General features: G+C 42.3%; 815 protein-coding genes, 3 tRNA genes, 1 other RNA gene, 51 pseudogenes, 2 CRISPR repeat arrays and 1 riboswitch (1 of these 873 running past the window's edge). Of the genes and pseudogenes, 412 read left to right on the plus strand and 458 right to left on the minus strand.

Annotated features, from left to right (window positions below; genetic code table 11):
* On the minus strand, positions 1-441 hold the start of the coding sequence (gene accC / locus ACQY1X_RS07185; RefSeq protein WP_069474404.1) for an acetyl-CoA carboxylase biotin carboxylase subunit. The gene continues 906 nt to the left of window position 1, outside the view; only the first 441 of its 1347 coding nucleotides appear in the window; the start codon lies at positions 439-441; its stop codon lies off the left edge, out of view.
* A 298-nt stretch (positions 442-739) separates the two neighbouring features.
* Here accC and hisD point away from each other — a divergent pair, with 298 nt between their 5' ends.
* Positions 740-1996: a histidinol dehydrogenase gene (hisD, locus tag ACQY1X_RS07190; RefSeq protein WP_002734219.1), complete on the plus strand. Its 1257-nt coding sequence runs from the start codon at positions 740-742 to the stop codon at positions 1994-1996.
* 296 nt (positions 1997-2292) lie between these two features.
* Positions 2293-2484, plus strand: a pseudogene (locus ACQY1X_RS07195) (Uma2 family endonuclease); the annotation flags it as partial.
* 1 nt (position 2485) lies between these two features.
* On the opposite strand, the gene ACQY1X_RS07200 reads toward ACQY1X_RS07195, so the two are convergent.
* From ACQY1X_RS07200 to yhdJ, 9 genes are all read right to left on the minus strand, one after another.
* Positions 2486-3127 carry an OmpA family protein gene (locus tag ACQY1X_RS07200; protein ID WP_002777405.1) on the minus strand — a complete coding sequence of 214 codons (642 nt, stop codon included), beginning with the start codon at positions 3125-3127 and terminating at the stop codon, positions 2486-2488.
* 6 nt (positions 3128-3133) lie between these two features.
* The gene (locus ACQY1X_RS07205; protein WP_430014264.1) at positions 3134-5350 is read right to left on the minus strand and encodes a methyl-accepting chemotaxis protein; all 2217 of its coding nucleotides are present in this window, start codon (positions 5348-5350) and stop codon (positions 3134-3136) included.
* A 101-nt stretch (positions 5351-5451) separates the two neighbouring features.
* On the minus strand, positions 5452-8598 hold the full coding sequence (locus ACQY1X_RS07210) for a tubulin-like doman-containing protein (protein ID WP_430014265.1): 3147 nt from the start codon (positions 8596-8598) through the stop codon (positions 5452-5454).
* Positions 8599-8615: 17 nt separating this feature from the next.
* The gene (locus ACQY1X_RS07215; RefSeq protein WP_430014266.1) at positions 8616-9740 is read right to left on the minus strand and encodes a vWA domain-containing protein; all 1125 of its coding nucleotides are present in this window, start codon (positions 9738-9740) and stop codon (positions 8616-8618) included.
* Between the two features lie 265 nt (positions 9741-10005).
* Positions 10006-10986 (minus strand): GntR family transcriptional regulator, encoded by a 981-nt coding sequence (locus tag ACQY1X_RS07220; RefSeq protein WP_002733506.1) that lies wholly within the window; start codon positions 10984-10986, stop codon positions 10006-10008.
* 244 nt (positions 10987-11230) lie between these two features.
* Positions 11231-11941: a lysophospholipid acyltransferase family protein gene (locus tag ACQY1X_RS07225; protein ID WP_024971105.1), complete on the minus strand. Its 711-nt coding sequence runs from the start codon at positions 11939-11941 to the stop codon at positions 11231-11233.
* Between the two features lie 113 nt (positions 11942-12054).
* Positions 12055-13689, minus strand: a complete 1635-nt coding sequence (prfC, locus tag ACQY1X_RS07230; protein ID WP_002732604.1) for a peptide chain release factor 3 — start codon at positions 13687-13689, stop codon at positions 12055-12057.
* Between the two features lie 59 nt (positions 13690-13748).
* The gene (locus tag ACQY1X_RS07235) at positions 13749-14867 is read right to left on the minus strand and encodes a hypothetical protein (protein WP_045357169.1); all 1119 of its coding nucleotides are present in this window, start codon (positions 14865-14867) and stop codon (positions 13749-13751) included.
* Positions 14848-15735, minus strand: coding sequence for an adenine-specific DNA-methyltransferase (yhdJ, locus tag ACQY1X_RS07240; protein WP_002751178.1), 888 nt, complete (start codon positions 15733-15735; stop codon positions 14848-14850). Before yhdJ ends, ACQY1X_RS07235 begins: the two co-directional genes overlap by 20 nt.
* A 341-nt stretch (positions 15736-16076) precedes the next feature.
* Between yhdJ and ACQY1X_RS07245 the strand changes: the two genes are divergently transcribed.
* The 4 genes from ACQY1X_RS07245 (at position 16077) to ACQY1X_RS07260 (ending at position 17750) form a co-directional block, all read left to right on the plus strand.
* Complete coding sequence (locus ACQY1X_RS07245; protein WP_002732327.1) at positions 16077-16316, plus strand: type II toxin-antitoxin system HicB family antitoxin; 240 nt, start codon at positions 16077-16079, stop codon at positions 16314-16316.
* The gene (locus tag ACQY1X_RS07250; protein ID WP_002744591.1) at positions 16313-16543 is read left to right on the plus strand and encodes a type II toxin-antitoxin system HicA family toxin; all 231 of its coding nucleotides are present in this window, start codon (positions 16313-16315) and stop codon (positions 16541-16543) included. Before ACQY1X_RS07245 ends, ACQY1X_RS07250 begins: the two co-directional genes overlap by 4 nt.
* Positions 16544-16687: 144 nt before the next feature.
* Positions 16688-16915: a helix-turn-helix domain-containing protein gene (locus ACQY1X_RS07255; RefSeq protein WP_430014268.1), complete on the plus strand. Its 228-nt coding sequence runs from the start codon at positions 16688-16690 to the stop codon at positions 16913-16915.
* A 22-nt stretch (positions 16916-16937) separates the two neighbouring features.
* Complete coding sequence (locus ACQY1X_RS07260) at positions 16938-17750, plus strand: TdeIII family type II restriction endonuclease (RefSeq protein WP_430014269.1); 813 nt, start codon at positions 16938-16940, stop codon at positions 17748-17750.
* Here the strand turns inward: ACQY1X_RS07260 and ACQY1X_RS07265 are convergent.
* From ACQY1X_RS07265 to ACQY1X_RS07280, 4 genes and pseudogenes are all read right to left on the minus strand, one after another.
* On the minus strand, positions 17747-19114 hold the full coding sequence (locus tag ACQY1X_RS07265; RefSeq protein ID WP_430015520.1) for a DNA cytosine methyltransferase: 1368 nt from the start codon (positions 19112-19114) through the stop codon (positions 17747-17749). The genes ACQY1X_RS07260 and ACQY1X_RS07265 overlap by 4 nt on opposite strands.
* Before the next feature lie 241 nt (positions 19115-19355).
* Positions 19356-21371 (minus strand): ABC transporter ATP-binding protein, encoded by a 2016-nt coding sequence (locus ACQY1X_RS07270; protein WP_430015521.1) that lies wholly within the window; start codon positions 21369-21371, stop codon positions 19356-19358.
* Positions 21372-21422: 51 nt separating this feature from the next.
* A pseudogene (locus ACQY1X_RS07275) lies at positions 21423-22594 on the minus strand (glycosyltransferase family 4 protein).
* Between the two features lie 106 nt (positions 22595-22700).
* The gene (locus ACQY1X_RS07280; RefSeq protein WP_430014272.1) at positions 22701-24038 is read right to left on the minus strand and encodes an ArsB/NhaD family transporter; all 1338 of its coding nucleotides are present in this window, start codon (positions 24036-24038) and stop codon (positions 22701-22703) included.
* A 232-nt stretch (positions 24039-24270) separates the two neighbouring features.
* Positions 24271-24401, minus strand: a riboswitch (cyclic di-AMP (ydaO/yuaA leader).
* A gap of 188 nt (positions 24402-24589) precedes the next feature.
* Between ACQY1X_RS07280 and ACQY1X_RS07285 the strand changes: the two genes are divergently transcribed.
* The gene (locus ACQY1X_RS07285) at positions 24590-25168 is read left to right on the plus strand and encodes a DUF3172 domain-containing protein (protein WP_002733879.1); all 579 of its coding nucleotides are present in this window, start codon (positions 24590-24592) and stop codon (positions 25166-25168) included.
* Positions 25169-25315: 147 nt separating this feature from the next.
* Here ACQY1X_RS07285 and ACQY1X_RS07290 read toward each other — a convergent pair whose 3' ends face one another.
* Together ACQY1X_RS07290 and ACQY1X_RS07295 are read right to left on the minus strand one after the other, a co-directional pair.
* Positions 25316-25633: a P-II family nitrogen regulator gene (locus ACQY1X_RS07290; protein ID WP_002734429.1), complete on the minus strand. Its 318-nt coding sequence runs from the start codon at positions 25631-25633 to the stop codon at positions 25316-25318.
* Positions 25634-25706: 73 nt separating this feature from the next.
* Complete coding sequence (locus ACQY1X_RS07295) at positions 25707-26687, minus strand: sodium-dependent bicarbonate transport family permease (protein ID WP_002793324.1); 981 nt, start codon at positions 26685-26687, stop codon at positions 25707-25709.
* Positions 26688-27317: 630 nt separating this feature from the next.
* Between ACQY1X_RS07295 and rimI the strand changes: the two genes are divergently transcribed.
* The 4 genes from rimI (at position 27318) to ACQY1X_RS07315 (ending at position 30437) form a co-directional block, all read left to right on the plus strand.
* Positions 27318-27896, plus strand: a complete 579-nt coding sequence (gene rimI / locus ACQY1X_RS07300) for a ribosomal protein S18-alanine N-acetyltransferase (protein ID WP_430014274.1) — start codon at positions 27318-27320, stop codon at positions 27894-27896.
* Between the two features lie 38 nt (positions 27897-27934).
* Complete coding sequence (locus ACQY1X_RS07305; protein ID WP_430015522.1) at positions 27935-29125, plus strand: glycosyltransferase family 4 protein; 1191 nt, start codon at positions 27935-27937, stop codon at positions 29123-29125.
* Between the two features lie 90 nt (positions 29126-29215).
* Complete coding sequence (locus ACQY1X_RS07310; RefSeq protein WP_042790431.1) at positions 29216-29833, plus strand: CP12 domain-containing protein; 618 nt, start codon at positions 29216-29218, stop codon at positions 29831-29833.
* Between the two features lie 97 nt (positions 29834-29930).
* Positions 29931-30437, plus strand: a complete 507-nt coding sequence (locus tag ACQY1X_RS07315) for a DUF1269 domain-containing protein (protein ID WP_002731545.1) — start codon at positions 29931-29933, stop codon at positions 30435-30437.
* A 127-nt stretch (positions 30438-30564) separates the two neighbouring features.
* On the opposite strand, the gene ACQY1X_RS07320 is transcribed toward ACQY1X_RS07315, so the two are convergent.
* From ACQY1X_RS07320 to acs, 3 genes are all read right to left on the minus strand, one after another.
* Positions 30565-31023 carry a GNAT family N-acetyltransferase gene (locus tag ACQY1X_RS07320; protein ID WP_306766086.1) on the minus strand — a complete coding sequence of 153 codons (459 nt, stop codon included), beginning with the start codon at positions 31021-31023 and terminating at the stop codon, positions 30565-30567.
* 106 nt (positions 31024-31129) lie between these two features.
* Positions 31130-31726 (minus strand): chromosome segregation protein, encoded by a 597-nt coding sequence (locus ACQY1X_RS07325; RefSeq protein ID WP_016514844.1) that lies wholly within the window; start codon positions 31724-31726, stop codon positions 31130-31132.
* 259 nt (positions 31727-31985) lie between these two features.
* Positions 31986-33956 carry an acetate--CoA ligase gene (gene acs, locus ACQY1X_RS07330; protein ID WP_123230632.1) on the minus strand — a complete coding sequence of 657 codons (1971 nt, stop codon included), beginning with the start codon at positions 33954-33956 and terminating at the stop codon, positions 31986-31988.
* Between the two features lie 251 nt (positions 33957-34207).
* On the opposite strand from acs, the gene psaC reads away from it, so the two are divergent.
* The 3 genes and pseudogenes from psaC to ACQY1X_RS07345 all read left to right on the plus strand — a co-directional run bounded on the left by psaC (position 34208) and on the right by ACQY1X_RS07345 (position 35911).
* Entirely contained in the window at positions 34208-34453 is a 246-nt protein-coding gene (gene psaC, locus ACQY1X_RS07335) for a photosystem I iron-sulfur center protein PsaC (protein ID WP_002734319.1), read from the plus strand.
* Between the two features lie 383 nt (positions 34454-34836).
* A pseudogene (locus ACQY1X_RS07340) lies at positions 34837-35256 on the plus strand (IS1634 family transposase); the annotation flags it as partial.
* 259 nt (positions 35257-35515) lie between these two features.
* The gene (locus ACQY1X_RS07345; RefSeq protein ID WP_002733792.1) at positions 35516-35911 is read left to right on the plus strand and encodes a helix-turn-helix domain-containing protein; all 396 of its coding nucleotides are present in this window, start codon (positions 35516-35518) and stop codon (positions 35909-35911) included.
* 60 nt (positions 35912-35971) lie between these two features.
* On the opposite strand, the gene shc is transcribed toward ACQY1X_RS07345, so the two are convergent.
* The 6 genes from shc to ACQY1X_RS07375 form a co-directional block, all read right to left on the minus strand.
* Positions 35972-37879 carry a squalene--hopene cyclase gene (gene shc / locus ACQY1X_RS07350; RefSeq protein WP_430014652.1) on the minus strand — a complete coding sequence of 636 codons (1908 nt, stop codon included), beginning with the start codon at positions 37877-37879 and terminating at the stop codon, positions 35972-35974.
* 109 nt (positions 37880-37988) lie between these two features.
* Entirely contained in the window at positions 37989-38744 is a 756-nt protein-coding gene (tsf, locus tag ACQY1X_RS07355) for a translation elongation factor Ts (protein WP_002753383.1), read from the minus strand.
* Positions 38745-38860: 116 nt separating this feature from the next.
* Positions 38861-39658, minus strand: coding sequence for a 30S ribosomal protein S2 (gene rpsB / locus ACQY1X_RS07360; RefSeq protein WP_043997933.1), 798 nt, complete (start codon positions 39656-39658; stop codon positions 38861-38863).
* Between the two features lie 156 nt (positions 39659-39814).
* Entirely contained in the window at positions 39815-40282 is a 468-nt protein-coding gene (gene bcp, locus ACQY1X_RS07365) for a thioredoxin-dependent thiol peroxidase (protein WP_272076858.1), read from the minus strand.
* 2 nt (positions 40283-40284) lie between these two features.
* Positions 40285-41133 (minus strand): M56 family metallopeptidase, encoded by an 849-nt coding sequence (locus tag ACQY1X_RS07370; RefSeq protein WP_002777267.1) that lies wholly within the window; start codon positions 41131-41133, stop codon positions 40285-40287.
* Positions 41133-41621 (minus strand): BlaI/MecI/CopY family transcriptional regulator, encoded by a 489-nt coding sequence (locus ACQY1X_RS07375; protein WP_002753379.1) that lies wholly within the window; start codon positions 41619-41621, stop codon positions 41133-41135. The genes ACQY1X_RS07370 and ACQY1X_RS07375 overlap by 1 nt, the downstream gene beginning before the upstream one ends.
* 20 nt (positions 41622-41641) lie before the next feature.
* Here ACQY1X_RS07375 and ACQY1X_RS07380 point away from each other — a divergent pair, with 20 nt between their 5' ends.
* The 4 genes and pseudogenes from ACQY1X_RS07380 (at position 41642) to ACQY1X_RS07395 (ending at position 45769) form a co-directional block, all read left to right on the plus strand.
* Entirely contained in the window at positions 41642-41932 is a 291-nt protein-coding gene (locus ACQY1X_RS07380) for a small RNA NsiR4-regulated ssr1528 family protein (protein ID WP_002732452.1), read from the plus strand.
* Positions 41933-42083: 151 nt separating this feature from the next.
* A pseudogene (locus ACQY1X_RS07385) lies at positions 42084-42563 on the plus strand (RNA-guided endonuclease InsQ/TnpB family protein); the annotation flags it as partial.
* 659 nt (positions 42564-43222) lie between these two features.
* The gene (locus ACQY1X_RS07390; RefSeq protein ID WP_002734722.1) at positions 43223-44383 is read left to right on the plus strand and encodes a sugar phosphate nucleotidyltransferase; all 1161 of its coding nucleotides are present in this window, start codon (positions 43223-43225) and stop codon (positions 44381-44383) included.
* Positions 44384-44530: 147 nt separating this feature from the next.
* The gene (locus tag ACQY1X_RS07395; RefSeq protein WP_430014277.1) at positions 44531-45769 is read left to right on the plus strand and encodes a lipid-A-disaccharide synthase; all 1239 of its coding nucleotides are present in this window, start codon (positions 44531-44533) and stop codon (positions 45767-45769) included.
* A gap of 12 nt (positions 45770-45781) precedes the next feature.
* Here ACQY1X_RS07395 and dnaG read toward each other — a convergent pair whose 3' ends face one another.
* The 6 genes from dnaG to ACQY1X_RS07425 form a co-directional block, all read right to left on the minus strand.
* Complete coding sequence (gene dnaG, locus ACQY1X_RS07400; protein ID WP_430014278.1) at positions 45782-47662, minus strand: DNA primase; 1881 nt, start codon at positions 47660-47662, stop codon at positions 45782-45784.
* Between the two features lie 158 nt (positions 47663-47820).
* On the minus strand, positions 47821-48957 hold the full coding sequence (locus tag ACQY1X_RS07405; RefSeq protein ID WP_430014279.1) for a beta-ketoacyl-ACP synthase: 1137 nt from the start codon (positions 48955-48957) through the stop codon (positions 47821-47823).
* A gap of 91 nt (positions 48958-49048) precedes the next feature.
* Positions 49049-49786, minus strand: a complete 738-nt coding sequence (locus ACQY1X_RS07410; protein WP_002777275.1) for a peptidylprolyl isomerase — start codon at positions 49784-49786, stop codon at positions 49049-49051.
* Between the two features lie 28 nt (positions 49787-49814).
* Entirely contained in the window at positions 49815-50381 is a 567-nt protein-coding gene (locus ACQY1X_RS07415; RefSeq protein ID WP_002733435.1) for a photosystem I assembly protein Ycf4, read from the minus strand.
* A gap of 348 nt (positions 50382-50729) precedes the next feature.
* Positions 50730-51197 (minus strand): hypothetical protein, encoded by a 468-nt coding sequence (locus ACQY1X_RS07420; RefSeq protein ID WP_430015523.1) that lies wholly within the window; start codon positions 51195-51197, stop codon positions 50730-50732.
* Positions 51197-52513 (minus strand): AAA family ATPase, encoded by a 1317-nt coding sequence (locus ACQY1X_RS07425; RefSeq protein ID WP_002733337.1) that lies wholly within the window; start codon positions 52511-52513, stop codon positions 51197-51199. The genes ACQY1X_RS07420 and ACQY1X_RS07425 overlap by 1 nt, the downstream gene beginning before the upstream one ends.
* A gap of 730 nt (positions 52514-53243) precedes the next feature.
* Here ACQY1X_RS07425 and ACQY1X_RS07430 point away from each other — a divergent pair.
* From ACQY1X_RS07430 to ACQY1X_RS07445, 4 genes are all read left to right on the plus strand, one after another.
* A complete protein-coding gene (locus ACQY1X_RS07430) occupies positions 53244-53594 on the plus strand; it encodes a DUF6883 domain-containing protein (protein WP_430015729.1) in 351 nt (116 codons plus the stop codon).
* Positions 53591-53899, plus strand: coding sequence for a DUF4926 domain-containing protein (locus ACQY1X_RS07435; RefSeq protein ID WP_002759315.1), 309 nt, complete (start codon positions 53591-53593; stop codon positions 53897-53899). The genes ACQY1X_RS07430 and ACQY1X_RS07435 overlap by 4 nt, the downstream gene beginning before the upstream one ends.
* A gap of 511 nt (positions 53900-54410) precedes the next feature.
* Positions 54411-55841, plus strand: coding sequence for an AAA family ATPase (locus tag ACQY1X_RS07440; protein WP_002731617.1), 1431 nt, complete (start codon positions 54411-54413; stop codon positions 55839-55841).
* A 23-nt stretch (positions 55842-55864) separates the two neighbouring features.
* A complete protein-coding gene (locus tag ACQY1X_RS07445) occupies positions 55865-56875 on the plus strand; it encodes a DUF4435 domain-containing protein (protein WP_430014282.1) in 1011 nt (336 codons plus the stop codon).
* A gap of 67 nt (positions 56876-56942) precedes the next feature.
* Here ACQY1X_RS07445 and ACQY1X_RS07450 read toward each other — a convergent pair whose 3' ends face one another.
* The 9 genes from ACQY1X_RS07450 to ACQY1X_RS07490 all read right to left on the minus strand — a co-directional run bounded on the left by ACQY1X_RS07450 (position 56943) and on the right by ACQY1X_RS07490 (position 64565).
* Positions 56943-57278, minus strand: a complete 336-nt coding sequence (locus ACQY1X_RS07450; protein WP_002732395.1) for a ribulose bisphosphate carboxylase small subunit — start codon at positions 57276-57278, stop codon at positions 56943-56945.
* Between the two features lie 15 nt (positions 57279-57293).
* Positions 57294-57692, minus strand: a complete 399-nt coding sequence (gene rcbX, locus ACQY1X_RS07455; RefSeq protein WP_002732424.1) for a RuBisCO chaperone RbcX — start codon at positions 57690-57692, stop codon at positions 57294-57296.
* Positions 57693-57822: 130 nt separating this feature from the next.
* A complete protein-coding gene (locus ACQY1X_RS07460) occupies positions 57823-59238 on the minus strand; it encodes a form I ribulose bisphosphate carboxylase large subunit (RefSeq protein ID WP_002753365.1) in 1416 nt (471 codons plus the stop codon).
* Positions 59239-59787: 549 nt separating this feature from the next.
* Entirely contained in the window at positions 59788-60450 is a 663-nt protein-coding gene (locus ACQY1X_RS07465) for a hypothetical protein (protein WP_002734538.1), read from the minus strand.
* A gap of 131 nt (positions 60451-60581) precedes the next feature.
* Positions 60582-62540 carry a ribulose bisphosphate carboxylase small subunit gene (locus tag ACQY1X_RS07470; RefSeq protein ID WP_002777285.1) on the minus strand — a complete coding sequence of 653 codons (1959 nt, stop codon included), beginning with the start codon at positions 62538-62540 and terminating at the stop codon, positions 60582-60584.
* A gap of 70 nt (positions 62541-62610) precedes the next feature.
* On the minus strand, positions 62611-62922 hold the full coding sequence (locus ACQY1X_RS07475) for a EutN/CcmL family microcompartment protein (protein ID WP_002734360.1): 312 nt from the start codon (positions 62920-62922) through the stop codon (positions 62611-62613).
* A 32-nt stretch (positions 62923-62954) separates the two neighbouring features.
* Positions 62955-63296 carry a carbon dioxide-concentrating mechanism protein CcmK gene (locus ACQY1X_RS07480; protein ID WP_002733426.1) on the minus strand — a complete coding sequence of 114 codons (342 nt, stop codon included), beginning with the start codon at positions 63294-63296 and terminating at the stop codon, positions 62955-62957.
* 66 nt (positions 63297-63362) lie between these two features.
* Positions 63363-63674 (minus strand): carbon dioxide-concentrating mechanism protein CcmK, encoded by a 312-nt coding sequence (locus tag ACQY1X_RS07485; protein WP_002734613.1) that lies wholly within the window; start codon positions 63672-63674, stop codon positions 63363-63365.
* Between the two features lie 606 nt (positions 63675-64280).
* A complete protein-coding gene (locus tag ACQY1X_RS07490; RefSeq protein WP_002731728.1) occupies positions 64281-64565 on the minus strand; it encodes a Nif11-like leader peptide family natural product precursor in 285 nt (94 codons plus the stop codon).
* 303 nt (positions 64566-64868) lie between these two features.
* Between ACQY1X_RS07490 and miaB the strand changes: the two genes are divergently transcribed.
* Positions 64869-66209 carry a tRNA (N6-isopentenyl adenosine(37)-C2)-methylthiotransferase MiaB gene (gene miaB / locus ACQY1X_RS07495; RefSeq protein ID WP_430015524.1) on the plus strand — a complete coding sequence of 447 codons (1341 nt, stop codon included), beginning with the start codon at positions 64869-64871 and terminating at the stop codon, positions 66207-66209.
* A gap of 222 nt (positions 66210-66431) precedes the next feature.
* A complete protein-coding gene (locus ACQY1X_RS07500) occupies positions 66432-66818 on the plus strand; it encodes a DUF2358 domain-containing protein (RefSeq protein ID WP_194015396.1) in 387 nt (128 codons plus the stop codon).
* A 9-nt stretch (positions 66819-66827) separates the two neighbouring features.
* On the opposite strand, the gene ACQY1X_RS07505 is transcribed toward ACQY1X_RS07500, so the two are convergent.
* Positions 66828-68240 (minus strand): slr1306 family protein, encoded by a 1413-nt coding sequence (locus ACQY1X_RS07505; protein WP_316578297.1) that lies wholly within the window; start codon positions 68238-68240, stop codon positions 66828-66830.
* Positions 68241-68417: 177 nt separating this feature from the next.
* On the opposite strand from ACQY1X_RS07505, the gene rpmG reads away from it, so the two are divergent.
* The 8 genes from rpmG (at position 68418) to glgA (ending at position 76285) form a co-directional block, all read left to right on the plus strand.
* Complete coding sequence (rpmG, locus tag ACQY1X_RS07510; protein WP_002734724.1) at positions 68418-68612, plus strand: 50S ribosomal protein L33; 195 nt, start codon at positions 68418-68420, stop codon at positions 68610-68612.
* A 40-nt stretch (positions 68613-68652) separates the two neighbouring features.
* Positions 68653-68868, plus strand: coding sequence for a 30S ribosomal protein S18 (gene rpsR / locus ACQY1X_RS07515; protein WP_002732313.1), 216 nt, complete (start codon positions 68653-68655; stop codon positions 68866-68868).
* Between the two features lie 381 nt (positions 68869-69249).
* Positions 69250-71478 (plus strand): sensor histidine kinase, encoded by a 2229-nt coding sequence (locus ACQY1X_RS07520; protein WP_430015525.1) that lies wholly within the window; start codon positions 69250-69252, stop codon positions 71476-71478.
* 76 nt (positions 71479-71554) lie between these two features.
* A tRNA-Phe gene (locus ACQY1X_RS07525) sits at positions 71555-71627 on the plus strand.
* 440 nt (positions 71628-72067) lie between these two features.
* On the plus strand, positions 72068-72811 hold the full coding sequence (locus tag ACQY1X_RS07530; protein WP_430014286.1) for a HEAT repeat domain-containing protein: 744 nt from the start codon (positions 72068-72070) through the stop codon (positions 72809-72811).
* Positions 72795-73412, plus strand: coding sequence for a flavin prenyltransferase UbiX (locus tag ACQY1X_RS07535; protein ID WP_430014287.1), 618 nt, complete (start codon positions 72795-72797; stop codon positions 73410-73412). The genes ACQY1X_RS07530 and ACQY1X_RS07535 overlap by 17 nt, the downstream gene beginning before the upstream one ends.
* A 381-nt stretch (positions 73413-73793) precedes the next feature.
* A complete protein-coding gene (locus ACQY1X_RS07540) occupies positions 73794-74408 on the plus strand; it encodes a hypothetical protein (protein ID WP_430014288.1) in 615 nt (204 codons plus the stop codon).
* A 449-nt stretch (positions 74409-74857) separates the two neighbouring features.
* The gene (glgA, locus tag ACQY1X_RS07545; RefSeq protein WP_002741723.1) at positions 74858-76285 is read left to right on the plus strand and encodes a glycogen synthase GlgA; all 1428 of its coding nucleotides are present in this window, start codon (positions 74858-74860) and stop codon (positions 76283-76285) included.
* A gap of 49 nt (positions 76286-76334) precedes the next feature.
* On the opposite strand, the gene ACQY1X_RS07550 is transcribed toward glgA, so the two are convergent.
* Positions 76335-76940: a vWA domain-containing protein gene (locus tag ACQY1X_RS07550; protein WP_002800734.1), complete on the minus strand. Its 606-nt coding sequence runs from the start codon at positions 76938-76940 to the stop codon at positions 76335-76337.
* Positions 76941-77135: 195 nt separating this feature from the next.
* Here ACQY1X_RS07550 and ACQY1X_RS07555 point away from each other — a divergent pair, with 195 nt between their 5' ends.
* The 8 genes from ACQY1X_RS07555 (at position 77136) to ACQY1X_RS07590 (ending at position 85107) form a co-directional block, all read left to right on the plus strand.
* Positions 77136-77468 (plus strand): TMEM165/GDT1 family protein, encoded by a 333-nt coding sequence (locus ACQY1X_RS07555; protein WP_193977402.1) that lies wholly within the window; start codon positions 77136-77138, stop codon positions 77466-77468.
* 72 nt (positions 77469-77540) lie between these two features.
* Positions 77541-77816 carry a TMEM165/GDT1 family protein gene (locus tag ACQY1X_RS07560; protein WP_002732425.1) on the plus strand — a complete coding sequence of 92 codons (276 nt, stop codon included), beginning with the start codon at positions 77541-77543 and terminating at the stop codon, positions 77814-77816.
* A 530-nt stretch (positions 77817-78346) separates the two neighbouring features.
* Positions 78347-79660: an urea ABC transporter substrate-binding protein gene (gene urtA, locus ACQY1X_RS07565; protein ID WP_430014289.1), complete on the plus strand. Its 1314-nt coding sequence runs from the start codon at positions 78347-78349 to the stop codon at positions 79658-79660.
* A 94-nt stretch (positions 79661-79754) separates the two neighbouring features.
* The gene (locus ACQY1X_RS07570) at positions 79755-80951 is read left to right on the plus strand and encodes an ABC transporter permease subunit (protein WP_002731945.1); all 1197 of its coding nucleotides are present in this window, start codon (positions 79755-79757) and stop codon (positions 80949-80951) included.
* A 3-nt stretch (positions 80952-80954) separates the two neighbouring features.
* Entirely contained in the window at positions 80955-82109 is a 1155-nt protein-coding gene (gene urtC, locus ACQY1X_RS07575; protein ID WP_002733641.1) for an urea ABC transporter permease subunit UrtC, read from the plus strand.
* A gap of 170 nt (positions 82110-82279) precedes the next feature.
* On the plus strand, positions 82280-83026 hold the full coding sequence (gene urtD / locus ACQY1X_RS07580) for an urea ABC transporter ATP-binding protein UrtD (RefSeq protein ID WP_002732385.1): 747 nt from the start codon (positions 82280-82282) through the stop codon (positions 83024-83026).
* A gap of 38 nt (positions 83027-83064) precedes the next feature.
* A complete protein-coding gene (gene urtE / locus ACQY1X_RS07585; protein WP_002732163.1) occupies positions 83065-83763 on the plus strand; it encodes an urea ABC transporter ATP-binding subunit UrtE in 699 nt (232 codons plus the stop codon).
* A 126-nt stretch (positions 83764-83889) separates the two neighbouring features.
* Positions 83890-85107 carry an NAD(P)/FAD-dependent oxidoreductase gene (locus ACQY1X_RS07590; RefSeq protein WP_430015526.1) on the plus strand — a complete coding sequence of 406 codons (1218 nt, stop codon included), beginning with the start codon at positions 83890-83892 and terminating at the stop codon, positions 85105-85107.
* Between the two features lie 103 nt (positions 85108-85210).
* On the opposite strand, the gene pckA is transcribed toward ACQY1X_RS07590, so the two are convergent.
* Complete coding sequence (gene pckA, locus ACQY1X_RS07595) at positions 85211-86890, minus strand: phosphoenolpyruvate carboxykinase (ATP) (RefSeq protein WP_002791199.1); 1680 nt, start codon at positions 86888-86890, stop codon at positions 85211-85213.
* 796 nt (positions 86891-87686) lie between these two features.
* A pseudogene (locus ACQY1X_RS07600) lies at positions 87687-88875 on the minus strand (RNA-guided endonuclease InsQ/TnpB family protein).
* Positions 88876-88966: 91 nt separating this feature from the next.
* Here ACQY1X_RS07600 and ACQY1X_RS07605 point away from each other — a divergent pair.
* Positions 88967-90343: a cobyrinate a,c-diamide synthase gene (locus tag ACQY1X_RS07605; RefSeq protein ID WP_430015527.1), complete on the plus strand. Its 1377-nt coding sequence runs from the start codon at positions 88967-88969 to the stop codon at positions 90341-90343.
* Between the two features lie 272 nt (positions 90344-90615).
* Here ACQY1X_RS07605 and ACQY1X_RS07610 read toward each other — a convergent pair whose 3' ends face one another.
* Positions 90616-91002: a hypothetical protein gene (locus ACQY1X_RS07610; protein WP_016517153.1), complete on the minus strand. Its 387-nt coding sequence runs from the start codon at positions 91000-91002 to the stop codon at positions 90616-90618.
* 387 nt (positions 91003-91389) lie between these two features.
* On the opposite strand from ACQY1X_RS07610, the gene ACQY1X_RS07615 reads away from it, so the two are divergent.
* On the plus strand, positions 91390-93249 hold the full coding sequence (locus ACQY1X_RS07615; RefSeq protein WP_016517154.1) for an iron uptake porin: 1860 nt from the start codon (positions 91390-91392) through the stop codon (positions 93247-93249).
* A 266-nt stretch (positions 93250-93515) separates the two neighbouring features.
* On the opposite strand, the pseudogene ACQY1X_RS07620 reads toward ACQY1X_RS07615, so the two are convergent.
* The 5 genes and pseudogenes from ACQY1X_RS07620 to ACQY1X_RS07640 form a co-directional block, all read right to left on the minus strand.
* Positions 93516-93781, minus strand: a pseudogene (locus ACQY1X_RS07620) (ISAzo13-like element transposase-related protein); the annotation flags it as partial.
* A 244-nt stretch (positions 93782-94025) separates the two neighbouring features.
* Positions 94026-94934, minus strand: a complete 909-nt coding sequence (locus ACQY1X_RS07625) for a LysM peptidoglycan-binding domain-containing M23 family metallopeptidase (protein WP_430014291.1) — start codon at positions 94932-94934, stop codon at positions 94026-94028.
* Positions 94935-94953: 19 nt separating this feature from the next.
* Complete coding sequence (locus ACQY1X_RS07630) at positions 94954-96252, minus strand: homoserine dehydrogenase (protein WP_430015528.1); 1299 nt, start codon at positions 96250-96252, stop codon at positions 94954-94956.
* Between the two features lie 141 nt (positions 96253-96393).
* Positions 96394-97749 (minus strand): (Fe-S)-binding protein, encoded by a 1356-nt coding sequence (locus ACQY1X_RS07635; protein WP_430015529.1) that lies wholly within the window; start codon positions 97747-97749, stop codon positions 96394-96396.
* 9 nt (positions 97750-97758) lie between these two features.
* The gene (locus ACQY1X_RS07640) at positions 97759-99045 is read right to left on the minus strand and encodes an FAD-binding oxidoreductase (RefSeq protein WP_430015530.1); all 1287 of its coding nucleotides are present in this window, start codon (positions 99043-99045) and stop codon (positions 97759-97761) included.
* A gap of 391 nt (positions 99046-99436) precedes the next feature.
* Here ACQY1X_RS07640 and ACQY1X_RS07645 point away from each other — a divergent pair, with 391 nt between their 5' ends.
* Both ACQY1X_RS07645 and radC read left to right on the plus strand, forming a co-directional pair.
* Positions 99437-100624, plus strand: coding sequence for an aspartate aminotransferase (locus ACQY1X_RS07645; protein WP_430015531.1), 1188 nt, complete (start codon positions 99437-99439; stop codon positions 100622-100624).
* A 93-nt stretch (positions 100625-100717) separates the two neighbouring features.
* Complete coding sequence (gene radC / locus ACQY1X_RS07650; RefSeq protein ID WP_002732646.1) at positions 100718-101449, plus strand: RadC family protein; 732 nt, start codon at positions 100718-100720, stop codon at positions 101447-101449.
* A gap of 83 nt (positions 101450-101532) precedes the next feature.
* On the opposite strand, the gene ACQY1X_RS07655 is transcribed toward radC, so the two are convergent.
* On the minus strand, positions 101533-101886 hold the full coding sequence (locus ACQY1X_RS07655; RefSeq protein ID WP_306766085.1) for a hypothetical protein: 354 nt from the start codon (positions 101884-101886) through the stop codon (positions 101533-101535).
* Between the two features lie 407 nt (positions 101887-102293).
* Here ACQY1X_RS07655 and ACQY1X_RS07660 point away from each other — a divergent pair, with 407 nt between their 5' ends.
* Positions 102294-104030 carry an IS1634 family transposase gene (locus ACQY1X_RS07660; protein ID WP_430014653.1) on the plus strand — a complete coding sequence of 579 codons (1737 nt, stop codon included), beginning with the start codon at positions 102294-102296 and terminating at the stop codon, positions 104028-104030.
* 111 nt (positions 104031-104141) lie between these two features.
* Here the strand turns inward: ACQY1X_RS07660 and ACQY1X_RS07665 are convergent.
* A pseudogene (locus ACQY1X_RS07665) lies at positions 104142-104444 on the minus strand (IS4 family transposase); the annotation flags it as partial.
* Positions 104445-105208: 764 nt separating this feature from the next.
* Here ACQY1X_RS07665 and ltrA (ACQY1X_RS07670) point away from each other — a divergent pair.
* The gene (gene ltrA, locus ACQY1X_RS07670; protein ID WP_430014654.1) at positions 105209-106975 is read left to right on the plus strand and encodes a group II intron reverse transcriptase/maturase; all 1767 of its coding nucleotides are present in this window, start codon (positions 105209-105211) and stop codon (positions 106973-106975) included.
* 105 nt (positions 106976-107080) lie between these two features.
* Here the strand turns inward: ltrA (ACQY1X_RS07670) and ACQY1X_RS07675 are convergent, their stop codons facing one another.
* Positions 107081-114298, minus strand: a complete 7218-nt coding sequence (locus tag ACQY1X_RS07675) for a M10 family metallopeptidase C-terminal domain-containing protein (protein WP_430015532.1) — start codon at positions 114296-114298, stop codon at positions 107081-107083.
* 457 nt (positions 114299-114755) lie between these two features.
* On the opposite strand from ACQY1X_RS07675, the gene ACQY1X_RS07680 reads away from it, so the two are divergent.
* The 5 genes and pseudogenes from ACQY1X_RS07680 (at position 114756) to ACQY1X_RS07700 (ending at position 116722) form a co-directional block, all read left to right on the plus strand.
* Complete coding sequence (locus tag ACQY1X_RS07680; protein ID WP_256094050.1) at positions 114756-114926, plus strand: hypothetical protein; 171 nt, start codon at positions 114756-114758, stop codon at positions 114924-114926.
* A gap of 165 nt (positions 114927-115091) precedes the next feature.
* Positions 115092-115553, plus strand: a pseudogene (locus tag ACQY1X_RS07685) (class I SAM-dependent methyltransferase); the annotation flags it as partial.
* 44 nt (positions 115554-115597) lie between these two features.
* Entirely contained in the window at positions 115598-115888 is a 291-nt protein-coding gene (locus tag ACQY1X_RS07690; protein ID WP_141705448.1) for a hypothetical protein, read from the plus strand.
* Positions 115889-115895: 7 nt separating this feature from the next.
* Positions 115896-116309, plus strand: a complete 414-nt coding sequence (locus ACQY1X_RS07695) for a hypothetical protein (protein ID WP_430015533.1) — start codon at positions 115896-115898, stop codon at positions 116307-116309.
* Entirely contained in the window at positions 116258-116722 is a 465-nt protein-coding gene (locus ACQY1X_RS07700; protein WP_430015534.1) for a hypothetical protein, read from the plus strand. Before ACQY1X_RS07695 ends, ACQY1X_RS07700 begins: the two co-directional genes overlap by 52 nt.
* Before the next feature lie 6 nt (positions 116723-116728).
* On the opposite strand, the pseudogene ACQY1X_RS07705 reads toward ACQY1X_RS07700, so the two are convergent.
* A pseudogene (locus ACQY1X_RS07705) lies at positions 116729-117070 on the minus strand (hypothetical protein); the annotation flags it as partial.
* Between the two features lie 454 nt (positions 117071-117524).
* Between ACQY1X_RS07705 and ACQY1X_RS07710 the strand changes: the two are divergent.
* Entirely contained in the window at positions 117525-118448 is a 924-nt protein-coding gene (locus ACQY1X_RS07710) for an AAA family ATPase (RefSeq protein ID WP_430015535.1), read from the plus strand.
* Positions 118449-118598: 150 nt separating this feature from the next.
* Here the strand turns inward: ACQY1X_RS07710 and ACQY1X_RS07715 are convergent, their stop codons facing one another.
* The 9 genes and pseudogenes from ACQY1X_RS07715 to ACQY1X_RS07755 form a co-directional block, all read right to left on the minus strand.
* On the minus strand, positions 118599-120335 hold the full coding sequence (locus ACQY1X_RS07715) for an IS1634 family transposase (protein WP_430015730.1): 1737 nt from the start codon (positions 120333-120335) through the stop codon (positions 118599-118601).
* Between the two features lie 149 nt (positions 120336-120484).
* Positions 120485-120799, minus strand: a pseudogene (locus ACQY1X_RS07720) (HNH endonuclease); the annotation flags it as partial.
* Entirely contained in the window at positions 120796-121839 is a 1044-nt protein-coding gene (locus ACQY1X_RS07725) for an IS630 family transposase (protein ID WP_430014299.1), read from the minus strand. The pseudogene ACQY1X_RS07720 and the gene ACQY1X_RS07725, both read right to left, overlap by 4 nt.
* Before the next feature lie 48 nt (positions 121840-121887).
* A pseudogene (locus tag ACQY1X_RS07730) lies at positions 121888-122871 on the minus strand (IS30-like element ISMae39 family transposase); the annotation flags it as partial.
* Positions 122872-122904: 33 nt separating this feature from the next.
* Entirely contained in the window at positions 122905-123237 is a 333-nt protein-coding gene (locus ACQY1X_RS07735) for a hypothetical protein (protein WP_430014300.1), read from the minus strand.
* A 159-nt stretch (positions 123238-123396) separates the two neighbouring features.
* Complete coding sequence (locus ACQY1X_RS07740; RefSeq protein WP_069474853.1) at positions 123397-124311, minus strand: C1 family peptidase; 915 nt, start codon at positions 124309-124311, stop codon at positions 123397-123399.
* A gap of 54 nt (positions 124312-124365) precedes the next feature.
* The gene (locus tag ACQY1X_RS07745) at positions 124366-124686 is read right to left on the minus strand and encodes a protease inhibitor I42 family protein (protein WP_430015536.1); all 321 of its coding nucleotides are present in this window, start codon (positions 124684-124686) and stop codon (positions 124366-124368) included.
* 962 nt (positions 124687-125648) lie between these two features.
* Positions 125649-127040 (minus strand): IctB family putative bicarbonate transporter, encoded by a 1392-nt coding sequence (locus ACQY1X_RS07750; RefSeq protein ID WP_430015537.1) that lies wholly within the window; start codon positions 127038-127040, stop codon positions 125649-125651.
* 144 nt (positions 127041-127184) lie between these two features.
* Positions 127185-128828 carry an alpha-keto acid decarboxylase family protein gene (locus ACQY1X_RS07755; protein WP_430015538.1) on the minus strand — a complete coding sequence of 548 codons (1644 nt, stop codon included), beginning with the start codon at positions 128826-128828 and terminating at the stop codon, positions 127185-127187.
* Between the two features lie 253 nt (positions 128829-129081).
* Between ACQY1X_RS07755 and dndD the strand changes: the two genes are divergently transcribed.
* Together dndD and ACQY1X_RS07765 are read left to right on the plus strand one after the other, a co-directional pair.
* Complete coding sequence (gene dndD, locus ACQY1X_RS07760) at positions 129082-131067, plus strand: DNA sulfur modification protein DndD (RefSeq protein ID WP_430015539.1); 1986 nt, start codon at positions 129082-129084, stop codon at positions 131065-131067.
* Between the two features lie 236 nt (positions 131068-131303).
* On the plus strand, positions 131304-131714 hold the full coding sequence (locus ACQY1X_RS07765) for a salt stress protein, Slr1339 family (RefSeq protein WP_002739611.1): 411 nt from the start codon (positions 131304-131306) through the stop codon (positions 131712-131714).
* A 6-nt stretch (positions 131715-131720) separates the two neighbouring features.
* Here ACQY1X_RS07765 and ACQY1X_RS07770 read toward each other — a convergent pair whose 3' ends face one another.
* From ACQY1X_RS07770 to ACQY1X_RS07780, 3 genes are all read right to left on the minus strand, one after another.
* Positions 131721-132950 carry a hypothetical protein gene (locus ACQY1X_RS07770; RefSeq protein WP_430015540.1) on the minus strand — a complete coding sequence of 410 codons (1230 nt, stop codon included), beginning with the start codon at positions 132948-132950 and terminating at the stop codon, positions 131721-131723.
* A gap of 170 nt (positions 132951-133120) precedes the next feature.
* The gene (menD, locus tag ACQY1X_RS07775; RefSeq protein WP_430015541.1) at positions 133121-134830 is read right to left on the minus strand and encodes a 2-succinyl-5-enolpyruvyl-6-hydroxy-3-cyclohexene-1-carboxylic-acid synthase; all 1710 of its coding nucleotides are present in this window, start codon (positions 134828-134830) and stop codon (positions 133121-133123) included.
* 365 nt (positions 134831-135195) lie between these two features.
* The gene (locus ACQY1X_RS07780; RefSeq protein ID WP_069474862.1) at positions 135196-136536 is read right to left on the minus strand and encodes an ArnT family glycosyltransferase; all 1341 of its coding nucleotides are present in this window, start codon (positions 136534-136536) and stop codon (positions 135196-135198) included.
* A gap of 87 nt (positions 136537-136623) precedes the next feature.
* Between ACQY1X_RS07780 and ACQY1X_RS07785 the strand changes: the two genes are divergently transcribed.
* The 3 genes from ACQY1X_RS07785 (at position 136624) to ACQY1X_RS07795 (ending at position 139469) form a co-directional block, all read left to right on the plus strand.
* Positions 136624-137619 carry a formylglycine-generating enzyme family protein gene (locus ACQY1X_RS07785; RefSeq protein ID WP_002739566.1) on the plus strand — a complete coding sequence of 332 codons (996 nt, stop codon included), beginning with the start codon at positions 136624-136626 and terminating at the stop codon, positions 137617-137619.
* Positions 137620-137696: 77 nt separating this feature from the next.
* Positions 137697-138959, plus strand: coding sequence for a glycosyltransferase (locus ACQY1X_RS07790; RefSeq protein ID WP_130757706.1), 1263 nt, complete (start codon positions 137697-137699; stop codon positions 138957-138959).
* A gap of 87 nt (positions 138960-139046) precedes the next feature.
* Positions 139047-139469 carry a Mov34/MPN/PAD-1 family protein gene (locus tag ACQY1X_RS07795; RefSeq protein ID WP_430015542.1) on the plus strand — a complete coding sequence of 141 codons (423 nt, stop codon included), beginning with the start codon at positions 139047-139049 and terminating at the stop codon, positions 139467-139469.
* Here the strand turns inward: ACQY1X_RS07795 and ACQY1X_RS07800 are convergent.
* The 3 genes from ACQY1X_RS07800 to ACQY1X_RS07810 form a co-directional block, all read right to left on the minus strand.
* Positions 139448-140011: a DUF4334 domain-containing protein gene (locus ACQY1X_RS07800; RefSeq protein ID WP_430015543.1), complete on the minus strand. Its 564-nt coding sequence runs from the start codon at positions 140009-140011 to the stop codon at positions 139448-139450. The genes ACQY1X_RS07795 and ACQY1X_RS07800 overlap by 22 nt on opposite strands.
* A gap of 120 nt (positions 140012-140131) precedes the next feature.
* Positions 140132-140533, minus strand: coding sequence for a phage integrase SAM-like domain-containing protein (locus ACQY1X_RS07805; RefSeq protein ID WP_430015544.1), 402 nt, complete (start codon positions 140531-140533; stop codon positions 140132-140134).
* Positions 140534-140674: 141 nt separating this feature from the next.
* Positions 140675-141493, minus strand: coding sequence for a hypothetical protein (locus tag ACQY1X_RS07810; RefSeq protein ID WP_052275880.1), 819 nt, complete (start codon positions 141491-141493; stop codon positions 140675-140677).
* A 244-nt stretch (positions 141494-141737) separates the two neighbouring features.
* On the opposite strand from ACQY1X_RS07810, the gene ACQY1X_RS07815 reads away from it, so the two are divergent.
* Positions 141738-142901, plus strand: coding sequence for a cysteine desulfurase family protein (locus tag ACQY1X_RS07815; protein WP_430015545.1), 1164 nt, complete (start codon positions 141738-141740; stop codon positions 142899-142901).
* Positions 142902-142963: 62 nt separating this feature from the next.
* Here the strand turns inward: ACQY1X_RS07815 and ACQY1X_RS07820 are convergent, their stop codons facing one another.
* The 11 genes and pseudogenes from ACQY1X_RS07820 to ACQY1X_RS07870 form a co-directional block, all read right to left on the minus strand.
* A complete protein-coding gene (locus ACQY1X_RS07820; RefSeq protein ID WP_024970221.1) occupies positions 142964-144436 on the minus strand; it encodes an NADH-quinone oxidoreductase subunit M in 1473 nt (490 codons plus the stop codon).
* Positions 144437-144680: 244 nt separating this feature from the next.
* Positions 144681-146024, minus strand: a complete 1344-nt coding sequence (locus tag ACQY1X_RS07825) for a 2-succinylbenzoate--CoA ligase (RefSeq protein ID WP_430015546.1) — start codon at positions 146022-146024, stop codon at positions 144681-144683.
* Positions 146000-146965 carry an o-succinylbenzoate synthase gene (locus ACQY1X_RS07830; RefSeq protein ID WP_430015547.1) on the minus strand — a complete coding sequence of 322 codons (966 nt, stop codon included), beginning with the start codon at positions 146963-146965 and terminating at the stop codon, positions 146000-146002. The genes ACQY1X_RS07825 and ACQY1X_RS07830 overlap by 25 nt, the downstream gene beginning before the upstream one ends.
* A 190-nt stretch (positions 146966-147155) precedes the next feature.
* The gene (locus ACQY1X_RS07835; protein WP_430015548.1) at positions 147156-150920 is read right to left on the minus strand and encodes a beta strand repeat-containing protein; all 3765 of its coding nucleotides are present in this window, start codon (positions 150918-150920) and stop codon (positions 147156-147158) included.
* Between the two features lie 154 nt (positions 150921-151074).
* Positions 151075-151572, minus strand: coding sequence for a DUF3368 domain-containing protein (locus ACQY1X_RS07840; RefSeq protein WP_002748339.1), 498 nt, complete (start codon positions 151570-151572; stop codon positions 151075-151077).
* Positions 151569-151814 (minus strand): UPF0175 family protein, encoded by a 246-nt coding sequence (locus ACQY1X_RS07845; RefSeq protein ID WP_002739258.1) that lies wholly within the window; start codon positions 151812-151814, stop codon positions 151569-151571. The genes ACQY1X_RS07840 and ACQY1X_RS07845 overlap by 4 nt, the downstream gene beginning before the upstream one ends.
* A gap of 168 nt (positions 151815-151982) precedes the next feature.
* Positions 151983-152267 (minus strand): annotated as a pseudogene (locus tag ACQY1X_RS07850) (DUF4351 domain-containing protein); the annotation flags it as partial.
* Positions 152268-152280: 13 nt separating this feature from the next.
* Positions 152281-153231, minus strand: coding sequence for an Rpn family recombination-promoting nuclease/putative transposase (locus ACQY1X_RS07855; RefSeq protein WP_430014314.1), 951 nt, complete (start codon positions 153229-153231; stop codon positions 152281-152283).
* 603 nt (positions 153232-153834) lie between these two features.
* Entirely contained in the window at positions 153835-154092 is a 258-nt protein-coding gene (locus ACQY1X_RS07860) for a hypothetical protein (protein ID WP_024970739.1), read from the minus strand.
* Positions 154093-154241: 149 nt separating this feature from the next.
* Complete coding sequence (locus ACQY1X_RS07865; RefSeq protein ID WP_430015549.1) at positions 154242-155783, minus strand: HMA2 domain-containing protein; 1542 nt, start codon at positions 155781-155783, stop codon at positions 154242-154244.
* Between the two features lie 471 nt (positions 155784-156254).
* Positions 156255-158477 carry a molybdopterin oxidoreductase family protein gene (locus ACQY1X_RS07870; RefSeq protein WP_430015550.1) on the minus strand — a complete coding sequence of 741 codons (2223 nt, stop codon included), beginning with the start codon at positions 158475-158477 and terminating at the stop codon, positions 156255-156257.
* Between the two features lie 242 nt (positions 158478-158719).
* Between ACQY1X_RS07870 and dnaX the strand changes: the two genes are divergently transcribed.
* Together dnaX and grxD are read left to right on the plus strand one after the other, a co-directional pair.
* Positions 158720-161128: a DNA polymerase III subunit gamma/tau gene (gene dnaX / locus ACQY1X_RS07875; RefSeq protein WP_430015551.1), complete on the plus strand. Its 2409-nt coding sequence runs from the start codon at positions 158720-158722 to the stop codon at positions 161126-161128.
* Between the two features lie 87 nt (positions 161129-161215).
* Positions 161216-161539, plus strand: a complete 324-nt coding sequence (gene grxD, locus ACQY1X_RS07880) for a Grx4 family monothiol glutaredoxin (RefSeq protein ID WP_002739803.1) — start codon at positions 161216-161218, stop codon at positions 161537-161539.
* 463 nt (positions 161540-162002) lie between these two features.
* On the opposite strand, the gene ACQY1X_RS07885 is transcribed toward grxD, so the two are convergent.
* The gene (locus ACQY1X_RS07885) at positions 162003-163742 is read right to left on the minus strand and encodes a mechanosensitive ion channel family protein (RefSeq protein WP_430014655.1); all 1740 of its coding nucleotides are present in this window, start codon (positions 163740-163742) and stop codon (positions 162003-162005) included.
* 182 nt (positions 163743-163924) lie between these two features.
* Here ACQY1X_RS07885 and lipA point away from each other — a divergent pair, with 182 nt between their 5' ends.
* From lipA to ACQY1X_RS07900, 3 genes are all read left to right on the plus strand, one after another.
* Positions 163925-164848 (plus strand): lipoyl synthase, encoded by a 924-nt coding sequence (gene lipA, locus ACQY1X_RS07890; protein WP_430015552.1) that lies wholly within the window; start codon positions 163925-163927, stop codon positions 164846-164848.
* Positions 164849-164879: 31 nt separating this feature from the next.
* Positions 164880-165071, plus strand: a complete 192-nt coding sequence (locus ACQY1X_RS07895) for a hypothetical protein (RefSeq protein ID WP_159250034.1) — start codon at positions 164880-164882, stop codon at positions 165069-165071.
* Positions 165072-165193: 122 nt separating this feature from the next.
* Positions 165194-166321 (plus strand): class I SAM-dependent methyltransferase, encoded by a 1128-nt coding sequence (locus tag ACQY1X_RS07900; protein ID WP_430015553.1) that lies wholly within the window; start codon positions 165194-165196, stop codon positions 166319-166321.
* A 47-nt stretch (positions 166322-166368) separates the two neighbouring features.
* On the opposite strand, the gene bchB is transcribed toward ACQY1X_RS07900, so the two are convergent.
* Both bchB and ACQY1X_RS07910 read right to left on the minus strand, forming a co-directional pair.
* Complete coding sequence (gene bchB / locus ACQY1X_RS07905; protein WP_430014318.1) at positions 166369-167895, minus strand: ferredoxin:protochlorophyllide reductase (ATP-dependent) subunit B; 1527 nt, start codon at positions 167893-167895, stop codon at positions 166369-166371.
* A 155-nt stretch (positions 167896-168050) separates the two neighbouring features.
* Positions 168051-168647, minus strand: a complete 597-nt coding sequence (locus tag ACQY1X_RS07910) for a ParA family protein (RefSeq protein WP_002740297.1) — start codon at positions 168645-168647, stop codon at positions 168051-168053.
* A gap of 228 nt (positions 168648-168875) precedes the next feature.
* Here ACQY1X_RS07910 and ACQY1X_RS07915 point away from each other — a divergent pair, with 228 nt between their 5' ends.
* Positions 168876-169232, plus strand: a complete 357-nt coding sequence (locus ACQY1X_RS07915; RefSeq protein WP_004162302.1) for a 4a-hydroxytetrahydrobiopterin dehydratase — start codon at positions 168876-168878, stop codon at positions 169230-169232.
* A gap of 13 nt (positions 169233-169245) precedes the next feature.
* Here ACQY1X_RS07915 and ACQY1X_RS07920 read toward each other — a convergent pair whose 3' ends face one another.
* The 15 genes and pseudogenes from ACQY1X_RS07920 to ACQY1X_RS07990 form a co-directional block, all read right to left on the minus strand.
* Positions 169246-169833 (minus strand): prepilin-type cleavage/methylation domain-containing protein, encoded by a 588-nt coding sequence (locus tag ACQY1X_RS07920; protein WP_430014319.1) that lies wholly within the window; start codon positions 169831-169833, stop codon positions 169246-169248.
* A 225-nt stretch (positions 169834-170058) separates the two neighbouring features.
* Positions 170059-170532, minus strand: a complete 474-nt coding sequence (locus ACQY1X_RS07925; RefSeq protein WP_430014320.1) for a tRNA (cytidine(34)-2'-O)-methyltransferase — start codon at positions 170530-170532, stop codon at positions 170059-170061.
* A gap of 167 nt (positions 170533-170699) precedes the next feature.
* Positions 170700-171041 carry a hypothetical protein gene (locus ACQY1X_RS07930; protein ID WP_103111406.1) on the minus strand — a complete coding sequence of 114 codons (342 nt, stop codon included), beginning with the start codon at positions 171039-171041 and terminating at the stop codon, positions 170700-170702.
* A gap of 375 nt (positions 171042-171416) precedes the next feature.
* Positions 171417-172460, minus strand: coding sequence for a DNA cytosine methyltransferase (locus ACQY1X_RS07935; RefSeq protein ID WP_430015554.1), 1044 nt, complete (start codon positions 172458-172460; stop codon positions 171417-171419).
* 155 nt (positions 172461-172615) lie between these two features.
* A complete protein-coding gene (locus tag ACQY1X_RS07940; protein ID WP_430015555.1) occupies positions 172616-174277 on the minus strand; it encodes an NAD(P)H-quinone oxidoreductase subunit 4 in 1662 nt (553 codons plus the stop codon).
* A 124-nt stretch (positions 174278-174401) separates the two neighbouring features.
* Positions 174402-175103: an ABC transporter ATP-binding protein gene (locus tag ACQY1X_RS07945; protein ID WP_272103464.1), complete on the minus strand. Its 702-nt coding sequence runs from the start codon at positions 175101-175103 to the stop codon at positions 174402-174404.
* A 61-nt stretch (positions 175104-175164) separates the two neighbouring features.
* Entirely contained in the window at positions 175165-175902 is a 738-nt protein-coding gene (locus tag ACQY1X_RS07950; RefSeq protein WP_042791113.1) for a septal ring lytic transglycosylase RlpA family protein, read from the minus strand.
* A gap of 756 nt (positions 175903-176658) precedes the next feature.
* Complete coding sequence (locus ACQY1X_RS07955; RefSeq protein WP_036397425.1) at positions 176659-176868, minus strand: hypothetical protein; 210 nt, start codon at positions 176866-176868, stop codon at positions 176659-176661.
* Positions 176869-177039: 171 nt separating this feature from the next.
* Complete coding sequence (locus ACQY1X_RS07960; RefSeq protein WP_149978137.1) at positions 177040-177372, minus strand: DUF5615 family PIN-like protein; 333 nt, start codon at positions 177370-177372, stop codon at positions 177040-177042.
* The gene (locus ACQY1X_RS07965; RefSeq protein WP_002745983.1) at positions 177369-177593 is read right to left on the minus strand and encodes a DUF433 domain-containing protein; all 225 of its coding nucleotides are present in this window, start codon (positions 177591-177593) and stop codon (positions 177369-177371) included. The genes ACQY1X_RS07960 and ACQY1X_RS07965 overlap by 4 nt, the downstream gene beginning before the upstream one ends.
* Positions 177594-177839: 246 nt before the next feature.
* Entirely contained in the window at positions 177840-178142 is a 303-nt protein-coding gene (locus ACQY1X_RS07970) for a DUF1257 domain-containing protein (protein WP_272103472.1), read from the minus strand.
* 1581 nt (positions 178143-179723) lie between these two features.
* Positions 179724-181007, minus strand: a pseudogene (locus ACQY1X_RS07975) (NACHT domain-containing protein); the annotation flags it as partial.
* Between the two features lie 64 nt (positions 181008-181071).
* The gene (locus ACQY1X_RS07980; protein ID WP_430015556.1) at positions 181072-181500 is read right to left on the minus strand and encodes a DUF29 domain-containing protein; all 429 of its coding nucleotides are present in this window, start codon (positions 181498-181500) and stop codon (positions 181072-181074) included.
* A 30-nt stretch (positions 181501-181530) separates the two neighbouring features.
* A complete protein-coding gene (locus tag ACQY1X_RS07985; RefSeq protein WP_430015756.1) occupies positions 181531-181695 on the minus strand; it encodes a hypothetical protein in 165 nt (54 codons plus the stop codon).
* The gene (locus ACQY1X_RS07990) at positions 181667-182374 is read right to left on the minus strand and encodes a hypothetical protein (protein WP_002740014.1); all 708 of its coding nucleotides are present in this window, start codon (positions 182372-182374) and stop codon (positions 181667-181669) included. The genes ACQY1X_RS07985 and ACQY1X_RS07990 overlap by 29 nt, the downstream gene beginning before the upstream one ends.
* Before the next feature lie 341 nt (positions 182375-182715).
* On the opposite strand from ACQY1X_RS07990, the gene ACQY1X_RS07995 reads away from it, so the two are divergent.
* The 5 genes from ACQY1X_RS07995 to corA all read left to right on the plus strand — a co-directional run bounded on the left by ACQY1X_RS07995 (position 182716) and on the right by corA (position 189028).
* Entirely contained in the window at positions 182716-183444 is a 729-nt protein-coding gene (locus ACQY1X_RS07995; RefSeq protein ID WP_430015557.1) for a Uma2 family endonuclease, read from the plus strand.
* Positions 183441-184886: a precorrin-3B C(17)-methyltransferase gene (cobJ, locus tag ACQY1X_RS08000; RefSeq protein WP_430015558.1), complete on the plus strand. Its 1446-nt coding sequence runs from the start codon at positions 183441-183443 to the stop codon at positions 184884-184886. Before ACQY1X_RS07995 ends, cobJ begins: the two co-directional genes overlap by 4 nt.
* 81 nt (positions 184887-184967) lie before the next feature.
* Positions 184968-186083, plus strand: a complete 1116-nt coding sequence (locus tag ACQY1X_RS08005) for a universal stress protein (RefSeq protein ID WP_430014326.1) — start codon at positions 184968-184970, stop codon at positions 186081-186083.
* 415 nt (positions 186084-186498) lie between these two features.
* Entirely contained in the window at positions 186499-187776 is a 1278-nt protein-coding gene (locus ACQY1X_RS08010) for a recombinase family protein (RefSeq protein WP_004162342.1), read from the plus strand.
* Between the two features lie 91 nt (positions 187777-187867).
* A complete protein-coding gene (corA, locus tag ACQY1X_RS08015) occupies positions 187868-189028 on the plus strand; it encodes a magnesium/cobalt transporter CorA (protein WP_002755845.1) in 1161 nt (386 codons plus the stop codon).
* 59 nt (positions 189029-189087) lie between these two features.
* Here the strand turns inward: corA and ACQY1X_RS08020 are convergent, their stop codons facing one another.
* Positions 189088-189264 carry a hypothetical protein gene (locus ACQY1X_RS08020; protein WP_002739752.1) on the minus strand — a complete coding sequence of 59 codons (177 nt, stop codon included), beginning with the start codon at positions 189262-189264 and terminating at the stop codon, positions 189088-189090.
* Positions 189265-190258: 994 nt separating this feature from the next.
* Between ACQY1X_RS08020 and ffh the strand changes: the two genes are divergently transcribed.
* Positions 190259-191695, plus strand: a complete 1437-nt coding sequence (gene ffh, locus ACQY1X_RS08025) for a signal recognition particle protein (RefSeq protein WP_271936380.1) — start codon at positions 190259-190261, stop codon at positions 191693-191695.
* Between the two features lie 3 nt (positions 191696-191698).
* On the opposite strand, the gene thiL is transcribed toward ffh, so the two are convergent.
* Positions 191699-192667 carry a thiamine-phosphate kinase gene (gene thiL, locus ACQY1X_RS08030; protein WP_430014327.1) on the minus strand — a complete coding sequence of 323 codons (969 nt, stop codon included), beginning with the start codon at positions 192665-192667 and terminating at the stop codon, positions 191699-191701.
* Positions 192668-192919: 252 nt separating this feature from the next.
* The gene (locus ACQY1X_RS08035; RefSeq protein WP_287234449.1) at positions 192920-193591 is read right to left on the minus strand and encodes an MBL fold metallo-hydrolase; all 672 of its coding nucleotides are present in this window, start codon (positions 193589-193591) and stop codon (positions 192920-192922) included.
* A 104-nt stretch (positions 193592-193695) separates the two neighbouring features.
* Between ACQY1X_RS08035 and ACQY1X_RS08040 the strand changes: the two genes are divergently transcribed.
* The 3 genes from ACQY1X_RS08040 to cax all read left to right on the plus strand — a co-directional run bounded on the left by ACQY1X_RS08040 (position 193696) and on the right by cax (position 197086).
* Complete coding sequence (locus tag ACQY1X_RS08040; protein WP_430014328.1) at positions 193696-195180, plus strand: site-2 protease family protein; 1485 nt, start codon at positions 193696-193698, stop codon at positions 195178-195180.
* 157 nt (positions 195181-195337) lie between these two features.
* Positions 195338-195970: a YdcF family protein gene (locus tag ACQY1X_RS08045; protein WP_002740156.1), complete on the plus strand. Its 633-nt coding sequence runs from the start codon at positions 195338-195340 to the stop codon at positions 195968-195970.
* Between the two features lie 27 nt (positions 195971-195997).
* Entirely contained in the window at positions 195998-197086 is a 1089-nt protein-coding gene (cax, locus tag ACQY1X_RS08050) for a calcium/proton exchanger (RefSeq protein ID WP_430014329.1), read from the plus strand.
* A 2-nt stretch (positions 197087-197088) separates the two neighbouring features.
* Here the strand turns inward: cax and rsmG are convergent, their stop codons facing one another.
* From rsmG to ACQY1X_RS08090, 8 genes and pseudogenes are all read right to left on the minus strand, one after another.
* Positions 197089-197766, minus strand: a complete 678-nt coding sequence (rsmG, locus tag ACQY1X_RS08055) for a 16S rRNA (guanine(527)-N(7))-methyltransferase RsmG (protein WP_002740031.1) — start codon at positions 197764-197766, stop codon at positions 197089-197091.
* A 35-nt stretch (positions 197767-197801) separates the two neighbouring features.
* Complete coding sequence (locus tag ACQY1X_RS08060) at positions 197802-198770, minus strand: cysteine synthase A (protein WP_430015559.1); 969 nt, start codon at positions 198768-198770, stop codon at positions 197802-197804.
* Positions 198771-198776: 6 nt separating this feature from the next.
* Positions 198777-198995, minus strand: a pseudogene (locus ACQY1X_RS08065) (PhoH family protein); the annotation flags it as partial.
* 424 nt (positions 198996-199419) lie between these two features.
* On the minus strand, positions 199420-200220 hold the full coding sequence (locus ACQY1X_RS08070) for a formylglycine-generating enzyme family protein (RefSeq protein WP_430015560.1): 801 nt from the start codon (positions 200218-200220) through the stop codon (positions 199420-199422).
* Positions 200221-200716: 496 nt separating this feature from the next.
* Complete coding sequence (locus ACQY1X_RS08075) at positions 200717-200968, minus strand: UPF0175 family protein (protein ID WP_002739985.1); 252 nt, start codon at positions 200966-200968, stop codon at positions 200717-200719.
* A gap of 580 nt (positions 200969-201548) precedes the next feature.
* Positions 201549-204437, minus strand: coding sequence for an SAV_2336 N-terminal domain-related protein (locus ACQY1X_RS08080; RefSeq protein ID WP_430015561.1), 2889 nt, complete (start codon positions 204435-204437; stop codon positions 201549-201551).
* Positions 204434-205393, minus strand: coding sequence for an AAA family ATPase (locus tag ACQY1X_RS08085; protein ID WP_430015562.1), 960 nt, complete (start codon positions 205391-205393; stop codon positions 204434-204436). Before ACQY1X_RS08085 ends, ACQY1X_RS08080 begins: the two co-directional genes overlap by 4 nt.
* Positions 205394-205399: 6 nt before the next feature.
* Positions 205400-206908, minus strand: coding sequence for a hypothetical protein (locus tag ACQY1X_RS08090; RefSeq protein ID WP_430015563.1), 1509 nt, complete (start codon positions 206906-206908; stop codon positions 205400-205402).
* A gap of 158 nt (positions 206909-207066) precedes the next feature.
* On the opposite strand from ACQY1X_RS08090, the gene ACQY1X_RS08095 reads away from it, so the two are divergent.
* The gene (locus ACQY1X_RS08095) at positions 207067-207249 is read left to right on the plus strand and encodes a hypothetical protein (RefSeq protein WP_430015564.1); all 183 of its coding nucleotides are present in this window, start codon (positions 207067-207069) and stop codon (positions 207247-207249) included.
* A 63-nt stretch (positions 207250-207312) separates the two neighbouring features.
* Complete coding sequence (locus ACQY1X_RS08100) at positions 207313-208428, plus strand: fatty acid desaturase (protein WP_430015565.1); 1116 nt, start codon at positions 207313-207315, stop codon at positions 208426-208428.
* A 392-nt stretch (positions 208429-208820) separates the two neighbouring features.
* On the opposite strand, the gene ACQY1X_RS08105 is transcribed toward ACQY1X_RS08100, so the two are convergent.
* The 3 genes from ACQY1X_RS08105 to rpmI are packed head-to-tail and all read right to left on the minus strand — an operon-like array spanning position 208821 to position 210373.
* Positions 208821-209777: a PhoH family protein gene (locus ACQY1X_RS08105; RefSeq protein ID WP_430015566.1), complete on the minus strand. Its 957-nt coding sequence runs from the start codon at positions 209775-209777 to the stop codon at positions 208821-208823.
* Positions 209778-209790: 13 nt separating this feature from the next.
* Entirely contained in the window at positions 209791-210138 is a 348-nt protein-coding gene (gene rplT / locus ACQY1X_RS08110) for a 50S ribosomal protein L20 (RefSeq protein WP_002739593.1), read from the minus strand.
* A gap of 31 nt (positions 210139-210169) precedes the next feature.
* Complete coding sequence (gene rpmI / locus ACQY1X_RS08115) at positions 210170-210373, minus strand: 50S ribosomal protein L35 (RefSeq protein WP_002755041.1); 204 nt, start codon at positions 210371-210373, stop codon at positions 210170-210172.
* Between the two features lie 210 nt (positions 210374-210583).
* Between rpmI and ACQY1X_RS08120 the strand changes: the two genes are divergently transcribed.
* Entirely contained in the window at positions 210584-211759 is a 1176-nt protein-coding gene (locus ACQY1X_RS08120; RefSeq protein WP_430014337.1) for a transaldolase, read from the plus strand.
* Positions 211760-211881: 122 nt separating this feature from the next.
* Here the strand turns inward: ACQY1X_RS08120 and prfA are convergent, their stop codons facing one another.
* Both prfA and ACQY1X_RS08130 read right to left on the minus strand, forming a co-directional pair.
* Complete coding sequence (gene prfA, locus ACQY1X_RS08125) at positions 211882-212982, minus strand: peptide chain release factor 1 (protein WP_287636724.1); 1101 nt, start codon at positions 212980-212982, stop codon at positions 211882-211884.
* A complete protein-coding gene (locus ACQY1X_RS08130; RefSeq protein WP_071590362.1) occupies positions 212943-213140 on the minus strand; it encodes a hypothetical protein in 198 nt (65 codons plus the stop codon). The genes prfA and ACQY1X_RS08130 overlap by 40 nt, the downstream gene beginning before the upstream one ends.
* Before the next feature lie 371 nt (positions 213141-213511).
* Here ACQY1X_RS08130 and ACQY1X_RS08135 point away from each other — a divergent pair, with 371 nt between their 5' ends.
* Positions 213512-215665 carry a polyribonucleotide nucleotidyltransferase gene (locus ACQY1X_RS08135; RefSeq protein WP_002755036.1) on the plus strand — a complete coding sequence of 718 codons (2154 nt, stop codon included), beginning with the start codon at positions 213512-213514 and terminating at the stop codon, positions 215663-215665.
* Between the two features lie 342 nt (positions 215666-216007).
* Here ACQY1X_RS08135 and rpsN read toward each other — a convergent pair whose 3' ends face one another.
* Positions 216008-216310: a 30S ribosomal protein S14 gene (rpsN, locus tag ACQY1X_RS08140; protein WP_002740009.1), complete on the minus strand. Its 303-nt coding sequence runs from the start codon at positions 216308-216310 to the stop codon at positions 216008-216010.
* Between the two features lie 120 nt (positions 216311-216430).
* On the opposite strand from rpsN, the gene ACQY1X_RS08145 reads away from it, so the two are divergent.
* The gene (locus tag ACQY1X_RS08145; RefSeq protein WP_002743961.1) at positions 216431-216970 is read left to right on the plus strand and encodes an NUDIX hydrolase; all 540 of its coding nucleotides are present in this window, start codon (positions 216431-216433) and stop codon (positions 216968-216970) included.
* Here ACQY1X_RS08145 and ACQY1X_RS08150 read toward each other — a convergent pair.
* On the minus strand, positions 216963-217145 hold the full coding sequence (locus ACQY1X_RS08150) for a hypothetical protein (RefSeq protein WP_002739991.1): 183 nt from the start codon (positions 217143-217145) through the stop codon (positions 216963-216965). The two genes, ACQY1X_RS08145 and ACQY1X_RS08150, sit on opposite strands and share 8 nt — an antisense overlap.
* A 186-nt stretch (positions 217146-217331) precedes the next feature.
* Here ACQY1X_RS08150 and ACQY1X_RS08155 point away from each other — a divergent pair, with 186 nt between their 5' ends.
* Entirely contained in the window at positions 217332-219557 is a 2226-nt protein-coding gene (locus tag ACQY1X_RS08155) for a glycosyltransferase (RefSeq protein WP_430014338.1), read from the plus strand.
* A 288-nt stretch (positions 219558-219845) separates the two neighbouring features.
* Positions 219846-221363, plus strand: a complete 1518-nt coding sequence (locus ACQY1X_RS08160; protein ID WP_430015567.1) for a hypothetical protein — start codon at positions 219846-219848, stop codon at positions 221361-221363.
* Positions 221364-221369: 6 nt separating this feature from the next.
* On the opposite strand, the gene ACQY1X_RS08165 is transcribed toward ACQY1X_RS08160, so the two are convergent.
* Positions 221370-222116 carry a DUF4079 domain-containing protein gene (locus ACQY1X_RS08165; protein ID WP_430015568.1) on the minus strand — a complete coding sequence of 249 codons (747 nt, stop codon included), beginning with the start codon at positions 222114-222116 and terminating at the stop codon, positions 221370-221372.
* Between the two features lie 185 nt (positions 222117-222301).
* Here ACQY1X_RS08165 and ACQY1X_RS08170 point away from each other — a divergent pair, with 185 nt between their 5' ends.
* Together ACQY1X_RS08170 and ACQY1X_RS08175 are read left to right on the plus strand one after the other, a co-directional pair.
* Positions 222302-223792, plus strand: a complete 1491-nt coding sequence (locus ACQY1X_RS08170; RefSeq protein WP_430014340.1) for a UDP-N-acetylmuramoyl-L-alanyl-D-glutamate--2,6-diaminopimelate ligase — start codon at positions 222302-222304, stop codon at positions 223790-223792.
* Positions 223793-224094: 302 nt separating this feature from the next.
* Entirely contained in the window at positions 224095-225687 is a 1593-nt protein-coding gene (locus ACQY1X_RS08175; RefSeq protein ID WP_430014341.1) for a protein kinase domain-containing protein, read from the plus strand.
* Positions 225688-225816: 129 nt separating this feature from the next.
* On the opposite strand, the gene ACQY1X_RS08180 is transcribed toward ACQY1X_RS08175, so the two are convergent.
* Both ACQY1X_RS08180 and ACQY1X_RS08185 read right to left on the minus strand, forming a co-directional pair.
* Positions 225817-226857 (minus strand): fatty acid desaturase, encoded by a 1041-nt coding sequence (locus ACQY1X_RS08180; RefSeq protein ID WP_002739807.1) that lies wholly within the window; start codon positions 226855-226857, stop codon positions 225817-225819.
* Positions 226858-227426: 569 nt separating this feature from the next.
* Positions 227427-228341 carry a Sll0314/Alr1548 family TPR repeat-containing protein gene (locus ACQY1X_RS08185; RefSeq protein WP_002739989.1) on the minus strand — a complete coding sequence of 305 codons (915 nt, stop codon included), beginning with the start codon at positions 228339-228341 and terminating at the stop codon, positions 227427-227429.
* 85 nt (positions 228342-228426) lie between these two features.
* Here ACQY1X_RS08185 and ACQY1X_RS08190 point away from each other — a divergent pair, with 85 nt between their 5' ends.
* From ACQY1X_RS08190 to ACQY1X_RS08200, 3 genes are all read left to right on the plus strand, one after another.
* On the plus strand, positions 228427-229059 hold the full coding sequence (locus ACQY1X_RS08190) for an ABC transporter ATP-binding protein (protein WP_002755019.1): 633 nt from the start codon (positions 228427-228429) through the stop codon (positions 229057-229059).
* A 357-nt stretch (positions 229060-229416) separates the two neighbouring features.
* Positions 229417-229632 carry a hypothetical protein gene (locus ACQY1X_RS08195; RefSeq protein ID WP_002755017.1) on the plus strand — a complete coding sequence of 72 codons (216 nt, stop codon included), beginning with the start codon at positions 229417-229419 and terminating at the stop codon, positions 229630-229632.
* Positions 229629-229910 (plus strand): type II toxin-antitoxin system RelE/ParE family toxin, encoded by a 282-nt coding sequence (locus ACQY1X_RS08200; RefSeq protein WP_430015569.1) that lies wholly within the window; start codon positions 229629-229631, stop codon positions 229908-229910. The genes ACQY1X_RS08195 and ACQY1X_RS08200 overlap by 4 nt, the downstream gene beginning before the upstream one ends.
* Before the next feature lie 218 nt (positions 229911-230128).
* Here the strand turns inward: ACQY1X_RS08200 and ACQY1X_RS08205 are convergent, their stop codons facing one another.
* Positions 230129-230407 carry a hypothetical protein gene (locus ACQY1X_RS08205; protein ID WP_430014343.1) on the minus strand — a complete coding sequence of 93 codons (279 nt, stop codon included), beginning with the start codon at positions 230405-230407 and terminating at the stop codon, positions 230129-230131.
* Between the two features lie 169 nt (positions 230408-230576).
* Here ACQY1X_RS08205 and ACQY1X_RS08210 point away from each other — a divergent pair.
* The 10 genes and pseudogenes from ACQY1X_RS08210 to ACQY1X_RS08255 all read left to right on the plus strand — a co-directional run bounded on the left by ACQY1X_RS08210 (position 230577) and on the right by ACQY1X_RS08255 (position 239558).
* Positions 230577-230818: pseudogene (locus tag ACQY1X_RS08210) on the plus strand (hypothetical protein).
* A 315-nt stretch (positions 230819-231133) separates the two neighbouring features.
* On the plus strand, positions 231134-231358 hold the full coding sequence (locus ACQY1X_RS08215) for a Calvin cycle protein CP12 (RefSeq protein WP_430014344.1): 225 nt from the start codon (positions 231134-231136) through the stop codon (positions 231356-231358).
* Between the two features lie 175 nt (positions 231359-231533).
* On the plus strand, positions 231534-232127 hold the full coding sequence (locus ACQY1X_RS08220) for a DUF3177 family protein (RefSeq protein ID WP_002740183.1): 594 nt from the start codon (positions 231534-231536) through the stop codon (positions 232125-232127).
* Between the two features lie 32 nt (positions 232128-232159).
* Positions 232160-232444 (plus strand): hypothetical protein, encoded by a 285-nt coding sequence (locus ACQY1X_RS08225; RefSeq protein WP_002739558.1) that lies wholly within the window; start codon positions 232160-232162, stop codon positions 232442-232444.
* Positions 232445-232673: 229 nt separating this feature from the next.
* Positions 232674-233684: an L-histidine N(alpha)-methyltransferase gene (egtD, locus tag ACQY1X_RS08230; RefSeq protein WP_430015570.1), complete on the plus strand. Its 1011-nt coding sequence runs from the start codon at positions 232674-232676 to the stop codon at positions 233682-233684.
* Positions 233685-233724: 40 nt separating this feature from the next.
* Complete coding sequence (gene ovoA, locus ACQY1X_RS08235) at positions 233725-235080, plus strand: 5-histidylcysteine sulfoxide synthase (RefSeq protein WP_430015571.1); 1356 nt, start codon at positions 233725-233727, stop codon at positions 235078-235080.
* Positions 235081-235465: 385 nt separating this feature from the next.
* Positions 235466-235900, plus strand: coding sequence for a VOC family protein (locus ACQY1X_RS08240; RefSeq protein WP_002740177.1), 435 nt, complete (start codon positions 235466-235468; stop codon positions 235898-235900).
* 135 nt (positions 235901-236035) lie between these two features.
* Positions 236036-237814, plus strand: a complete 1779-nt coding sequence (locus ACQY1X_RS08245; RefSeq protein ID WP_430014349.1) for a S8 family peptidase — start codon at positions 236036-236038, stop codon at positions 237812-237814.
* Between the two features lie 250 nt (positions 237815-238064).
* A complete protein-coding gene (locus ACQY1X_RS08250; RefSeq protein ID WP_002793002.1) occupies positions 238065-238613 on the plus strand; it encodes a response regulator in 549 nt (182 codons plus the stop codon).
* Positions 238614-238778: 165 nt separating this feature from the next.
* A complete protein-coding gene (locus tag ACQY1X_RS08255) occupies positions 238779-239558 on the plus strand; it encodes a DUF1350 family protein (RefSeq protein WP_316577918.1) in 780 nt (259 codons plus the stop codon).
* Here ACQY1X_RS08255 and ACQY1X_RS08260 read toward each other — a convergent pair.
* From ACQY1X_RS08260 to ACQY1X_RS08275, 4 genes are all read right to left on the minus strand, one after another.
* Complete coding sequence (locus tag ACQY1X_RS08260; RefSeq protein WP_430015572.1) at positions 239555-240268, minus strand: Uma2 family endonuclease; 714 nt, start codon at positions 240266-240268, stop codon at positions 239555-239557. The two genes, ACQY1X_RS08255 and ACQY1X_RS08260, sit on opposite strands and share 4 nt — an antisense overlap.
* A 38-nt stretch (positions 240269-240306) precedes the next feature.
* Positions 240307-241560 (minus strand): FIST signal transduction protein, encoded by a 1254-nt coding sequence (locus ACQY1X_RS08265; protein ID WP_430014351.1) that lies wholly within the window; start codon positions 241558-241560, stop codon positions 240307-240309.
* Between the two features lie 153 nt (positions 241561-241713).
* Positions 241714-241968: a SemiSWEET transporter gene (locus tag ACQY1X_RS08270; protein ID WP_002739519.1), complete on the minus strand. Its 255-nt coding sequence runs from the start codon at positions 241966-241968 to the stop codon at positions 241714-241716.
* Between the two features lie 125 nt (positions 241969-242093).
* Positions 242094-242594, minus strand: a complete 501-nt coding sequence (locus ACQY1X_RS08275) for a L,D-transpeptidase (protein WP_016516089.1) — start codon at positions 242592-242594, stop codon at positions 242094-242096.
* 164 nt (positions 242595-242758) lie between these two features.
* Between ACQY1X_RS08275 and ACQY1X_RS08280 the strand changes: the two genes are divergently transcribed.
* The 4 genes from ACQY1X_RS08280 to ACQY1X_RS08295 all read left to right on the plus strand — a co-directional run bounded on the left by ACQY1X_RS08280 (position 242759) and on the right by ACQY1X_RS08295 (position 246589).
* On the plus strand, positions 242759-243634 hold the full coding sequence (locus ACQY1X_RS08280; protein WP_002740012.1) for an ABC transporter ATP-binding protein: 876 nt from the start codon (positions 242759-242761) through the stop codon (positions 243632-243634).
* 370 nt (positions 243635-244004) lie between these two features.
* Positions 244005-244808, plus strand: coding sequence for an ABC transporter permease (locus tag ACQY1X_RS08285; RefSeq protein WP_430015573.1), 804 nt, complete (start codon positions 244005-244007; stop codon positions 244806-244808).
* Positions 244809-245564: an ABC transporter ATP-binding protein gene (locus tag ACQY1X_RS08290; RefSeq protein ID WP_002739797.1), complete on the plus strand. Its 756-nt coding sequence runs from the start codon at positions 244809-244811 to the stop codon at positions 245562-245564.
* Between the two features lie 593 nt (positions 245565-246157).
* Complete coding sequence (locus ACQY1X_RS08295) at positions 246158-246589, plus strand: DUF4278 domain-containing protein (protein ID WP_016516091.1); 432 nt, start codon at positions 246158-246160, stop codon at positions 246587-246589.
* Positions 246590-246887: 298 nt separating this feature from the next.
* On the opposite strand, the gene ACQY1X_RS08300 is transcribed toward ACQY1X_RS08295, so the two are convergent.
* The 4 genes from ACQY1X_RS08300 to hisIE form a co-directional block, all read right to left on the minus strand.
* Positions 246888-248381 (minus strand): thymidylate synthase, encoded by a 1494-nt coding sequence (locus ACQY1X_RS08300; protein WP_430015574.1) that lies wholly within the window; start codon positions 248379-248381, stop codon positions 246888-246890.
* A 4-nt stretch (positions 248382-248385) separates the two neighbouring features.
* Positions 248386-249009, minus strand: a complete 624-nt coding sequence (gene tmk / locus ACQY1X_RS08305; RefSeq protein WP_430015575.1) for a dTMP kinase — start codon at positions 249007-249009, stop codon at positions 248386-248388.
* Positions 249010-249036: 27 nt separating this feature from the next.
* A complete protein-coding gene (locus ACQY1X_RS08310; RefSeq protein WP_430015576.1) occupies positions 249037-250422 on the minus strand; it encodes a dihydrolipoyl dehydrogenase family protein in 1386 nt (461 codons plus the stop codon).
* Positions 250423-250533: 111 nt separating this feature from the next.
* Complete coding sequence (gene hisIE, locus ACQY1X_RS08315) at positions 250534-251169, minus strand: bifunctional phosphoribosyl-AMP cyclohydrolase/phosphoribosyl-ATP diphosphatase HisIE (protein WP_002804335.1); 636 nt, start codon at positions 251167-251169, stop codon at positions 250534-250536.
* A gap of 791 nt (positions 251170-251960) precedes the next feature.
* Here hisIE and ACQY1X_RS08320 point away from each other — a divergent pair.
* The 5 genes from ACQY1X_RS08320 (at position 251961) to ACQY1X_RS08340 (ending at position 255966) form a co-directional block, all read left to right on the plus strand.
* The gene (locus ACQY1X_RS08320) at positions 251961-252572 is read left to right on the plus strand and encodes an IS607 family transposase (protein WP_002739943.1); all 612 of its coding nucleotides are present in this window, start codon (positions 251961-251963) and stop codon (positions 252570-252572) included.
* A gap of 137 nt (positions 252573-252709) precedes the next feature.
* On the plus strand, positions 252710-253726 hold the full coding sequence (locus ACQY1X_RS08325; protein ID WP_002776638.1) for a thiamine phosphate synthase: 1017 nt from the start codon (positions 252710-252712) through the stop codon (positions 253724-253726).
* A 93-nt stretch (positions 253727-253819) separates the two neighbouring features.
* The gene (thiS, locus tag ACQY1X_RS08330) at positions 253820-254029 is read left to right on the plus strand and encodes a sulfur carrier protein ThiS (RefSeq protein ID WP_002751314.1); all 210 of its coding nucleotides are present in this window, start codon (positions 253820-253822) and stop codon (positions 254027-254029) included.
* 33 nt (positions 254030-254062) lie between these two features.
* Complete coding sequence (locus tag ACQY1X_RS08335; RefSeq protein ID WP_430014356.1) at positions 254063-255199, plus strand: anhydro-N-acetylmuramic acid kinase; 1137 nt, start codon at positions 254063-254065, stop codon at positions 255197-255199.
* A complete protein-coding gene (locus ACQY1X_RS08340; protein WP_002751310.1) occupies positions 255196-255966 on the plus strand; it encodes a peroxiredoxin-like family protein in 771 nt (256 codons plus the stop codon). The genes ACQY1X_RS08335 and ACQY1X_RS08340 overlap by 4 nt, the downstream gene beginning before the upstream one ends.
* A 95-nt stretch (positions 255967-256061) precedes the next feature.
* Here the strand turns inward: ACQY1X_RS08340 and ACQY1X_RS08345 are convergent, their stop codons facing one another.
* Both ACQY1X_RS08345 and ACQY1X_RS08350 read right to left on the minus strand, forming a co-directional pair.
* A complete protein-coding gene (locus ACQY1X_RS08345; protein WP_002776634.1) occupies positions 256062-257006 on the minus strand; it encodes a PhzF family phenazine biosynthesis protein in 945 nt (314 codons plus the stop codon).
* Positions 257007-257270: 264 nt separating this feature from the next.
* Positions 257271-257744: a hypothetical protein gene (locus ACQY1X_RS08350; RefSeq protein WP_130757411.1), complete on the minus strand. Its 474-nt coding sequence runs from the start codon at positions 257742-257744 to the stop codon at positions 257271-257273.
* Between the two features lie 61 nt (positions 257745-257805).
* Here ACQY1X_RS08350 and ACQY1X_RS08355 point away from each other — a divergent pair, with 61 nt between their 5' ends.
* The 4 genes from ACQY1X_RS08355 to ligA all read left to right on the plus strand — a co-directional run bounded on the left by ACQY1X_RS08355 (position 257806) and on the right by ligA (position 262431).
* A complete protein-coding gene (locus ACQY1X_RS08355) occupies positions 257806-259125 on the plus strand; it encodes an aminopeptidase P N-terminal domain-containing protein (RefSeq protein WP_123231059.1) in 1320 nt (439 codons plus the stop codon).
* Between the two features lie 128 nt (positions 259126-259253).
* The gene (locus ACQY1X_RS08360; RefSeq protein WP_430014358.1) at positions 259254-259820 is read left to right on the plus strand and encodes a Uma2 family endonuclease; all 567 of its coding nucleotides are present in this window, start codon (positions 259254-259256) and stop codon (positions 259818-259820) included.
* Between the two features lie 20 nt (positions 259821-259840).
* The gene (locus ACQY1X_RS08365; protein ID WP_430014359.1) at positions 259841-260407 is read left to right on the plus strand and encodes a Uma2 family endonuclease; all 567 of its coding nucleotides are present in this window, start codon (positions 259841-259843) and stop codon (positions 260405-260407) included.
* 14 nt (positions 260408-260421) lie between these two features.
* On the plus strand, positions 260422-262431 hold the full coding sequence (gene ligA, locus ACQY1X_RS08370) for an NAD-dependent DNA ligase LigA (protein ID WP_430015577.1): 2010 nt from the start codon (positions 260422-260424) through the stop codon (positions 262429-262431).
* Between the two features lie 4 nt (positions 262432-262435).
* On the opposite strand, the gene ACQY1X_RS08375 is transcribed toward ligA, so the two are convergent.
* Entirely contained in the window at positions 262436-263281 is an 846-nt protein-coding gene (locus ACQY1X_RS08375) for a DUF2442 domain-containing protein (RefSeq protein ID WP_130757407.1), read from the minus strand.
* A 2-nt stretch (positions 263282-263283) separates the two neighbouring features.
* Positions 263284-263556, minus strand: coding sequence for a DUF4160 domain-containing protein (locus ACQY1X_RS08380; RefSeq protein WP_223211069.1), 273 nt, complete (start codon positions 263554-263556; stop codon positions 263284-263286).
* Between the two features lie 166 nt (positions 263557-263722).
* Between ACQY1X_RS08380 and sppA the strand changes: the two genes are divergently transcribed.
* A complete protein-coding gene (gene sppA / locus ACQY1X_RS08385; protein WP_002781484.1) occupies positions 263723-264544 on the plus strand; it encodes a signal peptide peptidase SppA in 822 nt (273 codons plus the stop codon).
* A 68-nt stretch (positions 264545-264612) separates the two neighbouring features.
* Entirely contained in the window at positions 264613-265014 is a 402-nt protein-coding gene (gene aroH / locus ACQY1X_RS08390; RefSeq protein WP_042791104.1) for a chorismate mutase, read from the plus strand.
* 16 nt (positions 265015-265030) lie between these two features.
* On the opposite strand, the gene ACQY1X_RS08395 is transcribed toward aroH, so the two are convergent.
* Entirely contained in the window at positions 265031-265924 is an 894-nt protein-coding gene (locus ACQY1X_RS08395) for an alpha/beta fold hydrolase (RefSeq protein ID WP_430014362.1), read from the minus strand.
* 58 nt (positions 265925-265982) lie between these two features.
* Here ACQY1X_RS08395 and ACQY1X_RS08400 point away from each other — a divergent pair, with 58 nt between their 5' ends.
* Positions 265983-266831, plus strand: a complete 849-nt coding sequence (locus ACQY1X_RS08400; RefSeq protein ID WP_069475407.1) for an alpha/beta fold hydrolase — start codon at positions 265983-265985, stop codon at positions 266829-266831.
* A gap of 289 nt (positions 266832-267120) precedes the next feature.
* Here the strand turns inward: ACQY1X_RS08400 and ACQY1X_RS08405 are convergent, their stop codons facing one another.
* The 3 genes from ACQY1X_RS08405 to ACQY1X_RS08415 form a co-directional block, all read right to left on the minus strand.
* Entirely contained in the window at positions 267121-268296 is a 1176-nt protein-coding gene (locus ACQY1X_RS08405) for a lipid-A-disaccharide synthase-related protein (protein WP_430015578.1), read from the minus strand.
* Positions 268289-268756 (minus strand): cobalamin biosynthesis protein, encoded by a 468-nt coding sequence (locus ACQY1X_RS08410; RefSeq protein WP_430014656.1) that lies wholly within the window; start codon positions 268754-268756, stop codon positions 268289-268291. Before ACQY1X_RS08410 ends, ACQY1X_RS08405 begins: the two co-directional genes overlap by 8 nt.
* A gap of 221 nt (positions 268757-268977) precedes the next feature.
* Entirely contained in the window at positions 268978-270462 is a 1485-nt protein-coding gene (locus tag ACQY1X_RS08415; RefSeq protein ID WP_430015579.1) for a glycosyl hydrolase family 57, read from the minus strand.
* Positions 270463-270730: 268 nt separating this feature from the next.
* Between ACQY1X_RS08415 and ACQY1X_RS08420 the strand changes: the two genes are divergently transcribed.
* The 5 genes from ACQY1X_RS08420 to ACQY1X_RS08440 all read left to right on the plus strand — a co-directional run bounded on the left by ACQY1X_RS08420 (position 270731) and on the right by ACQY1X_RS08440 (position 275975).
* Complete coding sequence (locus ACQY1X_RS08420) at positions 270731-272038, plus strand: hemolysin family protein (RefSeq protein ID WP_430014365.1); 1308 nt, start codon at positions 270731-270733, stop codon at positions 272036-272038.
* 324 nt (positions 272039-272362) lie between these two features.
* On the plus strand, positions 272363-273151 hold the full coding sequence (locus tag ACQY1X_RS08425; RefSeq protein WP_002751275.1) for an ABC transporter permease: 789 nt from the start codon (positions 272363-272365) through the stop codon (positions 273149-273151).
* Between the two features lie 180 nt (positions 273152-273331).
* Positions 273332-273916, plus strand: a complete 585-nt coding sequence (locus ACQY1X_RS08430) for a pseudouridine synthase (protein ID WP_002751273.1) — start codon at positions 273332-273334, stop codon at positions 273914-273916.
* A 104-nt stretch (positions 273917-274020) separates the two neighbouring features.
* Positions 274021-275409 carry an AAA family ATPase gene (locus tag ACQY1X_RS08435; RefSeq protein WP_430014366.1) on the plus strand — a complete coding sequence of 463 codons (1389 nt, stop codon included), beginning with the start codon at positions 274021-274023 and terminating at the stop codon, positions 275407-275409.
* On the plus strand, positions 275409-275975 hold the full coding sequence (locus ACQY1X_RS08440) for a hypothetical protein (RefSeq protein WP_430014367.1): 567 nt from the start codon (positions 275409-275411) through the stop codon (positions 275973-275975). Before ACQY1X_RS08435 ends, ACQY1X_RS08440 begins: the two co-directional genes overlap by 1 nt.
* A gap of 74 nt (positions 275976-276049) precedes the next feature.
* Here the strand turns inward: ACQY1X_RS08440 and ACQY1X_RS08445 are convergent, their stop codons facing one another.
* Entirely contained in the window at positions 276050-276478 is a 429-nt protein-coding gene (locus tag ACQY1X_RS08445) for a hypothetical protein (RefSeq protein WP_002743840.1), read from the minus strand.
* Positions 276479-276676: 198 nt separating this feature from the next.
* Between ACQY1X_RS08445 and ACQY1X_RS08450 the strand changes: the two genes are divergently transcribed.
* Positions 276677-277981: a hypothetical protein gene (locus ACQY1X_RS08450; protein WP_430014368.1), complete on the plus strand. Its 1305-nt coding sequence runs from the start codon at positions 276677-276679 to the stop codon at positions 277979-277981.
* 149 nt (positions 277982-278130) lie between these two features.
* On the opposite strand, the gene ACQY1X_RS08455 is transcribed toward ACQY1X_RS08450, so the two are convergent.
* Complete coding sequence (locus ACQY1X_RS08455) at positions 278131-279657, minus strand: YifB family Mg chelatase-like AAA ATPase (protein ID WP_430014369.1); 1527 nt, start codon at positions 279655-279657, stop codon at positions 278131-278133.
* A gap of 181 nt (positions 279658-279838) precedes the next feature.
* Between ACQY1X_RS08455 and ACQY1X_RS08460 the strand changes: the two genes are divergently transcribed.
* Together ACQY1X_RS08460 and ACQY1X_RS08465 are read left to right on the plus strand one after the other, a co-directional pair.
* Positions 279839-280180 carry a histidine triad nucleotide-binding protein gene (locus ACQY1X_RS08460; RefSeq protein ID WP_430014370.1) on the plus strand — a complete coding sequence of 114 codons (342 nt, stop codon included), beginning with the start codon at positions 279839-279841 and terminating at the stop codon, positions 280178-280180.
* 83 nt (positions 280181-280263) lie between these two features.
* A complete protein-coding gene (locus ACQY1X_RS08465) occupies positions 280264-280824 on the plus strand; it encodes a retropepsin-like aspartic protease family protein (protein ID WP_287233942.1) in 561 nt (186 codons plus the stop codon).
* Between the two features lie 228 nt (positions 280825-281052).
* Here the strand turns inward: ACQY1X_RS08465 and hppD are convergent, their stop codons facing one another.
* Both hppD and ACQY1X_RS08475 read right to left on the minus strand, forming a co-directional pair.
* Entirely contained in the window at positions 281053-282138 is a 1086-nt protein-coding gene (gene hppD / locus ACQY1X_RS08470; RefSeq protein ID WP_430014371.1) for a 4-hydroxyphenylpyruvate dioxygenase, read from the minus strand.
* 119 nt (positions 282139-282257) lie between these two features.
* Positions 282258-282962, minus strand: coding sequence for an SDR family oxidoreductase (locus tag ACQY1X_RS08475; protein WP_271992776.1), 705 nt, complete (start codon positions 282960-282962; stop codon positions 282258-282260).
* Positions 282963-283093: 131 nt separating this feature from the next.
* Here ACQY1X_RS08475 and sat point away from each other — a divergent pair, with 131 nt between their 5' ends.
* The 3 genes from sat (at position 283094) to ACQY1X_RS08490 (ending at position 288404) form a co-directional block, all read left to right on the plus strand.
* Complete coding sequence (gene sat / locus ACQY1X_RS08480) at positions 283094-284263, plus strand: sulfate adenylyltransferase (protein WP_430014372.1); 1170 nt, start codon at positions 283094-283096, stop codon at positions 284261-284263.
* 348 nt (positions 284264-284611) lie between these two features.
* Positions 284612-286687 (plus strand): caspase family protein, encoded by a 2076-nt coding sequence (locus ACQY1X_RS08485; RefSeq protein ID WP_430015580.1) that lies wholly within the window; start codon positions 284612-284614, stop codon positions 286685-286687.
* Positions 286688-286763: 76 nt separating this feature from the next.
* On the plus strand, positions 286764-288404 hold the full coding sequence (locus ACQY1X_RS08490) for a DUF6930 domain-containing protein (RefSeq protein ID WP_069475623.1): 1641 nt from the start codon (positions 286764-286766) through the stop codon (positions 288402-288404).
* A gap of 212 nt (positions 288405-288616) precedes the next feature.
* Here the strand turns inward: ACQY1X_RS08490 and ACQY1X_RS08495 are convergent, their stop codons facing one another.
* Positions 288617-291709 carry a Calx-beta domain-containing protein gene (locus tag ACQY1X_RS08495; RefSeq protein ID WP_430014375.1) on the minus strand — a complete coding sequence of 1031 codons (3093 nt, stop codon included), beginning with the start codon at positions 291707-291709 and terminating at the stop codon, positions 288617-288619.
* A gap of 1140 nt (positions 291710-292849) precedes the next feature.
* Here ACQY1X_RS08495 and msrA point away from each other — a divergent pair.
* The gene (msrA, locus tag ACQY1X_RS08500) at positions 292850-293512 is read left to right on the plus strand and encodes a peptide-methionine (S)-S-oxide reductase MsrA (protein ID WP_069475620.1); all 663 of its coding nucleotides are present in this window, start codon (positions 292850-292852) and stop codon (positions 293510-293512) included.
* Positions 293513-293689: 177 nt separating this feature from the next.
* Here the strand turns inward: msrA and ACQY1X_RS08505 are convergent, their stop codons facing one another.
* On the minus strand, positions 293690-296089 hold the full coding sequence (locus ACQY1X_RS08505) for an FHA domain-containing protein (protein WP_430015581.1): 2400 nt from the start codon (positions 296087-296089) through the stop codon (positions 293690-293692).
* 196 nt (positions 296090-296285) lie between these two features.
* Here ACQY1X_RS08505 and sir point away from each other — a divergent pair, with 196 nt between their 5' ends.
* The 3 genes from sir to ACQY1X_RS08520 all read left to right on the plus strand — a co-directional run bounded on the left by sir (position 296286) and on the right by ACQY1X_RS08520 (position 300694).
* Positions 296286-298223: a sulfite reductase, ferredoxin dependent gene (gene sir, locus ACQY1X_RS08510; protein ID WP_430015582.1), complete on the plus strand. Its 1938-nt coding sequence runs from the start codon at positions 296286-296288 to the stop codon at positions 298221-298223.
* Positions 298224-298352: 129 nt separating this feature from the next.
* The gene (locus ACQY1X_RS08515) at positions 298353-299612 is read left to right on the plus strand and encodes a DUF262 domain-containing protein (protein WP_430014379.1); all 1260 of its coding nucleotides are present in this window, start codon (positions 298353-298355) and stop codon (positions 299610-299612) included.
* Positions 299613-299614: 2 nt separating this feature from the next.
* Positions 299615-300694, plus strand: a complete 1080-nt coding sequence (locus ACQY1X_RS08520) for an MAE_28990/MAE_18760 family HEPN-like nuclease (protein WP_069475616.1) — start codon at positions 299615-299617, stop codon at positions 300692-300694.
* A gap of 118 nt (positions 300695-300812) precedes the next feature.
* On the opposite strand, the gene ACQY1X_RS08525 is transcribed toward ACQY1X_RS08520, so the two are convergent.
* Positions 300813-301742 carry an NAD(P)H-dependent glycerol-3-phosphate dehydrogenase gene (locus tag ACQY1X_RS08525; RefSeq protein ID WP_430014381.1) on the minus strand — a complete coding sequence of 310 codons (930 nt, stop codon included), beginning with the start codon at positions 301740-301742 and terminating at the stop codon, positions 300813-300815.
* Positions 301743-302018: 276 nt separating this feature from the next.
* Here ACQY1X_RS08525 and ACQY1X_RS08530 point away from each other — a divergent pair, with 276 nt between their 5' ends.
* Complete coding sequence (locus tag ACQY1X_RS08530) at positions 302019-302450, plus strand: NUDIX domain-containing protein (protein ID WP_430014382.1); 432 nt, start codon at positions 302019-302021, stop codon at positions 302448-302450.
* Positions 302451-302660: 210 nt separating this feature from the next.
* Here the strand turns inward: ACQY1X_RS08530 and ACQY1X_RS08535 are convergent, their stop codons facing one another.
* From ACQY1X_RS08535 to ACQY1X_RS08545, 3 genes are read right to left on the minus strand one after another with little or no spacing between them, the layout of a single operon-like run.
* Complete coding sequence (locus ACQY1X_RS08535) at positions 302661-303878, minus strand: ABC transporter permease (RefSeq protein WP_430015583.1); 1218 nt, start codon at positions 303876-303878, stop codon at positions 302661-302663.
* Positions 303879-303900: 22 nt separating this feature from the next.
* Positions 303901-304026: a hypothetical protein gene (locus ACQY1X_RS08540; protein WP_430014384.1), complete on the minus strand. Its 126-nt coding sequence runs from the start codon at positions 304024-304026 to the stop codon at positions 303901-303903.
* Between the two features lie 35 nt (positions 304027-304061).
* Positions 304062-305546, minus strand: coding sequence for an efflux RND transporter periplasmic adaptor subunit (locus ACQY1X_RS08545; RefSeq protein ID WP_430014385.1), 1485 nt, complete (start codon positions 305544-305546; stop codon positions 304062-304064).
* Here ACQY1X_RS08545 and ACQY1X_RS08550 point away from each other — a divergent pair.
* From ACQY1X_RS08550 to ACQY1X_RS08580, 7 genes are all read left to right on the plus strand, one after another.
* On the plus strand, positions 305488-305634 hold the full coding sequence (locus ACQY1X_RS08550) for a hypothetical protein (RefSeq protein ID WP_002740204.1): 147 nt from the start codon (positions 305488-305490) through the stop codon (positions 305632-305634). The two genes, ACQY1X_RS08545 and ACQY1X_RS08550, sit on opposite strands and share 59 nt — an antisense overlap.
* A gap of 34 nt (positions 305635-305668) precedes the next feature.
* Complete coding sequence (locus ACQY1X_RS08555; RefSeq protein ID WP_430015584.1) at positions 305669-306550, plus strand: tetratricopeptide repeat protein; 882 nt, start codon at positions 305669-305671, stop codon at positions 306548-306550.
* Between the two features lie 209 nt (positions 306551-306759).
* Positions 306760-307530 (plus strand): hypothetical protein, encoded by a 771-nt coding sequence (locus ACQY1X_RS08560; protein WP_430015585.1) that lies wholly within the window; start codon positions 306760-306762, stop codon positions 307528-307530.
* Complete coding sequence (locus tag ACQY1X_RS08565) at positions 307523-308344, plus strand: hypothetical protein (protein WP_430015586.1); 822 nt, start codon at positions 307523-307525, stop codon at positions 308342-308344. The genes ACQY1X_RS08560 and ACQY1X_RS08565 overlap by 8 nt, the downstream gene beginning before the upstream one ends.
* A 9-nt stretch (positions 308345-308353) precedes the next feature.
* A complete protein-coding gene (locus tag ACQY1X_RS08570) occupies positions 308354-308566 on the plus strand; it encodes a type II toxin-antitoxin system HicB family antitoxin (protein ID WP_002753241.1) in 213 nt (70 codons plus the stop codon).
* A 22-nt stretch (positions 308567-308588) separates the two neighbouring features.
* Positions 308589-308828 carry an antitoxin gene (locus ACQY1X_RS08575; protein ID WP_002793069.1) on the plus strand — a complete coding sequence of 80 codons (240 nt, stop codon included), beginning with the start codon at positions 308589-308591 and terminating at the stop codon, positions 308826-308828.
* A gap of 9 nt (positions 308829-308837) precedes the next feature.
* Positions 308838-309266, plus strand: coding sequence for a type II toxin-antitoxin system VapC family toxin (locus ACQY1X_RS08580; RefSeq protein ID WP_002788601.1), 429 nt, complete (start codon positions 308838-308840; stop codon positions 309264-309266).
* Positions 309267-309270: 4 nt separating this feature from the next.
* On the opposite strand, the gene ACQY1X_RS08585 is transcribed toward ACQY1X_RS08580, so the two are convergent.
* The 3 genes from ACQY1X_RS08585 to ACQY1X_RS08595 all read right to left on the minus strand — a co-directional run bounded on the left by ACQY1X_RS08585 (position 309271) and on the right by ACQY1X_RS08595 (position 312900).
* On the minus strand, positions 309271-309537 hold the full coding sequence (locus tag ACQY1X_RS08585) for a hypothetical protein (protein WP_002784632.1): 267 nt from the start codon (positions 309535-309537) through the stop codon (positions 309271-309273).
* Positions 309538-310259: 722 nt separating this feature from the next.
* The gene (locus ACQY1X_RS08590; RefSeq protein WP_002753232.1) at positions 310260-310490 is read right to left on the minus strand and encodes an addiction module protein; all 231 of its coding nucleotides are present in this window, start codon (positions 310488-310490) and stop codon (positions 310260-310262) included.
* A gap of 313 nt (positions 310491-310803) precedes the next feature.
* Complete coding sequence (locus ACQY1X_RS08595; protein ID WP_430015587.1) at positions 310804-312900, minus strand: caspase family protein; 2097 nt, start codon at positions 312898-312900, stop codon at positions 310804-310806.
* Between the two features lie 541 nt (positions 312901-313441).
* Between ACQY1X_RS08595 and ACQY1X_RS08600 the strand changes: the two genes are divergently transcribed.
* Positions 313442-317209: a CHAT domain-containing protein gene (locus tag ACQY1X_RS08600; protein WP_430015588.1), complete on the plus strand. Its 3768-nt coding sequence runs from the start codon at positions 313442-313444 to the stop codon at positions 317207-317209.
* Positions 317210-317363: 154 nt separating this feature from the next.
* Positions 317364-318125, plus strand: a pseudogene (locus tag ACQY1X_RS08605) (CHAT domain-containing protein); the annotation flags it as partial.
* Between the two features lie 259 nt (positions 318126-318384).
* Here the strand turns inward: ACQY1X_RS08605 and ACQY1X_RS08610 are convergent.
* Entirely contained in the window at positions 318385-319572 is a 1188-nt protein-coding gene (locus ACQY1X_RS08610; RefSeq protein WP_430014391.1) for a glycosyltransferase, read from the minus strand.
* 298 nt (positions 319573-319870) lie between these two features.
* On the opposite strand from ACQY1X_RS08610, the gene ACQY1X_RS08615 reads away from it, so the two are divergent.
* The 3 genes from ACQY1X_RS08615 (at position 319871) to ACQY1X_RS08625 (ending at position 324748) form a co-directional block, all read left to right on the plus strand.
* On the plus strand, positions 319871-321094 hold the full coding sequence (locus ACQY1X_RS08615) for an NAD(P)/FAD-dependent oxidoreductase (RefSeq protein ID WP_430014392.1): 1224 nt from the start codon (positions 319871-319873) through the stop codon (positions 321092-321094).
* A 30-nt stretch (positions 321095-321124) separates the two neighbouring features.
* A complete protein-coding gene (locus ACQY1X_RS08620; RefSeq protein ID WP_430015589.1) occupies positions 321125-322339 on the plus strand; it encodes an S-layer homology domain-containing protein in 1215 nt (404 codons plus the stop codon).
* 183 nt (positions 322340-322522) lie between these two features.
* Positions 322523-324748, plus strand: a complete 2226-nt coding sequence (locus ACQY1X_RS08625) for a heavy metal translocating P-type ATPase (protein WP_430014394.1) — start codon at positions 322523-322525, stop codon at positions 324746-324748.
* A gap of 10 nt (positions 324749-324758) precedes the next feature.
* Here the strand turns inward: ACQY1X_RS08625 and ACQY1X_RS08630 are convergent, their stop codons facing one another.
* On the minus strand, positions 324759-325130 hold the full coding sequence (locus ACQY1X_RS08630) for a four helix bundle protein (RefSeq protein ID WP_430014395.1): 372 nt from the start codon (positions 325128-325130) through the stop codon (positions 324759-324761).
* Positions 325131-325324: 194 nt separating this feature from the next.
* Here ACQY1X_RS08630 and hemE point away from each other — a divergent pair, with 194 nt between their 5' ends.
* Both hemE and ACQY1X_RS08640 read left to right on the plus strand, forming a co-directional pair.
* On the plus strand, positions 325325-326374 hold the full coding sequence (gene hemE / locus ACQY1X_RS08635) for a uroporphyrinogen decarboxylase (protein WP_002739516.1): 1050 nt from the start codon (positions 325325-325327) through the stop codon (positions 326372-326374).
* Positions 326375-326520: 146 nt separating this feature from the next.
* Entirely contained in the window at positions 326521-327468 is a 948-nt protein-coding gene (locus ACQY1X_RS08640; protein WP_430014396.1) for an NAD-dependent epimerase/dehydratase family protein, read from the plus strand.
* Positions 327469-327764: 296 nt separating this feature from the next.
* Here the strand turns inward: ACQY1X_RS08640 and ACQY1X_RS08645 are convergent, their stop codons facing one another.
* On the minus strand, positions 327765-329492 hold the full coding sequence (locus ACQY1X_RS08645) for an ABC transporter ATP-binding protein (protein ID WP_430015590.1): 1728 nt from the start codon (positions 329490-329492) through the stop codon (positions 327765-327767).
* Positions 329493-329889: 397 nt separating this feature from the next.
* Positions 329890-330435: an adenylyl-sulfate kinase gene (gene cysC, locus ACQY1X_RS08650; protein ID WP_043999288.1), complete on the minus strand. Its 546-nt coding sequence runs from the start codon at positions 330433-330435 to the stop codon at positions 329890-329892.
* 316 nt (positions 330436-330751) lie between these two features.
* On the opposite strand from cysC, the gene ACQY1X_RS08655 reads away from it, so the two are divergent.
* Together ACQY1X_RS08655 and ACQY1X_RS08660 are read left to right on the plus strand one after the other, a co-directional pair.
* Positions 330752-332920 carry a transglycosylase SLT domain-containing protein gene (locus tag ACQY1X_RS08655; protein WP_430015591.1) on the plus strand — a complete coding sequence of 723 codons (2169 nt, stop codon included), beginning with the start codon at positions 330752-330754 and terminating at the stop codon, positions 332918-332920.
* Positions 332921-333133: 213 nt separating this feature from the next.
* A complete protein-coding gene (locus tag ACQY1X_RS08660) occupies positions 333134-333964 on the plus strand; it encodes an energy-coupling factor transporter transmembrane component T family protein (protein WP_151694657.1) in 831 nt (276 codons plus the stop codon).
* A gap of 9 nt (positions 333965-333973) precedes the next feature.
* On the opposite strand, the gene coaE is transcribed toward ACQY1X_RS08660, so the two are convergent.
* Both coaE and purC read right to left on the minus strand, forming a co-directional pair.
* Positions 333974-334555 carry a dephospho-CoA kinase gene (gene coaE / locus ACQY1X_RS08665; protein WP_002739784.1) on the minus strand — a complete coding sequence of 194 codons (582 nt, stop codon included), beginning with the start codon at positions 334553-334555 and terminating at the stop codon, positions 333974-333976.
* 61 nt (positions 334556-334616) lie between these two features.
* Positions 334617-335342 carry a phosphoribosylaminoimidazolesuccinocarboxamide synthase gene (purC, locus tag ACQY1X_RS08670; RefSeq protein WP_016514785.1) on the minus strand — a complete coding sequence of 242 codons (726 nt, stop codon included), beginning with the start codon at positions 335340-335342 and terminating at the stop codon, positions 334617-334619.
* A gap of 337 nt (positions 335343-335679) precedes the next feature.
* On the opposite strand from purC, the gene ACQY1X_RS08675 reads away from it, so the two are divergent.
* Positions 335680-335976: a DUF7219 family protein gene (locus ACQY1X_RS08675; RefSeq protein ID WP_002743720.1), complete on the plus strand. Its 297-nt coding sequence runs from the start codon at positions 335680-335682 to the stop codon at positions 335974-335976.
* A gap of 261 nt (positions 335977-336237) precedes the next feature.
* Here the strand turns inward: ACQY1X_RS08675 and thrS are convergent, their stop codons facing one another.
* Positions 336238-338037, minus strand: a complete 1800-nt coding sequence (thrS, locus tag ACQY1X_RS08680; RefSeq protein ID WP_002740114.1) for a threonine--tRNA ligase — start codon at positions 338035-338037, stop codon at positions 336238-336240.
* A 134-nt stretch (positions 338038-338171) separates the two neighbouring features.
* On the opposite strand from thrS, the gene ACQY1X_RS08685 reads away from it, so the two are divergent.
* Positions 338172-339092: a metal ABC transporter solute-binding protein, Zn/Mn family gene (locus ACQY1X_RS08685; RefSeq protein WP_042791092.1), complete on the plus strand. Its 921-nt coding sequence runs from the start codon at positions 338172-338174 to the stop codon at positions 339090-339092.
* A 301-nt stretch (positions 339093-339393) separates the two neighbouring features.
* Here ACQY1X_RS08685 and ACQY1X_RS08690 read toward each other — a convergent pair whose 3' ends face one another.
* Together ACQY1X_RS08690 and ACQY1X_RS08695 are read right to left on the minus strand one after the other, a co-directional pair.
* The gene (locus tag ACQY1X_RS08690; RefSeq protein WP_069474780.1) at positions 339394-340497 is read right to left on the minus strand and encodes a CobW family GTP-binding protein; all 1104 of its coding nucleotides are present in this window, start codon (positions 340495-340497) and stop codon (positions 339394-339396) included.
* A gap of 102 nt (positions 340498-340599) precedes the next feature.
* Positions 340600-341037: a DUF4079 domain-containing protein gene (locus tag ACQY1X_RS08695; RefSeq protein ID WP_045362843.1), complete on the minus strand. Its 438-nt coding sequence runs from the start codon at positions 341035-341037 to the stop codon at positions 340600-340602.
* Between the two features lie 4 nt (positions 341038-341041).
* Here ACQY1X_RS08695 and ACQY1X_RS08700 point away from each other — a divergent pair, with 4 nt between their 5' ends.
* Positions 341042-343678 carry a M1 family aminopeptidase gene (locus ACQY1X_RS08700; protein WP_430015592.1) on the plus strand — a complete coding sequence of 879 codons (2637 nt, stop codon included), beginning with the start codon at positions 341042-341044 and terminating at the stop codon, positions 343676-343678.
* 38 nt (positions 343679-343716) lie between these two features.
* Here the strand turns inward: ACQY1X_RS08700 and ACQY1X_RS08705 are convergent, their stop codons facing one another.
* Positions 343717-344334, minus strand: coding sequence for a 7-carboxy-7-deazaguanine synthase QueE (locus ACQY1X_RS08705; RefSeq protein ID WP_430015593.1), 618 nt, complete (start codon positions 344332-344334; stop codon positions 343717-343719).
* On the opposite strand from ACQY1X_RS08705, the gene ACQY1X_RS08710 reads away from it, so the two are divergent.
* The 3 genes from ACQY1X_RS08710 (at position 344311) to ACQY1X_RS08720 (ending at position 347545) form a co-directional block, all read left to right on the plus strand.
* Positions 344311-344868, plus strand: a complete 558-nt coding sequence (locus tag ACQY1X_RS08710) for a Ycf51 family protein (protein WP_430015594.1) — start codon at positions 344311-344313, stop codon at positions 344866-344868. The two genes, ACQY1X_RS08705 and ACQY1X_RS08710, sit on opposite strands and share 24 nt — an antisense overlap.
* 19 nt (positions 344869-344887) lie before the next feature.
* On the plus strand, positions 344888-345997 hold the full coding sequence (locus ACQY1X_RS08715; protein WP_430015595.1) for an iron-containing alcohol dehydrogenase family protein: 1110 nt from the start codon (positions 344888-344890) through the stop codon (positions 345995-345997).
* Between the two features lie 549 nt (positions 345998-346546).
* Complete coding sequence (locus ACQY1X_RS08720; protein ID WP_430015596.1) at positions 346547-347545, plus strand: hypothetical protein; 999 nt, start codon at positions 346547-346549, stop codon at positions 347543-347545.
* Between the two features lie 67 nt (positions 347546-347612).
* Here the strand turns inward: ACQY1X_RS08720 and ACQY1X_RS08725 are convergent, their stop codons facing one another.
* From ACQY1X_RS08725 to ACQY1X_RS08740, 4 genes are all read right to left on the minus strand, one after another.
* Positions 347613-348479 (minus strand): hypothetical protein, encoded by an 867-nt coding sequence (locus ACQY1X_RS08725; protein ID WP_002739646.1) that lies wholly within the window; start codon positions 348477-348479, stop codon positions 347613-347615.
* An 18-nt stretch (positions 348480-348497) separates the two neighbouring features.
* Positions 348498-349142: a hypothetical protein gene (locus tag ACQY1X_RS08730; RefSeq protein WP_002739853.1), complete on the minus strand. Its 645-nt coding sequence runs from the start codon at positions 349140-349142 to the stop codon at positions 348498-348500.
* A gap of 3 nt (positions 349143-349145) precedes the next feature.
* On the minus strand, positions 349146-350174 hold the full coding sequence (locus ACQY1X_RS08735) for a GUN4 domain-containing protein (protein ID WP_002750179.1): 1029 nt from the start codon (positions 350172-350174) through the stop codon (positions 349146-349148).
* Positions 350175-350247: 73 nt separating this feature from the next.
* A complete protein-coding gene (locus tag ACQY1X_RS08740; protein ID WP_002739520.1) occupies positions 350248-351456 on the minus strand; it encodes a hypothetical protein in 1209 nt (402 codons plus the stop codon).
* Positions 351457-352229: 773 nt separating this feature from the next.
* Between ACQY1X_RS08740 and ACQY1X_RS08745 the strand changes: the two genes are divergently transcribed.
* The 5 genes from ACQY1X_RS08745 to ACQY1X_RS08765 all read left to right on the plus strand — a co-directional run bounded on the left by ACQY1X_RS08745 (position 352230) and on the right by ACQY1X_RS08765 (position 356055).
* Complete coding sequence (locus tag ACQY1X_RS08745; protein ID WP_430015597.1) at positions 352230-353363, plus strand: HetZ-related protein 2; 1134 nt, start codon at positions 352230-352232, stop codon at positions 353361-353363.
* A gap of 96 nt (positions 353364-353459) precedes the next feature.
* Entirely contained in the window at positions 353460-353618 is a 159-nt protein-coding gene (locus tag ACQY1X_RS08750; RefSeq protein WP_002776561.1) for a hypothetical protein, read from the plus strand.
* Positions 353619-353620: 2 nt separating this feature from the next.
* Entirely contained in the window at positions 353621-355135 is a 1515-nt protein-coding gene (locus tag ACQY1X_RS08755; protein ID WP_430015598.1) for a cryptochrome/photolyase family protein, read from the plus strand.
* 101 nt (positions 355136-355236) lie between these two features.
* A complete protein-coding gene (locus tag ACQY1X_RS08760; RefSeq protein ID WP_002740237.1) occupies positions 355237-355578 on the plus strand; it encodes a translation initiation factor in 342 nt (113 codons plus the stop codon).
* A gap of 9 nt (positions 355579-355587) precedes the next feature.
* On the plus strand, positions 355588-356055 hold the full coding sequence (locus ACQY1X_RS08765) for a TspO/MBR family protein (protein WP_002750165.1): 468 nt from the start codon (positions 355588-355590) through the stop codon (positions 356053-356055).
* Between the two features lie 517 nt (positions 356056-356572).
* Here the strand turns inward: ACQY1X_RS08765 and cobM are convergent.
* On the minus strand, positions 356573-357361 hold the full coding sequence (gene cobM / locus ACQY1X_RS08770) for a precorrin-4 C(11)-methyltransferase (RefSeq protein WP_430015599.1): 789 nt from the start codon (positions 357359-357361) through the stop codon (positions 356573-356575).
* A gap of 185 nt (positions 357362-357546) precedes the next feature.
* Between cobM and dnaB the strand changes: the two genes are divergently transcribed.
* The 3 genes from dnaB (at position 357547) to ACQY1X_RS08785 (ending at position 361866) form a co-directional block, all read left to right on the plus strand.
* Positions 357547-358878: a replicative DNA helicase gene (dnaB, locus tag ACQY1X_RS08775; RefSeq protein ID WP_430015731.1), complete on the plus strand. Its 1332-nt coding sequence runs from the start codon at positions 357547-357549 to the stop codon at positions 358876-358878.
* A 1-nt stretch (position 358879) separates the two neighbouring features.
* Positions 358880-360457, plus strand: coding sequence for a glycosyltransferase family 39 protein (locus tag ACQY1X_RS08780; RefSeq protein WP_430015600.1), 1578 nt, complete (start codon positions 358880-358882; stop codon positions 360455-360457).
* 92 nt (positions 360458-360549) lie between these two features.
* Positions 360550-361866 (plus strand): family 10 glycosylhydrolase, encoded by a 1317-nt coding sequence (locus ACQY1X_RS08785; RefSeq protein WP_430014407.1) that lies wholly within the window; start codon positions 360550-360552, stop codon positions 361864-361866.
* Between the two features lie 371 nt (positions 361867-362237).
* On the opposite strand, the gene ACQY1X_RS08790 is transcribed toward ACQY1X_RS08785, so the two are convergent.
* On the minus strand, positions 362238-364658 hold the full coding sequence (locus tag ACQY1X_RS08790) for a phosphoketolase family protein (protein ID WP_002739607.1): 2421 nt from the start codon (positions 364656-364658) through the stop codon (positions 362238-362240).
* A 554-nt stretch (positions 364659-365212) separates the two neighbouring features.
* Here ACQY1X_RS08790 and gap point away from each other — a divergent pair.
* Genes gap through ACQY1X_RS08805 form a run of 3 tightly spaced genes read left to right on the plus strand, consistent with a single transcriptional unit; the run spans position 365213 to position 367685 of the window.
* Positions 365213-366247 carry a type I glyceraldehyde-3-phosphate dehydrogenase gene (gene gap, locus ACQY1X_RS08795; RefSeq protein ID WP_002783019.1) on the plus strand — a complete coding sequence of 345 codons (1035 nt, stop codon included), beginning with the start codon at positions 365213-365215 and terminating at the stop codon, positions 366245-366247.
* A gap of 59 nt (positions 366248-366306) precedes the next feature.
* On the plus strand, positions 366307-366675 hold the full coding sequence (locus ACQY1X_RS08800; protein WP_002740015.1) for a hypothetical protein: 369 nt from the start codon (positions 366307-366309) through the stop codon (positions 366673-366675).
* Positions 366672-367685 (plus strand): YgfZ/GcvT domain-containing protein, encoded by a 1014-nt coding sequence (locus tag ACQY1X_RS08805; RefSeq protein WP_430015601.1) that lies wholly within the window; start codon positions 366672-366674, stop codon positions 367683-367685. The genes ACQY1X_RS08800 and ACQY1X_RS08805 overlap by 4 nt, the downstream gene beginning before the upstream one ends.
* Before the next feature lie 383 nt (positions 367686-368068).
* Here the strand turns inward: ACQY1X_RS08805 and ACQY1X_RS08810 are convergent, their stop codons facing one another.
* The 6 genes from ACQY1X_RS08810 to ACQY1X_RS08835 all read right to left on the minus strand — a co-directional run bounded on the left by ACQY1X_RS08810 (position 368069) and on the right by ACQY1X_RS08835 (position 374365).
* Positions 368069-369727 (minus strand): NAD+ synthase, encoded by a 1659-nt coding sequence (locus tag ACQY1X_RS08810; RefSeq protein WP_287727928.1) that lies wholly within the window; start codon positions 369725-369727, stop codon positions 368069-368071.
* 12 nt (positions 369728-369739) lie between these two features.
* Positions 369740-370468, minus strand: a complete 729-nt coding sequence (locus ACQY1X_RS08815) for an NUDIX hydrolase (RefSeq protein WP_193960686.1) — start codon at positions 370466-370468, stop codon at positions 369740-369742.
* Positions 370465-371031, minus strand: coding sequence for a nicotinate-nucleotide adenylyltransferase (locus ACQY1X_RS08820; protein ID WP_316577873.1), 567 nt, complete (start codon positions 371029-371031; stop codon positions 370465-370467). Before ACQY1X_RS08820 ends, ACQY1X_RS08815 begins: the two co-directional genes overlap by 4 nt.
* Positions 371032-371588: 557 nt before the next feature.
* A complete protein-coding gene (locus ACQY1X_RS08825; RefSeq protein WP_430015602.1) occupies positions 371589-372797 on the minus strand; it encodes an RNA-guided endonuclease InsQ/TnpB family protein in 1209 nt (402 codons plus the stop codon).
* Between the two features lie 307 nt (positions 372798-373104).
* Positions 373105-373545, minus strand: coding sequence for a hypothetical protein (locus ACQY1X_RS08830; RefSeq protein WP_430015603.1), 441 nt, complete (start codon positions 373543-373545; stop codon positions 373105-373107).
* A 142-nt stretch (positions 373546-373687) separates the two neighbouring features.
* On the minus strand, positions 373688-374365 hold the full coding sequence (locus tag ACQY1X_RS08835; RefSeq protein ID WP_430015604.1) for a TauD/TfdA family dioxygenase: 678 nt from the start codon (positions 374363-374365) through the stop codon (positions 373688-373690).
* A gap of 469 nt (positions 374366-374834) precedes the next feature.
* On the opposite strand from ACQY1X_RS08835, the gene ACQY1X_RS08840 reads away from it, so the two are divergent.
* A complete protein-coding gene (locus ACQY1X_RS08840) occupies positions 374835-378008 on the plus strand; it encodes a hypothetical protein (RefSeq protein ID WP_430015605.1) in 3174 nt (1057 codons plus the stop codon).
* 443 nt (positions 378009-378451) lie between these two features.
* Here ACQY1X_RS08840 and ACQY1X_RS08845 read toward each other — a convergent pair whose 3' ends face one another.
* Both ACQY1X_RS08845 and ACQY1X_RS08850 read right to left on the minus strand, forming a co-directional pair.
* Positions 378452-378658 (minus strand): antitoxin, encoded by a 207-nt coding sequence (locus ACQY1X_RS08845; protein ID WP_287628807.1) that lies wholly within the window; start codon positions 378656-378658, stop codon positions 378452-378454.
* Positions 378655-378948 carry a BrnT family toxin gene (locus ACQY1X_RS08850; protein ID WP_002776536.1) on the minus strand — a complete coding sequence of 98 codons (294 nt, stop codon included), beginning with the start codon at positions 378946-378948 and terminating at the stop codon, positions 378655-378657. The genes ACQY1X_RS08845 and ACQY1X_RS08850 overlap by 4 nt, the downstream gene beginning before the upstream one ends.
* A gap of 215 nt (positions 378949-379163) precedes the next feature.
* Between ACQY1X_RS08850 and ACQY1X_RS08855 the strand changes: the two genes are divergently transcribed.
* Positions 379164-379775 carry a Uma2 family endonuclease gene (locus ACQY1X_RS08855; protein WP_110578544.1) on the plus strand — a complete coding sequence of 204 codons (612 nt, stop codon included), beginning with the start codon at positions 379164-379166 and terminating at the stop codon, positions 379773-379775.
* A 117-nt stretch (positions 379776-379892) separates the two neighbouring features.
* On the opposite strand, the gene ACQY1X_RS08860 is transcribed toward ACQY1X_RS08855, so the two are convergent.
* On the minus strand, positions 379893-380147 hold the full coding sequence (locus tag ACQY1X_RS08860) for a hypothetical protein (protein WP_002776534.1): 255 nt from the start codon (positions 380145-380147) through the stop codon (positions 379893-379895).
* Positions 380144-381850 (minus strand): potassium channel family protein, encoded by a 1707-nt coding sequence (locus tag ACQY1X_RS08865; protein WP_430015606.1) that lies wholly within the window; start codon positions 381848-381850, stop codon positions 380144-380146. The genes ACQY1X_RS08860 and ACQY1X_RS08865 overlap by 4 nt, the downstream gene beginning before the upstream one ends.
* A 150-nt stretch (positions 381851-382000) precedes the next feature.
* On the opposite strand from ACQY1X_RS08865, the gene ACQY1X_RS08870 reads away from it, so the two are divergent.
* From ACQY1X_RS08870 to ACQY1X_RS08925, 12 genes and pseudogenes are all read left to right on the plus strand, one after another.
* A complete protein-coding gene (locus tag ACQY1X_RS08870; protein WP_103111508.1) occupies positions 382001-382939 on the plus strand; it encodes a DUF4351 domain-containing protein in 939 nt (312 codons plus the stop codon).
* 85 nt (positions 382940-383024) lie between these two features.
* Complete coding sequence (locus ACQY1X_RS08875; RefSeq protein WP_430014415.1) at positions 383025-383396, plus strand: hypothetical protein; 372 nt, start codon at positions 383025-383027, stop codon at positions 383394-383396.
* Positions 383397-383597: 201 nt separating this feature from the next.
* Positions 383598-383857, plus strand: a pseudogene (locus ACQY1X_RS08880) (element excision factor XisH family protein); the annotation flags it as partial.
* A 161-nt stretch (positions 383858-384018) separates the two neighbouring features.
* Positions 384019-384405 carry a hypothetical protein gene (locus ACQY1X_RS08885; protein ID WP_002776525.1) on the plus strand — a complete coding sequence of 129 codons (387 nt, stop codon included), beginning with the start codon at positions 384019-384021 and terminating at the stop codon, positions 384403-384405.
* A gap of 471 nt (positions 384406-384876) precedes the next feature.
* Positions 384877-385569 carry a PEP-CTERM sorting domain-containing protein gene (locus tag ACQY1X_RS08890; protein WP_430015607.1) on the plus strand — a complete coding sequence of 231 codons (693 nt, stop codon included), beginning with the start codon at positions 384877-384879 and terminating at the stop codon, positions 385567-385569.
* An 85-nt stretch (positions 385570-385654) separates the two neighbouring features.
* The gene (locus tag ACQY1X_RS08895) at positions 385655-385876 is read left to right on the plus strand and encodes a DUF433 domain-containing protein (protein ID WP_002750124.1); all 222 of its coding nucleotides are present in this window, start codon (positions 385655-385657) and stop codon (positions 385874-385876) included.
* A complete protein-coding gene (locus ACQY1X_RS08900) occupies positions 385876-386208 on the plus strand; it encodes a DUF5615 family PIN-like protein (protein ID WP_159249832.1) in 333 nt (110 codons plus the stop codon). Before ACQY1X_RS08895 ends, ACQY1X_RS08900 begins: the two co-directional genes overlap by 1 nt.
* 276 nt (positions 386209-386484) lie before the next feature.
* The gene (gene larE / locus ACQY1X_RS08905; RefSeq protein ID WP_002740227.1) at positions 386485-387294 is read left to right on the plus strand and encodes an ATP-dependent sacrificial sulfur transferase LarE; all 810 of its coding nucleotides are present in this window, start codon (positions 386485-386487) and stop codon (positions 387292-387294) included.
* 278 nt (positions 387295-387572) lie between these two features.
* On the plus strand, positions 387573-388583 hold the full coding sequence (locus tag ACQY1X_RS08910) for a permease (RefSeq protein WP_002739866.1): 1011 nt from the start codon (positions 387573-387575) through the stop codon (positions 388581-388583).
* A 24-nt stretch (positions 388584-388607) separates the two neighbouring features.
* Positions 388608-389399 carry a TIGR03943 family putative permease subunit gene (locus ACQY1X_RS08915; protein ID WP_002739829.1) on the plus strand — a complete coding sequence of 264 codons (792 nt, stop codon included), beginning with the start codon at positions 388608-388610 and terminating at the stop codon, positions 389397-389399.
* Between the two features lie 39 nt (positions 389400-389438).
* A complete protein-coding gene (locus ACQY1X_RS08920; protein ID WP_430014420.1) occupies positions 389439-390917 on the plus strand; it encodes a hypothetical protein in 1479 nt (492 codons plus the stop codon).
* Between the two features lie 31 nt (positions 390918-390948).
* Positions 390949-392325 carry an aldehyde dehydrogenase gene (locus ACQY1X_RS08925; RefSeq protein ID WP_430014421.1) on the plus strand — a complete coding sequence of 459 codons (1377 nt, stop codon included), beginning with the start codon at positions 390949-390951 and terminating at the stop codon, positions 392323-392325.
* 11 nt (positions 392326-392336) lie between these two features.
* Here the strand turns inward: ACQY1X_RS08925 and ACQY1X_RS08930 are convergent, their stop codons facing one another.
* The 3 genes from ACQY1X_RS08930 to ACQY1X_RS08940 all read right to left on the minus strand — a co-directional run bounded on the left by ACQY1X_RS08930 (position 392337) and on the right by ACQY1X_RS08940 (position 394686).
* On the minus strand, positions 392337-393746 hold the full coding sequence (locus tag ACQY1X_RS08930) for an isochorismate synthase (protein ID WP_430014422.1): 1410 nt from the start codon (positions 393744-393746) through the stop codon (positions 392337-392339).
* 236 nt (positions 393747-393982) lie between these two features.
* Positions 393983-394387 (minus strand): NIL domain-containing protein, encoded by a 405-nt coding sequence (locus tag ACQY1X_RS08935; protein ID WP_002739790.1) that lies wholly within the window; start codon positions 394385-394387, stop codon positions 393983-393985.
* Positions 394388-394419: 32 nt separating this feature from the next.
* Positions 394420-394686: a hypothetical protein gene (locus tag ACQY1X_RS08940; RefSeq protein WP_430014423.1), complete on the minus strand. Its 267-nt coding sequence runs from the start codon at positions 394684-394686 to the stop codon at positions 394420-394422.
* Between the two features lie 103 nt (positions 394687-394789).
* On the opposite strand from ACQY1X_RS08940, the gene ACQY1X_RS08945 reads away from it, so the two are divergent.
* The 3 genes from ACQY1X_RS08945 to ACQY1X_RS08955 all read left to right on the plus strand — a co-directional run bounded on the left by ACQY1X_RS08945 (position 394790) and on the right by ACQY1X_RS08955 (position 397691).
* Positions 394790-395341: a thioredoxin family protein gene (locus tag ACQY1X_RS08945; RefSeq protein WP_002750106.1), complete on the plus strand. Its 552-nt coding sequence runs from the start codon at positions 394790-394792 to the stop codon at positions 395339-395341.
* A 111-nt stretch (positions 395342-395452) separates the two neighbouring features.
* Entirely contained in the window at positions 395453-395806 is a 354-nt protein-coding gene (locus tag ACQY1X_RS08950) for a hypothetical protein (RefSeq protein WP_002739676.1), read from the plus strand.
* Complete coding sequence (locus ACQY1X_RS08955; protein WP_430014424.1) at positions 395775-397691, plus strand: hypothetical protein; 1917 nt, start codon at positions 395775-395777, stop codon at positions 397689-397691. The genes ACQY1X_RS08950 and ACQY1X_RS08955 overlap by 32 nt, the downstream gene beginning before the upstream one ends.
* A gap of 266 nt (positions 397692-397957) precedes the next feature.
* Here the strand turns inward: ACQY1X_RS08955 and ftsH are convergent, their stop codons facing one another.
* Positions 397958-399922 carry an ATP-dependent zinc metalloprotease FtsH gene (gene ftsH / locus ACQY1X_RS08960; protein ID WP_287232125.1) on the minus strand — a complete coding sequence of 655 codons (1965 nt, stop codon included), beginning with the start codon at positions 399920-399922 and terminating at the stop codon, positions 397958-397960.
* Between the two features lie 132 nt (positions 399923-400054).
* Between ftsH and ccsB the strand changes: the two genes are divergently transcribed.
* From ccsB to ACQY1X_RS08990, 6 genes are all read left to right on the plus strand, one after another.
* Positions 400055-401041 (plus strand): c-type cytochrome biogenesis protein CcsB, encoded by a 987-nt coding sequence (gene ccsB / locus ACQY1X_RS08965; protein ID WP_002750103.1) that lies wholly within the window; start codon positions 400055-400057, stop codon positions 401039-401041.
* 128 nt (positions 401042-401169) lie between these two features.
* On the plus strand, positions 401170-402063 hold the full coding sequence (locus ACQY1X_RS08970) for an aspartoacylase (protein ID WP_430014425.1): 894 nt from the start codon (positions 401170-401172) through the stop codon (positions 402061-402063).
* Positions 402064-402119: 56 nt separating this feature from the next.
* Positions 402120-403442, plus strand: a complete 1323-nt coding sequence (locus ACQY1X_RS08975; RefSeq protein WP_430015608.1) for a serine/threonine protein kinase — start codon at positions 402120-402122, stop codon at positions 403440-403442.
* Between the two features lie 286 nt (positions 403443-403728).
* Entirely contained in the window at positions 403729-404973 is a 1245-nt protein-coding gene (locus ACQY1X_RS08980) for an ATP-binding protein (RefSeq protein WP_430015609.1), read from the plus strand.
* 46 nt (positions 404974-405019) lie between these two features.
* Positions 405020-405595 carry a Uma2 family endonuclease gene (locus ACQY1X_RS08985; protein ID WP_002750100.1) on the plus strand — a complete coding sequence of 192 codons (576 nt, stop codon included), beginning with the start codon at positions 405020-405022 and terminating at the stop codon, positions 405593-405595.
* 79 nt (positions 405596-405674) lie between these two features.
* On the plus strand, positions 405675-406259 hold the full coding sequence (locus tag ACQY1X_RS08990) for a Uma2 family endonuclease (RefSeq protein ID WP_430015732.1): 585 nt from the start codon (positions 405675-405677) through the stop codon (positions 406257-406259).
* Positions 406260-406272: 13 nt separating this feature from the next.
* Here the strand turns inward: ACQY1X_RS08990 and ACQY1X_RS08995 are convergent, their stop codons facing one another.
* Positions 406273-407760 carry a DUF3084 domain-containing protein gene (locus tag ACQY1X_RS08995; protein WP_430014428.1) on the minus strand — a complete coding sequence of 496 codons (1488 nt, stop codon included), beginning with the start codon at positions 407758-407760 and terminating at the stop codon, positions 406273-406275.
* Between the two features lie 7 nt (positions 407761-407767).
* Positions 407768-408445 carry a global nitrogen regulator NtcA gene (gene ntcA / locus ACQY1X_RS09000; protein WP_002750097.1) on the minus strand — a complete coding sequence of 226 codons (678 nt, stop codon included), beginning with the start codon at positions 408443-408445 and terminating at the stop codon, positions 407768-407770.
* Positions 408446-408659: 214 nt separating this feature from the next.
* Between ntcA and fabI the strand changes: the two genes are divergently transcribed.
* The 3 genes from fabI to glyQ all read left to right on the plus strand — a co-directional run bounded on the left by fabI (position 408660) and on the right by glyQ (position 411676).
* Positions 408660-409436 (plus strand): enoyl-ACP reductase FabI, encoded by a 777-nt coding sequence (gene fabI, locus ACQY1X_RS09005; RefSeq protein ID WP_002740281.1) that lies wholly within the window; start codon positions 408660-408662, stop codon positions 409434-409436.
* A 279-nt stretch (positions 409437-409715) separates the two neighbouring features.
* Positions 409716-410639 (plus strand): serine/threonine protein kinase, encoded by a 924-nt coding sequence (locus tag ACQY1X_RS09010; RefSeq protein WP_430015610.1) that lies wholly within the window; start codon positions 409716-409718, stop codon positions 410637-410639.
* 161 nt (positions 410640-410800) lie between these two features.
* Positions 410801-411676, plus strand: coding sequence for a glycine--tRNA ligase subunit alpha (gene glyQ / locus ACQY1X_RS09015; RefSeq protein WP_002771993.1), 876 nt, complete (start codon positions 410801-410803; stop codon positions 411674-411676).
* Positions 411677-411821: 145 nt separating this feature from the next.
* On the opposite strand, the gene rpsJ is transcribed toward glyQ, so the two are convergent.
* The 5 genes from rpsJ to rpsL form a co-directional block, all read right to left on the minus strand.
* Positions 411822-412139 (minus strand): 30S ribosomal protein S10, encoded by a 318-nt coding sequence (gene rpsJ / locus ACQY1X_RS09020; RefSeq protein WP_002740287.1) that lies wholly within the window; start codon positions 412137-412139, stop codon positions 411822-411824.
* 90 nt (positions 412140-412229) lie between these two features.
* The gene (gene tuf / locus ACQY1X_RS09025; protein WP_430014430.1) at positions 412230-413459 is read right to left on the minus strand and encodes an elongation factor Tu; all 1230 of its coding nucleotides are present in this window, start codon (positions 413457-413459) and stop codon (positions 412230-412232) included.
* A 146-nt stretch (positions 413460-413605) separates the two neighbouring features.
* A complete protein-coding gene (fusA, locus tag ACQY1X_RS09030) occupies positions 413606-415681 on the minus strand; it encodes an elongation factor G (RefSeq protein WP_430015611.1) in 2076 nt (691 codons plus the stop codon).
* Between the two features lie 143 nt (positions 415682-415824).
* Complete coding sequence (gene rpsG, locus ACQY1X_RS09035) at positions 415825-416295, minus strand: 30S ribosomal protein S7 (RefSeq protein WP_002739653.1); 471 nt, start codon at positions 416293-416295, stop codon at positions 415825-415827.
* 155 nt (positions 416296-416450) lie between these two features.
* Positions 416451-416834, minus strand: coding sequence for a 30S ribosomal protein S12 (gene rpsL, locus ACQY1X_RS09040; protein WP_002740176.1), 384 nt, complete (start codon positions 416832-416834; stop codon positions 416451-416453).
* 422 nt (positions 416835-417256) lie between these two features.
* Here rpsL and ACQY1X_RS09045 point away from each other — a divergent pair, with 422 nt between their 5' ends.
* The 3 genes from ACQY1X_RS09045 to ACQY1X_RS09055 all read left to right on the plus strand — a co-directional run bounded on the left by ACQY1X_RS09045 (position 417257) and on the right by ACQY1X_RS09055 (position 420027).
* The gene (locus ACQY1X_RS09045; protein ID WP_002800095.1) at positions 417257-417592 is read left to right on the plus strand and encodes a type II toxin-antitoxin system RelE/ParE family toxin; all 336 of its coding nucleotides are present in this window, start codon (positions 417257-417259) and stop codon (positions 417590-417592) included.
* Positions 417585-418742, plus strand: coding sequence for a HigA family addiction module antitoxin (locus tag ACQY1X_RS09050; RefSeq protein WP_430015612.1), 1158 nt, complete (start codon positions 417585-417587; stop codon positions 418740-418742). The genes ACQY1X_RS09045 and ACQY1X_RS09050 overlap by 8 nt, the downstream gene beginning before the upstream one ends.
* 88 nt (positions 418743-418830) lie before the next feature.
* Entirely contained in the window at positions 418831-420027 is a 1197-nt protein-coding gene (locus ACQY1X_RS09055; protein WP_149108011.1) for a DNA double-strand break repair nuclease NurA, read from the plus strand.
* A gap of 187 nt (positions 420028-420214) precedes the next feature.
* Here the strand turns inward: ACQY1X_RS09055 and ACQY1X_RS09060 are convergent, their stop codons facing one another.
* Positions 420215-420820 carry an NYN domain-containing protein gene (locus ACQY1X_RS09060; protein WP_002743578.1) on the minus strand — a complete coding sequence of 202 codons (606 nt, stop codon included), beginning with the start codon at positions 420818-420820 and terminating at the stop codon, positions 420215-420217.
* A 104-nt stretch (positions 420821-420924) separates the two neighbouring features.
* Complete coding sequence (metG, locus tag ACQY1X_RS09065; protein ID WP_430014434.1) at positions 420925-422538, minus strand: methionine--tRNA ligase; 1614 nt, start codon at positions 422536-422538, stop codon at positions 420925-420927.
* Positions 422539-422693: 155 nt separating this feature from the next.
* On the opposite strand from metG, the gene ACQY1X_RS09070 reads away from it, so the two are divergent.
* Positions 422694-423410 (plus strand): lysophospholipid acyltransferase family protein, encoded by a 717-nt coding sequence (locus ACQY1X_RS09070; RefSeq protein ID WP_430015613.1) that lies wholly within the window; start codon positions 422694-422696, stop codon positions 423408-423410.
* A gap of 176 nt (positions 423411-423586) precedes the next feature.
* Here the strand turns inward: ACQY1X_RS09070 and ACQY1X_RS09075 are convergent, their stop codons facing one another.
* Positions 423587-424279: a Rho termination factor N-terminal domain-containing protein gene (locus ACQY1X_RS09075; protein ID WP_103111532.1), complete on the minus strand. Its 693-nt coding sequence runs from the start codon at positions 424277-424279 to the stop codon at positions 423587-423589.
* On the minus strand, positions 424276-425610 hold the full coding sequence (locus ACQY1X_RS09080) for an AAA family ATPase (RefSeq protein ID WP_430015614.1): 1335 nt from the start codon (positions 425608-425610) through the stop codon (positions 424276-424278). The genes ACQY1X_RS09075 and ACQY1X_RS09080 overlap by 4 nt, the downstream gene beginning before the upstream one ends.
* 85 nt (positions 425611-425695) lie before the next feature.
* On the opposite strand from ACQY1X_RS09080, the gene ACQY1X_RS09085 reads away from it, so the two are divergent.
* Complete coding sequence (locus ACQY1X_RS09085; RefSeq protein ID WP_002740043.1) at positions 425696-426115, plus strand: GAF domain-containing protein; 420 nt, start codon at positions 425696-425698, stop codon at positions 426113-426115.
* Here the strand turns inward: ACQY1X_RS09085 and ACQY1X_RS09090 are convergent.
* Complete coding sequence (locus ACQY1X_RS09090) at positions 426095-427288, minus strand: NAD(P)/FAD-dependent oxidoreductase (protein ID WP_430014437.1); 1194 nt, start codon at positions 427286-427288, stop codon at positions 426095-426097. The genes ACQY1X_RS09085 and ACQY1X_RS09090 overlap by 21 nt on opposite strands.
* A 516-nt stretch (positions 427289-427804) precedes the next feature.
* Here ACQY1X_RS09090 and ACQY1X_RS09095 point away from each other — a divergent pair.
* Positions 427805-428155, plus strand: a complete 351-nt coding sequence (locus ACQY1X_RS09095; protein WP_002793181.1) for a hypothetical protein — start codon at positions 427805-427807, stop codon at positions 428153-428155.
* Here the strand turns inward: ACQY1X_RS09095 and ACQY1X_RS09100 are convergent, their stop codons facing one another.
* The 14 genes from ACQY1X_RS09100 to ACQY1X_RS09165 all read right to left on the minus strand — a co-directional run bounded on the left by ACQY1X_RS09100 (position 428156) and on the right by ACQY1X_RS09165 (position 440106).
* Positions 428156-428725, minus strand: coding sequence for an ExbD/TolR family protein (locus tag ACQY1X_RS09100; RefSeq protein WP_002800076.1), 570 nt, complete (start codon positions 428723-428725; stop codon positions 428156-428158).
* 18 nt (positions 428726-428743) lie between these two features.
* On the minus strand, positions 428744-429382 hold the full coding sequence (locus tag ACQY1X_RS09105; RefSeq protein WP_430014658.1) for a MotA/TolQ/ExbB proton channel family protein: 639 nt from the start codon (positions 429380-429382) through the stop codon (positions 428744-428746).
* Positions 429383-429736: 354 nt separating this feature from the next.
* Positions 429737-430684 carry a F0F1 ATP synthase subunit gamma gene (locus tag ACQY1X_RS09110; RefSeq protein ID WP_002739849.1) on the minus strand — a complete coding sequence of 316 codons (948 nt, stop codon included), beginning with the start codon at positions 430682-430684 and terminating at the stop codon, positions 429737-429739.
* Positions 430685-430949: 265 nt separating this feature from the next.
* Positions 430950-432458, minus strand: a complete 1509-nt coding sequence (gene atpA, locus ACQY1X_RS09115) for a F0F1 ATP synthase subunit alpha (RefSeq protein ID WP_110578666.1) — start codon at positions 432456-432458, stop codon at positions 430950-430952.
* Between the two features lie 69 nt (positions 432459-432527).
* The gene (atpH, locus tag ACQY1X_RS09120) at positions 432528-433076 is read right to left on the minus strand and encodes an ATP synthase F1 subunit delta (RefSeq protein WP_002739761.1); all 549 of its coding nucleotides are present in this window, start codon (positions 433074-433076) and stop codon (positions 432528-432530) included.
* The gene (locus tag ACQY1X_RS09125; protein ID WP_002740013.1) at positions 433077-433619 is read right to left on the minus strand and encodes a F0F1 ATP synthase subunit B; all 543 of its coding nucleotides are present in this window, start codon (positions 433617-433619) and stop codon (positions 433077-433079) included. It abuts the gene before it with no gap.
* Positions 433620-433738: 119 nt separating this feature from the next.
* Positions 433739-434170, minus strand: a complete 432-nt coding sequence (locus ACQY1X_RS09130; RefSeq protein ID WP_002740070.1) for a F0F1 ATP synthase subunit B' — start codon at positions 434168-434170, stop codon at positions 433739-433741.
* Positions 434171-434400: 230 nt separating this feature from the next.
* The gene (gene atpE, locus ACQY1X_RS09135) at positions 434401-434646 is read right to left on the minus strand and encodes an ATP synthase F0 subunit C (protein WP_002740068.1); all 246 of its coding nucleotides are present in this window, start codon (positions 434644-434646) and stop codon (positions 434401-434403) included.
* Positions 434647-434876: 230 nt separating this feature from the next.
* Positions 434877-435626: a F0F1 ATP synthase subunit A gene (atpB, locus tag ACQY1X_RS09140; protein WP_002739857.1), complete on the minus strand. Its 750-nt coding sequence runs from the start codon at positions 435624-435626 to the stop codon at positions 434877-434879.
* A 58-nt stretch (positions 435627-435684) separates the two neighbouring features.
* Complete coding sequence (locus ACQY1X_RS09145) at positions 435685-436047, minus strand: ATP synthase subunit I (protein ID WP_043998263.1); 363 nt, start codon at positions 436045-436047, stop codon at positions 435685-435687.
* Between the two features lie 319 nt (positions 436048-436366).
* Entirely contained in the window at positions 436367-437155 is a 789-nt protein-coding gene (locus tag ACQY1X_RS09150) for an ion transporter (RefSeq protein WP_430015615.1), read from the minus strand.
* 79 nt (positions 437156-437234) lie between these two features.
* Positions 437235-438152 carry an NAD(+) kinase gene (locus ACQY1X_RS09155; RefSeq protein WP_002750056.1) on the minus strand — a complete coding sequence of 306 codons (918 nt, stop codon included), beginning with the start codon at positions 438150-438152 and terminating at the stop codon, positions 437235-437237.
* A gap of 23 nt (positions 438153-438175) precedes the next feature.
* Positions 438176-439153, minus strand: coding sequence for an SDR family oxidoreductase (locus tag ACQY1X_RS09160; protein ID WP_430015616.1), 978 nt, complete (start codon positions 439151-439153; stop codon positions 438176-438178).
* Between the two features lie 65 nt (positions 439154-439218).
* Entirely contained in the window at positions 439219-440106 is an 888-nt protein-coding gene (locus tag ACQY1X_RS09165) for a S66 peptidase family protein (RefSeq protein WP_430015617.1), read from the minus strand.
* A gap of 40 nt (positions 440107-440146) precedes the next feature.
* Here ACQY1X_RS09165 and ACQY1X_RS09170 point away from each other — a divergent pair, with 40 nt between their 5' ends.
* From ACQY1X_RS09170 to ACQY1X_RS09185, 4 genes are all read left to right on the plus strand, one after another.
* Complete coding sequence (locus ACQY1X_RS09170; protein WP_430014440.1) at positions 440147-440983, plus strand: Rpn family recombination-promoting nuclease/putative transposase; 837 nt, start codon at positions 440147-440149, stop codon at positions 440981-440983.
* Between the two features lie 53 nt (positions 440984-441036).
* Positions 441037-441273, plus strand: coding sequence for a hypothetical protein (locus ACQY1X_RS09175; protein ID WP_123231002.1), 237 nt, complete (start codon positions 441037-441039; stop codon positions 441271-441273).
* Positions 441274-441369: 96 nt separating this feature from the next.
* On the plus strand, positions 441370-442206 hold the full coding sequence (locus ACQY1X_RS09180; protein ID WP_430015618.1) for an Rpn family recombination-promoting nuclease/putative transposase: 837 nt from the start codon (positions 441370-441372) through the stop codon (positions 442204-442206).
* 296 nt (positions 442207-442502) lie between these two features.
* Complete coding sequence (locus ACQY1X_RS09185) at positions 442503-442703, plus strand: hypothetical protein (protein WP_002739871.1); 201 nt, start codon at positions 442503-442505, stop codon at positions 442701-442703.
* A gap of 17 nt (positions 442704-442720) precedes the next feature.
* On the opposite strand, the gene ACQY1X_RS09190 is transcribed toward ACQY1X_RS09185, so the two are convergent.
* The 7 genes from ACQY1X_RS09190 to trxA form a co-directional block, all read right to left on the minus strand.
* Positions 442721-443179, minus strand: a complete 459-nt coding sequence (locus ACQY1X_RS09190) for a cupin domain-containing protein (RefSeq protein WP_002787992.1) — start codon at positions 443177-443179, stop codon at positions 442721-442723.
* Between the two features lie 48 nt (positions 443180-443227).
* Positions 443228-444070, minus strand: a complete 843-nt coding sequence (gene folP, locus ACQY1X_RS09195) for a dihydropteroate synthase (RefSeq protein WP_002776467.1) — start codon at positions 444068-444070, stop codon at positions 443228-443230.
* Positions 444071-444190: 120 nt separating this feature from the next.
* The gene (locus tag ACQY1X_RS09200; RefSeq protein WP_002776466.1) at positions 444191-444988 is read right to left on the minus strand and encodes a hypothetical protein; all 798 of its coding nucleotides are present in this window, start codon (positions 444986-444988) and stop codon (positions 444191-444193) included.
* Between the two features lie 158 nt (positions 444989-445146).
* The gene (locus tag ACQY1X_RS09205) at positions 445147-445806 is read right to left on the minus strand and encodes a hypothetical protein (protein WP_002739760.1); all 660 of its coding nucleotides are present in this window, start codon (positions 445804-445806) and stop codon (positions 445147-445149) included.
* Between the two features lie 36 nt (positions 445807-445842).
* Complete coding sequence (coaD, locus tag ACQY1X_RS09210) at positions 445843-446316, minus strand: pantetheine-phosphate adenylyltransferase (protein WP_002739695.1); 474 nt, start codon at positions 446314-446316, stop codon at positions 445843-445845.
* Complete coding sequence (locus ACQY1X_RS09215) at positions 446313-446597, minus strand: DUF427 domain-containing protein (RefSeq protein WP_002739527.1); 285 nt, start codon at positions 446595-446597, stop codon at positions 446313-446315. Before ACQY1X_RS09215 ends, coaD begins: the two co-directional genes overlap by 4 nt.
* 33 nt (positions 446598-446630) lie before the next feature.
* Positions 446631-446948: a thioredoxin gene (trxA, locus tag ACQY1X_RS09220; RefSeq protein ID WP_002739627.1), complete on the minus strand. Its 318-nt coding sequence runs from the start codon at positions 446946-446948 to the stop codon at positions 446631-446633.
* Between the two features lie 350 nt (positions 446949-447298).
* On the opposite strand from trxA, the gene map reads away from it, so the two are divergent.
* The 5 genes from map (at position 447299) to ACQY1X_RS09245 (ending at position 452415) form a co-directional block, all read left to right on the plus strand.
* Positions 447299-448144, plus strand: a complete 846-nt coding sequence (gene map, locus ACQY1X_RS09225) for a type I methionyl aminopeptidase (RefSeq protein WP_130756809.1) — start codon at positions 447299-447301, stop codon at positions 448142-448144.
* 69 nt (positions 448145-448213) lie between these two features.
* Entirely contained in the window at positions 448214-448615 is a 402-nt protein-coding gene (locus tag ACQY1X_RS09230) for a universal stress protein (RefSeq protein WP_002776463.1), read from the plus strand.
* A gap of 437 nt (positions 448616-449052) precedes the next feature.
* A complete protein-coding gene (locus ACQY1X_RS09235; protein ID WP_002739844.1) occupies positions 449053-449277 on the plus strand; it encodes a DUF2811 domain-containing protein in 225 nt (74 codons plus the stop codon).
* Between the two features lie 49 nt (positions 449278-449326).
* Positions 449327-449953, plus strand: coding sequence for an aminoacyl-tRNA hydrolase (gene pth, locus ACQY1X_RS09240; RefSeq protein ID WP_103111542.1), 627 nt, complete (start codon positions 449327-449329; stop codon positions 449951-449953).
* A 134-nt stretch (positions 449954-450087) separates the two neighbouring features.
* Positions 450088-452415 carry a VPS10 domain-containing protein gene (locus ACQY1X_RS09245; RefSeq protein WP_430014443.1) on the plus strand — a complete coding sequence of 776 codons (2328 nt, stop codon included), beginning with the start codon at positions 450088-450090 and terminating at the stop codon, positions 452413-452415.
* A gap of 120 nt (positions 452416-452535) precedes the next feature.
* Here the strand turns inward: ACQY1X_RS09245 and fumC are convergent, their stop codons facing one another.
* A complete protein-coding gene (gene fumC, locus ACQY1X_RS09250) occupies positions 452536-453939 on the minus strand; it encodes a class II fumarate hydratase (RefSeq protein WP_069474820.1) in 1404 nt (467 codons plus the stop codon).
* Between the two features lie 241 nt (positions 453940-454180).
* On the opposite strand from fumC, the gene ACQY1X_RS09255 reads away from it, so the two are divergent.
* The 5 genes from ACQY1X_RS09255 to ACQY1X_RS09275 all read left to right on the plus strand — a co-directional run bounded on the left by ACQY1X_RS09255 (position 454181) and on the right by ACQY1X_RS09275 (position 459471).
* On the plus strand, positions 454181-454468 hold the full coding sequence (locus ACQY1X_RS09255; protein WP_016517202.1) for a YggT family protein: 288 nt from the start codon (positions 454181-454183) through the stop codon (positions 454466-454468).
* Positions 454469-454551: 83 nt separating this feature from the next.
* Complete coding sequence (locus ACQY1X_RS09260; protein WP_002739918.1) at positions 454552-456159, plus strand: MFS transporter; 1608 nt, start codon at positions 454552-454554, stop codon at positions 456157-456159.
* A gap of 193 nt (positions 456160-456352) precedes the next feature.
* A complete protein-coding gene (locus tag ACQY1X_RS09265) occupies positions 456353-456748 on the plus strand; it encodes a helix-turn-helix domain-containing protein (RefSeq protein WP_002743536.1) in 396 nt (131 codons plus the stop codon).
* Positions 456749-456906: 158 nt separating this feature from the next.
* Positions 456907-457968, plus strand: coding sequence for an S-methyl-5-thioribose-1-phosphate isomerase (gene mtnA / locus ACQY1X_RS09270; RefSeq protein ID WP_272103882.1), 1062 nt, complete (start codon positions 456907-456909; stop codon positions 457966-457968).
* 789 nt (positions 457969-458757) lie between these two features.
* Complete coding sequence (locus ACQY1X_RS09275) at positions 458758-459471, plus strand: response regulator (RefSeq protein ID WP_430014660.1); 714 nt, start codon at positions 458758-458760, stop codon at positions 459469-459471.
* A gap of 51 nt (positions 459472-459522) precedes the next feature.
* Here the strand turns inward: ACQY1X_RS09275 and ACQY1X_RS09280 are convergent, their stop codons facing one another.
* Entirely contained in the window at positions 459523-460524 is a 1002-nt protein-coding gene (locus ACQY1X_RS09280; RefSeq protein WP_002750016.1) for a phosphoribulokinase, read from the minus strand.
* 189 nt (positions 460525-460713) lie between these two features.
* On the minus strand, positions 460714-462534 hold the full coding sequence (locus ACQY1X_RS09285; protein ID WP_430015619.1) for an EAL domain-containing protein: 1821 nt from the start codon (positions 462532-462534) through the stop codon (positions 460714-460716).
* Positions 462535-463370: 836 nt separating this feature from the next.
* Between ACQY1X_RS09285 and ACQY1X_RS09290 the strand changes: the two genes are divergently transcribed.
* The 3 genes from ACQY1X_RS09290 (at position 463371) to ACQY1X_RS09300 (ending at position 467797) form a co-directional block, all read left to right on the plus strand.
* Positions 463371-464897 (plus strand): AAA family ATPase, encoded by a 1527-nt coding sequence (locus ACQY1X_RS09290; RefSeq protein ID WP_430014446.1) that lies wholly within the window; start codon positions 463371-463373, stop codon positions 464895-464897.
* A gap of 46 nt (positions 464898-464943) precedes the next feature.
* Entirely contained in the window at positions 464944-465507 is a 564-nt protein-coding gene (locus ACQY1X_RS09295) for a Uma2 family endonuclease (protein ID WP_002740192.1), read from the plus strand.
* A gap of 238 nt (positions 465508-465745) precedes the next feature.
* Complete coding sequence (locus ACQY1X_RS09300) at positions 465746-467797, plus strand: FAD-dependent oxidoreductase (protein WP_430014447.1); 2052 nt, start codon at positions 465746-465748, stop codon at positions 467795-467797.
* A 168-nt stretch (positions 467798-467965) separates the two neighbouring features.
* Here ACQY1X_RS09300 and ACQY1X_RS09305 read toward each other — a convergent pair whose 3' ends face one another.
* Complete coding sequence (locus ACQY1X_RS09305) at positions 467966-471199, minus strand: HypX (modular protein) (RefSeq protein ID WP_430015620.1); 3234 nt, start codon at positions 471197-471199, stop codon at positions 467966-467968.
* Between the two features lie 395 nt (positions 471200-471594).
* Here ACQY1X_RS09305 and ACQY1X_RS09310 point away from each other — a divergent pair, with 395 nt between their 5' ends.
* The gene (locus tag ACQY1X_RS09310; protein WP_104397229.1) at positions 471595-472299 is read left to right on the plus strand and encodes a hypothetical protein; all 705 of its coding nucleotides are present in this window, start codon (positions 471595-471597) and stop codon (positions 472297-472299) included.
* 422 nt (positions 472300-472721) lie between these two features.
* The gene (locus ACQY1X_RS09315; protein WP_104397230.1) at positions 472722-473702 is read left to right on the plus strand and encodes a M4 family metallopeptidase; all 981 of its coding nucleotides are present in this window, start codon (positions 472722-472724) and stop codon (positions 473700-473702) included.
* A gap of 3 nt (positions 473703-473705) precedes the next feature.
* Here ACQY1X_RS09315 and ACQY1X_RS09320 read toward each other — a convergent pair whose 3' ends face one another.
* Both ACQY1X_RS09320 and dnaN read right to left on the minus strand, forming a co-directional pair.
* The gene (locus ACQY1X_RS09320) at positions 473706-474476 is read right to left on the minus strand and encodes a hypothetical protein (protein WP_104397231.1); all 771 of its coding nucleotides are present in this window, start codon (positions 474474-474476) and stop codon (positions 473706-473708) included.
* Positions 474477-474631: 155 nt separating this feature from the next.
* Positions 474632-475780, minus strand: a complete 1149-nt coding sequence (gene dnaN / locus ACQY1X_RS09325) for a DNA polymerase III subunit beta (protein ID WP_008200247.1) — start codon at positions 475778-475780, stop codon at positions 474632-474634.
* 91 nt (positions 475781-475871) lie between these two features.
* Between dnaN and ACQY1X_RS09330 the strand changes: the two genes are divergently transcribed.
* Together ACQY1X_RS09330 and hemL are read left to right on the plus strand one after the other, a co-directional pair.
* Complete coding sequence (locus ACQY1X_RS09330; RefSeq protein ID WP_430015621.1) at positions 475872-477059, plus strand: RNA-guided endonuclease InsQ/TnpB family protein; 1188 nt, start codon at positions 475872-475874, stop codon at positions 477057-477059.
* 465 nt (positions 477060-477524) lie between these two features.
* On the plus strand, positions 477525-478826 hold the full coding sequence (hemL, locus tag ACQY1X_RS09335) for a glutamate-1-semialdehyde 2,1-aminomutase (RefSeq protein WP_002748251.1): 1302 nt from the start codon (positions 477525-477527) through the stop codon (positions 478824-478826).
* Between the two features lie 176 nt (positions 478827-479002).
* Here hemL and ACQY1X_RS09340 read toward each other — a convergent pair whose 3' ends face one another.
* The 4 genes from ACQY1X_RS09340 to hpsP form a co-directional block, all read right to left on the minus strand.
* Complete coding sequence (locus ACQY1X_RS09340; RefSeq protein ID WP_430014451.1) at positions 479003-480337, minus strand: flotillin family protein; 1335 nt, start codon at positions 480335-480337, stop codon at positions 479003-479005.
* A gap of 28 nt (positions 480338-480365) precedes the next feature.
* The gene (locus ACQY1X_RS09345) at positions 480366-480707 is read right to left on the minus strand and encodes a hypothetical protein (protein WP_016517332.1); all 342 of its coding nucleotides are present in this window, start codon (positions 480705-480707) and stop codon (positions 480366-480368) included.
* Positions 480708-480756: 49 nt separating this feature from the next.
* Entirely contained in the window at positions 480757-481323 is a 567-nt protein-coding gene (locus ACQY1X_RS09350) for a glyoxalase-like domain protein (protein ID WP_430014452.1), read from the minus strand.
* A gap of 554 nt (positions 481324-481877) precedes the next feature.
* On the minus strand, positions 481878-483038 hold the full coding sequence (gene hpsP, locus ACQY1X_RS09355; protein WP_430015622.1) for a hormogonium polysaccharide biosynthesis glycosyltransferase HpsP: 1161 nt from the start codon (positions 483036-483038) through the stop codon (positions 481878-481880).
* A 79-nt stretch (positions 483039-483117) separates the two neighbouring features.
* On the opposite strand from hpsP, the gene ACQY1X_RS09360 reads away from it, so the two are divergent.
* Complete coding sequence (locus tag ACQY1X_RS09360) at positions 483118-483504, plus strand: hypothetical protein (protein WP_002739650.1); 387 nt, start codon at positions 483118-483120, stop codon at positions 483502-483504.
* Positions 483505-483585: 81 nt separating this feature from the next.
* Here ACQY1X_RS09360 and ACQY1X_RS09365 read toward each other — a convergent pair whose 3' ends face one another.
* Positions 483586-484344 carry a GAF domain-containing protein gene (locus ACQY1X_RS09365; RefSeq protein ID WP_190537136.1) on the minus strand — a complete coding sequence of 253 codons (759 nt, stop codon included), beginning with the start codon at positions 484342-484344 and terminating at the stop codon, positions 483586-483588.
* Positions 484345-484582: 238 nt separating this feature from the next.
* Between ACQY1X_RS09365 and lnt the strand changes: the two genes are divergently transcribed.
* Positions 484583-486109: an apolipoprotein N-acyltransferase gene (gene lnt, locus ACQY1X_RS09370; RefSeq protein ID WP_430015623.1), complete on the plus strand. Its 1527-nt coding sequence runs from the start codon at positions 484583-484585 to the stop codon at positions 486107-486109.
* A 60-nt stretch (positions 486110-486169) separates the two neighbouring features.
* A complete protein-coding gene (locus tag ACQY1X_RS09375) occupies positions 486170-486412 on the plus strand; it encodes a hypothetical protein (protein WP_002740130.1) in 243 nt (80 codons plus the stop codon).
* Positions 486413-486506: 94 nt separating this feature from the next.
* On the opposite strand, the gene recQ is transcribed toward ACQY1X_RS09375, so the two are convergent.
* The 3 genes from recQ to ACQY1X_RS09390 form a co-directional block, all read right to left on the minus strand.
* A complete protein-coding gene (recQ, locus tag ACQY1X_RS09380) occupies positions 486507-488612 on the minus strand; it encodes a DNA helicase RecQ (protein WP_430015624.1) in 2106 nt (701 codons plus the stop codon).
* A gap of 108 nt (positions 488613-488720) precedes the next feature.
* Positions 488721-489332, minus strand: a complete 612-nt coding sequence (locus ACQY1X_RS09385) for a DUF3318 domain-containing protein (protein ID WP_002748267.1) — start codon at positions 489330-489332, stop codon at positions 488721-488723.
* 411 nt (positions 489333-489743) lie between these two features.
* The gene (locus ACQY1X_RS09390) at positions 489744-490514 is read right to left on the minus strand and encodes a segregation/condensation protein A (protein ID WP_002749984.1); all 771 of its coding nucleotides are present in this window, start codon (positions 490512-490514) and stop codon (positions 489744-489746) included.
* A gap of 51 nt (positions 490515-490565) precedes the next feature.
* Between ACQY1X_RS09390 and pdxH the strand changes: the two genes are divergently transcribed.
* The 18 genes from pdxH (at position 490566) to ACQY1X_RS09480 (ending at position 505581) form a co-directional block, all read left to right on the plus strand.
* A complete protein-coding gene (pdxH, locus tag ACQY1X_RS09395) occupies positions 490566-491210 on the plus strand; it encodes a pyridoxamine 5'-phosphate oxidase (RefSeq protein WP_002802042.1) in 645 nt (214 codons plus the stop codon).
* A gap of 231 nt (positions 491211-491441) precedes the next feature.
* Complete coding sequence (locus ACQY1X_RS09400) at positions 491442-491699, plus strand: trypco2 family protein (RefSeq protein ID WP_430015625.1); 258 nt, start codon at positions 491442-491444, stop codon at positions 491697-491699.
* Between the two features lie 69 nt (positions 491700-491768).
* On the plus strand, positions 491769-492470 hold the full coding sequence (locus ACQY1X_RS09405; RefSeq protein WP_430015626.1) for a COP23 domain-containing protein: 702 nt from the start codon (positions 491769-491771) through the stop codon (positions 492468-492470).
* A 44-nt stretch (positions 492471-492514) separates the two neighbouring features.
* Positions 492515-495064 carry a CHAT domain-containing protein gene (locus tag ACQY1X_RS09410; protein ID WP_430015627.1) on the plus strand — a complete coding sequence of 850 codons (2550 nt, stop codon included), beginning with the start codon at positions 492515-492517 and terminating at the stop codon, positions 495062-495064.
* Between the two features lie 163 nt (positions 495065-495227).
* Positions 495228-495476, plus strand: a complete 249-nt coding sequence (locus ACQY1X_RS09415; RefSeq protein WP_002739617.1) for a type II toxin-antitoxin system Phd/YefM family antitoxin — start codon at positions 495228-495230, stop codon at positions 495474-495476.
* A complete protein-coding gene (locus tag ACQY1X_RS09420) occupies positions 495469-495738 on the plus strand; it encodes a type II toxin-antitoxin system RelE family toxin (RefSeq protein WP_002739840.1) in 270 nt (89 codons plus the stop codon). The genes ACQY1X_RS09415 and ACQY1X_RS09420 overlap by 8 nt, the downstream gene beginning before the upstream one ends.
* 82 nt (positions 495739-495820) lie before the next feature.
* Positions 495821-496111: a UPF0175 family protein gene (locus ACQY1X_RS09425; protein ID WP_008203693.1), complete on the plus strand. Its 291-nt coding sequence runs from the start codon at positions 495821-495823 to the stop codon at positions 496109-496111.
* The gene (locus tag ACQY1X_RS09430) at positions 496095-496589 is read left to right on the plus strand and encodes a DUF3368 domain-containing protein (RefSeq protein ID WP_430014460.1); all 495 of its coding nucleotides are present in this window, start codon (positions 496095-496097) and stop codon (positions 496587-496589) included. The genes ACQY1X_RS09425 and ACQY1X_RS09430 overlap by 17 nt, the downstream gene beginning before the upstream one ends.
* A 39-nt stretch (positions 496590-496628) precedes the next feature.
* Positions 496629-496838, plus strand: coding sequence for a hypothetical protein (locus ACQY1X_RS09435; RefSeq protein ID WP_308417861.1), 210 nt, complete (start codon positions 496629-496631; stop codon positions 496836-496838).
* A gap of 83 nt (positions 496839-496921) precedes the next feature.
* The gene (locus tag ACQY1X_RS09440; RefSeq protein WP_002787839.1) at positions 496922-497110 is read left to right on the plus strand and encodes a hypothetical protein; all 189 of its coding nucleotides are present in this window, start codon (positions 496922-496924) and stop codon (positions 497108-497110) included.
* A 123-nt stretch (positions 497111-497233) separates the two neighbouring features.
* Complete coding sequence (locus tag ACQY1X_RS09445; protein ID WP_002748281.1) at positions 497234-497884, plus strand: DUF3782 domain-containing protein; 651 nt, start codon at positions 497234-497236, stop codon at positions 497882-497884.
* Between the two features lie 113 nt (positions 497885-497997).
* Positions 497998-498669, plus strand: coding sequence for a DUF3782 domain-containing protein (locus ACQY1X_RS09450; protein WP_430014461.1), 672 nt, complete (start codon positions 497998-498000; stop codon positions 498667-498669).
* A gap of 178 nt (positions 498670-498847) precedes the next feature.
* A complete protein-coding gene (locus tag ACQY1X_RS09455; RefSeq protein ID WP_002739647.1) occupies positions 498848-499399 on the plus strand; it encodes a DUF2854 domain-containing protein in 552 nt (183 codons plus the stop codon).
* Positions 499400-500161 (plus strand): sulfite exporter TauE/SafE family protein, encoded by a 762-nt coding sequence (locus tag ACQY1X_RS09460; protein WP_002793247.1) that lies wholly within the window; start codon positions 499400-499402, stop codon positions 500159-500161.
* Positions 500162-500731: 570 nt separating this feature from the next.
* Complete coding sequence (gene glpX / locus ACQY1X_RS09465; protein WP_002756310.1) at positions 500732-501769, plus strand: class II fructose-bisphosphatase; 1038 nt, start codon at positions 500732-500734, stop codon at positions 501767-501769.
* Between the two features lie 184 nt (positions 501770-501953).
* Positions 501954-503240, plus strand: a complete 1287-nt coding sequence (locus ACQY1X_RS09470) for a glutamyl-tRNA reductase (protein ID WP_002779253.1) — start codon at positions 501954-501956, stop codon at positions 503238-503240.
* Positions 503241-503721: 481 nt separating this feature from the next.
* Positions 503722-504885 carry a DUF262 domain-containing protein gene (locus ACQY1X_RS09475; RefSeq protein ID WP_430015628.1) on the plus strand — a complete coding sequence of 388 codons (1164 nt, stop codon included), beginning with the start codon at positions 503722-503724 and terminating at the stop codon, positions 504883-504885.
* An 18-nt stretch (positions 504886-504903) separates the two neighbouring features.
* Positions 504904-505581 carry an MAE_28990/MAE_18760 family HEPN-like nuclease gene (locus ACQY1X_RS09480; RefSeq protein WP_002740199.1) on the plus strand — a complete coding sequence of 226 codons (678 nt, stop codon included), beginning with the start codon at positions 504904-504906 and terminating at the stop codon, positions 505579-505581.
* A gap of 255 nt (positions 505582-505836) precedes the next feature.
* Here ACQY1X_RS09480 and ACQY1X_RS09485 read toward each other — a convergent pair.
* The 4 genes and pseudogenes from ACQY1X_RS09485 to pap form a co-directional block, all read right to left on the minus strand.
* A pseudogene (locus ACQY1X_RS09485) lies at positions 505837-506163 on the minus strand (transposase); the annotation flags it as partial.
* Positions 506164-506298: 135 nt separating this feature from the next.
* Positions 506299-506937 (minus strand): phosphoribosylglycinamide formyltransferase, encoded by a 639-nt coding sequence (purN, locus tag ACQY1X_RS09490; protein ID WP_430015629.1) that lies wholly within the window; start codon positions 506935-506937, stop codon positions 506299-506301.
* Positions 506934-507218, minus strand: coding sequence for a hypothetical protein (locus ACQY1X_RS09495; protein ID WP_002740123.1), 285 nt, complete (start codon positions 507216-507218; stop codon positions 506934-506936). The genes purN and ACQY1X_RS09495 overlap by 4 nt, the downstream gene beginning before the upstream one ends.
* Positions 507219-507329: 111 nt before the next feature.
* Entirely contained in the window at positions 507330-508823 is a 1494-nt protein-coding gene (gene pap, locus ACQY1X_RS09500; RefSeq protein WP_103113416.1) for a polyphosphate:AMP phosphotransferase, read from the minus strand.
* A 69-nt stretch (positions 508824-508892) separates the two neighbouring features.
* Here pap and galE point away from each other — a divergent pair, with 69 nt between their 5' ends.
* Together galE and ACQY1X_RS09510 are read left to right on the plus strand one after the other, a co-directional pair.
* Complete coding sequence (galE, locus tag ACQY1X_RS09505; protein WP_002754158.1) at positions 508893-509891, plus strand: UDP-glucose 4-epimerase GalE; 999 nt, start codon at positions 508893-508895, stop codon at positions 509889-509891.
* Between the two features lie 129 nt (positions 509892-510020).
* Entirely contained in the window at positions 510021-510446 is a 426-nt protein-coding gene (locus ACQY1X_RS09510) for a hypothetical protein (protein ID WP_042791069.1), read from the plus strand.
* Positions 510447-510542: 96 nt separating this feature from the next.
* On the opposite strand, the gene ACQY1X_RS09515 is transcribed toward ACQY1X_RS09510, so the two are convergent.
* Positions 510543-511514 (minus strand): FkbM family methyltransferase, encoded by a 972-nt coding sequence (locus ACQY1X_RS09515; RefSeq protein WP_430015630.1) that lies wholly within the window; start codon positions 511512-511514, stop codon positions 510543-510545.
* 162 nt (positions 511515-511676) lie between these two features.
* Here ACQY1X_RS09515 and ACQY1X_RS09520 point away from each other — a divergent pair, with 162 nt between their 5' ends.
* From ACQY1X_RS09520 to ACQY1X_RS09540, 5 genes are all read left to right on the plus strand, one after another.
* A complete protein-coding gene (locus ACQY1X_RS09520) occupies positions 511677-513137 on the plus strand; it encodes an MBOAT family O-acyltransferase (protein ID WP_002739905.1) in 1461 nt (486 codons plus the stop codon).
* On the plus strand, positions 513137-514102 hold the full coding sequence (locus ACQY1X_RS09525; protein ID WP_430014464.1) for a hypothetical protein: 966 nt from the start codon (positions 513137-513139) through the stop codon (positions 514100-514102). Before ACQY1X_RS09520 ends, ACQY1X_RS09525 begins: the two co-directional genes overlap by 1 nt.
* Complete coding sequence (locus tag ACQY1X_RS09530) at positions 514099-515361, plus strand: NAD(P)/FAD-dependent oxidoreductase (RefSeq protein WP_024970543.1); 1263 nt, start codon at positions 514099-514101, stop codon at positions 515359-515361. The genes ACQY1X_RS09525 and ACQY1X_RS09530 overlap by 4 nt, the downstream gene beginning before the upstream one ends.
* A 76-nt stretch (positions 515362-515437) precedes the next feature.
* Positions 515438-515683: a hypothetical protein gene (locus ACQY1X_RS09535; RefSeq protein ID WP_002739747.1), complete on the plus strand. Its 246-nt coding sequence runs from the start codon at positions 515438-515440 to the stop codon at positions 515681-515683.
* Positions 515683-516024 carry a type II toxin-antitoxin system PemK/MazF family toxin gene (locus ACQY1X_RS09540; protein WP_012268344.1) on the plus strand — a complete coding sequence of 114 codons (342 nt, stop codon included), beginning with the start codon at positions 515683-515685 and terminating at the stop codon, positions 516022-516024. The genes ACQY1X_RS09535 and ACQY1X_RS09540 overlap by 1 nt, the downstream gene beginning before the upstream one ends.
* Before the next feature lie 614 nt (positions 516025-516638).
* Here ACQY1X_RS09540 and ACQY1X_RS09545 read toward each other — a convergent pair.
* On the minus strand, positions 516639-518225 hold the full coding sequence (locus ACQY1X_RS09545; protein WP_430014465.1) for a hypothetical protein: 1587 nt from the start codon (positions 518223-518225) through the stop codon (positions 516639-516641).
* A 275-nt stretch (positions 518226-518500) separates the two neighbouring features.
* Between ACQY1X_RS09545 and ACQY1X_RS09550 the strand changes: the two genes are divergently transcribed.
* The 3 genes from ACQY1X_RS09550 (at position 518501) to ACQY1X_RS09560 (ending at position 519305) form a co-directional block, all read left to right on the plus strand.
* Positions 518501-518785 carry a BrnT family toxin gene (locus tag ACQY1X_RS09550; RefSeq protein WP_002779234.1) on the plus strand — a complete coding sequence of 95 codons (285 nt, stop codon included), beginning with the start codon at positions 518501-518503 and terminating at the stop codon, positions 518783-518785.
* A 7-nt stretch (positions 518786-518792) separates the two neighbouring features.
* A complete protein-coding gene (locus ACQY1X_RS09555; protein WP_223211048.1) occupies positions 518793-518945 on the plus strand; it encodes a hypothetical protein in 153 nt (50 codons plus the stop codon).
* Positions 518946-519128: 183 nt separating this feature from the next.
* Positions 519129-519305: a hypothetical protein gene (locus ACQY1X_RS09560; RefSeq protein ID WP_002739998.1), complete on the plus strand. Its 177-nt coding sequence runs from the start codon at positions 519129-519131 to the stop codon at positions 519303-519305.
* Here ACQY1X_RS09560 and ACQY1X_RS09565 read toward each other — a convergent pair.
* Both ACQY1X_RS09565 and ACQY1X_RS09570 read right to left on the minus strand, forming a co-directional pair.
* Complete coding sequence (locus tag ACQY1X_RS09565; RefSeq protein WP_002779230.1) at positions 519231-519500, minus strand: type II toxin-antitoxin system RelE family toxin; 270 nt, start codon at positions 519498-519500, stop codon at positions 519231-519233. The two genes, ACQY1X_RS09560 and ACQY1X_RS09565, sit on opposite strands and share 75 nt — an antisense overlap.
* A complete protein-coding gene (locus ACQY1X_RS09570; protein ID WP_002748617.1) occupies positions 519497-519715 on the minus strand; it encodes a hypothetical protein in 219 nt (72 codons plus the stop codon). The genes ACQY1X_RS09565 and ACQY1X_RS09570 overlap by 4 nt, the downstream gene beginning before the upstream one ends.
* Before the next feature lie 421 nt (positions 519716-520136).
* Between ACQY1X_RS09570 and ACQY1X_RS09575 the strand changes: the two genes are divergently transcribed.
* Positions 520137-521030 carry a hypothetical protein gene (locus ACQY1X_RS09575; RefSeq protein WP_430014466.1) on the plus strand — a complete coding sequence of 298 codons (894 nt, stop codon included), beginning with the start codon at positions 520137-520139 and terminating at the stop codon, positions 521028-521030.
* Positions 521031-521101: 71 nt separating this feature from the next.
* On the opposite strand, the gene purH is transcribed toward ACQY1X_RS09575, so the two are convergent.
* The 6 genes from purH to ACQY1X_RS09605 all read right to left on the minus strand — a co-directional run bounded on the left by purH (position 521102) and on the right by ACQY1X_RS09605 (position 533779).
* A complete protein-coding gene (purH, locus tag ACQY1X_RS09580) occupies positions 521102-522637 on the minus strand; it encodes a bifunctional phosphoribosylaminoimidazolecarboxamide formyltransferase/IMP cyclohydrolase (RefSeq protein ID WP_430014467.1) in 1536 nt (511 codons plus the stop codon).
* A 419-nt stretch (positions 522638-523056) separates the two neighbouring features.
* Positions 523057-523770: a polysaccharide deacetylase family protein gene (locus tag ACQY1X_RS09585; RefSeq protein ID WP_430015631.1), complete on the minus strand. Its 714-nt coding sequence runs from the start codon at positions 523768-523770 to the stop codon at positions 523057-523059.
* 168 nt (positions 523771-523938) lie between these two features.
* Positions 523939-524199: a hypothetical protein gene (locus ACQY1X_RS09590; RefSeq protein WP_002793277.1), complete on the minus strand. Its 261-nt coding sequence runs from the start codon at positions 524197-524199 to the stop codon at positions 523939-523941.
* A gap of 1 nt (position 524200) precedes the next feature.
* Positions 524201-526141 (minus strand): bluetail domain-containing putative surface protein, encoded by a 1941-nt coding sequence (locus tag ACQY1X_RS09595; protein ID WP_430015632.1) that lies wholly within the window; start codon positions 526139-526141, stop codon positions 524201-524203.
* Positions 526142-527926: 1785 nt separating this feature from the next.
* Positions 527927-531763 carry a S8 family serine peptidase gene (locus ACQY1X_RS09600; protein WP_430014469.1) on the minus strand — a complete coding sequence of 1279 codons (3837 nt, stop codon included), beginning with the start codon at positions 531761-531763 and terminating at the stop codon, positions 527927-527929.
* 939 nt (positions 531764-532702) lie between these two features.
* The gene (locus ACQY1X_RS09605) at positions 532703-533779 is read right to left on the minus strand and encodes an AI-2E family transporter (protein ID WP_002740146.1); all 1077 of its coding nucleotides are present in this window, start codon (positions 533777-533779) and stop codon (positions 532703-532705) included.
* A 377-nt stretch (positions 533780-534156) separates the two neighbouring features.
* Here ACQY1X_RS09605 and ACQY1X_RS09610 point away from each other — a divergent pair, with 377 nt between their 5' ends.
* A complete protein-coding gene (locus ACQY1X_RS09610) occupies positions 534157-534924 on the plus strand; it encodes an ABC transporter ATP-binding protein (RefSeq protein WP_042791122.1) in 768 nt (255 codons plus the stop codon).
* 5 nt (positions 534925-534929) lie between these two features.
* Here ACQY1X_RS09610 and ACQY1X_RS09615 read toward each other — a convergent pair whose 3' ends face one another.
* From ACQY1X_RS09615 to ACQY1X_RS09660, 10 genes are all read right to left on the minus strand, one after another.
* On the minus strand, positions 534930-535235 hold the full coding sequence (locus ACQY1X_RS09615) for a hypothetical protein (RefSeq protein WP_002739492.1): 306 nt from the start codon (positions 535233-535235) through the stop codon (positions 534930-534932).
* Positions 535232-535516 (minus strand): hypothetical protein, encoded by a 285-nt coding sequence (locus ACQY1X_RS09620; protein ID WP_002739848.1) that lies wholly within the window; start codon positions 535514-535516, stop codon positions 535232-535234. Before ACQY1X_RS09620 ends, ACQY1X_RS09615 begins: the two co-directional genes overlap by 4 nt.
* 135 nt (positions 535517-535651) lie before the next feature.
* Positions 535652-535930: a YgiT-type zinc finger protein gene (locus ACQY1X_RS09625; RefSeq protein ID WP_353847148.1), complete on the minus strand. Its 279-nt coding sequence runs from the start codon at positions 535928-535930 to the stop codon at positions 535652-535654.
* Complete coding sequence (locus ACQY1X_RS09630) at positions 535869-536186, minus strand: DUF4258 domain-containing protein (protein ID WP_430015633.1); 318 nt, start codon at positions 536184-536186, stop codon at positions 535869-535871. Before ACQY1X_RS09630 ends, ACQY1X_RS09625 begins: the two co-directional genes overlap by 62 nt.
* Positions 536187-536294: 108 nt before the next feature.
* Positions 536295-536543 carry a hypothetical protein gene (locus ACQY1X_RS09635; protein WP_002739691.1) on the minus strand — a complete coding sequence of 83 codons (249 nt, stop codon included), beginning with the start codon at positions 536541-536543 and terminating at the stop codon, positions 536295-536297.
* 330 nt (positions 536544-536873) lie between these two features.
* Positions 536874-537125: a hypothetical protein gene (locus tag ACQY1X_RS09640; RefSeq protein WP_002779207.1), complete on the minus strand. Its 252-nt coding sequence runs from the start codon at positions 537123-537125 to the stop codon at positions 536874-536876.
* A 35-nt stretch (positions 537126-537160) separates the two neighbouring features.
* On the minus strand, positions 537161-537358 hold the full coding sequence (locus tag ACQY1X_RS09645; protein ID WP_002739967.1) for a hypothetical protein: 198 nt from the start codon (positions 537356-537358) through the stop codon (positions 537161-537163).
* Between the two features lie 113 nt (positions 537359-537471).
* Positions 537472-538245 (minus strand): PEP-CTERM sorting domain-containing protein, encoded by a 774-nt coding sequence (locus ACQY1X_RS09650; protein ID WP_430014471.1) that lies wholly within the window; start codon positions 538243-538245, stop codon positions 537472-537474.
* Between the two features lie 473 nt (positions 538246-538718).
* Complete coding sequence (locus tag ACQY1X_RS09655) at positions 538719-540128, minus strand: IS4-like element ISMae7 family transposase (protein ID WP_430014713.1); 1410 nt, start codon at positions 540126-540128, stop codon at positions 538719-538721.
* Between the two features lie 177 nt (positions 540129-540305).
* Positions 540306-541523 (minus strand): CCA tRNA nucleotidyltransferase, encoded by a 1218-nt coding sequence (locus tag ACQY1X_RS09660; protein ID WP_002740293.1) that lies wholly within the window; start codon positions 541521-541523, stop codon positions 540306-540308.
* A gap of 94 nt (positions 541524-541617) precedes the next feature.
* On the opposite strand from ACQY1X_RS09660, the gene ACQY1X_RS09665 reads away from it, so the two are divergent.
* The 3 genes from ACQY1X_RS09665 to ACQY1X_RS09675 all read left to right on the plus strand — a co-directional run bounded on the left by ACQY1X_RS09665 (position 541618) and on the right by ACQY1X_RS09675 (position 542628).
* Positions 541618-541866: a Ycf34 family protein gene (locus tag ACQY1X_RS09665; protein ID WP_002739872.1), complete on the plus strand. Its 249-nt coding sequence runs from the start codon at positions 541618-541620 to the stop codon at positions 541864-541866.
* A gap of 110 nt (positions 541867-541976) precedes the next feature.
* Positions 541977-542234 carry a hypothetical protein gene (locus ACQY1X_RS09670; RefSeq protein ID WP_008207408.1) on the plus strand — a complete coding sequence of 86 codons (258 nt, stop codon included), beginning with the start codon at positions 541977-541979 and terminating at the stop codon, positions 542232-542234.
* Positions 542224-542628 (plus strand): type II toxin-antitoxin system VapC family toxin, encoded by a 405-nt coding sequence (locus tag ACQY1X_RS09675; RefSeq protein ID WP_008207411.1) that lies wholly within the window; start codon positions 542224-542226, stop codon positions 542626-542628. Before ACQY1X_RS09670 ends, ACQY1X_RS09675 begins: the two co-directional genes overlap by 11 nt.
* 19 nt (positions 542629-542647) lie before the next feature.
* On the opposite strand, the gene ACQY1X_RS09680 is transcribed toward ACQY1X_RS09675, so the two are convergent.
* The 3 genes from ACQY1X_RS09680 to ACQY1X_RS09690 form a co-directional block, all read right to left on the minus strand.
* Complete coding sequence (locus ACQY1X_RS09680) at positions 542648-545347, minus strand: DNA methyltransferase (RefSeq protein WP_430015634.1); 2700 nt, start codon at positions 545345-545347, stop codon at positions 542648-542650.
* Positions 545348-545553: 206 nt separating this feature from the next.
* Positions 545554-547011 (minus strand): DASH family cryptochrome, encoded by a 1458-nt coding sequence (locus ACQY1X_RS09685; protein ID WP_002779180.1) that lies wholly within the window; start codon positions 547009-547011, stop codon positions 545554-545556.
* A gap of 136 nt (positions 547012-547147) precedes the next feature.
* Positions 547148-549460: a GumC family protein gene (locus ACQY1X_RS09690; protein ID WP_287637236.1), complete on the minus strand. Its 2313-nt coding sequence runs from the start codon at positions 549458-549460 to the stop codon at positions 547148-547150.
* A 672-nt stretch (positions 549461-550132) separates the two neighbouring features.
* On the opposite strand from ACQY1X_RS09690, the pseudogene ACQY1X_RS09695 reads away from it, so the two are divergent.
* The 8 genes and pseudogenes from ACQY1X_RS09695 (at position 550133) to ACQY1X_RS09730 (ending at position 558447) form a co-directional block, all read left to right on the plus strand.
* Positions 550133-550903 (plus strand): annotated as a pseudogene (locus ACQY1X_RS09695) (Uma2 family endonuclease).
* Between the two features lie 144 nt (positions 550904-551047).
* Entirely contained in the window at positions 551048-551326 is a 279-nt protein-coding gene (locus ACQY1X_RS09700; RefSeq protein ID WP_430015635.1) for a hypothetical protein, read from the plus strand.
* Positions 551327-551463: 137 nt separating this feature from the next.
* Positions 551464-552183 (plus strand): FkbM family methyltransferase, encoded by a 720-nt coding sequence (locus ACQY1X_RS09705; RefSeq protein ID WP_259679000.1) that lies wholly within the window; start codon positions 551464-551466, stop codon positions 552181-552183.
* 32 nt (positions 552184-552215) lie between these two features.
* Entirely contained in the window at positions 552216-553751 is a 1536-nt protein-coding gene (locus ACQY1X_RS09710) for an oligosaccharide flippase family protein (RefSeq protein ID WP_430015636.1), read from the plus strand.
* Between the two features lie 442 nt (positions 553752-554193).
* A complete protein-coding gene (locus ACQY1X_RS09715; protein WP_430014476.1) occupies positions 554194-554943 on the plus strand; it encodes a class I SAM-dependent methyltransferase in 750 nt (249 codons plus the stop codon).
* Positions 554944-554949: 6 nt separating this feature from the next.
* Positions 554950-555849 (plus strand): FkbM family methyltransferase, encoded by a 900-nt coding sequence (locus tag ACQY1X_RS09720; protein ID WP_430014477.1) that lies wholly within the window; start codon positions 554950-554952, stop codon positions 555847-555849.
* A 5-nt stretch (positions 555850-555854) separates the two neighbouring features.
* Positions 555855-557054, plus strand: coding sequence for a glycosyltransferase (locus ACQY1X_RS09725; protein WP_002745573.1), 1200 nt, complete (start codon positions 555855-555857; stop codon positions 557052-557054).
* 19 nt (positions 557055-557073) lie between these two features.
* Positions 557074-558447, plus strand: a complete 1374-nt coding sequence (locus ACQY1X_RS09730; protein ID WP_430014478.1) for a hypothetical protein — start codon at positions 557074-557076, stop codon at positions 558445-558447.
* 537 nt (positions 558448-558984) lie between these two features.
* On the opposite strand, the gene ACQY1X_RS09735 is transcribed toward ACQY1X_RS09730, so the two are convergent.
* Positions 558985-559842 (minus strand): IS5-like element ISMae4 family transposase, encoded by an 858-nt coding sequence (locus tag ACQY1X_RS09735; RefSeq protein WP_420065461.1) that lies wholly within the window; start codon positions 559840-559842, stop codon positions 558985-558987.
* A 125-nt stretch (positions 559843-559967) separates the two neighbouring features.
* On the opposite strand from ACQY1X_RS09735, the pseudogene ACQY1X_RS09740 reads away from it, so the two are divergent.
* Positions 559968-560285 (plus strand): annotated as a pseudogene (locus ACQY1X_RS09740) (ISNCY family transposase); the annotation flags it as partial.
* A gap of 150 nt (positions 560286-560435) precedes the next feature.
* Here the strand turns inward: ACQY1X_RS09740 and ACQY1X_RS09745 are convergent.
* A pseudogene (locus tag ACQY1X_RS09745) lies at positions 560436-560837 on the minus strand (IS110 family transposase); the annotation flags it as partial.
* A 125-nt stretch (positions 560838-560962) separates the two neighbouring features.
* On the opposite strand from ACQY1X_RS09745, the gene ACQY1X_RS09750 reads away from it, so the two are divergent.
* Positions 560963-561820, plus strand: coding sequence for an IS5-like element ISMae4 family transposase (locus ACQY1X_RS09750; protein WP_430015733.1), 858 nt, complete (start codon positions 560963-560965; stop codon positions 561818-561820).
* Between the two features lie 238 nt (positions 561821-562058).
* On the opposite strand, the pseudogene ACQY1X_RS09755 reads toward ACQY1X_RS09750, so the two are convergent.
* Positions 562059-562592 (minus strand): annotated as a pseudogene (locus tag ACQY1X_RS09755) (IS110 family transposase); the annotation flags it as partial.
* A protein-coding gene (locus ACQY1X_RS09760) for an IS630 family transposase (protein WP_430014479.1) occupies positions 562573-563711 on the minus strand; the annotation gives its coding sequence in 2 pieces (ribosomal slippage) (positions 562573-563279 and positions 563279-563711; 1140 coding nt in all). The pseudogene ACQY1X_RS09755 and the gene ACQY1X_RS09760, both read right to left, overlap by 20 nt.
* Before the next feature lie 368 nt (positions 563712-564079).
* Here ACQY1X_RS09760 and ACQY1X_RS09765 point away from each other — a divergent pair.
* Positions 564080-564367, plus strand: coding sequence for a helix-turn-helix domain-containing protein (locus tag ACQY1X_RS09765; protein WP_069473899.1), 288 nt, complete (start codon positions 564080-564082; stop codon positions 564365-564367).
* 10 nt (positions 564368-564377) lie between these two features.
* Here the strand turns inward: ACQY1X_RS09765 and ACQY1X_RS09770 are convergent, their stop codons facing one another.
* Both ACQY1X_RS09770 and ACQY1X_RS09775 read right to left on the minus strand, forming a co-directional pair.
* On the minus strand, positions 564378-564839 hold the full coding sequence (locus tag ACQY1X_RS09770) for an IS630 family transposase (RefSeq protein ID WP_430014663.1): 462 nt from the start codon (positions 564837-564839) through the stop codon (positions 564378-564380).
* A 221-nt stretch (positions 564840-565060) separates the two neighbouring features.
* Positions 565061-566185 (minus strand): IS4 family transposase, encoded by a 1125-nt coding sequence (locus tag ACQY1X_RS09775; RefSeq protein WP_256094101.1) that lies wholly within the window; start codon positions 566183-566185, stop codon positions 565061-565063.
* 115 nt (positions 566186-566300) lie between these two features.
* Between ACQY1X_RS09775 and ACQY1X_RS09780 the strand changes: the two genes are divergently transcribed.
* Positions 566301-566987, plus strand: coding sequence for an IS630 family transposase (locus ACQY1X_RS09780; RefSeq protein WP_430014480.1), 687 nt, complete (start codon positions 566301-566303; stop codon positions 566985-566987).
* 223 nt (positions 566988-567210) lie between these two features.
* Here ACQY1X_RS09780 and ACQY1X_RS09785 read toward each other — a convergent pair.
* Positions 567211-567498: pseudogene (locus ACQY1X_RS09785) on the minus strand (IS4 family transposase); the annotation flags it as partial.
* Between the two features lie 58 nt (positions 567499-567556).
* Between ACQY1X_RS09785 and ACQY1X_RS09790 the strand changes: the two are divergent.
* Both ACQY1X_RS09790 and ACQY1X_RS09795 read left to right on the plus strand, forming a co-directional pair.
* Positions 567557-568421, plus strand: a pseudogene (locus ACQY1X_RS09790) (IS5 family transposase).
* A gap of 203 nt (positions 568422-568624) precedes the next feature.
* A complete protein-coding gene (locus ACQY1X_RS09795) occupies positions 568625-568870 on the plus strand; it encodes a hypothetical protein (protein ID WP_002767334.1) in 246 nt (81 codons plus the stop codon).
* Positions 568871-568941: 71 nt separating this feature from the next.
* On the opposite strand, the gene ACQY1X_RS09800 is transcribed toward ACQY1X_RS09795, so the two are convergent.
* Together ACQY1X_RS09800 and ACQY1X_RS09805 are read right to left on the minus strand one after the other, a co-directional pair.
* Positions 568942-569340 (minus strand): YidH family protein, encoded by a 399-nt coding sequence (locus ACQY1X_RS09800; protein WP_024970573.1) that lies wholly within the window; start codon positions 569338-569340, stop codon positions 568942-568944.
* Between the two features lie 71 nt (positions 569341-569411).
* Positions 569412-570218 (minus strand): prohibitin family protein, encoded by an 807-nt coding sequence (locus ACQY1X_RS09805; RefSeq protein ID WP_103113261.1) that lies wholly within the window; start codon positions 570216-570218, stop codon positions 569412-569414.
* 641 nt (positions 570219-570859) lie between these two features.
* On the opposite strand from ACQY1X_RS09805, the gene ACQY1X_RS09810 reads away from it, so the two are divergent.
* From ACQY1X_RS09810 to ACQY1X_RS09825, 4 genes are all read left to right on the plus strand, one after another.
* A complete protein-coding gene (locus ACQY1X_RS09810; protein WP_430015637.1) occupies positions 570860-571192 on the plus strand; it encodes a PLP-dependent transferase in 333 nt (110 codons plus the stop codon).
* A 32-nt stretch (positions 571193-571224) separates the two neighbouring features.
* Entirely contained in the window at positions 571225-572214 is a 990-nt protein-coding gene (locus ACQY1X_RS09815; RefSeq protein ID WP_430015734.1) for an O-acetylhomoserine aminocarboxypropyltransferase/cysteine synthase family protein, read from the plus strand.
* 15 nt (positions 572215-572229) lie between these two features.
* Positions 572230-573321 (plus strand): homoserine O-acetyltransferase MetX, encoded by a 1092-nt coding sequence (gene metX / locus ACQY1X_RS09820; RefSeq protein WP_430015638.1) that lies wholly within the window; start codon positions 572230-572232, stop codon positions 573319-573321.
* Between the two features lie 116 nt (positions 573322-573437).
* Positions 573438-574973, plus strand: coding sequence for a hypothetical protein (locus ACQY1X_RS09825; protein WP_430015639.1), 1536 nt, complete (start codon positions 573438-573440; stop codon positions 574971-574973).
* Between the two features lie 34 nt (positions 574974-575007).
* On the opposite strand, the gene ACQY1X_RS09830 is transcribed toward ACQY1X_RS09825, so the two are convergent.
* The 10 genes and pseudogenes from ACQY1X_RS09830 to cysK (ACQY1X_RS09875) all read right to left on the minus strand — a co-directional run bounded on the left by ACQY1X_RS09830 (position 575008) and on the right by cysK (ACQY1X_RS09875) (position 581817).
* The gene (locus ACQY1X_RS09830) at positions 575008-575220 is read right to left on the minus strand and encodes a DUF6887 family protein (RefSeq protein WP_002779089.1); all 213 of its coding nucleotides are present in this window, start codon (positions 575218-575220) and stop codon (positions 575008-575010) included.
* The gene (locus ACQY1X_RS09835) at positions 575217-575423 is read right to left on the minus strand and encodes a DUF6888 family protein (RefSeq protein WP_373276075.1); all 207 of its coding nucleotides are present in this window, start codon (positions 575421-575423) and stop codon (positions 575217-575219) included. The genes ACQY1X_RS09830 and ACQY1X_RS09835 overlap by 4 nt, the downstream gene beginning before the upstream one ends.
* A gap of 40 nt (positions 575424-575463) precedes the next feature.
* The gene (locus tag ACQY1X_RS09840; RefSeq protein WP_231859810.1) at positions 575464-576171 is read right to left on the minus strand and encodes an MBL fold metallo-hydrolase; all 708 of its coding nucleotides are present in this window, start codon (positions 576169-576171) and stop codon (positions 575464-575466) included.
* A gap of 963 nt (positions 576172-577134) precedes the next feature.
* Positions 577135-577614, minus strand: a pseudogene (locus ACQY1X_RS09845) (FAD/NAD(P)-binding protein); the annotation flags it as partial.
* Positions 577615-577811: 197 nt separating this feature from the next.
* Positions 577812-578450 (minus strand): cadmium resistance transporter, encoded by a 639-nt coding sequence (locus tag ACQY1X_RS09850; RefSeq protein WP_287233240.1) that lies wholly within the window; start codon positions 578448-578450, stop codon positions 577812-577814.
* Positions 578451-578480: 30 nt separating this feature from the next.
* Positions 578481-579056 carry a Crp/Fnr family transcriptional regulator gene (locus ACQY1X_RS09855; protein ID WP_002793798.1) on the minus strand — a complete coding sequence of 192 codons (576 nt, stop codon included), beginning with the start codon at positions 579054-579056 and terminating at the stop codon, positions 578481-578483.
* A 158-nt stretch (positions 579057-579214) separates the two neighbouring features.
* The gene (locus tag ACQY1X_RS09860; protein ID WP_271936796.1) at positions 579215-579889 is read right to left on the minus strand and encodes a hypothetical protein; all 675 of its coding nucleotides are present in this window, start codon (positions 579887-579889) and stop codon (positions 579215-579217) included.
* A 217-nt stretch (positions 579890-580106) separates the two neighbouring features.
* Entirely contained in the window at positions 580107-580643 is a 537-nt protein-coding gene (locus tag ACQY1X_RS09865; RefSeq protein WP_430015640.1) for an MgtC/SapB family protein, read from the minus strand.
* Between the two features lie 76 nt (positions 580644-580719).
* Positions 580720-580854, minus strand: a complete 135-nt coding sequence (locus ACQY1X_RS09870; protein ID WP_002779101.1) for a hypothetical protein — start codon at positions 580852-580854, stop codon at positions 580720-580722.
* Between the two features lie 15 nt (positions 580855-580869).
* Positions 580870-581817, minus strand: a complete 948-nt coding sequence (gene cysK / locus ACQY1X_RS09875) for a cysteine synthase A (protein ID WP_271936791.1) — start codon at positions 581815-581817, stop codon at positions 580870-580872.
* Between the two features lie 670 nt (positions 581818-582487).
* Here cysK (ACQY1X_RS09875) and ACQY1X_RS09880 point away from each other — a divergent pair.
* Positions 582488-582766: pseudogene (locus ACQY1X_RS09880) on the plus strand (phycocyanin subunit beta); the annotation flags it as partial.
* Between the two features lie 225 nt (positions 582767-582991).
* Here ACQY1X_RS09880 and ACQY1X_RS09885 read toward each other — a convergent pair.
* Positions 582992-584214 (minus strand): ISAzo13-like element ISMae28 family transposase gene (locus ACQY1X_RS09885; RefSeq protein WP_420065268.1). Its coding sequence is split into 2 segments (ribosomal slippage): positions 582992-583734 and positions 583734-584214, totalling 1224 coding nucleotides; the frame shifts between segments, so codons are not numbered across the junction.
* A gap of 149 nt (positions 584215-584363) precedes the next feature.
* On the opposite strand from ACQY1X_RS09885, the pseudogene ACQY1X_RS09890 reads away from it, so the two are divergent.
* Positions 584364-584606: pseudogene (locus tag ACQY1X_RS09890) on the plus strand (phycocyanin subunit beta); the annotation flags it as partial.
* Positions 584607-584661: 55 nt separating this feature from the next.
* Positions 584662-585153 (plus strand): phycocyanin subunit alpha, encoded by a 492-nt coding sequence (gene cpcA, locus ACQY1X_RS09895; RefSeq protein ID WP_002732914.1) that lies wholly within the window; start codon positions 584662-584664, stop codon positions 585151-585153.
* A gap of 174 nt (positions 585154-585327) precedes the next feature.
* Here cpcA and ACQY1X_RS09900 read toward each other — a convergent pair whose 3' ends face one another.
* From ACQY1X_RS09900 to ACQY1X_RS09910, 3 genes are all read right to left on the minus strand, one after another.
* Positions 585328-586326, minus strand: a complete 999-nt coding sequence (locus ACQY1X_RS09900) for a sulfurtransferase (RefSeq protein ID WP_430015641.1) — start codon at positions 586324-586326, stop codon at positions 585328-585330.
* A 400-nt stretch (positions 586327-586726) separates the two neighbouring features.
* A complete protein-coding gene (locus tag ACQY1X_RS09905) occupies positions 586727-587377 on the minus strand; it encodes a phosphatase PAP2 family protein (protein ID WP_430014487.1) in 651 nt (216 codons plus the stop codon).
* Entirely contained in the window at positions 587374-587754 is a 381-nt protein-coding gene (locus ACQY1X_RS09910) for a hypothetical protein (RefSeq protein WP_002779112.1), read from the minus strand. The genes ACQY1X_RS09905 and ACQY1X_RS09910 overlap by 4 nt, the downstream gene beginning before the upstream one ends.
* Before the next feature lie 209 nt (positions 587755-587963).
* On the opposite strand from ACQY1X_RS09910, the gene ACQY1X_RS09915 reads away from it, so the two are divergent.
* Positions 587964-589373, plus strand: coding sequence for an IS4-like element ISMae7 family transposase (locus tag ACQY1X_RS09915; protein WP_430014665.1), 1410 nt, complete (start codon positions 587964-587966; stop codon positions 589371-589373).
* A gap of 218 nt (positions 589374-589591) precedes the next feature.
* On the opposite strand, the gene ACQY1X_RS09920 is transcribed toward ACQY1X_RS09915, so the two are convergent.
* The 6 genes and pseudogenes from ACQY1X_RS09920 to ACQY1X_RS09945 form a co-directional block, all read right to left on the minus strand.
* Complete coding sequence (locus tag ACQY1X_RS09920; protein ID WP_002733122.1) at positions 589592-589798, minus strand: hypothetical protein; 207 nt, start codon at positions 589796-589798, stop codon at positions 589592-589594.
* An 18-nt stretch (positions 589799-589816) separates the two neighbouring features.
* A complete protein-coding gene (locus tag ACQY1X_RS09925; protein WP_002732132.1) occupies positions 589817-590278 on the minus strand; it encodes a hypothetical protein in 462 nt (153 codons plus the stop codon).
* A gap of 268 nt (positions 590279-590546) precedes the next feature.
* Positions 590547-590828 (minus strand): annotated as a pseudogene (locus tag ACQY1X_RS09930) (hypothetical protein); the annotation flags it as partial.
* A 224-nt stretch (positions 590829-591052) separates the two neighbouring features.
* Positions 591053-592275 (minus strand): ISAzo13-like element ISMae28 family transposase gene (locus ACQY1X_RS09935; protein WP_152416237.1). Its coding sequence is split into 2 segments (ribosomal slippage): positions 591053-591795 and positions 591795-592275, totalling 1224 coding nucleotides; the frame shifts between segments, so codons are not numbered across the junction.
* Positions 592276-592425: 150 nt separating this feature from the next.
* Positions 592426-592767, minus strand: a pseudogene (locus tag ACQY1X_RS09940) (hypothetical protein); the annotation flags it as partial.
* Positions 592768-593331: 564 nt separating this feature from the next.
* Complete coding sequence (locus ACQY1X_RS09945) at positions 593332-594150, minus strand: carbon-nitrogen hydrolase family protein (protein ID WP_430014488.1); 819 nt, start codon at positions 594148-594150, stop codon at positions 593332-593334.
* A gap of 86 nt (positions 594151-594236) precedes the next feature.
* On the opposite strand from ACQY1X_RS09945, the gene ACQY1X_RS09950 reads away from it, so the two are divergent.
* From ACQY1X_RS09950 to ACQY1X_RS09970, 5 genes and pseudogenes are all read left to right on the plus strand, one after another.
* Positions 594237-594869: an HAD-IB family phosphatase gene (locus ACQY1X_RS09950; RefSeq protein ID WP_430015642.1), complete on the plus strand. Its 633-nt coding sequence runs from the start codon at positions 594237-594239 to the stop codon at positions 594867-594869.
* 464 nt (positions 594870-595333) lie between these two features.
* The gene (locus ACQY1X_RS09955) at positions 595334-596026 is read left to right on the plus strand and encodes a PEP-CTERM sorting domain-containing protein (RefSeq protein ID WP_016517058.1); all 693 of its coding nucleotides are present in this window, start codon (positions 595334-595336) and stop codon (positions 596024-596026) included.
* 113 nt (positions 596027-596139) lie between these two features.
* Positions 596140-596379, plus strand: coding sequence for a hypothetical protein (locus tag ACQY1X_RS09960; protein WP_043995482.1), 240 nt, complete (start codon positions 596140-596142; stop codon positions 596377-596379).
* A gap of 6 nt (positions 596380-596385) precedes the next feature.
* On the plus strand, positions 596386-596619 hold the full coding sequence (locus tag ACQY1X_RS09965; RefSeq protein WP_002779205.1) for a hypothetical protein: 234 nt from the start codon (positions 596386-596388) through the stop codon (positions 596617-596619).
* A 322-nt stretch (positions 596620-596941) separates the two neighbouring features.
* Positions 596942-598051: pseudogene (locus tag ACQY1X_RS09970) on the plus strand (IS4-like element ISMae7 family transposase); the annotation flags it as partial.
* Positions 598052-598129: 78 nt separating this feature from the next.
* Here the strand turns inward: ACQY1X_RS09970 and ltrA (ACQY1X_RS09975) are convergent.
* Positions 598130-599974: a group II intron reverse transcriptase/maturase gene (gene ltrA, locus ACQY1X_RS09975; protein ID WP_430014490.1), complete on the minus strand. Its 1845-nt coding sequence runs from the start codon at positions 599972-599974 to the stop codon at positions 598130-598132.
* A gap of 694 nt (positions 599975-600668) precedes the next feature.
* Between ltrA (ACQY1X_RS09975) and ACQY1X_RS09980 the strand changes: the two are divergent.
* A pseudogene (locus tag ACQY1X_RS09980) lies at positions 600669-600968 on the plus strand (IS4 family transposase); the annotation flags it as partial.
* Positions 600969-601110: 142 nt separating this feature from the next.
* Here the strand turns inward: ACQY1X_RS09980 and ACQY1X_RS09985 are convergent.
* From ACQY1X_RS09985 to ACQY1X_RS10040, 12 genes are all read right to left on the minus strand, one after another.
* Positions 601111-602193, minus strand: a complete 1083-nt coding sequence (locus ACQY1X_RS09985) for a sulfate ABC transporter substrate-binding protein (protein ID WP_430014491.1) — start codon at positions 602191-602193, stop codon at positions 601111-601113.
* 744 nt (positions 602194-602937) lie between these two features.
* Positions 602938-603330 carry a DUF5615 family PIN-like protein gene (locus ACQY1X_RS09990; protein ID WP_002779116.1) on the minus strand — a complete coding sequence of 131 codons (393 nt, stop codon included), beginning with the start codon at positions 603328-603330 and terminating at the stop codon, positions 602938-602940.
* Entirely contained in the window at positions 603327-603704 is a 378-nt protein-coding gene (locus ACQY1X_RS09995) for a DUF433 domain-containing protein (protein ID WP_002734748.1), read from the minus strand. The genes ACQY1X_RS09990 and ACQY1X_RS09995 overlap by 4 nt, the downstream gene beginning before the upstream one ends.
* Positions 603705-603964: 260 nt before the next feature.
* On the minus strand, positions 603965-604336 hold the full coding sequence (locus ACQY1X_RS10000) for an aspartyl protease (RefSeq protein WP_042790242.1): 372 nt from the start codon (positions 604334-604336) through the stop codon (positions 603965-603967).
* A complete protein-coding gene (locus ACQY1X_RS10005; protein ID WP_002733756.1) occupies positions 604333-604608 on the minus strand; it encodes a hypothetical protein in 276 nt (91 codons plus the stop codon). The genes ACQY1X_RS10000 and ACQY1X_RS10005 overlap by 4 nt, the downstream gene beginning before the upstream one ends.
* 248 nt (positions 604609-604856) lie before the next feature.
* Positions 604857-605066, minus strand: coding sequence for a hypothetical protein (locus ACQY1X_RS10010; RefSeq protein ID WP_002732654.1), 210 nt, complete (start codon positions 605064-605066; stop codon positions 604857-604859).
* Entirely contained in the window at positions 605053-605544 is a 492-nt protein-coding gene (locus tag ACQY1X_RS10015; protein ID WP_287637345.1) for a type II toxin-antitoxin system VapC family toxin, read from the minus strand. Before ACQY1X_RS10015 ends, ACQY1X_RS10010 begins: the two co-directional genes overlap by 14 nt.
* Before the next feature lie 266 nt (positions 605545-605810).
* Entirely contained in the window at positions 605811-606566 is a 756-nt protein-coding gene (locus tag ACQY1X_RS10020; RefSeq protein ID WP_287637344.1) for a hypothetical protein, read from the minus strand.
* Between the two features lie 594 nt (positions 606567-607160).
* Positions 607161-607550, minus strand: coding sequence for a DUF1842 domain-containing protein (locus ACQY1X_RS10025; protein WP_287637343.1), 390 nt, complete (start codon positions 607548-607550; stop codon positions 607161-607163).
* A 730-nt stretch (positions 607551-608280) separates the two neighbouring features.
* Positions 608281-608580: a DUF5615 family PIN-like protein gene (locus ACQY1X_RS10030; protein WP_238560374.1), complete on the minus strand. Its 300-nt coding sequence runs from the start codon at positions 608578-608580 to the stop codon at positions 608281-608283.
* 34 nt (positions 608581-608614) lie between these two features.
* Positions 608615-608989 carry a DUF433 domain-containing protein gene (locus ACQY1X_RS10035; protein ID WP_430014492.1) on the minus strand — a complete coding sequence of 125 codons (375 nt, stop codon included), beginning with the start codon at positions 608987-608989 and terminating at the stop codon, positions 608615-608617.
* A 274-nt stretch (positions 608990-609263) separates the two neighbouring features.
* Positions 609264-609689 (minus strand): aegerolysin family protein, encoded by a 426-nt coding sequence (locus ACQY1X_RS10040; protein ID WP_042790244.1) that lies wholly within the window; start codon positions 609687-609689, stop codon positions 609264-609266.
* Between the two features lie 476 nt (positions 609690-610165).
* On the opposite strand from ACQY1X_RS10040, the gene ACQY1X_RS10045 reads away from it, so the two are divergent.
* Positions 610166-612496, plus strand: coding sequence for a heavy metal translocating P-type ATPase (locus tag ACQY1X_RS10045; protein WP_430014666.1), 2331 nt, complete (start codon positions 610166-610168; stop codon positions 612494-612496).
* 199 nt (positions 612497-612695) lie between these two features.
* Here ACQY1X_RS10045 and ACQY1X_RS10050 read toward each other — a convergent pair whose 3' ends face one another.
* The gene (locus ACQY1X_RS10050; RefSeq protein WP_002734498.1) at positions 612696-613037 is read right to left on the minus strand and encodes a hypothetical protein; all 342 of its coding nucleotides are present in this window, start codon (positions 613035-613037) and stop codon (positions 612696-612698) included.
* A gap of 12 nt (positions 613038-613049) precedes the next feature.
* Here ACQY1X_RS10050 and holB point away from each other — a divergent pair, with 12 nt between their 5' ends.
* Together holB and ACQY1X_RS10060 are read left to right on the plus strand one after the other, a co-directional pair.
* Positions 613050-614015, plus strand: a complete 966-nt coding sequence (gene holB, locus ACQY1X_RS10055; protein WP_103113279.1) for a DNA polymerase III subunit delta' — start codon at positions 613050-613052, stop codon at positions 614013-614015.
* A gap of 37 nt (positions 614016-614052) precedes the next feature.
* Entirely contained in the window at positions 614053-614268 is a 216-nt protein-coding gene (locus tag ACQY1X_RS10060; protein ID WP_430015643.1) for a neurohypophysial hormones like protein, read from the plus strand.
* Between the two features lie 644 nt (positions 614269-614912).
* On the opposite strand, the gene ftsH2 is transcribed toward ACQY1X_RS10060, so the two are convergent.
* A complete protein-coding gene (gene ftsH2 / locus ACQY1X_RS10065; protein ID WP_430015644.1) occupies positions 614913-616799 on the minus strand; it encodes an ATP-dependent zinc metalloprotease FtsH2 in 1887 nt (628 codons plus the stop codon).
* A gap of 284 nt (positions 616800-617083) precedes the next feature.
* Between ftsH2 and ACQY1X_RS10070 the strand changes: the two genes are divergently transcribed.
* Together ACQY1X_RS10070 and ACQY1X_RS10075 are read left to right on the plus strand one after the other, a co-directional pair.
* Positions 617084-617230 (plus strand): EcoRV family type II restriction endonuclease, encoded by a 147-nt coding sequence (locus ACQY1X_RS10070; protein ID WP_230401025.1) that lies wholly within the window; start codon positions 617084-617086, stop codon positions 617228-617230.
* Between the two features lie 15 nt (positions 617231-617245).
* Entirely contained in the window at positions 617246-618178 is a 933-nt protein-coding gene (locus tag ACQY1X_RS10075; RefSeq protein WP_430015645.1) for a DNA adenine methylase, read from the plus strand.
* A gap of 35 nt (positions 618179-618213) precedes the next feature.
* On the opposite strand, the gene ACQY1X_RS10080 is transcribed toward ACQY1X_RS10075, so the two are convergent.
* Complete coding sequence (locus ACQY1X_RS10080) at positions 618214-618513, minus strand: hypothetical protein (protein ID WP_002734830.1); 300 nt, start codon at positions 618511-618513, stop codon at positions 618214-618216.
* 218 nt (positions 618514-618731) lie between these two features.
* Between ACQY1X_RS10080 and psbX the strand changes: the two genes are divergently transcribed.
* Entirely contained in the window at positions 618732-618851 is a 120-nt protein-coding gene (gene psbX / locus ACQY1X_RS10085; RefSeq protein WP_002733679.1) for a photosystem II reaction center X protein, read from the plus strand.
* Between the two features lie 44 nt (positions 618852-618895).
* On the opposite strand, the gene ACQY1X_RS10090 is transcribed toward psbX, so the two are convergent.
* Positions 618896-619543 carry a ComF family protein gene (locus tag ACQY1X_RS10090; RefSeq protein ID WP_002779130.1) on the minus strand — a complete coding sequence of 216 codons (648 nt, stop codon included), beginning with the start codon at positions 619541-619543 and terminating at the stop codon, positions 618896-618898.
* Positions 619512-619811, minus strand: a complete 300-nt coding sequence (locus ACQY1X_RS10095; RefSeq protein WP_002733535.1) for a DUF1816 domain-containing protein — start codon at positions 619809-619811, stop codon at positions 619512-619514. Before ACQY1X_RS10095 ends, ACQY1X_RS10090 begins: the two co-directional genes overlap by 32 nt.
* 255 nt (positions 619812-620066) lie before the next feature.
* Between ACQY1X_RS10095 and ACQY1X_RS10100 the strand changes: the two genes are divergently transcribed.
* The 5 genes from ACQY1X_RS10100 (at position 620067) to ACQY1X_RS10120 (ending at position 623713) form a co-directional block, all read left to right on the plus strand.
* A complete protein-coding gene (locus ACQY1X_RS10100; RefSeq protein ID WP_002779133.1) occupies positions 620067-620426 on the plus strand; it encodes a ferredoxin thioredoxin reductase catalytic beta subunit in 360 nt (119 codons plus the stop codon).
* 9 nt (positions 620427-620435) lie between these two features.
* Positions 620436-620861 (plus strand): DUF309 domain-containing protein, encoded by a 426-nt coding sequence (locus ACQY1X_RS10105; protein WP_185239678.1) that lies wholly within the window; start codon positions 620436-620438, stop codon positions 620859-620861.
* A 262-nt stretch (positions 620862-621123) separates the two neighbouring features.
* A complete protein-coding gene (locus ACQY1X_RS10110; RefSeq protein ID WP_002732682.1) occupies positions 621124-621624 on the plus strand; it encodes an LptA/OstA family protein in 501 nt (166 codons plus the stop codon).
* 158 nt (positions 621625-621782) lie between these two features.
* Positions 621783-622511, plus strand: a complete 729-nt coding sequence (gene lptB / locus ACQY1X_RS10115) for an LPS export ABC transporter ATP-binding protein (protein ID WP_002734513.1) — start codon at positions 621783-621785, stop codon at positions 622509-622511.
* A 32-nt stretch (positions 622512-622543) separates the two neighbouring features.
* Positions 622544-623713: an LptF/LptG family permease gene (locus ACQY1X_RS10120; protein WP_016516317.1), complete on the plus strand. Its 1170-nt coding sequence runs from the start codon at positions 622544-622546 to the stop codon at positions 623711-623713.
* A gap of 36 nt (positions 623714-623749) precedes the next feature.
* On the opposite strand, the gene rsmI is transcribed toward ACQY1X_RS10120, so the two are convergent.
* Positions 623750-624589: a 16S rRNA (cytidine(1402)-2'-O)-methyltransferase gene (gene rsmI / locus ACQY1X_RS10125; RefSeq protein WP_430014494.1), complete on the minus strand. Its 840-nt coding sequence runs from the start codon at positions 624587-624589 to the stop codon at positions 623750-623752.
* Positions 624590-624778: 189 nt separating this feature from the next.
* On the opposite strand from rsmI, the gene ACQY1X_RS10130 reads away from it, so the two are divergent.
* Together ACQY1X_RS10130 and ACQY1X_RS10135 are read left to right on the plus strand one after the other, a co-directional pair.
* Positions 624779-624895, plus strand: a complete 117-nt coding sequence (locus ACQY1X_RS10130) for a photosystem II reaction center protein I (protein ID WP_002732356.1) — start codon at positions 624779-624781, stop codon at positions 624893-624895.
* Positions 624896-625035: 140 nt separating this feature from the next.
* The gene (locus tag ACQY1X_RS10135; RefSeq protein ID WP_430015646.1) at positions 625036-627429 is read left to right on the plus strand and encodes a DUF3769 domain-containing protein; all 2394 of its coding nucleotides are present in this window, start codon (positions 625036-625038) and stop codon (positions 627427-627429) included.
* A gap of 367 nt (positions 627430-627796) precedes the next feature.
* Here the strand turns inward: ACQY1X_RS10135 and ACQY1X_RS10140 are convergent, their stop codons facing one another.
* The 6 genes and pseudogenes from ACQY1X_RS10140 to ACQY1X_RS10165 form a co-directional block, all read right to left on the minus strand.
* Positions 627797-635026 carry a beta strand repeat-containing protein gene (locus ACQY1X_RS10140; protein WP_430015647.1) on the minus strand — a complete coding sequence of 2410 codons (7230 nt, stop codon included), beginning with the start codon at positions 635024-635026 and terminating at the stop codon, positions 627797-627799.
* 28 nt (positions 635027-635054) lie between these two features.
* Positions 635055-635384, minus strand: a complete 330-nt coding sequence (locus ACQY1X_RS10145) for a hypothetical protein (protein ID WP_430015648.1) — start codon at positions 635382-635384, stop codon at positions 635055-635057.
* Between the two features lie 235 nt (positions 635385-635619).
* Positions 635620-635988, minus strand: a complete 369-nt coding sequence (locus ACQY1X_RS10150; RefSeq protein WP_287744787.1) for a clan AA aspartic protease — start codon at positions 635986-635988, stop codon at positions 635620-635622.
* Entirely contained in the window at positions 635985-636260 is a 276-nt protein-coding gene (locus ACQY1X_RS10155) for a hypothetical protein (RefSeq protein WP_079209427.1), read from the minus strand. The genes ACQY1X_RS10150 and ACQY1X_RS10155 overlap by 4 nt, the downstream gene beginning before the upstream one ends.
* A gap of 60 nt (positions 636261-636320) precedes the next feature.
* Positions 636321-636419 (minus strand): annotated as a pseudogene (locus tag ACQY1X_RS10160) (addiction module protein); the annotation flags it as partial.
* A gap of 137 nt (positions 636420-636556) precedes the next feature.
* Entirely contained in the window at positions 636557-636805 is a 249-nt protein-coding gene (locus tag ACQY1X_RS10165; RefSeq protein WP_002760106.1) for a Ycf34 family protein, read from the minus strand.
* Positions 636806-636899: 94 nt separating this feature from the next.
* Between ACQY1X_RS10165 and ACQY1X_RS10170 the strand changes: the two genes are divergently transcribed.
* Positions 636900-638117 carry a CCA tRNA nucleotidyltransferase gene (locus ACQY1X_RS10170; protein WP_430015649.1) on the plus strand — a complete coding sequence of 406 codons (1218 nt, stop codon included), beginning with the start codon at positions 636900-636902 and terminating at the stop codon, positions 638115-638117.
* A 225-nt stretch (positions 638118-638342) separates the two neighbouring features.
* Here ACQY1X_RS10170 and ACQY1X_RS10175 read toward each other — a convergent pair.
* The 4 genes and pseudogenes from ACQY1X_RS10175 to ACQY1X_RS10190 all read right to left on the minus strand — a co-directional run.
* Positions 638343-638756: pseudogene (locus ACQY1X_RS10175) on the minus strand (nitrilase-related carbon-nitrogen hydrolase); the annotation flags it as partial.
* 21 nt (positions 638757-638777) lie between these two features.
* A pseudogene (locus ACQY1X_RS10180) lies at positions 638778-638885 on the minus strand (DUF4282 domain-containing protein); the annotation flags it as partial.
* A gap of 45 nt (positions 638886-638930) precedes the next feature.
* Complete coding sequence (locus tag ACQY1X_RS10185) at positions 638931-639473, minus strand: hypothetical protein (RefSeq protein ID WP_002803048.1); 543 nt, start codon at positions 639471-639473, stop codon at positions 638931-638933.
* Positions 639474-639795: 322 nt separating this feature from the next.
* A complete protein-coding gene (locus ACQY1X_RS10190; protein ID WP_430014499.1) occupies positions 639796-640881 on the minus strand; it encodes a hypothetical protein in 1086 nt (361 codons plus the stop codon).
* Positions 640882-641181: 300 nt separating this feature from the next.
* On the opposite strand from ACQY1X_RS10190, the gene ACQY1X_RS10195 reads away from it, so the two are divergent.
* Positions 641182-642681, plus strand: coding sequence for an NACHT domain-containing protein (locus ACQY1X_RS10195; protein ID WP_430014500.1), 1500 nt, complete (start codon positions 641182-641184; stop codon positions 642679-642681).
* Positions 642674-643996, plus strand: coding sequence for a tetratricopeptide repeat protein (locus ACQY1X_RS10200; protein WP_430014501.1), 1323 nt, complete (start codon positions 642674-642676; stop codon positions 643994-643996). Before ACQY1X_RS10195 ends, ACQY1X_RS10200 begins: the two co-directional genes overlap by 8 nt.
* A 109-nt stretch (positions 643997-644105) precedes the next feature.
* Here ACQY1X_RS10200 and ACQY1X_RS10205 read toward each other — a convergent pair.
* Positions 644106-644237, minus strand: a pseudogene (locus ACQY1X_RS10205) (ISL3 family transposase); the annotation flags it as partial.
* Positions 644238-644529: 292 nt separating this feature from the next.
* Between ACQY1X_RS10205 and ACQY1X_RS10210 the strand changes: the two are divergent.
* Positions 644530-645966, plus strand: a complete 1437-nt coding sequence (locus ACQY1X_RS10210; protein WP_004158424.1) for an NADP-dependent isocitrate dehydrogenase — start codon at positions 644530-644532, stop codon at positions 645964-645966.
* Positions 645967-646533: 567 nt separating this feature from the next.
* On the opposite strand, the gene ACQY1X_RS10215 is transcribed toward ACQY1X_RS10210, so the two are convergent.
* From ACQY1X_RS10215 to ACQY1X_RS10255, 9 genes are all read right to left on the minus strand, one after another.
* Entirely contained in the window at positions 646534-647025 is a 492-nt protein-coding gene (locus tag ACQY1X_RS10215) for a hypothetical protein (RefSeq protein WP_004158426.1), read from the minus strand.
* A gap of 813 nt (positions 647026-647838) precedes the next feature.
* Positions 647839-648108, minus strand: a complete 270-nt coding sequence (locus tag ACQY1X_RS10220; RefSeq protein WP_004158427.1) for a hypothetical protein — start codon at positions 648106-648108, stop codon at positions 647839-647841.
* Between the two features lie 65 nt (positions 648109-648173).
* Positions 648174-648557: a hypothetical protein gene (locus ACQY1X_RS10225; RefSeq protein WP_043998520.1), complete on the minus strand. Its 384-nt coding sequence runs from the start codon at positions 648555-648557 to the stop codon at positions 648174-648176.
* A 455-nt stretch (positions 648558-649012) separates the two neighbouring features.
* Positions 649013-649417, minus strand: coding sequence for a hypothetical protein (locus ACQY1X_RS10230; protein ID WP_043998521.1), 405 nt, complete (start codon positions 649415-649417; stop codon positions 649013-649015).
* Entirely contained in the window at positions 649396-649779 is a 384-nt protein-coding gene (locus ACQY1X_RS10235; RefSeq protein ID WP_004158430.1) for a DUF433 domain-containing protein, read from the minus strand. Before ACQY1X_RS10235 ends, ACQY1X_RS10230 begins: the two co-directional genes overlap by 22 nt.
* A 506-nt stretch (positions 649780-650285) precedes the next feature.
* Complete coding sequence (locus ACQY1X_RS10240; protein ID WP_430014502.1) at positions 650286-650750, minus strand: DUF29 domain-containing protein; 465 nt, start codon at positions 650748-650750, stop codon at positions 650286-650288.
* Positions 650751-650766: 16 nt separating this feature from the next.
* Complete coding sequence (locus ACQY1X_RS10245) at positions 650767-651225, minus strand: DUF29 domain-containing protein (protein WP_287730241.1); 459 nt, start codon at positions 651223-651225, stop codon at positions 650767-650769.
* A 43-nt stretch (positions 651226-651268) separates the two neighbouring features.
* A complete protein-coding gene (gene msrP, locus ACQY1X_RS10250) occupies positions 651269-652252 on the minus strand; it encodes a protein-methionine-sulfoxide reductase catalytic subunit MsrP (RefSeq protein WP_430014503.1) in 984 nt (327 codons plus the stop codon).
* Positions 652253-652337: 85 nt separating this feature from the next.
* Positions 652338-653723, minus strand: coding sequence for a cytochrome P450 (locus tag ACQY1X_RS10255; RefSeq protein ID WP_036396943.1), 1386 nt, complete (start codon positions 653721-653723; stop codon positions 652338-652340).
* Positions 653724-653986: 263 nt separating this feature from the next.
* Between ACQY1X_RS10255 and ACQY1X_RS10260 the strand changes: the two genes are divergently transcribed.
* On the plus strand, positions 653987-654742 hold the full coding sequence (locus tag ACQY1X_RS10260; protein ID WP_016516175.1) for a TVP38/TMEM64 family protein: 756 nt from the start codon (positions 653987-653989) through the stop codon (positions 654740-654742).
* 5 nt (positions 654743-654747) lie between these two features.
* On the opposite strand, the gene ACQY1X_RS10265 is transcribed toward ACQY1X_RS10260, so the two are convergent.
* The 3 genes from ACQY1X_RS10265 to ACQY1X_RS10275 form a co-directional block, all read right to left on the minus strand.
* The gene (locus ACQY1X_RS10265; protein WP_016516176.1) at positions 654748-655371 is read right to left on the minus strand and encodes a ribonuclease HII; all 624 of its coding nucleotides are present in this window, start codon (positions 655369-655371) and stop codon (positions 654748-654750) included.
* Positions 655368-657539 carry an Rne/Rng family ribonuclease gene (locus ACQY1X_RS10270; RefSeq protein WP_430014506.1) on the minus strand — a complete coding sequence of 724 codons (2172 nt, stop codon included), beginning with the start codon at positions 657537-657539 and terminating at the stop codon, positions 655368-655370. The genes ACQY1X_RS10265 and ACQY1X_RS10270 overlap by 4 nt, the downstream gene beginning before the upstream one ends.
* Positions 657540-658346: 807 nt before the next feature.
* Positions 658347-659102: a DUF2232 domain-containing protein gene (locus ACQY1X_RS10275; RefSeq protein ID WP_002732287.1), complete on the minus strand. Its 756-nt coding sequence runs from the start codon at positions 659100-659102 to the stop codon at positions 658347-658349.
* A gap of 524 nt (positions 659103-659626) precedes the next feature.
* Between ACQY1X_RS10275 and ylqF the strand changes: the two genes are divergently transcribed.
* The 8 genes and pseudogenes from ylqF (at position 659627) to ACQY1X_RS10315 (ending at position 665168) form a co-directional block, all read left to right on the plus strand.
* The gene (gene ylqF, locus ACQY1X_RS10280) at positions 659627-660466 is read left to right on the plus strand and encodes a ribosome biogenesis GTPase YlqF (RefSeq protein WP_130757887.1); all 840 of its coding nucleotides are present in this window, start codon (positions 659627-659629) and stop codon (positions 660464-660466) included.
* Positions 660467-660627: 161 nt separating this feature from the next.
* Positions 660628-662112, plus strand: coding sequence for a glutamate synthase subunit beta (locus ACQY1X_RS10285; protein ID WP_430015650.1), 1485 nt, complete (start codon positions 660628-660630; stop codon positions 662110-662112).
* A gap of 153 nt (positions 662113-662265) precedes the next feature.
* The gene (locus tag ACQY1X_RS10290) at positions 662266-662508 is read left to right on the plus strand and encodes a DUF433 domain-containing protein (RefSeq protein ID WP_002761871.1); all 243 of its coding nucleotides are present in this window, start codon (positions 662266-662268) and stop codon (positions 662506-662508) included.
* A 143-nt stretch (positions 662509-662651) separates the two neighbouring features.
* Positions 662652-663125, plus strand: a pseudogene (locus ACQY1X_RS10295) (type II toxin-antitoxin system VapC family toxin).
* Positions 663126-663127: 2 nt separating this feature from the next.
* Positions 663128-663355: a hypothetical protein gene (locus tag ACQY1X_RS10300; RefSeq protein ID WP_016516182.1), complete on the plus strand. Its 228-nt coding sequence runs from the start codon at positions 663128-663130 to the stop codon at positions 663353-663355.
* Between the two features lie 396 nt (positions 663356-663751).
* Complete coding sequence (locus ACQY1X_RS10305; RefSeq protein ID WP_430014508.1) at positions 663752-664168, plus strand: TIR domain-containing protein; 417 nt, start codon at positions 663752-663754, stop codon at positions 664166-664168.
* A gap of 17 nt (positions 664169-664185) precedes the next feature.
* Positions 664186-664674, plus strand: coding sequence for a RipA family octameric membrane protein (locus ACQY1X_RS10310; RefSeq protein ID WP_430014509.1), 489 nt, complete (start codon positions 664186-664188; stop codon positions 664672-664674).
* Between the two features lie 218 nt (positions 664675-664892).
* Positions 664893-665168: pseudogene (locus tag ACQY1X_RS10315) on the plus strand (hypothetical protein).
* Positions 665169-665709: 541 nt separating this feature from the next.
* On the opposite strand, the gene ACQY1X_RS10320 reads toward ACQY1X_RS10315, so the two are convergent.
* Both ACQY1X_RS10320 and isiD read right to left on the minus strand, forming a co-directional pair.
* Positions 665710-666708, minus strand: coding sequence for an adenosine kinase (locus ACQY1X_RS10320; RefSeq protein ID WP_149106478.1), 999 nt, complete (start codon positions 666706-666708; stop codon positions 665710-665712).
* 164 nt (positions 666709-666872) lie between these two features.
* A complete protein-coding gene (gene isiD / locus ACQY1X_RS10325) occupies positions 666873-667085 on the minus strand; it encodes a protein IsiD (RefSeq protein WP_002732311.1) in 213 nt (70 codons plus the stop codon).
* 148 nt (positions 667086-667233) lie between these two features.
* Between isiD and ACQY1X_RS10330 the strand changes: the two genes are divergently transcribed.
* Complete coding sequence (locus ACQY1X_RS10330) at positions 667234-668010, plus strand: SDR family NAD(P)-dependent oxidoreductase (protein ID WP_193977813.1); 777 nt, start codon at positions 667234-667236, stop codon at positions 668008-668010.
* 179 nt (positions 668011-668189) lie between these two features.
* Here the strand turns inward: ACQY1X_RS10330 and ACQY1X_RS10335 are convergent, their stop codons facing one another.
* From ACQY1X_RS10335 to ACQY1X_RS10375, 9 genes are all read right to left on the minus strand, one after another.
* A complete protein-coding gene (locus ACQY1X_RS10335; protein WP_002774821.1) occupies positions 668190-668471 on the minus strand; it encodes a DUF2470 domain-containing protein in 282 nt (93 codons plus the stop codon).
* Between the two features lie 504 nt (positions 668472-668975).
* Positions 668976-669455, minus strand: a complete 480-nt coding sequence (locus tag ACQY1X_RS10340) for a hypothetical protein (protein ID WP_002774825.1) — start codon at positions 669453-669455, stop codon at positions 668976-668978.
* A gap of 134 nt (positions 669456-669589) precedes the next feature.
* Complete coding sequence (locus ACQY1X_RS10345) at positions 669590-670483, minus strand: ABC transporter ATP-binding protein (protein ID WP_002732759.1); 894 nt, start codon at positions 670481-670483, stop codon at positions 669590-669592.
* Positions 670484-670614: 131 nt separating this feature from the next.
* A complete protein-coding gene (locus ACQY1X_RS10350; RefSeq protein ID WP_002734025.1) occupies positions 670615-671388 on the minus strand; it encodes an ABC transporter permease in 774 nt (257 codons plus the stop codon).
* A 63-nt stretch (positions 671389-671451) separates the two neighbouring features.
* Positions 671452-672075 (minus strand): HEAT repeat domain-containing protein, encoded by a 624-nt coding sequence (locus tag ACQY1X_RS10355; protein WP_430014510.1) that lies wholly within the window; start codon positions 672073-672075, stop codon positions 671452-671454.
* 185 nt (positions 672076-672260) lie between these two features.
* Positions 672261-672692: a DUF29 domain-containing protein gene (locus tag ACQY1X_RS10360; RefSeq protein ID WP_002732680.1), complete on the minus strand. Its 432-nt coding sequence runs from the start codon at positions 672690-672692 to the stop codon at positions 672261-672263.
* 55 nt (positions 672693-672747) lie between these two features.
* Positions 672748-673560, minus strand: a complete 813-nt coding sequence (locus ACQY1X_RS10365; RefSeq protein WP_430014511.1) for a HEAT repeat domain-containing protein — start codon at positions 673558-673560, stop codon at positions 672748-672750.
* A gap of 143 nt (positions 673561-673703) precedes the next feature.
* Positions 673704-675479, minus strand: a complete 1776-nt coding sequence (gene pyk, locus ACQY1X_RS10370) for a pyruvate kinase (RefSeq protein ID WP_002774839.1) — start codon at positions 675477-675479, stop codon at positions 673704-673706.
* 152 nt (positions 675480-675631) lie between these two features.
* The gene (locus ACQY1X_RS10375) at positions 675632-677323 is read right to left on the minus strand and encodes an iron uptake porin (RefSeq protein ID WP_430014512.1); all 1692 of its coding nucleotides are present in this window, start codon (positions 677321-677323) and stop codon (positions 675632-675634) included.
* 613 nt (positions 677324-677936) lie between these two features.
* Between ACQY1X_RS10375 and ACQY1X_RS10380 the strand changes: the two genes are divergently transcribed.
* The 3 genes from ACQY1X_RS10380 to ACQY1X_RS10390 are packed head-to-tail and all read left to right on the plus strand — an operon-like array spanning position 677937 to position 679816.
* Positions 677937-678752, plus strand: a complete 816-nt coding sequence (locus ACQY1X_RS10380) for a Ycf66 family protein (RefSeq protein WP_430015651.1) — start codon at positions 677937-677939, stop codon at positions 678750-678752.
* Positions 678753-678764: 12 nt separating this feature from the next.
* The gene (locus ACQY1X_RS10385; RefSeq protein WP_002732502.1) at positions 678765-679301 is read left to right on the plus strand and encodes a TolB family protein; all 537 of its coding nucleotides are present in this window, start codon (positions 678765-678767) and stop codon (positions 679299-679301) included.
* A complete protein-coding gene (locus tag ACQY1X_RS10390; protein WP_002731904.1) occupies positions 679298-679816 on the plus strand; it encodes a TolB family protein in 519 nt (172 codons plus the stop codon). Before ACQY1X_RS10385 ends, ACQY1X_RS10390 begins: the two co-directional genes overlap by 4 nt.
* Before the next feature lie 173 nt (positions 679817-679989).
* Here the strand turns inward: ACQY1X_RS10390 and ACQY1X_RS10395 are convergent, their stop codons facing one another.
* Positions 679990-681087 carry a patatin-like phospholipase family protein gene (locus ACQY1X_RS10395; RefSeq protein ID WP_430015652.1) on the minus strand — a complete coding sequence of 366 codons (1098 nt, stop codon included), beginning with the start codon at positions 681085-681087 and terminating at the stop codon, positions 679990-679992.
* 417 nt (positions 681088-681504) lie between these two features.
* Positions 681505-682794, minus strand: a complete 1290-nt coding sequence (locus tag ACQY1X_RS10400) for a glucose-1-phosphate adenylyltransferase (protein WP_288125502.1) — start codon at positions 682792-682794, stop codon at positions 681505-681507.
* A gap of 206 nt (positions 682795-683000) precedes the next feature.
* On the opposite strand from ACQY1X_RS10400, the gene ACQY1X_RS10405 reads away from it, so the two are divergent.
* Positions 683001-684365, plus strand: coding sequence for a hypothetical protein (locus tag ACQY1X_RS10405; RefSeq protein ID WP_043998533.1), 1365 nt, complete (start codon positions 683001-683003; stop codon positions 684363-684365).
* 196 nt (positions 684366-684561) lie between these two features.
* Here ACQY1X_RS10405 and ACQY1X_RS10410 read toward each other — a convergent pair whose 3' ends face one another.
* The gene (locus ACQY1X_RS10410; RefSeq protein WP_430015653.1) at positions 684562-686064 is read right to left on the minus strand and encodes an ABC transporter permease subunit; all 1503 of its coding nucleotides are present in this window, start codon (positions 686062-686064) and stop codon (positions 684562-684564) included.
* Between the two features lie 202 nt (positions 686065-686266).
* On the opposite strand from ACQY1X_RS10410, the gene ACQY1X_RS10415 reads away from it, so the two are divergent.
* The 5 genes from ACQY1X_RS10415 to ACQY1X_RS10435 all read left to right on the plus strand — a co-directional run bounded on the left by ACQY1X_RS10415 (position 686267) and on the right by ACQY1X_RS10435 (position 690543).
* Entirely contained in the window at positions 686267-687022 is a 756-nt protein-coding gene (locus ACQY1X_RS10415) for an amino acid ABC transporter ATP-binding protein (RefSeq protein WP_002741419.1), read from the plus strand.
* Positions 687023-687355: 333 nt separating this feature from the next.
* Complete coding sequence (locus ACQY1X_RS10420; protein ID WP_036395550.1) at positions 687356-687706, plus strand: hypothetical protein; 351 nt, start codon at positions 687356-687358, stop codon at positions 687704-687706.
* 79 nt (positions 687707-687785) lie between these two features.
* A complete protein-coding gene (locus ACQY1X_RS10425) occupies positions 687786-689297 on the plus strand; it encodes an AAA family ATPase (protein ID WP_016514970.1) in 1512 nt (503 codons plus the stop codon).
* A 135-nt stretch (positions 689298-689432) separates the two neighbouring features.
* A complete protein-coding gene (locus ACQY1X_RS10430) occupies positions 689433-689786 on the plus strand; it encodes a DUF1257 domain-containing protein (RefSeq protein ID WP_002731874.1) in 354 nt (117 codons plus the stop codon).
* 100 nt (positions 689787-689886) lie between these two features.
* Positions 689887-690543, plus strand: a complete 657-nt coding sequence (locus ACQY1X_RS10435; protein ID WP_002756909.1) for a class I SAM-dependent methyltransferase — start codon at positions 689887-689889, stop codon at positions 690541-690543.
* A 245-nt stretch (positions 690544-690788) separates the two neighbouring features.
* Here the strand turns inward: ACQY1X_RS10435 and lysS are convergent, their stop codons facing one another.
* The 5 genes from lysS to ACQY1X_RS10460 all read right to left on the minus strand — a co-directional run bounded on the left by lysS (position 690789) and on the right by ACQY1X_RS10460 (position 695894).
* Complete coding sequence (lysS, locus tag ACQY1X_RS10440) at positions 690789-692393, minus strand: lysine--tRNA ligase (RefSeq protein ID WP_430015654.1); 1605 nt, start codon at positions 692391-692393, stop codon at positions 690789-690791.
* Positions 692394-693355: 962 nt separating this feature from the next.
* Positions 693356-694135 carry an HNH endonuclease gene (locus tag ACQY1X_RS10445; RefSeq protein WP_002776793.1) on the minus strand — a complete coding sequence of 260 codons (780 nt, stop codon included), beginning with the start codon at positions 694133-694135 and terminating at the stop codon, positions 693356-693358.
* Positions 694136-694175: 40 nt separating this feature from the next.
* Positions 694176-695261, minus strand: a complete 1086-nt coding sequence (gene ald / locus ACQY1X_RS10450) for an alanine dehydrogenase (RefSeq protein ID WP_430015655.1) — start codon at positions 695259-695261, stop codon at positions 694176-694178.
* Positions 695262-695344: 83 nt separating this feature from the next.
* Positions 695345-695647: a DUF3181 family protein gene (locus tag ACQY1X_RS10455; protein ID WP_002734773.1), complete on the minus strand. Its 303-nt coding sequence runs from the start codon at positions 695645-695647 to the stop codon at positions 695345-695347.
* Positions 695640-695894, minus strand: a complete 255-nt coding sequence (locus ACQY1X_RS10460; protein ID WP_002732278.1) for a hypothetical protein — start codon at positions 695892-695894, stop codon at positions 695640-695642. The genes ACQY1X_RS10455 and ACQY1X_RS10460 overlap by 8 nt, the downstream gene beginning before the upstream one ends.
* Before the next feature lie 61 nt (positions 695895-695955).
* On the opposite strand from ACQY1X_RS10460, the pseudogene ACQY1X_RS10465 reads away from it, so the two are divergent.
* From ACQY1X_RS10465 to ACQY1X_RS10475, 3 genes and pseudogenes are all read left to right on the plus strand, one after another.
* Positions 695956-696179: pseudogene (locus ACQY1X_RS10465) on the plus strand (IS1 family transposase); the annotation flags it as partial.
* Positions 696180-696322: 143 nt separating this feature from the next.
* Positions 696323-697309 carry a tRNA dihydrouridine(20/20a) synthase DusA gene (gene dusA / locus ACQY1X_RS10470; RefSeq protein ID WP_185237777.1) on the plus strand — a complete coding sequence of 329 codons (987 nt, stop codon included), beginning with the start codon at positions 696323-696325 and terminating at the stop codon, positions 697307-697309.
* A 15-nt stretch (positions 697310-697324) separates the two neighbouring features.
* Positions 697325-698137 carry a DUF362 domain-containing protein gene (locus ACQY1X_RS10475; RefSeq protein WP_430015656.1) on the plus strand — a complete coding sequence of 271 codons (813 nt, stop codon included), beginning with the start codon at positions 697325-697327 and terminating at the stop codon, positions 698135-698137.
* Between the two features lie 283 nt (positions 698138-698420).
* Here ACQY1X_RS10475 and ACQY1X_RS10480 read toward each other — a convergent pair whose 3' ends face one another.
* Positions 698421-698771, minus strand: a complete 351-nt coding sequence (locus ACQY1X_RS10480; protein ID WP_002731942.1) for a Rieske (2Fe-2S) protein — start codon at positions 698769-698771, stop codon at positions 698421-698423.
* A gap of 8 nt (positions 698772-698779) precedes the next feature.
* Complete coding sequence (locus ACQY1X_RS10485; RefSeq protein WP_002793930.1) at positions 698780-699361, minus strand: DUF1997 domain-containing protein; 582 nt, start codon at positions 699359-699361, stop codon at positions 698780-698782.
* 243 nt (positions 699362-699604) lie between these two features.
* Here ACQY1X_RS10485 and ACQY1X_RS10490 point away from each other — a divergent pair, with 243 nt between their 5' ends.
* Positions 699605-700063: a response regulator gene (locus ACQY1X_RS10490; protein ID WP_430015657.1), complete on the plus strand. Its 459-nt coding sequence runs from the start codon at positions 699605-699607 to the stop codon at positions 700061-700063.
* Here the strand turns inward: ACQY1X_RS10490 and ACQY1X_RS10495 are convergent, their stop codons facing one another.
* Positions 700064-700246 carry a hypothetical protein gene (locus ACQY1X_RS10495; protein WP_430015658.1) on the minus strand — a complete coding sequence of 61 codons (183 nt, stop codon included), beginning with the start codon at positions 700244-700246 and terminating at the stop codon, positions 700064-700066.
* Positions 700247-700584: 338 nt separating this feature from the next.
* On the opposite strand from ACQY1X_RS10495, the pseudogene ACQY1X_RS10500 reads away from it, so the two are divergent.
* Positions 700585-700998, plus strand: a pseudogene (locus ACQY1X_RS10500) (hydantoinase B/oxoprolinase family protein); the annotation flags it as partial.
* A 224-nt stretch (positions 700999-701222) separates the two neighbouring features.
* On the opposite strand, the gene ACQY1X_RS10505 reads toward ACQY1X_RS10500, so the two are convergent.
* Positions 701223-702445, minus strand: a protein-coding gene (locus ACQY1X_RS10505) for an ISAzo13-like element ISMae28 family transposase (RefSeq protein ID WP_420065268.1) whose coding sequence is annotated in 2 segments (ribosomal slippage) — positions 701223-701965 and positions 701965-702445 — 1224 coding nt in all. Because the reading frame shifts where the segments join, the coding sequence is not laid out codon by codon here.
* Positions 702446-702595: 150 nt separating this feature from the next.
* Between ACQY1X_RS10505 and ACQY1X_RS10510 the strand changes: the two are divergent.
* From ACQY1X_RS10510 to truB, 3 genes and pseudogenes are all read left to right on the plus strand, one after another.
* Positions 702596-703756: pseudogene (locus ACQY1X_RS10510) on the plus strand (hydantoinase B/oxoprolinase family protein); the annotation flags it as partial.
* Between the two features lie 127 nt (positions 703757-703883).
* Entirely contained in the window at positions 703884-704930 is a 1047-nt protein-coding gene (gene tsaD / locus ACQY1X_RS10515; protein WP_430015659.1) for a tRNA (adenosine(37)-N6)-threonylcarbamoyltransferase complex transferase subunit TsaD, read from the plus strand.
* Between the two features lie 90 nt (positions 704931-705020).
* Entirely contained in the window at positions 705021-705902 is an 882-nt protein-coding gene (gene truB / locus ACQY1X_RS10520; protein WP_316577754.1) for a tRNA pseudouridine(55) synthase TruB, read from the plus strand.
* A gap of 236 nt (positions 705903-706138) precedes the next feature.
* Here truB and ACQY1X_RS10525 read toward each other — a convergent pair whose 3' ends face one another.
* The 4 genes from ACQY1X_RS10525 to ACQY1X_RS10540 form a co-directional block, all read right to left on the minus strand.
* A complete protein-coding gene (locus tag ACQY1X_RS10525) occupies positions 706139-706396 on the minus strand; it encodes a hypothetical protein (RefSeq protein ID WP_002768810.1) in 258 nt (85 codons plus the stop codon).
* Positions 706397-706497: 101 nt separating this feature from the next.
* The gene (gene hisC, locus ACQY1X_RS10530) at positions 706498-707544 is read right to left on the minus strand and encodes a histidinol-phosphate transaminase (protein ID WP_430015660.1); all 1047 of its coding nucleotides are present in this window, start codon (positions 707542-707544) and stop codon (positions 706498-706500) included.
* 101 nt (positions 707545-707645) lie between these two features.
* Positions 707646-708866, minus strand: coding sequence for a (E)-4-hydroxy-3-methylbut-2-enyl-diphosphate synthase (gene ispG / locus ACQY1X_RS10535; RefSeq protein ID WP_316577752.1), 1221 nt, complete (start codon positions 708864-708866; stop codon positions 707646-707648).
* Positions 708867-708900: 34 nt separating this feature from the next.
* The gene (locus ACQY1X_RS10540; RefSeq protein WP_430015661.1) at positions 708901-709815 is read right to left on the minus strand and encodes an alpha/beta fold hydrolase; all 915 of its coding nucleotides are present in this window, start codon (positions 709813-709815) and stop codon (positions 708901-708903) included.
* A gap of 344 nt (positions 709816-710159) precedes the next feature.
* Between ACQY1X_RS10540 and ACQY1X_RS10545 the strand changes: the two genes are divergently transcribed.
* Positions 710160-710729, plus strand: a complete 570-nt coding sequence (locus ACQY1X_RS10545; RefSeq protein WP_430015662.1) for a TIGR04376 family protein — start codon at positions 710160-710162, stop codon at positions 710727-710729.
* 163 nt (positions 710730-710892) lie between these two features.
* Here the strand turns inward: ACQY1X_RS10545 and ACQY1X_RS10550 are convergent, their stop codons facing one another.
* The 3 genes from ACQY1X_RS10550 to ACQY1X_RS10560 all read right to left on the minus strand — a co-directional run bounded on the left by ACQY1X_RS10550 (position 710893) and on the right by ACQY1X_RS10560 (position 714225).
* Positions 710893-712539, minus strand: coding sequence for a DUF3685 domain-containing protein (locus ACQY1X_RS10550; RefSeq protein WP_430015663.1), 1647 nt, complete (start codon positions 712537-712539; stop codon positions 710893-710895).
* A 58-nt stretch (positions 712540-712597) separates the two neighbouring features.
* Positions 712598-713038 (minus strand): Fur family transcriptional regulator, encoded by a 441-nt coding sequence (locus tag ACQY1X_RS10555; protein ID WP_004268517.1) that lies wholly within the window; start codon positions 713036-713038, stop codon positions 712598-712600.
* A gap of 716 nt (positions 713039-713754) precedes the next feature.
* On the minus strand, positions 713755-714225 hold the full coding sequence (locus ACQY1X_RS10560) for a DUF29 domain-containing protein (protein ID WP_002733042.1): 471 nt from the start codon (positions 714223-714225) through the stop codon (positions 713755-713757).
* 178 nt (positions 714226-714403) lie between these two features.
* Between ACQY1X_RS10560 and ACQY1X_RS10565 the strand changes: the two genes are divergently transcribed.
* The 3 genes from ACQY1X_RS10565 (at position 714404) to recN (ending at position 718235) form a co-directional block, all read left to right on the plus strand.
* Positions 714404-715462 (plus strand): DUF2157 domain-containing protein, encoded by a 1059-nt coding sequence (locus tag ACQY1X_RS10565; protein WP_430015664.1) that lies wholly within the window; start codon positions 714404-714406, stop codon positions 715460-715462.
* A 154-nt stretch (positions 715463-715616) separates the two neighbouring features.
* Positions 715617-716297 (plus strand): two-component system response regulator RppA, encoded by a 681-nt coding sequence (gene rppA, locus ACQY1X_RS10570; protein ID WP_430015665.1) that lies wholly within the window; start codon positions 715617-715619, stop codon positions 716295-716297.
* 183 nt (positions 716298-716480) lie between these two features.
* Complete coding sequence (gene recN / locus ACQY1X_RS10575; protein ID WP_430014527.1) at positions 716481-718235, plus strand: DNA repair protein RecN; 1755 nt, start codon at positions 716481-716483, stop codon at positions 718233-718235.
* On the opposite strand, the gene ACQY1X_RS10580 is transcribed toward recN, so the two are convergent.
* Together ACQY1X_RS10580 and ACQY1X_RS10585 are read right to left on the minus strand one after the other, a co-directional pair.
* Positions 718212-718853, minus strand: coding sequence for a Uma2 family endonuclease (locus ACQY1X_RS10580; RefSeq protein ID WP_271935286.1), 642 nt, complete (start codon positions 718851-718853; stop codon positions 718212-718214). The genes recN and ACQY1X_RS10580 overlap by 24 nt on opposite strands.
* Before the next feature lie 24 nt (positions 718854-718877).
* Positions 718878-719519: a Uma2 family endonuclease gene (locus ACQY1X_RS10585; protein WP_430014528.1), complete on the minus strand. Its 642-nt coding sequence runs from the start codon at positions 719517-719519 to the stop codon at positions 718878-718880.
* Between the two features lie 121 nt (positions 719520-719640).
* Between ACQY1X_RS10585 and ACQY1X_RS10590 the strand changes: the two genes are divergently transcribed.
* Positions 719641-720813: an NAD(P)/FAD-dependent oxidoreductase gene (locus ACQY1X_RS10590; RefSeq protein WP_430015666.1), complete on the plus strand. Its 1173-nt coding sequence runs from the start codon at positions 719641-719643 to the stop codon at positions 720811-720813.
* A 15-nt stretch (positions 720814-720828) separates the two neighbouring features.
* On the opposite strand, the gene ACQY1X_RS10595 is transcribed toward ACQY1X_RS10590, so the two are convergent.
* On the minus strand, positions 720829-721104 hold the full coding sequence (locus ACQY1X_RS10595; protein ID WP_002768833.1) for a hypothetical protein: 276 nt from the start codon (positions 721102-721104) through the stop codon (positions 720829-720831).
* A 662-nt stretch (positions 721105-721766) separates the two neighbouring features.
* Here ACQY1X_RS10595 and cysS point away from each other — a divergent pair.
* Complete coding sequence (gene cysS / locus ACQY1X_RS10600; protein WP_430015667.1) at positions 721767-723209, plus strand: cysteine--tRNA ligase; 1443 nt, start codon at positions 721767-721769, stop codon at positions 723207-723209.
* On the opposite strand, the gene ACQY1X_RS10605 is transcribed toward cysS, so the two are convergent.
* On the minus strand, positions 723192-724721 hold the full coding sequence (locus ACQY1X_RS10605) for a glycine betaine ABC transporter substrate-binding protein (RefSeq protein WP_430015668.1): 1530 nt from the start codon (positions 724719-724721) through the stop codon (positions 723192-723194). The genes cysS and ACQY1X_RS10605 overlap by 18 nt on opposite strands.
* A 118-nt stretch (positions 724722-724839) precedes the next feature.
* On the opposite strand from ACQY1X_RS10605, the gene ACQY1X_RS10610 reads away from it, so the two are divergent.
* Complete coding sequence (locus ACQY1X_RS10610) at positions 724840-725844, plus strand: CHAD domain-containing protein (protein WP_430015669.1); 1005 nt, start codon at positions 724840-724842, stop codon at positions 725842-725844.
* Between the two features lie 12 nt (positions 725845-725856).
* The gene (locus ACQY1X_RS10615) at positions 725857-727290 is read left to right on the plus strand and encodes a bifunctional orotidine-5'-phosphate decarboxylase/orotate phosphoribosyltransferase (RefSeq protein ID WP_430015670.1); all 1434 of its coding nucleotides are present in this window, start codon (positions 725857-725859) and stop codon (positions 727288-727290) included.
* A gap of 346 nt (positions 727291-727636) precedes the next feature.
* Here the strand turns inward: ACQY1X_RS10615 and ACQY1X_RS10620 are convergent, their stop codons facing one another.
* The 6 genes and pseudogenes from ACQY1X_RS10620 to carA all read right to left on the minus strand — a co-directional run bounded on the left by ACQY1X_RS10620 (position 727637) and on the right by carA (position 731104).
* Entirely contained in the window at positions 727637-727933 is a 297-nt protein-coding gene (locus ACQY1X_RS10620) for a DUF1816 domain-containing protein (RefSeq protein ID WP_002793968.1), read from the minus strand.
* Positions 727934-728045: 112 nt separating this feature from the next.
* Positions 728046-728912: a 23S rRNA (guanosine(2251)-2'-O)-methyltransferase RlmB gene (gene rlmB, locus ACQY1X_RS10625; RefSeq protein WP_002733719.1), complete on the minus strand. Its 867-nt coding sequence runs from the start codon at positions 728910-728912 to the stop codon at positions 728046-728048.
* Between the two features lie 99 nt (positions 728913-729011).
* Positions 729012-729101, minus strand: a pseudogene (locus ACQY1X_RS10630) (IS200/IS605 family accessory protein TnpB-related protein); the annotation flags it as partial.
* A 9-nt stretch (positions 729102-729110) separates the two neighbouring features.
* On the minus strand, positions 729111-729527 hold the full coding sequence (locus tag ACQY1X_RS10635; protein ID WP_002734315.1) for a Mini-ribonuclease 3: 417 nt from the start codon (positions 729525-729527) through the stop codon (positions 729111-729113).
* A gap of 3 nt (positions 729528-729530) precedes the next feature.
* Entirely contained in the window at positions 729531-729881 is a 351-nt protein-coding gene (locus ACQY1X_RS10640; protein ID WP_016515648.1) for an STAS domain-containing protein, read from the minus strand.
* A gap of 74 nt (positions 729882-729955) precedes the next feature.
* Positions 729956-731104, minus strand: coding sequence for a glutamine-hydrolyzing carbamoyl-phosphate synthase small subunit (gene carA / locus ACQY1X_RS10645; RefSeq protein ID WP_430014533.1), 1149 nt, complete (start codon positions 731102-731104; stop codon positions 729956-729958).
* A gap of 197 nt (positions 731105-731301) precedes the next feature.
* Here carA and ACQY1X_RS10650 point away from each other — a divergent pair, with 197 nt between their 5' ends.
* Both ACQY1X_RS10650 and ACQY1X_RS10655 read left to right on the plus strand, forming a co-directional pair.
* Entirely contained in the window at positions 731302-732183 is an 882-nt protein-coding gene (locus ACQY1X_RS10650) for a helix-turn-helix domain-containing protein (RefSeq protein ID WP_103112981.1), read from the plus strand.
* 419 nt (positions 732184-732602) lie between these two features.
* Positions 732603-733382 carry a pentapeptide repeat-containing protein gene (locus ACQY1X_RS10655; protein ID WP_002776869.1) on the plus strand — a complete coding sequence of 260 codons (780 nt, stop codon included), beginning with the start codon at positions 732603-732605 and terminating at the stop codon, positions 733380-733382.
* A 41-nt stretch (positions 733383-733423) separates the two neighbouring features.
* On the opposite strand, the gene ACQY1X_RS10660 is transcribed toward ACQY1X_RS10655, so the two are convergent.
* On the minus strand, positions 733424-733951 hold the full coding sequence (locus tag ACQY1X_RS10660; protein ID WP_002734671.1) for a hypothetical protein: 528 nt from the start codon (positions 733949-733951) through the stop codon (positions 733424-733426).
* 367 nt (positions 733952-734318) lie between these two features.
* Here ACQY1X_RS10660 and ACQY1X_RS10665 point away from each other — a divergent pair, with 367 nt between their 5' ends.
* From ACQY1X_RS10665 to ACQY1X_RS10680, 4 genes are read left to right on the plus strand one after another with little or no spacing between them, the layout of a single operon-like run.
* Complete coding sequence (locus ACQY1X_RS10665) at positions 734319-734840, plus strand: hypothetical protein (RefSeq protein ID WP_002733032.1); 522 nt, start codon at positions 734319-734321, stop codon at positions 734838-734840.
* Positions 734841-734884: 44 nt separating this feature from the next.
* Complete coding sequence (locus tag ACQY1X_RS10670) at positions 734885-735394, plus strand: lipolpp family protein (RefSeq protein ID WP_042790277.1); 510 nt, start codon at positions 734885-734887, stop codon at positions 735392-735394.
* Positions 735395-735438: 44 nt separating this feature from the next.
* Complete coding sequence (locus ACQY1X_RS10675) at positions 735439-735894, plus strand: coiled-coil domain-containing protein (protein ID WP_002793975.1); 456 nt, start codon at positions 735439-735441, stop codon at positions 735892-735894.
* A 57-nt stretch (positions 735895-735951) separates the two neighbouring features.
* Positions 735952-737499 carry a protein kinase domain-containing protein gene (locus ACQY1X_RS10680; protein ID WP_002776876.1) on the plus strand — a complete coding sequence of 516 codons (1548 nt, stop codon included), beginning with the start codon at positions 735952-735954 and terminating at the stop codon, positions 737497-737499.
* Positions 737500-737548: 49 nt separating this feature from the next.
* Here ACQY1X_RS10680 and ACQY1X_RS10685 read toward each other — a convergent pair whose 3' ends face one another.
* Positions 737549-738361: a rhodanese-related sulfurtransferase gene (locus ACQY1X_RS10685; RefSeq protein ID WP_002733376.1), complete on the minus strand. Its 813-nt coding sequence runs from the start codon at positions 738359-738361 to the stop codon at positions 737549-737551.
* A gap of 77 nt (positions 738362-738438) precedes the next feature.
* Here ACQY1X_RS10685 and ACQY1X_RS10690 point away from each other — a divergent pair.
* The 4 genes and pseudogenes from ACQY1X_RS10690 to ACQY1X_RS10705 form a co-directional block, all read left to right on the plus strand.
* Positions 738439-738511: transfer RNA gene (locus ACQY1X_RS10690), tRNA-Ala, on the plus strand.
* A gap of 77 nt (positions 738512-738588) precedes the next feature.
* Complete coding sequence (recO, locus tag ACQY1X_RS10695) at positions 738589-739371, plus strand: DNA repair protein RecO (protein WP_016515329.1); 783 nt, start codon at positions 738589-738591, stop codon at positions 739369-739371.
* Between the two features lie 22 nt (positions 739372-739393).
* Positions 739394-740884, plus strand: a complete 1491-nt coding sequence (locus ACQY1X_RS10700; RefSeq protein WP_002733864.1) for an MFS transporter — start codon at positions 739394-739396, stop codon at positions 740882-740884.
* Between the two features lie 507 nt (positions 740885-741391).
* Positions 741392-741805, plus strand: a pseudogene (locus ACQY1X_RS10705) (Rpn family recombination-promoting nuclease/putative transposase); the annotation flags it as partial.
* A gap of 95 nt (positions 741806-741900) precedes the next feature.
* On the opposite strand, the gene ACQY1X_RS10710 reads toward ACQY1X_RS10705, so the two are convergent.
* From ACQY1X_RS10710 to ACQY1X_RS10720, 3 genes are all read right to left on the minus strand, one after another.
* On the minus strand, positions 741901-742299 hold the full coding sequence (locus ACQY1X_RS10710; RefSeq protein WP_002734667.1) for a hypothetical protein: 399 nt from the start codon (positions 742297-742299) through the stop codon (positions 741901-741903).
* A 314-nt stretch (positions 742300-742613) separates the two neighbouring features.
* Positions 742614-743117, minus strand: a complete 504-nt coding sequence (locus tag ACQY1X_RS10715; protein ID WP_228051171.1) for a hypothetical protein — start codon at positions 743115-743117, stop codon at positions 742614-742616.
* Between the two features lie 80 nt (positions 743118-743197).
* Positions 743198-743686, minus strand: a complete 489-nt coding sequence (locus ACQY1X_RS10720) for a hypothetical protein (protein WP_002733480.1) — start codon at positions 743684-743686, stop codon at positions 743198-743200.
* Positions 743687-743878: 192 nt separating this feature from the next.
* Here ACQY1X_RS10720 and uvrB point away from each other — a divergent pair, with 192 nt between their 5' ends.
* Positions 743879-745882 (plus strand): excinuclease ABC subunit UvrB, encoded by a 2004-nt coding sequence (uvrB, locus tag ACQY1X_RS10725; protein ID WP_004158588.1) that lies wholly within the window; start codon positions 743879-743881, stop codon positions 745880-745882.
* A gap of 4 nt (positions 745883-745886) precedes the next feature.
* Positions 745887-746870 carry a flagellar assembly protein H gene (locus ACQY1X_RS10730; RefSeq protein WP_430015671.1) on the plus strand — a complete coding sequence of 328 codons (984 nt, stop codon included), beginning with the start codon at positions 745887-745889 and terminating at the stop codon, positions 746868-746870.
* A 47-nt stretch (positions 746871-746917) separates the two neighbouring features.
* On the opposite strand, the pseudogene ACQY1X_RS10735 reads toward ACQY1X_RS10730, so the two are convergent.
* A pseudogene (locus ACQY1X_RS10735) lies at positions 746918-747109 on the minus strand (hypothetical protein).
* A gap of 95 nt (positions 747110-747204) precedes the next feature.
* Here ACQY1X_RS10735 and ACQY1X_RS10740 point away from each other — a divergent pair.
* On the plus strand, positions 747205-748248 hold the full coding sequence (locus tag ACQY1X_RS10740) for a flagellar assembly protein H (RefSeq protein WP_069475122.1): 1044 nt from the start codon (positions 747205-747207) through the stop codon (positions 748246-748248).
* A 128-nt stretch (positions 748249-748376) separates the two neighbouring features.
* Here the strand turns inward: ACQY1X_RS10740 and ACQY1X_RS10745 are convergent, their stop codons facing one another.
* The 3 genes from ACQY1X_RS10745 to ACQY1X_RS10755 all read right to left on the minus strand — a co-directional run bounded on the left by ACQY1X_RS10745 (position 748377) and on the right by ACQY1X_RS10755 (position 753826).
* Positions 748377-751256, minus strand: a complete 2880-nt coding sequence (locus ACQY1X_RS10745; protein WP_430015672.1) for a UPF0182 family protein — start codon at positions 751254-751256, stop codon at positions 748377-748379.
* A gap of 135 nt (positions 751257-751391) precedes the next feature.
* Complete coding sequence (locus ACQY1X_RS10750; protein ID WP_430015673.1) at positions 751392-752618, minus strand: glycoside hydrolase family 10 protein; 1227 nt, start codon at positions 752616-752618, stop codon at positions 751392-751394.
* An 80-nt stretch (positions 752619-752698) separates the two neighbouring features.
* Entirely contained in the window at positions 752699-753826 is a 1128-nt protein-coding gene (locus tag ACQY1X_RS10755; RefSeq protein ID WP_430014537.1) for an ABC transporter permease, read from the minus strand.
* Between the two features lie 84 nt (positions 753827-753910).
* Here ACQY1X_RS10755 and ACQY1X_RS10760 point away from each other — a divergent pair, with 84 nt between their 5' ends.
* Entirely contained in the window at positions 753911-754846 is a 936-nt protein-coding gene (locus ACQY1X_RS10760; protein ID WP_430014538.1) for a 2OG-Fe(II) oxygenase, read from the plus strand.
* A gap of 66 nt (positions 754847-754912) precedes the next feature.
* Here the strand turns inward: ACQY1X_RS10760 and ACQY1X_RS10765 are convergent, their stop codons facing one another.
* Complete coding sequence (locus ACQY1X_RS10765) at positions 754913-757111, minus strand: phosphoketolase (protein WP_430015674.1); 2199 nt, start codon at positions 757109-757111, stop codon at positions 754913-754915.
* 130 nt (positions 757112-757241) lie between these two features.
* On the opposite strand from ACQY1X_RS10765, the gene ACQY1X_RS10770 reads away from it, so the two are divergent.
* From ACQY1X_RS10770 to ACQY1X_RS10780, 3 genes are all read left to right on the plus strand, one after another.
* Positions 757242-758741, plus strand: coding sequence for an SLBB domain-containing protein (locus tag ACQY1X_RS10770; RefSeq protein WP_430014540.1), 1500 nt, complete (start codon positions 757242-757244; stop codon positions 758739-758741).
* Positions 758742-759099: 358 nt separating this feature from the next.
* A complete protein-coding gene (locus ACQY1X_RS10775; RefSeq protein WP_430014541.1) occupies positions 759100-760059 on the plus strand; it encodes an aldo/keto reductase in 960 nt (319 codons plus the stop codon).
* Positions 760060-760552: 493 nt separating this feature from the next.
* Positions 760553-761128 (plus strand): hypothetical protein, encoded by a 576-nt coding sequence (locus ACQY1X_RS10780; RefSeq protein ID WP_002741242.1) that lies wholly within the window; start codon positions 760553-760555, stop codon positions 761126-761128.
* On the opposite strand, the gene ACQY1X_RS10785 is transcribed toward ACQY1X_RS10780, so the two are convergent.
* On the minus strand, positions 761111-762754 hold the full coding sequence (locus tag ACQY1X_RS10785; protein WP_430014542.1) for a CocE/NonD family hydrolase: 1644 nt from the start codon (positions 762752-762754) through the stop codon (positions 761111-761113). The genes ACQY1X_RS10780 and ACQY1X_RS10785 overlap by 18 nt on opposite strands.
* 135 nt (positions 762755-762889) lie before the next feature.
* On the opposite strand from ACQY1X_RS10785, the gene ACQY1X_RS10790 reads away from it, so the two are divergent.
* From ACQY1X_RS10790 to ACQY1X_RS10810, 5 genes are all read left to right on the plus strand, one after another.
* On the plus strand, positions 762890-764584 hold the full coding sequence (locus tag ACQY1X_RS10790; RefSeq protein WP_430014543.1) for an ABC-F family ATP-binding cassette domain-containing protein: 1695 nt from the start codon (positions 762890-762892) through the stop codon (positions 764582-764584).
* A 49-nt stretch (positions 764585-764633) separates the two neighbouring features.
* Positions 764634-765089: a peroxiredoxin gene (locus tag ACQY1X_RS10795; RefSeq protein WP_002732461.1), complete on the plus strand. Its 456-nt coding sequence runs from the start codon at positions 764634-764636 to the stop codon at positions 765087-765089.
* Positions 765090-765712: 623 nt separating this feature from the next.
* The gene (locus ACQY1X_RS10800; RefSeq protein ID WP_002734736.1) at positions 765713-766066 is read left to right on the plus strand and encodes a phenylpyruvate tautomerase MIF-related protein; all 354 of its coding nucleotides are present in this window, start codon (positions 765713-765715) and stop codon (positions 766064-766066) included.
* Positions 766067-766433: 367 nt separating this feature from the next.
* Positions 766434-767546: a DUF262 domain-containing protein gene (locus ACQY1X_RS10805; RefSeq protein WP_430014544.1), complete on the plus strand. Its 1113-nt coding sequence runs from the start codon at positions 766434-766436 to the stop codon at positions 767544-767546.
* Complete coding sequence (locus ACQY1X_RS10810) at positions 767546-768202, plus strand: MAE_28990/MAE_18760 family HEPN-like nuclease (RefSeq protein ID WP_430014545.1); 657 nt, start codon at positions 767546-767548, stop codon at positions 768200-768202. Before ACQY1X_RS10805 ends, ACQY1X_RS10810 begins: the two co-directional genes overlap by 1 nt.
* 79 nt (positions 768203-768281) lie before the next feature.
* Here ACQY1X_RS10810 and ACQY1X_RS10815 read toward each other — a convergent pair whose 3' ends face one another.
* The 4 genes from ACQY1X_RS10815 to rimO form a co-directional block, all read right to left on the minus strand.
* Entirely contained in the window at positions 768282-768983 is a 702-nt protein-coding gene (locus ACQY1X_RS10815; RefSeq protein WP_430014546.1) for a hypothetical protein, read from the minus strand.
* A 95-nt stretch (positions 768984-769078) separates the two neighbouring features.
* Positions 769079-769432 carry a hypothetical protein gene (locus tag ACQY1X_RS10820; RefSeq protein ID WP_002776900.1) on the minus strand — a complete coding sequence of 118 codons (354 nt, stop codon included), beginning with the start codon at positions 769430-769432 and terminating at the stop codon, positions 769079-769081.
* 223 nt (positions 769433-769655) lie between these two features.
* Positions 769656-771095 (minus strand): DEAD/DEAH box helicase, encoded by a 1440-nt coding sequence (locus ACQY1X_RS10825; RefSeq protein ID WP_002733094.1) that lies wholly within the window; start codon positions 771093-771095, stop codon positions 769656-769658.
* 41 nt (positions 771096-771136) lie between these two features.
* Positions 771137-772450: a 30S ribosomal protein S12 methylthiotransferase RimO gene (gene rimO, locus ACQY1X_RS10830; RefSeq protein ID WP_002776903.1), complete on the minus strand. Its 1314-nt coding sequence runs from the start codon at positions 772448-772450 to the stop codon at positions 771137-771139.
* Positions 772451-772922: 472 nt separating this feature from the next.
* Between rimO and btpA the strand changes: the two genes are divergently transcribed.
* The 5 genes from btpA (at position 772923) to ACQY1X_RS10855 (ending at position 777847) form a co-directional block, all read left to right on the plus strand.
* The gene (gene btpA / locus ACQY1X_RS10835) at positions 772923-773774 is read left to right on the plus strand and encodes a photosystem I biogenesis protein BtpA (RefSeq protein WP_004158629.1); all 852 of its coding nucleotides are present in this window, start codon (positions 772923-772925) and stop codon (positions 773772-773774) included.
* A gap of 177 nt (positions 773775-773951) precedes the next feature.
* Positions 773952-774938, plus strand: coding sequence for a vitamin K epoxide reductase family protein (locus ACQY1X_RS10840; protein ID WP_042790281.1), 987 nt, complete (start codon positions 773952-773954; stop codon positions 774936-774938).
* Between the two features lie 110 nt (positions 774939-775048).
* Positions 775049-776227, plus strand: coding sequence for a DNA methyltransferase (locus ACQY1X_RS10845; protein WP_430015675.1), 1179 nt, complete (start codon positions 775049-775051; stop codon positions 776225-776227).
* Positions 776228-776344: 117 nt separating this feature from the next.
* A complete protein-coding gene (locus tag ACQY1X_RS10850; RefSeq protein ID WP_002732823.1) occupies positions 776345-776560 on the plus strand; it encodes a hypothetical protein in 216 nt (71 codons plus the stop codon).
* Positions 776561-776608: 48 nt separating this feature from the next.
* Positions 776609-777847, plus strand: coding sequence for a DNA cytosine methyltransferase (locus ACQY1X_RS10855; RefSeq protein WP_123230857.1), 1239 nt, complete (start codon positions 776609-776611; stop codon positions 777845-777847).
* Positions 777848-777995: 148 nt separating this feature from the next.
* Here the strand turns inward: ACQY1X_RS10855 and ACQY1X_RS10860 are convergent, their stop codons facing one another.
* From ACQY1X_RS10860 to ACQY1X_RS10895, 8 genes are all read right to left on the minus strand, one after another.
* Positions 777996-778454: a hypothetical protein gene (locus ACQY1X_RS10860; RefSeq protein ID WP_430015676.1), complete on the minus strand. Its 459-nt coding sequence runs from the start codon at positions 778452-778454 to the stop codon at positions 777996-777998.
* Positions 778455-778497: 43 nt separating this feature from the next.
* Positions 778498-780111 (minus strand): ABC transporter substrate-binding protein, encoded by a 1614-nt coding sequence (locus tag ACQY1X_RS10865; protein WP_190537655.1) that lies wholly within the window; start codon positions 780109-780111, stop codon positions 778498-778500.
* A 180-nt stretch (positions 780112-780291) separates the two neighbouring features.
* Entirely contained in the window at positions 780292-781212 is a 921-nt protein-coding gene (locus tag ACQY1X_RS10870; protein WP_190537654.1) for an FTR1 family iron permease, read from the minus strand.
* Between the two features lie 34 nt (positions 781213-781246).
* Positions 781247-781681: a ferritin-like domain-containing protein gene (locus tag ACQY1X_RS10875; RefSeq protein ID WP_002775054.1), complete on the minus strand. Its 435-nt coding sequence runs from the start codon at positions 781679-781681 to the stop codon at positions 781247-781249.
* A gap of 246 nt (positions 781682-781927) precedes the next feature.
* Entirely contained in the window at positions 781928-782788 is an 861-nt protein-coding gene (locus ACQY1X_RS10880) for a tetratricopeptide repeat protein (protein WP_430015677.1), read from the minus strand.
* A 210-nt stretch (positions 782789-782998) separates the two neighbouring features.
* Entirely contained in the window at positions 782999-784684 is a 1686-nt protein-coding gene (gene ilvD / locus ACQY1X_RS10885; protein WP_002734426.1) for a dihydroxy-acid dehydratase, read from the minus strand.
* An 804-nt stretch (positions 784685-785488) separates the two neighbouring features.
* A complete protein-coding gene (gene nuoK / locus ACQY1X_RS10890) occupies positions 785489-785794 on the minus strand; it encodes an NADH-quinone oxidoreductase subunit NuoK (RefSeq protein ID WP_197533180.1) in 306 nt (101 codons plus the stop codon).
* Between the two features lie 70 nt (positions 785795-785864).
* Positions 785865-787223 carry an AAA family ATPase gene (locus ACQY1X_RS10895; RefSeq protein ID WP_002753759.1) on the minus strand — a complete coding sequence of 453 codons (1359 nt, stop codon included), beginning with the start codon at positions 787221-787223 and terminating at the stop codon, positions 785865-785867.
* A gap of 215 nt (positions 787224-787438) precedes the next feature.
* Between ACQY1X_RS10895 and ACQY1X_RS10900 the strand changes: the two genes are divergently transcribed.
* The 3 genes from ACQY1X_RS10900 (at position 787439) to ACQY1X_RS10910 (ending at position 790536) form a co-directional block, all read left to right on the plus strand.
* Positions 787439-787624 (plus strand): hypothetical protein, encoded by a 186-nt coding sequence (locus ACQY1X_RS10900; protein WP_002800275.1) that lies wholly within the window; start codon positions 787439-787441, stop codon positions 787622-787624.
* Positions 787625-787866: 242 nt separating this feature from the next.
* The gene (locus tag ACQY1X_RS10905) at positions 787867-789378 is read left to right on the plus strand and encodes a hypothetical protein (protein ID WP_430015678.1); all 1512 of its coding nucleotides are present in this window, start codon (positions 787867-787869) and stop codon (positions 789376-789378) included.
* Positions 789379-789438: 60 nt separating this feature from the next.
* Positions 789439-790536, plus strand: coding sequence for a hypothetical protein (locus ACQY1X_RS10910; RefSeq protein WP_287232012.1), 1098 nt, complete (start codon positions 789439-789441; stop codon positions 790534-790536).
* 7 nt (positions 790537-790543) lie between these two features.
* Here ACQY1X_RS10910 and ACQY1X_RS10915 read toward each other — a convergent pair whose 3' ends face one another.
* On the minus strand, positions 790544-790747 hold the full coding sequence (locus ACQY1X_RS10915) for a Txe/YoeB family addiction module toxin (RefSeq protein ID WP_430015679.1): 204 nt from the start codon (positions 790745-790747) through the stop codon (positions 790544-790546).
* 16 nt (positions 790748-790763) lie between these two features.
* Between ACQY1X_RS10915 and ACQY1X_RS10920 the strand changes: the two are divergent.
* Positions 790764-791081: pseudogene (locus ACQY1X_RS10920) on the plus strand (LPS export ABC transporter periplasmic protein LptC); the annotation flags it as partial.
* 65 nt (positions 791082-791146) lie between these two features.
* On the opposite strand, the gene nuoK (ACQY1X_RS10925) reads toward ACQY1X_RS10920, so the two are convergent.
* The 5 genes from nuoK (ACQY1X_RS10925) to pyrE all read right to left on the minus strand — a co-directional run bounded on the left by nuoK (ACQY1X_RS10925) (position 791147) and on the right by pyrE (position 794921).
* Complete coding sequence (gene nuoK, locus ACQY1X_RS10925) at positions 791147-791452, minus strand: NADH-quinone oxidoreductase subunit NuoK (protein WP_197533180.1); 306 nt, start codon at positions 791450-791452, stop codon at positions 791147-791149.
* 25 nt (positions 791453-791477) lie between these two features.
* Positions 791478-792074: an NADH-quinone oxidoreductase subunit J gene (locus ACQY1X_RS10930; protein ID WP_185239303.1), complete on the minus strand. Its 597-nt coding sequence runs from the start codon at positions 792072-792074 to the stop codon at positions 791478-791480.
* Between the two features lie 93 nt (positions 792075-792167).
* The gene (ndhI, locus tag ACQY1X_RS10935) at positions 792168-792740 is read right to left on the minus strand and encodes an NAD(P)H-quinone oxidoreductase subunit I (RefSeq protein WP_002733194.1); all 573 of its coding nucleotides are present in this window, start codon (positions 792738-792740) and stop codon (positions 792168-792170) included.
* 42 nt (positions 792741-792782) lie between these two features.
* The gene (gene nuoH, locus ACQY1X_RS10940) at positions 792783-793901 is read right to left on the minus strand and encodes an NADH-quinone oxidoreductase subunit NuoH (RefSeq protein ID WP_002775034.1); all 1119 of its coding nucleotides are present in this window, start codon (positions 793899-793901) and stop codon (positions 792783-792785) included.
* Between the two features lie 330 nt (positions 793902-794231).
* Positions 794232-794921: an orotate phosphoribosyltransferase gene (gene pyrE / locus ACQY1X_RS10945; protein ID WP_430014551.1), complete on the minus strand. Its 690-nt coding sequence runs from the start codon at positions 794919-794921 to the stop codon at positions 794232-794234.
* Positions 794922-794974: 53 nt separating this feature from the next.
* Here pyrE and ACQY1X_RS10950 point away from each other — a divergent pair, with 53 nt between their 5' ends.
* The gene (locus tag ACQY1X_RS10950) at positions 794975-795427 is read left to right on the plus strand and encodes a porin (protein WP_430014552.1); all 453 of its coding nucleotides are present in this window, start codon (positions 794975-794977) and stop codon (positions 795425-795427) included.
* Between the two features lie 13 nt (positions 795428-795440).
* Here ACQY1X_RS10950 and ACQY1X_RS10955 read toward each other — a convergent pair.
* The 15 genes and pseudogenes from ACQY1X_RS10955 to ACQY1X_RS11025 form a co-directional block, all read right to left on the minus strand.
* Positions 795441-797435 (minus strand): annotated as a pseudogene (locus tag ACQY1X_RS10955) (ABC transporter ATP-binding protein/permease).
* Positions 797436-797607: 172 nt separating this feature from the next.
* Positions 797608-798216, minus strand: a complete 609-nt coding sequence (locus ACQY1X_RS10960) for an acyltransferase (protein ID WP_002753730.1) — start codon at positions 798214-798216, stop codon at positions 797608-797610.
* Positions 798217-798295: 79 nt separating this feature from the next.
* Positions 798296-798799 (minus strand): condensation domain-containing protein, encoded by a 504-nt coding sequence (locus ACQY1X_RS10965; RefSeq protein ID WP_223210823.1) that lies wholly within the window; start codon positions 798797-798799, stop codon positions 798296-798298.
* A gap of 89 nt (positions 798800-798888) precedes the next feature.
* A complete protein-coding gene (locus ACQY1X_RS10970; protein ID WP_002753728.1) occupies positions 798889-799665 on the minus strand; it encodes an SDR family NAD(P)-dependent oxidoreductase in 777 nt (258 codons plus the stop codon).
* A gap of 55 nt (positions 799666-799720) precedes the next feature.
* A complete protein-coding gene (locus tag ACQY1X_RS10975) occupies positions 799721-800140 on the minus strand; it encodes a phosphopantetheine-binding protein (protein ID WP_043998503.1) in 420 nt (139 codons plus the stop codon).
* Positions 800059-800811, minus strand: coding sequence for a condensation domain-containing protein (locus tag ACQY1X_RS10980; protein ID WP_430015680.1), 753 nt, complete (start codon positions 800809-800811; stop codon positions 800059-800061). Before ACQY1X_RS10980 ends, ACQY1X_RS10975 begins: the two co-directional genes overlap by 82 nt.
* Before the next feature lie 104 nt (positions 800812-800915).
* Positions 800916-801281, minus strand: a complete 366-nt coding sequence (locus ACQY1X_RS10985) for a capsular polysaccharide biosynthesis protein (RefSeq protein ID WP_187602901.1) — start codon at positions 801279-801281, stop codon at positions 800916-800918.
* Between the two features lie 38 nt (positions 801282-801319).
* On the minus strand, positions 801320-802120 hold the full coding sequence (locus ACQY1X_RS10990; protein WP_002753721.1) for an SDR family oxidoreductase: 801 nt from the start codon (positions 802118-802120) through the stop codon (positions 801320-801322).
* Between the two features lie 48 nt (positions 802121-802168).
* Entirely contained in the window at positions 802169-802726 is a 558-nt protein-coding gene (locus ACQY1X_RS10995; RefSeq protein WP_002753720.1) for a cupin domain-containing protein, read from the minus strand.
* Between the two features lie 164 nt (positions 802727-802890).
* The gene (locus ACQY1X_RS11000; protein WP_430014555.1) at positions 802891-803523 is read right to left on the minus strand and encodes a LysR family transcriptional regulator; all 633 of its coding nucleotides are present in this window, start codon (positions 803521-803523) and stop codon (positions 802891-802893) included.
* Positions 803517-804560, minus strand: a complete 1044-nt coding sequence (gene fni / locus ACQY1X_RS11005; RefSeq protein WP_002753718.1) for a type 2 isopentenyl-diphosphate Delta-isomerase — start codon at positions 804558-804560, stop codon at positions 803517-803519. Before fni ends, ACQY1X_RS11000 begins: the two co-directional genes overlap by 7 nt.
* Before the next feature lie 39 nt (positions 804561-804599).
* Positions 804600-809384: an amino acid adenylation domain-containing protein gene (locus tag ACQY1X_RS11010; RefSeq protein WP_430015681.1), complete on the minus strand. Its 4785-nt coding sequence runs from the start codon at positions 809382-809384 to the stop codon at positions 804600-804602.
* A gap of 123 nt (positions 809385-809507) precedes the next feature.
* On the minus strand, positions 809508-811385 hold the full coding sequence (locus tag ACQY1X_RS11015) for an FAD-dependent monooxygenase (protein ID WP_430014557.1): 1878 nt from the start codon (positions 811383-811385) through the stop codon (positions 809508-809510).
* Between the two features lie 244 nt (positions 811386-811629).
* A complete protein-coding gene (locus ACQY1X_RS11020) occupies positions 811630-815889 on the minus strand; it encodes an SDR family NAD(P)-dependent oxidoreductase (protein WP_430015682.1) in 4260 nt (1419 codons plus the stop codon).
* Between the two features lie 257 nt (positions 815890-816146).
* A pseudogene (locus ACQY1X_RS11025) lies at positions 816147-816338 on the minus strand (IS30 family transposase); the annotation flags it as partial.
* A gap of 629 nt (positions 816339-816967) precedes the next feature.
* Between ACQY1X_RS11025 and ppk1 the strand changes: the two are divergent.
* A complete protein-coding gene (ppk1, locus tag ACQY1X_RS11030) occupies positions 816968-819136 on the plus strand; it encodes a polyphosphate kinase 1 (RefSeq protein ID WP_430015683.1) in 2169 nt (722 codons plus the stop codon).
* A gap of 237 nt (positions 819137-819373) precedes the next feature.
* Positions 819374-820738: direct repeats of the CRISPR family, unit length 35 nt; unit sequence CTTGCTTCCAATTCGTGAAGCGTATGAATGGAAAC.
* A gap of 61 nt (positions 820739-820799) precedes the next feature.
* Complete coding sequence (locus tag ACQY1X_RS11035) at positions 820800-820979, plus strand: hypothetical protein (protein WP_002741157.1); 180 nt, start codon at positions 820800-820802, stop codon at positions 820977-820979.
* Positions 820980-821911: 932 nt separating this feature from the next.
* Here ACQY1X_RS11035 and ACQY1X_RS11040 read toward each other — a convergent pair.
* Positions 821912-822073, minus strand: a complete 162-nt coding sequence (locus tag ACQY1X_RS11040; protein WP_112600503.1) for a type II toxin-antitoxin system HicB family antitoxin — start codon at positions 822071-822073, stop codon at positions 821912-821914.
* Between the two features lie 235 nt (positions 822074-822308).
* Here ACQY1X_RS11040 and ACQY1X_RS11045 point away from each other — a divergent pair, with 235 nt between their 5' ends.
* The 9 genes from ACQY1X_RS11045 (at position 822309) to ACQY1X_RS11085 (ending at position 832627) form a co-directional block, all read left to right on the plus strand.
* Positions 822309-822524, plus strand: coding sequence for a hypothetical protein (locus tag ACQY1X_RS11045; protein WP_002732549.1), 216 nt, complete (start codon positions 822309-822311; stop codon positions 822522-822524).
* Positions 822524-822685, plus strand: a complete 162-nt coding sequence (locus ACQY1X_RS11050) for a hypothetical protein (protein WP_002734912.1) — start codon at positions 822524-822526, stop codon at positions 822683-822685. Before ACQY1X_RS11045 ends, ACQY1X_RS11050 begins: the two co-directional genes overlap by 1 nt.
* 22 nt (positions 822686-822707) lie before the next feature.
* A complete protein-coding gene (locus ACQY1X_RS11055; RefSeq protein ID WP_238560405.1) occupies positions 822708-822782 on the plus strand; it encodes a hypothetical protein in 75 nt (24 codons plus the stop codon).
* A gap of 452 nt (positions 822783-823234) precedes the next feature.
* Positions 823235-824234: a CRISPR direct-repeat array (repeat unit 35 nt; unit sequence CTTGCTTCCAATTCGTGAAGCGTATGAATGGAAAC).
* Positions 824235-824639: 405 nt separating this feature from the next.
* Positions 824640-826331 carry a Cas10/Cmr2 second palm domain-containing protein gene (locus ACQY1X_RS11060; protein ID WP_430015684.1) on the plus strand — a complete coding sequence of 564 codons (1692 nt, stop codon included), beginning with the start codon at positions 824640-824642 and terminating at the stop codon, positions 826329-826331.
* A 298-nt stretch (positions 826332-826629) separates the two neighbouring features.
* Positions 826630-827634, plus strand: a complete 1005-nt coding sequence (locus ACQY1X_RS11065; protein ID WP_104397617.1) for a CRISPR-associated protein — start codon at positions 826630-826632, stop codon at positions 827632-827634.
* On the plus strand, positions 827635-828519 hold the full coding sequence (locus ACQY1X_RS11070; RefSeq protein ID WP_190537629.1) for an RAMP superfamily CRISPR-associated protein: 885 nt from the start codon (positions 827635-827637) through the stop codon (positions 828517-828519).
* Positions 828516-828986 carry a hypothetical protein gene (locus ACQY1X_RS11075; RefSeq protein WP_430015685.1) on the plus strand — a complete coding sequence of 157 codons (471 nt, stop codon included), beginning with the start codon at positions 828516-828518 and terminating at the stop codon, positions 828984-828986. The genes ACQY1X_RS11070 and ACQY1X_RS11075 overlap by 4 nt, the downstream gene beginning before the upstream one ends.
* A 1-nt stretch (position 828987) precedes the next feature.
* Positions 828988-830733: an RAMP superfamily protein gene (locus ACQY1X_RS11080; protein ID WP_430015686.1), complete on the plus strand. Its 1746-nt coding sequence runs from the start codon at positions 828988-828990 to the stop codon at positions 830731-830733.
* Between the two features lie 244 nt (positions 830734-830977).
* Positions 830978-832627, plus strand: coding sequence for a hypothetical protein (locus ACQY1X_RS11085; RefSeq protein WP_430015687.1), 1650 nt, complete (start codon positions 830978-830980; stop codon positions 832625-832627).
* A gap of 47 nt (positions 832628-832674) precedes the next feature.
* Here the strand turns inward: ACQY1X_RS11085 and ACQY1X_RS11090 are convergent, their stop codons facing one another.
* The 4 genes from ACQY1X_RS11090 to ACQY1X_RS11105 all read right to left on the minus strand — a co-directional run bounded on the left by ACQY1X_RS11090 (position 832675) and on the right by ACQY1X_RS11105 (position 835980).
* The gene (locus ACQY1X_RS11090) at positions 832675-832839 is read right to left on the minus strand and encodes a hypothetical protein (protein ID WP_170863675.1); all 165 of its coding nucleotides are present in this window, start codon (positions 832837-832839) and stop codon (positions 832675-832677) included.
* A gap of 115 nt (positions 832840-832954) precedes the next feature.
* On the minus strand, positions 832955-833332 hold the full coding sequence (locus tag ACQY1X_RS11095; protein WP_430014568.1) for a DUF5615 family PIN-like protein: 378 nt from the start codon (positions 833330-833332) through the stop codon (positions 832955-832957).
* A 5-nt stretch (positions 833333-833337) separates the two neighbouring features.
* A complete protein-coding gene (locus tag ACQY1X_RS11100) occupies positions 833338-833772 on the minus strand; it encodes a transcriptional regulator (protein WP_311131012.1) in 435 nt (144 codons plus the stop codon).
* Between the two features lie 483 nt (positions 833773-834255).
* Positions 834256-835980, minus strand: coding sequence for a diflavin flavoprotein (locus tag ACQY1X_RS11105; protein ID WP_430015688.1), 1725 nt, complete (start codon positions 835978-835980; stop codon positions 834256-834258).
* Between the two features lie 308 nt (positions 835981-836288).
* Here ACQY1X_RS11105 and ACQY1X_RS11110 point away from each other — a divergent pair.
* Positions 836289-836882 (plus strand): annotated as a pseudogene (locus ACQY1X_RS11110) (transposase family protein); the annotation flags it as partial.
* 326 nt (positions 836883-837208) lie between these two features.
* Here ACQY1X_RS11110 and ACQY1X_RS11115 read toward each other — a convergent pair.
* On the minus strand, positions 837209-838255 hold the full coding sequence (locus tag ACQY1X_RS11115; RefSeq protein WP_430015689.1) for a glucokinase: 1047 nt from the start codon (positions 838253-838255) through the stop codon (positions 837209-837211).
* Between the two features lie 288 nt (positions 838256-838543).
* Between ACQY1X_RS11115 and ACQY1X_RS11120 the strand changes: the two genes are divergently transcribed.
* Positions 838544-839185, plus strand: a complete 642-nt coding sequence (locus ACQY1X_RS11120; protein WP_002734433.1) for a bacterial microcompartment protein — start codon at positions 838544-838546, stop codon at positions 839183-839185.
* A gap of 386 nt (positions 839186-839571) precedes the next feature.
* On the opposite strand, the gene ACQY1X_RS11125 is transcribed toward ACQY1X_RS11120, so the two are convergent.
* The 3 genes from ACQY1X_RS11125 to ssrS form a co-directional block, all read right to left on the minus strand.
* The gene (locus ACQY1X_RS11125; protein WP_190537627.1) at positions 839572-839826 is read right to left on the minus strand and encodes a hypothetical protein; all 255 of its coding nucleotides are present in this window, start codon (positions 839824-839826) and stop codon (positions 839572-839574) included.
* Positions 839827-839878: 52 nt separating this feature from the next.
* Positions 839879-841258, minus strand: coding sequence for an NAD(P)/FAD-dependent oxidoreductase (locus tag ACQY1X_RS11130; protein ID WP_430015690.1), 1380 nt, complete (start codon positions 841256-841258; stop codon positions 839879-839881).
* A gap of 202 nt (positions 841259-841460) precedes the next feature.
* Positions 841461-841648: non-coding RNA, 6S RNA (gene ssrS, locus ACQY1X_RS11135), on the minus strand.
* A gap of 244 nt (positions 841649-841892) precedes the next feature.
* Here ssrS and ACQY1X_RS11140 point away from each other — a divergent pair.
* The 3 genes from ACQY1X_RS11140 (at position 841893) to ACQY1X_RS11150 (ending at position 844857) form a co-directional block, all read left to right on the plus strand.
* On the plus strand, positions 841893-843182 hold the full coding sequence (locus tag ACQY1X_RS11140) for a M16 family metallopeptidase (RefSeq protein WP_430015691.1): 1290 nt from the start codon (positions 841893-841895) through the stop codon (positions 843180-843182).
* A gap of 188 nt (positions 843183-843370) precedes the next feature.
* Complete coding sequence (locus tag ACQY1X_RS11145; RefSeq protein WP_430015692.1) at positions 843371-844231, plus strand: fructosamine kinase family protein; 861 nt, start codon at positions 843371-843373, stop codon at positions 844229-844231.
* 35 nt (positions 844232-844266) lie between these two features.
* A complete protein-coding gene (locus ACQY1X_RS11150) occupies positions 844267-844857 on the plus strand; it encodes a Uma2 family endonuclease (RefSeq protein ID WP_069474071.1) in 591 nt (196 codons plus the stop codon).
* Here the strand turns inward: ACQY1X_RS11150 and murG are convergent.
* Positions 844839-845912: an undecaprenyldiphospho-muramoylpentapeptide beta-N-acetylglucosaminyltransferase gene (gene murG / locus ACQY1X_RS11155; RefSeq protein ID WP_069474070.1), complete on the minus strand. Its 1074-nt coding sequence runs from the start codon at positions 845910-845912 to the stop codon at positions 844839-844841. The two genes, ACQY1X_RS11150 and murG, sit on opposite strands and share 19 nt — an antisense overlap.
* Before the next feature lie 77 nt (positions 845913-845989).
* On the opposite strand from murG, the gene ACQY1X_RS11160 reads away from it, so the two are divergent.
* Positions 845990-846796, plus strand: coding sequence for a hypothetical protein (locus ACQY1X_RS11160; protein ID WP_002734171.1), 807 nt, complete (start codon positions 845990-845992; stop codon positions 846794-846796).
* Between the two features lie 47 nt (positions 846797-846843).
* Here ACQY1X_RS11160 and ACQY1X_RS11165 read toward each other — a convergent pair whose 3' ends face one another.
* Positions 846844-847695 (minus strand): cytochrome c biogenesis CcdA family protein, encoded by an 852-nt coding sequence (locus ACQY1X_RS11165; protein WP_069474069.1) that lies wholly within the window; start codon positions 847693-847695, stop codon positions 846844-846846.
* Between the two features lie 87 nt (positions 847696-847782).
* Positions 847783-848364, minus strand: a complete 582-nt coding sequence (locus ACQY1X_RS11170) for a TlpA family protein disulfide reductase (RefSeq protein ID WP_002734087.1) — start codon at positions 848362-848364, stop codon at positions 847783-847785.
* 363 nt (positions 848365-848727) lie between these two features.
* Here ACQY1X_RS11170 and ACQY1X_RS11175 point away from each other — a divergent pair, with 363 nt between their 5' ends.
* From ACQY1X_RS11175 to ACQY1X_RS11185, 3 genes are read left to right on the plus strand one after another with little or no spacing between them, the layout of a single operon-like run.
* Positions 848728-849339: a cupin gene (locus ACQY1X_RS11175; protein ID WP_042790288.1), complete on the plus strand. Its 612-nt coding sequence runs from the start codon at positions 848728-848730 to the stop codon at positions 849337-849339.
* A gap of 33 nt (positions 849340-849372) precedes the next feature.
* A complete protein-coding gene (locus tag ACQY1X_RS11180; RefSeq protein ID WP_190537623.1) occupies positions 849373-850827 on the plus strand; it encodes a sensor histidine kinase in 1455 nt (484 codons plus the stop codon).
* Positions 850824-851504, plus strand: a complete 681-nt coding sequence (locus ACQY1X_RS11185) for a response regulator transcription factor (RefSeq protein WP_002731739.1) — start codon at positions 850824-850826, stop codon at positions 851502-851504. The genes ACQY1X_RS11180 and ACQY1X_RS11185 overlap by 4 nt, the downstream gene beginning before the upstream one ends.
* 83 nt (positions 851505-851587) lie before the next feature.
* Here ACQY1X_RS11185 and ACQY1X_RS11190 read toward each other — a convergent pair whose 3' ends face one another.
* From ACQY1X_RS11190 to psb32, 3 genes are all read right to left on the minus strand, one after another.
* Positions 851588-852400 carry a transglutaminase-like domain-containing protein gene (locus tag ACQY1X_RS11190; RefSeq protein ID WP_190537621.1) on the minus strand — a complete coding sequence of 271 codons (813 nt, stop codon included), beginning with the start codon at positions 852398-852400 and terminating at the stop codon, positions 851588-851590.
* Between the two features lie 367 nt (positions 852401-852767).
* Positions 852768-853367, minus strand: a complete 600-nt coding sequence (locus tag ACQY1X_RS11195) for a hypothetical protein (RefSeq protein WP_430015693.1) — start codon at positions 853365-853367, stop codon at positions 852768-852770.
* A 232-nt stretch (positions 853368-853599) separates the two neighbouring features.
* Positions 853600-854283, minus strand: a complete 684-nt coding sequence (psb32, locus tag ACQY1X_RS11200) for a photosystem II repair protein Psb32 (protein WP_430015694.1) — start codon at positions 854281-854283, stop codon at positions 853600-853602.
* Between the two features lie 187 nt (positions 854284-854470).
* Here psb32 and ACQY1X_RS11205 point away from each other — a divergent pair, with 187 nt between their 5' ends.
* From ACQY1X_RS11205 to ACQY1X_RS11235, 7 genes are all read left to right on the plus strand, one after another.
* Positions 854471-856480, plus strand: a complete 2010-nt coding sequence (locus ACQY1X_RS11205) for an ATP-binding protein (protein WP_430015695.1) — start codon at positions 854471-854473, stop codon at positions 856478-856480.
* 74 nt (positions 856481-856554) lie between these two features.
* Entirely contained in the window at positions 856555-857007 is a 453-nt protein-coding gene (locus tag ACQY1X_RS11210) for a hypothetical protein (protein WP_002732766.1), read from the plus strand.
* Between the two features lie 5 nt (positions 857008-857012).
* Positions 857013-857654 (plus strand): hypothetical protein, encoded by a 642-nt coding sequence (locus ACQY1X_RS11215; protein WP_036396050.1) that lies wholly within the window; start codon positions 857013-857015, stop codon positions 857652-857654.
* 273 nt (positions 857655-857927) lie between these two features.
* Positions 857928-859892, plus strand: a complete 1965-nt coding sequence (gene recJ / locus ACQY1X_RS11220; RefSeq protein WP_430014578.1) for a single-stranded-DNA-specific exonuclease RecJ — start codon at positions 857928-857930, stop codon at positions 859890-859892.
* A gap of 28 nt (positions 859893-859920) precedes the next feature.
* Entirely contained in the window at positions 859921-861060 is a 1140-nt protein-coding gene (gene proB, locus ACQY1X_RS11225; RefSeq protein ID WP_430015696.1) for a glutamate 5-kinase, read from the plus strand.
* A 98-nt stretch (positions 861061-861158) separates the two neighbouring features.
* The gene (gene apcB / locus ACQY1X_RS11230) at positions 861159-861752 is read left to right on the plus strand and encodes an allophycocyanin subunit beta (RefSeq protein WP_202950793.1); all 594 of its coding nucleotides are present in this window, start codon (positions 861159-861161) and stop codon (positions 861750-861752) included.
* A 129-nt stretch (positions 861753-861881) separates the two neighbouring features.
* Positions 861882-862172: a hypothetical protein gene (locus ACQY1X_RS11235; protein ID WP_002733243.1), complete on the plus strand. Its 291-nt coding sequence runs from the start codon at positions 861882-861884 to the stop codon at positions 862170-862172.
* A 9-nt stretch (positions 862173-862181) separates the two neighbouring features.
* On the opposite strand, the gene ruvX is transcribed toward ACQY1X_RS11235, so the two are convergent.
* Both ruvX and ACQY1X_RS11245 read right to left on the minus strand, forming a co-directional pair.
* Positions 862182-862616 carry a Holliday junction resolvase RuvX gene (gene ruvX / locus ACQY1X_RS11240; RefSeq protein WP_430015697.1) on the minus strand — a complete coding sequence of 145 codons (435 nt, stop codon included), beginning with the start codon at positions 862614-862616 and terminating at the stop codon, positions 862182-862184.
* Complete coding sequence (locus ACQY1X_RS11245) at positions 862616-863857, minus strand: GNAT family N-acetyltransferase (protein WP_130757236.1); 1242 nt, start codon at positions 863855-863857, stop codon at positions 862616-862618. Before ACQY1X_RS11245 ends, ruvX begins: the two co-directional genes overlap by 1 nt.
* A 211-nt stretch (positions 863858-864068) precedes the next feature.
* Between ACQY1X_RS11245 and ACQY1X_RS11250 the strand changes: the two genes are divergently transcribed.
* Together ACQY1X_RS11250 and ACQY1X_RS11255 are read left to right on the plus strand one after the other, a co-directional pair.
* Positions 864069-864575 (plus strand): hypothetical protein, encoded by a 507-nt coding sequence (locus ACQY1X_RS11250; RefSeq protein ID WP_002741066.1) that lies wholly within the window; start codon positions 864069-864071, stop codon positions 864573-864575.
* An 8-nt stretch (positions 864576-864583) separates the two neighbouring features.
* Positions 864584-864991 carry an MAPEG family protein gene (locus tag ACQY1X_RS11255; RefSeq protein ID WP_002774974.1) on the plus strand — a complete coding sequence of 136 codons (408 nt, stop codon included), beginning with the start codon at positions 864584-864586 and terminating at the stop codon, positions 864989-864991.
* Between the two features lie 90 nt (positions 864992-865081).
* Here the strand turns inward: ACQY1X_RS11255 and ACQY1X_RS11260 are convergent, their stop codons facing one another.
* Entirely contained in the window at positions 865082-866122 is a 1041-nt protein-coding gene (locus ACQY1X_RS11260) for an adenosine deaminase (protein WP_002753648.1), read from the minus strand.
* Positions 866123-866384: 262 nt separating this feature from the next.
* Between ACQY1X_RS11260 and ACQY1X_RS11265 the strand changes: the two genes are divergently transcribed.
* Positions 866385-867215 carry a hypothetical protein gene (locus ACQY1X_RS11265; RefSeq protein ID WP_149107823.1) on the plus strand — a complete coding sequence of 277 codons (831 nt, stop codon included), beginning with the start codon at positions 866385-866387 and terminating at the stop codon, positions 867213-867215.
* Between the two features lie 6 nt (positions 867216-867221).
* Here the strand turns inward: ACQY1X_RS11265 and ACQY1X_RS11270 are convergent, their stop codons facing one another.
* On the minus strand, positions 867222-868112 hold the full coding sequence (locus ACQY1X_RS11270; protein ID WP_149107824.1) for an alpha/beta fold hydrolase: 891 nt from the start codon (positions 868110-868112) through the stop codon (positions 867222-867224).
* Positions 868113-868851: 739 nt separating this feature from the next.
* Between ACQY1X_RS11270 and ACQY1X_RS11275 the strand changes: the two genes are divergently transcribed.
* Positions 868852-869037, plus strand: coding sequence for a hypothetical protein (locus ACQY1X_RS11275; RefSeq protein ID WP_002731861.1), 186 nt, complete (start codon positions 868852-868854; stop codon positions 869035-869037).
* Between the two features lie 200 nt (positions 869038-869237).
* Here the strand turns inward: ACQY1X_RS11275 and ACQY1X_RS11280 are convergent, their stop codons facing one another.
* The 4 genes from ACQY1X_RS11280 to ACQY1X_RS11295 all read right to left on the minus strand — a co-directional run bounded on the left by ACQY1X_RS11280 (position 869238) and on the right by ACQY1X_RS11295 (position 874085).
* Entirely contained in the window at positions 869238-869621 is a 384-nt protein-coding gene (locus tag ACQY1X_RS11280) for a hypothetical protein (RefSeq protein WP_002774964.1), read from the minus strand.
* Positions 869622-870284: 663 nt separating this feature from the next.
* Complete coding sequence (locus ACQY1X_RS11285) at positions 870285-872120, minus strand: SH3 domain-containing protein (RefSeq protein ID WP_430014581.1); 1836 nt, start codon at positions 872118-872120, stop codon at positions 870285-870287.
* 61 nt (positions 872121-872181) lie between these two features.
* On the minus strand, positions 872182-872763 hold the full coding sequence (locus ACQY1X_RS11290; protein ID WP_172963147.1) for a hypothetical protein: 582 nt from the start codon (positions 872761-872763) through the stop codon (positions 872182-872184).
* A gap of 212 nt (positions 872764-872975) precedes the next feature.
* The gene (locus tag ACQY1X_RS11295; RefSeq protein ID WP_430014582.1) at positions 872976-874085 is read right to left on the minus strand and encodes a DUF2235 domain-containing protein; all 1110 of its coding nucleotides are present in this window, start codon (positions 874083-874085) and stop codon (positions 872976-872978) included.
* Between the two features lie 520 nt (positions 874086-874605).
* On the opposite strand from ACQY1X_RS11295, the gene ACQY1X_RS11300 reads away from it, so the two are divergent.
* Positions 874606-875322, plus strand: coding sequence for a hypothetical protein (locus tag ACQY1X_RS11300; protein ID WP_430014583.1), 717 nt, complete (start codon positions 874606-874608; stop codon positions 875320-875322).
* A gap of 69 nt (positions 875323-875391) precedes the next feature.
* Here ACQY1X_RS11300 and cysK (ACQY1X_RS11305) read toward each other — a convergent pair whose 3' ends face one another.
* A complete protein-coding gene (gene cysK, locus ACQY1X_RS11305) occupies positions 875392-876351 on the minus strand; it encodes a cysteine synthase A (protein WP_002734500.1) in 960 nt (319 codons plus the stop codon).
* Between the two features lie 252 nt (positions 876352-876603).
* Between cysK (ACQY1X_RS11305) and ACQY1X_RS11310 the strand changes: the two genes are divergently transcribed.
* Positions 876604-876798 carry a hypothetical protein gene (locus tag ACQY1X_RS11310; protein ID WP_002753616.1) on the plus strand — a complete coding sequence of 65 codons (195 nt, stop codon included), beginning with the start codon at positions 876604-876606 and terminating at the stop codon, positions 876796-876798.
* Positions 876799-877448: 650 nt separating this feature from the next.
* Here ACQY1X_RS11310 and ACQY1X_RS11315 read toward each other — a convergent pair.
* The 3 genes from ACQY1X_RS11315 to ACQY1X_RS11325 all read right to left on the minus strand — a co-directional run bounded on the left by ACQY1X_RS11315 (position 877449) and on the right by ACQY1X_RS11325 (position 878612).
* Entirely contained in the window at positions 877449-877577 is a 129-nt protein-coding gene (locus tag ACQY1X_RS11315) for a hypothetical protein (protein WP_430014584.1), read from the minus strand.
* A gap of 398 nt (positions 877578-877975) precedes the next feature.
* On the minus strand, positions 877976-878335 hold the full coding sequence (locus ACQY1X_RS11320) for a DUF5615 family PIN-like protein (protein ID WP_430014585.1): 360 nt from the start codon (positions 878333-878335) through the stop codon (positions 877976-877978).
* On the minus strand, positions 878313-878612 hold the full coding sequence (locus ACQY1X_RS11325) for a hypothetical protein (protein WP_130757229.1): 300 nt from the start codon (positions 878610-878612) through the stop codon (positions 878313-878315). The genes ACQY1X_RS11320 and ACQY1X_RS11325 overlap by 23 nt, the downstream gene beginning before the upstream one ends.
* Before the next feature lie 389 nt (positions 878613-879001).
* On the opposite strand from ACQY1X_RS11325, the gene ACQY1X_RS11330 reads away from it, so the two are divergent.
* Positions 879002-880216, plus strand: a complete 1215-nt coding sequence (locus tag ACQY1X_RS11330) for an ISL3 family transposase (RefSeq protein WP_430014586.1) — start codon at positions 879002-879004, stop codon at positions 880214-880216.
* A 164-nt stretch (positions 880217-880380) separates the two neighbouring features.
* Here the strand turns inward: ACQY1X_RS11330 and ACQY1X_RS11335 are convergent, their stop codons facing one another.
* The 4 genes from ACQY1X_RS11335 to ACQY1X_RS11350 form a co-directional block, all read right to left on the minus strand.
* Positions 880381-881238, minus strand: coding sequence for an IS5-like element ISMae4 family transposase (locus ACQY1X_RS11335; RefSeq protein WP_002735720.1), 858 nt, complete (start codon positions 881236-881238; stop codon positions 880381-880383).
* Positions 881239-881708: 470 nt separating this feature from the next.
* Positions 881709-881864, minus strand: coding sequence for a hypothetical protein (locus ACQY1X_RS11340; protein WP_430014587.1), 156 nt, complete (start codon positions 881862-881864; stop codon positions 881709-881711).
* Positions 881861-882001: a phage integrase N-terminal SAM-like domain-containing protein gene (locus ACQY1X_RS11345; protein WP_353734368.1), complete on the minus strand. Its 141-nt coding sequence runs from the start codon at positions 881999-882001 to the stop codon at positions 881861-881863. Before ACQY1X_RS11345 ends, ACQY1X_RS11340 begins: the two co-directional genes overlap by 4 nt.
* Before the next feature lie 4 nt (positions 882002-882005).
* Entirely contained in the window at positions 882006-882122 is a 117-nt protein-coding gene (locus ACQY1X_RS11350; protein WP_375329625.1) for a phage integrase N-terminal SAM-like domain-containing protein, read from the minus strand.
* Positions 882123-882405: 283 nt separating this feature from the next.
* Between ACQY1X_RS11350 and ACQY1X_RS11355 the strand changes: the two genes are divergently transcribed.
* The gene (locus ACQY1X_RS11355) at positions 882406-883224 is read left to right on the plus strand and encodes a hypothetical protein (protein ID WP_430014588.1); all 819 of its coding nucleotides are present in this window, start codon (positions 882406-882408) and stop codon (positions 883222-883224) included.
* Positions 883225-883807: 583 nt separating this feature from the next.
* Positions 883808-884011, plus strand: a complete 204-nt coding sequence (locus ACQY1X_RS11360) for a hypothetical protein (RefSeq protein ID WP_430014721.1) — start codon at positions 883808-883810, stop codon at positions 884009-884011.
* A 2-nt stretch (positions 884012-884013) separates the two neighbouring features.
* Here the strand turns inward: ACQY1X_RS11360 and ACQY1X_RS11365 are convergent, their stop codons facing one another.
* The 5 genes from ACQY1X_RS11365 to ACQY1X_RS11385 all read right to left on the minus strand — a co-directional run bounded on the left by ACQY1X_RS11365 (position 884014) and on the right by ACQY1X_RS11385 (position 888870).
* Positions 884014-885561, minus strand: a complete 1548-nt coding sequence (locus ACQY1X_RS11365; RefSeq protein WP_430014589.1) for a mercuric reductase — start codon at positions 885559-885561, stop codon at positions 884014-884016.
* 200 nt (positions 885562-885761) lie between these two features.
* Positions 885762-886103, minus strand: coding sequence for a DUF565 domain-containing protein (locus ACQY1X_RS11370; RefSeq protein ID WP_002753579.1), 342 nt, complete (start codon positions 886101-886103; stop codon positions 885762-885764).
* 2 nt (positions 886104-886105) lie between these two features.
* Positions 886106-886717 carry a DUF3611 family protein gene (locus ACQY1X_RS11375; protein WP_002733490.1) on the minus strand — a complete coding sequence of 204 codons (612 nt, stop codon included), beginning with the start codon at positions 886715-886717 and terminating at the stop codon, positions 886106-886108.
* Between the two features lie 73 nt (positions 886718-886790).
* The gene (locus ACQY1X_RS11380) at positions 886791-887480 is read right to left on the minus strand and encodes a J domain-containing protein (protein WP_430014590.1); all 690 of its coding nucleotides are present in this window, start codon (positions 887478-887480) and stop codon (positions 886791-886793) included.
* Between the two features lie 625 nt (positions 887481-888105).
* Positions 888106-888870, minus strand: coding sequence for a PD-(D/E)XK nuclease family protein (locus ACQY1X_RS11385; protein ID WP_016515422.1), 765 nt, complete (start codon positions 888868-888870; stop codon positions 888106-888108).
* A 721-nt stretch (positions 888871-889591) separates the two neighbouring features.
* Between ACQY1X_RS11385 and cbiT the strand changes: the two genes are divergently transcribed.
* Genes cbiT through cobA form a run of 3 tightly spaced genes read left to right on the plus strand, consistent with a single transcriptional unit; the run spans position 889592 to position 892714 of the window.
* The gene (gene cbiT, locus ACQY1X_RS11390; protein ID WP_002732225.1) at positions 889592-890182 is read left to right on the plus strand and encodes a precorrin-6Y C5,15-methyltransferase subunit CbiT; all 591 of its coding nucleotides are present in this window, start codon (positions 889592-889594) and stop codon (positions 890180-890182) included.
* A gap of 42 nt (positions 890183-890224) precedes the next feature.
* The gene (locus ACQY1X_RS11395) at positions 890225-891142 is read left to right on the plus strand and encodes a phosphatidate cytidylyltransferase (RefSeq protein WP_043997242.1); all 918 of its coding nucleotides are present in this window, start codon (positions 890225-890227) and stop codon (positions 891140-891142) included.
* A 54-nt stretch (positions 891143-891196) separates the two neighbouring features.
* Positions 891197-892714 (plus strand): uroporphyrinogen-III C-methyltransferase, encoded by a 1518-nt coding sequence (gene cobA / locus ACQY1X_RS11400; RefSeq protein ID WP_430015698.1) that lies wholly within the window; start codon positions 891197-891199, stop codon positions 892712-892714.
* 229 nt (positions 892715-892943) lie between these two features.
* On the opposite strand, the gene ACQY1X_RS11405 is transcribed toward cobA, so the two are convergent.
* The 6 genes and pseudogenes from ACQY1X_RS11405 to ACQY1X_RS11430 form a co-directional block, all read right to left on the minus strand.
* Positions 892944-893345: an endonuclease domain-containing protein gene (locus ACQY1X_RS11405; RefSeq protein ID WP_430014592.1), complete on the minus strand. Its 402-nt coding sequence runs from the start codon at positions 893343-893345 to the stop codon at positions 892944-892946.
* A gap of 655 nt (positions 893346-894000) precedes the next feature.
* Positions 894001-896373, minus strand: coding sequence for a GUN4 domain-containing protein (locus ACQY1X_RS11410; protein WP_430015699.1), 2373 nt, complete (start codon positions 896371-896373; stop codon positions 894001-894003).
* 215 nt (positions 896374-896588) lie between these two features.
* Positions 896589-897997: pseudogene (locus ACQY1X_RS11415) on the minus strand (IS4-like element ISMae7 family transposase).
* A gap of 156 nt (positions 897998-898153) precedes the next feature.
* Positions 898154-899992, minus strand: a complete 1839-nt coding sequence (gene modB / locus ACQY1X_RS11420) for a molybdate ABC transporter permease subunit (RefSeq protein WP_430015700.1) — start codon at positions 899990-899992, stop codon at positions 898154-898156.
* 3 nt (positions 899993-899995) lie between these two features.
* Positions 899996-900793: a molybdate ABC transporter substrate-binding protein gene (gene modA / locus ACQY1X_RS11425; protein ID WP_430015735.1), complete on the minus strand. Its 798-nt coding sequence runs from the start codon at positions 900791-900793 to the stop codon at positions 899996-899998.
* A 743-nt stretch (positions 900794-901536) separates the two neighbouring features.
* Positions 901537-902481, minus strand: coding sequence for a hypothetical protein (locus ACQY1X_RS11430; RefSeq protein ID WP_002753562.1), 945 nt, complete (start codon positions 902479-902481; stop codon positions 901537-901539).
* 189 nt (positions 902482-902670) lie between these two features.
* On the opposite strand from ACQY1X_RS11430, the gene ACQY1X_RS11435 reads away from it, so the two are divergent.
* On the plus strand, positions 902671-903627 hold the full coding sequence (locus ACQY1X_RS11435; RefSeq protein ID WP_002732381.1) for a glycosyltransferase: 957 nt from the start codon (positions 902671-902673) through the stop codon (positions 903625-903627).
* Between the two features lie 70 nt (positions 903628-903697).
* Here ACQY1X_RS11435 and ACQY1X_RS11440 read toward each other — a convergent pair whose 3' ends face one another.
* Together ACQY1X_RS11440 and ACQY1X_RS11445 are read right to left on the minus strand one after the other, a co-directional pair.
* Positions 903698-904891, minus strand: coding sequence for a glycosyltransferase family 2 protein (locus ACQY1X_RS11440; RefSeq protein ID WP_430015701.1), 1194 nt, complete (start codon positions 904889-904891; stop codon positions 903698-903700).
* A 9-nt stretch (positions 904892-904900) separates the two neighbouring features.
* On the minus strand, positions 904901-905836 hold the full coding sequence (locus ACQY1X_RS11445; protein WP_002733992.1) for a glycosyltransferase: 936 nt from the start codon (positions 905834-905836) through the stop codon (positions 904901-904903).
* Positions 905837-906152: 316 nt separating this feature from the next.
* On the opposite strand from ACQY1X_RS11445, the gene ACQY1X_RS11450 reads away from it, so the two are divergent.
* The 4 genes and pseudogenes from ACQY1X_RS11450 to ACQY1X_RS11465 all read left to right on the plus strand — a co-directional run bounded on the left by ACQY1X_RS11450 (position 906153) and on the right by ACQY1X_RS11465 (position 910427).
* Positions 906153-907169, plus strand: coding sequence for an Npun_R2821/Npun_R2822 family protein (locus ACQY1X_RS11450; RefSeq protein WP_430015702.1), 1017 nt, complete (start codon positions 906153-906155; stop codon positions 907167-907169).
* Between the two features lie 17 nt (positions 907170-907186).
* The gene (locus ACQY1X_RS11455; protein ID WP_002774912.1) at positions 907187-908137 is read left to right on the plus strand and encodes a glycosyltransferase family 10 domain-containing protein; all 951 of its coding nucleotides are present in this window, start codon (positions 907187-907189) and stop codon (positions 908135-908137) included.
* Positions 908138-908327: 190 nt separating this feature from the next.
* The gene (locus ACQY1X_RS11460) at positions 908328-909473 is read left to right on the plus strand and encodes a glycosyltransferase (RefSeq protein WP_287636757.1); all 1146 of its coding nucleotides are present in this window, start codon (positions 908328-908330) and stop codon (positions 909471-909473) included.
* A 277-nt stretch (positions 909474-909750) separates the two neighbouring features.
* Positions 909751-910427, plus strand: a pseudogene (locus tag ACQY1X_RS11465) (Uma2 family endonuclease).
* A gap of 311 nt (positions 910428-910738) precedes the next feature.
* Here ACQY1X_RS11465 and ACQY1X_RS11470 read toward each other — a convergent pair.
* Positions 910739-910821: transfer RNA gene (locus ACQY1X_RS11470), tRNA-Leu, on the minus strand.
* 73 nt (positions 910822-910894) lie between these two features.
* On the opposite strand from ACQY1X_RS11470, the gene lgt reads away from it, so the two are divergent.
* Positions 910895-911746 (plus strand): prolipoprotein diacylglyceryl transferase, encoded by an 852-nt coding sequence (gene lgt, locus ACQY1X_RS11475; protein WP_430015703.1) that lies wholly within the window; start codon positions 910895-910897, stop codon positions 911744-911746.
* 12 nt (positions 911747-911758) lie between these two features.
* A complete protein-coding gene (locus ACQY1X_RS11480; protein WP_002732959.1) occupies positions 911759-912709 on the plus strand; it encodes a branched-chain amino acid ABC transporter permease in 951 nt (316 codons plus the stop codon).
* A 6-nt stretch (positions 912710-912715) separates the two neighbouring features.
* Here ACQY1X_RS11480 and ACQY1X_RS11485 read toward each other — a convergent pair whose 3' ends face one another.
* From ACQY1X_RS11485 to ACQY1X_RS11495, 3 genes are all read right to left on the minus strand, one after another.
* Positions 912716-913714, minus strand: coding sequence for a Gfo/Idh/MocA family protein (locus ACQY1X_RS11485; RefSeq protein WP_430014598.1), 999 nt, complete (start codon positions 913712-913714; stop codon positions 912716-912718).
* Between the two features lie 229 nt (positions 913715-913943).
* Entirely contained in the window at positions 913944-914219 is a 276-nt protein-coding gene (locus tag ACQY1X_RS11490; protein WP_002733655.1) for a hypothetical protein, read from the minus strand.
* 376 nt (positions 914220-914595) lie between these two features.
* The gene (locus ACQY1X_RS11495; RefSeq protein ID WP_430014599.1) at positions 914596-915156 is read right to left on the minus strand and encodes a DUF721 domain-containing protein; all 561 of its coding nucleotides are present in this window, start codon (positions 915154-915156) and stop codon (positions 914596-914598) included.
* Between the two features lie 217 nt (positions 915157-915373).
* On the opposite strand from ACQY1X_RS11495, the gene ACQY1X_RS11500 reads away from it, so the two are divergent.
* From ACQY1X_RS11500 to ACQY1X_RS11510, 3 genes are all read left to right on the plus strand, one after another.
* A complete protein-coding gene (locus ACQY1X_RS11500) occupies positions 915374-916264 on the plus strand; it encodes a hypothetical protein (RefSeq protein WP_430014600.1) in 891 nt (296 codons plus the stop codon).
* A 22-nt stretch (positions 916265-916286) separates the two neighbouring features.
* On the plus strand, positions 916287-916943 hold the full coding sequence (locus ACQY1X_RS11505) for a PspA/IM30 family protein (RefSeq protein ID WP_002734761.1): 657 nt from the start codon (positions 916287-916289) through the stop codon (positions 916941-916943).
* 186 nt (positions 916944-917129) lie between these two features.
* Complete coding sequence (locus ACQY1X_RS11510) at positions 917130-917903, plus strand: PspA/IM30 family protein (protein WP_430014601.1); 774 nt, start codon at positions 917130-917132, stop codon at positions 917901-917903.
* Positions 917904-918280: 377 nt separating this feature from the next.
* Here the strand turns inward: ACQY1X_RS11510 and ACQY1X_RS11515 are convergent.
* Positions 918281-918661 (minus strand): annotated as a pseudogene (locus ACQY1X_RS11515) (IS1634 family transposase); the annotation flags it as partial.
* A gap of 145 nt (positions 918662-918806) precedes the next feature.
* Between ACQY1X_RS11515 and ACQY1X_RS11520 the strand changes: the two are divergent.
* Positions 918807-920543: an IS1634 family transposase gene (locus tag ACQY1X_RS11520; RefSeq protein ID WP_430015736.1), complete on the plus strand. Its 1737-nt coding sequence runs from the start codon at positions 918807-918809 to the stop codon at positions 920541-920543.
* Positions 920544-920616: 73 nt separating this feature from the next.
* Here ACQY1X_RS11520 and ACQY1X_RS11525 read toward each other — a convergent pair.
* Positions 920617-921876: pseudogene (locus tag ACQY1X_RS11525) on the minus strand (IS1634 family transposase); the annotation flags it as partial.
* A gap of 146 nt (positions 921877-922022) precedes the next feature.
* Between ACQY1X_RS11525 and ACQY1X_RS11530 the strand changes: the two are divergent.
* On the plus strand, positions 922023-922529 hold the full coding sequence (locus ACQY1X_RS11530; RefSeq protein WP_430014670.1) for a PspA/IM30 family protein: 507 nt from the start codon (positions 922023-922025) through the stop codon (positions 922527-922529).
* Positions 922530-922746: the final 217 nt, after the last annotated feature.

Genomic DNA, 922746 nt, shown 5'->3' on the forward strand with positions numbered 1-922746 from the left:
ACGTTTTGCTTCCGCTTCTGAGGTAATTAAACCACCACTGCCGGGGATAGTGGGAACTCCCGCTTTTTGCATGGTTTTTTTAGCGGTAGATTTATCCCCCATAGCCAGAATAGCACTGGGAGACGGACCGATAAAAGTTAACTGATGATCGGCACAAATTTCGGCAAAGCGGGCGTTTTCTGCCAAAAAACCGTAACCGGGATGGATGGCCGTGGCGTTGCGTGTTAGGGCAGCCGAGATGATATTAGGGATATTTAGGTAACTTTTGCTGCTCGGAGGCGGACCAATACAAACACTCTCATCGGCCAATTGAACATGAAGGGCATGGCGATCGATGGTAGAGTGGACGGCAACGGTTCTAATGCCCAATTCTTCGCAACTATGAAGGATTCTTAAGGCGATTTCCCCGCGATTGGCGATTAATATCTTGGCAAACTGCATTGGACGACCACGAGATCAGGCTGGTGTGATAGGCGACTATTTAGTAGAATATCTGGTTTTGTTACCTTGGGGAAATCGGGAAGTGGGGAAGTGGGGTGCGGGGTGTGGGGTGTGGGGTGTGGGGTGTGGGGAGAAAAAATAAAAATAATCTCCTGACTCCTATCTCCTGACTCCTGACTCCTGACGGCTAAATTAACCGACTTCGTCTCCCTCCCCGGTCAAGATTGAAAGCGATAAGCTAGAGTGTGAGAAGTGAAAACCTTTTAATCTCGTTTCGCCCCTAGAGGATAATAGCTCGATGTTGCGAATTATCACAGAGCCATGGTCAGCCAGAACGGAACTGAGACGAATTCGGGAACGATTCGACGATCCGGAAATTCGGGAAAAAGAATCGCTTGTCCGAGAGATTATCGATCAGGTGCGACTTACTGGCGATCGCTCGTTGGTGGATTACACGGAAAAATTCTACCAACAGTCCCTTAATCTACAACAACTTAAGGTGAGTGGCTCGGAACTCGATGCTGCTTATCAACAGGTGTCCCAGGATTTATTAAATGCGATCGCTATTGCCTGTGCAAAAATGGAGGCTTTTCACCGTCAGCGTCTTCCCAAAGCTTGGGTGCAGTTTCCTGAGGATGGTACGGTTCGAGGGAAACGTTATCAACCGATTAACAGTGTGGGAATTGTCGTTCCCGATGGTAAACGAGCCTATCTCAGTTTATTGCTCCAACAGGCGATTCCTGCCAAAATAGCGGGGGTTAAACGGATTGTCATGGTGTCCCCCGCCGATGAGGATTTACGCATCCATCCGGCGATTTTAGTGGCAGCCCAATCGGTGGGTATTAGTGAGATTTATCGGGTGGCTGGACCACAGGCGATCGCCGCTTTAGCCTACGGGACAAAAACGATCGCTCCTGTGGAGATGATTGCCGGAATAGGTGATTTTTACACTAATTTGGCTAAAAAACTGGTTTCTGATCATGTAAAAATCGATTACCTCTCTATTACTTCTGATTTAGTTATTATTGCTGATAATCAAGCTAATCCTAGACAGTTGGCCCTAGATCTATTAGCGCAAGCGGAACAGTATTCCCTAGCGGCTGCGATTTTATTGACGACGGATAAGGCTTTGGCTTTAATAGTACAGGAAGAAGTACAAAAACAGTTACAGGTACATCCCCAGAGATTGTTAACGGAAAAAGCGATCGCTCATTATGGTTTAATCGTGGTGGTGGAATCATTGGAGAAAGCGATCGAATTATCGAATCTTTTTGCTCCCACCCATTTATCCTTAATGATCGATGAACCCTGGGAAAAGCTATCTTCTGTGAGACAATCGGGAACTATTCTCCTTGGTTCTACTACTCCAAAAGCGGTGGCTGATTATTTAGGTTGTCCCGTGGGAGTGGAAACTTTTCTCGATTCCGCCACTTTGATCGAATATCCCGCCGATTCCTTCGCCTCCATAGCCCACAATCTACAAATATTAGCGCAAGCAGAGGGCTTTACGGCAACGGATGAGGGCATAGAGTACCGAGGACAGGACAAAACCTAGAAAAAGTATGGTCTTGTGACATATTTTTTGATTCCCATATCCTTAATTTTTTTACCTTGCTGTTCTTCGAGATTACCACTTCCTTTTTTATCTAATATCTCCCCATAGATTGGGATGACTCTCTTGTCATAAATTAGACTCACCATTAAGATATTTATTGCTCCCCAACTCATCCGGTCTATGGCAATATCTACCAGAGTAAGCGCATCTTAACAATCCTTGACAAAATCAACTTTATATGAGTTGCTTACCCAGCAAAGCAAAGGATTAAGTCTCCATCACTACCACCGAATCACCACCTCTTAGTGAATAGTAAACACCAACGAGTGGAAACTTTTCGACGGAGTGAACAGGGTTTATGGATTCTGCAAACCTATCAGGAAGAAAGTTTTAGTTTGCAGAGTATTAATCTGACGGCATCTTTTCGGGATTTATACGAGGATGTCACCCTAGAAACGGTTAATTATTCCGTGGAAGAAATAGAATAAATCATTGTTTTTTACCGGGGGGAATAAAACGGATTTCAATTCTGCGTCTGCTTGCATCTGCGTCACGATTAACTGCGGCTAATTTACCCGATGGGAGGTATAACTGTCCTGCGGAAAAAGCTCGAAATTTGACGTTTTTGAGTTTACCTGTGCTTTCGATTTCTTGCACTACTGCTAAAGCTCGCATTAATCCTAAATCAGTGTTAGAACCGGGTACTAGCATTTTAACAGATTGTTTTCTGCTGGCAACCGATTCGATATTTTTATCGAGATTACTTGTCTTTTGTATTCCCTGTCCGTCCGTGTGTCCAATTACTTGAATAAAGTCGATTTCTCTGTCTTTGGTAATGGTTTCGATAGCGGGAATAATGCGCTGACGAATATAGGTTTTTAAAGCGGGGTTTAATTCAGCACTTCCCGACTGAAATTTGAATTTTCCTGATTTTTCATCGATAACTATCGGGGTTGCTGTTTGCAGTTTTCGGTTAGCTTCCTCCAGTTTGCTGATGAGATTATAGGACTGAAAAAGTGCCAAGAGGAGAAATAAACTCAGAATCATGAAAGCATTGGACATTAAATCGGTAAATGCGGGATAAACATCCACCGATTTATCTTCATCCCGGTAGTAGGTACGTCTAGACATAATTGCTTAGAATTTGTTAGTGAAGTTATCAAATATAGTCTTAATCCCCTTCTCAACATCTTTTTGAGGAGGATTAGGGATTGTCTTAAAAAGTTCTTCCATCTCATCCTTAAGTTTTTCTATCTTATCCTTTAAGTTAGAAAATTCAGAAAGTTCTTCCATCTTATTATTTAAGTTAGAAAAGTCAGAACGCATATCGTTAATTTTCTCCAGTTCTGCTAAACATTTGTGAATTTCTCCATAAATATGTTCAATCATTTTCTGATTCGATTTATTTTCCTTAGCGATAACTTTCTCTAACTTATCTCGCAAAGATTCTAAGTTAGCAGTTAATTGACTGGTGTTGGTGTTCACCGCGTTAATTACTTGAGAAAAATCTGATTTAAGGCTGCCAAATTGATTGGCTGTTTTCTCAATAGATTGGGAAACTGCTTTTAATTGTTCTGAGTTCTTAGTTAATTTATCATCAACTACCATCCCTAAGTTATTGCTTAAAAGGTTTAACTCAGACTGTAAGCTTTCCTTGACTTGAGTAAGTTGCTCTGTCACTGTATCAATTAACTGAGACAGGTTAGCATTAGTCACATCGAGATTATTACTAGAGCGCTCAATCCCATGGGAAGCTGTGAGGATTTTATCGGAGGTTTGGGAGAGTCTTTCATCGAGACTATTGATAAGTTGGTTTCCTAATTGTTTCGACCCGGAGTTAAAGCTGTCTTGATAGGTTTTCACGGTTTCGATTAATTTTACTAATTCTCCCTGAATGTTAGATAACTTTTCTTGTTCGGTGACTAAGCGTTGCTGATTTTGTTCTAGGATTGTCTCAGATTTTTGATTCAAGTCAGTAATTTTTATTCCTAACTCAACCATAGTTGTCATGGAACGCTGGAAGTCTTGAGTTAAAGAAGCTAGAGATTGAGTTGATTGGTTTAAATCTGTAGTAGAATCGGCAAACTGTTGATGAGCAGTCATTAAATCTGCGGTTGCTTGCACTAACTTATCAGCAAATTGACTACTTTCGATTTTTTCGGAAGCTTCCAGAAAACCTAGCGCACTATTTTGTAATTTTTGAGAAGATTCTTGGATATTTAAATACACTTGTTCTGCTAAATCGTTAGCTCTTTTATTACTGCTGATAATCTCCCCGATATTCTGCTCTAGTATTGCAGTGGATTGAGAAAATCTCCCTTGGGTTTCTGCTAAACTAGCGGTAAACCTTTCGATATTACCAGAGAAGTTACTTTTTTCAATTAACTCTGATGCTTGTTTAAAAAGCAGTACACTATTTTTTAGTTCCTGAGAGGATTGTGTAAACTCTCGGTTTGCTTGCGTGATAATTGGTACTTGCTCGTTAAGTTCAAAAGCTGAACGCTGAAAAGTCGTCGCACCAGTAGATAAAGTTCCCGCAGTTTCAGTTAATCTTTCACAAACCTGGGTGACTAACTTAGCGGTTTCCTGATTACCATCAGCAATTTCTTTAGCAACTTCTCTTAAAGAAGATTCTAATACTCTCGTCACCTCAGTATGAAAGTTATTTAGAAATGTTTCCTGTTTCTCCACCATGCTATCAACCGCTTTATTCAAGCGACTATTCCCTTCTACAGTCGGCTGCAAGATATTATCTAAATAGTCTTCTAGGGAACTAATTAGATTTACTTTAGCAAGGTTGGTGTTAAAGATTAAGTTAATCACAGTCAGTAAAGAACTACAAGCTAAACCAATTAAGCTAGTGATAAAAGCAATCCCCATACTTTCTAGGGGAGTTTTGAGCTTTTCTCCTAAACTTTGCACATCGACATTATTAATATCGATAAGTGTGCTGATTCCCGTCAGATTGAGAGTAATTCCGAAGAAAGTTCCCAACAAACCAAAAGCGAGGAGGAGATTGGGTAACACTCTCACAAAATAATCCCATTTCTCGCAACTAAGAGATTTAGACATGAAAGTAAATTTTTCTTCATGGTATAAACTATCCACCAAAGCTGCGGTATTAACATCATCTAGTTGACGACTGGCTTTCTCAAATTTAATCTCTAGATTAGAGATAATTTTAGGTGAACCCTTGGGACTGTTTCGCGGAATTAAACCCTTGACTTTTTCGGTTGAATCTTGGAGATATTTATAGAGAGTCATCCGGATTCTCACAGCTAAGACGGTGGGAAAAATAACCAAGACTAGAGTTAAAACAATCAGATAGGGGGGAAAAAGGTTAAGTAATGCCATGATAGTTATTGGATACCTCGAATTGTGGTTGATAGAGAGAGTTGGGGGGTGAATGTTTCCTCAGATAGCTGGGGAAACATCATTAAGATTGCTCAATTTTATCATTCATCAGTAGTGCTAACCTCTGGGGGTAAACTGGGTTGACTAATGTTATTGTTTGTTCCCAGTAAAGTTTGTTGCTTTTGCTGTTGTCTTTCGAGTTTTTTCTGTTCAGCAGCACGTTTTTCTAGTTCCATTTTCAGTTGATTAACAAAACGGGTGATAATTCCTTCTTTTGCCTCCTGTTGAGCATTTCCATCTTGTCCAGCTACCTTATCTTTGTAGCGATAATTGGGGTGATAGGAGGGTAAATTTTTGACATTGTTGACAAAATCAATACAGTTCTGGCAATAATCACCCTCGTTAGTAGATAATCGAGAAGGATTAGCCAAAATCTCATTTTTTGCCTGATTAAGCAGTACCTGCAAAGCATTAATCATGTCCTTACGAGAAGCAAATTGTTCTAAAGCAAGTCGCCAATTACCGCTAATGTCAATGATGGACTTATTGTTAAATAAATCGCCTTCGATGACTAATTGATAAGTATCATCTTCCTCATCGTATTCTAGTAAACCGAGAGCAATTGCGGGATAGAAAATAAACTCTAATTCCTCAATTAATTTGGCAGGTGGTGGGATAATATCAGCAAAATCTATCCTGTAATCATTGTGTAAAATGCTTATTCTCTTTTGGTCTTGATAGATTTTTTGTAACCCAGATAAATCAGTAATGATTCTTAGGGGAAACCCACCAAACTCGTAGGTAATTAGGATTTCTTCGTCGGTTTGAATTGATTCAAAAGAAGTCCCCAGATTAATATTTAAATCAGATTCGAGAGTCTTCATGAATCTTTGCATGGTGGGTGAATTATCATCCTTAGTCCCAATTAGTAATGCTTTATCTGTATGCAAACGATAGTAAGCATCATTAACATTTATGGGTAACATTAAATCAGCTTCTCGCAGAATTTGCGCCAAGCGTTCAGGAAAATCATGGGGTTTATATTGACCCATAAATCGCTTAATTACTGCATCAATTTTATTAGTGCTTACTGATTGAAACTGTTTCTCTATTGTTGCTGTTAGAGTCTCTTTGAGAGTTTCATTGTCAATAACAAAAGATTGGCTAAATAAACTGAATAGTGAAGCATTATAGCCTAAATTATTGGTGACTTTTTGGCTAACGGAAATGTATTGAGTTCGGGAGTTACTGTCAGGGATACAGTTATCAATATTCTCCTCTGGGAAAATACCTTCCCCAGTCATCTCGTCGAGATTTAACTGCATTAACTCCTGTTCGTATTTATCGTATTCTGTGATTAGCTGATATAGGGATTCTTTCAGTTGTTGTATCTGCAGCATTCGACTAGAAATATGCTTGAGAATCGCTTCAACAATCTTTCTGGATTCCCCATTGATGCTGAAATTAAAGTTATGCTGAATTAATTTTTGTCCGCTTTGAACGTAGTCTCTTAACTCGGACTTGATTCTCTCACTATTGGCATTTTTATTGAACATCTTGAAGACAGACTTTTTCCCGTTTATATCTTCGAGAGTTTGTTTAACATTTCGCCAAATGTTATCAATTTTTTCCGAGGAATGAAACCCTTTATTATCCTGAGATAATTCCTCTAGATTCCCCTTGTAGGTATTAATCTGTACTTGTAAAGCGACCAAAAAAGATAGGCTATTTTCCAAAGAAAATTCTAAGCTATCAGGATTAAGAAGAATCTCCAAAAATTGGTCAATATCTGACTTAAATTTTTCGATTAATTTAGGTTGAGTTTGTTGGGTCAGAGTTAACCAGATTCCGCGACTGCTATCTGTTTCTCCCCCTTGTACTTTGCGAAACTCTTTTTCTAGGGATTGCTTGACGGTTTGGGGTAAATTCTCCAAATCTTGACTATTGGATATTTCTTCCTCTAGGGAATTTTTCCAAGAGGTTAAAGTCTTAGAAAAAGTTTTATTATTCTCTAGGGTTGCTTCTTCCAATCTGGCAGTAAAATAATCCTTATTACTTTGGGTACTCCAATTAGCTAGGAACTTACTTAATAACTCTTGTCCACTGGGACTTTGACCGTATCCCTCTAACCAAAATTTAATTAATTTGAGACTAAAACGATTGAGACCAATCTGCACAATTCGGTCGCGAGTAAAATAAATCCTCGCTAGTCCAAAGGAGATATAACCTTGACACATCTGAAAAGGATGATTATCTTTACGAATCATCGGGTCTTTATAGTTATCCCGATTTCTTTTGATGGGGAGAGATAACTCATCGGCAAAATCCAAGAAAATCTTGTAAGCAATGACATTACATAATTTAGCTTTGTTATTAATCTGGTAATCTCCCGAAGTGCGATTAGAAACTAAGTAGGCAAAATCAAAAGGAGAACGTTTTTCATCAATGTTGACGAAATTTTGTTTATCATAACAGGCTTGAAAGGAATTACTTTCATTGGTATAATGGTCTAACTCTTTCAAAGCTGCATAGGTATTAGCTCTCATAATTGCCCCATCACCATAAAGTTTAGGACTAATTACCAAATAACCAAAGGATGTATATTCGGTGGTTTGTTGTAAAATATGACGCAAAGTGTAGGCCACATCGAGGAAAATACCGCTACCAGTTCCCCCACACAAAGAACCGACAACAAAGACATTTAAACCCTCTTGGACATTAAAACTTTGACCGTTAACTTTACCGCTAAACATAAAGGATTCATGACCAGAAGTTCGTCTTTCCGCTGCTTCAATTGCCTCTTGAATTTTTTGATAGTTATGGAAGAAAGCTAAACGACCGACGGGACGAATACCTCCCGCACCATTTTCAATGGCAGTTATTTGTTTTTTTAGTCTTGGGTCTAACCAGCTTGCAATATGGGAAAAGGGACTTTCAAAAAGAGTTTTGTGTTCAAGTTCATAGGTGAGATTGTTAACATCCTGAGCATTCATATTAATGAATACTCTTTCAGCAGCTGATAAAAGAATTTCTTCTCCGTGATAGCTATTTCCTGTGGGTAAACCCGAACCATTGAAAGCGTTTTTGTCTGTGTCAATATGAACAAAACTGACAACGGGTAGGTTAGATAACTTCCCATACTTATCAATAATAAAGCGACGAATTCTCATTAACACATCTCGACCAGTACCACCTAATCCGATGATAACTGTCCGTTTGATAGCGCGGGTTTGACTGGTGTTAGCCATAGTTTAAATCTCCTGAGTTATTTTTTACTAATCTGAATTTGTAGGTCGAAATCTTGATGGTTATGGTGATAGGTTAAAGTCAGGTAATTTTTATCTATCTTCACCTCCTGAGTTAGTTGATTACCTCGATAAAAAATCTCTGCTTGTTTACTGGGTTTCAGATATAACTGATTGCCGCGTCTTTCTAAATAGCAGCGAATTTCTTCCCCTGCATGAGAAAAGGTATTCTTCTTATGTTCTTCACCACCGATGTTAATTCTTTCGGATGTTTTTAAAATATATTTTTGGGTTTCATCTTCATCATCATTAGAGGAGACTTCAATAGTCCAAGCAGTATTTAACAGCAACCAATGACGAATTCCCAAAATACTCGCTACTATTCCCCCAATTCCCATTAATGTAATTACCAATGCTGACAACCATAACTGACTCAAGAGATAAGGATTAATCAAACAGGTTTCTTGTCCTCCCGGTGCGGGAGTGCAAAACTCTTGTGCTGTGGGAGCAATATCGACAACTGATAGTTTATATTTATTGCCGTTAGTGGCGGTAATTTCTTGGGTTCTTAGATTAATTGGTAGGGAATTAAGCCAGTTTTGTCTCTCCAAACTTTCGGGAGCATCAGCAAGACGAAAAGGGCTATTTTTTGGGGTTTCTATCCACTGTTGGGAAGTAATTCCCGCAGCGGTAGAAAGGGGTGCATCGGTAATCCAAACTACCGACTGGGGTTTGATAGCTTGATTGGCAGTTAAACGACACTGATTTAAGCGTGCCAGTCGAGTATAAACGTGCCATTCTGCTCGCTGAATATCGGTATTTTTAGCACTTTGGCTAGATTGCCAGGGAATCGCTTTTAAAACCGCGTCTATATCTTCCTGACTCCGAATTAAAATCGGTTCTGCAATCGGTTGAACATTATCAGCAAAGGGGACTAAATAAACGGAATCGTTATTTTTTAAACTATCGCGAATAATTTGACCGAGGCGCGTGCGTCCTTCATCATTAAAGTTAACACTACCGGTAAGATCGATCGCTAGGATAACATCTCGTCCCTGCCAACGAGCCACCAAATCTAATCCCAGTTTTTGCCAATCGGTAAGCGGTTCCCCGGGGGATACCGTTAAACAGTCAGCACTTTTCATTTAGCCTCGTTCGAGAGTGAAAAATTGAGCTTATCCCTATCCTTGCCCCATTGTACTAAAAAATTAATACTTCTTAAAAGTTTTTTTCGCTTTTATTCTCGACTTGCCCTAGGTTATTGTCAATAGTAACCATAGAGTAAAATAAATTTTAAAGTTAAGCTGCCCGCGCATTTAAATTGCTTGTTGAGATAAGGCACTCTTGCAAGAGGCAACAGTAAAGGGATTGGGGGAGATTCAGAGGTTAAAATGGTTCCTAGTTTATCATCTAACCACCTAATCCTAATTCTCGTCTGAGCAATTGAATTGATTTATCCCCAATATAATTATCACTACAGATAATTTCTGGCAGACGAATTAAATCCGATCGCACTTCATTAATTAGATTTTTAATTAAAGTATAACTCGCTTGATCACTGATAATTGTCTGGGAAGTTCTGGCTAAAACTCTTAACTCATCCGTTTCATGAATTTGAGCGGACATAACTAATACATCACCCCGTAAACTATGAATTAAAATTTCGGCCACCTTAATAATACCGGTGCTAATACTGACAATCCCTAAACGGCTATCGGTGGGTAATTTTTTGATTAATGCCAATTCTTTGCTGTAATCGTAGATATCGATGGGAATAACTCGCAGGTGAAAAGGAGCGGCAATTTCCTCCGCTACACTGATAAAATAGCGACTGGTGACAACAGTGGCAGATTTAGTATTGGCTAAAACTTGGGCTAAATCCTCCATTGCCACTAATTGGACGGGAATTTTGAGGGATTGCTCTAATTCTCTCAACATTAGTTCTCCTGCACCCAAATCGTGACGGGGAATGGTGACAAGAACTTGAGAACGACACTGCGATCGCCAATCGATTTCCGCCAGTAATAACTCGCGAATTTGCTCTAGAGTTAAACCTTGAGCGAGAAAACTAGCCAAACTCTGGCTAATTAGTCGGCCTATTTCTGGATTTTGTTCCAATAGGGGCGAACCCAATAAATTATCGTTTTCATGTCCGCGAGCCTTGACATAAATCCCCGAACCTGCTATGGATTCCACTAACCCATCGTTTTCCAGTTGTTGATAAATTTTACTTATCGTATTACGGTGTAATCCCGTGATCATAGCTAGTTGACGGGTACTAGGTAAACGATGGCCCGGTGGATACTGACGAGAGGCGATAGCGAAGCGAATTTGGTCAAATAATTGCTTAGAGGCGGGGATTTCACTGTCTGGCTGGATTTGGAACTGCATCGGATCACTTCACTCACAAACTACTTTCGCTGATACCCATTCTATCATTAGACCCCCTGCAACAATCGGACATCTTCACCGATCTGAGGGGTTTCCGAGGCAGTATTCAGGAGCTAGAAGCAGAAAAAAACAAGATATTATTTATTTAAACTATAAAAGCTACTTTTTTGCTTAAAAATAGTTAAAACAATCATTTTAATCCGTCCCTGAAACCCCACTCATGGGGTAGATAGTCAACAGCTGATTAAGGTGATTGATCCTCGTGGAGAAGTTTTAAGCGATCGCTCAAGGTTTTGGTTAAGCGGACAGTTTCCCGTTTTAGCGAATTTTGTTGATAATCAAGCACATTAATCCCTTGACCGATGTTTACTGTCGCTTCGCTTCCCCATCCGGGGTAAGGCTGATTATAACTAATGCTTACAGGCAAAATCTTGATATCTGCATCGGGTTTGATGGTCTTAACTTCCAACGCGATCCGCGCTACCCCCGGTTTAAGAGGATGAACCACTCGATCGCGACAGATACCCCCTTCCGGAAAAATCGCCACCATTTCCCCTGCGGCCAAAAGTTCGACACTGTGGATCAGACTACCCATACCGGGGTGATCAGTGTTGACGGGAAAACCCCCCAAACGTTGGATAAACCAACCTTGTACCCCTTTCATCTCGTTAGCGGAAACCATAAAGCGCAAATCCCGTCCACTAACTAAACGTCCCACCGCGTAGGGTAAAATCAGTGCATCCCAACGGGACCGATGGGTAGGTGCCAAGATGACACCCCCCGTTAGGGGGATATTTTCCTGGCCCGTAACCGTTATTTTGCTGAAAAAAGCTGGTAAAACTAGATAATTTCCCAGAAAATAACAAAAGCGAATTAAACAGGGATTAATTCGGGAATTGACAGCAGGACTTTTTCTAATGGTGAGGGACTCGTCAACGATAGTGCTTTGAGACATCCGAAGTGTTAGGGAAGATCGAGACTTTCTGACCACTTCTACTTTAGTCTAGTTGTCTGGGGGGTCGCTATCTTGTCCTGACCAGTTCGGCAATTGTCTTGGGGGATTAATGGTTAGGATTGCGGTTCTACTCCCGATCCTACCGGTGCGATCGAGTTTAATTGCAAAGAGGGATGATCTTCTTTAACTTGCTGTAAATTCCACTCATTTTTGAATAATAAGACGGGACGACCCCAATAATCTTTGACAGTTAAAGTATTAAAGAGTTTACCTGCTTTTTCTAAAGCGGCCCAACCCCCGGCTACCCAACGGGCTAAACTATAGGCTAGGGGTTCGAGGGTAGTTTCGACTCCGTACTCGCTTAAAAGACGGAATTGCACCACTTCAAACTGTAATTGACCGACGGCGGCTAAAATCGGGTCGCGTTTAAATTCATCGATCGAGGATAATATCTGTACGGCCCCTTCTTCCTGTAATTCCGAGACTCCTTTTTGAAACTGTTTGAACTTGGAAGGGTTAGGATTTCTGAGATAGGCGAATAATTCCGGAGAAAAACAGGGAATACCTTCGTATTCGAGCTTTTTACCCATATAAATCGTATCACCGATCGCAAAGACCCCGGGGTTATTCAATCCGATCACATCTCCGGGATAAGCTTCTTCAATAACTGCGCGATCTTGGGCAAAAAGTTTCTGAGGACGGGATAAACGGATAGTTTTACCGGTTCTAGCGTGGTTTACTACCATATCCTTCTCGAATTTCCCCGTACATACCCGCACAAAGGCCACCCGGTCGCGATGTTTGGGATCCATGTTTGCTTGCAGTTTAAAGACAAAACCGGTGAAATCGGGATAGGTGGGATCAAGGACACCGAGGGAGGAATTGCGTCCTCTGGGTGGTAATCCATAGTCGAGGAAGGATTCTAGGAATAATTTCACCCCAAAATTGGTCATGGCGCTACCAAAAAAGATCGGGGTCATTTCTCCTGCGTGGACTGCTGGCAAATCCAATTCTGCACCCAATTCCGAGAGTAGTTCTATATCCTCTTTTAACTGGTAATACAGGTCTTTTTCGAGATAATCCTCAATTTTGGGGTCGCCAAGCTCGATCACGGTTTCCTGCGCCTCCTGAGAGCCGTGGGAGCGACGTTCAAACAGGTGTATGGTCTGGGTGGCTCGATCAAAAACTCCCCGAAAGCGATCGCCAATCCCGATCGGCCAATTGACGGGATAGGTCTGTAATCCTAATTCTCGCTCGATTTCGTCCAATAAATCCAGAGGTTCGCGGCCGGGGCGATCCATTTTGTTAACAAAGGTAAAGATGGGTAACTGCCGCAGTTTGCACACTTCAAAGAGTTTTCTCGTTTGGGGTTCCAAACCTTTGGCCGCGTCGATTAACATCACTGCATTATCGGCAGCGGCTAGGGTACGATAGGTATCTTCGCTAAAATCTTGGTGGCCGGGAGTATCGAGGAGATTAATCTGAAAATCACGATAATCGAACTGTAAAACCGTGGAAGTAATCGAAATTCCCCTTTGTTTTTCCATTTCCATCCAGTCGGAGGTGGCCTTGCGTTGGTCGCGTCTTGCTTTGACTGCACCCGCTTGATGGATTGCACCCCCGTATAGTAACAGTTTTTCGGTCAGGGTGGTCTTTCCCGCGTCAGGGTGGGAGATAATGGCAAAATTTCGCCGTTTTTCCAAGACAGCTTCGCTGGTTTCTAGTTCTTTTTCAATTTCGGTCGTCATTCTAATTTCGATCGCTTTCCTATCTTTCTATTCTAGTTTAGCTGGGGAGTTAGATATCTTTATGGCTCTGATTCTAGGTTAAACTCAATCCGGCTCTGTAAAACCATTTCTGCAATTACCGCTCCTCCTTTACCTTGAGCTAAAACCCGCTCAAAACGGTTGATTAATTCGGGAATATTGATCACTTCCTCTACAGATTCTAGATATCTTTCGACAATTGCCCTGATCTTGTATCTTATCTTAGCTTGCTCCGCAACTTTTTCTAAAATTTCCTCGCAAGTCTGCTCGGTTTTAACCACAAAAGTAATGGGATATTTTTGCACTTTATCAATATCTAAAAAATATTTATCAGCAGCTATCGTTTCCGTAACTTGAAAAAATCGACCTAGGGGTTTCATGACAAAATCTATCCCCCCGTCATTGGCATTTGTTCGACCAGTTTTATATAAAAGTAAGTATTCAGAGTTTAAGCGATCAGGCGACCACCCCCAATATATTTTCTGTTCCCCATAATACTCTTTAAGAATTGCATAACTGACAATCTCAAAAACTCTAGCATCAATGTTTGGTCTGAGTAAACTCCGAATAAATTCAATGGCTTTCTGGGGATCTTGCTGTTGAATATCAATCATCTGTTGACAATAGCTGATAAATTGATTAAATGCTTTTTGTCTTGTTTGCACATAGGCATCAATTATATCTATAATCACTGGCGCAATATTAACTTGATTACCCTCTAGATAAAACTTAATTAGATTCTCATTAATCCAGTATCTATTGGTTTTAACATCTCTAATTATAGGCAGATAAGATAAAGTGGGAAAATACTTTTTAAATTCCTGATTTAATCGATGATTGAGAGCATGATTTTGTAATTTATCGCCAAAAGGAAGCTCCCTTTGCCTGCGAAAAAGTGTCATATACTGAGCGCCTTGATACTCGTCGTATCCATCCTTAAGATGAAACTCATTATTAATATAGTCTTCCACTAAAACATAAATGGCATAATGATTAGCCAATCCTGCTCGGGATTTAGAACCTCGATTAGCGGCTCTAGTTTTAATGTTCAAATATTGCAATAACTCACTAGCATTTAAAATGCTATTTCCCTGATTGGGAAAGTAATTATCGATAATTTTAATAATTATCTTGGTGAATTCATGCTTTACTATCGACATCGAAAAGACTCTCCTGTACAAAGTTAGATTCTTGTTTATTTTCGCTTTTTCTACTATAGCTTTTTTGAGGAGGGAGTAACTTTTCTCCCTTGTATTCTTGCCATCCGAGAATCCGTCGAAGACCAATTTTTAAATACTCCTCTTGTAATTCTATACTAATAGAAATTCTTCCCAAACGTTTAGCTACAGCTGCAGCTGTAAAAGTTCCTGCAAATGGATCAAGCACAATTCCACTCTTGTCAGTGCTGGCCAAAATAATTCTTTCTAGCAATGATTCAGGTTTTTGTGAGGGATGATTTTCGTATTCATCCATGCGATATCTTACCCTAGGGAAATACCAGACATTGCCCGGTACTTTCTCTGTATTGTATTGACTCGGAATCGCTTTTCTATAATCAATTAGTTTTCGTTTTGCTCCGGTTTTTGCTTCTATCTTAATATCCTTTGAATTAAAAGTGTAATTATTTTTATCTTTCACACAGTGAAGTATTGGTTCATACATCGAACCAAAGTATTTTGTTGCTTGTACTCCTGAACTATCATAATGCCAGATAATGCGACTAAGAATCGTCATTTTTTGTCTTAAGTAAAGATCAAAGTAAGGCATTGCTTGAGTGCTGGCCATAACATATAATGTTCCCTGGGGTTTCAAGATACGAAGACACTGATCAAGAATTTGATTTGCCCAATTTATATAATCATTTTCCGATTCCCATTTGTCGTAAAAATCGGCGAAATGCTTACCTATATTATAGGGAGGATCGAGAAAAATTAGATCTACAGAATTAGAGGCAATCTCACTGGATAAAATCGGCAAAGAATCACCATGAAATATAACTTGCTCATCAGCTTCGTATCGTTTAAACATGATCATTTTTTCAATTTAAAGTAGTTGGATTTTTACTAGCTATTAGCGTTCAGCACCTAGAGAATTTTTCAGATATCAGAACATCCACTTTTAGTTCTTTATTTTTCAATTAAGCTGAGGGCTTCAAGATCAATCCTATAAGATTTGTTGGGAAAATTTATATTTGTCAACAAAATTACAAAGTATTGTAAATATTGTTAAACAATGTATCGAATGTCAACTATTGGTCAAATAATTTTGACATAATTGGGGTGGAGGGGTTGACAGGTAAAATTTTTGTGTTTTATCCAGCATTTCTTAAGTGTAACTAGGATAGTTTAAAATCCACAACTGATAGTGTTATGAGTGATAATACCAAACAAATTTATAACTACACCGTTATTCTAGAAAAAGAGTCAGACGGTGGTTATCACGCTTTTTGTCCTGCGCTTAAAGGTTGTCATTCTCAAGGAGACACTTTTGAAGAAACGATTGTCAATATTACAGAAGCTATGGAATTGTACCTCGAAAGTTTGATAGCTGATCATCAACCCATTCCCAAAGAAGATTTGATTTTTAAGCCTTTAAATATTTTAATATGAGTCAGTATCCCGCAGTTAAAGTCAAGGAGTTTATTAAAGTTATTGAAAAATTGGGCTTTTATTTGGATCGTCAAAAAGGTAGCCATGCTATTTACAAAAATAGTGGTGGATGTAGGGTTGTGATCCCTATTCATTCAGGAAAAGATATTAAGCAAGGTACTCTCATGGGTATGATTCAAGATATTGGTCTTGATAAAGAAACATTTTTCGAGTTGTTACGAAAATAAGAGTTAAAAGATAGTCGAAGCGATAGCAGCAATTGTACTTTAAGAGGAACGAAGCAATGTTTTAGACAAAATGTAAATTATAATCTGCAAAATGTGAATTATAATCTGTAGAAATGTCTCATACACTTTCTTGATAATTGATCTGTGGCACAAAAAGAATCCTTAGATATCAAACATCGTTTTGGTAAAGCTATCAGAAGACGCAGAAGGGAACTTGACTTATCTCAAGAAATCTTAGCTGAAAAAGCGGAACTGCACCGAACTTATATTTCCAGTATCGAACTTGGTAAGTGTAATGTATCTTTAGAAAATATCGAAAAGTTAGCCAAAGCACTTGATATATCTATTGCTGCTCTTTTTGCTGATCTATAAATTTGATTAATTGCAATTCAGTATGGATAATAACCAGTTAGTGATAGAAATTCAAAAGCTAATTAAAAACTCAATAGAAAACTATTTTAAAAAACCCAAACCTAGGAATCATCATATTTTAGATTATTTATTTCCAGAAGAGAGACAGATTAGTTCTGTGATGACTGGACTAACGACAAGCATGGGAACTACTTTCTGGGAAAAATTAGCAACCTTTTTAGCCAAAGATAATGGATTTCGTATTTTATATAAGCAGGATAAAAAACTTTTACAACCTAGTCCATTTCCTCAAGACTTAAGAAGTGAACTCGATAATTTAAAAAGTCTCAGAAAATCGAAAGAACAAAAAATATCCATGACAGAGTGCATTGAAAGACTTAGAGTAGTAGCTAAGAAAATAAATAGGAATAACCTCAATTATATCGATCCTCCTTCTGGTCATGGAGTAGATATTTATTTAATCAAAGACAATATTGAGTATGTGTTTGATTTAAAAGCTACACATCTTAATAGGGGAGATGGTTCTAGATTTAGCGACCAGTTGTTAGATTGGTATTGTTATCGGCTGTCCCGTGAACCTTTAGCAAGTATTCACACAAGAATTGTTATTCCTTTTAATCCTTTCTTACCTCAAACATGGTGGCAATCACAGGGAAATAAAATGTATCCTCTAGAGGAACATCATGATATATGGGTTGAAAATGAATTTTGGGATTTTTGTTCTGGTAAAATCAATACTTGGTCATTAATTAAAGAAGCTTTTATCGATCTTCAAAAAGATCAAGCATTTATCAACAAGTATAGACAAAAGTTTCGTAATTATCTAGATAATTAATTTGGTAAAATTATTTCCAGTAAATTTCTTGCTACTGCCTCCACCACTGGTACAGGAACAGCGTTTCCGAATTGTTTTTTAGCGATAGCTGACTGTGGATGATAGATAAAATTATCGGGGAATCCTTGTAATTTACGCGCATCTTGGGGAGTAATTTCTCGAAACTTTTTGGGTTTATAGATTTTCTTTAAAAACAATTGTTTGTATTCTTGGGGATGAGTAGCGGTAATTGAAATAGTAGCAATATAATCTTTAGCACCCGTAGCGGTTAGGGTAGGAATAATATCGGCCGTCGGTAAAATAATCCGATAAATGCCGTTAATTCCCGTCATATTTTTCGAGTTAATAAATTCATACTTACCTGCGGTCGTTTGCCAACAAATACCGAGAGAAACTAACTGATTTAGTTCCTCGATTTTTAGGTCGGGTATAATTTCCAAAAAAGTAGAAAAAGCCACGGGATGACCATCTTTTTCGCCATACTTTTTACTGCGTCTTAATTTCAGCAAAGCTAAACAGATACTTTTTTGTCGTTCCGTAGTTTTGATAATATCCCAAGAATGAATAGTTGTGTGACCATTTCTTAAATCAGAAAAAATAAAGAAGTCATTTAATTCATCTTCTTTTTGAAAACGAGTTCTCGATGGAGGAACAAAACCATTAAATAAAGTATCCGCAGATAACTTAACTTTCTCGACGGGTTGAATATTCTTGATGTCTTCTAAAATATCCAAAACCTTCGGATGGATACCCAAAGGTAAAGGAAATTTAAACCGCTCATAGTTGTCTATATCTTTTCTAATTCCTACGATAAAAACTCTCTCGCGATTCTGGGGTAAACCAAAATCGTAGGCATTTAATAACTGCCAGTAAACTTGATAACTACAGCTAGTTAATTCATCGATAATTAACTCTAAATTCTCCCGATTGCGAGGACTAGCTAAACCACTGACATTCTCGAAAATAAAGCTTTTCGGTTGACTTTTCTGGACTAATTTAATCACATCAAACCAGAGTTTTCCCCGGGGGTCATCAAATCCCCGTAAACATCCCGCCACCGACCAAGGTTGACAGGGAACGCCGCCGACAATAAGATCAAGATTATCGGGTAAATTGCTGATTTTACTCACATCTCCGAAAGCAATTTCATCGCTGTTGAGATAGCTAATAAAATTTTGTTGATAAACTTGGATGGCCTGTTTATCGATTTCTGAATAGCCTAAACAACGTCCTCCCAATTTCTCCAAAGCGATTCTAAACCCACCGATTCCCGCGAATAAATCGACAAAACGATACTGGGGATGGGTAATAACTAGATGTAGGGGTAATTGGGTTTGTCTGCTGACTTTAACTGTAGTTTTCAAGGGTCAATAATTCCTTTTCACCGTCTGGGAAGATGCCTATCTGTACTAATTATTTTAGTATAACTTAAGTTTTTTTTCTAGAGACCTCCTGCAAATTTCCTGTCTCCTGACTTGAAAGAGGGTGTAGGGTGTGAGGTGTAGGGTGTAGGGAAGGACACCTCTTTCATCTCTGGTGGTGAAAATTTTTTCATCGAGACTGACTCCTCACTAACTACGACAATTTTTGATTTTTGCAGGAGATCTATCGAGTCGAGGAATACTCGTAGTCTTCGATAATGCGGAGAAGTCGCATAGCTGAACTACAGGATTCTTCTAAAATTTCCTGTTTCTCCTGAGAATCATCGATTAAATCTTCAGATACCAGACGCAAAGAACCTAAAAGACTATTAAGACTGCTTCTCGCTTCGTAGGATAAATAAGCTTTTCTTTTTTGCTCATCTTCCCTATTCTTAGAGTCAGCCTCTTTGCTATCACTAAATTGCAGAGCGTGTAAACGGGCATAATGACCACCTTGAGCTAATAATTCCTCATGATTGCCGATTTCTGCCACTTTTCCCTTGTCCAGCACCACAATTTGATAGGCTTTTTGAACAGTGGAAAGACGGTGAGCGATCACAAGAGTAGTCCGCTCGCGACAGAGTTCATCGATCGCTTCCTGTACTAAACGCTCAGAAATTGTATCCAAAGCACTGGTGGCTTCATCGAGAATGAGAATATCTGGCTCTCGCAGTAAGGCACGAGCGATCGCTAATCTTTGTTTTTGTCCTCCCGAAAGTCTCACTCCCCGATCGCCAATTTCCGTATCCAGTCCTTCCGGCAGTTTGGAGATAAACTCGTAGGCATTCGCCCTTTTTGCCACTTCTAAAATTTCTGTATCACTAACATCGCTTAATCCGTAGGCAATATTAAAACGGAGAGAATTATTAAAGAGAAAAGTGTCTTGACTGACTATTCCCATCGCTTTTCTCAAGGATTTGAGATCATAATGGCGTAAATCGTGACCGTCAAAAAGAATTCTCCCGGCTGTAGGATCATAAAAGCGTGGTAATAAATCAGCAATTGTCGATTTTCCCGCCCCCGAAGCACCAACAAGAGCGATCATTTTTCCTTTTGGAATCCACAGATCGATGCCCTTGAGAACTAATTCTTGATGACTGGGATAGGAAAATTGGACGTTATCAAAATGAATACCTGTCTCTAATCTTTGATAGGGAATAGAGCCATTAGTCATAAACGGTTTATTCTCTCGAATGAGAAAATCCGCTACCACCTCCACTGCGGAAACATCAACCAATAGACTACTCCTAACACCGTTAATTTGACTAACCATCGGCAAGGCCCGGAAAAGCACATAGAGATAGGTCAATAAAATTGTCGCTAAAGCTTGCAGTTGTTCATTAAAAAGATAACGACCAGCAATGATAATTAAAGCAATAATAATTACCCCACCGATCTCATTGAGCGGTCCGATTACAGCATTATTAGTCTGGGCATCTAAACCCGCTTTCTCCCTAGCTTCGATATCTTCCACAATAGATTTTAATTCGTATCTTTCATTTCCTACTGCTTTAATTAGGCGAATTCCCGTTAACAGTTCCAACAGTTTATTACTTTGCTGTTTAGCCGTTACGGTGATAATCTCTCCAAACTTTTTTGATCTCTTGACAAAATATTGATTAAGCAGAGCTAAAAAGCCACCCAAAACACTAGAAAGAATAGTTAATTGCCAAGAAATTGATAATAAAATAGCCAAGTACATGAAAGCTGTGGCGACAATCTTAACCAAGCCAATGTAATTTCTAATTGATCCCACGGCTCGATTAATCTCCGACATGAAACGATTAAAAATATCTCCTATTTTACTTTTTACATAATAATCTATATCCACTTCTAGCAGCAGAATAACTGAATCAATTCGCATATCTCTTGCCATAATCAAAGACAAGTAAGTACCTAGCAAATTACTGACAAAATTGGTAATGTGCTTGAGAATTAAAATCAATAATATCGACGCAAACATCCAGAAAAAACGAGTATCGACCGAGAAAACCTCGAAAACGGAGAGCAGCTTTTTGATAATGTGGGGGGCATTTTTTAAGATATCATTTTCGGGATTAATAAAATAAATTAGTAAGGGGATAACTAAAATAGCTCCTACCCCATTAAATATGGTACTGACAAACCCGATAATAATGCTGGAAACCACTAATATCCAGTGTTTCAGCGTATATTTAAGCAGAATTTGATTAGGATTCATCGCAAGTAATAAAGTAAACAGTGAACGGTCAATTATCCTACTCGCTAGACTCTAATATTTTGCTTCCAGAGAAGTAATTAGGCGAGAGAGAGTTGTCGCCATGGCGGTGGTACTATAGGAGGCGATACAGCGCTCTCTCGCTTTTATTCCTCGTGCATTAGCCGAGTCGAGATGATTAAAAACTTCGCTAATCATAGCAGCTAGTTGCTCTGGCGATCGAGGTTCGACTAAATAGCCAATATCAGCTAAAATTTCGGGAATATCTGCCACTTTAGTGGAAATAATCGGTTTAGCCATCGCCATACCATCGGTGAGTTTAATCGGAAATTGGGCGTTAGCCGTAGCTTCATCCCTCTGGGGAACGATAATAGCATGGGCAGCGGCAATAACTTCCGGCATTTGATCGATCGGTTGAGCAGGTAAATGAATTAACCAAGGTTGACCTTTTTCTAGCAAACTATCCAGATAACCATCCCCGATTTGGCGACCTCCCACCACCACCAATTTAAAATCAGGATCACCAATTTGATCTAAAGCGATTAAGACATCTTCTAAACCTTTGTGGGGTCTAGCTGTACCCTGGAACATTAAGACTTTATAGGCAGATAAACCGTATTTTTGACGACAAGCGACGGGATCGTAAAGATTGGGATCGAAAAGTTACGTATCCTTGCCATTCGGTAAATAAATCCCCCCATAACGCTTTTGCAAAAATTGATTATTAACCGTCACCGCATCGGCACGGTTAATTAAATTTTCCAGCCAGCACAGATAAAGAGGGTGATTCGGATCCCTAAGCGCAGCATTTTTTTGAGTATATCCCTAGCTAATTGTCGGGGATAAGGACGATAGGACCATCGATCGCCACCAAACCAACTCATTTCCCAATCGTCAATATCGAGAATTAGGGGACGTGGGGAAAAAAAACGTTTCAGTAAACCGATGCCGAAACTGGTGGGACGGGGTTTAACCCCATAGATAATCTCTCCGGAGAGGCGATCAAGTAAAGTTTTGATCTGGCCAAAAAACTGGGGATAATTATTGCCTTTGACCGATACCACGGGTAAATTCCCCGGTGGGGTTGGATAGATTTCCCAGCCAAAAATCGGACCATAAACCGTCACCTGACAGTTTAGCTGTTGCAAGACTTGAGCAATCAAATAGACTCTTGTGCCACCACCACCGGATAAATCTGGTGCTAAAACAGAGATTTTTTTGTTCATGATCGCCGCTCAATCCAGATTATCTAGCACGATAGAAGAATGTTAATCAATGTTAACGATTTTGTCAATCTTAAACGGACTTAACATTAATATCCCCAGAGATAGACTAGACAAAGAAAACTAACATATACATAGCCGAGACGACTAACTGAGTAAACATCACCGGTAAACCGTAGCGCAGGAAGGTATGAAAAGTAATTTTGCCCCCGTGTTGTTCGGCGATGCCGGCGGCGACAATATTAGAAGAAGCTCCCACTAAAGTACCATTACCCCCTAGGGTGGCTCCATACATCATCGCATAGAAAAGCGGTAAAACTTCTGGGGGAAAAGAACCGGCATAATCGGGGGAAAGAACCTCCGCTCCGACTAAATTAACATTAACAAGGTACTGTTTCAGTAGTGGAACCATGGCCACCACTAGGGGAATATTCGGAACGACACTGGAAACAAGTCCGACAAAAAACAGCAAGACTAGAGAACCTAAAAAGATATTTTTGCCTAAAATTATCGCCAGAAGTCCCGATACACTATTAACTACGCCAGTTTTTTCTAAACCGCCAATTAGCACAAAAATCGACATAAAAAATAATAGGGTACTCCAGTCCACATCCCGGAGAATATTATGCACCGTATCTATCTTCGATTGCTGGGCTAAAAGTAGGGCTAAAGCTGCCCCCATCAGAGCAACGGCAGCAGGAGCAAGGGGTACAGGAAAAGATTCGCCGACGACGAATAAAAATAAGACCAAAAAGACGATAATTCCCCCCAAAGCTAAGACGCGAGGATGATTAATTTTCGGATGGGGTAAGTCTTCTAAATGCTCGAATTTTGTCCGCCAGATCGTGGGGAATAACCAAGGTAACATAACCAGAATGGTAATCACTGCCAAGGCACCACCTAAACTTAAACGCTGTAGGTATTCCATGAAGGTGATATTAATAGAATCACCAACAATATAAGTAGCGGGATCACCAACAATAGTTAATAATCCAGAACTGTTGGCTACGAAAACCATCAGGATTAAGAGAGGCACAAAATCTACCCCTATATCTTGAGCTAAGGGCGGAATTAAAGGTGCTAATAACATCACCGTGGTGGCGTTGGGTAATACCGCACAGATCGGGGTAGTAATGGCAACAATTCCTATTAATAATAATTTGCCCTGTCCCTTGGCTAAAAGCACCATTTGTGCTGCTAAATAATCAAAAATTTTCGTTGGTTCAAAGGCTCTTACTAACACCATCACCCCAAAAAATAGGGTAAGAGTGGCATAACTACGACTGATATAACCCACCGCTTCCTGGAGAGTCATGATATGGGTAAAAACTAAGATTAAAGCTCCCAGTAAAGCCGCTACGGTAATATGAAGCCACTCGAACATAATAACCACAATGACTGCAATAAAAGTCATCGCAGCAATCCACATTGGTAAAGATTCCAGCATTTTTGATCCTGTTTTTACTCTTGGTTTCTCGATACAACTAAAAGTTTGCTCGAAAAATGTACAGCAAACTCATAGAAAATATGGTTATCTACGGAAAATCTTAAAATTGTTGTGATCGGTAAGCTGACATGAGAATCCCCATAAACAATGTCTCCTTTGAGTTATGACTATCAAGTAGTACCAGCGACATAACTGAACCGATCAAGACATTACTAGGAATGTAGTGATGCTTCAGTCTTCCCCCCCACGCCGACGAAGTTAGCTGACGGGCTAGGATAGAGAGATATCCTTTTCTAGGCTAAAAAATCTAGAAATACGCCCCCAAATGTGGTTCCTCCGCTCCGAATTTGTCTAGCTAATATCTAGCATAGAAACTTGGATTAGGCTGACTTACTCTGTTTAGTGATCCACCATAGCATACTAACCCAAAAAAAACGATATAGCCCTATACCAGACCTATCCTGTCGGTTATCCCCCGGGTTGCTAGGATAGAACAATGATAAGCTAATAGCTAACGACTGACCGCCATAGCAGCCACATCAGCAATTTCTATGAATAGAAGACCTCGTTATACTCCTCCTCGATCGCGTGATCGTGATTATGACCGCTCCTATGGCGATGACTCCCGCGCTTCGTCCCCCGGAGGCCTATTGGCAAAATTGAACTATGCCATGATCGCCCTGATTGGTGGTATTTTTGTACTAGGAGTGGGTCTCGGTCTGGTATTCAGTTCTACCGCTAATTTTAGCCCCGAAAACGTCGCTTCCCGAGAAGTAATCGATCGCAGCGCCCCCAATGCGGAATTATGCGTGCAATTTGGGGCCAGCGCCATTGTCACCGATTTGCGGGTTTATGTCACCCTTAACCCCTTTAATGTTTTTGTTACCCAACCAGTCATGCAACCCGGTTGCGTTTTGCGACGCAATAACTGGTCAATTTTAGAACAACAAAAATTAGTCGATGGACAGCAGGTACAAAGTTGTAAAAACCGGATGAATACCTTTGGTTATACCGGTCCCTTGGAAGGCAAACCGAAAATCGATTGTATCTTCCAAAATGAAGCCGGTGGGAATCTTTTTGTTAATCCTGCTGGCGCTGTTGGTCCCAGACCAGATACAGATAAATTCTAAACTGGAAAAGATCGTTCTCCTGACTGATGACTTGAAAGAGGGTGTGGGGTGTAGGGAAGGAAACCTCTTTCATCTGTGGGGGTGAAAATTTTTTCATCGGGACTGACTCCTAATTAACTACGACAATTTTTGATTTTTACAAGAGGTCTAATGAGTTAGCCATTGGGCCGTAGTCACTACAAAAATTCCGCCAGCTTTTTTTAAAAAAGGCTGAATTTTATCGATCAGACGATTAAGTTGTTCGTCACTATTACAAACCGTCATAATGTAGTTACCACTGTAATCACAATCCAAGTCATCACGGGATAAACCTCGATCGCCTTTTCCCGAAGCATTGCCAAGGACGGTATAACCGGAAACTCCGACAAGATCAAGAATGCTTAAGGTTTCTTCCAGAAGAGCATGACTAACAATTATGTCCACTTTTTTGACAGTTTGTAGGGAAGGATGAGGGGATTCAAGCATGGTAGTTAAGTAAAAAAGGTATAAGTGCAAGAGAAAAATTTTGACAGGAATTATTTAAAAACCGCCTGGCTTTTTAGACTCCACAGCCAATGATTTTGATCATCTCTAGGTACAGAGGAATACCGATGACGATATTGAAGGGAAAAGTTAAAGCCAAGGCCATAGAAACGTATAAACTAGGATTAGCTTCAGGAACAGTCATTCTCATGGCCGCAGGAACAGCAATATAAGAGGCACTGGCACACAAAACAGCGAATAATAAAGCATTGCCCTGTTCAAATCCGAGAACCTTAGCGATGAGAATCCCCACCATAGCATTGATGACGGGAATGAATACCGCAAAACCGATGAGAAAAGAACCAGTTTTGCCTAATTCCCGGATTCTTTTCGCCGCCACTAATCCCATATCAAGGAGAAAGAAAGTTAACGCACCATAAAAAATCCCTTGAGTGAAAGGTTGTAGTTTTTCCCAGCCTTTTTCCCCCGTGAGCATACCAACCACAACACTACCGACTAAGAGAAATACCGAACCATTTAAAAAGGCTTCATGTAGAACCTTTGACCAAGAAAACGCTTCTTCTTCGCCATTTTTCTCTTTAAAGACTCGCACCAGGATTAAACCCACTACAATCGCCGGCGATTCCATTAAAGCTAAGGCCGCTACCATGTGACCGCCATAGGAAATATGAAGTTTTTCTAAAAAAGAACTGGCAGTGATGAAAGTAACGGCACTAATGGAACCATAGGCTGCTGCGATCGCTGCTGCATTGGCACTATCGAGTTTAATTTTCAGGATAAAGAAAGTGTAAATGGGAACGATACAAGCCATAACCACGGAGGCAATCAAGGTTAAAGCGATTTGGTTATTGATGCCACTTTTCGCTAGTTCATAACCTCCCTTGAAACCAATCGCCATCAACAGATAGAGAGAAAAGAGTTTAGGCAGTGGTTGGGGAATCTCTAGGTCGGATTTAAAAAATACTGCCAGCATTCCTAAGAAAAAGAACAAAACCGGCGGATTGAGAATATTGAACAGGATTAAGCTGCCATCCATAGGTTTGCGTACATTGAGTTATTTCAATCTATACTATTCGATTTTGAGAATACTGGGACAATGATAATTACTCGCAGCCAGAAATACGTTAGTCTCTATCATACTTTGTGCTTTTTGTCAAAAAAACTTTTTTTTTGCAATAAAACTACACAAAAAAAAGATCATCGTTGTGGGTGAAATTGACTGATTTACCCGTCTTAATTAGGATCACCTTCTAGGTGTGGCAAGGGTTTCAGCCATTGCTGCCCAAAAAAGCACAAAATAACCCATTATGAAATTCAGTAAAATCGCTGTAACCATGATAACATCGTTGTTAAATAAAAATCTTTCTCAATTAATTCTTAAGAATTTATAAATATTGCGAAATGTTAATTTAAATATTATCAAGTTTTTGCAGTCAATAAATAACTTTTGCTTATATTTGTCAGAAAATAGAACTCCTGCAAAAATCCCACATCTACTATTGGGTTAGGAGTCAGTATTTAGGAGACTCCGAGACTATTTTTATTTATTCTCCCTTCTCCCCACACCCCACCACCCCACACCCCACTCCCCACTCCCCCACACCCCACACCCCACACTCTACACCCCACACCCCACACTCTACACCCCACTCCCGTTCCCCGATCAATGCCAAAAATCCAGCTTAAAACCCCAAAATCAGAGCATCTTGCCGCCATGGTAGCACTTGATCGCAGCAGTCTCGGCGGTATTTGGACCCTATCTGGTTATGAACGGGAATTAAACAGCCCCAACAGTGAATTATTAATTCTTACCCTAGACGGGGAGGACGAAACCCTAATCGGATTGGCTTGTTCTTGGGCAATTCTCGAAGAAGCGCATATTACCCTCCTGGCAATTTATCCCGACTATCAAAGACAAGGATTAGGAAAACTGCTTCTCTACAAACTGCTTGAAAAGGCTGTACAAAGACAACTGGAAAGGGCTACGCTAGAGGTGAGGGTATCGAACCAGTCAGCGATCGCACTCTACGAGCATTTTGGCTTCCGCGTCGCTGGAGAGCGGAAAAATTATTATTCGCAAACTGGCGAATCGGCCTTAATTTTCTGGCGCAACGATCTACAAACGGCCGCTTTTCAGGAACAATTAAACAAGTGGCGACAAGAAATCCTCTCCAGACTGGGGCAGGGAGAGTGGCAATTAGAGGAAGAAACCAGAGCCAAAATAGATACCATGGGGATGCAATGATTACCTACAAGCTTAAATCAGGTCGAGGTTAGGGAAAAATGAGGATTTTAGTCTTGGCGTGGGAATTTCCACCGCGATTAGTGGGCGGTATCGCCCGTCATGTTGCCGAACTCTATCCCGAAATCGTCAAACTCGGTCATGAAGTCCATTTAATCACGATCGAATTCGGTCAGGCCCCCAGTTATGAACTGGTGGAAGGTATTCACATCCACCGCGTCCCCGTACCCCCCGGCAATGACTTTTTCCATTGGGTGGTCAACATGAATAACAGCATGGGGCAACAAGGCGGCAAACTAATCGCCGAATACGGAAAATTTGACCTTGTTCATGCCCACGATTGGTTAGTAGGGGATGCAGCCATCGCCTTGAAACATCTCTTTAAAATACCCCTGATTGCCACGATTCACGCCACGGAATACGGACGTTATAACGGACTGCACACCGACACCCAACGCTATATCGCCGGCAAAGAGGGAACCCTCGTCTATAATGCTTGGCGCGTCATCGTCTGTACCGGCTATATGCGTCATGAAGTCCATCGAGCTTTGGGCGCACCCTGGGATAAAATCGATGTGGTTTATAACGGTATTCGGGCCGAGAAAAAGCAAAGAGACCCTAACTTTGATTACCGAGCTTTTCGTCGTCAATATGCCGAAGATTACGAAAAAATCGTCTATTACGTCGGGCGCATGACCTTTGAAAAGGGGGTTTCGGTGTTACTCAACGCTGCCCCAAAAGTCCTCGCTCAGACTGGGGCTAAAACTAAATTTGTTATTATCGGTGGCGGCAATACCGACAAACTTAAACAACAGGCCTGGCATCTCGGTATCTGGCATCATTGTTATTTTACGGGCTTTATGTCCGATGAAAACCTCGATCGCTTCCAAACCGTGGCCGATTGTGCCGTTTTTCCCAGTCTTTACGAACCTTTTGGCATTGTCGCCCTGGAAAGTTTCGCCGCTAGGGTTCCCGTGGTAGTTTCCGATACCTGCGGTTTTCCCGAAGTTGTCCGTCATGGTCAAACGGGAATTGTCACCCGGGTCAATAATCCCGATTCCCTCGCTTGGGGCATTTTGGAGGTTTTAAATCATCCCGAATACGCCCACGAATTAGCTAATAACGCCTACGAAGATCTAGAAAAACGCTTTCATTGGGCGAATTTAGCCCGTCAAACCGAGACAGTATATGGTTTGGTTGTCCAAGAACGACAACTGGTGGAATGGCGTTAATCAGGGAGCGGTTTTTTAGCCGTCAGCCGTCAGTATTAGGGGTCAGTTTATGTCTTAAAATAACAAAGGCACAACTTAACTTCTCCAAATATGACTATGAAAGCAGCTGAAATTATGACCACGGAGGTGGCCAAGATTAAAGGTTCTGAAACCGTTGCCAAAGCGGTGCAATTGATGAGAGAAAAGAACATTAGAACTCTCATTGTTGATCGCCGTCACGATGAAGATGCTTACGGAATTATCACCGAAACCGATATTGTCTATAAAGTCGTCGCTTTCGGTCAAGATCCGCAAAAAGTGCGCGTCTATGAAGTGATGAGCAAACCCTGCATCGTGATTAATCCCGACCTCGGGGTTGAATATGTAGCCCGCTTATTTGCTAATACCGGTATTCGTTTCGCACCGGTAATTAAAGGCGGTTTGCTCGGTGTTATCTCTGTTAGTGACATCCTCCATAAAGGTAACGCCGTCGAGAAGCCCCGCAGTCTTGATTTAGAAGCGGAGATTATCAAAGCGAGAGATATTGCCCGGGCAGTCTGTGCTGAAAAAGGGGCAAATTCTCCCGATTGTGCCGCAGCTTGGGATATTGTTGAGGAATTACAGGCAGAATTGGCACACCAACGCGCTAAAAAACCGGAAAAAACCTATTTTGAGGAATACTGTCAAGAAAATCCCGATGCTTTTGAAGCGCGTATCTATGACACCTAATCGCCATGGGTTTTCGGTATTCTCCGATACCTCAAACTTTTTAATCCGGCAAAAGTAGTGTATAAAGGTTTTATTTGCTAATAATCGAGGAAAAATTATGGCTGATCTATTTGTCATCGCCTATGAGGACGAATTTAAAGCAGAAGAAGTTCGTTTAACTTTGGCTAAACTGCAACAGGAACATCTGATCGAGTTAGAAGATGCTGCCGTAGTGGTTAAAAACAAAGATGGCCAGATTAAACTCAAGCAAGCGGTCAATTTAACGGCAGCAGGAGCCGCTAGTGGCAGTTTCTGGGGATTATTAATCGGAATGCTCTTTTTATCCCCCTTATTAGGGGCCGTCCTCGGTGCTGCCGGTGGTGCTTTGGGAGGTGCTTTAAGTGATATCGGTGTGGATGACAATTTTATGCGCGAATTGGGAGAAACCCTGCAGCCCAGTACCTCTGCTCTCTTTGTTCTCGTCCAAAAAGTTACCCCCGATAAAGTCCTCGATGAAGTGGCCCCCTACGGAGGTAAAGTGTTACGCACTTCTTTGACCAAAACCGACGAAGCAGAATTACAGAAAGTTCTCGACCAAAGAGGTGTTAAACCCGAAACCGTTTAGGATATGGGTCCATAAAAGCTAGAAAAAGGGAATATATTTCCCTTTTTGCTTTTTGAACAAGAATGGGTTTAGCATGACAACCACAGCAGCTATAAAATAAGAAACAATCAATAATTATTAATGAACTTTAAGCTTCGATCGAGAATAAAAGTGCTTCAGTGTCGTAGTATTTATTCGTTAATCCCATTGATTGCATTCCTAATCTTTCCGTGACACGAATTGAGCGATAATTATCGGGATTAACCACTGCGTAGATAATCGGCAATTGTAAGGTGATTAAGCCGTATTCTAGAATAACTTTAGCCGCTTCGGTTATATATCCTTGTCCCCAATAATCGCGCCGTAAATGCCAACCAATTTCGCTATCTGGGGTAGGATAACCGTAGTTATCGGGTAAATTCTGTAAAATTATCGAACCGATAATCTGATTATTTTTTTGATCGATCATTGCCCACCAATCGCTGCCATTACCCTGATTACGAATAGTTGCTAATCTTTCGGAAAAATGGGCATTTAAACTCTCAATATCCGTGGCTAACTGACGAATTCTCGGTAAAAAATCAGTGACTTCGGAATTTTGATAGATTCTGAAAAAAAGACTCTTTGTCTGCGGGTAGTTGCCAAGGACGGAGAATTAGGCGATCGCTTTTCATTGTTTTAGTGAGCAAATTATAGCAATTCTCTTGCTGAGATTAGGGATTATTGTTGATAAAAAAACTTCTAAATCCCACGGCTAGTAGGGAACCACTTAAGACAGTTATCAATGTCCAAATTTGATTCTTTTGGGTTCCTTCGACTTTCTCTAAGCGTTTATTCATGTCATCAAATTTACTATCAAGAGTTTTAATATCACCTTTAACTTCCGTCAGTTCAATCTTTAAATCAGTAGTATCTTTTTGAAGATTTTTGACATCAGCTTTTATTTCCGCTTGTCCATTCTCGATCACCTTCAATCGATTGTCCACCTCAATCAGTCGAGTTTCCGTGGTAGTGAGTCGAGTTTCCACGGTAGTGAGTCGATTGTCCACGGTAGTGAGTCGATTGTCCACCTCAATGAGTCGAGTTTCTATGGTAGTGAGTCGAGTTTCCATGGTAGTGAGTCGATTGTCCACGGTAGTGAGTCGATTGTCCACGGTAGTGAGTCGATTGTCCATGGTAGTGAGTCGATTGTCCATGGTAGTGAGTCGATTATCGATTTCGTTGAATCGATGTTCGATTATCTTCTGTCCATTGAGGATTAAATCTTCTAGTCTTTTTAAATCATTATCGGTAGTAGTGGTGGTGGTCATTGATTAAACTCCTATAATTTCAATTTGCTCTTATCTTTATCATTATACCAAATCCGTTTTTAATCCTGTGATTAACTCCCAAGTTATGGATTGTTTCTCCCCACTTCCCCACTTCCCCTATACCTTTTAAACAGGATTTAGTATTATTTATAGCTTTGGTGCTTGAGCAAATATGTTCAGCGAGGATCACTCCCGTTAGAGTGAGATAAGATTAACTCTTATTCCTCACCCTAACTACTAGGAAAAACCGGCAATTAAATTACGCACCTTGCCGTAATTTATCCAAAACCGATCGATCTTCTAGAGTAGAAGTATCACCAGAAATCTCTTGACCTGATGCTAAAGTTCGCAAGAGACGACGCATAATTTTACCCGATCGCGTTTTTGGCAGTACATCGGTAAAACGGATTTCTCCCGGTCGGGCAATAATGCCAATTTCCTTGACAACGTGATCCTTTAATGCTTGCGCTAACTCCGGACTCGCTTCATAATGCCCCTCCAGAGTGACAAAAGCATAGACTTCTTCCCCTTTAATTTCATCCGGTCGTCCCACCACAGCCGCCTCTGCTACTGCGGGATGAGATACTAAAGCTGATTCGATCTCCATTGTCCCTAAACGGTGGCCAGAAACGCTAATCACGTCATCAACGCGCCCCATTACCCAGAAATAACCGTCCTCGTCCTGACGACTACCATCTCCGGCAAAATAGAGATATTGGCCATCTTTGGGGGCGATCTGTTCCCAGTAGGTATTGCGGAAGCGATCGGGATTTTTATAGACTGTTCGTAGCATACCGGGCCAGGGATATTTGACCACCAGATAACCCCCCTCATTCGCGTGGGTGGGATTGCCCTCTAAGTCCACCACTGCGGCGATAATACCGGGAAAAGGTAGGGTTGCTGACCCCGGTTTGGTGGCAATTGCCCCGGGTAAGGGAGTAATCATAATCCCCCCGGTTTCCGTTTGCCACCAAGTATCGACAATCGGACATTTTTCTTTACCGATAACCCGGTGATACCACATCCACGCTTCTGGGTTAATCGGTTCTCCCACAGTTCCCAGTAAGCGCAAAGAGGATAAATCCCGGCTATTGGGGATATCTTCACCCATTTTGATAAAAGCGCGGATAGCAGTGGGGGCAGTATAAAAGATATTAACGCGATATTTCTCGATTACATCCCAAAAACAGCCTAAATTAGAGGGACGGGGAACCCCTTCATACATTACCGTGGTGGCACCATTGGAAAGCGGTCCGTAAACGATATAACTATGGCCGGTAATCCAACCCACATCGGCAGTACACCAGTAAACATCGGTGTCTTTCAGGTCAAAAATCCATTTGCTGGTGACATGGGTGTAGAGATTATAACCGCCGGTGGTGTGGACGACTCCTTTCGGTTTGCCGGTGGAACCACTGGTGTAGAGGATAAATAACATATCTTCGCTATCCATCGGTTCGGCCGGACAATTAGCAGATACCTGTTTTTGTAGATCATGCCACCAGTAATCGCGATCGGCAACCATATTGATGGGTTCCTTGCTGCGCTGGACAACGAGAACTTTTTCCACACTGGGGGCGCTATTATCGGCTAGGGCCAGATCCACCTGTTCCTTGAGAGCAACGACTTTATCCTTGCGGAAACCACCATCGGCAGTGATTACCACCTTAGCGGCCGCATCATTAAGACGATCGCGCAAAGCATCGGCACTAAATCCCCCAAAAACGACACTGTGGGGCGCACCAATTCTGGCACAGGCTAACATGGCGATGGCCGCTTCGGGAATCATCGGCAGATAAATTCCGACCACATCGCCTTTTTTTACGCCTAATTCCTTTAAAGCGTTGGCAAATTGACATACTTCTCGGTGTAGCTGTTCGTAGGTAATGGTGCGGCTGTCTCCCGGTTCTCCTTCCCAGATGATGGCGGCTTTATTACGTCTCCAGGTGGTGAGATGTCTGTCAATACAGTTGTAACAAATATTAATCTTGCCGTTGACGAACCATTTAGCAAAGGGGGGCTGCCAGTCAAGAACCTCTGACCATTTTTCAAACCAATGTAGTTCTTTTTCGGCTAATTGGGCCCAAAAAGCTGGGGGATCGGCCTTGGCTTTGGCGTAGAGTTGCTGGTATTCTTCAAGGCTTTTAATGGTGGCATTCTGAGCAAATTCGGCACTGGGAGGAAACAGCCGATTTTCCTGTAGGATCGATTCGATCGCTATTTCTGTCATACTGGCAAACGAAATAAATTATCTTGCGATCCAGATTACCTTTTTCGGTTCCCCCCGTAACCTTGGCAAGCAATTCTTTAAGGCTATTTTAGGATTAGCCGAGATGCGACTAGCGATCGCAATTTAGCCCCAAGTGTTACAGAGTTTAAAGTTATGTCACCGATCGAGCGATGAACAGATCGCTGTAAGGTAAACTAACCGATAAACCCGAAATTTAACATGGAGAACACTCGGTAAGGAGTCATAATTCAATGTCTCATAGCGTTAAAATTTACGATACCTGTATCGGTTGCACCCAATGCGTTCGGGCTTGTCCCCTCGACGTGCTGGAAATGGTCCCCTGGGATGGCTGTAAAGCTGCCCAGATTGCCTCCTCTCCCCGCACGGAAGACTGTATTGGTTGTAAGCGTTGCGAAACCGCTTGTCCGACGGATTTCTTAAGCATTCGGGTTTATCTCGGAGCAGAAACCACCCGCAGCATGGGTCTAGCCTACTAGGCCCGGCAATCATTCTGTGTTTAACATTTAGCGAAAACTAATCTTGTTAAGAGGACTAACCAGTCCTCTTTTTTCGTTATACTCCCGTCGCTAGTGAAGATTTTAGTTAGGGCTGGCTGAATTACTGAACTTCCCCCATACATATATACTACAATAGCCGAAAACCCTTATCCATCAATGGATACGCCCCTTAACTTTTCTTGATGTACCCATGTAATTTGTAACATTTCTTAATGGACAAGAATTCTCTCTATTTGCTAGAATGATAGCCATGTATATAGAAAAAGTTCCTAATACCATTTCTCTAAATGAAAACTACACATCGAATTTAAGTCACCCTTTTTAAGGGGGATTTAGGGGGATTAAACTTCTGTAGTCAGACTTTGGAGAATTGGTATAACCGTAATTCCCCCCCCGCCGTTCTTCTTCGGGAGTCCTACCGAGAAGGAGATCAAGTCAAAAAAAGAACCCTGGCCAATCTCTCAAAATTACCCGATGATATTATCGACAATCTGAAACTGGCTCTTAAAGGGGCAACACTGTCCATGAATGAAGGCATTCCCAATCATTTTGAAGTGATTAGAAGTCTTCCTCATGGTCATGTAATGGCTATTTTAGAGACGATTAAAAAATTAGGTTTAGATAAAATAATCAGTAAAAAATCCTCACGAATCAGAAACTTAGTAGTGGCGATGATTGTGGCAAGAATCATCAATCCTAAATCAAAACTAGCCACAGCGAGAGGGTTTAATAGCGAGACTGGCAGTCAGAGTTTAGGACAATTGTTAGACTTAGAGAAAGCCGGCTCTTTGGTTTGTGTTATGCAATGGACGGGGGATATAAGGGATGTAACCCTTATGTAGAAAAGCATTTGGCGATTTTTGTCAATTGTTTTTGATCTAGAGCGAACTAATCAATTAAATCTCTTACCAGATAATGATTTAGTCGATTTATGCCCCCATATCGAATCATACCAAGTAACGAAGAACCTAAATTATTAACTAAAAATTTTGTATCTCCTTCAGTCACCCCTATTTAAACCATAAAATTAGAGTTATCTTTATGTTTGCCACTGATAAATACTTAGAATTATTAAAGCAATACCCTCCTTGTCCTATTCACAATGAGGAAGACTTAGAAATGATGCAGGAGGTTATTAATCGCCTTTTAGACAAACCCCAATTAACGACAGAAGAAAGGGAATATCTAAATGTTTTAGGGTCTTTAATTTATGAGTATGAGGAAAATCAAGAGCCAATACCTGATATTTATGGACTTGAATTGTTGAAATTTATATTAGAGGAAAGAAACCTACAAAAGCAAGATTTGCTATCTATTTTTGAAAGTAAGTCAACCCTGGATGACATTCTTGATGGCCAACAAGATCTAACTCCTATCTATATTCAAAAATTAGCCAATTTTTTAAATATATCTCCTGATTTATTTTTTCCTAGTTAGTCACAAAAAATGCGTTAGACAGTTAAGCTTATTTCCTGTCTTAACGCATAGGTTAACAGACTAAATTAAAGCCTGATAACGCCCCAAAGCCAGTAGAGGAAAATACTGCTGATAGAAATGATATTTCAGGTAAAAATGACAGGGAAAACCTGTACCGGTGAAGTAATCTTCATCCCATGTACCATTTTCTTTTTGGGTAACAAGAAGATAATTAACGCCCTTTTCAATCACTTCTCGCTGATAATTGCCGGTGACTTTCCCGACGGCTAATAAACCGATTAATGCCCAAGCAGTTTGGGAAGCGGTACTATTTCCCTGTCCTTTAAATTTAGGGTTATTGTAACTAAAACAGGTTTCACCCCAACCACCATCAACATTTTGACAACTGCTTAACCAATTGGCTCCTTTTTGCAATTGCTGGCGATATTTATTCGGTTCCAGAAAAGCCAAAGCAGATAACGCCCCACTGGTTCCATAAATATAATTTACACCCCAACGACCAAACCAACTACCATCAGCTTCCTGTTCTTTTTCCAGATAATCCAAAGCTTTTTTAACTCGATTTTCCTCCATTTTAACATCACAAGTGCCTAACATTTCTAGAACTCTGGCAGTAACATCAGCCGTATTAGGATCGATCATTGCTTTTAGATCGGCATAGGGCAAAGAATTAAGCCAGTTTTGATCGTTATCGATGTCAAAAGCTCCCCAACCACCAGCTTTACACTGCATAGTAGCCATCCAATTAACTGCCCGTTTCATCACGCTTTTTTTAATATTTTCATCGGGCATTTTAATTAACTCTAAAGCCATCACCACCACTGCCGAATCGTCTAAATCGGGATACCAGCGATTATCAAATTCAAAAGCCCAACCCCCGGGGGTTCCGATTTTATTTTTAATCGCCCAATCGCCATAATCAAGAATTTGTTGATCGATTAACCATTGTCCCGCTTTAATTATAGATGGATGAGCGGGATTTAGACCGGATTCAATTAGCGATCGAATTACCCAAGCCGTATCCCAAACTGGCGACACACAGGGCTGTACACAATAGGTATTATCTGTCTGAATGGCAAAATTATCCACGGCTTTTAAACCGCGGGCAACAATCGGATCGTAAACATCATAACCTAGGGCTTTTAAAGCTAATAGGGAATTTAACATCGCCGGGATAATTCCCCCCCAATCGCCTGTGTCTTCCTGTCGTTCAATTACCCATTTTTCCGCCGCTTTCAGACTTTCTTGACGGAAGGGAACTAAATCAGTTTTTTCTGCCCATTTAAACAGTCCATCTAACCAGAGGAAAACATCCGCCCAATCGTTATTTTTTGGTAACTCATACTTGACATTATTCACCCCTTCTGTATAGAGTTCATCGAGATTAAAACCCATTTTATACACGGGTTTTTTGTCGAAAACAATTAATAAAGGAACCGTACTTCCCCGCGCCCAACTGGACATTTCATAGATAGTAAAAGGGAAATTTTCCGGCAGTAGCATGATCCAAGCGGGGATAGAGGGAACCCCCTGCCAATCGTAACAACCAATTAAAGCGAGGTGCATTTTGGTGAAAATGCGGGTTTTGCTGATGCCACCTTTAGCTAAGATAAATTCTCTAGCTTTTTCTAAAGCAGGATCATTAACAGGAATTCCCAATAGTCGCAGCCCCATGTAGGCTTCCACAGTGGTGCTAAGATCGCCACCATCACCATAAAATAACTCCCAAGCGCCGTTAGGACACTGTTGCTGACGCAGATAGGTGGCTGCTTTGTCTAGGGGGCGTTTTTTGTCAGTTTTCCAGATTTTGTGCAGTAAAATTGCTTCTGAGGTGATGGTGACATTAGATTCTAATTCTGCCCACCAGTAACCGTCAGGGTATTGGGTAGAAAGTAAATAATTTTGAGAAAGTTCGATCGCTTTCGCTGTTTTAGCGGCTATTTCGGTGATTTTGTCCTGAATCTGCATTTTTTTCCGTTCGACAACCTCTAGGGACCACGAGTGCAAATAATTCATAATTCCCTGAAGACAAAAAGGGTACGAAACTCGCACCCCACCAGATTTATCTTCATTGAACTTACTTTTTCTTTTTGCCTTTAGCGGGCGGATTATCCTTCGCTGCCGGTTCCGGGGCTTTTTCCTCCACTTGCGGGGCGGCTGCTACCGGTTCCGGGGCTTTTTGTCCCATTTGGGCGGCTACTTCGGCGGCGAAATCCGTTTCTTCTTTCTCGATCCCTTCACCTAGTACAAAGCGTTGGAAACGACGCACCTGAATATTTTCTCCCAAAGCGGCGATCGCTTGTTTGAGCAATTCGTCAATACTGATGTTCTGATCGCGGATAAAGGGTTGATCGAGCAGAGAAAGTTCTTTCAAACGTTTTTCAATGCGGCCGGCCACGATTTTTTCTTTGATATTATCGGGTTTATTGGCTAAATCGTCCCGTCCCATCTCAATTTCTTTTTCTTTGGCGGCGATTTCGGCGGGAATATCGGCCACTTTTACATATTCGACGTTAGGACAAGCGGCAATCTGCATGGCCACGTCATTAACCAATTTTTTGAACTCCTCGCGACGGGCAACAAAATCGGTTTCACAGTTCACTTCTACTAAAACACCGATGCGGCTGCCGGTGTGGATGTAACTGCCGATCATCCCTTCTGCCGCTACCCGACTAGCTTTTTTCTCGGCGGAAGTAATCCCTTTTTGACGCAACCATTCGATCGCTTTGGTTATATCCCCCGCGTTTTCCGTCAGCGCCCTCTTGCAATCCATCATGCCGGCGCCGGTCTTTTCCCTAAGTTCTTTAACCTGTTGTGCTGTAATTTCCGCCATAAAATTCCTAACCTACTGCTTATAATTGATCATGCCACGAGAGGGGCAGGTTTGACCGCTCGATAGGCTCGGAAAGTTTCCCCCCGAACCTAGCTGCGATCAATAGCTAATTTTCCCTAGTTATCGTCGTCTCCACTGGCAAATTCGGCGGCGTATTGGGAATAATCACCTTCTTCCTCGTACTCGGTTTCATTATCGTAGTCTTCCTCGTATTCTTCCACCGCTGCTTGACCACCGCGACGACCTTCGATGATCGCATCGCTAATTTTGCCTAAAATCAGTTTGACTGAGCGAATTGCGTCATCGTTGGCGGGAATCGGCACATCTACCAAGTCAGGATCGCAGTTAGTATCCAAGAGGGAGATGATGGGAATGCCCAATTTTTGACATTCTTGGATAGCGTTGTATTCCCGACGCTGATCGACTACGACGACTAAATCCGGCAGCCGGCGCATGGTTTTAATGCCACCGAGGTATTTTTCCAGTTTGCCTAATTCCCGACGCAGTACCGATGCTTCTTTTTTCGGTCGTTTATCGAGGGCGCCGCTATTTTCTAATTCTTCTAATTCTTTGAGTCTTTCTACCCGGCCGCGAATGGTTTCCCAGTTGGTTAACATTCCCCCTAACCAGCGTTGGTTAACGAAGTGGCTACCGCTGCGTAAAGCTTCCTGTTTAATGATTGCTGCCGCTTGCCGTTTCGTACCGATGAATAAAAAGCGTTTACCGCTATCGGCTTCTCCTCGGACAAATTCGTAAGCTTCTTCGATTAATTGGGCGGTTTGCACCAAATCAATGATATGAACCCCATTTCGGGCAGTGTAGATGTACTGAGACATTTTCGGGTTCCAACGGCGCGTTTGATGGCCGAAGTGAACCCCAGACTCTAGCAATTCTGCGAGAGAGACAACGGGCATATTTTTCTCCTTTTCGGGTTTATCCTCCATCTAGGGCTGGATTTCTAGATTCCTAGAAACACCCGATCGCCTAGATGTGCGATTTTTGACAACTTTTCTAGTCTAACACGAAAGGGCGCAATTGCATACCCGTAAATATTGGGTACTGAGGGCTTGCTACTGCAATTCCTCAAGTTTTTTCAAAACCGCTTCTGCATGGGCTTTTACCTTGACATTTGACCAAATATAGGCAATATTTCCCTGGGGGTCGATCAGGAAAGTGGATCGTTTAATCCCCATATATTCCTTACCCATAAATTTTTTTAATCCCCAGACTTGATAAATTTCCGCCAGTTGATGTTCGGTATCGCTCAATAATTGAATAGTTAAATTGTGTTTTTCAATAAAACGACAGTGGGACTTGGCTGAATCGGGACTAACTCCCAGAATTACCGCGTTTAATTGCTGAAATTGCGGTGACAAAGCGGTAAAATCGATCGCTTCTGTGCTGCAGCCCGGAGTGTTATCTTTGGGATAAAAATATAAGACCAACCACTGACCGGCAAAATCTGCTAATTTACTGATTTCGCCTCTTTGGTTGGGGGTGGCAAATTCGGGGGCTTTTTGTCCAACTTCTAGGGTCATTTTTAGGAGTGTAAAGGCAAGAGTAAGAAAGGAGCAAGGGAGAGGGAAAGCAATAGCCAGACTTGATAGTTAAATCTGGGAAGTTCGGGGTTTTCTGACTCGACTAAAGCATCGATTCTCTCTAATAAACGATTATTTAAAGAATGATCATTGAGAGCGACACAGCAACTATCAGAGAAATTTATTTCCGCTACTTGATTAACTTTTTCTGCTACTAAAAGCAGCGATTCAGCTAATAGTAAATAATCCACTTGTCCAGAAGCGTACTTATCGGCGCGTAATTCCCGCAAGAAGACCAATTCTGACCATAAATTCTCGCTATTGGGCAGCCAAGAAGACATCGATCGCAACCAACCTAACCAGAAAAACCAGAAAGTGTCATGATATTCTTGGTGAGCTTGTTCGTGGGCTAAAACTGCTTGTAAATGTTCTTGATCCAAGAGATTTAATAATCCTTGGGTTACAATTAATTCCGACTTCCAAAAGCCAACTCTGGCACTGTAGGGAAAATCCACCGCTAAAACTCTCGCCTTCTGAGCGGTGATTTTTTTGAGGGGATAACTGCTAAAATCCCGATGGGTTTGCCAAGTTTGATAGGAGAGTTTTATCAGACAGAATATAGCAAAAACTAGCCAAATTATGGCACTAAAGTAACTTATTAAACTAGAGTTATAGCCCAACATTTGCCCGCGATAGCCCATACAAACCACCGATATAACTGTCATTAACAACAGCAAAGGAGGAAAGAGGAAGAAAAATAGCGTTATCTGCCAACGACGCTGATAGCTGGGCAGAAACCAACGTAAACCAATGGCGATAGTTAATGCTAGTAATAACATTGAACCGTGCATTAGCTTTCTCTCCGTTGTTGACGCAGGGTATCTAAACGAGATGCGATCGCTTTTAATTGTTCGACACTAGCAGTATCGAGACTATCGGCAAAAGAAGCCACCACATCCGCATTACCAATAGCCAAAAAACGATGTAATTGTTCGTAGGCTTTAATTGCCTGTGCTTGTTCCTTAGAAACCATCGGTTTCCAGTAGAAAATCCGACCCTGTTTATAACAACTTAACCAGCCTTTATTAGTTAAACGACGCAGTACCGTAGTCACAGAAGTATAGGCCAGATCCCGTTCTGGATCCGCTAAAATGCGATCGTGGACATCCTTAACGCTAACGGGTTCCAATTCCCAGACAATATTGAGAATTTCCGCTTCTAGGGGGCCAAGGGATAACTGTTTTGGTTGATAGGTCGGCAATTGAGCCATAGTCACACAGAAATGAAGATTACTTTCCTGATCATAGCGGCGGATATCGATCGCCTGATAAAATAGCAACGATCCTTTATATTGTCTTTATGTCCACCGAAACTAATTTAACCACAACTACGGGCGCTGATGCCATTGATGTGGCGATCGCTAATGGCATTGATTTTGATGGTTCCCCAATTCCACCGGCAAAATTGGAACTTTATCACCGGGTAATGGGTTTGGAAGCAGGACGACAAAGAAGCGGGGTTTCTAACACGATGAGATCGCGAATTGTCCGCATCGGGGCCAAACATATCCCCCAAGAGGAATTAAATCAGCTGTTGTTAGCCGCCGATTTTGCCCCTCTCAAGGAGAAAGAAATCGCTTTTTACCTATAATGTCGGCTTTTCATCTCTCGGTTTCACCTCGGAGATGAAAAGTTCCGCCAGCATAGAACAGCGAAGCACGACTAAGAATAACTCTAATCTATAGTTGCCAATTTAACTTTAGTATGCTAGAGTAGTTTGCGTGGTAGGTCGATAACGCAAAATGTTTGTTTTAGAGTACAAGCTTAGAGGAAAACCATCTCAATATCAAGCCATTGATGAGGCTATTCGGACAGTACAGTTTGTTCGGAATAAATGTCTTAGATATTGGGAAGACAATAAAGGTGTAGGACAAAAGGATGTATATAAATATGTCACTCAATTAAGAGATGAATACCCTTTTGTTCAAGACCTTAACTCTACAGCTTGTCAACAGGCTTGCGAACGGACTTGGACTGCTATTCTTAGGTTCTATAATAACTGTAAGAACAAAATTGCTGGTAAGAAAGGATATCCTAAATACTCTAAACGTACTCATTCTGTTGAGTTTAAAAAGTCAGGTTGGAAACTTAATCGAAATTCCAAGAGAATAACTTTCACTGATGGAAAAAACATTGGGGAGTTAAAACTAATTGGTAGTCGAGACTTGTTTTATTTTCAAGAATGGCAAATTCAACGGATAAGAATAGTTAAAAGGGCCGAATTTGACTTCTTTTCTGAACAAAACCCCCTACTATCTGTTGTCAAGGTTCAGTTTTTAGCTTGGTTATCGCTTTTTCCGTTGTAGCTTAAAGCCGTCCTAAAAGGACGGGGTTTTAACCCAAATTTTCGATAAAAGATTTTGTTAACAAAGTGTTGGTCGAGGAAATCTCCTTGATCTACATTGATGAAGAGGGAATTATTTTCAAGAACTAACAAGGCGCTCCGTCCCTCAAAATTCGATTTTTCGAGGTAGCCTAGACATAACGCCTTGGTTATTGGCTAAAATTAAACTTTTTTTGCCCATCAATTTAAAAACTTGCGTTTTTTTGATCATCTTAGCCTAGAGGACTGAGTAGTATGAGTTACAGCAAAGTTGATTTGTTAATTTTGTCCATCAGTGTAATCTGGGTTAAATCTCTCACTTTTTCCCGTTATCAATTACTCAAGGGGTAGCTCGATCAATTGGACTTATTGAGAAAATCTTCGCACTAATTGAGAGTAAACCAAGGTTTGATCAGGGTTTCAGGCGGTGCAATGCTGAAGTAAATCTATTTTTCGAGGTACCCCCAAGAGGATCGATAACCACTGATTCCGAGCCAGTAATGATACACTAGGCATGATTTAATTACAAACCTCGATCGCAAAAGGAAATAAATATCGATGAAAGCCATGATTTTGGCGGCAGGCAAAGGAACTCGTGTCCGTCCGATTACCCATACGATTCCCAAACCCCTGATCCCGATTTTACAAAAGCCGGTGATGGAGTTTTTATTGGAACTGTTGCGACAGCATGGCTTTGATCAGATCATGGTGAATGTCAGTCATTTAGCCGAAGAAATTGAGAGTTATTTCCGCGATGGTCAGCGTTTTGGGGTGCATATCGGCTATTCTTTTGAGGGTAGAATCGAAGAGGGCGAGTTAATCGGTGATGCCCTAGGATCGGCGGGCGGTTTACGACGAATTCAAGATTTTAATCCCTTTTTTGACGATACTTTTGTGGTTCTCTGTGGTGATGCGCTGATTGATCTCGATCTAACCGCAGCCGTTAAATGGCATCGAGAAAAAGGAGCGATCGCCACTATCGTCACCAAAACTGTCCCCAGAGAGGAAGTATCCAGTTATGGGGTGGTAGTTAGCGACGAGGAGGGACGGATTCTCAGTTTCCAAGAAAAACCGGCCATCGATGAAGCTTTGAGTACCTGCATTAACACGGGGATCTATATTTTTGAACCAGAAATCATTGATTTTATTCCCCCTAATAGTAAATACGACATTGGTGGCGATTTGTTCCCCCAATTAGTCGCTAAAGCTGCGCCTTTCTACGCTTTAAACATGGATTTTGAATGGGTGGATATTGGTAAAGTCCCCGACTACTGGCAGGCAATTCGCGGGGTGTTATCCAGGAAAATTAAAAATGTTGCTATCCCCGGCATCGAAGTCAAACCGGGCATCTACACGGGCTTAAATGTGGGGGTAAACTGGGATCGAGTCGATATTACCGGACCTGTGTATATCGGGGCAATGACGCGCATTGAAGACGGGGCGAAAATTGTCGGTCCGAGTATGATTGGCCCAAATTGTTGGATTTGTGGCGGCGCAACAGTGGATAATAGCGTTATTTTTGAATATTCTCGCCTCGGTTCAGGGGCGCGTTTGGTGGATAAGTTGGTCTTTGGGCGCTACTGTGTTGATAAAACCGGCGCGGCGATCGATGTGGAAGCGGCAGCCTTGGATTGGTTGATTACCGATACCCGCAAGGTTCCCCCAGAATTTGATCACCCTAAACATCAGGCAATTCGTTCTTTATTCAATGGCAAGTAGGCAACACCGCAACAGGGAAACCACTTCGCGCGCGTTGTGAGGGAGAAGGGAGAGGGGAAAACAAATAAAAATAGTCTCCTGAATACTGTCTCCTGACTCCTGAATACTGTCTCCCCAAAACGAAAACTTCCTACCTCACCACATATCATGTTTGATTCTCCAGTTGATCTTCTCATTCTCTCCAATGGTCCTGGAGAAATATCTACATGGGTGCGTCCAGTTGTCAAGAGATTGCGACAAAACTTAACAGAAGCTCGATCGCGGTTGCGGATTTCGGTGATTCTTTCCCCTTGTACTCATTCTATGGGGGCGGAAACGGAAGTAGTTAGGAAATATCCGGAGGTCGATCGAGTCCAGTCGCCAGAAAACTTCTTTAATTTTCTTTTCTGGGGAAAAACCGCCGATAATTGGGATTGGCACCCCAAGGGCATCGTTTTATTTTTAGGGGGCGATCAATTTTTTGCCCTCACCATCGGTAAACGTTTGGGTTATCGCACGATTATCTATGCGGAATGGGAAGCGCGTTGGTATCGGGGGATCGATCGCTTTGCCGTGATGAATACAAGTGTATTAAATAATATTCCCCAACAATATCAGCATAAATTTACTGTTATCGGCGATTTAATGGTGGATTTGCCCACTGCTATCACCCCTGATGATGCTACCTTAATTGCACTCCTCCCGGGTTCCAAACCCTCGAAATTAGCCCAGGGTGTACCCCTAACCCTAGCCATTGCTGAAAAGATACACGCGCAGGCTCCCCAGACTAAATTCTTAATTCCCGTCGCTCCTACCCTAAATTTAGCTTATTTGGCGAAATTTGCCGATCCTAGCTATAATCCGATGATCACTAAAACCGGTTGGAGTGCTGCCCAATTAAAAAACGGCGAAAAACCCTATCTAGAAACAGATAAGGGGGTAAAAGTTGACCTAATTACCGATTTTCCCGCCCATAACCAGCTTTCTCGCTGTCATTTAGCTTTAACGACGGTGGGTGCTAATACTGCTGAATTAGGGGCGCTGGCAATCCCGATGATTATTTTACTACCGACTCAGCAACTAGACGCGATGAGAACTTGGGACGGTTTACCCGGTTTATTAGCTCAACTGCCGGGGGTGGGTTCTTTATTTGCTAAGATAATTAATCTCTATATGTTGCGGAAAAAGCGTTTATATGCTTGGCCAAATATTTGGGCTGGTGCCGAAATTGTTCCGGAATTATTAGGGGAATTACAACCAGAGGAAGTGGCAAATATCGCTAGATCTTGGTTAGAAAATCCCGAACAATTAGAGGCTATCCGGCAAAAATTGCGGGCAGTGCGCGGGCAAGCAGGAGCAGTGGATAAGTTAGTATCTATTATTGCCGAACAATTGTCTAGCTTCTAAGCAATTAGATAATTAAGCTTGTTGGTAGTGAGGATCAATTGCGATTAATTTATTAACAGTTTGATAGAATTCCTGCTGATAAAATTCCCGTTGATTGCCGTCGAGAGCATTAATTAATTGTTCTTGACAGTAGCGACGATATTCCATTAAACTAATTTTTTCCATAGCTATAATAGCATCTTTAATTTGTTCCTCTGGTTGCAAAATTTCCTGACTGGTATGTTCATTTAAGTGAAATAAAGAATTAAAATCACGATTTTTGTCTGTAGTTATCATCAATAAATGATTCTGTAAAGCTGACATCAAATCTCTTGGTTTAGTAATTTGGTTTTCTAAATCTAGAATTACTTGCCATAACCAACGATAATCAGGGACATTAAAAATTAAATCTTTTTCATCCAAAAGTTCACAAATGAGCCTCCGATATTCGGGAGAATGGAGATAGATTAATAATAATAACCATTCGGCTTTTTCTGTGCCATTTTTTTCGGATTTATCTAAGATGTTTTTACTCTTAATTGCTGGGGATTTTCCTTGAGGTTTATTAACCTGTTTGGAGAGATTTTTTAAAATATAAGGCAAACGAGTCGCATCTTTTTGAGCCAAAATTTCAGCACAATAATCGAGGTAAAAAGTGCGTTGATTGCTATCGATTAACTTTTGCAGTAAACTCACCATACTATTAGCTATTTGTTGAAAATGTAGTCCCTGTTTTAAATCTTTATTAACCAACATTTGCGAGATTTGCCAATCAATCCAAAAAGGAGATTTTTCGATTAGTTCTCGATAACTATTCACCCCGTCAGCACGAGATTTAAGAAATTCATCGGCATCTTTACCATCGGGAAGATTGAGGATTTTTAGGTTAACTTGTCCCGAATAAACTAGGGAGTTAATTTCCTTGATCGCTCTTTGTGTCGCCTTAATTCCCGCTTGATCGGCATCAAAATTAAAGATTATTTGTTTACTTTCACTGTAGCGCAAAAGTAGCTTAATTTGCTCTTGACTTAAAGCTGTTCCTAAACAGGCAACCACATTAGTGATACCAGCAGCATGGAGAGCGATTGCGTCAAAATAACCCTCCACAACTATCGCTAAATCTTGCTGAATAATTGCCTGTTTAGCTCGATCAAGAGCAAAGAGAGTTTTTCCCTTTTCAAATAGAGGAGTATCGGGAGAATTTAGATACTTTGGTTGTTCATTACCTAAACTACGACTACCAAAAGCGATCGCTCGTCCTTGACTATCAAAAATAGGAATCATTAAACGATCTCGAAATTGATCGTAATAACCGCTACCATTTTGACGCGCTTTAATTAATCCCGCTTGTTCTACTAAAGCCACAGGATAGCGCTTTTGTTCCACTAAATAACGATAGAGAGTTTCCCAACCTTCCGGAGAATATCCCAGTTGAAAAGTTGCGATAGTTTCTGGGGTTAGTTGTCGTTGTACCTTGAGATAATCTAACGCTTTTTCCCCTTGGGGTTGACTAAGAGCGTGTTGATAAAAACTCACCGCCACGGCCATTATCTCGTATAATTGTTCCTTGAGGGATAATTGCTGTTCTAATTCCTGACGCTGTTCTACTGCTAGAGTTTTAATCGGGATTTGATACCTTCTAGCAAGATCGAAAACCACTTCACTAAAAGATTGTTTCCCCACTTCCATGAAAAATTTAATCCCGTTTCCCCCCGCACCACAGCCAAAACAGTAATACATTTGTTTGGCAGGACTAACGGTAAAACTAGGGGATTTTTCCTCGTGAAAAGGACATAAACCGACGTATTCCCTTCCCCTTTTTTTGAGGACGACTCTCTCGGAAATTAAATCCACAATATCAATTCTTTGTTTAACTTCTTCGATCGTATCTGGATGTAGTCGCGGTGTATCCATAATCAGTTATCAGTTATCAGTTATCAGTTATCAGTTATCAGTTATCAGTTATCAGTTATCAGTTATCAGTTATCAGTTATCAGTTATCAGTTATCAGTTATCAGTTATCAGGAGATTTGCTTTTATTTATTCTCCCCGTCTCCCCAATTCATCATTCATCATTCCCACTCCCCTCTCCTTCTCCCCCATCTCCCCACTGCGATGGCGGCATTTTGTCCTCCGAAACCGAAACTAAGACAGAGACAATTGTGCAGGGAAAAATTAACAGCCGATCTAATTAAATTTAATTGAAAAGGCGACTCGCGCACACCGACACAGGGGGGAATTAGCTGATTTTTCAGAGTCATTAAACAAAAAGCCACACCTAATGCCCCCGAAGCCCCTAAAGTGTGTCCTGTTGCGCCTTTTGTCGAGCTTACAGCCACTTGCGAACCAAAAATGCTGGCGATCAGGTTTGCCTCCCGTTCATCGTTTAAACGGGTGCTAGTGCCGTGGGCGTGAATGTAATTAATTTCATCTTTTCTTAATTGACTTCTGTGCAAACATAGTTCTATGGCTTTGGTAGCGCTACGATTATCCACCGCCGGGGCGCTAACATGATCGGCATCGCAGGTAAAACCATAGCCCAAAATTTGCCCGTAGATGGCGGCATTTCTGCTTAAAGCCAGTTCTTCCGATTCAAGGACTAAAATCGCGCCACCTTCCCCCAAAACTAAGCCTTCCCTAGCTCTATCAAAAGGATAACAGCCCGTTTTCGCCAAAGCTCCCATCTGTTCAAATCCCACCAGAGTTAAGGGAGTGATCGGAGTTTCGATCGCCCCGACTAAAACTCGATCGCATTCTCCCATAGTAATTAATTCTACAGCCTGTGCGAGCGACCAGATGCCCGTGGCACAGGCCGCCATGGGTGCTAACACTGGGGCGCCGGTTTCTATCAATCTAGCGGTCAATACCGAGGCGCGATCGGGTAAACTATCTAACCAGTTTTCTACTATTCCCGTCGCTGCCATCCGTTCCCATAAACCCTGACAACCACGACTAGAACCGATAGTGACACCACAATCCTTTAAGGGAGGGGTTAACTTCGCGTCTTCAAGGGCAGCAATCAGGGCAATTTTGGTTAAATCCTCTAAAAATGCCGGTTTGTGACCGATTAAACCCAAGGGTAAAGCGGGTAAATCAGAAAATGGTTGTTGTCTAGTTATACCAGTTTTGCCCTCTAGTAATCTTTGCCAACTCTGACTTAAATTTCCCAGAGAACTGATCAACCCAATTCCCGTCACCACAACATTCATTTATCAGTTATCAGCTATCGGAATATTAAATGATTGGGTGGGTTAGGGGGAAAATTAAATTATCGTCCCGCGAACCCACCCTAACCGATCGCTATTTTTTCAGATTTTCTGCACCAGAAATAACTTTGGCCGAGTCAATTTTATCCCCTTGTTTAATCGTATCGATCACTTCCATTCCCTCAGTTACATAACCAAAAACGGCATAATCACCATCGAGGAAATTGATATCCGACAGGGCAAAATAAAACTGAGAAGAAGCGGAATTAGGTTGTTGAGAACGGGCCATCGCGATCGCACCGCGTTTATGGGGTAAAGCGACGATGGGAGTGCGCGACGTGGCCTGTTGACCGATTGATTTCCCATAAATCGGCTCTTTTTCGTCTTTAAGGAGAATTTCTAGGGGAACATAACGGGATTGCTTGGTTTCTGGATCAACAAAACCACCGGTTCCGCGACCTTGGGGATCACCACCTTGGGCGACAAAAGGCTGCGGTTCTGTAACCACGCGATGGAAAGTTAAACCATTATAAAAACCTCTCTCCACCAGATCCACAAAATTACCGGCAGTAACTGGGGCCGCATTGCCATCAATTTCGATCGTTACCGGTTTACCTTTGATGATCATCTCGACGACAGCAGTTCCATCTAAGCGGGGTTTGTAATTATCCATGTTGACACTGCCCGAACTGGCAGGTTGAGAGGTTTGGGTGATACTAGAATTATCGGGGGTGGAGTTAGCTTCTGGGGAAGAACAGCCGAAAAGTGTGGTCGTTGTGATTAAAAAAACACAAACCACAGACAGCCAGCCAGATTTTCTTATCTTCATCATTTTATAGCCAAAAAGAGCGAAAAAAGGCCTACAATCCCTCTAGAGGAATTTCCAGAAAACGAGCGAGTTCCGCTCCTTGATTTTCCAATTCCGAGAGGGACATCGGATCACCGACGCGAGTTAAAGGAATATCGCGACGCTGTTTAATCCGCAGGAATAGTTCCCGTTTCGGGTTGAGTCCTTCTCGCACTTCGGCCCGCACAGCTTGCACATCTTCGAGAGGCCAATCGAGATCAACGCGACGATTTTTGCCAGGGTAGCCCCAACGAAAGATTTTAAGTTTGCCAGTTTCCTTATTAAACTCGTTGTAACCACCTCCGACATTCCAGAGGAGAGATAACCAGAGATAGATGGCTAAGAGGGTCCCCGCAGTGCCATAAAAGAGGAGGGCGACCCCTTGGGGAATAAATTGTAAGGCACTGGTATCGCTAACGAGAAGTAGATTGACCTTCAAATAACTGGAAAGACCGGCAAGGAGAAACCCTAGACCGCCAATAGAGACGATTACAGCCCAAAAATAGTTACTAGGGCGACGCGCTCCCACTACTTCTTGCCGTAGGATCAGGCTATCTTTACTTGTTGTTTGCGCTTTCATGAATTCTTTTTAAGGTTGCCTAGAGTTATTTTACCAGCTTTTTTCTCGCCACTTCCCCAACCCCGCCCCAGGGATGCAGCCGTTGATTTTTCTGGATGTACCCATGTTTATCATAATATTTACTTATAGGTGAGTGGGGGAAGTTTAGGGGAAAATTCCCTAATCGTAATTCTCCTCGGCAACAATCATGCGTTAGATTTATTCGGGGTTTCCTTAATTTGTACCCAGTAAAGGCACACTCAGATACAGCACGGGTTATGGCCTTTTGTTGACGGGGAAGTCCAATAATTAAATCTCCACCTTTTAAAATACAAATCGACTATTAAAACTAAATCCGTAGTCAATTACTCATAACTTCGGTGGCCGCTCGTAACCTTTAAGGTGTTTGTCCAAAGACCATATATAGACGCGGCGGCTTGGATTTTGATCACAAATTTTCTGCCAATCATGAATGATAGAAAGGTCTCCCAGTCCCCTACCTCCCATCGCTTGATCAGGAAACTCTTTTAACCATCCTTGCAGGTCTTCTTTCTTTAGAAAATTAATAGGAGTGAAGGGAGATTTTCCTTCAAGAGCTTGTGTTACCCGATTGACAAATTTTTCTGCACAAGTGCGTCGCTGATTGCCATCTACCTTTTTGGCCTTGGCAATATGATTGCCATTTTCCAGAATGGTTGCCATTGGCAAAAAAAGAGATTCCCTAGCTTTAATTTTCTCTTCTAATTTTTGAAGTATTAACTCAGATTGACTCGCTTTGTGGGGGACATTAAGTATCTCTAAAAAGATCGAAGTATCGATCAGACAAATAGCTCCCATCAGGCTACTTCTCCCTGTTTTAATTGCTCTAACCAACTTAGCGCGTTTTGTTGACGTTGTTCTGCTGTGGACTTATCCTTTAAGAACTTATCTAATACTTGTTTAGTCATCAACTGACCAAGAGTTCCCTGCACAATTAATTCGGGGAAACGCTCTAAATCAGCTAATCGGACAATACGACTATCTCCTGCTTGCGGATCTCGGTAACAACAAAGTACATTTCCAATATCACTATCGGGTACTGCATCTAATAACGCCGGGTTATGGGAGGTGATCAGTACCCTCAGTTTTCTTTCTAAGGCGATCTCCCGAATTTGCTTAACTAAATTATCTGCACGACTGGGATGAACACCATTATCGATCTCTTCAATAATTACGAAAGTTCCAGGATTTACACTTAGTAGAGTTGCAGCAATCGCTAAAACTCTCAGAGTACCATCAGACAACAAAGGAGCATCTATCTGATGTTCTTTGTTCCCAAAAGACTCTATTAGTTTCACCATAACATCCTTGCGGTCTGTAATGATAAAGCGAATATCGGTAATATCCTGTTCTGGTAATGAACGAATGAAGTCAAGCAACTTGTTTTTTTGAGTCTCTCCCTGCTGACAAACTGCATAAAGAACACTAGAAAGGTTAGAGCCATCTTCTTTAATATCATCATCTTTAGCGTAAGCATAATCCCGCATTACTGCTGGACGAGGATCAAGAAAGACGATATTCCTCAAGGTTTCTCGAATTACTTTAGTAACTGCTGGAATAATTTTTTGTGATTTAGTATGACTTTGCTGGAACCGACTGGGAGTTTCCAATTGATAAAAAATGGCTTGTCGGTTAGAGCAAGGTATGTGGGGCTTATTTTTACCTTTGTTAAAATTGTTATACATCACCCTAATTTCATCGGTGTGTGAGTTGGGATCGCCATCAATTTTGTAAAGTGTTAATTCCTGATCTTTACTAGCTTTACTGACACTTTCTCCGATTATAATAAGTTGGTCTGATAATAGCCCAATTTCAATCTCGAAATCAGTCCAACCGTCAGGAGCGTTATCAATGTGTGTTCCCAAGGTAAAATACTGTTTTTCTGCACCGAAAAGATCGATCGCTTGTCCACGAGCAATTGCATTCCCGCTTTGAATGTTGCGTTCAATGTCATCTAACCTGCTGCCTTTCGCTAACCACGAAAGTAAGCGAATTGCTTCTAGTGCATTACTTTTACCTGACGCATTAGCACCGATTAAAAAGGTAATGGGTGCTAGAGACAAGGTTGCCTCCTGATAGCTTTTGAAATTCCGAAGAGTCAGCGATGTTAACATACTTTTCACCCATTAAATCTTGACTGGTGCAGTTTGAGCATTTGTACTAAAAGTTCCAATACCAGCGCAGCTTATAGACTCTAACAAGTACCGAAAACTAGCACCCATAACCTTGAAAACTCAAACTGTAGGGCAGGGCATATCCGAACAGTATAATCTAGGCTTGGGGAGATAAGATCGCTGTTTATTGGCATTAGGGCGAAACCCTTACCCTTACTGCAGGTCGCTTCTCAGAAAAAATTGAAAAGACGCTACTGGGTACATTTTCCCCTTGAAAATGGCTGTACCGTTGACTGTATCTAGAGTAGAGCGATTCCGTAGAGTTGGCTTTATAGTGATCGCTAACCTTATGATCACAGATGATGTCATTAATCTCTAGAGTAAGCGATTCCCTCTGTAGCCATGTTTTTGCTGGTTTTCTGCCCCGAAACAAGCTATAATGGTCTAAAGGTCAAATTGGAAGATTTTTGCCGCAAACCCTATCTGCGTAAAGACTTCAGGATTTTGTGTTCAGTAGCACATTGGTATTATATGGCTTTAACTCAGGCTCTGTAAGACTTTTAGCCATAGCTAGTACCTTTGTACGGATAAAGTCCAGAGCTAAATGGTTGCCTTTTTTAACTTTTTTATTGATCTCATTAAGCATTTCTACTTATTGCAAGGGTGAGATGCTCCCTTATGAAATATGAAACTAGAGGCAAAGTCAAAATTAATAATCGTCTTAATTCCAATGAAATTAAAAGATATTGTCAACAAAGTCAAAATAGATTCTAGAAAATTAACTCAATATGCTCTCAATTTAGACAATCCAAAAGGATTAAATAAAGCCATCATGTTTCAACGTCACTTAGGATATACTCAAGATAATTATGAGCCACTTCTACAACAAATCGCTAACAAAGCCCTTGAAGCAAAAGCTGTGTATCAAAGTACAGATAAACATGGCAAACGCTATCAAGTTGACCTAGAAATTACAGGAATTGAACCAGGGCAACAAGAAATAGTGAGGACTGGATGGATTGTTGAGCCTGATAGTGATACAGCTAAATTAGTAACTTTATATGTGAGAAAAAAACCATGATTAAACCAGAATTATTTGACCTTGTGGAATTATTAGTTGACTTGCCTGAACATAACTTAATAATGGGAGAAAAAGGGACAATTGTTGAAGACTACAATGATGGTTGTTACGAAATTGAATTTAGTAATGATCTAGGGGAAACTATAGCCCTTTGTTCTCTCCCAATGCAGCAATTTATTGTCATCTGGAAAGCTCAGAACAAAACTTGGTTATCTTTAACAGAAAAGCTAACAGCTTTAATCGATAAATTACCCAAAGAAAAGCAACAAAAAGTTTTAGATTTCACCCGCTCTTTGTATCAATAAAATCGGAAAAAATAGGCTATTCCATAATTGTTATGCAAATAATTAACTTAAAATAAAAGCTAAAATTCATATAGGGAAGGACTTAAGGCACAAACAAGTTAAGGCCACAAAGATAGACAATAGAGTTAAGATTTGATATAATCGCCAAAAACGAGAGTATTTTACCTATGATAGTTGACAAATTTTTGAACCTAAAAGGAACCTCTATTCAAGGCTATCGACACCTAGAAAATATCGGTATATTTTGACGAATTGAATCAAAAAATAAAAAAGCAACGGCTCGAAGGCGTTAGATTTATTTGGGGTTTCCTTGGGTTGAATCGGCAGCAGTATCGACTAATTCAAAGGATTAGACAAGAATTTACCAAGGTCAAGGTCGATGATCGCACTAAAATAAGCTCTCTCAGTGTTAGTTATTATTACCCGTTCGGATCAGCTTAGGAAAAAACTTGACAAAAGTTTCATATTAGATTATAATTTTCGTTTGAGACTGTTATATGAGATTAAAGGTATGTCTCGATTTATTAAGCGTTTAGAAGCGATTGGAATACATGGAAGATTTGATATTAATCTTGATTTTCAAGATGGAGTTAATATTATTCATGGAAGTAATGGCACAGGCAAAACCACTGTATTGCATATTCTTGCTAATGCCGTCAACGAAGATTTTAGACGTTTTGGCTATTTAAAATTTCAAAAATTAACCATTACATTAGATGATGATACGAAAATATTGATAGAACAGCATAATTCTCCTCAAGAAGATATAAAAGAAACAGTAACAACAGTCTTTGTTAATCATGAAAAAGTCGATTCTTACCCTTTTACAAAATTATTAGAAGAAGAAAAGCAAAAAGAAAATAGCGAAATTTTCTTATCTGCACTTTATTATCGATCATCTTCTAGGAAAAAGCAAGATATTGACTTAAAAGCAACTTATTTCCCTGCTTTTAGAACAATGATTGAGGCATGGGCTACCTTAGATGAAAATGAAATTAGACATTTTGCCCGAAGATCACCTAATTTTAGCAAAGTTCTCAGAAGTTCCGCCAGATCAACCGAATTAGCTCGGATTCTATTTGGGAAATTTGTCCCTAGACTTGAGTATCCTTCACCGATAGAAATAGAAGAACATATTAATTCAGAATTAACAGAAGCTCAATTAAAAATTGCTAGTCTTGATAGAAATTTGCTTTCACAAGCTTTTATTCAATTTTCTCAAGCTATTTCTCAATCATCTGAGACAGACGATAATACAAAAGAGCCGGAAGAAGTTATTACAGAAATAATAGAACTTTCGGAAAAATTGCAAAATTCATCTTTTCAAGTTAATCGTAATCAATCAGATGATGTCTATAAACAATTAATAGAACAGTTGAAATCGTTTGAATCAGATCCAAAATACAAAACTATTGCTAGTAGAGTTTTATCAGTGTATAAAAGTTCTCTTCAACAAAGACTAGATGAACAAATAACAGCTTATTCTAGTATTGAAAGATATCTTGAATCAGTCAATGGATTTTTAGAGAGAAAGCAATTAAAAATAGGTTCTACAAGCTTACCTCAAGGCAGAGGGAAATTAGGTGTTAAAATTGGTGATGAAGAAGCTATTCATAGTCTGCAAATTTTGTCTTCTGGAGAAAGACAAGTCGTAGGTTTAATTTATGCCGCCAGTCACATGACAAGTGGTAGGGTTGTCTTAATTGATGAACCTGAAATTTCACTTCACATCGATTGGCAACGTAAATTATTACCAGAAATGGTTAAACAACTTGATGAGAAACAACTCATTATTTGTACTCATTCTGCTGTAATTGCATCCAAATATCGAGAGAGAATGATAAAACTTGAACTACAACCAACGGCAAAGGCTAATATAAATACTGACACTCTTGAAAGTGATACACTAGATAATGATTTGTTGGACGACATTCCCTTTTAAAAATTTAGATAATTATCGACTTTATGAACGGATTACAGTTAACTCCTGAAGAATACGTTACTGAAATAATTATGTCACAGGATCGGTTTTTATTGCTAGAAGGAGCCGATGATGAGGATTTTTTTACTATTATTTGTAATCTTTTAAAAAAAAATGAAGCTCAGATTTCAGCAGAAAAATTATATTTATTGAAAAAAATTATTATTGATACTGCGGAGCGAATACAAGGAGAATTAGGAAATAGAGCTAAGATAGAAAAAATCTGTGATTTAGTTGCCCAAGAGCCGCCAGATGTTAACAATAGAGTTTTGGGCTTTGTTGATCGAGAATTTAGAGAATTTGAATGTAGCAATGATTTAAAAGATCATATTAAAACTCATAAAATTAACAAGAGATTAATTTGGAGTAGAGGTCATTCAATTGAAAACTATTTTTTTGAAATATCAACGTTGAGAAAGGCATTCAACGATTATTTAGTCAGTAGTTTTTATCAAGAAGCATTTGAAATTTTTGAATCTAAATTTGAGCATACTCTCAGAATAGCTTGTGCTTTGAGTTTAGCAGGTTCATCAGAAGAGTTAGTTAAGCCTATTGCTAAATCAGTAAATTGGCAGTGTATAGATATCACCTCCACATCTCTGAAAATTGATTTAGAAGAATGGCGTAAGATACTGAATAAAAAACACAAACTAGATCAACTTCGGATTCAAAAGCTATTTAATAAATTTGAAGTCTATTTGAATATGACCAATCAATGTGACATTGAAACCTCAAGATGGTTATCTCATGGACATATAGGATTTAATTTTATGTTTGTTGTTTATAGTAAATGTCTTTATATAACAGCCTCAGACTTATCGGATCCTCGGAAAAATCCTAGTCAAGAAGCCGAGAAAGTTAATCAATATAAAGACACACGCTTCCGCACAGTAGCAAATGCTTGGGTTAGAAATCAATCTGTAGAATTTCAAGGTAATAACCTTAATGATTTTCCAATCAAGTGTTTTTGGATGTTAATCAACGATTTTCAATAACAAATGATAGAAAAAAAGGGAGGTCTAAGACCCCCCCTCAACAGTTAATAATTAGATGACAGCTAAATTAGTAGCGGCCGACATTGGGTTTATGAACAATAAAGCTCATGGTTTGACATTGTTTGATGTTGTCAAAAGCGATAACGCGGATATAGCAATCAGAATACTCGGTGCGGCACTCGCGAACTTCATTAAGAACTTCTTGGGGACCAGAAACAGAGAATAAAGGCAGTTTCCACATCGTCCAATGATAATCCGCGGGTTTGGGATCTTTTTCAAATTCCACAGCAGGAATATAACCCTGATCGATCATGTATTGAATTTGTTTAGCAATTTGTTGATCGGTGAGGGGGGGCAAGTAGGAAAGAGTTTCGTAACGCTTCTCTTTAGGTAAAGTTTTCATGGGTTTCTTGATTCCTTATGGGTTGGGTAGATCATCAACATCGAGATTTAATTCCGATGTCTCTGGTTGACTTATAGCAGTACGGGTGAGACGTTCCAAAAGTTGCCGACGATGTTCGGTATTGTCATTAATAATTCCCGTTTTTACCATCTCTGGCAAGAACTCTAAAACCTGTTCGGCTAAATGTTCTCTTACCGTCATGATCCGCAAAACTAACTCTTTATTCTCAGTCATCAACCCCGCAATATAGGCCTCGCCATCCTGAATGGAATGGCTAGAAGTATAGTGACTCAGCCAAATAGCTAAAGTCGGATTAGTTTCTGACAATTGATCGATAATCGTGCGAACCGCTTGGTAAGTTAGGTAACTTTGTAAGACTTTCGCGGTATCTTGAACAACTTTTTTCGGATACATTTTATACAGTTTTCAGTTATTGGCTAGACAGTTATCAGTGTTGAAATTCTAGCGACTGCTTCCCGATTTTGGGCAAGTCCCCAGCATTATTTTGCACCGATAACTGCTAACAACCTTCTGAAGGGCTGTATTAGAGGGTATCCATAGCCTCGAACTCGAATTTGATTTCTTTCCAGAGTTCGCAAGCGGCAGCCAGTTCAGGACTCCAACGGCAAGCTTCCCGGATAACGTCGTTACCTTCGCGGGCCAAGGAGCGACCTTCGTTACGAGCTTGGATACAAGCTTCCAGAGCCACACGGTTAGCGGTGGCACCCGGTGCGTTACCCCAGGGGTGGCCGAGGGTTCCACCACCGAACTGTAAGCAGGAATCGTCACCGAAGATTTCCACCAGCGCCGGCATATGCCAAACGTGGATACCACCAGAAGCAACCGGCATTACCCCGGGTAAGGAGGCGTAGTCTTGGGTGAAGAAAATACCACGAGCGCGATCTTCTTCTACATAGTCTTCACGCATCAGGTCAACAAAACCCATCGTGATTCCGCGTTCACCTTCAAGTTTACCGACAACGGTTCCCGAGTGCAGGTGATCACCACCAGAGAGACGTAAGCACTTAGCTAAAACGCGGAAGTGAATACCATGATTTTTCTGACGGTCGATAACCGCGTGCATTGCCCGGTGAATGTGGAGCAGTAACCCTTTGTCGCGGCAGAATTTCGCCAGGGTGGTGTTAGCGGTGAAACCACCGGTGAGGTAGTCGTGCATGATGATGGGGGTTTTGATTTCGGCGGCGAATTCAGCCCGTTGCATCATCTGCTCGCAGGTAGGAGCGGTTACGTTGAGGTAATGTCCTTTAACTTCGTTGGTTTCTGCTTGGGATTTAACGATCGCCTCTTGGACAAAGAGGAAACGATCGCGCCAACGCATGAAGGGTTGAGAGTTAATATTTTCGTCGTCTTTGGTGAAGTCTAAACCACCGCGAAGACATTCATAAACGGCACGACCGTAGTTTTTAGCGGAAAGGCCGAGTTTGGGTTTGATGGTGCAACCGAGTAGGGGGCGACCGTATTTGTTTAATTTGTCCCGTTCAACGGTGATACCGTGGGGAGGACCTTGGAAGGTTTTGATTAAAGCGACGGGGAAACGGATATCTTCTAAACGGAGACCGCGTAGAGCTTTGAAACCGAAAACGTTACCAACGATCGAGGTGAGGATGTTGGTGACGGAACCTTCTTCAAATAGATCTAAAGGATAGGCAACGAAACAGAAGAACTGGTTATCTTCGTTGGGTACGGGTTCGATATCATAACAACGGCCTTTATAGCGATCGAGGTCGGTTAAGTTATCGGTCCAAACGGTGGTCCAGGTACCTGTGGAAGATTCCGCCGCTACCGCCGCACCTGCTTCTTCAGGAGGAACTCCTGGTTGGGGTGTTACCCGGAAGCAAGCTAGTAGATCGGTATCTTTGGGGGTGTAGTCGGGGGTGTAGTAAGTCAGGCGGTAGTCTTTTACGCCGGCCTGGAAACCTTTGGATTTGGCTTGCACCATTGGGATTATTCCTCCATAAACTGCATGATTAGTCGCACCTGTAAAATCTCGCCGTCAACCGACATAGATTTTTCTTAAGCTCCTTTCCCCTGCTGCTAGGAGCGAAGTTAGGGAGCAATTTTCACTAATGTTTTTTTCAACTGATCATCTTAACACGAACTTTACCCTATTCTGATCATTTTTTTCTCTATCCCCAAAATTTTGATTGTTTTTTTTTCTCGGGGGGATTAGTTTCTTTAATCTGTCGTCATCTAACTTTGACAATCTCTACAAAAACACAAAAAAATCAACAAAAATTTACCTGATTGACACGCAGAAACTTCTGCTCATCAGGCTTTGAGCGATTAAAGCTAATCCTTAATTGAGGAAGATTATCAATAATTACAACCTCAAAAAATGTCGGCAATCGCTAAAGATGAATTAGATTTCTAAGCAATTATACCCAGTACCTAGAGGACAGTTAGACAGCCGTGAACTCTAGATAAATTAGGTCTAATTACTCAGTAATTATTGTTGAGATTTTTGGCTTGTGAACGATTATTTTCCCCTTCAAGAATTATGGTTATTGTTGCCATTAAAACGATGACGTTCTGGAAATAGCGTGACCAATAACTGATTGATATAGACCTTTCCGACTACCGATGCTTGATTCGGTCGGTTAGTAGTAGATGCTGGTTCTCTGGTTTCCGTAGAACCTGCCTCGGCCACCATTTCCTCGCCATCCCAAGGACTGGCCACGGTTTCGGAGACCACTTCCTCCACTGACGGCACTGGGGACACTTGACTGACTACGGGTTGCGGTTCCGGTAAAGGGGGTCTTTCCGGTTCCGATCGGGTCGCTGACACTTCGATGGTAATTTGACGGGAAGTATCTCCGATCAGGGAACCGGACGGCACGAGCGACATCGCTGCCACAGAAGCATTAAAAATCGTTGTGGTTGACCCAATACAGGCATTTTCACCGATTTCACCCCGACCGACGACGAGAACACCTGTACCTAAAATTGCTCCCGCACCGATAGCAATAACACCCTGATAGGCGGTTAAAATTGTTCCCATACCCAGGCAAGCACCCGCACCGATAATTATTTGGCTATTGGGGGCTGCTCGGAGAATCACCCCCGGAGCCACGATCGCACTCTCATCAATGGTTACATCACCATTGACATAGAATTCCGAGCGGCTAATAGGTTGAACGGGGGGTAAGGACATAATTGACAGTTATTCAGTGATCAGTGATCAGTGATCGGGGGTTAGGGGGTAGGGGTTAGAGTTTCCGGTATTTTTCCCGGTCTGCCAACACCTAACACCTATCTCCCTTCACCGATCGCCGAGTCCTGAAATTAAGGGCGTTGAATAATCGATTCGAGAACACGACGTTTCGCTTGGGAGTCAATCCCGATCAGACGAACGTATTCCCCTTGATGGTCGCGCAGACAGGTTTCTAAAGCGGCCACCACATCGGATTCGCGACTGCTCTCGATCGGGGTGCAGCTTTGCCAAGAACTGGTTTTAAAACGACGTTTATCCGCGTGTTCAGCCCCGATTTTGTGACCTTGGTTCAATAAAGAGCGAATTTGAGTGATCGTTTCTGCGGTTAAGGTACTGGTTAAAGTGGCAGTACCGCCGCCAGAAGAACCAGAAGCATAGCTTTTGAAACTCGGTTCAGCAACGGTGGCGGTTTTACTGCTGCCATTACTACTCACCGAACCATCGGGACGCTGGATCACCGTTTCTAAAACCCGTTTTTTGGCCTTAGCATCGATACCGAGTAAGCGGACGTATTCGCCGCTATGTTCCCGTAAACAATCTTCCAAAGCAGTAATTACCTCAGATTCGCGATTGCTTTCGATCGGGGCGCAACTCTGCCAAGAACTGGTTTTAAACCGGCGTTTATCCGCGTGTTCGGTGCCGATTTTGTAGCCTTGGGCGAGCAGGGAACGAATTTGAGCGATCGTTTCCCCACTTAAGCTACCACTGCTGCTATAACTGGCTCCGTTACTAGCGGGGGCGCTGTAGCTGCTGGCTTTGCCGCTGCCGTTACTAGCGGGGGTGCCGCCGGGGCGGTGAATAATCATTTCGACGACCCGTTTTTTCGCTTGCGGGTCGATCCCGATCAGACGGACGTACTCATCGCTATTTTCAGTCACGATCGCTTCAATATCGCGAATGATGCCCGCTTCGCTCTTGGTTTCGATCGCAGGTCCAGTTAACCAAGAACTGGTTTTAAAACGGCGTTTATCCGCGTGTTCGGTGGCGATTTTCAGTCCTTGGGCCAGCAGGGAACGCACTTGTACGGACAGATCCGAATGGCCGTTACCGTTGCCATGACCGCCGTGGACGGCGGTGGTGGTGCGGGCCGTTTCTCCCGGGGTGTCTTCGGGGCGTTGGATAATCATTTCCAGTATGCGCCGTTTAGCGGCGGGATCGACTCCGATCAGGCGGACGTATTCGCCTTGCAGGTCTCTCAGGGAGGCTTCTAGGGATTGGGATACCTGTTCTTCGCGGCCGCCGTCGATAAAGCCGGCACTTAACCAAGAACTGGTTTTAAAGCGGCGTTTGTCAGCGTATTCGATGCCGATCTTGTAGCCTTGGGAGAGGAGGGAGCGAACCTGCGCTCGAATGTTTGTATTTAAACTCATAGGTGTCACCGAATTTCTATATAGCGTCTCATTAGCGATGTTTATAGCGGCTGCTGGTGCAGGAGTCGCTGGGCTGTGGGCTTTGACCGGGACGCTGGGGGCGAGGTCGATATCGACAATGTGACGAGTGAAGGCTCGATCGATTTCTGTGACATCGGGTAAGCGATCAGCCTGTTGTTGGCTGGTGATCACGGAACCGGATGGCACGAATTTACCGGCGGGGATTTCCACGTCTTGAACGAGGGCGTGCATCATGACGATGCAATCGGCCCCGATGCGGGCATTAAAGACGGTGGAGCGAAAACCGATAAAACAGCGATCGCCCACATAGGCGGGCCCGTGAATGAGTGCCATGTGGGTGATACAGCTGCCCCGGCCGATCCACACCGAATATTCTCGGCCGTCATCTCCCACCACACGGCTTTTTTCTAAACCGTGGATGATTGCTCCGTCCTGAATTTTGCTGTCGTCGCCAATGTGAAAGGGGGTTCCTTCATCGGCGCGGATGGAAGTCCCCGGAGCAATCACCACTCGCGCCCCGATCTCGATAGCGCCACTGAGGTTAGAGAAGGTGTGGACTTTGGCACTCTCGTCTATGCGCGTTTCCTCTGGGGATTTGGTCCGCTTTTTCGGACTAGCCGCCGTTGTGCGGACGACCATAGTTAGTCTTCCTCCATACTGAATTTGGCTGGCTGGTTGTTAATTAACTGTGTTTGGGTTCTATCGATGTTTAACCGGATTGACGAAATTCGTCTCTCTTGCTGTAGAGGGTGCGATTTTCTACGGTTATAGTGTCAATAATCCCCACCACCATCGCGTCAAGGGGGCGATTGTTCTGCCCGTCTTCGATCCGAGCCGCTCCTCCCCGGGACACTAGCACCCATTCATTAAGCCCCGCTCCGACAATATCACCCGCTACTTCGTATTTAGGCAAAAGTTGCCCCTGTGCGTCGATGAATTGCAAAAGCAGAAGTTTCACTCCCGTCATACTGCGCGGTTTCAGGGTGCTAACGACGGTTCCGCAAACTTTGGCAATTTGCATGGAATTTGTTTACACTAAAAGTTAGTTGCGCTCTAGATTCGTCTTAAAGGTTGTGGGTTAACACTTTCACGAAACTGTTCCACGGCTTCTGTATAACGAATGGGAAGAACGTATTCGAGGTTTTCGTGGGGACGGGCGATGATGTGGGTCGAGAGGACTTGACCACCTTTAACACGATTAGATGCCGCTTCTGTCCCCGCCGATACGGAGGCCTGTACTTCCGAAACGTCCCCCCGGACGATGACGGTGACGCGACCACTACCAATTTTTTCGTAACCTACTAGGGTTACGCGGGCGGCTTTTACCATGGCATCAGCCGCCTCGACGACGGCTGGGAAACCCAAGGTTTCCACCATGCCCACTGCAATTGACATAATATTTTTGTCTCCTAATGGTTGGCTTTCTTCGACTCTATAGATGCTGACCCCGATCAACGGCGTTTAATAGCTGCGGAATTGCTCTACTTCTTCGGTGTAGCGAATGGGCAGCACGTATTCGAGGTTTTCGTGGGGACGAGCGATGATATGGGTAGATAGCACTTGTCCTCCGTTAACCCGGTTGGCGTTTTCCACTCCGGCAGCCACAGAAGCTTGCACTTCTGAAACGTCTCCCCGGACAATGACAGTGACGCGACCACTACCGATCTTTTCGTAACCCACTAGAGTCACCCTGGCGGCCTTGACCATGGCATCGGCCGCTTCCACAACGGCGGGAAATCCTAGGGTTTCAATCATTCCTACTGCAATTGGCATTTTTTTGTTCCTCGCTTGTCAAGCCAAACTAAACTATTAATTTCGTTAGCGTTATCAACTTTGTTTCAGTCAAATTCTTTCCTTGTTACTTTTCCTGCTCTAGCTTTGGTGGCAGTCGGGATCGTGGCAAGGTGGGGGTAAGACCATCCTAGATTTTATCTCGATCGTGACTGTTTTCATCCACTAATTTTATTTTCTAGGGCTGGTTGGTAAAAATTTGACGAGTCAGGCAAAATTATCAACCTAAAAAAAGCATAGGAAACTATGACACCTTTGACAATATAAAACATTATGATTATTTCTCATCTTCCGGTTAACGAAAGTTAATCATTCCTTCCCTTCGTCCATCAGCCTCAGCAATTCTCAGGACATTGACAGCTAAAACCTTTGCTATGACTGCATTTGCCCTTTAACTTCTCTCTTGGCAGCTCAATTGTCTCTGCTGGATTTACTGGCAGATAAAAGCCTATTTTTCCCTGATTTCGGCTTTTTTATAATTTTTTTATACTATATACGGCTGGGGTTGGGGAGAGAGGAGTGGGGAGAATAAATAAAAATAATCTCCTGACTCCTGACTCCTGACGGCTAAAAAACTGATCACTGATTCTAGCGATCGATCTCACCTTCGTAGGGTTGGACACCGATCGAGGGATAATTATCGTGGTTAGGGCTGAAAACTTCTAACACTGCATGAGCTAACTTTTGGAAAAAGTCGGGACTCTCGTGCAAGGATTTAAGTGCCGCTTCTAATTCCGGACGGGAGAAATCGAAGCCTTGAGAGCGAGCTATCTCTAGTAATTGCTGAGGATCTTGGGTTGAACGCATTTTTTTACCCAATTCTTCGTTTTTAGCGGCTAAGGCGAAAAAGTCGAACACTTGATTTTTAGACATATAAATACTTTTCCTTTGATGATTAAAGGTGTGGCCTCGGCGGCGTGGAGGTTAAACTGCCTAGTATGGTTTATTTTTATCCTACCAGTCAGGAGATATCCTCAAAGCAAAAGTTTCGTTTTTATTTGCTTGTATGGCTGAGTATGCTTTAGGTCTAATTCTGAGGAGTGGGAAGTGGGAAGATGAAAGAGGTTTCTTTCCCCACACCCTACACCCCACACCCCACACCCTACACTCTCTTTCAAGTCAGAGAATAAATAGCCTAAAATAGAAACCTGCACTCTTGTTTCTGTAGCCAGCATCATGAATAAGTCCCCACGTCGTTACCATATCACCACCTTTGGTTGTCAGATGAATAAAGCTGACTCCGAACGCATGGCGGGTATTTTAGAAGATTTGGGGTTTCAATGGTCCGAGGATGCCAACGAAGCCGATTTAATCCTCTACAATACCTGTACAATTCGCGATAATGCCGAACAGAAGGTTTATTCCTATCTCGGCAGACAGGCTAAACGCAAACAAACTCAACCCGATCTTACTCTAGTGGTCGCTGGCTGCGTGGCCCAACAGGAAGGGGAACAATTGTTAAGACGGGTTCCCGAGGTGGATTTAATTATCGGTCCCCAACACGCAAACCGCTTGGGAGACTTATTACAACAAGTTTTTGACGGTTCCCAGGTGGTGGCCACCGAACCCATCCACATCATGGAAGATATCACCAAACCGCGCCGGGATAGTAATATTACCGCTTGGGTGAACGTCATCTATGGTTGTAATGAACGCTGTACCTATTGTGTGGTTCCGGGGGTGCGTGGGGTGGAACAATCGCGCACTCCTGCGGCAATTCGAGCAGAAATGGCACAATTAGGACAACAGGGTTATCAAGAAATCACCCTTTTAGGTCAAAATATCGATGCCTACGGACGGGATTTACCCGGAGTGACGGCAAGCGGCCGACATCTGCACAATTTTACCGATTTACTGTACTACATTCACGATGTGGCCGGCATTGAACGTCTCCGTTTTGCCACCAGTCACCCCCGCTATTTTACCGAACGTTTGATTAAAGCTTGTCAGGAATTACCTAAAGTTTGTGAACATTTTCATATCCCTTTTCAATCGGGGGATAATGATATCCTCAAGGCCATGAAACGGGGCTATACTCAGGAAAAATACCGACAAATTATTGCTAATATTCGCAATTTAATGCCGGATGCTGCCATCAGTGCCGATGCGATTGTCGGATTCCCCGGAGAAACAGAGGCACAGTTCGAGAATACTTTAAAATTAGTCGATGAGATTGGTTTTGATCAATTAAATACGGCGGCCTATTCTCCCCGTCCCGGCACTCCGGCCGCTATTTGGGATGATCAATTAAGTGAGCAGGTAAAAAGCGATCGCCTACAAAGATTAAATCATTTAGTGGCCACAAAAGCTGCTGAACGTTCCCAAAGATATTTAGGCAGAATTGAGGAAATTTTAGTGGAAGACGTTAACCCTAAAGATGCTAGTCAAGTTATGGGAAGAACTAGAGGCAATCGCTTAACTTTCTTTACGGGAAATATTGAGGAATTGCGAGGCACATTTGTTAAGGTTAAAATTACCGAAGTCCGTCCCTTTAGTTTGACGGGAGTGAGCTTTTAAGTAGTGGTGCAAAACTAATTTCTTGGTTAGGAGAGGCAAAAGGCAATAGGCAAGAGGTTGTTAAATATGTGTAACTAATTTTGCTTAGGTACTTAATAGTTCACAGTGACCCCTCTTATTCAGGGGGATCCCCCCGCCTATCGGCATCCCCCTTATCAAGGGGGCAGGGGGGATCAAAGGCAAAATCTATCTTCAATTTAATTATAACTAATTACTTATTTTATGGATATTATCGCTATTTTGCAGCAAGATTATCAAAGATTTCCCCTCGATCAAACCTATGATATTTATGCTGATAACGTTTATTTTCAAGACCCTCTCAATCAATTTCGGGGGATTAAACGCTATCGGGAAATGATTGGTTTTATGAGTCAATGGTTCCAAGCTATCAAGATGGATGTCCACGCAATTGAACAGCAGGGAAATATTATTAATACCCGTTGGACATTGCACTGGACAACTCCTTTACCTTGGCGGCCTCGCATCGCTATTTCTGGACGCAGCCAATTAACTCTCGATGACAATAATCTGATTATTTCTCATATCGATTATTGGGATTGTTCGCGCTGGGATGTGCTGCGTCAGCATTTACCTTTTCCCGGTTCTTAACTAGATTTTTTAACCAGAAAATGCCGACCAACGAGTGCTCGTTTGCTTGACAAAATCCTGTAAAAATGCTAGTCGTTGATTTTGTTCCCAGACCTGTTTAACTTTATCCTGCAAACTCGTCCAATTCCAATCATTATTCAGTTGCTCGTTAATTTCCTGTTCTTGAAAATATTCAATTAAACTTAAACCTGCTAAACGAGTTAGATAGGCTGCCCCGATTCCCTGCACTGTACCACCGGCGATATAAGTAATCGCATTTCCCTTGAGAATCGTTCCTAATGCTTGGGTTGTCACCTCTACCATGCCCAATTGTACCATCATTTTCCCCAGGGTAGTCATGGCTGTTTTTGCTTGTTCAAGGGACATTTTTTGTTGATAAATTGCCCCTAAATCCACTAACATTTGAGCGTTAGTAGCTGCTGCTAAAACTAAATCTAGGGCCGCCAGAGGATTAGCAAAAGTGGCAGTAGCGGCTATCCATTGGTATTGTTCGATAACAGGTAAAGCCTTTTTGCGTCGGGATTGATTAAGTAATTGTTTGGTTTCCTTGGCTAATTCGAGCGCTTGTCTCCAGATAGTTCCGAGAACTAATTCGGACTTTTCTTGTTCGATAATTTTTCGGAGATGATTATCTAAAGGATCGATAACTACCGTTTGGGGTTCCGTCCATTCCTTGATTTCTCCATTGCTTTGATGTTGACGAACTTTTAGGGGTTCAGGGGCAGCGGCTATGGCTAAAATATGATGAGAGGGAATAGTTTCTTTCAGTCTTTGTTTCAGGGAAAGGAGTATTTCTTCTCTGGTTTCGGCGGGTAAACGATCCTGTTTATTCAGTAACAGGATAACACGCTGGTGCATTCGATCGAATTGCTGGAGGATTTGCCATTCGGAATCGCTTAAATCCCCATTGATGAGATACAAAACTAGGTCGGCTGCCAGAGCCTTTTTCTGGTTAGCGGTGCAGTTGAGAGTTAGAAGCGGTTCCGTTTCCAGAAAAGCGATAGATTCCCCAAAGTTGCCGCTTTCTAGTAGTTTTTTTAAGGCAGTTTTACCAGTTTTTCTAGCACCAGTAATGGCAATTTTCAGGTCTTGGCGACTAAATTCTTGATTTAATTGGCTTAAACTGGTTTTGAGTGGAGTTAAGTCTTGATTAGGGTCTTCTTTGGCCAGATAATTAATTATCTTCTCGGCCTTGCTAATCGCTTGTTTAACCTTTTCTAGACTCAGGGGAGTGGGATGGGAAAAATCGATTTTCGTGTTGGGTTTTTGCCAAAACCAGATACCAGCACCAAGAGCAATCGCACCGAAAATACCCCAGGAACTGATTTCGCTCAGTGTACTATTGAGAGTTTCCCCCAGGGTGAAAGCGATGGTAATGCCTATCCCCGTCACTAAAATCGGTTTACCCAATCTTACCGTCATTTTTCCTCATCCTCGCCAACTGCTGTGATTATTCTAGCTTTTTTGTGCTGGATTTCATCTCAAAATCAACTTTTTAGCTGACAATTCCTCGCTGGTGTCCCAGCCGCTCTTGCCTAAAAAGCCCTAGATATGTCATAATGATCGATTGCGTGTAAATTTACCCGATCCCCTGTTGTTATGGCTAGTAAAAAAGGCGTTCGCCTGATCATCACTGTAGAATGCACGGAATGCCGCAGTAATCCCGATAAGCGTACCCCCGGCGTTTCTCGCTACACCACCAGCAAAAACCGTCGCAATACCACCGGCAGACTGGAAATCAAAAAATACTGTCCCCACTGCAATAAGCACACCGTCCACAAGGAAATTAAGTAACCACACTTTAGTTAAAAAGTCAAGCAATCTTTACAAATCTATGAGCTACTATCGTAAACGTCTCTCCCCCATCTCCCCCAGTCAACCGATTGACTACAAAGACACCGAACTCCTCCGCAAATTCATCACCGAACGCGGCAAACTCCTACCTAGACGCATCACCGGTTTAACTTCTAAACAACAGCGAGATTTAACTGAAGCGGTGAAACGGGCCCGTTTAATGGCTTTATTGCCTTTTGTCAACCAAGAAGCCTAAATTCAGTGATCAGTAATCAGTAATCAGTGAACAGTGATCGCTGAAAATAACACATATAAGTAATAGGACAAAATTAACTTCTTGGTGAGGATAGGCACTCATGGAAGAAGTAATTGGATATGTGTAATTAATTGTATATAGCTACTTAACTTAAAACTTAAACCTGATCACTGATAACTGGTCACTGATAACTGATAACTGATAAGCGATCTCAGTATATTGGGGTTGCTTTCTCGTTTTTGCAAAGAAATATATCGAAATCGGCAGCGGATAGGAAAATTTGTGCGAGAATCTAAAGAAATTGTTAAATCGCCCTAGGAGTAGCCAACGATTTTGTGATTATCGATCCAAATCCACCAATTAGCACAATGGGAGGCTCTTATGGAAAAGCAGCCATCAGAAACCGAGATCGAGCTAGATAAACAGCTAAAAGAGGAGTATTCCGAGCAGTTTCTGCGTAGTATATTTAATTCCGTGCAAGCGTCGATTTTTGTGGTGGACGTGCTGGAAAATAGAGATTTTCGCTATGTGGGAGCAAACCCCGTTCATGAACGCTGGACAGGATTGCGTTCATCAGAGATTAAAGGCAAAACTCCCGAACAAATCCTTCCCCCCGATGATGCGCGTAGTGTGCGGCAACACTATAGTGATTGTGTGCGTTACGGAACGACTATTTCCTACGAACAGTATTTACCTTTTCAAAATATACCCTACTGGTGGCTAACGACTTTAACACCCCTACGGGATAACAATGCGCGCATCTATCGTTTAGTGGGAACCAGTACCAATATCACCGAACGTAAACAGGCCGAAGAAGCTTTAAGATTACAAGCAGAACGGGAACAACTATTGGGGGTAATGCAGGAAAGAATCCGGCAATCGTTGGATCTTGATCGCATTTTGCAAAGAACCGTTAAAGAGGTGCGACAATTCCTCAACTGCGATCGAGTGTTAATTTATCGTTTATTCCCCGATCATAGTGGCATGATTGTGGTGGAATCCCATACTGCGAGGATTAATTCCGTCTTAGGAAACAGCATCGAGGATCCCTGTTTTAATTTATCCCCAGAACGTCTGGAAAATTATCGTCGTGGGAGAATTCAAGTTATTGAAAATGTTCATAATTCGGGACTTGATCCCTGTTATCGCAAGTTACTCACCTCTTTGCAAGTACAGGCTAACTTGGTGGTGCCAATTATCTGCGATAACCAACTCTGGGGGTTACTAATTGCCCAAAATTGCCAAAAAACTCGCTCTTGGCAATCCCAAGAAATCGATCTCCTTAAACAATTAGCCATTCAAGTGGGAATTGCCATTCAACAAGCGGAACTGCACCAACGGGTAAAATGCTTGAATACTGCCTTAGAATCGGAGGTTCAGCAAAGAACCGCCGAATTGCAGATGACTTTGAAGTATGAAGCATTAATCGGACGGATTACCGAAAAAATTCGCGATAGTCTCGATGAAAATCATATTCTGCAAACCACCACTAGGGAATTAGTGCAGGTTTTACCCGCAGAACGGGCCCAAATTGAGCTTTACAATCCCAGTCGCAGCCAAGCTACTATTGTCCACGAATATACCACTCAAGAGCTTATCTGTCAGGGAATTAGCTGTCAAATTAGCGATTTTCCTGAAATCTATCAACCGCTGCTGCACAAACAAATTTTACAATTTGTTGATCGTCTTCCCCTTGGCAATCCGCAAATCTGTCGTGTTAACCGTTGCGCTTGTCCTATCTTTGACGATCAGGGTTTTTTGGGCAATATTTGGCTAATTCGGCCAGCTAATCAGATTTTTAACTCCTTAGAAACTAATTTGATTCAACATATTGCCACCGAATGTGCGATCGCTATTCGCCAGGCGCGACTTTACGAATCTTCCCAAGCACAAGTGAGGGAATTAGAAAAACTGGAAAGATTAAAAAGCGAATTCCTGAAAACCCTTTCCCATGAACTGCGAACCCCGATCACCAGCATCCGTCTAGCGGTGGAAACCCTAGAAAGTCTCCTAGAATATCAAGGGATCAAGATCGATCCAGAGGATTCGATCGGTCAACTGTTGCAAATTCTTAACATTGAATGTCAGCGTCAGAGTAAGTTAGTTAATGATCTGTTAACTTTAACCTATCTGGATGCGGAAAGCGAACCTCCGGCGATCGAAACAATCGACTTACTTTCTTGGCTACCCTTATTAGTGGAACCTTTTCGCACTCTCACCCGCGAGCGACAACAGCAGTTAATTTTAGATATAGATGGGGATATACCGGAGATTAACAGCAATCTTTGTGATATCGAACGCATCATAGCGGAATTACTGACCAATGCTTCTAAATATACCCCAGAACAAGGGATAATTAGGGTAAATGTCTGGCGTGCAGACGAGCAAATATTAATTAATGTGAGCAATTCAGGAGTAGAAATCCCTCCAGAGGAATTATCAAGAATATTTGCTCCTTTTTATCGCATTCCTCACCACGATCCCTGGCGCTACAGTGGCACCGGTTTAGGTTTAGCTTTAGTCCACAAACTGATTAAACCCCTGAATGCCACCATCGATGTCACCAGTGCCAATGCTGTCACCACTTTTACCCTCACCTTGCCAATCTAGTCAAGCAGAAAACTTTTTAGAAAAAAACCTTGCAATTATTTCGAGGGCGTGCTATATTGATAAAGGACTAAAAAAAGCCGAGATAGCTCAGTTGGTAGAGCAGAGGACTGAAAATCCTCGTGTCCGCGGTTCAAATCCGCGTCTTGGCATCGAAAAAACACCAAAATTTGCCCTGTATTTACTTTCTAATCTGCTAGGTTTTGTAAATGCAGCTGACTCTCTTAGGTTTGGTGGGTAAAATGTATTCTAAGATACAGTATTGCGGGCGAACGACTGGAACGAACCACTCCAGACACAAAGGACACAAAGATTGATCGCTACTATATCAGTTAAACTTATCACACAAAGAATAAGAGAGCCTGCAGCCTTTCTCGTCAAGATGAAGTGTAACCTAATTTGGTAAGCTAAAAGCTTTGATGTACTTAGTTTCTGACCTTGTTTTTAGGTGGGAGAATTGCCAGATTCTTTCTTTTGCCTGTTGCCTGTTGCCTCTTGCCTATCTTCACTAGGAAATTAATTTTGCACGACTACTTACTTTTTGATTTTGGGCTTGACGTGAGCGGTCACGGATTAAGATAATCTAACAAGTATGTACGACAATGAAATCCTAGACTCTAGCAACTCCTTAAATAATCCTCTCGATGGGAGCGATCCGGATCAAGCAGCGGAAATCCTCCCCGATCCCGAGGAAATGCTTTCATTGCTTACTTCTGCTCATGTTAGCGAGAGAATGATCGCCGCTCGCGCCTTTTGTGAATTGCGTGACGAAAGAGCGATCGCCCCCTTACTAGAGATGTTAAACGATGTCTGTCCCCTGGTGCGTGTCAGTGTCGCCTACGCTTTGGGACGAAATCCCAGTCTTAGCTCTGTGGCTCCCTTAATCGATTTACTGGCCAGGGATTGGAATGGTTACGTCAGAAAAGGGGTAGTTTGGGCCCTGGGTAACTGTGGTGATCGCAGAGCGATCGATCCTTTGGTTCATGCTCTCAAAACTGATATTTCGGCGGTGCGATTATGGGCCGCCAGTAGTTTGGCCCAGATTGCCAAGGTCAATTATGAAGATATCATCACCGTCTTGCCGCCTTTAATTGAAGGATTGCGCCGGGATTTAATCGCAGCGGTGCGGAGTAATTGCGCTTGGTCGATCGGTCAATTATGCCGAGAATTGCCCTTCAATGTGATTTATGCCACGGCGATCGATGCTTTGATCGAGGCCTTGGTGGAAGACGAGGATTTAGGTGTCAAGGAAGATGCTAGGGGTGCTTTATTAAAAGTGGGCGACCCAAGAGGATTACAATTGATCGAGGAATTAGAGCTTGAAGGAATTATCTAAACCGCTAATTTTGGGCGTTACGGGAGCATCAGGGCTGATTTATGCTGTCCGTACTCTCAAATATCTACTTTTAGCCGACTACACGATCGATCTAGTGGCCTCCAGATCAGCTTACACCGTCTGGCAAGCAGAAGATAATATTCGGATGCCGCCAGAACCGGAGCTGCAAGAACAATTTTGGCGCAGTCAAGGCGGGGTGATGGAGGGGGGAAAATTACGCTGTCATCGTTGGGGTGATGTGGGGGCAACGATCGCCAGTGGTTCCTATCGCACCCTTGGTATGGTAATTATTCCCTGTAGCATGAGTACAGTGGCCAAATTAGCGGGGGGATTAAGTTCCGATTTGCTAGAAAGAGCGGCCGATGTGCAGATTAAGGAGGGCAGAAAATTGGTTTTAGTGCCGCGAGAAACTCCTTTTAGTTTAATTCATCTGCGTAATTTAACTACTTTGGCCGAGGCGGGCGTTAGAATCGTGCCAGCAATACCGGCATGGTATCATCATCCCCAATCGATCGAGGATTTGGTCGATTTTGTCATCGCTCGTACTCTCGATCAGTTAGATATCGATTGTGTGACAATTAATCGCTGGCAAGGACATTGACAGTTATCAGTTATCAGTTATCAGATGTAAGTTATCAGATGTAAGTTATCAGATGTAAGTTTTAAGTTAATTAGTTAGGGTTTGCTGAATAAATTTGAAATGTAGGCAAAGTAAGGGTTTTGGGGCTTTTCTCGCTCCCACAGGTGCAAGATTTTGAGAGAATCGTCGTTCAAAACCTTGCGTCTTCATCGGCCCGCGTCCTGTAGGGGCGAAGCATTCGGGCAATAACCTATCGGTGAAGACGTAGATTTTCTATCCGAATGCTTCGCCCGTACTTATTCAGCAAACCCTAGTTAGTTAGTTATCTTTATCTTTATACCTGTTTACTGTTTACTGATCACTGTTTACTGATCACTGATCACTGAATTAAGGGAGGTAAAAATGGGCTGGATTATGGTCTTATTTGCGATCGCTGTAGGCGGATTACTGATCTGGCAGAATCTGGGGGTGATCACTTTGGTCTTTTTTGGCGGTATTATGACGGTAAAACTGCCCCTAGCAGTCTGGGTGTTACTTTTCACCCTAGCGGGAATTATCAGTGGTTTAACCCTGCAATTTCTCTATAGTTTTGGTCGTCCTTTGGCTGCCCCAAAAGCCTCCCCTCGTATAGCGAATAATCCTACAGTACCACCGCCATCTCCCCGACCTACCTATATTCAATATACTGCTCCGTCTGCACGGGGTAACGATTGGGAAAGAGATAGCGGTGATGATTGGAATTTTGATACACCCCCCGAAAAACCGACGACCATTCAGGATCGGGAAGAATTTTCGTCTAGGCTTGCAGATGAGGAAAAAGCAAATTTTGTCAAGCCTCCTAGTGACAGTTCTCAAACCGGCTCAATTTATTCCTATAGTTACCGCACAGCCAAACAGACTCGCGGGGAAAAAGCCGATCAAGTGTACGATGTCAATTATCGGATTATTACGCCCCCCGCCCAAGATCAAAACGAAGATCGGGAGGTAAACAAAGGGGATGAAGAGGAGTGGATTTAACTTTGACAGAGACAGAACCGGTGCTGATCAGCTAAAATTTGCTAAAAAGACGGTAAAAAAAGCCTAAAAAACTTAATAATGCCCAAAACAGCTAATTGGGGCTTGCTCAATAAATCTAAAAACCTTGTTGGGTAAGACTTTTAGACTTTTTGGAAACCAAAAAGTACCAGCTCTGGGAGTGATCGGGTGGAAAATTCAGGTACTTTTTCCCTGAAAATTAGGTAATTGACCAGATGAAAATCGCTAAAACCCTACACCCTACACCCCACACCCCACACCCTGCCCCCACCGAAAAACTTTTTGCCGCAAACCCTGATTATGTCCCTCGTTGGCTCTCTGGTTAGTTAAAGAAAAATCTCGGCTAATCCGATAATACCTGCTGGTAAATCCTGCTAGGGGGGGTTTATCTGTTAAAATTTCTTGTCGTCGTCAAGTGAAGCGGGAAGAGTATGCGAATTCTATTTGTGGGTGCCGAGGCCGCTCCAATTGCCAAAGTTGGGGGAATGGGGGACGTAATTGGGGCATTACCGAAAGTCTTGCGTCAGCTAGGTCATGATGTGCGGATTTTTCTACCTTACTACGGTTTTCTTCAGGAAAAAATGGACATCCCTTCCGAACCCATTTGGTCAGGATTCGCCATGTTTCAGGATTTTTCAGTCTATGAAACGGTTTTACCCGATACAGATATTCCTCTCTACCTCTTTGGTCATCTAGCTTTCTCTGGACGCAGTATCTACGGAGGCGAAGATGAGGCCTGGCGATTTACCCTTTTTGCCAATGGTGCGGCGGAATTCGCCTGGAATTACTGGAAACCACAAGTTATTCACTGTCATGATTGGCATACGGGCATGATTCCCGTCTGGATGCACCAAGACCCCGATATTAGTACCGTTTTTACGATCCATAATCTCGCCTACCAGGGTCCTTGGCGCGAAGCATTAGAAAAAATGACTTGGTGTCCTTGGTATATGCAGGGCGATAATACCATGGCCGCGGCGGTTCAATTTGCCAATCGCGTCACGACTGTCTCTCCCACCTATGCCCGTCAAATACAGACCCCCATTTATGGCGAAAATTTAGAGGGATTATTGTCCTATATTTCCGGCAATCTGGTGGGCATTGTCAACGGCATCGATACGGAGGTGTATAACCCGGCTAAAGATGTTTATCTTAAGCAGAATTTTACCCCAGAAACCATCGAAAAACGTCTGGCTAATAAAATTGCCCTGCAAGAAGAAGTGGGGCTACAGGTCAGCAGAAATGCCTTTGTCATGGGGATGGTGACGCGTTTGGTAGAACAAAAAGGTATTGATCTAGTGATGCAAATTTTAGATCGCTTTCTCACCTATACTGATGCTCAATTGATTATTTTAGGTACAGGCGATCGCTATTATGAAACCCAACTATGGGAGATGACTTCCCGTTTCCGGGGGCGAATGTCCCTGCATCTTCTCTATAGTGATGCCCTTTCCCGTCGCATCTATGGGGGGGCCGATGCTTTGTTAATGCCTTCCCGTTTTGAACCCTGTGGCATTTCCCAATTAATGGCCATGCGTTACGGTTGTATTCCCATGGTACGCCGCACCGGTGGTTTAGTCGATACGGTATCTTTCCACGACCCAATTCAGGAAAGAGGAACAGGATTTAGTTTCGATCGCTATGAACCTTTAGACCTGTTTACCTGTATGATCCGGACTTGGGAAAGTTTCCGTTATAAACAGGATTGGCAAAAACTACAGCAACGGGCAATGACTCAAGATTTTAGTTGGTATAAATCCGCTTTGGAATATCTCAAAATCTACAAACAAATCACCGGACAATCCGATCAATTATCCGATGAAGAAAAAGATAAATTTGTCGCCCTGACTAGCAGTTAAATCCTCCTTGATTAGGGGTGAAGATATATCACCCCTACTCCGGTAGAAATTAATCGGTAATGGCGTTGAGAAGAACTTCCGCTAGGGTCATATCTTCCATATCATCGATAGTAATTGTGTCAACGATATCGAATTTGGCCCCCGCCGATTCTAGTTGATCGTCTAAAGCTTTGAGAAATTCTGTCGCTTGTCGATCATGGCCTACTTGAATCAGAGAAATGGCTAATTCTTCATCCCTATCGAGTTTTCGAGAAGCTTCGATAATTTGACGCATCACCGCTTTGCGATCATCTGGTTCTCCGTCGGTAATCACCAGAATAGTTTCTCCGTTGGGTTTAGTTTTGCCGGCAGTTTTGCGCTGAAAATAATTATTGAGGGCATCTTGGAGAACAGCGGCTAGGTCTGTCCTCCCCATGGGTTCATTTTCTTGATAAATTTGTGTCACCTTATCGGAAGTAACATTATCATAGCGTCGGAAACGTCCGGAAAAAAGATAGATAGTGATGCCGTCGGGATCGAATTCCTCGCACTTTCTAGCCAAGGCGAGGGTGGATTCTTGGGCAATTTGCCAACGGGTTTTCTCGCTGGGTTTATCAGCAGTGGACATACTGCCACTTTTGTCAATAATCAGAGTATAATCTCTGTTTTCTACCATAGGGGCTATACCTCCAAGCAATTTGCGCTCGTCCTAGTCTAATAATTATTAAACTCTAGGATGGAAACTCTACCTCGATCGACTAGGGTTTTTTAACTATTGGGGGAAGGAGACAGCGTAATCAACAGCAGAAACTATCGCCAGAAAACCAGTCGGGCTAAAATGAAAAAAGTATGAAAATTATTTCCTTAGCCGATGAGTGATAGCAAATCGATCGCCTCAACCGAGAAAAAGCCAGATCAGCCACCTTCTTGGAGTTTTTGGACGGTGTTTAGTTCCACCTTCCTAACCATATTTTTTGCTGAAATCGGCGATAAAACCCAATTAGCCACCCTTCTCATCAGCGCCGAATCTCAATCCCCCTGGGTGGTTTTTGCCGGGGCAGCCAGCGCTTTAATCGCTACCAGTCTCCTCGGTGTCCTGATTGGTTATTGGATTGCGCGTCGTCTTTCCCCCAAAACCTTAGATATCGGTGTCGCTATTCTTCTCCTTTTGATCACTGGTTTACTCATCGGCGATATTCTCTAAGCAATCAGTGATCAGTGTGACTGTTTACTGTTTACTGTTCACTGAAAAAAGCTTCCCATCTCCCTAGAATTTATGAATTGGCAATTATTCGGACTGACATTTATCACTGTTTTTTTGGCAGAAATAGGCGATAAAAGTCAATTAGTAGCGATCGCTCTCGGTGGCAGTTCCAAATCACCCAAAGCTGTCTTTTTTGGCTCAATTACCGCCTTAATCTGCACCAGTTTCTTAGGAGTCCTGGCGGGGGGCAGTATGGCGCAGTTATTCCCCGCTAAGATATTAAAAGCGATAGCGGCCATTGGTTTTGCTCTGCTTGCTGTCCGGCTGCTTTGGCCAGATTCGGATTGATAATTGGGTTGGGCTGAATATTACTGGAAGCCTTACTAGAAAACGGTTTTGGCACTTTTTCCAGGCACGCGAGGCCATTCTGTTATTATAAACCTCTGGCCTAATTAATTTTTGAGGGTTCAAAAACGTCAAAAATAAGGATTAAATCGCATAAAATCTGTAAATAGATCATTTAATTGATTATTATTCATTCTTAATTCTCCTGACTACTGACTACTGGCTACTGGCTCCTAACCCTAACAACAATTTTTGATTTTTACAAGAGGTCTTATGACTTCCCCAACCGACGACCGGCGACCGACTCCTGATAGCTAAAAAACTGAGGCAAATTCCAGAAAAATAATTAATTTTTTGGAAAAAAGTAGCTAAACTTACAAAAAATATCCAAAAAGTAGCGAAAATCACAAAAAATCTGCTAACCTAGCCGTAATATCACACAGATATTTGTAGAAAGATTCCCGAAAATCTCCTCAGCAAAAACGTCCGTGTGAAGTAGCTAATATTGTCAGCGAGGTTAGTTCAAGATCATCATGTCAAATTTAGGACGACGTAAATTTCTCCTGTACGGTTCTGCCACTTTGGGAACCAGTATTCTGTTAAAAGCTTGTGGTGGACAAAACCAAACCCCCACGGCTAGTCCTAGCCCAGCTGCTAGTCCCGCCCCGGCTTCTGGAGAGACGATTAAGGTGGGTATTCTGCACTCCCTCAGTGGCACCATGGCCATCAGTGAAACCAGCGTAGTTGATGCGGAAAAACTGGCGATCGAGGAAATCAATGCCGCCGGTGGTGTTCTTGGTAAAAAGATCGAGGCAGTGGTGGAAGATGGCGCTTCCGATTGGCCAACTTTTGCCGAAAAAGCCACCAAACTGATCGATCAGGACAAAGTTGCGACTGTTTTCGGTTGTTGGACTTCCGCCAGTCGTAAGGCGGTTTTGCCCGTGTTTGAAGCCAAAAACCATATGCTCTGGTATCCTGTCCAGTACGAGGGTCAAGAGTGTTCTAGAAATATCTTTTACACCGGTGCTGCCCCCAACCAGCAGATCGAGCCGGCAGTGACTTGGTTGCTGGAAAATAAAGGGAAAAAATTCTTCCTCGTCGGTTCCGACTACGTTTTTCCCCGCACCGCCAACACGATCATTAAAGAGCAGTTAAAGGCGAAAGGCGGCGAAACCGTGGGCGAAGACTACCTACCCCTAGGTAATACGGAAGTTACCCCGATTATTACCAAAATTAAGCAAGCTTTACCCGATGGCGGCGTTATTTTCAACACCCTTAACGGTGACAGTAACGTGGCTTTCTTCAAACAACTGCAAGCGGCCGGTTTAACTCCCGATAAATATCCGGTCATGTCGGTGAGTGTTGCCGAGGAAGAAGTTAAACAAATCGGTAAGGAATATCTCCTCGGTCAATACGCTTGTTGGAACTATTTCCAAACCGTAGATACCCCCGCTAACAAAAAATTTGTTGCGGCTTTTCGAGCTAAATATGGTGAGGATCGCGTGACCAATGACCCCATGGAAGCGGCCTACATCATGGTCTATCTCTGGAAGCAAGCGGTAGAACAAGCGGCAACCGCCGATGATCTCGACAAAGTTCGCGCCGCGGCCGTAGGACAAAAATTCGATGCTCCCGAAGGACCGGTGGAAATGTTCCCCAATCATCATATCTCCAAAACCGTCCGCATTGGTCAGGTGAGAGATGATGGTCTATTTGACATCGTTTGGTCAACTCCGGGGGTAGTGGATCCGCAACCTTGGAACCAATTTGTCCCCGAAACTAAGGGCTTTGCCTGTGACTGGACGGATCCGGCTAAGGGCGGTAAGTTCAAAATGGAAAAATCCTAGTTTTAGGAATTTTTCCAGACAGTAACGAGAGTGAGGTGGGCATTACTGCTCACCCCACTTTTTAAAGCTTAAAGATGCAGGGGAATAACGAAAAGTGTCAGCATTATTGGAAGGATTGTTTAATGGTATTAGCATCGGTTCTGTGCTATTGCTGGCCGCTTTAGGACTAGCGATTGTCTTTGGACTGATGGGGGTGATTAATCTCGCTCACGGTGAGTTAATGATGTTAGGGGCTTATACTACTTTTGTGGTGCAGAATATCTTTAAAGGTTTTGAAGATATTTATATTTTAAATGTCTTTCAAGCTTTCCGTATTTCTCTCTTTGATACTTATGTTTTATTCGCCCTACCGATCGCTTTTTTAGTGTCGGGATTGGCGGGATTATTATTAGAAAGGGGGGTGATTAGGTTCCTCTATGGCAGACCCCTAGAAACGCTGCTGGCCACTTGGGGAGTCAGCTTAATTCTGCAGCAATTTGTCAGAAGTGTCAACGGGTTATTAGTAATTAGTTTAATAGTTTTCTGTCTGTTATTTTTTGGGGCGATGACGGTGTTAAGTCGTCGCCTAGATTGGGAGAGAATTCGCAATTTAGCTATTGGTATCACCCTGCCTTTATCCCTAGCTATCGCTGGATTATTAGGCTATCTTTTATCTTTTAATCCGGTTCTCGCTCGACCCTGGTTTAGTGCCAGAAACGTCGATGTCACGGCTCCTGCTTGGTTACGGGGAGGTTTACCTTTACCCGGTTTTCAAATGCCCTACACCCGTCTATTTATTATCATTTTAACTGCCCTTTGTTTGTTAGGGACTTATTGGTTTTTAAATAAATCTTCTTGGGGTTTACGCATTCGTGCCGTCACCCAAAATCGCCAGATGAGTGCCTGTTTAGGCATTCCGACAAATCAAGTGGATGCTTTGACTTTTGCCCTCGGTTCGGGATTAGCTGGAGTTGCCGGTTGTGCGATTAGTTTTTTGGGTTCCGTCGGTCCAAACGTGGGACAAAATTATATCGTTGATACCTTCATGGTAGTGGTGGTGGGGGGAGTGGGTAATCTCCTGGGAACTATTATCGCGGCTATGGCGATCGGTGTGGCTAATTATTTAATTGGTTCGGGAACTTTTGCTCTGATTTTTGGTTCTGTAGAAGCCCTAAAACCCCTAACGGATTTCTTCACCTTTTTCTCCACCACTAGCATGGCAAAAGTGATGATTTTTGCTTTAATTATTGCTTTCTTGCAATTCAAACCTGCGGGAATTTTTCCTCCTAAAGGACGTACTGCCGAGTTATAGATTATGATTACAGAAACCATCACTAGAAACGAATCCCGACAACGGGAAAAGAAAAAGTTAATCACGGAAATCGCTGTTATTGTTGGATTGGTGGTCATCTTTGCGGTGTTACTGCCCTTAGCTTTGTCGGCTTTCCGTTTGCGTTTATTGGGGCGATTTCTTTCCCTCGCTATTGTCGCTTTGGGGATAGATTTAATCTGGGGTTATACGGGTTTATTAAGTCTTGGTCATGGCATCTTTTTTGCCCTCGGTGGTTACGCTCTTGCCATGTACCTAAATCTTCAGTTACCCCCCGGACAAATGCCCGAATTTTTTACTCTCTACGGGGTGACAGAATTACCTTTTATTTGGCAACCTTTTTATTCCCTACCTTTGACAATTCTAGCCCTAATTATCGTACCAGCGATCGTGGCAGGATTATTGGGTTATTTAATCTTCCGCAACCGCATTAAAGGGGTTTATTTCTCGATTTTGACCCAAGCGGCTTTACTGGTATTTTTTAACTTTTTTAACGGTCAACAGAAGTTAATTAACGGCACTAATGGCTTAAAAACCGATACCCAAACAATTTTCGGTTTGCTGGTGGGTTCCGATGCCGTTCAAGTGGCCTTTTATTTACTCACAATTGTCTGTTTACTGGCTATTTATCTGCTCTGTCGTTGGTTAACTACCGGCAGATTTGGGCGCTTGTTAGTCGCCATTCGCGATGATGAGGTGCGTGTCCGTTTTTCCGGTTATGATCCTACTTGGTTTAAGGTGTTAGTTTTTGCCATTTCTGGGGCGATTGCTGGTGTTGCCGGCGCTCTTTATACCGTGCAAACGGGAATTATCACCCCTAACTCTATGGATGTGGCTTTTTCCATTGAAATGGTGATTTGGGTGGCTGTGGGGGGACGTGCTACCCTTGTGGGGGCAGTTGTCGGTACTTTATTGGTACGCCTAGCCCAAACTTTTTTAAGCGAACAATTTCCGGAAGTCTGGGTATTTTTCCAAGGGGCCCTATTCCTAATTGTGGTGACAGTGCTTCCCGATGGTCTTCTCGGTGGGATTAAACGTTTGCTGACTCATTTTGGTTTCCGCAAAACTTTAATTACCTATCCTAGTATTGAGGAAGCTCCGGAAGTGCAACTGGAAAAAGAAGAATTAGAGCATAAGTGACCTTATTCTGTTAGTATTCTCCGAGTCAGGAGTGGGTCGTCAGGAGTGGGTCATCAGGAGTCAGGAGATTATTTTTATTTATTCTTCCCACACCCCACACCCTACACCCTGCTCCCCACTCCCCAATTCATAATTCATAATTCATAATTACCAATTCCCTCTTAGAAATTATGACTGGAAAAATCTTAGAAATCGAGAATCTTACCGTTAGTTTTGGGGGTTTTAAAGCTCTCAATAATCTTAATTTCAGTATGGATACGGGAGAATTGCGGGTGATTATCGGTCCCAATGGTGCGGGAAAAACCACTTTTTTAGATGTAATTACGGGGAAAGTGCAACCCACCATCGGACGGGTATTATTTAAAGGTCGAGATCTCCGCAAAATTCCTGAATATGCGATCGCTCGTTTAGGTATTGGTCGCAAATTCCAAACTCCTAGGGTATATTTAAATCTAACTGTCCGAGAAAATCTCGATTTAGTTAGTAATCGCAATAAAAATGTTTTCTCAACTCTTTTCGGTCGTCCTCCGCTAGAAGATAGCAGAAAAGTTATTGGTTTATTGGAAACTATCGGGTTAACTGCTAAAGCTGATTTATCCGCTTCTTTACTTTCCCACGGCGAAAAACAACGCTTAGAAATTGGCCAATTAGTGGCCCAGTCACCAGATTTACTGCTAGTAGATGAACCCGTAGCAGGATTAACCGATGAGGAAACGGAAAACGTGGGTAATTTGTTATTAAATCTAGCGGAAAGTCATTCGATTATTGTCATTGAACACGATATGGAATTCGTCCGTCAAATTGCCCGCAAAGTCACGGTTTTACACCAAGGAACTGTTCTCTGTGAGGGGAATATGGAGCAAATTCAAAATGATCCGAAAGTTATTGAAGTTTATCTAGGTTCCTCGGAAGAATAAAAAGTCAAAGGATTAAAATTAGTTAAAAAGGGTTGACAATGTTACACATATCTGATCTCAATGTTTACTACGGAGAAAGTCATATTTTAAGAGATGTTGACCTTAACATTAATGCGGGAGAAATGGTCTGTTTAATTGGACGTAATGGCGTGGGTAAAACTACCCTATTAAAAACCTTGATGGGTATCTTAAAACCGCGAGCGGGAACAATTAATTATGAGCAAGAAAACCTGATTAATAAAACCTCAGATCAAAGAGCCAGATTAGGACTGGGTTATGTGCCGCAGGGTAGGGATATTATTCCCCGTTTAACGGTAAAAGAGAATTTAATTCTCGGTTTGGAAGCTTTACCCACAAAAAGAAAAAATGCCACAATTCCCGAAGAAATCTTCGATTTGTTTCCCGTTTTAAAAACCATGTTATCGCGGATGGGAGGAGATTTAAGCGGTGGACAACAACAGCAATTAGCCATCGCTCGCGCTTTAGTGGGGGAACCAAAATTATTAATTTTAGATGAACCCACGGAAGGAATTCAACCGTCAATTATTCTCGAAATTGAAGCAGCGGTGCGGCGTATTGTTGCCAGTAAAGGAATCGCCGTTTTATTAGTAGAACAACACCTGCATTTTGTCCGCCAAGCTGATCGATATTACGCCATGCAGAAAGGGGGAATTGTTGCTTCCGGTTTCACGAGCGAATTAAGTCAAGAAGTCATTCAGCGATTTTTGGCGGTTTAAACTTAACTTTTTCCTTGATAAGTAGGTGGGCGTTAAAAATTATCAGACACCCCCCTTATCAAGGGGGGATTAAGGGGGGATCAAAGACAAAATCTATCTTCAATTTAATTATAACCACTTACTTATATGACTCAAATAGTCGTAATTGGTGGCGGGGCAGCGGGATTTTTTGGCGCAATTAAAGCGGCAGAATCTAACCCCAAAGCTGGCGTTACTATCCTAGAAGCGGCAAAAGAACCTCTGGCGAAAGTGCGGATTTCGGGAGGGGGACGCTGTAATGTCACCCATCATTGTTTTGATATTTCCCAATTGGTTAATTATTATCCTCGCGGTGGCAAAGCACTACGGGGAGCTTTTAGTCGCTTTCAACCCCAAGATACTATTAAATGGTTTGAATTGCGGGGGGTAAAACTCAAAACAGAAGCCGATGGGCGAATGTTTCCCAGCACCGATAATTCTGAAACTATTGTTAATTGTCTGCGGGAAAGTGCGACTTTTGCTGGGGTTAATTTAAGGCTAAATTCTGCGGTTAAATCGGTTAAAAAACAGGAAGAAAGTTTTTTAATTGAATTAAAGAGAGATGAGCAAATTAGGGCAGATAAGCTTTTAATTGCTACGGGAAGTAGTCCTTTTGGTTATCGCACCGCTCAAGATTTAGGTCATTCTCTAGTCTCTCCTGTGCCTTCTTTATTTACCTTTCAAATTGCCGATCCTCGTCTGCAAGATTTGTTAGGGGTTGCTGTGGATAAAGTGCGAGTTCGTCTTGGGGGAAGCAAATTAGAACAAATCGGACCTTTGTTAATTACCCATTGGGGAGTCAGTGGACCGGCTATTTTAAAACTTTCTGCTTGGGGGGCGCGGTTACTTCACGAGCATCATTACCGAATGCCTTTAATCATTAATTGGTTGGGGGATTATCATCCTGAAAAATTGCGAGAAATTATCTTACAAACTAAAAGTGAATATCCCAAAAGAAAACTTTTTAATTATTGTCCCTTTGAACAGTTACCTAAGCGTCTTTGGCAGAGTTTATTAAGTTACTTGACTGTTAACTCGGAAACTCCCTGGGCAGAATTATCTAAAAATACTCTCAATCGATTAATGATTGAATTACAGCAAGGGGAATATCAAATCAAAGGAAAAGGGGTGTTTAAGGAGGAATTTGTCACCTCTGGGGGAGTGAATCTTCAGGAAGTGGATTTTAAAACTATGGAAAGCAAAATCTGTCCGGGGTTATATTTTGCCGGGGAGGTACTAGATATCGATGCAGTCACGGGGGGATTTAATTTTCAAAGCGCTTGGACCACTGGTTATCTCGCCGGACAAGCTATGGGCAATAGATAGCAGTATTGCCGGTGTATTAGGCTGCCCCAATACACCCGACGGCAATTAAACTGCGAGAAAATCTCACTTTAACTGATAGTTGATAACCGATTCCTTGATGTTGCTATTCCCAAATTGGACCGGCTGCAATGATTTCTTGGGAGGCAGTGGTAAATTGACGGAAATTTTCCACGAAACGATGGGCCAATTCTCGCGCTTGTAGGTCGTAGGATTCGCCATCTTGCCATGCTTGTCGCGGGTCGAGGATTTTTTTGGGAACTCCAGGGACAATTTCGGGAACGAGAACTTGAAAGATGGGATGAGGATGGAAAACGACTTCCTCTAAATCGCCATTTAAAGCGGCGGAAACCATAGCCCGGGTGTGTTTGATCGAAATGCGATCGCCGACTCCGTAGGGACCGCCGGACCAACCAGTATTAATCAGATAAACGGAGGTTTCGGGATGTTGTTCTAAACGTTCCCCTAACATTTGGGCATAGACAAGGGGTGACAGAGGGAAGAAACATTGACCGAAACAACTGGAAAAAGTCACCTGTGGGGCGGTGATTCCCCGTTCCGTTCCCGCTAATTTGCTAGTATAGCCGGAGAGGAAATGATACATCGCCTGGTTCGTGGTTAATTTGGCGATTGGTGGCAGTACCCCAAAAGCATCGGCAGTTAAGAAGATAATCGTTTTCGGGTGGGTTCCCATGCCAGATACGGCACAATTAGGGATATAACGCAGGGGATAGGCGGCGCGGGTGTTTTCGGTCAAACGTCCATCATCATAGTCGGGAAGGCGATTATCGGGGGAAAGGATCACGTTTTCGAGAATAGTGCCAAATTGAATCGCCGCCCAGATTTGGGGTTCGTATTCGGCACTTAAACGGATGGTTTTAGCATAACAACCGCCTTCAAAGTTAAAAATGCCGTCTTCTGACCAACCGTGTTCATCATCACCGATGAGGCTGCGTTTAGGATCGGCGGAAAGGGTGGTTTTACCCGTACCGGAGAGACCGAAAAAGAGGGCCGTATGACCGTGTTTATCCATGTTAGCGGCACCGTGCATCGGTAAAACCCCTTGTTTAGTCATCAGGTAGTTCATCATCGAGAAGACGGATTTTTTGATTTCGCCAGCGTAGCGAGTGCCACCGATGAGAACGATTTTTTTTGCCAGGTTGAGGACGATAAAGGCTTCGCTGTTCAGGTCGTCATCCTCGGGATCTCCCTGTAACCCCGGCAGGGCAATCACGGTAAAATCAGTTTCATGGGCGGCTAGTTCGATCGCACTGGGCCGGAGGAATAACTGATGGGCAAAGAGGTTATGATAGGCGATTTCGGTGACAACGCGCACGCCAAAGCGACAATTAGGATCGGACCCGACGTAACCATCGAAGATATATAGGTCTTTTCCCTGTACATAGGCGAGGACTTTTCGGTATAACTGCTGGAATTTTTCCTCGCTAATCGGGGCGTTATGCTGATTCCAGTCGATTTCCTTTTCGCTGGTGGTTTCTTTGACAATGAATTTATCTTTGGGGGAACGACCGGTATATTTACCTGTTTCCACCACTAAAGCCCCATTATCGGCTAAAACGCCCTCATGATGTTCGATCGCCTGTTCGACTAATTGCGGTACGGAAAGATTGCGATAAACGCGACCGAGATTTTTCATGCCTAGGTTTTCGAGGCCGTAGGTGGGATGAATTTGATTTTCTAATTCGCAGTGGAAATTGACATTCTCCATGCGATCGGACAAGGAACAAGAGATACTATCATTGGTCAGCGTGTGTAGAGTCGGCATAACCCAAATTCTCCTGATAATTTAGTTGTCGGTTTAGAGGTAAATTCTAGGTCTCTGATTAGTGCAGTTATAGGAACTAGAAAACCCTCGTTCTCTGTCTTTTTCACTCCCAGACACCTAAGAAGCTATATTGATTAGTTTATCTGACGATATTTCCCTGATTAATCTGGTCTCTCGCTGTCGGTAAAGCCAACTTTAGAGCGGAATTGAGGCTTATTTGCGTATTTACCCTTCATCTCCCAGTCAGGGTTTGTACCTTTTCTCTCTTGCCGATCTAACTGCTTTTTCTAGATATTTTTAGTCTAGCTGTACAATAGGATGCAGACGATGTTTTTTTTACAAAAGTTAACAGCTACACAAAATTGGTCAGCTAATCTAGAAGTTATCTTAATTGTCAGGTAGGAAGTCTCTGGTTTTGGGGAACGTCAGAACAATAGCTGGTTGTCTAGAGATGATGACAATGATCCTAAACGTGGTCAAATCGATTTCGCCGCTAATAAAAAAAGTCGATTGACACAGGAACCAGTTAGCGGCCAAAATTGACCCTATTAGCCGTTGGCAAGCTCTAGAATTGATTGTGTAAGTAGTCGGACATAAATTCTGTTGTCTATCTTAAGAAATGTAAATTGCCGCAATTCTTACTGACGACCGACTCCTGACGACCGACTCCTTACCCCACAGTTAACTTTACTTTTGTCCAACTACTTAACAGGTTAATTAAGTCTAGCTCGATCTCGAAAAAAAACAACTAATATTGACATCCTCACCGCCGTAAACGGACGGTGATTCCCAAACCTCACGATTTAGGTTTCTGCTTCTTTCCCGAAGGATTTTTCGCACCTGCCTTAACAGATTTACTCTGTTCTGGTCATCAGGTCGCTCTACAGACTGACACCGCAAGCCCTGCGGCCAAAATATTTTTACTGGCGTTAATATCTCGGTCATGGTGAGTCCCACAGTCTGGACAGTCCCATTCTCGAACATTTAACGGCATTTTCAAGGGCAATATACCCGCAATTACTACACCTTTTAGAACTAGGAAACCATCTATCTATTTCGATGTAATTTCTCCCATACCAACGGCATTTATAGGCTAATTGTCGGGTGATTTCTCCCCAACTAACGTCAGATATTGCCTGAGATAATTTAGGGTTTTTGACCATATTCTTGACGGCTAAATTCTCAACCACAATCGTTTGGTTTTCACGAACTAATTGAGTGGTTAGCTTATGTAGATGGTCTTTTCTACTATCGGTGATTTGAGCGTGAATCTTGGCTACTTTTATTCTTGCTTTTTCCCGATTTTTTGAGCCTTTCTGTTTTCGAGAAAGATTTTTTTGCGCTTTTCGCAGTCTCCGATAATGCTTTTTAAAATGCTTGGGATTAGACACTTTATCGCCATCGCTGGTAATCACGAGGCTACTAATTCCTAAGTCAATTCCGATGGCTTTATCTGTTACTGGTAAAGGCTTAATTGTTGGGTCATCAAATCTAATTGAAATATGCCAACGTCCTGATGGATGTAATCTGACTGTTACTGTGCTTGGTTCACAGCTTTCTGGGATTTGTCTTGACCATCGAATAGGTAAAGGTCCTGTGCATTTGGCTAAATAGATTTGTTTGTCTTTAAATTTAAAAGCAGACTTAGTAAATTCGGCACTTCCTCCTTGATGTTTTTTCTTAAAGTTAGGATACTTAGTACGACCAGCAAAGAAGTTAGTGAAAGCTGTTTGTAAATGTCTTAACCCTTGTTGTAAAGGTACACAGCTTACTTCATTGAGAAAGTCTAATTCTTCTTGCTTTTTCCAATCGGTTAGCATTGAAGAAGTTTGAGCGTAGCCTACTCTTTCTTGCTTTTCGTACCAAGCTTGTGTTCGTTCGTGGAGAGCTTTGTTGTAAACTAATCTTACACAGCCCAATGTGCGCCGCAATAGCGACTCTTGTTTTGGTGTGGGGTAAAATCGGTAAGAATAGGCTTTTTCCATGTCTCACATTTTAGCATATATCGTGTAAATGTGCTAATATTTGACGGTAAAGCCGTCGTAGAACGACGGGGTTTCAGACCCAAAATTTTCGATGATCATCGCAGGAGAAAGAAGCGGAGTCGGTAAAACGACGATTACTCTGGCAATCTTGGCCTATTTAATCAGTCGTGGCGATCGAGTGCAATCTTTTAAAGTCGGGCCCGATTATATCGATCCCATGTTCCATACTCATTTTACCGGTCGCCCCTGTCGCAATCTCGATCCGGTTTTAACTTCTGAAGACTATGTAAAAACCTGTTTTGCCCAACATTGTCAAAATGTCGATTATGCTCTGATTGAAGGGGTAATGGGGCTATTTGATGGTATTCAATTAAGCGATACTCAATTTCCCGATTATGCCAGTACCGCCCATATTGCCCGTATTTTAGGGCTTCCTCTGCTGTTAGTTATCGATTGTAGTCGTTTATCTACCTCTGTCGCCGCTATTGTCCGCGGTTATCAATCTTTAGACAAAAATCTTCATCTAGCCGGAGTTATCCTCAATCGGGTTGGCAGCGATCGCCACCTGCTATTACTGCAAACCGCCCTAGAATCTATCAATATGCCGATTGTCGGGGTTTTGCGTCGTCAAGATTCCCTGACAATTCCCGATCGCCATCTAGGATTAGTTCCCAGGGATGAACTAGGAGAAATCAGGGAACTGCAAGATCAACTGGCCTCTATTGCCCAAAACTGCTTTAATTGGGACATTCTCTTGCCTTTACTGACTATTTCTCCCCAAGAGAACCCGAAAAATCCCCCAGGAGTAAATAAGCTTTTTCCCCCTATCCGTATCGGTATTGCCAGAGATAAGGCTTTTAACTTTTATTACCCCGATAATCTCGATATTTTAGCCAATTTAGGCGCGGAATTAATCTTTTGGAGTCCCCTGCAAGGAGCAAATTTGCCCGAAAACCTGCAAGGATTGTACTTTGGTGGCGGTTTTCCCGAAATCTTTGCCCCGGAATTAGCCGCTAACACCCCCGTCTTAACTCAGGTGAGAAAAGCGATCGCATCTGGAATGCCCACCTACGCCGAATGTGGCGGATTAATGTATTTATGTGACAAAATAGTTGATTTTGAGCAAAAAAATCATTTTATGTTGCAAATAATCCCACAATCTGCTATAATGTCTCCGAAGTTAACCCTAGGTTATCGACAAGCCATCGCCCAACAGGAGACGATCCTGCTCAAAGCAGGTCAACCAGTGCGCGGGCATGAATTCCATCGCTCCCAATTAAGCGGGGTGAGCGACGCACCGATTTATCAACTGCAAGCATTCCCCAAAAGTGACATCAATGGCGAAGGGTGGCAAGGTAAGAATCTGCACGCTTCCTATCTCCACCTACATTTTGGGGCTAATCTGGGCCTGCCGAAAAAATTTTTAGCTGCCGGCCTTGATTTTTTCCGAACAGCTGCGTTAAGCTGATTACAGATAAATTTGATAATCAATCCGTTCAGGGATACAGGAGGTGATGTCGATGGTAGAAAGTAGTAAAAGCATGGGTCTCCTAATCGACAATAGCCGGCTGTGCGCCGGGGCTGTTCTCTAGACCCCCACGTCTAAACAAGATTTAGACTAGCTGGAGTTCCTTCCGGCAGTCTGGTGTCGATTCCGATGACCCGCTACACCGCCCTTACCGAGCAATTGGTGAGGGCGGATAGTTTTTCAGGGTTTCTCGTCATCTCTTCACTTTAACTCTACGGGCGCAAACTAACCCAGCGCCGCTTCTGGTTGGGGGACACCGTTTTAACGCCTGTCACCGAGATAATATCATTGGCCAAATTGTCCGCCATCATGGGAATTAATCGATTTATATTATTTCTATAAGCTTTTGTCCAGAATTCGGAGAGTTTCTCTCGCGCCTCCTCATTGACGTAGATAGTTTTATCTGGCGTAATCAATACCATTGCCACGTGACCGGAGTTTTCCGTGATGGCAAAGACAAACTGATCCCGGTCGGACTTGAGGCCTTTGTACCAGTAGTCTAGGTGTTCTTCTAATTCGTATTCATAAAGAGCGCGTTCCATCTTGCCATCTTCTAGCAAGGCTTTACGCAGTGTATTGGCTATCTTTCTTTTTTTCATGGTTTTGTCTCTGTTTTTATCGGCGTTAAGTTTTGCCCATTAGACATCACTCCATATTAAGAGTGCCACTACAGAAATCATCAATTAACCTGACGACAACTCAGTTCAGTCGTCGTTATCAAAATTACAGAACCTTGCCCGACTCGTCTAAATGAGGCTGTTATTTGAGCTTAAGTCTTCTCTCTGTAAGGATTTTAACCTACTTTAGTTTTTGTTTAAGTACCGTTAGGATCAACAGGGTGGCCACTTTGTCAACCGGTCAAGGGAAAAAATGAGATCGCATCTTTCCCTAAGCAATCAAATCGTGTATAATGGCAGAAGAATAGTAAGGCTATATGCGTGATCAAACTGTGTAGTCAACCTATAAGGTGTGAGGAAAAAACCATCATGTTAAGAATGTTCTGGAAATCATTGCTGGTTAGCCCAGCGATTTTAGGGGCTACCCTAGTAGCTTCCGCTAATGCTAGTAGCTTCGATCCCGTCAAATCTACCAGTGTTTCTACCGAATTTAACAATCTAGAAATCGCTCAAGTTCAGAACACCGGTGCAGGAACTGGCGAACTACTCAATCAGATCGAACAGTACGGTAACGAAGGACAGTCCGTACCCGTGGAAGGCAATACCATCGATCAAGTCACCAGCGTTAACCAACTGCGGGATGTTTCCCCCACCGCCTGGGCCTATGAAGCCCTAAGAAGCCTTGTGGAGCGCTATGGTTGTATTGTTGGTTATCCCGATCGCACCTTCCGGGGTGACCGAGCTTTAACCCGTTGGGAGTTTGCGGCTGGTTTAAACGCTTGCTTAAACGTGATGGAACGTTTAATTCAAGATGGTGTCAACGTCCTCAAGGAAGACTTAGACGCTCTCAAGCGCTTGATGGACGAGTTCCAAGCTGAATTAGCAGCCTTGGGAGCTAGAGTTGATAACTTAGAAAGCCGGGTGTCTTTCCTAGAAAATAATCAATTCTCCACCACCACCAAATTAGCTGGGGAAGTCATCTTCGCTGTCACCGATACGGTTGGTGCTGGTAGCCCCGCATCCCAGGCCGCCATGCAATACCGCGCTCGTTTAGTTTTAAACACGAGCTTCACCGGTCAGGACGTACTGAAAACTCGTTTAGCGGCGGGTAGTGCCACTCCCTTCGGATTTGATTACAAATCGACCACCACACTACAAAATGGTGATCCCGCTTCCGTCAGATTCGATAATCTGCAAAGCCCTTCCCTATTCCAAACTTGGACCGCTGCGGGTAACGGTAGCGATGTGGTTCTCGACTGGTTGGCCTACTACACCCCGATTGACTTAGGTTATTTTGGTCGCTTCAATACCTATGTTGCCGCTTGGGGCGGTATTTGGAATGACTTCGTTCCCACCACTAATCCCTTCTTTGAAGACTTCGACGGTGGTAATGGTGCGCTATCTACCTTCGCTTCTGAAAACCCCATCTATCGTATCGGTGGTGGTTCTGGGGCTGGTGTTAGCCTACAGTTAGGCTTCCTCCAAAGCATTGTCGGTCCGACCTCCCTATCCTTGGGTTACTTAGCCGGTGGTGGTGGCTCTAGTTCTGCGGCCAATCCTAACCCGGGTAATGGTCTCTTTAACGGAGATTACGCCGCTTTAGCACAGATTAACGCTAACCTCTTTAACTTCCTCAACGTCGGCTTCACCTACGTTAATGCCTACCAAGGTGCCGATACCGCCATCTTCGGTAACGGTGGTTCCTTCGGTGTGACGGGAAGTTCCGCCGCTAACCTTTCCCAAACTCAGTTAAATACCCTGCTCAACGTCAACGGCAACCCTCCTGGAGACGTAACCCTACAGGATGAAGTCGGTTTCTTCAACTTCGGAGCCAAAGTATCCAATAGCTACGGTTTAACCGGTGCGGTAGATATTGGTTTCGCCAGCTTGAGTGCCTTCGGTTCCTACTCCACCGTGCGCTTACTCGGTCTCGGTGATGCGGAAGTGTGGACCTACGGTGCTGGTATTGCCTTCCCCGACTTAGGTAAAGAAGGAAATATCTTAGGTCTGTTTGCTGGTGCGCAGCCCTACATTGGTCACTTAAGCTTCCGGGAAATGGGTCTGAAAGTATCTAACATTGTTCCCTACCACGTTGAATTGTTCTACAAGTACCAAGTCACCGACAATATTTCTATCACCCCTGGTGTCATCTGGATTTCTGCACCTGAACAGTTCAAAGGCACTGGTAACGAGTGGATTGGCACCCTTCGCGGAACCTTTACCTTCTAGGATTTCCTAAATTAAACCCGAAACCCCACCCATGGTGGGGTTTTGTTTTAGGCAAATAAGGGACTTCCAGAGAATAAAATACCCAACAAAAAAATAGAAAAGTGTTTTTTTGAAAAAGTAATTATTTTTGTCTAGGAAAACAAAGAGTCTTCCATTACAACCTATTTTTCCGAAAAAATAGGCAGCATAAACTTTTATACTTCCGAGCTTTTTCGAGTATAAAAAGGACAAGTTAAAGAATCAAAGACAGTTTTTAGCCAACCATCTTAGTTAAATACAAACCAGGTCTTATCATAATAGATATCAATAAACCATTGGCCCAAATTGGGAAAGTCTTGATTCGTTAATTCTGGGAGACGTTCGATTTTTTCTTCAATTTTTTCCCTGGCTTTTTTAGCAAGCTTTACTCCTTTTTGTAAATTTCAGTAATCAACTTAACAATCGGGTGTTTTCCTTTTCAAGTCATAGTTTGGGCGAATTTCAAGGCTGTTTCGATTTCATCTAAAATACTCCCATTCCAAGGGTTTTCTAGCCCAATTCTAAGACTGTTTGTGCCATGAATCTTCTTTTAGTTGCATCTTTTAATTGAAGTGCAGTTTCACTGAGCAATTTCTTGAGGGAATCAGTTAATTCCATATACACTTAAAAGGAAAAACTTGATTAATAATGTACAGGATTAATTCTACTACAAAATCGGGAAGGAGGGGGCAATCATCGACCCCTCCCTCTCACACTCCGAGAATGAATAGTTTATTTTTTGGAAGTCCCTTAACTGGTTACTTTTGACTTGATTGCGGGCCGATTTGGGGCAAATGCAAAGCCGGATCCTGCGCTGTCCAACCGACGGGAGTATCTAAGCGCACCTCAAAATGAAGATGGGGGGGAATAATATCTGGTTGTCCGGTGGTGCCAACCGCACCGATAACGTCTCCTGCTCGTACCCTTTGGTCAATTTTAACTGTAACCCTGCTTAAATGGGCATAACGGGTCTGCCGGCGACCTAAATGATTAATTACTACCAAATTACCATAGGCCCCTTCCTGACCCACATAAATCACTAGACCATCCTCGGATGCTAGAACAGGAGTACCAATTGGGGCGAGAAGATCAACACCACTATGAAAGAGATTTTTCTGTTCCGTGGGGCTTTTTTGCCAACCGTAGGCTAATCCGACAGTGCTGGCCAAGGGTAAGGGATAAGAACTTAATCCAGTATAATCCGATCGCTTGCTGGCGGCGGACCAATTGGTGCCGGGGATAAAAACTATTGTCGGCCGGCGACCACAACCGTTAAGCTCAAAGAGTATATCTGCACGAATACCATAGGCTGCTTCTAAATCGCGCCAAGTGGAACCCTTGGGTGCTTCGATGCGAATGCCATTCATCGGGGGAATAAAGATTTCTTTCCCGACGGGGGCCAGACCATTTTTGAGAATAGTCGGATTGAGTTTAATTATCGTTGCGGGGATGAGAGCGTATTTTTCGGCGATGGAGGCGATCGTTTCTCCCGCTTGGATTTTATGGCGTTGTAACCTTGATAAAATCGGTAGGGGACAAACATTATCGGATCCTTGGGCAAAAATTAATTTTTGATTTAAGCCCAAAAAACCTAGACAAAAAAACAAAATTGTGCTGGTCAAACTTAGCCAACTTTTCTCACTTCTGATTCTCCGACCCATGACCATAAAAAAAGCAATTTCTTAATTACAAAACCCGGAGAATACTGGGAATACTGTCAATAGCTTCTAAAGACTCTATGGCTGCTAAAGCGTTGCGGAAATTGCCCTCGCGTACATCGTGGGTGACAACGACAATTTCGGCTAAATCACCCCTAATCCCAATTTGTACCACGGATTCTAGACTAACCCCATGGTCGCCGAAAGCCATACCTAAATGACCGATTACCCCCGGCACATCGCGACAGAGAAAACGAGCATAAAAACGGGTCGATAAATCCTCCATCGGGGCGATTTGACAATAATGCTGGTGAACACAGCTTAAAAGCGGGTCAAGTTCCTTGGTTTTGCCACTACTTTTTAAAATTCCGACGATATTCATCACATCCGATACTACTGCACTGGCCGTCGGTCCGCCACCCGCACCCGGTCCATAAAACATCACTTGTCCCAAGGGTTCCCCCTCGACCAGAATAGCGTTATAGACTCCGTTAGCATTAGCGAGGGGATGGATTTTCGGTACTAGGGTCGGATGAACCCGCAACTCTAGAGTATCGGAATCTTCCTTAACCGTATCTTTTGCGATCGCTAATAATTTAATCACAAATCCCAGTCTATCAGCGTAGGCGATATCGACGGCGCTAACTTGCCGGATACCTTCACAGTAAACATCTTCCCGTTTTACCCGACCTCCAAAACCCAGAGAGGCTAAAATAGCGATTTTATCGGCTGCGTCGAATCCATCCACGTCCGCAGTGGGATCCGCTTCTGCATAACCTAATTCCTGAGCTTTGGCCAGCACTTCGCTAAAATCTGCCCCTTTTTGGCTCATTTCCGTGAGAATATAGTTAGTTGTGCCGTTGACAATTCCCATAATGCTGCTGATACGATTAGCGCCGAGGGATTGTTTCAAGGGTTTAATGACGGGAATGCCACCACCCACGGCCGCTTCTAGGAGGACATAAACCCCCTTTTCGTTAGCTTTGGCGTAGATTTCATCACCAAAACGGGCAATAACCGCCTTATTTGCCGTAACAACGTGCTTTCCCGATGCGATTGCCTTGAGAATTAAAGAGCGTGCTGGTTCCAAACCCCCCAATAATTCGACAATAATATCAATTTCGGGGTCAGTAACGATCGATTCTAGGTCAGTGGTCAAAAGATGGGGAGAAAGCTCGATTTCTCTCGGTTTATCTAGGGTTCTAACTCCCACTCGTCCAATGGTAATCTCTTTGAGTACGGGATGACGACCAAAAGGATCGAGGAGGATTTTCGCTGTTCCCGTCCCCACAACCCCGAAACCGAGTAAACCAATCTTAAAGGTCACGCTTTTATCTCCTGCTAGTCCGACGCAAAAAATACTAATGGCCAAGCTGTCGCCATTGTCGATTCTATCATTACAAGGTCTTTGTCTGTGGGGTTTTCTTTTGCTGTCCTGACACCACTAACACAACTCAAATGGTGGGAGTTAGCCAATTTTCAGCCCGCGAATCGCATAATCTAATAATTCGATAGGATGAATAACGGGTGTATCTTTTCCCTGTAATTGTAGATGTTTTTTAATTTGTAGGGAACAACCCGGATTAGGAGAAGCAATCACCGCAGCCCCAGTATTTAATAAATTGCGTACTTTCTGCTGACCTAATTCATCGGCAGTATCTGGCTGTAGCATATTATAAACTCCGGCACTACCACAACACAAGGCCGCATCGATAGGTTCTTTTAAGTTAATATTGGGGATTTTTTGCAATAATTGTCGTGGTTGCACGGAGATTTTTTGTCCGTGTAAAAGATGACAGGCATCTTGATAAACTAGGGTTAATTCTGTCTCGGTAATCGGGGATAAATCAGCAGTTAATCCCACTGCTGCCAAAAATTCTTGGGCATCGCGTACTTTAGCCACAAACTCCTTAGCCTTATCTTTATATTCAGGATCATCGGCTAAAATATGATGATATTCCTTGAGAGTATGACCACAACCCGCCGCATTGATAATAATATAATCAACCCCAGTTTCTGCGAAACTATCGATCATTTGTCTGGCTAAACTTTGTGCTCGTTTTTCCTGTCCTTGATGTGCGGGTAAAGCGGCACAACAACCCTGGGTTTTTGGGATAACCACTTCACAACCATTGGCAGTTAAAACCCGCACTGTCGCTTCATTTACGGGCGAGAAAAAGAGGCGCTGCACACAACCTAAAACTACTCCCACCCGATAGCGTTTTTCAGTTTGGGAGGGAATAACATCGGCATAGTTTTTAAACAGAGAATTTAGAGTAATTTTGGGTAAAATTGATTCCATGGCCGCTAGACGAGGAAAGAGCATTTTTAAGATACCCGATTTCCTGACTAGGGTTTGTAATCCTAGGGTTTGATATAACCAGAGGAAAGGTAAAAATAATTTGAGACGGACGGGATAGGGAAAGAGATTAAAAATCAGAAAACGAATAATTTTATCTTTAAAACTGCGGGGTTGATTGCGTTCCACTTGCGGACGAACTGCGGCGATTAATTGATCGTATTGTACTCCCGATGGACAAGTACTAACACAGGCTAAACAACCTAAACAAGTATCAAAATGTTGGCTAGTGGTTTCGTCTAAAACTGCTTCTCCTTTGTTGATGGCATTCATCAGATAAATTCTACCCCGGGGGGAGTCCATTTCTTTGCCAATAACTCGATAACTGGGACAGGTAGAAAGACAAAAACCACAGTGAACACAACTATCGATTAATTCTTGAGCGGGGGGATTTTTGGGGTCAAATCCTTGATTTTTTTGGTCGATTAATTCTTGAAAGTTAACGGAATGTTCGGAGGTTTGCATAATTTTTAATTAGATTTTGTTAAGAAAGCGTTCAGGACTAAAAATACCGTGAGGATCGAATTTAGTTTTTAGGGTTTTCATCATGGTAATTGCGTTACCTGTATAACCCCAAGGTTCAATTTTTTCTTTTAGGGATGGGGGTGCGGTTAACACCGTTAAATAACCGTGATTGGCACTGCATAAAGAGCGAATTTTGTCAAGATTTTCCTCCGATTTTAAGATAACTTTACCCACGCCGCTACTAATATTAATCGAGGCTAGTCCGTTAATTTGGTCGATAACTAGAGCTAAACTGCTGGGTAATAATCCTATTTTGCCGAAAAAATTGCCCTCTTGGTCATAATTATCGATTGTTTTTCGGTATCTTTGCCATAAAGAAACTTCTGCCTCATCCCGATAATAATTGGTCTGACAATCTAACTGTTGTCCTAAATAACTCACCTGTTGCGATTGTTCGCTAATACTTTCGGGAATGCTTTGAAAACGCAGCAGTAAAGCGACTTTTTCCTCTAATCCTAGTGCTTGCGTCATCCCTGGGTTTAAACATTCAGCCACGGTGGGAGTTAGGGACGATTGCCGAATAACTTGACTCAATTTGCTAATATTTTCGCTATTTCCAGTGATTATCAGGGTTTCTGAGTTAGGGGTTTCGGGATACAGTCGCAGGGTAATTTGATCGATAATCCCCAAAGTGCCGTAGGAACCCGTAAATAGCTTCATCATGTCGTATCCCGCCACATTCTTGACCACACGCCCTCCAGCTTTAGCAATCTCGCCATCGTGACGGATAAAGGAGAATCCTAGGATCAGATCCCGGACTCCACCGTATCTTTGCCGCCATGTTCCGGCATCGGCCGTGGCCATAATACCGCCAATCGTGGCATTATGGGCGTAACTGGGATCAAGAGGAATAAATTGACCGCTAGGAGCCAAAAAAGCCTGTAAATCCGCTAGTTTAAGCCCAGATTCCACGGTTATAGTTAAATCTCCCCTAGCATGGTCAATAATCCGGTTGAGATTTTGGGTACTGACTAAAATATCGGGTGACTGGACTAATCCACCCCAATCTAATTTACTGCCTTGACCGTAGGCCAATAAAGACAGACGATTTTCGTTGGCAAAACGCACCAGAGAGGCTAAAGCGGCCGTATTAGCGGGATAGACTATAATTTCAGGACTTTTGCCCCTAATTGCCCTTGATAATCTTTCTTGTTCCTCTTTTGGCACTTGTGGCCAGGCAATAACTGTCGTGTCGGGGGGTAAAATAGAAGTTATCTGAACAGCGATCGCAGTCATATTTTACAAAAGAATTGAGGAGTGAGGAGTCAGGACTTACCGGCCGATAATGGCGAAGAATGGGGGTAATGCTGGGGCTAATCAGTAATTTTGGGCCTCTATTAATTAGATTACCTTAGTTTGACTCTCCATCTCCGGTGTCGGGCAATTCTAGCAATACTGAGGCACAAAGAAGTCAGCTAATAACTAAGGGACTTGCGTGGGAATAATATCCCAATCGATCGGAGGGCGCAAGCTTTGCGCCCCTACAGTAACGGATTTTGTCCACAATGTAGGGGCGAACTGCGTTCGCCCAAAAGGTACATTATCAAAGCGCAAGTCCCTAACTGTTAAATTAGCCATACACTCGTGCCATAATGGTAGATTACCTCGATCAGTAAGCCAAGAAGTAATGAGTGTAAATTGGACGAATAGCCGCGCCAAGCGATTAAGTGCCTTACCCCCCTACGTTTTCGCCCGCTTGGATGAATTAAAAGCCTTAGCCCGCAAAGAAGGACTAGATTTAATCGATTTAGGCATGGGCAACCCGGACGGTTTTGCTCCGCTTCCAGTTATCGAAGCGGCCATTCAAGCTTTTGAAACCCCCCAATTTCACGGTTATCCCCCCTTTGAAGGAACCGCCAGTTTCCGAGAAGCGATCGCTAAATGGTATGATCGCTCTTATGGTGTGGAACTCAATCCCGATAACGAAGCTTTACCCCTGCTAGGTTCCAAAGAGGGCCTATCTCACCTAGCCCTAGCTTATGTTAACCCCGGCGATGTGGTCTTAGTTCCCAGTCCCGCCTATCCCGCCCATTTTCGCGGTCCTTTGATTGCTGGGGCGACGCTATACCCGATCATTTTAAAAGCAGAACAGGATTGGCTGATAGATATCGATTCTATCCCCGAAGATGTGGCTAAACAGGCGAAAATCCTCTATTTTAACTATCCCAGTAACCCCACCGCCGCCGTTGCCCCTCGGGAATTTTTTGAAAAAATCGTTGCTTGGGCCCGGCAATATGAGATTATGCTCGTCCACGATCTCTGTTATGCTGAATTAAGTTTTGATGGTTATCAGCCCACCAGTTTATTAGAAATTCCGGGGGCAAAAGAGATTAGTGTGGAATTTCATACCCTCTCGAAAACCTATAATATGGCCGGGTGGCGCGTCGGTTTTGTCGTGGGCAATTCCGATATTATTCAAGGGTTACGCACCCTGAAAACTAATCTCGATTATGGCATCTTTTCCGTCATCCAAAAAGCGGCCGAAACCGCCCTACAACTGCCCGATGAATACGTCAAACAAGTACAGGAAAGATACCGACAGCGACGAGATTTTTTAATCAAAGGTTTGGGACAATTAGGTTGGGATATTCCCCCCTCTAAGGCGACAATGTATCTCTGGGTCCCCTGTAGCGTCGGTATGACTTCCACGGATTTTGCCCTCAGTGTTTTGCAAAAAACCGGTGTCGTTGTCACTCCGGGCAATGCTTTTGGGGAGGGAGGGGAAGGTTATGTGCGCGTCAGTTTAATCGCCGATATCCCGCGATTAGGGGAAGCCTTACAGCGCCTCGAAGATGCGGGAATTCGCTATCAGTAAGGAGAGTTTTTCCCCTTGATTTACCCGCCAAATCCCTCTAGGCACTGGCTAAAATTGTATGATGGAATTTTATCGCGGTAGCTTGCCACTTCCATGACCTACAGCTTAAGAATTGCCGATATTCCCGTCAGTGAAAGACCGAGGGAACGTTTAATCAGTGTCGGGGCGAAAAACCTCAGCAACGCCGAATTATTAGCGATTTTACTGGCTACAGGTCAAGGTAAGGGGAAACTCTCGGCGGTGGGTTTAGGACAGCATATTCTCAATGAATTGAGTAAATATCGCCGGGATCCTTTGGACGTTTTGAGGGATATTCAGCCCCAAGAATTAACCGCTATTCATGGCATTGGACCGGCTAAGGCTACTACTATTCTAGCGGCGATCGAATTGGGAAAACGAGCTTTTCAACGACGACCGACGGAAAAAATGGTTATCGATAGTCCCGATACCGCTGCCGCTATCCTTGGACACGAACTAATGTATCAGTCTCAGGAACGTTTCGCCGTTATTTTACTCGATGTCAAAAATCAGTTAATCGCACTCAAGGTGATTACTATCGGCACAGCCACGGAAACACTGGTACATCCACGAGAAATCTTTCGAGAAGTAGTGAAACAATCAGCTACTAAGTTAATTATCGCCCATAATCACCCCACCGGGTCACTTGTGCCTAGTCAAGACGATATTTTACTCACAGAACAATTATTACAGGGAGCTACCTATCTAGCCATTCCTCTCCTAGATCATTTGATCCTCGGTAATGGCAACTTCCAAAGTCTTCGCCAAATCACAGATCTTTGGGAAAAATATCCTCAAGAAGATTGACAGAAAAGACACTCGATCGGGTAGTTTAATTTTTTAGCCGTTTCAATTGGGCGTTAATTTCCTCAAACATTATGCGATCGCTGTCAAGGATTGGGGAGAAAACCAAAAATTTTGGCCGCTCCTCCTAAAATAGCAACAACCAAAGCTATCAGAATCCCCCGACTGGTAAATTCCCGATCAGCGACTCTTGCAGTTAACCCTTTAATTTCTGCGGTTAGTCGCTCATCTAAACCAGGACTTGATCTTTCTCCTTTGCAAGGATCGGGATCGTCTCTCGTGTATCTGTTTGAAACTATCATTCCCTTTGCTGAGGTGACAGCCGTACCAGAAAGCAGCAGTCCGCTCGCTTTGGGATTGCTATCCTTGGGATTTGTCACTGTCAGCGCCGTCTCTTTTCCATTACCCAAGGGCAGCACTAACCATCGAGCCGACAGCAATCTTGCTCGAGGAGCGTACCTACTGTCCGCACTTCTTAACATTCAATTGATAATTTTTACTAATATATCTGGACTTCCCCGTTGACAAAAGGCCATAACCTGTGCTGTAGAAGGGATTAAGAGAATTTCCGCCGCCCCGTTACTGGATACAAATCAGGGAAACTCCCAATAAATCTAACGCTTTTTGTTGCAGTTGGGTCGGTCGAGTTATCTTAGAAAAACGATAACTTCCCTCCCTAATCGTACATTCCACTGTATTCCTGAACTTCCCCCATACATATATACTATAATAGCCGAAAACCCTTATCCATCAATGGATACGCCCCTTAACTTTTCTTAATGTACCCATGTAATTTGTAACATTTCTTAATGGACAAGAATTCTCTCTATTTGCTAGAATGATAGCCATGTATATAGAAAAAGTTCCTAACCGTAATTCCCCCCCCGCCGTTCTTCTTCGGGAGTCCTACCGAGAAGGAGATCAAGTCAAAAAAAGAACCCTGGCCAATCTCTCAAAATTACCCGATGATATTATCGACAATCTGAAACTGGCTCTTAAAGGCGCAACACTGTCCATGACTGAAGGCATTCCCAATCATTTTGAAGTGATTAGAAGTCTTCCTCATGGTCATGTAATGGCTATTTTAGAGACGATTAAAAAATTAGGTTTAGATAAAATAATCAGTGAAAAATCCTCACGAATCAGAAACTTAGTGGTGGCGATGATTGTGGCAAGAATCATCAATCCTAAATCGAAACTAGCCACAGCGAGAGGGTTTAATAGCGAGACTTGTAGTCAGAGTTTAGGACAATTGTTAGACTTAGAGAAAGCCGATGAAGACGAATTATATAACGCCTTAGATTGGTTATTAGAAAAACAAGAGAAAATTGAGAAGCACCTAGCAATTAAACACTTAGAATCAGGAACATTAGTCTTGTATGATGTCACTTCTACCTACCTAGAAGGAAATGGTTGTGAACTGGGAAAATATGGTTATAACCGAGATAAAAAGAAAGGGAAAACTCAGATAGTTTTTGGTCTGCTCTGTTCAGCCAAGGGTTGTCCGATAGCGGTAGAAGTATTTGAAAGAAACACCTCAGACGGTGCTACTTTAAGCGGACAAATTGAGAAAGTCAGAAAGGGTTGGGTGATTGAGAATGTGGTCTGGGTAAGCGATAGAGGAATTTTAACTAACTCGAAAATCAACGAATTAGTAAAACCGATAGAAGGATTAGACTATATTACTGGTTTAACTAAGCCTCAAATTCGGAAACTGGCTGAGGTAGAAGTGATTCAATTAGGATTATTTGATCAGGTAAACTTGGTGGAATTTGAGAGTGAAGATTATCCCGATGAAAGATTAATTGCTTGTCGGAATCCCTTCATTGCCCAGAAAAATCAACTACAAAGAGAGGCATTATTAGAAGCGGTAGAGAAGGAACTAGATTTGATTGTTCAGGCGACTCAAAGGGAGAAAAGAGCTTTAAAGGGTCAAGATAAGATAGCTTTGAGAGTGGGCAAGATTCTTAATCAGTTTAAGGTCAATAAATACTATAACTTAGAGATAACAGAAGAAGGCTTTTCTTATCAGCGTAAGCTGGAATTAATCGCTCAAGAAACGGCCTTGGATGGTGTGTATGTGTTAAGAACTTCTCTGGAGTCAACCTTGATGGATGCAGCGACAACGGTTAAAGCTTATAAAAGTTTGTCTCAAGTGGAGGAGGCATTTCGCTGTTATAAGTCAATTGATTTAAAGGTACGTCCTATCTATCATTATAAGGGTGATAGAGTCAAAGCTCATATCTTTTTATGTATGTTGGCTTATTATGTGGAATGGCATTTAAAACAGTGCTTGGCTCCTTTGTTATTTGAGGATGAAGAAATTGATGATGGTTCTCTGAATGTGATTAAAGCGAGTCGCAGTGAATCCGCTCAGTCTAAAGAGAGAAAAAAACGGAATCAAGAGGACTTTCCTGTGCATAGCTTTCGGACTTTGTTGGAAGACCTGGGGACAATTTGCTTGAATACAGTGGAATGTACGATTAGGGAGGGAAGTTATCGTTTTTCTAAGATAACTCGACCGACCCAACTGCAACAAAAAGCGTTAGATTTATTGGGAGTTTCCCTGATTTGTACCCAGTAACGGGGCGGCGGAAATTCTCTTAATTCCTCCTACAGCATAGGTTATGGCCTTTTGTCAACGGGGAAGTCCAGACATAAAATTTGACAAAAAGAGAAAAGTGTGCAAGATGGCTCAAGGGGGTTCTATGGGGGGACTAATTTGATGAGATAGTTTCCAAGTCTGGCTGATATCATGTAACCTTCGCAGTCCCAACCAAATAGTTTTAACACTTGGTTCACCGTCACCTTTTCTACCTAAAAACCCCCCAAGAGAAGCAATCATTCTGACCGCTTCTCGAAAGGAGGGCGGCTTTTCAGGTGGCGGACTCTTTTTATGAATAGTGGCACACAAAGATTGCCATTCATGTTCTTCCAAAAAACTTTCACAACTCTCCTCTCCGTGTAAGCGTGCTTGATAGGTTAACCAAAGTAGTGCGAAACGTTTAGGCATGAAATAGAGCTGAAATGCCCGAAATAACCGCCTAGTAAGGTCTTCAGTCCCCTGACTGAATCTAACAGGTCAACCCAGACCAGCCTTATAACTGTTTATATGTCCCGACGTTTAGTATCAACGTGATACCAAACTAGGCAAAGGGACTCAAGGTCAATACACTTTGTAACAATTATTCACAAATTGTTACAAAGGTGAGAGTAACGGCGATAGCCACCCCCAGATTCAGAAATCACAATTCTGGGACTGAAGCGGGGAACGGAAGGCTCCGAGGTGTAACCTAACACCAGAATCGAGACCACTGCCAACCATCCATGATTAGGTGTGAACCGAATGTCCGACCTGAACCATCGTAATTAGCTAGTAGTGAAATAGGTTGATACACTGCGTTCAAAAGAACAAGGGGAAAAGTAAGGAATTTACTAACTCACTTACACAGACCTTTAAAAGTACCCCGATGGATAGGACAAATCTAAAGATGGAATGCCCATATAAACGGAACGTGATAAGCCCTTTCAGGCTCTGAGTATCGGTCGAAATACTCAGTAGTGACAAGTGTAAGCGCAAGCCTTCAAGGGTGTGAGATGTAACCAAAAGCCAACGCCTGACGGTAATAGTCGGGATATGCTCACAGGTTACGGTTTGATTGTAAGGATAGAGTCTAGTAGGAGTCTATATGACGAAACCCTTGAGAAGGTAAAGGGTTCGGGAAACCGAAAACCACTAAGACTACGAATGTATGGAAAGCTATCAATTGGGGTAAAATCCAAAGATATGTTTTCAAGCTCCAAAAGAGGATATACCAAGCGGCTAAATCGGGACAGGATGCAAAGGTTAGAAGGTTGCAACGTCTATTGGTGAAATCATACTACGCTCGTCTATTAGCAGTCCGCAAAGTAACCCAAGATAATCAAGGAAAGAAAACAGCAGGAGTCGATGGAGTGATAGCAATATCCCCAGAACAAAGGCTAAATCTAACCGAAGAAATCAAGGGAAAACTTAAAGCAAAACCGTTAAGAAGGGTATGGATTCCTAAACCCGGCAGGGATGAAAAACGTCCACTAGGAATACCAACCATCAAAGACAGAGCTAGACAAGCGTTGATTAAATCGGCACTCGAACCAGAATGGGAGTCAAAAATGGAAGAAACCAGCTACGGTTTTCGACCCGGAAGGTCTGCCCATGATGCAATATCGAGGATATACCTTAGCATCAATAAAAGTAGCTACTTCGTATTAGATGCTGATATTGCCAAGTGTTTTGACCGAATTAATCACAACTTCCTACTGTCAAAAATTCATTGTCCCACTGCCTTGAAAAGAGACATTAAACAATGGCTCAAAGCAGGAGTATTGGATAATGGCGTATTTGAAGAAACAGAAACAGGGACACCACAAGGAGGGGTAATAAGTCCACTACTAGCCAACATCGCACTGGATGGAATGGCAAGATTAATTGAAACACTATTCCCCAAAAAGGGTAGTAAAACTCAAGCTGTTCTAATAAGATACGCCGATGACTTTGTGGTGATTTCACCATCACTCGAAATCATTGAACAGTGCCAAACTGCCATTTCTGAATGGTTAAAACCAATTGGATTAGAACTCAAACCAGAAAAAACCAGAGTGTCTCATACACTCAACCCCATTGAGTACAATGGGAAAACTGAAGAACCCGGTTTTGATTTTCTAGGATTCAATATCAGGCAATACCCAGCAGGAAAATACAAAGCAGGGAAAATATATAAAGGAATACCCAAAACATTTCTAACACATATTAAACCTAGCCAAAAAGCAGTTAAAGCCCACACAGAAGCGATTAAAGGTGTAATCAAAAAACACAAAACAGCACCTCAATCAGCCCTGATTAGTCACTTAAACCCAATCATTAGAGGTTGGGCTAACTACTACTCAGGAGTAGTATCCACAGATACCTTCAATAAACTAGACAATACAATCTGGTTAATGTTAAGGGCATGGACAGTATCAAGATGCGGTAAATCAAACCACGAAAAGCTGAGAAACTACTTTAGACCGGGTACAGTTAAACTCAGCAATGGGAAAGAAAGGCAAGAATCTTGGTTATTTAAGACCAAAGATGGTCTTCATTTATGGCAACATAATTGGACACCAATTGTCAGACATACCCTAGTACGCCCCGAAACTTCACCTTACGACGGAAATTGGACTTACTGGGCGACCAGACGAGGACAAGCAATCGACACACCGACAAGAGTAGCCAAACTACTTAAGAAGCAACAAGGCAAGTGTAGCCGATGTGGGCAGTATTTCACACCATCGGATTTAATTGAAGTTGACCACATTCACCCTCTCAGCTTAGGCGGAAAGGATGAATATAAAAACCTTCAATTACTACACCGCCACTGTCACGATGATAAATCGGCATCTGATGGAAGCCTAAAATCATCTGGTTTGACATCAACAGTCAACCTAGATAATACAAGGTTAACCAAAGGAAGTCAAGCTGTATCCTTAACAAGGGAACAGTCAAACTAGGAGCCGTGTGAGGTGAAAGTCTCACGCACGGTTCTGAATGGGAGGGGAGGTCGGTGACGACCTTCTCGACCCCTAATAGAGCTTATTGCCTTAAACCAGAGGATGTCACAGCACTATATTGGTAACAGGTAAACTATACACTCCAGCGATCGCCAATTGAAAGTCGCTGACTGCATCGCCGTTGGTATCCCCGCAAAGGAGACCGCCGTAAAAGCGCAGTTGTCCCGCTTGACTTGAAAAATCCGAGGCACCAATAAACGTGAAACTCTGATTACCAGCGTTGAGGGAGTTGGCATCAATGCCAGAGATATCAATAGTATCAAGACCAGTATTGAAATCGAGGATATTGTCTTGGTTTGCACCTTGACCGATTTCATCAACGGTGTTGAAGATAAAACGGTCCGGACCTTCGCCTCCCGTTAGTTGATCTGACCCTAATCCTCCGATAAGAATGTCCTCACCACTACCGCCGTTAAGTTTGTCCTGACCACCGCCACCAATAATGACATTATTGGCAGCATTACCGGTGATATCATCATTCCCCCAATAGCCGTTTATTTCGATATTGTTACCGACAAAAGCCGTATTAGAGAAGTCGAGAGTATTATCACTCCCATCACCGACGATGGTGACTTTTCCTGTTACTCCTGTCCCGTCGATGGTTTCAATGCCACTATTGACCCCAAAACTCTTGAGACCAATATCAACATTACCCGTACCTTTGGCGACAATGGTATCTGTACCAGTGGTTCCTGTATCCGTAATGGTGTCATAACCTTCAAAGGTATTCCACTCATTACTTTGATAACCAGTATAGAGGTAATTATCGGAACCGTTACCGCCGTTAAGTTTGTCCTGACCACCGCCACCAATAATGACATTATTGGCAGCATTACCGGTGATATCATCATTCCCCCAATAGCCATTGATTTGGATATTGTTACCGACAAAAGCCGTATTAGAGAAGTCGAGAGTATTATCACTCCCATCACCGACGATGGTGACTTTTCCTGTTACTCCTGTCCCGTCGATGGTTTCAATGCCACTATTGACCCCAAAACTCTTGAGACCAATATCAACATTACCCGTACCTTTGGCGACAATGGTATCTGTACCAGTGGTTCCTGTATCCGTAATGGTGTCATAACCTTCAAAGGTATTCCACTCATTACTTTGATAACCAGTATAGAGGTAATTATCGGAACCGTTACCGCCGTTAAGTTTGTCCTGACCACCGCCACCAATAATGACATTATTGGCAGCATTACCGGTGATATCATCATTCCCCCAATAGCCATTGATTTGGATATTGTTACCGACAAAAGCCGTATTAGAGAAGTCGAGAGTATTATCACTCCCATCACCGACGATGGTGACTTTTCCTGTTACTCCTGTCCCGTCGATGGTTTCAATGCCACTATTGACCCCAAAACTCTTGAGACCAATATCAACATTACCCGTACCTTTGGCGACAATGGTATCTGTACCAGTGGTTCCTGTATCCGTAATGGTGTCATAACCTTCAAAGGTATTCCACTCATTACTTTGATAACCAGTATAGAGGTAATTATCGGAACCGTTACCGCCGTTAAGTTTGTCCTGACCACCGCCACCAATAATGACATTATTGGCAGCATTACCGGTGATATCATCATTCCCCCAATAGCCATTGATTTGGATATTGTTACCGACAAAAGCCGTATTAGAGAAGTCGAGAGTATTATCACTCCCATCACCGACGATGGTGACTTTTCCTGTTACTCCTGTCCCGTCGATGGTTTCAATGCCACTATTGACCCCAAAACTCTTGAGACCAATATCAACATTACCCGTACCTTTGGCGACAATGGTATCTGTACCAGTGGTTCCTGTATCCGTAATGGTGTCATAACCTTCAAAGGTATTCCACTCATTACTTTGATAACCAGTATAGAGGTAATTATCGGAACCGTTACCGCCGTTAAGTTTGTCCTGACCACCGCCACCAATAATGACATTATTGGCAGCATTACCGGTGATATCATCATTCCCCCAATAGCCATTGATTTGGATATTGTTACCGACAAAAGCCGTATTAGAGAAGTCGAGAGTATTATCACTCCCATCACCGACGATGGTGACTTTTCCTGTTACTCCTGTCCCGTCGATGGTTTCAATGCCACTATTGACCCCAAAACTCTTGAGACCAATATCAACATTACCCGTACCTTTGGCGACAATGGTATCTGTACCAGTGGTTCCTGTATCCGTAATGGTGTCATAACCTTCAAAGGTATTCCACTCATTACTTTGATAACCAGTATAGAGGTAATTATCGGAACCGTTACCGCCGTTAAGTTTGTCCTGACCACCGCCACCAATAATGACATTATTGGCAGCATTACCGGTGATATCATCATTCCCCCAATAGCCATTGATTTGGATATTGTTACCGACAAAAGCCGTATTAGAGAAGTCGAGAGTATTATCACTCCCATCACCGACGATGGTGACTTTTCCTGTTACTCCTGTCCCGTCGATGGTTTCAATGCCACTATTGACCCCAAAACTCTTGAGACCGATATCAACATTACCCGTACCTTTGGCGACAATGGTATCTGTACCAGTGGTTCCTGTATCCGTAATGGTGTCATAACCTTCAAAGGTATTCCACTCATTACTTTGATAACCAGTATAGAGGTAATTATCGGAACCGTTACCACCGTTAAGTTTGTCATCACCACCGCCACCAATAATGACATCATTACCAGTGGTTCCGGTGATATTATCATTCCCCCAATAGCCATTGATTTGGATATTGTTACCGACAAAAGCCGTATTAGAGAAGTCGAGAGTATTATCACTCCAATCACCGACGATGGTGACTTTTCCTGTTACTCCTGTCCCGTCGATGGTTTCAATGCCACTATTGGGGCTAAAACTCTTGAGCCCGATATCAACATTACCCGTACCTTTGGCGACAATGGTATCTGTACCAGTGGTTCCTGTATCCGTAATGGTGTCATAGCCTTCAAAGGTACTCCACTCATTACTTTGATACCCTGTATAGAGGTAATTATCGGAACCGTTACCACCGTTAAGTTTGTCCTCACCACCGCCACCAATAATGACATTATTGGCAGCATTACCGGTGATATTATCATTCCCCCAATAGCCATTGATTTGGATATTGTTACCGACAAAAGCCGTATTAGAGAAGTCGAGAGTATTATCACTCCCATCACCGACGATGGTGACTTTTCCTGTTACTCCTGTCCCGTCGATGGTTTCAATGCCACTATTGACCCCAAAACTCTTGAGACCGATATCAACATTACCCGTACCTTTGGCGACAATGGTATCTGTACCAGTGGTTCCTGTATCCGTAATGGTGTCATAACCTTCAAAGGTACTCCACTCATTACTTTGATAACCAGTATAAACATATTGGTCGGAACCGTTACCGCCGTTAAGTTTGTCCTGACTACCGCCACCAATAATGACGTTATTGGCAGCATTACCGGTGATATCATCATTCCCCCAATAGCCGTTTATTTCGATATTGTTACCGACAAAAGCCGTATTAGAGAAGTCGAGAGTATTATCACTCCCATCACCGACGATGGTGACTTTTCCTGTTACTCCTGTCCCGTCGATGGTTTCAATGCCACTATTGACCCCAAAACTCTTGAGACCAATATCAACATTACCCGTACCTTTGGCGACAATGGTATCTGTACCAGTGGTTCCTGTATCCGTAATGGTGTCATAACCTTCAAAGGTATTCCACTCATTACTTTGATAACCAGTATAGAGGTAATTATCGGAACCGTTACCGCCGTTAAGTTTGTCCTCACCACCGCCACCAATAATGACATCATTACCAGTGGTTCCGGTGATATTATCATTCCCCCAATAGCCATTGATTTGGATATTGTTACCGACAAAAGCCGTATTAGAGAAGTCGAGAGTATTATCACTCCAATCACCGACGATGGTGACTTTTCCTGTTACTCCTGTCCCGTCGATGGTTTCAATGCCACTATTGGGGCTAAAACTCTTGAGCCCGATATCAACATTACCCGTACCTTTGGCGACAATGGTATCTGTACCAGTGGTTCCTGTATCCGTAATGGTGTCATAGCCTTCAAAGGTACTCCACTCATTACTTTGATACCCTGTATAGAGGTAATTATCGGAACCGTTACCACCGTTAAGTTTGTCCTCACCACCGCCACCAATAATGACATTATTGGCAGCATTACCGGTGATATTATCATTCCCCCAATAGCCATTGATTTGGATATTGTTACCGACAAAAGCCGTATTAGAGAAGTCGAGAGTATTATCACTCCAATCACCGACGATGGTGACTTTTCCTGTTACTCCTGTCCCGTCGATGGTTTCAATGCCACTATTGGGGCTAAAACTCTTGAGCCCGATATCAACATTACCCGTACCTTTGGCGACAATGGTATCTGTACCAGTGGTTCCTGTATCCGTAATGGTGTCATAACCTTCAAAGGTACTCCACTCATTACTTTGATACCCTGTATAGAGGTAATTATCGGAACCGTTACCACCGTTAAGTTTGTCCTCACCACCGCCACCAATAATGACATTATTGGCAGCATTACCGGTGATATTATCATTCCCCCAATAGCCATTGATTTGGATATTGTTACCGACAAAAGCCGTATTAGAGAAGTCGAGAGTATTATCACTCCAATCACCGACGATGGTGACTTTTCCTGTTACTCCTGTCCCGTCGATGGTTTCAATGCCACTATTGGGGCTAAAACTCTTGAGCCCGATATCAACATTACCCGTACCTTTGGCGACAATGGTATCTGTACCAGTGGTTCCTGTATCCGTAATGGTGTCATAACCTTCAAAGGTACTCCACTCATTACTTTGATAACCGGTATAAACGTATTGGTCGGAACCGTTACCACCGTTAAGTTTGTCATCACCACCGCCACCAATAATGACATCATTACCAGTGGTTCCGGTGATATTATCATTCCCCCAATAGCCATTGATTTGGATATTGTTACCGACAAAAGCCGTATTAGAGAAGTCGAGAGTATTATCACTCCAATCACCGACGATGGTGACTTTTCCTGTTACTCCTGTCCCGTCGATGGTTTCAATGCCACTATTGGGGCTAAAACTCTTGAGCCCGATATCAACATTACCCGTACCTTTGGCGACAATGGTATCTGTACCAGTGGTTCCTGTATCCGTAATGGTGTCATAACCTTCAAAGGTACTCCACTCATTACTTTGATAACCGGTATAAACGTATTGGTCGGAACCGTTACCGCCGTTAAGTTTGTCCTCACCACCGCCACCAATAATGACATCATTACCAGTGGTTCCGGTGATATTATCATTCCCCCAATAGCCATTGATTTGGATATTGTTACCGACAAAAGCCGTATTAGAGAAGTCGAAGGTATTATCACTCCAATCACCGACGATGGTGACTTTTCCTGTTACTCCTGTACCATCAATGGTTTCAATGCCACTATTGGCGCTAAAGGAAAGAATCCCCAGGTCCACGTCTCCTGTACCCAAGGCCACAATTTTATCCACCCCAGAGGTGCCGGTATCGGTGTAGATGTCGTAGCCTTGGAAACTCGACCAGCCTCCTGCTAGATTACCGGAGACATAATAAGTGTCTGAGTCTTCACCTCCATCTAATTGGTCATTGTCTGCACCACCATAGAGGAAGTCATTACCAACCCCACCCGATAAAGTGTCAGACCCCCAATCTCCATCGATTAGGTCATCGCCGCCGCCACCATTGAGAATATCGTTTCCCCCGTAACCCATCAGGTTTTCGGCAAGATTCGTACCTGTAATCGTGTCGCTAGAGTTATCACCGTAAATAATGGTTTTCTGAAGATAGAAATAGTTGAGCCAACTGGAAACATCGTTAAGGCGAGCATTGGCATCACCATCTTCGTTGAGGAGACGATTGTCTTGGATGGTAAAGCCAATGTGATAGAGTCCATCGGCTACGGTATTGACTAAATTTTTACCGAAGTATTGGGTTGTCGCTCCGTCATTTTGCACCAGATGGAAGCCAGTTTCCTCATTTCCCTCATCGTCACCGTGGAGGAGGATAAATTCGTCATAGTGATTAGTGCGAACCCATTGATTGAGGGTGCGAATATCATCGCTGGTAATCCAGCCATCAGCAGCGATACCTGTAGCAGTAATGCCATCGACTAATAGATGGTTAAGTCCGTCGGCGGCGGCGGCTCCGGCGTTAATATCTCCCGCATTTGTCCACTTGGCTAAGCCAGTATCAATTTTGATGGTATCGACAATTTTATCTAATCCTGTGCCAGTGGTGGACTGATCAACGTAAAAATATGTTACCCAATCCGCTACGTCTTTGACTGTGGCATTAGCTGCACCATCTTCGTTGAGAAATCGCCCATTTTGGATTTGAAAGCCAATATGATAGATTCCGTCAGCAACGGTATTAACTAGGTTTTTCGCAAAATATGTGGTCTGAGCGCCGTCATTTTGAACTAAATGGAAGCCAGTTTCTGTTGTGCCGTCATCATCCCCATGCAGAACAACAAAAGCGTTATAACGGGTGGCATCAGAGCGAATCCAATTGTTAATTTGTGCAATATCGCTTTCGGAAATTGAACCATCGGCGGCGAGATTGTAGGTGGTAATCGCTGTTTTTAATAAATCATTCAGTCCATTGGCAGCATCAGCACCGCCAGCAATTTCTTGCCAAGGTATATTTTGCGCTAAACCCTGATCTGCAATAATTAATTCCGTAATCCGATCAAATCCGGTATTAGTTGTTGCCCGATCCGTATAAAATTGGGTTAGCCAATCCGCCACCTGAGCAACCGTGGCATTTGCGTTCCCATCTTCATTGAGAAAAGTACCATTTTGAATGAGGAAACCAATGTGATAAATGCCATCAAAAACCGTATCAACTAAATTTTGGTTGCGATACTGTTGAGTCGCTCCGTCATTTTGGACTGAATGAAACCCTGTTTCTGTTGTACCGTCGTCATCACCGTGGAGAGCAGTAAATTCTGCTAAACGGTTAGCACGAATCCAGGCATTAATCGCGATTACGTCACTGACAGTAAAAATGCCGTTAATAGCAACTCCAGTCGCTTGTTTGGCTTCTAAGATTAACTGATTTAATCCATTAGCTGCCGTCATTCCACCCGTAATATTTGTGCCGAGATTAGCACCAGCAAGTCCTGGATCTCTGCCAATTCTTTCAACCGTTTGATCTAGTCCCGTTCCGGTTGTTCCGGTTGGGTAATTCTGCACCATCGAATAAGATTTGCTTGCCATAATTTTTAACTATAAAAAATAAGGTAGTTAGTGAAATAGCAACAATTTTTAGACAAGTAACGACAAAACCGCACTAAGACAGGTTTATCCTAAATCCAGTTAGCAAAACCCAGTTATCATCAGAGACCACTGAAGTGGTCACCAGGAACAAGAAGGCTTGTCCACTGCACTGGATCAGGGGGATTTGGTGTTAACCTGACAATTGCGGATCGATATCCTCACCTATACCAGAAGTCGATCCCAACGGTTGGACAGTCTCAGATAGTCAATAAGTTCTAACCGATTGTCTTGCCTCTGCTCAGACCATCGAACGAGGCTTTCCGATCTTGATAGTCCTGAGTCGGCGTTTGATAATCTAACCTTTGATGGAATCTTAGATTATCGTAGCACTTTATACAGATATTTGATCCCCGCTGCTTTTTCTCTCTTAGCGTTGCTTAAGTAAAAATACCTGATCTTGCGCGTAACTCAATTTAAACCTAGGCGATCGCTGCAAGCCTCCGATCAGATGGCTGACAACCGACTCGGTGCTATCTACTTTCACCAACTGGAGGTTGGGACGGTGGGTCAGGTGGGGAACAATTTGGGAAGTCGTCAGGACAATTTCCAGACTATCAAAGACAACTAATATAAAATAACTTTACATTTTTTTTATCACTTTTGGAAAATGCTATGCTCGTAGATGGGAAAAAAGAGCTAAAAATCTGCATTGATGCCAAGTTGATAATTTAAGCGCATCTTATGATAGTCTAAATATTTTCTTAAAGATGGTAGTAGGAAAGAGCGATCAAGAATGATTAAGGATAAAAATCAGCAAACCTATAAAGACCCTAGTATTGTCGGTTATTATGCCCAATTAACCGCGCTACAGCCAGCAGAAAAGACAATTTTAACCCTGCTGCAAGAGCATTTATCAACCATGAAAATGCTTGATTTAGGGGTAGGTGCGGGACGGACTACGAAGTATTTTGCCCCTCTTGTGGGAGAATATATCGGGGTTGATTATTCTGCGGAAATGATCGCCGCTTGTCGTTAAAAATTCCCCCATTTAGTCTGGCAAGTGGCCGATGCTAGAAATCTAGAACAATTTGCCGATAATTATTTTGATTTTATTCTCTTTAGTTTTAATGACATTGATTATATTTCCCATGCTGACCGTTTTCTAGTTTTAGACGAAATTAGCCGCATCGGTAAAGCTGGTGGTTATTTTTGCTTTTCTAGTCATAATCTTCAGGGAATTATCCCAGAATTCGATATATGACCTAAATAACGAAAATGATAAGTGAACTATACCAGAAAGTGTTAGAAAATGAACTGGGACGAGCCAGATATCTACTGTTGTTAATGATAGTTGGAACCTGGCAAATACTAAAGCAAGCCAAGTTAGAGATATTAGCAGAAGCACTGCCAATACCAATCCTGTTTGAGAGTCGGAGAAAAAAACTAAAAAGATTTTTAAAGCTGGAAATTCTGAATATTGAAAAAAATCTGGTTTCTCTGCTTAAAAGAGATCTTAAAACAGCAGGAGAGATTCACAATAAAAGGATTAGTATATATTGCCATAGACCGAACGAGTTGGGGAGCAATTAATATCTTGATGGTGAGTCTAATTTATGACAAGAGAGCCATCCCAATCTATTGGGAGATATTGGATAAAAAAGGAAGTAGTAATCTCGAAGAACAGCAGCGAGTATTGGGGAAAATATTGACGGTGCTATCAGGTCATAAAATCGTGGTGCTAGGAGATAGAGAATTTTGCTCGGTCAGTCTTGGAAAGTGGCTTCAGAAGCAGAGTTTATACTTTTGCTTAAGACAAAAACAAAGTACAAATGTCAAGACAAAAGAAGGAATTTATCAAGAAATGAGAGAGTTAGGTTTAAGTCCAGGAACTCAACTATTTTTGAATGATGTCAATATTACAAAAGAACAGGGATTTGTCCAGTTTAACTTAGCTGGTAAGTGGAAAAAAACTATGGGGGTTTTCAAACAAAAGAACCCTGGTATATTCTGACAAATTTTGGAGATTTAGAGACGGCAATAATTGCCTATCAAAAAAGATTTGATATTGAGGAGATGTTCCGAGATTTTAAGTCGGGAGGCTATAGCTTAGAAGGTTCTCAATTAGCACCGCAATACTTATCAAAGCTGATAATTGTTATAGCTATCGCCTATACAAGTGCCACACTACAAGGTAAAAAAATTAAGGATATGGGAATCCAAAAATATGTCACAAGACCTGAAAAAAGATATAAAGGTCAACGCAGACACAGCAGTTTTTATGTGGGTCAACATCTCTATCATTGGCTCCAGCTACATCAAATGTTCCCAAAAAATATAGAAGAGCTAATGCAAATTAGCCGCTATCGGTTGAAGGATTACATCAAAGGACAAAGAGCGATATCGCTTGCCCTATCTACCTTCTAGCTCGCTTGTCCCCATCTCAGGAGGATTCCACTTTTGATCGAGGGCTAAATTTCTGATCACCTCCACATTGGTGGTATATTGATCCGTGGTCAGAAAACGACCTTTTTTGTAATTTTCGTCACTATAATAACGGAAAAAAGTCTGGGGTTTTTCTAGGGTAACTGCCTGACATTAACTATTGCGAAAAGTGACGGCAATATCTGGAGGGAGGGGACAGGAAGGTGCCTGATCTTGAGCCAGTATTTTCCGAGAATTGAAAGTCAAATTTTCGGGCAAACTATTGGTTAATGTACTGGCTGCGATGCCTAAAACAAGACTAAAAACGAGCGAACTGGCTTTTATCTTCATCGATTAGGAGAAATTCTTCTCGATTTTATCAGACTGAACCGACTTAAAATCTTGATTTCGCCCACTGGCAACAATTCTTAACTAGGGTTTGCGGCAAAAAGTTTTTCGTGGGGTGTGGGGTGTGGGGTGTGGGGTTTTACCGATTTTGAGGGGGTCAATTACCTAATTTTCAGGGAAAAAGTCCCGGGATTTTCCCCCGATCACTCCCATATCCGGTACTTTTTGATTGACAAAAGGTCTAAAAGTGTTACCCAACAAGGTTTTCAGATTTATTCAGCCAACCTTAACTAATTTTCTCCCTGCTTGCCACCCTAACCCTGATTAGCTCCCTAGGAGAAAATTTCCCGCCATTGTCTGTCAACTTTCCTCCCTAGTATGGGCAAATTGGGAAAAGAATCGTTAAGATCAAAAAAACTTAACATTAATCTTCTTGACAAAATACCCCATTTGTGCTATGAGAGACGCTATTGATATTTTGATGGAAAATTTGAGCCAGAGCATCGTCGGCAAAACCGAATCGATTCGCATGGTGCTGGTGGCTTTGCTCAGTGGTGGCCACGCTCTCCTCGAAGATGTCCCCGGAGTCGGCAAAACCCTGTTAGCTAAATCCTTAGCGCGTTCAATTAACGGTCGTTTCCAACGGGTACAATGCACCCCTGACCTCCTTCCTAGTGATATCACGGGAACGACGATTTGGAACCCCAACAGTCGCGAATTTGAATTTATCCCCGGCCCCGCTTTTGCTAACGTCCTGTTGGCCGATGAAATCAACCGGGCCACCCCGCGCACTCAATCGGCACTTCTAGAAGTCATGGAAGAAAAACAAGTTACCATCGATGGAGAAGCGCGGCCGGTCCCCCAACCCTTCTTTGTGATCGCCACCCAAAATCCGATCGAATATCAAGGCACTTTTCCGCTTCCAGAAGCACAAATAGACCGTTTTGCCGTTTGCCTGAGTTTGGGTTATCCCAGCGCCACAGAAGAATTAAAAATGTTACAAAGACAGCATTCTCAAGAGACGGTTAAATCCCTAGAAGCTTGTATTTCCCTAGAACAGGTGGGAGAATTGCGAAGATTAGTCAGTCTGGTCAAGGTAGCTCCCACTTTACAGCAATATATCGTCGATTTAGTCCGCGCTACCCGTGATCACGAAGATATTAGTTTAGGAGTCAGTCCCCGGGGTTGTGTGGTTTTGCAAAAAGCAGTTCAAGCTTACGCTTTCCTCGAAGGTCGCGATTATGCCATTCCCGATGATGTTAAGTTTATTACTCCCTACGTCTTCTGCCATCGTCTGATTCCTAGTCACGGTCGTCAAGCTAAAGCGATCGTGGAAAGACTTCTACAATCGGTGGCGATCGAGGATCGCATCTGTGCTTAAATTTCAGTTATCGATGAATGGTAAGTTACAGGGTATTTCTAAATTCTGCCAAATTGGTAGAGCCGATCTATCAATATTACTGGACTTCCCCGTTGACAAAAGGCCATAACCTATGCTGTAGGAGGAATTAAGAGAATTTCCGCCGCCACGTTACTGGGTACAAATCAGGGAAACTCCCAATAAATCTAACGCTTTTTGTTGCAGTTGGGTCGGTCGAGTTATCTTAGAAAAACGATAACTTCCCTCCCTAATCGTACATTCCACTGTATTCAAGCAAATTGTCCCCAGGTCTTCCAACAAAGTCCGAAAGCTATGCACAGGGAGGTTCTCTTGATTCCGTTTTTTTCTCTCTTTAGACTGAGCGGATTCACTGCGACTCGCTTTAATCACATTCAGAGAACCATCATCAATTTCTTCATCCTCAAATAACAAAGGAGCCAAGCACTGTTTTAAATGCCATTCCACATAATAAGCCAACATACATAAAAAGATATGAGCTTTGACTCTATCACCCTTATAATGATAGATAGGACGTACCTTTAAATCAATTGACTTATAACAGCGAAATGCCTCCTCCACTTGAGACAAACTTTTATAAGCTTTAACCGTCGTCGCTGCATCCATCAAAGTTGACTCCAGAGAAGTTCTTAACACATACACACCATCCAAAGCCGTTTCTTGAGCGATTAATTCCCGCTGACGCTGATAAGAAAAGCCTTCCTCTGTTATCTCTAGGTTATAGTATTTATTGACCTTAAACTGATTAAGAACCTTGCCCACTCTCAAAGCTATCTTATCTTGACCCTTTAAAGCTCTTTTCTCCCTTTGAGTCGCCTGAACAATCAAATCTAGTTCCTTCTCTACCGCTTCTAATAATGCCTCTCTTTGTAGTTGATTTTTCTGGGCGATTAAGGGATTCCGACAAGCAATTAATCTTTCATCGGGATAATCTTCACTCTCAAATTCCACCAAGTTTACCTGATCAAATAATCCTAATTGAATCACTTCTACCTCAGCCAGTTTCGGAATTTGAGGCTTAGTTAAACCAGTAATATAGTCTAATCCTTCTATGGGTTTTACTAATTCCTTGATTTTCGAGTTAGTTAAAATTCCTCTATCGCTTACCCAGACCACATTCTCAATCACCCAACCCTTTCTGACTTTCTCAATTTGTCCGCTTAAAGTAGCACCGTCTGAAGTGTTTCCTTCAAATACTTCTACCGCTATCGGACAACCCTTGGCTGAACAGAGCAGACCAAAAACTATCTGAGTTTTCCCTTTCTTTTTATCTCGGTTATAACCATATTTTCCCAGTTCACAACCATTTCCTTCTAGGTAGGTAGAAGTGACATCATACAAGACTAATGTTCCTGATTCTAAGTGTTTAATTGCTAGGTGCTTCTCAATTTTCTCTTGTTTTTCTAATAACCAATCTAAGGCGTTATATAATTCGTCTTCATCGGCTTTCTCTAAGTCTAACAATTGTCCTAAACTCTGACTACAAGTCTCGCTATTAAACCCTCTCGCTGTGGCTAGTTTCGATTTAGGATTGATGATTCTTGCCACAATCATCGCCACCACTAAGTTTCTGATTCGTGAGGATTTTTCACTGATTATTTTATCTAAACCTAATTTTTTAATCGTCTCTAAAATAGCCATTACATGACCATGAGGAAGACTTCTAATCACTTCAAAATGATTGGGAATGCCTTCAGTCATGGACAGTGTTGCGCCTTTAAGAGCCAGTTTCAAATTGTCGATAATATCATCGGGTAATTTTGAGAGATTGGCCAGGGTTCTTTTTTTGACTTGATCTCCTTCTCGGTAGGACTCCCGAAGAAGAACGGCGGGGGGGGAATTACGGTTAGGAACTTTTTCTATATACATGGCTATCATTCTAGCAAATAGAGAGAATTCTTGTCCATTAAGAAATGTTACAAATTACATGGGTACATCAAGAAAAGTTAAGGGGCGTATCCATTGATGGATAAGGGTTTTCGGCTATTATAGTATATATGTATGGGGGAAGTTCAGTTATATTCATCCTTTCCGCCTAAGCTTAGAGGGTGAATGTGGTCAACTTCAATTAAATCCGATGGTGTGAAATACTGCTCACATCGGCTACACTTGCCTTGTTGCTTCTTAAGTAGTTTGGCTACTCTTGTCGGTGTGTCGATTGCTTGTCCTCTTCTGGTCGCCCAGTAAGTCCAATTTCCGTCGAATGGTGATGCGTCGGAGCGTACTAGGGTATGTCTGACAATTGGTGTCCAATTATGTTTCCATAGATAGAGACTGTCTTTGGTTTGAAATAGCCAAGTTTCATGTCTTTCTTTCCCATTGCTATACTTTAGACGTTCATAATCTGAGATTTATTAAACTTCTGAAATCGTAGAGTCAGCAAGGAATCCAGTTCTTTTTTATGTTTCAGATGGGCATCATTCAGACATTCATAAATGGCTGAAGAAAAGTCAGAAAAGTTTTCATAATATTTACCATGTAAACATTTCTTTTTGACAAATTTCCACAGCCTTTCAATTAAATTTAGATTAGGCGAATAAGACGGCAGATAGAGTAGCTCTATTGACAAAGAAAGAGCCAATTCTTCAACAATTTTACATTTCTGATAGCGGGCATTATCTAAGACTAGAGTGATGGGAATCATTAGTCCTAAAGCAGCTATTTTTTCAAGAAGTTCACAGACTTGAGTTGCCGTAATATAAGTGTCATTAGTAACTAGAATAACTTCATGAGTTATTGCATTTAATGCTCCTAAAACATTGAAGCGTTTACGCCCGCTCGGTGACTTAACAAAAAGTCTCTCAAAACACCAAACAAAACCGAGAAATGCTCCCATGACGAAGTGAGCGGCATCAACAAAAAAAACAGCCCTTTTTCCTTCTTTAGCCTCATTTAGTCTGGGTTCTAGCTTTTTTTCTTTGTAGTCTTCTTGTTCATCTGGGTCAGCTTTAGAAGGAAGAGAACCTATTTTTAAACATTTCATTCCCAAGGATTTTAAGAATTTCCTCACTTGGGTAGGACTTCGTTTTATCCCTGTCAATTCTTCTATTCTATATACAGCTTCATTTATTGTGGCTGGTGGATTTTTCTCGAAATATTTTTTGAGTGTTTCTCTTTGAGACTCTAATTCACTTTTAGGGCGATAGAAGTTGATTTCTTTTGATTTTTCTATTCCGCCCTCTTGATAATCTCGAAGATAGGTTAATAAGGTATTTGGCGAGATTCCTGCTAACTGACAAATTTTTTTGTGCGGTATCTTTTGGCTTTTTAACCAGAGAACTTCCATCTTCAGTTGAACCCGGGGATGAGGATGATGAAATCTTTCATAATACAGTGAGTTCTTTTCTTCTTCCGTGAATTCTAGGTTAATCATGTTTTTAATGAGTGCTTTGCTTCTAATTATGACTCTTGAACGGCCAATTCAAGTCTGAATTGCATCACTGTCTGATCTACCTTTATAGAATACCTCATTCGGGGTACGATAGTCAAGACATTTTCGAGGACGATTGTTAATCAAGTTTACGGCTCTTTCCACCTCCTCTGGCTTAACGATTTTAAAATTCGTTCCCTTAGGGAAAAATTGTCTTAACAGTCCATTGGTATGCTCGTTTAATCCCCTCTCCCACGAATGATAAGGAGTAGCAAAATAAAAATCTGCTCCTAGTTTCTGACTCAACTCTTGATGTCCACAAAATTCTTTAACCTTGTCACAAGTAAAGGTTTTTCTTTTGTCAGGGTGAATCTCTTGAAAAAGTTTTTCTGTGACTCTATTGATTTCCGATGCGGTTTTGTTTTTGGCTAATCCTGCTACTAAAAATTTCGAGGCTTTATCTACATGAGTAACGAGAACTCCTAGATGATTGCCTCCAATCATTGTGTCACTTTCCCAATGACCGATTTCAGTTTTCTGGTCAGCAATTACTGGTCGCTCGCTGATATCTACACGCCCTGGAATCCCTCCACGCTTACTTTTTGCTCCGCCTCGACTCTTTCTTTGACAAAGCCCCCGGCGTAAATATTTCTGGTACTCTCCACATCCGTGATAGTTCTGATAGATCATTTGATAGATGGTTTCGTGACTGAGAGATTCTTGACTGGCTCTTTTCAGACGACCTGCTATTTGTTCGGGACTATGATAATCTTTCAATCCTTCTTTGACCAACTCTAAGGCTGACTCGCTGACATTTTTAAAGGGTTGTTTGGCATTTTTTCGCCTTGTCTCGCTTTCAGCTTGTGCTGTGTCAGGTAGATAGCAGCCAAGAGAACTTTGATTCCTTTTTAATTCCCGTGATATTGTGCTTTGATGACATCCGAGCCAGACGGCCATTTGCCGTTGAGATAAATTTCCCTCCTGACTAAGTTGGTAGAGCAAGTTTCTTTGTTCTATGTTAAGATGTTGAGGGCTTCGTTTTTGGGTCTGATTTGTTTTTGTTAATGATCAGACAGTACCTGATGAGCCTTTCTTTGTCAACTCTTGAGGTTGATGCGTTTCATTTTTGAATTGGCGTATAATGGTATTTTCTTTGGCTACCTGAGCATTAGGAATGGTTCGTCCATTGATTTCACCTACTAAATAAGGCATAAATTTTTCTACCGTTTCAACTCTCTTTATATCGAGTTCTTGTTGACGGAAATAATAATTGGTTAGACCTGTAAACGTTCCTCCTATAGCTCCTCCTATAGTTGTAAATAATAAAGTTACCACGATTTTACTAATATCCCAGAAATCCTTTTTATCTTTCTTATCGTTTTTATCTTTATTATTATTCATAATTCATACCCTCTAAGCTCTGGATAGCATCGATTTATGATCTAGTCTGCATACCCTAAAAAATTCAACAAACGGTGAGTTTTCCCAGCGTCCCCCCTATTCTGAAAAAACTCACCAGAAGCCTTTATTTTGCCCCTCACACCTTATCGAATCGGTCTCCTATCCGAACTGTCCCGTATCGATCCATTCACTCTTGATTAGCGACCACCAATCAGTTGCCAGACCATCGAGGACGTACTTGTAGGGCAGCCAGCCGTAGCCAGCGCTTCCCCAGCCAGTACCCCAGGAGTTGCGAATCAGCAAGGCACCGGTGGTTTCAATGCCACCGGGGTTAGTATTCTTAATCTTGAGGTTGTCGTCGTAACCGACTGCGTCAATGGCGTGACCGCCGAGAACTCTCTCGCCCGGAGTCGGATAAGGTATCTTACCGCCATTGGTGTTGGCCTGACTGATAGAACTGTAAACAGTAAAGCCAAACATTGAGGGCAGCCCATTTGCCAAGTAGGTTTTAATCTGAGTTAATAGGTTGCTCCGTGTCGTTCCTGGGGGGTCGAGGCGGTAGTAGGAAATCGCCTGATAGCTTTGGCCAAAAGCGTAGCAGAATGCCGACGGCTCTTTGTCAAAATCAGCGATATTGTAGGGATAGTACTCTTCTGGTGGTACGCCAAACAAGGTGAGGGCGTACATTGTTGAGCGCAAGAAGGCTCCCGTATCTCCCGTCCATTTGAGCAAGTTGCGCGTCACTTTGTAGAGGAAGAGTCTGGAAGCATCGAGGTGTTTGCCAAAAGCTCGCCGCTCAAAATACTCCACCAGTCCGACACCGGCGTGGGCCGTACAAGAACCGATAGTTTTTTGATCCTCGATGGGGGAACACCACGGCCTCAAGTCCACGCTGGTTGGCAGCGCTGCTGGGGCAGATGTCGTTGCTCCCACTTTGGCCAGCATTTGCTTGACAGATGGCTGTCCCAAAGCTTGCAGTTTGGACGGTACGCGTTCAGATTGAAAAGTGACATCACGAATATCGGGATAGTCGGGCAACCATCCCATTGCGGGAATTACAAATGTTTCACTCATTTTTCCTTTCCTCCTAAGTCGTTACTCACTAGCCCTTGGCTATCTGAGAAGCCTTTACTCTCGGACTTGGAGCGTGACGGTAAATCGTTCGACAATTGACGGCTCTCCCTGCCACTCTCGCCAGAGCTTAAGCTTTAGTTGGCCTATGCCAGCCCGTTGCGCTTTAAAGGTCAGGACTCTCTGACCGCCCCCGCCGACTCTCGACTCTATGGCAGGTACATACTCAGAGGCCTGCAGCTTCACTAAATCGCTCCCGACACCATCGACCGCCCACTGAAAGCCGGTAGTGGGATTCTCGTCGAGGGACAGTAGCAGCAGGTCATTGACCTGCATGGTGATGGATTTGCCGTTGTCAGCGCGAGTAAGGGTTAGCATTGTATCTTGACCGTTCCCTCCTTTCGGGTTCCACTCTGTCGCCCCACAGCCTTGGAAAAAGACCGGGGAAAGCACGAGGATTAGAGTTTTGACATCCTCGCCGCCCTAAAAGTGCGGCGATTCCTAAACCTCACGATTTAAGTTTCTGCTTCCACCACCGTCGCATACCACAGTTAAAAAACCATGTACTGTCTTACACAGAGTCCACAGACTTTCGCCCCATTTCAGAAGCCCGATTCCGTGTGTCCCACGGTACGTTGACCGCCTATAGCTTCTTGTACTTGTTGCGCGCGACTTTTTACCCGGCCAAGCTTTTCTGGTCGGAACCCCCTAAGCCGAGTTTTCAAGGTGCTGCGCCGTCCACTTGGTTTTCGAGACTGGCCTTTTAATTCTAACGTAAAGCCAACCTAGAACGGCGGGGTTTCAGACCCAAAATTTCCGATGACAATCGCAACGGCCCACTTAAGAGAACGATCCATTATTTTCCTCCCTCGTCTCTATAACGGCCACAGGGATTTACTCTCGTTATTGCAGTTGGGAAATCGCGCCAAGCGCGGAACAAACTGGGAAACGATCTAATTTAGGGTTTGCTGAAAAGTTTTTCCTGGTGGCAGGGTGTGGGGTGTGGGGTGTGGGGTGTGGGGTTTTACCCATTTTCAGGGAGTCAATTACCTAATTTTTAGGGAAAAAGTCCCTGAATTTTCCCCCCAATCACTCCAATCGCTGGCACTTTTTGATTTCAAAAAAGCCTAAAGATATTATCCAACAAGGTTTTTAGATTTATTCAGCCAACCCTAATTTAATTATCTCTTGCTTTGCCCACCGAGAGATGGTAGGATGAAAGGTTTGTGATTTTTCTTAATAATCCCCCTCGCCTGCGCCTACACGAGCTTCAAATACCCTTCAGAGCAGTCCTATCCGTAATTTGAAATAACTCCTCAATGCTCCCCCATTTCGCCCCCCTAGAGGAGGGAATTGCCACGCTCAAAATCCCTAGCGGGGGAATAACAACGACTAGCAATTAAACCCAAAACTAACCACCAGAGGGTACTAACTTGGGGACGATACCAAACCGTATCAAAAAAACCGTGGGCAAGAATTCCAGCCATAGCGGCAATTGCCCCGATTAACCAAAAGCCTTGACTATCCATTTTATCGCGTAAAAGTTTAATTTGATGGATGCCTTGGCCGATAGTCGTGACTAATAACCAGAGGAAACAGGTAAAACCAATAATTCCCGTTTCTACCATAATTTCTAATAGCACAGAATAGGCACTTAAAGCCGTGTATTTTGGCTTCATGAATAGGGGGTAAATTTTCTTAAAAGCATCATTACCCGGTCCGATGCCCAAAAGCGGATAAGTTTGACTCATGCGGATAACTGCATCCCAAACATTAATCCGAAAGTTATTACTACTATCTTCCCGGCCAGCGAAAATACTCATCACCCGAATTCGCAGCGGATCCACCAATAAAATCGCCCCTAAAATCACCACGGCTAAACCCCCTAAAATTAAGGGTAAAAGCCATATTTGCCAAAATAACGGTAGATAATTTTTGAACCAATAAAATAATAGCAATAAGAAGACAATTCCTAAGACCATCAAACCAATCCAACCGCCACGACTCTCGGTAAAAAATAAACAAGCGGCATTGGCTAAAGTTAATAAAGCCGCTAAAATTTTCGGTAGCCATCCCTGCCACACAAATAATGCCGCACCGCTAAAGGCAATACCAGGGAATAAATAACTAGCTAATAAATTAGGATTACCGAGATAACTATAAACCCTAGTATCTCCCGCTAATTCTGAAGTAGGATCGTTCCAAGTTGCTAACTGTTCCGCACCAAAAATTTGCTGACGAATGCCGTAAACGCTGACTGCTAAAGCGGTTAAAACTAAAGTAGTCAGAATCCAATTTGTTAGGCGTGGTGAGCGCATAATTCGGGCAGTAAAGGCAAAAAAGATGAGATTGAGAGTTAATTTAATTAATCCTTCCAAAGCTGCGGTTTTAACGGGAGAAAAAGCCGTGGAAACCGTGGCAATTCCCCAATATAAAAGTACCAAAAGATGTATGGGTGTCACCCCAATTTTGCCTTCATCCACAAGGGTTAACAATAGCCAATAACCCGCTATTGCTAACAATAAAAAACCGATTTGACTGGTGGAGAAAAACGGCGCAGTGGCGATAAGAAGAGAGATTAACAGCGCACCCATCAGTTCTGTCCACTCCACAAACCGGCTACCCTGTCGCCATTGACTAAAAAGGCCGACGAAACGATGCAGATAGCTATATTTTGACCAAGAAGCGGGGGAAAAGTTCAGTAGGGTGATTTGTTTCCAAAAAGCATTCATAGGGTTTTTAGTTGCGGTTGTCACCATCACACTTTGATTAAGATACCGATTGTATCTTAATTGTTGACTCTTGGGAGCGAAAAGAGTTTCAGTCTGGTGTCTTAGGGCAGCTTCACACAGTCAAAACCTAATAGCATAACCAGTTTAAGCATGGGGTGAACGTAAAGCTTGACCTAAACGAGTTAAGCCTTGGGAACAGTCAAAACGATCGAGATGTACTTCAATAAATGATAGGCGATCGATGTTACCCTGGGCAATCGATAAAGCCTTTTCTAATTCCCCTTCTGTCCTGACTTGACAACTCCAACTTTCCCCGTTAAATACTGCCGGTAATTGATGATATTTCCACGGTTGTAGATCATTATAAATATTATCCTGAATTACCCGCTCGATCGTGTAACCGTCGTTATTAATTAAAAAGATAATTGGATTGAGATGGTGACGGATAATTGTCGAAAGTTCTTGGGCAGTCATTTGAAAAGCACCATCCCCCACAAAGACGATAGGACGAGTATTGGGTGCGGCAAAAGCTACTCCTAAACAGGCGGGAATTGAATAACCAATAGAGAGATAAAATGCTTGACCAATAAAGTCAGTTTTTTGAGGCATCAATAAATCAATTGTGGCAATAATTGCGTCCCCTGTATCGGAAATAACAAAAGATTCTTGAGCGATAAAATGATTCATTCGCTCATAAAAACGAGCATTAGTTAATTTTTGCTCTGGCACGGCAATGAATTCTAAATCCTTCAATTCGGCTGCGGGTTTAATCTCTAGTGTAGCCGCTTCTTTGTGACTTAGTTTATCAATTAAACCATCGATAAAATCCCCTAAGAATACTGGTTGGTAAAAGTGATGTTTAATTTTTACTTTCTCGGAATTGGCATTAATCAAATTATTGGGATTTAAATTAGCCGTAAATCCCCCTAAATTCATATCGGACATAATCGCCCCTAAACAGAGGACACAATCGGCATTTTCCACCCGTTGACTAACGTATTCGCGACTTAATGCTCCCACATAAGTGCCGATAAATTGCGGATGCATTTCCGAAATTGACGACTTACCTAAGATAGTGGTAGCTAAGGGATAACCCGTTACTTCTAAAAGTTTCAGCAACTTATCTTGGAGTTTAAACCGATGAAATTCTACCCCCGCTAAAATAATTGGTTTTTCCGCTTTTTCTAATAAAAAAACCGCCTCTTCAATGGCTTCTTCTAAAGCGGCGGTATCCGTGAGATTATCGGTTAAATAAATTGGATTTTCTGAGGGGATACAGGGACGATAGACTAGATCCCGGGGAATTTCGATATACACGGGACGTTTGTGATGCAAACAAGCGGCTAAAGTTTGATCGATTTGACTAGCTGCTTGGGCAGAATTAGTGAGAATAACCGAGGCAACCGTGGCTTTTTCCATGATGGAAAATTGCAGATTATAATCGCCCGTGGTGTGGTGTAATAATAAATTATCCCGGCGAATCGAGCGATCGGAAGCTCCACTAATCACCACCAGGGGAACTCTTTCAGCGTAAGCACCGACCACAGCATTAACGAGGCTAAACCCCCCGACTCCGTAGGTGACACAGACAGCACCCATACCTTTAACTCGCGCGTAGGCATCGGCAGCATAACCTGCGTTAAGCTCATTACAGGTGCAAACTAATTCGATCGGACTTTCCACCAAAACATCCATCAAATCGAGGACATAATCCCCCGGCACCCCAAAAATATGATTAACCCCTAAATTATGGAGACGCTGGCATAAATATTCGCCGATGGTGATCATAGCAATTTTCTCCCCTATGTTGGCACTTTCACGCCGATCATAGCGATTTTTAAAAAAATAAGCTAATGTCCAGTAATGAACTAGAAAGTAAAAATCAGCAGACTCTAATTATATCTAGACCCTGGTGATCAATGCTATAGTATAGAGTCTGGGGTTTTTCTCTTGGGTATAAAAAATATCTGCGGTACTTTTTCAGGTATAATTTTCACAGGAGATTCCCTAAAACTTTCGACTTAACTAAGGCTGAATATTAATGATTTTTACTGAATTAGTTTTGCAAAATTTCGGCCCCTACGCCGGTCGTCAAGTGATTAATTTACGTCCCGAAAAAGATAATAATCCCTGTCCGATTATCCTTTTGGGAGGTATGAATGGGGGCGGTAAAACTACTTTAATGGATGCGATTCGTTTGGCTTTGTATGGTGCGCGGGCGAAGTGTTCTACTCGCAATAATTTAAGTTATGCCGAGTTTCTCAGTCAAGCAGTTAATAATCAAGCTTCCCTCATCGATCAAGCTAGAATTGAACTGGCTTTTGAACATCTAGTTAACGAACAATGGCGACAATATCGTATCGTTAGATACTGGACAAAACAGCCTAAAGATGGTAAGGATACCCTCGGTATTTTAGATGAAGATTGGCCCGATCCTGCCTTAGCTAATACTTGGGATGAATATATTGAAACTTTATTACCTTTGGGTATTTCTAACCTGTTTTTATTTGATGGGGAACAGGTAAAAGAATTGGCAGAACAGGATGTACCTCCTGACAGCGTTAAGGATTCGATGCAGACTTTATTAGGGTTAGAATTAGCGGAAAGATTAGCCGTTGATCTCGATATTTTAGCTAGTCGCAAGCGCCGGTTATTAGCAGCAGAAAATGAACTGGCAACTATTGAAGCTATTGAGAAAAAATTAGCCCAGTACCAAGAAGATTTAGAATTGGCTAGGCAAGAGATGGAAACTCAACAAAAAAATTTAGATTTGGTTAGAAATGATTTTGATGCAGTCTCGGATAAATTTCGCATTGATGGCGGAAAAATTGCCGCCGAAAGAAGTCAATTAGAGAGCAGAAAAAAGGAGGTAGATAAAAAGTTAGATAAACAAAGAGAATATTTAGGTCAATTGGCGGGGGAATTATTACCATTAAAGTTAATTTTTCCTCTCCTAGAAGCTGCTAAAATTCAGGGAGAAAAAGAGCTAAAATTTCAATCTGCTCAAGTCGCTCAATCGGTTTTAGAATCTAGAGATAAAAAGTTACTTGCTTATTTAAAACAACTAAGTTTAACTTTAGAACAATTAGAGAATATTAGGGGGTTTTTAGAGCAAGAAAATAAGTTTTTAGCTGAGGATAACGATTCTTTGGTTACTTCTTACTTAGATTTAGACGAGGAGGCGATCGAGTTATTAAATCGAGTCTTAACCCATCAATTACCGGCACAAATTAACCTCGCTTATCAAGCAATAGAACAATTAAAAAATCTGGAAGCTGACTTAGATAATTTAGAGCGAGAATTAGCAGTAGCAGCCTCTCCCGAAGAATACGAAACCCTGAGTAATAACTTAAAAACCGCTCAGAAAAAGTATCTAAATGCTCAAGCAGAATACGAGCAAAGCCACAAAAATTATGAGGAAATCAAAAAGAAAATTGAGAAAACTAAAAAAGAATTATTTGCCTATAGTGAGAAAGCTTTAGAATCGCAAAGTAACGAACATATCGTTAATGCTATTGTCAAAGCACAGCAAACTTTAAAAGTATTTAAAGAACGCTTAACTTTAAAAAAATTAAATAGATTAGAGGGAGAAGTGGCGGAATGTTTTCGTTATTTATTGCATAAGTCCGATCTAGTTCAGAAAATAGCGATCGATGCTGATACTTTTGGTCTATCTCTCTTTGGTCCCGATGGACAAAATGTGCCTAAACACCGTCTTTCTGCCGGAGAAAAACAACTATTAGCGATCGCTTTTTTGTGGGGATTAGCGCGAGTTTCCGGACGAGATTTACCCATCGCTATCGATACACCCCTGGGACGTTTAGATTCTTCCCATCGCCATAATTTAGTTGAACGTTACTTTCCCGCTGCTTCCTCTCAAGTCATCCTCCTTTCTACCGATACAGAAATTGGACAAAATGAGCTACTCTTATTAGAAGAACAGGAAGTAATCGCCAGAAAATACCTGCTAGAATACAATTCCCAACAACGTCAAACCACTATTCACCCCGACCGCTACTTTTGGTAAAATTATGACTGAGATAAATTCCCCAAAAATCCTCCCCCGATTAACTTGAGACATCGGGTATTACTTTCGATTTTATCAGTCAATCCAAGCTTTTGGGGGGATCAGCACCCCCCTTATCAAGGGGAGATTAAGGGGGGTGCCATATTCAATTTAATTATAACTAGCTACTTAGTTATTAAGGCAGAGGCAATCAGAGCAATTATCTTTTTAACTTTTTACTTTCTAACTTGACCATTATGGGAGAAATAGAAGATTTACTGGCACAAATGAAGGCAGAATACCAGAAACGGGATCGGGAAAAACCGATGCCGTCCTCTTCTTCTCGCCAAGAAAAAGAGCGTTTCCCAGCCGAATTTAAGGTTAATTATGCCGGCGATTCTTCTACCGATGCGCTTTTAAAAGCTTTAGCCTTAGAAAACCAAGAAAGGGAACAACAGGAGGCAGCGGAAAAAGAAAAAGCGTCGGCATTAAAACAGCAGCGCAAGCGAGAAGCTTTAACTAGAAAGGCAAAGCAATGGTTAGATAAATTGGATGCCAAATCGGAGGAAGGACGCTGGTTTGAGGAGTTTTCCTATAGCTACGATTCTCCTTTAGAAGCGGCGATTACCTATCTAGAAGCTTTGGGAGAAGTGGATATTTCTAAATGATCAGGTCTAATTTAAAGTTGTGGGTAAATTGGCCGCATCAAAAACTCGATTATGCCACCAAATATTATCACCAGCTATAATATTTGTGCCGTAACGAGGGACGATACCATAAACAGTGCCGGGGTCATAATCCAAAGCTTCACTGATGAGATTGTAAAGACGTTGTAGATCAAAACCCCGGGGGTCACAATGGGGATATTTTCCTTGATTAATCAGAAAACTATCGACGGCAAAATGGCTGACAATTTGCGGTAGTTGTCCCGTTTGTAAGGCTGCGAGGAGATAATATTTCGCCGTTTGCTGGTATTGAAAATCGCTGTAACTGGGGAGGGTTTGCAAGCGTCCTTTGGTCAAACAGTGGGATCCTGGCGCTTGTACCAGTTCAATGTTAACGCTGGAGATAACCCGACGATTTCTTTCGGCAAAAACCAGCTGCAAGCGATCGCAATTAGGGTGAGATAGCTGCTGACAAATCGCTTCTGTTGCCCATAATGCGGTAGTTTTTGCCCCATCAAAGTAATTTGTGGGATATTCTTTGACTAAACGCCTAAAGACGGCTTCTGAAGGCGTATTTAACCAAATTCTCGCCCTTTTTTCTAACTCAGGGGCCGATCGCGTACTCAAGGGAACACCCTCTAAAGCAATTGCAAAACCCTTGACGCGGATAGTTTCTGGGGTAAGTTGCCACAGTTGACGCACTAATTGATCTCTGGTGTCTGCGGGCAGCATTTCGGCTGCTTGTTCATAAAAAGTGGCTGTGGGACGGTGACGTTCAAAAAAAGGCCGGGCGATCGAGTCTAAAATATCTCTATCCCTGGAATTCGGTTTGCGGGGGATGTAAACATTGGGACCCAATTTCATCGGACCGCGAGCATATTTTTTCTGTTCTTCGATGTTACCCGCAGTCATACTCCAAGCTGTGTCGTGGAGAATAAACAAAGGGGTGCGATCGATGGTTAAGAGGGTTTCTGGCGGGGTAATTTGCAAAAATTCGGCGATTTTCTGCTTTTCTAACTCATCTAGGCTCTTACCGGCCAAATTCTCCCCCACCGTGGAGGGATTTAAAGTATCTATGGTGGCAGTGGAGAGACTAGAGGTATTCAGTTTTAAAATCAGTAGGGACAAGACTAAACTAATCACCAAAGAAGTCACTCCCCATCGCCATTGCTCCGGGGGAAAGATAGAATATCTGGGGGGAGAAAATTGTCTTGATTTTTGCCGTCTTTGTCGATTCATCGGACCTTTTTAACGCGCTTTCCACCCATTGTATTCACTTTCTCGAAAAAGGGAATTAATACTAAATCCGTTGAGTATATGCTACCTATCAGGATAGGCAATAGGCACTCTTGCAATAGGCAGCTTTATTCTCCCCACTTCCCCACACCCCACACCCCACACCCTACACCCTACACATAATTACTGAGGAACCATTGGGTATTAAAAGCTCGATCGCAGGATATTTCTAGTAATCTTATGCCTGATTCCGGTAAAACTGCGATTTTTTGCTGAAAATCAGTCCAATCACTGATTAAATGGTAATCAATACCGTAGGTGTGACAGAGTTGGCAAAAGTCAATATTTTGGGGAGTGGCAAAAAATTCTTCAAAGGGAGGGTCAAATTTGGCGATCGGCAACATCTGGAAAATGCCTCCCCCCTTGTTATTGATTAAAATTATGGTCAAGGAGCCAACAAAATATTTTTTGATTAAAAAACCATTTGTGTCGTGTAATAGGGCTAAATCTCCCGTTAATAGCAGACTAGGGACATTTTTATAAGCTATTCCCATCGCAGTGGATAGGTTGCCGTCGATGCCATTGGCCCCGCGATTAAAATAGGGACGAATTTTGCGATCGCTAGGCGGGTTAAAAAATTCGGCATAGCGAACAGGCATACTATTGGAGATAAAGATCGGGGTGCGGGGGGGGAGGTATTGGGAGAGCAGCCAGGGGATTTTTCCTTCAATCAGTTTAGTTTCTGCTGCCAAAAGGCGATCAATTTTAAATCTAGCTTGCTGGTCGAATTTTTGCCATAATTCTCGATATTCTCGGTTATTATCGGGTTTTTCTGGGAATAGATGCCCTAATTGCTCGATATTTCCCCTGAGATGTCCGGTTTTTCCCTGTAGAGGATCGTAATTATCGGGATGGGGATCGATAATCCAGCGCGGACAGTCGATTTCTTCTAACCAGATCCGTAATTCTTTGCTGGTGGGTAATTCCCCAATTTGCAGGACAACATCGGGGGTTAATTGGGTTTTAATGGCAGCATTCCGCAATAATAAATCATAGGTAGTGATCAGATGGGGATTTAACCCTGCATAGTTTCGCAGAGGAGATAAAGCTTCTGCTAAGACGGGATATTGTTGCGATCGGGCTAAATTAGCGATCGCCTGACAGTAACTTTCAGGGTTTTGCGGGGAAGCTAATCCCGCGATGATAATTCCTTTGGAGGGTAAAGAAGGAATTTCGAGAATTGAGTGGTTAATGGGGATATTTTGCCGAGATATATGGCTAAAAAAAGCCTCTTGGTCAAAATTAGCCTCTAAATTGTTAATTTCTAGATCGGGAGTTGGTGCGAGGGGATCCCGAAATGGTAAGTTCAGATGCACCACTCCGGGGACAGGATCGAGACAGCGCAACCACCCATGGATGATAGTTTGACGGAGATAGCGTAAACGCTCGATATTGGCACTAGGACAGCTAATTTCCGCTTGCCAGTTGGGATAATTACCGTAGAGTTTGACTTGATCGATAGTCTGACCGGCATGAGCATGACGCAATTCTGGGGGGCGATCGGCGGTTAGAATTAATAAAGGGACATGACTTTCTTTTGCTTCAATGACTGCGGGATAAAAATTAGCCGTGGCAGTGCCGGAAGTGCAGACTAAAACCACCGGTTGATATAATTGTTTGGCTAATCCCAGGGCAAAAAAAGCGGCCGAGCGCTCGTCTAAGATGGGAATAGCTTCAATCTGAGGATGTCTTGCCAAGGCTACCGTTAAAGGAGTCGATCGCGATCCGGGAGAAACCACCCCTATCTTCAATCCCAAACGGGCCAATGTTTCGACTAAAATAGAACCCCAAAGTGTATTAAGATTGCGAAAATCGATCGACATTTATCAGTTCAGTGCAAAGGTTAGGGGACAATCGGTTAAAGAGTCTATACTGTTAACTATCTAAATTACTCGTTAAGACTGTCTATGAGCGGGGAAAAGGAGTTTGAGCATTTGTACTAAAATTCTCAATACGCAGTTTAAATGCAGTACAGTCTATTAATAAATTTAACATTGGCTGGAACTGGCCAAGAATAAGTTATTCCTGAGTCAGTCCCGATGAAAAAATTTTCACCCCCACAGATGAAAGAGGTTTCCTTTCCTACACCCCACACCCCACACCCTCTTTCAAGTCAGCGATCCGGGTTAAGTTTACTCTCGATTCCCGGGCCAATTTATCCCTTTTCGGGTTCCTTTCTTGCTAAGTTTTAACCAGAAAACTTATAGGTTAACACCACATTGATATTAGCTGCCAGCAGGGCCAAGAAGAGCAGAAAAGTAAAGCGATCGATCCAGAATTTTTTAAAGAGACCAAAGATATCCTTGAGATAGAATACTCCCAGAATTGCCGCCGTACCGATCATAAAATAATAGCGACCGTAGGGAGAGGCTAAAATCCAGGCTGTCAGATTGAGATGAATCGACCAAACTCCCAGAAAGATAAAAATAATTGAGGCAGTTAATCCGTCCGTTTCTTGGCGAAAATCATCAAGAAAGATGCCTAGAATAATAAACATAAACGGATAAAAAGGAATCATATACCAAGTAAAGAAGTGACTTTGCGCTCCCGTGGCAACTAAAATTAAGGTGTAGAGGATTACTGGTAAAGCGAGTAATCTAACTTGAGGACTAGCGGGATTCTTTCGGAGAAAGGGTAAGAGGGTTAACCAGCTAAAAATTAGCCAACCATCCTCGAAAAATACCGTGGGAGTGGTTAGATATTTGACAAAGTTAAAGTCCTCGAAGCGCAGGGATTGTTCTTGAAATATCTTCCGAAAGAAATCGTAGTCATAGATAGCACCGTAGAGAAAATAGAGAGAGAAAAAGAAAGCACCGATCGCAGTCACATAAATGGCCTCTCGTCCTTGTTTTTCGTAAATCAAGAGGACAATTAATAATACTACTAAATAAATAGCAGTTACTTTGACTAAACAGGCTAAACCAGCTAAACAAGCGGCGATGTAGAGATATTTTTTCTGCTTAGTTTGATAGTATTGCCAATACAGTAAGACAACCAATAAGCACAAAACAATGATTAAATTTTCACTAATAGCTAACCGAGAGAGGAAAACTGTATTGGGATTGGTAGCATAAATTAAACTAGCGATTATAGCGATCGATAGATTACTCAACTTGAGAGCCAGTAAATAGACCAAAACTATCGCAGCAATACCTAAGAATAAAGAAGGAACTCTAATAATAGTTAAACTGCAATCAAAAAAAGTCTTTGCTCCTCCTAAAAGAGCAAATAAACCCACCAATAAACCAAATAAAGGAGGATGATCAAACCAGGGAGTCACCAAACGATAACGGATATTTTTCGCTTCCCAAACCACCGTAGGAAAATTATCCGTGGGACTCAACCATGACCAACTGGTGGGGATACCCGTTTGTAATAAACTCATGCCACTCCAAGCAAAAGCATATTCGTCAGCAGTCCAATTATCTGGAGGCAAAGAATCATAATTATAGATTCGCAAAAAAGCACCTAAGCAGGTGATAATTGCTGCAATCAACCAATGTTTATGGACAGTCAAAAAGCTGGGCATCGATTATTAAGGATAGGTGGCAGTGACTAAATAAGAGTCAGAATTTCATGGTATAATGGATGGGGTGATAATGACAGAAAAATCGGGATGATTAAAGTAAACAGACGTAAATTTGGCCAGTGGATCAGTCTGATCGGTGCAGGAGTCGGACTGGCAGCGATTCTAGATAGAAAAAATATTTTTTCCCCCTCCACCGCTACAGCAATCATACCCCCGCAACCCCCCCAAAATTCCTCTTTTCCCCCCCGACAAAGCTTTTCCTTTGAAACCGTCACTCTCGATCCTAGCGGTTTCGTGATCGAGCGCAATTCCCGCAGTGCCGAATACTACAGCGAAACCCTTGCGGGATTAGAGATGATTGCTATCCCTGCTGGCACTTTTATCATGGGGACACCGGACGGAGAAAAAGGAGACTTTACCGGTAGTGATAAACCCCAGCGCTTAGTCAAGGTGAACAGTTTCTACCTGAGTAAATACCCGATAACCCAAAAACAATGGCAAATTGTCGCTAATCTGCCCAAAATTAACCGCGATTTAAACCCCAATCCCTCCCACTTCCAAGGGGATAACTTACCCGTCGATAGCATCTCTTGGTATGATGCGATCGAGTTTTGCGATCGACTTTCCAGGGCCACCGGCAGAAACTATCGACTCCCAAGCGAGGCACAATGGGAATATGCTTGTCGTGCCGGCACTACCACACCCTTCTACTTTGGTGCCACCCTTACCAGTGAATTCGCTAACTACTATGCCATTAAATTTCCCTATGCAGTGGAAAGAGAGAGCGAATTTCGAGCTAAAACCACCCCTGTAGGCAGTTTTCCCCCAAATGCCTTCGGATTATACGATTTACATGGCAGTTTATACGAATGGTGTGCCGATCCTTGGCATCGCAACTATAAAAATGCTCCCAGCGATGACCAAGTATGGCCGGCCGATCCTAATAGCACCGGCAATCGTTATCGCATCCTGCGTGGAGGTGGTTGGGGGACAGAATTGAGGGAATGTCGCTCCGCTAGTCGAGGCCAATTTGGTCCGGATAATCGCTATAGTGTATTAGGATTCCGCATCGCCAGTAGTTAGCTCAAAATTCTGGTTTCAACAACTTTGCCGGTAAATTGTGCGTCTCTAAACCTGTTTTAGTCTGTGAGTGTAAGCGAGTGACCAACTCTCCACCCTATCCCTTTTTAACCACCCCCGTCGGCTCTTTGCAAATTCCTTTTTTAGAGCAAATTGAAGAAATTACCAGCAATAATAGTTATATTCTCAGAGATTCGCCGCAATTACTCAAATTATCTCTAGTTATTCCCACTTATAACGAGCGAGATAACGTTATTCCCCTAGTCGAGAATCTCAGTCAATTACTCGATCGAAAAATTCCCGATCAGTATGAACTAATTATCGTCGATGATGACAGTCCCGATCGCACTTGGGAATTAGCCAGCAAATTAACCCAGGATTACCCGCAACTGCGGGTGATGCGTCGTCAGGGAGAAAAAGGATTAGCGTCGGCAGTGGTGCGGGGTTGGCAAGGGTCAAGGGGTGAGATACTAGGAGTAATCGATGGAGATCTGCAACATCCCCCCGAAATTCTCTATAATCTCCTCGAAACTATCGAAAAAGGAGCCGATTTAGCTCTTGCTAGTCGTCACGTCGAAGGAGGAGGAGTGAGCGAGTGGAGTCTGCTGCGACGATTTCTCTCTCGCGGCGCTCAAATCCTTGGTTTAATTCTACTGCCAGAGGTGGTCGGTCGCGTCTCCGATCCCATGAGCGGTTACTTTATGGTCCGCCGTCAAGCGATCGCCGGTCCGATTCTCAATCCCACCGGTTACAAAATTTTACTAGAAGTCATCGGCAAAGGTCGCATCAAAACCATCGGAGAAGTGGGTTATGTCTTCCAAGAGCGGCTAGAGGGGGAAAGTAAGGTAACTTGGAAACAATGGCTAGAATATATCTTCCATCTGCTGCGTTTGCGCTCTCAAAGGCCATTAAGGTTTTTAGATGCAATTGTCAATCTACCTTTAGATAGATTTATTCGCTTCGGTTTAGTGGGATTAACCGGGGTTTTTGTCGATATGGCCTTTCTCTATCTTCTCAGTGATCCCGCCGCTTTGGGTTGGGGATTAACCCGCAGTAAAATCATCGCCGCTGAATTAGCAATTATTAATAATTTTATCTGGAATGATCGCTGGACTTTTGGCGATTTATCCGCTCGTCAACGGGGTTGGAATAAACGCTGGAAAAGATTTTTCAAGTTCAATTTGATCTGTTTAGCCGGTTTAATTTTAAACGTCTTGCTGCTCAACCTTCTCTTTAATGGTTTAGGAATCAATCGCTATCTAGCTAACTTCATCGCCATCGCTATCGTCACGGTTTGGAACTTTTGGGTTAATCTTAAACTCAGTTGGCGGGTGACAAAATAGCCAGCTAGAAGCAAAAAAATGGTAGGCCAAAATTGAGATGCGCTTACCCTGTTGTCCATAGCATTTGCGACTTGTTTACTCCATCCTATGATCCTGATTACAGAAAAAATTTACCAGTCTATTTTCACCCACGCAGAATCCACCTATCCCGAAGAATGTTGTGGGTTACTCCTAGGAAAAATTACCGAGACAGCAGCCGAAGTTATCAGCATACAAGCAACAGAAAATAACTGGTCAGGCAATAGAAAAAACCGCTTTAGTATTGCCCCAGAAGTGCTTTTACAAGCTCAAAAATCGGCCCGGGAAAACCAGCTAGAAATTATCGGTGTCTATCATTCCCATCCCGATCATGCCGCCATTCCCTCGGAAATTGATCGCCAATTAGCCTGGTCAGGATATACTTATTTAATTGTCTCCGTAGTTTCAGGGCGAGCGATCGATTTACAAGCTTGGCAACTGGACGAGCGCGAACAATTTCAAATCGAACCTCAAGAATTAAAATGTTTTTGACATCGCTTGAGAACAAAAAAGAAAGGCTGGGGAAAGTTTTTAAAATCCATAATTCCCAGCACCGTATTATCATCTACTTTCCGAAAAGAGTCATTAATCGGCAAATAATCATAAATCATCGTGGCGCTGACTTTGCCCCGATATTCCATCATTCGCAGTCTAGCCTGACTTGTCTCTGTTTTTAGCAAGGAGTTGGTCAGCATCAGCAAAGGTTTCAGAGAATTATTTTTCAGTATCGGCAGCTTCAAAATCCAGTTCATGGCCGTGGGATTAGGTGCCACCTTAAAAATTTTTCCCTGACCATCTAAAAATAACAGGGGGTGGACATTCTCAGTATCGACAAATTCTTTACCATACCAATTAGATGCTTCTAATAAACCATCCATGGGGTGATTTGTCTGAAGTCCAGAACCTTGCCAAAGACCGAGCATAAAGTCTAAACTCACGGGTTCGAGAGCGTCAAACAATTCTAACGCTCTTTCGGTGGTCGTTTGACCAGCTTTAAGAATCGACTGGCAGCTTTCTAATTCTAATGTTTCCATTGTCTCGCTCTTATTGTGTCCTGACAATGATATTATAGCTGCCCAGCCAGAGGGTGGGGGATTGCCACTTGGTTAAGATTACCAAACATCCGACATATCTTCAGTCAATGGGTCATCGTATCACTCTAGGGTTTCCAGCCATTCACTCAGTTCTTCCTTGATGGTTTCTTTAAGTTCTCGCAAATCATTTTTATCTATTAGGCCTTTTTCCAGTAAGAAAGTGTAGAACTTTTTCAGACTACCTGCGTTAGCCTTGAGACTTGATTGACTGGCCCACAGGGCCTTTTTGATAAACCAATAACCCAAAAAGTCACCGACCATATCTACCCCGTCTTTAGCTTCTACTGCATCCTCATAGAGTAAATATTCGTTGATATAAAAATCTATATTTGAAACATGATTATTAATGGTTTTTTCCGACAAACCTGATGATTCTAGCCAACTCTCAAAATCCTTTAGTAATTCATGATTGACTTTTCTTATCCTTTGACAGTCAGCCTCATATTTTTGGGAATCATCCATCTCAAATTTCTCTCCTCTAAATCGCTGCTCGATGTTCAATAGGGTAATGAATCAAGTGTTTTTTTTCCAAGCGTCTAAAGCCGCCATTTTCTCCTCAGGGTCAAGGTCGGCCAACCGCCGGAATCGCCTTTCTCTTTTCTGCTAAATAGCTTCAACGATGTTAGACTGAATTTGCTCAATGATGGCGGCCACATCTTCTTCTGTATCTCGAGGTTGGGTTAATTCCACATCCGTTGAGGAGAGGTACATTTGGGCCCAGTCTAGGTTTTCCAGTTCACACTGGTCAATCACCGAACTGGGGATGTTTTTCAGGGTGATGCTATCCCATTCAATGCCGATGAGATTGCTCTGCCGCTCAATTATCACAATTCTTCCTTGCCAACCACCGATGTCAGTCCCCAAATCTGGGTCAAGTACACCCTGTTTGACGATGACCGAGTCGCCGACTTTGAAGGCAAACTCTGACTCGGAAAATTCGGGCGACAAGCTGGAGGCAACCGAGAGATGATACTCGCTTCCTAGCTCTTTTAACTCAAAATCCACAATCATCCGCTTGTTTTCCGAGAAATAACGGGTTTTCCTAGCGATTAGCTCCTCGATTAGCCCTTGAATATCCGCCTTGAGCCTTTTATCTCCTTTAAGAAGGTCTTTATTAAAAACTCGGTCTATCATCTCTTGCCGCTTTGATTCGGGGGACAACGCCAGATTCCAAGCGATTATCCCTATGGTCAGCAGTGTTCGCATAGATCCCTTCGTTTCATTGGATTCGCGGTAAGGCTCGATAAAATCCTCCAGAACTTCCGACATTGTGACTTCCCCAGAAGGAGAGACGACAATTTCCTTGAAAGGCAAGGACTTTTCTCTTAATTTCTTCTCAAAGCTTTTCAAGGGTTTTTCGGATCCTTGGGACATTTTCTGCAGCCTGAGCAGTTCACTAAATGCCTTCGATTTTTTAGCCATGATTGAGCCAGAAAATATGTGTTATTAATCCTGTTGGGTTGCTGAACAACATTGGAATAGGGGAATTGTAACTGCTCTCAGGGAGCGATTGCGCTCTCATTATTAAATCTTAAAGTTCTGGTCTGAGTCGTCAGCTGTTGACTGCTATCCGATACTTTTTTGTTAACATAGATTAGCAATGCACTTTCAGAGATTCTCTTAAAACAGAGGATATCTCCTTCCCAAATCCCCCCAAGGGAAAAATATGTCTCAAAAGCCGATTTATCTAGATTGCCACGCCACGACACCGATGGATCCGCAGGTTCTGGCGGCGATGTTACCCTATTTTACCGAACACTTTGGTAATGCCAGTAGTATTAATCATGTCTATGGTTGGACAGCCGAGGCTGCGGTTAAACAGGCAAGAGAAACAATCGCCGCTGCTATTAATAGTAGTCCCGAAGAAATTATTTTTACCAGTGGAGCAACAGAGGCCAATAACCTCGCTATCAAAGGGGTTGCCGAAGCTTATTTCGCCAAGGGAAGGCATATAGTTACGGTGATGACAGAACATCGGGCCGTTTTAGATCCCTGTCATTATCTGGAAAAATTAGGTTTTGAGGTGACAATTTTACCCGTCGGTGCTGATGGCCTAATTGACTTGGAACTACTAGAAAAATCCTTGCGTCCTGACACGATTTTGCTGTCAATTATGGCTGCTAACAACGAGATTGGGGTGATTCAACCTTTAGCGGCAATTGGGGCGATTTGTCGCCGGTATCAGGTGCTTTTTCATACGGATGCAGCCCAAGCAATCGGCAAAATTCCCCTAGATGTGGAGGAAATGAATATAGATTTGATGTCCTTAACTGCCCACAAAGTCCACGGACCAAAGGGAATCGGTGCGCTGTACGTCCGGCGCCGAAACCCCAGAGTTCGTCTGGCCGCTCAAATTCAAGGGGGAGGCCAGGAAAAAGGACTGCGATCGGGTACAATATTTACACCGCAAATTGTCGGTTTTGCCAAGGCAGTAGAATTGGGCATCAAAGCGATTGAAGAAGATACCAGCTACTTAAATCAGTTAAAAGCCCGTTTATGGGAGATTATCAGTCAATTAGACAGAATTTATCTCAATGGTCATCCTAGCCAAAGATTAGCGGGAAATTTAAATATTAGTATTGAAGGGGTGGACGGTGCGGCGTTATTGTTAGGATTACAGCCAATAGTGGCGCTTTCCTCCGGTTCTGCCTGTTCTTCTAGCCATACCGCCCCCTCTCACGTTTTAACTGCCTTGGGTCGCCCCGAATCTCTCGCCTATGCTTCCCTGCGCTTCGGGTTGAGTCGTTTTAACACTTTAGAAGAAATTGAACTGGTGGGGGAACAGGTGGTTTTAACGGTTAATTCCCTCCGCAAAGCCAAAAATTTTTGACGTTTCGGCTCCTATCCACAAGTTAGTTTCGGTCTAGGTTTTAACAATTCCGAAAAAGCTTTCTATGATTGCCTTTGACTGATTGCCGTGCCAGTTAATAACATTGATGCTTGGTTTTCAGTCCAGTGAATCATCCAACTCGGTTGTAATCCCAAAACAATAATAAATAAAGCCAAAGCAATTTCGGGAAATCTTTCGGGCCAGGTACTGCGAGGAATGCGCGATAATTCAGGGGTTAAACGACCAAAGAAAACCCGATTAATCATCAGGAGAAAATATACTGCGGTTAAACCACTAGCGACCAAACATAAGAGCGTTTGTATCGGAAAAATCGGGAAACTGCCACGAAAGACCAAAAATTCGGCGATAAATCCCACCATTCCGGGGATGCCGGCGCTGGCCATAGCCGCTAAAATCATTAACATTCCCGTGATTGGTAAACCTCTTTCTGGATTTAATAAACCGCGTAGATAATCCACATCCCGACTGCCGGTTTTTTTATACACTACTCCCACCAACAAAAATAACAAAGCGGAAATTAAACCGTGACTAATCATCTGCAAAATCGCCGCGGTGATGCTTAATCTGGTGGTGGCCGCCGCCGCTAGTAAAATATAGGCCATGTGGGAAATGGAAGAATAGGCGACTACTTTTTTCATATCCTTTTGGGCAATAGCGCAACTGGCCCCGTAGAGGGCGCTGATAGCTGCTATTGTTGCTAACCAAGGGGCGAGAGTCACCCAAGCATCGAGGAATAAACCGACTCCAAAGCGCAGCAGTCCATAGGTTCCTAATTTGAGTAATATTCCCGCTAAAAGCACAGAAACGGGGGTAGATGCTTCGACGTGGGCATCCGGTAGCCAAGTATGAAAGGGAAAAATCGGGATTTTGATGGCTAATCCAATCAGAAGGGGGATGAGGAGCAGTAATTGGGTTTTAACGTCTAAATTATTCGATAAAAGGGGATTATAGGCGAAATTATCAGCACCGGTTAGCCAAACTAAGCCAAGGAAAGAGATTAGCACTAAAAAGCCGGAAATTGCCGTGTACAATAAAAATTTCATGCCCGCATAACCGCGTCTTTGACCCCCCCAAATGGCAATGAGAAAGTAAAGCGGGACGATTTCTAATTCGTAAAATAGGAAAAATAACAGTAAATCCTGCGCTAGAAAGGCCCCCGCTACTCCGGCATTGAGTAACAAGAGCAGAGAATAGTAAAATTTCGGTCGGTTAACCTCTGTGCCACTGGCATAAAGAGCAATTATTGTCAAGATGCTGTTAAGAAAAAGTAATGAGAATGACAATCCATCAACACCGAGGGCATAATTGAAACCGAGGAAATTAATCCAAGGCAGGTTAACCGTGAACTGCATTTGCGGGTTACTAGGGTCAAATTGCCAGCCAAGGAGAATATTAAGCAGTAAGAGAACGACAGCAAGAGTTAGAGCTAATCCTCGCACTTTTTTCGCCTCTAGAGGCGTGTAGGCAATCAGTATCGCCCCTATAATCGGTAGCCAAATAAAAGCGTTGAGCATTCTTTACTTTAATGGGGATGATAAACCTTCCCATTATTGCCTGAGCGGTCAATCTTTAGCAAGATAGCTATCAACTTTTAACATTCATTAATAAAATGAGCCAGAGATTGCCATTACCAGCAATTCCTCGGCAAAAAATGGCGATTTTGTCGCCATATACCTAGTAAATCCCTTGGCTTTTGGCTGGTAAAATGACGCTAATTTAGGAAACCCTCATAACTCACCATTAAGATAACTGCTATAATTATCGTCCGGGGTTTGACTCGGTGTCAAAACAAGTTTCAGCTAATTTAATTAAATTGGTTCGATTAATCTTACCCTGGGGACTTTTTGGTATCTCTGGTAATTTTATCCAATGTTTCGGCAGTTTATAATTGACTAATTTATCCTTAATCTGGGATTGAATAATTGTCTGGCATATCTGAGAGTTAACGGGGACATAAAAAGCGACAATTACCTGTCCCCATTTGACATCTGGCAATCCCAAAACCACCACATCTTTAACTAAATCAGTTTGTCTAATGGCAGTTTCTACCTCAAAAGGATAAACATTTTCTCCTCCGGTAATTATTTTTTGACTATCCCGACCAATAATATATAAATAACTACTTTCATCCAAGTAACCTAAGTCATCGGTCTCGAAGTAGCTTGCTTGATTAAGATGGGGATAATAACCTAAAAATAAAGATTTTGCTTCAATAATAATTTTCTGGTTATCGGGATTAATTTTTATCTGAGCATGGGGTAATAGCTGTCCACTACTATTATTTCCTTGTCGAAAATCTTCTGGTTTAAGGGTGACAATTTGTGAGGCAGTTTCCGTCATTCCATAGGTGGGAGACAGAGAAATATTATATTCTCTAGCTTTTTCTAGTAAAGATGGCCATGCAGGAGAACCTCCTAGTAAAACTGTTTTAAAATTGGCTAACCAACGAGGATCATTTTCTAGAAAGAATTGTAATTGAGTGGGGACTAAAGAGATAAAATAATCTTGAAGATTGAGATTATTTACACGCTTTTGTTTGATTTTATGGTAAGGAATAACAGCAAAATCTCCCCCCGTTAAAAAACTTCTCAGAAACTGCATTAAACCACTAACATGATATAAAGGCAGTAGGCAAAAACAGTTAACCTGCTTGACTTGAAAATATTCAGAGAAACCTTTAACAGAAGCAGTTAAAGTTAACCAGTTATGGATAGCAAAGCGAATTTTTCCCGAGGTTCCTCCCGTGGGTATCATCAGAGAATTAGTCAAAGGATTGACAGGAGAAGAATTATAGTTAAAAACCTTGATATTTTCGCCAAAAATATAATCGGGTTGCACCAGAGAGAAAACCTGTTCCCATTCGTTAGTTTTCCAGTCAGGATTAGCTAAAAATAGGCAACTTTTTGACCTGACGGCAGCCAAGAATATCGCTAGAAATTTAAGGGGATTGCCTTCAGCAAGCAGTATAGTTAATCGAGGATTATCTGCGGCGATAAATTTCTGAGAATAGGACTGATATAATTGATAAAATTTCTGACTATTGTATCCATATAACCAATCTTTTTGACTGAGATATGCTAATTGTTTGCTGATGTCGTCCACAGTTTTTCTAACCAATCGGGGTCACTATTATTAAACCATTGTTGCACACCAAAACCTAAAGCTCGCTCCTTGCTGGGGTATTCTTGTGCTAGACGTAAAGCAGCTTTTCTGCCGATATTAGTTTCTAAAACGGAGGAAAATACTAAATCTAAGGGATATTTTTTCCAGAGATTTCTTAACCCTTGGATTGAACCGGTAATAGCAGGTTTAATCACAAAAATTCCTCGCCATCTCCGTTGATAACATTCCTCTATTTGTCGAAGATTGGCCACCGATTCATCTAAGGCAATCTCCGTGGTAAAATCTTGACTTAATTGCAACATTTCCTCTAATTGAGATGGGGGTAAAGGTTGTTCGATAAATTCAATTATTTGACATTCATCGGCAATTTTTAACCAGATTTTACTCTCAGCAATACTTAATCCCCCATTGGCATCTAAACGCAATTTAATTCCCCTGGGTAATCGGTCAATTAATTTTTCAAATAAGGTTAACTCCTGCTTGAGAGAATTAACTGCAATTTTCCATTTATAAGTATTAGTTTGATTAGTGGCTAAAATATCATCCAGACAGGGAAATACTGCCGTACCAGTGGGCAATAAATAACTATAATTTCTCGGTTCTAATTCTCTTGATTGATTTTCTATACTTAAATCTTCTAAAGCTGATTCAAAGGCAAATTGACAAGCAGGAAATTGTTCAGGAATAGAAAAAATTGAATTTATTGATAGGGGATTTTCGAGACTTTGACAGAATAATATTGCGGCCGATAATGTTTCTGAACCAAATTCAGGTAAAGGAGCAATTTCTCCCCATCCTATACGTCCATCTTCCGCTTCTAAGCGAATAATAATTCCTTCCCTAATTTCCCAGAGTCCGTGATGGGTTTGTAGGGGATGCAGCAAAGGACGCTGATAAACACGAAATTGCCAGAAATACATGATTAACTATAAGTAGTAGTGAAAAGCTTAACATGAGCAGGCGTTGGGTTTCATGCTTCAAACCAACCTACGTTCTTTATAGAGTTTGTCAGCGAAACGTTTTTTTGTTTTAAAGTCCAGAAAACGGGTTTCTAAATAGTTTCTTGAAGAAACCCGTTTTCTAGGTGACTTAGAAGGAGAGCTTAGAAACTTAGATAAAGAAATTACCCACTGGAATGCTCCCTAAAGCTGGCAAAGCACCAGTAAATCCGGTGATATTTATTAATAAATCATTGCTGGATTGGAAGCCAGCCGTGCTATCATTAATAACGAGGTAAGTTCCAGCTATTGCACCGGTTGTTACCTGCACTAAGGCGGCACTATTAACCCCTAATCCTTGATTACCTGTAATCGCTCCATTAGCATCAGTAAATACCTGATTGATTAAATTGTCTAAAGTGGTGACAGTGCTATCAGCAGCACGACTGAAACTACTAGGCGCACTCATGGCGTTTCCAGTTTGAGTTAATAAGTCTATTTTATCACTATTGATGGCAAAATCTGTGATACGATCGCTTGTTGATATGGTAGATTGGCCAAATTGGAAGATGAAAGTATCTGCACCATTACCACCGGTTAAAGTATCAATTCCCGCACCTCCATTGATTTGATTATTGCCACTATTTCCGGTGATATTATTGTCACCAGCGTTACCTGTACCATTAATATTATTAGTGCCAATTAGTCTGAGGTTTTCGACATTGTTGGGTAGGGTGCGAGTGAGAGTGCTTTGCCAAGTATCAGTAATGATAACTTCTCCTATTCCTCCTTCGGGATTGATGGTAGCATTAACGGGATTTGACAGGGTTACTGTAAAAGCTTCATCAGGTTCATTGAGGTTATCATTGAGGATGGGAATGCTAATAGTAGCGGTGGCAGTATTAGGTGCAATGGTGATAGTTCCGGTTTTGCTAGTGTAATCTACATTGGCGGTAGCATTAATCGGTGCAGTGGTATAGTTGAAGGTAATTGGTTGTGGGTTGGGGTTATCAACTGTGACGGTGAGGATGGCATTATTATCTTTACCTTCCACTACGGTGATGTCATTGATGGAGAGTTGCGAGGTGACACTGGTATCATCATTATTAATTGTTCCCGTGGCTGCGTTGGGAGTACCTATCGTATAACCTGTCCCCGCAGCAAGGGTTAAAATAACAGTTTCGTTACTTTCTACTATTGTGTCAGCAGTGGGGTCAACTGTTACGGTAGCAGTGGATGAACCAGCAACAAAGGTGACTGTATTGTTAGTCCCTGTACGAGTGTAATCGGTATTTAAAGTCGCTGTCCCTCCGAGGGTGTAATTAACCGTTAAAGGATTAGTTGTTACTCCGCTACGAGTGAAGGTATAAACCAGATTAGTTGTCCCATCTTCTGTCACACTTGCGGGAGAAACTGCAAGAGTAATACTGGGAAGAGTCGGACTAGAAACATAGCTAAAATAACTAGCAGTTAGACTTAATGCTGTTTGATTGTTGATAACCGCAATAAGTTCATCTGGTTCGCTGCCTGGTTTGTTGATGTAGAGATTAGTATTAGAACCAGAAACCCATAACAGATAGTCACCACTTGAACCCCGTAGTTGAATTGTGTCATCAGTGGTGTTAAAGTCGGCAATTGTTGCGTAGTCGTAATCACCCGGAAGGGTGCTATTACCGTCATCATAGAAGGTCTTTGTCGTATCTGCAAGAATAAAGCGATCGTTTCCTGTTCCTCCTACTAAATAATCTTGTTCTCCTATACCGTTATTGGTTCCTTGTAGGGTGTCATTACCATTACCCCCATAAATTCCACCGTCGAATCCATACTGAGCTTGCTCATTTCCTGCTCCCCCCAACAACACATCATCACCGTCTCCACCAACAAGACGGTCTTGTCCATCGTTGCCATTTAAAGTATCATTGCCATCACTACCATCTAAAATATCACGCCAACCAATGCCGGAGATAATTGAGTCATTGCCACCACCGCCATTAATTATACTGGCATCACCACTGAGAGCGCTGAGGTTAAGAACATCATTACCACTACCACTGGTAAGATTAATAATTTCAATAGATTGAAAACTATCGCCAACTGAAGATGTGCCGTTTGTGCTATTAGTATAGGTGATGGTAATAGGAGCAGTTTGGCTACCATAGTTTAATAACATGGAATCGATACCTGAACCACCGTTAATAGTATCGTTACCTTCTCCAGGATCGAGATAATCATCTCCTGAACCCCCGTCTAAGCTATCATTCCCATTACCCCCATAAATTCCAGCATAAAATAGAGAAGAGTATGGATAATTTGGCCATATGTCAACTATAAACGAATCTTGATCATTTCCTGCTCCTCCCAACAACACATCATCGCCATCTCCACCAACAAGACGATCTTGTCCATCGTTGCCATTTAAAGTATCATTGCCATCACTACCATCTAAAATATCACGGCCAACGCCGGAGATAATTGAGTCATTGCCACTACTGCCATTAATTATACTGCCATCACCACTGAGAGCGCTGAGGTTAAGAACATCATTGCCACTACCACTGGTAAGATTAATAATTTCAATAGATTGAAAACTATCGCCAACTGAAGATGTGCCGTTTGTGCTATTAGTATAGGTGATGGTAATAGGAGCAGTTTGGCTACCATAGTTTAATAACATGGTATCGATACCTGAACCACCGTTAATAGTATCGTTACCTTCTCCGGGATCGAGATAATCATCTCCTGAACCCCCGTCTAAGCTATCATTCCCATTACCCCCATAAATTCCGGTGTTGAAGTAATAATTCCAATATTTTTCATTTCCTGCTCCTCCCAACAACACATCATCGCCATCTCCACCAACAAGAGCATCCTCTCCATCGTTGCCATTTAAAGTATCATTGCCATCACTACCATCTAAAATATCATGGCCAACGCCAGAGATAATTGAGTCATTGCCACTACTGCCATTAATAGCACTGCCATTACCACTGAGAGCGCTGAGGTTAAGAACATCATTACCACTACCACTGGTAAGCTTAATGATTTCAATAGATTGAAAACTATCGCCAACTGAAGATGTGCCGTTTGTGCTATTAGTATAGGTGATGGTAATAGGAGCAGTTTGGCTACCATAGTTTAATAACATGGTATCGATACCTGAACCACCGTTAATAGTATCGTTACCTTCTCCGGGATCGAGATAATCATCTCCTGTACCCCCATCTAAGGTGTCATTGCCATCACCACCATAAAGACCATAACTATTCACCCAGTATGAATCACCGTCATTACCTGAACCTCCAGACAAAAGATCATCTCCATCTCCTCCTTCTAGGAAATCTGCTCCATCACCAGCATTCAGGGTATCATTACCTCCCAACCCATAAATCCTATCATCCCCAGAAGTTCCCGTAATATTATCATTCCCTGGCGTTCCTGTAAAATCCGCCTGTTCTACTTGAATAATTTCCCCATTTACTATAATTGTTGTCTGGTCATTCTCTGCTCGTAAAGCGTCTAAGGTTGCCACATCCAGACTATTTCCCTGCACCAACTCCGCAAAAATTGCCCCCTCATCTCCCGCGCTATCTGTCTGATTAATTTGAGCATCCACATAATGCCCAATTTCTTCTAAAATTACATTAACTATCGATGCTGACGAGGCCGTATTTAAAAAAGATGCTGATAGATAAATCTTATTGGTACTGCTGGAATATGCACCATTTGCCGTCCCCAAAACCTCATCACTAAGTACCTCAATTGGGGGAAGTTGACTAAAATTTCGGCTTTGCCACTGTTGTCGTAATTGCGTCGCCTTAACCACATCATAACTTGTGCCAAAAGCGGTGACCAAATTCGCCCAAAAACCATCAGATTGAGCGAAATCGAACAAAATATCGTCAACAGCAGGAAGGAGGGGCAACAGTGAAGAAGTCATGACATTAACAGCAGAGGTTTATTCCTAACAGTTTTAGCATAACAATGGCCAATTTTTCAAGACCCCTGTGACAGAGATTAACATTGATCGGGAAAACTGTATTTCTAAATCATTAGTTTTTCTGAATATTGTCTCTCAATTCCCCCCTCACAACTTAATCTAATTCATTTGCAGTTTGCAAAACCTCCTCATAAAGTTGATGACTGATGCGAAAATTTGCTTGGCTAATTAGAGACTCCATTATCGGTTTAACCTTAGCAATCAATCCTCTATTTTTAGCGATTAAAAGAACTCCTAGAACCCCCGTAATTGACAGGCCCAAACGCACAGCCTCCCTCCGTCCAAGACGCTCATCAATTAACAATTCATCTGCTTTTAATTCTAAGGCAAGAGCGATTGCTTCTGCTTCGCCAAGATCTAAATTATATTCATTCCTCAAACAAGCCACAAGTTCTAAATTAGCGGCTTGTTTAACCTGTATCCAGTTCAGAGAAATTATCGCTTTAATGCGGATATCTTCCTCAGTTAAATTGGCTAATTCATTGGCAACTGCTTGGGGAATAACAACATTAGTATAAATATCTTTTAAGATTGACAGATAACCAACAAGAGCAAGACTGCTGAGAGGAGAAGTATCGCTAATAATAATCATAGCCAACCTTTCTCTTTTAAATGCTTAATATCTTGCTGAAACTCAGCAACATCATAGTGAATACAAATTCCTCGTTCAGAAAGCATCCGTTGAAACTTGATTTGATTAATACCTAATAACTCACTTGCTTTTCCTAAGCTAATCTTATCTTGTTGGAATAACATAACAACAATTTCCTTCAACAGTTCATCCTCTGATAAACCACTTGCTTTAATCACTTCTTGGGAAATAACTAGAGTCATATTTTCTCCGTATTTTGATAAGAATTATACAAATGCTATCCTATGTTTTGCGGTCTGTCAATTCCCTTTGGCAGACCTCACTTCTAACTGTTAACTGTTAACTGAAATTCCCTCTCCGAAGCAATCTTACCCCTTGTCATGGCGAAGATGCGATCGCTAACGTCAAACCTAGGCAGTTAAAGTATTTAACCAATTGATTAAATCTTCAACCGTAGAGAAATCGAATAAAGCTTCTCCTAATACTTCAACATCATCAATACTTAACTGCATGATTTTAGTTTCCAATGAAGGATTAATCTCCCCTAACTTGCGTTTAAGTTGACGAAGAATCAATGTCTTTTCCCGTTCAATACCTTGTTCGATACCGCGTTCAATACCTTGTTCGATACCTTGTTCAATACCTTGTTCGATACCTTGACGCATCCAACTGGTGGTAATTTGCATAACTCCCTCGAAATTACAAGCATTATAAAGTATTTAACCAATTGATTAAATCTTCAACCGTAGAGAAATCGAATAAAGCTTCTCCTAATACTTCAACATCATCAATACTTAACTGCATGATTTTAGTTTCCAATGAAGGATTAATCTCCCCTAACTTGCGTTTAAGTTGACGAAGAATCAATGTCTTTTCCCGTTCAATACCTTGTTCGATACCGCGTTCAATACCTTGTTCGATACCTTGTTCAATACCTTGACGCATCCAACTGGTGGTAATTTGCATAACTCCCTCCTGTACGGGTTGACTAAATGTGCTAATCTCTTCTTGAAATTGTATCTCTTCCACCGAATTTAGATTGAGATATGTATCAATAAATCCGGAAATTAATTGCATTCTCGCTGAATCTAACCTTAAAGTAATTAACAAGCGCAGACATTCCGCTTTTACCTTGGCTCGCTCTTTCTCGGCAATGTTCATCTTCGCCATCAAAGCTGAAGCAACCGGATTCGGTTGATTAAGAAAATCTCGCCAATTTAATCGATTTAACTGCACTACTTGATAGTTAAATTCTAATACCTTAAAATCGGTAAAATCGACTACATATTGACTAATCGCTTCTCTTTTTGGCTTTGAATAAGAAAAAATTACAATCGGATAAATCGGTAAGACAAATTTCTCATGAAAGCGAGCAAAATAAGTAAACATTCGCCGATTAAACCACTTGCGGGAACTTTCCTGCGCCTCGACATGAATCAGAAAAAAAGATTCTTTTCCTCGAAACTTAACCTGTGCGACTAAATCGCTTTCATGTCTTTCTCCTTCCGTGACATCGGTAAATACTTCTTTGTCTAAAAAAGTAATCGAGTTTCTATCTAAATAATCCATCAATTGAGGAAAAAATAACTCAATAAATTCGACAAAAAAGGTGGAGATTAACTCCTTAAATAAGCGGTCATGGTCAATATTATTAGTCATGTAATGTCATCTTAACTAATCTGAGCGATGAATGACTACTCTTATCTATTGTATTCTGAAAAGTCGGTTTTGGCAACGGATTGTTATGACCTCACCCCCTTAACCTACAGCGATTGTCAAATTCGCCCAAAAACCATCAGATTGAGCAAAATCGAACAAACTATCGTAAACAGCAGGAAAAATCGGCAACAGGGGAGAAGTCATGACATTAACTGCAAAGGTTTATTGCTAACAGTTTTAGCCCAACAATCCCCAATTTTTCAAGGGTGCTATCACAAAAATTAACATTTATTACAAGAAAACGGGTTTCTCAAAGAAACCCGTTTTCTAGATATTGATTTTAGCCAAAGAATGTAAAAACGCTTCAAAATACTCGCTTAATGCTTCTTTCCAGGGTTCATCATAATTGGCGGTTTCTGATGTCATGTTTATTAAGATGATTTATTTAATATAATAGCCTTTTTCGTTTATGAGTAATTTCTGGAAGTCCCTAGCCAAAATAAATAAGACCCTAAACTATCTCCCTGTAACGCATTAAAAAAACGTTCATTTGCTGTGACCACTTGACAGCTTTTATTCACTGCCAAAGCTAGATAAACACAATTATAAACCACCTGTTGTATTCTCACAGCAATCTGTACTATCACTAAAAATCCACCCCGAATAGTGTTGATGTATCTCTTCAAAAATTCGCCTCGATTCAGCATGAGTGCGTGTCTGAGTTGTAGTTTTATCTAAGCTTGGTACTGGTTTAAACTTTACTGTCACCTCTAAATCAGTTTCTTTAACTTCCACGGGAATATCTAAATGCAATATTCGGTCTTCACCCAGATGAGAACGTAATTTAACTTGCTGTATCATAGTTATTTCCTTTCCTTTTTTAGTGAGTAATCGACAGTAAACCTCTTGCTACTATAATAGCTATTTATGTCATTTGAGCGCGAACCACTTGACACTGCGACTCTTTTGTGCAGACAATCGCCAATTTTTCAAGACCCCTGTAACAAAAATTAACATTTATTGCAAGAAAACGGGTTTCTTTGAGAAAGAAACCCGTTTTCTAAGAGGTTAGGCTTCGGGGAGCGCAGGCTGTTCAGTTCTGCGAGGATGGCTGAACTGCCGTTGATTGCGGCGGCTGCCACCGGGTTGAGTCCCCAAAATGCCCCGACTGCCACCACTAACAGGTTGGGCAGAGTAGCGATCGCCAAACTCTCATAGGCAGTGGCAAGGGTATGCCGGGCCAGGGCAAAGGTGTAGCCAAGGGGCTGGAGATCCTGGCTGTGCAAGATGACATCGGCGGCTGCTGCAAAATCCCCTCTCCCTAGAGAAATGACCACCTGATCCTCCTGGGCAGCCAAGCAATCACTACCACTGTCGGTTATCCAAGCCACCCGCTTACCTTGGCGGAGCAACTGTTCTTGGAGTCCCTCAACAGCAGCCCCATCGGTGGCGAAGTAGATGCACTGAGAAGGGATGCCCCAACTCACCAGCAGCTCCGGGGTAATCAAGTCCTGGAAACTTTCGCGAGTAAAGACCAGAGTATCCACCTGAGCCAGCTTTTCCAGTACCCTGGCATTGCGGATATAAACGCCTTGTCGCGCTGCCGCCGTCAGGGACGAAACCACTGCCAAGGGAGTAACGCCCCGCAGAGAAACCCCGATGTCAAGGGGTAACAGCGCACTCGCACGCCCCAAGTCTCCCGTCAGGATTGCCCAAGTGCCACTCAGGAACAAAGTGGGTAGGATCGCTCCTTGGGCGACGGGTTTGAGGTTCTGGAGTAGTTCGGTTTTTTCGACGGAATCTAGCCACCCTTCTCGATCTGCCTCGGGAACGGGAGCGAACCGCTGCCGGTCAGAGAGCCAGTGGATTTCTGCGTCTTCTTGCTCGAACAGCAGGTATAGCTCGTCTTCTAGCTGTTGGAGCTTGCTCCGGCGCAGGCTCTCTCCCACTGCTGCCAGATTGAGGGCGAGTGCGCCAGCGATGTTGTTACCTTGCAGCAGTTGGTAACTCAACCAGAGGGCATCGAGGCAGTCTATTGTCACTTGTCCCTGCTGGGTGAGGGCTTGGCTAACCCTCTGCCAGAGAGGAATTGAAGCCGCAAGGACAATTCCTCCCACAATCGAGAAGGGCAGTTCTAGGGGAGCAGCAGCGATCGCCACAGCCAGGGTTAAGGCCGGCATCCCTAAAGTTGGCCAAGTCCCCTGATTTCTAGCCCCGACTTTCTCGCTTGCATCTGGCTCTCTTTCCCGGCCGGCCGCTAGGATGGCCGCTTGCAAGTAATTCAGGAGGGCCGTTGCTGACAGCATTTCCGCCTGGTAGGAGACAATCAGGGAGCAGGCTGCGGCATTGATGCGGCTCTCGCTGATAGCAGTGGTTCTCAGCAGCGATCGCTGCAAGCGTCTGGCAAATTCGTCATCCCAATTGAGGCGGGGAATGCGAATTCGCAGCCGTCCGGGAATTTGATGGGCAACTTGCCAATCTACCCACTCAGGGGGTGCTGGGGAATTTGCTGCCGCTTGAACTGGTGCGGGAGTCAGAGTTGTTGTCGTCATAGTGAGGTGATTCGAGAGGGGCTACCGACTGGCAGCGGGACGAACAAGACATTCAACAGCAGGCTGACAGCAGTGACGCAGATGATACCAGTTTTCGACTTCCATCTAAAAATCGAAAGAAAAGTATTAACCGATTACACCATAAAAAAGTTATGAAAGAAGTGCATTCAGCTAATCTAAGGATAGGCGGTTAAAATGCGTCTTGGCTTAATAGCAATAGACATCTTGTAAAAATCAAAAATTGTTGTTGGGGTTAGGAGTCAGTAGCCAGTAGTCAGTAGTCAGGAGAATTAAGAATGAATAATAATCAGTTAAATGGTCTATTTACAGACTTGATGCCATTTAATCCTTATTTTTGACGTTTTTGAACCCTGAAAAATTAATTATGCAAGAGGTTTTTAAACACAAACTACCTATCAGATTGTGGAGAATTGGTATTACAAAAGTAACCAAAGGGAAAGCCAAATTTGATTAAGGAGTTGCCAGAAATTGACTGGGAGATAATTCGGCATTAACTAAAGACTTTAACGGGATTAATTTGACAGCACAAGCTTTTAATTCTGGTTGCAGGGAAATCGGACAAGCGGCCGGATGGGTGAGACTATTGGCCTCAGAATTTTCTGCCCATAGGGCCCCCCAGTGCATCGGCACAAAGACACAATTAGGAGCAATTGCTTTGGTAATTAAAGCCGGAAAACGGGCAGAACCGCGACGAGAACGCACCTCCAACCATTCCCCAGCTTCTATGCCCAATTTTGCCGCATCTTGGGGATGAATTTCCAGAAAAGGTGCGGGGTGCATTTTGACAATTTTCTCGATGCGGCCGGTGCGGGTTTGGGTGTGCCAGTGACCGTACAAACGCCCCACGGTCAAAACTAGGGGATAATCATCGTCCGGGGGTTCCGCTAGACCTTTACTGTGGTAGGCGGCGAAAACAGCACGACCATCGGCAGTATTAAATTTACCATCGGTATAAAGGCGTTTTGCGGCTGTTTTTTGGCTTTTATCGTTATCTTTAACTAAATTCCCTAGTAATTCCCCGGAATTAGCGGTTTTAGGGGCGGAAATTTCATCGATGGAATCGGGCCACGGTCGGGGAGTCTCGGCCAGGCGCTCATAATTAATCCCTGTCATATCACAAGGACGTTTATAGGTCAAGCGGGCAAACTCGGAATATACCTCGGCCGAATCCTGAAAATTAAATTGTGCCTCAAAACCCAAACGGCGACCGACTTCGGCAAAAATTTGCCAGTCGGCCCTAGCTTGACCAACGGGAGGGCGAAAAGCCTTATTTAAAGTCACCATGCGCTCAGAATTGGTCATTGTTCCCGTTTTTTCGCCCCATTGGGCTGCTGGCAGTAATAAATGGGCATAGGCGCTGGTTTCCGTGGGATAGTAGGCATCCTGATGGATAGTAAAAGGTGATTTTAACAGGGCCGCCTTGGTGCGTTCTAGATCAGGCATACTAACGGCCGGATTAGTGGCGGCAATCCAGAGAAGTTTGACATCTCCCGTCTCCAAACCAGTAATCATACTCCAAGCATCGCGACCGGGGACCGGAGAAATCCGACCAGCAGGTAAACCCCAAGCTTGTTCCACTTCGGCGCGGTGTTGGGGATTTTTGACGGAACGATAACCGGGGAGAAGATGGCAGAGGCCGCCAGCTTCCCGTCCTCCCATGGCGTTGGGTTGTCCCGTTAGGGAAAAAGGACCGGCCCCGGGCTTACCGATATTAGCCGTCATTAGGTGTAAATTGATTAAAGTGCGGGCTTTGGCCGTGCCTTCCCTAGATTGATTGATACCCATCGACCAGAGGGAAAGGACTCTTTTCGATTCGGCCCAGTAGCGGGCAGCCTTTTCTAAATCCTCGATGGGGATGCCGCATTTATGCGCGACGATTTCCGGGGGATAATGGCGGATAATTTCGGCGTATTTGGGGAAATCTCGGGTACATTTATCGATAAAATAGGTATCGATCGCACCCCAATTCAGTAACAGGTGAGCAATACCGTTAAATAGGTCAATATCGGTCCCCGGGTTAATGGCGAGGTGGAGATTAGCGGCCTCGGCGGTTTTTGTCCGGCGGGGATCAACGACGATTAATTTCGCTTCTTTGTTACCTTTGAGATACTTGTGCAGACGGTTAAAGATGATGGGGTGACATTCGGCCGTATTTGTCCCCACCAGAAAGGCACAATCGGTTAATTCTAGGTCATCGTAACAGCAGGGGGGACCGTCGGACCCGAAACTGTCCCGATAAGCGGCCACGGCCGAAGACATACAAAGACGGGAATTAGCATCAAAGTTATTGACTCCCAGACAGCCCTTGACCAGTTTTTGGGCGATGTAGTAATCTTCGGTGTGAAATTGTCCCGAACCGTATAGACAGATACTTTCCTTTTCCCCCTGAGCGATTAGAGTTTGGATACGGTTAACGATGCGATCGAGGGCTTCTTCCCAGGTACAAGGACGGAATTGCTCTTGGAGAGAATCGCGGATCATCGGGGTTTTGAGGCGATTTTTATCGATTGATTCCGCTACGGTGGCCCCTTTAACACAGACCATACCTTGACTGGAGGGGTGGGACTTGTCCCCGAAGACTTTCCATGCTTGTCCGGCCGACGCGGGGGGGGTGACTGTCAAACCACAACCTACTCCACAGTAAGGACATTGGGTTTTTGTAGATTCAGTCATAAGCAGTTGGTCTGATTAGTGGCGCTGTCTTTAGGCATACTAAGATAGTCCGCAGATTTTCTCGGCCAAATTGTAGTTATTAATACAATTTATTAGAAGCCTTGGCCAAATTGCCATTTTTATGATGCAAATCCCGCATTACAACTGGCTAGATAAAAAGCATACACTTGTTCTCATGCCGAAAAAGAATCGGCATAGGATAATAGTAGTCTCTAGGGTGGGGAAAAAGTTTTCAGCCAGTCATGACCTACGAACCTCTACATCATAAGTATCGTCCCCAAACCTTTGCCGATTTGGTGGGACAATCAGCGATCGCCACGACCCTGAGTAATGCCTTAATCAGTGAGCGAATCGCTCCTGCATACCTATTTACTGGACCCAGAGGCACGGGGAAAACCTCCTCGGCGCGAATTTTAGCCAAATCCCTCAACTGTCTGTCTAGTGACCATCCGACACCGATTCCCTGCGGTAAATGTTCCGTCTGTCAAGCGATCGCCAATGGTTCAGCCCTAGACGTGATCGAAATTGATGCCGCTAGTAATACGGGTGTGGATAACATTCGGGAAATTATCGAGCGATCGCAATTTGCCCCCGTCCAATGTCGTTATAAAGTCTATGTCATCGATGAATGCCTGACTGGGGATAGCCTTGTTTTCACCGAAACGGGATTAATCCCCATTAATCATCCTGAGATTCTCGGAAAACGAGTTCTCAGTTACAACGAGAGCAGCGGAGAGTGGGAATATAAAAAAGTCCTGCGATGGCTAAACCGAGGCGTAAAAGCAACTTTAACCATTCAAACCAGAAATCGGACGATTAATTGCACTGGTAATCATTTGATTAAGACAGAAAAAGCATGGATACAAGCAAAAAATCTCAAAATCGGCGATCAGATCCTATCCCCTGTGAATGTGGCTGCGGTGCAATACAGGCCTAGTATCATAAAATCCCCTCAATGGCTGACAAATTTCGAGGAAGTGATAGGGATTCAAGAAGGTGACACAGAAAGCGTCTATGACCTAGAAGTGGAGGACAATCATAATTTTGTTGCCAATGGGTTATTAGTTCATAACTGCCATATGCTCAGTACGGCGGCCTTTAATGCCTTGCTGAAAACTCTGGAAGAACCGCCGGATCGAGTGATTTTTGTGCTTGCTACCACGGATCCTCAGCGTGTCTTGCCTACCATCATCTCCCGTTGTCAACGCTTTGATTATCGCCGTATTGCTCTCGATGCGATGGTGGCACACCTGCAAAAAATCGCCCAAATAGAAGCGATCGATATTAACCTAGAAGCATTAACCCTGGTGGCTCAGATCGCTAACGGTGGTTTACGCGATGCCGAAAGTCTCCTCGATCAATTAAGTTTACTCGCAGGAACGATTACGGCCGAGCGAGTCTGGGATTTGGTCGGTGCAGTCCCCGAAAGAGACCTCTTAACCCTGCTTAAAGTCATTCATGGCAATATTCCCGATCAAGTTATCGAACAATGTCGCCATCTGATGAATCGCGGGAAGGAACCTTTAATCGTCTTGCAAAATCTAGCCGGATTCTATTTAAACCTACTTTTAGCCAAAACCGCCCCTAATCGTCCAGAAATGGTGGCTGTCACCGCTCCCACTTGGCAGGAATTATGTACGGAAGCGCGTACTTGGTCTTTAGAGGAAATTCTCCGCGGTCAACAACTGCTTAAAGACAGCGAAACACAACTAAAAAACACCACTCAACCCCGTCTCTGGTTAGAAGTCACTCTATTAGGACTGTTACCGCAAGCACAGGTGATTCCGCTAGTTGCCACGGTAGCGCCTTCCCGTCCCCAAACCAGCGCCGAGAGGCCCCCGGAAGTGATCACAGCGCCGGCACCGGTTAATGAACCGATAAAACCGCCAGTTATCACCCCGACAACTAGCGTCGCAGTGCCGAAAACTGAGGTTAAAACTGTTGCCAGTGATGACAATCATGAACAAATTTGGCAGCAGGTTTTAGAAGTAATGGAACCCCCCACTACTCGCACTCTCTTGCGTCAGCACGGTAGTCTTTTTAATATGGAAGAATCGAGTGCTTATTTAAGTATATCTTCGGAACAATTATTAAAAATGGCCCGGCTACGCTTGACTAATATTGAGTCAGCTTTCGAGGCTGTTTTTCAGCGCCGGATTAAAGTCCATTTACAGGTAGGTTCCGCCACTGCTGCCATGGCTGCGGAAGTTTCCCAATCCCCGGCGGCCAAGAGGCAAGCACCACTGGAAACCGCAGCAACTCCACCAATAACTCCCGAAAATAAAGTTATGACTGTGGTGGATATTCCCCCAGTCAAAGAAGCAATTATCGAGAAAAAAGAAGCAAAGATCACTGCATCGGGAACCCCAAAAACTCTTAGCACAGAACTGCCCCAAAAAATCTTAAATTTTGATTCATCTTTAGAGACATTAGATCAAGATGTAGATGTTAGTGAAATTTTGGCGGCCGCTCAAAAGTTAGCGAAATCTTTTGATGGTGAACTGGTCAATATGGGTTATTCACTGCCAGAAAATTCGGCCGCAGAAACTAAAGTTAATAAGTCTCTGGAAAATATGACTATCGTGCGCGGGAGACCTGATGTTAACGAAATTTTAGATAGTTTGGAGGAGGACGAAGACCTTCCTTTTTAAGGCTATCCCAACGGCTTGTGCTAAACTGATAGGATATGCCACGTCTCAGGATTGGCTATTCTTGCTCAAATTCTAGCTACTAGACCTATGACACCCGAAACTAAGGCCAGAATCGATCAATTAATCCAGAATAACAAAGTTCTTGTGTTCATGAAGGGCAATAAATTAATGCCTCAGTGTGGTTTCTCGAATAACGTCATACAAATTCTCAATATCCTGGGGGTTTCCTACGAAACTGTCGATATTCTGCAAGATCAGGAGTTAAGACAAGGAGTTAAGGAGTATTCCAATTGGCCGACTATTCCCCAAGTCTATATCAACGGTCAGTTTATTGGCGGTTCCGACATTATGATCGAACTCTATCAAAATGGGGAACTACAACAAATAGTCGAGGTAGCCTTAGCTTCCTAAAAATTTTCTAGGTTAGGTTAGCTATCCTAACCTAGTTTAAATCTACCAAACAGTAATCAGTGATCAGTGATCAGTGAAAAGACGGCAATTTTCTACTTAGGGTTTGCGACAAAAAGTACGGGCGAAGCATTCGGGCAATAAGGGACTTGCGTGGGAATAATATCCCAATCGATCGGAGGGCGCAAGCTTTGCGCCCCTACAGTAACGGATTTTGTCCACAATGTAGGGGCGAACTGCGTTCGCCCAAAAGGTACATTATCAAAGCGCAAGTCCCTAACCTATCGGTGAAACCGTAGATTTTCTATCCGAATGCTTCGCCCCTACAGGACGCGGAGTGATAACTGCACTGATAACAAATCCGTTTTTAATAGTGTGATTAACTCTCAAGTTATGAATTGTTTCTCCCTTATCCCCACACCCCACTCTCCTATACCTTTTAAACAGGATTTAGTATCACTCCCCTTTAAAACTGTCCCTTGAATTCCTCTCTATCTTGTGCTATCAGGAAACTTTGTTGGGGAATACCGATGTGAATTCCCTTCTCCTCAAAAGCAATTTTTAGACGACGACGATACTCTCTTTCTATGTCCCATTGTCGTAATCTTTTGACGACAATTCTGAGCATAATTTCCATCCCCGTGTGAGAAACCCGACTAACACCAGCAACCTGCACGGGATCGATGATATCTTCTTGCCATTGTGGATCTACAGCCATATTTTCAGCGATGGCTGCCATTAAAGAGATCGCCAGATCTGGCTCGGTCTGATAGGCGACTTCGATGGTAAAATCGACCCGCGCCCAATCTTTACTGAGGTTGTGTGCGGTGATAATTTGGTTATGGGCAATAGTGATTAAACGTCCGTCGGCAGCCCGCAATTGAGTCGCTCGCAAACTCATATTTTCCACCAAACCAATAAACTCCTGAAACTGGACCATATCACCGACGGTGTATTGATCTTCAAAGACAATCAGAAAACCGTTAATCCAATCTTTTAAAAGATCCTGAAAGGCAAAGGTGAGCAATGCTCCCACTAAACCGGCTCCCGTGAGTAAAAAGGCGAAAGAAAGACCCATCCAACTGAAAAAAATCAAAATTCCCAGAAAAATAGCGATAAATGTGATAATTTCTCGCCAAACTTCTAATAAAGTGGGAGCGCGGAGAATCCTCCTTTCCAAATTTTCCGAAAAAACCGCTCCTTCCTCTACCCACTCGCGTAGTCTGGAATTAACGTAGAGATTAACCATATTGCTCACTGATGTCATCAGCAACCAGATGATAAAAATCTGTAAAGGAATACGGATTATTCCGCGTCCTTCTAGCCTAGTTTCGGGAAATACATACAAAATCGCCGCTATTCCGGCAAACCAAAGCAGTATCAGTCCAATAAGAGCCAGTCTTTTCCAGAGAATATTTAGCGTTAGTTGTCGCTGAATATCAGCCTGTTGACGGAAATTAGAGGAATCTCCTAGAGCGGCTAAAATCGGCTCTTGGGAGCGATCTTTTCTGGGGGGGGAATTTATGGGTAAATTTTGATCGGATTGCCTTTTAGCTTGTTTTTTGAGGAGATTAAAGCGATTTCTTAGGTGTCTCTGCCACCAAATTGATACCCAGCTTAAGAAAGTTAGCCCCAAAATAATTATAGTGGCAGTAATTACCTGTTGCCGACGAGGGGCGGGCTGACGTTCTTGCCAAGCTTGGAGCAAAGCTGTTTGGATGATTTTAACCCATCTGTCCGCTAAATCGCCAACCGAAGAAGAATCGATCAGGGCATCAACTTCTGTTACTGTCAGAATTACCTGTTGCGGTAACTTCTGGTTATCCTTGGCCACAATCACGGTTAAATTATTGAGAGTCGCCGTACTTACTTGCAGGGTTGTCGGATCGAAACCCCGATTGATAATATTATTTAAGCCCCTCTCAATGCGCCTAGCCCGTCTTTCTACCGGGGAGAGTTCCCGGGACTCAGAAGCGGTAAAATCTTGGGAGGCAATCTGAAATAAGGCAAATCCATCTAGATGCACGGAAGCATATTCTATATCCCCGGCTACAAAAATCCTTGTCCCCGTGGGAGATACAAATGGAACTAGAAAATTTTGGCCTAGGGATGGCAGGGAATTAAGAACAAATATACTAACCAAGAGGCAACCTGCCAATCCTTGAAGGACCAGATTGAAAATTTTTCCCCGTTGCCGTCGTCCCATTGCCCAAGTTTCCTTTTTGATTAACAATGATCTTGACTCGCTTTCTCAGCTTATGACAGTTATCTTAAGGGTGAGATCAAAAGTTTTCGTTTTGGGGAGTCGGTCGTCTCTCTCCCTTGTCCCCTCTCCCCACTGATTACTGATAACTGGAATCCCCAACCCCCAACATTAGTTAACTTCTCATGTCCAATATACCCCCACAGTGGCGCGAGGAAATTACGTCTTTACCCGCTTGGTTACGGCGTTCACTCGGCAAATCTAGCGAAATTTCCACGGTTCAGCGCATTATCAAACAAAGGAACATTCATACTATCTGCGAGGAGGGTCGCTGTCCCAATCGCGGCGAATGTTATGCCCAAGGTACGGCGACTTTTTTGTTGATGGGTCCCACCTGTACCCGGTCCTGTGCTTTTTGTCAAGTGGATAAGGGTCATGCACCCATGCCTCTCGATGTGGAGGAACCGCAAAAAGTGGCGGAAGCGGTGCAATTGTTAAATTTAAGTTACGTTGTCTTGACTTCTGTAGCCAGAGATGATATGGAAGACGGCGGAGCCAGTTGGTTCGTGCGGACGATGACAGCCATTCGCGAACTCAATCCCCACACTTTAATTGAAGTGTTAACCCCGGATTTTGCTGGAGGTAAGGGAAGTCAACAGGAACGGGTGGCGACGGTGGTAGGGGCAAAACCTGCCTGTTACAATCACAATATCGAGACGGTGCGCCGTTTGCAAGGACCAGTTAGACGCGGGGCTAAATACGATCGCTCTTTGGCGGTTTTGCGTTATGTTAAGGAAATCGATCGCTCAATTCCGACTAAATCTGGCTTAATGGTCGGTCACGGTGAGACAAAAGAGGAAATTATCGAGACTTTGGCAGATTTACGCGCGATCGACTGCGATCGAGTTACTATTGGTCAATATATGCGTCCTTCTCTGGAACATTTGCTCGTACAGAAATATTGGACTCCCTCAGAATTTAGCGAGTTGGGAGAAATTGCCCAAAAAATGGGGTTTTCTCAGGTTAGATCTGGCCCCCTAGTCCGCAGTTCCTATCATGCGGGAGAGGAAATCAGTTATCAGTTATCAGTGATCAGTTATCAGATGTAAGTTTTAAGTTAATTTTTGTAAATCTACCAAGTTGGGATTTTTACGGGGAAACTCTCGGCTAAAATTGGGCGTTACTTTCGATTTTATCACTCAATCCAAGCCTTTGGGGGGTTCTACCCCCCAAACCCCCCGTTGGGGGCGTGGCGCCGCCCCCAAACCCCCGCGCATTAGTTTTTCGGTGGGATGCTTACACGCAGCTGCTGATACGTCTGTAATAATTTAAGAGTCACTGATAATTGCTGATTGTCGGTATTTTTGCAAATGTTAGATGCACCCTTCCTAATTCCCACTTCCTAATTCCCACTTCCCATTTCATAATTCATAATTCATAATTCCCCGATCAAGATGAATTTAGAAGCAATCATCCTAGAGGAAATTAAACAATCAGTAGCGGGTCGAATTAGCTTCGAGCGCTGGATGGATTTAGCTCTCTATCACCCTGATTATGGCTATTACACCTCTGGAAAAGTAGAAATTGGCTCAAAAGGAGATTTTTTTACTTCCTCGTCTCTAGGGGCAGATTTTGGTCAATTGTTGGCAGAGCAATTTGTCGAGATGGCGGAATTTTTGGGCAATTCGCCTGGATTTACTTTAGTGGAAGTGGGAGCAGGTTCGGGGATTTTAGCGAAGGATATCCTTGATTATTTAAGTGATAGCTATGCTGATTTTTATCAAAATATCAGTTATATAATTATCGAACAATCTCAGAAACTCAGGGAAAGACAACGGGCAACTTTAGCGGGATATTCCCCGGTATCTTGGCAAAGTTGGCCGAATTTAGCCGATAATTCCCTTGTGGGTTGTGTGTTTAGTAATGAATTAATCGATGCTTTTCCTGTCCATCGAGTTGTGATCGAGTCGGGAGAATTACGAGAAATTTATCTGGGATTGGGGGAACCTTTTCAGGAGATTATCGCAGATTTATCCACCGACAGAATCAAAGACTATTTTGATTTAGTGGGGATAAATATTCCTTCACCACTTTATCCGGAGGGTTATCAAACCGAGGTAAATTTATTAGCTTTAGACTGGTTAGAAACGGTTAATCGGAAACTTGATCGAGGTTATATCTTAACCATAGATTACGGTTACACTGCCGAAAAATATTATCATCCCCAAAGAAGTCAAGGAACCCTACAATGTTATCGACAACACCAGCGTCATGATCATCCTTATTTGTGGGTGGGAGAACAAGATATTACCACTCATGTGGATTTTACTGCTTTACAACGTCAAGGGGAGAAATTAGGCTTAAAAAATCTCGGTTTTACTCAGCAAGGATTATTTTTAATGGCTTTGGGATTGGGGGATAGATTAAATCAACTTTCTCAAGGAAAAATCGATATATTAACTATATTTCAGCGTCGAGATGCCCTACATCAATTAATCAATCCCACCGGTTTAGGAGGATTTGGAGTGTTAATTCAGGGGAAAGGAGTAGAGGAAAAAATACTTCAGGGATTAAGTAAATAACTAAAAAAAAGGGCTGAATGCTGTTAACTTTCAGCCCTAAGAAATAATTAAGCTCCTACGGATTCTTTAGCGGCATACATTACCTCTAAAGTTATTTCACCAATACCTCGCTCCCGGGCAAATTTTTCGGTATTTCGTTTGACTTTCCCGCGCACAAAACCGGGTATTTTCTGCAATTCTACCGTAGCTTCCTTATTCCAATTTAGGTCAGAATCTGCCGAAATACCTTTAGTAATTACCTCTTTGGTATCATGACCACCGAATATCTCTAATAGGTGATCTTCCATACCCAAAGTAAAGGAATTATAGACCAAATCGGCGATCTGATTAGTGCCTTCGTAACCTAAGAAAGGTTTATAACCGAGGGGGAAATTTTGGATATGAATAGGTGCGGCAATTACTCCACAGGGAATATCTAAACGTTTGCCGACGTGACGTTCCATTTGAGTACCAAATATCGCCGCTGGTTCTAATCGAGCAATAGCATCCCCTATCGCCCCATTATCATCACTAATTAACACTTCATCGCAATATTCACTCACTTGTTCCCGGAACCAATCGGCATCATACTTGCAATAAGTCCCCGCTAAAACCACATGAATTCCCATCTCCCTGGCGAGAATTTTTGTCATAGCGGCTGCGTGGGTATTATCACCAAAAACCACCGCTTTTTTCCCGGTTAAATTCTGACAGTCGATGGAACGAGAAAACCAAGCAGCCTGGGAGATATGCAGAGTTTGTTCATTGATAAAATCTTCGTAATCTACTGCCGCACCTTGAGCATTAATTACCTCTTGAATTTGGCGAATACAGCGTGCTGTTTCCACCACTCCCATGGGGGTAATATCAACGTAGGGCATAGCAAATTCACTTTCGAGATATTTGGCTGTCATTAATCCCACTTCTCGATAGGGAACCAGATTAAACCAAGCGCGGGGCAGATTTTTTAAGTTGTCCACCGAAGCAGCTTCGGGGATAATTTCGTTAACTTCAATGTTCAAATCTGCCATTAACCGCTTTAATTCCGTGCGATCATGTTGGTTATGGAAACCGAGGGTGGTAATACCAATAATATTAACCGAAGGTTTAGGGGTTTTCTGGGAGATAATTTCCCCTTTTCTCTGGGCCTTATCGAGATAATACTTGATAATTTGATAGAGGGTTTTATCGGCCGCTTGTAGTTCATTATAGCGATAGTGGTTGACATCGGCCAGCAGCACATCTCCTTGGGCATCCTGTCGCGCTCTTTCGACAAAGTTTTGTAAATCCTCTTGGAGAATACTGGAGGTACAGGTGGGGGTTAAAACGATTAAATCGGGACTTTCTTCGCGATCTTTGCGAACAATATTATCGACGACTTTTTCTTGGGAACCCCGGGCTAAAACATTACGATCGACAATACTAGCAGTGACGGGGGTAAAATTACGCTCCCTTTCCAACATCGAGCGCATGACGTTAAAATAATCGTCTCCCAGAGGAGCGTGCATGATAGCATGAACATTTTTAAAGGAACTGGCGATCCTTAACGTGCCAATATGAGCGGGACCCGCATACATCCAATAGGCCAATTTCATAGAGGGTTCTCCTACAGTCAGACTTTTTTGATTGTCTCAGACTTTACGGATTTAGGAGTGAACACTTAACGGAAGATTACAAAAAGTCCCCATGCAGATTAAGTATCTTTTCGGGGGAAAATGACACAAATGTTAATATTAACTTTTTTAACAATTTATGTCATGAGGGCAAAAATTTCTTTACCGACCGCTTGGTAACAAAGCCAACCGAAATTCGACCGGGGGTCGGGATAATCTTTGACGATGACTCCCTTTTCGGCCGCTCGTTCAAAAGCGACTAAACGGGGAATTTCTCGCTTAAATAGCGGTAATTTTGCTTCTTCTAGAGCTTTCCGCGCTTCCCGTCCTGTTTTTGTCCGTGAATCCACTTGGGTTAAAAGAACTCGATAATTATCGGTCATCGTGGACAGCAATTCTGCCGCTTTAATGGTGACATCGATATCGAGATGATTGGGAGTGGTGGGTAAAATTAATAAATCGCTGCCCTGAGCTAAATCTTTTAACTCGTCTGGCTCCGGCCGGGCTTGGGTATCGACGATAATATGAGTGTATTGTTTCACCAGTCCCGTCGCTCCAGCTTGGGACGCTACCATAAAAGGAAGGGTATCTTCCCGGGACCAATGGAGAGCCGAACGATTTTTATCCGCATCAATCAATAAGGTGGGCGCTTTTTCTTGAAAATAGGCGGCCAAATGAATCGATGTGGTGGTTTTCCCGACCCCTCCCTTCAGTGCTACGACGGAAATAATCATGAACGGATCGAATAAGTGAGTATTTTCTAGTGTAATCCCAGACGGACTGAAAACCGTTTAAGTTTCCCCCAGAAAGGCTATCAGTCAGGATTCTAGATTTTTGAGCCTGGCTCTCTCGATATTTTGGTGTAATGTGTTTCTTAATGTTGGATTTTATGTTAGATTTTGGGCTTATGCTCTCCCGATCGATCACTTTTTCTGCTCACCACAACTACGGGAGCGTCTTCAATGTTGAAGCAATTCTTAGCAATAGCGATCGCTTTCATGATTGGGTTAACTGGGGAATTAGTCCTCTCTTTACCCGCTACTCGTTTATCTGATCGAGAAATCTCCCAACAATTACAGACTATCCCGGGCTGGCAGTTACGAGATCAACGGATTGAAAAAACTTTTAAATTTAACAATTTTATCGAAGCGATCGCTTTTGTTAATCGTTTAGTTACTCCGGCTGAATCCCTAGGCCATCATCCTGATATTACTATCAATTACAATCGCGTCACTCTTTCCCTCACTACCCATGACGTGGGAGGTTTGAGTAACTTAGATTTTGATTTAGCTCAACAAATTGATCGCCTGATTCCCTAGTTTTAAATCAGCTTTAACCCACACATCTATTATCTTTGCGAATATCCCAACTACCATCAACACGGAATAAAAATAAACAGCGTTTGTCGGGTGTACCGGAAGCAACTAAAGTAATTCTGCCCAACTGTCCCCAAGAACCTCCTAAACCCCCCCTTGTATCGGCCCAACTAGCGCGATAAATTTTACCTTGATTACCCACAGGTCCACTAACTCGGCGTAGGGTAGAATTATCAGTATCGATGCTAACACCGCGAGTGATGGGAGTCCAATCGGTGACATTTTCACATTTGTCCCCTTGCACTTTTGCCACTTTAATCTGTTGGGTTTCATTTTCTGCCATGCACAAAGATAGGGGATCAGAACCTTCTCCCGTGGCTTGATAACGGGTATGTTTCCAATGTTGTGATATTTCAAAGGTGGCGATATTTAAGCGAATCCAAGCCATTAAACGATGATAAACAGAAAGGGCAATGGTTAAGAGAATTCCTAATAAAATTAGGGTAACTAACATCTCGACTTGAGTTAAGCCAGAGGTGGATTTTTGCCGATTAAAAAGCTGTAGATTGCCAAAATGTTTTCGAGAAAGGTCGAAGATATTCATGAGCCTCATCTTGCCTTTTTATTTTCAATAAATTATGTAATTAACAAGGAGCAACAATTAATTTGCTCTAGGATAATCCACATAATTTCTTGCTGTTATTACGGACAAAATTGACTGCGATCTCTATTTTTCCTGATATGGTCAAAAATGAGCTAAATAAAAGCAATTTTCTGATTTTTTGCTCAATTTAGTTTATTTGCTCTGTTTATATAGCCAAATATCCCGCTAACGAATAAATCCCAATTGTCGTCTGGCCTCAAATAATCCGATCGCCACACTAACGGAAAGATTTAAACTTCTCACCCCCGGTTCTGCCATGGGAATATAAACCGTGTCATCGCACTTATTTAATAAATCTGCTGGAATACCGTCGGTTTCACTGCCAAAAAGTAGCCAATCTCCGCTTTGATAGCTGTATTCCACATAACTGCTGCTGCCGCGCACGGTAAACCCGATCGCCCTTCCGCCGCTCTTTTGTTGATATGCACAGAAATCATCTATTGTCAAGTGGTACATGAGTTTTACATGGGGCCAATAATCTAAGCCGGCCCGCTTCAGATAGCGATCGCTAATTTCAAAACCCAAGGGACCTACTAAATGCAATTCTGTCCGCGTTGCGGCGCAAGTACGGGCAATATTACCCGTATTTGGCGGAATTTGCGGATTGATTAAAACCACTCGTAAAATCGCTTCAGTCATCATTAATCAGTAATCAGTTATCGGTTATCGGTTATCAGTTCACTGTTCACGGCAAAAAACCCCCCACCTCTCAATTCATAATTCATAATTTAAATTTATAATTCCCACTTCCCATCTCCCTTGGGTGAGGACTAACTATACTGGATTTTGCCCCACCCTACTCAAACTTATTTTAAATTGGTATAACTATCCATACTCAACGGGACTAAATCGCCATGGATGGTCAAACCTAACAACATTGTTGCATTAGCGGGGATTAAATTGCCTGTAAGAGCGCAAATCTCATTTTTTCTAGCTGTAGCGTTAAATACTGCCCTTATATCACCAGCACAAAACTGAGGTCGATAATCTCCTGATTTCTGCTGAACGAAATTCCATAGGACATCACGAATGAGTGCTTGATAACCTTGATTGCCAGAAATCTCTTTCAGCTTGTCTTTGAGGACTCTTTCCAGACGAATGCTGGTGACTTCCATCTCGGTAGTGGTGGTGCGTGTGATTGTCCGCATAATTTTTTTTCTCCCAAATACTAAAACCTATTGATGTTACAAGTGTAGTATAAGAAAGATACCTTTAACAAGCACAACCAGCGAAACCATCACCTCTGCTGCTCTTTTATTGTCACCTCATGGCTATTTTTCCCATTTTTGAACTCTGGAAAATTAATTATGCAACAAGTCCACTGTTATACTAAATCCGTTGAGTATGGGCTATGTATGAGAACAGGCAAAAGGCAATAGGCAATAGGGAGAATAAATAATCAGTTTTTAATAACCAGATTTAGTATTAATCCAGTCAGAGTTGAGACTAAACAGCCAACGCATCATTCCAATAATAACTATTCTTGATATACCCAAACCCCTAGAAAAAATTGTTATTGTTCCTCAGATTGACAATAGTTCTAATTGTTTTCCCTGTAGGTCTCTAACCCTGATATTTTCTTGAGAATCTCTGGATAAATCTAAAACCTTAATCACCTCTTTTGCCACCGCTTTTACCACGGGAATAGCTACAGAATTGCCGAACTGTTTATAAGCTTGGACATCGCTAACAACAATCTGAAAACTATCGGGAAATCCCTGTAATCTTGCCCATTCTCTGGGGGTCATTCTGCGGACGAATAATTTATTTACCTCTCCCTTAATGCGAGTAACCGGAGTAAAATTAGTCAGTCTTTGATCGATAACTAAATTTCTTTCTTTTCCCATACCTCCCACCACAATAGCATTAGCGATACCATCGGGAGAAATAATCTCATAACCGAACCCATTACCTTTATTTTGGTGTCTATCCTTGTGTTTAAATAAAGTTTCTAAATACTGATTAGAGAGATAATATTTAACGCTGACTTCCTTTTCTTCTAGGATATCTTTGAGACAAGTTTCTTGATGGGTTGGTTGAGGATAGGAAAAATGGTAAATATTTAAATCTTCTCGAAAACCGACGATAAAAATTCGGGGACGGTTTTGAGGAACCCCAAAATATCTGGCATTTAAAATCTGGGGACTAGGGACAAAATAATGCAAATCCTTTTCTAATATATCTAAAATAGTTTTTAAAGTTTTACCTCGATCATGATGGACTAAACCCTGGACATTTTCTAAGATAAAAGCTTTCGGTTTCTTTTCGTGTAATATCCGGGCAACTTCAAAAAATAAGGTTCCGCGTGCATCTTCAAAACCGTGTTTTCTGCCAGCGATACTAAACGCTTGACAGGGAAAACCGCCGCAGAGTATATCATGATCGGGGACAGTTTTTACCTCTAATTTTCTGATGTCTTGATTATCGGGTAAATGACCATAGTTAGCCAAGTAAACCTTTTGGGAGTGAGGATCGATTTCCGAGGAAAAAACGCATTGACAACCGAGATTCTCTAGAGCGATTCTAAATCCTCCTATACCGGCAAATAAATCAATAAAAGTCCACATATTTTATCTATTCTAAGCTTCCGTTTTGATCCCAGAGACGATATTAAACTGGCTATCTTAGATTTTAGTATAAATGCTCGCATCTTTTTCCTCGCCAAAAAAATCAGGAGCAGAATTTCTACTCCTGATAACCTATTCACTTTAGACTTGCCAATTTATTGGAATATACTGGCAACTTTGGCGCTTACGTCCGGTTGAGTTTCAGCGTAGATATTTTGACGAGTAGCGGCGATTTCTGTGTAAGCTTGACGCACTTCCGAGTTAACTGCCACCGTTTTCACATCGTAGATACGGGTAGCCAGTTGGGGATAAAAACCGATAGCGACAATCAAAGTGAGGAAAGAGACAGCGATAAAGATTTCTCTGGGTTTAGCGTCAATATATTCTGATTCGTCAGGAAGGACACAGCTAGTACCAAAACAAACTGCCTGTTCGTTACTTTTGTTGGGGGTAATGTTAGTAATATCGCAGGAAGAACCATCTCCGTAGAAAACTTGACGAAGCATGGAGAGTAGATAAATCGGGGTGAGGATTAAACCAACGGAAGCGAGGAAAACAGTCACAACCCGGAAGGTTTGGCTATAAACGTCACTGCTAGTGACACCGATGAATACAGTAATTTCACTGGCAAAACCGCTCATTCCGGGTAACGCTAGGGAAGCCATGGCGCCGGCAGTAAAGAGAGCGAAGACTTTCGGCATCGCTTGAGCAACCCCACCCATCTCGTTTAAAGCTAAGGTATGGGTGCGGTCATAGGTGACACCAGCAAGGAAGAATAAGACGGCGGCAATTAAACCATGGGAGAGCATTTGTAACATAGCGCCGCTAATACCCACATCGGTAAAGGAAGCAATCCCTAAAAGGACGAATCCCATGTGTGAAACCGAGGAATAAGCGAGACGGCGTTTCATGTTTTGTTGACCGAAGGAAGCGAAAGCACCGTAGATAATATTAACGACACCGAGAATCGCTAGAATCGGGGCAAAGTAGATATGTGCATCGGGTAGAAGCCCCATATTAAGACGGATTAAACCATAACCACCCATTTTGAGGAGAACACCAGCGAGAATCATCGATACAGGTGCAGAAGCTTCACCGTGAGCATCGGGGAGCCAAGTATGGAGGGGGAAGATAGCGAGTTTGACCCCGAAAGCGATTAATAAACCAGCGTAAAGGACTAATTCTAAAGCGAGGGGATAATCTTTAAATCCTAATTCCGCCATGTCAAAGGTCATCGTACCACCACCGTAAAGGGCCATGGCTAGACCAGCAACGAGGATGAAGATAGAAGCGGCGGCGGTGTAGAGTAAGAATTTAGTGGCGGCATAACGACGTTTTTGGCCACCCCAGATGGAAACGAGTAGATAAACGGGAATTAACTCGATTTCCCACATTAAAAAGAATAATAATAAGTCTTGGGCGACGAAAACACCAATCTGAGCGGCGTAGAGCAACAGCATCAGGAAGTAGAATAAACGGGGTTTACGGTCCACTTGCCATGCGGCCAAGATAGAAAGGGTTGTCACCAATCCTGCTAATAAAACTAACGGTGCCGAGATACCATCCACCGACACCGCCCAACTTAAACCAATTTGGGGAACCCAATCGATTTTTTCTACTAATTGTAGGTTGGGGTTGCTTAAATCATATTTTTGTAAAAAGACGTAACACATTAATATAAAGTCTGCTAGTCCGACTCCAAGAGCAAACCAACGAACGGTTTTTCCTTCCTTGTCGGGGATTACAGGGATTAGGAAGGAGGAAAGCAAGGGGAGCAAAATGATGGCAGTGAGCCAGGGGAAGTTAGCCGTTAGCATGGCAGTAAGAAAAAATACCTATTTCGTTATGTGTTCATTTTATGCGACTTTGTAAAATTTTGTGAATATTTTTTGGCCTACCTTTACCATAGAATTTTATCTATAGTTGGCGTATCATCATCGATTAACCCAAATAGGCCTGTTTGACCCGCTCATCCCTGAGTAAATCCCCGGCTTTTCCCGCGATAGTCAAGCGTCCCGCTTCCAAAACATAGCCGCGATTGGCAGTTTCTAGAGCTAAATTGGCGTTTTGTTCCACTAACAGGATAGTTACTCCCGATTCATTTAATTTACGGATAATACTGAAGATTTCTCGCACTATCTGCGGCGCTAGTCCTAAACTGGGTTCGTCTAGTAACAATAACTTGGGACGACTCATTAAAGCTCTGGCGATCGCAAGCATCTGCTGTTCCCCACCGCTTAGGGTTCCCGCTAACTGCTCTCGGCGCTCCGATAGTCGGGGAAACAGTTGCCACTGCTCTTCGATATCGCTTTTTACTCCTAGGCGATCGCTCCTCGTATAGGCACCTAACTGCAAATTTGTCAAGACTGTTTGACGAGCTAAGATTCTTCTACCTTCCGGACTATGGGCAATTCCCCGTTTAACGATTTCATGGGGCGGTAAATGGGTAATATCTTGACCCTGATAAATTATTCGCCCGGTCTTTGCCGTTAAAAGCCGAGATATCGTCTTTAGAGTCGTCGTTTTTCCTGCTCCGTTCGCTCCAATGAGGGTGACAATTTCCCCCTTTTCTACCCTTAAGCTAACCTGCTGTAATGCCTTTATTCCGCCATAATTAACCGATAAATCGTTAATTTCTAACATAAACCCCGTCAAATCCCAATAGGATCACTATAGCAGTGATCACTGCCATAGTGATCACTGATTATCTGCCTAAAACTTCCAAGACCACTGGGGCAACTCCCGACTGGAAGACACCGATAATCGCTGCAGCACCTCTGGAGAGGTCGATGACGCGACCACCAGTAAACGGACCGCGATCGTTAATTCTGACCACCACCGAGCGCCCATTACGCAGATTAGTTACCCTAACCCTAGTGCCGAAAGGTAGATAGCGATGAGCGGCAGTTAAACCACCAGAGTTAAAAGTCTCACCACTAGCGGTGCGACGACCGTGGAAACCAGGACCATACCAAGAGGCCATTCCCCGTTTACGGGGGCGACTGCTGGTTTTTGTCCCCTGGGTTGTTTTTGGCTTCTCTGCTGGTGTCACTGAGGCAGGATTGCTGGCCGGGGCCGGTTTGACTTGATTGGGTTGTGATTGGGGTTGTATGGTCGAAGGAATGGCCTCTTGGGTGCGGGGTGTAACGCTTGCCGGGACGGTATTTTCTTTGTCCACTAGGGACTCCAAAGTTTTTAGAATTTCGTTAGCATTATCTTGAACCGAACGTGATACTTTAATATCTGAATCGAATGTTCGACTATTAGAAAAAGCGGACAGAACGGTTTGAGTAGTTGACTCGATAACAGTTTGACGACCTACGCTAATATTCGTCAAGCTGTTGCTGTGTCCTGCTGTCTGGGAACAAATTATCGAGGCTGTAGTCCCCACTACGGTAAGGGCGGTTACAGCTTGTAGTTTGTTGATCAGTTGTTTATTCATAGACCTTCTTATTGTGCGTTAGCAAGTTCCCAATGCAAAGCTGAAGGAATTTGCTAACATTCCTTTTTGCTTGCAAAGCTAACTTGGTTGCGTTCTGTTCAACCCTATCACGGAAAATTGGTTGGTCATTACGAGAATTTATATCGTTATCGGGCAAGAGAATCAAAAATTTAAATAAAGGGTTGACTTGCGCTAAGAACCAAGTTAAGATGGGAAGTTTTTAATTTTTTGTCTCCTAGAGGGGGTCAAGGTTAGGAAAACTTGGGGAATTAGTGAAATTTCGAAAGGTAATAACGCTAGTATTGACAAGGCTTTCAAGGATTATCAGCCCCCCCCGATTTCCCTCTATAGCTGCAGATAATGGTTAATAAAACTGTTTTCTTCGCTACAAAAAACCAGATTTTTAATATCAATGTTAAATCGGACTAAGGATCAAAGATTAAAAATTATAATAGGGGCTTGACAAGGAACTAAAAATAAGGTGTTATTAGCCAAACTTAACAACGTAATCAGAAATGCTGATACAGGCTAATAATAAATCCTGTTTAAAAGGGATAGGGAAGTGGGGAAGTGGGGAAGTGGGGAGTATTTTGCTGTGAACAGTGAACTGAAAACCCGCATCTGAATACTGAATACTCACTCCTAACCCCACGAAACGCTTTTTCGGCAAACCCTATATATATAGATGGCCGATGTCCGAACGGGTGTGGGGTGTAGGGAAAGAAACCTCTTTCATCTGTGGGGGTGAAAATTTTTTCATCGGGACTGACTGGAAAGAGGGTGTAGGGTGTAGGGAAAGAAACCTCTTTCATCTGTGGGGGTGAAAATTTTTTCGTTGGGACTGACTGGAAAGAGGGTGTAGGGTGTAGGGTGTGGGGTGTAGGGAAAGAAACCTCTTTCATCTGTGGTGGTGAAAATTTTTTCATCGGGACTGACTCCTAACCCCACGAAAAGCTTTTTCGGCAAACCCTATCTAATGTGTGTTGGGTTTCCTTGGGTCAATCCAGTGAGAAAATTAATCGTAGTAACGCACCAATTTAATGACAAAGTTGGTGCGTGGGGTGCAGATTATTGATTTTGGTTTTTTAACAGAATTAGTAACCGCAAACACGCACCCTACAAGATCAGCGATCACACTCAACTTAATATCAACAGACTTTCTGTTTCACTATCAAAAAATTCAACAATAATTAAAAAATAAACTCTTAAAATTTCGATAATCTTTGCAGTGGGACTATTGCCAATACGAAGATAGATAAATTTGGGTGGATGACCATATAATAGACTGCGCTGATGAAAATCGGCATCTTTAGAGACAATTACAAAATCGTTGAATTTGGCAAATTCCCAGATAAGTGCATCATCAGTATTGATCAGTCCTAAAGTCTTGACGTGCTGGGAATCAGAATATAAATCAATTATTTTATCAATAATCCGATCTGACAAATTTTCATCTAATAACAGTTTCATAAAGAGGTGATAAATAATTTTTTCTCTCGATCAGCAGCAAAAGCCAAACAAGCTTTGATATCCTCGGAAGTTAATTCTGAAAAATCCTCAAGAATTTCTGCTTCTGTCATTCCTGCTGCTAAATATTCTAGAATATCGTACACAGTTATACGCATTCCTCGAATGCAGGGTTTTCCGCTTCGTTTTCCAGGTTCAATGGTAATAATGTTTTGGTAACTCATAATGCTTTAACTATTTTTACCTTCCCAATTATATCTTATTCGATGACAGAGATCGCACTCCACCCCACCGACAAGAACGATCACCCTTCAACTTCGTACCACTCTTAGGGTGTGAAGTGCGAAAGCATAATGCACCAATTTAATAATAAATTTGCTGCGTCGGGTGCGGATTATTGATTTTGGTTTTTCATCAGAATTAGTAGCCGCAAACACGCACCCTACAAGATTAGTAGATTAGCGATTGCGCTAATTTAAACCTCTCTCTTTAATTTCTTTAAGGGTTTTATTAACAGCATATTTTGCATTGATACTATTAATCAATTCAGTTTGACTATGTTTTTTAGCAACTCCCCATAAATCAGCAATTAAGTCAAAACTTCCGTCGGTATTACGACTCCAACCTAGATCATAATCTCCCTCTAGCACAGCAACAATATCTGCTCTAACTCTTTGACCGTTAGAACCACGAACATCTGCTTCACGTTTAACTATTATTCCTAAATCCTGCAAAGATTTTACTAAAATTTCAGGATCAGTTATTTTAGTTATTAAAGTAGAAAAATAACCGCCAGCGCCTCTTTTGTTCTGACTATCCCACTCCCTTTTGTTCTGACTATATTGATCAGGGTTTCTCCAATCTCTGGAATTATTATACTCAAGAAGTTGCTTAAAATCTTCTTTGATTTTATCATCTACATCCTTTCTAGCTAATATCGTTTCAATAATTGCTCCTATTTCCGAGTCAATTGTTATTTTACCTAATGCTCTACGAAGTTCAATAATTTCCCTTTCACCCTTATTAATTAGTTGTTGAATAATGGGTAAAGTTTGCGGATTATCTCGCCAATGGGTTGCTAAAGCTTCAATTGCTTTTGATTGACCCTTGTTAGCTTGTTGTTGAATAATGGATAAAGTTTGAGGGTGATCTCGCCAATAGGTTACTAAAGCTTCAATTGCTTTTGATTTACCCCTATTAGCAAGTTCTTGAATTTTAGATAATGCCACTGGGTATAGTTGAGCAATTTGAACCAATGCGTCGATAATAGGTTGTTGTCGCCAACTGGTTGCTGCAGATTGAGCTATTTTTTGAAGCATATTCCATCCGTTGGGATCACCTTGCCAATTTTTTACAACACAAGAAATACTTTTGTCTCTGTTTTTCTCCCTTTGTCCCCACCGGTTTCCAGTATCATATTTTTTATAATAACTTATATCTTTATCATAAAGCCTTTCTAGTTGATTTAACAATCGCTGACTTAGTTCAACATAAATAGACTGGTTTCGCAATTCTCCATAACAATCTGCTGCCAAAAAAAGATGAGCAAATCCCTGATCTTTTTCCTCTATATCAATGAGATAACTAATTAATTCTTCAGCAATTTCTTTAGGAAATTCTGCACTTAGCATCCCCATCAATAAACATAAAACTTCTTTCCAAACAGGATCTGAATAATGTTCTCCAAATACTTTGGTTTTCAATTCCTCAAGAGTAATTCCGTCTGGGAATCCTCGGTTTTTAAATCTTTCATAAAACTCGCAAGCACAAAAGTATTCTAAAAAAGTTCGATGAACAAAAGCAAAAGCATTGCCACCTAAAGAACAAAGAATAAAATTACGATAGCGCAGTTGTTTGATAATTAAATCAGTCAGATCACTGGCATCTCGTTTGTTAATTCCTGTTTTTTCAAGATATTGAGTCAAAATATTTTCTAATTCTTCCTTATAGATTAAATTAGCATCTAACCCTTTTTCTCCTGCTTGCATGGCACTTGCGACTAAACGCAGAATGTCCCTTTTATCTCTTAGATCAATATTGTAAAGATATTTTTTCAGTTCAGGATCAATTAATCCTTCCTTGGTTTCAAAATCCCATTGATGTAATAACACCTCTGACGCTTTTTCATAAAGTTTTGAGCGATCTCTTGGTAATTCTTGAGTTCGATTTAGAATAGCCATCATCGTTAATAATAAAGGATTTCCTGCTAATTCTCGAATCGCTTTTGACTCCTTAATTGCCTTTTGTAAACGTTCTTGTTTTTGGGTTTTATCATCTCGATTTTCAAAAGCTAAATCATGCCAACGTTGAATAAAATCTTCAATCTGATCTTTATCTAAATCTTGGATCATAAAATGTTCAAAACCAGCATTATTTAATTCTTCTGCTTTATATCCTAACCAGCGAGAAGTTACTATAATCTGCACTTGAGGATATTGAATACTAAAACGTTTGATATCCGTGACAATTTCTTCTCTTAGTTGAGGATTAAAAACTTCATCTAAACCATCAAAAAGCACAACAACTTGACCTTTTTTAAGCTTATCATCTAAAGCAAGTTGATTGAGATGACAAATCAGATTACCTTGATGGAAAAATTCTAGAATATTCTTACACTTTTTTTCATCCTTATCTCTGGCATAAATACGCAATTCTATCAAAAGAGGAAGGGGAAGCAAAACACGCTGACTGAGTTCTTTTTCAGCCCAATTTAAAGCTAAATACTGTAATAAACTTGATTTTCCTGCTCCTGGATCACCCAAAATTACAGTTCTTGGGTATTCAGAAGAATTGACAATATCCAAAACAGGATCTAATTTTTCATTCAGATATTCTCGCCGTTTTCGTTCTAGTTCTGCTTGTATTTGTTCTAACTCCGCTTGAGTAATTTCTCCCCTATCTACAAGTTCCTGCAGCACTTCTTTAGGTAATTCATAAAGTTGAGGAATAAATTGTTTGCATCGTCTCACATTTTGCGGCACAAACATTCGCCAGAGTTTGATTTGCTCATAAGTCGTTGTGTCTAAACATTCTAATTTAAGATGACCATATTCCTTTTTTAAGCCTTCCGCATAGTTATCTAAATTGTAATCTGTTTTAACTCCTGCTATTTCTTGAATATTTTGGCTATCTTTATTCTGTAACTTAACTAAAAAAACGGCTCTTAGCTTTTCAGAATTTTCAATAATTTCCTGAGTTTTTCTCAAATAAAATTTACCGAGTTTTTCCCAGTTAAATTCAGCAGGTAACGGCGATAAATTAAGTCTTTGCCAAGATTGAGCTAACGTCAAAGTATCAAGAACTTGACAATCAATATCAAAAGCATCCCCTAAAATAGGTTTAACTTGGTCATCTTTAATGAAAGTCTTGAGAGGTTTTTCAAAGTTTTTAATTTGATCATCCTCCAGATCGGCCATTTCTAACTGTTGCTGAAAGAGTTCTAAAAACTCCTTCATTGCTTTGCCATAAGCTTCTTTTTGAACATCTTTTTCAGGTAAGCGTAACACTTTACCTAGACTGTTTTTAAAAAATTCCTTTCCGTAATCTTTTGCACCCTCTTTTGCCAACTCTTGCATTACTGAAAGAACAAGCGAACCTGCGGCTTGAGTAACCCCCCAGACAATTAACCAGTCAACCATGGCGATAAACTTAAGATTCTGTGGATACTATCTAAGCTTACCAACTTTAATCGTTTTTCGTCTATCATTCCGACAAATGAAGAGAACGATTTAAAATATCCTCAATACCGTAGGGACAAATGGGGGGAAACTCTAATCCCGTCTCTCTAAAGGCATCGGCACAAGCAACAGCATAGAGTTTAAATAGGCTTTCATCGGTTAAATATCGCTTTAAACTGGGGCTATCGTCCAAATAAAGCCTAATATTAGCTCTTTCTCCTTGAATAGTTCCCAGCCAACCCCGGGATCGCCGTTGAGGTTGATAGTCCCACTTTAATAAATGATGCAAAATTAATCTGAGACTAGCGAGTAAGCGATCGCGCTCCCGTTTCGACAAATCCCGCACCTCTTCGACTAAATTCTCAATATCCAACTCGGAAAACCGACCGGAAGCTAATAAATCGGCCATTTGTTCGGCCCAAAGTCCAAAGTCTTGCTCATAGGATGCCGTCATCGATTTATCTCCTTCTAAGCTCAATTAACATTATATTAAACCTCTTGCATAATTAATTTTTGATGGTTCAAAAACAGCAAAAACAAGGATTAAATTACCCAAAATCTGTAAATTATGATTAATTGATGACCGGGAAACTGGTATCTTTTCAAAGATCGCCGAACCATTAACGGGTTTTGCGTCTTCGGATGACATTATTAGAATAACGAGAAGGTTTTGGCCGGGGTTCTTTTCCCCCTCCCAATTCGCGACTAACTTGCTGGAAAATATCCCGTCGCAGCACAGGATATTCCCCTATCCACTGGTCGAGTTGGGGAAGATGGACATCAGAAAGCTGATTGATATCCCCTAAATCGGGGTCTCGAGACATTAACAAAGCTTCGGCCACCATCCCGGGACGGATCGATTTATGGATGCGTTTGAGGGGAGCGCGAACGATCGCCGAAAAACCAGTTTGATCACCGATTTCTAGATTAATACAGCGTTGGCGATTTTCGATAATCTCTAATTCCCCGCGTTTATTGACCCTTTCTTCTTCCCCGATTAATTCCTCGGTTACAAAAGCATCGAAAACGCGACCGCGCCAAAATCCCCCGTAGGGAAGACGACGATAGGTATTATTGCGAACACTGGCCCAGTAAACCGGACCCCAGAGCCAATATAAACCGGCGATAATGTCGAAAATCAGTTTAATTGTTAAACCACCGGGACCGAATAAATTACCGATTAACCAGGCTGCGGTGAGAGCAATGATAGAAATAAATAAACGGCGCAGAAAATCAGACCATTTACCCCAATAGTGAGCGTACTGGGGACCTGTGGCGATAATCGGGACAATTTGCTCGATCGATTGACGGGTAAGGGGAACCAACATTATCAGTTATCGGTTATTCGTGAATGGGTAGGCTCTAGAAGAGGACGTTTACCTTTCATTTAGGTGCGCTATATCAGTTATGACAGCGTTTCTCATAACTAGATGAAGTGTAACCTAATTTGGTATCGACTACCGACTTACTAAAAGGAAAATTTTGTACCTCATCACTAAGATAAATGGTATAGTTTTGGGTAATTGTCTATCTGTTGGTCGCCATTCATACCATCGCTAAAAGCTCAGGACTTCCGGCGAAATTTCAGTTAAAAGTTAAATCCCTCAAGAAGTCCAATGAAACAATCTATAATAAAACCAATGCTGTTTTGTTCCCAAAGACTGCCACCATGACTTCTTCCCCAGTTAAATCCTTAACTTCTCAGACTGTAACCACTCAACATTTACCCCCTTTAGAAAATGGGGACCGCTTAATTCGTCCCGAATTCGAGCGCCGTTATCAAGCTATGCCAGGATTAAAAAAAGCCGAACTTATCGAAGGAGTTGTGTATATGGCATCCCCATTAAGGTTTAAATTTCATGCTGAACCCCACGGACGTTTAATCACTTGGTTGGGAGTTTATCAAGCTGCTACACCCCAAGTACAAATGGGTATTGAGCCAACAGTTCGCTTGGATATCGACAACGAACTACAGCCGGATGGGGTGTTATTAATTAGTCAAGAAAGCGGGGGAAAATCAACCCTAACTGTAGAGGGATACCTAGAAGGAGCGCCGGAATTAGTGGTAGAAATTGCCGCTAGTAGTGCCGCCATAGATTTAGGGGATAAAAAACGTGCTTATCGGCGCAGTGGCATTCAAGAATATCTTATTTGGCAGGTATTTGATCAAAAAATTGATTGGTTTAGTTTAGAAAATGGCGATTATATTTCTTTGTTAGCCAACCAAGAAGGAGTGATTTGCTCTCTAGTATTTCCGGGTTTGTGGTTAGATATTTCAGCCATGCTCAACGGCAATATGTCACGGGTGTTAGACATCTTAAAAGCTGGAATTAACTCGGTAGAACATCAAGAATTTATCCAAAAGTTAACCGCAGCGCAGTCGGGGGAAGCCAAATGAAACCTCCAGCTATTCTGATTTTAGGAGAAACCAGTATCCCCGTGGCTCGTCAAGTGCAAATGGTCCTACCGGAAGCAGTGGTTTATGGGTTAATAGATCGTACCCATTCGGCTGATTTTACCTATACTAATTTTGGCGAAACGGTGCGAGAATTTTTCCAGACGGGAACGCCAATTATTGGCATTTGTGCGGCGGGTATTTTAATTCGCACTTTAGCACCTTTATTAACTAATAAATGGCAAGAACCGCCTGTATTAGCAATCGCAGAAGATGGCAGCGCCGTAGTGCCTTTGTTGGGGGGTTTACAAGGGGTTAATGATCTCGCTCGTCAAATTGCCTCGGTTTGGCAAATTTCCCCCGCAATTACCACCACTGGTGATATTAGATTTAAAACGACCTTATTATCGCCACCACAGGGTTATCAGTTAGTTAATCCCGATGATGCTAAGAAGTTTTTGTCCGATTTATTGGCGGGTGAAAAAGTAAAATTAATCGGTGAAGCGGACTGGTTAAAAAATAGTAATTTACCAATTTCATCAGCAGCAAAATTGAGCATTGAGATTATCGATAAAAATAACTTAAACTTGGCAAAACCTAGCACTGACTGTTTAGTTTATCTCTGGGAGGAAAGCCAGCAAATTAAGGAAAAATCCAGTTTACCACTAGGGGATTTGGATCAAGAAAGTCAAGGTAAATTAGCCATAGTCGGAACTGGACCGGGTGCGCTAAATTGGATGTCGCCGGAAGTTCGAGAAGTGTTGGAAAAAGCCACGGATTGGGTGGGTTATAAAACCTATTTGGATTTGGTAGAATCCCTGCGAAAACCAGAAATTGTCCGCCATGAATCGGATAATCGGGTGGAACTCGATCGCGCGGAAATTGCCCTAGATTTAGCGGCTAAGGGGCGATCGGTTGTCTTAGTTTCCTCCGGAGATCCTGGCATTTATGCCATGGCCGCGGCCGTGTTTGAGGTATTAGAAAAAAAAGCAAAACCGGCATGGCAGCAGGTGGCCATTCAGGTCTGTCCGGGGATTTCGGCCATGCAAGCGGCGGCTGCTAGGGTTGGCGCACCTTTAGGCCATGATTTTTGTGCGATTTCCCTATCGGATATTCTCAAATCTTGGCAAGTGATTTCTCAGCGTATTGAGTTAGCGGCCCGGGCAGATTTAGCGATCGCATTTTATAATCCTGTGTCTCAAGAGCGCACTTGGCAATTGGAGAAGGCAAAAGAGATTTTATTACAATGGCGATCGCCGCAAACTCCCGTGGTACTAGCGCGTAATTTAGGGCGAAAAGGGGAAACAGTGACGGTGAAATTCCTAGAGGATATGACTATTAAAGATGCGGATATGCGGACTATAATTTTGGTCGGATCGAGTAAAACTCGCCTTATTGGGCAAGGTAAAACAAAACAATGGGTTTATACTCCACGTCACTATTAAAAGGATTAATGATACTCAATCCCCCCGGCTACGATCGAATTATCTTAATCTGTAAGGTAAGTTGCCAAAAAGGAGACAATTGTGCGACGGGGAAGACATAAAATTTTTATCGGGATGGCCCCTGGAGTCGGGAAAACCTACAAAATGCTGGAGGAGGGACATAGCCTCAGAAAGCAGGGAACCGACGTGGTGATTGGACTTCTCGAAACCCACGGCAGAAAAGAGACCGCCGAAAAAGCCGAGGGATTGGAAATCGTACCAAGAAAAATCCTAGAGAAAGAGGGATTCACTCTCTCGGAAATGGATACGGAAGCGATTATCGCCCGCTCGCCGCAGCTGTGTCTGATTGATGAATTGGCCCACACGAATGTACCCGGTTCGGAGCGAGAGAAACGCTTTCAGGACGTAGAGATAATTTTGTCCCGGGGAATCGATGTTTACTCGACCGTGAATATCCAGCATATCGAGAGTTTAAACGATCTGGTTGCTAGGATCACCGGGGTGGTGGTGCGGGAGAGAATACCCGATCGAATTTTGGAGGAAGCTGATGAAGTGATCGTGGTAGATGTCACCGCCGAAACCCTAGAGGAAAGATTATTAGCAGGAAAAATCTACGCTCCGGAAAAGATCCAACCATCTTTAAATAATTTCTTTCAACGGCGTAATTTAATCGCCCTACGGGAACTCGCCCTGCGCGAAGTGGCCGATACAGTAGAAGAAGAAGCGAGTAATTCGACATTTATCGGTCAATCCTGTCCCGTTCACGAACGGGTATTAGTTTGTGTTTCCACCTATCCCAACTCTTTACGATTATTACGTCGAGGAGCGCGGGTAGCAGGGTATATGAACGCGGAATTTTTCGTGATTTTCGTCGATAACCCCGATCGCTTTCTCACCAGAGAGGAGGCTTTACATATCGAAACCTGCCAACGTTTATGTGGGGAATTCGAGGGCAAATTCTTACGGGTTAAAAGCTATCAGGTGGCGGCAGCGATCGCAGAGGTAGCCGAGCGGGAACGAATCACCCAGATTGTAATTGGGGAGAGCCGTCAATCGCGCTGGAAGCATTTCATCAAAGGTTCTTTCACCCAAAAACTTATGCGCCTGATCTGGCAGAAAAATATCGATCTTCACATCATCGCCACCGATCCAAAAGTACCAGTTAAAGACGCGCGAGGCAAGGGGGTGAAAAGATAACCACCGCTCTGCTATTTACCAGCGAAGTGGTGAAAGAATTTTCCTTCTAAGTATCTAAGCAAAATTAATTACACATCTAAGCCACTACTCCGTGAGACTTCTGCTGATGTGAGCAAACAGAGAACTGAAAACTCAAATCCGATCCCTAATAGCTGTCTCCCGTCTCGGAGTCTCCTGTCTCGGAGTCTCCTGTCTCGACTAGGAAATTAATTTGGCACGACTACTTACTAACAACAGGTTTCAAGATTTTAAGTCCCACTACTTATAAGCTGTTGACTATCTAAATTATTGGTTAAGACTGTCTATGATCGGTGAGAAGGAGGCTGGGTCGAGGCAGTTCGATCATTTGTACTAAACTTTTCAGGACGCGGTTTAAATATAGTACAGTTTATCTATAGGAGGATTTCGGCAAAACATGAAAATTATCGCCTACACCTATACTAACCCCCTGATCGATAGTCCTCCCGATGCCTCGATTTGGGACTATTCTCCCGAACAAGTGTATCAAGATTTTGGCGATCGCTCACAGCGGCAGCAACTACTCTGCGATTGTCAAGGGACTCCCCCCCGACTGCTGATCCTGCATCGCCTAGCAGAATTAGGAGACAATGGCACGGAAGTTAGCAAAATTTTACAATCCTTAGAAGCCCTCGACATAGATATAATTGCCCTGGAAGACCCAGATTATAAGCTGAATTTTGCCAAGATTCTGCAAGAAATATCAAAAAACGAACTAAGTAATCGTTTAAAAGCAGGTCACGCTCGCAATCGTCTGCAAGCTTTACCTCCCCCCGGAAAAGCACCCTACGGTTATCGTCGTGGCAAGGAGCGTTATATACTCGATCGCAGTACCGCGCCAGTAGTCAAAGACTTTTTTGATCGCTTTTTGATTTCCGCTTCCCTGCGTTCCACGGTGCGCTATCTAGAAAAACGCTACGGTAAAAAGATATCGGTAGCTACTGCCCATAAATGGCTGACTAATCCCGTTTATCGCGGTGATTTGTGCTATCTCGGTCAAGATATTATCCCCGATACCCACACCCCGATTATCTCCCGGGAAGAAGCAGCCCAGATCGATCGCATCCTGAGAAATAATCGCAAATTACCCCCCCGCAGTGCCAGCGCCCCGCGTTCCTTAGCGGGTTTAGTCGTCTGTAGTCAATGTCAATCGGGGATGACGATTACCAAAGTGACGGCGCGAGGAAAGGGTCTAGAATACCTCTATTTGCGACCTTTGCAATGTCCCCGGACAAAAAAATGTTCGGCGATCGCTTATGAGAAAATTCTCGATAGCACAATCGAGCGCATTTGTCAAGACCTACCACCGACGATCGCTCAGATATCTTTACCGGATTTAGAGGGGATCAAACGGGGAATGAGCGAGGAAATAGGGCAAAAAAACGATATTTTGTCGCAATTGCCCTCCCTAGAAGCGGCGGGAATTTTAGATCAAGAAACGGCTAATCTACGGGCCTATAAACTGAAAAACGAGATCGCGCAGATTCAAGGACGTTTAGACCAATTACCCCCCGATAACCTGACTATTATCGCTCGTGCCGTTGCTTTTCCGCAATTTTGGCGAGATTTATCGGAAATAGAGCGCCGTTTTTATTTTCGTGAGTTTATCCGTCGCATCGAAATCGAGAGGGAAACGGCTAATAATTGGCATTTACGTTTAATCTTCGTTTTTTAAGAGTCTGGGACAATCTTAAAGTTAGCTAAAAATTGAGGAATGTTTGAGCGATCAATGCTAAGAAAAAGGCAAACAGCGATCGATCTCAACTATGAGCAATAACAAAAGATTAACTAGGTATAAAAAAGGGCGAAAATCCTCCCAGACAAAACCCCACCTTTACGATTATCACTATAATCAACCCGGGACGATGCCGGGGTTAATCACCATCGATGAAAATGCCGTTGCTACCGAGATATTTTTAGTTAATTATAACTCCCAACAAGCCACTAGAGTTAATAATCTTTTACCTCAAGACTGTCTTAAATATTTATCCAATGATTCCATCTCTTGGATTGATATCGTCGGTTTGGGTAATGAAGATAAACTGCAAGAGTTGGGGGAAATTTTTCATTTGCATCCCTTAACCCTTGAGGATATAGTCAGTATTCCCCAAAGACCAAAAGTGGAAGAATGCGATAATTATCTTTTAATTATAGTGCCAATGGCCATCCTGACCGATCATCAGAGTTTTTTGTTAGAACAAATCAGTTTAATAGTCGGGAAGAATTATGTTTTAACCGTGCAGGAAGAAGGACAATACGATTCTTTGGAAGGAGTTAGGGAAAGAATCCGTTTAAATAAAGGTTCCATCCGGCAGCAAAAATCGGGTTATTTAGCCTATGCGATTTGGGATGCAATTATTGACGGTTATTTTCCTGTTTTAGAGTCCTACGGAGAAAGAATCGAGGAGTTAGAAAACGAAATTTTAGCTAGTCCCACGGAACAAATTTTATCAAAAATCTACCAACTACGTCAGGAATTACTCTCCCTGCGACGAGCAATTTGGCCGCAAAGGGACACCCTCAATGCGCTTTTACGCGATGAGTATATTGTCATCGATACAACCATTAAACCCTATCTAAGAGACTGTTATGACCATGTAGTACAAATCCTCGATGTTATCGAAAATTACCGGGAATTTGCCAATGGTTTAATGGATTTTTACCTGTCTTCCGTGAGTAATAAAATGAACGAGATTATGAAAACTTTAACGGTAATCTCGACGATTTTTATCCCGCTCACCTTCATTGTCGGTATTTATGGCATGAACTTTGATACTGATAAATCCCCCTATAATATGCCCGAATTAGAATGGTATTGGGGCTATGTGTTCGTCTGGGTGTTGATGCTAACCGTTGCTTTCAGTTTAATCATTTTCTTTTGGCGACGCGGCTGGTTTAAGAACCTATCGACAGGGAAGAAAAGATAAACTGTTAAGCAGATTAGGCGGATTCTATGGCATTGCTGGCATCTAGCAAGAGAAAATGGCTATTGCAGAGAAATCAATAATTTAGTGTCTGCGGTATTTTTTAACACTTTCAGTTGATGGCTTCTAATTTTGTCCAACCAACTATAGTGCTGGTTACGACATTGATAGACGATATCGATGTCACCAATCTCTGACTTAATCTGAGCCAAGTAGTTTTCTAGTTCGCTAATTTTCATAACCTATCTCGCTTGCGCTGAAGGACATCAACCCTAAACCAAGAATTATCCCTAAAGGATAGGGGTGACTACAGTTACTATTATAGGCCGATCATAATTCTTAAAAAAGTTCTGATCTAACAAAATTGGCTAATGTCAGGGTTAGATGATAAGCTGCCTGCGAATTTAAATTGCTTGTTGAGATGAGGCACTCTCGCACTCTTGGAAAAGGCAACAGTAAAAGGATTGGGGAGAGAGATGGCTCTCTTGGATTTGGTGGGTAAAATGTATTCTAAGATACAGCCCTGCTGGCGCGGGAGTGGAAGAAACCACTCCAGACACAGAGGACACAAAGATCGATCCTATGTAAGTTAAACTTATCACACAGAACTTAGAAGAGCCCCCAGCTTCGATAATTAATTCGGATATTAGAACTCTTGCAAATTAATTATATGTTATGATTATAGGCTAACTAATTTTTTGGGAAAATTAGTTAATAGGTACATTTGTCATAAATAAAAACCTGAAGTTTTACTTTTAACTCAAAACTCTTGAGATATGCTTTAATTTGGTTATCAAAACCTCTTTATTTAAGCGGCACAAACTATCTCAATTTTTATAATTGAGAATAATTATGGCTCTTCTGAGTTTGGTATGCTTCTCGGCGGTTTATTAGGAGCTTAAAGGATTGAAACACCTTCCAGATAAGTCTTTTGTGTTTTTTCCAGAGCTAAATTGAATTAATCCTTTGCCGGATAGGGTTTCCAGCTAATCAGATGAACCTTTCAGCTTCTACAAACAGTTCACTGACGACCTGGAATTTAAGGCCCTGCTCCTCGGTTTTCTCTTGAATCGATTCCTGCAGCGATCGAATACTTCCGAAGCTAAGACAGACTCAGTTTAACATTCGATCGAACTTTGCCGCCGATCCCCGACCAATGACAGGATAAGAACGGGGGTCTTCCCCCGACATTTGAGATAAAATCGATCTAGTTAAAAATTTAATTCCGAAACTATGTTCGACGCACTGGCCGACCGCTTAGAAGACGCATGGAAAAAATTACGAGGTCAAGATAAAATCTCCTCGGCCAATATACAAGAAACCCTCAAAGAAGTCCGGCGGGCTTTATTAGAAGCAGATGTTAACCTACAGGTAGTCAAGGGATTTATTGCTGAGGTCGAGAAACAAGCCCTCGGTGCTGAAGTTATTTCCGGAGTCAATCCCGGCCAGCAATTTATCAAAATTGTCTATGATGAATTGGTCAAAATTATGGGGGAAAGTAACGTTCCCCTAGCTCAGGCCGATAAACCCCCCACCGTAATTTTAATGGCCGGGTTGCAAGGGACGGGAAAAACCACCGCCACCGCCAAATTAGCCCTATATCTCCGCAAACAGTCCAAAAGCTGCCTGATGGTGGCTACCGATGTTTACCGTCCGGCGGCCATTGACCAATTAATCACCCTCGGTAAACAGATAAATGTTCCCGTCTTCGAGATGGGTTCTCAGGCTAATCCCGTCGATATCGCCCGTCAAGGTGTGGAAAAAGCCAAAGAATTGGGCGTAGATACGGTTATCATCGACACCGCCGGTCGTTTGCAGATAGACACCCAGATGATGGGCGAACTAGCACAAATCAAGAAAATTGTCAACCCCGACGACACTTTATTAGTGGTGGATGCCATGACTGGTCAGGAAGCGGCCAATCTCACCCACACTTTTCACCAACAAATCGGCATCACGGGGGCAATTCTCACCAAACTTGATGGCGATACTCGCGGTGGGGCAGCCCTATCAGTGCGGCAAATATCGGGACAACCGATTAAATTTGTTGGGGTTGGCGAAAAAGTCGAAGCTTTAGAGCCATTTTATCCCGATCGCCTTGCCAGTCGCATCCTCAATATGGGTGATGTCCTGACGCTAGTGGAAAAAGCTCAGGAACAGTTAGACCTAGAAGACGCGGCCAAAATGCAGGCCAAGATTTTAGAGGCTAAGTTTGATTTTAATGACTTCCTCAAACAGATGCGGCTGTTAAAAAATATGGGTTCCCTGGGGGGAGTCCTCAAGTTAATCCCCGGTCTGGGCAAACTGAGCGGGACAGACATCGAAAAGGGCGAAAAAGAGTTAAAACGCACGGAAGCGATGATTAATTCCATGACCACGGAGGAACGCGCTAACCCCGATTTATTGGCTAAGTCTCCTAATCGTCGTCGTCGCATTGCCAAGGGTTCGGGACATCCAGAAACAGAAGTTAGCAAACTAATTGCTAATTTCACCAGAATGCGAACGATGATGCAACAGATGGGACGGGGACAAATGCCCGCTATGCCGGGGATGCCCGGGATGGGTGGCGGAATGTTTGGGGGTGGCAATCAACCGGGGTTCCGCGGTCAAGGTGGCAGCCAGAAAAAACCGAAGAAAATCAAGAAAAAGAAAGGTTTTGGCGATTTATAGAGGCTAAAAATGTTGAAATCCAGAGCTTAAACTGAGGTTTCTACCGTCGGCTAATTTTATCTCTCTCCCGGGGACGATTTGACCGATTATCGCCCCCCCGGACCCCACTTTCTCCAGCAATTCTCTGGCACTGTCCGGGGGTAAACACAAAACTAACTCAAAATCTTCACCGCCGTATAAAGCCCATTCTAGAGCTTTTTCGGCTCCTACATATTCTTTCAGGGTTGGATGCAGGGGAATCCGCTCGATTTCGGCACCAACCCCACTACAGCGACAAATTTGCATGATGGCATCTGCTAACCCGTCACTGCTATCCATGCCCGCGATGGGAAATTGCTTGACAATTTTTTGTAAATGTGGTATGCAATCGAGTCTCGGTCGCGGCCGTTGATGAGCTTGGATTAATCGCTTTTTTTGGGAGGAATTTAAATTCCTCCCGGTTTCAGGGTGCAAGAGTAACTCTAATCCGGCCCGCGATAAACCGTGATAACCAGTAATAACGATACTATCGCCAACTTTTGCGTTAAAACGTCTAATTTCTTCATTTTTTGCCACTTGTCCCAGGGCAGTGATGCTGATGTTAATCTCCGTGGCCCGACAGACATCGCCACCAACGATCGCCGTCTGATATACTTGCAGACAAGAGCTAAGACCCCGATAGAGTCCTTCTAGCCAATCGATGGCTAGATCGGGAGTTAAAGCCAATCCTACCGTAATTCCCAGGGGTTCTGCCCCCATAGCCGCTAAATCGGATAAATTAGCCGCCGCCGCTCGCCAGCCCACATCTTCCGGAGAGGTGGTAATATCGCTAAAGTGGACGTTATTAACTAAAACATCAGTGGTGACGACGAGAGAGTAACCCTCTTTGATCGATAAAATCGCCCCATCATCACCGATAATCTCCGCAGGACAATATTTTTGCAGAATCGGTAGCAATCCCTGTTCACCCAAATCTTTAACGGTTAAATTCATAATTTCTGGGAATTGAACGATGCAGCTTCTAAAAAGTCTTTAGTTAAGGTTTGCGGCAAAAAGTTTTTCGTGGGGGTAGGGTGTGGGGTGTGGGGTGTAGGGTTTTATCCATTTTCAGGTGGTCAATTACCTAATTTTCAGGGAAAAAGTCCCTAAAATTTCCCCCCAATCACTCCAATGGTCGGCACTTTTTGAGGGAAAAAAAGTCTAAAAGCGTTATCCAACAAGGTTTTTAGATTTATTCAGCAGACCCTAGTTAAGAGGATTGGCGCTGATTTTTTCGTAGGCGCGATCGATAATTCCCCGACCGCGCAGAAAGCCGGTATTAGCCCCCGGACAAAGATAAGAGAGGGTTTCTGGACTAAAACGGTCTAAAATGATCTTTTGCGATCGCAATTGCCGCGGCCAGTGGAAAGTTTTCGCGGTCTGTAGGGGTTGCGGTTGACCCTTGGTGTCGGGGAGAAGATGACGACCGGTAAATAAAACCCCCCCGTGACGCTGCCAGTAGAGACAGGAGGAGCCGGGAGAATGGCCAGGAGTCCAAAAACCGCTACAAGTGGGAGATAACTGGATTTGCTGCTGAAAAACGGTAATTTGACGGTGAGGAAGCAGATAGGCTTCCTGTTCCTGTAGAATAATCTCACAATCAAGCCAACTTTGCAGAGAATCGCTCTGTTTACCCTGACCCCCGCGATGGGTAAAAAATAAGTAACGGACTCCCTTTTCTCGGAGAAAATCCCGCTCGCTCTCGTCACAGCCAGGACAATCCACCAGAATATTGCCAGTATTTTCTACAATAAGATAAGAGGTTCCCCCTAGGGTTTCCCGATTAGGCGAGAAAGCGTATAAACCTTCTAGAATTAATCGAGGGGGTTTTGTGGTTTTGCTAACCTCTAAAGGAGACGATTCGGTTTCCGATCGCATGGTTTGCCTATCCAAATCACAATCAATGCGGTTTACAATTTAGCACGATCGATGACCAGGCCGGCTGAAATTAGCCGCTTTTTATTCAAGAGAAAAGAGCCGATATGGAAATGTGGTTGTTATTAGGGATTCTTGGCGGTTTCACTTATTTTATGGTCAAGCGTAGCGTGGCCAAAATCACGACAACACCAGTTTGGTTAATTTGGTTAGTCCTGATGACTCCGGCTCTAATTTGGACCGGCTGGACGTTAATCTATGGACAGGATACCCCCATGCCGGCATTTTTGCTGATCGGCCCCTTTGTGATCTGCCCTTTTTTGTACTGGTGGTTAGTACAGAGAGGCCGGGTTACTCCCCAAGAAAGCTCCCCATCACCGCTAGAAAAAGCGAATTTAGTCCTAGAAAATATTGATAATCCTGCACCTAAAAATGATTTAAAACCGATCACTGCTGAAGAGGAAAAATCCCTACGAGATTGTTTTCCTTGGGGTGTTTATTATCTGCAAAATATCGATTATCGTCCCCAAGCAATTCTCTGTCGGGGGAAATTGCGAGCAGTTCCCGAAGAAGCTTATCAAGTGATTAAAAACAATGTGGAAAAGGTTTTTGGTGATCGCTTTTTATTGCTTTTCCAAGAAAGTTTTCAGGGACAACCTTTTTTCGCTCTTGTGGCTAATCCCTGGCAGCAAAAAACAGAAACTATAGAAACTGAAAAAGTTACTCGCCCCTTTCTTGCCCTGGGTTTATTGTTATTAACTATCTTAACCACCACAGTGGTCGGTGCGGGATTAAGTGGCATTACCGCCCAACAATTAGAAAATAATCCTAGTTTATTATTGCAAGGGTTACCCTACAGTTTGGGCTTAATTGCTATTTTAGGACTGCACGAATTCAGTCATTATTTTACAGCAGTTAAATATAAAATTAAAACTACTTTGCCCTATTTTATCCCCATTCCTTTCTTCCTCGGCACCTTCGGGGCTTTTATTCAAATGCGATCCCCTGTACCCACCCGCAAAGCTTTATTTGATGTGGCGGTGGCCGGTCCTTTGGGGGGTATAATTATCGCTATTCCTCTAATGTTTTGGGGATTGTCCCTCTCGGAAATAGTTCCCCTAACTAATCAAAGCAGTTTATTAAATTTTCAGGCCTTAAATCCGCAGTTTTCTTTTTTCTTGTCTATCGTAGCTAAACTAGCTCTCGGCAGTAATTTAATCGCAGGAAAAGCCATCCATTTACATCCTTTAGCGGTAGCTGGTTATGTGGGAATTATCGTTACAGCCCTAAATTTAATGCCCGTTGGTCAATTGGATGGTGGTCATATTGTTCACGCCATGTATGGGCAGAAAACCGCCATAATTATCGGTCAATTAACTCGATTATTCATGTTTATTTTAGCCCTAGTGCAGCCAGATTTTTTACTCTGGGCGATTATTCTTTTATTAATGCCAGTCAGCGATCAACCTGCTTTAAATGATGTCACCGAATTGGATAATAAACGAGATTTATTAGGTTTATTTTCCCTGGCTTTGTTATTAAGTATTTTGCTACCCCTTCCCGAAGCGGTGGCCCGTTGGTGGGGTATGTAAGCGACCGCATCAATCAACCTGAGTTCTGGGAAAATTATCGGTCAGTTAGGGAATAAAATCCCCATCTCCTACGTCAATGTGAGTTCGATGATCCTCACCCTCGATCACTTTAATCCACAAAGCTGAAGGTTGACAACCGCTCACCGATCACTGTTATATGGTTCTCAAGGCTAATTCTCAGAGAAAAAAGCGAGTTTCTCCGCAAGGGAAGTTAGGCAAATTTAGGTTAAAATTGCTGGCTATTCCGCTAATTTTGGCGGGTTTAGGCTGGTTGTACCTCGATTTACGTCAGCAGTGGCTAAAACCGGAAGCGATTTTTGTTTTGGGAGGTCATGCCGATCGAGAACGTTTTGCGGCAAAATTAGCTAAGGAATATCCCGATCTACCGATTTGGGTATCTTCCGGTAGTCCGCGACGATATGTGCAAAAGATTTTTAAAAAAGCGGGAATTCCCCCAGAACGTCTCCATCTCGATTACAATGCGCGAGATACTGTAACTAACTTTACTAGCCTAGCCGATCAACTGAAAGCCCAAGGTATTGATAGCGTCTATCTAGTCACTTCTGATAATCACATGAGAAGGGCGCGATTAGTGGGAGAAATTATTTTTGGTAGTCGCGGAATCGTGATTAAACCGGTGACTGTTCCCTCCCAATCACCCCCCGAACCCCTAGAAAAGTCTCTCAGAGACGGTTTTAGGGCAATATTATGGATAATAACCGGTTCTACTGGGGAATTTTGGCTAGAATCCGATTCTAGTCCCCCTCAGTTCCCAACCCGATCAAAATAAAATTATCTTGACAAAATTAACCACTTTATGTTAAGCAAAAACACCATTTTCGCCATCTTATTAATTTTTGTGCCGCTATCGATCGCCGGTTCCCTGTTACACTGGGGCGGAACGGTAGTTTTTATCACCGCTTGTCTAGCCATTATCCCCTTAGCGGCCTATATGGGGGAAGCCACGGAAGCGATTGCGGTGGTGGTTGGGCCAAATATTGGCGGTTTGATGAATGCCACCTTTGGCAATGCCACAGAATTAATTCTCGCCTATGTCGCTTTGCGGGAAGGTTTTATCGATGTGGTAAAAGCGACGATTACTGGCTCAATTATCGGTAATTTACTCTTAGTTATGGGATTATCGATGTTTTTAGGCGGTTTACGCTTCAAAGAACAGGAATTTCAACCGATAACCGCTCGTTTAAATGCCTCAGCTATGAATTTAGCGGTGGTGGCGCTCCTTTTACCCACTGCCGTGCAATTTACCTCCACGGGAGTCGGGGAAGCAGTCCTGCAACGTCTATCCGTGGCCGTGGCAGCGGTGTTAATTTTCGTCTATGGTTTAAGTCTCTTATTTTCCATGAAAACCCACACCTATCTCTACGATGTCGGGGTTGCCGGTATCGAGGAGGAAAGCGCCAGAGAAAGCACCGCAAGGCCGAAAATCTGGTTTTGGTCTTTGATTTTATTGATCGTTACCATCGCCGTGGCCGTAGAATCGGAGTTATTGGTGGCATCCCTAGAGGAGGCTACAGAACAGCTAGGTTTAACGGCACTGTTTACCGGGGTAATTCTTTTGCCTATTATCGGTAATGCGGCCGAACACGCTACGGCTGTCACCGTCGCCCTTAAGAATAAAATGGATCTATCGGTATCTGTGGCTGTCGGTTCCAGTATGCAGATCGCCCTGTTTGTGGCTCCGGTTTTGGTTATCATGGGTTATATTATCGGTCAGCCCATGGATCTAAATTTTAATCCCTTTGAGTTGGTGGCAGTGGCTGTAGCGGTGTGGTTAGCTAATTCGATTAGTAGTGATGGGCGATCGAATTGGTTAGAAGGAATGTTACTCTTAGCTACCTATGCTATCCTGGCCTTGGCTTTCTTTTTCCATCCTCTCACCGCTTAGAGTTATCCCTTGCAGATATATAGACAATGACGGACGCTTTGGCTTAAGGGAGTGGTAAAACTGGCAATTTCGAGGATTTTACCGCCAGCTTTCCCTAGATTCTCCTCTAAACTCAAACTATCCTGCGCGGACCACTGACCACGATAGAGAATAGCGATTCCGGTCTTTTTCAGGAAAGGCAAAGCATAGTTAACACAGATATCCACATTACCTACCGCTCGCAAACAGACGATATCATAAGCACAGTTATGTTTAAGGTTTTTCCCGACGATTTCCGCCCGACCTAAACGAGTTTTCGTGTTATTTAACTCTAATTTGTCAATAACTTCTTCAAGAAAATTAATCTTTTTTTGGGTGGAATCTAAGAGAGTCACCGACCAATGGGAATATGCGATCGCAATTGGCAGCCCCGGAAATCCGGCCCCGGTCCCCAAATCAATGACTGACAGGGATTTTGTCAATAGATCCGGCTGGGATTTTTCTAACCAAGCTAAACCCGATAAAGAATCCCAAAGATGTTTTTCCCAAAACTCCTCTGGTTGGGTAATTCGGGTGAGATTAAAACGTTGATTACCCTCTAAAATCAACTCATAAAGTTGTTGAAATCGCGCTTGTCTGGCTCCATCGGGTTGCCATTCTAGGGTTTCTTGCCAAAGGTCAAATAATTCAGGAAGGATCATTAATTCAGTTATCAGTTATCAGTTATCAGTACAATTTAAGCCAATCCTTTCTCAGCTAACCATTGAGGATTATATAAACGAGATTGATAACGGGACCCACCATCACAAAGAACAGTAACGATGGTGTGGCCTGGTCCCATTTGTTTAGCTAAAGCTACCGCAGCACCAACATTAATACCCACAGAACCCCCCATAAATAAACCATCTTTTTGTAATAGTTGATAAACAACTTTGATGGCAGTGGGATCATCAATTTGAATGGCATCATCTATGGGTGCGCCTTCCATATTAGCGGTAATACGACTATTACCAATCCCTTCCGTAATTGAACTACCTTCCAGGGTAATTGTCCCGGTTTTCACATAACTATATAAACCGCTACCCATCGGATCCGCCACCACACAACGCACCTGGGGATTTTGGTCTTTTAAAAACATCGCCACCCCCGCGTAGGTTCCCCCGGTTCCCGTGGCAGCCACCCAAGCGTCAATTTTACCGTCGGTTTGTTCCCAGATTTCCCGGCCGGTGGTTTCGTAGTGAGCGCGACGATTAGCCAGATTATCGAATTGATTGGCCCAGATAGCATTTTCCATCTCACTGGCCAATCTCCCCGATAATTTAACGTAATTATTGGCATCTCGGTAAGGAACGGCGGGAACAGTACGCACTTGGGCACCCAATGTTCTCAATAGGTCGATTTTCTCTTGGGATTGGGTATCGGGAATGATAATCAGGCATTTATAACCTTTAGCATTGCAGATATGGGCCAAACCGATGCCAGTATTGCCGGCGGTTCCTTCGACAACGGTTCCCCCCGGTTGGAGAGTACCGGCTTTTTCCGCTTCTTGGATAATATATAAAGCGGCCCGATCCTTGACCGAACCACCGGGGTTAAGAAATTCGGCCTTACCGAGAATCTCGCAGCCGGTTTCCTCGCTAAAACTATTGAGACGAATTAGGGGAGTATTACCCACCGCATCGACGAAACCATTTTTAATATCCATAATCTGTTATTTTTCGTGCTGTTCGTAGGCTGAGACGATTTTTTGTACCAAGGGATGACGCACCACATCGGCCCGGGATAGGTAACAAAAAGCGATCCCTTCTACTGATTTTAGGATTTTTTGAGCGGCAATTAACCCCGATTCCTGTTGTTGCGGTAAATCGGTTTGGGTGACATCTCCGGTTACTACCATGCGCGAACCGAATCCCAAGGAAGTTAAGATCATTAATGCGATCGCAATTTCTCCACTGGGGAATTGAATCGTTGGCCAATTTCTACCACTTTAGCTGATACAGTCCTGCTGGCGAGCGAGTGGAAGGAACCACAGAGACACAGAGGACACAAAGATCGATCAGTCCTATGTAAGTTAAGCTGATCACACAAAGAATAGGAGAGCCATGAGCAGCTGTTGATGTAAGCTAAGACGCATTTAAACCGCTTATTCTTAGATTAGTTGAACTTCCCCCAATCCCTTTACTATTGCCTCTTGTCTCGTCTCAACAAGCAATTTATACCCCACAGAAAAAGGGTTTCTCGGAGAAACCCTTTTTCTACTCATGATAATTCTCTCAATCCTTTTATAGTACACATATAGTACATCTGCTCAAAAAAATCGAAAAAGGGTAAAAAGGGAAAAAAGAGAAAAAGGGTTACAGGGTCCTCCCAGCACCGCACACCACCCGAAAACCGTAGGCGTTGCTGTAGTCGTCGCGGCGGAGGTCGTTGAGGCGGAAAGCAGAACGGCAGTAATTCGGATAGCTGTACCAAGAACCGCCCCGCAGAGCTTTATATGCTTGATTTTGCTGTTTTTTGCTCTTTTTTATCTCCTCATAATTTTCGCGCCAATCATCTTGACACCACTCCCAGACATTTCCGTGCATATCATATAAACCAAAGTCGTTGGCGTAGAATTGCCCAACAGGGGTGGTTTTTTTGAGATTTTCATTATAGTTGGCTAAATCTGGGGTAAGAATTTCCCCAAAGTGATAGGGGGGGTAGGTTTCTCCTTTGTCGAGATTTAAGGGTTTGGTTTGCGCTCGACAAGCGTACTCCCACTCAGCTTCCGTTGGGAGCCTATATTTTCTTTTACTTAATTTAGAGAGCCTTTGGCAAAATTCTACGGCATCTAACCAAGATACATTTTCAACGGGGTTTGTGCTGCCTTTAAACTCCGATGGCTCTGGTTTTAAATCTTGCTCTACTTTTAAATCTTCTCTTTGGGCAATATATAACCATTGAGCTTGGGTAATGGGGTAGATACCCATCAAGAAGTTTTTCAGGGTGACGTTGTGTTGCGGCTTTTCACTTTTATTACTACTTTCTTGTTCTGAAGAACCCATTGTAAAGGTTCCCGATGGTATTTTGACTAATTCTATGTCTAGTTCATCGGTGAGTTTTTCTCTATAGATTAAAAGACGTTTTTGGGTCTTTTGGATGATTATTGTAGGCATAAGTAGGGTTTGCTGAATAAATATGAAATATAGACGAGGTAAGGGTTTTAGTGTTCTGTATCGGCCCGCGTCCTGTAGGGGCGAAGCATTCGGGCATAACCTATCGGTGAAACCGTAGATTTTCTATCCGAATGCTTCGCCCGTACTTTTTCAGCAAGCCCTAAGTAAGTAATTATAATTAAATGAAAAATTGATTGTAGGGTTGATTCATGAATCAACCCTACCTTGATAAGGGGGTTTGATCCCCCCTGCCCCCCTTGATAAGGGGGGTGCCGATAGGCGGGGGGATCTGAAAGTTTTTAATACCTACCGACTTAGTTATGAAAATGGAAGAAACTCTTGATGGGAAAAATATTAAAATAGGGCGAGAGAATCGGGAATTTCTATTGCTAAAGCTAATACTTCTCTTTCTCCTTTTCCTAAATCAGTGACAGGGAATCAGTCAAGTAAGTTAGTCTGATAGAGGTATTGAATCGGTGATGTATCGGCAATTACATTAGGCATTAGCCAGATCCTCGATTAATTCTGCTTCCTTGAGTCGGAAGGTATCAACTCCATAGTCTGCAAGTTTAGAGAGAAAAACAACTCGCGGAATACCTGCTAAGTTAGCAGCAGTGCCAGAGGAAAGTTTTCCCAATTCATAAAGTTTAATGGCAGCAAGAAGAGAGATTTCCTGTGCTAGTTGTTCTGGGGTGAGATGTAAAGCGAGAGCGGTTTCATCGGGTAAGGAAAGAGTGATTTGGTACATGATGAATCCTAGGGTTTTTCTTAATTAAAGGGCAGATCCCCCCGCCTATCGGCACCCCCCTTAATAAGGGGGGCAGGGGCAGGGGGGATCAAACCCCCCTTATCAAGGGGGGATCAAGGGGGGATCAAACCCCCCTTATCAAGGGGGGCAGGGGGGATCAAACCCCCCTTATCAAGGGGGGATTAAGGGGGGATCAAACCCCCCTTATCAAGGGGGGATTAAGGGGGGATCAAACCCCCCTTATCAAGGGGGCTATCCCTTATAGGGATCTTTCTTAACAATTTTTGCAGTAAGCACTCCAACCCTTATCCTGACTTGATTTCAGTTTTTTCTTTGTCAGTAAGGGTGTCAACAAGGAATATTACAAATTGTTAACCGAGTCTTGAAAGCCTTGTGCTACAAAGGTTTGAAATGTTAAGAAAGATGTGACTAAAGGACAGATCAAGGGGGGCAGGGGGGATCAAAACCCGTCTTCAATTTAATTATAACCAGCTACTGATCAGCCAACCTCATCTAGTACATTTGTTCAAAAAAATCGAAAAAGAGAAAAAGGGTAAAAAGGGAAAAAAGAGAAAAAGGGTTACAAAGTCCTCCCAGCACCGCACACCACCCGAAAACCGCCGTCGTTGAAGCAGTAGTCGCGGCGGTAGTAGAGGTCGCGGTAAGCAGAACGGCAGTAATAGGGAAGGTTGAACCAAGAACCGCCCCGCAGAACTTTATTTGCCCGATTTTGCTGTTTTTTGCTCTTTTCTAGCCAAGTACTACCATTCCTAGGTGCGCCTTGATAATTTTCCCAGAAGTCATCCTGACACCACTCCCAGACATTGCCGTGCATATCATACAAACCAAAACCATTGGGGGGAAATTGCCCCACGGGGGTGGTTCTCGCACGATATTCTCCTGCTGGTTCCTTAGCAAAGCGTTTCCTAGCATCGTAGTTAGCTAAATTTGAGGTGAGGGTTGCTCCGAAGTGGAAGGGGGTGGTGGTTCCAGCACGACAAGCATACTCCCATTCCGCCTCACTGGGTAGCCGATACTGTTTCTTGGTCATTTTAGAGAGCCTTTGGCAAAATTCTACGGCATCTAACCAAGATACATTTTCAACGGGGTTTGTGCTGCCTTTAAACCGCGATGGCTCTGGGTTTAAATCTCGCTCTACTTTTAAATCTTTCCTTTGGGCAATATATAACCATTGAGCTTGGGTAATCGGAGTTTGACTTAGGTAAAACGGAGCGATTTTTACTAAATGTCTGGGGGATTCTCGTTTGAACCAATCCCTATCGTATTTTTCCACTAGCCGCGCTATTTCCTCCGCTTCGGTTCCCATCCAAAACTCCCCCGAAGGAATATAGAGCATTTTTAAGCTGGGGGGATTTTCTTCAAAGTAGAAGGCTCTCACGGGTTCTTTGGCGGTAATTTGTCCCCTCTCATCCACAAAAACGGTTTCAGACTTGAACAGGGTTAGGTTAAATTTCTCGGTGATGATTTCTTCTTCTGTGTTATCCAAGACTTCCCTAAACTGGACTGGCATTGTCTCGGCGGTTATTTCTTCGCTTGCCAAAATTTTAAGCTGCTCAGGGGTTAAACGAAGACGCTGATACAGTTCCCCATCTTCTACGCTGAAATCCTTAAGTCTATGCTTGAGCAGTTGAAACAATATTTCCTCTCCTCCCGTAAGCTCTTTTACCTTAGCTATGGTTACGGTTTTATATTTCCTCAGCCACTTTTCCTCAACCGGTGGGGGTGGAGGTGAGTCAACCATAGATTGCAGCTTTTGGCTAATTTCTTGGTACTTTGCTTCCCCTAGCTTTTGGAAAACCTTAGCAGATACCTTGGCAAAGGCGCGAACTAGATTAGCTGCTTCTTTGCCGAGGAGAACTTGGGGATTGGTAAGAATAAGACCAAAAAAGGTGGTGGTACTCAGGTTAAGTTTTTGGGCGATGTATTCCGAGAGGACAAAAATTACTTCTAAGGCGCGGCTATTCCCTAGTTCAGTGAGCAGAAGCTCTCTCACCTCATCATCAAATTCAAAATCTAGGCTGTTGGGGGGAGTATGAAAGTTAAATTTACCTCCTTTGTCCCACTTCACTGGTTCCCCTCCTAGATAGACTTTAAGAAAACCGCTAAGGATGACTTCTGCTATGTTTAGGGGGTTAGAGGCGCTTAAAAGTTTGCTTTGGATAAGACGGATGATGGGAAGATTTACCGGGGCTGCGGCTAATTTTTTCAGTAACTCCCAAGCTAGAGGTGAGGCGGTACTAGCGAATAGTTCTAGAGCTTGCTTCCCAGACATCTCCGGAGAAATAGTTGCGGGTATTTCTCTGTTTTGGGGAGATTTTTCTAGTAGTACCCCCGCACAGGTGGCGTTGCTGTCACCACTGACAACGAGCGCCCAAGCTTTTAAGGATGAAGGGGTTAGGGAGATGGTGGGTAGGGGAAAGTAGGTTTTTTGGATTGTTTCTCTGAGAATATGTTGATTTTCCCCTTCCTTCTCAATTTGTAGCAGCAGGGGGATAGAGGTAAATCTCCAGTTTTGTGAAGGTTTTCGGGGGGTTTGGTTGACTAGGGAGACGAACCAACCTCGACTAAGGGCGGTTCTTTCCCACATTGCTTCCGGGAAGGGAGAAAGCAGGGTGACGATTTGGTGTTTTCCCCAGTCCTGAAGAGCTTGGTTATAGCGTCCTTGATACCAGTCTGGGGAAGTACAATCACTGTAGAAGAGGATAAGTCTTTCGCCGCGAGGATGGATGAGATCTTTTGGGTGAATTGAGCAAGTATCGTTAGAGTAGGTACGGATGGCTAAATTTTGCCTGTCTTCGTCCCATCCGATGCGGTAGAGTTTGACATCCCGAAAGGCCCCGATTTGTTCTAGCCAATCGCGGATTTCCCCGGCCATTTCTTTCCAAAAGACCATGGAGGCCCATTCTTCAATCAGTAAAACTACCTCTAGGGAACGGACTTTTTTGGCTTGGTAAACGGGTATTAGGGCTAAACTGCCATCTTTCTTGCCGATGCTATACTCGGCCGATTTCTGTACGGTGCTGTTTAGGTTTATTTGTCTTTGGGTGGCTGAGTCTATCTTTTGGATGAGGGGACGCACTGCCCGCCCTAATTTTAGGGTTTCTCGCCAGAATTTGGCACTGGGGAGGCTAATGGGTAGGGTATCTGCGCCTATCTTCTCAGGCTGTTTTTGTGCTTCTGTCTCGCGTATTAAGGGAACTTCATCGGATGGGGCTGGTGACTCTTGGGTTTTGTTTTTACTCTCCTGGGAGGGGTTTTTAGCGGTCGGGGTTTCTTCCTTTTCTTCCCTAGGCTCTGGACGGGTTTGGGGTTTTCCTTCCTCTTCTTGGGTGAGAACATACCACCATAAACTATCAGCTATCTGGTAACTGTCTAGGTCCCATCCCCTGCCCTTGACAAAGGTGATAAATTTATCAATCAGTTCTGGTGTGGGAAGGGTTTGGGTCATGTATTGCCTGTGTCGGTGAGATAGGTAAATAGTAGGTTGGTAAGGGACTTTAATTCTGCACCTGTGGGTTTATTTTCGCCCATGCTCATAAAGACGGCGTTTAAAAGCTGGTCTGTTGCTAGTTCCCCTTTTTCTCGTTTTTTAACATATTCTGCGATCGCTGCTTCTATTTTTTTACTTTCGGGACTGGCTTCTTTATAATCAAAATGGCTTTTTACTATCTTTTTTAGTTCCTCTGGGGTGGGGTCGGGAATTTCTAAGAGCAGACATCTACGTTTAAAGGGTAGGGGAAAATCCCTCTCGCCGTTGCTCGTCATAATCACTATGGGGAACTGTTGGCAGCTTACCTTACCTTGGGGGATGGATTCCCATTCACCGTCATGGGTTTGTACTGGTATTGGTTCGTTTTCGGTATCTTTAGCGAGTCGGGAAAGTTCGGTGATTTCAAATTTTCCCTCTTCAAAAAGGTTTAAGAGGTCGTTGGGTAAGTCGATGTCACTTTTATCTATCTCATCGATAAGCAGTACCCGGGGATAATTTCTCGGACAGAGGGCTGTCCCCAAGGGACCCAAGCGGATATACTTCCCTATGTCTTTTTTTTCTTCTAGTTGGTAATCTTGCAAACGTGCGATCGCGTCGTAGTAGTATAATCCCTCTTGTAGGGTGGTGCGGGTATTAATTGGCCAGACTAATACTTCTCCTAAGTCTAATTCGTAGGCGATTGCGTAGGCTAGGGAGGTTTTCCCTGTACCCGGTTTCCCTGTGACTAAAATAGGCCGGCGTAGGTGAATGGCTGCGTTTACGGTTTCGATGGTTTTATCGTTAACTATGAGTTGTTTTCCCCGCTCCTCGGATTTGTTGGTGGCGAAGCTTCGCCAAGGTGGGATTTCTGGCCAAGTAATCTTATCCCTTGAGCGTTTTTCATGATTGCCTTGAAAGATTTTCCATGAACTCATAGTTAGTTAACCTAGGTGCTGAGATGTTAAGTAGTGGAAGGGGGGCATCCGATTAGGGTCTTCTAAAAAGCATAATAGATGATGTCCTAGATGTTCTGGTTCATCTTCTAAATTATCTGATGATTGTCGCCTCACCTCTTGAACTCTTGTGGACAATTGATTGATTTGAATACCCTGTAAGAGTGTATTAATTTCTGTTCTGTGAATTGCTTCCTGAGCATGACAGCGTGACCCAACGGCTAAAGGTATGCCATATTTTAAGCTTCTTTTAAATAATTGCTCTAAATCCTCTTGAGTTGAAGCGCAAAGATTGCTCCATAGAGTTGTTTCTTGGCACAAATAGGATTCGCTGTTATTAACTGTTTGTGTATCTATAGAATTTGTTGTTAATCTCTCCCATCTACTTTTCCAATTTTGATAAGCTGGCATTTTACTATACATTTTTTCCAATCTCATAAGAGAGCGAACATTAACAAAATATACTCTCTTAAGTTGAGTTAGGCTATCAAAGCAATTGTATTCCCAAGATTCAAAGTTAGTATATAGTAGCTTACCATCGGTGAAAAATTCAATATTTAAGTTTGCACCTCCTCGCTCATGACAATCTTCAATAATTTTTGTTAAAATGTTCGTTATATCTTTTTGAGTATAAACATCTTTGCTAACGCTACTATCTACAGGAAGATGTATATAATTATTTCCTTGACTTTGAGATATATTTAACTGTAGAAACCACGCAGCAAATTTATATTCAGGGGAAGTATTTACTTGATTTTTACTCTCCTCTATTTTGATACATAGATAGTTGTTAATATTTTCTCGATTGTCAGGTTCTGCATTAATTGCTGGTATCTCTGCTATCCAAGCATTGTAATCTGTGTCAGTAATCTTTAATAGTTCCTTTAACTCCTGTATTGTTTGTTCAATGTCTGAGCGAGTGGAGCTATTAATTCTGCTATCTTGAGTAAGTCTAAAAAGTATTATTAATGAATCTTTATCTGGAAGATTTATGATTTTATCGATGATTTCTTCAAAATCAGCATTGTCATTATCTGGCAAGTACGACTTTATGATCGGACTCAGTTCTGATTGTTGTTGTCCAGACAAGTTATTTTTAAGCTTTGTAAATATATCAATTTTTGTCTTATTTTCTTTAAGTTTATCCCGTAAAAAAGTCCCATTGTCACTTATTTTTCTATTATACTCTTCAACCAATGAGATGACATTGGCCTTGTTAACTTTTTCTATATCTCTTTCTAATCCCTTGTTAAATGCCTGGGCAAGTAATGGAAAAAAAATTTTAGCTGCGTGCGTTTTTAGCGACTGCGCGTCGTAGCCAGACTCTCTTTCTATGTGTTCATAAGTCCAACCCTGTGCAAACCCTTCGATTAAACATTTTTGAATAGATGTAATACCATTAGGCTCTATCAATTGAATCACTTTTTCCACACAGCTTAAAAACAGTTCTTTGCCTAAAGAACTTGGAATTTCTGGCTTAGATTTTCTATCTCCCATTTGTACTTGTGGTTCTCCTTTTAAGAATACAATTCACAAAATGCTACTTTTAGCTACTTAATGATACTTTGGCAAATTGACTACTAAATGCTACAAAAACTACCTCGACAATTAAAAGGGCTAGAAATAAGCTAAAAGTGTAGTCTAATTCAGAGCTTATGTACATCTCAAACTACCAGATTAAATCACTAACCCAGAGGCTAAAAAATCCCTTGGGGTATGTACCCAAAGAAGCTTGGGTAATTAATCTCGCCATCGAGATAGAAATCTCTCCAAAGCAATTTTTAAGTGATGGGCAATTAGTCCAGCACTACCGAGAAATTGAACAGCTGCACAGCTAATAAAACCGCCTGAATTTGGTTATTTAACCATTTTCAGGACAGTACAACTTATTTTCTACTGCCATGATACTGAAAAAACCCACCCCAACACAAGCATCGGCTTTAAGGGATAATCCACGCCTAGGGATGCTCCAACTCAGCGATAATCGTCTCGTACAAGCTTTCTTTGACTGGCTAACAGGCTACTACCTTGCTCCCCCTCTCTGGAAAAGCACACCCTCCTTAGAATTACTCTATGGCATACTCCAGTATATAGGAGGATTAGCGATCGCTCTTAGCCACTGGCAATTAATCCCCCTAGTATGGGTGCTATCCGTAGCTGGAGCGGCTCAATTGCAAGAAATAGCCCACTTTTGCGCCCATAATGCTTTTTTCCCTCAATATCCCACTTATAACCATCTTTTAGGTTGTTTACTTACCTTAATTACTGGGAAAAAGCCCTTTCCATTGTTCAAAAAAGATCACCTATTAATTCACCACCCGCCGAAAAACCTAGCTACCATGAATGACAAGGGGAATACCCCCTACCTAGTAGAAGATTTAGGTTTTGAATTTGGCCAAGAAGAGGCCTTCTATTGGCAAAATTTGGGCAAGTTATTACTCTCTCCCAAATTTTACGGAGAAACCTTCCTTTCTCGCCTGACTAATCTCCTTAAAGCTCCCATTAACTATCAAATAGCCACCCTGATTGTGCTTTTCTTGGCCTCTGTTTGTGCGGGTTTAACCCATTCTTGTTTAATCTGCTTACTCTGGGCGGTATTTACCCAACTCGGAACCTATGCAGCCGCACTCTTGCAACAGCTACCGGAGCATAATTGGGCCTATGAAGCCGATGATAATGAGGGAGCTAAATCTCAGGTAATTGGTAAATCTTTTGCCCTATATTTGGGTGCTTATCCTCCGCACTCGGACCACTGGTTAGAGTGGTTAAAATGGTACATAGAATTAGTAGGAGCAGTCTTTATTCGGCTGACCATCCTTCCAGTTAGCCTAGGGGCGCACTGTGTTCACCATGCTACAACAAACGATCACAACTGGGCTAACCAACTATATACCCTAAGAGCTTTTCAGACTGGCTCGGTGAAAGGATGGCAGCGTTATCAATTCCTTGAGGTTTGGGGATACCGAAACGCTTTAAACTACGTCTTTGTCGGTTTTAGTTTAAGGGGAAAAAGCTAAATTAAACTCGGTGTGCAACTATATTTTTAGTCTTGATTTACAACAAGGCTTTCAGAAATCAGCAGAGATAAAGTATCCTCTGGAACCCTGATTCTGTCGTTTTTAGTTGCACATCGCGTTAAATTAACCTAATTCGGGCTTGCTGAATAAAGCTAAAAACCTTGTTGGATAAGACTTTTAGACCTTTTGTCAATCAAAAAGTACTGGATATGGGAGTGATCGGGGGGAAATTTAGGCACTTTTTCCCTGAAAATTAGGTAATTGACCGCCTGAAAATGGGTAAAACCCTACACCCTACACCCCACACCCTGCCCCCACCAACAAACTTTTTCAACAGACCCTAATTCTATACTCTCTCGCAAGAGTACAAGAGCGACCATCTCAATAATCTGTTATTTTTCGTGCTGTTCGTAAGCTGAGACAATTTTTTGTACTAAGGGATGACGCACCACATCGGCCCGGGATAGGTAACAAAAAGCGATCCCTTCTACTGATTTGAGGATTTTTTGAGCGGCAATTAACCCCGATTCCTGTTGTTGCGGTAAATCGGTTTGGGTGACATCTCCAGTTACTACCATGCGCGAACCGAATCCCAAGCGAGTTAAGACCATTTTTAACTGTGCTGGGGTGGTATTTTGGGCTTCATCAACGATAACAAAAGCATTAGCTAGGGTTCGTCCCCGCATATAAGCTAAGGGAGCGATTTCGATTTTACCCCGTTCCATCAGGTCGGGAATTTTGGCCGCTTCGATAAATTCGTATAAAGCATCGTAGAGGGGACGCAAAAAAGGATCGACTTTTTGCTGTAAATCACCTGGGAGAAAACCTAATTTTTCCCCCGCTTCCACGGCCGGCCGGGTGAGGATAATCCGTTCTACTTTATCTTCTAATAGAGCCTGTACGGCTAAAACGGCGGCTAAAAAGGTTTTCCCCGTGCCAGCCGGTCCAATACAAAAGGTGATATCGTGACTTTGAATCGCTTGGATATATTGACGCTGACGGAAGGTTTTTGCCCGAATTAGCTCCCCACGACGGGTACGAGCGAGAATATCCTGCTGTAGTTCTTTATACTCGCTAGAACGCCCCGTATCGAGGGCATGGATAGCGGTCATAATATCGGCTTCGGCGATTAACTTGGCCTCTTGCCATAAAATACTTAAGGAGCGCACAATCGCTGTGGCACGCTCCACCGGGGTCAGTTGCCCCGCAATCCGCAATTCCATCCCTCGGAGGACTAAATTCGCCCCAGTTTGCTTGGCTATCAATTTGAGGTTAGCTTCTTGATGACCCGCTAAAGCGATCGCACTTTCTGAACTGGGGAATTGAATCGTTTGCCAAGTTTCCGTCATGCTTGGGGCTAAATTATCCTTTGGCTGTTTCTACCACTTTAGCAAAAGCGACGGGATCGAGGACGGCTAATTGGGCCAACATTTTCCGATTGAGGAGGATATTAGCTTTCTTTAATTGTCCAGTCAATTGGCTGTAACTGATGCCCTGTTGACGAGCAGCCGCGTTAATGCGGGTAATCCAAAGACGACGAAAATCGCGTTTACGTTTGCGACGGTCTCTATAGGCATTCCGCAAGGCCTTCATTACCTGTTGATTAGCGGTACGGAATAAGCGCGAGTGGGAACCGCGAAAACCTTTGGCTAATTTGAGAACTTTTTTGCGTCGCTTGCGGGCGACATTCCCCCGTTTTACTCTAGACATGATAATCCTTTAGACAATTTTTCTGGAAAACTTACAAATAGGGCAACATTAAGCGCACTTCCTTCTCGTCGCGCTCGTTTACCAGGGTAATCTGGGACAAACGACGGCGCTTGCGTTCGGCACTTTTATGATCGAGTAGGTGATTTTTGAAGGCTTTGCGACGTTTGATTTTTTTGCCGCTTCCCGTGGCCTCGAATCGTTTGGCCGCCGCCTTTCGCGTTTTTAGCTTGGGCATAAACTCCCTTTTATTAAATCGACACAATCACTAATACTATCACAAATAGAGGACTTTAGGCAAGGAGTGGCCAAAAGATTCCCCGGCTCATCCTTACTTTGGCCAGGTCTGTACTTGGGAATTAAATCAATCGGGAATTTTTCCCCTTCCTCTTGATCGAATCGCTAAGATCCAGATAATGTCTCGCGTTAACACGCATCTGGAGAAGTTATGGCTAAAACCCTACTAGAACAATTACGCCAATTTACAGTGGTTGTTGCCGATACCGGCGATATCCAAGCGATCGAAGCTTTTACCCCCCAAGATACCACCACTAACCCCTCCCTGATCACGGCTGCGGCCCAAATGCCCCCATATCGGCCGATTGTCGATCAAACCCTGCAAGCGGCCAGAAAAGAATTAGGAGAGCAGGCCACCCCAGAAGATGTGGCCAAATTAGCTTTTGATCGCCTAGCGATCGGTTTTGGTCTGCAAATCCTGCAAATCGTCCCCGGCCGCGTCTCCACCGAAGTGGATGCTCGTCTTTCCTACGATACCCAAGCTACCATCCACAAGGCCCGTTATCTAATTTCCCAGTATGAACAAGCGGGTATCTCTAGAGAAAGAGTCTTAATTAAAATTGCTTCGACTTGGGAAGGGATTAAAGCCGCAGAAGTCCTCGAAAAAGAGGGAATTCACTGTAATTTAACCCTATTATTCGGTTTTCACCAGGCGATCGCCTGTGCGGAAGCGGGAGTAACCTTAATTTCTCCCTTTGTCGGTCGGATTCTCGATTGGTATAAAAAAGAAACTGGTAAAGACTACGTTGGCGCTGAAGATCCCGGAGTCCAATCCGTTACCCAGATCTATAACTACTATAAAAAGTTTGGTTATAAAACCGAAGTTATGGGGGCAAGTTTCCGCAATATCGGCGAAATTCGCGAGTTAGCCGGTTGTGATCTTTTAACCATTTCCCCGAAACTTCTCGAGCAATTGCAAGAGACAGAAGCCGATTTACCCCGTAAGCTCGATCCAGATCAGGCCGCAACCCTTGATATTGTCAAAATTGCCATGGATCAAGCGACTTTTGAGAAAATGCACGCCGAAGATGCCATGGCTTCTGAAAAACTAGCGGAAGGTATTCAAGGTTTTACCAAAGCTTTAGAATTATTAGAACAATTGCTGATTCAACGTTTAACCCAGTTGGAAGGTCAGTCAACCCTAGAACACGCCGCCGAAGATATTTTCCGAGTCTATGATCATGATGGGGATGGTTTCATCACCCGGGAAGAATGGGCGGGAACCGATGCGGTATTCGATGCGATCGATATTAACCATGATGGGAAAATTTCTCCCGATGAGATCGCTGTCGGTTTGGGTGCGGCTTTTCGTTTAGTGGAAGCTTAGAATTAGTCGTGAGTTGAAGGAACCGGCATCATTCCCCACCCGCACTCACCCCCACCAGTGGGGAAAGTGCCGGAAGTGGGGAGCTTTTTACTGTTCACTGGTAACTGATCACTGATCACTGATTAAGCTGTCTCTTGGGCAGCGGCTAATTCCTCCAGTTTTCCCTGTTGATCCTTGGCGATACAGGATTGAATCACCTCTTCGATATCGCCATCTAAAATGCGATCGAGGGAAAAATTCTCATTTAAGCGATGATCGGTGAGACGATTATCCTTATAGTTATAGGTGCGAATTTTTTCCGAACGGGAACCGGTTCCCACCTGAGAGCGCCGCATGGAACTGACTGCTTCCTGTTGTTCCTGTAACTTTATATCGTACAATTTCGCCCGGAGAATCTGCATAGCTCGTTCCCGGTTTTGCAATTGCGATCGCTCTTCGGTGCAGAAAACCCGGATTCCCGTGGGTTTATGGATTAAATCGACGGCAGTTTCCACTTTATTGACATTTTGACCGCCTGCTCCCCCAGATCTAGCCGTGGTTAACTCAATATCCTTGGGATCGATATGCACTTCCACATCGTCCACTTCTGGCATAATTGCCACGGTAGCAGTGGAAGTGTGGACGCGACCACTTGCTTCCGTCAGAGGAACCCGCTGCACCCGATGGACTCCCGCCTCAAATTTCAGCTTACTATAGACGTTATCGCCTTTAATCTCTAAAATTGCCTCTTTAAATCCCCCCATATCCGCCGGAGATTCACTCAAAAGGCTAACTTTCCATTTTTGAGTTTCGGCATATTTTGAGTACAAGCGAACTAAATCCCCCGCCCAAATACTGGCCTCATCACCTCCGGTCCCGGCGCGAATTTCCAGCATGATATTCTTTTCATCGAGGGGATCCCGGGGCAGCAGCAGAATTGTTAATTGGTCTTCCAAAGTGGCGATTTTTGCCTCTAATGCTGCCACTTCTAGGGCGGCCATTTCGCGTAATTCGGGATCGCTGGCGGATTCTTTGAAGATTTGTTTCGCACCGATTAAATCCTCTTGACTTTTTTGCCAAATTTCGTAGGTGTTGACCGTTTCCTCTAGGGAAGCGCGGGATTTGGCCAGACGATGCAATTCACCCGGATTACTGGTGACATCGGGATCCGCTAGACGACGGGTTAATTCTGTGTAGGTCTGTTCTACAGATTGCAGTTTGTTGAGTAAATAACTTTCAGCCATAATCGATAGCCACAAATAGGGTTAAACGGGGTTAATTTGAAGATAACCCGCAAATTCTTTGGATTAGAAGCGTCTGAGAGATAATAGAGACACAATCCTTTTAATTTTCTTAATTTTCTTTGTCTGGAGTTCTGCGAGCTAGGAAAAATCCCGCTCAACTGCTGACAGTCAGTCAGTTTTGCTAATACTTAGAAATATTTTTAGGCCAGCAAGCGGCAAGGGAAGACATTTTTTTCTTAACCAGATTATTCCTATATCTGAAGCTATCATTTTTTGGCAGGTTTGAGCAAGTAGTGTTAAATCCTGTTTAAAAGTGGGGTGTGGGGTGTGGGGAGTGGGGAGTGGGGTGTGGGGAGTAGGGTGTGGGGTGTGGGGAGATGGGAGCAGGGAGCAGGGAGAAAAAAGCTGATAACTGATAACTGATCACTGATAACTGATCACTGAATACTAAACCTGTCGGAAAGGGGGACAAAAAATGCTAGGATTGCCACAGCACAGAGAAAAGTGAAAGAAAGGAATATAACTTTACATGGAAGAGTTTGACAAGTCAATATCCTTTGATGGCAGGGATATTCGACTAAAAATAGGGCTTTTAGCCCCCCAAGCTGGCGGTAGTGTTCTGATCCAATCGGGAGAAACGGCAGTTTTAGTGACAGCAACCACAGCCAAAGCCAGAGAAGGAGTAGATTTCCTGCCCTTAACCGTTGATTACGAAGAAAGATTATACGCCGCCGGGCGCATCCCGGGAGGATTTTTGCGTCGTGAAGGTCGTCCCCCGGAAAAAGCAATTCTGACCGGTCGTTTGATTGATCGCCCCCTGCGGCCCCTCTTCCCCAATTGGATGCGGGATGATATTCAGGTGGTCGCTACGACCCTCTCGATGGACGAGGAAGTCCCCCCAGATGTTTTGGCTGTTACCGGAGCTTCCGTGGCGGTTTTGTTGGCGGGGATTCCCTTCCAAGGACCGATGGCAGCGGTGCGCGTCGGTTTACTGGGGGATGAATTTATCATCAATCCCACCTACAAGGAAATCCATAACGGAGAATTGGATCTAGTGGTGGCCGGTAGTCCCGAAGGGGTGGTGATGATCGAAGCGGGAGCCAATCAGTTACCGGAACGGGATATTATTGAGGCGATCGATTTTGGTTATGAAGCAGTGCGCGACCTGATCACCGCTCAACGGGAATTGATCGATCAGTTGGGTATTCCCCTCGTCACCCGAGAAGCGCCGGTAGTAAACGAAACCGTGCAGAATTTCCTGAGAGAACAAGCTAAAGAGGAAATTAAACAGATTCTCTGTCAGTTTACCCTCAGCAAAACCGAACGGGATGAGAAATTAGAGGCGATCGAAAATCGGATCAAGGAAACTATAACCGCTCTCCCCGACGAAGATACCTTAAAAGCTCCAACTCTGGAAGAGCCGAAGTTAATCGGTAATCTCTTTAAGGATCTGACCAAAAAACTGATGCGTGCCCAAATTATCGAGGATGGGGTGCGGGTTGATGGTCGCAAACTGGACGAAGTACGGCCGATTTCTTGCCGGGTGGGAGTTTTACCCCGTCGGGTTCACGGTAGCGGTTTGTTTAATCGCGGTTTAACCCAGGTGCTTTCGATCGCCACCCTTGGCACCCCCGGTGATGCTCAGGATTTGGGGGACGATCTCCATCCCGAAGATGAAAAACGCTATCTTCATCACTACAATTTCCCACCCTTTTCCGTCGGTGAAACCCGTCCCATGCGTTCTCCCGGCCGTCGAGAAATCGGTCACGGTGCTTTAGCGGAAAGGGCGATCGTGCCTGTCCTTCCCCCCCAGGAGGAATTTCCCTATGTGCTGCGGGTGGTGTCGGAAGTGCTCTCTTCTAATGGTTCCACCTCCATGGGTTCCGTGTGCGGTTCTACCCTGGCGCTGATGGATGCCGGTGTTCCCCTGAAAAAACCCGTTAGCGGTGCGGCCATGGGTTTAATTAAAGAAGGGGAAGAAGTGCGGATTTTGACCGATATTCAGGGTATAGAGGATTTTCTGGGAGATATGGACTTTAAGGTGGCTGGTACTGATTCTGGCATCACCGCTCTCCAGATGGATATGAAAATCCCCGGTTTAACCATGGAAGTGGTGGCCAAGGCGATCGAACAAGCTTTACCGGCCCGCAAACATATCCTCGAGAAGATGTTAGCGACCCTAGAAAAACCCCGCACGGAATTATCTCCCCACGCACCCCGGTTATTGACGATCAAGATCGATCCGGATCTGATCGGGTTAGTCATCGGGCCAGGTGGTAAGACGGTTAAAGGGATTACTGAACAGACCGGCACGAAAATCGATATCGATGACGATGGGACTGTGACTATTTCCTCCACCGATGGGGAACAGGCCGAAAAAGCTAAACGACTGATCTACAATATGACCCGCAAACTCAATGAGGGTGAGGTCTATCTCGGTCGCGTGACTCGCATTATCCAAATCGGCGCTTTTGTGGAAGTTTTGCCGGGGAAAGAGGGAATGATCCATATTTCCCAATTGGCCGAGGGACGCGTCGGTAAGGTGGAGGATGAAGTGGCCGTGGGGGATGAGGTGTTAGTCAAGGTACGCGAGATCGATAGTAAAGGTCGTCTCAATCTCACTCGTCTCGGTATTCATCCCGATGAGGCCGCTGCTGCCCGTAAGGCTGCTACTGTAGTCTAGGTGAATTTTTTGTTCATGGTTAACTCTCGATCGCTCGATCGAGAGTTTTTGTTTAGGGCTTGCTGAATAAATGTGAAATGTAGGCAAGGTAAGGGTTTTGTGGCTTTTCTGGCGAAACAGGTGCAAGATTTTGAGAGAATCGTGCTTCAAAACCTGGCATCTTGAGCGGCGATCGCGTCCTGTAGGGGCGAAGCATTCGGGCAATAACCTATCGGTGAAACCGTAGATTTTCTATCCGAATGCTTCGCCCGTACTTTTTGCCGCAAACCCTATCTAAAAACGGCAATAGAGACGCAAAAACCACGCCTCTATCCCGGTATTTTCCCTAGATATTGTTTCTGACTACCAGCTAGACTTGACCACACCGGGTAAAAGACCTTGGTGGGCCCATTCGCGTAAAACGTTGCGGGATAAACCAAAATCGCGATAGTATCCTCTAGGTCTGCCGGTCGTTAAACAACGGTTGCGGTGACGACTAGGAGCGCTATTGCGGGGTAATTCCTGTAATTTTTGGTGAATTGCCAGTTTTTCTTCAAAATCTTCGGCGGTGCGGAATTGTTCTTTTAGTTCCGCTCTTTTAGCTTCGTATTTTTGTCTGAGACGAGCGCGTTTTTTCTCGCGTTCTACCATCGATTTTTTTGCCATGGGGTTTCTCGAAAAAGATTTAACCTGTAAAGACAGCATTTCCTATTATAACCTGAAACACCGGTGACAAAGGTGACATTTGTTGATATTAATTCTGAAAGTCCTAGTTGAAAATTTTCTATGTCTGAATCGCCTCAATTGCTCCAACAACGTCTTTTTTATCAAGGTCGGGTCTTTCAATTTGAAGTCTCGAAACTGCGTTTACCTAACGGTGTCGAGGGAGAATGGGAATGTGTGCGTCATCCAGGGGGTGCTTTAGCAGTTCCAATCACCAAGGAAGGTCAATTAGTTTTAGTACGTCAGTATCGATTTAGTTTGCAAGCTCGAATTCTGGAATTTCCCGCCGGAACGATTGATGAAGGAGAAGACCCTGCTACGACGGTAAAACGAGAATTAGAGGAAGAAGCAGGCTATCGGGCCCATAATTGGCAATCTTTGGGTAAATTTGCCCTGGCACCGGGTTATTCCGATGAATATATCTATGCTTTTCTGGCGCAAGATCTGGAAAAATTAAGCTTGCCCCCCGCTCAAGATGCCGATGAGGATATAGAAGTGGTTTTTATGAGTTTTGAGGAAATGGAATCAGCGATCGCCAGGGGAGAATCGATCGATGCTAAAACTATTACTAGCTTCTATCTGGCCCGTTTAGCTCTTAATTAATCTTTTCAATCACCGTTTGTCCTAGTTGAATCAACTCAAAACCGATAAAAAGGCTTAAAATCACAGTGACAGCCTGATTAAGTAGGGGTATATTGCCTTTGCCTAGAACAGAAGCGACGAATTTGACCACAACCAAAACGAGAGCGCTAACAACGGCGATTTTGACGGCTATCATAGACTAATTTTTCCTCACGGTTAACCGAATTATACTATTTCCAGACTTTTTCTGGCTAGTTTCATCTTGGGTTTGATACAAAATTTAGCATTTTGGTGGAGAGCGCTCCTGTCATTGCCAAAAATGCCTGGTTTTTTGTTAAGAATTGTAAAATGTAGTTAGATTTATTTGATCAGAAGAGGATTCATGTCTAACCAAGAATCGATTTTTCCATTCCCTCAAAAACCAGTGTATTCCTCCCCATTTAAGTCGATGTTAGCGATAATATCAGTTATCTTAATTATGTTAGCAGTGATCGGCGGGTTAATGATGGTCAGTTTATCATTATCTTGGCCAGAACACAATATTTATCGATTACTCCTTGGTTTAGTAGAAGATTTTTTTAACCCCTTTGCTTGGATCAAAGTTCCCTCGGTTGCTCATAGCTATCAATTATTATTACCCACGGTTATTCTGCTAATTTTTACGCAGTTAATCATGTTCTTGTCTCCGCATCCGCAAGTTTGGTCAAGATTAGTCATTATTTCTATCACTCTCGCTATCACCCTGCGCTATCTAATCTGGAGGATTCTAGAAACCTTAAATCTTTCTACTCCTCTCAATGGCTTTTTTAGTTTACTGCTTTTAGGCATTGAGATGATAGTTTTAAGTAGTAGCATAATTCAGTTATTTTTAGTCTTAACCACGAAAGATAGACGCAAAGAAGCTGATTTTTATAGCCAAGCAGTGATCAATAAACAGTATTTGCCCACGGTAGATATTCTGATTCCCACCTATAATGAGCCAGCCTTTATCTTAAAAAGAACTATTATCGGTTGTCAAGCCCTTAATTATCCTCATAAAAATATTTATATTCTCGATGATACCCAGAGATCAGAAATTTATGAATTAGCAGAAAAATTAAATTGTCATTATCTGACTCGTGAGGATAGAAAAAATGCTAAAGCAGGTAATTTAAACCATGCTCTCAAACAAACCCAAGGGGAATTAGTGGTGGTTTTTGATGCAGATTTTATTCCTTGTCAGAACTTTCTAGAAAGAACTGTTGGCTGGTTTCAAAACCCCAAAATTGCCTTAGTGCAAACTCCTCAAAGCTTTTATAATACTGATCCTATCGCCCATAACTTAGGTTTAGAAAATATCGTTACTCCCGACGAAGAATTATTTTATCGTCATATCCAACCAGCTAAAGATGGTGTGGGTAGTCCTGTTTGTGCTGGCACTTCTTTTATTGTCAGAAGAAAAGCCTTAGAGGAAGTGGGATATTTTAATATAGAATCTATTAGTGAAGACTATTTCACTGGGATTGCTATCTCTGCCAAAGGTTATGAAGTTATTTACTTAAATGAAAAACTCAGTGCTGGTTTATCTGCTGAAAGTTTATCAGCTTATTTACTGCAAAGATTGCGCTGGGCAAGGGGAACTTTACAGGCATTTTTTATCAAAGCTAATCCCCTAAAAATTGCGGGATTAACTCTACCTCAAAGATTGGCACACTTAGAAGGAATATTATTTTGGTTTTCTCCCTTAGCTCGTTTATTTTCTTTGCTTATTCCTCTCCTTTATACCTTTGGATATATCGTACCTTTGAACATTACCATCAATGAGACAATATATATCTTTTTACCCTACATGATGCTGCAGTTAGCCACTTATCACTGGTTAAATTCTCGCTCGCGCTCAATTGTTTTTTCTGAGGTACTATCGATGATTATTTGTGTACCTACATCCCTAACAGTTCTCCATGTTCTTTGGAAACCCTTTGACAAAGGATTTCAGGTGACACCCAAGGGAATTGCTCGCCAAAATTATCAATATAATTGGCACTTATCCTACCCATTGCTGTTTTTTCTCACCATTACCTTAATTAGTATTTTCTTTAATTTACACCATCATAATTATCAAGAAAGTCCCCTAAATTTTGGTTTAATTTTGGCTATATATAACGTGGTTATTATCATGACTGCTCTGGTGGCTTTATTGGAAGCTCCCCTCACCCTAGAAACTGAATACCAAGTGCTGGAATCTCCTGTTAAATTGATAACAGAATCGGATATAATTATACAGGGCAATCTGAAAAAACTTTCGGAAATAGGAGCAGAAATTAACCTAAGGGAACCCATCTACTCAGAAAAGTTACTCCTAGATATTTTAGGCGAAGATTTGCGCCTATATGCTCATCTAGTCAATCTAGAAAAACGAGGCAAAATCTGGCAAGCAGCCCTTAAATTCCAGCCACTTACCCTATCAGAGCAGAGAAAGCTAATTACTTTTTTATTCTGTCGTCCCCAGCGCTGGCAACCGAAAAATACGGCAGGAGAATTACAATCCCTTTGGTTGTTAATTATCAGCTTTTGTCGGGGTATAAGCTTGATTTGGCGGGCATTTTTGAATGGAAAAACAGCCCTTTAGTTAAGTCAAAAGTCGAAAATAATTATCAAAAAACTATTGGCTGACCATCCTATCAACTGATCTTTGTCTGTGATTTTAATCACAGTGCTATCCCTGTATTATCACAGTTGTCACTTGACCAAAAATTGATTAGTAGTTAGGTGTTAAAAAATGTCAGATACACCCCTTAATAAGGGAGAATCTGCCCCCCCCCTTATCAAGGGGGGCAGGGGGGATCCATCTTCAATTTAATTATAACCAGCTACTTGTTATTATAATAAAAGTAACCATTCTTAGATGGACTGGCTTATGAAAAATCGTTTATACCTTCACCTGATGGCTAATAGGGAAAAAGGGTTTGCCTTGCCTCTTGCCGTGTTGATTGGACTTATCCTCATGGTGACAGGAATAACTATGATGATGCGCGCCCAAGGAGACCAATCGAAAGTAATTGCCCAAAAAGCCCGGGCTGATGCTTTAAGAAGTTCCGAAGCTGGGGTAACGCGGGTGCAGGATTTACTTAATAGCGTTCGAGTTATGGCGAAGTTTAATAGTAATTGTCCTTCTGGGGACTGTTGGCAGACCGCCCAAGTAGTTCCTACTCCCAGTCCAGGTTTACAAAAAGATTTAAAAAAATTATACACTGCTGCCTACTGTAGTAATCCTGACGATGCTGATACCCTGAGCGCAAAAATCGATCAATTAAGAGGTTTGAGCGGGGGTCAATGGTTTGATCTCGGTAATAATCGTTATTATCGCGTGGATCGCGTGGTTGGATACAATTTCGATGATACCAATCCCCCCCCTGACGGTTTGGGTTGGGGAGTTCTCACCCTCGAAGGACTTTCCCTCAGTCCAACAGGAGACCTAAATAACATCGATGGCGACAATGCCGCCTCGCGTAACCGCGTGGTGGTAACTATCCCTATTTTTCCTTCCCTTCCCCTCGCATTTACTCGCACCACGGTTCCCGCTTTGTGGATAAGGGAGGGGGCCACAGAAGATCTAAGTCAAACTAGCCAGATTACGGTCAGCAATCCGAATTATTCTGGCGGTGCTAAATTTCAGGGGGATGTGGTTATGAGCGACACCACGGTGGCGACGGGATTTGTCGAGGAGACAGGAACTTTGCAACCGAACCTAGAATGTCATATTAACCAAAATAATATTCAACAGCCCGAACCCCCCGAACCTGCACCCAATACCCCCTACAAAGCGCAATTTGTCGGTGTCCCTTTCCCCAATTTACCGCGGATTCCCGGTCCAAGCCTAGGAGACCTTACCAGTTCTGAAACTTTTCCCCGACTGGGAGACACCCCATCTCCTAACGGAGTGTACGAGTATATCGTTGATAATATCAACTTGAGTAGCGGTAAGATCACCATTACTCCAGGGCAACGGGTGGTTTTTTATGTTAGAGGTGATATTAACGGTGTCATCGAACACGACTGCAGCAGTGTTAGCCCACCCACGGTTTGTAAACCGGGCAATCTACAAATTTATGCCAATAATGAATTAGCTTTCACCGCGCCGCAAATTTGTCTGAGAGTGGGTCAAAACCAAAGACTAGAAGCGTTTATCTTTGCTCCTGACTATTCCCTCGGTAAAACTGGTAACGGTGACTTCGTCGGTGCCGCCTGGGGTAAAAATTGGGGCAAAATTTCAACCTGTGCCTCAAATAGCGGCGCAGTTGCCGTGACCCAAGGAGTAGAATGGACTGACTTAATCCAAAACCTGAAACCCAATCCCTTAAACACCTTGCCCCAACTTGGTAAGATTGCCAATTGGTTTGAGGAACCCATACCCTCTCCCTCTCCCAGTCCCTAAAAAAGTTTAACTTATCGGGTTGATGAGGGAGGTTGAGGATTTCGGTTCGGGACAGGTTTTATTGGTGAAATCACAGCGATAAATTGCTGGTTTTTGCCAACTGAGGGGAATTTCCAGCAAATCCCTGGAACCGGTCATGGCTTGTCCCAGAAAGAGAGCCAGAGCGATACAATTGAGAATTGTATGGGCGATGCGCCAACGATGGGAACGGTCTTTATAGATATCTTCAACAATGGCCAGAGAGAAAATCATCAGTAATGATGCGGCCATACCGATATAGTAGTGGGACCAGTACCATTGGGCCGAGAGTCGCCAGACCCCATCCTGAGAACCGATAATAATTAAACCGATGCTGGTCAAGGTGGCAAAAATTCCGCGCCAGAGAGCTTGTCTAGCGCGGTAGAGACAGACCAAAGAGGCAATGGTGACAAAAAACATCAAAATCACAAAAAAGGCCTGAAAGGAGTCTAATTTTCCGTCTTTTTGTTTATCGACAAAACCATTAAAACCGTAAACGACCGAGTAAGCTAGTGCTAACAGGTTAACCCCTACCACTGTACCCGTTAACCAGCGGCCTAAGCGTAGATGTTCTGGCCCGACCACTGGCGGAATTTTACTTTTATTTCCTGCAGCGGTTTCTAAGCGACGTTGACGGGTTTGCCAAGCAAAGTTAACTACGAGGCCGATAATGGGGAAAACGACCACTATCGCTAGGACAGGATGAATGAGAGCCAGAAAATCGACGAATTGCATATAAATATCCCGAAAATAGTCAGCAGAAAATCTTCAATAGTTGACAAGCTATAGCCTTGTTTTTTTTAGCTTATCGCGCTTGATATCCTTACTGCTGAGTTTTTTTATCGTTAAATTAATAGCCTAGGAACCTCTTTGATAATCGGCTAATCTAAAAGCAGCAATCCCTAGATTCAATCCTGACTATGAAACTACAAGAGCTTTTAACAACTATCCCTCTGGTTTCCCCGATTTCTTCTCCTATCGCTTCTATTACCGAGATTACAGGAATTTCTACTAATTCCCATGCTTGTCAACCGGGAGATTTATTTATCGGTTTACCCGGTACTCGCGTCGATGGGGGCGAATTTTGGCGTTCCGCTCTGGAAACCGGGGCCCTAGCGGCGCTTATCTCCCCAGCAGCCGCAGCTAAATTTCCCCCCCCGGAGGATGCTTGCGTAATCGTTGTGGCAGATTTAGTTACTGCCACTGCTGCGATCGCTGCTAAATTCTATCATTATCCGGCCCTTACCCTAAAATTAATCGGTGTGACGGGAACCAACGGCAAAACCACCACCACCCATCTAATTGAATATTTTCTCAGCCAAGCAGGGATTCCCACCGCGTTATTCGGGACTCTTTATACCCGTTGGCAAGGATTCCAAGAAACTGCTAATCATACCACCCCTTTCGCTAACGAGTTACAAGCCAGTTTAGCCAAAGCAGTGAGCGCCGGCAATGAAATCGCCGTCATGGAAGTTAGTTCCCATGCACTGGCCCAGGGACGGGTACAGGGTTGTACTTTTCCTGTGACGGTGTTTACCAATCTCACCCGGGACCATCTCGATTATCACCTCGACATGGAGGATTATTTTGCCGCTAAAGCTAAATTATTTAGTCCCGATTATCTGCAAGGTAAGGCGATTATTAACCTTGATGATGCCTACGGTCAACGTTTAGCGGCCTCCCTCTCTCCTCAACAGGTTTTAACCTATAGTGTGTGCGATGCTCGTGCCGATTTTTATACTAAAGATTTACACTATCAACCCACGGGAGTGGAAGGGGTGATGGTGACTCCCCAAGGGGAAATAGCCTTTGCTTCTCCTCTGGTGGGTCAATATAATCTGGCTAATCTCTTAGCGGCGGTGGCGGCAGTGTTAGAATGTGGTGTAGATTTAGAGACAGTAATCGGTCAAATTCCCCAGTTTTCAGGAGTACCGGGGCGGATGGAACGGGTTAGCATCGCTCCCGACCAAGATATCAGCGTCATTGTCGATTATGCCCATACTCCCGACAGTTTAGAGAATGTTTTAAAAGCAACACGTCCCTTTATTTCTGGTCGGATGATTTGTGTTTTTGGTTGCGGCGGCGATCGAGATCGGACAAAACGGCCGTTAATGGGGAAAATAGCGGCAGAATTAGCAGATTTAGCCATAGTTACCTCCGATAATCCCCGCACAGAAGCTCCCGAACGAATCCTTGAGGATATTATCGCTGGCATTCCCCCAGAAATTACTGTTCAGGTAATTAGCGATCGCGCTTTGGCCATTGACACGGCTATTCAAGCAGCACAACCGGGAGACGGAGTAATTATTGCCGGTAAAGGTCACGAAGATTATCAAATTTTGGGGACGGAAAAAATCCATTTCGATGACCGCGAACAGGCCCGGGCCGCTTTGATGAAAGGGAAAAAGTGATTAGGGGTGTTGAATTATCAAGAAAAGCTAAGATTAGTTGACAATTAGCAGAGGTAGCCAATTTTAAAATCTGTGGTAAGCTAAAAGAGTTAAGGAAAAAATCCCAGTTAACAAGCAAACGCCATCTTGATAAGTTGCCCCTGCGTTAACTAAGCAATGACACAAAAAAGCGTTACAGGCGCTTTGAATGTCTCATATCTCTGGTTTTGGACTTTCGGAGATACCTCCTCTTGAGGAGAATCTCTGAGGGTGCATTGTTGAACTGTCTTAGCAAAAAAGTATCGGTCAACTGGTGACTCTATATGACCTACTCCTACTGCCTTAATCCCGACTGTCCTCAACCGAAAAACGCCGCAACAGCGTTAATCTGCGAGAGTTGCGGTTCAAAACTGCTTCTGCACAACCGCTATCGAATTCTAGGCATTTTAGGGAAAGGAGGGTTTGGGGCAACCTTTGTCTCATCGGATTTGTCCCTACCAGGTACCCCCCTATGTGTGGTCAAACAACTGCGACCTTGCACTGATGATGCTAATGTTTTTAAGATGTCCAAGGAACTTTTTGAGCGAGAAGCGGAAACCCTAGGAAAACTGGGGGTTCATCCGCAGGTTCCCCGATTATTGGACTATTTTGAAGATAATCAACAGTTTTATCTAGTTCAGGAATACGTTAAAGGTCATAACCTCTACCAAGAGGTAAAAAAACGTGGCCCGTTTAGCGAAGCGGGAGTCAAACAAGTTTTAAGTGAACTTTTGCCGATTTTGAAATATATCCACAAACAAAGGGTAATTCATCGGGATATCAAACCCGCTAACCTAATTCTTCGGCACACGGATCGAAAATTGGTTCTGATTGACTTTGGGGCTGTCAAAAATCAAGTTAACACTGTTATTGCCAATGTCAATTCTCAAGACGCTTTGACTAATTTTGCCGTGGGTACCCAAGGTTATGCCCCTCCCGAACAGATGGCCATGCGTCCGGTCTATGCCAGTGATATCTATGCCGTGGGAGTTACCTGTATCTATCTACTCACGGGCATATCTCCTAAGACTATCGAAGTTGATGTCAATACAGGTGAATTACTCTGGGAAAAATTAGTCAAGGTGAGTCCTCAGTTTGCTAAAGTCCTGAAAACAATGCTGCAAGTCTCCATCCGTCATCGCTACAAATCCGCCCAAGAGGTAATGGATGCTTTAGACATGACCGCTTATGCCGATAGTCTAGCCCAAAGTTTAATCGCGGCTCCAATGGTTACTTCCCCGAAACCACCACAAGATTCAGGTCAAATAGCCACTTCTTCCGTTTCTAGCTCTCTCAACTCTAAATTTCGCTCCAAAAATAAAAATCCAGAGACCTCTCCAGATAATCTGCCGGGGGCGCAGATGGCCTTTTCAATAACTAATACAAATATACTGCCGAAAAACAAAGACCACAGCAGCCCAGATATAACCTTACCGAAGAGAAAACGCCGCTTAGATGAAAAAGCGATTCTCTATGCTTACAATAACGGCCGGCGCAATTTCGCCCAGGAGGAATTATCGAATCTCAATCTGTCTAAAGTACAACTTTTGCGGGTAAATTTCTTTCAATGCAAATTAACAGGAACTAATTTACAAGGGGCGGATCTGTCCAATGCGGATTTGGGCCAGGCTAATCTCAGTCAAGCGATTCTCAAAAATACCAATTTAAATAATGCCTATCTCGGTTATGCAGACCTGGAAGAGTCCGATTTACGCGGGGCTAATCTCACCTGCGCCCGTCTTCGCTACGCTAATCTCAAAGATGCTAATCTTTGCGGGGCTAATCTCTCTGATGCCCAAGTAACTCGAGAACAAATCGCTATGGCAAAAACCAATTGGTTAACAGTTATGCCCAATGGTAAACGCGGTTGCTGGTAATCTTTTTTCAGTGATCAATAATCAGCAATCAGTAAAAAGACAAGGAAACTTCGATTTAATACTGTCACTTAAAACTCAAATCTGATAGCTGATAACTTACCCACTGATAACTGATCACTGATCACTGATTTAACCGCGGCTTTCCTTAAAGGTTTTGTAGGCGGTTTCGGAGTCGAAAATATGGCAATAATCAACGATTCGCTTCATTAATGCCCAAGAAAACTGGGTTTCTTTCAGGTGACTACCCCAATTTTCTTGGAGACTAGCGTGAACTTTGCGGAGGTTATAGGAAGGAATCGCCGTCGAGATATGATGGGGGATATGGACATTAATATCGTGACAGAGAATTTCTACCCAACGGGGATAGCTACAGTGAACTGTTCCTTCTAGTTGCGCTAAAGCTTGATTCCAGTCTTCAGGATGGAAAAATTGAATATCGGGGTCTGTGTGATGGACAAGGGTAAAGGTACTCATCCAAAAATGATAGACAAACCAAGGTACCACCCAAAATTTAACCAATCCCCAGACACCAGTGTAGAAAATGAGGGTTGGGAAAAAAATAGCGGCAAAAACTAGGACGACAATCATCGAAAAGCGGGCTTTTTCCCGTTCGTTCTCCTTGAATTGTTCGATATTAAAGTGTAGAATAGCCCAGTGGGCGATCGAACCGAGCCACCAGAAACGTCCGCGAATGCCGCGATAAAAGAGACGCACTAGGGGATTGGCCGAGTTAAAAGCTTCTAATTCCCACGGATCCCAAGCATTATCTATCGTTACCATGTTAGTTTTAGCATGATGGCGATCATGGAGGAAACGCCAGCAGTGGAAGGGATAGATAAGGGGTAAGAGGAAAATATGACCGACAAGATCATTAACCCAGGGTCGATTAGAAAAAGACCGATGACCGCCATCATGGGCGATCACAAAGAATCCCGTTAAAGCTGTACCCGTGAAAATCCAAGCTAAAGGCAGTAAATACCAGGGAGAATAAACTAGCATTGCATAACCGGCAATGACCGCCAAAATATTCGTAATTACACCAAACCAAGCTTTAAGCGGGTCTTTCTGGAAATATTCTTTGGGAATGCTTTGAATAATATCTTTCAGTTTAAAGTCTGGCTCGATCGAGGTGATCAACTCCCCATGCAATTTATCCGTCGTTGCCGTCATGAAATCTCCAATTACACTTAGGTGAACCCTTGACAATAAATCAGCTAGGAGGTTTAGCCAAATTCTGCTCTATACCACAAGCCAATTTTTTTGTCAATATATTTTTAACTTTAATTAATAAACTTCCGGGAAGCTTAATAATCCTTTACTTTATATAACATAAGAGGGGATTTTCTGTTTTGGCAAAATTTGACGGCGGGTACATCTCATTTTTGTAAATCTACCAATTGGGATTTTTACGGAGAAACCCCCCTGCTAAAATCGGGCGTTGTTTCTGATTTTACCACTCAATCCCAGCTTTTGGGGGGTTCTACCCCCCAAACCCCCCGTTGGGGGCGTGGCGCCGCCCCCAAACCCCGGAGCGCATTAGTTTTTCGGTGGGATGCTTACACGCAGCTGCTGATACATTTGTTATCATCTAAGAGTCACTGATAATTGCTGATTGTCGGTATTCCTGCAAATCTGCGATGCACTCTTGACGGCTGCCTTTTGCCCTTTGCCTCTTGCCTCCTGCCTTCAAAAACTGATAACTGATAAAAAAACAAATATTGACTATTTTTAGACGTTTTTTAACGACTAGCTGTGTTTTCTAGGGATTTAATCTCCTCCTGTACCTTACGGTGTTCGCGATTTAACTGTTTTTTGACCGATTCGGGGAGTTGTTCCTGTTTTTTCAGGGCATTATTAAAGTAATCTAATGCCAGTTTCAAAGAGCCAGTATTTTTATCCGTATTGCCTTGAATTCTCAGGATTTGACCCTTAAGATACATTAATTCCGGATTCTCGGGGGTCGCTTTCAGAGCGTTATCGATAAACCGCAAAGCCTGATCATACTGCTTTAAATCCCGGTAAGCTAGAGCGATACCTCGATCGACCAAGTAATCAGGACTCCCATAGGTTTCTAGCCGTTGAATTGCCTCTTGAGGACTAGAAAAGGGCAAATTAACCGCTAAAATCAAATCCATATAACCCTTTAACAGGTTCAATTCCGGATCCGTAGGATTAACCTTTTCTGCGGTTTCCAAATACTGAAACACCTGTTGTAATCTGGGGATGGCCGATACTGCTCCTTCGGTTTGAAAAACGTAGGTTCCCTCCAAAAAACTCCCCACCGCGAGATACAAATTTCCCCTTAAAGGGTCACTGTCCTGCATTTGTTTGGCCGCTGCCTTAGTTTTCTCGGAGTAGGTTTTGAGGGTGTTCCAATCCTGGTCGGTAAAAGCAAGAGAGGCACGCATAGCATGGGACAAAGGTTCTTGGGGTTCCTTTTCTGTGGCCTCAACAATTAATTTTTTTGCCTCTAGATAATTACCTTGTTTAAAAATAGCGTTAAAAGCGGCCTCGGTCTTATCACCAATCGGTCGGGGATTGGTTTTGCGGAAAGGATCTCCAGCTAACCCTGGACTAATCCAGTTAACCACTACCATAACAGCCAGCGAAGCACCGATCGCCATTTTTTTCGTTAAACCTAACCTCAGCACCATGGTCAAAAGTCTCCTTGAGCGAATGAAAAAATCTGTCACAATAGAAACGGGTTTCTAGACTTAATTTCCAGTTATTTTCCTGTCAATGCTTTATCTCAAAGATGTGGTTTATCATCCTCCCGCTGCCCTCAATCCCATTTTACAGGGGATTAATCTCGAATTAGCATCCCAAGAATTAGGTCTGATTGTCGGGCCCAGTGGTTCCGGAAAAACGACTCTTTTGGAAATTCTAGCAGGCTTTGCCGATAAAACGGCAGGGACGATTCACTGGCGCGACCAAGAATTAACGGTGCTGCACCTGCAACAATTAGGAGGAATCGTTTTTCAGTTTCCTGAACGTCATTTTTGCGGTAAAACCATCCTTGAGGAGTTGCGTCTCGGTCATCCGGAGATTAAAAGCGATCGCCTAACGGCGGCCTTAAAGGAGGTAGGATTAGAAAACATTCCCCTGGATACTTCTCCCCACAATCTTAGTGGTGGTCAACAGCGTCGTTTATCCCTCGCTGTCCAGTTAATCCGGCAGCCTAATCTGTTACTTCTCGATGAACCTACGGCCGGTTTAGATTGGTCTATGCGTCGTCAATTGGCTAAACTTCTCGCTAGTCTCAAACAACACTGGACTTTATTAGTAGTTAGTCACGATGCTGGGGAATTATTGCCTATTGCTGACCGTCACTGGAAAATTGAACAAGGACATTTGAGGGAAGTAATAAAGTAAAAAAACAGATAGTTGAGGTTTTGGGGTTTTGAGGTTTTGGGGTTTTGGAGTATTAGTTGAAATTTCCCCACTTCCCTATCTCCCCATTCCCCCATCTCCTATCTCCTGACTTGAAAGAGTATGAATTGTCTCCTAGGCACTTCTTAAAACTGGGGAACAGGCGTTCGTTATGTATGTATTATACATATAGGTTATGTATATATTGATTGTATATATAAGCTTGGGCATAATATAGTTAGTTATAAATAGTTGACTAGACAAAAAATGTCCATATAATGAATGGTTATGCGGTAACTCTCGCTATTTTTAGCCTTGATTGTAAATTCTAGATAGTTTAAGCGATCGCCCCTTAAGAAAATGGCAATACAAACAACCTTTGCAGAGATTCTAGAAGCAGCCGAGCAACTTCCCCTTGAAGATCAAGAAAATCTCATTCATATTTTACAGAATCGTCTTCGAGATCAAAAAAGAACAGAGTTGGTTAGAGATGTTCAAGAAGCTCAACAAGAATTTGCACAAGGTCAATGTCAACCCCTGACACCTGAACAAATCATGGAGGAAATCCTTTCGTGAATTTTGTTTTATTACGCTCGAATATACTTATTATAAATGCTCGAAAAGTTGTGAAAAAACAGGCTTTTTTAGTTCAAAATATCCAAGAAACTTTAGCTTTATTATCCGTAGATCCATTTCAACCTCGATTAAGAACACACAAATTAAAAGGGGAGCTTAAAGACTCTTATGCTTGTAGTGTGGGCTGTGATTTAAGAATTGTCTTTAAATTCGTTGAATATGAGCAGAAACAGGCAATTCTTTTGGAGTCAATTGGGACTCACGATGAAGTTTATTAGTGCGGATGATTATTACACTCAGTTTGCAGAAACCGAACCAGAATCAAGATAAAAAACCCTAAGATGCCTCATTAACAAATATTTCAGCTTTTTTGAGGGCAATTTGCCATTCTAAGTCGGCTATTTCTCGATCGAGTTCGGCAATTTCACTAAGTAGTCATGCAAAATAAATTTCCTAGTGAAGACAGGCAAGAGGCAATAGGCAAGAGGCAAAAGCTTTATCGAAATGTGTAATTAATTTTGCTTAGGTACTTATTAACTTGCTTTAAATCGGCGATAATTTCTTGTTTACTGCGTTTTCTACCGTAGATAGCCAGTTCATCCTCTTGTAATTTCTCAAGGATAGAGTCTAGGGAAGCGGTTAAATCGGCCGAGGGACTATCCATAATACCTAGACGCATCAATACCTGTACCGCTTTGACAACGTCTTGCTGATAAGCTTCTCTAGAAGGGTAATCTTGGGGGTTTTTGAGATTTAAAGCGTCAATGATATTCATATTCCATACTGTGATTATGTCACATTTACATACCTCAAGTTTCTAATAAATTCCCTAACAGGGATTGCAATATCTTTTATTCTAGAGTAGAAATGCTCGACCGAGAAAATATTGATAGAGTATTGATAGGAGACTGGGGAAAAATTCAACTTTAAGAGGATTGTCACTGATGACAGCAGTTACCGAGAATGATCTGAAAAGGTTAGAAGATTTAATCGTTAGCGGACAGAAAGCGATCGAATCCCGACTGACAGCGATCGAGTCCCGACTGACAAACCTAGAAAATGGACAGAAGGCGATCGAAAACAGTTTAGGAGAAATTAAAGGGGATATTAAGGCCTTAGATGCCAAAGTTACATTTTGGTGACAGGAATGCTGACTATTGCCAGCAAAACAGTCTTTTTCCCCTAGTCCCTAGAATAACTTATTCGATCTGCGCCACCCTGTCTAAGGGAGCATCGAGACTGGTAAGACGGCCTAAATAAGTCAGTATATGCTTCTGCTCGCTGTCTATCCCGGGGAGAAATCCCTGTGGCGTTTCTCCAGTGCGAAATCTGGGCTAAAAATTGGCCTAGTCAGGAAATCTTGATCTTAAATTCCCCAACAATTGCGCTAGGATCGGCTCAATAGCACAGGAAAGGCGATCGAGTGGGATAACCGATCCTGTGGCTTGAGAAGGTGACTGTATAATTGTTAGAGTGTCAATAGATCAATTCCAGAGGAATCATGAGCAATATCCAAGATAAAATTCAAGAAGAGCTAGAAAATGCCAGAGCCGTCTGTAGTACGGAAGGTGCTACCTCTGGTGAATGTGCCGCCGCTTGGGATGCGGTGGAAGAATTACAAGCAGAAGCCGCTCACCAACGTCAAGACCACCCCCAAAAAACCAACTTCGAACAGTATTGTGATGATAATCCCGGTGCCGCCGAGTGTCGCATTTATGAAGATTAATGGAATCGGGCAGCGGTTTTTTCTCTCCTCACAGTAGAATCCTAGCTTTAGGGCGATCTCAACTATAAAGAGATCGCCCCTCGTTTTCTTGTTTGTTGGTCAAGCTGTGGCCGATTTTAGCTGCTGCGTCCGAAGACAGTAAAATGTTGACAGTGTAATTATGTCTGAATAGTTTATGAATCAACTTTGGTTTCGTCCTCTCGTTTGGATAGATTATCGTTTAGCCGTCCTATTTACGGTGATTATTCCGGCAATTTTGTTGATTTGGTCTTTATTTGCAAAAATCGAATCATTACAGAAATTGTTGATTATCTATTGGCGAGTGGCTAGTCTTTTATTAATTACTGTATATTTAATGATTGCTTCCTGGCCGATTGGTTTTGTCACCAGTTTTTTAGCTAAGATTTTAATCCCGATTTCCCTCTGGTTTTGGGTGGATATTAACGATGAAATTAAAGATTTACCCGCTAGTCCGATTAAATTTGTCACCACTGCTTGGCGTTGGGCAGTAACTATCTATTCTCCTCTGGGCGCGATTTCTACCTTACCTTTTCTCTCCTGTGCTATGTCAGGGGAATTGCTAAATTCTCCCTATTGTCAGGTTTGGCAGGAAGCACCCTGGCAGTTTCGCGAGATTTTTCATTCAGAAGCTACCGCTAATGTTTTGGGCTTTTTTGGTTTGGTTGGTCTCTCTTTTTATACTCTCTATTTTGCCCATTTTCTTCTTATTCGCCTTGGCAAACAGGGACGTTCAGCTTTACAACAGTAAGTCTTTAGCTATCGATAATTAGCCATTTTTCTATGAATATTGGTCAACAACTCGAACAATACACCCTCAAAAATCCCCACGAGGTTTTATTAGTGACTATTGCTGTGGATGGGGAGGAGGAAGAAATCTCTATTTTTAAGGGTTTTTCTAGTTCTCTTACTCGCAGCACCCCCTACGATCCCGATATTCCGATCATTCCTGAAACGGCGACAATTATTAAGATAGATCGTCTTGCTAGTCCTTATCATCCCCTTAATCCTCGCTATATCCAAGAAAATCTTAGCTTAGAGGAAATGCAATTTTTACTGATTAATTGAACGGGTAATTTTGCTTGGATAATATCAGCACCCATCTCGATGGATTTAACAGCTTTTATTTACCTTCCACAAACCTTGTCTAGATAGACAAGAGGTAAATTTTGCGGCGTTTTATGGTAAAATTACCGGGGAACGATAATCTCTGCCAGCATTCAAGCTGTCAAAGTGGATTTCGTCCCCGGCATCGATCGAGAACAATCAAAAAACTGGAGAATAATCTGGAGAATCTATGCAACTTAAACCATCTAAACAAGAACTATTACAAATTGAGTATTTAGCCACCACTGCCACCGGTAAAAATATAGTTAAAGATCAGGGAAAAGATGTGATTGAAGGATTAACTAAAACCCCCAAAAGTTTACCATCTAAATATTTTTATGATCGGCAAGGTTCCCAACTTTTTGAAGCAATCTGTCAATTGCCAGAATACTATCCCACTAGGACAGAAGCGGCTATTCTCCAAGAATATGCTCAAGAAATTGTCGCCTATACAGGTCCCTGCGAATTGATAGAATTAGGTAGTGGTAGTTCCACTAAAACTCGTCTGTTATTGGACGCTTATTATCGGCAACAAAAATCCTCTAAATATGTACCTATCGATGTTAGTGAAACTATTCTCCAAGCTAGTGCCATAGAATTACAAAAAGAATATCCTAATTTACCGATTCAGGGGTTAATTGGAACCTATGAACAGGCCTTAGCTTATTATCAAAATGCTTCCGATAATACCAGAATAATTTTTTTCTTGGGAAGTTCGATCGGTAATTTTTCTGCGGCTGAATGTGATAAATTTTTAGGAAAAATTGGCACTGTCTTAAAAGCTGGAGATTATTTTTTATTGGGGATTGATCTCCAAAAACCGTCGGCAATATTAGAAGCCGCTTATAATGATGCTCAAGGGGTGACAGCCGCTTTTAATTTAAATATGCTTTCCCATTTAAATTGGCGTTTTCAAGCTGATTTTAACCTTGATTTATTTAGTCATCAAGCTATCTATAATCAAGATAAATCTCAAATTGAAATGTATTTAATTTGTCAAAAAACTCACCCTGTTCATCTCAAAAAACTCGATTTAACAGTTAATTTTCAAGCATCGGAGAGTATTTTAACAGAAATCTCGCGTAAATTCAACCTAGAAACTATGCAAAAAGACCTAGAATCAAAGGGATTAAACCCGCTCAAGGTTTTCACCGATCCTGAAAATTTATTTGGGTTAATTCTCTGTCAGTTATCCCTGTAATTAACGAAAACATTATCATCAGTAATAGAGGCACAAAAACATGGAAAAGATTCAAGCACAGGCTCCTATCTCTCTAAGTAACTGTAGTCGAGAAAATATACTGGACTATTTTGAAAATGCTTGGCAATTAGAAGATATGCTGTTAAAAAGCATCATCAAAGAAGAAGCTTTTTATTGTAACCCTGACGATTTAAGAAATCCCCTCATCTTTTATTTAGGTCATGCTGCCGCTTTTTATCTGAATAAATTGCAGATGGTTAACCTATTAAAAAAAAGCCCTAATCCTGACTATGAATTATTGTTTGGAGTGGGAGTAGATCCGGCAACTCCCGCAGAATTAAACTCTGCTATCGCTCAGATTCAGTGGCCTAGGGTGGATAAAGTTTGGGAATATCGGCAACAAGTCTATGAAATTGTGGTCGAAATAATTAAAAATATCCCCCTCAATCTTCCTATTCATCCGCAGCATTCTCTCTGGTCATTAATGATGGGAATCGAGCATCAGCGTGTTCACTTTGAAACATCTTCAATGTTACTCAGACAACTGCCGTTAGATTGTCTGCAACGTCCTTCCGGTTGGCATTATGCCCCTTCTTTTGGTCAAGCTAGTCCTAATCAAATGGTGGAGGTTTCTGGGGGAATAGTAGAAATTGGTAAACCCCAGGATTCTCCTGTTTATGGTTGGGACAACGAGTATGGTTATCGTCAAATTCAAGTTAACAATTTTCTGGTGAGTAAATATATGATTACCAACGGAGAATTTAAAGAATTTGTCCATAATGGTGGCTACGAAAATCCCAGTTATTGGGATGAGGAAGCTTGGCAATGGAAAAATCATTATCGAGTCAAATATCCTAAATTTTGGCTGGTAGATGAGGGAGGAAATTATCAATATCGATCCATGTTTGATGCTCTCGATTTACCTCTTGATTGGCCAGTAGAAGTGAACTATTATGAAGCGATCGCCTACTGTCGTTTTCAAGGTCAAGGAATACGTTTAATGACGGAAGCTGAGTGGAATTTAGCCACCTATGGCAGTCAAAAAAATCGATGTTATACCCTAGAAAACGATAACTTTGATGACTATAACCTCAATTTAAAATTCTGTTCTCCCACTGCCGTAGGAATGTTAAAAAATACGGGCAATAACTCAGAAATTTATGACTTACGCGGTAACGTCTGGGAATGGCTAGAAGATGATTTTAATCCCTTAACTGACTTTCAACCCCATTACCTCTATGCTGACAATTCCACTCCTTTCTTTAATAGTCAACATAAAATGATGTTAGGAGGAGCTTGGGTGACTAACGGCACAGAAATCCTACCCTACTATCGCAATTGGTTTCGCCGGAATTTTTATCAACACGCTGGTTTTAGAATCGCACAAAGTCTTTAGGTGGGGTGTGGGGTGTGGGGTTTTACCCATTTTCAGGGGGTCAATTACCTAATTTTCAGGGAAAAAGTGCCTAATTTTCTCCCCCGATTACTGCAAAGGCCAGCACTTGGCTCTCCTAGGTTTGGTGGGTAAAATGTATTCTAGGATACATTTCTCAAGAGCGAGGGGGTGGAACGAACCACAAAGACACAAAGGACACAAAGATCGATCGATCATATAGTAAGTTAAACTAATCACACAGAACCTAGAAGAGCCAGCACTTTTTGATATCTTGAGATTTATCGGGCCAATTCTAGGTAATTGCCAATTAAAAAAAAATTCCCGGAAGGGTCGCCCCTCGATCGCTACAATAGAACCTAGTAGAATGCGGATAAACTCGATCGCCATGAATCAACCTGCAATTTTTCATCTCGCTATTCCGATTACCGATGTGTCCACAGCTAAAAGCTTTTACTGTGATGGTTTAGGTTGTTTAGCAGGAAGGGAAACCGAGAAAGCGATAATCTTAAATTTCTATGGTCATCAGGTAGTCGCTCACGTCACCGAAATGCCTCTTACTCCCCAAAATAGCATTTATCCTCGCCATTTTGGTCTAATTCTGCCGGATGCCAGGGATTGGGACAATCTTCTCGAAAAAGCACGAGTCAATCAACTAAAATTTTATCTAGAACCAAAAACTCGCTTTAATGGGGAGATAACCGAACATAAAACCTTTTTTCTAGAGGATCCTTTCTATAATCTCCTCGAATTTAAACATTATCGCCACTACGAAGCTATTTTTGCCAGTCGGCAATTAACAGCGATCGGCGATCGAGCTTAAAATAAACAACAGGTGACTTTTTTGTAACTGGTTAGTCCTATCTTTAACTGCGACAAAAATAGGGGAACTTCCCTCGGATTCTCTCATCGAAACTAAAAGAACCTTGGCTGGCAATGATCAATTCTTAGGAAATCTATGAAAAAACTCTTATTGTTAACCCTATTTATTATCGGTCTAGGATTTGCGCTCTTTCACTTTACTGGATTAGCAAATCGGGGCGAATATCAATCAATTTTAATCGACTTTAAGGACGATATACCGGTCAGCGTCCTCGATGAGCAGTTAAATACTGTCAATAAAAAAGCGGGAAAAACCACCAGTTTAAATAGTATTTTTTCCATCGATGAACATCTTTACATTATCGATGGAGATAGCAAACTCCTGAAAACTCTCCGCAATTCCGAGCTAAAAAAACACACCGAGTCGATCGAACCAGATTATATATATCATGCTTTTATCGCCCCCAATGACCCCGACTATAGCAAACAGTGGAACCTGCGGGGAATTAACATCGAACGCGCTTGGGAAGAAAATCACGGTGAGGGGATCACCGTCGCTGTTATTGATACAGGTGTATCAAAAGTCCCCGATCTGCGAGAAACCGAGTTTGTGGAAGGCTACGACTTCGTCAATGATCGCAGCAATGCCGAGGACGATAACGGTCACGGAACCCATGTAGCGGGAACAATTGCCCAATCGACCAATAATAACTACGGGGTGGCCGGCATCGCCTACAAAGCCAAAATTATGCCCCTCAAGGTGCTTTCCGGGACGGGTGGGGGAACCGTGGGCGATATTGCCGAAGCGATCCGTTTTGCCGTCGATAATAAAGCCGATGTCATCAATATGAGTTTAGGGGGTGGAGGCGAAACCCAAGTAATGAAAGAGGCGATCGAATATGCCTATAGTAAAGGTGTGGTAATCGTCGCCGCTGCCGGTAATGCCGATGATAATTCCGCCGCCTATCCTGCCCGTTTTCCCCACGTTATCGGCGTTTCTGCGGTAGATGCCTCCGGAAATAAAGCCCCCTATTCTAATTTCGGGGCTGGAATCGATATTGCTGCCCCCGGCGGCTCCGATACGGGTAAAATTATCCAAGAAACCATCGATCCCGCTAAGGGAGGGGAACCGGCGTTCCTCGGTTTTCAGGGAACCAGCATGGCAGCCCCTCACGTTGCCGGGGTGGTAGCTTTAATCAAGGCTGCGGGAATTAAAGAACCCAATGCAGTTTTAGAGGTTTTGCAACAGTCGGCCCGTAAGATCAATGATGATCCCTTTAATCATTTTGGGGCCGGACAATTAGACGCGGGCAGTGCCGTACAATTGGCCCTGAAAGGACAGATTACTTTCCAAGATTTTTGGCGTTGGTTGCGCGATAACGGTTATCTCAATCCCCGTTTCTGGATTGATGGCGGTGCGGTGGCGGTTTTGCCCAAAATGGCTATGGTTTTGGGTTCTTATCTCCTCGCTTGGTGGCTGAGAAATTATTTTCCCTTCCCCTGGAACGGATTTTTGAATGCTGGTCTAATTTTTGGCAGTTCTGGCTTATTTTTCCTCAGAGGTCTTTATATCTTCGATTTACCCCAATGGCCTTTCCGAGTGATGGGGAGTTCTCTTTCCGACCTAGGAGGCGTTATTCAGGGAAGTTCTGCCCTTAATCCGCTTTTTGCCAGTGTTATCCTGCCCTTTGTCCTGATTGCTCTGCTTTTGGGTCATCCCCAGGCAAAATGGTTAGCGGTGGGGGTATCTTTAGCCATGGCGGTGAGTTTAGGTATCAGTGCCGTTATCGATCCTACTCTGGTCTGGTTAGGTTCTGGTAGGATCGCTCAGGCATTTTTGGGCATAAATGCGCTTTTATGTCTCGGTTTAGGTTATTTAGCCCTGAAAAGTGCTACTTCATCCCGATACGCTTAAACAGGGGTTACAATGGGACAACAAAGGTGATTTACCGTTCAAAACCTTTTTGGTTTTGGTATCTTCCTTTTGTTTTGCATTGAGTTCTCCTACAACAGCAGCCTCGGACATTAACCGAGGTTTTTTCTTTATGGTGTATCTTAGTTTCTAAGGGTTTTTTGGGAATTCTCAATGCCTATGCCGAAAGTTTTCGCCAATATCCCCTCGAATCATCGAGTTTATCCATTGTCTCTTTTCTCAGGTGTCTATCGTGTCAAATCATAAAATTCTCGTTATCGATGACAGTAAAGTGATTAGGATGCGCGTTCGCGATATGTTACCAGAGGGTAACTTTGAATTCCTCGAAGCTAAAGACGGATTAGAGGGCTATAATCTCATTCGTACCGAAAACCCAAATTTGATTATTTTGGACTTCCTTCTCCCAAAAATGAGCGGTTGGGAGGTGTTTCAGCAAATCCAAAGCGAAGATAATCTCAAAAGTATTCCCCTAGTGTTAATGTCAGGAAGGAAAGAGGAGGTAGTAGAGAAAATACCCGAACCTTTCCAATATTTTGCCTTTATTGAAAAGCCTTTCGACCAAAAACAATTGCTACAGGCGATTAAAGAAGCGATGGCCAAGGCAAAACAGTATTCTGCCAAACCAACAGTTTCTAACCCGAAACTAGAGGAACTCTCCGGGGATTATAGCACTGATATTCAGAATCTCCATGGCCAAATTGCCCAAATGCAAACAGAAATGGAAACTATCAAAAAACAAATGTCTCAATTAGTGGCTTTTATTAAGAAAAAACTAGCCTAGAACTATTCATCCCGATCTTTGATGATTTGGGTAAGCAGTTATCCTTATCCAGTGTCGCTAATCTCTGGCTAATCTCCTATCCCTTTTCAACAGGATTTAGTATAATAGGAAGTGGTATTTATTTAGTGAGTGACTAAGAAGTTATTAATTCACTGATAACTAATTATGAATTGGCAAGAAATAGCAGGTAATTGGGTTTTTCTCCCCCGTCGTCCCCGGGGTATCATTCACTTTTTAGGTGGGGCATTTGTGGCGGCGGCACCGAATATTACCTATCGTTGGTTATTAGAAAGTCTTGGGAATTCAGGATACGCTATTGTCGCTACTCCCTTTGTTAATACCCTCGATCACAAATCGATCGCCCGCACAGTTTTAAACCGTTTTGATAATATTATTGAACGTCTGCGCTGGAATCATAGTCTGCGCCAAGGTTATCTCCCCATCTACGGATTGGGTCACAGTATGGGGTGTAAACTACATTTATTAATCGGTAGTCTCTACGAAGTGGAACGGGAGGGAAATATCCTCATTTCCTTTAATAATTATCCGATTCGTCGGGCTATTCCCTTCATCGAACCTTTGCAAATTGACACCACTTTTAACCTCGAATTTACCCCTTCCCCCGAAGAAACAAACGAGTTAATTTTCCAAGATTATGCCATTCGTCGCAATCTTTTAATCCGTTTTCAAGACGACACGATCGATCAATCTCTGGTATTAAATCCCCTGCTAAAAAAACGCTTTAATGATTTAATTGCCCTGCGAACTCTCCCGGGTAATCATCTCACTCCCTTGGGTCAAGATGTCAGTTGGCAAACCGGAGAAGTATTTACTCCCCTCGATGCGATCGGCCAATGGTTAAAACAGGGACTTGCCCGGGATAATTCCCGTCTCAAAGATGAGATTCTCCAGTGGTTAAATCCCGTCCTTCCCGCCCCTCGTTAGCTTTCCCCTAGATTAATCCCCAGGGCCTGTAATTGCGCCTCTAGGCGGGCTAATTTTGCCTCAGCTTCCCGGGCCTGTTGTCGTTCCTGTTGGGCTTGCTGTTCGGCAGTCCTAGCCCTTTGTTCGGCTAATTCCGCTTTTTGCTTGATTTCTAGGGTGGTCAAAAACCGGGAGCCATCGGGATAAAAAATAGCTAACTGGGGACTCTCCAGTTGAAAACGAATCTGTAGAAGCGGACTCTGCCAATTATCGATCGCGGCAATCATCTCCAATTGATCACCCCTGCGCCACCAACCCTGTAGATAATTAGCATCGGGATCGTAGAGATAATATTCTTCTACGCCAAAACGCTGATAAAATTGCCATTTTCGGCGCATTTCCGCTTTAGTGTTGCCCGGAGAGAGAATTTCAAAGACCACCTGCGGCGCAATCTGGTTTTCTAACCATTGCTTATAGGAACCTCGATCGCCCTTGGGTCTGCCAAACACCACCATAGCATCCGGCGCTTGACAGATTTTATTATCCCCCTCGACCGGATACCACAACAGATCGCCGGCGATAAACACATTGTCATTGTCTGCGAATAAACATTCGAGATTTTCCTTAATCGTCACAATCCAGCGAAACTGTTTGGTATGATCGGCCATCGGTTTACCATCACTATCGGCATAGATAATCTCCGACTCAGAGAAAGATTGGGCTTTTACCATCGTTCTACTCCCTAGCGTACTAACTATTTAGTATAACATTAAATTCCCTGACGAAAGAGGGCAAAGGCCGAGGTATAACCGTGTAAAAAAGTGCGCCCAGCCACCGGCCCGATTTCTCCATTGCAAAAGAAACCGGCAAGGGGAACATTGGCGAAATAACGCTGAAAAAGACCCGAATCAAAGTCCGGTTTTTCGTAGAGATTTTCCCCGCGACCGAGACAGGAAAAGATTAAAGCACCTAGTACCTCTGAGCTATTAGGTTTGTCTCGGGGAAAAGCTTGCAGAAGTAATTCTAAATCTAGAGCGGAAGTGTCGGCATCGCGCAGGTGAAATTGTACCCGCTGCCCCGGACGAACTCGATCGCCAATTGCGATCGCACCTTGACGAGGATCTACTCCCAAAACACTGCGAATTAAGAAATCCCCGGGCCGCAACTGCATTTTAAACTCATCCCTAGCAATACCGATAAAAAGGGAGTTTTGCACTAATTCTCGGTCTTTTTCCCTTAAGGAGGGGATTAAATCCCGCAGTAGGTTTAAAGGTGGTTGCGGAGTCCCATCGGCCCCTTTACCAGTCATGGAGATGATAATATTGCGTTCTCCCTCACTCACCTGATAAATCGGTCCGATGGGACGACAACCCTGGGCGACGATAGTTTCGACGATAATATTGCCAGAAAGGGCGATTCCTACGGTTCCCTGACGATAGAGATAGCTATTACGCGGTTTTTGTTGATCGTGGTAGAATAGACCCCCAGAACGTTCGATCATGCCACCACTGACTAAACCGCCGATTTTGGCCGAACCGGGGTAGGCAAAATCCAAACCCTCTAACAGATCATTGATGCGACTGGAAAAAGGATCGGCTAAAAGGATAAATTGGGGATTTTTGGCCGCTTCTACCCCTAATAATTCTGTCCAACTAGAGGGGGAACTGTCGAGATCGGGCATTTCCGCCGCTTCGATATAGAAGGGCTGCACTTCCACATTAGGCAAATGGGCGACGGTGAGACTTAAAGCCGGACTCGCTTCGATTTCTCGCGCTTTTTCCCTGTCACCCATACCGACAATCCCCGCCCCACCGCAGCCGATCAGGACAGGAACGGGGAGTTTATCCAAGATTAAGGGAACTAAACGGGGATAGTCGCTGGCATAGGCAGAAGAAATAAAAATTATGGCTAGATCTGCCGATCCGACTAACTTATCTTGCACTTTTTCCACTACTTCCGTCACCGCTGCTTCTAGGGAGGGACGGGTTGACAGGGCATTAATCCACTCGATGCGATCGCTCATGTTTCTTGACCCCAAATTTGGTCTCAATGGTCAAAGATGATCATCTTAACAATAAATTAACCTAAAAATCCTATCCGCGCCCCTAGATGGCGCAATAAATTGTAGAATTGTCATGACGTGAGCCAATAGGGCCGCAAGAGATTGTCAGTTATTTTAATCATATTTAATCTTAAAATAGAGAATTGTCCCCGCTAAGATAAAAGTAACAAAATTAGCAATAATAATCGGTTTACTGTTCATATAAAGGCCGTAGATGAGCCAAAGAAAAACCCCCAGACAAAAGCAAATAAACATAGTTAAGGACAAGTCCTTAGCCGAACGATAACGCCAAGTTTTAATCACTTGGGGTAAAAAGGAGACAGTGGTTAATATTCCCGCCACGATCCCGATTAGTTCAATAATATTCACCGATTATCCTCTTGGCTCAGTTTCTCTCATTTTAAACTGTTGACTATCTAAATTGCTGGTTAAGACGGATCTCTCGACATCATCGGGTAAAGTGTTGGTAAATGTGACATTTTTTCCCATTGTTTCTATTGAGCGACTACTATCACCGAAGTGCCGATTTTTACCTTTTCAAATAAAGCTTTTATATCTCGATCGCGCATCCTAACGCAACCGTGGGAGACGGCCCGGCCGATGAGATTTTCTTGGGGTGTACCGTGAAAACCGATAAAATTCGCGCCATCGGTCCAAAATCCAATCCAACGGGCCCCTAAGGGGTTGTTTTTTCCCGATGGCACCAGTTGACCGGTGAAAGGATGTTCCCAGACTGGTTCCCGCACCATCTGAATCACCCTAAATTGTCCCGTCGGGGTTTCCCAACCCGGACGACCGATCGCCACTGGGTAAGAAGCGATTATTTTCTGTCCTTGGTAAACAAAAACCCGTCTTTTTTTTAAATTCAGCAGCAAACGGGTTTCCGTTCGAGTTACCGTGGTTGCGGGAAAGGAATTGACGGGACTAATGGGGGGATTGAGGAAAAATTCCCCTATTCCTAGACATAAACAGAGAATTGGCAGAAAAACTCGCATCTGATAGCAGCAAAGTCAAGATTTTTTATCTGCATTCTAATCTGATTGTGATGAGATAAAACCAAAGTCGATAGGACGATCCCGAGGGGGAAGGATAAAATCGCCGTCGAGTTGGGCTAATTCGGTTACACTAATCCATAGCTAGAATATTAACTTTTGTAACTATGACCGCCGCTATTGCTCTCGATCGCGTTTCTAAAATCTATAATAATCTCCCGGTAGTTAACGAGCTTTCCTTTGCCATCGAAAAAGGGGAAATCTTTGGTTTACTCGGTCCCAACGGTGCGGGAAAATCGACGACAATCCGCATGATTATCACTCTAACCGAAGCAAGTCAAGGAGAAATCGAAGTGGCGGGGTATGATGTGAAAAAATACCGCGATCAGGTGAAGAAAAATATTGGGGTAGTCTTACAACAGATTAGCGTTGATGGGGAATTAACCGTCTGGGAAAATATGGAATTTCACGGCCGGATGCACCATATCCCCAATCCCCAGAGACAGGAATTAATTGATCGCTATTTAGATTATGTCAGTTTAAGCGATCGAAAATCTGCCCTTGCCAAAACTCTTTCCGGTGGGATGAAACGACGTTTACAGATTGCTCGCGCTCTTCTTCACGAACCAAAAATCCTCTTTCTCGATGAACCGACTGTCGGTTTAGACCCCCAAAATCGTCGTCGTTTGTGGGAAGTAATTCGCGATTTAAACCAGCAAGGAATGACAATTTTGTTAACCACTCACTACATGGAAGAAGTGGAATTTCTCTGTCAGGATAACGCCGCAGGAAAACCGGGCAGAATTGGCATTATGGATGCGGGCAAATTAATCGAATTAGGAACTCTAACGGATTTTCGTAGTAAGTATGGCGAGGGTTTAGTTATCAAACAAGTTGGCGATAAAATCGATTATAAATTCTTCCCCACCGTGGCTGATGCTAATGCCTATCTCGACACTTTGAGCGATAAAACTGGAGTAATGTGTCGCCCTTCCAACCTCGAAGATATCTTTGTGGAACTGACGGGACATCAATTAGATTAAATTCTTAGTTTGTCCCTTAGGAAATTGTTAAGTTATCGGTTTTTGACTCCAGTTTTTCTGAGATTAGCTCTGTTTAAATCGGCATTTCTTGGCTTTGATCTGGTGTCAATTTTATGGGCCAACCTGCTAGAGTCTAGGTCAATTAGCTGAGGCTGTCCCTAAAAACCGAATTCAACCCTAAAAAAAGAGGCTTTTAGCAATTTTTAAGCTTTTTGAGCCAGATAAATCGACCAAGAAGGGAACTTTTTCCGGAGAGGGAGAGTCGTCGGGGACTGGATAAAAACTAGAGTACTCCCTCGATCGATAGACAAAATTGACGGTAATCGTTTAGAATAAGGCACTGAATACTGACGAGATGACAATTATCCCTATGACCGATCTCCAAGCAAAAACTAGATGGTCAACAGCGCGGCGATATTACGAATTGCTTAGTGTTTTAGTGGAACGTAATCTCAAGGGACGCTATCGGGGTTCTTTTCTGGGGGTTTACTGGTCTTTGTTAAATCCCGTGATTATGACTGCACTATACACGGCAATTTTCGGCACGGTTTTCGCCTCTTATTTTGATAATTCTCTAGTTAACTATGTCCTAGCGGCTTTCACTGGTTTAGTCGTAATAAATTTCTTTAATGCTTCCACTAACCAAGCTTTACCTAGTATTGTTGGTAATGGCAGTATTTTAAATAAAATTCGTCTGCCAGTTAGCATTTTTCCCGTTTCCATGGTGGTGGCAAATATTTTTCAATTTGCTATTAGTATCTTTCCCCTTTTGGCTATAGTAACTCTCTGGAAGTCTCAAAGTTTAATTAATGTAATTGCTCTGATTTTTCCCGTTATCGGTCTTTCTCTGGTTTGCACGGGAGTGGGTTTCTTTGTTAGTACCCTCTACGTTTTCTTCAGAGACTTACCCTATTTTTACGAAATTGTTTGTTTTGTCGCTTGGATTAGCAGCCCGATTTTCTATCCTCCAGAAATTATTCCTCCCTCCGTACAACCATTCCTGCTATTAAACCCATTATTACCGGTAATTGAAAGTATTCGCCAATTGTCCCTTTCCCCCGGATTACCGGATTTTGGTTTGATTTTTCAATCTCTACTCGGTGGGATCATTATCTTAGGAATTGGTTGGACTTGCTTCCGACTATGGCGACATTTATTTATGGATTTATTATAAATGACAGAAGTAATTCGACTCGATCAAGTGTCTCTCGAAAGACGCACTCAAGAAGAATTTTCCTACGATCTAAAAAGGACAATCTTCTCTCTTCTTGAAGGTAAATATCGTCAACCTGCCAAAAAATTAGTTCTAGATGATATAGATTTAGTAATTAATTCTGGAGCAAAATTAGGTATCATTGGAGCTAATGGCGCAGGAAAATCTACTCTTTTAAAAGTCATTTGTGGTATTCTAGAACCGACAAAGGGACAGGTGAGAGTCAGGGGACAAATTGCCTCTCTAATTGAATTAGGAGCGGGTTTTGATCCAGATTTACCAGTAAAAGATAATATTATTCTCTATGGGGTAATGCTGGGATTTTCGCGTCAGGAAATGAAGGAAAAAACCAAAGATATCCTTGACTTTGCTGAGTTAGAAGAATATATGGGAGCGCCGGTGAAATCTCTTTCTTCTGGGATGGTGGCTCGTTTAGGATTTGCGATCGCAACAGAGGTTCACCCCGATATTCTTATTCTTGATGAAGTCCTTTCCGTCGGGGATGAAAGTTTTAAAAATAAGTGTAAACGACGTTTAAAAAAATTCTGGAATTCTAACGCTACTATTTTAGTAGTTTCCCACGATTTGACTTTAATTCAAGAGTCCTGTGACCAAGCAATTTGGCTGAATAAAGGACAGTTGCAATGTCAGGGTGCATCGGAAGATGTAATCAAGTTTTATTTGGATTCCGTGCATCAAAATGAAGTTAATTTTTAATTAAGTAGGTAATCTCAATTAATTTATCTACGTTTGGCTCTCTTGGGTTTGGTGGGTAAAATGTATTATAGGATACATTCCTGCTGGCAATCAACTGGAACGAACCACAAAGACACAAAGAACACAAAGATTGATCGCTTCTAGATAATCTAAACTTATCACACAAAGAATAAGAGAGCCTACGTTTTACTTAGTCGAAAACGCTGTCACAAAATAAAAAACCTCGGTGTCCAGCCGAGGTAGCGCTAAGTTATGTAGGAGAACTCAAGCAAATCTGTCAATGGGGTAAACCCAAACCCCGAAAACTTTTTTAAGCTAGTAGGCCAAGTTTTTTGCCGTTGTCTCGGACTCAAGGAATCATCTTCTGTCCTATACTCTTCGAGACAATCTAAACCGGCTTGCTGTCTTGGCTGTTTTGCTTTAACTTTTAGTTCATGTAAATAAATGTAACAATATTTTTACGAATTGTAAAGAAGGATTGACAAAATAAAACTTATAGGATGTATAAGCTAAGTTAATATTTTTCGCCGATCGAAGCTAGGGAGGTAATATATAGGGAGATTGGTTCACTAGCATGACAAGGTGTACCCAGAATGTCCTATTTGTTTTTGTTGCCACTATTCACCGCTGCTCTGGCTGCCTATTTCTGGCAGAAGTCCAGCGATGAAATTGCTTATCTCGCCAGTGCCGCCACGGTAATTAGTTTAGTGTTGAGTCTGGTTTTAGCTCCTTGGCAGATTCAGCTATTAATTCTCTTGACAGTTGTGATTGTCGTCACCTTTTTATGGCAAGGACGAGAAGAGCAGAAGAATATCCCCGTCCCCACTCCAGAAACCGCCGGCGAGAAAAAGTACCGTGGGGCCACCTATATGGAGCCAACAGTCGCCGAGGCTCCTGTCAAGGAGCGAGGGGGTAAATATCGCGGTGCGGAGGTTAAAATCACCAATAATACCACGGTGGCTAACCCAATTCGCTCCTCATCTCTCAAATATCGCGGTGCTGGTTCGGCAAACAAGGACCAGTAATCAGTTATCAGTTATCAGTTATCAGTTATCAGCTTCTGAAGGCAAAAGGCAAAAGAAAGAATCTGGCAATTCTCTTACCTAAAAAGAAGGTTAGAAACTAAGCACATCAAAGCTTTTGGCTTAACCAATTAGGTCTTAGATTCGGTCGAGTTATCAGATTTGAGTTTTAAGTTCACTGATTGGGTGCATCTTATATTTGTGATTTTGGTGAGCAGCAGAAGTTATTAAAAGAGGGCGAATGCAATTCGCCCCTACAATAATATTATTGAGATGCCCCCACTTCCTACTTCCCACTTATCTACTGGTCTTGAATATAAGGCTGATTATTCTTGAGACAGTTGTATGCCTTTTGTAACTCGATTCCCAGATAACCGATATGTTCGGGAATAATTGCGGGATTGGTAGCGGCAAGCTCGCGGATTAATTTCAGGGGATTTTTGCCTTGATAACAGGCGACAATTTCCCCACTGCCGGGGGTAGTTTGTTGGACGAGAATTTGTTCTTTTTCCACGGAAATCAAAAAGTTACCGCTAGGGTCAAAAAAATCGCGCTGATTGACAATTTTATCGTACTGGGTGGCGATTAATCGTTCGACATTCTCCCAAGTATCATCGTATATATGGGCCGATTGACTAATAGTAATTAATGGACCAATTGATAAATTGTATTCGGAGCGCTTGCTAATCTCATCCCTAATATGTTGCTGTAAAGCACGCAATCCCATGGCATTTGCCGGCCAAGCGGCAAACATATCATTACTTCTAAATATTGCGGTGAGAGATAATTCATTTTCCACCACTCGCACCCAAATATGATTTAAACAGGGACTACCTCCCTTTTCGTGGTCTTTCACATCCCAGAGGGACATGACTGCACTAGCTGCGTCAATTTCTGAGATTAATTTATTGATAACCTGTGCAATTTGGTCCCGGCCAAACCAAGAGCGTAATCTTTGACCATAGGTGTATTTAACTCCTTGGTGTATAGGAGAATCATCGAGAATTTGTCCGATATATTCGGTAAGAAAAGCTCTATCTATAGGCAAATAATTAGGTTCGGGAAAGTAAAAGTCTGGAGGTTCATCGGTGACGACGGCCATTAGGTCAATTAATTCTTGCCATTTACCATCATATCCTGTGGGTCTAATTGTGCCGGTGGTTTTAATCTTTTGGAGAATTTTTACCCAGGTTTCGGCAATCGTTTTTCCTTCAATGCGATGACCGTATCTTGTCCCGGGTAGCAGAGAAGGAAGATTTTCTAAGAGGGGAAAGATTAAGGGTTCTCCCCAAGTTGGTAAGGGAGATTGTTTTGCATAACTTTTGACGATTTCAATCGCTTCTGGGATGGATTTAACCGGTTGATATTGAATTGATTGACGTAATTTTTCGAGAGTTTCTCGGTCAATTTCCTTGTCAATATATCCCGTGATAGGAGAATTAATTAGCCAACATTCTCTACCTGTGTCACTTTTTCCTAACTGGAATCCTTGACTAAAAAAATCTAGCAAACACTGACAGCTACCAGAGTTCTTATCTTCCTTAGTTGCGTTGAGAATAACTAAATATCTAACGTGGGGATTTGCGATTAAGTTTCTCAGCAGGGGACTAATTCCTCTGGTGGGACTATAAAGATTGCCAATTACTGCGTATTGGTCGGGATTTAAATGTTTAGCAAGGGACTGTTTTACTGTCCATCCCGTGATAATTGCCGTTTGTCCGTGACCGCAGATTAATTGATTAGGTTTATAGTGGGGTTGGTAGATGAATTTAGGGGTGGTTTCTGTACTGAGCATGGATTTAAATTAATTGTTCAAGATAATTAATAATATTTCGGTGAAGGTGTTCTATTGTATCATTGCCATCCAGTTGTAAACAATTATCTTTATATTCTTTAAATATCTCGATAAACATCTGACGAACTTTCATTAATTTTTCTTGTTTTTCGTACACTTCTGTGATGGCTCGGTTTTTAATTCTCGCTAGAGAAATATCGGGAATAACATCGATATAAATAACTATATCTGGATTGGGAAAATGTTGATTTAACTGCCGAACAAAAGCCAATTCTTCGGGATTATTGCAATTGTAGGCCAGGGAAGAAAAATAATAACGAGTAGTGATAACGTGGGTTTGTTCTTGGTGAATAAGTTTAAAAACGCCATCATGATCATTATATAAGTGATAATGGCGATCAGCTGCAAATAAATAAGCCATTTGTCGGTCAAATTGATTTTGATCTTGGATAGAAATAAGATTAGTTTGCATTATTTCTCGAATCAAACGACCGATGACTCCCTCGGAAGGTTCCGGACTTAAAACTGCTTTTTCCCCTCGCTTGAAAAAATATTCTTGTAGGAGTTTTGCTTGGGTACTTGTTCCAGATCCGTCAATACCTTCAAAGACAATAAATTTCGGTTTCATAATTTAATCTTCTTTTTTTATATCTAATTATCTGAATAATTTTTTTAGCCAAGTTAACCAAGATTTTTTGGGGGGAATTAATTGGGTCATTTCTCCGATAATCTCTCCCATACTTCCCCAAATATAAATATTTTTATTGAGGGATTGTATGGTTAAATTTTCTTGTAAAGCTAAACTGATGATACCGATCATTTCCGCTGCTTGATTACCGACTATTTGCGCTCCCAGTATTTTACCATCTTGTCGGTAGATTAATTGACAAAATCCGGTGGTTTCTCCCCAGATTTGCTGTGCCACTATATTTTTGATGGGATAGTTGATCATCTTTACCTCCTCACCATAGCTCTCCCGGGCTGCTTTTCCAGTTAAACCCACCCAAGCAATAGCCGGATCAAAAGCAATAAATGAGGGAATTTGATCGGGATTAAAGTTAAATTTTTCTCCCGTGAGCAGATGCTTGACTAACCCAAAAGTAGCCCGGTGATTTAAAGTAGGATCGGGATAATTATTTCTGAGCAAATTTAGGGCATAAATGCGGGAATTATCGGTTTGTAATTGCTGATTAACTCTGATTAGTCCTTGCTCTAGTTTAACTCCCACCCCAGCCAAATTTAATCCCTGTTCATCGACTTGATAATTACCAGCAAAAATGATATCATCAACTTCGATAACACGATTGCCTAATTGTAGCCATTTTTGACCCTCGATCGCTTTCACTTGACTAGGACAATAGCCTGGTAAAATCTTAATTCCTTCCGCTTCTAAAATGGCAGTAACTAAATGGCAGATTTCCCGATCAATATCCGGCAGTAGATAATTATCCTCGATAATTAAGCTAATTTCTTTCCCCAAACGTCGGAGAATTTGGGACAAACTCACAGCCATGCTGCTGTTACCAATAATCGCTAAATGTTGTCCTAAATTGTCTAAATTTGGCTCTTGCCAAAGGGTTTGAGCGGTAAAATAATTAACCTCATCTAAGCCGAAAATTTTCGGGACTTGCAGATAAAAACCCGGGGCGATAAGATAGTGTTTAGCCAACAATTGCCGACCGTTAACCACGAATCCTAAATGGGGCAGCCGGACAAATTCCCCCCCACCCGGGATCACATCTATTCCTTCCGTGGCTAATCTTGCCAAAGAATGATATTTATTAATAGTTTTATCCACTTCCTCTAACCATTGCCGCAACCGTTGCCACTGGGGATAAACGGCCGTTTCTTGCCAATGATTCAGCAGTTTATAGAGATGGATAATTTGGCTGTAGCCCTTGCTAAAAATGTCCTCAGATGCCTCTAAATTGCCGCTATAAGGCTGTTGCACTAAAGCCACCCTTTTTTTGAGGTGAACAGCCAAGAAAGCCGCTTCTATCCCCGCAGGAGTGGCACCGATAATTACTAAGTCGTAAACCACAAATATAAAGTAGGAATCAGGAGACAGTATTCAGGAGTCAGGAGACGGTATTCAGGAATCGGAAACTTAAAACTCAAATCTGATAACTGATAACTGATAACTGATAACTGATTACCGGCGCCGGTCTTGCAGTTTTTTATAGACATCTCGCAGGGGGACTTGATGATAGGCGAGGGCGACGAGAGTATGATAAAAAAGATCGGCCACTTCTGAGGCAATAGCATCGCCATCATTATCTTTGCAGGCCATGACCACTTCTGCCGATTCTTCGCCGATTTTCTTGAGAATTTTGTTATCTCCCCCGGCCAAAAGTTTACAGGTGTAGGATTCCGGATGAGGATCGTCTCTGCGATCGCAAATTACCTTAAACAATTCCGAGAGGGTGTCGGCCGCTGGCGGTGATTTTTGCCAATTTACTTGATGAAAACAGCTTCTTTCGCCGGTATGACAGGCGATATCACCGATTTGCTCAATAGTCAGCAAGATAGCATCACTATCGCAATCGTAGCGAATTTGACGCACTTTTTGGATATGGCCCGAGGTGGCTCCTTTGTGCCATAATTCTTGACGAGAACGACTCCAATACCACGCTTCCCCGGTGGTGAGGGTTTTTTCGAGGGATTCCCGATTCATCCAGGCCATCATTAACACTGTAGCATCAAGATAGTCTTGAGCGATCGCTGGTACTAAACCCTGGGAATTATAAGCGATCGCGTCGAGGGGAATAGCGGAGAGTAAAGAGGACATCAGTTTTTTGCGGTCAAGAATTATGGTGGGACAAATTGCCCAAAGCTTAATTATATAGCCTTAACGTTGGGCAATTTCCACAGTGCGATCATTACTAAAGGAATCCACCACAATAATATGATCTATACCCAAGCTTTTTGGTGAAAGCTGGATAAATAAACAGGCTCTAGTTTTAAGAAATATCTCAAACTGTTATAAAACTTAATCAAGAGAGGGATCATATACAAAACTTAACATTGTTTAACGTCAAAACTTCAGTTCAAAGCCAATCAATTCCCTAACCAGGCAGCTGCGTTAAAATGGGGATAAGGTTAAGAATACAACTAATCCCTACAGCAGAGTCTTTTGGATTGGCACCTATAACAAGTTATCCCGTGCGATGATCGGGGAAACTCAGGTTTTAGGAGAACAAAGAATTTTTTTCCAAATCTCTGTGGAAAGATGTATTATGAGCCATCATAAATCTTCTTCAATCAGCATTGGGAGCTAATCACAGTATGAAAGTGGACAAACACCTGTCTTAAGTTAGACAATTCTACCCTCAGGAATTTCTTTGATTTAAAACCGAGTCCTGTCGATAGAGTTATGTATATAGTAATTTCAATTAAGCTTGAGAATATCAATACCAGATTTCCTAAGAGTTTTGTCGGTCTAGACTATATTAAACCTATCTGAAATGACTATTATTCCTACTCGAGGTAATCACAGGGTGAAGGTGGACAACTACACTGTCTCAGGTTGAACGATTCTCCTACAATAAATTTTTCTAATTTAAAACCAAGTTACTATGTATGGATAACCTAATCACGATTAGAGAAGCCTCGGGCTTGCTCGGAGTTAGCATTAAAACCCTCCGGCGCTGGGAACAACAGGGGAAAATTTCCTCAATTCGTACCCCTGGTGGTCATCGGCGCTACCGACGGCAAGATATATTACAATCTGTTCAATCAACCCCATTTATCATTGGCTATGCTCGTGTTAACCGACCTGAACAAAAACAACAACTAGAGGATCAGATAAAAGCCTTAGAAGACTTTTGTCATCAGCAGGGTCAACCCTTTGAAATTCTCAGCGATATCGGCAACGGAGTCAGTCACAATCGCCCTAATCTTATGCGTCTAGTAGAGATGATGTGTAACGGTGGGTTGGAATGTCTAGTTTTAACCCATCCAGAAAGTGTTGGCCGCTTTTGTCATGATTTTATTTTGGGTTTGTGCAGTTTCTTTAAAATCCAAGTCATTCTCCTCAATCAACCCCAGAAATCCATTGCAGCTGAGGATTTAGTGGACGATCTGCAAGCCCTCGTCACCATCTGTTACAATCGTCTCTACCCGCTACATAACCCGGATCATCGGCAATTGGTGGAATACCTAGGGGCGCTTAAGAATCTCCCCTCGGCTTAAAATTATCCTTGGACTGGGTTTCTCCTCCCTCTTTGTTGCCTGTCTGATGCCGACTCGGCTATTCCCCGAACAAGGGCCAAGAATAGTAATATTTTAGCTGACGACTAACGGCTATCATAACTCTACATTGACGGCAAATGAAACTAGAAACCACGGCGATTAAACGGATTCTCGATGCTAACCTTGACCGCGCTAGAGAAGGACTGCGAATTATCGAAGAATGGTGTCGTTTTGGCTTAGATAATCCCAATTTAGCCCAAGAATGTAAAGAAATGCGCCATCAGTTGGCTAGTTGGCACTCGATCGATCTTAAACGACATCGGGACACAGCCGGCGATATCGGCAGGGATTTAAGCCATCCCAGGGAAGAAATCCGGGAGACTGTCGAGGGACTGCTGCAGGCAAATCTGGCTCGCGTACAGGAGGCTTTTCGGGTTTTAGAAGAATACGGTAAACTCTATGATCTAGAGCTAGGGATAGCCTGTAAACAGCTGCGCTATCGGGTTTATCAGCTAGAGAGTAAACTATTAATCTCGCCACCTCTGGAAAAACTAAAAGCATCTCCCCTCTATCTAGTCACTTCTCCCGCCGAAAATCTGTTAGAAATCGTCGAATTAGCCCTAAAAGCAGGTTTAAAATTGGTGCAGTACCGCCATAAAACCGCCGCTGATACGATTCGTTTAGAAGAAGCTGCTAAACTGTGTGAGTTATGCCACCGTTACGATGCTTTATTTATTATGAACGATCGCGTCGATATTGCTCAGGCCGTTCATGCTGATGGTGTTCATCTCGGTCAACAGGATCTACCGATTTCCCTAGCGCGGCAATTTCTCGGCCCGACGGCAATTATCGGCCGGTCCACCACTAATCCCCAAGAGATGGCCAAAGCAATCCAAGAAAAGGCCGATTATGTGGGAGTTGGTCCAGTTTATGCCACCCCCACCAAAGCGGGAAAAACCCCCGCAGGATTGGAATACGTCCGTTATGCGCGGGAAAATTGCCCTTTACCCTGGTTTGCGATCGGTGGTATTGATAGTAATAACATTAAAGAGGTTTTAGAGGCAGGAGCGCAACAGGTAGCTGTAGTCCGGGCCATCATGGAAGCGCAGCACCCCGATGTGGTGACACAAGAATTATTAACCCAATTAAAGTAGGGTGTGGGGTGTGGGGTGTAGGGTGTGGGGAGAAAAAAGCTGTCTCCTGTCTCGACTAGGAAATTAATTTTGCACGACTACTTATCCAAATCCATGTCAGAAATAACCTTGCAAATTAACGGCAAAACTCAAACCTGTTTACCCGCAACTAAACTACCGCAAATGCTAGAAAATTTGGGCATGAATCCTCGGTTAGTTGCAGTGGAATATAACGGGGAAATCCTCCATCGTCAGTATTGGGAAAACACGGAAATCAAGGAGGGGGATAAATTAGAAATTGTTACTATTGTCGGAGGGGGATAAAATAATCAACAATCGACAGTTGAGGGAAAAAACTTGTTAGTTATCGGTTTAATCAGTGGCACATCGGTGGATGGCATCGATACCGCTTTAGTGGAGATTAGCGGTACAGTGGAGTCTCCACAGGTGCAGTTATTAGCAGGGGAAACCTATCCCTATTCCCCCCGATTACGAGAGACAATTTTGCAAGTCTGTGGGGGAGAAAAGCTATCTATTGAAGCTTTAGCCAGCTTAGATGATAACATCGCCGCAGAATTCGCCCAAGCCGCCTTAAATATCCAAAAAGAAGCCCCAAAAGCCCAATTAATCGGCAGTCACGGTCAAACCGTTTTTCATCGACCCCCCGAAAATGATCGCCTCGGTTACACGGTACAATTAGGACGGGGAGCAGCGATCGCAAAAATCACCAGTATTCCCACCATTAGTAATTTTCGCGCTGCCGATATCGCCCAAGCTGGTCACGGTGCGCCCCTAGTGCCGAAAATTGACGCTTATCTGCTTTCTCACCCCACCAAAGCCCGCTGCGTCCAAAATATCGGCGGTATTGGCAATTTAACCTATTTACCCCCCCGACAAACGGAAAATTGGCAGCAAAAAATTTTCGGTTGGGATACCGGCCCCGGCAATGTCCTCATCGATTTGGCCGTACAATTTTTGAGCCAAGGCCAACAAACCTACGACCATAACGGTCAATGGTCGGCCCAGGGTCAACCCTGCTCCGAATTAGTTCATAAATGGCTACAGGAGCCTTATTTTCAACAATATCCCCCTAAATCCACCGGCAGAGAGTTATTTAGTCCCGCCTATCTAGCCCAATTGCACCGGGATGCCCAAGCTTATTCCCTCAGTGATGCCGACTGGTTGGCCAGTTTAACCGATTTAACCGCCATTTCGATCGCCCACAGCTATCAAACCTTTTTGCCGGAAATGCCTGCAGAAGTGCTGCTCTGCGGTGGTGGCGCTCATAATGCCTACCTGCGCCAAAGACTACTAGCACATTTGGGGTCAAATGTCAAGCTTTTGACCACCGATGAGGTAGGATTAAATAGCGATTTTAAAGAAGCGATCGCTTTTGCCCTTTTGGCCTATTGGCGCTGGCACAATTTCCCCAGTAATTTACCGAAAGTCACGGGAGCAAAAGAGGAGGTTTTATTAGGAGAAATTTATCTATGAGCAGTATATATGAAATATTTTCAACAATTCAACGCCAAAGAGTCAGTGATGGGCAAATAGTGCCAATTTTAAGCGATTGTGCCGACTATAAACGTCTTTTAATTCTTGTTTGGCCGCAATTGGGAGATTTTGACAGTCTCGAATACGCTTGGTGGTTAGAAAAAGAGGCAGCCCTTTGGCAAAATGCCGGGATTACCATTCGTGCCATCGGTATCGGCGATCGCAATTCGGGCTTAAAATTCGCTGAATATACGAAATTTCGGCAAGATTGGCTGTTTGTTGACCCGAAAGCTGAATTACACGATTTATTAGGACTGTATCGCGGTTTATCGTTAAAATTACCGAGATTTTCCCCCGGACAAAATGCCTGGTTAAATCTAATTTTGATGTGTGCGGGTGTGGGTAGTCCGGGGACTCTGGCCGAAGTGCTGCGGGGTTATCGTGGCGATCGCAAAGCCCCCCAATTAATTGCCGAGGAGGAAACAATACAAGCGCGGCCTTTACCAGCTTTCCGGGGTTCCCTATTCAATCTTGCTGGGGGTCAAGGTTTTCAGCGACCTTTTGAATTAGCCACCCTGAGACTGCGTAATATGACTCAAGTTTTGGGCAATTGGTCAACCTATGTCCCCGATAGTAGTTATCTCACCCAACGGGGAGGGACTTTTTTATTTGATAGTCAAGGAAAGTTACTCTATGAGCATCGAGATGGAGGTATCTTGGGATTTGCTGAGAATATGAGTTATCCTCTCGCTTTTTTGCGGGATTAAGCTTTTTTCTTCTCTATATAGAGAGTTTCGATTAAATGATACCAGTCCAAAATTTTAATCCTTTCCTGTTTCTCACCGATTTCAGGGAATAATAATCACAATAACCCTTTTGTAGGGCTTTTTGTTTCCCCATCGGGAATTATCATCTTACCTTGGCAGACTAGAACTGATGCACCACCCACAGAAACTTCCGTAATTTTACGGTTGTTTTTCTGAAACTTTAATTGTAAACTGCTGGGTCTGCCCATTTCCACTCCTTGGATTATTGTCCATTGATTCATCCCTTCCCTAGAAGATTCTAAGGCCCCTAGGTAGCCCGCTAAAGCGGCCACAGCCGAACCAGTGGCGGGATCTTCCATAACTCCTAAACCGGGGGCAAACATTCGGCCATAGAGACGAGATAGGGGAGATTCTGGGTCAAAACAGCAGACAAAAAGGGAATTAGCGGGGGATTGACCTAATAATGATGACCAAAGAGTTAGATTTAGTTTTATTTTCCCTAAAATATCTCGATTTTTGACGGGGATGAATAAAAAAGGGAGACCACAGGAAAAAGCGCGGGGGGGATAACCGGGTAAGAAATCGGCAACGCGTAGGGAAAGAATCGCCGCTAAATCATCGAGAGCATAAGTATCCGTCACTAATTCCGGCAATTGTGCCACTTTTAACTCACTATAGACCGGTTTTTCCCCCTCCATGATAATTTTCACCGGTACTAAACCGACTCCTTCCTCCAGATAAATCGTGGTTTCTTGGTAGGGGGGAATAGCGCCGATTAGGGCTAAAATATAGGCTGTGCCGACGGTAGGATGACCAGCAAAGGGTAATTCGGTACTGGGGGTGAAAATCCGGACTTTTTTAGTGCCTTGGGGCGTTTCTGGCGCAAAAACGAAGACTGTCTCCGAGAAGTTAAATTCGGCGGCGATTTTTTGCATCTGGGTGCGGGTTAATCCAGACGCTTCCGGAAAAACCGCCAGGGGATTACCACCAAAAATGCGATCGCTAAAAACATCGGCGGTATAGTAGGAATAGGTAGGCACGCGGGGGATAGGGCAACATTTATCGGAGAATTTTTTGATCTTACAACTATTTTCACCCATGACCGCTGGGCGCACGCGGTGCGCCCCTACTTTTGGCGCGATAATAAATATTATTGTAGGGGCGAATTGCCTTCGCCCTCTTTTAATAACTTCTGCTGCTCACCATCAGTCCTGTTAGTCTTTATTAAGAAATAATTAAAATACAGAGTTTTTCCTAAAGATAAGGTATGTCTTGAATCATCTCGGAGTCTCCTAATAACTCTACTACTTATCTGCTTCTAATCTGGCTAATAAACTGACTAACTTATCTCTGACGGAATTGTGGGTGTATTCGTCTTCAGGGTGAGGTTTTTGATGGGGTTGTTGAAAATAGGGACGTTCCCCGTATAATTGTCCCCATTTCACATCGACTCGGTGTACTAATTCATAGAGTAATTCTTGATTGTCTAAAATTTCTTCTAGGATTAACTGTAAAGCTTGAACGGGATTATCTAAATTTTGACTGACTTTGGTTAATTCTTCATCGACAATAAGCTGTAAAATTATCTGCAAAGCTCCCGAAGAATCCCCTAAATTAGCGGCAATAAATTGTTTAATCTCTGTGGTAACTTGCACTAATTTGGGGACAGGAGATTCTCCTTTGAGGAAATCCGCCCCCTCTTGAGCGATAAAATCTGCTAGGGTAAACTCGCGCCTTTCGATGATATCTTGGGAAAAATCCAGTTCTTCAGGGGTCATAAATTAAAAATATTAGCGATAATAGACTCTAGGACTTATTGTGACATTTTTAGGAATATCTATGGGCATCGATCGCAGAGAGTTTCAGCAGCGTCGTCAGCAGGTAATGGAAAAAATCGGCAATGGAACGGCAATTTTTCGCAGTGCGCCCATGGTGGTCATGCACAATGACGTAGAATACACCTATCGTCAGGATAGTGACTTTTTTTACCTGACAGGATTTAATGAACCGGAGGCGGTGGCGGTTTTAGCACCCCATCACCCCGAACATCAGTTTATCCTGTTCGTGCAGCCAAAAGACCCGGAAAAAGAAACCTGGACAGGCTATCTCCACGGTGTGGAAGGAGCAAAGGAAATTTTTGCTGCTGATGAGGCCTATTCTATCGAAGAATTGGACGAAAAATTACCCCAATATCTCGAAAAAGCCGAACGAATTTATTATCATCTCGGCCGGGACAAAACTTTTAATACAAATGTTCTAAAGCACTGGCAAAAATTAATCGCCACTTTTCCCCGTCGCGGCACTGGACCGACTGCTTTAGAGGATACTAATTTTATTCTCCATCCTTTGCGCTTACTGAAAACCGAGGCCGAATTGGACAATATTCGCCAAGCAACTGCTATTTCAGCACAGGCACATAATCGGGCCAGAGAATTTACCAAAGTTGGTCACTACGAGTATCAAATTCAAGCGGAAATTGAGCATACTTTTCGCCTGGAAGGGGGTATGGGTCCTGCTTATCCTTCTATTGTTGCTAGTGGTGCTAATGCCTGTATTCTGCACTATATCAACAATAATCGCCAAGTACAAGAAAATGAGCTTTTATTAATTGATGCTGGTTGTGCCTACAATTACTATAACGGTGATATTACCCGCACTTTTCCCGTTAATGGTAAATTTACCCCCGAACAAAAAATTATCTATGAAATTGTTCTGGAAGCTCAATTAAAGGCGATTGAAGTGGTAAAAACTGGTAATCCTTATAATCTTTTTCATGACACAGCCGTGAGGACAATTGTGGAGGGATTAGTGGATTTAGGGCTATTGGTCGGCGACATTGATGAGATAATTAAAGAGGAAAAATATAAGCCTTTTTATATGCACAGAACTGGCCATTGGTTAGGATTAGATGTCCATGATGCGGGAGGTTATAAAGTTAACGAAGAAACTTGGCAAACTTTGCAGCCTGGTCATGTTTTAACCGTGGAACCGGGGATTTATATCTCCCCCGATATTAAACCTGCTGAAGGACAGCCGGAAGTGCCAGAAAAATGGCGGGGTATCGGTATCCGTATCGAAGATGATGTGTTAGTTACTGCCACAGGAAATGAGGTTTTAACTGCAACAGTTCCCAAAAAAGTTGAGGATATCGAATCTTAAGTAAAAAGCTAGGTGTTAAAAATTGTCAGATTCCCCCTAACCCTAGGGTTGATTAATAGTAGGGTTGATTCATGAATCAACCCTACCCCCCTTAAGGAGATTCAATTAAGTTTTTTCTAGAGGTTATCATGATTGCTACCAAAGAAAAATTATATACCTTTGCGGAATATTTAAATTATCAGGACTGCACGGATGATAAATACGAATTATTTAACGGAGAATTAATTTCCATGCCTCCCGCTAGTGGCTTTCATTCTTTGATACTTAGATATATATTTAAGGTGTTAGAAAGGGAAATAGAGAGGCTACAATTAGACTGGCAAGTTATGCCCGCTACCGTGGGAATTCGCACCGATAAAGCTAAATCGAGAATCCCAGACTTAATGATTTTAACTGCCGAACAATGTCAAGAGATTAGAAATATGACCACAGCAGTGATTGAATTTCCTCCCCTGTTAGTTGTAGAAATTGTTAGCCCCAATAATGCCGATGATGACTACCGTTATAAACGTTCAGAATACGCAGTGAGAGGCATTCCTGAATACTGGATTATCGATCCTATGTCCCTAAAAATATCGGTTTTAAACCTAATTTCGGGATTTTATGAACTGGCAGAATTTAACAACGAAGATAGGATAATATCGGTGACATTTCCCGATTTACAATTAACTCCTCAAATGGTCTTTGCACAGTAAAATCTTAGCTAGAGACTTTTATGATTGCTACCCAACAAAAAATATATACCTTTGCGGAATATTTAAATTATCAGGACTGCACGGATGATAAATACGAATTATTTAACGGAGAATTAATTTCCATGCCTCCCGCTAGTGGCTTTCATGCTTTAATTATTGCCTTTCTTTATGATTATTTAATGGCAGAAATTAAAAGATTAAATCTAACTTGGAAAGTCATGCCTGCTACCGTGGGAATTCGCACCGATAAAGCTAAATCGAGAATTCCAGACTTAATGATTTTAACTGCCGAACAATGTCAAGAGATTAGAAATATGACCATAGCAGTGATTGAATTTCCTCCCCTGTTAGTTGTAGAAATTGTTAGCCACGGTAATGCTGATGATGACTACCGTTATAAACGTTCAGAATACGCAGTGAGAGGCATTCCTGAATACTGGATTATCGATCCTATTGCTGTAAAAATATCGGTTTTAACCCTGATTTCGGGATTTTATGAACTGGCAGAATTTAACAACGAAGATAGAATAATATCGGTAACATTTCCCGATTTAAAATTAACTCCTCAAATGGTCTTTGCACAGTAGCATTATTAACGATTATGACTATCCCCTTAGAAATCCAACAACGCTGCCAACAATTAAAAACAGAACTACAAAGAGCCAGTTATGCTTATTATGTTCTTGATGATCCTTTTATATCCGATAGCGTTTATGATCAACTTTATCGGGAATTAGAAGACATAGAAAAGCGTTATCCCCAATTAATCACCCCCGATAGTCCCACCCAAAGAGTTGGGGATAAAATCTCTAGTCAATTTGTTTCTGTTCGTCATAATATTCCCCTGTATAGTCTCGAAAATGCCTTTAACCTCGAAGAATTAAATAAATGGGGCAACCGTTGGCAAAGATATGTAAATGAAACCCAAGAAACGGAATATGTGTGTGAATTAAAAATCGATGGTTCTGCGTTAGCTTTAACCTACGAAAACGGCTTTTTAGTCAGAGGTGTTACTAGAGGGGATGGAGTCACCGGCGAAGATATTACCCCCAATGTGCGGACAATTCGCTCTATTCCTTTACGCTTAAATATAGATAATCCCCCAGCAATTGTGGAAGTGCGCGGCGAAGCCTTTTTACCCCTCGATACCTTCGATAAAATCAATCAAGAAAGAGAAGAAAAAGGGGAATCTCTCTTTGCTAATCCCCGCAATGCGGCAGCAGGAACCCTACGACAATTAGATCCGAAAATAGTTGATAAAAGACGCTTACAATTTTTTGCCTATACCCTGCATTTAGACGATAACCATATCACTACTCAATGGCAATCCTTAGATAGATTAGAAACCATGGGATTTCTGGTTAATCCCCACCGTCAACTCTGTCCATCCCTGCAAGAAGTGGCGCAATACTATCAAGATTGGCAAGAAAAACGTCATCAATTAGCCTACATGACCGATGGTGTCGTAGTCAAAATCAACGATTTACAGCGACAAAATCGCTTAGGATTCACCCAAAAATTCCCCAGGTGGGCCATCGCTTTAAAATATCCTGCCGAAGAAGTCCCCACGGTAGTTAAAGATATTATCGTCAATGTGGGACGCACCGGCGCAGTCACACCCATGGCGGTGATGGAACCGGTACAGGTAGCAGGGACCACCGTACAAAGAGCTACTTTACATAATAGCGATCGAGTGGCCGAATTAGATATCCGAGTCGGTGACACGGTAATTATCCGCAAAGCGGGGGAAATTATCCCGGAAGTGGTGAGAATCCTGCCAGAATTGCGTCCTAGCCACACCTTACCCTTTCAGATGCCCACTAATTGCCCTGAATGTCAATCTCCCCTAGTCCGTCCGGTGGGGGAAGCGGTGACGCGCTGTGTCAATAGTTCCTGTCCGGCGATTTTGCGGGGAAGTGTAGTACATTGGGCCAGTCGCGATGCTCTCGATATCCGGGGATTAGGGGAAAAAGTGGTAATTTTGCTGATTGAACAGGGATTAGTTACCGCTATTTCTGACCTCTACAGCCTCGAAAAAACGGAAATTGCCAAATTAGACCGAATGGGCGATAAATCCGCCTTAAATTTGATTACAGCTATGGCTCAGAGCAAAAATCAAAGCTGGTCGAGGGTACTTTATGGGCTAGGAATTCGCTATGTGGGCAGCGTTAACGCCAAAATTCTCGCCGAAAGTTTTCGGACTGTGGAGGAGTTAGCTAACGCCAGCGTGACTGATTTAGCTTCTGTGTATGGTATCGGTGAAGAAATCGCTCAATCGGTCTATGATTGGTTTAAAATCGCCGCTAATCGGGATTTAGTCGCTAAATTACAGGCAGCGGGTTTACAATTTGCCGCAGCAGCAAAAACCACCACCACAAAAGCGACTTTAGCAGGAAAAACCTTTGTCATTACTGGCACTTTACCAACTCTCAAACGGGAGGAAGCGAAAGAATTAATCGAAAAAGCTGGGGGGAAAGTGACGGGTTCTGTCAGCAAAAAAACTGATTATTTAGTGCTAGGAGAAGCGGCGGGTTCTAAGCTAGAAAAAGCCCTAGAATTGGGCATTACTCAGCTAACCGAAGCACAATTACTCGAATTAATCAAGGGTTAAAAGCTTAAGACTGGAGCAAATCTACTGAAGTATTATCGATTAACCCAGCAACAGCATCAAGATAATCATTAAGTTCCATTTTGTGAGCTTGGGCAAATAAATTAAGGGTTTCTACCTTTGTTCCTTCTCCCTGTTCAATGCGTCTCACTTGACGCTCGGATACTCCTATAATATCTGATTGTCGCAGTTGATGCTGTTTGCGTAAAGAGGCAATCGCTCGACCAAAAATCTGATCATGTTTTAATTTAATCGCTGCAAACTTTTGTTTTGCTACTGGTTCAATCACACTCAAAAAAGCCTCTATATCAAGATGAATGTCCACGACTGGCCAATGAATATAACTACCATCTTCTGCTATAATAAACTTCTCTCTTTCTTCTAGAGGAATACGCTGTAAAGCTGGCATAGATGCAAAGGGAATTTCTAGCTCATCGAGATCACATCGACTGATTAATAAACTTTCCCCAATAACTAAAGCTCTGGCGATTAAATGCTCTTGCGCTCCCCAACTCCAAGCATTAATCACCCTTGTGGGTAAAATAAAATCTCGATAAACGAGGGTATTTCGCAGGGTGCGTAAATTGGCCTGTTTAAATAGTTGCGGCAACCAGATAGAATCAATGTCTGCTCGGATAAAAAGACCTCGCAGATGATGTTTATCATTAGCATTTCTGGCAATATCTGACACTGCTTTTAAACTGGTCAAAGAAGTACAAATAAAGATGTTTTTTAAAGAATCAATATTCTTTAAATCTGGTAAGGAAAGAATCTGCACAGATTGAAACTCTGGCAAGAAATTATAAATTTCTTTATCCTCAATTATAACAGTAATTTCTGGCTTATTTAACATGATTAATTCCCCTGCGTACAGACTTTTGCCTCCCATTCAATTAGGAGCGCAGAACGATTCGCTAAAACGTGGTCAAGAATTTGCTTTTTTTCCTTACTAGATATTTTGGCATTGGCGGGCCATTTCACCTGAAAATTTAGACCATTTTCTTGATTACAAAGTAAGAAAAAAACTCTAATTTCCCATTGGCCCGGTTTACGAACATGAAAATGAGGTGGCAAATGATCGTGAGAATTGAAAAACAGATCTAAGCCATCTAAATTAAAGGATTCCACCTTGCCCAAATGTTCACCTCGCCTACCTCAACTCTGGTCACTTAATGCTATTATACACTTAACCAGACATTTTGTCCTTAAATTCTGAAATATAATGTCTGCTTAACCTAGAACGATCAAAGCGTTAGATTAGAAAGAGTCCTTTTTTGAGAGATATTTAAACCTGATGGTCTGGCCTTTTAAACCGAAAACCCGCAAACAAATCGCTCGAATAGAAATTACAGGTGCAATTGCCTCCGATACCCGCAAAAGAGTCTTAAAAGCCCTAGAAATCGTCAAAGAAAGGCAATATCCCGCCCTACTTCTCCGCATTGACTCCCCCGGGGGAACCGTGGGGGATTCCCAAGAAATTTATGAAGCATTGAAGCGGTTACAAAAAAACACGAAAATAATCGCTAGTTTTGGCAATATTTCCGCCTCTGGCGGCGTTTATATCGGTATGGGGGCTAATTATATTATGGCTAACCCCGGCACGATTACCGGCTCGATCGGTGTTATCCTGAGGGGGAACAATCTAGAAAGATTGTTGGATAAGGTGGGAGTTTCGTTTAAAGTGATTAAATCGGGCCCTTATAAAGATATTCTCTCCTTCGATCGAGAATTAACTGATGAAGAAGAAAGAATTCTTCAGGATATGATCGATACCAGTTATCAGCAATTTCTGCAAACCGTCGCCGGAGCGAGAAATTTAGATGTCAATCAGGTGAAAAGTTTTGCCGATGGGCGCATTTTTACCGGCCAACAGGCGTTAGAATTAGGAGTGGTCGATCGCTTAGGAACCGAGGAAGATGCCCGACTTTGGGCGCTAGAATTGGCAGGATTACCCCCAGATAAAACTAAATGTCAGACTATCGAAGAACCGAAACCCCTGCTCAGTCGTCTGACGGGCAATCGTTCCCAAATACCCCTAGGATTACAAAAAACCCTACAGCGTCTAGAATTTGAATTAGAAGTTAACGGACAACTATTGTGGTTATACCGACCCTGATGACCAGATTAAAGTCGAGAAAAAGGGCGCGTTAACCCCTAAAATTGACTCATCAGGATTATCGGAGGATAACAATCGTGCAGTGGAAGGTTCGAGCCATTCGGGGAGCAACGACGGTAACGGTTAATACTATTGAAGCTATACGAGAAGCAGTGACAGAACTCCTCGAAGCGATCGAAATTCACAATAGTCTCGATCCCGATGATATTGTTAGTATTATCTTTACGGCAACTCAGGATTTAGACGCGATTTTCCCCGCTGCTATCGCTCGCGAACGTCCCCACTGGCAAAATGTCCCCCTCCTCGATGTGCAACAGATGCAGGTCGCTAGTAGTCTAGAAAAGTGTATTCGCGTAATTCTCCACGTTAATACTCCCAAACTACAAGGGGAAATGCAGCACGTCTATCTCCGGGGGGCGAAAAATCTTCGCCCCGATTGGCAGATTTCTCCAGTAACTATTAATCGCTAAAATCTTCCATAACTGACTAAATCCCCATTTCCGACAGCCAACTCAAAATTAATTGATTAACTTTTTCGGGATGTTCATCGTGGGGACAGTGACCAGCTTTGGCAATCGGATAAAATTGGGTATTATTGCCCATTTTAGCTCTTTCTTGGTAAATTACCGAACCAGCGATCGGTGTCCAAGGGTCATCCTCTCCCCAGAGTACCAATAAAGGGCGATCGATTGGCGGTAATAATTCCTGGGGAGAAGGTCCAGGGGGTGCTGTCAACACCGATGCGAACACTCCCCACGCACCCGCATCACAGGAGGGTTGATAGAGAATTTCGACTAATTCCTCGGTAATCGCAGTATGGTCGCGATAAACCTGTTTTAAGGTGTTCCGGATGCGATTTTTCTGTCTTACCTGTTCAAAAATAAACTTTCCTGTCACCGGAGAACTAACTAAACCGGTAAAGGCAGCCATGATTAAACGCAAGGGGAAATTTAATTCTTCGGGACGATGGTTTAATCCTCCCGCACAGTTGATAATTACTCCTGCGGCAGTGATTTCGGGAGATTCTGCCATCAGCATTAAGGCAATCAGTCCCCCGATGGAATTACCGACAAATACCGTCGGTTTTGCGATTTTTTCCCGCCAAAAGTCTTGTATTTGCCGCATCCAAAGGTTGAGACTATAATCTAAAGCGGGCTTATCCGCACCCCCAAATCCCAAGAGATCTAGGGCATAGACTTGATAGCCATTTTCCGCTAAAACGGGGATATTTTTGCGCCAATGACCGATAGATGCCCCAAAACCGTGAATTAATACTAGGGGTTGTCCTTCTCCCCGCACGGTGTAGGGGATGGTGTGACCTTGCCATGTCCAAGACAATTGCTCTAAGCTAGTGGCAGTGAGGGGCGATTGTAGTGCCATTGTATGAAGTTTTATTAAGTGATATTTAAATTATAGAATAAAAATCGGTCGAGAATTTATGCCACAACGCCAGACTTTTACCAATAACTCGATGGCAATTTCCTATTTACAATGGAGCGATCGAGGTATGCCTCTACTATTATTGCACGGCATGGCGGATCATGCTCTGGTTTGGTCAAGTTTGGGCGATTATTTACGCTCAAATTATCAAGTTATTGCCCCAGATTTGCGGGGACATGGGGAAAGCGGTAAACCAACAACCGGTTATCACTTTCAGGATTATATCGGCGATTTAAGGGCTTTAATTAATCATTTAGGTTGGACGCAAGCACATATTTTAGGTCATTCTTGGAGTGCTAAAATAGCGGCGATTTGGGCAACTCAACAGCCGGAAGTATTTAAGAGTTTAATTTTAGTCGATCCCTTTTTTATCGATAAAATGCCTAGTTGGATTAGGATAACTTTTCCAATTCTCTATCAAGTTTTGCCCTTTTTAAAGATTACTCGTTCCTTTGATAGTTATCAGAGCATAGAAGCGATCGCTCGTCAATTAAAACAATATAAAGGTTGGTCAAATTTACAGCAAGAGGTGTTTAAAAATGCCATTGAACAAAAAGCGGATGGCAGTTGGAGCAGTAAATTTACTTTATCGGCACGCGGGGAAATTTTTGAGGATGTCATGGGGTTTGCTGGATTAACTAAAGCTTTAGATATTCCCAGTTTATTAATCCTTCCTCAACAAGGATTAAATCGCACTACTTGGCAAATTCAATCCTATAAAAAGTATTTAACTTCTCTAGAGATTAAAAAGATACCGGGTAATCATTGGGCATTTTTAGGGGAACCTGAAACTTTTAATCAAGCGGTGGCTGAGTTTTTATCTGTTCGGGAAAATGACGATGTTTAATTAGAAGGTAATTGAGCTCATTTTAAGCTGGATTACGCTGCCCTAAGTAGGTAGGTATTAAAAACTTTCAGGCGCCCCCCTTATCAAGGGGGGATTAAGGGGGGATCGGCGCCCCCCTTATCAAGGGGGGTAGGGGGGATCGGCGCCCTCTTATTAAGGGGAGATTAAGGGGTAATCGGCACCCCCCTTATCAAGGGGGGATCCCCCCGCCTACCGGCACCCCCCTTATCAAGGGGGGTAGGGGGGATCAAACCTAAAATCCATTTTTAATTTAATTATAACCAGCTACTTAACACCCTAATTTCATATAAATTTCTTCGGCAATATTCCTGCTACCTCCAGATTCTCCCACTCTAATTTTACCGTTCTCTAAACATCTATGTAAATACTGAGAATCTGCCAAAATATCGACAATTTTAACCGCAGCATTTTTAAATAAATTCACCTCCGTGGGTTTCTTTCCAATAGTTATCACCGATTCCCCTAATAAGCGCATTTGTGCCTCAGCAAAAGGGTAGGTAAATTGGGGTCCAAATCCGGGTATTTGTAGGACGGGTTTTCCTAATCCTACCGCTTGTTCTACTGCTGTCCCCGCCATGGCTAAACAAGCGTCACAATGGTGTAGAATATCGGCAAAAGCATCACGATAACAGCACAATAAAGCCCCATTTTTCTCTAGTTTTCCCGCTCCTAAATAATGCCATCCCTCTTGTTTAGCCAAATTTTCTAAGTCGGTTTCTCTGATGCTAGGAATGATAGCAGCCCGAAACTGCATCGGTTTAATTTTAACTATTTCCTCACAGACTTGTAACTGTAAAGCTAAATTACTCAAAGCTTCGGGTAAACGACTCCCCGCTAATAAAGCAATCATGGGAATTTGACTATCTAATTCTAAATCTTTACCCGTTGGTGTTAAGACATCCATAATCGGATAACCAGCAAAAATCGCTTTTTTAATACCCCGATTTTGTAGGTCTGTTGCTGTATATTTATCTCTGGTAAAAACCCTTAAACACTTGTCTGATCTTAAACATAATTCTGTCAGTAAAGGTAATTTAATTGTACCTTCGTAATAACTGGAAGTAGAAACAATAAAAGCCACAAAAGGACGACCAGTTGAACGAGCGATCGCAATCGGCACAATATCCCCCACTGCTATCAATAAATCACAATTCTTGCTAACTTTAAAAGCTGCCTGAATTTGTTTAATAGTTAGACCGATTAATCCCGCGCCAATATCTTTAATCCAATTAAAAGGATTGGTATAAATAATTCCCCCCGATGGCATAGTGGCAGTGGGGGCAATAATTGGTACTGGCAATTTTTGATAAGCTTTTCCCTCTCCCACTAAAGGCAAAGCAGCTATAGATAATTGGGGCTGAATTTTTTGTAATTTCCCCACAATTAAACTAGCATTTAAATCCTCACCATGACCATTACTAAGAAATAAAACCTGTTTAAGCATCGATTTCGTATCCTCTATATTCCCTTGCCGCCAAAGAAACTGCCACCGTCACCGATTTTGCTTCTATTTGCTTGCTGACTAGCAAAATCTCGCCCATTTTTAAAGCGGCAGCCTCAGCAACGCTAGGAGTTCCCCCTTGCTTGTTGACAATGGCTGAGGGATTGGGGACATTAATATCTCTCAACTCCTCGGCAGTAAAGGTTTTTAGGGGCAATCCTTTCTCCTGACAGTAGGTAATTAAACCCCGTTCATCAGCTTTGATATTAAGGGTGGCGATACCGGCAATAGCGGCTAAAGAGAGGTGATAACGCTGAAAAACAGCCCTAATTGCCCTATCTATGACCGCTTTCTCCGTGCCCTGGATGCAACCTATGCCTAGCCATAATACTCGTCCATGGCACTGCACTTTTACCCCGGAAGAATCGGCGGGTGGGTGGAAAGCAGGGGAAGCGCCAGTCATCATCGGTGTTGCCTCTAATTGTTGCGGGATTAGGGTTGCCAACGGGGAGAATCACCTTGGGGCTGTTTGGTAAGCTAAAAAACAGTTAAGAGAACGTTCGTAAATTAATGTAAAGAAGATGGATTGTTTTTCGCCGCTCCCCGATACCTTTTTAACAGGATTTAGTTTAATACACTTGTGCTAATAGGGCGCAGATTCTGCGCCCTAGATAGCTTACTATCCTAGCGGGTTAAGGCCGCGCCTCTTGCGTATAAAGTGCGGGCATAATCGGTCCAAGTACCCTGGCCCCAATAACGGAAACAACTGGTTTGCACGAGCAAATTATAAAGTAGTGCCTCCAGATAATCCGGTCGTCGGGTGAAGCTAGGATCCGCCTGTACTAAAGGATCATATTTCTCGTGGAATTGAGCGCTTAATTGGTTCATCGGTTCGAGGACATTTTCGTAACCGCGCACCCAACTGAGATCATTTGTCCAAGAGGCCCCATCCATGCTAAAACGGTGGTCGGTCTGTTTTAACTCAACGATCGCCTGTTCTACCGCTTCCGGGGTAGCGGCATCCGGATTAACTCGCTGCCAGATTTTATGCTGGTGTACGGCTTGAATTGGGGGATAATCTTGGGGATTAACGCCAGCAGCCTCGATTAACTCCAGATATTCCGTACCGTTAAATCCTGCCACACTGGAACCCCCCTGCATTTCCCGCCAAGGATTGGGAAAATCGCGAGGAAATTCATTCATCATCACGCCACCATTTTCACCATCGGCAATCTGGGAACCTAGGGAAGGAACCCAAACGCCGCCGATTTGCTGTTTACCTCGGCATTTAGCCTCGTGGTAGGGTTGCATTTGGGCAACTAATTTGGTGTCGGAACCCTGGGTTTTAATCAAAGCAGTAATCGCAATCACTTCACCCCGAGAATTGCGGGCCACCAGGCGATTAGGAATATATTTTTGTTCCTGACTCAATCCCGAACCGTCGAGATTTTCCACCGAGTGTTCCTGTACCAATAACCAACGATAGCCGCATTCTTTCAGAGCTTTAATATACTCGTAGAGGGTATCGGGATGGTTAGGAAGGTGCATTTCCGGGGGAGAGAACCCTTTGACTCGTTTTAGAGCATCCACGCCAAAAATCGAGGCAAAATAGGTTTGCCATGCTTGCATCTGTAATTTTAGATCAGGAATCGGTGTGGAAGGAGCCACCGCGTGACTCCACATCGTCCCCAACCATTCCACATAGGGTTGATATTGACTGTTACAGGTGATTAATTTGAGTTTATCGAGGATATCCTGCCGTCCCATCTGCACCAAACCCCAGAGGAGATTGCCGGAATAATCGAGCATAATCCGGGGATTACAGCCTTCCGCCACCAATTCCGGGATAAAATCGCCCATGCGACTGTAACACCAGGCAAAAACGCTGGCATTATGATTATCGCCATCCCCAAGATTTTCGAACATATGCTGGAGATTGCAGATTAATTCCCCGTTAACACCCGCCGGGATAGTGGGTTGGTGCATATGCAAGGCACAGGCAAAACCAGCCTTAATATTGTCTAATTTGAGATTTGTTGTCGGTAAAAAGATCGGATCATCGTGATTGACAATCGCTGCGATTTCCTGTTCCCAACCGCAAATAGTCGGTAGTCCGGAGCGTATTTCCGTGATAGGGTTCGATTTCGATGATACGGGTGTAGCGATCATAATTTTTCAGGCGAATAAATTGAGCTAGTTTGTCCCCACTCTCCCAGGGACAACTTTTTTTGACTGGCAATGGGTCACTCCTGACTGTTCACTGCTAACTGAGCTAAGAGTGCGGACTTGATCCTATCCCATTTATACTGGGAGTAACCCCCTCCAGACACAAGCCTTCGTAACTCGTTAAAAATCAAGATGATTCTTTACTGAACTTAACCGATCCTCGCACTATGATACAAACAACTATCCGCCCTTTTACCTGTAAATTTTAACCATGTTCTCGGCGACTACCGAAATTCTTGTTATCTTCTTCCTCATCCTCCTCAATGGAGTCTTTGCTCTCTCGGAAATTGCCATTGTCTCGGCCCGCAAAGTCCGTTTGGAACAATTAGCCAGAGATGATCGACGGGCGGCGGTGGCCTTAAAATTGGCCAATGATCCCAATCAAATTTTATCGACGGTGCAGATTGGCATTACCCTAGTGGGTATCTTTGCTGGGGCCTACGGAGGGGCTAATTTATCGGTCAGTGTGGCGCAATTATTGGCCCAAGTTCCCGTTTTAGCCCCCTATAGTCAAGCTTTGGGATTAGGATTAGTGGTGTTAATTATTACCTATCTATCCCTAGTGGTGGGGGAATTGGTTCCGAAACGGTTGGGTTTAAGTAATCCTGAAAAAATCGCTATCCTCGTTGCTAGTCCTCTCGATAGGTTATCAAAAATTGTTTCGCCTGTTGTCCATCTTTTGAGTCAATCAACTAATCTGATTCTCGGTTTGTTGGGGATTAGCGGTAATAATAATGATTCCCCAATTACGGAAGAAGAATTGAAAATTATGCTTAAACAGGGAACCGAAGCGGGAACCTTTGAGGAAGCAGAACAGGATATGGTGGAAAGGGTGTTAGGATTGAGCGATCGCCGAGTAAGTCAGATTATGACCACGCGTCCGGATGTTGTTTGGTTAGATTTGGAAGATAGTGCCGAAATTAATCGCCAGAAGCTAATTGAGAGCAATCATACCCGTTTTCCTGTGTGTCAGGGCAGTTTAGATGAGGTTTTGGGGGTAATTGAAGTCACAGACTTATTGGCCGATTGTTTAACCGGTGAAAGTTTCGACCTAACGAAGGATTTACAGCAGCCGCTTTTTGTGCCGGAAAGCACTAGGGGTTTAAAAGTTTTAGAATTAGTGCAGCAAAGTGGTCATCATATTGCCTTGGTAGTGGATGAGTACGGGGTGATTCAAGGATTGGTGACGCGCCAGGATATTTTAGAGGCAATTGTCGGCGATTTACCCCAATTAGATAATATTGAAGATGCACAGATCGTGCAGCGGGAAGATGGTTCTTGGTTGATTGATGGCACAGTGGCGATCGAAGATTTTAAAGAATTATTTGAAATCAGTGAATTACCGGGGGAAAAACAGGGCAATTATCACACTTTAGGGGGTTTTATTATTACCCATCTTGGTAGGATTCCGGGGGCTGCCGATCATTTTGAATGGCAAAGGTTGCGTTTGGAAGTGGTGGATATGGACGGTAATCGCGTCGATAAGGTGTTAGTAACGCTCTTGTTGGATGATTTGTAAGTAAGTAGCTGGTTATATAGCGTTTCCTAAGCTGGTGAGGTACGCCTATTTTTCTTCCCCTTTGCCTAAAACCCATAACTTTTGTACCTCAGCAGACGGAAAAACGCTATATAACACCTAACAGCTGATGAGATGCACCCGAAGGGACTATTTTTGAAAGCTTGAGCGGTCAAGTCATTAGCCACTTTTGCCACAAACCCTAAGTAGCATCATGCTCAACGGATTTAGGATGATTATTTTTCTAGTCCGAAAAGCTCGCTCTTGAAAAAGGGGACAATTGTTAATTATTATTAAAAGTATATTTACTAATTAACCAAAATACCAGTGAAACTAGCTCAAGCTCAGACGATATTAACAGACACTTTAACCGTATTTTGGGGAGAATGGCTAGATTTACGGGCGAGAGTCCTTCAGATCGCCGCCACCGGTCTAGTTTCTCCCCTAATCTATATTATCGGTTTCGGGTTGGGGTTGGGAAGCGCCCTCGATCGCTCGATGAAACCCTCGATCGGCGATTCTTATCTAGAATTTATTTTACCCGGAATGGTAGCCCTGTCCTCAATGGCGATCAGTTTCGGGGGAACCACCTTTTCCATCTGTGGCGATCGCTTATTTAGTAAAACCTTCGAGGAATTATTATTACTTCCCGTCCATCCTCTCTCATTATTTTTAGGCAAAGTTTTCGCGGGAATTTTGCGCGGTGTAATGACTTCTGCATCGGTGATTCTCATTGCTATCTTATTTACAGGAAAATTTGCCAGTTTTCTCAATCCCCTCTTTTTATTAGTTTTAATCTTAAATTGTGCCGTCTTTGCCGGTTTAGGGGCAATTGTTGGATTGCGAGTTACATCCCTCGAAAGTGTCAGTCTGTATAATAACTTTTTAATCGTGCCGATGTCTTTTTTAGGAGCAACTTTTTTCGATCCCCAAACCTTACCCTGGCCATTAAAAATTATTGTTTATGCCTTGCCCCTCACCTATGCTAGTCTGGGATTAAGAGCCGCAGCCTACGATATTAATCAATTTCCTTGGTTCGCTATCCCCATTTTGTTAATCGTCGCTCTTCTTCTCTCGATTGTCGGCGCTTATCAATTCTCCCATCAACGGGATTAAATCAGTAATCAGTTATCAGTTATCAGTTATCAGTTAAGTACCCAGGCAAAATTAATTAAACATATCTAACTACCTCTTGCCTTTTGCCTCTTGCCTTTTGCCTATCTTCACTAGGAAATTTATTTTACACGACTACTTATCTCCTGACTCCTGACTCCTATCTCCTGACTCCTTTTTCCCTTGAATAAATATATCCTTTTTTATAAACCCTACGATGTATTATGTCAGTTTACTGATGAAAATGGGCGCTCGACTTTAAAAGATTATATTCCCATCCCGAATATCTATTCTGTCGGTCGTTTAGATAGGGATAGCGAGGGATTATTATTACTCACAGATAACGGTCAATTACAGCATCGTTTAGGTCATCGTCAATTTGCTCATCCGCGCACCTATTGGGTACAAGTCGAAAGAATTCCAGACCTAAACGCTTTAGAAAAATTGCGTCAAGGTCTTCCTATTCAGGATTATCGCACTCGACCGGCAATAGTTAATTTACTAGATTTTGAACCAGATTTACCCCCCAGAGAGCCACCGATTCGTTATCGAAAATCTGTCCCCACCGCTTGGTTAGAAATTACCTTAACTGAGGGAAGAAATCGTCAGGTAAGAAGGATGACGGCAGCCGTTGGTTATCCCACTTTAAGATTAATTAGAACAGCCATTACTATTGATAAAAACAATAAATTATGCTTAACAGGATTACAACCTGGTCAATGGCGAGAAGTAACTGAAAAAGAGAGAAAAGCCTTAGAAAGGTTATAATTTCTGTAAGTAACCTTGATAACCAAAGTTGAATGTATAGTTTGGGACTTGATCAAATTACCCACAATTATCTATAATCGTGAATATTAAACCGAAAGACAAATATGAAAGTTAAAATTAAAAATCTTGGCATTTTAAAACAGGCAGAATTCAGTCTAGGCGACCTCACAATTATCTGTGGTCGTAATAATACAGGTAAAACTTATGCTACATATTCTTTATTCGGTTTTTTAGACACTTGGCGAAGACTATTAACGGGGCCAAGATTTGGCCTCAAAGAAAAAATTGAGCAACTACTTTCTGATGGTGTAATTAGTCTCGATCTACAGGAGTATGTTCAACAGTGTGAAAGTATTCTTACTACAGGTTGTCAAAGATATATTCAACAAATACCTGAAGTTTTTGCTGCCAACGAGGAGAGGTTTAAAAATGTTGATTTTCAGATAGAATTAAATTTTGATAATATTCAATTTAAAAAGAAGTATGAAAAGAAAATTAGTACAGCAACATGGGAAATTATCTCGATTAGCAAACATGAAAATGAGCCTTATTTATCCATTACATTATTAACAGAAAAAGAAAAAATAAATCTGCCAGTGCATTTTCTTGAGGATATCATTTACGACAGCATCCAAGATATAATTTTCTCTCAGTTTTTTCCTAGGCCATTTATTGCCAGTGCAGAAAGAACAGGAGCGGCAATTTTTCGCAAAGAGTTAAATTTTGCTCGTAATCGTTTACTGGAAGAAATTAGCAAAAATAGCAATTTTGATCCTAGGGAACTGTTATTTAATGTTTCTCAGGATTATGCGCTACCGGTCAAAAAAAATGTAGATTTTACTAGACAAATAGAAACAATTGTCAAAAAAACTAGCTTTATTGCCGAAAATCATCCCAGTATTTTAGAAGATTTTGCCGATATTATTGGTGGTCAATATATGATTACTAGCAATGATGAACTTTATTACATTCCTAAAGGAAAAAAACTTAGACTATCGATGGATGAAAGTTCTAGTGCTGTACGTTCTCTTTTAGACATTGGCTTTTATTTAAGACACGAAGCTCGAATCGGAGATTTGTTGATAGTAGATGAACCTGAATTAAATCTCCATCCAGAAAATCAACGCCGTATCGCTAAACTTTTCGCTCGACTGATCAACATTGGTATTAAAGTTTTTATCACTACTCACAGTGATTATATTATCAAAGAAATAAACACATTAATTATGCTCAACCATGATCAACCACACCTGAAACAAATTGCCGCAGAAGAAGGCTATAGACAAGAGGAATTATTATCGGCTAATCAAGTTAAAGTCTATATTGCTGAAGAAGATTCAAAGATGTTAAAAGGACAAAAAAGAAAAACCAAATTTCACACTTTAAACCCCGCTAAAATTGATCCAAAAATGGGTATTGAGGCGCGTAGTTTTGATACTACTATCGAAAATATGAATCGTATTCAAACGGCTATTATTTGGGGTGAGGAGTAATGTCTGATATTGCTATCCTCAAAGAAATGATTAGGGATTGTGCGATAGTAGAGTTGGAATACAAAAAAGAGTACAAACGAGATAGTTATTTACTGAAACTGACAGAAAATCAAGATAACTATTCGTTTGTGATTAGTGGAATGCCTAAACCCGATCGAGGTATTGTGATTAAGCTAGATGAGTTTTTTGATGTCCGCACAATTTTTACTGGTAGTAAAGGTGAGTGTAAGCGTGCAGACTTTATAATTATTGCTAATACCAATTCTGAAAAAGTTATCCTTTGTCTGGAAATGAAGAAAAGCAGAGATTCTAATTCATCGATAACTAAACAATTAAAAGGAGCCAAATGCTTTGTCTCCTATTGTCGTGAAATCGGACGCTTATTTTGGAATCAACCCGATTTTCTTCGGGACTATCAATATCGCTTTGTTAGTATTAAAAATATCAGTATGTCTAAAACAACCACGAGCAGCCGTAAACCTTCTCAAAAAAGTGAGATTCACGATCAACCAGAAAAAATGTTAAAAATTTCCGCTCAAGCGAAGCACTTTCAAGAATTAATTTAGTCCTATAGCTTGACATTATGACCGATTTAATCTCGATCGAATAACGATCTTTTGCCGAGAGTGCCGAAAGAGCCTTATCGATGCTCATTTTTAAAAACTTCAAACACCTGCCGGCTGAAATATTTTAACTTATCAGCCACCTTAGGAGAGGGTTGATAATTGCCGACTAATTGCCAATTTTCCACCGTAGATAGTCGCCAAGCGGTTCCTTGATGGTTAAAAGCCTGCATTTCTAAGCCAATCAAACGCTGATGCTGATCCTCGCTATCGAGATGAAAACGAATTTGTACCAGAATACTGCGCCCTTGAATTCTGGGACTCCAACCCGGAAAATGGAAAGCGATATCGATCGAGTCGGGATCCGTTAACTCCCTTGTGTGGGGATCATTGCGCCAAGGTTTCAGATCTGCCTTTGCATCGGGGAATTGTTGTTTAAACAGGTTGACGAGTGTGGCGATCTTCGCCGTTAATTCTAATCCTTTTGCCTGTTCCGACGCATTCATGCTCACCTCTGATAATTGCTTATAAAGTAACTATTTATACAGTTTAGCCCTGCTTTTTGCGACTATTGGGACAATTATAACGATATTTTCTCGATCGAGTCCAAAATGCCGCACCTGTCAATCCAGATAGCCGCTGCCAAAAAGACAAAATCAAAACTACACTAGAAAATAGGATAATCGAGAGGAACAGTATTTTCTATGAATCCCCAAGAGTCTCTATTACAATCGATCGAAAAATTAGGCTATCGGGTTACGGTGGGTGATGTGGCGGCAAAATCAGGTTTAGAGATTAACGCTGCACAACAGGGATTATTAGCTTTAGCTGCGGAAGCGGGGGGACATTTACAGGTAGCAGATACGGGGGAGATTATCTATCTTTTCCCCGAAAATTTTCGGTCGATTCTTCTGAATAAATATTGGCAATTGCAGTTAAAAGCTTTCGGGAGTAAAATCTGGAAAGTAGTTTTTTATGTTATTCGCATTTCCTTCGGCATTGTTTTAATTATTTCGATTTTAATCCTGTTGCTGGCTATCCTAGCGATCCTGATCGGCTTAATGTTTAAAGATAGTGACTCGGATAACAATTCGGGAAATAATAACATTAATATTAACTTCTTTCCCACGGACTTTTTCTGGATTTTTTATCCCGATTTTGGTAATAACTACTACGAAAGAAGAGATCGGGAAGTTAAGGCAGACAAACCCCCTAGTAAGATGAATTTTCTCGAGGCAGTTTTTTCTTTTCTTTTTGGCGATGGCGATCCTAATTTTAATTTAGAGGAGAGACGCTGGCAAATTATCGGTAAAGTAATTCAAAATAATCGTGGCTCGATTATCGCTCCACAAATTGCCCCCTATCTCGATAGTATTACCCCCAGTCATGAGGAGACAGAAGATTATATACTACCAGTTTTAACTCGCTTTAATGGATTGCCGCAAGTATCCGATCGAGGCGATATTATCTATTATTTTCCTGATCTACAGGTGACAACCAAAGAGAGAAAATTACAAACAGTTTCCCCCTATCTAAAGGAAAAACGCTGGAAGTTTAGCGAAGCAGATAGCGGTCAAATTATCCTAGCTTTAGGTTTAGGGGTGGTTAACTTTATCCTCGCTTTAGTTTTAGGATCTTTGCTCAACAGTGATAGTGTGGATTTGAGCGGTTCTCTGGGGTCAATAGTCACAGGAATCTACGGTTTTCTCCTCAGTTATGCCGGTGCTTTTTTGGGGATTCCCCTCGGTCGTTATTTCTTTTTACAGTGGAGAAATGAGCGGGTTAATCAACGCAATCAACAGCGAGAAAAAAGAGCAGACCTATTAGCACAAAATAATCCTGAATTAGAGCAAAAACTGGACTACTCTCGTCAATTTGCTGACCAAAAAGTGATTACAGATGCTGATATTAGTTATTCTACCGATCAAGACTATCTCGAACAAGAGATCGAGCGCTCCGATAAAATCGATCAAGAATGGCAAAAACGCTTAGAATCCCCCGATTCTTGACTCCTGACTTGAAAGAGGGTGTAGGGTGTGGGGTGTGGGGTGTGGGGAAAGAAACCTCTTTCATCTGTGGTGGTGAAAATTTTTTCATCAGCACTGACTCCCCAGACTCCTGACTCCTAACCCCACCAACAAACTTTTTGCCGCAAACCCTAACTTAAACGATCGAGAGTGCGATACTGAATTGCTTCGGCAACGTGGGAACTTTTCAGCATTTCACTATCTCCTAAATCGGCAATGGTGCGGGCAACTTTGAGAATACGATCCATTGCTCGGGCCGATAAACCCAATTTTCGGATTGCCCCTTCTAAAATATGGCGACTACTATCATCCAGAGCGCAAAAACGCCGCAAATGCTCGGAATTCATCTCCGCATTAGAGCGAATCCCCGTATTCTGAAAGCGATCGCTGGCCTTTTGCCGGGCCCCTTGTACCCGTTGCCGCACTTGCTCAGAAGCTTCTCCCCGACTCTCTTGGGTCATTTCTTCCGGTTTCAGGCGATTTACCGTCACTTGTAGGTCAATACGGTCTAAAAGCGGCCCCGATAATTTCGCCCAATATTGTTCCCGTTGTCGCGGGGAACAGCTGCAGGGTTGCACCGAATCGCCGTAATAACCACAGGGACAGGGATTGGTACTGGCCACCAAGGTAAAACGGGCCGGAAAAGCGACGGAAAGACGAGTGCGAGAAATGCTCACATAACCATCCTCTAGGGGTTGTCGGAGATATTCCAAGACACTGCGCTTAAATTCCGTTAATTCGTCCAAAAATAAAATACCACGGTGGGAAAGGGAGATTTCCCCCGGTCGGGGATAAGTGCCACCTCCCACCAGCGCCGCTCCGGAAGCGGAGTGATGGGGACTGCGAAAAGGACGCTCGCGCACCAGGGAACCTCGATCTTTCAGTAATCCAGCGACGGAATGAATCTGGGAGACTTCTAGGGATTCGGCAAAGGTAAGCTGGGGCAGAATACCGGGTAAACGTCGCGCTAACATGGTTTTACCGCTGCCCGGTGGCCCGACAAAAATTAGGTTATGACCTCCAGCTGCGGCAATTTCCAGGGCCCGACGGCCAATGGCTTGACCTTTAACATCCTTGAGATCGGGGAGATTTACTCGCGATCGCCCAAATTCCTCGGCAGCGTTAAAAGTCATCGGTGAATGGCGATCGGGTTCATTTAAGAAATTTACCACTTCCGATAGATGACGAAACCCATACACTTGTACGCCTTTGACCACGGCCGCTTCTTTGGCATTATCGGCGGGAACCACTAAACCCTTAATCCCCATTTTTTCGGCAGCGGCAGCAATGGGTAAAACCCCCGCCACGGGACGCAAACTACCATCGAGGGATAATTCGCCTAAAAAGAGAAAATCCCCCAATAAATCGGCTTCTACCTGTTCGGAAGCCCCTAAAATGCCGATACTAATCGGTAAATCATAAATTGGACCCTCTTTGCGGATATCGGCAGGACTTAAATTGATGACAATTTTGCGGATGGGAAAGGCAAATCCGGCATTTTTTAGGGAAGCTTTTACCCTTTCTTTCGACTCCTGCACGGCGGTATCGGGTAAACCCACCACGGCAATTCCGGGCAATCCCCCCGATACATCCACCTCTACCCCGATTTTAATGGCATCGATGCCGATAATTGCCGCACTCCAAACCCTTGCTAACATTTTGGCTCAAGTAAAAATAAAGTGAGTTCTTAGGAAAATGAAACAGGATGTTAGGCTAGTTTTCCGCATAAAAATGATTTTATCTGGGAATTTACCCTGAAAATCAGCCTATTTCTCGGGATAACCTAGCCAGAAAAGCTGAGAGCTTAATGGTATAGTTGAAAAAAAAAGCAATTTGTCTATGAGTGAGACTATTTTTAGCAAAATTATCCGGAAAGAAATTCCCGCCTCGATCGTCTATGAAGATGATCTGGTTCTCGCTTTTCGAGATGTTAATCCCCAAGCACCCACCCATATCCTCATTATCCCCAAAAAACCGATTCCGAAACTAGAGGAAGCCAGTGAAGGCGATCAAGATTTATTGGGACATTTGTTACTAACTGTTAAAAAGGTGGCCGCCGAAGCTAAATTAAGTCAAGGTTATCGAGTAGTGATCAATAATGGGGAACATGGAGGTCAAACCGTCGATCATCTTCATGTCCATCTTTTGGGCGATCGCCCAATGGACTGGCCTCCGGGTTAAACCCTCTTATTTTCCCGCATTTTTGGGGAATTATAGAGCTAGAAGCGTTTTTTTCCTGAGTCGGTCTTCTCGATGTTAAACCCATGAATAGGTCTCTTTCTGCGATCGCTTTGTCCAGCACCCTGCTGTTATTTCCCTTCACCCCCACGACTCTCGCTCAATCGCAATGCTTTCTACCAGAATGTTTTCTACTATGCTTTCTCCAAAGAGCAGATGGACAACACATAGATCTTAGCCGTCTCTGTGGCGGTTCATCTAGAAATAGGAAAAATTCCCCGCAAGTTTATCAGCTACCGATTCAACGCCGGGTTAAAGGCATTCCCACGGTGATGGTAGTTTTTAATCACCGTCACTCCTATGAAATGCTTTTTGATACAGGTGCTAGTGGCATCGTCCTCACCGATGCCATGGCGAAAGCGATGAAAGTCAAACGGGAAAGGAAAGTAATCAATAATACCGCCGGCGGTGTCGTTACTGGTTATCTTGGTCGCATTAATTTTGTTAAAGCTGGCGAGATGACTTTATATAATCAGATTGTTAATATTTCTCCCCAAATGAAAGGGTTAGGACTCTTGGGACAAACCTTTTTTGGTTCCTATGATGTCACGATCAAAAAAGATGTGATTGAATTACGTTATCGTTGATAAGTAGCTGGTTATAATTAAATTAAAAATGGATTTTAGGTTCGATCCCCCCTGCCCCCCTTGATAAGGGGGGTGCCGATAGGCGGGGGGATCCCCCCTGCCCCCCTTGATAAGGGGGGTGCCGATAGGCGGGGGGATCCCCCCTGCCCCCCTTGATAAGGGGGGTGCCTGAAAACTTTTAACACCTACCTACTTAGTCTCATGGGAAAAATGCTCGCTTTCCTGACTTTAATCTAAAGTTCCTCGCTGTATTTGCTCCCGTTCGATCGCTTCAAATAGGGCCTGGAAGTTGCCTTCTCCAAAACCTCTAGCGGCATGACGGCGCTCGATTAATTCAAAAAAGAAAGTCGGCTGGGAAAAAATTGGTTTAGTGAAAATTTGCAGTAAAGTCGGCTTTTCTAATAGGGAATAACTATTTTGTTCAAAATCAATGAGAATTTCCTGTTTTTTGATTTCTGACCATTCCCAATCAGCAATATTAAAATCTTTTTTTTGATAGTCAATTTGTTGATAATAACTGTTGGGAACTGATAGAAATTCTACTTTCCTTTCTTTTAATTTTTGAGTTAATCTTAAAATATTTTCTGTTTTTAAAGCAATGTGTTGAATGCCAGATTTTTGATTAATATCTAAAAATTCTTGAATTTGAGAACTGTTACTATCTGGTTCATTAATTGGTAATTTTAATTCAGTTTCGGGGTGAACAAGTACCTGGGAATAAAGACCAGAACGCTCCGTTTTAATAGTAAAAGTTTGCCTTTTTTTAAAGCCTAAATTTTCCTCATACCAATTGGCTGTTAACTCTAAATTTCCCTGAAAAACATTTAAAACTAAATGATCAATTGCCAGAATATCCTGATTATATTGTTCCTTGCTATCATACTCAATCAGATTAGGATCGGCTAAAATTGGCGTGATTCCCTGTCTTTCAATTAACGTATGTTTGAGATCAGCAATGCTAGAGATTTGACAGCTTTTTATCTTACCCCTAGCCAAAACAGTTTCCTGAATAAAAATATCCTGTTTAATTTTCCTAGCTAAACTGTCTAAATCCTCCACTTGAAAAGCTACATCCACCACACCTTCAGGATATTTACTTAAAAATTCCGCCACGGGACTAAGGGAATTTAAGGGAGAAGATAAGATAAAAATAATCTGTTTAGTTTTATCTTTTTGGATTCCATTGCCAACTATTTCCGTGTGCGTGTGGAGATTAACTAAACTTGCGATCGCCTGAAAATCCATCACCCGCACCAACCAATCTCGCCATTTTTTGGCCGATTCTACATAAAAATGAATATGATCAACAAACATAGATAAAGTCAAAAAAAGGTTTTTTTCAGTGAGCAGTAAACAGTGAAAATAAAACTCCGAACTTGCCACTTAATGCTATTCACTGATAACTGATAACTGATAACTGAAAAAGCTGACGACTAAAAAAAGAGATGACTATCGGGTTGAATATTAATTTCCATGGGGACGGCTTGGGGTTCAGCATTCATGGCAAAATAGATAGCATCAGCGGCAGTTTGAGCGGTTAACATTTTATTGCGATCAACTTTTAAACTCACCTGATCCCAAAAAGGAGTATCGACACCACCAAAATAGAATAAAGTCATTTTAATACCATAGCGTTTTAACTCATCGGCCAAACATTTACTAAAACCGACCACCCCGTACTTAGAAGCACAATAAGCGGCAGCCATAGCCATAGAATGCTTACCCAAAATTCCCACCACATTACAGATATGACCAGCCTTATTTTCCTTCATCACATTAGCGGCAGCCTGACAGGTATAAAAACTCCCCTTCAGATTGAGGTCGAGCATTTTATCTAAATCTTCCGGCGTGATTTTATTATATTGTTTCATCACACCGGCTCCGGCCGCATTAACCAACACATCCAACCGGCCGTAATGGGAGACAATTTTTGCCATCAAAGTTTCCACCTGAGTGGGATTGGTGATATCCGTCGGCACAATTAACGAGGGACAAGACAACTCACCAGCTAAATTAGATAAATTATCGGCATTTCTGGCCACTAATACGAGTTTATGACCATTAACAGCTAGTTTACGCGCTAAAGTGGCACCGATACCCCCCGTAGCACCGACAATCAGGACAACTTTTTCGCTCATAATTATTGATAATTCTTTACAAATCTTATTGTAAACTGTTCCGACTGGAAAATCATCGCTAGTCCCAACCCCTTGATTAAGGGTTAACCAACTTCTGATAGGATAAACCGTGACAATGTAAAGAAATTTTTATGACTGTACTGACCGAAGGAATCGCGCCCCACGGTGGGCAATTAATTAATCGTATTGCTACCGCTGCCGAAAAAGCCGAATTTCTGGCCCTAGCTGAAAAACTACCGCGAGTTTCCCTAGATGAACGAGCGCTTTCGGATTTAGTTATGATTGCTATTGGTGGTTTCAGTCCCCTCAAAGGCTTTATGGAACAGGACGACTACGAAAAAGTCGTCGATGATATGCGTCTAATCAATGGTTTACCCTGGGCAATTCCCGTGACTCTTTCCGTTAGCGAAGAAGTGGCGGATCCCCTCAAAGAAGGCAACTGGATTCGTTTAGATGACAGCGAAGGTAACTTTGTCGGAGTCCTGGAACTAACCCAAAAATACCGTTACAATAAGGCCCACGAAGCAGTTAACGTCTATCGTACCGACGACCAGAAACACCCCGGGGTAAAAGTCCTCTATGAACAGGGAGAAATTAACCTCTCAGGTCCAATATGGTTACTTCAGCGCGATCCTCATCCTCAGTTTCCCAAATATCAGATCGATCCTCTGCAATCGCGCAAAATGTTCCACGAAAAAGCTTGGAAAACGATTGTCGGTTTCCAAACCCGTAATCCCATCCACCGGGCCCACGAATACATTCAAAAATGCGCCCTAGAAGTGGTAGATGGTTTATTCTTGCATCCCCTTGTCGGCGCTACCAAAAGCGATGATGTACCGGCCGATGTGCGGATGCGTTGCTATGAGATCATGATGGATAAATACTTTCCCCAAGATCGCGTTATTCTAGCTATCAACCCCTCAGCTATGCGTTACGCCGGCCCCCGGGAAGCAATTTTCCACGCTATTATCCGTAAAAACTACGGTTGTACCCATTTTATCGTCGGTCGTGACCATGCCGGAGTCGGCGACTACTACGGAACCTACGATGCTCAGTATATCTTTGATGAGTTCGAGCCGGGGGAATTGGGAATCGTGCCGATGAAGTTTGAACACGCTTTCTACTGTACCCGCACTTCGGGAATGGCAACCACCAAAACTAGCCCCAGTTTACCGGAAGAAAGAATACACCTTTCGGGAACAAAAGTCCGGGAACTGCTGCGCAAAGGAGAATTACCACCTCCGGAATTCTCCCGTCCAGAAGTGGCTGCCGAATTAATCCGCGCCATGCAAGGATCTTGACATCCTCGCCGCCCTAAAAGTGCGGCGATTCCTAAACCTCACGATTTAAGTTTCTGCTTCAACCACCGTTGCATACCACGGTTAAAAAACCATGTACTGTCTTACACAAAGTCCACAGACTTTCGCTCCATTTCAGAAGCCCGATTCCGTGTGTCCCACGGTACGGTTCTGACTAAACGCTTCTTGTACTTGTTGCGCGCGACTTTTTGCCCGGACAAGCTTTTCTGAACGGAACTCCCTAAGCCGAGTTTTCAAGGTGCTGTCCGCCCACTTGGTTTTCGAGACGGTCTTTTTAATTCTAACGTAAAGCCGCCGTTCTACGGCGGGGTTTCCCACCCAAAATTTTCGATGAACATAACTAGGCGAGAATTGATCCAGCAGACAGGTTGGGGGTTGCTGACTTTGGCGATTAGTCAAGGGACAGTTAACCGTCATTTGGCTGCTCTCGCCGCCCCTAATCCCAGAAAATTGGCTCTTTTAGTCGGTATTGACCAGTATGGGGCGAATATTCCGCCGCTGCCAGGTTGTCTCACCGATGTGGAGTTACAAAAAGACCTTCTCCGTTATCGTTTTGGCTTTCAGGATGCTGATATAGTAACTTTAACGGGACAACAAGCCAGTGGAGAAGCGATCAAATCGGCTTTTTTAGAACACCTGATCGCCCAAGCCAAGGCAGGGGATGTGGTCATTTTTCACTTTAGCGGTTATGGCAGTCTTGGGGCCGGAAAAGAGGTTTTTATTACTGCTGATGGGGCAGAAAATGCTTTAATCAAGGAAAATATCCTGCTGATGGCTCGCTGTCTAGCTACGGATAAGTTTAGCTTGATTTTTGATAGTAGTCATCTCCCCCAACCTCAGCCCTATCTCGGTAATCTTCGCGTTCGTTCCTATCCCGAAACCCTTACTGATCTTAACCCCGCCGAATTAACTTTCGCTACCGATATTAAAACCCGTTTTAACCTCAAAAATAAGCCTAGTAACGGCGTTATTCTCGCTGCCGCTAAACCGGAGCAAATCGCCCTGGAATTGAGCGGTAATAGCCCCAATGCTGGCTTATTCACCTATGATCTCACCCAGTATCTCTGGCAAGTTTCCCCCAGTCCGACAATGGCGATCGCTTTTCCCCATCTCCGTAATCTCGTCGCTAGTCACAGCAGTCAACAACAGCAACCGGCAATCCTGACCAGTAATCAAAAAAATAATTCTGCCCCGCCCTATCATACAACGTCAGAAACGTCAAGGGGTGGGGCGGCAATTGTTACAAATCTTATTGATGAACGCACCCTAGAAGTCAATCTGGTGGGCCTGCCCTTAGAAATCCTGGAAAATTACGGAATTAACTCCTGTTTGAGCTTTATTGAGGCGACCGGGGAGGAAATCAGCCTACAAATTCTCTCCCGTCAGGGTTTAAAAGCCAAAGCGCAATTATTATCCCCGGCTGCTTCCCTAGAAATAGGACAGATTCTAGAGGAAAAATTGCGGGTTTTTCCGAGTCAAATCGGCTTAATCGTCGGTTTGGATAGTAACTTAACCCGAATTGAACGGGTAGATGCCACCAGTACCTTTGCCAGTTTGCCCGATGTGGCCGCCGTGGTTAACATTGGCGAACAAACGGTAGATTGTCTCTTAAGTCGAGTTGGTAGCGAAGAAACTGGCAATTATCAGTTATTATCTGCCAATGGCTCCCTAATTATCGGTAGTTTAGGGGCGGCCAACGAAGCAATTAAATCAGGAATCAAACGACTGCAATCCCAACTAGAAACCCTGCTGGCCTGCAAATTGTGGCACTTGTTGATCAATCAAGAATCCTCTGGTTTAGCCGTCATTGTCACCCTAGAAAGCCTCGATCAAACCTATATCTCCACGGTACAAACCCAAAAAATTGTGGGTAGCAGGGGGACTAATACCGCTAAAAATGACTTAATTCTGCCCGTCGGGACGGAAATTCGCTATCAAATTGAGAATCAAGAAGAACAACCCCTCTACGCAATGATCCTTGTCCTCAACAGCGATCGCCAACCGCTTTTATACTGTTCCCGTCCGGAAAACCCCGATAATTTCAGCAATTCTAGCCCATTAGCCCCCTTTGTCGTGGCGGCCAAAACCAAGGCCACCATCCCCAATTCCGGCCAAGGGCATTGGAAAATTAGTCAACCCAAGGGCATCAGAGAGAATATACTGATCCTCAGTCGCCATCCTTTCCCGAAAACCTTGACCCTTCTCAATGCCACTCAAAGCCTCAAGGGAGAAGCCAGCCCACTGCTCACCCTGACTAACCCCCTAGAAATAGCCAGAGCTTTCTGGAGCGATCTAAAATTAGATTTAGGCTTAAAAATGGATAATTCTGGCAGTGTAATTGATGAATACGCCTTTGATCTGGGAACTTGGTCAGGTTTCCGGTTTATCTATCAGGTTATGGACTAAATCGATAGAATAATTCTTATGGAATCCTTGAAAAGAAAAGGTTAAAATCCTAACACAGCTACCCCTAAATTTCCCGATGAATCTTCTGCCCCGGACGACCCAAAGCCGCCTCAAAAAAATCCCACAAATTCCCAGCGTTTGGGAAGGAGATCGTCGTGCTTTATCCTTATCCGAGAGAATGCCCCGGGCCACCCTAGAACCAAATCAAGAAAGCGGTGGCGAGTGCGTGATCTGGGTGGACGGCAGCGAGGGCTGTGTACGCGCTATGGAAGTAGTTTCCCCCGAAACCGGACCAGAGGCCATGGTGAGAACCTTAATCCGCGCCATCGAAACACCGCAAAGTCCCGCCCGGCCAGCGAGACCGAAAAAAATTATCGTCCGCGATCGAGAAACACAGTTTTTTCTGCGTGGGGTACTACAAGATCTCGATATCACCATCGATTATGTCCCCAATTTGCCCCTGATCGATGATCTCTTTCGTGGGTTCGAGGAGTTCCAAAATAACCGTCCCCCGGCAATTCCCCCCGCTTGGCAGTCCGCTTTAGTGAAAACTGCTCACGAAATTTGGAAAGCTGAACCCTGGTCCTCTTTGGCTGATTACGATATCTTGGAAATTAAGATCGATCGCCCCGATTTCCCGAATCTTTACGCCTGTATCATGGGAATGCTCGGTCGGGAATACGGAGTCATTCTCTATCGTTCCCTAGTATCCCTCAAACAATTCCGGCAGGCCGCTTTAGAAGAAAAATCGATGGAAAGATTAGAAAAAGCCTTTCTTTCCCAAGATTGCTGGTTTTTAAGCTACGAATTGGCCGATGATGATGAGGACGATGATGAGGATGACTACGATCTGGCCTCGGCTGCCCCTTCCCAGATTCATCCAGTTTTCGGCAGCGTGCATCCCTACGAAGGTATTCGCCCCTACTTGGATGAAGAAGAAGCCATCACGGTATATTTGGCTTTAATAGCTCTGTTGCGCTTTTTTAAAGGCAATCAATCCGCTTTATCCGAAGAACCGATCGGAGAATTACAGCGTCGTTTTCGCATTCCCCTCGATCCCGAACAAGCAAAAGGGGAAACCGTGGCCGTGACGGTGGCTACGATGCCCGATCTATGTGCGGAATTTATGCAACTCTTAGAGGAGGAGGACGACGATGAGGATGATGATGAGGAAGAATCCGTACTCAAGGAAAATCTAGTCCCTGATAATGCACATCTGAGTCTGGGAATGGTTCCCTGGCAATTATTAGATAAAATTCGCAGTCGTCCGAAAATCCATTATCAACCCCAATCCGTACCCACAAAAGGAGAGGGTTTCCCCGTGGTGATGATCCAGACCTCCCGACCGAAAGCCAAGGAAATTATCGAAAAAATCGAACAAGCTGGCGGTTTGGAGGCTATTGGTTTTAACCCCGGCGAAGATCCCCTAGAAGATACCCGTTATGATCTGGGGATTCTGAAAATGGCTAATGGGGACCTCTATCTCTTTGGGGAATTCGAGCAAGATGATCCCGACCACCGTAATGCTCGCCGCAATTGGCAAAAACGCATCAAAAATACCGAGGGTTATTGTGGTTTGATTATTGCCATGGGGGTAACGGGTTCCTCCTGCGGTAATCCCCAATTAAACGATATGTTAGCCCTCTACGAGGCAAAATCGATCGATAGTAAAGATTTAGACTTGGGAGTTTTGACTCTTATGCCTCACTTTGGTTAATTTTAACGGAGGCAGGGGGCAGAGGGCAGGCTTCGGGCATTACCCAAGCGCCTAAGAGAAGTTGTATCCCTAACAATGGAACAATCAAACTAGGGTCCCTGTGAGGTGAAAGTCTCATGCACGGTTCTGAAGGGGGGGGGATGGAGGCGACTCCATTCCCGACCCCTAACACGCCAGCTTGAGAAGATTCTTGTCACGCGATCAGGAATCCACTAAACAAAGAAGTTGGAAACAGTGATATTACCGAGAGCGGGTAATGTGCCGGTAATGCCTGTAACGTTAACCAGTAAGTCATTGGCATTTTGGAAACCAGCAACATTATCATTGACAATAATATAGGTTCCGGCTATCCCAACAGTGGTTACTCGAACCAGGGCCGCGCCATTAATACCAAGTGCTTGGTTTCCAGCTAAGGCACCATTGGCATCGGTAAAAACAGCATTCACGACGTCGTTTAAAGTGGTAGCCGCAGAATCGGCAGCACGACTAAAGGCAGCGGGGGCAGGCAGCACACCTCCTGCGGCACTGAGCAAATCAATTTTGTCGGAGCCGATCGCAAAATCAGTGATCCGGTCAGGGTTAGCGACAATAGACTGGGAAAATTGGAAGAGGAAGACATCGTTTCCTGCTCCCCCCGTCAAGGTATCGAGTCCAGCACCACCATTAAGGGTATCATTGCCCCCAGAACCGTTGAGAAGGTTATTGGCCGTGTTGCCCGTGATCACGTTATTACCTGCGTTACCAGTACCGTTAATGGCGGCTGTTCCTGTCAGTGTCAAATTTTCCACATTTGCCGCTAAAGTCGTGGTGACAGCGGCCGTGAGAGTATCGGTTATCGTCGTGGTAGCTGCCGTCTGCGTACCAAGAGCAGCATTAGTAGGGGAAGACAGAGTTAGAGTAAAGGTCTCATCTGCTTCATTAAGGGAATCATTGAGAATGGGAATATTGATGACTTGACTAGTAACATTAGGGGCAAAGGTTAGAGTTCCAATGGTGTCGGTGTAATCCGATCCCTCGGTTGCTGTACCGTTAGCAGTAGCATAGTTAACGCTGACGGTTTGGTTGCTTGCTTGGGAAAGAGTGACGGTGTAGGGGGCATTTTGAGAAGTGGTCAAACCCTCAACAATGGTCTGACTCCTGGGGTTAAGTGTAATCGTGGGTAATTGATAGTTGCCAAAATTAACATCAGTCAATTTTTCCCCTACTTTCAAGATCAAAGCGTAGGGGGTGCTAGGGGAGGTTTGGAGCCAGCCTGTTTGATTCACTTCTCGGATGGCATATTCTCCCGGTCCCAAGTTGGTAAAGCTGTATTTGCCGTTAGCGTCAGTAACTGTGGAAAGTTCCCAAGGATCTAGTGTTCCATTGGCAACACTATCAATGTAAATTGTCCAACCGGCTAGGGCTTTTTCACCTGCATCCCAGATGCCATTGGCATTTAAATCTTCCCATTTACTGCCTTCGATGCTTCCAAGTGGAGCTGCGCTTTGAAGTAGAGTTGCTATGTTTCCATTTTGAAATTCACTTTGCAGTGCCAAGTCCGCTGCCTGCTTTGCTCCCAGCAAGAAGGTTTTATCCCCCGTCACCAGAAAATCAAAAGCCGCCCCATTCAAAAACGCACCTTCCACAATACCAAATTCTCGTGCTATTGCGAAGGCGTTTGCCACTGCGTCGGGATTTTCTTTCGCTAGGGTTTCTAAGGAAATAAACTCCTTGGGAAAAGGGACAGGCTCGGGATCAGGTGTAGGCTCTATAATAACTATAGGTGAAATATCTATAGGTGATACAGTTGTGGACTTGGTCAATGTAGTCAAAAATGTGGTTGTTTGAAACAGAGATTCGCCCTTGCCAACTCGCCAACTGTCGGCAAACGTTGTATGTATTGTTTGAACAGAGGGATTAGGACCTAAGTTTGTGCCATCACGCAGAGCAAAATCATTGCTGCTATCACCATCGCCATTACCTAAAAGCCCTTGTAGCGAGCCAGCGCGATCATCAGAAGGATTGACAAAAACATCAACGTAGCTTCCATTGTCCGAGGCGATGACGACATCGTTGTCCTCGGCTGTGGAGAAATTACCGTCTAGTCCGGCATAGGTGAAGGTGTACTGATTCCCTGATCGCTGGATTCTCGTGTTACCAAACAATGCACTGCCGCCACTGCTTAGATTATACGTTGCTCCATCAACTTTTAATTCTTGGCCAATGGCAAGCTCTGAATCATAAACAAAAGTTTTGCCGTCTAGTCTGATCGCAAAGGCTGTATTAACAGAAACTTGAGCACCTGTGTACCAAGGTTTTTGAACGGTTTGCACTTGAAAATCATCAGTTAGAGACTTGACATAAATGAACGTTCCAACTGCTTGCAAATCATAGGGTTTGCCATCAAAGGTAGAAAGATGCACATCACCCCAGCCGTGGCCTTGACCAACTACCGGGCGGGAGGTAAAAAAGATCGAGAAATCTTGACCTGTAGAAACCGGAACAGAGCCGAGTGTACCATTAACGAAAACATTAAAACTGGTGTCCCACGGGGAAATACTCCACGATGGAAGATAAATTTGCTCTATGTACTCTACAGCACCAGCGCCAGTGATCAAATCCACGCCAGCGCCACCAGCAACAGCGTCAGTGCCGACAAAGCTAGACCCACCAAACCATGCGGCATTAAACGCAGTATAAATCGTGCCTGTGGTCGTTCCTTGTAGATAAACATCTAAGTTGGCGTCTGTATCAGTAGTGCTAGGTGTTCCCGTCCAGACTAAGGTAACTTTAGCAGATGAACTGGGACGGCGAGATATCCTGCCCAGGTTTACCGATATGCCCCGGAATGTATCTTCTGCTAGAAAATAGCTTAGAGATAGGTTGCCAAAACTTGCGTTTCCTAGGGCTTCTGCAAAGGTAAATGCACTAGGGTTTAAGCTATTTGGAGGAGGCAATGGACTGGTATTGGCTATATCTGTTGGTTCCCAGAGATTTGGATTCACTGAGCCAGAGCCATTTTGTGATGTGTGTATAAGTAACCCTTTTTCTGTGGAATCAAGAGTTCTAATAACGGTATCGTTTACGGCAGCAGTATATGGGGCTACGGAGTTAACGCCACCAAGTGAATTGCCTGCGATCGGTGTGTAAGGTGTATTGGTCGTCCAGGTGGCCGAGAAAAGTATATCTTTAAAGCGAGATCTGAAGTTAGGCCACCAGAGTGGTGAAAATGCAGTTTTTGCATTTTCATAGAGAAAGTTATCTTTATTGTCTTGAACCATTAATAGGTTTTGAGACCACAACAAATTCAATGGTGTAATAGGCATAGTGGTAAAAGTTTTGAACGCTTCATACACCACAGCTTAATCGTTCGCCTGCGCCAAATCAATAAGCAAAAATACTGAATTATCTGTAGCAGAAATGTTGAATTTGTACATAAAACTTTACATACAAACTAATAAGAACAGGCGTTCGCTTAGAGAGATTAAATTTCCCTCTTGGGATAAAATTAAGTTAACATAGCGCAGTTTATTAAGTAAAGTATTCCCATATATTTGAGGAATTTGCCTAAACTGTAAAATCTAATATACGATTAATATATAGCGGTTCTCGCATCTGTGCGGCACACTTAAACCTTTGCTGATTAAGCTGTTCAGGATCGGGAATGTACCTCTTGTGAATCAGAAACGCTATAGAACCAGTTTCAGTATCTAGGAGCATCACTAATTTCATCTGATGATAGGCCGACATCCAAAACAATTTGCTGGTCAAAGTCGAGCGAAGTGGACTCTGATCTAAGCCGAAAAGTCGAGACGTTGAATCGATAGCATATATTAGTTCGTGATTTAAGCTTAAATAAATCTGATTAAATGCTTGATAATCTCGGTTTTTACTGGCTTTAGAGAAAGTAGATAAGTCCACAGCTATCCCTTGATGATTTAGTCGAAAAAACAAATCTCGTAAGCTGCCGAGACTTTTATCGAAAATTAGATAAAGCCAGATAAGTACAAAGAGCCTTGTATTGAGAACAGAATAGTCATTTTTCGGTAGTCTTTTTAAGATTGTCTTGACAATTTATGCAAAATATTTTATCGTATAACTGATAATAATTATTGTCAGTTATATGCAACTATAATATCATATTTTAGTTGCTTTTTTGCTTTATAAAGCTATCATTCAATAGTTATGTATTTCTGTATGGGGGAAGTCCAGTTATTAAAATGAGGCGTTGCTGATTTGAGATATGAATCTTCTTTTCTGGTATTTTTAAAACCTAGAGCCAAACTAACTTTTTCATCTGATGCACAGTTGGCATTCATACCTTGATTCAGCAACGCCCAAAATCCCAACTCAGTAGATTGACAAAAATTGAGCTGCAGCCTCGGTTCTGATCACCGATCACTGAAATCCCTAAAATTAAGCGATAATGTAAAGTAAAGTCAAACTTTCTGGACGAATTATTTATTATGGTGTTATTCGGATTCGGCAAAAAAGTAACTTTGCCCACAGCAAGGGAAGCACTACCCGGGCGATCGGAAAAAATGCCCGTACCTAGCACCCACTACGTTAACGGTCATCCTTTGCAGCCCCCCTTCCCTGGCGGTATGGAAAGCGCAATGTTCGGTTTAGGCTGTTTTTGGGGAGCAGAGCGCAAATTTTGGCAATTAGAAGGTGTTTACACCACGGCCGTAGGTTATGCGGCTGGTATCACCCATAATCCCACCTATCAGGAAGTGTGTACCGGCATGACTGGACATAATGAAGTGGTCTTAGTGGTCTATGATCCCAGTGTGATTTCCTACGAACAACTGTTAAAGGTTTTCTGGGAAAGTCATAATCCCACTCAAGGAATGCGTCAGGGTAATGATACGGGAACTCAGTATCGATCGGGTATCTATACCTATAGTCCCCAGCAAAAGCAATTAGCGGAAAAATCTCGATCGATCTATCAAGAAGCTCTCAATAAAGCGGGCCATGGTCAAATTACCACGGAAATTATCGACGCACCTGAATTTTATTATGCTGAAGTTTATCATCAGCAGTATTTAGCGAAAAACCCCGGCGGTTACTGCGGTTTAGGGGGAACGAAAGTGGAATGTCCGATCGCTCTTGATCTGAAGTTAAATTAAGTAGGGTTAGGAGTCAGTTATCAGTTATCAGTTATCAGTTATCAGTTATCAGTTATAATTTAGAATGTAGGTTCGGTTGAAGCATGAAACCCAACCCCCGATTATGTTACGCTACCGCTAACCCATCCTACCAATAATTGTGCCTCCCTACTTATCATTTATCATTCATAATTTAGATCATAAAATATCTTTTCTTTTTTGCAACCAATAGGTAAGGAGAAAATAAATAAGGGAATGAAGAATTAAAACTCCCCAATTCAATAACAAATTATTGATAGATAATTGATAAACTTGATTGACATCCTCAAAGGGTAAAGGGATATTAAAAGTATTTTGTTCTTTCGCTTCTGCAATCATAGCTTCCACCTCTACTAATACCCCGTAGGCACCAATCGACCAGCGACTAATCATCAACCATGATAGATATTTCCCCAGACCTTCTAAGCTAAATAATACCCCTGCAAAGATAATCTGAGGGATTAAAATTAAAGGTAAGGCACTATTTGCTTGGGTGATGTTATTAACCCCAGCAGAAATTAACAAACCGAGATTAATCGCCGCAAATATAGTTAAAAATGTGGTAATAAAACAACCAATTAACCAGGTCATTAACTCCGGCTGCGGGTCAGTAAATCCCCAAAATATCACGCAGGTAATTACAATTGTTTGCAGAAAAACTAAGGCTGCTAAAACCAGAATTTTTGAGAATAAATAGGGTAATAATCCCAGATTAACTAATCTTTCTCGCTGATAAATGGCTGATTCTTTGACAATTTCCTGTAGGGAACAGGCAAAACCTACCCACAATTCCGCGCAGGTAAAAACAAAGAGAGTTTTTAAGGCTAAAGTTGCCGATTCGATAGCCTGATCAAAACTGGGATTATCCCCCAAAAATAAAGGATTTTCGTCCCCTAAAACCATAGCCATTAATAAAATTCCGATCGGGGCGGTTAATAGGTATAAAATTAAACTAAATTGATCACGGATAATTAACTGGCTATAGCGTTGACATAAAACCTGTAGTTGCGACCAAAAAGATTGTTGAACCTGTTGCGGTTTACTATGATTTTGCTGAAATATTTTAGCGATTCTTGCTTCAATATTATTTTTGTAGTAGTCGGATTGTTGGAAACGTTGGCATTCTTGCTCAACTTTTTCGCTAGTTTCCAGATGAATATAAATATCGGCAAAATCCCCCTGAGGTAAAGAGAAAAAATTTAAGGCCTCCCCCGGAGAACCAAAATAACATAAATTGCCTCCTTGACCAAGAAAAACTAATCGATCGCAGAGATTGATATTATTAGTAGCATGGGTGACTAGGAGAATTGTTCTGCCTTCTTTGGCCAATTTTGCCAGCAATTCCATCATCTTTTTATCTAAACCAGGGTCTAATCCCGAGGTGGGTTCATCTAAAAAGAATAATTTGGGATTAGCTAATAATTCTACCGCAATACTCACCCTTTTTAATTGACCACCGCTTAAGTCTCTGACTAAAGTATTTCTTCTTTCTAATAATTCCACCTGCTGCAGGGTTTTCTCGATCACTTCTTGGCAATTAAGATCGGGAGGTAGCCTTAATTTAGAAGCATAATATAACACTTCTCCCACGGTTAAATCCCTGTGAACGATATCGTATTGGGGAACATAACCGATTTGGGTGCGATAGATATTAAAATTCTGGCGCAGCTCTTCCCCATTCAGATAAACAGTTCCCGAGGTGGTGGGTTCAATTCCTAATAAAGTCTTTAAGAAAGTCGATTTTCCCGCACCACTTCCCCCGACAATTGCCACTAATTGACTCGGTTCGATCGGTAAGGAGATATGATTGAGAATTATCAAAGGTCGTTTCTTTTTATCCCGCACCATCCTGACGATATTTTCGGCATCCAGACGGATATTATCCCCTGTATCTAATAAAACCAATTCATCTCCCTGCAAACGAAAACTATAGGGTCCGATTCTCACCGTACAACCGTTGGCTAAAATGGCACTACCCGATACTTTTTGTCCGTCGATAAAGACTCCATTAGTGCTTTTGTCGTGGAGAATATAACGATTTTGGTTATCGCTATCGATAATCGCGTGTTGTCGGGAAATTGTCGGAGCGTCTAAAACCACAGTGGCAGCATTATCTCGTCCTAAAACTACACTGCGATTGCTTAGGGAAACCGATTTAAAAGCTAAAGGTGGGCTTTTTACCTGTTGGTTAGGATGATAATAGGTAATCTTGACCGAATTTTTGACATCTTGACCGATATTAATCTCATCCCCATTTCGTAAAAGATAGCCCTCTTTGGGAGTAATGACGCGATTATTGATAAAAAGTTGATTGGAACTAGGATTAGTCCCGTCTCCATCGTAGATATAGTAATCATCTCCCTGACGACGAAAACAAGCTTGGACTCGACTCACCACCGTCCAGTGTTGGGGAACAACTAAATCCACCTGTTGACCATCCCGTCCCAATTTATAATTAGGACGACTCAGATTAATAGAAGGGAGAATTTCCCCCTGATTGTTAAGAATAATGTAGGGTTCTTGACTAATAACCGTTTTAATGTTAAGAGAATTGGTCATAAAAATTTGATCGGTAGATGGCGTTCGCGGGGGACGGTAAGAAGTTAAGATAGAATTAATGTCTCGATCGCTACTGTTAACCTCAGAGTCTGGAACGAACTCTAGAGATCATCTTAGTAAAACTTCTTAGGATCGATCGAGCTTGTCTAAATTCCTATTCCTAAGACCTATCCACAGGTTATCGTGCTGTTAGACGATGGTTACAACTCCTATTTCTCCTACCGCCAAGGTTTCTAAAGTCGAAGGTATCAAAGAACGCAGTAATTATCTACGAGAACCTTTGGCCAGTGAACTCCTCGAAGATACAACCCATTTTACCGATGCGGCGGTGCAGATCCTCAAATTTCACGGTTCCTATCAACAGGATAATCGCGACAATAGAGCCAAAGGTCAAGAAAAAGACTATCAAATGATGTTGCGTACCCGCAGTCCGGGGGGTTTTATTCCCGCGCAACTATATCTTACCCTCGATAGTTTGTCCGATCGCTACGGTAACGGCACTTTACGCGTGACAACTCGCCAAGGCTTCCAATTACACGGCATTTTAAAGAAAAATCTCAAAGCTACCCTCGGGGAAATTATCCGCAGTATGGGATCCACTTTAGCGGCCTGTGGTGATGTTAACCGCAATGTCACTGCACCGCCAGCCCCCTACAAAAATCGCCCCGAATACGGCTATGCTTGGGAATATGCCAATAATATCGCCGATTTGCTCACTCCCCAAACTGGAGCTTACTACGAAATTTGGCTCGATGGCGAAAAAGTGATCAGTGCAGAAGAAGCGCCAGAAGTCAAGACCGCGAGACAAAAAGATACAAATGGGATTAACAAAAACGATCCCATCGAACCGATCTACGGTCAACATTATATGCCCCGTAAGTTCAAGATGGGTGTCACCGTGCCGGGAGACAACTCCATCGATATCTACACCAATGACATCGGTTTAGTGGTGATTACCGACGCAAACGGTCAATTACAGGGTTTTAACATCCTTGCGGGGGGTGGACTGGGAAGAACCCACAATAAGGAGGAAACTTTCCCCAGAATGGCCGATCCGATCGGTTATGTGGACAAAGAAGATGTGTACGATCTGGTAAAAGCGATCGTGGCAACCCAAAGGGATTACGGTGATCGCGGCGAACGTCGTCATGCGAGAATGAAATATATCCTCGAAGAATGGGGAGTAGAGAAATTCCGCAGCACTGTTGAGGGTTATTTCGGCCAAAAAATTGCCCCCTACCAACCCCTCCCCGATTGGAAATATCAAGACTTTTTGGGATGGAATGAACAGGGAGACGGAAAATTATTTTTTGGTCTTTCTGTGGAGAATGGCCGGGTCAAAAATGAAGGCAGTTTTCAGCTAAAAACCGCTTTAAAAGTGATTATCGAGCGTTTTGAGCTACCCATGCGCTTGACGGCTAACCATAATATCATTCTCTACGAAATTGAACCCAAGGATCAGCAAGCGATCGAGGCGATCCTGAAAGAACACGGAATTATCACTAATCCCGCCGAAATTGACCCTTTAACCCGTTATGCCATGGCCTGTCCCGCTTGGCCCACCTGTGGATTAGCGATTACTGAGTCAGAAAGAATTTTACCCAGCGTGATTGAACGCATTCGCACCCTGCTTAATCGCTTAGGATTAAGCAAAGAGGAATTTGTCATCCGCATGACAGGATGTCCCAATGGCTGCGCGCGTCCCTATATGGCAGAATTAGGATTTGTGGGTAGCGCTCCCAATTCCTACCAACTCTGGTTAGGGGGAACAGCCGATCAAACTCGACTAGCGCGCCCCTATTTGGATAAAATGGCGATCGATGATCTAGAAAAGGTCTTAGAACCGATTTTCGTTTACTTCCAACAGGATCAACAAAATAACGAAACCTTCGGAGAATTCTGTCATCGAGTCGATTTCCCTGCTTTACAAGCATTTTCAGCCACCTACACACCTAAAATGACCGAAACTACTACCACTGAATCAAAACCCAAACGCGTGCGTAAAAATCAAAACCGTGTCAGCGTCCCCGATGATATGTTTGTCCGTCTCAAGGAAGCTTCGGAAACGGAAAAACGGCCAATGAATCAAATCATCAATGAGGCGCTAGAGGCCTATTTTAGCCAAAAATCCTAATCAGTTATCAGTGACCAGTTATCAGTGACCAGTTGCCAATTGAAGAGAATTAACTTTTGAGAGTTATCTGGGAAGATTACCAATAACTCTTGATTCTCGTATATATCCTCAGTCTATGCTTAAAAATGAATGAGGGAAGTCCAGTCATATCAATTTGTACGCCTCTGGTGGGAAATTATGACAATCTCACAAACTAAAACAAATCCTTGGCAAAAACGTTCCCGAAAGGATGTTAAAAAATTATCAGATAATGAAATTAATGAAAAATATGAACAAGGTGAACGAAGAATATTATTAGAAATGAATCGAGAAAAGTTGCCTAGTTTTGCTGAGTCTTTAAATAAACCTAACTATGTGAAAAAGCGTCCTTTCTATCAGAGACGGGATCGCTGGGACGCACAAAAACAATCGAGACTAATTGAATCTTTTTTGATGAATATTCCCGTACCTCCTCTGATTCTCTATGAAACTTCCTATAACTCCTATGAAGTAATGGATGGTCAACAAAGAATCACAGCAATTGAGAATTTTTATAATAACAAATTAAAATTAACAGGGTTAGATATCTGGCCTGAATTAGAAGGAAGAACCTATGAAAGTCTTCCTGCAAAAATCAAAGATGGTATCAATCGACGAGCCATTTCAACTATAGTTGTTATTACCGAGTCTCTATCGGATCCAGAGGAATCTTTATCTTTAAAACAACTGGTTTTTGAACGCCTCAATACAGGAGGTGTATCTTTGAGTCGCCAAGAAATAAGAAACTGTATTTACTCTGGGAAATTCAATGAACTTTTATTAAAGCTTTCTGAGAATACTATTTTTGCTAAAGCTTGGGATATTCCTATTAATGATAAAGAAGAACTTAAAGAAAATGGATTTTATAAAAAGATGGAAGATGTAGAATTAATCCTCCGTTTTTTTGCCATGAGGGATATTGATCAATATACTGGTAATTTATCTAAATATCTGGATAATTATATGATGAAAAAAAGTCTTAATTTTTCCGACGAGAATATCCAAGAGTTCGAGCAAGTATTTAACCAAACTATAGAGTTAGTATCTAACATTTATCAGGATCAGTTATTTAAGCCTTTCGATAGTAAAACCAAAACACATAAATCGAAAGCTTATAAAGTTTACTATGATGCAGTGATGATCAGTTTCAGCAACCATTTATCTGATTATCAAGAATTAATTACTAGAAAATCAGCGATAATTGATGAAACTATCAGCTTATTTACTCAAGATTCCCAGGGAATTACTCATCAAGATAAAAAATTAAAAAAAGGACTTTTCACCGGAGAAGGGGATACCAAAGATGATATTAAAGCTCGTATTCAAATTTTTGATTCTCTGATTCAACGAGTTCTTAAGCAGAGTATTTGAGAATGTTTGAAGGACTTTTAAATAACCTAAAGGATGAGATAAAGACCATTCGATCAATAATTAATATCAGTGAAAAACTTAGAGAAATTATTGCGGATAATCCTTCACAACTCAACACAGAAGACTTAAAATATCTTCAAGCAAATGCTCCTTTAGGAGACAAGTGGCTAGTTAACGATCATTGTTCATCTATCACAAGGTTATATGCTCTTTACGAAAATTTTGTCGAAAATCTAGTGGGAGATTGGATTATTTTGCTGCCTCAATTATATAGTTGCTATCAAGATTTACCTGAATCTGTAAGAAATAAGCATCAGACTGGTTGTGCTACATTACTGGGCAATGAAAATAAAAGAAATCGCTTCGATTCTCTTTCAGAGAGGGACATTATCAAAAATTTATTTGATACTGAATACAAAAATACAACTAAATATAATCTCACATCAGCTGCTTTTTTGTTACATGAAGCTAATCTGAGAAAAGATCAATTAACCAGACTTTTAGTCGATGCTGGCATATCTGCAACTGATTCTTGGCAATGGATAGAAAATCATAAAAAAGTTAAGAATTTTATTGACAATAATAGTAGGGGTAGTGTGGAAAATGAATTAAAGAATTTTATAGAACTTCGTAATAATTCTGCTCATGGTAAAGAAATAGATACCGTTCTTAATGCCAATGAGTTACTACAATTATGTGATTTTGTCGAAGCTATATGTCAAGCTATGATTGAATTAGTTCTTTATTGCTTTGTTGATAGGAAGAAAAAGATAGGAAAGCTTCAAAAGCTCGGTGAAATTGTCAATTGGTATCAACAAAAAAAAGCCTGTGCTATCAAAATATCAGATGAGCCACAGGAACCCAATAAAAGACTAGAAGTTGGTAAAAAAGTTTTTTTAGTCAGTGAAAATAAAAAAATATGTCAAAATGCTATTATTGAAAGTATTCAAATTAATAAAAATGGCAAAAATACCCCTCGCCGAAGAATTCCAATAAGAGAGATAAAAGATTCTGAAATAGGCTTAAAATTTGACAAAGAAAGTCAAAAAGGATTAGAAGTTTATTTAGTTATTTCGGAATGATTGAAATGAATATAGCGTTTCTGGTAAAGGTGAATTATAACCAGATTTGGCATCATTTCCCCACTCCCCAACCCCCCACTGATTACTGTTTACTGCTTACTAAAAAATCTCTTGTCTCTTAATCAAATTCTGCTTTTAAATCCCGACGCATTAATTCATAAACGGCAACTTGGGGAGAAATTTCCCCGCGCAAAAGACGATCAACTTGACAGGTAATCGGTACATATAAATTTTTTTCTTGGGCAATTCTCATCAAAACTTCTGTGGTATTTATTCCCTCGGCAGTTCCCTCTAATTTCGCTAAAACTTCCGGCAAAGATAAACCTAAAGCTAATTGATAACCCACTTGATAATTGCGGGATAAAGGACTATTACAGGTAGCTAATAAATCCCCTAAACCCGATAAACCGAAGAAAGTTTCTTGACAACCTCCTAGACAAGTTCCCACCCGAATTATTTCCGGTAAAGCGCGAGTTAATAGGGCAGATTTGGCATTAGTACCTAACTGTAAACCATCACAAACCCCAGAAGCGATCGCCATGACATTTTTAAGAGTGCCACCTAACTCTGTTCCCAAGGGATCGCTATTCAGATAAACCCGAAAAGATTCCCCAGATAATAATTTTTGTAACAATATTGCCGCTTTTTGCTGATAACTTGCTACCACCGTCGCAGCGGGTAAACCTTGATTAATTTCTTTAGCTAAATTGGGACCAGAAAGAACCACAAGGGGATTAGCGGGAAAAGCTTGATTCCACAGATGAAAAGGGGTACGAGTGGTGATTGGCTCTAATCCTTTAGTGGCGGTGACGATAATTGTGGAAGAATTTAATGGTAATTGCTGTAATTGTTCGATCGTGGGAACAACTCCTTTAATCGAAACTGCTGAAATAATTACATCAGTATCTGCTATAATAGCCCCTAAATCTTCCCCAGTATGACGAGACCAAACCCTAACAGTTAAGTGATTACGTCTAGCCAAATTAGCGAGAGTTTGTCCCCAAATTCCCCCACCTATAACCGTAATTTTCTTGGCATTTTCTAACAACTTTTATTCTCCTCCTTATTAGTGATCCCTGATCAGTGACTGGTTAGAAAAGATTCGATTTTAAGGTTATGAGTCTTAAATGAAATTATTGACCGATTACTGATAAGTAGGTAGGTGTTAAAAGTTGTCTGATCCCCCCTTATCAAGGGGGGCAGGGGGGATCCCCCCGCCTATCGGCACCCCCCTTATCAAGGGGGGCAGGGGGGATCAGAGGCAAAATCTATCTTCAATTTAATTATAACTACTTACTTAACTGTTCACTGATAACTGAAAAAAATGACACCCTATCGCAATCCTGCCCCCACTGTTGATATTATCATCGAACTGATCGACTCGCCCCACCGTCCGATCGTACTAATTGAGAGAAAAAATCCGCCCTTTGGCTGGGCAATTCCGGGGGGATTCGTGGACTACGGCGAATCGGTGGAAACGGCGGCAATTCGGGAAGCTTACGAGGAAATCAGCTTGCAGGTGCAGTTAATCGAGCAATTTCACGTCTATTCCGATCCTAGCCGCGATGCACGTCAACACACCATTAGTATCGTTTTTATCGCCACGGCAAAAGGAAAACCGATCGCTGCCGATGATGCCAAAAAAGTCGGGATTTTTCATCTCTGGGAATTCCCCCAAGCTTTATGCTTTGATCACGATCGCATCCTCAATGATTATCGTCGTTATCGGGACTATAAAATCCGTCCCACACATTAGACCTCTTGTAAAAATAAAAAATTGTTGTTAGGGTTAGGAGTCAGTAGCCAGTAGTCAGGAGTCAGGAGAATTAAGAATAAATAATAATCAATTAAATGGTCTATTTACAGATTTAAGGAAACGTTAAAAAATTAAGCTAAGGCGCATTTTAACCGCCTATCCTGAGATTAGCTGAATCTCCCCCAATCCCTTTACTAATGCGCGGGCAGCTTATACACTTCTGAGGGCGACAATCGGCTCCAATTTAGAGGCACGATAGGCGGGAAAAACGCCGAAAAAGAGACCAATACCCGTGGAAACGCTCAAAGACAGGGCGACGGCGGTGGCGGAAACAGTGGCAGCCAGGGGGGAGAAACTGGAGACAAGAACGATCGCTCCCGCACCGACGAGAATACCAAGCGCACCGCCAGCGATGGAAACGAGAGTTGATTCAATCAGGAATTGTAAGAGAATATCCTGTTCTCTGGCTCCGATCGCTTTTCTTAGTCCGATTTCCCCAGTTCTTTCCGAAACCGAAACGAGCATAATATTCATTACCCCGATACCACCGACAATCAGGGAAATACCAGCGATTAAAGCCAAAAGTAGGGTTAGACCCTGGGTAATCGTGCCGAAGATTTCGATCATCTGTTTAGCAGTTTCGACGCGAAAATCATCCTCAGCGACGATTTTATGGCGTAAACGCAGAAGATTCTGGATTTGGAACTTAGCGGCCCGGATTTCCTCCCCCGATCGCGCGGTGAGACTAATCCAACTCAACTCGACACCGTAGGCAGAGGTTTTGCCCACCAGTTGCGAGTTCATGGTGCTAAGGGGAATAATCAGCATTTCATCCTGATTATTGCCAAAAAAGGAGCCTTTCGCCTCTAAAATCCCGATCACCTCAAAACTGAGATTTTTGATCCGCAGCTGTTGACCGAGGGGATTTTGGGTGGGGAAAAGTTGCGCTACCACTTCACGGCCGATTACCGTTACTCGTTTGTTGCGGGCTAGATCGATATTATTGATAAAACGACCTTTTTCTAGGGTAAAATTGCGAACAGAAGCGTATTCTGGGGTGCTTCCCGTCACTAGAGCCGTCATGTTGCGATTACGATAGGAAATCAAGAAACGAGCGTTTATTTCTGGGGCGACTTCGGCGACGGTGGGAACCTGTTTGGCGATCGCCTGAGCATCAGCTAAAACCAGGGTTTTCGGTAAATCAACGGTGGTATTGCGTGCTTGTCGCGACCCCGGCACCACAAAAATGGTATTGGGTCCCAAGTTAGCAAACTGGTCATTGGCTAAGGTTTGCGCCCCTTGGCCAATACCGATCATGGCCACCACCGAAGCGTTACCGATGATAATTCCTAACATGGTCAGGCCGCTACGCACTTTATTGGCCTTTAGGGTGGAGACGGCCATTTTTAAACTTTCGATGATAAACATATCAGTTATCAGTTATCAGTTATCAGTTAGATAGTTGTAGGGTTTTGGGGTTTTGGGGTATTAGTTGAATTCCCCCATTTCCCCATTCCCCCATTCCCCCATTTCCCCATTCCCCCATTCCCCCATTTCCCGAATCCTGACCTAGCATAAAAAAGACAATTTAGGAATACTTGTTAAAGAAAATTATTGAGATTTTTGATTAGTTTTTGAGGTATCTTCAGCCCCTTCGGGGAGATCGATAAAGACCTTTTCTCCAACTTCCAAACCTGATAAAATTTGAGTTTTATCGTCTAAGACCAAACCGATCGAAACGGGTTTAAAACTGGGTTTATTTGCGGCATCGGGAACTAAAACCCCTGACTTGCCTTCCCGGGTGACAATGGCGACAGTCGGCACGACCAGAGCATTATCTAACTGCTGGCCGACAAAAGTTACATCTACATTCATTTTTGATTTGAGTTTGTCCCGTCCCGTTACCAAACCGATTCTGACCTCAAAAGAAGTAACATTATTCTCGATAATTGCTTCGGGAGCCACAAGAATAACTCGACCTTCAAAGACTTCTTCAGGAAAAGCATCGGCGACAATTCGCACTGGTTGGCCGCGCTGCAATAAACCCACATCTACTTCCGGCACTTTCGCAATCACTTCCAATCCCGATGCCAAGGCGATAATCGAGGTGGAAGTGGCGGAAGCGGTACTAGAGGCCGAAGTGGTGGGAGTGACAAAAGAACCCTCAGTGGCGTATTTTTGGGTGACGATGCCATCAAAGGGAGCAGTAATAACCGTATCGCGGTATTGAATCTTAATTTGCTCTAAACTGGCCCTAGCAGCTGCTACAGATGATTCTAGTCGAGCCAGCTCGGTTTCTTGGGTTTTTTGGCGTTGTTCGAGGGCAAATTTCGCTTCTGCGATCGCTGCTGCCGCTCGGATCATTTCCTGTTCAATTCCGGCTACTTCTGGGGAAGCGGTTTTATCCGCTTGTTCCAAACGGCGGATCGATTCGTCTAAATTGGCTTTAGCGTTGAGATATTCATTGAGGACAGCATCAAATTGGTCTTGAGCGATCGCCCCTTCCCGGACTAAATTTTCATTGCGTTTAACCCGATTTTCTGCTAGTCGAAACCGGGATTGGGCCGCTTGTACCTGAGCTTGCAGCTGGTCTAAATCTTTCGGAATTCTTTCTTTGGCCTGAGCTAAACGCGCTTCTAATTGCTTATAACTGGCCTGGGCCTGATAAAATCGGGCTTGTAATTGCCGGATATCTTCCGGAATACTGCGTTTAGCCTGTTCCAGACTGGCTAGAGCTTCCCGTAGATGCGCTTCTGACTGCATTCCTTGGGCATATACCTCTAAATTATCCATGACGGCGAGGGTTTGTCCCTTTTTAACGATCATGCCCTGATCTACCAATAATCGCACTAATCGGCCAGGGTTTTTCGGGCTAATGTTGACACTTTGGATTGGTTCCACCCTACCACTAGCTTTAATTTCCACAGCGAGGGTTTCCCGTTGAGCAGGAACGGTCATTTCCGCCAATTCTACGCCAGGAGGAGGAGTTTGCAACAAACGATAAGAAACCACTCCCACCGCCAGAAAACTACTAGCCATGAGTCCGAATATCCAAAATAGGGGGCGATTTGATTTTCCCAACACGGTTATTGCCATCGATCAGCCAAAAGTTAATTGGTTATATACTAACGTCTCTAGAGTTGCCTTTGTTGTTTCTTTAGCCAACAACTCCCAAGCGAGATAGACTGATTAAAAAAGGCCTATCCCAGGGGTAAACTGTGCCAAAACTTCGATTAATCATTTCTTTGCTCATTTTTTTCGTCGCTGGCAGCCCGCCAGCTTTTTCCCAAGCGCTACTCCCCTACGCCATCGAACCGGAGTTAGAACAGATGGAACAAGCGGGAATTGAAATGGCTGAGGATGCTATCCAATTAGCTCGTTTTCGCCGTACCGATGCAGCCCTCGGACGGGCTAGGTTAGCGGTGCAGTTGGCCCCTCATCTCTATCAAACTTGGTTTATTCTCGGTAGTTTATATCTGCAAGACGATCAGGTACAACCCGGTATCGAGGCATTAAATCAATCTTTGTCCCTTGCTCCCGCCGATGCCCACGCTAATATCAAATTTTCTCTCGGTAGTGCTTATTTTCAGAATCAAGATTACCAGTCTGCTATTGCCCAGATTGAAGCGGGTTTGCAAATTAAACCCGATGTCTCCCCCGCTCTTTTTGATCTCGGTAATTCCTATCTCAAGTTAGCACAATATCCTGATGCGATCGCAGCTTACGAAAAGGCTGTTAGTCAAGATAAAAATTTTTGGCCGGCTATTAATAATATTGGTTTAGTTAAATACGAACAGGGTGACAAGGAAGCCGCTCTTAAAGATTGGCGGGCCGCTTTGAAAATTGATCCTAAACAGCCGGAACCTCAGTTAGCTATTGCGGTGGCTATTTATAGTCAAGGAAAAACTGAGGAGGGCATCAAATTAGCTCAGGCCGCTCTCACTAGCGATAGTCGTTATGTCAGTCTAGAATTTTTAGGGGAAAATCTCTGGGGTAAACGTCTTCTGCAAGACACGGAGAAAATGTTTAATCATCCTAAAATGAAAGATTTTATCGCTCGTTTACCACAACCAACCCCAGAAGCGGACGAAGAAAATTAAGCTGATAGCAGCAAGCATTAAGATAACCCCTTAGTTAATTTGCTAGGAATTCTTGAGGCTTGCTCTAGCTAATTAGGGCTGGCTGAATATCGGTAGCAGCTTTGCTAAAAAATGGTTTTGGGACTTTATTAGCAAAACAACAAATTTTTTGCCGCAAACCCCACATACAGTACAATTATTACAGTTAAGGGTTTGAAAGGCCTAGGATGATGGCAAAGCAATCAAGGGCAATTGCGGTAACAGAACATGACAATAAGTGTCCTGAATGTCTGCACTTGGAGATTTTGGGAGAACCCCTTGCGCCTGAGTCTAAGGGTGTTTTTTCCCGTTTCAAAAAGTCTGAACCAGAGGCGTTTTCCCTATCGGTGCGGATTAATTTTAATGAGCAGTGGCTTGATTTTCGCTTTGGACGGGTTAAGTTTGGTTTGCGGGGGGGAGAGTTACGCTTAAAACTGGAGAATGGCCAAATGCCTTCTGAGTTGAGAAATGAAGCGTTGAAAAAGATTTTAGCAAGGGAATTAGAGATTGAACGTCAGTTAGGGGGAGAACAGGAAGGCAAGTTTCAACTAGAAGGCTCTATAACTCCTAATTTATCGAAAGCAAACTTAAAGGGAGTTAGAGAAAAGCGTCAGAAAGAGTCCCAGGGGGATAAGTTTCAGCTTAAAATAGCGCAAATTAGTCACAAGGGAGCAAATAATCAGCCTGTGTGGGTGTTCGAGAATAGGACAGGTGAGCCTGTTTTGATTGGGGAATTAGCGGATTCCCTGGGTAAAATGTTAATTGCGGGTGTTCCCTGGAGCGTTGAAGCGACATTTACTCCTGAAATGCGTCAGGTTGTGATTACGGGTTTAGAAAATTTATTTAGAGATGATATTTATCGACACGAAAAATTAAACATATTTGAGTTAGGATTCGCTAAGTTATTTTTAAAGCATAAAACCCAACCCTATCTAAGTCGTCAGGTATTGCGTTATGAGTGATGCAGATTTTATTCGAGAAGTTGAAGAACTGTACCTGCGTCTTGCTAATGCAGATACAGATGATCTGGTTGAGTTAGCTAAACTTGCGGGTTTAGACCCTAAAACAGATTTAGCCGACTCTGTTTGGGTTCCCTATCCCAGCTTTGGGGAATTTCGCCAGAACACCTTAGCGGCGGCGGTGCTGACAGATTATCTAAAAGAGCATGGGATAGAGGTAGATACTGCGGCGGCTGATAATGCTCAAGTGGTACTACCCAAGCTAGGTAAACTAGAAGCTGTATTGATTCCCCAAGACTCTGGTGAAGAAATGTTAGATTTAAGCCAAATTAGGGTCGAAATTGACCTAAATCCGGCAACCCTAGCCTATATTTTAATCGAGTTAGGGGAAGGAGGAGCTTGGTTAACTGGGGTTCTGTTGAGTTCGGATCTGCGTCAGGATTTCCCAGAAGGCGGTGCGGTGTCCTTGGCGATGAGGAAACCTATATCGGCGCTGTGGGAGGCTTACCGTCGGTGGGAAAACTGTCAGCAAATCATGGCGCAGTATATCGATAAACAAGGCTGGTCAGTGGAACAGCGATCGGAGGTAATCACAGTGTTAAACTGGGTATTGGACTATCGGTTGGAGTATGAACGTCCGACGCTATTAGGGGACTTTTTAGCAGAGAAGGCCAACGAGAATAATGAGAATTTTAAACCCTTAGTCTCGCGTCCAGAAGGGGTAAGGGGAGCAACGCCTGAGCCGTCTTCAGAGGGTGCGGTGGACTGGCTAGAGGTGGCGATGGATTTGCTTGATGAATTGGGAAAATGTATTTAAAAAATAATCATGAAAAGCATTAAAATAATTGTCGAAAAACACCCAGATGGCTATATTGCTTATCCTTTAGGTATTGAAGGTGTTGTCATTGGCGAAGGCGAATCATATCAAGAAGTGCTAGAAGATGCGAAATCAGCACTCCGTTTTCATATTGAAACCTTTGGAGTAGAAGTTTTAGATACTGAATATTCTGTCTTAGAAGCGTCTATTATAGTAAGGTGATCATTAACAAAGAGGTCAACAGATGCAAAACTTACGTCAGGTTTCTTTACTAACAAGTGGACAAGAGCAAGTCTTAACTATTCCTCCTGAACTTGCCCTATCAAGCACAGAGGTTTTGTTACGCAAAGAAGGTCATCGCTTAATCATTGAGCCGATTTCTTCCGGTTCTCTAATTTCTTTGCTGACTACTTTGCCAGACATTACAGACAATTTTCCTGATATAGATGAAGGGTTGCTTCCCCTTGATGACATTACATTTTAGTACCACCCAATGACCTATCAATATCTGCTTGATACTAACATCCTATCACATTTGATCAGGTATCCCCAAGGTCAGGTTTTCCAGCATATTGTGGATGTCGGCGAAGAAAGCGTTTGTACGAGCATCATTGTGGCGTGTGAATTAAGATTTGGAGTGGTTAAAAGTGGTTCCTCCCGTCTGGTGCAGCAACTAGAACGCATCCTGGAGTTCTTGACAGTTTTGCCATTAGAATCAACTGTAGATAAGCACTATGCCCTAATTCGTAAACATTTGGAGCAAGCAGGAACCCCAATCGGTCCAAATGATTTACTGATTGCTGCTCATTCTCTAGCGCTTGATCTGACTCTTGTTACCGCAAATACTCGTGAATTTGAGCGTGTGCCTGCTTTGAAGTTAGAGAATTGGTTGATTGATTCTGTAATAATTTTTGGGGGATAATTTGTCATAAATGATGTTGCTGATGATGGTTTTGTATATATTCTGCCACTACTTTTTTGCGGTTTTCTCGCAATGATAAATCAGGTGGAGCATTTTCTAAAAGATGCTGAGGATGACCTCCCCGGCGTTGTGATAAAGTTTTACGCGGTTTTAAGCTTTGCCAATGTTCGTAAATGAGTTTTTTCAGAAGTTCTTCTGAGCTAATATTCTCTTCGGAAATGATGTCTGCTAGATAGTTCTCGGTTTCTCGATCTAGATTAATCGATAACATTGTTACCTCATGGGATAAATCAACATCTTTGATTATAGCTTAAAATCTATGATCGCACTCACCCCCCATCCCCAATTGAGTTTGCTAGAGAAAAATTCGGGGTACGGGCGAAGCATTCGGATAGGAAATCTAGGGTTTCAGTAATAGGTTATTGTCCGAATGCTTCGCCCCTACTCAATCATCTAACAATCCGTCGTAACGCACCACACCTATCATTAATTTATTTGGTGCGTTACGCTATCGAAGGGCGCACCCTACTAAAAACTTCATGGGATAAATCAACATCTTTGATTATAGCTTAAAATCCATGATCGCACTACAGATAATCGCACTCACTCCCCATCCCCAAATGGTAAAATGTAGGGTGCGTTAGACGGCGACAATTTCTGCTTAAACTTAAATCTAACAATCCGTCGTAACGCACCACATCTATCATTAATTTATTTGGTGCGTTACGCTATCGAAGGGCGCACCCTACTAATACTGCTTTTTCTAAGGACTTAATTGCTATTAAATGATTTATTCCTGGAAGTTTTGGCATGATTATCCAACTTCTACATAAAGAGATTCGGCAACAACATAATGAGTAGGAGATGCTCTAATTCGATAAACCGTATCCTCGATAGCATTGATAAATGCCTGTGCAACCTCAACCCGTTGCCCTGTATAGTATTGAACCGCTTCAGCATATTCAGTGAGAGCTTCAGGGTGAAATACATACCTCATGGCTCAATCAGTCGTCTAACTTGAGCCAGAGCTTCTTCCCCCGAAATTGGCTGCACAGAGCCATCCCGAACCTCGCCTCTTCGTCTTTTTGCTTCAGTCACCCAAACTGCCTGAATTGTTGAATCGGTGTCGAATTCTAAGCTTTCTACCAACTTGTCTGCAAGCAGCGCCCTTGATACACTAGGTAAGGACAATATCTCTTCTGTCAGTTGCTCAATTGATCCCATAGCCCGTCGCAGAATAATAAACTCTAAGTATTATCATCCTACAGGAAAATCGACTAAGTTAGTTCTTTTTTGATAAATCTTTAATTAATCTGCTATGGGCAGTGCGTTACGCTATCGAAGAGCGCACCCTACTATAATTAGACTAGAATTGAGTTTGCTAGAGAAAAATTCGGGGTACGGGCGAAGCATTCGGATAGGAAATCTAGGGTTTCAGTAATAGGTTATTGTCCGAATGCTTCGCCCCTACTCAATCATCTAACAATCCGTCGTAACGCACCACATCTATCATTAATTTAACTTTAATATCTAATCTTTAATCCCTAATCACCGTCACTTTTTTTTGTGTTGTTATCCATTTTTGACTAGGATAATTAGCGGGTTTTAAATTACGAATAGAGCTACCATTTTCATTAATAGTAGTTAGTAATACTTCCAAGGGGTTTTTAGCTTCTTCTAAATTTCTCAATTGCTTAGAAAAATGTGGCTGATCTAAACAAGGTAATTCTAACCAACGAAAATTAGTCGGATCAATAGTCGCAAAAGCTTTAATAATATCTACACCTTGCTTAAATCCTTCAGGAAGACTGGTTTGAAGTGTAATAATATCTTCTTGTCCTGGTTCAAATTCTTCAAATGAGCTAACTTCATCAGATGGATATATTTGAGAAATACTCCAATCTGGCTGTAAGACTAATAGAGTAACATTGAGACGTTTCGATGAATTATTTTTAATCCTCACAATAAACTGTTCATTAACCTTTATGTTTAACATATCACAAGGATTATGTAAGTCAGGACGGATTCCTGCTTGAAAATCGGGAGGAATTTCAAATAAATCGACTTGTAAAGCTTTTTTTAAAGGATTGAGTGAATCATAATTATTCAGTTCGTAAATTCCTTGATATTTTGCTAAGTGAATGAGACGATTAATGAGGGTAGTCGTAGCATTATGATCATTAAACTTTAGAACAGGTCTTAGATTAATTTTTTCTGTTCCTGAGTCCCAGATTTCATATTCTCCTGATTGATTGATAACTATTTGATAATGAGCATTTTCATTCTGTAAAACTAAATCTAACCAATTGGTTTCAGCTATTTTTTGATTAATCGTTTCTAAAAATGGTTTGAAATTGATACTTGAAAAATGGTAAGATTCTAAAAAAAGTAAGGAAACTTTTCGGACTAGGCTAATAGAGTTAGGATTGAGAAGAACCGCTTGATCTCCCTGAGTGATTTGTCTTAGCTGTTGTGGTTGCTCAGATAGAGGCTTAATTGTAGCCCAAGAGAATGTTGCTCCCAAACTGGTAATATCAGCGATCGCTAATCGTTTTTCAATGCTAGTAAAATCTGTTCCTGACGGATAAACAGCTAACTGAGAACCCTGAACTAACCCATGTACTTGTCCTCCATTAATTTTAATTTGTTGTTGTTCCTCCTTCACCTCCATTATGGTAACAGCTTGATGTATAGGTCGTTTTTCATATCCAAATACTAAGCGGGTTCCCTCGCCAAGTAACATCGGTGTTTGTTTGGAAAACTGGCTGTTAATTTTTGCTAAAAGATAGTCATAAAGAACTTTGTAGGTTAACTCTGGATTGGGATGATCTAAAAACTTTAATAACCAATAAGTCAAGACTCCATTACGTTTATTTTCCTCAAAGGTATACTCATAAGCAGACTCAGAGGGACGACAAGCTGCAAGTAAAACATATCCCTTTGCATCAGGTAACATTCCACCATTGACGGCAAGGTTTCGGGTAGGTGTTGGGCTGAGTTTTTGCCAAGCGGTGATTAATTCTTCTCTAGACGCAACTAAACTCTCACTGGATCGAATGGTCGTATCAATTGCGTTAATTCCTCGAATTTCTGTTTGATTTCCTCTAGTAGCCCCTCCTGAATGACAGCAATCTAGGACAAGTGTAACAATAAGTTGGCGATTGACTAAATTTTCCAGTAGAAAAGCTAGTTCAATATCCCGAATGTATCGGGTGTTAGGATTGCCAATATTAGTAGGCACTAGAGCTTCATCAATACCATCTTTTCCTTTAACCTCTGGATAGAGGGTAGTGGCGCGTCCTCCATGTCCTGAGTAGTGAATATAGACGCTGTCCCCCTGTTGTGCTATGTTAGCAAGCTGCTGAAATTTGGCTACTATATTTTCATAAGTGGGTAACTGTTCTGGTGGTTCAATAGGGTTATTGAATGTGTCCTGAGAAGCAGTAAGCTTGAGTATATTGTCAGACGGTAGTTTAAGCTTGTGTTGAAGAAACGCTTCTACCTGATTAATATCTCGGACACATCCTTTTAAGTTCTGATATGAGCTTCCATCTGGGAGTTGATTGGGCGGATAGTGGTCAATTCCGATAAGTAGCCCATATAATTGTGGAGATTTTTGTCTTGAATCTGTCATAGTAAGGTTTGCAAGGCTCTCTTGGTCTTTAGCAATTATAAAATCAAATCTTGACAGAGGGACAGGCTGTTTAAGATATTTACGTCACAGGCTTTTTGGATCATGGAGCATTCGATCAAAAAAGTTCGGTAAGGGTCAGGTCCTACAAAAATCAAAAATCAGTCAAGCCCATGCTGTGTAATAATTTGGTTTAATTATAGCAAAATCCTCCTTCTCTGGAAATTCGCATGATCGAAACGCTGAAAGTTTTAATTTTCGTGCTTATTGGGAAGGAAACTGTGAATTTGGCAAGTTCTGAGATTTTATAAGCCCCTCTGTGACTGTTTGAGGCATCTGAATCCTTACAGGTCGAGGTAGCTCCTTGACAATTTTGGAGAAGTTGAATATAATAGCATCCACATAATGGCTCTCTTGGGTTTTGTCTGTAAAATGTATCATTGTAATACATTTTGATAGGAAGCCAGATTTTTCAGGTGGCTAAAAAGCCTTTTCTAATTCAACACTACTGACGGATTAAATCCCTTAAATAAAAAAGATGATTTTGAACTTTTGGTCAAAAGTAGCAACAATTATTGGAATAGTTGTATCTGGATTGATCTTAGTCTTTAACAATAACTTTCCAATAGCCCATGCCATCGTATTAGTTTTTATTATTACACCATCTATCATGGCCATAAGTGAACTACTACCAAATATTAGAGAACTACTTCTAACTAAGAAAATCAGTAGCATTTTAAATTTATTATCAATCTTTTGTTTGGCGCTTATCGTTATCAGTGTTCTTTTATGTCACTATCTAATTATTGGATACCTATCATCTACATCTTATGAATATAGTTTTACTTTAATTAAATTATACACTCTATTTTCATTTATATTCGGTTTTATTACCTTATTTTTTGTGACATGGTTATACGCTAGGGTAGCTTTTCATTGGAACAGGGGAGAATATTTTAAATGCCAAAAAGTTTCTAATAGTCTCATAAAGCATGAGAAGTGGATTTATGGAAAAAACAATTATAGATTGTCGATATCCTTTTTTGATATAGCTATTATTTATGACTCAATTGGAGAAGGGGATAGTATAGATGTTAGGATTTTAGAAGAAACGTTAAACAACTATACTAAAAATTGTTTAGGTTATCGTAGAGATACAGCTAAATTTTTATCATATATAAAAATGAGATTCTGCTTAACTAGATTTTATATGCAGAGGAATAATGAATTATATGCAAAATATTATTCAGAAGAAACCATTAATTTGGTTCAAAAAGCTTCTAAGAATGAATGGCTGTCTTTCTGTACTAAATTTGCTCGTATTTATTACTTACTCAATCATTATTGGTTCATTAATAATATAGATAATTTGCTAAGACTGGCGTTTAACAAAGAAACAATTAAAATTGAAGATGAGGTTGAAGAAAGTTTAATGAACCACAAAAATAATTCATTAGAAAATGTTTTATGTAATCCTTTAGTCCATCCTTACCAAACTTTAATTATATTCTTATTGGGAATCTTTCCAGTAACTTTAGCACTGTTAGTGGTAGAATTAAGAAGCTTACATTATATGCTCTTTGTTACTATTCCTATAATGTTTTTTGCTGAAGTTTTTGGTGATTATTGGGAAAAGATATATCTTAACCATCGCTTAAAGTGTGATTTATTCTTACAATTTCTAGATTTGTTAAAATTCAAAAATGGTTTAGTTAACCCAGGACAAAAAACTTCATTTATTGAAAACAATTCTAGATTTATACAAAAATTATCTAAGACTAAATTATTTTCAGAAGAACTTCAGACTGTTATTATTGCTGAATTATATGTAATGATAGCTAACTTGAATCAGGATCAAATTGCAGATCAACAATTATCTTATCTGACAGGTAAAATAAATAAAAAAAATCATAATCATAATACAGTTCCTTTATTACAAATGAAAATAGCTAATTATTATCAGGAGTATATAGCAAATCATGATAAAGCTCTCAGTTTTTATGAAAAAATCAATCAAAAAGATATTGCAAAATTAAACATGAATTTAGGTGATAATCCGAGCAAGCTGTCTGATAGCAAAATGATTTCCAAAAAACAACAATCTATGTCAGAAAGATATCGTAAAGGCTATGCAGAATGTCTTATAAACAAAGCTCTGGCTTATGCAGAGTTACAGTATGCACAGGGTCTTAATGAGGAGGCAGAATCAATAATTACTACAAACTTTTCTAAAGCAAAGGATGTGTTAGAAATATCAACTAAAACTACCTCTATAGATAGTTATAGTTTTCAGTCTCGATTATCTCTATATGCTCAAGCCTTAAATAAATTAGGTTGGCTCTACTATGGTTTAAAAAGGTATGAAGATGCAGAAATTAAATATCAAGCAGCAGAGGAAATCTGTAACAATTTAGTTTCAATATTCTCTTTCGATTCGTTTTTATCGCCTAAATATTTGCTTGCTTTACATCAAACATGGCTAGAAATAACTAAAGGCAATGCAGCTGTAGCTCTTAACAAGCTTAAAGAGGGTGAGCAAAAGAATGAGCAACTTGCTTGGCTAATGATTTCTATAAGTAATGAGAAAGTAAGGCTAGATTTGATTCCATTTCTTAAAGTTTGTGTATATCTTAGATTTAGTATCATCAATCGTTTTTTGCTTGGAGATATCTCCGAGATTAAGACACTCTTTGAAATTATTTTACAGGCTAAAGGAATCAGTGCAGAAATTCTAGCAACTCAGAAAGATAAACTTTTAGAAAAGAAATATTCAAGATTGCAGCCCCAACTTGAGCAACTTAGATTACTCCGCAAACAAATTGCTCATAAAGAAATTAATGGTCTTGCACCATTAGAAACTATAGCTAATTTTAAGAAGACTTTAGAGCTATCTTATCAAGAAAAAGAAAAATTAGAACAACAGTTAGCTGTTGAGATTCCAGAGTTAAATTTAAAATTAAAACTCAAAAATGTAACTTTAACAACAATTAGCAAAGCTCTTCCCAAAAATTATGCTTTGGTTGAATTTACCGTGTTATATGATTCAATAGAAGCGAAGGAAGTCAGAGAAGAATATTCTGATAATCCTCAAATGCTTTTAGAATATCAACCCTACTTTCGTTATGTAGCGTTTGTTTTATCATCGGAAAATCCTGAGAATGTTCAGATGATTGAAATAGGAGGAAGAGATCGAATTAACAAGATGATTGCTAACTTTAGGTCTTCAATTATAGGAGAATATGAAGAACGTAACTTAGAGGTTATTTCTTCTCAAAAAAACGATAAGAAAAAGCAAAATAGCAGAGAAAGTGGAATTGCTTTGCGTAAAGCTGTCTTTGATCCTTTAGTAAAAAATCTTGGAGATTGTCAACATATATTTATCTCACCTGATGGAGACCTAACGCGCTTACCTTTTGAAATTTTACCAACAGATAATGGTCAACGATTAATTGACAATTATTCTATTAGTTATCTAAGTTCGAGTAAAGATATTCTGCGTTTTGGCTTTAAAACTGATAGACAAGCCACAGATGCAATCGTCATAGCTGATCCAGACTTTGATTATGGTCTAGGTCAACATTCATTGGCAATAGATAAAGAACTAAATTCTTCTGGAAGACAATCTCGTGATTTGGATTTAGAGAAGCTAGAATTTAAAAGACTAGATGGAACTCGTCAAGAAGGAATTGAAATTGCTTCTTTGCTAGGTGTAGAGCCTTGGTTAGCAGAAAAAGCAGTCAAAGAAAAACTAGAATCTATTACCTCTCCCCTAATTTTACATATTGCAACTCATGGTTTTTTTGTAGAAGATCAACCAGAAACATTTCATCAAGAACAATTATTGAGTGCAGGTAAATCGCCAATTACTCAACAAGAAAATCCTTTATTACGTTCAGGTTTAGCCTTTGCAGGAGCAAATTGGAAACAGAAACAGTTTCGTCCTCCTTCAGAAGTTGGCAATGGAATTCTAACGGCTGAGGAAGTTTCTAACCTAGACCTTTCAGAAACAGAATTAGTGGTTCTTTCTGCTTGTGAAACAGGGTTAGGAGATGTTCAGACAGGAGAAGGAGTTTTTGGGTTGAGACGAGCCTTTGTCTTAGCAGGAGCAAAAACACTGGTCATGAGTCTCTGGAAAGTTCCCGATCAACAGACACAAGAATTAATGACAGAATTTTATCGTCGTCTGTTGTGGGGTGAAGGACGTGGAGAAGCTTTACGCAATGCTCAGTTAGAAATGAGAAAAAAATATCCTGATCCTTATTATTGGGGTGCTTTTATCTGTCAAGGCGAAATCAGTTCTATTTTGCGTTAAATGTCTATACCTAAACTTTTCTCATATAAATATACTGGTGAATTCACACAGCTAAAATAGTGTAATAGATAAGCTCAACTAAGGAGATCAATCATGGGAAGAGGTAGGCGAGATAAAGTTCATCTGACAGTCGAACAAAGACAAAACTTTTAACAAATCAGTCGCAGAGGATTTGCCCTATACTCCCCTAGAGTGTGAGTGGGTCGCCCAAACCTGGAATGTGCCTCGCCAACGGCGGCTACAGGGGCGCACTGTCACCCCCGACTCTTATCTGCAATTGCTGAAACAAGTGCAGGCTTTGCTCTCCAGCCACCACGCCACCAGCCGCCCCGATGATCCCCTCAACTCCCACCTCGTCCTAGACGGGGAGCAAAAAGTCACCCTCCGGGATTTACTTAGTCCCCTGTGGCGTTTTCCCGAATTGTTGGAAGTGTTTCTCTCCTGTTGTGAAACCGGTCTCAGTTTTGCCACTTCCCGAGATGAAGAGGGAAAGCTGCGACCGGAATTACTGGACGAACCCCTCAGCTTAGGTACAGGCTTTCTGCTGGGGGGCGCTCGTGCTGTGATTAGTAGTCATTGGGCGGTGGCTGATCTAGCGACGGCGCTGTTTTCCCGGGAGTACCATCGCGCACGGCGGGCCGGAGAGGAACGTTTAACGGCTCTACATCAGGCTCGTCAAGCGTTGCGGGAGACTTGCCAAAAAGACTGGCGGGACCGTTTGACAGCCGATTATCAGCAGGCTTTCCAGACTTGGCAACAAATGCGCCAAACTAAGGACCCGAACGTCAATACTGCTGGGGCTAATTATCAGAAAATCGGCGAATTGATCAAGTGGCTTGGCAATTTTGCTCCCGACGCAGTGCCTTTTCAGGATTATCGTTACTGGGGGGCGTTCTATTGTCTGGGACTTCCTTAAAATTATGAATTATTTCCTTGTTGCAAGCGGGCGAAGCATTCGGATAGGAAATCTACGGTTTCAGCGATAGGTTATGCCCAAATGCTTCGCCCCTACTTTTTCAGCAATCTCTAATTAAGTAGATAGGTATTAAAAACTTTCAGATCACCCTGCCCCCCTTATTAAGGGGGGACTAAGGGGGGATCGGCACCCGCCAAGGGGCAGGGGGGATCAAGGGGGGATTAAAGGCAAAATCCATTTTTAATTTAATTATAACCAGCTAATTAGGATAAACTCGCCCTTTCCAACCTCCCCCTTGACCGCGCCAATAACGCAGGGCAGAATCCACAGTCATTAAACTATAAAAGAGGGCAATTAGGGGTAAAGTTAAAGCCCGCAGGGGGGATAATTTATATAGTCTTAAAGTCGGGCTATAGGAAAGGGCTATTAGTAATAAAGTGACGGTGCTAATTATGATAATTGATGTTTCTTTTAAGACCAATCCCCAGATTAAGCCCAAGGGCGCGGCTAAATAGGTTAAAAACATCCCGAAAATTGTGCCAATTAACCAAAGTGTTGAGTAATTTAGTTGCGTAAATGCGGTGCGGGCTACCATATTCCAAATGCTTGCTAAATCGGGATAGGGACGGAGACTATAGGTGCTTTCTGTTAATCCTAACCAGATGGAACTCTCGTTATTTTCTGGGTGATTTTGCAGATATTTTTTAACCGCAATCGCCAAAGAACAATCATCAATTAAAGCTTGTTTAAGAATCTCAATACCGCCAATTTTTTCTAGGATATCTCGGCGAATTAAAATGCAACCCCCGGCGGCGGCGGCTATCGGGGAATTAGGATTATTAACTAGGGGAAAAGGATAGAGTTTCTCGAAGAAAAAAACAAAGGCAGGAATAAGAAATTTTTCCCAAAAACTGTCACAGCGTAGCAACACCATCAGGGAAACTAAAGCTTGTTTTTCCTGTACTGCTTTAGTTACTAATTGGGTTAAATTATCTGGTGCGTGGGCAATATCGGCATCGGTGAAGAGAAAATAATCGGGAGCGAATTTCTCGGTAGCCTCTTTTATTCCCTGTTTCATTGCCCATAATTTACCCGTCCATCCTATCTCTAAAGGCTGTCCAGAAATAATAGTTATTTGTCCAGATTTATGAGATTGATCAGCAATTTCTTGGGCAACTTTTCCAGTGCCATCACTGCTTTGATCGTCAATTAAAATAATGGAAAATTCGCCTTGATAATCTTGGTTAAAGAGGGAAGCTAAACTGATGGGTAAAACGTCGGCTTCGTTTCGTGCGGGGATAATTGCCGAGACTTTTGGATAATTTGTTAAGGGAGAAGTGACAGGATTAATTTTTTGGTTAGATAGCCAAAATTGTCCCCTGGCTAAGATTAAATATAACCAAATTATTAGCGATAGGAAAGTAACTAATAATAAGAAAAATGTCATAAGCTGGTGGCCTTTCGATGAGGGAACAGGGAATAGGTTAAAAAGAGTAAGTAGGTAGGTGTTAAAAGTTGTCAGACACCCCCCTTATCAAGGGGGGCAGGGGGGATCCCCCCGCCTATCGGCACCCCCCTTATTAAGGGGGGCAGGAGGGATCGAACCTAAAATCCATTTTTAATTTAATTATAACCAGCTACTTATCAAATTTAGATGCACAACAGCTTCATAAGTTTGGGGTTTAACAGAGGGCATTTAGGGTAAAATAAAAGCAAGTTAGCAAGATTAGGCGAGGGAGTAAATCATGGATTATGATGTCGTAATTATTGGGGGCGGACCGGCGGGAGGTCACTGTGGTAGATTATTAAGTGAAAAAGGTTATCGTGTGCTTTTAGTGGAACAACATTCTAGTTGGCAAGATAATAACTTTTCTAGTGCCGCTTCTCCCCTAGAAATTTTAGAACAATTCAATCTCCCCGAAACCGTAGTGGCTAGGTTTTGGAAAAATATCGAAATTATCTCCACTAGCATACATCATTTTTGGTCATCAGTGCAACCTTTAGGGGTAGTTTTTGATTTTGCCAAATTGCGAGAGTTTTTAGCCGCAGAAGTGCTGCGTTGGGGGGGAGAAGTTCGTTTAGTTTGTCGTTATCTGAAATATGAACAAACGGAGAATCAGCTAACTGTTTTCTTGAAATCAAAAGGCGAGGAAATCGAGACAGTTACTACTCGTTTATTGGTTGATGCTACCGGATACGCTAGAGCAGTTATGTATAAATATAGACGAGAAAAACCTGATTTTTTAAAGGGGGTAGGTATTGAATATTTAATTGCTGTGCCAGAAGTAGATTATCAAAAATATCAAGATAATTTAGTATTTTTTATCGGTCATAAATGGAGTCCTAAAGGTTATGGCTGGATTTTTCCTATGGATAATCAGCAATTAAAAATAGGAGCGGCTTGGTTAGAGGGAGAACATCCTTATATTTCTGAAGTTAAGCCTTTAAAAAGTTATATTATCGAGATAATAAAAGACTACATGAACTTAGATAATTATGATCTAGTAGAGCAACACGGTTCCATCGTGGAATATTCCTCTGGACTGCAAGATATTTACTATAAAAAACCAAATATTATCGCCATAGGTGATGCAGTTTCAACTATTAATGCTTTAGGATGGGAAGGTATTCGCCATGCTATGAAAGGAGCCGAAATTGCTTGTCAATACATGGAAGAATATTTACAGGGAAAATCGAGTAATTTTGCCGCTTATCAACGGAGGATGCAAGAATATTTTCAACCCAAATGGAATTTATCTGCTCGCCTCAGTCGCAAAGTTTATTTAAAATATAGTGATGCGCGTATTGATCAAGGATTATCCTATCTCAAGCACCTTTCCACCCAGGATATAATCGACTTTTTATTTTACTACAAATTTGAAAAATACACAAAAGGGTTAGGAGGATTTCTGCTGGGGAAATTACGTCAATGGTGGCGCAAAATTTTTCCTAGTCAAAAACCTGAGTAAATAGGCTAGGATAAAGCTAAGGAAACAATATTGGTAAAGACCGTGAGTAAGTTTATTCGCTACAGTACAATTATCACTCTGCTGGGCATTTTAGCAGCCTGTAGTGGCAATCCTGCCCTAGAAAATCGTCTGGCTGCCGATCCTAATCTACAAACAAATCCCATACCAGAAAACTCTCCTAATAACAGGCAATTACCCGCAAATTTTCCCGCAGAAATTCCTCGATATAGTCAATCAGAATTATTATCCGTGCAGACAAATCCTGATAATACTGGTGGACAAACCCGTTGGCAATCCAACGATCCCAGCAATGCGATCGAGGCTTTTTATCAACAGGAATTAGTTAATAATAATTGGGAAATTATCACTCCCTTTTCTGGGGAAGGAGTTAATAGTACCCTAACGGCCCGTCGAGATAATTTAGAGTTAACTATCACCATAACTGCCACTTCTCCCAATACCGAATATAGCCTCGATTATCGTCCAATAGGAACCCCGATTGCTTCCCCTAGTCCCTCCCCTAATCCCTCCCCTATTTCTTCCCCCTTGCCAAATCTTAATCCCACCAGTTTTAACGATCTCGAATCCTTACCTAATCCCTTAAAGAGCCACATTCAAGACTTAGCTAAATTAGGAGTATTAACAGGTAATAATAATCAGTTTAACCCTAATAATACCATAACGCGCCGAGAATTTGCTCGCTGGTTGTTACAGGCTAATAATGCCATTTATGCTAATGTAGCGGGTAAACAAATCCGTTTAGCTACTCCCAATAGTTCCCCAGCTTTTAGTGATGTTAAAAATAACGATCCCGATTATATTTATATTCAAGGATTAGCGGAAGCGGGGTTAATTCCCTCTCCTTTAACGGGAGATAGTAGCGCCCTTTTATTCCGTCCCAATGCTCCTTTAACCCGGGAAGATTTAATCGCGTGGAAAGTGCCATTAGATATTAGAAAAGCTTTACCGAGTGCCAATCTTGATACGATTAAAAATACTTGGGGTTTTCAGGATACCAATAAAATTAACCCGCAGCTGGTGCGCGCTCTTTATGCCGATTTTCAAAATGCCGAACAAGCCAATATTCGGCGAGTTTTTGGTTTTACTACCCTATTTCAGCCAAAAAGACCAGTAACTCGCGCTGAAGCTGCCGCTACTTTATGGTATTTTGGTTTTCAGGGTGATGGTGTTTCTGCTGCCGATGCTGTGCAGGGTCAAGATACGCAACAGAGTGGGGTTAATTGAAATTTGTCCATAAAAATTAAGGGTGTGTTAGGAAAATACAAGCACTCTTTTTGACATTTCTTCATATCTATTCAGAAAAATTAACAAAGGATTCTTGACCCGGCAGCTAGGGGAATATTTTATGCTAAAGATATAACTCTGCTGCAGGGGATTTTCTTGCTGACTTCCGCTGCTATTAACATTATGACCCATCAAACTCTCAAACTCGCCGGGATGAGTTGCGCTGGTTGTGCTGATTCGATCGAACGGATAATTAAATCTATCCCCGGAGTGATTCGATGTCAAGTTAATTTTGGCATGGAACAGGTGGATGTGGACTATGATCCCAAGCGTACCGATCTTAACACTATTCAAGCAAAAGTTAGGGATGCCGGTTTCCAAGCTACACCGATAACGGAAATTAATCTCGAATCCAGGCCAGAAAAAGAACTTCTCACTAAACTATCGATCGCTATTGTTATTAGCATTATACTTTTTATCGGTTCTTTGCCGATGATGACGGGTTTATCTCTATCTTTTATTCCCCACTGGTTACACGCTCCCTTATTACAATTAATTCTCGCTACTCCCGTCCAATTTTGGTGTGGTCAAAGTTTTTATAAAAATGCTTGGAAAGCCTTTAAAAATCGCACTGCCACCATGGATACTTTAGTAGTTTTGGGAACCAGTGCCGCCTATTTTTATTCCCTGTTTTTAACCTTCGGGAGCGATTTTATCGAAAAACAGGGGTTTAATTCCCATGTCTATTACGAAGCATCCGCTATCGTCATTACTCTGATTTTACTCGGTCGTTTCCTCGAAAAACGTGCCAGAAAAGAAACGGCCGCCGCTATTAAACAATTAATGAGATTACAGGCAAAAACTGCTAGGGTAATTAGGGAAGAACAGACGCTAGATATACCAATAGAAGAGGTGAAGGTAGGAGATATAATTTTAGTGCGTCCGGGAGAAAAAATTCCCGTCGATGGCATAATTATCCAAGGCAGTTCTAGCATTGATGAATCGATGGTGACGGGGGAAAGTTTACCCGTGCGAAAAACCGTCAATCAACAGGTAATCGGGGCGACAATTAATAAAACCGGTAGCCTACAAATGCAAGCGTTACGAGTGGGAAAAGATACGGTTTTAGCTCAGATTGTCCGATTAGTGCAAACCGCGCAAGCATCAAAAGCACCTATACAAAGATTAGTCGATCGAGTGACCGCTTATTTTGTGCCGGTGGTGATGATTATTGCCGTAATAACTTTCCTATTTTGGATTCTCCGCACGGGTAATCTCACCCTCGCTTTGATTACAATGGTGGAAGTCCTAATTATCGCTTGTCCCTGTGCGCTAGGATTAGCTACACCCACCTCGATTATGGTGGGAACAGGACAGGGAGCAAAACAGGGAATTTTAATTAAAAATGCCGAAAGTTTAGAATTGGCCCAGGGTATTACTACTATTGTTCTCGATAAAACGGGAACTCTCACCCAGGGGAAACCAACGGTGACGGACTTCTTGACTCGCGAGGGGGTGAGGGATGGACGGGAATTATCGCTGCTGCAGTTAGTCGTATCGGTGGAGAATCATTCTGAACACCCGCTAGGAGAAGCAATAGTTAGATATGGGCAGTTAAATCAGATTAAAACCCTAGAAGTAAGCGAATTTGACTCAATAACCGGGTCAGGAGTGCAGGGAAAAGTCGGGTCAGATTTCGTGCAAATCGGGACACAACAATGGTTAGAAAGTCAAGGGATCGAAACAAAAGTTCTTAAAAAAGTCGCCCACGATTGGGAATGGCAGAAAAAAACCGTGGCTTGGATAGCGGTTAACGGGCGTTTAGAGGGAGTGATCGCCATTTCCGACGTTTTAAAACCTTTTTCTTCCTTAGTGGTCGCCAAGCTCAAAAAAATGGGCTTAGAGGTGATGATGATGACGGGGGACAACCTCGAAACCGCAGAGGCGATCGCCAGCGAGTTGGGTATCCGGCGCTTTTTTGCCGCACTCCGTCCCGAACAAAAAGCCGAAAAAATCGAATATTTGCAGAAAAAAGGGAAAATAGTCGCCATGGTTGGAGATGGTATCAATGATGCGATCGCATTGGCGCAAGCGGACTTAGGTATTGCCATTGGCACGGGGACCGATGTAGCGATCGCTGCAAGCGATATAACCTTAATTTCGGGAGATTTACAGGGAATTGTGACTGCTATTGAGTTAAGTCGGGCAACAATGGGAAATATCAAAGAAAATCTCTTTTTTGCTTTTATTTATAACCTGATTGCCATTCCCATCGCTGCCGGAGTCCTCTATCCTTTTCTGCTCAATCCGATTATTGCCGGCGCTGCCATGGCTTTAAGTTCCCTTTCCGTGGTGACGAATGCTTTACGATTGCGTCGAGTTCATCCCAGGGTGGGGAGTGGGGTGTAGGGTGTGGGGGTTATTTATTTTCAAGGGCACGAATCAAAGTTAGCAGGAGTCGGACCACTGATTCACATTGATTAAGAATAGGATTGACGCTCTGAGGGGAAGCTAGTTCAACTCTTTGAGAGATTAACCAATGAGTCTCCAACTCTTTGAGAGAACCTTGAGCTATGTACAAAAATTGGATGTATTCTCCCCTGGTTTTGCGTCCATACCCCTCGGCAATATTCGCTGCTATTGACACCGAAGCTCGGCGAATCTGTGTTGTCATCCTATAAAGCTCTTCTTTGGGAAAAGTTTTAGTGAGACGATAGCAACTTTCAGCTAAATTTACGGCCTCCTGCCAAACTCTTAAATCTCGGTAAGATTGAATTTTTGAATCCGCCATAGATTTTATCAACTTATCCCTATAGCCTACACTCTACACCCTGTCTCAACCCAAAAGATTGTACTACAATTTCCAGTACCCAGTTTCAATGCAAAGAGGGATAACTTTCGTTAACAATTCTTAAGGAAAAACCAGAAAAATTAGCTGTACGGGGGATGATACCGTAGAAAAGGCAATAGAATAATCATCCTGATATGACTGACTCCCCTGAAATACCTTATTTATTACGCGCTGCCAAAGGAGAAATCTTACCCCGTCCTCCCGTGTGGATGATGAGACAAGCAGGACGTTATATGCAGATTTATCGGGAATTGCGGGATAAATACCCCAGTTTTCGGGAAAGATCGGAAAATGCCGATTTAGCGATCGAAATCTCCCTGCAACCTTGGCGTGCTTTTCAACCGGATGGGGTGATCATGTTCTCCGATATCCTCACTCCCCTAGCGGGAATTGGTATTCCCTTTGATATTATCGAAAGTAAGGGGCCGATTATCGATTCTCCCATTCGTACTCAAGCGCAGGTGGACCAACTTAATCCCCTCGATCCCGATCAGTCTTTACCTTTTATCAAAACGATTTTAAAAACCCTACGTCAAGAGGTGGGAAACAAATCCACTGTCCTCGGTTTTGTCGGAGCGCCTTGGACTTTAGCAGCATACGCAGTGGAAGGGAAAGGTTCTAAAAGTTATTCTGTGATTAAAGGTATGGCTTTTTCGGAACCCTCGGTACTGCACCAATTTTTAGATAAATTAGCGGATATGATTGCCACCTATGTCCGTTATCAAATTGATTGTGGGGCGCAAGTGGTACAAATGTTCGACTCTTGGGCGGGTCAATTAACTCCCCAAGATTACGATGTTTTTGCCTTACCCTATCAACAAAAAGTAGTTCGTTTGGTGAAAGAAACCCATCCCGATACACCGTTAATTCTCTACATTAGTGGCAGCGCCGGCGTTTTGGAAAGAATGGGTAAATCGGGGGTTGATATTATTAGCGTCGATTGGACCGTGGATCTGGCCGAAGCGAGACAGCGTTTAGGTAAATCGATGATGGTTCAAGGTAATATCGATCCGGGGGTTTTATTCGGTTCCCAGTCTTTTATTCGCGAGCGGATTATTGATACTATTCGTAAAGCAGGTAATCAAGGTCATATTCTTAATTTAGGTCATGGTGTTTTGGTGGGAACTCCTGAAGATAACGTGCGTTTCTTCTTTGAAACCGCTAAAGGATTTAGTTATCAATAAAGTTACTCAGGGAACAGGGGATGGGGAAATGGGGAAATGGGGGGATTCAACTAATACCCCAAAACCCTAAAACCCCAACACCGGTTTTTACTTTTTACTTTTTACTTTCACACTGTCCCCTAAATTCTGCCGTATCAATTAAAATAATGAAAAAGATATTTCTAACGGGTGTGAGTGGCTGTATTGGGCATTATATCGCCGAGATTTTACTGGAAAATCCCGACTATGAATTATATTTTTTATTACGTAATCCAGAGAAGTTAAAATTTAGTTACCAAGGGCGATCAAATGTTCATATACTTTTAGGCGATATGCAAAATATTGGGGTATATGCCGAGCTTTTAAAAACAATGAATATAGCGGTTTTAATCGCTACCAGTTGGGGAGGAGAGGAGGAAAGTTATCAAATTAATGTGGTAAAAACCCTAGAATTAATTAGTTATTTAGATGCTCAAATCTGCGAGAAAGTCCTCTACTTTTCCACTGCCAGCATTCTCAATCAAAATAATCAACCTTTGCCCGAAGCTGGGGAAATAGGAACTAATTATATCCGCACTAAATATATTTGTTATAGTAAATTTGCTCACCTAGAAATCGCCGATAAAATTATCACTTTATACCCCACTTTTGTCTTAGGTGGTGACGAAAATAAACCCTATTCTCATATCTATGGGGGTTTACCGGATGTGTTGAAATATATCGGTTTAGTGCGTTGGTTTCAAGCTGATGGCAGTTTTCATTTTATCCATGCCAAAGATATAGCTCAAGTGGTGAATTATTTAATCGAAAATCCCGCACCAGAAAGCAAAATTGTCCTAGGCAATCAACGCACAACAGCTAACCAAGCAGTGGAGGAAATCTGTACTTATTTAAACAAAAAAATCTATTTTCGCATTCCTTTATCTTTAACCATTGCTAACTTTTTTATCAAAGTTTTTAACTTGCAGATGGAAGCATGGGACCGTTTTGCGATGAATTATCGCCACTTCACCCACATTAAAACCTATACTCCTGCTGATTTTGGTTTAAAAAACCATTGTTCCACCCTCGATGATGTTTTAACCCTGCGAGGAATTCCTCGAAAAAAACCCTAAGTAGAGGGGACGGAAAAATATGTGTAATTAATTCTGTCTGGATACTTACAGCGTTTCCCTAAAGATGAAGTCTAACCTAATTCCGCGACTGACTCCCCAAAACGAAAACTTCCCACCTCACCATTAAGATAACTGCTCTATCGGTGATTCTTGAATTAGTACAAGTGTATGAACAACCGCGTGTAAGCATCCCACCGAAAAACTAATGCGCGGGGGGTTTGGGGGGTTCTACCCCCCAAAAACTTGGCTTGAATGATAAAATCAGAAATAATGCCCAACTCTTAACGCCAAATAGACTAATCTTGAAATTGTCTAGCATGAAATTGAGCGTAACGACCATTAAGATTTAATAACTCCTCGTGATTACCCACCTCGATAATTTCACCCTTTTCTAAGACTAAAATACGGTTAGCTTTTCTGACAGTTGCTAATCGGTGAGCAATAACAAATACCGTGCGCTCCGTCATAATTCTTTCTAAAGCTTCCTGCACTAAAGCTTCCGATTCCGAATCGAGCGCGGAAGTCGCTTCATCTAAAATTAAAATTCTCGGATTAGATAAAACCGCTCGCGCGATGGCGATTCTTTGTCTTTGTCCACCCGATAAATTAACACCCCTTTCTCCCACATAGGTATAGTAACCCTGGGAAAGTTCACCGATAAATTGATGAGCGTTGGCAATTTTTGCCGCTTTTTCCACCTCTTGCAGATTAAAATCTCCCTGGCCAAAAGCGATATTTTGGGCTATAGTACCAGAAAAGAGAATATTTTCCTGCAAAACTACGCCAATTTGTCGCCGGAGACTTTTTAAAGTCACATCACGAATATCCACCCCATCGATTAAAATCTTGCCAGAAGTGGGGTCATAAAAACGCAATAAAAGATTAACTAAAGTGGTTTTTCCCGCTCCCGATGCTCCCACTAAAGCAATCATTTCCCCAGCGTGTGCAGTAAAATTAATATTTTTTAAAACCTGTCTGTCCTCATTGTAAGAAAAATTTACTTGACAATATTGAACTTCTTTGCTGTGGAGTGGCAGATTGATCGCATTCGGTTTTTCGGTAATTGTTGGCAAAATAGCTAACAATTCAAAAATCCGATCCATGGAGGCTTGACCCTGTTTAAATTGATTATAATTACTGGTAATATGGGCGATGGGATCGATTAACATTGCCACCGCCGCCACATAACTAACAAAGTCAATTCCAGTTAAATTCTTTTGGGAAATTTGCCAACCAGCGAGAAAGAATAAAAAGATGACACCGAGAGCTTGTAAGAATCCCACCACGACGTATTGTAAAGCTTTGGTGGATTCTGATAGGTATTGAGCGCGGCGATTTTCCTCCGCTTCTTGGGCAAAAAGCTCGGTTTGATAATCTTCAGCTGCGAAAGCTTGCACCACGCGAATACCGCCAAAAACTTCGGTTAATAACGAAGAAAGATTAGATATTTTCGCCTGGGCGCGACGAGCATATTGTAATAATTTTTCGCCAAAAAATCCCACCAAAACTCCCAACAAAGGAGCGATAATAATGACAGCGATCGTCAATTGCCAGTTAACAATAAACATATAGGCAAAGACGACAATTAACTGTAAGGCTGAGGGAATAAAATCATGGAAAAATTTGTTAATTACTTCCCCAATGCGATCGATATCTTCCGTTAAACGATAGGATAAATCACCAGTTTTTGCCGTTTCAAAGTAATTTAAGCCGAGGGTTTGCAGGTGTGCATAAACTTTTTTTCTTAATTCCAGGGCAATTTTTAAAGAAGCTTTTGCCATCAGGGAATCTTGCCCATACTGAGACATTCCCCGCAGTAAAAAAACCACTGCCCCCACCCCCGAAAGTGTCGCCAATGCCTGCACATTTCCCTCACCGATATATCTGGCCATTTGTCCGGCTAACCAAGCTAAAATCGGCCAAAATACCGTAAATCCGATCGTACAGATAAACGCCAAAATAATTGTTTGGGTTTGGGGACGGAGATAGGGAATGAGGTTCCAATAACTAGAGCGAGATTTCAAAATAATTTAGCACCTTTAAATATTAAGTATTCCTGCAAAATTAATTTGCTAGTCGAGACAGTTATCAGTTATCAATTATCAGTTATCAGTTATCAGTTATCAATTATCAGTTATCAGATTTAAGTTTTAAGTGAGCAGTATTAAATAGAAGTTTCCTACTGTCTTTTCACTGTTTACTGTTTACTGTTTACTGTTTACTGATCACTGTTTACTGATTACTGTTTAGGCACTCTTGCACTTTGACCAGAGGGTTAGGGAGAGGTATAATTAACCTTGCTTAGGTACTGAAGAAAAGGAGATTAACTAACAAATTTGCCTAAGGGGTTAATCGGGGTGTAGAGACGTTTTTAGTCCACGTCCCTACGATATTTTCCAATAATACAAAGTTATTCTGGGATTAAACCGCCACAGCTTGATGAATGTAGCCTAATTCCGTCAATTTGTTCCAGACTTTGGCGACACTTTCCTCTAAAGTCTCTAAATCAGTGCGGCATTCCACTTCCGGGTTAAAAGGTGGTTCATAGGGATCATCAATTCCCGTAAAAGACTTGATTTCGCCAGCACGCGCTCTTTTATATAATCCTTTCACATCGCGATCCTCACAGACGTTTAAGGGAGCATTCACGAAAACTTCGACAAAATTGCCGATTTTTCCCCGTACTTCCTCGCGAATCTCACGATAGGGAGAAATAGCCGAAACTAGGACAATCACACCGTGACGGGTGAGCAAATTAGACACAAAACCAATGCGACGGATATTTTCATCGCGATCCTCTTTACTAAATCCTAAACCTTTGGTGAGGTTCGTCCGTACTATATCGCCATCGAGAACTTCAATGGAATAACCTTCAGCGATTAATTTTGCCTGTAATGCCTCGGTAATCGTGCTTTTCCCCGCACCGCTCAATCCCGTTAACCAAACCGTCACGCCGCGCTGTTTCATAGTAATCATTAATAATACTTAAATCCTGTTTAGCGTACCATATCTCAGTGATCAGTGATCAGGAGTCAGGAGATAGGAGTCAGGAGTCAGGAGTCAGGAGTCAGGAGATTATTTTATTTATTCTCCCTACACCCTACACCCTACACCCCACACCCTACACCCCACACCCTACACCCTACACCCCACACCCTACACCCTACACCCCACACCCCACACCCCACACCCCACACCCCACTTCCCCAACCTGATTGAAACAAACAACCTGTCACCACGATCACTGATAATGTATGTTGAGTTACTGTCTTGAATTAAGGTAATGTTTAAGAAATTCCCCCCTCACACCCCGCTCATTCTTGGACTAGGTTCTGGGGTTGCGCTTTTTACTCTCACCAGTCTCTTTCTCTTTCACCCGAAAATTCTCGCTTGGCTCGATCGCAATAGTGCTTCGGTTCCTAGCCAAGATCCTAACCAATCCTCTGCCGTAGTTGATAGCGCTTCCTTACCACAAACCGAGCGAGATGTCAAGTTAAAAGATGTTGCTGATGCCAATGCGCCCTCTTTAGAGCGTAGTCGCGCCCGCTATCTCTTGGCTATGGATTTATTGAGAAAATATGAAGGCGGTCCGGCTTTAAAACAATTAGAAGGCTTAGAAAAACAATATCCTGTCCTCGCTCCCCAGATTCTCCTCAAACAGGGACGCGCCTACGAATTAAGCAATGATAGTGAAAGAGCGCGAGAAATTTGGCAAAAATTACTGGAAACCTATCCCCAATCGCCCGTAGTGGCGGAAGCTTACTACTCTTTGGGCAAATACGACCCCAGTTATCATGAAAAATTGCTCAAGGAATACCCCCGACACCCGCGCACTTTGGCTTTAATTCGCCAACGTCTTCAAGAAAATCCCGATCAATTTCCCTTATGGTTGCAGTTAGCCAAGGCTAATCCTTTTGATCCTACCCTCAATCAGGCCCGCGATCGTTTGGTGAAAGACTACGCCAATCAGTTAACTCCGGCGGATTGGGCAATGATTGGGGCGGGTTATTGGCAGTCGGGATTGTACGAAAAGGCCTATAAAGCCTACGCTAAAGCCACTCCTAGCCCCGAACAAGCCTATCGTTACGCCCGCGGGCTACAAATTGCCAAAAAACTGCCAGAAGCTCGCATCGCTTACCAAAAATTAATTAAAACCTATTCCCAAGCCCCAGAAACCGGTTTAGGATTACTGCGACTCGCCCAAATTTCTCCTAACCGCGATGCCGTAGCATATCTCGATCGCATTGTCAAGCAATTTCCCGATCGCGCCCCGGAAGCTTTGGAAGCGAAAGCCAAATTACTCAACTCAACTAATGCTCAGGCCGCTAGTCAAACATGGCAGACTCTATTAAATAAATACCCAAAATCCGACGAAGCCGCCGATTATCGCTGGTTAATGGCCCAAAGAGCTGCTAAATCCGGTGATTACGCCAAGGCGTGGCAGTGGGCGCAGCCAATTGCGGTTAATAATCCCGATAGTCAAACTGCCCCGAAAGCGGCCTTTTGGGTGGGAAAATGGGCGCAAAAACTGGGCAAAAACCAAGAAGCAAAACAAGCTTTTACCTACACTATTTCTCGTCATCCCCATTCCTATTATGCTTGGCGCTCGGCGGTTTTATTAGGTTGGGACGTGGGGGATTTTACCACTGTCCGCTCCTATAATCCTACCACCGTCAAACCCGCCACTCGTAACGATCCCCCCGCCGGTTCGGAAGCTTTCAAGGAATTATATCGAATTGGTGAAGATACGGACGCTTGGAATCTCTTCCAAGCAGAAATTGTTGATCCTTGGAATTTAAGCGTTGACGAACAATTTAACCTCGGTGTCTATAAACTCTCTCGCAATCAAAATTTAGAAGGAATTAACCTGATTTGGCGCTTGCGAGAAAGAGATACCCCAGAGGAAAAGGAAGCCTGGAAAGTCCTGCGACAAAATGATAAATACTGGCACGCTTTATTCCCTTTCCCCTACTACGATAGCATCCTACAATGGTCTAAAGATAGACAATTAAATCCCCTGCTAGTGACAGCTTTAATCCGGCAAGAATCCCGCTTTGAAAAAGAAATTCGTTCTCCTGTGGGGGCAGTGGGATTAATGCAAATTATGCCCGATACAGGTAAATATATCGCGGGTAATACTGGCAATAAAAGTTATTCTTTAACCAATCCCGAAGATAACATTATGATGGGGACATGGTATCTCGATTATACCCATGGCAAATTCGCCGGAAATTCACTTTTTGCCGTGGCTAGTTATAACGCTGGACCTGGGGCAGTTTCTAAATGGAAACAGCGTTTTGATTTTAGCGATCCCGATGAATTTGTCGAGAATATTCCCTTTAGAGAAACTAAGGGTTATATAGAATCGGTGTTTGGTAATTATTGGAATTATCTCCAGATTTATAACCCTGAAATTCAAGAGCAAATGAACAGAATTGCTAACCCTTCCTAGTAGATTGATGGGGATGGGTAATTAACTCATTTCCTTAAAGTTATAATTAAATTGAAGATATATCCCCCCTTAATCCCCCCTTAATAAGGGGTGTGCCGATCCCCCCTGCCCCCCTTAATAAGGGGGGTGCCGATAGGCGGGGGGATCCCCCTTAATAAGGGGGGCATCTGACAGTTTTTAACACCTAGCTACTTACTAACTTTTTTCCTAATTATGCAATCATTTAACTGGCAAACCGTCGATCAAGATTCTCCTTTTACTCGCCTAGATTTTCGGACAAAATTAACCATGATGATCGTGGTTACTCTTATCGCTTTTACTTGGGAAAGTCCCCTCGCTGGCGGTTTTCTAACTCTTATTGTCGCTTTAGCTTGTCTCTGGGCTGGAGTAAAATGGTCTTATCTCCTCACCATTTTAAAATTCATGGCTCCCTTTTATCTATTCTTATTAATTACCATGGGATTTTTTAATGTGGAACAGGTAAAAGCTTTAACGGGAAAAACTGAATTAACTCCCTTATTAACTGTCGGTTCTACTAAAATGACTGTGGAGGGAACCCTCTACGGTTTAAATGTGATCTTTAAAACTCTCACCATGGTTTTAATTATTCCCCTCGCTATTTTTACCACTGATATAAATCAGATGATGGTGAGTTTAACTAAAGCCAGAATTCCCTACAAAATAGTCTTTATTTTTTCCTCTACCCTGCGTTTATTTCCTCTCCTAGTAGAAGAATCTCGATCGATTATTTCTGCTCAAAGATTACGAGGATTAGCAATAGAAAAAATGGGTTGGCTGCAAAAAGGAAAAATTTACGCTTCTATCGCTGTACCTTTAATTTTAAACGCTATGGCTAAATCGCAAAAATTAGAGGTAGTTCTACAAGCTAAAGCTTTCTCTGGTGATCCCGATCGCACATTTTTACAGGAATCAATCTTAACCAATAAAGACTATTTATTAATTATTGGCTTTCTATTTTTATTGGTTTTGGCAATTATTCTCTATGTAAAATTCGGGGTGGGAAAATTTGCCTGGTTGTTTTAAAATTAATCCCTATTGTATAGCTCGATCGATCTGGGTATATAAAGCTTCTAAATCCCCGGAATTGTCCAAAACAATATCAGCTAAGGCAATTTTTTCGGCTAAAGGCATTTGATTATTAATCCGAGCGATCGCTTGTTCCCTAGTTAAGTTATTTCTAGTCATTAAGCGTTGAATTTGTTGCTCGAAACTGCAAGAAATCACCCAAATCTCTGTGACTAAATGGGTTAATTTGGCTTCAAACAATAAAGGGATAGAAAAAACAACTATCGGGGCTTCTAACTGCTCTAAATGCCGATTAAAACATTCTCTAACGTAGGGATGAATCTGACTTTCTAACCAGATTTTTTCCTGGGGATTATTAAAAATAATCTCTCCTAACTGTTGGCGATTAAGGGAATTATCCTCAGTTTTAACTTTTCTGCCATAACGCACAAAAATTCTCTCTAAAATTGCCGAACCTTTTTCCACTGCTTCCCGGGCATAAATATCCGCATCAAGGACAGGAATTTTGTAGATATTTTCTAAATAATTGGAAACCGTGGATTTACCACAGGCTATTCCCCCTGTTAACCCGATAATTCTTCTTGACATAAATTATTAAATTGCTAATCTCAATTAAGGTGCGTTACGCGCTCGCTAACACACCCCACAGTTATAAACTCTCTATCTGTTGTAAAACTCTTGCTTGTACTTGTTGATAGGCAGTTTCCACATCTCCTAAATCGCGACGAAAACGATCCTTATCGAGAATACGCGCTTGGGCATCCTCTTGGGTTTTATCCCAGAGACGACAGGTATCGGGGCTAATTTCATCACCTAGATAAATTTTGCCCGTTTTATCAACTCCAAATTCTAACTTGAAATCGACGAGAATAATCTGGCACTTATCAAAAAATTCCTGTAGATATTGATTGATTTGCAGGGCTAAATCTCGTAACTGATTGACTTGCTCCTCGCTGGCAATATCAATCACTTTTATGCGATCGGGCGTTAACAAAGGATCGCCTAAAGCATCATTCTTGAGGTAAAATTCTACAAGAGGAAAAGGTAAAATTTTCCCCTCCTTTAATCCCGTTTGCTTGCACAAACTCCCGGCGGCGATATTTCTGACTACTACCTCCAAAGGAATGATTTTAATCGCCTTGACGCGCATTTCCCTAGAACTAGGGCGATCAATATAATGGGTAGGTATTCCTAGAAATTCTAACCATTGAAATAGGGCAGTGGAGACAGTACAGTTAATTTCCCCTTTGCCAACAATTTGCCCGCGTTTTTGGGCATTAAAAGCGGTGGCATCGTCTTTGTAATAAGTAAGGAGAATATCGGGATCATCGGTTTGATAGAGAATTTTGGCCTTGCCTTCATAGAGTTTTTCCATAGTTATCATCCTCGGCAATTGATAAACGAAAATCGATGGTTAATCAGATAGCGGCAGCAGCAAATTTTGGCGATCAACCTAGATAAAAAATTTAGATCATCAGGGAGATGATTGTTGAGAAAAAATAATGTATAATTGCTGCTTAAAGATAACTGTCAACATTTTGCGACCGAATCTTAACCTATAACCAAAAAGTGTCACGATTTAAGTGTCAATTTTTGGCGAATCAGCCAAGTTTTTACTTAAATCCTCAATCATAGCCAACAACTGATATTATCTCCCATTACCATTACCGAAAAATCTAAAGAAATTCCGCAAAATTACCCGCCATCGCCCTATGAACCAGAATCCTCCTAACGATGATAACCCGAATCTCCCCGATCGCCGCAAGGAGGATTTTCTCTATCCTCGCGCGCCCTACTATGGGGAATTTAAGCCAGAAAACTTGCTATTTAACGCCAATTTACAGGAATTTGCCCAAAAAGTCAGTTTTATTTGTAATCTGGAAACGGGGGGCAAAATCAGTTCTCTAGAAGCCTACCAAAAAATTAAAGCCCTCTGGAAAGACTTAAAACAGAGCAAAAAAGGACTGGGGATTGGGGAAAATCCCTTTCAAAAAGATGATGATACCTAAAGGATAATCAGGAAAAATCGGGTGCATCTCAATTTTGTAGAAATATCTATATTACAGGGCGCACGCGGTGCGCCCCTACTATTGGCGCAATAATATTATTGTAGGGGCGAATTGCATTCGCCCTCTTTGAATAACTGCTGCTGCTCACCATAAGTGAGAGAAAGTCACAAATATCAGATGCACCCGAAAAATCTCCTGGGTTGATCAAAAATACTGGGACAGAAATATTTTCTGTCCCCATAGAATTAGATAAGCAAACGCTTAAAAATTACCGTGATTTTGGATGGCACTTTCTAATTTTGCCACCACTTCCTCGACGCTAATTACTCCTAAATCGCCCGTGGCACGGGTGCGAATACTTAAACTATTACCTTCCATTTCTTTTGCCCCCACCACTGCCATCACGGGAATTTTTGCGGTTTCAGCATTGCGAATCATTTTACCCAAACGTTCGCCACTGGTATCGGTTTCGGCCCGAATTCCTAACAACTGCATTTTCGCTGTCACCTCTTTAGCGTAATCCAATTGACTATCACTAACCGGTAATAATCGTATCTGGACAGGGGCTAACCAAAGAGGAAAATCCCCCGCGTATTCTTCGATTAAAATACCGATTAAACGTTCCAAAGAACCAAAAGGTGCGCGATGAATCATCACCGGACGTTTACGATTACCATCTTCGGCAACGTATTCTAATTCAAAACGTTCGGGTAAATTATAATCTACCTGTACCGTTCCTAACTGCCATTCTCTTTCGAGGGCATCTTGGAAAATAAAGTCTAATTTTGGACCATAAAAAGCCGCTTCTCCGGGGGCTTCAAAATAATCCATCCCCAAAGTTTGCACCGCTTTTCTAATCGCCGATTGTGCCTTTTCCCAAGCTTCATCGGAACCGATATACTTATCCGATTCGGGGTCACGAAAACTCAATCGCGCCTTAAAATTCTTTAACTGTAAACTCTTAAACACCGTCAAAATTAAATCAACAACGCTTAAAAATTCCTTGTCTAATTGTTCGGGAGTGACAAACAAATGGGAATCATCGACGGTAAAACCGCGAACTCTAGTTAATCCTCCCAATTCTCCCGATTGTTCGTAACGATAAACTGTCCCGAATTCTGCCAAACGCATCGGCAATTCCCGATAGGATCTCAAATCACTTTTATAGATTTGAATATGAAAAGGACAGTTCATCGGTTTGAGGACAAATCCTATTTCTTTACTAGCAGATTCCTCATCGTCTGCCATCATGGGAAACATATCTTCTTTGTACTTTTGCCAGTGACCGGAAATTTTAAACAAATCCACGCGAGCAATATGGGGAGTAACTACGGGTAAATAACCGCGTTTTAACTGTTCTTTTTTGAGAAAATCTTCTAACAAAGAACGAATTAAAGTGCCTTTCGGTGTCCATAAAGGCAACCCCGGCCCGACAGAATCAGAGAAAATAAATAAACCTAATTCTTTGCCTAATTTGCGATGATCCCGTTTCAGTGCTTCTTCCTTACGGCGCTTGTATTCGGCTAATTGTTGGGGATTTTCCCATGCCGTGCCGTAAATGCGCTGTAATTGGGCTTTATTCTCATCCCCGCGCCAATAAGCACCCGCTACCGTCTCTAATTCGATCGCTTTCGGGTCTAGTTCACTTGTATTACTTAGGTGCGGACCGGCGCACAAATCCCACCAAGCGTCACCAAGATGATAAAGGGTGATGGGTTCTTGAATTCCCGCCAGAATTTCCAGCTTATAGGGTTCATTAATCGCTTTAATGCGCTTTTCCGCCTCTTCCCGAGAAACTTGCTCGCGAATCACCGGCAGTTTTTTATTGATAATTTTGACCATCTCTTTTTTGATGTCCTTGAGATCCTTATCGGTAAAAGGTTCCGGCACATCAAAATCGTAGTAAAATCCGGTTTCAGTCCAAGGCCCGATAGTAACTTGGGCTTTCGGGAATAATTTCTGCACCGCCATGGCCATAACATGGGAGGTGGTGTGACGAATGCGCTTGAGGTGGTCGGATTCGCTGGTTTTCGGTAGTTTAATCGGGGCTTGGTTATCCATATCTCTTCAATTTACACCTTCTCTATTCTCTATTTTAATGGTAAAAGGAGTCTTTAGTCAGGAAAAAAATCAAGATAGATATCAATGCCATTTACCCTCATCTCTAACCCCTAAACCCTCATCTCTATTTCTCGATGAAAAAACTAATTTTATCCTGTTTATTTTTGGTATTGGTTGCTTGTCATGCCTCGGTTAATACTACTGATAACCAAAAACCCAAGGTAATCTCCACTAGCACAATTATCGCCGATTTAACCGCACGAGTGGGCGGTGAAGAAATTGACCATCAAGACATTTTAAAACCCGGGGATGATCCCCACGTTTATGAACCAGTTCCCGCCGATAGTGTGGCTTTAGAAAAAGCCGATTTAATTCTCTATAACGGTTATAATCTCGAACCGGGGTTAATTAAAATGATCAATTCTACGGGAATTAAAGCTAAAAAAGTGGCTGTGGGAGAAGCAATCAAGCCTTTACAATTGGAAAAAGAGGGGCAGAAAGTCCCCGATCCCCACGTTTGGGGTTCAGCAAAAAATGGTATAATCATGGTGGAAAAAATCCGAGATCAATTGATTGAATTAAGTCCCGAAGATAAAGAGATTTTTACCCAAAATGCCGCCCAATTAATCGCAGAATTAGAAAATCTTGATCGCTGGATTACTGTGGCTATTGAAACTATCCCCCCTTCCCAAAGACAATTAGTCACCACTCATGACGCTTTTCAGTATTATGCTCATGCCTATGGTTTAAAAGTATCGGGAACTTTAATTGGTATTAGTACCGAAGAACAACCAAGCGCCCAAACGGTGAAAAATTTAGCCGATGCTATTAAAAATCTCAAGGTTGCTGCTATCTTTGCCGAGACGACTATTAATCCCGCTTTAATTACCACTGTAGCCGAAGAAGCGGGGGTGAAATTAGCACCACAACAATTATATTCTGATTCGATCGGTGCGGTGGGTACTAGAGGGGATAGTTATGTAAAAATGCTCAGGGAAAATACTCGCTCGATCGTGGAATCTTTAGGAGGAAAAGTACCTCAAGAAGGTCAATAGACCTCTTGTAAAAATCAAAAAATTGTCCTTAGAGTCAGGAGTTAGGAAGGCAGAAATACCGACAATCAGCAATTATCGGTGACTTTTAGATGATGACAAATAGATCAGCAGCTGCCTGTAAGCATCCCACCGAAAAGCTAATGCGCGGGGGGTTTGGGGGCGGCGCCACGCCCCCAACGGGGGGTTTGGGGGGTAGAACCCCCAAAAGCTTGGATTGAGGGAAAAAATCGAAAGTAACGCCCGACTTTAGCAGAGAGTTTCCCCTTAAAAATCCCAACTTAGTAGATTTACAAAGCGGGGTTTATTTCCCAAATCCTTTACCGCGATTGACAGCAGGTAAACTGAGACAATTGTTAATCTGTTCTTTTAGGGTTTCATGATCGAGATTTTGACCGATAAGAACTAGCTGATTTTTGGGAGTACCTTTCCATTCGTCATCTTCGAGAGTGAAACGCTTACCACTGAGGTGGAAAATATGACGTTTAGGACTTTCATCAAACCAGATAATACCCTTAGCGCGGAAAACGCTTTCTGGTAACTGATTATCGAGGAAATATTGGAACTTCCGAATCGAAAAAGGTTGGTCACTAGCAAAGGAAATAGAAGTAAATCCATCCACCTCTAAATGATTGGAATGGTCGTGATGATCATGATCGTGATCGTGGTGGTGATCATGGTCGTGATCATGATCGCAATGCTCGTGATCGTGGTCGTGGTGATCATGGTCGTGGTGTTCTTCTTCTGTGTCGAAATATTTATCCGATTCAAATAGTCCGACGCTGAGAATTAAGGGTAAAGGGACTTGACTTTTGCTAGTACGAAGAATTCTCGCTCCTTCCTTCATGTCCCGGATTCTTATTTCTAAAGAATCCACATCCGCTTCATCCACTAGATCGGTTTTATTGAGAACAATAATATCACCGTAGGTGATTTGACTTAAGGCCGCTTGCGAGTTGAATAAATCAAGACTAAAATTGGCACAATCCACCATAGTGACAATGGAATCTAAACGGGTCATTTCCCGTAATTCCGTCCCTAAAAAGGTTAAAGCTACCGGTAAAGGATCGGCCAATCCCGTGGTTTCTACGACTAAATAATCGATTTTTTCGGGACGTTCGAGAATTTTATAAACTGCTTGAATTAAATCCTCGTTAATCGTGCAGCAAATACAGCCATTATTTAATTCTACCATGCTGTCATCACTGCTGATAATCAGTTCGTTATCGATACCGATTTCACCGAATTCATTGACAAGAACAGCAGTTTTTAATCCCTGTTGATTGCTGAGAATATGATTGAGGAGAGTAGTCTTACCACTACCAAGAAACCCAGTAATAATTGTTACCGGTAGCCCTTTTTTTGGCACTGACATCGTGTTAATAGCTTGTGATTCGACGGTTTGCATAATGATTTGGGGGTGAGTATTCTGTCACTAAAAAGCGATTTTTCGGGATGAGATGGCTAGTTTTTCTTGATCAAACAGTCTCCACTCGATCGCCGACTATTTTTATTGTAGATATTTTTGGACCACATCCCATCCTGTTAGGGTAACAAAAAGAAAACCCAGAAACAATAAAAGATTAGTGCCGATGTGGAGAGACCGCGCTAGAGGTGGACGAGTTGTAATGTTCAGGCCGCTAATTGCCGAAACAAAAACCAGAAAAACCACCGATAAACCCGCTATCAGGTGGGAAGAGTGGCCTAAACTGCCATAATGACCGATTGTTCCCACTAATCCGATTCCCAGCAGAATTAAGACCAAAGCAACCATGATCAGGCCGCTGAGGAGATGAAAGGGTCTTAACCATTTCGGTCGAGATTGGCCCGCAAGTCGTCGATAACCCATGTTTACCCCCGAAACTGCCAGTAAAAAATAGGCAAAGAGGGTAAATCCCATCGACCAAGCGGCAATTTTCCATAACCAGAGAAAGGAGGGGAGATTCATAGGGGTGGGATTATTGTTAGCAAGGAAAGGGACGACCGATCGTGTTAATTTAAGTTTACCGGACAAAAATCAGCAAGTTAGGGCTAATATGTCTCATCTCACCATCGACACGGAAAATAATCAGCGTCAACCCTTTGAATTACCCGGGGCTAAACCCCATTATAACCCCGATCGACCCGGACAAGTTAATCATATTTTTCTCGATTTAATTATTGATATTCCCCGACAAAGTTTTCAGGGCAGCTGTCAGATTACCCTCACCCCCATTCGTCAGGGAATTAGCAGTTTAACTCTGGATGCGGTGGATCTAAATATTAATTCTGTGTTCATTGAAGGTATCAGTCAACCCTTTGACTATGATCGTTCTCTTCTGACCATTCATCTGCTACAACCCACCACCGATAAACCGATTATCCTGACGATTAACTATCAGGTTAAGCAACCGCAACGTGGATTATATTTTATCAGACCCGACGAATACTATCCCGATAAACCGATGCAAGTTTGGACCCAGGGAGAAGAGGAAGATTCTCGCTTTTGGTTTCCCTGTTTTGATTACCCTGGCCAATTAGTCACTTCTGAAATTCGGGTTAAAATTCCCCAACCCTATATGGCTGTTTCTAACGGGGAATTAATCTCAGTGGAACCCGTTGGTGAAGACAGAATTTATCACTGGTCACAAAAGCAAATTCATCCTACCTATTTAATGACTCTTGCGGTGGGAGATTTTGCCGAATTATGCGACTCATGGAATGGTGTTCCTGTCACTTATTATGTGGAAAAAGGACGGGAAGAAGAGGGACAAAGAAGTATGGGTAAAACTACCCGCATGATCGAGTTTTTTAGCCAAAAGTTTGGTTATCCCTATCCCTATCCCAAATACGCGCAAGTTTGTGTAGATGATTTTATTTTTGGTGGGATGGAAAATACTTCCACCACAATTTTAACCGATCGCTGTTTAATTGATCAAAGAGCCAGCATCGATCATACTTGGACAGAAAGCTTAGTTGCCCATGAATTAGCTCATCAATGGTTCGGTGATTTAGTGGTGATTAAACACTGGTCTCACGCTTGGATTAAAGAGGGAATGGCTTCCTATTCTGAGGTTTTATGGACAGAATCGGAATACGGAAAAGCTGATGCTAGTTATTATTTATTAGGGGAAGCAAGAAGTTATTTAGAAGAAGATACTTCCCGCTATCGTCGTCCGATTGTTACTCATGTTTATCGAGAAGCGATCGAACTTTATGATTGTCATCTCTACGAAAAAGCTGCTTGTGTTTATCACATGATCCGCTCTATTTTAGGGGAAGATTTATTCGAAAAAGCGATTCATACTTTTGTGCGGGATAATGCCCATAAAACCGTAGAAACCGTGGACTTATTACGGGCGATCGAAAAAGCGACCGGGTACAATTTATTATTCCTCTTTGATCAGTACGTTTATCGCGGTGGTCATCCCGATTATAAGGTGGCCTACAGTTGGGACAATCAGAATAATTTAGCCCAATTAACTGTCACCCAAACCCAGGACGAAAAGGAACTATTCGACTTGAAAATTCCCGTCGCTTTTGCCTATCTCAACTCTGAGGATATTACCTACAATCTGCGGATTCACCAAAAAGAACAAAGTTTCTATTTTACCCTAGCACAAAAGCCCGATTTTGTCAAGTTCGATCGGGGTAATAATTTCCTCAAAACCGTCACTCTTGAGTATCCCATAGGCGAATTAAAAGCGCAATTACAACAGGATCCCGATCCAATTTCCCGTATCTATGCAGCGACGGCCATTGCTAAAAAAGGCAGTTTAGAAGCGATCGAAGCTTTAGGGACATCCCTAGAAAATGAGCCTTTTTGGGGGGTGCGTGTGGAGGTTGCCAAACAGTTAGCAACTCTTGGTTTAGATCAGGCAGTTACTGCTTTAATTAAAGGTTTAAACGACGAAAAAGCCCAAGTACGTCGGGCAGTTGTCGAGGGATTAAGTGAAATTAAAACCTTAGATAGTTATAACGCGCTTAAATCCCGATTAGAAACTGGAGATGCTAGTTATTATGTGGAAGCGGCCACAGCGCGAGGATTAGGCTCCATGGCCGTGGGACAATTGCAAAATCAAGAAGGGGAAATTATTGACCTGCTCAATCATATTTTACAGTCAAGAAAGGGGTGGAATGAGGTAGTAAGAGCGGGTGCAATTGGCGGTTTAAGCCAGTTAAAAACCTCGCCGGCGGCTTTGGAGTCAATTTTGACCTACACGGCTTTAGGCACACCTCAACCCCTGAGATTAGGCGCTATCCGCGCCCTAGGAGCGATTTCTTCCGGACAAACCACCGACAAATTAACCGTAATTTTGGAACGTTTAGAAACCATTGCCAAGGAAACTTTTTTCTTGACACAAGTGGCAGTGTGTAACGCTTTAGGACAGATAGAAAATGCCAAAGCTATCGCTATTTTACAAGCTTTGAGCGATCGAACTCCCGATGGTCGCGTTCGTCGTGTAGCGGAGGAAGCAGTACAAAAAGTCCAGAAAAAATTAGGTTCCGACAAAGCAATTCAGGAAATTCGCGAGGAATTAGAAAAAATGAAACAGGAAAATCAGGAACTTAAAAGTCGTTTGACCAAATTAGAGGCGAAAAATAGTTAGTTAACCTGAGTTATCAGTTATCAGTTATCAGTTATCAGTTAGCGGACTCCTAAAAACTTATGGGTTTGGAGACTGAGACGCCATTGGGGATGCCGAAGAACATAATTAAAGACTAACTCTTTGCTTTCTGCTGTATTCCATTCGGGTTGTAGATATTTAATCACCCCTTCCGATAACTTACTTTCCTGCATAGCTGCCCAGTCTAAATCCTCTGGATGAGCCACGACAATTTTTAACTCATTCACCTGTGCATAAATACTAGGATCGGGCATTTTATAAGTTTTAGGAGAAAAAGTCACCCAATCGAAAACCCCAGTAAAAGGATGAGCGCCAGAAGTTTCTAAATGTACCCGTAAACCCTGATTTTTTAATTCCTTGGTCAAAGGATCAAGATTGTGCATCAAAGGTTCACCCCCGGTAATCACCACCATAGCGGGGTTAGCCCCTTTTGCCATCTCAACCAATTCCCCCAGGGATTTTTGGGGATAACGGTGGGCATTCCAAGACTCTTTTTGGTCGCACCAAGGACAATAGACATCGCAACCTCCCAAACGGAGGAAAAAAGCATTGCTTCCCGTCCAAAAGCCCTCGCCCTGCACGGAATGGAAAGTTTCGACAACAGGATAGGTACAATGGTTTATGCTAACCGTTTTCATAGAATTAGTATTATAGAAAATATGGACATTCCCCTGAACTTCGCCAAATACACCCAATGGTCTGGTATTGCCACGCTGGTTTTTTTGGTACTTACGATTATCGCTTTTCTCGTCGGTTGGGGAATCCGCTTTCGTCTCGTCGGTATCACTAGCTTTATGGCTGTGTTGACGGTGGGGATTTTCGGTCTTGGGTTAGGATTATTTACCCGTACCGAAATTCCTGGAGCGGTGAGATTCTCCCTTGTCTATGATAACGGAGCTAATCAAGCTGTTATCTCCCTGCCCAATACTGTTACTCCCGAGCAGGTGGAAGCAACCCTAAAACAAGCCGCTAGTGACTTGTTTTCCTCCGGTCGCGCCGGTGCTGGCGGTAATAATCAATTTATCATTAGCGCTCGCACTCTGGTTCACCCTCAGCCCGGTTTATCCGCTCCTTTGTACCTGGGACAGATTAAAAAATCCTTCTCCGCCCCGGGGGATAATACTCCTGAACTACAGCTTTTTCCCGAAAGTTTCGCTAAAATTAGCCAATAATCCTTGAGGTTGTCAAAAAATGTCCAATGCTGTCGCTGTTTTGCCCCTGTTAATCGCCCCCGCACAAGTGATTCGGGGTGACAATGCCCTAGAAGAATCCACCGGCAAGTTAGCGGATTTGGGCAAACGTCCCCTGGTGGTGGGCGGCGATTGCAATTTAGCTTTTTTGTCATCTCCCCTGAAAAATCTCACCCCCAGCTATCACAGTTACGCCCCCGATTGTTCGGAAAATTCCTTAGCATATTTAAAGGCATCTGTCAAGAGTCATGAGGCAGATTTTATCATCGGTGTGGGTGGCGGCAAGGCCCTCGATACGGCCAAATTACTCGCCCATCAGTGCCATTTGCCGATCGCCACGATTCCCACCTCCGCCGCCACTTGTGCCGCTTGGACAGCCCTATCTAACGTCTATTCCGACGCGGGGGCGTTTCTTTACGATCTGTCCCTAGCCCGTTGTCCGGATTTATTAATTCTCGATTACGGTATTATCCAAACTGCCCCGAAAAGAACCTTAATCGCCGGTATTGGCGATGCGATCGCTAAATGGTACGAAGCTTCCGTCAGTAGCGGTCATTCCACAGAAACCCTGATCATTGCCGCTGTCCAACAGGCCCGGGTTTTGCGGGATATTCTTTTCCAAAAATCCCCAGCAGCCCTGGAAAATATCGGCGGGGAGGACTGGAAACAGGTGGTAGATGCCACCGTTTTATTAGCCGGAGTAATTGGTGGTTTAGGGGGCGCTAATTGTCGTACCGTGGCCGCCCATGCAATTCATAATGGTTTAACCCATATTCCCGCTTGCCATCACGCGCTCCACGGGGAAAAAGTCGCCTACGGAATTCTCGCCCAATTGCGTCTAGAAGAAATAGTTTTGGGTAATCAATTAGCAGTATCGGCCCGGGGGCAACTAATCCAGTTTTATGAACAAATTGGTTTACCGAAATCCCTAGAGGATTTAGGATTAAAAGATGTTTCCCTTGCCCAGTTGCGCCACGCGGCCGCAATTGCCTGTCAGCCTAATTCGGACATTCATCGTCTGCCTTTTACGGTTTCCCCGGAACAAGTTATGGCGGCCATGGTTTCCACTACCACTGCCGATACAATCGGGCAGAAAGTTAAAGCTAATTAAGGGCAATATTTTCGGGATTTATTAATAATGAAGGTTATCGAAAATTTGGGTTTAAAACCCCGTCCTTTTAGGACGGCTTTGTGCTACGATTGTAGTGGTATAGAAAACCCACCCTATTAAGTATTTTTAAGAAGACCTATCTATGGAACTAAAACCAGTACCACAAGAAATTGCAAATGCCGGTGTGCGGGCCTTGAAGACTGTTTGCTTGGCATCCAATGAAAATCAACTCTCTGAATTGCAGCCGTAGGGTGCGTTCCCTAATGCAAGTCCTACTGCTCCACCGATCGATTTTGGGTAACGCACCACGCACATTCTATCTACCGATAGCGATCGCTAAGGGTCGAATAATTGTAAATTTTTGTCAAGAGGTGCGGTCAGATTGAAGAATAGTTGTTATAACACCAGAAAACTCGTGTTATTTCAGCCTATTGTCAGGAATTTAGTTAAACAAGGTTTTTGGCAATGTGCTATGGCTAACACGCTTTTGGGTATGATATGGGGAAATTTTTCTTGCGATTGCACTAAAATAGATGGATATACAGAAAGTTGACCCATATCGTTACCGTAGAAAGTGTTATACAAAATAATGACGGACATTTATTTTTATTACAATTTAGGGTAAAACTTATGGTTTTGAAGGATGGTTTAAGTGATGATGAGTTTAAAAAATTGATTGAACGACTTTCCTATAGAAAACAGTATAATCAAGAGGTTATCACTCTTGATGCTGTTAAAGAGAGTCTTCAAGAACTAGGATTATCTGACTTATTAATGGATAATGACATTGAGGAGGTTCGCAGACAAGTGAATAAAGAATTTAAAAAACAACAAAGAAAAAATTACCTAATATTTGCTTCTGTTTTATTAGTTTTAACTATTCCCTTATCTGCTTTTGGCGGCTATAAATTTAAGGAATGGATTTCCAGTTTTTTTCAGCAATCTAGCAATTCCGATTTAGTTCAGTTATCAGAAAAATTAAATACACTTGAGTCGGAAAACAAAGATTTGCAAAGAAAAATAAAAGAGCTTGAAGATGAAAATCAATCTTTAAAAGGTTCAAATGTACCCAGTCCCTCGGCTTCATTCGCACCTGATAATGAAACTGTGTCAGAGCCGTCTTCTTTTAATACGGATAAGATTGTTAAAGTCCAATCTTTAATTTTTCAGTTCAAAGAATGCCAAAGATCAGCAATTTCTTCAACACTTCAAAATATTAAGTGTTCTCTTTTGGTGACAAGTACACAAGATAAAAACAAGCTCTATATACACGGAAATTATAATTCTAACAATAGAAGTCGAATCATTGAGGATGGCAAAGAACTAATTGCAACCAAAGTGGATTTTGGCAGTAATTCTGGCACTTATCAAGCCGACAATATTTTGATTAAAGATACTCCTATTGAGGTTATTATTACTTTTGAAAACGTTCCACAAAGTATTAATAAAGTTGGGGTAATTGAAGTTAGTTCTTATCTAGAAAGTCCTGAATTTAATGATAATGTTAAGGCCGAATTTTATAATAAAACGTTATCAAGTTCTCAATAAGTTTACTGGAGGCCATCGTGCCAGTGAAACTCCAGTTCTCTACCTGATTATGGTTTAACTGTTTATCTCAGTCACTTAAAGTTTGTTTGATAATTTTCCTGAGTTCTTTCCATACTATTTCACCTCTGAAAAACTCCCAAGGTTTAGACTCTAACACTTCTTCGTAAAAATAAACTTGCTTTTCATTAAGAGTGTAAACAATTGGTACAATATACCATAGAAGATCTACCGTTTCTTCAAAGGGATTTGTCTCTGTAATTTGTTGTTTTGTTTTCTCATCTATGAAGTTTGTCATAGAGATAGAAAAACAAATATTTGTAGGTATCTTCAAGTTAAAAACAGTTTGTAAAATACTAGAAAAGTTAGAGTTTTTTTTGGCGTAATTGAAACAATTCGTTGCAAACTCTCTTAATGAGTTATCATTAACAGAAGAAAAATAGGAAAAGATAAAAAAAGCTTCTCCTCTCATTGGCAGACCACCAATTGATGTTTTAAAACTAGCTGCCTTAGCTACTTGTTTAAAAACTTTGCCATCATAGATAATATCATTGTAAATGGATGAGCAACCTTGACTGATAAGTTTTGGTTTGACTTTTACTAAGTATTTAGTGATGCAATCTTCGTTGCTATTGACGTAATCAAAGTTTTGATAAAGTGAATTCCTCGCTTTTCTTAGTGATTCACAGCCTGGATTTTCTTCACATAATTTGGTGAATACTTGTCGTAATTGCAGAATATTAAGAGAATTACATTGACAAATAAAGTCTTGAATGATAATCCGTAAAGTTTGTTCATTCCTCAAATTTGCTGTAGAAAATCCCCCTTCCCAAATGATAGCAATAAAAAGAGAAGGGTTAGATTCATAGAGAGAAATTAAATCTCTAATAATTTGATTTTTGAGAGAGCCTAAATAAGATTCAAAAGGAGTATTCATAAATTAAATGTTTAACTGCTATATTTGGTTTGAGGATTTTTCTTGTAGCAAAGCACTCACCAATTGCAAAACTTTACTATTTGGATTTTCTTTATGTAGTGCTTTAAATATTTTAAACTGATCGTTAAGTTTCAAAGTATAACAACGATTAATAAATTGAAAGACAATAACTTTGGGTGCTTGATTTTGAGGAATTGTTGCTAAAGGAAACCCTGCTGACCCAACAGTTGCTTTAAATAGTTCGCTATCTGCTCCGTAAAGTTCTGACAATTCCTTTACCAAAACATCTTTGGTCAAAAAACCAGCTTCCTCAAGTTTTTCCTTTTGTCGATCAAGTAAAAGTGAAAACTTATCTTCAAAATTTTCAGAATTTTGCAATAATTCTTGATTTTGCATAAGAATAGTAAAACAAAATTGTATTCCTAAAATAAATTGTTCTCGTAATTCTTTTATTTCAGTTTTTGTCTCAAAGATAGCATCAAGAGACTTACGAGTAAGGCTTTGACCTTCGGCAATCATTGCATCTAGTTTGGCCTCACGGGAGTTCTCTATTTGATCATCATAAAGACTCAAGACAAACTCAACAGGAACTCCAAATGGGCCTACTACGGAAGCAAGAGATTTGGCGATCGCTCGAAGGTAATTAGGTATTTTTTGAGACATAATTTAAAATTGTAATAAAGGAATACTGATTACTTTTTGCTGGAGAACTGAAATAAAAGTATCTTCGGCAAAATGTTTGTCACCTAAATTCAATGTCCAAGCACTAAAATGGAAGTCTCTCATTTGCTTTTCTGTGGGATATGCTTTTTTCCCCTGTAGCCAAGGTAAATGACCGATTGGAGCGTCCAAATGCCAAGTCAGATCATTGTAACCTAACCACCGTCCATTTTTTCGCCATCCGACACGATTCGCAAAAGCATAGTAATCTTCCCCTTCTTGTTCATAGATACGAGCTTGAGTGGACAAACCAAATTTGTTGTGGCTATACTTTTTCCAAAGATTATCAAGAATAATTAAGTCATTATCAGATATTCTTTTAAGTTCAGTTGATGATAAGGCCTCATTGGGAATTTTTACAACAGAAAAATGAGAGGTTGATGTAAATTCTGGTTTATCGGTAGCTTTATAAAGAAGCCTGATCGTTTCCTGATCAGCTTCTAGCCAACTTTGTGCTTCTAGGAGTTGGCGAAGTTTGCTATAGCTAACCCCTTTATCAGAAATCAACTTATCTCTGTTTAAAAAATCATTTACGCTTTTTTGATCTTTAAATTTAAGCGTTGTTTTTTCTGACAAGTGAGGTAAAAGAGCTTCAATAATTGTATCTGCATTGCCGTTCCAAGTTTGGTATAGTTTATCATTGAGTAACGGTAAACTTTCTAATACCTTTTGTTTTTGTTTATTATCTGAAAATAAGGGAAGTACCTTAGTTTGGTCGGAATAAATTTCCTGATTGAGGACGGCAAAAAGCTCTCGCTTAGGAAAATTTTTGTTTAGAAAAGCTTCGCTCAAGACAACGATCACAAAACGAGAGATTCTTAAACCCTCATTTACTTTGGCTGTAATACTATCTCCCCATTTAATTTCAGCCCGATCATACCAAAAAGTAATGTCAGCTTTTTCTAAGCCTGAAACTAAAGGTTCCACAATCAGGAGTTTGTCTTCACTGGTATGACAAATAAATACGTCTTTCATAGTCTCTTTTACAAATGATTCTGGATTATTCAATTAGAAAAAAAATTGTTAACAGATAACGAATTAGATTGCTTTAAGCTTCTGATTCAGCCTCCTGTTTTATGTCAGAGTTTGATAGGTTTTTTGAGAAAATCCATAATAAACCTAAGATTATTGCCAAACTTATCAAGAAAATGACGACTCCCATTATTAGTTGTGAGCTTAGATAATTATTCGATACAAAAGCAATACTTGATGGTATGTTATAACTTCTATGATGAGAGAGACTATCCTCAACAGGAACCTCAATTAAAACAGACTTTGATGAGCCATCAAAAGCTGATTGATTAATTTGGAAAAATTTAGAATATCGCAATACCCAAAAAAGTGAATTCTTATTATTAGTCATACTGGTTACACCAGTCCCATATTTAGGCTCAGCAATCATTGATGGATTTTGTCCATCAAAATCAGAACGAACAATTCCGTCGCCATAATTAGGATTAAGTAAACCAATAGTAAAGTATAAAAACTTACCATCTGTTAATAAAGTATCCTCATAATTATTAATGGACAAAACTCCTTCACCTGTCCAGTTTCGTAAAATCGACAGTGCATCAATGGCTAATAAAACGGGATTGCTTATTTCTATTTTTAATAGAAGTTCGGTTGGCTTCCCGAAGCCGCCAGATTGATTACGAAGATTGCCGTCAATATGTGTATAAATAAATTTTCCATCTGTTGTTAAATGTTTTATCTGAGGTTTAAATGTTGTAGATTCATAGGGAAATTCAAAAAGCATGGAAAAATTATCCCCGTTGATATCTGATCTATAAATAAAAGGCTTTCCCTCTAAATTTTGTCCTAACCAAAAAAGAAACTTCCCGTCTGTCGTTAAAGAACTAGGAAGCCATCGTACTATTTGAGACCCGGCTTTTTGAGAAAGATCAACAACAACAGATGGTTTAGAACTATCAATGTCCATCTTATAAACATACATGGAAATGTTATTGTCATTACCTTCTTTAAACTCATAATCATAATCCAGCCAAAAAATAGATTTCCCACTACTAACCAGATTGATTCCTGTCTCATATTTCTCCTCAATATTAAATGTTTTTGGAATATCAAGAAATATAGATGGTTCAGTGTTATTACTTCTTAAAATATAAAATATGTCTTCTTTTTTCGTCGTCCAAATTAAATTACCTTCCTTTAGTTGTCCAAAAGCAGGGTACGCAGTTATAACTAGCGACAGTATGAAGATGAATAAAATAGTCAGTAATCTTAGTGTTTTTTTCATATTTAAGCCAGATGCGAATCAATTTAGCTTTCTTGGGTTTCTTGTGATCTATAGCTTTTCAAATGGAGTCTGGACAAGGCTTTCATGGCTTAGTTACCCAAGAAACTGTTCACAATACCCTTTGTCACAAATCGCCGAGAAGAACGTTACTGAGCGTTCGGTCGAACCGTAATCAAAATTAAGGACTTAACCTCCGCATCCGCATGAATGGCTCACTGAAAAAACCTATCCTTATAATATTCCATCACCCCCTAAGCGATCAAGTCCTTACACCGAAGATTGTGTTCTAATTCGCTTCTTATATAACACTTGCCGATTCCTCGCCGAACATTTCTCAGGCAACTTCGCCAGTTGGCTGCTGAAAGAGACTGTCATGATGGCGAAACTCAAACCATCGGAACTTTCCCTCGATCCGATTTGAGCCGATGCGATGATTGTACTCTAATCCGAGGATTCTATTCTTCACATCCAGTTCCAAACGTTGCCAAAGGAGGAAATCCCATTTCGGATGTTAGATTGCCGAGTTCGAGGTTTGCAGGGCTTGCTTTAGGGTGGCTCTTCGTTACTTGGTATGGTTTGATCGGGGGGCATAAATCGACTAAATCATTATCTGGCCAAAGACTTAATTGATTAGTTCGTTCTAGTCGGGTGTTGGGTAAAATCGGTGCGATCGGCTTTCTCCATGGCTCAGGTTTTAGCATATATCGTGTAAATGCGCTAATATTCAAACTAAAGCCGTCCTAAAAAGACGGGGTTTGGAACTCAATTTTTCGATGACGACAATAATCGACGAGTTAAGGCAACAATGGCAAGATCGCCTCTCTCAAACAGAGGATTCCTTAACCGATCGCCAACGGGATACCATTATCAATTGGTTACTCGGTGAAGATAGCCAACGTTGGGAAAATTTAGATGAGAGAGATTTAGAAATCGCTAAACGGGGATTAGTCTATCTTTGGCAAATTTTACGGCAACGCTATCTCAAAGTTAGTCCCACCCGCGCCTATCGTAACCTGATCGATCGTCTCGGTGCTTGTGTCACTCTCCGGCAAAAAATTCGCACTTGGGTTTCCTTAAGTCGCGATCGTCGGCAAGCGGTGGCCGATGTCTTGCAAGAAATTATTCAAGAAATGTTAAATAGCGATCGCTATCTGCAATCCCAGTTAGCATGGATCGCTCGTTGTACCAACGATCAAGCTACTCGTGATCAGCTGCTGTTAGCCACCCTAGAGGAATACGCTCTGCGTCCGATCCGCAATCAACCCCTGTTAGCCTATCGTTTTGTTAATTATCTCCGTCGTCAATCGAGAAGCGGTATTACTAACGTGCCGCAGCAAGAAATGATCCGGATTCTCTCCGATGAAATTAGTGGCGATGAGGGGGAAACTAGCTTAAGTTTACTGGATCAAAATGCGATCGCTACCTACGAAGATCAACGCACTTCCCAAGAAGCGCAAATTCAACGGGCAAAAGTTCAAGAGAGTTTTGCCAAGTATCTAGGGGAAAATGTTAGTCGGGAGGCGGTGACTTGGTTTAACCTCTATCTAGGAGGCGAAAGCCAAGATGAGATCGCCTTGGCGATGAATATTCCCGTCCAACGGATTTATCGTCTCCGGGAAAAAGTTGGCTATCATGCGATTAAGGTTTTTGCCCTCAAGGAAGGGACAGAATTAATCGCTGAATGGTTAGAAATCAGCCCGAAAGAGCATAATTTTGGCTTAACTCTCAGTCAATGGCAAAGTTACTATGCTGGCCTGTCTCCCACGGGTAAAAGCGTTATCGATGGCTTAAAAGCGGGTAAAACCCTTGAGGAAATCGCTGGCGAATTAAACTGTAAACGCACGCAAGTGGTCAAAGAATGGACGAAACTTTATCTAAGCGCCCAAAGTCTCAGGACAAAAACCTAATCAGTTATCAGTTATCAGTTATCAGTTCACTGAGAAAACACCCCACACCCCACACCCCACTTCCCATCCCCTTTTTGATTTTTGACTTCAAGAAATATGTGGATTATTAGCAAAAAAGTCGGGGTATTTACCCATTATTTAACCCCTACGGGGACATTTACCCCCAGCATCGACAAAGCCAGTAAATTTTCTGCTCGGGAAATGGCGGATATTATGGCTAAAAAATACGGGGGAATAGTCGAGGCAATGAAATAATTATGACCATTGGTATTTGGATTTTAGGTGATCAATTATGGACAGGACAAGCGGCCTTAGCTAATCGTCAAGCCTATGCACAGGAAACGCCGGTTATTTTAATTGAATCCCACAATCATATTCGACAAAGACCCTATCATCAGCAAAAATTAGTTTTAATCTGGTCGGCGATGCGTCATTTTGCCGAAGAATTAAAAACTTTAGGATGGTCTGTAACCTACGAAGTTACTGAAGATTTTGAGCCGATTTTATCTGCTTGGATTAAACGATTAGGTATTAAAGAATTACAGATTATGATGCCTAATGATTTACCTTTTCTTAGATTAATCAAAAATCTTAATTTAGACTGTGTTATAACCCTAATTGATAATAATCACTTTCTCTGGACTAGGACAGATTTTAATAATTGGGCTAAATCTCGTAAAAGACTATTACTAGAGGATTTCTATCGAGAAAGTCGCAAAAAATGGCAGATTTTAATCGAGGATAATCAACCCATAGGAGGACAATGGAACTTTGATAAACAAAACCGCAAACCGCCCAAGGATGGATTAAAAACTGCTGCTCCTCTTTGGTTTGAACCCGATGAAATTACCCTTCAGGTTATCGCTGATGTGGAAGCTTTAGATATTCCTAAATATGGAAAAATCAAACCTTTTCCCTGGGCAGTAAACCGCAGACAAGCTTTACAGGTTTTGGAGCATTTTATTACTAATTGTCTGCCCAACTTTGGACCCTACCAAGATGCGATGGTAACGGGAGAAGAAACCCTCTGGCATTCCCTATTATCTCCCTATCTTAATCTAGGATTACTAACGCCGTTGGAAGTGATTCAAGGGGCAGAAATTGCCTATAAAAAAGATAATTTAGCCCTAAATAGCATCGAAGGATTTATCCGTCAGGTGTTGGGATGGCGGGAATATATGCAGGGTATTTATCATTATTTGGGAGAAGATTACGCTAATCATAATTGGTTTGAACATCAACAACCCTTACCGGCTTTCTTTTGGGATAGTAACCAAACCGAGATGAATTGCCTCAAACAAGTATTATCACAGGTGGAAAATACTGGTTATGCCCATCATATTCAAAGATTAATGATTTTGAGCAATTTTGCCTTAATTTTTGGTTGCTCTCCCCAAGAGATTGAAAACTGGTTTCATAGTGTTTTTATCGATGCCTACGATTGGGTAATGCAGACTAATGTACTGGGAATGGGACAATTTGCCGATGGGGGAATTCTCGCTTCTAAACCCTACGCTTCCTCGGCCAACTATATTGATAAAATGAGTGATTATTGTCGGGGTTGTCTGTATAAAAAAAATGAACGAGTCGGGGATTTAGCCTGTCCTTTTAACTTTCTTTACTGGGATTTTTTGGCACGACATCGAGAAAAATTAAAATCCCAAGGTCGAGTTAATATGATTTTAGGTCATCTCGATCGAATGTCGGCAGCTGAACTTAATCAAATGCGCTGCCAGTCCAACCAATTAAGAGCTATCAGCAGTCAGCTTTGAATCAGTTATCAGTTATCAGATGCTGGTTTTCAGTTCACTGATTACTGTTTACTGTTTACTGAAAAACCCCCAAACCCCAAACCCAGTATGATAATTGCTATATGAGTAAATCAAAAGAAAAAAACCGGATTGCCTATCAGGAATTTGGAGATCAAAGCAATTCTCAAGCTTTTGAGCGTTCCATCCCTGAATTACCCCCAAATCAGCAGAATTTGCGAGTACAAACCTCCCGCTCTGGTCGTGCGGGAAAAACCGTTACCATGGTTACAGGTTTTCAATGCCAAACCGAAACTCTGACGAAATTATTAAAACAGTTAAAAACTGCTTGCGGAACGGGTGGTACAGTGAAAGAAAATGCCATTGAGATCCAAGGAGATCATCGCCAAAAAATTCTACAAATTCTCATTGAATCGGGTTACAAAGCCAAAATTAGCGGAGGATAGCTTAAAATCATGATTCCCTCTTGGTTGCTTATCGGTGTCGTGGGATTTTTGGTAGCGTTAGCTGGGGGATTACTCAATTCTCGCGATGTGCGTTGGTTTGCGCGTTTGCGTCGTCCCGATTGGTTAAGCTTTGAAAGATTAATCCCTCTTATCTGGACAATTATCTATATTTGTGGCGCAATTTCTGCTTATTTAGTCTGGGAAGCTCAACCGGCTAATCGCTGGTTTTTGATGGCTTTTTATCTGTTGGTGGAATTGACTATTAGTGCCTATACTCCCGTCACCTGTAAACTACGCAGTCTCAAAGCGGGAACGATTATCGGAGGTACGGGTTTTTTCTTGGGTTGTCTTCTGGCGCTCTTGGTTTTCCCTGTTTCTTCTTGGGCGGGCATCCTACTCCTACCCTACCTGATTTGGAGTCCGATCGGTACCTATGTGACTTGGGAAATGATCCATCTCAATCCTCGGGATGTCTAGACAGGTAAAGTGGGATGTGTTAAAAATTAACACATCCCACAGATATTATTGCCATCTACCAACTTAAAAATCTAGACTGTTTTTTCCGCTCTAACTCGATCTACCCTGCGAGGAATGGGGCTCTTCTAGGTTCTGTGTGATAAGTTTAACTTACATAGGATTGATCAGTCTTTGTGTCCTTTGTGTCTTTGTGGTTCGTTCCACCCCCTCGCTAGGAAGAATGTATCTTAGAATACATTTTACCCACCAAACCCAAGAGAGCCGGAATGGAGCAATCAAGGAAGTTAGGAACCTCCTGACGACAGTGAGGACAATACCAGTAGGCACGACTAGCTACAAGGTGACGAAGGGTAATTCCCGAACAAATCGGGCAGCTGTGCATGGATTGTTAGAGGAATTTTAAACGTTTTTAAAATTGCCCTACCTCCCACTGCGATTTTAAACAAAATCGCCGCTCTTTAAATCTATCTTTAGGTAGAAACCCAGTGTTTCTTTCGATAGACTTCCCAGAAAATACCTAAGGATGAGGACGGAAAAGATGGGAATGTTGCGGGTGATAAAGTTGCGATCGAGTTCCTGTAATCTGGTTTAAAGCGGGACTAATGAGATAAAGGGTAGTTCTAGTTAAATTTTCCCGATGGGTTAGTTTGGCCATCTCTGACAGGGGGACAACCCAGATTTTTTCGTCGGGCCAACCGAGACGGAAACAAACGGCCACCCGTTGCTCTGCCGGATAGTATCTTAGGAGTTTTTCCTGGGCTTTGTCAACATGACGGGCGGCTAAATATAGGCATAAACTGGCTTTATGAGCGGCTAAAGAGGCTAATTCTTCACTTTCTGGCATGGGAGAGGCTTTTCCTTCCACCCGGGTTAGAATAATTGTCTGGACTAATTCCGGAATCGTTAATTCTAGGGCCAATTTAGCCGCTAATCCTTGAAAGGCACTAATTCCGGGGATTAGCTGAAAGGGTATATCTGCTGCTGTCAAAAGCTCAATTTGTTCTTGGATGGCACTATAGAGACTTAAATCCCCCGATTGCAGTCGCACCACCGCTAAACCCCGACGCACGCGATCGATCATTAAAGGGATAATTTCTTCTAGGGTGATGCTACTGGTGGGAATTAACTCGGCATCTTTAGGGGTGTCCTCAAGAATCTGTTGGGGGACGAGGGAATCAGCAAAGAGGATGACATCGGCTTTTTGGAGAATTTTATAGGCTTTTACCGTCAATAATTCCGGATCTCCGGGTCCTGCACCAATAAAGTAAACGGCCGGGGAGAGCGCCGAGGAGTCCATTAAAGTCATACTAAATCCTGTTTACAAGGGGTGTGGGGAAGTGGGGAAGTGGGGTGTGGGATGTGGGGAGAATAAATAAAAACAATCTCCTGAATACTGTCTCCTGACTCCTGAATCCTATCATTAACCTGAACATTTGTATTTAATTAGGGTGAATGACTATAATTAATGATAAAGCACAGTCAGCATTGACAATGATTAGCGATCAATCCCTCCCCCCCCAAAATATTGAAGCGGAAGAATCTATCTTAGGTGGTATTTTGCTAGATCCAAAAGCGTTAGGTAGAATCAGTGATTTTTTAATTCCAGAAGCTTTCTATGTGAAAACCCATCAAGATATTTATCGTGCGGCGCTTGCTTTACAAGGGAAGGGAAAACCGACGGATTTAATGACGGTTAGCAGTTGGTTACAGGATAATCATCTGCTGGAAGAAATCGGGGGAATGCCGCGATTGTTACAATTAATTGAGCGCACTGTCTCGGCTGCCAACATCGATCGCTATGCTGAATTAGTGATGGATAAATATATGCGTCGTCAGTTAATTTCCACCGGGGGAGAAATTATCGAGTTAGCCAGGGATACGACGCTAGAATTAGAAAATGTTTTCGATGAATCGGAACAAAAGATTTTTCGTCTCACCCAAAAACGACCCCAGGAGGGTTTAATTTTTCTGGGGGATACTTTAATCGAAACTTTTAACGAAATTGAGAAGATGCAGGAGACCACCACTCTACCCGGTATCGAAACTCAATTTTATGATCTCGATGCGATGACCAGTGGTTTACAACCCTCGGATTTAATTATTATCGCGGGGAGGCCTTCCATGGGAAAAACTTCTTTTGCTCTTAATATTGCTTATAATATCGCTCAACAGAATTTACCTGTGGCTGTCTTTAGTTTGGAGATGTCTAAGGAACAATTAGCCCAACGTTTGTTATCGAATGAGGCTAAAATCGAAAGTAATCGGATTCGCTCAGGCCGTTTGGGACAAAATGATTTAGAGAAGGTTCTTGATGGACTAGATAAGTTATCAAAGTTGCCCATATATATCGATGATAGTGCCAATTTAAGTGTGATTCAAATGCGTTCCCAAGTGCGCCGTTTACAGGCGGAAAAAAAGGGACAAATAGGCTTAGTTTTAATCGATTATCTGCAATTAATGGAAGGGGGAGGTGATAATCGCGTTCAGGAAATTTCTAAAATTACCCGCAGTCTTAAGGGTTTAGCGAGAGAAATTCATGCTCCAGTAATTGCTCTTTCTCAGTTAAGTCGCGCTGTGGAATCTCGCAATAATAAAAGACCGATGATGTCCGATTTACGCGAGTCAGGATCGATCGAACAGGATGCGGATTTAATTATGATGTTATACCGAGATGAATATTATAACCCCGATAGTCCCGATCGAGGTGTGGCTGAAGTAATTATTACTAAACACCGTAACGGTCCCACTAACACAATTAAGCTACTTTTTCAACCAGAATTTACCAAGTTTCTCAATCTTAAACAAAGTCGCTCTAATTATTAAAATGAAAGCAAATATTAATTATAAAACTCCCAATTGGCTCTTAATACTTTTGGTAATTATCCTAACTCTCGGTGTCGTTTTTCGTTGGGCAAATATCGATAAAAAAATCTATTGGCATGATGAATCCTATACCACGATTAGAACCACTGGTTATCAAGCAAAGGAAATCGCCGATACTATCTTTCAAAATCGTCTTTTATCTACCACAGAATTAGGAAAATTTCAACAACTGAAACCCGAAAGCAATGTTTTTGACACAATAAAATCTCTCGCTAAAGAAGACCCTCAACACCCACCTTTATACTTTATTATCTCTCGCTATTGGGAAAAAATATTCGGTTTTTCTCCCGTTTCTTCCCGCAGTTTAGCGATTGTTTTTAGTCTTCTCTCCCTGCCATTTATTTACTATCTATCCCTAGAATTATTTGCATCAAAATTAACGGCAATTTTAGCAGTAATTTTATTGGCACTGTCTCCAGTTGATATAATATTTGCTCAAATGTCTCGTCAGTATAGTCTTTTAGTTTTGTTAACGATAATCAGTCAATTACTGCTGTTAAAATGCCTCAAAAAAAGAACTCTTGTTAATTGGTCTTTATATACCTTATCTAATACTCTCGGACTCTACACCCATCTCTTTTTTATTCTCAACTTATTTGCTCAAGCAACCTTGATAATTTGGTATCTTTTTATGAAACCAGAGCGAAAAAATAACTTGATATTTTTCCTGTTATCTGGGTTAACAATGATAATTTTATATATACCCTGGTTACGGGTTTTTTTAACTAACTCTCAAAGGGCCTTTAACTCCACCAGTTGGGCTGCCGTTAACTATCTCGATTGGGGATTGTTCGGTAAATTATGGCTCTTAACTTTTACTTCTCCATTTAGCGATAGCGATTTTGGTTTTAATAACATCTTCACCTATATATATAGAATGATTTTTTTAATCTTAATTATCTATGCTTTTGAGCGAGTTTATCGCTACAATAACCCGATAGTTTTTACTTTTCTGATTACCTCAACCCTAGTACCTTTCCTAGCTTTAGTCATTCCCGATCTAATTTTGACCACCACTAGATCAACTGTCACCCGTTATCTAATTGCATCCTTTCCCACTATCTATATAACTGTGGCTTTTTTCTTGTCACAATTGCTTAATCAAGGTAAATTTTTAGGTAAAATTATCTTGACTTTTTTGTTAACTGCTAGTATAATATCGAACTTTAATAATGCTCTTTCCGAAACCAGTTGGGCAAAAGTTCCTAGTTATTGGAATGGCGAAGTTGCCAGAAAAATTAATGCTGTACCCAATGCCATTATTATCAGCGACGAAGGTAATGACTGGACTAACTTAGGTGATTTGCTTTCCCTTAATTATCGTCTTAATGCTGATGTACAATACTTCCTGACTACCACTAACCCCGATACCGATAAGTTAAAAGAAGTCCTAGAAATTCCCCAGGCCAACTTATTTCTTTTTCGTCCTTCCAATAGGTTATTAGTGGCCTTAGATCAATTCGATATTCGTCTTGATTATTTCTATCCTCAAGGCCAATTGTCGCGAGTGAAGAAATAGGTAAATATATATTTTGGGTCAATCTAGCCTCAAAGAGTTGAGCAAAGCTGTTATTATAACCAGTTAAAACCGTTAATCTTCACCCTAAAGAAATGACTTTTCTAATTCCGACTAGCGTTTGGCGGCAAATTCTTAAAAAGTTCCCTATACTACTATTCTTAGCATCTTTTCTGATAGTCGTATTCTTAGGCTATTTTTCTACCGCTTTCTCTCAAAGTCGGGATACCGATATTCGCGGTGTTTGGATTACCACCAACGATACTGCGATGCTGATGGACAGGGATAAACGACAACAGGCGATCGAGCAATTAGTTAATCTTAATTTTAATGCTATCTATCCCGTGGTCTGGAATTCCGGTTATGCTCTCTATCCTAGCGCGATCGCGAAACGGGAAGGAATACAGCCTTTTGTGCCTACGGGAGCGCAGGGACAAGATATCTTGGCAGAATTGGTGGAACAAACCCGTGGCAGGGGATTATTGGTCATTCCTTGGTTTGAATTCGGATTTATGGCCCCTCCCACCTCAGAATTAGCCTTAAAACATCAGAACTGGTTAACTCAAAAACGCGACGGGGGGACCACTTGGGTGGGGGCAGCCGGTGAGGTGGTGTGGTTGAATCCTTTCCGTCCCGAGGTGCAGAATTTTCTGCGGGAGTTAGTCTTGGAAGTGGTGGGACAATACGATATTAACGGCATCCAATTCGACGATCATCTGAGTTTACCGAATGAATTCGGCTATGATCCCTATACTATCGCCCTTTATCAACAGGAAACGGAAAAAACACCTCCGGCTAACCCCCGGGATCCCGAATGGACAAAATGGCGGGCCGATAAAATCACCGCTTTTCTGGCTAATCTCAAAGAATCAATTCAGGCAGTTAAACCGAATATACTGCTTTCGATCGCCCCTAATCCCTACGAATTCGCCTATAATGGTCATTTACAGGATTGGCTCGCTTGGGTGCGGCAAGGATTAGTCGATGAGTTAATCGTACAGGTTTATCGTCCCGATCTGCCCAGTTTTCTCAAACAATTAGAGCGTCCCGAAATTCAAGAAACCCAGCAAACTATCCCCACCGGTGTGGGGGTTTTAACCGGTTTACGCAATCGACCGATTGCCCTACCCTTGATTGAAGAAAAGGTATTGGCTGCTCGTCAACGGGGTTTAGGGGTGATTTTCTTCTTTTATGAAAGTCTCTGGCAGCAAGCTTTGGAACCTCCAGAAACCAGAAAAGCGGCAATTCAAGCAATGTTTTCGCAACCCATTACTCCCCGTCTTCCCGTGGTGGACAATCTCCCCTTAGTTAGTACGCCTGAACCTGTTTATCAGCCAGAACTAACCCCCCCACCTCCCCCCTTAGCGCCGGACGGTATCGAAATTCCTGTAATTCCCCCTCCGGGTAGTTAATAGCAATTTTTGCCCAGAGAAATTACAGATCAAATCATCGAATTTAAGTCCCCCTTTTTCCCTTTTTTTAAGAGGGATGGAGATGCTGGGGGGATGAAAATTTTTTTAGTCAGATTTTGGAGAATTGGTATGAGTTAGACTTACTCATTCTCCCCATTGACATCTCAAACTGAATTGCTATGGTAAATCCCTTGATAGATAGGCATTTCAGTGTTTCAATCGGGACTCACTTCTGTGAAAACCGCTATATACAAACTCTATTAATTGCACCATAATTAAACTCAAATAATATTTTATTTAGGTGGAATAGGAAGATGAAATTTATCGATAAACTAATAAATTATCATCACCTAAACCACTTTCTAGCCTAATTAATAGGGCCATTTCCAGTTAGTAATCTCGTCCTTATCGATGCCATTGGTAAAAGCATAATCGAGATTATCGATAATGGCATTTTTCATCCGTTCTTTCACATGACCGGCAGCAGAACCTAATTTTGGCACGCGATCAATCACATCAATTACTAGATGAAAACGATCAACTTGGTTACGAATCGCTAATTCTAGGGGAGTATTAATATTCCCTTCTTCCTTGTAACCACGCACATGAATACGTTCCTGATTACTGCGACGGTAGGTAAGTTTATGAATCAGCCAAGGATAACCGTGGAAATTAAAGATAATTGGCTTATCAGTGGTAAATAAACTATCAAAATCCCGTTCCGATAAACCATGGGGGTGTTCACTTTCCGACTGTAATTTAAACAGATCAACCACATTGATAAAGCGAACTTTTAAGTAAGGGAATTCCTCCCGCAGAATTGCCGTGGCCGCTAAAGATTCTTTAGTGATAATATCCCCACAGCAAGCCATAATTACATCTGGTTCATCGGGATTGGTTCCGTCATCATCGTTACTTGCCCAATCCCAAATACCGATACCTTTAGTGCAGTGTTTAATTGCTTCTTCAATGGTCAAGTATTGCAGGTGTTTCTGTTTATCAGCAACGATAATATTAGTGTAATCCTTGCTCTTGAGGCAGTGATTAGTCACACTTAATAAACAATTCCCATCGGGGGGAAGATAAACCCGCACCACGTCGGCACTTTTATTGGTTACTAAATCGATAAAACCGGGGTCTTGGTGACTAAAACCATTGTGATCCTGCCGCCAAACCACCGAGGATAATAACAGATTCCAAGAGGAAACAGAAGCACGCCAAGGCACATGATTTTTGCAGATATCGAGCCATTTAGCGTGTTGGTTGAACATGGAATCGATAACGTGGGCAAAAGCCTCGTAGGAGTGAAATAAACCGTGACGACCGGATAATAAATAACCCTCTAACCAACCGACTAAAGTATGTTCACTCAGCATCTCCATCACCCGACCATCGGCAGATAATTGGCTACCATCTAAATCCTCCGGATAGGTATCAGCTAACCAAGCTTTTTTAGTCACTTCATAGAGAGCCGCTAAACGATTAGAAGCAGTTTCATCGGGACCAAAAACGCGAAAATTAGTCATATTATTTCGCATTACATCCCGCAAAAATACCCCCATCACTCCCGTGTTTTCCGCTTCCACTTGGCCCGGGTGGGTGACATCTACGGCATATTGACGAAAATCTGGCATTTTTAGGTCTTTACGCAGCAATCCGCCATTAGCGTGCGGATTAGCACTCATGCGACGATGACCAATAGGAGCGAGTTCTTTAAATTCCGGCTTAAATTGACCCGTGGCATAGTCAAATAATTCCTCCGGGTTATAGCTTTTCATCCACTCCTCTAATTTTCTCAAGTGGTCCGGGTTTTCGTGCATGGCACCCATGGGGACTTGGTGAGCGCGCCAGAATCCTTCCACTTTATGACCATCAACCTTTTTTGGACCTGTCCAACCCTTGGGAGACCGGAGGATAATCATCGGCCAGGGGTAACGTTTAGCCACTCCTGTGCTGCGAGCTTCCTGTTGATAGGAGCGAATCTGATTGATACAGTGTTCTAGGGTAGCGGCCATTTTTTGATGGCAGTGCATGAGGTCTTCATCCTCCTTACATTCGACGATGTAGGGAGTGTAACCGTAACCGACAAAGAGACTTTCTAACTCGTGGGTCGAAATACGGGAGAGAATGGTGGGATTAGCGATTTTATAACCGTTTAAGTTTAAAATTGGCAGTACCGCACCATCGCGAATCGGGTTAAGGAATTTATTCGAGTGCCATGCGGTGGCAAGGGGGCCGGTTTCTGCTTCCCCATCACCCACCACCACGGCCGTAATTAGGTCGGGATTGTCAAAAACAGAACCGTAGGCATGGGAAACACTATAACCCAGTTCGCCGCCCTCATGGATAGAACCGGGGGTTTCGGGGGTGACGTGACTACCGATGTGACCGGGAAAAGAAAATTGTTTAAAGAATTTTTGTAATCCTTCCTCGTCTTCACTTTTATCGGGGTAAATTTCCGAATAGGTTCCTTCTAGATAAACCGGACCGAGTACCCCCGGCGCCCCATGGCCGGGACCTGCCATAAAAATCATATCGAGGTCGTATTTTTTGATTAAACGGTTGAGGTGAACGTAGGTAAAACTTAAGGCCGGACTCGCTCCCCAGTGACCAAGTAAGCGATACTTAACGTGTTCGGGTTTAAGATGTTCTTTGAGCAGGGGATTATCGCGCAGATAAATCATACCTACAGCTAAATAGTTACAAGCGCGCCAATAGGCATGGGTTTTATAGAGTTCGTCTTGAGAAAGGGGATTTTGCTCTGTTAAGGGTCTTTCTGGTGCGGATACCATGAATATTTCTCCGATATCTATGAAGGATGAGATTAAGAGAGTTGATAGACAATTTCTCCAGATTATCGAGAGGGTTAACCCTCGGTCAGTTTTCAAACTGTAATCAAGAGTCTAACCTTTCGGAGCGTAAAAAACTATTAAAATAAGCTATATTTTGCCAATCCGGCCAGGGGAATTTATGTCAGTCGGGCGGCGTTTTTAAATCGCTTTTAAAGGAAAATTAATATCTTCTTAACTTAGGTAACAATAATTCTCAGAAAAATTTTAATTATTTTTTAATGTCAGCTTTTCCCAAAATACTATATGGTTACACCCTAGTTTGTCGGGAAGAGCCTAATTAGGCCTTCTCGATGCCGGTGGTGAGGACTACTAGGATAGCAAATTGATGATTTTTTATCTTGGAAGGACTGAAACTTAAAATCTTTCTATACTTCATCTAGCGAGCAACAAAAGCTGATTAGCATATATAGTGATTCTCTAGAGGCCAATCAATTCTCAAATTATTGTTTCTTGATCGTGCCTAAGCTTATCGCAGCTGCAAAGGAGTTTTTTTCATGACAAAAGTAAGAGTCGCCATCAACGGATTCGGTCGTATCGGTCGCCTCGTTTTTAGGGCGGGTATCCAAAATCCTGATTTCGAGTTTGTTGGTATAAATGATCTGGTTCCCTCCGATAATATTGCCTATCTGCTCAAATACGACTCCACCCACGGACGTTTTCAGGGTACGGTAGAAGCGAAAGAAGATGGCATCGTCGTGGATGGTAAGTTTATCCCCTGTTACTCGATTAAAGACCCTGCTCAACTGCCCTGGGGTGCAACCGGGGCCGATTATGTGGTCGAGTCCACCGGTTTATTTACCACCGCGGAAGGGGCAGGAAAACACCTAGAAGCCGGGGCCAAACGGGTGGTTATCTCCGCACCCACCAAAGATCCCGACAAAATTCGTACTATTGTACTGGGCGTTAACGATAATGAATACGATCCCGCTAAGGATCTGATCGTCTCTAACGCTAGTTGTACCACCAATTGTTTAGCCCCGATCACCAAAGTTATTAACGATAACTTCGGACTAGCGGAAGGATTAATGACCACGGTACACTCGATGACCGCCACTCAACCCACCGTGGATGGTCCATCGAAAAAAGATTGGCGCGGTGGTCGCGGCGCTGGTCAAAATATTATCCCCTCCTCCACGGGAGCAGCCAAAGCAGTAACCCTAGTTATTCCTTCCCTAAAAGGCAAATTAACCGGTATGGCCTTCCGTGTACCAACTCCCAACGTTTCGGCGGTGGATTTAACCTTTAAAACCGAAAAAGCCACCAGTTACGAGGAAATCTGCGCCGCTATGAAAGCCGCCAGCGAAGGACCGATGAAAGGTATCCTCGGTTATACCGATGAGGAAGTGGTATCGAGTGACTTTATCACCGACCCCCATTCCAGTATCTTTGATGCTAAAGCTGGCATTCAACTTAATGCCAATTTCTTTAAGGTCGTCTCTTGGTACGATAACGAGTGGGGTTATTCCTGCCGGATGTTAGACCTAATGAAAATGATGGCAGCTAAGGAAGCAACCCTAGTAACAGCCTAAATCAGTTATCAGTTATCAGTAAACAGTAAACTGATAACTGATAACTGATAACTGATAAGATGAATCCAAAATTTAAAGATATTATCGCTTGGGAACAGGCACAATTATTAATGCAGCCGGCATTTATTCGGGTGCTGGATAATCTGCGTAAACAGTTAGAAAATTCCCTCTGGAAAGGAACTTATACAGAAATTCAAGATCCCTATCCCAGTTATCTGCTCTGTTTGACTTATCTCGATCGCTCCGTTACTGTAAATATTTGGGAACTTTGTTTTCAAGTCTGTTTTCTCGATTATCCCACCGATGAAGGAGAGAGCGTCACCATCGATACCAGTCTCCTCGATCCCACTGGTGAACTAGATTGGCAGAGTTTGGAAACGAAAACCGAGCGCATTATTAACCGATTATTCGCTAATTTACCCCAATGAAAGCAGATTTAGACACGATCAAGGCAGAGTATGCCGCTAATTTTCTCAAAGATTACAGCAATGATCCCCAAAGTTTAGCATCCCAAACAATTTTAATCGATCGCTCCGATTGGGGTTTATTAGAATTAAAAGGCCAGGACCGACTGCGTTTTCTCCACAATCAAACCAGTAACGCTATCGATCGCCTGAAACCGGGTCAGGGTTGTGAGACAATTTTCCTTAACTCTACCGGTCGTACTCTCGATTTTGTCACAGTTTACTCTGGCGATGACTCCCTCCTCATCCTCGTTTCTCCCCAACGTCGTCAATTTTTACTGGAATTGATCGATCGCTATATTTTCCCCTTCGATAAAGTGGAAATTAGCGACTTAACCGATAATTTTGCCATTGTCACCCTAATCGGTGCTAAAAGCGGGCAATACCTGCAAAAAATCGCCATTCCAGAGCAGATTTTAACGGGGGTGCAGCATAGTCATTATCTCCTTTCTGACCCCCCCCTGAGAGTGGCCGTCGGCACCGGCTTAGATCTGCCCGGATATACTTTAATCGTTGCCGCCGCCGAAGCCGGTCCCCTCTGGGAAAATTTAATAAAAAATGGCGTTACTCCCGCCGATGAGCAGGTGTGGGAATACCTGAGAATCCATCAGGGCCGACCGGCAGTCGATCGAGAATTAACCGAAGATTATAACCCGTTAGAGGCCGGTTTATGGCGAGCGATTGTCTTTGATAAGGGTTGTTATATTGGTCAAGAAACTATCGCCCGTCTCAACACCTATAAAGGCGTAAAACAAAGACTTTGGGGCATAAAACTCAGCCAACCCGTCCCCAGCAATACCCCGATTATTTTAGAAGCGCAAAAAGTCGGTTTACTCACCAGTGTGCTGGAGGATTTTGGCTTGGGTTATGTGAAAACAAAAGCGGGAGGAGAGGGTTTAAAAGTACAAATCGGCGAGGCAACAGGAGAATTAATCCCTTTACCCTTCCTCTCTCACGAATACCCCTTTCAGTGAACAGTAATCAGTAAACAGTGATCAGTAATCAGTAATCAGTGAAAAGACAGTGGCAAACGGGTGCATCTCACATTTGCAGAAATACCGACAATCAGCAATTATCAGTGACTCTTAAATTAGTACAAAAATATGAACAATCGCGTGTAAGCATCCCACCGAAAAACTAATGCGCGGGGGGTTTGGGGGCGGCGCCACGCCCCCAACGGGGGGTTTGGGGGGTAGAACCCCCCAAAAGCTTGGATTGAGTGATAAAATCGAAAGTAACGCCCAATTTTAAAAGAGAGTTTCCCCTTAAAAATCCCAACTTCGTAGATTTACAAAAACGAGATACACCCGTAGAAAACTGCTATTTAATACTGATAACTGATAACTGAAAAACCCCCCTAACCCCAGCGACTAGCGATAGGCATTCGCCAACCAGTGCCAAAAGCGCGATCGCTAATTTTTAGTCCCGGGGGGGCTTGTTTGCGCTTAAATTCGGCATTTTTAACTAATTTAATCACTTTCTGCACAATTTCAGGCTCAAAGCCGGCGGCGATAATTTGTTCGGCGGATTGATGGCGATCGATTAATAGTGCTAAAATAGCATCTAAAATCTCGTAGGGAGGTAAAGAATCTTGATCCTTCTGATTGGGTTTTAATTCAGCACTAGGAGCTTTATTAATCACATTAAGGGGAATAATTTCCCCGTGCCGATTTAACCAGCGACAGAGGGAATAAACCCTCGTTTTCGGCACATCGGCAATCACTGCTAAACCACCATTCATATCACCGTAAAGGGTGCAATATCCCACCGCCATTTCTGATTTATTGCCAGTGGATAATAGTAAATGTCCGAATTTATTAGAGAGAGCCATTAATAAATTACCGCGAATGCGTGACTGAAGATTTTCTTCAGCAATACCGAAATCAGTACCAGCGAAAAGCCGCTCTAAAAGTTGATCATAAGCGGTCATAATTTCTTTAATTGCTAACTTCTCACTTTTGATACCTAAATTATTAACTAAAGCCACCGCATCACTAATGGAATGGTCGGAACTATAGGGAGAAGGCATCATCACAGCGAGAACATTTTCTTTACCTAATGCGTCGCTGGCAATAGCGGCAACTAAACTGGAATCAATGCCACCACTCAAGCCGAAAATTACCCGTTTAAAACCGCATTTCTGCACATAATCTCGCACTCCTAAGACTAAGGCTCGATAAATTTCCTCATCTTCATTGACAGGTAAAGGATGAATAACTGCGGGTAACAAATCTTGATTAAACTCGATTAATTCTAGGCTAGAAGTAAATGCTTGGGCGCGATAAATCACTTCTCCTTGTCTGTTAAAAGCCACGCTGTCACCATCAAAAATTAAATCATCATTACCTCCCACTTGATTGACATAAACTATAGGTAAATTATATCTAGTGGCACTATGGGATAATAAAGATTCTCGCAATTTTTGCTTACCGACACTGTAGGGAGAAGCGGAAAGATTAACGATTAAATCCACTCCTAAATTAGCTAAATCGGCGATGGGATTAACCGCGTATTGACGCTGACCCCAAAATTGTTCATCATTCCAAACATCTTCACAGATAGTTACACCGATTTTTACATTATTTTCTGTTAGTTGAAAATATTGACTTTCTTTCCCAGAAGCAAAGTAACGATCCTCATCAAAAACATCGTAGGTAGGCAATAAACGTTTAGTAAAAATTTGTTTAATTTCTTGACTTTTCAACAAAGCTATGCTATTAAATAGCGGCTTTTCTCCCCTGACCGTTGCCGAGGGATTTTTTTCGACAAAACCGACTAAGACGGCTAACTTTTCTGGTAATTGTTGGGACAATAATTGCAATTGTCGAGACATTTTCTCCACAAAACCCAGATTTAATAACAAGTCTCTGGGAGGATAACCACAGAGGGATAATTCCGGAGTTAAAAGTAATTCTGCTCCCTGATTAAATGCCGTTTGAGCGGCCTCTAAAATTCTTTGGGCATTTCCTTCGATATCTCCAACAATGGGATTTAATTGAGCGATAGCAATTCTCATGTTTTTTCCTATTTAAACAAAAACTAACGGTTGCTCTTTAAAGGGAGCAAAAGCTTTTTCATCAAAGCGATATAAACTAGCAGGACGACCGGCACCACGAGAGACTTTTAAACCCATATCCTTGAGAAATCCTAATTTCAATAGCCGATTTCTGAAGTTAGAATAATCACTAAAATTTTTACCTAAAATTGTCTCATAAAATTGATAAAGATCATTTAAAGTAAATAATTCTGGTAAAACCTCAAAAGCGACGGGACTATATTCTACTTTATTGCGTAATCTTCGCCAGCCATATTCCAAAATTTGACCGTGATTAAAGGCTAAATCTGGCACTTTATCAATCATATACCAAGTGATATTATAATCCCGTTCAGTGATTAACTTTGCTTCTTCAAACCGCACTAAAGCGAAGTAACTCACCGATAGATAACGTTTCCCAAAACTCTCGGCCGCTGCCGGGGAATCTCCCTCTGGACTGCCAAAAGTATATAACTGTTCCAGATAGAGATTATTGACGCTAATTTTCTCGGCTAAAATTCGATAGGCTGCCGTTTCCAGTGATTCCCCATTTCTAACTAAAGTTCCGGGTAAACTCCAGTAATTACTAAAAGGTTCTTCCCGTCGTTTAATCAGAAGCACTAGCAGCCGATTTAATTGGGTATCAACGGAAAAGATCACGTTATCAACTCCCACTTTAAAATCAGCTAGAGATTTATTAGCTAGGGTCTTTTGCGGTTTCATGCGTAAAGTTTTTGACCTTCGATATAATCTTTAATCGGTGCGGGAACAGCCTGTTTATCGCCTTTTTCTCGATAATCTGTTGAGGATACAGCCGGAGCAAATACATCGGCAATCAGACAATCACCCCCTAATGTTTGCAGTTGTTTAATATCATCTTGGTTAATAGGATATCCTGGACGGGGAATCACGAGAATTTTGACTTTTTCTAGTAATTCTTGGCTACGATACCAGTGCCTAATTTGTCCAGCTAAATCAGAACCGATGACTAGGGTATATTCCTCCTGTTCTCCCCAAATTGTTTGCGCTTTTTCCACACTAATTAAGCTACGTCGATCGCTTAATTCTCGTCGCAGTTGTATATTATCCCTTGGGGGTTGAATATCCCGGATGAGCAAATTTAACATCCTCAGACGATGTTCGAGACTGGTTTGATGATTTTTAAAGGGATTATCGGCGGCCCAAACCGCAACGATATCGTACTGTTCCGATAACCATTTTAGTATGGCTTGATGACCGGCAGTAGGAGGATCGGCACTGGTTCCAAAAAGGGCAATTTTAAGCATAGGATTCAATTACTTGCTCACTGAGGGATTGGTTTAAGTCTGCTCAAGCTTGGCAAAGATTAACTTCTCCCCATTATAGTTGATTTTACCAAAATAGGGCAAGAGGATCAGTGATCTCCTGCAAAAGTAAGTTATCGAGCCGCTATCGGGTCAAAATATCTAAAACCCCGGATAAATTTGACATAATCTTAGGTTTTATAAATAGGATAGTTAGGGACTTGCGCTTTGATAATGTACCTTTTGGGCGAACGCAGTTCGCCCCTACATTGTGGACAAAATCCGTTACTGTAGGGGCGCAATGCTTGCGCCCTCCGATCGATCAGGTTTGCTGATCACCCTAAGTAGGGGGAGAGCCTTCGAGGTGTTAGGGACTTGCGCTTTGATAATGTGCCATCTGGCTGGTCTGGTTCTTCTACAGAGCGATTTTCTGGCTGGGATATTATTCCTACGCAAGTCCCTTATCTCTTATCTTTTGTCTGCTACTGAAGATTTTTGATTCTTGCAGGAGATATTATTTTTTTTGACACTCCCATCGCTAAAAGCGAGGGATTCTTGGTTCACTGAGTTTCCTTAATCTGGCAGGACGTATCCAGCCAAACCAGAGGGAATCTCTCCCCAAGCGTATTAGTTTCGGTGTGTCCCACCGTACTTAGTCCCTTTTTGAGAATGTTGATAGCGGCGTTAATGTCTCTATCTTCTACATAACCACAATGGGGACAAGTATGGGTTCTCGTAGATAGAGATTTAGGGACTTTTTGACCACAATTAGAACAATTTTGACTCGTGTTATGGGGGGCTACTGCTACCGTAGCCTTACCATATTTAAAACCAAAATATTCTAACCATTGTCGAAAAATAGACCAAGCCACATCATTAATAGATTTAGCAAGTTTAGAGTTTTTTACCATGCTTTGAATATTTAAGTTTTCGTAGGCGATGAAATCGTTAGATTTAATGACGCGCAATGCCTCTTTTTCGACAAAGCCTTTACGTTGCCTACTTACTCTTAAATGCTTTCTAGCATATCTCTTTCTAGCTTTTTGGTAGTTGTTTGATTGGGGTTGACCTTTTCTAAACTTTTTAGATTTCTTCCGATTCAGTCGATTTAATCTTTTTTCTGCCTTGCGATAGTATTGCGGTATCTCTACCGTTTCCCCATCACTGTTAGCGTAGAAAACTTTTAAACCTACATCCAATCCCACACATCTTTTTGTTGGTTCTAGGGGTTTAGCATATTCCCGAATATCAACGCTAAGACAGAATTGGACATAATAACCATCCGCTCGTTTAACAATCCTAACTCGTTTAATTTGGTCAATAGGGTAAAAGTTTAGGTCTCTAGTTCCTTTTAGTTTAACCGTGCCAATGTTTTTCTTATCTGTGAAAGTGATTTTCTTTCTATCCTCCGATAGTTTCCATCCGGAGTTTTTATATTCCACAGAACGATTATTTTTCTGAAACTTGGGATAACCCTTTTTACCTTTAACCTTTTTCTTACAATTATCATAGAAACGGGCAATAGCTGACCAAGCTCGTTCTGCCGATGCTTGTCTAGCAGTAGAATTTAGAGTATCGACAAACTTGAACTGTTTGGCAAGAACCGCACAATATTTATTGAGAGAATATTTATCGATTTTGTCTTCTCTCTTGGCATCCATCCAAAGCCTTAAAGCCTTATTACGGATGAATTGTACTGTACGAATAGCTTCATCAATGGCAGAACACTGACTTGGTTTGACCACGGCTTTCATTTCTAAGACAATCATTGTTTATCGACCTCAAACAACTTATTTTATTCTAACTTGTATAGCACAAATTGTCAAGATTTTGTAAACACTGAGCTTTTACATTGAGCCTTTACATTGAGCCTGTCGAAATGTGTCGAAATGTCGTGCTTCGTGTCACTGAGCTTGTCGAAGTGCTGTTTTATACTGGTCGGGGTTTCATCCCGTCGCTAAAAGCGAGGGCTTCGGCCGTGAGATCAGCCGAACGGTCTTCACCCCGACATTCAAGATAAAATTGGTGAACTAATTCTCAAACGTACTAACCCACAAACAGAAGGAGGCAAACCCATTACGCCGCGCTATGACTCCCGTAACACTTAGCGGCCAAAACCACTGGCTCGATTTCTCCCTTTTGGAGTTTTTCTAGCGGGGTTGCTCCCTCTAAACGAATATCACCCGTAAGCAGAAAGAGCATTTGTGTCCAAGCACCATCTTCTTTTAAAACGGCTAACACTTGGTCTAAACCTGACAAAACTTTGCCATCAATAAATTGCCAAGCGGGATAAACTAATTCCTCGTTGACAGATAAACCTAAGACCTGATGATTGAGCCTCATAGTTTCTAATTCCAAAGAACTACAGGCTAAAACACTACAAACCTCAGCGCTGGTTAAGGTTCCGCCTTGCTTAGATAGGAACCGTTTCTTCGCTTCTTCGCCTCGTTTAATGGCAGCTGCCAACGCAGGGGCCAAAGCTAAAGGAGATTGTGCTTTTTGTATGGATTCTAACATTTTTAAGCAACCCTACCACCGCGAACGTATTTTGAATCCCTGATTAGTTTTTAGGAAGACCCTATCTACCCCTCATAATAACAGATGGTGGGCATTGCCCACCATACATATATCAAGTCTATTTCTTATGCAACTAACAAGATTAAGCCAACATTACCCGTTCAAGAGAGCGATTGGGGTCAATGTAAGATTGGCGAGAATGGAGACAAGTATAATTATCGATGATCAAGATCTGTTCTGCTTTTAAATAGAGCGGAACGTGATAGATTTCAAACAGTGCCAGAAATTTATCACATAAAGCCATTAAACGGGAGTTTAGACCAGAAGCGATCGGTTTCGGTTTACTAAGATCGGGGCTAAATTCCCGATAAACCAGGACATTGTAGCTAAAGCGGATGATTTCGGCATCTCGTTGCCAGATTGGGGCAAAAAAGCTTTCTTTGCCGTCCTTAGACATAAAATATTGAGGTTGAGTCGCGATAAAATTTTGCTCCTCAAGGGTAAAGTGACGCATTAAGTCATCAGACTTAACCAAAGTCGTCGCACCCCCACCCCAACGATCCGGAGTTTTACAGCGCAAACAGAGGTATTTAGGAGGGATAGCTTTATAAGACCATTCTGTATGAGGTAAAAGCCCAATTCCGGGGGATTGTGCATCACTTTTTCCCATAGCGTCAGGATTTGCTTTGATAGGATAGATAGTCTGTCCGTTAGTTTGGATAACGGGGGTTGCTTGGGTAATATCCTGTAAACCCTGCAACCAGCGATCGCCCCAAGGGTTATCGAAGACAAAGAAACCGTTTTGGTGTACACTGAACATATGTAGATTACTCGAAGGAAAGTGAATTTAGAACTTCCACTTATTATCCTTCGAGTTTTTTTTGGCGTCAAGAATCCGCCATAATAGTCCAACAGCCAAAACCCTTTTGGTACAATAGTTTAGAGGATTTATAAAGTTTTGTTAATTGCTTCTGAAAGATTGAAAGATTGTTTTCTACCCAGCTTAGGACTTTTTAGCACTTTTTTTGGACGGTATTGTCCGGTCTATACTCTACTTTGCCGTTCTAATTGTCCAGCCAGTGTGCTATACTAGGTGACGGTTGCTAAAAGACGATTGGGACTTAGACATTTTCGGTCAGCCAAAAGGCTCAAACCATTACCGGACAAAGGGTTAACCCAGATTGGGAAGATTCTGTCTAAGCAAGTAGTCTCTTTGAAGCAAGAATCCCCGTCGCTTTAGCACAGGGAGTGTCAATAACATTTATATCAGAGCTAAACTCAAGCAAATCATGCCAAGACCACCAAAAAGAGATGATGAAGATATTAAGCGAGACGAAAGAGTTTATTTTTTTCTTCTCAAACTAGCGGGCATCAAAATTAGTCCAGATAGTCCAGATAGTCCAGATAGTCCAGATATTGGAGATATAGCAACAGTAGATATTGCTAGAAAATGGGGATATGCAGGAAATGACGCAGGAAGGAAATTTACGGAAAGAGTCTTAAATGGGTTAAATAAGAAGATAGAGGAAAATGTTCCTCCCTTAACGTTAAGTCGTTTAGTCGAGATTCTTCAAGGGATAGAAAAAAACATAGACATTAGTCATAAACCTAAAAATGAAGACCAACTTCAAAATGAAGACGAACTTCCAAAAGTTCTGGGTCAATTAGATAAAATTAAAGCAATTCGCAAATATTGTGAACTTTCACGTCAAGAGAAGAAACAATTAGGCTTACCTGTTGATTTTCAAGCTTACATAGAGGAAAATTTTATTAATTTGTCTAATGATTATACTATATCTTCTAATCAAGTATCAGATTGTTCAGAAGATAAATTTACCCATATAGCTAAAGTGCAAGGAAGCAAGGAACAAGATTCCGTTCTTTCGACGATTAAAAAAGGATATCTGAACAATTTAGTTCAAGAAGTAATTAAGGATAAATTCTCAAAAGATTGGCTAGACAAGAACAATAAAGTAATTGAGAAAGTACAGGAAAGAGTTATAAATGAGATTACACTCATTGCCGTTCAATCTGGGCTAGAAATTGCCAGATATCATCTTCCCAATATATTACCAGAAAATTCAAGTCAGTTTAGTCAGTTTACTGAAGCCTATAAAAAACAATGGAATTATCAATTATCTGATCAGTGGATTAAACAGTTAACTTCTAACATCATTGACAATAAAATAATTTCCGATCAAATACCGATTACTTTTAGATACTTAGAAATCAAAAAAGTGGGACCACTTCCTTTTGAAAATGATGACACTTTAATCAATGAACACTTATTAAAAAAAGACCCAGATATTATAGCGACCAAAGCAGCATTTGATATTTTCAAAAAGAATAATGCTTATCAAGTCACGATTCACTTCCGTTTAAAAATCGAAGGAGAAAATATCGATTTTTTTGAACAGGTAAGTGGTATTTCAAGTATTTTATCATTAGTTCGTAAAGCACTTAATCGGGGTTTACTCTGGGATATTCCTTGTTTAAATAGTTACTTTCCTGTCATCCAAGAAGTTTATACTCAGGATAAATTATTTGGTGGTGATAGTTTGGCATCTGTTTGGTCAAAATCGAGAGGTAGATTGATCAAAATAGATGATTTAAAAGACTTACTTGAAAATAAAGAAAATAATGATTTTGATTGCTATGTTGAAGGCTCGGATATTATTGAGAGTGATTATCTAGGATTCGACTTGATCGAATCTATAGCTATGTCGGGATTCCACGCACGTCTAAAATTAATTGAACAAACAGGCATTAAACCAATAGATTATCTTAAAGAATTAAAAAAACGTATTGAAGAAAAAGAGAATTTAATTAAAGGAAAAAAATATTTAACCTCTTATCCTTTTTCTCTATTAGTAATGGAGCAACATCTAAACGAAACAATTCTTAAATATTATGAAGGCAAATCTAAATGGAGTAAAATTGCTTACGAATCTCAATTATTTATTATTCAAGCATATCTTGACGAAGGTTTGGTCAACCAATCAGGAAAGTTATTAGAACGCCTGAAAAGTCATGAGAATAATTTCAGTCATTTTCTTAAGGCTAGTTATTATTTATGCAGGGCTGAATATAGTTTCTTAAGTGATGAAAATAAATCTGAAGGAAGAAAAGGAGAGAAACAAGATTTAATAGATGAATGTAATGATTACATAGAAAAAGCTGAGGAGCAACTACAAAAAAGATTGCTAGAATTTTTTAGGATTGGTGAAATAGCTCAAGGAAATCTTTCACCTTTATACTATTATTGGACAAAAATCTATATAATGAAAGCCCGACTGTCTTTGTTCTTTCCTAATTTTTTAAAGGAAGAGTCAGTTTTTCAATTATATCCATCTCTTGTATCTTTTGGAAAAGCCAGAGTTTATTATTCACCCAGAGAAGGAGATTCTTACTTATGCGCTAAAGTCTCTTTATATCAAAGCTGGTGTTACTTAATCCAAGCTTATATAGGTGATAAAGCACAAACATTTGATAAAAACACTTGTATTAAATGGGCAAAAAAATTAATCGATAATGGATTACTTAATTATCAAGAGGCAAGTCAAGAATGTTATCGAGATTATACAGATAATCTTTTTTTGGATGAGCAAAATTTAGTATCTACAATTAAAATTGCACGTCCCCCCTTTTTAAATTTAATTCCTCCAGACAATGAATCAAGTGATTCAAATGTTAAAAATGATGTTATTAAATCTGAATCAATAACAGGAAATGCAGACAATAGATCAAGTGATTCAACAGTCAAAATTTATAATATTAAATCTAAATTAATAAAAAGAAATTTCGTTCATCAATCAACAGAAAAACCGTCTAGAAAAAAAACTATAGATTTGTTTGGTCAGCATTCATCTCTATACTTTTTTGCATTAGGAATGCTTGAACTTTGTGATAATTATCATTCAGAAGAAGATGCTTCAACGCATCTGAAAGAATCTTTTAATTACTTTGTCTGTAGTTGGGCAATCGCTCAAGGATGTTCTCGACTTGAAGGAGAGGAAACAACTTTAATAAAGATAGAGCGCGATTCTGATTCATTGAAAATCGAGAACATTGCTATCGAAGACAATTTTAACGTCTCAGAGTTTAGGAGTATATTTTTTCATTGTATTAGTGAATGGATGGATTTAGCAAAAATTTTTATGGCAGTTTGCCAGAGTATTATTGCAAAAGAAAAAGATAATAATATTGATTTTAGTGTTGTCCGTGCTATCTTAAAAGAGGGAGGAGAAGATTTCTTTAGTAAAGTTCCTGAAAATTTTCTTAAATATAAATTTGTCGATGAGCAAAAAGATTATAATCGGCATCTAAAGTCAGCATTTAAGAAAATCAAAAACTATCTCAATAAGTATATAGAAGAGTTTTCAGAAGAACATCAACATAAATCTGTTATCGAGCGTAGAGATGAGGTACTTCCAGCGATATTCATTCATTTACGAGGAGGTTAATTTCTCGCTTCCATTGGACTCTTAGCCACCTCCCCGAACATCACTTCTCCTACGAATCAATCAAAGACAGAATCTCGCTGATAGGCCTGTTAGATGCTATCTCTGCTTTGGCAGTCGAAATCCAGTGACAAGAGACTGACTTACTTTTTTTCTGCCAGTATCCATTATTACCTTCGATTGCCCAATCGCCAGAGGGAATCGCTGACTATAGAGATTAATAACATTATCTGTTATAATAAGGTTAGCGATCACTATACAGCCGACTCTTCAGACCCAATCTCTCGCCACAAATCGATAGGGACAATAGCAGCAATCATTTCGCCATTTTTATCGGATAAATATTGAATACTGGCTTGGCTCATTTTTCCAGAACTTTATTGTTTTATTAATTGATGATCACAAGGCGATCGCTCTTTCTATTCTATTTTGATAAAAAGCGATCGCTAAAAAGAAATTTCTCGGTCGTTTGTCACACAATCCTGAAGATATAAATCAATTAATTCCTGATAAGAAATTCCTTTTTCTTTTGCTTTTTTTTCAAAGAAATCAATGACATCAATCCTTAAAGGTAAAGTGACCTGCTGCTTGAGTTGTTGAGCAAAAGGATTAGGACGACTTTTCATATTAGCGAGATCATACTCTGATTTCATAAACAATAACCTCGATATTGTTGAGACTCTTTTTGAGTAGCTTTTCGAGCAGAAATAATTCTAATAACAGAATCCTCTTCTCGATAACAGTGAACAATTAATAAAATTCGCATTTTTGAGCTTCTACCCAATAATAAAAATCGCTCTTCCATTTCTGAATGATCATCATCCCAAAACTGAATAGCATTTTCGTCATAGAAAACAGATTCAGCTTCTTGAAAGGAAACACCATGCTTCTTTTGATTGGTTTGATTTTTTTGCTTATCCCACTCAAAGGATAGATGAGGCATTGAGGACAGTGTAGTATTTTTGTTAAAACCAACGGCCCGATTATAACATATACAATCAAATTAACGATAGTTTGCTCTTAAAAAATTTTTCTCTCTCACCTCAGAAAAACTGCGATCGCTCTTTCTATTCTATTTTGATAAAAAGCGATCGCTTCCCCACAATCCCTAAAAAATAACCATAAAATTAATTAATAGAATATCGGAGAAAGACAAACATGATTATCGCTCAAGAAAAACCGACTATTGCGACAGTCACCAAAACCCCTGTCACTTTGGAAGCATATCGGGCGATCGCTGAAACTTCTCAGGAACGTTATGAATATTGCCATGGAGAAATGATTCTTATGCCTGGAGGAACCGCAACCCACAGCGCGATCGCGATCAATATCTCGGTTTTTTTGGGATTTTTATTAAGAGATAGGGATTTTCGCCTGTATAACAGCGATCTGCGGCTGTGGATTCCTGAATATAATTGTGGAACCTATACCGATCTCATGGTTGTTAACCATGAACCGGAATTTAACGGCGATCGCAAAGACGAAATTCTTAATCCTTTATTTATTGTAGAGGTGCTTTCCCCCGCCACGGAAGCCTATGATCGAGGTGATAAATTTAGAAAATATCGTTCCCTGCCAAGTTTTTGTGAATATCTGCTCGTTAGCCAAACTGAACCCTACATTGAGCAATATTTCAGACTCGCACAGAGCGATCGCTGGCAACTACAAACCTACGATCAACTTAGTCAAATAATCCCTCTGGAGAGTTTAAACGTTGAACTTCCCTTGCTAGAAATTTATCGTCGTGTTAGTTTTGCCGCAGCCTCATAAATCCCTTAATCCGATTAATAACCTTTCTATTTTGTTTACATAAAAAGCGATCGCCCCACAGTTTAAACTCAAAAAACCGCCATCGACAAAGAAGCGGCGAGTAGTAGTTCATTAGAACTACTCTGGATAGTTAGGCAGAGAATGATATTGAAAGATGCCAAAGATACTGCCGACACTGCCAATACTGAGAATGCTGCCGACACTGCCAATACTAAGAATACTGCCGACGCTGCCAATACTGAGCATACTGCCGATACTAACCAGACTTAAAATGCTGCTGGCACTAGCGAGACTTAAAATACTGCCGGCACTGCCTAAACTCAAGATACAGCGATAACTAGCTTTGCTCAGATAATTAAGACCGGAAATCATTTTAAATCGCGGAAAGATTGGGGAATAGTTAGGGAAGTATTTTGCCAAACCTGTTGTAAACGCATAGCCGGCATAGTTAGATAAAGAATATCACCTTGATCGAGAGTAATTTCCAGTAATTGCCAACCGTGGATAGTTTGACCCTGTTTTTCTAAGTAAAGTGGCACAAAATCGGCATTCATCGCCGCTTCCTTGACAATTTGCCCCATAAAAGGATGATTAGGTGTGATTAATGTGGCTAAAGCAACCCAGAGGAGATCATCGGTCATGCCATTACCGAGAATTCTACCGCCCAAAGCGGCCGCAGCGAAGGAATAGGTAGCTAGATCCCGGGGACATAATACCGTATCAAAATCAAAAACCTCTTGAATCGATCGCCCGAATTGTTCCTGAGAGCAGCGTAAAACTAGATTAATTTTAGGAGCGATCGCTTTAGCAGTGAGGGCAATCTCCACATTAATCATATCCTCGTAAGTAACCACGATCAAAGATTCGGCGTTGTTAATATTAGCGGTTTCTAGGGTAGCCACTAGACGCGCATCCTCGATGATAACGGGGATTCCCCAGGAGCGCACGGAATGCAAAAATCGATTATTGGGGTCCGATTCAATCACCACCACTTCACAGCCTTGGTCGTGCAATTGTCGCACGATCCGGGTGCCGATACCTCCTAAACCACAGATAATGTGATGATTGCGGACGGGAATGCGGGTAGCATCCCAAAACTGCTTAAAGCGACTACCGAGAATAAAATCGTTGAGGAGAGCATAACAGATACCGATAACCCCCGCACCGACAATCATCATGACCACGGTAAAAATTTTGATACTATCGGGGGTAGATTCGGCCACTTTTTCGTTACCTCCGGCGCCGGTAATCATCCCGACGGAAAAATAGAGGGAATCGACAAGGGAAATTTTTTGATTAACGCTGAGATAGGTAATGGTAGCAAGGGAAATCATCCCCAGGAGAGAAAGGGTGACAAGAATTACCGGTTGGACATAGTGCTGATAGGGACGGAGATTGAGCAGATTTCTCAGCCACTTTTGCAGTTTAAAACGCTGTTTTGCCTTAATTGTCGGTTTATTGCCGATAATGAGATGATCGCCAGTTTGGAGTTTTTTGCCTAAAAGAACTGCGGAAACCAGATCGATTTCGTCGTGAGCGGGGAGATAATAGATTAACATCCGGGCCGGATCGTCCCAAAGTTCGTAGAGGGGTAATCCCCACCAAGGATGATTTTCCTCGATAATTATCTCTTGAATTGGCCAAAGGCGATCGAATAGCTGTAATTGACCGATAGCTTTATTACCAAGGGCAGCAAAGGAAAAGATCGGGGCTGCTAGGGAAGCAACGCTCATGCTAACGTGAGCAGGGAGGGTTTGATCGAGTCTTTCTCCTAAAGTTTCGTTAAATAGTCGGTTAACTATCCGAATTTTCGGGTTAATTATCCTTGCGCGGGTGAGAATTTCCAGATTGAGTGCGTCGTTATCGATGGCCAAAACTAGGGTTTCTGCATCTGGAAGGCCAGCTTGCAGGAGAGTTTTAGGAGAGCAGGGATCGCCGATAATAATATCAGACTGGTATTCACAGACCATTTGGCGATCGCTAATCGCTACTACTGCCGCAGATTGTTGTTTGAGTAAACAAAAGATTTTATAACCCGTGCGACCTAATCCACAGACGATGATTTGCGGTTTCATTCGTCGAGCGCGTTTTTTGCTGATTAACCTTTCATTTGTAGCGCAAAAACTAGGAAAAATCTGTAACTAAAGCTGCAATGCTGCCAATTTTCCTAATCAGGCTTTGAAGATGATAAAATAACCCTGATCATCGATTGAATCACTTCAGCCTTGACTCGCTTTCTTTGGGATAAATTTAGTAAAGATTACCTCGAAACTTTTCTCGCTTCTTGCGGTGACGTGAAAACTAGCCTTGATGTGACGGCAGAAACTCAAGAAATCGATGTGTATTTTCGACCGACTTCCCCCAAAATACCGCCCGAATTAGGTTTATTAGGCCGATTAGCTCAAACCCCTTGTCTATTGGAACCCTATCGCAATCCGGTCACGATTGAGGGAATTCTCGCTTGTTTATCTAAACTGTTGACGGTGCGGGAACAATTACAAAGAGAAGCTCACCGCAATCAACAACCCTTATTAGCAGAAAATATCCCTAGACTGTGGATACTAACTCCTACGGCCAGTCAGAGGATTATAACTGCTTTTTCCGCTCTCAATAACCCAGATTGGGGAGAAGGAATTTATTTTTTACCTCCAGCATTAACCACATCCCTTATTGTCCTGCATCAATTACCTGAAACCCCTGAAACCCTTTGGTTAAGATTATTAGGTAGAGGAGGAACCAGAAGCAGAGCGATTGATGAATTAGAGGCCTTGTCTCCTCATCATCCCTTTAAATCAGCTTCCTTAAAATTATTATACAATTTAAGTAGGAACTTGCAAGCCTTACCCAAAAGAACCCAGGAGGAGAGAAAATTTATCATGCGTTTAGCCCCTTTATACGAACAAGATAGAGAAAAAGCTATTCAACAAGGAGAAGCTATCGGACTTCAAAAAGGTAGAATCGAAGGGATTCAACAAGGAGAAGCTATCGGACTTCAAAAAGAAGCATCCAAGTTAGTGCTACGTCAACTAAAGCGACGTTTTGGTGAATTGCCCCCGCATATCACCGAAACTATTCAAAAACTCTCAGTAGAAAAATTAGAAGACTTAGGAGAAGCATTACTAGACTTTGAGACTCAAGCTGACTTAATTAATTGGCTGAACTAATAAATAGGCTTTGAAGATGATAAAATAACCATCATCATTGATTGAATCACTTCGGCCTTGACTCGCTTTCTCTGGGATAAATTTAGTGAAAGACTACCTCGAAACTTTTCTTGCTTCTTCCGGTGACGTGAAAACTAGCCTTGATGTGACGGCAAAAACTCAAGAAATCGATGTGTATTTTCGACCGACTTCCCCAGAAATACCGCCCGAATTAGGTTTATTGGGTCGATTAGCTCAAACCCCTTGTTTATTGGAACCCTATCGCAATCCGGTCACGATTGATGGCATTATTGCCTGTTTATCTAAACTGTTTACTGTGCGGGAACAATTACAAAGAGAAGCTCACCGTCATCAACAACCCTTATTAGCAGAAAATATCCCTAGACTATGGATACTAACTCCTACGGCCAGTCAGAGGATTATAACTGTTTTTTCCGCTAAAGAAAAGTTATTATAAATCCAACAAAAAAGATTACAAGGAAGAGCGACTATTCCCGCAGCTGAGGTGGATAAAATATATGGGATAGAACCTTAAATGAGCTATTCTGTTACTTTTGAACCAGAGTCGATAACTGACTTAGATTTGATCACCGATTTTATCAGACTTAGGATTGTTAATAAAATTAAATATAACTAATGAAATTACTTTTTTAGAACCATGCCAGCAAAAGATATTTACCATGAAGCCGTGAAAAATGCCTTAATTAAAGACGGTTGGACTATTTTAGCTGATCCTTATAAAATTAAATATAAAGATGTTGAATTTTTGCTGATTTAGCAGCAGAAAAACCTTTGGCTGCTGAAAGAAATGGACGTAAAATTGTTGTGGAAATCAAAAGCTTTTTAAGTCCCTCACCTATGAGATATTTTGAAATAGCTTTAGGACAATATATTTTATATCGAAATTTAATCAGTCTTGCCGTGAGTTAAGTTATCGGTAAATCTTGCCTCGAAATCTGAGGTTGATAAAAGAACCTTAAATGAGCTATTCTGTTACTTTTGAACCAGTTTATCCCTATGGGTAACAAAAATTTGAGGTATAATTATAAGATCTCTATAAACCCGCATAAAAAAGGCTTATGGCCATTTCAATTACTTTAACCCTACCTGATGAGATTTTTAATCTAGCTCAATCCTTAGCCCATTCAATTAACCGTGATCTTAATGATATATTAGTAGAAGCGATCGCTTTTTCTATTAGTCCCAATTATCAAGGCGAAAAAATCTCATCCCTAAATTCATTATCAGATGAAGAAATTATCAAATTAACTCAATTACAAATGGCATCGGAACAGGATCAAAGATTAAGCGAGTTGCTCAATCAACAACAAGAGGGGGATTTATCAACCTTTGAAAATAGGGAACTTTGGTCATTGATGCAAATTTATCAAATAAACTTGTTAAAGAAGGCACAAGGATTAAATGAAGCGGTTAAAAGAGGATTAATTTCACCATTAGAAGCATGAATCCTAGCCCTATTCCCGACTATATTAAAGATAAAATTCGCCAACAAGCTAATACTAAATCTGGTTATTAAAAACTGATTATTTATTCCCCCTTTTGCATGAGGTTCTCTCCTTTATAAGTAGCCTATACTCAACGGATTTAGTATAATTGCTGATTGTCGGTATTCCTGCAAATGTAAGATGCACCAGGTCAATTTATTGCGGGGGAACCTAGGAGCGAAGGTGATCATTTCGGTCAAAGAAATAAGTATAGGTAGAACCTCGCTTATCTGCATTCCAAGCTATAACCTTACAACGAGTCAAAAATATTTATATAACCCAAAACTATTTTAAATATAAAAATCAATAAAAAATTATGATCACATAGCCCTTGACTTCCCCCCCCCCTTGTGATATTTTTCCAGTGGGATATTGGCGCAAAACTAGCGTTAAATATGACCATAATTTTCTCCTATTACTGTCATCAAATCCATGAAAAAATTACTGACAATTTTAACCCCCTTGACTCCGATGGGGTTAGCTGGGGTTACTCCTGCTCAAGCGGCAATAGTAGCTGGTTGGAATCATTTTAATGCTTCTACCGCGACCTATCCCAGAGCGGCGGATACTGTAGGTGCGAATATAACCAGCACTGGGTTAGATACCGCCGGGATAACTCGGGTTTCGAATAGTACTTCCTTCCGTTTGGGTGGTTCTACTAACTCATGGAATACAACTAGCACCGTCAGCACCAACCAATACGTGGAATTTGCCGTGCAACCCGGTGCAGGTTTTCAAGTCGATTTTACTAACTTGCAACTCAATGCGTCGAGGAATAGTCTGGGCGTGCTAGATTTAGTCTTGCGCTCTAGTGTTGATGGGTTCACCAATAATTTAGGGACACAAGTGAACTTAACAACTAGCTTTAATACCTACAGCTTTGACCTAAGCAGTTTAGCACCCCAAACCGGACCGGTGCAGTTCCGTCTCTATGGACTGAATGCTGACTCCTCCACTATCTGGTTCTATGCTGAAAACTCCGCTAATGTTGCCGGGGGTGGGTTTGTGGCTCTTAATGGGGATATCACTCCTGCTCCAACGGTTTCAACCCCCGAACCTAGTGGTATAGTGAGTTTAATCGCTGTTGGTGCGTTGGGTGCCGCTTCCCTTCGTCGTCGGGGATAAATTATCCTTGGCAGGGGCAACTACAGAGGAGTTGTCCCGAAATGCTATCATCAATTTTAGATTTGATCACCAGTTAATCAACATTATGTCATACAAAGATATTATTACCATAGAACCGGGAAAAAGGAGCGGAAAACCTTGTATTAGAGGAATGAGAATTACTGTTTATGATGTTCTCTCCTATCTGGCTTCGGGAATGACTTATGAGGAAATTTTAGAAGATTTTCCTTACTTAACCAAGGCGGATATTTTAGCCTGTTTGAGTTATGCCGCCGAGCGTGAACGTCAAACCATTTTAGTTAACTAATGAAATTACTTTTTGATCACAATTTATCACCTCGTTTAGTTAGTCTATTAGTTGATATTTATCCCGATTCTAATCATCTTTACTTGCTGGGATTAGACCAAGAATCTGATTATTATGTCTGGGAAATCGCTAAAATACAAGACTATATTATTGTCACTAAAGATTCTGATTTTAATGAATTACTAATTCTTAAAGGGTTTCCGCCTAAAGTAATTTGGATTCGTTTGGGAAATTGCTCTACTAAAACTATAGAATCATTATTAAGAGATAACTACGAAGCTATTTTATCTTTTGAGCAAGATCAAAATCTTGGTATCATCGCTTTATCCTAATCCTTTGAGATCAGATCAAGTATTCGCTTGTTTACATTCCTGTGGGGAGGGTTATTGCGCGGTGCTATAGGAGCGAAGGAAATAATTAGGGTTTGCGGCAAAAAGTTTCAACGCCTATCCTTAGAATAGCGAGATTATTTTCTAGTAAAAATTGCCAACAATAGCCCAATTATTGACAAAATTATGGCAGCATAAATCGAGGGGTAGCCCTGATTAATTACGGCACGGCATATAATGAAAAATGGTCTCCCTAAACCAGTTGCTAAAATCGCCGCCATGGACAGTCAATTACTTGATAAACTCGGACAATTACAAAACCTCTTACAAACCAGTGAAAAGGCTCTGATTGCCTATTCTGGGGGCGTGGATAGTACCCTAGTGGCCAAAGTGGCCTATGATTTGCTAGGGAGTCAAGCATTGGCAATTACGGCGGTTTCCCCCTCCCTACTGCCGGAAGAATTGGAAGAAGCGATCGCTCAGGCCGATTATATCGGTATTCGACATGAATTGGTGGAAACCGAGGAAATGAATAACCCTAATTACACCAGTAATCCCGTTAATCGCTGTTATTTCTGCAAAAGTGAGCTACACGACACCCTTAAACCCCTTGCTCTAGCTCGTGGTTATTCCTACGTCATCGATGGCGTTAATGCTGATGATTTAAGGGATTATCGTCCCGGGATTCAAGCAGCTAGGGAACGCGGCGCTCGTTCACCTTTGGCGGAAATTGCTATCACAAAAAGCGAAGTTCGTCAACTATCCCGTTACTTAAATTTACCTTGGTGGGATAAACCGGCGCAACCCTGTTTAAGTTCCCGTTTTCCCTACGGGGAGGAAATTAGCCTGGAGAAATTGCAAAGAGTCGGACGGGCGGAGATTTATCTGCGAAAATTAGGTTATCGTCAATTACGGGTGCGATCGAGCGGCGATACGGCACGGATTGAATTACCGGCAGCGGAAATTCCCGACTTTATTAATCGGACAAATTTAAGCGAATTAGTCGCTGATCTGCAAAAATTAGGCTTTATCTATGTCACCCTCGATCTAGAAGGTTATCAAAGCGGCAAGCTTAATCGAGTCCTCTAGTTCAGTGATCAGTAAACAGTAATCAGTGGACTGAAAACTCAAATCTGCTCTAACAGTTATCTTAATGGTGAGGTACGAAGTTTTCCTTTTGGGGAGCCGGTCGCTGGTCGTCAATACCAAATTGAGTTATACTTCATCTTGACGAGAAAGGCTGTAACGGATAACGGATAACTGGTCACTGATAACTGATAACTGGTCACTGATAACTGATAGATGAACCTTTTTCTAGGGTTCCTAAGTCTTTACCCTTAAACCTCTAATTGCCAAGGCGAGGATAGATGAGTCAACTACAAAATGCCTTTACCCTATTCCTGAGCCTGTTGGTGGAAGCGATGCCTTTCTTACTGCTAGGGGTGATTCTCTCTAGTATTCTTTTAATATTTGTCGATGAACGTCGCCTAGTTGCCTTGATGCCTCGCAATGCTGTTTTAGGAGCATTTGTGGGGGGATGTATTGGGTTTTTGTTCCCCGTCTGCGAGTGTGGCAATGTGCCAGTGGCGCGACGTTTACTTGTGCAAGGAATGCCGAATGCAGTAGCGGTTAGTTTTCTCTTAGCAGCGCCGACAATTAACCCGATTGTTATCTGGTCCACTTGGGTAGCTTTTCGCGATCAACCGGAAATTGTTTTCTATCGAGTTATCTTTTCTTTGTTCATCGCTACGGTTATCGGGATTATCTTTAGTATCCAAAAAGATCCCCGACCGCTCCTCCAAACCTCTTTGGCAAAAAGTCTCAATTGGCAACCGCAAACACCGGAAAAAGAATCTATCCCACTACTACTACAATCCGGTTCTTTTCTGATCGGTAATTCCGGCAAAACTTTGCGCTTAGACGAAAGTTTTGCCGCTACTGCTGTCCTACCGGCAGTGCAAGCTATCCCGATGAAAAGGCGCTGGTTAACTTTTCTGGAAAACGTGGTGATGGAATTACGGGAATTAGGAGGAGTGTTAATCTTAGGAAGTGCTATAGCGGCTGGTTTACAGGTGTTTGTTCCCCGGGAATTTATTCTTAATTTGGGTCAGGATCCGATTACTTCGATCTTGGCAATGATGCTGTTAGCGGTCATTGTTTCGATTTGTTCCACAGTTGATTCTTTTTTTGCTCTCTCCTTTGCATCTAGTTTTACCAGTAGTTCCCTGCTGGCTTTTCTAGTGTTTGGTCCAATGATTGACCTGAAAGGGATTGGTTTAATGTTGTCTATTTTTAAACCGAGAATGTTAATTTATCTCTTTGCTTTAGCAGCGCAAATGACTTTTTTACTCACCTTGGCTCACAGTTATTTATTTTAGGTCAGTCCCTAGATAGTTTTTCCCATGAATTCATCACGTCTAAAAATAATCGCCCCCCAATTTATCGATATTATTGCCCTAATCGGTTGGGGTTCATTACTATTTAAATACTGGATAACTGGACAGTTAAATTTACTGATCCATCCTAATTATTTTATTCTGGTTCTCATCACCAGTATTGCTTTATTTGCCCTAGGATTGGTCAAGCTTTGGACATTATTAAAACAGTGGCAAAAAAAGATTAATTTAGATAGTAACGATAATCGATCGCATATTACTATTCTTCCTCAACATTTTGGCTCAGGTTTATTAGTAATAACTGCCATTTTAGGCCTATTTATCGCCCCGCAGCCCCTCAGTAGTCAAATCGCATTACAGAGGGGAATTAGTGAATCTTTACCCCTAACTCGCGTGCAAACTCAATCCTTTGGTACTACCGTTAAACCGGAGGAAAAAAGTTTAATTGAATGGGTAAGAACTTTGAATGCTTACCCTGAACCTGATGCTTACACAGGACAACCGGTAAAAGTCACAGGTTTTGTGGTGCAATTGCCCCAATTACCCGATAATTATTTATTAATTAGTCGCTTTATTCTTACCTGTTGTGCCGTGGATGCTTATCCCGTGGGTTTACCAGTGAAACTATCAGGAAGTCGCAGTCAATATCCCAATGATACCTGGTTAGAAATCACCGGAGAAATGGCCACGGAATCTTTACCCGTAGAGGTAGGAAAATCAACCACCAGAAGACAATTAGTAATTAAGGCCAAATCCGTGAAACCTATACCCACTCCTGCGGATCCCTACGGATATTAACAGTTAACTGTTATCAGTTGTTTCTAACCATCTACTATAATGCTGAAAACCTTACAACTACAACCGATTGATAAATTAGCGATAACATTAATTGTATCCCTAACCTTAGTAATTGGTGGCTTAATTTGGTTAGGTAATAGCTGTGGTAATCAATGTCTTTTACAAACTGGTCCAAGAGTCAAGGAATTTAGCTGGGAAAATCGAGAAATTGGAGCGGAAGATCAAGCATTTATTATCACTTTTGATCGCCCCATGGATCATGCTAGTGTAGAAAAAAATCTAGTTATCGATCCTGCGCTCCCGGGGAAGTTTAGTTGGGCCGGAAGACGATTAGCTTATACCCTCACCTCTCCCATTCCCTACGGAGAAAAATATCATCTGCAAATTGAAGGTGCGCGGGAACAATTTCCCAGCGGTAATCGATTAGGACAAACCCTAGCAATTTTTGAAAGAGAATTTAAAAGTCGCGATCGTGCTTTTGCCTATATTGGCACTAATGGGGAAGAACAGGGAAGATTAATTTTTTATAACTTGACCGAGGAGAAGAAAACCCTCTTAACCCCCGCAAATTTGACCGTTATGGCTTTTGAATTCTACCCTGATGGTAAAAAAATCCTCTTTTCGGCCGTGGCGAAAAATCAGGGAATACAGGGAATTCGTGAACTACAGCTTTACCAAGTTGATTTTGGCCAATCTTCCCCAAAAATTGAGTTAGTGCTAGACAATAAAGATTATCAAAATAATCATTTTGATTTATCTAAAGATGGGGAAACTATTGTCGTGCAGAGAATTGAGCGCCGCAATCCGATTAACTTCGATTTATGGGCAGTTAAATCGGGGGAAAAACCCAAACAATTAAACATTCAAGGTGGAGAATTTTTGATTGCACCTGATAGTAAAACTTTGGCTGTCACCCAGGGGGAAGGAATCGCACTTTTGCCTTTAAAAACCGAAACAAAACCCCTGGATTTTTTACCAAAATTTGGGCGAATTTTGAATTTTTCTGCTGATGGTACGGCTGCGGCAATGGTGAATTTTAATACTGATAATGCCAAAATGCGTTATATTCGATCGCTTTTTTATGTCAATAATCAAGGATTACAAAAACGCTTACTCAATCTACAAGGTTCGATTATAGATTGTCAATTTAATGCCACTGGTAGTGATTTATATTGTTTGTTAACTGAGTTAGTTACTAACAGTCAAGAGTACAAAGAAAAACCCTATTTTGCTAAAATAGATGTGAAGACTGGTCAAGTGACTCCCCTACTGGAATTAGCCGATTATCGTGATATTCACATTAGTTTATCTCCCGATAGTTTAGCGATTATTTTTGATCAACTTCGCACCAGTTATGATACTAATCCGACTAATCCCTTGACTACTGACTCAGGAGAAACAATTATCGGTGGTCGTTTGTGGATGTTAATTCCTCCCCTACAAGATGGAGTGAAAGCAAGTAAATCTGATTTAATTGAATTACCTCTAGCGGGAATTCGTCCCCAGTGGATGCCATAGAATTACCATCATTAACTTAGGAATTATTTCGATGCTGTCAAACTCAGAAAAATTAGCCAAATTGCGTCAGTATTTTGTTAGTGGTGCCACTCGTTCCTATCAATTCCGTCGTCAGCAGTTAGAGAAGTTAAAACAGGCAATTATTAAATATGAAGGAGAGATATATCAAGCTTTATATAGGGATTTAAAGAAAAGTCCCGAAGATTGTTGGATTACTGAAAATGGTTTCCTTTTGGGGGAAATTAATAACGCTTTAAAAAATTTGCGCTCATGGATGCAACCCAAACCTGTTAAAACTAATCTCTTAAATTTTCCTTCCTCCAGTCAAATTATTCGGGAACCTTTGGGAGTGGTGTTAATTATTGGTGCTTGGAATTATCCCCTCCAATTGTTATTAGTGCCTTTAGTTGGTGCTATTGCTGCCGGTAACTGTGCGGTATTAAAACCGAGTGAATTTGCCTCAGCGACGGAAAAATTAGTAATTAAAATAATTCAAGAAATATTCCCTGAAGAATATGTGTTAATTGTACCCGGAGATGGTGCGGAAGTAATTCCGAATATGTTAGACAGTTTCACCTTTGATCATATATTTTTTACTGGCAGTACAAGGGTAGGAAAAATTATTTATCAACTAGCGGCAGCAAAGTTAATTCCTGTTACTCTAGAATTAGGGGGAAAAAGTCCCTGTGTTATCGAAGCTGATGCTAATATTTCCGTGGCAACTCGTCGCATTGCCGTGACAAAATTCTCTAATTGTGGTCAAATGTGTATCGCAGCTGATTATGTTTTAGTACATCAATCCCAGCAGGAGAATTTGATCAGAGAATTAGCTAATACTATTGTTAATTTTTTTGGTGAAGATGCCAGATTAAGTGCTGATTATGGTAAGATAATTAATGATAAACAATTTGATCGCCTGATTGACTTGCTCAAAGATGGTGAGATTGTTTTTGGTGGCAAAACTGATCGAGAAAATTTATATATTCAACCAACTTTATTAACTAATGTTTCCCTTGATGCTCCTATTATGCAAGGGGAAATATTCGGTCCAATTTTACCGATCATTGCCTTTAGCACTTTTGAGGAAGCTTTAGCAATTATTGCTAAAAATCCTAACCCTCTAGCTTTTTATCTGTTTACTACCAAGGCAAAGACTGAAAAGAAATGGTTAGAATCAGTCCAGTTTGGGGGAGGTTGTATTAACAACAATAGTTTTCATTTTACTAATCCTAGTTTACCCTTTGGTGGTCGAGGAAATAGCGGTATTGGTAGCTATCATGGTCGTTTTTCCTTTGAGAATTTTAGTCACCAAAAAGCGATTATGAAAACACCTCTTTGGTTCAATCCTGTTTTAAAATATCCGCCTTTTAAGGGTAAATTAAACTTATTTAAGTTATTAGTTCGCTAAAAAGCTACAGTTTAAGTTAAAGCTTTTAAGAGAGCTTGAAATTTCAGCTGAATTTCTGCTAGTTCTTTTTCTGGATCGGAGCCGGCAACAATACCCGCACCGGCGTATAATCGCGCTTGATCGCCTTTAATTAATGCCGAACGAATACCAACAATAAACTCACTATTATTGTGACAATCAATCCAACCCAAAGGAGCGGCATAAAGAGAGCGATCGAAGGTTTCATAATGACGAATTTGTGCTAAAGCGATCTCGGTGGGAACCCCAGCAACAGCAGGAGTGGGGTGTAGTTGGGCAACAATTTCGAGGGGATGGATAGAGGGTTTTAGTTTGGCATGGATAGGAGTCCAGAGATGTTGAATATTGGAGAGTTTTAACAATCTAGAGGGAGAATTTTGCGGATTTAAGCCAATTTGTCGCAGTTTTTGGTTAATAAAGTCACTAACAGCCCGATGTTCCCGTTGTTCTTTTTCACTAGCGAGGAGTTTATTGGCAAAGAGAGCATCTTCGATCGCATTTTCTCCCCGGGGGGCGGATCCCGCTAAAGCATCGGTGATTAATTGCCCCTGATGGACAGTTAGCAAGCGTTCGGGACTAGCGCCGATAAAATGATCTCCCCGTCCATTGCCGAGGGAAAAAGTGTAGCAATCGGGATGACGCTGACGCAAATTATCGAGACAGTTTACTAGATGAAAAGGACGAGGAGAAATCACGTCAAGAGCGTGAGCGAGGACAATTTTGCTAAATTTTTGAGCATGGATAGATTGGATGGCATCGGCAACAGCCGCTTGAAAATTATAGGTAGGATGAATATAATAACTACAGGGAGCCTGATGGGGATTTTGGCGACAATTGCTCGAGTTATTTTGGATAATTTTGAGGTTGTTAATAGTTTCTTCGAGGGAGTTTTCTATTTCTTTTTCGCCGGTGATTAAGAGATTAGTCAGGAAAAAATATTCCGATTGTTTTTTGATAATTTGAAACTTAGGCAGGGTTAGGGTAGCTGAGGGAAAGGGGGTAGCTGTTGCCGAGTCGAAAAAAGTGAAACTACAAAAGATGCGGGGAGTAATCTCGCTATAGTTATCAATTTTAATAATTCTTTGTTGACAGTTTTCAATAAATTTTTGAGCTTTTAAAAAACGTTGTTTGCCGTGGAAAGTAGCAGTAAAAGCGATGCCGTAGCCGAGAAAAGCAGTTTCTCGTTCGGGATTTTCCCAATAACAATGGGTGGGATAGCTAGAAGCAATCCGAGAGAGAATTTCTAGGAGATCAAGGGGGGAAATTTTTTGACAAAAACTGACGATCGACCGATTTCCCTTTTCTGCGGCTAACAGTTGCGGGTTGAGGATAAAGTTATAGAGGTCGCGAAGATCAGCAATCGGACTATCAGGATAGGAAAGGCGAGGAACGGCAGAAGTCATGTCAAGTTTTTTGTATTTTTTGCAAAAAAAACCATGATTAATGGTATGTAATCCCCACAGATGTGGCCAGAGTCAAGGCTCTCTTTTTAACTATGGTATCGGAGAAAGGGTCTTTAGGCAGAAAGCGAGCGGGATATTTGTGGCGATTAACCTCCTTGGCAATACATCAAGGCTTAAAATCTCCAGAGATGGCTATTATTTAAATGGGCAAAAAAATTAATTTAATAATTTCTATTTTACAAGTTTGTGGAAATTGCCACCACGGGACAAGTGGGGATACATTGTTCACAAACCACACAACGGGAACGCAAAAACTTAAGACGAAAACTTTCGGGATCAAGGGTTAAGGCTTCCGTGGGACAAACTCCCGTACATAAGCCACAATCGACGCATTTTTCTTCATCAATAACGATTTCGCGACTAACTTGGGAAACGCCAATATTTTGTAATTGTAACCATTCGATCGCCGCTTCTAACTCATCGATATCTCCCGATAATTCTAATACTAATGTTCCCACTTGATTGGGGGCAACTTGGGCGCGGATAATATTAGCGGCGACGTTAAAATCCTTTGCCAGTCGATAGGTAACGGGCATATGGACGGCTTTTTTGGGAAAAGTGAGAGTAACGCGTTTTTTCATGCAGCCTTTCCAATCAAAGAATCTTTTTTTGCTTATTTGCCGAAAACGGCTGGAATTACAATAGTAGCAGTGACGGCAACGATCAGACCAAAAGCCAAATTAACTACCTGTTGATCAGCTTTTTGGTAGGTATCGATGCTAAGACTAAGTTCACGGATTTGGTTGATCACGTCTCCTAGCTTTTTTTCAATGTTTTGAACGTTACTTTCTAAAGTTTCTAATCGCCCCTCAATTGTATGAACGTCCCCTCCTAGCCTTTTTAGCTGTCCCTCTATTCGATCGAGTCTTTCTTCTGTCATAATTATTACCCATCTCTAACTTAATTGTAACTCAATCGACACCAATACTAAAAGAGCGCAGCAGTCGTTACAATAGGACAAAGTAAACTTTGATTAAATATCCATGACAGCCACCACACCCACCAACAAAACCAGAAATCTTCTGCTGGCAGTAACGGCAGTTATCCTTAGTGTAGCGATTTTCTTCGGCTTTCAAACCACCGCTAGTTCCGTATCTTTGGAAGCGCAAGCGGAAAAAGCGACACCTTTCGATCTTGCCGTCAGCAATGGTAAACCCACCCTGACAGAATTTTATGCTAATTGGTGTACCAGTTGTCAGGCGATGGCCCCTGAAATTGCCGAAATTAAAAAACAATACGGTAATGCCATTAATTTTGTTATGCTCAACGTTGATAATAATAAATGGTTGCCGGAAATTCTCCGTTATCGTGTGGATGGGATTCCCCATTTTGTATTTTTAAATAACCAAGGACAACCGGTTGCCCAAGCGATCGGAGAACAACCAAAATCAATTTTAACTGCTAATTTAGAAGCACTTTTAACTAATTCTACCCTACCCTATGCCACCACTACGGGAGAGACTTCTGATTTTAATATCCTTGTGGGTGCTAGTCAAACCGATCCCCGCAGTCACGGCAGTCAAGTTAAGCAGTAAGCAGTAAGCAGTAAGCAGTTATCAGTTATCATTGGAAAGCTTAGGGCTGAAAGCTATCATTCAAGAGTCAACTATCAATCAGTACATTTCATTGACTAAAACCTTTTAACTATGGCGATTATTGTTCAACATTTGACCACAGGTAACGAATATATATTCCTAGGAGTTAGTGGGGGTGAAAGTAAGAATATTTTACCCACCAAAATGTTAGGAGATTTCTTCGCAACCGAGACTCCAGATAAATCGCGATCGGTGACTGTTTGTGATGATCAAGGCCGGATACTTTGGTTTCCCGTCACAGAAATAATTGTGGTGGAGGTAGATGGTCAAAAACCCGAAGAATTATTACCAGAAATTATCGCTCCTGAACCAGTTCCTTTACAATTAGATAAAGAGAATCAAACTCAGACCCCAGAAAATCAAGGAAACATCGATGAATTTGCCGAAGATGACGATTGGATCTAGAATTAAATATCTAATTTTAGCGGGAATAATTGCCCTATTTACTGTAGGCTTTAATTCCCTCTCTTCTGTTTCTCAAAACTTGATCGCTTCCTTCCCTGTTGCCGAAGTTGAAGCCCAATATCTTAACGATTGGACACCGGAATTAGAGGCAGAATTTCAACAAAGGGCAAAGCAAGTTATTAACCATTTTGCTGGGGCAGAAAGTTATGGCAATTTGTGGGGAGAAAACGAGAAAAAATCCTATGCTATGGCCATGTTTGATTTCTTGGCAGGAAACAGGCAAAAAGCCCTAGATTTCCTGCAGCAGGATGACCCACAAAAACGGGAACAGTCCCACACTGATTATATAGATTATTATTTTTCTTTTACCCTAAAAGGACAAATTAGAAAATATTTTCTGCTCGGAAAGTATCTCGATCCAGTTTATCGTCAGAGAATGTATAATGCGGCGAAAATTTGGACAGAAACCGACCCTTTACAACGGCCCCATCCTATCCACGGCACCGGCCAAGGAACGGGTAATGATTGGAGTATGAAAAGACGGGGTTTATGGGTAGATAGTCGCAATACTGATAACCTGCGAGCGATGCGCGAAACATCGGTTTATCTGATGGCCGAAGAAACAGGAAATGAGGCAACTCGTCAACTTTATAAAAGTAAAATTAAGCGCTACGTTTCAGCTTTATATAACATCGGGATGGGAGAATGGGATTCAGAAGTTTATCAAGGTCATACCTTTGCTGCCTATCTCAATCTCTACGATTTTTCTCAAGATACGGAAGTTAAACAATGGGCAAAAATGGCCTTAGATTGGTTATCCATGGCCGCTAGTGTTAAATATTATCGGGGTGGTTGGGGTGGCCCTGTAAAACGTGATTATGGTGATGGCCATGGCGTAATGCGATCACACGCAGGTCGCACTTTTTGGTTATACTTTGGTGATACTCCCGTCACCAATAATCGTCCAGAATTGGACTCTCTTTATCTAATTACCAGTGGTTATCGTCCTCCTTTAGCAGTGATGGAATTAGCCCGAAAAAACTTTAATAAACCGGTAGAAATTCTCGCCAGTAAACCCCTATATGAAAACTGGAAACCGGGCAATAATCAGAGTCCGGGTTATTGGGAAACTCAATTTATTGGGGCTAGTTATCAAATGGGTAGTCTGACGGGAACTTTCCCCGATGGCGATGTGGCTCCGTTTAAATTAATGGCCTTTAATCAACACAAAGGAGTGGATTTTTTTGTGGCTAACACTGGCAAAAATGGCGTAAAACCGGGCAAAAATCCCGGGGATGAAATCGGACAATATCGTAATCTTTTAATCTGGTTACGTCCAGCAGACCAAGCTTTTTTCTGGCAATTACCGAAAACTGCCAAGGTAGAAAAAGATGATAATATCTGGTTTATTCAATTAGAAAAAACTTGGTTAGCCCTGAGATTAATAAATCTTTCTTCTCCTGAAATGATCGAGATTCCTAATTCCCCTTATCCCGATGATAATACCTACCAAGCTTTACCCACAGGTAACAATTATGCGGGTTTTGCTCTGGAAGTGGGGGAAGCGGCAACCCAGGGTAGTTATGAGAATTTCAAGAGCATATTTAAGCAAAAAAGTCAAGTAAATTTAACTCAAATTAAGCAAGGCAGGGTTTTATTTAAAGGCAGTCAAGGGCAGAGTTTACAATTTACCTATAATCAAATCAATCTACTGCCGATGTTAATTCGTAACGGTCAAAAGCACGATTGGTCAAAAAATTTCGCCCTTTATAACAGTTTAAGTCGAGATAACTCTCCCGTTTCTTTGGGATGGAAAGAGGGCAAATTAACCGTCAAAGCAGGGAAATATCAATTTTCTAATGCTTTGATTCTGTCTTCTCCTTAAGTTAGATATTCTGGACTATTTATGAGGATTGCTGGATAAATCTAAAAACCTTTTTGGCTAATACTTTTAGACTTTTTGTCAATCAAAAAGTACCAGTTCTGGGAGTGATCGGGGGAAAATTAAGGTACTTTTTCTCTGAAAATTAGGTAATTGATCAGATAAGAATCTGTAAAAACCTACACCCCACACCCCACACCCCACACCCCACACCCCACACCCTGTCCCCACGAAAAACTTTTTCAGCAGACCCTGTTTATGAGGATTGCTCAGACCATTTGCGCTTGATTTAATAACTCTTGCAATTCTTCTCCTTCGATTACTTCCGTGGTCAAAAGATTAGCGGTAATCGACTCTAATAAATTGCGGTTATAACTAAGAATTGCTAGGGCTTTTTGGTAACTAGCGTCGATAATTTGTTTAACCTCTTCATCGATCACTTTCGCCGTATTTTCCCCGATCGAACGCCGGGGACTACCCTGATTATTACCTAAAAAATTAGCCTGTCCCGTTTTATCGTAGGCTAGGGGACCCAGGGATTTACTCATACCATAAATTGTCACCATTCTTTCCGCAATATCCGTCGCCCTTTGTAAATCATCGGAAGCACCATTAGTGACACTGCCAAAGATTAATTCTTCGGCTGCCCGACCGCCCAATAACATAGTAATTTGTTCTTTAAATTCGGTTTCTGTCATCAAAAAACGGTCTTCCGTGGGAATTTTCAGGGTATAACCCAAAGCGGATAAACCCCGGGGAACGATGGAAATTTTCTCGACGCGACCACCTCCCGGCATAACAGCACCAACTAAAGCATGGCCGACCTCGTGATAAGCGACGATTTTCTTTTCTTTTTCCGATAAAACCCGACTTTTCTTTTCTAAACCAGCGATAACTCTTTCTATCGCCTCTTTAAAGTCGATTTGACTGACTTTTTCCCGATTATTACGGGCAGCCAAGAGAGCAGCCTCATTGACGAGGTTGGCTAAATCGGCACCGGCAAAACCGGGGGTTTGGGTGGCGATCGCTTTGAGGTTAACATCTTCACCCATCTGGACTCGTTGGGCGTATATTTCCAAAATTGCCAATCTTCCCGCTAAATCGGGACGATCCACCAAAACTTGGCGATCAAAGCGCCCCGGACGCAATAAAGCGGCATCAAGAGTCTCCGGGCGATTGGTGGCGGCTAAAACGATGACGACGGCTTCTTTGGGGCTAAAACCGTCCATTTCTGTCAAAAGTTGGTTTAAAGTCTGCTCGCGCTCATCATTACTGCCGCTAGTTCCCGATCCCGAACTTCTTGATTTACCGATCGCGTCCAATTCATCAATAAAAATGATGCTAGGGGCATTTTTCTTCGCTTGGGCAAATAGATCCCGCACTCGGGCTGCCCCAGTGCCGACAAATAATTCCACGAATTCCGAGGCCGAAATGCTAAAAAAAGTTACTCCCGCTTCTCCCGCGACCGCTTTTGCTAAGAGGGTTTTTCCTGTCCCCGGCGGTCCGACCAAGAGAACACCCTTAGGAATACGCGCCCCAATTTTATTAAAGCGCTCGGCATCCTTGAGAAATTCGACGATTTCCTTTAACTCGGTTTTTGCTTCCTCGGCCCCGGCCACATCAGTGAAGGTAATCGGATATTTTTCGTCGTCTCCGTAAACTTTAGCGAGATTTTTGTTAAAAAGCAGCGATTTACGCGTGTCATCGTTGCGATAGAGCAGAAACTGCATAGCGGCGACTAAAATTAAGGGGGGAACCACCCAAGCGAGGAGAGTGCTGATCCAACTGTTTTCGGCTACGGGAATCGCCTCGAATATTACGCCTTTTTGCTGTAATAGTTGGGGTAATTGGGGGTTATCGACTGGAATTGTGGCCAATACTCGTCCGGGGGCTAGATTACTGCTTGGTTTGCTGGCCAGAGAACTAGAATCACTGTGAAAGGGATTACTTGATTCTGGGGGATTAAGGGGGGGATTACCCGGAATAGCCAGGGATTCTAAAGGATTTTTTAATTGATACAAGATGACTTGATTGCCAATTCTGACCCTACTGATGTCGCCCCGTTCCACTTTATTGATAAATTCGCTGTAGGGTTCGAGGGGAATATTGGATAATTCTGAGGGACGAGGGATAAGAAAATAGCCTAAAGCGGCAACACCAGAACAAATGATCAGGATTTTGCCTAACCGCGGCAACCGTGACCAGGAAAATTGATTATCTTCTTGATTAGTCATAATTTTTAGGGTGGGTCAGAGTGAAAATGCAAAGTTCATACTAACAATTCCCTATCTCGATCGCCTTACCGATGGGATAGGATAGAGGATGGAATACTTGGTAGCGAGCGAGCGACAAACGAGAGAAATCCCATGAATTTAGTTAGCTTAGAGAACTTTCTCGATAACACTTCTTTTTTAGTCCTGTTTTTAACCATGCTGGTTTATTGGGCCGGGACAGCCTTTCCTAGCATACCTTTGTTGCCGGGCCTGGGCAGCACAGGAGTGGCCATCGCTAACCTCTGTATCGCCGCTTTATTGGGAGCGCGTTGGTTAGAAGCGGGTTATTTCCCCATTAGCAATCTTTACGAATCTTTATTCTTTCTCGCTTGGGGTGTAACTGCGGTTCATTTAATTGCTGAGTACACTAGCCGCAGTCGCCTGGTGGGGGTGGTGACGACTCCTGTAGCCATGGGGATTACTGCTTTTGCCACTTTGTCCTTACCCGGAGAAATGCAAACTTCGGCGCCCTTGGTTCCGGCTTTAAAATCGAATTGGTTGATGATGCACGTTAGCGTCATGATGTTAAGTTATGCTGCTTTGATGGTGGGTTCCCTGATGGCGATCGCTTTTCTGATCGTCACGAGAGGTCAAAATATCGAGTTAAAAGGCAGTTCCGTGGGTACGGGGGCCTATCGTCTCCAAAATAAGTTATCTACCACTCTTTCTGCGCCAGTTTTCATGGAAACGGCTAACGGTGGCACAACCGCCCTTTTAACTCCCACCCTAACAGCGATGGCGACTCTTTCGCCCCAACGTCTTAGCTTGGCGGAAACCCTCGATAATATCAGTTATCGGGTCATTGGTCTCGGTTTTCCCCTTCTCACTATCGGTATCATCGCCGGAGCAGTTTGGGCGAATGAAGCTTGGGGTTCCTATTGGAGTTGGGATCCGAAAGAAACTTGGGCGCTAATCACTTGGTTAGTGTTTGCCGCTTATCTCCATGCCCGCATTACCCGGGGATGGCAGGGAAGAAAACCAGCTATTCTAGCAGCGAGTGGTTTTGTTGTGGTTTGGGTATGTTATTTAGGAGTGAATCTTTTAGGTAAAGGTCTTCATTCCTACGGTTGGTTTTTCTAAATCAGTTATAGGGGTGGGTTGGCAAACCTGCCCCTCTAGACTACCCTTTTTTAAGGCTTATAATTGTTATTTAATTACGGCAATTTTGCCCTAGATAAATAATTACAAATTCTCAAAACTTATAAAAAATGATCGATCAGAAAACTACTATTAAAAATCTGGCTTTAATTGCCGGTGTGCATGGCAATGAACTAACTCCCGCTTATTTGGTTAAATACCTACAAAAGTCACCTAATCTTATTGCTCGCAGCAGTTTTCAATCCCACAGTCTCATCGCTAACCCCTTGGCCCTAAAGCAACGAGTTAGATATATCGATACGGATTTAAATCGTTGTTTTAACCAGAAAAATTTAGTGAATCCCGATTGTCAGCAATACGAACAAAAACGAGCCAAAAAAATAGTCAAAGAAATCCGAGAAAAATTCATTGATTTATTAATCGATATTCACAGCACCACATCTAACATGATGCTGGCGATTATTTATTCTAATCCCCATCCTTGGCTATTAAAACTCTTTACCTATCTGACTAAAATTAATCCTGATGTGCGCTTAATTTATCATCCCGTCAGCGAGGAAGAAAATCATTTTCTGAAAGGAATTTGTCCCCTAGCTTTTACCCTAGAAATCGGTCCAATTAACCATGGTGTCATCTGTCCCTATCTTTTTCGTCAAACCGAAACACTTATCTATCAAATCCTAGACTATATCGAACAGGAAAATTATCTCGCTGCCCATCTCGATACTTTCAGCGAATCCCTAACAGTTTACCAACGTTTAGGATCGATCGATTATCCTAGGGATGAACAGGGTGAAATTAAAGCCATGTTACATCCTCAGATTCTCCAACGAGATTATCAGGCAATTCAACCCAATCAACCGATTTTTCTAGGATTTGATGGTCAGGAAATTATCTATCGTGGTGAATCTGAATTATATCCTATCTTTGTCGGAGAATCTTCCTACAAAGAAAAGGGAATCGCCCTTTGTTGGACAGAAAAAAAACAAATCAATATTAATTAGTACCTCCACAGCAGTTTTACTGACAAAAAACAGGTCTAAATAAGGGAAAAGCCACTATGACCTTTACTTCTGATTCTTTTTTAGCGGAACGTTACCGACTACAACAACGCCTGGGAAATACCGCTATCGGTCGTCAAACTTGGTTAGCTACCGATGTATTATCTCAGGAATCGGTAATTATTAAACTCCTCGCTTTTAGTCCCCAGATGGAGTGGGAAGAATTAAAATTATTTGAACGGGAGGCAGCCGTCTTAGCTTCTCTCCATCATCCCCGTATTCCCCGCTATCGCGATTATTTTTCCCTCGATAAAAATCAAGGTGACGGGATTCCTTGGTTTGTACTTGTACAAGATTATATACCGGGAGAATCCTTAAGTGATCACTTAGAAAGGGGGCAACGTTTCACCGCTACGGTAATTCGGAATATTGCCCAAGAAGTTCTCGAAATTCTCATCTATTTGCATGAATTATCGCCCCCAGTATTACATCGAGATATTAAACCTAGTAATTTAATTATTAACTCGGAAAATAACGTTTATTTAGTGGATTTTGGTGCAGTCCAGTCCAGGGGTGCAGTGACGGGAGTTACTTTTACCGTGGTGGGGACGAGTGGTTATGCACCCCTAGAACAATTTTGGGGCCGAGCAGTTCCGGGTTCTGATTTATATGCCTTGGGTATGACTTTAATTCATTTATTGACGGGAATTGTGCCGATAGAACTGCCCCATCGCGACTCTAAAATTCAGTTTCGCCAACTGGTGACAATCGATGATGATTTAATCGATTGGTTAGAAACTATGACCGATATGGCGGTAGAAAAGCGGTTTAAAAGTGCCAGAGAAGCCCTGAAATTTCTCCAACATCCCTACTATCGCCAAGTATCAAGTTTAATCGATCCTAAGAAATTACCAAAACCTCCCCACAGTTCCATCCGTATCGCTAAACACCGGGATAATTTAGAGATTAATTTACCACCAACAATTAAGCTACCTTCCGATGCGCCTACCCTCTGCTCTTTGGCGATTGTCCTTACTGTCACTGTTTTTATCTCCCCTATTCTTACCTTTATTATAGCTCTAATTGGTTTTATTTGTTTGCGTGAGATGCAATTAATTCTTACACCTCAAGAAGTTTTAATTAAATATAAACTTTTCAATTTTATCTACAAAAAATTTGCTTTCAAAACTCAAGATTTATGGGGTATTTTTCTCCATAGCAACGGCACGGAAGGCAACTATCAGATTCGTCTGCGGACGGCTAAAAATTATTATCTTATCGGTCAAAATCTCCGCGAGGATGAATGTCTCTGGTTAGGACAGGAAATCCAAGATTGGTTAAATTTTATCAAATATAACGTTTCTCATCAAGAGGAAGTGTAGCCCGACAGGGTATCGTCCACCGTCTCCCCAAAACGAAAACCTCGTACCTCACCATTAAGATAATTGCTATAGGTTATCAATTCCATCGAGAATCAATTCAAGAAATCTGGGGAATTAGTCGGTAGGTATTTTCCCTTTTTTAACCTTAATTTTGCAAAGATTAACCTATCTTGATATAATAACAACTGATTGGCATTCCCTTAGCTACAGGACGGCAATTATTAAATCGAATTAGGAATTACAAAAAAACAGCCATGAAATGTTAGTTATTAGTGGAGAATAAAAAATGATTTCTGAAATTTACCAAAAAGTCAGCTTGTTAGTTTTGTATCAAGGGGTTTTTGATAATGCTATTGGCAAGGCATTTATTACCCTATTATCTACGGATAATATTGCCGATTTTTTTAAAGCCTATGGTCAATGGTTTCAAGCTTTAGCATCTAAAGATATCAGTTGGAATGATTTTCTAGTCGAACAAATTTTATTAGATGACAATCCCTTTAGTCAACAGGTACAGAAAAAAAGTTTTTGGGAGTTACCCGAATCTTTAATTAATGGCGTGAAACAGGATTTATCTATCCTTCAATCTCTCTATAATTCTAGCATTTATAGCCTCAGCAATTCGACAATTTTGGAACAAATTAAATTTCTCAGTTTCCCCGCTTGGGAAATGGACAATAAATTAGAAAGTTTTTTACATTCCGGTTTAGATTGGAGGGAATTAGTTGAAGATTTAGCAGATTATTATCGCGAATGTGGTACGGGAATTTTTGCCCGTTATCAAGCTTTAAGGTGGCAAGAAGGTCGATTACAAGGAATTACTCATCCCGATCCCGTGCAGATTCAAGAAATAGTCGGTTATGAAATGCCCAAGGAAACCTTGATTAAAAACACTGAGTTTTTATTAGCAGGTTATCCCGCTTTAAATGTGCTACTCTATGGCAGTCGTGGTTCGGGAAAATCCTCTCTAGTCAAGGGATTATTGCAAAAATACCATAGTCAAGGATTGCGCTTAATTGAAGTGGCCAAATCCCAATTAAAAGACCTACCATTAATTATTGAAATTCTGCGATATTTACCGCAAAAATTTATTATCTTTGTCGATGATTTATCCTTTGAAGAAGATGATGAAGCTTTTAAAGCTTTAAAGGTTGTTTTAGAGGGAAGTATCACCGCTAGACCGAAAAATGTCGTAGTTTATGCCACTTCTAATCGCCGACATTTAGTCAGAGAATTTTTTGCCGATCGACCCCGACCAAAAGATGGGGATGAAGTGCATAATTGGGACACAGTACAAGAAAAATTATCCTTTAGTGATCGCTTTGGTTTAACCCTAACTTTTGAACCAGCTAATCAAGAAAAGTATCTGGAAATAGTGCGTCATTTAGCCAGTTTAGCTAAATTAAAAATTAGCTTAGAAGACTTAGAATTTCGTGCCAAACAATGGGCAACCCAACATAATGGGCGATCGGGAAGAACTGCCAGACAATTTGTTGATTTTCTCCAAGGGGAATTAGAATTAAATAGGTAGCATTAATTGTGTTATGATTAAATAAAAGAATATCTAATCTGGAAAAATGTTGACTCAATCTCCTCCCAAAACCCTCAGCTTAGAAGAATATCGTAATTTAGAAACCATTGCCGAGGTTAAACACGAATATCACGACGGGGAAATTATCGAGATGACAGGGGGAAGCATCAATCATAATAGTATTCTCATTAATCTTATTGTCCTGCTAAAATTAGCTTTAAGAGGAACTAATTATCGTCTTCAATCTAGCGATCTACGTCTATGGATACCCCAGTATAATCGCGGTTTATACCCAGATTTAATGATCATTGCTGGGGAACCATTATTTAGTGATAATCGCAACGATGAAATTTTAAATCCCTGTGTAATTATCGAAGTTTTATCCCCTTCCACCTCTAGTTATGATCGGGGTGATAAATTTCGTTATTATCGTTCTATACCCCAATTAAACCAATATCTTCTCGTCAGTCAAGGGGAGATATTAATAGAATCCTATAGCAAAACCTCAGAAAATAATTGGTTGCTGCAAGAATACACCCAAGCAAGGGGAATTATATCCCTAGATTCTTTAGGAATTAGCTTAAATCTTGCCGATATTTACGAAGGAGTTGATTTTAATTGAAGAATAATTGATGAATGATAACCTTTTTTCTGTGATCTAGGTTATAATCGGGAGGATTAAAAATTCTGTGACAGAGAAAATGTTGACTCAATCTCCTACCAAAACCCTCAGCTTAGAAGAATATCGTAATTTAGAAACTAGAGCGGAAACTAAACAGGAATATCACGACGGAGAAATTATCGAGATGACAGGGGGAAGCATCAATCATAATCGACTGGTACGCAATTTAATTCGCTTGTTAGACAATGCTTTAAGGAAAACTATTTATGAAGTCTTTCCCAGTGATTTACGACTATGGATACCCCAGTATAATCGCGGTTTATACCCAGATTTAATGATCATTGCTGGGGAACCATTATTTAGTGATAATCGCAACGATGAAATTTTAAATCCCTGTGTAATTATCGAAGTTTTATCCCCTTCCACCTCTGGTTATGATCGGGGTGATAAATTTCGTTATTATCGTTCTATACCCCAATTAAACCAATATCTTCTCGTCAGTCAAGAGGAGATACTAATAGAATCCTATAGCAAAACCTCGGAAAATAATTGGTTACTGCAAGAATACACCCCAGCAAGGGGAATTATATCCCTAGATTCTTTAGGAATTAGCTTAAATCTTGCCGATATTTACGAAGGAGTTGATTTTAATCTCAAATCCTAACTTTAGCTATCTTTTAAGAAGACGTACTAAAAACAATTTTACCATCTTTTACCGCTACTAAACGCAAAGTTAAAGGTCCAGATGTATTAGTTTTACTAGCAGCAACTGCCTCAAGTGTCTCGATAGAATTACCCGACTTTTTCACTTGACCAATAAAGTTAACTACCGTAGTTAATAAACCATCTTCCACTTGAATTGACCCTAAAACTCCCGCACTTCTAGCGCGAAATTGAGCCGAAGCTAAGAGTAAATCTAATCGCTTTTGTAGGTCTTCTTCTGTCATATTTTGGGGATCAATAGAAACGGTAGCGATCACCTGTTTCTCCTCAAAAACTCTTTGATTGGGAACCACATCAGCAAAGACACGAATCTCGCTTTCTCCTAAGACATAATTACCTGCGGAAAGGATTCTCACCACATATTCTTTACCGTCCTGTAATTGTTGACTTAACTGTTCTACCTGTGCTTTTGTGATCTTAACTAAACGCTGGTCAAAATTAGGCTGATTCGGTTGGGTGGCACGGATAGCATTTATATTCGCTTCCCGCAATAACTTATCAATAACAGCGACAATAGCTTGGGGATCGACAATACGAAAAGCTCCAAAAGATAACACCTGTCCCCGGAAAATAGCGATTTGTTTTTCCCGCAATTCTTGATAGGTTTGATAGTATTGTTCTAAAACTTCCACTTCCCGCTTAAGAAAAGCCATTTGGGTTTCTAAATCTTTTAATTTTCCCTCGCGCTGTTCCAAAGCAAAATTTTTATCCACAATCGATCGATCGAGTTCTCCAATACGTTGATCCCGGCGATCAATTTCTAGCTGTAGGGTTTTTTGTTGAGTTTCCAACTGTTGAAGTCGCGCTTGTCTGGTTGTTAATAATTTTTGTTGATTAGCTAACTCTTTATCTCTAACTTGAACGGTGGTTTGTAGTTGATTGATCTGACTAGAAAGAATTGATTTTTGTTGGGACAATTGATCCCGTTGACTGGTTAACTGTGCCTTTTGATTAGTTAAAATGACTCGTTCATTATTTAAATTAGCCACTTCCTTGCGAAACTTTTCCAACTGTCCCGAAACTAATCGCAAACGTTGACGAGAAGCTTGATAATTTTTATTAAGAACCTCTAGACGTTTCTGCACAGCTATCTGTTCACTTTTAGCCGTTTTTAAAGCCTTTTCCACTCGATTTTTTTGTTCGGTGGTTTTTCTTACCTGACTTTCTAAATCTTTGATAGCGGCACGACGTTCATTTAACAGGCGATCCAGTTCAAAAACCCCTTGACGCAGGGATTTACTAGAAGCAAATAAGACAATTAAAGTCGAACCGGCGATCAAAATTCCCGTTACAATCGTCATCAAAGTTGCGGTTTGTTTCGGACGCAGATTAAATAAACGCATCCTTTTCTTACCGATACGGCTACCTATGCGATCGCCAACCGCAGCTATCAGACCACCTAAAACCACGATGGCCAAAACTAAAATATAAGCGCTAGTCATCCAGAATTTAGGTAAATTGTTGACTGAGAGCGACGGGATTATGGACGGTAATTTTCTTCTTGTAAATTGAGACCATTTCTTGATCCCGCAGCTCTCCCAATAAACGGGTGACAGTGACGCGGGTAGAACCGATCGCTTCTGCGATCGCTTGGTGAGACAATTTTAGATCCACCCGGATGCCATCGGTGGTGGGAACCCCAAAATCACGACAGAGAATTAATAAAAAACTGACCAAACGTGAACCCATATCCCGGTGAGCTAAGGTTTCGATCATCATTTCCGTTTGCAGAATCCGCGAGGACAAACCCTGCAGCATCAACATTGATAAATCGGGATTATTGCGGAGGGATCTTTCTACCTGCTCGATCGGGGCCGAGAGTAATTCTACCGGAGTAAAAGCCACGGCATGATAAAAACGATCCGATCGCTGACCAGTCAGTAAGGATAGCACACCAAAGACGCTATTTTCCCGCAGTAGAGCCACGGTAATTTCCTCTCCCGCTTCATAGACTCGCGATAACTTAACGGCTCCTTTCAGCAAAAAATAGACTCTTTCGGCGGGATCTCCCGGGAAAAAGATCGTTTTGCCACGCTCGAACAACTCCACCACCGGGGGGAAATTGCCGCTGCCGATTCGACGGAACACATCTGCTAGGGGTTTATCTTGTATTAATGATAAGTCCATCTCACATCCAAAAAAGGGGAAAATTGTTTTTATTATCCAACGAGTGTCACCTCTATTAAACACAACCGCTCGCTAAACTGGGAAAAGTTTTGGGCGCTTTTTGCCAGACAATAGGGGAGGGGTGATCATTGCTGCCCCGTTATCTGTATCCCTATTATACCGAATCTCGCTGGGGTCGGCTATTGGGGAGATTTTTGTAAGAGAAACGAGAACTATGTTAGATTTAACGGGAAAAAACGCCCTAGTGACAGGAATTGCCAATAATCGCTCGATCGCTTGGGGAATTGCTCAACAACTCCATCAAGCTGGTGCAAATATCGGTGTCACCTATCTCCCCGACGAAAAAGGCCGTTTTGAGAAAAAAGTGCGAGAATTGGCCGATGAACTTAATCCCGCTTTTTATGTCCCCTGCGATGTCCAAAATGACCAACAGGTAGAAGATACTTTCGCTACAGTGGCGGAAAAATGGGGTAAACTGGATATTTTGATTCACTGTCTCGCTTTTGCCGATAAAGAGGGTTTAACGGGCGATTTTACCGCCATCCCCCGGGAAGCTTTCACTAAATCCCTAGATATTAGCACTTTTTCCCTAACCCGTCTAGCGCGATCGGCTAAACCCTTGATGACGGAAGGGGGAAGTATTATCACTCTTACCTATCTCGGCGGTGTCAAGGTAATTCCTAACTATAATTTAATGGGGGTGGCAAAAGCCGGTTTAGAAATGAGTGTTCGCTATTTAGCTGCGGAATTAGGTGGCCAAAAGATCCGAGTTAATGGTATTTCTGCCGGTCCAATTCGCACCTTAGCATCTTCGGCCGTGGGGGGAATTCTTGATATGATCCATCATGTGGAAGAAATCGCTCCTTTACATCGCACCGTGACACAAATTGAGGTAGGAAATACGGCCGCTTTTTTAGCCAGTGATCTTTCTAGTGGTATTACCGGTCAGATTATTTATGTAGATTCCGGTTACGAAATTATGGGAATGTAGTTTTATTCAGTTATTAGTTATTAGTGTCACGGGGTTCTGAAGGGGGATTTTTGACTTCTTTGGGGTTAATTGTGATCGGTCTGAAGGTTCATTTAATTTTTTCACAATTTATTCCCTATTTTCAAACAATTTCTCAATGATGCTTTTCATTTTTGCATTGGTGAAGGGATTGGGGAAGATTCGGCGAATCTCAGGATAGGCGATTAAAATGCGTCTTAGCCTATTATTTGTGTTAATCTCATCTTTACAGACCAAAACCCTAAATCGTCTAAGAAGACAATGGCCGCCAATTCTCGGAATAAATCGCCCGTTTTTCTCGGCTGTTCTGGCAGAATCGCTATTTTTTGCCTCTTGATGTTATTATCGGCGGCAATAGGCTGGTTAATTGGGAAACAGTGGGTTAAACACAGCAATCAACACGAAACCGTTAAACCAGTTTTTGCCACGGAGGAAAATAATTTTAATTCTGCCACAGATACGGCATGGCAACGGAAAACTGAGATGAGAAAGCGTCGTCTAGAGTTGGGAATTGATAGTCAGTTTTTTAAAAATCTCGTCAATGAATTGTTTAACCTCCGCTATGGGGATATCAAAGAGGAAAAACAGAAACAGGAACAAAGAGACATTCTAGGAGCAGAAATACTCGATCGCTTAGAACGTCTCGATTCTGGCACTAGAGAAGCATTAAGTAGCTACAACGAGCAACAGCGAGAAAAATGGCGAGAACAAGTGAATCAATTACGCTTAAGCGGTAGAGTCTTTAATTTACTCACTGATACTGCCTTTTTTCAGTTATTTCCCGAATTGACAGAAAGACCAAGTTTTGAAACAAGCCTGGGTCAACTATGGAGTGGTTTGGCCTGGAATCAGTTACAATCTTTACAGTCTGGCCTATCCTACCAAGCGATCGAAAGTTTAGACGCGGGGGGGGAGGAAGTTATCGAGGCAATTCTCAGCGAGGGACAAGGAAAAGCCTATGCAATAAAATTGCGTTCCAGTGATCGGTTAAACTTAAATTTAGAGGCGGAAGGCGAAGTTTTACTATCTTTCTACTCTCCCACGGGTAATATTACCCTTTTAGATAAGTCTAGCGATCGGCAATGGTCTGGTCAATTACCCGAAGAGGGATTTTATGAATTAGTTATTCTCCCCCAGTCTTCTACCCCCGTCCACTTTCGCTTACAGTTAAAAGTAAGTCAATGAATTTAACCGTCAGTTATCAGTTATCAGTTATCAGTTTACTGATCACTGAAAAGCTCCCCACTTCCCCACTTCCCAATTTATAATTTATAATTCATAATTTATAATTGATAATTTATAATTCCCACTTCCCCAACCCCTAACCCGCTTTTTTACTTTTTCCCATGTCTCTAACTTTCCAGGCTGTTATCGCTAAATTAAATGAATTTTGGGCTGATCGCGGTTGTTTGGTTGCTCAACCCTATGATACCGAAAAAGGTGCAGGAACCATGAGTCCCCACACTTTTTTAAGGGCAATTGGTCCGGAACCTTGGGCCGTTGCCTATGTGGAACCCTGTCGTCGTCCTACGGATGGCCGTTATGGCGAAAATCCCAATCGTTTTCAGCATTACTATCAATATCAAGTCCTAATTAAACCCTCTCCTGATAATATTCAGGATATCTATTTAGACTCCCTGAGGGTGTTAGGAATTAACCCAGAAGATCACGATATTCGCTTCGTGGAAGATAACTGGGAATCTCCCACCCTCGGTGCTTGGGGTGTGGGTTGGGAAGTGTGGTTAGATGGGATGGAAATCACCCAATTTACCTACTTTCAACAGTGTGGAGGTATCGATTGTCGTCCCGTGGCGATCGAAATTACCTACGGTTTAGAAAGATTAGCCATGTATCTGCAAGATGTGGAGGCAATTAATAAAATTCAATGGAATGAAAATATCCTCTACGGTGACATTTTTCTACAAAATGAAATCGAACAATGTACCTACAATTTTGAGGCTTCTAATCCTGAGTTATTATTTAGTTTATTCAGTTTATATGAACAGGAAGCTAAACAATTAATCGATCGCTCTCTGGTGATTCCCAGTCTAGATTATGTTCTCAAATGTTCCCATACTTTTAATTTACTCGATGCTAGAGGTGTGATTGCTGTAGCTGAAAGAACCCGTTATATCGGCAGAATTCGCAATTTAGCTCGACAGGTTGCTCAATTGTATTTACAGCAACGAGAAGCTTTAGGTTTTCCCCTACAAACGGTTTAGCGATCTGGGCATCTTTGGTGATGCACCCCTACCAATTGTACTGCCCTTCTTTTAATAACTTCCTTTTATCAAAAATCCTGTTTAAAAGTTATGGGATAGTGGGGAAGAAAAAAAGATGTTAGCGATAACATCTTTTTGGCATTTTTTACAATTTAACTTCAATATCAACCCCTGCGGGTAAATCTAATTTCATCAAGGCATCGATTGTCTTAGAAGAGGGTTGGTAAATATCAATAATGCGGCGATGGGTGCGGGTTTCAAAATGTTCACGGGAGTCCTTGTCAACGTGAGGGGAACGCAGGACACAATAAATCTTTCTTTTTGTCGGTAGGGGAATCGGTCCGATCGCTGTGGCGTTAGTTCTATTGGCAGTATCGACAATCTTCTCACAGGAAGTATCGAGTAAGCGCTGGTCAAAAGCTTTCAAACGAATGCGAATTTTCTGTTGTTGTAGCGTAGCCATAATTTCACCTATTGCAATTGTCAAGGTACAAAATAAAGACAGTAACGGAGCAGCTTTTAAATTCACTGCCCCGTTAATTAGTAGATTAGCCTACTTGATAATTTTCGAGATAACGCCGGAACCGATGGTGCGACCACCTTCGCGAATAGCGAAGCGCATACCCTGTTCAATAGCGATCGGGTTGATCAGTTCCACGGTCATTTTGATCCGGTCTCCCGGCATGACCATTTCTACAGTGCTGCCATCATCGGCGGTGTAGTCTTTGATAGTGCCAGTTACGTCGGTTGTGCGTACATAGAACTGAGGACGATATTCTTTAAAGAAAGGAGTGTGACGACCACCTTCTCCTGCAGTTAACACATACACCTCCCCCTCAAACTGGGTGTGGGGTTTGATTGTACCCGGTTTAGCGATCACCATGCCGCGCTCGATGTCGGTTTTTTGGATACCACGCAGGAGGATACCAGCGTTGTCACCTGCCATCCCTTCGTCAAGACTTTTCTTGAACATTTCGATCCCGGTGACGGTGGTGGGGCGAGTTGCTCTGATCCCGACCAATTCCACGTTATCACCCACTTTCACCTTACCGCGTTCGATCCGACCGGTAGCCACCGTCCCCCGACCAGTAATCGAGAATACGTCTTCTACCGCCATCAGGAAGGGTTTATCGATATCCCGTTCAGGGGTGGGGATATAGCTATCCACCGCGTCCATTAATTCATAAATTGCGTCCACCCACTCGTTATCGCCTTTTTGGGCCTTGGGATTTTTGGTCATGTAGTCGAGGGCTTCTTTCGCAGAACCGGCAATAATGGGGATATCGTCGCCAGCAAAGTCGTAACTGGTGAGAAGTTCGCGCACTTCCAGTTCCACGAGTTCCAGTAACTCCTCATCATCCACCATATCTTTTTTGTTGAGGAAGACCACCAGGTTAGGTACACCCACCTGACGAGCCAGCAGGATATGTTCCCTGGTTTGGGGCATCGGGCCATCGGCGGCCGAGACCACGAGAATACCACCGTCCATCTGTGCCGCACCGGTGATCATGTTTTTTACATAGTCGGCGTGGCCGGGGCAGTCCACGTGTGCATAGTGGCGATCAGCGGTTTCGTACTCAACGTGAGCGGTGTTAATGGTGATCCCGCGAGCCTTTTCTTCGGGAGCGGCATCGATTTCATCATATTTTCTAGCTTGGGCATTACCCAGAGCCGCTAGGGTCATAGTGATAGCGGCGGTGAGGGTAGTTTTGCCGTGGTCAACGTGACCGATCGTACCGATGTTAACGTGGGGTTTCGTCCGTTCAAATTTAGCGCGTGCCATTTACTTTCTGTTCCTTTGTTTTTTTTTCTTCTTCAGCCGGGTGAACATTAATCAGTCACCAGAGATCAGTTTTAAGTTAGCAGTTATTAGGGTTGACCGATCGAATTTAAATGATCGGTTTATCCCCACTGCTCACTGGTCACTGATTAACCGTTCCCTTTACTTTTGGTGATAATCGCCTCAGCCACGTTGCGGGGGACTTCTTCGTAATGGCTAAATTCCATGGTGAAGATGCCCCGTCCTTGGGTTTTAGAGCGAATATCAGTGGCGTAACCAAACATTTCCGCTAGGGGGACTTTAGCGGAGACTTTGGCGATGCCAGCCTCGGTTTCTTGGCCTTCGATTTGTCCCCGACGGGAGTTAAGATCACCGATGACGTTACCGATGAAGTCTTCGGGTACTTCCACTTCGACTTTCATCATTGGTTCTAGGAGAACGGGGGCAGCTTTCATCACCGCTTCTTTGATCGCCATGGAACCGGCAATCTTAAAGGCCATCTCGGAGGAGTCCACATCGTGGAAAGAACCATCTACCAGGGTTGCTTTCAGGTCGATGACAGGATAACCCGCTACGATCCCCGATTCGCAAGCTTCTTTCATCCCTTGTTCTGACGGGTTGATGTATTCTTTGGGGATAGCACCACCGACAATTTTGGAGACGAAGACAAAGCCTGACCCCGGTTCACCCGGTTCCAGTTCGATTACGACGTGGCCGTACTGCCCTTTACCGCCACTTTGACGGATAAATTTACCCTCGGCCCGTACAGGTTTCCGCACAGTTTCCCGATAGGCCACCTGGGGAGCGCCCACCGTCGCTTCGACTTTGTATTCCCGCAGCATCCGATCGACGAGGATTTCCAGGTGCAGTTCTCCCATCCCGGCGATTACCGTTTGATTGGTTTCGGGATCAACTTTGACCCGGAAGGTGGGATCTTCATCGGAGAGAGCTTGCAGAGCTTTGCTGAGTTTCTCGATGTCCTGTTTGGTTTTCGGTTCCACCGCCACGGAGATAACCGGTTCGGGGATAAAGAGGGATTCTAGAATAATCGGGTTCTTATCATCACAGAGGGTATCCCCTGTAATGGTGTTTTTCAGTCCGATCGCCGCTCCTAGATCACCGGCGCGCAGTTCATCCACTTCGATCCGTTCGTTGGATTTGAGGACGATCAGGCGAGCGATCCGTTCTTTGGTTCCTTTGGTGGAGTTGTAGGCGTAGCTGCCTTTAGCTAGTACACCGGAATAGACCCGTAGGAAGGTTAAACGACCGAAGGGATCGGCCATGATTTTGAAGGCGAGAGCAGAGAAGGGCGCATCGTCCTTGGCTTCCCGGATTGCCTCGCTGCCATCGGGAAGAATCCCTTTAACGGCGGCTACTTCCGAGGGTGAGGGCAGATAATCGACAACGGCATCGAGGAGCAGTTGTACCCCTTTGTTTTTGAAAGCCGAGCCGCAGAGGACGGGAACAATTGTACCAGCAATCGTCCCTTCTCTGAGACCGCGTTTGATTTCGGCTTCGGTGAGTTCTTCACCTTCTAGATATTTTTCTAGGAGTTCTTCATCGGCTTCCGCTACAGCCTCCACCAGCTGCACGTGGAATTCTTCGGCCTTTTTCAATAAGTCTTCGGGAATGTCGGTTTCTTCTATGTCTTTGCCTAGATCGTCCTTATATATATAGGCGCGCATCTTGACGAGATCAACGATCCCGCTCAGTTGGCTTTCTGCGCCGATCGGCATTTGGATGGGAACGGCGTTAGCTCTAAGGCGATCTCTTAATTGTTCGTAAACTTTGAAGAAGTTCGCTCCCGTTCTGTCCATTTTGTTGATAAAGGCAATCCGGGGTACTTTGTACCGATCGGCTTGTCTCCAGACGGTTTCCGATTGGGGTTGTACACCACCAACAGAGCAGAAAACCGCCACCACGCCATCGAGTACCCGCATGGAACGTTCCACTTCAATGGTGAAATCGACGTGGCCAGGGGTATCAATGATGTTGATGCGATGATCTTGCCAACTGGTACTGATGGCGGCGGCGGTGATGGTGATTCCTCGCTCCCGTTCCTGTTCCATCCAGTCGGTAATTGCCGTTCCGTCGTGGACTTCGCCCAGTTTATGAGCGACTCCCGTATAGAACAGGATTCTTTCTGTTGTCGTTGTTTTGCCCGCGTCTATGTGAGCGGCGATTCCGATGTTTCGCACTCTCTCTAGCGGGATAGTCCGTGCCACAGCAACCTCCTTGCTTTGCTTGCCAGTGATGGGATTTTGTTCTAGGATTTTTTACACTATTTACAATTCTATACTTTTCTTGACAGTTTTTTGGCGGCAGCGGTGTGATCCACCGCCCTTAAAGTATCTTTAAAGTATCTTTCTTAGTAACGATAGTGGGCAAAGGCTTTGTTTGCCTCTGCCATCCGGTGGGTTTCTTCCCGTTTTTTGATCGTGCCGCCGGTTTCATTGGCTGCGTCCATGATCTCGTTGGCTAGTTTACCTGCCATGGTTTTGCCACCTCTAGTCCGAGCATAGTGGACTAACCAACGCAGTGCCAATGTACTACCACGGTTGGTGCGTACTTCCATCGGCACTTGATAGGTGGCTCCACCGACCCGGCGGGCTTTCACTTCCACTAGGGGGGTGGCGTTTTTAACGGCTTTTTCAAATACTTCTAGGGGTTCTTGGCCGGTACGTTCGCCGACGGTTTTTAGGGCATCGTAAACGATGTTAGCGGCCAAGGATTTTTTGCCCGATCGCATGATCCGGCGGATGGTCATGCTGACTAAACAGCTATTGTAAACGGGATCGGGGGGAATAGGACGTTTTTTGACGTTTTTACGGCGAGACATCGGAATATTCCTGAATTTTCTAGGTTAACTTTAACTTTTGCTTGACAGTCGGATGATTACAGCCCATCTCAAACCCTCTCCTGCGAGTTTTCAGTCTCTTGGGTTAACTTTGACCGACTCGGTGGGAGTATTTTTTTGGTTAATCAATTCCCTGTTTATTTAGCAGCGGGTTTGGGGCGTTTGGTTCCGTACTTAGACCGCGCCTTTTGACGGTTTTTCACCCCGGTGGCATCGAGGGTGCCGCGAATGATGTGATATCTGACTCCGGGTAGATCTTTGACCCGACCGCCCCGAATGAGGACGACCGAGTGTTCTTGCAGGTTATGACCGATGCCCGGGATGTAGGCTGTCACCTCAAATCCAGAGGTCAAACGTACCCTAGCGACTTTCCGTAGGGCTGAGTTGGGTTTTTTCGGTGTGGTGGTATATACTCTTGTACAAACTCCCCGACGTTGGGGGCATTGTTTGAGGGCGGGAGATTTGGTTTTTCTTTTCGCTTTGGATCTTTCGTCGCGTATTAATTGCTGAATGGTGGGCATGATAGGGCTGTATCTAAGGTTACTCTGAACTCCTATTACCGAAGGTCAAATCGTTGACAAAAGGTCATTATAGCAAATTGTTGCTGTTGTTGTCAAGTCCGCGATTGTGCTTTTCTCCGGTTTAGATGTTAGAGATTGTCTTTTTCTTGGGCGGCGGCGGCACTCAATTCGGGCGTTATTAGACGATAAAATTACAGCTTCGTTGTTTTGGCTTGATAGTGCGATTTTAGCGATAATTATCACCTGATTAATCGGCTAATATCTGAAAAACTGTCTCTAGCTAACCTCATTTTCAGAACTGGTGTCTAGAGTATTAGCTCTTAACGATATATTTAGAGCGTTTGTACTGGATGCGACCCGGGTGTGCTGCCATAAAATATTGTTAACCTTTGAGGTTAACAATATTACAAGGGTCATCTACAATGGATATTGTATTTAAGGAAAAAAAATTTGAGAACGAATGCAATAGCCAAAGACTACTGAAAAAACAGTATGGAGAGAAGATGGCTAAGAAAATCAGGCAAAGACTCGACGACTTAAAAGCAGTTATTGTCCTGGAGGAAATGCGATCGCTGCCGGGACGTTGCCACGAATTGTTACATAACCGTGCTGGACAACTATCTCTAGATTTAGTTCATCCTCTCAGACTAATTTTTGAGCCGGCTAATATACCGATTCCTCAAAAAGCAGACGGGGGAATTGATTGGAAGAAAGTAACCGCAGTCGTAATTATTGGCATAGATGACACCCATGACTAATACTATTGAGAACAGATATGCACCGGATTTTATTTCTCCACCGGGAGAAACCCTTGCCGAAATCCTAGAAGAAAGAAATATGTCTCAATCGGAACTCGCCCAACGCATGGGCAGACCAAAAAAGACTATCAATGAGATAATAAAAGGTAAAGCGGAGATTACTATCGATACCGCCTTACAGATAGAGTTAGTGTTAGGAACTCCCGCCAGTTTCTGGATAGAGCGCGAAAGACTTTATCGGGAATATTTAGCGAGAAAAAATGAGAATCAAAGATTAAAAGGTTATTTAGGCTGGTTAAAACAAATTCCTTATCGGCAGATGACTGAATTAGGCTGGCTCAAGTTTGATGAGGATAAAATAGAGCAATTACGAGAGAGCTTGAATTTTTTTGCCGTTGTCTCCCCTGAGCAATGGGAGGAGATTTGGGGGAGAAATTTATCGATTGATTTTAGAAAGTCTCAGGGGTTTGAGAGCGATCAAGGGGCAATAACAGCATGGTTACGTCAAGGAGAAATAGAAGCATCGAAAATTAATTGTGCTGATTACAACGAGTTGAAATTCAGAGATGCCTTGCGACAAATTCGTTCGTTAACTATTAAGTCTATCGAGGTATTTCAACCGCAAATGATCGAGCTTTGTGCGGCAGCGGGGGTTGCCTTGGTTTTTGTTCCTGAACTTCCGAAAACAAGGGTACACGGTGCTACCCGTTGGTTAGGTTCTCAGAAAGCTTTAATTCAATTGAGCGATCGATACAAAACAAATGATCATTTTTGGTTTTCTTTTTTTCATGAAGCTGGTCATATTTTATTACATGGGAAACGAATTTTATTTTTAGAGGGGCAAGATATTCAAGATACAATTAAAGAAAAAGAGGCGGATGTTTTTGCGGCTAATTTCTTAATTGCTCCCAGAGATTGGCAGAGATTTATCGCCAATAATTCTCTCAGTAAAAAAGCTATTAATCAATTTGCCGAACAACTAGGAATACACCCTGGTATTATTGTTGGTAGAATGCAACATGAGCAAATTACTTCTTATCAAAACTATAATGATCTCAAGGACAAATATTGTCTAAATACGCAAGATTCCTTTTTGGTATTGACGAGCGACTCCCCAAAAGGAAAACTTCCTATCTCACCCTTGAGATAAATGCTGTAAGCGGAGATTACTATGGATAAATTTGGCAATAACTGACAAAATTGCGATAAAATCAAAAAAAGTCAGGGAGAGGATAGCTATGCTCGATCTTGCGAAATTAGCGGCAAAAATGCCAGGAATCAGTCAACATTTTCAACAGGAAGTGGCAGCTAGTCGCGAGCGCGTGCAACGGGCTAAAATTCTTTTAGAACAGGCTCAACAGCAACAGGAAAAACTGCTAGAACTCTATCATAACTGGCACGATCGCCTAATTTTCTCCGTCGCGCTACCGATCGAACCTCTCGACACCCGCGTTACTATCCTTCCCGCTCCCGAAAGTCATAGCGTTTTTGCCACGGATGGTTCCCAAATTGCCCCTTCTCACCACGAAATCGCCTACTGTTATCTAATTAATATCGGTAGGATTATGTTGCACTATGGTCAAAATTTGCACCCGCTCCTCGATAGCATTCCCGAAGTCTATTACAAATCAGAAGACCTCTACATTTCTAAACAGTGGGGTATTCGCGTGGATGAGTGGATGAGTTATCGTCGGACGGTATTAGAAAGCCAAATGTTAGCAGAAATGGCTACCCGTTGGGTAAAACCCCCTGGGGCCCATTATGAACCAAATTTAGCCCTCGTGGATGGTTCTTTGATCTATTGGTTTATCGATAGTCTCCCCCCGGAAGCAAAAGATTTAATTTTGCCACCGATTTTTCAGTCTTGGGACGATTTAAAATCAGCTAGAATCCCGCTTATGGGTTATATTAGTGCTTCTCGTAGCACGGAAAGCTTAAATTTCCTCCGTTTACAATCTTGTCCCCATGATACTCCCAATTGCTTGATCAATTGCGGTGATTTAGACCCAGAAAAAACCCCTTGTCGCGTTGTCGATCCTCTCCGGGATGCTTCTCTCTGGGGTTATTTATTGGAACCGGGGCAAAGAAGTCCTTTTTGGCGCAGTTCTTTGAAAATACTCGATCTTTATGGGGATGAGCATCGCATTTACTTCTGTTATCTCCATGTGGGGACGGAAATCGCTAGGGTAGAGGTTCCTGCTTGGGTGGTGGAGGAGCGAGAATTACTCGATCGCTCTTTGAGTATTTTACTGGCCCAGGTGTTAAAAGGTTATGGTTATCCGATCGCCTTAGCGGAAGCGCACAATTTAGCTGTGATCAAAGGTGGCGATCGCTTGCGTTTTTTTGCCCTTTTGGAACAACAGATGATTAAAGTCGGTTTACAGGATGTGGGAACATCTTATAAGGAAGCGAGAAAACGCAGTAGTATCGCTTGATAGTAAATCTGTTGAGTATAGGCTACATATCAGGACAGGCAAAAGGCAATAGGTAAGAGGCAAAAGAGGGAATAAATAATCAGTCTTTAATAACCGGATTTAGTATCACTGATAACTGATAACTGATCACTGATAACTGAAAAAGGTGGGTAATTCCCACCTTAAACTTGATTTTTGCCGAATTTTTCTAGCGACTGCTACGATCTTGATCCAAGACGCTGACGGGGAAATTATTATAACTAACGTGATGTTTGCTAGTTTTCTGAATTTCTTCTTTAATTTGATCTAGATCAACATAGCGATCGGCTACATTAATTAAACTATCACTGGTCATCGATCGCAAACTAACCACTTCCACTCGCGCACCACGGTAACTGACGGAATCGGCAGCATAGGCTAAATCCCCATCACCACTGACAATTACTGCGGTATCATAGGAACCCACTAGCGCCATTAAATCTACGGCAATTTCCACGTCGAGATTGGCTTTTTTGGAACCATCGGGTAATTGTACCAGATCTTTAGCGATGACTCGATAACCGTTGCGACGCATCCAGAGGAGGAATCCCTGCTGTTTTTCGTTAGTGCGATCAACTCCAGTATAAAAGAAGGCGCGCAAGAGACGAGAACCGGCAGTTAAACGACAAAGTAATTTGGTGTAGTCAATTTCGATACCTAATTGCAGAGCCGCATAAAATAAATTAGAACCATCGATGAAAATCGCCACACGGCCGCGATTTTCTAGCACTTGTTCGGGGGTAAAGACTGGGGCTGTATCATAATCATCAAACATTTTATTTTTCCTCGTTTGTTTGTTAAAAGTTTAGTGTTGGGTGTTTGCCAGTTGTATCCGAAAGGACAACAGACCTTAAAAAATAGAGTTATCAAAAAATTCCTTTAGGAATCGTTTAACGGCAGTTCTAGTTTAGAAAAGATCGGTTCAGGTGTTCCTAGTTGTGGATTTGTGGGTAATCCCCATTGACAGTGTTGGAAAAAAGAGACACTATCAGGGAAGTTTTCCCCATCCTCCGACCTGAAAGTATTAAAATCAATAACAAAACCTAGTTGTTGATAAATTTTACTGCTCAAGGTCGGTATTATCGGTGAGAGTAGGTAGGCAGAGAGTCTTACTGATTCCAAAACTGCGTAGAGGACTTGTTCTACCGCTGCTTGTTGTTTCTGTTTAAATAAACTCCAGGGCGCACTCTCATCGATAAACTTGTTACTAGCGCGAATCAACGCTAATATTTCCTCACAGGCTTGATTAAATTGTAGCGCATTGTACTTCTGTTCAACAATGCCCCCTAGATTGATCCCCATATTCTTAAGACGATTATCGTTGGGGATATCTACGCCAGTCAACTGGGGGGGGATATTTTGGCAGTATTTTTTGACCATGCCTAGGGTGCGATTGAGGAGGTTGCCTAAATCGTTGGCTAAATCTGCGTTAAGAATATTAACAAATCTGGTTTCCTGAAAATCGCCATCCTGTCCTAATTCAATCTCTTTAACGAAATAGTAACGGACGGCATCGGCCCCATAGCGATCAACCAAATCGAAGGGATCGAGGGTATTACCGAGACTTTTGCCCATTTTCCGCCCGTCTTTGGTCAAAAAGCCGTGGCCGAAGACTCTTTTAGGCAAGGGTAAACCCGCCGACATTAGCATAGCCGGCCAATAAATGGCATGGAATCTTAATATATCTTTACCGATCAGATGCAGATCGATCGGCCACCATTTGGCCAAGGCATTTTCTAGGGTGGGTTCGTCTTCGGGGTCGAGAAGGGCGGTAACATAGCCAAGAAGGGCATCAAACCAAACGTAGATGGTATGCTGACCATCGTGGGGAATGGGAAACCCCCAAGCCACATTAACCCTAGAAATGGAGAAGTCCTGTAGTCCCTGGTTGACGAAGTTGAGAACCTCATTACGTCGGCTTTCCGGTTGAATAAAATCGGGTTGTTCTTGGTAAATTTGTTCTAGTTGTGCTTGGTATTTAGAGAGGCGGAAAAAATAGTTTTCCTCGTCGCGCCATTCGGCGGCCAGATTAGTATGAATGGGACAACAGCCATTATCTAACAGTTCTCTTTTTTCCTTAAATTCTTCACAGGCGACGCAATACCAACCCTGTTGGCGATCAAGATAGATATCGCCCTTTTCCCAGACTCTTTCAAAAAATTCGTTAACAATTGCCTGATGACGGGGGGCAGTGGTGCGACTAAAGCGATCATACTGGATCTGTAGCTTGGCCCAGAGATTGGCAAAACTGGTGGCTATGCGATCGCAATGTTCCTGGGGATTGAGTCCTTTGGCTGCCGCAGTCCGTTCGATTTTCTGTCCGTGTTCGTCGGTTCCTGTAATCAGGAGGACAGAATTGCCCTGTAACCGCTTCCATCGTGCCATAACATCCGCTACGATCGTCGTGTAAGCACTACCGATGTGGGGGATATCGTTGACATAATAAAGAGGTGTTGTTAAAGCAAATGTTTTTCGCTCATTCAAATCATTCATGAAATTTATTTTTTTAAATAGACGAGGCTGCCCCAAGGCTGATCCGTAGATGATTGGGAGACAATCCCTATGTTTTATGATCCTCTAATTCTGTTTTATCCTTTAGTTGTGATCTAAGTCAATAAAAACAATCTTAAGGCCGATTTTTTTTTTCCATGAAGCTGCTTACCCCCCTATCCACCTCTCGTTTAATTCTTGATACCACGCGCACGAGTCTGTTTACCGTCGGTCAAGAAAATCTACCCAGCCAAGGAGTGGCGATCGTGGTAAGTAACCATCGCAGCTTTTTGGACGCGCCGATCTTAATTCAAGCTTTGGGCAAAACTCTCCCGATCGCCTGTCATCACTACATGGGAAAAACGCCGCTTTTGCGGGAATTAATCGGAGAATTGGGCTGTTTTCCCTTTGATACCCCTGAAAAACGCCACCAGACTTTTTTTCGGCAAGCAACGGATTTTTTACAGTCCGGACGATGGATCGGTTTATTTCCAGAAGGTGGATCGCCGATGTTAAATTTGACTGCTCCTCGTCAAATTAGCCGTTTTCAAAGCGGATTTGCCCATTTAGCCTTGGGTTGTCCCGTGGAGAATCTATCTGTCTTACCTGTGGCTATTCTCTCCGAGTCGGAAACTACTATTAGTCCTTTTCCCGTGCGTTTGCTGCGCTTATTAGATACCACAGAACCTTTATTCGATCAAGATGGTTGGCATCCCGTTGTCTTTTATCATCGTGTCAAGGTGGCGATCGGTCGTCCCTACCGAATTACTGAAAGCGATCGCTCAGATTATCAAGGTAAACAAGGAAAAAAAGCCCTTAATCGTTTAATTGGTCATTGTCAGTCGGAAATTAGCGATTTATTGCTGAAGGGCTAAGTCAGGAGGCAGGAGGCAGGAGGCAGGAGGCAGGAGGCAGGAGGCAGGAGGCAGGAGGCAGGAGGCAGGAGGCAGGAGGCAGGAGGCAGGAGGCAGGAGGCAGGAGGCAGCTTTTTTCTTCCCACTTCCTAACTCATAATTCATAATTGATAATTCATAATTGATACTCCTTTTTCTTATTGCGCCAATATTCTGACTAGCTCTGCTTTCTTCATCTTGCTTAAACCAACGATTCCCTTTTCTTTGGCTAGAGTCTTTAATTCAGAAACAGTCTTGAGTTTGAGAGTTTCTTCTGAAAACTCCTCAATCACTGCATCTTGTTGAGATTGAGGAGTGAGATAAAAGACAGTTTTGAGTAAATCTAATCCCTTCCCTTTTGTAATTCCACACTTGAGGGCAACAATTGAGTCTAAACTCTTCCAGAATTGACGGGGAGCCTCATCAATCCTAGCAGTAGCAGTGGCTAATTTAACTGTTTTTAGTGGGCTATTCGGTTGTTCAATTAAGAACTGTAAAGCAGATTTAATTTCTTCTCTTGAAGCTGTTGACAGATTTAGTTTTGGGGTTTCTTCTCTTGCCAAAACTCTGGATATATTCCTAGCATCTTCTGTTCCATCAGCAATAATACACCAAATTCTTTCTAGTCCAGCCCTTTCAGCCACAGCATAAACAAATGAGTTGCCGATAACTTCATAGCGATCCTCTGATAGTTCTTTCACGATTACAGGCAGCCAATTGCGTCCACCTGTCTGCTGTAATAGTTTAGCAGTAGCTTCAATTAAAAAACTATCAGCATCGGTCCCATTGGTAATTTCTATTTCATCTAAGTAGAGATACTTCAAAGTACCAATATCGGTATATTCCATCATTGTAAAAAATACTCCTTTGCTAAGTCTTCGTAGTAGTAATAAACGGAACGATGTTTATAAACGGCTGGCACGCGAGCGAAAGCAGCACTGGCTATAATAGCGTATTCTTGCAGGTGATGAATATGTAGATCTTTTTTGGCATTAGTGTATCTGGGATAAAAATAGGGTGTAAGGGTTTTGTCATTTTTTAGTATTTGATCAATTTCTTTTTGGGCAAGTTCTAACTGTGGTTGAGTAATCTTCTCACCGTTGAAAAAAATTGGTAAGGCTATGGGAGTCCCATCTTTTTTTGATTTTTGCATTTCCGGCAGAAACTCCTTGATGGCAGTGGCTGCATTATTAAGGGAGAATGAATTGTTATGTTTTGTGGGTAAGAGGACAACATCGGCAGCATAAACAGCCAGCTGGCTAGTAAATCGCCAATTGGGAGCTGCATCTATAAAGATGTAATCATATTCATATCTAGCTAAGTCTAATTTTCTATGGAGAGTGGATATTTTCATTTTAGAATGATAGTCAAATTCCGTCAGCCCTGCTATTTTAGGATCAGCAGGAACAACATCGAAGGTAATTTGTAGTTTTGTATTCTTAAAAATATAAGGAATAATCACTGATTTTAGATCAATATTCTTATCAGTTAAAGCCTCTTCTAGTAGTCCATCTTGTGGTTTTATATTTAGGAGAGAGCTAGTTAAATCTCGTTGATTAAAATCAAAGTCTAAAACTAGAACTTTTTTACCTAAAAAAGCAAGAATAGCCGCAAGATTTACGGTGGTGGTGGTTTTGCCTACACCGCCTTTATTATTGTAAACAGTAACCGTTAATGCTTTGGGAGTATTGTCAATTTTTGTCTTGATCAGAGCTATAGTATCATCAATGTTCTCAGGAGTTAGCTCTATGCAAGTAGTAGCAGGAAAAATGGTTTTACCATGTTTTCTAAATAACTGGATGTGTGAACCGTTAGTAATAATTCCCCATTGGGCTGCTTTACACTTAGTCCCTAATAACTGACGCTTTAACTTATCGACAGTTGCCTTATAACCTGGACTATTTTCAGTTAGGTTAATCTCTCTACCCTTTAACTCTATCAGCAGAAAAGGATTACTCTTTGTCTGCAAAAAAATATCGTTTTCTGGGTTTCTCCGAGTGGCAAAGTCGGTAATCCCACCGCCTCCCGTGTCGTACTGTGGGATTATCTCCGTGGTTGAAAATCCTAAATATGATATCAGGTAAGGTGCAAAGTTGGTGCTAACAATAGCTTCCGACGCATCTTGAGGCAAATGCTGAAGATAAGATTTGAGACTTTTTACTTTGGGGGTGTTATCTTTCATTTGAGTTCACAAACTATAGACTAAAGTTAATGAATCGCTGTTTTTTTTGAGTATAACACTCTATCTCCTCAACCCCTAACCCATTATGGAAAAATTAACTAATCTCGATCGCTTGGCTGAAGAAATTTTAGGTTTAATTCCAACAGAAACGGTTATCATTGCCGAATTTGACGGTGATAGTATTTATTATCGGGCGGGTGCGGGTAAAAACACCGGGGCAATTGTGGGCAAAAGGGGTGATATTGCCACGTCGGGATTGTGTACGGTGGTTTACCAGGGTAGTTGTCCGGTGGTGGTGGGACAAACTCTCGGAGATAATCGCATCCGTCAGGATATAGCGGTCGCTTTGGGGATAAAAACGGCTTTAGCTGTGCCAATTAGGGTTAATAATCGGTTATTTGGTGCAGTAATGCTATTAAACCGTCTCGATGGTCAGGAATTGACCGATCGAGATAGTTTATTAGTGGAGGAATATCTGAACTCGCTATTCAGAAATGAGGGATAGAAGCGGTTGGGTAATCCAGTTGAATGCTACGGCGATTTGATGGTTAAGGGTGGGCAGACGGTAGAGATAGACTAAGCGACGGGTAAGATGGGCAAGGGGACCGGCTAATTCTAGTCCTAAACCGCTAATAGTAGCTTCATCGACTCCGAGGGTCAACATTTCGCCTAAAGGTTGATAACGGAAGGGTAAAGCCGGTTTATCGTGGAAACTCGCCCAAATATTCCAAGCGCAGTAGTCGGACTGTTGAAGGGCCACTTGGGCCGTGGCAGCGTATGGTTTATCCTCTTGATCGCGACCATCGGCCGCATCGCCGATCGCGTAGATGCTGGGGTTTTCGACAGTTTGTAAATATTGATTAACTTTTAGTAATTTGCGCTCATTATGTGCTAGGGGCAAATTAGCGATCAGTGGAGAGGCGATCGGGCTAACGGTCCAGAGAATTAGATCAACGGGGATATTGTCGATCTGTCCTTTGTAGTCAAGGGAGAGGCGATCCGCTTGGATGTCGGCGACGGTGGTTTCGAGGTCTAACCAAACTAGACGTTTTTCTAGGGCTTTTTTGGCGGTGTCGCGGTTAAATTGGGTTGAAGGTCCAAGTATATCGCTATTTCTTTCGATCAGACGAATTCTTCCCCTTTCTCCGAGGCGATCAGCCAGCTTACAGGCTAATTCTACGCCGCTATAACCGCCCCCGATAATGGCGACCCGAATTTTATCGCGATCGGATTGTTCTAGGGTTTTGAGTCGATCCCGAAGACGATAGGCATCCTCTAGACTACGAAAGGGGATAGCGTGGGTTCTGGCCCCGGGTAGGAATTCAAGGGAAGATTGACCACCGAGGGCGATCACGAGGCGGTCATAGCATATATCGTTTTTATTGTCAAGGGTTATTTTATGATTATTAACATCGATCGCCGTGACGGTTCCCTGTTGGAAGTCAACGGGGGTATTAGCGAGCAATTCGCTGAAAGGGGGAGCAATTTCCCAGGATTGCAGTTCTGAGGTGACTAATTCGTAGAGAAGGGGAGAAAATAAAAAGTGATCGCTTTTATCAATTAAGGTAATTTGGGGAGGGTGTTGATCGCTCCAAGGCAATTGACTCAAACGTAAAGCAGTATAGAGTCCACCAAAACCACCACCGAGAATACAAATTTTTGGGCTTGAGTCAGTCATAAGTAGTCGTGCAAAATAAATTTCCTAGTGAAGATAGGCAAGAGGCAATAGGCAAGAGGCAAAAGCTTTATCGAAATGTGTAATTAATTTTGCTTAGGTACTTATCGATCGCTGAGGGTTTTGTTTCTTATTTTGACACTCCCTGCCGTAAAATGGACGGGGAAACTTAAACCCAAATTTTCGGTAAACCAGGAAAGAAAAATAGTTTTTATTTATCTACCCAGCCAAATCGTCAGCAAAGCCAAAATTGTAGCCAGAAAAAGGATATGATTCATCCAATCATCGAAAGACCAATTTTTAAACATAATTTATTTCCTTAAAATCGAGGCTTACTGCTCAACAGCTTACCTTAATTTCTAATAGAAGTGCTATCGGGTGCAGCCGGTTGACCCGGGCAATATATTAAGATTAGTTAAGGGCAGTAAAGGAATCGTTAAATCAATCATAAATTGTCATAGTCCATTTCCTCCAGAGCCTAGCATAGAGGGGAAGCCTCCTTTATACCCAGGTAATTGCATGAATGGACTACAACAACAGATTATCAGTCTTGATCGGAAAGTCGATCATCTACAGGATATTGTCGAGAGCCTCAGCCGGCAAATTGCTATCCTAGCTGGGGATAAATCGAGTCGTTCTCCGCGTGAATCTTTGGAAATGGTCGGTTTTTCCGAGTTATCCGATAATAGCCTCTACGATCATAAAGATATTCTCCGAGATCACGGTGGCAAACAATCCCCGGCTGTCAATGGAGAAAATTCTTTTTCCGATGAAATCCAAATTCGCCGATTAACGGCACAATTGACGGCGGCCTACAATCGCATTGCAGCTCTCGAAGAACAATTACTCAGCTATCGCATCCATTCCTAGTTAATTTCTGCCCAGAGGATTGGGTAAACCGGGTGAGGTGGGATTAGTCGGCAAATTGGGCAAAGGATTGCTATTTTCCAGGGTGGGATTGTTAGCCTCCCCCGATAGAGTCGCTAAAGCCACGCGATCGCCGCCCACCTGTCGCAGCAGGTCTAAAACCCCTACCACTTCGTTATAACTGGCATTTCTGGAGGCATTCAGTACCATCAGTCCATTGGGACTATATTGATGATAATTCTTGATTGCCTCGAATAACTGGGGGCGAGTCACCATCTGTTTTTCGACGTAGAGTTGCCCGAAATCATCGAGACTAACCACCAACATTTCCCGCATCGGGGTGGTGGCGGTACTAGCTTTCGGTAAATCAAGACTGATAGCTTGTTGGCGAGATAATCCCACTGCACCGAGAATAAAGAAGGTGAGAATACAGAAAATTACATCGATCAAGGGAATGATGTTAACCTGCACATCCTCTTGAATGCGGTGTTGATCATGCCATAATTTCAGGGGACGAGCCGTAATATGGCTACTTTTGGGCTTTTTGTGGTTAAGAGATTTAGTTTCGGCCATGGGTTATAGGGGGGAGACTTAGCGATCGAGGGGTTTTTCTAGGTTAGCACTGAGGGAGTATTGTTGGTCTTCTCTATCTAACCAACGTTGACGGTAGATAATTTCTAAATCACTGCCGGCCTTGCGAAAAATTCTAGCTTGATTGAACCAGAGTCCCTGAAAAATACGATAGAAAGCGAGGCTAAAGATAGCGACAATTAAGCCGGTAGCGGTGGAAATTAAAGCTTCACTAATACCTAAAGTTACTCCGGCTGTGGAGGAAGTTCCCAGGTCACTCAGTTGAATATTGGCCAAAGAGGTAATTAAACCGAGTACCGTCCCTAATAATCCTAGCAGGGGAGAAAGGGCGATGACTGCCTCAAGGATTTTATCGCCCCGTTTCATTAGGGATAATTGTTCATCGGCAGCCGATTCGAGGGCAAAGTGAAAAACCTCTGGATCTGGATTTTCTAAGCGCAGGGGTGCGTAGAGATAGCTACCGATGGGGTGATTGCGGGAATCCCTAGCGACTTTTGCCGCTAAGTCCCAGTTACGGGTGGCCGATTCCATAATCCGATTTAAAATCTGGCCTTCACTGAGGAGGGTGCGACTCCAAAACCAAATTCGTTCGATAATAGTGCTAAGAGCTAAAATAGACAGAAAAAGCAGCGGCCACATGGCCACTCCGCCTTTTTGGATTAAATCAGTTATATTCACGAGTTGTTTTGTTCCTCCAATACCGGGCGATCGGGTAATGATTATAGTTTAAGGATTATAGTTTAAGATCTAGCTTAATCGATTGACATTTATAGTTCTCACGCTGACTTACAATACAGGATGATATGGGGCTTTTCAAGGGGCCAGAAGATATCAGAAAAGGGATTGCCCTGACTCTATTTGAACCTAATTCGGGCCAGAGAAGTCTAAACCACGGTTATCTAACCGTCCCTACTTTTTGCCGCAAACCCTATATAAAAAAAGGAGTGAAAATAATCACTCCTACTGATAATCAAAAGAAAAACTGGCTTAAATCTAGAGAGCGTTTGCCCCCGCTACTACTTCTAACAATTCTTGGGTAATAGCGGCTTGACGCGCTTTGTTGTAGGTACGGCTTAAAGTCCCAATTAACTCGCTGGCGTTCTCGCTGGCGTTACTCATCGCCGTCATCCGGGCTGCTAATTCACTAGCTGCCGATTCCTGGAGGGCGCGCAGTAATTGGTTATTTAAGTACAAAGGTAGGAGAGAATCGAGGATTTGGACCGGATTCTGCTCAAAAATCATGTCTTGGGGAAAAACCTGCGCTGGTTGGCTGGCCATTTTTTCCCGTTGTACCTTAAATTTTCCCTCTTTAGTCACCAAACGGAAAATCTCGTCATCCTGTACCGCTAAACCTTGGGTAGTTAAAGGTAACAGGGTTTGAATCACCGGAGTGGCACTGATCAAGGAGATAAAACGAGTATAAACCAACTCGACGCGATCAACTGTTTCCGATAAAAATAAGGAAAGCAATTCATCCCCAATAGTGCCAGCTTCATCAGCAGTGGGAATCTGTTCGAGGTTAATAAATTTAGCGGCAATGGGAGCATTGCGGCGCTCGAAATACTGTGCCGCTTTCCGGCCGGCAATAACTAATTGATAGTTAATCCCTTGCTCTTTTAATTCATTCATCCGTTGTTCGGCACGACGGATGACGTTAGTATTATAACCGCCACAAAGGCCTCGATCTCCTGTGACTACCAACAGAGCCACGGTTTTTACTTCCCGTTGGGCCAGCAGGGGTAAATTAACATCACTAAAGGCTAAACGACCTTGAAGATTATAAAGTACCTGAGCGAGGGCATCGGCAAAAGGACGGGTACAGAGAACTTGTTCTTGGGCGCGGCGCACTTTTGCTGCCGCCACCAGACGCATGGCCTCAGTAATTTTTTTGGTATTTTTGACCGATTGAATTTGGTCGCGAATCGCTTTGAGATTAGGCATAATTCAGTTATCAGTTATCAGTTATCAGTTATCAGTTATCAGTCATCAGTTATCAGTTATCAGTCATCAGTCATCAGTTATCAGATTGGAGTTTTAAGTGAGCAGTATGTGTTAAGTGAGCAGTATTAAATAGCAGTTTCTTGCCATCTTTTCACTGTTTACCGCTCACTGTTTACCGCTCACTGTTTACTGATCACTGTTTACTGATCACTGTTTACTGGTCACTGATAACTGAAAAGGCTGACAGCTTAAAGCTCACAGAAGTTTACTTGAAAGCCTGTTTGTACTCGTTGATGCCATCTTTGAGCAGGCCTTCTGCTTCGTCGTTGAGTTGTTTTTCAGTGCTGACGATCTCAACGTAGCGAGGTTTGCTGGTTTTCAGGTATTCGCGTAAACCGGCGCAGAAATCGATAACTTTATCGGTGGCGATATCGTCGAGATAACCGTTTAAACCGGCATAAACCACCGCCACCTGTTCCCAAACGGAGAGGGGGAAGTTTTGGGGCTGTTTGAGGATTTGACGCAGACGTTGACCGCGAGCGAGTTGTGCTTGGGTGGCCGCATCAAGGTCAGAAGCGAATTGAGCAAAAGCTTCTAATTCGTCAAACTGGGCTAATTCGAGTTTTAATTTACCAGCAACTTTCTTCATTGCTTTCGTTTGGGCCGCCGAACCCACGCGGGATACGGAAATACCAGCGTTAATCGCGGGACGGAAACCAGCGTTAAAGAGGTCGGTGGAGAGGAATATCTGACCGTCAGTAATCGAAATTACGTTGGTGGGAATGTAGGCAGAAACGTCACCGGCTTGGGTTTCGATAATCGGCAGGGCGGTCATGCTGCCACCACCGAGGGCATCGCTGAGTTTAGCGGCACGTTCTAGTAAACGGGAGTGGAGATAGAAAACGTCGCCGGGGTAAGCTTCCCGACCGGGAGGACGACGCATGAGCAGGGATAGCTGACGATAAGCTTGAGCCTGTTTGGTGAGGTCATCATAGATAACTAGGGTCGCTTTGCCTTTATACATGAAGTATTCGGCGATCGAAGCTCCGGTATAGGGGGCGATATACTGGAGGGTGGCGGGGTCGTTAGCGTTAGCGGCCACCACCACGGTGTAATCCATGGCGCCTCTTTGGGTGAGGGTGTCGATTACTTGGGCGACGGTGGAGGCTTTTTGACCGATGGCGACATAGACACAGATCACGTCTTCGCTTTTCTGGTTAATGATTGTGTCAATGGCGATCGCTGTTTTACCAGTTTTTCTGTCACCGATAATTAACTCCCGTTGACCACGACCGACGGGAATCATGGCATCGATAGCGGTGATGCCGGTTTGCATCGGTTCACAGACGGATTTGCGAGCGACAATACCGGGGGCGGGGGATTCCACCAGACGGGTTTCGCTGGCGAGGATGTCTCCTTTCCCGTCGATGGGACGACCGAGAGCATCAACCACGCGGCCGACTAAGGCGTCACCCACGGGAACCTGAGCGATTTTACCGGTAGCTTTCACCGTACCGCCTTCTTTAATCCCGAAACCGTCACCCATTAACACCGCGCCGACGTTATCTTCTTCGAGGTTAAGGGCGATGCCGACGGTTCCATCTTCAAATTCTAATAGTTCTCCCGACATGGCCTGTTGTAGGCCGTAGATGCGGGCAGTACCGTCACCCACTTGCAGGACGGTTCCCACGTTGGAGACCTGTACTTCTTGGTTATAGGATTCGATCTGTTGACGAATAATCGTGCTAATTTCGTCGGGTCTGATAGCTACCATAGTTTAATCTGGGAAAAAGTAAAAAATTAAGAAGGTGAAAAAACGGCAAAAAAGGGAGATTAGATGACCTTAGCGCAGGGAGAGGCTGAGGCGTTGTAGTTGACCGCGAATGCTGGCATCAAAGACCTGAGAACCGACTTTGATCACCACACCACCGATTAGGCTGCCATCAACTTTGGTTTTCAGTTCGACCACGTTCGCCCCGGTCAGGGTTTTCACTTTGTCGATGACGATTTGTTTTTGGCTATCGTTCAATTCGGTGGCCGAGGAAACTTCCGCTAAAACGGTGTTAGTCAGCACTCTAGCCAGGGTGAGATATTGTTGACAAACGGGTTCTAAAAATTGAATCCGACGTTTATCGACTAATAACATCATGAAGTTAGTTAAATAGGGATTGGCATTGGTCCCCATTACTTGGGAAAGAACGGCTTTTTTAGCTTCTTCTTTGATGACGGGATTGCCGATAAAAGCTCTTAGATCGGGAGCATTTTCCAACAATTCTAAGAGGGATTTAATTTCGCCGCCGATCGCTTCTAATTGTCCGCTGCTTTGGGCGACGGAAAGTAATGCTTGGGCGTAGGGTTCGGCTATTTCTGAACTGATTAAACTTCCCTGCATCTATTTACCTCCTAGGTTGGCCAAACTGCGATCAATTAGGGTTTGTTGTACCGATTCTTCCAGGCCGGCGCTTAACTGGGATTCCACGTTAGCTAAGGCTAAAGCGGTAATTCTTTGGCGTAATTCTACTAAAACGCGATCCTGTTCTGCCGAGAGATCTTTAGCGGCACTTTCGCGCATTCTTTGAATATCGAGTTCGGCTTGGGCGGCGATGTCGGCGGTGACAGTTTTAGCTCTAGATCGAGCGTTATTGATAATTTTTTCCGCTTCTTGTTTTGCTAGGGCGAGTTTTTTCTGTTCTTCGGCGAGGGCGGTAGCGGCAATATTTTTCCGGTCTTCAGCTTCGGCTAAAGCTTCAGCAATCTTCGACTGACGTTCTCCGAGGATTTGTCCGAGAACTTTGCGGCCGTAGAAGATGACTAAACCGAGCAGAATTGAGAGGTTAAATAGGTTAGTTCCTAGGATATCGGTATTGATGCCGAATCCTTCTGCTGCCGCTTCCTTCGCCTCCGTGGCTAATAATAAAACTGTGTCGATGATCATGATTATTGAGGGCGGGGAGTAGGTTATTCAGTTATCAGTTATTAGTTATCAGTCTTCTAACTTCTGACGACTGAGTTCTATCTTTTTACTGATCACTGTTATTAACCAAGGGCTGGGGTTTAGCGAACGAGTTCGGGGCCGAGGAGTTTTTCGAGAATTTGACGGGAAAGAGAGGCCACTTGTCCTTCTAGAGAACGAAAGGCTTCTTCTTTCTGTTGGGCAATTTCGGCGGCGACGGCTTCTTTACGAGCGATCGCTTCTTTTTGGGCTGCGGCAACTCGTTCGCTGGCTAGTTTTTGGGCCTCAGCTTGCGCTTGGGCGATAATCTCTTGGGATTGTTTACGAGCCGAAGTTAATTGCAATTCGTACTCTTGTACCAGTGCTTCGGTTTTGGCTAGTTGTTCTTTGGCTCCGCCTTCCGTTTGCCGAATATACTCCGCCCGTTCATCTAAAACTTTACTGAGGGGTTTATAAAAAACGGCGTTCAGGATCACTGCCAAAAGAATAAACTGTAGTGCCATCACTGGCAGGGTGGCATCGAAATCAAACATTGATTTATTCCTAATAAATAGAAGCTATAGACAGGTTCAAAAAAGGAAGATGATCCCCCTGCTTTAACAATAAACAGTCAGGGGGAATCACTAAAATTCCCTTAATTAGCTATCAGCCTTCCGTCCCAAAAACCAGATTTTTTAGTGGGCTGCTTTGGCGTTTTTTAAGAGTTTTTAAAACTCTGCTGCCAAGCTGGGGACTGGGGGCTGATAGCCCACTGCTTTTTTAATTAGGCGAAGGGGTTAGCGAACAGTAAAACGAGAGCGATAACCAAACCGTAGATGGTTAAGGATTCCATGAATGCCAAGCTGAGGAGAAGGGTACCACGAATTCTTCCTTCAGCTTCGGGTTGACGGGCGATACCGGAAACAGCTTCTCCAGAAGCAGTACCTTGACCAACACCGGGGCCGATAGCGGCTAAACCAACGGCGAGGGCGGCGGCGATAACGGAAGCGGCAGCTACTGTGGGGTTCATGGTGATTTTTTCCTCTATTTACTAATCAATTTCAATCTGTTGTTTACAGAGCGCGTTCTCAGCCGTAAAAAATGGCTGGTTTTCTGCTCAAAACTCCCGAAAGAGTTTTTGGGAAAGAACGATCCTGGAATTCAGTTGCTCATCCTGAATTCGACCAATAATTTCTTAGTTATTATCCTATTATTTGGACACTTTTCCCTAAGAAATTTTTCTGTTTTCGTCCCTCGCTTTTAAGCGTGTTCTTCTTCGTGTTCCGATTCCAGTGCCTCATGGATATAGGCCCCGGCAAGGGTAGCGAAGACAAGGGCCTGGATAGCACTGGTAAATAAACCGAGAGCCATAAGGGGTAGGGGTACGACTAGGGGGACAAGGAAGACTAATACTGCTACTACCAACTCATCCGCGAGGATGTTTCCGAAAAGACGGAAGCTGAGGGAGAGGGGTTTGGTAAAGTCTTCTAAAATTTTGATCGGTAATAGCACGGGAATCGGCTCTAGGTAGTGAGCGAAGTAACCGAGTCCTTTTTTACTGATGCCCGCGTAGAAGTAAGCGAGGGAAGTCAGTAGGGCTAACGCCACCGTGGTATTGATGTCGTTAGTGGGAGCGGCTAATTCCCCTTCGGGCAGTTCGATTAACTTCCAAGGAATCAAGGCCCCTAACCAGTTAGAAACGAAAATAAATAAAAATAGGGTGCCGATGAAGGGCAACCAGGGTCGATATTCCTTTTCTCCTAGCTGGTTTTTGGCTAAATCGCGCAGAAATTCCAGAACGTACTCCATGAGGTTTTGAATACCGCTAGGGACTTTCTGGATTTTGCGGGTAGCGGCGATCGAGGCGATGATTAAGATAGCGAAGACGATCCAGGAGACCGCGATCACTTGCCCGTGAATTTTTAGTCCGCCGATGTGCCAGTACCAGTGTTGTCCCACTTCCAGGGAAGCGAGGCTATAAAAATTAAGCACACTTAAACTGTCTAACATTTCTACCTTGGGGAGATTCGGGTTCGCAAATCAGGGTTATTTTTAACGGTCAAAGGGTTTAGGAATCGCCTTTCTGCTCCAGCTTGAAGATGGTTTGCAGGGTATAGACGATGATCGCCCCTTTATAGGTCAAAAACCCCAAAAAAACTGGCACTATGTGCAGTTCTTGCCAACGACTGGCGATGATGATTAATCCGGCGAATAGGGCTAATCCTTTTTTTCCCACGCGATTTTTCGTTACCCCCAATTTTTCCACTTCCCCGGCCAGGAGTTTTAGGTAAACGACTCCCACCATTGCCCCTAGTAGGTAATTAAGGGCGGTATTGAGGGAATAAAACAAGCACACGGGGATAAAGATCAGACCGCTTAAGATCAGGGTGGTGATCAATAGGGTGTTTTGTAGTTGATAGTATTCCCGCATCGGATCTGACGGCGGGTTGGTTTCTGGGGTTGGGGGAGATTCGATCGATGGGTCAGACAAGGTACACCTAAATCAGCGATAGACTAATCTCAATATCTGGATTGCTTTCCCAGCTATGACGCTCAGGTAAGCCACAAGACATATTATCACGGCAGCGGCAACAATTATTAAGCAATTGTAAATTGTCATGATTCCGTCGGTCGTCGGTCGTTAGGAGTCAGGAGACAGGAGATTACTTTTTTTTATTATCCCCATTTCCCCACTTCCCCATTTCCCCATTTCCCCACTTCCCCATCTCCCCATTTCGCCAGAATTAGTCTCAATCAGGTCTTTTTAAGAGTTTTGCACCACAGTTTTTACAAAAATTGGCGTCTATATCGTGACGGGGTAAACCACAATCTGGACAAGGATAATCAGTTTGAGTGCCAGATTTTAATATTTGTTTAGTCAGAGTGCTAATTTGCAAGGGAATTAACAAAACTCCCGTTAAAATCATTAAAACTGTCACCATTTTGCCCCCATCAGAAAGAGGAGTCACATCCCCAAATCCCACGGTAGTCATAGTCACGACAGCAAAGTAAAAAGCATCAAAAAATGTCCGATAAACTTGGGGATTAATTGGGTGTTCGATCTGATAAATTAAACCAGCATAGACAAAAATAATCGAGAATAGAGTTAGTAATATGCGAGTAAATACTATCTGATCGGAAGTTTTAATTTGAAAAATAGAGAGATCGGAACCAAAAAAACGAATCACTCGCAAAATTCTAAACCAGCGAAAAATTCTAAAAAACCTAATATCAAAAAAACCAAAAAATAGAGGCAGGATTGATAATAAATCTAGGATGGAAAAAATATTAAAAACAAAGCCTAGTTTTGATTCCGCACACCAAAACCGAATTAAATACTCTAGGGAAAATAAGCTTAAAATTCCCCAATCAAGCTGACGTAACCACATTTGCCAAGTGGCGGATAAGGGATAGGTTTGAGCCACATAAATCCCCAACGAGAGTAAAATTAATGCTAGGATAAGCAGATTTACCGTCAGTCCGATCGCCGTGGTGACATCCTCTAAATAAAAAGCTATCTTGGCACGAAAAGAGAGCATAAATTCAGCTATCAGTAAACAGTAACTAGCAATCAATGAACTGAAAGCTCGCATCTGATAACTGATAACTGATAACTGATTAAGGTAATTCCACCGAAGTTGGTTTAGCAATATGAGGCAAACCCCAACCCAATTTTTCCCGAAGGATGCGGAAGAATTCCGTCGATTGCAGACGAATAAAATGGACTTGGTGGGGCGATTTCTGCACATTAATTCGATCTTCTGGCAAGATATAAGAACCGCCATTACCGTCCACTACCATCACCATCCGATTAGCAGTTGCTGGGAAAATATTTACAGTTTCCTTGTCAGAAAATACCAAGGATCTCGAAGCTAAAGAATGGGGACAAATGGGAGCTAATTGTAATACCGGCACATCGGGAGTTATTACCGGGCCACCGGCGCTGAGAGCATAGGCAGTAGAACCAGTAGGAGTGGAGAGAATCACCCCATCGGCAGCGATATCGACGGGTGCGTGTTCACCAATTTGAATCTCAAAATGACACATACTGGTGAGGGGTTCCCGGTGGACGACCACCTCATTGAGAGAAAGTGCCTCCCAGAGGAGGGTATCTTCGCGAAACAGTCGCACCGTGATCATCGAGCGATTTTCGATGGTGTATTTCCCCTCTAGAACCTGCTCTAAGGCGGGTTCAAGCTGATTTAGGTAAATTTCGGTCAAAAAGCCCATGTGTCCCGTATTGACCGTTAACAGGGGCAAATTAAGGGTGGCCAACTGCCGGGCTGCCGATAGGACTGTACCATCGCCCCCCAGCACGATCGCAAAACTTAAATCTTGCTCGAAGTGGGGGGGGACTAACTGATCGATCGGGGTAAAACAAACCGGACGAGAGGGTTTAGAATGGCCTAGCAGACCACCGCTGCCGGTAGCCATAAACACCTGGCAACCTAGGGAAAGTAGCTGATCTTGTATCTGATGGGCTGTTTTACAAGCGATAGGCTTAATATCGTTGTAAATAATGCCGATTTTGGGCATTGACAAATTTTCCTACTGCTGAATCACGCTTTCTTTTTGAAAGGAGTTTTCTTCTTCTTCTGAGCTTTTTGTTTCTCGAAGTCGATTTCCTTGAGCTTCTTGAGAATGCGGCTAAAGTATTCTTGTAAATAGGATTCTAAAGTAGTTGTTTGACTCGGATCAAGGCCAAATACTTGATAAACTTCTGCCATGGGGGCATCAAGAGCTTGATCACTAGCGAGAACTTCCGCAAAAGCTAGTCGGTCAGATATATTATAGGTCCATTGGAAACAACGGCTTATTCCTCGCATAAAACGCAGTAATCCCATGGGTAAACGCCAAATTTTCCCCTCTTTACCCGATAGGCGTTCGCAAACTTCGATAATTTCTTCAGCTTTCCAAGCTTTGCTGCCGACCACGGGATAGGATTGACCGACGGTTTCGGGGACTTCTAAAGCACGAACGGCGAATTTAGCGATATCTTGGGTGTCCATGTAGGCGATCGCTGTACTTTCCCCCGTGATCCAGACGGTTTGATTATCTAACATCGGGATGGCGTATTGACCGATTAAACCCTGCATAAAGCCACAGGGACGCAGAATTGTATATTTTAAACCCGATTCTGCTATAAATTTCTCGGTACAGCGTTTTATCTCCATCAAAGGCACGTTGGAATATCTTTCGGCATTGAGGATCGAAAAGAAAATAAAGCGATCAACTCCGGCGGTTTTAGCCGCTTGAATCAGATTAACTTTACCATCCCAATCCACCTGTTTAATGCTGGCTGAGTCCGTCGCCCGGGCTGTAGCGGCATCGATCACCGCGTCCATTCCCTCTAAAGCGGCAATAATGGTACTTTTATCCCGCAGGGTTCCCCCGACTAATTCCGCGCCCCATTCCTTCAAAAAAGCCGCTTTTCTCTGACTGCGTACCAAACAACGCACTTTATGTCCCTGATCGATGGCATGACGCACGATCTGTCGCCCTAGGGTTCCCGTCGCACCGACAACTAATACTTTCATCTATAATTAATTTTTTGTTACATTTGTTAACACTTCTCTAAGATACTATCAAAAAAGTGGATCATTTAGGGATAGAAAAATTCTAAGATTCCCCGATCCCCGTCCAGTTCTACCATTGTTCCCACTGGTAAAGCGGCATTATCGCCATCATGACCGAAAGGTAACTCAGCAATAACCGCAATGCCTAAATCGCCCAAACGCTCTTTTAAGACTTCCTCCACGGTTTGACTATCACTACCGGGAGCTGCCAGACAACGGCTAAAACGACCGAGAGCAATGGCTTTAATTTGGGAGAAAATGCCCAGCATTCGCCACTGAGTTAACATTCGATCGATCTGGTAGGGGGCCTCGGTTACGTCCTCTAGGGCTAAAATTACCCCCTCTAGGGTGGGTTGAACCGAGGTTCCGAGGAGATGGGTGGCTACGGTTAGATTGGCTGGTAATAAGCGTCCCCGCACTTTGCCCCCACCCCAACCTTGACCGATAAGAGGGGCTAAAGGACGACCTTCCAGAAGAGAAAAGAGGCGATCGATTGATTGGGGACTTTCTTGGGCTAAGGTGGTTAAAACTGGCCCGTGAACGCTACAGATGCCCTGTTTCGCTAAACTCCATAAAATCCCCGTCACGTCGGAAAAACCGATTAACCATTTCGGGTTAGTTTTTGCCCATGTCCAATTTTCCAAGAGGCGAGCGCTACCGTAACCCCCCCTAGCGCAGAGAATTGCTTGACAATCGTCATCTTGCCATGTTTGGGCTAAAGCTTGACGACGTTGCTCGTCGCTACCGGCGAGATAACCGAGACGATTCGACCAATTCTCGCTAAATTCCACTTGATAACCCCTTGATCGCCAGATTTCTACGCCTTTTTCGAGGGCGGCTAATTCCTTGACGGCTCCACTGGTGGCCACCAGAGAAACTTTAGCACCGGGTTGCAGAAACGATGGGATGATCATAGGCGGATTAAGCTGAAATTACAGGCAATTTTGTGGCAGTATGAAAACTGACAGCATATTCTATCGAATGTTTCTCGATTTTCCCGATTCGTTCTTTGAATTAATCGAACGACCCGATGCTAGGGTTAGCAATTATCGATTTACTTCCCAAGAAGTCAAACAACTAGCTTTTCGATTAGATGGTTTATTTTTGCCGCTCGATCATCTAGAAAATTCACCCTTTTATCTGGTAGAAGTGCAGTTTCAAAAGGATGAAGACCTATATTATCGATTATTTTCAGAACTTTTCCTGTATCTTAGACAGTATAAACCTTTGTCACCCTGGCAGATAGTTGTTATTTATCCCAGTCGAGAAATTGAGCGAGAACATCCCCAGCAATTTGCCGATTTTTTATCCCTAGCAAGGGTTAAAAGAATCTATCTGGATGAATTGCCAAATGACGAGACTCCTTCCTTAGCGATCGCTCTGATCAAATTGGTTACGGAAAGTGAGAGTCAAGCTGTTAATTCTGCTAAGATTTTAATTAAACAGGCTCAAAGAGAAGTCAGCGATCGCTTAGTGCAGAAAAATGTCATTGATTTAATCGAAACGATCATCATTTATAAATTACCCCAAAAAAGTCGAGAGGAAATAGAAGCTATGTTGGAACTACAAGACCTAAAACAAACTCGTTTCTATCAAGAAGCTTTTGAACAGGGAATTGAACAGGGAATTGAACAGGGAATTGAACAGGGAATTGAACAGGGAATAAACTTGCAAAAATTGAAAACAATTCCGCTACTGCAAGACCTCGGTTTAACCCCGCAACAAATCTCGGAACGCTTAGACTTTAATCTGGAAACAGTGCTTAACTATTTGGCACAACAGCAACAATAATCACACCTGTTTCAAAAGTCTAGAAAAACAGCAGTCGAGAGGAAATAGAAGCTATGTTGGAACTACAAGACCTAAAACAAACTCGTTTCTATCAAGAAGCTTTTGGAGATGGAATTGAACAGGGAATTGAACAGGGAATTGAACAGGGAATTGAACAGGGAATAAACTTGCAAAAATTGAAAACAATTTCTCTACTACAAGACCTCGGTTTAACCCCGCAACAAATCTCGGAACGCTTAGACTTGACTGTGGAAACAGTGCTTAACTATTTGGCACAACAGCAACAATAATCAAACCTGTTTCAACAATCTAGAAAAGCAGCAATTTCTAAGTAGTTGGCAAATGAATAGTAGTAAATGAGTGACCTTTAAGCTATCAGCGATGACATGAAAACTGACAGCATATTCTATCGAATGTTTCTCGATTTTCCCGATTCGTTCTTTGAATTAATCGCTCAACCCGATGCTAGGGTTAGCAATTATCGATTTACTTCCCAAGAAGTCAAGCAACTAGCTTTTCGATTAGATGGTTTATTTTTGCCGCTCGATAATCTGGAAAATTTGCCTTTTTATCTGGTAGAAGTGCAGTTTCAAAAGGATGAAGACCTATATTATCGATTATTTTCGGAACTTTTCTTGTATCTTAGACAGTATAAACCTTTGTCACCCTGGCAGATAGTTGTTATTTATCCCAGTCGAGAAATTGAGCGAGAACATCCCCAGCAATTTGCCGACTTGTTACCCTTGGACAGGGTTAGAAGAATCTATCTGGATGAATTGCCAAATGACGAGACTCCTTCCTTAGCGATCGCTATGGTCAAATTGGTTACGGAAAGTGAGAGTCAAGCCGTTAATTCTGCTAAGATTTTAATTAAACAGGCTCAAAGAGAAGTCAGCGATCGCTTAGTGCAGAGAAATGTCATTGATTTAATCGAAACGATAATCATTTATAAGTTACCCCAAAAAAGTCGAGAGGAAATAGAAGCTATGTTGGAACTACAAGACCTAAAACAAACTCGTTTCTATCAAGAAGCTTTTGAACAGGGAATTGAACAGGGAATTGAACAGGGAATTGAACAGGGAATTGAACAGGGAATAAACTTGCAAAAATTGAAAACAATTTCTCTACTGCAAGACCTCGGTTTAACCCCGCAACAAATCTCGGAACGATTAGACTTAACTCTGGACACAGTGCTTAACTATTTGGCACAACAGCAACAATAATCACACCTGTTTCAAAAGTCTATAAAAACAGCAGTTGCTAAGTAGTGAACAAATGGATGGTAGCGAATCAGTGACCTTTAACCTATCAGTGATAACTCGATGAATAACGACTTATTGACTTTTCTCTTTGGTGTTACCCTTCTCATTCTCTATCTAGTTTTTTCAGCTTTAACCGAGATGGGAACAAAATGGCCTTGGACAAAAAAATAAGAGAAATACTTATAGATGTGAATAAACATAAAATCGGGTCAGGGATTCGGTCATTGGAAAAATTCTATTCGCTCTACTGATAAAATATGAAACTAATTGGTGATATTTCCCCGAGCTTGGATTTATTCTTGTTGCTTTTTTTCTGGCATTGTCTCATCGGTGCCATTGCTACAGTCATCGCTATCAATAAAGGCTATCCAAGATTAAATTGGCTAATCTTCGGCCTTCTGGGAGGAACCTTTACCTTTTTTATCGCTCTTTTCCTGAAAAAAAAGCCCAAAATTTAAGGGATGATATTGCTTGATTATCCTTTAATAGTTCCCATCAACACCTCTAAATCTTCTGCGTCTAACTCCTCTGGTATGCCATTACGAATTAATTCCGAAAAATCCTCATTGGGAACCATAAAACATAGTGCATAAAGTCTTCCGTCCCCCACATTTCTAATCTCGTGAATACCCGTGGGACGGACTAATAAACTATCCCCCGGCCCCAGGGGAATCGCTTTACCATCACAGATAGCCATTCCCTCCCCTTTGAGGATAAAAAACATTTCTACGGCAAAATGATGACGATGGGTAGGGGTGCGACCGTGGGGATCGAAAATTTCCACACAGACGGTCAAGGAATCCCCCGCTACGGTAGAATCGAAGACGATCGCCAAACGATTCGTATCCCCAGCGCTAATGCGAAAAACTTGATAATCCCGGGGAGATCGAATCACGGGTAACATACAATGATCGCTGGTCAGTTGACTATTCATCGCTAATTTCGATCGAACTGTGGATGATTCTAAGACTAGCAAAAATTTTCAACTTCGCTCGATTGCGTCCACCACTTTACTCACATCTACGATCGCAGCCACATCATGGACGCGCAGGATATCGGCCCCCTTAGCGATCGCTATAGCACAGGCCGCCGCCGTTCCGAAAACTCGTTCTTTTGGGTCATCTTTGCCTGTAATCTCGCCAATAAAGCGTTTTCTCGACAATCCAATCAAAATAGGTAAATCTAAATCCCGAAATTGCTTTAATTCTCGCAATAACTCAAGATTTTGTGTCCCAGTTTTGGCGAAACCAATCCCCGGATCGATGATAATATTTTCCCTAGCAATACCCCACTGTAAAGCTTCCTTAACACGATTCTGTAAAAATTCTTTAATTTCCTTGACTAAATCATCATAATGTGTTAGAGATTGCATGGTTTGCGGATTGCCCCGCAGGTGCATGAGGATGATGGGAACGGCCAATTTAGCCACCGTCGGCAATAATAGGCGATCGAAGGTTCCCCCGGAAATATCATTGATCAAATCGGCCCCGGCGGCGATACCTTGGGCTGCTACAATCGCCCTAGTGGTATCGAGAGAGATAGGAATAGAACTTTGTTGTCGAATAGCGGTGATTACGGGGATAACTCGCGATAATTCTGCTTCTAGGCTAATTTCTTGCGCTCCCGGACGGGTGGATTGACCACCGATATCGATTATATCAGCCCCGGCCTCGATCATTTTCATCGCCTGTAGCAGGGCATTTTCAACATTGTCAAATTCTCCCCCATCACTAAAACTATCGGGAGTAACGTTCAAAACACCCATGATATAGGTGCGTTTTCCCCAAGCAAAAATATGTTCACGAATTACCGTTAAATTAGACATAATACTAAATCCTGCTGAAAAAGTAGATGAATTATGAATTATGAAGTGGGTAGAATAAATCAAAATAATCTCCTGATAACTGATTACTGATAACTGATAACTGATTACTGACGGTGATAGTTAATTTTTAAGTACAGAAGAATCTTTTAATTCAAAATAAGCTTGTACTTCTTCTTTCCAGAGTTGATATTTTTCTTGAATTAGTTGATATTGACTGGCAAAATCGAGGTTACAATCAACGAGATTGCTATCGATATCGGATTGGACTAATTCCCTTTCGATTAGGGTTTCTCGGATAAATTTTAAACATTCTTGTCTCAAAGTTTCCGCTTGATCGATAATTAGCTGGACTTGATTAATTGCTCGATCATACAATGGAGTTTGTGAATGAAAAATTTCGGAAGATGCGGCCAGATTTCGCAGTCTATGTAATTGATTTTTCTTTTCTACTAAACTGGCAATTTTGGGGTTAATTTCAAAAAGCAAGGTTTTCACCAGAGGAGCCAAGCGGCGAGTGTTAATATAATCGTAGTTATTAAGATCTGATTTAATCAGGTGTACCTGTTGTAAATCGACGGTAATATCGTGGAATTGGATCTCGGTTTCGGTGATGGTGGGATGAATTGTTTTAACTTTCCACGTGGTAACAGAAGTCAACTGCTGGCGATCAATATTAACCATTTGCTGCTCCATTTTCAGCACATCGAGGGGAATGCTATAAAGTTTTTTCTCAGGGATATAGATAACATCGCTACCGAGAATGCGATCAATTTTAGGACGACGATATAAATAATGATACAGGAATCGATAAAAGCTTTTACTACCTTGAAATATCTGGAGAAATAACCAAATTTTCCAGCTAAATAACCCGCTAAGAAAGCGTCCGAATAGATGGGAATTCGAGGAGGAGTTATTCATGAAATTCCGTTATCATTTATCGGTGAGGAATCGGAGGTTTGGTTCTTTTCAGCGATCGGTAAATAGTAAAATAGTAAAGAGTAATCAGGGATAAAGATAACTAACTAATTAACTTAAAACTTACATCTGATAACTGATAACTGATAACTGATAACTGATTAAGGACGTTCTCCGGGTAGATTTTTTGAAGATGTTGGTTTCGATCTTACCTGTTGACGACCGTTGCGGATAACTTGTAACATTTGCCCTAATTGTCGATCGAGATCTTCTAAAACCGCTTCAGCATAGTCGTCAGCGCCTTTTTGAATTTCATGACATTCAGCTTGGGTTTTTTGTCGTAACTGTTGTACTTCCTGCAAGGTGCTGTGACGCATCTGTTCGATTTCATCGAGGGTTTGTTGTTGCAAGGATTCGCATTCCTGTTGAACCCGTTGACGAATTTGGGCCGCTTGCCGTTCTGCTTGTTGAATAATACCGGACTCGTCGAGAATTTGGGCGGCTCTTTGTTGAGCGGAACGCAGGACTTGTTGAGCGTATTCCTCTGCTTTAGTGATAATTTCCTGTTCTTCCTGCAAAATTGCTAAAGCTTTCTGTACTGCCGGTGGCACGGTTTCATAGATAAGATCGATTTGTTCGGCTATCTGTCCCTCATCGATCATTGTCCAACGGGTGAGGGGGATATGGAAACTATCAAAAATCATCTCTTGCAGACGCGCCAAATCCTGATAGATATCGAAATCGACGGGTGGACTGGGAACCCCACTATTAGAAGTGTTAGGTACTGCTTTTCTGGGATCATTAGGTTCTCGGCGCGCCATAGGTTCAGATCGTCCTCATTACTGTATTTTAGTATGTTAACTGTAGTATGAGTAAATATCCCTAGAAACGTTTTCCGGGACTAGATGACTGACGGAGCCACCGAATTGAGCGATTTCTTTAACCACGCTACTACTTAAAAAACTATATTCTTTAGTGGTGGCCAAAAAAACCGTTTCGATTCCTTCCCAGAGAGTTTTATTGGTATGTGCCATTTGCAGTTCTTTTTCAAAGTCTGAGAGAACCCGCAACCCCCGCAACAGCACCTTAGCACCTTTCAATCTGGCATATTCAACCGTTAATCCTGAAAAACTGTCTATCTCAACGTTTTTCAGGTGTTTTGTACAGTAGCTGATCTGTTCTATGCGTTGTTCGACGCTAAACAGGGGGTTTTTATGGGGATTGCAGAGAACTGCCACGATTACTCGCTCGAATAGTGGCACACTGCGTTCGATAATATCTAAATGACCGAGTGTAACTGGATCGAAGCTGCCGGGGTAGATGGCGATCATTTCTCAACCTGCACACCTCGCCAAAAAGCGATATATCCTTTAATATTTTGGGCTTTTGGCTTAGGATCGGGATAATACCAAGCGGCATCTTTATTGTCCTGTCCATCTACCCTGAGAGTATAATAACTAGCCTCTCCTTTCCAAGAACAAATGGTATGGGTGTTACTGGGTTGGAAATATTCAGCTTTGACGGTATCGGGGGGAAAATAGTAGTTTCCCTCGACAATTTCGCAGTTATCGCTTTCCGCTACCACTGCACCATTCCAAATCGCCTTTGCCATGACACTAACTCCTAGTTCTGGTTCAAAATTATCTTACAACAGAGTTTGTAAATGTTGAACCAGTTGGTTAACCTGCACCACTCCCTCAATTCGATCGATCGGTTGACCATTTTTAAAGACTACTAAAGTCGGTAAAGCTTGAATACCGTACTTAGTGGCTAAATTGGGATATTTGTCTGTATCAATTTTGACAATTTGTAGGCGATTTTTGAAATACATTCCCGTTTGTTCTAGAATCGGAGCCATCATTTGACAAGGACCACACCAAGTGGCATAGAAATCCACTAACACGGGAAGATTAGTGGTTTGCAACAGTTCCTCAAAACTGGAAAACTCTTTTTTGACTGCCATAAATTGTCACCTCGCCAGAAAAATAGCCTTTTCCCTACTATAGCTTTTCTACTGAAGGGGTGACAACGAGGTTGAAGTCTAGGCTGGGTGTGGGGTGTGGGGAAAATCTCCTCGCTGTCAGCCGTCAAATTCATTAACTTACTTAAGCTTAAACCTGATTCTCTCGTCCTCATTTCGGGGAAAGTCTCAAGGTTTTTCCCTACACCTTACCCCCACACCCTGTTTCACTTTCAATCTGCTTGTCACCCCTTGAGACTTTTCTTTTTCTAGATGTTCCTTGATTTCTCCAGAGTGGTCATCGATCGCCGGGAAAATGCTAAGTTAGGTAAAGACTCGACAGCCAACTTTCCATGAACATCCTAACCAAGCTGCTTTTTCCCGAAACTAAAACCCCAGAGCAAGTAGGTTCACCGCGAGTACAGAAAAGCCGCCGGGGAATCGAAACCAAATCCGCCGCAGAAATCGTTATTATGCGACAAGCGGGTAAAATTGCCGCCACAGTCCTCAAGGAAATTGCCGAGATCGCTCAACCCGGGATGACGACGGCGGATCTGGATGCTCATGCGGAAAAACGTATCCGCGCAATGGGTGCTACTCCCAGTTTTAAAGGTTATTATGGCTTTCCTGCCTCGATTTGTGCCTCCGTCGATAACGAAGTCGTTCACGGTATCCCTAGCCCGAAAAAACGCCTCAAGGCCGGTTCTGTGTTAAAGGTAGATACGGGGGCCTACTACCAAGGTTATCATGGGGATTCCTGTATCACGATCGCGATCGGTTCCGTCTCTCCCAAAGCCGCAAAATTAATCCGTGTGGCGGAAGAAGCTTTATATAAAGGCATAAATCAGGTAAAAGCTGGCAATTATCTGCTCGATATCGCAGGAGCGATCGAAGATCACGTTCAAGCTAACGGTTTCCAGGTGGTAGAAGATTTTACCGGCCATGGAGTCGGCAGAAATCTCCACGAAGAACCTTCGGTATTTAATTTTCGCACTAATCAGTTACCCAATGTCAAACTCCGCGCCGGGATGACTCTGGCAATTGAACCAATTGTCAATGCGGGATCTAAACATACCAGAACTTTGCGCGATCGTTGGACGGTGGTGACGATGGATAATGCTCTCTCCGCTCAATTTGAGCATACTGTCTTAGTAACCGCCGCAGGTTACGAAATCTTAACCGATCGCAATAACCTATAAAATTGTCTATAGATTTTTTTGCTCCGGAATCTTAATTGAAAATTTATTTAGTGGCAGGATTTAGTCAAAATGTTTAAAAATATCGTTGTTGCCTTGGATTGTGGGGAATCATCCCATCGAGTCCTTCATGCTTTGAATTCCCTCTCGCTAACGGCAAATTCTTACATCATCATCACCCATATTCTCAGCAAGGAGGGAGATGAATCGGCAGTGGATCGCCCTCATCCCTCCCGTGAGATCATTGAAGATCAATTGCGCTGCTATCAATCCCAAATTGCTACCCCTAGTGAAATCGAGGTCATCTTTGGCGATCCAGCGGAGGAAATTATTCGTTTAGCTAATATCTATCAAGCTGATCTGATCGTGATCGGCAGCCGGGGATTAACGGGAGTTCAACGGGTGATCGAAGATTCTGTTAGTAGTCTCGTGGTGGCAGAAGCTACCTGTTCCGTATTGGTGGTGAAAGCATAGCAGCCAGCATTCAGCTAGAAAAGGTACTCTGGCAAGAGTGCCTAAGTAGTCTTGAGCATCACTACGGATTAAAATTTGCAAATCTTATTTTTCCCCAATGTTTTCCCCCATACATTCCCCGGTATTTCCCCACTCACTCCCAAGTTTTCCACAGTTTACCCAGACTTTTCCACAGGCAACAGCGATAGAATCGGCACTTGCTTCTAGAAAAAATTAATCTTGATTGTCAAAATCCCCATCGATAGATACTGAGTTAATGTTAAGTTAAGTAAATAAAATCTGGCTCTAACCCTTATTCCCTCGTAAATATTAAGTTTTTCTAAAGCATTCCTTTACATCTGGTAATATTGCAACTCCCTCCAACTTGGCTCACAATAGTCCTTACTGTCCACTGCACCAGTCAGGGATTTCCCCACTTCCGATCAGAGGTAAACGATATGAATACATCAGTCAGTATCTTGGCAGAAATCCCCGAAATTCTCCACCAATCCCTACAACAATACCTAGAAACTCACCCCGGTTGGGATCAAGATGGTGTGTTTACGGCGGCATTGTCATTTTTTCTGCTTAATTGTCAATCCCCCGAAAGGATGAATTTTGAGGAACAAAATAGCTGTGCCAAGGTTTATCTAGAAACTTTGTTCCAGCGCTCGGAGTGCTAATTCGGTGATAATAAGAGTCGGGTCCTGGTTAAAAACCCGATTTTCCCCTATGAATTCCGATAAAACCCCTAATTTAATCATTCCTCAGCTAATTATCGGTTTGGGTAATCCCGAACCCAAATATGATCGCACCCGTCATAATATCGGTTTTGAAGCTGTGGACTCATTAGCGCGGGATTGGGGGTTATCTTGGCAGGAAAACAAGCGATTTCAAGGTTTTATCGCCGAGGGTGACGGTCCTTTCCCAGGCAAAATTCGTCTCTTGAAACCCCAAACCTATATGAATCGCTCCGGGCAATCGGTGCGATCGGTGCTGGACTGGTATAAACTAGCTCCAGAGTCGATTTTAGTCATTTACGATGATATGGATCTGCCCCTAGGCCGGTTGAGAATCCGTCTATCGGGATCGGCGGGCGGACACAACGGTATTAAATCAATGATTGCCCACGTTGGCACGGAAAACTTCGCTCGTTTACGCATAGGAATCGGTAAATCAAGCGAAAAAGCGACTATTTCCCACGTTTTAGGCCGATTTACCCCCCAAGAAAACCAAGTAATCTTGAAAGTGTTAGACTTGTCCAGAAAAGCGATCGAACTTGGTCTCAAACAGGGGTTACAAAAGGCAATGAGTCTCTACAATAATCAAAGTGTAGAGATTGGCTCTAATCTATGCTGATAGCAAATAAGCCTGATTTTAGTAATGGTTATAATCGCCATTTTCGTCTATGCTCCTACAGAACCCTTGCTTAAATTTTGATCGCCCTTTGCTAGATTAGGTCAATTTTTATCCTCGATATTAGTAGTTTAAGTATGATTAATCGCCAAAGTTTGCGGAGATTCGCCCATAAGTTTAATCTCATTTTATGGATAATCGCTACAGTTTTTTGTCTTTGGAGTAATCCTGCTTTTGCCCATCGTCCCCATGATGTAATTAGTCAAGTGGAAGTTTCTCGTGATTTCCAGACAGATAATACAGTATATATATTGGTACGAAATAACTTTTATAAGTCTAGGGATGGAGGTAGCAACTGGAAAAGATTAATTCAAGGTTTAGATTATACGGGGGAATTAAGTTCCTTATCCCTATCTCCCCTCAATAAAAATATTCTCTATTTAGCTTCAAGATCCGATGGTATTTATAAAAGTGAAGATGCGGGGGAATCTTGGCAGAAAGTTAATCAGGGTTTAGAAACTAACTTTATTAACTTCGTAGAAATTGCCCCTTCCGATCCCAATATAGCAGCAGCAGTGGGATTAGAAAAAGGAGTTTATTTAACCGAAGATGGTGGTAAAAATTGGTCAAATATTTTCCCCACCACGGCACTGATAACCTCTCTAGCTATTACTCCCAGCAATCCTGATCGCATTTTTTTCGGGGATGAACAGGGTAAATTATACACTTCCTCCGATGGGGGAAAAACTTGGCAGAATCTCCCCTTACCTGCTAATATGGGGGCAGTAGATACAATTGCTTTTTCTCCTAATTTAGACAGGGATAAAACCTTTTTTGTCGGCACAAAAGAAGCGGGTATTTTTAAAACCGTTGATGATGGTAAAACCTTCCAAGCTGTTAACGAAGGAATTAAGGATAAAATCATCGAAGACATCGTTATTTCTCCCGACTATGCTCAAAACTCCACTCTTTATGCCATTACTTGGTATGACGGAATGTATGTTTCTCAGGATGGGGGCAAAAGTTGGAAAAAAATGAGCGAGGGTTTAACCAAAGATAAACAGGCTGATGATTATAAAGTTCCCCATTTTATGGATTTAAAAATAGTTCAAGATACGATGTTTTTGGGGGGATTTAATGGCTTATTTAAAACCACAGATAGCGGCAAACAATGGCAGGAAATAGAAACGTTACACCGGGGAACAGTTATCGCCATGGCGGTTTCTCCTAATTATGCCGAGGATGGCACTGTCGTCATGGCTAATTATGTAGGCAATATCTTCATCAGTCGGGATAAAGGGGAAACTTGGACACCAATTAATCGCGGTTTAGAGGTTTATCGACTTGGTAAAGATCCCGAAGAATCAGGACAAGATCCCCGGCGTTTCTTTGACATTGCCTTTTCTCCTAACTATGGAGAAGATAGAACTATTTTTGCGGGGTTTTTACGCAATAAATTTGCCAAATCCGATAACAGTGGTGATTTATGGAAAATTATCGAAATCGATCAGAAAGTCCGCGGTCCGAGGATAGTTCCTTCCCCAGATTTTGCCAAGGATAAAACTCTTTTTCTCACCAATCAGCAGGGTAGAATATTTCGTTCTACCGATGGAGGAAATACGGTTAAAAAGATCAGTGAAGTGGGCAGAATTTTTGGTAATTATGCCCCTGCCATGGTAGCTTCCCCTGATTTTGCTAAGGATAAAACTTTGTTTGTCACGGGAAAAGAGGGTATTTATCAAAGTGTCGATGGTGGACTAACTTGGAACAATGTCAGCCAAGGAACACCTCTATCAAAAACCCCTAATGTACAGTTGGCAATGTCTCCCAATTATCCCAGCGATGGAACTATTTTTGCTGGGACAGTTTCTGGTTTGTTTGTCAGCAAAGATGGGGCTAAAAGTTGGACAAAATTAGAGAAACCGGGGTTTAATCCCAATACTTCGGTAGAAACCATTGCTATCTCTCCTGATTATGCTAATGATCGCACGGTAATGGTTAGTTTACAGGGAGATGGTTTGTTTAAATCTACCGATGGTGGGGAAACTTTTAGATCAATTGGTGATCCTAAAATACCCCTAGTGAAAATTCATAGTATCCCTTCCTCTGGTATCTCCGTCCAGTTTTCTCCTAATTATGCTCAAGATAAAACTTTATTCGGTTTTGGTGGCGCTAAAACTACAGTTTTTCGTTCCACCGATGGGGGAGAAACTTGGACAAGTGTAACTATTTCTCCTCACGAGGAAGAAGATACACCCCGCTATAAAATCGGTGAGTTTTTCTTTAGTCCCCTTGGCGCAATCTTGCGCTTAGTTATACCGATTCTCCTAGCAATCGTCGCTTATTTTCTGGTGGGTTTCCTGAAACTGGAGAAAATTATTAATCTTCCTAAATCCTTCTTCCGCATGACAGGAGCATTGATGATTTTTCTGTTTGTTTTCTTCGTTATCATTACCCAAGTTTAGGAGAAATTTTGACCAGCGGGGCTTGACAAATCCCGCCGCTTGCCATATACTTGTAAGTAGAATGGGAATCCGTGCCTGCCTGCGACCTCTGATTTTTGTGGCAGTTATCCCTTGAGAGAATTAACCATCGGCAACGTAGGGATTGACCATCTTAGCGGGGTCAACAATGCGATCAAAATCCTCTTCCTCGATGTATCCTAGTTGCAAGGCTGCCACTTTCAGGGTTAAATCCTTTTCTAGGGCATAATGAGCGACGTAGGCAGCCTTTTGGTAGCCAATCACGGGACTTAAAGCAGTCACCAGCATCAAGGATTGATTTAAAAAAGTCTCAATTTGTTTTTGATTAGCAGTCATCCCCTTAACCAAAAACTGACAGAAATTAGCGCAACCATCCGTGAGCAAACGGATAGACTGCATGAGATTATGAATCAACAGCGGTTTATAAACATTCATCTCCAGATGTCCCCCAGCGCCTCCCATCGTCACCGCTAAATCATTAGCCATCACCTGCACTGCTATCATCGATAAAGCTTCGCATTGGGTGGGATTAACTTTCCCCGGCATAATTGAAGAACCCGGTTCATTTTCCGGCAGCTGTAATTCTCCGATTCCACAACGGGGACCACAGCTAAGTAAACGGATATCATTAGCAATTTTATAGAGGGAACTAGCGATAGTTTTCAATCCCCCGCTCAAGAAAACTAGAGCATCGTGGGAACCTTGCACGGTAAACTTATTAGGAGCGGTAATAAAGGGTAATTTGGTCAGATTAGCGATTTCGGCAGCCACATCTCGATCAAAATCTGGAGGAGCATTAATTCCTGTACCCACTGCTGTTCCTCCCAAGGATAAACGATAGACTTTTTCTAGACATTTTTCTAGCCAATCGCTGCCATCATCTAATAAACCCACATAACCGGAGAATTCTTGTCCGAGGGTTAAAGGGGTGGCATCCTGTAGGTGAGTGCGACCAATTTTAACTATATTTGCCCATAATTGCGCCTTTTCATCGAGACTATTCCGTAATAGTTGCAGACTGGGAATTAATTTTTCCTTGACTGCCAAGGCAACGGCAATATACATGGCCGAGGGAAAGGAATCATTAGTCGATTGGGACATATTAACATGATCGTTAGGATCCACGGGCGTTTTGCTACCCAGAGGATTCCCCGTCAGTTGACTGCAACGATTGGAGATGACTTCGTTGATGTTCATGTTAAACTGGGTGCCACTTCCCGTCATCCAAACGTAGAGGGGAAAGTTATCTGCGTGTTGTCCGGCTAAAATTTCATCGCAGACTTGACAGATAAGGTTTTTTCTCTCCTGACTGAGACGATTTTTTTGCTGATTGACAATTGCACAGGCTTTTTTGAGAATGGCATAGGACGCGATCATCTCCCGGGGCATGAGATTATCACCGATACTAAAGTATTGTAGAGATCTTTGGGTCTGCGCTCCCCAAAGTTTATCGGCAGGTACGGGGATTTCTCCCATGCTGTCTTTCTCGATGCGAAATTCTGTCATCTTTAAGTTACTTCTGCATCTGGCCTGAAAAGAGAGGGTCTCCAGGACGACACGGATTCCCACTATAAGAAAAGTATAAGTCAAGTCTGGCTGGTTTGTCAAGCCCTATGGGGACTTTTTCTGTTGGCATTTTTATCCAGGAGGTTGACAAGAATAACTGGCAGGGTGCTGGAGTGATTATGAGACAAAAACTGTTATATTTTAGGGAAGATAATCAGTAAAAAAGACGGGATTGGAGACTATGGACACAGCGATCGCATTAAGTTGGACATTGGGAATTATCTTAGGGTTGATGACCCTTTTGTTTATCTTACGGATCGTGCTGACTTGGAATCCACAGGTAGATTTAAATAGCTTCCCCTTTAATATTATTGCCTGGCCAACAGAACCTTTTTTAATCCCCGTGCGTAAACTCATACCCCCCTTGGGAGGAGTTGACATTTCTCCGATTATTTGGGTGGGAATTTGTACGCTGCTGCGGGAAATTCTTCTCGGTCAACAGGGTTTAATTACCATGGTCTTAAAATAATTAGACCTCTTGGATATTGGGTGAAAAAGGTTGACAATGCCCCCAGAACAGTTAAGCTTATTTTAATCTCTGTAATTGCGTTTATGGCTCATTTAAGTTATGAAAAACTCAATTTAACCACAAAAATCGCCTATGGTGCTGGCGATTTGGGACCAGCTATCACTGCCAATATCTCAGTATTTTACCTGCTATTTTTCCTCACTGATGTGGCAGGATTATCGGCAGGATTAGCCGGTAGTGTGCTGATGGTGGTGAGAATTTTCGACGCTATTAACGATCCGATCATTGGTATGTGGAGCGATCGAACTCGTACTATCTGGGGTCGTCGCTTACCATGGATGTTATTGGGGTCGATTCCCTTCGGAATTAGCTATTTTTTACTGTGGTTAATCCCGACCAATAACCAATTATGGTTATTTTTATATTATATTTTTATCGGCATTATTTTTAATTTAACCTACACGGTAGTCAATCTTCCCTACCAGGCTCTCACCCCTGAATTAACTTATGATTATAATGAGAGAACCCGCTTAAATAGTTTTCGTTTTGCCTTTTCGATCGGGGGTAGCATTCTCTCATTAATTCTCTATATTCTCGTCTCATCGTCCTATGCCAATGATCTCCATAAAGCTTTTTTATTGTTAGGTGTAGTTTGTGCTTTAATCTCAATTATAGCAGTTATTTGGTGCGCTTTAGTTTTACAAGAACGAGGAGCAAAAGCGATTCTCAATCCCGCTCAGAAAAAAGTTTTGGCAATTGCTTTTATAGTTATCGGTGCGCTTTCCTTGGTCTATGGAGTAGGAAAAATGGGGGGAAATCCCAGAGACTTTATCGCTATTTCCACAATTTTATTAGGAATAGAAGGGATAGTTTCTGGTTTAACTATTTACTATGGTAAAACTGAAAATCATCTCAGGGATGGTGCGGCAATTAAACAGAGAGAAGCTGCTGATAATACCGAAACTATTCCCCTGAAAGAACAATTAAAAATAGTTTTTGGTAATCGTCCCTTTTTATACGTTATTGGCATCTATCTTTGTGCTTGGTTAGGAGTACAATTAACCGCCTCGATTTTGGTTTACTATGTCGTCAGCTACATGAGACTATCGGAAGCAGAATCGGGTTTAGTCGCTTTAGCAGTACAGGGGACAGCTTTAGTGATGTTATTTTTTTGGCAAGCAGTTAGTCAAAAATTAGACAAAAAGATAGTCTATTTTTTAGGGATGATATTCTGGATTATTGCCCAAATTGGTTTATTTTTGCTCCAACCGGGAGAAATAACTTTAATGTATATTTTGGCAGTTTTGGCGGGATTTGGCGTATCTGTGGCCTATTTAATTCCTTGGTCAATGGTTCCTGATGTGATTGAATTAGACGAATTAGAAACAGGAAAACGTCGAGAAGGTATTTTTTATGCTTTTATGGTACTTTTGCAAAAAATTGGTTTAGCTTTGGGGTTATTTCTTGTCGGTATTGCTCTAGAAACATCGGGGTTTAAACCGAGAATACCAGGAGAAGCAATTCCCCTGCAGCCGGATAGTGCTTTAATAGCAATTCGCCTAGCAATTGCACCTTTACCGGCATTTTTTCTGATCATTAGTTTAATTCTTGCCTATTTTTATCCAATTACTCGCCAAGTTCACGCCGAAATTTTAGACCAATTAGCAGCAAGAAGACCAGAGGAAAAGTAAACATCAATTGTCGGCCGTCAGGAGACAGGAAATTATTTTTTTATTCCCGAACTTCCTGTCCAAAAAAATCAGCAAACCCTTACCCTAAAGCATTTGTATTGACTTTTGAACTACTGATTACTGGGGACAATCGACCCGGCAGCATAATGTCTTCAATGAGTATAATGTTATCGATAGCTAAATTGTACAAAAAATGAAATCCTATCCAGTAGAGTTCCGTCAGAAAATCCTAGACTGTTATTATAACGAACCCATCTCTCAAAGACAATTAGCGAAAAGATTCTGTGTAACCTTAAGTTTCGTACAAAAGCTTTTGAAGCAATCTCGAGAAACGGGAGATATTCGACCGAAGACTTATCGATGTGGCCGTCATTTAAAACTTACGCCAGAACAGATGATCGCCCTCGGTGATTTGATTGAGGAAAATAATGACGCAACTCTAGCCGAACTATCGAAACTATTCCTAGAAAGAACCGGTATATTGTTAAGTGTGACCACAGTGGCAAGAATAGCCGAACGCTTGAGAATCACCCGCAAAAAAAACTCTACACCCGACCGAAAAAGAGATAGAAAGAGTACAAAAACTTAGACAAGAATACAAAGGATAAAATTCGGGATATATAAGATTAAACCCTAATCTAGTTATGACCAAAATCCAAGCTCGATCGCTTAAAGTAACTAGAGCGCACGAGACTAGACCTCTTAAAAAAAACCAAAATTTTGCAACTATTACGGAGATTACTAATTATGACCACAAACAATGCCGAGAATAACTCAATCTATCCCGTGCGTTGGCAAGATAACAAAGTCTGGCTGATCGATCAAACCCGTTTACCCATGGAGTATGGGGAAGTTGAGATCACCAGCAGTGAAGCCATGGCCCGGGCGATCGAAACGATGATTGTGCGCGGCGCCCCGGCGATCGGGGTAGCGGCTGCATACGGTATGGTTTTAGGAGCGCAGGAAATTAAAACTGACCAGAAAGAGCAGTTTCTGGCCGATTTAACTAGAATAGCCGATCGATTAGCCCAAACCCGGCCCACGGCGGTGAATTTATTCTGGGCGATCGAGCGAATGTTAAAAGTGGCCCAGGAAAGTGGCCCAGAAGTGGCAATAATTAGCAAAAATCTCCTGGAAACTGCCCACAATATCCAAAAAGAAGACGTGGAAACCTGTCGGGCGATCGGTCATCATGGTTTATTGGCGCTGCCGGAGCAACCGGAAAAACTGACGATTTTAACCCACTGTAATACTGGGTCCCTGGCCACGGCCAGTTATGGCACTGCTTTAGGGGTAATTCGTTCCGCTTGGACGGCGGGTAGATTAATACAAGTGTATGCAGATGAAACCCGGCCAAGGTTGCAAGGAGCAAAATTAACCGCCTGGGAATGTGCGCGGGAGGGAATTCCCGTCACCGTGATCACCGATAGCATGGCGGCCCACTGTATGCAGCAAAAACTGATCGATGCGGTGATCGTTGGAGCCGATCGCATTGCGGCCAATGGGGACACGGCCAACAAAATCGGCACCTATTCCCTCGCGGTGGTGGCAAAAGCTCATAATCTGCCTTTTTATGTGGCTGCCCCCCTATCGACGGTGGATTTTTCCCTTAAGGATGGTACGGGGATACCGATCGAACAGCGCGATAGTGCCGAAATTTATCAGGTGGGGACGACAACCCTTTGCCCTAGAAATGTTAATTTTTATAACCCCGCTTTTGATGTTACTCCCGCCGCTTTCATCACCGCTATCATTACCGAAAAAGGAGCGGTAACGCCGGCTGAATTAATTTTTTTACAGGAATCCTAGGGGGTGAGCTTTTTCCCCACTGATACCATTTTTATCTGGATTGGGGACTTGCGCTTTGATAATGTACCTTTTGGGCGAACGCAGTTCGCCCCTACATTGTGGACAAAATCCGTTACTGTAGGGGCGCAAAGCTTGCGCCCTCCGATCGATTGGGATATTATTCCCACGCAAGTCCCTTGGCACAGTGGGGAAAAATTCCGCCTCAATCCAATTGGAGGTGACGGCCAAGGGAAAAATGGGTAAGATCACTATTGACAAATAAACTAAAATAGCGTATGGGAATAAAATCAAGGAAGACAATGATTAGGATTTGCTTTTATCTATAGTTAAATGCTATTATTCAGCTTAATTAATCTTAGTTAATCCCCAGATATATCTTTTTGTTTACTTAAAAGATTTGTGTTGAGATAGTCTAAAAAAATTAAATGAACCAGAGCTTGGTTTTATTCTCTTAAAACCCAAGCATCTCGAAAATTTATTCCTGTTAACTCTTTACCTCATCGAGATTTACACGATGTTATAGTACAAGAGTAAAGACCAAGATCGGAGTAGTAAAGTCTAGATTTGGGTAGATTTGAGTAGATTTTAGGGGAGTTTAATTATATTTGTAATCGCCGCTTTGATTAAGTAAAAATAAAATTAACTGGAAACAGGTGATTGCCGAATGAAGATAAGAAAGTGGAATTCAATTCAAGGAAGGGAGTGAAGTCAATGTTTAGGAACGGCTCTAATAATCCAAAAGCCAAAATTATTGAATCATCGCCTAGTTCAGCACAACCGGGAAAAAATATGGATAAAGTGCGGGTTATCGTCATAGAGGATCACGATTTAACCCGCATGGGGTTAGTGGCGGCTCTCCAGCATCGAGAGGGTATTCAATTGGTGGGAGAAGCCATCAGTGGATTACAGGGACTGAAACTGCTAGAGGAGACTAAACCGGATGTAGCGATCATCGATATAGCTTTGCCCATGATCGATGGGATTGAGTTAATGCGACGCTTCCAACAAAATTGCGGCGAAGACAGCTTGGCTACGAAGATCCTCATGCTAACCATGTACAACACCCAAGAACAGGTTTTAGCGGCTTTTAGTGCTGGGGCTGATTCCTACTGTATGAAGGATACCAGCGTCGATAAATTAGTCGAGGCGATTTATTCCACCCACGAAGGCAATCCTTGGATCGATCCCGTGATCGTCGGCGTTATTCGGCAACAAGTGCGCCAAAATTTTGCCACCGGTAGCCGCACCGACGGCAAAACAGTGATAATTCAAGGCGTTGACCCAGAACATCGCCAATTGCTGGAAAATGTGCCCCTAACAGAACGAGAGCTAGAAATTCTCGCTCTGATTGTCGGGGGTTTTAGTAATGCTCAGATTGGCGACCGACTCTATATCACCATCGGCACGGTGAAAACCCATGTCCGCAATATCTTAAATAAACTCTCTGTGGATGATCGCACTCAAGCGGCAGTGTTGGCCCTGCGATCGGGATTAGTAGCTTAAAAAAACCGGCATCCTCTAGGGTTAGGATGCCGGTTCGGTCAAAACTAGAAACTAGACTTGGGCCACCACTTTTGCTTCGGCTGCCATTAGTTTTTCGTAGGTTTCACGCATTTTGAGACCGACTAAGACTTGGAATAAACCCGTACCATTGGTGGAACCGGGATAATCCTTGTGTTTGAGCAGTAATTCCGTCATTTCACCGTAGTATTTAGTGCCGGTTTTGCTCAAGTGGCTTTCGATGTAGATCATTTCTTCGAGGTTATCGAATTGACCATCTAGTTCCAGAATCGACACTTCATTCCCCAAGAAGCCATCTGGACCGTAGTAGAGTTTAATACCGGGATAAGTGCAGGTCAATTTACGACCACAGGGCCGCCAATCGATGGTGGAACCTTCATCAAACAGATAAGCGGGTTCAAAGTTTTCCACCCCTTCTTTCTGGATTAAACGAACCCGCAGTAACTTACTTTCGTGATCTTCAAGTAATTTGGTGGGCAGCACTTGAATCACCACGTCAGCGTACTGTCTTTGGGGATCGATATAGGCACTGAAATCCGGTTTTCTAGAATTAATGGCCGCCATCACATCATCATAGGTGTGACCGCGCTCGGCCATATCTCGTTGAATTTTCCAGTTAACTTTGACTTCATCGCTAATATCGAGATAAACGCTGAAATCTAATAGAGACCGGACTCGTTCATCATATAAGGGGTGTAGTCCCTCGATCACGATTACCTTATTCGGTTCGATGATTTCGGGGGGATCGATCATCCCCGTTTCATGATTATAAATAGGTTTATTAATGGCTTGACCTCCCTTAAGAGCTTTAATCTGCTCATACATTAGGTCAAAGTTATTCGCTTTCGGATTGAGTGCGGTGACACCCACCTCTTTTCTCTGTTTGCGATCGAGGCAATGGTAGTCATCTAAACAGATCACTGTCATAAACTCGGCCCCGAATAAATCGGTCAAACGACGTAAAAAAGTAGATTTCCCACAACCGGAGTCCCCAGCTACACCGATTAGAACCACGCGCTCTGGCTTATTGGCCATAGTTTCCCTCTAAATACACAACTAATTGTTAACCCTATAGTATGTAATTAAACCAGACTCTGGATCGAGCAGTACCCCGCCGCCACAAATTTCTGCTGCTGACAGGTTCGGCAAGAGCCTCACGCTAGAATGAGTAGGTATTTGATACTAGATAATCTGTTCAGATCATACCGGAATCAGTGACCAAAATCAGTTATCACTGATTACTGAGAGGGTGCGGTGGGTGTGGAGAAATGTCGTCATTTTCTCCACTGCTAGAGGGGAACTGATGCGATTGCCTTGCATTCTCTCACAACCTAATTCTTGCAGGATTTCTAATTGTTGTTGGGTTTCTACTCCCTTGGCGATCGCTATTAAGTTAAAACTTTTCGCTACCGCCAGCAATGACGAGATAAAACGGGTATCTTGGGGAGTATCAGTGAGTTGTTTTGTTAAAGATTGCTCTATTTTCAGTTTTTTCACGGGAAATTGACCGAGATAGGCGATCGAAGCGTAACCGCTGCCAAAATCATCGAGGGTAATACTAATACCCAATTTCTGCAAATCCCCAAGAATTCGACCGGTTTCGCGGCTATTTTCCAGTAAACTTGTCTCAGTTATTTCTACCTCCAGAAAGAAAGGCCCGATTTGGGTTTCAGTCAAGACTTCTTTGAGGTTGGTGAGCAACTGGGGATCACGCAATTGGTGTGGGGACAAATTGATCGAGATGGGAGCGTATAATAATCCCCGCTGCTGCCATATTTGTGCCTGTTGACAGGCATTTTTTAGTACCCAACGATTAAGCTCAAGGATTAAGTCGTTTTCTTCGACTAAGGGTAAAAAACGATTAGGGGGGATTAATCCGAATTGAGGGTGTAACCAGCACAATAATGCCTCAAATCCTTCCACTTGCCCCTTAATGATATTAACTTGCGGTTGATAGTAAAGAGCTAATTCATTATTTCTCATTGCCTGATAGAGAAAATATTCAACTTTAGAACTACGAGTATTTTTGGGGTGAACATTAACCGACTCTATCTGGGAGTTATCATTTATATTATTCTTAACTGCTACTAAATTTTCCTCCAGTTTCTGTAATATTACTTTCCTGTCTGTGCCGTCGGGGGGATAGATAACTGAACCTAAACTTAATCGCACGACTAGGGAGTGATTTTCGATTTCATTATTACTTTCTAGGGTTTTAATAATTCTTTGACCAACCTTTTCTAGATCATTAGCATCATTAATTTGTGACAGCAGGATAATAAATTCGTACCCTCTCCAATGGGCGACTATATCCTCTGATCGCAAACTTTTTCTTAAACGTTCAATTAAGATTTTTAATAGTTTGTTCCCCAGTCGATAACCTAGTTGATTGTTGACATTTCTTAGCTGCCCTACATCCAATAATAATAGCCCGATCAGTTGATTATTTTTCTGGGCATTATTAATAGCACTTGAGAGGTGTTCATTAAAGAGGGAACGGTTAGGTAAATCCTTGAGAACAACCGAAGAATATTCCTCTTGAATCTTGCTATTAAAACTTATGATTTGCGATGGAGCTTGACGGAGAATTAAGGTACTTTTTGCATGGGGGTCATTATGGCTAGAATTGGTTTCATTTTCCGTAGGTTTCCCTTGTAAATGTTCTATATTTTCAACTGATTCTCGCTCTATTTTTGCTTGACTAGCTATTAAATGAAAACTGGCATTTATATCACAGCCAAAGTTAATTAAATCACCATCTTTTAATTCATGAATTAAGCATTTAGACCCATTGACGTAAATGCCATTATGACTTTTATTTCCCTCTAAATCACCATCAAGAATCCAATAGGAAAATTTTTGGCGATCAATACTCTTTTTAATTAAAGTCGCATGATAGCGAGACGCGTGTTTAGAGCGAAGAACAATTTGATTATCAGACTTACGACCCAGAGAATATTTCATGTTCTCTAGGGTAATTGTTCTTCTACCTTGAGGATCTTCCACAATCAGGAGATAACGGGAATTGGATGAACCATTAATCATTTTTTCAGCACCTCGACAAAAGTGAAAATATAAGTTAATTTATTCTCTCAAAAGCTACGGCTTATTCGTCTTTAAGTTAATTTATTTTCTCAATAAAGTGTTGGGGGTAATTCGGAACAGTTACTTAACAGCAAATGTGTCACATCTTCGGGGTTCAAAGTCCGAGTCAACCAAAATCATTGTACTTCTTCACAGTGGAGACGTGGGCAAGTGTCCAACTGTTGTAAACTTTCTCCCCCAACGGCAATAACTCGTAAATTCAAATTCTGCTCTAGGCTGATCATAGTCGATAACATGGCTAAATGCTTGGTTTTTGATGGTAAAGATTGGATAAAGGTTTGATCGATCGATCTTCAAACTGTCGAAGGTGTATTTATAAATATAACTTAATCAGGAATAGCCGGCATCAAAATTATCTAAAACCAACTGCATCCCTAATTCCCGCAAGTCCCTTAAAGCTGAGTTGGCAAAGCTCTCATCCTGCATGATGCAGTTTTCATTAATTTAGACCTGCTGCATCTCACATTTGCAGAAATACCGACTATCAGCAACAAAACAATACAAATGTACGGGCAACCGTCTATAAGCATACCACTTGCAAAGCTAATGCTTTCTGAACTTTGGGAGAGGTGCTTCCTCCACGGACATCTAAAACCACACACGCGGGTTGCGAATTCCTGTCCTCCCTAACGGGTTTCGGGGAGTAGAAACCCTCAAAGTCCCAGATTGAGTGATAAAATCAGAAATAAAGCCCGATTTTAGCAGAGATTTTCCCTTTAAAAATCTCAACTTAGTAAATTTACAAAAATGAGATGTACCACCGAGGAGTTCTCCCTATGGATAGCAACCGATTAATCGAAGAATTAAAAAATCCCGACTTTTATCCTCATTCTGTCAAAATTCCCGTTGAAATTATCCAAACCCATGCTTCAATTATCTTCTTGACAGGAGATTATGCCTATAAAGTCAAGAAACCAGTTAATTATGATTTTTTGAATTTCTCCACTTTAGAAAAGAGAAAATATTATCTAGAACAGGAACTAGAGTTAAATAAAAAAGTTGCCGTCAATATCTATCTGGAAGTTTTGTCAATTAATGAAGAACAGGGTAGCATAAGTTTAAATGGAGAAGGAAAAGTGATAGAATATATTTTAAAAATGAATCAGTTTCCCCAAGAATGTTTACTCAGTAAAATTTTTGAACGGGGAGAACTAACGGAAAAAGCGATCGAGTCTTTGGCTGAAAAAGTGGCACAATTTCATCGGCAAGCTGTGAGTAATTCCTATATTATTCAGTTTGGTAATTTAGAAGTTATTAAACAAGCTTTTGATGAAAACTACCAACAAACCGAGAAATATATTAATTTTGTCCAAACCCAAAAACAATACGATGAAACAAAAGCTTATACAGATAAATTTTTCGCAGAACACCGAGATTGGTTAGAGGAAAGACAAATAAAAGGGATGATTCGCGAATGTCATGGAGACCTACATTTAAATAATATCTGTCAGTGGCAGGGAGAAATACAATTATTTGATCGCATAGAATTTAATGAATCTTTTCGCTTCGTTGATGTCATGTATGATCTTGCTTTTACAGCCATGGATTTAACCGCTAGGGGGAGAGAAGATTTCGCTAATTTATTTGTCAATACTTATTTAGAACAAACCGCTGACTGGGAGGGTTTAAAAGTCTTGCCTCTCTACCTGACTAGACAAGCGTATGTGAGGGCAAAAGTCAATAGTTTTCTGCTTGATGGTGACACTTTTTCTGAGAAAATTAAAGCAGATGCACAGGATTATTATCAATTAGCTTGGCAGTACACACAACCGCAGAAACCGAGATTAATTCTGATGTCGGGATTTTCTGCATCGGGTAAGAGTACCATAGGAAAAGTAATTGCTAAAAATCTTAATGCTATTCAGATTCGTTCCGATGCAGTTCGCAAACATTTGGCTGGAATTGACTTAAATCAAACAGGAAGTCTAGATATATATAGTCTCGAAATGAGTCAAAAAACCTTCGCTAGACTGGCCGAATTAGCCCGAATTTTAATAACTTTAGGTTATCCGGTTATTCTCGATGCACGCTACGATAAATATGCTTGGCGAGAACCCTTATTAACCTATGCCCAAAATTTAAAGATTCCTTTTCATATTGTCCATTGTCACGCACCTATAGAAGTTTTAAAACAACGGATTGCCGCTAGAAAAGGCGATATTTCTGACGCTACTATCGAGGTGTTAAATGCCCAAATTGAAAAAACAGAACCTTTTCATGAAAAAGAACAACCCTATCTAATTTCCCTAGACACTACTAATCCCGATTGGCGAGAATTTTTAGAGAGTCAATTAGGTAAATAGGTTGATATGAATCAATGATATAAAGTAGCAAAAAGGAGAAGCGATTATGAAAACTGTAGTGTTAAATCTAGAGACAGTTAATCTGACCGATGAACAATTTTATCATCTCTGTCAGGCTAATCAAACATGGAATTTAGAACGTAATCAAAAAGGAGAATTATTAATTATGCCTCCCGTGGGTGGAAATAGTGGTAATCGAGAAGCTGATTTAATTGCTGATGTAACGATTTGGAATCGTCAAAGTAATTCTGGTAAAGTCTTTAGTTCTTCGACAATTTTTCGTTTACCAAAGGGAGGATATCGTTCTCCTGATGTTGCTTGGATAAAACGGGAAAGATGGGAAGCTTTGAGCGCAGAAGAGCGAGAAAAGTTCCCACCTTTATGTCCAGATTTTGTGATTGAATTACGTTCTCGTAGCGATTCCTTAACCTCTTTACGCGAAAAGATGCGCGAATATTTAGCCAGTGGTTTACGTTTGGGTTGGTTGATTAATCCTCAACAGCAGCAGGTGGAAATCTACCGACTAAATAGCGGTGTGGAAATTATTAATTTGCCTGCGATTTTATCCGGGGAAGATGTCTTACCTGGGTTTGTTTTGAATTTAACTTAGCAAGGATGACAGGGAATAACAAAGGGAATGACACCGAATCAGGATATCTTTGTCAAAACATTTCCAGAAAAGCGATCGATTGTCAGATTGAAGGTGTATAATCTCTTAAAGGCCAGCATCAAGCTACAAAGTTCTCAATATCGCCCAAAAAAAACATCAGGATTTCAGGAACAGATGCCCTAGCTACTTCTTCAAAGAAAGAGGAAACTCTCAGCCACAACATTGATATTTGTCAATAATGTCCCCTAAAATTTTCAATCATCACTTTACTCCTCTTAAATCCCTCTCTCTGGGATTATTTCTCCTACAAGCTTTCACTCCCCTCACCCTAGCAGCCCCCCCGCGAGAACCGGATCAAACCGTCGGCTGTGATATTCTGGTGGTGGGTGGTGGTTTAGCCGGTGCCGGTGCGGCCTACGAAGCCTTATTATTAGGAAAAACCGTCTGTTTAACCGAGATTACCGACTGGGTGGGGGGACAGATATCTTCTCAGGGAACCTCCGCATTAGATGAAAGACGGACACAAAGAGAAAAATTATTTTTCCCGAAAGGTTATCTAGAATTTAGGGAAAGAATTAGAAAGCATTACAGCAAACAAAACCCCGGGGAATGTTGGGTAAGTGGGTCTTGCTTTTTCCCTTTTGATGGACATAAATTATTATTTCAACAGTTAGAAGACGCTGCCAAAAAAGGCAAAGGAACCCTGAAATGGTTTCCCTCCACGGTAGTCAAAGAATTAAATATTGAAACTTTACCCAATCGCGGCACTGGTCAACAGATTACCAGTGTAATTGCCATTCAACATAGTCCCGCAAAAGGTACTCCTCCCCTAAATACCGAGTTTTTATCGCAAAAAATGGCGGATATCTATCGCTACGAAAATTCTCCCCGTTTTGATAAAAAAATCCTCCGTTTTGTCTCCAAATCCTCCCAACCGAATCAATTAGCAGATTGGTATGTGATTGAAGCGACCGAAACCGGAGAAATCATCGGATTATCAGATATTCCCTACCGTTTAGGGGTCGATAAGCGCAGTTATCTCGAACCTTCTTCCTCTAGCGTCACTGGCGACCCCTACTGTACCCAAGGCTTTACCTATACCTTCGCCATGGAGGAAACAGAAAAACCACAAACCCACGAGAAACCCGTTTATTATGAACGCTATGCCCCCTATTTTAGCTATGAATTGCCGCGATTAGCCGATTTTGACCTAGTTTTCACCTATCGTCGTATCTGGAGTCCGCAACTGGGTAAAGAGAAAACCTTTGGGGGAATTACTTTTACCGAACCCGTCCCGGGGGATATTTCCATGCAGAATTGGACCTGGGGAAATGATTACCGTCCGGGGACTGCGAAGGATAACTTTATCTACACCCGTGAACAGTTGCAAGAGTTAGGACAGTTATCTCCGGGGGGATGGATGGGAGGATTACGCACAGAAACCCTCGCCAGGGGCGAAGAACACGCCATTTCCTACTATTATTGGTTAGTAGAAGGAACCACCGATTCCCAGTTAGGGGACGGGGTAAAAGTTCCCCATTTGAATAACCGTTATCTCTCCGGTTTTGATTCTCCCATGGGAACTGCCCACGGTTTGTCAAAATATCCCTATATTCGGGAAGCAAGACGGATTATCGGTCGTCCTTCCCTGACTTTCCCCACTGGTTTTACCGTCACGGAAATCGATATTTCCCGACAAAATTTTCAAAGCGATTTCTATCGTCAAAATCTTTCTCCGGCAGAATATCGGCGCTTAATTGCCACCTTGGCAGGATTAGAGGGATTTTCCGTACTTGATGGCACATTATCCCCCGATCAGGCCGTTAAACGCAAGCGCTCTACCATTTACCCCGATTCCGTCGGTATCGGTCACTATGCGATTGATTTTCATCCCTGCATGACGGAACATCCCCCCGAAAAACCGGGTAATACAGAAAAAGCAGGAGAAAGACAGGGACAGGGCCAAGCTTACCCCTTCGAGATCCCTTTAAGGGCTATAATTCCCCAAAAAATCGATAATTTACTGATAGCGGGTAAAAGTATCGCTCTCAGTCATATTGCCGCGGCCGCCTATCGTGTCCATTCCTTCGAGTGGTCCTCTGGGGTAGCTGCTGGCATCACGGCAGTGTATGCTTTAGATAATAATGTACTGCCCTATCAATTAGTAGAAAGTGATTTTCTCATCGGGAATAAACAACTGCGAGAATTACGGCAAAAAATCGACGCTAGTGGTAATCCCACTGTGTTCCCCGATGCCTCAATTTTCCGGTCGATGGATAATTGGTATTAATTAGGGTCTGCTGAAAAAGTTTGTTGGTGGGGTTAGGGTGCAGGGTCTGGGGTTTTAAGCTAAGACGCATTTTCACCCCCCTATCCTTAGATTGGCTGAATCTCCCCCAATCCCTTTACTGTTGCAAGAGTGCCTCATCTCAACAAGTAATTTAAGTGGGTGGGCAGCTTACACTTTGTCGCCGCGAAGTATTTTGAATATATCAGTGACAATTCTGTTTCTAATTTCCTCTAAAGAACCTGATTTGCCAGAATTTTTCTGACTTTCCAAGTAACTTTTAACCCCTTTAAATTGTTGTTCTAGATGACCACTATAGCGATTTTGTCCCAAAGAATAATCAGGATTATTCGATCTTATAATAGTTTGAGCATCGTGTAAATCATTCAAAAGATAGGCGACCTCTGGCCAATAGCTACTATATTTTTCGTAGTTATACAAAAGGAGAATTACTCGACAGGTTGCTGCAAAAATTTTCCCTTTAGCGGTAAACTGAGTTAACCGGTGAGGATATAAGCCTCTAATTTGAAAATCTTCGGGCATTTTTTGATTTTTATTTGGCTTTTGCTCGGTAAATATTCGCTGAAGATATGTTTTTTCTCCTCTTTTTTCATCCACTGTTCCCTCAGATGCAATTGCCGCTCCTAAAGTAAACCTTTTCATCGCCATACGAATACTTTCTTCTAATCCTTCTTCCTGATTATCTTTACAAAGTTCCACCAGTCCCAACCCAAATAAAAGAAGACTAGCGTGAATACCAAATAAATAAACTTTATTATCTGAATTTGAGTCAAGGTAAGTTAATGCTGACATGGGTAGCTGTATAATTTTTTCTTGAGATTGACTAGATTTAAGTATTTCTTGATAAAACTCGTCTAAGTGGCTGCTGCCCTTTCCGATTTCAATAATTGGGGGAATGGTTTGCACATAAATATCATTGTATTTTTCATAAACTATATTTGATATAACAAACTCTGTCTGTTTACCACTATAATTTTTTATCTGTTGATAAGATTTTCTGCCTCGCTCTCCATAACAATCAAGAGCATTTTTAATTAAACGTTCGGCCCATTCTAGACAATTTTGGCGGCTAAATTTTCCCTTTAATAGCTTGGTGTCTCCGACATAAGCAGTGATTAAATAAGACCAAATTTGATACACTGTCCAGTAAGCATAGTAATTAGCATCACCGTCTCTAGCCGCATAAATACGAGCTTTTTCTAAGAGACGAAGAGGTTCAATTAATAAATGAGTTTTGGGATTGGGTAATTGAGCAATGTAAGGGAAAAAGATATAAATTTTAGCGCGGTGAGAATAGATACGAGATAGATAATAGAAAAAAGGATGAGCATTAGTTTGAGAGTATTCACCAATGATTGCGTATTCTTTCAAATATTTCTGCAAATATTCTTCAGCAGTGTTCAAATATTCTTCAGCTTTACGAATTGCAGAACCCCTTTCTTGATGGTCACGTTCCTCATCTTCAAGGTCTGTATAAAAATGATAATCAAATAGACAGATATGGTAGAGACTAACTAATAGTTTATCGTCTAGTCGTCCCTTTTCGATATGGGGTTTAATAACCTCAAGATATTTTTGGGCAATACGATAGAGACCCTCTTGAAGATATACTTGAATAATTGCCAAATGTGCTTCATAGGCCACCATACTCCAAGCTTGATTATTATTAACTTCCTTGAAATTTCTCTCATCCCAATTGCGATATTTATCCTTAAACAGCTTTTTTTCTAAATAATCTTGCATAGCCCTGAGAGAGAAAGGGTAGAATTTTATCCATTTTTCTGCTTTTTCTAGTATATATTTTTCCTCAATTCTCTGACAAAGTTGTTGTAGATATTGCTGAGAATCAATTGCCGTTTTTTCAATGGCTCTCAGTCGAGCGTGAAGGGCAGACTTAGCGGCAGATTCTAGAAGATCGAATCCATAAAATTCTCCTGTTGCTAATTCTTGATCGGCGACAATTTGATTATAATTAATTTCACCTTCTAGAGATTTTTCCACATCTTCCTGTTTGCATAACTTAACCAGAGAATAAGACCAAACAGCACTATTTCTTGTATTGCCAATCACTTTATCTTCACTGACTATTTTTTGGGTGACAGGTAGATAGCCTTGCTTTTTCAAAATATCTATCCCCTCAAACAAAAATCGATTAATTGCGGTGGTAATATGAGCGATAGGACTGCCCACACCTACCACTTCTTCACAAAATTCTAATCGACTGTTTGATTCTTCTTGCTTGAAAAATTGGCTGATTTCTTTTTCTTCTAAGGTTGGTTTTGGTTTCCAGTTCTCTGGGGGATAGACATAAAAATACACTCGCACCCTATAAGCTATCTGTTTTTCTAATCCTTGAGCATAATACTCATTTTCGTCTTCAGGATCATCGAGAAAATCGGTATTGATTAAACCTGTTTTGCCTCGGTATAATTTTAGGGGCAGGGGTTTGACTTTCTCAATTTCTAAATAGTCGATATAAACGGGAAATTTATCTCCTAATAAATTATTTTTGATAATTGAATTGCTCAGGCTTTCCAAAAAGAGATTGGATATGGAATCGCTAGTTAAATTATTCTGAACAAAATCTGGACATTGCCCGACAACAGTTTTAATTTGTCTGAGTCCAGCTTGAAATTCTGTCCGGCTCACTTCTCTTAAAATCTTATCAACCAAATCCTTGATAATTTCCTGCTCCGAGTCTGTTGATAAATGCTGATAATATTTTTTTAATCGGGGTTGAATATACTCTATAATCTGATTAACTAGCTTTAAAGATTCATCTAGATTTTGATTATCATTTGGGTCAAGAGATTTTAGGTAACTGTGTTGTTGTTTTTGGGAACTGTATAGATTAATGGCCTGTTTATAAAAGCTAACAACGTCTAGGGAATCCTGCTGTATTTCATCGGTAATGATCTCTTTTAACTGCTCAAGTAAACCAGCTTCGGGATGAACAAGTAATTTCAATTTATCCCTTTCATCCAGAGATAACTGTGCATATTTTTTGAGAACTCGTTCTTTTTCTTGTTGGGTAAACTTATTGATCATTTTTTGGGCTAAGCTATCCTTATTTTTGGCTGACTCTCCTTGCCAATAAGCCTCCAGTGAGCTAAGAATAGTAACTAATTTCCCCAAGCTTAAACTGGGTACCCGCTCCTCGCGTTCCTTTTCTTGGTAACGCTCTCCCATCACCGAACGCAGCACTCGCCGGACAAAAATGCGATTTTGTCCCCATTGTTTGGCTATTTTGTACTCATTCGGTTTGGGACTATCCTCACTAATGTCCAAATCGGTCAAATTGTTGAGGAGATGCAAATACACCGCAGCATCTCTTTGTCGGTCTTCATCGCTTTGTCTTTGATTTTCTGTGTCCAGATCGCTCATAGGTTTAGATGTTACTCTGATGATTTAGCCATAGATGCCCGTTTTGATCAATAGTTATGTTCATATAATACAGGCTAATCTGGGGGATGTGCATAAAAAATCTGCATTAATTTTTGTAAACCTTGTTAAAATTATCGGTAATTGGTTTGTTAGCCTTTGTAGTGCAACCCTGTAGATGATTGTAGGAAAGAGGTTGCTGATGACGGAAGAGACCGATAGGGTATCCATCACTGAACTGGTAAGGGCGGCTTTTTATATGTGCATTTTCTACGCTAATACATGAAGAGTATGTACATCTTGACCATTGTTCGGTTTTTTGAGAACATAGTTGGACGACGTGATATGTTTTATACCGTTTTTGTAACACTTTGTAACACCTTTGCAGTGATTGTAAAATGCCAAAACAGTTAGAAAAGAAAAAAACAACTGAATTAGAAGATATAGCCATTAAGTTGTCCGGCTCAGACTCGCCCGGTGGCGCAGGAGAGGAGCTTCGCAGCTTCACTGGCTCTCAGCCCAAAAGCCTTCAGCCCAAACCCGAGCCGAGGAACACTCAGCAAGTCCGATTGTCCACGGGTTTGCTGGTTGAATTTGAACTTGTAGATAAGTATCAATCGAAATTTACTCAAGCATCCAAATTCAAATATCGCCTCCGATACCAAGGTATCCCTTTATACGGCTCCTCGATCATTGTTGATTTAGACGAAGACAATAAATTTTTGTTTGCAAACTCGTCTGAAGTTGCTCAAGATGAAGCTGTAAAAAAAGGATTTCCTGACAAAAATCCGAAAGTTCCTGAAGAAGATTTAAAAGATTCGATCTACAAATATTGTCTTAAGAAGGGTGAGCCTATTTCCCCAGAAGCCCTAGAGCATTGTGATATTAATCCCCAGCTTTACTATTATTTCAAACACTTTTCTAATGGCTCCAGTCACAAGCTAGGTGAATGGAGACTTGTTTATGTTACGAACATTAAAGTTATGGCTCCAACCAGTGGCGGAAAATCTGTTGGAACATCACTGGAATTAACTGATTATATGATAGATGCCCACACAGGTGAGATAATCCTCGAACTCTCAAATTTGAGAACCTTCTGCTAAAAGGGTTCTGTCCATAACCTACTGCCAAACTGTCTATCGTTTGGAGATATTTACCAAAATATCCCTAACTATTGGGCTGGTTTTGGTAAACTTTTTTTGCATTATTCAAATATAACTCACTTTTTAACAGGAAATAAGTAGGTAGGTGTTAAAAACTTTCAGACACCACCCTTATCAAGGGGGGATTAAGGGGGGATCGACACCACCCTTATTAAGGGTAGATTAAGGGGGAATCGAACCCAAAATCCATCTTCAATTTAATTATAATCAGCTACTTACATGGGTATTTTATCCATTTTTTGTGGCTTTGCTTTGCCTAAATTCTGGAAATTTTACCATCTTGACACATTGGGCGACTTTCTAACAAGATTAATTACTTAACCACTGACTGAAACTTATGAATTTATCGGGGGCAAAAACTTATGGTCTGCACAGAATGCCATAGCGCACCATCTAATGGTAACTATTGTTTTCTATCGAGTTATCTTTTCTTTGTTCATCGCTGCGGGCTTTCACGAACTTATAATTTAAGATATAAAGATTATTCCTCTGATATCATTCTCACTTACCACTCATTAGTCGATGGTATTTGTCAAGATTTTTGCCAACAAGCTCGCGATAATGTTGAAACCGTTGCCAAGTTTATCAAGCGTAACTTCAAAAAACCACTAAAACTAGATAGATATGAAGCTATCATTAATGTTGGCAGAATAAATGGTTCCTATGAGCCTGCTGCATGGGGACGTAAAACTAGACGGGCTTTATTTGGACAAAGAGAAATTAATGGTAGAAACCTTTCCTATGGAACCGATATCACAGTAGTAGCGCATGAATTTTGTCATGGTTTAATTCAGCAAATTGAGGAAGGAGATAATGAGTTTACAGAAAAAAAAGCACTTGAAGAATCTTTTTGTGATATATTTGCGGTTTTAGTGCGTAACTATCATAGGGATGATGGTTGTTATCGGAATAATCCTCATAATTGGCTGTGGGATGTGGGAGAAAACTTTCAAGAAGGAACCGTATCCCAGAGACAATTAGATAAATTACTTTCTTTAACATCTAACGGTGCAGAGTCTTTCTATGAACAAATACAAATAGATAACTGGACTACGGGCAATAATAATTATCACGAACACGAACTTTCCTTGATTCATAGTCATGCTTTTTATCGATTGATGACAATTCATAACACTGTCATCGATGGACAGCCTCTTTTTAATGGCGAATTTGCTCTTAAGCTATTCCGTCAAGTTCTGAAATCTATTTCTGCGCTCAACAACTTCCTCGATAGTCGTAGAGTATTTGAAGAAGAAGCCCAACTATTACTAGCACCCTCTCCTCACATAGAGGTTCAATTAGATGCTATTTCTCAAGCATTTATTGATGTGGGAATTGAGTAAATATTAGCTAACTAAATTGACTATTAAGCAATCGCTTGGCACTTTTTTAATGTCAGTTTTAAAAAGCCATTTAACCAGGGGATTACCATTTTGTTCCAAGCGGGCAGTTAAATTTAACTTAGTCCTCACCAATTGCATATTATTAGGGACTTTGACAATCATGTGCATAAATTTACTTCCTTGAACTCCTTTTCCCTGTGCTTTTCGATATTCCCAATCAGCCTTATATTCCCCAACTCCTGTGGCTATAATTGTTGGTTGTAATTCGGTGTATTCTAGGGCAAAATCTGTGCCTCCTAAACTTGCCTGAGCTTCCTTAAACTTGATATTGGGGGACAGACTAACTTTACAGTTACGCTTGATTTCCTGATTGATTTCTAACGGATATAGATCAAAAGCAATAGCCCGGTTTTGTTGATTATCGGGCAGTAAATCAACAGAAAATTTAGCTTGAGTAATTTGAAATTTATCTTCTCCACTATTACGAAGAGAACAGGCAAAACGGACTAAAAAAAACTGTGCCTCATTCTGTTTTACCTCTAACCAAGAGGGAATTGCACCAGAATAAAGTTCAGCTAATGGCCAAACTTCTGGTTGTCCGATGCTAACAGTTGGTGCATAGCTGGGCCGTGAGGGAGGTGAGATAAATCTAAAATTTTCTTCCGCAAGAGGTGACATAAATCTAAAATTTTCTTCCGCAATTTGTTCGTTGTCCAATTCTAGTGGCCCTTGCCAAAGAATATGCTGAATTGTTTCAGGAGTAGATAATAACATATCAATTCAATCCGTGAAGTTGTTCAATGATCAACAGTATATCGCCAAAATAGAGAGAATAAACCCAATCCTTTGGCGAGAAAATAGGATTGAGTTAACAGGCTCAAAAATGGGATAGGTTAAAAACAGATCCCACGGTCTCGATTAAGTCAGAACTACTGACGAATTTGTACCGGCATCACCAAATAGGTCATCTTTAAACCTCCCAAGGGGGTAAAAATAACCGGTTGGGTACTAGCATTTAACTGCATTTGGATATCATTATTGGGTAAAGCCTTCAAACCGTCCATCAAATATTTAACATTAAAGGCAATATCGCCACTTTCTCCCTGAATTTCCGCCGCCATGGACTCTTTGGCACTACCTAAATCGGGAGATTCCACCGCTAGGGATAAACGGTCATTTTCGCTATCGAGGCTAAACTTGACTAAGTTATTCTTTTGGTCCGATAAAACCGCCACTAATTCCAAACAACGGATTAATTGTTTGCGGTCTAAAACCAAAGAACGCTCGAAGGATTTAGGAATTAACTGATTATAAGTGGGATAGGCCCCTTCTAACTTACGACTGGTTAACCTCTGTTCCCCCATTTCAAAGATGACTTGAGAATCATCCACATGCAGAGTAATAGTCTCGATATTTTGTTTTGTTGACATCATTCTTTCCAATTCTCGCAGGGCCCGGGCCGGAATGGTGACATTAAAGCCACCAGAGGCACTTTCCACCTCCTCTAGGGGAGTTTGTACCACCGCTAAACGATGACCGTCTGTAGCGGCAAATTCTAGACAATCGACGGTTTTAGTTAAATGTACCCCCGTCAACACCTGTTTAGTTTCATCGCCACTAGCGGCAAACAAAGCGCCTTTTAGTCCCTCTGTCAAGGCAACTATAGGTAAATTAACAATTTCTCCATCGGCCACCGTGGGCAATTCTGGGAACTCATCGGCTTTCATGCCGCGAATTTGGAACTGTGCCGAGGCAGTTTTCAGGAAAGCGAGACTATGCTCCTCATCATTCTCGTTTTCTTCCACAGAGATGGTGATTTCCCCCTCTCCCAAACGAGAGACAATATCGTTAAGTAATTTTGCCGGCAGGGTAATTTTGCCCCCTTCCACCACCTCGGCCCGAAAACTGGTGCGAATCCCTAAACTCAAATCAAAAGCAGTCAGGCTAATTTCGCCCTTTTCCTCATCGGCACAAAAGAGAACATTTCCCAACACCGGATGGGTAGGACGACTGGCAACGGCCCGACTAACTAGGGATAAATTGCTGTTGAGTTCGCTTTGACTACTGGTAAATTTCATCGAAAATTTTGGGTCTGAAACCCCGTCGTTCTACGACGGCTTTACTGTTAAATATTAGCACATTTACGAAATATATGCTAAAATGTGAGGTATGGAAAAAGCCTACTCGTTTCGATTTTACCCCACACCAACACAAGAGTCGCTATTGCGGCGCACATTGGGCTGTGTAAGATTAGTTTACAACAAAGCTCTCCACGAACGAACACAAGCATGGTATGAAAGACAAGAAAGAGTAGGCTACGCTCAAACTTCTTCAATGCTAACCGATTGGAAAAAGCAAGAAGAATTAGAGTTTTTAAACGAAGTTAGCTGTGTACCTTTACAACAAGGGTTAAGACATTTACAAACAGCTTTTACTAATTTCTTTGCTGGTCGTACTAAGTATCCTAACTTTAAGAAAAAACATCAGGGAGGAAGTGCCGAATTTACCAAGTCTGCTTTTAAATTTAAAGACAGACAAATCTATTTAGCCAAATGCACAGAACCTTTACCTATTCGATGGTCAAGACAAATACCAGAAAGCTGTGAACCAAGCACAGTAACAGTCAGATTACATCCTTCTGGACATTGGCATATCTCAATTAGATTTGATGACCCAACAATTAAGCCATTACCAGTAACAGATAAAGCCATCGGAATTGACTTAGGAATTAGTAGCCTCGTGATTACCAGCGATGGCGATAAAGTGTCTAATCCCAAGCATTTTAAAAAGCATTATCGGAGACTGCGAAAAGCACAAAAAAATCTTTCTAGAAAACAGAAAGGGTCAAAAAATCGGGAAAAAGCAAGAATCAAAGTAGCCAGAATTCACGCCCAAATTACTGATAGCAGAAAAGACCATTTACATAAGCTAACCACTCAATTAGTTCGTGAAAACCAAACGATTGTGGTTGAGAATTTAGCCGTCAAGAATATGGTCAAAAACCCCAAGTTATCTCAGGCAATATCTGACGTTAGTTGGGGAGAAATCACTCGACAATTAGCCTATAAATGCCGTTGGTACGGCAGAAATTACATCGAAATAGATAGATGGTTTCCTAGCTCTAAAAGGTGTAGTAATTGCGGGCATATTGCTGAGAAAATGCCGTTAAATATTCGAGAATGGGACTGTCCAGACTGTGGGACGCACCATGACCGAGATATTAACGCTAGTAAAAATATTTTGGCCGCAGGGCTTGCGGTGTCAGTCTGTAGAGCGACCATAAGACCAGAACAGAGTAAATCTGTTAAGGCAGGTGCGGAACCCCGCAAGGGAAAGAAGCAGAAACCTAAATCGTGAGGTTTGGGAATCGCCGTCCGTTTTACGGCGGCGAGGATGTCAAAGCAGGAATAGTTTTTTTGTACGCTAAGAAATAATAGCAAGAATTCCCCTGTGGAAAATCTGTGGAAAACCGGAGCTTTTTTTGATCGCTCTTTCCGGTCTAAAATCTATCAATAGCAATAACTTCGCCCATTGCTAGGTTTTTCTGGCAATTCTGAAAAGATTGTGGAAAAATTGTCAAAGTGGAAGGAACCACTCCAGACACAGAGGACACAAAGATTGATCGATCATATAGTAAGTTAAACTTATCACACAGAACCCAGAAGAGCCGAGACTTGAGCCGACCAGCGCCTTTCTTAGGGAAAAAATTGCGTAAAATGTAGGCTGGTGATCTTTAAAATGGAACAAGCAGCAGGAAATTAACAAAACAAAACTCCGGGCATTCCCCGGAATCGATAGACTCAAATAGACAAGGAGACAGGATTGGTTAGCACATCTTCGTATCAAACAACAAAATCGAAAGAAATCTTTACAGCCGCTCAAAAATTAATGCCGGGGGGTGTAAGTTCCCCCGTGCGGGCCTTTAAATCCGTCGGTGGTCAACCCATCGTTTTTGAAAGCGTCAAAGGGGCCTATATTCGCGACGTGGACGGTAACGAATACATCGACTATGTGGGAACTTGGGGGCCGGCTATCTGTGGTCATGCCCATCCCGAAGTGATTGCCGCCCTACACCAGGCCCTAGACAAAGGGACCAGTTTCGGCGCTCCCTGTGTCCAGGAAAATATTCTCGCTGAAATGGTGATTGATGCCGTTCCCAGCATTGAAATGGTGCGTTTTGTCAATTCCGGCACCGAAGCCTGTATGTCCGTCCTGCGCTTAATGCGGGCTTTTACCGGCCGGGATAAAATCATCAAATTCGAGGGCTGTTACCACGGTCACGCCGATATGTTCCTGGTTAAAGCTGGCTCTGGTGTAGCCACCCTGGGTTTACCCGACTCGCCGGGGGTTCCCAAAACCACCACTAACAACACTTTAACCGCCCCCTACAATGACCTGGAAGCGGTAAAAGCCCTCTTTGTCGAAAATCCCGACTCTATCGCCGGGGTAATTTTAGAGCCAGTGGTGGGTAATGCCGGCTTTATCGTGCCGGATGCTGGCTTTTTAGAGGGATTGCGGGAATTAACCAAGGAATACGGAGCCTTATTAATGTTTGATGAGGTAATGACCGGATTTCGCATCGCCTACGGTGGCGCTCAGGAAAAATTCGGCATTACCCCCGATTTAACCACCCTGGGCAAAGTTATCGGCGGTGGGCTGCCAGTGGGGGCCTACGGCGGTCGGGCCGATATTATGGCGATGGTGGCTCCGGCTGGCCCGATGTACCAAGCGGGAACCTTATCCGGCAACCCTTTGGCCATGACAGCAGGAATTAAAACCCTCGAGTTACTCCAGCGCCCCGGCACCTACCAATATCTCGATAAAGTGACCAAATCCTTAACTGAAGGGCTGCTGAAAGTGGCTAGAGATGCTGGTCATAGCGTTTCTGGAGGTTATATTAGCGCTATGTTCGGAATGTTTTTCACCGGCTCCCCCGTGCATAACTATGAAGATGCCAAAAAGGCCGATGTGGCTAAATTCGGTCGTTTTCACCGGGGAATGTTAGAAAGAGGCGTTTATCTAGCTCCTTCCCAGTTTGAAGCTGGTTTTACTTCCTTAGCTCACACAGAGGCCGATATCGAACGGACTTTGGCCGCCGCTAAAGAGGTTTTAGCAAGTTTATAATCAATGCTGCTTCGACTGGGAAAATCGATTGATAGAGTCCCAAGTATTGATGAGTTGACATTTCCCCGCTTGCAAAAGACGGGGATTCTTATCGGTGAGATCGAGGGCGGTTTTAACCCTACTCGATCTCGGTAACAATCTATTTTAGAAGGCCTGTCTAGTAGGTTTTCTGACTGCTATTTTTCAATTTTATTGGTGAGAGTTCCCACCACATCAATACCGAGGGTTTGATGGACACTGGCGAGGAATTGATTGACGATTTCGGGATAGACTTTGATCAGGGCAGCCAGGGATTTACCATCACCATTATCAACGATATTAACTCGCTCGAGGTGTAATCGTTTAGGAATTTTAATCGCTTCTTCCAGGATAGTTTCTAACTGTTGAATCAAGAAAATTGCCTCTGCTTCGCTGCCGGTGTTTTGCCAGACTTCTGCAAATAATTCGTTAACTAAGGCTTCAGCTTTGGCATTTTCTTCAAAAATTGCCGCTTCTCCTCTAGCGCGGAAAGTTTCAGCTTCCTGCTGCGCTTCTGCGGGTAAAACTTGATCTGCTTGGAGACGTAATCTTTCCAATTCTGCCCTGACCTGTTGTAATTTTTCCTCAACTATAGCACGTTTTTCCTTAGCGGCAGCAATAGTTATTTCTTCTTCCGATTTTGCCTGTTGTTCCAGTTTTGCTTTTAACTTTCTCAACTCGTTTTCTTGCTCTAAAATGATAATTTGATCGCGGGTTTTAGCCACGGTTGCCTGTTCCTCACATTCCGCAACTATTTGTTCAGCTTCATTGAGGGCATTTGATTCAGCAATTTCAGCATCACGCATGACTAAAGCAATTCTTTCCCGTCCGAGGGAGTTAAGATAATCCACGTCATCGGCAACATTTTGAATTTTGAGAGTATCAATTTCTAAACCGAGTTTAAACAGATCTTGACTGACGTTACTGGTAATACTTTCGGCAAATTTTAGGCGATCTTCGTTCACTTGTTCGGGGGTCATTGTTGCGACTACACCCCGCAAGTTTCCTTCTAAAGTTTCCTTAGCTACGCGAATAATTTCTTCTCGATCTCGATCTAAAAAACGTTCGATCGCATTGCCGACTATTTCAGGTTTAGAACTAACTTTCACGTTAGCAATGGCCACTATATTCAGGGGAATATTGCCCTTAGAATAGGCATTTTTAATCTCAATTCTGATCGGGGTTGTGGTGACATCCATGCGTTTAACGGTTTCTAAAATTGGAATACGAATCGCCCGCCCCCCCGATACCACTCGATACCCCACATCCTGTCTATCTTTTGATTTGCGTTTCATCCCACTCAGAATTACCACTTCATTGGGTTTACAAATACACAAAAAAGAATTGATAAACCAAATCGCACCGACTCCCAGAAATATCAATAAAGCGACGGGAACACTATTCAATAATAAATTGCCAGCACTGTTGTTATTATTGTTGTCGTATTGGTTGGGATTAATTTGGATGAGATAGGAATTATTTTGACTATTCATAGTTAGTTACCCTTTGGTTTAGAAGAAATTAGAAATCGCCCCTGATATACTTTTCCGCAATGACTAAAACTTTATTATCCTGGAAATTGAGGATAAATGCTTGATCCCCGACATTAAATTGTTCTTCCCCTTCCGTTATCGCTACTATATCGATCAGACTATCTCCGACATTAACTCGTACTTTCCCCTTGCTATTTTTATCGAAGGGGATTTGAACAACTCCAATTAAACCGATGAGAGAGTGATGATCGACAATACTATTTACCTGTTGGTTGCAGCGTCTTAACTTGACTAAAATTAGGAGTAGAATAGCCAAACCAATACCTACCCCTAAAGAAATTAAAACGATTGTGAGCAGTTGAGCATTCATAAGTTTAGTTATTTACCGTTATAGTTGCCCCCAATCTAATTACCGTTAACTAATTCGAGACTTCGGCCATTTCAATCACGCGATCAGCATTATCTTTGACCAAAAAATTTAAAGGTTTATTGCGACGAACTTTATACTTTAAGCGTCGTGATTCCACCCGCATCAGAATTTGTTCTAAACAATCATGATCAAAGCAAACGTGACGATGACGATCCTTATAACCCGCAGTTGCCCCAGCAACGATGTGCAGTTGGGTATTTTTCTTCAACTGATACCATAAACCCTGGGGTTGATCTCCCAAAGAAGGGTTGGCAGTAGTCACAACCGGATTACTAGACATATAAAATGGGTCAATCATATTATTGCCCATCGTCTGCTCATAATTGTAATAGTAATGGAGGGGAACATCGGCCGTGGGTAAATTTAAAAGTCCTTCATAAAACTGTCGGGCTGTCTCCAAATCTGTCACCATGATTGTATGAACTTTTGGGGCGCTAGTTAGAAACATCCACATGGCTAAGGCATAAGCGGCCAGAAGCATAACCATAATCCCCTGGGTGGACAGGAGAGTATCAAGGGGTAGAAAAGCGCCGAAGAAAAGATGATTTATCAACACTGATGTGATCCTATTGTCTAAGAATTTCTATCATTCCCTAATTATAATCACGACGCTGAAACTTAAGTTAAGTAGCTGGTTATAATTAAATTGAAGATAGATTTTGGGTTCGATCCCCCCTTAATCCCCCCTTGATAAGGGGGGTGCCGATCCCCCCTTAATCCCCCCTTGATAAGGGGGGTGTCTGATAGTTTTTAACACCTAACTACTTAGCTACTTAACGGGGTGGGGAGTGACTAAGTTTTGTACATTTGTATTAAAATGTTCCCTACCCAGTTTGAATGCGGTACAATTTGCCTCAAATTTTCCCTATGGGATGAATAAATGATGAGATGATGACATTGGCTACGGAAATATGAGGAATTAGCGGAGATGAAAGCGTATATTGGAAATAGAGCCGTCCCTAGAAAGTGAGCTACTGTTATGAATTCTTTTGCGCTTCCCGTCTTTCTGCAATCAGGTTTAACCCTACTGGCATTTTTAGTGCTGATTATCCTGATGGCTTAAATCTTAATCCGTCTGTGACTTCGATCGAGCAGGGGACGATCAATAGCTCAGACTAGATTTTGATAGACAGTTAGCATCTGTTCAGCGATCGCTGACCAACTATATTGATTTAAGACTAAATCCCTGGCATTTTTCCCCCTTTGTTGGCGAATTTCAGGATTAGTGATAGCCGTTGCCAAAGTATTAGTTAAATCCTCAAGCTGACAAGCTGTCACCCATCCCGCAGCCGCTGCTGCCACCGCAGGATGCAGATCCACCCGGTCTGAGATCACCACAGGAATTCCGGCGGCCATAGCTTCGGCAACCGCAATGCCAAAATTTTCATAGTAGGAAGGTAAAACAAATAAATCGGCCCTAGCGAGGAGGCTATTTTTGACTTCTCCGGTGACAAATCCGGTAATTGTCGTATTTTTGCCCAATATTGACCGCTCGATCTGATTTTTAATGCGATTTTCGTAGTCTCGGTCCTGGGGATTGCTTCCTGCTAAGACAAAATGAAAATCTAGACCATTTTCTAACAACCTTTCTAAACTGGGCAGCAATAAATCTAGACCTTTTTTCGGATCAAGACGGGACATATAGAGGATGATCGGTTGATTTTCGGGAAGATCAAAACCCTTTACTGGTAAAGCTTGTGGGTTAAAAAAATCTACCCCTAGGGGGATGACAATATCCTTAGTTTTTATATTAAATCTTTTGGCAGTTTGACACTCCTGCTGACTGGTAAAATGAATTGCCGCCGCCGCCGCTAAATTGGGTTTTTCCAGAAAATTGGCATATATTTGTTTAAGTTGCCGTTTTTTTTGCAAATCTGCCGGATCGAGGGTGCCTAGGGGACGGAGAATATAGGGCAGTTGATGATAACGAGCGATCAAAGCCGATATACTGCTCACTGGAGAGAATAAAGCATGAATGTGAGCGATATCGTAATCTTTTGCCCTATTAGCCAACCAAGTAAACAGATCAAGGGAAAATTTATAGCGCCGAAAGGGAGAACAGGGAAAATAATAGATTTGATAGCCATTTTGACTAACAGGGACCCCCAAAGGCACATCTAGGGGTGCTTGTCCCGTGTCACCATTGGAATCGGTGGTAATAATAGTCACATCTTGGCCCAGTTGGGCCAGGGCTGCTGACAAACCAAGTACCATTTGACTAGGGCCACCGTAAACAAGGGAAATCGAAGGAACAAGCTGAAGAATTTTCATCTCTTTGGTGCAAAGGTCAAGACTTGTTAAAATCGATCAAGCCGTTCGCTCAAATTTACCACTTCTGTGGCTCTCATTTATGGTAATCGACTTTCTGCCCTTCACTATCAATATTTCTCCGGCCTTTATTGCTGGTAGCTGTCTCTGGTCTTTAGCATTATATTTGGGGTTAGCTGGGGTACGAAATTGGTTTATAGAAATTTTCTATCGCTGGTTTAATTTTGCCGAGCGTTTCCTCTATACTTCCCTAGAGGAGTTTGAAAAAACTCGCGTCGCCAGGGAATCCCAAAATGCTTTTTATGCCTCTATCTTTAGTATTATTCCCTTTCTCATTCTCGGCGGTTTCTCCGATTGGTTAATTGAGATTAGTTTAGGAAAAAGTTGGCCGATTAGTGTCGGTATTCTCGCCTGTGTTGCCTCTGGTGTCTATGAATTAGGACGGCAGGACGGCAGCGGTAATCAGTAAATTAAGCTGTTAACCATCTCAATTATTACTTAGGACTGCACGGGAGTGGCAAGTGAGTCGATTTTAACCCTTGACTAGCGCTCAATCTTTTCCTTCCAGACGATTTTTATGTTTATTAAGAGTCTTTTGTAGTAAATTCAAAACCTCATTGGCAATCTCAATAACTTCATGGGTTCCAAAACCGGCCTGAGTTAATTCTTTAAAAAAAGCCTTAGCAACAATTTTGGCTAATTTCGGGGGATAAGGATGGACAGCGATCGAATGTTCGGACTGAATTTCTGCTATTTCTCTAGTCACTGCCATGGCCACAAAACGAGATTTTAATATCCCTTGCAAATGAAAAATTTGCAGGGATTGGGCAGCCTGTTGAGCGAATAACTGCAAGATTTCTAAATCTAATGGTTCAAAATGTTTTTTGTCTAGGGGAAAACTGAGATTAATTACTCCAATTATCTGCTGATTGAGGATAATCGGTGCGGCTATAAAACTATTATTATTTGCTCTTTTGGGATAAGGGGCTGCACTGGCAAATGATGATCGAGTTATATCCTTAATTAGTAAAGGTTTCCCTGTGGCCGCTACATTGTCGGCAATAGCTTGATCAAGTTTAATTATTTCTTGATCAGCTAAAGGTGATAGCTCATCATAATGGGCAAAAACTTCTAGATAATCGGTAATTTCCCCTTTTAATTCCTGTGGAGAGCTTAACAGGATTAAACAGCGCCGCGCTCGCAATTGATGAGCGCTCATACTAGCTATTTTCCGAAAAATATCTTCAAGATTTTCCTCAACATTCAAGACAAGAGCCAGAGCCGTTAATTTGGGGTTAAAATTATCCATGTATTCAATCATTTATTCAGTCCGAGTTTAGGCTTTTAGGGTAAGGGTGACATTCCCCATCTCCCTGTTTATCTGAGTCTATAGCGTGCCATAGCATCTGATCGAGGGGCTTTTTTACTCGCTAACTGATCTATTGTAGATGTAGCCAAAACTTCTGTCTGTCTCTTGTTTTTTGTCTTCCCTCTAGCTACTCTGAGATCTAGTAGGTCAGAGGAGTTTAACCTGACTGGAGTGAAAGATGGTGCGTTTTCTCTGGGCAATTTTGGCCGGTGTGGGGATGGGGTTAACAGTAGCGCCAGTTTCTTGGTGGTTACTCGCTTGGATTTCTCTCGTCCCCCTGTGGATTATTGTGAGATTAGGGGAAAAATCCCTAAAAAAACAGCTTTTATACGGTTTTGGTTGGGGTTTTGCCTACCATGGCCTCGCTTTATTCTGGATCACGGGAATTCACCCGATGACGTGGATGGGTGTCCCCTGGTTAGCGAGTTTGTTAATTGCTCTGTTTTGTTGGTTGTTTATCACTTTTTGGGGAACGGCGATCGTGCTAACTTGGACGTTAGTCATGTTTTATGTCAACAAAAGTGTTAATCAGTCATCTTTTCGCGATGCTCTCCTACGGGTTTTCATCGGCACTGCCCTCTGGTGTGGGTTAGAATCTCTCTGGAGTCAATCCCCTCTCTGGTGGACTACCCTTGCTTATAGTCAAAGTCCCCATAATTTATTGATTCTGCAATTGGGCAAATTATCGGGTTTTACGACGGTAACGGCGGCAATTGTCGCAGTTAACGGTTTAATAGCCGAAAGCTTGCTCCTAATCCGTCAATCGCGGCAAAATCTCGCTTTTCTCTCTTTACCCCTCCTCATTTGTTTTAGCCTCCATCTCTGGGGATGGAACACATACCATAAACCGATCGAAAAGTCAAGGGATTTAGGGATAAAAATTGGCGTAATTCAGGGCAATATTCCCAACACAATTAAACTTTCGCCCCTAGGATTTCAAAAGGCGATCGAAGGTTACACCTCTGGTTATCAAATTCTCGCCGATCAAGGAGTAGATGCCGTCTTAACTCCTGAAACGGCCTTACCCTATTATTGGGAGAACTTAGTCAATAATAGCTCGATTTATTCGGCAATTTTAGCCAAAAAAACGCCGATCTGGTTGGGTGCATTCGGCAAGGTGGACAAGGGTTATAACAATAGTCTCTTGACCATTGATGGCGAGGGACAGGTGATTAGTCGGTATGATAAAGTAATTCTCGTGCCTTTAGGCGAATACGTTCCTTTTCAGGAAATTTTGGGCGGAATTGTTGATCGCCTTTCTCCCTTGCAAGCGCACTTAATCCCGGGAGATCCCGATCAAATTATTAACAGTCCTTTCGGTAAAATAATTGTGGGCATTTGTTACGAATCAGCTTTTTCCGAACATTTTCGCCGTCAAGCTGCTAGGGGAGGCGAATTTATTATTACTGCTTCTAATAACGCCCATTATAGCCACGCCATGCCCGCTCAACACCATGCTCAGGATACCATGCGAGCGATCGAAACCGATCGATGGATGGCCCGGGCCACCAATACAGGTTATTCTGCTTTTGTCGATCCCCACGGTAATCACCTTTGGCTATCGGATTTGGATAAATATCAAATTCATAGCGAAACAATTTATCGACGGGATACGAGGACTTTATATGTGCGCTGGGGAGATTGGTTAACTAAAGTTTTAATTATTACTGCCGGACTAGCTTGGCTCTGGAGAGCTTGGGATTAAGGTGAAAGTGCTATACTTTTTCGTGAATAAACTGTATAAATAACCTAAGTTTTTGCTGCAATGAAAGAGCAATTTGTCAAGTGGTTGAATAGAATCTTAATATTTGATGTGTTTTTAGTGATAGCGGGTTTTCTCTGGTTTGCCGTGGCTGTTATCGGTGAATCCACGGGAATTCCTCTAGGATTTAAACTTTTTCAGCGTCTTTGGCTGCCCTTATTCAATCCTGCTATTAGTATTTTAATTGCGGGGGCGATTTTAAGCTGGGCAATTAATAAAATACAAGAACGCTTGTCCCCTAAATAGGGTTTGCTTAATTCAGTTATCAGTTATCAGTTATCAGTTATCAGTTCACTGTTTACTGAAAAAACTCCCCTACTTCCCCGCTCTCCTATAGTTTTTAAAGTCGTCTTTGCCAAGCAACAACTAATTTAATTTCCTCATAACTATAATTATCTCCCAGATTTTCTTTGAGAGTTTTCAGGGATTGATCGCCAACTTTTTTAATCGCTAAACGAATATATTCCTGTTTATTCTTAGGAACTAACTGATTAATATCAATTTCGTAACCAGCTTCCAGCAATTTAGCTAAATGTTCATAGATGGTTGAGACTTTTAAGCTTCTTTTGCGAGCGATTTCTTCCGCATTCAAACCATCTTGATAGTATTGGAGAGTGAGGAATTGAGTAGAGGGAAGACTATCCTGACAAAAATCATTAATTGCCGCTATAAATATATCCCCATACTGTTGAACTTTGCTTTGTACTACTCCAGAAATTTGACGAAACTGCTCTAAACTCCGGGGTTTTGATTGGGCCATCAAACGCAGACTAGAATCATGGAAAATAACGTAGGGAGGAACCCCTTGACTATCAGCAATTTTTTTCCGCAGTTGTCGCAAGCGATCGAATAATAAATCACTTTCCATCGTATTGGGATTGTCGTCTCCCAAGATTGGACCGTTAGCTTTTTGGGGGACGGCAATAAACACGGAACGCTGTTTCCGCATCACTTCCCAACTATGTTGATTAAGTTTCAAGATTCTAAAATTGTCTTCTGTTTCTACCAGTAGATTTTGCTGGACAAGGGAACGACTTAAACGTTTCCACTCCCCGAGAGTTTTATCCTTACCGATGCCATAAGTGGATAATAAATGATGTTGATATTGGGTGATTCTTTCACCTTTTCCTCCCCTAAGTACGTTGATTATGTGCATCATACCGAATTTTTGTCCCGTCCGCGCCACACAGGATAAAAATTTTTGTGCTTCGATTGTCCAATCCTCAGAATTGTTCCCATTCCGACAGTTATCACAGTTACCACAGTTACCCGCAAAACTTTCTCCAAAGTAGCCTAGTACGCTTGATCTTCTACATTCAGTCCCTTCAGCATAATCTAACACCTGTCGCAATTGTTGACGAGCTTTCTGTTGTTCATTTTGCTCAGTTTTTTGGTTAATAAAATACTCAATTTTTCTGGCATCGGCAAAGCTAAAAAAGAGGGTACATTTAGCCGGTTCGCCGTCCCTACCCGCACGGCCCGATTCTTGATAATATCCCTCTAAATTGCGGGGTAAATCATAATGAACGACAAAGCGCACATCCGGTTTATTAATCCCCATACCGAAGGCAATTGTCGCCACCATAATCTGCACATCATCCCGAATAAAACGGGTTTGATTTTCGCTTCTTTCCTGATCGTTCATACCGGCGTGATAGGGTAGGGCATTAATACCATCTTTTTGTAACTGTTCGGCAACTTGATCGACGGTTTTGCGGCTGATACAATAAACAATGCCAGACCCTTTTTTTCCTTTAATATATTGATACAATTGCTGATAAGATTTACTGGTTTTAGGTTGAACTTCATAATAAAGATTAGGACGATTAAAACTAGCAATATGAATGGAAGCATCTCGCAATCCTAATTGTTGAATAATATCTTCCCTCACCTGTTGGGTAGCGGTGGCAGTTAAAGCCAGAATTGGCACGGAGGGAAAGCGTTGACGGACTTGTTTAATTTGTCGATATTCAGGGCGAAAATCATGACCCCAATCGGAGACACAGTGAGCTTCATCCACCGCTAAACAGGCTAAACCGAGGTAATTATCAATAACAGCTAAAAACTCTAAAAAACTAGGCGATAATAATCTTTCTGGGGCGACATATAACAGTTTAATTTTTCCTTGCAAGATTAAAGATTCTCTGTCTCTAACTTGTTTCGCGTTCAAAGTGCTATTGAGAAATGTTGCCCCGATGCCATTATCAGCTAAAGCAGTTACCTGATCCTGCATTAAAGCAATTAGGGGAGAAACCACCACCGTCACCCCTTTTTTAATTAAAGCAGGTAGCTGAAAACAGAGAGATTTACCGCCTCCGGTGGGCATAATTACTAATAAATCCTGATCATTTAAAGCAGCCTCAATTATTTGGCGTTGATTCGGTCGAAATTGATCGTAGCCAAAGTGATATTTTAAGACTTTTTCTAAAGAGTCAATTGCAGCCATTGAGCAAGGAGAAAAATATTTTTATAGTAGTTATTTTAGGGTTAGGGATTTAAGTAGTCAGTGATCGGTAATCGGTAAAAAGAAAGCCAGTAGCCAAAACAACTAACCTTAAGATTGTCTCACCTGATCGGGAACACCCACAAAGGAGAGATTAGCTAATTTTTTCAGATTTTGACAGCGCAATAACTCATTAAAATTGAGACTCGATCGCCCCTCAATTTCAGCTATAGTCTCAATAGCCGATAATAAACTTTTAGCGGCCTCGGTTTCCGTGTAACCGCGTCTAACGGCCACTTTTAGGGCTGCCTCATCCGCGTCTAATTCCCGTTGGGGGCTGCGTTTTTCCCGCCAAATCCGGTTAATTGCCAAGGCAGTTAAACCCCCCGCCACTGCCATCCCGACGGCATCGGTTTGTAGGGTTTCCACGGTTAAACCGATCATACCAGCCAGAGCAATTACTCGATCGAGATCGGGTTTAAACCATTTTACTGCCGTTAAAACACAGACAGCCCTTAACAAGACTAAATCCCGTTGGGATCTTGATAATTGCCGCCAGAGGTCAAAATTAATTGGAATCGGTCTGACCCCTCTTTGCCAGGGTAGGGGAAAATTAGTTTCGATTACCTTGCTGCTTTCGGGTTTGCTGACAATGCGCGTCATCATCCGTCCCGAAGCAGGCATGAGGTCTAGTAAATGACTAATCTCGTTGTCTTGGTTCATCGATCGCCGGTCAATAGTCTTCGATCATTGAGTATAATCGCTTTCTGAGTTAATATCTCTTTTCCGACAATTTTCTCAACGAAACCGCGTGAGTCCCTACCGTTCGGCTTTGAGGGATTCGATGCCCCGAAAATCGCCAATAAATTCCTGCATCTTCCTCAAAATCCTCATGTTTTGATTATTATTGAGGGGATGAAACCAGTCCTGACCGGATCTTGCCAACTCCAGGTAAAACCCGAACCGGTGGCCGCTATCGAGGCGACACTGAAGGCGTTTGCGGAAGCTTGGGAGTAGGTTAACGGGACGGTGAAGCCGAACCTGATGAACGAACTGGCGATACAGTCGCTACTTTCTACGTTCTGAAAATTAGTTAATTGACCAGATGAAAATAATCGGTAAAACCCCATACCTTCAGCAAACCCTAATTAAAGCAATAGTTAAATCCTGATAAAAATCCTCTTGTTTTAACTCCACTTTTGATTGAGAAGCCAGTAAAAGTAAAGCCCAAAAAATCGCCACCTTTTCCTGTGTTGCCGAGTGACTAGAAGGCTTTTCCGCTTGCCATAAATCTAATAAATACTCAAACTCTATCTCATTTTTCTCTAATTGAAAAAACTTTCTCTGCAAAAAAAAGTCCAGTTCCGCTGCCAATTCCGTCAGGTTTTCTTGGTGGGCCAATTCCGTGATAATTTGTACCGCTTCCCGTCGGGATTGGGGCCGGGGTTTCGGGACAACTACAGGCAGTTTCGGTAAAGCTTCAATCTCTAGGGCAATCTGTTGTAATTGAGTGATTAACTCCTGCAAAGTTACCCGTCTTTTTCGCGGTGGTGGGGCGGCAGTACGACGGCGAATATGATTTTCTAGATAACGGGGTAAAGTTCTTAATTCCCGTTCTAACTCGCTAATTTCCTCATCAATCAGACTTTCTTCTTGCTGGTCTAAAGACAATCTTTCTAGGGTATCAGCCTTAAATAAAACTAACATAGAAGCCCATAAAAAAGCCTGTCCCGATTGGGGTAAATTAGCCTGGGCCATGGCTAAATCTAGATCATTTAATAACCCCAATTCCGCCAAAAAGCGATCGATCACATCAATAACCTGCACATCCCAGGGGTCAATTTCTCCCTGTTCCGCCATTTCTAAAAGAGAGGCGATCGCATCACTGGCCGAGGTGATAGTCATGATTGTAGAATCTTGTAGGATCTCAAAGGATAAAATTTAGCAAGCAAAACCATGGACATATCGATCGCTGACCTGCGCTTGGACTACAATCTTGAAGAATTGCTAGAGTCAGAAACATCTGCCGATCCTTTCATTGTATTTAAACAATGGCTAGAACGGGCGGTATCTTCGGGAAGATTGGAACCCAACGCTATGACTTTAGCCACTATTTCCCCAGAGGGTAAACCCCGGGCCCGCATGGTACTGTTAAAAGACTTCGATCCTCGCGGTTTTGTTCTCTTTACCAACTACCAAAGCGCCAAAGGACAGGAATTAATCGCTAATCCCAATGCGGCCCTAGTGTTTTGGTGGGGAGAATTGCAACGGCAAATTAGGATTGAGGGAACTGTAGAAAAAATCAGCGAGGAGGAATCGGATAACTACTTTTTTGTCCGTCCCTGGGAATCCCGTTTAGGGGCCTGGGCCTCCAATCAAAGTGAAGTGATTTCTGGGCGAGATATCCTCGAAAAACGCCTGACAGAACTAAAAGAAGAATATGCGGGTCGTGAAGTTCCCCGTCCTCCTCATTGGGGCGGATTTCGCCTAATTCCTAGTTTAATCGAGTTCTGGCAAGGTCGCCCCAGTCGTCTCCATGATCGTCTCTGTTATTATCGTCAAGAAGATGGCAGTTGGCAAAGGCAACGTTTAGCTCCTTAGTTTTATCTTGACACCTTGTATTAGCAAAATAGCTCGATGCTAATTCAATTTGTCATTTTAGTCTTGAGATAATATTAGGTCGATTTCTTTTCCCAACCCGCGCTTTCCTTAGCGATCGGGTTGGGCTATTATATCATTTGGATAAAGGCAATCCCTCTGCCCTAAAGTTTCAGAAAAACGATAGAATTGAAAGGGTTTTTGTCTGCATCTTTCAAAAATAACTAGAGAATTATGGACATCAATAAAGTTGGACTTCGAGAAACCTTAGAAGCATTGCGGGTTGAACTGAGTAAATCTATTTTAGCCTCTGAGGGTGAGCAGATTCGCTTTGAAGTGGGTGACATTGAATTAGAGTTTCAATTTGTGGTTGAGCAGTCGAAAGAAGGCAAAGGTGGGCTGAAATTTTGGGTAGTAGAAATGGGTGGGGGTGGCACCAATAAAGATACGATAACCCATAGAATTAAAATTCCTTTAAATTTTTGCCAATAGTGGATAAGAGATATACAATAAAAGAGGTGATCACCCCAAAAGAATCTTTTCTAAAGAGGTAATCAATTAATGAGCGATAACAAAAATAATGTTGGTGCTGGTGTTGTGGCTATTCTGACTGCGGCTGCACCAGTTATTGTTGCGGTGACTGGACTAATATCTGTACTTAAGCCATCGCCTGATCCTTCTCCCAAACCAGAAACTCCGACAACAAACGTTTCTCCTCGTCAAGTTCCCTCGGAGTCTCCAGCGTCAAAAGTTACGTTTTCCTGTGGAGAAAGTGAATACAATGGGAAAAGTTTTCCTGCAACAATTGCAACGGGCGATGAATCGATTCCAATTATTCTTTGGAAGCTAGATAATAATCATTTTGGTGATAATTGGCCACCGCTAAAAAGGTGTAAGGAAGTTTCTCGGCGATTCCAAAGAATTTATAATCGTGATGGCTTAAAACGTTTAGTTGCTACATTAGAAACGTGGGTTCCCAATAAGGAAGTACCTGTAATCTGTGCTGTTAAATCAGAAAATTCAGTTTGCCATGAGGAGGATTTATTAATTACTTTAGAATCGAAAGATAACCCTGATGATGTTCTAAAAGAGCTATTAAATCGCCACGAATTACCTAGTCAAGAGCCTCCTGTTTTAAGGGGAGAAAAACCACCTAAGACTTTTGCGGAAGGAAAACGAGTTTTTTATGATATTTCTTCAATTATTCCTTCACCAAAATCTAAAAAGAATACCGAAAAAAGTTCGGAAAAACCTGCTTGGTAAAAATAATTCTGAATTTTATTACTCATTCAAATATATTTGAAATTATGAAACTCCATAAATTGACAAGCCTTGTCTTTGTTTATATTTGTATCGCTATATCATTGCCATTTGGATGTTCTTTGACGTTGGCACAGACGACAAAGGAAATGCAAGCGATTGTGAAGAAGCCATTACCTTATTTTGAGGCTGCAAAAACCGGTGCTATGACAGGCTCAACTATTGACACAAATAATCCTGAGACTATTAAGCTTATTGAAGAAGGAATTAAACGCGCAGAGTATAAATTATCTGTGTATAAAAAATATTCCAAGGATAGTTATCCAGACCCTCAGCATTATCAAGGCAAACGAATGATAAGTGATTTAATTCAAGAAGCCAACGAACGATTATGTGATTATAATATTAGGCTTGCCGATTTGATAACAAGAGATGAAGAAATTGTAAAATATTGTGGCGATTACTTTAAAGTATTTAACAAAGAATTTGCCGCACAATACAAAAATAATCCATTAGTAGAAGACCCAAATAATATGATGGTCTATTATCCAGAAACGGATATATCAGTGATTAAATCACTTTATAAGGTAATGAAGAAAGAAGGCATTAAAGAAAATCGAAAGTTAATCAAGAGTTTAAAAAATGGGCTTAAGACTCAATCAAACTCAATAAAAGAAACTGGCTACCCTTTACGCTGGGGAATTCATGTCTTAACTATTGGGGAATTAGTTGCAGTAATTAATGATCTCAATTTGATGTTGGCTAGTCATACTAATTCTGTTGATGATTATAAGTCCGCTTTAAATGACTTTAACTTTATGAAGGATAAATATGCGAAATATCTCATGAGAACATTTAGATATGATTCAGATTCATCATTAGCCAAAGAAGGGGCAATGTTAGCTGGAATCGGTCGTCTTCATGAAGCTGAAAGCAAATTTGATCAATCATTTGAAAATCTTCCTTTTGAGTCTTTATCTCGTCTTAGGGATTATGAAAATGTTTTAATCAAGCAAAAGAAATATGAAAAAGCACTAGAAATATCTGATTTGGGACGTTCTCTCAATCTACTCCGTAATTGGGGGGATTTCGCTCTTTCAGAAGAACAAAGACAAGAACAGTTAAAAAATGAACCCAGAATGACTATTGATGACTTTAAAAAGATAGCAAAAGTCAAAAATATAACCATTGTCGAATACTCATTACATGAAGATGATAAACTTTTAATCTGGGTAGTTACTCCTGATAGCAATGTTTATTTTCGCCAGGTAAATTTATCTAACAAGACAGCGAAAATAGCATTTAACCAAGATAACCTATCGTCAGTTTTATCTATCGAGCGGAATTTTCTCAATTTATTCATTTTTAATTTTATAGTTATAATATTGGTTTTGCTGATTTTTGCCAAATCTCAAAATAAAAAATTAGCGATTCTTTTTTTGGGAGCAATTTTAGTTTTAAATACTGTTGGGTGTCAGAACCAAAAACAATCACAATTTGCTCAATCTCAAATTGATAACATTCCCTCTCTAAAAGATTTAATTCAAGTTAATTATGGACTAATTAATCAAGAAAATGGAAGAACAGATATACCCCAAATTATTACTTCTTTGTCAAATAAATATTGTCAAAGATCTATTGAATGTTTACAAAAATTAAATCAAGTATTAATTGAGCCAATAGCAGATATATTACCAACAAATCCTGATGATCATGTGGTATTTATTCCAGATAGTCAATTATTGAAAGTTCCCTTTGCTGCGTTAAGAGATACTCAAGGGAAATACTTGATCGAAAAACATACTATCTATTACGCGCCTTCAATCAAAATTTTAAAAATGCTTCATAATGAGGCTTATTCAAAAGTATCAAATAGTCAGCAGGATGCTCTTATCGTAGGCAATCCTATCATGCCGACCATTAAATTACCTGCTATTGATGAAAGTCGTCAAGAATATAGTGAAATTCGTAATATTAAACCTCAAAAACTTGGGCAGTTAAAAGGAACAGAAAATGAAGCCAGAGAAATTGCCAAGATTTATCAAACAGAACCGTTAATTGGAAAAGATGCGAAAGGAGAAGTTGTCCTTAAAAAAATGCAGAATGCCGACATTATTCATCTTGCCACTCATGGATTTTATACTTCTAGGGGAGACTCAGTATTAGCGTTAACTCCCGCTCGCTCTTCCTGTGTAGGAGATTCCCCCAGTGATTGCGACTTCTATAATTTAGAAGATGGTTTTTTGGTTTCCTATTCAATTTTTAATCCTAAAACCACTTTCAACGCAAAATTGGTCGTTTTAAGTGCTTGTGAAACGGGTTTAGCTGGATTGGGTGATTATCGTAGTTCTAGTTTCATTAATGAATTTATGAAAAAAGGAGTGCCTAGTATTGTAGTCTCTTTGTGGAAAATTCCTGACTCACCATCTGACGAGTTAATGATCAATTTTCATAAAAATCTTCAAAATGATCCAGACAAAGCCAAAGCATTACGGCAAGCAATGTTAAACACTATGAAAAAACATGAAAATCCTGGCTTATGGTCTGCTTTCGTTTTATTTGGAGAAGCAGAAAAACCAACTAATGCTTTAGATTAATCAATTTAGTCCCTTTAATCCTTCATTTTGGGGGGAGAGGTCGCCTTAAGAGAAGTGTATCAAGGGATTAGGGAGGTGAGTCGCTGGTGGAAGTGATTGCCCTGTCAATAATTGCTATAATAGCTAAAATGGTCATAATGGCTAGTTTCTATAAAGGTTAGTTATGAAAACATTAGGAGCCTCAGAAGCAAAAAATCGCTTTGGCGAACTGTTAGACTTGGCTCGAAGAGAACCAGTAAAGATAGCAAAAAAGGGACGTAATGTTGCAGTCGTGCTGTCAATCGAGGAATTTGAGAGATTTTCCGAGTTAGAAAATCAACTTTTGGCTTTACAGGCAGAAAAAGCTCATCAAGAAGGTTTTATCGGAACAACAGAAAGTGAGGCTTTACTGTCAGAAATTTTAAATGCTTAAGATTAACCTATCTCGACAGGCAACTAAACGCTTAAAAAAACTGCCAGATAAACACGCCAAACAAGTAGCCACAAAAATAACCGAACTGAGAACAAATCCCTATCCCCAAGATTCTCTAAAGTTAAAAGGATACTCCTATCATAGAGCCGATATTGGTGAATATCGAATCGTTTATCGTGTTGAGGAGCAAACACTAGAAATCTTGCTGATTGACAAACGAAACGATGATGAAATTTATAAACAACTAAAGAGAACAATATAGAGAATCTTAATTATCAACCATCAATTAATTAGCGATATTATTCCTGCTAAAATCAAGAAAAACAAATTATCTTTAAACACTCATGAGCATTAATGTAACATTTCCCGAAGAACTTCTCATTGCCGCCAGAGAAGAAAAAGAAGCCTTCTCTCGTAAAGTTATCATTTATACATTAGGGCATCTTTATCAAGAAGGAAAAATTTCAGCAGGAATCGGCGCACAAGTATTAGGCTGCGATAAATATACATTTTATACACTTCTCTCTGAGTATGGTTTTTCCATTATTGATTACACAGCAGAAGAATGGGAATCAGAAATACAAACCAGCCGTAAATTAGCCCAAAAAATCCAAGAGAATGAAGATAATTGTTAATTCTACACCGATCATCGCCTTATCTTTGATTAATCAATTAGATCTTCTTAATCAGCTATTTAATGAAGTGATTATTCCTTGGGCAGTTTATCAAGAAATTGTCATCGCTGGAGATAATAAACCGGGGGCAAAAGAACTCAAAAATGCCAATTGGATTCAAGTTCAAGAAGTTGCATCATCATCTCCTCTTGAACCGCTATTACTAGGATTAGATCGAGGAGAATTAGAAGTTATTCTCTTGGCAATTTCAATCAAACCAGACTGGGTAATTATAGATGAGAAATTAGCAAGAAGAGTTGCCAAAGCTATGGAATTAACCGTCAAAGGAACATTAGGAATTCTCTTGGTTGGTTTTTATGCAGGTTATCTATCTAAACAAGAAATTTTAGATCTATCACAACAGTTAATTAATCATGGAATTCGTAATAATTCTCCGATTCTTAATTGGCTAAAAACAGAATTAGACAATGATCATTAATACTAACTCAATGCAAAATTTACTACCTTGAAACAATAAATCGTACACATTCGTGACCAAGAAAAACCAGAAACACTCTCTAAAATTTTAACTGCTTTAGATTTTGTTGACTCTGTAGAAATCATCGAAAATCAAACAACATTATCTGATAACGAGCAAGAGTTTTTTGCCCTAGCACGATTGTGGGAAGACAGGGATATTACTCCTAAATCTATCCGTCAAACAGCATGGCGAGAAGAAAACCGATGATTTTATGTGACACCAATATCCTCTCCTTTAATTTCATTTGAGAACAACTGCCTTAGTTAATTTTTGTTCTAATTATAACTCAGGTGTTAATCCCTGCCAATGTTGACCTATCCTTCTGGGAAAAAACCCTTCATGCTTTGGGAACTCTCACTCGTCCTCATTTCCTCGAAACTATTCCCAACTTAGTCCCTTTAATCCTTCATTTTTGGGGGGAGGTCGCCTTAAGAGAAGTGTATCAAAGTATTAGGGATGTTAGTCGCTGGTGGCGGTGATTCTTGTTCTATGAATTAGGCTCCGCCTTACCCAATTGAATCAGCAGTCTGCTCCCCAGTGTCTTCGGCAAGCGCAGAAATCCGATAAAATAGTGAATAGGTGACATCGGGAAAAAATTATCTATGGCAACTACATCCGAAGACGTATGGCGACTCTTAGCCGAATTAACTGCTGCTCAAAAAGAAACTGACCTACTATTGAAGGAAGTCAGTCAACAACAGAAGGAAAACGCCCAACAACTCAAGGAAACTGACCTACTATTGAAGGAAGTCAGTCAACAACAGAAGGAAAACGCCCAACAACAGAAGAAAACTGACAAACAACTCAAAGAATTAGGTCAGCAAATTGGGGGATTAGGGGCAAAATTCGGCAGCTTTACCGAAGGACTTGCCCTTCCTTCAATGGAAAAGATTCTCAGACAAAGGTTCGGTATGGAAGTTGTTAGTCCCAGTGTGCGAGTCAGTAAAGATGGAAAACACCTAGAAATTGATGTCCTTGCCTATACCAATGGTGAGCTAAATACTGCCTATATCGTCGAGGTTAAAAGTCATGCTAGAGAGGAATCCATTACACAATTAAAAAGTATTTTGCAACGGTTTCGCAGCTTTTTTCCTGAACACAAGGACAAAAAACTCTATGGCATACTAGCATCAGTTGACTTATCCAACGAATTACGCGAAAAAATTCTGCAAGAAGGGTTTTATGTGGCTCGGATTCATGACCAAGTATTTGAACTCGATATTCCTGATAATTTTCAACCTCGACCTTATTAAAAATTTAAATGTAATCGCTCTATCTTGGCCAAAGGCAGCAACACTTTTTTCTTCATGAATCGGCAAAATTTAGTAAAATAGTAATAGACCAAATCAGAGGAAAAAATTTATCTATGGCAACTACATCAGAAGACGTATGGCGAATCTTAGCCGAATTAGCGACTGCTCAAGCCGAATTAACTGCTGCTCAAAAAGAAACTGACAAACAACTGAAGGAAGTTAGTCAACAACAGAAGGAAACTGACCGACAACAGAAGGAAAACGCCCAACAACTCAAGGAAACTGACCGACAACAGAAGGAAAACGCCCAACAACAGAAGAAAACTGACAAACAACTCAAAGAATTAGGTCAGCAAATTGGGGGACTCGGGGCAAAATTCGGCAGCTTTACCGAAGGACTTGCCCTTCCCTCAATGGAAACGATTCTCAGACAAAGGTTCGGTATGGAAGTTATCAGTCCCAGTGTCCGAGTCAGTAAAGATGGAAAACACCTAGAAATTGATGTCCTTGCCTATACCAATGGTGAGTTAAATACTGCCTATATCGTCGAGGTTAAAAGTCATGCTAGAGAGGAATCCATTACACAATTAAAAAGTATTTTGCAACGGTTTCGCAGCTTTTTCTCTGAACACAAGGACAAAAAACTCTATGGCATACTAGCATCAGTTGACTTATCCAACGAATTACGCGAAAAAATTCTGCAAGAAGGGTTTTATGTGGCTCGGATTCATGACCAAGTATTTGAACTCGATATTCCTGATAATTTTCAACCCCGACCTTATTAAAACATCAAAATTGAGATTACTTACTTATTAAGTGTCAAGTTCGCCGCTTTCTTTTCACTGATGACTGATGACTGTTTACTGATAACTGAAAAATCTTCCCACTGCCCATCTGCAAAAAAGATTCTCTTGAGTTGTATAATCTCTAAAGGATTAGCGTACTCAAGAAAAAAATTATTTCATGCTCAGAAAAATTAGACTATCATACTTTGGCTTAATTTTAGGCAGTATTTTAACGGTTATCGGGATCATCGGTTATGCCCAAGGTAACGCCACGGTCAATTTAGCGGGGTTTTTCTACGGATTACCGTTATTATTGGGAGGTTTAGCCCTAAAAGCTTCAGAAATCAAACCGATACCCTTCAGTCAACCCACTAGCCCCGAAATCTTGCAATTGCGCCAACAACAGGCTACTGTCACCCAAACCAAACTTCGCAACGATGTCACCCGCTATCGCTACGGACAGGAAGTGCATCTGGATGAAGCCTTAGAAAAGCTGGGATTAAGCCCCACAGACGAGGAAAGACCGACTTTAGTGGCAATTCGTGAAACTGCTGTTGATTCCGCCTATTGTTTCACCCTAGAATTTGAATCGCCCCTTTTACCCCTAGAAAAGTGGCTGGCAAAACAGGAAAAAATCGAAAGATATTTTGGACCAGGAATTAGAGCCGAAATTAAGCAAGTTGACGAGGAAAAAATTGATTTATCGCTAATTACTATCCCTAACACCTAAATGCTCACGCCTATTCAGTATGGCTTCTTGGTAATCGCTGCCGTGGCTGCCGGCTTAATTAATGCTCTTGCCGGTGGCGGTAGTCTGATTACTTTTCCGACGCTGATGGCGGTGGGTATCCCACCAGTAATGGCAAATGTGACTAATACCGTCGCTTTATGTCCCGGTTATCTGGGGGCAACCCTCGCCCAAAAAAAAGACCTGCACGGGCAACAAAAACGGATTCGATTATTACTACCACCGGCAGTTATTGGCGGCATTATCGGTGGTATTTTGCTGTTAAATAGTAGTGATAAAGTATTTGAGCGCCTGATTCCTTTTCTGATTCTTTTAGCGGCGGCTTTATTGGCTTTTCAAGATACTTTACGCTCTTGGCTACAGCGGCAACAAGGGGACGAAAATGGTCATATACCAGAAATTTTGGCGGTTTTACCCATCGCCCTTGCTTCAGTTTATGGTGGTTATTTTGGCGCAGGTTTAGGGGTAATTGAGTTGGCAATTTTGGGCTTATTTCTCAAGGATAATCTCACGAGATTAAATGCTTTAAAACAGTTGCTTTCTTTGGTGGTTAATGTGGCCGCATCTTGGTTTTTTCTCTTTTCTAATCATGTATATTGGTCGGCAGCGATAGTGGTAGCAATTGGCTCTTTAATGGGGGGGGTATTGGGGGGAAAACTAGCTAGAATTATCTCTCCTAGTTATCTGCGCCAGACTGTGGTAATTCTGAGTATTATTATCGCTATAGTTTATTGGCTTCGTTAACAAACCGAGTTATAGGCGGTTAAAATGCGTCTTAAGTACGTAGGCGTTAAAAATTATCAAATGCTCCCTTATCAAGGGGGGCAGGGGGGATCGAACCCAAAATCTATCTTCAATTTAATTATAACCAGCTACTTAGCTTATCTTAAGGATGAGGTAGGAAATTTTCCCTTTGGGGAGTCAGTCGTCGATAGCAAATTAGGTTATACTGCATCTTTATGAGAAAGACCGTCAACTAAAATGGCTCATTTTAAAACCTGACCCGATAACGTTATAATTTTGCTCGGCAAAACCGCACCAGATGTTTAGTATTGACAAAGCTGCCCTTGTCTAGCATTCACAACAGGGGTAAGAACCTTCCTTCATGCGATCGCCAGACCAAATCAGCGAACAAGCTCTCCATAACTGAGATGGGGGCGACAGTGCTGGCAAAAATTCCCTAGCTATACCGGTCTCCTCCAGATGATCTACATAAAAACTTAAGAATGATCCCCGTCTGGTGATAGACTTTTGACTGTTAAGGAAACAAACTCACTAGATAAATCATAGATCAGCTGTAGGGAGGATCATCGAGTGGAAAGTACGCTAGGGTTAGAAATTATCGAAGTGGTCGAACAGGCTGCCATTGCCTCCTCGAAGTGGATGGGTAAAGGCGAAAAAAATATCGCCGATCACGTCGCTGTGGAAGCGATGCGTGAACGGATGAATAAAATCCATATGCGCGGTCGCATCGTTATTGGAGAAGGGGAAAGAGACGAGGCTCCCATGCTCTATATTGGCGAAGAAGTGGGTATCTGTACCCAAGTTGATGCCAAACAATATTGTAATCCCGACGAATTAGTCGAAATTGATATCGCCGTCGATCCCTGCGAAGGCACTAACTTGGTTGCCTACGGTCAAAATGGTTCTATGGCCGTGTTAGCGATCTCCGAAAAAGGTGGATTATTCGCCGCTCCTGACTTTTATATGAAAAAATTAGCCGCTCCCCCAGCAGCTAAAGGTCATGTGGATATTAATAAATCGGCGACGGAAAACCTGAAAGTTCTTTCCGATTGTCTCAATCGTTCCATCGAAGAACTGGTGGTAGTGGTTATGGATCGTCCCCGTCACAAGGAATTAATCCAAGAAATCCGCAACGCCGGGGCCAGAGTTCGTCTGATCAGCGATGGTGACGTATCGGCCGCTATTTCCTGCGCTTTTTCGGGAACTAATATTCATGCTCTCATGGGTATCGGTGCCGCTCCAGAAGGGGTAATCTCGGCGGCGGCTATGCGTTGTCTAGGCGGTCACTTCCAGGGACAATTAATCTATGATCCCGAAGTGGTCAAAACCGGTTTAATCGGCGAAAGCCGCGAGGGTAATCTCGCTCGTCTGCAAGAAATGGGCATCACCAATCCCGATCGCGTTTACGGTTGCGAAGAATTAGCCAGTGGCGAAACCGTCCTCTTTGCCGCCTGTGGTATCACCCCCGGCACCCTGATGGAAGGGGTCCGCTTCTTTCATGGTGGCGCTCGAACCCAAAGCTTGGTTATCTCCACCCAATCGAAAACCGCCCGCTTTGTCGATACCGTTCACCTGTTCGACCAACCCAAATACATTCAACTGAGATAATTCCCTGACGCGGTGGGGTGGGTATGGCTCACCTCGCCCCCATTGGTAAAAATATATAAAGTTTTTTTTCAAACATCTTTTATTTGCATCCCGATTGGGACTAAATTGCAACAATTAGAGACATAACGCACTGATCTTTATCAATAATTTTTGTAGCCTGAGCAACATTTGTAGGAGAACATAAATGAATATTGCTGTAGTGGGCTTGAGTCACAAGACAGCCCCGGTGGAAATTCGTGAAAAATTGAGTATCCCGGAAGCGAAAATCGAGTCCGCTCTTACCCACCTCAAGGGTTATCCTCACATCCAAGAGGTGGCGATTATCAGCACCTGTAACCGCTTGGAGATCTACGCCGTGGTTACGGATACGGAAAAGGGCGTGGTGGAAATTACCCAGTTTCTCGCTGAAATCGGACATATTCCCCTTAATGTCCTGCGTCGTTATCTGTTTACCCTACTGCATCAGGATGCTGTCCGTCATCTGCTCCGGGTGTCCGCCGGTTTAGAAAGTCTTGTCCTCGGGGAAGGGCAAATTCTCGCTCAAGTTAAAAATACCCATAAATTAGCTCAGAAGTACAATACTATTAGCCAATTACTCGATCGCCTGTTTAAACAAGCGATGACTGCCGGTAAGCGCGTCCGCACGGAAACCAGCATCGGCACGGGAGCCGTATCGATCAGTTCGGCGGCGGTGGAGTTAGCCCATGCTAAGGTGACAGACCTCAGCGGCAAGAAAATCGCTATTATCGGGGCAGGGAAAATGTCCCGATTATTAGTTACTCACCTTCTGGCTAAGGGTTCTCAGCAAATTGCGATCGTCAATCGCTCCCAAAGACGGGCCCAGGAGTTGGCCCGTGAATTTCCTAACGTACCAATCCAACTATATGGCTTAGAAGAGATGATGGCTACAGTAGCGGCATCGGATATCGTCTTCACCAGTACCGGAGCCACGGAACCAATTTTAACTAAAAATTTATTGACAGAAGTGACGATTACTGCTAACTCGCTGATGTTAATCGATATTTCTGTTCCCCGTAACGTCCACACCGACGTGAAGGAATTGGCACAAGTGCAAGCTTTTAACGTCGATGATCTTAAAGCGGTGGTTGCCGCCAATCAGGAAAGTCGCCGTCAGATGGCCAGGGAAGCAGAGGCACTCCTAGAGCAGGAAGTGGAAGCTTTCGAGCTTTGGTGGCGTTCTTTGGACACTGTCCCGACAATTAGCTGTTTAAGAAGCAAAATTGAAGATATTCGCGAACAGGAATTAGAAAAGGCCCTCTCCCGTCTGGGGACGGAATTCGCCGAAAAACACCAAGAAGTTATCGAAGCAATGACCCGCGGTATCGTTAATAAAATCCTTCACGAACCCATGGTACAACTGCGGGCCCAACAGGATATCGAAGCGCGTAAGCGCTGTTTACAATCCCTACAAATGCTCTTTAATCTCAGTGTCGGGGAAGAATATAGTTAGAGTCCGACAATTGACAAAAATTAAGGGTGATTCTACTGGTCTGTTAAGATGATTTTGAGGGATTGGGGGCGAATAATTTGGCAGCATTCCCCTATCCACAATTTCAAGATTGACAGACCACTAAGCGGTTGACTCTCTAAAAGACTGTCCATGAGTGCCGGAGTTGGCAGCAGGGAGCCGTATAATTGATAGTGCGATCGCTGTAGGGTGCGTTCCCTAATGCAAGTCCTACTGCTCCACCAATAGATTTTTGGGAACGCACCATGCTCATTCATTGAAGCTGTGAGTCTAAGAGTGCGGTGTCGAAGCCACGGCCTAACAGTACGTCAATGAGAAGTAGGATAGAGGAGGGTGTGGGACCGCAGGGAGTGATATGATTAATAGTTAGACTGTCAAAAACTGAGTTCTCTCTTTCACAGAGTCGTCATCAATTTCATTGTTAGCTCGTTATACTTGGAAAAGCATACTAAGCCTGAGTAATATGGAAAACCTTGCTGAAAAAGTAGCCTTACTCGAAAAAGCAGTCTCAGATGAGAGAAAAAGGCTGTCGTCTGATAGACTTGACATTTCTTTTGGGGAGTTGATCAACCTATACAAAAATGGTGAATTAATAATTAGACCAGAGTATCAGAGATTATTCCGATGGTCAGAAGCACAAAAAACTGCACTTATAGAATCAATTCTACTCTCGATTCCAATTCCTCCAATATTTGTGGCCGAGGATAAAAACGGTGTATGGGAATTGGTCGATGGATTGCAACGTGTTTCTACTTTCATAAGTTTTTTTGGTGAACTAAAAGGTAGTGGATGGACAATTGACTATCAAGAATATATAGACAGATCAGGAGTCGAAGAAGAAGAAGAAATTGATGAGGAAAGCGGGGAAGAAACTGGAGGGATAAAAACTATAAATAAATGGACTTTGCAAGAAGGAGGATTAGTCAAAAGCTTGCAAGGCTTTAATGTTGACAATCTTCCAACAAATCTAAAAATAAACTTAAAAAGGGCTGTTTGTAGAGTTGAAATTCTGAGAGGAGAAAGTAGTACTTCCATGAAGTATGAGTTGTTCAAAAGACTAAACTCTGGAGGTTCAAAATTAACTCCACAAGAGATAAGAAATGCAATTTATCGAGGGGTTAATCCCAGGCTTAACGAGCTTTTACTAAAAGTTAGTAAAAGCGAAGTTTTCAAATATCTTACTCAATTAAGTAGTGGCAAACTTAATGAATTATATGATCAAGAATTAGTTCTTAGGTTTTTTGCTTTCTACAAAAATGCTGAAAATGTTAATGAAAATATGGAGAAGTTTTTAAACGATTTTATGGAGAGAACTGTTCAGAACGCTAATTTTGACTATGATGTTTATGAATCTCTCATCATGAAAGTTTTAGAGTTAATTTACCAAATAGAAGACAACAAGATATTTAGAAACGAGAGAAACTTATTTGTTCCAGCTTATTTTGAGGGGATATTAATCGGAGTTGCTCAAAATATCGAGACGTATGCTGAAGACCTTGAACTTTTGAAATCAAAGATAACACAATTAAAAAGTGACAACGACTTCAAAAGGTATTCTGGAAACGCTTCTAATAGTAGAAGTCGGATTAGAAATCGTCTTAAAAGAGTAGATGAAATTTTTCAATAATAAACTTAGCAATAGGCTATGGATGATTTTGATAGGGCATTGCAAGAGATTATTGAGGAGAGAATATCTGTTCTTTTCGAAATTGAGAGAGCAATTTTTACGAGAAGGTACTCTCTATCTTCAAAGCATCAAGACATTTTCTCAACTCAATCAATATCGATGATTTATTCTTTATGGGAAAGCTTTATCCAAAAATCTTTCAACCTCTATATTGATGAACTTAATAAGGTTGGCAGAGATCTTCATGATTTTTGCGATGAAATAGTTATTCACCACATGGAAAACTCCTTTAAACAGTTCAAGGAATATCCTACAAATGACAATAGAAAAGTAAGGTTTTTTGCTTCACTTAAAGAGTTTCACGCTGGGGATAGCTGCACTTTTTCAAGAGTTGTTAATACCGAGAGTAATGTTGGTTTCAACGTCTTAAACAAATTACTCAAAAGCTTTGCACTTGAAAAGTTTCCAGAACATTGGAAGGATTATGCACATCCGAATCGTAATTTAAAGGAATCCTTAGAGTTATTTCTGCGGTTACGCAATGCTGTAGCTCATGGAGGTGATTTAGCACCAAAGGATAGGATTAACCAGGAAGTCTATACCAGATTTAAGAAGTTGGTGACAGATTTGATGTACGAAATCCGATTGAAAATGTTGTATGGTCTTAAACATAAAACATTCTTAAAGTCGCAGTAGCATATTGTAATAAATAGGGTCTGCTGAAAAAGTTTTTCCTGGGGGTAGGAGTCAGGAGTCAGGAGTCAGGAGTCAGGAATTTTAGGCTTTGTTGCCCTTGTTTTTTGTACCAAGCGATGTACTAAAGGAAGGATAATGCAAGGTTTTTGAAAGTCCCAATCCTATTTTCGCAGCATGAACATCGGACTTTAACAGGTCAAAAGCTTTATTTTAAAAGGGTTTTACCATTATTCAGCAAACCCTAAATAGCAGGTAATCTTTAATTTTTGGCAGCACTTCCTTCAGAATAAATCCTTCAAATGTTACCGCATCCACTGCACCGTATATATTGACTGATGCCACAACTTTTTCTAAGCTTATAGCACCAATTATTGAAATATTTTTCCCTCTTTTTTGTGGTTTTCTTCCCCAAGCTCTTCGGCCAATTAAGGCTCTAGCATAGAGTCTTAATTGGGCTAAATTTACCCCCGATTCATCGATGAAAATTAGTTTTGATGCCTCAATTTCTCGCACTTGAGACCAGTATTCCACTCTTTTTTGCTGTACCCTGTCACTTTCTTTTTCCGCCGCGTGTAGTGTTTTTGCCGAAGCCTGACTGCTGGCTACTGACTCCTAACTCCACCAACAAACTTTTTGCCGCAAACCCTATTCAACGATTTGCCTTGAATTTTCGTTTTTTTGCCAGTATTCTCGCCAAGGAAGTCCAGAAATCGATCTCTATAGGCTCAATTTCGCTGCTAAAGCGATCGCTACTGGGAAAATGCGATGTTCTTGCACTTGAATGCGTTCGTGGAGACTGGCTGCGGTATCATCGGGGAGAATGGGAACCACTGCTTGCATTAAAATTGGGCCACTATCTACCTCCGCGCGAGCGATATGCACAGTACATCCGGTCACTTTTACCCCCGCGGCTAAAGCTTGTTCCACGGCACGCACACCCTTAAAACTGGGTAGTAAACTAGGATGGATATTGATCACGCGATCGGGAAAAGCATCCAGTAACACCGGGGTGACAATTCGCATCCAGCCGGCCATAATTACCCATTTTACCCCGTATTCCTGGAAAGTTTCTACTATTGCCCGATCGAGTTCTTCTCTGGGTTTAAATTGACGATGATCGAGGAAAACCGCAGGGATATTGTAGTCAGCGGCTTTTTCTTTTACCTTGGCATCGGGATTATTGTAGATGAGGACAGGAATTCGGGCATTTAGCTGTTTTTTAGCGATCGCTGCTGCTAAAACAGCAAAATTGGAACCACTACCAGAAGCCATCACTCCTAAAGAGAGGGTTTCCTCTAGGGGAATATCGGCCAAACTGAGATCGGGAGAAATTAAACTGGGGGAAATTGTCATCATATTTTATAACCGAGTTCGAGTGCATTGCAAAAGCTATTGAGGCGATTCAGCAAAGCATTATAGTAAGAATAAGCATCATCCCGTTCCTCTTGGAGATAGGCATACAAGGTTAGCTCTGGCTCTGCAGCTAGGTGATTTTTAGGGATATCGAAACCGACTTCCGTTAGGCGCGTCGCTGCGATCGCAACTAGCAACGCCCCAATGGTATTAGACTCACCATTGTGAAGATCCCTCAGTCCGGGTAAGATGATCTCGGCCCCCGGCAACTCATTGAGATTCATGATTGTTTCTCCTCTGGTGGATATTGAAAACGTTCGATGAAGTTCTCGACTCTGCTTCTCAGCACATCAGGGTTAAGGGAGGGTGAATCGAAAAAATCCCTATCCCCTCCCCTATCCCCGTTGTTTCAAACCGGTTTCAATAGCGGCAATTACTGTTTCTATGACTTTAACGCGGGCGAAATACTTGTCATTTGCCGCCACAATCGTCCAGGGGGCGACGGGGGTGCTAGTACGGGCTACCATGTGATTAACTGCCACATGGTAGAGGGGCTGTTTTTCTCGATTGCGCCAATCTTCATCGGTGAGTTTATGTTGACGATAGGGGTTATTTTGGCGCTCGTTGAAGCGATTTAACTGTTCTTCGGGGCTAATATGTAACCAAAATTTGACTAAAACACAGCCTGAATGGGTTAATTGGGCTTCAAATTCGTTAATTTCTTGATATGCCCGCCGCCAGTCCATATCTTTAGCGAATCCTTCCACTCTCTCCACCAAAACCCGTCCATACCAACTGCGATCAAATATACCGATAGTTTTGGCTGCGGGTAATTTGCGCCAGAAGCGCCAGAGGTAATGATAGCGGTGTTCTTCCTCCGTCGGGGCAGCAAAGGCAATCACTTGATAACTGCGAGGATCTAGGGTATCGGTTAAGCGTTTGATCGCACCTCCCTTACCGGCGGCATCCCACCCCTCAAACAGGACTAAAACGGGAATATTTGCCTGAAAAATCTCTAATTGCAGTTTTCTTAATTCTACCTGTGCCTGACGCAAACGGATTTTATAGTCTTCTTTTTCCAATTTGGCACTTAAGTCCACTCTCCCCAGATAATCGGGTTCTGTGGGCAGTAATTGGGCTTGGGGTGGTAGATTGACAGGAGGTTCGATCGGTAATTGCCGCTGATCCAAAGCTTGAGCGATCGTACCGACTAATTGGGAGAGAACTTTTACCCGGGCCCAGCGTTGACAGTTGCCCTCCACCAATGTCCAAGGGGCGGCCCCCGTGCTAGTGTAGGTAATCATTTCCTCGGCTAAACTGGCATACTCATCATAACGTTTGGCCTGTTGCCAATCTTCCGGACGCACGCGCCAAGATTCTAGCTCATTTTCGGCGTATTCTTTGATGCGTGACTTTAATTCCTTTTGACTGAGATGAATCCAGAATTTAGCGATCGCCACCCGATCATCAAATAATTGTCGCTCAAAGGTGTTGATATCGCGCATGACTAGAGGAATCTGGGAGGAGGGCAATTTGTTTAAGAGTCGATCCTCTAGTAGATGGGTGTACCAACTGTGATAAAAAATGCCGATACTGCCCTTTGCTGGCAGTTTTTGCCAAAATCGCCACAAAAACGGGTAACTTTCCTCTTGGGAGGAAGGGGTTAAAATTGGATGGACGGTAAAACCCCGAGGATCCATATAGTTAACCATTTTTTTGACTAAAGTTCCCTTGCCTGCCGCCGCCCAACCTTCCAAAACCACCACCACGGGTAATTTACATTCCCAACAGGACTGCTGTAGCGATCGCAGTTGTTCCATTAAATCTTTAATTTGTGATTGATAAGTTTCCTTGTCAAGGGAAAGAGATAGATCGAGGGGACTTAACATGATGGTCAAATAAAAGGAAAATTAGGGTATAAAGTTATAGACAAGTCAATTTCAAATAGGTATGATCGCGTGTCTCAAGTTAAACCTACCATTCTCGTTACTGGCGGTGCGGGTTATATTGGTTCCCATGCGGTTCTAGCGCTCAAAAATGCCGGTTATTCCGTCATCGTACTCGATAATTTATCCTACGGTCACGCCGAAATCATTAAGGATATATTAAAAGTTGAGTTAATTGTCGGTGATACCAGGGATCGATCGCTGCTGGATAATTTATTTGCTAGTCGTGATATTGCCGCTGTCATGCACTTTGCCGCTTTTATTGCCGTGGGGGAATCGGTGCAGGAACCAGCCATTTACTATCAAAATAATGTTAGTGGTAGTCTGACTCTTTTGCAAGCGATGATCGCCGCCGATGTGAAGAAATTTGTTTTTTCTTCCACCTGTGCTATTTATGGAATGCCGAAGGAAATTCCGATGACGGAAAGTCACCCCCATCATCCCCTCAGTCCCTACGCAGCCAGTAAGGAAATGGTGGAACAAATTCTTAGGGATTTTGATCCGGCCTACGGTTTAAAATCGGTGGCTTTCCGTTATTTTAATGCGTCAGGAGCCGACCCCAGTGGTTTATTAGGGGAAGATCACCAACCGGAAACCCATTTAATTCCCTTGGCTTTATTAACTGCTCTGAAAAAACGGGATTCCCTGTCAATTTTTGGCACGGATTATGATACTCCCGATGGTACTGCTGTGCGTGATTATATCCATGTTAATGATTTAGCTCAAGCTCACGTTTTAGGCTTAGAATATCTCTTAAATGGGGGCGAAAGTAATGTGTTTAATTTGGGCAATGGTAACGGTTTTTCTGTGCGGGAAGTGATTGAAACAGCGCAAGCGGTAACTGGTTTGGATATTCCCGTCATCGAAAGTCCCAGAAGAGCAGGTGATGCCCCTATTTTAATCGGCAGTAGTGATAAAGCTAAACAGGTTCTCGGTTGGCATCCCCAATATGCCGATCTTAAGGTAATAGTTGAACACGCTTGGAATTGGCATCAAAAAAGACACGCTTAACGGCGATCGAGTGCTAAACTTTAGTATTATCAGATTGAACAATTCTATCAGTCGATAACAGTAAAAAACTACTAGAGGCTGATAGTTTACCGCTATAAGCTTCTCTAGAATCATCTCAAATACAATGCTATGAATAACAAAATAATCTTAATATTTATGGGCTTGACTTTTTTGGCAAGTTGTGCTGATAGTAAACAGTTTCAATGTCAAAAAATCTATCGGATTGCCAACGAAGTCGCCCAAGAAACCAAATCTTTAACCAAGGGTCAAGGGACAGAAATTGACCAAAAAAGTTGGCTATTAGCCGCCGATAAAATCGAACAGGCCTCGGAAAATATGAAAAAATTAGCAGTGAAGGATCCTGAAATAGAGAAATATAAGACCACTTTCGCTCAAGTTTACGAAGATTATGCCACTGCCACTCGTGAAATAATTCAAGTGATCGAAACTCGCAATAAAAACGGGGCAAAATTAGCACAGGAAAAGGTCAGAAAAGCCGGCCAATTAGAAAAAGAAACTGGCGAAGCGTTTAATACCTATTGTCAAGCACAGTAAAGCAGTTATCAGTTATCAGTTATCAGTTAGAACCTGTTGGGGTTTTGGGGTATTAGTTGAAATTTCCCCATCTCCCTATCACCTCACTTCTGTACTTTAGGGTTTAATTGCATACAAAGTGCCGACATTTTTACTGCGAGGCATCCGGGAGAAGATGATAAAACCGAAGTCTTGCAGATGTTTGACTAAAGCATCGGGACCCTTTTTATGCCATTCCATCATGACAATTTTAATCTGTCCCAATTGACCAGTTGCCGCTAAAGAATCGAGGATTTCGTATTCGGAGCCTTCACAATCAATCTTGGCAACAATATCAATATCGGGATAGTCAGAGGTAATACCTTTAAACACATCGGTGAAAGGTTTCAGAATTAAATCGGCTGTAGCGGTTTGTTTCGAGGCAAAAGGTTTTAATTGGTTGTCAATACCAGAAATACCAACACTAGCTTTCACGGTGTAATCGTATTCGACTTGAATAATTTCATCCCGAGCGCCGACTCCATAATCAAAAGCTTTAATCTTCTCCGCTAGATTAGGATTGAGGGCAAAATTTCTTAAAGCTTGGTCGTAGGTAGCCTTAAAAGGTTCGTAACTATAGGCAGCTTTCACATTAGCTCGATTAGCAAAAAAGAGACTGGCAAAACCCGTATTCATACCAATATCGATCACTACACAGGGCTTGTTATAGAGGAAATTATATACACCTAAAAGGAAAATTTCATGGGCGATATCTAAATCCTGTCCCGTCTCGATAATTAACTTAACTCCATCGATCTCGATAATTAATTCCTGTTGCTCATCAATATAAAATTTACAATCAGCCAGAGCTTTTAAAGCTCCAGCTTTGTTACAAACTTTACTAACCAAGAGGAAATCTTGCTTATTTTTGCTTAAACTGATACCTAAAGGTTTATAAAAAAGTTGACCAGATTTAGCATCATATTCCACATAATTAGGACTAATATTATGCTCTGCCAACTGACTAGACCAATATTGATCAGCAATATGAGGATAAGTCTTAAATTGCCGATAGCGTTTATGTGCATCTAACAGTTTTTGATAAAGCATTGCTTGTCTAGCCTCAATTTTTTAGGATTGCTGGAGTTAATTTTATGGACAAGTCTGACAAAGTTTGATAGGCTTGTCAAGAAAATCTCTCGTCTCTGTGCATCAGAAGTCAGGAAACCCATCTCAAACAAGGTAACACAGACCATCAGGAGTTAACAAGGCTTGAATTACTCTGATTTTATATTTTGGTGGATATTAATCCTTTTTAGCGTTCCTTTCTTAACGGCGCGTTATATAGCGAAGTCCTTCAATCTCTGGCGAGGTGTTTTTGATGGAGTTGGATTAGCGGCACTGTCCCTAATCCTATTTTATTACGCCAGTCGCACCAGTTTCCTCGTTTTCATCGTCTCCCTAGCCTTTAACTACATTATGGTCTGGCTAGTGCTGAAAATGAGCGGCTGGAAAGCGAATCTCCTAGCCACTATCGTTATCGTCATCGATATTCTTGTCCTCGCCTACTTCAAGTATTTCGGCTTTTTTGTCCAAGAAATCATCGGATTATTCGTTTCTCTCCCTCCTAATTGGAAGGAACTTTCCCCAATTCCCGTGCCTAGCCAAATACCGCCGGGGGTGTCCTTCTATAGCTTCCAGATGGTGGCTTTCGTGGTGGACTCCCTACGCGAAAAGAAAAAGAAACCCCTAGCCGTCCTCGATTATGTCAATTTTATCTCCTTTTTCCCCCAAATTGTCGCAGGTCCGATCGAGCGTCGCCGGGATTTATTACCACAAATGGAGGGATTTCGCCTCAAATTTACAGGAGAAAACTTCGAGGAGGGTTTGGGTTGGCTTTCCCTCGGTTTATTTATGAAATTTGTCCTCGCCGATAACCTGGCTCCCTACATCCAATTAGATAAGATGATCGATAATGCTTGGTATATCTGGTTTGAGGCCTTTTTATTCACCCTGAGAATCTATTTTGACTTCGGCGGTTATAGCTTTATTGCTGTTGGTTTAGCCTATTTTGTCGGGGTTAGATTGGAATTGAACTTTTTAGCTCCCTACACATCCCAAAGTATTAACGAATTTTGGCGACGTTGGCATATTACCCTTAGCACTTGGTTTCGGGATTATGTATTTTTACCCCTGATGGGTTCCAATAAAAATTGGGCGCCTTTTTATCTATTCATTACCTTTACTCTTTCAGGTTTTTGGCATGGTGCAGCTTGGAATTTCATCTTTTGGGGCGCTTACCACGGGACATTATTATTATTACTGCGTTATCTAGGGCGACCTTTCTATGCTTTCGTCGGAAAATACGTTTCTCAGCCGCAAATTGTCTCCTGGGCTTTAACGCAATTGGCGGTCATTTTTGGTTGTCTCTTTTTCATGGAGATTAACACCAGAAGATTAATTGGCAAAATGCTGATTATTGCCAATCCTTTCAATTATTCCTTAGCTAATATCGGGGAAATTTTTAGTTCCTATAGTCTCAATCAAGGAGCAGTTTTAAGCGTCGCTTTAGTTCTTGGTATCATTGTCTTAATCCTCGAACATTTGGCTGTTGCCCAGAAAAAGTTTGAATATGAACTATTACTATCGCCTTGGCTGTCTAAAATATTGCTAGGTTTAACTATTCTCCTAGCTTCCACTAATACCAGTGATTTTATTTACTTTGAATTCTGATGAATACTAAATCTTTTAACATTTTCCCCTGGTTAGCTTCTCTGGGAGTCGCTTGGTCCCTCGGCTTTGTTTATAATGTCATCTACGGCGGCGAATTAAGCTGGCTGCGGATGATGTACGAAGAAAAATCAGCGATCGCAGCCAAGGTCGAAGGACCGCGGCGTTTAATCGTCACGGCAGGATCGGGGGCGCATTATAGCATAAATTCGGAATTAATGGCCAAAGAATTGGGAATACCGGTGGTTAACTTCGGTTTACAGGGTGATATCGGGTTAAATGTCATTGCCGCTATGATTCTCGAAAAAGCACGCAAAGGGGATGTAATTCTGCTGATTCCTGAATATCTCATGCTCATGGATGAGGACGGTTTTAATCGCGGCGAAGGACTTTGGGGATCCGCACCTTTTAGCGTCGCTATTGGCAAACCGGGGTTAGGTGGAATACCTTTAAAAACCATGATCGAGGATACTTGGTTATTAGGTATTCCGGGGATGCGTGCAGTCACTAAATCCACGGTTGATTTATTCACTAAAGGCAGAATGACGGGTTATCTTTCCGATCCGATTACTAATACAGGTGATCCGACTATAGTTAAGGAAAAAACAGGGAAATGGAAATGGTGGCAAATGACCTTTGATGCTCCTGTCTCTGCTCACTCGATTAAATTAATTGAAAAACTCAAGAAAGATTTAGAAGCAAAAGGGGCGACTTTAGTGGTTTCTTTACCCTGGGTTTATGCCAAAAATGATGGTAAAACCTTGGCTAATATTCGCAAATCTGCTGAAGAATTAAGTCGGGTTGTGCCAACAATTTACGACCCAAAAGACTTGAATATTAAGACCGATTCTACTATTTTTGCTGACACTCACTATCATCTTTTGCCCCCAGCGAGAATTATTCGTTCAGAACAATTAGTTTCGGAACTAAAACCTCTCTTAAACACAACTGAGAATAAAAATCCATGAATAAACCTATAACTAAGATTTGCATTCTCGGTGGTGGTTTTGGAGGGTTATACACGGCACTCGATTTGAGTCGATTAACAGCAGTAAAATCAGGTCAATGGCAAATAACTTTAGTCGAACCAAAAGACCATTTTCTCTTTACTCCTCTTCTCTATGAACTAATTACAGGAGAATTGCAACGCTGGGAAATTGCCCCCTCCTACCGTCAATTATTAACAGGAACTCAGATTAATTTAAAAACTCAAAAAGCCAGTAATATTGATTTAAACAATCATCAAGTATATTTAGAAAATGAGGAAATTTTAGATTACGATTACCTCGTTTTAGCGGTGGGAGTGCGGAATCGTTGGCCGGCTATACTGGGGTTAGCTGATTATGGGCTAACTTTTCGGAGTTTAGAGGATGTAGAAAGATTACAAACAGCAATTCATGACTTAGAAACTCAAGGAAAATCCTCAATTAATTTAGCAATTATTGGCGGTGGTCCCAATGGGGTAGAATTAGCCTGTAAGGTGGCTGATCGTTTAGGAAAAAAAGGCAAAGTTCACCTAGTGGAAAGGAATGAGGAAATACTGCAAAACTTCCCTAAATCGGTTCGTATTGCTTCCTGTCGTTCCCTTTTAGCCAAGAATGTTAGTCTCTATTTAAACACGGGATTAAAGGAAGTTGCAGCTAATTCCATGACCGTATTTAAAGATAATACAAATGAATTTATCCCCATTGATTTATTATTGTGGACAGCAGGAACCCAAGCACAGGATTGGATCAATAATTTAGATTGTCAGAAAACAGCACAAGGCAAATTATTAACCCGTTCCAGTTTACAATTAATCGACTATCCCGAAGTTTTTGCCCTTGGGGATCTAGCCGAAATTTATCCTAATAAACAGGTAATTCCTGCCACAGCACAGGCAGCCTATCAAGCAGCCAGTCTATTAGCCAAAAATATCTCGGCAGTGATCAGAAAAAAATCGCCCCAACCCTATTATTATCTCCATTTAGGTGATATGTTAACCCTGGGTAAACAATCAGCCCTTGTTTCCAGTTTTGGCATTAATATTACTGGTAGATTGGCTGATATAATGCGTCGCTTTGTCTATATACTGCGTTTACCCAGCCAACGCCATCAGTTAAAAGTGTTTCAACATTGGGCAAAAAAAATTCTTCTCCGACTCCGTTATTCACAGGTGTTATCTAATACTAAATCCGTTGAGCATAGGCTACATATCAGGACAGGCAAAAGGCAAAAGGGAGAATAAATAATCAGTTCCAACTAGGTTGTTAGCCCTTACACAATTGGCTACAATAGCCCTACACAAGCTACGAGAGAAAAGTATGCCTGAATTAAAAATTAGCATTAGTGAGGCTGCTCACAAAACGCTGTTAGCACTCGTTGACTCCTCTGGGGATACGCTCCCAACAGTATTAGACAAAGCCATCGAAAATTATCGCAGATATGTTTTTCTAGTTCAAGCGAATGAAGCCTTCGCCGCCTTAAGGAAGAATGAGACTTTATGGCAAGAGGAAATTTCTGAAAGGCAGACATGGGAGCAAACTCTCGCTGATGGAGTAGAAGGGTAGTGGCAGAAATTACCAGAGGAGAAATATGGCTAGCAGACCTTAATCCAGTAAGAGGGCATGAACAGGCTGGTAAGCGTCCATGTTTAGTGATTTCAGCAGACCTGTTTAATCAGGGTGCATCTGGCTTAGTTGTTGTTTTGCCAGTAACTTCTAAAGACAAAGGAATCCCTTTTCACATAAAAGTGGAACCTCCAGAGGGAGGAGTGAAAATGCCAAGTTTTATCAAGTGCGAGGACGTAAGATCAATCTCAGTAGAACGACTTGAGAAGCGATGGGGAACTGTATCCTCAGAAACGCTGGCATTGGTTGAAGACAGACTGAGAATCTTAATGGGACTGTAATGAAGATATTTTGACCAATTTGCGCTCCAAGCCCAGGTTTTAGTTTGCATTCTTCCACTGTTCCAATGCCACCTTCGTGTGACTGTACCATTCTGAATTTGATTACGATTAGGCTTGCCCTCGTAACCCCCCGATAGCAGCAATTCTCAATTTGCCCTGTAGCAAGGCTTTTGGGAGTTAGTTCGCATAATACGGGGTAAAATTCAATGGGATTGCGAATTTCATTTCACGAGTCTTCAGGCTTTTGACTTGATAGTACACCCAAAGTTGCCCCAAAAATCCCCCTTTAAAATGTTCTTTAAATCCCTAAAAGGCTTGCTGTGTCTAAAACTGAGAATTGCTGGCCCGATAGACCAACCAATGCCTTCAGCATCGCACTTAAACTCACATCTTTAATCAATGTGCATGGTGCGTTCCCAAAAATTGATCGGTGGAGCAGTGGGAGCCAGATTAGGGAACGCACCCTAGAAGATCTGAATGTATATCTGATGGTTAAACGCTTAAGATCGGTGATCGCACTGCGTTATTCATGGTTGTTATCTAAGCAACCGATTGAATCAAAAAATACTCGTCAAATAGCTAAAGAAAATTGATTTAGTCAATTTTCAACTCAGCTAATTTAGTTTATATAAATAGGCTTCGGGAGTTTCTAAAACAAGATTAGCTTTTTGCTCTAGCGATGGAGTTTTAGTTAGGGAAAAAATGGGAAATAGATCATTCATTTCCAAGTCCATTTTAAACTTGGATTGCAGTATATAGTCACCTGTTTGACAGCTATTAACAACCTGTAAGTTTCTTTTAGTTATATGATTATCAATATAGTCGTATTGATTGTTTATTTTTCTTTTGCCTTTCTTGGCTGGATAACAAATATTTGATCTAGGGGGAATCTGATTAAAAATGTCTATAATATCAGAAGCAGATAGTAGTCTTTCTGTACTATATTTACTAGATATATAGCGTTGATCGAAGTCGAGATTTGTAGCGATAGAATAACCAATTAATCCAATTAAAATAATACCGAAAAATCTTGACCATTTGTTATTAAAATTTAAGTAAGCTAAACTGATAATTCCCATCAACATTGGCGCAAACCAAATTAATATTTTACGGTGAGAGAAAAAGTATTCTTCTTGATAATTGGAAGCAGCATACATAAAAATTAGCCAAGTTAGAGCAAGAACAGCTAATATAGTTTTGTTACCTTGAAACTTTCTGAGGGTAAAGTATAAAGAAATAACACAAAAAAACACTGACAAAAATAAATTAAACCATAGCCAATCCTTCGAGATAAAATACACTTGATTACCAAGAAAAACAAACTCCCAAATAGCTTTAAATAAGCGAGCTAACAGATTAGCATTTTCAGTTGTTGTCTCGTCCGAACCTATAATTGCATTGATGATCGCTTTGGTGTTGCTAAAATTACGAGCAATTTCTACTTTCCAATAGTGTAGTAGAGCAATATTCGAGGAAATAATCGCTAACAAAGGTAAAAGACACTTGAGAAAATTTTTCCTGTTCTTATAGACAAACCATAGAGAAGTAAGGATACATACGACAGGAAGAACGAACATTGTAGTAGAATGTAAACTTACCAAGATGGCTAAAATTACACCATAGACTATCCAAGAAATTGCTTGATAATATGAAGGTTGTTTAGTCTCTAACTGAAATTTATAAAGGAGTACAAAGATTATTAGAAAAAACGGTATTGGACTAGGATTCCAAGAAAAATTACTAATAAAATAGTCTGTATAAAACGTGCTATACCAAAACCCAGCCAGACTCGATAAGAGGATTCGCTTGGAAAATTCCACCTTTTCCAAAAGTTGATAAACTAGATAGATTAGGAGTGGAATCGCTAAAAAGGAAAAAACACCATTAGCTAAAACTAGAAAAGCGGGATCGGAACCAAAAATAGTAAAAGGAAATACTAAATAAAAGTAAAGAGGAGGAATAGTAAAGGGATATTTTCCTCCAGAACCAGCCATACCTAAAGCGGGTATTTTTCCCTGCCACATATTGATTACAGTATTGCCAATTACTATCTGATCGGGCTCTGGTCCGATATCAAAGGTAACGTATTCAAAAGCAGTGATAATTCTCGTAAAAAATGCGAAGGCAATGGCTAAGATTATCAAAACCACTGCTGTTAACTGCATTCTATCTTTGGGTCTGAAGTTAATTAATTTTTGCATTGATTAACATAATTTACGAATGACGATTTGAGATTATACAACTTCAACTCTATTATACAAGAAAACAAGGCTGAAACTACAAGATCGGCGATCGCGCCATGCGATCAGCGATTGCACTTGATTTACGGTCGGTTCTGTCTCAAATGTGAAAGTAGTCATACCATGTATCGAGTAATGTTGTCTGATGTTCTATCACCAGCCGATCAATTTGATTCAACTCATGTTCTTGAAAGTCTATGTTAAAATCATAGTGATTAGGCTTATCAACTCCGCCTATGGATGAAAGCTTTGAATGGGATGAAGATAAAAATCGTTTAAACCAACAGAAACACGATGTTTCCTTTGAATTAGCTCAATACGCATTTTTTGACCCCAACAGAGTTATCGTACAAGATCTGGCTCACAGTCAAGAAGAAAATCGATTTTACTGTATGGGGCAAATCAATGAAGAAATTATCACAGTACGCTTTACTTACCGGGAAGGAAAAGTTAGAATTTTTGGAGCTGGTTATTGGCGAAAAGGACGTAAACTATATGAACAGCAAAATAACTTATACTGATGAACCAATGGAACTGGGACAAGTCGTTAAAGATTTTTTACCGCCTCCAGACCAGTTAGTTCCTAAAGGTAAAACCAAAACTACTCAAGTAACATTAGAATTAACAGAAGAAAGTGTAAGCTTCTTTAAATCTCAAGCAGATCGAAAGCAAATTACTTAGGAAAAAATAATCGAATTACTGGTGAAACAATATGCTCGTGAATGTATATCTGATGGTTAAACGCTTCATAAGAGCATTGTCTAACCGACATTATAGCTGACTTGAAAAAGGTGCGTTACACGCGCGTTTTCGCACCCTACAAGATCGGCATCGCACTTAAACTCACAGCCTCAATAAATGTGCATGGTGCGTTCCCAAAAATCGATCGGTGGAGCAGCAGGAGCCAGATTAGGGAACGCACCCTATGGCGATGGCGTGCTGCTACGCAGTGCCTTCGGCATCGCACTACAATTGCTCCAGCAGCATATCGTACTCTGCATGGGAACCAACCCAGAACCAAATCACCGTATCATCCTCTAATTGACCGACAGCACGATAATCCCTATTGATGCGTGCAGAATAGATGGGCAGCTTTGGATGGACTTTCTTGAATCGCAAGCTGGGATAGCTTGGGTCTTCTTTGAATTGCCGATACGCTTTACGGGTCTGCTCTTGAATCGGTTTTGGAAGATCTGCAAACATCTCCCGAAAACGAGCAGTGGTACAAGACTTCACAACGTTTCTGGGTCTAATTCTTGAGTCTTGCCCAATCGATGTTCTGCCATTGCTTCGGCTGCTAGTTTAGCCAGCAAGTTTGGTGAGCGGGCAAAGGAGTCATTCCATCGCTTTTCTTCTTCGAGTTCTGCCAAAATTAGGGTTGCGATCGCGTCCTGTTGATCGGTTGACAAGGTTTGTAATTGGGCGATCGCCTGCTCAAGTCGTTCAGTCATATACAACATCTAACGTATAGGGCTTAATATATTCTAGCCTCCACGTTGCTACAGCGATGGCGTACTGCTACCCAGTGCCTTCAGCATCGCACTTAAACTCATAGCTTCATATGGGCATGGTGCGTTCCCAAAAATCTATTGGTGGAGCAGTAGGATCCAGATTAGGAAACACACCCTACAAGATCGGCGTGCTGCTACGCAGTGCCTTCGGCATCGCACTAATCAACCCATTGAATCCAAAAATACTCGGCTCTTCTAGGTTCTGTGTGATAAGTTTAACTTACATAGGATTGATCGATCTTTGTGTCCTTTGTGTCTGGAGTGGTTCGTTCCACCCCCTCGCTGGGAGGAATGTATCTTAGAATACATTTTACCCACCAAACCTGGGAGAGCCAATACTCGTTAATTGTAGTTAAAATCCATGAAAACCTTTCTCAAAAATATGGCAGCACCTTGGCAAGCAATCTCAGAGATTCTTAAAAACCTTAAGTCTCTGAATAGTTCTTCCTCAAAATATCAAGATATACTAGCAGAGTTACAAATTGATAATTATCTGATAGAAAACTTGCATAAAAACCCAAAATATGATAACCCTAAAAAACTAAACCGCTACGAATTTAAGGTTTTTTCCCAAGCGGGAGAAGATGGCATTATTAGCGAGATTTTTAATCGGATTGGAACCACAAATAAATTCTTTGTGGAATTTGGAGTTGGTAACGGTTTAGAAAATAATAGTGCCTATTTGTTAGTGAAAGGATGGCAAGGTTATTGGATTGAAGGCAGTGAGCGATTTTGTAAAAGTATTCGCCAATCTTTTAAAGATTTAATTGCTAACCAACAATTAACTTTAAAAAATACTTTCATCACTGCCGCAAATATTGAAGACTTGTTTCGAGAGGGCAATGTACCGACAGAATTAGATTTATTATCCATTGATATTGATGGTAATGATTATTGGGTCTGGCAAGCAATTACTAATTATCGTCCCCGGGTGGTAATTGTCGAATATAATGCTATTTATCCCCCCGAATCCAGTTGGGTGATGCAGTATAATCCTAGTCACCAATGGAAATATAATAGTCATGTGGGATCAAGTTTGAAAGCTCTAGAAAAACTTGGTCATCAACAGGGTTATAAACTGGTGGGTTGTAGTTTTTCGGGAGTAAATGCTTTCTTCGTGCGAGAAGATTTACTTGCAGATCATTTCTGTTCCCCTTTTAGTGCTGAAAATCATTACGAACCCGCGCGCTATTTTCTTTGTTCCCAAAAAGCTGGTCATCCTCGCACTTTTGGCAAATTTAAGACTATTGAATAGGGTAAATTAACCAATAATTAATACAAAGTTGGGGTGCGTTAATTTAAGCAACAACACACCCTAACTTTGTATTAATGCAAGAAATGACGAATGCCTGTTAAGACCATAATTAAACCTAACTCATTAGCGGCATTAATCGAATCCTGATCTTTTAAAGAACCTCCTGGTTGAACAATTGCCTCGATGCCAAACTGGGCCGCCGTGCGAATAGTATCATCAAAGGGGAAAAAGCCGTCACTAGCTAAATAGCCACCTTTGGCCGCTTCCCCTGCTTGTTCAAGGGCAATTTTCGCCGAACCAACGCGATTCATTTGCCCTGCACCAACCCCTAAAGTAGTTTTATTTTTCGTCACCACAATAGCGTTAGATTTAACGTGCTTAGATACCTTCCAAGCAAACAGTAATTCCGCTAATTGTGCGGCAGTGGGTTGTTTTTCTGTCACCACGCGCCACTCCTCCGGGGTTTCTACCACGTCATCGGCCGCTTGTACTAGAAAACCGCCGGCGATAACTTTTATTGTTTGTTTTTCTCCCGTGGTTAAATCCGGCAGCAATAAAATCCGCACCTTTGATTTTTTAGCAAGGATATCTCGGGCTTCAGGGCTACAATCGGGGGCAACCACGCATTCTAGGAAGGTTTTCGTTAATTCTTTAGCGGTTGCTTCATCTATGGCTTGATTTAGGGCAACAATACCCCCAAAAGCGGAGGTAGCATCGGCATGAAAAGCTTTAGTATAAGCTTCCACTAAACTACCACCGATCGCCACACCACAGGGATTAGTGTGTTTCAAGATAGCGGCGGCCGGTTCTTCCCTGCCGAATTCGGCGATTAAACGGCGGGCTGCTTCTAAATCGACTAAATTGTTATAACTTAGTTCTTTTCCCTGTAATAAGGTCGCTTTTCCCCAACCTTGAGCCATTGTACCGCTGCCGTACCAGGTGGCACTTTGGTGGGGATTTTCGCCGTAACGCAGGGTTTGCAGGGCATTTCCCGCCAAATTAAAGCGCGTCGTTTCCCCGTTTAAGCTGGCGAAATAGGATGCGATCGCACCATCGTAGGCATTGGTTAAGGCGAAGGTTTCCCCCGCCATTTTTTGACGGAATTCCAGGGAGATTTCGCCGTTATTTTGCCGTAATTGGCTTAAATACTGCTCGTAATACTTCGGGTTACTGATGACAGTCAAATGGGCGAAATTTTTAGCCGAGGCGCGTAACATCGCCGGACCGCCAATATCGATTTGTTCGATCGCCTGAGCGGTGGTAACATCAGGATTAGCGATCGTCTGTTCAAAGGGATAGAGATTAACCACCACCAAATCAAAAGGACGAATTTGATTAGCCTCCATTTCCGCTAAATCTGATTGCCAATCCCGTCTAGCCAAAATACCGCCATGGATGCGAGGATGGAGAGTTTTCACCCTTCCGCCCAAGATTTCAGGAGAGCCTGTGTATTCTCCCACTTTTATCACGGGAATCCCCGCCGATTGCAGTGTTTTGGCGGTTCCTCCACTGCTAATAATTTCAAAATCAAACTCTTCTGTTAGCTGACGGGCAAAGTCAACTATTCCGGTTTTGTCAGTCACGCTGATCAGCGCTAAACGTCCCATAGTAGTGATCTATAAGCAACCATTTCAGTATATCTCAGTCCTAACCCGTTAAAAATTAAAAAAAGTAGGTTAGTAAATAATCAGCGACTTCTATATTTTCCTCTCTCAAATATCAACTTATGCCAAGGCAATTTTTAAAGTCCTCCCAGAAAGATTTGGTCTGACTTGTTAAAAAAATACAGGATTGTTCGGGGTCAACAAGTCCCTCTAGATTGATAAAAACCCCTCAGCAAAACTCATCGCCCAATCTTGTCAGATTCCCATCATCTTTTTTTTGTCTTTAATGCCGAGAAAATCAGCTAATAAGTAGTCGGACATAAATTCTGTTGTCTATCTTACTTATAGAAATGTAAATTGCCGGAATTCTTACTGACGACTGACTCCTTACCCTACAGTTAACTTTACTTTTGTTCAACTACTTAACGTTTGTGATCAACTAATTGGCTGAGAGTCACCACCTGATAACCTTGATCGTGTAATTTCCCTAATAAATTCTTCAGCACGAGCGCCGTATTTTCATCTCTTTCGGGGGAGCCACCGTGAAGCACTAAAATCGCCCCGGGGAAAATAAATTGCGAGATATACCAAGTGGTAAATTGAGGGTGATTCGTTCCTTTTCTGGTATCTAAAGGAATCATGGAAGCGAGAGCAAATCGGGACTCGTAGCCGGGGAATGTCCCCAAAAACGAGCGCATAGATTGATTATAGAAGGCTTGACCAGGACGATACCAGCGCGGTGCTTGACCAGTAAGACCACTTAAAATATCGTTAGCTTCCCGAAACTGACTGGCAAAAGCGTCGGCAGCCAGTTGACTGGTACGCAGATCCTGGGTGCCGTGATTAGCGATTTCGTGACCTTGGGCGATTAGGCTCTCAATCAAGGTGGAGTTCGGTTGTAGGTGTCCCGTGATCAGAAAAAAAGTCGCCTTGACAGCAGTTGCTGGGCTGGCTTTTTCTCGATTATGATCGGCGATCGCCGCTAAAATGCGATCGGTGGATTTTCCTTCCAGATCGTTGGGAGTGGGTAGATCATCGATAGTAAGGGCGATAATTTTCTCTCCTGTCGGTTGATAGAAAATTGCCCTGGGGAAAAGTCGAGCGACGATCGAGATAATTAATTTGGCAATGCTCATTCATACTAAATCCGTTGAGTATAGGCTACATATCAGGAGAGGCAAGAGGCAAGGGGCAAAAGGAGCTATAGATAATCAGTTTTTAATAACCAGATTTAGCATGAGAAGAGAAGTAAAGATTAGCGACTACAGGCCAAAGATTATTGATGCAGGAGATATTTACGCATTTTATTCAGTTTCTGCATCAGCGACAAAACTGAGGATAGCGACTGCGGGTAAAAATAGGGTAGTGGTCACGATCGCCGCAGCTAATCCCAGACGCTGATGACAACTACCAAACCGGTGAGCCTTTTCTCCTAAAGCCGAGCGATCGGATGCTGGTAGCTTGAAAGCTGAGATAATCCAGATAAAAACCCTATGAACATTTGAAAGACCCCCAACAGTAGGAGAAGAGTCTCCTACTGCCTGCAAACTTAAATGATCTCTCAATCTAGATCACTACCACTGGTGTAGCGGCAGCAATGTTGTAACCACTCAGTTGAATGATCGCATCACTAGCGGCTTGGAAACCGGCCGCTCCATTATTGAGAGCGATAAAAGTACCACTTTGTCCTGTCACTTTAAAGGCCGCCGCAGTGTTAGCAGCAAAGGCCGCATTAGTCAAGACCAACTGAATCGCCGCTTCGGTTAAAGCAGTAGCTGTGCCTTTCGATGCGGTCAAAGTGATTGGTGCAATAGGCGCAGGGGCATTAATGCGATCAAGACTAGCACCCGTGCCACTGTAGCCTTGAATAACATCAAAGCCACTCAGCAGCGACTCACCTAGAGAATTGTAGTTCAAAGTATCCAATCCCGTACTTCCCGTCAGACTATCCTTGCCAAGACCACCGGTAAGAGAATTATTCAGAGTATTGCCGACGATGTTGTCGTTGAGGCTACCACCAATAACATTTTCAAAGGCAGTGGCACTAGCTAGGGTGAGAGTGAGATTCCCGGCGGTGACGGTTTGGGCGACGATACTGCCGAGATTGAGGTTGATGGTTTTAGTTGTGGTCGCCGCAAAGTTGAGGGTATCGATTCCAGAGGCATCAATGAGGCGATCGCTACCCAAGACCAGATCCGTGTCGAAGAGGTAGGTGTCGTTACCCGCTCCACCATCAAGGGTGTCATTACCCGCTCCACCATCAAGGGTGTCATTACCTCCCACTCCAGCCAGGGCATCGGCAAAGCTTGTCCCGACCAAGTTGTTATTGGCCGCGTTACCATCATTGTCAAGAATGGTGGCCGTAGCCGTGCCTGATCCACTAATAGTGTAGCCGACGGGGGCGGTAATTTTGGTGATGATGGTTTCACTGGGATCACTCAAGAGGTCATCTTTGGTGGGCAGGATGATGGTAGCTTTGGAGGAACCTGCCAAAAAGGTGACGGTGTTAGGAGTAGTGCCTGTGTAGTCAACACCTGGAGTGGCCGTACCGGCAAGGGTGTAGTTAACCGTTAAGGCACTGGAGAGGTCGCCGGTGCGGGTGAGGGTAAAGACACTGCTCACGGAACCGGCTTCCTTACCATCGGTGGTTTTGGCGATCGAGATTGATTTGGTGTCAGCCTGAATACGTAAGGCGTAGGCTCCCAAACTTCCCCAAGTTGTTTCACCAAAGGACTGATCCGGAAGCGTTGAGTTAGGACCAACTTTGACAAAGTAATTTTGCCCAGCTACCAGTCCCGAATAAGTTAATCCAGTGACATCAACCAATGCGTTGTTATTCCAATCCGCGAGAACTCCTCCACTTGCATTAAGGATTTGGGCATCAAGATGCAGATTTCCATATCCAGCTGGCAGGTCTTCGCCAATAAAGTTGGTACCATCTTTGCTGAAAATTAGAGCATTATTGACTGAAATGTTTACGCTTCCAGCAGCAGGGGCGGTAAATTTGAAGTAATCATAGTCTATCCCAGTATTACCATCATCTGATGCTAGTGTAATCCATTCAAAGGCCCCACCGTAACCAGTGGAATCTAGGGTAATCGTCTGAGCACTAGCTATATCCGTATTCGGAGTCCCTTCAACATAGCGACCGATTCCTTCCCCCCTGATCTGGAGAAAATCATTTTCAGTGTTTGTCGCATTCGAGTATTGGCCGCGCGAGAATTGCGTTAACTGCTTGGAATAGCCGACACCCATGATAGGTGCCCAGCCAGGGCTTGAGCCGCCTCCTGCATAGTATTCGGTAGAACCCTGACCGTCATGACTAAGATTGAGATTGTGTCCAGCCTCATGGGAAGCCGCTTCTGCGATATTTTTTGCAGTTCCTAAGCGACTTGGAAACACAAGCGCAGGTTTGTAATAGTTAGTTGTATCAACGAGATCGTAAATGCCAACATAGGCAATTCCCCCAGCCCCCGACCATTGGCTACCAATGTTCCCAATAGACACAACTGTCCCATAAGCACTGTCGCTTGTGCTAGACCGAGTAATCTTGTCAATGGTTGGTGTTGCCGTTGTTACGTTGACATCAAAAGGTGCATAGTCAGCAGCTACCCGACGGAAAATTTCCTTCATTGCATCAAATTCTGCTTGTGAATATGCCGTACTGACGATTGAGTCCAAAGAAAAGACAGCTATAGAAGAAATGCGGTCAGCACCCAAGGATGTGGCATTCCAAGCAGTGGCCGATGTGTTGTAGCCATCAAAATCCAGATAAATAGTCTTGGAAGAGAAGGGATTGGAACTGAGATTAAAGACTTCTGCATTGGAAATGCTTGTGAAGTCAAAGCTTCCTTGAGTGTTTACGGTTGCAAATTTCGGAATTGGTGTATTTCGTGGCTTAATAGAGATTGTATTTTCTATAACCGAGATGAGACTTGAGTAGTTAACCGTCTTGGGGGGTAACAGATAGTCTCGCGTCCCTTGAGGAGCATTAGGAGACAAGGAGCTTAGAGGTTGCAGTCCCAATTTGCTACTGTGGTATTGACCGCACGAGTAACAGTATGTGATATGGGTTTCTCCAGTTTTCTGGGTGAGATTGTCCTGATTAACCCTCGAATCCCATCCCTCGGCAGTGGGTACAGAGACAAGACCCAACCCTGGACTGGTGGTGACGGGGTCGGTAGTGGGTACAGAGGCAGGACTCGGCGCTGGACTGGCGAGATAACCAGAAGAGTCAATACTAAGAGAAGCGGGAAAGACCACTTGACTCGTAGCAGCAGGGGAGACTGGAACCGTGGGGGCCTCAGAGGAGACTGTAGATGGGGAGGGGTTAGAGTTCAGGACTCCTAAGGGAGAAGTTTCCTTCGATACAGTTAAATCGTCGGAACCTGTTAAATCAAAGGTGATTGGGGAGGCTCCGTCAAAACTCAAAAAATCTTCTAGAGATGACATATCTGTACTAGATAAATTGGAACTTAATTGTGTTGTCTTCATCAGCAGGCACACCCCATTTTCCGAAAATTAATCGGTCAATTACCTGGGGGTGTTGAATTTTTTCTGTTTATGGTTAGGGAAAAAGACCAGCCCAACCTTTCTGCCCTGGGGCTAAATCTTTCATCTACTTATGATTATAAATAGATAAGTTTAAGAAAAAAATAAATTTTTTCTTAAATTAATTTATCCAAGAGCCTGATTATTCACAGCAATAAGAAAAGTATTGTTGAGAATAATGAAGAAACTCAGAAGTATTGTCAAGTTTTGTCGAAAATATACGCAAATAACAGCAAACAACTGCTACTGTGGTTAGTGCAAGTTTACCTTACAGTTCCAATGAAACTATCAGATTATGCCAAGAAAAAGGGGATCAATTACTGGACTTACACGATACATAAATACTAAAAAATCAACAAAACCCTTATAACTTTTTTCAAAAAGTGTTTCATACTTGAATGTTAAGATTTTGAAGATCATGACCAAGTTATGTATTCGCTCTGATGATACCAAAAAGGACTGATTATTGACTCCATTCTCAATAGTCAATCTAATTTAGCACTGTAAAATACTGGTTTTGTGAAGTTTTATTGCAGGATTCAACACTTCTGAATAGGCGGTTAAAATGCGACTTAGCTTATAATTACCGTAAACTCCCGCCCGAATCAATTGTTTGAACAACAATTAATATTTGCTTCACTTTTTTGACACACAATGGAAAACCGGCGGGAAAACTGAGCAATCTCTGAGCCAGATTATTCTTTCCCAGCCGGTTTATGTTGACACTTAGCCTCAAGTCATCTAAGCCGCGAAGATATTATCTTCTGTCAAGTTAAGGTTAGGAGTCAAGGTCGCCAAGAGAGTCTGAACCGATGAACCATTACCATCCACATCAAAGAAGAGTTGGCCTGTTGGTTTATTAAAGATAAAGCGATGGCTGGCCGTCGTGGCGACGGTTCCCAAGACAAATTGAGCCGCCGCAATACTTTCACCGGTGATTAATCCGCCACCAAAACCCGCCGCCGAGACTTGGAGCGTATCTTGGAAAACGTTGAAGTCCGTAATCGTATCTTGGCCTTCACTGGCAAGGCTATAGGCAATTACGTCAAAACCAGCACCAGAGGTAATCGTGTCATTCCCTGCAGCACCTACTAACATATCGCTGGCATTGGAACCAATCAAAATGTCATGGCCCGCTCGACCGCTCAGATTGCGGGTAGTTCCGGCTTCGATCACATCGTTACCCGTGGTTCCCTGTTGATTGAGAACACCGTCATCATTCAGGATCGTAGTGGTGACAGCACCTGGTGTGCCAATGGTATAGCCAGTGCCACTTGCTAGGGTAAAGGCGATCGTTTCATTGGCTTCTTTGACGGTATCTCCGGTGGTCACGATCTCGATCTGAGCCGTTGTCTGACCAGATGCGAAGACAATATTACCCGTTGTTGGTGAGACAAAATTCCCGCCGTAGGCATTGTAGTCATTGCCACGAGTCGCCGTACCACCAAGGGTAAAGTTAACCGTTAAAGAGTTAGTGGTGGCTCCTGAACGAGTGAAGTTATAGACGAGGTTAGTTTTGCCGTTTTCACTCACGCCGCTATAGTTACTAGCCAAGGAAACAACCGGTAAGGTTCCTCCATCATTATCAGCAATATTGACTGTGGCACTAGCTGCAGCCCCTACGGTGTAGCCTGTTCCCGCTAAGACGGTGAGAATGGCGGTTTCTGTGCCTTCTACGAGGGTGTCGTCAATGACATTGAGGTTAACCACTGCGGTGGCAGAACCCGCGGCAAAATTTACTGGGGTCAAAATGGTCGTATAATCCGCGCCATTGGTCGCTGTGCCGTTCATGGCGATGTTAACCGTCAAGGCGCCGGCGGTGGAACCAGTGCGAGTGAGAGTATATTGACCATTGTTGGCGGGTTCGCCAGCCACGGCATCGGTGGCTGCTACTGTGATTGCGGGTAAATCATTATCAGCAATATTGACTGTGGCACTAGCTGCAGCCCCTACGGTATAACCCGCTCCTGCCGCAACATTCAGAATAGCGGTTTCGGTGCCTTCTACAAGGGTGTCGTCAATGACATTGAGGTTAACCACTGCGGTGGCAGAACCCGCTAAGAAGGTTACGGTGGTAGGAATGGCGGTGTAATCCGCTCCATTGGTCGCTGTGCCGTTCACGGCGATGTTAACCGTCAAGGCACTGGCGGTGGAACCAGTGCGAGTGAGGGTATATTGACCATTGTTGGCGGGTTCACCAGCCACGGCATCGGTGGCTGCTACTGTCACCACCGGAAGGGCAGTACCCGTACCAAAAATATTTAACTTCCAGGAACCCCATGTTCCGACATCTTGTGCAAATTGATCAGCAACCTTTAGCGTCCAGTTGCCTAAAGAAGATTCATCCCAAGCTCGTTTGGTAGTAAAAACCCAACTAGAATAATTATCGTTGCTATCGTTGTGGAATTCAGCTAAACGGGAGATTGTGCCACTGGGAGAGGTTAAGGTAACAACTAAATCTCCACGATAGGTGTGAGCCGCATCAAAAACAACTTCAACAGTTTCTACTTTCAGATTTTGTGATACGTTTACTGTCCTAGAAATTCCCGTAGAACTATTGTCTGGAATAGCGGCATTAACCGTTTGAGTACCAGAAGTGAAGGATGTTTCCGAACCGACATTCACCCAGTTTTTTGCAAGGTTGACGGCGGACAAGGCATCCACCGCTCCAAAACCGTAATTGTGATTGACAGATCGACCTGCACCATTGGTTGTCCAGTCAGTGTTCGTGGGATCATTTTTTTCCGCACTCCGAACTAGAATGTGCTGTACATCTCGCCAAGTAAGGTTAGGATTTGCTTGTAACATCAATGCGATTACCCCTGAAACCAAAGGAGTCGCTGAGGACGTACCACCAAAGTCATTTGTGTAATTTTGATCAGTCAGACCATTGTAGCCATCAGTCCCCATTAGATCCGTGGTAACAACTCCCAATGTTCCACCATCGGAAGGAGCTGTTACCAAAAGATTAGCTCCTGGTTCGCTGTACCCAGAAAAAACACCATTAGAATCATTTCTGTGAGCAGCAACGGCAACAACATATCGTGAGTTCGCATAGCCGTCATAATTTGAATTATCTAAACTATCTCGACCATTACCACCCGCCCAAACATAAATGTTGCCCTTTCCTGCCCTTCCAGTGGTCACTCCATTCTGAAGTGCGGCAAGTAGTAAAGGACCAGGTGCTTCTTTTATGGAGCCAGTGTCAGCAGGTCCCCAACTGTTGCTGTAAATATGATTACTCTGCAATTGATAGGTTAAAGCATTCGCTTCTTGTTGGTCATTTGCAGGAGCGGCAATTAGACGAATTCCAGATAAGCCCGCCCCATAGGCAACGCCCGAAACTCCAATACTGTTATTTCCCCTTGCCCCAGCAACACCACCTGCAGAAGTTCCATGACCATCTCCTGCAGAGGGTGTAGGATTGCTATCATTATCATTAAAGTCAAAACTTGAGGATGCTTGATAAGCTGGAGCAATGTCAGGATGTGCAAATTGTAGTCCATCATCAACGATAGCAATCGTTACCCCAATACCGTTAATAGGTCTGTTTTGGCTATCAAGAACGTCCCATGCTCCTATCACATTAGCATCAACGTTTGGAGTTCCTCCTCCCTGCCCTGTGTTATTCAAATGCCACTGTTGAGAAAATAGAAGATCGTTGGGAATAAAACGAGCTTCATGTTGACGAGGGACAAGAGGAAAGAAAAAGTCTATAGTACCTCCTTTGTCGTGAATACCTTTTAGAATTTGGGCAATTTCTTGGGGGGATTTGGTCTTAGAAAACTCAAATAAATAAGTTCCGGGAATAAACCCTGTTTTACCTTTGTTGGTTGCCCCTAAAAGAGTTGCTAAATCCCTAGGAGATTGAGAGCCAGAAATGCCGATTGCCCACTGTTTTGTCTGTGAAAACTCATCAAGTGAATAGTTACTCAGAATAGATGATCTTTCAATTGATTGCTTAATCGTATCAGATAAATTTCGAGCTGATCCACTAATGGAATCTTTCGGTACTAAAGGAATCGTGGAAAAAGGAGAGAACTTGGGCTGAATTGGTTTATTTAAGGCACTCGTAATAGCAGAGCTAGGAGCCGCTCCGCCCCAGCTATTAACATTGGTCGGTAATCCAACCCGAAAAGGACTGGGATTGGGATCTAGAAAAAGGGAAGCTTTCGGCAAAACTCCCCCCACCTTGGAGGACGTTAGCATTTCCCCCAGAGCGCTACTTCCTGTCCTCGTCATACCCGTATCGTGAAAAGGGTCGTCAACGCTTTCCCCAGTATTCTGTAATAGCTTCCCCTCTGTCTTCAATGGAGAGGGAAGGGTTTGGATAGCGGGAAGGACCACTGGACTCGTAGCAGCAGGGGAGGCTGAAACCGTAGGAGCCTCCGAGGAGACTGTAGATGGGGAGGGGTCAGAGTTCAGGACTCCTAAGGGAGAAGTTTCCTTCGATACAGTTAAATCGTCGGAACCTGTTAAATCAAAGGTGATTGGGGAGGCTCCATCAAAACTCAAAGAATCTTCTAGAGATGACATATCTGTGCTAGATAAATTGGAACTTACTTGTGTTGTCTTCATCAGCAGGCACACCCCATTTTCCGAAAATTAATCGGTCAATTACCTGGGGGTGTTGAATTTTTTCTGTTTATGGTCAGGGAAAAAGACAAGCCCAACTTTTCTGCCCTGGGGCTAAATCTCTCATATACTTATGATTATAAATAGACAAGTTTAACAAAAAAATAAATTTTTTCTTAAATTTATCCAAGAGCCTGATGAGTCACAGCAACAAGAAAAGTATTATTGAGAATGAAAAAACGTGAAAGTATTAAGCTGCCCGTGCATTTAAATTACTCCTTGAGACGCAGTTAAAATTCGTTGCGTAAATGCGTCCTAGCTTACTAGGTCAGGGTTTCTCAATCAACAGAGTAAATACTAAGACTATTTTCCAAAAACTGTAGCCCAATTATAGAAAAGATAATTAAGTGGATAAATCGCCTCTTATTGTTTCCGTGTGTAAGGGAGAAGAATAGAAATAATTTTCTAAAATATAGTCTTTAAAACCTTGCCTAGCAAGAGTTGTATAAATAAGCACTAATAAATATACTAGGTTTATCAGAGATAATAAATGGGTAATATTTGGAGATAAAAAGTAATTTTTTGTTTAATAACTGGTAAAATTTTTTATAGTTTTTTAACTGATTTGCGATTTATATTTTTTAAATATAAATCAGTAATTTTATTTATTTTTCTATTAATTACCAGCCAAATATACACCTTTATCTTCTTACAATAAATCAGCCGCCACATTCAAATCAATACCTATTGCTTAAATCAAACCTTCTCCTCACTTCAGTCTGGTTTCTGCGGTTTGATTGCTTGCTGTCACTAACCGAAGAAATCTTACCTTTAGATGAGCCTACTTTTACCTCAATCTGCTTAACCGGAACCGTGGCTAAATTAATCTTTTTTTCCTAAGTTTCCTGGAAAGATTAAGGTAAAAATTAGCTCTATCCGCCCTTAGATTGGCTGATCATGGCTATTGGCCACCGATTCGGGGCTATCCTCGCCAATCCAAGCCCTAACTAACTCGTAGCAGAGACCGAGCAGAACCGGCCCGACGAACAAACCAATAATCCCATAGGCGATCACTCCCCCGAACACCCCTAGCAGAATCACCACCATGGGAATGGGCAGACCGCGCCCCATTAAGATCGGTTTGAGGAAATTATCCACCAAGGTGGCGGGAATCATCCAGAGGGTAAATAATAGGGCGATGGAATGGGGTAGTGTTACCCAAGCGTGAATGAGCGCCCCCAAGACAATCAAACCAGGGCCAATTTGGAGAATGCCCAAAATTAGGGTGAGGAAAGTTAATAAACCGGCCGCAGGGGTTCCCACCGTCACTAAACCGATGCCGATCAAAAGACTCTGGATAATAGCAACGCCAATAACACCACGGCTAACATTGCGGACGGTGGAGGCGGTTAGACTGGCCAGCGCGATGCCTCGACCTGGGGCAATCTTTTCCGCTAAACGGTTCATCAGGTGAGTCAGATTTTTAGCCGAGAGGGTGAGGGCCGCCGCAATCAGAATCGAGGCGATAAATTTCAGCACCGTCAGACCGGTACTGGTGGCTAGGGAAAGGGATATTTTGCCCAGTTCTTTTAATTGTGGCTCGAAGCGTTGAAGAAATTGACCCGTGTTATCCGATGCCTGCTGCCAGAGACCGGCAATCCTTTCGCCGATTAGCGGCCAGGTGGCCAGATCGGCGGGGGGAGGGGGAATCACCGCCGCACCGGTATCGATATATTCGGCCAGCGTTCGCAGATTACCGGCCAGAACCGCTGCAATACCACTCACCGGACCGATAATAATCCCTAGACAAAGTAGGGTGAGGAGAACTGTGGCCAGTTTCGCCCGGCCCGCGAGTAACTTTTTTAACCAGAGAAAGAGCGGATACCAAGCGATCGCCAGAATTGCTCCCCAGAGGATCATGGTTAGGAAGGGACGCAGCAGGGTAAAACCAGCAAATAACAACAGGCCGAGAAAAAACAGCCGGATGACGAGATCGATAATTTTAGCGTCATTTTTCATCAATAGCGATCGCCTTTTGGCTAGATGAGGACATTGCTGCAATTATGGCAGTTTTTCGTTATCGGTAGTGATTCGCTAGTAGTGGTGAGCCTTCTTGCTGATCTGGTGGGGATTGTGTAGAATGTTTCCTGATCAAAATAACTGCCCGATAAATCTCTACAACTGATTCTTTCAGGGTAAATCTCCTGACAAATATCTTTTTTTTTGGTCGGTGCAATGCTTACTTCCAATCGTCTTGATCGAGTAAAATCGACTAATTTAATCTATTAAGTAGGTAGGTGTTAAAAGTTGTCAGACACCCCCCTTATCAAGGGGGGCAGGGGGGATCGAAGCTAAAATCCATTTTTAATTTAATTATAACCAGCTACTTAACAATGATGCAGACAAATTTATTAGAAGTGCGGGGAGCCACCCGTCGATTTGGGGGATTAGTCGCTGTTGATGGCGTTGGCTTTCAGGTACAAAAAAACGAGATTTTTGGCTTAATTGGACCCAATGGGGCGGGAAAAACGACTTTATTTAATCTGATCACCGGTTTAATTCCCCTATCCAGTGGTGATTTAATTTATCAAGGCGACAGTCTGGCGAAATATCGTCCTCACCAGATCGCTCAGGCAGGAATTGCCCGTACTTTCCAGAATTTGCGCTTATTTGGTGAATTATCGGCTTTAGAAAATGTAGCGATCGCTGGTCACATTCATAATAGATCCAATCTCTGGACGGGAATTTTGGGTTTACCAGTTTCGAGAAGGGAGGAGGAAAAAACCTACAAAAGAGCGGGGGAATTATTAGATTTAGTCGGACTAACCGACCAAAGCAATCGAAAAGCCCGTAATTTAGCATATGGTGATCAAAGACGCTTGGAAATTGCCCGCGCTTTAGCTTTGCAACCCCAGTTATTACTCCTCGATGAACCAGCAGCCGGGATGAATCCCAGCGAAAAGGGGGCATTAAGTCAGCTAATTCGACAAATTCGCGATAATTTAGCTCTAACCGTCCTGTTAATCGAACATCATGTGCCTTTAGTGATGGGATTATGCGATCGCATTGCCGTGTTAGATTTCGGTAAGTTAATCGCTTTGGGAGATCCAGTCACAGTCAGGGAGAATCGCGCAGTGATTGAAGCTTATTTAGGGGATGAATAAGGATTTTAGATAATTTGTCCTTGTTGGCGTGCCTGCGCCCAAAATAAAGCAGCTTTTCGCATTGCATCCGTTGTAATGGCTAGGTATTCTATTGAGTTAGCTAACTCATCCAGTCGCTTAATTCCTTTAATCTTGTTAGCGCGTAACAACTCTCGACGCACCTCATAATCAGCAATTTCTGGAAGAATAACCCTAATACCTGCTTTAATTAGTGTTTGTAGCCAACAATTACAAGCTAGACTTTCAGGCGCTCGCTTAGGATTAGTAATTAAACCGATAATTCCCGTATCTAATAAAACTACTCTATTCACCAAGTTACTCCCTTTAAGTGAGCCGGAAATAAAGGACGCTCAGATAAACGATCTTGATTGAGTGCTTCGATTAAATATTCACCTGTTTCTTGTTGTTCCTGTTCATCTTCTTCATCAATCCAAGATTGAAGTAAATTAACCAGTTTGGTCTGTTTTTCTTGTTCTAAAATAGTATCCTTGAGCAACTTTAGGACATAAGCTTCTAGAGAAAGACCTTTCTCCCTCGCTTTTTGGCTGAGATATTGTTCGATTTCCGATGTTAAATTAAGAGTTAGTGGCATGGGCTTGACTTGAATCAATTTATCGTGTCTTTAACTATTATAAACAAAAAAGCGATCGCCCTCTACAAATATAGCGCAATCGCCCCTAATTTAAGACTTCAATTGTTGCTCGATTTGCCAGTTTTCTATTAAACACTAACTAGCAAAGTCAAATACTGGTGTTTCAATTACCCGTTTTGGTCGCTTATTTTCCCAGACAATTTCCTGCAAGCGTTCGACAGTTTCTGGTGCAAAAAAACGCTCTCCCGTTTCTACACAGACTCTAGCGGGGACATTTTCTATAATGAAAAAATTGCCATTGATTTCAAGGGTATAGGTAACTTCTTGTTCAATTAAGGTTTCTTGTCTAGAATTAGTTGACATCTGGTGTTCTCCTTGATTTAAAATAAATCCATAAATTTGGATCGGGTTCATATAGGGTAATAATTTTGAGCAAAGGGCGAGAGGGATAGCTACAATGAATGTGTAAGGCTCTATTAATTAGAGTAAATCCCAAAAGTAAACAGCTTGCACCATACTTATCAGCCGGATAATCTTCAATAATTTCGCTTTGTTCCATCGCCTCCCGTAATTCTTGAACACTGATCTGATGCAGGATACTTTGATTGACAGCGTGTTGAGAAAATTCAAATTGGTTTTGTCTAACTTTTTGACGAATTTCCTCAATCATTTCAGTGATAGCCGCCTTTACTTTGAGCGTAAATAGGCTCTTCTCGACTTTGTGTGATAATTTTTGCTTATGGAATCGTGAAATGTTGACGGAGAAAGACTTTTACGACTATTTTGCCGAAGAAACTATCAGTATAGGCTTCGTTTCCACACAGAAACCGGAAGAGCCGTAAATATCCGTCGCTGTCATTTCGCCAAATAACTGATCTTTAATTTCTAAATAATTTAGAGGTTGGGATGATGTTTCTCTTAGAAAGAAGGCCGCTTTAGCAATTCCCAATCTTTCTACGAGAGCTTTAACTCCCTCTTTTCTAATTTCCTCAATCTCAGGAATCGTCAAATCTGTTGGAACTTTCATAGTAATTTTCCTCAATTCGGCTCTTCTAGTTTCTGTGTGGAAACGAGGTCTATACTGATGGTTTCTTCGGCAAAACAGCCATAAAAGTCTTGCCCGATAAGCATTTCACAATTCCATAAGCAAAAATTATCACACAAAGTCGAGAAGAGCCTCAATTCAAGCGTCGAAATAGATTTTCAATTTTGCTTCATTCATCCACACTCCTACCACCATAACAAAAAAGCGATCGCCCTCTACAAATATAGCGTGATCGCATCTAATTCGAGACTATAGCTTTATTCGCCATTCCCTTCGCTTTCTTATAAATACTCAATCCCGCCCTGCATTTTGTCAGGACTCAGCCTTTAGGTTAGCCTGTACTGTAGAAGCAAGAGTTTTGTTATCTCGCGTTACTCTGATCAACAATCTTAATGCTTCGTTAACCGCATCAGCAGTGGGAAACATTTCTGCGACATCAGGCTCCAAGCGCACAGTGACTCCACCAAAGCTTTTTCTTCCAGAGCCTAACTTTCTAACTCGGAGGTGCTTCAAGTCATACTCTGTCCGTAAATCATCTTCCATTTCTGGCTCATCCCTCTTCATAAGCTTCTCGTTCGGTTTGCGTCACTTCCCTTGCACTAATGAGACTCATACCAGTGTAGTTCAGCTTTGCGGATTTCTCCATTAGGAAATTGAACTAAGCCGACTCCTTTTAGCTTTCGCCATCGACGACCCCCAAACTGCGCTTTTAGCCTTCTGAGTTCACGAATAGAGAGGTTGACGGCGATAATCTCTATTTCTGTTAGTTCTCCAATCAACTCAAAGCCATTACCCATGTCATCATTCTAACAAAGATTAATAAAAATCTGGAATGTCTCCCCAAAAAAGCGATCGCACTTTATCAATATAGCGCGATCGCTGCTAATTTAAGGCTAGATTTGCCAGTTTTTTATTTTAATTTGCGCTTCCAGGCTGCACCCGCACCTAAAGCACCAATGGCGAGTAAACCCAAGAGTGAAGAAGGTTCGGGAACAGGAGTAGCTAGAGGAGTAAAATCAATACTGACATTATCGACTCCTTGATTAAAAAAAAACTGGTTGTCAACTTCCGCAAATCGGAGAATGTAGCTCCCGCCTGCTCCTACCAAGCTGGTAATGTCAAAACTATAAGAAGTATAAGGGTTAGGATTGGAAGCAAAGGGATCGTTTCCCAAATAGAAATTACCGACGATATCCGCAGGATTGGTTGAGAAGGGGTTGGCCCCAGCAACTAGGATATCCACCCGTGCGTGTTGGTTGGGATCACTGGTGTAGTCTAGTCCAGATGGATTGACGATAGGTCCAAGTCCACTCCAATCATTGACGAACATATCGTAAGACAAAATTACCGATGAGGCAGCTCCAGGAACGATAAAAGTCTGGGTTAGCGCATAGGCTCCCGGACCGTCTTGGTCAGACACTGCATAGAAAGAGCCACTGGCTGGACCAACAGTTGCTTGACCATTGAAAGGCGTGGAGCCGTCAGCATCATCAATAAAGAAACCATTCGTCGAGCTACTCCCAGGTTGTATTGAGACATTCCAACCCGTAAAACCTGTTTCAAAGCCGCCGTTGGTAATCAATTCAGCGGCATGGGCGGTTCCCGTAGTCAGTATCCCCAAAGTTACAAAGACAGTACCGGCTGCTACTCTGGAGCAATTTTTAAGCACAGTCGAAGTTTTCATACTCAGAAAATTTCCTCAAAACAAATAAACAAACAAACAAATGTTCTGACTGACCTTTAAAGGAGAAAATCTCGAATTAAGCGACATTGGCAAGGGAGAAAAATTGGTTTTTTCAAAATTGCCAATCACTAAATTTTAAGTTAGTTCCTCAATGACAAGACAGAGCAACAACGGGATTTTACCCCCCCCCCGATTTTGTCAAGTGTAAACCAACACAAATTTACAAAAATTTATAATTATTGTTACTCTTGAGAGTAGGGTAGTAAATCTCAATTTGGTCGAAATATCTATATTACAGGGCGCACGCAGTTCGATAAACTCACTGACCACAGTGCGCTCCTACCATTGGCGCAATAATATTATTGTAGGGGCGAATTGCATTCGCCCTCTTTGATCCCCCCTTAATCCCTATCCATTAGTCACATCTTTCTTAACATAAAATTTGACAAAAAGAGAAAAGTGTGCAAGATGGCTCAAGGGGGTTCTATGGGGGGACTAATTTGATGAGATAGTTTCCAAGTCTGGCTGATATCATGTAACCTTCGCAGTCCCAACCAAATAGTTTTAACACCTGGTTCACCGTCACCTTTTCTACCTAAAAACCCCCCAAGAGAAGCAATCATTCTGACCGCTTCTCGAAAGGAGGGCGGCTTTTCAGGTGGCGGACTCTTTTTATGAATAGTGGCACACAAAGATTGCCATTCATGTTCTTCCAAAAAACTTTCACAACTCTCCTCTCCGTGTAAGCGTGCTTGATAGGTTAACCAGAGTAATCTCCAAGCTACAATTGAATAGGTAGCTAAGGCCATCTCAATTCTACGACCCGTTTCTAATTGCAGTTTTTCTAATCCACAACCACTTTTTAAAACAAAATGATAGCGTTCTATCAACCAGCGATAACTGTACCAGCGCACACAGGTTATCGCTGATTCAAAGCTACTAATGTCTAGGCTAGTTAAGAGGAGCCAACTGATAGGATTAACTCCAGGACGCGGATTTTCTTCTTCAGCTAAAATTACCTGTAATTTGACCGGTTGACGAGGGTTCGCTTTCGAGTGATGCTTAGGTACTTGTATTTCAAAACTGGCAAATCTAACTGTTAGTTTAGCTAGTCTAGCCTCGTGATTAGGATTGCGTTTTACTTGCACATCTAGGCTACCACAGGCTTTTATTTCTCTGATGGATTGATGTAAATATTTAGGTTCTGGATGCCCTGACTTTTGCTTGTCTTCGAGATAGTTAACTTTTCGGTTATGAGTTCCTCGGATTAATAAATGAGAGTTAGGACTTCTTGATTGGGCAAATAAATCAAATATGTCTGCCTCACAATCTCCGATTGTTACTACTTGAATATCTTCGGGTATTTGTTGTTGTGTTTCTGATACAGACTCTAACCATCTTTGACTTTCTTTTTCTTCGGTTTCTCTTTTTTTTCTTTGCTTGGCAATCCCTAAATTCTTTTCTTCTCTTGCCCAGACATATTGATTGATCAGTCCTAAAGGTATTCCTTGCGCTGACACTCCTAAGGTGGTATGAACTTTGAGACCAAAGGATTTTTTATAATCTAGATAACCCATTCCTTTTTTGGCTTTTTGCGTCGTAAAGTCTAAACTTGTTGTGTCTTGCACTGCCAAAACTATTGGATGTTCTTTGATTCTTTCTACTGTACTTTTGGCTTGGGCGGCAATTATATCTGAGGGGTGAAAATAGGGGGAATTCCAAAAGTCGTAGGTGGCACTCGCTGCGGCTAGATTTCCCGAAGCTTGTGGCACACTTGTACTAGGTTGGCTGGCCAAGTTTTCTACGATACTGATTAACCTTTTCTTTCTTCTGGTGTCCCCTAGGTCTGCATACTGTAATTCTTGGGCTGCCCATTTCTCCATTTTTTTGCTTACCTCCACCTTAATTCCTTCTTTCAAAACTATACCTATCAATCGTTTCCCCTTTTTTTAAGTTTCTTCTCTTTTTGTTAAGAAAGATCCGACTAATGGATAGCTTGATAAGGGGGGCAGGGGGGATCGAACCTAAAATCCATTTTTAATTTAATTATAACCAACCACTTATAATAACTTTTTAGCAAAATCGATCGCCTCCTGAAAAACTGTAACTTGGCCCTCAATTTGGGCAATTTGTACCTCGGTTAATAACTTACCGATAATCGGACTAGGTTTCAGGTGTAAATGGTTAATTAAATCATCGCCCCTTAATAAAGGTCGGGGATGGGCGATAATATTATCGGGATCGAGATAGGAAGTCAACAGAGAAGCGACGATATTTTTGTTAATCCCCATTGATAAAGCAAAAAGGGCAAAGACAGGAAATACTTTTCCCGTATTTAGATAAATAAAATACTGTTCCCGCAGACTTAAATTATCTGCCTCCTTGAGAGGAGGTAAACACTTAATCACCGTGATTACCGTGCGAATTTCCCCCCTGGAATACTTGAGATCGATTAACTCTTTTTCCGCTTCTGCTAAAATATCCGATACCAATAGGGCCAATTTTGTCAACTGTAACTGAGAAGGGGAAAAGATAAAGTTTTCCGGTAACAAAGATTCTAAAAATCCCGCTGCCGCTTCCACCCCCATAACTCGCTCCATTTTTGCGGGGGTAATCCGACGCAACCAGAGAGATAATAAGCCATCTTCCCAGGCACTTTTTAGCCATTTATTGCCACGGGAATTGAGCAAAAGGTAATTCAACTCGGATTGTACCCTTTCGGCGGCTACACGGTGCAATAAAGGGGCAAGAGAACGAATAGTTGCACGGGTATGGGGTTCGATCTCAAAGTCCAATTGAGCCGCTTGTCGATAGGCCCTTAATAATCTTAGGGGATCATCCTGAAGATTTTCGGGGGAAATCATCCGCAGGGATTGGCAGCCTAAATCTTTTAATCCCCCTAAAGGATCGAAAATTTCTTGGGTGTGGAGATTATAAGCGAGAGCATTAACGGTGAAATCCCGTCTTTTTAGGTCTATTTCTAGAGATTCTCCCTCCTGTTGTGCGAAATCAAGAGTACCCTGCGGAAAAACGACGCGAGCAATTTGACGAACCGCATCTAAAACCACAAAACCGGCCTTATACTGATGGGCAATAGTTTGAGCAATTTCGATCGCTTTTTCGGGAACCACAAAATCTAGGTCAATATAGTCTTTCTGACGGTTTAATAAAGCGTCTCGCACAGCACCACCGACTAAATAAGCATTTTCTGGCAATTCTTGCCGATTAATCGCAAAAACTTCTTTAACTAAACTATCTAGGTTTTTTTGACAAGACATCGAGAAGATAAATTTACAAAAATATAATTTTGACCGGCCCTATTTGGGGAGAGACTGAGCTAGATTAACGGAAAAGACCTATAGAGTTAAACCTATGTGTATTTGTATTAACTGCTATTTTGTTGATCGCTGTCTCACCTATCATGCCGTAGAAATACAACATCAGGAACGTCATCTCACCGAGACACCGGACTTTGAAGCGAAGAACCCTTCTATTAACGTTAACATTCGCACCAAAGAAGATTATATCGAAATGGAGTGGGATGTGGTGGGTTGTGAAAGCTTTTTACGCGAAACCGGTAAATGGTCTAGTTTGCGGCCAGGTGAACCAATTCCCACCTAAAACACCTGAACTACCCATACATATATACTACAAGAGCCGAAAGTTAATCCACAAATATGTCTTGGACAGCCAACGATTCGAGGAATGCGTAATTTAAGAGCGAGGTATTTATGGATAAAGAAGAAGAACTACTTGAACAATGGCGAGAATTGACCCCGGAAAAGCAACAAAAAGTTTGGCAATTTGTTCAAATACTTAAATCTGAGTCACAAACAACACCAGAAGCTAAATTTATTCCCCAAACACCATTAAGCAAAAAGTTATGGGAAATCCGACATCGGGCGATCGCATCTGGATTGCAACTGCTCAATGAAGACGAAATAGAACAAGAACTTGCTGCACGTCGAGGAGGGTGCAGTGAGTCATAGGAAAGCCTACATAGACTCTGGCGTACTGATTACTGCTTTCCAAGGCATCCAATCAGCCAGTATCAAAGCCTATCAAATTCTCAACGATGAAAATCGGGAGTTTGCCTCCAGTCGATTTGTTCAGTTAGAAGTATTGCCTAAAGCAACTTTTAACAAGCAACAAGAAGAAATAGAATTTTACGAAACATTTTTTCTGGCTGTTAATTACTGGGCAACTGACTTAGAAAAAATTATACAGAATGCTCATGAAATTGCTGGCACTTACGGTTTAGCGGCGATGGATGCACTTCATGTTGCTGCTGCGCTGCAAATTCAAGCTGATGAACTAATCACCACCGAAAAGCCAACCAAACCAATGCACCGAGTCAGGGAAATTCAGATTGTTTCAATCTAATGTAAGGGGTTAGAGTAATCTAAGAGTAAGGAGACCAGGGACCGATGACGGTTTCTCCTCGCTTCTCTTTTTCTGCTAATTCCAGATTTAAGGTTAATAGTTTCTCTAAGATGTCGTCGTCAGCTTGGAAGTGATAGGCCTCCATCACTAGCTTGTCTAATTTCTGATGGAGTTGATACAGTTGGCTACTGGGTTCGTTAAAGAATTGGTTATATAGTTTGGTGATTCCCCATTGTTTTTTCTCCATCTGTTGGCTGCGGTATTCGTGTAATTCCCCGGCGGTTTGACGGATTTTTTCGACAAGTTCCCGTGAAGGTGTCTGGGGAAAGGGGAAGGTTTCAAAACAGGTGTTAGGAGTGTAGCGAGTTCTGTCTTCAAGAGTTGAACTTTGGGCTTTTACCCAGAGGCGATGAATGTTAGATGTTAGGATACCGAGAATATAGAAATCATCAGAAGCAACGACATGAATCGAATTATTAGGTAGCCAATCTAAAGAAGTAGGAACAAAAATAAACCATTTTGAGTGTGCGGGAATACTAAAGTAACAAGCTAAAGGTTCAATTGCTGTTCTCATTGCTGGTCTTTTTTCACCATATTTCCACCAGTTTAGTTTAGTAACTTCTCGTCTATTTTGCTCTCTTTCCAGCTTAACAGTTAATTTAATATGCTCAAAAGGTAATTTATATTCACTAGCATCTTCTAAACTCATATTATTGAAATCAATAATCCAGCGGCTAGGTTTTCCATGAGGATTGTCAGTTAAATCACCAGCAGAGGATGATAATTTTAAAACCTCTTTATTCTTAAGATCATTTTCGATCCATTTTTCCGCTTGCTCACTCTTAATATAAAATCCCTTACCAACTGGTATCACTCCTTGAAAACTAATATTTTTGTTGGCTAATAGTCTAACTGCTTTGGAAATATCTACTGTCGTCGTCAAAGAAGAATTAATCTGAGAAACTTGATGATTATCTAAATAATAACTTACTGGTTCAATTTTACTCCAATTAACAATACTAACATGAACATTAGCTTCACCAGACCAAGGCTGAGTAGAAATCGCCTCATGAATGTGTCCACCATTGTGAGTAATATAATCCAACGCTGCTACACGACTTTTCCCTTGACTAATAGAATTAGTTCCGACTAAACCCGCTCTTCCTTTCTCATCTAATTGATTATGTGCTAGACGAAACCAATAGGAACAAAAATCAACCGAGTCTTTAACCTCAGAAAACCTCGCAAACACTTTATTAACATAATCATCACTGAGATTTAATCTCATGTGTTTACCTCCCAAAAATGGAGGATTACCGATAATTGCGTCTGCTTTTTGCCAATCCGTAAACAAAGCATCAGCACAAATAATATTACTATCCAAAGTATCCAAAGGTAAAGAAGCTTCCGTCAAATTAAACTTATCAATCGCCACCTTTCTGGCAATCATTAAAGTCACCCGCGCCAACTCTACAGCAAAAGGATTAATATCCATACCATAAAACTGTTTAGGCGTAACAAAACTAATCTGTAACTGGTCACTAGCAGAACGACGACGGTTAGCAATCTTTTCAATTAATAACTGTTCAATGCGCTTTAATTCTTGATAGGCAACATAGAGAAAATTACCCGAACCGCAAGCCGGATCTAATACCTTATACTGCTGTAATTCTAACTGAAGTGTATTTAACTCGCCAATCGTCCCAGCTTGCTCAATTTTCTCCTCCCAGTAACGGCTAATAGTTGGGCGAACAATTTTCATAATATCCGCTTCTGAGGTAAAGTGCATTCCGTAGGTGTGGCGTTCTTCAGCATTAGCTGTCCCCTCAAAAATATTACCAAAAATTGCCGGACGGATCTTACTCCAATCCTGACGCGCCGCCAGATCCAGAAACCTTAATTCTTCATTAGTTAATTGAATTGGATGAATTATACTAAACAGTCCCCCATTAAAATAATCCACTCCCTGATATTTACCAACGGGGGTAATTCCGGGTTGGTTCATCTGTTGAAATAATCCCCCCAAGACATCATAGGAATTGCCCCCATTTAGACATTCTTGTACACAAGAAATAAATAAATCTCTCGGTAACAATCCTCGATCCTCAGCAAACATTGCCAATACACACTGCAAAATAAATCGCTGGGCCGTCAACTCATCAAAACCGCTTTTATGACCGCGTTTTTTTAACAGTTGAAACAACTCACCCATCCGCCGCGCTGCCGTTTCTGTAATCTCGACTTGATTATTCTGAAAGATAGGGGTACGATTCCCTACTTCCATAAAATTGAAGGCACTGACCCGATTTTTCAAATCGTTGAGATTTACTCGATCTACCGGTTCATCTATTTGAAGATCAAAATCAAAAATCCAGAACTGATCAAAATTACATAATAAGACATAGCGAGGGCGATTAGGAACCAATCGACTCCAGTATTCAAAAGCTTGGGGATAGTGCTTACTTAAATCTTCTCCTCGCTTTTTCATTTCAATTAAAACACGAGGTTTCCAAACTAAATCAGCAAATCCTGTTTTACCTTTCTTGCTACCTTTAGTAATCGCCTCCTCATAGGTTGCACCCGCTTCTAACGCACCTTTATGACCAAAAGCTCGAAAGAAACGGTCTAGGAAAATCTGAGCTTCTTTCCTTTCTTTGCCAGTAATGTGCTGTTGACAAAAATCAATAAATTCCTGTAAGCTTTCAAGAGTAGTAGTCATCTTTTGCCTTTCTATTGGAGTAGGGTGGGCGTTGTGGTGCGATCACTATCTTACACGATAAAATAAAGGAACTGAGTTGAAATCGAAGTCAAGCCTATGCCAATTCGAGGCGTTGTTGAATCAAGGTATAAATGGCAATTGTCCATCGTATCCAAAAGTTATTTTGGGTCTAGGTTTTAAAAATCCCACAAGAGAAGATTCATATCTCAAATCAGCAACGACTTGGCGAGATAAATTTTTTCGTTGTGTTTAATTGATTGAAAAAAATCGACAATAGGACGAGGATAATTAACCCCTAAAATCACCCCATAACGCTTTTGTTCCTCCAGAGATAATTTATAAGGTTCGTGAATTTTATCGCCTTTTATTAGGGCTAATTCGGGCAACCAGTGACGTAAATAATCACCTTTGGGATCATAATCTTTCGACTGTTTCGGGATATTAAAATAACGAAATCCTCGTGCGTCATTACCGACACCAGCAGTGTAATTCCAATTACCCCAATTACTACAGACATCGTAATCAACTAATAATGACTCGAACCATTCTGCTCCCATACGCCAATCAATACCGAGATTTTTAGTCAGAAAACTAGCGACATTTTGCCGTCCACGATTTGACATAAATCCTGTAGCAGCTAACTCTCTCATATTAGCATCTACAAGGGGATAACCAGTTTTTCCCTCACACCAAAGATTAAATCTTTGCCAATCTTCTAGCCAGGGTAAATTAAGTTCTTGCAAACCAGATTTATAAAAGATTTTATTCCCGTGTTTACTGCAAATAAATCGAAAAAAATCTCGCCATAATAATTCAAAAATTAGCCAATAAGTAGAGTCATTTTTTACTCTTGTTTGCTCATATTTTTGTACTTCTTCATAAATATAACGGGGGGAAAGACAGCCAAAACTTAACCAAGCTGAGAATTTTGAGGAATAATTAGTCCCTAACATTTCATTGCGGGTTTCCTTATAGGTTTTTAAGGAATCACTATCCCAAATATATTCTTTAACCCGTGATTTTCCTGCTATTTCACCCCCTTGAAATGATAAAACACCTCCCTGGTCTAGAATTAGTTCTGTTAAGCCTAAATCCTTTAAAATAGGAAGATTTCCCCAATCTATTTTAGGTAATTTTGTCAACTTTTTCGGACTGGGATAAGTTGTTCTTATTTCCCAATGACGTTCTACTTGTTTACGAAAATTAGTAAATAATTCTGGCAGTTGATTAAGGGTAAAAGGTAAATCATCAGGATGATATAAAGTGGCTGTCCAAAAAGTTTTTATCTGCACAGGAATTATAGATAAAGCCTTATTTACAGCCTTTTCTACCGCTAATTCCTCTGCTGTAACCTCTTGATGATAATAAACCCTGGCTATCTGCAATTCTTGAACTAATTGCGGGATAATTTCTTCTGGTTTTCCCCGTCGGATAATTAAATTACTGCCTAAACCTTCCAGAGATTGTCGTAAATTTGCTACGCTTTCTAATAAAAATTTAGCCCGGAACTTGCCAGTTTTGGGAAACCCGTAGGAAGTAAAACCAAATTGACGCTCATCAAAACAATAGAAAGGAATTATCTCTAATTGTTCTTGAATGGCTCGATAAATTGCCTCGTGATCGTGAACTCGCAGATCATTCCGATACCAGATTAAAACCCGCATTTAACATCAATTAAAAGTTGATAACCGATCAATAAGTAGTTAGGTGTTAAAAACCATCAGATACCCCCCTTATTCAGGGGGGATTAAGGGGGGATCGAAACCCCCCTTATTAAGGGGGGATCTATCTTTAATTTAATTATCTTTTCCCGTAGTAATGGCCATAGTAACGATAATTATGGTTTTTCCGACCAACATTATTAGCCACTAAACCTAACACGGAAATATGGGATAATCTCAGATCTTCGAGCAGATTTTTCAGGGCAAAGCGATCGGTTTTGCCCAGTTTGGTGACGAGAACCAGTCCGGTGGCCATGGCGGCGAGAATTTTGGCATCGGCAAAAGCGGCGATCGGTGGTAGATCATAGATAATTAGATCGAAGGCTTGCTCTTGCTGTAAACGCGAGATCATCTCCTGCATTCTCTGGGAAGAAAGCAAGCGGGTTGGATCTGGGGGAATTTCACCGGCGGTAAGAATCGATAAATTCTCGTAACGGGGTAGAGGTTGAATTGCCTCATTCCAATCGAGACCCTCGGCGAGGACATTACTAAGGCCGTGGTCGTTATCGAGATTAAGTCGATGGTGAACCTGGGGTCGTCGCAGGTCAGCATCCACCAGTAAGACTCTTTGTCCCATACGAGCGGCGGCCTTAGCGATATTTATTGACATGGTGGTTTTACCATCTCCCGGTGATACAGAACTAACCACGAGGGACTTGCGGTGGGAATCGGCATCGAGGAGGCGAATATTGGTGTTGAGAGTGCGGAAAGCTTCCGAGAAGGGGGAGAAATTATAGTAGGAGGGGTTTTCGTCGGCCGATTTCCCAGTCGTATTAGGGATAGTCATTTTGCGATCACCGACTGTTAACTGGGGTAGGGCGGCGGTGATCACTTTTTCGATGGTGCCAAGGTCTTTTTGCCAGGGAATTGCGCCCAAAAGGGGTAGTTTGGTATCTTCTTTTAGTTCATCTGCACTATGATGAACGGGGTCTAATCTTTCAGCTAAAAAGGCCGCCCCCAGTCCTAATAAAAGGCCACCGATAACCCCTAAAGCCAGATTTCGCACAGGTTTAGGAGAAACGAACTTTTCCCCTACTTCTGGTGGGGAAATTAGTTGCCAAGGCACCACTTGTTGTGCCACCTTGAGTTGAAGTTTTTGTTGTTCCTCCAGAAAACGGTCGAGACTGGTGGTGGCGATTTCCAACTCTCGCTGCAAATCCGTATAACGACGGGCTAAAACCGCCAGATTTTTGACCGAGGCTTTCTGTTGTTCGAGGGCCCGGGCAAGGGATTCTACCTTAATTTCTAGGGTTTTGCGACTGTTAGCGGCTTCCACCAATTGTTGGGTTAATTGTACCCGCAAAGCGCTCTGTGACACCAAAGCTGGGGAGTCACCCACTGTCTGGGGCAGTTTTTCTCCTAGGGTTCTCTGGGCTTCGTTTTGCAGTAGGGGCAGTAAATTAGCCCGTTTTTCCTCTAGGGTGGCGATTATCGGGCTATCCTTGGCAAAAACTGCCGATTGTTTGGCCAATTCCACTTCTACTTCCTGCAGCTGCTTGAGCAAATCTTGATAACCGGGAGATTCACTGAGATAAGTAGCGATAATTGCTTGATTAGGGTCTAATCCCACCTGTTGCTGTAAAGCCTGATAGCGAGAGTTAATTTCGTTAAGGGCAACTTGGGCACCCCGATAATCTTGTTCAGTAGTGGTTAACTGTTGTGATAAACGAGTTGCCTCTTTATCGGGATCGAGGAAATTGTATTGCTGCCGGAATTGCTGCATTTGTTTTTGTAGAGTATTAACTCGTTCCTGCAGCACGGGCAATTGAGCGTTAACAAAATCTAACCCTTGATTAATTTCGGTCTTCCGTTCCTGAGAACTATAGTTTAGGTAATGACGGGCTAAATTATCTAAAACCAGCTTAATTTTTTCCGGTTCCTCATCTTGATAGGAAATTTCTAAAACTTTCGTCTCTTTTTGTCGACTAATTTTGAGATCAGATTGGCCAGTTTTACTAATTAAATCACTGTAGGTAAAGTCGGGATATTGAGGAGTTATTTTACTAAAGATGGGGTTAAGGAGTTGCGGACTGGTTAAAACAGCGATTTGGGTATCATAATCGATGTCTTCACCACCTAACTGAGGTAGGATATCTTGGGCTGCCAGTCTGGAAGAACTTTTATTTTCCTCGATGGGTTGACCGATGAGCAGCAAGAATTTACCTTGATAGATAGGGGTTTTTGAGAAAGTATAAGCAGTGATCGCAGCCGTCACCCCTAGGGTGATGCCAACGATTAACCACCAGCGATGCTTGATGACGTAAAGGAATTGACGCAGGTTGAGTTCCTCTCCTTCCTGCGTGACGGAGGGGATAAAAGCTGGTTGGTCAAAAACTGGCAGATTTGCTTGACTTTGGGTTTTTAAAGCCCCATTTTGTTGGTTGTTCATCATTATCAAATAGTCAAGGGATAACTCTATTAAACCGCATCTAGTACGCCAGTATAGCTTAAGAATAATTTGGGAATTTGTCCAAACATGGTATCTATTTAAAATAGCCCCCAACCCTTATAGAGTAAGGAATATGACATCTAAAGCTGAAATTGACTTCGGGACACTTTTAAAGGACATAAACCGCAACCAGCTAGAGAACTGGAATCTCACTGGCAGGCCATTAACCCCTAAAAGTATTGCTATGCAAAGATCATAGCCGAAAAAGGCAAACTACGGGGTTCCCCGTGGACGCGGTTTAAAAGATTTTGCGGTAGCAATCTGGTTCGATTAGTCACCGCTTCATCATAACACCATGCTACAATGACAACTCTAGTTTTTCCGGTAATTACCAAATTAAGGTGCGTTTACCCTACCTAGCCAATGCCACTGGCCGCTTGACATACCCCCCCTGAACGGTTACAAATTATGTACTATTCTGCCAATCGCAATAAGCTGTACTGAATTTAAACTGCGTATTGAAAATTTTAGTACAAATGCTCAAACTGCTTCTCCCTGCCCCGCAGCTCCGGTACTCCCCTGCAATCTTAACGAGTAATTTAGATAGTCAAGAGCTTACTCATTTGCTCTTATAACAAGCTAAACCGCCATAACCACCATCACAGAAGAGCCTAAATGACAATCCCATTAGCACCTCGCATCTCCGATACTTTACCCCCCATTACCTGGGAGAAATTGCCAGCGGATTTTGTCCTCCCTGATGAACCAGTGGAAAGCACCCGACAACCCCTCCTCGCGGCGGCTTGGCGAGAATCTTTAGAATTAGCCAGTTTAATTGTGGAAGCGAGTCTTATTGCTGCTAATTTTGGCATTTGCGCCACCGTTGGCCCTAAGACAGTAGTAAAAGCTCCCGATTGGGTTTATGTACCCGCAGTAGCACCTATCCGAGAAGGAGAAATTCGCCGCAGCTACACGCCCCATGCAGAAGGGGAAGTGCCAGCAATTGTCATGGAATTCATCTCAGAAACGGAGGGAGGGGAGTATTCTATCAATCCCCACTATCCCTATGGCAAGTGGTATTTCTACGAGCGAATCTTACAAGTACCTTTCTATAGCGTTTTTCAACCACAAAGCGGAGAATTAGAAGTTTATCGCTTAGTATCAGGGAAGTATGAGTTACAAAAAGCGGATGAGGATCATCGTTACTGGCGGGCAGAAATCGGTTTATTTCTAGGAGTATGACAGGGGAAAAAAGCAGCAGTAACGGCTCATTGGTTGCGCTGGTGGGATCAATCAGGTAATTTGCTATTGTGGGGTAGTGAACGGATTGAACAAACCGAACAACGAGCCGAACAAGCTGAACGGCGGGCTGAGGGAGAAAAAGCTAGGGCAGACAGCTTGGCGGCGCGGCTAAGGGCGATGGGAATTGACCTGGAGGCTCAATGAAGAATCTATACAGCTTTACAATTTAGCTGATTGTGTGCTATGGTAGCAACTGTTATGCGTCGAGAGGAAATATATTGGGAAATTGCTGGAGATTGCGTCGATAATCAATTGTAACCAGTTATTAACAAATGAGAAAAGCCAGCCATGACCAGAAGCTCATCCGAACACTCCAGATGGACAGATGAGATGCTAGATAAATTGGCAGACTCAGTTTCGGAATTGACGGGATCGGTTGCAGACCTTAGAGATTCGATGGACGGGGTACGGCTAACGGCAAACGCTCTACTCCAAATTGCCGCACAACAACAGCGTAATATGGATGAAGTGAGGCAAAGACAGGAAGAGTCAGACAAGCGTTTTGAAGTTTTACTCTCAGAAGTCCGCCATCTGATTGGGCAAATTAAACCAGAAAATCAATCATAAGCTTGATCAAACCAGCGGCGATTGCGTCTCGACAATTTAACCTAACCTTTTGTGAAACTAATTTACAAAATAATTGATAGACTATCATGGAGCAAAAATTATTGTTGGCTAAATTGTTAAAAGGTCTCTCGAGTAGGATGTTTCGGCTATCGAAAAGAATCGAATATTTTGGATGTGAATCAAGTATATTCAGATATATAGATTGTTTTGAGACCATAGATATACTGCTTAAATTCATTCAACCAAAGTGTCTCTGTGATATAGGGGCAAATGCTGGTAACTGGACCTATGTTTTAAGTCAAATGAGTCCCACTTTAGAACACGTGGTTTTTTTTGAACCCCAATCTCAGTATCAAGAAAAATTGCAATCTTTATCTTTACCCGGAGTTAGCAAAGTTATTTACCATTGTGGATTAGGTGAAAGGGAAGATAAGTTATTAATTAAAGGAGGAACTTCTTCAGCATCTTTTCTTGATCCTGAAAAACAAAATAAGTATTTTCCTAATAGTATTTCGCAAAACCAGCAAGATCAAGAGGAAGTAGAAATTAGAATTTTAGATGCAATATATGCCAGTGATGATCTACCAATCCCTGATGTAATTAAACTAGATGTTCAAGGTTTTGAGCTTGAGGTTTTAAAGGGGAGTATAAATTTATTAAAAAAATCTAAATACTTAGTGATTGAATTATCATTTCGTCAGTTTTATCGAGATCAACCCTATTTATGGGAAATCATCAAACTACTAGAAGAGAATAAATATATTATGGTTGGCAAGGGATTTGAATGGCGATACCATGACAATCGTTCAGAAATACTGCAAATGGATGCTATATTTAAGAACACTGATGTTATGTAATTAGAGCGGTATCAAAAAGGAGTTTACTTAAGTTGAGCGATCTACTTGCCAAAGCTGTTAATAATTCTAAGTGGACTGCCATTGGTTCTGTCATGACAGCTATTCTAGGATTCCTTTTTGCCGGGTTAACGATTCGCTGGTTGGGAGAAGCGGAAGCTGGATTTGCCATTGCTATTGCGACTATTGTTGGCATTAACAACACCTTTAGCGGTTTGGGACTGGGTGCGGCTGCAACCCGGTTGATTAGTCGCGCTTATGAAGAAAATAATTTGGGAGAAATTCAGAAAATAGCAGGAGTTTGTTTTACAACTTCTCTGGCTTTTGGATTGTTTGGGTTTTGTATTTTTGCTTTCGGTTCTGCTTGGATTGTTCAGTGGAGTAAATATGAAGGAAATGCTTCTATAGGACGTTGGTACTGTATATTATTAGGATTGGCGTTTTTGTTACAACAAATCACTGGTTATTTTAAGATATTTCTCGCTTCTCTTCAAAGATTTGACTGGCAGACTAAAATTAATACTACTTTTATGTTAGCCAATGGTATTTTGGGAATAACTTTTTTGAAAGCCTTTCCTAATATTTTAACATTAGGCATAATTAGTTTAGCTCTATCTATTCTGAGTTGTTTATGTACGGGGTTTATAGTTACTAAAATTCTGGGATTTTTGACACGCCCTTCCTGGGATCAAGCAATGTTTATTGAGCTTTGGTCTTTTGGGAAATGGGTTTACATGACTCAGATAAAAGTTATATTTTTTGATGGTGTTGATAAAATATTTTTAACTTCTGTATTTGGCAGTTCTTCTTTACCTTTTTACACCTTTGCTCAAAGAATTTATATAACAGTTCACCAAATGTTAGTTGGACAGTCTTCTTATCTATTTCCCATGCTCTCGGCTCAAGGAGATAAATTAGAAGTGGTAGCAGAACAAATAGAAGACCGCTTGCGCTGGTTTATTGGGTTAATTGCTGGTTTTGTCTATTCAGGACTGATTATTGCAGGTCCGGCCTTATTGACTATTATAGTCAATGCTGGATTTTCTAGCAAAGCTAGTTTTCAGTTGTTTATTTTTTGTTGGGTAGGCTATATTCATGCACAAGCTATAGTTCCATTCTTTTTTAATTTAAGTAAAGGAAATGCAAAACAAAACTGGATTTATGTTATTATCACTGATATAGGCTATTTTCCCTTTTTCGTTTTCTTCTCACTAAATTTTGGTTTTAAATATGCAGTTATCGGACAATTAATGATGATTGTAGGAGTCATTTACTTGTTGCGCCATGATCATAATAATATGAAGTGGTTGACTTTCAGCAAATGGACAATCCAACCCTTAATATCATCTATTATTTTAATGATTGTAGCTACTTTTATTCACCTTGTAACCAATTCAATCAAAGCTACATTGATCACACAATTTACCTCTTTAATGGTCTTTTATTTTTCTGGAATATTATTTGTTTATTATCTGGAAAATAGATGTTTTGGTAGTACGGGTAGAGCAAAAACTTTAAATAGAGCTATCTTGCTTTTTTGTGGTAAGCTGAATCTGTCAAAAGAGCGTTAGTCAACCAATGTTAAACTGATTGATATGTTTATCTAAAAAGCTGTTTCTATATTTTCCAAGCAAATATACTCGTATATCTCATTTAAGATTGCTATAGAATATGCCCTGTCGGTAGAATATCTTCTGTGGAACCTTTCATCTGCTACATAATCATTTACGAGCCGAGGTTGTCATTGAACAGTAGGTGTGATACAATAGGATGGAAGTTTGGGAAGGTATTGGGAACAAGGCGGGTTTCAGACACATTATCGCACTGCTGTGACTTTAGCCGCCCAGTTTTATAGGGGGAAGGCTAAAATCTTATTTACTCCCTAACCCTCTAAACAGTAACCACGATTTTTAGAAAAAATTCAAGAATTTTTTTCCTAGAAAGCTTTTGAGTTACTAAAAAGCCCATATATTCCGATAAACATAAACATAGGAACCTTAGAGGATTTAAGTCATGTTCAAAAATATTATTCAGGAGACTTTTAAATACCTGGGATACAAAATAGTTAAAAATAATGCTCCTGTTCTTCACTTTCACTCAAATGCTTATTTAAGGCATAATGCAAGACGACTTGAACATTTGGCCAGCCTTAACATACCTGTAAGAGGTATGTCAGTACTTGAAGTGGGAGCAGGGATAGGTGATCACTCTCATTACTATCTAGACAGAGAGTGCCAAATTACGATAACAGAAACAAGACAAGATAATCTTGATTATCTTGTCTTGCGTTACCCCGGAGTTAATATCTTGAGATTAGATTTGGATTCTCCTCAGCCAATTGAAAATAGTCCATTTGATGTAGTTCATTGCTATGGATTACTCTACCATTTGAAAAATCCTGATTTGGCCTTGGATTTTATAAGTCAATCTTGTCAAAAAATTCTTTTTTTAGAAACTTGTGTTTCTTTTGGTGATAATGAACAGATAAATCCTGTCAAAGAAAGACAAACTAACCCTACTCAGGCTTTTTCTGGTGTGGGATGTCGTCCAACACGACGATGGATATTTTCTCGTTTACAAAATCATTTTGATTATGTCTACATCCCCAGAACACAACCTAATCATGAGGAATTTCCTCTAGACTGGAATCATCCAGAAAAACATCAAGGTTTGAGTCGTTCTATATTTATTGCTTCGAGGACTAAACTTGACAATGAAATGTTGACAGATGAACTTATACAACACCAAGTAAGACATAACTGACATTGCATGAACAACCTAAAATTTTTTTCAAGAAGGGTAACAAGAGCGATCACCCGCAGATTAAGATTAGATCAAAATCTTTTTCGGCAAAATCAGCTTAAATTAGAATCTGCAAAAGCCAAAGGTCAAGAGTTGGTGGATGTAATGCCAGGAATTAATCTGCCAATGGTAATTCACCCAGATATGTACTTTAAAATTGGCTATACTAAATATATATTTGAACCTGAATCACTTGATTTCATCCGCGATCATCTCAAACCTGGACAAACTTTTCTGGATATTGGTGCTAACATTGGCTATTTCTCGCTGTTTTGTTCTAAAATAGTAACTCCAAGCGGTCGTGTTATAGCTTTTGAACCGGGAGACTTTGCCTTCAATCTACTGAAAAAAAATAAGGAGTTGAACAAATTTAATAACCTGGAAATACATCAGGCAGGTTTTGGAGAAAAAGATGAGATTGTAGAATTCAATTCAGGCGCACCAGGAATGGAAGTTTATAACTCATTGGGCAAGATTATTCATCCTTCAGCAGCTCCCGATAAATTTAAGACAATACCAGTTCAACTTTTTCAAGGTTCTACCTGGTTACAAAAGAATAATGTACAGCATATAGATTTAATGAAACTTGATGTGGAAGGCGGAGAATACCTTGTACTCAAGGGAATGCTGGAAATGTTTCAATCCCAAAAAATATCTCGACTTTTAATAGAAATTACCGATGAAATGTCAAAAGCCTTTGGTTATCAACCTTCAGACATTATCTTAATGCTTAGGGATTGTGGCTATAATTGGTTTAAACTGGGTTCTTACGGCCGGCTTGAGCCATTGCTTGAAAATGACATCAGTAAGGTTAGTATAGGCAATCATATGTTCGTGGCCGTATCACAGAAATCTAAGCAGAGTTAAAAGCCTTGAAAACCATCGCCCTAGTTGATACCCTGTGGGGTGGCCACCACCCTACCTACCTGAAGTTTTTCGCCAAGACGCTACTAGAATTGGGACATGAGGTAATTGTCCTTTGTCCCGCACCAGAAGAGATGAACCTGTGGATTGCCAGCCACTGTCCAGAGTTGGCAAATAACTTTCACTGCTTTGAGTTGCATGAACCCTCGCCAAGTCAGTTTTCCAGTCGCCGATTGCAGGCGAGGGGAATGGCTGTAGCCCGCTGGCAACGAGCCGCCCAGAGTATCCAAGAAATTTCCTCAAAGCTAGGCAAAGCCCCCGATATCACCTTTTTTGCCTGGCTTGATACATACTTAAGATTAATTCCCGCTATCACCGACACCATCTTTCCCTATCCTTGGTCAGGGCTTTATTTTCGACCTCGCTACCTACGGATACCACCAAAATTCCAGTGGATGCGCCACGGCATCTTAAATCCCTTATCAGTGCTAAAATCTTCCCACTGTCCAGTAGTTGCCGTGCTAGACGAAGGTATTGCTGAAAAGTTACAGCAGAAGCTTAATAAGCCTGTAGTCGTCTTAACTGATATCACCGATGAATCGCCACCCGATATGAGCTTTGAGATTGCCCAAAAAATTCGTGCTAAAGCTGCTGGCAGGAAGATAGTTGGTTTGTTGGGATCTCTAGACAGGCGGAAAGGAACACTTACGCTTCTGGAAGTTTCTCGGCAAGCAAGCGATCGCTGGTTTTTTGTGTTTGCAGGTAGGCTGGCTGAACCAGTATTTACAGCCGCAGAACTGGCGAAAATTCAGGAGATTGTCAAAGTAAACCCAGACAACTGTTTCTTTTACTTGAATTCGATTCCTGACGGGTCAAGATTTAATGCCGTTGTTCAGGTATGCGATGTCCTGTATGCTGCCTATGAAAATTTTCCTTACAGTAGCAACATCCTGACTAAAGCAGCAATCTTCGAGAAACCTGTAATCGCCAGCAAAAACTACTGTATGGGCGAACGGGTTCAGAAGTTTAATCTTGGCTATGGGATTGAAGGAGGAAGTGTGTCTCAGTGTGTTAGCATCTTAGAAAGATTGCATGAGGAACTCTCCACCGGCAATCTTTCTATCCAGCCAGATTTTGAAGGGTATAGACACCGGCATTCAATCGACCAATTGATCTCTGCTTTTCAGAAAATTTTAGAGTTTGTGTAAAATCTGTATTTTATTAGTAATGAGCATCTTTCAACCGCTGCCAACTCTCACTATTTCCAAGAAAAAAAAATACCTTCAAGCTTCCTTTATCAAGCTTGCCGCAACCTCGATTTTTTATGTCAGTCTATTTTTGCTGACTTTTTCTGATTTTCTCAATGCCCAATTTGACATAGAACAACGCAGCGCAGTCAAGGTAGGTGTATCATCAGGTACAAGCCTTACTTTTGTTATTCTTGTTGGCTCCGCCTTCTTTATTGATAGAGAATTTCGTCGCTTGTTATTGGGCAAAACAGGAATTTTCTATGGGGCTGTTGTTATCTTTTATACTTGGATGGGCTGGCAACTTTTTGGCAATAGTATTGATTGGATACGAATGGATTTATCTGTTTGTTTATGGCTGATAGGTGGCTTGGCAATGTTTCGCATTCTTGCTAATTCCTATCGCCCCAAAATACAACTTACTTCACTCATATCTGTTTCAACTGTATTTATTTACTATTCTATTTTACTGCAAGCTGAGAGAATGAACGCTCTTGCTAATGCGGGGGTGACAGAAAGAATCACAGATTGGAATACATGGGCATATTCCTCTTTACTCTTACCACTGACTGGAATTGCTCTTGGTGTATTATGTCGGCAGGGCTGGTTTTGGACAATCTCAATATTGGGATTAGTTGCGATTCACCTTTATTCTTTGGGATTTATTGGAGCAACGAGATCTGTTACCTTATCTTTACTAACTGTAGTAATTTTCTCTGCTTTTGGTTTATCTTATCCTATATCTAATGGAGCCCTAACTACTAAATCATCTCTAAAACAGCCAAAGCGGTTGATTTATCTATTATTCTTGATCGGTATTTTTCTGGTAGTCGCCGTATTTTTTATTAATTTTGAGCAGTTATTTGCGGATACATTCCAGAATAGTTTAATCTTTGAAAGGCTTTTCAATCCTAGCCAATCTACTAAACTATCTTCTCAATTGCGAATTGAGGAGGCCATCGGAGGGCTTCAAGTTTTGCAAGATGAAATTGAATTTTTATTTGGTAAGGGTTTAGGCGCAACGTTTTTCTCAGTATTGAGCTATGAAATTAACGCTTTCCATATAGGTATTTTGACTTTTTTGCTTAAGGGCGGATTGATCATGTTCGGTTTTGTTGTTTTTATTTTATATGTAAAACTTCCCCTATTATTTATAAAATCCATTGTGAAACCGCACCGATTAGATTATCTCAAACGAACTGCTTTGCTCACCGTCCTACCTGGAGTGTTTGGGTGGGCTGTATTGCTGTTGCTTTCGGGTGGTTACAGTCCTTTTAACTTTTTAGGAGTTGGTTTTGCTTTCGGTACTTACTCGCATATTAGAAAGCATGGTCTGGGCATTTTCTTTGAGTAATTAATAAATCGAGGTAATGATTCGGTAGTAGTGGCGTAGCTCTGTTGCTTACTTGGTATGAATTGTGTAAAATATTTATTAATAAAAATAATTGGAACCCGATCAGTCTTTAAACCTCTAGCTTGATCATGACTTTTCTGATAAATATCTTTTTCTGGCTCCTGTCTGGCTTACTGAAATATCAGTCTAGCACCGAACAAAGTACCCCCCCTAGTTCACCTCCGTTCCCCTGTCCTAATTGTGGTTCTCACCATAGGATCAAGAATGGTTCTATTCATAATGGAAAACCCAAACGTCAATAGAACTCTTGCAAATTAATTATATGTTATAATGATGGGTTAACTAATTTTCCCCAAAAAATTAGTTAATCAGTACATTCGTCCTGAATGAAAACTTGAAGTTTAACTTTTAACTCAAAACTCTTTAGAGCTGCTTTAATTTGGTTATCAAAACCTCTTTATTTAAGCGGCACAAACTATCTCAATTATAAAAATTGAGAATAAATTCTCCTTGACTTGATTAATCTTTAGGCAACTTTTAAGAAGCTGCTATACCTATCCCTAACTCACAGTTATAAATAGCCGCCAACAAGTTAACTCTTAAACTATATCTTCGACGACGATTCCGATATTTACAGGATAAGATTTTAAAGATTTTGAGTTTCCTATTTATATGTTCAATGATAATCCTTTCTTTGGCTAAAGCCTTGTTATACTCTTTTTCTAACTCTGTTAATTTTCTATTTTTCGATTTCTTTTTCGGTGTATAACTATTACTATGGTATGCAGCTATTCCCTGATAACCACTGTCTTCTATGCTGGTAGTTAAAGGATGAAAACGAACTCGACTTTTTTTAAATAAACTAAAATCATGACCTCTACCTTTCCCACAAAAGACACAGATAATTTCCTCGGTATTTTGATCAGCTACTAATTGGGATTTTAAAGTATGATAACCTCTTTTACCCGAAAAAAAATCTTTCTGTTTCTTTTGGGGGCGTTCAATGGGAGTTTCCGTCACATCCATTACCGTTACGACCGGTATCTCTGCTTGATTGAGTAAAGCTTTTTTTCCTTTTAAACGGAAGTTTCCCGATTGTAAAAGCATTTTTTCCGTCTTATTTACAATCCGACATATAGTTGATTCTGATAGTTCCCAGCTTGTACCAATGTGAAAATATGTTCTATATTCTCGCCAATATTCTAACGTTACTAAAACTTGTTCTTCTATAGATAGTTTAGGTTTCGGTCCCCTTTTAGATGGTGAATTAGAGTCGGCTTCAACACTTTTTACTGATTCTACCATCTTTCTATATGTTTGTTTGTACACACCGAAACGGCGTTTGAATTGTTCATCTGATAAGTTTTGATAATCCATAATTTTGCTAATAAACATAGCAAAATTATAGATGATTTCCTGACCTAAGATCACATTTTATTCTTTTTTCCACTTCAATCTAAGAATTGAGAAAAAAGCAAAACCTTATATTATACCATAAAAAAATTATGCAAGAGGTCTAATGTAAAGAATGTGGTCGTCAGTTTGTGATCAATCCCACTAATAAAACCGTCTCTGACGAAACCAAACAATTAATTGATAAACTCTTGCTCGAACGAATTTCCTTACGAGGAATTGCTAGAGTAACAGGGGTAAGTTGGTCATGGTTACAAAATTATGTCAACAATAAACTGGCGGCTGTCCCCCGTCAAATAAAGGTTTCGGACAAACCAAAAGGTAAATTGGTTATAGAATGTGATGAAATGTGGTCTTTTGTTTTTTCTAAGACGATAAAGGTCTATATTTGGCTGGCAATTGATAGAAATACAAGCGACTGTCTTGATTGTCAAGGGGTAACTCAAAAAACAATCAAGGAGTTGCTGTCGAACCTAAAATCTCAAGCCAGAAAAAAGCGCAGCAAAAACTAAGTCGCTCAGGTTAAACCAAAGCAAGCGCAACCCTTGATCAGAGATAACAAAAAGTGTGAATCTCTAGGAACAAGGTGGTAAATTGTCAGCAAGCTGCCAAGGCTGATTTTGGCGAACCATTGCATTAAGAATAACTAAGATTTTCCGCACACAAGCAGTCAGAGCCAGTTTTTTTGATTTACCTCGTCCGACTAGGCGTTCGTAAAAGGTTTTAATCACCGGATTATGACGCATAGCTACCACCGCTCCCATGTAAAGAGTCGCCCGAATCTGAGCGCGACCTCCCTGAATCATTCGCTTACCTTTATGTTGACCACTATCATGATTAATCGGTGCGACACCGACTAAGCGAGAGATTTGTTTGGCGGTTAATTGACCGAGTTCTGGTAAGTCGGAGACGAGAGTAGTAGAAATTACTTGACCAATCCCCGGCACGGTTTTGAGTAAATTGACTTTCTCGAGCCATTAGACCTCTTGCATAATTTTTTTATGGTATAATATAAGGTTTTGCTTTTTTCTCAATTCTTAGATTGAAGTGGAAAAAAGAATAAAATGTGATCTTAGGTCAGGAAATCATCTATAATTTTGCTATGTTTATTAGCAAAATTATGGATTATCAAAACTTATCAGATGAACAATTCAAACGCCGTTTCGGTGTGTACAAACAAACATATAGAAAGATGGTAGAATCAGTAAAAAGTGTTGAAGCCGACTCTAATTCACCATCTAAAAGGAGACCGAAACCTAAACTATCTATAGAAGAACAAGTTTTAGTAACGTTAGAATATTGGCGAGAATATAGAACATATTTTCACATTGGTACAAGCTGGGAACTATCAGAATCAACTATATGTCGGATTGTAAATAAGACGGAAAAAATGCTTTTACAATCGGGAAACTTCCGTTTAAAAGGAAAAAAAGCTTTACTCAATCAAGCAGAGATACCGGTCATAACGGTAATGGATGTAACGGAAACTCCCATTGAACGCCCCCAAAAGAAACAGAAAGATTTTTTTTCGGGTAAAAGAGGTTATCATACTTTAAAATCCCAATTAGTAGCTGATCAAAATACAGAGGAAATTATCTGTGTCTTCTGTGGGAAAGGTAGAGGTCATGATTTTAGTTTATTTAAAAAAAGTCGAGTTCGTTTTCATCCTTTAACTACCAGCATAGAAGACAGTGGTTATCAGGGAATAGCTGCATACCATAGTAATAGTTATACACCGAAAAAGAAATCGAAAAATAGAAAATTAACAGAGTTAGAAAAAGAGTATAACAAGGCTTTAGCCAAAGAAAGGATTATCATTGAACATATAAATAGGAAACTCAAAATCTTTAAAATCTTATCCTGTAAATATCGGAATCGTCGTCGAAGATATAGTTTAAGAGTTAACTTGTTGGCGGCTATTTATAACTGTGAGTTAGGGATAGGTATAGCAGCTTCTTAAAAGTTGCCTAAAGATTAATCAAGTCAAGGAGAATTTATTCTCAATTTTTATAATTGAGATAGTTTGTGCCGCTTAAATAAAGAGGTTTTGATAACCAAATTAAAGCAGCTCTAAAGAGTTTTGAGTTAAAAGTTAAACTTCAAGTTTTCATTCAGGACGAATGTACTGATTAACTAATTTTTTGGGGAAAATTAGTTAACCCATCATTATAACATATAATTAATTTGCAAGAGTTCTATTGTTGGTTAGCTTGGGTCAATTCCTCAATTTCTTGATTGAGTTTTTCGAGGCAGTTATCGAGATACTCAAGATGGGCTTCGATATCGACCAAAGCTTTACCGCGAGCGCGTTCCCGTCGGTTTTTTTCGGCAGTCCGCATCTCGACAAGTTGCCGGCGACGACTAATTAAGTCGCCCAATTGACGAGATTCTTCCGACTCAACCGCTAATATTTGCGGTTGCATTGCTTCGCCAAAATGAGCTAAGATTTGAGCGTCAATGGCATCGGTTTTGGCTAATTTACCAGTGGCTTTAGCAAAGTCTCTTCCTTGACGGGGATTGATTAAGGCTACAGGTAAATCCGCTTCTTGTAATTGAATCACCAGTTCAGTTTCTAAACCTCCTGTCGCTTCCAGAACGATGAGGTTGACAGTGTAGGATTTTAGGGTTTCGACCAGTTTAGATATGTCCTCCTTTGTGTTAGCAACTTTCATCGCTTTACCGAGGGGACGGAGGTAAACATCTAGTAGTCTGTCAAGTTTGAATTGAGGGATAGAGTTTTTTTAATTTAATACGAGCATCAGCAGTAGTAAATCTCCAGTCAACTGAATTTGACTTTTCATTTCGATTTTCTTCCCATGCCTTAATTTCTTGTTTTAAACTATCCATGTCTGGGATACGACGATCGAGACATTGACGATTCAAAACGCTCAACTCAATTTCTGCCATATTTAACCAGCTGCCATGTTTGGGAGTGTAATGAAATTCGAGTTTATCTAAAATTCTCTTGGCCTCTTCTGGTTCAAAGGCTTTATATAATGAGGCTTTTACATGAGTATTTAAGTTGTCTTGAATTACTCTAATTTTCTGGGCATCCGGATAACGCTCATCAACCAAATATTTCATTTGGTGTGCATAATCGCTCGCCGTCCTTTGTTGTGTAACTTCTACATGTCGCCCACCTTGTAATGGTTCAAAAAACATAAACATATTGGCTACACCATTATGCTCATATTGATAGTCATACCTTTCTGGTTCTCTCGGTTCGGCTGGTATTTTCTCTTTTGTTTCTTTGACTAATTGTTTACAAATCTCATCAAAACACAGCCAGGGATTTTGCTGGTCATACTCACTATGATAAATATCCAAGACATCTTCCATGGCACAGACAAACTCCGCTGATTCTTTTGGGGGAATGACCCATGATTGATTCAGCCATGGTTTCAATTCATTTTTTTTAAGGTTTTTCTGATGGTTTCTCGTGATATTTTTTCCACATATTCAAGTTCGACCATTTTATCTGCCAGCATTTGAAGTGTCCATTTTGCTCGTCCCGTTGGTGTTTCACTACAAGCGATGGCAATCAGATATGCTTCCTTTTCCCCATCGATAATTTTGGCACGGCGATGTTCTTGCTTTTTTCGAATTAATGATGATTCAATTCCTGACTCGACAAATCTTTGTCGTACTCTCTCAATGGTGGCTTGAGCAACATTTAAGGCTTCACTAATTTTCGAGTCAGTCCAACCACCTTCCTGTTGATTGACGTCTGCTAAAAGTAGTATTCTGGCATGGTTCATTTTGTAAGCTGCTATTTTTCCTTTCTTGGTTAGCTGCTCGAGTTCAGTTCTTTCGGAGTCTGTTATATCTACAATATATTTTTTCTTCGGCATTTTTTTGTCTGAAGTTGGATAACTTCTTCCAGATTAGCTCTTTTTTTATCCCTCAAAACAAAATTGATGCTCTACTAGGGTCGCTTTACTAATGTCAATGCCTACCCATTGAGAGATATTTTCCATGATTGAACCTGAGAAATTGGCGGGATTAATGGTTATTTTGGAGAGCATCCCCTTGATTTTACTCATCCTTGCCCGATACGGTCTCTTAGCTTAACAATTGATTGTTTTCGCCACGACCCCGGCGACTGTTCGAGTTTTGTCAGGGAGATTATGGTGGTGACCCTTGCTACGAAGCGGTCTTTTCCGACCAAGGTTGGGACGGTCTACCACCTCTCTCAATATACAAGAGTTAAAGGAAAAATATGGCAGGAGTTTATAAGATAGAAATATCTGAAAGTGAAGCAGAACTCAAGGAACTGCTTAGAAAAGAAAAAACTGGTTCAGGAAAAGAAAGAATACAAGTATTGTACTTGTTAAAGACAAAAAAGGCAAAAACGGTGACAGAAGCCGCGGAAATGCTAGGAAGAAATAGAGTCACTGTACAAGATTGGTTAGGAAAATATCGTCAAGGAGGACTCGAAAAATTATTGTCTAAAAAAGTCAGTACAGGAAGACCAAGAAAAGTTCCTCAGTGGGCAGAAAAAACCTAATACCAATTCTCTAAATGCCAACTACAGATAGAGCATCCAGGATATAACCTCGTTCAACAATTGAAACAATTACCTCTTTGTTCATTTCTTCGAGTCGTTGACCAATTAACAAACGTAATTCCTCTAAGTCTCTAGGTAGTTTCCATCTCAATCCTTTTTTTAGATATTGCCAAATCTGTTCAATTGGATTAGATTCTGGGCAATGTGGTGGCTGAAACATGAGAATAATGTTATCAGGTATTTTCAGGTTTTTTGCCTTATGAAACCTGCCATTATCTAACTGTATTATCAAAATACTATCGGCAAAATATTCAGAAACTAATTCTAAAAATATTTGAAAACATTGACTGTTTAAATGAGTGAATTCGTAAAAAAAATGCTCTCCTGTCTTCGGCTCTACCACCCCATAGATATAGGTTGCTTGAAATTGACCCTGCACTTTCCCGTAAGGTTTTACCCCTTTTGCTGTTATTTTTCACCCGCTGATTGTTTTCAGTCCCAGACGAGTTTCATCTTCACATAAAAAGCGAATTTTTCCTGTATTACTCATCATTGTTATCGCCACCCAACTCAGCATTGCCAAATTTTCTAGGAGGTTTTTTTTAAAATCCTCTAACCTTTCTTCTGATTGTTCTAGGCTTTTGGGTCTGGCTATTTTTGGAGACGCTTTTAGCTGAGAGGGGGACAAGCGAGCTAGAAGGTAGATAGGGCAAGCGATATCGCTCTTTGTCCTTTGATGTAATCCTTCAACCGATAGCGGCTAATTTGCATTAGCTCTTCTATATTTTTTTGGAACATTTGATGTAGCTGGAGCCAATGATAGAGATGTTGACCCACATAAAAACTGCTGTGTCTGCGTTGACCTTTATATCTTTTTTCAGGTCTTGTAACATATTTTTGGATTCCCATATCCTTAATTTTTTTACCTTGCAGTGTGGCACTTGTATAGGCGATAGCTATAACAATTATCAGCTTTGATAAGTATTGCGGTGCTAATTGAGAACCTTCTAAGCTATAGCCTCCCGACTTAAAATCTCGGAACATCTCCTCAATATCAAATCTTTTTTGATAGGCAATTATTGCCGTCTCTAAATCCCCAAAATTTGTCAGAATATACCAAGGTTCTTTTGTTTGAAAACCCCCATAGGTTTTTTTCCACTTACCAGCTAAGTTAAACTGGAAAAATCCCTGCTCTTTTGTAATATTGACATCATTCAAAAATAGTTGAGTTCCTGGACTTAAATCTAACTCTCTCATTTCTTGATAAATTCCTTCTTTTGTCTTGACATTTGTACTTTGTTTTTGTCTTAAGCAAAAGTATAAACTCTGCTTATGAAGCCACTTTCCAAGACTGACCGAGCAAAATTCTCTATCTCCTAACACCACTATTTTATGACCTGATAGCACGGTCAATGTTTTTTCTAATACTCGCTGCTGTTCTTCGAGATTACTACTTCCTTTTTTATCTAATATCTCCCAATAGATTGGGATGGCTCTCTTGTCATAAATTAGACTCACCATCAAGATATTTATTGCTCCCCAACTCGTTCGGTCTATGGCAATATATACTAATCCTTTTATTGTGAATCTCTCCTGCTGTTTTAACATCTCTTTTAAGCAGAGAAACCAGATTTTTTCAATATTCAGAATTTCCAGCTTTAAAAATCTTTTTAGTTTTTTTCTCCGACTCTCAAACAGGATTGGTATTGGTAAGGCTTCAGCTAATATCTCTAACTTAGCTTGCTTTAGTATTTGCAAGGTTCCAACTATCATTAACAACAGTAGATATCTGGCTCGTCCCAGTTCATTTTCTAACACTTTCTGGTATAGTTCACTTATCATTTTCGTTATTTAGGTCATATATGGTAAATATGACTTATCTTTTTTTGGAGTCTGTGTCTGTATTTTATGTTACATAAGCTTTTCAGCTTGCTTGTCCCCCTGTCAGTATTATCGGCTAAAAGCGTCTCCAAAAATAGCCAGACCCAAAAGCCTAGAACAATCAGAAGAAAGGTTAGAGGATTTTAAAAAAAACCTCCTAGAAAATTTGGCAATGCTGAGTTGGGTGGCGATAACAATGATGAGTAATACAGAAAAAATTCGCTTTTTATGTGAAGATGAAACTCGTCTGGGACTGAAAACAATCAGCGGGAGAAAAATAACAGCAAAAGGGGTAAAACCTTACGGGAAAGTGCAGGGTCAATTTCAAGCGACCTATATCTATGGGGTGGTAGAGCCGAAGACAGGAGAGCATTTTTTTTACGAATTCACTCATTTAAACAGTCAATGTTTTCAAATATTTTTAGAATTAGTTTCTGAATATTTTGCCGATAGTATTTTGATAATACAGTTAGATAATGGCAGGTTTCATAAGGCAAAAAACTTGAAAATACCTGACAACATTATTCTCATGTTTCAGCCACCACATTGCCCAGAATCTAATCCAATTGAACAGATTTGGCAATATCTAAAAAAAGGATTGAGATGGAAACTACCTAGAGACTTAGAGGAATTACGTTTGTTAATTGGTCAACGACTCGAAGAAATGAACAAAGAGGTAATTGTTTCAATTGTTGAACGAGGTTATATCCTGGATGCTCTATCTGTAGTTGGCATTTAGAGAATTGGTATTAGGTAGTTGACCACCTGAAAATCGGTAAAACCCCACACCCCACACCCTGCCCCCACGAAAAACTTTTTCAGCAAACCCTAAGTAGCTGGTTATAATTAAATTAAAAATGGATTTTAGGTTCGATCCCCCCTGCCCCCTTGATAAGGCTATCCATTAGTCACATCTTTCTTAACATAAAATTTGACAAAAAGAGAAAAGTGTGCAAGATGGCTCAAGGAGGTTCTATGGGGGGACTAATTTGATGAGATAGTTTCCAAGTCTGGCTGATATCATGTAACCTTCGCAGTCCCAACCAAATAGTTTTAACACCAGGTTCACCGTCGCCTTTTCTACCTAAAAACCCCCCAAGAGAAGCAATCATTCTGACCGCTTCTCGAAAGGAGGGCGGCTTTTCAGGGGGCGGACTCTTTTTATGAATAGTGGCACACAAAGATTGCCATTCATGTTCTTCCAAAAAACTTTCACAACTCTCCTCTCCGTGTAAGCGTGCTTGATAAGATCTCTTGCATAAGTCTAGACAAAATAGGATAAAATAGTCCAAGAGTTAAGATTGAAAGATGACTTACGAACAAGTAAAAACTTTAAAGCTAACAGAGTTCAAACGCTTGTGTGGCGTGTATCCAGATACATTTAAGGATATGGTAACAGTCCTAAAGGCAGAAAAAGTTTGGCAAAAAAAGACAGGTAGACCTAGCAAATTGAGTACGGAAGACCAACTACTAATAACACTAGAATATTGGCGAGAATATCGCACCTATTTTCATCTGGGAAATAGTTGGGGTATTAACGAAGCAACGGCGTATATAATTGTTAGGAAAGTAGAGAATATTCTCATCAAATCAGGTCTGTTTAATCTACCGAAAAAAAAGCCCTCTTAGAAAGTAATAGTGAAATAGAAGTAATAGTGGTGGATGTGTCAGAACAGGAGATAGAAAGACCCAAAAAAAACAGAAATCATGCTATAGTGGCAAGCAGGGATACCACACATTAAAGTCGCAAGTCGTTGCCGATCTCGCGCAGCGAGCGCGTTGCGACCAAAAAAGCGAGCAGGTAATCTGTGTCCGTTGTGAGAAAGGAAGAGTCCATGATTTTCGACTGTGGAAAGAGAGCAAAATAAGGTTAAATAAGAAAATAGAAATATTAGGGGATAAAGGCTATCAAGGAATTCAGAAGCTCCATCAAAACAGTCAAATTCCTCATAAAAAAAAGAAAAAAGAAAAACTAAGTAAAGAGCAAAAAAAAGCCAATCGTCAGTTATCACAACGGCGTATAGTTATAGAACATATTCATCGTCGTCTCAAAATATTTCGGATACTTTCATCAAGATACAGAAATCGCAGACGGCGATTTGGTCTGAGATTGAATTTGATTGCTGGTATCTACAATTACGAACTTCGTTACCGACAAAAGGATATATCTTGATTACTTTTGCAAGAGATCTACTTAGGGTGCGGAATGTGGGTTCTAAGCGTGTTGTGGTGAAATGGGTCTGGCAGCAAGGGATTTTCTCAATTTTTTAGGAGCGTGTCAATCGTTATACTCCGGGAGGATGGGCAACTGTGACATAATTTGGGACTAGGTACGGTAAGAGTCGCTAGTGAACCCCGTTAGCCTTGGAGACTTCCATGCTAGACACCATTTCCACCCTATCCCCAAAACTAACAGCGATCGAAACCACGGGAAATCCTCTCCCGAAAGTTGCTACTTGTTCCTCTACCTGTCGTTACTGTCGGTTTTATAAGTTTCAGGGGAGAGGAAATGGCTATTGTCAACGCTTGGGAGTCCCTGTTCACAGTCATTGGCGTGCCTGTCCTTTGATTTGTCCACCTTTCGCCCCTTCCTGGGAAAGGTCGGAAAATGGGCAATTTTAAGTAGTTATCTGGATTTTACCACCTGTATCGAGCAATTTTTTCCCCATCCCGCTCCCTGCGAGGATGGGGTTTTAATCGAAAACGATGCTTTCTACCCCACCGCTATCGGGACTGGTGGCGACAAAATAGAGAATTCCTGACCCGAGACCAGAGATCGCTATACTAAAGCAAATAATCCAGACTTGAGCAGGTTCGTAGCTATTACTATCGATCGCCCGCCGGATGAGAAAATATCGGCGCGTGGCGATGACAACGGTTAATAATCCCACCATAGCGAAGACAAAACCCAACAACCAACCTAGTCCTAGAGATGACAAAGATGCTGTCCGTAAACGCAAAATGACCAGACCAAAACCCATCAAAGCGATCGAGGCACGCATCCAAGACAGATAGGTGCGTTCGTTGGCCGAATGATCTCGCCAGTAATCGGGGTTAAATTTCTGCTTTGTCTTTCGGGATTTAAACAGCATAGAGGAGTTCCTCGCAGTGAAATTCAATAAAATCAAGTATTCTTTTTTCTGGTTTTAATAAATTGTTTTTATCATCTAGTTTTTCGCTTATCTTTAACCAATTCAAGGGACTTAAGCAGATTATCATCCATAAATAGGGGAAGTTTACCGTCCCATCTTTCGATCGCTTTGTTCTGTAAAACTTCTGGACTTAAGGAATCTTGGAGAATGCGATGAGCTTCCGCCTCTCCTTTAGCCAGATTGATTTTCACTTCCGATTCTTTCAGAGCTTTCAGCACCATAAAACCGGCTTTTTTGGCTTCCTGTTCGGCAATTTGTTTGGCTTCCACCGCATCGGTAAAGCGATCGGAAAAGTTGACATGAACCAAAGAAATATCATCGACACCGATATGATAATTTTTCAGTCTTTCGCTCAAACGAATATCTACTTCCCCTTTCACCTCCTCCCGTTTAGTAATTAATTCTTCGGCGGTATATTTAGCCATAACTGCCTTAAGAATTTCCTCCACTGCTGGATCGATCACTCGTTCGATGACAGCCGCTTCATCGCCAATTTGTTGAAAAATAGTATTAACTTCTGATGCTAAAATATGCCAATTCAGGGCTACATCGGTAAATACTTCCTGTAGGTCTTTGGAGGAAGCTTCGGCCGCTATCTGTTGTTTTTGGATTCTCACACTTAGTTTTTTTACCGTGTTAACAACGGGAATAATCCCGTGAATACCCTCATTAAGTATTTTCTCCTGTACTTGACCAAAAACCATTAAAACCCCTCTTTCTCCCGCATTGACAATCACGAAAGGATTAAAAATAATCGCCAAAATTAATAACAAAAAAAAGAGATTACTTGGTCTAGCTAAAAGGCGAATTTTGAGCATCTTAATTGAGAATAGAGATAGTTTATAGGATAGGTTTAAAAATAAATAAAAGGGCTGATTTTATCTTCATAATTAGTGATATTTTTATCTAGAAGAATTTCAGCAACTAGAAAATGAAGATTTAGTCTCGTTATTTTTTTCCCTTCTGGCTGGCAAAATATAGGTAATACTGTCTATAGCAATTCCCATAGTTGTGAGGTACAGAGTCTTAGGTTTTGAGTAGTCAGGAGTTAAGATTTTGGTGTACCTCATGAGATTGGGAAACGCTATATTTATAGTTATCCTAGTCGCCGATTAAATGTTTTAGCAATCATAAATTTAAACGAGCATCTCGTTAGGTTTAGTCAGAAATTTGGTCAAAAAGGCATTTATTTATCCAAGAAAGGAATCGGGGTTATCCAGAAGCAATTATAACAAAATTTCCTTTGGTCTAAATGGTACATTCTCATTCCACCAGTCTAGCTGGTACTTTCTTGTGTAGCAATTACCCTAACACAATCCAGTTTCGGTATAAAAGATATTTTGTATAAAGGATATCTCAATAAATTGACTCGCAGAAGATGGCTATGATAGGAAAATACAGTAAGCAGATAAGCCCACTGTACCCATTCCATCCCCTAAGGAGGTAATTTAATCACCCCTTGTCCTCGATCGCACAAATCGAGGAATTTCCCCTTTATTTTCCTCCCCGATCGCCTATGTCTGACCGTTACCGTTTCGAGACGCTGCAAGTACACGCCGGCCAAGAACCTGCCCCCGGAACTAAGGCCCGCGCCGTTCCCATCTATCAAACCACCTCCTACGTTTTCAACGATGCCGACCACGGGGCCCGACTGTTTGCCCTAGAAGAGTTCGGTAACATCTACACCAGGATCATGAACCCGACCACCGATGTCTTCGAGAAGCGGATCGCCGCTTTAGAAGGGGGTGCGGCGGCCCTGGCCACCTCTAGCGGTCAGGCGGCGCAATATTAGCGATCGCTAATATTGCCGGTGCGGGGGATAATATCGTTTCCACTAGCTACCTCTACGGCGGAACCTATAATCAGTTCAAAGTCTCCCTACCACGTTTAGGAATAAATGTCAAGTTCGTCGATGGCGATGAGGCCGAGGCTTTTCGAGCGGCGATCGATGATCGCACTAAAGCCTTATACGTCGAGACGATCGGCAATCCCCGATTTAATATTCCCGATTTTGCCGCCCTGGCCCATATCGCCCACGAGAACGGCATTCCCCTGATCGTCGATAATACCTTCGGTTGCGGCGGCTATCTCTGTCGCCCGATCGAACAGGGGGCCGATATCGTGGTGCAATCGGCCACCAAATGGATCGGCGGTCACGGCACTTCCATCGGCGGAGTAATCGTCGATTCGGGGAAATTCGACTGGGGAAACGGCAAATTTCCCCAGTTTACCGAACCCGCGCCGGGTTATCACGGGTTGAATTTCTACGAGGTGTTCGGACCGTCCGGCCCTTTGGGCAATATCGCCTTTATTATCCGGGCCCGGGTGGAGGGATTGCGGGACTTCGGACCAGCCTTGAGTCCGTTTAACGCATTTTTACTGCTACAGGGATTGGAAACCCTCTCCCTACGGGTCGATCGTCATGTATCCAACGCCTTGTCCCTGGCGAACTGGCTCAAAGAACAGCCACAGGTGCAATGGGTGGACTATCCCGGATTACCGGAACATCCTTACCACGAACGGGCGAAGAAGTACCTAAAACACGGCTTCGGCGGGGTTTTAGCCTTCGGGATTCGGGGCGGTTTCGAGGCCGGGCGGAATTTTATCAACCGGGTGAAACTGGCCAGTCATCTCGCCAATGTGGGCGACGCAAAAACCCTGGTTATCCATCCCGCCTCCACGACTCACCAGCAGTTAAACGAGGAAGAACAGCGATCGGCGGGAGTAACGCCCGAATTAATCCGCGTTTCCGTGGGTTTGGAACATATTGACGATATTATCGAGGATTTCCAGCAAACTTTCCAGAGTTTATAACCCACCACCCCGCCCATGGATCGCCTAGACTTGATCTCCCCGGAAACCCGTTTCTATTCCCCACTGCATCCTTTTGTTCTCGAATCGGGGGCGGTTCTCGAAAGGGTGCGGATCGCCTATCGAACCTGGGGAATTTTGAATAACAAGCGGGATAACGGGGTTATTGTCTGTCATGCCTTCACGGGATCGGCCGACGTAGAAGCTTGGTGGGAACCTTTGTTAGGAACCGGAAGCGTTCTCGATCCGACCCGGGATTTTATTGTCTGTAGCAATATTCTCGGCAGTTGCTACGGGACAACCGGCACCACTTCGATCGATCCCCGTACCGGTAAACCCTACGGTCCGACTTTCCCGGAGATCACCATTCGGGATCTGGTTCACCTGCAAGGGGTGTTGATGGATGCGTTGGGGATCGAGTCTTTGCGGTTGGTGATCGGGGGTTCCTTGGGAGGGATGCAGGTTTTGGAATGGGCGCTACTGTACCCAGAGAGGACGCGATCGATCGCTGTGATTGCGGCTTCGGGACGACATTCGGCCTGGTGTATCGCACTAGGAGAGGCTCAAAGGGGAGCGATCTACGCTGATCCAGATTGGCAAGGGGGAAATTATGCGATCAATCGCCCTCCGGCCCGGGGTTTATCGGCAGCTCGGATGATGGCGATGACTACCTACCGATCGCACTCCAGTTTTGAGGAACGTTTCGGCCGCGAGTACGGGGAGGGGGGAGAGTTCACGATCGCCCGCTATTTAGAATATCAGGGGAAAAAGTTAGTCGAACGTTTTGATGCCAATGCTTATATCACCTTAAGTAGGGCGATGGATCGTCATGATGTCACCCGGACGGGAAGGAGTTACGAATCGGTTTTACAGTCGATTCAACAACCGACGGCGATCGTGGCGATCGATTCGGATCTTCTTTATCCTCCCGTAGAACAAGAGGAATTGGCGAAATATATCCCCAATTCTGAATTATTTTGGTTGCGATCGCCGCACGGTCACGATGCGTTTTTAATGGATGGCGATATGGATGCGTTGAATGATCTTCTCGTCACTTTCGGGAATGGGTGGGAAATGGGAAATGGTCGCGGGTTGGGGATGGTGGGGTAGAGAGCGATCGGCGTTGCTGCGCTGGAGGCGATCGGGATGTTTGAGAGGAAATCTTGTTAAAATTAGAGAAAGGAAGTTTGCTTTAATCGTTCGTATTAACTCCCCGAACTCGTTCAATGGAATTTAAAAGTATCAAAGAGCTTCGTGAATATCTCCGTCGTTATAACTCTAACTCGTTTGTAGAAGTTGGTACAAGTGTATGTTGGCAAGAATGGCAAAATGGGGGACCTCGAATATCGCGTCTAGGACGGGTAAAAAAAAATTCCAGACGAAATTATGCTTTACGCTTGATCTTGCTTGCGAGTGCAGGAAATCCTTACCGTAATCAAGCGATTACTTTTCAAGAATTTGAAAGTCTCATTGATGTCTTGTCCAATTTTGCTAATCATACCATTTCAGATAAAACCCTCCTAGATACGGAAGCAGAATATATCTTTAATGATTTACATACTTGGGAGCGAGAGAATTACAAAACTGTTCGTAACTGGAAATTGCTTCTAAGTGATATTTTCACCAAAGAACTAATAGGCAAAAATGGAGGCCATCTTTTCTTACAGCGTCAGGCACTTTTTCAAAATTCTGGATTTTGGACCCCCCTTGCTCTTGTACAACTTGCTCGTGTACAACGAACTATGAAGGTTTTTGAAATTCTAAATTCTATAGACTTAAATACTATAAATTTTTTTGAATCCTCCACTAAATTAAATCATGAATTTTATTTTGTTCAGTTTATGTCTAGCATCGGATGTTTTTTGAAAACGAGATTTCGAGGTGTACTAGATTTTAAAAAAAGTATAGATTTTGATGACGAACTGAAATCTAAAGGTTATACCGAAGAAAATCTAAGGATTTTTGTTCGTTTAAATAGTCGAGTTTTTAGTTCGAGTGATCGTGACTCATTCCGTAATATAGTTACAGAAAGGTTAAATAATACAAGTGAAGTATATCATCCTTTCTTTTATAATTCTTTTCTCGATTATCCTTTTATTGATCTGGGTCAAGATAAATATTGTTTGCCAGACGCGTGTTCATTAATGGAATCTTCTTGGAATATAACATGCAAGCATCTTCCATCTAATAAGATTTTGGATCAAGCTTTTGAACAATATCTCGCTAACGTTTTATTACCTATAATCGCACCTAACTGTTTTGAAAAGATTAGAGAGGTTGAAAATCCACAAAGCTCTGACGACAAAAGGGCTGATTTTCTAATTACTCTACCTAATGTTTATATTATTATTGAATGCAAAAATTCTTTAATGTCTTCCGATACAAGCGTATGTTTTAATCCCAAAGGATTGGCGAGTTTGTGGGGAAGAATTCATGGTGCTACAGAACAAATATCATCAACTATTAAAGCTCTTAAACTAAAAGATAAACCTGTGATCCCACTAATTCTTACATTTTATGATGCACTACTAGCATCTAATGTCTTTGAATCGATAGTTAAATCTACAGATTATTGCGATCATTTGAATCTTTCTATGCCTCCTATTGTTCGATCTTTACATGAGTTCGAGGATCGGATATATGATAGAAGCCTAGAAAATTGGGCGGAATCAATGTTACCTAAACAAAGTGATTCTTCAATTAAGCCTGATAATCAAGGACATAATTATAGACATTTAAAGGACATAATTATAGACATTTAAAGGACTTTTATTAATAGGCTTTTATGCTTTGAATTTATATTTTCTGTTGTTTATTGCGACGATTTTTGGTCACGAGATCGGGAAAATGACTTAAATCCTCGATCGAATGCGGTGCGGGATAAATTTCTCCCGGTTCGGCCGTCACCCGATCGAGATAAATTTGAAAGGCCCTCTCGTCCTCTCTATGTTCGAGAATATAACTCCGTAGTTCCTCGCGACTCATCGATTCAAACTCGCGTTTTATCATACATACCTCCAATCGCCATTTTTAAAAATAATAATTTCTTGCTCTTCCCCAGCGAGAAAAAAGATATTTCCCGTTCTTTCGTCAATCGGAACAATATTAACGGGCAAATACATCTTCGTTGCCCAATAACTTAAAATAAAACAGGTTAGCTGTTGCGCGGCAGTAGGAATGGGCTTGTACTCCTCCAGTGTTTCGTTATCCAGTGTAGCGCAGGACCGACGGGGCGATCAATCGCTTGCCCGTTTATATCTGATAATCCATGACGAAAACCACCTTACCACCCCGTGCGTTGGCACTTAAGGCCGCGGTCATCTTCTTGGGGTAGGGTAGATTGAGATTATTCATTAACTGAATAAAATCCTGACGATTGCGGCCGGCGAAACGGGGATTCCAGCGCTTTTCCTCACCGATCGAGGAGACCGTTCTTCCCAGATAATCGTGACAGGGGTAAACTAGCGTATCGTCGGGGAGGGTGAATAACTTCTCCGTTACCGTCTTGTATAGCACTTCCGGCGAACCGTTCTGAAAATCGGTACGACCGCAACCGCGAATTAAGAGTGCATCCCCCGTTAATAGGCGTTTTTCATCGATGAGATAGGCTATATGACTATCGGTGTGGCCCGGAGTGGCGATCGCTTTTAGCTGCTGACCTGCCACGGTCCAGAGGTCGCCATCGCGCACATAACCATCGATATCGCTCACTTCCGCGTTTTCGGGAACGAGGATCGAACAGTTGGTTAACTCGCGTAAGCGGTGCGCTCCGGTGATATGGTCGGCGTGGACATGGGTTTCCATCGTGTAGCCTAGAGTTAACCCCAACTGCCAAAGAATCTGCCGATCGCGATCGACCTGTTCGAGGACCGGATCGATTAAAATCGCCTCCCCCGTACCCGAATCAGCGATCAGATAGGTGTAGGTACTCGATTCCCTATCGAAAAGCTGGCGGAAAATCGGCGCTGCCGGCTGGAATGCGATCGAGTAGGCCGTGGGGAGAGAAATTCTCTCTTTCAGCGATCGCAACAAATCCCAGGCCAGTTCGGCCGCCTGTAAACGCAGTTCGGGAATGGCGGTGGTTTCCCAGAGATCGCCTTTGCGGGGATTTCCCAAAGTGTAGAGGGTTGGCGATGCCGTACCGTCCGGCCTGAGAATCGCCCCGTTGTCCGCAGTTTCGATACCACAATTCAAAGGATGGGGACGGATTAACCCCCGTTGGCGAAGATGAACGACGAGGGGATCGGTTATGGTCCTGTAATCGTTACTCGCGCCGGTACAGTTAATGATTCGATCGACGGTTAGGTTTAAGAGGTTTCCCGTTCCCCGTTGACGGATAGTAACCTCTACACAGCCGTTTTTATCCTCGGCAGTTTCAATTCTTCCCCCATGATAGGTTAATTGTCCCGATTCTACAGCCTCATCGAGGATACTGGCGATCTCGTCGGCGAGGCGATGGCGAAGAACCTCCCAATAGGCTTTCAGGTGGCGTAGAAATCTGGCGCGTTCCCCTATCGGCAGACAATGCCATAGACCTTGAGATATCGGACGTAAGGCGTTTAAAACGGCCCGCCAGTCGTGACCTTGACTCTCGGCGGTTTTTACCTCGGCGCGAATTCGCCCTAGGAGTCCCCGGGTGGTCTGGGGCGCGGTTTCGAGGGTGAGGAACGGGGGATAGGGATCGGTGGGTCGGTGCGATCGAGGGATCAGGCCATGACGGGAAACTGCGTGGATTTTGCCCGTGAATCCCCTTTGTGCCAGGGAAACCACCATATCCACCATCGTTAACCCCGTACCGACGAGCAGCACCGTCCCGTCAGGTTTTAGATCGGCGAGTGTGTCCGTCTCCCAAGCGTCGCGGAGATAGGGGGAATTGAGAGACGCGAGGGGTTGGGGAACCGTTGCGGGAAAATTGCCCAGCGCTAGAACTACTTTAGCGGCGCTGATTTTCTTGCCTCCTTTGAGGGTAATCGTTGCCTTTTCCCCGTCGAGTGCCAGATCGATCGCCGCATCGGTAAACGTTTCCAGACGGTGATCGGCAATGGCGTTGTCCCGCGCTTCTTCTAGGATCGATCGGATGTATTTGCCGTACACTAGACGCGGGACGAAGCTGGCCGGATCGATCGATCGATAGCCGTTATCTGCTAACCAGTGGAGGAAATGTTCGGGATCGTCCTCGAAGGCGCTCATTTTGCCCGCAGGAATATTGAGCAGGTGGCCGCTGTCTCGCGTTCCGTAGGCGATCCCCGTACCGAGGGGTTTTCGGCGCTCGATCAGGGCGATCGATAATGGAGTCCCCGTGTCGCGTAACAGGTTCGCCGTCACCAGGGAGCCACTAAATCCTCCCCCGATAATGGCGATGTCGAAAGTTGCAGAAAATTGATTCCGGTCAATGTAGCTCATAGATAAATATCGGGGAGGGAATTAGGGGTATGGTAAGGGTTAAAGAGTTAGTATTACTTGGTCTAAGTAAGTAGTTATAATTAAATTGAAGATAGATTTTGCCTCTGATCCCCCCTGCCCCCCTTGATAAGGGGGGTGTCTGACAACTTTTAACACCTACCTACTTAGCTGAAAGATAATTTTTTAGGCATTCTTGGTTAATAGGTTAAAAATAAACGATAGAATTGGCTGTCAACTAATATATAAATCCCTAGAAAAATATAGATAAAAGGACTAATTTTATGTCCGTAGTTTGTAACCACTTTAGCTATCCTGGGATGGGTAATCAAAAAATAGGCTAGGGCGCACCAAATCCCCATCATGAGATAAAAAATTATCATGATAATTAAGACGTGCATCGGGGAATTATTGGCAAAAAGAGAGGTATAGATACCAATATTATCACCGCCATTAGCCACGGTCACGGCAGCAACGTAATAGGTTTGGGAGGGAAAACGAGGAAAAAAGGAGCGATTTTTAGAATAATTAACATCTTCTCTTACTTCTTGAATATAATCCTCATTTTCCCTTGACAAAAGTTGTTTAATGCCGATAATTAGAGGGATAAATCCTAATAGACCAATCCATTCTTTAGAAACCAGTAACCCAAATAGTAAACCGAGGGAACTAGCTAGGAGAATCAGGGTAAAACCGAGGTATTGACCAATAATCAGGTGTCGAGGTCGAAAATTAGCATTAAGTCGCGAGAAAAACAACATTAGCACCATCAGATCATCGAGATTTGTGGCCACAAAACTCGTCACGCTAGTAATTAAAAGGGCTACTAACCAATTCATAGATTGAAAAAAGAGATAATCCTTCCCATTCTAAATCTCGTAGTGCCAGATTTCCTCCTCTCGTAAAAGAAGACGATGGACGGGAAGACGTTCCACGGCCCCTTGTTGTTCAAGATGATTAAGTGCGCGGGTAATTGTGACTCTAGTGGTTCCTAATAAGTCAGCGATATCCTGATGAGTTAGACGCACATCAATTAATTGTCCGGTACCGGTTTGTTTACCAAATTGATTGCCTAACCATGACAGTAATTTCAAGACCATAACATCAGTACGTTTGTAGCTACGAATAATACTTAGTTCTTGTGCTTGCTGAAGATGAGACAGCAGAATTTCTGCCATTTGATAACTCTCAACTGTGGAAAAGGAAACTGCTTGTACAGGAGTGATGCACTCAACTTGATAGGGATTGACTCTCTCTAGGGTTTTGCCAACAAAATTGCCAGGTCCCCACAATCCCAAGACGATCAGGGTTCCATCTTCTAACCAGGTGGAGGTTTTCACGACTCCACTCTCGATTTTCCAGAAATTAGGGTTTCTAAGGGGCAAAATCGCCCGATTATCAAAGTGCCAGCGATGGGGGGTTGGTGGTTGATAGGTAAGCGTCATGATTGGTAATTAATTTTGATTAGGTACTTAGCTAGTCAAAAGCACAAGGCCGTCGAGAAAGGAGCTTTTTAGACGATTTAGGGCGTTTTGCGAAGATTTTGGGGTAAAAACGATAATTACCCCAAAAAAGACTGATTTTATGTCCTTGCAAGCCCTATTTATTTCGGGGTGCTAGTCTTCTCCAGTTCCGTGGTGGCCGAGGAGATCAGTTCTTGCCAAGCTCGATCGCTTTCCTGTAGAGTCTGTTTAACCGCGTCGATGGTCTTTTCTACGCGAGTTTTCAGGAAAGGGGAAGCACTGTCTTTGAGTCGTTCGGTGTCGTCGGCTAAGATATCGATCGTCTCGGAGGTATTAACGAGGCTATTTTCTAGGGTAATAAGGTTGTTTTGCAGGGTTTCACTGAGTTTAGCGCCGGATTTGGTCAATTTTTTCGTCAATTTACTCACTTTTTCCCCTAGATCGTCAATATTATCCGCTAAGTCCTCTAGGTTGTCCTGTTGAGCTTCGATAATCTTCTTGTCGAGAGAAGGAGCGGCTAGTTGAGCCTTTAGGTCATCGATAGCCGATTTTGTCGCTTGGATGGCTTTTTCATAGGCAATTTGGGCATCTTCGAGAATTTTTGGGCTAGAAACCTCATTTTTTTTCTTGACTGGTTCCACCACAGTGCCACCCGTTGCCGTGGCACGGTCGATGACGGCCAACGGTTCGGGGAGTAGCGGCAAGGCGATCGCATTTCCTCTTCCGCCTAGGAGCAAAGTGACAGTTAAGAGGAAAATCAGCAGCTGGAAAACTTGATTTTTGAGGCTTTTAAAGCTCTTATTTCGGTTGATCATGATTTAATTTTCTCCTGTTTAGAAAAATTAGTTACTCTATCTAAATGTTATCATACAAAATACTTGTATGTTATTTATATACAGAAAATTTTATAAAAAATTTATTATATTTTTTAAACGATAAATTTTAGATAAAATATAAACTTTTTGAACCAAAAGCCATTACAGAAAAGCTTTTGCTCTTTTAATAAAAAACTAATTTTTATCGCTTTTTTTATTAATGAGATGCTGAACTATCCGATGAGTCTATTTCTTGATTAATCGGAGATATTTTCTTACGACCTTTAATATATTTGGCTAAGGGTTGTTTTTTCTTCAGTCGTTTAATGCCACTGAGGGTGGAGAGAGTAAAAAAAGTTCCCACGAGAACCATCTGCCATAAACCGCAGCCAGAAGCGGCCCCTAATCCTGCTGCTAACCAGATAGTCGCCGCCGAAGTCAAGCCTTTTACTTGTATCTTATTTAGTTCCCGATGGGATTGTTGTAGGATGATTCCCGCCCCTAAAAAACCGACACCAGAAGCGACCCCCTGAATAGTGCGACTGAGAGCATTAGAAGACGCATAACCCACATCTCCTTCCGCTTGTAGGGGAATCATGACAAACATGGCAGCCCCGAGACTAACGATGATAAAAGTTCTCAATCCGGCGGGACGACCGCCTCGCTGTCGGTTATAACCAATCAGACAGCCGACGGCCATAGCCATACTCAGCCGAAAAATAATCGTTTGCCAATCTTCCGAGTTAAAAAACATTGCTTAACCTAACAAATGAGATAAAAACTTCGCCTAACCAATCAAAGCCTTTTCCAGATCCCGCTTTAAATCGTTCCTATTCTCGATCCCGATCGATAATCGTAGTAAAGCTGGTGTTATAGGTGGAAGTGAGATCAATGGGAATCGTTACCGCACCATGGCTAGAGTCTGGTTCTTGCCCCCCATGAATCGCCCTCGTTGCAAATTCCATCAATTTATTTTCCTATTAGTCGATATCTTCGAGGTCTTTAAACAGGGCCGTGCTGAGGTAACGTTCCCCGAAACTAGGCTGAATCATGACGATTAATTTATCTTCGTTTTCGGGTCTTTTGCCCACCTGAATCGCCGCCCATAAAGCCGCCCCGGCCGAGATGCCCGATAGTAGTCCCTCCTGACGAGCTAACCGTCGCGCGTAGGTGAAAGCCTCTGTATCATCGACGATAATCACCTCATCGATTAATTCCGGTCGGAAAATTGCCGGGATAAAACCGGCCCCGATGCCTTGGATTTTGTGTGGTCCGGGTGGTCCTCCCGATAAGACGGGACTATTAGAGGGTTCAACTGCGATCGCTTGAAATTGGGGACGACGGGGTTTAATGGTTTCGGCAATACCGGTAATGGTTCCCCCGGTTCCCACGCCACCGATAACGATATCTACCAGACCATCGGTATCGGCCCAGATTTCCTCGGCAGTGGTTTCTCGGTGAATTTTCGGGTTGGCTGGGTTGCGGAACTGTTGCAAACTATAAGCGTTGGGGGTATTTTCGACTATTTCCTCGGCCCGGGCGATCGCTCCTTTCATGCCTTGGCTACCCGGGGTTAATTCTAATTGCGCCCCGTAAGCTTTTAACATTGCCCGTCGTTCTAAACTCATGGTTTCGGGCATAGTCAGGACTAAGCGATAGCCTTTGGCCGCCGCCACCATGGCCAGGGCGATGCCGGTATTACCGGAAGTGGGTTCCACCAGAATTGTTTTATCGGGGTGAATTAGTCCGGCGGCTTCCGCGTCCTCCACCATACTGACACCGATGCGATCCTTAACCGAGGCGGCGGGGTTCATACTTTCCAGTTTGACGACGATGCGGGCTTTTACTCCCTCTGCCACTGGGATTCGATTCAGTTGAACTAGGGGTGTCCGTCCCACCAATTGGGTGATGTCTCTTGCGATCGGCATAATCCCACTTGCTTTATACTTGTTGGCTATTTTTGATTATATATGTATTTAAGATGTTTTACAATACTTTTTAAGTCGGAGTACACTGCAAAATGCTGGTGTTGGCACCTCTGATCACAACGTCGGCGGGGATTATCCCTGTCGATTTTTTTGCCTTGCCACTTTTTTTGTATATCGAAGCACAATCGGTAAAATCATCTTGGTAAATTTCTCTTAATTTAGTTAATTATTATTAGTATATAAAAGCACATTTCTTTAAATAACTTAAAGGAATTATTAGAGAGATGAAAATAGCGATACTTTTTATTGGTATAGGGTTACACATTTAGAAAACTTTTCTGAGATTTATCCTAAAAAATTATTTTTTTGCTGCTTTTTTAGGAAATAATTTTTAATAAATAAAGGTGTAAATATGGTCTATAAAATAATTCATGGCAAAAACGAAGTATGTCTGGAAGCGCCTATCAACGCTAAATTCAATTAACAAGAATTGTTCCTCGATATACAAAAAAATCTGGTCAAGGGAGAGTAAAACTTTTTTCAAGGACGATAGTATAGTTCCAAGAAAAAAACTCCTAGATACTTTATCGGAAAAAATAAAGAAAAGCCAGAGAAATCAACCTCGATATTTTGCCGAAACCAATCATCATTATAGGAGATGAAAACTATGGTGTTAGATGCCTTTGCCAAAGTCGTTTCTCAGGCCGATACCCGGGGGGAATACCTGAGCGAGAATCAAGTCAATGCCCTAATTGCCTTCGTCAAAGATGGTAATAAACGCGTGGATGTGGTCAATCGTCTTTCCAGTAATTCTTCTGCGATCGTTACCGATGCCGCGCGTAGTTTGTTTTCAGAACAGCCCGTTTTAGTTGCCCCCGGTGGCAACGCCTATACAAACCGTCGTGCGGCCGCCTGCTTGCGGGATTTGGAAATTATCCTGCGCTACGTTAGGGACTTCCAGAGAATAAAATACCCAACAAAAAAATAGAAAAGTGTTTTTTTGAAAAAGTAATTATTTTTGTCTAGGAAAACAAAGAGTCTCCCATTACAACCTATTTTTCCGAAAAAAAAATAGCAGCATAAACTTTTATACTTCCGAGCTTTTTCGAGTATAACAAGGACAAGTTAAAGAATCAAATACAGTTTTTAGCTAACCATCTTAGTTAACTACAAACTAGGTCTTATCATAATAAATATCAATAAACCATTGCCCCAAATCGGGAAAGTCTTGATTCGTTGATTCTGTGAGACGTTCGATTTTTTCTTCGATTTTTTCCATGGCTTTTTTAGTAAGCTTTACTCCTTTTTCGTAAGTTTCAGTAATCAACTTAACAATCGGGTGTTTTCCTTTCCAAGTCATAGTTTGGGCGAATTTCAAAGCTGTTTCGATTTCATCTAAAATACTCCCATTCCAATGGTTTTCTAACACAGCCCAGGTTCGTTCAATAGGATTATATTTACTATGGTAGGGGGGATAGTAAGCTAAACGTATATTAACTTGATATTTTTGGGAAAACTCAACTATACGTTTCATAAACTGAGTTCGTCTCGAATTATTTTCTGATCCATTATCTTGATTAATTATCAAAGTTTTAATTTTCTCAAAACGAGATTTTTCAGATTCCCAGAAATCCTCTAATATATCAACAATAAAGTCACTGGTGACTGTGGAGGTAGTGAAATACAAAAACAACTCATCAAATTCTGGAATAAATATTCCGTAAGGGGTTAGGGTTGTTTTCGGATTAAAATCATGATCGTTTGTTTCGACAGTTATTCTATTTTTACCTCCTCGATCAAACAGTCCAATATTAACACGGGCTTTGGCATCTAAACTAAGACGTAACATCGTAGGGTCTTCATCCGCTTCCCGATTAATGTTAGCTAATTCCTCAAAGATTGCCTCGGTTTCTGGAATTTTTTTTGAGGTAAAACTTTAGCGACTCTTTTCAGACGATAACCTAAGTTATTTAATTTAACCCGAATAGTTTCCTCGCTCGGTAAATCCTCATCACTGTACCCATATTTAGAGATTAATTGCTTTCGGACTTCGGCCGCACTCAGTCTCACATAAAGCCTTTGGCTTTTAAAACTTGGGTCAGTTTGGCTTTGAGAATCCACTAAATTTTTGATGTTTTCCAATAGAAAAGGTAAATGTTCTTCTGCTTTTTTCCGCCCCTTAGCTGAATGATTATCAACACAAATAATGCCTCTTTTTAGTTCTTTAATTCCTTTACGAATAGTAGTTCGATTCCAGCCTAACTCCTGTGCAGCAAGGGTTTGTCCCCCATAGCCTAATTCTAAGACTGTTTGCGCCATGAATCTTCTTTTAGCTGCACCTTTTAATTGAAGTGCAGTTTCACTGAGCAATTTCTTGAGGGAATCAGTTAATTCCATATATTCTTAAAAAGAAAAACTTGATTAATAATGTACAGGATTAATTCTACTACAAAATTGGAAGGAGGGGGCAACCATCGATCCCTACCTCCCACACTCCGAGAATGATTATTATTCTTGAGAATGAATAGTTTATTTTTTGGAAGTCCCTTACCTATGCCACCTTCACCGGCGATGCCAGCATCCTCGATGATCGCGCCTTGAACGGTCTCCGGGAAACCTACGTCGCCCTGGGAGTTCCGGGAGCTTCTGTTGCGGCCGGAATTCTCAAGCTCAAAGACGCTTCCCTTGCCCTAGCAGCCGATCCCAACGGGATCACTCGTGGGGATTGCAGTTCTTTACTAGCAGAAGTCGCTTCTTACTTCGATCGAGCGGCGGCGGCAGTTTCCTGATGCTGTGACTTTCTTATCTCAATCCGATTAAACTTTTGTAGGAGCAATTCCATCCATGACCAAAACACCTTTAACCGAAGCGGTAGCTACTGCCGATTCCCAAGGCCGTTTTCTCAGCAGTGCTGAATTACAAGTGGCCTTCGGTCGTTTCCGTCAGGCCGCCATCACCCTAGAAGCGGTAAAAATCCTCGCCCAAAAGGCCCCCAGTTTAGCCCAAGAAGCAGCCAACGCTGTCTATCAAAAATTTCCCTACACCACCCAACTCCAGGGGCCCAACTATGCCTACGATGAGCGGGGGAAATCCAAGTGCGTTCGCGATATCGGCTACTATATCCGAATTATCACCTATGCCCTCGTGGTAGGGGGTACAGGCCCGATCGATGAATATCTGGTCGCCGGTTTGAGTGAAATTAATAGTGCCTTTGAACTATCTCCTAGCTGGTATATCGAAGCCTTAAAATACATCAAAACCAATCACGGATTAAGTGGGGATGCTGCTGTAGAAGCTAATTCCTACATCGATTATGTGATCAACGCCCTTAGCTAATTTACGTCAACTTCACGTCAACACAAGCTCAAATCTCCTAAATTCACCTCGGGATGAGCGCCGAGGTTTTTTTGCGTCCGTCTAACTTGGTCGTCCTCGGGAACCTACCCCAACAAAAAAACCATCTTGGGCAAGATGGTTAAACACAACGAGTATAGACCGACAAACTTGACTTCAGACCGCTTTTTCTAGCCCAGTAGCGACGGGCAGATCTGTGGTACTGTACTCTGTCCAAGAACCCTCATAAATTCGCACCTTGGGATAACCGAGCAGATGTTTGAGGACAACATACTGTAAAGTCGCTTCCCGTCCCGTGCTGCAACTGACAATAATATTATCCGAGGGCTTGATGTTGCGTTGGGCAAGAATCTTCCTGATTTCGTCTAAAGATTTCAATTTATGGGGATTTTTCAGAGATTCATCGGGATTATTCGCTTCCGTAAAAGTCGGCCAGGGTATATTTTTCGCCCCCGGAATATGACCATTTCTCAGCCAGATATCCTGTTTTCCCTGAAAAAGTTCTTCCGGTCTAGGATCGATAAAAACCACATCGGGTTTGCCGATCAATTTCTCTACTTCTGCCAAAGTCACCCGAATCGAGGGATTATCACGGACAGTAAAGCTCCCTGGTTGATATTTAGGGAATTCTTTCGTTACCTTCTGTTCAGAAGCCTTATAACCCTTAAAACCACCATCTAAGACGGCCACATCTCGGAAACCAGATCGCTCTAGTAAATAGGCGACCATGGTTGCCCCCAAGACATCGCGACCATCGGAATATACTACCACTCGATCGCCATTAGTGATTCCCGCAGCGGCAAAGAGGCTGCCAATTTTATCCTCTTGCCAATATTGAACCGGCAAAAATCCGTTTGGACCACGAAAATTATTGTCGGCTATATTCACCGCTTTCGGTAAATGACCGGTGATATATTCCAAAGGATTAATCCGCACATCGAGAATTTTTAACTTCGGATCGTTGAGATTTTGTGCTACCCAAACCGGCGATACAAAGTCTATCTTAGTCTCAGATTTAGACGTGGCCATCAGGGGCGATGACGGTGCTAAGGTAAAGGTTAAAATGCAGAGAAGAACTAAAGTGAGAAAAGCAAGGGGACGGCTTTGAAACCGTCCCAGGGATAGACCCTTCCCTTGACGCAGTTTTGGTTTCATGATTCAGTGTCAGCGACGAATATCAAACGATAATTACTATAGGGCTTTGATTAGCTTTCTCCAAAAATTTAGGTATAACGTGATATTTTTTTTGGGCAGCAAGTCGGTCAACTAATTAGGGTTTGCTAAAAAAGTTTGTTGGTGGGGTTAGGAGTCAGGAGTCAGGAGTCAGGAGTCAGGAGTCAGGAGTCAGGAAGGGAAGTCAGAATAACAGAATAACCTCGCACACTGAGAAGCGGAACCCTTTGCAATCGCCTCTGGACAGTGCAAGGATTTTGAGTCCCTCGGATCGATTTATCAACGTTTGTCTTTGGCACTTTTCTTGAAAACAAAAGTCCCTAAACCATTTTCTAGCAAAGCTTTCACTGATATTCAGCCAACCCTAATTATTAATTTCTCCTTATTTCCTGATCGCCTTGGGTGTCTTTAATAACTGTTGCCACCAGAGATGAACTAGGAGAGACCAAGCGAGCGCTAAAAGCCAAGAGGCAAGGATATCACTAGGAAAGTGAACTCCTAAATAAAGACGAGTCCAAGCAATAACCAAGACGAAGGGAATCCCCAGTAAAACTACCCCTAAAAACCAGTGCGTTCTCCAAGATAAAATCAGTAAAGAAATGACTAACAGGGAACTAAATAAAGCATGACCGCTAGGGAAGGCAAAATCATCGGGTAACGGATAAAATAACTGCCAAAATTGCGGGCGATTTCGATGAAAAAAAATCTTGAGGTTATAACTAATAGCCCAACCTCCCGCCATGGTCACAAGGATATAAGCGAACCCATACCAGTATTTTTTTAGGGCAAAAATCAGCAGTAAAATTGTCAGTATCGGGGCCACTCCCCAATAAGTACCTAATCCCGTTAGTTTTATGGCCAAAAAATTTAGGTTTAAATTAGTAGTTTGATGAATAGATAGCATCAGGGATTTTTCCCAAGCAAATCCTTGCGGCTGCTGGCGAATAGCGATCGCTAAATCCGTAAAAGTTAGCGATGTTAACAAGATAACCAAGAAAATTAAGCTATTGTTTAAGTAAGTTTTGGGAATCACGGGGAAAAAGTGGCGATCGAGGATAACAGGGGCATTTCTAAAACCTGAAAATGCAGCAAAGCTAGGATTACTAAAGTATAAACTGTCGAGGAAAGTAATCCATTTCTTAATTCTTTTTGCCAATTGCGTTCTTCTTTCTCTCCACCGATTAATTCTTTCGTTCCGAACTGCATCAGCAAAATTCCCACCAGATTAGATAACCAATAACCAACCATGGCCGCTGGTAGAAAAAAATCGGCGTGCAAGCAAGCAATTAAACGACCGAAACCGTAGGCGATCGGCAGATTAAAAATTAGATCGTTCCACCAACACAGGGGCGATAATAAGTAACCGATCAATACCAAGGTTCCGTTTTTGATTTTGTCAAGTAGATACATCTTTTTTTTAGTTACTAACTATCAGCTTTGTTTTTTTTTGCCATCAGCTATCTAAGTAAGTAGGTGTTGAAAATTGTCAGATGCCCCCCTTATTAAGCTATCCATTAGTCAGATCTTTCTTAACAAAAAGAGAAGAAACTTAAAAAAAGGGGAAACGATTGATAGGTATAGTTTTGAAAGAAGGAATTAAGGTGGAGGTAAGCAAAAAAATGGAGAAATGGGCAGCCCAAGAATTACAGTATGCAGACCTAGGGGACACCAGAAGAAAGAAAAGGTTAATCAGTATCGTAGAAAACTTGGCCAGCCAACCTAGTACAAGTGTGCCACAAGCTTCGGGAAATCTAGCCGCAGCGAGTGCCACCTACGACTTTTGGAATTCCCCCTATTTTCACCCCTCAGATATAATTGCCGCCCAAGCCAAAAGTACAGTAGAAAGAATCAAAGAACATCCAATAGTTTTGGCAGTGCAAGACACAACAAGTTTAGACTTTACGACGCAAAAAGCCAAAAAAGGAATGGGTTATCTAGATTATAAAAAATCCTTTGGTCTCAAAGTTCATACCACCTTAGGAGTGTCACCGCAAGGAATACCTTTAGGACTGATTAATCAATATGTCTGGGCAAGAGAAGAAAAGAATTTAGGGATTGCCAAGCAACGCAAAAAAAGAGAAACCGAAGAAAAAGAAAGTCAAAGATGGTTAGATTCTTTGTCAGAAACACAACAACAAATACCCGAAGAAATTCAAGTAGTAACAATCGGAGATTGTGAGGCAGACATATTTGATTTATTTGCCCAATCAAGAAGTCCTAACTCTCATTTATTAATCCGAGGAACTCATAACCGAAAAGTTAACTATCTCGAAGACAAGCAAAAGTCAGGGCATCCAGAGCCTAAATATTTACATCAATCCATCAGAGAAATAAAAGCCTGTGGTAGCCTAGATGTGCAAGTAAAACGCAATCCTAATCACGAGGCTAGACTAGCTAAACTAACAGTTAGATTTGCCAGTTTTGAAATACAAGTACCTAAGCATCACTCGAAAGCGAACCCTCGTCAACCGGTCAAATTACAGGTAATTTTAGCTGAAGAAGAAAATCCGCGTCCTGGAGTTAATCCTATCAGTTGGCTCCTCTTAACTAGCCTAGACATTAGTAGCTTTGAATCAGCGATAACCTGTGTGCGCTGGTATAGTTATCGCTGGTTAATAGAACGCTATCATTTTGTTTTAAAAAGTGGTTGTGGATTAGAAAAACTGCAATTAGAAACGGGTCGTAGAATTGAGATGGCCTTAGCTACCTATTCAATTGTAGCTTGGAGATTACTCTGGTTAACCTATCAAGCACGCTTACACGGAGAGGAGAGTTGTGAAAGTTTTTTGGAAGAACATGAATGGCAATCTTTGTGTGCCACTATTCATAAAAAGAGTCCGCCACCTGAAAAGCCGCCCTCCTTTCGAGAAGCGGTCAGAATGATTGCTTCTCTTGGGGGGTTTTTAGGTAGAAAAGGTGACAGTGAACCAGGTGTTAAAACTATTTGGTTGGGACTGCGAAGGTTACATGATATCAGCCAGACTTGGAAACTATCTCATCAAATTAGTCCCCCCATAGAACCCCCTTGAGCCATCTTGCACACTTTTCTCTTTTTGTCAAATTTTATGTTAAGAAAGATGTGACTAATGGATAGCTTGATAAGGGGGGTGTCTGACAACTTTTAACGCCTACCTACTTAGCAATTGTTCACAGTTTGGAGAGTTTTGTCTGTTAATCAGAGTTTTAGATTCGGATTGAGTCTCAGGGTTTCGACTTATCCAAAACTCAGATTATCCAAAACTGAGATTTATTTAGTTTTAAGCTGTGAAGATTGGGGAGCGTTTTCTCCTTCTACGACAAAAGATTTCACATGAGAACCTTGAAACTTTTCCATATTGCTCACTCGCCACATGGCTAGGGGAAAAGTAATAGCAAATAAACCAAAAAGTCCCACTAATATCCAGACGATATCGTGCATTTTACGCGAGGAAACCTTTCTAACTTGAGCGTTCATTTTGTCACCTCCTAGGCTTTAAGTTAAAGGTAAATAGGGAAATAGTGGATGCCATGACATGGCCGTGGCGGCAATCATGAGGGCAAAAAACCAAAAGAGAATGGTCTTAGCTTTTATCTGGCGATCTTTCCAAAGATAATGCAGTATCGGCCAACTGACTAACCAGCCAATTAATAACATCGTTTCTTTGCCGGTATAACTGCCGATATTGCCCCACATTTTGCTAGGATTTTTACTGCCAGGTATCCAACTACCCAAATTCCAAAGGAAAGTTTCTACGGTTTTTGAATGGTCTGCATCGGAAAAATGGTGAGCAACCATCATTAAAAAACAGCCAATACCAGCACTAATAATCGCCGCCGCTGCTGGGCCAGAAGTGGCAGGGGAACGTTTGGCACCTTCGGCTAAACCTTGGGGAAATTGTTTTAAAAAAGCCCAGATTTTTCCATACCAAGGACTATCGACGTAACGTTGAGTCATCAGATTTGTTCCTATTTTTTCAGAGTTCGTAAGTGTCTAAAACCGAAAAGTCCCACCGCTAAAAGTCCCCAACCGTATTACCAGCATTAGGGAAACGACCGACGATTTGACTTTGGTTGCTAATGCTGGCCGCCCTCGTATCCGTACCATCGGGGCTAAGTTTACACCCCCTAGGGCGGGAGCGGTGATAGATGACCCGAAAAACGTGGCTAAAACGAGCAAAAGTTTAATTTTGTTCACTTTTGAGGTAAAGTAGCTAAATAAGGGTTTACAGGGCGTGAATTTTGGCAACACCGAGGCCGCTAACGAGTCCACCCATGGCAAAAAACATCATCGCCATCAGGGCAATGCAAGTGACCGTTAACACCGGTCGATTAGCTTTGTCTAGGATTGAGTCGCCGTATTTCCAGAGAATCCAAGTGCAGGCCACGCCTAGGGGTAGGATAAAAAGGACGCTGAATTCGTGGTATTCCATGAGGACGTATTGACCGAGGGGCGAATTTTCCTTTAGCCATGCCCGCGCACCGCCAAATTCTAAACCGGCCCGATAGGGACTTCCAGAGAATAAAATACCCAACAAAAAAATAGAAAAGTGTTTTTTTGAAAAAGTAATTATTTTTGTCTAGGAAAACAAAGAGTCTCCCATTACAACCTATTTTTCCGAAAAAAAAATAGCAGCATAAACTTTTATACTTCCGAGCTTTTTCGAGTATAACAAGGACAAGTTAAAGAATCAAATACAGTTTTTAGCTAACCATCTTAGTTAACTACAAACTAGGTCTTATCATAATAAATATCAATAAACCATTGCCCCAAATCGGGAAAGTCTTGATTCGTTGATTCTGTGAGACGTTCGATTTTTTCTTCGATTTTTTCCATGGCTTTTTTAGTAAGCTTTACTCCTTTTTCGTAAGTTTCAGTAATCAACTTAACAATCGGGTGTTTTCCTTTCCAAGTCATAGTTTGGGCGAATTTCAAAGCTGTTTCGATTTCATCTAAAATACTCCCATTCCAATGGTTTTCTAACACAGCCCAGGTTCGTTCAATAGGATTATATTTACTATGGTAGGGGGGATAGTAAGCTAAACGTATATTAACTTGATATTTTTGGGAAAACTCAACTATACGTTTCATAAACTGAGTTCGTCTCGAATTATTTTCTGATCCATTATCTTGATTAATTATCAAAGTTTTAATTTTCTCAAAACGAGATTTTTCAGATTCCCAGAAATCCTCTAATATATCAACAATAAAGTCACTGGTGACTGTGGAGGTAGTCAAATACAAAAACAACTCATCAAATTCTGGAATAAATATTCCGTAAGGGGTTAGGGTTGTTTTCGGATTAAAATCATGATCGTTTGTTTCGACAGTTATTCTATTTTTACCTCCTCGATCAAACAGTCCAATATTAACACGGGCTTTGGCATCTAAACTAAGACGTAACATCGTAGGGTCTTCATCCGCTTCCCGATTAATGTTAGCTAATTCCTCAAAGATTGCCTCGGTTTCTGGAATTTTTTTTGAGGTAAAACTTTAGCGACTCTTTTCAGACGATAACCTAAGTTATTTAATTTAACCCGAATAGTTTCCTCGCTCGGTAAATCCTCATCACTGTACCCATATTTAGAGATTAATTGCTTTCGGACTTCGGCCGCACTCAGTCTCACATAAAGCCTTTGGCTTTTAAAACTTGGGTCAGTTTGGCTTTGAGAATCCACTAAATTTTTGATGTTTTCCAATAGAAAAGGTAAATGTTCTTCTGCTTTTTTCCGCCCCTTAGCTGAATGATTATCAACACAAATAATGCCTCTTTTTAGTTCTTTAATTCCTTTACGAATAGTAGTTCGATTCCAGCCTAACTCCTGTGCAGCAAGGGTTTGTCCCCCATAGCCTAATTCTAAGACTGTTTGCGCCATGAATCTTCTTTTAGCTGCACCTTTTAATTGAAGTGCAGTTTCACTGAGCAATTTCTTGAGGGAATCAGTTAATTCCATATATTCTTAAAAAGAAAAACTTGATTAATAATGTACAGGATTAATTCTACTACAAAATTGGAAGGAGGGGGCAACCATCGATCCCTACCTCCCACACTCCGAGAATGATTATTATTCTTGAGAATGAATAGTTTATTTTTTGGAAGTCCCATAGCGCATATAGGCTAAATTGCCAGTGGCGATCGCCAAAAAAGCGAGGACGGTGGACCAGAAGGTGAGGGTTCGCATTTGCCGCAAAATTTTGCCAGAACCTCTGAGCAGGGGAAAAGCGAGATGACCAGCGTAAACAATCACGACTAGGGCTAATAGGGAACCAAAACCGTGAATTGTGCCTAGCCATCGCTGCCACGGACTCGGATGCAGCAGGTTGACGAAGGGCAGAAATAAAAATAGGCCCGCCGAGAGGATTCCTAGCCCATAGACGCAAACGGTGGCTATATCTAGGGTTTTCGGAAAATCAATTTTTTCTGATTCTGTGGTATAAGATGACATCGGTTTCTCCTTAACGGTCTAGAGAAGCTAAATGGGATTATTTCTCATTTAGCCCGGAATCTTGTTAGAACAAGTCCAGAGAGCATATTTGTCCAACCATCAGAGTATTTTTGGACTGAAGTTGACAATAAATAGAGTCAAGACTTGAATTTCGCCAATTCAAGTCTGAATTGCATCCCTGTCTGCTCTACAGCGTTTCTCGGATATATGAGGTATGTTTTCGCAACTGAGAATTCTTACTTCGGCAAGGTTTAACTTACAATTCACCTTGACGAGAAACGCTACATCTTTATATGATCCCTGATTCGGGGTGCGATAGTCAAGAGATTTTCAAGGAAGATTGTTAATAAAGTTTACGGATATTTTTACCTAGTTCTTCGTTACTTGGTATGGTTTGATCGGGTGGCATAAATCGACTACATCCTTATTAGATGAGCTTACCCTGAGAATCTGGCAAAGAAGGTTAGAAACTCAGTAAATCAAAGCTTTTAGCTTAACTAATTAGGTTACCGAGTTAAATACCAAAATTAGGCGTTTTTATCGACAAAATTGTCGAATCGAATTTTAAACAAAAACACGATGCTGCAGGGAAGGCATTTGTCGTCGCACCTGTTGCAGACGTTGGGGATTAATTTCGGCAATTGCCACCCCCGCTTCTTCCCCTGCGTCGGCTAAAACCACACCCCAAGGATCGATAATCATAGCGTGACCGTGGGTGTGACGGCGTTCGTAATTATTGCCCGTTTGAGCGGGAGCTATTATATAACAAGTATTCTCGATCGCTCGCGCTTGTAACAAAACTTTCCAATGATCTTTCCCTGTAAAAGCTGTAAACGCCGCAGGTACAAATAAAACATCGGCTCCTTGCTGCGATAAATAGCGATAGAGTTCAGGAAAACGCACATCATAGCAAATCGAGAGGCCAATTTTGCCCAAGCTATCGGAGCCATAAATTGGCGGTAAATCGATCCCTGCCATGACTGTACTCGATTCCTGATAGGTGTTACCATCCGGGACATTGACATCAAAGAGATGGACTTTTTGATAACGGGCTAATTCCGCACCGTTGCCATCAACTAAAATAGCCGTATTATAAGCCTTATCGGGAATACCCGTCACCGGCACGGGAAAACCACCCCCTAAAATGGTCACTTGAAACCGTTGGGCCATGGTGCGGAGGAATTTATCGGCTTTTCGGGCAATAGTCTCGGCCTGGGCGATTTTATCGGTTTCTGCCCCCATAAAAGCGAAATTTTCTGGTAAACCGATTAATTCCGCCCCTTTACCCACGGCAAGTTCGATCAATTCTTCAGCGGCAGCGAGATTTTTCTCTAAATCCGGCTGACTGGTCATTTGAATGGCGGCGGCGAGATAGGATTTCATGGGGGTTGAAGCTCTAGAGTCGGATAATCTCTGTAAAATTAATCATAACCTTCGATTATATCCAATTTCAGATATTTTGTCACCCCATGAGTAAAATTGTTTTCTGTGACTTTGATGGCACTATCACCGCCGTGGAAACTTTTGCGGGTATGCTCAAAGAATTCGCCCCCGATTTATCGGCCCAAATTATGCCCCAAATGTACGCCCGTACTCTGACTCTGCGCCGGGGTGTCCGTCAACTGCTAGAGTCGATACCGAGCCAAAAATACGCCGATATTCTCGCCTATGCCGAAAGCAAGCCAATTCGCCCCGGATTAGCCGAATTACTCGCTTTTTTACAGGAGCAATCCATCCCTTTTATTATTATCTCCGGTGGTATCCAAGGCATGATTGAAACGGTCTTAAAACGGGAGGGACTATTAGATAAGGTAACGGCAATTTATGGGGTCAATCTTCATACGCAAGGGGAATATCTGCAAGTTCACTCCGATTGGGAAAATGAGACGGAATTAGTGGCTAAAGCCTTGATTATGTCCAAATATTCAGGAGTAGAAACTATTGCGATCGGTGATTCTGTTACCGATATTACCATGGCTAGAAGGGCCGATCTAGTTTTTGCTAGGGATCGTTTAATCGATTATCTGCAAGCGGAAAATCAACCCTATATTCCTTGGGATAACTTTTTTGAGATTCGCGAATATCTGTTATTGAGAGATTAGGGATTGGCTGTTAATTAGGTAGGGGTTAAAAATTGTCAGATACCCTCCTTGGATTAAGGGGGGATCAAAGAGGGCGAATGCAATTCGCCCCTACAATAATATTATTGCGCCAATGGTAGGAGCGCACTGTGGTCAGTGAGTTTATCGAACTGCGTGCGCCCTGTAATATAGATATTTCGACCAAATTGAGATGCACCCAAGATTTTTTTACTACCCTACTCTTAAGGGTAACAATAATTATAAATTTTTGTAAATTTGTGTTGGTTTACACTTGACAAAATCGGGGGGGGGTAAAATCCCGTTGTTGCTCTGTCTTGTCATTGAGGAACTAACTTAAAATTTAGTGATTGGCAATTTTGAAAAAACCAATTTTTCTCCCTTGCCAATGTCGCTTAATTTGAGATTTTCTCCTTTAAAGGGCATTCAGAACATTTGTTTGTTTGTTTTGAGGAAATTTTCCGAACATGAAAACTTTGACTACAATTAAAAAACTGTCAATGACTGCTGCGGGAGCTACCTTTGTAGCTCTAGGAGTCACCTTTGCCCATACAACTGCTGCCAATGCAGCCATTGTTGCTTTGGATGATAGCAATTCATGGGTTTCACCGGGGACGAACACGCTAACCAATTTAGGTTTTAACATGGTTACTGTTCCCGATCCTAGCTTAGCAGCGTTCACAAATGTTACAACTCTATCCTCGCCTTTAGGTAATTTAACTTTCACTCCAAGTGTAAATTACCGAAAGATTGGTAGTGGTTGGACAAGCTGGAGTCACGGCTACACGGGAGAGGTGTATTATTCCAACGGTGCAACATCGATTCAGATTGACCTGCCCGCTAGTATTGCCGCTTTTGACCTGTATGTGCAGCCAGATCCATTCAACATCTTCAATATTACTGTAACTGCTCAGAATGGCACTACGACAAGTCTGACACAACCTGTAGATGGTAATGCGGGAGCCAAGTACTTTGGCTTCTACGGCACAGGCGGAGATTTGATTGACAAAATCACAGTTTCTAGTAGCGTAGGTTTTGCCGTAGGACAGCTTCGCTTAGGTAAATTGGCTGAACCTGTACCCGAACCTGCTTCAGTCTTGGGTTTACTCACCATTGGTGTTCTTGGTGCGGGTGCAGCCTGGAAGCGCAAATTAAAATAAAAAACTGGCAAATCTAGCTTTAAATTAGCAGCGATCGCTCTATATTGATAAAGTGCGATCGCTTTTTTGGGGAGACATTCCAGATTTTTATTAATCTTTGTTAGAATGATGAGATGGGTAATGGCTTTGAGTTGATTGGAGAACTAACAGAAATAGAGATTATCGCCGTCAACCTCTCTATTCGTGAACTCAGAAGGCTAAAAGCGCAGTTTGGGGGTCGTCGATGGCGAAAGCTAAAAGGAGTCGGCTTAGTTCAATTTCCTAAGGGAGAAATCCGCAAAGCTGAACTACACTGGTATGAGTCTCATGGTATTGGTCGGCGAAAAATGAAAGTTAAACGAGTTTTGGACTAAATATTTATGCAAACACCAGCATCTAACATTGAATTTGCTATCTGTATTACCGCTGAAGAAGGCGGAGATTTAGAGGTTTGTAAACTTTATCAAGTGTTACCTGATGCTGAAGCGCAAGAGGTGGGATGTTTGCGAGTGATTGACGAATCTGGTGAAGATTATTTGTATCCAGAAAATCATTTTGTCATAATAAAACTTCCTGAAACGGTACAAGTCCAGTTATTAGCAGTCCGCCCTTAAATAGCGAGTAAATTACCTGGGCGTTGCTGATAATAAACGACTTAAGCTGCAATACTGACCTTAGAAGTGATCGCCCTCTATAAATATAGCGTGATAGCTTTTTGTGTCAAAATGATAGAAGTGTGAATAAATGAAGCAAAATTGGCTCTCCCGTACTTGTGATGATAAGTAGGTAGGCGTTAAAAGTTGTCAGACACCCCCCTTATCAAGCTATCCATTAGTCAGATCTTTCTTAACAAAAAGAGAAGAAACTTAAAAAAAGGGGAAACGATTGATAGGTATAGTTTTGAAAGAAGGAATTAAGGTGGAGGTAAGCAAAAAAATGGAGAAATGGGCAGCCCAAGAATTACAGTATGCAGACCTAGGGGACACCAGAAGAAAGAAAAGGTTAATCAGTATCGTAGAAAACTTGGCCAGTCAACCTAGTACAAGTGTGCCACAAGCTTCGGGAAATCTAGCCGCAGCGAGTGCCACCTACGACTTTTGGAATTCCCCCTATTTTCACCCCTCAGATATAATTGCCGCCCAAGCCAAAAGTACAGTAGAAAGAATCAAAGAACATCCAATAGTTTTGGCAGTGCAAGACACAACAAGTTTAGACTTTACGACGCAAAAAGCCAAAAAAGGAATGGGTTATCTAGATTATAAAAAATCCTTTGGTCTCAAAGTTCATACCACCTTAGGAGTGTCAGCGCAAGGAATACCTTTAGGACTGATTAATCAATATGTCTGGGCAAGAGAAGAAAAGAATTTAGGGATTGCCAAGCAACGCAAAAAAAGAGAAACCGAAGAAAAAGAAAGTCAAAGATGGTTAGATTCTTTGTCAGAAATACAACAACAAATACCCGAAGAAATTCAAGTAGTAACAATCGGAGATTGTGAGGCAGACATATTTGATTTATTTGCCCAATCAAGAAGTCCTAACTCTCATTTATTAATCCGAGGAACTCATAACCGAAAAGTTAACTATCTCGAAGACAAGCAAAGGTCAGGGCATCCAGAGCCTAAATATTTACATCAATCCATCAGAGAAATAAAAGCCTGTGGTAGCCTAGATGTGCAAGTAAAACGCAATCCTAATCACGAGGCTAGACTAGCTAAACTAACAGTTAGATTTGCCAGTTTTGAAATACAAGTACCTAAGCATCACTCGAAAGCGAACCCTCGTCAACCGGTCAAATTACAGGTAATTTTAGCTGAAGAAGAAAATCCGCGTCCTGGAGTTAATCCTATCAGTTGGCTCCTCTTAACTAGCCTAGACATTAGTAGCTTTGAATCAGCGATAACCTGTGTGCGCTGGTATAGTTATCGCTGGTTAATAGAACGCTATCATTTTGTTTTAAAAAGTGGTTGTGGATTAGAAAAACTGCAATTAGAAACGGGTCGTAGAATTGAGATGGCCTTAGCTACCTATTCAATTGTAGCTTGGAGATATTAGGGGTCGAGAAGGTCGTCACCGACCTCCCCTCCCATTCAGAACCGTGCGTGAGACTTTCACCTCACACGGCTCCTAGTTTGACTGTTCCCTTGTTAAGGATACAGCTTGACTTCCTTTGGTTAACCTTGTATTATCTAGGTTGACTGTTGATGTCAAACCAGATGATTTTAGGCTTCCATCAGATGCCGATTTATCATCGTGACAGTGGCGGTGTAGTAATTGAAGGTTTTTATATTCATCCTTTCCGCCTAAGCTTAGAGGGTGAATGTGGTCAACTTCAATTAAATCCGATGGGGTGAAATACTGCCCACATCGGCTACACTTGCCTTGTTGCTTCTTAAGTAGTTTGGCTACTCTTGTCGGTGTGTCGATTGCTTGTCCTCGTCTGGTCGCCCAGTAAGTCCAATTTCCGTCGTAAGGTGAAGTTTCGGGGCGTACTAGGGTATGTCTGACAATTGGTGTCCAATTATGTTGCCATAAATGAAGACCATCTTTGGTCTTAAATAACCAAGATTCTTGCCTTTCTTTCCCATTGCTGAGTTTAACTGTACCCGGTCTAAAGTAGTTTCTCAGCTTTTCGTGGTTTGATTTACCGCATCTTGATACTGTCCATGCCCTTAACATTAACCAGATTGTATTGTCTAGTTTATTGAAGGTATCTGTGGATACTACTCCTGAGTAGTAGTTAGCCCAACCTCTAATGATTGGGTTTAAGTGACTAATCAGGGCTGATTGAGGTGCTGTTTTGTGTTTTTTGATTACACCTTTAATCGCTTCTGTGTGGGCTTTAACTGCTTTTTGGTTGGGTTTGATGTGGGTTTTGTGACCAATTAATTGGCTTCCTCTCCCTCCTGTTTTCCCAGATTTGTACTTTCCTGTTGGATATTGTCTGATATTGAATCCTAGAAAATCAAAACCGGGTTCTTCAGTTTTCCCATTGTACTCAATGGGGTTGAGTGTATGAGACACTCTGGTTTTTTCTGGTTTGAGTTCTAATCCAATTGGTTTTAACCATTCAGAAATGGCAGTTTGGCACTGTTCAATGATTTCGAGTGATGGTGAAATCACCACAAAGTCATCGGCGTATCTTATTAGAACAGCTTGAGTTTTACTACCCTTTTTGGGGAATAGTGTTTCAATTAATCTTGCCATTCCATCCAGTGCGATGTTGGCTAGTAGTGGACTTATTACCCCTCCTTGTGGTGTCCCTGTTTCTGTTTCTTCAAATACGCCATTATCCAATACTCCTGCTTTGAGCCATTGTTTAATGTCTCTTTTCAAGGCAGTGGGACAATGAATTTTTGACAGTAGGAAGTTGTGATTAATTCGGTCAAAACACTTGGCAATATCAGCATCTAATACGAAGTAGCTACTTTTATTGATGCTAAGGTATATCCTCGATATTGCATCATGGGCAGACCTTCCGGGTCGAAAACCGTAGCTGGTTTCTTCCATTTTTGACTCCCATTCTGGTTCGAGTGCCGATTTAATCAACGCTTGTCTAGCTCTGTCTTTGATGGTTGGTATTCCTAGTGGACGTTTTTCATCCCTGCCGGGTTTAGGAATCCATACCCTTTTTAACGGTTTTGCTTTAAGTTTTCCCTTGATTTCTTCGGTTAGATTTAGCCTTTGTTCTGGGGATATTGCTATCACTCCATCGACTCCTGCTGTTTTCTTTCCTTGATTATCTTGGGTTACTTTGCGAACTGCTAATAGACGAGCATAGTATGATTTCACCAATAGACGTTGCAACCTTCTAACCTTTGCATCCTGTCCCGATTTAGCCGCTTGGTATATCCTCTTTTGGAGCTTGAAAACATATCTTTGGATTTTACCCCAATTGATAGCTTTCCATACATTCGTAGTCTTAGTGGTTTTCGGTTTCCCGAACCCTTTACCTTCTCTCGATTTCGTCATATAGACTCCTACTAGACTCTATCCTTACAATCAAACCGTAACCTGTGAGCATATCCCGACTATTACCGTCAGGCGTTGGCTTTTGGTTACATCTCACACCCTTGAAGGCTTGCGCTTACACTTGTCACTACTGAGTATTTCGACCGATACTCAGAGCCTGAAAGGGCTTATCACGTTCCGTTTATATGGGCATTCCATCTTTAGATTTGTCCTATCCATCGGGGTACTTTTAAAGGTCTGTGTAAGTGAGTTAGTAAATTCCTTACTTTTCCCCTTGTTCTTTTGAACGCAGTGTATCAACCTATTTCACTACTAGCTAATTACGATGGTTCAGGTCGGACATTCGGTTCACACCTAATCATGGATGGTTGGCAGTGGTCTCGATTCTGGTGTTAGGTTACACCTCGGAGCCTTCCGTTCCCCGCTTCAGTCCCAGAATTGTGATTTCTGAATCTGGGGGTGGCTATCGCCGTTACTCTCACCTTTGTAGCAATTGTAAATAATTGTTACAGAGTGTATTGACCTTGAGTCCCTTTGCCTAGTTTGGTATCGCATTGATACTAAACGTCGGGACATATAAACAGTTATAAGGCTGGTCTGGGTTGACCTGTTAGATTCAGTCAGGGGACTGAAGACCTTACTAGGCGGTTATTTCGGGCGTTTGGCTCCCTATTTCATGCCTAAACGTTTCGCACTACTTTGGTTAACCTATCAAGCACGCTTACACGGAGAGGAGAGTTGTGAAAGTTTTTTGGAAGAACATGAATGGCAATCTTTGTGTGCCACTATTCATAAAAAGAGTCCGCCACCTGAAAAGCCGCCCTCCTTTCGAGAAGCGGTCAGAATGATTGCTTCTCTTGGGGGGTTTTTAGGTAGAAAAGGTGACGGTGAACCAAGTGTTAAAACTATTTGGTTGGGACTGCGAAGGTTACATGATATCAGCCAGACTTGGAAACTATCTCATCAAATTAGTCCCCCCATAGAACCCCCTTGAGCCATCTTGCACACTTTTCTCTTTTTGTCAAATTTTATGTTAAGAAAGATGTGACTAATGGATAGCTTATTAAGGGGGGATTAAGGGGGGATCAATTAATCAGAACCACTTACTTAGCTGACAGCTGACGGCCTACTACTAATTAACGCTGAATTTGGTCAAAAATCGCCCCATCAGCGAAGAATTTTTTCTGGATCGCATCCCAACTACCGATCGCCGTATAGGGGAACAGATTCGACACTTTTGGGTATTGTTTACTAAACTCTTTAGCCACATTAGCATTAACGGGACGGAAACCCACCTTGGCGAATTCCCGCTGCGCTTCCGGAGTAAAGAGAAATTGGGCAAAAGCTGTCGCTACTTCCCGGGTTTTGCGTTTATCAACTATTTTATCCACTACGGCCACGGGCGGATCGATCGAAACATTGACCGGAGGAATAGTATAGGAAAAACCGGTTTGTCCCTTTTGACGGGCCAAAATTACCTCGTTTTCGTAGTTAAGCAGCACATCCCCCTGATCCTGTTTAAAGAAGACATCGCTGGCTTCCCGGGCATCTTTGGGTAGTACAGGCACGTTTTTATAGACATTGCGGACGAAATTGGTCGCTTGTGCTTCATTGCCGCCGGTCCGAGTTACCGATCCCCAGAGAGCCAGAAAATTCCACCGGGCCACCCCAGAGGTTTTCGGGTTGGCAGTAATGACTTTAATCCCCGATTTGGCTACATCTGGCCAGTTGCGGATTCCTTTGGGATTGCCCTGACGAGTAACTAAAGCTACCACGGAACGAGTGGCGATGGCGTTATTGGGTAATTCTTTCTGCCAACCCGGGTTAACTAAACCCGCTTTTTGCAAGCGTTCCACATCGGAACCGATAGCCAAATTTACCACATCTGCATCTAATCCGTCGATAACAGCGCGAGTTTGGGAACCAGAGCCACCATAACTCTGTTTAATCACCACATCCTGTTTTTTCTCTCTTTTCCATTTGTTGACGAATAGAGGAATGATTTTTGAGTAGGCCGATTGAGTCACTGCGTAGGAAACTAGGGTGATTTCCACGGTTTGTTGTTTAGCTTGCTGTTTATCCGGACTTGCCAGCAGCTTACTCGATGCCGATAGGGGACTAAAAGTTAGTCCGATTCCCGTTGTGACGACGGCAGCCGTAGCTAGAGAAATAAAGGGTAAGAGGGTTTTCGGTTTTGAGGATCTAGGATCAGGGATCACGATGTCATCGGCTCCTTTGTTTATTTATGGGAGATTGCTAGGTATTTTCTCTGAGATTGTATTTTATATGAAATAAAAAACAATTTCAATACATCGAAGAAAAAATTATACTGTTTGGGTTAGATGCAAAGAAATCAAGCCATTAATGGCTTGATTAGCTGAAAAAACTGGAAATATTCGATTTATACGGCTTAAATGTGCCTTTAAATTTGCCTGAAGCCTCTTTATGCTTGCAGAATAGAGATTTTATCGTTTTTATGGAGAAGAAAGAATTTTTTAGCGATCAAAAACCTCTCCCTAGGTGGGTTCACTGGTGAAGTTAGCGGACTTTAGCAACTATTACCCTAAAATTGAAGCGGTCTAACGACTTCCATCAATGTGCATGGTGCGTTCCCCAAAATCTATTGGTGGAGCAGTAGGACTTGCATTATCGCACTGAGACAGTCCAGTAGGGTGTGTTAGCGTCAGCGTAACGCACGGATTTTGAACATTAGATAAGGTGCGTTACATTTCATTAACGCACCCTACCAGATCGGCGTACTGCTATGCAGTGCCTTCGGCATCGCACTTAGACTGACAGCTTCAATCAATGTGCATGGTGCGTTCTCAAAAATCCTGCATTAGGGAACGCACCCTACAGCGATTGCGATCTATTCAGAAACTTGCCGCATAACGGCTAAGTTATGCCGTGCATCTCACCGACAAGACTGCGATCGCCCTAATTTTTAAGCGTAGCCGACAATATCATGGAATGAATAACCGACCAACCCCCTTGTAATTATCAATATCTACAGCAATTTCGATCAGTCGTTCAGCGCAGCGCTCTCTATACTCAGCTTCACTCAAACGATCGAGATTTCCAATCGTCAACACTGGAAACGATTTCTCTGTGTTCTCTTCTCGCATAACCTGCTCAAGGGAATCATCACCCTTCATATTTCGGTTAGCAGTAAGAATCATCATCTCCTGTTCTTGAGCATAGCGCCAGACTACGCGATCGCTACTTTCCATCGACAATCCAACCTCTCTAAAGGTGACAAATTGGACAGACTGAAACTCAAGCCAACCACGTTTTGCCAATATACCAAGAAAAATCAGCGCATAACCGTCGAGGTTGTAGTCAACTAAGAAAGTCATTGTTTTTGTGCAGCACGTCTGGCTCTCTGCTCCTCAAGCTTTGCCCAAAACGCTTCTTGTCCTGGTTTATGTGGCATTGCTGCAATTCGAGCAAAGCGTTCACGGTTACGATCTTCCCAGTATTGGCGAATTTCTTCCCTATTCTGAAGAACCTCTTGATATTCAACCTCGACCTGAGCTTGGTTTGCCTCAATGTAGGACAAAGCTGCGTCAATTTGCGCGTTCGTGAGGTTAAATGTGTCACGAATCAGTTTAGGAGGATAATCAGCTTTTAGGAGATCGATCACATCATAGAGGGTGATGCGCGTGCCAGCGATCGTCAGTCCTCGCTCTGTACGGATAATTTTCGCTTGTTGGTTTGCCGTCCAGGTCATTCCCTTAGCTCCTTAGAATCCACTTAATGGTCAATGGTTTCACCAGACAAATATTGGTCAATTTTTTCTGACCAATCAGGTTCACCGTTCATTATAGCCCGCCCCTTACCCGACAAAATCAGTGTACTGCTAGGCCGTGCCTTCGTCATCCCACTTAGACTGACAGTTTCAATCAATGTGCATGGTGCGTTCTCAAAAATCTATTGGTGGAACAGTAGGACTTGCATTAGGGAACGCACCCTACGGCGATTGTGATCGCACTATGACAAAGGTTTAATTGTCACTAATCCCCCAGCAAAACCCTGAATATTCAACTCATAGCCATCAAGTAAACCCATACCAACTAATGGATCTGTCTCTGACTCATTGATTTCAATAGATTTGATCTGACCATCCCAGATCACAGTTGTCTCAAATACGTTAAACATACAGAGGCTTCCATCGCCCAAGATTCCCTCTTCTTGCATATACCACGTTAATCCTAGTGTTGTAATGATAGCAGAAGGCAACGTGAGAAATCCACTGTAACCAGTGTCAATAACTGCTTTAATCGCTTGCCTCTGGTGATTTTCGCCTAGCACTACGAATTGAATAATTGCTTCTCGGCGCGAATTGACGCTCCCCATCATCATGGCGATACACTGGGGGAACGAAAGCCAAAACGATGGACGGCACGATGTCCAATGCGAATACCAAATATTTGTGCATCAGGAAAACGTATTAACAGTTGTTTAGCAGCTGTTAGGCTGTCGTCAGCCACTTCAAAAGCCCCTGTTTCGATGTCTATTGCTACAATCTTCCCATGATTCCCTTCCTCGATTTGGGAGCGTACCTGAGACTCATAGACTTCGTGTCCACGTCGGGCAAATTCTTCTTTGCTGTAGCGGGGTTGTCGAACTGTCATTGAAGCGACCCTGTGGCAACTTTTGCCCCCCTATTTTAACCTAAACATTGGCAATCTTCGCTAACATTCCTCAACTGGTCCCACAAGAGCAGCACCGCACCTAACCTCACAGCTTCAATCAATGTGCATGGTGCGTTCTCAAAAATCCTGCATTAGGGAACGCACCCTACAAGATCGGCGATCGCTACAATCGGAACGATCGCACTTGACTCGCTGGTCGGCATAACGGCTAAGTTGAGCCGCCACGATTAGATTTGAGATTCTTGTGGTTCATCCTGTTTTGGTCGGCTCCAACGACTTGTTAGACCTTGCTTTGGTGGTAAGCTGACTACCTGCCTGCCACTTTCTGCTTGTCTTTTTTGCCAATCTACAAACATTGCATCCAAATCGTAGTTAAAGGATTTAGCGTGTTCTTCTCGAAATTTATGAATTTCATCTAAAATGTCATCTTGCCACATCGTTATAATCTCCTAAAAGTTCGTAAGGAGTACAAATTATGGGTAACTCGTATCCCAAATCAAGACTGAGCTCTGCCAACTTCCTCTGAATTTGAGCGTTGGCAATATGTTTACAGTTCCATGTTAACAAGTAATCTAGCCCGTGGACAGTCGCCGCAGCAATGTGAACCGCATCATCAGAAGCTTTGGCAGGAAGGTTGCTTCGTATAAGAAACTGGGCTGCCAAGTTGCGTACAGCTTGATTGAGTTCAACCAAAGGCATTTCATTGACAATTTCTAACCTTTTCAAAGCAATCTCTGTATCTCCCTTAGCGACTTCATCTAAAACAACCTGTGAGATATAGAGAAGAAAATCATTACGGCGATTTTGCCACCAATCCCGTGTCGTTTCGATATTCCCAGCAACAACCAAGTTTTTGGTCGATCTGGCTGTCAGATAACCAATAACGCTGGTTTCAATATAGACGGTTTCCCTCACGGCAATCTAGAAAATCTATCCAACGTCTATCCTACTGCATTTAATCTTGGTTTTGAGGGAGTTGGGTAACAGCCGTCAACCCAACCTACAAGATCAGCGATCGCACTATGACCTTTAGATTTAAGTGTTTTCAAAAGTGAAAGGCGCGTGGGACGCACCATACAGATCAGCGATCACTGTCAAAAGGTTTTACCCATAAGAGTTCCGGGATTTATAATTTTACAAATCATTTGCGAATGCTATAGATTATGCTTTAAGAGCATGAATCATTGGACTAATTTAATACTATCTACTACATTATGATCTTTAATGTGGAATTGAGTGACCACTTCCCCAAATTTTCGCTCCAAGAAAGACACCCAACTCTGCTGAATGTGATGAAGCAAATCGGATTCGACAGCATTTGAAGATGGACGAGTACGGCCACTTATCCAGACATTAAACTGTCTATCAATTTGAGGAGCATAAGCTCTCATATTAGGAGTAAAGAAGATGAAAGAATCTATACTCGTATATCTCGATGCAAGTAGATTCCCCAAAATGTACATCATGAAATTTGGGGGTATCGAGTAATTGCCATCATTGGCAAGAATCAATAAACCTTTGGCATCAGGAAGCCGGAAGTATTTCTTTGTTTCTTTAATTTGCTTGTTAGCTTTTTCAACAGCCTCTTTTGTAGGGGAGCTAAACACTTTGAACACATCAACGGCGCATTGACGGGGTAAGTCGTCTATCTGAAATCTTCCGTCTTTTATATGTTCTTGGCGAAGAAGCCCCTCTGTGATCCAGCTGTGCATCATTAAGTTGAGCTTATCGCCTACCTTTCGATCATTGAAGTAATTCTTTTCAAGACACTTTAGCTCCGCCACTACCGTCCGATTGCAAAAGAAATAATCGGCGTTATTTGGTCTTTTGCCTTTGCCTTCAAAAAGTTTGCTTATAAGCTCTCCGCCTAAATCTTCGACAAACTCATTGAAGGTTGCCTCAACTTCCATTTCTGGCAGCGGCTGTCTGTTTTCCATAGATATATACTTCTCAGAAGAAAAAGCAATTTAACTAATAATTATATAGAAGTTTTCCCCATATTGCCACAAGTACGCACTTTTAAAATTAACTAGAGGAAGAAGAAGTATAACTATATATTATGCGGAAATTTTCCGTATATAACTCTAAATACACATTTTTTAAAGAATCTTTCTGTATATTACGCTCAAATGGAGCGATCGCAAGAAGTTTTCCGTATAATATTACGATAAGCGTGTTATGCCGATTAGCGTACTCTGTGATGAACCCTCCCCCACTGATTTGTTCAAAGTTTTCTCGTTGTGCGACTGTCAGATAAACTTTATCTCGCCTACATCTTCCCATGATTGATGTCCTCAGTTGAGCTTATCTATTGCCCTATTTTAGCTGTGTCAGTCCAGTAGGGTGTGTTAGCGTCAGCGTAACCCACGGATTTTGAACATTAGATAAGGTGCGTTACATTTGATTAACGCACCCTACAAGATTAGCGATCGCACTGCCATGTTAGGGTAGTATGTTGTGTGAAATGTCGGGCAATGATAAAGCTGCTGCCTGACCTACAGGGACGAAATCAGTATGAAACCAACCGGATTTTAATCGGCTTGCTTCACATCAGATTTATAGCTATTTGAACCTACTGCGAATTGACCTTGACCGCTCCACTTTGAATCAAGGGCAAAGCTGGCTGAAAATGGGGCAAGATAAGTGCCGATCGCTGGAGGAGTCACGGATACGGCGGCTTCACCGGAAACAGCACCGACTCTGACAATATGCCCAAAGCCAGTACTATGCATCGCACCCGACACTTTAGCGGTGAAAGTTTGCGGATGCTCCGTTCCTTCTAGAATTGTCCCTTGCGCCTGACCGTGCAGAACACCAGTGGGTGCATCGACCGTTACCGCAAGCGTCATTGAGCCAGCACCGACTGTACCCGGTGGAGGGGTGAAGCCAAGTTTAAGCAGATAAAGACCTACTTCCGACATGATAATTTCTCCTGTGGATGAAAACGCTATCAGTGAAGCTCCTGATATGCATCTGAATTAATGCCCTTTTCAGCTTCTGGCATTTTTGGCTGGTTGCCAAATTCCGAATATTTAAGAATCCAACTACGTTAAATTCTTGTCGCCTAACTATATATTACGCGGAAATTTTCCGTATATCACGCCAAATACACATTTTTTAAAGAGTCTTTCTGTATATTACGCTTAAATGGAGCGATCGCGAGAAGTTTTCCGTATAATATTACGATAAGCGTGTTATGCCGATTAGCGTACTCTGTTATGAACCCTTCCCCACTGATTTGTTCAAAGTTTTCTCGTTGTGCGACTGTCAGATGAACTTTATCTCGCCTACATCTTCTCATGATTGATGTCCTCAGTTGAGCTTATCTATTGCCCTATTTTAGCTGTGTCAGTCCAGTAGGGTGTGTTAGCGTCAGCGTAACGCACGAATTTTGAACATTAGATAAGGTGCGTTCACTTCGTTAACGCACCCTACCAGATCGGCGATCTGCTATGCAGTGCCTTCGGCATCGCACTTATAACTAACCAATCGGACTATTTACAAAGACAAGTACGAATCATTGTCGGTCTAACGGCTTAGTTGAGCGGCGGCAGTTAGCCTTGAACTCATCACCAAGTTCTCTCACTCCGTCCGCTCCAACAACGTGTTAGGCAACTTAGATTTCTGGAGTAGAAAATGATAGAGATCGCATCAAGAGAAAGGAATGAAAAGAACCCGACCTTCACATTCTTCAGGTTCACTACAACAAATAAATAGTTCTAAATCATCAAGGATCTTACCAATGGGTGCTTTTGAGATCACCTCAACAACTCCAGTCATAGGTAGTCCTTGATTGACACGATTGTAGGCATACATCGTAATAGTGGCTACATCATGGGTGAGCAAGATGCGTCCCTCATTAGCCGCCCATTCTAAAATATCTGGATCGTCAGTGTTCATCAGTCCTACATCTTGGACGCGAATTATATCTAATTCAGGTAAACGCCTCACCAGCCCACGCAAGATGGCTCCATTAAAATTTTCGTCAGTTAGAAGGCTCACTTTGCCTCGACTCTCCTTTTGACTGATAACGAGCAAGCAAGCGCTGTCTTAAATCGACTAAGTTGTGTTTTTGAGTTAGTTGTTGTCTCAGTTGTTGAGCTTGTTGGTCGCGTTGCTCCAAATAACTGTCAATTTCCTGACGGTGATTTAAATAATAAGCAATGGCACTGTATATATCTTCCAAACGAAGAACTGAAAACTGAATAGCGATTTCTTCAGGAGTGGAGCCGTTGTGGTATGAGGCAAGTATGCTATCCAGAGTCACTCGGCTCGAACCTATACGGATACCTCCCGCTTCATCCCAACGAAAAGGGGGAGAAGTTACTTGGAATTTGGCTGGGGTGTTCATTAGAGACATATTGCACCTGAGTTGAATTGCATAAAAACATCCTAGCAAAAATCAGAATACTTTGTCTGACACTGCTTTCTGGCACGAAAAGGGGTGGGTTAGCAAAACGCAACTCACCCTACTGGATTGTTTCAGCTAATTTGGTGTATTAGAAAAATGCTAGAAATTTTATAATCTAAGACTTTAAGCCGAAATCTATTGCCCTATTTTAGCTGAAACAATCCACTACTAATTTTCGTTTCTGTTGGCGAGTCTTCCCAGACCTATTGAGAAAGTTCACATATCAGGATATATCAGCAACGACAACTGACAGCATTCCAATTGACCCGCCATAGGTAGAGCCTCCGCTTACGCTAACAACATATTTGTCGGAATCATAATCACTAGCCCCCCATGTATTGGTTTTTGATCCCCATGGACAGTCCCATGATATCTTGCAGACCTTATAGTCTGGATCGCTGGGATCTTTCCCGTCAATGCAAATATAGAAAGAGCCTTCAGTACCAGAGGCAGAGTCTGATCGGCCACATGAGCAAATCACAGTGTTGTAAACTCTGCCGTCCTGGAATTTGATTCCGTTGACATTAGCAATTTCATCATCTTTGTTGTCGTACTTGTAAAACTTTCCCCAGGATAGATTTCCGTAGTCAGTTGTTCCTGCAAAGCCTTTTACCTTAATCGTAAAGCTGACCCATTGTGCGTAAGCCATGTTAAGTTACCTCCAAATGATTGAGTACCAAAGTTTTCGTGACCGCCTAACTATATATTATGCGGAAATTTTCCGTATATCACGCCAAATACGCATTTTTTAAAGAATCTGTCCGCATATTACGCTCAAATTGAGTGATCGCGAGAAGTTTTCCGTATAATATTACGATAAGCGTGTTATGCCGATTAGCGTACTCTGTGATGAACCCTTCCCCACTGATTTGTTCAAAGTTTTCTCGTTGTGCGACTGTCAGATGAACTTTATCTCGCCTACATCTTCCCATGATTGATGTCCTCAGTTGAGCTTATCTATTGCCCTATTTTAGCTGTGTCAGTCCACTACCAGATCGGCTACCTGAAATTTCAGCTATCTGTAATGAAATTTCATCTATCTGTAACCCTACTCGCTAAAATAGTTTAAAAATCGGCCGAGAATTTCTAGGATAGAAGTAAAGACCATCCTTGCCTACTTTTTCTATGATCCTAGCCGCCGAAACTGGACTAAAAACCGCTACTCTAGACGTAAAAGGCATGAAATGCGCCGGCTGTGTGAGTGCCGTAGAACGACAACTCAGCCAAAATCAAGGGGTAAAATCGGCCCAAGTTAACCTAATCACGGAAATTGCCGTGATTGAATACCAACCGGATGCGATCGCACCAGAGCAGTTAGCCGCAAAATTAACCGCGATTGGATTCCCCACCCAACCGCGCAGCTCATCGACTCCCCTTGGCCAACAAAATCAACGGCTGCAAAACCAACAAAAAGAACGGCAACAACAATTATACCGATTAGCGATCGCTTGTTGTTTACTGGTTTTTTCCCTGATTGGTCACTTACACCACATCGGGGGACCAGAAATCCCTATCTTTCAAAGTATTGCTTTTCACTGGACTTTAGCCACCCTAGCCATTTTATTCCCCGGCCGCGATATTTTCATCGATGGTTGGCGGGGATTACGGCACGGGATGCCAAATATGAACACTCTCGTTAGTTTAGGCACAGGTAGCGCCTATATAGCCAGTTGTTTGGCTCTTATCTTCCCTAATCTCGGTTTAGAGTGCTTTTTTGATGAACCGGTCATGCTGTTAGGGTTTATTCTCCTCGGACGGACTCTAGAAGCGCATTCCCGTCATCGCGCAGCCGCAGACCTAGAAGCACTTACTTCCCTACAACCGGCAGTGGCTCACCTGATTGGTAGTACAGATGACCGTGTGGGCGTGGCGATTCCAGTGGAACAGCTGCGCGTCGGGGAATGGGTGCGCGTCTTACCCGGGGAAAAAATTCCCGTGGATGGGGAGATTATTCAGGGAAGAACCACGGTAGATGAAGCTTTATTAACGGGGGAATCGCTGCCGGTGGTCAAGGAAATGGGAGATCTAGTCATTGCTGGCAGTTTCAATCTCTCTGGTGCGATCGCCGTGCAAACTCGTCAGGTGGGGACTGATACCACCCTAGCTAAGATTATCGCAGCTGTGGAATCAGCCCAAACTCGCAAGGCCCCGGTACAGAAGATAGCGGACCGGGTAGCGGGTTATTTTGCCTACGGAGTGATGATAATTGCCCTAATTGTGCTGCTCTTTTGGTATTTTTGGGGAACTAGGCTCTTTCCAGAGGTGTTAGGGTCAACCACAGGACACCACGAGATGATTCAACCCACTTCTCCCCTACTTTTGTCCCTAAAATTAGCGATTTCTGTGCTTGTGGTCGCTTGTCCCTGCGCTCTCGGTTTAGCCACACCGACGGCCCTACTGGTGGGAACCAGTTTAGCAGCCGAAAGGGGTATTTTGATTAAAGGGGGTGATGTTTTGGAAACTGTCTCGCAACTGCAAACGGTGGTTTTTGACAAAACGGGAACCCTTAGCCAAGGTCATCCGGAAATTACCGATTGTTTGAGTTTTTCTGAGCTTAATTCCCTGGAAATTCAACAATTAGCGGCAGTAGTGGAGAGTGGTACTAATCATCCTCTTGCTCAGGCGATTTTAGACGCGGTTACTCCTCCTACTAACCTGACGGGGGAAGATTTTCAAACTGTCGCCGGATTGGGAGTTTCTGCAAGGGTGCAGGGGTCGAAAATTGTTCTAGGAAATCGGCAATGGTTGGCACAGAACGGCATTAAAATCGATGAAACTATCTGGGGGATTCAAGAGCTTTTACAAGCGGGTAAAACGGTGATTTATCTGGGTATGGAAGAACAATTGCTCGGCGCGATCGCTTTTCAGGATCGATTGCGTCCCGATGCTCAAACAACCGTTAATCAGTTGCAAAAACTCGGTTTAGAGGTGATTTTACTCAGTGGTGATCGCCAAGAAGTGGTAACAGCGATCGCTAATAGTTTGGGTATTAGCCAATTTTATGCCGAAGTTGCCCCCACCGAAAAATCGGCCTTAATTGCCGACCTACAGACAAAAGAGGGCAAAATCGTGGCTATGGTCGGGGATGGTATCAATGACGCTCCTGCACTAGGACAGGCTAACATCGGTATTGCTCTGGCCGGTGGCACGGAAGTGGCCATGGAAACGGCTGGGATCGTTTTAATTAGCGATCGCCTAGAGGATGTGGTGCAATCTCTGCATTTAAGTCTGGCCACATGGCAAAAAATCCGACAAAATCTTTTTTGGGCTTTGGGTTATAATACCTTTGCTATTCCCATTGCCGGTGGTTTATTACTGCCCCATTGGGGTCTAGCTTTCAGTCCGGCCCTAGCAGCAGCTTTAATGGCTTTTAGTTCGGTTATGGTAGTGAGTAATTCCTTGCTTTTACGTCGTCAATTTCCTCCGCTCTCATCGACGAAGGAAAGCGAAAATTAAAGCAATTACCGATTTTTTCTCGATAAATCTATCAAGCACCAAAAAGAGCGGCTCTCTTATTCTTTGTGCGATAAGTTTCACTGATACAGGAGCGATCAATCTCTGTGTCCTCTGTGTCTTTGTGGTTCGTTACCCAAGAGAGCCAAGATGGTATTTTGTCCCCGTCTTTGTCAGTTGACGGAGACAGGAACAAATCGGGTTAAGCGGTAATTCTGGTCAGGGATTGACCTTGATAATTGTTGGTAATAATCTGGTGAATAGATTCAAAAAATCGCCGACAACGATTATTAGTTCTCAGGGGCAATTCATGATTTTTTACCAATAAATCGATCTGAAGTTCCGAGCTAGTGGGAGGATGAATAAACAATTCCACTTTCACTAACTGGGGAAAGAAAGCATCGTTAGGAACTTCCGATAAAAGCAAGACATCGGTCCGGCGCTTGATGATTTCAAATTCACCCAAACTTAATATATCATCGTATAAAAACCCGGTCTGATGAGGAGAAATCCCGACAAAATAGGAACAGCAATAGCGAGCCATGGCAGGGAAAAGATGATAAATTGGTCAAGGTTAATCGGTCAAAATCAGGCCATTGAACTACTACAAAGAGCGCTTGAAGTCAATTCGATCGCTCCCGCTTACTTATTCGCCGGCGCTAAGGGGATTGGACGCAATCTAGCAGCAAAATGTTTCTGTCAAGACTTGTTAACTAGAGATCGATCTCCAGAAACAAGGGAATTAATCCTGAAACGCTTTTTAGGGGGCAATCATCCCGATTTACTCTGGATTGAACCCACTTATCAACACCAAGGCAAACTGCTCACCGCAAAAGAAGCACAGGAAAGCAATCTCAAGCGTAAAGCTCCCCCGCAAATCCGCATCGAACAAATTCGCGAGATTACTAACTTTTTAAGTCGTCCTCCCCTGGAATCGGCCCGCTCTGTGGTGGTGATCGAGGAAGCAGACACCATGACGGAATCGGCGGCAAATGCCCTCTTAAAAACGCTTGAGGAACCGGGAAAAGCGACTTTAATCCTGATTGCTCCCAGTCCCTCCTCTTTACTACCCACTCTCGTTTCTCGCTGTCAACACATCCCTTTTCAGCGTCTTTCGGAAGAAAATCTCGCTCAAGTCCTGCGCTCTAACGGACAAGCTCGCGTTCTCAATTATCCGGCAATTCTCGGTTTAGCCCAAGGTAGCCCCGGAGAAGCGATCGCAGCTTTAGAGTTTCTCGACAGTCTCCCCCAAGATTTACCGCGATCTTTGAGCAAATTTCCCCTAAAACTCTCCCAAGCACTGGAATTAGCCAAAATTATCGCTCAAACTCTTGACACGGAAACCCAATTATGGTATGTGAGTTATCTTCAGTATGAGGATTGGCAACGACGACGAGAGCGATCGATTTTAGAAATCTTGGAAAAAACCCGCCGGCAGCTGTTAGCCTACGTTCAACCCCGTTTAGTCTGGGAATGCACTTTCTTGGCATTGGCCAAACTATCCACCGCCCAAAAGTCTTAAGATTGTTATATTTATCGATCGAGTGGGGAGAAAGACCATGAACATCAAATCCTTAGTTTTGCTGATTCTGTTAACCTTGACTACGGTTTTAGGTGCTTGTCAGGGAGGAAAAGAAGCCGAAGAACCGAAAAACGTCCCCACCACGGTGGAATCGCCGCAACAAGACGAAGATGACGATGAAGACGGGGAAAACCAGCAAAAAGACGGTGATAATGACCAGAATAAAGACGATGACGATGATGATGATAACTAATTGTAAAAATCAAAAATTGTTGTTAGGGTTAGGAGTCAGTAGCCAGTAGTCGGTCGTCAGGAGAATTAAGAATGAATGATAATCAATTAAATTGTCTATTTACAGATTTTATGCAATTTAATCCTTATTTTTGCCGCTTTTGAACCCTTAACTAGGGTTTGCGGCAAAAAGTTTGTTGGTGGGGGCAGGGTGTGGGGTGTGGGGTGTAGGGTTTTACCGATTTTGAGGTAGTCAGTTACCTAATTTTCAGGGAAAAAGTACCTGAATTTTACCCCCGATCCCTCCAATGGTCGGCACTTTTTGAGGTCAAAAAAGTCTAAAAGCCTTATCCAACAAGGTTTTTAGATTTATTCAGCAAGCCTTAACTAGGGTTTGCGGCAAAAAGTACGGGCGAAGCATTCGGTTAGAAAATCTACGGTTTCACCGATAGGTGATTGTCCGAATGCTTCGCCCCTACAGGACGCGGGCCGATGAAGACGCAAGGTTTTGAACGACGATTCTCTCAAAATCTTGCACCTGTTTCGCGAAAAAAGCCACAAAACTCTTACCTTGCCTACATTTCACATTTATTCAGCAAACCCTAACTGGGATAAAAAAATCGGGTGAGCTTTAACCCACCCGATCGCATATAGATTGAAATCAACCTATAACTGTGGTACAAACTGTTCTTTTTCGGGAACGTAGGCGTATTCAGCCACAATTTGCCGGAATTCTTCCCCATTGATCGTTTCTTTTTCGATCAGCAGATCCACCACTCGATCGATCACTTCGCGATGATCGCGGACAATTTGTCGAGAAATTTCATGGCAGTGTTCCACGATTGATCGCACCTGATCATCGATGCGAGTAGCGACCTTCTCAGAATACTCGGAACGAGTCATCAAACCGCCACCGAGGAACACTTCACCCCCTTGACTTTCTAGGGACAAAGGACCCAAATCGCTCATCCCGAAACGAGTCACCATCTGGCGGGCCATATCAGAAACCTGCTGTAAATCGCCACCGGCACCGGTAGTCACCTCATCATAGCCGAAGATTTCTTCCTCTGCTGCCCGACCACCTAAGGCACCGGAAATCCGGGCCATTAACTGCGCTTTCGTGGTTAAACCCTGTTCTTCGTTGGGAGTGAACCAAGTTAAACCCTGGGCCTGTCCCCGGGGAATCAGAGTCACTTTCTGGACGGGATCGTGATCTTTTAAGAGCGTACCCACGATCGCATGACCCACTTCATGGTAAGCGATTAGGCGCTTGCTCTTGCTATCGACTAAAGGAGTACCTTCCATACCGGCGATAACGCGATCTACCGCGTCATCTATCTCCAGGAGGGTAATGGCATCTTTACGACGACGGGCGGTTAAAATTGCCGCTTCGTTCAGTAAATTGGCTAAATCTGCTCCACTAAACCCCGGAGTGCGACTGGCGATCGCTTCGATGGAAACGTCGTTGGCCAGCTTTTTATTGCGGGCGTGAACGTCTAAAATCTCTAAACGACCTTTAAAATCGGGCGCATCGACGGTTACTTGCCGATCAAAACGGCCCGGACGCATGAGAGCGGAATCGAGAACATCGGGGCGGTTAGTGGCGGCAATGATGATAATTCCCGTATTCCCCTCGAAACCGTCCATTTCTGTCAATAATTGGTTTAGGGTTTGTTCCCGTTCATCGTTACCGCCACCGATACCGGCACCCCGTTGACGACCTACCGCGTCAATTTCATCGATAAATATTAAACAGGGAGCATTTTCCTTGGCTTTTTTGAACAAATCGCGCACGCGAGAAGCACCGACACCGACGAACATTTCCACAAATTCCGAACCGGAAATGCTGAAGAAAGGTACACCCGCTTCACCGGCGATCGCTTTGGCTAACAGGGTTTTACCCGTACCAGGAGGGCCAACTAAAAGGACTCCTTTGGGGATTTTGGCACCGACGGCGGTAAATTTCTCCGGTTGTTTGAGGAAAGTGACGACTTCCTGTAATTCTTCCTTCGCTTCATCAATTCCTGCCACATCATCAAAGGTGATGCCGGTTTTTGCTTCCATCTGGAAACGAGCTTTTGATTTGCCAAAACTCATCGCTTGACCGGGGCCGCCTGGCATATTATTAGAACGGCGGAACAGGAAAAAGAGAGCGGCAATCAGCAAAAAGGGGAAAAGTAGATTACCGAGGAATCCCCACCAAGCGCCGTCATTCCGCATCGGGTGAGCATCGAAACTAATTTTAGAATCGCGTAAACGGGCGATTAAATCGGGGGAATTGGCAGGTAAATCGACCCGCAGGCGTTGTACTCGGTTTTCTAGTTCTGGATCTAGGGCCTGTACGATCGCGGTTCTGCCACCTTCGTAGAGATCGACGCTGACAACCCTACCACTGTCTAGGTATTCTAGAAAGCGTCCGTAGGTCATGCGGGTAGTGGCGGTGTTATTGCCGATATTACCGGTGGCCGTGGCAAAAGTGCCTTGCCAGAGGAAAAAACCGACCACAAGGGCGGGCAATGTCCACAGTAAAATCGTTTTCCAGGATAGTTTCATGTTTGTTTAGTGGTTCTAGGATAAAGATTTTTGCTTAACTCATTTAGCTGTTTTTGTCAAGGATTTTACGTTATTTTTTCGAGATTAATCCCCGCAGCCAATTAAATCTTAACTAAATGTAACGTAATTCTCATAATTCTGACAAGAATGGTGACGAGAGATTTTTTTAGTTCATTTGTTCTAACAAGATACCATGGTTTCTGGGATAAGCTGTACTGAATTTAAACTGCCTAGAAGTATATACTATATCTATTGATACGAAAATCATCTCTAAAATCCTAGAATTGCTTCTTTTTCCCATATTTGATAATTTTGCTAGATGTAACCAATTAAAGATAGAGTTAGTATCTCAACAAAATTTTTACCCTGATTTGACCTTTATTCACGAGCCAACAGGAGCTAAGTTGGCTGTGGATAGAGATTACTATTGATGAGGAGAGTGTTTAGTGAAGTTAACGCCACTTGTGCCACCGATTAAGTGTCAAGGAATTAAAACTAAATTGGTAAAAGATGTTAAAAATATTGTGTCTGATCTGAGCTTTGGGCGTTGGATAGAACCCTTTTCTGGATCGGGGGTGGTGGCTTTTAATATTAATCCCAAAAAGTCTTTACTTGCGGACACAAATACTCATATTATACAGTTTTATAATAATCTAAAAAATCAAGTTATTACCAGTAAAACTGTTAAGCTTTTTTTGCAAGAAAATGGTCAAGTTCTTAAGGAGCAGGGAGAAAGTTATTATTATCAAGTACGAGAAAGATTTAATCAATCTCCTAATTCTCTAGATTTTTTATTTCTCAATCGCTCCTGTTTTAATGGCGTGATGAGATTCAATCGTAAGGGACAGTTTAACGTACCTTACTGTCATAAATCAGAGCGATTTTCTCAAGCATATATTACCAAAATAGTCAATCAAGTTATTGCCCTAGAAAATATTCTTATTAAAACTGATTATAATTTTCAAGTTGCTGACTTTCGAGAGACTTTATCTGATTGGCAAAAAACAGACTTGATCTATCTCGATCCTCCTTATTTAGGGAGACACACCGATTATTTTAACTCTTGGTCTGAAGAGGATGAAGATTGTTTGGTGACTATTTTAAAGGATATTTCTTGTCGGTTTATTTTGTCCACTTGGCATAGTAATCAGTTTAGGAGCAATCCTTTAATTAAAAAAAATTGGAGTGCTGATAAGTTTTATATCTATACTAAACAGCATTTTTATCATGTGGGTTCCACAGAAAAATTACGTCATCCGATCACCGAAGCACTCATTACTAACTTTAACATTCCCTTGTTGCCAGAGCGAGGAACTGATTTGCAACAACTGTCATTATTGCCATCGACAGCAGAAAATGAGGGAGCGAGAACAGTCTAGAAGATGCCTAGTGGCTAATTCTCACTCCTTACTATTTATCCTTGGCTTTGGCGCAGATGGTCGTTAATTTGGCGTTTACGCTTTTCTTCGGGGGCAGTGCTAGTAATTTCGCCAAAATCTTGACTACTCATGGAAAGATGGGACATTATCTTTCTTTTGCGCTCTTTAGCGGTTAATTCCGGTGAAGGAGTTACTGGAGGCGGCGCTGCCACGGGTTCCGCTACCACCGGAGGAGTTTCCACAATTGGCAGCGGTTTTTTGGGAATATAGTCAGCACCAGTGGTACTTCTGGAGAGATGATCGAGAATGCGCCGTTTGCGATCGTCAGTAGCCATAAAAATCTTTGCCAATCTAGTTTAAAGTTTTGTAACTATCACCTATTGTCAAACATCCCTATCCCCTTGAGAAGTCAAGGGAGACTTTATCTTGAGGGATTGAAGACATATAAAACCTGCGATCGCATTTATCTGGCCGTGGAACTGGGGGTCTTCTCGCCCAAGGTGATAAGATAAAAAACTAAGTCTTTGAAAATATGACAAAGGATTTATCTATCATGACACCCTCTTTAGCTAACTTTCTCTGGAGCCTTGTTTTAGGTGCGGTTATCGTTCTGATCCCTGCCACTATCGGTTTGATTTTCATCAGTCAATACGACAAGATCAAACGCACTTAATTTAATCTAACTCTAAAATGCCCAGACCGATTCCTCTGGGCATTTTAGCTAATTTTGGAACTGGCAAGAGCGATCGCACCGACTACCCGATATCCCTCTGTGCGTAAAACCTGCACAGCTTCCTCGATCGTGGTTCCTGTGGTATAAATATCGTCAATTAAGAGAATCGGCACTGATTTCGGTAAATTTTTCCCCAGTTGAAAAGCCGCTTGCATCGTCCTTTTTCTTTCCTCGGCTGCCATACTAAACAAGGCTGCCGTGTTCTTAGTCCGAATTAATCCGCGACTAGCCAGATGATAACCGGTTAAACGACAAAAACCTTCGCCAATGACTTCTGCTTGATTAAAACCCCTTTCCTTTAACCTTTCTGGGTGGAGAGGGATAGGAATCACCGTCAAACGTTTATCGGTGAGGGGAGGACGCAGCAGCCAAGTTTCCCCCATGCAACTGCCTAGCAAAGAGCCGAGAGCGGGATGGCGATCATATTTCATTTTAGCGATCGCCTGTTTTAATTTACCTTCATAGCGTCCCCAGATAAACAGGGGAATAGAACTACGCCAGAGAAAAAGCGGGTTATTCTGACGATAGGCCTGTAATTGTCGCCCACAATCACGGCAAAGCTCTCGATCGCTCTGCCGTTGACAAAGAGGACAGGGAGACTTAAGAAATAAAGCGAGAAAAGGTTCGAGCATGGGAAGCAAAAGTTTTAGCTAGATCCTGACTTCCATCGTCAAAAACGGTCAAATAATGGGGATTACTCCGCTCGATCGAAAGACTGATTCCTTGCGCTCCTTCGGACTCTAGATCTTGGAGATAACCCCCCTGATGCTGTTGTGCTTCCTCAAAGGAGGCAAAGGGACCAAAATAGTAGATACAGTGGGGATAAAGGGAGGTAATTTTCAGCCACCAAGGCGTGTTATCGTCAGAAATTTTATTTGTCTGCAAGAAAGATAAAATCATGTTCTGGTATTGATAGGGTACAGGGATTGCAGGAATCAAGGACAGGTTTTGAGGAACTTTGCCTCCATAATTCCCGTTTGCTGGCCAAAAAGTCGAGCTTTTGGCCAAAGAGAGTCTTTTTATCGTATTAGATTAACAAGGGGATCGGTCGCAAAATCAAAAGAGATTCTAAAAATTCCCCTCAGCCAAGGGGAAGCGGATCGAGATAGGATAGTAAAAAGTTTTTTTGTAGAAAGCTAGGGAGATAAGATAACTATGAGCCAGATCACAGACACAGATAAGAGTCTTGAGGCGATGAAGAAGTTTGCCGAACAGTACGCTAGAGGTACAAATACCTATTTCTGTAGCGATCTCTCGGTGACAGCCGTAGTAATTGAGGGATTAGCGCGTCATAAGGACGAATTAGGCGCTCCTTTATGTCCCTGTCGTCACTACGAGGACAAAGAAGCGGAGGTAAAAAATACTTTCTGGAATTGTCCCTGTGTACCGATGCGGGAACGGAAAGAATGTCACTGTATGCTGTTTATTACCCCCGATAACGAGTTTGCTGGGGAAGAACAGGTAATTTCCCTCGACTATATCCAAGAAGTCCGCGAATTGATGAAGGGGCATTAGTATAGGGTAATGACAGCCAGCGCTTTTGGGCAAGGAATCGACGAATTTAATCGCCAGCAATTCTATGCTTGTCATGATACCCTAGAGGCTTTGTGGATGGAGTCCGCAGAGCCTGAAAAAACCTTTTATCAAGGCATTTTGCAGATTGCTGTCGCTTGTTACCATCTAGAAAATAATAACTGGCGCGGGGCGGTAATTCTTTTGGGGGAAGGGGTGAGACGTTTACAACACTATCAACCCGATTACGAGGGGATCAACGTGACGCACTTGGTGGGGGAGAGTTTGGATCTATTAAACTTTTTACAGAATCTCGATCCCCAAGCTTTACCGGCAGTGTTAGAAGCGATGAAAAGCAATCAGGAACATCCTCATCCCCACCTCGATCAATCTATCTGTTCCCTGCCGAAAATCCTCAAAATTCATCCCGTTCTCTAAACAGCTAGATTAGTTAGTCAATACAATTACCTCTAAGTAGGTGGGTGTTAAAATTGTCAGCACCCCCCTTATCAAGGGGGGATTAAGGGGGGATCAGCACCCCCCTTATCAAGGGGGGATTAAGGGGGGATCAGCACCCCCCTTATCAAGGGGGGATTAAGGGGGGATCAGCACCCCCCTTATCAAGGGGGGATTAAGGGGGGATCAAGGGGCAATTTATCTTCAATTTAATTGAAACCATTTACTTATAGGTGACATTTTTATGAGAGCAAGATCCGCAAAAATCAGGGGATGGCTAGTTGCCCTCGTTTCTACCAGCTTAATGGTGGGATTGGGCAATTCTCCCCTAGTCAAGGCACAGCAGAATATTGTACCCGGTAATGCCATGACAGTGCGATCGGATATTCAAGAGGCAAACTCAAAAACGGGGGTAATTACTGCTAGGGGTAACGTACAAGTGTTCTATCCCGCTCGCAAAATGCAGGCCACTTCCGCCCAAGCTCAGTATTTTAGCCGCGAACGTCGTTTAGTGATGACGGGTAACGTTTACGTTTTGCAAGAAGGCAACAGTATCCGCGCTGAAACGATGACTTATCTAGTCGATGAGGGTAGATTTATCGCTACTCCCCAAACCAGTCAGCAGGTGGAGTCAATTTATTTAGTCAAAGATAACGAAACTTCCCCCCAACCAGCTGCTTCCCCGACACCCGCACCCATACCTTCCCCTTCCCTCCCCGCTGCCCCAATTATTAACCCGCAGTGATAGTCAGGAGACAGGAATCAGGAGACAGGAGACAAAAGGCAAAAGGCAAAAGGCAAAAGGCAAAAGGCAAAAGGCAGTATTCTCCCCACACCCCACACCCCACACCCCACACCCCACTTCCCCACACCCCACACCCCACACCCCAACACCGGATAAAGATGACTTTAGTATTAGAAAATATCCATAAATCCTACGGTAAAAGACTCGTGGTTAACCGAGTGAGTATTACCGTTGCCCCGGGGGAAATTGTCGGGTTATTAGGACCAAATGGCGCGGGGAAAACCACAACTTTTTATATCGCCACGGGATTAATTAAACCGAATCAAGGGCGCGTTTGGCTCGATCAAAAAGAAATTACCAAATTACCCCTTAATCAAAGGGCGCGTCTGGGTATTGGCTATCTGACGCAGCAGGCCAGTATTTTTCGTTATTTAACTGTATCAGAAAATATTCAGTTAGCCCTAGAACAGTCGGGAGTTCCCTTTTCCCAACGGGCAAATCGTCTCTATAATTTATTAAAAGAATTTCGCCTCGATAAGATTGTTGGCACTAAAGGAGCTTACGTTTCTGGAGGAGAAAGAAGAAGGACGGAATTAGCTCGCGCTTTAGCGGTGGGAGTCAACGGACCAAGATTTTTGTTATTAGATGAACCTTTCGCCGGGGTGGATCCAATCGCTGTATCTGAGATTCAAGCGATGATCGCTGGTTTAAGGGATCGTCAGATGGGAATTTTAATTACTGATCACAATGTGCGAGAAACTTTGGCTATTACTAATCGGGCTTATATTATGCGCGAAGGGCAGATTTTAGCGGCGGGAAGTGGTGAAGAACTTTATAATAATCCTCTGGTGCGTCAGTATTATTTGGGTGATAATTTCTTAAGATAATTGTTATTAATAAAAAATCGCTGCATTATATCATGAAAGTTAGCAATTGGCAAGGAAATTTAAGTAGAATACCCGGATTTACCATCTTAGACCGCTATATTTTTGTCGAGTTATTATTACCCTTTCTATTTGGTATGGGTTTATTCACTTCTTTGGGAGTGGCGATCGGGACTTTATTTGATTTAGTGCGACGGATTACTGAATCGGGTTTACCTTTTACTTTGGCCCTAAAAATTCTCCTATTAAAAATGCCAGAGTTTATTGTTTTAGCCTTTCCCATGTCGATACTTTTAGCAGCTTTAATGGCCTACAGTCGTTTAGCCAGTGATAGCGAATTAATTGCTTTTAAAAGTATTGGAATTAGTGTTTATCGCCTAATAATTCCCGCCATTGTGCTAAGTTTAATAGTGACGGGATTAACCTACATTTTTAATGATTATGTGGCTCCAGCTGCTAGTTATGAAGCTAATGCTACCATGACGAAAGCTCTGCGACCAAATCGCAAATCTTTTATTGAAGATAATATTATTTATCCTGAATACGGCAAAGTGCGGCCACCGGATGGAGGGGAATCGCAAACAGTATTAAGAAGGTTATTTTATGCTGAAAGATTTAACGGTCAAGAAATGTTAGGTTTAACCATTCTTGATCGCACCCAACCGGAAGTTAATCAAATTATTACCTCAGAATCAGCTTCTTGGAATATTGAAAAGAATATCTGGGATTTTTATAACGGCACAATTTATCTAATTGATCCTAATGGTTCCTATCGTAATATTGTCCGCTTTCAACATCAACAATTAGCCCTACCGCGTACCCCTTTAGATTTAGCTTTTCGGGCGCGAGATGGTTCAGAAATGACCCTAAGACAAGCGCAGGAATACCTAAAAATAATGCAATTAAGTGGCAATCCTACCAAAATTAGAAAACTACAGGTTCAAATCGAGCAGAAAATATCTTTACCCTTTGTTTGTTTAGTTTTTGGGATGATTGGGGCAGCCTTGGGATTGCGTCCCCAAAATTCTAATAAAGCCACCAGTTTCGGTATTTGTATTGTCCTAATTTTCTCCTATTATCTCCTATCTTTTGTCACCAGTTCCTTAGGCATTGGCGGAGTTTTAACCCCCTTGATGGCCGCTTGGTTGCCCAACATTTTAGGATTAACTGCCGGGGGAATTTTGTTACTTCAATCGGCTAAATAATCGAGGATTAGCGGTGGGAATAAAAATTGATAATCATCAAATTTCTAGGGCTAATTTGTATAAACGACTGCGGGATAAATTAGTAACCTGTGCTAATTGTCTGCTGGCTTGCGATCGACTAACTCCCCGTTCTATAATTTGTTTTAATTCCCGTTTTAATTCCTCCTCGGATAATTGGATATTATCGGCCTGATCGTTGCCCATAACTATGAGCGTAAATTCCCCTTTAGGAGTTTTATTCTCCCGATATAAATTAATCGCCTCGGCGATAGTTCCTCGCCAAATTTCTTCGTAAAGCTTGGTTAATTCCCGACCTAAAACTATCTTTCTCGTTGATCCGAAAGTTTCGCGTAAATCCTCCAAAGTCTTAATAAGTTTGTGAGGTGCTTCATAAAAAACCATCGTTCTTGTTTCGGTTTTTAAACCCTCTAAGCGCTCTTGTTTCAGCTTTTCCTTACCCGGAAGAAATCCTTCAAAACAGAATCTTTCCGTGGGTAATCCCGACACCGCTAAAGCAGTAATTACCGCCGTTACTCCGGGGATGGGAACCACTTCGATCTGAGCTTCTATACAAGCTTTAATTAACTCATAACCAGGGTCAGAAATCCCCGGCATTCCCGCATCAGTAACCAAGGCGATATCCTGACCTTGGCTGAGAATATTTAATAACTGATCGAGACGGGAAAGGCGATTATGTTCATGGTAACTAATTTGAGGGGTTGAAATATCAAAATGCTGTAATAATTTGCCGGTGTGTCTGGTATCTTCGGCGGCAATTAGAGCGACTTTTTTGAGAGTTGCCAGGGATCGGAAAGTCAGATCGTCTAAATTGCCGATCGGCGTTCCCACCACATACAATTTACCGATATTATTCATAAATTGGCTAAAAATAGGCTATTTAGTTGTATTTTAAGTGATCAGTAAACTAAAAATTCACATCTGCTCACTGATAACTGAGAACCGATCGCTTTTCTCTGTTCAGGGATCACTCAAATAGGGTAAAGTAGGTCAAGGTATGCTAACCCTGTTATTGCATTAATCTAGTCTAAGGAGAACGTCTTAGTAATGTTAACCCTAAAAATCGCCGTTTATATCGTTGTTTCCTTCTTTGTCTTACTTTTTATCTTTGGCTTCCTTTCTGGCGATCCTACCCGTAACCCCGGACGCAAAGACTTTGAGTAGAAGACAATTATCAAACTGGTTCTAGGGTAGAGACACAGGGAACAAGTTATCGGACTTTCCCTGTCTCCCTAGAAATAATGATCGTGGTAGTATCATTGAGGTTCGCTCGTCCTCTATTTCGATCGCCGACTCGTGCAGTCATGTCTTTTTTTTTCTTAGCTGTTGAACCACCTGCCCTGATTAATACTGTAGCCGAACCGGAAACGGAGGAGCGCCAAGTTGCTGAAAATATTCCCACGTCTGTAGTTCCCCTCCCTGTCACCCCAGCACCTCTAGAGGCAAAAAAGCCTTCAGAAGAGAGCGTTTCTATTCCCCTCACCGTCACTCCACCTCCGGAAACCGTCGAGGTAAAACCCTTGGTTCCCGATCAGGGTATTCCCTTAGAACCTTTACCTAGCAGTGCGGGTGATGCGGCAGCTTTAGGAAAACCCCTTTCTGTCCAGAATTCTCCACCCCCCGCAGCCGTTGGTGTCACCATTCATCCCGAAACCGAGATAGTTTCAGGATTAAATCAAAAAGCTCTTAACCAGAAAAATGGCTCAACTCGGCTATTAGTGCGGAAAAAAGGCGAAAAAACCAGCCAAGAATACTTGATTTCCCTCAATAACAGCCTAGCTCAGACCGCTGCAGTTAATCCAGAAGGGGAAAAGCCCCTAGAATTGGTGGCCGATGAGCAGGAATTTGACCAAAATCGGCAGATTATCACCGCTAGAGGTAATGTTACCCTGCGTTTTGCCCAAAGTGTACTAACAGCTGATCGCTTACAGATTAATCTTCCCGAAAAGTTAGCGGTAGCGGAGGGCCAGGTGATCCTAACCCGGGGAGATCAAATCCTGCGCGGCGATCGCTTTGAGTATTATTTCGTCCAGGATAGCGGTGTGGTATTTAATGCTAATGGGGAGATTTTTCAACCCAGCACCGCTAGGGATTTAGGACAAACGCTGCCCACGGATGTGGGGGCCGGTGGTTCTTTTGGAACCCTAACCGATCGTTTGGCATTAAATCAACCCTTGCAGAGAATCACCACGGGAGAGGGTTTTCAATTTGTCGTCGGGGGACAGGATCCCAGTCGACGCGATCGACAGAATATTAGTAGTCCATCGGGGGGAACGATTAATCGTGTCCGTTTTCAGGCCGAACGCTTGAATTTTGATGGTAAGGTGTGGAATGCCACTAATGTGCGTCTGACGAATGACCCTTTTTCCCCCCCTGAATTGGAAGTTCGAGCTAATTCCGCCACTTTTCGCAGTACCGGCCCCTTTACCGATGAGTTACGGATGAGTAATTCCCAGTTGGTTTTCGATCAACGGGTAGTGGCACCCACTTTTATTAATAGTCTTACTTTCGATCGCCGTCGTCGTCGTCCTTTTTTAATTGCCCCGGGCTATGATGGGGAGGATCGGGGCGGATTTTTCGTAGAAAGTCCCCTAACTTTAGTGGAGACACCGAAGACTCTTTTTGAGTTGACACCGCAATATTTAATTCAAAAAGTCCTTAATCCCGATGCTTTTCCCTCAGCTAACCCCGGAGGTGGCGAAGTTTCGCCCCTTAGTCCGAAAGCTTTTGGTTTGTTGGGCAATTTTGCCACTAATTTTGGTGAGCGCTCGTTTTTGCAAGCGACAGCTTCTTTTTCTAATTTAGATTTGGAACAGATCGAAAATATTGTTCGTTCTAAAATTCGCTTTCAACAGACGATCGGACAGTTGCAGGATCCCTATCTGCTCAATGTGGAGTACAATTATCGCGAGCGTCTCTTTAACGGTTCTTTGGGGTTTCAGACGGTTAATAGCAGTTTTGGGGCAATTTTGACCTCACCGGTGATTGTTGTCCCCAATACGGATATCAGACTCAGTTATCAAGCTTCTGTTCAGAATGTTAACGCACCCACCGATCGCAGTGATCTCTTAGCGGCCAATGCAACGGATAATGTGACCAATTTAAGCCGTTTTCAGGGTGCTATCTCCCTCAATCGCAGTTTTTTACTCTGGTCTGCCCTTACTTTACCACCGACTCCCGACCAAGGTTTAAGATTTTCTCCTCTTCCCGTTCAACCCTATATTGCTCTTGTCACTGGTGTCACCGGTGTCAGCAGTTATTACACTAACGGAGAGACGCAAAATTCCGTCACGGGAACCGTGGGATTATTGGGACAGTTTGGGCGTTTTTCCCGCGATTTGTTCGACTATACCGGATTTAATCTCAGTTTTAGTCAGGGTTTAGTTAACGGACAATCACCCTTTTTCTTCGATCGCTTTGTTGATCAACAAACCATGTCCTATGGTATAACTCAACAGGTATATGGTCCGATTCGCGTGGGTTTCCAGAGCATTTATAGTATCGATCAAGCTAAGGAAATCAGTACAGAATATTTTCTCGAATGGAGTCGTCGGACCTATAGTTTAATTTTGCGCTATAACCCAGTGCTGCAGTTGGGAATACTCAACATCCGCGTGTCGGATTTCAACTGGACAGGCAACCCCGGCTATTTTGAGGGTAGCGATGTCCGTCCAGTGGTGGATGGAGTAACCCGTTAAGCTGAGGAGATAGGAGAAGGGAGAGGGGAGAATAAATAATCAGTTTTTAATAACCAGATTTAGCATAATAACATCAAACTGGAACAAACACAAGCCCGCACTTTTTCTACTTATATCTTCTCTTTAAATTGACAGAAAAGCTCCTAAAATTTTCATGGTGTTGATCGTTTCATAATTTAACCCTTCTACTCCCTTAATATTTGTTTGTTGGCCAATTCAGACTTGAATTGGCCATGCTTTTTACTACTCCCCTTCCTCTTAGTTGTAAAATACCTACACCTGTCAGGGAGTGTGGGGAGGCGGGAAGCGTGAGAAAACGATATAGTTTTTGTGGATTCAAGTTATGTTTTTGAACAAGTTCGTAGATTCAAAGAAGAAAATGAGACTGCTGCATAGTCAGTTGTCCTGTTAATGCAATCATCAACTCAACATTGTTCAGATCACTGTTAGTATTTAGCGAGACATAAGTCATGCCGCTGGAGGCGAAAAAGCGAACCTGCCCAGCGGCACTGAACGCTGATGAGCCGATAAAGACAAAGGCATTATCCGGGACGCTGGATGCCACGGCATCGATACCCGATATGTCGATCCGGTCCCCCTGGGCCAGGGAAAAGTCTGTGATAATGTCTGCATCATACTCAAAGTTAGCACTATCTTCAATTGTTTGAAAACGGAAAGTGTCTGCTCCAGTGTTGCCAGTCAATGTGTCCTGTCCGAGACCGCCACTGATGATATTTTGGCCAGCATTGCCAGAAATCGTGTTGGCCAAAGTATTTCCGGTTGCGTTAATGTTGCCGCTGCCAAGCAAAGTTAGATTTTCCACGAATGCTCCCAAGGCATAGGTGATTGAACTGCGGACATGGTCTGTCCCAGATGTTGGCAATTCAAAAACCACATCCCCCGCATTATCGACGGTGTAGGTGTCATCACCGCCAGCGCCAGCCATGGTGTCAGCACCAGCGCCACCGTCAAGGTTGTTGTTGCCGTTGTTGCCGGTCAGTTGATTGTTGAGTCCATTACCCTGACCATCGATGGCATCTTCTTCGCTCAGTGTGAGGTGTTCAACGTTGGCACCCAGTATCCAAGAAACAGAGGATTCCACCGTATCGCTGCCAGCGTTGAGGGCTTCTATAACGGTATCAGTGGCCAGATCAACGATGTAGCGGTCGTTACCGGCACCCCCTTCTAGGCGGTCTTGCTCACTGCCACCGTTGAGGAGGTCGTCGCCATCACCACCATAGAGACTGTCGGTTCCTCCCTGGCCGTAGAGGGAGTCATTGCCGGCTAGAGCGGTCAGGATATTGCTGCCGCTGGTTCCGATGATCTCGTTATCCAGAGTGTTGCCGGTGCCATTGCGGTTGATGCCATCGTCCCAACTGATATACAGTTGTAAATTCTCCACATTGGCACCCAGGGTATAAGCAGAGCGAGTTGAATACACCCAGTCGATACCTGCATTGGCCGCTTCTGTCACTACATCACCAGCGTTATCGACGACATAGACATCGTCTCCAGCTCCACCGCTCATCGTGTCAGCACCTAGGTCTCCATCGATCCAGTTGTCGCCGGTGTTGCCAGTGATCTGGTTGGCGAGATCATTGCCGGTTGCTGAGAGATCTTGCGAGCCGGTCAGGACGAGTTGTTCGACATTCCCACTGAGGGTATAGCTGATGGAGGACTGCACCCGGTCTGTGCCAGCGGCATCTTCCTCCTGAACCGAATCACCTTGGTTATCAACGATGTAGATGTCATTGCCAAGGCCGCCAATCATGGTGTCGGCACCGGCAGCGCCGTTGAGGGTGTTGTTCAGGGCATTGCCCCAGAGGCTGTTGTTGGCTTCATTGCCCGTACCGTTGAGGGCGGTACCAATCAGCACCAGATTTTCAACTCTGGCGCCCAGGGTATAGTTGAGCGAGGCCTCAACGGTGTCGATGTCGCTGCCTATTTCGAGGATGACATCGCCTGTGGCATCAACGCGATAAAGATCAGCGCCTAACCCACCATTCAGGGTGTCGGCACCGGCACCCCCATCAAGGGTGTCATTGCCGGCTAGTCCTTCCAGACGGTTGGCGGCGCTGTTGCCACTGAGGCGATTGGCAGAGGCATTGCCAGTGCCGTTGATGGCGGTGGTGCCAAGGAGGGTCAGATGCTCCAGGGTGCTGCTCAGGGTGTAGGTGATTGAACTGCGGACATGATCCTCCCCAGCATTAGCTAATTCGATGACCACATCCCCCACGTCATCGACGGTGTAGGTGTCATCACCGCCAGCACCAGCCATGGTGTCAGCACCAGTGCCGCCGTCAAGGTTGTTGTTACCGTTGTTGCCGGTCAATTGATTGTTGAGTCCATTACCCTGACCATCGATGGCATTCCACTCACCTGTCAGTGTGAGGTGTTCAACGTTGGCACCCAGTATCCAGGAAACAGAGGATTCCACCGTATCGCTGCCAGCGTTGAGGGCTTCTATAACGGTATCAGTGGCCAGATCAACGATGTAGCGGTCGTTACCGGCACCCCCTTCTAGGCGGTCTTGCTCACTGCCACCGTTGAGGAGGTCGTCGCCATCACCACCATAGAGACTGTCGGTTCCTCCCTGGCCGTAGAGGGAGTCATTGCCGGCTAGAGCGGTCAGGATATTGCTGCCGCTGGTTCCGATGATCTCGTTATCCAGAGTGTTGCCGGTGCCATTGCGGTTGATGCCATCGTCCCAACTGATATACAGTTGTAAATTCTCCACATTGGCACCCAGGGTATAAGCAGAGCGAGTTGAATACACCCAGTCGATACCTGCATTGGCCGCTTCTGTCACTACATCACCAGCGTTATCGACGACATAGACATCGTCTCCAGCTCCACCGCTCATCGTGTCAGCACCTAGGTCTCCATCGATCCAGTTGTCGCCGGTGTTGCCAGTGATCTGGTTGGCGAGATCATTGCCGGTTGCTGAGAGATCTTGCGAGCCGGTCAGGACGAGTTGTTCGACATTCCCACTGAGGGTATAGCTGATGGAGGACTGCACCCGGTCTGTGCCAGCGGCATCTTCCTCCTGAACCGAATCACCTTGGTTATCAACGATGTAGATGTCATTGCCAAGGCCGCCAATCATGGTGTCGGCACCGGCAGCGCCGTTGAGGGTGTTGTTCAGGGCATTGCCCCAGAGGCTGTTGTTGGCTTCATTGCCCGTACCGTTGAGGGCGGTACCAATCAGCACCAGATTTTCAACTCTGGCGCCCAGGGTATAGTTGAGCGAGGCCTCAACGGTGTCGATGTCGCTGCCTATTTCGAGGATGACATCGCCTGTGGCATCAACGCGATAAAGATCAGCGCCTAACCCACCATTCAGGGTGTCGGCACCGGCACCCCCATCAAGGGTGTCATTGCCGGCTAGTCCTTCCAGACGGTTGGCGGCGCTGTTGCCACTGAGGCGATTGGCAGAGGCATTGCCAGTGCCGTTGATGGCGGTGGTGCCAAGGAGGGTCAGATGCTCCAGGGTGCTGCTCAGGGTGTAGGTGATTGAACTGCGGACATGATCCTCCCCAGCATTAGCTAATTCGATGACCACATCCCCCACGTCATCGACGGTGTAGGTGTCATCACCGCCAGCACCAGCCATGGTGTCAGCACCAGTGCCGCCGTCAAGGTTGTTGTTACCGTTGTTGCCGGTCAATTGATTGTTGAGTCCATTACCCTGACCATCGATGGCATTCCACTCACCTGTCAGTGTGAGGTGTTCAACGTTGGCACCCAGTATCCAGGAAACAGAGGATTCCACCGTATCGCTGCCAGCGTTGAGGGCTTCTATAACGGTATCAGTGGCCAGATCAACGATGTAGCGGTCGTTACCGGCACCCCCTTCTAGGCGGTCTTGCTCACTGCCACCGTTGAGGAGGTCGTCGCCATCACCACCATAGAGACTGTCGGTTCCTCCCTGGCCGTAGAGGGAGTCATTGCCGGCTAGAGCGGTCAGGATATTGCTGCCGCTGGTTCCGATGATCTCGTTATCCAGAGTGTTGCCGGTGCCATTGCGGTTGATGCCATCGTCCCAACTGATATACAGTTGTAAATTCTCCACATTGGCACCCAGGGTATAAGCAGAGCGAGTTGAATACACCCAGTCGATACCTGCATTGGCCGCTTCTGTCACTACATCACCAGCGTTATCGACGACATAGACATCGTCTCCAGCTCCACCGCTCATCGTGTCAGCACCTAGGTCTCCATCGATCCAGTTGTCGCCGGTGTTGCCAGTGATCTGGTTGGCGAGATCATTGCCGGTTGCTGAGAGATCTTGCGAGCCGGTCAGGACGAGTTGTTCGACATTCCCACTGAGGGTATAGCTGATGGAGGACTGCACCCGGTCTGTGCCAGCGGCATCTTCCTCCTGAACCGAATCACCTTGGTTATCAACGATGTAGATGTCATTGCCAAGGCCGCCAATCATGGTGTCGGCACCGGCAGCGCCGTTGAGGGTGTTGTTCAGGGCATTGCCCCAGAGGCTGTTGTTGGCTTCATTGCCCGTACCGTTGAGGGCGGTACCAATCAGCACCAGGTTTTCCAGTCGTGCGCCGAGGGTATAGTTCAGCGAGGCCTCAACGGTGTCTATGTCGCTGCCTGTTTCGATGATGACATCGCCTGTGGCATCGATGCGATAAAGATCGGCTCCCCATCCACCATTCAGGATGTCGGCACCGGCACCCCCATCAAGGGTGTCATTACCGGCGAGACCTTCCAGTCGGTTGGCGGCGCTGTTGCCACTGAGGCGATTGGCAGAGGCATTGCCGGTGCCGTTGATGGCGGTGGTGCCAAGGAGGGTCAGATGCTCTAGGGTGCTGGCCAAAGTATAGGTGATGGAGGTACGCACATGATCCTCCCCAGCATTAGCTAATTCGATGACCACATCCCCCACGTCATCGACGGTGTAGGTGTCATTACCCCCGCCGCCGGCCATGGTGTCGGCTCCAGCGCCACCGTCTAACCAGTCATTTGCCGCCGTACCATAGATCTGATCGTTCCCAGCACCACCATCTAGGTGCTGTGGTTGGGAGTTGTCGGTGGTGAAGGCCAAAAAGTCATTGCCGTCGCCAGCAAAGACAGCATAACGATCAGTTCCCAGCCAAAGGGTGTCATTACCTGATGTGAGGCGAAATACCCCTGCGCTTTGGAGTACGGAGGGTATTGGGCTTAATGGGATGATTCCATTTGTGAGCAGATCGGCAAATGGTGCAAGCCCAGTGTTTTCCAAGGCCGCGTTCACCGCTGTGGTGAAGCTTGTCGAAGTTGGATCACCCCCCACGTCCTGGATGATTTCCCGCGCCAGCGGGAGAACGGCCGCCCAATACCCTGCTACCGTAATTCCGTCACCAGCAGGAGCCTTGCTTTTGAAACTATTCAACAGATCCGCAGGGGTCTGTACGGTCATAAGTCTGTCGATTTCGGGTACATAGACAGCGCTATCGGCCATGGCACTACCTAGCGGGCCAGACATCAACAGCCTCGCTAGGATGCCATCCACAAGACCATTCCAGGAGTCAGTCAAGCTGCCTACGGCCTGGGCGTTGGGGTTTCGGATACCTTCCACGACGAATTGTGTACCCAGAAAGGCTTCTAGTGCTGCCAGCTTGCGCCCATCGAATAGTCCTCCTCGTGATGATGGGTCAACGGATTGCACACCCGCCCAGCGATAAATGATCTGCTCTGCCTGGCTGCGGGCGTTGGCAAGACTGCTGAGGTTCTGAGAAACAAAACCCGTAACCAGTGTGGCCAAAGCTCCATCCGCCAACATGACAGAGCGCAGTGACTTGACATCGCCCCGTCCACGAATGTCAGGGAGATTGTCAATGGTGATGTTGCCCGTCAAGCTAATCGAGGAATTGGTGGCAACATTGGAGACATCAAACCAGATATCTGCGACTAAGCCAGTGGTCCCATTTGTATATTCAAAGATCGACTGCTCGTGAATCCGGTTGCCTTCTGCCGTGAAGTTGACGGCTGTATACCTTAAGTCGATAGAGCGAATATTGAGGGAAGCAAGTGTACGCAACTCGCCTGCATCGGTAAGACCGTTACTGTTGGCATCGAGCCAAACTCTGAACTGGGACCAGACTGCATCACTGGCATTGATAACTCGGTCATTGTTGAGGTCATAGGTGACCAGTTCAGCAAAGCCTGAGCGTCCAAGATCACCGATTAGCTCATTGATGTTGTCGATTTGGCCGTTGGCGTTGCTATCAATTGCCAGCAGGCCATCCGTCGGCTTCACCCAACCCGTTTGTTCTTTGATGCCATCGCCATCCATATCGAAATAGACATTGGATGTCGCACGCGGAGTGAGTTCAATGCCGTTGCCATCCAGGTCGAGAACGATGGGATCGATCAGGCGGCGAAGCTGGTCGCGGATGGCGTCGGCGAAGTTGTTGTCGACTCCATTTAGCCATCCCCCAAGGCCATTGTATAGATCTGCAAGGCCATTAGCCCCCCATCGCGCCAACGCTTCGCCCCCAAGCCCACCCCCGATAGCAAGCGCTGCTGCAAGGCCCCAACCCACGGGACCAGAAAGGCCGAGCATTCCAGCGATTGCTATTCCAGTGCCTCCAGCCCAAAAGCCGCCGGCGAGGCCTCCCGCAAATCCTGCTAGTTCAGCGAAAGCACCTTGAGAATTTCCGTTTGTATATAAATCATAGGCACGAGCCGCAGACAACGCGCCATCAAGTATATCGCCTACAGGACCAAGGTACTTGACCGCAGTGCCAACTGTATTGCCAATGTATTTGGCTCCATTTCCGTTTAAATCCAAAAGCCAATTTGCGGATGCTCTGATACGATTAAACGTATCCTGCGTAATTCCGCCGTAACTGTTAATGTATCGGGACATTCCGACACCGCTTGGAGCGCTTAAAGCACCGACGTCTGGAATTCCATTTGATCTAAAGAATCTTTCCCCTACAGAAACTGCTTTTCCATCAGCTGAAATTCTTAGATCTGACGTGATTCCATCAAGGAAGGACTTGTTGACAAGATGATTTCTTACTTCGGAATAAGCTGCGGCTCCGCCCTTGCTACTCTCTATTGCATTGAATTGTTGTAGCAAAGATGCACGAGTTATTCCGTTAATACTGGATACGTTATTGTTGTTAAGTAATTGCCGCAACTCAGTCTCTGCCCAAATCTTTTGTGGATCTGCAAACGGAACAACTGAGACCACTGGGCCAGTGATCTGACTTGCGAAACGAGCAGATGTCGTATCCCAAACCCCACCTGAGCCATAAAGACGCTGATTGACAGTGGCAGTATCGCCGCCGTTGGCCTTCCGAATCGCCTCCTGGAATTCATTGGATGTGATTACTCGAGCTGCATCTGTATTGTTAATAACCCCGACCTTACCTCCTGACTGACTTGACAAAGCAAGGGCAATATCTTGAGTTCTTCTAAAAGAATCGTCGGGACCAAGCCGTCCGCTGTAAAGAGCAGTTGATGTGGTTCCATTCAGTTGGACAGACAACTGAGAAATGAGATCATTAAGCTGTGCATTTGTAGGTGGTGTCGCAGCTTGATTCCATTGAGATAACTGGCTGAGGGCTTGTTGGGGTGTTAGCGGCATGGTATAACTTCTCTTAGTGATAATTTGGCTAATGGTTACGGTAAATCGTATTTGTTTTCAGAGAAACCTTGACCTCACCAGCTTTCTCGCCAAAGAAGTGACCAAAGTCAATCAAGGCTTGAACGATTAAAGACAAATCTGCCGAATTGCTTGCTCGGACTGATTCGTTTGTATTTTCAGCGGTATTTGGTGTAGTGGTTTCAAAGATGCGCTCTACTTGCCATTCAAGAACCGAATCCAAAACTTGCACGGCTTCGAAATCAAGCTGCCAATCTGGGTTAACAAGGCGAAAGTGCCACACCGCCTCAGGATCAGTGAATAAAAGAGACAATTCATTCTTGTGGTCATCTGATTCCATTCGGTACTCTCCAGGAATGCGCCTAAATCTCATGATTATTTCGCGATGGGTTGACATGGCACTTTCCAAATTTTAGCTCATGCCGTTACCAGTCTGGAGCACTTTTGTTGTCTGTGATGCCTCTCAGATTACCAGATTTCGTCTCCCCCCTGAACGGTTACCTCGAGTTGGCATAAGCTTGACTTCGATTTCAACTCGGTTCCTTCATTTTATCGTGTAAGATGGCGATTGCACTCTACTCCAAAGCCTCAATCGTGACTAGACCACCCTCGATCGCTTGAATCCGCAGATCGTAACCTCGCAATAGCTGCATCCCGATTAGTGGAAGTGTCTCTGATTCGTTGATGTAAATCTCACGATATTGCCCATCCCAAATCACGCGCCCGATGTAAACCTCAAACGTACAGAAAGTTCCGTCACCTAATGTGGCAATATCTCGGCCCTCCCAACTCAACCCCAATGTGGCAATTATGTCAGACGGCAAGGTGAGAAAACCCGAAAATCCTGTATCAGTTACAGCATCTACCATCTGCGCTGTCTTATTATTCGTGAGCGCGATCGATAAGGTCGCTTCACACCTTTGATTCACACGACCTTGCATCATTGCTTTGTTCTCAAACTCCGTGTACCAAAGTGATCGACTGCTAGATGCCCAATCCGAATAAACCAAGTCTGAGCATCAGGCACTCGTGCAGAAAGTTGTTTCGATGCTGTCACCAAATCATCGGCAACTTCAAACGCTCCGGTTTCAATGTCAATCGCCACAATTTTGCCGTAATTGCCTTCTTCAACTTGAGAGCGCACTTGGGATTCATAGAGTTCATTACCACGTCGGGCAAATTCTTTTTTGCTGTAGCGGGGTTGTCGAATTACCATATCCTTGACTTCGATTTCAACTCGGTTTACTTATTTTATCCTGTAACATGGCGAGCGCACTTACAGCCGTCTGACTTGCGCTAAAGCCTCTTCGCCTGAAATTAGCTGAACAGAACCATTTCTCGCTTCATCTCTGCGTCCCTTAGCTTCAACAATCCACATCGACTCAATCGGAACTTTTTCCATGTACATGACCACTATTGCACGAGTACAGCAAGAAAAGTTAACGGGTCTATCCATTGCTGGACAAGGGTTTTCGGCTCTTGTAGTAGATATGTATGGGTAGTTCAGGTGTTTTAGGTGGGAATTGGTTCACCCGGCCGCAAACTAGACCATTTACCGGTTTCGCGTAAAAAGCTTTCGCAACCCACCACATCCCACTCCATTTCGATATAATCTTCTTTGGTGCGAATGTTAACGTTAATAGAAGGGTTCTTCGCTTCAAAGTCCGGTGTCTCGGTGAGATGACGTTCCTGATGTTGTGTTTCTACGGCATGATAGGTGAGACAGCGATCAACAAAATAGCAGTTAATACAAATACACATAGGTTTAACTCTATAAGTCTTTTCCGTTAATCTAGCTCAGTCTCTCCCCAAATAGGGCCGGTAAAAATTATATTTTTGTAAATTTATCTTCTCGATGTCTTGTCAAAAAAACCTAGATAGTTTAGTTAAAGAAGTTTTTGCGATTAATCAGCAAGAATTGCCAGAAAATGCTTATTTAGTCGGTGGTGCTGTGCGAGACGCTTTATTAAACCGTCAGAAAGACTATATTGACCTAGATTTTGTGGTTCCCGCAAAAGCGATCGAAATTGCTCAAACTATTGCCCATCAGTATAAGGCCGGTTTTGTGGTTTTAGATGCCGTTCGTCAAATTGCTCGCGTCGTTTTTCCCCAGGGGACTCTTGATTTCGCACAACAGGAGGGAGAATCTCTAGAAATAGACCTAAAAAGACGGGATTTCACCGTTAATGCTCTTGCTTATAATCTCCACACCCAAGAAATTTTCGATCCTTTAGGGGGATTAAAAGATTTAGGCTGCCAATCCCTGCGGATGATTTCCCCCGAAAATCTCCAAGATGATCCCCTAAGATTATTAAGGGCCTATCGACAAGCGGCTCAATTGGACTTTGAAATCGAACCCCATACCCGTGCAACTATTCGTTCTCTTGCCCCTTTATTGCGCCGTGTAGCCGCCGAAAGGGTACAATCCGAGTTGAATTACCTTTTGCTCAATTCCCGTGGCAATAAATGGCTAAAAAGTGCTTGGGAAGATGGCTTATTATCTCTCTGGTTGCGTCGGATTACCCCCGCAAAAATGGAGCGAGTTATGGGGGTGGAAGCGGCAGCGGGATTTTTAGAATCTTTGTTACCGGAAAAATTTATCTTTTCCCCTTCTCAGTTACAGTTGACAAAATTGGCCCTATTGGTATCGGATATTTTAGCAGAAGCGGAAAAAGAGTTAATCGATCTCAAGTATTCCAGGGGGGAAATTCGCACGGTAATCACGGTAATTAAGTGTTTACCTCCTCTCAAGGAGCCAGATAATTTAAGTCTGCGGGAACAGTATTTTATTTATCTAAATACGGGAAAAGTATTTCCTGTCTTTGCCCTTTTTGCTCTATCGATGGGGATTAACAAAAATATCGTCGCTTCTCTGTTGACTTCCTATCTCGATCCCGATAATATTATCGCCCATCCCCGACCTTTATTAAGGGGCGATGATTTAATTAACCATTTACACCTGAAACCCAGTCCGATTATCGGTAAGTTATTAACCGAGGTACAAATTGCCCAAATTGAGGGCCAAGTCACAGTTTTTCAGGAAGCGATCGATTTTGCTAAAAAGTTATTATAAGTGGTTGGAGAACAGAGAAGTGAGGCTCTCCTATTCTTTGTGTGATAATTTTAACTTATAGTGATCGATCTCTGTGTCCTTTGTGTCTGGAGTGGTTCGTTCCACTCCCTCGCCCGCAAGACTATATCTTACAATACATTTTACCCACCACACCTGGGAGAGCCAGAAGTGAGGCTCTGTTCCCTATTGATAACCGTCCCTGGGAACTAATTTTCTGAGCGAATTTTAAACAAAAACACGATGCTGTAGGGAAGGCATTTGTCGTCGCACCTGTTGCAGACGTTGGGGATTAATTTCGGCAATTGCCACTCCCGCTTCTTCCCCCGCATCGGCTAAAACCACACCCCAAGGATCGATAATCATAGCGTGACCGTGGGTGTAACGGCGTGCGTAATTATTGCCCGTTTGAGCGGGAGCTATTATATAACAAGTATTCTCGATCGCTCGCGCTTGTAACAAAACTTTCCAATGATCTTTCCCTGTAAAAGCCGTAAACGCCGCGGGTACAAATAAAACATCGGCTCCTTGCTGCGATAAATAGCGATAGAGTTCAGGAAAACGCACATCATAGCAAATCGAGAGGCCAATTTTTCCCAAGCTATCGGAGCCATAAATCGGCGGTAAATCGATTCCTGCTAAAGGTTCCACAAATAGTCCACTTAAACCTCCTAGGGTAATCATAAACAAGCCTAAGATATAGAGAAACTTGATAATGGTAATGCTGACCATTTTCCGAAAGGTAAAAAAGTCTTGCCAGAAACTGTTCATTAAACCCTCTTATTGGCTTAGAAAAAAGATCATTTTTGAGGTAAATTACGAATTATTTTCAGGTAATTGTAAGGAATCTTGAGTTCCTTTTAAAGATTTACGCGCCACCTCTCTTGCGTCTCTGCTTAATTGTTCTATGGCTTTTTTAGAAACTTGTTCTAACCACAGTCTAGTACCATAAGAAATTGCCATAAGAGGTAGAATTACCATTAAGGCATAAATCCATGCTATCGCCAACAAAGCAAGGATAATTAAGACAAACATAATGCCATAAATTCCAGCACCACCAACTCCTCCGAAGATAGAGGTAAAGATATTCATAACAGTGGTTAGTACCCAAATAACGCCATCGGATAGCGCAATCAAAACTTTTAAAGCAATATTTGTCTGTCTTTCATATTCCTTGATTAAGTCTTCAATATTGCGTTTATTAGATTCTAACGCATCCGCTACGACATTATAGACGTATAAAGATTTCCCTTCTCCATTGTTATCAATTCCAATAATATTACAGGACTGATTAACATCTGGATTGCTGACTTTAAGCGTTAAAGGATTTCCCAAAAGTTGAACTTGTTGTTGATACATAATACACCAAAACCATACAATTTATTCAGGTAAAGTGCGAATTCTAACCTATCAGCTACTCAACAAAAGCCAATCATCCACTTATTTCTAAGTTTCGGTTGAACAGGCCGCATCTGGTATGCCAGTATAGCTTGAGAATAATTTGGGAATCTACCCAAACTGGTATCAATTTTAAAATAGCCTCAAACCCTTATAGAGTAAGGAATATGACATCTAAAGCTGAGATTGACTTCGGGACACTTAAGGATATAGCCAATTTTCAGGGTAATTTACCTTAAGTTCCCAAAATCTAGTATTTATCGGCAACCTATTGAGCTAGACTTCACACCGCAAACGCTTCCTTGTGTTTATGAAAAATCTGGTCAGCGTTGTGGTACTGATGTTTAATCATCCACTGCTCCAGTTCAATGAGATACCATTGACCGGCAAATGTTCCATATTTTAAGCAAACTTTTTCATTATCGTGTAGAGTGTGCTTAAACCCAAAACGTTCTTTATACAGTGCTTCAATTGTTTCGTCCCCTTTTGGATAAGTCGTGTAGGAAATTTCAGTGTGAGCAATATCATGTTTGTAAGTCAAGATAGCTCGAATCAATTGCTGATAAACAAGATAACTTGTTCCTTTTTTGCCAGTTCCCTTTTCATCATACAGAGAGAGACTTTCTCCGATGCTTGTTACATTTTTGGGTAACATCAAATGCTTTCCTGTGTGTTTTCCTTCACAAAATGTTGCCAGTTGACAAGGCAAATAGTAGCCATATTCAGGCAGAGAATAGGTATAGCGTGCAACACCGATTACCTGAGAGGGATTCTGTTCAGGATAGGCTAGAAAAATAACCGATTGGTGAGTAAATAAATCGTCGATTTCTTTGCGATAATTTTGTGACTCAGGATAGCGATTCTTGAGAAATAAGAAATAGGATTCAATTTCTGCCGGTGTTTCCGCTTCCTTGACCAGATAACCTTTGACCTTTGGCACATCAAAAGAAAGTGAGGCTCTTTTGCTAAGAATCCAGCAGTTGCCAATGTTATTTAATACAATAAACCCAGCACAAGAAAACAGAATCTTCACATATTGCTCAATATCAGGGGTTTGGGATATATCATAGACAAAGAGAAGACCGTTATCCTGTAACATTCTTCGGACAGTCCTTAAAGTGAATAGCGGATCTTTTTGGGTGTAATTTGTGGTCTTTAGCGTTTCAAATGTTTGTGCCGTTGAATCCTTTTCCTCGTTTGGTTTTAAATCAAGCCAACAAGAAAGTTGCTCATAGTGACGCTCTGGTATTTGACCGCTAAATAAGTGATTGACATCAACTCCATCCGACGACAGTAGCCGCACCGATGTAGATGATAATGAGATAAACTGTTTACCATTGGTTTGGTTGATTATTTGAGAAATAGCCATTTTGCTACCCTTAGGAAGAGGACAACGAGCAATGAGGCTCTCTTCATTGGGAGTAAAGCGATAGAAATCCTTAGATTTCTACAGAGAAGCAAGCAAAACGATGATTTTTGGGCGCAAAAAGCAAAAGAAGCTGGAATTAGAAAGAATTAGAAAGCTTGAATGGCTTCCTATACCTATAATTGAGCAAATAGCTGATATGTACTTAGTCACATTGAGAGAAAGTTTTTCAAAAAATGAGAATTTCTGGGGATAATTGATCAACAATAGAGAAATAAACTTATGTAGATTGAATAGAGAGCAATGAAGTTAAAACTCTCCGTAGCGGGACTTGAGCAAGTCAAAACCCGATGGGCGCAAAAACAAAAAGAAGGCTGGACTAGAGAGCATTTATGTAAGGAAGCTAGTCAATTTGCTGAACCTGATACCAATTGGGAGGAATTGTTCAATCTCCGACGTTACGCTTTGAATTGCACCCCAGAGACTTTAGATCGATTTTTAAGGAGGGAAAACATTCGATTAGGAGGTTTTGTTTCCTTTTGTCGAGCTTTGAACATCGACCCTTCAAAAGTCGCAGATCTAGATAATCTTTTGCAAAAACTGACTCAAGATATCGAGCCTATTTGGGTGGGGCGAGAGTCTCTTCAAAGTGATTTACTGGAAAAACTAAGAGGCGATTGTCGCATTGTCGTAATTACGGGAATAACAGGTATTGGGAAAACTGCCCTCGCCTACAAATTGGCCTTAGCTTTGTGTCAAGAAGGGTTTCCTCCTGAACTGCCTATTGATTTTGATGGGTTTAATCAACGGGAGGATCAACAGTCGCAATCAGAAGCACAAAACTTTATCAGCACAGCTATTGATTTACTCAATCGTGGCGATGAACCTGTTACGGCAAAACAAGCAAAAAACCCAGAACAATTATTAACTCAACTGGTTAATCATCTGAGCAATAATCGTCGATTAATTTGGTTTGATTCAATGGAAAATCTTTTACAAGGAGAACAACAAGATGGCAGTAATCGCTTTAAAGACCCCCTCTGGCGAGTCTTTTTTCAAAAGATATTAGAAGCCGAAAATTGTCAGACTCGAATTGTGATAACTTCGCAGGATAAGCCTGAAGATTTTGAAACTTTTAGTCAAGATCAATATTGGCATATTCAGCCATTAATGGGATTAGAGGATCAGGAAAGTTTACAGTTATTTGAACGTTTATTTCAACAAGCAGAAGTCGAATTAATTCTTCATGGACGTAACCTTGCTTACCTTAAAGAGATCGGAAAACTTTATGAGGGACATCCTCTCGCTATCCGCTTAATTTCTGGTGATATTATTGATAGACTGAATGGAGATATCGGCACTTATTATGAGGAGAATAAATCCCGATTTCGACGATTAAGAGAAATGATTGATGAAGCTCAAAAAGCCAATCCTGATGATTATTACAAAGTTAACTTAATGACCAAACAATTACGAAAACAACTGCTAGAGGAGGAAGTCGAAAGAACAATAGAGCGACTTGAAAACACTTTTAAAACTGCTTATTTATTGCTTATCTATGGTTCTACTTATTCATCTTTTGAATTTAAAAATGCGTGGTTTCAAAATCTTCAATTATTTTCAGAATACGAGGAACAGGATTTAGACTTAGCTCTTTTTACCTTGTTTAACCGTTATTTAGTAGAAACTCAAAAACAACTGGGATATGAACCACATATCAAACAGCACAGTTTAATTCGCAATGTTGCTTTCAAGCGTCTAGTATCTACCCAAAGAAAAGAAGGAAAACCAAATCATGAATGATTTTCAATCTCCTCAATTAAGAGTCAAAGAACGTCTCACAAGTATCGATTTTACTGTTTTTGGAGAACTCGCTCAAGTTAAACAAAAAGGGGAAATTTTAGGGGCGACAGGGAGTCATTTTGAAAAAGCACATTTTGGCGCATTTATCTGGCATTTAATTGGTTATGAACGCCATATTAAGGATAAAATGGGACAGCATCTCTCTATTCAAGAACGGGCAAGTCGTTATGTGGAAGCATTTCTCTGTCTATGTCGATTAGGTTGGTATAAAGAAGCTAAATCTTTATTTTCTTTACCCTTAGAAATTCATGATCCAACTTCTTTCCCTTTGCACAAACAATTACGCATCTGGGGACGCTATGAAGATGGCATAAAACTGTGTAAAGAATTATTAGGAAATCTTGACAATGAAACCGATTTTCTCTGTTTAAGTGAACTTGGTTATATGTATCGAGAATTAGGAGAATTTGACCAAGCAAAAAATTATGCAGAGAAACTCTTATCCTTAGCCGAGCAATTAAATAATCCTCTTTGGAAAGCAAGAGGAAAAGTAAATATAGCAACAATTGAGGGAATACAAGGTGAATATTTAAATGCTGAAATAGTACTGAATGAAGGTTTAAATCTAGCCGAGATTATTCCCGATTGTGACGAAAAATTTGAGATTATTAATGTTGCTTATTTAAATCTGGGTAATTGTTATGGTTATCAGGGAAAAGTTGACCAGACTATTGCTTGTTTAGAAAAATACTTAAAATGGGCAGAAAAAATTAAAAATCTTATTTATCAAGCAACGGCTTTACGAAATTTAGGAGAAGCATACCGGCGAATCAATGATTTGAATACAGCTATCGATTATACTCAAAGAAGTCTTGATTTATCTGAGCAAATAACCGATGAAGCAGGAATTATTTTTTCTTTGGGAAATTTAGCCGCAATTTATTGGCAACAAGCAAATTTTCAGGAGTCTGAAAAATACTTTAAACAACAAAAGAAAAGAGCTTTAGCTATTTCAGATGTAGCAAGTGTTGCCCATGCTTGTGCTGGATTAGGAGAAATTTATAGTATCACTCGAAAGGATGATCTAGCCTATCAATATCTTAACCAAGCTTTAGATATTGCCCTCGATATTGGAGAAAGATATATAGAACTAGAGACTTTAATTGTTTTGGCAGAATTTGAAGAAAAAACCCATGATCTTAAATCAGCTATTAATCACTGGCAACGCGCCTTACATCTTTCTGAAAAATTAAATATTCTCTCCCATAAAGAGAACTGTGAACAAAATCTAGAAAGGTTGTTAAACCCCAACTAAGTTGAGACTCGTCTTATATACATGACTACAATTCCACGGGTACATTAAGAAAAGTTAATGGTTGTATCCATTAATGGATAAGGGTTTTCGGCTCTTGTAGTATATATATTTGATGGCAATTCGGACATTCAATTGTTTCATTTAAAAGAGCGAGCTTTAAGAAAATTGTCTGAGCATTTTTTTGATAATTGACCCCTGTTACATTCGGTAAATCGAGGAGTTGATCAAAATTTATCCACATAACCCACCTCCTGTTCTGTGTCACCATTATACCATGCTCACACAGAACCTAGAAAAGCCCAATTTTAGGTAAAGTGTCATCAAATTCCTGCGAAGTCTCTTGCCTCATCTCAACAAGCAATTTAAATACGTGGGCAGCTTAAAAAAGTCTTAACTATGGCAGTTATCTTAATGGTGAGGTACGAAGTTGATGCCAGCAAGGGAATCTTTAAGAAATTAGCCAAAATGCCTGAGTATAGATATTGACGGCGCTAGACTGCCAACGTATAGATAAATACTGTTTCTGGAAGCCCATGACTGTCAGCTACGAAAAAATTACCCCACCGACAACAGGCTCGAAAATTACTTTTTCTGACGGAAAACCTCTAGTTCCCGACGATCCCATCATTCCCTTCATTCGCGGTGACGGTACGGGGGTCGATATCTGGCCCGCAACCGCAAAAGTTATCGATGCAGCGATCGCCACAGCCTACGGTGGTCAAAGGAAAATCCATTGGTTTAAAGTTTATGCTGGTGATGAAGCTTGCGAAATCTACGGGACTTATCAATATCTACCCCAAGATACATTGACAGCGATTAAAGAATATGGTATAGCCATCAAAGGTCCCTTGACCACTCCCATCGGTGGCGGCATTCGTTCCCTGAATGTGGCTTTGCGGCAAATTTTTGACCTCTATGCCTGTGTTCGTCCCTGTCGTTACTATGCGGGAACCCCTTCCCCCCATAAAACCCCGGAAAAACTCGATGTCATTGTCTATCGGGAAAATACCGAGGATATCTATCTCGGTATCGAATGGAAACAAGGCACGGAAATCGCCGATAAACTGATTAATTATCTCAACACGGAACTAATTCCCGCCACTCCCGAACACGGTAAAAAACAAATTCCCCTCGATGCGGGTATCGGGATCAAACCGATTAGTAAGACGGGTTCCCAAAGATTAGTCCGCCGGGCGATCGAACGAGCGCTGACTTTACCGAAACCGAAAAATCAAGTTACTCTCGTCCACAAGGGTAACATTATGAAATATACGGAAGGGGCGTTCCGGGATTGGGGTTATGAATTAGCTAAGAGTGAATTCCGGGATGTGTGCGTTACCGAGATGGAATCATGGATCCTGAGTAATAAGGAGAAAAACCCTGATCTGAGCATCGAAGATAACGCCCGCATGGTAGAACCGGGTTATGATGCCCTCACCGACGAGAAAAAAGCCAAAATCTGCCAAGAAGTGACCAGTGTTCTCGATGCTATCTGGGAAACCCACGGCAATGGGCAATGGAAAGATAAAATTATGGTTAACGATCGCATTGCCGATAGTATCTTCCAACAGATCCAAACCCGTCCCGATGAATACTCGATCCTCGCTACTATGAACCTGAATGGCGATTATCTCTCCGATGCGGCAGCGGCGATTGTCGGTGGTTTAGGGATGGGACCCGGGGCGAATATTGGCGATACTTGCGCTATTTTTGAGGCAACCCACGGCACAGCCCCTAAACACGCCGGTTTAGACCGAATTAACCCCGGTTCGGTGATTCTTTCCGGGGTGATGATGTTGGAATACATGGGATGGCAAGAAGCGGCCGATTTGATTAAAAAAGGCATCGCAGCAGCGATCGCTAATCGACAAGTTACCTACGATTTAGCGCGTCTGATGGAACCCCCCGTTAATCCTCCCCTGAAATGTTCCGAATTTGCCGACGCGATTATCTCCCATTTTGGCGATTAATTTTCTGGTTAGGGTAGCCTGAAAACTGCCCTATTTTTCGGAAAATACCCTAACTACCGAGGTCTTGACAAAATAGGAAAAAACCAGAACTTCCCCCTTGATACCAAATTTCTAAATCCATGACAGACATCCAGGCTTGAATGCTTGCCAGGCGTTGTCAAGTTTGAAGATGATGGCGCATCAGAGCAGACTTGAAAACGCTTTAACAGTAAGGCTCTCGTTGTGTCGCAATTCATTCTTCATATTCTGATCTGACAACGCCGTAAGCAATGCCTGAAAGACATCCCCCACATATCCATTCTTTGTCATCAGATAAACCATCACCCATACTATCTTTATATCACGTCCAAAAGCCTGTTAGCCAGATTAGCCCACACCACACTTAAACCCACAGCTTCAATCAATGGGCATGGTGCGTTCCCCAAAATCGATCGCTGGAGCAGTGGGAGTCAGATTAGGGAACGCACCCTACAAGATTGGCGATCGCACTACAAGATCGGCGATCACACTGCTAGTAACCTCGATAATCACAATGGCAGCTTTCGGCAGTCCGCTCCAGCCGAATTGTTAGCCTGGGTGATGGGCAACTTTTAATTCTCGTTTTGCACGCCGAATACACCACCTAGCTGGTCGAACCTTGCTGCTGTCACGCAATTCCTTAAGGCGAATCTCAAGTTCACTGAACCTGTTTTTTAGCTCACTTTCATCTGCTGTCTTAGCTGCTTGATAGCCTTCTACTAAGCTTTGTAATGCTTTTATTAATCGGCGGCATTCGGCTTGATGATCATCACACTTAAAACCTGTATGGATTCCTGTAAGAATTGCAGCTACTAGAGATAAGCTGCCGCTAACTAGCTCCCAAGTGACACCCCAAAACTTAGATTGACCGAGAAGTGTAAATCCTGCTATGAGCGGTAACACGATCCCACACCCTCTAGAAAAAGCTCCAAAAGGCTCCAATACCCCAAGCCAAATCTCAAAAGCTCTTTGTTCTACTTTGAGTTCATACTCACGTTGGCTAAACAAGTCTAAAACTCGCTCAATTTGTTCGTGGTTCATCAACTTCCGTAATCCAAAAATAGAGTTTTGTGTTTGCCCGAAAATTTAGACCGTTGACATTTTACCAGTACAACGTATGGACGGGGTGCTGATTGAGCCTGAACCTGATTTACAGATAATTTACCTATTCCTAGTGGATTGATGACTAGGAGCAAACTTAGTAGAAATGCACTGAGAGAGAATAGAGGATTACGGCGAGTTTTCATGAGAGTGAGCTTGTAGGGCTGTAATTTCTTCGTCTAAAGATAAGCACCCTGTAAAAGATTTCATCCATATGTAAGTAATTTCCGGACAAACGCCAAAAGGTGAACTTGTGGCTGCTGTCTCAACCAAGGTCTAGCGGGCTAACGGTCTAGTTGAGCCGCCCAGACATCTCATGTTTCTCACCAATAACCTCTAGGGAGTCGGCTCCAACGCAGTGTTATGCTGATTACTGAGTTTGCTTACACTCAATAATATTGAGGTAAAACTTTGTTAACGTCCCCCAATGATCACCCTCTCAATTGATAACTTATAACTGAGATAACATCGTGTTTAAAACTAGGAAACAAACAGCATAAATGAAAATGCCACCAATTTTAGTTGCAATGGAGAATGAACCAAACAGAATAAACATTATCACAGCAACACTGATGATGAGTGCGAATATGAGTTTAACTTTTTTAAACATTTTAAATATTTCCATTCATAACTCCCAAAGACTAAAGCTACTACAACGATAAAACTCATTGGTAGTGTAGTTGGATTACTCTAACTACACTATCTTTTACTCATCCGATGTAATGCACTCGGACTGGTAAACTTGGAACTTTTCTAGAAGAGATTTCTCAAGAAGACAAGAAATTCATCTCCATATGTTCCTAATAATTTTTTCAGCCCAGGAACGTCAATGTCTTTGCCAGCTTGCATCAGTTGATGATGAAGTTGCAAAATTAGAAGATCATCTTTATCAACATCCTTATCCCCATCTTTATCAAACTTTTTAATAAACTTTAGGCGGGCATCATTAAAGTCAAAGTCACCGTCACCATCCTCATCAAGCATCTTCAATGCCGCACTTTTTATATCATTAAAGTCAATCATTTTTGCCTCTGCAATACTTTTAGGTTTTTAATAGAACTTCTGAGCATCAAAATCAATTTTGTAGTCTAGCCGCTACCTCCTGAAGTATTCTTGTCTTCATCTTTGGATGTGTCTGACTTCTTTTCTTCACGTTTAGCAGATGTTACTTCATTAAAAAAGAAGCCTGTCACAGCAGCAGCAAATGGAGTCAAGAATGAGTAAAGACTTTTCGCGGTACTATCAACAGATGTAATACCTTTCTGTATATTATCAACCTCCTCTTTGCTACTCTGAGTTCCAGGCTGAACCCCAGAAATCTTGTTGCTTAGTTGAATGACTACACCTAAGTGAAAACCTATTACAGTAGCTGTTCCCGACCATAGTATTATCGCCATTAATCCTGAAATTAAAAGCTTGAAATTTGTATCTGGAACCAGATTTGTAATTTTGATGTCAGGCTTCATATTCATATGGACATTACTCATATACGCTGGGAAGCATAACTACATATTATAGGTCAACTTTCCGTATAACACTCTTGAAAGTAACAATATGTGGAAACTTTCCGTATATCACTCCATTTAGGCGCAATCGCCAGAAGTTTTCCCTATATAACGCCCAAAAGCCTGTTAGCCAGATTAGCATATTGCCAAAAACCTTGTTTAACTAAATTCCTGACAATTAGGCTCATTCTAGCGATGATTCCTCTGTCTGACCGCACCCCTTGACAAAAATTTACAATTATTCGACCTTTAGCGATCGCTATCGGGAGATAGTTGTTTTTTGTTACAGCAGTGGGGAGAAGGGAGCGGGTTTTTAAAGTGGGATTGGGAGTTAATCATGCTATTAAAAACCGATTCAGTATAAAGACCCCGTTATGCCGTGTCCCTACAGATAGACTTCAACGGCCCTAGCATTCGCCGCGTCACGGAATAAAAATGCGTCTTGCGCCTTGATAATCTTCAATATCAACTACAATATCAACCAAACGGTTAACGCAACGATCTCGATAATCTGGCTCGGCAAGTAGTCGCTCAATATTACCGATTGTCACGACGGGTAATGATGTGGGGGTATTTTCCTCCCGCATCACTTGCTCCAGGGAATCTTTGCCTTTCATACTTCGGTTAGCGGTGATCAGGATCATCTGATTGGCTTGGGCATACCGCCAAACAACACGATCATCGCTCGTGACAGCTAACCCAACTTCTTCAAACAGAATAAAACGAATCGAGATCAAGTCAAGCCAACCACTCGCAGCAAGGACTCCGGCGAGGACAAGAGAATGCCCTCGTAAGTTATGATCAACTAGAAAATTCCTGCCCGTGATGCCAACTTGGCTTTTTCCGCTTGAAGTTTTGCTCGAATGGCTTCTGTGCCAGGTTTTGGCGGCTTAGCAGCAATACGGGCAACTCGCTCACGATTTTGCTCTTCATAGTATAGTCGGAGTTCTTCAGCTTCTTTGAGAACTTGCTGGTACTCAGCTTCCACATCCGCACGATGAGCCTCAATATAAGCCAGGGCAGTGTTAATTTGCTCTTCCGTCAGATCAAATAATCCCTGAATGAACTTAGGTGGATATTGAGCAGTCACATAATCCATTACATCATAGAGGGTGATGCGGGTTCCTGCGATTGTCAGTCCTCGCTCTGTACGAATGATAGCGGTTTGTTTATTTGATGCGAGCGTCATAGCTATAGTCTCAGTCTTTCACCATCTCATTCCATATTACCGCATGAAAAAGTAAGGTGAGCAAACGCCCACCCTGACTACTAATTCGCAAGCTCTTTAATCCTCAACCCAGACTTTCAAAATGTATTTCAGCCTCGTTCCTGCATCTAGCCAGTAGTGAACTCCAATATCTGGCAATTCAGTATCATTTGTGTGAGCATCACCAGGCCCCGTACTACACGATCGGCGATCAAATTTAGACCACAGCTTCAATCAATGGGCATGGTGCGTTCCCCAAAATCGATCGCTGGAGCAGTGGGAGCCATATTAGGGAACGCACCCTACAAGATCGGCGATCTGCTATGCAGTGCCTTCGGCATCGCACTGACAATTAGGCTCATTCTAGCGATGATTCTTCGATCTGACCGCACCCCTTGACAAAAACTTACAATTATTCGACCTTTAGCGATCGCTATCGGGGGATAGTTGTTTTTTGTTAGAGCAGTATGGAGCAGTCTAACTGATGGCTATATTTCCAGATTATCGCCCGCAGGAAACCAATCTTCATCGAGAATTTGTTCAAGGGAACCAATGGGAATAGCGGGGAAAGTATCGAGGGGTAATTGAGAGCGGTCACTGGCATTTTTTCGGGCTGAAAGATAACATTCATCAAAAATTTCGAGAATATATGGTTTCAGACTAGGACTATCTTTAAGTTCATCTAATATATCGAGACGAAAAGTTCTAATCTCTCCCTTCCAGTGACCTTCGTTTCTCTCTCTTTCTGCCGCCCAATATTTGAGCTTAAGTAAATGTTCTAATAATCGGGTTAACAGACTTTTAATTGTGCGCTTTTCACTCCTTCCCATACTTGCTAATTCCTCCAGTAAATTCTCTAAATCTACCCGCTCAAACTGTCTGGCTTGCAGTTGATTAATAGTAGTTCTAATCCAGAGATAAAAGTCTTCTTCGTACTGGGTTTTATTATCCATAATTTACCTCTATATATTACTCGTGGTCATTAGTAGGAAACCAATCTTCATCGAGAATTTGTTCAAGGGAACCAATGGGAATAGGGGGGAAAGTATCAAGAGGTAATTGAGTTCTAACTTGAGCCTCTTTTCTAGCAAATTGATAGCATTCCTCAAAGATTTCCAGAATATAGGGTTTCAAACTAGGGCTATCTTTAATTTCTTCGATTATTTGTCGGCGAAAGTTGAGAATTTCTCCCTTCCAGTGACCCTCATTTCTAGATTTTTCTCCTGTCCAGTAGGTTAGTTTCAGCAAATGTACCAGCAATTGAATCAAAGGATTTTCAATTTTGCGTTTTTCACTCCTCCCCATACTTGCTAATTCCTCCAGTAAATTCTCTAAATCTACCCGCTCAAACTGTCTCGCTTGCAGTTGATTAATAGTAGTTCTAATCCAGAGATAAAAGTCTTGTTCGTACAGAGTTTTATTGTCCATATATACTTAGTTAAACTGAATAAAACGAGGATAATCATCAAAATTAACTATACAAACTAGCCACATATTCACCGTAGCCATTATAGGGCAGGGTTTCGATAATTTCCCAAGATAAATCACTTCTACTGCCGATAAATTTCTCCGTTGCTTGCGACCAACGGGGATGGGGTTTACTGGGGTTAACATTAGCCTCAAAATCGTATTCGTGAGCGTCAATTGTGTTCCAGTAGGTGGCGGGTTGTTTGGCGGTAAATTCAATTTTTACTATCGATTTTGCTCCTTTAAAACCGTATTTCCAAGGGATAACCATTCGCAAAGGTGCGCCGTGTTGTTTTGGTAAATCATGTCCGAAAATTCCCACAGCAAAGAAAGCTAATTCGTTGTCCATTTCTTCAATTCTTAAACCTTCTGTATAGGGCCAGGGTAAGGGACCTAAATGTAATCCTGGCCCCTGGGTAATTTCTGGATCATAAAAGGAGGTAAAACGGACGAATTTTGCTTCGGGTTTTGGTTCCACTGCCGCAATTAAAGCAGCCATGGGAAAACCAAGCCAAGGTAAGACCATTGACCAAGCTTCCACACAACGAAAACGATAGATTCTTTCTTCGAGAGGAAAGGTTTTTTTAATAGTATCTATATCGTAGGTCTGGGGATTTTTTACCAATCCTCCCACTTCTACCATCCAGGGATTCGTCGGTAGTTTCTGCGCTTTTAACCAGATATTTTTCCCCCCTCCGAACTCATAAAAATTGTTATATTTCCCCGCTACAGTTTCGGCAACTACGGGACGATTTACCGTTAAAAACTGCGGATTTTTGCTGAACCCTTCAATTTTAGGTAATTGCAAACTTTTTTCTAAAGCTTCCGAGGAGGAGGATTTACCACAAGAAGTTAATAATAGGGAACTTCCCGCAATTCCTGCCCCGATTAACCCCTGTAAAAAGCGACGACGGTTAAAATAAACACTTTCGGAAGTAACTTCATTTTCGGAAATTTGCCAGGATTTAGCTAAACGAATTAAGACCATAATTATCCCCAATTTTATTGACAAAAAAGCAGAGTTATGATATGGGATACCACAACTCTGATTGTACAATATTTTGTCAGTTTTTTTAAGAAATTTCGGCGAGCATGGGGGCAGTCACCAGAGGTTCCCGTCGTCCTTTTAAGACCATGGGAACTCCTCGCGAGGGAGCAAGGGTGACACCGCGGCGACTGGGTTTTTCAGGGGTATTATTAACTAGAGTTAACTGATAATTGGCCAAAATTGTGGCGATAGCGATTTTCATCTCGTAGATAGCTAAAACTTCCCCAATACAACGACGCGCTCCACCACCAAAAGGCATATATTCGTAGGGGGTGAATTGTTTTTCTAAAAAGCGTTCTGGTTTAAAAGTATGGGAATCGGGGAAAGTTTGCTCACGGTGGTGAGCTAGATAAATACAACCCATAAGAATTGTCCCTTTTTCTAAAGGATAACCATCTAGTTCTACCGGTTCTTGCACTACTCGCGGAAAAGTTAACATTGCCACGGGATGAATGCGTAAAGTTTCCGAACAAACCGCCGAAAGATAGGGTAATCGAGTTATATCAATGGGGTTAGGATTATCTCCTAAAGTGGCTATTTCTTGGAGAATTTTTGCTTTAATTTCTGGATAGCGATGAGTCCAGTAGAGCACCCAAGATATAGCGGTGGCGGTGGTTTCATGACCTGCGAATAATAAGGTCATTAATTCATCGCGCAATTCCTTATCGCTCATCGGGTTGCCTTCTTCATCCCGGGCCGACATCAGTAGTGATAAAATATCGCTACGATTGGGGTTAGGATTAGCTTTTCTTTCGGCAATTTCTGTATAGATAATATCATCAATTTTTGCTTGGGAACGCTGGTATTTTCCCCAGGGACTCCAAGCACCCAAATCAGCCTGCAAAATTGGGAAAAATAACAAAGAAACCATCACCGGAGAGTTAAAAATATCGAGCATTTCAGCCAGAATTTTTTTCAGGGTTTGATAACGTTCCCCTTGACTAATTCCAAAAACTGCCTCCATAATTACTTGTAAAGCAATCGCTGTGGTCGCTGAACGGGCCTTAAAAGGTTGATTTTCGGGCAATTCTGCCATTACTCTTAGGGTAATATCGCGGATTAAATCGCCGTAGAAACGCATTCTTTCCCCGTGAAAAGGTGGCAATAAAAGCTGACGGCGTTTTTTGTGGATGTCTCCGTCTAACATGATGACGGAATAATCACCAATAATCGGGGCAATAATCCGATTGGTTTCCCCCGGTGCCGAAAATTTTTTACGGTCATTAGTTAAAATTTGTTGTAGGGCTGAAGGACTACTGACAAAGATAAAATTATCTACAGTTAAACCCACTTTTGCGCTAAAAATATCGCCATGCTTGCGGGCGGCATTTTCCATAAAAGCTACGGGATTAATGATCCATTGTGCCATTTGCAGGAAGGTGGGGACTTTGACTTCGGGGAGGATTTTCATAGATTGATTGCTATATCCAATGCTAATTATTTCTAATTGTGACATTTTTTCCCCAGAGACGGCAAGGTGTAATATCAAGTAAACGGCAAAAATTACCCGGCTGTTGCTTGTCTTATCTTCTCAGAAAGACTGGGATTTTCTGGGAATTTTTAGGATTGGCTTTCTGGTCTAAACAATGATAATCGGGGTAGAATAGCCCCAGTTCTATTTAATTCGCTTCTGTAGTTCAATCTCTTTTTTTTCATTCCTTATAGGGACTTTTTATGATTATTTCCAAGTTTTTGCCCTCGGAAAAAACTGTGATTATCAGGCATTTGCTGTTATTAACTACATTTAGCCTTGTTTTTCTCCTGACTACTCCCCCCGCTTTTGCTGTTGAATCCAGTGCCTCCACTGGTTTTAATCCTCAAACTATTCTTTTCAATGCCTTGACTTGGGTGGATAGTTTGGGGGCTGTGGGAGCGATCGCGTTTATAATTATCTATATTCTAGCTACTGTGGCCTTTTTTCCCGGTTCAATCCTGACTTTAGGGGCTGGTGTAGTTTTTGGCGTGGTTTTAGGCTCTTTTTACGTCTTTATCGGGGCAACTATCGGCGCTACTGCCGCTTTTTTGGTGGGACGTTATCTGGCTAGGGGGTGGGTGGCGGAAAAAATTCAAGGTAATAATAAATTTCAAGCTATCGATGAAGCTGTGGGAAAAGAAGGCCTAAAAATAGTGCTTTTAACCCGTTTATCTCCCATATTTCCCTTTACTCTGCTCAATTATGCCTATGGTGTCACCGGGGTTTCTCTGAAAGATTATCTAATAGGTTGCGCGGGCATGATTCCGGGGACGATAATGTATGTCTATATTGGCTCTTTAGCGGGCAGTCTTGCCACTATCGGGACCTCGGCACCAGCCACTAACCCAGTTTTATTATGGACTATTCGCCTTATTGGTTTTATCGCTACCGTTGCCGTCACCCTCTACGTCACAAAAATTGCCCGTCAGGCCCTGGCATCAGTTCTCAGTGAGTAAACCCCTCAATCGCCATCCCCACCCCACTCCGTCCTTGGGTGGGGACTGACGCGGATTTGTTGACAGGGACTAAAAGAGAGCCGGTGCTGAGAAGTAAGTCCATGGTTGCCAATCGCTTCTAGGTGTTGAGCAGTGCCATAACCCTTGTGACGAGGGAGGCCATAATCGGGATAGCGTCCGTGCCAACGAGCAATTAAGTCATCGCGCCAGACTTTGGCCACGATACTAGCCGCCGCAATTACCGGCGATTGTTGGTCTCCCTGAATTACCGCCTTTTGGGGGATTGACAAATCTTTAATAATGTGCTTGCCATCGATCAAACAGAGACTGGGGGAAAGGGGTAATTTCCCGATAGCTCTGCTCATTGCCAGTAGAGAGGCATGAAGAATATTCAAGCGATCGATCTCTTTCACCGTAGCATAACCGATGCGACAAACAAAATCCCGTTGTATTTGCTGGCTCAATTTTTGCCGTTTTTGGGGGCTAAGTTGCTTACTATCCTTCACCCCCAACTCCCACAGCTGCGGAAAACCAGAGGGGACAGTGACCACTACCGCCGCCACCACGGGGCCAAATAAAGCCCCGCGCCCCACTTCATCGACACCAGCAATTAAGGGTTCTGCGCTCATGACTCATCGACAGTGGCGGAGGAACGACGACGACGACGACGCAGCACCGCAGTTTCAGCCTCTACTTGTGGCTCCTCCGTCACCTCGGCGCTCACCGGGGTTTCTAAAGGAATGACTTCGCCGAGAAAAACTGGAGTTTCGGGCGCAATCGGTTCGGGCGTAAAACTCGCTGGCGGACTAGCTTCTTGGTTGATTTCCTGACTAACTTCGCTAGTGGTGGAACGACGACGACGGCGCACCAAGGAACGATTTTCGGCTTCCTCGCCAGTTTCCGTCGCCTCTATGGGGGAGGTGGCGGCTGTGTCCTCGGCTTCTAGGGTAGGAGTCAAGGATATTTCAGGAGTGGCAGCCGTTTCTGGGTTTTCCGCTTCCCTTTCCCCTGGCAGTTTCACGGAAACAATCACCGATTTCGGGTCTTTAAACTCCTTATCCACGAGAATCAGGGGAGAAATGCCCATTAAAGAATAAACTTCCTGTTCTACGGGGGTCATTTCCACGGAAACCCGCTCCCGTTCGGTGACGGGGATATTTTTGCCAGCACTGGCATCTTCTCCTCGTTTCGAGAGACGGGCGGGGCGTTCTCGTTTTTCCTCAAGGCGTTGGGGTTCTGATTCCGGCTCGATTTCGTTGTTAACACCGTTAGTAGAGGCTTTTTCGCCCCGTTCCTCTTTGAGTAACAGTTCCGAGGGACGACGACGACGGCGACGGCGAGAATTATTAACCTGTTCTTGGTAGTTGGGATGGAAGGAAAGATCTATATCTTGGGCGTTTTCTTCGGCCTCAAATTCGGAGAAAACTTCTAGATAGGGTTCGGCCGCCGCAACGCTAGGAGCGCTCTTATCGGGTAGAACTTTTGTATTAGTCGTGGCGATGACAAGGGTTTCTTTTTCCGCGCGGCTAAGGGTGGGGGTTTCTAGGGCGATGGCGTTGCCTTCTCCGGGTAGATGGGCTAAATGGCCCAGTCCGCCGCAATGGTCACAGGTTTTGCCGAATAATTCATAAATGTTTTTCCCCTGACGCTTACGAGTTAATTCCACTAACCCCAATTCCGATAATTGGGCAATCTGGGGCCGGGCTTTATCGCTTTTCAGGGCTTTATTAAACAATTCCAGCAGTTTCAACTGGTCGCGACGGGAATCCATATCGATGAAGTCCACCACCACCACACCGCCGATATTTCTCAAGCGCAGTTGTCGAGCGATTTCTGTGGCAGCCTCGCTATTAGTCCAGAGTACGGTTTCCCGGGCCGTGGCCGAACGGGTAAAGGAACCGGAGTTAACATCAATTACCGTTAAAGCTTCCGTCGGTTCGATGATAATGTAGCCGCCGGAGGGTAAATCAACCCGGGGTTTCAGGGCCTCGCGAATGGCGGCGTTAACCCGGAAATAGTCGAGAATTGGCTGGGTTTCCCGATGGGAGTCGATATAAACCCCTTCGAGAGCTTTGCCGCCGCCCCAGTTCGTCAATTGCTGTTTAACTCGTTTTACCGCCATCGGGTTATCCACAACAATGCGATTGACATCGGCACTGTACATATCCCGCAAAACCCTTTGAATAAAGTCATCATCGCGGTTCAGCAGGGCCGGGGCGCGGCTGCTGACGGCCATCTGTTGGATGCTCTCCCACTGTTTTTGCAGAAATTCCAAATCCTCGATAATCGCCTCTTCCGCTTTACCTTCGGCCTCGGTGCGTACCAGCAACCCCATCCCTGCCGGTTTGACCAAAATCCCTAAAGCTCGTAAACGGGAGCGCTCGTCTTCACTGCGGATGCGACGGGAAAGATTCACCCCGCGACCATTGGGCATCAATACCAGATAACGACCGGGGAGAGTGACATTTCCCGTTAGTCGCGGTCCTTTATTGCCAGTGGGTTCTTTCATTACCTGTACCAGCACTTTTTGCTGGGGGGCCAGTAATTCCGTGATAGCACCGGCGGTTTTTTTCAGTCTTAGGGGACCCAGGTCGGTGACATGGATAAAGCCATTGCGTTCCGCATCGCCAATATTGACGAAGGCTGCATCTATCCCGGGGATGACGTTTTCTACTAATCCTAGATAGATGTCGGCCACCTGTTGATTACCTGTGGCTACAACTAATTCCTGAATTTGATCTTCCCAAAAAACAGCCGCTATATGGTGTTGTTCGGCTATGATTATTTGTTTTGGCATTCAATTTCCTCAATCTTTCGGTTTCAAAAGCGACGGACCATGGGCTATTTGTCTATGCTTTGAGGCTACTTCCGGAAATCTGGTCTTGTTAAGAAAGTTCTAAGAAGATGAGTCCGCATCGTTAAAGCCTCATCTTGATATTCATCTGCCCCCCAGACGTGGGAACTGAGTCTTGGTTTCAGTTGTTAAGTCTGTTTGGCAAGTGCTGGCTTGACCCACAATTGGACAAGCACAGCCAGGAGACGAGATTTTCAATTAATCCCTGAGTCTTGCTCGATAACAGCATTTTTTATCCGTTTCCGCCGGTTCTGTCTATCAGAATCTAGGAAAAAAGGAGTTTTTGAGTTACTCCCCTCGGCAACAGGTTTCTGTGGAAGGGAAAATAGCGCACTTTTCGATTTTCCAAAAACCACGATTCTTTTAAGAAATGCTTTAATCGAGTCTTATAGACGACTATAACTCACTCGGTCACTCTCTGACAAGACGATAATCGGGGAAAAATGATCGATTAACAGTTGACTGGAGATACTGACCATAAAGCACTAAGGGACTTGCGTGGGAATAATATCCCAGCCAGAAAATCGCTCTGTAGAAGAATCAGACCGGCCAGATGGCATATTATCAAAGCGCAAGTCCCTTAGCTGCGGAGGCGCTCGAAGGCTCTCCCCCTACTTAGAGTGATCAGCAAACCTGAACGCTCGGAGGGCGCAAGCATTGCGCCCCTACAGTAACGGATTTTGTCCACAATGTAGGGGCGAACTGCGTTCGCCCAAAAGGTAGATTATCAAAGCGCAAGTCCCTAAATAATTACTCATAATCTAGTATGACCTGCACCCATTTGGGCGGACGAGGAATCGGATTACCGAGGCGATCAAGAACTAATAACGCCACTAAATGCACGGCAAATAAGTATAATAAACTATTGACAAATATGCCCACAACTGCTATCGATTGCACTTGCAGCAGCGTCGGTTTAGCGAGAATCCCTAACTGGGTGAAAATCCAATCAATAAAATTAGTCGCTTGGGTAATCACATATAACCAGAGATTTTCGCCTAAAAGAATTGAAAACAGCCAAAAACGAAAGAATAAACCAAAAGCCCCCAACAGTCCCCCAGTCAAGATAGAAAATTCCCAGCGCGCACCCCGGCGCCAGCATAGCCCCAATTGTACCCCCATCAAGCCGTGGGGAATCAAAAAGACAATACTGCGAGTCGGTCCCATCAACACCGACAAAAGTAAACTAGAAACTAATGCTGTCATCCAAGCACAGCGAGCGCCCCAACGTAAATAGGCTAAAGCGATAGGAATCGGGAAGAAAACCCTTAATAACGGTCCGAGGGGAAAATAATAATCAATTAACCAGATTAAACTGGTAGCACTGGCCAAAAAAGCCGTCTCCACCGTGATCAGGGTAGAGATAGACTTGAGGGGAGATGGTTGGATAGGTTTAGCAGTGGGTTTATCTAGGGGTTTCCCTTCTTCCCCGAGATCTACCCAATTGGTTTCATCTATTGTCTCTTCTGAGGATTGAGCGGGAGCATTAGCGTTAGAATCGTTCATTCTATCAGTTATCCGGTGGTCGGTACGGGTTGGCCGGCTATCCTTAGCTTAGACTTGCGACTCCCAGTCAGGCAAGAGGCAAAAAATAAGTAGGTAGGTGTTAACAATTGTCAACCCCCCTGATTAAGGGGATCGAACCTAAAATCTATCTTTAATTTAATTAGGGCTTGCTGAATAAATGTGAAATTTAGGCAAGGTAAGGGTTTTGTGGTTTTTCTCGCGAAACAGCTGCAAGATTTTGAGAGAATCGTGCTTCCAAACCTTGCGTCTTCATCAGATTTTCTATCCGAATGCTTCGCCCGTACTTTTTGCCGCAAACCCTAATTATAACCAGCTACTTAGTTCCGCCATAGAACTCCCTTGAGCCATCTTGCACACTTTTCTCTTTTTGTCAAATTTTATGTTAAGAAAGATGTAACGAATGAATAGCTTAATAAGGAGGAATCTGATAATTTTTAACACCTACCCACTTAGCTATCTAGGGACTATTCCTGATAAGATCTAATTTTATACTCCCATCTCCCATGTCGTTAATTCAATGGTATCCTGGTCATATTGCCAAAGCGGAAAGAAAACTCAAGGAACATCTTAAACTCGTGGATGTGGTCCTAGAAGTGCGCGATGCTCGCATTCCTTTAGCCTCCCATCATCCCCAGGTGGACGATTGGATTGGCAATAAACCGCGCTTATTAATCTTAAATCGTCTCGATATGATTCCCGAATCTGCCCAGCAACAATGGGTAACATGGTTTAAAAGTCAAGGAGAAACCGTCTATTTTACTAACGCTAAACAGGGAGAAAGAGTTAAAGCAATTATCAAAGCGGCGGAAAAAATTGGCGATGAAATTAACCAAAAACGTCAACTAAGAGGAATGTTACCGCGTCCAGTGCGGGCCGTGGTGATTGGGTTTCCCAATGTGGGCAAATCTGCCCTGATTAACCGTTTATTAGGGCGAAAAGTCGTTGCCAGCGCCCGCAGGGCCGGAGTAACGCGACAATTACAATGGGTACGAATTTCCGACACCTTAGAATTATTAGACGCGCCGGGGGTGATTCCTTCCCGTTTAGAAAATCAAAAGGATGCGGTGAAATTAGCTATCTGTGAGGATATTGGGGATGCTGGTTATGATAACCAAAGGATAGCGGCGGCTTTTGTCGATTTATTAATAGAATTACAGTATGAAGAACTTTTACAATCTCGTTATGGGTTGAATACTCTAGACATAACCGGGGAGGATTTTATCGAAAAATTGGCCAATCTCAAATATCAAGAGGATAAAGAAAGGGCAGCCATGCAGTTACTCAATGATTTTCGCAAGGGAATAATCGGGGCTATCCCGTTAGAATTGCCCCCTTCCTCTTAAAATCGCCTGTTTTTAACTCAATAGTTAATTACCCAATTTGTCAAAATTACCGCCTGTTACTCCACTGAGCTGCCGATAAGATTAAAGAAATCGGTAAAGTTGCGAGGATCGATCGAACTGTGAAGGAAGATAGGGGATAAACGACAGAGATAACAAAGACTATGGGCAAACCGACTGGCTTTATCGAATTCCTGCGTGAACTTCCTTCCGAACTTACCCCCCTCGATCGCCTTCATAATTGGGATGAGTTTCATCTTCCCATGCCAGAAGATAAACTCCGCAATCAGGCCGCCCGTTGTATGGATTGTGGTACACCATTTTGTCACACGGGAACGCTAATTAGTGGCATGGCCAGTGGTTGCCCGATTAATAACCTGATTCCCGAATGGAATGATTTAATCTATCGAGGATTGTGGCGAGAAGCCCTCGATCGCCTCCATAAAACCAATAATTTCCCCGAATTTACCGGTAGAGTCTGCCCCGCTCCCTGTGAGGGTTCCTGTGTTCTCGGTATTCATAATCCCCCCGTTACGATCAAAAATATTGAGTGTTCGATTATCGACAAAGGTTGGGAATCCGGTTGGATTACTGCCAATCCCCCCGCCATCCGTACCGGCAAAAAAGTGGCTGTGATTGGTTCCGGACCTGCTGGATTAGCGGCCGCCGACCAGTTAAATAAAGCTGGTCACTGGGTGACGGTTTACGAACGGGCCGACCGACCCGGGGGCTTGTTGATGTACGGCATCCCCAACATGAAGTTAGATAAGGAAGAAGTGGTTCTGCGTCGTCTCCAGATGCTGGAACAGGAAGGGGTAAAAATAGTCTGTAACACGGAAGTGGGCAAGGATATCAGCAGCCAAGACCTATTAAACGAATATGATGCCGTGGTTATCTGTACCGGAGCCACCAAACCCCGGGATTTGAACATCGAAGGTCGCCAATTAAAGGGCATTCACTTCGCCATGGAGTTTCTCACTGCTAATACAAAAGCACTACTAGACGGACAGCCGGGGGAGGATTTTATCTCGGCTGCGGGTAAAGACGTAGTAATTATCGGCGGTGGCGACACGGGAACCGACTGTGTGGGGACTTCCCTGCGTCATAACTGCCGTAGCGTCACCCAATTAGAGATTATGCCGCAACCGCCCCGCGAACGGGCCGCCGATAATCCCTGGCCCGAATGGCCGAAAATCTACCGTCTGGACTATGGACAAGAGGAAGCGGCCGCGCGTTTTGGCGATGACCCCCGGGTTTATACCACCACGGCGACTAAATTCGAGGGGGATAGCGAGGGCAACGTCACAGGGATTCACACGGTACAGGTGGAATGGCAACGCAACGAAAAAGGGCAGTTTATCCCCCAAACGGTGGCAGGAACAGAAAAAGTCATCCCGACGCAATTGGTTCTATTGGCCATGGGATTTTTGGGACCAGAACAGCCTTTACTCGATGATTTAGGCTTAGAAAAGGATGGCCGCAGCAATATCAAGGCCGAACATGGTCAATTTGCCACTAGCTTACCGAAAGTCTTTGCAGCGGGAGATTGTCGTCGTGGTCAAAGTTTGGTGGTTTGGGCGATTAATGAAGGTCGCGGGGCCGCCAGGGAATGCGATCGCTTTTTGATGGGGGCGACGGATTTACCTTAAACCAGTAGTTAGGGACTTGCGTGGGAATAATATCCCAGCCAGAAAATCGCTCTCTAGAAGAATAAGACCAGCCCTAAATGGTACATTATCAAAGCGCAAGTCCCTTACTCCCGCTAAAGGTTAAAGTGATCATGAAACAATAGAATTACTCTAATGAAACTAGATCGTATTACGAGCAATCCAAACCGTATGAATGGGCAACCCTGCATTCGTAATCTTCGCCTTACGGTTCGTCGAGTGATTGAGCTACTGGCAACTTATCCCGATCGAGCAGAATTACATCAAGAGTTTCCGGAACTGGAGGATGAAGATATTCGACAAGCCCTAATTTTTGCCTCTTCCTACTTGGATGATCGCATCATTGAACTTCCTAATCGCTATGAAGCTGTTGCTTGATCAGGGACTACCGCTTTCTGCGGCAACTTTATGCTGACAAGAATATTTCACGTACAAGGTTGGGTTGACGACTGTTACCCAACACCCTCAGAACCAAGATTAAATGCGGTAGGATAGGCATTGGATAGATTTTCTAGATTGCCGTGAGCGAAACCGTCTATATTGAAACCAGTATCTTAGGCTATCTTACTGCTCGACCCAGCAGAGATATTGTTGTGGCGGCAAATATTGAGGTGACGAAGGAGTGGTGGAATACACGTCGCGGCGATTTTCAACTTTACTCATCCCAAGCGGTCGTGAAAGAAACCTCACAAGGTGATGTTGTGATCGCATCTCAACGACTATAAATCCTTGCTAATCTATCTTTACTCGACTTGAACCAAGCTGTGCTAGATTTAGCAGAGCAATTTTTGGAACGCAGCAACCTTCCCGCAAAAGCTGATATTGATGCTGTTCATATCGCCCCCGCAACCGTTCACGGCATGGATTACCTGCTCACCTGGAATTGCAAGCACATCGCCAATGCTCAAATTCAGGGAAAGTTGGCAGAGATCAGCCTTGATTTTGGCTACGAGTTGCCAATTCTTTGTACACCCTATGAACTTCTCGGAGGTTGATTATGTTTCAGGATGAGATTGTGGAAGAGATCCACAAAATTCGTGAAGAGTACTCTCGGTCATTCAATCATGACTTGAAAGCCATCTTTGCTGATTTGCAAAAGCAACAAGCTGAAAGTGGCAGAGAAGTTGTAACCTTATCTCGAAAACACGGTCTAACAACACGTTGGAGCGGACGAGCGAGAGATATTGATAGTGGTGCAAAGGATATTAGCCGCCGCTCAACTTAGCCGTTATACTGAATCGGTTTTTAATAGCATGATTAACTCCCAATCCCACTTTAAAAACCTGCTCCCTTCTCCCCACTGCTGTAACAAAAAACAACTATCCCCCGATAGCGATCGCTAAAGGTCGAATAATTGTAAATTTTTGTCAATGGGTGCGGTCAGATCGAAGAATCATCGCTAGAATGAGCCTAATTGTCAGAAATTTAGTTAAACAAGGTTTTTGGGAATATGCTAATCTGGCTAACAGGCTTTTGGGGGTGATATAGGGAAAACTTCTGGCAATCGCGCCTAAATAGAGTGTTATAAAGAAAGTTGACCTATATCATTACTCTGGAGAGTTTTATGCAGAAAGTTGACCTATAATATGTAGTTAGGCCCTTTTATCAACAAGGATCCACCATGCCCACACTGAAGACTTACCGATTGTTCATCAGCCACTCGTGGACTTACGGAGACGCTTACGAGAAGCTTGGGAAGTTCTTTGATGAGCACCCCAACTTCACTTGGGAAGATTATTCCGTACCAAAGGATGACCCAATTCACAACGCTAAGAACGACTCCGAGTTGTATGCGGCAATCAAAGCTCAAATTGCTCCAGTCAACTGCGTCGTGATGCTTGCGGGCGTCTACAGCACTTACTCAAAGTGGATCAACAAAGAAATACAGATTTCAAAGACCGACTACAACAAGCCCATCATTGCTGTCGAGCCATGGGCTTCTGAGAAGACATCACAGATAGTGAAAGACAACGCTGATGCGATTGTGAAATGGCAAAGCAAGTCAATTGTTGATGCCATCCGTAATCACGCTATTTGATCTGTTCGGCGGATAATATGGGTCTCATCGGTCTCATCAGACGGAACAAAAAGTCTTACGGCACCGAATTCGAAAAGCACCTCTTCGAACAATACAAGCTGTATGTCGAGATGGCCGATCGGATCAGTGCAAGACGAATGCTGGCCAATTCATTCTTTGTTGGCGTTCACACAGCGCTGATTACGGCCTTCACAGTTCTGCTAAAGGAAAAAGTACTTCAGCCAACCTTGCTTGGCCTCACACCGTTCATTGCAGTAATTCTCCTTTGCTTTGTGTGGTGGCGCACAGTTGACTCATATCGTCAACTCAACTCGGCTAAATTCAAGGTCGTCCATGCACTTGAGCAAATGTTGCCGGTCGCGCCATATGACGTGGAGTGGGTTGAACTGGGGTCGGGAAAGGACAGGAAAAAATATCTTCCGCTTACACACGTTGAGAACTGGGTTCCAGTTTGCTTTGGATTCTTGTATGTTCTTCTTGCTGCCACCTTCTACTGCAAGGGCTAACAAGCCCCTCGAATGCGATCGCCGATCTTGTAGGGTGCGTTCCCTAATGCAAGTCCTACTGCTCCACTAATAGATTTTGGGGAACGCACCATGCCCATTGATTGAAGCTGTGGGTTAAAGTGCGATGCCGCTCTTGTGGGCCTAGTTGGGGAATGTTAGCGAAGATTTCCGATGTTTAGGTTAAAATAGAGGGCAAAAGTTGCCCCAGGGTCAAGCCAATGACAGTTCGTCAACCCCGCTACAGCAAAGAAGAATTCGCTCGACGTGGTAATGAGATTTATGAATCTCAGGTACGTTCTCAAGTGGAGGAGGGAAATCACGGGAGAATTGTGGCGATCGACATCGAAACTGGAGCGTTTGAGCTTGCCGACGATACGATTACTGCTACCGATCATCTCTAGGAGCGTGTCCCTGATGCTCAACCTTGGCTGATTCGGATTGGACATAGAGCCGTCTTCCGTTTTGGCAGTCGCAGCCAGAGAAAGCGAGTATGATGTGTGGGGATGGGTCTTTTGTATGGCTTTAAACTTCAGATTTAGGCAGTGGAAGGTGGGCGCGTTACAATTGAGGCGCTATGACTCAGCCAAAGTTATCGGTGAAGACGGTCTAACTTTACCGTTATACTGAATCGGTTTTTAATAGCATGATTAACCCCCAATCCAACTTGAAAAACCCGCTCCCTTCTCCCCGCCCTCCTATACCTTTTAAACAGGATTTAGTATGACTATCTAGGGTTTGCTGAATAAGTACGGGCGAAGCATTCGGATAGAAAATCTACGTTTTCACCGATAGGTTATTGCCCGAATGCTTCGCCCCTACAGGACGCGGGCCGATGAAGACGCAAGGTTTTGAACGACGATTCTCTCAAAATCTTGCACCTGTGGGAGCGAGAAAAGCCCCAAAACCCTTACTTTGCCTACATTTCAAATTTATTCAGCAAACCCTATCTAAATTACTCGTTAAGACTGTCTATGAGCAGGGAGCAGGGAGAAAAAACCTGACTCCCGATGACTGAAAGCTGATCACTGACAAAACCTATCCCAAAACGATCGAATCGCGCAGGGATTGAATTTCCTCGGTTTGTAAACGCGCTCCAAAAGTAGAAACCACCCGGGCAGCCGCTAGAGAAGCGAGATTTCCCGCCCCTTTGTAACCCATACCGTGGGTAATACCGTAGAGAAAAGCCCCCGCGTACATATCCCCCGCACCGACGGTATCGATCGCCTGTACGGGATGGGGGTCAATTTCCAGGAGATTTTCGCCATCATAGATCAAAGAACCACTGGCACCCCGGGTGATAGCGAATCCTTTGGCAATGGTTTTAAAATAGGCGATCGCTGACTCGATTTCCTCGCTGCCGGAAATAGTCAAAGCTTCCGACTCATTAGCGAAAACGAAATCTAACCCGGTTCCGATCATTTCCAGTAATCCCTCCCGGAAGAAGATCGCCATATTGGGATCCGACAGGGATAAAGCGGTTTTGACTCCAGCCGCCTGAGCAATTTCTCGCCCTTTAATAGCGGCAGCTTTGGCAGTGGGAGAGGTGACGAGATAACCTTCGAGATAGAGATAATCGGCATTAGCGATCGCTGAGGGGACTAATTCCCGTTCGGAAATTTCCCCAGTGATGCCGAGAAAAGTATTCATGGTGCGATCAGCATCGGGAGTGACGAAAACTAGACATTTTCCCGTGATTCCCACCTCTTTTTCGCCGCCGTGTTCATTGGTATGCAAACCACAGGCGCGCAGATCTTGTAGATAAAACTTGCCTAATTCGTCATTGCCCACTTTACAGGAATAGAAACCTTTACCCCCCAACTGAGCGATCGCTACTAGGGTATTCGCCGCCGATCCGCCACCGCTGCGTTTACAATCAAGAGCCAATTTTTCCATCAACTGGGTTTGACGATTTTCGTCCACCAGCGTCATCACTCCTTTATCGATGCCTAATTCTTGCAGTAATTCAGGAGAGACTGGAAATTCCATATCGACGAGCGCGTTACCGATCCCATAAACGTTGTATTGTTTGCCCATAATTTAGTCGATCGCCTAAAAATACTTTGTTATTGATAGTAGGGAAATAAGGGGCAAAAAGCTAGGGGCTTTTTTCAGCCAGAGAATACCATAATCAAAAATAATGGGTGTGCTAGTCTCACACCCCCAGTAATTTTTGTTAAGTTTTGTTTAACTAAGCAACCTTAAGCCTCATCGTAGGCTTCTAGATCCAACAGATAAAGATAAGGTTCGGCTAATTCCTGCCTTTGAAAAGCGATCGCTCGCAACAGATGCCAATCCCGCAAAGCCTCGAAGGGGTTGCTATACTCATCTTTTTCTAGTCGTTCGGCTAAAGAAGCAATATCAGCGGCGGTATATTTGGCAATATCTTGATCAGTGAAGCTTATAACTGTCATTTCTGCACCTTCCTCGACCTTTGTTCTGTTTCTAGCCTAACATATATTCTGAGTTGAAAAAATGTCTTCCCCGCCAAGTTAAGAACTGTAAATGAAAGGGTAATTGTGCTACAATTCCAGCAAAAAAGCTATTTTTGATTGATCTTCTATGAAAACAGCCCTCATTACTGGTGCTTCCACTGGTATCGGTGTCGTCTTTGCCCGTCAACTTGCCCAACGGCAAATGGAGCTAATTTTAGTCGCTAGATCTAGGGATAAACTAGAACAATTAGCAGCGGAATTGGGGGAACAATACGGGGTAAAAGTGACGGTTATCGTCCAAGATCTGACCGTTGCTGGGGCGGGAAAGCTAGTATATGATACGGTGAACCAAAAAGGAATCAACGTCGATTTACTGGTAAATAATGCCGGTTTTGGTGATTATGGCGCTTTTAGCGAGCGGGATTTAGCTCGACAGTTAGAAATGATCCAGTTAAATAATCTGGTATTGGTGGAATTAAGCCACTATTTTCTCCGTCCCATGCTTGCTGGTGCTGGGGGGGCAATTATCAATGTTGCTTCCATTGCCGGGTTTCAACCGCTCCCCTATCTTTCCGTCTATGCGGCGACAAAAGCCTTTGTCCTCAGTTTTAGCGAGTCTCTCTGGGCAGAAAATAAAGACAAAGGCGTTGAAATCCTTGCTCTTTGCCCCGGTCCGACGGAATCGAATTTTTTTGAGGTGGCCCGATTTCCCAGTGCCTTTATGGGCAAAAACGGCCGGTTAGATTCGGCGGAAGTGGTGGTACAAGAGGCTTTAACTGCCTTGGCAAACAAACGCCCCAACGTGGTAGCCGGTAAATTGGCTAATAAAATTATCGTCAATCTGCCCCGTTTTTTACCCAGAAGTTGGATCGTGTCTTTGATAGAAAAGCAATTCAAGCTATAACTAGGGTCTGCTGAAAAAGTTTTTCCGGGGGGTAGGGTGTGGGGTTTTACATATTTTCAGGGAAAAAGTAGCTCAATTTCCCCCGGATTACCCCCATGGCTGACACTTTTTAATGGCGAAAAAGTCTAAAAGTTTTATCCAACAAGGTTGTTAGATTTATGGCGCAAAATCGAGCTTTGTCAAGGGGTGGTTTGATTAACTTTTAGCATCTCAACCAGAATATTATGGGCATCCTTGGCTGATTCTAGGGTGCGCTCAAAAGGTATTCTAATTGTTTGACTCTCCCCTAATTTTTCTACGGCTAAATCCATGCCTTCGGGATCGATGAATAGCATTTGAGCGGTTTCTGCATCGGTAATATTGCCGTAAACTTGAGCGTAGAAAAGCACGGCATCACCGTGATCCTTGTTCATGTGTTTACAGATGCGATCGCTAATGGCGGGAGTGATAGTTTCAGACATAAGATTCTGGAAAAAAATCGATGATTGAGGTGGGGACGGATAAAAGCTAGTTCTAAATCGAGGCCAATGGGGGCATATTAGTTAGGGTAGCCTAATTAATCGCCAATTGCCAGATAATTTGGGCGTGGACATGGGAGACATCAATGATAAGTTTAATATTATTTTCTTGACAAAAATCCTTAATTGTGCATTGCTCTAATTGTCCCACTGAAGGTCAATCGGGGTAGAGAGTAAAGTCCGGGGCTGCCCGCGCATTTAATACTAAATCCGTTGAGTATAGGCTACTTAGGAGGATAGGCAAGAGGCAAGAGGCAAAAGGAGGAATAGATAATCAGTCTTTAATAACTGGATTTAGTATAAATTGCCTGTTGAGATGAAACAAGAGGCAACAGTAAAGGGATTGGGAGAGATTGAGCTAATCGGATAGGCGATTAAAATGCCTCTTAGCTTAAAACCTCACACCCTGCCCCCACCAAAAAACTTTTTCAGCACACCCTATATATTTTATCGTTCACAACCGACAACAGAAGCGGTGTAGGTATTACCGATGTGCTGAATACCATTGACAAAAAGATTGACTAGAAAAGGTTGATCATTTGCCCGGACTGTGGCAGTAATTGTTAAGGGTTTATCGGGTTCGATTCGTACTCCATTAGTATTAAAAAATTCCTCGTTAGTTTGATCGCTATACTTGAGAAACAGCCGGATATCGAAGGAGGCAGCCCGGGGGACAGAAACCGTAACGATAAACCTCTGAAAACGTCTCCCCCCCGGCACTGCCCAATCGGTATTCCAATTATTACGAGTTATCGTGACACCGAAAGGCCCTGGAACAGTGGGTTGTGAGACGCTTTTGGTAACTTCACTACCTTCACCCCCTAATAAAGAAAGTGGCCGACAATTTTGCGCCGCTGCCGGTAGATGTAAGCTTAATAATACCGCCGATAGACCCAATAACCCAGTGATAGAGGTTAATTTCATCATTGATTTTGTCTCCAATTAATAGAACCTATCCAAAAATTATAGATGATCATGACGGTAAAAAAACGGTAATTTAGCTTAATTGAGCTAAATTCCGAAAAAATGCTGATCATCAACCTGAATTCTCAAAAACGGTGTTAAAATTGATTCATAATTTCCATATAAATATGTTCTAACTGTACCGTCTGACGGGCGAGAGAATCAATATTAATGCCATCGAATGCCTGAATAATCTCGCTTAATTCTAGATGTTCATCTAACCAAAAAGCTAAATCTTTACCGTAAAATTTGGGAGTAAATCCTAATTGTTTCCCTCGATTAATTGCCGCTTCTTGATCCTGGGTATCCATGATAATAATTTCCTTAGCAGGAATATGCTGACGCAGCTGATTTAAATTACCTTCGGCAATAATACGACCTTGTTTTAAAATGCCGATACGTTGACAGAGACGCTGTGCTTCATCGAGGAGATGGGTAGTTAATAAAATTGTCATTCCCTGTCGCCGTAATTCTCCGATTAAATCCCAAATTTCATAGCGAGATTCGATGTCTAAACCAGTAGTTGGTTCATCGAGAATTAATAATTTTGGCTGATGAACAATAGCCACGGCAATATTCATCCGGCGCTGCATTCCACCGCTTAAAGTTTCCACCGGACTACGGGCGCGATCGAGCAAATTTACTGCGGATAAACTGCTTTTAATCCGATGACGACGCTGGGGGCGATCGAGTCCATAAATCTGAGCAAAAAAGTTGAGATTTTCCTCACAAGTAAGGGATTTGTACAATAAATTTTCTTGTGGGGCAACCCCAATTAATTCTTTAGTAACTCTCGAAATTGGCAAATAATTAAAGGTAATTTCTCCCGATGAGGGTTTTAATAAATTACAAATTAAGTTAATAGTGGTGGTTTTTCCCGCACCATTTGGACCAAGTAAACCGTAAATTTCCCCCGCTTCAATATGAAAGTTTAATTGATCTAATACTAAGCGTCTTCCGTAATTTTTTTTGACATTACTAATAGTCAGCATTTTTAATAAAGTAATAAGGATAGTCAGAAGTCAGGAAGCAGGATTAGGGAGTGTAAGATATGGGAAGACAAATCAATAAATACTCTTGCCTTTTCTAACTGATAACTGATAACTGATAACTGATCACTGATTTACAATCGGCGTTCAAGGTTTAACATTTGTCGATAGGTAAGCCAACCACCTGCTACCATAGCTAGAGCAAAAAGACAGAGAAAGCGAAAATGAGAGCTAATATCTTCTAGATTTTCGCCCTTTGCCCAAACAGCAATTAAAGCTTCATTCATGTGGTAGATCGGGTTATATTTAGCCAGAGATAGAATATTGTCGGGGAATAAAGCAGTCGGAAGAAAAACGCCGCCTAAAATTAATAAAGGAACCCCAAAAGTTCCCACCAAAGCATTAACATCTTCTGTTCTTTTCGCCAGTTGAGTACCGAGGATAAATCCTAAACCCACATAGGCGGTGATACTAAGGAAAATAATTAATAATTCTAGAGGAATTGAGCCTTTAAAAGTGGCTCCATACTGTTTAGCAATAGAATAAACTAAAACTGTCTGACAGGCAGCAATCACACAATGGGCGAGAAAAATGCCGATAAAATAGGAAACACCGCTTAAAGGCGATAAAAATAACCGTTTAATCGTTTGTTGTTCCCTTTCTGCTACTACCGTCGCCACGGTTCCCCCCAAACAACTAAAGAAAAGTGCCGCCCCGACGAGGGTGGGAGGAGTAGCCAGAGCCATTGCCTCAGCAAGCTCAATTTTGCCTTTTTCTGCCATAATATAGCCATTTAAGAGCAGGACAAGTATCGGGAAAATGCCCCAGAGAATTAAGCTACGCCCGCGCCGGATTAATTCCACTAAAATTCGTTGAGCGATCGCTAAAATTTCCTGCCAATATTTCATAGAATGTTAGTGTAATTGTTTCTCCCTGTAGAGAAATGAGTTTTTCTACTTTGTGACTTAGGCTTATTGTAAGTGTTCCAGAGCTTGATCGGCACGCAATCTTACCACTATTTCCGCTTCTGTCTCCCCAATCTGTCCTAAAAGTTCCCGAATCGCCCCGCGAAATGCCGCCGCCGCAGTTCCTAATCCCTCCAATCCGATGATCGCCGCATATCTAACCACCCACTCTGGATCCCCTTGCAAAAGTTTCTCCAGTGCCGCAAAAACAGCCTTCTGAGCCTCAGAAACCCGACTTTTCTCCAAATCAGACCAAATTATATTTCCTAAGCCCCTAGCCGCCCCTCGCCGCACACTAAAGGAAAAATCACTCACCGCCGCCTCAAGTAATAAGTCCAATCCTCGCACATCGCCAATTCCTGCTAGGGCGCGGGTTGCCCAAGCTCTCGCCCCATAATTATAACCGTCTAGGTTGGCTAGTAAATAGGGAACCGCCGCTTTGCCGATGGCGATTAAACCATCCACGGCTGCCACGGAGGCGCCGGGGTTGTTATATCTCAGCACATCGGTGAGGGTGGGTATTGCCGCTTCACTTTTGGCGGCGGCTAAGTTTTCCACGGCGGTTAGTAACTCATTAGCTGAGTCGGCTTTTTCGACGGCGATAATTAAAGTCTCAACGGTGGGAAGCATTGGTTATCAGTGGAGGGGATGAGGAGTTGGGGGTTGGGGTGTGGGGAAGTGGGGTGTGGGGTGTGGGGAAGTGGGGAAGTGGGGAGAATAAATAAAATAATCTCCTGTCTCCTGTCTCCTGACGACCGGCTACTGACTCCTAACTCCTATCTCCTAACCCCACCAAGAAACTTTTAAAGATAATTTTATCGCCAAACTTTTTTCTGTAAAATCTGACTAATTTCTTGGGAAAAAGGACAATCATCGGGAAAGTTAAAAGATTGATAATCGGGGTTATCTCGCAAGCTTTTTAAAGCCGTGGCATAGCAATCTAAAAATACTTGATCCCAGTAGGGTTTTAAACTAGGAGAATCTCTCAAAAGTTCCCCTAGTTCCCGTTGACTGCGCCTAATAGTTTCTTGCCAACCTCGATAATCCTCAACGTAATCAGTATAGCAAAGTTTGAGGCATTGTTCTAAGATGGTGGTTAACCGGTTGCGGAGTTCACGTTTTTGACTTCTGCCCAAACTTTCTATCTCCTCGATCAAGTTTTCCCAGTCAACTTGATCAAAGTTTTTTTGTCTTAACAGAGTGATTGTCTCGTTCAGCCAGCCGACATAATCAGTTTGAATTAGCATAAAAACCTCTGGATTGCATCGGTTTTAATTTAGATACAAAATAACCAATGATTAATTACAATAAACTATCCATTAAAGTGAGAATTTCCGAGATATTTTCGCCCCTAGAATTAGTTTTTAGATGGTTTTCTAAAAGTTCCTTGAGAGCAACCAGTTTCAGACTATTTTCCGCCAAAGTATTAGCGATCGCACGGGCAGCTGGCAGATAACCCGTAGCACCTAAATCCATTAAAGCAGAACGACGCAGTTGTAATTCTTCCCCTTGCAAGGCATTAATCAGAATATCGCCATAGTGGGGGTTAGCCGTGAGTTGATAGAGGGCGCGGGCAGCCGCATAACGCACTTTTTCGACGAAATGCCTTAAAAATGGTTCGATGAGGGGAATCGCTTCCGTCGCTTGCAGGGTTCCCAAGGCTTCGATAATCGCTTCGTAGGGTTGGAATAAATGGGGTTTTCCCGCCACTAAAACAGCCCCTTCGATGCCACCCTCTAATAGTTTCTTTAAAGGTGCGATCGCGCTTCGATCCTGAAGCATTTCCAATGCCTGGGCAGCCGATTCGCGCACATAATAATCTTCACAGTCGAGACAGGCAATCAAAGCGGGAACACAACTGAGATCATCTAATTTCCCTAAAGCGCTGGCAGCATTGCGTCGCAGGGGATAACCGCCATCGGGAGTGCGATCGCTTTCGTCCTCTAAAGCGGCAATTAAGGCCGAAATCGCCTCCGGTTGACGAACACGAAATCTACCCAACCACCAAGCAGCATAATAACGCGCGCCTAGGTCTTCTCTTTGCTGGATATTAGCGATCGCTTGTTCAACGGTATAGGCCGGATTATCGACGGCAGCAGAGTAAGAATCGCTCATAGACAAGTGAAAATGGGTGTGGGGTGTAGGGTGTGGGGTGTGGGGTGTGGGGTGTGGGGGGATGGGGAGAATAAATAAAACCTGTCTCCTGTCTCGCGTCTCCTGACTCCTGACTCCTGACTCGGAGAATACTGATGACTGACTCAGTTTTTCATAGTTGCCGCACCCTTGCCAATACCAGAATAAATTAAACCCCGTTGAGCATCGAGACTAATGATCACCCCTTCGCGGATAATTTTCGTGGCATCTTTAACCCCGACAATCACAGGAATACCCAATTTTAAACCGATAGTAGCGGCGTGATTATTCATCGCGGTATCTTCGGTGATAATTCCGCCAGCTTTCCGCATCATATCCACATATTCGGCGCTGGTGGTGGGAACGACTAAAATCTCCCCGTTACTAAAACTACCCACTTCTCGGGCATTATGGGCTACTCGCGCCCGGCCACTGGCCACACCCTGGCCGATACCCGTACCCTTGCCCAAAAGGGATTTTACCACTTCCACCTTAATTAAATCCGTGGAACCGGCCACCCCTTGCAGAGTTCCCGCCGTCATCACCACTAAATCACCATCCGCGAGGAGGTTATTTTCCTGAGCAAGATTCATCGCCACTTGAAAAGTTTGGCTAGTGGAGGGTAAATCGAGCAATAACATCGGTTTTACCCCCCAAACTAGCTGTAACTGCTGTGCCACTTCCCGATGGGGAGTAACGGCTAAAATCGGGGTTTTAGGGCGAAATCTGGAGACATTACGGGCAGTAGAGCCGGTTTTTGTCAGGGTAATAATTGCCGCTGCCCCCAATTGTTCGGCAATTTGACTAACTGCCGAGGAAATAGCGTTAGGAATCGATTGTTTATTGTTAGAGCGAGCGGTACTGTTGATCTGTTCCCGTTCGATCCTTTCGGCAATGCGGGCCATGGTTGCCACCGCTTCGATGGGATAATGACCCACAGCCGTTTCATTGGAAAGCATGACCGCATCAGTGCCATCTAAAATCGCATTGGCCACGTCCGAAACCTCGGCACGGGTGGGACGAGGATTACTGGCCATACTGTCAAGCATTTGAGTGGCGGTGATAATCGGGATGCCTAGCTGATTAGCGGTGTTAATCAGGCGTTTTTGCAGGATTGGCACGTCTTCGGCTGGTAATTCTACTCCTAAATCCCCCCTAGCCACCATAACACCATCACAGAGGGATAAAATTGCCTCCATTTCCTCGATCGCTTCGTGTTTTTCAATTTTAGCGATCACGGGGATAGATTTCCCCGCACTGGCGATTAATTCTTTAATTTCGAGGATATCTTGGGGATTACGCACAAAACTAAGGGCGATCCAATCCACATCCCACAGCAGTCCGAACATTAAATCCTTTTTGTCCTTATCGGTTAAAGCTTTCACCGACAGATAGACGTTGGGAAAATTTACCCCTTTATTACTGGATAAGACACCCCCAACCACCACGCGACAGGACAGGTCGCCTTTCAGGCGATCCACTGATTCCACCCGCATTTCGACTTTACCATCATCGAGCAGAATTCTCGAACCTTCTGGGACTTCTTGGGCCAGAGAGGGATAGCTAATGGAACTGATTTCCTGATTACATTCCACATCCCTAGAAGTAAGGATAAAGGGTTCCCCCGGTTTCAGGGTAATCGACCCACAGGCAAATTTACCTAAACGAATTTTTGGCCCCTGTAGATCCTGAAGGATGCCAATCGGTTGATTGAGTTCAAAGGCTAACTGACGGATCAGGTTAATGCTGTGACGATGGTAATCGTGATCGCCATGGGAAAAGTTTAATCTAAATGTCGTCGCCCCCGCCTTGATCATCTGACGTAATGTTTCCTTATTTTGCGAGGCTGGGCCAATCGTGGCCACAATTTTAGTGCGACGGGGGAAAGACAGAGAGTGCATAGATAAGCAACTAAATAGGCGAAGTAAATATAGCAGCGTTTGGGACGCTCCGATCATCTTCTCATAAATGGCTATATCCAGTGAAAAGTTAAAAGTAAAAAAAACGGTGAGATCTACAAATCCCACCGTTTTTTCAAGTCCGTCAACTCAGCTTAGAAACGGAAAGTTGTCCGGATGACACCAACCAAAACGGAGTTACCTTGGTTGTTAGCGTTGAAGACCGCATAGGCACCGGGGGTAATCAGGATGTTTTTGGTGACTGGGAACTTATACTGGGCTTCTACCATGTAAGCGGTGCTGCTTTCTTTATCGGAACGGGGTACTTGACCACCACCTAAAGAGAAGGCCGCACCTTCGGCAAAGAGGTCGAGGACGGAAAGATTAAGGTTCCAAGACCAGATACCAGTGTTATCGTCTCCGATCGCATTATTAACACCAGTGGCCGAGGCATTAGCATAACCCCCCCATGCCCCTAGATTTAAGACTCCAGGGATAACCTGGGCGCTCGCTTGAAGACCGAAACGGTCGGCTACAGTAGCAACGTTACCGAAGGGACGCTCCGTCAGAGGGCTGCTGACGTTACCGAATAAACCAGAACTCATACTAGCCGCAGTTTGATAACTGCGAACATAGACGAAGTTAATATCGGCAAATTTGATGAAGGAGAAACCAACCTGAGCACCCGCACTGTAGGAACCGTTAAATAAACCGCTACCGGGGTTAGGATTGCTGGCTCCATCAGTCCCACCACTAGCTAGGTAGGTTCCTGTGACTTGGAAAACATCCCCGACATTAAATCTGACCGCCGCACCAACACCATCGGGACCGCGGAAGACGATGTTATTGTAGCGTTGACCGCGAGATAAAGCACCTGTACCGCTATCGGCGAGGAAGGGGTTAGTAGTGATGAAAACGTCATCTAGGTTTAACTCGTTAGCACCAACCCAAATGGTGATTTTACCGAAGGGAGTATCGATGGGAGCGCGGTAGAACAAGTCATCGATGGTGACATCGTTGTCCCGGCCATTATCGTATGCTAGACGGGTCATGTTGGTTCTCGTCGGACCACTTTGGTTAAAAGTGTTGTTAAAGTTACCCGCTTGTAAACGGGTTCTTAACAAATCTTTACCGGTGAAGCTGGTTTCAAAGTTGAGACGAACCCGGTTATTAAATACTGTTTGGGTCTGATCTTGATTGGTGCCTCTAGTCACCGTACCGTCGGTATTTCTAAGGAGAGCCTGACCACCGAAGCTATCGGCGACACTGAAGATTACCTCACCTCTGAGTTTGGTGGTGGTAGAAAATTGATTATTTTCCAAGAAAGAAACGCGCTGTTCGAGGTTATCTACTCTCGCCCCTAAAGCCGCTAGTTCGCTTTCAAATTCTTGAACAAGACGTTTTAATTTATCGATGTCTTCTCTGAGTACACCCACACCATCTTGAATTAAACGTTCCATGACGTTCAAACAAGCGTTTAAACCGGCGGCAAATTCCCAACGAGTGGTAGCGCGATCACCACGGAAGGTACGGTCAGGATAACCAACGATACAACCGTAACGTTCCACAAGACTTCTTAATGCCTCGTAGGCCCAAGCGGTGGGAGATACGTCCCGCAGTTGGTTAACGCTAGTCACCTGGGACATGGAACCTTGATAGACACTCGTATTAATCTGCTGACTATTTTGGGCACTCTGAATACGATCGAGTTGCTGCTGCGCAGCCGGATCAATTTTCAGTTGAGGTGTCCCCGACATAGTTTGAGCCACTGCACTGCCAGCAGCTGCCACGGAAGCACCTAATACTAAAGGAGTTACCTTTGCTATATTCTTGAATAGTTTTGACATGGGTCAATCCTCACACCTTATTCTATGGATTGAATGGACTATGAATACAAACAGACTATATGTTCAGCCTGAATTATGATCATATTCTATGCCAATTCCCCCTTGGCTGGGTTAAGTTAATTTTATGATATGACAGAAAAATTTCTGTCTGAATCTTATTAAGATTAGGACTTAGGTACTTGACAAATTAACCATGATGTGCATCAAGGAAAATCCCTCCTTTCAGACTTGCGGCGATTAACTTCCCAAGGATAGCGATCGCTCAAAAGTGATCAAGAAATCACGTTAAAATGCCCGAAACCCGTGTATCACATTTAGTCAATCCTGTCAATGGGTAACTTCTAAAGATTTTGTTAAAATCTCAGCCTTTTCAGTTATCAGTTATCAGATGTGAGTTTTCAGTTCACTGATTACTGTTCACTGATCACTGATAAAATCTCCGCACTCCCCTAACAATAGTTGTGTGAACGAGGGTGGTTAATATATTGCTGGACTTTGGGGTTAGAATATAGCTCGATGCCTAGAGTTAAAAACAGCAGGATTGCTTCTGAAAGCTGAGGGCTAGAGATAAAGACTCGATTCTTAAATTTAAGCACCGAGAAGGGAGATAAAGATGGTCAATTTTGGGCTGAATTCGGCCAGTATCTTAGGAATTTTTCTGGCAGTGGCCGGAGCCGGGTTATACTTCCTGCGCTCGGTGCGGCCGGAACTTTCCCGCGATCATGATATATTTTTTGCCGCCGTTGGGTTATTGTGCGGTTTAATTCTACTTTTTCAAGGGTGGCGACTGGATCCAATTTTGCAATTCGGACAATTTCTGCTGACCGGGGCAGCGGTGTTTTTTGCCTTCGAGACGGTAAAATTAAGGGGTTTAACCACAGAACAGGCCCGCCGCGGCACGTCTTTTGTGGATGAACGTCCTGTGAGTCGGGAATATCGGGCCGAATTGGAACCCCTCGACACCTACGAACCAGAGGAACGTTACGAAGATAATCCCCGTTTACGCGGTTACGATGATCCCCGCTCTTCCCGCACTTCTAGTTATCAGGACGAGGAACCCCGCAGCGCCCGCACCCGTCGGCCGGCCGATACCGGCAGTCGCAAAACCGCTAATCGTCGTCCCCGCAATAGTTCCCCCACTAGCGATCGAGATGTTTATGATCAGCGCCGTAGCGGTGATGATTGGGAAGAAACCAGTTCTCGTCCCCGTCGTCGTCCCGCTAGTGAAGAGACGAGCAGTAAACCGCCCCGCACTAGCCAAAAACGTCGTCCTCGCCCAATAATTGAGGATGATCCGCCATTTAAAGGGGAATACGTCGATTATCAACCGATCGATTCTAGCGATACCGGCGATCGAGAAGATTGGCAGAGACCGGATAATAGTGAACGGGAGTCGAGTAATGATCATCCGACTAGGTTTGATTATTAAGGAGTAGGTCCGATGACCAAAGCTCCCTTTTTCCTGTTTATCTGCTTGTTTTTAGGGGTTATAGGCGGTTGTAATCTCAATAACCCCGGTTTATCTACAGGAACCCTCAATAGTCGCTATAATGACGAAAAACCTGCCCTGAGTGGTGATGGTCGTTGGCTGGCTTTGCTGTCTAATCGTCGCGGTAGTAATCAGATACTGCTGTATGATTTGCAGACAAAACAATACCAGACCCTAGGGGGATTATATACGGGTCAAGAAATTACCGATAGCCCTAGTTTAAGCCAAACGGGGCGTTATCTGGCTTATGTGGTGATTATTGAGGGTCGTCCCGTCATCGCTTTATATGATCGCATTACCGATCGTTCTGAGTTATTGAGTCAAAATTATCGCGGTTGGTTGCGAAATCCCCGTCTTAGTCCCGATGGTCGTTATCTTGTCTTTGAGTCCGCTCGTCGGGGACAATGGGATGTGGAGGTTCTCGATCGCGGTCCGAATATCGAGTTAGATATTGCCGATGGCAGTCCCGTTGAAAGTCCCAAACCGTGAAACGTTATTTTTTTATTAGTCTTGTTGCTGTAATTAGTTTGTTAACTGGATGTGCGGGTTATCCCAGTTTATTGTCTTTTCCTTTCGATCGAGGGGGGAGAAGTTTAAATAGTGCTGCTAGTGAATTAACTCCCTATCTTGCCTCTCGCTATCTCGTTTTTGCTTCCGATCGCAATGGTTCCCAAGCTATCTATCTTTTTGATGCTATTGATCGCCGTTTACTGTCTTTACCTGGCCTAAATTCTCTCGATCAGATCGCTTCTAGTCCTTCCATTAGTGAAGATGGTCGTTATATCGTTTTTACTGCTAGTCGTCAGGGAAAAACGGCTATTTATCTGTATGATCGACAAACTCAACAGAGAAGGGAAATTGCTCCCGATCTGCTCGCAGAAGTACGCAATCCGATCATCAGTGCCGATGGTTCTAAAGTGGCTTTTGAAGCGGCAAAAAATGGCCAATGGGATATTATGATTTACGATCTATCCGGACGGGTATTAGTCAATGAAAATCAGTGATTATTAGACCTCTTGTAAAAATCAAAAATTGTTGTTAGGGTTAGGAGTCAGTAGCCAGTAGTCAGTAGCCGGTCGTCAGGAGAATTAAGAATGAATAATAATCAATTAAATAGTCTATTGACAGATTTCATGCTATTTAATCCTTATTTTTGCCGTTTTTGAAACCTCAAAAATTATCCTAAACCCATAGCTTTTAGTCGATGTTCTAGAAATTGTTGTCCCTGTTTTTCGCCGTCAGCGATCAGACGCTGGATATTGGCAGGAGAGCGATCAAGTTTACTTTCATAGTTGAGACTATTGGCTAATTCCGCAGACATTTCGATCATCGGGATATGGTAATCTTGATCGGTATCTTCTGGGAAAGATTTAGGAATTTTAAATGGTTCTGTTAATCCGATCTCGCGCAAGTATTCCTCTTTAAATGCTCCTTTAAGAAATAATTGATTGATCAACTCAATCTGATCGAGACCTTGAAATAGGGAAACATTGCCTTCTAATTCATTGCGGCGATCAGCAATATCATCGGATTGCACGGGGATCTTGTCTCTAGAGGTGGGATTAATTTTAATTACCCAAATTTCATCGGGAATATTTTCGATTCCAACAAATTCACGGCGAATTAAAGAACGGATGGGGGGATTATCGGAGAATAGTCCATCCCAGTAGGCCATAGTTTCAATGGTGACAGCAGGAAAAATGTTAGGAACACAAGCAGAAGCTAGGATATGTTCAATTTTAACTGCTTCCTGGCGCGAGTTAAATTTACTTAACTTTCCTGTCAGGATATTACAGGCCCCAATTAATAAAACTGGGGGTTCTGGTTTAGCTCCCCAAGTGGCTAATTCCGAGAAGTCAATATGCGCTCTTAGTAACTGATCAAAGTTGGTAAAGCGACTGCGTAAACCGTAGGTAGCTATAGAAAATAAGGTTTTAGTAATCGGAGAGGAAGGACTGAGATTATACTGGGGAATTAATCCTTTGCTGGCCAATTCTAGAGCTTTAATAGCTGAGTCATTAAATAGTTGTTCTTGGGGAGTTCGAGCGCTATTATCTTCCCAAAAATCAATCATTCTTTTCCAAACGATGCTATCACCTTTTTTGAGAGCATACCAGGTGAAAAAGGCACAGATAGCACCGCCAGAAGTACCACTGAGACTGACAATATTAAAGTAATCTTGTACTTTATTGTCAAATAATGCTTTTAATGCACCGGCAGTAAAAGCAGTTTGACTGCCGCCTCCCTGACAAGCGATCGCGATTTTGGCTTTCATAAATATCCTTTGAATGGCTTCTATCTAAGCCCTAGGGCTTTAATTTAAGGTTAATTGATAAACTTAAAATCGGATGCAAAAATATAGAAATTTTTCTGATTTTCAGAAGAGCTGCCCGGGATATTTTGCCATCACTTCTAGGAAAGGATAAGTAGGTAGGTATTAAAAACTTTCAGATGCCCCCCTTATTAAGGGGGGATTAAAGGGGGGACTAAGGGGGGATCGGCACCCCCCTTATCAAGGGGGGCAGGGGGGATCGAACCTAAAATCCATTGTTAATTTAATTATAACCAGCTACTTAGGATTTCAAGAGAATTGTCTAGGTAATTAGCTGAAGCCATCAGCCTGCGGCTATATTCAAGCGATAATAACTAGAAAAATGGAAAAACTGATAACTGATAACTGATAACTGATAGATTAAATTACCGTGCCGTCGGGAATAGTGGCATTTTTGAAAATAACCACGATGCCGCTGCGAACATAGAAACCTAAATCTTCGCGATTAGCTTCTTCCACACGATCTTTGTTAACAATTAAAACATTGGAACCAATGCGAGCATTTTTGTCCACAATTGCCCGACGAATAGTGGAACCGGGACCGATACCCACGGGAATTTTGGCATTTCCGATCAGACTTTCCCGTTCGGGGAAAGACTCATAAAAGTCGGCTCCCATCAGCATTGTATCCTCGATCGTGCAGTCTTTGCCGACTCGACTACGAATACCTAAAATCGAGTGATGGATGCGAGATTCTTTGAGAATACAACCTTCAGAAATCATCGATTCTGTCACCGTACAATTGAGCATTTTTGTGGGTGGCAGATAGCGAGAACGGGTATAGATGGGGGCTTTTTCATCGTAGAAACTAAAGGCGGGATTTGGTTGTTGGGTCAAGGCGAGATTAGACTCATAAAAGGCTTCAATCGTCCCGATATCCTCCCAGTAACCCTTAAATAAATAAGCCTGAAGATTGTAGTCTTTAGCCGCCGAGGGAATAATTTCCTTGCCGAAATCGGTCTGTTCTTTATTGGCATCGAGCAGATCGATTAAAACATTCTTTTTAAAGACATAAATTCCCATGGAAGCGATGTAGGGACTTTGACGAGCTTGGTCGGGACTTAAGCCTAAAATCGTCGTATCTACCCGCATTCTTTCCAATTCTGGCCCTTTGGGTTTCTCATAAAAATCGACAATTCGCCCCGAATCATTAATTTTCATCACCCCAAAAGCGGAGGCCCGACGTTCATCGATGGGAACCACCGATAAAGTGATATCGGCGTTGGTTTCCCGATGGCGTTCGATGAACTTACCGTAGTCCATGCGATAGAGATGATCTCCGGAGAGAATTAGATATTCATCGATATCCCAATCCTTCATCGTCCAGATATATTGTCGTACTGCGTCGGCCGTGCCTTGAAACCATTGAGGATTTTCCATGGTTTGTTGAGCCGCCAAAACTTCCACGAAACCATCGCTAAAACCCGTAAAATTATAGGTACGATTGAGGTGACGATTGAGGGAAGCGGAATTAAATTGCGTCAACACATAGATTTTGTCAATCTGGGAGTTAATACAATTGCTGACGGGAATATCGATTAAGCGATATTTTCCCGCTAGGGGGACGGCAGGTTTTGCCCGCAGTTTCGTTAACGGATAAAGGCGAGTTCCGGCCCCGCCACCCAAAATAATAGCTAATACTTTTTTCACGCGCGTAACCCTCGCGATTGGCAGTTTCCTTCTCAAAGTAAGTGTAGGATGATAGCGCACCTTATTGATAGAGGGGAAACAAAAATCTAGATCCAAAAGTCATCAAGAGGGAATTGATCGGAGTCTTTGCGGATAAATTCGCTAAAATCATGAATTTTTGGGCTAAATCATTAATATTCACCTTTTTTCTCCCTTTACCGTACCTGGTGACTGCCACGGTGACGGGCGATCGCTGTTCTTGGTTAGCCCAAGGTTCCGATGTACAGACTTTCGGTAAACAAGGTCAAAGTGGGAAAGCTGGCAAGATCGGCGGCCAAGGCAAAAATAGTGACAGTTTAACCCTTTTTCTCGATGGTTCTCCCCTAAAACTCGATATTTCAGGACAAAAAGGGGTCGATGGTGAAAATGGCGGCAATGGCAGCGATGGCAACTGTAGCGGTCAACCTAGCAACGTCACCAGAAATCTTCAGGCGGCCGGTGGTGGCAACGGTGGCAATGGGGGTAATGGTGGTGATGGGGGCAATGGCGGCGCTTTAACCCTCTATGCCACTAATTTAGATTTTTTAAGACAAGTAACGGTCAATGCTGCCGGAGGCGCTGGGGGTTTTGGGGGTCAAGGAGGTCAAGGGGGCAAGGGTTGTCGCTGTTCCCAACCTTTCTGGACAATTCAAACCTGTAGCGGTAGGCCGGGTGATGCCAATTATAGCTGTACCACCAGAGAATTTAGCTGTCAGGACGGTCTGGATGGGGCGACGGGTAATAGTGGTCGTAACGGTCGCGAGGGACGTTTAGGACAGTTAACTTTAATTCAAATCGATCGCCCTTTAACTGCCGATCAACCGAGCGCAACTGTTCCCCTTTCGGAGTTAAAAGAACGGGGTTATATTCTCTCTAAAAATAGTTGGGAAACTCGCACTGGGGCAATGTCTTTATTTTCTCCCGGTTCCCTGATCGATGATCAATATCGGATTTTATTAGATCGATCGGAACGTTCTTTTATTTTAATTTGGAATGCCCCCCAAGAGTTTAACCGGTTTGCTAATCAGCGTTTTACTTTAACCCTTGATGCTCAAAAGGAAATGAAGGTAACTGTCCCCAGTGAACTCTGGATCGAGGGAACCACTCAAAAACGCAATAATGTTACGGAATTTGTCGTTTATAATGCTGTTTTTGAACGAGATGTCACCCAATTAGAAGCAAAAGGTATTACAGGAAATGGTACTGATTTAAGGCTTTTTCTTGAAGATAAAGCTTCCCAATCGAATTTAATTGGCACTAAATTTAAACTGCGTTATCGCGTCACTCGTTGGCAAGCAGACGACCTGCAAACCAGTCCCAGAACTGATTTTGTCACTCGCTATGAAGGAGATATGCCTGCTAATTTAATCCGACAGGAGGGCAATCAATTTATTCTGGATATCGGTCAATTACCCTTACCTGTGGAATCCTTGCGATCGGGTACGGGGGTAGAAATCGAGTTACTTGCTACTCGTTCTTTTGCCGGTTATTCCAAAGAACAAAAAATCGTCATCCGCGACACGATTAAAGGGGCAAATATGCCACGGAGATAAGTCAAAAAAGTTCCCTTCTCCTTTCTCCGGTGCAATGTTAAGTAGGTAGGCGTTAAAAATTATCAACTTACCTCGTCTATATTTCACATTTATTCAGCAAACCCTATCTAACTACCTCTTGCCCCTTGCCTATCCTAACCAAGAAATTAATTTTGCCCTATTACTTATCAGTTCCCATCTGTTGCGTCTAAGCTTTCTATTCCTGTTTAGATTTATGTAGGGGATCCATATAAATCTCTAAGCGCTTAAATACCACAGAGGAAAGGGTAGTTAAAACCAAATAAACTACAGCAACAGCGATATAAATCTCGAAAGCTTTATAGGTAGTGGCCACCATTAATTGACCTTGCCGGAATAATTCTTCAAAACCGATTACTGCCGCTAAACTGGTATCTTTAATTAGGGTGATAAATTCATTCCCCAAGGGCGGCAACATCCGGCGAAAAGCTTGGGGAAAAATCACCTCGTGCATGGTTTGCACTGGGGACATCCCTAAACTAGAACAAGCTTCCCATTGACCATTATCGATCGATTGAATACCGCCGCGCATAATTTCAGCTAAATAGGCCGCTACATTTAAACTTAGGGCAAATAGGGCCGCCGGTAAACGATCTAAGTCGATATTTAAGCCAATTTCTCGGAACAACCCGGGCAAACCAAAATAGATCAAGAATAATTGCACCAGCATCGGTGTTCCCCGAAAGAAATCCACATAGATGCGGCAAATTATTTTTAACCATTTGTAGGGAGAAATCAGGGCAATAGCCACTAAAGTTCCACCGATTAACCCGAAAAGAAAAGACAGAACCGTTAACAGAATTGTCCAGGGAACCCCTTTCAAAATCAGGTTATAGAATAATTCTCCCCAGTTAAACCTCGATTCCTGTAAATTCTTTAAAGCTGGGGCAACTAAGGGTAATTCTGGCGGTTTTTCTCCAAACCATTGCCTAAAAATAACATCGTACTGACCACTTTCTATAACTCGACCGAGAGCATCATTAATTAATTGGAGATAGGGGGAATTTTTGGGTAAAGCAATGCCGTAGAATTCCTCCGTTAATAATTCTCCGACCACCTTTACTCCCCTTAAACCCGCTTGTTTAATTGCATACAAAGTCACGGGTTTATCGTTAACTACCGCCTCAACTCGACCATTAATTAATTCCTGCAAAGCTAAAGCGGCCGAGTCAAATTGACTAACTGTTGCCCCCGGTATTTTTGTCGCTTCTAAGGCTCCTGTTGTGCCAATTTGGACGGCAATTCTTTTGCCTTTTAAGTCTTCAAAATTTTTAATCGTCTTATTATCTTCCCGAACAGCGATCGCTAAACCAGCCCTAAAATAAGGTCGAGAAAAAGAAATCGCTTGAGCGCGTTCGGCGGTGATGGTCATGCCACTAATAGCGGCTTCCACTGTTCTCGCTTGTAGAGCCGGAATAATGCCATCAAAGGGTAAATTTCTAAAGTCAATGTTGAGATCGGCTTCCTTGCCAATCGCCCGCATTAAATCGATATCAAACCCAGTTAATTGTCCCCCTTGTTGAAATTCAAAGGGCGGAAAAGTCGCTTCTGTGGCGACTCGAAAAGGATTAGGAGGAGTCTGAGAAAAAGCCGGAATAACAGTTAATCCGAGCGCTAAAACTAATCCTAACAAGGCAAAGATAACTCTCTGTACCGCCCGCCCTCGCCAAAATTTAATCATTTTTTAATTGTTTCTCCTTGATTTTTTCGCTCAACTAAGTTAGTAATTTCGTCCTACTTCCCACCCAAGACAGATGTAGAGAGACTATTTGAGTATTATGATTATTCCTCTTGATAAAATGTCGTCAAGGATACAATCTGGCAGAAACTAATCTCGATACCTTTATACAGACAGAATGTAAAATTTTTTACGAGAGGACATCATGACCACTACCACCCCTGTGATTGTTAGTGAAGGTTTACGCAAAAGTTACGGCTCTTTAGAGGTACTTAAAGGAGTTACAGGCACTCTTTATCAAGGGGATGTGGTATCGGTAATCGGTCCCTCTGGCTGCGGCAAAAGTACCTTTTTACGCTGTCTCAATCGTTTGGAAACAATTAACGGCGGCCGCTTGGAGGTGATGGGAATTGACATCTCTTCCCCGAAGTTAAATCAATCCGTCCTCCGCAACTTACGCAGCCGGGTAAGTATGGTGTTTCAACACTTTAATCTTTTTCCCCATCTCACCGTTTTACAAAACTTGATGTTGGCCCCCAAGCAAGTGTTACACCACTCGGAAAATGAGGCTAAGGATACGGCAATTCATTATCTGGAAAAGGTGGGATTAGCACCAAAAGCCGATGTTTATCCCGACCAATTATCGGGAGGCCAAAAACAACGGGTGGCGATCGCTCGCAGTCTCTGCATGAAACCAGAGGTGATTTTATTTGATGAACCCACTTCGGCCCTAGATCCGGAATTAGTCGGGGAAGTGTTAAACGTCATGCGTCAATTGGCCGATGACGGTATGACTATGGTAGTCGTCACCCACGAAATGCAGTTCGCTAAGGAAGTCTCTAACAAGGTTTTGTTCTTTAATCAAGGTGTGATCGAAGAAGCAGGCGATCCCGACACCTTTTTTAATAATCCCCACAGCGAGCGCCTACAAGCTTTTTTAAGTCGCATCAATAGTAATTAGGGTTGGCTGAATTCAGGAGGCAAAAGACAGGAGGCAAAAGGCAAAAGGCAAAAGGCAAAAGGCAAAAGGCAAAAGGCAAAAGGCAAAAGGCAAAAGGCAAAAGGCAAAAGGCAAAAGGCAAAAGGCAAAAGGCAGCTTTATTCTCCCCACACCCCACACCCTACACCCCACACCCTACACCCCACACCCTACACCCCACACCCCACACCCCACTTCCCCAACAATTGTAAAGAAATGTTACAATTATGCCGTTATAACAGCTTACCATCTTGACAGGAGAGAAAGACAGTGGTTATAGTAGAGACACATACCCGGGTAAACCAATTTAGTGATATGCAAGACAAGCAAAAAGTCACACTGTACCTTCCCCCTGGAGTCCATCGTCAACTGAAAATCAAAGCCGCGATCGATGAAGAATCGATGTCAGGGCTGGTGGAAAAAGCGATCGCTTTCTACCTAAAATACCCCGAAAAGGTAGAAGAAATCGAAGCCGCCGCCTACGGCAAAACCTATCAGGTTCATGTCTGTCCCGAGTGTGATGCCGCGTTAGTGATGAAAGAAGATCGGCTAAGGTCGATCAAACGCCAGCCCGCAATAGTGGGCGACGAGTTCCCGCTCGAAGTTCCCGAACCCGTTGGCGTTCAAGGAACCACAGAAGGAGAAGCAGCCTTAGTTCCCTGCTAAACTCTCAGTAGCCGAACAAGGCATCTACAGCCATCAGCCGCCCAAGGTCAAAACCGTTACCACAAATAGGGTCGATGTTATGAAAGAAGAGCTAGGAATTCTCGTCAAGGCTCAGTATCCCCTGATTTACCTCGTCACCTCCGAGGAGGAAAGGGCGGAAGAAGCCATCAGCAAAATAGCCCAACTAAATACACAACATCGACGGGTGTTTGTCTGGACTGTCACCCACGGCATGATCGAACTGGGTCAACCGCGCCAAACCAGTCAACATAATACCGTGTCGCCAGAAGCGGCGATCGAATGGGTAGTGCGTCAACGGGAAGGGGGTATCTACATCTTTAAAGACCTGCATCCGTTCATCACTTCTGCTCCGGTGACTCGCTGGTTAAGAGATGCGATCGCCAGCTTTAAAGGAACCGAAAAAATCATTATTTTAATGTCTCCCCTGCAAGAAGTCCCCATAGAACTAGAGAAAGACGTAGTAGTTCTAGATTTTCCCCTGCCGGACATGGGAGAGTTGGATACGGTTCTCTCGCAACATCTAGGCAAAAATCAAAATCGTCGTACCACCACAGAGGTCCGGGAAAAACTGCTGAAAGCGGCCTTGGGTTTAACCAAAGATGAAGCCGAAAAAGTTTACCGCAAGGCTTATGTAAAAGCGAACAAATTGACGGAAGACGAGGTAGAAATCGTCCTTTCCGAGAAAAAACAACTGATTCGCCGCAACGGAATTTTAGAATACATTGAAGAGGACGAGACCATCAATGCCGTCGGCGGTCTGGAAGAACTAAAAAAATGGTTAAAACAGCGCTCGAACGCCTTTACAGAAAGAGCCAGAGGTTACGGACTCCCCCAACCGAAAGGAATGCTAATTTTAGGAGTACCGGGCTGTGGTAAGTCCTTAATTGCCAAAACCACCTCGCGCCTCTGGAGTTTACCGCTCCTGCGCTTAGATATGGGACGGGTTTACGATGGTTCCATGGTGGGACGGTCCGAGGCCAACCTGCGTAATGCCTTAAAAACTGCCGAATCCATCTCTCCGGCCATTCTTTTCATCGATGAATTAGATAAAGCTTTTGCCGGTGGTACAGGATCCGCCGATTCCGATGGGGGAACCTCTAGCCGCATCTTCGGCTCCTTCCTGACTTGGATGCAGGAAAAAACCTCGCCCGTCTTCGTTATGGCCACAGCTAACCGGATTGAACGGCTACCCGGGGAATTTCTCCGCAAGGGGCGCTTCGATGAAATCTTCTTTGTCGATTTGCCCAATTCCGAAGAAAGACAAGATATCTTTAATATTCACCTGACTAAACGACGCTCCGACATTTCTCGCTTCGATTTGGAGCAGTTAGCCAAGGTATCCGATGGGTTTTCCGGTGCGGAAATAGAACAGGCGCTGATTGCCGCCATGTATGAGGCCTTCGCCCAAGATCGCGAATTCACGCAATTAGACATTATTGCGGCGATTAAGGCGACTCTGCCCCTATCTCGCACCATGACCGAACAGGTAACTGCCCTGCGTGATTGGGCCAGACAACGCGCCCGACCTGCTTCGGCCTCCGTCGCTGAGTACCAGCGATTGGAGTTCTAACAGACTTTCGCCCGCTCCCAACGGGATGAAAGGCTAGTTCTCAGGGACTAGCAATGCCTCGAAAAGCCGCTTGGCGGCACTCTTTAACTCTCAATCTGTTGTTGTTAATTCTTAATCTACAAAGAGGAAATTCCAATGTCTCATTTCAGCACTCTCCGGACCAAAATCACCGATGCCGAAATCCTCAAAGCTTCTCTCCGCGACCTCGGCATTAGCGTGAAAACCGAAGCTGATGTTCGTGGTTACAACGGTCAACGGGTTCGCTCCGACATCGTTGCTGTTCTCGATGGCGAATATGATCTCGGTTGGTCCCGCAATACCGACGGCAGTTTTGATTTAATCGCTGACCTCTGGGGTGTGGCCAAAAAACACAATCAAACCGAATTGATCAACTCGATCAACCAAAAATACGCTGTGAACAAAACCCTATCCGAAGTGAAACAGCGCGGTCTGCAAAACGCTAACGTTAAGCTAGTCGTTCAAAGCTAAGATTTACAGCGCGTTCCCAAGCCTAGGGGTTGACCAGTTCGGTTAACCCTTTTTTCTGTCTGTGGGGTATGTTAAGAATAGTAAAATTAACTTGACAAAAATGCTCCGACCCGAAGAAAGAACCAAACTCGATCCGACGAAAGACAGCGATTTTTATGCTTTTCCCCGCTTTGTCACCCACGTGGATGAGGGTTTTATCGATCGATTAACCGCTCTCTACCGAGAGATATTATCGCCGAATACGCGCATTTTAGACCTGATGAGCAGCTGGGTGTCCCATTTACCGGAGGAGATGGAATTTGAGCATATCGAAGGTCACGGGATGAATGGGGAGGAGTTAGCCAAAAATCCCCGCTTGCATAGTTATTTTGTCCAAGACCTGAATGCACAGCCAAAATTGCCCCTAGGGGATAGTTCTTTTGATGCGGTGTTAATCACGGTGTCGGTGCAGTATTTGCAGTATCCAGAGGCGATTTTTGCGGAACTGTATCGCATTTTAAAGCCTAATGGTCTGGTGGTGGTCAGTTTTTCCAATCGGATGTTTTACCAAAAAGCGATCGCTGCTTGGCGCGATAATAGCGATTTAGGCCGGGTAGCGTTAGTGAAATCCTATTTTAAATCGGTGGCGGGATTTAGGGAAGTACAGGCGATCGTTCGTCCTGCTACTACCCCCAGTTTCCTGCAAATGTTAGGAATTATGGTTGCTGATCCCTTCTATGCAGTGATAGGAAAAAAAGAATCTTCTCTAGGATTATAATCACCGTTAACAATCAGAGGGCTATTCCGATAATATCTGTAATTCGTTGGAATAGCCTATTTGATCTCTCCTGGTTTGTTGTTCACTTGTGTTGGATGTAATTCCTCCGCAAACTGTAAACTAAAAGATTTGTGTAAATATTGCCAGAGGATTTCACGAATATTTGCAAGAATATCTCGATCTACAATATCAACTGATAATGCAAACTGGAGTAGGTACTCTCTAAAGCTGTTGAACAGCAATAATTACCTCGAAATCGTTGGCATTTTTTCAAGAAAACCTACTACATTTTTTATTCTATCAATCACAAAATCACGCTCTAAATAAGACAATAAAGCTCCAGCTTTTGGCCCACGCTCTTTACCTAAGAACGATAAATAAACAGCTTTAAATGCAAGGGGTTGCTGCATTTCTAACTCTTTTGCTGTTGCAAATAAAGTTGTTTGCAATTCGTCAGCTTCCCAAACCTTAACATCTGTCAAGCTATGAGTTAGCTGTCTGAGATAAGCAACCTGCTCCTGAGTCAAGTCCCTAACTTTCTCAGGAACCCTGTCAAGATAAAGAACCAATTTCTCTTCTTCGTCAGCATAGTCCGCCAACCATTTTTGGGCAACTGAAATCCTTTGATTGGCAATTTGCCAATCATATTCGTTTAAAGGCTGAGTACTACGTTTTTCAATCTCTTGACGAATATCGAGGTGAGGCACTTGCAGTAAAGAAATCAGCGTGCTGAGATCAACAGGATGGTAAGGCTTAATCACTCCATCAAGTTGAGAGTAAAATAATGGCATTAACTCTTCAGGCAAAGCAGATTCTTGCTGGGCATCTGCTGATAAAGCTTGATACTTATCAGCTAGAGAATCGTAGTCTCTAAATAGCCTGGTTGTCGTTTCATAATTGGGCGCAAAGTTAATAACTGTCTTAGGCTGAGTTCGTAGCATTAAAAATCGAAGTAGCTCAGGAGGAAGTAACTCAGCGATTTCTTTGGCGCTTGAACCAACCCCCTTTGATGAACTCATCTTCGTGCCATTGACCAAAATGAATTCGTAGGGTGAATGGAAAGGTGGCTGTTTTCGTAGCACTTTTCGACAAATTGCATTCGCAACATCTCTAGATCCTCCTTTCTGGGAGTGATCTTTACCCGCAAGCTCAATGGTGATTCCCAATAAATCCCACTTTGCCACCCACTCAACTTTCCAAGGTAATTTACCATTGCCATTAAAAGGAGAAACCCAGCCTGAATGACCACAACCTTGAACCCAATCCGTTGCATCAGGTTTGCAAGTGTAGAAAACTTCTGACCCGTTATAATCTGACACAACCGTTGTTGCAATCTTGCCGCAATTTTCACAAGCGATCTGAAAGGGATACCAGTTATCTGGCCGACGCGCTTTGCTCACCTCTAGATAGGCTTCTCTGACCAAATGAGCGTTTTTGAGGAAGGTATCAATGTAGGAATTCAAGCGACCTGAGCGGTATAGATCACGCAAATAGTAAACCTCTGGTCTAACCCCCAAATGCTCGAAAACCTCTAGAAACTCCCCCATGAAGTACTTTGCATAATCGCTGGCACTATTGTCCGGTGAAGGGACATTGCAAAGGGGAAACCCTAAGTAAGGTGCAAACTTCTCTCGATCGAGATAATGGGGAACAGTATCAAGTGCATCATAATCATCAACACCATAGAGGAATTTCGATGATTTACCACCATGTTTCAAGGCTCGATCAATCACATCATGGATCACAACCCCTCTCAACGATCCAACATGAACTCTTCCAGACGGTGTTTTTGAATCGTTGACAACTTGGTTTCCTTGTGCATCCGCAGCAATTTTGTCGGCCCAAAACATGAATTAACCTTATGTATCTACAGTTTTTACATTTTACATTCTAAAGGAATATCTAACACTTGACATAGTGAGTTATCTGGAGTAGGTCGAGATGAGGTGTAAATCTTTGGCCTGGGTTCAGGGGGTCGTCTTCTTTGTGCCATCTAATTAAAGACAAGATATCTTTAATATTCCTCGACTTCCCCCGTATAAACATACTAACTATGGCTAAAAGTCTTACAGAGCCTGAGTTAAATCAACACAATACTAATGGACTACTGGACACAAAATCCTGAAGTCTTTACGCGGATAGGGTTTGAGGCAAAAACTTTCAAATTTGACCTTTGGACCGTTATAGCTTGTTTCGGGGCAGAAAACCAGCAAAAACATGGCTACAGAGGGAATCGCTTACTCTAGAGATTAATGACACTATCTGTTACCATCAGGTTAGGGATCACTATACAGCCAACTCTACGGAATCGCTCTACTCCAGATACAGTCAATGGTACAGCGGCTCGACGGCCCAACTGAGCATCGCCGAACGTCCATTTTTAAGCGAAAAATGTACCCAGTAGCCTCTTGGCAATTTTTTCTGAGAAGCGACCTGCAGTAAGGGTTTTGTTGATTTTTTAGTATTTATGTATGGGGAAGTCCAGATATATTTTCAAATCCTCGAATAGCAGATTTTTTATTAGTTATATAAATAAGTAGTCGTGCAAAATTAATTTCCTAGTGAAGATAGGCAAGAGGCAAGAGGCAAGAGCGGGGTTAGATATGTGTAATTAATTTTGCTTAGGTACTTATGTTGATCAATATTCTTGATTTCCTTATTTTTGAGAAAAATATAGATAACCGCATAGGTCAGAAATGTTGAATCCTTAGATAAAACTTTATACACAAGCTGAAATTGCAAAAGTGTTTTAGAAAAACTCAATTATAAACAAAGTAGTGCAATTGAGAATTTAACTTATCTTATCCTATTTTTAGCCCTGAAATATATGATAGCGATGATAGTTTAAAAAATCCAAATCCGGTGAGAAGCGATCGGGAACATTTAAAGTTTTACCGCGATAGTTGATAAAATTTAGTTCTAACGTCTCGCTACCTTGATCCTGAGCCTTTTTTTCGATCTCATGGCCAATAATTAATCTTAAATCCTCGTCGAAACTAATTAAACCTCGATCGAAAGCAGTATCATGAGTACGAGCTAGGCACAGGCCATTATGAGGGTTTAAACGCTGTTCGGGAAATTGACTCCAGGGTAATATATGACTAGCTGTTAGTAAGAGAGGAATGGGATTTCCTGTAATACAGCAACGATAGTTATATAGGGCTAAAATTGTCTTTCTAAAAAAGTTTTGTCCGATTCTAACTTTTCTGATTGCCTCGGTTTCTGTTTTGATATTTTCCGAAAAATCAAGTCTAGTAAAATCCTCTTGCTGTTCGTTGATAACTCCTAAAAGAACCTGTAATTTTTCCTCACTTTCTAGGGCTAATTCTGTCCAGTTATCCTCGAACTCCTGCCAGATTTGCCGATCAGCTTTACTGATACCTTTTAACCCCTGTACTCCTCGCAATTGATGCCTGGGATCGAGAGAACCAAAATTACATAATTTCATCACCAGGGCCGATGGTGTTCGCTGTAACTTTTCAGCGACTTCGATAATAACAGGATTATTGGTGTGGAATTGTCCATAGGGAAATTTATAGTATAAATTGAGAGCGATCAGCAGCTCATCCCTTGTCCATAAATTCTTAGTCATAACCCCTAGAAAATACCACCATCAGCCCTGAAATTACTGCTCAAATCAAATCGGGAAAAACTTCGCGCACTGCTGGATGAATTAACCGATGATTGGCGACATTTAACCCCTTAGCGAGGGAAACATCTTGATCCAAAGCTTTTACTCCATGGTCGGCTAATTTAATAACGTAGGGTAGGGTACTATTATTTAAAGCTTGAGTTGCCGTCCAGGGTACTGCTCCAGGCATATTAGGGACACCATAATGTACTACTCCCGACTCCAAGTAAGTCGGTTGACTGTGGGAAGTGGCCCGCAGAGTTTCCACGCAGCCCCCTTGGTCTACTGCCACATCGACAATTACAGAACCAGGGTTCATTTTGGCGACTAAAGAGCGAGAAACCAGCGTCGGCGCTCGTTTTCCTAAGACTAGCACTGCCCCAATCAATAAATCGGCCCTAGGAACCACATTTTCTAATTGTGCCGGGCTACTATAAAGCAATTCTACCCTGGAACCGAATAAAGTTTCTAAATAGGCCAAGCGCTCGACGTTAATATCTAAAATAGTTACTTTTGCCCCCATACCGATGGCAATTCTGGCAGCTTCCGTACCCACCACACCCCCGCCAAGGATAACCACTTGTCCAGGACTCACCCCGGGGAAACCCCCCAGTAAAACTCCCCTACCTCCCTGTTGTTTTTCCAGATAGCGGGCCCCAAATTGTACCGAAAGACGACCGGCAATAACACTCATGGGAGTCAAGAGAGGCAAGCGACCATCAGCAAGCTCGACCGTTTCATAAGCGATCGCAGTTGTTCCCGACTCAATTAATGTTTCCGTTAAATAGCGCTCGGCTGCTAGGTGTAAATAGGTGAATAGGAGAGCTTCCTTATTTAAAAAGCCGTATTCTGCCTTAAGCGGCTCTTTTACCTTGATAATTAGCGGTTTATCCCAAACTTGTGCCGCTTTTTCCACAATTTTGGCCCCGGCTTTTTGGTAATCCTCATCGCTGAATCCAGCACCCAATCCGGCGGCCGTTTCCACGAATACCCTATGACCGCGATCATTGAGTACACGCACACTACTGGGACTTAAACCGACGCGAAACTCTTGATCTTTAATCTCTTTGGGAACACCTATTTCCATGGTTTGCTTCTGGGGGACTATTTCTAACTACTTTAGCCTGTTAGTCCTAGTCTGCGAGTAATCAGGCATACTATTTGGGAATTTTAGCGACTTTTTTGGTATTCTTCCAGCAAATCGATTAAATCCACCTGACATTTGGTGGGTAACAAATCCGCTAGAGAAACTTGCAGATGACCACCTCCGAGGGTGACTTTTATCTCCCGCAGGAGAGACATGACTGCATTCTCACTTAAACTGTCGTTTTCGAGCAAAGGGAAGACTTTTTCGGCAACGACGCTGTGTAAATGGGCCTCCCGGAGATAGAGATGCCATTTAGCCACGTCAATGTAGATATTGTCGCCGATTTGGGCGGCCAGATTTTCGATGTCCTGAGTTGTGTTAGCCATGGGGTGTTACCGAGTAGTTAGCGATCGCCGCTATATAAATCAAATGTCCCACCAATAGAATAGCCCAAATTCCCGTGAACAGATTCAACCAAGTCCAATCGGAAAATTTAATGATATGAAAAAACCACAACCCTGAATTAATCGCTAAAAAAGCCGCCACATGAACGGCGAAATTCATGCGATCATCTAAACGTCGGAAAGCGGGATCGTTTTTGCGATCGGGTTGACGGGGCCAACGAGGAGGCATAAGCAGTGATCAGTTGTCAATTATCAGTTATCAGTGTACCGGTTTTTTAGCCAATAGATAACGTCATCGACTGGTCGGGAAAGAAACTGGTCAAACTAATCCTATTGAAAGATTAAATAATACCTTTCGACAAAGGATTTCTCGGCTGGTGAGAGAGAGTCTATCTTTCTCTAAAAAAATGGAGAATCACCTTGAGGAACCCTTTGGTATTTTATCCATGACTACAATGCACAGCAAAGCAAAGGATTAAACCGCCATCACTACTACCGAATCACCAGCCACTAGGAAATTTATTTTGCACTACTACTTAACCAGTAATATTAGATAGTCAACTTACCAAAAAGCTTTAAAATATCTTGGCAGGAAGACTGTTTATTCTTTGGGGAAACCCAGAGAATGTCCCGATCAGCAAAAAAATCAAGGGAAAGATGGGCAGTATTTTAAGTGTGGCGCCGATGATGGATTATACCGATCGCCATTTTCGCTATTTTTTGCGACAAATTAGCCGTCGTCCCCTTCTCTACACGGAAATGATCACGACGATGGCGATTAAACACGGCGATCGCTATAAGTTGCTGGGGTTCTCCCTAGCAGAAAAACCTCTAGCTTTGCAGTTAGGGGGTGATAATCCCTATCTTTTGGCAGAATGTGCTAAAATAGCCGAAGATATGGGTTATGACGAGGTAAATCTCAATGTGGGTTGTCCTAGTTCTAGGGTAAAAGAGGGCAATTTCGGTGCTTGTTTGATGGCTAACCCGGAATTAGTTGCGAGGGGAATATCGGCAATGAATCAAGCTGTATCGATTCCCGTGACTGTAAAACAGAGAATTGGCATTGATGATCAGGATAGTTACGAAAATATGGCGAATTTTGTCCGTATTGTCGCGGATGCGGGTTGTCAACGTTTTACCATCCATGCGCGGAAAGCTTGGTTACAGGGATTAAGTCCCAAGGAAAATCGCACCGTCCCCCCCTTACGTTACGATGATGTTTATCGCCTAAAAAATCAGTTTCCCCATTTGTTTATTGAGATTAATGGCGGTATCATTAATTTAGAACAGGCTAGACAACATTTACAATTAGTAGATGCAGTTATGATCGGTCGGGCAGCCTACGATAATCCCTATTTATTTGCCACAGTCGATCGAGATTTTTATGGGGAATCGGTTACTCCTCCTACCCGGGAAGAAGTAATCAAAAAAATGCTTCCCTACATCGATGAATGGGTGAGTAAAGGTTATAAATTACACCAGATCAGCAAACATCTTTTACAGCTTTTTGCCGGTCAGCCCGGAACTAAAGCCTGGAAGCGTTATATTAGTGAAAATAGCCATTTTCCTGGGGCCGATTCTGGGGTAATCTGGCAAGCTTTACAGCAGGTAAACTCCCTAAATGATCTGGCCAATTCCCATTAATTTATTTTCTTTTCTATGATTACCCAATCCTCAATTACTGCCGGGGTAAAAAATTCAGCTATGGCGGATTTTGTTTATCAACCTCCCCCGGCAGCTATCACAGCTAAACGTATTTTAATTAAACCTAATTTAGGTTATCCTGTGCCACCACCAGTAACGGTTAGTCTGCCGGTATTAAGTCAAGTTTTGCGAGGATTGAGGGGGGTAAATCCCGGGGCAGAAATTATCTTATTAGAGGGAGTTTGTTCGGCTACTTCTTTAAGAGAAATTATCGATATTTTGGGTGTAAAATCTATTCTCGATCCTGGAATAACTATTCTTGATGCTGATAGTTTACCCCAGCAAGAATATCCGAATCTTTCCCCTTTTCCTGTCCGGTTTCCCTCGATGTTTGCCCCTAAAATTATCGAAGAAGTGGATTGTCGGATCACGATTGGAACCCTAAAACGCACCCATTTAAAGGATAAACCCTTGATTTCTGCTTCTTTAAAAAATCTCTATGGACTCTTTCCCCGTAGTCATTATAAAGCCCGTAGTCCCAACTCGCGGGGGCAATTACATCGCCCCTCCGTACCGCTAATTTTACAGGATGTTTATTTTTGTATCGGTCATCTTTTTGATGGGGCAGTGGTGGACGCTAATCTCAAATATTTTAGTAGCAATTGGCGACCGGATCGAGGAAAATCTATTCCTCTGGGTCAAGTGTTTTGGGGTGATGATATGATTAGCGTTGATCGCAGTGCTTGCCTGTTAGGTAATGAACCGATGCCGAGTTATTTAGATGCGATCGATTTGCTTCGTTCTCAACTTTTAAACGGAACCAATTAAAGTTAATAATTTTTGGCTAAAATAGGCAAACACTTGTATTAAATAAGCTCTGGCTTATTATTTCTACTGCAAAGCCTTCCACTCCTAGGCTGACATGACGGTATTTTATACTAAATCCTGTTTAAAAAATATACAGGAGAGTGGGGATCACCGGAGCGGGGGGAACAATCCATAACTGGGTTTTTACGGAAGCGAGCGAGGTAGGGTTTGGCATTCTCCAAGATTACCCCATTGTCGAGTGAACTGCTCTTTAGATTGCCCAAAACCCCCCCTCGGTGAGCGGTTATGCGTCTATCCAGATGCTGCCGTCTTCGATGCGAAGGGGATAAACGGGTAAAGCTTGGGGTTGAGAAACTGCCGCCATCGCTTTGTTAACCACAGGGGGCCAGGTAATCCAATCTTTGACAGCACCGCTACAGAGATCAAAAGAACTACGATGCCAGGGACAAACGATCGCGCCGTCTTCGGTAATTTTGCCCTTCGTCATCGATAATTTTAAATGAGGACAACGATTACCGACGGCGTGGAATTGACCGTTATTGTTAATCAACAGAATGGAATTTTCCCCCACTTTTACCACTTGACGGGCGCCGGGGGCAAGGGAATCTACAGATAATACTTTTGTCCAACTCATATTTTTATTTAACTAAGGGAGAGATCGAGAATCGTTTCGGGGTAATTTTGGGCAATAATATCCTGTTTAGCCCATTGTTGGTAATCTTGCAACAATTGACTCATTAAACGCTGTTTAATCCGCAATAAAACCCCTTTTAAGAGACTATTGCCGGCGATTTCTAACAGCGGACGCGGGGTTAACCATAATGGTGGTGGTAAGGCGACTTTCACCTCAAGATTGGCTTTCCCCGCTAGATAGGTTTGATTATTTTTTTCCACAGGAGCGAGTTTGCCTTGAACATTGAGGCTAAAGCGATCGTTGATATAATCAATACCTTTGATCTGACAGTCTTCTGATTGCAAAAATATCGTCCCCTCAGAGGTAGCCCAGACATTAAGAATAACCGTGGGCTGAAAATAGTACATATTCAAGAAGTTTAGGGGACGCATTTTTAGGCGAAACCGATTCTCAGATAGGTGTTCTGTTAGGCTAGTCTCAACGATAGCCTGTACTAATCTTTGCGGTTGGCGCAGATAATGCTGAATCGGGATGGTTTGTTCAGCAACAACAATTTCTAGGGATTCGGCAGCGGTAAAAGTTACTTCCATACGTTGGTTATCTTAAATTTGTCTCCCTTCTTAATTTTACTTTACAAAACTTATACTTTTCGACAGTCCAGATGTAGAAATTTTATCGCTAAGAGGGGACACAAACCAGATTTTTGCCCAAAGTTAGGCCTTTTTCAGTGATCAGTGATCAGTGGGGGGTTTAAGTCAACAGTGGGGGTGATGGGGAAGTGGGGTGATGGGAAGTGTCGTGAAGTGAAGGCCAAAAGACTAACAGGCTCTACAATGATGACAAGTGAGACCTCTAGGGAAAGGAAAATGATTATAACAAAGCCGAGAGAGCCAATTAAAGTCTTAATTGCCGACGACCACGAGCTAACCTGTTTAGGACTCAAGACTTTAATTTCCCAGCAGCAGGATTGTCAGGTGGTGGGAATTGCGGTTAATGGTCAACAGGCGATCAACTTGGCGAAAAGTTGTCAACCAGATGTAATTATTTTAGATATACAGATGCCTGTCTTAGATGGACACAGTGCCGCTATTCAAATCAAACAATTCGACCCTTATATTCGCATTATCGCCTATAGTTCCTTGCCAAAGCTTCCAATGGAAAAAAATAATCAAAGTATAGCTTTTGACCTATACTGCTCTAAAGATATATCTTCCCAAGCTCTGATCAAAGCGATCGATGACTTGGGAAAATTAGCACAATCGGACAAAGATCAATTCCGTCGAGTCGGATAGTTAACTAAGTTTTTCTTCAGGAAAAGTTGCTTGAAACTCATCGAGTAATTCATCCAACTCCTCAAGAGCTTGATTAACATCTAATCTCAGGCCGCCAATGTCGGGTTTATCGCGCAATTGCAGTAAATAATGGCGTTTATTAGCCATTTGTTGCACTTTATCGATCAAGCTGGTTTTATCCATAATTCACCCTCTGGTACTGACTGCGATTATATCTCAGTCAGCCCGTATCAGTGGATCTGCTCCAAAAATCAAAAATCTTCTCTTGGGTGAGGAGACAGGAGGTTCCCAGGCTCTCTTGGGTTTGGTGGGTAAAATGTGTTCTAAGATATAGTCTGGCGAGCAAGTGGAATGAACCACAGAGACACAAAGGACACAAAGATCGCTCCTATGCAAGTTAAACTGATCACACAAAGAATAAGAGAGCCACTCCGACAGAGGAGGATAAAAAAGACAAGAGACAGCTAACTGATAACTGATAACTGATAACTGATAACTGATAACTGATAACTGATTTTCCTATGTCTCCTCTAGATTCTCATTGCACAGAAATAACTACCGTTGCCGATCCTATTTATCTAGAAATCTTTAAAAATCTCTATCAATTTATTGCCGAAGAAATGGGGATTACTCTCCAAAATACGGCAGCAAGTGTCAATATTAAAGAGCGCCTAGACTTCTCCTGTGCTATTTTTGATGAGGTGGGAAATTTAATCGCTAATGCTCCTCATATTCCCGTCCATTTAGGCTCTATGTCCGATAGCGTTAAAAGCTTAATTCAGGATAAAGGTGAGACGATTCGTCCGGGGAATGTTTATCTGGCTAATAATCCTTATAATGGCGGTACTCACCTGCCAGATGTCACAGTAATTAGTCCTATTTTTGACCGCCAAAATCAGGAAATATTATTTTATCTTGCCTCCCGGGGACATCAAGGGACTTCCAGAGAATAAAATACCCAACAAAAAAATAGAAAAGTGTTTTTTTGAAAAAGTAATTATTTTTGTCTAGGAAAACAAAGAGTCTCCCATTACAACCTATTTTTCCGAAAAAAAAATAGCAGCATAAACTTTTATACTTCCGAGCTTTTTCGAGTATAACAAGGACAAGTTAAAGAATCAAATACAGTTTTTAGCTAACCATCTTAGTTAACTACAAACTAGGTCTTATCATAATAAATATCAATAAACCATTGCCCCAAATCGGGAAAGTCTTGATTCGTTGATTCTGTGAGACGTTCGATTTTTTCTTCGATTTTTTCCATGGCTTTTTTAGTAAGCTTTACTCCTTTTTCGTAAGTTTCAGTAATCAACTTAACAATCGGGTGTTTTCCTTTCCAAGTCATAGTTTGGGCGAATTTCAAAGCTGTTTCGATTTCATCTAAAATACTCCCATTCCAATGGTTTTCTAACACAGCCCAGGTTCGTTCAATAGGATTATATTTACTATGGTAGGGGGGATAGTAAGCTAAACGTATATTAACTTGATATTTTTGGGAAAACTCAACTATACGTTTCATAAACTGAGTTCGTCTCGAATTATTTTCTGATCCATTATCTTGATTAATTATCAAAGTTTTAATTTTCTCAAAACGAGATTTTTCAGATTCCCAGAAATCCTCTAATATATCAACAATAAAGTCACTGGTGACTGTGGAGGTAGTGAAATACAAAAACAACTCATCAAATTCTGGAATAAATATTCCGTAAGGGGTTAGGGTTGTTTTCGGATTAAAATCATGATCGTTTGTTTCGACAGTTATTCTATTTTTACCTCCTCGATCAAACAGTCCAATATTAACACGGGCTTTGGCATCTAAACTAAGACGTAACATCGTAGGGTCTTCATCCGCTTCCCGATTAATGTTAGCTAATTCCTCAAAGATTGCCTCGGTTTCTGGAATTTTTTTTGAGGTAAAACTTTAGCGACTCTTTTCAGACGATAACCTAAGTTATTTAATTTAACCCGAATAGTTTCCTCGCTCGGTAAATCCTCATCACTGTACCCATATTTAGAGATTAATTGCTTTCGGACTTCGGCCGCACTCAGTCTCACATAAAGCCTTTGGCTTTTAAAACTTGGGTCAGTTTGGCTTTGAGAATCCACTAAATTTTTGATGTTTTCCAATAGAAAAGGTAAATGTTCTTCTGCTTTTTTCCGCCCCTTAGCTGAATGATTATCAACACAAATAATGCCTCTTTTTAGTTCTTTAATTCCTTTACGAATAGTAGTTCGATTCCAGCCTAACTCCTGTGCAGCAAGGGTTTGTCCCCCATAGCCTAATTCTAAGACTGTTTGCGCCATGAATCTTCTTTTAGCTGCACCTTTTAATTGAAGTGCAGTTTCACTGAGCAATTTCTTGAGGGAATCAGTTAATTCCATATATTCTTAAAAAGAAAAACTTGATTAATAATGTACAGGATTAATTCTACTACAAAATTGGAAGGAGGGGGCAACCATCGATCCCTACCTCCCACACTCCGAGAATGATTATTATTCTTGAGAATGAATAGTTTATTTTTTGGAAGTCCCCAAGCTGATATCGGTGGCATTACCCCCGGTTCTATGCCTCCCCACTCTGTCCATATTAGCGAAGAAGGAATTTTATTCGATAATTTTTTGCTGGTAGCGGCGGGACAGTTTCGGGAACAAGAATTAATTAATCACTTAACTAATAGTCCTTTTCCTGCACGCAATATCGCCCAAAATATTGCCGATTTTCAGGCACAAATAGCTGCTAATGCCAAGGGAGAAAGAGAATTACATAATATGGTTGATCGCTACGGATTAGCTATGGTTAAAGCCTATCAACAGTTTGTTCAAGATAATGCCGAATTAGCAGTTAGAAAAGCTATATCTGTCTTAAAAGATGGTGAATTTACTTATTATCTGGATAACGGTGCTGTCATCAAGGTCAGAATTACCATAGATATTGATAATTGTCAAGCAACCATCGATTTTACTGGCACATCTAACCAGTTAAATAATAATTTTAATGCACCCCTAGCAGTGACAAGAGCGGCGGTTTTATACGTTTTTCGTACCCTTGTGGAGGAGGCAATTCCTTTAAATGCGGGCTGTTTCAAACCCCTCCATTTAATTATCCCATCTGGCTGTTTTCTTAATCCCGTTTATCCAGCGGCCGTAGTAGCAGGAAATGTGGAAACTTCCCAGGCCATAGTTAATGCTTTATACGGTGCTTTACGCATTCAGGCAGCCAGTCAAGGAACGATGAATAATTTCACTTTTGGCAATCAAAAGTACCAATATTATGAGACTATTTGTGGCGGTTCTGGTGCGGGGGCAAATTTTGCGGGAACTGCTGCCGTACAAACCCAGATGACTAATTCCCGTCTCACCGATCCAGAAGTATTAGAAATGCGTTATCCTGTGTTAGTAGAAAGTTTTAGCATTCGCCCCGATAGTGGCGGTAAGGGACAATATTCTGGAGGTGATGGTGTGATTAGAAGAATTAAATTTCAAGAGTCCATGACTGCTAATATTTTATCGGGTAATCGCCAGATTCCCCCCTTTGGACTAGCGGGAGGAAAAGCAGGTAAAATAGGACGTAATGCCGTGGAAAGAAACGATGGAACTATTGAAGAATTGCCTGGTACTGCGACTGTAGAAATGAACCCCGGTGATATTTTTATTATTGAAACCCCCGGCGGTGGTGGCTATGGAAATTGTTGAACGATAACTTTAATTTTAATTAAGTACCTAAGCAAAATTAAGTAAGTGGTTATAATTAAATTAAAGATGGAACCCCCCTTAATCCCCCCTTAATAAGGGGGGTGTCTGACGATTTACTGATTAATTTATGACAATTATCTTAGCGATCGAAACCAGTTGCGATGAAACGGCTGTGGCTATTGTTAACAATAACCAGGTGTTGAGTAGTGTGGTTTCTTCTCAAATTGATCTCCATCGTCCCTATGGCGGTGTTGTGCCAGAAATGGCCTCCCGACAACACCTAGAAACCATTAGTTTTTGTCTAGAAAAAGCTTGGCAAGAAACGGGGTTAACTTGGTCAGAAATTGATGGGATAGCCGCCACAGTTGCTCCCGGTTTAGTAGGTGCTTTAATGGTGGGAATGACGGCGGCCAAAACCCTGGCTATTATCCACGATAAACCCTTTATCGGCATTCATCATCTCGAAGGTCATATCTATGCTTCCTATCTCGCTGAATCTGATCTTAAACCTCCTTTTTTATCTCTTTTAGTCTCCGGGGGTCATACCAGTTTAATCCATGTGCAGGCCTGCGGTAAATATCAACAATTAGGAACTACTAGAGATGATGCAGCTGGAGAAGCTTTTGATAAAGTGGCACGATTATTAAACTTAAGTTATCCCGGAGGTCCGATCATTGATCGCATTGCTAAAGATGGTAATCCCCAAGCTTTTCCCTTACCTGAAGGTAAAATATCTTTACCAACCGGCGGTTTTCATGCCTACGATTCCAGTTTTAGCGGTTTAAAAACTGCCGTTTTGCGCTTAGTAGAGAAATTTGAGCCAGATAATTTACCTGTAGCTGATATAGCCGCTAGTTTTCAAGATACGGTGGCCAGAAGTTTAACCCGTCGGACCATCAATTGTGCCTTAGATTATGGCTTAAAAACTATTGCGATCGGGGGAGGAGTAGCTGCTAATAGTGCCTTAAGAAATCATCTGGAAACTGCCGCCAAAAATCATGATTTAACCGTCTATTTTCCGCCACTTAAACTCTGTACAGATAACGCCGCTATGATTGCTCGCGCTGCTGTTGATCATTATGATCTTGGTCATTTTTCTGACCTTTCTATCGGTGTTCGTTCCCGTTTACCTTTAAGCGAAGTTATGCAATTATATAATACGTCAGATTTTTAGCTATCAGCCGTCAGTATTCAGAATTGAGGAGATTGCTTTTATCTATTCTCCCCGTCTCCCCACTTCATAATTCATAATTGATAATTCATAATGTTTGGCTTTTTAAATCTCAATAAACCCCCCGATTGGACTTCTCATGATTGTGTGGCCAAAGTCCGAAAAATTCTTAAGACAAAACGAGTCGGCCATGGCGGAACTTTAGATCCTATGGCTACGGGAGTTTTACCGATCGCCGTCGGGTCTGCCACCCGATTACTGCCTTATTTACCCGAAAATAAGGCTTATCGGGCAAAAATTCAGTTAGGACTCAGCACCGATACCGATGATATTACGGGAAAAGCGATCGCTACTTGTCCCTGTGCCGATTTAACTTTAGAGGCAGTTAAGCCTCATTTAGCGGAATTTATCGGTAATATCGCCCAGATTCCGCCAATGTATAGTGCTATTCACCAGGATGGTCGCCGTCTCTACGAATTGGCTCGCAAAGGGGAAATAATCGCAGTGGAGCCTCGTCAGGTCAAAATTGACCAAATTACGGTTTTAGGCTGGTTAGAGGGCGAATTTCCGCAAATAGAGCTAGATATTCACTGTGGATCGGGGACTTATATTCGTTCTTTGGCCAGAGATTTGGGGAAGGTGTTAGCTGTCGGTGGCACTTTAGCCGGTTTAACTCGCACGGAAAGCTGTGGTTTTCAATTAGCTGATAGTATTAATCTGGAAGCTTTAATGGCTAATTCTGAGGGTTTAATTTCGCCTCGCATTGCCTTGGCGCATCTAGACTGGATTTCTTTGACATCAGAAAGAGTTATCGATTGGTTTCACGGCAGAAAAATTAATCTCACCGATGCAAATGTTATAATCAGTTCTCTGGTTGCTGTGGAGTCTTTAGAGGCTCAATTTCTCGGCATTGGTGAGATAGTTGTCGCAGAAGATGAATACTATCTACAGCCTAAAATAGTTATTCAGCAATAGGGTTAATATATGGGTATATCTCAGTTTTGTAGAAATGTCTATATTACATTTTGAGCGCAGGCCATTGGCGTAATAATATTATTGTAGGGGCGAATTGCATTCACCCTATTGTAGGGGCGAATTGCATTCGCCCTCTGGAAAGAGGCAACAGGAAAGGGAAAAATATGTATAATTGATTCTCTCTGGGTACTTAATAAATACTTTTTCTACATCTTAAGTATTCTTATCTGGACAAACTAAGCTTTTTTATCAACAGTATAAACCCACTGATTATGATTTTTTCTGGCCACGATTTTTTTAGAAGCAACCAAAGATTTTAGACAAAGATTGAGCATAGAAACGGGACGATTTAAGCGTTGGCTCAATTCTTGAACTGTGATTCCTTGGGGATAAAATTGCATAAGTTCAAAAATTTGTGCGCTAGTATTTAATCCTTTTGTCGGACTAATAATCTTGATAGCCAAGGCTAGTAATCGGGAGAAACGACAGGCCATTAGACCCTTGTTTGTCGCTGCTTTGTTCCGATCAATCTAGCCTTTTTTTCGAGAAGTTATTAGGGTTTAAAATGCTAATAAAACCTTGACGAAAATGGAGATTAATTTGTTCCCATAATCTCTTGAATAGCAGATAAAAAGCGATCAATCTCCTCATCAGTGCCGATAGAAATCCGCACATAATTCTGAATGCGAGGATGTTTAAAATATCGCACTAATATCTGACGGTCTTTGAGTTGATTATATAACTCACTGGCACTAATCTGGGGGGGAGAAGCGAGGATAAAATTAGCTTCCGAGTCAAAAACAATAAATCCCAACTCCCGCAAAGAAGTAATTAAACGGCTGCGGGTTTGACGGACTTTTTGCCAAACTTGCTCAAAATAATTATGGTGTTTTAAAGCTGCTGTGGCTAAAGTTTGAGCGATGCGATCTAAATTATAGGAATCACGCACCTTATCCATCTGTTCGATAATGGCCCCGGAAGCAAAACCGAAACCGACTCTTAACCCCGCTAAACTATAACTTTTCGACATGGTGCGACTAATGATGACATTATCGTAACGGGAGAGAAAATCGAGATGATTGTCATCACTAAAATCCACATAAGCTTCATCAATTAATACCAATCCCGACGCATTAGCACAGGTTGCTTCTAAATAGTCGCGCTCAAGATGTTTACCGAGGGGAGGATTAGGAGAAGCTAGAAAAATTAATTTCGCTTCCGGACAAATAATCGGTCCGGCTAATTCAAATTTATCATTAGTGGGAAATTCGATAATATTTGCCCCGTGTACCCGGGCAATTGTCTCGTAAAGGGAATAGGTTAAATCCAAAAAAGCGACGCTTTCGCAAGGGTTAACAAAAGTTCGCAGGGCGATATTAAGTATATCATCGGAGCCATTACCCGCGATTATCTGATCGGCTGCTATGCCGTATAATTCCGCCGCCGTTTGCCGTAACTCTTTGGAGATAGGATCGGGATAGAGTCGGACTTTCTCTAATTGCTCTGGCAGGTGGGCAAAAATTTCCGCCGGTGGGGGATAGGGATTCTCATTGGTGTTAAGTTTGGTAAATCCCGCGCTTTGGGGCTGTTCTCCCGGAGTGTAAGCGGGGGTTTGACGAACACAATCGCGTGTAGGTAGCATGGACTCTCTGGGGCGGCAATTTCTAGCAGGCTTTCCATTGTAACAAATTCTCGCCGATGATCGGGGGTTGAACAGATGTCAACCCCTACCGGTAAAACTAATTAAGGTTCTACCCAACGGCCATCGGCTTTAATTAAATTAATCAACTCGGTTACACCTTCACTTTCGGGGACGCGTTTAATTTCCTCGCGACCGCGATAAAGGGAGATATAACCGGCCTGTTTCCCCACATAACCATAGTCTGCGTCGGCCATTTCTCCCGGTCCATTGACAATACAACCCATAACGGCGATATCGAGTCCGGTGAGGTGTTTAGTCGCTGCGCGCACTTGCTGCAGGACATCTTCTAAATTAAAAAGAGTGCGACCACAGGAAGGACAGGCAACGTATTCGACCATGGTTTTCCGTAGTCCCAGGGCCTGGAGAATGCTGTAACAGACGGGAATTTCCTTTTCGGGAGCTTCCGTCAGAGAAACGCGAATCGTATCACCAATACCGTCCGCTAAGAGAGTGGCAATCCCGGCAGTGGATTTAATTCGTCCGTATTCCCCATCTCCTGCCTCAGTAACCCCCAAATGTAGGGGATAATCCATACCTAACTCGTCCATGCGCTTAACCATGAGACGATAGGCGGCCACCATCACCGGCACGCGGGAAGCTTTCAGGGAAACCACTAGATTGCGAAAATCGAGGGATTCGCAGATGCGGATGAATTCTAAAGCCGACTGTACCATTCCTTCGGGGGTGTCGCCGTAGGTAAAGAGCATTCTTTCGGCCAGAGAACCGTGATTAACGCCGATTCGCATCGCTTTACCTTGATCTCGCAGAGAAATCACTAAAGGTTTCAGAGTTTCGGCGATTTTTTCGCCAATTTCATCAAATTCTGCTTGACTGTACTCGATGCGGTCGGCTTTCGGTTTCTCGAAAACGTACAAACCGGGGTTAATCCGCACTTTATCGACGTGCTTGGCCACTTCTAGGGCGATTTTCATGCCGTTGTGATGTACATCGGCTACTAACGGCACAGGTTGATAGGTGGCGAGCAGTTTTTCCCTAATTTTAGCTAAAGCGGTGGCGTGGGACAGACTCGGCACGGTGACGCGGACAATTTCACAGCCGATTTCATGGAGGCGACGGATACCTGCCACGGAACCGTCTATATCAAGGGTATCCTCGTTAATCATCGACTGCACGACCACGGGATGACCACCACCGATGGTAACGCTACCTACCCGGACGGGACGGGTTTTGCGTCGGTGAATCGTGGTGTCGAATTCGGAGGCAGTTGCGGGGGGGTTGAGCGTCGATTCCAAGGTTTGCATAGGACTATCACCAACAATCACTCTCCCTATTCTCTCAAAGAACAGCAACAGATTCTAGCCACTCTAATAAAATTGGGTTAAAACGGTCAGGACATTCATCCTGCAAACAATGACCGGCCCGGTCAAATTCTACATATTTAATCCTAGGATTAAGGGAGACAAAACCCGGAGCTAACTGGACGGGAACCATGGGATCTTGTTTGCCCCAACACAATAAAATCGGGATTTGTAAACGTGGTAAAATTAGCTTTGCCGGTGGACAATATTCGGGATGATTGACAGCTTGTGCTAGGGAAATAAAGGCCTGAGCTGCCCCCTCATCTAGGGTTGGGGCGGCGATAATTTGTACTAATTCGTCGCTGACTGCTTTCTTGTCTTCGTAGGCGATTCCTGTCCATTTTTTCAAGACTTGCGGACGACGCAGATAGTAAAATATCGGTTTTAATAGCCAAGGAGAAGTGAAAAAGTTTTCGATGGGAGTGACGATATTTAATAACCAATCGGCGATCATTTCCCGCCGACGGCTGACATCGGGTAAACTGAGCATAACTAATCCGGCTACCATTTCTGGGTATTTACCCGCTAGGGCCATACTAACTAAAGAACCGATCGAATTTCCCAATAATACCACTGGTCTATTGATAAAAGTTTGCCAGAAATCGTGTATCTGTTCCACCCAGAGATTAATGGTATAGGGAACCTGCACTTTACGCGAACCACCGAAACCTAATAAATCTACTGCGTAAACTCGATGATTTTGGCTGAGAATAGGAATATTATGGCGCCAATGTTCGATCGCCGCTCCAAATCCGTGCAGTAAAATTAAAGGGGGTTTATCGGCATCTTGGCGGTTTTTTGCCGGCATAAAACTATAACGAATTTGCCAACCGCGCCACACCCAATCCCGTTGATAACCGATGCGTTCTGTCCAAGCTGGTGAAGTTGTCACTTAAGTCAAACAATTAAGAGGTTTTCAGGAAATATCACTCTAAGTAGGTAGGAGTTAAAAATTATCAGATGCCCCCCTTATTAAGGGGGGACTAAGGGGGGATCGGCACCCCCCTTATCAAGGGGGGCAGGGGGGATCGAACCTAAAATCCATTTTTAATTTAATTATAACCAGCTACTTAGTTTTATTATACTGGTTTCCCCGTCCCTAACCGGCAGCCGAATAACATTTTTGTACTACTTTTCCCAAATATATTTAAACCTAGGGTTGATCTAGCCTATGCTAAAAAGAGGGGGATTAAAATCGCTCCTAGACTTTAATTGCAAATTTAGGATACTGCACAGATGGGCAATCTATTTGATGATGTTAGTCGCTTTCTTGAAACCCAACTGGAAGAATTTCTCAAAAGTCATCCCCAATTAGAATTACAGGCGCTGGTGGAACAACTGCGCGAACAGGAGCGCGATACGGCTAAACTGATTAGCGCTCTAGAAAATGAGCGTCAACGTCTCGAACAGCAAATTTTGGCCACTGCCCAAGATATCCAAACTTGGCACGCTAGAATTGATAAGGCTAAGGCCGCTGGACGGCAGGACTTGGTTAAGGCTGCCAGTGAACGCGAGGCAGCCCTCTTCCGTCAGGGTAATCAACTTTGGGGACGGATGGAAGGGGTGAAAAAACGTCTGACTCAATCCCAAGAGTTACTGCAACAGGTCCAACAACGTCGTCAAGAAGTGCAAATTAAAGCCGAAAAAGTCCCTAAAAATCAGTCGCGTGACTGGGAAACCACTTTTTGGGATCAACCCCAAGAATCGGACTATCAGCGCTCGAACTACGATAATCTCGATCTAAAATTTAAAGAATGGGAAATGGAAGAAGAATTGAAAAAATTAAAGCGAGAAATGGGACGATAATTACTGTTAAGTATCTAAGCACAATTAATTACACATCTAAGCCACTACTCCGTCAGACTTCTGCTGTGAGTAAACAGTGAACTGAAAACTCAAATCCGATCCCTAATAGCTGTATCCCGTCTCCTGTCTCGACTAGGAAATTAATTTTGCACGACTACTTAATTCATGATCCCTTTTTACCTTTGACTTCCTGCCAAGTGTTACCGACTCCCTGTAAAACCCCACGAATTACTAAACCAATACCCCTACCGATAACTTGGATAAGGATATATACTACTCCATTACCCACCACCCGAAAAAAAGCGCGTAAACGAGGGGATAAAGAGTCTCTTAATTCTAAGGCGATCGAAACTAACCAGGGTATGCCTGTTAAACTGTTTAATTCTTCCTGTCGGGGGGAATAAATGGCTAGAGATTGGATTTCTCCATCGCTATAGTGAAATAATTGATATTGACTTTCAAAGATATCTTTAGGTTCTTGCCAATATTGTTGCCGTCGGTATTTCCAAGATAATTCATTGCGGATTTTAGCTAATTTTCTGGCGATGAGAAATTCTGACCGGTAAAGTTTTTGTTTGATTCTTTCCGATTCCGAGAAGTTATTGAGAATAATTACCGTCACCGCATTGGCAATATTATGAATGAGATTTTGCAGGATAATTTCGGCTCTGGCGATAGTTTCAGGAGCATTAGCTCGGTATTCTACTCCGTCAATAGTTAAACTATTTTCGTACACTAAATAGGAAAATAAGTCAAGAGTAAAAGGAATTTTATTGAGGATTTCTATTTGAATTGCCTCTCTTTCTTCCAGAATAATTTCATTAAGTTTGCCTTTACTAATTTCGTCATAAACCGAGGCATTAATTTCTAAAAATTTACGCGTAACTTTCTCCCAGATATCGTAAATAATCAGATTTAAGCGACTGGTTAATTCCCCGCTGCTAACCTGTAAATATCTCATTTCATCGACATTTTTACGAATTTCATCGAGAACTAAATATAATAATTCCCGTTGCCGATTATCCTGTAAAACATCAATTTCAAAACTAATCTTTGTTCTATTAATTAAAGGCGATCGAATAACTGCTAAAGTGGACTCAAAAACTGCCGAAACACAGAGGGGACGCTCGCGGCTTAAAATTGGTAATTCCCGATCGATATTGTTAATTATTATCGGAGGTGTCGCTGAAGCTGAATTGTAATAGCTCCCTTCCAGGGGAATTAGTTTTCTCACTAGCCATAGGGCTGCTAAAAGTTCTCGTTTTCTTCCCTGCCAATAAAAGCGATCAAAGCCGGATAAAGACTGTTGATTGAGGTGGAGATCAATTAAATGTAATTCACTTTCGATGCGATTTAATCCCGTTCTTCCGGCAGTGATTAACCAATGGCTAGGGGCTAAACTTGGACGGTTAGCAATGGTGAGAGGGGAAGGGACAACATCGTGGGTTTCATCCCGGGAAATTTGCCCTAAAATAGTGATAAATTGCTCTAGGTTTGTGCCTTTGGGAATATAACCGGCGATGCCTAATTCTCTGGCGATTAGTTGCTGTCGGGAATCGAGAGGAAAGGTTAATAGAACAATTTTACTTTCGGGATAGCGAGAGTGGAGAATTTCACAGTAAGACCAATCAAAGAGAGGATCAATAATAATAATTTCGGGGGACGGATTAAGAGTCAAGGCGAAAATTGTTTCTAAATCCCCTTCGGTGACGATACTAATATTTTCTATCCGCGACAGGGCCTGCACCAGACCCAAGCGGAAAATCGGGTCATTATCGATGATAATTAGGGTGAGAGGGCGATCGATCACAAGAGTTGCAGCCTGTCAACGGATACTATTCACAGGGTCAATTATACAGTGATCTGGCTCATTTGTTTTGTTTATAGCCATAGAAATCGATGCGATAATCGGTAATTTTTACCCCCGTCGATGCCTCGATCTGTTTAATTAATTCCGGGGGAAGTTGGATATGCACATCGATGATTTCTTGACTGTCCAGACAATTGACGTGACTGTGGGAATCGCTGATGTTGCCGTAGAGTCTGCCGTCCCAGCGTTCCACAGATTCGATAATGCCTTGACCCGATAGGGCCTCTAGGTTTTGGTACACTGAGGTATGACCGATGTTTTTTCCTTGCAGATTGAGACGATCATAAATTTCTCGCGCTGATAGGTGTTCCTGCGCTTGCCACAGCAATTCTAAAATATAGCGACGCTGACGACTAACCCGCATTCCTAAAGTTTGACACCTTTCGATCGCATCTTCTAAACACCGGATCGGTTTTTGTTTTACCTCCAAATTGTCCATAGTTGTATCCGTTGACCTCCGCCCTAATACATAGTCATTACCAGTTTAGCTTAGTCTTTCGATCGATGTCCACATTGCCCCAGTTTTTAGCCCATCTCAGAGCAGTTATCTCAATGGTGAGATAAAAAATTTTCGTTGTAGGGAGACAAGAGCGCCAGAGTAGGAAGGAAAAGTCTGAGCATTTGTACTAAAAATCTCAACTTCCACAATTCTGGCTTTAAGTCAATAGCCTTTACAAAACTTCAAAAATTGCAGCATAAAAAAATTTCATCACTGGCGGCTTTTTTTGGGCAAGAGAATCAACACAGTCCCCTGATTGCCTTGGTTTTGCCTTGATTTAAAGTTTAATGCTTAAACTAAGCCCACAGCATACCACGATCATACCATATTATTAAATCTAGGCAACCCCGATTTACAGCTAAATTTTGGCAAATTCTGGGAAAATCAAAATCTTGTAACTTACTTGTTACATTGAACTAATCGCCCCAAATATTTAAATATTTTAATTATTTACCTTAAATTTATAATTTTTACTTATTCTTGAAGGCTGATTAACTAGGGTTGGGCAAAAAAGCTTGTAAGCTCTATTTAAAGTCAGTCGAGTCGCTTAGTATCGGGAGACAGATGTGACTTGTATAGCTTCCCAGTTTTTGAGATTTGAAGACTTTTTAGAAGCATTTTGAAAGTGTCTTAGCTGATGGATTAAATATGAATTATCAGCCATAAAAATCTTCATCAAGAATCTGTTCTAAAGAAAAAGGGCAGTCTAAGGGATATGCTTCCTCTGGAGGAATCGCAATTCCAAAGTCAGCCAATTTACTTTCCTTGATGGCAATTTTGCGACCTTTAGGATAGGTTTTATCGATGGCGATTGCTAGATGAGATTTCAAAGAAGGGGTGTTTTCTAGTAAGGCGACAACTCGTTCCCTGTGTTCGACAATGGAGCTATACCAGCTAGATTTCATGCTTTCAGGGGCGGAGGATTGTACTTTTAATTTCAGTAAATGAGCCAGCAAAATCATTAAATTTCCTTCTAAGGCATTTTTATCTGATTTACCCAATTCTTTTAACTCCTCAACCAAATGAGATACATCTAATGCCTGAAAATCTCCTTGTTCTAACTGACCTATTGTTGTTATCAGCCATAATTGAAAATCTTGTTCATAGAGTTCTGATTTAGTTATCATGATGTCTTCGATAATAGTTAATCTAGACTGAATTATACTCTATTTTGCAGATTTCGGATGTTGCAATCGGTAAATGTTAAGTTTTACTACAGGATTTAACATCTGCGCCTATGCCCTATTCCCTTATCCTTAGGATAAGCGGTTAAAATACATCTTAGCTTAAGGACTAGAGAATATTATGAGACTAGAAAGAGAAGATTTTGATTGGGCGGTACAAGAAAACCTAATTACTGCCAGCCAAGCTGAAAATTTATGGACGGCTTTTATATGCCGTTATCCCCAGGAAGATGAAGTTAATCGCCCTCGCTTTAATTTTGCTAATGTGGCCTATTATTTTGGGGCATTAATTGTTATCTCTGCCCTGGGGTGGTTGATGAACGAAGCTTGGGAGAGTTTCGGTGGTGCAGGACTATTTTTTATCGCCCTGTTTTATGCAATTTGTTTTATTTTTGCGGGGAAAAATCTCTATTTTCAGCAAAATCTCAAAATCCCCGGCGGCCTTTTATTTACCATGGCAGTGGCAATGACTCCCTTAGCAATCTATGGTTTACAACGCTGGACAGGATACTGGCAAGCTGGAAATATGGCCATTTATCCAGATTTCTATACCTGGACTAAAGGCGGTTGGTTTTTAATGGAATTAGGCACGATTATCGCAGGATTAATAACTTTAAGATTTGTTAAATTTCCTTTTTTAACTGCACCGATTGCTTTTAGTCTGTGGTATATGTCAATGGACTTAACCTCTTTACTATTTGGAGAGAACGAATATACATGGAGACTGCGACTGTGGGTATCCTTTTGGTTTGGAATTGCCTGTTTAATAACTGCCTATTTAATTGATGTACGTCAGCGCCGTAGTCGGGGTGATTTTGCTTTTTGGCTGTACTTATTCGGATTAATTATGTTTTGGTTTAGTCTATCTCTCCTCATCGATGATAATGAAGCACAACGATTTTTGTACTGTCTAATTAACTTGGGATTGATGGTATTATCCGTCCTGCTAAAAAGAAGATTATTTGTGGTTTTCGGAGGTATTGGAGTATTTGCCTATCTTTCCTATCTCTCCTATCGTCTCTTTGCCGATTCAATTTTCTTTCCCTTTGCCCTAACCGCCCTGGGACTTGGTATTATCTATATGGGAGTTTTGTATCAGCGTCATTACCCCACCCTAGCTAGATTTATTGAAAGTTATATCCCTCTCGAATGGCGCAATTTATTACCCAAAGATAGATAATTAGGAGAAATGGTTTTTCAGTGATCAGTAAACAGTAATCAGTAAACAGTGAACTGATAACTCACATCTGATAACTGATCACTGATAACTGATAACTGATAACTGATAACTGATAACTGATAACTGATAACTGATAACTGATAATCTTCCTTCTATGCGAATACTTATCGTTGACGATGAAAAAGAATTAACCGAACCCTTAGAACAAATTCTTGCTCAAGAAGGCTATGAAGTTGATATTGCTGATAATGGTCGGACGGGGTTAGAATTGGCACGAGAGAATAATTATGACCTCTTAATTCTCGATTGGATGTTACCCCAGCAATCCGGATTACAAATCTGTCAATATTTACGGGATCAGGGGGACACCACTCCCGTTTTATTTCTAACCGCTAAGGATACCATAGACGATCGAGTGGCGGGATTAGATGCTGGTGCTGATGATTATTTAGTCAAACCCTTTCAACTGCGAGAATTATTAGCGAGAGTCCGCGCTTTATTGCGTCGTTCTCCCAATTTTGAAGCTAGTAATAGCAGTAAATTAAAATGTGCTGATTTAGAACTCGATAGCGAAAATCAAGTGGCCTATCGTCACGGTCGCACGATTAGTTTATCAGCAAAAGAAATACAATTATTAACTTTATTTATGACCCATCCGGGGCAACTTCTCACCCATGAACAAATTTATCAGCATCTCTGGTCAGAAGGAGAGCAACCTAATAGTAATGTGGTTCCTGCCCTGATGCGCTTGCTGCGTCGTAAAATCGAAGCGGACGGAGAAACACCTCTAATTAATACTGTCTATGGGAAAGGCTACCGTTTCGGGGAAAATTAGGGAATGCTGAAGGATAATGAGAATAAGTAGCTGGTTATAATTAAATTAAAAATGGATTTTAGGTTCGATCCCCCCTGCCCCCCTTAATAAGGGGGGATTAAGGGGGTATCCCCCCTTAATAAGGGGGCATCTGATAATTTTTAACGCCTACCTACTTAGCAACTGATTACTGATTACTGATATATGTTATCCTGCCTACAAATTGAAAATTTTACCCTCATCGATCGCTTAGAATTAACTTTCGGCAGCGGATTAAATGTACTGACCGGTGAGACGGGGGCAGGAAAATCGATTATATTAGATGCGATCGATATTGTTCTCGGTGGTAAAGTCAATCATCGCGTCATCCGTCAGGGAAGCCAACAATCAACCCTAGAAGCGACTTTTTCTCTGACTCCAGAATTAATTGCTTGGCTAGAAAGTCAGGAAATTGACCTATTAGAGGATAATAGTCTGACCATCAGCCGGGAATTAGTGATTACTAATAATTCCTTGCGTTCTCGCTCTCGGATTAACGGAGTCGTCGCTAATCGCCAACAAATGGCGCAAATAAGAGATTTTTTGGTAGAAATCACCGCTCAAGGTCAAACAGTTCAGTTAATGGACGCTAATCGACAGAGGGAATTATTAGATCTCTACGGGGGTGAATCCCTGCTGCAGCAGCGGGAAAAGGTAGCCACAGCCTACGCTAACTGGCAAGAAAGCAAGAATATTTTCAATAATAGATTGCAATCGGAACAAAATCGCCTACAGAGATTAGATTTATTAGAATATCAACTAAAAGAACTAGAATCAGCTAATTTAACTGACGCTAACGAGTTGGAACAGTTAGAACAGGAAAGAAACCGACTCTCCCACGGTGTCGATTTACAAAATTCCAGCTATCAAGTCTATCAACTACTCTACCAAAATGATCGCGATCAACCCGCCGTCGCTGATTTGTTAGGAAAAGCTGAAAATATCTTGACAAATATGATGGTTTATGATAGCAGTTTAGAGCCGATTTTAGAGATGGTGCGATCGGCATTAAATCAGGTGGTGGAAGCGGGACAGGAAATCAACGTTTATGGGGATAGTCTAGAGGCAGATCCGGAGAGATTGAACGAGATAGAAGAGAGAATTGTCCAACTTAAGCGCATTTGTCGCAAATATGGCCCAAGTTTAGCCGAAGCGATCGATTATTATCAGAAATTACAGCAGGAATTAGCGGAGTTGACGGGAGAAGGACAATCGATTGAGGAATTAGAAAAAATTTGTCAGCAACAGGAAAAAATCTATCAAGAAACTAGCACCCAGTTGACCTTTTTGCGACAAGAAACCGCTAGTCAACTAGAAAAACAATTGGTACAGGAATTAAAACCTTTAGCCATGGAAAAGGTGATTTTTGTCTGTCGGATTGACCCGGGTAATCCTAGCAGTCTGGGAGTCGATCAAGTGGTCTTTTATTTTAGTCCCAATCCGGGGGAAAAAATCCAACCTTTATCCAGTACCGCTTCCGGAGGAGAAATGAGTCGTTTTCTCCTAGCGTTAAAGTCCTGTTTTTCCCAATCCCAATCGGCAGCAGCCACCCTAATTTTTGACGAAATTGATGCGGGAGTATCGGGAAAAGTTGCCCAAGCAATTGCCGATAAATTAGATCAATTAGGTCAACAATATCAGGTTTTATGCGTCACTCATCAACCCTTAGTGGCTGCTTTAGCTGATCACCATTTTCGCGTTTATAAACAAATGATTGCCGAAGATGATTCCACTAATCTCTCGGAAATTCGCACGGTTGTCCGGGTTACTTCTCTCGATAATCGTCAGACGAGAAGGGAAGAATTGGCACAATTAACGGGAGGAAATTCGGCAGCGGCTGCCATCGCTTTTGCCGAGTCTTTATTGGAGAAAGCGGCTGCAAAAAAACAGCAGGATTTAACCTTGAAATTGACTGATTAACCAACGTCCTACCTGACTTTGATCTCTGGTGCGTGCCTGTTGTAAAGCTGACTCTAAAACCGCAAGTTTTAAATTAGGTAAAACCTTTGATATATCAATTCTTTTACTACCTCGATCGATTATTTCAAAGGCGAATATTTGAGGATCATCTACCTTAACACTCCAGTATTCACTAACCCCTAATTCTTCATAGAGTAAGCGTTTATTACCTAAGTCATCATTAAGGGTAGATTTTGAGATTTCAATGACTAAATCTGGTGGGGGATACTGATTCAAATCAATAATCGAAGTACCGTAGGGAATCAGATTAGCTTTCTCGGCAAAATAATAAGATATATCCGGTTGAACTTCTCGATAACCAGACCTGCGAAAACTGCAATTATCTTTGGCATTAAAGGTCAGATTTTTTAGGGTGGCATAGAGACTAACAGCGAAGATCAAAATAGCATGATCGCTGGCATGATCGTTACCAATAGGAGTCATTTCTAATCGATAATAGCCATTGTAATAATAACTTTTTCCTTGATTTTCTGGGAAGTTTTTAATTGCTTCTAAGTATTCTTCCCAACTAGCTTTAATCCATAAATCTGTCGAGATAGTAGTTTCTAGCTGTTGCATAATATTAGCCTCGATTTTATGTAGTTAACCTTGAAATTGAGTGATTAACCAACGTCCCACCTGACTTTGATCTCTGGTGCGTGCCTGTTGTAAAGCTGACTCTAAAACCGCAAGTTTTAAATTAGGTAAAACCTTTGATATATCAATTCTTTTGCTACCTCGATCGATTATTTCAAAAGCGAATATTTGAGGGTCATCTACCTTAACACTCCAGTATTCACTAACCCCTAATTCTTCATAGAGTAAGCGTTTATTGCCTAGGTCATCATTGAGGGTAGATCTTGAGATTTCAATGACTAAATCTGGTGGGGGATACTGATTTAAATCAATAATCGAAGTCCCATTTGGTATCAGATTCGCTTTCTCTCCTAGATAGTAAGATATATCTGGCTGCACTTCTCTAATTCCTCTTTTACGATAAGAACAAGTAGGGAGTCCTTGAAAAGGAATTTCTTTGAGGATAGCGTAGAGACTCACCCCCAAAAAGACAACGTGATGATCTCTAGCGTGTTCAAATCCAATAGGAGTCATTTCTAATCGATAATAGCCATTGTAATAATAACTTTTTCCTTGATTTTCTGGGAAGTTTTTAATTGCTGCTAAGTATTCTTCCCAACTACCTTTAATCCATCGGTCAGTTATCCCCCTAGTTTCTAACTGTTGCATAGTTATCCGATCCCCCTTTGAACTTTTGCTGTAATTATAGCAATTATTGCTTAAATCAGAACCAGGGAACCGAGCAAGTATAATGATAGAATAGGTTAATCGAGGAAAAATTAGCCCAATTATGACCACAACTTATGATTATATAATTATCGGTGGTGGTATCACCGGTTCTGCCTTAAGTTATGAACTAGCTAACCTAGGCAGTCGAGTCCTCTTATTAGAAAAAGAAACCCATCCCCTCAACGCCACTTTCTACAGTTACGGAGGTTTAGCCTATTGGTCGGCCACCACAGAAATCCAGAGAAAATTATATCAAGAAGGTCGAGAAATTCAGCGCAATTTATCCCAGGAATTGGGCATAGATAACGAATACCGGGACATAGACTTAATTCTCACCGTTAACCCCGAAGATGACCCAGCTACTGTGGCCGAAAAATTTGCTATCTTTGCTATTACTCCCGAAATTCTCGATCCGCAAGCAGCGATCGCTTTAGAACCCCTATTAAATCCTGCAGCTATCTCCGGAGTTTTACGACTGCCCCACGGTCACATCAACGCCGAAAAAACTAATCTTGCCTATCAACAAGCTTTTCTGCGTCTGGGAGGCACGATTATTCGGGAAGCTGTCATCGAATTAATTGAAACTGCATCGAGAATTACCGGCGTAAAAACTCCTAAAAATAATTATTCTGCTGGGGAAACTATCGTCTGTGCGGGGGGATTAACCCGGTCTTTACTGCAAAAATCCGGTATTACTGCTCCCGTCTATTTTACCCATGCCCAGGTGATCAAAATTCCCCCCACTGAGATCAAATTAAACACCCTAGTTATGCCCGCAATTCCTGCCAGATTGCTATTAGAGCAAAAAATCACCCAACTAGAAAAGCAGGGCATTTGGCAGAGAGAAACCCCAGAAATAATTGCCAGTGTTTTAGAAACGGGGGCGGTACAATTCCGGGATCAAAGCCTTTATCTAGGGCAAATTAGCGCCATTATCACCGATCCAGAGGCGATTTTAAACCCTCTGGCCGGAGAAAAAGCAATACGCGCCGCCGTGGGGACATTGCTGCCCTCTTTAGCCGCTCTCCCCGGCAGCTGTCATCATTGCCTAGTGGCCTTTGCTCCCTCGGGACGGCCCCTAGTGGGAGCGATCGCCGATAAACTGGGATTGCAGGTATTTTCTGGTTTTACCAGTACACTTGTATCGGCTCCGCCCCTGGCCCGACGTTTTGCGCGTCATCTGCTGGGGGAAAATGACGAAATAATTACAAAAGTCAAGAGAGAAATTAACTGATGGTTGCCATTAATCCTAATCGACTTTTTCCAACTGCCAAAGAATTTGGTTTCCCTCGCGTCTGACCCGGGAGATTACCCAATTTCGCCACGGCCAATGGTCGCCGCGACTGGTAACGGCGCCAGGATTAATATCCATTAAATCGGCCACTTCGGCGCTGGTAATCAAATAACCGCGATTGGCCACTTCATCGGCAATGCGTAGGGTTTCGATGAGATTTCTTAGCTGGTCAACTCTTTCTCCCCGGGGTAATTGGATTTCATCGCCAGCGCTATTAGGTGGTTCATTCATGGTGATGGTCTGGTCAAAGTTGATTAACAATAAAAATTGTCGGTTGAGGCAAACAAGCAAGCTTCCCCTATCGTTATTCTATCGATTTCATCGGAAATTTTGGGTCTGAAACCCCGCCGTTCTAGGTTGGCTTTACGTTAGAATTAAAAGGCCAGTCTCGAAAACCAAGTGGACGGCGCAGCACCTTGAAAACTCGGCTTAGGGGGTTCCGACCAGAAAAGCTTGGCCGGGTAAAAAGTCGCGCGCAACAAGTACAAGAAGCTATAGGCGGTCAACGTACCGTGGGACACACGGAATCGGGCTTCTGAAATGGGGCGAAAGTCTGTGGACTCTGTGTAAGACAGTACATGGTTTTTTAACTGTGGTATGCGACGGTGGTGGAAGCAGAAACTTAAATCGTGAGGTTTAGGAATCGCCGCACTTTTAGGGCGGCGAGGATGTCAACAATAATAGTCCCCATCAAAACAGTCCTATCTCCTCGAATCTTACCGTCACATCTTTACTAAAACCCCAAAAACCCCTTGACAAAAAACACAGAATATAGTACGTAAATCAGGGAAAGTGGTTAGCGGTTACTGATAACTGATCACTGATAACTGATAACTGAAAATAACTGCTATAAAATTGGACTAGCCTTTTTCCCCAGAAAAAAATCCCCATCCATGACCTTAATCCTCTACAACACCCTCAGTCGTCGCGAAGAACCCTTTACCCCCCTCATCCCCGGCATTGTCTCCATGTATTGCTGCGGCATTACCGTCTATGATTATTGCCATTTGGGTCATGCGCGTACCTGTGTGGTTTGGGATGTGGTGCGGCGTTATTTGGAGTATCTCGGTTATAAAGTGCGCTATATTCAGAATTTCACCGATATTGACGATAAAATTCTCAATCGGGCTAAAAATGAACATACCACCATGGCAGCCGTAGCCGAGAAATTTATCGAGGCCTACTTTGAGGATATGGCAAAATTAGGAGTCAGACCGGCGGACGCTTATCCCCGGGCCACTCATACCCTCGACGGTATCAAGCGCCTAGTCTACGAATTAGAACAAAAAGGCTATGCTTACCCCAGCGATGGCGATGTTTACTATTCCGTCCGTCGTTTTTCCGATTATGGCAAACTATCAGGGCGAAAACTGGATGATTTGCAAGCCGGGGCCAGCGGCCGGGTAGAAACCGACGACCCGGAAGCAATTAAAAAACAAGACCCCTTTGATTTTGCCCTCTGGAAGGGGGCAAAACCGGGGGAACCTAGTTGGGATTCTCCCTGGGGCCAAGGTCGTCCGGGCTGGCATATTGAATGTTCGGCCATGGTCAAAGAACAATTGGGAGAAACTATCGACATTCATGTGGGGGGAAGTGATCTGATTTTTCCCCACCACGAAAACGAAATTGCCCAAAGTGAAGCGGCTACGGGTAAACCTCTGGCCCAATATTGGTTACATAATGGCATGGTTAAGGTGGCCGGGGAAAAAATGTCAAAATCCCTCGGTAATTTCATCACTATTCGCGAGTTATTGGCAAAATATGACCCCTTAGCCGTGAGATTATTAATTTTAGGCGCCCAATACCGCAAACCGATTGATTTTTCCGATGAGGGATTGCAGGCGGCCACTAATGGCTGGCATACTTTACAAGAGGGTTTATCCTTTGGTTATAAGCATCTTCAGCAAGATAATCCCGGAATTACCGACCAAGAGCTAGAAAATCGCTTTCAAGAGGCGGTAAATCACGATTTTAACTTTGCCGGTGGTTTAGCAGTGTTATTTGAAATCGCTAAGGAATTACGCAAGGAGGGTAATAATTTAACCCATGCGGGTAAGACAGACAGCAATCTGGCCCAATTAGCGGTAAAATGGCATACTTTGGTGAAATTGTCTAGGGTTTTGGGCTTAGAAATTGCCGCTGACCAGGGAGAAACCCCTGTTTCTGAGGGAATTAGTGCAGCGGAAATCGAAAATCTCATCCAACAACGGACAGAGGCAAAAAAAGCGAAAAATTACGCCGAAAGCGATCGCATTCGTGCAGAATTAAAAGCCCAAGGCATTACTTTAATCGACCAACCCGGGGGAGTGACTAAATGGTTAAGAGAGGGAGACTAGAAATTCTTTGACCACTTCCTCCACCCTGCGATTGCGTCCATCCACCTGATAGTTTAATTTCTGCATAGTGCTGGAGGTAATTTTGCCGGTGAGTTTGGCTAAAACCTGTCGCAATTGCGGATATTTTTGCAAACTATCCCGGTTAAAAATCGGTACCGCTTCGTAGGGAGGAAAATAGCGTTGATCATCTTCTAGGATGACTAAATCTAGCACGGGAATTAAGCCATCGGTGGAATTTCCCGCCACTAAATCCACCTGTTTTTCGGCTAAAGCGCGGTACATTAACCCTAAATCCATCACTTTCGGGGGTCGGGCAAAAGTTAGACCGTAGGTCTTCGCTAATCCCTTGTAACCGTCTTCCCTTTCCAAAAATTCATAACCAAAACCCGCTTGCCAATTGGGGGTATATTTAGCCACCTGCGAGAGAGTTTTAAGATTGTATTGACTGGCGGTTTCTCCCCGGATAACAATGGCGAAAGTATTCTCGAATCCTAAACTGGGAAACACTTCTAGATTAAATTTTTCTGGATAAATCTCTTGCAGCTTTTCAAAGACTAATCGGGCATCGTTAAGGGGTTTTTCTTGCAAAATTCCCGTGAAAGCCGTGCCAGAATACTCCACATAACCGTCGATTTTACCCGCTTTCACCGCTTCATGACAGATCAGAGTACCACCGAGATTAAATTGACGTTCAACCCGTAAATTCGTCTCTTTTTCGATTTCCTGTGCCAAAATTTCCCCTAAAATCACCTGTTCGGTAAAATTTTTGGAACCGATCACCACTGTGCCGGGGGATGAATGGAAAATTTGAGTCAAGAGGAAAGATAGCAAGGCCAACCCAATTAAACCTAATCCCCATTGCCATTTAGAGGGCTTTTTCGGACGTTGCGAAGGGGAAAAGGTCTTTTCTAGCCGACCGAGACTCCAATCGGCAACAAGGGCTAAAAAAGCGGCAGGAATTGCCCCCGCCAAAATTAACTGATTGTTGACCGTGGCAATACCGCGAAAAATAAACACTCCCAAACCACCGCCACCAATGGCAGCTGCGATCGTGGCCACACCGATAGCAATCACCGTGGCAATTCTCACTCCTGCCAAAATTGTCGCCCTGGCCAGGGGTAATTCGATATAGCGCAGGATTTGACCGTCGGTCATACCTAGGGATAACCCGGCTAATTTTAATTCGGGATCAACTTTTTTGATGCCCAGATAGGTATTTAAAACAATTGGCAGTAAAGTATAGAGAGTTAGGGCAACAATAGCGGGAATTTTGCCGATTCCTCCCAAAAAAGGCACGGAAATTAAAAAACCAAATAGGGCTAAACTGGGGATAGTCTGTAGGGTATTAACGATCGCTATAATCGGTTGAGCGAGAATAGCTTGACGACTAATTAAAATACCTAGAGGAATCCCGATTAAGCTACCCATAGCCATGGCTATTCCCGTCAAGAAAAGATGCTCTCCTGTGCGAAAAGCGATTTCTCCCCCATAATCTAGCCAAAAACTATCCATAAACTTCCCTTAAAGCGGCTGGTTCATCCTATTGTATAGAATAAATGGGATCTATTAGTTCCAGTCTTGATTTAAAGATTCTATCACCATCTTGACATTGTTTCCTCCCTAAAGACCAATGACTAACAAATTTAATCCTCGGGCTAAAACTGTTGCCGATTGGGCCTATATCGGTATTGATAAACATTTTCATAAAGTTCTTAGACACGAAGCTGGGGTTTTACTCGATCAGGATACGGAAGAATTACATCAAATTCGTGTGGGAATGCGTCGTCTTCGCAGTACCTTAACCGGTTTTGCACCCGCTTTAACCATGCCGAAATCTGCCGATCAAAAACGGGTGGGTAATCTGGGCAGAATTTTAGGAGAATTGCGGGATTTAGATGTGTTAAAAGAGGCTTTTATCGGTCATTATCAGCCAATTTTGCCCCCGAAAGAACAGGATTTACTGAAGAAAGTTTTACAAGTTCTCGAACAACAAAGAAAAAAGGCATTTGCTAAGGTAGAAAAGCTGTTAAAGTCCGACAAATTTCTCAATTTTAAGGCAGATTTTGCCAGTTGGTTGGATAATCCCACCTATCAACCGATAGGAAAATTAGATATTGCCACGGTTTTACCAGACTTATTATTACCGCAAGCGAGTCGCTTTTTACTGCACGAAGGTTGGTTAGTTGGGGTAAATTTGGAGGAAGATCAAAAAGTAAGAGAGTTTTCTAGTCAAGAAATTGATGACTTATTGGAAAAAGAAGGATTATTACTGCATGATCTTCGTAAAGAAGCCAAGCGTTCTCGCTATAATATGGAGTTATTCACTCAGTTTTATGGCGATAAGTATCGAGAGTATCTAGAGGATATTAAAAACCTTCAAGGTATTCTCGGAGAAATGCAGGATTGTTGTGTTCTCTCGGATTTTCTTAGCCAAATTTTCCCTAATTGTCTTGCCAAGGAAATGCCCACCTTACTAGAAATTTTCCAAAATATCCGTCACCAAAAATGGCAAGAATGGCAACCCTTACAAAAGAAATTCCTTGACGCTGACACCAGAAAAAGTCTGCACCAGACAATTTTACAGCCTATTTTTCGGCCAAATAGTGTAGAATTAGGAACTAATCCAGAATCCTGAGATTAGGAACCGATGAATTTTTTTCAAAAGTTAAACCACGCCATTAGTCAAAACCAGACTCTACTTGTCCTCGGTTTAGATGCTAACCCCGAAATGATGCCCTCCACCCCGGGAGAATTAATCGTTAATTTAGAACAGTGGCTCAAGTTTATTATCGATGAAACTGCCCCTTTTGTCTGTGCCTACAAACCAACTTTAGGCTTTTATCAAGCTTTGGGAGCGGCAGGGTTAGAATTATTACAGCGAATTTTAACGGCAATTCCCGATCATATCCCGGTAATTTTGGATGCTAAACACGGCGATATTAACACTAGCAGTGTTTTAGCCGAGACTATCTTTAAAACTTGGCAGGTGGACGCGGTTACTCTCAATCCCTACTCCGGACAGGATCACGTTGCTCCTTTTTTAGTTTACCCCGAGCATGGCGCTTTTATCCTCTGTCATACTTCCAATCAAGGCGCGATTAATCTGCAAGAATTCCCCAGTCGCGACAATCCTTTTTATCTGCAAGTTGTCAAAGAAGCTTGCACCTGGGGAACTCCCGAACAAGTATTTTTAGAAGTGGGAACTACTCAACCAGAGATATTGAAAAGGATTCGCAATTTTGCTCCCGAAAGATTGATTTTATTACGCAGTATTTGGGAAGAAAAAAGTCAATTCTCCGAGTTAATTACTGTGGGTTTAAATAGTCATGGCGAGGGTTTATTAATTCCTGTACCCCAAGACTTTTTATCTCAACCCGATTTGGGGGCAAAAGTCAAGGATTTACGAGAGGAAGTCAACAAAATTCAACAAAATCACCAGCAAGAATCGAGCCAAGATGATACTTGGACTGCTAATGTTTGTCTTTTAAAACAACATCCTCATCAGGATTTAATTCTACAATTATTTGATATTGGCTGCTTGATGTTTGGCGACTATGTGCAAGCATCGGGAGAAACTTTTTCCTATTATATCGATCTGAGAAAAATTATCTCTAATCCTAATATTTTTCAGCAGGTAATTGAAGCCTATGGAGAAATATTAAAAACCTTGACATTTGACCGCATTGCTGGTATCCCCTACGGCTCTTTACCCACAGCTACGGGTTTATCTTTATTATTAAATCATCCGATGATTTTCCCCCGCAAAGAAGTAAAAGCTCACGGCACAAGAAGAGTAATTGAAGGTAATTTTCAAGTGGGGGAAACCGTGGTAGTAGTGGACGATATTTTAATTTCTGGCAAAAGTGCGATCGAGGGGGCAGAAAAGATTAAATCGGCGGGATTATTAGTTAATGATATTGTGGTTTTTATCGACCATGGTGGCCCTGTTAAAGATAAACTTCGTAGCCATGGTTATCAACCTTATTCGGTTTTAACCCTAGCAGAAATTACCGATACTCTCTACGAAGCGGGAAGACTGACAGAAGCAGAATATAGCTGTTTTTTAAATCGCTCCCATTGATATTTAGGGTTTGCGGCAAAAAGTAGGGGCGAAGCATTCGGATAGAATATCTAGGGTTTCACCGATAGGTTATTGCCCGAATGCTTCGCCCCTACAGGACGCGGGCCGATGAAGAGGCCAGGTTTTGAACCACGATTCTCTCAAAATCTTGCACCTGTGGGAGCGAAACAGAACCCTAAAACCCTTACCTCGTCTATATTTCACATTTATTCAGCAAGCTCTACTTAGTTTCTAGCCTTCTTTTTCGGTAGGAGAATCGCCGAATCCTTTCTTGGAGCCTTTTGCCTTTTGCCTGTTGCCTGTTGCCTTCAGAAGCTGATCACTGATTACCGATCACTGGAAATTGTTAAGAAACTTGACTGCGTAAGACCTTTAAGGGATTGAGGAGCTTACCTTCTTCCTTTTCCTCAAAAATAGTTAAATCTTTCGGTTTACAACGTTTTATATGCAATTTAATCCCCTGCGCTCCTTCTGTTTTCAAATCTTCTTCGTAACCAGCTTGAGCGACTTCAGCCTCGTCTTTAGCGAGAAAAGGACCAAAATAATAAGTACATCTGGGATAGTCGGTTTTAATCTCGACCCAGTAGGCTAATCCGAACCTTTCGAGTAAGCTAATCAAAAATTCTTTCATTTCGTTCCCCATCTAAATCTACTCTGGTGGTTTTGTTACGTTTGTTTACATTTCGCAAACTTCCTTCCTATTCTATTTATACTTTCTCCTTTTGGCTATTGGGAGTGTCGAAAAATACAGATTTTCAATCGGGGGAATTTTGCCAGCGTTGCCGGTAAACCTCGTAAAGAGCCATAGCCGCCGCCACCGAAGCATTGAGACTGGGAGTTTTGCCTGCCAAGGGGATAGATACCAACTCATCGCAGGACTTTTGGGCCAACAGACTCAAACCCTCTCCCTCCGAACCTACCACCAATCCTATCGCACCCGTTAAATTGATTGTGTGTAAAGATTTACCAGTTTTTGCCGCCGTGCCGTAGAGCCAAAAACCGGCCGCTTTTAATTCCTCTAAAGCACGATTGAGATTAACCACCCTAGCGACGGGTAAATATTCCAGGGCCCCCGCCGCCACTTTCATCACCGTCGATGTCACCCCGGCGGCGCGACGTTGGGGAATAACTACCCCCTGACAACCCATGGCTTCGGCGGTGCGAATAATTGCCCCAAGGTTATGGGGATCCGTAATACCTTCAGCGATGACGATGACGGGGTGGCGACTTTTGCCCTTAGCTTTTTCGATCAGATCGGCTAATTCGATATACTCATAGGGAGACATTTGGGCGGCGATCCCCTGATGATTGGCCTTACTGGTAATCTGATCGAGACGGAGATCGTCCACCTCATCAATTACCGTGCCGTTGGCTTTGGCTTTTTCCAAAAGGGTATGATAACGGGGATCGTAACGGAGTCGATTGACTACCCAAATCCGATTCAGTTGGCGCTCCTCCTCCATGGCCGTTAAAACCACCCGGCGACCGTAGAGCAGATCATCAGCTTCTTGGTTTTCTGGAGTTACTGTCGGGGATTTAGCCAGAATTGGCCCGGTTTTTGACCGCGAGGGCCGGCGAAAATTACTATTATCGGACTTGCTACGAAATGGTCGATCGCTCATGATTGCATGGATTAATAAAAGGGGGTCGGGAATAATAGTTAGTAAAAGTATAGTCAAATATAGACAGACTCAATTCCATTTCAGAAATTCCCTTCACTTTTACTTCGAGAGATTAATTCTCCTTGGGTGAACTACGCACCTCTCTATCCCATAGCAGTTAAACGCATTTGGGAATGCTTTTCGTAAAATACCTGAGGGCTATAATTCTAGTTTTTCTAATAGTTGATGTAATCTTGAGGGGTCTTGTAGATAAAGATAGCCGAACAGGGTTTCTAAACTGCTGGCCTGCTGATAGACTTGGGCTGTCAGACGACGACGTTTTCCCGTGACCGCATTGCGTCCCCGGCGCAGAATTTCTTTTTCTTGGTCCGTCAGATAGGGCTGCAGTTGCGCTAAATCTAAAGCCTGTTGTTCGGCCCTGACTTTGCCCACCACCTGAGCGTGATAGTCTCCCAGACGCTGGGGCGGCAGTAAATAATAGGTGCGGATGTATAATTCATAAACAGCATCCCCCAGATAGGCCAGAGAAGCGGGCGATAATCGGTCAAGACCCTCTAGGATTGGTGAACCCTGGCCACTGACCTGTAAGCGAAGTTTTTCGAGAGGAGATTCCACGATTTACGCTTTTTCTAGATATTCGATCGCTTCTTCCAGGGTGGATCGCAGGGAAAAAAACTTCTCCAATCGCACCAGTTTTACGGTTTGAGTTACCCGCGCATTGGTAACAATTTGTAAACTGCCCCCTTCGGTTTTGGCCTTTTTCACCAATTTTACTAAAGCCCCTAAACCGGAGCTATCGATAAAATCAATCTGAGCTAGGCTAATAATCACATCCTTAGGACCCTGCTCCACATAGCCTTCGATCACCTTACAAAAAGTCGGTTCGGAAAAGGCATCTAAAAGACCCGTCAAACGGAAAATTTGGTACTTATCTCTGACCTCGCGGGTGCCTCGCAAGCTGACAGTCAAGTTAATTGCTTCTGGAATAATCGCCTCCTAGCTCTAGAGCCGTAAAAATCAAAACCCTAGTATATCCTAAAAATTTACGACCGATCCTTTTTTGCTTGCCGCATTAAATCAACAAATTTGCCAAACAGATAATCGGCATCGTGGGGGCCGGGACTGGCTTCGGGGTGGTATTGCACCGAGAAAAAGGGCAGAGACTTGTGTTTTAAACCCGCTACGGTGCGATCATTGAGGTTGAGATGGGTAATCTCCACTTGCGGATTTAAAGATGCCTCCTGCACCGCAAAACCGTGATTCTGACTGGTAATTTCCACCTGTTGCTGCAGTCCACAGGGTTGATTTAACCCGCGATGGCCAAATTTCAGTTTAAAGGTTTCTGCTCCTAGGGATAGGCCTAAAATTTGATGACCCATACAGATGCCAAAAGTGGGTTTTTCCCCTTGCAAAAGTTGCTTGGCTAGGGCAATACCTTCGGTGACAGCCGCCGGATCTCCCGGTCCGTTAGAAAAGAAAATACCATCGGGATTATAGGCGGCGATTTTTTCCGGGGGAGTGTCAGCGGGAACCACGATCACCCGACAACCGTAGCTGGCTAAACGCCGGAGAATATTGCGTTTGATGCCAAAATCGATCGCCACCACCGTTAACGGTTCTTGATCACTATTAATTGGTGCAAATTCCCAGGCGGACGGGGTGGGAGTCGTCCATTCGTACACTTCCTTGGTGGTAACTTCTTTAACGAGATTTAACCCCGCCATACTGGGGGCCGCCTGCACCAGCCGCAGTAAATCGTGATAATCGAGTATTTCCGTGGAAATTGCCCCATTCATCGCCCCAACCGAGCGAATTTTGCGGGTCAGGGAGCGGGTATCGATGCCATAGATGCCAATAACATGATGAGCGGCCAGATAATCCGCTAGGGATTGGGTAGAACGCCAATTACTGGGCCGGTGGCAGATGTTTTTGGCGATCGCTCCTTTCACCTGGGGACGAATTGACTCCTCATCCTCGGGGTTAACCCCCGTATTTCCCAATTCTGGATAGGTAAAAGTGACGATTTGACCAGCATAACTGGGATCGGTGAGGACTTCCTGATAACCGGTCATCCCCGTGTTAAAGACAACTTCGCCGACGGTGGTTCCCTTGGAGCCGAAGGAATAACCCTCGTAAACTGTACCATCGGCCAGAACTAATAAGGCTTTTTGACTAGCAGCACTGGATATCATCGTCAATTTTTTAATCTTGAGTAGTGGTGAGAAACAGAAGTCAAGGATAGACTAGAACAGGGACTAGAAAACGAATTGCTTAGTTTTAATTGGCTAGAGCGTTTTATGATTAAGAGTACATCCGCTTAAAGACAACAGCTTCCCCTGACTAGCCATCGGCAAGATCCTATCGCTTAAAAAATAACTATATAAGTAATATGAGTCCAAGAAAACTGACTGATGCCACGAAAAAAGAAATTCTTAAGCTTTATCGGGAAACGGAGGCCACCACTTCCACGTTAGCCGAGCGCTATGGAGTGAGTAGTTCTACGGTCAGTCGTTTTCTCAAAAATTCTTTTTCTGGCGAGGAATACGAGCAGTTAATCCAGAAAAAACGCTTGGCCCGCAATCCTCGTGGCCTCGAGGAGGAGGAGGCAGCAGCGGATCTACCAGAAAAAGCGATCGAGGTGATTAGTGTTCGGGCAGCCCAAATCGCAGCTAAGGATGAGCAGGCTTTTGAGCCACCGATCGCTTCTGTGGAACAATTAACCCTGTTAATGGATACCGTTTACCCGCCAGAAGCAGATAATCCAGAAGATACAGAAATTAATGGCGATAAGACCCTAGAAACCGCTAATTTAAGCGAGTTTTTCGTCGAAGCTATCGAGGAAGAGGAGGAAGAAGATGAGCTTGACGAGGATTGGGATGAAGAGGAGGATGAGGATGAAGATGAGGAGGAGGGGGAACTAGCGGACAGCTATTTAGGCCCGACTATCGTTAAAACCGCCCAATTACAGATCTTACCCCTCTCGGCGGCGGCTTTTCCCAAAACCTGTTACTTGGTCATCGATCGTGCTGCCGAATTAATCACCCGTCCCCTCAAGGATTTTGCCGAATTGGGTAAGGTTCCCCCTCAGGAAATCCAGCAGCGCACTCTCCCCATCTTTGAAAGTCATCGCATCGCTCGTCGTTTTTCCAAGCGCAAGGAAAAAGTGATTAAAGTTCCCGACGGTCGCCTGATCGAAAAAGCTCACGCTCAACTGGAAGCTAAAGGGATCACCCGTCTGCTCATGGATGGTCGTATCTACGCTTTAGAGTAGGGAATTAGCGGGTTAGCAGGGTGTGGGGTGTGGGGTGTGGGGTGTGGGGTGTGGGGTGTAGGGTGTGGGGTGTGGAAAGAATAAATAAAAATAATCTCCTGTCTCCTGTCTCGGAGTCTCCTATTTAAACAATAGATAAGTTTTTTAACAAGAGTAGTGTTAGATACTAATTACCCTATGGACTGGGGTAGAATTGGAAAAACCAGTCCAACTGTTTTAGCCAAGCTACTTAACTATGATGAAAATTAACTTGCTGTTCGCGTTATCTTCTCTTAAAAAATCGAAAAAAAACTTTACATAAACTCAAAGGAGGGCATCGTAAATTGCTCATCTAAAAGCAGAGTGAGTTATCGGACAAAGTTTTTAGGTGCTTTTGTTGATTACTTCTTAACCACCATCTTATAAGTAGAAGAAGGGAGATGAAAGTTAATCAGTTACTAAGACTCTACGAACAAGGAGAGCGGGATTTTTTAGCCATTGACTTGATGAGTCTAGATCTACAACAAGTGACTCTAATCGCTGTCAATTTTGCTGCGGCCAATTTGCGCGGAACTAATTTGAGTCGCTCTTTTTTGACTAAATCAAATCTGCGGGGAGCGAGTTTGAATTGGGCGAATTTAACCTATGCCAAATTAAGTCAAGCGCAATTAGTGGAAGCGGACTTAACCAAAGCCAATCTCACCGGGGCCTTTATGGTACAGGCAAACCTGCGTAACTCGCGCTTAAGTGGGGCGGATCTTTCCCATGCTAATCTCCGGGGAGCGAATTTATGCGGGGCGAATTTATGCGGGGCGAATTTATACTTAGTTAATCTCTTGGAGGCAACCCTAGATAAAGTCAATCTCAATTGGGCCAATTTGCAGGAAGCGCGGTTAAGTGGGGCTAAATGTCGTCAGATTTCCGCAAGGGAAGCCAATTTTAGGGGCTCTTTTCTGAAAGAGGTGGACTTTCAAGGGGCCAATTTAGAAAGGGCTAATTTTAGTGAGGCACGTCTGACGGGTAGTGATTTACGCGGGGCCAATTTAGCGGGTGCTAATCTAGCGGGAGCGCGTTTACAACAGGTAAATCTACAGGGAGCGGACTTGAGGGGTGCTAACTTGACGGGGACTTGTTTTGAGAGTGTCACTGGTTGGACAGAAACCGCCCAAGAAGATGATATTTTTCCCCTAGACTGGTTTCAGCCTCGTTTTGCTACTTAAAAGTCAATATATCTTCCGAAAGCCCGTCCTTTTCCTATCAATTAACGATTAGCTGGAGTGGTTAATCTTTGGTTAGGAATGGGGATTGGGGGAGCATTATTCGGCTCATCCTCGAAGAGTAAAGTAGGGGGAGGAGGAGGAGTGGTAGCGCCGGGAGATGCTGCTGGAGATGGACTGGGATTAACGGCAACGGGGGGACTTTTCGGAGTGACGACGGGTGCGGGAGAGCTAAAACCGAGGAGAGCTTTGCCAAAGGGAAAAACATTTCTCCAGCGTTGAATATTGGGATGACCAAACCAATCTTGACGGGATACCTTCACCGAGAGGAGAGGTGCGATCGCCCCTGATTTTTCGGCCGTTATCAATAAATCAATTTTATTAATACCCTGTTGTTGATTAAAACGACTGATGATAGTTTTCTCGGCTAATTGCGATGCTCTAGTCAATAATGCTTCGTAGGATTCTCCCTGTTGAACTGTGATGGGAAGATTAACAGTGGATTGAGCAAAAACCACGTCAACGGCGATAATTCCCGTCAGCAGCGTTAAAACAGTAATAGACTTGTACATAGGACAGACGGTTAAACAGTCACTCCCTGGTTAGGGTCGGGATCTTCCCTGTTAGAGTTCCCCGATCGCTTTCTTAAATTACCATGATCGATCTCTGGCCACAATGGAATTTTTTCGGTAGCGTAATCGTCCTTAGTCCCTAGCAATAGGCAATAGGGGAATACTTAGGGCTGGCTGAATAAATCTAAAAACTTTGTTGGATAATATCTTTAGGCTTTTTTCAAATCAAACAGTGCCGGCCATTGGAGTGATCAGAGGGAAAATTCAGGGACTTTTTCCCTGAAAATGGGTAAAACCCCACACCAACGCCAAACTTTTTCAGTATAACCTAATTATATTTGGCCTTATCGACCAGAGGTTGTTAATTATGACACAAACTAGCGAAACCGTTACCTATTCTCTCGAATCTGTCCTAACAAGGATCGAGAGTAAAATCGACAATCTCCAAAGAGATGTTAATCAAAAATTTGACAGTCTCCAAAGAGATATGGATCAGAAAATTGACAATCTCCAAAGAGATGTTAATCAGAAAATTGACAGTCTCCAAAGAGATATGGATCAAAAATTTGACAGTCTCCAAAGAGATATGGATCAAAAATTTGACAGTCTTCAAAAAGATATGAATCAAAAATTTGACAGTCTCCAAAAAGACGTTAATGATTTAAAGGTGGAAGTCACAGAAACCAAGGGAGATATTAAAACTCTTGACCAGAAAGTCGAAAGAATAGATAAACGACTGGAAAAAGTTGAAGATAGTTATGCAATCCTAGTTAAAGATATTGCGGACTTAAAAGGGTTTAAATCCCTGATTATCCCCATGGTAGTAGCTTTTTTAAGTGCCGTGGTAACTTTAGGATTGCGCGGCTTTTTTCTTGGTAATAAACCTTAATTTTTTATGTCAAGAAAGTAGTTATTTGTAAGAGGTTGTTAATTATGACACAAACTGGCGAAACCGTTACCTATTCTCTCGAATCTGTCCTGAAAGAAATTAAAGATAGCATTAAAGAGGTTAATCAGAAAATTGACTCTCTCCAAAGAGATGTTAATCAAAAATTTGACAGTCTCCAAAGAGATATGGATCAGAAAATTGACAGTCTTCAAAGAGATGTAGATGAGAAAATCGACAATCTCCAAAGAGCTATGGATCAAAAATTTGACAGTCTCCAAAAAGATGTTAATCAAAAATTTGACAGTCTCCAACAAGATGTGAATGATTTAAAGGTGGAAGTCACAGAAATCAAGGGAGATATTAAAAATCTTGATCAGAAAGTCGAAACAATGGATAAACGACTGGAAAAAGTCGAATCTAGTTATGCAATTCTAGTTAAAGATATTGCGGACTTAAAAGGGTTTAAATCCCTGATTATCCCCATGGTTGTAGCTTTTTTAAGTGCCGTGGTAACTTTGGGATTGCGCGGCTTTTTTCTTGGTAATAAACCTTAATTTTTTATTTCAATAAAGTAGTTATCTGTAAGAGGGTTTTAATTATGACACAAACTAGCGAAACCGTTACCTATTCCCTTGAATCTGTCCTGACAAGGATCGAGAGTAAAATCGACAATCTCCAAAGAGATGTTAATCAAAAATTTGACAGTCTCCAAAGAGATGTGGATCAGAAAATTGACAGTCTCCAAAGAGATGTGGATCAGAAAATCGACAATCTCCAAAGAGATATGGATCAAAAATTTAACAGTCTCCAAAAAGATGTTAATGATTTAAAGGTGGAAGTCACAGAAATCAAAGGAGATATTAAAACTCTTGATCAGAAATTTGAAACAATGGATAAACGACTGGAAAAAGTCGAAGATGGTTATGCAATTCTAGTTAAAGATATTGCGGACTTGAAAGGGTTTAAATCTCTGATTATTCCCATGGTTGTGGCTTTTTTAAGTGCCGTGGTAACTTTGGGATTGCGCGGCTTTTTTCTTGGTAATAAACCTTAAATATATCAAGGAATATTGTTATCATCAAGTTTATTTTTTACTCTACCAATAAAATCTATGAGTTTTTGTATTAATCCTCATTGTCCCAAACCGAAAAGTATCACGGAGAGTCGTTACTGTCAATCCTGTGGTTCCGACTTGCTTTTAAATGGTAAATATCGAGTCACAAATTTATTGAGTGCCAAAGGTGGATTCGGTAATACCTATGAAGTGATAGATGAACGTAAAATACCTAAAGTGTTAAAAGTTCTTACCTACGATTCTAGCAAAGCTATTGATTTATTTCAACAGGAAGCCAATCTTTTAAAACAATTAAATCACCCTGGTATTCCCAAAGGAGAAAACTATTTTATTTATCATCCCCGGGAGAGTCAAACTGCTTTACACTGTTTAGTCATGGAGAAAATTGCTGGTATTGACTTAGAAGAACATCAAAAACAAAGAGGATTTAAACCGATTGATTATAATCTCGCTTTGGATTGGTTAAGTCAGTTGGCTAATATTCTCCATGAAGTTCATAAACATAAATTCTATCATCGTGATATCAAACCCTCTAATATTATCTTAAAACCCGATGGTCAATTAGTTTTAATTGATTTTGGGGCAGCGCGACAGGTGACTAAAACCGTCCTAGCAGGAGGCAAAAATACGGGAATTTATACCCCCGGATATGCTCCTCCTGAACAATCTCTTGGTCACTCTGTCCCCCAATCAGACTTTTATGCTTTGGGCAAAACTTTCGTCTTTTTGTTAACCGGTAAAGAACCCAGTGATCCGAAAATTTATAATATTAATACAAATGAATTTAACTGGCGTAAATATGCACAAAATATCCCTTCTCGATTAGCAGATTTTATCGATAATTTAATGGCAGAAAAACCTATTGATCGACCGAAAGATACCAAAACTTTGCTAAAAATTATTACCGATATTAAAGCCAATCCCCATCAAACTAAAAAAACTAAAAATTCTGCTCCTGAAAAACCTAAAATTATTCCTATTCCCAATCCTGCACTTATTTCTTTACTCGCCGCAATTTCTCCCAGTTATGCTGGGTTTTGGCTCCGTTTCAAAGCTTCTTTAATTGATTCTTTTATCGTTTTTATTATCGCAGCTTTATTAGGTGGTTATATCTGTTTTCGCTTACAACAATGGTCAACTTTTCAAGATTTAAATCTTAACTTTGATATTCCCAAAGAAATCTGGGTTTACTATGCAGCAGGATTAAGTGCAGCCGGAACAACAATTTTTGGTTTTGCTTTATTTATAGCGGCAATTATCTATAATATTCAAGCCAAAGTTAACTTTACTCACGAGCATATTGCCATTCTGACTGCTCTTGGTTTAGGAATAGTTATTAAATGGTTATATTATGTTTTCTTAGAATATCTTTTTAAAGCCACTATTGGTAAAATGTTTTTTGATTTATCCGTCACGGATAGTCAAGGCCGACGCATATCTTTTGCAAGAGCAAATCGCCGCTACTTACTAAAATATCTCTCCACTGCTCCCTTATATTTGGGCTTTTTACTGGCAGCCTGGACAAAGAAAAAACGCGCCCTTCATGACATGATTTCTGGTACACAAATCCGCAAGAAAAAGTAACCAGATACTAGAAAAGTATGGAGATGAGAGCGGTACGAATAGGATAAGATTAACTACAATAAGGACAAGATATTCCTGCCCGGTAATTGGGGGACTGTTTATCTTTTTCATCGATGGGATGACCGCAAGCGGGACACATTTCATAATGTCCTACCTCTAGATTAGCTGTTAGTGCCACTCTTTGATCAAAAACAAAACATTCTCCTTGCCAAAGACTCTGATCGGGACTAACTTCTTCTAAGTATTTCAAAATACCTCCCTCTAGCTGATAAACTTGAGAAAAGCCTTGATTTAATAAAAAAGCTGCCGCCTTTTCACAACGAATTCCCCCCGTACAAAAAAGAGCTATTTTTTTATCGTTAATACTATCAAAATTTTCCTGAATATACTCAGGAAATTGGCGAAAATGCTGGATTTCTGGGTTAAGCGCTCCCGCAAAAGTACCGATCGCCACTTCATAATTATTACGAGTATCGATCACTACCACGTCCGGCTCTTTCAGCAATTGGTTCCACTCTTCAGTTTTGAGATAAATTCCTGTGTTTTCGAGAGGATTAGCCTTGGGTTGACCAAAAGTCACAATTTCCTTTTTTAAGCGAATTTTTAAGCGTTGAAAGGGCAAATAATCACAAACAGACTCTTTCACCTCTAGATTAGCTAAACGAGTATCGGTTTTTAACCAACTAATCACTTCAGCGATCGCTTGACGGTTCCCGGCGATCGTTGCGTTAATCCCCTCGGCTGCCAGAAGAATAGTTCCTTTAATTCCTCTTTCTTGGCAGTATTTTTGTATTTCTGGCTGTTTTTGACGATAATCTGACAAAGCCACAAACTGGTAAAAAGTGGCGACTAGATAAGACATGGCAGGCAAGGGAAAAATTAACTTGTAATATTTTTCACTATAGGTTATAATAACGAGAGTGTCTCAAAAACCAGATCGGGGGTTTAGCTCAGTTGGTAGAGCGCCTGCTTTGCAAGCAGGATGTCAGCGGTTCGAGTCCGCTAACCTCCATAGTCATGACTGATTCCCCTTTGCTTGGTGATTAGCTCAAGTCTTCTTGGGGAGACAATTAGCTAGTTAATTATTAAATGATGTCTCGTACCTATCAAGCTACTGGAATCAATCTGCAAGGAATGGCCTTCGGAGAAGCCGATCGCCTCTTAACTATTTTGACCGCCGAGTATGGTTTAATTAGAGCCATCGCTCCAGGTGCGCGCAAGTATAAATCTTCCCTGCGGGGTAGAAGTGAACTATTTGTGGTCAATAATCTGTTGATAGTCGCAGGAAAATCCCTAGATAAGGTCGTTCAAGCTGAAACTATCGAATCTTATCCCAAATTAAGTCAAAATCTCGCCAAACTAACCGTTAGTCAATACCTCTGTGAACTGGTTTTGGCGATCGCCCTGAGCGAACAACCCCAGAGGGAATTATACGAATTAATCTGCAGCCATCTGGCCAGAATTGAAGTCCTCGACGAGAATGAATACATACTTCCCTACCTTTGTCAAGCAATTTTTCATTTCTTAATAATTGCCGGCTTAGTGCCGCAAGTCCATAACTGCCTGTTGACGGGAAAAGCTTTAATTGGGAACAATTGCCTAGGATTTAGTTTCGAGGCAGGGGGAATAATAGATCTAGCTGCCCTAACAGAAACAATCAACCCGCCCAAAATCGATAGTAAACTGACGCGGCAAGAACTGCAATTACTGCAATGCCTAGGAAAAACAGATTTTCCCCCAGAAGAAAACCTTACCTCAGAACTAGCTTGGATTAACCTCGATCGTTTGCTGCGTCGCTATACTCAATATCATCTGGGAAAAACTTTTCGCTCCTCGGCATTAGTTGAGGGTTTATCTCCCTTAGAATTTTAAACAGATAGCAAAAATCATCATAATGCAACTGTTTGACTCAGAAACTGACGACGCTACGTCCAGCGCCTCCCCCACTCCTGTTTTTAATTCTTCCGATTCCTCACCGAGGCAATCCGACGCAGAAACCATGAACCGCTTGCCTAAACGTGCGCCCAAATCCAATCCTAGTCAGGGTTTTGCCCCAGTGCTAAAAAACCCGCGCTTTCTCATTCTCTGGGCGGGGGGAATTTTTTCCCAATTAGCGGATAAATTCTATTTAGTCCTGATGATCTCCCTAATTGCCACCCATTACCAAGAAGCCGATCAATCGATTAGCGGCTGGGTATCGGCGATAATGATTGCTAATACAATTCCGGCGGTGTTAGTGGGTTCGGTGGCGGGTGTATATGTTGATAGATGGTTAAAAAAACAAGTTTTAGTTATTTCTAACCTTTTACGCGGGGCTTTTGTCCTCGTCATTCCCCTATTATTGTGGTTAGTGCGCGAGCAAACTTTAGCGGTTCCCCTCGGTTGGTTGCCTGACGGTTTAAGAAATTGGCATTACCGGCTACAAGGAGAATTTAATTTACCCTTCGGTTTTTTCCTGTTGTTAGTCATTACTTTTCTTGTCTCCACCCTAACCCAATTTTTTGCCCCCGCCGAACAATCTACCCTGGCATTAGTAGTAAAACGTCGTCATCTTCTACCCGCTAATTCCCTCAGCACTTTAACCACCATGGCGGTATTAATTATCGGTTTTGCCATCGGTGAACCTCTATTAGCTTTTGCCGATAGCATTTTCGGCACTAGAGCCGGACAATTTGATATTGGCAAAGTGATGATTGTCGGTGGTTTTTATATAATTGCCGGTTTAATTCTAATTATCCTGCGAACTAGCGAAAAATATATTATTCCTACCGCAGAACAGCCCCATGTTTGGGAAGATATCCGCGACGGCATTCGTTACCTCAACAAAAATCATAAAGTTCGTAACGCTCTAATTCAATTAGTCATCTTATTCTGTATTTTTGCTGCTCTATCAGTATTAGCCGTCAGTATGGCGGAAAAACTACCCGGGTTAAAAGCTTCTCAATTCGGCTTTTTATTAGCCTCCTGTGGTGCAGGAATGGCAGTTAGTGCGATTACTTTGGGTTATTGGGGCCAAAAATTCTCCCACACCCAATTAAGTCTCTGGGGTTCTCTGGGTATGGCGGCAGCTTTAATCGGTTTATCTTTAGCAACAAAGAGTTTAATTTTAGCCTTCGCTATGACCGCTTTATTAGGGATTTTTGCCGCTTTAGTCGGGGTTCCCATGCAAACTACCCTACAGGCAGATACACCCCCCGAAATGCGCGGTAAAGTCTTTGGTTTAGAAAACAATGCCGTTAATATTGCCCTCTCTTTACCATTAGCTGTTGCGGGTATCGCCGAAACTCAATTCGGACTCCGACCGGTACTATTAGCTTTAGCAGTTATGGCAGTCATCGGCGGTGGTTTTACTTGGTATGTTTCTGGCAATTTATCTAAAGATTAGCGGAACTTTTCAGTTATCAGTTATCAGTTATCAGTTATCAGTTATCAGGAGTCAGTTATCAGGAGTCAGTTATCAGGAGTCAGGAGTCAGGAGATTGCCTTTATTTATTCTCCTATCTCCCCCGCAAAGAAGCGGGCGTTGTCAGATCAGAATATGAAGAATGAATTGCGACACAACGAGAGCCTTACTGTTAAAGCGTTTTCAAGTCTGCTCTGATGCGCCATCATCTTCAAACTTGACAACGCCACTAAACGGTTGTACGAACAGGGTTATCAACGAGAGGATATTCTCAACCTCTTTAAAATAATAGAAAACGGGTTTCTTAAAGAAACCCGTTTTCTGGATAATCCTAAGAGTGAGCTAACCCGCTACACTTTTGTCAACTTTTATTGATTTAATGTCCACTTTTACCGTAAGTATTGTCAAGTAACCTTAAACTTGTTAGAATCAAAGAGTTGTTATTTTCTGGTAGTCATTCACCGATGAGATTAGTTAAGATGATATTACATGACTAATAATGTTGATCATGATCGCTTATTTAAGGAGTTGATTTCCACCTTTTTTGTCGAATTTATTGAGTTGTTTTTTCCTGAAGTAATGAATTATTTAGACACAGACTCAATTACTTTTTTAGACAAAGAAGTATTTACCGATGTCACGGAAGGAGAAAGGCATGAAAGCGACTTAGTAGCACAAGTTAGGTTTCGCGGAAAAGAATCTTTCTTTCTGATTTATGTCGAGGCGCAGGAAAGTTCTCGAAAGTGGTTTAACCGGCGGATGTTTACTTATTTTGCTCGCTTTCATGAGAAATTTGTCTTACCGATTTATCCGATTGTAATTTTTTCTTACTCCCAGCCCAAAAAAGAAGCAATTAGTCAGTATGTAGTCGATTTTCCCGATTTTAAGGTGTTAGAATTTAACTCTGAGAGCTGAGAGGGGGACAAGCGAGCTAGAAGGTAGATAGGGCAAGCGATATCGCTCTTTGTCCTTTGATGTAATCCTTCAACCGATAGCGGCTAATTTGCATTAGCTCTTCTATATTTTTTTGGGAACATTTGATGTAGCTGGAGCCAATGATAGAGATGTTGACCCACATAAAAACTGCTGTGTCTGCGTTGACCTTTATATCTTGTTTCAGGTCTTGTGACATATTTTTGGATTCCCATATCCTTAATTTTTTTACCTTGCATTGTGGCACTTGTAGAGGCGATAGCTATAACAATTATCAGCTTTGATAGGTATTGCGGTGCTAATTGAGAACCTTCTAAGCTATAGCCTCCCGACTTAAAATCTCGAAACATATCCCCAATATCAAATCTTTTTTGATCGGCAATTATTGCCGTCTCTAAATCTCCAAAGTTAGTCAGAATATACCAAGGTTCTTTTGTTTGAAAACCCCAGTAGTTTTTTTCCACTTACCCGCTAAGTTAAACTGGACAAATCCCTGCTCTTTTGTAATATTGACATCATTTTAAAATAGTTGAGTTCCTGGACTTAAACCTAACTCTCTCATTTCTTGATAAATTCCTTCTTTTGTCTTGACATTTGTACTTTTTTTTTGTCTTAAACAAAAGTATAAACTCTGCTTCTGAAGCCACTTTCCAAGACTGACCGAGCAAAATTCTCTATCTCCTAACACCACTATTTTATGACCTGATAGCACCGTCAATATTTTCGCCAATACTCGCTGCTGTTCTTCGAGATTACTACTTCCTTTTTTATCTAATATCTACCAATATATTGGCATGGCTTTTTTGTTATAAATCAAACTCACCATCAAGATATTAATTGCTCCCCAACTCGTCCAGTCTATGGCTATGGCAATATATACTAATCCTTTTATTGTGAATCTCTGCTGCTGTTTTAACATCTCTTTTAGGCAGAGAAACCAGATTTTTTCAATATTCAGAATTTCCAGCTTTAAAAATCTTTTTAGTTTTTTTCTCCGACTCTCAAACAGGATTGGTATTGGTAGTGCTTCTGCTAATATCTCTAACTTAGCTTGCTTTAGTATTTGCAAGGTTCCAACTATCATTAACAACAGTAGATATCCTGCTCGCCCCAGTTCATTCTCTAAGACTTTCTGGTATTGTAAAGTATGAAGCGATCGAATCTGGTAATATTGCTGCGGTGCTAAAACTGAAGCATCGTAGGTAAGATTTAATAATCCGAAACCGCAAAAAACCACTATTAGAAAGGAGACAATTAAGAACAATTTTTGCTTAAACAGCATCGGGATTAAAAACGGTGAGCTAAAAAAAATAAATTCCCCGTCCGGGACAGGGAAAAAATCTATCTTGATCAACAAAACAATTAATCCAAAAATCCCATTAAAGTTTCGGGATCATCGATTTCATTGGAAGCAACGGGACGATTACCCATGACTGTATAAGTTTCGCTAATGTGCAGATGACTGAGAGCAATCGGACGATTGCCAGAAATCGCTAGAGTGCTGCTAACTTCCATACCACTAGAGCCGACAGGACGCAATCCACCGACGGAAGAATAGGTACTAACCACTTTCAGATGGCTAACTTCTACGGGACGGCCCCCGGGTAACATTTCATCTTCCGTGAAGTGAAGATGGCTAGTACCAACAGGACGATTTTCGGGTAAGCGATGTTCGGGTTGATAGAATTTTAAGGCTTTGGAAGCCGATTCAGCGTTGTTTTTCACCGAAAGGGCGACCACTTCTTTATCTTTGGCGGTTTTAGCCGTAGTAGCTTTACCGCGTGTGCTGGTCTTTTCTTCTGTAGTTGCTGGGGTTTGAGTCCCGTTCGTTTCTAGATTTTCCACCGTCATAACCTGATACTCCTTTCCGTTAATAGCTTCGGAGAAACGATAAGATTTAAGTTTAGGGTATTCTCGAAGACTTTTAATCTTTTTTTAAAATCCTCTCTAATATTAAGATACATCTTTCTTTCCCCAAAACCCTATCAGTGTTGGTAATTTGATTGATAATTTATTTTGCCTGTTCTCTACACCTAGCCGCTAATGACCGCTTTTCAACTACAAGCACCCTTTCAACCCACCGGGGATCAACCGGCAGCGATCGATAAATTAGTAGATTCCCTGCAAAACCAGCATCGTTTCCAAACCCTCTTGGGGGCAACTGGCACCGGCAAAACCTTCACCATTGCCGCTGTGATCGAGAAAATCGGCAGGCCTACCCTTGTCCTAGCCCATAATAAGACCTTGGCTGCCCAATTATGTAACGAATTGCGGCAATTTTTCCCCAATAACGCCGTGGAATACTTTATCAGCTATTACGACTACTATCAACCGGAGGCTTATATTCCTGTCAGCGATACCTACATCGAAAAGAGTTCTTCAATTAATGATGAGATCGATATGCTGCGCCATTCAGCCACGCGCTCGCTGTTTGAACGCAGGGATGTGATCGTCGTCGCTTCCATTAGTTGTATTTATGGTTTGGGAATGCCGGCGGAATACCTGAAAGCGGCGATTTCCTTAACAGTTGGTCAAGAGTTCGACCAAAGGCAATTATTACGGGCCTTGGTGTCAGTGCAGTACAATCGCAATGATTTGGAGTTAACTCGCGGCCGTTTTCGTCTCAAGGGCGATATTTTGGAAATTGTTCCCGCTTACGAGGATCGGGTTATTAAAATTGATTTTTTTGGCGATGAGATTGAAAGTATTCGTTATCTCGATCCCCTGACGGGGGAAGTTTTGCAAAAATTAGAGCGAATTAGTATTTATCCGGCCCGTCACTTTGTTACCCCGGAGGAACGTTTAGAGGTGGCCTGTCGGGATATTAAAACCGAGTTAGATAACCGTTTATTGGAGTTAGAAAAAGCGGGCAAATTACTGGAAGCGCAACGTTTGGATCAACGGACTCGTTATGATTTAGAAATGTTGCAGGAAGTGGGTTATTGTAACGGAGTAGAAAATTATTCGCGGCATTTAGCGGGTAGGTTAGCGGGGGAACCGCCGGAATGTTTGGTGGATTATTTTCCTCAAAATTGGTTATTAGTTGTGGATGAATCTCATGTCAGTGTGCCGCAGATTCGCGGAATGTATAATGGCGATCAATCACGAAAAAAAGTTTTGATCGATCACGGGTTTCGTTTACCCAGTGCTGCGGATAATCGTCCTTTGAAGTCGGAAGAATTTTGGCAGAAAGTTAATCAATGTATTTTTGTTTCGGCCACTCCGGGAGATTGGGAATTAGAACAGTCAGAAAATCACATTGTTGAACAAATTATCCGACCGACGGGAGTTTTAGACCCAGAGATTTTTGTGCGACCAACCGAGGGACAAGTGGATGATTTATTAGGGGAAATTAAGGAGCGAGTGCGGTTAAATGAACGGGTTTTGATTACCACTTTAACCAAACGCATGGCCGAAGATTTAACCGAATACTTGCAAGAAAGGGGAATTAAAGTTAGATATCTACATTCAGAAATTCAATCAATTCAACGGATTGAAATTATCCAAGACCTGCGAGAAGGGGTCTTTGACGTGCTGATCGGGGTGAATTTGCTTCGCGAGGGGTTAGACCTGCCGGAAGTGTCTCTAGTGGCGATTTTAGACGCAGATAAGGAAGGATTTTTAAGGGCTACCCGCTCTTTAATTCAAACTATTGGCCGGGCTGCTCGTCATATTCGCGGTCAGGCAATTCTTTACGGAGATAATCTCACTAATAGTATGATTAATGCGATCGAAGAAACTAAGAGACGGCGAGCTATTCAAGAGGAATATAACCAAAAACATGGGATTATTCCGCAACCGATTGTTAAAAGGTCGAGTAATTCAATTTTGGCTTTTCTGGATATTTCCCGTCGTCTAAATTCCCAACAATTAGAGCAGGTTTGTGAGAATATAGAAGAACTTTCTTTAGAACAAATTCCCGAATTAATTCAACAACTAGAAGCGCAAATGAAAGAAGCGGCGAAAAATCTAGAATTCGAGTCAGCAGCTAAATATCGTGATCGGATTAAGCAATTGCGAGATAAATTATTAAATCACGTTAGATAAACCTATGACTAGATTTATTCATGACCAGTTTGCTAAAGATTATCTCGAAGAATTATTATCTTCTCTGGGAGAAGTAAAATCGGCACGGGTTGTACGAGGAGAAGTACGAGAAATCGATGTCTGGTTTTCACCCCAGATTCTCGATAATAATCCGAGAGAACTGCTAGGATTACTGGGAAAAATGGCGATTAATCCCTGTTTATTTGAACCCTTTCGCAATCCTGTCACTGCTACAGAAATTAGGACTTGTCTGTTAAAACTGTTGGAAGTGGAAGGAGAAATTAATCGTCGAGCAAATCGTCAGAAAACGAATGTTAACGATGGAGAAATCCCCTGTCTCTGGATTTTGACTCCCAGTGCTTCCTCGCAACTGTTAGGAGGATTCGGAGCTAAATTAGATGAGGAGAATTGGGGGGAGGGTATCTATTTTTTAGCTCCCTCTTTACGCACGGCAATCACCGTTATCCATCAATTACCCCCAACAGAAGCAACTCTCTGGTTAAGAATTTTAGGCCGGGGAAAAGTACAAGCAAGGGCGATCGATGAGCTAGAATCGTTACCAGAGGATCATCCTTTTCGGGTAAATGCTCTAGAATTATTATTAAACTTGAGAACTTCTTTAACTAACGATCAAGAGCTTGAACAGGAGGACAGAGAGTTAATTATGAGATTATCACCTTTATACACTTCCCGTCTTCAGGAAGAACTGGATGCTGGCCGTCAACAAGGTCTTCAACAGGGTCTTCAACAGGGTCTTCAACAGGGTCTTCAACAGGGTCTTCAACAGGGTCTTCAACAGGGTCTTCAACAGGGTCTTCAACAAGGAGAACGTCTGGTGGTAGAAAATTTATTGAAAGCTCGTTTTGGTAATTTAGACCCAGATTTGTCCGTAATCATCGATCGCATTTTATTATTACCAGTGGAGGAGTTTACCCCTTTAATACTCAATTCATCTCGCACAGAATTAATTGCCCACTTTTCTAATTGAAAGCATAACTCAATCTTTTGATGATAGTGGATTTGAAAATTGGCTGATTAACCAGAGCAGGCAATTTTCTGGGCAAATTCGGGGATATTTCGGATTAAGCAATTGCGAGATAAATTATGGCTCTTCGTTACTTGGTATGGTTCGATAGGGGGGCATAAATCGACTAAATCCTTATCTGGTAAAAGACTTAATTGATTAGTTCGCTCTAGATCGAAAATAATTAACAAAAATCGCTAAATGCCTTTCTATATAAGGGTTCCATCCCTTATAACCCCCGTCCATTGCATAACACAAACCAAAGAGCCTAAATTATTAAATCACGTTAGATAAACCTATGACTAGATTTATTCATGACCAGTTTGCTAAAGATTATCTCGAAGAATTATTATCTTCTCTGGGAGAAGTAAAATCGGCACGGGTTGTACGAGGAGAAGTACGAGAAATCGATGTCTGGTTTTCACCCCAGATTCTCGATAATAATCCGAGAGAACTGCTAGGATTACTGGGAAAAATGGCGATTAATCCCTGTTTATTTGAACCCTTTCGCAATCCTGTCACTGCTACAGAAATTAGGACTTGTCTGTTAAAACTGTTGGAAGTGGAAGGAGAAATTAATCGTCGAGCAAATCGTCAGAAAACGAATGTTAACGATGGAGAAATCCCCCGTCTCTGGATTTTGACTCCCACCGCTTCCTCGCAACTGTTAGAAGGATTCGGAGCTAAATTAGATGAGGAGAATTGGGGGGAGGGTATCTATTTTTTAGCTCCCTCTTTACGCACGGCAATCACCGTTATCCATCAATTACCCCCAACAGAAGCAACTCTCTGGTTAAGAATTTTAGGCCGGGGAAAAGTACAAGCAAGGGCGATCGATGAGCTAGAATCGTTACCAGAGGATCATCCTTTTCGGGTAAATGCTCTAGAATTATTATTAAACTTGAGAACTTCTTTAACTAACGATCAAGAGCTTGAACAGGAGGACAGAGAGTTAATTATGAGATTATCACCTTTATACACTTCCCGTCTTCAGGAAGAACTGGATGCTGGCCGTCAACAAGGTCTTCAACAAGGTCTTCAACAAGGTCTTCAACAGGGTCTTCAACAGGGTCTTCAACAGGGTCTTCAACAGGGTCTTCAACAGGGTCTTCAACAGGGTCTTCAACAGGGTCTTCAACAGGGTCTTCAACAGGGTCTTCAACAGGGTCTTCAACAGGGAGAACGTCTGGTGATAGAAAATTTATTGAAAGCTCGTTTTGGTAATTTAGACCCAGATTTGTCCCTGATCATTGATCGCATTTTATTATTACCAGTGGAGGAGTTTACCCCTTTAATAATTAATTCATCTCGCACAGAATTAATTGCCCACTTTTCCAATTAAAAGAATAACTCAATCCTTTGATGATACTGGATTTTAAAATTGGCTGATTAACCAGAGCAGGCAATTTTCTGGGCAAATTCGGGGATATTTCAGCTTTCTTGCTAATTTGTGGCCAAATTAGCGGCAATTTAACTCTGATGGCCTGAGAATAGCTTTTCTAAAGCTTCCTTCAAGGTTGGTTCCATGACAATTTTATTTTGATAAGCAACTGTTACTCTAGCGATTGTCGGGACACTATTTTGGTCTGCCACTAGATACAAAGGTTCTACATAAAGCAGCGATTGTTCAATGGGAATAATTAATAGGTGTCCTTGCAAAACTTTAGAACCGTCCCGATTCCAAAGGGAAATCTGTTGAGAAATATCTGGATCTTGGTTAATTAAAGCCTCAATTTGATTCGGTCCGTACACTAACCTTTGTTTAGGAAATTGATAGAGCAATAACTTACCATACTCTCTATCATCTGAACGAGCTGCCAACCAAGCGATTAAATTTTGCCGACTAGAGGGAGTATAGGGATGGAGGAGAATAAATTCTTCTTTGTCGGAATCGGGCAGTTTCATGATTAAATAATAGGGTGATACAGCCTGGGGTTCCGTGCCGTAAATTTCTAGGGGAATTTCCCATTGATCCTCCCGATTATAAAATACTTGCGGATCGGTCATGTGATAGGTTAACAATCTTTCTGCTTGGGTACTAAATAAATCTTCAGGATAACGGATATGACTGCGGAGAGTTTTCGGCATTTCTGCTAAAGATTTAAAGAGATGAGGAAAGATTTTACTCCACGTCTGAATAATTGGATCATTTTCATCGGCAACATAGAAATTCACCGTTCCATGATAGGCATCCACTACCACTTTGACCGAATTGCGAATATAGTTAAATTTATCTTTACCCGGGTCAGAATAGGGATAGCGATCGCTGATAGTGTAAGCATCAATAATCCAATGTAATTTACTACTACTATCGCCCACATCTGCCGCTACTAAATAGGGGTTGCGATCATAACTTAAAAAAGGGGCAATAGTTTGCACACGATTTTGGACATCACGACGCATTAATAAGCGAGTTTCGGGAGTAAAATCTTGGCTAAATAACATTTGCCAATCCCGCAGATAAAGGGCAAATAGCCAACGTCTCCACCCCGTCCCCACTAGGATTCCTCCCTTACCATCGTAGGTATTATAGACATTTCCATCCCCGCTAGGAAAATCCAATTCTTCTACGGTGGTGGGAGTAATCACATAATTATTAGTTAATTCCCCGTAGTAAATGCGGGGTTTACCAATGGGAATACTATAATCAATTAATTCGCTAGAGGTTTGTAGAGCTCCTTCGTCTTTATTTGTGCCGATATCTTTGACAAAATAGTAGGGTAAACCCCCGGCAGCGACTAAATTAACCGGGGAAAGAGTGAACCCATAACCGTGGGTATAAACGAGATGTTTATTCACCCAAGTATTAGCAGAAGTGGGAACCGCACTATAATCTAATTCTCTAGCGGCAATAATGGTCTGTTGTTTTTCGGATATTGGACGTTCCTCGATGTTTTGATGCGATCCTACTCGCACTTGATAGCGATCAATATCAGCATCGGGGAATTTATAATATAAGCGAATTTGCTGTAATTGTCGGTTAGTTTCTAGCAGTGGTTTGGTGTCCCAAAGACGAATATTATCGATAGTTAGATGGTTTCTCTCTAAAACTTCGGCATTTAATTCGGCCTGTGGATCGAAAACTTGGGCATCAATTCTATCTAAGTAAAAAGCCGCTCTTGTGGATTGAATACTTCTTTCAATATAGGGTCTTTCTCTCACCAACTCATTCGGTTGTACGACAGTCCTTTGCAATAGTCCACTGATAATTGTGCCACTTATCCAAACAATTAAATAGAGAAATACAGGAACTAAGTAGGGGGAAAATACCAACTTTTTCTTGGCAGTTTTGTATAATTTGCGACGGTTTATTTTAGCAAATAATGCTTTTTCTCCTAACCATATAGAGGTTATTCCTGCAATAATTCCCAGAATAATTTCAATAAATTGACCAACATGAACATCGATATAACCCGCACCATAAACTACCCCTTCCGGAGAGTAAAGTAGCAGGTAACGCTGAATAATATGGTGTAATACTAGCAGCCCCATTAACCCACTCCACAGGGCGTATAAATGACGCAGTTGCGGACGGGAAAACCCCGGAAATGTTCCCAGAGAAAGACTATTACCCGAAAAAAGATAGGTTAAAATAACAGCAAAAAGAGTATATATTCCCACACCACCGAGCCATAATTCTAGTAACTGCCACAGGGGTAATTGAAAGATATAAAAACCTAAATCATTCCCGTATTGAGGATCGTTAATATTGAAAGGAACACCATAAAAATATTTTAAAAAATTCGCCCACTGCCCAGCAATAATAAAAGATAGCATTACAGTAAATACTATAGATATTATTCTCAAAAAATACTCGGTTTTAATTAATAATCCCAAGACTAAAAGAGCGATAATTAACCCTTGCCACAAATTACTGGAAATATCAGTTAATACTTGCCTAATCCAAACTATTTCCAGAGGAGAACTTAGGGAAGAACTAAGGTTAGGGAGATTAAAATCTGGTGTCCAGAGACTGAGGGCTAGTTTACTGTAATACAATAACATTGACCCAATCCAAGCTCCAATTCCCGTTGTGATAATCAAAAGGCCGAGTAAATTAATACTAGGAGATTGAGGACTAAGAGGATAACTATCTTCTTTGGGTTTTTGCCAACGAAAACGCTGGGCTAAACGTAAATTAGTAAAAATAAAGAGTAGAGAAAGAATCGCACTTCCCCAACCTAATCCTAGTTGCCAAGATAATTGTTTCAGGAAAGTGTTTAAATAACCCATCTCGGTAAACCAGAGGCTATTGGCCACCACTAACACCCCCAACTCCCCGATCACAAGGCAGCCAAGAAACAGTAAAATAGGTTTAGCGATCGAGCTTCGGTTATGTCTGATCAGCATGGATAAAGTGATAAGGGAGAGTCTTTTTTCATTCTAGCGATTTTAGTTTCTCCCTGCTGCTTTTTCTTAATTTAAAGATAAACTTAAGAAACTATAGCCAGGTTAGGGCGATAATTTCGCTTAAAGTCAGCCATTTTAGCTAGGATTAGCAGACTGGAGTATTTCCCGAAAAATCCTGCGTCGATAGGAAGGAGATTCATTGCTGATATTCCATAAAGTTTCGTAGAAAAAGAAAGAAACACCAAAATTTTGTTGTCTCGATTTTTCCACTTGTTGAGTAATATTAACCATCGGAATCGGACGACCTTTTAAACCAGATAAAATCCCAATAGCTACGGGGATAGATTCTCTAGCTTGTTGTAATTCTGGTTGGGATAATTCCAGGTCAAAGGCGTTCATATCAGTTCGATACACTTGTATTATTAATTCATCAATCAAGTTTTTTTGTTGCCATTTTTGCCAATCTAAAAGATAGGATTCTAGGGAGAAAGTGTAGGGATTAGGAGATAGGGAAATAATCGCTCTAGGTTGGTGCTTTTTAATCGTCTGGGCTAAACTATTCATGTAGTCAGTAATTTTATCGGCCCGCCATTGAATCCATGCTTTATCTTGGTAATCTTGCGGTGGTAATTGTCCAGAATGTTCCCTTTGATAGAGTTTAATCGTGGTTTCATCATAGCCAAAATCGGTGGGATAACCAAAATGATCATCAAACTGAATTCCTTCTATATCGTAGTTAGTAATAATCTCGCTGACTAAATCCGTAATAAAGTTTTGTACTTGCGGATGTAAGGGATTTAACCACACCCGTTGATGCACTTTTCCTTCCCACCAAATCACACTTTTATCCTGTCTTTGGGTTAACCAATCGGGATGTCGTTTGGCTAATTCTGAATCCGCAGGAGCCATAAAACCAAATTCAAACCAGGGAATAATTCTTAATTTTTTCCGATGACCTTGGCTAATTATTTCCTTTAAAAAGTCGCGATTTTTTAAAGATTCATGAGGATCGATCGCTCGTCCTGTCACTTTTTCTGCTACCCTAGAAGGATAGAGTGTATAACCCCAATTCCAGACCGTGGGATAAATAGTGTTAAAGTTTAAATCGGCCAACCTATCAAGGGCATCTTTTAGGGTTTCCCGTTTAAATAATACCTCACTATCGATATTAGTTAACCAAACTCCACGAATTTCGGGTTTTTCTTGGGTTTGATTGGTCGATTGTGCGGGAAAATTAAAGGTTATCGTCATGATACAAGCAAAGATAATTAAAAATATTAACCAGCTTATTTTCCCGTATCTTTGACTATAAATCACTAAACCATCGGCGAAATTATTAAAGGTTTTACTGATTTTATTCATAATGGGAAGTGGGGGAGTGGGGAGACTTATCAGTTATCAGTGAACTGATAACTGATAACTGATAACTGATAATGGCTAAATTATCTCTCTAAATTGCGAGGATCTAGAGAATCGCGTAAACCATCACCGAGTAAATTAAAAGCTAAAACGGTGAGAATAATTAACAAAGCAGGTGGCCAAATTAACCAGGGTTGTAGAACAATAATTGAGGCATTGGTAGCCAAAGAAAGCATATTTCCCCAACTAGGATCCGGTTGTTGAATTCCCAAACCAATTAAACTTAAAACCGATTCGGCCACGATAAATCCCGGCACGGCTAACGTAGCGGAAATAATGATATAACTAGCAGTTTGGGGCAGCACATGACGCAGAATAATATAAAGAGGTTTTGCTCCCATAGCTTTAGCAGCCTGAATAAATTCCTGTTCTTTCAGGGATAAAACTTGACCGCGAATTACTCGCGCTAATCCCGACCAACTGATAAAAGAAGTAATCAGGACGATTAATAAAAAGCGCTGGGTGCTGGTTAATCCTGCGGGTAAAACCGCTGCTAGGGCCACGAGTAAATATATGCCGGGGATAGTCATTAAAACTTCCACAAAACGCATTAAAATCGCATCTAACCAACCGCCAAAATAGCCAGAAATGCCACCGACAAATAAACCAATAGGGAAAGAAATTAAAATCCCGACCAAACCGATAAATAAACTAATTCTGCCTCCGAAAATCAGGCGACTAAAACTATCGCGTCCCGATTCGTCAGTTCCCAATATATTGATTCTACCATCGCCGATGACCCCGAACAGATGGATATCAAAAGGAATACCGGGGAATAAAGTTACTTCCTTCCATTTTGGCGGCAAAGGTAGGCGAATTTGACCGAAATTATAGGTTTCACCCTGAACCAAGAGACGCAGCGGCAAGGGTTTGTTAAAATCTCTAATTAGCTTCCGCTCACCAGTTTCTATATTAATAGCACTTTGAGTGGTGGGATAGACGTGGGGGCCAATCCACTCACCCTTGTTACTTCCCGACTGCGAGCGCCAAAAGATTGGGGTGGGGGGTAGGAGAGACTGACCGGGTTGGGAGGAGTAGGGAGAGTAGGGAGCGACAAAATCCGCCGCCATTACGCTTAAATAGAAGATTAACAGTAAAACTGCTCCCCAACGAGCGAGAGGATTATCTTTGAGTTTGTGCCACCAGTCCATAGGCGATGAGGTCAATAGGAGAGTTAATCTTTATTTTGTCAGTTTGATTGCTACAATTCATCATACCAACAAAAAAGCTGTCTAATGTTTATTAATCCCCTTGTTTATGAGAAATCTCCTGTCTATCGTCAAGATTTTGAGACAGCGCAACCGTTTAAGCATTTGGTCATCGATAATTTTTTAGTGAGGGAGCAAGCGCAAATTTTGCTAGAAAATTTTCCCAGTTTTAATTCGCAAAAAGCTATTAGTGAGTTAGGAAAAGTTGGCGGGAAGGCGGTTAATGAGGATTTAATCGGTTTGGGGGGTGTTTATCAACAGTTTGGCTGCTACGTTCAAGCTCAAGAGTTTTTAGAGTTAATTTCCCAATTAACCGGTATTGATAATTTAATTCCAGACCCTAGTTTTTATGGGGGTGGAACCCATGAAAATTTACACGGTCAAGAATTAGACCCTCACATTGATTTTAACCTCGATGAGCGTCACTGGTATCATCGCCGCTTGAATTTATTAATCTATTTAAATCCCCAATGGCAAGCAGATTGGGGAGGAAATCTAGAGTTACATTCCAATCCTCGTCAACCAGAAGAAAATAAGATTAAATCTTTTGTACCTATCTTTAATCGTTGTCTTATTTTTGAAACTAATGAACATTCATGGCATGGATTTTCTCAGATTAATTTACCAGAAAATCAACGGCATTTATCGCGTAAATCTCTTTCTATCTATCTCTATAGTAAAGAACGTCCAGCCGAGGAATTATCACCATCTCATACAACTTTTTACATCCCGCGCCCGCTGCCAGAAAATATTCAACCCCATCAAGTTTTAAGCTCGGAAGATTACCAACAAATTAAAATTTTACTGAAAAGACGGGATGATTTAATTCGTTTTTATCAAGATAGAGAACTGAAAGAATCTCAGGATTTAGTTAGTTTAAAATCCCATATTAAGCGCTATCTATCCCTCCAATATCCTCGCCTATGGAAAATTATTAAAAGTTTACCCCGTTGGCAAAAGTGACCAGAAAAAAATCCCTATTTTCCAATCAAAGAAAGTAGGGAATAATCAAAAAAACTGACTGGGAACTTAGCCTAATAACTGGGTAGCACGGGTAGTTAAAGCATTGGCAGTTAAACCATTATAGGCCATAATTTCCCCGGCGCTGGCGGTGGTTTCTCCCCGTTTCCAAGCGAAGACATCCCGACGCGCATTACTGCGTAACATAATCGGTTCTAACATGGCGCTTGTACCACCGGTTACTCCGATTAAAGCATCACCAGCAAAGAGACTGTCAAAACCAGCATCATCGAGGAAATTATTATCAGCTTCCGAGCTAGTTTCACTCATCACATCGCTAGGACGATAGAGACGACGGGGATTAATTACCGAGACGATTTTTACCCCGATTCCTGCTGCTTCTAACTGTTGTGCAGACTCAAAGACGGGTAATAAAGTCATATCACCAATGACGGCAAAAACGACTTTTTTGCTGCCTTCCGATTCGTGGAGAATTACGCCGCCTTTTTCCAAAGCTTGACGAGTTTGCTCAAAGCTGGTTCGCACCGGTAAAGGCGATTTACTAGCGGTGATTGTAATGCCTTTATTGCTAGTTCCTAACGCCCATTCATAGCAGACTTGAATACTGTTAGCATCGCAGGGAAAGAGAGGGAAAATATTACCATTTCGCATCATAGCAGCGAAATAATTTTCAATCTCTGGGCGTTGGTGTGTCCAACCATTACGTCCTTGCTCCAAGGCTCCGGCGGTGAATAAAGTAATAGTAGAAGGGGTGGGACGACGTAACTCGGCCATCGCTTGGGTTACAGTCTGCCAAATCGGTAAACCATTTATAGCAAAAGACTCGTAGGAACACCATAAAGTCCGCGCTCCCAAGAGAGATAAACCAACGGCTAATCCAGCACAGGCATCCTCGCTTAAAGGCTCATAAACTTGACCTTTAGGACTCTGGAAATAGGTATCATCGCTGGTGGGGTGAATAATCTTTAAACCGACGTTAATATTATTAATTCCCGAAGCGGCATTACCATCAGCATTAGTGACAACAAAATTGGGGTCAGCTTTACCCACAGCTACCACTAATTCCCCCATAGCAGTGGTGGCCACTTTTTTATCGCCACCCACAGTATATTCCGTCATCGGTAAGGTTCCTAAATCCGGCAGCGGGAGAACTTTTTCCGTTACCACTGTTTCCGCTGCCGGACCCCCTCCAGAGCGCTCGAAATTGGTACGAACAATTGCCCAAGCTTCAGGGGGTAAAGCGCGTTCTTGTAAGGCAGCAACGATATAATCTTTTTCTAGAGAATCTCCCGGATAAAGATTATGGGAAGCCGCTCCCCGTTTGTGAACTCCCGCCCCTTTCAGTTGTTTAATAATGATCACCGTTAGTTTACCACCTAGGGCTAATTGGGCGGCTTTATCCGTGGCTATTAACACCGCTTTCATGAACTCCAGACGCTGGTTAAAAGAGAATTTGGTGCTATCTACATATTCCCCATTTTGATTAGCATCATCGAAGTCTTTAGCATTAATTAAAATCACTTCCTCGAAACCATTACCGCGCCAATAGGCTTCCATTTCGGCGTTAGTTTTCAGGGACACCATGCTATGGTGTTCTTGGGAATAGCCATTCCAGACTAAAATCGGCAGAAAATTGGTAATTTCGGGATAAGCAGTGTGAAAATGACCAAAACTACTCATGATGTAGGGTTCTCCTAAACCACCATCCCCGATAGTCACAGGGAAAAGGGTATTAGGGTGTAATTTGGCCGCTGCCATGGCGAAATGTTGGCCTTGGCCCAAAGGACCGGCCGGCCCGAGCAGTCCGGGGATTTGTCCAGAAAGATGCCCTAAAAGTCCGTGTTTTTCCCGAAAACGTTCTCCCAATTCGGTGACGTTGCTGATGCCCATGGCTTCGAGAGAGCGATCAAGAAAGACGTTACTATAAAAACCGGGGGCATGATGGCCCACTTCGGTGAAGATATTTTTCTGGCCTAACATCATCAAAGAGGCAATTACGTCGGCAGCGCTGGCAAAACCGCCGGGGTGTCCCGATTCTTTGGTAGCGGTGATTTGTAGGGTGAGGTAACGCAAAGCATCGGCGGCTAGGAGGGTTTGATAGATAGCATTCGGGTCATTAGGAGCAATAATAGCAGTTTTTCCCTCAGCGATAGCGGCTTTTCCTGCATATTTATCAAATTCGGGTAAGGAACCCCAAAAATATTTTATCCCTTGACAAAAATCGGGAATTGTGCTAGTAGCTGTCATAAAATTAATATACCCCTTTACATACAGGCAATCGTTAAAACCATCTTACAGTTAGCGGTAACTCTCGATAGATACGATATTACAAGGGGTTTCCATAGGCGATCGACTATTTGTGCTACACTGATCGCCAATGTTAGCAATAAAATTAATCCTATTGATCATGTTAAATAGCAGCCAATTACAGCATTTAATCAGCAAATCACTGCGTTATCTATTAATTATCGGCACTATTGCCCCTCTAACTTCCTTAGAGGCTCGCCCAGTCCAAGCTACTCCTCCTAGTAGTGCTGCACCCCCTAAAGAAGCAATTGCCCCTATCCCCGCAGAAAGCAAAGATTATACCCTAGGAGAAGGGGATAAAGTGCGCGTCACCATCTACCAAGTCGCGGATTTAAGCGGCGATTTCCTTGTTTTAGCCGATGGAACCCTAACTTTACCTCTGATTGGTAGCGTCAAAGTGGAGGGAATGACCGTCACCGAAGCCAGCCAAACCCTGGCCAAACGTTACACCACCTATCTCAAACGTCCCGTGGTTACTGTTAGCGTTCTCACCCCCCGGCCTCTGCAAATCGCCATCGCGGGGGAAGTCAATCGTCCGGGTACTTATACAATTAACCCCGAACAAAGCCAAAAAACGCCCCTATTGACCGAAATAATCCGGCAAGCGGGGGGAGTGACTACGGTGGCCGATATTGGTCAAGTTCAAATCCGACGCAACCTCAAGGGACAAGAACAGCTAATTCAAGCCAATCTCTGGCAATTAATCCAAAAAGGCGATACAACCCAAGATATTAGCCTTAGAGATGGCGATAGCATCGTTATTCCCACTAAAACGACCCTTAGCGTCGGGGAAGTCAATCAATTAGCCGATGCCAATTTTGGACTAGATAGCGATCGAGAAATTAATGTTACTGTGGTGGGAGAAGTTTATCGTCCGGGGTCCCATCGTATTGTCCCCAGTCCCAACAATAACAATAACAATAATAATGAACAAGAGCGCGGCGGTACCAGGAAACCGGCCCGACTAACCCAAGCTATCCAACAAGCGGGAGGCATCAAACCCCTCGCCGATATCCGACAGGTGCAAGTGCTGCGTTATACTCGTGACGGTTCCCAACAGAAAATCCCGGTAGATCTGTGGAGTTTACTCGAAAAAGGTGATATGACCGGCGATATCTTTCTTCAAGAAGGTGATACGGTGATTATCCCCACCGCGACTGAAATCTCGGCCAAGGAATCAGAAACCCTAGCATCGGCCAGTTTTGCCCCTAAAACCATTAACGTGAAAGTGGTCGGGGAGGTGAAAAAACCGGGAACAATTGAAGTTCCTCCCAATACCCCCCTCAATCAGGCAATTTTAACCGCAGGAGACTTTGATAAGCGTCGGGCCAATCAGTCCACAGTGGAATTAATTCGTCTCAATCCTAACGGAACCGTCACCAAAACCTCAATTAACGTCGATTTTTCCCAGGGTATCAACGAGAAAACTAACCCGATTCTCCGCAATAATGATGTGGTGGTGGTTCATCGTAGCAATCTGGCCTCTGCCACCGACACCCTTGGCACGGTTTTAAGTCCCTTTACCGGTCTGACAGGCCTCTTCAACGGATTTTTTAATCTTTTCCGTTAAAAAAGTTTACTTTAACCCGATGTCATTAGCTAAGTAATCGAGCTAATAATAGATATAGAAACGGCGAAAAGTCGTGAGCAGTCACGGCTTTTCTGCTCAAGAGACTCAGGAAAGAAAACTATGATTTTTCTCCTTACTCTAGCCCTAATCTCCCTGTCGATTAGCTACAATGTTCACGGCGAAATAATTAGCCTCAGTACCTGCTTATTAGGTCTTTTTTGTGGCTTATTAAGTTTGTTCTTTACACCCCTACTGGTAAAGGTTTTTATCCTTGTCACTTTAGTCCTCTTTAGCTCAGATTTTAAACCCTAAACTCGACTAAAACCCTAAGCATACTTAACCCATCAAAAAAACTGTTATGCAAAAACGCTATCTCGGTCAGACTAATATAGAAATTACTCCCCTTCTCGTGGGTACTTGGCAAGCAGGAAAAAAGATGTGGGCAGGTATTGAAGATAAGGAAAGTATTAGGGCTATTCGTGCCGCTTTTGAGGCAGGAATTACCACTATAGATACAGCCGAAATCTACGGGGAAGGTCACTCGGAATCGATTGTCGCTCAAGCTTTGGCCGATGTGCGAGAACAGGTAATTTATGCCACGAAAGTCTTTGCTAATCACCTCAAATACGAGGAAGTTATCGCCGCTTGTGATCGCTCTTTAAAAAACCTCCAAACTGATTATATCGATCTTTATCAAATTCATTGGCCTAGTGGCTCATGGAACACGGAAATAGTGCCTATTTCTGAAACTATGGCTGCTCTTAATTATCTGAAAGCACAGGGAAAAATTCGCGCTATAGGGGTTTCCAATTTCTCCCGCTCTCAACTGGAAGAAGCTCGTCAATACGGCAGAATTGAGAGTATTCAACCTCCCTATTCTCTCTTTTGGCGCTCGGTAGAAAAGGAAATTATGCCCTATTGTATAGAAAATAATATTTCTATTCTAGCCTATTCTCCCCTTGCCCAAGGTTTATTAACAGGAAAATTTAGAAATGGTTATCAGTTGGCAGCAGAGGATCATAGAATTAAAAATAAACTCTTTCATGGCGAAAACTTTCAGAGGGTACAAGCGGCTTTAAATCAATTAGAACCGATTGCTAACCGCTATCATTGTTCCCTAGCTCAATTATCTCTTGCTTGGTTAATCAAGCAACCTCAAACTAATGCAATTGCTGGGGTAAGAAATGCCGCTCAAGCAGTTAATAACGCTCAAGCAATGACAATTAATTTAACCCCAGAAGACCTAAAATTAATTGATAATATTGGTAAACAGGTAACTGATTTCTTGGATGATAATCCTGTGCTGTGGGATTTCTAAGAATTATGCAGCAGTTATCCTAAGGGTGAGGATAGAAGTTTTGGTGGGTGCATCTCAACATTTGCAGAAATACCGACAATCAGCAATTATCAGTGACTCTTAAATTGGTACAAAAATATGAACAATCGCGTCTAAGCATCCCACCGAAAAACTAATGCGCGGGGGGTTTGGGGGCGGCGCCACGACCCCAACGGGGGGTTTGGGGGGTAGAACCCCCAAAAGCTTGGATTGAGTGATAAAATCGGAAGTAACGCCCAATTTTAAAAGAGAGTTTCCCTTTAAAAATCCCAACTTAGTAGATTTACGAAAGTGAGATTCAGTTCCTGTTCTTTGATTGTAACTGGCTACTTAGTTGATGATAGGTGGTGCGTTAGTAACGCACCCTACGTTTTACTTAGTAGATTTACAAAAGTGAGATGCACCCTATTTAATTCTCAGGAAAAAGCCTGTATAATGATAGCTATAGTCCGATTCTTACCGCAGGATTATCCCTATGGCTAAATCCAAAAAACACAATCTGCAATGGATTAAAGAAACCCTCGACTTAAATCCAGATCATAACTGGAAATCTAGTCCGGGTAACAGTATTTTTGTAGCTGGTCGCGGTGCAGTGCGCTTTGAAGTTCCTCAAGATTGGCATTTTGAACCCGATGATAATTCCTTTCGTTTTTTAGATAGAAAACCCCCCGATGATGATTGTCGTTTAGAGGTTTCCTATAATTTACTTCCCCCCGGAGATTGGAAAGAATTACCCCTAAAAGGAATGGTCAAAAAGTTAGCTCGTGAAGATAGCCGCAATCCTCACGAAATCGGCGAAGTTATCCAAGAAAAACGTCAAACTGTCCGCATTGTTTGGGTGCAAATTCAATTCATCGACCCCCAAGAAAATCGTCCCGCTTATTCGCGCATTGCCGTGGGTATTGGTTCCGGGGTTCAATGTTTAATTACTATGGATTATTGGGTCGATGATGCGGACAAATTCACCCCCGTCTGGGATACGGTTATCTCCTCGCTGGTGTTAGGTTTATACATTCGTGATCCCCGCAGCGGTTTAGCTTTCCCCGACTAAAGGTAATAGCAATTTTGCAGGAAAATTTCCTTGACAAAAAACCTTAATTGTGATAGTAGAAAAATTGATCGCTCGACTCTGGTGGGGATAGCTGCCGGTCCCCGCATTGACGGGATGTGCAGGAAAGCAAGAGGCACTGAGACTCAAACGCAAGCTATGACCTTGAGGAATAGTGATAAAAGTAGCCTGCATGGCCATATTTAGGGATGATTCGGGATTATTTACCCGTTTATAACCCTGAGTGATATTAAAAACTCGACCATCGGGGGTAACTTGAGAAACCACCGCGCAGATATCGAAACTAACCGCATCTGCTTGACAATAACAATCCAGACGGGGACTACCCAAAATCGTTAAATCCTTCTCTAGAGGGGGAGAAGTGTAGGTAATCACATCACTGCGACAGTCTAGCATGGTGCGGTCGAATATTCCCCCCGGTAGGGCGCTATGACCTCCTAAAGATGGCACTGGTCGCCAAGGATCGTGAACTATGATATCCTCGATCGCAGGTTCTAACAAAATCGCGCTTAATTTCCCCTCATCCTCGCGCAGATTGGCTAAACCTTGACTAGCAAGATAATAAATTTGCTGATTTTCTCTGGGAAACTTTTCCAGATATTGCCATTGATTAGACCCCATTTGAAATAGATACAGGGGAGGATTTTTTAATAACTCCGTTTCCTGACCTTTTAAGAAATAATCAAACCATTGCAGCTGCATTTTATCCACAGGACTAATTGCCTCTTGACCATAATCTATCTCTCCTACTTTTCTCCCCCAGGGTAGATGAGTCCAAGGACCAATAATTAGCCGTTGGGGATAAATAGAACGACTTTGCATTTCTTGGTATAAACTCAAAGTTCCCCGGAGATGAGGATCGAACCAACCCCCGATATGTAACATCGGCAAATCGATATTTTTTAAAAGGTGTTGCGGTGATAAATTTTGCCAATAGTCATCGGGAAGATAACGAGTAATCCAATCGTGATAAAAAGAATCGGCGGCTAAATCCTGTAAAATTTGGGGAGAGGCTGCAATAGGATCAAAAAGGGGTAAATTTCGGGAAGCTACCCAGAGTTTTTGATAGGCAGTTTCGTCCCCTTTTAATCTAGCTGTTTCCGCAGCTAATTGTATTGACCAAGCGAGATTATATTGTAAATTAAATGCTTCATTTTCATAACCCCAATCTCGATATAAATCGTGAGCAATCATCGCTGGGCAAATAGTTTTTAAAGAACCGTGACCATTAGCAGCCGCATATAATTGGGTCATTCCCTGATAGGAAAAACCATACATTCCCACCACACCCGTATTATTAGAAATAGTTAAAACCCATTCAATAGTTTCTAATCCGTCGCTAATTTCATGGGCAAATAAATTAAAATTTCCCGTCGAGTTTCCCCGTCCCCGCACATCCTGAATTACTACAATATAACCCTGACTTGCATACCAGCTAGGATGGGCATAAACCACCGTGGAAGCGATCGCTTTTCCGTAGGGTTGTCGCATTAGTAAAATGGGAAAAAATTCCCTACTATCGGGACGATAAATATCGGCAGCTAAACTAATTCCATCTTTGGTGATGAAACTAGCTGTTTCTTTTTTTATGGGGTAGGGATTAAACATTATTATCTCTTTCAGATCAAAAATACTGTCAGGTGGCTCAATCGAGAAAACTTGACCAAGACTAGATAAAGCTTAACTAAATGTTACAATAAAGGCGGACTGCCTCAATTGCCTAGGACTGGAGAAAAATCAGCGATGCTACGACTAGAGAAAATTAGTAAGATTTACCCAACGGGAGAAGTGTTAAAAGATGTCACTTGGGAAGTAAAAACTGGCGATCGCATCGGGTTGGTGGGAGTCAATGGGGCCGGAAAATCCACCCAACTGAAGATTATTATGGGGGAAGTGGAACCCACCGCCGGGGAGATCATCCGTCCTACCAGTCTCCATATCGGCTATCTTACCCAAGAATTTGAAGTGGATCCCCGTCGGACGGTACGCGAGGAATTTTGGACGGTGTTTAAAGAAGCGAATCAAGTCCACCATCAACTAATAGAAATTCCCCAGCAGATGGAAAAAGCTGACCCTGAAGAATTAGATCGCTTAATTCATCAATTAGATCGCCTACAAAGACAATTTGAGGCATTAGATGGTTACGGATTAGAAGCACGCATCGAGAAGATTTTACCAGAAATGGGCTTTACTATTGATGACGGTGATCGCTTGGTAAGCTCCTTTAGTGGTGGTTGGCAAATGCGGATGAGTTTAGGCAAAATTCTCCTGCAAACTCCCGACATTTTACTCCTCGATGAACCAACTAACCATTTAGACTTAGAAACTATTGAATGGTTAGAAAAATTCCTCAAGGATTTAACCACTCCCATGGTCATAGTGTCCCACGACCGGGAATTTCTTGATCGCCTCTGTACCAAAATTGTCGAAACTGAAAGGGGGGTTTCTACCACTTATCTAGGTAATTATTCTGCCTACCTACAGCAAAAATATGAACAACAATCCGCTCAGTTAAGTGCCTACGAACGTCAACAAAAAGAACTAGAAAAACAGCAAGTTTTCGTCGATCGGTTCCGGGCCAGTGCCACCCGTAGCACCCAAGCAAAAAGCCGGGAAAAACAATTAGAAAAGGTGGAAAAAATTGAAGCACCAATCGCCGATGTGCGTACCTTAAAATTCCAGTTTCCTCCAGCAGTGCGTAGTGGTCGAGAAGTGGTAACTATCAAAAATCTTGTTCACATTTACGATGATAAAATTCTCTTTTTGGGAGCAAATCTGGAAATAGAAAGGGGCGATAGAGTGGCGTTTTTAGGTCCGAATGGGGCGGGAAAATCGACGCTTTTACGTTTAATTGTTGGGTTAGAAACCCCCACAGAAGGCTCGATTGAAATCGGTAAACATAACGTTATTCCTAGTTATTTTGAGCAGAACCAAGCAGAAGCTTTAGACCTAACTAAAACTGTTTTAAATACCATTCATGATGAAGTTCCCGATTGGAAAGATGTGGAAGTTCGCAGTCTTTTGGGGCGATTTTTATTCAGTGGGGAAACGGTATTAAAAAAAGTAGAATCCTTGAGTGGTGGCGAAAAAGCGCGTCTTGCTTTAGCCAAGATGTTACTTGCTCCCGCTAACTTATTAATTCTCGATGAACCCACTAATCACCTCGATATTCCCGCCAAGGAAATGTTAGAATCGGCTTTAAAAGTTTATGAAGGCACGGTTTTAATTGTTTCCCATGATCGTTATTTTATCTCCCAGGTAGCTAACAAAATTGTCGAGATTCGGGATGGTGAATTAATTGTCTATGCGGGAGATTATCACTATTATCTAGAAAAACTAGACGAAGAAAAACAAAAAGCCGAACAAAAACGCATTGAAACCGAAAAAGCGGCCAAATCTGCCGCTAAACGCGCTAAACAAAAGGCCAAAAAAGGTTAGAATGTAGAGTATCAACCTATCCACGATTATCTATCAATTAATTAATCTTATGGCAGCTATAAAAGTAGGCGATCGAGTTCCTAATTTTTCTCTCCCCTCCCAAACAGGGACAACGGTTAATATCAGCGATTTAATCGGTAAAAAATCCCTGGTCATTTATTTCTATCCCAAAGATGACACCCCGGGTTGTACCGCAGAATCCTGCGCTTTCCGCGATAGTTACGAAGTGTTTACCGATGCAGGTGCGGAAGTTATTGGTATTAGTGCCGATAGTCCCCAATCTCATCAACAATTTGCCCAAAAATATAATCTTCCCTTCACCCTTTTAAGTGATAGCGATAACCGAGTGCGGAAATTATTCGGTGTTCCCGCTACCTTATTTGTCCTCCCCGGACGAGTTACCTATATCATTGATAAAGAGGGAATCGTCAGACATATTTTTGATTCTATGTTAGATTTTAAGGCTCACGTTACCGAATCTTTGAACACAATTAAATCTTTTTAGGTTGATGATCACGAAAGAAATCCCGATCAGATAATTACTTGGGAAGAAATTAAAACATCTATCCGATAATTGTGCTGATTCTGACTAAAAAATACGCCAATTAAAGTCTGAATTGCTGCTTCTCCTCTGGTTTTAGCTGATCGCTTATGGATCAAAACTCATCTTAAAACAGAGGAGGAAAAACCACGGTTCTCAACTTAGTTGGGGTTTAACTAGGAGGATTTTTATGCCAAGTAAAATAAAAAGTTGCTCCTTCACCTGCTTGAGATTCTATCCAAATTGTACCTCCTTAACTGTCTTTAGAGACTAGATAGTGATCGGTTGTTCTCCTCGGTTTTAGCCAGCGTCAACCATCGTCAACGTTGATATGTTCTGCTTGTGGAAAAGCTTGCTCAGAAGTGGCAACCCTTTCTAAAAAACAGAAGGGATCACAGTCATCTAATTGAGATAAATTATCAAAACAATCATCGATCGCTTTTCTGGATAAAAAAGGTACTTATAGCGGTTCTCACACCTGTCTGGCAAACTTAAACCTTTGCTGATTAAGCTTTTTAACATCGATAATGTACCTCTTGCGAACAGGAAACGCTATATTATAGAAAAATATTGCTGAGATTTTTCCTATGCCTCTAATTAAAATTCAAACTTCTGTCACCTCCCTCGATGATGAGACGGTTAATCAACTTTTGCAGAGTCTTTCGGCTAAATTAGCTAAACATCTGGGAAAACCCGAATCCTATGTGATGACAGCTTTAGAATCGGGGATAAAAATGACTTTTGCTGGCACTTTTGAGCCGGTGTGTTATGTGGAGATTAAAAGTGTTGGTTCTATTTCCGCCGCTCAAACTAAAAGCATGAGTAGTGATTTTTGTCAAGAAATTGAGGCTTATTTAGGAATACCGAAAAATCGCATTTATCTAGAATTTGCCGAGGCGAAAGGTGATCTTTGGGGATGGAATGGCACTACTTTTGGCTAATTTATGCCAAAATTATCGGAGATAGGGCTTATTTTAACTCTCTGGTTAAGATTTTCGCCTGTTCAATCCAAGCTAACATCACCGCAATATCGGGACATAAATCGCGTCTTTGCAGATTAGCCACCTGAAAATTGATGTTTGTGCCAATTGCGGGGATGAGCCTTTTTCTGTCAACTCTTGAGGTTGACGCGTTTCATTTTTGAATTGGCGGATGGTATAAAAGTAGAATAGAGAGATTATACTAAGTATAGAAAAATTACAGCTTTGTTTCTAAAGATGAAGTGTAACCTAATTTGGTATCGAATCCTGACGACCGGCTCCCCAAAACGAAAACTTTGTACTTCACCATTAAGATAACTGCTATAAGATGAATTTATTAGAAGAAGTTAAGGCAAAAACTAAAGAATTTCGTACCGATAACTATCCTATGTCAATCGGAGAGATTATTAGTCTTTATAATGACAAAGAAATGACAATTAATCCAGATTTTCAAAGATATTTTCGTTGGACAATAGCCCAAAAAAGCCGATTCATAGAATCGATACTATTAGGAATTCCTATTCCCTCTATTTTTGTCTATCAGAGAGAAGAAGATAGTGTTTGGGAATTGGTGGATGGATTACAAAGGATTTCAACAATTTTGGAATTTGTTGGCGATTTAAGAGATGAGGACGATGAAACTAAGAAAAAACCGAAACTGGTGCTTCAAGGTACTAACTTATTACCTAGCTTAAACGGAGTTATGTGGGAAGGTGCAGAGGAAGGAGAGTATAATTTGCCCCCATCTCTAAAAATAGACTTCAAAAGAGCGAAAATACAGGTTCAGATTATCCAAAAAGAATCGGATAAAAATGCTAAGTTTGAAGTTTTTGATCGTTTAAATACCGGTGGCTCTTTTTTATCTTATCAAGAGGTGCGTAATTGTCTTTTGATTATGCTAGATAAAAGCCTATATAAGTGGTTAGAAGACTTGGCAGAAAATGAGAACTTTAAAAATTGTATTTCCCTATCCGAGCGATTAAGACAAGAACGCTACGACTTGGAACTAATTCTTAAATATTTTGCCCTGTCTTCTCCCACATTTGATCCAAAATCATTGAACAAAAAAGAGGTTAATGAATATTTGACTGACTATCTGATAGAATTATGCAATTCCAGGACTTTTGATCGTGTGTTAGAGCAAGAAAAATTCGCTAAAATGTTTTTATTGCTTGATCAAGCGACGAATGAAGATACTTTTACCAAATATGATGGAACAAGATTTAAGGGTAAATTTCTCGATTCTGCTTATGAAGCGATCACCACAGGATTACGAGAAAATATTGATGATTACTCTACTCAAGATATTGAACTGCTAAGAACAAAAATTCAGGAAATGTGGTCAGAATCTGACTTTATTTATAACATCGGTACGGGATCGAGAGCTAGAACTAGAATGCTCAAAATGATTGAATTTGGCAAAAAATATTTTAAAAAGTAATGAGTAAAGATAATAGAACTATCGAAATTCTCCAGAAAAACTTAGATGAAGATATGGCATGGCGAATCAGAGAAATTAGTATTTTAAAAACTAAAATTCCTCCACAAAAAGGAACTGAGCAAGATGTATTAATTAGAGTCGGAATAACCACTCTCTATGCCCATTGGGAAGGTTTTATTAAATATGCAGCAGAATGTTATTTGCAGTTTGTTTCCTTAAGAAAATTAAATTATCATGAACTGGATTACTGTTTCGTTGCCCTTAGTTCTAGAAAATCTATAAATGAGTTAATAAAAACCAATAAATTTAAGTTACAAAAAGAGATGATCAAAAATTTACTTGATAACCTAGAAAATAGAGCTTATATACCCTACGAAAATATTATTAACACCAAATCTAATCTCAATTTTGAAGTTTTCACTGATATCTGTACTATTCTAGGAATTGATGATAGTGATTATCAACTGAAGCAGAAAGCTATTGATGAACAACTTCTCACCCAAAGAAATAAAATTGCTCATGGCAAGTATTTAACTATCGATTATGAAGAATACATCAATACTTATAATTTAGTAATTAAATTAATCAGAGATTTTAAAGATGATCTATTAAATGCCGCCGTGACAGAACAGTATAAAAAAGTCAAAAGTATATAGGGTTAATACTAAATCCGTTGAGTATGCGCTACATATCAGAACAGGCACTCATGCAAGAGACAAAAGGGGAAATAAATAATCAGTTTTTAATAACCGGATTTAGTATGACTCCATCACTATCAAGAACTGTTCCAATAGTGGCAAGAGACGAAGTGACTAATCGGAGTAACTTGTCTTTTGTCTCTGCCAAATTCTTATCTTCTGTATTGCGCTGTAAACTTTGAGTATTATAAATTTTTTTAATTAATTCTTCACCAGCAGAAAAAACATTACTATCTGAATATTTGGTTGTCCTGGCTTCTTCAAAAAATATATTAATTCCCTCTGACCATTCAGCTTTTAACTCTGAGTCATCTACTTGCTCTAATAGATTATTACTAAGAGATTGAAGTTCTTGAAGCTGCGTTTTGACATGAGGTGCTTTCGCATAAATTCTTCCCCAAGTGGCCAAAAAATCAAAAGTTTGTTCGGCAATTAAAGGGGTTCCGTCCGCAAGACTAACTTTAAAAAAAGCGTCGAGGGCAGGGGCAAGAAGCGCAAAAATTGGTAATTCCCAATTATTGACAGAAGCGGTAAGAACAAGTAGGCTGATTCTAGATGAACTATCAGGGGGAATACTATTGCGAGATAAAATTGACGCAATAAATAACCAAACAACCTCATTGTTAATCTCGCTGTCATTCTGTAGAAGCTTACGTCCCAATACCCCTAAGCCGATTTCTGAAGCTTTGATCGATCCCAGTGCCAACAGATCTGCAAACTCTCTAACATGACTATCCACCCTTCTCAGATTGCCGAAAGCTCTATCAATTTCTTCTCTAGCGTTATCACTATCGCCAGAGTCTAAAAATTGTTGTACTCTTCTAAGCATCGTTGTCATTCTGTTTGGGGCGAAGGGATAAAGGTAAGACCACTGCGAATTTCAATATCTACACGGGCGTTTTTAGTTTTACGTTTAGAATCCTGAAATGAGTGCGGTTGTGCCTCTGGAGTGACACCACCTTGCTCACTAGCATTTGTAACAAAGCGTTCAGCTTTTCTAAAAGCTTGTTTCCGTTCCTCTCGTTGACATTCGCTGCATTGCCCTTTAATATTAGCAAGAAATAATAATCCTTCTTTAGCAGTAACAGGATTTTTTCTTGCCCAAGGGCAACTGTATCCACCCTCTTGCTGGATATCGTCTCCTTGAGCTTGTACCCTCCCACGATAAGGTTCTGACGAACTCGACATATTAAATATTCAAATTTATTCATTTAAGACAATTATATGGTAATTATCAGTAAAAATGTCAAACAAAGCCCAAATACTTGATTAGAATCAATTATCAAAAGTTTAGCTATAAAATTATGTAGAATGCTTTCGACGACGTACTGGGAAATTACCTGACAAAAAAAAGTTGATAGAACCAAAACGGTCTATCAACTCTTAAAGTTATCTATTCAAGAACTAAAAATTAACGTTCTTGAAAGACGATTTTTTTGTCCAGGGAAGGACGGTTATTCGACTTGGAGGGGTACTTACTACCACCACTGCGGGGAGTTTTATTAATCACCGGTTTACTGCTCGTCGCTGCGGGAACTTCCCAATCGGTTTTCATCCACTGGGGACAATTTTGATCGTAGATCATTTGCAGGGCAGCAGCCGCGATCGCTTGGGGATCGTATTCTTCACTTAAATCCCGCACTAAAGGCAAGAAAGAAGCCATCCGTTCCCCCGATAAAGCCTCTTTTAGCTGATTTTGCAGCTTGGCCAGGCGTTTTGCTTCCACTTCGGTGCGACTAGGAATGGGACTAGATTCCAGACGTTGACGCAAACGCTGTTCAATCTGACGTAATAAACGCCGATCGATCGGTTCTACTAAGGATATAGCAGTTCCTGTTTTACCAGCGCGGCCGGTGCGGCCAATGCGGTGAATATAGGTTTCGGCATTATCCGGCAGATCATAGTTAATAACGTGGCTGAGATTTTCCACATCTAGACCGCGGGCTGCGATATCCGTGGCTACCACTAATTTAATTTTGCCCTCGCGGAAACGTTGCACCAGTCGTTCCCGTTGCACTTGGCTTAAGTTACCGTGGTATTCATCCACCGTTTGCCCCGCTTCTTGCAGTTTGCTGGTTAATTCGGCCGCGGTTTGCTTGGTGCGGACGAAAATAATCGCCGATTCTAGGGGTTCGATCTCTAACAGGGGTTGCAGGACTTTTAATTTCGTCCAACCGCGAGGGATCAGATAAATTTTCTGCTCAATCTTAGCAGGAGCGGCCTGGGGTTGAGAAACCGTCACAGAAACGGGAGATTTCAAGAAATTAGCGATTAAATCGCGGATTTCCCGGGGCATAGTTGCCGAGAAACAGGCGGTTTGACGGGTGGAGGGGGATGCTTGCAGAATTTTCTTAACATCATCGATAAAACCCATACTGAGCATTTCGTCCGCTTCATCGAGGACTACCCAGTTTAAGGATTCGAGATGGAGTTTTTTGCGATCGAGCAGATCGATTACCCGGCCGGGAGTCCCGACCACAATCTGGACACCTTTTTCCAGACTGCGGATCTGACGTTCCATGGATTGACCACCACAGACTGTCAGGATAAAGAGACGACGATCATCAGAGAAATCTTTGATGGCGCTGGCCACCTGTTGGGCTAATTCCCGGGTGGGGGTGAGGATTAAAGCTTGAACGTTAGGATTTTTGGTGTCCATGCGTTCCAGTAAAGGCAGGGAATAGGCGGCGGTTTTGCCGGTTCCCGTTTGTGACATTCCTACCATGTCATGCCCTTCTAGAAGGAGAGGGATGGCTTTGGTTTGAATTTCCGTGGGGGTGGTGAATCCAAGCGTTTCTAGGTGTTGAATACGGCTATCGGATAAACCTAAATTGTTGAAACCAGTGGTCATAGGGATTGTTTTGTGGGAATTAAATAAGAAAAATGGAAAAATTAGACTATTTCGCCGTAGAGATCGTAGGTATCGGCCGCAGTGATTCGGACCTGTACGATCGCACCTAGAATCGCCTCCCCTGTCACATAAACCAAGCCATCTACTTCTGGGGAAAAACGAGCGGAACGCCCGATTAATTCGCCTGTTTCTGGGTTTTCCTGTTCGATGAGAACATCGACAGTTTGACCGATATAAGCTTGATTTTTGCGCTCCGAGATTGGTTGCTGAGTTAACATCAACCTTTCGCGGCGTTCGTCCATAATTGCCTGTGGCACTGGATTGGGCAGGCCAAAAGCGGCTGTACCTTCTTCGGCGGAGAAGGTAAACACCCCGACGTGATCGAACTCATGACGCTTGACAAATTCCAGCAGATGGCTGAAATGTTCCTCGGTTTCTCCGGGGAAACCGACGATAAAAGTCGTTCGTAAAACCGCGTTCGGGATAGCTTGCTTGATCCGCTCGATAATGCCATCGTTGACTCGTCCTTGCCAGGGACGGTTCATCCCCCGCAGGATGTCGGGATGGGAATGCTGTAGCGGCAGGTCTAGATAGGGTAAAACATTCGGGCTCTCTCGGATCGCTTCGATAACCTTTGGCGTTAACCCGGTCGGGTAAGCGTAGTGAACGCGAATCCAAGGTATATCGACTTCTGCCAGCGCTCGCAAGAGTTCCGCTAATTTGGGTTCGCCATATAAGTCTAACCCATAATTGGTTGTTATTTGCGAAATGAGAATTAATTCTTGCACCCCTTGGCTGGCCAATTGTCGCGCTTCGGCCACAATGGACTCGATCGATCTCGATCGCTGATCGCCGCGCAGGTGGGGAATAATGCAGAAAGCACAGCGATAATCGCAGCCTTCGGCCACCCGCAGATAGGCGACTCCTTCGGTAGTGGTGCGATAACGGGGCAGATTTTCATCGGCGATAAAAGTGGGATCGGTGCTGACTTCTTTGACTCGTTCTCCCGTCTCTACCCGTTCGACGATCTCGACAATTTTCTGATAATCCCCCGTGCCGACAATGGCCACGGCTTCCGGCAATTCCGTCAGCAGTTCATCTTGGAAATGTTGGGCCATACAGCCGGAGATAATAATTTTTTTATTAGCTTCCGCCAGTTCCACGAGGGTGCGAACGGATTCTTCTCTAGCTGCTTGAATGAAACTACAGGTATTAACGATAACGTAATCGGCCAACTCCTCGTCATTATCTACGGGATAGCCGGCCTTGGCCAGCAGTCCTAACATATGCTCGGAGTCGATCCGGTTTTTCTCACAGCCTAGGTGTGAGATAGCGATGGTTGGCTTATTGCCCATGCGATCGAGTATCAACCAAATCTTAAACTTCTCTTTTAATGTTAAGACATTGTGAACTACTCTCAACGGATTTGAGAGCTTCCTGCTTCAATGGGATGCGCTTTCTACCTCGAAAGATAGCAAGTCTTACCTTCCCTCTACAGGCAGCAGTCCTAGTTCCTAAGACCCACACTTTTTCTTGCAACACGACCCGCCGAAGCTCGGTTATCGCTTAAGGAATAGTGGTCAAGACCCGTTTATGATAACATAGTTTTTTGGAATTGTCTATATACAAAGTCAGCATTGATGAGGGGAACTGTGGGGCGAATTACTTCGCCCCTTGAAAAGCCCCGTCCCATCGCACTAAGCGCATCGGGACGAATGCTGGCACTAAGTTAAAATAATTTCCCCCCCGTGGAACCGTGGGTAGGCCTTCACCCTGTTAAAATGGGTGAGCGGCGCATGGTTGGGGACGCTAAGAGTAGTAGACGCTGTGAACTTAATTGCAACTTTCAAGACAAAAAACCCGATTATTGGCGTGGTTCATCTCGCCCCCCTGCCCACTTCCCCCCGTTGGGGTGGCAGTCTCAAGACGGTGATCGAGCGGGCTGAACAGGAGGCGACGGCTTTGGCTGCCGGTGGTGTTGATGGTTTGATTATCGAGAATTTTTTTGATGCCCCCTTTACTAAGCAACAGGTGGATCCCGCCGTGGTTAGTGCCATGACTTTAATTGTTGATCGCATTAAAAATCTGGTGGTCCTACCGATTGGTCTTAATGTTCTCCGCAATGATGCCCATAGTGCCTTAGCGATCGCTACCTGTGTCAATGCCCAATTTATTCGGGTTAATGTGCTAACGGGGGTTATGGCCACCGATCAGGGCATTATTGAGGGTCAGGCCCACGAACTCCTGCGTTATCGGCGCGAATTGGGGTCTGAGGTCAAAATTTTAGCGGATGTTTTGGTTAAACACGCCCGCCCCTTGGGAACCCCTAATCTGACTACGGCGGTGCAAGATACGATCGAACGGGGACTGGCAGACGGGGTGATCCTCTCCGGTTGGGCTACCGGTAGCCCCCCCAGTTTTGAGGATTTGGAACTGGCAGTGGCGGCGGCCAAGGGAACACCGGTTTTTATCGGCAGCGGGGCTGATTTGGACAATATCGGGCGGTTGCTGCCGGCTGCCGATGGGGTGATCGTGGCTAGTTCCCTCAAGCGTCATGGCAAAATTACTGAACCGGTGGATCCGATCCGGGTGTCGCAATTTGTGGAAACGGCCCGGCAGATCAACGATCAAAAGGCAAAAATTAATAATTCTCTCCCTTCTTTGCCTCTGTCCACATAACCCCTTGCTAGAATGGCGGATAGTTTCAGGGGATAGCTATCCTAAGTTTTTAGGAATTGAAAACGTCCTAATTAACACAATATGGTTAGGGAATTTTTCCTTTCAACAAAGTACATTTAGATTTCTCTCCTGACTCCTGACTCCTGAATTCTGCTGTAATTTAATCTAAATAATATTATGCGTCGTCGTTCTGTACCTTGGATTCATCGCTACTCCCGGCCTCTAATTGCGAGCATTTCGATCGTGGGAGCGATTCTGACCGGCTATTTAACCATTACCAAACTGATGGGAGGGGCTGCAGCCTGTACCGCCGGGGCTAGTGATGGGGCTGGTTGTACTGGTGTGCTTAATAGTCCCTACGCTACGGTTTTCGGGCTGCCCTTGAGTTTGTTCGGTTTTTTGGCCTATATTGCCATGGCGGTTTTTGCCCTCAGTCCTCTATTTATTAATGGGGAAACTCAGAAAAATCTCCGCAAAAGTTTAGAAAATAATACTTGGTTATTGCTGTTAGCGGGGGCGACGGCGATGGCGGTATTTAGTGGTTATTTAATGTATATTCTAGCCACGGACTTAAAGGAATTGTGTCCCTACTGCATTACTTCGGCTTTGTTCGCTTTAACCTTATTAATTCTCACAATTATCGGTCGCGAATGGGAAGGTTTAGGACAAATTATACTGCCGATGGTTGTGGTGGCGATGATTACTTTGGTGGGAACTTTAGCGGTTTATACGGGAGTAAATTCCCCCACCGTGACAGGAGGAAAAGAAGAAATTACCCGGCCAATGACAGCGGCTACCCCCCCCTACGGTTGGGAAGTAACCACGGTTTCGGGAGAGGCAGAAATTGCCCTGGCTCAACATTTAAAAGCAATTGGTGCGAAAGAATACGGGGCTTTTTGGTGTCCCCACTGTTACGATCAAAAACAGTTATTTGGTAAGGAAGCGGGAGAAATCCTCAAAAAAGAAGGGGTTTATATCGAATGCGATCCCCAAGGGGTTAATGGTAATCCCCAAGCTTGTCGCGATGCCGGAATTAAAGGTTTCCCCACTTGGATTATTAAGGGTCAAGAATATTCGGGAACCCAAAGATTAGAGAAATTAGCGGAGATTTCCGGTTATACCGGCCCGATGAATTTTAAATATACAGTTCTGGGACGCAAGTAGGAAAATATTGAGGGGGTTGAACCCTGTTCAGCCCCGACATTTTATAGTGTTTGTTCTCTAGATAAAGTAGAACTTGAATTTTGATTTTAGCAATAGAGGGAGATTGAAAGTTGCCAGATTTTGATCAACCTATACCCCAAGAAAAACTTGACATTATTGAGAAAACTAGAGCCAATTTATTTGCTTGGCGAGGTCAGTTTTCACCCCAACTGATAGAGACTATTTTAAGTTTCTATTGCCCATCTAATTCGGTCATTCTCGATCCTTTTGTGGGTAGCGGAACTGTTTTACTAGAGGCAAGTTATTTATCCCTAGAAGCTTATGGATTTGAGATTAATCCCGCTGCTTATATCATGAGTCATACCTATGAATTTATCAATGATTCTCAAAAAAAAGAAGTTCTTAAAAACCTGAGAAATATCGTCGATCAAGAATTTCCTTTGAGAATTTTTGAAGTCAGTGATCAAGTAGAAAATTTAGTAGATAAATTGCAAAATACTAGGAATATGCTACCGGATCGGTCAAAGGTTTTATTTGATGCTTTGGTAATCCTTCTTGATGTGTGTAACAATAAAATTACTCAGGAATTTATTCAGAAAAAATTTTTACATCTTAGTAATATAATTACTAAGCTACCTTACTCTCAAAAGCCGATCAGGGTTGGATTATCTGATGCTCGTTCTCTACCACTAAAAAATAATCAGATAGATTTTGTTGTGACTTCTCCACCCTATATAAATGTTTTTAATTACCATCAAAATTATCGTCAATCTGCTGAAATCTTAGGATGGGATTTACTCAAGATAGCCAAGTCAGAAATTGGCTCTAATAGAGCAAATAGGAGTAATCGTTTCTACACTGTAGTACAATACTGTTTAGATATGGGTGACATTTTAAAGGAACTGGCAAGAGTCAGCAAGCAGCAAGCAAGAATTGTTTTAATTGTAGGACAAGAATCTAACGTTCTTGGCGTACCTTTTTATAATGCTGATATTATTGAAAAAATAGGTGTCAAAACCAAGCTATTCCAGAAAGTATTAAGACAAAAAAGAAAATTTAAGAATAAATTTGGTAAAGTTATTATAGAGGATATAATTAATTTTATTAACTTAAATAATCAAGTTAGCCAAGAGGTAATAGAACAAATTTCTAGAGAGGTAGCATTCGAGGTATTGGAAAGCAGTAGGCTGTTTGTATCTTCAGAAAACCAGCTATGTTTAGAATCAGCAATTGCCAAAGTCAATAATATTCAAAAAACACCAATTTTAGATAAGAGATTATATATTTGACCCTGTTAATATTTAATTTTAACGAATTGAAAAGATTTGATGCTTTTTCACAATTTATTGACTATTGCTATAGTTGTAATTAAACAGTAAACAATCCCAACCCAGCAACTAACTATAATGAGCTATTTATACTCTTATCGCCATAACTTGACCCAATTATTAGAAGAAATTAATTTACAGAAACCTTCGCTCAAAATTCCTACCTTTGTTACTCATGACTTGGTAGATACTTATCAAATTTGTCGTCTAATTGATGATTTTATCTATGAAACTATCCTGAATAAGTTAAAGATGACAGTCAGGAAAATCGAAAAAGAACTTTATCAAGTTTAGCTACTTTGATGTATAGTAGAGATGTAGATAAGTTGCTAATTATTGGTTATGACTCAGGTAAATCTACAAAAAGCCGCTAATATTCTCGGTGTAACTACCGCAGAAATACTAACATGGCAAAAGAAAAAATTAATCAAAGGTCAGAAAATCAATCAAGTTGATTGGTTATTTGATCTCGAGCAATTAACCAATCTTAAAAATAACCAATCCCCCAGAGAATTGAGAATTTTACAAACTGTTGAGCCAACTAATTACACGGTTATTGAATTATTTGCTGGCTGTGGTGGTATGGCTTTAGGTTTAGAAAATGCGGGACTAAAAACCCAATTACTGGTGGAAATTAATCAAGATTGTGTTAATACTTTAAGACTCAATCGACCGCAATGGAATGTTATAAATCAAGACATAAAAAAGCTTAAATTTTCCGATTTTAGAGACAAAATAGATGTTATAGCTGGAGGTTTTCCCTGCCAACCTTTTAGTTATGCTGGGTTAGGAAAAGGATTAGAAGATTTGAGAGGAAGCCTATTTTTTGAATTTGCTCGTTGTTTACAGGAAGTGCAACCTAAAATCGCTATAGCCGAAAATGTTCGAGGATTATTAAGCAATAAAAAAGGAGAAACTCTGCAATTAATGCTGCAAGCTTTACAGGAAATCGGTTATTATGCTGCTTATCAAGTTTTATCGGCTCAATTTCTTGATGTTCCCCAAAAAAGAGAAAGATTAATTATTATTGCCACCCGTCAAGACCTAAATATTAAACCCATTTTTCCCCAATATAAAAATTATACTATTTCTCTGAAAAAAGCCTTAGAGAATTGTCCAACTTCTCTAGGAGTAGAATATAAAGAAAGAAAAAAAGAGATTATGTCCTTAGTTCCCCCAGGAGGAAATTGGCGGAATTTGCCGATGGATATTCAAAAAGAATATATGAAAAATAGTCTCAAAAATCACGGCGGACGGACAGGATATGCTAAAAGATTATCTTGGGATGAACCGGCTTTAACTATTACCTGTAGTCCGGCACAAACCCAAACAGAAAGATGTCATCCCCAAGAAACTCGTCCTCTGACTGTGAGAGAATATGCACGAGTGCAGTCCTTCCCCGATGATTGGCAATTTACTGGTAATTTAACCTCTCAATATCGACAGATTGGTAACGCGGTTCCCGTTAATATGGCCTATCATCTTGGTGGCTGTTTAATTAATATGTTGCAAGAGGATTATATCGGGGAAACACAGCCAAAAACTGAACAGTTAAGCATTCCGGGGTTAGAAGTTAATTAATTTTGACTAAAAGTAAATAGTTTTTACCTAATCAGCAACAGCTGCAGAAAAATTAAGTAGCTAGATACAATTAATTACACATATCTAACTACTTCTTCCATGAGTGCATGAGTTCCTATCCTCAGCCAGAAATTGATTTTGTCCGATTTTACTGTGCGGGGGGAATAACTTCTAATGGAATACTTTCAGTTTCTCCATCTTTAGATGGATTGACATCCGGACTTTTTTCTGCATCTGGAGTTTTTTCCACCGCTTTGGTTTCTGGGGTGAGGGGATTTTCGGGGGGTACTTCTGGACTGGGATTATTTTCCGGGATGGGAGTGAATTCCACCGGGGTTTCGCTTTCAGGAGACGGGGAAACTTCGGGGGAAGCTTCGATATTACGGGTGGTTTCCGGGGGAGTTGTTTCTATCCGGGGAGATTCTGGGGTAGTTGCGGGGGTAGTTGCGGGGGTAGTTGCGGGGGTGTCTTCGCTGGTTTTTTCTTCTTCCTGGGGACAAGCTGCCGATTCTAAACCGAGATGACATCGGACTTCCTCCCGTCCCAAAGATACGGCAATTCCCGACACCGACATTAATAAAGCTAGGATGGGTAAGATATTATTCATAAAATTAGACTTGATTCTACTCCTCGACATCACATTATCTATTTTAGATAGGATCGAACTGATATTGAGAACCCTTTGGCCCCTCATTGCCGCGATTAGCGCGTACTAGGGGAACTTGGTTAAAAATATTAAAATCCGTGGTGTTTCCCTGCAAGGTGATTCCTCGATTTAAAGTTTCGACTACAGTAGCACGGTCAGAACTTTTAGCGATCGCTTCTCCTAATACTTTCATGGTATCGTAGGCGGTAGCAGTACGCCAACTGACGCGACCGCGCCAACTTTTCAGCGCATCTTTGGCAAAAGGATCCGTTGCTTGGAAACTCCAAGGTACTGCTAGAACTAATCCGTCGATGCTATCCGCTCCTTGAATGAGTATATCGGGTGTATAAAGTTCATTTCCGCCTAATAAGAGCATTCCAGACGATTCTTGGGCAATAGCCACGGCTTGATCGATGCGATCGCCATCTTTACTGAGGGCCAAAAATACCACCTTAGCGCCGGCTTGTTTTGCCTGATCTATGGCGGTTTTAGCGTTAAAATTGGCTTTGGTGGTGTCTATTTCCTTAACTATCTTGCCTCCCGGTTGCTTTATTGCTTTAGCAAAGGAATCCCTTAATTTTTGACTATAGGGACTATCGGAATTATAAAAAAGAACCACTGACGGAGAATTCTCTTGCTGACTAGCATAATTAGCCAAAGTTTTGGCCACTGCTTCCAGATAACTACCGAAAACTTCCTGAGATTTATCGTCAAGGGGAATAGTTTTCAGGGTTGATTTTCCCGTTTGACTAACACGGGTAGTCAGGGGAGAAAGAATCGCTAATCCTTCTTTTTCGTAACTTTCAATCGCTTTTTGACTAAAAGGATCGATTCCGTGGCCCATAACTGCCAAAACTTGACCGGATTCAATCAGATCATCGGCTATCGCTTTTGATTGTAACCCACCGCCATCATTAGCGATGACTATTTCCAAAGGATTACCCGGATTAGAATTATTAAACTCCTCTTGATACCTGGCCACACCTCGGAGAATTTCCTTGGCGCTGTTGGGGTCGTTAGCGATGGGGACAACAACGGCTATAGTCTTTTGATTACCTTTTTGTCTGGCTTTGGCGTTATTGTAATAGATTTTGCCTTCTGGATCGTTTGCTTGGGGAGTGGCTGCTAGTTGATAAGCTGCGATCGCATTTGCCCAATCTTCCTTTTTAAAGGCCGCTGCGCCTTTTTCTTTGTTAGGAGTGGAATTAAGCAGTATTTTCTCACCTTGGCTAAATAAATCGGGATTTTTAGCCGTATTACTCACAAAAGTTGCCTCGGTTTGCTTGTCTGGGGTTTCTTCTGGTGTAACTTGGGAAGTATCGGGTTTGGGAATCACCATTTGCAATAGACTCCAACCCCCTAAACCTGCGGTTAAAGCGGTAATTATCAAAGCGAAGGGAAGTAACCAGTTAGATTTTTGGCCGACTCTAGTTGTACCCCCCGGGGAGACGACAACCGTGGTTTTAACCGTCGTTGTGACGGGATCCATCGCTTCCCTAGGTAGGCCACAGATAGGACAATCAGGAGTAGTATTTTCGCAGGGTTCATGACCCCCCGCAGTCGCTTGCGGATAAGTTTTACCATCTTTAGGGATACCGTCACATTGCCAAGTAGTCATAATCAGTTATCAGTTATCAGTGGGTAAGTTATCAGTTATCAGTGGGTAAGTTATCAGATTTGAGTTTTAAGTGAGCAGTATGTGTTAAGTGAGCAGTATTAAATAGCAGTTTCTTGCCATCTTTTCACTGTTTACTGATTACTGATTACTGTTTACTGGTCACTGTTTACTGTTTACTGATCACTGTTTACTGGTCACTGTTTGAGGACGTTGTCGTAAGCTTTGGAAATAGAGGCCACCGATAAGCAGTAAAAAGAGGATATAAGCAACAATTTGACTGATATAGAGGTTTTGACGATAACCAAACAGGGATTTGAGGAGGAGTCCGGGGAAAGTGCGATCGCTCAAAATTTGGGAACCGTCCCAAACTTGAAAACCGAGAAGACAGGAGGAGGGGAGAGAAGGACAGAAATGGCGATAAAAGGGGTCAATTTCACTTAAAAGACTGATTCCTGCGTCGATATGTTTCAAAACACCGATGAGTAATCCCGCAACGATTAAGAGGAGGAAAGTCCCCATAATTTGGAAAAAGAGACGGATATTAATTTTTACTCCCCCCGCAAATAGGAGAGTTCCCAACAAGGTTGCGACGCTTAACCCCGCTATCGCACCGAAGGTTTGTATCTGCCAATCTTTTTGGAATTGGGCCAGGATAAAGAGGACAGTTTCAAATCCCTCCCGCAAGACAGCGATAAAAACGAGCAGAAAAATCGCTTTTCCTGCCCCATTTTCCGCTTTTAAACCCGCTTTTACCGCACTTTCTACCTCAGATTTCAAAGATTTGGCCTGTTGAGTCATCCAAATTAACATCCAACTCAACATCAAAACGGCAATCAGTCCAAAAGTGGCGGCCAATAATTCCTTGATCATTGGTACGAATGGACTAGGAGAGGCATCCACTTGCAAAAGGATTCCCCCTAGCAAAACACCGACCAAAACACTAGCCACTACTCCCGCACCAATACCACGATACACCCATGAGTTAAGTTGCGATCGACCGGATTTTTGTAAACAAGCGAGGACAATTCCCACCACTAAAGCGGCCTCGAAACCTTCCCGGAGAGTGATAATAAAAGTGGGTAAAGCGGAACTAAGATTCATAAGCTAGTCGATAAACTCTAGCTTTGATCCTAGCTTAAGCAAAATCCCGCAGCATCTTGCGAATTTCCATATTGTGTAATTCTTCTTGTCCGATCATACCGCGAGCGAATTCTTCTAGGTAAATACTGGCATCTTCGACGGTTTCTAGGAGTGCTTTGTACAAATCAAGGGATTTTTTCTCATGATTGAGGCTCTCACTCAAGATTGCTTTGATATTATGTTCATAGCTTTCCTCGATGGGGGCAATTTTTAAGCTAGGATGACCTTCTAAACCGGTGAGAATTTCCCCAACTTGTTGCGCGTGGGTGAGGGACTCCGTGGCCTGAGTCTGGAAAAATTGGACGATGGGGATGCGATGGGGACCTGTCACCATCAGGGAATAGTGGGTGTAACGGACAACTCCCGCTAGTTCAAATTCCATGATTTCGTTCAGTTGTTCGATGGTTTTGTCTCTGTCTAGTTCTCGCATAAGATTCTCAATAATTTGTCTCTAATTGCAATTGTAGCTAATCCAAACCGGCTAAATGAATCTAAAAACCTTGTTGGCTAATATTTTTAGGCTTTTTTGCCATCAAAAAAGTGCTAGATATTGGAGCAATCCGGGGGAAGTTTTAGGCACTTTTTCCCTGAAAATGCCTAAAATCCCACACACCCCACGACAAACCCTTTCAGCAAACCCTAGGTGCTGAATCGAGGCAACCGAGTCAAAAAGAATTTAGCTGGGGGAATAGCAACTCAAGAGGTCATTAAAGGTTTCATTTTGCCTTAAACCATCGAAAACAAAGTTATTACGCACTAATTCGCCACATATATCCGGTTCTATGTCTAGAGCTTCGCGTAAACAGTTGATCGCTTTTTCTTGTTGACCGAGGGCGGCATAACAGCAGGCGGCATTATACCACGCATAGCGATCATCTCGATCGATTTTTAACGATTCTTCATAACAGGCGATCGCTTCTGGTAAACGCTGTAATGCTTGTAAGATCACACCCTGTTGATACCAGGACCAGTAATCTTGCGGTCGGATATCGAGGGCGGTACGATAATTAAATAAAGCCTCTTGGGGATTGCCCCAATCCCGGAAAGCGTCGCCACGTCGATACCAGGCCCAATAATCCCGGGGTCGCGCCCCCAAGGCCAGATCATAGAAAGTGATAGCGCGTTCGTAGTTTTTGAGCAATCGATAGGCCTCCCCTTGCCGGTAGGCTGCCCAATAGTCCCCCGGACTATGACTTAGGGCCCGTTGAAAACAAGCGGTCGCTTTTTCGTAGTCCTTTAATTCCTGTAGATAAACACAACCTTGATCATACCAAGCCCAATAGTTATCGGCCTTTACCTGTGCGGCGTTAGCGTAACTTTCAGCCGCTTCTTCATACATTCCCAAGTCTTCTAGTATCATACCCTTTTTGTACCATGCCCAATAATCATCTGGATAATATTCTAAGGCTTTTTCGTAGCTGATTAAGGCTCCCAAATAGTCCATTCTTTCTCTTAAAATATTGCCTTGGTCATACCAGTCCCGATAGGTATCTGGACGGCATTCGAGCGCTCGATAGACAGTAAGTAGATAGGTCATAGTCATTAATCTATAGTAATTAGGTTCGTCAGTCTTATCAGTTATCAGTTATCAGTTATCAGTGGGAGTGTTGGGTGAGCAGTGGGTGCTTTTTCCCTGAAAATTAGGTAGTTGACCACCTGAAAATCGATAAAACCCCACACCCTACACCCCACACCCCACACCCTGCCACCACCGAAAAGCTTTTTGCCGCAAACCCTAGTTATACTTTTAGAACAGATTCAGATCTGTTAAAGCGCCGAGACTGCTAGAGGAGACTAACTTGGCGAATTTGCCGAGAATTCCCGTTTTATAGCGTGGGGGACGCGGTTGCCAATGGTGACGACGACGGGTTAATTCTTCCTCCGATACATTTAACTGCAAGAGACGCTGACGAGCATCAATAGTGATTTGATCCCCCTCCTCGACTAGGGCAATTGTACCACCCACCGCCGCTTCTGGAGCGACGTGACCAACTACCATGCCATAGGTTCCCCCGGAAAAACGACCATCGGTAATTAATCCCACGGAATCCCCTAAACCGGCGCCGATAATTGCCGAAGTGGGGGCTAACATTTCCCGCATACCCGGTCCGCCTACTGGTCCCTCGTAACGGACAACCACCACATCCCCGGCTTGAATTTTTCCGGCTAAAATTGCCTCTAAACAGGTTTCTTCCGACTCAAACACCCGCGCGGGCCCGGTGATGACTGGAGTTTTCACGCCGCTAATTTTGGCCACGGCCCCCTCTGTGGCCAGATTTCCTTTTAAAATGGCTAAATGACCCTCTTTATAGACAGGATTGCTAAAAGGACGGATAACATCTTGGCCTGAGGGCGGTTGGTCGGGAATATCGGCTAAAATCTCGGCGATAGTCTGACCGCTAATGGTGAGAGCATCCCCGTGTAGTAAACCATTAACCAGGAGAATTTTCATCACTTGGGGAATACCGCCAGCTTTATGCAGATCTACGGTAACGTAACGCCCGGAGGGTTTAAGATCGCAGATAACTGGTACACGCTGGCGGATGGTTTCAAAATCATCGATCGATAATTCTACCCCGATGGTGCGGGAAATGGCTAAAAGGTGCAGGACAGCGTTAGTGGAACCTCCCACCGCCATAATTACCGAAATGGCGTTTTCAAAGGCTTTACGGGTCAAAATTTGGCTAGGGAGAATCTGTTTTCTAACCGCCTCGACCAAAACCTTGGCCGATTCTTCGGTACTATCGGCTTTTTCCTCATCTTCGGCGGCCATGGTCGAGGAGTAGGGTAAACTCATCCCCATGGCTTCAAAAATGGAAGACATGGTATTAGCAGTAAACATTCCACCACAGGAACCGGCGCCGGGGCAAGCGTTGCGTTCGATCCCGATGAGGTCTTCTTCACTGATTTTACCGGCGCTGTACTGTCCCACGGCTTCAAAGGAACTGACTACGGTTAAATCGCAATCTTTGTAGCGCCCCGGTTTAATCGTGCCACCATAGACGAAAATAGCGGGAATATTCATCCGGGCCATGGCAATCATTGCCCCCGGCATATTTTTGTCACAACCCCCGATAGCGAGGACTCCATCGAGACTTTGACCATTACAGACGGTTTCAATGGAATCGGCGATTACCTCCCTAGAAACGAGAGAATATTTCATCCCTTCTGTTCCCATGGAAATCCCGTCACTAATGGTGATAGTCCCGAAAAGTTGCGGCATTCCCCCCGCTAATCTGGTGGCTGCTTCGGCACGCATTGCTAAATCATTAATTCCCATGTTGCAGGGGGTAATGGTGCTAAATCCGTTAGCGATGCCGATGATGGGTTTGCTAAAGTCCTCATCCCCAAAACCTACCGCTCTTAACATGGCCCGATTGGGACTGCGTTGGGTACCTTGGGTAACAATGCGACTTCTGTAGTTATCTGCCATAACTTTATCTTTCTCCAATGGCGGCTGACAGGTGCGATCGCTACTCAAGTTCTCTAATCGCACCTTTATTTCTATTTTCTGACTTTTGGCCGCTCTGAGCAGGTTTTAGGACAGTCCATCTCTAAAGAAAATATAAAACTGCGGGAGTATTCAGGGGACAGGAGGTAGCAGCGGGAGTGTATCATCGATTTGAAAAAAGCTGGAAATCCTGTTTAAAAGGTATAGAAAATGGCGTTGCTAAATCAATATATGAATACTAATTGTACATCCTATCCACAAGTTAGCTTAGTCCTAGGTTTGGAACACTACCTAAAGGGCTCTTCTAGGTTCTGTGTGATAAGTTTAACTTACATAGGATTGATCAGTCTTTGTGTCCTTTGTATCTTTGTGGTTCGTTCCACCCCCTCGCTAGGAAGAATATATCTTAGAATACATTTTACCCACCAAACCCAAGAGAGCCCCTAAAGGACAATTGATACCAAATCCGACTTATAAAACCCAGTTATGAATTAGGTATCTTGAACCCAACTATGATAGGATGAGTTTTTAATTTTTCTCCTTATTTGTTGGTATTCAAATAGAAGTGATCAAAAGATTTACAACTTAGTAAATTTACGAAGAGGAAATACACACTATAACATCTCTTCTTATCATAATTTAATCCTGTTAATCGGATGTAGTTTTAATCCCTTAAATCTTTACAAACTCTTGAAATTTCAAACATTTAACACCGTACAAATAGGGAAAATTGGCCAAAAAAAACTCTCCCCAAAAAAGGGAGAGGGGGGGTAAATATTTAAAAGCTTACCATTTGAGCAGATTAAACTGTTCCATATCGATGGTGTCGCGGTTACGATAGATAGTCAGGATAATCGCTAAACCCACGGCTGCTTCGGCTGCCGCTACGGTAATCACGAAAATAGTAAAAATTTGGCCTCGGATATTAGCGGGGTCAAGATAGTTGGAAAAACCCATTAAGTTAATGTTAACAGAATTGAGCATCAATTCGATCGACATTAAAACCCGGACAGCATTGCGACTGGTGACTAAACCATAAATTCCGATACAAAATAAAGCCGCCGCTAATAACAAATAATACTCTAACTGAATCTGCATGATACCTCTAACACCGTACAGTGCAAAGTTCATGAGGTAAAAAATTATGATAACCGCCACTTATTTAGATACCTGTATCTTTGATATATTTTTTAAACACAGGAGATAAATTAAATAAGATTTCTGATTCTTCAATTTTAGTTAACAAATATCTTTTTTGTAAAGATTGTAACCCTTTAATCAAGTCATCCGCTGATAAATCTAAACTTAATTTTAATTCATTTCTTGAACAATCTTTTTTTAGGTTGATTAAGGATTGAATAATTTGTTTTTCAATGGGCGATAATCTCTTAATTATTGTAGTCAAACTTTCCTTTATTTTTGCTGTAATAACAATATTTTCCTCTTGTAAAAACTCACCGACACAACCATGATAAACATCTTGAATTAAAACAGCAATATCTTTTAAATAAAATAAATTTCTTTCGTATAACTGAACTACTTTTAACCAGCTTTCTTCATCTTCAGAACCTAAATTATTGAGGATTGCCCGATTATTTAAACCTTGTAATTCAAGTAAATCTAATTTTTCATCTGAATAATACATTTCTGAACATCGCTCTTGACTAATTAAAATTAAACTACTTTGATGTTCAATTTCGTTAGTAATTATTGAAAAGAATTCCTGATACTTTTTATGTTTAGTTTGATATTGCCCTGCTAATTCACCCTCGCTAAATAATTCCTGTACATTGTCAAAAATAATTAAACACTTTTTCCGTTGCAATAACTTTAAAAACAGAGTCAATTTATCGTGATCATTTAAGATAAAATCCGTATTAATTTTAGTGAAAATATCAGTAATAATTGTATCTAAACAATTGAATATTTTTAGATTTTGCCAAATAATTACTTCAAATTTTTCTAAATTTAATTCTACAAAATGTCTAACTAAGGTAGTTTTTCCAATTCCACTCAATCCTGATACGGAAATTAAAGGCCTTTTCTCAATTAATATTCTCTGTGTTAAGATTTCTAATTCTGAAATGCGATCGCAGAAATTACGATTTATCTTTGGAGCTAAACTTAAATCATGATATGATGTTTCTGATGGAGATTTTTCTTTATTTTCAATTGGTTTAGTGGTGTCAGGTTGAGGAGACTTTACACAATAATTAATATTTTTATTTAGTATTGTAAAAAGTTGAGAATTAACTGCTTTTTCGATATTCCAACGAAAATTAGACTTATTAAGCTCTTTTTCTTCTAATCCTAATTGCTTAGATAAAACCTTAAATATTTTATTTCTACTCACATCGCCAATATGTTTCTCATCATAACCATAACTATCTGCAATTTCTTTATAGGTTTTGCCGTTTAATAACTCTTCAATAATGTGTCGCTGAATATCGCTAAGACTTTGCCCATCTTCCTCTATCAATAAATCTTCGATAAAACGCAACAAGTGTAAACTATCCTTCATGGTGTGAAAGTGAATAAATTTTTACCTATATTATAGTTCAGTTATTGTAAAACAAGATCAAGTCATTTCTGGCCTTGTCTTAACATTTCTTTACAAAACATCAGGTGAAATCTGGTGGTGGTTGAAAAAAATCTCTGTTAATATGGTGAAAAGTTGACTAAAACAAGTACAAAGTCAGGATTTTTTGATTTAGATGATTGATTAAAAGGGTTGATATGCCTAAATTTGTTCTCGATAAATACGCTTTAGACTCGCAAAAATCGGAGGCTAAGGCAAAAGTGGTAAGTGAGTTAGGTTCAAATGCTTCAGTTTCAGGTAATGTAATAGAAGTCCCTAGTTATAACGCTACTAAAGTAGCTCAAATTTTGAGCCAAGTAGGTATTAAGTATTCGGGGGGTTAAATAAATGTCTTCACTTGAAGGAGAAAAGCATTAAGAAGAACGAGAGAAATGCTGGGAGCATCCCAATTATGTAATGAGTATAAATGCTCAGAATGGGAAGAAGGCTTTTGTAGTAACGATTCTGGTTTGAATCACACAATTTAGAGAACCGTTAAAAATCTATGAACTCCCGAAAAGGCTTGCTATCTAAGCATTTCGCATTTAAGTACAATTGTTTATTGCAAAGGTGAGATGATCCCGAAATGCTAGGAAAAAGAATAACTATAATTATTATCTTAGCACTTCAAGCCCTCAGTTGGTCAACAAGTGTGGCAGGAGCAGGGATAATATTACCAGAATTAAATTTAGTAGAGTGGCCGATAACGATTCGCGCATCTTTGCTGCTAGGAACAATTATACAAGGTTTACTTTTATTCCTGTTTTTTTTTGGAAGACAAGAAATTCAATCGTCTTTTTACAGGAGAAATTTACTTATTCTTCTAACGGTTGCTAGTATTTACACTAGCTTTTTTATCATTTATAAATCTTTCCCTGATGTAAATCTTCAGGAGAACTCGGAACAAGTAAAATTTTATAATCATGTGAAAAATTCTGTTCGACAATCGCAAACTTATCAAGATAGTCTTCAGAAATTGGAGAGAAAAAAAAAGATAGAGGTATATATGAATAAACAACTTGAGGAAGTAGGTACAGATAGATTCTATTTAGAATCAAAAAAAGAACTTGACGATTTATTAGCTCAAAACCCTCAACTCACGGCTATTGAGGAGATTAAAGCGTTAGTTGATCAAAATACAGGTAATCTCGATAATGTTAATACTCTTTTGTCATCTCTAACTGAGGACATCAGAAAAGAAGTTTATGAAAGCGTAACAACAAAAAAGGTTGATAAAAATTCTTCAACAAATGACGAATCCTTAAATAAGGAAATATTAGAAAAGTTAAAACAAAATAAAGGATATTCTGAATTTGGCTATTTTTTAATTCCTGTCCAAAAGGTTTTTGAAAGAGACATTAAAGCTATTGTTGCACTATGTATCGCAAGTTTTATTGACATTATTTCTTTAATATTCGGCGTTTCACTGGATAGAAAAGCCACAGATGGAAATATAAAAGCGAAATTAAAAAATCTATCCCGCCTGATCAAGGAATTACTGAAAAATTTCTTACCTAATTTGGTTAAAGAAATAGGACATACTTTATATATTTTTATTGCTTCTATTGGTAGTCTTATAAATGGAATTTTTAAAGGATTTATCCTTCTTCGAGTTAGGGCTTTACAAGTGTTTTATTATACTCCTTACACTATTAGAATCAAAGGAGAGCGACATGAATTTTTACATAATATATGGGAATCTATTGAATTTACTTGGGAGGAAAATAATGAATTTAATTTGCTTAACTATACTAAACTAATGACTCTAGCTCAATACAATCAATCCTATAAAGTAGGTTACAGAAAGATAATTGTTACTATGCGTAATTTGAAATGGTTGACAACTATACCAGAAGGAAATTCACCAGAAGATAAAAAATTAACTATTAAAGAATATAAAAAATTAGACGAATGGTATCACAGTGAATATTCTAAACAATTAGGACCCGAAAAAAACAGTATGTTGGACGCAGACGATTATCACCACATAATTAGACTTCCTGAAGACAAAGGAGAGGGTTTTGGAAGGTTTATGGGATGGATTGGAAAACAATTTAAAAAACTAATATTTGCTATTAGACAAATTTTCACGGGTTAATTTTTCATACTTTTAAGGTTTAACTAAAAAAACTTTTACAGAAAATCAAATTAGAATTTTATGACTATAGAAAGAGAGTATCGAAATCAAGGAGAACGTTTAGGTAGTGGATTTGACTCTTTTAAGGAGATATTACTTCCCAACAGTGCTATAGACTTAGACAATATAAATAGAGATGAATTAATAGATAAAAATTTTTTGCCAAAAGATACATTTGTTTTTCAACAAATAGAAGATGAACAGGCATTAGGTAATATGTTGAATACTTCTATTTCAGTATCTGGAATAACACCTATTTTAGTGGGACATTGCCCTTGTTTATTACAAGGAGAAGCAAAAGCACAATACTTTAAGAAATCAAATATCAATCAAAATAGTATTTATCTTTTTTTAGATTATCAATTTACAGGAGGAAGTTATCGTATTAAGAAGCCTAAACTTTCTCAAGAAGCAATCGAATTTTTACATGATAAAAGACACAATCTTCATGAATTTAGAAGAATATACGGCGATGAATTTATTGTTGGTTTTAGAACAGGCTCTGAATACACAGCACTCATAGAGATTGAATACGCTGAGAAAAGTAAACAAGAACTAAACGCCTTTGCAATAATAAGTTTTTTGCAATCAATATTTGCGGGTATAGGAGGAGGAGTTGGATTTAATTGGGAAGGCGAAACTAAGGAATACTTTAAAAATACTAAAACAACAATTTTCTGTTTCAGGAGAGGAGTTTCAGTGGGCAATACAGTTTTTACTATTGAACAACTTATCAAAGATTTTACGGATTTTCAAGATAAGTTAAAACAACAAGGAGGCGGGGTTGAATATATATCACTTTTTGCAGATTACGATCAATTAATTGATACTAGAAACTATAGAATTTTAAGCCCAGAATTAATTGAATTAAAACGAAAGTTAAAAACTCTACGAGCTATTAAGACACAAAAACAAATTAAAATACTTGCCTGTGAAAATCAATTAAGATTCGGGGGTTCTAATTCTTCAGATTTACCTCAACAGATTATAGAATTAGAGGATTCAGTTAGTAAAATACAAGATTTTATCAGAAGATGTGAAATAGAACCTGAATTAATTAGTTCACGAGAATATATAGCGTTTCTCAAAACTGATAGAAAGATTACAGAAAGTGATTGATCATCAATTAATAATATTCATAAGCCTTTAATATTTTAAAAATTTTAGCTGTCTTATCAAGACGATAAACTAATCTATGTTGAATATTAAGGTGTCTTGAATATTTTCCTTTTAAGTCACCTACCAGTTTCTCAAATGGTGGTTGAAAAATATCTTTTTCAAGCTGTTTTAATAACATTAAAACTTTATCTTTTAATATGACTTTAGCCATAATTATCTCTCTCCTTACGAAAATTTTTCAATATCAAGATCAAATCGCTATTACTGGTAATCGTGTGGTGGTGGAATTAGGCAATCGCATCGCTTATCTCAAGGACGGGGTTAAGGGAATTAATCAGAAAACTGGGGCGCAATTGTATAGTCAGATCTTAACTTGGAAAATGTCGGAAAAAATTGTCGAGGCCGAGGGGAATATTATCTATGAACAACAGGAGCCAAAATTTAATCTCACCGGCGATAAAGCGATCGGCACTTTAGAAGATAATAACATTGTTGTTACCAGTAGCTCGCCCGATCGAGTTGTCACCGAGATTTATCCCCGTTAACAGGAAAAATTAACCAAAAAAAACTCTCCCCAAAAAAGGGAGAGGGGGGGTAAATATTTAAAAGCTTACCATTTGAGCAGATTAAACTGTTCCATATCGATGGTGTCGCGGTTACGATAGATAGTCAGGATAATCGCTAAACCCACGGCTGCCTCGGCTGCCGCTACGGTAATCACGAAAATAGTAAAAATTTGGCCTCGGATATTAGCGGGGTCAAGATAGTTGGAAAAACCCATTAAGTTAATGTTAACAGAATTGAGCATCAATTCGATCGACATTAAAACCCGGACAGCATTGCGACTGGTGACTAAACCATAAATTCCGATACAAAATAAAGCCGCCGCTAATAACAAATAATACTCTAACTGAATCTGCATGATACCTCTTTTTTTGGTCTTATTTAGGGGCGGTTAATTCTCTAGGTCGTTCGGGTAATGTTAAAGCTGTGGCCGTAGGTTCTTCAGCTTTTAGGGTGGGGATAAGGTCACGACGAGCTAAAATAATTGCTCCGACCATGGCCATTAATAATAGCACGGAAGCTAATTCAAAGGGTAGCAAGAAATCACTAAAGAAATGCTTACCGATTTCTACTAAAGTGTTAGTCACCACGGCGGGAGAAGTGCTAGAAATTGACCAAGGTGTGATTAAAACCATGGTCGATAACAGGACAAATAAACCCACACAAACTAAAGCAGTAGATGCCTGACGAATCCAACGTTTAGGAATAGCAGAAAAGTCCTCTTGCTTGTTAACAAGCATAATAGCAAAGAGAATTAAAACGTTAATTGCACCCACATAAATTAGAATTTGTGCCGCCGCTACAAAATCAGCATTTAGTAAGAGATATAAACCCGAAATGCTGATAAAAACACCGCCCAATAAAAAGGCGGAATAAACGATATTAGATAATAGTACCACGCCTAAAGCTGTCCCGATTACCAGGGCTGCTAAAATGCCAAAAGATACTATTTGAACGCCCTCGGCTAAATTCACAGTAGTTTCATCTCCTTTTATGTTTGAGAGTTATTAATTATTAGTTATCAGCTTCTGAAGGCTGACGGCTGACGGCTGATAGCTAACTGCTAATTAATCGGTAATTTCTTCCGGACGTTTACCGGCGCGTTGACTACCGGCGGGTAAATCGTGGGGTTCGATAACACCTTTAGGCAGATAACCTAATTCCCTCAGAGGTGTTACCATCGGGTCTTGGGTGACTTTGTAGGGTAAACGGCCTAGGGCGACGTTATCATAGTTTAATTCATGACGATCATAGGTCGCTAGTTCGTATTCTTCGGTCATCGATAGGCAATTAGTCGGACAGTATTCCACACAATTACCGCAGAAAATACAGACCCCAAAATCGATACTGTAGTGTTTGAGTTCTTTCTTTTTAATTTCCTTGTTAAAAGTCCAATCCACTACTGGTAAATTAATCGGACAAACTCGCACACAAACTTCACAGGCGATACATTTATCGAACTCAAAGTGAATTCTACCCCGATAACGTTCCGAGGGAATTAACTTTTCGTAGGGATACTGAACGGTAATCGGACGACGACGCATATGGTCGAAGGTAACGGATAAACCTTCGCCGATGTATTTCGCCGCTTGAATGCTACCTTTGGCGTAATCGCTGACTTGTTTGAGAATGTTAAACATGATGGTCAGAGGTATAGTAGGTTAACAGGGCAAAAACGGGAATTAACCGCCAAAAGCAAAGGGAAAAGCTAGTTTTAGGGCGGCGGTAAGTAGTAGGTTAACTAAAGATACCGGTAAGAGGAATTTCCAGCCTAAATCGAGTAATTGGTCAATGCGAACCCGGGGTACAGTCCAACGCAAGAGAATAGCGATGAAGATGAGAAAATAGGCTTTTAATACCGTCATCGTAATCCCTAGGGAAGCGGTGATAATTTGTAGCCAAGGATTGGTTTCACTAACTCCCAACCAGCCGGCTAAAGCATTGACGGGGATAGGAAATTCCCAACCGCCAAGATAGAGGACGGCGAAAACTAGGGCCGACAGCACGAGGTTAACGTAGGAACCCACATAAAAGAGAGCGAATTTCATCCCCGCGTATTCGGTTTGATAACCGGCGACTAATTCCTCCTCCGCTTCCGGTAAATCGAAAGGCAGACGTTCACACTCAGCTAAAGCGGCAATCCAGAAAATCAGAAAACCCACCGGTTGGCGCCAGATATTCCAGCCTAAAATGCCATAACCGGATTGTTGTTCGACAATATCAATGGTACTGAGACTATTAGACATCATCACAATCGCTAATACCGATAAAGCCAAGGGAATTTCATAACTAATCGATTGCGCCGCGGCCCGCAGGCCTCCCAGCAAGGAATACTTATTATTCGAGGCATAACCCGCCATTAATAAACCAATGGGGGCAATACTGGACAAGGAAATCCATAAAAAGATCCCCACGTTTAGGTCAGTAATCAGCAGATTTTGACCGAAGGGGACGATGAGGTAGGAGACAAACACCGGCATCACCACCAAAATCGGCCCGAAGAGGAATAACCAAGGGTCAGCCTTAGCGGGGACGACATCTTCTTTAAAGACTAATTTCAGACCGTCGGCGACTGGTTGTAAAACGCCTAAGGGTCCTGCGTATTCGGGCCCGATACGCTGTTGGACGGCGGCGGAAATTTTCCTTTCTAACCAGACGCACACTAAAACCCCCACTGTGGCGGCAATAATCATCAGGAACATGGGTAAAGGCATCCAAATCGCTTTAGCCAGTCCTCCACTTAATCCCAAGTCTGTTAGGGATTTAATGAAACTTTCTTGTAAATCTATGCCTTGATTCATATTTGGCGATCGCTGTACTGTCAATAGTTCGGCATGGTCTGAAGATTTTTAAGCAAATCTTATAGCCTAGTATACAGTTAGTCGGTCTGAGGGTTATCAGTAAAGTGACAAAGGCTTCAACTCATTAGCAGCCAAGAGAGTCAAGCAATCTTGATTCCCCGTCCGAGAATAGGTATTAGTCAATAGTTAGACTCTGAATCTATCAATGTTCTCATCTGTTTCTTAGCGCCGACAACCTCAGTTAGTTACCAATTATTCACAGGAAAAAAATACAGCTAAGTTTTACCCACTGTTAAAACCCAGTTATCGAGCGTTTCTCGCCAATCGCGGCTATTTTTTCTGATAAGCCGCCTGTAGATCCCGAATCGAAAACAAAGCTTGAAACTGTATTCCCTGAGATTGGTAAAATTCCGCCCCTCCTTGTTCTCTATCCACCAAAGCAATGATTAAATCTACCTGATAACCCGCATTGCGTAATCTTTCTACCGCTACCATGGCACTTTTCCCCGTTGTCACCACATCTTCGAGGACAACCACCGCGGCACCGGGGTTTAAAGTCGGCCCCTCGATATAAGCCATAGTACCGTGACCTTTTGCCTCTTTACGGACGATTAAAGCTGGAATCGGGCGATTTTCGTAGGCAGATACCACAATAACGGCACTGACAATCGGATCCGCCCCTAGGGTTAATCCTGCCACCGCTTGGGTATCTGGAGGCAGTAGGGACAGCAATAAACGCCCCACGGCTAAAGCTCCCTCAGCATTGAGGGTAACTTGTTTACCGTTGATATAGTAGCTGCTTTTTTGTCCTGAAGACAGGGTGAAATCCCCCTCTCGATAGGCAAGACGGACAAGAGCATCGAGGAGAAATTGACGCAGGGAAGCAGTGTCGAGATTCGCTACCGAGGAATTAGCCATATTTTCAGGATTGGGAGCCTGACTGACTCCAAAATTTCGGTTACAATTAAGCCAAAAGTCATTATATATTGACTCGATCGCTAGTATTGATTTCTTTCTCATCCCATTGAAGCAATTTTTTAATTAACCCTATCCCTGTGAGGAGATTTTTACCCATGCGCGCTAAGTTTTTACTTCCTTCCCTGTTTTGTTTAACCGGTTTAGTCTGGTTGAGTTCGCCTAGTGCGATCGCCCAACGTTCCCCCGCCACCACTCCGGCACCGGTAAAAACCCAACAATTGCAACTTGTCCCCTCTCCCGATACGGCGGTAGGATTTAATAATATCCCTGGTTTGTTTAACCGCGCTGTTAATAACAATACGGGTCGTTTCTACGACTACACCAGCATTTTAGGACAGTTAAACTCTCTTTTTGGTTGGCGTACTTTTATGCAAGGTTCCTATTTCGATAATCTGATTACTCGGGATGCGAAATTGGTCGAAACTTTATACTATGATGTCATGCAACAGCAACAGTCTGGACCTTTAATTCGCACCCAAGATTTACCCAATCCCTTCGATACTTCCCTACAGGAAAATCCCAGTTATTTAAGTCCAGGCGGATTTTAATCCACCTGAGAAGCTAAACTCTCACCCATTTGGCAATATCAAGGGTTTTGTCATAACGATAGCTCATGCCATCATTGGCAACAATTATTTGACCTCGACTGGCTTTATTTTTGATCGTACTTAAGCTATAGTTGGTCAGTTTTTGCATTTCTTGATGGGTAAAATTGTCTTGATTGTTCATTTCAGAGACAATTTCTATCGTTTCATCAACGGTTTTGGCATTGTTAGAATGAGTTGCAATCGCTGCTGATGGATGATAGTCTGCCATGCTCATTAAGCGCCAAGTAGAATCCTCGGAAAGTTCCAAAACCCTTTGATGATAGTTAAACAAACTTTCTCGATGTCCGACACTAATAAAGGTCTTGCCAGTTTGTTGTAACTGTTTATATAAATGATCTTCATTTTTTAAATCTAAAGCACTGGTGGCTTCATCTAAAATCACAAAATCTGGCTGATTAACGAATAGTCGCGCAAAGGCTAGACGCTGTTGTTCTCCTAAAGATAAAATATTTTCCCAATCCACTTCCTCATCAAAATTTTTGATGCGATTAAGAACATCTTGCAGGTTAACTTCTTGTAAGATTTCTTTTAATTGGGATTCACTCATCTCCGTTGTCGTTTGAGGATAAATTAGCTGTTCGCGCAGGTTTCCTAAAATGATATAAGGACGTTGGGGTAAAAATAATAAATCGTCGAGGGGAGGTCGCACCAAATGACCTGTACCTGTATTCCATAACCCAGAAATAGCGCGTAAAAGAGAACTTTTTCCTCGACCACTTGGCCCAACAATTAATAAACCTTCCCCTGGTTCAACGGACAGGGATAAATGTTCGACAATCACTTTAGCGGCATCGGGAGTTTGTAAGGTGACATCATCAAAAGCTAGATTGTTATCTTCAATGACTTTAATGGTATTAACTGGGTTGGTTTGTTCGCTTACACCCTCTAAAGCTTGGTAAAACTCTTCTAAACGTTCAATATAATTAATAAACTCACCGGAGCGTCCAAATTCATCCACTAACACGGATAAGGCTGTGGAAAAGAAATAGCAACAATAGCTGACTTGGTTAACTTGTCCAAACTCAATTCTCCCACTAATATATAATGGGGAAACAATTAAGAAGGGGAAGATTTAAACAATGGATTGATAGCCGCGGTTAAAAAATTCTTGGGTTCTTTCCCAATTAATTCTTTCAATTATAATTTTAATCACCTGATTGAACTTCCTTTGAATAATATTTAACTCTTTTTCTTCCCCTCTAAAAAATGCAATTGATTCGGCATGAGTCCGAACATGAGTAATGGCGTATTTATAGGTTCCTTCGGTTTCTAATTGTTGTTTACTGACTTTATTTAATTGTTGAGTAATATAGGTAGCAAGAATATTTCCAATAATCGTATAAACCAGAAGCACTATAGAAATGGTTCTAGAAATTGACCAAAGGATGACAATAAAAACCAGCATCTCCATGAGTTTTTCGACGCAGGTTGTTAAAAAGTCCATCGTTGTTCTGGTGATGGGTTGAATTTCTTGGGATAAACGTTGATCTGGATTTTCAATATCTCCTTTAAAATTGATTTGATAATAAGCACGATTTTTAAAATATTTTTGCAAGATACTACTATTGATCCATTGATACCAATCTAGCGCAATTAGTTTTTTAAGAAACTTGGACAATCCTCCGAAAAACGTCATACTGCCTAGGGTAATCGCATAAATAATGACAAGATGAGTTAATTTTTCTGCATCCCTAGCTTCTGTGAAGGTAATTAAGTCTCTAAAAACAAAACTATTAAACGCATTAAGACCTACTAATCCCACTAATAATAAAAACAATAAAACGAGCATTCCCCAGGAACGAATAATCTGCGAAAAAGCTCTATCCTGGTGTTCTTTAGGATACCAATAAACTTAAATAAATCTTAAAAATTCTTGAAGAGATTGATTGAAAGTTCGGACATCTTCTTTGAGATTTATACTATCTGAGGTTTTTTCTGAAACATTCATAGGATTCTCCTTGGGCTAAAATGGTGACATTATAACTTTGAATGTCTATCTCTTGAGTTAGACATTAATTCAGCATACCATAAAAATCTGCATTGTTATCAGAAATTATATTATTACTATTTTCTGGATTTTCTACAGATCAGGAATGAATATTAACCGAATTGAATCAGATTCATAATCGTTTGATAATTTTGGCAGGATTACCTGCAACGATTGTAAAAGGTTCTACATCTTTTGTTACAACAGAACCTGCTCCAATAATTGCCCCTTTCCCAATCGTAACCCCTTTAAGAATCGCAACATTAAATCCAATCCAAACATGATCTTCTATCACCACGGGTGCAGATTGTATATCAACATCCTCAGCATCCTTAATCAGATTATTCAAAATGATTACTTCCATAAATTCTTTCTGTCTTAAAACATAATTTAATGAATGAGCATCGGTATCATAAATACTGACATCATCGGAAATTATAACTTCGTTTCCAATTTTGATAGAAGTAGCTGATCTAATTCGAGTTCCTTCACCAATATAACAATTTCTCCCTATTTCTATTTTTCCACCAAAAGGAAATATAGCTAATTCTCCGATAATTACTGTATTCTCTCCAATTTGAATTAGAGTTTTATCCTCCCTATAGTTTATACACTTTCCGATAAATTTGACGGAACTGTGAAATGTAGCATTGTCGGAAAGTTTTTTATGTTTTTCGATCCGTTTTTGTTTTTCTAAAAATTTTGAAATTAATAAATATAATTGATGTTTTAAATTAAACATAAGATTTTACTCGTGAAATTAATGAATGGATGAGATAAGCTGGTGCAATTCAGCTTATCGGGTATGATTAAATCGACATTTATTGTGTTAAAAACCCACTTTTAGTAAAATATGCAAAATAACTGTTGTCTTTGCCAAACGGGAAAATCACCGTATTGAATAGGGAAATTTGGTCAAGGATTAGATTATTTTTGTAAAAAGCTTCATATAAATGAGAAAGTTCTTGTAGTAAATCCAATAAAGGCAAATTTAACTGAATTTTTAGTTTAATAATTTGTCGAGGAGTTTTGTCAACTTCTTGAAAACAAGTTCGCAACAATTCATGACGTTGCATAATAGTTTCCAAAGCTTTTCTAAAGATATTAACGTCCAAATTGCCGTCAATTTGAAAGCGAAACGGCATATTATAGGTATAGCCGTTAGCTTCTAATTGGTACAAAAACCAAAGTCGTTCTTGAGAAAAAGAAAGCGGTACAAGTTGAGACGGATTCCTAGGAGGTATCGTATTTGTTTTTACACCGATTCCTTTTTTTTGTAGTAACAGCTTGAGTAATTTCTGTTTGTCTTGAGAGTTATGGTTCATTTTTGACATGGGTTAAATAGGATTAATTCAGTGATTTTAGGTTGGTTTGATGGATACAAATCAACCTAAAAATTGTTTAATTATTGATGCTAAATAGCGGTATAACCTCCATCTACCATTAAAATTGCTCCAGTTACATAAGAGGAAGCTTCGGACGCTAAAAACACGACAGGGCCAATTAACTCTTCTAAATCTCTGGTTCGTTTCATGGGAATTCTAGTATATAATTCGTCCACTTCATCGGAAGTTGAACGTAAACCTTCTGTTCCTTCCATCATATTATTCATATACCCCAGTGCAAAAGCATTGACTCGAATTTTGTGACTAGCTAATTCGACCGCTAGGGATTTTACTAATTGATTGACACCACCTTTTGCGGCGCTATATGCTCCTGAAGATTTGGGAACAGCAACGAAAGCACAGATAGAAGAATTCATAATAATTGATCCCTTTGTTCCTTGTTTGATCATTTGTTTGGTTGCGAGTTGAGCGCAATTAAAATAACCTTTTAAGTCAACATTAATAACCTGATCCCATTCAAATTCCTCTAATTCATCAGTGTTTTTGAGAATTTCAACCCCTGCATTACAGACCATAATATCGAGTTGACCATAATTAGCAACCGTCTGGTTAATTAAATTCTGACAAGCTTGACTTTGACGAACATCGGTCTGGATTGCGATTGCCTCGCCTCCTGCTTCTTGAATCAGTTGAACCGTTTGTTCAACACCAACTTGATTAATATCACCAATTACTACCTTAGCTCTAGCTTGTGCTAATCCTTGGGCTAATACCCGACCAATTCCTCGGGCAGCACCCGTGATAATTGCAACTTTACCTGTTAAATCAAAGAGATGATTTGTCATTTTTTTCCTTCAGTTTAAATCAATGTCCACTATAGAAAGTTTAATTCATTTAGGTTCAGCTTTGAGATAGTAAAGCTTGAACTTCTTCTGGTGAAAGTCTAGAAATTTCTTGAACCGTTACGGCAATTTCATTTAGTAACCCTTCATTCCCCACTAATTCAATCATGACTTGAGTTAATTGGCTGATAGTTGAGTGATTAAAAAGTTGACGCACAGAAATTTCAATTTCTAAGGTTTGACGGATTTTACTAATCAGTTGAATCGCTTTTAAAGAATGCCCACCTAACAGAAAGAAATCGTCTTCAATCCCAACTCGTTCGACTTCTAAAATTTCTGCCCAAATTACCGCTAAAACTTCTTCAATTGCAGTTCGAGGAGCGACATAATTTTCAGTTAACGATAAGGGGTTTTTATCGGGTATTGGTAAGACTTTTCGATCAACTTTACCGTTAGGACTGAGTTGAAAAGATTCCATTTATCAAAGACTAATGGAGTTGGAGAGGTAAAACCTTGAAGATTTTGTCGCCAAAAGCGTTCGGACTGAGTTTGCTCTTGCTGTTGTACCCAATTAATATAGTCTTGGTAAGGGCGAGGTGTCGGTAAATTGACGGGTCGATGGTTGATGAGTCCAGCGTAAAACTCGAAAACTTCTTTCAACAGAATTGCTGTTGACCAACCATCTAATAAAATATGATGCCCAGTATTAATAAATTCATATTTTTGATCTTCGACTTGAATTAAATGACATCGAATTAAGGGGACTTTATCTAATTCAAAATATTGCTCTCTATCAGAGGTTAATAATTCCTGAAATTTAGTTTCTTGTTCGGCGTAAGAATGCGATCGCCAATCTTGATTAAACCAAGGCAAGGTGACATTTTTTCTAACCACTTGTAAAGGCTGTTTGGTTTTTTTCCAAGCAAAACAAGTCCGTAAAATACTATGTCTATCTACTACTTTTTGCCAAGCTTGTTGGAACGCATTAATATCTAAATTGCCTTGCAAGGTGATTTGAATTTGTGATAAATACGTCTTTGATTCTGGATTATATAAAGAATGAAATAGCATCCCCTGCTGCATGGGAGAAAGGGGATAAATGGATTCAATATCTTTTTTACTAACCCTAGATTGTTGAGGTGTTACCATTATTTTTCCCAATAGATTAAATAAAAATGTGCGTGAGTTTCTTGAATCAAACTTAGAACGAATTACCTTTAAGGCTCTTCTAGGTTCTGTGTGATAAGTTTAACTTACATAGGATCGATCAATCTTTGTGTCCTCTGTGTCTCTGTGGTTCCTTCCACCCCCTCGCTAGTAGGATTAATTTTATCCCAAATTTTGGCAACAATTTCTGTGTTTAAATTATGAACATGATACACCGCTTTTTCTGGAGAAGTTTTTTTAATAGCAAGATAAGGATTAGCAGAACCAACTTTACCCATTTGATCAACTAGGATCACCGAAGGTTGTTGAAGCTCCTGTTTAAATTTGCGTGGCAGCCTGCAAATATTAAAATTATTAATAATACTGGAAAAAATGGGAAAGTTACGATTATCTTTAGTCGGATAATAGGGAACAAATTTGTCTAACATTTGAGATTTAGATTGGCTATTCATGACCCCTGTGGTTGTTGATTTTTAATTGATGGATAAGTTTAAAATGCTGACGAGGATAAACCCCCATCGAGGGGAATAGTAATTCCCGTTATATAACTCGCACATTCTGAAGCTAAAAATACAACGAGATTAGCAAATTCTTCAGTCGTACCAATTCGATTCATGGGAATTGTTTTTAGAATTCTTTCTCGGATTAAATCTGGGGTCGTTCCCTCCTTTTTGGCATAAATTTCTAAATATTCTCGATGTCTAGGGGTGTCAATAACGCCGGGGTTAACACTATTAATTAAAACATTATAGGGGGCGGTTTGTCTAGCTACTGATTTGGTAAAATTCATTAAAGCTGCATTGACAACACCCGATTTAACTAAACGAGGGGATGGCTCTTTTCCCGATGTGCCAATGATATTAACAATTCTTCCCCAATGTTGTTTTTTCATAATCGGTAATACTAAATTGGTTAAGCGAATATAACCGATTAATTTCCCTTGAAAAACGTTGAACCAATCTTCATCGGAAAGGTTTTCAATTAAATTTTCAGCAAAGTTAGCTCCTTCAGAATTATTGACTAAAATGTCAATTTTGCCGTATTGATTTAAAGAGTCCTGTATTAATTGTTCAGAATCTTGAGCTTGATGGACATCAGCCACTAAACTCAGAATTTGTTGGGCAGGATAAGCTTGAGCCAGAGATTGATAAGCTTGTTCTAAGCGTTGGGAATTGCGACCACAAATAATTAAGTGACAGCCTTCTTCTGCTAATTTTTTAGCAATAGTAAACCCAATTCCCGCACTACTTCCCGTAATCAAAGCCACTTTATATTTTAATCCTAAATCCATAAACTTTTTCCTAGCATTTTGAGGTTAAACTTAAAATTTTAAAACGAACTAAATTAAAATTTTAATCAAATTAATATCTTGATTCGATGAATTATATCCCTTTTTTAAAATTTTTGAAGGAGCATAATAAATTTGACCATATTCTAAACACGGTTTTTCATTTTCTATGAAAATTTCTAATTTTCCATTCAAAATAAATCCGATTTCTTCTTGCTCACCTTGATGTGGGGGAATGGAATAACCATAAGGTATTTTCATCATCACGATTTCAAACCAAGAACCCTTAACAGATTGACAGGGTAAATGAGTGATTTTATCTTGGTTGTTGGATAGTGTTAATACAACGTCTTCTGAAGAGAAAGAAGAGGTAATCCGTTTAAGATCAAATCCAATCATCGGTTCTGATAAAGGATTAAAAGCACCATGAGGAATATTGCCATCAGCTATATAAACATCTTGCAAAGGTCTTAAGGGTTTAATCACATCTTTAATATACAGTTTCAGTTCTCCTGAGAATACCATGCCAATTTGACTTTCAGGATGTTGGTGGGATTCAAGTTTAGCATTAGGAGCTATAACGTATAACTGAAAATGGTGTCTTGGCATTGAAAAACCTCTAATTCTACATGAGGATTGAGTTTAATAGTTTTGGGAATTGGGAAAAATTCAGACATGATTTTAGGGGACAAGTTCAAAATGAAATTGAGAGGTTAAATTTCAATTATTTTTATGTGATGAAGACAACTATTTTCATCGGATAGGTAACTTTTTTAGGTATGCACAGGTAAATAAATACTTTGAATCATGGTGTTTTCCTTTTTGTGAAATAAAGACCAACTCATCTCAATTTTACCATATTGTGAAATAAATTCTAAATCATATTCTCGGAGGGCATTTTCATTGGTAATGGCTAAATCTGCCAACCCTTGTTTAACTTGAATAGCGGCCACACTGATAGAATTCACAAATTTGATTTTCATCTTATTTTGATTCAGGTCGCCTGGTAATAAATAGGGAAGTAAAGGAAGAGGAGCGGGATGAGTAACCAGGGTACAATTTTCTAAAACGATTTCTTCATTTTTTCGCTTGGCTAATCCGTAAACGGGTGTGGGATAGGTGAAGATAAAACCTAGTTTAAAACTCGGTTCCATATAGAAATCATTAATTTTTTCATAGGCATGGGGTACTAACGCCAAATCTATCTGATTTTCGAGTAAAGATTCTTTTAAATCTGTAAAGCTATCAAATAAATAACTATTAACCGAAATCTGTTGTAATTTCCATTGAGAAATTAGATAATTTAAGGTTTGTTCACTACTGGTTTCTTTGGAACCAAAAGTGCCAACGCTTAAAGTTTTGACATCAAGCTGGGGATAACACAATTCCATTGAAAACTTTAACATAGTTTTAAGGCTCCTGAATGTTTAAGGGCGGATAAATTAGGATTTCCGGTACAAAATAAAACAATTTCAAGTTCAGCAATTAAAAATTTTACCAACTCATCAACGGCGGCTTCTGATTCAATCGCTGCCACGAGAAACGGACGAGCCAACCCTCCTAAATCGGCTCCTAAAGCGATGGATTTGGCAAGGTCTAAGCCATTTTTTAAGCCCCCAGAAGCAATTAAAGGAATGGTTGAATTCATGGACCGAATGGCGGTAATACATTCAGCCGTAGGTAAACCCCAATCGGCAAAAACTTGTCCGAGATGCCTTTGTCTGTTGTCTTTGGCTCTTTGGCTTTCGACTTTAGCCCAGGACGTGCCTCCGGCCCCCGCCACATCAATCGCAGCGACTCCGGCTTCAATTAATTGTTTGGCCATCACCGCAGAGATGCCATTTCCGACTTCTTTGGCGATGACGGGAACGGGTAATTGAGCGCAAATTTGCTGAATTTTAGCGAGTAAACCTTTAAAATTGGAATCGCCTCCCGATTGCACCCATTCTTGTAAAGGATTGAGATGCAGAATTAAGGCATCAGCTTCTAATAATTCCACCAGTTTTAAACAGTCTTCTAAACCGCAGCCGTAATTTAACTGTACAGCCCCTAAATTCGCTAACAGGAGAATATCTGGCGCCAGAGAACGGACTGCAAAGGTCGGCGCTAATTCCGGTTGTTCGAGTGCAATGCGTTGAGAACCCACCCCCATCGCTAAACCATAACGTTGAGCGACCATTGCCAATCGAGTATTGACTAAATGGGCTAATTCCGTTCCTCCGGTCATGGAAGAGATGAGAATTGGAGCTTTTAAAGATTTCCCCAAAAAGGTTGTCCCCAGTTCAATATCGCTACGGTCAAGTTCAGGAAGACAACAATGGGTAAAACGATATTTTTCTAAACCGCTTGTAAGTTGTTGAAATTCTACATCTTCTTCGATACAAACTCGCAGATGTTCGCTTTTACGATTTTCAATTTCACTGGGAAGATTAGGTGATGGCATAGTTGTTATCAAGCAGGAGGGTTAAACATTAAGTTGAGGTTAAAAATCAAGTTCTGAAAGCAGTTCATCTAATTCTGCCTGATTAAGATCCGCATCGGGAAAATCCGATGGAGTATAGCCTCCTTCTACCGATAAACAATGGTTAATCAGGCTTTCTAAAGAATCTCGATAAGCAGCGGCTAAATTTTTGATCGTTGTTTGATGATGAAAATTTTCACTATATTGCCATTCCATATCAAGTTGCCCATCAACCACAATTCCATGAATCGCAATTAAATGGGAACGTTGTCCCAAAGGACTATGAATGGAACCAGTGGATTCTTGAGATAATTTCCAGCCTATCTCGCCGATTTGATGGCTGGTAAATTGACCTAAATAATTAAAGCTGACTTGAGCTTTTGGATAGTTTTTTAACGGGGATTGAATCGTTAAATCTGAACTCAGATAATATCCAATTCCATAATCAAATCCTCGATTCGGAATTTGTCTTAACTGCTCTTTAATGGACTTGAGACACTCACCCGGATGGTGAAGATTTTCTAAGGTCAAAAAGACGGGGAAAATACTGGTAAACCAACCCACAGTTCGAGATAAATTCACGGATTCAATTACATTCTCTCTTCCATGACCTTCCATGTCAAGCAAAAGCTTATAATTTCCTGTCCAACGGCCAAAAGCTTGGACTAAAGCGGTCAATAGAATATCATTAATTTGGGTGTTATAAGCTTGCGGAACCTCCTGTAAGAGTAAGCGGGTTTGTTCTTCGGTTAAGGTGAAAGAGACCGTTTTGGCATGGGCAACAATGTTAGATTGGGCATCCCCCTGAACATCTACAGGAAGAGGAGAAACGGATGAAAAATCACGGTTTAGCCAATACTTGAATTGAGCGTAAAACTCTGGGGTTTTCGCATAGTTTTGCAGTTCCTCAGCCCAAGTTTTAAAAGAACTGGTTTTAGGAGGAAGTTGCAGAGGCTTTTGGGTTTCTAATTGCTGGTAAATCGTAACGAAATCTTCGAGGATAATCCGCCAAGAAATTCCATCTACTGCTAAATGATGAATTACAATTAACATTTTTCCACTCTCACCCAAGGCGAAGAAAACCACCGCCATTAAGGGGCCTTCCTCTAAATTCAGTAACCGTTGTTGAACCTCAGAAATTTCTGCCATCTTGGTCAATTGTTCATGGTAAGATAGATGGGATAAATCCACCTTTTCAAAAGCGAAATTATTGCAATCATCGCTGTGATTTTGTTGCCATTGTTCCCCTTTTTGCACAAACCGTAACCGCAAGGCATCATGGTGATAGAGTAATTTAGAAATAGTTTGTTTTAATAAATCTGGTTGTAGATTATTGGGAACCTCTAACAAGATAGATTGATTAAAGTGATGACGTTCGGGCCAGTTTTGTTCAAAAAACCATTTTTGAATCGGCGTTAACGGGACTTCACCTGTAACTAATCCCTGGTCAATTTCAGTGATAGCAGTTGTCTCCGCTACGGTGGCTAATTGAGCGATAGTTTGATGACTAAATAATTGTTTAGGAGTAATTTGTAATCCCACTTGATTAGCTTTAGCGACAATTTGAATGGCGATAATTGAATCGCCTCCTAATTCAAAGAAATTCTCATTAATACTAATTTGATTTTGCCCTAAAACTTCCTGCCAAATTTGGGCTAGAATTGTTTCTTTCTCGGTACTAGGAAGAAGATAATTTTCTAATTCATTAACATCAATTTCTGGTCTAGGTAAAACACTGCGATCAATTTTTCCATTCTGATTAAGAGTAAAAGCATCTAAGAAAATCAAGAAAGCAGGAATCATATAATTGGGCAGCTTTTCTTGGAGAAAAATTCGTAATTCTGGCTGAGTGAGTTGTTTATCTTTCGGAACAACATAAGCATACAAACGCTTGATTCCAAGTAGATCTTCTCTGGCGATAACAATTCCATCTTTGACTTGAGGATGCTGAAATAAAACGGCTTCTATTTCGCCTAATTCAATTCTAAAACCTCTGATTTTTACCTGATGATCAATCCGTCCAATAAATTCAATATTCCCATCGGCTAAATAGCGTACTATATCACCTGTTTTATACAGACGTGCTGACGAATCTTGACTAAAAGGATTGGGAATAAATTTTTGTTCAGTTAAGTCAGGACGATTGAGATAACAACGGGCTAAACCATCACCACCAATATGCAATTCGCCTTTAACACCAATAGGAACAGGTTGCAAATAGGGATCAAGAATATAAATTTCTGTATTAGCTAAAGGACGACCAATTGGAATAGTTGTAGCTTCTGAAGGAATATTTTTAATTAAATACCAAGAGGTAAAAGTTGTGCTTTCTGTTGGCCCATAAACATGAAGTAAATTTTGAGCGGTTCCTTTATTAAGGGATTCTTTGACCCATTGAGGATCAACTGCTTCGCCACCAAAAAGTAAATATCTTAAGCTTTGAAAAGCATGGGGAATAGTCTGAACTAACTGATTAAATAACGCTGTCGTTAAGAATAAAATAGTAATTTGATATTTTTGGAGAAAATGAACAAATTTTTCAGGAGAAAGAACTCTATCTTTATCTACTCCTATTAACTGTGCGCCATGTATCAGCGCCCCCCAAATTTCAAAAGTAGCGGCATCAAAAGAAGGATTAGAAACCTGAGCCATTCTATCAGTTGGTTTTAAATATATATAGTTAGTATTACAGACTAAACGAGTCACTCCTCGATGGGGAATAGCAACTCCTTTAGGTTTACCTGTAGAACCTGAAGTATAGATGACGTAGGCTAAATTCTCAGCGTTAACATGACTGAGAGGATTCTGTTTACTTTGTTGTTTAATTGGGTCTTCATCTTGTTCTAAACAAATCAATTGATTGACTGTTGTTGGTAGTTTTTTGATGAGGTGCTGTTGCGTTAATAAAATTTTGATTTCAGCATCATTTATGATAGATTCAAGTCGTTCTTCGGGATAGCTTGTGTCCAGTGGTACATAAGCTCCTCCAGCTTTTAAGATTCCTAAAAATCCAATAATCATTAAGGGTAATCGCTCGACACAAATCCCAATTAATTGATCTGGTTTAACCCCTAATTTTTGTAAATAACGGGCAATCTGATTGGCTTTTTGATTTAACTGTTCATAGGTGAGGGATTGTTCTCCATCGATGACCGCTATAGCATCAGGTGTTTTAACAACCTGTTCTTCAAATAACTGATGAATACAGTAATGATCAGGATAAGACGTTTGAGTTTGATTCCATTCTACTAATAATTGCTGTTTTTCCGATTCAGTCAGTAACGGTAATTCCCCGATGGTTTGCTGAGGATTGGCTACAATCCCCTTTAATAAAGTTTGGAAATGACCCACCATGCGGTTAATTCTTTCAGGAGTAAATAGGTCGCTATCATATTCCCAAAAACCTTCTAAATAAGCTCCTTTTTCGGTTTCGATTTCCTCTAAAACTAAGCTAAGATCAAATTTAATTCTCTGTTGTTCAACGGCTAGATATTGAGCTTTTAAATTGGGTAATTCTAAAGCATTGAGGGGGGCATTTTGCAGCGCAAACATTACCTGAAATAAGGGATTATAACTTAAACTTCGTTCGATTTCTAACCCATCAACCACTTGCTCAAAGGGTACATCTTGATTGGCATAAGCTTCTAAAACAACATTGCGAGCTTGCTGTAATAATCCTGAAAAAGTCGGATTTCCTTCTAGGGAATTCCGCAGCACTAAAGTATTGACAAAAAACCCAATCAAAGGTTCAATTTCTTGTCGGTTTCGGTTGGCGGTGGGTGTCCCGATTAAAATATCATCCTGACCACTATAACGAAAGAGTAAAGTGTTTAAAGCAGCCAGTAAGGTCATAAATAAAGTCACTCCCGACTTTTGGCTCAAAAGTTTCAGTTTTTCTGTGAGTTCTGAGTCAATTTGAAACGAGATACTATGACCTCGAAAATTGGGAGTAGCTGGACGGGGTTTATCGGTTGGAAGTTCTAATAAAGGAGGAGCGCCCGTTAATTGTTTTTTCCAATAATTTAACTGATTTTCTAAGATTTCACCTTGTAACCATTGTCTTTGCCATACCGCAAAATCCGCATACTGTATAGGTAATTCGGGTAAATTTACGGTTGAATTGGATAAAAATGCTTGATAAAATTTAGATAATTCTTTAAATAAAATGCCTTTTGACCAACCATCGATAATAATATGATGGAAGACGTTGACTAAAATATAATTTTCATATCCCAGATCAAACAGAGTACATCGTAATAGGGGAGATTGGGTTAAATCAAAGGGTTTTTGTAGTTCTTCAATAATCTGTTTGTCAATTTGCTCTTGGGGGATATCTTTTAAATTAACAACTAATAATTTAATCTTCAGAGATGGAGCAATTTTTTGAATAGGTTTTCCTTCAACCATTGGAAAGGTTGTCCGTAAGCTCTCATGGCGTTGAATAATAGCATTAATCGTTTGCTCTAAAATATCAATGTTTAAGCGTCCCGTTAAACGGATGGTTAGAGCTTCATTATAAGCTGGATTTTGCCGATCCATCTGATAGAGAAACCACATTCTCTGTTGAGCAAAAGATAGGGGTAAATCTTCAGTTCGGGCAACGCTATTAATTACGGATTCAAGGGGTTTAGATGGTGTTGTTGCACTTCTTAAAAAAGTGAGAATTTCTGGTTTTCTTGTCCCGATTTCTTGCTTAATTTCTGGTGTCATTGCTCCTTGGGGAGCTTGATATTTTAACTTTTCTTCCTCAAGCCAAAGCTTGATGTCTAAACTATTTAAGTAAGATAAAAATTCTGCGACTTTCATTAATAGTATCCTTTTCCTTAATTAATGTTCTGGTATTTTTGGAATGGGGGTGATGTTTGGCTGGGTTCAGTAGCCCTAACTTGAGCTACTGTTAGAAATCCAATCAACTTGATTCGTCTATTTTTATCGGTTTATTGCCTCTAAATATTGTTTTTTAATGCTGTGTAAATTACGAGGTTCGTTCTTAGGAGAAAACAGCCCATCAGTCTCCCATTTACTGGCATCCAAACTAATTGCCCAAGCATTTAACCAGGGGTGTTCGTTAATTTTAGTTAACAGTTCGGGACTGGTATCCTCTAAGGCAATTTGAAAAATGACTTGAGCAAATTCTTCTAATAATTTTAAGCTGGCTCGATAAGCTTCTATGATTTCAGCTTCGGTTTTATTAGATTGTAAATTCCGGGTTCGCAGTTCATTCACAAAGGGGATTGCTAAGTAATCAATAAATTCAAAGCTAACCCGACCCAGGGATTGATTTGCCCAATCTCGGAATAGTTGTTGTATTCGATAGGAAAGAGGGAAAAATTCTGCATTAATCTGTTGAACTTTCATCTTAAGTTCCGGGTCAAGGAAGATGGAATTAAACATCATTAAGCAACCAAATGTCCATCCAGCTAACGTATCCCAGATCATTTTTGTTGCCATCACTATCCCATTTCCCATACAGTTGTAGGAATTTTGGATATTAAAGGTTAACCCATCGTGATAGGTTAAATAAAAGTGATTGGCATCGTCAACTCTTTCGGGAGTTAGTTGACCTTTAAGGTCAAGTTCAATCATTTGGGTGGTTAAAGAATTGCCAAAACCAATACTATCTGAACCAGGGGAATAAAAAGGATCGGGAAATAAACCGGCTTCACCAACACAAGTCCAACGATCAAAGGAAAAGACTTGTTTGGAGGAGTAACTATATTTCGGCATCTTTCTAAAGTCTTCAGGGGATTTACCTTCTAAATGAGCCGCTAAAACGGGTTCATTTTCCCTTAACCACTGCAAGGCTAATTCATAGTTATGATAATTTTTTAACGGGTGAATATCTTGACGAGTCACAATGCCAATACTGGTATAACCTGTGGATAAAGGAATTAACCAAACCCAGTATCCTTCACCGCATAAATGATTTGTAGAATAATAACGGTTGTTATTAGGAACACGCCGATGCCATTTTTCTTCACTGGCTGGCACAAAATTGCTGACATCAAAACGACACTCAACTCGGAACCAAACCGCACTGTAATTATTATGATTAGGTTTCGCTAAACCGAGTTTCTTCTGTATAAATCGACGGCGACCCATCGCATCGACAACCCATCGGGATTTAATACAATGAGTTTTTTGATTCGCTCCACTACCTTGAGTATAAATAATTTTATGCTGTTGCTGTAGCCCTTCAGCAAACTCGATGTCTTGAACTGAACAACTTTCCTTAAGATCAATTCCAGCTTCAATATTAAATTGGCGTAAATCATTTTCTAATTTCCCCCGATCAATTTGATAAGATTTAGGATCATGAAACTCTGATAATCCCAGTTCAGGTCTTTTATGAAATTCAGTTTCTTGAGGTTTGAAAAAATAACGTAATCCCAGTTTAGATAAATGTTGATTGTTAAAATAATCGGTTAACTGCAGCGTATTTGCTAAATAAAAAGCACCAACTTCAACGGTTGATTCCCCCACTTTAAAACCAGCTTCGGGTAAAGGACGAGCCATTTTATCAAGAACAACAACGGAAAGATTAGGTTGTTTAAGTTTTAACTGTCTCGCTAAGGTTAAACCCGCTAATCCACCGCCACAAATTGCCACATCATAGTCTGTTTCCGAACTAAAATTGTCAGCTTGTTCACGCAATAAAACGATGAGTTCTTCTTTATGCTCTTTCAATTGTTCGAGTAAATCGGGAGTCATAACACCTTGAGGAGAACGATAGCGCAGCTTATCCCCTTCCATCCAAATTGTCACACCTAAATGATTCAGATCCGATAAAAATTCAACTGTTTTCATAAATTTAAGTCCCTCAAAGACTAAACACTATAGACCCAACAACAATTATCAATGGCGAGGAGTGAGTGATTATTGTTAAAGTCAGTTGCTATGGGAGCAACCGCTTACATACTCCACAAAAAGACTGTTTTAAACCGAGACTATTTATAGCATATTCTGGATGATAAATTTTAGTGATGGATACAATTTTTTACATTTTTTTCCAAAATGGATCTGAAAAGCTTAAATTTTAGTTAAGCTATTTTCATAATTCTCCTTCTTCATAATTTTCTGAGGCTGTTGTCATAACTTTACCACTTTTGGATACACTTTGACTATTGTTGGCTACATTAAGCACCTCAATCGTTTGAGTTAAACTGGCAACGGTGGGGTATTCTAATAAACTGTGCAAAGACAATTCTACCGAGAAAACATCGCGTAAACGAGAGATGACTTGACTAGCCAGCAAGGAATGTCCTCCTAGTTCAAAGAAATTGTCATGAATTCCAATTTGAGATAAATTTAACACCTTTTGCCAAATGTTAGCAACTTGACGTTCAGCTTCCGTTCTGGGTGCTATCAATTCGTTATTTTCTTTGCCTTGGAGTTCCTTGAGTAATTGCCGCTTATCAATATCTCCATTATCCTTGATAGGGAGGGATTGCCGCAGCACCAGGGGACATTTATAGGACGTTCCCAATCGATCTTTTAGACTAACATGATTAGGTAGATTGACCGATTGAACTGTAGATTTACGGGTGTAATAAGCCGTTAACTTTTGGCATCCTTCAGACCTAGATGTGAAACGATTAATCTTGCTATTACTCCCATCTAAACCGATTATTAATTGTCTTTGGTTGTGATATAAACTGGTTAGAAATGAGTCTAAACCTTGCCGCACTGTCATATCATAATACCCTTGAGATCGGGTTATGTATTGCATCTGATAACCCTGGCTAATCCCAGTTTCTTGCCAAGTTGTCCAACTATAACAATAACTGGGGAACAAATTCTTAGATTTTTGATAGCTGTTCAAAGACTCAAGGAAACTATTAGCCGCCGCATAGGAACCCAAAGCCGCTCCTCCAAAAAAACTAGCCAAGGAAGAAAAACTAATAAAAATTCCCTGAGATTCTTTGAGAAGTTGATGTAAAACCCAAGTTCCTATTACTTTAGAGTGAAGAATTGTCGATAAACCCTCTTGAGTTTCGTCCAGAAGTAAACAATCTTTGTAAATTCCAGCCAGATGAATCACCCCATTAAGTTCTCCTTGCCATTGTTTTTTCACCTGTTCTACAGCCTGTTTAACTTGAGGGAAATTAGCCACATCTACCGCTTGATAAATTACCTGTCCCCCAAGATTTTCTAAAGCTTGGAGATTTTTGATTTTTAAGGATAATTGATCTTCGGTTTTGAGATACTCACTCCAGAGGTGTTTTTCTGGTAAAGGTGTTTTTCCAATTAACAGTAAACGAGCTTGATAATTTTTGAGCAAATACTGAGCAATTTGTCTGCCAATCCCTCCTAGTCCTCCGGTAATCAGATAAATTCCCCCTGATTTAAAGGGTAATTCCTGTTGGGTGTGTTGAAGTAAATTGACTTTTTCCAAACCTGCGATTAAACGTTTACCGTTGCGATAGGCAATTTCTCTTTCCTTGGATAAAACCGATAGTTCTTGCAGCAGATAACTGAGATTAATTTCGGTTTGATCCAGAGGTAAATCAACATGACGAGTATTTAACCAAGGAAGTTCTTGAGCTAGGGTTTTGATCAGTCCTAAAACTGGAGATTTTTCATAGGCAATTTCATCGGTTTCTATGACAAATTGACTATAACTGGAAACAAATAGCAATTGAATTTTTGAGTTAAAATCATGAGTTTTAGCTAAAGCTTGAACTAGAAATAATAAATCATAGGTTCCTTTTTCTAGTGCTTTTTCTAACTGTTCAATTGTTGAAATTTCTCCCTGATAGTCTTGATAAGTCCCCAGATGAATAATATTGCTAAGGATAATTTTTCGCTCGGATAAAGATGCCATTAACTGTTGATAATGATTGGCTGTCCCGGGTCTGAGGGTATAGCAATTTTGACTGATTTGAGAAAATTTTTCCGCTGCTAAAACCGTGATACAGGGTAAGTTTTGCCCTTGAATTTTTTCTGCTAAAGATGCTCCTAAACCCAAGCAATCCAGAAAAATTAAACTACAATACTTGGAAAGTTCGGGTTTTAAGTTAACTGGAGATCGAGGTTTCCAAACTTTCTGGTAAAACCAATCAGGAATGGTTTGATCGTTTTCTAATAAAATATCTATTTCTTTTAAAATAGAATTAAATTCTCCATTTCCAAACCGTTTTGTTAATTGCGATCGCTGAATTTTACCAATGGAAGTTTTAGGAATTTCAGTTTTATTTAAGGGGATTAAATATTCAGGATTAACGCCAAAACTGTTAATTACTTTTCGTCTAATCTTTTTCAGAAGTTCCGCTAGATGCTGGTGATCAAAGGTTTCTGCACTAAAAAATAAAGCTAATTGATCGGTACTATTCCTAGGATCATAAACAGCACAAGCGGCTGTGTAGGACGCTTGTACTTCTTCAATAGTTTCCACTACAGTTTCAATTTCATGGCTATAATAATTCACTCCATTAATAATAATGGTTTCTTTACTTCTTCCAGTGATAACTAAATGACCGTTACTAATAAATGCTAAATCTCCTGTCTTAAACCAGCCATCTTTTAAGAAAGCGTCTTGATTTGCTTCTGGGTTTTTATAATACCCGGGTGAAACTGCATGACCTTTAACTTGTAAATGACCAATGGTTTCTTCTGGTAATAGGGAATTATCAGCATTAACAATTCTAATCGATATTCCTGGGATGGGTAATCCTAAATCCGTAAAGGTTGCACCATTGGGATGTTCAGGATGGACTCGTTTTAAGGAAGAATTCAAGGAGGATTTATCAACCGTATGAAAGAGTAATGGCTGTTGTTCTGTCGGCTGATAATAGGTAATTCCTGACCCCATTTCTGCCATCCCAAAAGCAGGACGCATCGCCGTTTTTTTCAGATTATATTGAAGATGAAGGGTGTTAATAAATTCTCCAACTGCTTGACCAGAAACGGCTTCACCCGCTGCCAAAAAGAATTTGACACAATCTAAATTCCAATTTTGATCCGGTTCTTTTTTTAAAGCTTCATTGATCAAATTATAAGCAAAATTAGGAGCCCAACTATGGGTAATTCGATATTGAGCAATTAAATCTAACCAATTCAAAGGACGACCTAATATATATTCAGTTTGAACATAAACCATTTGGCATCCTAACTCGACACAGCGAATATTCCAGTCTGAAATACTTCCAATATGATCAAAAGGAAGCCAATTAAGAATAATATCGTCGTTTTGATGTTCACAAATGATGTTTGTTCCTCGCGCACGAGAGATGACATTTTTATGGGTTAATGAGATACATTTCGGTATTCCTGTACTGCCTGATGTTAGATTAAAGAACGCAATATCATCCGGTTGACTAATATGAGTCTGATGGGGAGAATAAGTTTTTAATTCTTCAATAAAACTCAATCTTAAGGTTTGATTAGGCAACCATTGTTTTAAATGTTTTATCTCTTGCTGACGGGATTGATTTGTGATAATAGTAGGTTCATCTAACAACTGCCAAACTTGAGAAATTTTATGAATTTCATTATTAAAATCTTTATAGCTGGGTGGCACTGAAATAATAACAGGAATAAATCCTCCTAAAAGACACCCCCAAAATGCGGAAATGATATCATAGTTTTCCGATAGCTGAAGAATTACTTTATCTTGAGCTTGTAAACCCTGCTTTTGTAATCCGGCTTGTATTTGTTGAGCTTCTTCCCATAATTGTTGATAGGATTGAAAAACTTCTGATCCATTAGATTGAATATAAATAATCCCTTTATTTGAATAATTTTCAGCAGCTTTTTGGAGGATTTCTGCCAAGGTTTTAGTTTGAAGTTCAGATTCTTCTAAAAGCTGTCCGTGACTGATTCCAGCTTGAGTGTTAGAAGTGTGAATCACCAGATGAATCGGGGTTTCAGATTTTTGATGATCATTTTTTTTCTCTATTTTTAAGGGCAATAATTCTGATAGATGTAGGGGTAAAATTTTGTTCTTTTTAGAAGTCATGACGACAGCGACTTGATCAATATCTGACAAAGAGCCTAGTTTTTCTTCTGTTTCCTGAACTTGATGATCATCGATAATTTCAATATTCTTTAATGCAGTTTCATCGACATCACCGCTATCGGTTAAGGGTAAACTGGAAATCTGCACATAGATATTAGGTAGAAGATTGTCCGGTAACTGAGACTGTAAATCGGAGGACAATTGTTCAGAATTCCAAGCTCCAGAGGAAACGATATAGGCGACTAATTCCCCCTCCCGTACCATAAAATAGCAATCTTCAATTAAGGGATTTGATAAAAATACTTCTGCTAATTTCTGACAATTTAATTGTGGATTTTTGTGTTCTGTCCTCATACCTAATATCCTCGATTCTGTGTACAGGCTAATTCAAGCCTGAATTGCATCACTGTCTGAGCTATCAGAGCATACCTCATTCGGGCTAGGATAGTCAAGATATTTTCGAGGACGATTGTTAAGTTTTTCGTAATTTAAATTACTTGTTGAGATGAGGGACTTATGCAAGAGGCAAGACTCCCCCCAACTTTCCCACTTCCGGGGGGTGGGGGAGATTCGGCTAATCCAAGAATAAGGGATTTAGATCCGTCTGAGCTTAGCCCATTAGTCGGCTCGTTTAATCCCCTCTCCCAAGAATGATCAGGAGTAGCAAAATAAAAATCTACTCCTAGTTTCTCACTCAACTCTTGATGTCCAATAAATTCTTTGACCTTGTCACAAGGGTCGATTTTTCTTTTGTCAGAGGGAATCTCTTGGAAAAGTTTTTCTGCCACTAGATTGCTTTTACTTTAGCTTAGTTTTGATAGATCATTTGATAAGTAATAGGACAAAATTAACTTCTTGGAACACAATATCTAAAGCTCTGCCTTAAAATAGCATTAGTATTCAGGTAGAACCTAAAGAGAGCGTTCCCAGGTTCTACCTGGGAACGAGATATTACTCGGACTCTATTGGAGGACTTGGGGACGATTTACTTGAATATAGTAGAATGTAGGATTAGAGAGGGAAGTTATGGTTTTTCTAAGATAACTCGACCGACTGCTCTGCAACAGAAAGCGTTATATTTATTAGGGGTTTCCTTAATTTGTAGCCAGTAACGAGCGGCACAAATTCTCTTAATCCCTGTCACAGCACAGGTTATGGCCTTTTGTCAAAGGGGAAGTCTAGATCTTTAACAAATCTAATTTCACCGAAAGATTAATTTAACCTTGATCTGTCGGGACTGATTTCTTAACCTTTTAATAAATTGATTTTTCCTCCAGTCAGGCTAAAATCAGTAGGATTAGCATCCAAGATAATCGGGGTAACTTTGGTTAATCTGGGGCAATGTAGCCTAAAAAAACGCCAAAAATAGTCAAATTTAGACTTGAGTGGCTTCTTACTAACTGTTTAATCTATTATTTAGGTATTAGACTCTATGGCTAAAGCTTCTACCGTAACTTCTGAAATCGATCTTAAAGATTCGCAATATTACTTTAACCGAGAATTAAGCTGGTTAGAATTTAATCGTCGCGTGCTTTATGAAGCACTTGATCCTCGGACTCCCCTACTAGAAAGATTAAAATTTACCGCCATTTTTTGTGCCAATCTCGACGAATTTTTTATGGTACGGGTGGCAGTGCTTAAACAACAGGTAGAGGCAAATGTAGCCGTTTTAAGTGCCGATGGCCGGACTGCCTCGGAACAGCTAACCGAGATCAGTAAACGTCTGCGTCCCCTTGTGCAACAGCAGGATCGTCTTTTTGAACACACCCTAAAAAATCTCTTAGTGGAACAGGGAATTCATCTGATTAACTATGTTGATTTACATCAAGAACAGCGCAATTATCTCCATGATTACTTTGAACAAAATATTTTCCCCGTTTTAACTCCTCTAGCGGTGGATCCTAGTCATCCTTTTCCCTATATTTCTAATCTTAGTCTCAATTTAGCCGTAGTCGTTCGCGATCCCGACACCGATAAAGAATTATTTGCCAGAGTGAAAGTGCCGCAGGTTTTCCCCCGTTTTCTGGCATTATCCAAAGAATTACGCCACCAAGACGGAAAAGCTTCGATTTGGACGGGAGTACCTCTGGAACAGGTGGTAATGCACAATTTAGAGGCACTTTTCCCCGGCATGATCATTCAAGAATGTTATCCTTTTCGGGTGACGCGCAACGCCGATATCTCCGTCGAAGAAGATGAGGCCGATGATTTATTATTAGCGATCGAGGAAGAAGTACGCAAGCGCCGCATCGGTAAATCGGCAGTACGTCTGGAAATTCACAGTTCTACTCCTAGCAATATTAAAGACCGGATCATGCGCGATCTGGGACTTGAGGAGATCGATGTTTACGATGTGGATGGACTGCTGGGACACAAAGATTTATTTTATTTTCTGTCTTTACCCTGTCCCGAACTGAAAGATCCCCCTTGGAATCCTGTCACCCCACCGGTTTTACAGGGATTGCGAGAAATAGTTGACGGTAACGAAGACGGCATTTTAGAACAGGATGGCGAAGATATTTTTACTTTAATTCGCAATAACGATATTCTCGTTCATCACCCTTACCATTCCTTTAGTGCCTCAGTACAACAGTTTATCGCCCAGGCGGCCTATGATGCCCATGTTTTAGCGATTAAAATGACTTTGTATCGTACTTCCGGAGATTCCCCGATTGTCAATTCCCTGATTGCAGCGGCGGAAAATGGCAAACAGGTAGCGGCGTTAGTGGAACTAAAAGCACGCTTTGATGAGGAAAATAACATTAGTTGGGCGAAAAAGCTGGAACAAGCCGGAGTTCACGTTGTTTATGGCTTAGTTGGTCTGAAAACCCACACGAAAGTGGTTCTCGTGGTCAGAAAAGAAGGGGATAAAATCCGTCGTTATTTCCATATTGGCACGGGTAATTATAACCCAAAAACGGCTAAATTATACACTGATTTGGGTTTACTTAGCTGTCGCGAGGATTTGGGGGCAGATATCACCGATTTATTTAACTTTCTGACCGGATACTCCCGTCAGCAATCCTATCGCAAACTTTTAATTGCTCCAGTGAGTTTGCGAAAACGGATGTTAGCAATGATCGATCGCGAGGCCAAAAACTGTAAAAATGGCGGTACGGGGCGCATTGTGGCAAAAATGAACTCTATTGTCGATAAACCGATTATAGAAGCCTTATACGCCGCTTCTCGTGCTGGTGTGCAGATTGACTTAATTATTCGCGGCATCTGTTGTTTACGACCCGGATTGCCAGAAATAAGCGAAAATATCCGAGTAATTAGCATTATCGGCCGCTTTTTGGAACATTCCCGCATTTTTTACTTTTACAATGATGGTCAGGAGGAGGTTTATATTGGTAGCGCCGATTGGATGTCGCGGAACCTGACTCGTCGCGTGGAAGCAGTGACACCCATCGATGAACCAGCGATCGCCAAGGAACTAGAAGAAATTCTCGGCATTATGTTGTCAGATAACCGACAAGCATGGGAATTACAATCCGATGGCAGTTATATTCAGCGTCGTGCTGACAATGAGGGACAGGAAAGCAGTACCCATGTAATTTTAATGGAAAAAGCCCTTAAATCTGCGGGTATTAATCCATAGGAACAGTGATCAGTTATCAGTGATCAGTGATCAGTTATCAACATTTTTCGCGGGTTAGACAAAATGGCTGAAAATCTAGAGTTTTCGTTGAGGTGCGTCGATGCCTTGTCCAGCAAGGCTTTGAGCCTGATGACCGAGGTGACTATTGACAATTATTATTAATAATGTCTATGCTTTTCAATATCCCACGAAAAATCGTTGTACAATCCTTGTACAGCCTAGCTTTGCAAAGCTAGTCTTGCTTCCAATTCGTGAAGCGTATGAATGGAAACTAATAAAACTTGTTCTGCATGCAGAACCAAGTTTTTAATTTCTCTTGCTTCCAATTCGTGAAGCGTATGAATGGAAACCCTAGCGTCTTGACAGTCATGGCAGCCTTTTCCTGCTTGCTTCCAATTCGTGAAGCGTATGAATGGAAACTTATACAGCCCATCGGCTAACGCTTCATCCAGAGTTATCCTACTTCTTGCTTCCAATTCGTGAAGCGTATGAATGGAAACCATTAGGAGATTCCGTTTTTTGAGACGGTTAAATGCCTTGCTTCCAATTCGTGAAGCGTATGAATGGAAACTAGACAAAAGCGCATTCCGATCGTTGGCAGGAAGGGGCCTGTCCATACTTGCTTCCAATTCGTGAAGCGTATGAATGGAAACGCTTTAGCTGCAGCTATTAAAAAATAGATACCCCCCCTTGCTTCCAATTCGTGAAGCGTATGAATGGAAACGTTATATAGTTCATCTGAAATGAATACATCTCGGATGAAATCTTGCTTCCAATTCGTGAAGCGTATGAATGGAAACCTATAGTCGAGTGCTAACAAAATGTGCTGATGATTAGCTTGCTTCCAATTCGTGAAGCGTATGAATGGAAACACTTTGATAACCGGGCCGTTTCGGCCTGCGACGATGGTGCTTGCTTCCAATTCGTGAAGCGTATGAATGGAAACACAACTTGCTACCGATACCCTCAACACCTTTAAGGTGTTGCACTTGCTTCCAATTCGTGAAGCGTATGAATGGAAACAATTACGCTACTAAAGACGCGATGTGCGCTTGATTAGCTGACACCTTGCTTCCAATTCGTGAAGCGTATGAATGGAAACATTCAAAGCGCGTGGCTCAACAAGAACGTTTCCGCTTGCTTCCAATTCGTGAAGCGTATGAATGGAAACGTTTGCCATAACATCACTCCTGCCGCTGATCCAATTCTTGCTTCCAATTCGTGAAGCGTATGAATGGAAACAACTTATCACAGTAACAAAATTATTATCCTCGATCGTCTTGCTTCCAATTCGTGAAGCGTATGAATGGAAACCCGCCGGCACTGTCACTGTCCCCGTTGCCGTTCTCACTTGCTTCCAATTCGTGAAGCGTATGAATGGAAACCAAAGTGACACAGTAGAGAAAGAGTGAATCCAATGACTTGCTTCCAATTCGTGAAGCGTATGAATGGAAACTCAGGAATATCTTTTAAAACATCAAAACAATCACCGTCTTGCTTCCAATTCGTGAAGCGTATGAATGGAAATAATGTGTAGGGTTAATTCATGAATTAACCCTACAATTTTTTTAATTCCAATTAGTTAAGCGTATGAATGGAAACAGAATGCCAGGGATCAATCCCATCTCATCGGTTAAGAAAAATCCGAGATTTCAGCGAGATTATGCGTCAGTGGGGACAACAATTTCAGAGGAACTTTAACCAGACTGAACTCGGCAGAATAATTTATGCGGGAGGAGATGATTTTTTGGGCATCGTTTATAATAGCCAATTTCCTGATCCACAACTCGACTCGATCGATCTCGATCGAGTTCTCCACTGGCTACAAACCCCTCATAAGTAGGGTTTGCTGAATAAATCTAAAAACCTTGTTAGATAAGGCTTTTAGACTTTTTTTCTCTCAAAAAGTGCTGACCATTGGAGTGATCGGGGGTAAATTTAGGTACTTTTTCCCTGAAAATTAGGTAATTGGCCACCTCAAAACTGGTAAAACCCCACACCCCACACCCCACACCCCACACCCTGCCACCACCGAAAAACTTATTCAGCAGACCCTAAGTAGGGTTTGCTGAATAAATGTGAAATGTAGGCAAGGTCAGGGTTTTGTGGCTTTTCTCGTGAAACAGGTGCAAGATTTTGAGAGAATCGTGCTTCAAAACCTTGCGTCTTCATCGGCCCGCGTCCTGTAGGGGCGAAGCATTCGGGCAGTAACCTATCGGTGAAACCGTAGATTTTCTATCCCAATGCTTCGCCCGTACTTTTTCAGCAAACCCTAAGTAGCGATCGCACTTTCAAAAGACCAAATAATCACATTTAAAGGATTTTGCTTTAAATCTTTTCATAAGTAGGTAGGCGTTAAAAGCTGTCAGATGCCCCCCTTATTAAGGGGGGATTAAGGGGGGATCCCCCCGCCTATCGGCACCCCCCTTATCAAGGGGGGCAGGGGGGATCGAACCTAAAATCCATTTTTAATTTAATTATAACCAGCTACTTAGGAAGCAATAAAATCATCTCGTGAGATACCCGCTTGAGTGCAAATAATCTTTAGTGTAGAGCTTTTAATTTGCTTATGATTGGGTAGCGTTAAAAGTGTTGTTGTTCCATCTGGATTTTTTCTAATCATAGAAATATGCTCTTTTTATCTAACAATTGAAAAACCAAATTTTTCAAGAACTTTAATCACTTTGGCTTTAGGGGCATCAGCCGGAAATTTTGCCATTAGACTATTGCTTCTACAACAAAGGCTTCTAATAAAGATGAGTCAGCTTCGAGAACTTATTCCCCAAAGGTTTCAACATGAAAAGCGATCGCCGATTGCACATCATTAAGAGCATCTTCATAGGTATCGCCCTCACCGACTACTACGCCTTGAATTCCCAATGGATAGGCGATATAGCCATCAGAATGTTTTTCCACAATGATTTTAATGGATTTCATAAATTCTTGACACTTTACAGGAATTTCCTGATCCTATCTCATTTCTATAGGACTTTGATAAGAAAACGATCGCCTCTCCTCCTCATCAAAATCTCCAAAAAAGTTGACTCTCCCAAAAGTGATCGCTATTCCTCATCATCAAAAAGCGATCGCATCCTCCAATTGTATCCCCACAAAACGTGATCGCTATTCTTAAACGATGCTATAGTCAGAATAGTGAGTTCTAATTACAAGAATGCAAGTTAAAGACCTAAGTGTTGAAGATTTTAAGTTTTTGATTCAAGAAACTGTTACGGAAACAGTTCAATCTCTACTAAATGATCCTGATATTGATAAACAACTTAAAACCGAAGTCTCTCAATCTCTAGCTGACTCTTTACAGCGAACTCGAAATGGAGAACGGGGAATTTCTGCGGAAGAAGTAGCTCAAAGATTAGGATTAGATTGGTAATGCGTCGCCATATAGAATTTACCGATAAAGCTTTTGAAGGTTTAGAGTCGCTTACGGCAGTTGTTCGGGAGCGTGTCTTTAAAAAAGTTCGTTGGATAAATGAAAATTTTGATGATATTAGACATCAAAGTTTAAGTTCTAATTTAAAGCGGTTTGTTTAAACTTAGAATTGGCGATTACAGGGTGATATATTCTTTTGATGATGACTTTATTACGATTCATCAAGTTGGTCATCGTCGAGATATTTATTCTGATTAGTTTTAGTTTAATTACTTCCATTCCCAAAAATTGCTCCTTCCAAAAGCGATCGCACTCCTCCTCATCAAAATCGCCAAAAAAGTTGCTTCTCCCAAAAGTGATCGCTATTCCTCATCATCAAAAAGCGATGTCGTCCTGACAATGAGGGACAGGAAAGCAGTACCCATGTAATTTTAATGGAAAAAGCCCTTAAATCTGCGGGTATTAGTCCATAGGATCAGTTATCAGTTATTAGTTATCAGTTATCGGTTATCAACATTTTTCGCGGGTTAGACACAATGGCTGAAAATCTAGAGTTTTCGTTGAGGTGCGTCGATGCCTTGTCCAGTAAGGCTTTGAGCCTGATGACTGAGGTGACTATTGAAAATTATTATTAATAATGTCTATGCTTTTCAATATCCCACGAAAAATCGTTGTACAATCCTTGTACAGCCTAGTTTTGCAAAGCTAGTCTTGCTTCCAATTCGTGAAGCGTATGAATGGAAACGCAATATCGACAATAGGCAGCACAGGCCAAAATACTCTTTTAACTTCTTCTTGCTTCCAATTCGTGAAGCGTATGAATGGAAACAACAAGCTAACAGCGATAATGAAGGCAGGGACTTTAGCGCTCTTGCTTCCAATTCGTGAAGCGTATGAATGGAAACTTTTGTAGTATCCGTCACTTCGAGAAGTGCGGCATGGCTTGCTTCCAATTCGTGAAGCGTATGAATGGAAACTCAGCTTCTTCATCGGACATTGCTAGTATCCTGTCGTATCTTGCTTCCAATTCGTGAAGCGTATGAATGGAAACAACAAGCGAAAAAACCCAGCACCCACACTAGGTGGTGTCTTGCTTCCAATTCGTGAAGCGTATGAATGGAAACTTTCGTGCCGACTTGCGGGATGAACCCGTGCCGACATTCTTGCTTCCAATTCGTGAAGCGTATGAATGGAAACCAGCCTCTTTAAACGGATCATTCATTTTTCTCCTTAGGCCACTTGCTTCCAATTCGTGAAGCGTATGAATGGAAACCTTAACGATATACTGTACGTAGATGTAAAAACGCGGCAGTGCTTGCTTCCAATTCGTGAAGCGTATGAATGGAAACTCGCCATCCCTTTGCATGGCATGGGTTTTTTGTTTTTTATCTTGCTTCCAATTCGTGAAGCGTATGAATGGAAACGGCAGAGGTTTTGGCTATCGGAAAAATTGATAAATTTTCTTGCTTCCAATTCGTGAAGCGTATGAATGGAAACCGTAGCATTGCCATAGGGTTGCCAAGTGGGGACGCTTGCTTCCAATTCGTGAAGCGTATGAATGGAAACTGAAACTGGTTATCGTGGGCGTATTGATACAGTTTTCCTTGCTTCCAATTCGTGAAGCGTATGAATGGAAACTCCTCTAAAGCCGCCTTATACTTCGGAAAAGCCTCTACTTGCTTCCAATTCGTGAAGCGTATGAATGGAAAAGATGTGTAGGGTTAACTCATGAATTAACCCTACAATTTTTTTAATTCCAATTAGTTAAGTGCCTGAATAGAAACGATACTTAATTAAGAAAAATCAATGAAAATAAAGATTGTTTAAGAAAAATTATTTAAAATTAACACAATAATTAGAAATTTAGTGATAGATATAAAAGTACAAAAGAGCCAATTAATCTAACAATCCTATTTTTTTAGCCAGAGATAAGTCTTTTCTAGGTCTTTTCAAGGCTGTTGAATATACCTCTTAAACAATCGAGTTTTCTATAGCTACCTAAGCAAAATTAATTACACATATCTAACCACCCCTAGCCCCTTGCCCCTTGCCTCTTGCCTCTTGCCTCTTGCCTATCTTCACTAGGAAATTAATTTTGCACGACTACTTAGCTTTATGTCCAAATATATAGCCATCACCTTCTCCCCCGTCCAAAGCTTTATTGAAAAATCCCGCAAATTGAGGGACCTGTACGGAGCCTCTCAGATTCTCTCGGATCTGACCAGTACAATCGTCACCCACCGGCCCGAGCAGTACCACCTAATTAGCCCCGGACTGCTAAACTCCCAACAGGGAATGCCCAACCGTGTTCTCCTGAAAATCGATAGCGAAATACAGTCCTCCTCCTCCGAGGAAATCATTGCGGAACTGCAACGAGCCTTTTTAAATCGTTGGAAAAATATTCTCGCAACCTGTAGAAAATGGGTCGAAAACGCCCTCGCGCCTTACTATCGCTCCTCAGAATGGAATTGGCAAAAAAGCTGGAAAAAGTGGGAAAAACGCACCTGGGAATTTTTCTGGGGCATGGGGGACGATCTAGAGTCCGCCATGGTCGATCTGGAAAATCGTAAACTCGCCCGCAATTGGCAAGGGGTGAATTGGGTCGGGGAAAGCTCTAGTCTGTCCGGGACTGACGCGATCGCTTGGTACGGGATGGATCGGGAAAACCAAGATATGAAAACGCTTGACTGGAGCGAAGAAGACCGACATATCGCTCTATTCTACCGAAGATTAGCCTTCCTACTCGATGGAGTTAACGATCCTGACGGTCAACCCAAAGATAGACAACCGGAAGGCAAATACATCGATGGAAACGAAAGATTGAATATTCCCGAATTAACCAAACGGTTGATCACTCTCCCACATATCGCCCGCTCTCTAGGAGTTGAACTTCCCGAAGAACTTCGCCAGCGAGGATTTCGAGACCTGATCAGGAGACCGCAAGATAACCCCGCCTCAGTGGGACAAAAAACGGGCTGGTTCATGGGAGATGGCGATAAAGTAGGCGATTACCTGAAAAACCTCGGCTCAGACCAAAAAATCCGAGATTTCAGCAAGATTATGCGTCAGTGGGGACAACAATTTCAGAGGGACTTTAACCAGACCGAACTCGGCAGAATAATTTACGCGGGAGGAGATGATTTTTTGGGCATCGTTTATAATAGCCAATTTCCCGATCCACAACTCGACTCGATCGAGATCGATCGAGTTTTTCACTGGCTACAAACCCTCGATCAACAGTGGAAAACTGGAAAAACTGAAGAAATCAATCAACGGGTGACTCTAAGTCTCGGCTTCGTTTGGGCAGCCCACAGCATTCCCCAGAGAGACGTTTTACAGCACTGTCGGGAAGCAGAACAGCGCTCGAAAAAACTAGGACGCGATCGCCTCACCATCCGCGTTTTATTTAACAACGGGCAATATGTTCAATGGACAACCAGATGGAAATACTTGAACACGCTAAACCACTATCGAGATCGGGACGGTGGGAAAAACTGGGGTCATATCTATAGCGACTTTGCCCGACTAAAAGCCCGTCACGCTTTTGGTCTGGGCTATCTCGATAACCCTAGAAGCCATTCCGATGGCGCAGACTCGAAAATCCTCGATAACCTCTCCACACTCCTACAGTTTTTCGATCTATACTTTAGCGGCTATAAAAAAATTTTAGAAGAAGAAGATGATCAGATCGTCTCCCTCCCAGAGGGCGCGCTATCGAAGGACTACGCTAGGGCGATCATTCGCTGGATAGACGAACTGATCGCGATCGGTTGGCATCTCTCGATCGGGGAAACGATCAAAAAATAATCCTAAATCCGAATCTATTGCCTATTGCCTATCCTAACCAAGAAATTAATTTTGCACGACTACTTAGGGTTTGCTGAATAAATCTAAAAACCTTGTTGAGTAAACCTTTTAGACTTTTTTTCCCTCAAAAAGTGCCAACCATTGGAGTGATCGGGGGTAAAATCCCTGAACTTTTTCCCTGAAAATTAGGTAATTGACCAGATGAAAATCGCTAAAACCCCACACCCTACACCCCACACCCCACACCCCACACCCCACACCCTGCCCCCAGGAAAACCTTTTTCAGCAGACCCTACTTATGTTTTCCCATCTCATCATCATTAAACCCCTCGGCATGATGTACGGCAGTTCCGGCGCGTTCCTCTCCCCAGAAAACCTTGTCGGACGTTCTGGCTCTAAATTTCCCCCCGATGCCGCCACCCTATCCGGACTATTTTTCAGCGCCAATAAAACGACCCATCAGTATAGCCATCGGGAATTAAGAGACAACCTCTTCATCGCTGGCCCCTTCTGGGCCGAAACCGATAGTCTTCGTAACGTCTATATCCCGATTCCCCGCACGAAAATAATCGCCACCAAGAAATCCGACGAATGGCGAATCATAGCTGCACCCGATCGACAAGTCGTCTGGGAGCGAGATTGCGACAAGGACTCAATAGAACCCGAATTTTCCTGGATTTCTAGTGAAGATTGGACAGAATCGGCGCAATACATCGCCGACAACGGATTTGCGGAACTCTCACCGTGGGAATTTACCCCGATCCTACATCCCAAGCTAGAGATCGATCGACGCTGTACCGTCGAGAAGGACGGTCTGTTTTTAGAATACGCCGTGCAGATGAAGGAGGGAACCTGTTTGATCTATCTAGCCACCCATCCCCTCGATCCGGGATGGTATAAATTCGGCGGAGAAAATCATCTAGTCGAGATCGAGAGCGTTGAGATTAAACCGGATTGGGCCATCTATGAATTGCTGAGACAGCCAATCGAACAGGCCTTTGCGACGATTACTCCGGCCATCTGGGGATCGAAACGATTTTCCTCCCGAATTCCCGAACAACCCGATTTCCCCTCAGTTCAACTGCTGCTCACCGACAAACCCATCCCCTACCGTTACGGTTTAGGTGGACGCTTGGGACGGGGTAGGTATTCCGTTCCTTCGGGAAGCGTGTATGTGCTGGAAGAACCGATCGGGCGATCGTGGTGGGACTGGCCGGAAGACTGGTTTCCTAGAGAGGGGTTTCCCCTCAAACATATCGGCTGTGGACTATCTCTACCGCTAACAATAAAAGGATTGAATTGAATGTATCTAAAAGCCTACGGCATCATTGAAACCCTTGCCCCACTACATCTGGGAGCCGCCGCCGGGGAAGAAAGCGGCAACCTTAACCTAATCTTTCGCGATCAGTTTACCCAAACGGGCATAATCCCCAGTAGTTCGCTACGCGGTCGTCTCCGCTCCGATATGTTAGCCCGTTTAACAAGCCAATACAAGAAGCGAGGGCAATCCCCAGAACAGGCCAAAACGAGCGCATTACAAGAAGTGGAACGCTGGTACGGCCGCGGTGCGGAAAAAAACCGACAGGAAAACTACGATTATGAATCGATTATCAAACCAGAACACGCCTCGATCGTCTGGCTGCCGGTTTTCTGCCCCGGACAACCGATCGTTTGGGTTAGTTGTCCGAGTTTACTGCGACGCTACCAACGCATTGCCGACGTCAAGGCAGACATCCCCCCCGCGTACACCGGCTCGCAAACTCTAAAAACCCGTTCCAAAAACAACTCTGACCCCGTACTTTTCTTCAACTTGGGGTTTATCACGGTGAGTTACCCCAATTGGGATCTAACACCCTGGTTTCCCCTCAAAAACCTGCCCGCCGTGGTGGTCGATGACAATGATATGGGTATGATCCACGATATGGCCCTCTATCGTCAGAGTCGCGTGCAGTTAGAAGAAGATCGGAAAGTGGCGGCTAATAAAGCGTTTTTTAATGTCGAGGCAATACCAGAAGGAACAGTCCTCGCTTTTCCCCTTGCCCTTAAACCGATCGATGATAACGTTTGGGACAACTGGAAACCACTGGAACAAGATAAAACGGGGGATATTTATCTAGGGGGACTCGAATCGGTCGGCTTCGGCCACTGCATGATGACCTTGAAAAAACCATCGGGAGGTGCTTCATGACATGGAATCCTTATAACCTCGATCGGGCTGCCCAGGAATTGGTCTTAAAATACCGAGACAGCGACAAGGTGTTAAATGAATCCCACAAAATGAGAACCACCGTCGCCTACGGTTTAGAACGTTTTTGGGGTGAACACCTGAGATTGATCGACAAAAAAGACGCTACTGATCAACAAAAAGGACAATACTGGCGAGATGTCTGGCAGAAATTCGTCGATATCTTAGAAGATGCGGGATTACGGGTTCCCCGTGGCAAGATTAATCCTCAAGATAAACCGGAAGCTCAAACCAAAGCTATCCAAGCGATCGCCAGAGAGTTCTGGAATCAAGAAACTTTTCCCCTAGAAGATCAGAGAATCGCTCTCTACGTCCTCACCCAACTTTGTGATAGCTTGGTCTGGTGGACGCAACGATACAAACAACCTAGCACCAACCCCCAAAATTCCAAGATCGAGGAGGAAGAATAAAATGCCAGACTGGTCAGATGTACCCCTCCTCTATCAAGCACAGATCGAGGGAAGATGTCAATTACAAAGACAAGAAAATAAACAAAAATCGCGAGCCTACGATTGGGTCGATCAGTGGACAAAATTTTATCATTCTGCTGACGATAGCGGTGGTCGATCCGGGCAACCCGATAACAGTAACCAATGGAGACGAAATTTATCTCCCGTCAACAGAAATAACTCCCCCGAACCACCGCAATTTAGCGAAGAAGCCAAGACGCGACCCTATACTATGACTTGGCGACTCGTCACCAATGGAGGTCAAGATGATGGCATTATCCGACCAGCTATCGGTGCGCGGGGCTATCCCTACTACCCCGGATCATCGATGAAAGGGGCTTTCCGTCGTGCCTGTACTACCGAACAAGCCCTAAAGTATTGCGGCAAACCCTCTCAAGGCGATCAGGGTTCTGAACCAGGTATTCTGCGCTTTCTAGGAGGCTATCCTACGGATAATAACTGGACTCGAAACTTAGTCGATATCGCTCATCCCCAGCAGGAAAAACAAGTTATTCAAGACGGAAAAACTAACGCTAATGTACTATTATCTTTTCACGAGGTAACTCTCAACTTCGGGATTTCCAGTACCATTCCCCTCGACGAACAAGAATGGCGAACGATCTGGCAAATTTGGGAGAAAGCGATCGGCAATGGACTCGGTTCCAGAGTTAGCGCCGGATACGGTCGCTTTAAAGATGTACCCTCACCAGAAACCCTCTTACAAGTTCATCTCAAAGGACAGGGAATCACCGCTACATTACTCAACAAAACCTCCGAATTCCGTCCCAATATGTTTAAAGCAGCCCTTCGAGGTCATACCCTACGTTTACTAGGAGGAATGACCGATGAAAAGACCGCTAAACATCTGACCCAAATCCTCTGGGGAGGTATCGACGGAGCCGCTACTCTGGGACAACTCGGCATCAGCTTCATCTACCATGATGATGATTTAAAATTTGGCGAGCATCCCTACACTCCTCCGGGTAAAAGCAAGCAAATTATGCCTCTATACAATCTCAAACGGGGAACTTTACAAATTTCCTGTATGAATCGTCGCACTTCCCCAGAAAAGCGGCAAGAACTCGCGGAATTAGCCAAGGCAATAGTGCAATTCTCTCTCTTACTCGGTGGATTCGGCAAATCATGGCGAAGAGCGGATCACCGTCTCTTTTTCCGTCCCTATTTAGAAAAAGGCAATAAACCGATGATCGGGTGTCATTGGAAATTTATAGACTCTTCAGAATCTCTTTATCTTCCTATCACCGATTTACAACAAGATCTATCACGATTTATCGATCGCCTTCGGACACTATTCCAGAATTACGCCGCTCAACAAGGCTATACGATTCATCCTGATAATCCTGTACACTGTGATTGGCGAGAAGCTTGGTATCCTTACGATAATCAAGGTGGGGTGCAAGTCTGGGGAAGAATTGTCGAGGATCGGATTAAAGCTATCAAATGGTTCCATCAACCTTACGAGGGAACCCACACCCTGCGGAACTTACAAGGAAGCATCGGACGGGACTCGCAAACTGGAAGACTTTGGCATCGAATTTACCCTTATTATCACTTGAATTCTGAAGGTAAACTGCAACGACAGAAACCACCGATCGAACTATTGACTTTCTTTCCCGAAACAACCGAGGATAGCGCTCATTTTATCGCTTTTCTCAACGAGCGATCGGACTTTGTACAAATTTGGTAATATTTGTCATATTTATCGGGTATGCTGAAAAAGTACGGGCGAAGCATTCGGATAGAAAATCTACAGTTTCACCGATAGGTTATTGCCCGAATGCTTCGCCCCTACAGGACGCGGGCCGATAAAGACGCAAGGTTTTGAACGACGATCAAAATCTTGCACCTGTGAGAGCAAAACAGAACCCTAAAACCCTTACCTCGTCCATATTGCCCATTTATTCAGCAAACCCTATTTATCGGGTAAAACCATGACTACTTGGATTATCACAACGGGAAACAGCGATATTCAATTAAATACCAATGCCAATTGGACGAGAGGGCAGAAATTCTTTACCACAGCTAGAGAGAAAGAACCTCTCTGTCATTGCCAGGGAACGGGTCAAGATTTTATCGAGCCAAAAAAAGAAAAAAATACTAACTTTTTTCCCGTTGCCGCTAGAGTTTTGGGATTAGTTTATCAAGATCATGAACATTGTTATTCAGATTTAGTATTCCCTTTGCTTGATGTTTTAATTCAAGCATTTCAAGATCAAGAATTTCCCGATCGAGTTTATATCATCCTAACCGATCAAGAAGAGCTTTTTAAAACATCGGACATCAAAAATTCTCCCTGTCCTTTCTGGCAAGATACCTGTACCTTAAAACCGCTTTTTGAATGGTACTTCCAGACCAAACTTAAGCTAAAACCGGATTTTATCACTTTACAGCCTTCTGATAAGGATAAGGATAAGGATAAGGGGCTAGATCACTGGGATCAAGTGTTAACTCTTGTCACCGAAGAGTTAACAAAAATACAGCAAGACGATGTTTTTTACATCAGTCATCAAGCTAGTACCCCCGCTATTTCCTCGGCTGTTCAATTTTTCAGTATTGGTTACTTCTCTAACGTCAATTTCTTGATACTTAATCGATATTATGAAGAAAATGAGATTAAAACAAGCCCCGAAATTATTCCGAGTTCTAGCTATTGGAAACAATTACAAATACAGAAGGCTAAAAAATTAATCACAGATGGTTTTCCGGGATCGGCATTGGCATTATTAAAAGAGGTAGGATACAATAACTCAGAAAAAATTAAGGAGCTAGAAAGATACATCGATCTTTTTAATATTAAAACCATAGATACTGGCGATGAATTTGATCCGACACAAGGGATCAAGAGAGTTCGTAAAACCTTAGATTTAATCGAATATTTCTTGAAACAAGAAAACTATCTTCAGGGAATCACTCTATTAAATGCCGCGCAGGAGACGTTTTTAAAAGCGGCTATTATTCATCATATTAATCAGATAAACGATCAAGTCAATAACGTTCGCGTGTCTCAATTAGTTAAGTGGGATAAAACTGGATTGTATTGCGTATCTTTTAATGAAATTAATAGATTAATTGGTTTTTCTGAATCGAATATAAATGCCGCTTGTCAATATTTAAAAATGCCCGAACGCTTAAAAGATTTTTATAGCAAATATTTACAAAATACAGAACTTAGCAAATTAGAGCCAAAGGAAATTCGGAAAGCAGATAAAGGATGGGAATTTAATTTACAAAATCTTTTGAATTGGTTATATCAATTAACGTCAACCAAAAAGAAAGACTACTGGGAACTACTAACGTGGTCATGCACTTCTCTTCGTGAGCATGAATTCGATCGCCGTAACCAACTAATGCACAATTTACGGGGAGTAAAAAAAGAAGAAGTGATTCTTTATCTCACCGATCCCAAAAAGTTAATCGATCTAAATCAAAACGATAGCAATCTCCCCAATAAGGTAGATGAGGTTTATAGAAACGAGATTAAAGGTAAATTTATTTCTGCATTGAAAACCCTATGTGAATGGACGGAAAATGATTATATCCCTTTAGAGCATCATCTCGAAAAATTAGCAAACTCCCTATAAAAAATAGGTTCCCCTAGTTTTTAGTTAAACTAGGGGATATTGATTACTTATTTTTCGTCTTTTGGCTTTCTGTTGTTGATGCAGATTTCGATCGATCCCCAGACCAGAACGTTTAGCGCAGGTGCGATCGCATCGTGCGGTGCAACTACCGAGACTACATTACAGACAACTAACGCGGAAACCTTAATGGCGGCGATTTTGGTGATTTTCATTACTACGTCTCCATGCGTAGACAAAAATCAGGTCTTTTCGCAATGGATAATTGTAGTCATTTCTGCCACACCTTTAACTAATATAACACATCAGATCGCAATCTGTCCAAAAGAATTAGACTTTTGGCTTCAAATAAACAAGTCGGTTAGTCCAATCCTGCTTTCCTTGCAGTTCCCACAAGGCTAAAAGCGAACGGATCAAAAGACCGAAATTGCTAGGGGGAATAGACTCATAATCGATAAAAATAACGCCGCTATGACTTTTCCAAGCTTCTCCCCATTCCCACAAAAGCGAGGGAATACTGTTCTGGTCGTAGGTTACTAGAGTTAATCGGGCTTCAGCCGCCGCTTTTAAGACGATTTCATCCGAATAGCCCAAATATCTACCTTTTTGCCAAGTTATTAGGGGAAAAATCGAGATTTCTGGACGTTTATAACTAATTTGTTCGGCAACCGTCGGAGAAATATGTTCATCCAATAAAAAAGATAGCATTTTAGCTATTCCCCGCTCAAATCAGCAGAAACCGTCATTGTTTCCAATTGCGGTAAGAGCCGCTTTATCGTCGTTTCATTCATCGCTTGAGCATCGGAAATCGCAGTTTGGACTTCGGACTGATAGGCTTCGGCATAGAGCAGGGCAGAGCGTACCCATTCCAGGGGTCGATGAAAATGTGCCGCCGTTTTTTCTTCATCTAGTCCGTAGCTTTGAGCGATTTGAATTACTTCCCACAGAGCCAAACTGGAGTTTTTTAGGTAGGGCTGCCGCCCCAAAGGAGAATGGCGAAATTCAATATAGGGGAACTCGCTTTCTCGGAGGGATTCCTCGATTAAAATCGCGCCGGTTTCGCTAGGGGTTTTTCCTAATCGGCGGGCTAACCTTTTCAGTCTTTCTGCTGTGTGGTCGGGCAGTCTGGTGCTAACAACTTGGGACATCAATTTTTTTAACTTTTAATTACACTGTAAACAGTGTAACTCAACTCATTCTGCCAATGCCATTAAAGAATTGACCGTTCACCGAAAAATTAGGACTAATACTAAATCCGTTGAGTACAGGCTAGTTATGAGGAGAGGCAAAAGGCAAAAGGGGGAATAAATAATCAGTTTTTAATAACCAGATTTAGTATAAGGTAGTGGCGCGGAGAAAAACCTTTTCTTTGAGTATTACCATAAGATAAATTTATATTGTTGTGACAATCTATAAGCATCTGAGGGGGTAAGACAATCGCTAAAATCCTTATTCTCTCCTTGACCCCCTCCGATGCCCTTCTACTTCTTTTGTCTATTGCCTATCCTGATATGTAGCCTATAATCAACGGATTTAGTATGACCAACTGGTTGAGAGGTTAAACCATCTCAAAAGCTGAGAGCAAACATCTTGATCTGTATTTTCTCAACCAGTCAAATCAAGCAAAAATCCTAATAATAATTACCGACTTTGCGATGGTGAACAGCCGTTAAACTATCAGGTTTAGAAACGCGACCATCGGTGACTTTATTGTAAACAATCCAGTGGTCAGCACATTCCATGCGACTAGCGACCTCACATTCTAAATAAGCGAGAGCATCGGCTAAAATTGGGGAACCATTATTAGCGGTGCGAGTATTGACTCCTGCAAAACGATCTTCCCCTGGTCCGAAACGTTTTAAAAAGTGTTTCATCAGGGTTTGATAATTGCCTTCTTCCAGAATATTTAAAATGAATTGATCCCCCACTTGCATTAAAGACTCGATCGCCCGATCTTTGGCCACAGCAACGGTAAAACCGGGAGGATCAAAACTTGCTTGCGTCACCCAAGAAGCGACCATTGCACCGCTTCTGTCTCCTTTCTTGGTGGTAATAATATATAAACCACCGCTAATCCGTCCGATGGCTTTATCAAGGTCAGTATCGAGGGATTTTCTTTGTTTAACTTTTACCTCTTGGGTTAATAGTTGTCCCATGTCTGTCCCCGCTTCTTCACAGCGTTGATAGAGACTCTCGTTAGGAGTTTCTGCGCTACGAATGGGATCAAAAGCTTTGGTTAAACCAACTTCACGAAACTTATTAAATAGAGGTAAAATTGATTCATCATCATCCCCTTTAGATTCAAACATTCCGAGGTATTGTTTGGGGTTAACCGAGGCGAGAATTGTGCCTAGATTTCCCGTAATTTCTTGGGCATTAATACCAGAAACGGGGGGAGTACCGATGACGATTCCCACCGCAGAAGAAGCTAATTCTTTTACCTCTTGGGGATCGGCGGATTTCAGGTCTAGAGTTTCTACAGCTAAACCAGTTTTAGTAATACCTTTAGCAATGGATTGACAGAGGCGATCACTATAACCATAATCGGAAATATAGAAAACAGCGACGGTTTTTTCTGCCTTAGTTTGTGCTTGACTCCAATCACGATAACGGGTCAATAATTCAGTAACATTATGTTTTAATACTGGTCCGTGACCATTAGCCACGAGATTAATATTACCTAGAGGTTCCATCCGTTTCATCGCCGCTAGTACGGAACGAGCATTAGGAGCCATTAAACATTCATAATAGAAGCGATAATCTGGTTCAATAGCACTTAATTGCTCATCGTAAAGATCATCGGAACAGTAGTGCATTCCAAAAGCATCACAGGTAAATAAAATTCCCGAACCGTGATCGTAGGTAAAGATAGTATCGGGCCAGTGTAAATTAGGAGCGTTAACAAATTCGAGAATGTGACCATTGCCTAGGTCTAACTGATCGCCATTTTTGACCAGTTGACGTTGAAAGGGATGATGAACTAAATTCTCTAAAAACTGAATTGCTACCTTCGACCCAACGACGGTAATATTGGGAGCGAGTTGTAGCAGATCTTTGACTAAACCACTGTGATCAGGTTCGGTATGACTGATAATTAAATAATCGATTTCTTGGGGGTTAATTAATCCGTTGAGACTATCAAAATATAGTTGACGGAATTTTTCGTGAGAGGTATCCACAAGGGCGATTTTTTCCCCACGAATCAGATAGGAGTTATAAGTCGTACCGTTTTGTAATCCGAATTCAATATCGAAGCGATCGCGATCCCAATCGAGGGAACGAATAGCGGTGATGTCTGCGGTGAGATCGGCCACCTGCACAGTGAGACGTTTTGTTTTGACTGGTGTAGCAACCATCGAACTCCTCCTTATTGTTAAGTTTTTTATACTTTGTCTCTATTGTGCCACGAGGAAATAAGGTATGGAGATTTATTTTCCGATAATTACTGATAACAGCTATCTTAATGGTCAGGGAGGAGTCGATCGTCGATTTGAGCAGAAACGCTCTCTAGGTATCTGTAGGAGGAAATGGGTGTTATACATTCCAGTCAAGGTGAACTACTTCCTATGTCACGGGGGATTGCCTCAAAACCGACTTACACCCAGTTTTTGGTCTTACATCCCCGACCTAGGCAGTATCTCCAGTTCCTATTTGGTATAAAGTTAGGATTGTAAATAAGACGGAAAAAATGCTTTTACAATCGGGAAACTTCCGTTTAAAAGGAAAAAAAGCTCTACTAAATCAAGCAGAGATACCGGTTATAACGGTAATGGATGTAACGGAAACTCCCAGGGAACTCCCCAAAAAGAAACAGAAAATTTTTTTTGGTGGTAAAAGAGGTTATCATACTTTAAAATCTCAATTAGTAGCTGATAAAAATACCGAGGAAATTATCTGTGTCTGTTGTGGGAAAGCTAGAGGTCACGATTTTAGTTTATTTTAAAAAAGTCGAGTTCGGTTTCATCCTTTAACTCCCAGCAGAGAAGACAATGATTATCAGGGAATAGATGCATACCATAGTAATAGTTATACACTGAAAAAGAAACCGAAAAATAGAAAATTAACAGAGTTATAAAAGGAGTATAACAATGCTTTAGCCAAAGAAAGGATTATCATTTAACCTATAAATAGGAAACTCAAAATCTTGAAAATATTATCGCGTAAATATCGGAATTGTCGTCGAAGATATAGTTTAAAAGTTAACTTTTTGACGACTATTTATAACTATGAGTTAGGAATAGTTATAGCAACTTCTTAAAAGTTGCCAAACATTAATCCAGTCAAGGATAATTTATTCTCAATAATAAAAATTGAGATGGTTTCTGCAGCTTAAATAAAGAGGTTTTGATAACCAAATTAAAGCATATATAAAGAGTTTTGAGTTAAAAGTAAAACTTCAGGTTTTCATTCAGAAAAAATGCACTAATTGGCTAATTTTCCCAAAAAATTAGTTAGCCTACCATCATAACATATAATTAATTTGCAAGAGTTCTAATGCACAGCAAAGGAAAGGATTAAGCCTCCATCACTACTACCGAATCACCACCTGAAAATAATCCCTAGCTACCCCCAGTAAACCATCGCTCATAGCTGACTAGCACAGTAAACCGCCCCCATCAGTCCCACTTGGGCATTAAGGACGATATGAACGGGAATATTGCTTAATAGCTCCCTCATCCGACCTTTAGCCCGAAAAGCCTTCATAAAGCGACCCTCCGTCATTAGGGGAAGATTTTTGGCCGCAATCCCTCCCGCGATGTATAATCCTCCGTAGGGAAGCAACTTCAGGGCTAAATTGCCCGCTTCCGCACCGTAGGCCTCGACAAAGATTTTCATGGTTTGATAACAGAGATCATCCGAGTTATCTTGGGCAAAACTGGCAATTTTAGCCGCTAAATCGACGGTTTTTTGCGGTTTATCCATTTCTGCTAACCAAGTGCGGTAAATTTCCGCCATGGCCGGCGACGACTGACTATAGTTACTATCGTGGAGAAATCGATAGATAGAAGTGATTCCGGGACCAGAAACCACTCGCTCCACCGAAATTCGCTCGATATTATAGAGTTCCAAGAGATAATTTAATAGTTGATATTCTAAACTCGATCGAGGGGCAAAATCGGCGTGGGATCCCTCAGTAGCAAAGACCCGATATTTACCCTTCGAGACGGGAATCAAAAAACCCTCTCCTAACCCCGTCCCCGCACCGATAACCGCAATCGGGGCATCCGGTACCGTCGGGGCCGACTGTAGATTGTGCAGCTCCTCTGGGGCTAATCCTAACACCCCATAACCGATCGCCGCAAAATCATTAATCAATTTTACTCGCTCAATCTGCAGCTCACGGCTTAGGCGATCGCCAGTTAGAGACCAACTTAAATTAGTCAATTCGGAACTATTGTTAACCACCGGACCTGCAATACCGAAACAAGCTTTTGCCACTGGGGGAATAGTAGCCTGTCGGGCCAAAAACTGCCAGACGATCGGCACCAGATCGGGGTATTGTTCACTAGGATAAATTTCTTGATCGAGAGTAGTTAGCAGGGGTTGGGGACTATCCGGTGAGTTTTGGCAATCCACTAAACGCAGGATTGTTTTAGTTCCCCCGATATCTCCCCCTAAAAGAATCGTCATGCTGGTTTTTCCCTTAGTTTGTACCCATAATTATAGTTTTTTACCCTTTCTATCAGGCAAATTTAAAGGCCACCAATTCTATACTATAGTGAAAGATGGTAATGCCTAAGCCCTAATTAAGGATTGATTAATCGTCGCTCCGGGGTTTGCATGGGGATTGGCTAGAGGACAGAAACAGGACTGAAAGACATTTTAGGTCTAACTGTAGCCTCAAGGCGATCGATAGGGCGGCAAAACCTATCACTGTCCCCATAACTTTTAAGATAGACCAGAGAGGGAGAAATTAGCTTGGGTGTAGAACTTCGCAGTTACGTTTATCTTGACAATTTACAGCTTCAACACGCTGCTTACATCGGTACAGTCGCCCAAGGATTTTTACCCTTACCCGGGGATGCTTCCCTCTGGATTGAAATTTCCCCTGGCATCGAGATTAATCGCATCACCGATATTGCCCTCAAATCCGCCGTGGTTCGTCCGGGGGTTCTATTCGTAGAACGACTCTACGGACTCTTAGAACTCCATTCTAGCAGTCAGGGAGAGGTCAGGGCGGCCGGTCAGGCAATTTTGCAGTATTTAGGCGTTAGTCAGCGCGATTGTCTGAAACCGCAAATTGTCTCTAGCCAAATTATTCGCAACATTGACGCTTACCAAGCCCAATTAATTAACCGTAGTTCTCGGGGTATGATGTTAATGGCGGGACAGACTTTATACGTTCTAGAAGTGCAACCGGCCGCCTACGCTTCCCTGGCCGCTAATCAGGCCGAAAAAGCTGCTTTAATTAATATCCTACACGTTACTTCCGTGGGCAGTTTTGGCCGCTTATATTTAGGTGGAGAAGAACGAGATATTATGGCTGGTTCCAGGGCGGCAGTTTCAGCTTTAGAAAATATTCAAGGTCGAGCTTTTCCGGGTAGCGACAAAAAAGAATAAGCTAATAAAGGCCGGAGGCAAAAGGCAAGAGGTGTTTAGATATGTATAATTAGGGCTTGCTGAATAAATGTGAAATGTAGGCAACGTAAGAGTTTTATGGCTTTTCTCGCGAAACAGGTGCAAGATTTTGAGAGAATCGTCGTTAAAAACCTTGCGTCTTCATCAGCCCGAGTCCTGTAGGGGCGAAGCATTCGGGCAATAACCTATCGGTGAAATCGTAGATTTTCTATCCGAATGCTTCGCCCGTACTTTTTGCCGCAAGCCCTAATTAATTGTGTCTAGCTACTTACTAAATCCCGTTTAAAAGGTATAGGATAGTGGGGAGTGGGAAGAAGGGAAAGAAAGTTTGAGCATTTGTACTAAATAGCTAAAAAAGGAATTTCGCCCTATTGGGGAGATTCAAAAATTAGTTCGCCATTATTCATTTTTTCAACGACTAAATGGCGATAGAGTGTCACTTGCCGGAGGATTTGGTCGGGATTATTTTTCTTATTAGAAAACATGATTGTTTTAATCGATTCAAATTCTATTCTTGTGATCACACCATCTTGGATCGCTCGTTCAATTGTAACTCGTAAATATTCTAATTCTTGGCTTTCCTCTGGGGTAATTTCTAGACTGTTAGGATGTTCTATTTTCATGATCGATTGTTCTTACCTGCTAACTGATAACTAGATAATCACGGCTATTTTTTCACACTTTCACAATCGGTGGAGAGAGAGTTTCCGTCTGGTTAGAAACGGCCAGATTATTATTATTTTGGCTGTTATTTTGCGGCAATTGTCCCGAGGCTAAATTCTGCCCCTCTCCCGTAATCAAACGAGCGCCACGACCGCGGGTAAAATAATTCCAACCCCATTGCACCATCACCACTAATTTATTATCAAATTCGATCAGATAGTAAATATGAGCCCAAACCCAGACTAACCAAGCGATAAACCCAGAAAACTTGACAAATCCCAAATCAACCACGGCCGCATTTTGGCCGATCACTGCCAGACTACCTCGATCGATATAATGAAAAGGTTTAATACTTTGCCCTTTTAGGCGAGAAATTAATAAATTAGCCAGATATTCGCCCTCCTGCATGGCCACGGGGGCAATTCCGGGTAAAGGTTTATCTCCCTGATGGGCAAAATTAGCCAGATCCCCGATCACAAAAATATTGGCATAACCGGCGATACTTAAATCGGGTTCAACGATTACCCGTCCGACGCGATCGAGATTTACCCCGGTTCTTTCGGCCAAAATTCGCCCCATTCTCGATGCTTTTACCCCCGCTGCCCATAAAATTGTCTCGGCCGCGATTTCTGTGGTTTTTTCTCCCTGACGGACGGTGACACAACCTTCAACAATATTGGTAACGATGCTGTTAGTTTGCACTGTCACCCCTAATTTTATGAGAGAAGCGGCAGCTTTAGCGGATAAATCGGGCGCATAGGGAGGTAATACCCGCTCCATCCCTTCTAAAAGCAAAATTTTCGCTTCTGTGGGGTTAATCTGGTGAAAATCAGACCTAAGCGCACCGTGGGCAATTTCTGCGATCGCTCCTGCTAATTCTACCCCCGTCGGTCCACCACCGACAATAACAAAAGTTAATAAAGCTTGCCGCTTTTCGGCATCGATTTCTTTCTCGGCCTTCTCGAAAGCAAGATAGATGCGACGACGCATTTCTACTGCATCTTCAATGGTTTTTAACCCTGGAGCGTAGGGCTGCCATTGATCATTGCCAAAATAGTGATGACTGACTCCCGTGGCAATAACTAATTGATCGTAGGCGATCGGTGGGTGATCTTCCAAGATCACTTCTCCCTTGACTGGATCTATATCTATGGCATGATCGAGGAGAATATCTGTATTGTCATGACCCCGTAGGATTAAGCGCAAAGGTGAGGAGATATCGGCCGGAGATAGCGCCCCAGTAGCGACTTGATAGAGGAGGGGCTGAAAAAGATGGAAATTTCGCTTATCGATGAGGGTAACATGAACGGGGGCGTTTTTTAGGGCTTTGGCCGTGTATAAACCCGCAAATCCGCCGCCTATGATAACAACTCTTGGCTGTTTTTCAGTCATTGCTTAACAATAATTCATAAATTTCTCCCTAGTGTAGTCCGGATTGTCACAATTTAGCGGTGACAAGCGTTACCGAAAATAGCAGTCTTTACCCTAGAAAAAAATATAGATACTGGCTTTCTTGACCAACCAAGAGGGCAAAACTAAGGAAGTACAGGAAATCTCCCCATAATTTGGCCTATATATGATGCTCGAAAAACTTGAAAAGACCGCTACGCCGTTTTACCTAAGTTTATGACCTGGGTTAACCAGGTGGGAACTTATATTCCGCGTTTCTGTTTCCGAGTACAAGCTCGGTTTACTACCACACGGATTGGTTATTTGCTCCCTTATCACAATCAAGCATAGATCAAAAAACTTGAAAGGCAGTCACCAACGTAGAAGCCCGATTTAGTTTTATCGTAGCATTTTTTTTTCTCAGAGGCAAGAGGGGAAGTGGGAAGTGGGGTGTGGGGTGTGGGGTGTGGGGTGTGGAAAGAATAAATAAAAATAATCTCCTGTCTCCTGTCTCCTGAATACTGACTCCTAACTCCTAACACCCAACACCTGATCTTGTTGGCTCTGTGAAAGTCTGGGACTACAATAGGGAAAAGTGACAATTTTTGCCAGAGTGATCACCGAGGACTAATAAAGAATGACGGCTATCCTAGGGAAACCTGCCACGCTTAACACTCCGATTCTGCACCGTCTTGCCAATGGTTTAACGATTATTGCCGAAAGTCAACCGGTAGAAGCGGTTAATCTCAATGTTTGGCTGCAGGTCGGCTCGGCCTTAGAATCGGATCAGATCAATGGCATGGCTCATTTTCTCGAACACATGGTTTTTAAGGGAACCCCTAACTTAGACAGTGGTGAATTTGAACGGGCGATCGAATCGAGGGGAGCGGTGACTAATGCCGCTACTAGCCAAGAATACACCCATTATTACATTACCACTGCCCCGCAGGACTTCGCCCATCTGGCTCCGCTGCAGCTAGAAGTGGTTTTAGACGCTTTAATCCCTGATGAAGCTTTTGAACGGGAAAGACAGGTTATTTTAGAAGAAATTCGTCGTTCTCAGGATAATCCCCGTCGTCGCACTTTTTATCGCACCATGGAGACTTGTTTTCAAGTTTTACCCTATCGTCGTCCGGTGTTGGGTCCGATGGCAGTGATTGAAAATCTCACTGCTCAACAAATGCGCGATTTTCATCGGACTTGGTATCGTCCCGAATGGATGACGGTGGCGGTGGTGGGTAATTTGCCTGTAGATGATTTAATGGCTATTGTGAGCGATTCTCTAGATACTTTAGGCAGTAAGGGCAATTCTGGCTTGATTTCTCATCCTATCGCTAATCTACAGCCCGAAGCTCCCTTTAAAGAGATTATCCGTCAAGAATACGAGGATGAAAATTTGCAGCAGGCCCGCTTAATCCTATTTTGGAAAGTGCCGGGGTTGAGAGACTTAGAAAAAACCTATCCTCTCGATGTTTTAGCGGCTATTCTCGGTCAGGGCAAGGTATCGCGATTATTTCAGTCTCTGCGTCAAGAAAAGGGCTTAGTTTCCCAAATAACTGCCAGTAATATGTCCCAAGCAGTGCAAGGAGTGTTTTCCGTGTCGGCCCAATTAGCCTCGGAAAATATCGAGCAAGTGGAGAGGGAAGTAATAGCACAGATTGGACGAATTCAACAGGAAGCTGTGACAGTTTCTGAACTGGAACGAGTTAAAACCCAAGTGGCCAATCGGTTTATTTTTAGCAATGAAAGACCGAGCGATCGGGCCAACCTTTACGGTTATTATCATACTCAGATCGGTGATTTACAACCAGCTTTTTGTTATCCCCAACACATTGAAGCCCTCACTTTAGAGGATATTCAAAATGCCTGTCAAGAATATTTAAATCCCCACGCTTACGGTGTGGTAGTGGTGAGACCAATTCAGTAATCAGTGAACAGTAATCAGTAATCAGTGAACAGTAATCAGTAATCAGGGATAAAGATGAAGATAAATAAATAAATAACTAAATAACTTAAAACTTACAACTGATAAACTTACAACTGATAACTAAATAACTAATTAACTTAAAACTTACATCTGATAACTTACATCTGATAACTTACATCTGATAACCTATGTGGACTCAAATTGCTCGACATATTACCCAAACCACGGAAAAACCTTTTGAAATCGAGAAAAGTCGTCCCGTTAGTGGTGGCTGTATCAATCAGGGTTATGCCGTTAGTGGCAATGGTTTAATTTATTTCGTTAAGATTAACCAAGCGAACCAAGAGGCCATGTTTGCAGCCGAAGCTTTAGGATTAAAGCAAATTCACGCTACCAAAACTATCAGGGTTCCAGAGCCAATTTGTTGGGGAATTGCCGATAAATCTAGTTATTTAGTTCTAGAGTGGCTAGAATTTGGCGGTGGCAATAGTCAAAGCTGGGAAAAAATGGGGCAAAATTTAGCTCATTTACATCAAGTTTCCCTATCCGATCGCTTTGGTTGGCATTGTAATAATACCATTGGTTCTACTCCCCAGATTAATACCATTAGTAACAATTGGGCGGATTTTTTCGCTCATCAGCGTATTGGCTATCAATTAAGACTTGCAAAGGAGCGCGGCGGCAATTTTCCCGACGAGGATCAAGTTATTCCCGCTATTAGCGAGATTTTGAGTCAGCATCAACCCCATCCCTCCCTCGTCCACGGTGATTTGTGGTCGGGAAATGCGGCAATTACCGTCGATGGGGAACCAGTAATTTTAGACCCTGCCACCTATTGGGGAGACCGGGAGGTAGATTTAGCCATGACGGAACTTTTTGGCGGTTTTCCGGCGGCTTTTTATCGGGGTTATAACGATGTTTTCCCCCTCGATGCCGGTTATCAAAAGCGCAAAACTCTTTACAATCTCTACCACATTCTCAATCACTTTAATTTATTTGGTGGTGGTTACGCTTCCCAGGCCAATCGGATGTTACAGGAAATTCTTTAAGGGTTTTACTTGTGAATATTTACCGAGGATAAGTTATGTCTATTCGAGAAACTAATGTGATTAAAAATCCAGAGACAAAAGTATGGACTGATGCAGAGTTTATGGCGTTACCTGACGATGGTAATCGTTACGAATTGGTCAAGGGAGAGTTAATTAATCTGGGTAATTCTGGTGCTTTACACGGTTATATTGCCATTATTTTAAGTGCTGCTTTATTCGCTTTAGTAACATCTCGAAAACTAGGGGTATTATTAGACTCCAGCACTGCTTTTACCATGAAAAATGGCAATAAACGTTCTCCTGATATAGCCTTTTTTGCCAAGGAACGTCTGCAAGAATTGGAAGAATTGCCGACGGGTTTTTTAGAAGGTGGGCCAGATTTAGTGGTAGAAATTCTCTCTCCAGGGAATACAGTGGCAGAAATCGAGGACAAAATTGCCGAATATTTTGCCAATGGGACTCGTTTGCTCTGGGTTATCAGTCCAGGTCAACACTATGTTTTAGTTTATCGTTGCGGGTACGAACCGCAGGGATTATTAACATCAGGAGATTTTTTGGAGGGGGAAGATGTGGTTCCGGGGTTCACTTTTCCCGTGGCTGATTTGTTTCAAAAACTATCTTTTTGACTCTTTCTTCTCAACAAATCGGCTAATAAATCGGCACTATCACTAATAGCTAGATGAGAAGCTTGTTGAGCCATGGCGGCCAATTTTTCGGGATTAGACCATAAATCGAGGACTAATTCGCCTAAAAACTGAGCAGTTAACTCATTTTGACGATAAAGATAAGCGGCTTGAGCTTCGGCGAAAACTTTGGCATTGTAGAACTGATGGTCTTCGGCAGCAAAAGGATAGGGAATTAAAATCGAAGGCGTACAAGTGATCGCTAATTCTGTTAAAGTGCCGGCACCGGAGCGACTGATAGCCAGATTAGCTCTTTGCCATAATCCCGCCATATTGTCGTAAAAAGGCCGGGAAAAATAGTTAGAATGGCGCAAACTATCCGCTTCGGGGTCGTTTTCTCCCGTGAGATGCACGATATAAATGCCTTTTTCTAACCATTGGGGAGCGCTTTGCCGGACAATTTGATTAAGAGCCACGGCCCCTTGAGAACCACCGGCAACGACAATTAAAAAAGCATCCTCTGGAATCGGTAAATCTAGGGACTGGGGAATGAGAAACTGCTCTCGTACAGGCGTACTAACCCAAGTGGTGCGAGTGCCGGGTAAATAGCTGGCGGTTCCCTGAAAACCGAGGGCAACCGTATCGCACCAGCGACCGAGAACTTTCGTGACTTTGCCCGGTATGTAGTTAGATTCGTGTAGGATGACAGGAATATTGGCTAAACGAGCCGCTAAAATGGTCGGGCCTGCAATATAACCCCCGGTGGTAAAAACTGCCGCTATCTGACGTTTTTTGATTAAATTACGCACTTGCCAAATGGCCCGCAGTTGACCGAACAGAATCTTGAGAGTTTTTAACCCGAAACGGGTTTGAAATCCCTCAATCGGGATGCTGTGCAGGGGATAGGTTTTTGGAACTAAGGACTGTTCCAGACGGTCTGGAACTCCTAACCATTCAATCTCGTAATCCGGCAAACGCTCGGCCAGGGCCAAAGCGGGAAATAAATGACCACCAGTACCACTAGCGGCAATCAGGAGACGGGTTGGAGTGCGTGCCATAATTCGAGAGAGGGTAAATTCAGCCCTAGAATGAAATAATCTACCATAGTTATCGATCCTTACACAAACTATCACTAATGCGTAACTTGAACACGATTCCCAATAAATTTTTTCGTCAATCCCTCAATTTTTCCCTATCGTTGCTGTTAGGTTTGGGGTTAACTTTGACCCTTGCCACCGGTCTGCGGGCCGAAAAGCCAGAAACTGCTCCGGCTAATTTAAAAACCCTTATCTCCAAAATCGAAACGGCCGCTAATGAGCGGGATCTCAAGCAATTGATGGAGTTTTATAGTCCGAAATTTACTAATTCCGATGGTTTGACCTACGAAAAAACTCAAAAAGCTTTAACTCATTTTTGGGAACGTTATAACAATCTACAATACACCACAACCCTCGAATCTTGGAGTCGTTCCGGGGACAAGTTAACGGCCAATACAATTACTAAAATTACTGGGACGGGAAAGGTGCAGGGACGAGTGGTGGGAATGAATGCCACGATTCGTTCTCGTCAACAATTTCAGGGTAATAAACTGGTTTATCAGGAGATTTTAAGCGAGAGAGTTGAGTTAAATACTGGCAAAAATCCCCCCAGTATTCAAGTGAGAATTCCCGAAAGGGTGAAAGTGGGTGAAGAATTTGATTTTGATGTGATTGTTCGCGAACCTTTAGGGGATGATTTATTGGCTGGAGCGGCGATCGATGAGAAAGTAGATATTGAGCGCTATATTAATACAAATCCCCTAGAATTGGAATTATTACAGTCCGGCGGTTTATTTAAGCGGGTAAAAGCGCCGGCAACACCAGAAAATCGTTGGTTATCGGCGATTTTAATTCAAGGAGATGGGATTGTTGTCGTTACTCAACGGGTTAAGGTAGAAAAATAAATTTTATCTGGCGGCTTTTTTGGCATTCCCCCTCTAGAGTTACCATCTTAGCTGCCCATAAACCACTGAGTACCAGTAACTAAATAATAGGCTCCCGTCGCCATCAGTGCCACGCTACCTAAACGGATAATCGTCTCGGAATGTTGCAATAAATTCCGGCTTTGTTTGGCTAGACCAGTAAATAAACTGGCCAAGAAAATGAGAATCGTATAACCAAGAGCATAACTAACCATGGTCAGGGTGCCGAGGACTTGAGAACCAGTAGCGGCAGCGGCGGCCAAAACAGCAAAGAGGACAGGACTAGCACAGGGAGAGCTAACAAGAGCAAAAGTTAATCCGACTCCGTAGGGGCCTGCTTGGGGGAGATTTAAGTTCATTTGCGGTAAAGGTAGCTTAATTACTCCCAATAACCACAGACCCATGACCGCCATAATCAAACCGACAACAATATTAATATAACCTCGGTACTCCACCATTACCGTCCCGGCAAAGGAAGAAACTAAACCAAAAAGACTTAAAATTGTCACCGCTCCTAGGACAAATAAACCTGCTTTGCTGAAGGCATCCCAACGAGATTCTATTTTCAGGGTGCCGATATAGCTGAGGTTAACGGGCAATAGTGCCAGAATACAGGGAGATATGCTGGCAATTACGCCACCCAAAAAAGCTAGGGGCAGTAAAACTAGAGGATTGTTTGTATCTTGTCGATCTAACCATTGCTGATAGCTATTTTCGATGATCGAGATTGCTCTTTCCAGAGGATGGCCGATAATTGGTCCGATAGTAAGGACTAAAATAAGAGCTAGAAGCCCTAAAACCAGATAAAATAATAATTTTTTCGATATTTTCGCTTTTTTGTCGGGTTTCAAACCCTTGACTGATTCCGATACTCGTCGCATAAAATTCTCCTGAGATGATCCAAAAAATAAAGTTGCCCTGGGAGTCCTTGGCGATCGCTGGTACTCCCCAAGCTGGGCAATCTTCGACTATTTTTTATTAATAGCCGAGTTCAGTACGGAGGAATAGGCGGATTTATCGGCATTATTCCGGTATTGTGCCAAAATACTGCCCGTAGCGGGATCAATAATCGCAATCATGCCAGTTTGGGACTTATTCGCCTCAAAAAAACGACCTAGACCCAATTCTTGGGCTTTGCGGGCCGATTGGGCCGCTTTCGAGCGATCGCTGACATCTAAGACGATAAAATTAGCTTTACCCGCGTAATCTTTTTTAAGTTGGGAAAGAGTGGGTGCAACATTTTTACAGGCAGGACACCAACTAGCATAGATATCGACAACCACTGGTTTTCCTTGCAATTGTCGCGCTAAGGGACCGCCCACATTACCCTGTTTAGCAGCGCAGGGATTTTTCGAGGCACAGGGATCAGTGCCAGCGCAGGGATTTTTCGAGGCACAGGGATTAGCTTGGGCAATACTAAAAGTACCTTTACTGACCACTGAATCAGAATTAGTCAAGGTTTTCGCCGATGTTCCGGCCACCAGGGAAACCGTAACCGCTAAACTACTAAGACAAAGACCGAGCCATAATAACGCTGATGGTTTACGCATGAGTTAAATTTTCCAATTAAGATTAGAGATTTTTTGGTAAGTCAAGGGTATTACCCCGGAAGAATCCAGCTTGCCACCGGAGGAAACCAGTGTAGCTGACAGTTAAGATTAAATTCTAGAAACCTGAGTCTCAGATGAAGACCAGATAGATAATAGATAAAAAATCTGACTTTAACTGGCAATTGCCCTCATCCATCCAGGAGAATCGTCCTTCCATCTTTTCAGCAAAAATTCATCTACCGATCACGAAGGGATCATCTTTTCCCGAAATCTTGCTGATAAAATCAAGAAGAAACCCGTTAATTGCGGCTAAAAGACAACTTTTCGCCCTAATATGCTAATTTAAACCATTATTTCGCAACTATGACAGGAAACGACTGGTTGGTGGATAATCATGGGCAATGCTCGGCCTACGAAATAACCCCCACAAACTCCGAATTATCCCATCCCTACTGGCTCTATCGCTTTTTATCCGATCTCGAAGATACCTTAACCCAGATTAGCGATGATCGCTCACGATTAGAAGCAATTCGGATTCTAGTTCGCCAACTCTTAAACAATTCACCCTGGTTAGATATTCTTAGTCTAGAACCCAATCCCGAAACCGGTTGGGAGGTATTAACCCTCTACGATGAGCCATTTTTTCCCCTGACAGTACAACTGGTCGCTTGGTCTGTGGGTAGCACTTCCCCGATTCATAATCATGGTTGTTGGGGGGTAGTAGCTTTGTTAAAGGGACAGGAAAAAAACAGCTTCTGGCAACGTTCCCCCACCCCCGAATTACCGGATCAGATCAGAAAAGTCGGCGATCGCCTACTCGTCCCGGGTGATATTCTCTGCTTAATGCCAGCTGCTATTCACCATGTAGAAGCGATCGGAGATGAGCCAACCCTGAGCTTTAACCTGTACGGTGAAACTAACTATAGTCAGCGTTTCGAGTTCGATCCAGGACAAGGTACGGCGAAAAATTTTTAAATCTCCCTATTTTTGATCACTAACCATACACCCATGAAGCTACCTCGCCTTGTCGGCATTTTTGGGCAATTTTTGCCCAGTAAACCTGTTTCTACTAGCTCGCTTCAGTTTCGCTTAACCTTAGAACTATTGACCATCTCGATTATCGGACTTGGTAGCGTAGCCATTTGGGCCGGTTGGCAAATGGAGCAGAATTTAGTCGCTGCCCATAAACAAACTCTAGAATATATCGCCAAGCGTTTTCCTGAACAGTTGGAAATGTACGCTCAGATGGGAACCCTGACTACGGGATTAGAAAAAACCATTGATCGAGTCTCCACTGCGGGGTTAGTCATCTGGGTTAAAAACTCCGATGGACAACTGTTGGGACAGTCTCCTGGAGTCGATGGCAATGTCACCGAGATGCGTGCGGCGGCATCCCTAACCAGAGTACCCGATGCACCCCAAATTATTCACTTTGATGGACGCGATATTGTTTTATGTGGCACTCCTCTGACTATCAAGGGTCAACTGTCGGGGAAATTGTATCTATCCCAAGATATCACGGCCGATCACCAGAAATATCAGGCGGGGTTATGGGGCTTATTTTGGCTGAGTATTCTCGTCCTATTGAGCTTAATTGTCTTAATTTCCCAACGGATTCGTCAGGCTATGTTGCCGCTGACCCGCATGAGTCAAATTGCTAGTGCCGTTTCTGCCGATGATTTAAGCGGGGCGAAATTGCAACTCGAACAAGCGCCAGATGAAATTTTAGGACTAGCTACCGCTTTTAATCAGATGTTGTGGCGATTATCGGGAGCTTGGGAACAGCAACGTCAGTTTGTCGGCAATGTTTCCCATGAACTGCGTACCCCTCTAACAGTCGTGATCGGTTATTTACAAAGTCTCCAGCGACGCAGCACTAATTTAAATCCCTACCAACAGCAAGCTCTGGAAACAGCCACGTCAGAAACCGAGAGAATTATCCGGATGTTACAAGATTTGCTCGATCTCGCCCGTGCCGATAGCGGTCATCTCCATTTTCGCTCCCATCCTATTATTCTCAATACTTTGCTGACAGAAGTGGCGGCGATGAGTCAAAAAGTTAGCGATCGCAAGATGACTTTATTATTAACCAATGAAGATGTGGTAATTTGTGGCGACCAAGATCGATTACAGCAAGTTTTAATCAATTTGCTCGATAATGCGATCAAGTATTCTACCCCCGAGCAACCGGTCGATCTGATCTTAGAAAAGCAGGCTAATTCGGCTCTTATCCATGTACGCGATCGGGGAATCGGTATCTCTCTCTCCCATCAAAATCGCATTTTTGAACGGTTTTATCGGGTTGATGAGTCGATGACTCGCTCGCGAGACGGTACGGGTTTGGGTTTAGCGATCGCTAAAAGTCTAATTGAAGGAATGGAGGGTCGCATCACTCTCCGCTCTCAACCCGGTCAAGGCAGTACCTTTACTATCATTCTACCTCTCTGGCAACCGCAGTTATGAACGACCATATTCTTCTCGTGGAAGATGATCCCAAGCTCGCCGAATTTATCGCCACAGAACTTCATTTGGAAGGCTATCAAGTTACTATTGCTTCTAATGGCATGGATGGACTGAAAATCGCTAGGGATTCTTCACCAGATTTGTTAATTTTAGATTGGATGCTGCCGGTTATTTCTGGATTAGATTTATGTTTACGACTGCGAAAAACCGGGATGGAAGCACCGATTATTATTTTAACAGCTAAAGATGAAATCCCCGATCGAGTGACGGGCTTAAATGCCGGAGCCGATGATTATGTTACTAAACCTTTTAGCATGGAAGAACTCTTAGCTCGGGTGAAAGCTCGTTTACGTCGCACCCATGCCCAAGATTTAAATATATTTACTTTTGAAGATTTGACCTTGAATTGTCTTGCTCGGGAAGTGTATCGAGATAGTCAATTGATTGAATTAACGGCTAAAGAGTTTGACTTATTAGAGTTTATCTTACGTCATCCCCGGCAGGTACTCACTCGCGAGCAAATTCTCGAAACCGTTTGGGGTTACGATTTTATGGGCGATTCTAATATTATTGAAGTGTATATTCGTGCCTTACGGGTTAAGTTGGAGTCTGCTAATCCTAAACGTTTGATCCAGACAGTGCGAGGAGTAGGCTACGTTTTAAGAGATTATGCTTAATTGTGATTTATCAGAGGAACCGAGGGAGGAATTATTTAGCCCCGATTTGATCAAAAAGGCTGTAATAAATACTCTGATTAAACCTAGAGATGGGAAACATCGCTCGTCCATACCTTAAATTTTGTTAAATTTACTTGACCAAAAGAAGTTGTTAGGGCAGCATCGACGGCATCTAAGCCGCGAGTCATTAAAATTCGCCCGATTCTGGGGGTGTTATGACGAGCATCGAAAGTGTACCATTGATGGTCTAAATAGACTTCAAACCAAGCACTAAAATCCATCGGTAGAGGTTGGGGAGAAATACCGATATCTCCGAGATAGCCAGAGGCATAACGAGCAGGAATATTTAGGCAACGGCAAAAAGTCAAAGCTAGATGGTTAAAATCGCGACAAACCCCCTTTCTTTCCCGATAGACATCATAGGCGGTTTTTGTCACCCGTGCGTATTCGTAACCAAAACGAATGTGACTATGAACCCAATCACAAACCGCTTGTACCCTTGCCCAACCGGGAGGAGTTTGTCCGAAAAGTTCCCAGGCAATTTCCGAAAGCAAATCCACTTCACAATAACGGCTACTCATTAGGTAGGGAAAAACTTGGGTTGGTAACTCTGTTAAGGGAATTTCTTGGGCATTCCAATTAACAATATCGGGTTTCCATTCATTTTCGATAACCGCTTCATTGTGAACGCGGATCTGTCCGGCGGGTAAAATTAGACGACTGGTTCGATTACCGAAGCTATCTAAAAATTCTTCTATTTTTGTTGCTGGTTGCACCTGCAACTTCTCCGATTGTCTAACTTGATCTAAAATTGAGGGGTGTAGATAAAGTTTTAACAACATGACTAGGGGTAAAGGGGCATCAAAGCCAAATTCATAACCAACATGGATTAACATTATTCCTCCTATCTAGATGAAATTTTGTCAGGATTGGTAGAGATGAAACGCCAATAATCGCCAGACTGAAAAAATTTAGGCCCGACCACTTAGTTAAAAGTTTGGCTCTCCCAGGTTTGGTGGGTAAAATGTATTCTAAGATACATTCTCAAGAGCGAGGGGGTGGAACGAACCACAAAGGACACAAAGATCGATCGATCATATAGTGAGTTAAACTTATCACACAGAACCTAGAAGAGCCAAAGTTTGAGGATAAAGTAATAGCCAAGCAGAAAACCGATAAGCTTTGTACAGAGTTACTTTTATTATAAACCGCCTCAACTAAAAGCTTTGTAACTTTGAAGACAAGCCATCGGCAGGATTAGAGCTATCGAAAAGAGTCTGGGGTGGATGGTTCCTCTAATGGACGGATTTCAATGGGGATGTAGGCTAGTTTAGCAAAAATCTTTTGTTGATAACTGACGGGCCACCATTCGTAAAGAAAAATTTCTAAAGGTCGCCAGAGGGCCACCCAACCACTAATTAATAATCCTTCTTCTAAGAAGTGAATAAATGTATCGGTGCCAAAACGACCAATTAATTCGCTGAGACTCAAACAAACAAAAAGAAAGGAGAGACCAATTAGCAAAGATATGCGTCCCTGTCGCCAAATTGTGCGTAATTTTCTTTGTTCTCCCTGTTGGCGATAGTCAAAATAATTATGTAAAGCTGAGGGTAACAGATTTCGGGCGTTATTCTGTTCTTGACTGGGGAGATAAAAGACTAATTTAAGGGGGGTATTGAGGGGAAATTCATCCACAGAGTTAATAATATAATTTTCGGCGTTATCGTCTAAATCTCTATCTAAAAATGGCGAAGTATCCAAAGAATTAAAGACTTGCTGTAACTGATTAAGTTTAATTTCAATTAAGTAAGCTCCTTCCTCCTGTCGATAATAGGATTGTAATTTATTTACCATTTTAGGCATTATTTATTAATGTTAAGCAAATGGGGTGAACTGACACAACTAAAATCTACTAAGTAGGTAGGCACAATTATTTGTAGGGCGTTGGGTTTCATGCTTCAACCCAACCTACGTTCATCTTATATTTAATTCCACCCACCCACTTAGAAGTTACTTCATCTTGCTCATACAGGCTAAGGATTGAGCTATCTCTGAGAGTATTTTAGCTGTATCAGTCCCAGATCATTAATTTAATTTAGCGACCAAAACCAGCGTACCAAAAATAGGTAACCATGGGGATTACTGTGGCTAAAACCAGTAAAACTATCACCCAAATTGTGGCATTTTTATCGTCAGTTTCTTCTGCGGTAGTAAAGGTACTTTCGATATTAATTGTCGCTACTTCCGGCGGTACGGGATCCGCTTCTCCAGAAAGTACCGCCGTTAGACGACGACTAGCATCGAGTAAAGCTTGATTATATTTTCCCCCATCTTTGAGGGGAACTGCCATAGTTTCCGAGAGGATACTATCAGCAATAGCATCGGTTAATAGGGGTTTTGCTTCCTCCCCAACCCGAATAGCAGTTTTATTGGTTAAAGTATCAAGGACGATGATAGTTTGATTGGCACGATCTTCGGAGTTAGGATACCATTCTCTCAGGATATCATCGGCTAAATTGTCAATTTTTTGACCGTAATCCAAGCGTCGGACTACCACCATTCTTACTTCTTGTCCGGTTTTTTCGGCGAGGTTTTTCAGATCTTTATTTAATTTTCCTTCGTTAGCGGCACTAATGGCCGAAACGGGATCGACCACATAAGTGGGCGCTCCAGAGCTTAAAATGGGGAGGTCATAGACTCCCATGGCAGCAGCCGGTGACAGAGAAACACCCAAGACTACACAGCAGGAGAGAAGGAGAGAAGCTAATAATTTGAGCATATTGATTCGGTAAAATTCCTATAGAACATAATAGGGGAAAAGTTTACTGTTTTTTGATTAGGGAGACGGGAGACGGGGTGATGGGGAAATTCAACTAATACCCTCAAACCCTAAAACCCCAACACCCAAACCCTTTTAACTGATAACTGATAACTGATAACTGATAACTGATAACTGATAACTGATTATGAGTGATTTTGAGGAACTAGAGTCTAAAAAACGGGAAAAAGCTCTAGAAATGCAGGCCTATCGCGATAATTTGCTCTCACGGGTGACAAGATTACTAATTTCTCAAGATATCCACTTGGCGATTGATCATACCCTAGAACTGCTCTGTCAATTTACCCAGAGTGCGCGCTGTTACATTATTCAATATTCCACCTGTCGTCAGCAGTGGAGTATGGTTTATGAATACTGTCACCCCGACTATCCCCAAGTTATCCCGATTAGGGAACAATCACAAAATCTCTCGACGGAAACCTTTCCCTGGTTTTCTGAACAATTATTAAACGGTATTCCAGTTAAACTGAACTCTTTAGACGATTTACCCGCTACTGCTATCCCTGAAAGAGCTATTCTCGCTAATAGTTCTACTCCCTGTCTCTTAATCGTTCCCATGTGGGATAGTTGTGGGGTAACGGTGGGTTATCTGGGATTGGATGCCAGTGCAGAAAAGCAATGGACAAAGGAAGATGTCACCTTTGTGCGGTTGCTGGGAGAATTAATTGCGATCGCACAAAGTAGATATGAAGCGGAAAAAGGATTAAAAGAGGCTAAAGAAGCGGCAGTTAAAGCAAATAAAGCTAAAAGTGAGTTTCTAGCTAACATGAGCCACGAATTACGCACTCCTCTTAATGCTATCTTGGGTTTTACTCGCTTAATATCCCGGGATAGCAGCATCAGCAGTGAATATCGGCAATATTTGGAAATTGTCAATCGTAGCGGGGAACATTTATTAGAGTTAATCAACGATATTCTAGAAATGTCGAAGATAGAAGCGGGAAGAACGGTTTTTAACCCTAGTAATTTCGATTTATACGCTCTTTTAGATAATATTGCCGAAATGCTACGCTCACAAGCGCAAGCAAAAGCTTTAAGCTTAATTTTTGATCGCAGCTCCGATCTGCCTCAATATATATGTACTGATGAAAGTAAATTGCGACAGGTGTTAATCAATCTCTTGGGTAACGGATTGAAGTTTACCGAGTCGGGAGGGGTGACTCTCCGGGGAAAAGTAGGAGAGAAAAGAGGAGATTATCAGCGATTGCTCTGGGAAATTGAAGATACAGGCGCAGGAATCGCCCCAGAGGAGATTTATAAGCTATTTCAACCCTTTAACCAAACGGAAACGGGACGAAAATCCCAACAGGGGACGGGATTGGGTTTACCTATCAGTAAAAAATTTGTTGAGTTGATGGGGGGTGCGATCGGAGTTAGTAGTATTCTGGGTCAAGGAAGTATTTTTAGTTTTGATATTCAGGTGGGTTTGGTGGGGGAAAATGAGATTAAAACCGAAACCAATAGGGCAAAAGTTATCGCTTTAGCCGAAAATCAGCCTAAATATCGCATATTAGTCGTCGATGATCGACCGGAAAGCCGTTTACTGTTGCTGAAACTCCTGACTACCCTAGGATTGTCCGTGCAAGAGGCCGCTAATGGTCAAGAAGCGATCGCAATTTGGCAAGCATGGCAACCTCATCTTATCTGGATGGACATGAGAATGCCAGTGAAAGACGGTTACGAAGCAACTAGGGAAATTAGGCGGTTAGAGGCTGATAATCGCGGAAAAACGGTGATAATTGCCCTAACTGCCAGTGCTTTTGAAGAAGATCGCGCCTTGGTTATTGCCGCCGGTTGTGATGATTTCGTGCGTAAACCTTTCCGAGAGGAAGTTATTTGGCAAAAAATGGGCGAATATTTAGGATTAAAATATATTTATGCCGATAATGAGCCAAATCAGCCCAATTATTCGCCAGTTTTCCTCGATTCCCTGCAATCCCTATTAAAATTAATTAGTCCCGCTTGGATTGGACAATTGCAACAAGCGGCGCGAGAATGTGATGATGAAAAAATTATCGCCCTAACCGCAGAAATTCCCCCCGATTATGCTACCCTTGCCCAAGGTTTACAACAGTTAGCCAGAGAATTTTCCTTTGATGCGATCGAAACCATAATTAAAGATTTAAACATATCTTAAGAGAGTATTTTATCTAGATCTCAAAAACGTGATATTCTAAAGGCATAAATCCCTAAATATGGCAATTTTAAAGGATGAAACTGTTAAAAATGCTCATCGGTACTTTCCTAATACTACCGATTTTTTCCGTTCATGCTCAAGTACCCTCGCTTCCCCTAATCAAGCAAAATTCCCCCAATCTTGGTGATCTACCGAATGATCCCACCCAGCAGAAAAATTGGGTTTGTAACCAAGAAGATCAACGCATTGCCGTGGCTGCTAAAGAAGAGAAAGGTTGGAAAGAATTAATTGAAAAACAAGGTTGGCAATGTCGTGAAGGAAATACCGATATACCCGATCAAACTCTCAGCTTTTCCTGTGAACCAGAACAAGCGATCGGCATCTTGACAGTTTACTGGTTAAATGGTAGTAATGGTCAACAACAATTAAGTCAATGGCGAGATAAATTAGCGGCACAACAGGGGATGGTTTGTACTATTAATAACGTGCAGTTATTCGATACTCAAGAAAATATACCCAATCCATGACAACCATGATTAAATTAGCAGTTTTGCCTCAATCTATCCTCCTGGGTATCAGTTTATTATTAAACAATTCTCTGCCCTTACTTGCCCAATCTACACCCCTGAGCGTGGATAATTTAAGAAATACCGTCTATAACATTCCCAATCGGGGTTCCGTAATTGTCAGCGATGGTATTTTTCAATCCAATGAGGGACAAATTTTAGGAGTGCAAGTCAGTCGAGAAGCCTTGATGGGGGACTATAATAATGATCAAAGGACTGATGGTATTGTCGTATTAAGAGTGATTACCAGAGAGCAACAGCAATTACATTATTTAGCCCTAGTGATTGATAATAACGGTACTGCCACTAACACCGATACTGTCCTGTTAGCCGATCGAGTAGTTGTCGATAATCTGAGTGCTAAAGATGGTATGATCACCGTCAATATGAGAAGATTTCTCCCTCGGGATCCTTCCTGTTGTCCGTCGGGAGTCATTACCCAACAATTTGCGATTAATTCTAGTATTAATCAATTGACTTTACTGAGTACCAACGAAAGTCAACCCACCACCCCAAATGTGCAGGTAATACCCGGTTCTCCCCTGAGAATTAATAATAGTAATCTCCCCTTTCAACCTCCTGCTGGGGCCATCCAAATTCGCTTTTAACCTTGTTTTTAGTGCGTTACGCTGGGTACATCTCCTATTTGTGAATCTACTCAGTTGGGATTCCCTGATAATCTTTTTTTTAAAACTGTGCTTTCTGGGTTTTTTGTCTTATAATTCAGACTCTTGGGGGGTTCTACCCCCGAACCTCCTGTGCATTAGTTTTTCGGTGAAATGCTTAGACGCATTTGTTTATATATTTGTACCAGTCTAAGAGTCACTGATAATTCCTAAAGGCAACTCTCCTGACTCCTGACTCCTGACTCCTGATAAAAAATGGCCTACAAATATCCCATCCAGCGCTGGTATATTGCCGCAACTAATCCCGAAAAAATCGCGGGGTTAGCGCGGGAAATGGGATTATCATCCTTATTAGCAACTATCTTAATTAATCGCGGTATTGATACCCCCGAATTAGCTAAAACTTATATTGATCCTGAAGCGGATACCTTACCCTCTCCCCTGGGGGAATTTCCCGACTTAGAAAAAAGTGTCAATTTATTAGTAAAAGCGATCGCCTCTGGTGATAAAATTGCTATCTGTGGGGACTACGATGCCGATGGCATGACCAGTACATCTTTACTGCTAAGAGCCTTAAGACATCTCGGCGCTAGGGTAAATCATGCCATACCCAGTCGCATGAAAGAGGGATACGGAATTAATCAGCGCATTGTCGAAGAATTTGCCGAATCTGGAGTCGGATTGATTCTCACTGTTGATAATGGCATTTCCGCTCACGAACCGATCGCCCTAGCGATAGAATTAGGATTAAAAGTTATTATCACCGATCATCACGATCTGCCGCCAATTTTACCAAATGCCTCCGCTATTCTCAACCCGAAATTATTAACCCCGAACTCTCCCTATCAGGGATTAGCGGGGGTGGGAGTCGCCTATATTTTAGCGGTGACAACTGCCCAAAAAATGGGTAAATTACAGGGATTAACCGAGTCATTATTATCATTATTTACCCTAGGCACTATAGCAGATTTAGCCCCATTAATCGGGGTAAATCGTCGCTGGTTAAAACGGGGTTTAAGAAAATTACCCAAATCCCAATTAGTCGGGATTCAATCCCTGATGCAAATAGCGGGAATTAGCGAGGAACAAAAGCAATTACAACCGGATGATATTGGCTTTAAATTGGGACCGAGAATTAATGCCATTGGCAGAATTGGTGATCCCCAGATAGTTATTGAATTATTAACCACCGATGACGCGGGAATTGCCTTAGAAAGAGCAATGCAGTGCGAACAAATTAATCGTACCCGTCAAGAATTGTGCGAAAAAATTGAAGAAGAAGCGATTAAATTAGTGGAAGAAACTCCGATTCTTTGGCAACAAGATCGAGTTTTAGTCTTAGTGGAAAAAGATTGGCATCATGGGGTAATTGGTATTGTGGCCTCCCGTTTAGTGGAACGCTACGGAGTGCCGGTTTTTATTGGTACTTACGAGGAAGAAGATACGGATAAAATTCGCGGATCTGCCAGAGGAATTGAAGAATTTCACGTTTTTGAAGCCCTGCAATTTTGCCAAGATTTACTAGGAAAATTTGGCGGTCATAAAATGGCGGGGGGTTTTAGTTTACCCACAGCTAATTTACTAGCATTTAAACAAAGATTAAGTCAATTTTCTCACAAAATTTTACAAATAGAACAATTAAAACCTTTAATTAAAATTGATACTATCATTGATTTTAAACAAATTACCCCGGAACTTTTTCAACAAATTGATAGTTTGCAACCCTGGGGAATTGGCAATGAATTACCCGTTTTTTGGACTCCTAACGTGCGAGTAGTGGAACAGAAAACTATCGGAAAAAATCATTTAAAATTATTGCTGGCTCAAAGCGATAATACCAGAATTAAAGCCCTAGCATGGCGTTGGGGCGAATATTGTCCTTTACCAACTCGTTTAGATATTGCCTATAAACTCAAAGAAAATACTTGGAATGGTAATACAACCATAGAAATTGAATTAGTGGGAGTGCGATTACCCCAAGAAAATGATAATATTAAAAAAGCAATTTTTATGCACGCCGATAAAATCTATCAATGTAGTTTTTGGGGTGATTTAAACGAGATTCGCATCAAAAATGAACAGGGCGAGATTTTAGTCGTGCAGAAAGGGCAGCGCATTGGTTTATTAGGGAAAAATCGGCAACAAGCTAGAGAAGTCAACGTGACTGAACCCCGTTTTTATACTTTAATTAAAGTTGCCATCAAAGCTTTGGCTATCTAGCAAAACCTCCAAAAAAAGCGCCTTGACGATGAACCAAACCATAGTGATCAAAATCGGTACTTCCAGTTTGACCGATAATCAAACCGGCCAATTATCCCTCTCCACGATCGCCGCTTTAGTGGAAGTCCTCACCCGGTTGCGCGCTGCCGGTCATCGGGTGGTATTAGTATCTTCCGGGGCCGTGGGGGTGGGCTGCCGTCGTCTGGGAATACAGGAAAGACCGAAAAAAATCGCCCTCAAACAAGCGATCGCCGCCGTCGGTCAAGGTCGTCTGATGCGGATCTATGATGACCTCTTTACCAGTCTTGGTCAACCGATCGCCCAAATTTTGCTCACCCGTCCCGAATTGATGGAACGCACCTGTTATGTCAACGCCTATAATACCTTTCAGGCTTTGTTTGAATTAGGGGTGATTGCCATTGTCAACGAAAATGATACGGTGGCGATCGATGAGTTAAAATTCGGCGATAATGACACTTTATCAGCCCTTGTGGCCAGTTTAATCGAGGCTGACTGGTTATTTATCCTCACCGATGTGGATCGCCTCTACAGTGCCGATCCGCGGCTATTTCCCGAAGCACAGGCCATTGCCCGAGTTACTCCCGCGCAATTAGCGCAACTATCGATCGATGCTGGTAGTAGTGGCAGTCAGTGGGGGACCGGGGGTATGGCCACTAAATTGGCCGCGGCCCGGATTGCCACCAGTGCCGGGGTAGAAATGGCGATTACTAAGGGAGGGCAGCCCAGCAATATCTTAAAAATTATGGCAGGAGAGGCGATCGGAACCCGTTTTGAGGCCCAAAAACGCAGTGATAACGCCCGCAAACGCTGGATCGCCTACGGACTAATGCCCATGGGTAAAATCTATCTCGATGCTGGGGCGATTCAAGCCATTTGTCAGGGGGGGAAATCTCTCCTTGCGGCCGGGATTACCAAAGTGGAGGGGGAATTTAGCGCCTCGGAATCGGTGCAATTGTGCGATCAAGAAGGCCGGGAAGTGGCCAGGGGAATTGTTAACTATAGTAGTGAGGAGATCGATCGAGTTAAAGGTCAACATTCCGAGCGTATTGCCAGTTTATTAGGTTATATGGCCGCAGAAACCATCATTCATCGGGATAATCTCGTTATTTTGAGTGCCTCGTCCACCACCTCGACTAATAAGGGATAATTCCGCCACCCAGCGCCGGTCTGGCCAATGCCTTAAATGTAAAGAAATGTCTCAAAAAAACAACAAATTGTTAGACAAGCAAGGGAGTTAGACTAGGGATGTCCCCCGAAGTTCAACCCTGTGAGATTATAAATAAAGCGAAACTCAAAAATGTCTTTATTGCTGTTGGGAGAAACTTAATAATGCGAGACGCGGTAACTAGCCTGATTAGAAAATACGATGTCACCGGACGTTATCTCGATCGAGATGCGATCGATAATCTTAAACAATATTTTGCCTCGGGAACTGCCCGTCTAGCTGCCGCCGCCCTCATTAACGCTAATTCGGCGGCGCTCGTGCGTGGGGCGGCGATTCGTCTATTTGAAGAAGTTCCCGAATTGATCCGCGCCGGGGGTAATGCCTACACCACCCGTCGTTATTCTGCCTGTCTGCGGGATATGGATTACTATCTCCGCTATGCCAGTTATGCGCTGGTGGCTGCCGATACTAATGTTCTAGATGAGCGGGTACTGCAAGGACTACGGGAAACCTATAATTCCCTCGGTGTTCCCATCGGTCCGACGGTGCGCGGTATCCAAATCATGAGCGAAATGATTCAAGCCATGGCTCTTGAGGCGAGTATTGCCGACACCTCTTTGATCGCTGAACCCTTTGATCATCTCACTCGTGAATTAAGCGAAGTGTCTATCTAAATTCAGTTATCAGTTATCGCTTATCAGTTTTGTTCGTTCAATCAATGAGTTGATTTTTTGCTTGCTAGAATTGAGTAAAGTCTTCCGTTGCTACGGTCAGATGACCGAGTTTCTTAGTGGATTCTTTTCATGAACAGCGAACAGTTATTGCTATCGAGATGGCGTGATTTGCCGCCAGACAAACAGAGAGAGGTCTTAGATTTTACCGAATTTCTAGCCACACGTCTCTTGTCGTCGCCGGAATCAGAAGCTAGTCCGAACTTGTCCGCATCGCCAGAAAACCCTCAAACTCCCGATCGCCGCTGCCAGTCGATTCCCGCTTTGATCGAGGCAGTCAGACAACGCTATCGGGAATTACCCAATGATGTGGAATGGCTAGACAGTACGGTATTGATTCGCCAAGAGCGAGACGGGCGATGACAAATGCTTTTAGATGCGTTGTCGATGCCGTCGGCGATCGAGCCATTGTTGTAAAATAATCGCCGCCGCTTCCCGATCGATCGCTCCCTTATCCCAAGAGGAAAACTGTTTTTTGGCTTTTAAGAATTCTTCCGCCTCTAGGGACGTGCAACGCTCATCAATGTATTCGAGGGGTAAATCCAAGGCGATCTCTAGTTTTTGGGCGTATTTTTGTACCTGTTTGGCCTGAAATCCTAACTCTCCGGCCATGGTATAGGGTAGTCCCGCCACCAAAATCTTAATATTTCTTTCCTTGACAATTGCCTCAAACTGTGCCAGATCGGCAACAAAGGAAGAACGGATAATCGTAGTCAAACCAGTGGCGATTAAACCTGTACCGTCACATCCTGCCACTCCTACCCGTTTTTTGCCGATATCTAAGCCCAGGGCGGCGACCCTTTCCATTACACTGGATGCCCCTGATCCGGGGGTTCCGAGGGGGGTTTAGCGGGGGGAAGTTCTCCCGGACTGTCGAGGGAGTCTAGGGGGGGATTATTGGGCCATTTTAACCAAGACATCCGACTAGGGATGGGAGTTCGTGGCACCGATTGTAAACCCTGGAGCATTTCTGCTAAGGCGGAATTTTCCGGCTTAGTTTCGCGAATTTTGTGCCATACCGAGCGCGACATCATCAGGGTGTGGGAACTGCGGATCGCTCCCAATTGTTCCAGATATTCCCGTCTTTCGTGCTGATAATCGGCAGATATCAACTCTAGCGAGCGAGGGGGATACTTGCGAGTGATCTGGGCCATCTGGATTAATAACTTAGGATAGAGCCAAGTGTAGGCGGGATGGACAATTAATTTCGCTTGATGGGGTCGCTCATCCCGATTAGATAGAATTAATTCAAAATAACCGATCGCCGCTTTTCGTTGCGGTTCAAAAACGTAACCGCGACTAATTTGCGGACCGCCGCACCAACTCTGACAGCGACCGAACAAACTATCAACTAAACTGATTTTAAAATCCTGGATATGGCGATCAAATACCTGACGCAGTAGCGGCGGCATAGACACACAATCTAACTGATAAAGCAATTGAGCGTCAGCATTGCTCACAGGCAGTAAATTCGGTAAATCTGCCTCTTGTTTGCTCAATTCCTGTAATAATTGCGGCGGTAAAGACCAATAGGTTAATTCTGCCAAAGGCTGAAAACCGTGTTGCCGGAAAAGTGCCAAACTGTCCTTTTGATTGATATTAACCTCTAACACCCAGGTGCGGGCTTCCCAAACCGTTTCTAGACAATAACGCAGTAATTGCGCCCCGATGCCCTTGGGTTCGCTTAAAGACTCCCCTGGATGCACCCGCACCTGTTCCACCCGCCAAGTGCTGCGACTACTATTAAAAGGGTTGACTTGGATTGCCCCGCGAATTTTCCCTTCTTCTCCCCGATTGGCCATGGACTCAGCCACATAGACATGAAAACGGTGTTGGAGAGGATTGGGAAAAAAACTGAGAATTTTAAACAACCCAAACCAAGGCCGCACCTGTTGCACCTGGGTGCGGAAATTTTGGGCGCGACGATCAATATCCTCATCGAAGTCATCCAGGGTTAAAGCTTCAATGTCTTCCAAATCCCGATACTGTACGGGACGGATTGGGCGATCGCTAAAATCGTCCCCTTGGGGAACAGGAGAAGTGGTCATGGCTCTGGGGTAAATATCGTCTATGCACCTATCTTACCGCAGAATCTAGAGGCACTTCCCCACCAATAACAATTTCTGACGGCTCAAGGAGACTGCCACAGAAAGGACACCTCGATGAGCATCTGGGGTTTTTTGGGCCAAATTTCCAATCATGAGAATTCGATGCTACAATAACGGACGGTTAATCAGTCCGAATTTGCAGTAAAAGTCTTTGAGTCAATCTGTAGATACCACTAACACCCTAGACACTCTAGCTCAAGAACTGGCCGCCATTCAGCAGACCGGTTCTAAGCGCGTCGCTTTATTGGGTTCCCGTCACGTTCCCATCACCCACCAGCAATTGATCGAAATGATGGCCTATGCCCTCGTGCTGGCGGGCAATCGGATTATGACCTCCGGGGCGACGGGAACCAATTCCGCCGTCATTAAGGGGGCAATGCGGGCAGATCCTAATCTGTTAACCGTGATCTTACCCCAAAGTCTCGATCGCCAGCCCCTGGAATCCCAAGAACAACTTCAGCAGGTTATCCATCTGGTGGAATGTCCCGAAAATGACCATCTATCCCTAGGGGAAGCCAGCAGCCTCTGTAATCGGGAGATTATCAATCGTTGTCAACAGTTAATCTGTTTTGCTTTCCACGACAGTCAAACCCTTTTGCAAACCTGCGCGGAAGCGGAAGATCAACGCAAGCTGGTTACCCTATTTTATTTTGACTAAATTCAGCGATGAATCTCTCCGTCAGTGCCATTCTTCTCTATTCGATCGTGGCTGCCGCTGTCTCTGTATATCTACCTTTTCTGCTGGTGGCTTACGCTAGAGCTAAGGTGGGTTACAATACCTCCGCTCCCCGGGCCATGTTCGACCAACTCCCAGACTACGCTAAACGAGCAACTTGGGCCCATCAAAATGGTTTTGAAACCTTTATGATCTATAGTGCCGCCGCTCTCATGGCCTACGTTACAGGAGTCTCCTCATCCCTAGCTGCTAACTGTGCGATCGCTTTTGTGATCCTCCGGCTTCTATTTTCCCTTTTTTATATCACTAATATCCCGATCGCTCGTTCCCTGATGTTCGGTCTTGGTTCTCTCTGTACTTATACTCTCTTTGGGTTAAGTTTAATCAAGATTCAGTAGAATTACCCAAACCAGATGCAGGAGAGTGGAAAAACGCTATAGTTCGGGAGCGGTAAAGAATTTGCTTAACCCAAACTATAGTTAATTGTGTTACTGATAAACCGGTAATTTGGGATTATCCACTGATAACAAACCGGTTAAAAGTGAGGCGGGTTTTTGACTATAGGGCCAGGCAAAAGCATGGCGAAAAGCCGCATCTTGACAAGCTTGTAATTGTCGGAAATCGATCACATCTAGGGTGAGTAAATTCTCGTACTCGAAGGGCAGCCGGACATTGTGTAAACCAGCATTATCGGTACAGATAGCAATATCAACCCCCGCTTCAAAACAGCGATCGAAGACTATCTTTAATTGCGATAAACTTTCGAGGGTGCCAGTTTTTAAATAGGTGGTGGGACAGACTTCTAAACATTGATGACGACGGGCAACTTCCGGCAGCAATTCTGGGTATTGTAGGGGAATTTGAATACCGTGACCAATTCTTTGCAGATAGGGCAGTAATTGGGGATAACAACCGTTCTTTGTTTCATAAAGATGGCCGGTGGTATTTAAACCGTTTTCCCTAGCATAACTGTATAAACCAGCAAATTCCTCTAGTCGAGTTTGGTAGTACGAATCACCCCCCGCAATATCGATCGCACAGACGTATTCTCTCATCCCTAGGGCCAGATCAACGATCGCTTTGTTGACTTCGTAGGGAAGTCGCGAGTGCATACAGAGAATTTGACTGGTAATAATCGGATATTCGCTCATTTTCGAGGCTTGACCAACGATCTCGACAATTGATCGCATTTGCTCGATTCGCTCTGTCTGGTTCAAATATTCGTCGGTGCGATAGTAGGGAGTATAGCGCAATTCTAAATAGGCAAGATTCTCGAAGATATAAGCACCGCGAATCAGACGATAGATAAAATAGGGCAAAGTTTGGGCGGTTTGGACACTTTCGACAAGGGTGTGTAATTCTAAATACTCATCTAAACTATTGCGTTCGCGGGTGTAAAATTCCTCAAAAGCGGGATATTCTGGGAATTTATCCGCTAAATCCCGCTCATGTCTGTGAAAGTAGCGCCAGAGAATTCTCGGTACTACCGATCCCCCTAAATGCCGATGCAAATCCGCGTATAAAGCCACAACTCCGCTGCTCCTTAGTCTCTCAAATGTTCCTTAAATATAACGAAGTTTTACAATTGTTTGACAATTGCTCGCAAATAGTATCAGTACCTAGTCGGTGAACAGTGTGGGGTGTGGGGTGTAGGGTGTAGGGTGTAGGGTGTGGGGTGTGGGGTGTGGGGAGTTTTCTCAGTGAACTGATAACTGATCAGTGATCACTGATAACTGATCACTGCTTAATGATTTGATAGCATGGAGGAAAACCTATAGAGGGTAAAGCGGTATGAGTAACTATAAAGATTCTTCTTCCATGCGCTATTTCTTGGCAGGATTAAAACCCTTTGCCCAACCTTTATTTTGGCTGCCCCTAGGAATATTTTCCTTAGCTCTCATTGCTTTCTCGATATATCAACAGAATCCTGAATGGTTGGGTTCGGTATTCGATACCCCAGGAAAGTCCTTGGAGGAACGCGAAATCGAGAGCAACAAGATTACCGATACTCCTCTCCCCACTGCCGTACCACTGCCGGCCATTCCTGCCAATAATAATACCGCTCGCCCGGGGAGACCGGCCTCGACGCAGCCTTTTGATCCTTTAAATACTAATCCCAATGACAACCAGAAACCCTCTTTATTCGCTCCGTTAATGCCGCCAGTCAAGCCAAATCCAGTACCGAATGCTAGTAAAGGTCTGCAACCGATTCAAGTGCAACCGATTAGTGGCAACACTAGCAATTATCCTTTACAGAGAGAAATCGAAAATCGCTCGCGGACTGCTAACTTGAATAATTATTCTAATCTCAACCCTGGGGGCAACCCGAATCAAGTCGCCCCCCAGGGAAATTATTCCCCTTATCAACAAAATGTTCGGCCTCTACCCTCCTGGAATAATGCCAAACCTAACCCGGTCCCTGGCTCTAGCAACCAATCCAACTATTATCAACCCCCCATATATCAGACCCCCGTTTACGGCAATCAACCCAACGTCACTGGTTATCCCAATCAGGGAATGCCGCCCAACAATAATGGCATCCCCAATCAAGTTCCCCCTCAAAGTATTAACCGAGGTTTCTCCATCCAACAACCCATTAATACCCGGTCTTCTGGTTACTAGAGGAACTTAGCTATAAGCTTGCAGGAAGTCTAATAAAATCGGATTAACTATTTCTGGGGCCTCGTCCTGGGGACAGTGGCCTAAGCCAGCTAAGGGGATAAACTTTTTTACTGTCGGGAATCGTGCTAATTCTTGGCCCAAGGGCAAGGGTTCCCAGGGATCCTCGCTACCCCAAAGCAGAATAGCCCGACAGGGGAGAATCGGCAGTAGGTCTTCTGGGAGTGGGCCGCCAGAATAACCAGTAAAAGCGAGGAAAACCTCGATCGCTCCTGGATCTCTGGCGGGTTTTAAGATTATTTCCACTAATTCCTCCGTTACAGCTTCTGATCGCCGATAAGCTTGCAGGAGAATTTTACGCACTGTCTGGGGTTTAGCGATCTGTTGGAAGAAAAAAGCCCCAATTGCTTTATTTTTGAGAATTATTTGGGCAATATCCGCTCCTAAACGACGATACCAGGGTAATTCCCCCCGTTTTCTTTCGTGAAGTAGTCTGAGGGAACAATTAATCGCCGCCACCCCAAGGACAAAATCGGGATGATCGACGGCAGCCTGCATAATGGCGATGCAACCGATGGAATTCCCCGCCAAAAAAGCAGCACCCCCCACCACTTCCCGACAAAAATCGGCAATTTGCGCCCCCCAAGTCTCGAAAGTGTAATCGATCTCGTTTTTCGGTTCGGGTTTGTCGGAACCGCCAAAACCAATTAAATCTAGGGCAAAACAGCGACATTTTTCGCCTAAAACGGGGATATTTTTCCGCCAATGTCCCCAAGATGCCCCAAATCCATGCACAAGCACGATCGCGGGTCCTGTCTCCCCCGCACTTTGATAGGTGATTTTGAATCCCCGCCAATGCCAAATTTTTGGTTGTGTCTCTAATCCTAGAATTTGCTGCATACTTTGTTATGTCTGTAAAGTATTTGTTGCTTTTCTTAATATATACTGTCAGGTTAAGTGGCGGCTTGGCTGGTGGTCTGGGGATGAGGTTTAAAGACTGATCGGGTTCCAATTATTTTTATTAATAAATATTTTACACACTTGATACTGGGTAAGCAAGAGGCTACGGCACTACTAACAGATCATTTCCTCTAAAAAAATGGAGAATCACGTTTTTATCCATGACTACAATGCACAGTAAAGCAAAGGATTAAGCCTCCATCACTACTACCGAATCACCACCCATCAAGAGTAAGACTGATTCTGTATTCTGTGCTACCGTTTGAATTGGGAATTACTGTCTAGAATTTGGTATCGACGACTGGCGACTGGCTCCCCAAAACGAAAACTGGCTCTTCGGGACTTGGTATGGTTCGATATGGGGGCATAAATCGACTAAATCCTTATCTGGCAAGGGATTTAATTGATTAGTTCGCTCTAGATCGCAAACAATTGACAAAAATCGCGGTAATGTCTGTCTCTATAAGGGTTTCATTCCTTATAACCCCCATCCATTGCATAACACAAACCGAAGAGCCCGAAAACTTTATACCTCGCCCTTGAGATGACTGTTATAAGTTATGTTGAGAAATGTGTAGAGTTGGAGCAAATCCTTGACGGGAACCTAAGGTCTTGTGATAACTTGTATAGGAGTTATCGACAAGACCCCATCAGCTAGACAGACCCTTCCAGTTTCTCTATGTTTCATCCTAACCAATCGGAAACCCGCGAAGATATCCGTGAGTATGTGGCTCAACTACAACTTCACATGGCTTTACAAGCTCGTAATCTCGTGCCTAGTCTGACTAATACTAGAGATAGTCGCGAGAAACTGCTGCAGGATACCCAGGCGACTATTGAAAAAATCGTTTCTCGTCATTTCTAGTTGACCGATTTTAGCATAGTCACTTGAGCCACAGGACAGGCAATACAGGTGCCACAATTACCACTGCGATTGTTTGATAACAGTATTGACTAGAGCTTTCAGTTTTTGGTTAGTCATCATTTTTGATCCTTTTTTGCCTGATTCTGGACAGGTTACTTTAACAACAGCAGACAGTTAACAAATAGGATATTTTCCCTTTGTCAAGTTAAGGAAGTTACAGTGAGTTGGATGCTATCTCGATTATTGCCATAGGCGATGATCACATCGTTAGCAAAGCAGTAAAGCCGTCCTGTTTTTGGGGCTATAAACTGTTTATTTGTGCCGATGAGGAAGAAACTATCTTGATCTTTATCAATTGAACCAATCAGTGAAAACCAAGGTGAATTAGGCATTCGTCGTAGTCCTTCACATAGTTTCAGCAAGAAATTAGGACTTTCATAACCATCAGCATTAGAGGTAATTGTCCAGTCTGTCCATTGACCTGTTGCTTGAAAATGATATTCTTGTCCAGCGACAAGATTAATTCCCGTATCGTTCCAGATTAGTTTTGAGTCTATGGTTACAGGGAGATTTGTGTTTTGCATTACCTTTCCTCCTTTTTTATGAAGGGTGTGAGATTTGAAATCACACTAAATAATTAGCTTAATGAAATGGCTCTGGTATTTTGTTGACATCAATCCAAATTTCAAATTGTTTTTTAGGGAGATTAGGATAATTTCCTGATAGATCATGGCTAACAAAACATCCCTCTGGTTTTTCAGGACAATACTTTTGGTTAAGAGTTACTTGTAACTCATTAGCTAACGCTTTTTCTTCCGTATGAAAATACCAAATATCTCCATATTTGCCAGAATTAGATTTATATTATGCAATAAAATCTATCCCTAAAGCGTTCCATTTCTCTGATAATTTTTTTCTGAATTTATCAATATCTTTCTCCTTGCTTTGATTGTTGTATTGAATATAAACTAGCCCTTTTTTTTCATCTTTAGGGTTCTTCGGTTTGTGTTATGCGATGGACGGGATTACAAGGGATGAAAACCTTATATAGAAAGAAATTCGGGGATTTATGTCAATTGTTTTCGATCTAGAACTAACTAATCAATTAAGTCTTTTGCCAGATAAGGATTGAGTCGATTTATGCCACCCGATCGAATCATACCAAGTAACGAAGAGCCAACTTTTCATAATCCCCTAGTAGCCAGATAAATCCCTTATGGGGTCTGACTACTAGGATCGGTAGCAGTTTAAAGGCTAATTCGGAAGACACTTAAATCCGCATGATTAGCGTAATATTGCGCCCGTGCCATGACATCAGAACCGTAGTCATTGCCTGTTGTCCCAATATCCATCCCTTCTTTGGTCTGGACATTACGAATTCCTGAATTATAGGCAACTGCTGCGCCTTTAATGACATAACGATCTTCCCAATTAGGATGTTTTTGTTGGACTTGTTGGAGGCAATTAGCAAAAATGCCTGTAGCTTGTTCAACGTGGGCTAAACTCTTGGGACCATCAGGTATTCCTTCGACCGTATGGGAGCGTTTGTCCACTTGCATAATGCCAAAACCATAACATTGACCTCCGTGGCAATCTCCCCATCCTTGAGCATTTAAAATATTGCCCCCGCGAGATTCTCGACTGGCAACGGCCGCCAATAAAGCTGCCGGAACTCCAAATTTAGCTGCGGCAGTACAGAAACAATCGGCCATGGCTTTTACCCGTTGTAGGTCAGTTTGTGCCATTTTGTGGGAAGATTGCACCCCTGCTGACAGTCCATCCTGAGAAGCCGTCACTGCGGATGCACCTGTTGTGGGAGCTTGCATTAAGGCTTGATCCCAACGGCTGGCTGGTGGTGGATCGAGGTTAATATCAACGTAATGGGCGGCCACATAGCCTTGTTGATTGTTGTAATCAATTTTTAACCAATCTGTGCGCCCAAAGTCATATTCACTGCCAGAAACTTCTTCTAGGACTTTGAAGGTTGTTCCTGTGCTTAAGGTGAATAAAATGTTTGAATTGGTATTGGGTTGGCTTCTGACGTTAAGGGTACTCGATACCCGATGATTCACTCGTCCTTCAGCACTCTCAATTTCCAGGACTTGAGGAGGATTATTCTCGTCGAATTTATCAATGTAGTAAGCGGCGGCATATCCCGTTTGTCCCCCCTGTTGGATTTGATACCATTGGGTTTGATTATTAGGAGGATAGGGAGAACCTGTCACTCCTTGCAGAATGGTACAGGTGGCACCGGGGCTTAATTCAAAGAGAATGGGGGCAGTTGTGGCGGCCTGACTCCGAACATTTAGGACAGTCTGCACATGATTATTAACTCGGCCTTTTGCCAGATTACTGGGTTCTTCAGGTTGCTCGGTGACATCAATATAAACTGCCGCCGCAAATCCTATTTTTCCGTCTTTGTAAATTTTGTACCATTGATTTTGGTCACGGGAATAGGTATCTCCTGTGACTTTTTCTAGGACAATACAAGTTTCCCCAAAGCGTAAGGTAAACTGCACAGGTGCGGATAACTTGGCATCATTTCTGACATTAAGACTCGTAGTAACTTGAGCATTAACTGTGCCGATATCGCCATCAGGTGTGGGTGTTTGTCCGACTAAAGGTGCATGATCTAAAATATCCGTGGGGTCTAATAAGTCAGAGCGCCGTTGATAAGGACGATTTCCAGCTTGTGTTAATGCACCATTTTGAGTTCCTTGATACATTTCTAGGTGTAACATTGAACTGCCGGAATGAAGACGACCAACATAGGCAATCACTTGACCTTTTGATACTCTTGCTCCCACTTGAATGCCACGAGGAAGCATCTGTCCAATTTCACAATAACGGATAACCATTCCGTTATCATGCTTCACTTCTATAGCATTCGTTCCAGAGAAAAAAGCATAGGGACCGACGATAACTTTCCCATCTGCCATTGCTAAAATTTCCGTTCCTTTTGGTGCGATTAAGTCACAACCTGCGTGTTTCCGACCTCCGGGACGACCTGCACCGAATTGCCGTCCGCCATCTTTATAGCTTAAACTGGGTCTTGGACGAAGTGGAAAGATAAAGTAAGACATAATTTCTATCCCTGAAATTACAAGTTTTAACAACAGACAAGGATACTCAACTGATAGGCATTTATTCAGCTGCTGCTCCTAAGAAAATCTCAATGACCCGACCCTGATCAAAGGTAAAAATTAATCCTCCATAAATTGAACCAGCGACAAAAGTTTGATCAGGTATTGACATCTCTTGATCTTTTTCTTTGGCATAGGCAAGGCTAACCTCCTCTATTGAACTGCCAATTGTTATGCCTCGTTTGGTTGGAAGTGTTGAAGGGGAAACTAATTTAATAAAGGCAATATTTTGCTGTCCTTTTTCAGTTTCTGATGCCATGCTGAGGGTAATACCTTGATTAGGATAATACCAATATTGATGATAAAGTGCATCCCCTGCCCAAAATTCTACTTGTCCTTTTTGTGTAGGATTTCCGAGTAATTGAATAACTTGTTGAGCAGAAAGATCAAGTTTTAGTTCCCCTAAGATTTCCTCTCTCATCAAAGCAAAAGGATCGGATTCTAGGTTATCCGTTATCAATAAATTTTGGATGATTTTGACATAGCTTTCTTCGCTTAATTGAGATAGGAGATGGGGGCTATTAATGGGGAGAACAGCCAGACTTAAACTAACTGAAATAATACTTCTCATCAAGTTTTTCATAGCATCCATCCCCATTTGAGGAAACTTTTGTCATCAATGAGTTATGATTCAAACGCAAAATAGTCCTAAAAGTGTTGCTTAGTAAGCATTTCACGTCCATAAGCAAAAATTACCACACAAAGCCGATCTGCTCTGTAAATCCTCCTAATTAGTTCAGATTATGAGTGTTTATGTAAGTAAAGTGTAGGCGACATTTTTGAGGCAGCGAAGTGCTAAACAGAGACTATTTCTTTCTTTCTCAAAGCACCAAGCTCTTGCTCAAGCATCATTTGAATTTCGGGAATAGCGGGTTTATAAGGGGGATTAAGATTCAGGTCTGTCCAGCGATTTTTAACACTTTCATGCAAATTGCTAACATCCCCTTCAAACTGACGAGGTGCTGTTCCCGCTACATTAAATGGCCATTTTGACGTATTATCAAAACGCGCACTACAATTGGGATGAACTTCATGTTGAATATAACTTTTATCTAAGACCAAACCCAAGGTTTCGACTTGTTCCATCATCCACAATAAAGCTCCATCGGATAGTCCAGATTCTTCCTGAGAACCTCCACCAACACAACCATGACCCCCCGGAAACCAAACTTGAACCACTTGTTCTTTTTGTTGTCTGATCTGGGTAGAATGGGGACGCATTAGCGTTACATCAAAGACTTTACGAATTTCATCAATGGCAACTGCATGAAACGCCTTTTCAATTGTAGGATTGATGGTCGAATCATAAAAGCGATAACGTTCGTTGAACTTTTGATCCAAGTGCAGAGAATGAACGATATCAGGGATACCTAAAGAAGCAACTGTATCCCAACAGCATAACGCTTTAATAGGAACTCGTCGTCCATACTGATTACGGAAATCAATGGCATTTTTACCGTTAGGTGCGTTATTTGGGTCTTGTTTGTCTCGGTAAATTTCGTAGGCTTTGGGAATTTGTCGGATAAATTCTCGATACAACAAACCGCAATTATAAATTAACCCAGCTAAACAGCGTACAGTGTAAGCTCCCCGACTAAACCCAAAGAGATAAATTTCATCTTCAGGTTGATAGTTTAAGCACAGAAAACGATAGGCATCCTCAATCTTATGATCCATGCCAATGCCTAAAGCACCTCCAGTAATTTTAATTAAAGTATCAGTCATCTCGGCATTAGATTGTTTTGTCCCAATGCCTTCGTCATAGTAGATGATTTGACGGATGGGGTTGCCCTTACTATCATCAAGTGGCGTGATAGCTTGCACCATTTTGACGACATTGGTAGGATAAGCTTGTCCTAAATCTTGCCAAGTTCCATCACAACAAACAATAAGACGGCTTTTCATAGCGATGAACCTCCTAGGTTTCTTAAAACTCGCCAGTTTATGGAATATTTGAGGATTCTAGTGAATCATGACTCAAAATTATCGAGATTTTCCTTAAGGTAAAATTCCCGCAAGACTCAACCGAGACAAAGAAAGTTCTAACTCTGTTCGGAAATGATATAGATGAGTTAGATAGCCAGCTTGACTAGGTAAAATTAGGTGCGGTACTTATACTTACTACTCTAGATCGTCTATCAGAACTTGCTGCCCTAAAGACTGCAAATTAACATATTTCTTTAGGTTTCTGTATATAAGTTTACAGAATATTGTTCAGCTATTTATTAATAAAAAAAGTTGAGTTTGATTGCAAACCATCCTAACACTTTAGCTCGCCAATCTGAACTTTAGCCGATTCTCGATCGCAATTTTAGCCCACCCTAGCACTTCGCTCTTTTCCTACAAGGATTTTTACCGAGAAAAATGATCTGTCTGCCTGAGAACAGGCTATAGTGATCATCAAACCCTCAGTGAAAAACTTCCCGTGTCTTCAGTATTCCGCCTTCCTCCCTATTTTTCTCCCGCTCTGCAGCGTCGAGTCATCAAAACTCTCGCCGCAAAAAAAACCCGTCAATTCTTGACATGGGCGGCAGCTTGTGCTAGTTTTTTGATCCTCTGGGCGTGGAATTGGCAGTTAGTTTTGGCCACTTTAACCGGGGTGGGGGCGATGATCGGAGTTTACCATCTCCAGGGGCAAAACTGGCCATCGCTGTGGCTGTGGTGGCGTGCTTTTTTCAGCGCCGACAGCGGTAAGTTAACTTTAGCGGTAGTCTGTGGCGGTTTAGGCAGTTTAGCCACCTATCTCGCTGTGGCAATTTGGACCTATGCCGAAAATCGCTGGTTGGCCCTGGCCTCAATTTTGCAAGGATTTGGCACGGTTTTGACTTTAATCCTGCTAGGATGGCATTTTCTCGACCATCGCGGTGAAAATGAGTCAAAAAACTTCGATCGCTGGTTAGAAAAATTAACAGTCAATGATCCCTTAATGCGCTTAATGGCCGTCCGACGTTTAAGTGAAATGGAACTTTCCCCCAGTCGTCGAGAACAATGCCAAGAATACTTCCGCTATCTTCTCTCGCGAGAAACCGACACGCAAGTGCGCTCGGCTTTACTTGATAATTTTTCTGGCAAAGAAGCAATCAAACCGCAACCTTTACAAATACCCCTACAGGTGAAAAAATCCCTCTTGAAATATGATTAAAAAGCTCTCTGCTATTAGCAATCAGCCCTCAACTAAAGCTGACTGCTAGAGACTGAGGAGGATATTTTTTTACACCAAAGTTAACTCGCGCTCCTCGATATTTTGGAACATCAGCGTACTCAGATAACGTTCTCCAAAACTAGGCTGAATCACCACAATTAATTTACCCTCATTTTCCGGTCGTTGGGCCAGTTGAATTGCGGCACAAAGATTGGCACCGGAAGAAATCCCCGAAAGTAAACCCTCTTCTTTTGCCAAACGACGACCAAATTGAAAAGCTTCCTCATCACTGACAGTAATTACCTCATCAATCAGATCTGTGCGTAAAACTTCTGGAATAAAACCCGCACCGATACCCTGAATTTTATGGGGACCGGGATTACCCCCGGAAATCACCGGACTATTGAAAGGTTCCACCGCGACTACTTGAAAACTAGGTTTACGAGATTTAATCACTTCAGCGACTCCCGTAATCGTGCCTCCAGTACCCACACCCGCAACAATAAAATCTACCTGTCCGTCGGTGTCTTGCCAAATTTCCTCAGCAGTGGTGAGACGGTGAATTTCTGGGTTAGAAGGGTTGCGAAATTGTTGCAACATATAAGCCCCGGGGATACTATCGACAATTTGCTGCGCGCGTAAAATTGCCCCTTTCATACCTTGGGAACCGGGGGTAAGTTCTAGGGTAGCACCGTAGGCTTTTAACATCGCCCGGCGTTCTAAACTCATCGTTTCTGGCATAGTTAAAATCAAGCGATAACCCTTAGCTGCCGCAGTCATCGCGAGGGCAATTCCCGTATTGCCAGAGGTGGGTTCCACTAAAACCGTGGTTTCTGGATTGATTAAACCCGCTTTTTCGGCGCTATTAATCATGTGAGTGCCAATGCGGTCTTTGACGGAAGCAGCGGGATTCATCCCTTCTAATTTCATCACAATTCGGCCAAGACAGCCCTCCGCTTGGGGAATCCGATTCAATTGTACTAAAGGTGTGCGGCCAACCAATTCGGTGACATCGTGAGCGATACGCATGATATTTTCTCAGTCTGGGTGATTCGTGTGCTTAGTTATAGCGGTAAGTTCTCAGCTTTAGCGTTTGAGAATTTCCTCACTAGCCAAGGAGGCGCTATATAGCTCACTTATAGCAAAGGCCAGCCCTAGATCGGCAAAATTTCCATTTTCCTTTGTTTCTTTAATCAGTCCGCCTAGCTTGAGAGGATGTCCTATAAAATCTAGATATGATAGGAATGGGATTTTTCTGACAAACTGAAGGTTTTCCCACTGGTGAAAGAGGCTAATCCGTCTTATTTAACCCCTGAAGAACAAGCTTTATCCCTAGAGCAACGTCTGGCTTTTCTCAAGTTACCATTGATTGAGTGCAGGCGTATCCTTGAAGGGCAGGCTGAGTCTATGCTTGACCACTATCAGCAGGATTCTGAATGGCAGCAGTTAATGTCAGGTGATAGCATCAGCTACTAACTTTTAAATTCTGAAAAGTAGGTTACTTTGCTATGGCTAACTCACTAAAATATGCTGAGATACTATCCAAATTTTTGAGAAAAAAGCGATAATTCAACCTCGCTGATTACTGATAACTGATAAGTAGTCGGACATAAATTCTGTTGTCTATCTTGAGAAATGTAAATTGCCGCAATTCTTACTGACTCCTGACTACTATCTCCTGACTCCTATCTCCTGAATGCCGTCTCCTGAATCCTATCTCCTAACCCAATGGTAGATGTTGGATTTTTGCAGGAGTTCTATTTTTCAACAAAGATAAGCAAAAATTATCTACTAACTCCAAAAACTTGAGAATATTTAAATTAACATTCCGCAATATTTATAAATTCTTAAGAATTAATTGAGAAAGATTTTTATTTAACAACGATTTTACAATGGTTACAGCGATTTGATAGAATTTCATAGTGGGTTATTGTGTGCTTTTTTGAACAGCAATGGTTGAAACCCTTGCCACACCTACAAGGTAATCCTAATTAAGACGGGTAAATCAGTCAATTTCACCCACAACGATGATCTTTTTTTTGTGTAGTTTTATTGCAAAAAAAAAGTTTTTTTGACAAAAAGCACAAAGTATGATAAGTACCCAACCTATTTCTGGCTGCCAGTAGTTATTGCAGAGTGGGAGTTGGGAAGCTTTTCCAGTAATCAGTGGACTGAAAACGCAAATCTGACAACTGATGACCCTCTTTTCTTTCCTCTGGCATCAAAATGGTTTCCCAATGCAAGGTGACAGCCATCATAATTTGGTTGGCAATCTTACCGATGTCGTTTTTGACCGCGCTGCCCTGAGCTCAGCGTTCGACAAAAGCTCACGCCGAGGTCCGAACGGTGCGTTCATCCGGCGATGACTGGGTTTTTTAAGCGGTTGCTTACCCTGCCCGCTATTCTTAAGAGCATACATCATATAAAGTCGCCCTAAAAGAGCGAGGCTTTAAACCCAATTTTTCGGTAAGTTTTGACGAAATATTGGGCGAGGGTGTGTAAATCCGATGTGAATCCCTAGTCAGGGAGAATAATGTAAAGATTTATTAAATTGTAGCGTAGGATACTGTGCGGGGGGTAGAGTGTATTTTTGTTTTCAATAGTTAGGGAGAGATTAAGTTAAGATTTGTGACAAGATCGAGACAAACCAGAATTAATAGTTCCAGTGGTTCAGGGAGATGAACTGATTAGCAAGGGGGACGTTAGCAGTTTCGAGATTGGCGATTGCCTTGACAATTGCCTTGAAGCCCATATTTTTTAAGAGGTTAGCGTTACGGTAAACCGCGAATATCCGCGAATGGCTGGGATTGGCTTGGTGCAACTCTTCAAAGTCATCGCAGTTATGAGTTAGCAGAATCCGATTTTCCTGTATGGCATAGTCAAGTACGAGATTATCTGTGCAGCCAGCCAAACCAATTTCATTGATCGTCAGCACGTCATGACCAGCAGCCGTAAGTAACTTAACCAGAAGTTGGGATTGCGAGTCCTCATCAAGCAATAATCTTAGGCTCAATACTAATCCCCTTTGCTTCCAGACGGTGGCGTTCTTCTTCTGCTTCTTGCTTGAGTAGCTGCTGATTCCTCTCGCAATAGTCAATTGCTTCATAGATGGCAGCCAGGGGTAACTCCCAATTAAGGGCTGCTTCTTGAGGAGTCATGTCATTGACAATCATATCTGACCAGACATCAAAAGCTTTCAGCCTCCTGCCTTGAAAACAAAGCTGTTGTCGCCAGGAATGAGGACGTTTCTCTAAATACTGCCATTGAGTTTTCGCTACGTTGGTAGTCATGCTGATGCCTTGATGAAAGCTGGTATCCCTAGTTTATCCGATTAAAACAGGGGAAACCACCTGAGACTCCTTCCCCTGTGAATCGCTAGTTGGGATATAGTAGAACTCTTGCAAATTAATTATATGTTATAATGATGGGCTAACTAATTTTCCCCAAAAAAATAGTTAATCAGTACATTCGTCCTGAATGAAAACTTGAAGTTTAACTGGCTCTTCGGGAATTGTTATGCAAATAATTAACTTAAAATAAAATTCGATGAGAGCAACTACGCTCAAAAGTAGCTGAAATTCATACAGGAAAGGACTTAAGGCACAAATAGGTTAATACCAAAAGATAGACAATCGAGTTAAGATTTGATATAATAGCCAAAAACGAGATTATTTTACTTATGATACTTGACAAATTTTTGAACCTACAAGAAACCTGTATTCAAGGCTATCGACACCTAGAAAATATCGGTATAGTTTTCCAAATCGAATCGAAAAATAAAAAAGCAGCCTGTCCTCGTTGTGGGTTAGAGAGCGATAAACTTCACCAAAATCATCGACATTTAGTCAAAGATTTACCGCTCTCAGGTCAACCAGTGTACCTACAAGTTAATCGTCGTCAATTTAAGTGCGGTAATTGTCAGAAACCCTTTAGCGAAGAGTTAGATTTTGTCGCCAAGAAACGAACCTATACGAAAAGACTAGCCGAGAATATACTCGAACAATTAAAAGAAGGAGATATTTTAAATGTTAGCCGAAGAAATGACGTAACGGAAGAAGAGATTCAAAGAATGATAGAGGACATAGCTGAAGAAATTACAGAGACAGACCTATCGAAATTAAAAAGACTAGGAATTGATGAAATCGCTCTAGTCAAAGGACAAAAAAATTACTGTGCGGTTTTAGTAAATTTAGATACGGGAAAACTAATAGCTATTCTAGAGAAGCGAACACAAGAAGAATTGAGGGAAACGCTTACAGGGTGGGGAAAAGAGGTGTTAGAGCAAATTGAAGAAGTCAGCATAGACCTTTGGTTGCCCTATAAAAATTTGGTGAAAGAATTGATGCCATCGGCCGAGGTAGTCGCCGATAGATTCCATGTAATGAAACAAATTAATCAAGAGTTAGACGAACAAAGAAAAGCAGAAAAAAGAGCCGTAGAAGCGCAGAGAAATAAAAAACAGAAAGCGGAAAAAGAAGCGAAGCTAGAAGTTTTAAAGCGAAGTAAATATAGCTTGTTAAAAAATGAAAAAGATTTAACGGAAACCCAAAAAATCAAACTAGAAGCTATCAAAGAAAATTTCCCAAATTTGAAAAAGATGCACGAGTTAAAGGAAGAATTTAGAAAGATTTATGAAACCTCAGAGAATCCGACAGAAGGACTGCTATCCATCTCGGACTGGTTGGCAAAATCCTCCAGTGTTTTTACCAAGAGTTGTCAAACAATCCGAAACTGGTTTGGAGAAATCATTAGTTATTTCGAGCGAAGGACAACTAATGGGGTGGTCGATGGAATCAACAATAAACTTAAACTAATAAAACGGAGAGGCTATGGCTTTAGAAACTTTCGGAATTTTTGGGTTAGAAGTATGTTGTCTTGGCATCTTGTCTGTTGATTTAGCATAAAGGGTAACGAAGAGCCGTTTAACTTTTAACTCAAAACTCTTTAGAGCTGCTTTAATTTGGTTATCAAAACCTCTTTATTTAAGCGGCACAAACTATCTCAATTATAAAAATTGAGAATAAATTCTCCTTGACTTGATTAATCTTTAGGCAACTTTTAAGAAGCTGCTATACCTATCCCTAACTCACAGTTATAAATAGCCGCCAACAAGTTAACTCTTAAACTATATCTTCGACGACGATTCCGATATTTACAGGATAAGATTTTAAAGATTTTGAGTTTCCTATTTATAGGTTCAATGATAATCCTTTCTTTGGCTAAAGCCTTGTTATACTCTTTTTCTAACTCTGTTAATTTTCTATTTTTCGATTTCTTTTTCGGTGTATAACTATTACTATGGTATGCAGCTATTCCCTGATAACCACTGTCTTCTATGCTGGTAGTTAAAGGATGAAAACGAACTCGACTTTTTTTAAATAAACTAAAATCATGACCTCTACCTTTCCCACAAAAAACACAGATAATTTCCTCTGTATTTTGATCAGCTACTAATTGGGATTTTAAAGTATGATAACCTCTTTTACCCGAAAAAAAATCTTTCTGTTTCTTTTGGGGGCGTTCAATGGGAGTTTCCGTTACATCCATTACCGTTATGACCGGTATCTCTGCTTGATTGAGTAAAGCTTTTTTTCCTTTTAAACGGAAGTTTCCCGATTGTAAAAGCATTTTTTCCGTCTTATTTACAATCCGACATATAGTTGATTCTGATAGTTCCCAGCTTGTACCAATGTGAAAATATGTTCTATATTCTCGCCAATATTCTAACGTTACTAAAACTTGTTCTTCTATAGATAGTTTAGGTTTCGGTCCCCTTTTAGATGGTGAATTAGAGTCGGCTTCAACACTTTTTACTGATTCTACCATCTTTCTATATGTTTGTTTGTACACACCGAAACGGCGTTTGAATTGTTCATCTGATAAGTTTTGATAATCCATAATTTTGCTAATAAACATAGCAAAACTATAGATGATTTCCTGACCTAAGATCACATTTTATTCTTTTTTCCACTTCAATCTAAGAATTGAGAAAAAAGCAAAACCTTATATTATACCATAAAAAAATTATGCAAGAGGTCTAGTGTTTGACGATCGTCCTCAGTACTTTTGGGGTTGGGGTTGGCCATCGCTTAACCCACGCTACAAGACTGCTTATCTTGACTAAAAAAACCCGATTCTAAAGTCCCAAACCGATCTAGTCGGGTCAGGTAAATCGTTCTCTGACTTTTAGTCGATGTTACCTCGATATAAGGTTCTCTCAGTTCGGGATGCCGGTTTTTCAGGTCTTCAAGCGATCGCACTAACTTTAAATAATCATTGTAGGTTTCCTTGATTTTGATCGCAATTTCCGTAAGATTCTGATTGTTAATTTCGGAAAAAAAACCACGAAATTGATTGACAGGACGAGTTATTAAGAGGCTTTCTTGCTATTTCTGATTAGCAACCCCAATTATCTGGTCAAATGCCTCATAATTGCTGCTTTCTAAGGGATGGGGGCGATAAACTTGGGGATAACGGCTTTTATCCCTTCCTGCTAACCAGGTGACGGGTTGATAACCGCCAATTTCCTTACAGGCCTTCAAAATTGTGGTGTCTGGACGTAAAGCACTTTTTGACCCGTCAACCGCAAGGCATTGAGAGCGACATTTTGAGTTGAGGCGGCAACCTGCTTGTCGGTGGCTAAATGCGACAGATACTGGCGGATTTCGGACACTCCCATCTCTCTAGGATGACGTTTGTTGTGTAAAGAGAATAAAGTCTCGAATGTAGTAGAGGTAGGATTTTTCCGTCTTCAAGCTAAGGTGCTTGAGACGCATGACTTCTCGGACTCGTTCTAACAGTCGAGGGAACTGGGCTTTTCTGTCATCGGCAAATGCGGTAAAATCGGTTTGGCAGAGATACTAGACCGCCCCCTGCGGTAATTATGCCCAAATGGGGGTGATTAGACCGCACGGTGCGGTATTAAGTTTTATTTATGGGGTGTTAGACCGATGGAGGTGGGATAGTAGGATAAAGGGGGGTGCTAGACCGCAGTAAGCGGTTGAATTAGTGGTTAGCGACCGACATGATGAGGACATGGACATGGACACTCGGGCACTAACCTCCGCGGTTGAGGAGGCTCTGATGCAATTAGGCAATCGACTCGAGCTCGAGGAAGTCGAGAATCTCGCCCATTTGCATATTTTGCATATGCTGTCAGAAAAAATTAAAGACCTACTGGCTAATCAGGAGGAATTCTCTCGATCTCAGATGATGATCTGTTCTCCATTTGGAATGACTGGGTTCCAATCAATATTGGTTGCTCCGGTTCTGTTGAGCGAGGCTAGACGGCGGGGATCTGCCATCGCAGCCGTTGAGTGGCTGCAGAAAGTGCTTAACACCCAGCGAGCATCGGGCATCTTGGTCATTACCTGCTGGGGAATCACACCCGAGGTGCCAGTAACACTCCCTGGCAACGTCCAACTACTGCCATTTGAATCATTGCCCGCCTCAAGGCAGAAGGACGCGCTATCCAAACCTCACTGCCCAAGTCTGACAATGCCGCCCTTAACATGGAAGTCACCAACGGCTGCAGTGGTTTGCACTACGGCTATCGAACCTTTCCTCAAGGACGCTAACGACGATACTCCGATGCAAAACGCCACTGACTACAGTCCGCTCTTATCTGATGTACTCCTCTGCTTGGGCACGTCCGCGGAAGCTGGCATTATGCCTGGGCCACGTTGGTTCCAATACACCGATCCAGATATTGAGTGTGCTCAAACAGCATCACCCACGATATTCGTTCATCAAGAGATAACTCCTCTGGCTCTTGAAGGTAATGGCAATCTAGACGTTTCTCGCGCATCTGAATTGATAAGTAACTTTTTGAACCTGAATAACAGCCATAAGAATAAGGCACGAATTGCGATGCAGAGACTCGCTCAGGCTCGCATCAGGTGAATGCCCGCTGACAGAGCGTTAGAATTAGCCATTGCTCTTGAGGCCCTGTTGGTCGGAGATCATGGTGAACTCACCTTCAAGATTGGGCTTCGCGCTGCTCTACTCACTTCAACCAATCCTGACGAGAGGAGAAGGGTCAGGGCAATCATTAAGGCAATGTATAATATTCGTAGTTCATTGGTGCACACAGGCTCCTCCAGGGACACATTTACGGTGAGTGGGATTGGAAAAATGTCCACCAGTGATATCGTAGCCGAAGCCATGGGGATAACAACCTCAGTAGTTCAAATACTGGTCAATAATGGTATGAATCCAGACTGGGACTCAATTGAGCTGTCTATTACCACCTAGTTAGTGCGATCGCCATCGCCGTAGTGGACTGTTTCAGCTAAAATAGGGCAATAGATTTCGGCTTAAAGTCTTAGATTATAGAATTTCTAGCATTTTTCTAATACACCAAATTAGCTGAAACAATCCACTACAGTGCTACTGTGAAGAGACAAGCTGATGTCCGAGGTTATAATGGTCAAAGAGTTAAAAAAGAAATTAATCTAATCAATAGCCACAATGAAGGTACAGCCAAATGAGTCAAGTCTTAACCCTAGAATTGAGCGATGAAGTCTATGCCGCCCTGCAACAGCAAGCTAAAATATTAGGTATCGACCTGGTACTCTTGCCATTTCCCCGGCCTCCGTTCGGTGAGGGATTGGGCGTTCCCCAACTGTGCGGCAGCTTCCCGCCAGAATTGTTCAAAGTTCTGCCGCAGTTCTCCGGTGGCAATCATTGATTTTAACGCGATAATTTAGTCAACAATTCCAAGAGTTTTTTACTATTAGGAGTCAAGAGAGTTCGACGATAGGCATCGGCGGCCTTTTTAATCGCTTCCGCTTGGGTGGGATAGGGATGAATAACAGTAGAGAGTTTACTCAATCCGATTTTGGCAACCATAGCGGTGGTAATTTCAGAAATCATCTCACCGGCGTGGGTGGCGACGATAGTGGCTCCTAAAATTTGGTCGGAACCTTGTTTGTGAATAATTTTTAAAAAACCTGCTGTTTCGCCATCAGCGATAGCTCGATCGACTATACTCAAAGGAATTTTAATAGTATTAGTGACCAATCCCCGGGTCTGTGCTTGGGTTTCATCCATGCCCACATGGGCGATTTCTGGGTCGGTATAAGTGACCCAAGGCATAACTAAATTACTGAGCTTATCGCGTCCGAAACCGAAGGGAGAAAAGAGAGTATTTTTAATCACAATACGGGCGGCTGCATCGGCAGCATGGGTAAATTTCCAATCCATACAGATATCACCGGCCGCATAAATTTTCGGGTTAGTAGTTTGCAGATAATCATTAACTTTGACTCCCCGACGAGTATCGTATTCCACGGCCACCGCTTCTAAATTTAATCCTGACAGATTAGGCACCCGGCCAGCAGCGACTAAAATCTCATCAACGGTGATAGTTGCTCCTTGACCGTTGCTAGTATATTCAATGGTTTTACCCTGCTCATTTTTTGTCACCCGTTCAATTTGGCAAGAGAGAATTAATTGCATTCCTTCCCGCAGGAAAGTATTCTCAATAATTTCGGCTGCTTCTGGGTCTTCTTTATTCAAAAGATGGGAATAATTATGAAATAAAATCACCTGTGCGCCTAACCGTTGAAAAGCTTGAGCTAATTCACAACCAATCGGCCCGCCACCGATAACAGCTAATCGGGGAGGTAATTCTGTGAGGGAAAAAATTGTTTCATTGGTATAAAATCCCGCTTCTTTTAGTCTGGGGATATCGGGATGAAAAGCCCCAGCACCAGTGGCAATGACAGCTTTTTTATAAGCGAGGGTTTTTCCTGCCACTTCCACAGCATTTTGTCCTAAAAAACGAGCGCTACCCAAGAAGACATCGATACCTAGTTTTTGGAAACGTTGCACCGAATCATTATGGCTAATATCGGCGCGAATTTGCCGCATTCTGGTCATTACTCTGGCAAAATCTACTCTAGTATCTCCAATATCAATTCCCAATTTTTTGGCTTTCTCAATTTCCCCGATAATTCTAGAGGAACGAATCAAACATTTAGAAGGAATACAACCGAAATTGAGGCAATCTCCCCCCATTAAGTGTTTTTCCACTAAAGCCACTTTTAAACCTATATCTAAACCCGCCGCCCCCGCCGCTACGACTAAACCCGCAGTACCCGCACCAATGACAACTAAATCATAACAATCTTGGGGTTGGGGATTGAGCCAATCGGCAGGATGAACATAATTAACTAATTTTTGATTATGTTCGTCCATGGGGAGAATACTAACTTCACTGGAGCTATTTTGAAACATAGTGAACTACCTCGACTCCCTAGGCGCAGTTACCGCCTTTATTCTGTAGTTTATAGTCAATAAATTTCCCTCTTGACCAAGTTGGTAGAGTAAGTTTCTTGGTTCTATGTTAGTTGTTGTTGTATTAATCCGACAAAACCTGATGAGACTTTCTCTGTCAACTCTTAAGTAGTCGTGCGTTTTATTTTTCAATTGGGGATTTAAGAGCCAATTTTAAAGGCTTCTAGAAATAAACTATAGGTGATACCAATTTTTAGTAAATTGAAAGATTCTCGCAGAATCGGTGCTGGTTTAGCCTGGGAACTTTTTCGATAAACAATCCGGCTAGTCGCCTCCGTAAACAGCAGTAATAAACCGGCAGCGGTGACATCCCATTGAGCAGTTTGGCCAGCAGTAGTGACAATTGCTTGCCCAGAAAAAACTCCAAATAAAACACAAATTATCTGGAGGGAAATCCGCCGCCAAGGATTACCAAAAAAGCTATTAAATCGACTGCTGGTGACATTAGCCAGCGTACTTAAACGGGTGCGTTGCATGGTCATATTTATTTAGAAGTAATACGATTAAGAAGCCACAAAGAGGTAACAATACCAGTAAAGTGCGCGAGAATTGTATTAGTATTAGCCTGCACAATTAACAGGTCAACGGAATTAACAAATTGACTGGGGTTAGAGGCAACATTAAAAGTGCCTTGAGGAACATTGAGGGATTTAATTAAGACGATTCCCGCCAAGGCTTGCGCTCCCAAAATTGTTAAAAACATCCCGATAATATTAGCGATTAAACCCTGACGGATTAATTGAATAGTATCGGATTTTTTCGGGCGACTATCTTGATCACCCCCCAACATTTGACGGGCAATTTTCATGTAACGAGAGGAAAAGAAAATGGCAACTACCAAGAAACAAGCCCCACCAATGGCACATAAAACACCGATTTCAATACCGGAAGTGCGTTGTCTCGTCCCTAATAAACTAGCGGTAGCAATGAGCAATAAAACCCCTGAAATTACGCCTAGGACAATCTGCGTCCAAAAACCGATTCTTCCCTGACGTAAAAGGATATTAGCAGCCCGTTGGACGGCTGGAGGCAAGGAATAAAGATCAGAATCTCTAGGGGTGGATATATTGGTAATTTCTGATTGTTTGTCTCTCATCGGGGTTAAGCTAGGGTTGGGTAAATCTGGTCTTGATCTATTTTCGTCTTTTTTTTTGCCCATGGCTAGAGATTTAATTTTGGCACTGACTGGCTATCTGTTTAGCTTCTACCTGTAAACGCTGGGCCATACGAAACATTTCTTGACCGGTGTGGAGAGAGCGATCGTCGTAGTTAAGGGTAAAGGTTTCTAATTCTTCTAGTCCGTCAGTGAGATGATTGAGACAGTAGTACACAGAGGCGGCCACTTTGGCCATTTTGGCAGGGTTGGGCCGTTGGGAAAAGAGGGTTTTGGCTCGATCGAGATTTTGGCGACAGGTTTCTAGATAGTCTTGAAAAACAGCCATCAACTGATCATCGAAGGGATCGGCGGATAGGTGATTGATCTGACCTTTTAGGGGTCGGATAATTTGACCGATCAGGCGATTAATCGGGCTATAGGTCTGGTTATACCACTGTTTGACCAGGGCTTCGTCTTCCTGGACTGCTTCTTTGTAACGATGGTAATTTGCCTGGGCGGTGGCGGTGCGTTGGGCGCGTTTTTCGGGAGAATTGGCGATTAGTTGGTTATCGTAGTCCTTTCTTAGTCTCGGATCGCTTAGGATCTCGTAGGCGGCGTTAATAGCGACGATTTTATCGTGACTGGCACTATCGTTTTGACTATCGGGATGGAATTGTCTGGCTAAACGCCGATAGGCCCGTTTAATCTCGTCAGGGGTCGATTTATGGCTGATTTCTAAGGTTTGGTAGTGGTTGCCGGTCATGAGCGCAAGCGATCGATCTGTCTTTTATTATTATCGACCATGGTTAACGCGGCAGAGAAGGGGAATTGTCGAGAGTGGGAAAGTGGGGAGGCGGGGTGTGGGGTGTGGGAAGAATACATAAAAATAATCTCCTGTCTCCTGAATACTGACTTCTGACTCCCGACTCCTGACTTCTAACCCCATGTTGGACAAAGATAAGCAAAAATTATCTATTGACTCCGAAAACTTGAGAATATTTAAATTAACATTCCGCAATATTTATAAATTCTTAAGAATTAATTGAGAAATATTTTTATTTAACAACGATTTTACAATGGTTACAGCGATTTGATAGAATTTCACAGTGGGCTATTCTGTGCTTTTTTGGACAGCAATGGTTGAAACCCTTGCCACACCTACAAGGTAATCCTAATTAAGACGGGTAAATTAGTCAATTTCACCCACAACGATGATCTTTTTTTTATGTAGTTTTATTACAAAGAAAAAGTTTTTTTGACAAAAAGCACAAAGTATGAATTAGGAAGTGGGGAAGTGGGAAGTGGGGGAGAAGGGAGAATAAATAAAAATAATCTTCAGAATTCAGAGTTGAGAATTTATAATTCTGATCTGACAAAATTGGCAATAATTAGACAAAAGGATTGATTTCAGGGATATCATCGATCGAGGGTAAGTCTATTTGGCCCGATCGCTCTTGTGTAAGATAATAGGGACAATGAAGCTGACAATCGGGACGATGGGGAAAATCGACTAAATCATTTTGGTATGCTGATAGATAGCGATCGAGATCCTTCAATAAACGGCGTAAATCCCGTCCTGTCCGTTGGTGTAGTTTCTGGTTATAGTTAAAAGTAATTTGTTCGGGGTTGCGGGGTAACTGCACAAACCAATAGGTCATCGATAAACTATCAGGAGGATAAGCAGAAGTTTCTGCCAACACATACAGATAAAGTCTCGTCTGCCAATTTTTGGCTAGTTTGTCGGCATCGATAGGTTTTAAGTAGGTTTTCCAGTCAAAAATTACCGCTCGATCGCTCTCTAGTAAAATTAAATCATAGATAACCGTTAATAAATAATTACCCACAGTTAAACTGCGACAATGTTCCGCTTCTCGATTAGCTTCTCCCGGATTTTGGGCAATTGCCGGGGCGGCCTTTAATAGGGCTGTTAAACAATGTTCTAACTGTTCATTTTCGCGTAATAGGGACATGATCGGTAGCCCTAATTCCCGCTGCTGTAGTAATAGGTGAAACTGACTGCCCCATTCTTGCCTCTCCAATTGCCCGGGGTCAGCCGGTGTGTTAAGTTGCTCTAGATAGACTTTTTGAAATCTCGGTGGACAGGTTTCCAATAGGTTTAAATGGCCCTGGGCAAGACGATAGATATTAGACATGATAACTAGATAGGTATTAAAAACTTTCAGATGCCCCCCTTATTAAGGGGGGATTAAGGGGGGATCGGCACCCCCATTATCAAGGGTAGATCCCCCCGCCTATCGGCACCCCCCTTATCAAGGGTAGATCCCCCCGCCTATCGGCACCCCCCTTATCAAGGGGGGCAGGGGGGATCGAACTTAAAATCCATTTTTAATTTAATTATAACCAGCTACTTAGAGTTATCGTTGATAAAACAGGAGTTAGTCTATGGTTTTTGGCTGACAGATGCTAGGAAGGTTGAATAGCCAGAGTATTTAGTAACATTTGATAGACAATACCAAAAGAAATTGATTAGGACAATCTATGCTTAAGAAAAAGGATCATGACGGCCTTTCCCATAAAGATGAAGTGTAACCTAATTTGGTGTTAACGACCGACGACTGACCCGCCAAAACAAAAACTTCCTATCTCATCATTAAGATAAGCTGCCCGCCTATTTAAATTGCTTGTTAAGATGAGGCACTGTGGCAGTGTTGCAACAGTAAAGGGATTGGGAGAGATTGACCTAATCTAAGGATCGGGGGTTAAAATACGTCTTAGCTTAATGACAGACAATAGCTTTTTAGAGCTATGATCAGGGTTTTATGCCTATAAAAGTCCCTGTTTACTTAATAAAGAAAATTTGACAAACTTATATAATAATGCTTGGTAGTGAAGCTTCTCAATAATTGATCCCCCATGACTTGGTTATATAAAACCCCCGGTATTCCCGATGAACTGTTTGAACGTTTACCCGGGATTCCCCTGAGTAAACGCGAGGTGAGATTATTGATGATTTCCGCTTTGCGGTTAGGTGATGGGGGGGTTTTCTGGGATATAGGAGCAGGAACCGGCACTATTCCCGTTGAAATTGGCTTATTATGCCCCAATAGTCCGATTATTGCCATTGAAAGGGATGAAGAAGTGGCCAGTTTAATCCGCCGTAATTGCGATCGCTTCGGGGTAAAAAATGTCACCGTTTTTGAAGGCAGCGCACCCGATTGTCTGCCCAATATATCCCTCGCACCCGATCGCGTCTGTATCGAGGGCGGCAAACCGATTAAATCGGTCCTGCAAGAAGTGTGGCAATACCTGAAACCCAATGGCCGCATCGTGGCTACGGCCAATAATTTAGAAACCCTCTATCAATTTTCCGAAGGTTTTTCTAATTTACAGGCCCGTAATATCGAGATTGTCCAAGCGGCAGTAAATCGCCTAGAAACTAGGGGTATTCACCAAGTTTTTGCCGCCGTTGATCCCATGTTTATCCTGAGCGGCGATAAACTTTAATTGGGGATAACCTTCCATAAAGTTTTCTTAATCTATATAATTATGACAATGCCGCCTAATTTCTCTGGATTAACCATGCCTTGGCCACGCATTGTCAGCGCTATTTTTGCTATTGCCTTCGCACTGGGAATTATTATCGTTGGGGGTTGGTATTTCACCCTCGGCATCGGTGTTATCGTCTTTTTGGGACAATTAGAGTATTTTCGCTTAGTTCGCGCTAAAGGCATTGAACCGGCCGCTAAAACCACTCTCGTAGTTTCCCAATTATTACTACTGACGGCAACTATGGCAGCCCCCCTCACCGATGCCATGTTTCCCCTGGCCGGAGCGTTAATTTGTTTTTATCTGCTCTTTCAGCCCAAAATGGCGACAATTGCCGACATTTCCACCTCAATTCTCGGTCTGTTTTACGGTGGTTACTTACCCAGTTATTGGATTCGTTTACGGGTCGGTTTTTCTCCCGAAAGTGGTCCCGTGGCTATGGCCAGTAACTTACCCCTGATGGGATATTGGCCGGAATCGTGGATGGAACCGAAATTATTCCCGGCCGCTTTGACGGTGACTTTTCTAGCTTTCGGTTGTATTTGGGCCGCCGATATCGGAGCTTATATCATGGGAAAATGGTTAGGGAAAACCAGTTTATCGCTGATTAGTCCCAAAAAAACCGTGGAAGGTTCCTTTTTTGGCATTTTAGGCAGTATAGCGGTGGCCGATTTGGGTGCTTGGTATTTAGATTGGCCCTATTGGCAGCTGACGGGCTTATTTTTGGGCTTATTAATTGGTATTGTCAGTTTATTGGGCGATTTGACCGAATCGATGATGAAACGCGATGCTGGGGTCAAGGATTCCGGGCAGTTAATCCCCGGTCACGGTGGTATACTCGATCGCACTGATAGTTATGTCTTCACCGCTCCCCTAGTATATTATTTCGTCACTTTACTGCTGCCCTGGTTGCGTTAGTAATTTGCATCTTCTCCAAGTGCTAGATTAAAGATTAAACTCAAATTTGCGATTATGTCAGCAGTCGTCCATCCCCGGGGTAAAGTTTATCTTCTCGGTGCGGGAATCGGTCAGAGTAGTTTTCTCACCCTGCAAGCGCGAGCAATTTTAGCCACGGCCGAGGTTTTGCTGTACGATGCCCTAGTGGATAGTCAAATCTTCTCCCTAGTGCCGAAAACCTGTGTTTTAGTCGATGTTGGCAAACGGGGGGGACAACCCGGGGCCGAGCAGAATCAGATTAATCGGATACTGGTTAATTATTGTCAAGAGGGAAAACGGGTTATTCGGCTTAAAAGTGGTGATCCGGGGGTTTTTGGGCGAGTATATCCTGAAATGTTGGCCCTAAAGCAGGCAGGCTGTGATTTTGAACTGATAACCGGTATTTCCTCCGCTTTAGCCGCTCCTTTATTGGCCGGAATTCCCCTGACCGAAAAGGATATTAGTCGCTGTTTTGCGGTCTTGAGCGCTCACGATCCCGAGTCTCTCGATTGGTCAGCTTTAGCTAAAATTGATACACTTGTGCTATTGATGGCTGGTCAGTCTTTAGGGCAAATTATCGAGAAATTATACCAAAATGGGCGGAATATTCACGACTCGATCGCTATTATCCGTCAGGCGGGACGCAAGGATCAAAAAATTTGGCGCGGCACTTTAGAAAATATTCTCGCTCAAACCGCCGGGGTGTCCCTCTCACCCTCTATTATGGTCATTGGTCAAGTTGTGGATCTGGCGATTATGTCCTCTCCCCCACCCCTAGGCGGTAAAACTATTGTTATTACCCGTGCCGCCGAGCAAACGAGTCAATTTAGCGAAATTTTGCAAAATCAAGGCGCAGAAGTCCTAGAAATGCCCGCTTTAGAGATTCGTCCCCCCGACCGTTGGCAAGGTTTAGACGATGCCATCGCTCAGTTAAAAGAGTTTGATTGGCTGATTTTAACTTCTGCCAATGCTGTTAATTTTTTCTTTGATCGCTTGACATTTTGGGGAAAAGATGCTAGGGCTTTAGCGACTGTAAAAATCGCCGTGGTGGGCAAAAAAACCAGCCAAGTTTTGCACTCACGGGGATTAAAAGCGGATTTTATCCCGGGGGATTTTGTCGCTGATGCTTTGGTAAACGAGTTTCCCGACCCGATTAAGGGGCAAAAATTCCTCTTTCCTCGCGTGGAAACGGGAGGGAGAGAGATATTAGTTAAGGAATTAACGGCCAAAGCCGGTCAGGTGACGGAAGTGGCCGCATATTATTCCGGATGTCCGGCACGCATGGATAGTGGCATCTGGGAAGCCTTTCGAGATGGGAAAGTCGATATAGTCACCTTTGCCAGTTCCAAAACCGTCCAGAATTTTTATCGGTTATTGCTGCAAGAAACGGCAGAATTATCGGTTAATTCCCTCTTAGAAAAAGTTTGTCTGGCTTCTATCGGTCCGCAAACTTCAAAAACCTGTCAAGAGTTATTTGGTCGTGTTGATATCGAGGCGCGAGAATACACCCTAGAAGGGTTGACTAGCGCTTTAATTGAGTGGAGTAAGACCTGACATCCTCGCCGCCGTATTTGCGGCAGCTGGGGTTGGGAGGATCAAAGCCCCCCTTATCAAGGGGGGTTGGGGGGATCAAAGCCCCTTATCAAGAAGGATCAAAGCCCCCCTATCAAGGAGGATCAAAGCCCCCCTTATCAAGAAGGATCAAAGCCCCTTATCAAGAAGGATCAAAGCCCCTTATCAAGAAGGATCAAAGCCCCTTATCAAGAAGGATCAAAGCCCCTTATCAAGAAGGATCAAAGCCCCCCTTATCAAGGGGGGTTGGGGGGATCAAACTTCCAATTACTCCACAAACTCCCTCAAAATTACTCAAAACTTCTTGATTAGTAAAGCGGATTACTGTTAATCCATAACCTGATAAAATTTGGGTTCTTTCTAAGTCATAGGTCTGAGCATCTTCCCTATTATGACTATCACCATCAATTTCAATCACTAATTTTAATTCGGGGCAATAAAAGTCAACAATAAATTGATCAATCGGTCTTTGGCGATGAACTCTATATTGAAAATTGTTTAAGTATTCATACCAAAGTTTTCTTTCAGCTTTGGTCATATTTTTACGGAGTTCTTTGGCTCGTTCTACGAGTTTGGGATTGTAGGGTAGATGATGATGATTGGTTAATTGCATAAGCTTACTTTCTGGTTAGTCATGTTACCGTACTTAGCCCCCCTTGATAAGGGGGGCTTTTTATTGGTTGAATTTGATCCCCCCAACCCCCCTTGATAAGGGGGGCTTTTTACTGGTTGAATTTGATCCCCCCAACCCCCCTTGATAAGGGGGGCTTTTTACTGGTTGAATTTGATCCCCCCAACCCCCCTTGATAAGGGGGGCTTTTTACTGGTTGAATTTGATCCCCCCAACCCCCTTGATAAGGGGGGCTTTTTATTGGTTGAATTTGATCCCCCCAACCCCCCTTGATAAGGGGGGCTTTTTACTGGTTGAATTTGATCCCCCCAACCCCCCTTGATAAGGGGGGCTTTTTACTGGTTTAATTTGATCCCCCCAACCCCCCTTGATAAGGGGGGCTTTTTACTGGTTGAATTTGATCCCCCCAACCCCCCTTGATAAGGGGGGCTTTTTACTGGTTGAGTTTGATCCCCCCAACCCCCCTTGATAAGGGGGGCTTTTTACTGGTTGAGTTTGATCCCCCCAACCCCCCTTGATAAGGGGGGCTTTTTACTGGTTGAATTTGATCCCCCCAACCCCCCTTGATAAGGGGGGCTTTTTACTGGTTGAATTTGATCCCCCCAACCCCCCTTGATAAGGGGGGCTTTTTACTGGTTTAAGATGTATAAGTCTGTGATATATTACAGGTTACAAGTCGCTGCGCGAGAAAAGAGACTCTCTCCCACCCCCTCCCGCTACGTGGCGTTGTTAACCTTCTTTTTGTTAGCTTCGGTAGGTGTGCGTGTTGACTACCCTCTAATAAAAAAGTTAGCTCATCATATCTCAACCATTCTCCGTCCCTGCGCCAACCCACCTCGTCAGCGAATTTTTTATACACATCATAATCGTATTTCCCTAGTACACCACCGCAATCCAGCCAGACTTTTTTCTGCACAGAAAAGCCAAATTTGCCGCCGCTATTATCTACCCAGAGCTTATCAATGGTGCGTAACTCTTCACAGGGAAAGTTGTTAATGCTTTCTTCATCTAGCCAGCCTTCATCTTCCCTCTTAGCAATTAACAACATTAACCGCGCCGTTTCCTCATCGGCTTCGCGCCATTGGCCATTTTTCAGATAGGTTTCCAGTTGTGTAAAGAGAGAAGTCTGTCGTTTTTGTTCTAAAAATTCCAAACCTCGACGTTTTTTAACAGGTAATTCTCGATAACATCGCTCCGCTAATCCCTGAGCTTTAGGATTAGATTGATTATAAAAATAGACAATAAAATCAGTCGGATTAATCAATAAAGTGGCATACATAATGCAAGCCTCGTACCAGAGATTTTGTTCCCAATTTTCCTTGAGTAAATTTTCTTGCTTTAACCGTTTAATCTCCAAAGAAATTAAATAGGACTGAAAAAGATTATGGGCAAACTCATAGTATTCATCCTTTTTCAAAATTAACTCGCTCACATGAATTAACCGCTCTACAAAATCCTTAGCCGAAGTGCTTTCAGGATAACCCAATTCCTGAATAAAATTTTGTATAGAACTCAGTAATTCTGAATATTCAATCGTGGTTGTATTTCCCATTTTCAGGGCTAATTGTTGTAATACCCGTTGACGATGATTTTCCTCATTGTTATCTAAAATCATATCAATGCCCCTAGCTTGAGGGCGAGTGATCAATTGCAGATCAAAAATTCGGCGAAATAAATCCACTCGTTGCTGAGGTAATTTTTGTCCCGAGCCAAAGTTTGCCCGATGTAACTGTACTATCATATTTAGATTTAAGGGATTTCTCGCCAAGGCTAATAGAGTAGAACTTTCCCCGGAATCATCGAGAGCAAATAACTGATTAATTAAATCCTTTGCTTTATTGTCGGCAGCTTCTTGTTTAGCTTTTAAACTTCTGCTAACTCTGGTTTCCTGCTCTTGCCAGAAATACCATTTATACACAAAATCCCGAATATTTTTATCGGTAAATTCATTAATAAACACCTTTTGCCGAGGTTTATGCTCAGAGCTAAACGCTTGATAGCTTTTCGGACGAGAGGTTAAAATAAAATAGTTTTGGCGAAAATCTTGCCACTGTTTGCCAATCCATTGACTGACTTTTTCGGCATATTCGGGTTTAACTTCATCAAAACCATCAAACATCACTAACATTCGCTGACGGGTTAAATGACTTTTAGCCCAGTTCTGAGGTAAATCTAATTCTTGAGAAATATCTTGTTTAAGATGTCGCTCAATTAAGGTTGGTAAATCCAATCCTTCTGTGGTGGTAATCACTTCCTGCCATCTCCGTAAACGTAAAAAGACAGGAATTAAAAAAGGTGCATTTTGTTTCGGTTGTTTTAGAGCGTAGTTATAGGCTAAATGACGCAATAAAGTCGTTTTTCCTCGGCCACCAGGGGCCAGAATTAACAACCGTAAATCTGTCCTCTTTTTAGCCCGTCGCAATAAATCCCAAATATCATCCCCCGTACCTTTAGATTCTTCTTCTGAGCGCAGTTCCAATTGACTCAGATCCAAATTAATAAAAATTTCTTCCAGTTCCGGAGTAGAAAAACCAAAGATTGTATCTTCAATCCCTTCAATATCATCATAACGACAATCTGAATCCCGTAATTTAATTAAATATTTCCCGTCAGGATTAGCTAATTGCCAACGTATTTTTTCCAGTCCTTTGTCTAGCCAAACAAAAAAGCTTAAAGCTGTACCTTTACCATGATTTTTACCTTTGGTTCTTGCTATTTCTAAAAACCCTTGACTCCAGGCTGATCCGTAGGTAAAAAAGCCCGTGACGATAAAAGTGACTGCCCCGACAATAATCGCCTTAACCGTGTCATGTTGACTAAGCCAAGTTAAGCCGCCTGTAATGCTACCCCCGATAATTGGAAGGGAAGGAGCGGAGGTTCGGAGTTGATGGGCAACAAAAGCAGTGATTTTTCCCGTCCAAACTTGAGCCTGTTCCTTTTCCTGGTCAAAATCTGATTCTTTTTTCTGTTCAGATTCGGATTCTTCCGGCTTTGTGGTTTTATCGTCCATAAACCCCCTTTGATCAACCTCTTCTAATTATATTAGAACTCTATTGAAGATAGATTTTGGGTTCGATCCCCTCTGCCCCCCCTTGTGCCGATCCCCCCTTAATCCCGCCTTAATAAGGGGGTGCCGATCCCCCCTGCCCCCCTTGATAAGCTATCCATTAGTCACATCTTTCTTAACATAAAATTTGACAAAAAGAGAAAAGTGTGCAAGATGGCTCAAGGGGGTTCTATGGGGGGACTAATTTGATGAGATAGTTTCCAAGTCTGGCTGATATCATGTAACCTTCGCAGTCCCAACCAAATAGTTTTAACACCTGGTTCACCGTCACCTTTTCTACCTAAAAACCCCCCAAGAGAAGCAATCATTCTGACCGCTTCTCGAAAGGAGGGCGGCTTTTCAGGTGGCGGACTCTTTTTATGAATAGTGGCACACAAAGATTGCCATTCATGTTCTTCCAAAAAACTTTCACAACTCTCCTCTCCGTGTAAGCGTGCTTGATAGGTTAACCAGAGTAATCTCCAAGCTACAATTGAATAGGTAGCTAAGGCCATCTCAATTCTACGACCCGTTTCTAATTGCAGTTTTTCTAATCCACAACCACTTTTTAAAACAAAATGATAGCGTTCTATCAACCAGCGATAACTGTACCAGCGCACACAGGTTATCGCTGATTCAAAGCTACTAATGTCTAGGCTAGTTAAGAGGAGCCAACTGATAGGATTAACTCCAGGACGCGGATTTTCTTCTTCAGCTAAAATTACCTGTAATTTGACCGGTTGACGAGGGTTCGCTTTCGAGTGATGCTTAGGTACTTGTATTTCAAAACTGGCAAATCTAACTGTTAGTTTAGCTAGTCTAGCCTCGTGATTAGGATTGCGTTTTACTTGCACATCTAGGCTACCACAGGCTTTTATTTCTCTGATGGATTGATGTAAATATTTAGGTTCTGGATGCCCTGACCTTTGCTTGTCTTCGAGATAGTTAACTTTTCGGTTATGAGTTCCTCGGATTAATAAATGAGAGTTAGGACTTCTTGATTGGGCAAATAAATCAAATATGTCTGCCTCACAATCTCCGATTGTTACTACTTGAATATCTTCGGGTATTTGTTGTTGTGTTTCTGATACAGACTCTAACCATCTTTGACTTTCTTTTTCTTCGGTTTCTCTTTTTTTCTTTGCTTGGCAATCCCTAAATTCTTTTCTTCTCTTGCCCAGACATATTGATTAATCAGTCCTAAAGGTATTCCTTGCGCTGACACTCCTAAGGTGGTATGAACTTTGAGACCAAAGGATTTTTTATAATCTAGATAACCCATTCCTTTTTTTGCTTTTTGCGTCGTAAAGTCTAAACTTGTTGTGTCTTGCACTGCCAAAACTATTGGATGTTCTTTGATTCTTTCTACTGTACTTTTGGCTTGGGCGGCAATTATATCTGAGGGGTGAAAATAGGGGGAATTCCAAAAGTCGTAGGTGGCACTCGCTGCGGCTAGATTTCCCGAAGCTTGTGGCACACTTGTACTAGGTTGGCTGGCCAAGTTTTCTACGATACTGATTAACCTTTTCTTTCTTCTGGTGTCCCCCAGGTCTGCATATTGTAATTCTTGGGCTGCCCATTTCTCCATTTTTTTGCTTACCTCCACCTTAATTCCTTCTTTCAAAACTATACCTATCAATCGTTTCCCCTTTTTTTAAGTTTCTTCTCTTTTTGTTAAGAAAGATCCGACTAATGGATAGCTTGATAAGGGGGGTGTTTGACAACTTAGTATCAAAATCTCTGTTTATTTTAATAATAATAAACGCTGGGGAGATAAAGTAACAGTCCAAGGCAAAGCTTGCTCCTTAATTTCTAACCATTTATCTTTATATAACTCTGCTTGGATCTGAAAATCTCTGTCATGGTTGGAGGGTTGATTAAGTTTCAGATAGAGAGTCACCCGATGGGGTCCTTCAATGGCATTAGCTAACCAACAGGGAAAAGTATTAATATCGCCTAAATCTCGACCAAAAATAATTTGATGGGCGCGAATTCCCGTATAGGCTAAATAGTCGGGAATTCCGGGGATGGTGTGTAATTTAACATCCCAATCAATGGCTTCTAATTGTTGATTATTAATAATTACAGCACGGGAAAAATTTTTACAGCCAGTAATTTTTGCCAAACTAACGCTATCTGGTCGCTCAAAAATTTTCTGTTTAGAATTATTAGCAATTGCCCGCCCTTTTTCCATAACTAATAAATTCTCACATATTCGATAAGCTTCATCCATATTATGGGTAACAAAAATTGTCACGCCATCGTAATTACTTAAAGTTTTGATCATCTGACGTTCTAATTGAGCGCGTAGATGGGTATCAAGGGCAGAAAAAGGCTCATCTAATAATAAAGCTTCCGGATGACTAGCTAAAGCGCGAGCGATGGCGACCCGTTGCTGTTGTCCCCCCGATAATTGATGGGGATAACGGTTTTCCATGCCAAGTAACTGCACTAATTCCAATTGGTTGACAATCTGCTGTTTAATAACTTTTTTAGATAAGTTTTTCGAGAGACCAAAAGCGATATTTTCTGCTACGGTGAGATGGGGAAAAAGAGCATAATTCTGCACCACAAAACCGATACGACGCTGACGACTGGGGAGATTAATTCCCTTTTCGGAATCAAAGAGAATGCGACCATTTAAGACAATACGGCCCCTTGAGGGCGTTTCTACCCCAGCCAGCGATCGCAAAATCAGGCTTTTTCCCGAACCCGAAGCCCCTAATAGTCCTAATGGCTGATTTTGGCAGTTAAAAGTGACCGAGAGGTTAAAACCGGGTAAATATTTCTCTATATCGAAAAATAAGCCTATTTTATCCCTATAATGCTGATTTTCAGCTGCTAAAAGGGCAAAATCGCGACCCTCCCAGGGTGGCAGCCAGTCCTCCATCTCGTTAGGTTTGCTTTCTCCCGGTCGTCCTAATTGCTGCTTGCGTTGACTTTGCCAGAGATTAACGGCGATAATACCCGATAGGGAGATTAATATGATAATAAACACCCATATCCAAGCCTCAGTCATCGCTCCTGCTTCCACAGCGAAGAAAATCGCCATCGGGATAGTTTGAGTTTGCCCCGGAATATTACCGGCTAACATCAAAGTCGCCCCAAATTCCCCCAAAGCGCGGGCAAAAGCTAGGGTTAATCCTGCTAATACCCCGGGGAAGGAGAGGGGCAAAAGTAGGCGCCAGAATATTTTCCCTTCCGATGCCCCCAGGGTGCGGGCAACCTGTAAAAGATTGGCATCCACCTGTTCAAAAGCGCCGAGGGTGGTTTTGTACATCAGGGGAAAAGCTACCACCGTCGCGGTGATAACGGCGGCATACCAAGTAAAAACGATGCGAAAGTTAAATAGGTCTAATAACTGTCCTAAGGATCCGTTTTTGCCGAATAGGAGCAGTAAAATGAAGCCTAGCACCGTCGGGGGCAAGATTAGGGGTGCGACGAAAACTGCCTCGATTAGGGATTTCCACCGTCCACGATAGCCTAACATCCAATAAGCGGCGGCAATACCGAGAAAAAAGATGATTATCAGGGCAATGGTGGCGGTTTTCAGGGATATCCATAGGGGGGAAAAGTCTGGCATTGTTTATCTGGCTATTCCGAAGCCGAATTTTTCAAAAATGTTTTTAGCGGCTGTCCTGGTGAGATATTGGGCGAAAGTCTTGGCAGCTTGCGGGTTTTTGCTGGCTTTTATCACAGCCATCGGGTAAATAATCGGAGAATGGAGATTATTGGCAGCCGTAGCCACTACTTTTACTTGGTCGGAAATTTTGGCATCGGTGATGTAAACAATGCCAGCATCGGCGTTACCAGTCTCTACGGCGGCGAGAACATTACGGACAGAGTTGGCAAAGACCAGTTTTGGTTTTATTTGCTCTAAAATGCCGAGATTTTTCAGAACTTCTTCACTGTACTGACCGACGGGAACGCTGCGCGGTTCACCCACGGCAATTCTTTTGACATTACTGTTAGTCAGGGAACGAAAATCGCTGATTTTTAGGGCGGAATTCTTGGGAACGATTAAAACTAGGCGATTAGTGAGCAGGTTTCTTCTGGTAGTTGTATCGATTAAACCAGCTTTTGCTAAAGCGTCCATTTGCTTAGTGGCAGCCGAGAGGAAAACATCGACTGGCGCACCCTGTTCGATTTGCCGTTGCAAAGCTCCCGACGCACCGAAGTTATAATTAACTTTAATGTTACTATGGGCTTTTTCAAACCCCAGCTTGATTTCTTCTAGGGCATCTTTGAGACTAGCGGCGGCAGAAACTAGAATTGTCTGGGTTTGCGCGGTGGCGATAGTAGATGAAAAAAGGTTTATTCCTAGAGATAATAAGCAACTAAGGACAATTGATCCGATAAAAGCCAGAAAATATCGTCTTTTCATCAAGATTGATAGCAAGCGATCGATATTTATATTTCTATCACAACCAATCCACCGCCCAAAATCTGTATCTAGGGTTTGCGGCAAAAAGTTTTTCCTAGGGTGTGGGGTGTGGGAAGTCAGGATAAGTAGGATTGGCTGAATATCCAGCAATTCTCATTTTGAAATAAATAGAGCATTAACCCCGATTTTGGAAGGCAAAATATAGTAGAAAGTGACTATTTTTCAGGGACAGGCGATCACAAAAAAAACAACTGGTGGGACAAATTAATTATAAATACTCAAGCAATCAAAGGGATTGGCTGAGAACGAACGGGGTTAATTCAGGAAGATAGTTCTGTTTTTAGAATAGGGAATTCAAGGGAAATAAAAATTTATAATTAAGTAGTCGTGCAAAATAAATTTCCTAGTGAAGAAAGGCAAAAGGCAAAAGGCAAGGGGGGGTTAGATGTGTGTAATTAATTTTGCTTAGGTACTTATTGTCAGCTAAGGTAAAATGGGTGACAGCACGTCAAATTATTCGGCTCTTCGTTACTTGTTATGGTTCGATAGGGGGGCATAAATCGACTAAATCCTTATCTGGCAAGAGACTTAATTGATTAGTTCCCTCTAGATAAAAAACAATTGACAAAAATCGCTAAATGCCTTTCTCTATAAGAGTTTCATTCCTTATAACCCTGTACATTGCATCAGACAAACCGAAGAAACGCAATTTAATGTTCTGATAGCCTTGGGATGATTCAGAGCTAAACCCACAGGTCAAAAATTAAATCATAAAATCCCGCTTGTTTGGCTGGAAAATCGCCCCTTTCTATCCTAGCAATAATTGATGGTAAAGCTGCGATGAAAGCAGGGCTTCTCTCTTTCGGGTGTAGACTCCAAGCTCTAGGGTTGGTGAGGTTAATCCTCAGATAATCCGTCTGTTTGAGCTTCTCAGAAACCATAATTTCCCAAGAATCTAATTTTCCCTTTCCAGTCCAGATATTTAGGGCTGTTTTCATCCCTTCTGGCCAATTTTTTACAAACTGCTGCCGATATTCATTATACCAGATGATAGGCAGGGGTAATAACTCATCAAACCGGTTACATTTGAGCAAATATAGGCGACTTCCAAAATATTTAAATTCATAAAAACCTTGAGGATTTAATTTGCCCGTATCTGATTCAAAAAACTTACCATCAGAGGTGGGCGGTCCTGTCATAGGACGGACAAACATAATCCGAGGATTTGCTTCCATCAGATCAATTCCTTCAGCAATCCATTTGTAGCCTGGCTCTTGGTACATCATCATATCGCTATCAAAATGCAGCAGATAGTCACTCTGACATTCTTCTATCTTAAAAATCGAGCCAAGGATCGGATAGCCTTTATAGTTATGAGTAGGTTTTATGGCACTGCCGAAATGTTTTAGATATAATCGTTCTTGATACCTGGAATCGTAATTAAAATCTACAATCCGGTCAACCACACCCTTGTGCAGCAAAGTTTGCGCACATTGGCGTAAGTCTTCCATCGTACCAATACCAGGACGATCAACTTTTTCCCCACTTAAAGCAGCCGTGTCTATGGCTAACACTTTTTCTTGAAAGGGAAAATTACACATCTTAACTATATGGGGGATAGTAAGCATCATAAATGGTAAGTCAGTCCGCGCTACAAAAAACCAAAGCGAACAAGTAGGAGATGCCATTAATCTTGCCTCTAACCATTTAGATACGGGACGGGGCTTATTATAACATCTTCACAGCTTTTTTACCCCTTTTGGCAGTTTAAACCCCACCCCAGTTCCTAGTCTTATAGAGTTAGTTGACAAGACTGGGATTTGTGAGGTAATTTTTTAGAAGATGCCCAACTGGGACGATTGATCTCTAAGTATTTTATGACTTTCCCCTTTGTCTCAATTATTATTCCTGTTTTTAATGATGTAGAGGGTCTGAAAACTTGCCTAGAAGCTCTTGAGCGACAAATATATCCTACGGACGATTGGGAGATCGTTGTTGTCGATAACGGGCCCGATGATAGCATTAAAGATTGCGTGGCTCGATTTCCTCGAGCCTCTTATCTGGTAGAAACCATCCCCACGCAATTTGCTGCCCGCAACACGGGGATTAGGGAATGCCGGGGTGAAATCATTGCTTTTACTGATGCTGACTGCCTTCCCGATGCCCACTGGCTGAGAGAGGGGGTAGAGGATTTGGTCAATACTCCTAATTGTGGTTTGGTTGCAGGTCATATTGAGGTTTTTCCCGAAATCGAAGGCAAAGCCAACGCGGTTGAGCTTTTTGAGATGATTACAGCTTTACCCCAAGAAGAATTAGTTACGAAGATGAAATTTGGCGCAACTGCTAATATTTTTACTTTTAAACAGATTTTTGAAACCGTAGGATTTTTCAATCTCTCTCTTCCCTCGGGAGGAGATTTAGAATGGGGACGGCGAGTTAGTAGCGCAGGTTATCAAGTAGTTTATGCCCCAAAAGCCCTAGTCAAACATCCTGCTCGCAAAACTTGGCCTTCCTTAAGGTCTAGAACCATAAGGGTCATGGGGGGATTGCATCAGATCAATTTAATCAGTTACCCCCATCGGTCTAATTTAAACCGTTTCCGGGGCTTAATCGGTGATATTTGGCGAGATTGGCCTAACCTGAACGATCTTCTGGCTATCTACAAAGATGCCAGAATTCCCAACCAAAGCGATCGGATCAAGGTGGTCTTGGTTACTTTAGCGGTAAAGTGGACAAGGATTTCTGAGAAAGTTAGGCTGTTTTTAGGGGGAGGATTAAAGACGGACTACAATAGAGATTTACAAGCAGTGGGTATTAAGTCAGAAAATATTTGATCTATAGGGGTTTTCCTTAGCCTGAAGTCAGTTCTTATACCCTCTCTTTAGGAATCGGCAGAGGAGTTGTTTACGTCTTATTTAGGTTTGCCAGAGCTGATAACTTTTGCTTAATTTTAATCAGGATAGTTTTTATTTTACTCTTGAATAGATTAGAATTTTTGGTAGATATTTTAATTTGCGTGATTAAATTTTCTGCTATCTTAATCCTCAACAACTTGGCCGTATCTTCAGAGATTTTATTTTCTAGGTAACTTAGCGCATTGCCTAAGGCATCATCTTGAAAATCTGGACAAAAAATGTTAGTGTTTCCTTGCACTCGACTGACGAAAATGAGCCCCTTAATATAGGCAGTTGCTAGAGTTTCTAAATCTAAATCAGATGGCACAAAGTATTGCAAGATATCTTGGAGAGTCTCCTCACCTTCTGCCGCCGCTAAGGCGACACCATAGTTAAAAAAAACGGCTCGATTACGGAGTTGATTGTAGTAAGAAATATCAATGGGGGGATGGACGTTTTCTAGCTGAATCAGGCGCGGATCTTCCTTGGTTAAGCAATCCAAAACCTGTAATATCCCTTTTAAGACCCTGAGTCCTTGCCGACTATGAGAGCTACAATTCTGACGGTATTGAGCTAAAAAATCAGGTATATGCAGCAATTTCTGACGGGATCTGGCGAAGCGAATCCAGATATCCCAGTCTTCACCCCCCGCAGTACCATCGAAATTGAACCAGCCTACTTTTTGCAGAGACTGGGAGCGGATCATAATGCCCGCAATCCCCCCCCAAGTATTGTGTTCCAGAATATTGGGCCAGCTAGGAACTTCACTTTGATCGAGCTGGCCTAGTATAGTCTGGCCATCTTCCGCCATCATCCAAACGTTAGAGGCCACAGCGGCTGCTTCAGGGTTTTTGCTTAAGCTTTCTACACACTTGCCCATCATTGACGGAGCGAGCAGATCATCGGCATCTAAAGTGATTAGAAATTCGCCCCTGATCAAAGCGCTGCCGTTTTTCCTGGCCGCTACTTGCCCCTGTTGTTCTTGATATAAATACTTAATCCGCTGGGGATATTTCTGGGTATATTCTTGGGCTACCTGATGGGTGTTGTCGGTGGAGCCATCATTGACAATAATTATCTCATAGTTTTGATAAGATTGTCTCAAAACAGATTCCACTGCTTGAGCAAGTAAGTGTCCATGCTGATAACAGGGAATTAATACGGAAACTTTGCCGAGCTCAAAAATGGGATCGTTCTCTAGCATATCTTGCACTCATAGGGGTTTATTCTCGGGTTTGCCTAATAAACCTTTGAGTTTTTTACTTAGCCTACTTTTCCAAGTGCGGAAAATTGTGGTCAGGTGATCGCGGATCACATATTGCCAGCGCCAGGGCCAAGATAAATTCTTCAGCCTGTACTTAAGAAACAGATCGCGATTGGGCATATTTGGCCCGTGACCAAAGCCTGCCCAGTGGGTATATAGTATTCTTTTCCCATTTACCTTGTGAGTATTATCGGCAAACTCTATCTTGAATTTTGCCCACTCGGAGCCTAGATCGGGGATAGCCTCAGTAATGGCTTGGGTTTTCAGCCCCTTAATATCCACACAGTAGTTGACAAAAGGCTGGACAATACAATTATCAGCAAAATGCTGTCTGATTGTGGCTGCTTGTTCAGCCAACTCTTGAATATCATCTAGGCTAAAAGCTCCCCGGGAAGATATAAAAGAGCCTGCGTTGAAACCATTTGCCCTATACTCTCGGATCATTTTATCTCTAAACTCCCCCTCTTTATAGACCTGATCGAATATACCCCTATAGTAGTACATAAATTCTAATTCAGAGTTGATATAGGTTCGGAACAGCTCTTGCAAGCTATCTAAAACAATAATGTCAGAATCTAGAAAGATAAAATGCTCTAGGGGTCCCCAGAAGATGGAAAAAATACGAAATCTGTGATTATGTATATCGTCGATACCCCTTACTTTTGCTCCCACTCCATCTAATAGCTCCAAGTTTATATCGCGATAAAAATTGAAATTGTATTTCTGAGAAATTTTACTTAGTTGGGATATATTATCATTAAAAGGTATAACATATAGAGGGCATTCAGGCTCATAGGCCCTGAGACTTTCTAAGAAAGGAATCATCCATTCCAAAACCTGATCATTAGCTAAACAGTATATACCTACTTTTCCAAGCGTCTTCATGGGTTAAGATTTATCAAGGAGTTTCCGCTATTCTACTCAGGGAAACTTTTCTTGTCAATCTCAGGGAAAAGGAAAATCCTCAACGCTTACGGTCAAGTAAATTGTGGCCAGGGCTACAAGTCCGTCAAGATACAACAATTTCACCGCCAAGGATAAAGTTAGTATTTTGTTCCTTTCCTGTTCCCTCCTTTCAAGCCACGAGGACTCTAAGGACAGGCAATATCTCAACCTAATTCGTTGCTAGGTCTTGCCGGAGCCGGTCTCTAAATCGGTTAACTGTGATATAAATACTTTTAGATGGGAGCAGTAAAAACTTATGAGCAACGGAATCTGTACTTTGGCTAACGATCGGGTTTACGATCAGCTAGTGGCTCTGCTGAATAGCATTGAGGCGAATGGGGGAAAAGACTTACCAGTTTGTGTCTACCCCTACGATAACCAAACCGAGGAAATTGCCAAGTTAATCGCTCAACGCCCCCAAGTTGAACTGTATCGCGAGCGGGAGTCGATGGAGAGGTGGGATAATTTTGCCAAAGCAGCCTGGGATTCCCATCCTACAGCCCGCATCAGGTGGCAGCAAGCGGGAAGCAATGGCTATCATCGTTTTGGTACCCATCGTCGCTACTGTGCCTTTGACAGCCCCTTTGACCGATTTGTCTATATGGACGCGGATACCTTACTTTTGTCTCCCATAGACTATTTCTGGGAAAAGCTAGACGATTATGATTGTGTTATCTACGATTATCAGTATAAAGATCCCTCCCACGTCTATGAAGTTAGTTCGCCAAAGTTACTGAAAATATTCTCCGAAGAACGGATCAAAAAAGAGATTTTCTGTTCAGGAATCTATGCTTCTAAAAAAAACTTATTTGAGGAAGAAAAGAGAAATTGGATTCTGGAACAATTGCGTTCAGGAGAGTCAGAGATTATCTATCCCATGGCAGTGGATCAACCTCTTCTAAACTACATGATGATGAGAACAGGTACTTCTATATACAATTATGCTTTGAATACTCCTCCAGAAAAGAGAGTAGGTAACTGCGTTACCGATCCCAAATTTGTCGAAAAAGATAATTTATTGTATGATAAAGGATATAGGTTAATTTACCTTCATTATATTGGGATTTCAAGCAGTTTCTTTACTAGATGTTGCCAGGGAGAAAATATAGATTTTCCCTATCGCAGTTTATTTTTATATTATCGCTATCTCTACGAACCTGAAAATTATCCTCAATTTAAATCCAGTCCTGTCTGGTACAATCAACCTAAAAGTTTAGGAAAAAGAATGAAGGAAAAATTACAGAGAATAGCCCGTAAAGTTTTTTCTAACTAATAACAAGAGGTTAATTTGTGACAGAAAAAATAGTAGGTATGCTCAGCAGCTATCCCAATTTAAATCAGGGAGATTGGCTATGGAAACAAACTCCTTATCCCATGGGAGTTTGGGGTAATATTTCCATGCAAGCTAACGCTCCTGAGCCAGATTACTTGTTACTTTATCAGTTTGATTTTCCGGAACCAAAGAAAGAGCAAGGCGGCTGGAAAAATTGGCTCAAAAAACCAGCAAAGCCACAGCAGGCACTTCCATCTATTTTGGGGAGAGTTCCCAAGGAACGCATTATCTATCTCTTAAGAGAACCGCCCTTACCAGAAGTGTTATCGACCAATCTGGAAAATTACCGCATCGCCAGCGAGTATTGTGGCTATGTATCAGGTCCGGATGATTACGCGCCTCAACCATACTATATGCCTGCCGACTGGCACATAAGCAACAGCTTTCGGGATCTGGCCGATTTGCCCTGTCCGGAAAAAATTCGCCTCTGCTCTTGGATTACCTCTGGAACTACCCGCACAGCCAATCATCGCCACCGTTTGTCCTTTATGCAGCTAATCAAAGATAACGAACTTCCTTTCGATTTTTATGGGCGAGGTTTGCCGGACTGGACGGGTTCGAGAGGCTCGGTACAAAATAAATGGAATGTCCTAGCTCCCTACTACTACAATCTGGCCATAGAAAACTACGCACAGAGTAGGTGGTATATCAGCGAAAAGCTCTGGGATCCGCTATTAGCTTGGTGTCTACCTATTTATTACGGTGGAGCGGATGCAGAGAAACTATTGCCACCGAAAAGTTTCTTACGCCTGCCCAGTTTGGATCAAAAAGGAGTTGATTATTTGCGAGAGGTCACTTCTAGTTTGGATGCTTGGCACGAAGCGAAAGAAGCGATCGCCGAAGCGAGACAAGTTATCCTGTACGAGCTGAATCTACTTAACTGGCTCTCTAATTTCGTGGTATCCTAAATGCCAATGGTTCTCTTCGGTTTTGTTGGCAAATTGTTCTATATGATGCCTATTAGCCGCAACTATGAATGCTCCTAAATCAGGACGAAAACTGGGACGGTAGGGACAGAAGGTGTTTTCCTGAGTACAGGATAAACAAGAGAGCCAAGCAATTGTTAAAACAAGTATTTCGTATATTGGTGGTTAAAAAATGCTGAAAAAAACTATTGGAGTCTATATGCCCTATTTTATGGGAGGAGGTGCTGAATCTGTGGCTCTCTGGATACTAGAAGCCTTAAAAGAAAAATATGACTTAACTCTTTTCACCTTTTACTATCCAGACTGGGAAAAGCTAAATAAGTTGTATGAAACATCCCTCAGTCCCAAAGAAGTTAAAGTTGTTTCTGTATTACCAAAAAGTTGGCAAGGCATCTCAGAGTTTCTCATCAGTAATAATCCTCATTTTCGGCAGATATCCATTCATTTAAGCCTGCGTTATTTAAAAGAAAGAGCCAAAAATTATTCCTTGGTGATATCAGCTTGTAATGCGGCCGATCTAGGCGTACCAGGAATCCAATATATCAATTGGGTTAAAGTCCTTGAAGGTGGTAAAATACACCAGAATATGCCCTACCTAAATATCTCCAATTTTTCTGTAGATAACCTCAAAAAGAATCTGTCTATTTCTAACTCTTTTGATGTAGCCAAAGCAGTCAAAGAAGTTTACGGGCTTGATAGTACCGTTATCTATCCCCCAGTGGTCATTCCCGTTAAGGATATTGCTCCGGAGCAAAAAGAGAATGCTTTTGTAATTAGCGGTAGGTTAACAGTAGATAAAAGTCCAGATTTCGGCATTAAAGTCTTAAAAGCAGTGCGGGAGAGAGGATTTTCCATCAAACTCCATATAACTGGGGGAGCTGGGGGAGCTTTTAATAAAAAGTATCAACACTATATTGAACAATTGGTAGCAGAAAATTCCGACTGGATTCAACTGTATAAGGATCTTCCCTATGCAGATTATTGTAATATACTGTACAAATGTAGGTATGGTATCCATCCCAAGAAAGACCAGTTTGGTATCTCCGTAGCCGAAATGGTGAGAGCAGATATCATTCCCTTTGTACAGAAAATAGGAGGTCAAACTGAAATCGTCGGTAAGCACAATACAGAATTGCAATTTAACAGTATGGAAGAAGCAGTAGAAAAGATTATTGCAGTAATTAGTAATGAAAAGAAACAGGAAGAGCTTTTAATGTCCCTCTCCCATCAAAAGTCTCTTTTTTCATCAGAGAAATTTCAAAGGGAAATCAGTCAATTTGTAGATAATTATTTCTCTGACAACGTTTCCGAAACCTAGGCAAGAGATTCTAACGCTTGCACATACTATGTGACTACATCATCCCAAGTCCACAGGCGTTTCGTCGGGAGCATCTCACTTGTGCAACAAGTATTAATGCTTATGGCTGTCAAAAACTATAAAACCTTGAACTTTAAACCCCAACTAAGTTGAGACCCGTAGTTTTTCCTCCTCTATTTTAAGATGAGTTTTACTCCATAAGTGATCGGCCAAAACGAGAGGCGCGCTATATTGATCACTATTCTAAAATGGAAGCAGGGGATTTTTGCTTGAATCTATGACTGTAACACTGCTCGCACCACCGGCTGAAATAATTCACCTGTCCGGGATTAGCTGGAAAACCTACGAAACGCTGCTCGCAGAAATGAGCGATCGCCGTCTCCGGCTGACCTACAATCGTGGCAATTTAGAAATCATGGCTCCTTCGACCGGACACGAATTTAGTAAAACCCTCATCGGTCGCTTTGTCAAAACCCTAGCGGAAGAATCAGCAGTCCCGATTTATCCCCTCGGTTCTACCACCTTTAAACGCCCTCAATTAAGCGGTGCAGAACCCGATGAATGTTTTTATATTGATAATATTGAGGCGGTTCGGGGGAAAAGCGACTGGACTTAAATGAAGACCCACCACCGGATTTAGTCATAGAAATTGATGTCACCAGCAGTTCTCAAAATCGCCTTCAGGTTTATGCATATCTAGGCGTGGCAGAGGTTTGGGTTTATAATGGGGAATCTCTGGTTATCCAACAATTACAAAATGGCAGTTATATCACCTCCCCAACCAGTCAATTTTTTATAAATATTCCTATTTCAGAGATTGCTATATTTTTACAACAAGCTGAGACATTGGATTACCTAGAGTTAGTAAAAGCATTTGGGACTTGCGCTTTGATAATGTACCTTTTGGGCGAACGCAGTTCGCCCCTACATTGTGGACAAAATCGGTTACTGTAGGGGCGCAAAGCTTGCGCCCTCCGATCGATCAGGTTTGCTGATCGATCGGAGGGCGAGAGCCTTCGAGAGCCCCCGCAGCTAAGGGACTTGCGCTTTGATAATATGCCATCTGGCTGGTCTGATTCTTCTACAGAGCGATTTTCTGGCTGGGATATTATTCCCACGCAAGTCCCTTTCGGAATTGGGTAAGAAGTCAGCTGAAAAAATAAATCTGAACCGGAGTCTCAAAAATGGAAATTAACAAGTTTCCCCTTTTGGGTCGTCGGTCGTCAATACCAAATCAGGTTACACCTCATCGACCCGAAGGTTAATGCGGATGGAGGGACTCGAACCCACACATCGAAAAGATACTAGAACCTAAATCTAGCGCGTCTACCAATTCCGCCACATCCGCAAATATAGCACTGCACCTAATCATAGCATAAGATACTATAGGAAAGATAAAATTTTTTATTCTTAATAATTTTATGCTCTTAGGTTTTGTCTTTCAGTCTCCCGGCCCCGTCCTCTGGGAGATCGGACCAATTTCGGTGCGCTGGTATGGATTTCTCATCGCTATGGCGGTATTATTGGGTGTCACCCTCTCCCAGTACCTCGCCCAAAAAAGAGCGATCAATCCCGATTTAATCGCTGATTTGGCCATTTGGTTAGTAGTGGGGGCCATACCTGCAGCCCGTCTGTACTATGTTCTCTTTCAGTGGCAAGAATACGCGCAAAATCCTGCCGATATTATCGCCATTTGGAAGGGAGGTATCGCCATTCACGGGGCAATTATCGGGGGTTTGCTGGCGGCCCTAATCTTTGCTCGCATTAATCGGGTTTCTCTTTGGCAATTACTCGATCTGGTGGCACCTTCAGTTATTCTCGGTCAAGCGATCGGACGTTGGGGTAACTTTTTTAATTCGGAAGCTTTTGGCAGTCCGACTAATTTACCTTGGAGGTTGTTTATTCCTCCCGCTAGTCGTCCTTTAAAATATATCACCGTCGATTATTTTCACCCCACCTTTCTCTACGAATCTATCTGGAATCTGGGAGTTTTTGCCCTACTCATCTATCTATTTTTCTGGGGTTTAAAACACCCTAGTAAATTAAAAATTGGCACCCTTACCCTAGTCTATTTTATCGCCTACAGTCTTGGTAGATTCTGGATCGAAGGACTACGCACCGATAGTTTAATGTTTGGGCTTTTGAAAATGGCGCAAATAATTAGTTTAGGAGCGATCGCTGTTGGTCTTTTCGGTTTATTCTGGTTATATAAACTCCAGCGTCCTTTACCGGATGTGGTGGCGACCGTCAGTTATAATCAAAAGTTACCCTAGCTAACCCTGACAATGGATCTAGTAACAATTTTTCAACAGGTTTTAAACGGTTTATCGATCGGTAGTGTCTATGCTATTTTTGCCCTTGGTTACACTTTGATTTTTTCCATTTTAGGGATTATCAATTTTGCCCATGGCGCAATTTTTACCCTCGGTGCCTATTTTACCTACGCTCTAACAGGGGGAGTTTTCGGTTTTAATGGTCTATTAGCTAATGCCAAATTACCCTTTTCCTTACCCTTTTTTTTAGCCCTCTTACTAGGCTGTATCCTTTCAGGTTTCACCTCAGTTCTTCTGGAAAGATTAGCCTTCAAACCCCTCCGGGTACGGGGTTCCGATTCTCTCTTAACTTTGGTTTCTAGCCTAGGGGCAGCCGTGGTAATTGTCAATGTTATTCAATACTTATTCGGAGCAGAAATTTATACTTTTCCCGATGATATTTATGGCAATCTTCCCCCCGCAATTAATTTTGGTACAGCCGATCGCCCCGTGGCAATTCGCACAATTCAGATTATTATTTTTCTGGTTTCAGCAGTTATGGTTGCTTTACTAACTTATTGGGTTAATTTTACCAAAATGGGCAAAGCTTTACAAGCAGTAGCTGAAGATGTCACCACGGCCAGTTTGTTGGGGATCAATCCCGAAAAATTTATCGTGATTACTTTTTTTATTAGTGGTGCCTTGGCAGGTTTAGCAGGAACTTTAGTCGGTTCTAGTGTTAGTATTGCCGGTCCATATTTCGGTATTGCTTTCGGATTAAAAGGTTTAGGAGTGATTGTTTTAGGGGGATTGGGAAGTATCCCCGGAGCAGTAATCGGTGGTTTATTATTGGGTATTGCCGAAGCTTTTGTTCCCGCAGAATATTCCGGTTATCGAGAAGCGATCGCTTTTGCTATTCTCTTTATTATGTTGTTAGTTCGTCCCCAGGGTTTACTAGGCAGAAAGTTAATTCAAAAAGTCTAAGTCGGTTTAATTACCCGAGAGAAAAACTGTTTTTCCTGACAAAGAAGATTGATAGGCAGCGTAGGCCACTTCTAGGGCATAAAGACTGGCTTGGGGAGTAACATAAAGAGGAACCTGATCGAACAGATAATCTAGCACCATGGCGGTATCTTTAGCAAAAAGACCACGACGGGTTTCCACTTCTAAAACTTGGCTACCTTCACTATTAATTAACTGCCCTTTTTCCCCTTCAAAAATTAAGCTGCCCCCCTCACCATGAATAGTGAAAGTTCGCTCATTTTGCCAAAAAACTTCGCCTTTGCCGTAGGTAACTTCGGCAATTAAGCCATTTTTAAATAATAACTGCGCCTCACACAAACAGGCCAGAAAATAATCGGATTCCGGGGCATTCCAATAACGACAATGACAGGATACGGACTCCACTTCCCCAAATAAATTAGTAAAGCGATGGATACGAGAAAGGGCAGCGATCAAAGGAAACCCGAATAAATCCCGATGAAATGTCCAGCGCCGGGGTGCTGGTCTGCCGGGGGCGATTGTGGTATAACGGGCTAGGTGGATATTGCCGAGGCTGTCTAAATACTGCTGTTGGGTTTGATGCAGTCCCCCCAAAAGTTCAATATGTTCGACGTGCAGTAATTTGTTCTCGGTTTCGGCTAGGGTGATTAATTCTGCTGCCGCTGCCGGGTGAAAAGCCAGAGGATACTCGACGATAACGTGCTTACCAGATTTTAAGGCAGTACGGGCGATCGAGGCATGGGCCTGATTAACGTTGGCAATGACAATCAGATCGAGATCAGGATGACTGGCCAGGCTTATTGCCGAATCTAGGGCAGAAATTTGGTATTTTTGCGAGAAATTAACGATCGATTCGGGACTATTACCGCTAAAATACAGAAGCTGGGCGCGATCGTCGGCTTGCAAGCTTTCAGCGCGACGTTGAGCGGCGAACCCTGTGCCAACTATACCAATTTTTAAGGGACGATGAGAAGTCATCAGGGGCATTCTGGCGACATTAATTATCGGGAAGTGGGGTGTGGGGTGCGGGGTGCGGGGAGAATAAATAAAAACAATCTCCTGACTCTTGCCGACTGCCTCTTGCTTTTCCCAGCTTTATCTTAGCAATCAACTCATCTATTATCTCAAAAATAGCGCCCTGAAAGATGTGGGAGGGTGAATTCATATTTTTAATGGGCAACGCCAATTTTTTGCTCCTGTTTAGGCCCTAGACATTCTAAACCGCCATCGGTTGTCGGGGAGCATGACGACTAGGGGAAACCACTACGGGAGTGGGCGACACTGCACAGGTTAATTCTAGAGACTGTTCTAAACTAACCACCCGATTGAGTTCTTGCCATTCAGTGCCAAAAGGAGGCATCGCTAGAGCGCAGGCTTTCCAATGAGCTTCGACGGGAACATCTAGTTGTTGACAAGTGCCACCGCGCCGACCTTGGGTTTGATAGTATCGGCAGTATCGACAGGAAGAAGTAAGAAAGTTTGCGGCTTGCATGGGTTGGCTTTAAAAGGAAGATGATTATAAAGAACTCAAGGGATGACTCTCTTTTCGCTCTGTGTAATATTGTCCTACCCCGTGCCAAGGGTATTTTCCTGACTAGCATAGCTAGGACTGATACGCCATATAGTTTTTAGTGATCCCCAAAAAAAATTTTGTTTTTAGAATCTTTTAATAGTTACTTTGCAAAAAGCAGCACTGTCTCAAAACAGAGGAGTTAAACTCAGTTGTGGCCGAGGTTATCGGCTCTGGTATCGGCGATAACAAAGCGGGGATCAAGCCTTAGCCGAATAGAATTGATGAATACAGGTTCAATTAAGACAGAAAAGATCGGCCAATTGATTCCCGACTCAAAAGCACTCTTTCCACAAGACTATAAAAAAATTGAATCTTTTACCCCGCCCGACTGGGCAAAACAAAAAGCACAACATTGCCAACGCTCAAGCTCTCCGGAGGGACTGGGAGACTGACAACGAGGACAAATCGGCCAAGATCGGGTTCTATGAACTATTTTCTGGCTCCAACTCTCTAAACTGTCCAGTTGCCGGGGATTTTCTGGCGGTTTTTCCGGGGTGACATAACTAGGATGATCTCTCAGGGATTTAGGTGCGATCGCTTCTGGAGGAATTAACTGACTATCTTGCTGCCAACGGGCAGCAGAAAAGCGGATATCGCCCAAGGGAGTCTCTAACTGACTATTAAGCCGTTTTAATAAGCTATAGCGTTGTAAAGACAATTCCTGTGCTAAAGCGGCGCTACTGGTAGCCACCGATAAAACCCCGCGATTGAGGGAAAAAGGCCGAGTTTGCTCCAACAGACGGGGATTAATAATTTTTGGCCATAATTGCAGCACTTGCTCATAGTGGCGATATTCTTCCCAACCCGCCTGTTGAGTAATAACCGCTAAAATTTTGTCAAGAGAATGTAAAGACATCTGGAAAATCTAGAGAGTACCACGTTAGACTAGGACGAAAAAACCCCTAAGTAGCTGGTTATAATTAAATTAAAAATGGATTTTAGGTTCGATCCCCCCTGCCCCCCTTGATAAGGGGGGTGCCGATCCCCCCTTAGTCCCCCCTTGATAAGGGGGGTTTCTGATAATTTTTAACGCCTACCTACTTAACTTTTCAGCATAACCCTATAATACCGTCATGAAATCCGATCGACCCCCATCCTCCCAAGATTTGCCCCTCTCGATCGTCCATCAACCCAGTTCAGCCATTGATCCCGCTCAGGAACCAGAATACCTAGAAGCTACTGTCATTAACGTCTATCCCCCAGCTAAAGATGTCTTTTTTACCCCTTGGGGCATCCGGGCAATGGTGATCTTTTTAATTGCTAATAGTCTCCTCAGTCTCAATCAATGGTTAACCAACACCACCCCGAGGAAAGCTGAGACTTCGCTGCTGGGTCAGCACAAAAATAACTCCCGCCACCTCGATCGATTGATAGTGATCGCTCGTCCAGTAGAGAAAACTCCTCAAACCAGTCCGATCGCTAATATTCCCGCTCCTCCCGTTAAAACTAGCCCGATCGCTAACATTCCCGCTCCACCAGTGGTTCAGAGTCCCCCCACCGCCATCAATCTGACTAATACTCTCTTACCGCCGAATCCGCCACCGTCCCTCATACCCGCCCATCCATTACCCGTCAGTAAGATCCAGCAATCTTTACCCGTCGCCCCCCCGGACCCCAATACCCCGCCCGTATCTTCCCTCGTTTCCCCACCACCGCCACCACCGCCCCAAGTCACCCCCGTCCCCTCTCCGGCGGTCATTAACGAACGAATGTTAGAGGAATTGCGCCAAAGAGAAGAATCACCCGCTAATTTACCCTTTTTTCAACGGGAAAAAGCCCGTCGTCTGGCTAATCAAAACCCACAGGATGCCACGGAGTTAATGAAACAGTTACCGCCAGAATTACAAGCATCCCCTTCTCCCTCTCCCAGTAGTCCGGCACCCCCAGAAACAGCCGATCCCTCCCAGTCCCCCGTTCCTAGTTCTATCATTATTGATAGGAGCGGCACTTCGGTAAACTATTAGGGTTGGTATCGGGAGGACGGTAATGGGTTTGTTTGAGCGCATGGGCCAAGCAATTCGCGCCCAAGTCAATAGTCTGATTCAGGAAAATCAAGATCCGGAAAAACTGCTGGAAAAAGCGATCTTGGCGATGGAAGGGGAATTGATCCAAATGCGACAAGCCCTAGCGGCAGCCGTCGCTACCCAGAAACGCACCGAGCGCCAACGACAACAACAGGAAAAAGCCGCCCAAACTTGGCACGAACGCGCCCAATTAGCCCTACATCACGGTAACGAAGAACTCGCCCGTCAAGCTCTCAGCCAATGGCAAACCTATCAAAGTCAGATCGCCCCCCTACAAACCTCCCTGCAACAACAGACGGCTATTATACAAAAGTTAAAGAAAGAACTCTTGACAATTGAACGCAAATATGCTGAGATGAAAGCACAGAAAAGCCTTTATCTGGCCAGATTGCGATCAGCGAGTGCCAGTCAAAAAGCCCAAGAAATTATGGGCAGTTTGAACAGCAGTCAGATGGGTACTATTTTCGAGAAATTAGAAGCAAAAGTCCTAGAAGCCGAATCCCAAGCCGATTTAATCGGGTATAAAGACCCCTTAGAGCGACAATTCCAAGATTTGGAGGGACAAAAACAAATTGAAGCGGAATTACTCAAGTTAAAACAAGAAAACTTGGATGAGTGATGTGGGGTGTGGGGTGTAGGGTGTGAGGTGTGGGGAGAAAAAAGCTGTCTCCTGACTCTTGACTCCTAACTCCTATCGCCTATCCTAGCTCTCGTGGTTTATATTAGAGAATAAGCCGTTAGGCAAGATAGGAAATTTTAAGAACAGTTAACTGATTTAGTACACACCGAGAGGAACAAGAGCGTCATGGGTTTATTCGATCGCCTTAGCCGAGTTGTCCGAGCTAACCTCAATGATATGGTGAGCAAGGCTGAAGATCCAGAAAAAATGCTGGAGCAAGCTGTCAGTGATATGCAAGAGGATCTAGTACAGGTACGTCAAGCGGTTGCTAGAGCGATCGCTGAACAGCGACAAACGGAACAAAAATACAGCAAAGACCAGTCAGAAGCCAATAAATGGGAACAAAGAGCCAAATTAGCCCTTTCTAAAGGGGATGAAAATCTCGCCAGGGAAGCTCTTAAACGCAAGAAAGATTTCACGGAAACCGCCGCCATTCTCAAAAATCAACTGGATCAGCAAACGGTACAGGTAGATAGTCTGAGAAAAAACTTGATTGCGCTCGAAAGTAAGATTTCTGAGGCAAAAACCAAGAAAAATATGTTAGTAGCTCGCTCCAGAGCCGCAAAAGCTAACGAACAACTCCAAAAAACCCTCGGCAGTATCGATACCAGTAGTTCCATGTCCGCTTTTGAGCGCATGGAAGCAAAAGTTATCGAGTCGGAAGCCCGTGGTCAAGCGATCGCTGAAATCGGTGGTGTCGGCATCGAACAGGAATTCGCTAGACTAGAATCGGGTAGCGATGTGGAGGATGAATTAGCAATGCTGAAAGCACAAATGTCCGGGGGAACATTACCCGGTACAGCTTCTAGTCAACCCACTTTACCCCAAGCAACCACCGTCAGGGATTCGGCAGTGGATGCGGAATTAGAGGAATTGCGATCGAAGTTAAAAGAACTGTAAAACTTTGAGAGCGTCGAGACGTACTATCTACGGTACGTCTCTATTTATTAATTTTGTTGTTGAGATAGGGAATATTAATTGCTAGTCATAATTAACCATCACTATTATGCGGGATGATTTATCTAATTTACGTTCCTCAATTATCGAACCCATATTCCGCACTTCACTTTGAAGTATAAAAAACTACAGGTCTTTTCAAAGAAAAAAAATCAGAATAATCAAAAAAAATACTCAACCAATCAGATGTTGAGGAGAAATCATAAAATGCCAAATATTTTTTCGGCTCGAAGAGTTAAACTAAGTCACAACAATTCGAGGAGTAGTGACTCTCCTATAAGCATATTACTCAATTGTTATCAACTTTGTTGCTTTGTTATTTAGACTAACGATGACAGATAATATTTTTGACAAGATGAAGGCAGAAAATTTAAAATAAAACGGCGTTCTTCAGTTAAATTGACAATTTGCTTGACCCCATTCACAATAAAAATATGAATGCCCTGAAAACATTGAAATATCCATCTCATTGTGGGACGACTCGTTAATTTACTGACTTGATTTTTGACTCCAGCCTTTGCTCTTTTTAAGCTATTTCTTAGTTCTCTTTGTCCGAGGTTATAGACTAACAAGCAGAAAGACATCAAGAATAACATTGTCTCGATTCTTTCCGTTTTTTTAACAAAGAAACTATCCGCAAAAAATAAAGGCTCTTTCAAAAATCTAAATCCTCTTTCACAAGACTGTTGATTTTTATAACTGAACTTCCCCCATACATATATACTATAATAGCCGAAAACCCTTATCCATCAATGGATACGCCCCTTAACTTTTCTTAATGTACCCATGTAATTTGTAACATTTCTTAATGGACAAGAATTCTCTCTATTTGCTAGAATGATAGCCATGTATATAGAAAAAGTTCCTAACCGTAATTCCCCCCCCGCCGTTCTTCTTCGGGAGTCCTACCGAGAAGGAGATCAAGTCAAAAAAAGAACCCTGGCGAATCTCTCAAAATTACCCGATGATATTATCGACAATTTGAAACTGGCTCTCAAAGGGGCAACACTGTCCATGAATGAAGGCATTCCCAATCATTTTGAAGTGATTAGAAGTCTTCCTCATGGTCATGTGATGGCTATTTTAGAGACGATTAAAAAATTAGGTTTAGATAAAATAATCAGTGAAAAATCCTCACGAATCAGAAACTTAGTAGTGGCGATGATTGTGGCAAGAATCATCAATCCTAAATCGAAACTAGCCACAGCGAGAGGGTTTAATAGCGAGACTTGTAGTCAGAGTTTAGGACAATTGTTAGACTTAGAGAAAGCCGATGAAGACGAATTATATAACGCCTTAGATTGGTTATTAGAAAAACAAGAGAAAATTGAGAAGCACCTAGCAATTAAACACTTAGAATCAGGAACATTAGTCTTGTATGATGTCACTTCTACCTACCTAGAAGGAAATGGTTGTGAACTGGGAAAATATGGTTATAACCGAGATAAAAAGAAAGGGAAAACTCAGATAGTTTTTGGTCTGCTCTGTTCAGCCAAGGGTTGTCCGATAGCGGTAGAAGTATTTGAAGGAAACACTTCAGACGGTGCTACTTTAAGCGGACAAATTGAGAAAGTCAGAAAGGGTTGGGGGATTGAGAATGTTGTCTGGGTAAGCGATAGAGGAATTTTAACCAACTCGAAAATCAACGAATTAGTAAAACCCATAGAAGGATTAGACTATATTACTGGTTTAACTAAGCCTCAAATTCGGAAACTGGCTGAGGTAGAAGTGATTCAATTAGGATTATTTGATCAGGTAAACTTGGTGGAATTTGAGAGTGAAGATTATCCCGATGAAAGATTAATTGCTTGTCGGAATCCCTTAATCGCCCAGAAAAATCAACTACAAAGAGAGGCATTATTAGAAGCGGTAGAGAAGGAACTAGATTTGATTGTTCAGGCGACTCAAAGGGAGAAAAGAGCTTTAAAGGGTCAAGATAAGATAGCTTTGAGAGTGGGCAAGGTTCTTAATCAGTTTAAGGTCAATAAATACTATAACTTAGAGATAACAGAAGAAGGCTTTTCTTATCAGCGTAAGCTGGAATTAATCGCTCAAGAAACGGCTTTGGATGGTGTGTATGTGTTAAGAACTTCTCTGGAGTCAACTTTGATGGATGCAGCGACGACGGTTAAAGCTTATAAAAGTTTGTCTCAAGTGGAGGAGGCATTTCGCTGTTATAAGTCAATTGATTTAAAGGTACGTCCTATATATCATTATAAGGGTGATAGAGTCAAAGCTCATATCTTTTTATGTATGTTGGCTTATTATGTGGAATGGCATTTAAAACAGTGCTTGGCTCCTTTGTTATTTGAGGATGAAGAAATTGATGATGGTTCTCTGAATGTGATTAAAGCCAATCGGAGTGAATCCGCTCAGTCTAAAGAGAGAAAAAAACGGAATCAAGAGAACCTCCCTGTGCATAGCTTTCGGACTTTGTTGGAAGACCTGGGGACAATTTGCTTGAATACAGTGGAATGTACGATTAGGGAGGGAAGTTATCGTTTTTCTAAGATAACTCGACCGACCCAACTGCAACAAAAAGCGTTAGATTTATTGGGAGTTTCCCTGATTTGTACCCAGTAACGGGGCGGCGGAAATTCTCTTAATCCCTCCTACAGCATAGGTTATGGCCTTTTGTCAACGGGGAAGTCCAGTTATAAGTTGTCACCATTTCGGCTGAGTCTAATTTGTCTTCTTCATCAACTAAGTTAGTTGCTAAAATAAATCTGCCTGCTTCCTTTCTTCTTCTGACTATCTCTTCAGTTTTTTCTTGCCCTACGCCGCTAATTTTATAAATCGTTTTATGGTCTTTTGATTGACTGGCAATTAGGTCAATTTCTAGGATTTTAACGAGGTTTAATTTTTGATTAATTGCTCTTAATTTATATCGGGCTTGTTGGGGATTTTCAAACTCTTCTTTCTGCAAGCTCTTGAGAATTCTCTCCCCTTTGTCTTTTTCTTTTTTCAGGTTATTTTCTAGTTTTTTTAAGTCACTTATTTGTCTTTTTTCACTGGTTACTATTAGCCAGATTTGTTGGATTCCCCCATAAGTCACTTTTTCTTCTTTCCAGGTATATCCTTCTAAATTTAGCTCTGCCCTTTTTTCTCTTTCCTTGGCCTCTATTTCTTCCATTTCTGAATTTTGGACTAATTCTTTGGCTCTTTTTATCGTCATGGGAACTCTACTTATCCATTTTAGATGTTGAATTAGTTGAAGATTCTCTTGACTATATAAGGCACTGTCACAGACCATAATACTGTCAAATTTTATTTGTTTTTTAAATTCTACTAAGATTTTGCCAAAGACAGCTTTGTCCGCTTCATTTCCATCTCCGACTCTCACAAATAATGGTACGTCTCCATCCTCGGTTGTTATTAAGTCTAAGACGCATTGTTTCAAATCTGGTCGATGGTCACGAGAATATCCTTTGGTAATAATTATTGGTCTTTCTTTGAGCAGCTCTTCTTCTTTCTCTTTTTTTTCTTCACTTTTATATTCTCCATCTAGATGAAATGATGTGGCATCTAGATGAGAATATTTTGTCTCTATTTTAAATTTTTTGATGACCGATAAGACAACTTCTATAAAGATATCATTCAGTCCATGTTTGTATAATTCATCCATGACTCTCCCAATTTTATCATCATTGATATAATCGGTTTTTATTTCTTCTCCCAATAATTCTTCGATTCCTTTATCTTCAAAAAATTGACTAAATAAGTATAAAGGTCTTGAAACAAATCCTAATCCATTGATTAGAATAGCTTTGACCACTGTTCCTGCTGAAATTTTTTCTCGGGGGTCGATTCCTAATTTAGAGTTGATTATTTCAACTATTCCTATTTCGTCAATTAGCCCGGCTACTATTCCTAAGTGATCTAGGTTTTTAATTTTTACCTCTGAGATAGGAGACAATTTTTGTACCTTTAATAGATTTTTGAGCTTTTTGATTGTCTCACTTTTTTGGGACTAATTCTCTGAGTATTTTTACTTATTTTTTCTTGAATGAGTTTATGCTACTTTATACTACATTTTGAAGTGCGGAGTGTCGGATCGAAGTAATTGCCTTACAAAAAAGAGCCGAACAACAGTACAACCAAGCACAAGCTGAAGTTTTAAAATGGGAAGAAAGAGTTAAACTCGCTCTAGATAAAGGTGATGAGTCTCTGGCACGAGAAGCTAATATAAAGAAAAAACATCACATTAATACCGCAAATATTATTAAAAATCAACTGGAAAAACTGAATATCCAAGTTGATAAACTGAAAGAAAAATTGCCAATTTTAGAAAGAAAGATTAACGAAAAAAGTATCGGCAGTATAGATACTATTTACCCTTCAGCTTTTGAGCGCATGGAAGCAAAATTTATGCAGTCAGAAGCCAGTAGTCAAGCTGACGGTGAATTGGTTGACATCGATTCACTAGAAGCGAGTAGCGATGTGGATGATGAATTAGCACTGCTAAAAGCACGAATGTTACTGGGTAAAACTGCCCATCCACCCACCCTCAAGGATTCAGCAGTAGATGCAGAAATAGAGGAATTGCGATCAAAGTTAAAAGAACTGTAAAACTTTGAGATTGTCGAGACGTATTGCAGCCCTTCTCATCAATATGAAGTATAGCCTAATCTGGTATCTAAGACCGAAGACTAGCTAATGTTAACCGTTTTGGCGTTTCCCAGAACGAAAACTTTGTACCTCATCATTAGAAAAAAATCCCAAACAATGCCGCTCAAAACCCTTTAATTCTGAAGATAATCCTAAGATTCAGCCCGAAAAAGAGCCA

It is taken from the genome of Microcystis protocystis FBCC-A270 (assembly GCF_050500235.1).
Taxonomy (GTDB): Bacteria; Cyanobacteriota; Cyanobacteriia; order Cyanobacteriales; family Microcystaceae; genus Microcystis; species Microcystis ichthyoblabe_A.

Excerpts from the sequence above, each read along its gene's own strand:
- hisD (WP_002734219.1), top strand. The coding sequence starts at position 740 with ATGTTGCGAATTATCACAGAGCCATGGTCAGCCAGAACGGAACTGAGA.
- ACQY1X_RS07200 (WP_002777405.1), bottom strand. The coding sequence starts at position 3,127 with ATGTCTAGACGTACCTACTACCGGGATGAAGATAAATCGGTGGATGTT.
- ACQY1X_RS07205 (WP_430014264.1), bottom strand. The coding sequence starts at position 5,350 with ATGGCATTACTTAACCTTTTTCCCCCCTATCTGATTGTTTTAACTCTA.
- ACQY1X_RS07210 (WP_430014265.1), bottom strand. The coding sequence starts at position 8,598 with ATGGCTAACACCAGTCAAACCCGCGCTATCAAACGGACAGTTATCATC.
- ACQY1X_RS07215 (WP_430014266.1), bottom strand. The coding sequence starts at position 9,740 with ATGAAAAGTGCTGACTGTTTAACGGTATCCCCCGGGGAACCGCTTACC.
- ACQY1X_RS07220 (WP_002733506.1), bottom strand. The coding sequence starts at position 10,986 with ATGCAGTTCCAAATCCAGCCAGACAGTGAAATCCCCGCCTCTAAGCAA.
- ACQY1X_RS07225 (WP_024971105.1), bottom strand. The coding sequence starts at position 11,941 with ATGTCTCAAAGCACTATCGTTGACGAGTCCCTCACCATTAGAAAAAGT.
- prfC (WP_002732604.1), bottom strand. The coding sequence starts at position 13,689 with ATGACGACCGAAATTGAAAAAGAACTAGAAACCAGCGAAGCTGTCTTG.
- ACQY1X_RS07235 (WP_045357169.1), bottom strand. The coding sequence starts at position 14,867 with ATGTCGATAGTAAAGCATGAATTCACCAAGATAATTATTAAAATTATC.
- yhdJ (WP_002751178.1), bottom strand. The coding sequence starts at position 15,735 with ATGTTTAAACGATACGAAGCTGATGAGCAAGTTATATTTCATGGTGAT.
- ACQY1X_RS07245 (WP_002732327.1), top strand. The coding sequence starts at position 16,077 with ATGAGTGATAATACCAAACAAATTTATAACTACACCGTTATTCTAGAA.
- ACQY1X_RS07250 (WP_002744591.1), top strand. The coding sequence starts at position 16,313 with ATGAGTCAGTATCCCGCAGTTAAAGTCAAGGAGTTTATTAAAGTTATT.
- ACQY1X_RS07260 (WP_430014269.1), top strand. The coding sequence starts at position 16,938 with ATGGATAATAACCAGTTAGTGATAGAAATTCAAAAGCTAATTAAAAAC.
- ACQY1X_RS07270 (WP_430015521.1), bottom strand. The coding sequence starts at position 21,371 with ATGAATCCTAATCAAATTCTGCTTAAATATACGCTGAAACACTGGATA.
- ACQY1X_RS07280 (WP_430014272.1), bottom strand. The coding sequence starts at position 24,038 with ATGCTGGAATCTTTACCAATGTGGATTGCTGCGATGACTTTTATTGCA.
- ACQY1X_RS07285 (WP_002733879.1), top strand. The coding sequence starts at position 24,590 with ATGAATAGAAGACCTCGTTATACTCCTCCTCGATCGCGTGATCGTGAT.
- ACQY1X_RS07290 (WP_002734429.1), bottom strand. The coding sequence starts at position 25,633 with ATGCTTGAATCCCCTCATCCTTCCCTACAAACTGTCAAAAAAGTGGAC.
- ACQY1X_RS07295 (WP_002793324.1), bottom strand. The coding sequence starts at position 26,687 with ATGGATGGCAGCTTAATCCTGTTCAATATTCTCAATCCGCCGGTTTTG.
- rimI (WP_430014274.1), top strand. The coding sequence starts at position 27,318 with ATGCCAAAAATCCAGCTTAAAACCCCAAAATCAGAGCATCTTGCCGCC.
- ACQY1X_RS07305 (WP_430015522.1), top strand. The coding sequence starts at position 27,935 with ATGAGGATTTTAGTCTTGGCGTGGGAATTTCCACCGCGATTAGTGGGC.
- ACQY1X_RS07310 (WP_042790431.1), top strand. The coding sequence starts at position 29,216 with ATGACTATGAAAGCAGCTGAAATTATGACCACGGAGGTGGCCAAGATT.
- ACQY1X_RS07315 (WP_002731545.1), top strand. The coding sequence starts at position 29,931 with ATGGCTGATCTATTTGTCATCGCCTATGAGGACGAATTTAAAGCAGAA.
- ACQY1X_RS07325 (WP_016514844.1), bottom strand. The coding sequence starts at position 31,726 with ATGACCACCACCACTACTACCGATAATGATTTAAAAAGACTAGAAGAT.
- acs (WP_123230632.1), bottom strand. The coding sequence starts at position 33,956 with ATGACAGAAATAGCGATCGAATCGATCCTACAGGAAAATCGGCTGTTT.
- psaC (WP_002734319.1), top strand. The coding sequence starts at position 34,208 with ATGTCTCATAGCGTTAAAATTTACGATACCTGTATCGGTTGCACCCAA.
- ACQY1X_RS07345 (WP_002733792.1), top strand. The coding sequence starts at position 35,516 with ATGTTTGCCACTGATAAATACTTAGAATTATTAAAGCAATACCCTCCT.
- shc (WP_430014652.1), bottom strand. The coding sequence starts at position 37,879 with ATGCAGATTCAGGACAAAATCACCGAAATAGCCGCTAAAACAGCGAAA.
- tsf (WP_002753383.1), bottom strand. The coding sequence starts at position 38,744 with ATGGCGGAAATTACAGCACAACAGGTTAAAGAACTTAGGGAAAAGACC.
- rpsB (WP_043997933.1), bottom strand. The coding sequence starts at position 39,658 with ATGCCCGTTGTCTCTCTCGCAGAATTGCTAGAGTCTGGGGTTCACTTC.
- bcp (WP_272076858.1), bottom strand. The coding sequence starts at position 40,282 with ATGACCCTAGAAGTTGGACAAAAAGCCCCCGAATTTGCCACCCCCAAC.
- ACQY1X_RS07370 (WP_002777267.1), bottom strand. The coding sequence starts at position 41,133 with ATGCACGGTTCAATGTTATTACTAGCATTAACTATCGCCATTGGTTTA.
- ACQY1X_RS07380 (WP_002732452.1), top strand. The coding sequence starts at position 41,642 with ATGTCCACCGAAACTAATTTAACCACAACTACGGGCGCTGATGCCATT.
- ACQY1X_RS07390 (WP_002734722.1), top strand. The coding sequence starts at position 43,223 with ATGAAAGCCATGATTTTGGCGGCAGGCAAAGGAACTCGTGTCCGTCCG.
- ACQY1X_RS07395 (WP_430014277.1), top strand. The coding sequence starts at position 44,531 with ATGTTTGATTCTCCAGTTGATCTTCTCATTCTCTCCAATGGTCCTGGA.
- dnaG (WP_430014278.1), bottom strand. The coding sequence starts at position 47,662 with ATGGATACACCGCGACTACATCCAGATACGATCGAAGAAGTTAAACAA.
- ACQY1X_RS07405 (WP_430014279.1), bottom strand. The coding sequence starts at position 48,957 with ATGAATGTTGTGGTGACGGGAATTGGGTTGATCAGTTCTCTGGGAAAT.
- ACQY1X_RS07410 (WP_002777275.1), bottom strand. The coding sequence starts at position 49,786 with ATGATGAAGATAAGAAAATCTGGCTGGCTGTCTGTGGTTTGTGTTTTT.
- ACQY1X_RS07415 (WP_002733435.1), bottom strand. The coding sequence starts at position 50,381 with ATGAAAGCGCAAACAACAAGTAAAGATAGCCTGATCCTACGGCAAGAA.
- ACQY1X_RS07420 (WP_430015523.1), bottom strand. The coding sequence starts at position 51,197 with ATGGGAGCTATTTGTCTGATCGATACTTCGATCTTTTTAGAGATACTT.
- ACQY1X_RS07425 (WP_002733337.1), bottom strand. The coding sequence starts at position 52,513 with ATGTTAACATCGCTGACTCTTCGGAATTTCAAAAGCTATCAGGAGGCA.
- ACQY1X_RS07430 (WP_430015729.1), top strand. The coding sequence starts at position 53,244 with ATGAAATTAAAAGATATTGTCAACAAAGTCAAAATAGATTCTAGAAAA.
- ACQY1X_RS07435 (WP_002759315.1), top strand. The coding sequence starts at position 53,591 with ATGATTAAACCAGAATTATTTGACCTTGTGGAATTATTAGTTGACTTG.
- ACQY1X_RS07440 (WP_002731617.1), top strand. The coding sequence starts at position 54,411 with ATGTCTCGATTTATTAAGCGTTTAGAAGCGATTGGAATACATGGAAGA.
- ACQY1X_RS07445 (WP_430014282.1), top strand. The coding sequence starts at position 55,865 with ATGAACGGATTACAGTTAACTCCTGAAGAATACGTTACTGAAATAATT.
- ACQY1X_RS07450 (WP_002732395.1), bottom strand. The coding sequence starts at position 57,278 with ATGAAAACTTTACCTAAAGAGAAGCGTTACGAAACTCTTTCCTACTTG.
- rcbX (WP_002732424.1), bottom strand. The coding sequence starts at position 57,692 with ATGTATCCGAAAAAAGTTGTTCAAGATACCGCGAAAGTCTTACAAAGT.
- ACQY1X_RS07460 (WP_002753365.1), bottom strand. The coding sequence starts at position 59,238 with ATGGTGCAAGCCAAATCCAAAGGTTTCCAGGCCGGCGTAAAAGACTAC.
- ACQY1X_RS07465 (WP_002734538.1), bottom strand. The coding sequence starts at position 60,450 with ATGTCCTTACCCCCCGTTCAACCTATTAGCCGCTCGGAATTCTATGTC.
- ACQY1X_RS07470 (WP_002777285.1), bottom strand. The coding sequence starts at position 62,540 with ATGGTCGTCCGCACAACGGCGGCTAGTCCGAAAAAGCGGACCAAATCC.
- ACQY1X_RS07475 (WP_002734360.1), bottom strand. The coding sequence starts at position 62,922 with ATGCAAATTGCCAAAGTTTGCGGAACCGTCGTTAGCACCCTGAAACCG.
- ACQY1X_RS07480 (WP_002733426.1), bottom strand. The coding sequence starts at position 63,296 with ATGTCAATTGCAGTGGGCATGGTGGAAACCTTGGGTTTCCCAGCCGTC.
- ACQY1X_RS07485 (WP_002734613.1), bottom strand. The coding sequence starts at position 63,674 with ATGCCAATTGCAGTAGGAATGATTGAAACCCTAGGATTTCCCGCCGTT.
- ACQY1X_RS07490 (WP_002731728.1), bottom strand. The coding sequence starts at position 64,565 with ATGTCTAAAAATCAAGTGTTCGACTTTTTCGCCTTAGCCGCTAAAAAC.
- miaB (WP_430015524.1), top strand. The coding sequence starts at position 64,869 with ATGAATAAGTCCCCACGTCGTTACCATATCACCACCTTTGGTTGTCAG.
- ACQY1X_RS07500 (WP_194015396.1), top strand. The coding sequence starts at position 66,432 with ATGGATATTATCGCTATTTTGCAGCAAGATTATCAAAGATTTCCCCTC.
- ACQY1X_RS07505 (WP_316578297.1), bottom strand. The coding sequence starts at position 68,240 with ATGACGGTAAGATTGGGTAAACCGATTTTAGTGACGGGGATAGGCATT.
- rpmG (WP_002734724.1), top strand. The coding sequence starts at position 68,418 with ATGGCTAGTAAAAAAGGCGTTCGCCTGATCATCACTGTAGAATGCACG.
- rpsR (WP_002732313.1), top strand. The coding sequence starts at position 68,653 with ATGAGCTACTATCGTAAACGTCTCTCCCCCATCTCCCCCAGTCAACCG.
- ACQY1X_RS07520 (WP_430015525.1), top strand. The coding sequence starts at position 69,250 with ATGGAAAAGCAGCCATCAGAAACCGAGATCGAGCTAGATAAACAGCTA.
- ACQY1X_RS07530 (WP_430014286.1), top strand. The coding sequence starts at position 72,068 with ATGTACGACAATGAAATCCTAGACTCTAGCAACTCCTTAAATAATCCT.
- ACQY1X_RS07540 (WP_430014288.1), top strand. The coding sequence starts at position 73,794 with ATGGGCTGGATTATGGTCTTATTTGCGATCGCTGTAGGCGGATTACTG.
- glgA (WP_002741723.1), top strand. The coding sequence starts at position 74,858 with ATGCGAATTCTATTTGTGGGTGCCGAGGCCGCTCCAATTGCCAAAGTT.
- ACQY1X_RS07550 (WP_002800734.1), bottom strand. The coding sequence starts at position 76,940 with ATGGTAGAAAACAGAGATTATACTCTGATTATTGACAAAAGTGGCAGT.
- ACQY1X_RS07555 (WP_193977402.1), top strand. The coding sequence starts at position 77,136 with ATGAGTGATAGCAAATCGATCGCCTCAACCGAGAAAAAGCCAGATCAG.
- ACQY1X_RS07560 (WP_002732425.1), top strand. The coding sequence starts at position 77,541 with ATGAATTGGCAATTATTCGGACTGACATTTATCACTGTTTTTTTGGCA.
- urtA (WP_430014289.1), top strand. The coding sequence starts at position 78,347 with ATGTCAAATTTAGGACGACGTAAATTTCTCCTGTACGGTTCTGCCACT.
- urtC (WP_002733641.1), top strand. The coding sequence starts at position 80,955 with ATGATTACAGAAACCATCACTAGAAACGAATCCCGACAACGGGAAAAG.
- urtD (WP_002732385.1), top strand. The coding sequence starts at position 82,280 with ATGACTGGAAAAATCTTAGAAATCGAGAATCTTACCGTTAGTTTTGGG.
- urtE (WP_002732163.1), top strand. The coding sequence starts at position 83,065 with ATGTTACACATATCTGATCTCAATGTTTACTACGGAGAAAGTCATATT.
- ACQY1X_RS07590 (WP_430015526.1), top strand. The coding sequence starts at position 83,890 with ATGACTCAAATAGTCGTAATTGGTGGCGGGGCAGCGGGATTTTTTGGC.
- pckA (WP_002791199.1), bottom strand. The coding sequence starts at position 86,890 with ATGCCGACTCTACACACGCTGACCAATGATAGTATCTCTTGTTCCTTG.
- ACQY1X_RS07605 (WP_430015527.1), top strand. The coding sequence starts at position 88,967 with ATGATCATCGCAGGAGAAAGAAGCGGAGTCGGTAAAACGACGATTACT.
- ACQY1X_RS07610 (WP_016517153.1), bottom strand. The coding sequence starts at position 91,002 with ATGAAAAAAAGAAAGATAGCCAATACACTGCGTAAAGCCTTGCTAGAA.
- ACQY1X_RS07615 (WP_016517154.1), top strand. The coding sequence starts at position 91,390 with ATGTTAAGAATGTTCTGGAAATCATTGCTGGTTAGCCCAGCGATTTTA.
- ACQY1X_RS07625 (WP_430014291.1), bottom strand. The coding sequence starts at position 94,934 with ATGGTCATGGGTCGGAGAATCAGAAGTGAGAAAAGTTGGCTAAGTTTG.
- ACQY1X_RS07635 (WP_430015529.1), bottom strand. The coding sequence starts at position 97,749 with ATGCAAACCTCCGAACATTCCGTTAACTTTCAAGAATTAATCGACCAA.
- ACQY1X_RS07640 (WP_430015530.1), bottom strand. The coding sequence starts at position 99,045 with ATGACTGCGATCGCTGTTCAGATAACTTCTATTTTACCCCCCGACACG.
- ACQY1X_RS07645 (WP_430015531.1), top strand. The coding sequence starts at position 99,437 with ATGAGTGTAAATTGGACGAATAGCCGCGCCAAGCGATTAAGTGCCTTA.
- radC (WP_002732646.1), top strand. The coding sequence starts at position 100,718 with ATGACCTACAGCTTAAGAATTGCCGATATTCCCGTCAGTGAAAGACCG.
- ACQY1X_RS07660 (WP_430014653.1), top strand. The coding sequence starts at position 102,294 with ATGTATATAGAAAAAGTTCCTAACCGTAATTCCCCCCCCGCCGTTCTT.
- ACQY1X_RS07675 (WP_430015532.1), bottom strand. The coding sequence starts at position 114,298 with ATGGCAAGCAAATCTTATTCGATGGTGCAGAATTACCCAACCGGAACA.
- ACQY1X_RS07695 (WP_430015533.1), top strand. The coding sequence starts at position 115,896 with ATGGTGAGTCTAATTTATGACAAGAGAGCCATCCCAATCTATTGGGAG.
- ACQY1X_RS07710 (WP_430015535.1), top strand. The coding sequence starts at position 117,525 with ATGAGAGACGCTATTGATATTTTGATGGAAAATTTGAGCCAGAGCATC.
- ACQY1X_RS07715 (WP_430015730.1), bottom strand. The coding sequence starts at position 120,335 with ATGTATATAGAAAAAGTTCCTAACCGTAATTCCCCCCCCGCCGTTCTT.
- ACQY1X_RS07725 (WP_430014299.1), bottom strand. The coding sequence starts at position 121,839 with ATGATTAACCTAGAATTCACGGAAGAAGAAAAGAACTCACTGTATTAT.
- ACQY1X_RS07735 (WP_430014300.1), bottom strand. The coding sequence starts at position 123,237 with ATGAATAATAATAAAGATAAAAACGATAAGAAAGATAAAAAGGATTTC.
- ACQY1X_RS07740 (WP_069474853.1), bottom strand. The coding sequence starts at position 124,311 with ATGAGTGAAACATTTGTAATTCCCGCAATGGGATGGTTGCCCGACTAT.
- ACQY1X_RS07745 (WP_430015536.1), bottom strand. The coding sequence starts at position 124,686 with ATGCTAACCCTTACTCGCGCTGACAACGGCAAATCCATCACCATGCAG.
- ACQY1X_RS07750 (WP_430015537.1), bottom strand. The coding sequence starts at position 127,040 with ATGAATGCTTTTTGGAAACAAATCACCCTACTGAACTTTTCCCCCGCT.
- ACQY1X_RS07755 (WP_430015538.1), bottom strand. The coding sequence starts at position 128,828 with ATGATCACCATCGGCGAATATTTATGCCAGCGTCTCCATAATTTAGGG.
- dndD (WP_430015539.1), top strand. The coding sequence starts at position 129,082 with ATGATTTTTACTGAATTAGTTTTGCAAAATTTCGGCCCCTACGCCGGT.
- ACQY1X_RS07765 (WP_002739611.1), top strand. The coding sequence starts at position 131,304 with ATGGGAGAAATAGAAGATTTACTGGCACAAATGAAGGCAGAATACCAG.
- ACQY1X_RS07770 (WP_430015540.1), bottom strand. The coding sequence starts at position 132,950 with ATGAATCGACAAAGACGGCAAAAATCAAGACAATTTTCTCCCCCCAGA.
- menD (WP_430015541.1), bottom strand. The coding sequence starts at position 134,830 with ATGTCGATCGATTTTCGCAATCTTAATACACTTTGGGGTTCTATTTTA.
- ACQY1X_RS07780 (WP_069474862.1), bottom strand. The coding sequence starts at position 136,536 with ATGCCCAGCTTTTTGACTGTCCATAAACATTGGTTGATTGCAGCAATT.
- ACQY1X_RS07785 (WP_002739566.1), top strand. The coding sequence starts at position 136,624 with ATGATTAAAGTAAACAGACGTAAATTTGGCCAGTGGATCAGTCTGATC.
- ACQY1X_RS07795 (WP_430015542.1), top strand. The coding sequence starts at position 139,047 with ATGATCCTGATTACAGAAAAAATTTACCAGTCTATTTTCACCCACGCA.
- ACQY1X_RS07800 (WP_430015543.1), bottom strand. The coding sequence starts at position 140,011 with ATGGAAACATTAGAATTAGAAAGCTGCCAGTCGATTCTTAAAGCTGGT.
- ACQY1X_RS07805 (WP_430015544.1), bottom strand. The coding sequence starts at position 140,533 with ATGGATGATTCCCAAAAATATGAGGCTGACTGTCAAAGGATAAGAAAA.
- ACQY1X_RS07810 (WP_052275880.1), bottom strand. The coding sequence starts at position 141,493 with ATGGCTAAAAAATCGAAGGCATTTAGTGAACTGCTCAGGCTGCAGAAA.
- ACQY1X_RS07815 (WP_430015545.1), top strand. The coding sequence starts at position 141,738 with ATGTCTCAAAAGCCGATTTATCTAGATTGCCACGCCACGACACCGATG.
- ACQY1X_RS07820 (WP_024970221.1), bottom strand. The coding sequence starts at position 144,436 with ATGCTCAACGCTTTTATTTGGCTACCGATTATAGGGGCGATACTGATT.
- ACQY1X_RS07830 (WP_430015547.1), bottom strand. The coding sequence starts at position 146,965 with ATGTATTTCTGGCAATTTCGTGTTTATCAGCGTCCTTTGCTGCATCCC.
- ACQY1X_RS07835 (WP_430015548.1), bottom strand. The coding sequence starts at position 150,920 with ATGACTTCTTCACTGTTGCCCCTCCTTCCTGCTGTTGACGATATTTTG.
- ACQY1X_RS07840 (WP_002748339.1), bottom strand. The coding sequence starts at position 151,572 with ATGATTATTATTAGCGATACTTCTCCTCTCAGCAGTCTTGCTCTTGTT.
- ACQY1X_RS07845 (WP_002739258.1), bottom strand. The coding sequence starts at position 151,814 with ATGACTCTAGTTATTTCCCAAGAAGTGATTAAAGCAAGTGGTTTATCA.
- ACQY1X_RS07855 (WP_430014314.1), bottom strand. The coding sequence starts at position 153,231 with ATGACTAATAATATTGACCATGACCGCTTATTTAAGGAGTTAATCTCC.
- ACQY1X_RS07860 (WP_024970739.1), bottom strand. The coding sequence starts at position 154,092 with ATGATACAGCAAGTTAAATTACGTTCTCATCTGGGTGAAGACCGAATA.
- ACQY1X_RS07865 (WP_430015549.1), bottom strand. The coding sequence starts at position 155,783 with ATGACGACAACAACTCTGACTCCCGCACCAGTTCAAGCGGCAGCAAAT.
- ACQY1X_RS07870 (WP_430015550.1), bottom strand. The coding sequence starts at position 158,477 with ATGACTGAATCTACAAAAACCCAATGTCCTTACTGTGGAGTAGGTTGT.
- dnaX (WP_430015551.1), top strand. The coding sequence starts at position 158,720 with ATGACCTACGAACCTCTACATCATAAGTATCGTCCCCAAACCTTTGCC.
- grxD (WP_002739803.1), top strand. The coding sequence starts at position 161,216 with ATGACACCCGAAACTAAGGCCAGAATCGATCAATTAATCCAGAATAAC.
- ACQY1X_RS07885 (WP_430014655.1), bottom strand. The coding sequence starts at position 163,742 with ATGGGACGACGGCAACGGGGAAAAATTTTCAATCTGGTCCTTCAAGGA.
- lipA (WP_430015552.1), top strand. The coding sequence starts at position 163,925 with ATGTCCAATATACCCCCACAGTGGCGCGAGGAAATTACGTCTTTACCC.
- ACQY1X_RS07900 (WP_430015553.1), top strand. The coding sequence starts at position 165,194 with ATGAATTTAGAAGCAATCATCCTAGAGGAAATTAAACAATCAGTAGCG.
- bchB (WP_430014318.1), bottom strand. The coding sequence starts at position 167,895 with ATGAAATTGGCCTATTGGATGTATGCGGGTCCCGCTCATATTGGCACG.
- ACQY1X_RS07910 (WP_002740297.1), bottom strand. The coding sequence starts at position 168,647 with ATGATTATTTCCGTCGTAGCACTGAAGGGAGGGGTCGGGAAAACCACC.
- ACQY1X_RS07915 (WP_004162302.1), top strand. The coding sequence starts at position 168,876 with ATGTTGAAGCAATTCTTAGCAATAGCGATCGCTTTCATGATTGGGTTA.
- ACQY1X_RS07920 (WP_430014319.1), bottom strand. The coding sequence starts at position 169,833 with ATGAATATCTTCGACCTTTCTCGAAAACATTTTGGCAATCTACAGCTT.
- ACQY1X_RS07925 (WP_430014320.1), bottom strand. The coding sequence starts at position 170,532 with ATGACTGAAGCGATTTTACGAGTGGTTTTAATCAATCCGCAAATTCCG.
- ACQY1X_RS07930 (WP_103111406.1), bottom strand. The coding sequence starts at position 171,041 with ATGCGGACAATCACACGCACCACCACTACCGAGATGGAAGTCACCAGC.
- ACQY1X_RS07935 (WP_430015554.1), bottom strand. The coding sequence starts at position 172,460 with ATGTGGACTTTTATTGATTTATTTGCCGGTATAGGAGGATTTAGAATC.
- ACQY1X_RS07940 (WP_430015555.1), bottom strand. The coding sequence starts at position 174,277 with ATGCTAACGGCTAACTTCCCCTGGCTCACTGCCATCATTTTGCTCCCC.
- ACQY1X_RS07945 (WP_272103464.1), bottom strand. The coding sequence starts at position 175,103 with ATGTTAGAAATTAACGATTTATCGGTTAATTATGGCGGAATAAAGGCA.
- ACQY1X_RS07950 (WP_042791113.1), bottom strand. The coding sequence starts at position 175,902 with ATGAATAAACAACTGATCAACAAACTACAAGCTGTAACCGCCCTTACC.
- ACQY1X_RS07960 (WP_149978137.1), bottom strand. The coding sequence starts at position 177,372 with ATGAAACTGTTATTAGATGAAAATTTGTCAGATCGGATTATTGATAAA.
- ACQY1X_RS07965 (WP_002745983.1), bottom strand. The coding sequence starts at position 177,593 with ATGAGTTACCAAAACATTATTACCATTGAACCTGGAAAACGAAGCGGA.
- ACQY1X_RS07980 (WP_430015556.1), bottom strand. The coding sequence starts at position 181,500 with ATGACGGCATCCTATGAGCAAGACTTTGGACTTTGGGCCGAACAAATG.
- ACQY1X_RS07985 (WP_430015756.1), bottom strand. The coding sequence starts at position 181,695 with ATGTCATCCGAAGACGCAAAACCCGTTAATGGTTCGGCGATCTTTGAA.
- ACQY1X_RS07990 (WP_002740014.1), bottom strand. The coding sequence starts at position 182,374 with ATGTTGGTTCCCCTTACCCGTCAATCGATCGAGCAAATTGTCCCGATT.
- ACQY1X_RS07995 (WP_430015557.1), top strand. The coding sequence starts at position 182,716 with ATGACTTCTTCCCCAGTTAAATCCTTAACTTCTCAGACTGTAACCACT.
- cobJ (WP_430015558.1), top strand. The coding sequence starts at position 183,441 with ATGAAACCTCCAGCTATTCTGATTTTAGGAGAAACCAGTATCCCCGTG.
- ACQY1X_RS08010 (WP_004162342.1), top strand. The coding sequence starts at position 186,499 with ATGAAAATTATCGCCTACACCTATACTAACCCCCTGATCGATAGTCCT.
- corA (WP_002755845.1), top strand. The coding sequence starts at position 187,868 with ATGAGCAATAACAAAAGATTAACTAGGTATAAAAAAGGGCGAAAATCC.
- ACQY1X_RS08020 (WP_002739752.1), bottom strand. The coding sequence starts at position 189,264 with ATGAAAATTAGCGAACTAGAAAACTACTTGGCTCAGATTAAGTCAGAG.
- ffh (WP_271936380.1), top strand. The coding sequence starts at position 190,259 with ATGTTCGACGCACTGGCCGACCGCTTAGAAGACGCATGGAAAAAATTA.
- thiL (WP_430014327.1), bottom strand. The coding sequence starts at position 192,667 with ATGAATTTAACCGTTAAAGATTTGGGTGAACAGGGATTGCTACCGATT.
- ACQY1X_RS08035 (WP_287234449.1), bottom strand. The coding sequence starts at position 193,591 with ATGCGATCGGAAACCGAATCGTCTCCTTTAGAGGTTAGCAAAACCACA.
- ACQY1X_RS08040 (WP_430014328.1), top strand. The coding sequence starts at position 193,696 with ATGGAAATGTGGTTGTTATTAGGGATTCTTGGCGGTTTCACTTATTTT.
- ACQY1X_RS08045 (WP_002740156.1), top strand. The coding sequence starts at position 195,338 with ATGGTTCTCAAGGCTAATTCTCAGAGAAAAAAGCGAGTTTCTCCGCAA.
- cax (WP_430014329.1), top strand. The coding sequence starts at position 195,998 with ATGTTAAGCAAAAACACCATTTTCGCCATCTTATTAATTTTTGTGCCG.
- rsmG (WP_002740031.1), bottom strand. The coding sequence starts at position 197,766 with ATGATCCTTCCTGAATTATTTGACCTTTGGCAAGAAACCCTAGAATGG.
- ACQY1X_RS08060 (WP_430015559.1), bottom strand. The coding sequence starts at position 198,770 with ATGGATATTAAAAATGGTTTCGTCGATGCGGTGGGTAATACTCCCCTA.
- ACQY1X_RS08070 (WP_430015560.1), bottom strand. The coding sequence starts at position 200,220 with ATGCCTACAATAATCATCCAAAAGACCCAAAAACGTCTTTTAATCTAT.
- ACQY1X_RS08075 (WP_002739985.1), bottom strand. The coding sequence starts at position 200,968 with ATGTACCAAATCACTCTTTCCTTACCCGATGAAACCGCTCTCGCTTTA.
- ACQY1X_RS08080 (WP_430015561.1), bottom strand. The coding sequence starts at position 204,437 with ATGACCCAAACCCTTCCCACACCAGAACTGATTGATAAATTTATCACC.
- ACQY1X_RS08085 (WP_430015562.1), bottom strand. The coding sequence starts at position 205,393 with ATGAGTTCATGGAAAATCTTTCAAGGCAATCATGAAAAACGCTCAAGG.
- ACQY1X_RS08090 (WP_430015563.1), bottom strand. The coding sequence starts at position 206,908 with ATGGGAGATAGAAAATCTAAGCCAGAAATTCCAAGTTCTTTAGGCAAA.
- ACQY1X_RS08095 (WP_430015564.1), top strand. The coding sequence starts at position 207,067 with ATGTACATCTCAAACTACCAGATTAAATCACTAACCCAGAGGCTAAAA.
- ACQY1X_RS08100 (WP_430015565.1), top strand. The coding sequence starts at position 207,313 with ATGATACTGAAAAAACCCACCCCAACACAAGCATCGGCTTTAAGGGAT.
- ACQY1X_RS08105 (WP_430015566.1), bottom strand. The coding sequence starts at position 209,777 with ATGACGGAAACTTGGCAAACGATTCAATTCCCCAGTTCAGAAAGTGCG.
- rplT (WP_002739593.1), bottom strand. The coding sequence starts at position 210,138 with ATGTCTAGAGTAAAACGGGGGAATGTCGCCCGCAAGCGACGCAAAAAA.
- rpmI (WP_002755041.1), bottom strand. The coding sequence starts at position 210,373 with ATGCCCAAGCTAAAAACGCGAAAGGCGGCGGCCAAACGATTCGAGGCC.
- ACQY1X_RS08120 (WP_430014337.1), top strand. The coding sequence starts at position 210,584 with ATGGCTAAAACCCTACTAGAACAATTACGCCAATTTACAGTGGTTGTT.
- prfA (WP_287636724.1), bottom strand. The coding sequence starts at position 212,982 with ATGGCTGAAAGTTATTTACTCAACAAACTGCAATCTGTAGAACAGACC.
- ACQY1X_RS08135 (WP_002755036.1), top strand. The coding sequence starts at position 213,512 with ATGGAAGAGTTTGACAAGTCAATATCCTTTGATGGCAGGGATATTCGA.
- rpsN (WP_002740009.1), bottom strand. The coding sequence starts at position 216,310 with ATGGCAAAAAAATCGATGGTAGAACGCGAGAAAAAACGCGCTCGTCTC.
- ACQY1X_RS08145 (WP_002743961.1), top strand. The coding sequence starts at position 216,431 with ATGTCTGAATCGCCTCAATTGCTCCAACAACGTCTTTTTTATCAAGGT.
- ACQY1X_RS08150 (WP_002739991.1), bottom strand. The coding sequence starts at position 217,145 with ATGATAGCCGTCAAAATCGCCGTTGTTAGCGCTCTCGTTTTGGTTGTG.
- ACQY1X_RS08155 (WP_430014338.1), top strand. The coding sequence starts at position 217,332 with ATGTCTAACCAAGAATCGATTTTTCCATTCCCTCAAAAACCAGTGTAT.
- ACQY1X_RS08160 (WP_430015567.1), top strand. The coding sequence starts at position 219,846 with ATGAAAAATCGTTTATACCTTCACCTGATGGCTAATAGGGAAAAAGGG.
- ACQY1X_RS08165 (WP_430015568.1), bottom strand. The coding sequence starts at position 222,116 with ATGCAATTCGTCGATTTTCTGGCTCTCATTCATCCTGTCCTAGCGATA.
- ACQY1X_RS08170 (WP_430014340.1), top strand. The coding sequence starts at position 222,302 with ATGAAACTACAAGAGCTTTTAACAACTATCCCTCTGGTTTCCCCGATT.
- ACQY1X_RS08175 (WP_430014341.1), top strand. The coding sequence starts at position 224,095 with ATGACCTACTCCTACTGCCTTAATCCCGACTGTCCTCAACCGAAAAAC.
- ACQY1X_RS08180 (WP_002739807.1), bottom strand. The coding sequence starts at position 226,857 with ATGACGGCAACGACGGATAAATTGCATGGGGAGTTGATCACCTCGATC.
- ACQY1X_RS08185 (WP_002739989.1), bottom strand. The coding sequence starts at position 228,341 with ATGGTGCTGAGGTTAGGTTTAACGAAAAAAATGGCGATCGGTGCTTCG.
- ACQY1X_RS08190 (WP_002755019.1), top strand. The coding sequence starts at position 228,427 with ATGCTTTATCTCAAAGATGTGGTTTATCATCCTCCCGCTGCCCTCAAT.
- ACQY1X_RS08195 (WP_002755017.1), top strand. The coding sequence starts at position 229,417 with ATGGCAATACAAACAACCTTTGCAGAGATTCTAGAAGCAGCCGAGCAA.
- ACQY1X_RS08205 (WP_430014343.1), bottom strand. The coding sequence starts at position 230,407 with ATGAATATCATTGACGCTTTAAATCTCAAAAACCCCCAAGATTACCCT.
- ACQY1X_RS08215 (WP_430014344.1), top strand. The coding sequence starts at position 231,134 with ATGAGCAATATCCAAGATAAAATTCAAGAAGAGCTAGAAAATGCCAGA.
- ACQY1X_RS08220 (WP_002740183.1), top strand. The coding sequence starts at position 231,534 with ATGAATCAACTTTGGTTTCGTCCTCTCGTTTGGATAGATTATCGTTTA.
- ACQY1X_RS08225 (WP_002739558.1), top strand. The coding sequence starts at position 232,160 with ATGAATATTGGTCAACAACTCGAACAATACACCCTCAAAAATCCCCAC.
- egtD (WP_430015570.1), top strand. The coding sequence starts at position 232,674 with ATGCAACTTAAACCATCTAAACAAGAACTATTACAAATTGAGTATTTA.
- ovoA (WP_430015571.1), top strand. The coding sequence starts at position 233,725 with ATGGAAAAGATTCAAGCACAGGCTCCTATCTCTCTAAGTAACTGTAGT.
- ACQY1X_RS08240 (WP_002740177.1), top strand. The coding sequence starts at position 235,466 with ATGAATCAACCTGCAATTTTTCATCTCGCTATTCCGATTACCGATGTG.
- ACQY1X_RS08245 (WP_430014349.1), top strand. The coding sequence starts at position 236,036 with ATGAAAAAACTCTTATTGTTAACCCTATTTATTATCGGTCTAGGATTT.
- ACQY1X_RS08255 (WP_316577918.1), top strand. The coding sequence starts at position 238,779 with ATGAATTGGCAAGAAATAGCAGGTAATTGGGTTTTTCTCCCCCGTCGT.
- ACQY1X_RS08260 (WP_430015572.1), bottom strand. The coding sequence starts at position 240,268 with ATGGTAAAAGCCCAATCTTTCTCTGAGTCGGAGATTATCTATGCCGAT.
- ACQY1X_RS08265 (WP_430014351.1), bottom strand. The coding sequence starts at position 241,560 with ATGAGCGATCGCATCGAGTGGATTAATGCCCTGTCAACCCGTCCCTCC.
- ACQY1X_RS08275 (WP_016516089.1), bottom strand. The coding sequence starts at position 242,594 with ATGCGAGTTTTTCTGCCAATTCTCTGTTTATGTCTAGGAATAGGGGAA.
- ACQY1X_RS08280 (WP_002740012.1), top strand. The coding sequence starts at position 242,759 with ATGACCGCCGCTATTGCTCTCGATCGCGTTTCTAAAATCTATAATAAT.
- ACQY1X_RS08285 (WP_430015573.1), top strand. The coding sequence starts at position 244,005 with ATGACCGATCTCCAAGCAAAAACTAGATGGTCAACAGCGCGGCGATAT.
- ACQY1X_RS08290 (WP_002739797.1), top strand. The coding sequence starts at position 244,809 with ATGACAGAAGTAATTCGACTCGATCAAGTGTCTCTCGAAAGACGCACT.
- ACQY1X_RS08295 (WP_016516091.1), top strand. The coding sequence starts at position 246,158 with ATGTCCTATTTGTTTTTGTTGCCACTATTCACCGCTGCTCTGGCTGCC.
- ACQY1X_RS08300 (WP_430015574.1), bottom strand. The coding sequence starts at position 248,381 with ATGCTCAGTACAGAAACCACCCCTAAATTCATCTACCAACCCCACTAT.
- tmk (WP_430015575.1), bottom strand. The coding sequence starts at position 249,009 with ATGAAACCGAAATTTATTGTCTTTGAAGGTATTGACGGATCTGGAACA.
- hisIE (WP_002804335.1), bottom strand. The coding sequence starts at position 251,169 with ATGTCCTCTTTACTCTCCGCTATTCCCCTCGACGCGATCGCTTATAAT.
- ACQY1X_RS08320 (WP_002739943.1), top strand. The coding sequence starts at position 251,961 with ATGGATAACCTAATCACGATTAGAGAAGCCTCGGGCTTGCTCGGAGTT.
- ACQY1X_RS08325 (WP_002776638.1), top strand. The coding sequence starts at position 252,710 with ATGAAACTAGAAACCACGGCGATTAAACGGATTCTCGATGCTAACCTT.
- thiS (WP_002751314.1), top strand. The coding sequence starts at position 253,820 with ATGTCAGAAATAACCTTGCAAATTAACGGCAAAACTCAAACCTGTTTA.
- ACQY1X_RS08340 (WP_002751310.1), top strand. The coding sequence starts at position 255,196 with ATGAGCAGTATATATGAAATATTTTCAACAATTCAACGCCAAAGAGTC.
- ACQY1X_RS08350 (WP_130757411.1), bottom strand. The coding sequence starts at position 257,744 with ATGACCCCTGAAGAACTGGATTTTTCCCAAGATATCATCGAAAGGCGC.
- ACQY1X_RS08355 (WP_123231059.1), top strand. The coding sequence starts at position 257,806 with ATGGGCATCGATCGCAGAGAGTTTCAGCAGCGTCGTCAGCAGGTAATG.
- ACQY1X_RS08360 (WP_430014358.1), top strand. The coding sequence starts at position 259,254 with ATGATTGCTACCAAAGAAAAATTATATACCTTTGCGGAATATTTAAAT.
- ACQY1X_RS08365 (WP_430014359.1), top strand. The coding sequence starts at position 259,841 with ATGATTGCTACCCAACAAAAAATATATACCTTTGCGGAATATTTAAAT.
- ligA (WP_430015577.1), top strand. The coding sequence starts at position 260,422 with ATGACTATCCCCTTAGAAATCCAACAACGCTGCCAACAATTAAAAACA.
- ACQY1X_RS08375 (WP_130757407.1), bottom strand. The coding sequence starts at position 263,281 with ATGTTAAATAAGCCAGAAATTACTGTTATAATTGAGGATAAAGAAATT.
- sppA (WP_002781484.1), top strand. The coding sequence starts at position 263,723 with ATGGTCTGGCCTTTTAAACCGAAAACCCGCAAACAAATCGCTCGAATA.
- ACQY1X_RS08395 (WP_430014362.1), bottom strand. The coding sequence starts at position 265,924 with ATGGCACTACAATCGCCCCTCACTGCCACTAGCTTAGAGCAATTGTCT.
- ACQY1X_RS08400 (WP_069475407.1), top strand. The coding sequence starts at position 265,983 with ATGCCACAACGCCAGACTTTTACCAATAACTCGATGGCAATTTCCTAT.
- ACQY1X_RS08405 (WP_430015578.1), bottom strand. The coding sequence starts at position 268,296 with ATGCTTAAACAGGTTTTATTTCTTAGTAATGGTCATGGTGAGGATTTA.
- ACQY1X_RS08410 (WP_430014656.1), bottom strand. The coding sequence starts at position 268,756 with ATGACTGGCGCTTCCCCTGCTTTCCACCCACCCGCCGATTCTTCCGGG.
- ACQY1X_RS08415 (WP_430015579.1), bottom strand. The coding sequence starts at position 270,462 with ATGATCGCTACACCCGTATCATCGAAATCGAACCCTATCACGGAAATA.
- ACQY1X_RS08420 (WP_430014365.1), top strand. The coding sequence starts at position 270,731 with ATGTTCTCGGCGACTACCGAAATTCTTGTTATCTTCTTCCTCATCCTC.
- ACQY1X_RS08435 (WP_430014366.1), top strand. The coding sequence starts at position 274,021 with ATGAAAGTTAAAATTAAAAATCTTGGCATTTTAAAACAGGCAGAATTC.
- ACQY1X_RS08440 (WP_430014367.1), top strand. The coding sequence starts at position 275,409 with ATGTCTGATATTGCTATCCTCAAAGAAATGATTAGGGATTGTGCGATA.
- ACQY1X_RS08445 (WP_002743840.1), bottom strand. The coding sequence starts at position 276,478 with ATGAATGCGTCGGAACAGGCAAAAGGATTAGAATTAACGGCGAAGATC.
- ACQY1X_RS08450 (WP_430014368.1), top strand. The coding sequence starts at position 276,677 with ATGAATCCCCAAGAGTCTCTATTACAATCGATCGAAAAATTAGGCTAT.
- ACQY1X_RS08455 (WP_430014369.1), bottom strand. The coding sequence starts at position 279,657 with ATGTTAGCAAGGGTTTGGAGTGCGGCAATTATCGGCATCGATGCCATT.
- ACQY1X_RS08460 (WP_430014370.1), top strand. The coding sequence starts at position 279,839 with ATGAGTGAGACTATTTTTAGCAAAATTATCCGGAAAGAAATTCCCGCC.
- ACQY1X_RS08465 (WP_287233942.1), top strand. The coding sequence starts at position 280,264 with ATGAATAGGTCTCTTTCTGCGATCGCTTTGTCCAGCACCCTGCTGTTA.
- hppD (WP_430014371.1), bottom strand. The coding sequence starts at position 282,138 with ATGTTTGTTGATCATATTCATTTTTATGTAGAATCGGCCAAAAAATGG.
- ACQY1X_RS08475 (WP_271992776.1), bottom strand. The coding sequence starts at position 282,962 with ATGAGCGAAAAAGTTGTCCTGATTGTCGGTGCTACGGGGGGTATCGGT.
- sat (WP_430014372.1), top strand. The coding sequence starts at position 283,094 with ATGACTGTACTGACCGAAGGAATCGCGCCCCACGGTGGGCAATTAATT.
- ACQY1X_RS08485 (WP_430015580.1), top strand. The coding sequence starts at position 284,612 with ATGAACATAACTAGGCGAGAATTGATCCAGCAGACAGGTTGGGGGTTG.
- ACQY1X_RS08490 (WP_069475623.1), top strand. The coding sequence starts at position 286,764 with ATGAATCTTCTGCCCCGGACGACCCAAAGCCGCCTCAAAAAAATCCCA.
- ACQY1X_RS08495 (WP_430014375.1), bottom strand. The coding sequence starts at position 291,709 with ATGCCTATTACACCATTGAATTTGTTGTGGTCTCAAAACCTATTAATG.
- msrA (WP_069475620.1), top strand. The coding sequence starts at position 292,850 with ATGGTGTTATTCGGATTCGGCAAAAAAGTAACTTTGCCCACAGCAAGG.
- ACQY1X_RS08505 (WP_430015581.1), bottom strand. The coding sequence starts at position 296,089 with ATGACCAATTCTCTTAACATTAAAACGGTTATTAGTCAAGAACCCTAC.
- sir (WP_430015582.1), top strand. The coding sequence starts at position 296,286 with ATGGTTACAACTCCTATTTCTCCTACCGCCAAGGTTTCTAAAGTCGAA.
- ACQY1X_RS08515 (WP_430014379.1), top strand. The coding sequence starts at position 298,353 with ATGAGGGAAGTCCAGTCATATCAATTTGTACGCCTCTGGTGGGAAATT.
- ACQY1X_RS08520 (WP_069475616.1), top strand. The coding sequence starts at position 299,615 with ATGTTTGAAGGACTTTTAAATAACCTAAAGGATGAGATAAAGACCATT.
- ACQY1X_RS08530 (WP_430014382.1), top strand. The coding sequence starts at position 302,019 with ATGACACCCTATCGCAATCCTGCCCCCACTGTTGATATTATCATCGAA.
- ACQY1X_RS08535 (WP_430015583.1), bottom strand. The coding sequence starts at position 303,878 with ATGTTTATCATCGAAAGTTTAAAAATGGCCGTCTCCACCCTAAAGGCC.
- ACQY1X_RS08540 (WP_430014384.1), bottom strand. The coding sequence starts at position 304,026 with ATGCTAGGTCAGGATTCGGGAAATGGGGGAATGGGGGAATGGGGAAAT.
- ACQY1X_RS08550 (WP_002740204.1), top strand. The coding sequence starts at position 305,488 with ATGAGTCCGAATATCCAAAATAGGGGGCGATTTGATTTTCCCAACACG.
- ACQY1X_RS08545 (WP_430014385.1), bottom strand. The coding sequence starts at position 305,546 with ATGGCAATAACCGTGTTGGGAAAATCAAATCGCCCCCTATTTTGGATA.
- ACQY1X_RS08560 (WP_430015585.1), top strand. The coding sequence starts at position 306,760 with ATGGCAAAGCAATCAAGGGCAATTGCGGTAACAGAACATGACAATAAG.
- ACQY1X_RS08565 (WP_430015586.1), top strand. The coding sequence starts at position 307,523 with ATGAGTGATGCAGATTTTATTCGAGAAGTTGAAGAACTGTACCTGCGT.
- ACQY1X_RS08570 (WP_002753241.1), top strand. The coding sequence starts at position 308,354 with ATGAAAAGCATTAAAATAATTGTCGAAAAACACCCAGATGGCTATATT.
- ACQY1X_RS08575 (WP_002793069.1), top strand. The coding sequence starts at position 308,589 with ATGCAAAACTTACGTCAGGTTTCTTTACTAACAAGTGGACAAGAGCAA.
- ACQY1X_RS08580 (WP_002788601.1), top strand. The coding sequence starts at position 308,838 with ATGACCTATCAATATCTGCTTGATACTAACATCCTATCACATTTGATC.
- ACQY1X_RS08585 (WP_002784632.1), bottom strand. The coding sequence starts at position 309,537 with ATGTTATCGATTAATCTAGATCGAGAAACCGAGAACTATCTAGCAGAC.
- ACQY1X_RS08590 (WP_002753232.1), bottom strand. The coding sequence starts at position 310,490 with ATGGGATCAATTGAGCAACTGACAGAAGAGATATTGTCCTTACCTAGT.
- ACQY1X_RS08595 (WP_430015587.1), bottom strand. The coding sequence starts at position 312,900 with ATGACAGATTCAAGACAAAAATCTCCACAATTATATGGGCTACTTATC.
- ACQY1X_RS08610 (WP_430014391.1), bottom strand. The coding sequence starts at position 319,572 with ATGACATTTTTCTTATTATTAGTTACTTTCCTATCGCTAATAATTTGG.
- ACQY1X_RS08615 (WP_430014392.1), top strand. The coding sequence starts at position 319,871 with ATGGATTATGATGTCGTAATTATTGGGGGCGGACCGGCGGGAGGTCAC.
- ACQY1X_RS08625 (WP_430014394.1), top strand. The coding sequence starts at position 322,523 with ATGACCCATCAAACTCTCAAACTCGCCGGGATGAGTTGCGCTGGTTGT.
- ACQY1X_RS08630 (WP_430014395.1), bottom strand. The coding sequence starts at position 325,130 with ATGGCGGATTCAAAAATTCAATCTTACCGAGATTTAAGAGTTTGGCAG.
- hemE (WP_002739516.1), top strand. The coding sequence starts at position 325,325 with ATGACTGACTCCCCTGAAATACCTTATTTATTACGCGCTGCCAAAGGA.
- ACQY1X_RS08640 (WP_430014396.1), top strand. The coding sequence starts at position 326,521 with ATGAAAAAGATATTTCTAACGGGTGTGAGTGGCTGTATTGGGCATTAT.
- cysC (WP_043999288.1), bottom strand. The coding sequence starts at position 330,435 with ATGAAACAGCGCGGCGTGACGGTTTGGTTAACGGGATTGAGCGGTGCG.
- ACQY1X_RS08655 (WP_430015591.1), top strand. The coding sequence starts at position 330,752 with ATGTTTAAGAAATTCCCCCCTCACACCCCGCTCATTCTTGGACTAGGT.
- ACQY1X_RS08660 (WP_151694657.1), top strand. The coding sequence starts at position 333,134 with ATGCAATCATTTAACTGGCAAACCGTCGATCAAGATTCTCCTTTTACT.
- coaE (WP_002739784.1), bottom strand. The coding sequence starts at position 334,555 with ATGTCAAGAAGAATTATCGGGTTAACAGGGGGAATAGCCTGTGGTAAA.
- purC (WP_016514785.1), bottom strand. The coding sequence starts at position 335,342 with ATGGAAAAACTCTATGAAGGCAAGGCCAAAATTCTCTATCAAACCGAT.
- ACQY1X_RS08675 (WP_002743720.1), top strand. The coding sequence starts at position 335,680 with ATGAACCAGAATCCTCCTAACGATGATAACCCGAATCTCCCCGATCGC.
- thrS (WP_002740114.1), bottom strand. The coding sequence starts at position 338,037 with ATGGATAACCAAGCCCCGATTAAACTACCGAAAACCAGCGAATCCGAC.
- ACQY1X_RS08685 (WP_042791092.1), top strand. The coding sequence starts at position 338,172 with ATGAAAAAACTAATTTTATCCTGTTTATTTTTGGTATTGGTTGCTTGT.
- ACQY1X_RS08690 (WP_069474780.1), bottom strand. The coding sequence starts at position 340,497 with ATGCAAACCGTCGAATCACAAGCTATTAACACGATGTCAGTGCCAAAA.
- ACQY1X_RS08695 (WP_045362843.1), bottom strand. The coding sequence starts at position 341,037 with ATGAATCTCCCCTCCTTTCTCTGGTTATGGAAAATTGCCGCTTGGTCG.
- ACQY1X_RS08710 (WP_430015594.1), top strand. The coding sequence starts at position 344,311 with ATGGTTTATGCTAACCGTTTTCATAGAATTAGTATTATAGAAAATATG.
- ACQY1X_RS08705 (WP_430015593.1), bottom strand. The coding sequence starts at position 344,334 with ATGAAAACGGTTAGCATAAACCATTGTACCTATCCTGTTGTCGAAACT.
- ACQY1X_RS08715 (WP_430015595.1), top strand. The coding sequence starts at position 344,888 with ATGTCCAATGCTGTCGCTGTTTTGCCCCTGTTAATCGCCCCCGCACAA.
- ACQY1X_RS08725 (WP_002739646.1), bottom strand. The coding sequence starts at position 348,479 with ATGAATACTCCTTTTGAATCTTATTTAGGCTCTCTCAAAAATCAAATT.
- ACQY1X_RS08730 (WP_002739853.1), bottom strand. The coding sequence starts at position 349,142 with ATGTCTCAAAAAATACCTAATTACCTTCGAGCGATCGCCAAATCTCTT.
- ACQY1X_RS08735 (WP_002750179.1), bottom strand. The coding sequence starts at position 350,174 with ATGAAAGACGTATTTATTTGTCATACCAGTGAAGACAAACTCCTGATT.
- ACQY1X_RS08740 (WP_002739520.1), bottom strand. The coding sequence starts at position 351,456 with ATGAAAAAAACACTAAGATTACTGACTATTTTATTCATCTTCATACTG.
- ACQY1X_RS08745 (WP_430015597.1), top strand. The coding sequence starts at position 352,230 with ATGACGACAATAATCGACGAGTTAAGGCAACAATGGCAAGATCGCCTC.
- ACQY1X_RS08750 (WP_002776561.1), top strand. The coding sequence starts at position 353,460 with ATGTGGATTATTAGCAAAAAAGTCGGGGTATTTACCCATTATTTAACC.
- ACQY1X_RS08755 (WP_430015598.1), top strand. The coding sequence starts at position 353,621 with ATGACCATTGGTATTTGGATTTTAGGTGATCAATTATGGACAGGACAA.
- ACQY1X_RS08760 (WP_002740237.1), top strand. The coding sequence starts at position 355,237 with ATGAGTAAATCAAAAGAAAAAAACCGGATTGCCTATCAGGAATTTGGA.
- ACQY1X_RS08765 (WP_002750165.1), top strand. The coding sequence starts at position 355,588 with ATGATTCCCTCTTGGTTGCTTATCGGTGTCGTGGGATTTTTGGTAGCG.
- cobM (WP_430015599.1), bottom strand. The coding sequence starts at position 357,361 with ATGACTTTAATGGACTCCTCGGCGCTCTCCCCGGCCGTTTACTTTATT.
- dnaB (WP_430015731.1), top strand. The coding sequence starts at position 357,547 with ATGATTAGCGATCAATCCCTCCCCCCCCAAAATATTGAAGCGGAAGAA.
- ACQY1X_RS08780 (WP_430015600.1), top strand. The coding sequence starts at position 358,880 with ATGAAAGCAAATATTAATTATAAAACTCCCAATTGGCTCTTAATACTT.
- ACQY1X_RS08785 (WP_430014407.1), top strand. The coding sequence starts at position 360,550 with ATGACTTTTCTAATTCCGACTAGCGTTTGGCGGCAAATTCTTAAAAAG.
- ACQY1X_RS08790 (WP_002739607.1), bottom strand. The coding sequence starts at position 364,658 with ATGGTATCCGCACCAGAAAGACCCTTAACAGAGCAAAATCCCCTTTCT.
- gap (WP_002783019.1), top strand. The coding sequence starts at position 365,213 with ATGACAAAAGTAAGAGTCGCCATCAACGGATTCGGTCGTATCGGTCGC.
- ACQY1X_RS08800 (WP_002740015.1), top strand. The coding sequence starts at position 366,307 with ATGAATCCAAAATTTAAAGATATTATCGCTTGGGAACAGGCACAATTA.
- ACQY1X_RS08805 (WP_430015601.1), top strand. The coding sequence starts at position 366,672 with ATGAAAGCAGATTTAGACACGATCAAGGCAGAGTATGCCGCTAATTTT.
- ACQY1X_RS08810 (WP_287727928.1), bottom strand. The coding sequence starts at position 369,727 with ATGAGAATTGCTATCGCTCAATTAAATCCCATTGTTGGAGATATCGAA.
- ACQY1X_RS08815 (WP_193960686.1), bottom strand. The coding sequence starts at position 370,468 with ATGAAACCGCAAAAGACCCTAGCTAATAAATCTCTAGCTGATTTTAAA.
- ACQY1X_RS08820 (WP_316577873.1), bottom strand. The coding sequence starts at position 371,031 with ATGCTTAAAATTGCCCTTTTTGGAACCAGTGCCGATCCTCCTACTGCC.
- ACQY1X_RS08825 (WP_430015602.1), bottom strand. The coding sequence starts at position 372,797 with ATGATTGTCTTAGAAATGAAAGCCGTGGTCAAACCAAGTCAGTGTTCT.
- ACQY1X_RS08830 (WP_430015603.1), bottom strand. The coding sequence starts at position 373,545 with ATGTTAGAATCCATACAAAAAGCACAATCTCCTTTAGCTTTGGCCCCT.
- ACQY1X_RS08835 (WP_430015604.1), bottom strand. The coding sequence starts at position 374,365 with ATGTTCAGTGTACACCAAAACGGTTTCTTTGTCTTCGATAACCCTTGG.
- ACQY1X_RS08840 (WP_430015605.1), top strand. The coding sequence starts at position 374,835 with ATGCCAAGACCACCAAAAAGAGATGATGAAGATATTAAGCGAGACGAA.
- ACQY1X_RS08845 (WP_287628807.1), bottom strand. The coding sequence starts at position 378,658 with ATGAAATCAGAGTATGATCTCGCTAATATGAAAAGTCGTCCTAATCCT.
- ACQY1X_RS08850 (WP_002776536.1), bottom strand. The coding sequence starts at position 378,948 with ATGCCTCATCTATCCTTTGAGTGGGATAAGCAAAAAAATCAAACCAAT.
- ACQY1X_RS08855 (WP_110578544.1), top strand. The coding sequence starts at position 379,164 with ATGATTATCGCTCAAGAAAAACCGACTATTGCGACAGTCACCAAAACC.
- ACQY1X_RS08860 (WP_002776534.1), bottom strand. The coding sequence starts at position 380,147 with ATGATTTCCGGTCTTAATTATCTGAGCAAAGCTAGTTATCGCTGTATC.
- ACQY1X_RS08865 (WP_430015606.1), bottom strand. The coding sequence starts at position 381,850 with ATGAAACCGCAAATCATCGTCTGTGGATTAGGTCGCACGGGTTATAAA.
- ACQY1X_RS08885 (WP_002776525.1), top strand. The coding sequence starts at position 384,019 with ATGGCCATTTCAATTACTTTAACCCTACCTGATGAGATTTTTAATCTA.
- ACQY1X_RS08890 (WP_430015607.1), top strand. The coding sequence starts at position 384,877 with ATGAAAAAATTACTGACAATTTTAACCCCCTTGACTCCGATGGGGTTA.
- ACQY1X_RS08895 (WP_002750124.1), top strand. The coding sequence starts at position 385,655 with ATGTCATACAAAGATATTATTACCATAGAACCGGGAAAAAGGAGCGGA.
- ACQY1X_RS08900 (WP_159249832.1), top strand. The coding sequence starts at position 385,876 with ATGAAATTACTTTTTGATCACAATTTATCACCTCGTTTAGTTAGTCTA.
- larE (WP_002740227.1), top strand. The coding sequence starts at position 386,485 with ATGGACAGTCAATTACTTGATAAACTCGGACAATTACAAAACCTCTTA.
- ACQY1X_RS08910 (WP_002739866.1), top strand. The coding sequence starts at position 387,573 with ATGAGTCAACTACAAAATGCCTTTACCCTATTCCTGAGCCTGTTGGTG.
- ACQY1X_RS08915 (WP_002739829.1), top strand. The coding sequence starts at position 388,608 with ATGAATTCATCACGTCTAAAAATAATCGCCCCCCAATTTATCGATATT.
- ACQY1X_RS08920 (WP_430014420.1), top strand. The coding sequence starts at position 389,439 with ATGCTGAAAACCTTACAACTACAACCGATTGATAAATTAGCGATAACA.
- ACQY1X_RS08925 (WP_430014421.1), top strand. The coding sequence starts at position 390,949 with ATGCTGTCAAACTCAGAAAAATTAGCCAAATTGCGTCAGTATTTTGTT.
- ACQY1X_RS08930 (WP_430014422.1), bottom strand. The coding sequence starts at position 393,746 with ATGACTTCTGCCGTTCCTCGCCTTTCCTATCCTGATAGTCCGATTGCT.
- ACQY1X_RS08935 (WP_002739790.1), bottom strand. The coding sequence starts at position 394,387 with ATGAAAAAACGCGTTACTCTCACTTTTCCCAAAAAAGCCGTCCATATG.
- ACQY1X_RS08940 (WP_430014423.1), bottom strand. The coding sequence starts at position 394,686 with ATGACAGAAGAAAGACTCGATCGAATAGAGGGACAGCTAAAAAGGCTA.
- ACQY1X_RS08945 (WP_002750106.1), top strand. The coding sequence starts at position 394,790 with ATGACAGCCACCACACCCACCAACAAAACCAGAAATCTTCTGCTGGCA.
- ACQY1X_RS08950 (WP_002739676.1), top strand. The coding sequence starts at position 395,453 with ATGGCGATTATTGTTCAACATTTGACCACAGGTAACGAATATATATTC.
- ACQY1X_RS08955 (WP_430014424.1), top strand. The coding sequence starts at position 395,775 with ATGAATTTGCCGAAGATGACGATTGGATCTAGAATTAAATATCTAATT.
- ftsH (WP_287232125.1), bottom strand. The coding sequence starts at position 399,922 with ATGACTAATCAAGAAGATAATCAATTTTCCTGGTCACGGTTGCCGCGG.
- ccsB (WP_002750103.1), top strand. The coding sequence starts at position 400,055 with ATGAATTTAGTTAGCTTAGAGAACTTTCTCGATAACACTTCTTTTTTA.
- ACQY1X_RS08970 (WP_430014425.1), top strand. The coding sequence starts at position 401,170 with ATGATCGATCAGAAAACTACTATTAAAAATCTGGCTTTAATTGCCGGT.
- ACQY1X_RS08975 (WP_430015608.1), top strand. The coding sequence starts at position 402,120 with ATGACCTTTACTTCTGATTCTTTTTTAGCGGAACGTTACCGACTACAA.
- ACQY1X_RS08980 (WP_430015609.1), top strand. The coding sequence starts at position 403,729 with ATGATTTCTGAAATTTACCAAAAAGTCAGCTTGTTAGTTTTGTATCAA.
- ACQY1X_RS08985 (WP_002750100.1), top strand. The coding sequence starts at position 405,020 with ATGTTGACTCAATCTCCTCCCAAAACCCTCAGCTTAGAAGAATATCGT.
- ACQY1X_RS08990 (WP_430015732.1), top strand. The coding sequence starts at position 405,675 with ATGTTGACTCAATCTCCTACCAAAACCCTCAGCTTAGAAGAATATCGT.
- ACQY1X_RS08995 (WP_430014428.1), bottom strand. The coding sequence starts at position 407,760 with ATGACTAGCGCTTATATTTTAGTTTTGGCCATCGTGGTTTTAGGTGGT.
- ntcA (WP_002750097.1), bottom strand. The coding sequence starts at position 408,445 with ATGGACTTATCATTAATACAAGATAAACCCCTAGCAGATGTGTTCCGT.
- fabI (WP_002740281.1), top strand. The coding sequence starts at position 408,660 with ATGTTAGATTTAACGGGAAAAAACGCCCTAGTGACAGGAATTGCCAAT.
- ACQY1X_RS09010 (WP_430015610.1), top strand. The coding sequence starts at position 409,716 with ATGGCCGCCAATTCTCGGAATAAATCGCCCGTTTTTCTCGGCTGTTCT.
- glyQ (WP_002771993.1), top strand. The coding sequence starts at position 410,801 with ATGTCTCTAACTTTCCAGGCTGTTATCGCTAAATTAAATGAATTTTGG.
- rpsJ (WP_002740287.1), bottom strand. The coding sequence starts at position 412,139 with ATGGCTACGCTACAACAACAGAAAATTCGCATTCGTTTGAAAGCTTTT.
- tuf (WP_430014430.1), bottom strand. The coding sequence starts at position 413,459 with ATGGCACGCGCTAAATTTGAACGGACGAAACCCCACGTTAACATCGGT.
- rpsG (WP_002739653.1), bottom strand. The coding sequence starts at position 416,295 with ATGTCTCGCCGTAAAAACGTCAAAAAACGTCCTATTCCCCCCGATCCC.
- rpsL (WP_002740176.1), bottom strand. The coding sequence starts at position 416,834 with ATGCCCACCATTCAGCAATTAATACGCGACGAAAGATCCAAAGCGAAA.
- ACQY1X_RS09045 (WP_002800095.1), top strand. The coding sequence starts at position 417,257 with ATGGATATTGTATTTAAGGAAAAAAAATTTGAGAACGAATGCAATAGC.
- ACQY1X_RS09050 (WP_430015612.1), top strand. The coding sequence starts at position 417,585 with ATGACTAATACTATTGAGAACAGATATGCACCGGATTTTATTTCTCCA.
- ACQY1X_RS09055 (WP_149108011.1), top strand. The coding sequence starts at position 418,831 with ATGCTCGATCTTGCGAAATTAGCGGCAAAAATGCCAGGAATCAGTCAA.
- ACQY1X_RS09060 (WP_002743578.1), bottom strand. The coding sequence starts at position 420,820 with ATGTTTGATGATTATGATACAGCCCCAGTCTTTACCCCCGAACAAGTG.
- metG (WP_430014434.1), bottom strand. The coding sequence starts at position 422,538 with ATGAATGATTTGAATGAGCGAAAAACATTTGCTTTAACAACACCTCTT.
- ACQY1X_RS09070 (WP_430015613.1), top strand. The coding sequence starts at position 422,694 with ATGAAGCTGCTTACCCCCCTATCCACCTCTCGTTTAATTCTTGATACC.
- ACQY1X_RS09075 (WP_103111532.1), bottom strand. The coding sequence starts at position 424,279 with ATGATGGAATATACCGATATTGGTACTTTGAAGTATCTCTACTTAGAT.
- ACQY1X_RS09080 (WP_430015614.1), bottom strand. The coding sequence starts at position 425,610 with ATGAAAGATAACACCCCCAAAGTAAAAAGTCTCAAATCTTATCTTCAG.
- ACQY1X_RS09085 (WP_002740043.1), top strand. The coding sequence starts at position 425,696 with ATGGAAAAATTAACTAATCTCGATCGCTTGGCTGAAGAAATTTTAGGT.
- ACQY1X_RS09090 (WP_430014437.1), bottom strand. The coding sequence starts at position 427,288 with ATGACTGACTCAAGCCCAAAAATTTGTATTCTCGGTGGTGGTTTTGGT.
- ACQY1X_RS09095 (WP_002793181.1), top strand. The coding sequence starts at position 427,805 with ATGAATGGACTACAACAACAGATTATCAGTCTTGATCGGAAAGTCGAT.
- ACQY1X_RS09100 (WP_002800076.1), bottom strand. The coding sequence starts at position 428,725 with ATGGCCGAAACTAAATCTCTTAACCACAAAAAGCCCAAAAGTAGCCAT.
- ACQY1X_RS09105 (WP_430014658.1), bottom strand. The coding sequence starts at position 429,382 with ATGTGGCCGCTGCTTTTTCTGTCTATTTTAGCTCTTAGCACTATTATC.
- ACQY1X_RS09110 (WP_002739849.1), bottom strand. The coding sequence starts at position 430,684 with ATGCCTAATCTCAAAGCGATTCGCGACCAAATTCAATCGGTCAAAAAT.
- atpA (WP_110578666.1), bottom strand. The coding sequence starts at position 432,458 with ATGGTAGCTATCAGACCCGACGAAATTAGCACGATTATTCGTCAACAG.
- atpH (WP_002739761.1), bottom strand. The coding sequence starts at position 433,076 with ATGCAGGGAAGTTTAATCAGTTCAGAAATAGCCGAACCCTACGCCCAA.
- ACQY1X_RS09125 (WP_002740013.1), bottom strand. The coding sequence starts at position 433,619 with ATGATCATCGACACAGTTTTATTATTAGCCACGGAGGCGAAGGAAGCG.
- ACQY1X_RS09130 (WP_002740070.1), bottom strand. The coding sequence starts at position 434,170 with ATGTTTGATTTCGATGCCACCCTGCCAGTGATGGCACTACAGTTTATT.
- atpE (WP_002740068.1), bottom strand. The coding sequence starts at position 434,646 with ATGAACCCCACAGTAGCTGCCGCTTCCGTTATCGCCGCCGCCCTCGCC.
- atpB (WP_002739857.1), bottom strand. The coding sequence starts at position 435,626 with ATGTTAGACAGTTTAAGTGTGCTTAATTTTTATAGCCTCGCTTCCCTG.
- ACQY1X_RS09145 (WP_043998263.1), bottom strand. The coding sequence starts at position 436,047 with ATGCGGGAATACTATCAACTACAAAACACCCTATTGATCACCACCCTG.
- ACQY1X_RS09150 (WP_430015615.1), bottom strand. The coding sequence starts at position 437,155 with ATGCTCTCTTTTCGTGCCAAGATAGCTTTTTATTTAGAGGATGTCACC.
- ACQY1X_RS09155 (WP_002750056.1), bottom strand. The coding sequence starts at position 438,152 with ATGCCCAAAATCGGCATTATTTACAACGATATTAAGCCTATCGCTTGT.
- ACQY1X_RS09160 (WP_430015616.1), bottom strand. The coding sequence starts at position 439,153 with ATGAAAGTATTAGTTGTCGGTGCGACGGGAACCCTAGGGCGACAGATC.
- ACQY1X_RS09165 (WP_430015617.1), bottom strand. The coding sequence starts at position 440,106 with ATGATCATCCCATCGTTTCTGCAACCCGGTGCTAAAGTTTCTCTGGTG.
- ACQY1X_RS09170 (WP_430014440.1), top strand. The coding sequence starts at position 440,147 with ATGAAAACTGACAGCATATTCTATCGAATGTTTCTCGATTTTCCCGAT.
- ACQY1X_RS09175 (WP_123231002.1), top strand. The coding sequence starts at position 441,037 with ATGTTGGAACTACAAGACCTAAAACAAACTCGTTTCTATCAAGAAGCT.
- ACQY1X_RS09180 (WP_430015618.1), top strand. The coding sequence starts at position 441,370 with ATGAAAACTGACAGCATATTCTATCGAATGTTTCTCGATTTTCCCGAT.
- ACQY1X_RS09185 (WP_002739871.1), top strand. The coding sequence starts at position 442,503 with ATGAAACTAATTGGTGATATTTCCCCGAGCTTGGATTTATTCTTGTTG.
- ACQY1X_RS09190 (WP_002787992.1), bottom strand. The coding sequence starts at position 443,179 with ATGAATAGTCAACTGACCAGCGATCATTGTATGTTACCCGTGATTCGA.
- folP (WP_002776467.1), bottom strand. The coding sequence starts at position 444,070 with ATGTCTAATTTAACGGTAATTCGTGAACATATTTTTGCTTGGGGAAAA.
- ACQY1X_RS09200 (WP_002776466.1), bottom strand. The coding sequence starts at position 444,988 with ATGAATAACTCCTCCTCGAATTCCCATCTATTCGGACGCTTTCTTAGC.
- ACQY1X_RS09205 (WP_002739760.1), bottom strand. The coding sequence starts at position 445,806 with ATGGCGCGCCGAGAACCTAATGATCCCAGAAAAGCAGTACCTAACACT.
- coaD (WP_002739695.1), bottom strand. The coding sequence starts at position 446,316 with ATGATCGCCATCTACCCCGGCAGCTTCGATCCAGTTACACTCGGTCAT.
- ACQY1X_RS09215 (WP_002739527.1), bottom strand. The coding sequence starts at position 446,597 with ATGGCAAAGGCGATTTGGAATGGTGCAGTGGTAGCGGAAAGCGATAAC.
- trxA (WP_002739627.1), bottom strand. The coding sequence starts at position 446,948 with ATGGCAGTCAAAAAAGAGTTTTCCAGTTTTGAGGAACTGTTGCAAACC.
- map (WP_130756809.1), top strand. The coding sequence starts at position 447,299 with ATGAACATCCTAACCAAGCTGCTTTTTCCCGAAACTAAAACCCCAGAG.
- ACQY1X_RS09230 (WP_002776463.1), top strand. The coding sequence starts at position 448,214 with ATGTTTAAAAATATCGTTGTTGCCTTGGATTGTGGGGAATCATCCCAT.
- ACQY1X_RS09235 (WP_002739844.1), top strand. The coding sequence starts at position 449,053 with ATGAATACATCAGTCAGTATCTTGGCAGAAATCCCCGAAATTCTCCAC.
- pth (WP_103111542.1), top strand. The coding sequence starts at position 449,327 with ATGAATTCCGATAAAACCCCTAATTTAATCATTCCTCAGCTAATTATC.
- ACQY1X_RS09245 (WP_430014443.1), top strand. The coding sequence starts at position 450,088 with ATGATTAATCGCCAAAGTTTGCGGAGATTCGCCCATAAGTTTAATCTC.
- fumC (WP_069474820.1), bottom strand. The coding sequence starts at position 453,939 with ATGACAGAATTTCGCATCGAGAAAGACAGCATGGGAGAAATCCCCGTA.
- ACQY1X_RS09255 (WP_016517202.1), top strand. The coding sequence starts at position 454,181 with ATGGACACAGCGATCGCATTAAGTTGGACATTGGGAATTATCTTAGGG.
- ACQY1X_RS09260 (WP_002739918.1), top strand. The coding sequence starts at position 454,552 with ATGGCTCATTTAAGTTATGAAAAACTCAATTTAACCACAAAAATCGCC.
- ACQY1X_RS09265 (WP_002743536.1), top strand. The coding sequence starts at position 456,353 with ATGAAATCCTATCCAGTAGAGTTCCGTCAGAAAATCCTAGACTGTTAT.
- mtnA (WP_272103882.1), top strand. The coding sequence starts at position 456,907 with ATGACCACAAACAATGCCGAGAATAACTCAATCTATCCCGTGCGTTGG.
- ACQY1X_RS09275 (WP_430014660.1), top strand. The coding sequence starts at position 458,758 with ATGGATAAAGTGCGGGTTATCGTCATAGAGGATCACGATTTAACCCGC.
- ACQY1X_RS09280 (WP_002750016.1), bottom strand. The coding sequence starts at position 460,524 with ATGGCCAATAAGCCAGAGCGCGTGGTTCTAATCGGTGTAGCTGGGGAC.
- ACQY1X_RS09285 (WP_430015619.1), bottom strand. The coding sequence starts at position 462,534 with ATGATTAATGGTTCATCCAATTCCCGTTATCTCCTGATTGTGGAAGAT.
- ACQY1X_RS09290 (WP_430014446.1), top strand. The coding sequence starts at position 463,371 with ATGGATAGCAACCGATTAATCGAAGAATTAAAAAATCCCGACTTTTAT.
- ACQY1X_RS09295 (WP_002740192.1), top strand. The coding sequence starts at position 464,944 with ATGAAAACTGTAGTGTTAAATCTAGAGACAGTTAATCTGACCGATGAA.
- ACQY1X_RS09300 (WP_430014447.1), top strand. The coding sequence starts at position 465,746 with ATGTCCCCTAAAATTTTCAATCATCACTTTACTCCTCTTAAATCCCTC.
- ACQY1X_RS09305 (WP_430015620.1), bottom strand. The coding sequence starts at position 471,199 with ATGAGCGATCTGGACACAGAAAATCAAAGACAAAGCGATGAAGACCGA.
- ACQY1X_RS09310 (WP_104397229.1), top strand. The coding sequence starts at position 471,595 with ATGCCAAAACAGTTAGAAAAGAAAAAAACAACTGAATTAGAAGATATA.
- ACQY1X_RS09315 (WP_104397230.1), top strand. The coding sequence starts at position 472,722 with ATGGTCTGCACAGAATGCCATAGCGCACCATCTAATGGTAACTATTGT.
- ACQY1X_RS09320 (WP_104397231.1), bottom strand. The coding sequence starts at position 474,476 with ATGTTATTATCTACTCCTGAAACAATTCAGCATATTCTTTGGCAAGGG.
- dnaN (WP_008200247.1), bottom strand. The coding sequence starts at position 475,780 with ATGAAATTTACCAGTAGTCAAAGCGAACTCAACAGCAATTTATCCCTA.
- ACQY1X_RS09330 (WP_430015621.1), top strand. The coding sequence starts at position 475,872 with ATGGAAAAAGCCTACTCGTTTCGATTTTACCCCACACCAACACAAGAG.
- ACQY1X_RS09340 (WP_430014451.1), bottom strand. The coding sequence starts at position 480,337 with ATGAATAGTCAAAATAATTCCTATCTCATCCAAATTAATCCCAACCAA.
- ACQY1X_RS09345 (WP_016517332.1), bottom strand. The coding sequence starts at position 480,707 with ATGAATGCTCAACTGCTCACAATCGTTTTAATTTCTTTAGGGGTAGGT.
- hpsP (WP_430015622.1), bottom strand. The coding sequence starts at position 483,038 with ATGAAAATTCTTCAGCTTGTTCCTTCGATTTCCCTTGTTTACGGTGGC.
- ACQY1X_RS09360 (WP_002739650.1), top strand. The coding sequence starts at position 483,118 with ATGGTAATCGACTTTCTGCCCTTCACTATCAATATTTCTCCGGCCTTT.
- ACQY1X_RS09365 (WP_190537136.1), bottom strand. The coding sequence starts at position 484,344 with ATGGATAATTTTAACCCCAAATTAACGGCTCTGGCTCTTGTCTTGAAT.
- lnt (WP_430015623.1), top strand. The coding sequence starts at position 484,583 with ATGGTGCGTTTTCTCTGGGCAATTTTGGCCGGTGTGGGGATGGGGTTA.
- ACQY1X_RS09375 (WP_002740130.1), top strand. The coding sequence starts at position 486,170 with ATGAAAGAGCAATTTGTCAAGTGGTTGAATAGAATCTTAATATTTGAT.
- recQ (WP_430015624.1), bottom strand. The coding sequence starts at position 488,612 with ATGGCTGCAATTGACTCTTTAGAAAAAGTCTTAAAATATCACTTTGGC.
- ACQY1X_RS09385 (WP_002748267.1), bottom strand. The coding sequence starts at position 489,332 with ATGAACCAAGACAACGAGATTAGTCATTTACTAGACCTCATGCCTGCT.
- ACQY1X_RS09390 (WP_002749984.1), bottom strand. The coding sequence starts at position 490,514 with ATGACTATCACCTCGGCCAGTGATGCGATCGCCTCTCTTTTAGAAATG.
- pdxH (WP_002802042.1), top strand. The coding sequence starts at position 490,566 with ATGGACATATCGATCGCTGACCTGCGCTTGGACTACAATCTTGAAGAA.
- ACQY1X_RS09400 (WP_430015625.1), top strand. The coding sequence starts at position 491,442 with ATGGACATCAATAAAGTTGGACTTCGAGAAACCTTAGAAGCATTGCGG.
- ACQY1X_RS09405 (WP_430015626.1), top strand. The coding sequence starts at position 491,769 with ATGAGCGATAACAAAAATAATGTTGGTGCTGGTGTTGTGGCTATTCTG.
- ACQY1X_RS09410 (WP_430015627.1), top strand. The coding sequence starts at position 492,515 with ATGAAACTCCATAAATTGACAAGCCTTGTCTTTGTTTATATTTGTATC.
- ACQY1X_RS09415 (WP_002739617.1), top strand. The coding sequence starts at position 495,228 with ATGAAAACATTAGGAGCCTCAGAAGCAAAAAATCGCTTTGGCGAACTG.
- ACQY1X_RS09420 (WP_002739840.1), top strand. The coding sequence starts at position 495,469 with ATGCTTAAGATTAACCTATCTCGACAGGCAACTAAACGCTTAAAAAAA.
- ACQY1X_RS09425 (WP_008203693.1), top strand. The coding sequence starts at position 495,821 with ATGAGCATTAATGTAACATTTCCCGAAGAACTTCTCATTGCCGCCAGA.
- ACQY1X_RS09430 (WP_430014460.1), top strand. The coding sequence starts at position 496,095 with ATGAAGATAATTGTTAATTCTACACCGATCATCGCCTTATCTTTGATT.
- ACQY1X_RS09445 (WP_002748281.1), top strand. The coding sequence starts at position 497,234 with ATGGCAACTACATCCGAAGACGTATGGCGACTCTTAGCCGAATTAACT.
- ACQY1X_RS09450 (WP_430014461.1), top strand. The coding sequence starts at position 497,998 with ATGGCAACTACATCAGAAGACGTATGGCGAATCTTAGCCGAATTAGCG.
- ACQY1X_RS09455 (WP_002739647.1), top strand. The coding sequence starts at position 498,848 with ATGCTCAGAAAAATTAGACTATCATACTTTGGCTTAATTTTAGGCAGT.
- ACQY1X_RS09460 (WP_002793247.1), top strand. The coding sequence starts at position 499,400 with ATGCTCACGCCTATTCAGTATGGCTTCTTGGTAATCGCTGCCGTGGCT.
- ACQY1X_RS09470 (WP_002779253.1), top strand. The coding sequence starts at position 501,954 with ATGAATATTGCTGTAGTGGGCTTGAGTCACAAGACAGCCCCGGTGGAA.
- ACQY1X_RS09475 (WP_430015628.1), top strand. The coding sequence starts at position 503,722 with ATGGAAAACCTTGCTGAAAAAGTAGCCTTACTCGAAAAAGCAGTCTCA.
- ACQY1X_RS09480 (WP_002740199.1), top strand. The coding sequence starts at position 504,904 with ATGGATGATTTTGATAGGGCATTGCAAGAGATTATTGAGGAGAGAATA.
- purN (WP_430015629.1), bottom strand. The coding sequence starts at position 506,937 with ATGATGACAATTTCCCCCAGTTTAATTTCTCCCGATCTCAGTTTGGCC.
- ACQY1X_RS09495 (WP_002740123.1), bottom strand. The coding sequence starts at position 507,218 with ATGAATCTCAATGAGTTGCCGGGGGCCGAGATCATCTTACCCGGACTG.
- pap (WP_103113416.1), bottom strand. The coding sequence starts at position 508,823 with ATGTTAAGTCCCCTCGATCTATCTCTTTCCCTTGACAAGGAAACTTAT.
- ACQY1X_RS09510 (WP_042791069.1), top strand. The coding sequence starts at position 510,021 with ATGAATAACAAAATAATCTTAATATTTATGGGCTTGACTTTTTTGGCA.
- ACQY1X_RS09515 (WP_430015630.1), bottom strand. The coding sequence starts at position 511,514 with ATGCTTTATCAAAAACTGTTAGATGCACATAAACGCTATCGGCAATTT.
- ACQY1X_RS09525 (WP_430014464.1), top strand. The coding sequence starts at position 513,137 with ATGAATACTAAATCTTTTAACATTTTCCCCTGGTTAGCTTCTCTGGGA.
- ACQY1X_RS09530 (WP_024970543.1), top strand. The coding sequence starts at position 514,099 with ATGAATAAACCTATAACTAAGATTTGCATTCTCGGTGGTGGTTTTGGA.
- ACQY1X_RS09535 (WP_002739747.1), top strand. The coding sequence starts at position 515,438 with ATGCCTGAATTAAAAATTAGCATTAGTGAGGCTGCTCACAAAACGCTG.
- ACQY1X_RS09545 (WP_430014465.1), bottom strand. The coding sequence starts at position 518,225 with ATGCAAAAATTAATTAACTTCAGACCCAAAGATAGAATGCAGTTAACA.
- ACQY1X_RS09550 (WP_002779234.1), top strand. The coding sequence starts at position 518,501 with ATGGATGAAAGCTTTGAATGGGATGAAGATAAAAATCGTTTAAACCAA.
- ACQY1X_RS09555 (WP_223211048.1), top strand. The coding sequence starts at position 518,793 with ATGGAACTGGGACAAGTCGTTAAAGATTTTTTACCGCCTCCAGACCAG.
- ACQY1X_RS09560 (WP_002739998.1), top strand. The coding sequence starts at position 519,129 with ATGGTGCGTTCCCAAAAATCGATCGGTGGAGCAGCAGGAGCCAGATTA.
- ACQY1X_RS09570 (WP_002748617.1), bottom strand. The coding sequence starts at position 519,715 with ATGACTGAACGACTTGAGCAGGCGATCGCCCAATTACAAACCTTGTCA.
- ACQY1X_RS09575 (WP_430014466.1), top strand. The coding sequence starts at position 520,137 with ATGAAAACCTTTCTCAAAAATATGGCAGCACCTTGGCAAGCAATCTCA.
- purH (WP_430014467.1), bottom strand. The coding sequence starts at position 522,637 with ATGGGACGTTTAGCGCTGATCAGCGTGACTGACAAAACCGGAATAGTT.
- ACQY1X_RS09585 (WP_430015631.1), bottom strand. The coding sequence starts at position 523,770 with ATGAGCATTGCCAAATTAATTATCTCGATCGTCGCTCGACTTTTCCCC.
- ACQY1X_RS09600 (WP_430014469.1), bottom strand. The coding sequence starts at position 531,763 with ATGAAGACAACACAAGTAAGTTCCAATTTATCTAGCACAGATATGTCA.
- ACQY1X_RS09605 (WP_002740146.1), bottom strand. The coding sequence starts at position 533,779 with ATGAAAAATGACGCTAAAATTATCGATCTCGTCATCCGGCTGTTTTTT.
- ACQY1X_RS09610 (WP_042791122.1), top strand. The coding sequence starts at position 534,157 with ATGCAGACAAATTTATTAGAAGTGCGGGGAGCCACCCGTCGATTTGGG.
- ACQY1X_RS09620 (WP_002739848.1), bottom strand. The coding sequence starts at position 535,516 with ATGCCACTAACTCTTAATTTAACATCGGAAATCGAACAATATCTCAGC.
- ACQY1X_RS09625 (WP_353847148.1), bottom strand. The coding sequence starts at position 535,930 with ATGAACCCGATCCAAATTTATGGATTTATTTTAAATCAAGGAGAACAC.
- ACQY1X_RS09630 (WP_430015633.1), bottom strand. The coding sequence starts at position 536,186 with ATGATTGAGGAAATTCGTCAAAAAGTTAGACAAAACCAATTTGAATTT.
- ACQY1X_RS09635 (WP_002739691.1), bottom strand. The coding sequence starts at position 536,543 with ATGAAAGTTCCAACAGATTTGACGATTCCTGAGATTGAGGAAATTAGA.
- ACQY1X_RS09640 (WP_002779207.1), bottom strand. The coding sequence starts at position 537,125 with ATGAAGAGGGATGAGCCAGAAATGGAAGATGATTTACGGACAGAGTAT.
- ACQY1X_RS09645 (WP_002739967.1), bottom strand. The coding sequence starts at position 537,358 with ATGGGTAATGGCTTTGAGTTGATTGGAGAACTAACAGAAATAGAGATT.
- ACQY1X_RS09650 (WP_430014471.1), bottom strand. The coding sequence starts at position 538,245 with ATGAAAACTTCGACTGTGCTTAAAAATTGCTCCAGAGTAGCAGCCGGT.
- ACQY1X_RS09655 (WP_430014713.1), bottom strand. The coding sequence starts at position 540,128 with ATGGAGAAATGGGCAGCCCAAGAATTACAGTATGCAGACCTAGGGGAC.
- ACQY1X_RS09660 (WP_002740293.1), bottom strand. The coding sequence starts at position 541,523 with ATGTCTTGTCAAAAAAACCTAGATAGTTTAGTTAAAGAAGTTTTTGCG.
- ACQY1X_RS09665 (WP_002739872.1), top strand. The coding sequence starts at position 541,618 with ATGTGTATTTGTATTAACTGCTATTTTGTTGATCGCTGTCTCACCTAT.
- ACQY1X_RS09670 (WP_008207408.1), top strand. The coding sequence starts at position 541,977 with ATGGATAAAGAAGAAGAACTACTTGAACAATGGCGAGAATTGACCCCG.
- ACQY1X_RS09680 (WP_430015634.1), bottom strand. The coding sequence starts at position 545,347 with ATGACTACTACTCTTGAAAGCTTACAGGAATTTATTGATTTTTGTCAA.
- ACQY1X_RS09685 (WP_002779180.1), bottom strand. The coding sequence starts at position 547,011 with ATGCGGGTTTTAATCTGGTATCGGAATGATCTGCGAGTTCACGATCAC.
- ACQY1X_RS09690 (WP_287637236.1), bottom strand. The coding sequence starts at position 549,460 with ATGATGAACAACCAACAAAATGGGGCTTTAAAAACCCAAAGTCAAGCA.
- ACQY1X_RS09700 (WP_430015635.1), top strand. The coding sequence starts at position 551,048 with ATGACCAGAAGCTCATCCGAACACTCCAGATGGACAGATGAGATGCTA.
- ACQY1X_RS09705 (WP_259679000.1), top strand. The coding sequence starts at position 551,464 with ATGTTTCGGCTATCGAAAAGAATCGAATATTTTGGATGTGAATCAAGT.
- ACQY1X_RS09715 (WP_430014476.1), top strand. The coding sequence starts at position 554,194 with ATGTTCAAAAATATTATTCAGGAGACTTTTAAATACCTGGGATACAAA.
- ACQY1X_RS09720 (WP_430014477.1), top strand. The coding sequence starts at position 554,950 with ATGAACAACCTAAAATTTTTTTCAAGAAGGGTAACAAGAGCGATCACC.
- ACQY1X_RS09730 (WP_430014478.1), top strand. The coding sequence starts at position 557,074 with ATGAGCATCTTTCAACCGCTGCCAACTCTCACTATTTCCAAGAAAAAA.
- ACQY1X_RS09735 (WP_420065461.1), bottom strand. The coding sequence starts at position 559,842 with ATGTTTATTAGCAAAATTATGGATTATCAAAACTTATCAGATGAACAA.
- ACQY1X_RS09750 (WP_430015733.1), top strand. The coding sequence starts at position 560,963 with ATGTTTATTAGCAAAATTATGGATTATCAAAACTTATCAGATGAACAA.
- ACQY1X_RS09765 (WP_069473899.1), top strand. The coding sequence starts at position 564,080 with ATGGCAGGAGTTTATAAGATAGAAATATCTGAAAGTGAAGCAGAACTC.
- ACQY1X_RS09795 (WP_002767334.1), top strand. The coding sequence starts at position 568,625 with ATGCTAGACACCATTTCCACCCTATCCCCAAAACTAACAGCGATCGAA.
- ACQY1X_RS09800 (WP_024970573.1), bottom strand. The coding sequence starts at position 569,340 with ATGCTGTTTAAATCCCGAAAGACAAAGCAGAAATTTAACCCCGATTAC.
- ACQY1X_RS09805 (WP_103113261.1), bottom strand. The coding sequence starts at position 570,218 with ATGCTCAAAATTCGCCTTTTAGCTAGACCAAGTAATCTCTTTTTTTTG.
- metX (WP_430015638.1), top strand. The coding sequence starts at position 572,230 with ATGGATCGCCTAGACTTGATCTCCCCGGAAACCCGTTTCTATTCCCCA.
- ACQY1X_RS09825 (WP_430015639.1), top strand. The coding sequence starts at position 573,438 with ATGGAATTTAAAAGTATCAAAGAGCTTCGTGAATATCTCCGTCGTTAT.
- ACQY1X_RS09830 (WP_002779089.1), bottom strand. The coding sequence starts at position 575,220 with ATGATAAAACGCGAGTTTGAATCGATGAGTCGCGAGGAACTACGGAGT.
- ACQY1X_RS09850 (WP_287233240.1), bottom strand. The coding sequence starts at position 578,450 with ATGAATTGGTTAGTAGCCCTTTTAATTACTAGCGTGACGAGTTTTGTG.
- ACQY1X_RS09855 (WP_002793798.1), bottom strand. The coding sequence starts at position 579,056 with ATGACGCTTACCTATCAACCACCAACCCCCCATCGCTGGCACTTTGAT.
- ACQY1X_RS09860 (WP_271936796.1), bottom strand. The coding sequence starts at position 579,889 with ATGATCAACCGAAATAAGAGCTTTAAAAGCCTCAAAAATCAAGTTTTC.
- ACQY1X_RS09865 (WP_430015640.1), bottom strand. The coding sequence starts at position 580,643 with ATGTTTTTTAACTCGGAAGATTGGCAAACGATTATTTTTCGGCTGAGT.
- ACQY1X_RS09870 (WP_002779101.1), bottom strand. The coding sequence starts at position 580,854 with ATGGAATTTGCAACGAGGGCGATTCATGGGGGGCAAGAACCAGACTCT.
- cysK (WP_271936791.1), bottom strand. The coding sequence starts at position 581,817 with ATGCCGATCGCAAGAGACATCACCCAATTGGTGGGACGGACACCCCTA.
- cpcA (WP_002732914.1), top strand. The coding sequence starts at position 584,662 with ATGACCAAAACACCTTTAACCGAAGCGGTAGCTACTGCCGATTCCCAA.
- ACQY1X_RS09900 (WP_430015641.1), bottom strand. The coding sequence starts at position 586,326 with ATGAAACCAAAACTGCGTCAAGGGAAGGGTCTATCCCTGGGACGGTTT.
- ACQY1X_RS09910 (WP_002779112.1), bottom strand. The coding sequence starts at position 587,754 with ATGTATCTACTTGACAAAATCAAAAACGGAACCTTGGTATTGATCGGT.
- ACQY1X_RS09915 (WP_430014665.1), top strand. The coding sequence starts at position 587,964 with ATGGAGAAATGGGCAGCCCAAGAATTACAGTATGCAGACCTAGGGGAC.
- ACQY1X_RS09920 (WP_002733122.1), bottom strand. The coding sequence starts at position 589,798 with ATGAACGCTCAAGTTAGAAAGGTTTCCTCGCGTAAAATGCACGATATC.
- ACQY1X_RS09925 (WP_002732132.1), bottom strand. The coding sequence starts at position 590,278 with ATGACTCAACGTTACGTCGATAGTCCTTGGTATGGAAAAATCTGGGCT.
- ACQY1X_RS09945 (WP_430014488.1), bottom strand. The coding sequence starts at position 594,150 with ATGAAATCCTATCTCGCCGCCGCCATTCAAATGACCAGTCAGCCGGAT.
- ACQY1X_RS09950 (WP_430015642.1), top strand. The coding sequence starts at position 594,237 with ATGAGTAAAATTGTTTTCTGTGACTTTGATGGCACTATCACCGCCGTG.
- ACQY1X_RS09955 (WP_016517058.1), top strand. The coding sequence starts at position 595,334 with ATGAAAACTTTGACTACAATTAAAAAACTGTCAATGACTGCTGCGGGA.
- ACQY1X_RS09960 (WP_043995482.1), top strand. The coding sequence starts at position 596,140 with ATGGGTAATGGCTTTGAGTTGATTGGAGAACTAACAGAAATAGAGATT.
- ACQY1X_RS09965 (WP_002779205.1), top strand. The coding sequence starts at position 596,386 with ATGCAAACACCAGCATCTAACATTGAATTTGCTATCTGTATTACCGCT.
- ltrA (WP_430014490.1), bottom strand. The coding sequence starts at position 599,974 with ATGACGAAATCGAGAGAAGGTAAAGGGTTCGGGAAACCGAAAACCACT.
- ACQY1X_RS09990 (WP_002779116.1), bottom strand. The coding sequence starts at position 603,330 with ATGACTTTCTTAGTTGACTACAACCTCGACGGTTATGCGCTGATTTTT.
- ACQY1X_RS09995 (WP_002734748.1), bottom strand. The coding sequence starts at position 603,704 with ATGACCTGGACGGCAAACCAACAAGCGAAAATTATCCGTACAGAGCGA.
- ACQY1X_RS10000 (WP_042790242.1), bottom strand. The coding sequence starts at position 604,336 with ATGATGATGGGGAGCGTCAATTCGCGCCGAGAAGCAATTATTCAATTC.
- ACQY1X_RS10005 (WP_002733756.1), bottom strand. The coding sequence starts at position 604,608 with ATGACAGTTCGACAACCCCGCTACAGCAAAGAAGAATTTGCCCGACGT.
- ACQY1X_RS10010 (WP_002732654.1), bottom strand. The coding sequence starts at position 605,066 with ATGTGGCAAGATGACATTTTAGATGAAATTCATAAATTTCGAGAAGAA.
- ACQY1X_RS10020 (WP_287637344.1), bottom strand. The coding sequence starts at position 606,566 with ATGGAAAACAGACAGCCGCTGCCAGAAATGGAAGTTGAGGCAACCTTC.
- ACQY1X_RS10025 (WP_287637343.1), bottom strand. The coding sequence starts at position 607,550 with ATGTCGGAAGTAGGTCTTTATCTGCTTAAACTTGGCTTCACCCCTCCA.
- ACQY1X_RS10035 (WP_430014492.1), bottom strand. The coding sequence starts at position 608,989 with ATGTCTCTAATGAACACCCCAGCCAAATTCCAAGTAACTTCTCCCCCT.
- ACQY1X_RS10040 (WP_042790244.1), bottom strand. The coding sequence starts at position 609,689 with ATGGCTTACGCACAATGGGTCAGCTTTACGATTAAGGTAAAAGGCTTT.
- ACQY1X_RS10045 (WP_430014666.1), top strand. The coding sequence starts at position 610,166 with ATGATCCTAGCCGCCGAAACTGGACTAAAAACCGCTACTCTAGACGTA.
- ACQY1X_RS10050 (WP_002734498.1), bottom strand. The coding sequence starts at position 613,037 with ATGGCTCGCTATTGCTGTTCCTATTTTGTCGGGATTTCTCCTCATCAG.
- holB (WP_103113279.1), top strand. The coding sequence starts at position 613,050 with ATGATAAATTGGTCAAGGTTAATCGGTCAAAATCAGGCCATTGAACTA.
- ACQY1X_RS10060 (WP_430015643.1), top strand. The coding sequence starts at position 614,053 with ATGAACATCAAATCCTTAGTTTTGCTGATTCTGTTAACCTTGACTACG.
- ftsH2 (WP_430015644.1), bottom strand. The coding sequence starts at position 616,799 with ATGAAACTATCCTGGAAAACGATTTTACTGTGGACATTGCCCGCCCTT.
- ACQY1X_RS10080 (WP_002734830.1), bottom strand. The coding sequence starts at position 618,513 with ATGGCTACTGACGATCGCAAACGGCGCATTCTCGATCATCTCTCCAGA.
- psbX (WP_002733679.1), top strand. The coding sequence starts at position 618,732 with ATGACACCCTCTTTAGCTAACTTTCTCTGGAGCCTTGTTTTAGGTGCG.
- ACQY1X_RS10090 (WP_002779130.1), bottom strand. The coding sequence starts at position 619,543 with ATGCTCGAACCTTTTCTCGCTTTATTTCTTAAGTCTCCCTGTCCTCTT.
- ACQY1X_RS10095 (WP_002733535.1), bottom strand. The coding sequence starts at position 619,811 with ATGATTTTATCTTTCTTGCAGACAAATAAAATTTCTGACGATAACACG.
- ACQY1X_RS10100 (WP_002779133.1), top strand. The coding sequence starts at position 620,067 with ATGAGCCAGATCACAGACACAGATAAGAGTCTTGAGGCGATGAAGAAG.
- ACQY1X_RS10105 (WP_185239678.1), top strand. The coding sequence starts at position 620,436 with ATGACAGCCAGCGCTTTTGGGCAAGGAATCGACGAATTTAATCGCCAG.
- ACQY1X_RS10110 (WP_002732682.1), top strand. The coding sequence starts at position 621,124 with ATGAGAGCAAGATCCGCAAAAATCAGGGGATGGCTAGTTGCCCTCGTT.
- lptB (WP_002734513.1), top strand. The coding sequence starts at position 621,783 with ATGACTTTAGTATTAGAAAATATCCATAAATCCTACGGTAAAAGACTC.
- ACQY1X_RS10120 (WP_016516317.1), top strand. The coding sequence starts at position 622,544 with ATGAAAGTTAGCAATTGGCAAGGAAATTTAAGTAGAATACCCGGATTT.
- rsmI (WP_430014494.1), bottom strand. The coding sequence starts at position 624,589 with ATGAATAATATCGGTAAATTGTATGTGGTGGGAACGCCGATCGGCAAT.
- ACQY1X_RS10130 (WP_002732356.1), top strand. The coding sequence starts at position 624,779 with ATGTTAACCCTAAAAATCGCCGTTTATATCGTTGTTTCCTTCTTTGTC.
- ACQY1X_RS10135 (WP_430015646.1), top strand. The coding sequence starts at position 625,036 with ATGTCTTTTTTTTTCTTAGCTGTTGAACCACCTGCCCTGATTAATACT.
- ACQY1X_RS10140 (WP_430015647.1), bottom strand. The coding sequence starts at position 635,026 with ATGCCGCTAACACCCCAACAAGCCCTCAGCCAGTTATCTCAATGGAAT.
- ACQY1X_RS10145 (WP_430015648.1), bottom strand. The coding sequence starts at position 635,384 with ATGGAATCAGATGACCACAAGAATGAATTGTCTCTTTTATTCACTGAT.
- ACQY1X_RS10150 (WP_287744787.1), bottom strand. The coding sequence starts at position 635,988 with ATGATGCAAGGTCGTGTGAATCAAAGGTGTGAAGCGACCTTATCGATC.
- ACQY1X_RS10155 (WP_079209427.1), bottom strand. The coding sequence starts at position 636,260 with ATGGTAATTCGACAACCCCGCTACAGCAAAAAAGAATTTGCCCGACGT.
- ACQY1X_RS10165 (WP_002760106.1), bottom strand. The coding sequence starts at position 636,805 with ATGTGTATTTGTATTAACTGCTATTTTGTTGATCGCTGTCTCACCTAT.
- ACQY1X_RS10170 (WP_430015649.1), top strand. The coding sequence starts at position 636,900 with ATGTCTTGTCAAAAAAACCTAGATAGTTTAGTTAAAGAAGTTTTTGCG.
- ACQY1X_RS10185 (WP_002803048.1), bottom strand. The coding sequence starts at position 639,473 with ATGTATCAACAACAAGTTCAACTTTTGGGAAATCCTTTAACGCTTAAA.
- ACQY1X_RS10190 (WP_430014499.1), bottom strand. The coding sequence starts at position 640,881 with ATGGCTATTTCTCAAATAATCAACCAAACCAATGGTAAACAGTTTATC.
- ACQY1X_RS10195 (WP_430014500.1), top strand. The coding sequence starts at position 641,182 with ATGAAGTTAAAACTCTCCGTAGCGGGACTTGAGCAAGTCAAAACCCGA.
- ACQY1X_RS10200 (WP_430014501.1), top strand. The coding sequence starts at position 642,674 with ATGAATGATTTTCAATCTCCTCAATTAAGAGTCAAAGAACGTCTCACA.
- ACQY1X_RS10210 (WP_004158424.1), top strand. The coding sequence starts at position 644,530 with ATGACTGTCAGCTACGAAAAAATTACCCCACCGACAACAGGCTCGAAA.
- ACQY1X_RS10215 (WP_004158426.1), bottom strand. The coding sequence starts at position 647,025 with ATGAACCACGAACAAATTGAGCGAGTTTTAGACTTGTTTAGCCAACGT.
- ACQY1X_RS10220 (WP_004158427.1), bottom strand. The coding sequence starts at position 648,108 with ATGATTGACTTTAATGATATAAAAAGTGCGGCATTGAAGATGCTTGAT.
- ACQY1X_RS10225 (WP_043998520.1), bottom strand. The coding sequence starts at position 648,557 with ATGAATATGAAGCCTGACATCAAAATTACAAATCTGGTTCCAGATACA.
- ACQY1X_RS10235 (WP_004158430.1), bottom strand. The coding sequence starts at position 649,779 with ATGACGCTCGCATCAAATAAACAAACCGCTATCATTCGTACAGAGCGA.
- ACQY1X_RS10240 (WP_430014502.1), bottom strand. The coding sequence starts at position 650,750 with ATGGATAATAAAACCCAGTACGAAGAAGACTTTTATCTCTGGATTAGA.
- ACQY1X_RS10245 (WP_287730241.1), bottom strand. The coding sequence starts at position 651,225 with ATGGACAATAAAACTCTGTACGAACAAGACTTTTATCTCTGGATTAGA.
- msrP (WP_430014503.1), bottom strand. The coding sequence starts at position 652,252 with ATGGTCTTAATTCGTTTAGCTAAATCCTGGCAAATTTCCGAAAATGAA.
- ACQY1X_RS10255 (WP_036396943.1), bottom strand. The coding sequence starts at position 653,723 with ATGAAAATCCTCCCCGAAGTCAAAGTCCCCACCTTCCTGCAAATGGCA.
- ACQY1X_RS10260 (WP_016516175.1), top strand. The coding sequence starts at position 653,987 with ATGATTATTTCCAAGTTTTTGCCCTCGGAAAAAACTGTGATTATCAGG.
- ACQY1X_RS10265 (WP_016516176.1), bottom strand. The coding sequence starts at position 655,371 with ATGAGCGCAGAACCCTTAATTGCTGGTGTCGATGAAGTGGGGCGCGGG.
- ACQY1X_RS10270 (WP_430014506.1), bottom strand. The coding sequence starts at position 657,539 with ATGCCAAAACAAATAATCATAGCCGAACAACACCATATAGCGGCTGTT.
- ACQY1X_RS10275 (WP_002732287.1), bottom strand. The coding sequence starts at position 659,102 with ATGAACGATTCTAACGCTAATGCTCCCGCTCAATCCTCAGAAGAGACA.
- ylqF (WP_130757887.1), top strand. The coding sequence starts at position 659,627 with ATGTCGTTAATTCAATGGTATCCTGGTCATATTGCCAAAGCGGAAAGA.
- ACQY1X_RS10285 (WP_430015650.1), top strand. The coding sequence starts at position 660,628 with ATGGGCAAACCGACTGGCTTTATCGAATTCCTGCGTGAACTTCCTTCC.
- ACQY1X_RS10290 (WP_002761871.1), top strand. The coding sequence starts at position 662,266 with ATGAAACTAGATCGTATTACGAGCAATCCAAACCGTATGAATGGGCAA.
- ACQY1X_RS10300 (WP_016516182.1), top strand. The coding sequence starts at position 663,128 with ATGTTTCAGGATGAGATTGTGGAAGAGATCCACAAAATTCGTGAAGAG.
- ACQY1X_RS10305 (WP_430014508.1), top strand. The coding sequence starts at position 663,752 with ATGCCCACACTGAAGACTTACCGATTGTTCATCAGCCACTCGTGGACT.
- ACQY1X_RS10310 (WP_430014509.1), top strand. The coding sequence starts at position 664,186 with ATGGGTCTCATCGGTCTCATCAGACGGAACAAAAAGTCTTACGGCACC.
- ACQY1X_RS10320 (WP_149106478.1), bottom strand. The coding sequence starts at position 666,708 with ATGGGCAAACAATACAACGTTTATGGGATCGGTAACGCGCTCGTCGAT.
- isiD (WP_002732311.1), bottom strand. The coding sequence starts at position 667,085 with ATGACAGTTATAAGCTTCACTGATCAAGATATTGCCAAATATACCGCC.
- ACQY1X_RS10330 (WP_193977813.1), top strand. The coding sequence starts at position 667,234 with ATGAAAACAGCCCTCATTACTGGTGCTTCCACTGGTATCGGTGTCGTC.
- ACQY1X_RS10335 (WP_002774821.1), bottom strand. The coding sequence starts at position 668,471 with ATGTCTGAAACTATCACTCCCGCCATTAGCGATCGCATCTGTAAACAC.
- ACQY1X_RS10340 (WP_002774825.1), bottom strand. The coding sequence starts at position 669,455 with ATGATGAAATTAACCTCTATCACTGGGTTATTGGGTCTATCGGCGGTA.
- ACQY1X_RS10345 (WP_002732759.1), bottom strand. The coding sequence starts at position 670,483 with ATGCTGACTATTAGTAATGTCAAAAAAAATTACGGAAGACGCTTAGTA.
- ACQY1X_RS10350 (WP_002734025.1), bottom strand. The coding sequence starts at position 671,388 with ATGAAATATTGGCAGGAAATTTTAGCGATCGCTCAACGAATTTTAGTG.
- ACQY1X_RS10355 (WP_430014510.1), bottom strand. The coding sequence starts at position 672,075 with ATGCTTCCCACCGTTGAGACTTTAATTATCGCCGTCGAAAAAGCCGAC.
- ACQY1X_RS10360 (WP_002732680.1), bottom strand. The coding sequence starts at position 672,692 with ATGCTAATTCAAACTGATTATGTCGGCTGGCTGAACGAGACAATCACT.
- ACQY1X_RS10365 (WP_430014511.1), bottom strand. The coding sequence starts at position 673,560 with ATGAGCGATTCTTACTCTGCTGCCGTCGATAATCCGGCCTATACCGTT.
- pyk (WP_002774839.1), bottom strand. The coding sequence starts at position 675,479 with ATGCACTCTCTGTCTTTCCCCCGTCGCACTAAAATTGTGGCCACGATT.
- ACQY1X_RS10375 (WP_430014512.1), bottom strand. The coding sequence starts at position 677,323 with ATGTCAAAACTATTCAAGAATATAGCAAAGGTAACTCCTTTAGTATTA.
- ACQY1X_RS10380 (WP_430015651.1), top strand. The coding sequence starts at position 677,937 with ATGGTCAATTTTGGGCTGAATTCGGCCAGTATCTTAGGAATTTTTCTG.
- ACQY1X_RS10385 (WP_002732502.1), top strand. The coding sequence starts at position 678,765 with ATGACCAAAGCTCCCTTTTTCCTGTTTATCTGCTTGTTTTTAGGGGTT.
- ACQY1X_RS10395 (WP_430015652.1), bottom strand. The coding sequence starts at position 681,087 with ATGAAAGCCAAAATCGCGATCGCTTGTCAGGGAGGCGGCAGTCAAACT.
- ACQY1X_RS10410 (WP_430015653.1), bottom strand. The coding sequence starts at position 686,064 with ATGATTAAATTTTGGCGAGGGCGGGCGGTACAGAGAGTTATCTTTGCC.
- ACQY1X_RS10415 (WP_002741419.1), top strand. The coding sequence starts at position 686,267 with ATGACCACTACCACCCCTGTGATTGTTAGTGAAGGTTTACGCAAAAGT.
- ACQY1X_RS10420 (WP_036395550.1), top strand. The coding sequence starts at position 687,356 with ATGCAAGACAAGCAAAAAGTCACACTGTACCTTCCCCCTGGAGTCCAT.
- ACQY1X_RS10425 (WP_016514970.1), top strand. The coding sequence starts at position 687,786 with ATGAAAGAAGAGCTAGGAATTCTCGTCAAGGCTCAGTATCCCCTGATT.
- ACQY1X_RS10430 (WP_002731874.1), top strand. The coding sequence starts at position 689,433 with ATGTCTCATTTCAGCACTCTCCGGACCAAAATCACCGATGCCGAAATC.
- ACQY1X_RS10435 (WP_002756909.1), top strand. The coding sequence starts at position 689,887 with ATGCTCCGACCCGAAGAAAGAACCAAACTCGATCCGACGAAAGACAGC.
- lysS (WP_430015654.1), bottom strand. The coding sequence starts at position 692,393 with ATGTTTTGGGCCGACAAAATTGCTGCGGATGCACAAGGAAACCAAGTT.
- ACQY1X_RS10445 (WP_002776793.1), bottom strand. The coding sequence starts at position 694,135 with ATGACTAAGAATTTATGGACAAGGGATGAGCTGCTGATCGCTCTCAAT.
- ald (WP_430015655.1), bottom strand. The coding sequence starts at position 695,261 with ATGGAAATAGGTGTTCCCAAAGAGATTAAAGATCAAGAGTTTCGCGTC.
- ACQY1X_RS10455 (WP_002734773.1), bottom strand. The coding sequence starts at position 695,647 with ATGGCTAACACAACTCAGGACATCGAAAATCTGGCCGCCCAAATCGGC.
- ACQY1X_RS10460 (WP_002732278.1), bottom strand. The coding sequence starts at position 695,894 with ATGCCTCCTCGTTGGCCCCGTCAACCCGATCGCAAAAACGATCCCGCT.
- dusA (WP_185237777.1), top strand. The coding sequence starts at position 696,323 with ATGGGCAGTATTTTAAGTGTGGCGCCGATGATGGATTATACCGATCGC.
- ACQY1X_RS10475 (WP_430015656.1), top strand. The coding sequence starts at position 697,325 with ATGATTACCCAATCCTCAATTACTGCCGGGGTAAAAAATTCAGCTATG.
- ACQY1X_RS10480 (WP_002731942.1), bottom strand. The coding sequence starts at position 698,771 with ATGAGTTGGACAAAAGTATTATCTGTAGATTCCCTTGCCCCCGGCGCC.
- ACQY1X_RS10485 (WP_002793930.1), bottom strand. The coding sequence starts at position 699,361 with ATGGAAGTAACTTTTACCGCTGCCGAATCCCTAGAAATTGTTGTTGCT.
- ACQY1X_RS10490 (WP_430015657.1), top strand. The coding sequence starts at position 699,605 with ATGATGACAAGTGAGACCTCTAGGGAAAGGAAAATGATTATAACAAAG.
- ACQY1X_RS10495 (WP_430015658.1), bottom strand. The coding sequence starts at position 700,246 with ATGGATAAAACCAGCTTGATCGATAAAGTGCAACAAATGGCTAATAAA.
- tsaD (WP_430015659.1), top strand. The coding sequence starts at position 703,884 with ATGACAATTATCTTAGCGATCGAAACCAGTTGCGATGAAACGGCTGTG.
- truB (WP_316577754.1), top strand. The coding sequence starts at position 705,021 with ATGTTTGGCTTTTTAAATCTCAATAAACCCCCCGATTGGACTTCTCAT.
- ACQY1X_RS10525 (WP_002768810.1), bottom strand. The coding sequence starts at position 706,396 with ATGGCCTGTCGTTTCTCCCGATTACTAGCCTTGGCTATCAAGATTATT.
- hisC (WP_430015660.1), bottom strand. The coding sequence starts at position 707,544 with ATGCTACCTACACGCGATTGTGTTCGTCAAACCCCCGCTTACACTCCG.
- ispG (WP_316577752.1), bottom strand. The coding sequence starts at position 708,866 with ATGCAAACCTTGGAATCGACGCTCAACCCCCCCGCAACTGCCTCCGAA.
- ACQY1X_RS10545 (WP_430015662.1), top strand. The coding sequence starts at position 710,160 with ATGGGCAATCTATTTGATGATGTTAGTCGCTTTCTTGAAACCCAACTG.
- ACQY1X_RS10555 (WP_004268517.1), bottom strand. The coding sequence starts at position 713,038 with ATGGACAATTTGGAGGTAAAACAAAAACCGATCCGGTGTTTAGAAGAT.
- ACQY1X_RS10560 (WP_002733042.1), bottom strand. The coding sequence starts at position 714,225 with ATGATAACTAAATCAGAACTCTATGAACAAGATTTTCAATTATGGCTG.
- ACQY1X_RS10565 (WP_430015664.1), top strand. The coding sequence starts at position 714,404 with ATGAGACTAGAAAGAGAAGATTTTGATTGGGCGGTACAAGAAAACCTA.
- rppA (WP_430015665.1), top strand. The coding sequence starts at position 715,617 with ATGCGAATACTTATCGTTGACGATGAAAAAGAATTAACCGAACCCTTA.
- recN (WP_430014527.1), top strand. The coding sequence starts at position 716,481 with ATGTTATCCTGCCTACAAATTGAAAATTTTACCCTCATCGATCGCTTA.
- ACQY1X_RS10580 (WP_271935286.1), bottom strand. The coding sequence starts at position 718,853 with ATGCAACAGCTAGAAACTACTATCTCGACAGATTTATGGATTAAAGCT.
- ACQY1X_RS10585 (WP_430014528.1), bottom strand. The coding sequence starts at position 719,519 with ATGCAACAGTTAGAAACTAGGGGGATAACTGACCGATGGATTAAAGGT.
- ACQY1X_RS10590 (WP_430015666.1), top strand. The coding sequence starts at position 719,641 with ATGACCACAACTTATGATTATATAATTATCGGTGGTGGTATCACCGGT.
- ACQY1X_RS10595 (WP_002768833.1), bottom strand. The coding sequence starts at position 721,104 with ATGAATGAACCACCTAATAGCGCTGGCGATGAAATCCAATTACCCCGG.
- cysS (WP_430015667.1), top strand. The coding sequence starts at position 721,767 with ATGACCTTAATCCTCTACAACACCCTCAGTCGTCGCGAAGAACCCTTT.
- ACQY1X_RS10605 (WP_430015668.1), bottom strand. The coding sequence starts at position 724,721 with ATGGATAGTTTTTGGCTAGATTATGGGGGAGAAATCGCTTTTCGCACA.
- ACQY1X_RS10610 (WP_430015669.1), top strand. The coding sequence starts at position 724,840 with ATGACTAACAAATTTAATCCTCGGGCTAAAACTGTTGCCGATTGGGCC.
- ACQY1X_RS10615 (WP_430015670.1), top strand. The coding sequence starts at position 725,857 with ATGAATTTTTTTCAAAAGTTAAACCACGCCATTAGTCAAAACCAGACT.
- ACQY1X_RS10620 (WP_002793968.1), bottom strand. The coding sequence starts at position 727,933 with ATGGGGAACGAAATGAAAGAATTTTTGATTAGCTTACTCGAAAGGTTC.
- rlmB (WP_002733719.1), bottom strand. The coding sequence starts at position 728,912 with ATGAGCGATCGACCATTTCGTAGCAAGTCCGATAATAGTAATTTTCGC.
- carA (WP_430014533.1), bottom strand. The coding sequence starts at position 731,104 with ATGATATCCAGTGCTGCTAGTCAAAAAGCCTTATTAGTTCTGGCCGAT.
- ACQY1X_RS10650 (WP_103112981.1), top strand. The coding sequence starts at position 731,302 with ATGAGTCCAAGAAAACTGACTGATGCCACGAAAAAAGAAATTCTTAAG.
- ACQY1X_RS10655 (WP_002776869.1), top strand. The coding sequence starts at position 732,603 with ATGAAAGTTAATCAGTTACTAAGACTCTACGAACAAGGAGAGCGGGAT.
- ACQY1X_RS10660 (WP_002734671.1), bottom strand. The coding sequence starts at position 733,951 with ATGTACAAGTCTATTACTGTTTTAACGCTGCTGACGGGAATTATCGCC.
- ACQY1X_RS10665 (WP_002733032.1), top strand. The coding sequence starts at position 734,319 with ATGACACAAACTAGCGAAACCGTTACCTATTCTCTCGAATCTGTCCTA.
- ACQY1X_RS10670 (WP_042790277.1), top strand. The coding sequence starts at position 734,885 with ATGACACAAACTGGCGAAACCGTTACCTATTCTCTCGAATCTGTCCTG.
- ACQY1X_RS10675 (WP_002793975.1), top strand. The coding sequence starts at position 735,439 with ATGACACAAACTAGCGAAACCGTTACCTATTCCCTTGAATCTGTCCTG.
- ACQY1X_RS10680 (WP_002776876.1), top strand. The coding sequence starts at position 735,952 with ATGAGTTTTTGTATTAATCCTCATTGTCCCAAACCGAAAAGTATCACG.
- ACQY1X_RS10685 (WP_002733376.1), bottom strand. The coding sequence starts at position 738,361 with ATGTCTTATCTAGTCGCCACTTTTTACCAGTTTGTGGCTTTGTCAGAT.
- recO (WP_016515329.1), top strand. The coding sequence starts at position 738,589 with ATGATGTCTCGTACCTATCAAGCTACTGGAATCAATCTGCAAGGAATG.
- ACQY1X_RS10700 (WP_002733864.1), top strand. The coding sequence starts at position 739,394 with ATGCAACTGTTTGACTCAGAAACTGACGACGCTACGTCCAGCGCCTCC.
- ACQY1X_RS10715 (WP_228051171.1), bottom strand. The coding sequence starts at position 743,117 with ATGCTGTTTAAGCAAAAATTGTTCTTAATTGTCTCCTTTCTAATAGTG.
- ACQY1X_RS10720 (WP_002733480.1), bottom strand. The coding sequence starts at position 743,686 with ATGACGGTGGAAAATCTAGAAACGAACGGGACTCAAACCCCAGCAACT.
- uvrB (WP_004158588.1), top strand. The coding sequence starts at position 743,879 with ATGACCGCTTTTCAACTACAAGCACCCTTTCAACCCACCGGGGATCAA.
- ACQY1X_RS10730 (WP_430015671.1), top strand. The coding sequence starts at position 745,887 with ATGACTAGATTTATTCATGACCAGTTTGCTAAAGATTATCTCGAAGAA.
- ACQY1X_RS10740 (WP_069475122.1), top strand. The coding sequence starts at position 747,205 with ATGACTAGATTTATTCATGACCAGTTTGCTAAAGATTATCTCGAAGAA.
- ACQY1X_RS10745 (WP_430015672.1), bottom strand. The coding sequence starts at position 751,256 with ATGCTGATCAGACATAACCGAAGCTCGATCGCTAAACCTATTTTACTG.
- ACQY1X_RS10750 (WP_430015673.1), bottom strand. The coding sequence starts at position 752,618 with ATGAATAAAATCAGTAAAACCTTTAATAATTTCGCCGATGGTTTAGTG.
- ACQY1X_RS10755 (WP_430014537.1), bottom strand. The coding sequence starts at position 753,826 with ATGGACTGGTGGCACAAACTCAAAGATAATCCTCTCGCTCGTTGGGGA.
- ACQY1X_RS10760 (WP_430014538.1), top strand. The coding sequence starts at position 753,911 with ATGTTTATTAATCCCCTTGTTTATGAGAAATCTCCTGTCTATCGTCAA.
- ACQY1X_RS10765 (WP_430015674.1), bottom strand. The coding sequence starts at position 757,111 with ATGACAGCTACTAGCACAATTCCCGATTTTTGTCAAGGGATAAAATAT.
- ACQY1X_RS10770 (WP_430014540.1), top strand. The coding sequence starts at position 757,242 with ATGTTAGCAATAAAATTAATCCTATTGATCATGTTAAATAGCAGCCAA.
- ACQY1X_RS10775 (WP_430014541.1), top strand. The coding sequence starts at position 759,100 with ATGCAAAAACGCTATCTCGGTCAGACTAATATAGAAATTACTCCCCTT.
- ACQY1X_RS10780 (WP_002741242.1), top strand. The coding sequence starts at position 760,553 with ATGGCTAAATCCAAAAAACACAATCTGCAATGGATTAAAGAAACCCTC.
- ACQY1X_RS10785 (WP_430014542.1), bottom strand. The coding sequence starts at position 762,754 with ATGTTTAATCCCTACCCCATAAAAAAAGAAACAGCTAGTTTCATCACC.
- ACQY1X_RS10790 (WP_430014543.1), top strand. The coding sequence starts at position 762,890 with ATGCTACGACTAGAGAAAATTAGTAAGATTTACCCAACGGGAGAAGTG.
- ACQY1X_RS10795 (WP_002732461.1), top strand. The coding sequence starts at position 764,634 with ATGGCAGCTATAAAAGTAGGCGATCGAGTTCCTAATTTTTCTCTCCCC.
- ACQY1X_RS10800 (WP_002734736.1), top strand. The coding sequence starts at position 765,713 with ATGCCTCTAATTAAAATTCAAACTTCTGTCACCTCCCTCGATGATGAG.
- ACQY1X_RS10805 (WP_430014544.1), top strand. The coding sequence starts at position 766,434 with ATGAATTTATTAGAAGAAGTTAAGGCAAAAACTAAAGAATTTCGTACC.
- ACQY1X_RS10810 (WP_430014545.1), top strand. The coding sequence starts at position 767,546 with ATGAGTAAAGATAATAGAACTATCGAAATTCTCCAGAAAAACTTAGAT.
- ACQY1X_RS10820 (WP_002776900.1), bottom strand. The coding sequence starts at position 769,432 with ATGTCGAGTTCGTCAGAACCTTATCGTGGGAGGGTACAAGCTCAAGGA.
- ACQY1X_RS10825 (WP_002733094.1), bottom strand. The coding sequence starts at position 771,095 with ATGACCACTGGTTTCAACAATTTAGGTTTATCCGATAGCCGTATTCAA.
- rimO (WP_002776903.1), bottom strand. The coding sequence starts at position 772,450 with ATGGGCAATAAGCCAACCATCGCTATCTCACACCTAGGCTGTGAGAAA.
- ACQY1X_RS10840 (WP_042790281.1), top strand. The coding sequence starts at position 773,952 with ATGCGTCGTCGTTCTGTACCTTGGATTCATCGCTACTCCCGGCCTCTA.
- ACQY1X_RS10850 (WP_002732823.1), top strand. The coding sequence starts at position 776,345 with ATGAGCTATTTATACTCTTATCGCCATAACTTGACCCAATTATTAGAA.
- ACQY1X_RS10855 (WP_123230857.1), top strand. The coding sequence starts at position 776,609 with ATGACTCAGGTAAATCTACAAAAAGCCGCTAATATTCTCGGTGTAACT.
- ACQY1X_RS10860 (WP_430015676.1), bottom strand. The coding sequence starts at position 778,454 with ATGAATAATATCTTACCCATCCTAGCTTTATTAATGTCGGTGTCGGGA.
- ACQY1X_RS10865 (WP_190537655.1), bottom strand. The coding sequence starts at position 780,111 with ATGACTACTTGGCAATGTGACGGTATCCCTAAAGATGGTAAAACTTAT.
- ACQY1X_RS10870 (WP_190537654.1), bottom strand. The coding sequence starts at position 781,212 with ATGAATCTTAGTTCCGCTTTACCCACTTTTATTATCACTCTCCGGGAA.
- ACQY1X_RS10875 (WP_002775054.1), bottom strand. The coding sequence starts at position 781,681 with ATGCGAGAACTAGACAGAGACAAAACCATCGAACAACTGAACGAAATC.
- ACQY1X_RS10880 (WP_430015677.1), bottom strand. The coding sequence starts at position 782,788 with ATGACCTATCTACTTACTGTCTATCGAGCGCTCGAATGCCGTCCAGAT.
- ilvD (WP_002734426.1), bottom strand. The coding sequence starts at position 784,684 with ATGGCAGATAACTACAGAAGTCGCATTGTTACCCAAGGTACCCAACGC.
- ACQY1X_RS10895 (WP_002753759.1), bottom strand. The coding sequence starts at position 787,223 with ATGAAGGATAGTTTACACTTGTTGCGTTTTATCGAAGATTTATTGATA.
- ACQY1X_RS10900 (WP_002800275.1), top strand. The coding sequence starts at position 787,439 with ATGCCTAAATTTGTTCTCGATAAATACGCTTTAGACTCGCAAAAATCG.
- ACQY1X_RS10905 (WP_430015678.1), top strand. The coding sequence starts at position 787,867 with ATGCTAGGAAAAAGAATAACTATAATTATTATCTTAGCACTTCAAGCC.
- ACQY1X_RS10910 (WP_287232012.1), top strand. The coding sequence starts at position 789,439 with ATGACTATAGAAAGAGAGTATCGAAATCAAGGAGAACGTTTAGGTAGT.
- ACQY1X_RS10915 (WP_430015679.1), bottom strand. The coding sequence starts at position 790,747 with ATGGCTAAAGTCATATTAAAAGATAAAGTTTTAATGTTATTAAAACAG.
- ndhI (WP_002733194.1), bottom strand. The coding sequence starts at position 792,740 with ATGTTTAACATTCTCAAACAAGTCAGCGATTACGCCAAAGGTAGCATT.
- nuoH (WP_002775034.1), bottom strand. The coding sequence starts at position 793,901 with ATGAATCAAGGCATAGATTTACAAGAAAGTTTCATTAAATCCCTAACA.
- pyrE (WP_430014551.1), bottom strand. The coding sequence starts at position 794,921 with ATGAGAAAGAAATCAATACTAGCGATCGAGTCAATATATAATGACTTT.
- ACQY1X_RS10950 (WP_430014552.1), top strand. The coding sequence starts at position 794,975 with ATGCGCGCTAAGTTTTTACTTCCTTCCCTGTTTTGTTTAACCGGTTTA.
- ACQY1X_RS10960 (WP_002753730.1), bottom strand. The coding sequence starts at position 798,216 with ATGTTTAATTTAAAACATCAATTATATTTATTAATTTCAAAATTTTTA.
- ACQY1X_RS10965 (WP_223210823.1), bottom strand. The coding sequence starts at position 798,799 with ATGAACCATAACTCTCAAGACAAACAGAAATTACTCAAGCTGTTACTA.
- ACQY1X_RS10970 (WP_002753728.1), bottom strand. The coding sequence starts at position 799,665 with ATGACAAATCATCTCTTTGATTTAACAGGTAAAGTTGCAATTATCACG.
- ACQY1X_RS10975 (WP_043998503.1), bottom strand. The coding sequence starts at position 800,140 with ATGGAATCTTTTCAACTCAGTCCTAACGGTAAAGTTGATCGAAAAGTC.
- ACQY1X_RS10980 (WP_430015680.1), bottom strand. The coding sequence starts at position 800,811 with ATGGTAACACCTCAACAATCTAGGGTTAGTAAAAAAGATATTGAATCC.
- ACQY1X_RS10985 (WP_187602901.1), bottom strand. The coding sequence starts at position 801,281 with ATGAATAGCCAATCTAAATCTCAAATGTTAGACAAATTTGTTCCCTAT.
- ACQY1X_RS10990 (WP_002753721.1), bottom strand. The coding sequence starts at position 802,120 with ATGGATTTAGGATTAAAATATAAAGTGGCTTTGATTACGGGAAGTAGT.
- ACQY1X_RS10995 (WP_002753720.1), bottom strand. The coding sequence starts at position 802,726 with ATGCCAAGACACCATTTTCAGTTATACGTTATAGCTCCTAATGCTAAA.
- ACQY1X_RS11000 (WP_430014555.1), bottom strand. The coding sequence starts at position 803,523 with ATGTTAAAGTTTTCAATGGAATTGTGTTATCCCCAGCTTGATGTCAAA.
- fni (WP_002753718.1), bottom strand. The coding sequence starts at position 804,560 with ATGCCATCACCTAATCTTCCCAGTGAAATTGAAAATCGTAAAAGCGAA.
- ACQY1X_RS11010 (WP_430015681.1), bottom strand. The coding sequence starts at position 809,384 with ATGAAAGTCGCAGAATTTTTATCTTACTTAAATAGTTTAGACATCAAG.
- ACQY1X_RS11015 (WP_430014557.1), bottom strand. The coding sequence starts at position 811,385 with ATGAAAACAGTTGAATTTTTATCGGATCTGAATCATTTAGGTGTGACA.
- ACQY1X_RS11020 (WP_430015682.1), bottom strand. The coding sequence starts at position 815,889 with ATGAGGACAGAACACAAAAATCCACAATTAAATTGTCAGAAATTAGCA.
- ppk1 (WP_430015683.1), top strand. The coding sequence starts at position 816,968 with ATGGCTAAAGCTTCTACCGTAACTTCTGAAATCGATCTTAAAGATTCG.
- ACQY1X_RS11035 (WP_002741157.1), top strand. The coding sequence starts at position 820,800 with ATGCGTCAGTGGGGACAACAATTTCAGAGGAACTTTAACCAGACTGAA.
- ACQY1X_RS11040 (WP_112600503.1), bottom strand. The coding sequence starts at position 822,073 with ATGAAATCCATTAAAATCATTGTGGAAAAACATTCTGATGGCTATATC.
- ACQY1X_RS11045 (WP_002732549.1), top strand. The coding sequence starts at position 822,309 with ATGCAAGTTAAAGACCTAAGTGTTGAAGATTTTAAGTTTTTGATTCAA.
- ACQY1X_RS11050 (WP_002734912.1), top strand. The coding sequence starts at position 822,524 with ATGCGTCGCCATATAGAATTTACCGATAAAGCTTTTGAAGGTTTAGAG.
- ACQY1X_RS11060 (WP_430015684.1), top strand. The coding sequence starts at position 824,640 with ATGTCCAAATATATAGCCATCACCTTCTCCCCCGTCCAAAGCTTTATT.
- ACQY1X_RS11065 (WP_104397617.1), top strand. The coding sequence starts at position 826,630 with ATGTTTTCCCATCTCATCATCATTAAACCCCTCGGCATGATGTACGGC.
- ACQY1X_RS11070 (WP_190537629.1), top strand. The coding sequence starts at position 827,635 with ATGTATCTAAAAGCCTACGGCATCATTGAAACCCTTGCCCCACTACAT.
- ACQY1X_RS11075 (WP_430015685.1), top strand. The coding sequence starts at position 828,516 with ATGACATGGAATCCTTATAACCTCGATCGGGCTGCCCAGGAATTGGTC.
- ACQY1X_RS11080 (WP_430015686.1), top strand. The coding sequence starts at position 828,988 with ATGCCAGACTGGTCAGATGTACCCCTCCTCTATCAAGCACAGATCGAG.
- ACQY1X_RS11085 (WP_430015687.1), top strand. The coding sequence starts at position 830,978 with ATGACTACTTGGATTATCACAACGGGAAACAGCGATATTCAATTAAAT.
- ACQY1X_RS11090 (WP_170863675.1), bottom strand. The coding sequence starts at position 832,839 with ATGAAAATCACCAAAATCGCCGCCATTAAGGTTTCCGCGTTAGTTGTC.
- ACQY1X_RS11095 (WP_430014568.1), bottom strand. The coding sequence starts at position 833,332 with ATGCTATCTTTTTTATTGGATGAACATATTTCTCCGACGGTTGCCGAA.
- ACQY1X_RS11100 (WP_311131012.1), bottom strand. The coding sequence starts at position 833,772 with ATGTCCCAAGTTGTTAGCACCAGACTGCCCGACCACACAGCAGAAAGA.
- ACQY1X_RS11105 (WP_430015688.1), bottom strand. The coding sequence starts at position 835,980 with ATGGTTGCTACACCAGTCAAAACAAAACGTCTCACTGTGCAGGTGGCC.
- ACQY1X_RS11115 (WP_430015689.1), bottom strand. The coding sequence starts at position 838,255 with ATGACGATTCTTTTAGGGGGAGATATCGGGGGAACTAAAACAATCCTG.
- ACQY1X_RS11125 (WP_190537627.1), bottom strand. The coding sequence starts at position 839,826 with ATGAAAATAGAACATCCTAACAGTCTAGAAATTACCCCAGAGGAAAGC.
- ACQY1X_RS11130 (WP_430015690.1), bottom strand. The coding sequence starts at position 841,258 with ATGACTGAAAAACAGCCAAGAGTTGTTATCATAGGCGGCGGATTTGCG.
- ACQY1X_RS11140 (WP_430015691.1), top strand. The coding sequence starts at position 841,893 with ATGACGGCTATCCTAGGGAAACCTGCCACGCTTAACACTCCGATTCTG.
- ACQY1X_RS11145 (WP_430015692.1), top strand. The coding sequence starts at position 843,371 with ATGTGGACTCAAATTGCTCGACATATTACCCAAACCACGGAAAAACCT.
- ACQY1X_RS11150 (WP_069474071.1), top strand. The coding sequence starts at position 844,267 with ATGTCTATTCGAGAAACTAATGTGATTAAAAATCCAGAGACAAAAGTA.
- murG (WP_069474070.1), bottom strand. The coding sequence starts at position 845,912 with ATGGCACGCACTCCAACCCGTCTCCTGATTGCCGCTAGTGGTACTGGT.
- ACQY1X_RS11160 (WP_002734171.1), top strand. The coding sequence starts at position 845,990 with ATGCGTAACTTGAACACGATTCCCAATAAATTTTTTCGTCAATCCCTC.
- ACQY1X_RS11165 (WP_069474069.1), bottom strand. The coding sequence starts at position 847,695 with ATGCGACGAGTATCGGAATCAGTCAAGGGTTTGAAACCCGACAAAAAA.
- ACQY1X_RS11170 (WP_002734087.1), bottom strand. The coding sequence starts at position 848,364 with ATGCGTAAACCATCAGCGTTATTATGGCTCGGTCTTTGTCTTAGTAGT.
- ACQY1X_RS11175 (WP_042790288.1), top strand. The coding sequence starts at position 848,728 with ATGACAGGAAACGACTGGTTGGTGGATAATCATGGGCAATGCTCGGCC.
- ACQY1X_RS11180 (WP_190537623.1), top strand. The coding sequence starts at position 849,373 with ATGAAGCTACCTCGCCTTGTCGGCATTTTTGGGCAATTTTTGCCCAGT.
- ACQY1X_RS11185 (WP_002731739.1), top strand. The coding sequence starts at position 850,824 with ATGAACGACCATATTCTTCTCGTGGAAGATGATCCCAAGCTCGCCGAA.
- ACQY1X_RS11190 (WP_190537621.1), bottom strand. The coding sequence starts at position 852,400 with ATGTTAATCCATGTTGGTTATGAATTTGGCTTTGATGCCCCTTTACCC.
- ACQY1X_RS11195 (WP_430015693.1), bottom strand. The coding sequence starts at position 853,367 with ATGCCTAAAATGGTAAATAAATTACAATCCTATTATCGACAGGAGGAA.
- psb32 (WP_430015694.1), bottom strand. The coding sequence starts at position 854,283 with ATGCTCAAATTATTAGCTTCTCTCCTTCTCTCCTGCTGTGTAGTCTTG.
- ACQY1X_RS11205 (WP_430015695.1), top strand. The coding sequence starts at position 854,471 with ATGAGTGATTTTGAGGAACTAGAGTCTAAAAAACGGGAAAAAGCTCTA.
- ACQY1X_RS11210 (WP_002732766.1), top strand. The coding sequence starts at position 856,555 with ATGAAACTGTTAAAAATGCTCATCGGTACTTTCCTAATACTACCGATT.
- ACQY1X_RS11215 (WP_036396050.1), top strand. The coding sequence starts at position 857,013 with ATGATTAAATTAGCAGTTTTGCCTCAATCTATCCTCCTGGGTATCAGT.
- recJ (WP_430014578.1), top strand. The coding sequence starts at position 857,928 with ATGGCCTACAAATATCCCATCCAGCGCTGGTATATTGCCGCAACTAAT.
- proB (WP_430015696.1), top strand. The coding sequence starts at position 859,921 with ATGAACCAAACCATAGTGATCAAAATCGGTACTTCCAGTTTGACCGAT.
- apcB (WP_202950793.1), top strand. The coding sequence starts at position 861,159 with ATGTCCCCCGAAGTTCAACCCTGTGAGATTATAAATAAAGCGAAACTC.
- ACQY1X_RS11235 (WP_002733243.1), top strand. The coding sequence starts at position 861,882 with ATGAACAGCGAACAGTTATTGCTATCGAGATGGCGTGATTTGCCGCCA.
- ruvX (WP_430015697.1), bottom strand. The coding sequence starts at position 862,616 with ATGGAAAGGGTCGCCGCCCTGGGCTTAGATATCGGCAAAAAACGGGTA.
- ACQY1X_RS11245 (WP_130757236.1), bottom strand. The coding sequence starts at position 863,857 with ATGACCACTTCTCCTGTTCCCCAAGGGGACGATTTTAGCGATCGCCCA.
- ACQY1X_RS11255 (WP_002774974.1), top strand. The coding sequence starts at position 864,584 with ATGAATCTCTCCGTCAGTGCCATTCTTCTCTATTCGATCGTGGCTGCC.
- ACQY1X_RS11265 (WP_149107823.1), top strand. The coding sequence starts at position 866,385 with ATGAGTAACTATAAAGATTCTTCTTCCATGCGCTATTTCTTGGCAGGA.
- ACQY1X_RS11270 (WP_149107824.1), bottom strand. The coding sequence starts at position 868,112 with ATGCAGCAAATTCTAGGATTAGAGACACAACCAAAAATTTGGCATTGG.
- ACQY1X_RS11275 (WP_002731861.1), top strand. The coding sequence starts at position 868,852 with ATGTTTCATCCTAACCAATCGGAAACCCGCGAAGATATCCGTGAGTAT.
- ACQY1X_RS11280 (WP_002774964.1), bottom strand. The coding sequence starts at position 869,621 with ATGCAAAACACAAATCTCCCTGTAACCATAGACTCAAAACTAATCTGG.
- ACQY1X_RS11285 (WP_430014581.1), bottom strand. The coding sequence starts at position 872,120 with ATGTCTTACTTTATCTTTCCACTTCGTCCAAGACCCAGTTTAAGCTAT.
- ACQY1X_RS11290 (WP_172963147.1), bottom strand. The coding sequence starts at position 872,763 with ATGAAAAACTTGATGAGAAGTATTATTTCAGTTAGTTTAAGTCTGGCT.
- ACQY1X_RS11295 (WP_430014582.1), bottom strand. The coding sequence starts at position 874,085 with ATGAAAAGCCGTCTTATTGTTTGTTGTGATGGAACTTGGCAAGATTTA.
- cysK (WP_002734500.1), bottom strand. The coding sequence starts at position 876,351 with ATGCGTATCGCTCACGATGTCACCGAATTGGTTGGCCGCACACCTTTA.
- ACQY1X_RS11315 (WP_430014584.1), bottom strand. The coding sequence starts at position 877,577 with ATGGCTGTCACCTTGCATTGGGAAACCATTTTGATGCCAGAGGAAAGA.
- ACQY1X_RS11325 (WP_130757229.1), bottom strand. The coding sequence starts at position 878,612 with ATGACTACCAACGTAGCGAAAACTCAATGGCAGTATTTAGAGAAACGT.
- ACQY1X_RS11330 (WP_430014586.1), top strand. The coding sequence starts at position 879,002 with ATGATACTTGACAAATTTTTGAACCTACAAGAAACCTGTATTCAAGGC.
- ACQY1X_RS11335 (WP_002735720.1), bottom strand. The coding sequence starts at position 881,238 with ATGTTTATTAGCAAAATTATGGATTATCAAAACTTATCAGATGAACAA.
- ACQY1X_RS11345 (WP_353734368.1), bottom strand. The coding sequence starts at position 882,001 with ATGGGAGTGTCCGAAATCCGCCAGTATCTGTCGCATTTAGCCACCGAC.
- ACQY1X_RS11355 (WP_430014588.1), top strand. The coding sequence starts at position 882,406 with ATGCAATTAGGCAATCGACTCGAGCTCGAGGAAGTCGAGAATCTCGCC.
- ACQY1X_RS11360 (WP_430014721.1), top strand. The coding sequence starts at position 883,808 with ATGAGTCAAGTCTTAACCCTAGAATTGAGCGATGAAGTCTATGCCGCC.
- ACQY1X_RS11365 (WP_430014589.1), bottom strand. The coding sequence starts at position 885,561 with ATGTTTCAAAATAGCTCCAGTGAAGTTAGTATTCTCCCCATGGACGAA.
- ACQY1X_RS11370 (WP_002753579.1), bottom strand. The coding sequence starts at position 886,103 with ATGACCATGCAACGCACCCGTTTAAGTACGCTGGCTAATGTCACCAGC.
- ACQY1X_RS11375 (WP_002733490.1), bottom strand. The coding sequence starts at position 886,717 with ATGAGAGACAAACAATCAGAAATTACCAATATATCCACCCCTAGAGAT.
- ACQY1X_RS11380 (WP_430014590.1), bottom strand. The coding sequence starts at position 887,480 with ATGACCGGCAACCACTACCAAACCTTAGAAATCAGCCATAAATCGACC.
- ACQY1X_RS11385 (WP_016515422.1), bottom strand. The coding sequence starts at position 888,870 with ATGTCTAATATCTATCGTCTTGCCCAGGGCCATTTAAACCTATTGGAA.
- cbiT (WP_002732225.1), top strand. The coding sequence starts at position 889,592 with ATGACTTGGTTATATAAAACCCCCGGTATTCCCGATGAACTGTTTGAA.
- ACQY1X_RS11395 (WP_043997242.1), top strand. The coding sequence starts at position 890,225 with ATGACAATGCCGCCTAATTTCTCTGGATTAACCATGCCTTGGCCACGC.
- cobA (WP_430015698.1), top strand. The coding sequence starts at position 891,197 with ATGTCAGCAGTCGTCCATCCCCGGGGTAAAGTTTATCTTCTCGGTGCG.
- ACQY1X_RS11405 (WP_430014592.1), bottom strand. The coding sequence starts at position 893,345 with ATGCAATTAACCAATCATCATCATCTACCCTACAATCCCAAACTCGTA.
- ACQY1X_RS11410 (WP_430015699.1), bottom strand. The coding sequence starts at position 896,373 with ATGGACGATAAAACCACAAAGCCGGAAGAATCCGAATCTGAACAGAAA.
- modB (WP_430015700.1), bottom strand. The coding sequence starts at position 899,992 with ATGCCAGACTTTTCCCCCCTATGGATATCCCTGAAAACCGCCACCATT.
- modA (WP_430015735.1), bottom strand. The coding sequence starts at position 900,793 with ATGAAAAGACGATATTTTCTGGCTTTTATCGGATCAATTGTCCTTAGT.
- ACQY1X_RS11430 (WP_002753562.1), bottom strand. The coding sequence starts at position 902,481 with ATGGCATCTCCTACTTGTTCGCTTTGGTTTTTTGTAGCGCGGACTGAC.
- ACQY1X_RS11435 (WP_002732381.1), top strand. The coding sequence starts at position 902,671 with ATGACTTTCCCCTTTGTCTCAATTATTATTCCTGTTTTTAATGATGTA.
- ACQY1X_RS11440 (WP_430015701.1), bottom strand. The coding sequence starts at position 904,891 with ATGCTAGAGAACGATCCCATTTTTGAGCTCGGCAAAGTTTCCGTATTA.
- ACQY1X_RS11445 (WP_002733992.1), bottom strand. The coding sequence starts at position 905,836 with ATGAAGACGCTTGGAAAAGTAGGTATATACTGTTTAGCTAATGATCAG.
- ACQY1X_RS11450 (WP_430015702.1), top strand. The coding sequence starts at position 906,153 with ATGAGCAACGGAATCTGTACTTTGGCTAACGATCGGGTTTACGATCAG.
- ACQY1X_RS11460 (WP_287636757.1), top strand. The coding sequence starts at position 908,328 with ATGCTGAAAAAAACTATTGGAGTCTATATGCCCTATTTTATGGGAGGA.
- lgt (WP_430015703.1), top strand. The coding sequence starts at position 910,895 with ATGCTCTTAGGTTTTGTCTTTCAGTCTCCCGGCCCCGTCCTCTGGGAG.
- ACQY1X_RS11480 (WP_002732959.1), top strand. The coding sequence starts at position 911,759 with ATGGATCTAGTAACAATTTTTCAACAGGTTTTAAACGGTTTATCGATC.
- ACQY1X_RS11485 (WP_430014598.1), bottom strand. The coding sequence starts at position 913,714 with ATGCCCCTGATGACTTCTCATCGTCCCTTAAAAATTGGTATAGTTGGC.
- ACQY1X_RS11490 (WP_002733655.1), bottom strand. The coding sequence starts at position 914,219 with ATGCAAGCCGCAAACTTTCTTACTTCTTCCTGTCGATACTGCCGATAC.
- ACQY1X_RS11495 (WP_430014599.1), bottom strand. The coding sequence starts at position 915,156 with ATGTCTTTACATTCTCTTGACAAAATTTTAGCGGTTATTACTCAACAG.
- ACQY1X_RS11500 (WP_430014600.1), top strand. The coding sequence starts at position 915,374 with ATGAAATCCGATCGACCCCCATCCTCCCAAGATTTGCCCCTCTCGATC.
- ACQY1X_RS11505 (WP_002734761.1), top strand. The coding sequence starts at position 916,287 with ATGGGTTTGTTTGAGCGCATGGGCCAAGCAATTCGCGCCCAAGTCAAT.
- ACQY1X_RS11510 (WP_430014601.1), top strand. The coding sequence starts at position 917,130 with ATGGGTTTATTCGATCGCCTTAGCCGAGTTGTCCGAGCTAACCTCAAT.
- ACQY1X_RS11520 (WP_430015736.1), top strand. The coding sequence starts at position 918,807 with ATGTATATAGAAAAAGTTCCTAACCGTAATTCCCCCCCCGCCGTTCTT.